This window comes from Microcella alkaliphila, assembly GCF_002355395.1.
Lineage (GTDB): Bacteria > Actinomycetota > Actinomycetes > Actinomycetales > Microbacteriaceae > Microcella > Microcella alkaliphila_A.
Genome location: NZ_AP017315.1, coordinates 343,661 through 1,249,001, shown reverse-complemented (window position 1 = coordinate 1,249,001; position 905,341 = coordinate 343,661). Strand labels below are relative to the sequence as shown.

Annotated in this window: 897 protein-coding genes, 15 tRNA genes, 3 rRNA genes, 9 pseudogenes and 4 riboswitches (2 of these 928 cut by a window edge); of the genes and pseudogenes, 305 read left to right on the top strand and 619 right to left on the bottom strand. The window is 68.4% G+C overall.

The features are described from left to right. On the top strand, positions 1–1,034 hold the 3' portion of the coding sequence (locus tag CPY97_RS06140; protein WP_173826866.1) for an acyl-CoA dehydrogenase family protein. 151 nt of this gene lie to the left of the window's left edge; 1,034 of the gene's 1,185 nt are visible here — the last part of the coding sequence; its start codon lies beyond the left edge, outside the window; the stop codon is at positions 1,032–1,034. A gap of 49 nt (positions 1,035–1,083) precedes the next feature. Here CPY97_RS06140 and CPY97_RS06135 read toward each other — a convergent pair whose 3' ends face one another. From CPY97_RS06135 to rlmN, 3 genes are all read right to left on the bottom strand, one after another. Then, a complete protein-coding gene (locus CPY97_RS06135) occupies positions 1,084–1,404 on the bottom strand; it encodes a hypothetical protein (protein ID WP_096421232.1) in 321 nt (106 codons plus the stop codon). A 48-nt stretch (positions 1,405–1,452) separates the two neighbouring features. Further along, complete coding sequence (locus tag CPY97_RS06130; RefSeq protein ID WP_231924065.1) at positions 1,453–2,901, bottom strand: glyceraldehyde-3-phosphate dehydrogenase; 1,449 nt, start codon at positions 2,899–2,901, stop codon at positions 1,453–1,455. Positions 2,902–3,009: 108 nt separating this feature from the next. Next, on the bottom strand, positions 3,010–4,224 hold the full coding sequence (rlmN, locus tag CPY97_RS06125; RefSeq protein ID WP_096421231.1) for a 23S rRNA (adenine(2503)-C(2))-methyltransferase RlmN: 1,215 nt from the start codon (positions 4,222–4,224) through the stop codon (positions 3,010–3,012). A 127-nt stretch (positions 4,225–4,351) separates the two neighbouring features. Between rlmN and CPY97_RS06120 the strand changes: the two genes are divergently transcribed. Genes CPY97_RS06120 through CPY97_RS06110 form a run of 3 tightly spaced genes read left to right on the top strand, consistent with a single transcriptional unit; the run spans position 4,352 to position 6,346 of the window. Beyond that, positions 4,352–5,248, top strand: a complete 897-nt coding sequence (locus CPY97_RS06120; RefSeq protein WP_096421230.1) for an ABC transporter ATP-binding protein — start codon at positions 4,352–4,354, stop codon at positions 5,246–5,248. After that, positions 5,245–6,087: an ABC transporter permease gene (locus tag CPY97_RS06115; RefSeq protein ID WP_197702262.1), complete on the top strand. Its 843-nt coding sequence runs from the start codon at positions 5,245–5,247 to the stop codon at positions 6,085–6,087. The genes CPY97_RS06120 and CPY97_RS06115 overlap by 4 nt, the downstream gene beginning before the upstream one ends. Further along, positions 6,080–6,346 (top strand): helix-turn-helix transcriptional regulator, encoded by a 267-nt coding sequence (locus tag CPY97_RS06110; RefSeq protein WP_231924064.1) that lies wholly within the window; start codon positions 6,080–6,082, stop codon positions 6,344–6,346. The genes CPY97_RS06115 and CPY97_RS06110 overlap by 8 nt, the downstream gene beginning before the upstream one ends. A 93-nt stretch (positions 6,347–6,439) precedes the next feature. On the opposite strand, the pseudogene CPY97_RS13695 reads toward CPY97_RS06110, so the two are convergent. Beyond that, positions 6,440–6,577 (bottom strand): annotated as a pseudogene (locus CPY97_RS13695) (23S rRNA (adenine(2503)-C(2))-methyltransferase RlmN); the annotation flags it as partial. A 46-nt stretch (positions 6,578–6,623) separates the two neighbouring features. After that, complete coding sequence (locus CPY97_RS06100) at positions 6,624–7,118, bottom strand: CinA family protein (protein WP_231924063.1); 495 nt, start codon at positions 7,116–7,118, stop codon at positions 6,624–6,626. A gap of 116 nt (positions 7,119–7,234) precedes the next feature. Here CPY97_RS06100 and CPY97_RS06095 point away from each other — a divergent pair, with 116 nt between their 5' ends. From CPY97_RS06095 to CPY97_RS06085, 3 genes are all read left to right on the top strand, one after another. After that, positions 7,235–9,106, top strand: a complete 1,872-nt coding sequence (locus tag CPY97_RS06095) for a DEAD/DEAH box helicase (protein WP_096421229.1) — start codon at positions 7,235–7,237, stop codon at positions 9,104–9,106. 116 nt (positions 9,107–9,222) lie between these two features. Beyond that, entirely contained in the window at positions 9,223–9,450 is a 228-nt protein-coding gene (locus CPY97_RS06090; protein ID WP_096421228.1) for a hypothetical protein, read from the top strand. After that, positions 9,447–9,662, top strand: coding sequence for a hypothetical protein (locus tag CPY97_RS06085; protein WP_096421227.1), 216 nt, complete (start codon positions 9,447–9,449; stop codon positions 9,660–9,662). The genes CPY97_RS06090 and CPY97_RS06085 overlap by 4 nt, the downstream gene beginning before the upstream one ends. Here CPY97_RS06085 and CPY97_RS06080 read toward each other — a convergent pair. Together CPY97_RS06080 and argG are read right to left on the bottom strand one after the other, a co-directional pair. Then, positions 9,659–10,141 (bottom strand): GAF domain-containing protein, encoded by a 483-nt coding sequence (locus CPY97_RS06080; protein ID WP_231924062.1) that lies wholly within the window; start codon positions 10,139–10,141, stop codon positions 9,659–9,661. The two genes, CPY97_RS06085 and CPY97_RS06080, sit on opposite strands and share 4 nt — an antisense overlap. A 31-nt stretch (positions 10,142–10,172) precedes the next feature. Beyond that, positions 10,173–11,600, bottom strand: a complete 1,428-nt coding sequence (gene argG / locus CPY97_RS06075; RefSeq protein ID WP_096421226.1) for an argininosuccinate synthase — start codon at positions 11,598–11,600, stop codon at positions 10,173–10,175. Positions 11,601–11,764: 164 nt separating this feature from the next. Here argG and CPY97_RS13585 point away from each other — a divergent pair, with 164 nt between their 5' ends. Beyond that, on the top strand, positions 11,765–12,070 hold the full coding sequence (locus CPY97_RS13585) for an ATP-dependent DNA ligase (protein ID WP_161494090.1): 306 nt from the start codon (positions 11,765–11,767) through the stop codon (positions 12,068–12,070). Next, positions 12,067–13,554, top strand: a complete 1,488-nt coding sequence (locus CPY97_RS06070; RefSeq protein ID WP_161494089.1) for an FAD-dependent oxidoreductase — start codon at positions 12,067–12,069, stop codon at positions 13,552–13,554. Before CPY97_RS13585 ends, CPY97_RS06070 begins: the two co-directional genes overlap by 4 nt. Here CPY97_RS06070 and CPY97_RS06065 read toward each other — a convergent pair. The 4 genes from CPY97_RS06065 to CPY97_RS06050 all read right to left on the bottom strand — a co-directional run bounded on the left by CPY97_RS06065 (position 13,514) and on the right by CPY97_RS06050 (position 17,061). Further along, a complete protein-coding gene (locus CPY97_RS06065) occupies positions 13,514–13,873 on the bottom strand; it encodes an ATP-dependent DNA ligase (RefSeq protein ID WP_096421224.1) in 360 nt (119 codons plus the stop codon). The genes CPY97_RS06070 and CPY97_RS06065 overlap by 41 nt on opposite strands. A 165-nt stretch (positions 13,874–14,038) precedes the next feature. Further along, complete coding sequence (locus CPY97_RS06060) at positions 14,039–15,169, bottom strand: FAD-dependent oxidoreductase (protein WP_161494088.1); 1,131 nt, start codon at positions 15,167–15,169, stop codon at positions 14,039–14,041. Beyond that, on the bottom strand, positions 15,162–15,824 hold the full coding sequence (locus tag CPY97_RS06055) for a methyltransferase domain-containing protein (protein ID WP_231924061.1): 663 nt from the start codon (positions 15,822–15,824) through the stop codon (positions 15,162–15,164). The genes CPY97_RS06060 and CPY97_RS06055 overlap by 8 nt, the downstream gene beginning before the upstream one ends. Before the next feature lie 70 nt (positions 15,825–15,894). Beyond that, positions 15,895–17,061 (bottom strand): type III polyketide synthase, encoded by a 1,167-nt coding sequence (locus CPY97_RS06050; protein WP_096421222.1) that lies wholly within the window; start codon positions 17,059–17,061, stop codon positions 15,895–15,897. A gap of 175 nt (positions 17,062–17,236) precedes the next feature. On the opposite strand from CPY97_RS06050, the gene CPY97_RS06045 reads away from it, so the two are divergent. Then, complete coding sequence (locus tag CPY97_RS06045) at positions 17,237–17,506, top strand: Rho termination factor N-terminal domain-containing protein (RefSeq protein WP_096421221.1); 270 nt, start codon at positions 17,237–17,239, stop codon at positions 17,504–17,506. Between the two features lie 17 nt (positions 17,507–17,523). On the opposite strand, the gene CPY97_RS06040 is transcribed toward CPY97_RS06045, so the two are convergent. The 3 genes from CPY97_RS06040 to CPY97_RS06030 form a co-directional block, all read right to left on the bottom strand. Further along, entirely contained in the window at positions 17,524–18,549 is a 1,026-nt protein-coding gene (locus CPY97_RS06040; protein WP_096421220.1) for a CNNM domain-containing protein, read from the bottom strand. After that, entirely contained in the window at positions 18,546–19,985 is a 1,440-nt protein-coding gene (locus tag CPY97_RS06035; protein WP_096421219.1) for a hemolysin family protein, read from the bottom strand. The genes CPY97_RS06040 and CPY97_RS06035 overlap by 4 nt, the downstream gene beginning before the upstream one ends. Positions 19,986–20,216: 231 nt before the next feature. Further along, a complete protein-coding gene (locus tag CPY97_RS06030) occupies positions 20,217–21,626 on the bottom strand; it encodes an NAD(P)/FAD-dependent oxidoreductase (protein ID WP_096421218.1) in 1,410 nt (469 codons plus the stop codon). Between the two features lie 46 nt (positions 21,627–21,672). Here CPY97_RS06030 and CPY97_RS06025 point away from each other — a divergent pair, with 46 nt between their 5' ends. Both CPY97_RS06025 and CPY97_RS06020 read left to right on the top strand, forming a co-directional pair. Further along, positions 21,673–22,074, top strand: coding sequence for a DUF1304 family protein (locus CPY97_RS06025; RefSeq protein ID WP_096421217.1), 402 nt, complete (start codon positions 21,673–21,675; stop codon positions 22,072–22,074). Next, positions 22,074–22,799 carry an NAD(P)H-hydrate epimerase gene (locus CPY97_RS06020; RefSeq protein ID WP_231924060.1) on the top strand — a complete coding sequence of 242 codons (726 nt, stop codon included), beginning with the start codon at positions 22,074–22,076 and terminating at the stop codon, positions 22,797–22,799. Before CPY97_RS06025 ends, CPY97_RS06020 begins: the two co-directional genes overlap by 1 nt. Here the strand turns inward: CPY97_RS06020 and CPY97_RS06015 are convergent. The 5 genes from CPY97_RS06015 to CPY97_RS06000 are packed head-to-tail and all read right to left on the bottom strand — an operon-like array spanning position 22,788 to position 24,853. Continuing rightward, positions 22,788–23,582: a transglutaminase-like domain-containing protein gene (locus CPY97_RS06015; protein WP_096421215.1), complete on the bottom strand. Its 795-nt coding sequence runs from the start codon at positions 23,580–23,582 to the stop codon at positions 22,788–22,790. The two genes, CPY97_RS06020 and CPY97_RS06015, sit on opposite strands and share 12 nt — an antisense overlap. A 49-nt stretch (positions 23,583–23,631) precedes the next feature. Next, entirely contained in the window at positions 23,632–24,123 is a 492-nt protein-coding gene (locus tag CPY97_RS06010; RefSeq protein WP_096421214.1) for an SRPBCC family protein, read from the bottom strand. Between the two features lie 14 nt (positions 24,124–24,137). Then, complete coding sequence (locus tag CPY97_RS06005; RefSeq protein ID WP_419866117.1) at positions 24,138–24,464, bottom strand: ArsR/SmtB family transcription factor; 327 nt, start codon at positions 24,462–24,464, stop codon at positions 24,138–24,140. Positions 24,465–24,509: 45 nt separating this feature from the next. Further along, positions 24,510–24,674: a hypothetical protein gene (locus CPY97_RS13435; RefSeq protein ID WP_161494087.1), complete on the bottom strand. Its 165-nt coding sequence runs from the start codon at positions 24,672–24,674 to the stop codon at positions 24,510–24,512. Then, on the bottom strand, positions 24,671–24,853 hold the full coding sequence (locus CPY97_RS06000) for an SRPBCC family protein (protein ID WP_096421212.1): 183 nt from the start codon (positions 24,851–24,853) through the stop codon (positions 24,671–24,673). The genes CPY97_RS13435 and CPY97_RS06000 overlap by 4 nt, the downstream gene beginning before the upstream one ends. A 48-nt stretch (positions 24,854–24,901) precedes the next feature. Here CPY97_RS06000 and CPY97_RS05995 point away from each other — a divergent pair, with 48 nt between their 5' ends. The 4 genes from CPY97_RS05995 to msrB (CPY97_RS05980) all read left to right on the top strand — a co-directional run bounded on the left by CPY97_RS05995 (position 24,902) and on the right by msrB (CPY97_RS05980) (position 26,854). Beyond that, positions 24,902–25,195, top strand: coding sequence for an SRPBCC domain-containing protein (locus CPY97_RS05995; RefSeq protein ID WP_150129210.1), 294 nt, complete (start codon positions 24,902–24,904; stop codon positions 25,193–25,195). 49 nt (positions 25,196–25,244) lie between these two features. Continuing rightward, complete coding sequence (locus tag CPY97_RS05990) at positions 25,245–25,817, top strand: helix-turn-helix domain-containing protein (protein WP_096421210.1); 573 nt, start codon at positions 25,245–25,247, stop codon at positions 25,815–25,817. Beyond that, the gene (locus CPY97_RS13580; RefSeq protein WP_197702261.1) at positions 25,814–26,407 is read left to right on the top strand and encodes a DUF6036 family nucleotidyltransferase; all 594 of its coding nucleotides are present in this window, start codon (positions 25,814–25,816) and stop codon (positions 26,405–26,407) included. The genes CPY97_RS05990 and CPY97_RS13580 overlap by 4 nt, the downstream gene beginning before the upstream one ends. 63 nt (positions 26,408–26,470) lie before the next feature. After that, positions 26,471–26,854 (top strand): peptide-methionine (R)-S-oxide reductase, encoded by a 384-nt coding sequence (gene msrB, locus CPY97_RS05980; protein ID WP_096421209.1) that lies wholly within the window; start codon positions 26,471–26,473, stop codon positions 26,852–26,854. A 13-nt stretch (positions 26,855–26,867) separates the two neighbouring features. Here msrB (CPY97_RS05980) and gdhA read toward each other — a convergent pair whose 3' ends face one another. Together gdhA and CPY97_RS05970 are read right to left on the bottom strand one after the other, a co-directional pair. After that, entirely contained in the window at positions 26,868–28,217 is a 1,350-nt protein-coding gene (gdhA, locus tag CPY97_RS05975; protein ID WP_096421208.1) for an NADP-specific glutamate dehydrogenase, read from the bottom strand. A gap of 448 nt (positions 28,218–28,665) precedes the next feature. Next, the gene (locus CPY97_RS05970; RefSeq protein WP_096423422.1) at positions 28,666–29,082 is read right to left on the bottom strand and encodes a DUF5997 family protein; all 417 of its coding nucleotides are present in this window, start codon (positions 29,080–29,082) and stop codon (positions 28,666–28,668) included. 247 nt (positions 29,083–29,329) lie between these two features. On the opposite strand from CPY97_RS05970, the gene CPY97_RS05965 reads away from it, so the two are divergent. After that, positions 29,330–29,884, top strand: a complete 555-nt coding sequence (locus tag CPY97_RS05965; RefSeq protein ID WP_161494086.1) for a LysR substrate-binding domain-containing protein — start codon at positions 29,330–29,332, stop codon at positions 29,882–29,884. 23 nt (positions 29,885–29,907) lie between these two features. On the opposite strand, the gene CPY97_RS05960 is transcribed toward CPY97_RS05965, so the two are convergent. The 5 genes from CPY97_RS05960 to CPY97_RS05940 form a co-directional block, all read right to left on the bottom strand. After that, entirely contained in the window at positions 29,908–31,359 is a 1,452-nt protein-coding gene (locus CPY97_RS05960) for a threonine/serine ThrE exporter family protein (RefSeq protein ID WP_231924059.1), read from the bottom strand. A 52-nt stretch (positions 31,360–31,411) separates the two neighbouring features. Then, the gene (locus CPY97_RS05955; protein ID WP_161494085.1) at positions 31,412–31,825 is read right to left on the bottom strand and encodes a GNAT family N-acetyltransferase; all 414 of its coding nucleotides are present in this window, start codon (positions 31,823–31,825) and stop codon (positions 31,412–31,414) included. Positions 31,826–31,923: 98 nt separating this feature from the next. Continuing rightward, positions 31,924–32,199 carry a DUF1778 domain-containing protein gene (locus CPY97_RS05950; protein WP_096421205.1) on the bottom strand — a complete coding sequence of 92 codons (276 nt, stop codon included), beginning with the start codon at positions 32,197–32,199 and terminating at the stop codon, positions 31,924–31,926. Between the two features lie 66 nt (positions 32,200–32,265). Then, a complete protein-coding gene (locus tag CPY97_RS05945) occupies positions 32,266–32,643 on the bottom strand; it encodes a hypothetical protein (protein WP_096423418.1) in 378 nt (125 codons plus the stop codon). A 60-nt stretch (positions 32,644–32,703) separates the two neighbouring features. After that, complete coding sequence (locus CPY97_RS05940) at positions 32,704–34,158, bottom strand: protein adenylyltransferase SelO (RefSeq protein ID WP_096421204.1); 1,455 nt, start codon at positions 34,156–34,158, stop codon at positions 32,704–32,706. 341 nt (positions 34,159–34,499) lie between these two features. Between CPY97_RS05940 and CPY97_RS13255 the strand changes: the two genes are divergently transcribed. Continuing rightward, on the top strand, positions 34,500–35,252 hold the full coding sequence (locus CPY97_RS13255) for a hypothetical protein (protein WP_150129209.1): 753 nt from the start codon (positions 34,500–34,502) through the stop codon (positions 35,250–35,252). A gap of 11 nt (positions 35,253–35,263) precedes the next feature. Beyond that, the gene (locus CPY97_RS13875; protein ID WP_096421203.1) at positions 35,264–35,866 is read left to right on the top strand and encodes a metallophosphoesterase; all 603 of its coding nucleotides are present in this window, start codon (positions 35,264–35,266) and stop codon (positions 35,864–35,866) included. Here CPY97_RS13875 and CPY97_RS05930 read toward each other — a convergent pair. Next, entirely contained in the window at positions 35,849–37,474 is a 1,626-nt protein-coding gene (locus CPY97_RS05930) for a DUF4062 domain-containing protein (RefSeq protein ID WP_150129208.1), read from the bottom strand. The genes CPY97_RS13875 and CPY97_RS05930 overlap by 18 nt on opposite strands. Before the next feature lie 75 nt (positions 37,475–37,549). Further along, positions 37,550–40,612 carry a type I restriction endonuclease subunit R gene (locus CPY97_RS05925; RefSeq protein WP_096421201.1) on the bottom strand — a complete coding sequence of 1,021 codons (3,063 nt, stop codon included), beginning with the start codon at positions 40,610–40,612 and terminating at the stop codon, positions 37,550–37,552. A 180-nt stretch (positions 40,613–40,792) separates the two neighbouring features. Here CPY97_RS05925 and CPY97_RS05920 point away from each other — a divergent pair, with 180 nt between their 5' ends. Beyond that, a complete protein-coding gene (locus CPY97_RS05920) occupies positions 40,793–41,968 on the top strand; it encodes a Fic family protein (protein ID WP_096421200.1) in 1,176 nt (391 codons plus the stop codon). A 50-nt stretch (positions 41,969–42,018) separates the two neighbouring features. On the opposite strand, the gene CPY97_RS05915 is transcribed toward CPY97_RS05920, so the two are convergent. The 4 genes from CPY97_RS05915 to CPY97_RS05900 form a co-directional block, all read right to left on the bottom strand. Then, positions 42,019–42,798 (bottom strand): hypothetical protein, encoded by a 780-nt coding sequence (locus CPY97_RS05915; RefSeq protein ID WP_096421199.1) that lies wholly within the window; start codon positions 42,796–42,798, stop codon positions 42,019–42,021. A 57-nt stretch (positions 42,799–42,855) separates the two neighbouring features. Then, complete coding sequence (locus CPY97_RS05910; protein ID WP_096421198.1) at positions 42,856–43,704, bottom strand: GIY-YIG nuclease family protein; 849 nt, start codon at positions 43,702–43,704, stop codon at positions 42,856–42,858. Continuing rightward, positions 43,704–44,861, bottom strand: coding sequence for a restriction endonuclease subunit S (locus tag CPY97_RS05905; protein WP_150129207.1), 1,158 nt, complete (start codon positions 44,859–44,861; stop codon positions 43,704–43,706). The genes CPY97_RS05910 and CPY97_RS05905 overlap by 1 nt, the downstream gene beginning before the upstream one ends. A gap of 152 nt (positions 44,862–45,013) precedes the next feature. Further along, positions 45,014–47,014, bottom strand: coding sequence for a type I restriction-modification system subunit M (locus tag CPY97_RS05900; protein ID WP_096421196.1), 2,001 nt, complete (start codon positions 47,012–47,014; stop codon positions 45,014–45,016). Between the two features lie 169 nt (positions 47,015–47,183). Between CPY97_RS05900 and CPY97_RS05895 the strand changes: the two genes are divergently transcribed. Both CPY97_RS05895 and CPY97_RS05890 read left to right on the top strand, forming a co-directional pair. Then, positions 47,184–48,215, top strand: coding sequence for a hypothetical protein (locus CPY97_RS05895; protein ID WP_096421195.1), 1,032 nt, complete (start codon positions 47,184–47,186; stop codon positions 48,213–48,215). Between the two features lie 201 nt (positions 48,216–48,416). After that, complete coding sequence (locus CPY97_RS05890; protein ID WP_231924077.1) at positions 48,417–49,343, top strand: class I SAM-dependent methyltransferase; 927 nt, start codon at positions 48,417–48,419, stop codon at positions 49,341–49,343. Between the two features lie 65 nt (positions 49,344–49,408). Here the strand turns inward: CPY97_RS05890 and CPY97_RS05885 are convergent, their stop codons facing one another. After that, positions 49,409–50,212 (bottom strand): hypothetical protein, encoded by an 804-nt coding sequence (locus CPY97_RS05885; RefSeq protein ID WP_150129206.1) that lies wholly within the window; start codon positions 50,210–50,212, stop codon positions 49,409–49,411. Positions 50,213–50,264: 52 nt separating this feature from the next. Next, entirely contained in the window at positions 50,265–50,882 is a 618-nt protein-coding gene (locus CPY97_RS05880; RefSeq protein ID WP_150129205.1) for a GTPase domain-containing protein, read from the bottom strand. A gap of 740 nt (positions 50,883–51,622) precedes the next feature. On the opposite strand from CPY97_RS05880, the gene CPY97_RS05870 reads away from it, so the two are divergent. Together CPY97_RS05870 and CPY97_RS05865 are read left to right on the top strand one after the other, a co-directional pair. Next, a complete protein-coding gene (locus CPY97_RS05870; RefSeq protein ID WP_150129146.1) occupies positions 51,623–52,795 on the top strand; it encodes an IS701 family transposase in 1,173 nt (390 codons plus the stop codon). Between the two features lie 254 nt (positions 52,796–53,049). Beyond that, positions 53,050–53,896, top strand: a protein-coding gene (locus tag CPY97_RS05865; RefSeq protein ID WP_233449959.1) for an IS5 family transposase whose coding sequence is annotated in 2 segments (ribosomal slippage) — positions 53,050–53,355 and positions 53,357–53,896 — 846 coding nt in all. Because the reading frame shifts where the segments join, the coding sequence is not laid out codon by codon here. On the opposite strand, the gene CPY97_RS05860 is transcribed toward CPY97_RS05865, so the two are convergent. The 6 genes from CPY97_RS05860 to CPY97_RS05835 form a co-directional block, all read right to left on the bottom strand. Beyond that, entirely contained in the window at positions 53,877–54,206 is a 330-nt protein-coding gene (locus CPY97_RS05860) for a hypothetical protein (protein ID WP_026095586.1), read from the bottom strand. The two genes, CPY97_RS05865 and CPY97_RS05860, sit on opposite strands and share 20 nt — an antisense overlap. Positions 54,207–54,436: 230 nt before the next feature. Then, positions 54,437–55,609, bottom strand: a complete 1,173-nt coding sequence (locus tag CPY97_RS05855) for an IS701 family transposase (RefSeq protein WP_150129146.1) — start codon at positions 55,607–55,609, stop codon at positions 54,437–54,439. 248 nt (positions 55,610–55,857) lie between these two features. Further along, positions 55,858–57,669: an SLC13 family permease gene (locus CPY97_RS05850; protein WP_096421190.1), complete on the bottom strand. Its 1,812-nt coding sequence runs from the start codon at positions 57,667–57,669 to the stop codon at positions 55,858–55,860. Between the two features lie 404 nt (positions 57,670–58,073). After that, a complete protein-coding gene (locus CPY97_RS05845) occupies positions 58,074–59,255 on the bottom strand; it encodes a tyrosine-type recombinase/integrase (RefSeq protein WP_096421189.1) in 1,182 nt (393 codons plus the stop codon). Positions 59,256–59,259: 4 nt separating this feature from the next. Further along, positions 59,260–59,493, bottom strand: coding sequence for a helix-turn-helix domain-containing protein (locus CPY97_RS05840; RefSeq protein WP_173826865.1), 234 nt, complete (start codon positions 59,491–59,493; stop codon positions 59,260–59,262). Between the two features lie 185 nt (positions 59,494–59,678). Continuing rightward, positions 59,679–59,752: transfer RNA gene (locus CPY97_RS05835), tRNA-Pro, on the bottom strand. A gap of 163 nt (positions 59,753–59,915) precedes the next feature. Between CPY97_RS05835 and CPY97_RS05830 the strand changes: the two genes are divergently transcribed. From CPY97_RS05830 to CPY97_RS05795, 8 genes are all read left to right on the top strand, one after another. Further along, positions 59,916–60,317 carry an NUDIX hydrolase gene (locus CPY97_RS05830; protein ID WP_161494083.1) on the top strand — a complete coding sequence of 134 codons (402 nt, stop codon included), beginning with the start codon at positions 59,916–59,918 and terminating at the stop codon, positions 60,315–60,317. Between the two features lie 51 nt (positions 60,318–60,368). After that, positions 60,369–61,793, top strand: a complete 1,425-nt coding sequence (locus tag CPY97_RS05825; protein WP_096421187.1) for a DUF3375 domain-containing protein — start codon at positions 60,369–60,371, stop codon at positions 61,791–61,793. Continuing rightward, positions 61,790–62,383 carry a DUF4194 domain-containing protein gene (locus tag CPY97_RS05820; protein WP_096421186.1) on the top strand — a complete coding sequence of 198 codons (594 nt, stop codon included), beginning with the start codon at positions 61,790–61,792 and terminating at the stop codon, positions 62,381–62,383. The genes CPY97_RS05825 and CPY97_RS05820 overlap by 4 nt, the downstream gene beginning before the upstream one ends. Further along, the gene (locus tag CPY97_RS05815) at positions 62,380–65,751 is read left to right on the top strand and encodes an ATP-binding protein (RefSeq protein WP_096421185.1); all 3,372 of its coding nucleotides are present in this window, start codon (positions 62,380–62,382) and stop codon (positions 65,749–65,751) included. The genes CPY97_RS05820 and CPY97_RS05815 overlap by 4 nt, the downstream gene beginning before the upstream one ends. Next, positions 65,748–66,908 carry a Wadjet anti-phage system protein JetD domain-containing protein gene (locus tag CPY97_RS05810; RefSeq protein ID WP_197702260.1) on the top strand — a complete coding sequence of 387 codons (1,161 nt, stop codon included), beginning with the start codon at positions 65,748–65,750 and terminating at the stop codon, positions 66,906–66,908. Before CPY97_RS05815 ends, CPY97_RS05810 begins: the two co-directional genes overlap by 4 nt. A 202-nt stretch (positions 66,909–67,110) precedes the next feature. Beyond that, on the top strand, positions 67,111–68,472 hold the full coding sequence (locus CPY97_RS05805; protein ID WP_096421183.1) for an HNH endonuclease signature motif containing protein: 1,362 nt from the start codon (positions 67,111–67,113) through the stop codon (positions 68,470–68,472). A gap of 63 nt (positions 68,473–68,535) precedes the next feature. Beyond that, positions 68,536–69,153: a pyroglutamyl-peptidase I gene (locus CPY97_RS05800; protein WP_096421182.1), complete on the top strand. Its 618-nt coding sequence runs from the start codon at positions 68,536–68,538 to the stop codon at positions 69,151–69,153. 15 nt (positions 69,154–69,168) lie between these two features. Then, on the top strand, positions 69,169–69,765 hold the full coding sequence (locus CPY97_RS05795; protein ID WP_096421181.1) for a GNAT family N-acetyltransferase: 597 nt from the start codon (positions 69,169–69,171) through the stop codon (positions 69,763–69,765). Between the two features lie 31 nt (positions 69,766–69,796). Here CPY97_RS05795 and CPY97_RS05790 read toward each other — a convergent pair whose 3' ends face one another. After that, positions 69,797–70,927, bottom strand: a complete 1,131-nt coding sequence (locus tag CPY97_RS05790; protein WP_096421180.1) for a hypothetical protein — start codon at positions 70,925–70,927, stop codon at positions 69,797–69,799. A 223-nt stretch (positions 70,928–71,150) separates the two neighbouring features. On the opposite strand from CPY97_RS05790, the gene CPY97_RS05785 reads away from it, so the two are divergent. Then, positions 71,151–71,480, top strand: a complete 330-nt coding sequence (locus CPY97_RS05785) for a hypothetical protein (RefSeq protein WP_096421179.1) — start codon at positions 71,151–71,153, stop codon at positions 71,478–71,480. Positions 71,481–71,497: 17 nt separating this feature from the next. Beyond that, positions 71,498–71,740: a hypothetical protein gene (locus tag CPY97_RS05780; RefSeq protein ID WP_096421178.1), complete on the top strand. Its 243-nt coding sequence runs from the start codon at positions 71,498–71,500 to the stop codon at positions 71,738–71,740. Here CPY97_RS05780 and CPY97_RS05775 read toward each other — a convergent pair. Beyond that, a complete protein-coding gene (locus tag CPY97_RS05775) occupies positions 71,726–72,265 on the bottom strand; it encodes an NUDIX hydrolase (RefSeq protein ID WP_096421177.1) in 540 nt (179 codons plus the stop codon). The two genes, CPY97_RS05780 and CPY97_RS05775, sit on opposite strands and share 15 nt — an antisense overlap. Positions 72,266–72,406: 141 nt before the next feature. Here CPY97_RS05775 and CPY97_RS05770 point away from each other — a divergent pair, with 141 nt between their 5' ends. The 4 genes from CPY97_RS05770 to CPY97_RS13425 all read left to right on the top strand — a co-directional run bounded on the left by CPY97_RS05770 (position 72,407) and on the right by CPY97_RS13425 (position 75,469). After that, complete coding sequence (locus CPY97_RS05770) at positions 72,407–73,282, top strand: YqjF family protein (RefSeq protein ID WP_231924058.1); 876 nt, start codon at positions 72,407–72,409, stop codon at positions 73,280–73,282. A 74-nt stretch (positions 73,283–73,356) separates the two neighbouring features. Next, positions 73,357–73,926 carry a hypothetical protein gene (locus CPY97_RS05765; protein ID WP_096421176.1) on the top strand — a complete coding sequence of 190 codons (570 nt, stop codon included), beginning with the start codon at positions 73,357–73,359 and terminating at the stop codon, positions 73,924–73,926. Between the two features lie 80 nt (positions 73,927–74,006). Further along, positions 74,007–74,840 carry a PKD domain-containing protein gene (locus CPY97_RS13430; protein WP_161494082.1) on the top strand — a complete coding sequence of 278 codons (834 nt, stop codon included), beginning with the start codon at positions 74,007–74,009 and terminating at the stop codon, positions 74,838–74,840. Between the two features lie 11 nt (positions 74,841–74,851). Continuing rightward, a complete protein-coding gene (locus tag CPY97_RS13425) occupies positions 74,852–75,469 on the top strand; it encodes a hypothetical protein (RefSeq protein WP_161494081.1) in 618 nt (205 codons plus the stop codon). Between the two features lie 15 nt (positions 75,470–75,484). On the opposite strand, the gene der is transcribed toward CPY97_RS13425, so the two are convergent. Genes der through CPY97_RS05725 form a run of 7 tightly spaced genes read right to left on the bottom strand, consistent with a single transcriptional unit; the run spans position 75,485 to position 82,154 of the window. Next, on the bottom strand, positions 75,485–77,044 hold the full coding sequence (der, locus tag CPY97_RS05755; RefSeq protein ID WP_096421174.1) for a ribosome biogenesis GTPase Der: 1,560 nt from the start codon (positions 77,042–77,044) through the stop codon (positions 75,485–75,487). After that, positions 77,037–77,708 (bottom strand): (d)CMP kinase, encoded by a 672-nt coding sequence (gene cmk / locus CPY97_RS05750; protein ID WP_096421173.1) that lies wholly within the window; start codon positions 77,706–77,708, stop codon positions 77,037–77,039. Before cmk ends, der begins: the two co-directional genes overlap by 8 nt. A gap of 58 nt (positions 77,709–77,766) precedes the next feature. Continuing rightward, entirely contained in the window at positions 77,767–78,873 is a 1,107-nt protein-coding gene (locus CPY97_RS05745; RefSeq protein WP_096421172.1) for a prephenate dehydrogenase, read from the bottom strand. Next, a complete protein-coding gene (locus CPY97_RS05740; protein WP_419866116.1) occupies positions 78,870–79,751 on the bottom strand; it encodes a pseudouridine synthase in 882 nt (293 codons plus the stop codon). Before CPY97_RS05740 ends, CPY97_RS05745 begins: the two co-directional genes overlap by 4 nt. Continuing rightward, positions 79,738–80,409 (bottom strand): SMC-Scp complex subunit ScpB, encoded by a 672-nt coding sequence (gene scpB, locus CPY97_RS05735; protein WP_096421171.1) that lies wholly within the window; start codon positions 80,407–80,409, stop codon positions 79,738–79,740. The genes CPY97_RS05740 and scpB overlap by 14 nt, the downstream gene beginning before the upstream one ends. Next, positions 80,399–81,283, bottom strand: coding sequence for a segregation and condensation protein A (locus CPY97_RS05730; RefSeq protein ID WP_231924057.1), 885 nt, complete (start codon positions 81,281–81,283; stop codon positions 80,399–80,401). Before CPY97_RS05730 ends, scpB begins: the two co-directional genes overlap by 11 nt. Beyond that, positions 81,267–82,154, bottom strand: coding sequence for a ParA family protein (locus CPY97_RS05725; RefSeq protein ID WP_096421170.1), 888 nt, complete (start codon positions 82,152–82,154; stop codon positions 81,267–81,269). The genes CPY97_RS05730 and CPY97_RS05725 overlap by 17 nt, the downstream gene beginning before the upstream one ends. A gap of 100 nt (positions 82,155–82,254) precedes the next feature. Here CPY97_RS05725 and CPY97_RS05720 point away from each other — a divergent pair, with 100 nt between their 5' ends. Both CPY97_RS05720 and CPY97_RS05715 read left to right on the top strand, forming a co-directional pair. Next, entirely contained in the window at positions 82,255–83,001 is a 747-nt protein-coding gene (locus CPY97_RS05720) for a hypothetical protein (protein ID WP_096421169.1), read from the top strand. Between the two features lie 51 nt (positions 83,002–83,052). Then, positions 83,053–83,826 carry a hypothetical protein gene (locus tag CPY97_RS05715; RefSeq protein ID WP_096421168.1) on the top strand — a complete coding sequence of 258 codons (774 nt, stop codon included), beginning with the start codon at positions 83,053–83,055 and terminating at the stop codon, positions 83,824–83,826. 181 nt (positions 83,827–84,007) lie between these two features. Here CPY97_RS05715 and CPY97_RS05710 read toward each other — a convergent pair whose 3' ends face one another. From CPY97_RS05710 to CPY97_RS05700, 3 genes are read right to left on the bottom strand one after another with little or no spacing between them, the layout of a single operon-like run. Continuing rightward, a complete protein-coding gene (locus CPY97_RS05710) occupies positions 84,008–84,967 on the bottom strand; it encodes a site-specific tyrosine recombinase XerD (RefSeq protein WP_096421167.1) in 960 nt (319 codons plus the stop codon). Positions 84,968–84,969: 2 nt separating this feature from the next. Then, positions 84,970–85,563 (bottom strand): NUDIX domain-containing protein, encoded by a 594-nt coding sequence (locus tag CPY97_RS05705; RefSeq protein ID WP_331716226.1) that lies wholly within the window; start codon positions 85,561–85,563, stop codon positions 84,970–84,972. 5 nt (positions 85,564–85,568) lie between these two features. Further along, positions 85,569–87,266: a CTP synthase gene (locus tag CPY97_RS05700; RefSeq protein ID WP_096421166.1), complete on the bottom strand. Its 1,698-nt coding sequence runs from the start codon at positions 87,264–87,266 to the stop codon at positions 85,569–85,571. Between the two features lie 73 nt (positions 87,267–87,339). On the opposite strand from CPY97_RS05700, the gene CPY97_RS05695 reads away from it, so the two are divergent. Further along, positions 87,340–88,290 carry a hypothetical protein gene (locus tag CPY97_RS05695; protein WP_150129204.1) on the top strand — a complete coding sequence of 317 codons (951 nt, stop codon included), beginning with the start codon at positions 87,340–87,342 and terminating at the stop codon, positions 88,288–88,290. Positions 88,291–88,345: 55 nt separating this feature from the next. On the opposite strand, the gene recN is transcribed toward CPY97_RS05695, so the two are convergent. The 10 genes from recN to tyrS form a co-directional block, all read right to left on the bottom strand. After that, a complete protein-coding gene (gene recN, locus CPY97_RS05690) occupies positions 88,346–90,046 on the bottom strand; it encodes a DNA repair protein RecN (RefSeq protein ID WP_096421164.1) in 1,701 nt (566 codons plus the stop codon). Beyond that, positions 90,043–91,092, bottom strand: coding sequence for an NAD kinase (locus tag CPY97_RS05685; RefSeq protein WP_096421163.1), 1,050 nt, complete (start codon positions 91,090–91,092; stop codon positions 90,043–90,045). The genes recN and CPY97_RS05685 overlap by 4 nt, the downstream gene beginning before the upstream one ends. 9 nt (positions 91,093–91,101) lie before the next feature. Continuing rightward, the gene (locus CPY97_RS05680) at positions 91,102–91,938 is read right to left on the bottom strand and encodes a TlyA family RNA methyltransferase (RefSeq protein ID WP_096421162.1); all 837 of its coding nucleotides are present in this window, start codon (positions 91,936–91,938) and stop codon (positions 91,102–91,104) included. A gap of 59 nt (positions 91,939–91,997) precedes the next feature. Next, the gene (locus CPY97_RS05675; RefSeq protein ID WP_096421161.1) at positions 91,998–92,192 is read right to left on the bottom strand and encodes a hypothetical protein; all 195 of its coding nucleotides are present in this window, start codon (positions 92,190–92,192) and stop codon (positions 91,998–92,000) included. 2 nt (positions 92,193–92,194) lie between these two features. Next, the gene (locus tag CPY97_RS05670) at positions 92,195–93,208 is read right to left on the bottom strand and encodes an HAD-IIA family hydrolase (RefSeq protein ID WP_096421160.1); all 1,014 of its coding nucleotides are present in this window, start codon (positions 93,206–93,208) and stop codon (positions 92,195–92,197) included. After that, a complete protein-coding gene (locus CPY97_RS05665; protein ID WP_150129203.1) occupies positions 93,198–94,190 on the bottom strand; it encodes a tetratricopeptide repeat protein in 993 nt (330 codons plus the stop codon). Before CPY97_RS05665 ends, CPY97_RS05670 begins: the two co-directional genes overlap by 11 nt. 78 nt (positions 94,191–94,268) lie before the next feature. After that, a 5S ribosomal RNA gene (rrf, locus tag CPY97_RS05655) occupies positions 94,269–94,385 on the bottom strand. Between the two features lie 126 nt (positions 94,386–94,511). Further along, positions 94,512–97,630: ribosomal RNA gene (locus CPY97_RS05650) — 23S ribosomal RNA — on the bottom strand. Between the two features lie 425 nt (positions 97,631–98,055). Further along, positions 98,056–99,576 (bottom strand): 16S ribosomal RNA (locus CPY97_RS05645). Together the 16S, 23S and 5S rRNA genes form the textbook arrangement of a ribosomal RNA operon. Positions 99,577–100,134: 558 nt before the next feature. Further along, complete coding sequence (gene tyrS / locus CPY97_RS05640; protein WP_096421157.1) at positions 100,135–101,445, bottom strand: tyrosine--tRNA ligase; 1,311 nt, start codon at positions 101,443–101,445, stop codon at positions 100,135–100,137. Positions 101,446–101,534: 89 nt separating this feature from the next. Here tyrS and CPY97_RS05635 point away from each other — a divergent pair, with 89 nt between their 5' ends. Together CPY97_RS05635 and CPY97_RS05630 are read left to right on the top strand one after the other, a co-directional pair. Continuing rightward, positions 101,535–102,152, top strand: coding sequence for a SatD family protein (locus tag CPY97_RS05635; RefSeq protein WP_096421156.1), 618 nt, complete (start codon positions 101,535–101,537; stop codon positions 102,150–102,152). 5 nt (positions 102,153–102,157) lie between these two features. Continuing rightward, a complete protein-coding gene (locus tag CPY97_RS05630) occupies positions 102,158–102,748 on the top strand; it encodes a hypothetical protein (protein WP_231924056.1) in 591 nt (196 codons plus the stop codon). On the opposite strand, the gene CPY97_RS05625 is transcribed toward CPY97_RS05630, so the two are convergent. From CPY97_RS05625 to infC, 21 genes are all read right to left on the bottom strand, one after another. Beyond that, on the bottom strand, positions 102,732–103,352 hold the full coding sequence (locus CPY97_RS05625; protein WP_096423404.1) for a DNA-3-methyladenine glycosylase: 621 nt from the start codon (positions 103,350–103,352) through the stop codon (positions 102,732–102,734). The genes CPY97_RS05630 and CPY97_RS05625 overlap by 17 nt on opposite strands. 54 nt (positions 103,353–103,406) lie before the next feature. Beyond that, positions 103,407–104,864, bottom strand: coding sequence for an argininosuccinate lyase (gene argH / locus CPY97_RS05620; RefSeq protein WP_096421155.1), 1,458 nt, complete (start codon positions 104,862–104,864; stop codon positions 103,407–103,409). Continuing rightward, positions 104,819–105,781 (bottom strand): ornithine carbamoyltransferase, encoded by a 963-nt coding sequence (argF, locus tag CPY97_RS05615; RefSeq protein WP_096421154.1) that lies wholly within the window; start codon positions 105,779–105,781, stop codon positions 104,819–104,821. The genes argH and argF overlap by 46 nt, the downstream gene beginning before the upstream one ends. Beyond that, positions 105,778–106,980, bottom strand: a complete 1,203-nt coding sequence (locus CPY97_RS05610) for an acetylornithine transaminase (RefSeq protein ID WP_269457844.1) — start codon at positions 106,978–106,980, stop codon at positions 105,778–105,780. Before CPY97_RS05610 ends, argF begins: the two co-directional genes overlap by 4 nt. Beyond that, on the bottom strand, positions 106,977–107,882 hold the full coding sequence (gene argB, locus CPY97_RS05605; RefSeq protein ID WP_096421153.1) for an acetylglutamate kinase: 906 nt from the start codon (positions 107,880–107,882) through the stop codon (positions 106,977–106,979). The genes CPY97_RS05610 and argB overlap by 4 nt, the downstream gene beginning before the upstream one ends. Next, positions 107,882–109,036: a bifunctional glutamate N-acetyltransferase/amino-acid acetyltransferase ArgJ gene (gene argJ / locus CPY97_RS05600; protein ID WP_096421152.1), complete on the bottom strand. Its 1,155-nt coding sequence runs from the start codon at positions 109,034–109,036 to the stop codon at positions 107,882–107,884. Before argJ ends, argB begins: the two co-directional genes overlap by 1 nt. Beyond that, positions 109,033–110,079 carry an N-acetyl-gamma-glutamyl-phosphate reductase gene (gene argC / locus CPY97_RS05595; protein ID WP_096421151.1) on the bottom strand — a complete coding sequence of 349 codons (1,047 nt, stop codon included), beginning with the start codon at positions 110,077–110,079 and terminating at the stop codon, positions 109,033–109,035. Before argC ends, argJ begins: the two co-directional genes overlap by 4 nt. Before the next feature lie 9 nt (positions 110,080–110,088). Further along, complete coding sequence (gene pheT / locus CPY97_RS05590) at positions 110,089–112,587, bottom strand: phenylalanine--tRNA ligase subunit beta (RefSeq protein WP_096421150.1); 2,499 nt, start codon at positions 112,585–112,587, stop codon at positions 110,089–110,091. Continuing rightward, positions 112,587–113,627 (bottom strand): phenylalanine--tRNA ligase subunit alpha, encoded by a 1,041-nt coding sequence (pheS, locus tag CPY97_RS05585; RefSeq protein ID WP_096423400.1) that lies wholly within the window; start codon positions 113,625–113,627, stop codon positions 112,587–112,589. Before pheS ends, pheT begins: the two co-directional genes overlap by 1 nt. An 11-nt stretch (positions 113,628–113,638) precedes the next feature. Next, positions 113,639–114,541, bottom strand: a complete 903-nt coding sequence (locus CPY97_RS05580; protein ID WP_096421149.1) for an amino acid ABC transporter permease — start codon at positions 114,539–114,541, stop codon at positions 113,639–113,641. Further along, entirely contained in the window at positions 114,538–115,185 is a 648-nt protein-coding gene (locus CPY97_RS05575; protein WP_096421148.1) for an amino acid ABC transporter permease, read from the bottom strand. The genes CPY97_RS05580 and CPY97_RS05575 overlap by 4 nt, the downstream gene beginning before the upstream one ends. Positions 115,186–115,260: 75 nt before the next feature. Beyond that, the gene (locus CPY97_RS05570) at positions 115,261–116,133 is read right to left on the bottom strand and encodes a glutamate ABC transporter substrate-binding protein (protein WP_096421147.1); all 873 of its coding nucleotides are present in this window, start codon (positions 116,131–116,133) and stop codon (positions 115,261–115,263) included. A 160-nt stretch (positions 116,134–116,293) separates the two neighbouring features. After that, entirely contained in the window at positions 116,294–117,538 is a 1,245-nt protein-coding gene (locus CPY97_RS05565; RefSeq protein WP_150129172.1) for an IS701 family transposase, read from the bottom strand. A 53-nt stretch (positions 117,539–117,591) separates the two neighbouring features. Further along, positions 117,592–118,341 carry an amino acid ABC transporter ATP-binding protein gene (locus CPY97_RS05560; RefSeq protein ID WP_096421146.1) on the bottom strand — a complete coding sequence of 250 codons (750 nt, stop codon included), beginning with the start codon at positions 118,339–118,341 and terminating at the stop codon, positions 117,592–117,594. 152 nt (positions 118,342–118,493) lie between these two features. Further along, entirely contained in the window at positions 118,494–119,441 is a 948-nt protein-coding gene (locus tag CPY97_RS05555; RefSeq protein ID WP_096421145.1) for a TAXI family TRAP transporter solute-binding subunit, read from the bottom strand. Further along, positions 119,438–120,832, bottom strand: coding sequence for a sensor histidine kinase (locus CPY97_RS05550; protein ID WP_096421144.1), 1,395 nt, complete (start codon positions 120,830–120,832; stop codon positions 119,438–119,440). Before CPY97_RS05550 ends, CPY97_RS05555 begins: the two co-directional genes overlap by 4 nt. Before the next feature lie 3 nt (positions 120,833–120,835). Next, positions 120,836–121,507, bottom strand: a complete 672-nt coding sequence (locus CPY97_RS05545; RefSeq protein ID WP_096421143.1) for a response regulator transcription factor — start codon at positions 121,505–121,507, stop codon at positions 120,836–120,838. A 12-nt stretch (positions 121,508–121,519) separates the two neighbouring features. Further along, positions 121,520–122,335 carry a TrmH family RNA methyltransferase gene (locus tag CPY97_RS05540; protein ID WP_096421142.1) on the bottom strand — a complete coding sequence of 272 codons (816 nt, stop codon included), beginning with the start codon at positions 122,333–122,335 and terminating at the stop codon, positions 121,520–121,522. A gap of 104 nt (positions 122,336–122,439) precedes the next feature. After that, on the bottom strand, positions 122,440–122,826 hold the full coding sequence (gene rplT / locus CPY97_RS05535; RefSeq protein ID WP_096421141.1) for a 50S ribosomal protein L20: 387 nt from the start codon (positions 122,824–122,826) through the stop codon (positions 122,440–122,442). A gap of 33 nt (positions 122,827–122,859) precedes the next feature. Continuing rightward, positions 122,860–123,057, bottom strand: a complete 198-nt coding sequence (rpmI, locus tag CPY97_RS05530; RefSeq protein ID WP_096421140.1) for a 50S ribosomal protein L35 — start codon at positions 123,055–123,057, stop codon at positions 122,860–122,862. Positions 123,058–123,121: 64 nt separating this feature from the next. Next, complete coding sequence (gene infC, locus CPY97_RS05525; RefSeq protein ID WP_096421139.1) at positions 123,122–123,712, bottom strand: translation initiation factor IF-3; 591 nt, start codon at positions 123,710–123,712, stop codon at positions 123,122–123,124. A 251-nt stretch (positions 123,713–123,963) separates the two neighbouring features. Here infC and CPY97_RS05520 point away from each other — a divergent pair, with 251 nt between their 5' ends. Then, positions 123,964–124,287, top strand: coding sequence for a DUF1844 domain-containing protein (locus tag CPY97_RS05520; protein ID WP_096421138.1), 324 nt, complete (start codon positions 123,964–123,966; stop codon positions 124,285–124,287). A 31-nt stretch (positions 124,288–124,318) separates the two neighbouring features. Here CPY97_RS05520 and CPY97_RS05515 read toward each other — a convergent pair whose 3' ends face one another. The 6 genes from CPY97_RS05515 to CPY97_RS05490 all read right to left on the bottom strand — a co-directional run bounded on the left by CPY97_RS05515 (position 124,319) and on the right by CPY97_RS05490 (position 128,654). Then, a complete protein-coding gene (locus CPY97_RS05515; protein ID WP_096421137.1) occupies positions 124,319–125,083 on the bottom strand; it encodes an SseB family protein in 765 nt (254 codons plus the stop codon). Between the two features lie 4 nt (positions 125,084–125,087). Next, a complete protein-coding gene (priA, locus tag CPY97_RS05510; protein ID WP_096421136.1) occupies positions 125,088–125,837 on the bottom strand; it encodes a bifunctional 1-(5-phosphoribosyl)-5-((5-phosphoribosylamino)methylideneamino)imidazole-4-carboxamide isomerase/phosphoribosylanthranilate isomerase PriA in 750 nt (249 codons plus the stop codon). A gap of 85 nt (positions 125,838–125,922) precedes the next feature. Then, entirely contained in the window at positions 125,923–126,564 is a 642-nt protein-coding gene (gene hisH, locus CPY97_RS05505) for an imidazole glycerol phosphate synthase subunit HisH (RefSeq protein WP_096421135.1), read from the bottom strand. A 2-nt stretch (positions 126,565–126,566) separates the two neighbouring features. Continuing rightward, the gene (gene hisB / locus CPY97_RS05500) at positions 126,567–127,172 is read right to left on the bottom strand and encodes an imidazoleglycerol-phosphate dehydratase HisB (protein ID WP_096421134.1); all 606 of its coding nucleotides are present in this window, start codon (positions 127,170–127,172) and stop codon (positions 126,567–126,569) included. Continuing rightward, positions 127,169–128,260, bottom strand: a complete 1,092-nt coding sequence (locus tag CPY97_RS05495; RefSeq protein ID WP_231924054.1) for a histidinol-phosphate transaminase — start codon at positions 128,258–128,260, stop codon at positions 127,169–127,171. Before CPY97_RS05495 ends, hisB begins: the two co-directional genes overlap by 4 nt. A 19-nt stretch (positions 128,261–128,279) precedes the next feature. Then, on the bottom strand, positions 128,280–128,654 hold the full coding sequence (locus CPY97_RS05490; RefSeq protein WP_096421132.1) for a LysM peptidoglycan-binding domain-containing protein: 375 nt from the start codon (positions 128,652–128,654) through the stop codon (positions 128,280–128,282). A gap of 283 nt (positions 128,655–128,937) precedes the next feature. On the opposite strand from CPY97_RS05490, the gene lexA reads away from it, so the two are divergent. Further along, a complete protein-coding gene (gene lexA / locus CPY97_RS05485) occupies positions 128,938–129,615 on the top strand; it encodes a transcriptional repressor LexA (RefSeq protein WP_096421131.1) in 678 nt (225 codons plus the stop codon). Here the strand turns inward: lexA and hflX are convergent. Beyond that, positions 129,612–131,198, bottom strand: a complete 1,587-nt coding sequence (gene hflX / locus CPY97_RS05480; protein ID WP_096423398.1) for a GTPase HflX — start codon at positions 131,196–131,198, stop codon at positions 129,612–129,614. The genes lexA and hflX overlap by 4 nt on opposite strands. A 39-nt stretch (positions 131,199–131,237) precedes the next feature. Between hflX and CPY97_RS05475 the strand changes: the two genes are divergently transcribed. Next, positions 131,238–131,882, top strand: coding sequence for a class I SAM-dependent methyltransferase (locus CPY97_RS05475; RefSeq protein WP_096421130.1), 645 nt, complete (start codon positions 131,238–131,240; stop codon positions 131,880–131,882). A gap of 10 nt (positions 131,883–131,892) precedes the next feature. Here CPY97_RS05475 and dapF read toward each other — a convergent pair whose 3' ends face one another. The 14 genes from dapF to thyX all read right to left on the bottom strand — a co-directional run bounded on the left by dapF (position 131,893) and on the right by thyX (position 146,850). After that, positions 131,893–132,771, bottom strand: coding sequence for a diaminopimelate epimerase (gene dapF, locus CPY97_RS05470; RefSeq protein WP_096421129.1), 879 nt, complete (start codon positions 132,769–132,771; stop codon positions 131,893–131,895). Further along, positions 132,768–133,703: a tRNA (adenosine(37)-N6)-dimethylallyltransferase MiaA gene (gene miaA, locus CPY97_RS05465; protein WP_096421128.1), complete on the bottom strand. Its 936-nt coding sequence runs from the start codon at positions 133,701–133,703 to the stop codon at positions 132,768–132,770. Before miaA ends, dapF begins: the two co-directional genes overlap by 4 nt. Continuing rightward, positions 133,700–135,286 (bottom strand): tRNA (N6-isopentenyl adenosine(37)-C2)-methylthiotransferase MiaB, encoded by a 1,587-nt coding sequence (miaB, locus tag CPY97_RS05460; RefSeq protein ID WP_096421127.1) that lies wholly within the window; start codon positions 135,284–135,286, stop codon positions 133,700–133,702. Before miaB ends, miaA begins: the two co-directional genes overlap by 4 nt. Before the next feature lie 27 nt (positions 135,287–135,313). After that, positions 135,314–135,961, bottom strand: coding sequence for a regulatory protein RecX (locus tag CPY97_RS05455; RefSeq protein WP_096421126.1), 648 nt, complete (start codon positions 135,959–135,961; stop codon positions 135,314–135,316). After that, a complete protein-coding gene (gene recA, locus CPY97_RS05450) occupies positions 135,958–137,040 on the bottom strand; it encodes a recombinase RecA (protein WP_096421125.1) in 1,083 nt (360 codons plus the stop codon). Before recA ends, CPY97_RS05455 begins: the two co-directional genes overlap by 4 nt. A gap of 252 nt (positions 137,041–137,292) precedes the next feature. Further along, a complete protein-coding gene (locus CPY97_RS05445; RefSeq protein WP_096421124.1) occupies positions 137,293–137,523 on the bottom strand; it encodes a DUF3046 domain-containing protein in 231 nt (76 codons plus the stop codon). 15 nt (positions 137,524–137,538) lie between these two features. Continuing rightward, positions 137,539–137,847, bottom strand: coding sequence for a helix-turn-helix domain-containing protein (locus CPY97_RS05440; RefSeq protein ID WP_096421123.1), 309 nt, complete (start codon positions 137,845–137,847; stop codon positions 137,539–137,541). Between the two features lie 140 nt (positions 137,848–137,987). Further along, positions 137,988–138,482, bottom strand: a complete 495-nt coding sequence (locus tag CPY97_RS05435; RefSeq protein WP_096421122.1) for a CinA family protein — start codon at positions 138,480–138,482, stop codon at positions 137,988–137,990. After that, positions 138,479–139,135, bottom strand: a complete 657-nt coding sequence (pgsA, locus tag CPY97_RS05430; RefSeq protein WP_096421121.1) for a CDP-diacylglycerol--glycerol-3-phosphate 3-phosphatidyltransferase — start codon at positions 139,133–139,135, stop codon at positions 138,479–138,481. The genes CPY97_RS05435 and pgsA overlap by 4 nt, the downstream gene beginning before the upstream one ends. A gap of 67 nt (positions 139,136–139,202) precedes the next feature. Further along, positions 139,203–141,962 (bottom strand): FtsK/SpoIIIE family DNA translocase, encoded by a 2,760-nt coding sequence (locus tag CPY97_RS05425; protein ID WP_096421120.1) that lies wholly within the window; start codon positions 141,960–141,962, stop codon positions 139,203–139,205. A gap of 48 nt (positions 141,963–142,010) precedes the next feature. Beyond that, positions 142,011–143,687, bottom strand: coding sequence for a ribonuclease J (locus tag CPY97_RS05420; protein ID WP_096421119.1), 1,677 nt, complete (start codon positions 143,685–143,687; stop codon positions 142,011–142,013). Between the two features lie 77 nt (positions 143,688–143,764). Next, positions 143,765–144,739 carry a 4-hydroxy-tetrahydrodipicolinate synthase gene (gene dapA, locus CPY97_RS05415; protein ID WP_096421118.1) on the bottom strand — a complete coding sequence of 325 codons (975 nt, stop codon included), beginning with the start codon at positions 144,737–144,739 and terminating at the stop codon, positions 143,765–143,767. 163 nt (positions 144,740–144,902) lie between these two features. Then, positions 144,903–145,823 carry an endonuclease domain-containing protein gene (locus CPY97_RS05410; RefSeq protein ID WP_096421117.1) on the bottom strand — a complete coding sequence of 307 codons (921 nt, stop codon included), beginning with the start codon at positions 145,821–145,823 and terminating at the stop codon, positions 144,903–144,905. Positions 145,824–146,112: 289 nt separating this feature from the next. Further along, complete coding sequence (gene thyX, locus CPY97_RS05405; RefSeq protein WP_096421116.1) at positions 146,113–146,850, bottom strand: FAD-dependent thymidylate synthase; 738 nt, start codon at positions 146,848–146,850, stop codon at positions 146,113–146,115. Between the two features lie 114 nt (positions 146,851–146,964). Between thyX and CPY97_RS05400 the strand changes: the two genes are divergently transcribed. The 4 genes from CPY97_RS05400 (at position 146,965) to CPY97_RS05385 (ending at position 149,310) form a co-directional block, all read left to right on the top strand. Beyond that, positions 146,965–147,393: a thioredoxin family protein gene (locus CPY97_RS05400; RefSeq protein WP_161494080.1), complete on the top strand. Its 429-nt coding sequence runs from the start codon at positions 146,965–146,967 to the stop codon at positions 147,391–147,393. After that, positions 147,390–147,887 carry a DUF4395 domain-containing protein gene (locus tag CPY97_RS05395; protein WP_096421114.1) on the top strand — a complete coding sequence of 166 codons (498 nt, stop codon included), beginning with the start codon at positions 147,390–147,392 and terminating at the stop codon, positions 147,885–147,887. The genes CPY97_RS05400 and CPY97_RS05395 overlap by 4 nt, the downstream gene beginning before the upstream one ends. Positions 147,888–147,963: 76 nt before the next feature. Then, a complete protein-coding gene (locus CPY97_RS05390; protein ID WP_096421113.1) occupies positions 147,964–148,389 on the top strand; it encodes an OsmC family peroxiredoxin in 426 nt (141 codons plus the stop codon). Further along, positions 148,390–149,310, top strand: a complete 921-nt coding sequence (locus CPY97_RS05385) for a TIGR01777 family oxidoreductase (RefSeq protein ID WP_096421112.1) — start codon at positions 148,390–148,392, stop codon at positions 149,308–149,310. It begins immediately after the preceding gene. A 45-nt stretch (positions 149,311–149,355) separates the two neighbouring features. Here the strand turns inward: CPY97_RS05385 and CPY97_RS05380 are convergent, their stop codons facing one another. Beyond that, positions 149,356–149,805, bottom strand: a complete 450-nt coding sequence (locus CPY97_RS05380) for a hypothetical protein (RefSeq protein ID WP_231924053.1) — start codon at positions 149,803–149,805, stop codon at positions 149,356–149,358. Further along, positions 149,802–150,545, bottom strand: coding sequence for a 4-hydroxy-tetrahydrodipicolinate reductase (dapB, locus tag CPY97_RS05375; protein ID WP_096421111.1), 744 nt, complete (start codon positions 150,543–150,545; stop codon positions 149,802–149,804). The genes CPY97_RS05380 and dapB overlap by 4 nt, the downstream gene beginning before the upstream one ends. Before the next feature lie 60 nt (positions 150,546–150,605). On the opposite strand from dapB, the gene CPY97_RS05370 reads away from it, so the two are divergent. After that, complete coding sequence (locus CPY97_RS05370; protein WP_096423394.1) at positions 150,606–151,103, top strand: GNAT family N-acetyltransferase; 498 nt, start codon at positions 150,606–150,608, stop codon at positions 151,101–151,103. Then, positions 151,100–151,741: a class I SAM-dependent methyltransferase gene (locus CPY97_RS05365; protein WP_150129202.1), complete on the top strand. Its 642-nt coding sequence runs from the start codon at positions 151,100–151,102 to the stop codon at positions 151,739–151,741. Before CPY97_RS05370 ends, CPY97_RS05365 begins: the two co-directional genes overlap by 4 nt. 22 nt (positions 151,742–151,763) lie before the next feature. On the opposite strand, the gene CPY97_RS05360 is transcribed toward CPY97_RS05365, so the two are convergent. Genes CPY97_RS05360 through CPY97_RS05350 form a run of 3 tightly spaced genes read right to left on the bottom strand, consistent with a single transcriptional unit; the run spans position 151,764 to position 153,999 of the window. Continuing rightward, positions 151,764–152,030 carry a metal-sensitive transcriptional regulator gene (locus tag CPY97_RS05360; protein ID WP_096421109.1) on the bottom strand — a complete coding sequence of 89 codons (267 nt, stop codon included), beginning with the start codon at positions 152,028–152,030 and terminating at the stop codon, positions 151,764–151,766. Then, positions 152,027–152,347, bottom strand: a complete 321-nt coding sequence (locus tag CPY97_RS05355) for a rhodanese-like domain-containing protein (RefSeq protein ID WP_096421108.1) — start codon at positions 152,345–152,347, stop codon at positions 152,027–152,029. Before CPY97_RS05355 ends, CPY97_RS05360 begins: the two co-directional genes overlap by 4 nt. Beyond that, complete coding sequence (locus tag CPY97_RS05350) at positions 152,344–153,999, bottom strand: FAD-dependent oxidoreductase (RefSeq protein WP_096421107.1); 1,656 nt, start codon at positions 153,997–153,999, stop codon at positions 152,344–152,346. The genes CPY97_RS05355 and CPY97_RS05350 overlap by 4 nt, the downstream gene beginning before the upstream one ends. Positions 154,000–154,115: 116 nt before the next feature. Here CPY97_RS05350 and CPY97_RS05345 point away from each other — a divergent pair, with 116 nt between their 5' ends. Next, complete coding sequence (locus CPY97_RS05345; RefSeq protein ID WP_161494079.1) at positions 154,116–154,769, top strand: oxygenase MpaB family protein; 654 nt, start codon at positions 154,116–154,118, stop codon at positions 154,767–154,769. On the opposite strand, the gene CPY97_RS05340 is transcribed toward CPY97_RS05345, so the two are convergent. Continuing rightward, on the bottom strand, positions 154,766–155,368 hold the full coding sequence (locus tag CPY97_RS05340) for a histidine phosphatase family protein (RefSeq protein ID WP_096421105.1): 603 nt from the start codon (positions 155,366–155,368) through the stop codon (positions 154,766–154,768). The genes CPY97_RS05345 and CPY97_RS05340 overlap by 4 nt on opposite strands. Before the next feature lie 168 nt (positions 155,369–155,536). Between CPY97_RS05340 and CPY97_RS05335 the strand changes: the two genes are divergently transcribed. Next, positions 155,537–156,151 (top strand): TetR/AcrR family transcriptional regulator, encoded by a 615-nt coding sequence (locus CPY97_RS05335; RefSeq protein WP_161494078.1) that lies wholly within the window; start codon positions 155,537–155,539, stop codon positions 156,149–156,151. Here CPY97_RS05335 and CPY97_RS05330 read toward each other — a convergent pair. The 3 genes from CPY97_RS05330 to CPY97_RS05320 form a co-directional block, all read right to left on the bottom strand. Then, on the bottom strand, positions 156,123–157,166 hold the full coding sequence (locus CPY97_RS05330) for an aldo/keto reductase (RefSeq protein ID WP_096421103.1): 1,044 nt from the start codon (positions 157,164–157,166) through the stop codon (positions 156,123–156,125). The two genes, CPY97_RS05335 and CPY97_RS05330, sit on opposite strands and share 29 nt — an antisense overlap. A gap of 164 nt (positions 157,167–157,330) precedes the next feature. Next, a complete protein-coding gene (locus tag CPY97_RS05325; protein ID WP_331716225.1) occupies positions 157,331–157,582 on the bottom strand; it encodes a bacteriorhodopsin in 252 nt (83 codons plus the stop codon). Continuing rightward, the gene (locus CPY97_RS05320; protein WP_096421101.1) at positions 157,474–158,031 is read right to left on the bottom strand and encodes a bacteriorhodopsin; all 558 of its coding nucleotides are present in this window, start codon (positions 158,029–158,031) and stop codon (positions 157,474–157,476) included. The genes CPY97_RS05325 and CPY97_RS05320 overlap by 109 nt, the downstream gene beginning before the upstream one ends. 174 nt (positions 158,032–158,205) lie before the next feature. Between CPY97_RS05320 and CPY97_RS05315 the strand changes: the two genes are divergently transcribed. Further along, on the top strand, positions 158,206–158,733 hold the full coding sequence (locus CPY97_RS05315) for a YbhB/YbcL family Raf kinase inhibitor-like protein (protein WP_096421100.1): 528 nt from the start codon (positions 158,206–158,208) through the stop codon (positions 158,731–158,733). 163 nt (positions 158,734–158,896) lie between these two features. Here the strand turns inward: CPY97_RS05315 and CPY97_RS05310 are convergent, their stop codons facing one another. The 5 genes from CPY97_RS05310 to rpsO all read right to left on the bottom strand — a co-directional run bounded on the left by CPY97_RS05310 (position 158,897) and on the right by rpsO (position 163,679). After that, positions 158,897–161,164, bottom strand: coding sequence for a polyribonucleotide nucleotidyltransferase (locus CPY97_RS05310; RefSeq protein WP_096421099.1), 2,268 nt, complete (start codon positions 161,162–161,164; stop codon positions 158,897–158,899). Between the two features lie 278 nt (positions 161,165–161,442). After that, entirely contained in the window at positions 161,443–161,967 is a 525-nt protein-coding gene (locus CPY97_RS05305) for a hypothetical protein (RefSeq protein ID WP_096421098.1), read from the bottom strand. Next, on the bottom strand, positions 161,964–162,641 hold the full coding sequence (locus CPY97_RS05300) for a hypothetical protein (RefSeq protein ID WP_150129201.1): 678 nt from the start codon (positions 162,639–162,641) through the stop codon (positions 161,964–161,966). Before CPY97_RS05300 ends, CPY97_RS05305 begins: the two co-directional genes overlap by 4 nt. Positions 162,642–162,695: 54 nt before the next feature. Continuing rightward, entirely contained in the window at positions 162,696–163,313 is a 618-nt protein-coding gene (locus tag CPY97_RS05295; protein WP_096421096.1) for a Pr6Pr family membrane protein, read from the bottom strand. Positions 163,314–163,409: 96 nt separating this feature from the next. Next, a complete protein-coding gene (gene rpsO / locus CPY97_RS05290) occupies positions 163,410–163,679 on the bottom strand; it encodes a 30S ribosomal protein S15 (protein WP_096421095.1) in 270 nt (89 codons plus the stop codon). A gap of 153 nt (positions 163,680–163,832) precedes the next feature. Here rpsO and CPY97_RS05285 point away from each other — a divergent pair, with 153 nt between their 5' ends. Further along, positions 163,833–165,017 (top strand): MarP family serine protease, encoded by a 1,185-nt coding sequence (locus CPY97_RS05285; RefSeq protein ID WP_096421094.1) that lies wholly within the window; start codon positions 163,833–163,835, stop codon positions 165,015–165,017. A 100-nt stretch (positions 165,018–165,117) separates the two neighbouring features. Continuing rightward, positions 165,118–165,540: a pyridoxamine 5'-phosphate oxidase family protein gene (locus CPY97_RS05280; RefSeq protein ID WP_096421093.1), complete on the top strand. Its 423-nt coding sequence runs from the start codon at positions 165,118–165,120 to the stop codon at positions 165,538–165,540. Positions 165,541–165,594: 54 nt separating this feature from the next. Here the strand turns inward: CPY97_RS05280 and CPY97_RS05275 are convergent, their stop codons facing one another. The 8 genes from CPY97_RS05275 to CPY97_RS05245 form a co-directional block, all read right to left on the bottom strand. Further along, positions 165,595–166,254, bottom strand: a complete 660-nt coding sequence (locus tag CPY97_RS05275; RefSeq protein WP_096421092.1) for a hypothetical protein — start codon at positions 166,252–166,254, stop codon at positions 165,595–165,597. 30 nt (positions 166,255–166,284) lie between these two features. Then, positions 166,285–167,082, bottom strand: coding sequence for an anti-sigma factor (locus CPY97_RS05270; RefSeq protein WP_096421091.1), 798 nt, complete (start codon positions 167,080–167,082; stop codon positions 166,285–166,287). Then, the gene (locus tag CPY97_RS05265; RefSeq protein WP_331716224.1) at positions 167,066–167,464 is read right to left on the bottom strand and encodes an RNA polymerase sigma factor; all 399 of its coding nucleotides are present in this window, start codon (positions 167,462–167,464) and stop codon (positions 167,066–167,068) included. Before CPY97_RS05265 ends, CPY97_RS05270 begins: the two co-directional genes overlap by 17 nt. Further along, positions 167,465–167,689: a hypothetical protein gene (locus CPY97_RS13840; protein ID WP_331716223.1), complete on the bottom strand. Its 225-nt coding sequence runs from the start codon at positions 167,687–167,689 to the stop codon at positions 167,465–167,467. A gap of 17 nt (positions 167,690–167,706) precedes the next feature. After that, positions 167,707–168,351 (bottom strand): class F sortase, encoded by a 645-nt coding sequence (locus CPY97_RS05260; RefSeq protein ID WP_096421090.1) that lies wholly within the window; start codon positions 168,349–168,351, stop codon positions 167,707–167,709. Between the two features lie 37 nt (positions 168,352–168,388). Further along, positions 168,389–169,183 (bottom strand): DUF4397 domain-containing protein, encoded by a 795-nt coding sequence (locus CPY97_RS05255; protein ID WP_231924052.1) that lies wholly within the window; start codon positions 169,181–169,183, stop codon positions 168,389–168,391. A 175-nt stretch (positions 169,184–169,358) separates the two neighbouring features. Then, a complete protein-coding gene (locus tag CPY97_RS05250; RefSeq protein ID WP_150129200.1) occupies positions 169,359–169,754 on the bottom strand; it encodes a DUF4190 domain-containing protein in 396 nt (131 codons plus the stop codon). 496 nt (positions 169,755–170,250) lie between these two features. Further along, positions 170,251–171,498, bottom strand: coding sequence for a PrsW family intramembrane metalloprotease (locus CPY97_RS05245; RefSeq protein WP_231924051.1), 1,248 nt, complete (start codon positions 171,496–171,498; stop codon positions 170,251–170,253). A gap of 119 nt (positions 171,499–171,617) precedes the next feature. On the opposite strand from CPY97_RS05245, the gene CPY97_RS13550 reads away from it, so the two are divergent. After that, the gene (locus tag CPY97_RS13550; protein ID WP_173826864.1) at positions 171,618–171,779 is read left to right on the top strand and encodes a hypothetical protein; all 162 of its coding nucleotides are present in this window, start codon (positions 171,618–171,620) and stop codon (positions 171,777–171,779) included. A 21-nt stretch (positions 171,780–171,800) separates the two neighbouring features. Here CPY97_RS13550 and CPY97_RS05240 read toward each other — a convergent pair whose 3' ends face one another. Continuing rightward, positions 171,801–173,264 carry an aspartate ammonia-lyase gene (locus CPY97_RS05240; RefSeq protein ID WP_419866119.1) on the bottom strand — a complete coding sequence of 488 codons (1,464 nt, stop codon included), beginning with the start codon at positions 173,262–173,264 and terminating at the stop codon, positions 171,801–171,803. A gap of 184 nt (positions 173,265–173,448) precedes the next feature. Between CPY97_RS05240 and CPY97_RS05235 the strand changes: the two genes are divergently transcribed. After that, a complete protein-coding gene (locus CPY97_RS05235; protein WP_231924050.1) occupies positions 173,449–174,165 on the top strand; it encodes a DedA family protein in 717 nt (238 codons plus the stop codon). A 36-nt stretch (positions 174,166–174,201) separates the two neighbouring features. Here CPY97_RS05235 and CPY97_RS05230 read toward each other — a convergent pair whose 3' ends face one another. From CPY97_RS05230 to CPY97_RS05210, 5 genes are all read right to left on the bottom strand, one after another. After that, positions 174,202–175,128: an ABC transporter substrate-binding protein gene (locus CPY97_RS05230; protein ID WP_096421087.1), complete on the bottom strand. Its 927-nt coding sequence runs from the start codon at positions 175,126–175,128 to the stop codon at positions 174,202–174,204. Beyond that, a complete protein-coding gene (locus CPY97_RS05225) occupies positions 175,128–175,886 on the bottom strand; it encodes an ABC transporter permease (RefSeq protein ID WP_096421086.1) in 759 nt (252 codons plus the stop codon). The genes CPY97_RS05230 and CPY97_RS05225 overlap by 1 nt, the downstream gene beginning before the upstream one ends. Next, complete coding sequence (locus CPY97_RS05220) at positions 175,883–176,587, bottom strand: ABC transporter permease (RefSeq protein WP_096421085.1); 705 nt, start codon at positions 176,585–176,587, stop codon at positions 175,883–175,885. The genes CPY97_RS05225 and CPY97_RS05220 overlap by 4 nt, the downstream gene beginning before the upstream one ends. Continuing rightward, positions 176,584–177,408 (bottom strand): ABC transporter ATP-binding protein, encoded by an 825-nt coding sequence (locus CPY97_RS05215; protein WP_096423388.1) that lies wholly within the window; start codon positions 177,406–177,408, stop codon positions 176,584–176,586. Before CPY97_RS05215 ends, CPY97_RS05220 begins: the two co-directional genes overlap by 4 nt. 210 nt (positions 177,409–177,618) lie before the next feature. Then, complete coding sequence (locus CPY97_RS05210; protein ID WP_096421084.1) at positions 177,619–178,260, bottom strand: TetR/AcrR family transcriptional regulator; 642 nt, start codon at positions 178,258–178,260, stop codon at positions 177,619–177,621. 300 nt (positions 178,261–178,560) lie between these two features. Between CPY97_RS05210 and CPY97_RS05205 the strand changes: the two genes are divergently transcribed. From CPY97_RS05205 to CPY97_RS05195, 3 genes are read left to right on the top strand one after another with little or no spacing between them, the layout of a single operon-like run. Next, positions 178,561–179,487, top strand: coding sequence for an App1 family protein (locus CPY97_RS05205; RefSeq protein WP_331716222.1), 927 nt, complete (start codon positions 178,561–178,563; stop codon positions 179,485–179,487). A 52-nt stretch (positions 179,488–179,539) separates the two neighbouring features. Beyond that, positions 179,540–181,075, top strand: a complete 1,536-nt coding sequence (locus CPY97_RS05200) for a sensor histidine kinase (RefSeq protein WP_096421082.1) — start codon at positions 179,540–179,542, stop codon at positions 181,073–181,075. Beyond that, complete coding sequence (locus tag CPY97_RS05195; RefSeq protein WP_096421081.1) at positions 181,072–181,734, top strand: response regulator transcription factor; 663 nt, start codon at positions 181,072–181,074, stop codon at positions 181,732–181,734. The genes CPY97_RS05200 and CPY97_RS05195 overlap by 4 nt, the downstream gene beginning before the upstream one ends. A 6-nt stretch (positions 181,735–181,740) precedes the next feature. Here the strand turns inward: CPY97_RS05195 and CPY97_RS05190 are convergent, their stop codons facing one another. Both CPY97_RS05190 and CPY97_RS05185 read right to left on the bottom strand, forming a co-directional pair. Continuing rightward, positions 181,741–182,124 carry a hypothetical protein gene (locus CPY97_RS05190; RefSeq protein WP_150129199.1) on the bottom strand — a complete coding sequence of 128 codons (384 nt, stop codon included), beginning with the start codon at positions 182,122–182,124 and terminating at the stop codon, positions 181,741–181,743. A gap of 70 nt (positions 182,125–182,194) precedes the next feature. Next, positions 182,195–183,427: a phosphotransferase family protein gene (locus tag CPY97_RS05185; protein WP_096421079.1), complete on the bottom strand. Its 1,233-nt coding sequence runs from the start codon at positions 183,425–183,427 to the stop codon at positions 182,195–182,197. A gap of 195 nt (positions 183,428–183,622) precedes the next feature. Here CPY97_RS05185 and CPY97_RS05180 point away from each other — a divergent pair, with 195 nt between their 5' ends. From CPY97_RS05180 to CPY97_RS05170, 3 genes are read left to right on the top strand one after another with little or no spacing between them, the layout of a single operon-like run. After that, positions 183,623–183,880 (top strand): hypothetical protein, encoded by a 258-nt coding sequence (locus CPY97_RS05180; RefSeq protein WP_096421078.1) that lies wholly within the window; start codon positions 183,623–183,625, stop codon positions 183,878–183,880. A 59-nt stretch (positions 183,881–183,939) separates the two neighbouring features. Further along, positions 183,940–184,305, top strand: coding sequence for a rhodanese-like domain-containing protein (locus CPY97_RS05175; RefSeq protein WP_096421077.1), 366 nt, complete (start codon positions 183,940–183,942; stop codon positions 184,303–184,305). Between the two features lie 9 nt (positions 184,306–184,314). Next, positions 184,315–185,151, top strand: a complete 837-nt coding sequence (locus CPY97_RS05170) for a UbiA family prenyltransferase (protein WP_096421076.1) — start codon at positions 184,315–184,317, stop codon at positions 185,149–185,151. 7 nt (positions 185,152–185,158) lie between these two features. Here the strand turns inward: CPY97_RS05170 and CPY97_RS05165 are convergent, their stop codons facing one another. The 4 genes from CPY97_RS05165 to CPY97_RS05150 all read right to left on the bottom strand — a co-directional run bounded on the left by CPY97_RS05165 (position 185,159) and on the right by CPY97_RS05150 (position 188,639). Next, positions 185,159–186,241, bottom strand: a complete 1,083-nt coding sequence (locus CPY97_RS05165; RefSeq protein ID WP_096421075.1) for an LLM class flavin-dependent oxidoreductase — start codon at positions 186,239–186,241, stop codon at positions 185,159–185,161. A gap of 78 nt (positions 186,242–186,319) precedes the next feature. Further along, complete coding sequence (gene pdxH / locus CPY97_RS05160; RefSeq protein ID WP_096421074.1) at positions 186,320–186,991, bottom strand: pyridoxamine 5'-phosphate oxidase; 672 nt, start codon at positions 186,989–186,991, stop codon at positions 186,320–186,322. 53 nt (positions 186,992–187,044) lie between these two features. After that, positions 187,045–188,445 (bottom strand): pyridoxal phosphate-dependent decarboxylase family protein, encoded by a 1,401-nt coding sequence (locus CPY97_RS05155; RefSeq protein ID WP_150129198.1) that lies wholly within the window; start codon positions 188,443–188,445, stop codon positions 187,045–187,047. 118 nt (positions 188,446–188,563) lie between these two features. Beyond that, a tRNA-Ala gene (locus CPY97_RS05150) sits at positions 188,564–188,639 on the bottom strand. Positions 188,640–188,752: 113 nt separating this feature from the next. On the opposite strand from CPY97_RS05150, the gene CPY97_RS05145 reads away from it, so the two are divergent. Further along, complete coding sequence (locus CPY97_RS05145; RefSeq protein WP_096421072.1) at positions 188,753–189,310, top strand: antibiotic biosynthesis monooxygenase; 558 nt, start codon at positions 188,753–188,755, stop codon at positions 189,308–189,310. On the opposite strand, the gene rsfS is transcribed toward CPY97_RS05145, so the two are convergent. From rsfS to rplU, 9 genes are all read right to left on the bottom strand, one after another. Further along, positions 189,270–189,662, bottom strand: a complete 393-nt coding sequence (gene rsfS, locus CPY97_RS05140; protein WP_096421071.1) for a ribosome silencing factor — start codon at positions 189,660–189,662, stop codon at positions 189,270–189,272. The two genes, CPY97_RS05145 and rsfS, sit on opposite strands and share 41 nt — an antisense overlap. Before the next feature lie 34 nt (positions 189,663–189,696). After that, positions 189,697–190,896, bottom strand: coding sequence for a hypothetical protein (locus tag CPY97_RS05135; protein ID WP_096421070.1), 1,200 nt, complete (start codon positions 190,894–190,896; stop codon positions 189,697–189,699). Then, a complete protein-coding gene (gene nadD, locus CPY97_RS05130) occupies positions 190,893–191,504 on the bottom strand; it encodes a nicotinate-nucleotide adenylyltransferase (protein WP_162495431.1) in 612 nt (203 codons plus the stop codon). Before nadD ends, CPY97_RS05135 begins: the two co-directional genes overlap by 4 nt. Positions 191,505–191,529: 25 nt before the next feature. Further along, on the bottom strand, positions 191,530–191,733 hold the full coding sequence (locus tag CPY97_RS05125) for a hypothetical protein (protein WP_096421068.1): 204 nt from the start codon (positions 191,731–191,733) through the stop codon (positions 191,530–191,532). Positions 191,734–191,780: 47 nt separating this feature from the next. Next, positions 191,781–193,022: a glutamate-5-semialdehyde dehydrogenase gene (locus CPY97_RS05120; protein WP_096423386.1), complete on the bottom strand. Its 1,242-nt coding sequence runs from the start codon at positions 193,020–193,022 to the stop codon at positions 191,781–191,783. Between the two features lie 73 nt (positions 193,023–193,095). After that, positions 193,096–193,881, bottom strand: coding sequence for a glutamate 5-kinase (proB, locus tag CPY97_RS05115; protein ID WP_096421067.1), 786 nt, complete (start codon positions 193,879–193,881; stop codon positions 193,096–193,098). Then, a complete protein-coding gene (gene obgE, locus CPY97_RS05110; RefSeq protein WP_096421066.1) occupies positions 193,878–195,392 on the bottom strand; it encodes a GTPase ObgE in 1,515 nt (504 codons plus the stop codon). Before obgE ends, proB begins: the two co-directional genes overlap by 4 nt. A gap of 107 nt (positions 195,393–195,499) precedes the next feature. Then, positions 195,500–195,754, bottom strand: coding sequence for a 50S ribosomal protein L27 (gene rpmA, locus CPY97_RS05105; protein ID WP_096421065.1), 255 nt, complete (start codon positions 195,752–195,754; stop codon positions 195,500–195,502). An 18-nt stretch (positions 195,755–195,772) separates the two neighbouring features. Next, positions 195,773–196,081, bottom strand: a complete 309-nt coding sequence (rplU, locus tag CPY97_RS05100; protein WP_096421064.1) for a 50S ribosomal protein L21 — start codon at positions 196,079–196,081, stop codon at positions 195,773–195,775. A 170-nt stretch (positions 196,082–196,251) separates the two neighbouring features. On the opposite strand from rplU, the gene CPY97_RS05095 reads away from it, so the two are divergent. Then, positions 196,252–196,527: a DUF4031 domain-containing protein gene (locus CPY97_RS05095; RefSeq protein ID WP_096421063.1), complete on the top strand. Its 276-nt coding sequence runs from the start codon at positions 196,252–196,254 to the stop codon at positions 196,525–196,527. Between the two features lie 10 nt (positions 196,528–196,537). Here CPY97_RS05095 and CPY97_RS05090 read toward each other — a convergent pair whose 3' ends face one another. From CPY97_RS05090 to CPY97_RS05075, 4 genes are read right to left on the bottom strand one after another with little or no spacing between them, the layout of a single operon-like run. Then, a complete protein-coding gene (locus CPY97_RS05090; protein ID WP_096421062.1) occupies positions 196,538–197,920 on the bottom strand; it encodes a hypothetical protein in 1,383 nt (460 codons plus the stop codon). After that, a complete protein-coding gene (locus tag CPY97_RS05085; protein WP_231924049.1) occupies positions 197,901–198,641 on the bottom strand; it encodes a TIGR03943 family putative permease subunit in 741 nt (246 codons plus the stop codon). The genes CPY97_RS05090 and CPY97_RS05085 overlap by 20 nt, the downstream gene beginning before the upstream one ends. A gap of 1 nt (position 198,642) precedes the next feature. Continuing rightward, the gene (locus tag CPY97_RS05080; RefSeq protein WP_231924048.1) at positions 198,643–199,686 is read right to left on the bottom strand and encodes a permease; all 1,044 of its coding nucleotides are present in this window, start codon (positions 199,684–199,686) and stop codon (positions 198,643–198,645) included. Next, the gene (locus CPY97_RS05075) at positions 199,683–202,220 is read right to left on the bottom strand and encodes an Rne/Rng family ribonuclease (RefSeq protein ID WP_096421060.1); all 2,538 of its coding nucleotides are present in this window, start codon (positions 202,218–202,220) and stop codon (positions 199,683–199,685) included. The genes CPY97_RS05080 and CPY97_RS05075 overlap by 4 nt, the downstream gene beginning before the upstream one ends. A gap of 342 nt (positions 202,221–202,562) precedes the next feature. Here CPY97_RS05075 and CPY97_RS05070 point away from each other — a divergent pair, with 342 nt between their 5' ends. Beyond that, positions 202,563–203,168, top strand: a complete 606-nt coding sequence (locus CPY97_RS05070) for a vitamin K epoxide reductase family protein (RefSeq protein ID WP_231924047.1) — start codon at positions 202,563–202,565, stop codon at positions 203,166–203,168. 1,425 nt (positions 203,169–204,593) lie between these two features. On the opposite strand, the gene CPY97_RS05065 is transcribed toward CPY97_RS05070, so the two are convergent. Genes CPY97_RS05065 through CPY97_RS05055 form a run of 3 tightly spaced genes read right to left on the bottom strand, consistent with a single transcriptional unit; the run spans position 204,594 to position 207,326 of the window. Then, positions 204,594–204,860: a DUF3039 domain-containing protein gene (locus CPY97_RS05065; RefSeq protein WP_096421058.1), complete on the bottom strand. Its 267-nt coding sequence runs from the start codon at positions 204,858–204,860 to the stop codon at positions 204,594–204,596. A gap of 22 nt (positions 204,861–204,882) precedes the next feature. Beyond that, a complete protein-coding gene (locus CPY97_RS05060; RefSeq protein ID WP_096421057.1) occupies positions 204,883–206,445 on the bottom strand; it encodes a hypothetical protein in 1,563 nt (520 codons plus the stop codon). Further along, a complete protein-coding gene (locus CPY97_RS05055; protein WP_197702259.1) occupies positions 206,421–207,326 on the bottom strand; it encodes an ABC transporter ATP-binding protein in 906 nt (301 codons plus the stop codon). Before CPY97_RS05055 ends, CPY97_RS05060 begins: the two co-directional genes overlap by 25 nt. Before the next feature lie 208 nt (positions 207,327–207,534). Here CPY97_RS05055 and CPY97_RS05050 point away from each other — a divergent pair, with 208 nt between their 5' ends. The 4 genes from CPY97_RS05050 (at position 207,535) to CPY97_RS05035 (ending at position 210,649) form a co-directional block, all read left to right on the top strand. Further along, positions 207,535–208,227 carry an NTP transferase domain-containing protein gene (locus CPY97_RS05050; protein ID WP_096421055.1) on the top strand — a complete coding sequence of 231 codons (693 nt, stop codon included), beginning with the start codon at positions 207,535–207,537 and terminating at the stop codon, positions 208,225–208,227. A gap of 78 nt (positions 208,228–208,305) precedes the next feature. Beyond that, positions 208,306–209,103 carry an ABC transporter permease gene (locus tag CPY97_RS05045; protein ID WP_096421054.1) on the top strand — a complete coding sequence of 266 codons (798 nt, stop codon included), beginning with the start codon at positions 208,306–208,308 and terminating at the stop codon, positions 209,101–209,103. Positions 209,104–209,105: 2 nt separating this feature from the next. Beyond that, positions 209,106–209,849, top strand: a complete 744-nt coding sequence (locus tag CPY97_RS05040) for an ABC transporter ATP-binding protein (protein ID WP_096421053.1) — start codon at positions 209,106–209,108, stop codon at positions 209,847–209,849. 53 nt (positions 209,850–209,902) lie between these two features. Next, the gene (locus tag CPY97_RS05035) at positions 209,903–210,649 is read left to right on the top strand and encodes a hypothetical protein (RefSeq protein WP_150129197.1); all 747 of its coding nucleotides are present in this window, start codon (positions 209,903–209,905) and stop codon (positions 210,647–210,649) included. On the opposite strand, the gene CPY97_RS05030 is transcribed toward CPY97_RS05035, so the two are convergent. After that, entirely contained in the window at positions 210,627–211,934 is a 1,308-nt protein-coding gene (locus CPY97_RS05030; protein ID WP_231924046.1) for a CDP-glycerol glycerophosphotransferase family protein, read from the bottom strand. The genes CPY97_RS05035 and CPY97_RS05030 overlap by 23 nt on opposite strands. 129 nt (positions 211,935–212,063) lie before the next feature. On the opposite strand from CPY97_RS05030, the gene CPY97_RS05025 reads away from it, so the two are divergent. Continuing rightward, a complete protein-coding gene (locus tag CPY97_RS05025; RefSeq protein ID WP_161494076.1) occupies positions 212,064–214,856 on the top strand; it encodes a CDP-glycerol glycerophosphotransferase family protein in 2,793 nt (930 codons plus the stop codon). Between the two features lie 21 nt (positions 214,857–214,877). On the opposite strand, the gene CPY97_RS05020 is transcribed toward CPY97_RS05025, so the two are convergent. The 4 genes from CPY97_RS05020 to CPY97_RS05005 form a co-directional block, all read right to left on the bottom strand. Next, a complete protein-coding gene (locus CPY97_RS05020) occupies positions 214,878–215,930 on the bottom strand; it encodes a glycosyltransferase family 2 protein (protein WP_096421050.1) in 1,053 nt (350 codons plus the stop codon). A gap of 25 nt (positions 215,931–215,955) precedes the next feature. After that, complete coding sequence (locus tag CPY97_RS05015) at positions 215,956–217,356, bottom strand: S1C family serine protease (protein ID WP_096421049.1); 1,401 nt, start codon at positions 217,354–217,356, stop codon at positions 215,956–215,958. Between the two features lie 125 nt (positions 217,357–217,481). Then, the gene (locus tag CPY97_RS05010) at positions 217,482–218,249 is read right to left on the bottom strand and encodes a hypothetical protein (protein ID WP_150129196.1); all 768 of its coding nucleotides are present in this window, start codon (positions 218,247–218,249) and stop codon (positions 217,482–217,484) included. Positions 218,250–218,398: 149 nt separating this feature from the next. Beyond that, a complete protein-coding gene (locus CPY97_RS05005; RefSeq protein ID WP_096421047.1) occupies positions 218,399–218,968 on the bottom strand; it encodes a hypothetical protein in 570 nt (189 codons plus the stop codon). Positions 218,969–219,197: 229 nt separating this feature from the next. Here CPY97_RS05005 and CPY97_RS05000 point away from each other — a divergent pair, with 229 nt between their 5' ends. Beyond that, on the top strand, positions 219,198–219,863 hold the full coding sequence (locus CPY97_RS05000) for a TetR/AcrR family transcriptional regulator (RefSeq protein ID WP_096421046.1): 666 nt from the start codon (positions 219,198–219,200) through the stop codon (positions 219,861–219,863). Positions 219,864–219,901: 38 nt separating this feature from the next. Then, positions 219,902–221,095 carry an aminotransferase class I/II-fold pyridoxal phosphate-dependent enzyme gene (locus CPY97_RS04995; RefSeq protein ID WP_096421045.1) on the top strand — a complete coding sequence of 398 codons (1,194 nt, stop codon included), beginning with the start codon at positions 219,902–219,904 and terminating at the stop codon, positions 221,093–221,095. Here CPY97_RS04995 and CPY97_RS04990 read toward each other — a convergent pair. After that, a complete protein-coding gene (locus CPY97_RS04990) occupies positions 221,092–221,898 on the bottom strand; it encodes a carbon-nitrogen hydrolase family protein (RefSeq protein WP_096421044.1) in 807 nt (268 codons plus the stop codon). The genes CPY97_RS04995 and CPY97_RS04990 overlap by 4 nt on opposite strands. Before the next feature lie 62 nt (positions 221,899–221,960). On the opposite strand from CPY97_RS04990, the gene CPY97_RS04985 reads away from it, so the two are divergent. The 4 genes from CPY97_RS04985 (at position 221,961) to CPY97_RS04970 (ending at position 226,086) form a co-directional block, all read left to right on the top strand. Continuing rightward, positions 221,961–222,845 carry a ribokinase gene (locus CPY97_RS04985; protein WP_096421043.1) on the top strand — a complete coding sequence of 295 codons (885 nt, stop codon included), beginning with the start codon at positions 221,961–221,963 and terminating at the stop codon, positions 222,843–222,845. A gap of 474 nt (positions 222,846–223,319) precedes the next feature. Next, the gene (locus CPY97_RS04980) at positions 223,320–223,676 is read left to right on the top strand and encodes a CDP-alcohol phosphatidyltransferase family protein (RefSeq protein ID WP_161494075.1); all 357 of its coding nucleotides are present in this window, start codon (positions 223,320–223,322) and stop codon (positions 223,674–223,676) included. Positions 223,677–223,682: 6 nt separating this feature from the next. Beyond that, positions 223,683–223,791, top strand: a riboswitch (TPP riboswitch). Continuing rightward, positions 223,787–225,556: a phosphomethylpyrimidine synthase ThiC gene (gene thiC / locus CPY97_RS04975; RefSeq protein WP_096421041.1), complete on the top strand. Its 1,770-nt coding sequence runs from the start codon at positions 223,787–223,789 to the stop codon at positions 225,554–225,556. (Overlaps the previous riboswitch by 5 nt.) After that, on the top strand, positions 225,541–226,086 hold the full coding sequence (locus CPY97_RS04970; protein ID WP_096421040.1) for a bifunctional hydroxymethylpyrimidine kinase/phosphomethylpyrimidine kinase: 546 nt from the start codon (positions 225,541–225,543) through the stop codon (positions 226,084–226,086). The genes thiC and CPY97_RS04970 overlap by 16 nt, the downstream gene beginning before the upstream one ends. 43 nt (positions 226,087–226,129) lie before the next feature. Here CPY97_RS04970 and moeB read toward each other — a convergent pair whose 3' ends face one another. From moeB to thiO, 4 genes are read right to left on the bottom strand one after another with little or no spacing between them, the layout of a single operon-like run. After that, positions 226,130–227,299 carry a molybdopterin-synthase adenylyltransferase MoeB gene (gene moeB, locus CPY97_RS04965; protein ID WP_096421039.1) on the bottom strand — a complete coding sequence of 390 codons (1,170 nt, stop codon included), beginning with the start codon at positions 227,297–227,299 and terminating at the stop codon, positions 226,130–226,132. After that, positions 227,296–228,015 (bottom strand): thiazole synthase, encoded by a 720-nt coding sequence (locus tag CPY97_RS04960; RefSeq protein ID WP_096423382.1) that lies wholly within the window; start codon positions 228,013–228,015, stop codon positions 227,296–227,298. Before CPY97_RS04960 ends, moeB begins: the two co-directional genes overlap by 4 nt. 55 nt (positions 228,016–228,070) lie before the next feature. After that, entirely contained in the window at positions 228,071–228,310 is a 240-nt protein-coding gene (gene thiS / locus CPY97_RS04955; protein ID WP_096421038.1) for a sulfur carrier protein ThiS, read from the bottom strand. Then, the gene (gene thiO, locus CPY97_RS04950; RefSeq protein WP_231924045.1) at positions 228,307–229,497 is read right to left on the bottom strand and encodes a glycine oxidase ThiO; all 1,191 of its coding nucleotides are present in this window, start codon (positions 229,495–229,497) and stop codon (positions 228,307–228,309) included. Before thiO ends, thiS begins: the two co-directional genes overlap by 4 nt. A 51-nt stretch (positions 229,498–229,548) precedes the next feature. Between thiO and thiE the strand changes: the two genes are divergently transcribed. From thiE to CPY97_RS04935, 3 genes are all read left to right on the top strand, one after another. Continuing rightward, positions 229,549–230,196, top strand: coding sequence for a thiamine phosphate synthase (gene thiE / locus CPY97_RS04945; RefSeq protein ID WP_096423378.1), 648 nt, complete (start codon positions 229,549–229,551; stop codon positions 230,194–230,196). A 124-nt stretch (positions 230,197–230,320) separates the two neighbouring features. Beyond that, a riboswitch (TPP riboswitch) is annotated at positions 230,321–230,429 on the bottom strand. A gap of 64 nt (positions 230,430–230,493) precedes the next feature. Next, on the top strand, positions 230,494–231,126 hold the full coding sequence (locus CPY97_RS04940; RefSeq protein ID WP_096421037.1) for a hypothetical protein: 633 nt from the start codon (positions 230,494–230,496) through the stop codon (positions 231,124–231,126). A gap of 26 nt (positions 231,127–231,152) precedes the next feature. Then, positions 231,153–231,917, top strand: coding sequence for a hypothetical protein (locus CPY97_RS04935; protein ID WP_096421036.1), 765 nt, complete (start codon positions 231,153–231,155; stop codon positions 231,915–231,917). A 93-nt stretch (positions 231,918–232,010) separates the two neighbouring features. Here CPY97_RS04935 and CPY97_RS04930 read toward each other — a convergent pair. Both CPY97_RS04930 and CPY97_RS04925 read right to left on the bottom strand, forming a co-directional pair. Further along, a tRNA-Met gene (locus CPY97_RS04930) sits at positions 232,011–232,084 on the bottom strand. A 60-nt stretch (positions 232,085–232,144) separates the two neighbouring features. Further along, positions 232,145–232,537, bottom strand: a complete 393-nt coding sequence (locus CPY97_RS04925; protein ID WP_096421035.1) for a hypothetical protein — start codon at positions 232,535–232,537, stop codon at positions 232,145–232,147. 233 nt (positions 232,538–232,770) lie between these two features. On the opposite strand from CPY97_RS04925, the gene CPY97_RS04920 reads away from it, so the two are divergent. Further along, positions 232,771–233,328 carry a DUF3060 domain-containing protein gene (locus CPY97_RS04920; protein ID WP_096421034.1) on the top strand — a complete coding sequence of 186 codons (558 nt, stop codon included), beginning with the start codon at positions 232,771–232,773 and terminating at the stop codon, positions 233,326–233,328. A gap of 65 nt (positions 233,329–233,393) precedes the next feature. Here the strand turns inward: CPY97_RS04920 and CPY97_RS04915 are convergent, their stop codons facing one another. Together CPY97_RS04915 and CPY97_RS04910 are read right to left on the bottom strand one after the other, a co-directional pair. Next, a complete protein-coding gene (locus CPY97_RS04915) occupies positions 233,394–236,312 on the bottom strand; it encodes a UPF0182 family protein (protein WP_173826863.1) in 2,919 nt (972 codons plus the stop codon). A 74-nt stretch (positions 236,313–236,386) separates the two neighbouring features. Continuing rightward, complete coding sequence (locus CPY97_RS04910; RefSeq protein WP_096421033.1) at positions 236,387–237,502, bottom strand: PDZ domain-containing protein; 1,116 nt, start codon at positions 237,500–237,502, stop codon at positions 236,387–236,389. 113 nt (positions 237,503–237,615) lie between these two features. Here CPY97_RS04910 and CPY97_RS04905 point away from each other — a divergent pair, with 113 nt between their 5' ends. Both CPY97_RS04905 and CPY97_RS04900 read left to right on the top strand, forming a co-directional pair. Further along, positions 237,616–239,013: a zinc-dependent metalloprotease gene (locus CPY97_RS04905; protein ID WP_096421032.1), complete on the top strand. Its 1,398-nt coding sequence runs from the start codon at positions 237,616–237,618 to the stop codon at positions 239,011–239,013. A gap of 55 nt (positions 239,014–239,068) precedes the next feature. Then, positions 239,069–239,869 carry a hypothetical protein gene (locus CPY97_RS04900; RefSeq protein WP_096421031.1) on the top strand — a complete coding sequence of 267 codons (801 nt, stop codon included), beginning with the start codon at positions 239,069–239,071 and terminating at the stop codon, positions 239,867–239,869. On the opposite strand, the gene CPY97_RS04895 is transcribed toward CPY97_RS04900, so the two are convergent. Both CPY97_RS04895 and nudC read right to left on the bottom strand, forming a co-directional pair. Then, entirely contained in the window at positions 239,838–241,583 is a 1,746-nt protein-coding gene (locus CPY97_RS04895; protein WP_096421030.1) for an ATP-dependent helicase, read from the bottom strand. The two genes, CPY97_RS04900 and CPY97_RS04895, sit on opposite strands and share 32 nt — an antisense overlap. Beyond that, complete coding sequence (gene nudC / locus CPY97_RS04890) at positions 241,580–242,524, bottom strand: NAD(+) diphosphatase (protein WP_231924044.1); 945 nt, start codon at positions 242,522–242,524, stop codon at positions 241,580–241,582. Before nudC ends, CPY97_RS04895 begins: the two co-directional genes overlap by 4 nt. 112 nt (positions 242,525–242,636) lie before the next feature. Between nudC and CPY97_RS04885 the strand changes: the two genes are divergently transcribed. Next, a complete protein-coding gene (locus tag CPY97_RS04885) occupies positions 242,637–243,680 on the top strand; it encodes a phosphotransferase (protein WP_096421029.1) in 1,044 nt (347 codons plus the stop codon). Here CPY97_RS04885 and CPY97_RS04880 read toward each other — a convergent pair. The 5 genes from CPY97_RS04880 to gabT all read right to left on the bottom strand — a co-directional run bounded on the left by CPY97_RS04880 (position 243,645) and on the right by gabT (position 249,400). Beyond that, positions 243,645–244,349: a gamma-glutamyl-gamma-aminobutyrate hydrolase family protein gene (locus CPY97_RS04880; RefSeq protein ID WP_096421028.1), complete on the bottom strand. Its 705-nt coding sequence runs from the start codon at positions 244,347–244,349 to the stop codon at positions 243,645–243,647. The two genes, CPY97_RS04885 and CPY97_RS04880, sit on opposite strands and share 36 nt — an antisense overlap. Before the next feature lie 2 nt (positions 244,350–244,351). Further along, entirely contained in the window at positions 244,352–244,615 is a 264-nt protein-coding gene (locus tag CPY97_RS04875) for a sigma-70 family RNA polymerase sigma factor (protein ID WP_096421027.1), read from the bottom strand. A gap of 35 nt (positions 244,616–244,650) precedes the next feature. Continuing rightward, complete coding sequence (locus CPY97_RS04870) at positions 244,651–246,198, bottom strand: APC family permease (protein WP_096421026.1); 1,548 nt, start codon at positions 246,196–246,198, stop codon at positions 244,651–244,653. A gap of 334 nt (positions 246,199–246,532) precedes the next feature. Further along, the gene (locus CPY97_RS04865; RefSeq protein WP_096421025.1) at positions 246,533–247,993 is read right to left on the bottom strand and encodes an NAD-dependent succinate-semialdehyde dehydrogenase; all 1,461 of its coding nucleotides are present in this window, start codon (positions 247,991–247,993) and stop codon (positions 246,533–246,535) included. Between the two features lie 54 nt (positions 247,994–248,047). Then, positions 248,048–249,400, bottom strand: coding sequence for a 4-aminobutyrate--2-oxoglutarate transaminase (gene gabT, locus CPY97_RS04860; protein ID WP_231924043.1), 1,353 nt, complete (start codon positions 249,398–249,400; stop codon positions 248,048–248,050). A 151-nt stretch (positions 249,401–249,551) separates the two neighbouring features. Between gabT and CPY97_RS04855 the strand changes: the two genes are divergently transcribed. Next, positions 249,552–251,108: a PucR family transcriptional regulator gene (locus tag CPY97_RS04855; protein ID WP_096421024.1), complete on the top strand. Its 1,557-nt coding sequence runs from the start codon at positions 249,552–249,554 to the stop codon at positions 251,106–251,108. Between the two features lie 30 nt (positions 251,109–251,138). On the opposite strand, the gene CPY97_RS04850 is transcribed toward CPY97_RS04855, so the two are convergent. Further along, positions 251,139–251,621 (bottom strand): NYN domain-containing protein, encoded by a 483-nt coding sequence (locus CPY97_RS04850; RefSeq protein WP_096421023.1) that lies wholly within the window; start codon positions 251,619–251,621, stop codon positions 251,139–251,141. 237 nt (positions 251,622–251,858) lie between these two features. Here CPY97_RS04850 and CPY97_RS04845 point away from each other — a divergent pair. Continuing rightward, positions 251,859–251,940: transfer RNA gene (locus tag CPY97_RS04845), tRNA-Leu, on the top strand. A gap of 29 nt (positions 251,941–251,969) precedes the next feature. Here the strand turns inward: CPY97_RS04845 and CPY97_RS04840 are convergent. From CPY97_RS04840 to CPY97_RS04830, 3 genes are all read right to left on the bottom strand, one after another. Next, positions 251,970–252,488 carry a hypothetical protein gene (locus CPY97_RS04840; RefSeq protein WP_096421022.1) on the bottom strand — a complete coding sequence of 173 codons (519 nt, stop codon included), beginning with the start codon at positions 252,486–252,488 and terminating at the stop codon, positions 251,970–251,972. Positions 252,489–252,598: 110 nt separating this feature from the next. After that, positions 252,599–253,693: an alkene reductase gene (locus tag CPY97_RS04835; protein WP_096421021.1), complete on the bottom strand. Its 1,095-nt coding sequence runs from the start codon at positions 253,691–253,693 to the stop codon at positions 252,599–252,601. 161 nt (positions 253,694–253,854) lie between these two features. Beyond that, the gene (locus CPY97_RS04830) at positions 253,855–255,411 is read right to left on the bottom strand and encodes an L-lactate permease (RefSeq protein WP_096421020.1); all 1,557 of its coding nucleotides are present in this window, start codon (positions 255,409–255,411) and stop codon (positions 253,855–253,857) included. Between the two features lie 109 nt (positions 255,412–255,520). Between CPY97_RS04830 and CPY97_RS04825 the strand changes: the two genes are divergently transcribed. Beyond that, positions 255,521–256,351, top strand: a complete 831-nt coding sequence (locus CPY97_RS04825) for a DedA family protein (protein WP_150129194.1) — start codon at positions 255,521–255,523, stop codon at positions 256,349–256,351. After that, positions 256,348–257,322: a DUF368 domain-containing protein gene (locus CPY97_RS04820; protein WP_231924042.1), complete on the top strand. Its 975-nt coding sequence runs from the start codon at positions 256,348–256,350 to the stop codon at positions 257,320–257,322. Before CPY97_RS04825 ends, CPY97_RS04820 begins: the two co-directional genes overlap by 4 nt. Positions 257,323–257,331: 9 nt before the next feature. Here CPY97_RS04820 and CPY97_RS04815 read toward each other — a convergent pair whose 3' ends face one another. The 6 genes from CPY97_RS04815 to CPY97_RS13685 form a co-directional block, all read right to left on the bottom strand. Beyond that, positions 257,332–258,000 (bottom strand): metal-dependent transcriptional regulator, encoded by a 669-nt coding sequence (locus tag CPY97_RS04815; RefSeq protein WP_096421018.1) that lies wholly within the window; start codon positions 257,998–258,000, stop codon positions 257,332–257,334. A gap of 9 nt (positions 258,001–258,009) precedes the next feature. Then, positions 258,010–258,627, bottom strand: coding sequence for an RdgB/HAM1 family non-canonical purine NTP pyrophosphatase (gene rdgB, locus CPY97_RS04810; RefSeq protein ID WP_096421017.1), 618 nt, complete (start codon positions 258,625–258,627; stop codon positions 258,010–258,012). After that, on the bottom strand, positions 258,627–259,379 hold the full coding sequence (rph, locus tag CPY97_RS04805) for a ribonuclease PH (protein WP_096421016.1): 753 nt from the start codon (positions 259,377–259,379) through the stop codon (positions 258,627–258,629). Before rph ends, rdgB begins: the two co-directional genes overlap by 1 nt. Continuing rightward, positions 259,376–260,218 carry a glutamate racemase gene (murI, locus tag CPY97_RS04800; protein WP_096421015.1) on the bottom strand — a complete coding sequence of 281 codons (843 nt, stop codon included), beginning with the start codon at positions 260,216–260,218 and terminating at the stop codon, positions 259,376–259,378. The genes rph and murI overlap by 4 nt, the downstream gene beginning before the upstream one ends. A gap of 437 nt (positions 260,219–260,655) precedes the next feature. Continuing rightward, entirely contained in the window at positions 260,656–261,372 is a 717-nt protein-coding gene (locus CPY97_RS13690) for a hypothetical protein (RefSeq protein ID WP_231924041.1), read from the bottom strand. Then, positions 261,288–262,061 carry a cryptochrome/photolyase family protein gene (locus tag CPY97_RS13685; protein ID WP_231924040.1) on the bottom strand — a complete coding sequence of 258 codons (774 nt, stop codon included), beginning with the start codon at positions 262,059–262,061 and terminating at the stop codon, positions 261,288–261,290. Before CPY97_RS13685 ends, CPY97_RS13690 begins: the two co-directional genes overlap by 85 nt. Positions 262,062–262,141: 80 nt before the next feature. Here CPY97_RS13685 and CPY97_RS04790 point away from each other — a divergent pair, with 80 nt between their 5' ends. Further along, a complete protein-coding gene (locus CPY97_RS04790) occupies positions 262,142–263,443 on the top strand; it encodes a nicotinate phosphoribosyltransferase (RefSeq protein WP_231924074.1) in 1,302 nt (433 codons plus the stop codon). A gap of 115 nt (positions 263,444–263,558) precedes the next feature. On the opposite strand, the gene CPY97_RS13420 is transcribed toward CPY97_RS04790, so the two are convergent. Together CPY97_RS13420 and CPY97_RS04785 are read right to left on the bottom strand one after the other, a co-directional pair. After that, complete coding sequence (locus CPY97_RS13420; RefSeq protein WP_161494074.1) at positions 263,559–263,735, bottom strand: hypothetical protein; 177 nt, start codon at positions 263,733–263,735, stop codon at positions 263,559–263,561. Positions 263,736–263,925: 190 nt separating this feature from the next. Next, the gene (locus tag CPY97_RS04785) at positions 263,926–267,714 is read right to left on the bottom strand and encodes a chromosome segregation SMC family protein (RefSeq protein ID WP_096421013.1); all 3,789 of its coding nucleotides are present in this window, start codon (positions 267,712–267,714) and stop codon (positions 263,926–263,928) included. 96 nt (positions 267,715–267,810) lie between these two features. Between CPY97_RS04785 and CPY97_RS04780 the strand changes: the two genes are divergently transcribed. Beyond that, positions 267,811–268,797 (top strand): N-acetyltransferase, encoded by a 987-nt coding sequence (locus CPY97_RS04780; protein WP_096421012.1) that lies wholly within the window; start codon positions 267,811–267,813, stop codon positions 268,795–268,797. Between the two features lie 290 nt (positions 268,798–269,087). Here the strand turns inward: CPY97_RS04780 and mutM are convergent, their stop codons facing one another. From mutM to CPY97_RS04750, 6 genes are all read right to left on the bottom strand, one after another. Continuing rightward, complete coding sequence (gene mutM, locus CPY97_RS04775) at positions 269,088–270,017, bottom strand: bifunctional DNA-formamidopyrimidine glycosylase/DNA-(apurinic or apyrimidinic site) lyase (protein ID WP_096421011.1); 930 nt, start codon at positions 270,015–270,017, stop codon at positions 269,088–269,090. Between the two features lie 30 nt (positions 270,018–270,047). Continuing rightward, entirely contained in the window at positions 270,048–270,755 is a 708-nt protein-coding gene (gene rnc, locus CPY97_RS04770) for a ribonuclease III (RefSeq protein WP_096421010.1), read from the bottom strand. A 22-nt stretch (positions 270,756–270,777) separates the two neighbouring features. After that, the gene (rpmF, locus tag CPY97_RS04765; RefSeq protein WP_096421009.1) at positions 270,778–270,981 is read right to left on the bottom strand and encodes a 50S ribosomal protein L32; all 204 of its coding nucleotides are present in this window, start codon (positions 270,979–270,981) and stop codon (positions 270,778–270,780) included. Between the two features lie 75 nt (positions 270,982–271,056). Beyond that, the gene (locus CPY97_RS04760) at positions 271,057–271,587 is read right to left on the bottom strand and encodes a YceD family protein (RefSeq protein WP_096421008.1); all 531 of its coding nucleotides are present in this window, start codon (positions 271,585–271,587) and stop codon (positions 271,057–271,059) included. A gap of 118 nt (positions 271,588–271,705) precedes the next feature. Then, positions 271,706–273,073, bottom strand: coding sequence for an aspartate aminotransferase family protein (locus CPY97_RS04755; protein WP_197702258.1), 1,368 nt, complete (start codon positions 273,071–273,073; stop codon positions 271,706–271,708). Positions 273,074–273,160: 87 nt separating this feature from the next. Next, positions 273,161–273,928 (bottom strand): FAD-binding domain-containing protein, encoded by a 768-nt coding sequence (locus tag CPY97_RS04750; RefSeq protein WP_197702257.1) that lies wholly within the window; start codon positions 273,926–273,928, stop codon positions 273,161–273,163. Between the two features lie 31 nt (positions 273,929–273,959). On the opposite strand from CPY97_RS04750, the gene CPY97_RS04745 reads away from it, so the two are divergent. Beyond that, on the top strand, positions 273,960–274,481 hold the full coding sequence (locus tag CPY97_RS04745; RefSeq protein WP_096423365.1) for a DUF402 domain-containing protein: 522 nt from the start codon (positions 273,960–273,962) through the stop codon (positions 274,479–274,481). Here CPY97_RS04745 and CPY97_RS04740 read toward each other — a convergent pair. The 4 genes and pseudogenes from CPY97_RS04740 to CPY97_RS13870 form a co-directional block, all read right to left on the bottom strand. Continuing rightward, a complete protein-coding gene (locus CPY97_RS04740; protein ID WP_096421007.1) occupies positions 274,468–276,678 on the bottom strand; it encodes a transglutaminaseTgpA domain-containing protein in 2,211 nt (736 codons plus the stop codon). The two genes, CPY97_RS04745 and CPY97_RS04740, sit on opposite strands and share 14 nt — an antisense overlap. Continuing rightward, a complete protein-coding gene (locus CPY97_RS04735) occupies positions 276,675–277,535 on the bottom strand; it encodes a DUF58 domain-containing protein (RefSeq protein WP_150129193.1) in 861 nt (286 codons plus the stop codon). The genes CPY97_RS04740 and CPY97_RS04735 overlap by 4 nt, the downstream gene beginning before the upstream one ends. A 37-nt stretch (positions 277,536–277,572) precedes the next feature. After that, positions 277,573–278,466: pseudogene (locus CPY97_RS04730) on the bottom strand (AAA family ATPase); the annotation flags it as partial. Next, entirely contained in the window at positions 278,465–278,566 is a 102-nt protein-coding gene (locus CPY97_RS13870) for a PLDc N-terminal domain-containing protein (RefSeq protein ID WP_231924073.1), read from the bottom strand. The gene CPY97_RS13870 and the pseudogene CPY97_RS04730, both read right to left, overlap by 2 nt. Positions 278,567–279,373: 807 nt before the next feature. Between CPY97_RS13870 and CPY97_RS04720 the strand changes: the two genes are divergently transcribed. Continuing rightward, positions 279,374–279,892, top strand: a complete 519-nt coding sequence (locus CPY97_RS04720; RefSeq protein WP_150129192.1) for a DoxX family membrane protein — start codon at positions 279,374–279,376, stop codon at positions 279,890–279,892. A 42-nt stretch (positions 279,893–279,934) separates the two neighbouring features. Here CPY97_RS04720 and coaD read toward each other — a convergent pair whose 3' ends face one another. The 3 genes from coaD to CPY97_RS04705 all read right to left on the bottom strand — a co-directional run bounded on the left by coaD (position 279,935) and on the right by CPY97_RS04705 (position 283,394). After that, entirely contained in the window at positions 279,935–280,426 is a 492-nt protein-coding gene (coaD, locus tag CPY97_RS04715; RefSeq protein WP_096421002.1) for a pantetheine-phosphate adenylyltransferase, read from the bottom strand. Between the two features lie 70 nt (positions 280,427–280,496). Next, complete coding sequence (locus tag CPY97_RS04710) at positions 280,497–281,174, bottom strand: endonuclease/exonuclease/phosphatase family protein (protein WP_096421001.1); 678 nt, start codon at positions 281,172–281,174, stop codon at positions 280,497–280,499. A 3-nt stretch (positions 281,175–281,177) separates the two neighbouring features. Further along, complete coding sequence (locus tag CPY97_RS04705) at positions 281,178–283,394, bottom strand: ATP-dependent DNA helicase RecG (RefSeq protein WP_096421000.1); 2,217 nt, start codon at positions 283,392–283,394, stop codon at positions 281,178–281,180. A gap of 32 nt (positions 283,395–283,426) precedes the next feature. Here CPY97_RS04705 and CPY97_RS04700 point away from each other — a divergent pair, with 32 nt between their 5' ends. After that, on the top strand, positions 283,427–284,014 hold the full coding sequence (locus CPY97_RS04700; RefSeq protein ID WP_096423363.1) for an RsmD family RNA methyltransferase: 588 nt from the start codon (positions 283,427–283,429) through the stop codon (positions 284,012–284,014). Between the two features lie 24 nt (positions 284,015–284,038). Here CPY97_RS04700 and CPY97_RS04695 read toward each other — a convergent pair whose 3' ends face one another. Then, positions 284,039–285,073 carry a thiamine-phosphate kinase gene (locus tag CPY97_RS04695; protein ID WP_096420999.1) on the bottom strand — a complete coding sequence of 345 codons (1,035 nt, stop codon included), beginning with the start codon at positions 285,071–285,073 and terminating at the stop codon, positions 284,039–284,041. A 63-nt stretch (positions 285,074–285,136) separates the two neighbouring features. Between CPY97_RS04695 and CPY97_RS04690 the strand changes: the two genes are divergently transcribed. Beyond that, positions 285,137–285,715: a DUF3515 family protein gene (locus CPY97_RS04690; RefSeq protein WP_096420998.1), complete on the top strand. Its 579-nt coding sequence runs from the start codon at positions 285,137–285,139 to the stop codon at positions 285,713–285,715. Positions 285,716–286,493: 778 nt separating this feature from the next. Here CPY97_RS04690 and CPY97_RS04685 read toward each other — a convergent pair. From CPY97_RS04685 to leuC, 8 genes are all read right to left on the bottom strand, one after another. Then, the gene (locus tag CPY97_RS04685) at positions 286,494–287,657 is read right to left on the bottom strand and encodes a hypothetical protein (protein WP_096420997.1); all 1,164 of its coding nucleotides are present in this window, start codon (positions 287,655–287,657) and stop codon (positions 286,494–286,496) included. 40 nt (positions 287,658–287,697) lie between these two features. Then, complete coding sequence (locus CPY97_RS04680; RefSeq protein ID WP_096420996.1) at positions 287,698–289,251, bottom strand: Mur ligase family protein; 1,554 nt, start codon at positions 289,249–289,251, stop codon at positions 287,698–287,700. Further along, positions 289,248–289,991: an alpha/beta fold hydrolase gene (locus CPY97_RS04675; protein ID WP_096420995.1), complete on the bottom strand. Its 744-nt coding sequence runs from the start codon at positions 289,989–289,991 to the stop codon at positions 289,248–289,250. The genes CPY97_RS04680 and CPY97_RS04675 overlap by 4 nt, the downstream gene beginning before the upstream one ends. 82 nt (positions 289,992–290,073) lie before the next feature. Further along, positions 290,074–291,108, bottom strand: a complete 1,035-nt coding sequence (locus tag CPY97_RS04670; protein WP_419866118.1) for an NAD(P)H-dependent glycerol-3-phosphate dehydrogenase — start codon at positions 291,106–291,108, stop codon at positions 290,074–290,076. A gap of 46 nt (positions 291,109–291,154) precedes the next feature. After that, positions 291,155–291,925 (bottom strand): lysophospholipid acyltransferase family protein, encoded by a 771-nt coding sequence (locus tag CPY97_RS04665; RefSeq protein ID WP_231924039.1) that lies wholly within the window; start codon positions 291,923–291,925, stop codon positions 291,155–291,157. An 85-nt stretch (positions 291,926–292,010) separates the two neighbouring features. Then, positions 292,011–293,387 carry a UDP-N-acetylglucosamine 1-carboxyvinyltransferase gene (gene murA, locus CPY97_RS04660; protein ID WP_096420994.1) on the bottom strand — a complete coding sequence of 459 codons (1,377 nt, stop codon included), beginning with the start codon at positions 293,385–293,387 and terminating at the stop codon, positions 292,011–292,013. 22 nt (positions 293,388–293,409) lie between these two features. Beyond that, positions 293,410–294,006: a 3-isopropylmalate dehydratase small subunit gene (leuD, locus tag CPY97_RS04655; RefSeq protein ID WP_096420993.1), complete on the bottom strand. Its 597-nt coding sequence runs from the start codon at positions 294,004–294,006 to the stop codon at positions 293,410–293,412. Continuing rightward, positions 294,006–295,490 (bottom strand): 3-isopropylmalate dehydratase large subunit, encoded by a 1,485-nt coding sequence (leuC, locus tag CPY97_RS04650; protein ID WP_096420992.1) that lies wholly within the window; start codon positions 295,488–295,490, stop codon positions 294,006–294,008. Before leuC ends, leuD begins: the two co-directional genes overlap by 1 nt. 142 nt (positions 295,491–295,632) lie before the next feature. Here leuC and CPY97_RS04645 point away from each other — a divergent pair, with 142 nt between their 5' ends. Together CPY97_RS04645 and CPY97_RS04640 are read left to right on the top strand one after the other, a co-directional pair. Then, positions 295,633–295,974, top strand: coding sequence for a DUF2200 domain-containing protein (locus CPY97_RS04645; protein WP_096423357.1), 342 nt, complete (start codon positions 295,633–295,635; stop codon positions 295,972–295,974). Then, positions 295,971–296,660, top strand: coding sequence for a hypothetical protein (locus tag CPY97_RS04640; RefSeq protein WP_096420991.1), 690 nt, complete (start codon positions 295,971–295,973; stop codon positions 296,658–296,660). Before CPY97_RS04645 ends, CPY97_RS04640 begins: the two co-directional genes overlap by 4 nt. Positions 296,661–296,718: 58 nt before the next feature. On the opposite strand, the gene CPY97_RS04635 is transcribed toward CPY97_RS04640, so the two are convergent. From CPY97_RS04635 to CPY97_RS04625, 3 genes are all read right to left on the bottom strand, one after another. Continuing rightward, positions 296,719–296,791: transfer RNA gene (locus tag CPY97_RS04635), tRNA-Glu, on the bottom strand. 85 nt (positions 296,792–296,876) lie between these two features. Continuing rightward, a complete protein-coding gene (locus CPY97_RS04630) occupies positions 296,877–297,800 on the bottom strand; it encodes a diacylglycerol/lipid kinase family protein (protein WP_096420990.1) in 924 nt (307 codons plus the stop codon). 4 nt (positions 297,801–297,804) lie between these two features. After that, a complete protein-coding gene (locus CPY97_RS04625) occupies positions 297,805–298,086 on the bottom strand; it encodes a metal-sensitive transcriptional regulator (RefSeq protein ID WP_096420989.1) in 282 nt (93 codons plus the stop codon). Between the two features lie 67 nt (positions 298,087–298,153). Here CPY97_RS04625 and CPY97_RS04620 point away from each other — a divergent pair, with 67 nt between their 5' ends. The 4 genes and pseudogenes from CPY97_RS04620 to CPY97_RS13675 all read left to right on the top strand — a co-directional run. Continuing rightward, entirely contained in the window at positions 298,154–298,801 is a 648-nt protein-coding gene (locus CPY97_RS04620; protein WP_096420988.1) for an MBL fold metallo-hydrolase, read from the top strand. Between the two features lie 112 nt (positions 298,802–298,913). Beyond that, entirely contained in the window at positions 298,914–299,162 is a 249-nt protein-coding gene (locus tag CPY97_RS04615) for a CopG family transcriptional regulator (RefSeq protein WP_096420987.1), read from the top strand. Between the two features lie 14 nt (positions 299,163–299,176). Then, positions 299,177–299,491, top strand: a complete 315-nt coding sequence (locus CPY97_RS04610; protein WP_231924038.1) for a type II toxin-antitoxin system PemK/MazF family toxin — start codon at positions 299,177–299,179, stop codon at positions 299,489–299,491. Between the two features lie 21 nt (positions 299,492–299,512). Further along, positions 299,513–300,076 (top strand): annotated as a pseudogene (locus CPY97_RS13675) (nitroreductase family protein); the annotation flags it as partial. Between the two features lie 276 nt (positions 300,077–300,352). Here the strand turns inward: CPY97_RS13675 and CPY97_RS04600 are convergent. The 4 genes from CPY97_RS04600 to CPY97_RS04585 form a co-directional block, all read right to left on the bottom strand. Then, positions 300,353–300,853: an ASCH domain-containing protein gene (locus CPY97_RS04600; protein WP_096423355.1), complete on the bottom strand. Its 501-nt coding sequence runs from the start codon at positions 300,851–300,853 to the stop codon at positions 300,353–300,355. A gap of 6 nt (positions 300,854–300,859) precedes the next feature. After that, a complete protein-coding gene (locus tag CPY97_RS04595; RefSeq protein WP_096420985.1) occupies positions 300,860–301,195 on the bottom strand; it encodes a type II toxin-antitoxin system RelE/ParE family toxin in 336 nt (111 codons plus the stop codon). After that, positions 301,192–301,410 carry a hypothetical protein gene (locus CPY97_RS04590; RefSeq protein ID WP_096420984.1) on the bottom strand — a complete coding sequence of 73 codons (219 nt, stop codon included), beginning with the start codon at positions 301,408–301,410 and terminating at the stop codon, positions 301,192–301,194. The genes CPY97_RS04595 and CPY97_RS04590 overlap by 4 nt, the downstream gene beginning before the upstream one ends. A gap of 72 nt (positions 301,411–301,482) precedes the next feature. Next, on the bottom strand, positions 301,483–302,409 hold the full coding sequence (locus CPY97_RS04585; protein WP_096420983.1) for a Ppx/GppA phosphatase family protein: 927 nt from the start codon (positions 302,407–302,409) through the stop codon (positions 301,483–301,485). Between the two features lie 373 nt (positions 302,410–302,782). Here CPY97_RS04585 and CPY97_RS04580 point away from each other — a divergent pair, with 373 nt between their 5' ends. Beyond that, positions 302,783–303,325, top strand: a complete 543-nt coding sequence (locus CPY97_RS04580) for a type IV toxin-antitoxin system AbiEi family antitoxin domain-containing protein (protein WP_096420982.1) — start codon at positions 302,783–302,785, stop codon at positions 303,323–303,325. A 95-nt stretch (positions 303,326–303,420) separates the two neighbouring features. Beyond that, complete coding sequence (locus CPY97_RS04575) at positions 303,421–304,146, top strand: nucleotidyl transferase AbiEii/AbiGii toxin family protein (protein ID WP_096420981.1); 726 nt, start codon at positions 303,421–303,423, stop codon at positions 304,144–304,146. Between the two features lie 66 nt (positions 304,147–304,212). On the opposite strand, the gene CPY97_RS13415 is transcribed toward CPY97_RS04575, so the two are convergent. Continuing rightward, the gene (locus CPY97_RS13415) at positions 304,213–304,368 is read right to left on the bottom strand and encodes a hypothetical protein (RefSeq protein ID WP_161494073.1); all 156 of its coding nucleotides are present in this window, start codon (positions 304,366–304,368) and stop codon (positions 304,213–304,215) included. Positions 304,369–304,544: 176 nt separating this feature from the next. On the opposite strand from CPY97_RS13415, the gene CPY97_RS04565 reads away from it, so the two are divergent. Continuing rightward, positions 304,545–305,990: a plasmid pRiA4b ORF-3 family protein gene (locus CPY97_RS04565; protein WP_096420979.1), complete on the top strand. Its 1,446-nt coding sequence runs from the start codon at positions 304,545–304,547 to the stop codon at positions 305,988–305,990. A 45-nt stretch (positions 305,991–306,035) separates the two neighbouring features. On the opposite strand, the gene CPY97_RS04560 is transcribed toward CPY97_RS04565, so the two are convergent. The 7 genes from CPY97_RS04560 to CPY97_RS04535 form a co-directional block, all read right to left on the bottom strand. Then, the gene (locus CPY97_RS04560) at positions 306,036–307,001 is read right to left on the bottom strand and encodes a nucleotidyl transferase AbiEii/AbiGii toxin family protein (RefSeq protein WP_197702256.1); all 966 of its coding nucleotides are present in this window, start codon (positions 306,999–307,001) and stop codon (positions 306,036–306,038) included. Beyond that, complete coding sequence (locus CPY97_RS04555) at positions 306,991–307,581, bottom strand: type IV toxin-antitoxin system AbiEi family antitoxin domain-containing protein (RefSeq protein ID WP_096420978.1); 591 nt, start codon at positions 307,579–307,581, stop codon at positions 306,991–306,993. Before CPY97_RS04555 ends, CPY97_RS04560 begins: the two co-directional genes overlap by 11 nt. A 41-nt stretch (positions 307,582–307,622) precedes the next feature. After that, positions 307,623–307,934 (bottom strand): hypothetical protein, encoded by a 312-nt coding sequence (locus CPY97_RS13250; protein WP_150129191.1) that lies wholly within the window; start codon positions 307,932–307,934, stop codon positions 307,623–307,625. A gap of 121 nt (positions 307,935–308,055) precedes the next feature. Next, positions 308,056–309,087 (bottom strand): IS30 family transposase, encoded by a 1,032-nt coding sequence (locus CPY97_RS04550; RefSeq protein WP_231924029.1) that lies wholly within the window; start codon positions 309,085–309,087, stop codon positions 308,056–308,058. Then, the gene (locus tag CPY97_RS13670; RefSeq protein ID WP_161494063.1) at positions 309,021–309,539 is read right to left on the bottom strand and encodes a transposase; all 519 of its coding nucleotides are present in this window, start codon (positions 309,537–309,539) and stop codon (positions 309,021–309,023) included. The genes CPY97_RS04550 and CPY97_RS13670 overlap by 67 nt, the downstream gene beginning before the upstream one ends. A 338-nt stretch (positions 309,540–309,877) precedes the next feature. Continuing rightward, positions 309,878–309,952 (bottom strand) — tRNA-Gln (locus tag CPY97_RS04540). Between the two features lie 58 nt (positions 309,953–310,010). Next, positions 310,011–310,640, bottom strand: coding sequence for a hypothetical protein (locus CPY97_RS04535; protein WP_150129190.1), 630 nt, complete (start codon positions 310,638–310,640; stop codon positions 310,011–310,013). 129 nt (positions 310,641–310,769) lie between these two features. Between CPY97_RS04535 and CPY97_RS04530 the strand changes: the two genes are divergently transcribed. Further along, on the top strand, positions 310,770–311,699 hold the full coding sequence (locus CPY97_RS04530; RefSeq protein ID WP_197702255.1) for a cytochrome b/b6 domain-containing protein: 930 nt from the start codon (positions 310,770–310,772) through the stop codon (positions 311,697–311,699). Positions 311,700–311,705: 6 nt separating this feature from the next. Here CPY97_RS04530 and gltX read toward each other — a convergent pair whose 3' ends face one another. From gltX to CPY97_RS04500, 6 genes are read right to left on the bottom strand one after another with little or no spacing between them, the layout of a single operon-like run. Then, positions 311,706–313,205 (bottom strand): glutamate--tRNA ligase, encoded by a 1,500-nt coding sequence (gene gltX, locus CPY97_RS04525; RefSeq protein WP_096420976.1) that lies wholly within the window; start codon positions 313,203–313,205, stop codon positions 311,706–311,708. Then, entirely contained in the window at positions 313,202–314,500 is a 1,299-nt protein-coding gene (locus CPY97_RS04520; RefSeq protein WP_231924037.1) for an MFS transporter, read from the bottom strand. The genes gltX and CPY97_RS04520 overlap by 4 nt, the downstream gene beginning before the upstream one ends. A gap of 56 nt (positions 314,501–314,556) precedes the next feature. Continuing rightward, positions 314,557–315,345, bottom strand: a complete 789-nt coding sequence (locus CPY97_RS04515; protein WP_096420974.1) for a fumarylacetoacetate hydrolase family protein — start codon at positions 315,343–315,345, stop codon at positions 314,557–314,559. A gap of 59 nt (positions 315,346–315,404) precedes the next feature. Next, on the bottom strand, positions 315,405–315,908 hold the full coding sequence (locus tag CPY97_RS04510; RefSeq protein ID WP_096420973.1) for a hypothetical protein: 504 nt from the start codon (positions 315,906–315,908) through the stop codon (positions 315,405–315,407). Between the two features lie 22 nt (positions 315,909–315,930). Then, positions 315,931–317,838, bottom strand: a complete 1,908-nt coding sequence (gene typA / locus CPY97_RS04505; RefSeq protein WP_096420972.1) for a translational GTPase TypA — start codon at positions 317,836–317,838, stop codon at positions 315,931–315,933. Positions 317,839–317,843: 5 nt separating this feature from the next. Beyond that, positions 317,844–319,523, bottom strand: a complete 1,680-nt coding sequence (locus CPY97_RS04500; protein WP_096420971.1) for a dipeptide ABC transporter ATP-binding protein — start codon at positions 319,521–319,523, stop codon at positions 317,844–317,846. 53 nt (positions 319,524–319,576) lie between these two features. Here CPY97_RS04500 and CPY97_RS04495 point away from each other — a divergent pair, with 53 nt between their 5' ends. Continuing rightward, positions 319,577–320,176 (top strand): PH domain-containing protein, encoded by a 600-nt coding sequence (locus CPY97_RS04495; RefSeq protein ID WP_096420970.1) that lies wholly within the window; start codon positions 319,577–319,579, stop codon positions 320,174–320,176. Positions 320,177–320,184: 8 nt separating this feature from the next. On the opposite strand, the gene CPY97_RS04490 is transcribed toward CPY97_RS04495, so the two are convergent. From CPY97_RS04490 to CPY97_RS04480, 3 genes are all read right to left on the bottom strand, one after another. Then, on the bottom strand, positions 320,185–321,267 hold the full coding sequence (locus CPY97_RS04490) for an ABC transporter permease (RefSeq protein WP_096420969.1): 1,083 nt from the start codon (positions 321,265–321,267) through the stop codon (positions 320,185–320,187). Positions 321,268–321,269: 2 nt separating this feature from the next. After that, positions 321,270–322,793: an ABC transporter permease gene (locus CPY97_RS04485; protein ID WP_096420968.1), complete on the bottom strand. Its 1,524-nt coding sequence runs from the start codon at positions 322,791–322,793 to the stop codon at positions 321,270–321,272. 124 nt (positions 322,794–322,917) lie between these two features. Then, the gene (locus CPY97_RS04480; protein WP_231924036.1) at positions 322,918–324,693 is read right to left on the bottom strand and encodes an ABC transporter family substrate-binding protein; all 1,776 of its coding nucleotides are present in this window, start codon (positions 324,691–324,693) and stop codon (positions 322,918–322,920) included. 371 nt (positions 324,694–325,064) lie between these two features. On the opposite strand from CPY97_RS04480, the gene CPY97_RS04475 reads away from it, so the two are divergent. Then, positions 325,065–325,844, top strand: a complete 780-nt coding sequence (locus CPY97_RS04475; RefSeq protein WP_419866115.1) for a CPBP family intramembrane glutamic endopeptidase — start codon at positions 325,065–325,067, stop codon at positions 325,842–325,844. A gap of 10 nt (positions 325,845–325,854) precedes the next feature. Continuing rightward, a complete protein-coding gene (locus CPY97_RS04470; protein WP_096423351.1) occupies positions 325,855–326,373 on the top strand; it encodes a peroxiredoxin in 519 nt (172 codons plus the stop codon). 84 nt (positions 326,374–326,457) lie between these two features. On the opposite strand, the gene gcvP is transcribed toward CPY97_RS04470, so the two are convergent. The 5 genes from gcvP to CPY97_RS04445 all read right to left on the bottom strand — a co-directional run bounded on the left by gcvP (position 326,458) and on the right by CPY97_RS04445 (position 332,067). Then, positions 326,458–329,400, bottom strand: coding sequence for an aminomethyl-transferring glycine dehydrogenase (gene gcvP, locus CPY97_RS04465; protein WP_096420966.1), 2,943 nt, complete (start codon positions 329,398–329,400; stop codon positions 326,458–326,460). A gap of 32 nt (positions 329,401–329,432) precedes the next feature. Beyond that, the gene (gcvH, locus tag CPY97_RS04460; RefSeq protein ID WP_096420965.1) at positions 329,433–329,804 is read right to left on the bottom strand and encodes a glycine cleavage system protein GcvH; all 372 of its coding nucleotides are present in this window, start codon (positions 329,802–329,804) and stop codon (positions 329,433–329,435) included. A gap of 3 nt (positions 329,805–329,807) precedes the next feature. After that, a complete protein-coding gene (gcvT, locus tag CPY97_RS04455; protein ID WP_096420964.1) occupies positions 329,808–330,947 on the bottom strand; it encodes a glycine cleavage system aminomethyltransferase GcvT in 1,140 nt (379 codons plus the stop codon). A gap of 153 nt (positions 330,948–331,100) precedes the next feature. After that, positions 331,101–331,193, bottom strand: a riboswitch (glycine riboswitch). Positions 331,194–331,246: 53 nt separating this feature from the next. Beyond that, positions 331,247–331,429 (bottom strand): hypothetical protein, encoded by a 183-nt coding sequence (locus CPY97_RS04450; RefSeq protein ID WP_096420963.1) that lies wholly within the window; start codon positions 331,427–331,429, stop codon positions 331,247–331,249. Next, positions 331,426–332,067: an LON peptidase substrate-binding domain-containing protein gene (locus CPY97_RS04445; protein ID WP_231924035.1), complete on the bottom strand. Its 642-nt coding sequence runs from the start codon at positions 332,065–332,067 to the stop codon at positions 331,426–331,428. The genes CPY97_RS04450 and CPY97_RS04445 overlap by 4 nt, the downstream gene beginning before the upstream one ends. A 93-nt stretch (positions 332,068–332,160) precedes the next feature. Between CPY97_RS04445 and CPY97_RS04440 the strand changes: the two genes are divergently transcribed. Beyond that, on the top strand, positions 332,161–332,766 hold the full coding sequence (locus tag CPY97_RS04440) for a DUF4395 domain-containing protein (protein ID WP_231924034.1): 606 nt from the start codon (positions 332,161–332,163) through the stop codon (positions 332,764–332,766). Positions 332,767–332,811: 45 nt separating this feature from the next. Beyond that, positions 332,812–333,630, top strand: a complete 819-nt coding sequence (locus CPY97_RS04435; protein ID WP_096420961.1) for an SDR family NAD(P)-dependent oxidoreductase — start codon at positions 332,812–332,814, stop codon at positions 333,628–333,630. Here the strand turns inward: CPY97_RS04435 and CPY97_RS04430 are convergent. Beyond that, positions 333,596–334,750: a calcium/sodium antiporter gene (locus CPY97_RS04430; RefSeq protein ID WP_096423347.1), complete on the bottom strand. Its 1,155-nt coding sequence runs from the start codon at positions 334,748–334,750 to the stop codon at positions 333,596–333,598. The two genes, CPY97_RS04435 and CPY97_RS04430, sit on opposite strands and share 35 nt — an antisense overlap. A gap of 24 nt (positions 334,751–334,774) precedes the next feature. Continuing rightward, entirely contained in the window at positions 334,775–335,278 is a 504-nt protein-coding gene (locus CPY97_RS04425) for a MarR family winged helix-turn-helix transcriptional regulator (protein WP_231924126.1), read from the bottom strand. A 175-nt stretch (positions 335,279–335,453) separates the two neighbouring features. Here CPY97_RS04425 and CPY97_RS04420 point away from each other — a divergent pair, with 175 nt between their 5' ends. After that, the gene (locus CPY97_RS04420) at positions 335,454–336,428 is read left to right on the top strand and encodes an EamA family transporter (RefSeq protein WP_096420959.1); all 975 of its coding nucleotides are present in this window, start codon (positions 335,454–335,456) and stop codon (positions 336,426–336,428) included. Here the strand turns inward: CPY97_RS04420 and CPY97_RS13410 are convergent. From CPY97_RS13410 to CPY97_RS04385, 8 genes are all read right to left on the bottom strand, one after another. Continuing rightward, positions 336,330–336,989: a DUF2461 domain-containing protein gene (locus tag CPY97_RS13410; protein WP_161494072.1), complete on the bottom strand. Its 660-nt coding sequence runs from the start codon at positions 336,987–336,989 to the stop codon at positions 336,330–336,332. The genes CPY97_RS04420 and CPY97_RS13410 overlap by 99 nt on opposite strands. Then, positions 336,986–337,579: a hypothetical protein gene (locus CPY97_RS13405; RefSeq protein ID WP_161494071.1), complete on the bottom strand. Its 594-nt coding sequence runs from the start codon at positions 337,577–337,579 to the stop codon at positions 336,986–336,988. Before CPY97_RS13405 ends, CPY97_RS13410 begins: the two co-directional genes overlap by 4 nt. Positions 337,580–337,589: 10 nt before the next feature. Beyond that, complete coding sequence (locus tag CPY97_RS04410) at positions 337,590–338,018, bottom strand: DUF1761 domain-containing protein (RefSeq protein ID WP_096420957.1); 429 nt, start codon at positions 338,016–338,018, stop codon at positions 337,590–337,592. A gap of 218 nt (positions 338,019–338,236) precedes the next feature. Next, positions 338,237–339,127: a heliorhodopsin HeR gene (gene heR / locus CPY97_RS04405; protein WP_161494070.1), complete on the bottom strand. Its 891-nt coding sequence runs from the start codon at positions 339,125–339,127 to the stop codon at positions 338,237–338,239. A 71-nt stretch (positions 339,128–339,198) separates the two neighbouring features. Then, a complete protein-coding gene (locus tag CPY97_RS04400) occupies positions 339,199–339,519 on the bottom strand; it encodes a DUF4190 domain-containing protein (RefSeq protein ID WP_096420956.1) in 321 nt (106 codons plus the stop codon). Between the two features lie 32 nt (positions 339,520–339,551). Continuing rightward, complete coding sequence (locus CPY97_RS04395; protein ID WP_096420955.1) at positions 339,552–340,067, bottom strand: GNAT family N-acetyltransferase; 516 nt, start codon at positions 340,065–340,067, stop codon at positions 339,552–339,554. Next, complete coding sequence (locus CPY97_RS04390) at positions 340,064–340,474, bottom strand: luciferase family protein (RefSeq protein WP_231924033.1); 411 nt, start codon at positions 340,472–340,474, stop codon at positions 340,064–340,066. The genes CPY97_RS04395 and CPY97_RS04390 overlap by 4 nt, the downstream gene beginning before the upstream one ends. A gap of 62 nt (positions 340,475–340,536) precedes the next feature. After that, a complete protein-coding gene (locus tag CPY97_RS04385) occupies positions 340,537–340,920 on the bottom strand; it encodes a VOC family protein (RefSeq protein ID WP_096420954.1) in 384 nt (127 codons plus the stop codon). A 68-nt stretch (positions 340,921–340,988) separates the two neighbouring features. On the opposite strand from CPY97_RS04385, the gene CPY97_RS04380 reads away from it, so the two are divergent. Then, the gene (locus CPY97_RS04380) at positions 340,989–341,564 is read left to right on the top strand and encodes a 1-acyl-sn-glycerol-3-phosphate acyltransferase (RefSeq protein WP_096420953.1); all 576 of its coding nucleotides are present in this window, start codon (positions 340,989–340,991) and stop codon (positions 341,562–341,564) included. A 5-nt stretch (positions 341,565–341,569) separates the two neighbouring features. On the opposite strand, the gene rhuM is transcribed toward CPY97_RS04380, so the two are convergent. After that, positions 341,570–342,397, bottom strand: a complete 828-nt coding sequence (gene rhuM, locus CPY97_RS04375; RefSeq protein ID WP_231924032.1) for a RhuM family protein — start codon at positions 342,395–342,397, stop codon at positions 341,570–341,572. A 392-nt stretch (positions 342,398–342,789) separates the two neighbouring features. On the opposite strand from rhuM, the gene CPY97_RS04370 reads away from it, so the two are divergent. Beyond that, entirely contained in the window at positions 342,790–344,187 is a 1,398-nt protein-coding gene (locus CPY97_RS04370; protein ID WP_150129189.1) for a hypothetical protein, read from the top strand. 49 nt (positions 344,188–344,236) lie between these two features. Here the strand turns inward: CPY97_RS04370 and ychF are convergent, their stop codons facing one another. Beyond that, a complete protein-coding gene (gene ychF, locus CPY97_RS04365; protein ID WP_096420950.1) occupies positions 344,237–345,310 on the bottom strand; it encodes a redox-regulated ATPase YchF in 1,074 nt (357 codons plus the stop codon). Positions 345,311–345,365: 55 nt separating this feature from the next. Between ychF and CPY97_RS04360 the strand changes: the two genes are divergently transcribed. Continuing rightward, positions 345,366–347,207: a gamma-glutamyltransferase family protein gene (locus tag CPY97_RS04360; RefSeq protein ID WP_096420949.1), complete on the top strand. Its 1,842-nt coding sequence runs from the start codon at positions 345,366–345,368 to the stop codon at positions 347,205–347,207. Between the two features lie 169 nt (positions 347,208–347,376). Here CPY97_RS04360 and CPY97_RS04355 read toward each other — a convergent pair whose 3' ends face one another. The 4 genes from CPY97_RS04355 to CPY97_RS04340 form a co-directional block, all read right to left on the bottom strand. Continuing rightward, complete coding sequence (locus tag CPY97_RS04355) at positions 347,377–347,889, bottom strand: metallophosphoesterase family protein (protein ID WP_096423341.1); 513 nt, start codon at positions 347,887–347,889, stop codon at positions 347,377–347,379. Beyond that, complete coding sequence (locus CPY97_RS04350) at positions 347,886–348,344, bottom strand: AAA family ATPase (protein ID WP_096420948.1); 459 nt, start codon at positions 348,342–348,344, stop codon at positions 347,886–347,888. Before CPY97_RS04350 ends, CPY97_RS04355 begins: the two co-directional genes overlap by 4 nt. 168 nt (positions 348,345–348,512) lie before the next feature. Next, positions 348,513–349,565, bottom strand: a complete 1,053-nt coding sequence (locus tag CPY97_RS04345) for an LLM class flavin-dependent oxidoreductase (RefSeq protein WP_096423339.1) — start codon at positions 349,563–349,565, stop codon at positions 348,513–348,515. Positions 349,566–349,615: 50 nt separating this feature from the next. Beyond that, positions 349,616–350,638, bottom strand: coding sequence for a DMT family transporter (locus CPY97_RS04340; protein WP_161494068.1), 1,023 nt, complete (start codon positions 350,636–350,638; stop codon positions 349,616–349,618). A 70-nt stretch (positions 350,639–350,708) separates the two neighbouring features. Between CPY97_RS04340 and CPY97_RS04335 the strand changes: the two genes are divergently transcribed. Further along, positions 350,709–351,323, top strand: coding sequence for a 3'-5' exonuclease (locus CPY97_RS04335; protein ID WP_096420946.1), 615 nt, complete (start codon positions 350,709–350,711; stop codon positions 351,321–351,323). Positions 351,324–351,355: 32 nt separating this feature from the next. Here the strand turns inward: CPY97_RS04335 and CPY97_RS04330 are convergent, their stop codons facing one another. The 3 genes from CPY97_RS04330 to CPY97_RS04320 form a co-directional block, all read right to left on the bottom strand. Then, positions 351,356–351,922, bottom strand: coding sequence for an OsmC family protein (locus CPY97_RS04330; protein WP_096420945.1), 567 nt, complete (start codon positions 351,920–351,922; stop codon positions 351,356–351,358). A gap of 112 nt (positions 351,923–352,034) precedes the next feature. Continuing rightward, the gene (locus tag CPY97_RS04325; RefSeq protein WP_096420944.1) at positions 352,035–353,522 is read right to left on the bottom strand and encodes a CoA-acylating methylmalonate-semialdehyde dehydrogenase; all 1,488 of its coding nucleotides are present in this window, start codon (positions 353,520–353,522) and stop codon (positions 352,035–352,037) included. Positions 353,523–353,668: 146 nt separating this feature from the next. Beyond that, the gene (locus CPY97_RS04320; RefSeq protein ID WP_096420943.1) at positions 353,669–354,583 is read right to left on the bottom strand and encodes a LysR family transcriptional regulator; all 915 of its coding nucleotides are present in this window, start codon (positions 354,581–354,583) and stop codon (positions 353,669–353,671) included. A gap of 66 nt (positions 354,584–354,649) precedes the next feature. On the opposite strand from CPY97_RS04320, the gene rmuC reads away from it, so the two are divergent. From rmuC to CPY97_RS04305, 3 genes are all read left to right on the top strand, one after another. Continuing rightward, positions 354,650–355,981: a DNA recombination protein RmuC gene (gene rmuC, locus CPY97_RS04315; protein ID WP_096420942.1), complete on the top strand. Its 1,332-nt coding sequence runs from the start codon at positions 354,650–354,652 to the stop codon at positions 355,979–355,981. Positions 355,982–356,064: 83 nt separating this feature from the next. Further along, positions 356,065–357,801 (top strand): AMP-binding protein, encoded by a 1,737-nt coding sequence (locus CPY97_RS04310; protein ID WP_096420941.1) that lies wholly within the window; start codon positions 356,065–356,067, stop codon positions 357,799–357,801. Then, positions 357,798–358,766, top strand: a complete 969-nt coding sequence (locus CPY97_RS04305; protein ID WP_197702254.1) for a bile acid:sodium symporter family protein — start codon at positions 357,798–357,800, stop codon at positions 358,764–358,766. The genes CPY97_RS04310 and CPY97_RS04305 overlap by 4 nt, the downstream gene beginning before the upstream one ends. A gap of 168 nt (positions 358,767–358,934) precedes the next feature. Here CPY97_RS04305 and glpX read toward each other — a convergent pair whose 3' ends face one another. Beyond that, entirely contained in the window at positions 358,935–359,891 is a 957-nt protein-coding gene (gene glpX / locus CPY97_RS04300) for a class II fructose-bisphosphatase (RefSeq protein ID WP_096423335.1), read from the bottom strand. 200 nt (positions 359,892–360,091) lie between these two features. Here glpX and fbaA point away from each other — a divergent pair, with 200 nt between their 5' ends. Continuing rightward, positions 360,092–361,120, top strand: coding sequence for a class II fructose-bisphosphate aldolase (gene fbaA / locus CPY97_RS04295; protein ID WP_096420940.1), 1,029 nt, complete (start codon positions 360,092–360,094; stop codon positions 361,118–361,120). On the opposite strand, the gene CPY97_RS04290 is transcribed toward fbaA, so the two are convergent. The 7 genes from CPY97_RS04290 to CPY97_RS04260 form a co-directional block, all read right to left on the bottom strand. Beyond that, complete coding sequence (locus CPY97_RS04290; protein WP_096420939.1) at positions 361,117–362,313, bottom strand: hypothetical protein; 1,197 nt, start codon at positions 362,311–362,313, stop codon at positions 361,117–361,119. The two genes, fbaA and CPY97_RS04290, sit on opposite strands and share 4 nt — an antisense overlap. Next, positions 362,306–363,496 carry a sensor histidine kinase gene (locus tag CPY97_RS04285; protein WP_096420938.1) on the bottom strand — a complete coding sequence of 397 codons (1,191 nt, stop codon included), beginning with the start codon at positions 363,494–363,496 and terminating at the stop codon, positions 362,306–362,308. Before CPY97_RS04285 ends, CPY97_RS04290 begins: the two co-directional genes overlap by 8 nt. 46 nt (positions 363,497–363,542) lie before the next feature. Beyond that, positions 363,543–364,688, bottom strand: a complete 1,146-nt coding sequence (locus tag CPY97_RS04280) for a hypothetical protein (RefSeq protein ID WP_096420937.1) — start codon at positions 364,686–364,688, stop codon at positions 363,543–363,545. After that, positions 364,685–365,926 carry a sensor histidine kinase gene (locus tag CPY97_RS04275; RefSeq protein WP_150129188.1) on the bottom strand — a complete coding sequence of 414 codons (1,242 nt, stop codon included), beginning with the start codon at positions 365,924–365,926 and terminating at the stop codon, positions 364,685–364,687. The genes CPY97_RS04280 and CPY97_RS04275 overlap by 4 nt, the downstream gene beginning before the upstream one ends. A 19-nt stretch (positions 365,927–365,945) precedes the next feature. Continuing rightward, complete coding sequence (locus tag CPY97_RS04270) at positions 365,946–367,022, bottom strand: 4-hydroxy-3-methylbut-2-enyl diphosphate reductase (RefSeq protein WP_096420935.1); 1,077 nt, start codon at positions 367,020–367,022, stop codon at positions 365,946–365,948. Between the two features lie 63 nt (positions 367,023–367,085). After that, complete coding sequence (locus tag CPY97_RS04265) at positions 367,086–367,910, bottom strand: ABC transporter permease (RefSeq protein ID WP_096420934.1); 825 nt, start codon at positions 367,908–367,910, stop codon at positions 367,086–367,088. Then, the gene (locus CPY97_RS04260; protein WP_096420933.1) at positions 367,907–368,848 is read right to left on the bottom strand and encodes an ATP-binding cassette domain-containing protein; all 942 of its coding nucleotides are present in this window, start codon (positions 368,846–368,848) and stop codon (positions 367,907–367,909) included. Before CPY97_RS04260 ends, CPY97_RS04265 begins: the two co-directional genes overlap by 4 nt. A gap of 114 nt (positions 368,849–368,962) precedes the next feature. On the opposite strand from CPY97_RS04260, the gene xseA reads away from it, so the two are divergent. From xseA to CPY97_RS04235, 5 genes are read left to right on the top strand one after another with little or no spacing between them, the layout of a single operon-like run. Beyond that, a complete protein-coding gene (gene xseA, locus CPY97_RS04255) occupies positions 368,963–370,213 on the top strand; it encodes an exodeoxyribonuclease VII large subunit (protein ID WP_096420932.1) in 1,251 nt (416 codons plus the stop codon). Position 370,214: 1 nt separating this feature from the next. Further along, on the top strand, positions 370,215–370,442 hold the full coding sequence (locus tag CPY97_RS04250; RefSeq protein WP_096420931.1) for an exodeoxyribonuclease VII small subunit: 228 nt from the start codon (positions 370,215–370,217) through the stop codon (positions 370,440–370,442). Further along, entirely contained in the window at positions 370,439–371,086 is a 648-nt protein-coding gene (locus tag CPY97_RS04245) for a DUF4245 family protein (protein ID WP_096420930.1), read from the top strand. Before CPY97_RS04250 ends, CPY97_RS04245 begins: the two co-directional genes overlap by 4 nt. 30 nt (positions 371,087–371,116) lie before the next feature. After that, positions 371,117–371,755, top strand: coding sequence for a carbonic anhydrase (locus tag CPY97_RS04240; protein WP_096420929.1), 639 nt, complete (start codon positions 371,117–371,119; stop codon positions 371,753–371,755). A 58-nt stretch (positions 371,756–371,813) separates the two neighbouring features. Further along, positions 371,814–373,220 (top strand): class II fumarate hydratase, encoded by a 1,407-nt coding sequence (locus tag CPY97_RS04235; protein ID WP_096420928.1) that lies wholly within the window; start codon positions 371,814–371,816, stop codon positions 373,218–373,220. An 18-nt stretch (positions 373,221–373,238) separates the two neighbouring features. Here the strand turns inward: CPY97_RS04235 and CPY97_RS04230 are convergent, their stop codons facing one another. From CPY97_RS04230 to CPY97_RS04220, 3 genes are read right to left on the bottom strand one after another with little or no spacing between them, the layout of a single operon-like run. Beyond that, the gene (locus CPY97_RS04230; protein WP_096420927.1) at positions 373,239–373,562 is read right to left on the bottom strand and encodes a P-II family nitrogen regulator; all 324 of its coding nucleotides are present in this window, start codon (positions 373,560–373,562) and stop codon (positions 373,239–373,241) included. Then, positions 373,559–376,015 carry a putative inorganic carbon transporter subunit DabA gene (locus CPY97_RS04225; protein WP_161494067.1) on the bottom strand — a complete coding sequence of 819 codons (2,457 nt, stop codon included), beginning with the start codon at positions 376,013–376,015 and terminating at the stop codon, positions 373,559–373,561. Before CPY97_RS04225 ends, CPY97_RS04230 begins: the two co-directional genes overlap by 4 nt. Next, positions 376,012–377,349, bottom strand: coding sequence for a proton-conducting transporter membrane subunit (locus CPY97_RS04220; protein ID WP_096420925.1), 1,338 nt, complete (start codon positions 377,347–377,349; stop codon positions 376,012–376,014). Before CPY97_RS04220 ends, CPY97_RS04225 begins: the two co-directional genes overlap by 4 nt. A 76-nt stretch (positions 377,350–377,425) precedes the next feature. Here CPY97_RS04220 and CPY97_RS04215 point away from each other — a divergent pair, with 76 nt between their 5' ends. Then, complete coding sequence (locus CPY97_RS04215; protein WP_096420924.1) at positions 377,426–377,728, top strand: helix-turn-helix transcriptional regulator; 303 nt, start codon at positions 377,426–377,428, stop codon at positions 377,726–377,728. Positions 377,729–377,918: 190 nt separating this feature from the next. Here CPY97_RS04215 and CPY97_RS04210 read toward each other — a convergent pair whose 3' ends face one another. The 3 genes from CPY97_RS04210 to CPY97_RS04200 all read right to left on the bottom strand — a co-directional run bounded on the left by CPY97_RS04210 (position 377,919) and on the right by CPY97_RS04200 (position 381,405). Then, positions 377,919–379,214, bottom strand: coding sequence for a PhoH family protein (locus CPY97_RS04210; RefSeq protein WP_231924125.1), 1,296 nt, complete (start codon positions 379,212–379,214; stop codon positions 377,919–377,921). A gap of 230 nt (positions 379,215–379,444) precedes the next feature. After that, positions 379,445–380,575 carry an aminotransferase class V-fold PLP-dependent enzyme gene (locus CPY97_RS04205; RefSeq protein ID WP_231924031.1) on the bottom strand — a complete coding sequence of 377 codons (1,131 nt, stop codon included), beginning with the start codon at positions 380,573–380,575 and terminating at the stop codon, positions 379,445–379,447. Between the two features lie 47 nt (positions 380,576–380,622). After that, positions 380,623–381,405 (bottom strand): isoprenyl transferase, encoded by a 783-nt coding sequence (locus CPY97_RS04200; protein WP_269457839.1) that lies wholly within the window; start codon positions 381,403–381,405, stop codon positions 380,623–380,625. An 86-nt stretch (positions 381,406–381,491) separates the two neighbouring features. Between CPY97_RS04200 and trhA the strand changes: the two genes are divergently transcribed. Continuing rightward, positions 381,492–382,265: a PAQR family membrane homeostasis protein TrhA gene (gene trhA, locus CPY97_RS04195; protein WP_096420923.1), complete on the top strand. Its 774-nt coding sequence runs from the start codon at positions 381,492–381,494 to the stop codon at positions 382,263–382,265. Here trhA and CPY97_RS04190 read toward each other — a convergent pair. Next, positions 382,227–382,556, bottom strand: a complete 330-nt coding sequence (locus CPY97_RS04190) for a hypothetical protein (RefSeq protein WP_096420922.1) — start codon at positions 382,554–382,556, stop codon at positions 382,227–382,229. The two genes, trhA and CPY97_RS04190, sit on opposite strands and share 39 nt — an antisense overlap. A gap of 146 nt (positions 382,557–382,702) precedes the next feature. Between CPY97_RS04190 and CPY97_RS04185 the strand changes: the two genes are divergently transcribed. Beyond that, positions 382,703–383,104: a DUF4307 domain-containing protein gene (locus CPY97_RS04185; protein ID WP_096420921.1), complete on the top strand. Its 402-nt coding sequence runs from the start codon at positions 382,703–382,705 to the stop codon at positions 383,102–383,104. Between the two features lie 69 nt (positions 383,105–383,173). Continuing rightward, the gene (gene greA / locus CPY97_RS04180; RefSeq protein WP_096420920.1) at positions 383,174–383,668 is read left to right on the top strand and encodes a transcription elongation factor GreA; all 495 of its coding nucleotides are present in this window, start codon (positions 383,174–383,176) and stop codon (positions 383,666–383,668) included. 15 nt (positions 383,669–383,683) lie between these two features. Here greA and ilvA read toward each other — a convergent pair whose 3' ends face one another. Together ilvA and CPY97_RS04170 are read right to left on the bottom strand one after the other, a co-directional pair. After that, positions 383,684–384,925 (bottom strand): threonine ammonia-lyase, encoded by a 1,242-nt coding sequence (gene ilvA / locus CPY97_RS04175; RefSeq protein WP_096420919.1) that lies wholly within the window; start codon positions 384,923–384,925, stop codon positions 383,684–383,686. Further along, positions 384,922–386,103, bottom strand: a complete 1,182-nt coding sequence (locus CPY97_RS04170) for an AI-2E family transporter (protein WP_096420918.1) — start codon at positions 386,101–386,103, stop codon at positions 384,922–384,924. Before CPY97_RS04170 ends, ilvA begins: the two co-directional genes overlap by 4 nt. Before the next feature lie 95 nt (positions 386,104–386,198). Between CPY97_RS04170 and CPY97_RS04165 the strand changes: the two genes are divergently transcribed. Beyond that, positions 386,199–387,410, top strand: coding sequence for a winged helix-turn-helix domain-containing protein (locus CPY97_RS04165; protein ID WP_096420917.1), 1,212 nt, complete (start codon positions 386,199–386,201; stop codon positions 387,408–387,410). On the opposite strand, the gene CPY97_RS04160 is transcribed toward CPY97_RS04165, so the two are convergent. The 13 genes from CPY97_RS04160 to CPY97_RS04090 form a co-directional block, all read right to left on the bottom strand. Beyond that, a complete protein-coding gene (locus CPY97_RS04160) occupies positions 387,407–388,285 on the bottom strand; it encodes a M48 family metalloprotease (protein ID WP_096420916.1) in 879 nt (292 codons plus the stop codon). The genes CPY97_RS04165 and CPY97_RS04160 overlap by 4 nt on opposite strands. 44 nt (positions 388,286–388,329) lie before the next feature. Beyond that, positions 388,330–388,896, bottom strand: a complete 567-nt coding sequence (locus CPY97_RS04155; protein ID WP_096420915.1) for a LemA family protein — start codon at positions 388,894–388,896, stop codon at positions 388,330–388,332. 2,342 nt (positions 388,897–391,238) lie between these two features. Then, positions 391,239–391,311: transfer RNA gene (locus CPY97_RS04140), tRNA-Leu, on the bottom strand. Positions 391,312–391,335: 24 nt separating this feature from the next. Then, a complete protein-coding gene (locus CPY97_RS04135) occupies positions 391,336–392,658 on the bottom strand; it encodes an NAD(P)/FAD-dependent oxidoreductase (RefSeq protein ID WP_096420912.1) in 1,323 nt (440 codons plus the stop codon). A 39-nt stretch (positions 392,659–392,697) separates the two neighbouring features. Next, a complete protein-coding gene (locus CPY97_RS04130; RefSeq protein ID WP_096420911.1) occupies positions 392,698–393,966 on the bottom strand; it encodes a S8 family peptidase in 1,269 nt (422 codons plus the stop codon). Beyond that, entirely contained in the window at positions 393,939–394,457 is a 519-nt protein-coding gene (locus CPY97_RS04125) for a DUF501 domain-containing protein (protein WP_096420910.1), read from the bottom strand. Before CPY97_RS04125 ends, CPY97_RS04130 begins: the two co-directional genes overlap by 28 nt. After that, positions 394,454–394,954, bottom strand: coding sequence for an FtsB family cell division protein (locus tag CPY97_RS04120; protein ID WP_096420909.1), 501 nt, complete (start codon positions 394,952–394,954; stop codon positions 394,454–394,456). The genes CPY97_RS04125 and CPY97_RS04120 overlap by 4 nt, the downstream gene beginning before the upstream one ends. Positions 394,955–395,026: 72 nt before the next feature. Beyond that, the gene (gene eno, locus CPY97_RS04115; RefSeq protein WP_096420908.1) at positions 395,027–396,307 is read right to left on the bottom strand and encodes a phosphopyruvate hydratase; all 1,281 of its coding nucleotides are present in this window, start codon (positions 396,305–396,307) and stop codon (positions 395,027–395,029) included. A 62-nt stretch (positions 396,308–396,369) separates the two neighbouring features. Further along, positions 396,370–397,653, bottom strand: coding sequence for a histidine--tRNA ligase (hisS, locus tag CPY97_RS04110; protein WP_096420907.1), 1,284 nt, complete (start codon positions 397,651–397,653; stop codon positions 396,370–396,372). 47 nt (positions 397,654–397,700) lie between these two features. Continuing rightward, a complete protein-coding gene (locus CPY97_RS04105) occupies positions 397,701–398,303 on the bottom strand; it encodes a TetR/AcrR family transcriptional regulator (protein ID WP_161494066.1) in 603 nt (200 codons plus the stop codon). A 288-nt stretch (positions 398,304–398,591) separates the two neighbouring features. Beyond that, a complete protein-coding gene (locus tag CPY97_RS04100; protein ID WP_096420905.1) occupies positions 398,592–399,683 on the bottom strand; it encodes an ABC transporter permease in 1,092 nt (363 codons plus the stop codon). Further along, on the bottom strand, positions 399,680–400,603 hold the full coding sequence (locus CPY97_RS04095) for an ABC transporter ATP-binding protein (protein WP_096420904.1): 924 nt from the start codon (positions 400,601–400,603) through the stop codon (positions 399,680–399,682). Before CPY97_RS04095 ends, CPY97_RS04100 begins: the two co-directional genes overlap by 4 nt. A gap of 16 nt (positions 400,604–400,619) precedes the next feature. After that, positions 400,620–401,462 carry a MazG family protein gene (locus tag CPY97_RS04090; RefSeq protein WP_096420903.1) on the bottom strand — a complete coding sequence of 281 codons (843 nt, stop codon included), beginning with the start codon at positions 401,460–401,462 and terminating at the stop codon, positions 400,620–400,622. A gap of 470 nt (positions 401,463–401,932) precedes the next feature. Here CPY97_RS04090 and CPY97_RS04085 point away from each other — a divergent pair, with 470 nt between their 5' ends. Beyond that, positions 401,933–402,832: a CPBP family intramembrane glutamic endopeptidase gene (locus CPY97_RS04085; RefSeq protein ID WP_096420902.1), complete on the top strand. Its 900-nt coding sequence runs from the start codon at positions 401,933–401,935 to the stop codon at positions 402,830–402,832. On the opposite strand, the gene mfd is transcribed toward CPY97_RS04085, so the two are convergent. From mfd to CPY97_RS04065, 4 genes are all read right to left on the bottom strand, one after another. After that, a complete protein-coding gene (gene mfd, locus CPY97_RS04080; RefSeq protein ID WP_096423327.1) occupies positions 402,757–406,335 on the bottom strand; it encodes a transcription-repair coupling factor in 3,579 nt (1,192 codons plus the stop codon). The two genes, CPY97_RS04085 and mfd, sit on opposite strands and share 76 nt — an antisense overlap. Positions 406,336–406,419: 84 nt before the next feature. After that, positions 406,420–407,043, bottom strand: a complete 624-nt coding sequence (gene pth / locus CPY97_RS04075) for an aminoacyl-tRNA hydrolase (protein WP_096420901.1) — start codon at positions 407,041–407,043, stop codon at positions 406,420–406,422. A 24-nt stretch (positions 407,044–407,067) separates the two neighbouring features. Next, complete coding sequence (locus CPY97_RS04070) at positions 407,068–407,688, bottom strand: 50S ribosomal protein L25/general stress protein Ctc (RefSeq protein ID WP_096420900.1); 621 nt, start codon at positions 407,686–407,688, stop codon at positions 407,068–407,070. 153 nt (positions 407,689–407,841) lie between these two features. Continuing rightward, positions 407,842–408,345, bottom strand: a complete 504-nt coding sequence (locus CPY97_RS04065) for a gluconokinase (RefSeq protein WP_096420899.1) — start codon at positions 408,343–408,345, stop codon at positions 407,842–407,844. Positions 408,346–408,440: 95 nt separating this feature from the next. Between CPY97_RS04065 and gndA the strand changes: the two genes are divergently transcribed. After that, complete coding sequence (gene gndA / locus CPY97_RS04060; protein WP_096420898.1) at positions 408,441–409,889, top strand: NADP-dependent phosphogluconate dehydrogenase; 1,449 nt, start codon at positions 408,441–408,443, stop codon at positions 409,887–409,889. A gap of 6 nt (positions 409,890–409,895) precedes the next feature. Here gndA and CPY97_RS04055 read toward each other — a convergent pair whose 3' ends face one another. Next, positions 409,896–411,857, bottom strand: coding sequence for a CoA transferase (locus CPY97_RS04055; protein ID WP_197702253.1), 1,962 nt, complete (start codon positions 411,855–411,857; stop codon positions 409,896–409,898). Then, positions 411,854–413,173, bottom strand: coding sequence for an APC family permease (locus tag CPY97_RS04050; protein WP_096420897.1), 1,320 nt, complete (start codon positions 413,171–413,173; stop codon positions 411,854–411,856). The genes CPY97_RS04055 and CPY97_RS04050 overlap by 4 nt, the downstream gene beginning before the upstream one ends. Positions 413,174–413,231: 58 nt before the next feature. Here CPY97_RS04050 and CPY97_RS04045 point away from each other — a divergent pair, with 58 nt between their 5' ends. Both CPY97_RS04045 and CPY97_RS04040 read left to right on the top strand, forming a co-directional pair. Further along, positions 413,232–413,603: a hypothetical protein gene (locus CPY97_RS04045; RefSeq protein WP_096420896.1), complete on the top strand. Its 372-nt coding sequence runs from the start codon at positions 413,232–413,234 to the stop codon at positions 413,601–413,603. 8 nt (positions 413,604–413,611) lie between these two features. Next, positions 413,612–414,457 carry a DUF6671 family protein gene (locus tag CPY97_RS04040; RefSeq protein ID WP_096420895.1) on the top strand — a complete coding sequence of 282 codons (846 nt, stop codon included), beginning with the start codon at positions 413,612–413,614 and terminating at the stop codon, positions 414,455–414,457. Between the two features lie 46 nt (positions 414,458–414,503). Here CPY97_RS04040 and CPY97_RS04035 read toward each other — a convergent pair whose 3' ends face one another. Next, positions 414,504–415,481, bottom strand: a complete 978-nt coding sequence (locus CPY97_RS04035; RefSeq protein WP_096420894.1) for a ribose-phosphate diphosphokinase — start codon at positions 415,479–415,481, stop codon at positions 414,504–414,506. A gap of 71 nt (positions 415,482–415,552) precedes the next feature. Beyond that, entirely contained in the window at positions 415,553–417,001 is a 1,449-nt protein-coding gene (glmU, locus tag CPY97_RS04030) for a bifunctional UDP-N-acetylglucosamine diphosphorylase/glucosamine-1-phosphate N-acetyltransferase GlmU (RefSeq protein ID WP_096423325.1), read from the bottom strand. A 165-nt stretch (positions 417,002–417,166) separates the two neighbouring features. On the opposite strand from glmU, the gene CPY97_RS04025 reads away from it, so the two are divergent. Continuing rightward, positions 417,167–417,574, top strand: coding sequence for a GreA/GreB family elongation factor (locus tag CPY97_RS04025; RefSeq protein ID WP_197702252.1), 408 nt, complete (start codon positions 417,167–417,169; stop codon positions 417,572–417,574). A gap of 82 nt (positions 417,575–417,656) precedes the next feature. Here the strand turns inward: CPY97_RS04025 and CPY97_RS13800 are convergent, their stop codons facing one another. The 7 genes from CPY97_RS13800 to CPY97_RS03995 form a co-directional block, all read right to left on the bottom strand. Next, positions 417,657–417,782 (bottom strand): hypothetical protein, encoded by a 126-nt coding sequence (locus CPY97_RS13800; RefSeq protein ID WP_269457838.1) that lies wholly within the window; start codon positions 417,780–417,782, stop codon positions 417,657–417,659. A 200-nt stretch (positions 417,783–417,982) separates the two neighbouring features. Further along, a complete protein-coding gene (locus CPY97_RS04020) occupies positions 417,983–419,401 on the bottom strand; it encodes an L-serine ammonia-lyase (protein WP_269457837.1) in 1,419 nt (472 codons plus the stop codon). A 14-nt stretch (positions 419,402–419,415) separates the two neighbouring features. Further along, positions 419,416–420,426 (bottom strand): GNAT family N-acetyltransferase, encoded by a 1,011-nt coding sequence (locus CPY97_RS04015; protein WP_096420892.1) that lies wholly within the window; start codon positions 420,424–420,426, stop codon positions 419,416–419,418. Then, positions 420,405–420,827: a type II toxin-antitoxin system VapC family toxin gene (locus tag CPY97_RS04010; protein WP_096420891.1), complete on the bottom strand. Its 423-nt coding sequence runs from the start codon at positions 420,825–420,827 to the stop codon at positions 420,405–420,407. Before CPY97_RS04010 ends, CPY97_RS04015 begins: the two co-directional genes overlap by 22 nt. After that, positions 420,824–421,051 (bottom strand): FitA-like ribbon-helix-helix domain-containing protein, encoded by a 228-nt coding sequence (locus CPY97_RS04005; protein ID WP_096420890.1) that lies wholly within the window; start codon positions 421,049–421,051, stop codon positions 420,824–420,826. Before CPY97_RS04005 ends, CPY97_RS04010 begins: the two co-directional genes overlap by 4 nt. Positions 421,052–421,150: 99 nt before the next feature. Continuing rightward, on the bottom strand, positions 421,151–422,374 hold the full coding sequence (locus CPY97_RS04000; RefSeq protein WP_096420889.1) for an IS256 family transposase: 1,224 nt from the start codon (positions 422,372–422,374) through the stop codon (positions 421,151–421,153). 408 nt (positions 422,375–422,782) lie between these two features. After that, a complete protein-coding gene (locus CPY97_RS03995; RefSeq protein WP_150129187.1) occupies positions 422,783–423,658 on the bottom strand; it encodes a hypothetical protein in 876 nt (291 codons plus the stop codon). Positions 423,659–423,815: 157 nt separating this feature from the next. Between CPY97_RS03995 and CPY97_RS13865 the strand changes: the two are divergent. Beyond that, positions 423,816–423,965: pseudogene (locus CPY97_RS13865) on the top strand (hypothetical protein); the annotation flags it as partial. Further along, positions 423,966–424,523, top strand: coding sequence for a hypothetical protein (locus tag CPY97_RS03990; RefSeq protein ID WP_096420887.1), 558 nt, complete (start codon positions 423,966–423,968; stop codon positions 424,521–424,523). Here the strand turns inward: CPY97_RS03990 and CPY97_RS13795 are convergent. Beyond that, complete coding sequence (locus CPY97_RS13795; RefSeq protein WP_269457836.1) at positions 424,508–424,639, bottom strand: hypothetical protein; 132 nt, start codon at positions 424,637–424,639, stop codon at positions 424,508–424,510. The two genes, CPY97_RS03990 and CPY97_RS13795, sit on opposite strands and share 16 nt — an antisense overlap. 46 nt (positions 424,640–424,685) lie before the next feature. Between CPY97_RS13795 and CPY97_RS03985 the strand changes: the two genes are divergently transcribed. Continuing rightward, positions 424,686–425,090, top strand: coding sequence for a bile acid:sodium symporter (locus CPY97_RS03985; RefSeq protein ID WP_331716236.1), 405 nt, complete (start codon positions 424,686–424,688; stop codon positions 425,088–425,090). Between the two features lie 407 nt (positions 425,091–425,497). Here CPY97_RS03985 and CPY97_RS03980 read toward each other — a convergent pair whose 3' ends face one another. Both CPY97_RS03980 and CPY97_RS03975 read right to left on the bottom strand, forming a co-directional pair. Further along, a complete protein-coding gene (locus tag CPY97_RS03980) occupies positions 425,498–426,793 on the bottom strand; it encodes an acyltransferase family protein (protein WP_269457834.1) in 1,296 nt (431 codons plus the stop codon). Positions 426,794–427,825: 1,032 nt separating this feature from the next. Further along, entirely contained in the window at positions 427,826–429,226 is a 1,401-nt protein-coding gene (locus CPY97_RS03975; protein ID WP_096420760.1) for an IS1380 family transposase, read from the bottom strand. 1,367 nt (positions 429,227–430,593) lie between these two features. On the opposite strand from CPY97_RS03975, the pseudogene CPY97_RS03970 reads away from it, so the two are divergent. Then, positions 430,594–431,893 (top strand): annotated as a pseudogene (locus CPY97_RS03970) (Y-family DNA polymerase). A gap of 89 nt (positions 431,894–431,982) precedes the next feature. On the opposite strand, the gene CPY97_RS03965 reads toward CPY97_RS03970, so the two are convergent. From CPY97_RS03965 to CPY97_RS03930, 8 genes are all read right to left on the bottom strand, one after another. After that, a complete protein-coding gene (locus CPY97_RS03965; RefSeq protein ID WP_161494064.1) occupies positions 431,983–432,831 on the bottom strand; it encodes an IS3 family transposase in 849 nt (282 codons plus the stop codon). A 142-nt stretch (positions 432,832–432,973) separates the two neighbouring features. Further along, the gene (locus tag CPY97_RS03960; RefSeq protein ID WP_231924029.1) at positions 432,974–434,005 is read right to left on the bottom strand and encodes an IS30 family transposase; all 1,032 of its coding nucleotides are present in this window, start codon (positions 434,003–434,005) and stop codon (positions 432,974–432,976) included. Next, a complete protein-coding gene (locus tag CPY97_RS13665; protein ID WP_161494063.1) occupies positions 433,939–434,457 on the bottom strand; it encodes a transposase in 519 nt (172 codons plus the stop codon). The genes CPY97_RS03960 and CPY97_RS13665 overlap by 67 nt, the downstream gene beginning before the upstream one ends. Next, positions 434,402–435,589, bottom strand: a complete 1,188-nt coding sequence (locus CPY97_RS03950; protein WP_096420882.1) for an AAA family ATPase — start codon at positions 435,587–435,589, stop codon at positions 434,402–434,404. The genes CPY97_RS13665 and CPY97_RS03950 overlap by 56 nt, the downstream gene beginning before the upstream one ends. A gap of 36 nt (positions 435,590–435,625) precedes the next feature. Continuing rightward, positions 435,626–438,751: a type I restriction endonuclease subunit R gene (locus CPY97_RS03945; RefSeq protein WP_197702251.1), complete on the bottom strand. Its 3,126-nt coding sequence runs from the start codon at positions 438,749–438,751 to the stop codon at positions 435,626–435,628. Then, positions 438,748–439,122, bottom strand: a complete 375-nt coding sequence (locus tag CPY97_RS03940) for a hypothetical protein (protein WP_150129185.1) — start codon at positions 439,120–439,122, stop codon at positions 438,748–438,750. Before CPY97_RS03940 ends, CPY97_RS03945 begins: the two co-directional genes overlap by 4 nt. 26 nt (positions 439,123–439,148) lie before the next feature. After that, positions 439,149–439,907 (bottom strand): restriction endonuclease subunit S, encoded by a 759-nt coding sequence (locus tag CPY97_RS03935; protein ID WP_096420880.1) that lies wholly within the window; start codon positions 439,905–439,907, stop codon positions 439,149–439,151. Next, positions 439,900–441,507 carry a type I restriction-modification system subunit M gene (locus tag CPY97_RS03930; RefSeq protein ID WP_197702250.1) on the bottom strand — a complete coding sequence of 536 codons (1,608 nt, stop codon included), beginning with the start codon at positions 441,505–441,507 and terminating at the stop codon, positions 439,900–439,902. The genes CPY97_RS03935 and CPY97_RS03930 overlap by 8 nt, the downstream gene beginning before the upstream one ends. Positions 441,508–442,525: 1,018 nt before the next feature. Here CPY97_RS03930 and CPY97_RS03925 point away from each other — a divergent pair. Continuing rightward, the gene (locus CPY97_RS03925; protein WP_161494062.1) at positions 442,526–443,413 is read left to right on the top strand and encodes a hypothetical protein; all 888 of its coding nucleotides are present in this window, start codon (positions 442,526–442,528) and stop codon (positions 443,411–443,413) included. Here the strand turns inward: CPY97_RS03925 and istB (CPY97_RS03920) are convergent. The 14 genes and pseudogenes from istB (CPY97_RS03920) to CPY97_RS03850 form a co-directional block, all read right to left on the bottom strand. Next, complete coding sequence (istB, locus tag CPY97_RS03920; protein WP_096420763.1) at positions 443,410–444,225, bottom strand: IS21-like element helper ATPase IstB; 816 nt, start codon at positions 444,223–444,225, stop codon at positions 443,410–443,412. The genes CPY97_RS03925 and istB (CPY97_RS03920) overlap by 4 nt on opposite strands. Next, complete coding sequence (gene istA, locus CPY97_RS03915; RefSeq protein WP_096420762.1) at positions 444,222–445,550, bottom strand: IS21 family transposase; 1,329 nt, start codon at positions 445,548–445,550, stop codon at positions 444,222–444,224. Before istA (CPY97_RS03915) ends, istB (CPY97_RS03920) begins: the two co-directional genes overlap by 4 nt. A gap of 585 nt (positions 445,551–446,135) precedes the next feature. Further along, positions 446,136–446,255 (bottom strand): annotated as a pseudogene (locus tag CPY97_RS03905) (serine dehydratase beta chain); the annotation flags it as partial. 391 nt (positions 446,256–446,646) lie between these two features. Beyond that, positions 446,647–447,519 (bottom strand): GNAT family N-acetyltransferase, encoded by an 873-nt coding sequence (locus tag CPY97_RS03900; protein WP_150129182.1) that lies wholly within the window; start codon positions 447,517–447,519, stop codon positions 446,647–446,649. Then, positions 447,498–447,920, bottom strand: a complete 423-nt coding sequence (locus tag CPY97_RS03895; RefSeq protein ID WP_096420877.1) for a type II toxin-antitoxin system VapC family toxin — start codon at positions 447,918–447,920, stop codon at positions 447,498–447,500. Before CPY97_RS03895 ends, CPY97_RS03900 begins: the two co-directional genes overlap by 22 nt. Beyond that, positions 447,917–448,144: a FitA-like ribbon-helix-helix domain-containing protein gene (locus tag CPY97_RS13235; protein WP_150129181.1), complete on the bottom strand. Its 228-nt coding sequence runs from the start codon at positions 448,142–448,144 to the stop codon at positions 447,917–447,919. The genes CPY97_RS03895 and CPY97_RS13235 overlap by 4 nt, the downstream gene beginning before the upstream one ends. Positions 448,145–448,365: 221 nt before the next feature. Then, positions 448,366–449,406 carry a hypothetical protein gene (locus CPY97_RS03885; RefSeq protein ID WP_150129180.1) on the bottom strand — a complete coding sequence of 347 codons (1,041 nt, stop codon included), beginning with the start codon at positions 449,404–449,406 and terminating at the stop codon, positions 448,366–448,368. Between the two features lie 274 nt (positions 449,407–449,680). Next, positions 449,681–450,214, bottom strand: a complete 534-nt coding sequence (locus tag CPY97_RS03880) for a DUF1643 domain-containing protein (protein ID WP_161494061.1) — start codon at positions 450,212–450,214, stop codon at positions 449,681–449,683. A gap of 31 nt (positions 450,215–450,245) precedes the next feature. Next, positions 450,246–453,371 carry a type I restriction endonuclease subunit R gene (locus CPY97_RS03875; protein WP_231924028.1) on the bottom strand — a complete coding sequence of 1,042 codons (3,126 nt, stop codon included), beginning with the start codon at positions 453,369–453,371 and terminating at the stop codon, positions 450,246–450,248. Further along, positions 453,368–454,501, bottom strand: a complete 1,134-nt coding sequence (locus CPY97_RS03870) for a restriction endonuclease subunit S (protein WP_150129179.1) — start codon at positions 454,499–454,501, stop codon at positions 453,368–453,370. Before CPY97_RS03870 ends, CPY97_RS03875 begins: the two co-directional genes overlap by 4 nt. 98 nt (positions 454,502–454,599) lie before the next feature. Further along, a complete protein-coding gene (locus CPY97_RS03865; protein WP_331716221.1) occupies positions 454,600–456,207 on the bottom strand; it encodes a type I restriction-modification system subunit M in 1,608 nt (535 codons plus the stop codon). Positions 456,208–456,355: 148 nt separating this feature from the next. Beyond that, positions 456,356–457,549 (bottom strand): Fic family protein, encoded by a 1,194-nt coding sequence (locus tag CPY97_RS03860; RefSeq protein WP_096420872.1) that lies wholly within the window; start codon positions 457,547–457,549, stop codon positions 456,356–456,358. A gap of 139 nt (positions 457,550–457,688) precedes the next feature. Then, complete coding sequence (locus CPY97_RS13575) at positions 457,689–459,113, bottom strand: HNH endonuclease (protein ID WP_197702249.1); 1,425 nt, start codon at positions 459,111–459,113, stop codon at positions 457,689–457,691. A gap of 105 nt (positions 459,114–459,218) precedes the next feature. After that, positions 459,219–459,290: transfer RNA gene (locus CPY97_RS03850), tRNA-Gln, on the bottom strand. 102 nt (positions 459,291–459,392) lie between these two features. Between CPY97_RS03850 and CPY97_RS03845 the strand changes: the two genes are divergently transcribed. Beyond that, positions 459,393–459,893 (top strand): MarR family winged helix-turn-helix transcriptional regulator, encoded by a 501-nt coding sequence (locus CPY97_RS03845; RefSeq protein ID WP_096420871.1) that lies wholly within the window; start codon positions 459,393–459,395, stop codon positions 459,891–459,893. Positions 459,894–459,947: 54 nt separating this feature from the next. Here CPY97_RS03845 and CPY97_RS03840 read toward each other — a convergent pair whose 3' ends face one another. Both CPY97_RS03840 and CPY97_RS03835 read right to left on the bottom strand, forming a co-directional pair. Further along, on the bottom strand, positions 459,948–460,352 hold the full coding sequence (locus CPY97_RS03840; RefSeq protein ID WP_096420870.1) for a hypothetical protein: 405 nt from the start codon (positions 460,350–460,352) through the stop codon (positions 459,948–459,950). 39 nt (positions 460,353–460,391) lie between these two features. After that, complete coding sequence (locus tag CPY97_RS03835; protein ID WP_096423319.1) at positions 460,392–460,811, bottom strand: arsenate reductase ArsC; 420 nt, start codon at positions 460,809–460,811, stop codon at positions 460,392–460,394. A gap of 162 nt (positions 460,812–460,973) precedes the next feature. Here CPY97_RS03835 and CPY97_RS03830 point away from each other — a divergent pair, with 162 nt between their 5' ends. Continuing rightward, the gene (locus CPY97_RS03830; RefSeq protein WP_096420869.1) at positions 460,974–461,324 is read left to right on the top strand and encodes an ArsR/SmtB family transcription factor; all 351 of its coding nucleotides are present in this window, start codon (positions 460,974–460,976) and stop codon (positions 461,322–461,324) included. A 116-nt stretch (positions 461,325–461,440) separates the two neighbouring features. Next, positions 461,441–461,881 carry a hypothetical protein gene (locus CPY97_RS03825; protein ID WP_096420868.1) on the top strand — a complete coding sequence of 147 codons (441 nt, stop codon included), beginning with the start codon at positions 461,441–461,443 and terminating at the stop codon, positions 461,879–461,881. A 332-nt stretch (positions 461,882–462,213) separates the two neighbouring features. Here CPY97_RS03825 and CPY97_RS03820 read toward each other — a convergent pair whose 3' ends face one another. After that, the gene (locus tag CPY97_RS03820) at positions 462,214–464,154 is read right to left on the bottom strand and encodes an ABC-F family ATP-binding cassette domain-containing protein (RefSeq protein ID WP_096420867.1); all 1,941 of its coding nucleotides are present in this window, start codon (positions 464,152–464,154) and stop codon (positions 462,214–462,216) included. Positions 464,155–464,187: 33 nt separating this feature from the next. Here CPY97_RS03820 and CPY97_RS03815 point away from each other — a divergent pair, with 33 nt between their 5' ends. Further along, positions 464,188–464,859: a signal peptidase II gene (locus CPY97_RS03815; RefSeq protein WP_096423318.1), complete on the top strand. Its 672-nt coding sequence runs from the start codon at positions 464,188–464,190 to the stop codon at positions 464,857–464,859. On the opposite strand, the gene CPY97_RS03810 is transcribed toward CPY97_RS03815, so the two are convergent. Together CPY97_RS03810 and CPY97_RS03805 are read right to left on the bottom strand one after the other, a co-directional pair. After that, complete coding sequence (locus tag CPY97_RS03810) at positions 464,789–465,724, bottom strand: 4-(cytidine 5'-diphospho)-2-C-methyl-D-erythritol kinase (protein WP_096420866.1); 936 nt, start codon at positions 465,722–465,724, stop codon at positions 464,789–464,791. The two genes, CPY97_RS03815 and CPY97_RS03810, sit on opposite strands and share 71 nt — an antisense overlap. Before the next feature lie 9 nt (positions 465,725–465,733). Then, on the bottom strand, positions 465,734–466,102 hold the full coding sequence (locus CPY97_RS03805; protein WP_096420865.1) for a hypothetical protein: 369 nt from the start codon (positions 466,100–466,102) through the stop codon (positions 465,734–465,736). Positions 466,103–466,148: 46 nt separating this feature from the next. Here CPY97_RS03805 and CPY97_RS03800 point away from each other — a divergent pair, with 46 nt between their 5' ends. Next, on the top strand, positions 466,149–467,315 hold the full coding sequence (locus CPY97_RS03800) for a methyltransferase domain-containing protein (RefSeq protein ID WP_096420864.1): 1,167 nt from the start codon (positions 466,149–466,151) through the stop codon (positions 467,313–467,315). 38 nt (positions 467,316–467,353) lie between these two features. Here CPY97_RS03800 and CPY97_RS03795 read toward each other — a convergent pair whose 3' ends face one another. The 4 genes from CPY97_RS03795 to metG form a co-directional block, all read right to left on the bottom strand. Then, positions 467,354–468,424, bottom strand: coding sequence for a hypothetical protein (locus CPY97_RS03795; protein WP_096420863.1), 1,071 nt, complete (start codon positions 468,422–468,424; stop codon positions 467,354–467,356). Continuing rightward, positions 468,421–469,281 carry a 16S rRNA (adenine(1518)-N(6)/adenine(1519)-N(6))-dimethyltransferase RsmA gene (gene rsmA, locus CPY97_RS03790; protein ID WP_096420862.1) on the bottom strand — a complete coding sequence of 287 codons (861 nt, stop codon included), beginning with the start codon at positions 469,279–469,281 and terminating at the stop codon, positions 468,421–468,423. Before rsmA ends, CPY97_RS03795 begins: the two co-directional genes overlap by 4 nt. A gap of 1 nt (position 469,282) precedes the next feature. After that, positions 469,283–470,317: a TatD family hydrolase gene (locus CPY97_RS03785; RefSeq protein WP_096420861.1), complete on the bottom strand. Its 1,035-nt coding sequence runs from the start codon at positions 470,315–470,317 to the stop codon at positions 469,283–469,285. A 101-nt stretch (positions 470,318–470,418) separates the two neighbouring features. Next, positions 470,419–472,008 (bottom strand): methionine--tRNA ligase, encoded by a 1,590-nt coding sequence (gene metG / locus CPY97_RS03780; protein WP_096420860.1) that lies wholly within the window; start codon positions 472,006–472,008, stop codon positions 470,419–470,421. Here metG and CPY97_RS03775 point away from each other — a divergent pair. After that, a complete protein-coding gene (locus tag CPY97_RS03775; RefSeq protein ID WP_096423317.1) occupies positions 471,937–472,569 on the top strand; it encodes a prolyl oligopeptidase family serine peptidase in 633 nt (210 codons plus the stop codon). The genes metG and CPY97_RS03775 overlap by 72 nt on opposite strands. A gap of 34 nt (positions 472,570–472,603) precedes the next feature. Further along, positions 472,604–473,080, top strand: coding sequence for a hypothetical protein (locus tag CPY97_RS03770; RefSeq protein WP_150129178.1), 477 nt, complete (start codon positions 472,604–472,606; stop codon positions 473,078–473,080). Between the two features lie 9 nt (positions 473,081–473,089). Here the strand turns inward: CPY97_RS03770 and rsmI are convergent, their stop codons facing one another. Further along, on the bottom strand, positions 473,090–473,905 hold the full coding sequence (rsmI, locus tag CPY97_RS03765; RefSeq protein ID WP_096420858.1) for a 16S rRNA (cytidine(1402)-2'-O)-methyltransferase: 816 nt from the start codon (positions 473,903–473,905) through the stop codon (positions 473,090–473,092). Between the two features lie 84 nt (positions 473,906–473,989). On the opposite strand from rsmI, the gene CPY97_RS03760 reads away from it, so the two are divergent. After that, the gene (locus CPY97_RS03760) at positions 473,990–475,498 is read left to right on the top strand and encodes a dolichyl-phosphate-mannose--protein mannosyltransferase (protein ID WP_096420857.1); all 1,509 of its coding nucleotides are present in this window, start codon (positions 473,990–473,992) and stop codon (positions 475,496–475,498) included. Here CPY97_RS03760 and CPY97_RS03755 read toward each other — a convergent pair. Then, positions 475,464–476,690, bottom strand: coding sequence for a DUF418 domain-containing protein (locus CPY97_RS03755; protein ID WP_150129177.1), 1,227 nt, complete (start codon positions 476,688–476,690; stop codon positions 475,464–475,466). The two genes, CPY97_RS03760 and CPY97_RS03755, sit on opposite strands and share 35 nt — an antisense overlap. Here CPY97_RS03755 and CPY97_RS13395 point away from each other — a divergent pair. The 4 genes from CPY97_RS13395 (at position 476,689) to CPY97_RS03740 (ending at position 479,585) form a co-directional block, all read left to right on the top strand. Next, positions 476,689–476,847 (top strand): hypothetical protein, encoded by a 159-nt coding sequence (locus CPY97_RS13395; protein ID WP_161494060.1) that lies wholly within the window; start codon positions 476,689–476,691, stop codon positions 476,845–476,847. The genes CPY97_RS03755 and CPY97_RS13395 overlap by 2 nt on opposite strands. 188 nt (positions 476,848–477,035) lie before the next feature. After that, the gene (locus CPY97_RS03750; RefSeq protein ID WP_096420855.1) at positions 477,036–478,325 is read left to right on the top strand and encodes an O-acetylhomoserine aminocarboxypropyltransferase/cysteine synthase family protein; all 1,290 of its coding nucleotides are present in this window, start codon (positions 477,036–477,038) and stop codon (positions 478,323–478,325) included. A 10-nt stretch (positions 478,326–478,335) separates the two neighbouring features. Next, positions 478,336–478,932 (top strand): CoA-binding protein, encoded by a 597-nt coding sequence (locus CPY97_RS03745; protein ID WP_096420854.1) that lies wholly within the window; start codon positions 478,336–478,338, stop codon positions 478,930–478,932. 38 nt (positions 478,933–478,970) lie between these two features. After that, the gene (locus CPY97_RS03740; RefSeq protein WP_096420853.1) at positions 478,971–479,585 is read left to right on the top strand and encodes an MBL fold metallo-hydrolase; all 615 of its coding nucleotides are present in this window, start codon (positions 478,971–478,973) and stop codon (positions 479,583–479,585) included. A 33-nt stretch (positions 479,586–479,618) separates the two neighbouring features. Here the strand turns inward: CPY97_RS03740 and CPY97_RS03735 are convergent, their stop codons facing one another. The 6 genes from CPY97_RS03735 to CPY97_RS13390 are packed head-to-tail and all read right to left on the bottom strand — an operon-like array spanning position 479,619 to position 485,211. Continuing rightward, the gene (locus CPY97_RS03735) at positions 479,619–480,461 is read right to left on the bottom strand and encodes an aldo/keto reductase (RefSeq protein ID WP_173826861.1); all 843 of its coding nucleotides are present in this window, start codon (positions 480,459–480,461) and stop codon (positions 479,619–479,621) included. Positions 480,462–480,486: 25 nt separating this feature from the next. Then, positions 480,487–481,626, bottom strand: coding sequence for a bifunctional 2-methylcitrate synthase/citrate synthase (locus CPY97_RS03730; RefSeq protein ID WP_096420852.1), 1,140 nt, complete (start codon positions 481,624–481,626; stop codon positions 480,487–480,489). Positions 481,627–481,665: 39 nt separating this feature from the next. Then, the gene (prpB, locus tag CPY97_RS03725; protein WP_096420851.1) at positions 481,666–482,562 is read right to left on the bottom strand and encodes a methylisocitrate lyase; all 897 of its coding nucleotides are present in this window, start codon (positions 482,560–482,562) and stop codon (positions 481,666–481,668) included. Continuing rightward, on the bottom strand, positions 482,562–484,073 hold the full coding sequence (locus tag CPY97_RS03720) for an MmgE/PrpD family protein (protein ID WP_096420850.1): 1,512 nt from the start codon (positions 484,071–484,073) through the stop codon (positions 482,562–482,564). The genes prpB and CPY97_RS03720 overlap by 1 nt, the downstream gene beginning before the upstream one ends. Continuing rightward, positions 484,070–484,774 carry a GntR family transcriptional regulator gene (locus CPY97_RS03715; protein ID WP_096420849.1) on the bottom strand — a complete coding sequence of 235 codons (705 nt, stop codon included), beginning with the start codon at positions 484,772–484,774 and terminating at the stop codon, positions 484,070–484,072. Before CPY97_RS03715 ends, CPY97_RS03720 begins: the two co-directional genes overlap by 4 nt. A 38-nt stretch (positions 484,775–484,812) precedes the next feature. After that, complete coding sequence (locus tag CPY97_RS13390; RefSeq protein WP_161494059.1) at positions 484,813–485,211, bottom strand: ArsR/SmtB family transcription factor; 399 nt, start codon at positions 485,209–485,211, stop codon at positions 484,813–484,815. Between the two features lie 105 nt (positions 485,212–485,316). Between CPY97_RS13390 and CPY97_RS03705 the strand changes: the two genes are divergently transcribed. Further along, positions 485,317–486,135 (top strand): aminoglycoside phosphotransferase family protein, encoded by an 819-nt coding sequence (locus tag CPY97_RS03705; RefSeq protein ID WP_096420847.1) that lies wholly within the window; start codon positions 485,317–485,319, stop codon positions 486,133–486,135. On the opposite strand, the gene CPY97_RS03700 is transcribed toward CPY97_RS03705, so the two are convergent. After that, entirely contained in the window at positions 486,132–486,677 is a 546-nt protein-coding gene (locus CPY97_RS03700) for a TetR/AcrR family transcriptional regulator (protein WP_096420846.1), read from the bottom strand. The two genes, CPY97_RS03705 and CPY97_RS03700, sit on opposite strands and share 4 nt — an antisense overlap. Before the next feature lie 63 nt (positions 486,678–486,740). Between CPY97_RS03700 and CPY97_RS03695 the strand changes: the two genes are divergently transcribed. Beyond that, complete coding sequence (locus tag CPY97_RS03695; protein ID WP_096420845.1) at positions 486,741–487,229, top strand: small multi-drug export protein; 489 nt, start codon at positions 486,741–486,743, stop codon at positions 487,227–487,229. A gap of 57 nt (positions 487,230–487,286) precedes the next feature. Here CPY97_RS03695 and CPY97_RS03690 read toward each other — a convergent pair whose 3' ends face one another. The 5 genes from CPY97_RS03690 to CPY97_RS03675 are packed head-to-tail and all read right to left on the bottom strand — an operon-like array spanning position 487,287 to position 489,990. Further along, on the bottom strand, positions 487,287–488,087 hold the full coding sequence (locus tag CPY97_RS03690) for an ABC transporter permease (RefSeq protein ID WP_096420844.1): 801 nt from the start codon (positions 488,085–488,087) through the stop codon (positions 487,287–487,289). Further along, positions 488,084–488,254: a hypothetical protein gene (locus CPY97_RS13655; RefSeq protein ID WP_231924026.1), complete on the bottom strand. Its 171-nt coding sequence runs from the start codon at positions 488,252–488,254 to the stop codon at positions 488,084–488,086. The genes CPY97_RS03690 and CPY97_RS13655 overlap by 4 nt, the downstream gene beginning before the upstream one ends. Beyond that, positions 488,238–489,026 (bottom strand): ABC transporter ATP-binding protein, encoded by a 789-nt coding sequence (locus tag CPY97_RS03685; protein WP_231924025.1) that lies wholly within the window; start codon positions 489,024–489,026, stop codon positions 488,238–488,240. Before CPY97_RS03685 ends, CPY97_RS13655 begins: the two co-directional genes overlap by 17 nt. After that, positions 489,023–489,319 (bottom strand): transcriptional regulator, encoded by a 297-nt coding sequence (locus CPY97_RS03680; protein WP_096420843.1) that lies wholly within the window; start codon positions 489,317–489,319, stop codon positions 489,023–489,025. The genes CPY97_RS03685 and CPY97_RS03680 overlap by 4 nt, the downstream gene beginning before the upstream one ends. Beyond that, complete coding sequence (locus tag CPY97_RS03675) at positions 489,316–489,990, bottom strand: hypothetical protein (RefSeq protein ID WP_096420842.1); 675 nt, start codon at positions 489,988–489,990, stop codon at positions 489,316–489,318. The genes CPY97_RS03680 and CPY97_RS03675 overlap by 4 nt, the downstream gene beginning before the upstream one ends. Positions 489,991–490,089: 99 nt before the next feature. Here CPY97_RS03675 and hrpA point away from each other — a divergent pair, with 99 nt between their 5' ends. Together hrpA and CPY97_RS03665 are read left to right on the top strand one after the other, a co-directional pair. Further along, complete coding sequence (gene hrpA, locus CPY97_RS03670) at positions 490,090–494,022, top strand: ATP-dependent RNA helicase HrpA (protein WP_096420841.1); 3,933 nt, start codon at positions 490,090–490,092, stop codon at positions 494,020–494,022. 23 nt (positions 494,023–494,045) lie between these two features. Beyond that, positions 494,046–495,014 (top strand): DUF2332 domain-containing protein, encoded by a 969-nt coding sequence (locus CPY97_RS03665; RefSeq protein ID WP_096420840.1) that lies wholly within the window; start codon positions 494,046–494,048, stop codon positions 495,012–495,014. Here CPY97_RS03665 and CPY97_RS13385 read toward each other — a convergent pair. The 6 genes from CPY97_RS13385 to CPY97_RS03635 form a co-directional block, all read right to left on the bottom strand. Continuing rightward, on the bottom strand, positions 495,004–495,153 hold the full coding sequence (locus CPY97_RS13385; protein ID WP_161494058.1) for a hypothetical protein: 150 nt from the start codon (positions 495,151–495,153) through the stop codon (positions 495,004–495,006). The genes CPY97_RS03665 and CPY97_RS13385 overlap by 11 nt on opposite strands. Before the next feature lie 13 nt (positions 495,154–495,166). Then, positions 495,167–495,553: a type II toxin-antitoxin system VapC family toxin gene (locus CPY97_RS03660; protein ID WP_096420839.1), complete on the bottom strand. Its 387-nt coding sequence runs from the start codon at positions 495,551–495,553 to the stop codon at positions 495,167–495,169. Next, positions 495,554–495,850 (bottom strand): type II toxin-antitoxin system Phd/YefM family antitoxin, encoded by a 297-nt coding sequence (locus tag CPY97_RS03655; protein WP_096420838.1) that lies wholly within the window; start codon positions 495,848–495,850, stop codon positions 495,554–495,556. Positions 495,851–495,901: 51 nt separating this feature from the next. Continuing rightward, positions 495,902–497,653: an amidohydrolase gene (locus CPY97_RS03650; protein WP_197702248.1), complete on the bottom strand. Its 1,752-nt coding sequence runs from the start codon at positions 497,651–497,653 to the stop codon at positions 495,902–495,904. Between the two features lie 34 nt (positions 497,654–497,687). Next, positions 497,688–498,677 carry a ribonucleotide-diphosphate reductase subunit beta gene (locus tag CPY97_RS03645; RefSeq protein WP_096420836.1) on the bottom strand — a complete coding sequence of 330 codons (990 nt, stop codon included), beginning with the start codon at positions 498,675–498,677 and terminating at the stop codon, positions 497,688–497,690. Positions 498,678–498,869: 192 nt separating this feature from the next. After that, positions 498,870–501,341, bottom strand: a complete 2,472-nt coding sequence (locus CPY97_RS03635; RefSeq protein WP_173826860.1) for a ribonucleoside-diphosphate reductase subunit alpha — start codon at positions 501,339–501,341, stop codon at positions 498,870–498,872. A 319-nt stretch (positions 501,342–501,660) separates the two neighbouring features. Between CPY97_RS03635 and CPY97_RS03630 the strand changes: the two genes are divergently transcribed. Then, positions 501,661–502,866: an MFS transporter gene (locus tag CPY97_RS03630; RefSeq protein WP_096420834.1), complete on the top strand. Its 1,206-nt coding sequence runs from the start codon at positions 501,661–501,663 to the stop codon at positions 502,864–502,866. Between the two features lie 299 nt (positions 502,867–503,165). On the opposite strand, the gene CPY97_RS03625 is transcribed toward CPY97_RS03630, so the two are convergent. Beyond that, positions 503,166–504,248 carry an IS110 family transposase gene (locus tag CPY97_RS03625; protein WP_096420833.1) on the bottom strand — a complete coding sequence of 361 codons (1,083 nt, stop codon included), beginning with the start codon at positions 504,246–504,248 and terminating at the stop codon, positions 503,166–503,168. Between the two features lie 109 nt (positions 504,249–504,357). Beyond that, positions 504,358–504,918 carry an NADPH-dependent FMN reductase gene (locus CPY97_RS03620; protein WP_096420832.1) on the bottom strand — a complete coding sequence of 187 codons (561 nt, stop codon included), beginning with the start codon at positions 504,916–504,918 and terminating at the stop codon, positions 504,358–504,360. A gap of 93 nt (positions 504,919–505,011) precedes the next feature. On the opposite strand from CPY97_RS03620, the gene CPY97_RS03615 reads away from it, so the two are divergent. Next, on the top strand, positions 505,012–505,863 hold the full coding sequence (locus tag CPY97_RS03615; protein ID WP_096420831.1) for an aldo/keto reductase: 852 nt from the start codon (positions 505,012–505,014) through the stop codon (positions 505,861–505,863). A gap of 73 nt (positions 505,864–505,936) precedes the next feature. Here CPY97_RS03615 and CPY97_RS03610 read toward each other — a convergent pair whose 3' ends face one another. Continuing rightward, on the bottom strand, positions 505,937–506,521 hold the full coding sequence (locus tag CPY97_RS03610; RefSeq protein ID WP_161494057.1) for an endonuclease domain-containing protein: 585 nt from the start codon (positions 506,519–506,521) through the stop codon (positions 505,937–505,939). Positions 506,522–507,125: 604 nt separating this feature from the next. On the opposite strand from CPY97_RS03610, the gene CPY97_RS03605 reads away from it, so the two are divergent. Next, positions 507,126–507,929: an alpha/beta fold hydrolase gene (locus CPY97_RS03605; RefSeq protein ID WP_096420829.1), complete on the top strand. Its 804-nt coding sequence runs from the start codon at positions 507,126–507,128 to the stop codon at positions 507,927–507,929. Positions 507,930–507,946: 17 nt separating this feature from the next. Here the strand turns inward: CPY97_RS03605 and CPY97_RS03600 are convergent, their stop codons facing one another. The 6 genes from CPY97_RS03600 to CPY97_RS03575 form a co-directional block, all read right to left on the bottom strand. Then, the gene (locus tag CPY97_RS03600; protein ID WP_096420828.1) at positions 507,947–508,231 is read right to left on the bottom strand and encodes a hypothetical protein; all 285 of its coding nucleotides are present in this window, start codon (positions 508,229–508,231) and stop codon (positions 507,947–507,949) included. Continuing rightward, complete coding sequence (locus CPY97_RS03595) at positions 508,228–509,097, bottom strand: siderophore-interacting protein (protein WP_161494056.1); 870 nt, start codon at positions 509,095–509,097, stop codon at positions 508,228–508,230. Before CPY97_RS03595 ends, CPY97_RS03600 begins: the two co-directional genes overlap by 4 nt. 79 nt (positions 509,098–509,176) lie before the next feature. Beyond that, complete coding sequence (locus tag CPY97_RS03590; protein ID WP_161494055.1) at positions 509,177–510,535, bottom strand: MFS transporter; 1,359 nt, start codon at positions 510,533–510,535, stop codon at positions 509,177–509,179. Beyond that, entirely contained in the window at positions 510,532–511,518 is a 987-nt protein-coding gene (locus CPY97_RS03585) for an aldo/keto reductase (protein WP_096423314.1), read from the bottom strand. The genes CPY97_RS03590 and CPY97_RS03585 overlap by 4 nt, the downstream gene beginning before the upstream one ends. A gap of 9 nt (positions 511,519–511,527) precedes the next feature. Further along, positions 511,528–512,361, bottom strand: a complete 834-nt coding sequence (locus CPY97_RS03580) for an alpha/beta fold hydrolase (RefSeq protein WP_096420825.1) — start codon at positions 512,359–512,361, stop codon at positions 511,528–511,530. Between the two features lie 95 nt (positions 512,362–512,456). Continuing rightward, the gene (locus tag CPY97_RS03575; RefSeq protein WP_231924024.1) at positions 512,457–512,663 is read right to left on the bottom strand and encodes a hypothetical protein; all 207 of its coding nucleotides are present in this window, start codon (positions 512,661–512,663) and stop codon (positions 512,457–512,459) included. Positions 512,664–512,878: 215 nt separating this feature from the next. On the opposite strand from CPY97_RS03575, the gene CPY97_RS03570 reads away from it, so the two are divergent. After that, complete coding sequence (locus tag CPY97_RS03570) at positions 512,879–513,817, top strand: DUF4349 domain-containing protein (RefSeq protein ID WP_096420823.1); 939 nt, start codon at positions 512,879–512,881, stop codon at positions 513,815–513,817. On the opposite strand, the gene CPY97_RS03565 is transcribed toward CPY97_RS03570, so the two are convergent. The 6 genes from CPY97_RS03565 to CPY97_RS03540 are packed head-to-tail and all read right to left on the bottom strand — an operon-like array spanning position 513,741 to position 519,205. Further along, entirely contained in the window at positions 513,741–514,886 is a 1,146-nt protein-coding gene (locus CPY97_RS03565; RefSeq protein WP_096420822.1) for a mannitol-1-phosphate 5-dehydrogenase, read from the bottom strand. The genes CPY97_RS03570 and CPY97_RS03565 overlap by 77 nt on opposite strands. Before the next feature lie 10 nt (positions 514,887–514,896). Continuing rightward, entirely contained in the window at positions 514,897–515,397 is a 501-nt protein-coding gene (locus CPY97_RS03560) for a PTS sugar transporter subunit IIA (protein WP_231924023.1), read from the bottom strand. A 53-nt stretch (positions 515,398–515,450) separates the two neighbouring features. Continuing rightward, the gene (locus tag CPY97_RS03555; protein WP_096420821.1) at positions 515,451–516,905 is read right to left on the bottom strand and encodes a PTS mannitol transporter subunit IICB; all 1,455 of its coding nucleotides are present in this window, start codon (positions 516,903–516,905) and stop codon (positions 515,451–515,453) included. A 55-nt stretch (positions 516,906–516,960) separates the two neighbouring features. Next, entirely contained in the window at positions 516,961–518,622 is a 1,662-nt protein-coding gene (gene ptsP, locus CPY97_RS03550) for a phosphoenolpyruvate--protein phosphotransferase (protein WP_096420820.1), read from the bottom strand. Beyond that, positions 518,622–518,885 carry an HPr family phosphocarrier protein gene (locus CPY97_RS03545; protein ID WP_096420819.1) on the bottom strand — a complete coding sequence of 88 codons (264 nt, stop codon included), beginning with the start codon at positions 518,883–518,885 and terminating at the stop codon, positions 518,622–518,624. Before CPY97_RS03545 ends, ptsP (CPY97_RS03550) begins: the two co-directional genes overlap by 1 nt. A gap of 2 nt (positions 518,886–518,887) precedes the next feature. After that, the gene (locus CPY97_RS03540) at positions 518,888–519,205 is read right to left on the bottom strand and encodes a hypothetical protein (RefSeq protein ID WP_161494054.1); all 318 of its coding nucleotides are present in this window, start codon (positions 519,203–519,205) and stop codon (positions 518,888–518,890) included. A gap of 173 nt (positions 519,206–519,378) precedes the next feature. On the opposite strand from CPY97_RS03540, the gene CPY97_RS03535 reads away from it, so the two are divergent. Beyond that, complete coding sequence (locus CPY97_RS03535) at positions 519,379–521,289, top strand: BglG family transcription antiterminator (protein WP_096423312.1); 1,911 nt, start codon at positions 519,379–519,381, stop codon at positions 521,287–521,289. Positions 521,290–521,302: 13 nt separating this feature from the next. Here CPY97_RS03535 and CPY97_RS03530 read toward each other — a convergent pair whose 3' ends face one another. From CPY97_RS03530 to CPY97_RS03515, 4 genes are all read right to left on the bottom strand, one after another. Beyond that, on the bottom strand, positions 521,303–521,518 hold the full coding sequence (locus CPY97_RS03530; RefSeq protein WP_096420817.1) for a hypothetical protein: 216 nt from the start codon (positions 521,516–521,518) through the stop codon (positions 521,303–521,305). Between the two features lie 126 nt (positions 521,519–521,644). Next, positions 521,645–523,060, bottom strand: a complete 1,416-nt coding sequence (locus CPY97_RS03525; RefSeq protein ID WP_096420816.1) for an AAA family ATPase — start codon at positions 523,058–523,060, stop codon at positions 521,645–521,647. Positions 523,061–523,112: 52 nt separating this feature from the next. Continuing rightward, entirely contained in the window at positions 523,113–523,580 is a 468-nt protein-coding gene (sufU, locus tag CPY97_RS03520) for a Fe-S cluster assembly sulfur transfer protein SufU (RefSeq protein WP_096420815.1), read from the bottom strand. Beyond that, positions 523,577–524,908 (bottom strand): SufS family cysteine desulfurase, encoded by a 1,332-nt coding sequence (locus tag CPY97_RS03515; RefSeq protein WP_096420814.1) that lies wholly within the window; start codon positions 524,906–524,908, stop codon positions 523,577–523,579. Before CPY97_RS03515 ends, sufU begins: the two co-directional genes overlap by 4 nt. A 65-nt stretch (positions 524,909–524,973) precedes the next feature. On the opposite strand from CPY97_RS03515, the gene CPY97_RS03510 reads away from it, so the two are divergent. Further along, positions 524,974–525,522 carry a hypothetical protein gene (locus CPY97_RS03510; protein WP_096420813.1) on the top strand — a complete coding sequence of 183 codons (549 nt, stop codon included), beginning with the start codon at positions 524,974–524,976 and terminating at the stop codon, positions 525,520–525,522. Here CPY97_RS03510 and CPY97_RS03505 read toward each other — a convergent pair. The 10 genes from CPY97_RS03505 to CPY97_RS03460 form a co-directional block, all read right to left on the bottom strand. After that, on the bottom strand, positions 525,519–526,019 hold the full coding sequence (locus tag CPY97_RS03505; protein ID WP_096420812.1) for a Na+/H+ antiporter subunit E: 501 nt from the start codon (positions 526,017–526,019) through the stop codon (positions 525,519–525,521). The two genes, CPY97_RS03510 and CPY97_RS03505, sit on opposite strands and share 4 nt — an antisense overlap. Next, on the bottom strand, positions 526,019–527,794 hold the full coding sequence (locus tag CPY97_RS03500; RefSeq protein WP_231924121.1) for a complex I subunit 5 family protein: 1,776 nt from the start codon (positions 527,792–527,794) through the stop codon (positions 526,019–526,021). Before CPY97_RS03500 ends, CPY97_RS03505 begins: the two co-directional genes overlap by 1 nt. Beyond that, on the bottom strand, positions 527,794–529,329 hold the full coding sequence (locus CPY97_RS03495; protein ID WP_231924022.1) for a complex I subunit 5 family protein: 1,536 nt from the start codon (positions 529,327–529,329) through the stop codon (positions 527,794–527,796). The genes CPY97_RS03500 and CPY97_RS03495 overlap by 1 nt, the downstream gene beginning before the upstream one ends. Continuing rightward, complete coding sequence (locus tag CPY97_RS03490; protein ID WP_096420810.1) at positions 529,326–530,783, bottom strand: complex I subunit 5 family protein; 1,458 nt, start codon at positions 530,781–530,783, stop codon at positions 529,326–529,328. Before CPY97_RS03490 ends, CPY97_RS03495 begins: the two co-directional genes overlap by 4 nt. Next, a complete protein-coding gene (locus tag CPY97_RS03485; RefSeq protein WP_096420809.1) occupies positions 530,783–531,079 on the bottom strand; it encodes an NADH-quinone oxidoreductase subunit K in 297 nt (98 codons plus the stop codon). Before CPY97_RS03485 ends, CPY97_RS03490 begins: the two co-directional genes overlap by 1 nt. Then, positions 531,076–532,056, bottom strand: coding sequence for a hydrogenase subunit MbhD domain-containing protein (locus CPY97_RS03480; protein WP_161494052.1), 981 nt, complete (start codon positions 532,054–532,056; stop codon positions 531,076–531,078). The genes CPY97_RS03485 and CPY97_RS03480 overlap by 4 nt, the downstream gene beginning before the upstream one ends. Next, a complete protein-coding gene (locus tag CPY97_RS03475) occupies positions 532,053–532,376 on the bottom strand; it encodes a cation:proton antiporter (RefSeq protein ID WP_096423310.1) in 324 nt (107 codons plus the stop codon). Before CPY97_RS03475 ends, CPY97_RS03480 begins: the two co-directional genes overlap by 4 nt. Next, positions 532,376–532,639 (bottom strand): pH regulation protein F, encoded by a 264-nt coding sequence (locus tag CPY97_RS03470; protein ID WP_096420807.1) that lies wholly within the window; start codon positions 532,637–532,639, stop codon positions 532,376–532,378. The genes CPY97_RS03475 and CPY97_RS03470 overlap by 1 nt, the downstream gene beginning before the upstream one ends. 10 nt (positions 532,640–532,649) lie before the next feature. Next, the gene (locus CPY97_RS03465; protein ID WP_096420806.1) at positions 532,650–535,379 is read right to left on the bottom strand and encodes a cation-translocating P-type ATPase; all 2,730 of its coding nucleotides are present in this window, start codon (positions 535,377–535,379) and stop codon (positions 532,650–532,652) included. Positions 535,380–535,462: 83 nt separating this feature from the next. Next, on the bottom strand, positions 535,463–536,341 hold the full coding sequence (locus tag CPY97_RS03460) for a squalene cyclase (protein WP_096420805.1): 879 nt from the start codon (positions 536,339–536,341) through the stop codon (positions 535,463–535,465). A 92-nt stretch (positions 536,342–536,433) separates the two neighbouring features. Between CPY97_RS03460 and CPY97_RS03455 the strand changes: the two genes are divergently transcribed. Beyond that, positions 536,434–537,003: a dihydrofolate reductase family protein gene (locus CPY97_RS03455; protein WP_096420804.1), complete on the top strand. Its 570-nt coding sequence runs from the start codon at positions 536,434–536,436 to the stop codon at positions 537,001–537,003. 12 nt (positions 537,004–537,015) lie between these two features. Here CPY97_RS03455 and CPY97_RS03450 read toward each other — a convergent pair whose 3' ends face one another. Further along, on the bottom strand, positions 537,016–537,507 hold the full coding sequence (locus tag CPY97_RS03450) for a cupin domain-containing protein (RefSeq protein WP_096420803.1): 492 nt from the start codon (positions 537,505–537,507) through the stop codon (positions 537,016–537,018). A 68-nt stretch (positions 537,508–537,575) separates the two neighbouring features. Between CPY97_RS03450 and CPY97_RS03445 the strand changes: the two genes are divergently transcribed. After that, a complete protein-coding gene (locus CPY97_RS03445; protein WP_096420802.1) occupies positions 537,576–538,400 on the top strand; it encodes an aldo/keto reductase in 825 nt (274 codons plus the stop codon). Positions 538,401–538,409: 9 nt separating this feature from the next. Here CPY97_RS03445 and CPY97_RS03440 read toward each other — a convergent pair. From CPY97_RS03440 to galU, 4 genes are all read right to left on the bottom strand, one after another. Next, positions 538,410–538,485 (bottom strand) — tRNA-Ala (locus CPY97_RS03440). A 72-nt stretch (positions 538,486–538,557) separates the two neighbouring features. After that, positions 538,558–539,517 (bottom strand): hypothetical protein, encoded by a 960-nt coding sequence (locus CPY97_RS03435; RefSeq protein ID WP_096420801.1) that lies wholly within the window; start codon positions 539,515–539,517, stop codon positions 538,558–538,560. Between the two features lie 18 nt (positions 539,518–539,535). After that, positions 539,536–540,186, bottom strand: a complete 651-nt coding sequence (locus CPY97_RS03430; RefSeq protein ID WP_096420800.1) for a GNAT family N-acetyltransferase — start codon at positions 540,184–540,186, stop codon at positions 539,536–539,538. A gap of 9 nt (positions 540,187–540,195) precedes the next feature. After that, entirely contained in the window at positions 540,196–541,089 is an 894-nt protein-coding gene (galU, locus tag CPY97_RS03425) for a UTP--glucose-1-phosphate uridylyltransferase GalU (RefSeq protein WP_096420799.1), read from the bottom strand. Positions 541,090–541,145: 56 nt separating this feature from the next. Here galU and CPY97_RS03420 point away from each other — a divergent pair, with 56 nt between their 5' ends. Genes CPY97_RS03420 through mscL form a run of 3 tightly spaced genes read left to right on the top strand, consistent with a single transcriptional unit; the run spans position 541,146 to position 542,542 of the window. Beyond that, the gene (locus tag CPY97_RS03420) at positions 541,146–541,724 is read left to right on the top strand and encodes a 5-formyltetrahydrofolate cyclo-ligase (RefSeq protein ID WP_096420798.1); all 579 of its coding nucleotides are present in this window, start codon (positions 541,146–541,148) and stop codon (positions 541,722–541,724) included. A 35-nt stretch (positions 541,725–541,759) separates the two neighbouring features. Continuing rightward, positions 541,760–542,062 (top strand): FmdB family zinc ribbon protein, encoded by a 303-nt coding sequence (locus tag CPY97_RS03415; protein WP_096420797.1) that lies wholly within the window; start codon positions 541,760–541,762, stop codon positions 542,060–542,062. A gap of 45 nt (positions 542,063–542,107) precedes the next feature. Then, entirely contained in the window at positions 542,108–542,542 is a 435-nt protein-coding gene (mscL, locus tag CPY97_RS03410) for a large conductance mechanosensitive channel protein MscL (RefSeq protein ID WP_173826859.1), read from the top strand. On the opposite strand, the gene CPY97_RS03405 is transcribed toward mscL, so the two are convergent. From CPY97_RS03405 to CPY97_RS03395, 3 genes are read right to left on the bottom strand one after another with little or no spacing between them, the layout of a single operon-like run. After that, positions 542,539–542,985: an ACT domain-containing protein gene (locus tag CPY97_RS03405; RefSeq protein WP_096420796.1), complete on the bottom strand. Its 447-nt coding sequence runs from the start codon at positions 542,983–542,985 to the stop codon at positions 542,539–542,541. The two genes, mscL and CPY97_RS03405, sit on opposite strands and share 4 nt — an antisense overlap. Continuing rightward, a complete protein-coding gene (locus CPY97_RS03400; protein WP_130281154.1) occupies positions 542,982–543,179 on the bottom strand; it encodes a hypothetical protein in 198 nt (65 codons plus the stop codon). The genes CPY97_RS03405 and CPY97_RS03400 overlap by 4 nt, the downstream gene beginning before the upstream one ends. A 20-nt stretch (positions 543,180–543,199) precedes the next feature. Next, positions 543,200–546,979 carry a DEAD/DEAH box helicase gene (locus CPY97_RS03395; RefSeq protein WP_096420794.1) on the bottom strand — a complete coding sequence of 1,260 codons (3,780 nt, stop codon included), beginning with the start codon at positions 546,977–546,979 and terminating at the stop codon, positions 543,200–543,202. A gap of 83 nt (positions 546,980–547,062) precedes the next feature. Here CPY97_RS03395 and CPY97_RS03390 point away from each other — a divergent pair, with 83 nt between their 5' ends. Both CPY97_RS03390 and CPY97_RS03385 read left to right on the top strand, forming a co-directional pair. Beyond that, complete coding sequence (locus CPY97_RS03390; RefSeq protein ID WP_150129173.1) at positions 547,063–548,310, top strand: hypothetical protein; 1,248 nt, start codon at positions 547,063–547,065, stop codon at positions 548,308–548,310. Between the two features lie 154 nt (positions 548,311–548,464). Then, the gene (locus CPY97_RS03385; RefSeq protein ID WP_150129172.1) at positions 548,465–549,709 is read left to right on the top strand and encodes an IS701 family transposase; all 1,245 of its coding nucleotides are present in this window, start codon (positions 548,465–548,467) and stop codon (positions 549,707–549,709) included. A gap of 451 nt (positions 549,710–550,160) precedes the next feature. On the opposite strand, the gene CPY97_RS03380 is transcribed toward CPY97_RS03385, so the two are convergent. From CPY97_RS03380 to CPY97_RS13860, 7 genes and pseudogenes are all read right to left on the bottom strand, one after another. Next, positions 550,161–550,820 (bottom strand): response regulator transcription factor, encoded by a 660-nt coding sequence (locus CPY97_RS03380; RefSeq protein WP_096420792.1) that lies wholly within the window; start codon positions 550,818–550,820, stop codon positions 550,161–550,163. Between the two features lies 1 nt (position 550,821). Continuing rightward, positions 550,822–552,366: a sensor histidine kinase gene (locus CPY97_RS03375; RefSeq protein ID WP_096420791.1), complete on the bottom strand. Its 1,545-nt coding sequence runs from the start codon at positions 552,364–552,366 to the stop codon at positions 550,822–550,824. A 110-nt stretch (positions 552,367–552,476) separates the two neighbouring features. After that, a complete protein-coding gene (locus CPY97_RS03370; protein WP_096420790.1) occupies positions 552,477–553,346 on the bottom strand; it encodes a putative RNA methyltransferase in 870 nt (289 codons plus the stop codon). Positions 553,347–553,388: 42 nt separating this feature from the next. After that, a complete protein-coding gene (locus CPY97_RS03365) occupies positions 553,389–553,862 on the bottom strand; it encodes an SRPBCC family protein (protein ID WP_096420789.1) in 474 nt (157 codons plus the stop codon). A 153-nt stretch (positions 553,863–554,015) separates the two neighbouring features. Next, the gene (locus tag CPY97_RS03360) at positions 554,016–554,912 is read right to left on the bottom strand and encodes an SMP-30/gluconolactonase/LRE family protein (protein WP_096420788.1); all 897 of its coding nucleotides are present in this window, start codon (positions 554,910–554,912) and stop codon (positions 554,016–554,018) included. An 82-nt stretch (positions 554,913–554,994) separates the two neighbouring features. Then, complete coding sequence (locus tag CPY97_RS03355) at positions 554,995–557,022, bottom strand: heavy metal translocating P-type ATPase (RefSeq protein WP_096420787.1); 2,028 nt, start codon at positions 557,020–557,022, stop codon at positions 554,995–554,997. A 129-nt stretch (positions 557,023–557,151) separates the two neighbouring features. After that, positions 557,152–557,394: pseudogene (locus CPY97_RS13860) on the bottom strand (CDP-alcohol phosphatidyltransferase family protein); the annotation flags it as partial. A 229-nt stretch (positions 557,395–557,623) separates the two neighbouring features. On the opposite strand from CPY97_RS13860, the gene CPY97_RS13545 reads away from it, so the two are divergent. Both CPY97_RS13545 and CPY97_RS03350 read left to right on the top strand, forming a co-directional pair. Beyond that, on the top strand, positions 557,624–557,788 hold the full coding sequence (locus tag CPY97_RS13545) for a hypothetical protein (RefSeq protein WP_173826858.1): 165 nt from the start codon (positions 557,624–557,626) through the stop codon (positions 557,786–557,788). A 78-nt stretch (positions 557,789–557,866) separates the two neighbouring features. Then, a complete protein-coding gene (locus tag CPY97_RS03350) occupies positions 557,867–558,202 on the top strand; it encodes a ribonuclease E inhibitor RraB (protein ID WP_096420786.1) in 336 nt (111 codons plus the stop codon). A gap of 23 nt (positions 558,203–558,225) precedes the next feature. On the opposite strand, the gene CPY97_RS03345 is transcribed toward CPY97_RS03350, so the two are convergent. Then, on the bottom strand, positions 558,226–559,959 hold the full coding sequence (locus CPY97_RS03345; RefSeq protein WP_096420785.1) for an amidase: 1,734 nt from the start codon (positions 559,957–559,959) through the stop codon (positions 558,226–558,228). Then, positions 559,956–560,993: an agmatine deiminase family protein gene (locus CPY97_RS03340; RefSeq protein ID WP_096420784.1), complete on the bottom strand. Its 1,038-nt coding sequence runs from the start codon at positions 560,991–560,993 to the stop codon at positions 559,956–559,958. Before CPY97_RS03340 ends, CPY97_RS03345 begins: the two co-directional genes overlap by 4 nt. Positions 560,994–561,073: 80 nt before the next feature. Between CPY97_RS03340 and CPY97_RS03335 the strand changes: the two genes are divergently transcribed. The 4 genes from CPY97_RS03335 (at position 561,074) to CPY97_RS03320 (ending at position 562,760) form a co-directional block, all read left to right on the top strand. Next, positions 561,074–561,703 carry a TetR/AcrR family transcriptional regulator gene (locus tag CPY97_RS03335; protein WP_096420783.1) on the top strand — a complete coding sequence of 210 codons (630 nt, stop codon included), beginning with the start codon at positions 561,074–561,076 and terminating at the stop codon, positions 561,701–561,703. Between the two features lie 129 nt (positions 561,704–561,832). Beyond that, positions 561,833–562,120: a hypothetical protein gene (locus CPY97_RS03330; RefSeq protein WP_096420782.1), complete on the top strand. Its 288-nt coding sequence runs from the start codon at positions 561,833–561,835 to the stop codon at positions 562,118–562,120. Positions 562,121–562,239: 119 nt separating this feature from the next. Beyond that, positions 562,240–562,557 (top strand): ATP-dependent DNA ligase, encoded by a 318-nt coding sequence (locus CPY97_RS03325; RefSeq protein ID WP_096420781.1) that lies wholly within the window; start codon positions 562,240–562,242, stop codon positions 562,555–562,557. Then, complete coding sequence (locus CPY97_RS03320; protein ID WP_096420780.1) at positions 562,554–562,760, top strand: hypothetical protein; 207 nt, start codon at positions 562,554–562,556, stop codon at positions 562,758–562,760. Before CPY97_RS03325 ends, CPY97_RS03320 begins: the two co-directional genes overlap by 4 nt. 6 nt (positions 562,761–562,766) lie before the next feature. Here CPY97_RS03320 and CPY97_RS03315 read toward each other — a convergent pair whose 3' ends face one another. From CPY97_RS03315 to CPY97_RS03300, 4 genes are all read right to left on the bottom strand, one after another. Further along, complete coding sequence (locus CPY97_RS03315; RefSeq protein ID WP_096420779.1) at positions 562,767–563,576, bottom strand: ABC transporter permease; 810 nt, start codon at positions 563,574–563,576, stop codon at positions 562,767–562,769. A gap of 8 nt (positions 563,577–563,584) precedes the next feature. Then, positions 563,585–564,496, bottom strand: coding sequence for an ABC transporter permease (locus tag CPY97_RS03310; RefSeq protein ID WP_231924021.1), 912 nt, complete (start codon positions 564,494–564,496; stop codon positions 563,585–563,587). Between the two features lie 76 nt (positions 564,497–564,572). Then, complete coding sequence (locus CPY97_RS03305) at positions 564,573–565,745, bottom strand: ABC transporter substrate-binding protein (RefSeq protein ID WP_096420777.1); 1,173 nt, start codon at positions 565,743–565,745, stop codon at positions 564,573–564,575. Positions 565,746–565,803: 58 nt separating this feature from the next. Further along, a complete protein-coding gene (locus CPY97_RS03300; RefSeq protein ID WP_096420776.1) occupies positions 565,804–566,880 on the bottom strand; it encodes an ABC transporter ATP-binding protein in 1,077 nt (358 codons plus the stop codon). Between the two features lie 100 nt (positions 566,881–566,980). Between CPY97_RS03300 and CPY97_RS03295 the strand changes: the two genes are divergently transcribed. After that, positions 566,981–567,808 carry a FadR/GntR family transcriptional regulator gene (locus CPY97_RS03295; protein ID WP_096420775.1) on the top strand — a complete coding sequence of 276 codons (828 nt, stop codon included), beginning with the start codon at positions 566,981–566,983 and terminating at the stop codon, positions 567,806–567,808. A gap of 43 nt (positions 567,809–567,851) precedes the next feature. After that, the gene (locus CPY97_RS03290; protein ID WP_096420774.1) at positions 567,852–568,418 is read left to right on the top strand and encodes a cache domain-containing protein; all 567 of its coding nucleotides are present in this window, start codon (positions 567,852–567,854) and stop codon (positions 568,416–568,418) included. A gap of 5 nt (positions 568,419–568,423) precedes the next feature. Here CPY97_RS03290 and CPY97_RS03285 read toward each other — a convergent pair whose 3' ends face one another. Continuing rightward, positions 568,424–569,485, bottom strand: a complete 1,062-nt coding sequence (locus tag CPY97_RS03285; RefSeq protein WP_419866114.1) for a Glu/Leu/Phe/Val family dehydrogenase — start codon at positions 569,483–569,485, stop codon at positions 568,424–568,426. A gap of 206 nt (positions 569,486–569,691) precedes the next feature. On the opposite strand from CPY97_RS03285, the gene CPY97_RS03280 reads away from it, so the two are divergent. From CPY97_RS03280 to CPY97_RS03260, 5 genes are all read left to right on the top strand, one after another. Beyond that, positions 569,692–570,285, top strand: a complete 594-nt coding sequence (locus tag CPY97_RS03280; RefSeq protein ID WP_096420773.1) for a PadR family transcriptional regulator — start codon at positions 569,692–569,694, stop codon at positions 570,283–570,285. Between the two features lie 90 nt (positions 570,286–570,375). Beyond that, entirely contained in the window at positions 570,376–572,016 is a 1,641-nt protein-coding gene (locus CPY97_RS03275) for an ABC1 kinase family protein (protein WP_096423306.1), read from the top strand. A 110-nt stretch (positions 572,017–572,126) separates the two neighbouring features. Further along, positions 572,127–573,149 (top strand): 3-oxoacyl-ACP synthase III, encoded by a 1,023-nt coding sequence (locus tag CPY97_RS03270; protein ID WP_096420772.1) that lies wholly within the window; start codon positions 572,127–572,129, stop codon positions 573,147–573,149. Beyond that, a complete protein-coding gene (locus CPY97_RS03265) occupies positions 573,146–575,794 on the top strand; it encodes an alpha/beta fold hydrolase (protein ID WP_231924020.1) in 2,649 nt (882 codons plus the stop codon). Before CPY97_RS03270 ends, CPY97_RS03265 begins: the two co-directional genes overlap by 4 nt. Continuing rightward, positions 575,791–576,768 carry an NAD-dependent epimerase/dehydratase family protein gene (locus tag CPY97_RS03260; protein WP_096420771.1) on the top strand — a complete coding sequence of 326 codons (978 nt, stop codon included), beginning with the start codon at positions 575,791–575,793 and terminating at the stop codon, positions 576,766–576,768. The genes CPY97_RS03265 and CPY97_RS03260 overlap by 4 nt, the downstream gene beginning before the upstream one ends. Before the next feature lie 437 nt (positions 576,769–577,205). Here CPY97_RS03260 and CPY97_RS03250 read toward each other — a convergent pair whose 3' ends face one another. Both CPY97_RS03250 and CPY97_RS03245 read right to left on the bottom strand, forming a co-directional pair. Next, positions 577,206–577,574: a TraR/DksA family transcriptional regulator gene (locus tag CPY97_RS03250; protein WP_197702247.1), complete on the bottom strand. Its 369-nt coding sequence runs from the start codon at positions 577,572–577,574 to the stop codon at positions 577,206–577,208. Between the two features lie 128 nt (positions 577,575–577,702). Continuing rightward, the gene (locus CPY97_RS03245) at positions 577,703–577,960 is read right to left on the bottom strand and encodes a beta-lactamase family protein (RefSeq protein ID WP_231924019.1); all 258 of its coding nucleotides are present in this window, start codon (positions 577,958–577,960) and stop codon (positions 577,703–577,705) included. On the opposite strand from CPY97_RS03245, the gene CPY97_RS03240 reads away from it, so the two are divergent. After that, positions 577,902–578,201, top strand: a complete 300-nt coding sequence (locus tag CPY97_RS03240) for a substrate-binding domain-containing protein (RefSeq protein WP_173826857.1) — start codon at positions 577,902–577,904, stop codon at positions 578,199–578,201. The two genes, CPY97_RS03245 and CPY97_RS03240, sit on opposite strands and share 59 nt — an antisense overlap. 101 nt (positions 578,202–578,302) lie before the next feature. Beyond that, entirely contained in the window at positions 578,303–580,042 is a 1,740-nt protein-coding gene (locus CPY97_RS03235; protein WP_096420768.1) for an L-aspartate oxidase, read from the top strand. A 287-nt stretch (positions 580,043–580,329) separates the two neighbouring features. Here the strand turns inward: CPY97_RS03235 and CPY97_RS13380 are convergent, their stop codons facing one another. Beyond that, complete coding sequence (locus tag CPY97_RS13380; protein WP_161494051.1) at positions 580,330–580,503, bottom strand: hypothetical protein; 174 nt, start codon at positions 580,501–580,503, stop codon at positions 580,330–580,332. Between the two features lie 174 nt (positions 580,504–580,677). On the opposite strand from CPY97_RS13380, the gene CPY97_RS03230 reads away from it, so the two are divergent. Genes CPY97_RS03230 through CPY97_RS03220 form a run of 3 tightly spaced genes read left to right on the top strand, consistent with a single transcriptional unit; the run spans position 580,678 to position 581,587 of the window. Beyond that, positions 580,678–580,878, top strand: a complete 201-nt coding sequence (locus CPY97_RS03230; protein WP_096420767.1) for a type II toxin-antitoxin system VapB family antitoxin — start codon at positions 580,678–580,680, stop codon at positions 580,876–580,878. Beyond that, entirely contained in the window at positions 580,875–581,285 is a 411-nt protein-coding gene (locus CPY97_RS03225; RefSeq protein ID WP_096420766.1) for a PIN domain-containing protein, read from the top strand. Before CPY97_RS03230 ends, CPY97_RS03225 begins: the two co-directional genes overlap by 4 nt. A gap of 32 nt (positions 581,286–581,317) precedes the next feature. After that, entirely contained in the window at positions 581,318–581,587 is a 270-nt protein-coding gene (locus tag CPY97_RS03220; RefSeq protein ID WP_096420765.1) for a hypothetical protein, read from the top strand. Positions 581,588–582,116: 529 nt separating this feature from the next. Here the strand turns inward: CPY97_RS03220 and istB (CPY97_RS03210) are convergent. From istB (CPY97_RS03210) to CPY97_RS03190, 5 genes are all read right to left on the bottom strand, one after another. Then, on the bottom strand, positions 582,117–582,932 hold the full coding sequence (istB, locus tag CPY97_RS03210; RefSeq protein WP_096420763.1) for an IS21-like element helper ATPase IstB: 816 nt from the start codon (positions 582,930–582,932) through the stop codon (positions 582,117–582,119). Next, entirely contained in the window at positions 582,929–584,257 is a 1,329-nt protein-coding gene (istA, locus tag CPY97_RS03205) for an IS21 family transposase (RefSeq protein WP_096420762.1), read from the bottom strand. The genes istB (CPY97_RS03210) and istA (CPY97_RS03205) overlap by 4 nt, the downstream gene beginning before the upstream one ends. A 121-nt stretch (positions 584,258–584,378) precedes the next feature. Continuing rightward, a complete protein-coding gene (locus CPY97_RS03200; protein WP_096420761.1) occupies positions 584,379–584,723 on the bottom strand; it encodes a hypothetical protein in 345 nt (114 codons plus the stop codon). Between the two features lie 94 nt (positions 584,724–584,817). Continuing rightward, complete coding sequence (locus tag CPY97_RS03195) at positions 584,818–586,068, bottom strand: IS256 family transposase (RefSeq protein WP_096423302.1); 1,251 nt, start codon at positions 586,066–586,068, stop codon at positions 584,818–584,820. A 256-nt stretch (positions 586,069–586,324) separates the two neighbouring features. Further along, positions 586,325–587,725 carry an IS1380 family transposase gene (locus CPY97_RS03190; protein WP_096420760.1) on the bottom strand — a complete coding sequence of 467 codons (1,401 nt, stop codon included), beginning with the start codon at positions 587,723–587,725 and terminating at the stop codon, positions 586,325–586,327. A gap of 2,047 nt (positions 587,726–589,772) precedes the next feature. On the opposite strand from CPY97_RS03190, the gene CPY97_RS03180 reads away from it, so the two are divergent. Continuing rightward, entirely contained in the window at positions 589,773–590,996 is a 1,224-nt protein-coding gene (locus tag CPY97_RS03180) for an IS256 family transposase (protein ID WP_096420758.1), read from the top strand. 54 nt (positions 590,997–591,050) lie between these two features. On the opposite strand, the gene CPY97_RS13500 is transcribed toward CPY97_RS03180, so the two are convergent. Then, complete coding sequence (locus CPY97_RS13500) at positions 591,051–591,371, bottom strand: hypothetical protein (protein ID WP_162495427.1); 321 nt, start codon at positions 591,369–591,371, stop codon at positions 591,051–591,053. Between CPY97_RS13500 and CPY97_RS13790 the strand changes: the two genes are divergently transcribed. After that, positions 591,336–592,505, top strand: a complete 1,170-nt coding sequence (locus CPY97_RS13790; protein ID WP_096420757.1) for a glycosyltransferase family 4 protein — start codon at positions 591,336–591,338, stop codon at positions 592,503–592,505. The two genes, CPY97_RS13500 and CPY97_RS13790, sit on opposite strands and share 36 nt — an antisense overlap. Before the next feature lie 128 nt (positions 592,506–592,633). Here the strand turns inward: CPY97_RS13790 and CPY97_RS03170 are convergent. Further along, positions 592,634–592,705, bottom strand: a tRNA-Arg gene (locus tag CPY97_RS03170). 113 nt (positions 592,706–592,818) lie between these two features. Here CPY97_RS03170 and CPY97_RS03165 point away from each other — a divergent pair. After that, positions 592,819–593,700 (top strand): SDR family oxidoreductase, encoded by an 882-nt coding sequence (locus CPY97_RS03165; RefSeq protein WP_096420756.1) that lies wholly within the window; start codon positions 592,819–592,821, stop codon positions 593,698–593,700. Between the two features lie 42 nt (positions 593,701–593,742). Beyond that, a complete protein-coding gene (locus CPY97_RS03160) occupies positions 593,743–594,672 on the top strand; it encodes an alpha/beta hydrolase (protein WP_096420755.1) in 930 nt (309 codons plus the stop codon). Positions 594,673–594,676: 4 nt separating this feature from the next. On the opposite strand, the gene CPY97_RS03155 is transcribed toward CPY97_RS03160, so the two are convergent. The 3 genes from CPY97_RS03155 to CPY97_RS03145 form a co-directional block, all read right to left on the bottom strand. Then, complete coding sequence (locus CPY97_RS03155) at positions 594,677–595,180, bottom strand: HNH endonuclease (protein WP_096420754.1); 504 nt, start codon at positions 595,178–595,180, stop codon at positions 594,677–594,679. Between the two features lie 320 nt (positions 595,181–595,500). Further along, positions 595,501–596,376: a C40 family peptidase gene (locus tag CPY97_RS03150; protein WP_096420753.1), complete on the bottom strand. Its 876-nt coding sequence runs from the start codon at positions 596,374–596,376 to the stop codon at positions 595,501–595,503. Between the two features lie 203 nt (positions 596,377–596,579). Next, positions 596,580–597,269 (bottom strand): metal-dependent transcriptional regulator, encoded by a 690-nt coding sequence (locus CPY97_RS03145; protein ID WP_096420752.1) that lies wholly within the window; start codon positions 597,267–597,269, stop codon positions 596,580–596,582. A gap of 107 nt (positions 597,270–597,376) precedes the next feature. Here CPY97_RS03145 and serC point away from each other — a divergent pair, with 107 nt between their 5' ends. After that, positions 597,377–598,492: a phosphoserine transaminase gene (serC, locus tag CPY97_RS03140; protein WP_096420751.1), complete on the top strand. Its 1,116-nt coding sequence runs from the start codon at positions 597,377–597,379 to the stop codon at positions 598,490–598,492. Between the two features lie 16 nt (positions 598,493–598,508). After that, positions 598,509–598,730: a DUF2530 domain-containing protein gene (locus tag CPY97_RS03135; RefSeq protein WP_150129171.1), complete on the top strand. Its 222-nt coding sequence runs from the start codon at positions 598,509–598,511 to the stop codon at positions 598,728–598,730. Here CPY97_RS03135 and CPY97_RS03130 read toward each other — a convergent pair. Both CPY97_RS03130 and CPY97_RS03125 read right to left on the bottom strand, forming a co-directional pair. Continuing rightward, positions 598,711–599,190 carry a DUF3027 domain-containing protein gene (locus tag CPY97_RS03130; protein ID WP_161494050.1) on the bottom strand — a complete coding sequence of 160 codons (480 nt, stop codon included), beginning with the start codon at positions 599,188–599,190 and terminating at the stop codon, positions 598,711–598,713. The two genes, CPY97_RS03135 and CPY97_RS03130, sit on opposite strands and share 20 nt — an antisense overlap. Continuing rightward, positions 599,183–599,563, bottom strand: a complete 381-nt coding sequence (locus CPY97_RS03125) for a cold-shock protein (protein WP_096420748.1) — start codon at positions 599,561–599,563, stop codon at positions 599,183–599,185. The genes CPY97_RS03130 and CPY97_RS03125 overlap by 8 nt, the downstream gene beginning before the upstream one ends. 111 nt (positions 599,564–599,674) lie before the next feature. Between CPY97_RS03125 and CPY97_RS03120 the strand changes: the two genes are divergently transcribed. The 8 genes from CPY97_RS03120 to CPY97_RS03085 all read left to right on the top strand — a co-directional run bounded on the left by CPY97_RS03120 (position 599,675) and on the right by CPY97_RS03085 (position 607,518). Continuing rightward, positions 599,675–599,947, top strand: coding sequence for a multidrug ABC transporter ATPase (locus tag CPY97_RS03120; RefSeq protein WP_096420747.1), 273 nt, complete (start codon positions 599,675–599,677; stop codon positions 599,945–599,947). After that, complete coding sequence (locus CPY97_RS03115) at positions 599,934–601,838, top strand: helicase-associated domain-containing protein (protein ID WP_096420746.1); 1,905 nt, start codon at positions 599,934–599,936, stop codon at positions 601,836–601,838. The genes CPY97_RS03120 and CPY97_RS03115 overlap by 14 nt, the downstream gene beginning before the upstream one ends. Before the next feature lie 40 nt (positions 601,839–601,878). Then, complete coding sequence (locus CPY97_RS03110; RefSeq protein WP_096420745.1) at positions 601,879–603,525, top strand: DNA repair helicase XPB; 1,647 nt, start codon at positions 601,879–601,881, stop codon at positions 603,523–603,525. An 82-nt stretch (positions 603,526–603,607) separates the two neighbouring features. Next, complete coding sequence (locus tag CPY97_RS03105) at positions 603,608–604,297, top strand: response regulator transcription factor (RefSeq protein WP_096420744.1); 690 nt, start codon at positions 603,608–603,610, stop codon at positions 604,295–604,297. A gap of 33 nt (positions 604,298–604,330) precedes the next feature. After that, a complete protein-coding gene (locus CPY97_RS03100) occupies positions 604,331–606,034 on the top strand; it encodes a sensor histidine kinase (RefSeq protein ID WP_096423301.1) in 1,704 nt (567 codons plus the stop codon). 77 nt (positions 606,035–606,111) lie between these two features. Continuing rightward, positions 606,112–606,402, top strand: coding sequence for a WXG100 family type VII secretion target (locus tag CPY97_RS03095; protein WP_096420743.1), 291 nt, complete (start codon positions 606,112–606,114; stop codon positions 606,400–606,402). Between the two features lie 68 nt (positions 606,403–606,470). Then, complete coding sequence (locus CPY97_RS03090) at positions 606,471–606,773, top strand: DUF2470 domain-containing protein (RefSeq protein ID WP_096423300.1); 303 nt, start codon at positions 606,471–606,473, stop codon at positions 606,771–606,773. Between the two features lie 76 nt (positions 606,774–606,849). Then, positions 606,850–607,518, top strand: a complete 669-nt coding sequence (locus CPY97_RS03085) for a heme oxygenase (biliverdin-producing) (RefSeq protein ID WP_096420742.1) — start codon at positions 606,850–606,852, stop codon at positions 607,516–607,518. A 107-nt stretch (positions 607,519–607,625) separates the two neighbouring features. On the opposite strand, the gene groL is transcribed toward CPY97_RS03085, so the two are convergent. The 5 genes from groL to CPY97_RS03060 all read right to left on the bottom strand — a co-directional run bounded on the left by groL (position 607,626) and on the right by CPY97_RS03060 (position 611,700). Further along, entirely contained in the window at positions 607,626–609,254 is a 1,629-nt protein-coding gene (gene groL / locus CPY97_RS03080) for a chaperonin GroEL (RefSeq protein WP_096420741.1), read from the bottom strand. A 120-nt stretch (positions 609,255–609,374) separates the two neighbouring features. Next, complete coding sequence (locus CPY97_RS03075; protein ID WP_096420740.1) at positions 609,375–610,436, bottom strand: DUF3048 domain-containing protein; 1,062 nt, start codon at positions 610,434–610,436, stop codon at positions 609,375–609,377. Between the two features lie 49 nt (positions 610,437–610,485). After that, positions 610,486–610,692 (bottom strand): cold-shock protein, encoded by a 207-nt coding sequence (locus tag CPY97_RS03070; protein WP_096420739.1) that lies wholly within the window; start codon positions 610,690–610,692, stop codon positions 610,486–610,488. Between the two features lie 135 nt (positions 610,693–610,827). Next, positions 610,828–611,412 (bottom strand): LytR C-terminal domain-containing protein, encoded by a 585-nt coding sequence (locus CPY97_RS03065; protein ID WP_096420738.1) that lies wholly within the window; start codon positions 611,410–611,412, stop codon positions 610,828–610,830. Between the two features lie 15 nt (positions 611,413–611,427). Then, positions 611,428–611,700: a DUF3263 domain-containing protein gene (locus CPY97_RS03060; protein WP_197702246.1), complete on the bottom strand. Its 273-nt coding sequence runs from the start codon at positions 611,698–611,700 to the stop codon at positions 611,428–611,430. A gap of 110 nt (positions 611,701–611,810) precedes the next feature. Between CPY97_RS03060 and CPY97_RS03055 the strand changes: the two genes are divergently transcribed. After that, positions 611,811–612,923, top strand: coding sequence for a heme/hemin ABC transporter substrate-binding protein (locus CPY97_RS03055; RefSeq protein WP_096420736.1), 1,113 nt, complete (start codon positions 611,811–611,813; stop codon positions 612,921–612,923). 4 nt (positions 612,924–612,927) lie between these two features. On the opposite strand, the gene CPY97_RS03050 is transcribed toward CPY97_RS03055, so the two are convergent. From CPY97_RS03050 to CPY97_RS03035, 3 genes are all read right to left on the bottom strand, one after another. After that, on the bottom strand, positions 612,928–613,923 hold the full coding sequence (locus CPY97_RS03050) for a DUF2332 domain-containing protein (protein WP_161494049.1): 996 nt from the start codon (positions 613,921–613,923) through the stop codon (positions 612,928–612,930). A 32-nt stretch (positions 613,924–613,955) separates the two neighbouring features. Continuing rightward, on the bottom strand, positions 613,956–616,208 hold the full coding sequence (locus CPY97_RS03045) for an HtaA domain-containing protein (protein WP_150129170.1): 2,253 nt from the start codon (positions 616,206–616,208) through the stop codon (positions 613,956–613,958). Between the two features lie 83 nt (positions 616,209–616,291). After that, complete coding sequence (locus CPY97_RS03035; RefSeq protein WP_197702245.1) at positions 616,292–616,783, bottom strand: GNAT family N-acetyltransferase; 492 nt, start codon at positions 616,781–616,783, stop codon at positions 616,292–616,294. A gap of 55 nt (positions 616,784–616,838) precedes the next feature. Here CPY97_RS03035 and msrB (CPY97_RS03030) point away from each other — a divergent pair, with 55 nt between their 5' ends. Continuing rightward, complete coding sequence (msrB, locus tag CPY97_RS03030) at positions 616,839–617,273, top strand: peptide-methionine (R)-S-oxide reductase MsrB (protein WP_096420732.1); 435 nt, start codon at positions 616,839–616,841, stop codon at positions 617,271–617,273. A 4-nt stretch (positions 617,274–617,277) separates the two neighbouring features. On the opposite strand, the gene CPY97_RS03025 is transcribed toward msrB (CPY97_RS03030), so the two are convergent. Continuing rightward, complete coding sequence (locus CPY97_RS03025) at positions 617,278–618,681, bottom strand: LLM class flavin-dependent oxidoreductase (RefSeq protein ID WP_173826856.1); 1,404 nt, start codon at positions 618,679–618,681, stop codon at positions 617,278–617,280. 142 nt (positions 618,682–618,823) lie between these two features. Here CPY97_RS03025 and CPY97_RS03020 point away from each other — a divergent pair, with 142 nt between their 5' ends. Next, positions 618,824–619,036 (top strand): hypothetical protein, encoded by a 213-nt coding sequence (locus tag CPY97_RS03020; RefSeq protein WP_096420730.1) that lies wholly within the window; start codon positions 618,824–618,826, stop codon positions 619,034–619,036. 9 nt (positions 619,037–619,045) lie between these two features. Here the strand turns inward: CPY97_RS03020 and CPY97_RS03015 are convergent, their stop codons facing one another. The 11 genes from CPY97_RS03015 to CPY97_RS02970 form a co-directional block, all read right to left on the bottom strand. Continuing rightward, a complete protein-coding gene (locus CPY97_RS03015) occupies positions 619,046–619,996 on the bottom strand; it encodes a DMT family transporter (protein ID WP_096420729.1) in 951 nt (316 codons plus the stop codon). Positions 619,997–620,140: 144 nt separating this feature from the next. Beyond that, a tRNA-Thr gene (locus CPY97_RS03010) sits at positions 620,141–620,213 on the bottom strand. A 72-nt stretch (positions 620,214–620,285) separates the two neighbouring features. Further along, complete coding sequence (locus CPY97_RS03005; protein WP_096420727.1) at positions 620,286–621,827, bottom strand: alpha/beta hydrolase; 1,542 nt, start codon at positions 621,825–621,827, stop codon at positions 620,286–620,288. Then, the gene (locus tag CPY97_RS03000) at positions 621,824–622,975 is read right to left on the bottom strand and encodes a DNA polymerase III subunit delta' (protein ID WP_096420725.1); all 1,152 of its coding nucleotides are present in this window, start codon (positions 622,973–622,975) and stop codon (positions 621,824–621,826) included. Before CPY97_RS03000 ends, CPY97_RS03005 begins: the two co-directional genes overlap by 4 nt. Before the next feature lie 9 nt (positions 622,976–622,984). Next, entirely contained in the window at positions 622,985–623,611 is a 627-nt protein-coding gene (gene tmk / locus CPY97_RS02995; RefSeq protein WP_096420723.1) for a dTMP kinase, read from the bottom strand. Continuing rightward, the gene (gene topA, locus CPY97_RS02990) at positions 623,608–626,418 is read right to left on the bottom strand and encodes a type I DNA topoisomerase (RefSeq protein WP_096420721.1); all 2,811 of its coding nucleotides are present in this window, start codon (positions 626,416–626,418) and stop codon (positions 623,608–623,610) included. Before topA ends, tmk begins: the two co-directional genes overlap by 4 nt. Positions 626,419–626,571: 153 nt before the next feature. After that, entirely contained in the window at positions 626,572–626,913 is a 342-nt protein-coding gene (locus tag CPY97_RS13375; RefSeq protein ID WP_161494048.1) for an Rv3654c family TadE-like protein, read from the bottom strand. Next, complete coding sequence (locus tag CPY97_RS13370) at positions 626,910–627,218, bottom strand: TadE family type IV pilus minor pilin (protein ID WP_161494047.1); 309 nt, start codon at positions 627,216–627,218, stop codon at positions 626,910–626,912. The genes CPY97_RS13375 and CPY97_RS13370 overlap by 4 nt, the downstream gene beginning before the upstream one ends. Before the next feature lie 38 nt (positions 627,219–627,256). Then, complete coding sequence (locus CPY97_RS02980; RefSeq protein WP_096420717.1) at positions 627,257–627,463, bottom strand: DUF4244 domain-containing protein; 207 nt, start codon at positions 627,461–627,463, stop codon at positions 627,257–627,259. A 101-nt stretch (positions 627,464–627,564) separates the two neighbouring features. Beyond that, positions 627,565–628,470 carry a type II secretion system F family protein gene (locus CPY97_RS02975; protein WP_096420715.1) on the bottom strand — a complete coding sequence of 302 codons (906 nt, stop codon included), beginning with the start codon at positions 628,468–628,470 and terminating at the stop codon, positions 627,565–627,567. Next, the gene (locus CPY97_RS02970; protein WP_231924018.1) at positions 628,467–629,495 is read right to left on the bottom strand and encodes a CpaF family protein; all 1,029 of its coding nucleotides are present in this window, start codon (positions 629,493–629,495) and stop codon (positions 628,467–628,469) included. The genes CPY97_RS02975 and CPY97_RS02970 overlap by 4 nt, the downstream gene beginning before the upstream one ends. A 416-nt stretch (positions 629,496–629,911) precedes the next feature. On the opposite strand from CPY97_RS02970, the gene acs reads away from it, so the two are divergent. Continuing rightward, positions 629,912–631,864, top strand: coding sequence for an acetate--CoA ligase (gene acs / locus CPY97_RS02965; RefSeq protein WP_096420711.1), 1,953 nt, complete (start codon positions 629,912–629,914; stop codon positions 631,862–631,864). A gap of 84 nt (positions 631,865–631,948) precedes the next feature. Here acs and CPY97_RS02960 read toward each other — a convergent pair whose 3' ends face one another. Beyond that, positions 631,949–632,410, bottom strand: a complete 462-nt coding sequence (locus tag CPY97_RS02960; protein ID WP_096420709.1) for a RidA family protein — start codon at positions 632,408–632,410, stop codon at positions 631,949–631,951. After that, complete coding sequence (locus tag CPY97_RS13540; RefSeq protein ID WP_173826855.1) at positions 632,410–632,574, bottom strand: hypothetical protein; 165 nt, start codon at positions 632,572–632,574, stop codon at positions 632,410–632,412. Before CPY97_RS13540 ends, CPY97_RS02960 begins: the two co-directional genes overlap by 1 nt. A 75-nt stretch (positions 632,575–632,649) precedes the next feature. Here CPY97_RS13540 and CPY97_RS02955 point away from each other — a divergent pair, with 75 nt between their 5' ends. The 3 genes from CPY97_RS02955 (at position 632,650) to CPY97_RS02945 (ending at position 636,337) form a co-directional block, all read left to right on the top strand. After that, positions 632,650–635,289, top strand: a complete 2,640-nt coding sequence (locus CPY97_RS02955; protein ID WP_161494046.1) for a transglycosylase domain-containing protein — start codon at positions 632,650–632,652, stop codon at positions 635,287–635,289. After that, on the top strand, positions 635,286–636,236 hold the full coding sequence (locus CPY97_RS02950; protein WP_096420706.1) for a metallophosphoesterase: 951 nt from the start codon (positions 635,286–635,288) through the stop codon (positions 636,234–636,236). The genes CPY97_RS02955 and CPY97_RS02950 overlap by 4 nt, the downstream gene beginning before the upstream one ends. Positions 636,237–636,263: 27 nt before the next feature. Further along, positions 636,264–636,337 (top strand) — tRNA-Pro (locus tag CPY97_RS02945). 61 nt (positions 636,338–636,398) lie between these two features. On the opposite strand, the gene CPY97_RS02940 is transcribed toward CPY97_RS02945, so the two are convergent. The 4 genes from CPY97_RS02940 to CPY97_RS02925 are packed head-to-tail and all read right to left on the bottom strand — an operon-like array spanning position 636,399 to position 640,120. Then, the gene (locus CPY97_RS02940; protein ID WP_096420705.1) at positions 636,399–637,067 is read right to left on the bottom strand and encodes a thymidine kinase; all 669 of its coding nucleotides are present in this window, start codon (positions 637,065–637,067) and stop codon (positions 636,399–636,401) included. Beyond that, a complete protein-coding gene (locus CPY97_RS02935; protein WP_096420704.1) occupies positions 637,067–637,729 on the bottom strand; it encodes a response regulator transcription factor in 663 nt (220 codons plus the stop codon). Before CPY97_RS02935 ends, CPY97_RS02940 begins: the two co-directional genes overlap by 1 nt. Continuing rightward, the gene (locus CPY97_RS02930; protein WP_150129168.1) at positions 637,719–638,918 is read right to left on the bottom strand and encodes a hypothetical protein; all 1,200 of its coding nucleotides are present in this window, start codon (positions 638,916–638,918) and stop codon (positions 637,719–637,721) included. Before CPY97_RS02930 ends, CPY97_RS02935 begins: the two co-directional genes overlap by 11 nt. After that, positions 638,915–640,120 (bottom strand): sensor histidine kinase, encoded by a 1,206-nt coding sequence (locus CPY97_RS02925; RefSeq protein WP_096420700.1) that lies wholly within the window; start codon positions 640,118–640,120, stop codon positions 638,915–638,917. The genes CPY97_RS02930 and CPY97_RS02925 overlap by 4 nt, the downstream gene beginning before the upstream one ends. Before the next feature lie 114 nt (positions 640,121–640,234). Between CPY97_RS02925 and CPY97_RS02920 the strand changes: the two genes are divergently transcribed. After that, a complete protein-coding gene (locus tag CPY97_RS02920; RefSeq protein WP_096420698.1) occupies positions 640,235–641,008 on the top strand; it encodes a LamB/YcsF family protein in 774 nt (257 codons plus the stop codon). Further along, positions 641,005–642,717: a 5-oxoprolinase/urea amidolyase family protein gene (locus CPY97_RS02915; protein WP_096420696.1), complete on the top strand. Its 1,713-nt coding sequence runs from the start codon at positions 641,005–641,007 to the stop codon at positions 642,715–642,717. The genes CPY97_RS02920 and CPY97_RS02915 overlap by 4 nt, the downstream gene beginning before the upstream one ends. Before the next feature lie 309 nt (positions 642,718–643,026). On the opposite strand, the gene CPY97_RS02910 is transcribed toward CPY97_RS02915, so the two are convergent. The 3 genes from CPY97_RS02910 to CPY97_RS02900 all read right to left on the bottom strand — a co-directional run bounded on the left by CPY97_RS02910 (position 643,027) and on the right by CPY97_RS02900 (position 646,671). Continuing rightward, positions 643,027–643,914: a bifunctional methylenetetrahydrofolate dehydrogenase/methenyltetrahydrofolate cyclohydrolase gene (locus tag CPY97_RS02910; RefSeq protein WP_096420694.1), complete on the bottom strand. Its 888-nt coding sequence runs from the start codon at positions 643,912–643,914 to the stop codon at positions 643,027–643,029. Between the two features lie 2 nt (positions 643,915–643,916). Continuing rightward, positions 643,917–645,194: a serine hydroxymethyltransferase gene (gene glyA / locus CPY97_RS02905; protein ID WP_096420692.1), complete on the bottom strand. Its 1,278-nt coding sequence runs from the start codon at positions 645,192–645,194 to the stop codon at positions 643,917–643,919. A gap of 51 nt (positions 645,195–645,245) precedes the next feature. After that, positions 645,246–645,328, bottom strand: a riboswitch (ZMP/ZTP riboswitch). Positions 645,329–645,330: 2 nt separating this feature from the next. Continuing rightward, on the bottom strand, positions 645,331–646,671 hold the full coding sequence (locus CPY97_RS02900; protein ID WP_096420690.1) for an MFS transporter: 1,341 nt from the start codon (positions 646,669–646,671) through the stop codon (positions 645,331–645,333). 156 nt (positions 646,672–646,827) lie between these two features. On the opposite strand from CPY97_RS02900, the gene purU reads away from it, so the two are divergent. From purU to CPY97_RS02865, 8 genes are all read left to right on the top strand, one after another. After that, positions 646,828–647,637: a formyltetrahydrofolate deformylase gene (purU, locus tag CPY97_RS02895; protein ID WP_231924118.1), complete on the top strand. Its 810-nt coding sequence runs from the start codon at positions 646,828–646,830 to the stop codon at positions 647,635–647,637. A gap of 52 nt (positions 647,638–647,689) precedes the next feature. Beyond that, positions 647,690–648,841 carry an N-acetylglucosamine-6-phosphate deacetylase gene (nagA, locus tag CPY97_RS02890; RefSeq protein WP_096420686.1) on the top strand — a complete coding sequence of 384 codons (1,152 nt, stop codon included), beginning with the start codon at positions 647,690–647,692 and terminating at the stop codon, positions 648,839–648,841. Then, positions 648,838–649,008: a DUF1349 domain-containing protein gene (locus tag CPY97_RS13225; protein ID WP_150129167.1), complete on the top strand. Its 171-nt coding sequence runs from the start codon at positions 648,838–648,840 to the stop codon at positions 649,006–649,008. Before nagA ends, CPY97_RS13225 begins: the two co-directional genes overlap by 4 nt. A gap of 36 nt (positions 649,009–649,044) precedes the next feature. Continuing rightward, positions 649,045–649,467 (top strand): FMN-binding protein, encoded by a 423-nt coding sequence (locus CPY97_RS02885; RefSeq protein WP_096420684.1) that lies wholly within the window; start codon positions 649,045–649,047, stop codon positions 649,465–649,467. A gap of 134 nt (positions 649,468–649,601) precedes the next feature. Continuing rightward, the gene (locus CPY97_RS02880) at positions 649,602–650,093 is read left to right on the top strand and encodes a hypothetical protein (RefSeq protein WP_096420682.1); all 492 of its coding nucleotides are present in this window, start codon (positions 649,602–649,604) and stop codon (positions 650,091–650,093) included. Further along, a complete protein-coding gene (locus CPY97_RS02875) occupies positions 650,077–650,991 on the top strand; it encodes an FAD:protein FMN transferase (protein ID WP_096420680.1) in 915 nt (304 codons plus the stop codon). Before CPY97_RS02880 ends, CPY97_RS02875 begins: the two co-directional genes overlap by 17 nt. Beyond that, positions 650,988–652,445: an FAD-dependent oxidoreductase gene (locus CPY97_RS02870; protein ID WP_096420678.1), complete on the top strand. Its 1,458-nt coding sequence runs from the start codon at positions 650,988–650,990 to the stop codon at positions 652,443–652,445. The genes CPY97_RS02875 and CPY97_RS02870 overlap by 4 nt, the downstream gene beginning before the upstream one ends. Before the next feature lie 180 nt (positions 652,446–652,625). After that, a complete protein-coding gene (locus CPY97_RS02865; RefSeq protein ID WP_096420676.1) occupies positions 652,626–653,048 on the top strand; it encodes an Hsp20/alpha crystallin family protein in 423 nt (140 codons plus the stop codon). On the opposite strand, the gene CPY97_RS02860 is transcribed toward CPY97_RS02865, so the two are convergent. The 3 genes from CPY97_RS02860 to CPY97_RS02855 all read right to left on the bottom strand — a co-directional run bounded on the left by CPY97_RS02860 (position 653,038) and on the right by CPY97_RS02855 (position 656,770). Continuing rightward, positions 653,038–654,942, bottom strand: a complete 1,905-nt coding sequence (locus CPY97_RS02860) for a heavy metal translocating P-type ATPase (RefSeq protein ID WP_096420674.1) — start codon at positions 654,940–654,942, stop codon at positions 653,038–653,040. The two genes, CPY97_RS02865 and CPY97_RS02860, sit on opposite strands and share 11 nt — an antisense overlap. A 61-nt stretch (positions 654,943–655,003) precedes the next feature. Next, on the bottom strand, positions 655,004–655,396 hold the full coding sequence (locus CPY97_RS13365) for a hypothetical protein (protein WP_161494045.1): 393 nt from the start codon (positions 655,394–655,396) through the stop codon (positions 655,004–655,006). A 156-nt stretch (positions 655,397–655,552) separates the two neighbouring features. Beyond that, positions 655,553–656,770, bottom strand: a complete 1,218-nt coding sequence (locus CPY97_RS02855; RefSeq protein ID WP_096420672.1) for an NADP-dependent isocitrate dehydrogenase — start codon at positions 656,768–656,770, stop codon at positions 655,553–655,555. 192 nt (positions 656,771–656,962) lie between these two features. On the opposite strand from CPY97_RS02855, the gene CPY97_RS02850 reads away from it, so the two are divergent. The 3 genes from CPY97_RS02850 to CPY97_RS02840 are packed head-to-tail and all read left to right on the top strand — an operon-like array spanning position 656,963 to position 659,221. Next, positions 656,963–657,415: a GNAT family N-acetyltransferase gene (locus CPY97_RS02850; RefSeq protein ID WP_096420670.1), complete on the top strand. Its 453-nt coding sequence runs from the start codon at positions 656,963–656,965 to the stop codon at positions 657,413–657,415. Then, positions 657,310–657,747, top strand: a complete 438-nt coding sequence (locus CPY97_RS02845) for an MGMT family protein (RefSeq protein WP_419866128.1) — start codon at positions 657,310–657,312, stop codon at positions 657,745–657,747. The genes CPY97_RS02850 and CPY97_RS02845 overlap by 106 nt, the downstream gene beginning before the upstream one ends. Positions 657,748–657,751: 4 nt before the next feature. Continuing rightward, positions 657,752–659,221 (top strand): alpha-amylase, encoded by a 1,470-nt coding sequence (locus CPY97_RS02840; RefSeq protein WP_096420668.1) that lies wholly within the window; start codon positions 657,752–657,754, stop codon positions 659,219–659,221. A gap of 8 nt (positions 659,222–659,229) precedes the next feature. Here CPY97_RS02840 and CPY97_RS02835 read toward each other — a convergent pair whose 3' ends face one another. The 4 genes from CPY97_RS02835 to purN form a co-directional block, all read right to left on the bottom strand. Further along, the gene (locus CPY97_RS02835; protein ID WP_096420666.1) at positions 659,230–661,038 is read right to left on the bottom strand and encodes an ABC transporter ATP-binding protein; all 1,809 of its coding nucleotides are present in this window, start codon (positions 661,036–661,038) and stop codon (positions 659,230–659,232) included. Beyond that, on the bottom strand, positions 661,035–662,984 hold the full coding sequence (locus CPY97_RS02830) for an ABC transporter ATP-binding protein (RefSeq protein ID WP_419866113.1): 1,950 nt from the start codon (positions 662,982–662,984) through the stop codon (positions 661,035–661,037). The genes CPY97_RS02835 and CPY97_RS02830 overlap by 4 nt, the downstream gene beginning before the upstream one ends. A gap of 192 nt (positions 662,985–663,176) precedes the next feature. Then, positions 663,177–664,778, bottom strand: a complete 1,602-nt coding sequence (purH, locus tag CPY97_RS02825) for a bifunctional phosphoribosylaminoimidazolecarboxamide formyltransferase/IMP cyclohydrolase (protein WP_096420664.1) — start codon at positions 664,776–664,778, stop codon at positions 663,177–663,179. Between the two features lie 11 nt (positions 664,779–664,789). Then, on the bottom strand, positions 664,790–665,386 hold the full coding sequence (gene purN / locus CPY97_RS02820; RefSeq protein ID WP_096420662.1) for a phosphoribosylglycinamide formyltransferase: 597 nt from the start codon (positions 665,384–665,386) through the stop codon (positions 664,790–664,792). A gap of 132 nt (positions 665,387–665,518) precedes the next feature. On the opposite strand from purN, the gene CPY97_RS02815 reads away from it, so the two are divergent. After that, positions 665,519–665,815: a hypothetical protein gene (locus CPY97_RS02815; protein WP_096420660.1), complete on the top strand. Its 297-nt coding sequence runs from the start codon at positions 665,519–665,521 to the stop codon at positions 665,813–665,815. Positions 665,816–666,020: 205 nt separating this feature from the next. Here the strand turns inward: CPY97_RS02815 and CPY97_RS02810 are convergent, their stop codons facing one another. From CPY97_RS02810 to dhaK, 4 genes are read right to left on the bottom strand one after another with little or no spacing between them, the layout of a single operon-like run. Continuing rightward, a complete protein-coding gene (locus tag CPY97_RS02810) occupies positions 666,021–667,247 on the bottom strand; it encodes a DUF6350 family protein (protein ID WP_096420658.1) in 1,227 nt (408 codons plus the stop codon). 30 nt (positions 667,248–667,277) lie between these two features. Continuing rightward, a complete protein-coding gene (ptsP, locus tag CPY97_RS02805; RefSeq protein ID WP_096420656.1) occupies positions 667,278–669,737 on the bottom strand; it encodes a phosphoenolpyruvate--protein phosphotransferase in 2,460 nt (819 codons plus the stop codon). Beyond that, complete coding sequence (dhaL, locus tag CPY97_RS02800; RefSeq protein WP_096420654.1) at positions 669,734–670,372, bottom strand: dihydroxyacetone kinase subunit DhaL; 639 nt, start codon at positions 670,370–670,372, stop codon at positions 669,734–669,736. Before dhaL ends, ptsP (CPY97_RS02805) begins: the two co-directional genes overlap by 4 nt. A gap of 41 nt (positions 670,373–670,413) precedes the next feature. Then, entirely contained in the window at positions 670,414–671,412 is a 999-nt protein-coding gene (gene dhaK / locus CPY97_RS02795; RefSeq protein WP_096420652.1) for a dihydroxyacetone kinase subunit DhaK, read from the bottom strand. 260 nt (positions 671,413–671,672) lie between these two features. Between dhaK and CPY97_RS02790 the strand changes: the two genes are divergently transcribed. After that, positions 671,673–672,440 (top strand): IclR family transcriptional regulator, encoded by a 768-nt coding sequence (locus tag CPY97_RS02790; protein ID WP_096423296.1) that lies wholly within the window; start codon positions 671,673–671,675, stop codon positions 672,438–672,440. A 7-nt stretch (positions 672,441–672,447) separates the two neighbouring features. Here CPY97_RS02790 and CPY97_RS02785 read toward each other — a convergent pair whose 3' ends face one another. The 9 genes from CPY97_RS02785 to CPY97_RS02745 all read right to left on the bottom strand — a co-directional run bounded on the left by CPY97_RS02785 (position 672,448) and on the right by CPY97_RS02745 (position 681,497). Continuing rightward, a complete protein-coding gene (locus CPY97_RS02785; protein ID WP_096420650.1) occupies positions 672,448–672,879 on the bottom strand; it encodes a hypothetical protein in 432 nt (143 codons plus the stop codon). Positions 672,880–672,994: 115 nt separating this feature from the next. Continuing rightward, a complete protein-coding gene (gene sucD, locus CPY97_RS02780) occupies positions 672,995–673,897 on the bottom strand; it encodes a succinate--CoA ligase subunit alpha (protein ID WP_096420648.1) in 903 nt (300 codons plus the stop codon). Between the two features lie 17 nt (positions 673,898–673,914). Continuing rightward, positions 673,915–675,078 (bottom strand): ADP-forming succinate--CoA ligase subunit beta, encoded by a 1,164-nt coding sequence (gene sucC / locus CPY97_RS02775; RefSeq protein ID WP_096420646.1) that lies wholly within the window; start codon positions 675,076–675,078, stop codon positions 673,915–673,917. A 168-nt stretch (positions 675,079–675,246) separates the two neighbouring features. Next, positions 675,247–675,669: an ATP-binding protein gene (locus CPY97_RS02770; protein WP_161494044.1), complete on the bottom strand. Its 423-nt coding sequence runs from the start codon at positions 675,667–675,669 to the stop codon at positions 675,247–675,249. After that, positions 675,662–675,997 (bottom strand): STAS domain-containing protein, encoded by a 336-nt coding sequence (locus tag CPY97_RS02765; protein WP_096420642.1) that lies wholly within the window; start codon positions 675,995–675,997, stop codon positions 675,662–675,664. Before CPY97_RS02765 ends, CPY97_RS02770 begins: the two co-directional genes overlap by 8 nt. An 87-nt stretch (positions 675,998–676,084) precedes the next feature. Further along, the gene (locus CPY97_RS02760) at positions 676,085–677,701 is read right to left on the bottom strand and encodes a SpoIIE family protein phosphatase (protein ID WP_096420640.1); all 1,617 of its coding nucleotides are present in this window, start codon (positions 677,699–677,701) and stop codon (positions 676,085–676,087) included. Then, positions 677,694–678,029: an STAS domain-containing protein gene (locus CPY97_RS02755; RefSeq protein ID WP_096420638.1), complete on the bottom strand. Its 336-nt coding sequence runs from the start codon at positions 678,027–678,029 to the stop codon at positions 677,694–677,696. The genes CPY97_RS02760 and CPY97_RS02755 overlap by 8 nt, the downstream gene beginning before the upstream one ends. Before the next feature lie 129 nt (positions 678,030–678,158). Continuing rightward, entirely contained in the window at positions 678,159–680,522 is a 2,364-nt protein-coding gene (locus tag CPY97_RS02750) for an ATP-dependent helicase (protein ID WP_096420636.1), read from the bottom strand. Positions 680,523–680,534: 12 nt separating this feature from the next. Continuing rightward, a complete protein-coding gene (locus CPY97_RS02745; protein ID WP_231924117.1) occupies positions 680,535–681,497 on the bottom strand; it encodes a glycerophosphodiester phosphodiesterase family protein in 963 nt (320 codons plus the stop codon). Between the two features lie 61 nt (positions 681,498–681,558). Between CPY97_RS02745 and CPY97_RS02740 the strand changes: the two genes are divergently transcribed. From CPY97_RS02740 to CPY97_RS02730, 3 genes are all read left to right on the top strand, one after another. Next, positions 681,559–681,825 (top strand): DUF4190 domain-containing protein, encoded by a 267-nt coding sequence (locus CPY97_RS02740; RefSeq protein WP_096420632.1) that lies wholly within the window; start codon positions 681,559–681,561, stop codon positions 681,823–681,825. A gap of 16 nt (positions 681,826–681,841) precedes the next feature. Continuing rightward, positions 681,842–682,339, top strand: coding sequence for a hypothetical protein (locus CPY97_RS02735; RefSeq protein ID WP_096420630.1), 498 nt, complete (start codon positions 681,842–681,844; stop codon positions 682,337–682,339). A gap of 101 nt (positions 682,340–682,440) precedes the next feature. After that, positions 682,441–683,247: a Bax inhibitor-1/YccA family protein gene (locus CPY97_RS02730; RefSeq protein ID WP_096423295.1), complete on the top strand. Its 807-nt coding sequence runs from the start codon at positions 682,441–682,443 to the stop codon at positions 683,245–683,247. 22 nt (positions 683,248–683,269) lie between these two features. Here CPY97_RS02730 and CPY97_RS02725 read toward each other — a convergent pair whose 3' ends face one another. The 7 genes from CPY97_RS02725 to guaB form a co-directional block, all read right to left on the bottom strand. Further along, a complete protein-coding gene (locus CPY97_RS02725; RefSeq protein ID WP_231924016.1) occupies positions 683,270–683,752 on the bottom strand; it encodes a tetratricopeptide repeat protein in 483 nt (160 codons plus the stop codon). A gap of 88 nt (positions 683,753–683,840) precedes the next feature. After that, the gene (guaA, locus tag CPY97_RS02720) at positions 683,841–685,418 is read right to left on the bottom strand and encodes a glutamine-hydrolyzing GMP synthase (protein WP_096420628.1); all 1,578 of its coding nucleotides are present in this window, start codon (positions 685,416–685,418) and stop codon (positions 683,841–683,843) included. Continuing rightward, positions 685,415–685,864, bottom strand: coding sequence for a DUF3817 domain-containing protein (locus tag CPY97_RS02715; RefSeq protein WP_096420626.1), 450 nt, complete (start codon positions 685,862–685,864; stop codon positions 685,415–685,417). Before CPY97_RS02715 ends, guaA begins: the two co-directional genes overlap by 4 nt. Before the next feature lie 5 nt (positions 685,865–685,869). Beyond that, positions 685,870–686,679 (bottom strand): SURF1 family protein, encoded by an 810-nt coding sequence (locus CPY97_RS02710; protein WP_161494043.1) that lies wholly within the window; start codon positions 686,677–686,679, stop codon positions 685,870–685,872. 88 nt (positions 686,680–686,767) lie between these two features. Beyond that, positions 686,768–687,886 carry a GuaB3 family IMP dehydrogenase-related protein gene (locus CPY97_RS02705; protein ID WP_096420622.1) on the bottom strand — a complete coding sequence of 373 codons (1,119 nt, stop codon included), beginning with the start codon at positions 687,884–687,886 and terminating at the stop codon, positions 686,768–686,770. Positions 687,887–688,135: 249 nt separating this feature from the next. Continuing rightward, positions 688,136–688,696 carry a hypothetical protein gene (locus CPY97_RS02700; RefSeq protein ID WP_150129166.1) on the bottom strand — a complete coding sequence of 187 codons (561 nt, stop codon included), beginning with the start codon at positions 688,694–688,696 and terminating at the stop codon, positions 688,136–688,138. A 629-nt stretch (positions 688,697–689,325) separates the two neighbouring features. Then, complete coding sequence (gene guaB / locus CPY97_RS02695; RefSeq protein WP_096420618.1) at positions 689,326–690,828, bottom strand: IMP dehydrogenase; 1,503 nt, start codon at positions 690,826–690,828, stop codon at positions 689,326–689,328. Between the two features lie 234 nt (positions 690,829–691,062). On the opposite strand from guaB, the gene CPY97_RS02690 reads away from it, so the two are divergent. From CPY97_RS02690 to CPY97_RS02675, 4 genes are read left to right on the top strand one after another with little or no spacing between them, the layout of a single operon-like run. Beyond that, on the top strand, positions 691,063–692,391 hold the full coding sequence (locus tag CPY97_RS02690) for a branched-chain amino acid ABC transporter permease (RefSeq protein WP_231924015.1): 1,329 nt from the start codon (positions 691,063–691,065) through the stop codon (positions 692,389–692,391). Positions 692,392–692,397: 6 nt separating this feature from the next. Next, positions 692,398–693,378 carry a branched-chain amino acid ABC transporter permease gene (locus CPY97_RS02685; RefSeq protein WP_173826899.1) on the top strand — a complete coding sequence of 327 codons (981 nt, stop codon included), beginning with the start codon at positions 692,398–692,400 and terminating at the stop codon, positions 693,376–693,378. Positions 693,379–693,385: 7 nt separating this feature from the next. Next, positions 693,386–694,300 carry an ABC transporter ATP-binding protein gene (locus CPY97_RS02680; RefSeq protein WP_231924014.1) on the top strand — a complete coding sequence of 305 codons (915 nt, stop codon included), beginning with the start codon at positions 693,386–693,388 and terminating at the stop codon, positions 694,298–694,300. Further along, entirely contained in the window at positions 694,272–695,048 is a 777-nt protein-coding gene (locus tag CPY97_RS02675) for an ABC transporter ATP-binding protein (protein WP_096420612.1), read from the top strand. Before CPY97_RS02680 ends, CPY97_RS02675 begins: the two co-directional genes overlap by 29 nt. Positions 695,049–695,339: 291 nt before the next feature. On the opposite strand, the gene CPY97_RS02670 is transcribed toward CPY97_RS02675, so the two are convergent. From CPY97_RS02670 to groES, 4 genes are all read right to left on the bottom strand, one after another. Continuing rightward, positions 695,340–696,611, bottom strand: coding sequence for an ABC transporter substrate-binding protein (locus CPY97_RS02670; RefSeq protein ID WP_096420610.1), 1,272 nt, complete (start codon positions 696,609–696,611; stop codon positions 695,340–695,342). 230 nt (positions 696,612–696,841) lie between these two features. Further along, positions 696,842–698,146, bottom strand: a complete 1,305-nt coding sequence (locus tag CPY97_RS02665) for an ABC transporter substrate-binding protein (protein WP_096420608.1) — start codon at positions 698,144–698,146, stop codon at positions 696,842–696,844. 95 nt (positions 698,147–698,241) lie between these two features. Continuing rightward, a complete protein-coding gene (rarD, locus tag CPY97_RS02660; RefSeq protein ID WP_096420606.1) occupies positions 698,242–699,192 on the bottom strand; it encodes an EamA family transporter RarD in 951 nt (316 codons plus the stop codon). Between the two features lie 79 nt (positions 699,193–699,271). Then, complete coding sequence (gene groES, locus CPY97_RS02655) at positions 699,272–699,568, bottom strand: co-chaperone GroES (protein ID WP_096420604.1); 297 nt, start codon at positions 699,566–699,568, stop codon at positions 699,272–699,274. Positions 699,569–699,708: 140 nt separating this feature from the next. Between groES and CPY97_RS02650 the strand changes: the two genes are divergently transcribed. After that, positions 699,709–700,887 carry a THUMP-like domain-containing protein gene (locus CPY97_RS02650; protein WP_096420602.1) on the top strand — a complete coding sequence of 393 codons (1,179 nt, stop codon included), beginning with the start codon at positions 699,709–699,711 and terminating at the stop codon, positions 700,885–700,887. Here the strand turns inward: CPY97_RS02650 and CPY97_RS02645 are convergent. The 9 genes from CPY97_RS02645 to glmS form a co-directional block, all read right to left on the bottom strand. Next, complete coding sequence (locus tag CPY97_RS02645; protein ID WP_096420600.1) at positions 700,822–701,064, bottom strand: hypothetical protein; 243 nt, start codon at positions 701,062–701,064, stop codon at positions 700,822–700,824. The genes CPY97_RS02650 and CPY97_RS02645 overlap by 66 nt on opposite strands. A 7-nt stretch (positions 701,065–701,071) precedes the next feature. Beyond that, positions 701,072–701,494 (bottom strand): DUF4190 domain-containing protein, encoded by a 423-nt coding sequence (locus CPY97_RS02640; RefSeq protein ID WP_096420598.1) that lies wholly within the window; start codon positions 701,492–701,494, stop codon positions 701,072–701,074. A 92-nt stretch (positions 701,495–701,586) separates the two neighbouring features. Then, on the bottom strand, positions 701,587–702,642 hold the full coding sequence (gene tsaD / locus CPY97_RS02635) for a tRNA (adenosine(37)-N6)-threonylcarbamoyltransferase complex transferase subunit TsaD (RefSeq protein WP_096420596.1): 1,056 nt from the start codon (positions 702,640–702,642) through the stop codon (positions 701,587–701,589). Further along, complete coding sequence (rimI, locus tag CPY97_RS02630; RefSeq protein WP_231924013.1) at positions 702,639–703,121, bottom strand: ribosomal protein S18-alanine N-acetyltransferase; 483 nt, start codon at positions 703,119–703,121, stop codon at positions 702,639–702,641. Before rimI ends, tsaD begins: the two co-directional genes overlap by 4 nt. After that, positions 703,118–703,753 carry a tRNA (adenosine(37)-N6)-threonylcarbamoyltransferase complex dimerization subunit type 1 TsaB gene (gene tsaB, locus CPY97_RS02625; protein WP_096420594.1) on the bottom strand — a complete coding sequence of 212 codons (636 nt, stop codon included), beginning with the start codon at positions 703,751–703,753 and terminating at the stop codon, positions 703,118–703,120. The genes rimI and tsaB overlap by 4 nt, the downstream gene beginning before the upstream one ends. Positions 703,754–703,762: 9 nt before the next feature. Beyond that, entirely contained in the window at positions 703,763–704,317 is a 555-nt protein-coding gene (gene tsaE / locus CPY97_RS02620) for a tRNA (adenosine(37)-N6)-threonylcarbamoyltransferase complex ATPase subunit type 1 TsaE (protein ID WP_197702244.1), read from the bottom strand. Beyond that, on the bottom strand, positions 704,314–705,408 hold the full coding sequence (gene alr, locus CPY97_RS02615) for an alanine racemase (protein ID WP_173826854.1): 1,095 nt from the start codon (positions 705,406–705,408) through the stop codon (positions 704,314–704,316). Before alr ends, tsaE begins: the two co-directional genes overlap by 4 nt. Beyond that, positions 705,405–705,761, bottom strand: coding sequence for a holo-ACP synthase (locus CPY97_RS02610; RefSeq protein WP_096420592.1), 357 nt, complete (start codon positions 705,759–705,761; stop codon positions 705,405–705,407). Before CPY97_RS02610 ends, alr begins: the two co-directional genes overlap by 4 nt. Positions 705,762–705,796: 35 nt before the next feature. Further along, positions 705,797–707,647 (bottom strand): glutamine--fructose-6-phosphate transaminase (isomerizing), encoded by a 1,851-nt coding sequence (gene glmS / locus CPY97_RS02605; RefSeq protein ID WP_096420590.1) that lies wholly within the window; start codon positions 707,645–707,647, stop codon positions 705,797–705,799. Positions 707,648–707,702: 55 nt separating this feature from the next. On the opposite strand from glmS, the gene coaA reads away from it, so the two are divergent. Further along, on the top strand, positions 707,703–708,680 hold the full coding sequence (coaA, locus tag CPY97_RS02600) for a type I pantothenate kinase (protein ID WP_096420587.1): 978 nt from the start codon (positions 707,703–707,705) through the stop codon (positions 708,678–708,680). Beyond that, a complete protein-coding gene (locus CPY97_RS02595) occupies positions 708,680–709,501 on the top strand; it encodes a class I SAM-dependent methyltransferase (RefSeq protein ID WP_096420585.1) in 822 nt (273 codons plus the stop codon). Before coaA ends, CPY97_RS02595 begins: the two co-directional genes overlap by 1 nt. Here CPY97_RS02595 and glmM read toward each other — a convergent pair. From glmM to CPY97_RS02575, 4 genes are all read right to left on the bottom strand, one after another. Continuing rightward, on the bottom strand, positions 709,498–710,859 hold the full coding sequence (gene glmM / locus CPY97_RS02590; protein WP_096420583.1) for a phosphoglucosamine mutase: 1,362 nt from the start codon (positions 710,857–710,859) through the stop codon (positions 709,498–709,500). The genes CPY97_RS02595 and glmM overlap by 4 nt on opposite strands. A 21-nt stretch (positions 710,860–710,880) precedes the next feature. After that, positions 710,881–711,363: a 30S ribosomal protein S9 gene (gene rpsI, locus CPY97_RS02585; protein WP_096420581.1), complete on the bottom strand. Its 483-nt coding sequence runs from the start codon at positions 711,361–711,363 to the stop codon at positions 710,881–710,883. A 32-nt stretch (positions 711,364–711,395) separates the two neighbouring features. Further along, positions 711,396–711,842: a 50S ribosomal protein L13 gene (rplM, locus tag CPY97_RS02580; RefSeq protein ID WP_096420579.1), complete on the bottom strand. Its 447-nt coding sequence runs from the start codon at positions 711,840–711,842 to the stop codon at positions 711,396–711,398. Positions 711,843–711,972: 130 nt separating this feature from the next. Further along, positions 711,973–712,896, bottom strand: a complete 924-nt coding sequence (locus tag CPY97_RS02575) for a tRNA pseudouridine synthase A (protein WP_231924012.1) — start codon at positions 712,894–712,896, stop codon at positions 711,973–711,975. 66 nt (positions 712,897–712,962) lie between these two features. On the opposite strand from CPY97_RS02575, the gene CPY97_RS02570 reads away from it, so the two are divergent. Then, positions 712,963–714,936 carry an acyltransferase family protein gene (locus CPY97_RS02570; RefSeq protein ID WP_096420577.1) on the top strand — a complete coding sequence of 658 codons (1,974 nt, stop codon included), beginning with the start codon at positions 712,963–712,965 and terminating at the stop codon, positions 714,934–714,936. A gap of 12 nt (positions 714,937–714,948) precedes the next feature. On the opposite strand, the gene CPY97_RS02565 is transcribed toward CPY97_RS02570, so the two are convergent. From CPY97_RS02565 to hutH, 33 genes are all read right to left on the bottom strand, one after another. Beyond that, positions 714,949–716,010 carry a GNAT family N-acetyltransferase gene (locus CPY97_RS02565; protein ID WP_096420575.1) on the bottom strand — a complete coding sequence of 354 codons (1,062 nt, stop codon included), beginning with the start codon at positions 716,008–716,010 and terminating at the stop codon, positions 714,949–714,951. Positions 716,011–716,077: 67 nt separating this feature from the next. Then, the gene (gene rplQ, locus CPY97_RS02560) at positions 716,078–716,641 is read right to left on the bottom strand and encodes a 50S ribosomal protein L17 (protein WP_096420573.1); all 564 of its coding nucleotides are present in this window, start codon (positions 716,639–716,641) and stop codon (positions 716,078–716,080) included. Positions 716,642–716,705: 64 nt separating this feature from the next. Beyond that, a complete protein-coding gene (locus CPY97_RS02555) occupies positions 716,706–717,692 on the bottom strand; it encodes a DNA-directed RNA polymerase subunit alpha (protein ID WP_096420571.1) in 987 nt (328 codons plus the stop codon). A gap of 165 nt (positions 717,693–717,857) precedes the next feature. Continuing rightward, positions 717,858–718,256, bottom strand: a complete 399-nt coding sequence (gene rpsK, locus CPY97_RS02550) for a 30S ribosomal protein S11 (protein ID WP_096420569.1) — start codon at positions 718,254–718,256, stop codon at positions 717,858–717,860. A gap of 47 nt (positions 718,257–718,303) precedes the next feature. Next, entirely contained in the window at positions 718,304–718,678 is a 375-nt protein-coding gene (rpsM, locus tag CPY97_RS02545; RefSeq protein ID WP_096420567.1) for a 30S ribosomal protein S13, read from the bottom strand. Positions 718,679–718,820: 142 nt separating this feature from the next. Then, positions 718,821–718,934: a 50S ribosomal protein L36 gene (rpmJ, locus tag CPY97_RS02540; RefSeq protein WP_047561540.1), complete on the bottom strand. Its 114-nt coding sequence runs from the start codon at positions 718,932–718,934 to the stop codon at positions 718,821–718,823. A 79-nt stretch (positions 718,935–719,013) separates the two neighbouring features. Then, complete coding sequence (gene infA / locus CPY97_RS02535) at positions 719,014–719,235, bottom strand: translation initiation factor IF-1 (RefSeq protein WP_021759551.1); 222 nt, start codon at positions 719,233–719,235, stop codon at positions 719,014–719,016. Positions 719,236–719,383: 148 nt separating this feature from the next. After that, positions 719,384–719,965, bottom strand: a complete 582-nt coding sequence (locus CPY97_RS02530; protein ID WP_096420565.1) for an adenylate kinase — start codon at positions 719,963–719,965, stop codon at positions 719,384–719,386. Further along, positions 719,962–721,287 (bottom strand): preprotein translocase subunit SecY, encoded by a 1,326-nt coding sequence (secY, locus tag CPY97_RS02525; protein WP_096420563.1) that lies wholly within the window; start codon positions 721,285–721,287, stop codon positions 719,962–719,964. Before secY ends, CPY97_RS02530 begins: the two co-directional genes overlap by 4 nt. A 102-nt stretch (positions 721,288–721,389) precedes the next feature. Further along, positions 721,390–722,076, bottom strand: coding sequence for a 50S ribosomal protein L15 (gene rplO, locus CPY97_RS13640; RefSeq protein ID WP_096420562.1), 687 nt, complete (start codon positions 722,074–722,076; stop codon positions 721,390–721,392). Next, positions 722,076–722,261 (bottom strand): 50S ribosomal protein L30, encoded by a 186-nt coding sequence (gene rpmD, locus CPY97_RS02515; protein ID WP_096420560.1) that lies wholly within the window; start codon positions 722,259–722,261, stop codon positions 722,076–722,078. The genes rplO and rpmD overlap by 1 nt, the downstream gene beginning before the upstream one ends. Continuing rightward, positions 722,261–722,968, bottom strand: coding sequence for a 30S ribosomal protein S5 (gene rpsE / locus CPY97_RS02510; protein WP_419866111.1), 708 nt, complete (start codon positions 722,966–722,968; stop codon positions 722,261–722,263). The genes rpmD and rpsE overlap by 1 nt, the downstream gene beginning before the upstream one ends. Then, positions 722,965–723,336, bottom strand: a complete 372-nt coding sequence (gene rplR, locus CPY97_RS02505) for a 50S ribosomal protein L18 (RefSeq protein ID WP_096420558.1) — start codon at positions 723,334–723,336, stop codon at positions 722,965–722,967. Before rplR ends, rpsE begins: the two co-directional genes overlap by 4 nt. Positions 723,337–723,338: 2 nt before the next feature. After that, complete coding sequence (rplF, locus tag CPY97_RS02500; protein ID WP_096420556.1) at positions 723,339–723,875, bottom strand: 50S ribosomal protein L6; 537 nt, start codon at positions 723,873–723,875, stop codon at positions 723,339–723,341. Between the two features lie 6 nt (positions 723,876–723,881). Further along, positions 723,882–724,280 carry a 30S ribosomal protein S8 gene (rpsH, locus tag CPY97_RS02495; RefSeq protein WP_096420555.1) on the bottom strand — a complete coding sequence of 133 codons (399 nt, stop codon included), beginning with the start codon at positions 724,278–724,280 and terminating at the stop codon, positions 723,882–723,884. 94 nt (positions 724,281–724,374) lie between these two features. Further along, positions 724,375–724,962: a 50S ribosomal protein L5 gene (gene rplE, locus CPY97_RS02490; RefSeq protein WP_096420553.1), complete on the bottom strand. Its 588-nt coding sequence runs from the start codon at positions 724,960–724,962 to the stop codon at positions 724,375–724,377. Continuing rightward, complete coding sequence (rplX, locus tag CPY97_RS02485) at positions 724,962–725,321, bottom strand: 50S ribosomal protein L24 (protein ID WP_096420551.1); 360 nt, start codon at positions 725,319–725,321, stop codon at positions 724,962–724,964. The genes rplE and rplX overlap by 1 nt, the downstream gene beginning before the upstream one ends. A gap of 3 nt (positions 725,322–725,324) precedes the next feature. Further along, entirely contained in the window at positions 725,325–725,693 is a 369-nt protein-coding gene (gene rplN / locus CPY97_RS02480) for a 50S ribosomal protein L14 (RefSeq protein WP_096420549.1), read from the bottom strand. Positions 725,694–725,725: 32 nt separating this feature from the next. Further along, complete coding sequence (rpsQ, locus tag CPY97_RS02475; protein ID WP_096420547.1) at positions 725,726–726,043, bottom strand: 30S ribosomal protein S17; 318 nt, start codon at positions 726,041–726,043, stop codon at positions 725,726–725,728. Then, on the bottom strand, positions 726,043–726,360 hold the full coding sequence (gene rpmC / locus CPY97_RS13785) for a 50S ribosomal protein L29 (protein WP_096420545.1): 318 nt from the start codon (positions 726,358–726,360) through the stop codon (positions 726,043–726,045). Before rpmC ends, rpsQ begins: the two co-directional genes overlap by 1 nt. After that, positions 726,360–726,779: a 50S ribosomal protein L16 gene (gene rplP / locus CPY97_RS02465; RefSeq protein WP_096420543.1), complete on the bottom strand. Its 420-nt coding sequence runs from the start codon at positions 726,777–726,779 to the stop codon at positions 726,360–726,362. The genes rpmC and rplP overlap by 1 nt, the downstream gene beginning before the upstream one ends. 5 nt (positions 726,780–726,784) lie before the next feature. After that, positions 726,785–727,555, bottom strand: coding sequence for a 30S ribosomal protein S3 (rpsC, locus tag CPY97_RS02460; protein ID WP_096420541.1), 771 nt, complete (start codon positions 727,553–727,555; stop codon positions 726,785–726,787). Between the two features lie 2 nt (positions 727,556–727,557). Then, a complete protein-coding gene (rplV, locus tag CPY97_RS02455) occupies positions 727,558–727,962 on the bottom strand; it encodes a 50S ribosomal protein L22 (protein WP_096420539.1) in 405 nt (134 codons plus the stop codon). A gap of 27 nt (positions 727,963–727,989) precedes the next feature. Beyond that, on the bottom strand, positions 727,990–728,271 hold the full coding sequence (gene rpsS / locus CPY97_RS02450; RefSeq protein WP_096420537.1) for a 30S ribosomal protein S19: 282 nt from the start codon (positions 728,269–728,271) through the stop codon (positions 727,990–727,992). Positions 728,272–728,286: 15 nt separating this feature from the next. Next, positions 728,287–729,123, bottom strand: coding sequence for a 50S ribosomal protein L2 (gene rplB, locus CPY97_RS02445; RefSeq protein ID WP_096420535.1), 837 nt, complete (start codon positions 729,121–729,123; stop codon positions 728,287–728,289). A 17-nt stretch (positions 729,124–729,140) separates the two neighbouring features. After that, on the bottom strand, positions 729,141–729,446 hold the full coding sequence (gene rplW / locus CPY97_RS02440; protein WP_096423287.1) for a 50S ribosomal protein L23: 306 nt from the start codon (positions 729,444–729,446) through the stop codon (positions 729,141–729,143). A gap of 2 nt (positions 729,447–729,448) precedes the next feature. Beyond that, positions 729,449–730,096 (bottom strand): 50S ribosomal protein L4, encoded by a 648-nt coding sequence (rplD, locus tag CPY97_RS02435; RefSeq protein WP_096420533.1) that lies wholly within the window; start codon positions 730,094–730,096, stop codon positions 729,449–729,451. 5 nt (positions 730,097–730,101) lie between these two features. Next, complete coding sequence (rplC, locus tag CPY97_RS02430; RefSeq protein WP_096420531.1) at positions 730,102–730,752, bottom strand: 50S ribosomal protein L3; 651 nt, start codon at positions 730,750–730,752, stop codon at positions 730,102–730,104. A gap of 11 nt (positions 730,753–730,763) precedes the next feature. Continuing rightward, on the bottom strand, positions 730,764–731,072 hold the full coding sequence (gene rpsJ, locus CPY97_RS02425; RefSeq protein WP_096420529.1) for a 30S ribosomal protein S10: 309 nt from the start codon (positions 731,070–731,072) through the stop codon (positions 730,764–730,766). Positions 731,073–731,617: 545 nt separating this feature from the next. Further along, positions 731,618–732,781, bottom strand: a complete 1,164-nt coding sequence (gene hutI, locus CPY97_RS02420; protein ID WP_096420527.1) for an imidazolonepropionase — start codon at positions 732,779–732,781, stop codon at positions 731,618–731,620. Continuing rightward, a complete protein-coding gene (locus tag CPY97_RS13570; RefSeq protein ID WP_096420525.1) occupies positions 732,778–733,707 on the bottom strand; it encodes an arginase family protein in 930 nt (309 codons plus the stop codon). Before CPY97_RS13570 ends, hutI begins: the two co-directional genes overlap by 4 nt. Beyond that, entirely contained in the window at positions 733,704–735,422 is a 1,719-nt protein-coding gene (gene hutU, locus CPY97_RS02410) for a urocanate hydratase (protein WP_096420523.1), read from the bottom strand. Before hutU ends, CPY97_RS13570 begins: the two co-directional genes overlap by 4 nt. Beyond that, complete coding sequence (gene hutH / locus CPY97_RS02405) at positions 735,419–736,993, bottom strand: histidine ammonia-lyase (protein WP_096420522.1); 1,575 nt, start codon at positions 736,991–736,993, stop codon at positions 735,419–735,421. Before hutH ends, hutU begins: the two co-directional genes overlap by 4 nt. A 91-nt stretch (positions 736,994–737,084) precedes the next feature. Here hutH and CPY97_RS02400 point away from each other — a divergent pair, with 91 nt between their 5' ends. After that, on the top strand, positions 737,085–737,852 hold the full coding sequence (locus tag CPY97_RS02400) for an IclR family transcriptional regulator (protein WP_096420520.1): 768 nt from the start codon (positions 737,085–737,087) through the stop codon (positions 737,850–737,852). Here the strand turns inward: CPY97_RS02400 and CPY97_RS02395 are convergent. The 21 genes and pseudogenes from CPY97_RS02395 to rpoB all read right to left on the bottom strand — a co-directional run bounded on the left by CPY97_RS02395 (position 737,824) and on the right by rpoB (position 763,106). Further along, on the bottom strand, positions 737,824–738,021 hold the full coding sequence (locus tag CPY97_RS02395) for a hypothetical protein (protein WP_096420518.1): 198 nt from the start codon (positions 738,019–738,021) through the stop codon (positions 737,824–737,826). The two genes, CPY97_RS02400 and CPY97_RS02395, sit on opposite strands and share 29 nt — an antisense overlap. 102 nt (positions 738,022–738,123) lie before the next feature. Next, on the bottom strand, positions 738,124–739,317 hold the full coding sequence (gene tuf / locus CPY97_RS02390; protein WP_096420516.1) for an elongation factor Tu: 1,194 nt from the start codon (positions 739,315–739,317) through the stop codon (positions 738,124–738,126). Between the two features lie 111 nt (positions 739,318–739,428). Continuing rightward, positions 739,429–741,543, bottom strand: coding sequence for an elongation factor G (gene fusA / locus CPY97_RS02385; protein ID WP_096420514.1), 2,115 nt, complete (start codon positions 741,541–741,543; stop codon positions 739,429–739,431). 75 nt (positions 741,544–741,618) lie between these two features. Beyond that, positions 741,619–742,089, bottom strand: coding sequence for a 30S ribosomal protein S7 (rpsG, locus tag CPY97_RS02380; protein WP_096420512.1), 471 nt, complete (start codon positions 742,087–742,089; stop codon positions 741,619–741,621). After that, a complete protein-coding gene (gene rpsL / locus CPY97_RS02375) occupies positions 742,089–742,460 on the bottom strand; it encodes a 30S ribosomal protein S12 (protein WP_096420510.1) in 372 nt (123 codons plus the stop codon). The genes rpsG and rpsL overlap by 1 nt, the downstream gene beginning before the upstream one ends. A 300-nt stretch (positions 742,461–742,760) precedes the next feature. Then, positions 742,761–743,699: a hypothetical protein gene (locus tag CPY97_RS02370; protein WP_096420507.1), complete on the bottom strand. Its 939-nt coding sequence runs from the start codon at positions 743,697–743,699 to the stop codon at positions 742,761–742,763. A gap of 60 nt (positions 743,700–743,759) precedes the next feature. Next, entirely contained in the window at positions 743,760–744,380 is a 621-nt protein-coding gene (pilO, locus tag CPY97_RS02365; protein ID WP_096420505.1) for a type 4a pilus biogenesis protein PilO, read from the bottom strand. A gap of 1 nt (position 744,381) precedes the next feature. After that, positions 744,382–745,074 carry a hypothetical protein gene (locus tag CPY97_RS02360; protein ID WP_096420503.1) on the bottom strand — a complete coding sequence of 231 codons (693 nt, stop codon included), beginning with the start codon at positions 745,072–745,074 and terminating at the stop codon, positions 744,382–744,384. Continuing rightward, positions 745,071–746,114, bottom strand: coding sequence for a type IV pilus assembly protein PilM (gene pilM / locus CPY97_RS02355; RefSeq protein WP_096420501.1), 1,044 nt, complete (start codon positions 746,112–746,114; stop codon positions 745,071–745,073). Before pilM ends, CPY97_RS02360 begins: the two co-directional genes overlap by 4 nt. A 12-nt stretch (positions 746,115–746,126) precedes the next feature. Next, entirely contained in the window at positions 746,127–746,666 is a 540-nt protein-coding gene (locus CPY97_RS13835) for an A24 family peptidase (protein ID WP_331716235.1), read from the bottom strand. A 42-nt stretch (positions 746,667–746,708) separates the two neighbouring features. Then, positions 746,709–746,981: pseudogene (locus CPY97_RS13830) on the bottom strand (prepilin peptidase); the annotation flags it as partial. Continuing rightward, a complete protein-coding gene (locus CPY97_RS02345) occupies positions 746,974–748,665 on the bottom strand; it encodes a polymer-forming cytoskeletal protein (RefSeq protein ID WP_096420499.1) in 1,692 nt (563 codons plus the stop codon). The pseudogene CPY97_RS13830 and the gene CPY97_RS02345, both read right to left, overlap by 8 nt. After that, positions 748,656–749,261 (bottom strand): hypothetical protein, encoded by a 606-nt coding sequence (locus tag CPY97_RS02340; protein WP_096420497.1) that lies wholly within the window; start codon positions 749,259–749,261, stop codon positions 748,656–748,658. Before CPY97_RS02340 ends, CPY97_RS02345 begins: the two co-directional genes overlap by 10 nt. Then, positions 749,261–749,632, bottom strand: a complete 372-nt coding sequence (locus CPY97_RS02335) for a hypothetical protein (protein WP_096420495.1) — start codon at positions 749,630–749,632, stop codon at positions 749,261–749,263. The genes CPY97_RS02340 and CPY97_RS02335 overlap by 1 nt, the downstream gene beginning before the upstream one ends. 209 nt (positions 749,633–749,841) lie before the next feature. Next, on the bottom strand, positions 749,842–750,285 hold the full coding sequence (locus CPY97_RS13780) for a type II secretion system protein (RefSeq protein WP_269457830.1): 444 nt from the start codon (positions 750,283–750,285) through the stop codon (positions 749,842–749,844). A 126-nt stretch (positions 750,286–750,411) separates the two neighbouring features. Then, a complete protein-coding gene (locus CPY97_RS02325) occupies positions 750,412–751,635 on the bottom strand; it encodes a type II secretion system F family protein (RefSeq protein WP_173826853.1) in 1,224 nt (407 codons plus the stop codon). 5 nt (positions 751,636–751,640) lie between these two features. Next, the gene (locus tag CPY97_RS02320) at positions 751,641–753,131 is read right to left on the bottom strand and encodes a type IV pilus twitching motility protein PilT (RefSeq protein WP_096420491.1); all 1,491 of its coding nucleotides are present in this window, start codon (positions 753,129–753,131) and stop codon (positions 751,641–751,643) included. Between the two features lie 43 nt (positions 753,132–753,174). After that, positions 753,175–754,950: a GspE/PulE family protein gene (locus CPY97_RS02315; RefSeq protein ID WP_096420489.1), complete on the bottom strand. Its 1,776-nt coding sequence runs from the start codon at positions 754,948–754,950 to the stop codon at positions 753,175–753,177. A gap of 146 nt (positions 754,951–755,096) precedes the next feature. Further along, the gene (locus CPY97_RS13775) at positions 755,097–755,516 is read right to left on the bottom strand and encodes a type II secretion system protein (protein WP_096420487.1); all 420 of its coding nucleotides are present in this window, start codon (positions 755,514–755,516) and stop codon (positions 755,097–755,099) included. Between the two features lie 183 nt (positions 755,517–755,699). Further along, positions 755,700–759,566, bottom strand: coding sequence for a DNA-directed RNA polymerase subunit beta' (rpoC, locus tag CPY97_RS02305; RefSeq protein ID WP_096420485.1), 3,867 nt, complete (start codon positions 759,564–759,566; stop codon positions 755,700–755,702). Between the two features lie 45 nt (positions 759,567–759,611). After that, complete coding sequence (gene rpoB, locus CPY97_RS02300; protein WP_096420483.1) at positions 759,612–763,106, bottom strand: DNA-directed RNA polymerase subunit beta; 3,495 nt, start codon at positions 763,104–763,106, stop codon at positions 759,612–759,614. A gap of 308 nt (positions 763,107–763,414) precedes the next feature. Between rpoB and CPY97_RS02295 the strand changes: the two genes are divergently transcribed. Further along, positions 763,415–764,266, top strand: a complete 852-nt coding sequence (locus CPY97_RS02295) for a spermidine synthase (protein WP_096420481.1) — start codon at positions 763,415–763,417, stop codon at positions 764,264–764,266. 12 nt (positions 764,267–764,278) lie between these two features. Here CPY97_RS02295 and CPY97_RS02290 read toward each other — a convergent pair whose 3' ends face one another. Beyond that, complete coding sequence (locus CPY97_RS02290; RefSeq protein ID WP_096420479.1) at positions 764,279–764,647, bottom strand: group I truncated hemoglobin; 369 nt, start codon at positions 764,645–764,647, stop codon at positions 764,279–764,281. A 343-nt stretch (positions 764,648–764,990) separates the two neighbouring features. Here CPY97_RS02290 and CPY97_RS13625 point away from each other — a divergent pair. Both CPY97_RS13625 and CPY97_RS02280 read left to right on the top strand, forming a co-directional pair. Next, a pseudogene (locus CPY97_RS13625) lies at positions 764,991–765,323 on the top strand (PQQ-dependent sugar dehydrogenase); the annotation flags it as partial. A gap of 70 nt (positions 765,324–765,393) precedes the next feature. Beyond that, positions 765,394–765,849, top strand: coding sequence for a SprT-like domain-containing protein (locus CPY97_RS02280; protein WP_096420477.1), 456 nt, complete (start codon positions 765,394–765,396; stop codon positions 765,847–765,849). Positions 765,850–765,899: 50 nt separating this feature from the next. Here the strand turns inward: CPY97_RS02280 and CPY97_RS02275 are convergent, their stop codons facing one another. Further along, a complete protein-coding gene (locus CPY97_RS02275; RefSeq protein ID WP_096420475.1) occupies positions 765,900–766,202 on the bottom strand; it encodes a DUF427 domain-containing protein in 303 nt (100 codons plus the stop codon). A 10-nt stretch (positions 766,203–766,212) separates the two neighbouring features. Then, on the bottom strand, positions 766,213–766,773 hold the full coding sequence (locus tag CPY97_RS02270) for a hypothetical protein (RefSeq protein WP_096420473.1): 561 nt from the start codon (positions 766,771–766,773) through the stop codon (positions 766,213–766,215). 35 nt (positions 766,774–766,808) lie between these two features. On the opposite strand from CPY97_RS02270, the gene CPY97_RS02265 reads away from it, so the two are divergent. The 3 genes from CPY97_RS02265 (at position 766,809) to CPY97_RS02255 (ending at position 769,658) form a co-directional block, all read left to right on the top strand. Continuing rightward, on the top strand, positions 766,809–767,333 hold the full coding sequence (locus CPY97_RS02265) for a hypothetical protein (protein ID WP_096420471.1): 525 nt from the start codon (positions 766,809–766,811) through the stop codon (positions 767,331–767,333). 260 nt (positions 767,334–767,593) lie between these two features. Beyond that, the gene (locus tag CPY97_RS02260; protein WP_096420469.1) at positions 767,594–769,069 is read left to right on the top strand and encodes a DEAD/DEAH box helicase; all 1,476 of its coding nucleotides are present in this window, start codon (positions 767,594–767,596) and stop codon (positions 769,067–769,069) included. 70 nt (positions 769,070–769,139) lie between these two features. Further along, positions 769,140–769,658, top strand: coding sequence for a GNAT family N-acetyltransferase (locus tag CPY97_RS02255; protein WP_161494042.1), 519 nt, complete (start codon positions 769,140–769,142; stop codon positions 769,656–769,658). 299 nt (positions 769,659–769,957) lie between these two features. On the opposite strand, the gene CPY97_RS02250 is transcribed toward CPY97_RS02255, so the two are convergent. Next, entirely contained in the window at positions 769,958–770,500 is a 543-nt protein-coding gene (locus CPY97_RS02250; protein ID WP_096420465.1) for an NUDIX hydrolase family protein, read from the bottom strand. A gap of 114 nt (positions 770,501–770,614) precedes the next feature. On the opposite strand from CPY97_RS02250, the gene CPY97_RS02245 reads away from it, so the two are divergent. From CPY97_RS02245 to CPY97_RS02235, 3 genes are read left to right on the top strand one after another with little or no spacing between them, the layout of a single operon-like run. After that, the gene (locus CPY97_RS02245; RefSeq protein WP_096423285.1) at positions 770,615–771,253 is read left to right on the top strand and encodes an alpha/beta hydrolase; all 639 of its coding nucleotides are present in this window, start codon (positions 770,615–770,617) and stop codon (positions 771,251–771,253) included. Then, positions 771,250–775,824 carry a DEAD/DEAH box helicase gene (locus tag CPY97_RS02240; RefSeq protein WP_096420463.1) on the top strand — a complete coding sequence of 1,525 codons (4,575 nt, stop codon included), beginning with the start codon at positions 771,250–771,252 and terminating at the stop codon, positions 775,822–775,824. Before CPY97_RS02245 ends, CPY97_RS02240 begins: the two co-directional genes overlap by 4 nt. A gap of 4 nt (positions 775,825–775,828) precedes the next feature. Then, on the top strand, positions 775,829–776,605 hold the full coding sequence (locus tag CPY97_RS02235; protein WP_096420461.1) for a DNA-formamidopyrimidine glycosylase family protein: 777 nt from the start codon (positions 775,829–775,831) through the stop codon (positions 776,603–776,605). 12 nt (positions 776,606–776,617) lie between these two features. On the opposite strand, the gene CPY97_RS02230 is transcribed toward CPY97_RS02235, so the two are convergent. From CPY97_RS02230 to CPY97_RS02220, 3 genes are all read right to left on the bottom strand, one after another. Then, the gene (locus CPY97_RS02230; RefSeq protein ID WP_150129164.1) at positions 776,618–777,514 is read right to left on the bottom strand and encodes a WD40/YVTN/BNR-like repeat-containing protein; all 897 of its coding nucleotides are present in this window, start codon (positions 777,512–777,514) and stop codon (positions 776,618–776,620) included. Continuing rightward, the gene (locus tag CPY97_RS02225; RefSeq protein WP_096420457.1) at positions 777,511–778,116 is read right to left on the bottom strand and encodes a DUF305 domain-containing protein; all 606 of its coding nucleotides are present in this window, start codon (positions 778,114–778,116) and stop codon (positions 777,511–777,513) included. Before CPY97_RS02225 ends, CPY97_RS02230 begins: the two co-directional genes overlap by 4 nt. A gap of 67 nt (positions 778,117–778,183) precedes the next feature. Beyond that, a complete protein-coding gene (locus CPY97_RS02220; protein ID WP_096420455.1) occupies positions 778,184–778,588 on the bottom strand; it encodes a hypothetical protein in 405 nt (134 codons plus the stop codon). Between the two features lie 286 nt (positions 778,589–778,874). Between CPY97_RS02220 and CPY97_RS02215 the strand changes: the two genes are divergently transcribed. Further along, the gene (locus CPY97_RS02215; RefSeq protein WP_096420453.1) at positions 778,875–779,390 is read left to right on the top strand and encodes a thermonuclease family protein; all 516 of its coding nucleotides are present in this window, start codon (positions 778,875–778,877) and stop codon (positions 779,388–779,390) included. A 747-nt stretch (positions 779,391–780,137) separates the two neighbouring features. On the opposite strand, the gene CPY97_RS02210 is transcribed toward CPY97_RS02215, so the two are convergent. Genes CPY97_RS02210 through CPY97_RS02200 form a run of 3 tightly spaced genes read right to left on the bottom strand, consistent with a single transcriptional unit; the run spans position 780,138 to position 781,463 of the window. Next, a complete protein-coding gene (locus tag CPY97_RS02210) occupies positions 780,138–780,869 on the bottom strand; it encodes an SOS response-associated peptidase (RefSeq protein WP_096420451.1) in 732 nt (243 codons plus the stop codon). A gap of 46 nt (positions 780,870–780,915) precedes the next feature. Further along, positions 780,916–781,212: a Dabb family protein gene (locus CPY97_RS02205; protein WP_096420449.1), complete on the bottom strand. Its 297-nt coding sequence runs from the start codon at positions 781,210–781,212 to the stop codon at positions 780,916–780,918. Further along, positions 781,209–781,463, bottom strand: a complete 255-nt coding sequence (locus CPY97_RS02200; protein ID WP_096420447.1) for a glutaredoxin family protein — start codon at positions 781,461–781,463, stop codon at positions 781,209–781,211. Before CPY97_RS02200 ends, CPY97_RS02205 begins: the two co-directional genes overlap by 4 nt. Before the next feature lie 36 nt (positions 781,464–781,499). Here CPY97_RS02200 and CPY97_RS02195 point away from each other — a divergent pair, with 36 nt between their 5' ends. Then, on the top strand, positions 781,500–782,291 hold the full coding sequence (locus tag CPY97_RS02195; RefSeq protein ID WP_096420445.1) for an HAD family hydrolase: 792 nt from the start codon (positions 781,500–781,502) through the stop codon (positions 782,289–782,291). Positions 782,292–782,343: 52 nt separating this feature from the next. Here CPY97_RS02195 and CPY97_RS02190 read toward each other — a convergent pair whose 3' ends face one another. The 3 genes from CPY97_RS02190 to CPY97_RS02180 form a co-directional block, all read right to left on the bottom strand. After that, positions 782,344–782,442, bottom strand: coding sequence for a 30S ribosomal protein bS22 (locus CPY97_RS02190; RefSeq protein ID WP_003792170.1), 99 nt, complete (start codon positions 782,440–782,442; stop codon positions 782,344–782,346). A 106-nt stretch (positions 782,443–782,548) separates the two neighbouring features. Beyond that, positions 782,549–782,743 (bottom strand): helix-turn-helix domain-containing protein, encoded by a 195-nt coding sequence (locus CPY97_RS02185; RefSeq protein WP_096420443.1) that lies wholly within the window; start codon positions 782,741–782,743, stop codon positions 782,549–782,551. A 123-nt stretch (positions 782,744–782,866) separates the two neighbouring features. After that, positions 782,867–783,370 carry an ArsR/SmtB family transcription factor gene (locus CPY97_RS02180; RefSeq protein ID WP_096420441.1) on the bottom strand — a complete coding sequence of 168 codons (504 nt, stop codon included), beginning with the start codon at positions 783,368–783,370 and terminating at the stop codon, positions 782,867–782,869. Positions 783,371–783,477: 107 nt separating this feature from the next. Here CPY97_RS02180 and CPY97_RS02175 point away from each other — a divergent pair, with 107 nt between their 5' ends. Both CPY97_RS02175 and CPY97_RS02170 read left to right on the top strand, forming a co-directional pair. Then, on the top strand, positions 783,478–784,935 hold the full coding sequence (locus CPY97_RS02175) for a TrkH family potassium uptake protein (protein WP_231924011.1): 1,458 nt from the start codon (positions 783,478–783,480) through the stop codon (positions 784,933–784,935). Further along, positions 784,928–785,599 carry a potassium channel family protein gene (locus CPY97_RS02170; protein ID WP_096420439.1) on the top strand — a complete coding sequence of 224 codons (672 nt, stop codon included), beginning with the start codon at positions 784,928–784,930 and terminating at the stop codon, positions 785,597–785,599. The genes CPY97_RS02175 and CPY97_RS02170 overlap by 8 nt, the downstream gene beginning before the upstream one ends. A 42-nt stretch (positions 785,600–785,641) precedes the next feature. Here CPY97_RS02170 and proC read toward each other — a convergent pair whose 3' ends face one another. Beyond that, positions 785,642–786,472 carry a pyrroline-5-carboxylate reductase gene (gene proC, locus CPY97_RS02165; RefSeq protein WP_096420437.1) on the bottom strand — a complete coding sequence of 277 codons (831 nt, stop codon included), beginning with the start codon at positions 786,470–786,472 and terminating at the stop codon, positions 785,642–785,644. A 43-nt stretch (positions 786,473–786,515) separates the two neighbouring features. On the opposite strand from proC, the gene CPY97_RS02160 reads away from it, so the two are divergent. Then, entirely contained in the window at positions 786,516–786,887 is a 372-nt protein-coding gene (locus CPY97_RS02160) for a hypothetical protein (RefSeq protein ID WP_096420435.1), read from the top strand. Between the two features lie 45 nt (positions 786,888–786,932). Next, complete coding sequence (locus CPY97_RS02155) at positions 786,933–787,292, top strand: hypothetical protein (protein ID WP_096420433.1); 360 nt, start codon at positions 786,933–786,935, stop codon at positions 787,290–787,292. Between the two features lie 27 nt (positions 787,293–787,319). Here the strand turns inward: CPY97_RS02155 and CPY97_RS02150 are convergent, their stop codons facing one another. Beyond that, a complete protein-coding gene (locus tag CPY97_RS02150) occupies positions 787,320–787,787 on the bottom strand; it encodes a nucleoside deaminase (protein ID WP_419866110.1) in 468 nt (155 codons plus the stop codon). Positions 787,788–787,811: 24 nt separating this feature from the next. Between CPY97_RS02150 and upp the strand changes: the two genes are divergently transcribed. Together upp and CPY97_RS02140 are read left to right on the top strand one after the other, a co-directional pair. Next, the gene (upp, locus tag CPY97_RS02145) at positions 787,812–788,447 is read left to right on the top strand and encodes a uracil phosphoribosyltransferase (protein WP_096420431.1); all 636 of its coding nucleotides are present in this window, start codon (positions 787,812–787,814) and stop codon (positions 788,445–788,447) included. Positions 788,448–788,711: 264 nt separating this feature from the next. Beyond that, positions 788,712–789,404: a winged helix-turn-helix domain-containing protein gene (locus CPY97_RS02140; protein WP_096420429.1), complete on the top strand. Its 693-nt coding sequence runs from the start codon at positions 788,712–788,714 to the stop codon at positions 789,402–789,404. Here CPY97_RS02140 and CPY97_RS02135 read toward each other — a convergent pair. From CPY97_RS02135 to CPY97_RS13360, 5 genes are read right to left on the bottom strand one after another with little or no spacing between them, the layout of a single operon-like run. Beyond that, the gene (locus CPY97_RS02135) at positions 789,371–789,730 is read right to left on the bottom strand and encodes a DUF1003 domain-containing protein (protein ID WP_096420427.1); all 360 of its coding nucleotides are present in this window, start codon (positions 789,728–789,730) and stop codon (positions 789,371–789,373) included. The two genes, CPY97_RS02140 and CPY97_RS02135, sit on opposite strands and share 34 nt — an antisense overlap. Beyond that, complete coding sequence (locus tag CPY97_RS02130) at positions 789,727–790,584, bottom strand: metal ABC transporter permease (RefSeq protein ID WP_096420425.1); 858 nt, start codon at positions 790,582–790,584, stop codon at positions 789,727–789,729. The genes CPY97_RS02135 and CPY97_RS02130 overlap by 4 nt, the downstream gene beginning before the upstream one ends. Then, positions 790,581–791,369 carry a metal ABC transporter ATP-binding protein gene (locus CPY97_RS02125; protein ID WP_096420423.1) on the bottom strand — a complete coding sequence of 263 codons (789 nt, stop codon included), beginning with the start codon at positions 791,367–791,369 and terminating at the stop codon, positions 790,581–790,583. Before CPY97_RS02125 ends, CPY97_RS02130 begins: the two co-directional genes overlap by 4 nt. Beyond that, a complete protein-coding gene (locus CPY97_RS02120; protein WP_231924010.1) occupies positions 791,366–792,298 on the bottom strand; it encodes a metal ABC transporter substrate-binding protein in 933 nt (310 codons plus the stop codon). The genes CPY97_RS02125 and CPY97_RS02120 overlap by 4 nt, the downstream gene beginning before the upstream one ends. 47 nt (positions 792,299–792,345) lie before the next feature. Beyond that, entirely contained in the window at positions 792,346–792,504 is a 159-nt protein-coding gene (locus tag CPY97_RS13360; protein WP_161494041.1) for a hypothetical protein, read from the bottom strand. A 237-nt stretch (positions 792,505–792,741) separates the two neighbouring features. Here CPY97_RS13360 and CPY97_RS02115 point away from each other — a divergent pair, with 237 nt between their 5' ends. The 5 genes from CPY97_RS02115 to CPY97_RS02090 all read left to right on the top strand — a co-directional run bounded on the left by CPY97_RS02115 (position 792,742) and on the right by CPY97_RS02090 (position 797,242). Continuing rightward, a complete protein-coding gene (locus CPY97_RS02115; RefSeq protein ID WP_096420419.1) occupies positions 792,742–793,098 on the top strand; it encodes a hypothetical protein in 357 nt (118 codons plus the stop codon). Positions 793,099–793,401: 303 nt separating this feature from the next. Next, positions 793,402–793,839: a MarR family winged helix-turn-helix transcriptional regulator gene (locus tag CPY97_RS02110; protein ID WP_096420417.1), complete on the top strand. Its 438-nt coding sequence runs from the start codon at positions 793,402–793,404 to the stop codon at positions 793,837–793,839. Positions 793,840–793,902: 63 nt separating this feature from the next. Beyond that, on the top strand, positions 793,903–795,276 hold the full coding sequence (locus CPY97_RS02105) for a cryptochrome/photolyase family protein (RefSeq protein ID WP_096420415.1): 1,374 nt from the start codon (positions 793,903–793,905) through the stop codon (positions 795,274–795,276). Between the two features lie 497 nt (positions 795,277–795,773). Next, complete coding sequence (locus tag CPY97_RS02095) at positions 795,774–796,199, top strand: hypothetical protein (protein WP_150129162.1); 426 nt, start codon at positions 795,774–795,776, stop codon at positions 796,197–796,199. A gap of 119 nt (positions 796,200–796,318) precedes the next feature. Then, entirely contained in the window at positions 796,319–797,242 is a 924-nt protein-coding gene (locus CPY97_RS02090) for an EamA family transporter (protein WP_096420411.1), read from the top strand. Here CPY97_RS02090 and CPY97_RS02085 read toward each other — a convergent pair. The 4 genes from CPY97_RS02085 to CPY97_RS02070 all read right to left on the bottom strand — a co-directional run bounded on the left by CPY97_RS02085 (position 797,208) and on the right by CPY97_RS02070 (position 801,008). After that, entirely contained in the window at positions 797,208–798,110 is a 903-nt protein-coding gene (locus CPY97_RS02085) for a carbohydrate kinase family protein (RefSeq protein ID WP_161494040.1), read from the bottom strand. The genes CPY97_RS02090 and CPY97_RS02085 overlap by 35 nt on opposite strands. Beyond that, entirely contained in the window at positions 798,107–799,018 is a 912-nt protein-coding gene (locus CPY97_RS02080) for a pseudouridine-5'-phosphate glycosidase (RefSeq protein ID WP_096420407.1), read from the bottom strand. The genes CPY97_RS02085 and CPY97_RS02080 overlap by 4 nt, the downstream gene beginning before the upstream one ends. A 68-nt stretch (positions 799,019–799,086) precedes the next feature. Further along, on the bottom strand, positions 799,087–799,947 hold the full coding sequence (locus CPY97_RS02075; RefSeq protein ID WP_096420405.1) for an enoyl-CoA hydratase: 861 nt from the start codon (positions 799,945–799,947) through the stop codon (positions 799,087–799,089). Continuing rightward, complete coding sequence (locus CPY97_RS02070; RefSeq protein WP_096420403.1) at positions 799,944–801,008, bottom strand: enoyl-CoA hydratase/isomerase family protein; 1,065 nt, start codon at positions 801,006–801,008, stop codon at positions 799,944–799,946. Before CPY97_RS02070 ends, CPY97_RS02075 begins: the two co-directional genes overlap by 4 nt. Positions 801,009–801,335: 327 nt before the next feature. Here CPY97_RS02070 and CPY97_RS02065 point away from each other — a divergent pair, with 327 nt between their 5' ends. Continuing rightward, positions 801,336–801,830: a hypothetical protein gene (locus CPY97_RS02065; RefSeq protein ID WP_096423281.1), complete on the top strand. Its 495-nt coding sequence runs from the start codon at positions 801,336–801,338 to the stop codon at positions 801,828–801,830. Between the two features lie 136 nt (positions 801,831–801,966). Here the strand turns inward: CPY97_RS02065 and CPY97_RS02060 are convergent, their stop codons facing one another. Continuing rightward, a complete protein-coding gene (locus CPY97_RS02060; protein ID WP_096420401.1) occupies positions 801,967–802,911 on the bottom strand; it encodes an L-threonylcarbamoyladenylate synthase in 945 nt (314 codons plus the stop codon). A 113-nt stretch (positions 802,912–803,024) separates the two neighbouring features. Beyond that, positions 803,025–803,097 (bottom strand) — tRNA-Arg (locus CPY97_RS02055). A 142-nt stretch (positions 803,098–803,239) separates the two neighbouring features. Between CPY97_RS02055 and CPY97_RS02050 the strand changes: the two genes are divergently transcribed. Then, the gene (locus CPY97_RS02050) at positions 803,240–804,958 is read left to right on the top strand and encodes a sensor histidine kinase (protein WP_096420399.1); all 1,719 of its coding nucleotides are present in this window, start codon (positions 803,240–803,242) and stop codon (positions 804,956–804,958) included. A gap of 72 nt (positions 804,959–805,030) precedes the next feature. Here CPY97_RS02050 and CPY97_RS02045 read toward each other — a convergent pair. The 5 genes from CPY97_RS02045 to serS form a co-directional block, all read right to left on the bottom strand. Beyond that, positions 805,031–805,122: transfer RNA gene (locus tag CPY97_RS02045), tRNA-Ser, on the bottom strand. Positions 805,123–805,201: 79 nt separating this feature from the next. Continuing rightward, positions 805,202–806,494 carry an LCP family protein gene (locus CPY97_RS02040; RefSeq protein ID WP_150129161.1) on the bottom strand — a complete coding sequence of 431 codons (1,293 nt, stop codon included), beginning with the start codon at positions 806,492–806,494 and terminating at the stop codon, positions 805,202–805,204. A 34-nt stretch (positions 806,495–806,528) separates the two neighbouring features. Then, positions 806,529–806,616: transfer RNA gene (locus CPY97_RS02035), tRNA-Ser, on the bottom strand. Positions 806,617–806,673: 57 nt separating this feature from the next. Further along, a complete protein-coding gene (locus tag CPY97_RS02030; protein WP_096420395.1) occupies positions 806,674–807,504 on the bottom strand; it encodes an HAD family hydrolase in 831 nt (276 codons plus the stop codon). Further along, entirely contained in the window at positions 807,501–808,769 is a 1,269-nt protein-coding gene (gene serS, locus CPY97_RS02025; protein ID WP_096420393.1) for a serine--tRNA ligase, read from the bottom strand. The genes CPY97_RS02030 and serS overlap by 4 nt, the downstream gene beginning before the upstream one ends. Positions 808,770–808,877: 108 nt before the next feature. On the opposite strand from serS, the gene CPY97_RS02020 reads away from it, so the two are divergent. Continuing rightward, complete coding sequence (locus CPY97_RS02020) at positions 808,878–809,864, top strand: diacylglycerol/lipid kinase family protein (protein ID WP_161494039.1); 987 nt, start codon at positions 808,878–808,880, stop codon at positions 809,862–809,864. A gap of 67 nt (positions 809,865–809,931) precedes the next feature. Here CPY97_RS02020 and CPY97_RS02015 read toward each other — a convergent pair whose 3' ends face one another. Continuing rightward, positions 809,932–814,107 (bottom strand): endo-1,4-beta-xylanase, encoded by a 4,176-nt coding sequence (locus tag CPY97_RS02015; protein WP_096420389.1) that lies wholly within the window; start codon positions 814,105–814,107, stop codon positions 809,932–809,934. A gap of 232 nt (positions 814,108–814,339) precedes the next feature. Next, positions 814,340–815,293 carry a prephenate dehydratase gene (gene pheA, locus CPY97_RS02010; protein ID WP_096420387.1) on the bottom strand — a complete coding sequence of 318 codons (954 nt, stop codon included), beginning with the start codon at positions 815,291–815,293 and terminating at the stop codon, positions 814,340–814,342. A gap of 193 nt (positions 815,294–815,486) precedes the next feature. Here pheA and pgm point away from each other — a divergent pair, with 193 nt between their 5' ends. Together pgm and CPY97_RS02000 are read left to right on the top strand one after the other, a co-directional pair. Then, positions 815,487–817,106 (top strand): phosphoglucomutase (alpha-D-glucose-1,6-bisphosphate-dependent), encoded by a 1,620-nt coding sequence (pgm, locus tag CPY97_RS02005; RefSeq protein ID WP_096420385.1) that lies wholly within the window; start codon positions 815,487–815,489, stop codon positions 817,104–817,106. 2 nt (positions 817,107–817,108) lie between these two features. Beyond that, complete coding sequence (locus CPY97_RS02000; protein WP_231924009.1) at positions 817,109–818,326, top strand: MalY/PatB family protein; 1,218 nt, start codon at positions 817,109–817,111, stop codon at positions 818,324–818,326. Here the strand turns inward: CPY97_RS02000 and CPY97_RS01995 are convergent. Beyond that, positions 818,314–819,102: a M15 family metallopeptidase gene (locus tag CPY97_RS01995; protein WP_096420383.1), complete on the bottom strand. Its 789-nt coding sequence runs from the start codon at positions 819,100–819,102 to the stop codon at positions 818,314–818,316. The two genes, CPY97_RS02000 and CPY97_RS01995, sit on opposite strands and share 13 nt — an antisense overlap. Positions 819,103–819,299: 197 nt before the next feature. Between CPY97_RS01995 and CPY97_RS01990 the strand changes: the two genes are divergently transcribed. The 5 genes from CPY97_RS01990 to CPY97_RS01970 all read left to right on the top strand — a co-directional run bounded on the left by CPY97_RS01990 (position 819,300) and on the right by CPY97_RS01970 (position 825,146). After that, positions 819,300–820,616, top strand: a complete 1,317-nt coding sequence (locus tag CPY97_RS01990; protein WP_231924008.1) for an extracellular solute-binding protein — start codon at positions 819,300–819,302, stop codon at positions 820,614–820,616. Positions 820,617–820,699: 83 nt separating this feature from the next. Continuing rightward, on the top strand, positions 820,700–821,755 hold the full coding sequence (locus tag CPY97_RS01985) for a carbohydrate ABC transporter permease (RefSeq protein WP_096420379.1): 1,056 nt from the start codon (positions 820,700–820,702) through the stop codon (positions 821,753–821,755). Continuing rightward, a complete protein-coding gene (locus CPY97_RS01980; RefSeq protein ID WP_173826852.1) occupies positions 821,752–822,654 on the top strand; it encodes a carbohydrate ABC transporter permease in 903 nt (300 codons plus the stop codon). The genes CPY97_RS01985 and CPY97_RS01980 overlap by 4 nt, the downstream gene beginning before the upstream one ends. Then, positions 822,654–824,090 carry a glycoside hydrolase family 1 protein gene (locus CPY97_RS01975; protein WP_096420377.1) on the top strand — a complete coding sequence of 479 codons (1,437 nt, stop codon included), beginning with the start codon at positions 822,654–822,656 and terminating at the stop codon, positions 824,088–824,090. The genes CPY97_RS01980 and CPY97_RS01975 overlap by 1 nt, the downstream gene beginning before the upstream one ends. 36 nt (positions 824,091–824,126) lie before the next feature. After that, positions 824,127–825,146 (top strand): LacI family DNA-binding transcriptional regulator, encoded by a 1,020-nt coding sequence (locus tag CPY97_RS01970; protein ID WP_096420375.1) that lies wholly within the window; start codon positions 824,127–824,129, stop codon positions 825,144–825,146. Between the two features lie 39 nt (positions 825,147–825,185). On the opposite strand, the gene CPY97_RS01965 is transcribed toward CPY97_RS01970, so the two are convergent. After that, a complete protein-coding gene (locus CPY97_RS01965) occupies positions 825,186–825,914 on the bottom strand; it encodes a DUF6226 family protein (RefSeq protein ID WP_150129160.1) in 729 nt (242 codons plus the stop codon). On the opposite strand from CPY97_RS01965, the gene CPY97_RS01960 reads away from it, so the two are divergent. After that, positions 825,913–826,197 (top strand): GNAT family N-acetyltransferase, encoded by a 285-nt coding sequence (locus CPY97_RS01960; RefSeq protein WP_096420371.1) that lies wholly within the window; start codon positions 825,913–825,915, stop codon positions 826,195–826,197. The genes CPY97_RS01965 and CPY97_RS01960 overlap by 2 nt on opposite strands. 194 nt (positions 826,198–826,391) lie before the next feature. On the opposite strand, the gene CPY97_RS01955 is transcribed toward CPY97_RS01960, so the two are convergent. The 4 genes from CPY97_RS01955 to CPY97_RS01940 are packed head-to-tail and all read right to left on the bottom strand — an operon-like array spanning position 826,392 to position 830,173. Continuing rightward, complete coding sequence (locus CPY97_RS01955; RefSeq protein ID WP_173826851.1) at positions 826,392–827,222, bottom strand: heme ABC transporter ATP-binding protein; 831 nt, start codon at positions 827,220–827,222, stop codon at positions 826,392–826,394. After that, positions 827,222–828,262 carry a FecCD family ABC transporter permease gene (locus CPY97_RS01950; protein ID WP_231924007.1) on the bottom strand — a complete coding sequence of 347 codons (1,041 nt, stop codon included), beginning with the start codon at positions 828,260–828,262 and terminating at the stop codon, positions 827,222–827,224. The genes CPY97_RS01955 and CPY97_RS01950 overlap by 1 nt, the downstream gene beginning before the upstream one ends. After that, a complete protein-coding gene (locus CPY97_RS01945; protein ID WP_096423277.1) occupies positions 828,259–829,308 on the bottom strand; it encodes a lipoate--protein ligase family protein in 1,050 nt (349 codons plus the stop codon). Before CPY97_RS01945 ends, CPY97_RS01950 begins: the two co-directional genes overlap by 4 nt. A 28-nt stretch (positions 829,309–829,336) precedes the next feature. Next, entirely contained in the window at positions 829,337–830,173 is an 837-nt protein-coding gene (locus CPY97_RS01940; RefSeq protein ID WP_096420367.1) for a sulfurtransferase, read from the bottom strand. 22 nt (positions 830,174–830,195) lie between these two features. Here CPY97_RS01940 and CPY97_RS01935 point away from each other — a divergent pair, with 22 nt between their 5' ends. After that, positions 830,196–830,537, top strand: a complete 342-nt coding sequence (locus CPY97_RS01935; protein WP_096420365.1) for a cupin domain-containing protein — start codon at positions 830,196–830,198, stop codon at positions 830,535–830,537. Here the strand turns inward: CPY97_RS01935 and CPY97_RS01930 are convergent. Next, positions 830,534–831,436, bottom strand: a complete 903-nt coding sequence (locus tag CPY97_RS01930; protein ID WP_096420363.1) for an alpha/beta fold hydrolase — start codon at positions 831,434–831,436, stop codon at positions 830,534–830,536. The two genes, CPY97_RS01935 and CPY97_RS01930, sit on opposite strands and share 4 nt — an antisense overlap. 75 nt (positions 831,437–831,511) lie before the next feature. On the opposite strand from CPY97_RS01930, the gene CPY97_RS01925 reads away from it, so the two are divergent. Further along, entirely contained in the window at positions 831,512–831,973 is a 462-nt protein-coding gene (locus CPY97_RS01925) for a MarR family winged helix-turn-helix transcriptional regulator (protein ID WP_096420361.1), read from the top strand. Then, positions 831,970–833,307 (top strand): MFS transporter, encoded by a 1,338-nt coding sequence (locus CPY97_RS01920; RefSeq protein ID WP_096420359.1) that lies wholly within the window; start codon positions 831,970–831,972, stop codon positions 833,305–833,307. The genes CPY97_RS01925 and CPY97_RS01920 overlap by 4 nt, the downstream gene beginning before the upstream one ends. A 159-nt stretch (positions 833,308–833,466) precedes the next feature. On the opposite strand, the gene CPY97_RS01915 is transcribed toward CPY97_RS01920, so the two are convergent. After that, positions 833,467–833,913, bottom strand: coding sequence for a MarR family winged helix-turn-helix transcriptional regulator (locus CPY97_RS01915; protein ID WP_096420357.1), 447 nt, complete (start codon positions 833,911–833,913; stop codon positions 833,467–833,469). Between the two features lie 31 nt (positions 833,914–833,944). Here CPY97_RS01915 and CPY97_RS01910 point away from each other — a divergent pair, with 31 nt between their 5' ends. Then, complete coding sequence (locus tag CPY97_RS01910) at positions 833,945–834,181, top strand: hypothetical protein (protein ID WP_096420355.1); 237 nt, start codon at positions 833,945–833,947, stop codon at positions 834,179–834,181. Here CPY97_RS01910 and CPY97_RS01905 read toward each other — a convergent pair. The 3 genes from CPY97_RS01905 to xylA form a co-directional block, all read right to left on the bottom strand. Next, complete coding sequence (locus tag CPY97_RS01905) at positions 834,178–835,080, bottom strand: alpha-E domain-containing protein (protein WP_096420353.1); 903 nt, start codon at positions 835,078–835,080, stop codon at positions 834,178–834,180. The genes CPY97_RS01910 and CPY97_RS01905 overlap by 4 nt on opposite strands. A 150-nt stretch (positions 835,081–835,230) precedes the next feature. Beyond that, complete coding sequence (locus CPY97_RS01900; protein WP_096420351.1) at positions 835,231–836,784, bottom strand: xylulokinase; 1,554 nt, start codon at positions 836,782–836,784, stop codon at positions 835,231–835,233. Positions 836,785–836,890: 106 nt separating this feature from the next. Next, positions 836,891–838,081 (bottom strand): xylose isomerase, encoded by a 1,191-nt coding sequence (gene xylA, locus CPY97_RS01895; protein ID WP_096420349.1) that lies wholly within the window; start codon positions 838,079–838,081, stop codon positions 836,891–836,893. A gap of 108 nt (positions 838,082–838,189) precedes the next feature. On the opposite strand from xylA, the gene CPY97_RS01890 reads away from it, so the two are divergent. Genes CPY97_RS01890 through CPY97_RS01880 form a run of 3 tightly spaced genes read left to right on the top strand, consistent with a single transcriptional unit; the run spans position 838,190 to position 841,462 of the window. Beyond that, the gene (locus CPY97_RS01890) at positions 838,190–839,404 is read left to right on the top strand and encodes an ROK family transcriptional regulator (protein ID WP_231924005.1); all 1,215 of its coding nucleotides are present in this window, start codon (positions 838,190–838,192) and stop codon (positions 839,402–839,404) included. 23 nt (positions 839,405–839,427) lie between these two features. Then, on the top strand, positions 839,428–840,465 hold the full coding sequence (locus tag CPY97_RS01885; RefSeq protein WP_096420346.1) for a LacI family DNA-binding transcriptional regulator: 1,038 nt from the start codon (positions 839,428–839,430) through the stop codon (positions 840,463–840,465). A gap of 22 nt (positions 840,466–840,487) precedes the next feature. Further along, entirely contained in the window at positions 840,488–841,462 is a 975-nt protein-coding gene (locus CPY97_RS01880) for a hypothetical protein (protein ID WP_096420344.1), read from the top strand. Between the two features lie 19 nt (positions 841,463–841,481). Here the strand turns inward: CPY97_RS01880 and CPY97_RS01875 are convergent, their stop codons facing one another. The 6 genes from CPY97_RS01875 to CPY97_RS01850 all read right to left on the bottom strand — a co-directional run bounded on the left by CPY97_RS01875 (position 841,482) and on the right by CPY97_RS01850 (position 849,475). Continuing rightward, positions 841,482–842,738 carry an endo-1,4-beta-xylanase gene (locus tag CPY97_RS01875; protein WP_096420342.1) on the bottom strand — a complete coding sequence of 419 codons (1,257 nt, stop codon included), beginning with the start codon at positions 842,736–842,738 and terminating at the stop codon, positions 841,482–841,484. Beyond that, positions 842,735–845,110, bottom strand: coding sequence for a beta-glucosidase family protein (locus CPY97_RS01870; protein WP_096420340.1), 2,376 nt, complete (start codon positions 845,108–845,110; stop codon positions 842,735–842,737). Before CPY97_RS01870 ends, CPY97_RS01875 begins: the two co-directional genes overlap by 4 nt. After that, a complete protein-coding gene (locus CPY97_RS01865) occupies positions 845,107–846,021 on the bottom strand; it encodes a carbohydrate ABC transporter permease (RefSeq protein ID WP_096420338.1) in 915 nt (304 codons plus the stop codon). The genes CPY97_RS01870 and CPY97_RS01865 overlap by 4 nt, the downstream gene beginning before the upstream one ends. Before the next feature lie 4 nt (positions 846,022–846,025). Beyond that, complete coding sequence (locus CPY97_RS01860) at positions 846,026–847,009, bottom strand: carbohydrate ABC transporter permease (protein WP_096420336.1); 984 nt, start codon at positions 847,007–847,009, stop codon at positions 846,026–846,028. A 5-nt stretch (positions 847,010–847,014) separates the two neighbouring features. Next, on the bottom strand, positions 847,015–848,346 hold the full coding sequence (locus tag CPY97_RS01855; RefSeq protein ID WP_096420334.1) for an ABC transporter substrate-binding protein: 1,332 nt from the start codon (positions 848,344–848,346) through the stop codon (positions 847,015–847,017). Between the two features lie 187 nt (positions 848,347–848,533). After that, positions 848,534–849,475 carry a 1-phosphofructokinase family hexose kinase gene (locus CPY97_RS01850; RefSeq protein WP_096420332.1) on the bottom strand — a complete coding sequence of 314 codons (942 nt, stop codon included), beginning with the start codon at positions 849,473–849,475 and terminating at the stop codon, positions 848,534–848,536. Between the two features lie 138 nt (positions 849,476–849,613). Here CPY97_RS01850 and CPY97_RS01845 point away from each other — a divergent pair, with 138 nt between their 5' ends. Beyond that, entirely contained in the window at positions 849,614–852,433 is a 2,820-nt protein-coding gene (locus CPY97_RS01845) for an FAD-binding and (Fe-S)-binding domain-containing protein (RefSeq protein ID WP_096420330.1), read from the top strand. A gap of 23 nt (positions 852,434–852,456) precedes the next feature. On the opposite strand, the gene CPY97_RS01840 is transcribed toward CPY97_RS01845, so the two are convergent. Both CPY97_RS01840 and CPY97_RS01835 read right to left on the bottom strand, forming a co-directional pair. Then, positions 852,457–853,623, bottom strand: a complete 1,167-nt coding sequence (locus tag CPY97_RS01840) for a Gfo/Idh/MocA family protein (RefSeq protein ID WP_096420328.1) — start codon at positions 853,621–853,623, stop codon at positions 852,457–852,459. Further along, positions 853,620–854,459, bottom strand: coding sequence for a class I fructose-bisphosphate aldolase (locus CPY97_RS01835; protein ID WP_096420326.1), 840 nt, complete (start codon positions 854,457–854,459; stop codon positions 853,620–853,622). Before CPY97_RS01835 ends, CPY97_RS01840 begins: the two co-directional genes overlap by 4 nt. 227 nt (positions 854,460–854,686) lie before the next feature. Between CPY97_RS01835 and CPY97_RS01830 the strand changes: the two genes are divergently transcribed. Continuing rightward, positions 854,687–855,658 (top strand): aldose 1-epimerase family protein, encoded by a 972-nt coding sequence (locus CPY97_RS01830; protein WP_161494038.1) that lies wholly within the window; start codon positions 854,687–854,689, stop codon positions 855,656–855,658. 13 nt (positions 855,659–855,671) lie between these two features. Here the strand turns inward: CPY97_RS01830 and CPY97_RS01825 are convergent, their stop codons facing one another. Further along, a complete protein-coding gene (locus CPY97_RS01825; protein WP_197702243.1) occupies positions 855,672–857,111 on the bottom strand; it encodes a mannitol dehydrogenase family protein in 1,440 nt (479 codons plus the stop codon). Positions 857,112–857,169: 58 nt separating this feature from the next. Here CPY97_RS01825 and CPY97_RS01820 point away from each other — a divergent pair, with 58 nt between their 5' ends. Next, positions 857,170–857,874 carry an SDR family oxidoreductase gene (locus CPY97_RS01820; protein ID WP_197702242.1) on the top strand — a complete coding sequence of 235 codons (705 nt, stop codon included), beginning with the start codon at positions 857,170–857,172 and terminating at the stop codon, positions 857,872–857,874. A gap of 33 nt (positions 857,875–857,907) precedes the next feature. Here CPY97_RS01820 and CPY97_RS13220 read toward each other — a convergent pair whose 3' ends face one another. Continuing rightward, positions 857,908–859,245, bottom strand: coding sequence for an HAD-IA family hydrolase (locus CPY97_RS13220; RefSeq protein WP_150129159.1), 1,338 nt, complete (start codon positions 859,243–859,245; stop codon positions 857,908–857,910). On the opposite strand from CPY97_RS13220, the gene CPY97_RS01805 reads away from it, so the two are divergent. From CPY97_RS01805 to CPY97_RS01740, 14 genes are all read left to right on the top strand, one after another. Then, on the top strand, positions 859,212–860,291 hold the full coding sequence (locus CPY97_RS01805) for a LacI family DNA-binding transcriptional regulator (RefSeq protein WP_161494037.1): 1,080 nt from the start codon (positions 859,212–859,214) through the stop codon (positions 860,289–860,291). The genes CPY97_RS13220 and CPY97_RS01805 overlap by 34 nt on opposite strands. Then, positions 860,288–861,334: a class I mannose-6-phosphate isomerase gene (locus tag CPY97_RS01800; RefSeq protein ID WP_096420318.1), complete on the top strand. Its 1,047-nt coding sequence runs from the start codon at positions 860,288–860,290 to the stop codon at positions 861,332–861,334. The genes CPY97_RS01805 and CPY97_RS01800 overlap by 4 nt, the downstream gene beginning before the upstream one ends. Continuing rightward, positions 861,331–862,746 (top strand): FGGY-family carbohydrate kinase, encoded by a 1,416-nt coding sequence (locus tag CPY97_RS01795; RefSeq protein ID WP_096420316.1) that lies wholly within the window; start codon positions 861,331–861,333, stop codon positions 862,744–862,746. Before CPY97_RS01800 ends, CPY97_RS01795 begins: the two co-directional genes overlap by 4 nt. 54 nt (positions 862,747–862,800) lie before the next feature. Further along, positions 862,801–863,565 carry an ATP-binding cassette domain-containing protein gene (locus CPY97_RS01790; RefSeq protein WP_096420314.1) on the top strand — a complete coding sequence of 255 codons (765 nt, stop codon included), beginning with the start codon at positions 862,801–862,803 and terminating at the stop codon, positions 863,563–863,565. After that, complete coding sequence (locus CPY97_RS01785; RefSeq protein ID WP_231924003.1) at positions 863,562–864,644, top strand: ABC transporter permease; 1,083 nt, start codon at positions 863,562–863,564, stop codon at positions 864,642–864,644. The genes CPY97_RS01790 and CPY97_RS01785 overlap by 4 nt, the downstream gene beginning before the upstream one ends. 48 nt (positions 864,645–864,692) lie before the next feature. Beyond that, positions 864,693–865,691 (top strand): ABC transporter substrate-binding protein, encoded by a 999-nt coding sequence (locus CPY97_RS01780; protein ID WP_096420312.1) that lies wholly within the window; start codon positions 864,693–864,695, stop codon positions 865,689–865,691. Between the two features lie 71 nt (positions 865,692–865,762). Continuing rightward, the gene (locus tag CPY97_RS01775) at positions 865,763–866,530 is read left to right on the top strand and encodes an SDR family oxidoreductase (protein ID WP_096420310.1); all 768 of its coding nucleotides are present in this window, start codon (positions 865,763–865,765) and stop codon (positions 866,528–866,530) included. Positions 866,531–866,595: 65 nt separating this feature from the next. Then, the gene (locus CPY97_RS01770) at positions 866,596–867,396 is read left to right on the top strand and encodes a class II aldolase/adducin family protein (protein WP_096420308.1); all 801 of its coding nucleotides are present in this window, start codon (positions 866,596–866,598) and stop codon (positions 867,394–867,396) included. Then, positions 867,393–868,124 (top strand): SDR family oxidoreductase, encoded by a 732-nt coding sequence (locus tag CPY97_RS01765; protein WP_096420306.1) that lies wholly within the window; start codon positions 867,393–867,395, stop codon positions 868,122–868,124. The genes CPY97_RS01770 and CPY97_RS01765 overlap by 4 nt, the downstream gene beginning before the upstream one ends. After that, positions 868,121–868,804 carry a nucleoside/nucleotide kinase family protein gene (locus CPY97_RS01760; RefSeq protein ID WP_096420304.1) on the top strand — a complete coding sequence of 228 codons (684 nt, stop codon included), beginning with the start codon at positions 868,121–868,123 and terminating at the stop codon, positions 868,802–868,804. Before CPY97_RS01765 ends, CPY97_RS01760 begins: the two co-directional genes overlap by 4 nt. Beyond that, a complete protein-coding gene (locus tag CPY97_RS01755) occupies positions 868,791–869,648 on the top strand; it encodes a class II fructose-bisphosphate aldolase (RefSeq protein WP_096420302.1) in 858 nt (285 codons plus the stop codon). Before CPY97_RS01760 ends, CPY97_RS01755 begins: the two co-directional genes overlap by 14 nt. Continuing rightward, positions 869,645–870,658 (top strand): 1-phosphofructokinase family hexose kinase, encoded by a 1,014-nt coding sequence (locus tag CPY97_RS01750; RefSeq protein WP_161494036.1) that lies wholly within the window; start codon positions 869,645–869,647, stop codon positions 870,656–870,658. Before CPY97_RS01755 ends, CPY97_RS01750 begins: the two co-directional genes overlap by 4 nt. Before the next feature lie 115 nt (positions 870,659–870,773). Next, the gene (locus tag CPY97_RS01745; protein ID WP_096420298.1) at positions 870,774–871,661 is read left to right on the top strand and encodes a tagatose-bisphosphate aldolase; all 888 of its coding nucleotides are present in this window, start codon (positions 870,774–870,776) and stop codon (positions 871,659–871,661) included. Between the two features lie 58 nt (positions 871,662–871,719). After that, the gene (locus CPY97_RS01740) at positions 871,720–872,697 is read left to right on the top strand and encodes a LacI family DNA-binding transcriptional regulator (protein WP_096423273.1); all 978 of its coding nucleotides are present in this window, start codon (positions 871,720–871,722) and stop codon (positions 872,695–872,697) included. 28 nt (positions 872,698–872,725) lie between these two features. Here CPY97_RS01740 and CPY97_RS01735 read toward each other — a convergent pair whose 3' ends face one another. The 8 genes from CPY97_RS01735 to CPY97_RS01700 all read right to left on the bottom strand — a co-directional run bounded on the left by CPY97_RS01735 (position 872,726) and on the right by CPY97_RS01700 (position 882,496). After that, the gene (locus tag CPY97_RS01735; RefSeq protein ID WP_096420296.1) at positions 872,726–874,153 is read right to left on the bottom strand and encodes a rhamnulokinase; all 1,428 of its coding nucleotides are present in this window, start codon (positions 874,151–874,153) and stop codon (positions 872,726–872,728) included. Continuing rightward, positions 874,150–876,183 (bottom strand): bifunctional aldolase/short-chain dehydrogenase, encoded by a 2,034-nt coding sequence (locus CPY97_RS01730; protein ID WP_096420294.1) that lies wholly within the window; start codon positions 876,181–876,183, stop codon positions 874,150–874,152. Before CPY97_RS01730 ends, CPY97_RS01735 begins: the two co-directional genes overlap by 4 nt. Beyond that, a complete protein-coding gene (locus tag CPY97_RS01725) occupies positions 876,180–876,536 on the bottom strand; it encodes an L-rhamnose mutarotase (RefSeq protein WP_231924002.1) in 357 nt (118 codons plus the stop codon). Before CPY97_RS01725 ends, CPY97_RS01730 begins: the two co-directional genes overlap by 4 nt. Beyond that, the gene (gene rhaI, locus CPY97_RS01720; protein WP_096420292.1) at positions 876,524–877,690 is read right to left on the bottom strand and encodes an L-rhamnose isomerase; all 1,167 of its coding nucleotides are present in this window, start codon (positions 877,688–877,690) and stop codon (positions 876,524–876,526) included. Before rhaI ends, CPY97_RS01725 begins: the two co-directional genes overlap by 13 nt. A 76-nt stretch (positions 877,691–877,766) precedes the next feature. After that, positions 877,767–878,771 carry a rhamnose ABC transporter substrate-binding protein gene (gene rhaS / locus CPY97_RS01715; protein ID WP_231924001.1) on the bottom strand — a complete coding sequence of 335 codons (1,005 nt, stop codon included), beginning with the start codon at positions 878,769–878,771 and terminating at the stop codon, positions 877,767–877,769. 125 nt (positions 878,772–878,896) lie between these two features. Next, on the bottom strand, positions 878,897–879,901 hold the full coding sequence (locus CPY97_RS01710; RefSeq protein WP_096423270.1) for an ABC transporter permease: 1,005 nt from the start codon (positions 879,899–879,901) through the stop codon (positions 878,897–878,899). Positions 879,902–879,932: 31 nt separating this feature from the next. Beyond that, entirely contained in the window at positions 879,933–880,979 is a 1,047-nt protein-coding gene (locus CPY97_RS01705) for an ABC transporter permease (RefSeq protein ID WP_096420290.1), read from the bottom strand. Continuing rightward, complete coding sequence (locus CPY97_RS01700) at positions 880,976–882,496, bottom strand: sugar ABC transporter ATP-binding protein (protein ID WP_096420288.1); 1,521 nt, start codon at positions 882,494–882,496, stop codon at positions 880,976–880,978. The genes CPY97_RS01705 and CPY97_RS01700 overlap by 4 nt, the downstream gene beginning before the upstream one ends. Before the next feature lie 116 nt (positions 882,497–882,612). Between CPY97_RS01700 and CPY97_RS01695 the strand changes: the two genes are divergently transcribed. After that, positions 882,613–883,629, top strand: coding sequence for a LacI family DNA-binding transcriptional regulator (locus CPY97_RS01695; protein WP_096420286.1), 1,017 nt, complete (start codon positions 882,613–882,615; stop codon positions 883,627–883,629). A 3-nt stretch (positions 883,630–883,632) separates the two neighbouring features. Here CPY97_RS01695 and CPY97_RS01690 read toward each other — a convergent pair whose 3' ends face one another. Beyond that, a complete protein-coding gene (locus CPY97_RS01690) occupies positions 883,633–884,511 on the bottom strand; it encodes an aldo/keto reductase (protein WP_096420284.1) in 879 nt (292 codons plus the stop codon). Between the two features lie 129 nt (positions 884,512–884,640). Between CPY97_RS01690 and CPY97_RS01685 the strand changes: the two genes are divergently transcribed. The 5 genes from CPY97_RS01685 (at position 884,641) to CPY97_RS01665 (ending at position 890,119) form a co-directional block, all read left to right on the top strand. Next, on the top strand, positions 884,641–885,360 hold the full coding sequence (locus CPY97_RS01685) for a GntR family transcriptional regulator (protein WP_096420282.1): 720 nt from the start codon (positions 884,641–884,643) through the stop codon (positions 885,358–885,360). Continuing rightward, on the top strand, positions 885,353–886,585 hold the full coding sequence (locus CPY97_RS01680; protein ID WP_096420280.1) for an alpha-hydroxy acid oxidase: 1,233 nt from the start codon (positions 885,353–885,355) through the stop codon (positions 886,583–886,585). The genes CPY97_RS01685 and CPY97_RS01680 overlap by 8 nt, the downstream gene beginning before the upstream one ends. A 281-nt stretch (positions 886,586–886,866) precedes the next feature. Further along, the gene (locus tag CPY97_RS01675; protein WP_096420278.1) at positions 886,867–887,877 is read left to right on the top strand and encodes an isopenicillin N synthase family dioxygenase; all 1,011 of its coding nucleotides are present in this window, start codon (positions 886,867–886,869) and stop codon (positions 887,875–887,877) included. Positions 887,878–887,968: 91 nt separating this feature from the next. Beyond that, positions 887,969–889,087: a Fic family protein gene (locus tag CPY97_RS01670; protein WP_096420276.1), complete on the top strand. Its 1,119-nt coding sequence runs from the start codon at positions 887,969–887,971 to the stop codon at positions 889,085–889,087. 51 nt (positions 889,088–889,138) lie between these two features. Beyond that, positions 889,139–890,119 (top strand): serine hydrolase domain-containing protein, encoded by a 981-nt coding sequence (locus tag CPY97_RS01665; RefSeq protein ID WP_096420274.1) that lies wholly within the window; start codon positions 889,139–889,141, stop codon positions 890,117–890,119. On the opposite strand, the gene CPY97_RS01660 is transcribed toward CPY97_RS01665, so the two are convergent. Genes CPY97_RS01660 through CPY97_RS01650 form a run of 3 tightly spaced genes read right to left on the bottom strand, consistent with a single transcriptional unit; the run spans position 890,100 to position 892,727 of the window. Beyond that, a complete protein-coding gene (locus CPY97_RS01660; protein ID WP_096420272.1) occupies positions 890,100–890,906 on the bottom strand; it encodes a hypothetical protein in 807 nt (268 codons plus the stop codon). The genes CPY97_RS01665 and CPY97_RS01660 overlap by 20 nt on opposite strands. Position 890,907: 1 nt before the next feature. Further along, positions 890,908–891,513 carry an alpha/beta fold hydrolase gene (locus tag CPY97_RS01655; RefSeq protein ID WP_231923999.1) on the bottom strand — a complete coding sequence of 202 codons (606 nt, stop codon included), beginning with the start codon at positions 891,511–891,513 and terminating at the stop codon, positions 890,908–890,910. Then, positions 891,510–892,727 (bottom strand): acyl-CoA dehydrogenase family protein, encoded by a 1,218-nt coding sequence (locus tag CPY97_RS01650; protein WP_096420268.1) that lies wholly within the window; start codon positions 892,725–892,727, stop codon positions 891,510–891,512. The genes CPY97_RS01655 and CPY97_RS01650 overlap by 4 nt, the downstream gene beginning before the upstream one ends. A 241-nt stretch (positions 892,728–892,968) precedes the next feature. On the opposite strand from CPY97_RS01650, the gene CPY97_RS01645 reads away from it, so the two are divergent. Genes CPY97_RS01645 through CPY97_RS01620 form a run of 6 tightly spaced genes read left to right on the top strand, consistent with a single transcriptional unit; the run spans position 892,969 to position 898,904 of the window. Next, a complete protein-coding gene (locus CPY97_RS01645; RefSeq protein ID WP_096420266.1) occupies positions 892,969–893,952 on the top strand; it encodes an ATP-binding cassette domain-containing protein in 984 nt (327 codons plus the stop codon). Then, a complete protein-coding gene (locus CPY97_RS01640) occupies positions 893,949–894,875 on the top strand; it encodes an ABC transporter permease (protein WP_096420264.1) in 927 nt (308 codons plus the stop codon). The genes CPY97_RS01645 and CPY97_RS01640 overlap by 4 nt, the downstream gene beginning before the upstream one ends. 42 nt (positions 894,876–894,917) lie before the next feature. Next, positions 894,918–895,691, top strand: coding sequence for a sugar phosphate isomerase/epimerase family protein (locus tag CPY97_RS01635; RefSeq protein ID WP_096420262.1), 774 nt, complete (start codon positions 894,918–894,920; stop codon positions 895,689–895,691). Further along, positions 895,688–896,797 (top strand): Gfo/Idh/MocA family protein, encoded by a 1,110-nt coding sequence (locus CPY97_RS01630; protein ID WP_096420260.1) that lies wholly within the window; start codon positions 895,688–895,690, stop codon positions 896,795–896,797. Before CPY97_RS01635 ends, CPY97_RS01630 begins: the two co-directional genes overlap by 4 nt. Then, on the top strand, positions 896,779–897,897 hold the full coding sequence (locus CPY97_RS01625) for a Gfo/Idh/MocA family protein (RefSeq protein WP_231923998.1): 1,119 nt from the start codon (positions 896,779–896,781) through the stop codon (positions 897,895–897,897). The genes CPY97_RS01630 and CPY97_RS01625 overlap by 19 nt, the downstream gene beginning before the upstream one ends. Beyond that, positions 897,894–898,904, top strand: coding sequence for a sugar phosphate isomerase/epimerase family protein (locus tag CPY97_RS01620; RefSeq protein WP_096420256.1), 1,011 nt, complete (start codon positions 897,894–897,896; stop codon positions 898,902–898,904). The genes CPY97_RS01625 and CPY97_RS01620 overlap by 4 nt, the downstream gene beginning before the upstream one ends. A gap of 11 nt (positions 898,905–898,915) precedes the next feature. Here CPY97_RS01620 and CPY97_RS01615 read toward each other — a convergent pair whose 3' ends face one another. Continuing rightward, complete coding sequence (locus CPY97_RS01615) at positions 898,916–899,773, bottom strand: fumarylacetoacetate hydrolase family protein (protein WP_096420254.1); 858 nt, start codon at positions 899,771–899,773, stop codon at positions 898,916–898,918. A gap of 87 nt (positions 899,774–899,860) precedes the next feature. Here CPY97_RS01615 and CPY97_RS01610 point away from each other — a divergent pair, with 87 nt between their 5' ends. Next, a complete protein-coding gene (locus tag CPY97_RS01610) occupies positions 899,861–902,689 on the top strand; it encodes an FAD-binding and (Fe-S)-binding domain-containing protein (RefSeq protein ID WP_096420252.1) in 2,829 nt (942 codons plus the stop codon). On the opposite strand, the gene CPY97_RS01605 is transcribed toward CPY97_RS01610, so the two are convergent. The 3 genes in view from CPY97_RS01605 to CPY97_RS01595 are tightly spaced (each overlapping or abutting the next) and all read right to left on the bottom strand, a layout consistent with a single transcriptional unit that may run on beyond the window. Continuing rightward, positions 902,683–903,360, bottom strand: a complete 678-nt coding sequence (locus CPY97_RS01605) for an SDR family oxidoreductase (RefSeq protein ID WP_096420250.1) — start codon at positions 903,358–903,360, stop codon at positions 902,683–902,685. The two genes, CPY97_RS01610 and CPY97_RS01605, sit on opposite strands and share 7 nt — an antisense overlap. Next, positions 903,357–904,631 carry a hypothetical protein gene (locus CPY97_RS01600; RefSeq protein WP_096420248.1) on the bottom strand — a complete coding sequence of 425 codons (1,275 nt, stop codon included), beginning with the start codon at positions 904,629–904,631 and terminating at the stop codon, positions 903,357–903,359. The genes CPY97_RS01605 and CPY97_RS01600 overlap by 4 nt, the downstream gene beginning before the upstream one ends. Then, positions 904,628–905,341, bottom strand: the end of a protein-coding gene (locus tag CPY97_RS01595) for a glycoside hydrolase family 2 TIM barrel-domain containing protein (RefSeq protein WP_096420246.1). The gene runs 2,223 nt beyond the window's last position; the window shows 714 of its 2,937 coding nt (coding positions 2,224–2,937); its start codon lies off the right edge, out of view; the stop codon is at positions 904,628–904,630. Before CPY97_RS01595 ends, CPY97_RS01600 begins: the two co-directional genes overlap by 4 nt.

The window sequence follows — 905,341 nt, the reverse complement described above, 5'->3', positions numbered from 1 at the left end:
ACGCGGTGCTGCCACGCGAGCTGCTGCCGGCCTTCGGCGAGCTGGGGGTGCTCGGCATGATGCTCGCGGGCGACGGACTGCCGGGCCGAACCGCCGTTGAGTACGGCCTCGCCGCCGCCGAGTTCGAGGCGGCCGACTCGGGGCTGCGCACCGTGGTCTCGGTGCAGGGCTCGCTCGCGATGACGGCGATCCACACCTTCGGCACGGATGAGCAAAAAACCCAGTACCTCCCCGGCATGGCCGCCGGCCGCATCGTCGGCTGCTTCGGCCTCACCGAGCCGAACGCGGGCAGCGACCCCGGGTCGATGACGACCTTCGCCCGCCGCGACGGCGACGACTGGGTGCTGACCGGCGCCAAACGCTGGATCGGCCTCGCCTCGATCGCCGACATCGCCGTCGTTTGGGCACAGACCGACGACGGCATCCGCGGTTTCATCGTGCCGACCGACGCTCCCGGGTTCACGGCGACGCCCATCACGGCGAAGCTGTCGATGCGCGCCTCCATACAGTGCGACCTGACCTTCGACGATGTCCGCCTGCCCGCCGAGGCGCTGCTCCCCGGCGCTCGGGGCCTGAGTGGCCCCTTCACGTGCCTCAACTCGGCGCGCTACGGCATCGTGTGGGGGGCGATGGGTGCCGCGCGGGACAGCCTCGAGGCCGCCCGCCGCTACGCGCTCGACCGGATCGCGTTCGCGCGGCCCATCGCCGCCGCTCAGCTCACGCAGGCGAAGCTCGCCGACATGGCGGTGCAGGTCTCGACCGGCACGCTGCTCGCCCTGCACCTCGGCCGGCTCAAAGACCGGGGCCTGTTGCAGCCGCACCAGATCTCGATCGGCAAGCTCAACAACGTGCGCACCGCCATCGCCGTCGCTCAGAGCGCGCGCACGATCCTCGGCGGCAACGGCATCACCGGCGACTACTCCCCCATGCGCCACGCGCAGAACCTCGAGTCGGTGCGCACCTACGAGGGCACCGACGAGGTGCACGCCCTCGTCATCGGCTCCGCGCTGACGGGGCTGCCAGCGTTCCGGTAGGGATGCGCGGGGTCGGCGTCCGCGCGGCACCGGCCCGGAGGGCCGGCGCTTAGGCGCCGGCCGTCACCGCCAGCACCAGCACGAGCGAGCTCGCGATCATCGTGAGGAAGGCGGCCGCGAGCAGGGCGAGGCGCAGCCGACCGGGGCGGACGGCGAAACGCGTAACGAGCATCCCGAGGGTAAGGGCGCCGGCGAGCGCCGCGCCGACGAGCGCGACGGATGAGTCGAGACGGACCCAGAGCGCGACGAACATGCCGCCGACGAGCACGGCGGTGATCAGGCCCATCACCACCCACACGGTGCCGGAGGCGGTCGTCAGTTGCGGCTGCGCGCGCACGCGCGTGGGGTCGGGCTGCGGAGTGTCGGCCATCACTCCACGGTGTCAGGGCGACCTGGCAGTGCGGTCAGTACGCACCGATCAGACGAGCACGCGCTCGGGTACGACCACCGGGTGCGCGCCCGCCATCGTCTCGAGCACGCGAATCACCTGCGAGCTGTAGCCGTACTCGTTGTCGTACCAGACGTAGACGATGAGGTGGCGGCCGTCGCAGATGGTGGCGAGGCCGTCGACGATTCCGGCGCGGTGCGAGCCGACGAAGTCGGTCGACACCACCTCGGGTGACTCGATGTAGTCGATCTGCTGACGCAGCTCGCTGTGCAGCGACATGCGACGCAGGTGCTCGTTGACCTCGTCGCGCGTGGTCTCGTCGCGGAGGGTGAGGTTCAGGATCGCCATTGACACGTCAGGGGTGGGCACACGGATCGCGTTGCCGGTGAGCTTGCCCGCCAGCTGCGGCAGAGCCTTCGCGACCGCCTTCGCGGCCCCCGTCTCGGTGATGACCATGTTGAGGGCGGCGCTGCGGCCGCGGCGGTCGCCCGCGTGGAAGTTGTCGATCAGGTTCTGATCGTTCGTGTACGAGTGCACCGTCTCGACGTGGCCGTGCTGAATGCCCCACGCATCGTCAACGACCTTCAGAACGGGAGTCACGGCGTTCGTCGTGCAGGATGCGGCCGTCACGATGGCATCGTCTGGCTCGATAACGCCGTGGTTGATGCCGTGCACGATGTTCTTCAGCGCGCCCTTGCCGGGAGCCGTCAGCAGGACGCGGGTGACGCCGGGCGCGCGCAGGTGCTGGCTGAGGCCCTCCTCGTCGCGCCAGCGGCCCGTGTTGTCGACGACGATCGCATCGCGAATGCCGTACGCCGTGTAGTCGACGCGGTCGGGAGCGTCCGCGTAGATGACCTGGATGAGCGTCCCATTTGCGAGGATCGTGTTCGCCTCCTCGTCGACGGTGATCGAGCCGTCGAAGGGGCCGTGCACGCTGTCCCGGCGCAGCAGGCTCGCGCGCTTCACGAGATCGTTGGCGCCTCCCCGGCGCACAACGATCGCCCGCAGGCGCAGGCCCGAGCCGCTTCCGGAGTGCGCGACGAGGATGCGGGCGAGCAGGCGCCCGATGCGTCCAAAGCCGTAGAGCACGACGTCGGTGGGGGTGGCGGGGGCCGCGGTCGGCATGACGGCGGCGAGTTCGTCGCGCAGGAACTCGATGAGGTCGCGGTCGTCGTCCGACGCGGCGTGACCCGTCACGAGGCGCGCGATGTCGAGGGAGGCGGGGCCCGGCTGGATGGTGAGCAGAGCATCCAGCACCCGGCGCGAGTCGGCGAGCGCCAACTCGTCGCCCGTCACGTGCTGGGCGTAGCGGTGGGCGCGCAGGATTCCGATCGCCGACTCGTTGATGAGGCGGCGGCCATGGATGCTCGTCACCACCCCGTGGTCGCGGTACAGCCGCCCGATCAGGGGGATCAGCTGTTCTGCTGCGGCCTCGCGCTCTTTCCAGGCGGCGTGGATGGTCGTGACGTCATCGCTCACTGTGGCGTTCCTTGGTTTCCCGGCGCGTCGTCGCGGCCGTGTCGAGGGTGATCGGGGACACGTGGTGGCGGTGGTGGTACCCCGATGCTACCGGGCGCGGTCCGTCGCTTACGCGTCGGCGGCGGCGAGCTGGCCGCAGGCACCGTCGATTTCCTTACCGCGCGTGTCGCGCAGCGTCGTCGGAATGCCGGCGTCGTTGAGTCGGCGCACGAACTCGTTCTGCACGGCCGTCTCCGACGCGGTCCAGATGGAGCCGGGGGTCGGGTTCAGCGGGATCGGGTTGACATGCACCCAGCCGCGGCCGCGCTCGAGCAGCTTCTGGGCGAGGAGGTCGGCACGCCAGGCGTGGTCGTTCATGTCCTTGATGAGCGCGTACTCGATCGAGACTCGGCGGCCGGTCTTGTCGAAGTACTCGCGAGCCGCATCCAGGGCCTCGTCGACCTTCCAGCGCGAGTTGACCGGAATCAGCTCGTCGCGCAGCTGGTCGTCGGGGGCGTGCAGGCTGAGGGCGAAGGTGACGGGAATCTGCTCGTCGGCGAGCTTGCGAATCGCCGGAACCAGCCCCACCGTCGACACGGTGATGTTGCGCGCGCTCATGCCGAGCCCGTGCGGCTGCGGCGCGACCATCGTGCGTATTGACCCCATCAGGCGGGCGTAGTTCGCGAGCGGCTCGCCCATGCCCATGAAGACGATGTTGCTGACGCGGTCGGGTGTCTCGTCGCCTTTCTTGCGGCCGCCCAGCTCGCCGCGGGCGAGCGCGCGGTTCGCGGCGACCACCTGGTCGACGATCTCGGCCGCCGACATGTTGCGGGTCAGCCCCGCCTGGCCGGTCGCGCAGAACGGGCAATTCATGCCGCAGCCGGCCTGGCTCGACACACAGAGAGTGATGCGACCGGGGTAGCGCATGAGCACCGACTCGACCAGCGCCCCGTCGTGCAGCTTCCACAGGAACTTGATGGTGTCGCCGTTGTCGGTCGCGAGCCTGCGCACCTCGGTGAGCAGCGGCGGCATCAGCTCGCCGACGAGCTCGTCGCGGCCCGCGGCCGGGAGGTCCGTCATCGTCGCCGCGTCGACCGAGTAGTGCGTGAAGTAGTGGGTCGACAGCTGCTTCGCGCGGAAGGCGGGAAGGCCGCGATCCGTGACCGCTTGGATGCGCGCATCCTGGTCGAGATCCGCCCAGTGCACGGGCGGCTTACCCCGCTTCGGGGAGGCGAATTGCAGCAGCGGTCGACCGTCGGAGTCGAGCTTCTGCTGCCAGCCCTCCGCCTGCGGGCGTACCTGACGGGTCTCGCCGTTGTTGCGGATGCCGCCCGAAGAAGCCATGCCTCCAGGGTACGGGGCGTCAGTGAGGCAGCGAGCAGGGGTCCGCACACGACCGTAGTCAGTGATGACAGTATGTAGTATTCCTGCTACATTACGTCTCACGATAACAACACGTCAGGAGTCAGCCATGACACGAGACATCGTCGTCCGCGCCCGCGGTGTGGCCATGAGCTACGGCGCAAAACGCGTACTCGACAGCATCGATCTCGACATTCATCGGGGCGAGGTCATCGCGCTCCTGGGCGCCAACGGCGCAGGAAAGACCACGACGATTGAGATACTGGAGGGCGTCCGCTCGCCCACCGCGGGAACAGTAGAGGTGCTCGGAACCGACCCCGTTCGCGCCGGTGTTGAGCACCGAGCCCGAGTCGGAGTTGTCCTGCAGTCGTGGCGAGATCACGGGCGGTGGCGCGTGCGCGAGTTCCTGCACCACTTCTTCGTCCTGCATTCCCCATTTCGCAAACATGACAGCTGGGCGGTTGACGACCTGCTGGAACGGGTCGGTCTCACCGACAAGGCGCGGGCTCGCATCATGTCGCTTTCCGGCGGGCAGCGTCGCCGACTCGACGTGGCGGTGGGGCTGATGGGCAACCCGGAACTACTCTTCCTCGACGAACCCACGGCGGGTTTCGATCCACACGCGCGACGGGAATTCCACGAACTCATGCACGAGTTGGTGGACGCCCGCGCGACCACCATCCTGCTCACCACTCACGACCTCGCCGAGGCGGAGCGCCTCGCCGACCGCATCCTCATTCTGCATAACGGTCGCATCGCCGCGAACGGCAGCGCCGACGCCCTTGCCCGAGAAGTCGCGGGCACCACGGAAGTGCGGTGGACCGCCCGAGGTGAGCGTTTCGTGCACTCGACCGAATCGGCTACGAGGTTTGTGCGAGACCTACTCGCCCGCGACCCCGACGTCGACGACCTCGAGGTTCGCCGAACCACCCTGGAGGACACCTACCTGGCCATGGTTGCCCAGCACGAGGCGGCCGACGCCGAGACGAACGGAGAGCGAGCATGACAATCACGAGCGGCGCGGTTCGCGCGGGAGCGATGCGCGGGTGGGTGGAGTTTCGCAACAGCCTCCAGACGCCTACGGACGTCATCTACTACGTCATCGGCGCGGCAGGCTTCTCGGCCGCCGTGTGGTTTTTCCGCGACGACGTGATCCCCGAGCTCGGCATCTCCACGGCTGCCGTCATCTTTCCCAGCGTGCTCGCCCTCATGACCCTGTTTGTCGGCGCCTACGGACTCGCAACTCTCGTGTCAACCGAGCGTGAAGACGGCACCCTCTTGCGGCTCGCGATGCAGCCCGCAGGGACATTCACATACGCGTGGGGGCAAACCGTCCGCACCTTGCTCGAGTTGGCGTTCACATTCGGGATGTTCACGATCCTGGCCAGCATCCTCGTTCCCGACCTCTGGGCTCGCGGAATCGGAGGCGCGTCGATAGCCGTAGGCTTTCTCCTGCTCGGCGTCCTCGCGTGTCTGCCCCTCGGATTCGTCGTCGGGTCCCTGTTCAATAACCCGCGGTCGGTGGGTGGGTGGGGCTTCCTCGTGACGGGGGCGATCGTCGCCGCCTCGGGCGTCTTCCTCCCCCTGAGTGAGTTGCCGACGTGGGTGCAGATCGCCGGTCAAGTCCTCCCCCTGTACTGGCTTGGGCTCGGACTGCGCAGCGCCCTCCTCCCCGCGGATTTCGCGGTGGTCGAGCTCGGTGAGAGTTGGCGCACGCTGGAATCGATCGGGATGCTCGGGCTCTGGGCTGCCATCGGCCTCGTGCTTGCCCCGATTCTCCTGCAACGAGTGGCACGCAGAGAGTCGCTGGCAACGCGACGCGAGAAGGCGATGCAGCGTGTCTGAGAAGACGGCGACCGAGCGCACCGAGCAGGTGCACAACCGGATCGCCATGCTTCGCGTCGAGCGCGGCATCAGCCGACGACAGTTTTCCGAACAACTCGGGGTGCACTACCAAACGGTGGGGTACCTGGAACGGGGTGAGTACAGCCCAAGCCTGCACCTCGCGCTGCGTATCGCCGACTACTTCGATGTCCCGGTTGAGTTCATCTTTTCTCTGGAACCCTTTGCGCCCATCGGCCAGCAAGCCGCGCGGAGACCGTGACGGCTATGCGGTGACGCCAACCGGGCAAGGCGCGTACCGTCAGGGGAATGACGTCACCTGAGACGCCCTATACGACCGAGGTCGATCCGTCTCGAGATTCGCCCAGTGAACCGGCGGCTTGCCCCGCTTCGGGGAGGCGAACTGCAGCAGGGGGCGGCCCGCGGCGTCGAGCTTCTGCTGCCAGCCCTCGGTGGCGGGGCGCACCTGACGGGTCTCGCCGCTATTGCGGATGCAGCCGGAACGAGCTGTTACTCAAGAGTACGAGCCGCAGGCGGCCTCAGTGTGCGCGGAGGCGCGCCATGAGAGCCACAAGTGCTCGTTCGACAGCCTGGTCGACAATCTCCGACGGTGTGCCGGTGAACACGTGCGTCTGCGCCGTTCCGATGCCTCGCGCGTGCACACCGATGACAACCGTGCCCGCCGGTAGGCCCTCCGCTCCACCGGGACCGCCAACGCCGGTCACGGCGACTGCCGCATCAGCACCGAGGAGCCGCCGCACGCCCCACGCCATTTGGCGGGCGCAGGTTTCTGTGACCACGGGACCAACACCGACCCCCAGAGCTCGAAATTTTGACTCGGGGCGGTACGCCACCACACCCCCTGCGAACCAATCGCTCGCGTGGGGAGCCGCGCCCAACGTCGATGCGATTGCGCCGCTCGTGAGCGACTCAGCGCAGGCAATGACGAGCGAGTGGTCGCGCGCGAAACGCCCGATCTGGTCAGCGATTCGTGACGCGGAAGTGGGAGCGGGAACAGAGTCGGCAGAAATCACCCGCCGACGATATGAAGAGCCGCCGGCACCGTCACGGGGCTTGACGGTGGGTCGTTGACCCCGCTCGTTTTCGACGGGGTTCGGTGTCGCGACCGTTCCCGCGTACCGTTAGGGGTATGACGCCTCCAGAGACGCCCGATACGACCGAGGCCGATAACGCCGACACCCTCCCGAAGTTCTCCGAACTCGGCCTGAGCGACGCCGTCATGCGCGCACTGACCGACGTCGGCTACGAAACCCCCTCCGCCATCCAGGCGGCGACGATTCCGACGCTGCTCGGTGGGCGTGACGTCGTCGGGCTCGCCCAAACCGGCACCGGCAAGACGGCCGCGTTCGCGTTGCCGATCCTGTCGCGCCTCGACGTGTCGCAGCGCACACCGCAGGCGCTCGTGCTCGCCCCCACCCGCGAGCTCGCTCTGCAGGTCTGTGAGGCGTTCGAGCGCTACGCCGCACACCTTCCCGGCGTGAGCGTTCTGCCCGTCTACGGCGGGCAGGGCTACGGCGTGCAGCTGTCGGCGCTGCGCCGCGGCGTGCACGTCATCGTCGGCACGCCCGGCCGCATCATGGACCACCTCGACAAGGGCACCCTCGACCTGTCTGAGCTGAAATACCTCGTGCTCGACGAGGCGGACGAGATGCTGAAGATGGGATTCGCCGAGGACGTCGAGACGATCCTCGCCGACACGCCCGACGACAAGCAGGTCGCCCTGTTCTCGGCGACCATGCCCGCCTCTATTCGCCGGATCGCGCAGCAGCACCTCAATGATCCCGAGGAAATCAGCGTCAAGACCAAGACGACCACCTCGTCGACGATCACGCAGCGCTACCTCGTCGTGTCGTACCAGCAGAAGGTCGACGCCCTCACGCGCATCCTCGAGGTCGAGAACTTCGACGGCATGATCGTGTTCGTTCGCACCAAGAACGAAACCGAGACGCTGGCCGAGAAGCTGCGCGCCCGCGGATACTCCGCCCAGGCGATCAACGGCGACGTGCCGCAGGTGCAGCGCGAACGCACGGTCGAGCAGCTGAAGAACGCGAAGCTCGACATCCTCGTCGCTACCGACGTCGCCGCCCGCGGACTCGACGTCGAGCGCATCAGCCACGTCGTCAACTTCGACATCCCCGTCGACACCGAGAGCTACGTGCACCGCATCGGCCGCACGGGCCGCGCCGGCCGTACGGGCGACGCAATCAGCTTCGTCACTCCGCGCGAGCGCCGCCTCCTCGACGCGATCGAACGCGCCACCCGCCAGCCGCTCACACAGATGCACCTGCCGACGATCGATGACGTCAACGCCACGCGACTCACCCGTTTCGACGACGCCATCAGCGAGGCACTCAACAAAACCGAGCTCATTGACACCTTCCGCGGCATCATCGACCACTATGTCGAGCACCACGACGTGCCCGAGGCCGACGTCGCCGCCGCGCTCGCGGTCGTCGCGCAGGGCGGTACTCCCCTGCTGCTCACGGAGGACGACATCCGCCCGCCGAAGATGCCGCGCGACGATCGCTCGCGGGATGCCGGCGGCCGAGATGGCGGCCGGGATGCTCGCGGCGACTCAGAGCGCCCGCCGCGTCGCGAACGCCGTAACGGTCCGCCGCTCGCGCCGTACCGCATCGAGGTTGGCCGCCGTCACCGCGTTGAGCCGCGCCAGATCGTGGGCGCACTCGCCAACGAGGGTGGTCTCTCGCGCGACGACTTCGGCGCGATCGACATCAAGCTCGACTTCTCGATCGTCGAACTGCCCGCTGAGATGTCGACCGCCACGCTCAAGAAGCTCGCCGACACCCGCATCAGCGGGCGCCTCATCGAGTTGAAGAGCGACCGCGGCCCGCGCAAGAAGGACCGCGGCGGGTTCCGCGACCGCGATGACCGCGCAGGTCGCGCTGGCGACTCGCGCGCCAGCGACGCGCGCGGCAGCTTCTCCCGCGACGGTGACGACCGCCCGGCCCGCAAGCCCCGCCAGAAGCGCCGCGACGGCTAGCGGGCGCGCTAGCGCGCCGCGCCTCGCGCGTCAATCCCCTCCGACCCCGCATCACCGGGGTGTACGGTGCGGTTCACTGCTCGGCGATCCCGCTCGCAGTGACAAGGAGGCGTGACATGACGACCATCACCTGGAGCGTCGTACCGGGAGTCCCCCACCTCGCCCTCGTCGGCCGCAATGGCACCGAGGTCGTCGCGACGATCGAGACCGACGGAATACTGCGCTACCGACTGATCGCGGCGAACGGCAGGATGCTCGGGCGCTTCGAATCCATCGGCGAAGCCCAGGCGGCCCTGCACACGTTCGAGATCGAGCGCGAGATGCGCGAGGGGCAACTCACGTGAGCGGCCCTGCGATTGAAACGTGGTGGCCTGAGCTGTCGATCGGCGCGCGCCACGCGCTGAACGACGCGCTCGCCGAGGAGCGCAACCCGCACCTCCCCGAGTCGGTGCGTGCCGAGATCGAGTCGATCACCGGCAACACGCGCGATGCCGATGATGCGGTCAGTGACGACGAACGCGAGTTCATCGAAACGCAGCAAGAGCAGGTCGACTAGCGACGCCCGCTCGCGGCCCACACGGTCGAGAGGTGCGCGCCTGCGTCGTCGTCGCGCACCCGCTGCCAGTTTCGACCACCGCGCTGCAGGGTCTGCACGACGGCGGCGGGCCGCTCGTCATCGCCCAGCGGTGTCGACCGCCAATCGCACGGCCGCACATGCACAAGATCGACAGCGTGCGCCTCGGCCGAATCGTCGCGCGCGTACGGGCCCGCGAGGCGTCCGAGATAGACGTCGCCACGAGCATCCAGCGTGATGACGAACGCGCCGTCGGGCGCGGAGGCGAAGCGGTCGACCCGCCGCGCGAGGCGTTCTCGCTGGCCGGCGTCGCCGTTGTCGATGCGGTCGCCGATTCCGACGACGCCGATTGTGAGCGCGCGCCTCACCGCAGCGCCGTCATCGGGGATGCTCGCCGAGCGTGACCGCATGGGCGCCCGGTACACGGGCACTGCATCGCGCTCGGCCGAGGCCGCGCTCACCGTCGCCCGCCCCGCATCCGCTGGCTCTGCCTCAGTCGGTGCCGGAGTCGAACGCCGCACCCTCGCCGACCGCGTCCAGCGCGTCGAGGTCGGGTTCGTCTCCGGTACCGGCGGTGATGGCCTCCGCCTCGCCGGCGGTCATGCGTCCGACGAGCTCGGCGGTGGGGCCACCGATGAGTCCCTGGCCGGCGTACTGCTCCAGTCGGGCGCGCGAGTCGGCGATGTCGAGGTTGCGCATGGTGAGCTGGCCGATGCGGTCGGTGGGGCCGAAGGCGGCGTCGCCGACGCGTTCCATCGAGAGCTTCTCGGCGGCGTACGACAGGGTCGGGCCGGTCGTGTCGAGGATCGTGTAGTCGTCGCCGCGGCGCAGACGCAGGGTGACCTCGCCGGTCACAGCCGAGCCGACCCAGCGCTGAATCGACTCGCGCAACATCAGCGACTGCGGGTCGAGCCAGCGCCCCTCGTACATGAGTCGGCCAAGGCGCCGCCCCTCGGCGTGGTAGTTCGCGATGGTGTCTTCGTTGTGGATGCCGTTGAGCAGCCGCTCGTACGCGATGTGCAGCAGCGCCATGCCGGGGGCCTCGTAGATGCCGCGGCTCTTGGCCTCGATTATGCGGTTCTCGATCTGGTCGCTCATGCCGAGGCCGTGGCGGCCGCCGATCGCGTTCGCCTCGCGCACCAGGGCGACCGCATCACCGTACTCGACGCCGTTGATCGCCACGGGGCGTCCGGCGTCGAAGGCGATGCGCACATCCTCGGTCGCGATGTCGACGTTCTCGTCCCAGAAGCGCACGCCCATGATCGGCTCGACGGTCTCGAGCGAGACATCGAGGTGCTCGAGCGTCTTCGCCTCGTGCGTGGCGCCCCAGATGTTCGCGTCGGTCGAGTAGGCCTTCTCAGCCGAGTCGCGGTACGGGAAGCCGTGCGCGACGAGCCACTCGCTCATCTCTTTTCGCCCGCCGAGCTCGGTGACGAAGGCCTCATCGAGCCACGGCTTGTAGATGCGCAGGCGGGGGTTGGCGAGCAGGCCGTAGCGGTAGAACCGCTCGATGTCGTTGCCCTTGTAGGTCGAGCCGTCACCCCAGATCTCGACGCCGTCCTCCTTCATCGCCTGCACGAGCATGGTGCCGGTGACGGCGCGGCCGAGCGGCGTCGTGTTGAAGTAGGCCTTGCCGCCCGAGCGAATGTGGAACGCCCCGCACTGCAGCGCCACGAGGCCCTCCTCGACGAGCGCGGCCTTTGCATCCACGAGGCGGCTGATTTCGGCGCCGTATTCGGATGCTCGGCCCGGCACCGCGGCGATGTCCGGCTCGTCGTACTGGCCGAGGTCGCCCGTGTAGGTGCAGGGCACGGCGCCCTTGTCGCGCATCCACGCGACGGCGACGGAGGTGTCGAGACCTCCGGAGAAGGCGATGCCGACGCGTTCGCCGACGGGAAGGGACGTCAAGACCTTGGACACGAGGGTCGAGTCTATCGAGCGGAATCGCCTCTACCCGCCCCTCTGCCCGGTCGTCAATCCCTTTCTTCTGGGCGGCGACCCCTGCCAGGGTGGTCGCCCATGGCCTCCACCCCCATTCACGACCTCTCCGCCCCGCAGCCTCCCCTCGTTACTGGTGGCGTCTGATGGGCCGCTTCGTCTACGGCGGTTCAGACTCGAGCGCGTTCACGATCGACGACCGCACGCTCGCTCATCTCGAGCTGGCGATCGGCACGAAGTTTCGCCGCGGTGAGGCGTTCCTTCTGACGTTGCGCGGGCGCGAGCTGCCGGCAGGGAAGGGCTACCGCGAGTTTTGGATGCACCCGGCCGTGTGGATGCACTTTCACATCGACCGCCCGGAGGCTGCACGCCCGCTGAACCCGGCGTGGGTCGCGGCGATGGTGGCCGCCGCGTCGACGGACCGCGGCCTCAGCCTGGTGCGCGAACCGTGACGGCGCTCGGCCCACCGGTGTCGCTCTGGCAGACGACATCGGCGTCGTTTGTCGCGGCCCGCGAGCCCCTGCCCGACCGCGCCGAAGTGGCCGTCGTCGGCGGTGGCCTGGCCGGCGTTGCGACCGCCCTCCTGCTCGCCCGTGCGGGTGTCGATGTCGTACTGCTCGAGGCGGACCGCATCGGCAGCCGCACTACGGGAAACACGACGGCAAAGGTGAGCGCGCTGCAGGGCTCGGTCTACGGCGCGATCCGTCGGCACAATGGCGACGACGCGGTGCGCGACTACGCCGCCGCCACCCTGGATGCTCGTGCCTGGCTTCTCGACGAACTGTCCGGTGCCGCCGAGGGCACGCTCGAGGAGCGCCCCGCCGTGAGTTACGCGACGACGGACGAGGGCATCGACGCACTGACGGAGGAGGCCGACGCGCTCGCGGTCGCGGGCATCACGGCCGAGTGGTGCACTCCCGGCTCCATCGAGCTGCCCGTCGAGGTGCGCGGTGCGCTGCGACTCGACGGGCAGCACCAGATTCACCCTCTTGGCGCACTGCACGCCATGGCCCGACGAGCCCAGGCAGCCGGCGCCGTGCTGGTCGAGAAGGCTCGCGTCCGCGATGTGACGACGGCGCGTGACGGCGTGATGCTGCACCTCGACGATCGTGAGTTGCGCGCCGACCGTGTGGTTCTGGCGACCGGGCTGCCGATCCTTGACCGAGGACTGTTCTTCACCCACCTGGTTCCGACTCGGCAGTATGTGGGCGCCTTCCGTGTGCCGGGCGGCGCACCGGAGATGCCGATGAGCCTGTCGGTTGACCCGGTCGAGCGCTCCCTACGGGATGCGCGGGGCTCCGACGGCGCGCGACTGGTCGTGGTCGGCGGCAACAGTTTCACGACGGGTCGGGACGAGGACACACAGCACCGCCTTACCGACCTGGTCGACTGGGCCGGCGCACACTTTCCGGGCGCGAAAATGCAGACCTGGTGGGCCGCGCAGGATTATCAGCCCGAGCATCACGTGCCGTTCGCGGGGCTCGTTCCCCGCACCTCGGACCGTGTCTTCGCCGCGACCGGCTTCGCCAAGTGGGGCATGACCGGCGCGATGCTGGCCGCACGCATCATCGCTGCCGAACTGACGACAACGTCAATGCCCTGGGCGCAGACGTTCCACGGGCGGCGCGGTTCGGTACGCACGCTGGCCGCGATCGCCGGGGCGAACGCCGCAGTCGCGAAGGAGATGATGTCTGGCTGGGCGCGCCCGACCCCGACCGCGGACTCCGCTCCTCCGGTCGAACGCGATGGATTGGTGCCGGTGGCACCCGCCGCCGACACCGGTTGCTCCCTGCGCACGGTGTGCACGCACCTCGGCGGAGTGTTGCGCTGGAACACCGCCGAGGGGTCGTGGGATTGCCCGCTCCACGGTTCGCGCTTCGATGCGGACGGCCGCGTTATCGAGGGACCAGCGACTCGCGACCTCGCCCGCGAGTAGCGGGGGCATCGGAGCGCGTGTCCTCGGGCTCCGGCACGAGTCGCAGGCCCATCGGACCGCTCGCCTCACGAATGAGTTCCTCGATCCACGCTCGGTTGAGACGCGGCTCGCGGCTGCCGTAAAAGTGGAACTGCATGGGCACAGCGGGGTGTACCCAGAAGCTCCGTCGACCGCTGCCTTCCGCGGGCGGCAGGTCGAACTCGAACATGAAGGGCTCGGAGCGCCTGAGCTTGGTCACCATGACCATGCGCAGGTGCGCCAGCACGCGGTCGTCGATGTCGACCGTTGCCGGAGGTACTCCGTAGATGAACTTACCCATGGCGAGAATCTACCCCCGTTCGGGGGTAGACACGAGGGTGCGCGGGAGCGAAAGTTTTCGGCCCGCTCGGGGCGCGGGTGGATGATCGCGCGCGATGGCACGACAGACCCCGAGCCGTCAACCCCCTGCCGCGCATTCTCCGCACGACAGACAATGCGGGGCCCGTCAGGGCCGGCGCACCACCACGAGTCGATACACGGCACGTCGCATGCTGCTGAGCGCCAGCACCCGCACCGCGAGAGCTCGCGCACGGTCGCGACTGCTGGTCGGGTCACCGAGACGCATGAAGAAGGATGCTCGTCGCTGCGCCCTGCGCGCCATCCGGTCGACGGCGCGCTCGTAACGCCGCAGCCGCGGCGGCTCGTCGCGCTGGCTGGACGCCAACTCGTCGGCCAAGACGCGCGCGGCCGCCCAGCCGATCGTGAGCCCCTGCCCGCCGATGGGGCTCACCGTCATGGCTGCGTCCCCTGCGAGGATGACGCGCCCGTGCACGAGCGCGCGCCGTCGCCTGCTCTGGGCGGCAAACACCGATACGGGGGCGTGGATGCGGCCGACCGGGCGTCCGGTGCGATCGTGGACGAGCATCCCGAAGCTGTCTGCGTCGAGCGGAGCGTCGGTGCCGCGCCAGGCGACCCAGCGCCGGCGGCCGCTCGGCAGCGGGAAGGACTCAACGATGCCCTCGGGTGACGCGATCAGCGCGACGGAGCCGGGCGCATCGTCGGGGCTGGCGTCGCCTTCCGCCATGGCGTACCAGCGTCTCGGCCCGACGGGTCGAGCGGGTCCAGCGATGCGCTCGCTCAGCGCGCCGTTGGTGCCGTCGACGAGCACCACCGTCGTGGCCGTCACGGGGAACGTATCGGCGCCGGTCGTCGCGGTGAGGGTCACGTGAGACCCCTGATCGGTCACGGCGGTCACCGTGACGCCGCGCTGCAGCGCACCGGGGGCGAGGGCGTGCAGGCGCTGCTCGAGCAGCTCCTCCACGCGGTTTTGGCCCAGCACGACGGGGCCGGGGAAGTCGCGCGGGTCGAACGTGACCGCCGCCCGGCGACCGTCGATGCCGATGAACGCGCCGTCCGTCAGTGCGAGCGCCTCCGCGCGCACGGCGTCGCCGACCCCAACCGCGTCGAGCGCGTCGAGGGCGGCGGGATGGATGCCGAACGCGCGTGGGCGGTCGGCGATCGTGTCACGGCGCTCGAGCACCCGCACCGTGAGGCCGCGGTCGGCGAGCAGGCACGCGAGCAGGATGCCGTTGCCGCCGCCGCCCACGATGGCGACGTCGACGGTGCGCTCACTCATGGGGCCGCTCATGGCGAATGAGGAGCCGCCAGGGCACCCGATAGTGGCGGACGCTCCAGCCGGGCGGAAGCGCGTGGCGCAATTCGCGGGGCGTGTGCGATCGACGGATGCTGATCAGCCCGTCGACGTGCAGGAACGATCCGCGGAACAGGGTGGGGTACAGAACCCGCATGCCGAGGTCGTAGCCGACGTAGCCGAGCCTGCTGCGCGCAAGGTCGTGATGGACGGCGACGCCGCCGGGGGCGAGCAGCGCTTCCGAGTCGGCGAAGAGCATCCCGAGCTCGCGGGCGTCGAGGTGGTGCACGACGTGGTTCGACAGCACCACGTCGAACCGTTCCCCCGCCGCCAGAAGGTCGGCCGTGGTCGCCTCCCGCAGGTCGAGGCCCGGCGGCAGCGCCTGAGTGCGCGCCCACCCGATCGCACGCGGGTCGGGGTCGATCGCGACGACCTCCAGGGCGATGCCCGCTCGGGCCGCCCTGTCGAGCAGCGCCCGTGGCAGGTCCGCTCCGCCGGTGCCGATGTCGAGCACGCGCACTACGCGTCCCGCGGCGCCTCGCCCACGCGCCGCAATCTCGTCGGCGAAGATGCCGTCGATGTCGCTCACGGCGGCGTTCACGGTCGCGAAGTGGCCGTACGTGAGATGGAGCGCGTCCACGTCGCAATTCGGGTCGTCCATCAGTTCACGAGCATCCGCCGCTCGGTGTCGCAGGTCGATCACGGCGGGGCTATCCCGTGACGACGGTCATGAGCGTCGACTCGACGGTGAGGCCGGGGCCGAACGCGAGCGCGATCAGGCGATCGCCGGGCTCGGCGTATGCCTCGAGGTTGCGTTGCATGACGACCATGACGGTGGCGCTCGACACGTTTCCGATGGTGCGCAGCACGTCGCGCGACGGGGCCACCTGCTGCGGTTCGAGGCCGAGGCTTTCCTCGACCTTGTCGACGATGCTTCGCCCACCGGGATGCACGGCCCAGCGCGCGACCGCTCGCCCGAGTCCGTCCTCGGCGAGAGCGCTGGCAAGCTCGGGAACAGGGGACACGAGCGGCTGCAAGGCTGCCGATATGTGCTCGCCGATGATCTGCGGCACGGCGGTCGACAAGACCATGTCGAAGCCCTCGTCACCGATGGTCCACGCCATGTCGCTCTCGCCGACGGGCGTCACGGCCGTCTCGGAGCGATCGACTCGCAGGCCACGCTCGCCCGCGCCGAGCGGGCGGCGACTCACGATGCCGGCGACTCCCGCGTCGCCGAAGAGCGAGTTCGCGACGATCAGGTCGGGGTCGTCACTCGCGTGCAGGTGTAGCGTGCACAGCTCGACGCTGACGACGAGCACGACGGCATCGGGGTCAGCGGCGCAGAACTGTGCCGCCATGCGCAGGGCCGGGAGCGCGGCGTAGCAGCCCATGAATCCCAGGTGGTATCGCTGTAACGCTGGGTCGAGGCCGAGATCGCGCGCGATGAGGTATTCGGGGCCCGGGGCGAAGAAGCCTGTGCACGAGACGGTGATCACGTGCGTGACGTCGGCCGCTTCAATGCCGTCAGCGGCATGTATCGCGCGCCGAGCGGCCTCCACGAACATCGGCCCGGCCGCGGCGATGTAGTGGTCGTTGCGCGCCTTGGTGCCCGGGGCGTGCAACGCCCCCGTCGCCTCGTCGATGTAGGCGGGGGCGGCCCCCCGCGCGTCAGCGTTGTTGTCGCCGAAGTCGGTGATGACGGTGTGCCGGGTGTCGATGCCCGACGAGTCGAATGCCGTGGCGACGAGGCGTTGCCCCAGCCGGCTAAGCCCCTCTTGGCGGGCGAAGATGTCACGCACCCGACCTTGCTCGATGACGGTGTCGGGCAGCACCGTGCTGATGGCGCGCAGAACGGCGGCGGGGTGGTGGGCATTCATGACGAAATGCTGTCAGACGGCAGCGCTGCTCGGGGCCGTTTGCCAGCCCTCGCCCAGTCCCCGTACGGTTTCCTGGCCTGTCGCGGTGAGTGTGCTGTGCGCCCGATGCGCAGGGATGCCGTCGGCGTCGGCGTCCGGGCACGCTGGGGGCATAAACGGATGAGGGAGGCGCACGATGCCGAAAAACGATGACAACCCCAGCGTGAAGGACGAGGAGCTCTACGAGAGCCTTCGCGACGACGGAGCGTCCAAGGAGAAGGCGGCGCGCATCGCGAACGCCGCCGCTCGCGACGGACGCGACGCGGTGGGCGCGCGCGGGGGCTCCAGCGGTTCGTACGACGATTGGACGGTCGACGAACTGCGCGACCGAGCGAAAGAGCTCGGCATCACCGGCTACAGCGACCTGCGCAAAGACGAGCTCATCGAGACGCTGCGGTCACACTAGACCGCGCGGCACCCGCCTCAGCGCACTCCCGCCGTTGCCACGACCGGCGGAAGCACGTGACGCAGGACGTCAGCGAGCGTGACCACGCCGACCATCTCGGTGCCGCGCATGATGATCGCCAGCTGAACACTGTCGGCCTGCATCATCGTCAGCGCCTCGTGCACGAGCGTGCCCGCCTCGATGCGGTAGGCAGGTCGCGCGAAGGTCGACGCGGGCTCCGTGGGGTCGGCGAGCAACGTATCCCTCACGTGCACGACGCCCGGCAGTCCGTCGTCGTCTCCGTCATCGATGAGGATGCGAAGGTGACCGGTGCGCCGCGCGGTCGCCTGCACGTCGGCAACGCTCGCATCCGCGGCCACGGTCGACGGCCGCGCCCCCGAGCCGATGAGTGTCTCGACGACCATCGTCTGCAGGTCGAGCACGCCCGAGATCTGACTGCGCACCTCCGGTTCGAGCACGCCGGCCTGCGCCGAGTGCTCGACGAGGTGGCGAATGGTGGCCGCGTCCTGCCCGCCGACCGCGGCACGGTCGACCGGCTCGACGCCGGTCGCGGCGACGAGCCGGTTGGCGATCGCGTTGATGGCCGTCAGCAGCGGTCGGAGCACGGTGACGAAGGCGCGCGACGGCAGGCCGATGACCTTCGCCGACAGCTCCGGGTGGGCAATGGCCCACGACTTTGGCGCCATCTCTCCCACGACGAGGTGCAAGAACGTGACCACGAGTAGCGCGAGCACGAACGCAATGGTGGTCGACAGCCACTCCGGCATCCACCCTGCAAATGCAGGCTCCAGGAGGGCTTCGACCCCGGGCTTGGTAATCGCACCGAGCGCGAAGGTGCAGGCCGTGATGCCGAGCTGAGCGACGGCGAGCATCATGGTCAGCTCGTTGACGCTGCGCAGCGCGGCGCGGGCAGAGCGGCTGGTGGCCGCCTCCTCTTCCAGGCGGTGGCGGCGGGCGCCGAGCAGCGCGAACTCGATAACGACGAAGAACGCCGACAGCACGATTAGGCCGATCGTGATCAGAAGGATCGTCAGGGCGCTCATCGTGCATCCCCCTCGATGGATGCGCGGTCCGCGTCATCGTCGTCGCTCGCCTCGTCGGCGGCCACGATGTCGACGGGGCCCGTCGCGGCGCGCTCGATGAGCCGCACGCGCAGCTCGCTCGGCACGTGCCGGTCGATCTCGAGCACCTCGATCTCGAGGTAGCGGCGAACCGGATCATCGTCGACGAAGTCGCCGCCTTCGATGGGCAGTTCGACCGTGATCACTTCACCGACGCCGGGGAGGTCGCCGCGGGCCGCAATCAACAGCCCCGCGATCGTCTCGTAGTCGCCGGCGGGGAGGTCGTGGCCGACGGCGCGTTCCACCTCGTCAACGTGAACGTCGCCGTCCATGCTCCACTCGTCGTCGGCGAGGCGCTCGACGACCTCGTCGAGCTCTGCGTCGTGCTCGTCGGTGATCTCACCGACGACCTCTTCGGCGAGATCTTCGAGCGTGAGCACGCCCGCGAATCCGCCGTACTCGTCGATGACGCAGGCGAGCTCGTTGCGGGTGCCGGTGAGCTGCGCAAGCGCGTCGGGAAGCCGCATGAGTGTCGGCACGACGAGCGCCTCGCGCATGAGCTCGGTGACGGGCCGGTCACCGGGAAGTGGGCTGCGTAGCACGTCGGCCAGCTGCACGACACCGATCGGCTCCTCGTCGTCGTTGACGACGGGGTAGCGCGTGTGACCCGTCGCCATGAGGGTGCGCACTTCGTCGATCGTCGCGGTCGGGCGAACGATGTCGACGTGCGCGCGCGGAATCATGGCGTGCTCGACGTCTTGGTTCGGGAAGTCGAGGATACGGTCGAGGATGATCGACAACCCTTCGGGCAGGTCGCCGCTCTCGCGCGAGTCGTCGATGATGTGCTCGAGGTCGGCAGCCGACGCGCTCGTGTCGAGGTCGTGCACTGGCTCGATGCGCAACAGGCGTAGGAAGGCGTTGGCCGACTTGTCGAAGATCGTGATCAGCCAGCCGAAGGCGGCCAAGTAGATCGTGGTCGAGCGCGCCAGGAAACGAGCGACCGGTTCGGGGTTGGCGATCGCAAGGTTCTTCGGAAACAGTTCGCCGAAGATCATTTGCACGACGGCCGCAACCACGAGCACGCCGACCGTGCCGACGGCGACCGAGACGCCGCTCGGCACGCCGACACCGCCGAGCAGCACGCCGAGCGATTCGCCCACGAGGGGCTCGGCCACGTAGCCGACGAGCAGGCCGGTCACGGTGATGCCGAGTTGGGCGCCCGACAGCATGAACGACGTGCGCTTCGTGACCTCGAGTGCCCGCTGTGCCGAGCGGTCGCCCGCCGCGGCGCGCGCCCCGAGCTTGACGCGGTCGACCGACATGTACGCGAATTCTTGCGCGACGAAGTAGCCGTTCGCGGCGATGATCAGCAGGATGGCGACAATGCCGACGATGAGAAGAATGACAGCCTCGGTCACGGGGTCACCCCCGTCGGGCGTCGATCAGTGCGGGTCAGATATGAGAAGCAACTATGTCCAGGGTCGTCTTGCGACGACCCTGAGTGCGTGGTGCGATCCACGAGTGGTCAATTCCTCCAGAGGAAAGAGTGGGTGGTGACGCAATCAGGATACGGGCATCGCTGAGAAATCGCTCGATTCGTCGCGGAGGCGACCACGCGCATCCGGGACGCTCGGGTCGGCGCCCGCCGCTCAGCGCCCGCTGATCACGTCGGCGATGCGCGCCACGCGCGAGGTGTGGGTGAGGCCGCGGAACTCTGACCGATCGGCGTAGCGGTACGCACCGTAGATGACCCGCGTGGCGACCCACCGCAGCGGCTCGGGCTCCCACCTTCGGGTGCGCTGGCCGACCCACGGCAGTCTCGTGATCGAGGTGTCGGCGCCGGTCACGAGGTCGGCGAGGGTGCGCCCGGCGAGGTTCGTGGCGGTGACGCCCGTGCCGACGTAGCCGCCGGCCGCCCCAAGCCCCGTTTCCGCGTCGTACTGCACGGTCGCCCGCCAATTGCGGGGCACGCCGAGCACGCCGCTCCAGGTGTGGGCGATGCCCACGTCTCCGATGACGGGGAACCACTCTCGCACGAGCGCCGACAGGCTCGACCACGTCGCTTCGTCGGTCAGCCCATCCGTGTCGAAGCGGCTCGCCCAGAGGTACGGCGTGCCGCGGCCACCGATCGCGATGCGGCCGTCGGGAGTGCGCTGCGCGTAGGCGTACACGTGCGAGAGGTCTTCGAGCGTTTCGAACCCATGCCAGCCGATCTCGCCCCACATGGCGTCGGTGAGCGGCTCGGTGATGATCATCGACGAGTTCAGCGGCAGCCAGTCGCGCTTCTTGCCGGGCAGCCGGGTCGTGAAGCCCTCGGTGGCCCGCAGCACGTGGCGGGCGCGCACGACGCCGTGCTCGGTGCGCGCGACCCCCTGCTCGATGTCGGTCACGCGCGTGCCCTCGTAGATGCGCACGCCTCGGCGGCGCACGGCGTCGGCGAGGCCCATCGCCAGCTTCGCGGGGTGGATACGCGCGCAGTGCGGCTGCCACAGCCCGCCACGCGTGTCGGCGACGTTGACCCGGGCGCGACTCTCGGCGGCGCTCAACTCGACGACGCCCTCCTCGGGCCACTTTTCGGCGTGGTCGACATATTTCGCGATGCGACGGCGCTGGGCCTCGTTGCGCGCGACGAGCAGGCTGCCACCTTTTGTCGCTTCAGCATCAATTCCTTCGCGCGCGCAGACGTCAAGCACCTCGTCGACGGTTGCGTTCAACTCGTGTTGAAATGCGCGCACGGCCTCGGCGCCATGCCTCGCTGCGTAGGCGTCGTGCCCGCCGGTGATCGTGTTCGTCAGCCACCCACCGTTGCGGCCCGACGCCCCGTATCCCACGCGGTGCTGCTCGAGCACAACGATCGACAGCGATGGGTCGCGCTCAGCGAGGTAGTAGGCGATCCACAGGCCGGTGTAGCCGGCACCGACGATGACGACGTCGGCCTCCGCGTCGACGGCCAGCGGCTCGCCGACGGGTACGGGGCCGAGGTCTGACATCCAGTACGAGATCTCGCCGTTGCGGGCGGGGGCGGGCGCGGGGGCGGCGCCGGATGCGCGTCGTGGCATACGCCTATTCTGCCGCTGGCGGCACCGGCTCGTTTACGCTGGCCGCATGCTCATCGCGGCGCTCGCACTACTGGGTTTCGGCGTGCTCTTTCACGGCGCGGCGTTCGTACTCGAGTCCCTTCTCTGGGGCCGCCCCGTCACGCGGCGGCTGTTTGGTGTGCGCGGCGACGATGCAGTCGCCGCCACACGCCTGCTCGCCGTCAATCAGGGCATCTACAACCTCGTGCTCGCCGCGATCACGACCACGGGGCTCGTGCTGTTGATCGGCGATGCCAGCTCGATCGTCGGGGCAACCCTCGCTCTCGCTGGGGGCGCGGCGATGACGGTCGCCGGGCTCACGCTGCTCGTCATCGCCCGCCGCGCCTGGCAGGCGGCGCTTGTGCAGGCCGCTCCCCCGGCTCTCGGATGCGCGCTGCTCATCACCTCCCTCGCCACCGCGGGCGTCTAGTGTCCGGGGTACTCGCGCCGCCCTTCCCGGCCCCCCTCATCGACTGGAGCGTCGCCGACGTCAGCGCCGCCGAGAGGTCGCTGCTCGCGGCGGGCGAACCGCTCATGCAGCGCGCCGCCGACGGGCTCGCCGAGGTGGTGCGCGCTGAACTCGCGTCCATGAGGAACGACGGCGGGTCGCGCGGCACTGCGCCGCGGGTGCTCGCGCTCGTCGGCGCCGGCAACAACGGCGGCGACGCGCTGTGGGCGTGCGCGCGCGTCGCGGCAGACGGCGTGCCGGTGGCGGTGTTGGCGACGGCGGCGAGCATCCATGAGGCGGGGCGGGATGCGGCGGTCGCCGCCGGCGCGCGCCTCATCGACGCGGCGCAGCTCGACGAGGCACTCGACAGCGTCGACGTGATCGTCGACGGCATTCTCGGCATCGGGTCTGCGGGCCGGGCGGCGCTGCGCGGTGACGCACGCGACGTGGTGCTCCGGGTGCGGGCGCACCCGCGATTCGGTGCCCTGCGGATCGTCGCGTGCGATCAGCCAAGCGGGGTCGACGCCGACAGCGGCGACGTACCCGACCCCGACGCGGTGCTGCCCGCCGCCGTCACGGTCACGTTCGGCGCGGTGAAGCGGGGGCTGTTGCGACCGCCGGCGAGCACGGTGGTCGGCGCGTTGCGCCTTGTCGACATTGGGCTGACGCGACCGGGCGGCAGGCTCCCGCACACGTCACGTGAGTGAGACCAGCTCGCGCACGTCGTCGCTCGGCAACTCGTCGGCGGTCGCCGAGACCGTGAGCTCGGTCAGGTCGACGAACGCGCCGTGGATGCTCAAGAACGCCGTGTCGGCGGCGTCGCGGCCGGTCGCGATGCGCACGAGCGATGAGCGCGGGGCGAGAGCCGTCGCATCCACGACCCGCCAGAGACCGTCGACGGCGATCTCGGCGACGGCGTGGAAGTCCATCGGGGTGAGGCCCGGAGCGTAGACCGAGACGAGTCGGGCGGGCACGTCGAGGGCGCGCATGAGCGCGACGACAAGGTGCGCGTAGTCGCGGCACACCCCCTTTCCGCTGAGCAGGGTGCGCACGGCGCCGTCGGTCGGCAGGCTCGAGCCCGGCACGTAGTCAAGGTGCATGCCGACCCACGAGCTGACGCCGGCGACCAGGTCGGTGCCGGTCAGCCCGGCGAATTCGCGCGCCGCGGTAGCGACGAGCTCGTCGGCCTCGCAGTAGCGGCTGGGGCGCAGGAACGTGATCTCGTCGAGCGGCGTTACCCGCTGCGGTTCGGCGCGGCCCGTCACGGTCGCCCGGTAGCCGATGCTGACTTCCCCCTCCCCCACATCGCACACGTGAATGCGGTTGCCGTGGGCGTCGCGCAGTTCGCTCACGACGATGGGCTCGCCGCCCTGCGTCACCGTGAGTTCGTCGTGGACGCCCTCAAGGGTCGAGTGAGTGACGACGGACAGCACGAGCCGTGCATCCCCGCTCGCGGAGAGTGTCATGTCGGCGGTGCAGGTTCGGCGCATCCCGCGATGATCGCAGATGCGGATGACCGCCGCGTGACGTGGTCAGCAACTACCCCTCGGCGAGCAGCGCGTCGATCTGCGCCATCGCCGACGACATGCCCTCGACCATGCCCATCTGAGCCAACTCATCAAGCGCCTCGAGGCTCGGAAACGTCGAGACGAGGGTCATGCGCGTTGTGCCCTCCCCCGCATCCTCCAACCGTGCCTCCGCGTGGGTGACGGGCATGTCGGGCACGGGATTCCCGTCGGCGTCGGCGAACCCGTCGTCGAATGCCAACCGGTGCGGTGCGTCAACGTCGGTCATGCGCCACCAGCCAGCCGAGGTCTCGCCGTCGGGCCCGGTCATGACGTAACGCATCTCGCCGCCCGGCTCGAGCTCGTGCCGCGTGAAGGTGGCCGGCCACTCCGGCGGACCCCACCACCGCTCGAGCTGGCGCGGGTCGGCCCACACCTGCCACACGCGCTCGACGGGCGCGGTGAATTCCGCGACGAACGTCAGGGTGAGCGCGTCACGGTCGATCGCGTGGTCACGCACGGTCATGGGCGGTCCTTCCGTCAGTCCTCAGCGAGGAGGGCGGTGATCTGGTCGGCCCGGTGCCGCCAGAGGGCTTCGTAGCTGTCGAGCACCGCCCGCGCGCGCTGCACGGCATCGCGGTCCGCCGTCACGATCTGTTCGCGGCCGCGCCGGCGCTTCGACACCAGGGATGCGCGCTCCAGCACCGAAACATGCTTTTGCACCGCGGCAAAGCTCATCTCGTAGCGCTCCGCGAGCGCCGACACGCTTTGTTCGCGGTGGATGACGCGGGCGACGATGTCGCGCCGCGTGCGATCGGCGAGCGCGCGGAACAGGGCGTCGACCTGATCGTCGGTGAGGGCATCCATTTGTACAACCATTTGGTTGTACGTTAGACCGTGCGAACGACCGCGTCAAGCCCCCGCGTCGTGCGCACCGAGAAGCGCGTCGATCTGTCCGATGCCCTCGACGTAGCCCTGCTCGGCTCCGTACTCCACCGCCTCGGCGAACGCCTCGTCGGTGTGGAACATCGAGCGCAGGGTCATGCGGCTGCCCTCGCCGATCTGCTCGAACGTCACCGTTGTGCGGTTGTCGGGTTCGGGGGTCTCGTCGCGGGGTAGGCGGGCGGACCCCACCACTTCTCGAGCAGGTCACGCTCGGCCCAGACCCGCCAGAGTTCGGCCACGGGGGCTGCGAACTCGGCGACGAAGGTCATGCTTCTCGTCGCGGCGTCGGCGTTCGAACTGGTCACGGTCATGGTGAGGTTCCCTCCCGCGCGGTGGGCCCCCAGAGTAGCCTCACCGACATGACCGACGTAAGCCCCTCCGGATTCCGTTCGGTCCGCGACATCGCGGCCACGCCCGAGCGCGTGTGGGAGGTGCTGACCACGCCCAGCGCCTTCGCCACGTGGTTCGGCACCGACGACGCGTCGATCGATCAACGCGACACGGTCATGTTCGAGCTCGCCGGCGCCGAGGCGAATGGATGCTCGCTGACGCTCTCGCAGACCGGCGGCGGCCTCGACGCCGACGGCTACGCGCAGGCGGCGGCCGGGTGGGCCGGATTCGTCGACGTGATCGAGCGACTCGCTGCCGGATAGGCGCGCTTCACGTCGCATGTTATCGTAATCGATAATACGGAGGTGCACCATGGCGGCAACGTCCTTCCTGCGTGGCGCCCGATCGTCACGCCGACTCACGCAAGACCACGTCGCACGCGTCGCGGGCACGTCGGTGCCCAACGTGTCGTCGATCGAAGCAGGTCGGCGCATCCCGCGCGTCGACACACTTGATCGTCTGCTGCGCGCAACGGGTTCACGCCTCGGGGTTCTGCCAACCACACGCGAGGGTGCACTCGAAGCGAGTATCGAGATTCGCGCCGCGATCGAGGGTAACGACGCCGACGCCGCGTTTCGCGCCTGGTTGACCTACTCCGACGCCTTGGCCGTCGAGTCGGCGGTCAATCGCGTCGTGTTGGCGGCCCATCCCCCACAGCCCACCGGCACCGACGTCTACGACGCGGCACTCGCAGCGGTGTCCGAGTTTCGACTTCAGGAGGTCGACGCTCCGATCCCCGATTGGGTGAACGATTCCCCGACATGCGACCCAGAGGTCGTTCTTGGCGATCTGGCAACGCTGCCTCGCGAGCTCCTTGGTGACACTCCTGCGGCATTCCTTATCCGCGGGCTCGTGATCGACCGCGCATCGTTGGACCCGGCATGACGACGCTAAACAGGGACGCGATCATTGATGGCTTGCGCGATGTCATCCGAGAATTGCACCGTCACGGAGAACCCGCAAGCATCCGCATCATCGGGGGCGCCGCGATCCTTCTGCGATACGACGCCGACCGGCGGGTGACCGTCGATATCGATGCCAGCATCCACACGAATGCCCACCTCGACGAGATCGTGGCCACCATCGCGGCACGCCGAGGGTGGCCCCGCGATTGGCTCAACAACGCCGCCCGCACGTTTATCCCGATCGCAGCTGAACCGTTGTGGGAACCACTGCATGATGATGGCGTCGTCAGCATCGACATTGCGACACCCGGCAGTCTTCTCGCCATGAAGCTTCGCGCGGCACGCCCCCAGCGCGACGGTGCCGACATAGCCCTCCTCATGAGGCTGCTCAATGTTTCGACGGTCGACGAGGCCGAGGCAGTCTTCGAGCACTACTTTCCGGGGGAACTGCCGCCCGACAAGGCGTATCCGCTCGTCGAATCGTTGCTCGCTCAAGGGCTTCCGCCGGCGCCCATCCCACCGGCGAACCCCCACTTCGGCGACACGCGACCGGGTGCGGCCGCCCGATAAGCGCACGGCGGATGCTCGCCCTCTTCGCGGCCGCATCTCACCTCGCGGACGTAGCGTGCAGCCATGACCGAAGGACGCATTCCGCGGCACGACCCGGCCGACTACCGGGCGACCGCCGATCAGCTGTCGCGCCTCACGCCGATGCAGCACAAGGTGACGCAGAACGACGGCACCGAGCCGCCGTTCCGCAACGAGTACCACGACAACAAGGCCGAGGGGCTCTACGTCGACGTGGTCTCGGGGCAGCCCCTGTTTTCGTCCCGGGACAAGTACGACTCGGGCACCGGATGGCCGAGCTTCACGCGTCCCATCCAGGAGGATGCCGTCACGACTCGCATCGACCGCGGGGGCCTTCGCTACCGCATGAACTCGGCGTCGCTGCGGTTCATCCCGGTGGCCGAGCTCGAGGCGGAAGGCTACGGAGAGTACCGCGCACTGTTCGCCTGAAGACGCGCGCCCCCTAGATCACGCCGAGAGCGAGCATCGCGTCGGCGACCTGCGTGACCCCCGCAATGTTTGCACCGGCAACATAGTCGTCGGGCACGCCGTAGGTGTCGGCCGTCTCGAGCACCCGGTCATGAATGCCCCGCATGATGTCGGCGAGTCGCTCCTCCGTGTAGTCGAAGCTCCACGAGTCGCGCGACGCATTCTGCTGCATCTCAAGCGCACTCGTCGCCACACCGCCAGCGTTGACCGCCTTGCCGGGCGCGAAAAGCACCCCGCCGGCGCGGAGCGCCGCGATGCCGCCGGGCGTGGTCGGCATGTTCGCCCCCTCGGCGACGATGCGCACGCCGGTGCGAATCAGCGCCGCCGCACCCCGTTCATCCAGCTCGTTCTGTGTCGCACAGGGCAGCGCGATGGCGCACGGAACATCCCAGATCTGCCCGCCTACGATGTGGCGAACCGCGCCGCCCTTCTCCGCGGCGTAGTCGGCGACACGGCCGCGGCGGCGCTCCTTGATCTCCGTGAGCAGCTCGAGGTCAATGCCCGCCTCATCGACGACGTATCCGCCGGAGTCAGAGCAGGCGACGACGGTTGCGCCCAACTGGTGCGCCTTCTCGATGGCGTAGCGGGCGACATTGCCCGACCCCGAGACGATGATGCGCTTTCCCTCGAGCGTCTCACCGTGACGCCGCAGCATCTCGTCGACGAAGAACACCGTGCCGTAGCCGGTCGCCTCGGTGCGCACGAGCGAGCCGCCCCAACCGATGCCCTTGCCCGTGAGCACGCCCGACTCGTAGCGGTTCGTCAGCCGCTTGTACTGGCCAAACAGGTAGCCGAGCTCGCGGCCGCCGACGCCGATGTCGCCCGCCGGAACGTCGGTGTACTCACCGATGTGGCGCGACAGCTCGGTCATGTATGACTGGCAGAAGCGCATGACCTCTGCGTCGCTCTTGCCCTTCGGGTCGAAGTCTGCGCCGCCCTTCCCGCCGCCGATCGGCATACCGGTGAGGGCGTTCTTGAAGGTCTGCTCGAAGCCTAAGAATTTGATGATGCTGAGATTCACCGACGGGTGAAACCGCAGGCCGCCCTTGTACGGGCCCAGCGTCGAGTTGAACTGAACCCGGAACCCGCGGTTCAGCCGCACCCCGCCGGCGTCATCGACCCACGGCACCCGAAAGATGATCTGCCGCTCGGGTTCAACGAGGCGCTGCACGATCGCACCGTCGGCATATTCGGGATGCTTGTCAACGACGGGCGCCAGGCTCTCGAACACTTCGGCGACGGCCTGCTGAAACTCGGGCTCGCCAGGGTTGCGCTCGACGACCTCGTCGTACACCGACACGAGCGCGGAGTGGAGAGTAGTCACAGGGCGACCTCCGATGGCGTGAAGAGACGAATGGCCCGCCGACAACGACGGACCACCCTCGAGCCTAGACCCGGGCAAGTTCGACGGGCGTCGCGGGGCGATCGCGGCCAGACTCGGCACCCGGTCGACGAGTTGGCGCGATTACCGCCGAGCGTTCGGCGCGCTGTCGGCCAATGCGACGACAGGTTCGGCGAGGTCGTGAACGTCAGGTAGGCACCGTTCGCCTCGTAGGCGACGCCGTAGTCCCAGTCGGGAGAGACGCGAAACCCGACGCACTGCAACAGCCAGCCCCGCTCGCGCCTGACCGCCTCGAGGTCGTCGAGCCATATTTCGACATGATGGATACCCGCCATGCTCTCGATGTTGGCCTCTCGCGACCGTGACCGGCAAGGGAATCGGGTGCCGAGGGGGCCACCGATCACCGATCGGCCTGGCACGGCCGGGTGCCCTACTCGGCGGCCGGGCGCTCCCCAACCGCCGTCCCCGGCTTCCGCCCGGTGCCCGGCGCGTGCTTCTCGCGCTCGTCGACCAGCCATTCGGGCATCTCGTCGATGATCGCGCGAATCTCGGCGGTCGTCAGCGAGTCGCTGACGCCAGCGCGGGCGAGCGCCGAGTTCGACACGCCCAGCCGTCGCGAGACCTCGTCGCGCGGGTGCGGGCCCTCGCGGCGCAGCGTCACCAGCCACTCGGGCGGGTTCTCCTGCAGCGCGTTCAGCTGGGTGCGCGTGATCGGGGTCGCCTGAAACTCCGCGGGCGTCGCCGGCAGGAAGAGGTTCAGCTTCTTCGCCGCCGTCGCCGGGCTCAGCAGCTGCTCCTTCTTCGGCTTCGGCTGCTGGCGGCGGTCCTCGCGCGGGGTCTCGGTCATGGTGACGAGCGTACGGGAGTCGAAAGGTGACGAGTGCGTCGGTGACGCCAGATGCAAGCCGAGTACCATCGCCTCACCATGACAAACGGCAGCACCCTCGACAGCGAACCGACTGACGTAGTCACTGTGGGCGACATACTTCGCGCCTGCGCTGCGGCACGCGACCTTGCGGATGATGCTGTGATGGATGCGGCCTGGGGCTGACGCCGGGCATTACGGCACCCAGTCGCGCCGGTACCCTTGCCCCATGCCCGAACCGCTTGAGGTCGCCTTCGTCACGGGCGTCACCCCCACGAAGTGGGAGCGCGTCTGGCGCGAGCGCCGCCCCGGCGGCCGCATCCACCTGACCCCCATGACGCAGGATGCTGCGCTCGCGTCCCTCGCGGACGGCACCGCCCACATGAGCCTGCTTCGCGACGTCGCGGCCGACGACGAACTGCACGCGATCCCGCTCTACCGCGAGCAGCCGGTGCTGGTCTCGCCGAAGGGCTCGCTGCCCGCCGGGCTCGACGACCTGAGCGTCGCCGACCTGGCCGACCTCGACGGGTTGGCCGTGCTCGACGTCGACCTCGCCGGGGGTACGGGCGCCGAGGCGGTCGAGCTGGTCGCCGCGAACGTCGGCGTGGCCGTCATGCCGCAGTCGGTCGCGCGGCAGCATTCGCGCAAAGACGTGGTCGCGAAACCGATCCGGGATGCGGCAGACACCGGAATCTCCCTCGTGTGGCCGGTGACCGGCGCGCATCCCCTCGCCGACGTGTTCATCGGCATCGTGCGCGGGCGCACGGCGAACAGCTCGCGGTAGCTCGGGACAGCGTCAGAGTTGCGCTACCGCACCCCGCGCGCCCGTCGCGCGGCGATCATGGCCTGGCGATCGAGGCCGAAGATGCGACGGGCCAGGAAGACGCCGATGGCGGTGCCCGCCGCGAGACCGATACCGGTGGCGAGTGCGTCCACGGCGGCGGGCAGCGCCTCCAACACCCCGGTCGACGAATCCACCAGCACGTACAGCGCGCGGTACACGGCGAGGCCCGGGATGAGCCCGATGATGGCCGCCGTCGTCGTCGCGCCCTCCGGAACCTTCAGCCAGCGGTAGGTGAGATGGCCGATGACGCCGGCAGCGACCGCGGCAATGCCCGGCGCGAGCCCCGGCTGGTCAACATACGGCGAGACCAGCAGAAAGACGGCCATGACGGCGGCGGTCGCGGCAGCCATGAGCGGCACCAGGCGAAGGCGCACGTACGACGTCAGCGCGAAACCGCATCCGATCAGGGCCGCCCCAGCCACCCCGGAAACCAGGCCGATTCCGTCACCGAGCGGGGTCGAAATGTCGACCGGGATGCCCACCCGCAGGGCGATGCCCAGCACGGCGGAAATGCCGACCGCGAGGCCCAGAGTGAGCATGAACACTTCCATGCCGCGCGCCGTCGCGGTCACGTAGTACCCGTCGATGGCGTCGCGGGCGGCCGACGTGAGCCCGAGACCCGACAGCAGCATGACGATTCCGGCGATGACAATCACCGTCGGGGCATCCGACCCCGGCACCTCGATACCCACCGACCGCAACCAGAACAGCGAGACCGCGATGCTCGTCGTCGCCACGGCGGCGGTCATCTGCGCGAAGAAGCCCGGCACCGACCACTTGCCCAACTGGCGCGTGATCAGGTCAGAGATCACGGCCGACACCGCGGCGACGAACACCAGCACCAGGCCCACGTCGAACAGCACCACCACGCCGCCGGTCAGAATGGCCTTCCCGAGGGTCACCACCCACCGCCGATAGGGGTGCGGGCTCGTCAGAATCGCGGTGAGCCGCTGCCTTGCCTGCTCGACGCCGAGCTGGCCGCCGCCCTCGATGATCTCCTCGATGAGCAGGTACACGTTCTGCAACCGCGTGTAGTCGGTGGTGCGCACCTGCACGATGCGCATGACCGACATCGGGTCTTCGTTCATGCCGCGATGCACCGAGACCGTGATCGAGGTGAACGTGATGTCGACGTGCATGCCGTCGACCCCGTACGCGGCGCTCAGCCGCAGCACCATGGCGACCACGTCGGCGGCCGACGCGCCCGTAGCGAGCATCGACTCGCCCACGCGCAGGCACAGGTCGGTGACGAGGCGCACGTGCCGCTGCGACTGCTGCCCGTCGCTGCCGGCCACCGAGAGCACCTGGGTGGGGGCTGCCGTGCCCCGCAGCACTCCGTCGGCGATTGTCAGTATCGACCGGCTCTTGCGTCGCGACTGTTTGGTGTTCTCGCTGCCCTCGTTACGTTCTGCCACCAACCCAGGCTAGGGGCCAGGCTGCCAGCGCGCAGGCAGCGAGAAGCTCGCCTCAGCTGCCCGCCTCGAGCGAACGTATGGTCGCCAGGGCGTCGGCCATCGGGATCATCAGCGTCTTCGTGTCGCCGCCCAGACGAGCGAAGCCGAACTGCTCGTAGAATCCGACCACCGACTCATCGCGCGCGTGCGCGACAATCGCGGCACTCCCAATGTCGAGTGACACACGGATAGCTCGCTCCACAGCGTCACGGAGCAACGAGACCCCCAAACCCTCGCCGCGGTGCTCGACATGCACCGCGAGGCGACCGATAAGCGTTGCGGGAATCGGGTCGGGCATCCCAGCACCCGCGTCGCCAACCTCTGCCTTGACGACCGAGAACGACGAGAGGGAGTAGAACCCGGCGATGCGACCCTCATCGTCGAGTGTGATGAACGTGCGCGACGCCCCCGACTCTTGGTTGTGCAATGCGAGGGTACGAGACCATGAATTGAGCGAGTCGACCCCGCAGTCGAACTTTCCTACCTTGTCGCCACGAGCCAGCGCCCGGGGCTGGGAAAACTGGCTCACTCGGTCGAGAAGCGCGACTCACGCGTGAGCAGGTCAGCGAGACCCGCGTTGACGGTGCCCGGCTTATCGATGGCGTCCACAAACTTCGCCCACGCATCTTCCGAGAGCCTGACCTGCCGCTCTTCGGTGAGCACGCGCCGCGCGGCCTCAAGCGCGGCCTGCTTGACGAACGCGGAGGTCGTCAGCCCAAGCGCGTCTGACGCCGCCTCAAGCTCAGTTTTCTGCTGGGCGGGAAGGCGAAACTCAACCCGATCCGTGGCGGAAGGACTCATGCACTGCAATGTACGGCATATTGCCGGGATTGTGCACAGAGTGTGGATAACTCGGCGCGCTCGGTGTCAGCCGAGCGCCACCACCAGGCTGAGCACCGTCAGCACCACGCACACCGGCGCCATCGTGTACCGCTCGGGCCTTGACCGCGAGATGCCGTTCATGACGATGCCGAGCGCCGAGTAGGCGACGACCACCCAGATGCCCACGTCGACGACGACGCCCGGCAGCAGTTCGATGAAGTCCGCCCGCTGCAGCACGACGACGGCGAACAGCGCGTACAGCACGATCGAGACGACGCTGCCGACGCGCTTACCCGCCGGCAGCACCCGGTCTTGCCCGCCCCACGCGAAGTGGCCGAGCGGGGCGCCCGCGATCAGCGCCAGCTGAAACACCGCGAGCGCGACCATGACCGCCGTGAAGGCGACGGCAGCGATGGCGCTCATGAAGGGGTTTCGCACGCCGCAGTGGTCATGGCTCTGACCCTAGCGCCGCGGGCACGCGCCTTACGTGCCGCAGAACGTCGTGTACGGCCCCGAACCGTCCGGGGCGCCGGCGGCGTAGCGCTCGAGGCCGGGTCGTTCGTCGAACGGGCGCCTGATCACCGCGACGAGCGCGTCGAACGGCGCCATATCCCCCGCCGCCGCCGCGGTCAGCGCCTCCTCGACGAGGTGGTTGCGCGGAATGTAGACCGGGTTCACGCGGTCCATCACCCCCGCGTCGGGAGACAGCTCGAGCCAGCGGCCCGCCCACTCCCCCATCGCCTCCACCTCGAGCACGGCGGGCCGGTCGCCACCACGAGCGACACCCGCCAGCGCGCGGAAGAACGACGTGAAATCAACGCGGTTCTCGTGCAGCAGGTTCAGCAGCTCGGTGGCAAGCGGCGCGACGGCCTCGTCGGTGACGGTGGCGGCGAGACCGAGCTTCGTGCGCATCCCCGCAACCCACGCCTCGCTGTAGTGCGCGCGGTAGTCGCCGAGCGCCTCCGTCGCCCGCTCGACGGCGCGGTCGGCGTCGTCGTCGATGAGGGACAGCAGGGTTTCGGCGAAGCGCGCGAGGTTCCACTCGGTGATGACCGGCTGGTTGCCGTAGGCGTAGCGGCCGCCCCCGTCGATCGAGCTGAACACGGCGGCATGGTCGAACGCGTCGACGAAGGCGCACGGCCCGTAGTCGATCGTCTCGCCCGAAATGGTCACGTTGTCGGTGTTCATGACGCCGTGCACGAAGCCGACGAGCATCCACTTCGCGACGAGGCTCGCCTGCGCCTTCACCACCGATTCGAACAACGCCAGATACGGATGCTCGGCTGACGCCGCGTGCGCATAGTGCCGGTCGATCGCATGGTCGGCGAGGCGGCGCAGCAGCTCGACATCCCCGGTGGCGGCGGCGAACTGGAAGCTGCCGACCCGCAGGTGGCTGCTCGCCGTGCGGGTGAGGATCGCGCCCGGAAACTCGACCTCGCGCTGCACCGCGCGGCCGGTGGTAACGACCGCGAGCGAACGGGTCGACGGGATACCGAGGGCGTGCATGCCCTCACTGATGACGAACTCGCGCAGCATGGCCGCGAGCACGGCGCGGCCGTCGCCGGCCCGGGCGAAGGGGGTGGGGCCGGAACCCTTCAGGTGCAGGTCGTGGGTCGCACCGTCGGGGTCGCGCAGTTCGCCGAGCAGCAGGGCCCGCCCGTCGCCGAGACGGGGGCTGAACCCGCCGAACTGGTGGCCCGAATAGGCCTGGGCTACCGGGGTCGCGCCGTCGGGCACGGCGGCACCGGTGAGGAAGGCGACACCCTCGGCGGAGCGGAGGAAGCCCGCGTCGAGGCCGAGCTCGGCGGCGAGTGGCTCGTTGAGCGCCAGGAGTTCGGGCGCCGGCGCCGGCTCGGCCTGCCACGGCACGGCGAGCTCGGGCAGCTCGCGGGCGAAGCGGCCCTCGAGCGCGATGGTGGCGGCAGTCGACGCGGTCATGGGTCGACGCTACGCCGGTCGGCTGTGCGGCACACGGGGCGTTAGGGCCGCCCCAGGTAGCTCGACGCCAACTGCGCCAGGTGCGCTCACCTCAGTGCCGCGGGGGCATGTGCGCATTTGATGAACGAAGGGTTGCGCGCTTTCGCGTACATCGTTGACCAATGGCAGATCATGCCTGGGGTCGACTCGCATGCCGCATCGTGACAGATTTATGCTGGAGAACACTCGCTATCGCTAAACTCCGTGGACCGTTTTGCAACACGTTTATGACAGACTGAGAGAATTCCGCATTGGCCCATTTTGACGCACGGCTAGTTCCGACAAAGCCCCTGAAACACTTCGTGCCCGACGAGTCAGATCGAGAAAATGTAGCCAAAGCGATTCCCTCTGATGCACTGGGGTGGCTGATTTACGGCAGTGCTGCACGTCGAGATACGAGCATCCATTCCGATGTAGACATCATCGCCATCGTTCCAACCAATCGAAAATCGCGAAGTTTTGGCAGGATCAACGCAACGTACTATACAATGGAGAAGCTTTCATCCTCATCTGGGACGATCTTCGGTCAACACCTAAGATCCGATGCTGTTGTGATGGCAGACACACAGAACGTGATCGAAACAACATTGGGCTCATTCCGCGCGGCCGACCCAGAATTGGTTATGCACAAGTTGCGGCGAGCGGCAGTCGCACTCACTAGTTCAAACGTCTCTCACTCACGGTATCTACCCGGCGTCGTTCGTCTGTCCAGATATTTACTGCGCACCGCCATGTACGCTCACGCAATTCAACGAGGTGCGCCTTGCTTTTCCGTGAGACAACTTGCGAAACTTCATGGAGATCCAGGACTAATCCAGTTGCTTTCATCACACGAAACGGAACAGACTCCGATGGGGGCCAGAATGCTCGAAGATCTGCTCCAGAGACTGTTCTCAATAATCGGCGAAGTAGAAGTCAACCCTTTTGGGACTGTGGAGGGTTTTATTGTCGGGCGATGGAACTCCGACCCAGATTCGTCGAATACAGTACTCCTGACAATCGGCCGATCTTCACAAGATATTCCGTACAATGAAATTCCGCGGGTAGTGCTTTGAATACCTCCATAATGGCCTACATTGGTGATATCCACGGTTGCCGTCGCGAACTCGACGAAGTTCTTGAACATGCTTTATCGCGATCCAACAGACTGATCTTCCTAGGAGACTATGTCAATAGGGGCCCCGATAGCAGGGGGGTACTGGATCGATTGAGCACGCTAGCGGCGGACCCGAAAGTAGACACGGTTTTTCTTCGCGGCAACCACGACTCGTCTCTTCTTGATTTCTTAAATGGTGGTGATGTTATCGACTTTTTGATGATGGGCGGTGCTAGCACGATCTTGAACTACCTAGCTAATCCCCTTGGCGATATTGCGGAGAATTTTCGGAAAGCATTCCCGCCAGCACACAAAAGATTCCTTGAATCTTTGGTCGACTCCAATTCTGCGGAAAACGTGTTGGCTACTCACGACTTACTCAGGACGGACTCTTCGCGCTTTGTAGTGCACGGGCACGTGGTTCAATCAAGCCTCACCCCGTTGATCTCAGCCACAAGTGCCGCGATTGACACTGGGTGCGGGACGACAGAAGGAGGCAGGCTTTCGGTCTTCTATTGGCCCGAGCGGAACTGGTTCCAGTCCGGCGCCTGGGACTCAGATACCAATCCCTAGGGCTTCCGCTTCGCGTTGGAACGCGCGACGCAAGTTCAACCTGCCCTTTACCTCGGCAATTCGAACCGCCTCCTTAAGGGCAATCACTGATGCCGAATGTTCGCCGAGATGATGTCTTGCGATGCCTAGCAACCAAGTACCTTGGGCGAGTCCATCAACGTTTCCAGAGGCTGACGCGAGGTTTTGGCATCGATCGGCCATGGCTAGAGCTTTCGCAAAGTCTCCGGTCTTGATGAATAGTCGAGCCAGCCTTGCGGCGGCTACACCCTCTCCCTCGCGGTTTCCGACATCTCGATTCAGCTCGTCCGCCTCCAGGAGCGCCTTAGACGCGTCATCCAATCGATCGAGAGACATCAAAGCGTGACCGTATTCAGCAAGTAGGTCGGCTCTGGCTCGCGCTGACAAGTCCGGAGAGGATTGCCGAAGAAAACTTTCGAGCAGTCCGGCTGCCTCGAGGATTTTGCCAGAGCGATTCAGCGTCCGCGCTAAATTTGCGTGGCTTCTCGCCAGCCCTTCAGCCTCGCCGCGACGCTCACGGAGCGCAATCGAACGACGAATCCACTCAGCGGCTTCTTCGTATGAGCCAATTGACGTGAGAGTGACTGCAAGGTTGTCGGAAACATAAGCCCAGGTTTCCTCGAATTCCTCTGGGATAGGCTCAGGAAAAATCTTCAAAGCTTCTCTGAGGCGAGTCTCAGAGGCCAACGCTTTGCCCATCTTCCGCTCCACGACCGCAATCTCTGCCAACGCCTTTATTTCCCAAAGGAGTTCCGGAGAGTTTCCGTTCCCCGCGCCCACTCCTTCGAGGTGGAGCAACTCCGCCTTCTCCACAGCAGCTGACAAGCGGCCCTGCCTTCGCAGGAATTTCGCATACTCGAAAACCGCTTGTGCCCCTTCTGTCGATAGCGCACGCGCAAACAACACGTCGGCGCGCGTCGTCAATCCACGCTCGGCCGCCTCGATTGCCGACTGAAGTGCCGCCCCACCTTGTTCTGCGCCGACCTCCGTACTAATAGATGAATTCGCGAAGCTAACGAGCACAGGATCGTACTCTTTGGTCTCCTTGATCCCAGAATCTCTTGCCCATTCGTCAAGTTGCACCAGCACCCTTTGATAAAGCGCCAGGTGATCGTCAAATTGTCCGTGGAAGTGCTGCTTGGTGGCTTCCAGCGCAGCCCTAAATTCGATCACAGCCCTCAACTGTGAATCAAGCTCTAACGCTGCGAGACGTCCTGTTTCCACTGACTTGAAGAAGACACACACGTTTCTCATCGGCCTCTCAATAACCGATATGAGCTCAAGGCCGAGGTTAAACTCCTCTTCCGTTCCCGAGCTATAGCGGCCGTCCGTTGAGGGCGGAATTCCCCACCGGTCGTGAAATAGAACCAGCATGTAGTCACTATCGCGAATGAGGTCGTTGATTTTCCCTTGCGCATTCATTGCTCCGCGTCCGCTGTGCTGCCATTCGACGACAGAGAACTGGATTGCGCTACCGTACAGCCGAGACCGGTTGAACTGCTCGATCGCCTCCTTGATTACATTCCGCTCCTCATCTAGCCCACCTGGTGAAGCTACGAAGATTCTTCGTACTTCTACGTTAATTCCCAAAAGGCCCCTCCCGTTCAAGCTTCCGATCGCGTCTATACAGAGGCCGAGAGCACCGCCACACAGGGAAGTTGACGATCACGCCGCGGCACCATGGTGGTAAATGAGCTTCCCGATGATGGCGACAAATTGACCAAGCTTCTGCCTGTCGTCAAACAATTCGTCGGCCATCTTCCCGTTGTTCTCGCGGGCGGCGATGATCGCCGTAACGACCGCAGCCGTCAGGTCGGGACTCGCCAAGAACTGCTTCTCGGTGTTCGCCTTGCGCTGCTGGGTTATCTCCTCCTGCTCGCGCACTTTGCCCGCGACGTGAGTGGCCATGCCCACAAAGTCGGCGTCAGTGAAGTCCTCGCTGTCGAACAACTGGTTGAGCTGGGCGACCGCCTCCTCGAGCATGACCAGTTGCGGGTCTTTCAGCTTCTTCGCCTCTCCGCCACCCGGCGGGTCAATCTCGACATCGGCGTCGATCAACGCGATATCGCGATCCTCCCCCTTCTTCACGGAGTAGGTGACGAGTTCAACGCCGGTCAGATCGATGGGTACGCGCATGTTTTCTTCGCGGATCAATCGCGCAAGGCCGCGCGCGTAGATGTTCAACTTCTCGAGCTCGGTGTTCTCGAAGTTGATCACCTGCGACAAGAAGTCGTAGGCGTTCACGAACGACGTGAGGTCTGACCGAAAGAGATGCAGGCGCTCCGCTTCCTCCGCGTCGTGGCCAACCAGCGCATCCGTCAACCGCGTGACGAAGCGGCTGCGACCCGGTTCGATCGCCGCGAAGTAGGCGTTGTTGCCCTGCTCGAGCAGTTGCGCCCGCGCTGCGGCCTCGACCTCGTGCCACTCCCACATGCCAAACGCTTCGAGCTTGGCGCGCAGGTCGACGACCACATTCGGGTCCGACACCTCGCTGAGCCGTGCATCCCGGAAATAGGGGGCGAACGAGTCGCGGATGACGTCGGGGTCATTCACGAAGTCGAGAACGCAGGTGAATTCTTTGCCCGTCGCCATGCGGTTGAGGCGCGAGAAAGTCTGCACCGCGGTGACCCCCGACAGCTTCTTGTCGACGTACATCGCCACGAGCAGGGGCTGGTCGAATCCGGTCTGGAACTTGTTGGCGACGAGCATCACCTGGTAGTCGTCGGTGGCGAACGCCTGCGGCAGCGAGCGCCCCTTCAATCCGGGGTTCATCGAGGCCTCGGTGAACGGCTCGGGCGACAGCTCGTCATCGCGCACCTCACCACTGAACGCCACCAGCGCAGCAACGTCGCCGTAGCCGGCCTCCTGGATGTACCGGTCGAAGGCGAGCTTGTACCGCACAGCCTCGCGCCGCGACCCCGTGACGACCATTGCCTTTGCCTTGCCGTCGAGCCTCCACGCAACGTTCGAGACGAAGTGCTCGACGATGATGCGCACCTTCTGGCTGATGTTGAACTCGTGCAGGCGCACCCAGTTCATCAGCTGCTTCACGGCGGCCGACTTGTCGACCAGCGGCGCCTCATCGTCGACCTCGTGGCCGTCGTGTGCAAGCTTGAACGCCACCCGGTAGGGCGTGTAGTTCTTCAGCACGTCGAGGATGAAGCCCTCCTCGATCGCCTGCTGCATCGTGTACAGGTGAAAAGGCTTCGGCCGCCCGTCGGCGTCCGCGCGGCCGAACAGTTCGAGGGTCTTCGCCTTCGGCGTCGCCGTGTAGGCGAAGTACGAGATGTTGGTCGCGTTCGACCGCGACTGCATCTGCACGGCGAGCAGGCTCTCGAGATCGACCTCTCCCCCGTCGTCGAGGTCGGCGGCCTCCTCCGGTGAGAGCACCTGTTTCACCTTGTTCGCCGTCGTGCCGGTCTGCGATGAGTGCGCTTCGTCGGCGATGATCGCGAACGACATGTCGGGCAGCGAGCCGAGCTTTTCAGCGACGAAGCCGAACGTCTGAATGGTGACGACGATGATCGGTGCGCGCTTCGACAGCGCCTCCGCCAGCCGCTCCGACTTCGAACCGCTGCCCGACTCGATCGCCCACACGACGCCGGTCTTCGCGTCGATCTGGCGAATCGCATCCTGTAGCTGACTGTCAAGCACCGTGCGATCGGTGACGACGATGACCGAGTCGAACGCCTTCGACCCGTCGGCGCGGTGCAAGGTCGACAGCTGGTGGGCTGTCCACGCGATCGAGTTCGTCTTGCCCGAGCCGGCCGAGTGCTGAATCAGGTACTTGTGCCCGGGGCCCTCGTCGCGGGCGGTCTCGATGAGCTTCGTGACCGACTCCCACTGGTGGTAGCGCGGAAACAGCAGCGTCTCGCGCTTCACGACCGCACCCGTCACCGGGTCGACGGTCTTCGACACTTCGAGGTGCATGAAGCGACCGATGATGTTGAGCCACGCGTCGCGCTGCAGCACGCGCTCCCACAGGTACGCAGTCGACGAACCAGTCGCGCTCACGGGGTTGCCGGCTCGCCCGTCGTCGCCCTGGTTGAAGGGCAAGAAGCGCGTGGCCACGCCCTCGAGCTTCGTCGTCATCTGCACGTCGCGGTTCGACACGGCGAAGTGCACGAGCGCGCGCCGACCGAAGCTGAGCAGCGGCTCGCCCTTCGGGTGGCGGTCTTCGCGGTATTGCCGCATTGCGTCGTGCACGCTCTGCGTGAAGTCGGTCTTCAGTTCGATTGTGGCTACGGGCAGGCCGTTGACGAACAACACGAGGTCGATCGACTTCTGGTTCTTCGTCGAGTAGTGCACCTGCCGCATGACCCGCATACGCATGGCCGCATAGGCGGCGTTCGTGGTCGCATTGAGGTCGTCGGCCGGTTTGAACTGCGCCATCGCAAACTTGTGCGGCACGCTCTCGAATCCGCGGCGCAGCACGGCGAGTGTTCCGCCTTGAAGTCCGCCCGACGTCTCGAACGGCGCGTCGAGACTCTTCACCAGCCGGTCGAGCAACGCCTCGCGGTCGCGTTCGGCTGTCGCGGGCCTGATCGCCTTCGCGAGCGTGTCGGGCTGGGTCGCCTCTAACCACGCGAACACATCTGAGGGGATGATCGCCCTCTGCCGGTCGTACACCGCGTCGGCTTCGTGGTCGGTCGGGGAATACAGCCAGCCGTTCGCCGCGAGGTGGGCGCAAATCTCGTCCTCGAACGGCTTCTCGTTGTGGATGGCCACGCTGCTCCCTCACAGATGCCGCCGAGTGACGGTCACTCACAGATGCCTCGAGCGTATCCATGACCCGCGACACCGCCCGTAACCAGGCGGGCAATGGCGCAGAGCGAAACACAAATCACAAGGACCATGCGCCCTTATTAGTACTTATACTTCTAAACACTAATAAAGGAGGCGGCCGTTATGGGTTGGCCCGCAGTCGACTACGAGCAGCACCCGTGGCACGGCGACGTCGACCGCGCCACGTCACGGCGAAGCCAGCTACGCTCGCGCGGCCCCTACACCGCTGCGGTGCCGCCGAACATTGCCGACCTCACGCCCGAGATTCCCGCGGCACTCGCCGTAGAAGCGGCCGACACCCAGGCCGCGCTCACCGCCTTCGACGCCCGCGTCGGCGACATACCCGCACCCCTCGCGGCGATCCTGCTGCGCACCGAGTCGGCCTCCAGCTCCGAAATCGAGCGCCTCACCGCCGGCGCGAAAGCAATCGCTCAAGCAGAACTCGGCCGCAAAGCCGGCCCCAACGCCGAACTGATCGTCGCCAACGTGCGCGCCATGCAGTCTGCCCTCGACCTCGCCGACGACCTCACTGTCGACACGATCGTCGCCATGCAAGACGCCCTGCTGCGTCGACACCACCCCGACCTGGTCGGCCTGCGCACCGAACAGGTGTGGGTGGGCGGAGGCCTCTCGAACACCCCACACACAGCCGAGTTCGTGCCGCCACACCACGACCGCGTGCCGGCGCTCATGGACGACGTCATGACGTTCGCGCGCCGCACAGACCTGCTCGTGTTGCCGCACCTGGCGATCGCCCACGCCCAGTTCGAGACGATTCACCCCTTCGCCGACGGTAACGGCCGCACTGGGCGTGCGCTCGTGCAGGCGATGCTGCGCCACCACCGCGTCACCCGCAGCGTGACCGTGCCCGTCTCGGCTGGCCTGCTGACCCGCACCGGCGACTACTTCGACGCCCTGACTGCCTACCGCCGCGGTGACATCGCCCCGATCGTCGAACAGTTCATTGCCGCCACCTGGCGCAGCATCGACAACGCTGACCGGCTCGTCACCGGCCTGCTGCAGCTGCGCATGGAGTGGGAGACCCGAGTGGATGCACGCCGCGGCAGCAGCGCCCGCCGCCTCCTCGACGTGCTCGCGTCGCAGCCCGTGCTCGACGTGCCGCGGGCGGCCGAGCTGCTCGGAGTGTCCTACACGTCGGCAGCTGCGGCGATCGCGACGCTCGAACAGGCCGAGGTCGTGAGCCCGCTCAGCGGCGCCAACCGCAACCGGGCATGGCAAGCCTCAGAAGTTGTCAATCTGCTCGATGCGTTCGCCGCCCGAGCACGACGGCGCCTGTGATCCCGAATCCGGCAGTCGTGGTTCGACGTCAACGCGAGCCACAGGACGACTCATGACTCGTCGCGATCCACTAATCGGATGGTCGACGGATCAGCCTGTTCGTCCTCGATCGGCTCGTCGATTGTGACCGTCAGGCCGGGTGGCAGCTGCCGCGTATTCAGTTGCTCAACGGCGTGCTGCACGTTCTCAAAGAATGGTTCAACCACCTCAGACTCGGCGAGCACACGCTTCTGTTCGGCGATGAACGCCTCGGCCAGTTCGATCGCGAGATGTCGCTGACGGGCCTCCGCCGGCGAGATCGCCCGCTTCATTTCGGTGAACGTGGCCTCCAACTGCTGCGCCAACACCGACGGCGCGATGTCGCGCGCCGCGTTCGCCACGGCCGCGATCTCGGCCACACCGCCCTCCGCCGTCGACCCGTTCGCGGGTTGCCGTTTGCGGCGAGGCCGCCGCTCCCACGCGCGCTCGATCGCCGGTTGCGCTGTGACGCGCCACCAGAGGCGAACGCGAGGAACCACATGCTCGTTGACTGCGGCGACGGCAGCTTTGGTGACTTCGATCAGAATGATCGCCGCGACAGCCGCGACAAGTTCGGCCGCCTCACGCTCCTCCTTCGTCATCGGGCGCGAATACTCACCCTCGTTCGACGAGGAGTAGTCGTACTCCGGCTCATCAACTTCGACCAGCTCCGGAGGGCCGAGCAGGTCCCCTGACTCCGTATCAAACAGCAACGCACGGCGTCGTTCAGGATTCCCTTTGGACCACGCGAGACGCGTGCCCTCGGGAACCACCGGACGGAGGTTCGCCCCGTCGTCGCTGTCTACCGCCATCCTTGAACCCTAGTCACTGTCGAGACACGACGCCGGCGCTCTGGTAACCCAAGTCGACTACCGGTAAATCTCGTCGAGCGTGCGCCCGTCCATCGATTTCCAGTGTGTCCACCCGTTCGCGTTGCGCCCGATGATCACGTCAGAAGCGCCAGATGGTGTCTGGAACGCGTGGTCCTTCACAAAAACGTACAAGCCGCCTTCGGCGCGAAGCACACCGGCCGCGAGCAGGCGACCTTGGCGAGCGGCAATCTGGGGGTACTTTTCTGGGTTGCGCACGGGCACTGCCTGCGAGTCTGCGAACACTGTCATGCCAGCCGCGGAATACGCGCCGGCTGCCTCGGCCTCGGTTCCCGAAATCCGCAGGGTCTGGGCGTCTGCGGTCTCTTCCCGCGAGGCCGGCACCTCCATAAACGAGAAGCCCAGCGTCGACACCAGCACCCGGATCGTTTCCAGGTACTCCTCGCAGTCGGCCACCAGCGGCGCCCGGACGTGCGAGCTGTACCCGGCCGCCGCGTTGCCCAGTTGCCGGGCGCCCGCAGCCTTCGCGAGCGCGATCGCCTGGCGCTCCATGTACTGCACGTGCACCTTCGTCCAGCTGCTCGACGTCGACACGGCTGCCACCACGCGATCCCACGTGCGCTTCCGGTCGTGGTTGCCGAGCCGGTCGCCGAGGCTGTCACTCTCTCCGATGTAGACCTCCGGCTCGCCGTCGCCGTTCTCTTCCGACAGCAAGAAGTAGAGGCCCGGCTGCGTCGACTCGGGCGTCTCGGTGAACAGGTTCAGCTCGCTGCGCGGGACGTCGAACACGCGCACCGACCGTGTCGTAATCTCTGCCTGCCGGATGCCGTTCGGGTCACCGGTCGGCAAGAAGATCTGAATGGTCTGCGGCCGCTCGGTTGCATTCATCAGGATGCACCTCCCACGTCAATCTGCCCCGTCACGGCCGCGCTGATCAGAGCCTGGCGTCGCTCGCGCAATCGATCGATCAAGAGCTCAGCCTTTCTACCCGCTGCGAGAATCGCATCTAGTCGAGCGTCGATCTCGTTCGCGATCGAACGCTGCTCTTCGAGAGGCGGAAAAGGCGCGAGTTCATTGAAGTAGCTCGACTGATCAAGGTTCTGGATGCCTGAGGTCTGCTTGATGGATCGCTCGGTGACCCTGGACGCATACAGCGCTGCGTGGACGTACAGCCAGTAACGGGAGTCGCAGTCCGACTCAACCTGAAGACGTGCGACGAAATTGGAAGTCAAGGCTGGTTCAGCGTCCTCGTAGATCGCCACGAACCCGACTGGACTCTTCTCTCCCCCGCCTGATTTCTCGAGAAGAAGATCCCCGGGCAGGAGCAACCGGCCGTTTCGATCGGAGTACGAGACCTTTCGATAGGTCTGCTTGTCCTTGGTTACCGTCCTACGAACTCGATCGAAGTCGGCAACGCGGATGACCCAGACGTCCGACTCTCCACCATCGGGCTCATCTCCCCAGACTCCGTTCTTGGAGAACCGCACCGAGTACTTCAGTCGCCGAATTTGCCAGTGGGCAGGCACTTTGCCGAGCCAGTCAGCTTCCGAGTCCTTCAGTTCGACACCGGAGAAGCCGCGGGCGACTCCGTTAAGAATGACTGAGGTGCGACGTTCGGCGAGGGTGGAGATGAGCTGCTCCTGCTTGGCGATCAGCTCGTCGATCTGGGCCGTCTCGCGGTCGAGGAACTCCGCGATTCGCCGCTGCTCCGCGAGCGGAGGATATGGGAGGGGCAGAAGAGCGAACTGCCCGTAGCGAATCGACTGACCATCCCGCATTTGATCAGTGGTGGTTTGGAGGCCCTGGACGTAATGCGTCGACTTAAACAGAAACCGGAAGTAGTGCGGATCGACCTCCTTCCGAGGAGTCAAGACCGTGTACGCGGCGCTGACCTTGCCCTCGTACGCGGAGTATTCGAGCCCGCCCTGGAAGCTTCGAAGATGGCTGATGTAGTCACCCGGTTCAACGTGGCGCATGTTGTCGGCGCCGCTCAGGTTGAGCACGACCTTGTTGCCCGTCAGTGCCATGTACTCGGCCTGGGGCATGACGCCATGTTGCTGCGAGGGAGTGAGATGTACGTCGTCAGGTCGACTCGCGGTCGAACGCTGCTTGAATACTGCCTTCGCCGGAAGGATCGGCCAGTCGGCCCGAACCTTACCGATCCAGGGCACACCTGAGTCTCGAGTCGCCGATGGCTTCACCGCTTCTCGACCTCGGCGAGCAGAACGGTGATCTCGGCGATCAACTTATTGAGGTCGGCGTCGATCTCGTCGAGCGACCGCGGGGGCACGTACTTGTAGAAGTGGCGGGTGAAGGGGATCTCGTATCCGACTTTGTCTTTGCTGCGGTCGATCCAGAAGTGTTCGAGGTGCGGGGCGATCTCGCGGGCGATGTAGTCATCGATGTCCTCCGTCAGCGGCACGTTCTCGGTGTCACGCAGGTCGGTGTCGGGCACCGGGCGACCCTTCGCATCCGTGACGACCGGTGCCGTTTCGTCCCGCTCGGCGAGGCCTGCGATGAGCGCCTTCGATTGGGGCGCGGTGAGCGACACTCCACGTGTGGCGAGCAGCGCCTTCAGGTCGCGGGCGAAGGCCGCCGAGTGCGTCGTGGAGGCGATCGGTGATTCCTCGGCGAGGTCTTCGATCGCGTTGCGAGCATCCTCTGTTAGAGATGCGAGGGGCCGAGCGGCCAGAGCCAGCGTCAAACGCTCAGGGCCGAAGGCCCAGGTGAACTGTTGCGGGCGTTCCACCGTGATGGTCGTGTAGCCGAACTCGTCGTTGCGGAAGATCTTGCTCGTCTCACTCTCGACGTTCTCGCCGTAGGTGCGCACGATTTCGCGGATCTGCTCGGGGCTGATCTCGCGGCGCTTGCTACCGAGCGACTTGCGCATCTTCACCCACTGGGCGGTCGCGTCGATCAGCTGCACGCGGCCGCGGCGACTGGCGGGCTTGTCGTTGTCGAGAATCCAGATGTAGGTGGCGATGCCCGTGTTGTAGAACAGGTCGGTCGGCAGGCCGATGATCGCGTCGACCAGGTCGTTCTCGAACAGGTACTTGCGAATGTTCGACTCGCCGCTGCCCGCGCCGCCCGTGAAGAGTGGGCTGCCGTTGAGGACGATGCCGACGCGGCCGCCGCCATCCGCCTTGCTGCGCATCTTCTTCACCAGGTGAAGAACGAACAGCAGCGAGCCATCGGAGACGCGTGGGAGGCCGGGGCCGAAGCGGCCCTCGAAGCCGCGCTGCTGGTGCTCGTCGGTGACGAACTTCTGCTGCTTCTTCCACTCGACGCCGAACGGTGGGTTTGCGATACCGAAGTCGAAGGTGCGGCCGATGTGGCCGTCATTGGTGAGGGTGTCGCCCCAGATGATGTCGCTGATCGCCTGGCCCTTGATGACCATGTCGGCCTTTGCGATGGCGAACGACTCGGCGTTGAGCTCTTGGCCATGCAGGCGCAGTTTCGCGCTCGGGAAGTGTTCGCGCACGTACTCGTCGCTGACGCTGAGCATGCCGCCGGTGCCAGCTGTGGGGTCGTAGACGGTGCGCACAGCTCCGGGGATCGTGAGCGACTTCTTCGGGTCGTCGTCAGGGTGCTCGGTAAAGAGCAGGCTCACCATGAGGCGCACCACCTCGCGCGGGGTGAAGTGCTCACCCGCCTTCTCGTTGCTCGTCTCAGCGAACTTGCGGATCAACTCTTCGAAGATCGTGCCCATTTGGGTGTTGTCGACCCGGTCGGGGTGCAGGTCGATCTCGGCGAAGCGCTGCAGCACCAGGTATAGCAGGTCGTTCTCGTCGAGCTTCGCCAGCTGGTTCGGGAACTCGTAGCGATCGAAGATGTCGCGCACGTTCTCGCTGAAGCCGTTGACATAGTCGGTCAGGTTGGCGCGGACGTTTGCAGGATCGTTCGCGATCGTGGAGAGGGTGTAGCGGCTGGTGTTGTAGAAGTCGGCGCCCGCGGCCGTCGGAAGGATGTGCTCGGCAGCGGGGCTGTCCTTGAGTTTTTCGGCTCGATCGAGCACGACCGCCTTCGTCGGCTCGAGGACGGCGTCGAAGCGGCGGAGGACCGTGAACGGGAGGATCACCTTGCCGTAGTCGGCCTGCTTGTAGGTGCCGCGGAGCAGGTTCGCGATGTTCCAGATGAAGGCGGAGAGGTTGGGGGTTGCGGTGCTTGACGGCGTTGTAGCGTTCGTCGGGGTGCTCATCGGTGAGTGGGGCTCCTGAAAGTTTGGGGTCTTTGGAGCCTAAGCGGCACGCCAGACACTTTGCACAAGCAACGCCCGTCGGTATCGTGTCGAATACTAAATCGAATGGTTCTCACGAGAATCTGTCTTGCCAAGAATTTGACGTCAATAACGATGCGAGGAAATCCGTATGGGCCGTAAACCGATCTTGGCGCGCTTACCCGAGTACTTCACCACGACCGAACCCGCTGCCACGCGATGCATGGCCATTCTCCTGGAGGAGCCAGCGCTCCGGGAGGCGACGCTTTCTTGGCTCACCGAAGAGACAGGCGTCGAGTTGAACCACGTAGTGAATTTCGGTGCAGAACGGGTCAACGCCGCGGGAACCCGCCCTGATATTGAAGGTCTTGACTCCGAAGGCCTTCCGTTCCTGATGGTCGAGGCCAAGTTCGGTGCAGGCCTTACTCAGAAACAGGTCGAGAACTACCTCCGCGATCAGATCGGGAGGCTGGGTGAGCTAGCCACGGAAGCGGTCATGCTTCTGGTAGTCCCCTCGCCTCGTAAGGCTGCTGCGGAAATGACCTTGGAGGCCGCACGTCAGGTCATTTCAGAGGAGCTCGGATCACCTCCTCAGGGGCACACGGCGTCGTGGAACGACGTGGTCACGGTCTGGCGCCAGGCACTCAAGGAGGCGCCTAACACGGCAGACTCGTTGCTCGCCGATGTCCTTCAATTCAAGGCACTCTGCAACGTGCTCGGCGGCAAGGTTCTCGACCCGTTCTCCGGTTTGCAGAAGACCACAGAGTGGCGCGGCCGACTCGAGGACTACCTGTCCATTGTCGACGCGGCGACGAAGCGGCTGACACCCAAGGGCGCGAGACTCTCGGGCGTCACGAACCAGGGCGCTTTCCTCGGCATGCGCTACTTTCCCGCCGAATATGACAACGGGCCGGGCAAGGGCAGCGCGGCAGCAATCGGCGTTCACGAGGACTTTGCGGATGCGGGCCAGGGGCCGATCTGGATGAGGTTCAACAGGAAGACGGGCGGGTTCAACGAGATTCTCCGGCGTTTGCGTTCCTCCGAGTTCCGCAACCAACTTGTGGAGGATGACAGAGCTCTCTGGTTGCCTTTGGGCGTGAATGCATCCCTCGCCGACATCGATCTGATCAACGACATCGTTCGACAAGCAGAAGCCGTGAGGGACCTGCTGAGACAGCCGTAACCCACACACGGCAGGCCCCGGCAGCCAATGTCAGAGCTCCCGGTCACTGTTGTCGCGCACGCACCTCTTTGTAACGCGAGTCGCCCGGCTCGGGGACAGGAGGCGACGTTGATACGAAACCGGAGTGACGAGATGACTGCAGCTGTACCGACATCAGGGATTCAAGAAGCCCACGAGCTGACACATGCCGCTGGAGCAGTGATGGTCACGCGCGATGACCTCGAGTGGTGGCTCAACCGCATCACCGAGCTCGACTGGGTGTTCGCGGTCACCTACGCCGAGGGTGCGCCGCATGAGTACGTGACGGCAGACCGAACGCCGGCCTTCAGCCGCGAGGACAGTGTGCGAGCGGCACGCATCATCCGCACCTTCGGGCAACCGGCGAAATTTTTCCGGACCACCCGCATCTACCTGGAAGACGGACGCGGTTGGAAGTACTGGGACATGGCGAACGACGACGTCACCGTGTCCGGCATCATCAACCGCGGTCGGGTCGAGCACGTCTACGGGGTGCAAAACGCACCTCGGACGTCGTCAGGAATCGCCAGCCCGTATGACGACGTGGCCACCGACTGGGATCGGTCATTCGGGGCAACTGCAGACGAGCGCGAAGCGATTGTCGACATGATCGAGTCACTTGGCGACTTCCGGAAGAAGCGCGTGCTCGACATCGGCTGCGGCACCGGCTTGGCGCTCGATCTCGGCATCACCGTGCCAGCGCGATACGTCGGTATTGACCCCTCGCAGGCGATGCTCAACCGACTCGTCGTGAAGTACCCGCACATCGCGGGCCTCCACCCGATGACGTTCGAGCAGGCGCTTGAGCAGCGAGTGCTCGGCAGGACGAAGTTCGACCTGGTGCTTGCGCTTGGCGGCGTCGGCTCGTACCTAACCGAGGCCGAGCTCACACGATTGGCCGAGCACTCCGTCGGGCCGATTCTCTTGTCGGCTTACGGGCCCCGAGAGGCACCCGCAACTAGGGACCTGGACACGATCGACGTTGACAGTGCCCACAAACGCCTAATCTTGCTCGCCGCCTCTCATGGAGGGAAGATTCGGGCATCGGGGCGATTCTCATTCGCAGTCTTTGATGCATGGACCTCTCCGCACCGGCCCCTACGTGCGTGACGAAGTCGCTAGTGGCTCTGCCCTCGTTCGGTCCGCTGTTTAGATGAAGGGCAGGAAGGTCAGTACTAGAAGGTGATCTCGGTCACGATTTCAATGTTTCTGATCGAGGTTGCACTCTTCGTGAAGGTCGTGGAGATCTGCAACGCCTTGATTGGCCCCGCATTCGCGATGCTCAGGGCGCTGCGGAAGCTTGCCTCCGCCTCCCGAGTACCACTGATTCGAACTACTTGGCTCGTGACGAGGTTCTGGTCTTCGTCGCCCACTCCTCTGTCGTCACGCATGTCCACCAAGTCGCGAAGCTGTCGGTCGTCGGACAAATTGCGGCGCTTCATGTACTCGAGAGCTTCAAGGACCCGCGGGCGAGAGCCGGGGAAGGTCAACTGTCCGTGAAGCTGCGCCTTGATCTGATCCTTTACCTGGCTTGAAGCATCGCCGTCAGCATCGACAGCCTTGATCCCACCCTTCACGCCGAAGGCCCATTCCTTCTGGCGAGTCTCCACGCGGGCCTCTTTGAATTGAACCTCCGTCGCACCAAGGAGCCGAGCAACATTCGCCATTGCGTGATATTTGGCGCTGGCAAATGCCTCGATAGCGCTCTCCGCGAATTCGTAAGATTCACGGTCGTACGGGTTCTGAATGAGGAGGGACCCAGGGACGAGTTTGCCGGTTCGCAGTAGGTGCTGACGGACCTTGATTATCTCATCCGAATGGAAGCTGGGCTGGATCGAATACGGGACAACCATCGCGTGGAGATCATCGAGGAGCCCCACATCTCTCGGGCTATCCGAGATCTTCAAATAGAGCTCATCAGCCGCCACAAGGACAGACCGTGGCATCCGCTGTCCCTCGTCGACAGTTCCGGCACTCATATTCTCGACACTCCCAATGGTCAACGCTCCGTCTCTTGATGAGAAGACAGGCTCACCGCAAGGCCTCGGTGACATCCTGGACCAGCTTCGCGCACCCCTTCGCCGTATCAAGCGAGCCGACAACGACGTCCGGGTTACCGAGCTTGACTCTGCCAAGCTTGATGACATTCAGCGAGGCGACCAGCTCTCGAGGGTCAGCACGAACGCCGGCATGCTCTTCGATTGCGTCCTCATGGGTCCCAACCAGGACAATCCTCGGCTTGGAGAATCGGTCACCGTCGAGCCAGATCTTCATGGTGTCCAGGTGCGTTTTTACCTGCAGGAGAGATTCCGCGTCCCCCGCGACTAGACGATCGGCTCGGAACAAATAGAGGACGAAATCAGCCTTTGTGAACGCCTCCTTCGATTCGGGAACGAGCTGCCCGCCTCCGCCCGGGACGTCCCTCGCAACCACGCACTCGACATCCTTCTTGCCGAAGCGAAGTGTGAACTTGTCCTGAACGGGCTGGCTCTCAGTGCCTGGATCCGGCAGTCGACGATCTCGGAGGTACGTCACCAAGGTGGTCTTCCCCGTCTGTGCGCCCCCAATCACGGCGATGCGCCTACCGGAAACGGCCTTCATGAACCGGACAAGGGCGATCGCCGGCAACACCAGGCCTGGAATCAGCATGACGGGGAACACTGCTTCCTCCCCCCTCCTCACACACCTTTGTGACCGCGATCCTTCCGCGTGCACGATGAGATTAGAGCCGCGGAACAAGTGTTTCTCAGCCTATCGACGATTCTGGTCACCATTCGAGTCAACCCGTCGATACGGCAAGCGCTGCACGTTGCGATTTGTCCCCACCGGCTCCCCCAGACGCGGCGCGGCCGCGCCCGGGGCCCCTCGCGCGGCGTGGGCCCACCTGCTCGCAGGTGCAATGTCAATTAGCCCCAGAAGTTGATTAAGGGCCACCCGAAGGTGACCCTTAATCAATTTGTCGGGCTGACAGGATTTGAACCTGCGACCCCTTGACCCCCAGGTGCCAGGAGTAGGGCTCATAACCCACCAGACCTGGGGTTTTGCGTTTCAGGATCGTGCTTCGCGCGTCACGTTTTGCAGGGTTTGCAGGCGGTTGGTCACTTGATTGGTCCACTCAGCCGAGTCAGCTGTCCGCCGGCTGGCCGCCCAATAGGCGCTGCTTGACACGTTCGGAATCGAGGTCGGGCACTCCGATGCGTCCACGGACGTGGCTGTGCTGCACCAGCAATGCCTCAGCAAACGGACTGACGAGTGATGCAACCCAGGCGAAGTGGTCCAGCGCGTCAACCTCGACCGCCCTCACGTTCTCTAGTACTACAGTCGCGTTTATTTCGCGTGGTGCGGCGCGTTAGCGTCGTTGTAGGTGATGATCGTGTTAACCCTTGGCGGTGGGTGACGATATTGCTGTGGCGGATGTGCGGGAGTGGGCGGCGGAGCTGGATGAGGTCGCTGGTCTGATCGGGCCGCGGTTCGCTCGTTCGGAGCCGCGCCGGAACGCTGTCGCGTATGTGCGAGGGCTGCTGTCGGAGCAGGAGCGGAAGAACTCGTGGACGCTGTCGGAGCACGCCGGTCAGGTGACGCCGGATCCGATGCAGCGGCTGTTGTCGACCACGGACTGGGATCCCGACCTGGTCCGTGACGATCTCCGCTCCTACGTGGTCGAGCACCTCGGCGACCGTGCCGGGATCCTGATCGTCGATGAGACCGGGTTCTTGAAGAAGGGCGACCGGTCCGCGGGCGTCGCCAGGCAGTACACGGGCACGGCGGGACGGATCGAGAACGCGCAGGTCGGCGTCTTCCTGACGTACTCGACACCCACGGGCCGGACGTTCCTGGACCGGGAGCTGTATCTGCCGAAGACGTGGACCGAGGACCGTGCCCGCTGCGCCCGCGCCGGTGTCCCGAAGGAGCGCGGGTTTCAGACGAAGCCGGAGCTCGCGATGGGCTTGCTGGCCCGCGCGATCGATGCCGACGTCCCCGCATCATGGGTGACTGGCGACGCCGTCTACGGCCAGTACTACCGGCTCCGCAAGGCGCTCGAGGATCGCGGGATGTCGTACGTGCTCGCCGTGCCGTCCAGCCAGCGGGTGATCGCGAAGACCACCGTGTCGATCCTCGGGAAGGAGTACCGCGCCGACGCGCTCATCGGCGAGCTCCCAGCCACGGCGTGGCGGACCAGGTCCGCCGGCGCGGGCTCGAAAGGCGACCGCCGATACGCGTGGGCACGCGCCCGGATCAACGGGGAACGCGACCCGGATGCCGAGTACTGGCTCCTCGCCCGCCGCAGCCTCACCGACCCGTCAGAGCTCGCGTACTACCTCTGCCACGGCCCCAAGCGCGTCGCCTTGGGCGAGCTGGTCCGCGTCGCCGGCGCGAGATGGGCGATCGAGGAGACCTTCCAAACGGCGAAAGGGCAGACCGGGCTGGACCACTACCAAGTCCGGCAGTACACCGGCTGGTACCGGCACATCACGCTCTCCATGCTCGCCCACGCCTTCCTCACCGTCACCCGGTCAAAAAGGGGGCTCGAGGAGACGACGACGGAGACCTCGTCGAGCTGAGCCTGCCCGAGATCCGACACCTCATCGCCGCGCTCGTGCTGAATGCACCCGCCGACCCCGCGCGAGTGCTCCACCGGTCACGCTGGCGCCGAAAACACCAACACACCGCCCGACGACACCATTATCTACGCCGCGGACACACGCCATAAACGCGACTGTAGTACTAGGGCGTGTTGATCAAGAGGTTCCGCTCCTCGGTGGGTGAGTCTTGAACGGTGACGCGACAGGAGATCTCTGACGAGGTGTGGGCCGTGATGGAGCCGTTGATGCCGACGGTGACCGGTCGGTCGCGGCCGTGGACGGATCACCGGCTCGCTATCGAGGGGATGGCGTGGAAGTACCGGACCGGTGCGCCGTGGCGTGACGTTCCGGAACGGTTCGGGAAGTGGAACTCGATCTACAAGCGGTTCAACCGGTGGGCCGGGGACGGCACCTGGCAGAAGCTGCTCACCGAGGTGCAGAAGCAGGCCGACGCCGCTGGGGAAATCGACTGGGTCGTCTCGATCGACTCCACGATCGCGCGCGTGCATCAGCACGGCGCGACCCTCGCCCGGGACACAGGGGGCTGTGCCGAATCACAAGAATCCGTGGTCCGAGCCGCCTGATCACGGGATCGGACGCTCCCGCGGCGGGCTGACGACCAAACTGCACCTGGTCTGCGACGGCCGCGGCCGGCCGCTGAGCATGATGATCACCGCCGGGAACATCAACGACACCACGATGATGAGCGCGGTGCTGGAGAACATCCGCGTTCCCCGCGACGGGAAGGGCCGCCCCCGCACCCGCCCCGACCGGGTGCTCGCCGACAAGGGGTACCCCTCAAGGGCGAACCGCGCCTGGCTCCGCGACCGGAGGATCGCGGCGACCATCCCCGAGCGGGACGACCAGATCGCGCACCGCCGCAAGAAGCCGGGCCGGCCGATCGCTTTCGGCGACAAGCAGAAGGAACGCTACAAGGGACGCAACGTCGTAGAACGCTGCTTCAACCGTCTCAAGCAGTGGCGCGGCATCGCGATGCGCTCGGACAAACTCGCCCGCAACTACCGAGCCGCCGTCAGCCTCGCCGCGGCGCTGATCTGGATCAAGACCGATCTCCGCTGAGCGCTTCGCGCTCCTGCAGCGTGCGCTCAAGCTGTCCCACCGTCGGCGCACCCGCAAAGCCGCGCTCGGTCAGATAGACCCTGCACGCCAAGTCGGCAGTGTTCCCCTGGGACGGGAACAAGTCCTGACCGTCCAGAAGAATCGTGGGCGAGCCCGCGAAACCAGAGCTCACCGCCTCAGCCTCGGTGCGGATCAACACGAACTCCACCGGAACATCGCCCCGTCCGATCGAGTCGAGCACCAGCCGTACTCGATCACCCGCCTCCTGCCAATTCGGGCAATCCTCGATATGCAGCACCTGGATCTTCACACGCCCATTCTCCCACGCAACTCGCGGCGGCTGGCCACCCCGCACCTTCTTGATCAACACGCCCTAGTACTACAGTCGCGTTTATGGCGTGTGTCCGCGGCGTAGATAATGGTGTCGTCGGGCGGTGTGTTGGTGTTTTCGGCGCCAGCGTGACCGGTGGAGCACTCGCGCGGGGTCGGCGGGTGCATTCAGCACGAGCGCGGCGATGAGGTGTCGGATCTCGGGCAGGCTCAGCTCGACGAGGTCTCCGTCGTCGTCTCCTCGAGCCCCCTTTTTGACCGGGTGACGGTGAGGAAGGCGTGGGCGAGCATGGAGAGCGTGATGTGCCGGTACCAGCCGGTGTACTGCCGGACTTGGTAGTGGTCCAGCCCGGTCTGCCCTTTCGCCGTTTGGAAGGTCTCCTCGATCGCCCATCTCGCGCCGGCGACGCGGACCAGCTCGCCCAAGGCGACGCGCTTGGGGCCGTGGCAGAGGTAGTACGCGAGCTCTGACGGGTCGGTGAGGCTGCGGCGGGCGAGGAGCCAGTACTCGGCATCCGGGTCGCGTTCCCCGTTGATCCGGGCGCGTGCCCACGCGTATCGGCGGTCGCCTTTCGAGCCCGCGCCGGCGGACCTGGTCCGCCACGCCGTGGCTGGGAGCTCGCCGATGAGCGCGTCGGCGCGGTACTCCTTCCCGAGGATCGACACGGTGGTCTTCGCGATCACCCGCTGGCTGGACGGCACGGCGAGCACGTACGACATCCCGCGATCCTCGAGCGCCTTGCGGAGCCGGTAGTACTGGCCGTAGACGGCGTCGCCAGTCACCCATGATGCGGGGACGTCGGCATCGATCGCGCGGGCCAGCAAGCCCATCGCGAGCTCCGGCTTCGTCTGAAACCCGCGCTCCTTCGGGACACCGGCGCGGGCGCAGCGGGCACGGTCCTCGGTCCACGTCTTCGGCAGATACAGCTCCCGGTCCAGGAACGTCCGGCCCGTGGGTGTCGAGTACGTCAGGAAGACGCCGACCTGCGCGTTCTCGATCCGTCCCGCCGTGCCCGTGTACTGCCTGGCGACGCCCGCGGACCGGTCGCCCTTCTTCAAGAACCCGGTCTCATCGACGATCAGGATCCCGGCACGGTCGCCGAGGTGCTCGACCACGTAGGAGCGGAGATCGTCACGGACCAGGTCGGGATCCCAGTCCGTGGTCGACAACAGCCGCTGCATCGGATCCGGCGTCACCTGACCGGCGTGCTCCGACAGCGTCCACGAGTTCTTCCGCTCCTGCTCCGACAGCAGCCCTCGCACATACGCGACAGCGTTCCGGCGCGGCTCCGAACGAGCGAACCGCGGCCCGATCAGACCAGCGACCTCATCCAGCTCCGCCGCCCACTCCCGCACATCCGCCACAGCAATATCGTCACCCACCGCCAAGGGTTAACACGATCATCACCTACAACGACGCTAACGCGCCGCACCACGCGAAATAAACGCGACTGTAGTACTAGGTCCGAACTCGCGCGCCGCAAGGTCGGTACGCCGTCCTCGTTCCGCCCGACGCGTGATGCGGAGCAGCTGTATCCGCCGCCAGACAGCGCCAGCTGACTCCTGTCGACGGGTGCAACGCCGACGGGGTCCGCTACGGAGCGCGCGCGGCATCCGCATCGGGGAGTCGGTCAGAAGGGCAGGATCACAGGCACCATGAACACGCTGACGAGGAGCACGACGATCGTGAACGGTGCGCCAACCTTGAAGAAGTCGAGGAACGAGTACCGACCGGGTTCGACGACGAGAGTATTCACGGGCGACGACACAGGTGTCATGAACGCGGCGGAGGCCGCCAGTGCGACAGTCATGGCGAACGGATAGGGCGAGACATTCAGTTGTGTTGCGATGCCGATCGCGATCGGCCCCATCAGCACGGCTGTCGCGGTGTTCGAGACGAAGAGCCCGATAACGGCGGTCAGCACGAACACTCCGCCCAGCAGGATCGTCGGATTCGCGTCACCCAGCCCGCCTAGCAGGCCGTCCACGACGAGGTCCACACCGCCGGTGCGCTGCAGAGCAAGTGCGAAGGGCAGCATCCCGACGATGAGCAGGATCGTCGGCCAGTGGATCGATCGGTAGGCGCTCGGCATGTCGATACACCTGAACACTCCCATCAGCAGACATGCGATGAGGGCGGCGATCACGTTCGGCACGACGCCGGTGACCATCAGCGCGACCATCACGACCACCGCACCGACCGCGAACGGCGCCTGATTGGCGGCCGGGGCGGCTTCCTTCACTTCAGCAGGAAGGTCGAGCATGATGAAATCCTGGCGCTTCGCCTGGAGCCGGTGGATGGAATCCCAGCCGCCGGCGACGAGCAGTGTGTCGCCCGTCGTCAAGCGGATCGCGGGAAATGCCGGCCCGGCAGCCTCCCGCCGATGCCGCACGCCGAGCACAACGAGGTCGTGCTTCTCCCGGAACCGGATGGCCCGCACGCTGAGGCCGCGCGCGGATGAGTCTGGCGCGATCATGACCTCCGCCATGCCCACCTGACGCGAGTACGAGTCGAAGAAGTCGGGTGTCATCGCCAGCTCTCCGATTCGGAGACGGCGTCTCTCCGCGCTGGGCACCTCCAGGTCCACGACAACGACGTCGCCCTCCGTGAGGATCGTGTCGTCGTCGGACGTGCGCACCGTCTTGCGGAGAAGGCGGGTGCGCTCGAGTACCAGGACACCGACCATCGCACCACCGCCGAGCTCGGCATCCGCCAGTCGTTGGCCGATCAGCGGCGATCCCGCGTTGACCCGATATCTGTGGGTGCGGGCGTCCACACCGTAGTCGCGGATCAGGCTCCCGAAGGAGGTGCGCGAACCGGCATCCGCGATCGTCTCCGCTCCGAGGAACCGACGGGCGACCAGCATGTATCCGATCCCAAGGGCGAGGACGACAAGCCCGAACGGGGTGGGGGCGAAGAACCCGAAACCGCTCAGACCGTGCCGCCGCAGTTCAGCGTCAATCACGAGGTTGGGCGTCGTGGCGATCAGCGTGAGCATGCCGCTGATCAGACCGGCGAAGCTGATCGGCATTAACAGCTGCCTGACCGAGATGCCCGTACGGGATGCCACGCTCAACGCGACCGGAATGAAGATCGCGACAACCCCCGTCGAGCTCATCACCGCGCCGAGCAGCGCGACGCAGAGCATGAGCAGCACGATCACCCGCGTCGCACTGGTGCCCGCCGTACGCGCCAGCCAATCCCCGAGCCGATACGTGACCCCCGTGCGGGAGAGCCCCTCACCCACGACGAAGAGCGCGGCGATCAGCACGACGTTCGGATCAGCGAAACCCGCGAGCGTCTCCGGGACGGTGAGGATGCCGGTCAAGGGCAGCGCGACGATCATGATGATCGCGACCACATCCATACGCGGTCGGCCAATCGCAAACATCACGATCGCCCCGACCAGGAGCACGAGGACCACGGCCAGCCCCAGGTTCATGCCGCGCCCTTTCGCTCAAGACCTCTGAAGCGTACCCGCCTTCGGTCCGGCGATGATCGAACAACCGTCGGATATCTCGCCTCCGCGTGCTGATGTGGCCGCAACGGCGGTCAGGACAGCCTCCGGTGCATGCGTCCAGCGCCAAAGTGGGTTAGCGCAACTTGCCGCTCGGAATGAGTGAGTTGAACCCGACCACCTGAACGTTGAGAGTGGCGAGGAGGTCCAATAGCCCGAGCACGGCAGCGAGTCGACGAGGAACGTCGCCACCGCGGCGTCGGCACGACGTCGGACGATGACGGTTCCGCCGGATACGACGGTTTCAAGTGCTGGGAGCCTGACCCGCGCTCCCGGACACCTGAGTTGAGGGGGGCCTGACCGAAGCCTGCCTGGCGATGCCGCTCGCGTCAGCCCTCCGTCGGGAACGCGCGATCAAGCAGGTCGGCGGTGGCGGGGTTGACCATGTCGTTGCGTCGGACGTAGTGCTGGATGGTGATCTTGGGGTCCGTGTGGCCAAGCAGTTCCGCGGCGAGCTCGATGCCGGCGCGCTCATTGACAGCGGTGGCGACGCTCCGACGGAACATGTGCGGCGTCACACCCGTAATTCCAGCGAGGTCCATCACATGGCGAAGCTGGCGGCGCACGTTGTTCGTCATCAACGGCGTGCCTTGACGGCTGCAGAACAGCAGCGCATCCAGCGAGGGATCCGTCAGCTGCACCAGCCGGCGACGCACTGCCGCTGCAGTGAAGGACGGGATCGCGACTGTGCGTCGCGACTTCGCCGTCTTCGGGTGGTCCTGTCTGGAGGTCGGCGCCCCTTGCGGGGAGACGATCGTTCCCACGATGCGGATCGAGGGTTGCGCGCTGGTGATGTCGACATCGCGACGGCGGATCGCGAGGACCTCCCCGATCCGGGCGGACGTGCCGAGCATGACCTCGACGATCGCGCCGAGTTGCCCGTCCGGCTTCGGCCCCGAGGATGGGCCATCAGCCTCCCAAACAGCGATCGCTGCGCGGATCGCGTTGACCTCCACCGGGCTCAGGGCGCTCGGCGTGGTTGGCGGCTTGTGCAGCCGGGCGACGTGATCCATCGGGTTGCGGGGAAGCACCTCGTGCCGCACCGCGAGACCGAACGCGAGACGCAGCACGACCCGGGCCTGCTTGGCTCGGTTGTAGCTCCGCTTCGCGAGCTGCTTCAGGAACTGGTCGCACCGGGCAACCCCGATCTCCCGCAGTGTGAGGTTCGCGAACGCAGGGAGCACGAGCGTTTCCATGTTCCGCTGATAGAGCTGGAGGGTCCGGATCGAGATTCGGCCCTCCAACTCCAGGTCCTCGAGCCAATACGCGACTAGATCCGGGAACCGGCTGTCCGGAGTGAGCGCCGAACCCGAGGGCTGGAATAGGCCGCGGTCGGCGAGCTTGGCCTTCAACGCCCGCTCCGCAGCCTTCGGTGTGTCGCCGGTCGCTTGCACGAGCCGTGTCCGGCCGTCCCAGTCCCGGTATCGAACACGTGCGGTCACCCGACCACTGTCGGTGTGGACGAAACCGATGTCTCCGAAGGTGCCGATCGACAGGCGCGGAGCGCTCACCGGGTCACCGCTGTCGCACTGAGGCGGCCGGGTCGTGCTGCTGCTCGATCCAGTCCCGGACGTCGGAGACCGCGAACTTCAGATGCTTCCCGAACCGATACGCCCGCGGACCGACACCACGCGTCCGCCAGTCGTACACCGTCGAAACCGGCACCTGCAGATAGCCGGCGAGCTCCTTCACGTCCAGGAGCGGCTCCAACCCCCACGGGTTCCCAGCGGCCGGGCGTTCGATATCCATACCAAACAGGTGCGACCCACTCCCCCACGGAACGAATCCGAGGCAACCGCAGCGGTCGGACGCGTACCGGACAACCGCCCCGCAGACGCGGCATGAAGAGCTCATTGCGATGACTTCGCGATGACACGATCAAATCTCACCAACTAAAAAGTCCCGGAAACCCTTGAGTTCCCGGGACTTTTCGGTCGGGATGACAGGATTTGAACCTGCGACCCCTTGACCCCCAGTCAAGTGCGCTACCAAGCTGCGCCACATCCCGTTGTTTAGTTTTCGGACCGTCCCGCTGCTCTAACTCACCTGACCCCCAGTCAAGTGCGCTACCAAGCTGCGCCGCAGCCCGTGGCTGGCCCCGTGGGGCCTCAGAGAGTCTAGCGGTATTGGCGGGGGTGGCCGAACCGGGGTGGGGTGGCAAAGTGGAGGGCGTGAGCGGGCAGACGATACGGGTGTCGGCGGCGCTCGTCGTGGACGACATCGGGCGGCTGCTCGTTGTGAGAAAGCGGGGGACGGCCGTTTATATGCAGCCGGGGGGCAAGCCCGAGGCGGGTGAGACGGCGGCCGAGACGCTCAGTCGTGAGCTGCGCGAAGAAATCGGGGCGAGCATCCGCCCCGACGAGTTAGAGCCGCTCGGGCAGTTCACGGCGCCCGCCGCCAACGAAGCCGGGGCGACGCTGATCGCCGACGTGTTTCGGGCGCGCATTGACGGGCCCATCGCCGCGGCCGCCGAAATCGACGACGTGCGGTGGTTGAGCCGCGCCGAGCTTGAGACGGTTGCGGTGGCGCCGCTGATCACGGAGCATATGCTTCCGCTCATCCAGGGCGAATAGACGAGAATCACTCCGACGATGTCGGTGGCCGCCCATAGGGTGGCAAGCACCATGGACCTCGACGACATCGACCGGTTGCGCGAGCGGCACCCCGCCTGGCGCCTCATGCGTGCGCACAACGCGCCGCTTGTCCTGTCGTTTCTCGGCCCCTACTTCGTCGACGAGAACCGCGCCGCCGTTCCAGCCAGCACGATCGAGTCGAGCCTCGACGATTACCTGTACGACCTGCACCGCACCGACCCTGACCGGTACACGAACGACGCATCGACCTACCTCGACGACTGGTCGGCAGCCGACGCGGGGTGGCTTCGGCGGCACTACCCGGCGGGATCCGACCAGGTGCACTACGACGCGACCCCGGCGCTACACAAGGCCTACGCGTGGGTCGAGGGCATGCGCGCCCGCACCTTCATCGGCACCGAATCACGTCTGCACACGGTGATCGACCTGCTTCGCCAGATCGTGCACGGCGCAGAAACCGACCCCGAGACGCGCATCGCCGAACTCGAGCGGCGCCGCGCCGCCATCGACGCCGAACTGGCGGATGCACGCAACGGCATCATTCGAACGCTCGACGAGACCGCGCTGCGTGATCGCTACCAACAGGTCGCAGCGACCGCGCGCGAGCTGCTCGCCGACTTCCGCGAAGTCGAAGACAACTTTCGTGCGCTCGACCGAAGCGCGCGAGAAAAGATTGCCCAGTGGGAGGGCGGCAAAGGCGAACTGCTCGCCGAACTGATCTCCAGTCGCGCCGACATCACCGCCTCCGACCAGGGGCGCAGCTTCCAAGCGTTCTACGACTTCCTGCTCTCGGAAGACAGCCAGACCGAACTCGCCCACATGCTCGACGCGGTGCACCGCATGCCGCTCGTCGCCACCGACCGGCGACTGCGCACGGTGCACCATGACTGGCTCGACGCCGCAGAACGCACCCAGCACACCGTGCGCACCCTCTCCGAGCAACTACGCCGCTTCCTCGACGACCACGTATGGCTCGAAAACAAGCGCATCATGCAACTCGTCCGCGGCATCGAAACGGCCGCCCTCGCAGTGCGCGAAACGCCGCCGGCCGATATCGGCCTCACCGTCAACGCTCCCGGGGTGCCCATCAGTCTCCCGCTCGAACGCCCCCTCTACGACCCGCAGCCCGAAACGCGGGTCGACAGCCTCGTCGAGCCCGACATCAGCGACCCCGCCGACCTCGAAACCCTGCTCGCGCAGCGCTACATCGACACCGCACGCCTCGCCGACACCGTGCGCGAACTCGTACCCCCGTGCACGAGCGCCTCCCTCAGCGACATCATCAAACAGCGCCCCGTACAGCACGGCATCGCCGAAATTCTCGGCTACCTCAGCCTCGACGCCGACGACATCGCCATCCGCATCGACGACGAGACCACGACCATTCCCTACGACGACAGCGCCGGCAACCCCAAAATCGTGCGCATGCGTCACGTCACCGTGAGCCGACCATGACAAACCCCGACGAACACGCCATCGCGACCGCGATCATCCACCTCATGCGAGACGTGGTCTACCGAGACATCGCCGCCCACGAAACCGTCTGGCAGACACTCCACCGGCACGGCAGTCACGTCGCCGACCACTTCCGCACCATTGGCATCGATGTCGTCGTTGATGACACCGAGGGATACGCCTACCTCGCCACGCGCGAAACCGCCGACGGAGACGAACCCCTGCCCCGGCTCGTGCGCCGACACGCCCTGAGTTACCCCGTGAGCGTGCTGCTCGTCATCCTCCGCAAGCGGCTCGCAGAGTTCGAGTCAGACGGCGACAGCGGATCCCTCGTGATCACGCGCGACAGGCTCATCGAGATGATCCGCGTCTTTCATGCCACGACGAGCAACGAGGCACGCAGCGTCGACGCCGCAGAGACCACGATCAAGAAAGTCGTCGAACTCGGGTTTCTTCGCGAGCTGCGCGCCCAACCCGGGCACTACGAGGTGCGGCGAATACTCAAGGCTTACGTCGATGCGCACGCCCTGGGCGACTTCGCCGAACGTCTCGCGCAGTACGCCGCCAACTCGACAGGGGCACCCTCATGACCGACACGCTCTTTAGCGCGCTCGACGCACCCGCGGCCGCCCACCACACCACGGGCTACCGACTCCATCGCATCGAAGTATTCAACTGGGGCACGTTCGACAAACGCGTCTACACCGTGAGCCCCAACGGCTCCACGTCCCTGCTCACCGGCGACATTGGCAGCGGAAAATCGACCCTCGTCGACGCCATCACCACCCTGCTGTTACCCGCGAACCGCATCGCCTACAACAAAGCCGCCGGAGCCGACGCCCGCGAACGCACGCTGCGCAGCTACGTCGAAGGGCACTACAAGTCTGAGCGCAACGAGACCACGGGCACATCCCGCCCCGTTGGGCTGCGCGACGACCGCAACTACACCGTCATCCTCGGGATGTTCGTCAACGACGGTCACGCAGAAACCGTCACCCTCGCGCAGGTCTTCCATCAGAAAAATCGCGCCGGGCAACCCGACCGCTTCTTCGTGACAGCCACGCACCCGCTCAGCATCGACGGCGACTTCACCGACTTCGGCACCGACCTCAACGCGCTCCGCGCCCGCCTGCGCAGCGCGGGCGCAACCATCGACACCAGCTACCCCGAATACCAGCGCCGCGTGCGACGCCTGCTCGGCATTGCCAGCGAGCAGGCGATGGAACTGTTCCACCAGACCGTGTCGATGAAATCCGTGGGCAACTTGAACGACTTCGTGCGTCAGCACATGCTCGAGCCCGCCGACACCGATACCCGCATTCGGGCCATCATCACGCATTACACCGACCTCGTGAAAGCGCACGACGCGGTGCGCACAGCCACCGAACAGCTGGCGGTGCTCAACCCGCTCGTCGAGGCCGCCGACCGGTACGACGAGGCGCACCACAAGAACGCGGCCCACCGCGACCAGCGCGACGCCCTCACCCCATACATCGCCGAGCAGGTGCGCGCCATCATCGCCGCCGAGCTGTCGGAGTGCGATGCGCAGCACAACGCGCTTCGCGACGAAACCGAGACTCTCGACCGCGCACGAGCCGAGCTCGTACCCCGCCGGGATGCACTCACGCTCCAGCGCGCCGGTGCGGGTGGCGACCGACTGCGTGACATCGAGGCCGACATTCAGCGTCTGCAGGTCGAACTCAATAAGCGCATCGAGCGGCGCAACCGCTATGCAGGACTCCTGGCCGACGCTGATCTTCCGCCAGTCGATGATGCGCAGCAATTCAGCATGCGTCGCGACGACATCGAACAGCGCCTCACCGAACTCGAGCAGCAGAGCGCCGCCGATGCCCTGCGCCGCGAGCCGCTGATCGAGCGGCGCATCGACGTACGGCGAGCACGAGACGCAGCGAGCCTCGAGATCGCAAGCCTTCGCCAGCGTCGCAACAGCCTGCCGCTCGACCTCGAGCGCGTTCGCGATGAGCTGTGCTCGAGCGTGAACCTCAGCCCCCACGAGGTGCCCTACATCGCCGAGCTCATCGACGTAGCCCCCGCCGAATCTGAGTGGCGCGCCGCAGCCGAGCGGGTTCTCCGCGGATTCGCGCTCACGATGCTCGTACCCACCGCCCACTACGCAGCCGTCTCTCGCTGGGTGAACGCCAACCGGCTGCACACCAAACTCGTCTACCGCCGAGTCGCCGAGCGAGGGGTTCGCGCCGTACCCACCCCCAGGATCGGGCGACGACTCGTCGACATCATCACCGTCGAGTCCGGCCCGTTCGCCGACTACCTTGCCGTCGAACTGGCGCAGCGCGCCGACCACGTACTCGCCGAAACCGTCGACCAGTTGCAGCGTGAGCACCGCGCCGTCACTCGCGAGGGGTTGATCAAGAGCGGCGAACGGCACGAAAAAGATGATCGGGCTGACACCCTCAGCCCGCGAAACTGGGTGCTCGGGCGAGACAACGGTCAAAAGCTCGCGGTACTTGAGGCGGAACACGACAGCCTCGGCGCCGAACTGAGTCGCCTCGACGCCGAGATCGCCGAGATCGCTGCGGTCGACGACGCACGGCGACGCATCAGCACCGCACTCACCGGCCTTCGCGAATACCGATCGTGGCCAGATCTCGACACCGAAGCGGCGAACGAAACCCTGCGGCGACTTAGCGACGAGCAGCAGCAGCTCATCAGCGGGTCAGACAAGCTCCGCGCCATCGACGCCCTGCTCGACGACATTGACGCCGAAGATACTGCCCTTCGTGAACGACTCACCGCGCTCGCAACCAGGATCGGCGAGATCAAGAAGCACGTGGAAACGATCACGGTGCGTGACCGACGTGAGGCGGCCGCCCTTCAGGCAATGGGCGACGACGTTGTGACCTTGGCCCGAACGCACTACGCCGAACTGGCGAATCGTCACGGCGGCACACCCCTGACGACAGTCGCCCACTGCGACACCGCGCGCACGACCATCAGCGAGGCGCTCAGCGCGAGCATCGACCGAACGCAACGCGAAATGCAGGGCTACATCACCAGCATCCAGAACCAGATGAACGAGTTCCTGCGCGCCTGGCCCGCCCATCGTGCAGAGCTCGATGCCGATGTGCTCTCCCTTCCCGCCTACCGTGAGCTGCATGCAACCGTGCTGCGCGACGACCTCCCGCGATTCGAAGCCGAATTTCGGCACCAACTGACCACGAACGCGGTTCGTGAACTCGCATCGTTCTCAAGCTGGCTCACGCGTCAGGCGGGCGAGATTCGAGACCGAATCGACCGCATCAACGACGCGCTGCGCGCCATCGATTACACCGACGGCCGAATCATTCAGCTCGTCCTCGAGCCGACCGTGAATAGCGAGGTGCGGCAGTTCCGCGCTGACATGCGCGAGGCGACGAGCGATGCGCTGGGCACCGATGACAGGGCCGACCTCATGGAGCACCGATTCGAGCAGATCCGTCGCCTGATCGAGCGTTTCAGCGGCCGAGAGGGTCACGCCGATGCCGACAAGGTGTGGCTCAAACGCGTGACCGATGTGCGCAACTGGTTCACCTTCGCCGCCAGCGAGCAAGACCGCGAGACCGGAGACGTATACGAGCACTACACCGACTCTGACGGAAAGTCGGGAGGGCAAAAAGAGAAACTCGCGTACACGATCCTCGCGGCATCGCTCGCCTACCAATTCGGTCTCGAGTGGGGCGTCGAAAAGTCGCGCGACTTCCGCTTCGCTGTCATCGATGAGGCATTCGGTCGCGGATCCGACGTCTCGACCCGCTACGCGCTCGAGCTGTTCGCGAAACTCGGCCTGCAGCTGTTGATCGTCACCCCGCTGCAAAAAGTGCACATCATTGAGCCGTACGTCAGCACGATCGGCTTCGTCGACAACCCAACAGGGGCTGCGTCCCGGGTGCACACCATGACGATTGAAGAGTTCCGTGAACGCCGCCGAGCATCATCGTGAGTGATCCCGCTCGCTGGACGACGCCGTCAATGATCGTCGAGGCGGTGCGACGGCGCTGGACGGACGGCTCACTTCTGCGCAGATTCGTGAATGCAGAGCCGTTCCCCACAATCGACCTGCCGTTGCGCGCGCCGAGCTCGGCCGACCTCGGCGACCACTTCGACGAGGCGCGCGCGTGGGCGGAATCGATCCGCCGCGCATCGCGCGGTGGGCGGTCGTTCACCGTGGTGGACGGGCGCATCGGCGGTCGATCGACAGGCGTCACAACGCGACCGGAGCGGGCCGTCATCTCGAGCTTCGACCAGGCATGGAGCATCCTCGGCACCGTCACCGAGGTTTCGGTTTATCGCGAGATTATTGGTCGCAGCGTGACGAGCCCTGCCGCGCGGGAGTGGGCTCTGGCGAATCCGCTCAAGGCCCTCGCGATCGGCGCTGAATGGTCGACCGTATTGGCGGCGCTGGACTGGCTCGTCGAGCACCGAAACTCTGGCCTCTACCTGCGGCACGTCAGCGCCCCCGGAGTCGACACCAAGTTCATCGAGCGGCACCGCACAACCCTTGCCGGGATGCTCGCCGTTCCTTCTGCGCGCGGACCGTTTGAACGCGCGCTCGGCTTCGCCAGGAAGCCCGCAACAGTTCGGCTGCGATTCGACCCGGCCGTGCTGGGAATGCCACGGGGCGTTCACGAGGCTGTGCTGCGCAGCGACGAGCTTGATGCTCTCGACGTGCGCCCGAAACGCGCACTCATCGTCGAGAACGAGATCAGCTACCTGAGCGTGCCCGTGCCCGAGGGCTGCGTGGTGTTGTGGGGGCGCGGTTACGACGCCAACGAACCGGCCTCACTGACGTGGCTGGCTGGCCGACCCGTCGACTACTGGGGCGACATCGACACGCACGGGTTCAGCATCCTCAATCGCGTTCGCGCACACCTGCCGCAGGCGCGATCGGTGCTGATGGATGCACCGACACTGCTGGAGCACGAGCAGCGGTGGGGCACCGAAAACGATGCAACCCGGGCGTCTCTCGACAGGCTGACAACCGACGAGAGCGCTCTGTACTCCGACCTCGTGACAGCGCGATATGGCCCGGCGGTGCGTCTCGAACAGGAACGGCTCGATTGGCAGTGGGTCAGTGCCCGTCTGTGGCTAGACCAGTAGTGGCTGTGGCTAGACCAGTAGTGGCTGTGGCCCTGGCCGTGGCCGTGGTCGTGGTTGTGGCCGTGGTGCGCGGTGAGGCGTTGGCACTCCTCCCCGTGACCCGTGTCCGTACGTTCCTCCACTTTGTGCGCCTCGGTCGGCTGAATGTCGGTGGTCGAACATACATTCGAATCACACCAATCAGGCGCCGAAAGGGGGAACCATGACCGACTTCGCTGCGAGCCTCGAGTCCGCCATTCAGGCGTTGCGGCAGGTTCCGCGCGACCCGCGACAGCTTGTCTCTCTCGACGACGTAACACTGGTGGCACTGACCCGCCTCGCTGCCGAAGAGTCGCGGCTCGCACAACTACACATCTCCATCCTGGCCGGCGAAATCGCGCGCCGGTCTGCCCCCGAACTCGGCAGCGACGGGCTCGCCCAAAAATCCGGCCACCGCACCCCCGAAGAGATGGTGCGGGTGACAACCGCAACCCGCTTAGTCGATGCTCGCGCTGCCGTCCGCATCGGCGCCGCAGCGGGCGCTTCATCTCCCACTCCCCTCACTGACGCGGTGCTTGACGGTCGCCTGAGTGTCGCCGTCGCCGATGCCGTCACTACAGGGCTTGGTGCACCGGGCGCCGCCGTCACCCGTGAGCAACTCGACGCGGCCTCGACCGCGCTGGTCGATCGCGTCGCGGGGCTCGACCCGGAGCGAGCCGCCCGCGAAGCGCGATTCGCACGTGACGAACTCGACCTCGCCGGCGTTGCCACGCGCGAACAGGCGCTGCGCGAGCGGCGCGGATTCCGGATCGGACGACGAGTAGGTGGCGGCGGTTATGCGCAGTGGGAACTCGACCCCGAGACCTTCGCCGTGATCAGTGAGATTTACGATCGCGTGACGACACCCCGCCGGCGGCAGCCTGAGTTCACGGCGGCATGCAGCGAAAGCGAGACAGGCACTCCCGTCGACACCCAAGCGAACGAAGCCGAAGCCGACGAACGAAGCATCGAACAGTACGCCAGTGATGTCTTCGCAGAGCTCCTCCGACAGGGGGTTAGCGCTGACACTCACCACCTGCTCGGCGATGCCCCCGTCGGCGTGCGCATCATCGTCGCAGCACGAACCATGACCGAACGCCGCGGTGGTGGCTATCTCGAGGGTCAAGCCGACCCAGTGAGCGTCGATACCGTCGAACGCTTGGCATGCGCCGCAGGGTCTATCACCGTCAGCGTCGACGCCAACGGCCAACCGCTGAACCTGGGCCGAGAGCGGCGGCTCTACAGCCGGGCGCAACGCATCGCGCTCGCGGCACGCGACGGCGGCTGCCGCTGGCCCGGTTGTGAGCGACCGCCCAGCTGGTGCGATGCGCACCACATCGAACACTGGCACCGCGACGGCGGTCGCACCGATATCGCCGACGGCATCCTGCTGTGCCGACATCACCACATGCTCGCCCACAACAACGGGTGGGAAATCACACGCGCCGGCCCCACGTACCATCTGACCCCGCCGGGCAGCGGAGATGTGCGCGAAATGCCGACCCGAAGCCGCGCACTGCGCGATGAGCTGCGGGGTATCGCGTGAGCCTGTGGCCCTGGTAGAGAGGGTGCGAGTGCGAGTGCGCGTATCGCGTGCCAGGGTTGACTCATGAACGCGCCCACCCGCCGCACCGTGCTCGTCACCGGCTTCGAGCCGTTCGGGGGCGACAGCGTCAACCCGAGCGGCGACGTCGCCCGCGCCCTCGACGGCGACACCATCGAGGGGGCCACGATCGTGGGGCGGGTGCTGCCCGTCAGCTTCGCCGGCTCCGCCGCGCAGCTCGAGCAGCTGGCCGCCCTGCACTCCCCCGCGCTGATCGTCAGCCTCGGCCTCGCCGACGGGCGCGAGGCGATCACCCCCGAACGCGTCGCCATCAACTATGCCGATGCGCGCATCCCCGACAACGACGGCGACCAGCCACGAGACGCGAGCCTCGATATCGACGGGCCCGCCGCCCGCTTCACCGGCCTCCCCGTCAAGCGCATCGTGCGAGCGCTCGGCGACGCCGGGCACCCGGCCGCCGTGTCGCTGACCGCCGGCAGCTACGTCTGCAACGCCCTCGCCTACCACCTGGGGGCCGTCGCCGAGCGGCACCAGGTCGCCGCCGGCTTCATCCACGTGCCGAACTGGTCGACCGACGCCCTCGCCCCGGCGATCCGCCTCGCGATCGCCACCGCGCTCACCCACCCCGACGACGTCGACGACGTCGGGGGCAGCATCCACTAGGCGAGGGGCCCGCCCGTGACCGACAGCGCCGCCAACCCCGCCGGCCTCACCGTCACCCCCGCCGAGCTCGTTCCCGACGCCGCCATCGACGCCGTGCTCGGCGCCGTCACCGAGGCGTCGCGCTGCTGGTGTCGCTGGTGGATGCTCGCGAACGCCGACTACGCATCCACCGACCCGCAGTCCCGCCGATCCGCCCTCGACAGCGACCGCGCGGCCGGCCTGTCGACCGGCCTGATCGCGCTTCGCGGCGAGGATGCTGTCGGCTGGGTCGGCGTCGCCCCGCGCCCCCGCTACGCGCGGCTCCCCCGCACGAAAGCCATCACGACCGCCGCCGGCGATACCGACTGGGCCGACGAGGGCGTCTGGTCGATCGTGTGCTTCACGATCCCCCGCCAGCACCGCGGGCAGGGCGTCGCCCACCGCCTGCTCGACGCCGCCGTCGCCCACGCCCGCGCGGCAGGCGCCCGCACGATCGAGGCCTACCCCCACGACACCGACGAGTCAGCGAAGCCCGCCGGCAGCCTCAACACGGGCACCCTGCGGCTCTTCACGGCGCACGGCTTCACCGAGGTCGGCCGCACGGGCCCGCGGGTCGTGGTGCGACTCACCTGATCGGCAGCCCGACCACCGGGCGACGCCACCGTCACCCCGCCCCAATCAACTCGAGCCGCGGCCCGCGATGCAGCGCAAGGTAGACCCGATCGCGCAGCGCGTTCGCCTCGGCGTCGGTGAGGGTGCGGTCGAGTGGGCGCAGCACGATCCGCACGAGCGCGTTCACCTGACCGTCGACGATGCCGAGCCGTTCCCGCGCGGCGCGCGGTAGCTCGTCGGCGGCGGTGCGCGCAATGACGGCGACCGATTCGAGGTCGTCAACCCGCGCATCCAGGGCCGATCGCACGCGATCGCCGAGGGTCTCGTCGTCGTCTTCTGCCGCGACGACGACCGACAGGTCGCGCGTCACCGGCGGCATCATCGACACGGGCCGCCACGGCGACAGGTCGGTCATCTGCGAACGGATGCGCGCATCCGTCGAGCGCAGCACGCGAATGTCGTCGATGCCCTTGCGCAGCATCAGGGCCCGATCGAGGCCCATGCCGAGCGCGAGGCCCGACCAGCGCGCCGGGTCGAGGCCCGAGCGCGCGAGCAGGCCCGGGTCGATCAGCCCGCACTCGGCGAGCTCGAGCCACTCCCCCGCGTGCCACACGTCGATCTGGCGCCCCTCGACGGTGTACGGATGCTCGGCCGGCACCGCGCGCCACCGCGCTCCCGGCAGAATGGCGTCAACGAGCGCTGCGACGAGGTCGAGCAGGTCGTCGACGGTTCGCCGGTCGGGCGCGCTCACCCGCCACACGTCGACCTGGTGGGGCGTTCCGACGTGGGTGCGGTCGATCGCGTCGCGGCGGTGCACGATTCCCGGCAAGACGAGCAACTCGTCGCGGTCGGCGGTGCCGTCGATTGCCCGCAGCAGCGCGGGGATTCCCGCCGAGGTGTGGCTGCGCAGCATCACGGTGGGGCTCACGTAGTGCGAGTAGCGGCGGTCGCGGGTGACGGCGGCGGCGTCGAAGCCGAGCGCGTCGTAGTTGTCGACGGTTGCGACGAGCGGGCCCATGCGCACCACTCGGTGAGCGTGCGCGGCGCGGGCGGTCGCCGCGTCAACGAGCGCGTCGAGCAGCAGGCTCATGGCGTGCGGCTGCTCGCCGGGTGGGGTGGTCGCGGGGTCAGACAGGTCACGCACCGCGAGGGCGGCGGCAAGCGCGGCAGGGGTCAGATACATCAGGGTCGTCCTTAGAACTCGATCGAAGAGGGGGCGGGGTGGCCCTCGACCGAGTCGGAACGACTCGAGCGCTTACGCGTGCAGCATCAGCCCGAGTCGGCCGGTGTTCGGCCGAGGGCTGAGAAATCGCTGCTGTGCAGTCATGACGTCGACGGTACCAGCGCTTCGCGGATCCGTCGCGCGGCGGATGGCACGCGCGGGCGCGGTGTGGTGGGCTGGAGGCATGTCCGACGACGAGCGCACCCCGAATCGCAACGCAGCCTTCCTGCCGATCGGCATCACGTTCCTCGCCGTGGGCCTCGCCATGCTGATCGGCCCGGCGAGCGCGAGCGCGTGGGCGTTCATTCCGGTCGGCATCACCTTTCTCGTGATCTGGCTGTCGGGCCGCGAACAGGCCGACGACGACGGCGACGGCAGCGGCGACAAGCCCCAGAAGCCCGACCCGAAGAGGGGCGACGGCTCGGTCACGCCCGTGAGCGACACCGACCGCGGCGACTCGTCTGACGGAGCCGGCGCGTCCAGCGGCGACGGTGGCGGCGGGGGCGGCGATTGAGCGGGCTGGGTTCGCGGATGCGCGGGGTCGCGCGGCGCGCATCCGCCCGCGGAGCGCTGTGGGCCGGCATCGCCGCCCTCGCGCTCGCGATGATCTCGTTCGCGGTCGGGCGTTCGGGCAGTGCGGTCGTGCTGCTCGTGATCGGCGGGGTGCTGATCGCGATCGCCGCGACGCGGCTGTCGCAGCTCGCGCGTGAGGTGCGCGACGGCTCGGGCGGCCCGGCGGGCGACGGTTCGGGCGGCGGATCAACCGGTCGGTAGTTGCGCGCGCAGCCGCGGCCAGCTGGAGGCGAAGCCGGGGTGCAGCGGCAGCGTTTCGACGTCGCCGACGGCGACCCAGCGCAATTCGATGCTTTCGGCGTCGCCGAGCACGGGGTCAAAGAGTTCGTCGACGCGGGCGACGACGGTGGTGTAGCTCCAGAATCCGAGGTCGTGCACGCTGTCGAACAGCACGGTGAGCGTCTCGGGCGGAACCCCCGCCTCCTCGTTGGCCTCGCGAACGGCCGCGTCGGTGGCGCTCTCGTCGAGCTTGCGGGCGCCACCGGGGATCCCCCACGTGCCGCCGTGGTGCGACCATTCGGCGCGGTGCTGCAGCAGGACTCCGGCGGTGGGGTGCCACGCGAGTAGGCCCGCGGCGCCGAAGCGGCCCCAGTAGCGCACGCCGTCGGGGCTTTCGACCCAGGCGTCGCCCGGGTCGCGCAGGTGACCCGGGGGCAGTGGCGGCGGGCGGCGGTCGCGCGCGGCAGAGGCGTTGCTCGCGCGTGCGCTTTCGTCCGTCGCCGACATGCTCGAAGGCTACGCGCGTTGCCTGCGAGAACGCGCGCCGCGCATCCTTGTGTCGTCGCGCCACACGGGGTCGCCGTCGCGGGCGGCGCGCTGCGCGATGCCGTCGAGGAAGCTGTGTGCCTCGCGCGGCACACTGGTCGCGTGACCGCACCCGATCCAGCGCCTGCGCCCGACCCGGCCGGCGCGCCCGCACTGCCGCACGCCGCCCCGCCGCTGCCGGGCCGAGCGGTGATCCGCCAGCGCTGGAACCACTTCGTCTTCCTGCACTGGCGCGTCGACCCGGAGCGCATCGCGCCGCTGCTGCCCGCCGGAACCCGTCCCGACCCCTTCGACGGCAGCGCGTGGGTGGGCCTGATTCCGTTCGTGCTGAGCGAGCACGCCTTCCTGCCACTGCCGCCTGTGCCCGGCTTCGGCACCTTCGTCGAGATCAACGTGCGCACCTACGCGGTCGACGAGGCGGGTAACCGCAGCGTCGTCTTCTGCTCACTCGACGCCGAGCCGCTGCCGTCGGTAATGGCCGCGCAGGCCCTGTTCGGCCTCCCCTACCGCTGGGCACGCGCCGGCCAGCGCATCGTCGACGGAACGATCGAATACCGCTCCCGCCGCCGCCGCGGCCCGCGCCTCGATTCGCGGATGCGCGCGCTGGTTTCGGATGCGCCCGTCGCGTCGCAGACGCCGCTCGCACCCGATTCGGTTCCGGATGCTCGGGGCGCGTCCACGCGCATCCTCGCCCGCCCGCTCCCCCGCCCCGTCGACACGGAGCTGAGTCGTTTCTTGACCGACCGGTGGGGTTTTCACGAGACGCGGCTCGGCCGCACGATCTACGCGCGCAACCGGCACGAGCCGTGGCCGCTCGTCGAGGCCGAACTGCTCGCCCTCGACGACGGACTGCTGGCCGCGGCGGGCTTCCCCGAGCTCGCGTTGCGCGCCCCCGACTCGGTGCTGGCGACGCCCCTTGACCACCCCGGCCTGCTCACCGAGTTCGCTGCCGCCCGCCCGGTCGCTCCTCCCCAGTAGGACGCTGACCTTTCGCTGGTTGCCCGTGTGGAAAGTCGTCCGGGCTGACGCCGGTCACCTTTAGGGTCGTGCGCATGCCTCGACGACCTCGCACCGCGGCTGCGGGCCTGCTGATCTTCGCCCTCGTTGCCACCCTCGCCGGATGTTCTGACACCACCCGCATCCCCGACCCCACACCCGAGGCCACTGCCGATCCTCTGTTCGCCTCCGACGAAGAAGCCCTCGCCGCCGCCGTCGAGGTGTACGAGCGGTACCTCGCTGCTACGGACGAAGCATTCGAGAGCGGTGGTTCAGTTGACGACCTGACCGAAGTAGCGGAGGGCGAAGCGCTCGAAGACCTTGCGCTCGATTTCGAGGAGCTCGAAGAAGGAGGATTGGCGACCTCCGGCTATCGAACCGTGACGGCGACACAGTTCCAGTCGAGATTCAGGTCGGAAGATCCCGAAGGCGAGGTCGTGATCTTCTATGCCTGTGAGGATGTGTCCGACACAGACCTGGTGGATCAGTCCGGGAACTCACTAGTCACGCCGGACCGCAATCCCCTCACACCGTTCGAGATTGAGGTGCAATTCCGAGACGATTCGCGCCAACTCGTTACGAGTCGAGATTTCTGGGCAGAGGGCGGAATATGCGAAACGCCGTAATTGCAGCTATCGCGTGCGCTGTACTTGCTCTAGTCCCGACTTTGGCACAGCCAAGTGAGGCGGCGGCTAACCCAACAGCGGTGGAGCCCACCACGGTCGTGGATGCCGAGATTGACGACGGTCGTGTAGGGATAACCGGGCAGCGGTCTGAAGGAACTCCCGGACAAACAAGTCCACAAAACCCAGGCTCGCCGGGCTCGAACGCTGGCAACCAGAGCGGGGCTCCGGCTGGCAGCCCCGGCAGCGGCAGCGGCTCATCCGCAACCCCCGCCTACGCAGTCCCACCCGGCTCCGTCGGCACCGTCGACCCTGAGATCGTCTGCGACTACGACGGCGGCGCGGTCTGTCAGGGGTTCGCGATCCCCGACCTCGACGTCAACCCCGTTCCCGGCGACGCAGCCGACGACTCCGACGCGTCCGGCCCCCAGATCATCACCCTCGCCGACATTGCGAACTTCACGCCGCAGTCGCCCGTGCAGTACATGCAGCCCGACCGGTGGATGGTCGTCGGCCTTCCCACCAACTTCTACACCGATATCGCGCCGCACGTCGTCGGCGGGCAACTGCTCGGCCAGCCCGCCGACGTGCGCTTCACACCGTTCGCCTACGCCTGGAACTACGGCGACGGCACCGCCATCACCCATTCCACGCCCGGCGGCACCTGGCAGGCGCTCGGCCTCGACGAGTTCGACGCGACCCCGACGAGCCACGTGTACGAGGCCGAAGGCACCTACACGATCACCCTCACCGTCGCCTACGCCGCCGAGTACCGCTACGCCGGCGGCCCCTGGACTCGCATCGCCGGCTACCTCGAACTCCCCGCGAACGAGCTCGTCGCCGAGGCGACCAGCGACGCCGTCACCGTGCTCGTCGACCGCGACTGCACGCGCGCGCCCCTTGGCCCGGGGTGCTAGAACAGATACCCGTGTCGAGAAGAAACCACCACACCACCGCCATCATCGCCAGCGCGCTCGTCGCCCTCACCCTCGCCGGCTGCACCGCGGGTGACAGCACCGCCGAACCGACCGACACGGCGAGCGCGGCACCCAGCGCAACACCCCTCGCGCCCGGCGCAGACGCACCCGGCAGCGAAGCATACGAGCTGCCGTTCGCCAGCGACGACGCCGCACGCGACGCCGCCGCCGCGCACTACGAGGCCTACCTCGCGACCTCCGCGGCGATCCTGCAAGACGGCGGCACGAACCCCGAACGATTGCAGCCACTCGTCACCGACGACATCTACGCCAACGAGCTGCTCGGCTTCGAACGCGCCCAAAGCGAAGGATTCCGACTCGACGGGGCGCCCGAACTGCTCGAGGCCACCCTCGTCGAACGCGTGACCGACGCAGAAGACGGTGGCGAAAGCGTCACCATCACCGCCTGCATCTCACGCGAAACCATTCAGGTCATCTACGACGACGGCCAAACGTTTAGCCTGCCCGGCGTCGCACCCCGCTACGCGCGCACCGTCGTCATCGACTTCACCGCCAACGGGCCGCTGTTCGCCGAAGACGGCGAGCCAGACCCCGGCGTCGAATGCTGAGGTGACGCAGCCGTTCTAGCGCTGGCGCCGCTCGCGCACTCGCATGTTCACCACGATCGGGGTGCCCTCGAAGCCCCACGTCTCGCGCAGGCGGCGAGTGATGAAGCGGCGGTATTGCGGGTCGAGGAACTGCGTCGTGAACAGCACGAAGGTCGGCGGGCGGGTCGAGGCCTGCGTGCCGAACAGGATGCGCGGCTGCCGGCCCCCGCGAACGGGGTGCGGGTGCTCCGCGATCAGCTCGGTGAGGAAGGCGTTGAACTTGCCCGTCGGAATGCGCGTATCCCACGACTCGAGCGCCGTCTCGAGCGCCGGGACCAGCTTCTCAAGGTGACGACCGGTTCGCGCCGAGATGTTGACGCGCGGCGCCCACGACACGTGCGCGAGGTCCTGGTCGATCTCGCGCTCGAGGTAGCGGCGGCGGTCGTCGTCGAGCAGGTCCCACTTGTTGAACGCGAGCACCAGCGCGCGACCCGACTCGAGCACGAGGTCGATGATGCGCACATCCTGCTCGCTGATCGGCTGAGTCACGTCGATCAAGACGACCGCGACCTCCGCCTTCTCAAGCGCGGCGGCCGTGCGTAGCGACGCGTAGAAGTCGGCGCCCTGCGCCATGTGCTGGCGGCGGCGAATGCCGGCGGTGTCGACGAAGCGCCACACCTTGCCGCCCAGCTCGATCTGCTCGTCGATGGGGTCACGGGTGGTGCCCGCCAGCTCGTTGACGACGACGCGCTCCTCGCGGGCGGCCTTGTTCAAGAGGCTCGACTTGCCGACGTTGGGTCGGCCGATCAGCGCGACACGGCGCGGCCCGCCGAACTCGGTCTTCGCGACCGTCGACACCTCGGGCAGCACGGTCAGCACGTGGTCGAGCAGGTCGGCGACGCCGCGGCCGTGCACGGCGGAGGTCGGCCACGGCTCGCCGAGGCCCAGGCTCCACAGGGCGGCCGCCTCGGGCTCCTGCCGCGTGTCGTCGATCTTGTTCGCGACGAGAATGACGGGCTTGTGCGAGCGGCGCAGCATCTTGACGACGAACTCGTCGGTCGCGGTCGCGCCGGTGATGGCGTCGACGACGAACAGCACGGCGTCGGCCAGCTCGACGGCGACCTCGGCCTGCGCGGCGACCGAGGCGTTGATGCCGGCGGCGTCGGGCTCCCACCCGCCGGTGTCGACGAGGGTGAAGCGGCGGGTGTTCCACTCGGCCTTGTAGGCGATGCGGTCGCGGGTGACGCCCGGCTTGTCTTCGACGACGGCCTCGCGGCGGCCGAGGATGCGGTTCACGAGCGCGCTCTTGCCGACGTTCGGCCGGCCCACGATCGCGAGCACCGGCAGCGCCGGCAGCGTGACGATGCCGTCTTCGCCGAGCTCGGCGCTCTCGAGCAAAGCGATGTCGTCATCGTCGAGGTCGTAGCCGGCGAGCCCGGCGCGCAGGGCGTCGGCCCGCTGCTGGTCGAACTCGGCCCGTTCGGGGTCGTCGTAGTCGACCGGTTCGGCGCCCACCTCGATCGTGTCGAGGTCGGCGTCGTCGTCGAACTCCGGCGCGCTCGCGGCGCTGCCGGTGTGGTCGGGGGTGTTAGTCATGAGGGAGTCCTGAGCGAACGATGTCGATGAGCGCCTGCACCGTCTGCTCGAAGTCGATGTCGGTGGAATCGAGGGTGATCACACCGGGGGCGGCCGTCAGAAAGTCGACGACACGGGAGTCTTGGCGGTCCCGCGAGGCCAGCTGCTGCGCGGTCGCTTCGGTCGTCTGGGCGCTCACCTCGGCCGACCGTCGGGCAATTCTAGCCTCTTCTGACGCGGTCAAGAGAACCCGCACCGGTGCATCCGGCGCCACGATCGTCGTGATGTCGCGTCCTTCGACGATGACCCCGGGTGCGGGATGCTCGTCCATCAACCGCCGGAACATCGCGTTCAGAGACTGCCGCACCTCCGGCACCCGCGCCACGGCCGACACGACGGCCGAGACGCGCGGTTCGCGGATGTCGGGCGTGATGTCTTCGCCGCCGACCCGCACGTAGTAGCGGTCGGGGTCCATGCCGGTCGCGTAGTCGAAGGCACGCACCCGCTCGACCACCGCATCCGGGTTGTCGACGTCGACGCCCTCGTCGAGGCAGTGCCAGGCGAGCGCGCGGTAGGCGGCGCCGGTGTCGAGGTAGGCGTAGCCGAGGCGGCGGGCGGCCTCCTTCGACACGCTCGACTTGCCGCTTCCGGCGGGGCCGTCGACGGCCACGACGATGTCGCTCACGGGGGTCTCCTTCGGGGCGGGTGGGTCTCGGGGATGGTGGGGTGCGGGGGCGGTCCGCTCAGTCGGTTCCGGCGGCGGCGATCTTCCAGCCGCGCGCCTCCAGCTCGGCCACGAGCCGCTCTTCTGCCTCGGGCACGACCGACACTTCGGCGAAGCCGACGGGCGCGCCCGGCGAGTGCTCGAGCCGCAGGTCTTCCATGTTGACGCCGAGCTCGCCGATCTCGGTGAGCAGGCGTGCGAGCTGGCCGGGGGTGTCGTCGATCATGACGACGAGGGTGGCGTAGCGGCGGTCTTGGCCGTGCTTGCCGGGTATGCGCGCGACGCCGACGTTGCCGGCGCCCATCAGGTCGGCGATGGTGCGGCGCGCGCCAGGGGCATCGGGATGCTCGAGGGCGTCGATCGCGGCCGTCACGTCGTCGCGCAGCCCGCGCAGGATCGCGGCCACGGGCGCGGCGTTGGCGGCGAGAATCTGCACCCACAGCCCCGGGTCGCTCGAGGCGATGCGGGTGACGTCGCGCAGGCCCTGGCCGGCGAGCCCCACGGCGCCGTTCGACGCGGCGCGCAGCCGACCGGCCATGACCGTGGCGACGAGCTGCGGCACGTGGCTGACCATCGCCACCGACTCGTCGTGTTCGGCGACGGTCATCTCGATCGGCACGGCGCCGACGTCGAGGATGAGGTCTTCGATGGCGCCTGCCCGCGCGTAGCTGATGCCGTCGTGCCCGGCGAGCACCCACGGGCGCCCGACGAACATGTCGCTGCGCGCCGAGATGGGCCCGCCGCGCTCGCGCCCGGCCATGGGGTGGGTGCCGAGGTAGCGGCTCACGTCGGCACCCATCGCGATCAGCTCGCGCAGCACGCTCTGCTTCACGCTCGCCACGTCGGTCACCAGGGCGTCTGTGTGCGCGGTCAGCTCGGCCGCGACCGTCACCGCCGTCACGTCGGGCGGCACGCACACGACGACGAGCCCGGGCTCGTCGTGCCGCCCGCGGTCGGCCGACGCGGCACGACCGGCACCGTAGTCGACGGCGAGCTTCACGGCGGTCGGCGACAGGTCGTCGAGGGTGACGTCGACGCCCCGCTCGGTGAGTGCGAGGCCGATGCTGGTGCCGAGCAGCCCGGCGCCGACGATGCGCACGCGCTCCTGCAGGCGTCGGTCGGTCATCGGCTTCCTCGGTGGCTTCGGGGGCGGCGGGTTGTGGGCTTCTGCGCGCCGGCCGGGGCGGGGCCCGCCGGATGGGTGCCAGCCACGCGGCCGCCAGCGGCACCCGCCTCTGACGTTGTTGCGGGCGCGACGCCGTCGCGGGCCTCGCGAGCGAGGGTCAGCAGCGCACCGCGCTCAACTTTACTGAGTTCGCGCACCGCGCCGAGCTTCAGCGGCCCGAGGTGCAGGGGCCCGAACTGGCGCCGCACGAGTTCCACCACCGGGTGCCCGACCTCGGCCATCATGCGCCTGACGATGCGGTTGCGCCCCGAGTGCAGGGTCAGCTCGACCATGCTGTGGCCGTGCTGCGGGCTGCCGATGACCTTCACGGCGTCGGCGTGAATGGGCCCGTCCTCGAGCTCGACGCCCGTCTTCAGCTGGGTAAGCGTCTTCGGTGCCACGACGCCGCGCACCTTTGCGATATACGTCTTCTCGACGCCGAACTTGGGGTGCGCGAGCACGTTGGCGAGCTCGCCGTCGTTCGTGAGCAGCAGCAGCCCGCTCGTGTCGGTGTCGAGCCGGCCGACGTTGTACACCCGCTCCTCGAACTTCTCGGCGTACTGCCTCAGGTCGGGGCGCCCCTGCTCGTCTTTCATCGTGCTGACCACCCCGCGCGGCTTGTTCAGCATCAGGTACCGCTTCGTCTGATCGAGCTGAATCGCGACCCCGTCGACGGCGATCTCGTCGGTCTCGGGGTCGATGCGGCGGCCAAGTTCGGTGACGACCTCGCCGTTGACGGTGACGCGGCCGGCCTCGATGTACTGCTCACTGACTCGGCGCGAGGCGACCCCGGCCGCTGCCATGACCTTCTGCAGCCGCTCCCCCTCACCTGACATCATCGAAGCCGTCCTGTCCGTCGTCGAGCAGCGGCGAGATCGGCGGCAGCTCGTCGAGCGAGTTGATGCCGAGCTGAGTGAGCAGGAGGTCGGTCGTCTCATAGTGAATCGCGCCCGTCTCCGAGTCGGTGAAGGCTTCCGTAATGAGCCCGCGGCTCAGCAGCGTACGCACGACCGAGTCGACGTTGACGGCGCGGATGCTCGCCACGGCTCCCCGAGAGATCGGCTGCTTGTACGCGATCACCGCGAGCGTCTCGAGCGCCGCCTGCGAGAGCTTCGCGGGCGCCTGGGTGTGCACGAAGTCGCGCACGACGTCGTCGAACTCGGCGCGCACGTACAGTCGCCAGCCGCCACCCACCTCGCGCAACTCGAATCCGCGCCGCGGGCGCGCGGGAGCACCGGGGCCGGCGGTCGGGTCGGGCTCACCGTCGTAGTCGGCGACGAGGGAGGCGATGGCGGCGCGCACCTCCTTGACGGGGCGGCCGACCGCGCTCGCCAGCCCCACGACGCTCTGCGGTTCGTCGACGACCATGAAGATTGCCTCCAGGGCGCGGGCGAGATCGACGCCCGCGGCGAGACCTGCGCGCTCGGGGGTGTCAGCGTTCTCGGCCGCTGCCGCGTCGGGCGCCGCTGCGCTGTCGGTCACGGTCTCACTGGCCATATTCGGCTCCCAGGTTCACGAGGTTTTCGTCGCTCCAGTGCTCCGCGGTCCAGCGCACGGTCAGTTCACCGAGCGGTTCGAGCTGTTCGAAGCCGATCGCGGCGTGCCGATACAGCTCGAGCAGGGCGAGGAAGCGGGCGACGATGACGCCCATCTGGTCGGCTCCGGCGATGAGCTGGCGGAAGGTGAGGGCCTCCCCCGCGCGCAGCATGCCGACCACGTGCGCGGCTTCTTCGCGCACCGAGATGAGCGGGGCGTGCAGGTGGTCGAGTCCGACGATGGGCAGCTCTTTCGGTGTGAACGCGAGCAGCGCGAGGGCGGCGAAGTCGTCGAGGCTGGTCGTCCAGCGCAGCTCGGTCGTGGTCTGCCGGAAACGGTCTTCGAGGCGCACGCTGCGCACGTGACGGCCGGTTTCGGCGGCGATGCGCTCCGAGAACCAGCCGCTGACCTCCTTGAACGCGCGGTACTGCAGCAGGCGCGCGAAGAGCAGGTCGCGGGCCTCGAGTAGTGCGACGTCTTCCGCGTCGACCAGTTCGCCCTGGGGCAGGAGGCTCGCGATCTTCAGGTCGAGCAATGTGGCGGCGACGACGAGAAACTCGCTGGCCTCGTCCAGCCGCTCGGCGCCCTCGAGCGCCCGCAGGTAGGCGATGAACTCGTCGGTGACGGCCGACAGCGACACCTCGGTGATGTCGAGTTCGCGCTTCGTGATGAGGCTCAACAGCAGGTCGAAGGGGCCGTCGAAGTCGGCGACGGCGACGCGGAAGCCGCCTCGTGCATCCGTGCTGTCTGTCGCGGACGCGAGCACAGCATCCGTGCCCGCGGGTGCGCCGGCGGCGCCGTCCATCTCGACCGCGGCGTCAGGCGGCGTGGCCACGGGCGATCAGCTCCCGTGCCAGCTGGCGGTAGGCGCCGGCGGCCGGGTGGTCGGGCGCGAACGTCGTGATGGGGGTGCCGGCGACGGTCGCGTCGGGAAACTTCACGGTGCGGCCGATGACCGTCTCGAGCACGGAGTCGCCGAACGCGTCGACGACCCGCTCGAGCACCTCGCGCGAGTGCAGCGTGCGCGAGTCGTACATGGTGGCGAGAATCGCGTCGAGTTCGAGCGCCGGGTTCAGCCGGTCTTTCACCTTCTCGATCGTCTCGACGAGCAGGGCGACGCCGCGCAGGGCGAAGTACTCGCACTCGAGCGGGATCAGCACGCCGTGCGCCGCGGTGAGCGCGTTGACGGTGAGCAGCCCGAGGCTCGGCTGGCAGTCGACGAGGATCACGTCGTACTCGTCGAGCACGGGCCGCAGCACTCGGGCGAGAATCTGCTCGCGCGCGACCTCGTTGACGAGGTGCACCTCGGCGGCCGACAGGTCGATGTTGGCGGGCACCACGTCCAGCCGCGGGGTCGACGTCGACTGGATGGCGGTGCGGATGTCTTTCTCACGCCCGATCAGCAGGTCGTAGATGGTCGGCACGTCGTGGCTGGCCACCCCGAGGCCCGCCGACAGGGCGCCCTGCGGGTCGAAGTCGACGGCGAGCACGCGCCGCCCATACTCGGCGAGCGCCGCACCGAGGCTGATGGTGGTCGTCGTCTTGCCGACGCCGCCCTTCTGGTTGCACAGGGCGATGACGCGCGCCGGGCCGTGGTTCGTCAGCGGCGGCGGCTCGGGAAAGCTGCGCAGCGGGCGGCCCGTGGGGCCGGGCACCATGTCCGACATTCCGGGGAGTTCAGGTGCCTCGTGCTGGTCGCCGCTCATGGCAGTGAAGTCTAGTGTTCACGCGGGGTTCAGCCGCCGCGACGAGCCGCGCGCACACATGCTTCCCCGCCGACCGCTCTGTCGTGATTGACTGACCCTCATGGACGAGACCGGTCGTGGCACCCCCACCGCCGGCGACGCGCCCGACGATCTGGCATGGCTCGACGACGCGTCGTTGCGGAGGATTGCGTACGGGCGCACCACGACCGAGAACGATCGGATGCGCGCTGACGCCGCCGCGCGCATCCTCGCCTCGCGCGCCGATCGCGCCCGCGAGGCCGAAGCGGCACGGGCCGCAGCCGCGCCCGGCGCGGGCGGGGCGACGCCGGGTGATGCAGCCGGGGCCACCGACGATCTTGACGAGGACGCCGACGACCGCCCCTCCTGGTGGACGCGCTCCCGGCGCATCGGTGTAGCCGTCTTCGTCGGCGCCCTCGTGGTGGGTCTGGGGTTTTCGGCGGTCGGCGAGCGCGTGGTGGCGGCACTCGGCCCCGACGCGCTTGAGGTGTTCGACGAGCCGGCCCCGGCGAACGAGCAGGCGGTCGTGACCGAGTTGCTGGGCAGTGTCGGCGGGGGCGAGGCACGCCCGCTCGCCACGATCGACGGCTTCGAGATCTACGCGCTGCGCAGCGCCCCGGGCGGCCTCCTATTCGAGGCGACAACGCTCGGGCCTCAGGTGTGCCTGGGCGCGCGCGATCGCGAGCAGGTCGTGCGGTTCTTCTTCAGTGAGTTCGCCGCCGTCGGCATCGGCAGCGACCAGAGCCCGAACGCCGGCGTCGGCACCTTTTCGTACCGCTGGGAGCCCTGGGGCGACACCCGCCTCACGGTCCTTCGCCCCCTGCGCTAGCCGCGTCGATGACCTTCGCCTCACTCAGCGGCGCGTGCTTGACTGACGCCCGTGGGCGACGACGCTGACCCTGCCGACCTCGACCGGCTCGAGGCGCTCGACGACGCAGCCCTCGCCCGGCTCGCCTACGGCCGCGCCGACACCCCCGAATCGCGGATGCTCGCCCAGCGCGCCGCCCGCATCCTCGCCGGCCGCAGCCCGGCCCTCGACCCGACACCCCCTGTCGTCGACGAACCGGTCGCCGACGGGCCGGACGCGGCCGACGCGCCCCGCGCATCCCGCGTATCGGTTCGCGTGGTGGTCGCCGCCGCGCTCGCCGTCGCCGCACTCATCGCGGTCGCGCTCGTTGCGATCCCACGTGAGCCGCCCGCGTTCGCCGTGTTCGAGCGCCCGGCCACGCCGCGCGAGCGGGTGCTCGACGAGCGCCTCGCGGGCACGGGCGGCCAACTCTTCAGCGGGGTGCGGGTGCTGCAGTCGGTCGTGCTGACCGAGCCGGGCGAGCTGCTCGAGCTCGTGGCCTACCGTGGCGGCGCCTCCCCGCGCACACCGCCCTCCGAGCGCACGGTCTGCCTCGCCGTCTTTGCGGCCGACCGGCTGTGGAGCCGCGCCTGCCTGCCCGAGCCGGCCTTCGTATCCGGGCGCGATCTCGCCGTCACCGAGTCGCTTCAAGGCGCCGAGCTCACCTACGGCTGGGGACCCACGACTACGCCGATCGTGCAGCTCACCCCGACCGGCCCCACCGACCTCGTCGAGCTGACCGCGCTGGGCCTGCCCGCCGTGCGCGATCGCGACCCGCATCGGTGTCGCCTCGGCCCCCATCGATAGCCGCTGCGTCACGGCGAGCGAGTTCGCACGCGCCGGCATCGCGACGCCGCCCGCCGACGGTCTGCGCCCCTTCGTCTACGCGTGGCGCCCCGACGCCACGATCGAGCTCGAGGGCCTGACCAGCACGCCGTGACCGCGCCTGACCCACGAGGCCCGGCAGCTCATCCGGGTCACGCCGCCCCTACCGCGCCCGCGGGTGCGCCAGCGCCCACGCCTCACGCACTGCATCGGCCGTCACGAGCGTGTACAGCTGCGTCGTCGCGACCGAGGCGTGCCCGAGCAGCTCCTGCACGACGCGCACGTCGGCCCCGCCCTCGAGCAGGTGGGTGGCGAACGAGTGGCGCAGGGTGTGCGGAGACAACTCGGCGGTGAGCTCCGCCCGCTCCGCCGCGCCGCGAATGATCAGCCACGCGCTCTGCCGGCTGAGCGGCCCGCCGCGCGCGCCGAGAAACAGCGACCCGGATGCTCGTCCCCGCGGCGCGAGCAGCGGCCGCGACCGCACGAGGTACGCGTCGAGCGCCTCGCGGGCGAAGCGCCCGATCGGCACGAGCCGCTGCTTGCGCCCCTTGCCGAAGAGCCGCACGACCTCCGCCGCTCCCCCGTCGTCACCCGTCACGTCGTCGACGGCCAGGCCGACGGCCTCTGAGACGCGCGCGCCCGTCGCGTACAGCAGCTCGAGCAGCGCCCGGTCGCGCAGCATCAGGGGGTCGTCGCCCGCGCACGCGTCGAGAAGGCGCTCGACCTCGTCGATCGTGATCGCCTTCGGCAGGCGCTTCGCCTGCCGGGGCGGCTTCTGCTCGGCGGCGACGTTGCGGTCGACGAGCCCCTCCTCGAGCAGGAACGCGTGCCAGCCCCGCACGCTCGACAGCATGCGCGCCGCACTCGAGGCCGACACCGGGGATGCACCGCCGGAGGCAAGCACCGGGTCGCGGACGGCCGCGACGAACGACGCGACGTCCTTCTCGGCGATGCCGCCCACAGCATCCACGCCGCCGTCTGCGAGGTGTGCGAGGTAGCGGGCGAGGTCACGCCGGTAGGCGGAGACGGTGTGCGGCGAGCGGCCGCGCTCAAGTGCGACGTGGCGCAGGTACCGGTCGACCGCGCGCTGAAGCTCCGGAGACGGCTCTCGCGCCTCCGCCACCGCTAGCCCCGCGCCCGGGTGCGGCGCGCGTGCTCGGCGAGCACCGCGGCCATGAAGATGCCGTTGCGGGCGCGACCCGCGAGCACCGCGTCGACAGCCTCTTCGACCGCCACCCACCGGGTCACGATGTCGGCCTCCTCGCCATCGCGGGCGAAGACCTCGGGCGCCGCGCTGAGCCCCGTCGCCCGGAACACGTGGATGATCTCGTCCGAACCACCGGGCGTCGTGTGCAGCTGGATGAGCGGCTCCCAGTCGGCCGCGACCAGGTCGGCCTCTTCCGCCAACTCGCGCTGGCCGGCCTCGAGCGGGTCCTCCCCCTCGACGTCGAGCAGGCCCGCGGGCAGCTCCCAATTGCGTTCGCGAATGGGGTGTCGGTACTGACGGATCGCGAGCATCCGATCGTCGTCATCGATCGCGAGCACCGCGACCGCGCCGGTGTGCGCGACGAATTCGCGCACCAGCTCGCCGTCGCCGAAGGCGAAGCGTTCGCGGCGCACATCCCATACCGCGCCGTCGAAGACGACGTCGCTCGATGCAATCTCGGGCACGAACGGCTCGTCGGCGAGCGGCGCGTCACCCACCGGCAGATCGCCCACGAGGCCTACTCGCCCTCGGTCTGGTCGTCGTCGAACAGGCGGCTGGCCTTCTGCCGCTCGATCGCCGCGGCAACGAGGCCCGCGAACAGCGGGTGCGCGCGGTTCGGGCGCGAGCGCAGTTCGGGGTGGGCCTGGGTGGCGATGTAGTACGGGTGCACGTCGCGCGGCAGCTCGACGAACTCGACCAGCGAACCGTCGGGGCTTGTGCCCGAAAACGACAGGCCCGCCCCGGCGATGCGCTCGCGGTAGGCGTTGTTCACCTCGTAACGGTGACGGTGGCGTTCGCTGATGCTCGGCTCACCGTAGAGTTCGCGGGCCAGCGAACCCTCGGCGAGCGCCGCCTCATACAGGCCGAGCCGCATCGTGCCGCCGAGGTCGCCGCCGTCGATGTGGGCGACCTGCTCGGCCATCGTCGCGATGACGGGGAACTCGGTGTCGGGGTCGAACTCGCTCGAGGATGCTCCGGGCAACTCCGCCACGTTTCGCGCGTACTCGATGACCATGCACTGCAGCCCCAAGCACAGCCCGAGCGTTGGGATCATGTTCTCGCGGGCGAAGCGCAGCGCGCCGAGCTTGCCCTCGATGCCGCGCACACCGAAGCCCCCGGGCACGCAGATCGCGTCGACGTCGCTCAGGTGCTTGGCCGCGCCCTCGGGGGTCTCGCACTCGTCGGAGGCGATCCAGCGAATCACGGCCTTCGACTGGTGCGCGAAGGCGCCGGCGCGCAGCGCCTCGGTGACGCTCAGGTACGCGTCGGGCAGGTCGATGTATTTGCCGACGAGACCGATCGTGACCTCGCGCTTCGGCTCGTGCACGGCGGTGAGCAGGTCGGCCCAGCCGTCCCACGCGACGTCGTTCGCCTCTAGGCCCAGCTGGTCGATGATGTACGCGTCGAGGCCCTGGCTGTGCAGCATCGACGGGATGTCATAGATCGACGGCACGTCGACCGCGTTCACGACGGCCTGCTCGTCAACGTCGCACATGAGGGCGATTTTGCGACGGTTGCCGCTCGTCACGGGCCGGTCGCTACGCAAGACGAGCGCATCCGGCTGGATGCCAATCGAGCGCAGCGCCGCGACCGAGTGTTGCGTCGGCTTCGTCTTCTGCTCGCCGCTGGCGCCCATGAAGGGCACGAGGCTGACGTGTACGAAGAACACGTTCTTGCGGCCGAGCTCGTGGCGCACCTGGCGGGCCGACTCGATGAACGGCTGCGACTCGATGTCGCCAACCGTGCCGCCGATCTCGGTGATGATGACGTCGGGCTGCGGGTCGTCTTCGGCCTGCAGGCGCATGCGACGCTTGATCTCGTCGGTGATGTGCGGGATCACCTGCACGGTGTCGCCGAGGTACTCGCCGCGTCGTTCCTTCGCGATGACCTGGCTGTAGATCTGGCCGGTCGTGACGTTGGCGGCCTGGTTCAGGTTGATGTCGAGGAAGCGCTCGTAGTGGCCGATGTCGAGGTCGGTCTCGGCGCCGTCGTCGGTGACGAACACCTCGCCGTGCTGGAACGGGTTCATCGTGCCCGGGTCGACGTTGAGGTACGGGTCGAGCTTCTGCATGACGACGCGAAGGCCCCGCGCGGTGAGCAGGTTGCCGAGGCTTGCCGCCGTCAGGCCCTTGCCGAGAGAGGAGACGACTCCTCCGGTGACGAAGATGTGCTTGGTGACGCGGTCACCGTTCCCGGAGTCTGAAGTGTCTGCCACGGGGTTCTATCGTATCCGACCCGTGACCCCGAAAGCCTCGACGCGCGGAATCGAGCCGCGTACCCTGCCGGACATGGGGGAACGATCACGCACATTCATTCGACGGGGGATGCTCGGGCCGGGTTCCGCTCGCCGCGCCGCGGCGACGCTCGCCGCTCTCGTCGCGGTCGCTGCGCTCACCGCCGGCTGCGCGACGCAGCCGGCTCTTTCGCCCGAGCCGCGGTCGATCGCTGACGCGGAGGGCGCGGGGTGGCCCCCCGGCGCGCCGGTGCCGGAGCGCGAGCGGGAGGGCCCGATCGAGCCCATCGCCTGGTGGAACGAGGGCCCTGCCCGCAACGTGATCACGTTCATCAGCTACGGCTCCTCCACGTGCCCGTACGTCCTGACCGCGCTTGAGGTGCTCGCCGACGACCAGCTGAGCGCCACGTTCCAGAAGGGGGCAGCCGATGTCTGCACCGACGACCTCGCCCCGCACTTCCACATCGTCTCGGCGCCCGAGGGCGCGACGGCCGACGAGGTGTTCGCCGATGTCGAGTGGCGCGAGCCGCGCCTCGGCGACGAAGACTGGGTGCAGGCGTTCACGATCATGGTGATCGACCCGAACCTCGAGCCGGTCGACGTGCCCGCCTCGGCGGCGGTCGACGAGTACCCGGGCTTGCCCGCGCTGCTTCCCGAGCCCGCCCCCGATGCCGAGCAGCCGGACGGCCCGCAGGCGCTCTGGCTGAGCCCCGTACTCGAGCTCGCCGACGATCGTGAGCTGACGATCATCACCTACGGCTCGTCGAGCTGTCCGCTCATTCCGACGGCGGTCGACGCGGGTCTCGCCTCCGACACGATCGGGGTGACGCTGCAGGAGCGTCGGGCACCGAACACGTTCTGCACGGCCGACTTCGCGCCGTTCACGAGCGTGCTCGCCATACCTCTGACGGCGGCCGCCGAGGCGACGCAGGTCGAGTTTTCGACCCTCGTCGACGGCGCCGAACGGCAGGTGACAACGGTCGACATCGTTGACCTCGCCGGGTAACCAGGGGCTTGTCGGGGCGGGTCGGGTCGACCGGCGTCGTCCGGGCGCGAGGGGCTCAGGCGTCGGCGAGGCTGCGCGCCTCGGCGAGCAGTTCGCGCGCGTGCTCAAGCCCCGTGTCGCTGTCGGCGAGCCCGGACAGCAGCCGCGCCATCTCGGCCACCCGTGCGTCGCCGTCGAGTTGCTGCACGCTGGAGGCGGTGACGGTGCCGTCGCTGCCCTTCACCACCGTGAGGTGGTTCGTCGCGAACGCCGCGACCTGCGCCAGGTGCGTCACGACGATCACCTGTGAGGTGCGGGCGAGCCGCGCAAGCCGTCTCCCGATTTCGATCGCGCTCGCCCCGCCCACCCCGGCGTCGACCTCGTCGAATACGAACGTCGGCACGGGGTCGGTCTCGGCGATGACGACCTCGAGAGCGAGCATCACGCGCGACAGCTCGCCGCCCGACGCGCCCTTGCCGAGTGGCCGCGGGTCGGCTCCTGCGTGTGGTTGCAGCAGCAATGCGACAGAGTCGCGGCCCGAGGAGGTCAACTCGTCACGCCGCTCGAGTGAGACGGTGAGGCGCGCATCCGGCATCGCGAGCGCGGCGAGCTCGGCGGTCACCGCGTCGGCAAGCCGGGCCGCGGCCGCGGTGCGCAGGGCGGTCAGCCGGTCGGCGAGCGTGTCGACGGCGGCTGCCCCCCGCTCGACCTCTTGGGTGAGGTCGGCGATGCGGTCGTCGTCCTGGTCGAGCTCGAGCAGCCGCGCCGACCCGGTGTCGAGCAGCTCGATGACGTCGTCGAGGCTCGGGCCGAACCGCCGAGCGAGGTCGGTGAGCGCCGCGCGGCGCTCGTTGACCGCCTCGAGCTCGCGACCCCCGTCGGTTTCGAGCGACGCGAGGTAGCCCGATAGCTCGGTCGCCGCCTCGGTCACGGCGTACCCGGCCGCCGCGAGCTGCTCGACGATCGGCGCGAGCTGCGCATCGTGCCCGCTGACCCGCTCGACCGAGCGGCGCGCGGCGTCGATGAGGCCGATCGCGTCGCTCGCGCCGTCGAGCGCCTCGCTCGACAGCAGTTCGTGCGCCTGCGCGGCGGCGAGCCGCAGGTCTTCGAGGTTGCCGAGCCGCTCGGCCCGCTCGGCGAGCTCGGTGTCTTCGCCGCGCTGTGGCGCGAGCTGTTCGATCTCGTCGATGGCGGCGCGCAACTCGTCGGCCTCGCGCACCCGCGCATCCCGCTCGCCGGTGAGCCGCGCGAGCTCGTCGCGCGCCGCGTTCCAGGCGGCGAACGCCGCCCGATACTCAGCCAGCACAGCCGAGAGCTCTGACCCCGCGTAGCGGTCGAGCGCCTCACGCTGCGCCGTGGACGACTTCAGCCGCACCTGGTCGCTCTGCCCGTGCACGACAACGAGCTGCTCGCCGAGTTCGCCGAGCACGCCCACCGGCGCCGACCGTCCGCCGACGACGGCCCGCGACCGCCCCTCGCCCGAGACCGTGCGGGCGAGAATCAGTTCGTCATCGTCGAGGTCACCCCCGGCATCGCGCACGCGCTCGGCAACCGCACCATCGGTGTCGACGATCCAGCGCCCCTCGACCAGCGCGCGGTCGGCCCCCGAGCGCACGACACCCGCGTCACCGCGCGCGCCGAGCAGCAGCCCGAGAGCGGTCACGACCATCGTCTTTCCCGCGCCCGTCTCGCCCGTGAGCGCGGTGAAGCCCGGCCCGAGCGGCAGCCGCGCCTCGCCGATCACGCCCAGGTCGCGGATCGAGATCTCGTCGATCACGACGCGTCGCCCTCCGCGCCCTCGCCCGCGGCGGCATCCGCATCTGCGCCGCTCGCCCCCGCGGATGCCCGCGGCACCGTGATCGCGCCCGTCGCGGGCGGCTCGGCGTCGGCCCCGCCCCGCCAGCCGTGGACGGGCAGGGCGAACTTGTGCACGAGTCGATCGGTGAAGGGCCCGGGGTGCAGCCGCGCGAGCCGCACGGGCGTGGACGATCGCCTGGCGACCACACGCGCGCCCGCGGGCAGGTCAAAGGCGCGACGCCCGTCACACCACAGCACGCCGGTCGCACCCGTACGGTCGAGCACGTCGACGGCGAGTGACGAGTTCGGGCCCACCACGAGCGGGCGGGCGAACAGGGCGTGCGCGCTCAGCGGAACCATGAGCAGCGCGTCGAGGCTCGGCCAGACGACGGGGCCGCCGGCGCTGAAGGCGTAGGCGGTCGACCCGGTGGGGGTCGCCATGACGACGCCGTCTGCGCCGAAGCTGGTGAGCGGCCGGCCGTCGACCGCAACGGCCAGGTCGAGCATCCGTTCGCGGCTGGCCTTCTCGACGGTCGCCTCGTTCAGCGCCCACGTCTGCCAGATGACCTCGCCGTCGACCTTCACCCGCACCGACAGCGTCATGCGCTCTTCGACGAGGTAGTCGCGCGACAACACGCGCGCGACCGCCTCCGCCAGACTGTCGCGCTCGCTCTCGGCGAGGAAGCCGACGTGCCCCAGGTTCACCCCGAGCAGCGGTGCCGACCCGCCGCGCACAAGCTCGGCCGCGCGCAGGATCGTGCCGTCGCCGCCGAGCACGATGACCAACTCGATGTCGCCCACGGCGACACCGGGTGCGGCGTCGACGCCGCTCTCGCCCGGCTGGCCCGCGTCGGCGAGCACCCGCAGCTCGGCGCCGCCCGTCGCCTCGCGGAGATCATTAACGCTGTCGGCGGCCACCACGGGCGTGAGCCCGGCGTCGCCGAGCAGCCGGCAGACGGTGACGGCCGCCTCGAGCGACTCGTCGCGGCCCGTGTGGGCGACGACGAGGATGTGGCGTTCAGTCACGGGGCTCCTTCACACGGGTGGCTGATCGGCGGCCCGCGGGGCCCCGATCACGACCGTGCGGGCCAACTCGGCCGCGCGGCCCCTCCATTCTGTCGGATCGACCCCGTACTCACGCCGGAAGACGGCCAGATACTCATGATTGCCATGGGTTCCGACCACCGGGGAGGACAGGAGCGCCGCAGCGCGCAAGCCCTCGTCGGCAGCCGCCCACAGCACGCCCATGATCGCCTCCTCGCGGGCCCCGGCGTCGCGCACGATGCCCTCGCGGATGCCCTGTCGGCCGACCTCGAACTGCGGCTTGATGAGCAGCACGTAGTCGGCGTCCGCGCCGACCGTTGCGACAAGCGCGGGCAGCACGAGGCCGAGCGAGATGAAGCTCAGGTCGCCCACGACGACCGAGGGCCGGTCACTCACTCCGCTGGTCGTCGCGAGCATCTCGGGGGTGAGGTCGCGCGCGTTGACCCCCTCGACGACCGCGACGCGCGCGTCGAGCGCGATGCGGGCATCCAACTGGCCGTGGCCGACGTCGAGGGCGATGACGGTGTCGGCGCCGCGCTCGAGCAGCACCTCGGTGAACCCGCCCGTGGAGGCGCCCACGTCGAGCGCCGTCGCCCCCGCGATCGGCAGCGGGCGACCGGCGGCCTCCTCCGCGTCGAGAGCCGCGAGCAGCTTGTGCGCGGCGCGGCTGACATACCTGCTCGCGCCCTCCACGCCCAACTCATCGGATGCTCGCACCGCGTACGCCGGCTTCGTCACCACCCTGCCGCCCACGCTGACCCGCCCGGCCTCGATCGCCTGACGCGCGGCCGTGCGCGAGCGCGCGAGCCCCGCGTCGACGAGCGCCACGTCGAGGCGCCTCGTCGCACCGGAGTCAGGGCCGGAAGCCGAGCGAGGGGTGTCCGCGGTCACGCCTCGAGCTGCTGCCGCAGCGCGTCGTGCAGCTGGGCGAACGCGGCCGCACGGTCCTCGAGCGGCTGGTCGTCGATGAGGGCGAGCTGCGAGAGCAGGCCCTCGTCGGGGGCGTCGAGATCGCCCGCGTCGTGCTCGCCGGTTTCGGGCTCGGCCGTCGCCGGCTCGGTCTCTGCGCCGCGCTCGTCCATGGTCACGAATATAGCTGCGGGTCGACGTCGAGACCCCAGATTTGCAGGCCGGACGCCCAGATCACCGCGGCGCCGGCGCGCAGCAGGTTGACGGGGTCGTCGCCCGCCCGGGCGACGCGCACGACGTTCTGCTTCATGCGCACCACCGCCTGCCCGCACGAGACCGAGCGCACGCCGTCGGCGTCGACCTCCTCCGTGATCTCGGGGTAGGGCTCGAACAGGTCGCGCAGGTCGCGCAGAATGTACGTCGGCCGCTGCCCGGCTGGCGCCGCGAGCACCTGCTTCGCCTGGTCGATACCGGTCAGCACCAGCGCGCTCGCCATGCCGGCGCTGTTGGCGCCCTGAATGTCGGTGTCGAGCCGGTCGCCGATCGCGAGCGGGTTCGTGGCGCCGAAGCGCTCGACCGCCTCGTCGTACATGGGCTTCTCGGGCTTGCCGGCAAAGACGGGCAGGCGCCCGACGGCCAGGTGCACGGCCGACACGAGCGTGCCGTTGCCGGGCGCCACCCCGCGCTTCTGCGGAATCGTCCAGTCGGTGTTCGTCGCCACCCAGTGCACGTGGTCGTGCTGCAGCGCGTAGCTCGCCTCCGCGAGGTGTTCCCACCCCACGTGCGGGGCGAACCCCTGAACGACCGCGTCGGGCTGGTCATCGGCCGAGCGTGTGACGCGGTAGCCCGCCTTGTCGAGCTCGACGGTGATGCCCTCTCCCCCGACGACCATGACGAGGGCGCCCGGGTCGACGAGCGTCGCGAGCACACGGAGAGCCGCCTGCGGGCTGGTGACGACATCGGCCGCCTCAACGCTGAGCCCGAACTCCGACAGGTGCTCGGCGACCGACTCATCGGTGCGCGCTGCATTGTTCGTCAGGTACCCGATGCGGGCCGACTTCGCCGCCTTCTGGATGCTCGGAACGGCATGCTCGATCGCGTCCGGTCCCCGATACACCACCCCGTCGAGGTCGAGCAGCAGCGCGTCGCGACCATCGAGCGGCGTCGGCGCCTTCTTCCTACCGAACATCGTCGCCGTCCTCGCCGGGCGTCGCCTCGCCCTCGGTCGCATCATCGTCGACGTCGTCGAGCTCTTCCTCGATGACCTCGATCTCGTCGTCGCCGCCTTCGGCCTCAGCGATGGCCTGGGCGGCGATGTCGGCGCGGCGGCCCCACTCGGCGGCCTCCGACTCGCGCCCGAGTTCGGCGAGCACAACGGCGTACGAGTCGAACAGCGCGGGGCTGAAGCTGTAGGCGGTCGAGGGGTCGAGCTGCGGGATCTCCAGCTCGCGCAGCGCCGCCTCGGTCTGGCCGAGGTCGAGTCGCGCGCCCGACATCGCGATCGCCAACTCGACACGTGTACCGACACTCAGCTCAGAACGATCAACGCTGCGCCCCAGCTCGAGGGCCTTCTCGGGGCGCCCCAGGCCGCGCTCGCAGTCGACCAATAGGGGAACCTGCTCGTTTGACCCACTGATGCGGCGATGCGTGCGCAGCTCCCGCAGCGCGAGCGCGAAGTCGCCGGTCAAATACGCCGTGATGCCGAGCGTCTCACGAGCGACCGCGATGCGCCCGCCGCGGCGGGCGGCCGCCTGTGCGTGCTTGTGCGCGAGCTCGGGGTCCTCATCGATGAGGCGAGCAGCCATGACGAGGTGCTGCGCGACCCGCTCCGCGTTCTCTTTGCTCAGCGCCTTCAGTTCGGCGCGAGCGACGCGGTCGAGCTCGCGGCCCGTCACGTCGTCCGGAATCGGCGGATCATCGTGCCGCGGACGGCCATCGTCTGCGTCGGTGCGACGCGGACGAATTCCGCCCGTCGGGCGTTCGGATGCTCGTCCCGACCCCGCACGCGCGGCATGCGAACGGCGCTCCCCGCCCTCCCGGCGAGCACGGCTGTCGTCGCCGTCACGGCGGGGTCGGCCCTCGCCACTGCGCTGGGGACGCGCGTCGCCGCTGCGTCGCGGGCGGCGGTTGTCGCCGCCGTCGCGCTTCGGTCGGTCGTGCTTCTCTGACATGGAGTCTCCTCGCGCTGCACGAAGTCGTGCGTTAACGCGAAATGGCCACCCATCACTGGGTGGCCATTTCACAAAGAAGTCCGGCGGTGTCCTACTCTCCCACGAGGTCCCCCTCGCAGTACCATCGGCGCAGAAGGTCTTAGCTTCCGGGTTCGGAATGTAACCGGGCGTTTCCCCTTCGCTATGGCCGCCGAAACACTATTGATTTATCAATCGTTTACGGACAGTCATGTCAAAGCATGATCTGTGCGTAGTTCTCGACCGTAAATCGAGAACCACAAAGTGGACGCGAGCGCATACTCAACCCTTCCGAGGAAGAGTGTTGTCAAGTTATCGGCTTATTAGTACAGGTCAGCTGCAAGGGTCGTTAGTCCCCTCTTCCACATCCTGCCTATCAACCCAGTCGTCTGGCTGGGAGCCTCTCGCCCCTAAGGGCTTGGAAGACTCATCTTGAGGCCGGCTTCCCGCTTAGATGCTTTCAGCGGTTATCCATCCCGAACGTAGCTAATCAGCGGTGCTCCTGGCGGAACAACTGACACACCAGAGGTTCGTCCAACCCGGTCCTCTCGTACTAGGGTCAGATCCTCTCAATCTTCCTGCGCGCGCAGAGGATAGGGACCGAACTGTCTCACGACGTTCTAAACCCAGCTCGCGTACCGCTTTAATGGGCGAACAGCCCAACCCTTGGGACCTACTCCAGCCCCAGGATGCGACGAGCCGACATCGAGGTGCCAAACCATGCCGTCGATATGGACTCTTGGGCAAGATCAGCCTGTTATCCCCGAGGTACCTTTTATCCGTTGAGCGACAGCGCTTCCACAAGCCACTGCCGGATCACTAGTCCCGACTTTCGTCCCTGCTCGACCTGTCAGTCTCGCAGTCAAGCTCCCTTGTGCACTTACACTCGACACCTGATTGCCAACCAGGTTGAGGGAACCTTTGGGCGCCTCCGTTACTTTTTGGGAGGCAACCGCCCCAGTTAAACTACCCACCAGGCACTGTCCCTGAACCGGATTACGGTTCTAAGTTAGACATCCAGGGTGACCAGAGTGGTATTTCAACAACGACTCCACGAACACTAGCGTGCCCGCTTCACAGTCTCCCACCTATCCTACACAAGCCACACCGAACACCAATACCAAGCTGTAGTAAAGGTCACGGGGTCTTTCCGTCCTTCTGCGCGTAACGAGCATCTTTACTCGTAGTGCAATTTCGCCGAGTTCGCGGTTGAGACAGCTGGGAAGTCGTTACGCCATTCGTGCAGGTCGGAACTTACCCGACAAGGAATTTCGCTACCTTAGGATGGTTATAGTTACCACCGCCGTTTACTGGGGCTTAAATTCAGAGCTTCGCTTGCGCTAACCCTTCCTCTTAACCTTCCAGCACCGGGCAGGCGTCAGTCCGTATACATCGTCTTGCGACTTGGCACGGACCTGTGTTTTTAGTAAACAGTCGCTTCCCACTGGTCTCTGCGGCCTTCAACGCTCCGGGAGTAAATCCCTTCACGAATCCGGCCCCCCTTCTCCCGAAGTTACGGGGGCATTTTGCCGAGTTCCTTAACCACGATTCTCTCGATCTCCTTGGTATTCTCTACCTGACCACCTGAGTCGGTTTGGGGTACGGGCGGCTAGAACCTCGCGTCGATGCTTTTCTCGGCAGCATAGGATCACTGATTTCCCCCGTGAGGGGTACGCATCGGATCTCAGGCTGTATGAGAGACGGATTTGCCTATCTCTCGCCCTACGTCCTTACACCGGGACAACCATCGCCCGGCTCAGCTACCTTCCTGCGTCACACCTGTTAATACGCTAGCCGCACCAGCATAGGGTCGAGTGCTAGCCCTCAGCTCGCCGCACCCGAAGGTGCATTGAAAAGAGGATTCGGACTCTTAGCATTACTGGATTAGCTTGGGCGGTTCTTCGCCGGTACGGGAATATCAACCCGTTGTCCATCGACTACGCCTGTCGGCCTCGCCTTAGGTCCCGACTTACCCAGGGCGGATTAGCCTGGCCCTGGAACCCTTGGTCTTTCGGAGGACGGGTTTCTCACCCGTCTTTCGCTACTCATGCCTGCATTCTCACTCGTGTGGCCTCCACGGCTGGTTTACACCGCCGCTTCGCTGGCCACACGACGCTCTCCTACCGATCCGTACGGCTGGACCACAAAGGCCTACCAAATGTACGAATCCTACGACTTCGGTGCTGTGCTTGAGCCCCGTTACATTGTCGGCGCGGAATCACTTGACCAGTGAGCTATTACGCACTCTTTCAAGGGTGGCTGCTTCTAAGCCAACCTCCTGGTTGTCTATGCAACTCCACATCCTTTCCCACTTAGCACAGGCTTAGGGACCTTAGTCGGTAGTCTGGGTTGTTTCCCTCTCGACGATGAAGCTTATCCCCCACCGTCTCACTGCTGCGCTCTCACTTACCGGCATTCGGAGTTTGGCTGACGTCAGTAACCTTTTGGGGCCCATCGGCCATCCAGTAGCTCTACCTCCGGCAAGAAACACGCAACGCTGCACCTAAATGCATTTCGGAGAGAACCAGCTATCACGAAGTTTGATTGGCCTTTCACCCCTATCCACAGCTCATCCCCTCAGTTTTCAACCTAAGTGGGTTCGGTCCTCCACGACGTCTTACCGTCGCTTCAACCTGGCCATGGATAGATCACTTCGCTTCGGGTCTAGGACATGCGACTGAATCGCCCTATTCAGACTCGCTTTCGCTACGGCTACCCCTCACGGGTTAACCTCGCCACATATCGCTAACTCGCAGGCTCATTCTTCAAAAGGCACGCTGTCAGAGCTACTAGGGCTCCTCCAACGGTTTGTAAGCAAACGGTTTCAGGTACTATTTCACTCCCCTCCCGGGGTACTTTTCACCTTTCCCTCACGGTACTTGTCCGCTATCGGTCATCTGGGAGTATTTAGGCTTATCAGGTGGTCCTGACAGATTCACACGGGATTTCTCGGGCCCCGTGCTACTTGGGATACTCTCCGGGCCATTACGACATTTCGACTACGGGGCTGGCACCCTCTGTGGCTGGCCTTTCAATGCCATTCGTCTATATCGCGCTGTAACCCTTGCTGTTCGGCAGAACAGCGGGTGAGTCCCACAACCCCGACCATGCAACGCCTGCCGGCTATCACACATGATCGGTTTAGCCTCTTCCGGTTTCGCTCGCCACTACTAACGGAATCACTGTTGTTTTCTCTTCCTGTGGGTACTGAGATGTTTCACTTCCCCACGTTCCCTCTACCCGCCCTATATATTCAGGCGGGAGTCACTAGGTCGCACAAGTGCGCCCAGCGGGGTTTCCCCATTCGGAAATCCTCGGCTCAAAGCTCGCTTATCAGCTCCCCGAGGCTTATCGCAGATTGCTACGTCCTTCTTCGGCTCCAGATGCCAAGGCATCCACCGTTTGCTCTTAGAAACTTGACTACATGAGTATGAATCGATCGACAGCATCTCCCCTGAAAGGTTCGACGCTGCAGATTGACCAATGATCTATATAAATCTAGATCGTAGATCTGATACCCGAAGGCATCAGTTCTAAGATGCTCGCGTCCACTGTGTAGTTCTCAACATACGGTCGGCACTCCTTGCAGTCAGCCATCGCGGCGACTGCCCAGAAGTCCGAGAGATCGTTTCCCGGTTTCCCGGGGCCCGGTCCCTCAGGACCCAACAGCGTGCACGTCGCCGCCTCTCACAAGCGCGGGTTCCTATCCACAAGGGATGTACTACCGGGCCGGCTCGAGCCGACGACCTAAATCAATGTTCCACCCTTGAGCAAACCGGCTGAGAACGTTCGTCTCAGTTCCGGCTCTGGATGCAGCCGCCGAAGCGACGCATCAGAAGCTCCTTAGAAAGGAGGTGATCCAGCCGCACCTTCCGGTACGGCTACCTTGTTACGACTTAGTCCTAATCACCGATCCCACCTTCGACAGCTCCCTCCTTACGGTTGGGCCACTGGCTTCGGGTGTTACCGACTTTCATGACTTGACGGGCGGTGTGTACAAGGCCCGGGAACGTATTCACCGTGACGTTGCTGATTCACGATTACTAGCGACTCCAACTTCATGGGGTCGAGTTGCAGACCCCAATCCGAACTGAGACCGGCTTTTTGGGATTCGCTCCACCTTGCGGTATTGCAGCCCTTTGTACCGGCCATTGTAGCATGCGTGAAGCCCAAGACATAAGGGGCATGATGATTTGACGTCATCCCCACCTTCCTCCGAGTTGACCCCGGCAGTCTCCCATGAGTTCCCACCATTACGTGCTGGCAACATAGGACGAGGGTTGCGCTCGTTGCGGGACTTAACCCAACATCTCACGACACGAGCTGACGACAACCATGCACCACCTGTATAGAGACCTTGCGGGGCGTACATTTCTGCACGTTTCCTCTATATGTCAAGCCTTGGTAAGGTTCTTCGCGTTGCATCGAATTAATCCGCATGCTCCGCCGCTTGTGCGGGCCCCCGTCAATTCCTTTGAGTTTTAGCCTTGCGGCCGTACTCCCCAGGCGGGGAACTTAATGCGTTAGCTGCGACACAGAAACCGTGGAATGGTCCCTACATCTAGTTCCCAACGTTTACGGCATGGACTACCAGGGTATCTAATCCTGTTCGCTCCCCATGCTTTCGCTCCTCAGCGTCAGTTACGGCCCAGAGATCTGCCTTCGCCATCGGTGTTCCTCCTGATATCTGCGCATTCCACCGCTACACCAGGAATTCCAATCTCCCCTACCGCACTCTAGTTTGCCCGTACCCACTGCAGGCGCGAGGTTGAGCCTCGCGTTTTCACAGCAGACGCGACAAACCGCCTACGAGCTCTTTACGCCCAATAATTCCGGACAACGCTTGCACCCTACGTATTACCGCGGCTGCTGGCACGTAGTTAGCCGGTGCTTTTTCTGCAGGTACCGTCACTTTCGCTTCTTCCCTGCTAAAAGAGGTTTACAACCCGAAGGCCGTCGTCCCTCACGCGGCGTTGCTGCATCAGGCTTTCGCCCATTGTGCAATATTCCCCACTGCTGCCTCCCGTAGGAGTCTGGGCCGTGTCTCAGTCCCAGTGTGGCCGGTCACCCTCTCAGGCCGGCTACCCGTCGTCGTCTTGGTGAGCCGTTACCTCACCAACTAACTGATAGGCCGCGAGTCCATCCTTGACCGAAATTCTTTCCAGCTAGTGACCATGCGGTCCCAGCTCGTATCCGGTATTAGACGTCGTTTCCAACGCTTATCCCAGAGTCAAGGGCAGGTTACTCACGTGTTACTCACCCGTTCGCCACTAATCCGCCGGAGCAAGCTCCGGGTTCATCGTTCGACTTGCATGTGTTAAGCACGCCGCCAGCGTTCGTCCTGAGCCAGGATCAAACTCTCCGTAAATGTTTGATTGCACGGCGACCCGAAGGCTGCCGGCACATCTAGTTGCATCGAGCGTTACCGCTCGACACGAGTTCAATCTGACTGAAGTTGAATATCTACTGACATTCGTTTCAATCCAAAGGAATCTCATTCGGTTGGTAAACCAACCGACGAGGTTGTTTGGCATTGACTTAGTGCACGCTGTTGAGTTCTCAAGGATCGGACGCTCCTGATGTTCGGCCTCTCGGCCGCCCTGTCAGGGCAACTTTCCTAATGTACCCACCCGGGAGACTCTCTGCAAGTTCGGGCTTCCAGTCATCTGGAGTTCCGAGTGCAGTGTCGATCCTGCGGGGGGAGTTGGAATCCTACTTGGCGATGAGCGCACCCGCAAGGGCTGCTCTGTCTTGGAGGATTCGGCCCGGTAGCTGGCTTCGAGCTTCTCGCTCTCGCCGCTCCGTCGGGCTGACAAGAGAAAACATTACGGGCGTTTGGGGTGCCGGGCAAATCACCGCCACATCCCGGGCGTGTCGCGCCACTCTCCCCGGCAAACAGGCGGGACAGCGATGCGCCGCGACCCGGCTACGAGCCGGTAAAGCGCAGGCCCGCGAGGGTCTTCTTGCCCCGCCGCAGAACGGCGACCCCGCCGGCGAGCGCGGCCTCCCCAAGATGCGCGTCCTCCGCATCCACCTTCACGTTGTTGACGGAGACCCCACCCTGAGCGATGGCACGACGGGCGTCCGATGCGCTCGAGCAGAGACCGCTCTCGACGAGGGCGGCGACGACCGTCGTGTCGGCCGACACCTCCGCCCCGGGCAGCTCCGCGACAGCCGCGCGCAGCGTGGCTGCATCCAGGCTCGCGAGATCTCCCTGGCCGAACAGCGCCGCCGAGGCTGCGACCGCTGCACGCACCGCATCCTCACCGTGCACGAATCCCGTGACCTCAAACGCCAGCCGGCGTTGCGCGGCGCGTCGGAACGGCTCCTCGGCGACCAGCTTCTCGTAGCGCTCGATCTCGGCGCGATCGAGGAACGTGAAGACCTTCAACCGGTCGATCACGTCGGCATCGTCGGTGTTGAGCCAGAACTGGTACATCGCGTAGGGGGAACACATCGCGGCGTCGAGCCAGATCGCGTTGCCCTCGCTCTTGCCGAACTTCGTGCCGTCGCTGTTCGTGATCAGGGGCGTGCCGATCGCGTGCACGCTCACGCCGAGCGCCTTGTGCACCAGGTCAGTGCCGCTCGTCAGATTGCCCCACTGGTCGCTGCCGCCGGTTTGCAGGATGCAGCCGTGCTGGCGGTGCAACTCGAGGAAGTCGTAGCCCTGCAGAATCTGGTAGCTGAACTCCGTGTACGAGATGCCGGCATCGGAATTCAAGCGCGCGGCGACCGCGTCCTTCTTCAGCATCGTGCCCACACGGAAGTACTTGCCGATATCGCGCAGGAAGTCGATGGCGGAGAGCCCCGCCGTCCAGTCGAGATTGTTGACGAGGGTCACGGCGTTGTCGCCGTCGGCCGACAGAAAGCGACTCACCTGCTGCTGGAGGTAGCCGACCCACTCGGCGACCGTCTCGCGGTCGTTGAGCTGGCGCTCGGCGGTGGGACGGGGATCGCCAATGAGTCCGGTGGAGCCGCCCACCAGCGCCAGCGGCCGGTGACCAGCCAACTGCAGGCGCCGCATCAGCAGCAGCTGCACGAGGTTCCCCAGGTGAAGACTCGGCGCCGTGGGGTCGAATCCGCAGTAGTAGGTGATGGGCTCCCCATCGAGCGCCTCTCGAAGCGCCTCAGGGTCGGTTGACACATGCACGAGGCCGCGCCAGATCAGCTCATCCCACAGGGAATCGAAGGAGCTGTCGAGGCGGGGCAGAGTCAGCGATTCGAGCGCGTCGGTCACCGCGACAGGCTATCGCGGTCGGTCCCCCGGCCCGGTGAATCAATGACAGAGGGTTGATGTGGGCAATATCACCCCTCTAGGCTTGATGCATGTTCGTCGTGATCGCCGACCAGATCGGCAGCCGCACCGACCGAGACCGGGTCGCCGACCTCCTCCACCGCCTCGACGCCCGCGCCGGCGACCGCCTCGCCCTGCCCGCGGAACGTACCGCCGGTGACGAACTGCAGGCACTCACCGCCGACCCGGCAGCCGCACTCGACATCGTGCTCGAGTGCCTGCGCGGTAAGCACTTTCGCGCCGGGCTCGGCATCGGCGACGTCGCGGGTGAGCTGCCGGCGAGCATTCGCGAAGCGAGCGGCCCCGCGTTCATCGCGGGGCGGCGGGCCGTACAGAAGGCGGCACGCACGAGCATCCACTTCGCGGCGGCCGGGGCCGACACGGCCGCCGCCGACGCCGCAGACGACGTGGATGCTCTCATCGCCCTGCTGCTCGCGGGGCGCGCCCGGTGGAGCGCGCAGAGTTGGGAACTGTACGACCTGCTCGAACAGGGGCTGACGCAGGCGGCGGCCGCCGAGCGGCTTGGCATCACGCCGCAGGCCGTGAGCAAGCGCGCCCGGGCAGCCGCGCTCGCCATCGACGCGGAGGCCCGCCGGGCGATCGCACGGGTGATGGACTCCGCCGATGCCGAGCATTCGACAGTAGGGTGACGGGCATGTTCGCCGCAGCCTGGATCGTCTTCGCCGGTTGGCTCGCCCTGTCGGCCGCCGTCGCCGTCGTGCTCGCCCTCGCCGTCGTCGGCGGAGTGCAACGCAAAGACCACTACGCGCTCCCCGCCGTGGGGCTCGTCGCGATCGGGCTGGTCATCGTCAGCGTCACGCCCGTCCAGCCGGTCGGGATCGGCGGCCTGGTCACGCAACTGCTGATCATCGCGCTCGCGATCGCCGGCGGCGCGCCGGTCGTGCGCGGCGTGTTGCGGCTCGCCGACCGGCGGCAACGGACGGCCCACGCTGCGACGACCGACGACACGGCGGACGCGGCGCCTCGCGACGCCAGCCCCACCGCAGACGACGCCGCCGAGGTGCTGCGCGGTGGCGCGACCATCGGCTACCTCGAGCGCGCCGCCGTCGTCGCGGCCGTGCTGCTCGCCCGCTGGGAGATCCTCGCCGTGCTCGTTGCCGTGAAGAGCGTCGGCCGCTTCCGCGACCTCGACGCCGGTCACCACGTCACCGAGCGGTTCATCATCGGCACGCTCGCGAGCCTGCTGTGGGCGGGCGCGACCGCCGCGCTCATCGCGCTCGCGTAACCCCGCGCCCCGGCCTATAGGCCGACACCGTCGGGTCGCCGGGAATCCAGAAGCGCCACGGGTACGCGTCCCCTCCCCCGGGATGCGCGACGCCGACGCGCGGGCCCGTCGCGATCGCAGAGGCGGGGCCCGAAGACGGGGCGAGATCGACGGCGCCGTCACCGAGCATCCGCCCGTCGTCGTCGAGGGCGACGCCGAGGGCGCGCGCCAGACGTGCCGGACCGCGCGCCAGATCGCGGTCGGCCACCCGCGGCTGCGCACCGTCGGTGCCCGGGCGGCGGCCGGCCAGGGCGCGGGCGCGCGCCTCGTCGATGCCGGCAACGACCTCGCCCGCTCGAACCAAAACGGCCGAGGCGCTGCCCGCCTCGCCCGACACGAGGTTCAGGCACCGGTGCATGCCGTAGCTGAGGTAGACGTACAGCGTGCCGGGGGCGGCAAACATGGGTGCCGTGCGGGGCGTCTGGCCGCGGAACGCGTGCGAGCCGGGATCCTCACCGACGCCGAGATAGGCCTCGACCTCGGTCAGGCGGACGCTCACTCCCCGACCGTGCAGCACGGCCCCCAGCAGGAGCGGGGCGACCGAGACGGCGTCACCGGCCAGCATCGCGGCGGCCGGTGACGCACCGCGCGACACGCCGGACGGGGTCACCGCGAGCGCTCAGTCGTGCGCGCCGCGCAGAGCGGCGAGGCGCTCGTCGAGGAGGGAGCGCTGCCGTGCGACGGCGACCGGGGCGGTGCCTCCCGCGCCCGAGCGTGACGCGATCGACCCTTCCACCGTCAGCACGCCGCGCACGGCACCCGTCAGCCGTGGGTCGATCGCGGCGTAGTCGTCGTCGCTCGGCTCATCCAGGTCGATGCCCGCGCGCTCGCAGTGCGCGACGAGCGCGCCCGAGATCTCGTGCGCCTCGCGGAACGGCACGCCCTGGCGCACCAGCCAATCGGCGACGTCGGTCGCGAGCGAAAAGCCCTGTGGAGCGAGCTCGGCCATCCGTGCGGTGTCGAAGCGCAGCGTCGCGACCATGCCGGTGAAGGCGGGGAGGAGCACTTCCAGCGTCTCGACCGCGTCGAAGACGGGCTCCTTGTCCTCCTGGAGGTCGCGGTTGTAGGCCAGCGGAAGCCCCTTGAGGGTCGTCAACAGCGCGGTGAGACTGCCGATGAGGCGGCCCGTCTTGCCGCGGGCGAGCTCAGCGATGTCGGGGTTCTTCTTCTGCGGCATGATCGACGAGCCCGTCGAGTAGCCATCGTCCAGCGTGACGAAGCCGAATTCGCGCGTGTTCCAGAGGATGATCTCCTCAGCCAAGCGCGACAGGTCGACCCCGATCTGCGCAGCGACGTAGGCAAACTCGGCGATCAGGTCGCGTGCGCTGGTGGCATCGATCGAGTTCTCGGTCGGGCCCGCAAAACCCAACTCCGCGGCCACCAGGGCCGGGTCGAGGCCGAGCGAGCTGCCGGCGAGGGCACCCGCGCCATAGGGCGAGCGGTCGGCGCGAGCCTCCCAATCGCGCAGACGCTCGAGGTCGCGCACGAGCGGCCACGCGTGGGCCAGCAAATGGTGCGCGAGCAGAACCGGCTGGGCGTGCTGGAGGTGAGTGCGGCCGGGCATCACCGCGGCCGGGTGCGCGTCGGCCTGCGCGACGAGTGCACCGATCAGCGCGTGCAGCTCGCCGGCGATTGTGCGGCCGTGGTCGCGCAGGTAGAGCCGGATCAGCGTGGCAATCTGGTCGTTGCGACTGCGGCCCGCGCGCAGTTTGCCGCCGAGCTCCGCACCCGCCTCCGCCACGAGCGCGGCCTCGAGCGCACCGTGCACGTCCTCGTCCTCGGGACGGGGCGTGAGCGTGCCGTCGGCGAACCGCGACTCGACGGCGTCAAGGGCGGCGAGCATCCGCGTCAATTCGTCGTCGGTGAGGTAGCCGGCCGCGGCGAGCGCCGCCGCGTGCGCCCGCGAACCGGCGAGGTCGTAGGGCGCCAGCTGCCAGTCGAAGTGGGTCGAGCGGCTGAGTCGCTGCAGTTCGGGCGAGGGGCCGCCGCTGAAGCGCGCGCCCCACAGCGCGCCCTCGTTGGTGGCGCCGCTCACGAGCCCGCCCCCGAGCCGCCCGTGGAGCGTTCGAGCAACCATACGAGCAGGGCCTTCTGGGCGTGCAGGCGGTTCTCGCTCTCGTCCCAGATGACGCTCTGCGGGCCGTCGATCACCTCAGCGGTCACCTCGTAACCACGGTCGGCGGGGAGGCAGTGCAGGAAGATCGCGTCCGGCTTCGCGAGCGACATCATCTCGTCGTCGACGCGGTAGCGGGCGAGCGTGGCGACGCGTGCCGCCTTCTCCTCCTCCTTGCCCATGGACACCCAGGTGTCGGTCACGACCACGTCGGCGCCGGCCACCGCCTCGAGCGGGTCGGTGAAGATCGTGATCGAGCCGCCCGTCTCGGCGGCGATGCGATCAGCGTCGGCGATGACCGCATCCTTCGGGCTGTATTCGGCGGGGCAACCGACGCGCACGTGCATGCCCGCCGTCGCCCCCGCCAGCAAGTACGAGTGCACCATGTTGTCGGCGCCGTCACCGATGAACGCGACGGTGAGGCCCTCCAGGGATCCCTTGTGCTCGCGGATTGTCAGGAGGTCGGCGAGCAGCTGGCAGGGGTGGAAGTCGTCGCTCAACGCGTTGATGACGGGCACCGTGGTGCCCGCGGCCATGTCCTCCAGGCCCGCCTGGCCGTATGTGCGCCAGACGATCGCCGACACCATGCGCTCGAGCACCCGCGCCGTGTCCGACGGAGTCTCCTTGCCGCCGAGCTGACTGGAGGCCGTCGAGATGATGAGCGGCTGGCCGCCCAGGTCGGCGATGCCGACCGCGAAGCTCACGCGGGTGCGGGTCGACGACTTGTCGAAGATGACCGCAACCGTCTGCGGGCCCTCCAGCGGGCGCACCTGGAAGCGGTCGGTCTTCAGCCGCTCGGCGAGATCGAGGATCTCGCGCTGCTCGGCGGGCGTGATGTCGTCGTCGCGCAGGAAGTGGCGGGTAGCGGGGGCGGCGGTCATGCGGCGGCCTTCAGGGAGTCGGCGAACAGGGTGATGAATTCTGCGATCTCGGCGTCGCCGATAATGAGCGGCGGGGCGAGGCGGATGGTCGTGGCATTCGGTGCGTTCACGATGAGGCCGCGACGCATCGCCTCGTCGACGACGCGCGGCGCCACCTCGGCGGCAAGCCCCACGCCGAGCAGCAGGCCGCGGCCACGCACCTCCGTGACGAGCGGCGCGTCGAGGCCGAGGATCGCCTCGCGCAGTTCGGCGCCGCGTCGGCGGGCGTTGCCCACCAGATCAGCGCGCTCGATCTCGGCCAAGACCGCGGAGGCGGCGCCGGTGGCGAGCGGGTTGCCCCCGAACGTGGAGCCGTGCTGACCCAGCGTGAACAGGTCGCTCGCGGCACCGGTCGTGACGAGGGCGCCGACGGGCACTCCCCCGCCGATGCCCTTCGCGAGCACCCACGCGTCGGGCGTGACACCCTCGTGCTGTACGGCGAACCAGTCGCCGGTGCGTCCCGCGCCGGTCTGAATCTCGTCGACGATGAGCAGCGCCCCGTGCTGTCGGGTGAGCTCTCGCGCGGCGGTCAGGAACCCCTCGGGCAGCGGAACGACGCCCGCCTCACCCTTGATCGGCTCGAGCAGCACGGCGGCCACGTCGTCGCCCATCGCCTCCTCGAGGGCCGCACGGTCGGTCGGCAGGTGGTCGACGCCCGGCAGCATCGGCTCGAACGGCTCGCGCAGGGCGGGCTTCCCCGTCACCGCGAGGGCGCCCATCGTGCGGCCGTGGAAGCCGTTCTCGAACGCCAAGATGCGCGGGCGGCCCGTGCGGCGCGCCAGCTTCACGGCGGCCTCGATCGCCTCGGCCCCCGAGTTGGCCGGGTACACGCGGCCGGTCGGCCCAGCACCCGTCAGGCGCACGACGCGCTCGGCGAAGTCGACCCCCTGCGGCGTCGTCACATAGTTCGACACGTGAATGAGGCGCGCCGCCTGATCAGCGACCGCCGCCACGAGGGCGGGATGCGCGTGGCCGAGCGCGTTGACCGCGATCCCGGCGAGGAAGTCGAGAAAGCGCCGCCCGTCGACGTCCCAGACGTACGCCCCCTCGCCGCGAGCAAACACGGCCTGCGGGGTGGGCGCCGAGCGCATCGCAACGCGCGCGAATCGCTCGCGGAGAGCATCCGATTCGGGGGTGGTGTCGGGAAGGAGCGGGCTCACGCGGGCACCACCTCGGTTCCGATGCCGTGCGTGGTGAAGATTTCGAGCAGGATCGAGTGCGGCTGGCGGCCGTCGATGATCGCGGCTCGGCTGACTCCCCCGTCGACGGCGTCGAGGCAGGCGGTCATCTTCGGGATCATGCCGGACTCGAGCTTCGGCAGCAGCTCGCGCAACTCTGTCGCCGAGATGCTCGAGACGAGCGAATCGCGGTTCGGCCAATCGCTGTAGAGGCCCGGCACATCGGTCAGGACGACGAGCTTTTCCGCCTGCAGGGCAACCGCGAGGGCGGCGGCGGCCGCGTCGGCGTTCACGTTGAGGCTGTGGCCGGGGTGGTCCATGTCGGGGGCGAGCGACGAGACGACCGGGATGCGCCCGGCGTCGAGGTGGGCGAACACGACCGACGGGTCAACGTGCACGATGTCGCCGACGTGACCGAGGTCGACCTCCTCGCCGTCGACGACGACCCCGCGGCGACGGCCCTGAAACAGTCCCGCGTCTTCGCCGCTGACGGCTGCTGCGAGACCGGCGCCGCTCTGGTTGATGAGCCCGACCAGTTCGCGGCTGATCTGACCGGCGAGCACCATGCGCACGACGTCGATCGCCTCGGTGTTCGTCACACGGTAGCCGCCGCGGAACTCGCTCTCGATGCCGAACTTGGTGAGCATGGCCGAGATCTGCGGGCCGCCGCCGTGCACGACGACGGGCTTCAGGCCAACCGTGCGCAGGTACACCATGTCGGCGGCGAACGCGGCCTGCAGCTCGGGGCTGACCATGGCGTTACCGCCGAACTTCACGACGATGATGCGGTCGCGGAAGCGCCTGAGCCACGGCAGAGACTCGATGAGGGTCTCGGCCTTCTCACTGGCGAGGGCGAAGTCGGAGGATTCGTGGAGGGTCGACATCAGCTGGAGTACGCGCTGTTCTCGTGGACGTAGCCGTGGGTCAGGTCGTTGGTGAGGATCAGCGCCTCGTGTGCGCCGACCTTCAAATCGATGTCGAGGTGCAGGATGCGCGGGGTCAGGTCGACCTCATCGCGCGGCCGGTCGGGGCCCCCCGCCGTGCACACCCGCACGCCGTTCATCGTCACGTCGACGTCGTACGGGTCGAACTCGGCGCTCGTCGTGCCGATCGCGGCGAGAACACGCCCCCAGTTGGGGTCGTTGCCGAACACGGCCGCCTTGAACAGGTTGTTGCGGGCCACGGAGCGGCCGACCTCGACCGCGTCGTCGTCGCTGGCCGCGCCGGTCACCCGAATGTGGATGTCGTGGCTTGCGCCCTCGGCGTCCGACTGCAACTGCAGCGCGAGCCGCAGGCACACCTCGGTGAGCGCCGCCGTGAAGTCCTGCTCGTCGGGGGCAACACCGGACGCTCCGCTCGCCATGAGCGTGACCTGGTCGTTCGTCGACATGCAGCCGTCGGAGTCGAGTCGGTCGAAGGTCACCCGTGTGGCAGCGCGCAGGCTGCGGTCGAGCGAGGCCGAATCGAGGTCTGCGTCGGTCGTGATCACGACGAGCATGGTCGCGAGCCCCGGAGCGAGCATGCCCGCGCCCTTCGCGATGCCGCCGATCGCCCACCCGGCCGCGTCGCGGTACTCGGCCGTCTTCGGAACCGAGTCGGTCGTCATGATGGCGCGCGCAGCATCCTGACCGCCGTCGGGGGCGAGCGTGTCCACGGCGGCCGCGACTCCCGTGAGGAGGCGGTCGCGATCAAGCTGCTCGCCGATGAGGCCCGTCGAGCAGACGAGCACCTCCCCCGCGCCCAGCTGCAGGTGCTCGGCGACCGCCTCGGCCGTCGCGTGGGTCGTCTGGAAGCCCTGGTGGCCCGTGAAACAGTTCGCGCCCCCGGAGTTCAGCACGATCGCGCGGGCCCGGCCATCCCCGATCGCCTGACGCGACCAGATGATCGGGTTCGCCTGTGCACGGTTGGAGGTGAAAACGGCCGCGGCGGCATCGCGCGGGCCGGTGTTGACGACGAGGGCGAGGTCGAGCGCGCCAGAACTCTTGAGCCCGCAGGCAACCCCGGCGGCGGTGAACCCGGCCGGCGTGGTGACGGTCACGGGGCCACTCCGTCGATAGGAAGCCCCGTCGTTTCCTCGAGGCCCAGGGCGAGATTGAGCGACTGCACGGCAGCTCCGGCAGTGCCCTTCACGAGATTGTCGAGGGCGACGATGATCACGGCGCGGCCGGCGTCGGCGTCACGACCCACCCCGACGAGCGCGGTGTTGGCGCCGACCGTCTCCGCTGTCGACGGGTAGCGTCCCGCGGGCAGCACGTGTACGAACGGCTCGTCCGCGTAGTGGGCGGTGTACGCCTCGTGCAGCTGCTCGGCCGTGACACCGTCGGCGACGCGCGCCGTGATGGTCGCGAGAATGCCGCGCGCCATCGGCACGAGCACGGGCGTGAACGACAGCGTCGGCGCGGTCGCGCCCGCGAGCCGCAAATTCTGCAGAATCTCGGGAATGTGACGGTGCACTCCCCCGACCGCGTACGGCTGGGCCGAGCCGAGCAGCTCGCTGGCGAGCAGGTTCGTCTTCAGCGCGCGACCGGCGCCCGACGGCCCCACCGCGAGGGCGGCCGTCAGATCGACCTCGTCGAGCAGGCTTGCATGGATGCCCGGGGCCAGTCCCAGCGACACGGCCGTCACGTTGCACCCCGGCACCGCGATACGCCGCGCGCCCGCGAGGGCGTCACCGTGCCGCGAGCCGTCGGCGTGCGGCAACTCGGGGAGGCCGTACGCCCACGAGCCGTGATACTCGCCGCCGTAGAAGCGTGCCCAGTCGTCGGCGCTCGTCAAGCGGTGGTCGGCGCCGCAGTCGAGAACGAGCACGTCCGTCTCGAGCTCAGCGGCGATGGCGCCGGAGGCGCCGTGCGGCAGCGCCAGCACGACGATGTCGTGGCCGCGCAGGTTCTCGGCCGTCGTTTCGACGAATGTGAGATGAGCGAGCGAGCGCAGGTGCGGGTGCACGTCGATGAGTGCGGCCCCGGCGTTGGAGTGCGCGGTGACGGTGCGCACCTCCAGCTCGGGGTGGCGCGCCATGAGGCGCAACACCTCACCGCCGGCGTAGCCGCTCGCACCGGCGATCGCGACGGAATACGGCATTGCTCTAGCTTAGGCCCGCAGACTCGCCCCGAATCGCTCGGCGGCGACCGCGAGGCCCGCCATTTTCGCCTCGGTCGCCTCGGCCTGGGTCAGCGTGCGGTCGGCAGCCCGGAAGCGCAGTGCGAGGGTGATCGACTTCGTGCCGACCTCGAGCCCGTCTCCGCGGTAGTCGTCGATGAGCGTCGCCGCCTCGAGCAACTCTCCCGCTCCCTCGATGACTGCTGCACGCACGTCTCCGGCGGGCACGTCGACGGGGACGACGAGCGACAGATCTTGCGTCGCCGCCGGATACGCCGAGAGGCTCTCGGCGACCAGATCGCCCTCTCCCAGCTCGATGAGGGCGTCGAGATCGAGTTCGAGCACGCCGACGCGGCGGGGCAGGTCGTTCTCGAGCGCGAGGCGCGGCAGCAACTCACCCGCGAGGCCCACAACGCGGTCACCGACGAGCAGTTCGGCGGTCCGGCCGGGGTGCAGCGCATCGTGGTTGCCCTGGCGCACGTCGAGCGCGACTCCCGCGGCGTTCGCCACGAGGCGGGCGGCCGCGATCACGTCGGCGATGCCGGCCGGTTCAGCGGGCTGCCCGATTCCGCGCGGGCGTCGGTCGCCCACGACGAGCGCGGCAACGCGCCACGGCTGCGGCGGGATGCTCGCGTCCAGGTCGGCGAGGACGTCATCGCTCGGGCGCGCCGACCCGAAGGGCACGGCGTCGACTCCGTAGGAGGCTCCGGCCTCCGGGCGGAACACGCGACCGATTTCGAAGATCGCCAGGTCGCTCAGACCGCGGGAGCGGTTGCGATGCGCGGTCGCGACGAGCGCGGGGATGAGGCTGCGGCGCAAATGAGCCGCCTCGGCGTCGAGGGCGTTCGCGAGCCGCATCGTGGCCGCATCCTCGCCATCGATCATGGCAATCTGCTCGGCCGTCGAGAAGGGGTAGTTCAGCACCTCGCTGAGGCCCGCCGCGGCGAGCGACGCGCCGATCGCGCGGCGCACGCGCTGCGAGCGGGTGAGGCCACGGCCCGGCGGGGCGACGGGAAGCGCGGCGGGGATGCGGTCGTACCCAACGATGCGCGCCACCTCCTCGGCGAGCGAGGGGGCGTCAACGAGGTCGGGGCGCCAGCTCGGCGGCTCGACCATCCAGCCGTCGCCCTCGAGACGAATCTGGCAGCCGATGGCGTTGAGCGAGTCGGTGACCTCGTCGAGGGAGTAGTCCACGCCGATCAGGCTGTCGACGTACCCCTCGGGGAGGGCGATCTCGGCGGGACGCTTGGCCTCGATCCACTCGGACCCGAGTGAGTCGATCGTGCCGCCGGCGTGCTCGACGAGCAGGTCGGCAACGCGCTGCGCGGCTGGCGCCGCGACAAGCGGGTCGACGCCGCGGGCGAACCGCTTCGACGCCTCACTCGGCAGCTTGTGTCGACGTGCGGTGCGGCTGATCGAGACGGGATCGAAGTTCGCCGCCTCGATCAGCACATCGGTGGTGGAGTCGCTGACCTCGGTCGACGCGCCGCCCATGACGCCGGCGAGGCCGATCGGGCCCGATGCATCGGTGATCAGCAGGTCTTCCGTGTCGAGCGTGCGGGTCTGATCATCGAGCGTCACCAGGGTCTCGCCCACGACGGCACGACGTACCGTGATGCCGCCCGCGACCTTCTCGAGGTCGTAGGCGTGGATCGGCTGACCGAGTTCGAGCATCACGTAGTTGGTGATGTCGACGGGCAGAGAGATCGAGCGGATGCCCGCGAGTGCGAGGCGGGCGACCATCCACCCCGGAGTGGGCCGGGTCGGGTCGATGTCGCGCACGACGCGCGTGACGAAAACATCGCAGCCGCGGCGCCCGCGAATCGGCGAGTGGTCCTTCACCTCGACGCTGAAGCCGTCGGCCTCCCCCACCTCGAACGCCTTCGCCGGGTCGCGGAACACCGCCCCCGTCGCGTGCGAATACTCGCGGGCGATACCGCGAATCGAGAGCGTGTAACCGCGGTCAGGAGTGACGTTGACCTCGACGGCCACGTCGTCGAGACCGAGCAACGCGATCGCGTCAGTGCCCGGTTCAGGGTCGAGACCGAGGGTGACGAGGCGCAAGATTCCGTCGTGCTCGTCGCCGAGGCCCAGCTCGCGAGCGCTCGCGATCATGCCGTCCGAGACATGACCGTAGGTCTTCCGCGCACTGATCGGGAACGGACCGGGCAGCTCGGCGCCGGGAAGCGCCACGACGACCTTGTCGCCGACGTGGAAGTTGTGTGCGCCGCAGACGATGCCGCGCACCTCGGGCTCGCCCGACTCGGTCGTGCCGGTGCGCACCTGGCACCAGCGGATCGTCTTGCCGTTCTTCTGCGGCTCGTCGACGTACTCGAGCACCTCGCCGACGACGACCGGGCCGGAGATCGCGGTGCCGTGCACCGCCTCCTCCTCCAGGCCGACCTTGACGAGCGCGGCGTGCACGTAATCGGCGTCAGCTCCCTCGGGGAGGTCAGCCCACTCGCGGAGCCATGACAGGGGGATGCGCATCAGACACTCACTCCGAACTGCTGGGTGAAGCGCACATCGCCCTCGACCATGTCGCGCATGTCATGCACCTCATTGCGGAACATCAGGGTGCGCTCGATCCCCATGCCGAACGCGAAGCCCTGGTAGACATCGGGGTCGACTCCGGCAGCGCGCAGCACGTTCGGGTTCACCATGCCGCAGCCGCCCCACTCGATCCAGCGGGCACCGCCGCGGAAGGTGGGGTGCCACACGTCCAGCTCGGCGCTCGGCTCGGTGAAGGGGAAGTAGCTGGGGCGCAGACGGATGCGGGCACCCTCGCCGAACATCGTGCGGGCCATGTGCTCGAGCGTGCCGCGCAGGTGCGCCATCGTGAGGCCCTTGTCGATCGCGATGCCCTCCATCTGGTGGAAGACGGGCGTGTGGGTGGCGTCGAGCTCGTCGGTGCGGAAGACGCGGCCCGGGGCGACGACGTAGAGCGGCAGGCCGCGCTCGAGCAGGGCACGCACCTGCACGGGGCTCGTGTGCGTGCGCATCAGCAGGTGCGCATCCTCGGGCTCGACGAAGAAGGTGTCCTGCATCGCGCGCGCCGGGTGGTCGGGGTCGAAGTTCAGGGCGTCGAAGTTGTACCACTCGTTTTCGAGTTCGGGGCCTTCGGCGACCTCCCACCCCATGGCGACGAAGATGTCGCTCATCTGCTCCATGAGCGTCGTCAGCGGATGGCGTCCACCCGAAAGCCCCAGCGGAGGGATGGCCGTCACGTCGATCGCTTCCGCGGCGAGCGCCCGTGCCTCTTCTTCCGCGGCAAGGTCGGCCTCCCGGGCGGCGAACGCCTGCTGGACACGGCCGCGGGCCTGGCCCACGAGCTTGCCGAGGGCGGCCTTCTGGTCGGCGGGCACATCGCGCAGGCTTGCGTTCAGCCGGGCGAGCGTCGACTGCTCGCCCGCGTGCTGGGTGCGAGCGGCCTTCAGCGCGGCCGTGTCGGAGGCGGAATCGATGGCGGCGAGCGCCTGGTCGACCGCGTCGGCGACGGCGGATTCGGTGATGGGGAGGCTGTCGGGCACGAGCACCGAGTCTAGTCGGGCGTCGCCGACCCCTTGCCCGCCGTGGCGCGACCGCCCGTCGGCCCGGTCACCGTGGCGTCGACGACCGCCGGCCGCGTGCGTGACGCCGTTCGACGGGAGACGATTCGGGCCACCCACGACAGGATCAGGTTCATCACCAGGTACATCGCGAGCACGATGAAGAAGAACGAGAAGTTGTAGCGGTTGCCGAAGAAGTTCGTGAGGTTCTGGCCCGTGCGCAAGAGCTCGCTGTAGCCCACGATGTAGGCGAGTGAGGTGTCCTTCAGCAGCACGACCAGCTGCGCGATGATGATCGGCAGCATCTGCCGGAACGCCTGCGGGAATTCGATGATGAGGCGCGTGCGAATCGGGTGCAGCCCGATGGCGAGGCCCGCCTCCCGCTGACCGGCGGGGAGGGATCGGATGCCCGCGCGCAACGCCTCGCCGATGATCGCTCCGTTGTACACGGCGAGTGCCGTCACGCCAGCCCAGTACGTGCCGGTCGAGAAGACGAGCAGCACGAACAACATCATGAGCAGCACGGGCATGCCTCGGAAGAACTCCAGCAGCACGGCGACGGGGAACCGAATCCAGCGGCTGCGCGCGGTGCGCCCAAAGCTGAACAGGACGCCGATGGCGAGCGCCAAGACCGCGGCGACGGCAGCCATCGCGAGGGTGTTGAGGGCGCCGCGGCCGAGACTCTGCCAGACGACTGGGTCGGCGAAGATGTCCCACCGGCTGGAATCGAACAGACCAGGCAAGACGGCGCCCGCCGCGGTCGTGCGCTCGGCGGCAAGGGTCGAGATCAGCCAGGCCGTGAGGGCGATGAGGATGACGGCACCGACGACCGAGGTCATGGCGCTTCGTCGGCGTGCGACGGGGCCGGGCGCGTCGTAGAGCACGGAGATCGTCATCGCAGCACCGCCACCTTCTTCTCGATGCGCCCGGCGATCAGGCCGAGCGGGACGGTGACCAGCAGGTAGAAGAAGGCGACGCCCAGGAGGATCGGGATGACCGCGTCCCCCCGAGCGTTTGCGAGGGTGCGGCCGGCGGCGAAGAGTTCGAAGACGAAGAAGGCGCCGGCAACCGACGTGTTTTTCGTCAGCGCGATCAAGACGTTGATGAGCGGCGGGATCACCATGCGGACTGCCTGCGGAAGCACGATCACAAGCAGCACCTGCCCGAACGGCAGGCCGATGCTGCGCGCCGCCTCCGCTTGGCCGATGGGCACCCCGTTGATTCCGGATCGCACGGCTTCAGCGACGAACGGCGAGGTGTACGCGGTCAGACCGATCACCGCGAGCGGGAAGTACCCCGGGTTGAACTGCAGGTAGGGCAAGAGCGTGGCGCAGAAGAACAGCGCGAGGGTCAGCGGAGTGTTGCGCAACACTTCGGTGTAGACGGTCGCGAACGCGCGCAGCGAGGCCACCGGCGAGATGCGCATGGCGGCGATGATGACGCCGAGAACGAGCGCACCGATACCCGAGAGGGCGAGCAACTGCAGTGTTCCCCCGAACGCGCTGAGGAACGTCGGCAGGTTGTCGATGACCGCGTCGATCGTTCTGGTCCTTCCGTGAGGTGTGCCTCATGCGCGTGCGGGCCGTGACCGGCACGGCCCGCACGCGGTCTGTGACTAGTAGCGGTCGACCGCCGGAGGCTGGGGCGTCTCGAGCACGGCGCCGGCCGTGCCCTCCCATGCCGCAACCCAGCGCCCGTCGGCGTAGGCAGCCTCGAGCACGTCGTTGATCCAGTTGCGGAACTCGGTGTCGTCGAGTGCGAGACCAATGCCGTAGGGCTCGGCGGTGAACGGGTTGCCGACGACCTCGAACTCGCCGTCGGTTTGGTCGGCGAGACCGGCGAGGATGACGTTGTCGGTCGTCAGTACCTGCGCGGCGCCCGTGCGCAGCGGCTCCAGGCAGTTCGTGTACGTGTCGGTGGTCAGCACGTCGGCGGTCGCGTACTCGCGAATGTTCACCTCGGAGGTTGACCCCGTAACGGTGCACACGACCTTGTCGGCCAGGTCCTCGGGCCCGGTAATGCCGTCGGGGTTGCCGGCCGGCACGAGCAGGTCTTGCCCCGCCTCGTAATACGGGCCCGCGAACGAGATCACCTCTTTACGCGTGTCGTTGATCGTGTACGTGGCGATCACGATGTCGACCTCACCGTTCTGGATGAACGGTTCGCGGTTCGCCGACACGGTCTCGACCCACCTGATGTCCTCGGGAGCGATGCCGAGCTCGGCGGCAATGATCTTGCCGATCTCGACGTCGAAGCCGACAGGAACACCGCCGGGCCCGGCGAGGCCGAACAACGGCTGGTCGAACTTCGTGCCGATCGTGATGGTGCCGGCGTCGGCGAGCGCCGCCATGGTGGTACCCGGCTCGAACTGCGCATCCTCGACGACCTCGGGCTCGGGCGTCGATGATCCGGTGTCGGCGCAGGCGCTGAGTGCGAGTGCGGCCACCGCGGCGGTGGCAATGGTCCAGCGTGTCGAACGTCTCCGCATGGAGTCCCCCTCGTTGCTGTGTGTGATCCGCCCCACCGGTCGGCGGGGCGGCCTTCCCTAGTAGTACTTGGTTAGGTTGGTCCAGCGCGTTGGCAGTAGGGGCAGTGGCTGAGCAGGCGGATGACCGCGGTCTGAAGGTCGCGGAGGATGCCGTAGAAGCTCAGGCTGCCCCGCGGGCTTTTGGGTCCGCGCTCAGGCGCTGGATCGTGATGAACAGGTGCGCGGCGCTCACGAGCGTGACGTGGTGGTGCCACCCGGGCCAGGTGCGTCCTTCGAAGTGGTCCAGGCCCAGGCCGTGCTTGAGTTCGCGGTAGTCGTGCTCGATGCGCCAGCGGATCTTCCCGAGCCGAACCAGCTCCGCGATCGGCGTGTGGGCGGGGAGGGTGGACAGCCAGTAGTCGGTGGGCTCGTCCGCGTCGTCCGGCCATTCGGCGAGTAGCCAGCACTCGGGTAGCGATCCGTCGGGCTCGCGGGGCAGGTTCCGGTTCGCGGGGCGCACCCGCGTGGCGGTGAACCGGCTGGTCATCATGCCGCGTGATCCTTGCCGCCACGACACCTGCTCGAACGCGTCGTCGCCGAGGGCTGCGATGAGGCTCTTCGCGCGGATCGGGTCACTGCGGTAGCTGGCCTGCACGGGTGGCCGCCCGCGTCCGCGGTAGGGCGGCATCTCGAACACCGCGGCTTCGGGGTGCATGCTGGTGTCCGACTTCACCTGCACCACGTAAGGGATTCCGCGGTCGGTGAGCGCGGTGCGGAAGTAGCCGATCTCGCCGTATCCGGCGTCGGCGCAGATCAGCGGCGGCAGCAGCCCCCAGCTGCGAAGCTCGTCGATCATCTCCAGCGCGAGCTCCCACTTCGGTCGATGCCGCACCGCGTCGGGGATCTGCGCCTTCACCCGCCGCGCGACGACGAGGTCGGCGTGCTCGTTGGTGTCCGAGCAGGTGTCGTCCCACGATTCGGGAAGGAACAGCCGCCAGTCCAACGGGCAAGACGCCGCATCGGTGACCGCGTGCACGGTGACACCGATCTGCACGTTCCCGACCTTTCCGAGCGTGCCCGAGTACTGCCGCGCCACCCCAGGTGAGGCTGGGCCGTCCTTGACGAACCCGGTGTCATCGACAACCCACGCCTCCGGCGACAACAGCGACGCCGCCTTACGGGCGAGCCGACGACGCACCGGCTCGACAGGCCACGGCGAGGAGGACACGAACTGCTGCAGCTGCTGATAATCGATGCCGAGCCGGTCGCCCATCGGCTGCATCGACTTCCGCCTGCCCTCCAGCATCAGGCCCTGCAGATACAGGCCACCCTTGGACCGCTGATCCTTCCGAGCCAGCGACGCGAACACCTCACCGACGAACTCGTCCAACTCGACCCGCACCCGCTCGATCTCATCCACCCGCACGCCGCGAGGTTAACAGTCACCACGACCATTAACAAGGACCTAACCAAGTACTACTAGTGGGTGAGGATCTTGGACAGGAAGTCTTTGGCCCGTTGCGTTTGCGGGTCAGTGAAGAACTTCTCGGGAGTCGCTTCTTCGACGATCTCGCCGTCGGCCATGAACAGCACGCGGTCGGCGGCACGACGGGCGAAGCCCATCTCGTGGGTGACGACGATCATCGTCATGCCGTCTTTCGCGAGCTGCACCATGACGTCGAGGACCTCGTTGATCATCTCGGGGTCGAGGGCCGAGGTGGGCTCGTCGAGCAGGATGAGTTTCGGCTCCATCGCGAGCGCCCGTGCGATCGCGACGCGCTGCTGCTGGCCACCGGAGAGCTGGGCTGGCATCTTGTGCGCCTGATTGGCGACACCCACCCGGTCGAGCAGGGCCATCGCCCTGGCCTCGGCGTCGGCCTTCGACAGGCGGCGCACTTTCCGCGGGCCGAGCGCGACGTTCTCGAGAACCGTCTTGTGCGCAAACAGGTTGAACGCCTGGAAGACCATGCCGACATCGGCCCGCAGTTGTGCGAGAGCCCGTCCCTCGGCGGGAAGCGCCTGGCCGTCGATACGAATTTCCCCACCATCGATCGTCTCGAGTCGGTTGATCGCGCGGCAGAGGGTCGACTTGCCCGAGCCACTCGGGCCGATGACGACGACGACCTCGCCCTTCTGCACGGAGGTCGTGACGTCCTTCAAAACGTGCAGGTCACCGAAGTGCTTGTTGACATTGTCGATCGCAACGAGTGGTTCAGACACCAACGCCATCCCTTCGGACTCGGGCTGCGGCCACCGAGGGGGCGACGATCACGCGAGAGCGCATCGACAGTGGCGGCACGGGTTCACGGTAGGCCGGGCACCCACCCCGGTCACCGTCCTTGAGCGTTTCTTGAGCCAGCCCCAGCGGCCGGCCCACGGCCTCAGCGGGCGTTGCGGTAGTAATCGATGGCCCCGGGGTGCAGCGCCACCGGGTCCGTGAAGATGGCCTGCCGCGGGTCGAGGAGTGCCGCAACGGGCACCTCCGCCGCAATATCGGAGCGCGCCGCAAACAGCACTCCGAGGAGATCGGCGACCAGCGCATCCGGGGTGTCGGATGCGACGAGCAGGTAATTAGGAACCGTCATCGTCGCGGTCGCCTCGACCCGCCCGTACGCGCCGATCGGAAACTCGGCGAGCCGGTACACGCGGCCGTGCTCGGCGTTGACCGCCTCAACCGTCTCGACCTCGATCGAGAGCAACTGGGCGCGCGTGTCGTCGAACAGTTTGGCAAGGCCCGGAGTGGGAAGCCCCCCGACCCAGAAGAAACCCTCGATCTCGCCCGCGCTCAATGCGGCGATAGATTCGCCGAGGCCGAGCTCACGGTCATCGACCATCGCAGGGTCAACGCCGGCGGCTCGCAGTACGCGACTCGCCACCAGGTTCACGCCCGACCCTGGCGCGCCGAGGGACACAGGATGCCCGGCGAAGTCCGCCACATCATCAATCTCGGAATCGGCGCTCACCACGACGTGCACGTACTCGTCATATAGCCGGGCGATCGCCTGGACCGCGAGCGGCTCGGAGAACGGGCCGGTGCCAGCGACCGCGTCGGCCGCGGCGTCACTCTGGGCGAAGCCGAGAAGGGCCCGCCCGTCGCCGAGCCGCTGCAGGTTGTCGACGCTGCCGTTCGTCTCGTCGACCGTGACCACCGAGGGCCGCGTCTCGGAGAGCACCTCGGCAAGCTGCTCACCGAAGGCGTAGTACACGCCCGTGCTGCCCCCGCCCGCGATGGCGTAGCGGTCCGGCGCGGGCGGAGCCGTGCATCCGGCCACCCCCGCGAGCACGAACACCGCGACGACGGCGGCGATTGCCCGACGGCGAGCCCTCACGACGCGTTTCCCCTCGTCAGGCGCAGCGTCACGGCAAGGCCGCCGTCCTCGGGCGCATCGACGCGGATTCGGCCGCCCACCGAATTCAGCAGATCAGTCGCGATCGCGAGCCCCAGCCCCGACCCGGGAGTGCTACGGTTCTGCGGGCTCCGCCAGAAGCGATCGGTCAGAAGGGCCAGCTCCTCCGTGTCGACGCCGGGGCCGTTGTCGCGCACGACGATGTCGACGCCGTCGCCGCCCTCCGCTCCGGCGTCGCTGGGCCTCACCGTGACGGTGATGCGAGCGCCGTGGGGCGAGAACTTCACCGCGTTGTCGATCACGGCGTCGAGCGCGCTCTCGACGATCGTGCGGTCGGTCTCGAGTGGTTCGACGTGCTGCGCGCTCAGGCAGAGTGACACAGCCGCGTTGGCCGCGACGTCGCGCCAGGCCTCGACCCGGCCTTCGACGAGCTCGGCCACGTCAATCCACTCGACGGTTGCTCCGCGCTGGCCGCTCCGCGCGACATTCAAGAGCGTGTCGAGGATGCGCGTCATCCGTCGACCCTCTTCGCGGGTCTCCTCGACATCGCGCTGCCACTCCTCCCCCAGCCCGGTCGCCAGGTGCTCGACCCGCACGAGGAGGGCACCCAGGGGGTTACGCAGTTCGTGGGAGGCGTTGAGGGCGAACTCTTGCTGGCGGGACATGACACGCTCGATCTCCTCAGCCATGCCGTTGAAGACCTGAATCATGCGCTGCAGTTCGGGTGGGCCCGTGTCGTCGGCGATACGGGCGTCGATCTCACCCCGTTCAATGGCCGCCATCGCCCGGTCGACGCGTCGAACCGGCCGCAGAACCCAGTTCGCCAGCCGGAACACCACGATCAGGCCGATGCCCGTCGCCAGGCCTGCCCCGACAAGCAGGAGCGCCCACTGTTCGACGATCGCCTCGCGGGCGAGGTCAACGTCGCCCGCCACCACGATCGCGCCGATCGCATCCCCGTTGTCGAGCACCGGCTCGACGATCACGACCTCCGTGAGCGCCCACGGCCACGCCGGTTGCGGGACCTCTCCGCGCCGGCCGGCGAGCGCCAGTTGCAGCTGCGCCTCCGTGCGCTCCGTGAGCGACTCGGCCCCCGCCCCGCCGCTCGCGAACGGGGAGCCCGACCGGTCCACCACGAGCACCCGACTGCCGTACACGTCGGCGTAGCGCACCGCCTCGGCCTCGACGAGTTCGGGAGTCGCCGAGCGCAACGCCTGGCGGGCCGACGCGGTGAAGTAGGCGACATCACCCAACTGCTCGGCAATGTGCTCCTGCTGAATGCTGCGGGCCGCGCTCCAGGCGTATGCGCCGCCCAGCACGACGAGCACCCCGAGCAGGGGCACGAGGAACACCACGACGAGGCGCCGACGCACGATTCAGCCTCCGGCGAAGCGGTAGCCGACACCGCGCACCGTCTCGATCAGGTCGACGCGGCCCGACTTGCGCCGAATCGACCCCACGTGCACCTCGAGCGAGCGGCTGTACGAGTGCCAGTCGGTCTGCCAGACCTCGCGAATGATGCGCTCACGGGGCATCACCACCCCCGGATACCGGGCGAGCACCGCGACGATGTCGAACTCGGTACGGGTCAGGTCAATAGGCCTGCCCGCAACCTCGAGCACACGACTCGCGAGGTCAAGCCGGGCACCCGACACCTCGACCACCTGGTCGAGCGTCTGCTCAGACGCCACCGTGCGAAAGCGCCGCGTCACCGCCTCGATGCGCGCGACCAGCTCCAACACGTTGTACGGCTTCACCACGAAATCGTCGGCACCGGCACGCAGACCCCGAATACGTTCCTGCACGTGGCTGCGCGCCGTCGCAATGATGATCGGCACGCCCGACTGCTGCCGAATGAGTCGGCAGAGCTCCACCCCGTCCATGTCGGGAAGACCGAGGTCGAGCAAGACCACTTCCGTGTCCGACGAGAGCTGACTGAGCGCCTGCTGCGCGTCCGCGGCGCTCACCGTGACGTAGCCGGACTTCCTCAAGAAGCCGCGGAGGGCATCCATCAGGCGGTCGTCATCCTCGACGATCAGAACCGACACGTCAGCGGCCCCTCATCCGGTGGCGCCCGCGGCCCGCTGCGCAAACGCGCTCTCGTAGAGGCAGACGGCCGCCGCGGTGGCAAGGTTCAGCGACTCGGCCTGGCCGTAGATGGGCACGATAACGGCGCGGTCAGCGCGAGTCAGCTGCTCGGTGGTCAGCCCCCGCGCCTCGTTGCCGAACAGCCACGCGGTCGGTCCGTCAAGGTCACCATCGGACCGGGCGGCCAACAGGTCGTCACCCGAAATGTCGGCCGCGAGCACGCGAACCCCCGCACCACGCAGGGCGTCGAGCGCCTCGTCGAGGCCGACGCCGACCACGACCGGCAGGTGAAAGAGCGAGCCCGTCGTCGCGCGCACCGCCTTCGGGTTGAACGGGTCAACGCTCGTGCCGGTGAGGATGACCGCGTTGGCACCCGCCGCATCGGCGACCCGAATCACCGTTCCCGCATTGCCCGGGTCGCGGACCTCCTCGAGCACCGCCACGAGGCGTGGGCCGGCTGCGACGACGTCGGCCAGCGCGGACGGGAACGTCTCGCAGACCGCCACCATGCCCTGGGGAGTGACGGTGTCGGCGATCGCGTCGAGGACCGCCTCGGTGACGATTTCGATGCGGATGTCGTGAGCCGGCGCATCCCGAATCAGCGCGCCCGCGCGATCGCGCGCCGGAGCGGTGACGAAAAGCTCGCGGACGAGCTCGGGCCGGAACCGGATCGCCTCGGCGACCGCCTGCGGACCCTCGACCAGAAACAGGCCGGTCTCGGCACGCTGGTTCTTCTTCGCAAGCTTCGCCGCCGCGCGCACGCGGGGCGAGCGCGGGTTGTCGATCACGCGCTCATGCTAGCGAGACGCGGGCAAACACGGGGTGAACGCGACGATGGCGCGCACCCCGCGAGGGATGCGCGCCATCGTGTGATGTCGTGCGACGGCGACGCCTACGCAGCCGACTTCGGGGCCGAGGTGTCGGCCGGGAGGGCCTTCTTCGCGGTCTCGACGAGCGTGGCGAACGTGGCCGGCTCGTTGACGGCCAGCTCGGCCAGCATGCGACGGTCAACCTCGACACCGGCGAGGCCGAGGCCCTGGATGAGACGGTTGTAGGTCAGGCCGTTCTGGCGGGCAGCGGCGTTGATGCGCTGGATCCACAGGCGGCGGAACTCGCCCTTGCGTGCGCGACGGTCGCGGTACGCGTACACGAGCGAGTGGGTGACCTGCTCTTTGGCCTTGCGGTAGAGGCGCGACCGCTGACCGCGGTACCCCTCGGCGCGCTCGAGAATGACCCGACGCTTCTTGTGGGCGTTAACTGCCCGCTTGACTCTCGCCATCTTCTTTCGTCCTTACTTCGTCGTGTCTCGGCGTTACTTCTCGCCGATGAGCTTCTTGATGACCTTCGCGTCCTGGGGCGCGAGAACCTGCTCGCGGTTCAGTCGGCGGGTCAGCTCGCTCGACTTCTTCTCCAGGTTGTGACGCATACCGGCGGACTGCTTCATGACCTTGCCGCTGCCGGTGGTCTTGAAGCGCTTCTTCGCCCCGGAGTGGGTCTTCTGCTTGGGCATCTCTTCCTCGTTTCGTTGCGGGTGCTGCACGCGCCCTCGCGGGCGGTCAGATGTGGGGCGGTGACTACTCGTCGTCACCGGCGCGGCCCTGACGGGCCGCCTTCGCCTCGGCGCGGGCCTGGTTTTGCTCGGCCTTTGCCTCGGACTTGTTCTTCAGCGGCGCGATGATCATCGTCATGTTGCGGCCGTCGATCGTGGGCTTGTTTTCGACGACACCGAGTTCGGCGACGTCTTCGGCGAAGCGCTGCAACAGACGCACGCCCATCTCGGGGCGGGACTGCTCGCGGCCGCGGAACAGGATCATGGCCTTGACCTTGTCGCCGGCCTTCAAGAAGTTCTCGGCGCGCTTGCGCTTCGTTTCGTAGTCGTGAGAGTCGATCTTCAGACGGAACCGGACCTCTTTCAGCACGGTGTTCGCCTGGTTGCGTCTGGCCTCTTTCGCCTTCTGCGCGGCCTCGTACTTGAACTTGCCGTAGTCCATGATCTTCACCACGGGCGGCTTCGAGTTCGGGGCGACCTCGACGAGGTCGAGGTCGGCTTCCTGCGCCAGGCGCAGAGCGACTTCAACCTTCACGACGCCGACCTGCTCGCCTCCCGGCCCGACCAGGCGGACCTCGGGGACGCGGATGCGGTCGTTGGTTCTTGGTTCGCTGATGGCGACTCCTCTAACGTGTCAGAACTGCTGGCAACCCAGCCGAGACGGTCTTGGTGGACCCGATCGAGGAGTGACGTTTCCACGGCGCGCACGGCCGCGGTAGCCCCTAACTCTCGGCAGAATGACCTGGCCGAGGGAGGCATTGCGACCCGGTAACCTAAGTGCGGTCAAGCGCGGGTGGGAGCGAACTCCACTTTCGTACCGGGGAAATGGCCCCGGAGCCCGCCCAAGAATAGCAGAACGAGGTCATCATGGACACCGCCGCCCGCGACATCGCCGAGGTGCCGGCCGTTGAGATCATCAACGCCGCGTGCGTTCACCTCTTGAGCGCCGCCGCCGTGAAGTGCGGCCTGTCGGAGAACGGCGAGAACGAGATCGACCTCGCTGAGGCCCGGTCGCTGATCAATGCGCTCGCCGGCCTCGTCACCGCCGCCGCCCCCGAACTCGGTGACCACCACGCCCGACCGCTGCGGGACGGCCTGCGTTCGGTACAGCTCGCCTTCCGCGAGGCCTCCGCCTTCCCCGACGCCCCCGGCAAGGGGCCGGGCGAGAAGTGGACCGGCCCGGTCACCTGATCGCGGCCCTCTGACGATCGACGTTCGCTGACTACCGCGGCGCGGCGATCGGCTGAATGCTGATGGAGTCGACGCGCTCGGCGACGGTGGGATCGGACGCCCACGCCGCCCCGAGCGCCGACAGCGCGGCGCGCACCTCCTCGGGCTGAGCATCCGGATCGTGCGCCACACGCACGACCACTTCGGGCCCCGCACCGGTCGCCCGCGGGTCGCCGGGCACGACCGACACCGCCCAGATGACAGGATGCTCGTTCGCCGGTCTCGAAAGCGCCTCCACAACGTCGTCGTCGTCCACGGCGGGCGCCCACGGCCGTGACTGCGCGACGGCCCAGACCGCCGGTCTCGGCAGTACGACAAGCGTCTCGGACCGGGGATCGATCACAACGCGGTCGGTGTTCTCGGATGCCGCGGCCAGCGCCACTCGCACCGCATCGGCCGGAACGGGTCGGGCGTCAGCGCGCCATGCCGCCATCGCGGCGGTCGACGAGAAGACCGGCAGCACCGGGCGGCCATCGGGGCCCTCGACCGTGATGATCGACAGCTCCTGCGACTTGTCGACCAGCTGACCGTCGGGGCCCACCCCCGTCTCCCCCGCGACCGCCACCAGCGGAATCAGGAAGCGGCAGCGACGGATGGTCTCCACGAGATCGACGATGGTCGCCTCGCCCGCGCGAAACGCGGCGTGCGCCTCGAGAAACGCAGCGGGCGCGGTGCCGTCGTCGGCGGCGTTGGGGTTCGGTTCGAATGACCGACCCTTCCAGGGCTGGCCGGCCGAGTCGGTCGGACCGAGCGCCACGAGATCAGCGTCCGGCGACGTCGAGCGCCTCAGGGAGCGTGAACGCCCCGGCGTACAGCGCCTTGCCGACGACCGCGCCCTCCAGTCCGAGCGGCACGAGCTCGCGCAGCGCGGCGATGTCGTCGAGGGTTGCGACGCCTCCGGAGGCGATGACGGGGCGGTGGGTGCGCTCCATCACGGCGCGCAGGAGGTCGAGGTTCGGCCCCTTCAGCGTTCCGTCCTTCGTCACGTCCGTGACGACGTAGCGCGCGCATCCCGCCTCTTCGAGGCGCTCCAGGACGCTCCACAGATCGCCGCCCTCTTCCGTCCAGCCGCGGGCGGCGAGCGTCGTGCCGCGCACGTCGAGGCCGACCGCAATCGCCTCGCCGTATTCGGCGATCACGTGGGCGGCCCACTCGGGGTTCTCGAGCGCCGCCGTGCCGAGATTGATGCGCTTAGCGCCGGTCGCGAGCGCGGCCTCGAGGCTCGCGTCGTCGCGAATGCCGCCGGACAGCTCGATGTTGACGCGCTTGGGCGTCGACTTGACGACCTTCTTGATGATCGAGCGGTTGCTGCCGCGGCCGAAGGCGGCATCGAGGTCGACGAGGTGGATCCACTCGGCACCCTGGTCAGCCCACTCGTGGGCCGCGTCAATCGGATCACCGAAACTCTCCTCCGTGCCCGCCTCACCCTGGGTGAGCCGAACGGCCTTGCCGTCGGCGACGTCGACCGCCGGCAGCAACGTGAGGTGGGGAACGCGGGAGAACTCGCTCATCAGAAACTTTCTCGCTGGGTACGAACGTATCGGGGCTCACGGCCAGCACACGAGCCTACCCCTCGTCCCCTGGGGCAAAAAACAACTAGAGCGACTGCACCCAGTTGCGCAGGAGGGCGAGACCCGCCGCGCCCGACTTCTCGGGGTGGAATTGCGTGGCCGCCAGCGGGCCGTTCTCGACCGCCGCGACGAAGCGCTCGCCGTGCTCAGCCCACGTCACCGACGGGGCGGTGATCGCCGGATTCGTCACCTCGAGCGTCCATTCCGTTGCCGCGTACGAGTGCACAAAGTAAAAGCGTTCGTCGTGCAGGCCCGCGAACAGCCGCGACTCAGCGGGCGCGTCGATCGGGCTCCACCCCATGTGCGGCAAAACCGGCGCGGTCAGTTCACGCACCGTGCCTGGCCACTCGCCGAGCCCCTCCGACGTCGTGCCGCGCTCGACGCCGCGGTCGAACATGATCTGCATGCCGACACAGATGCCGAGAACCGGTAGCCCGCCCGCGAGTCGCCGATCGATGAGCTCGTTGCCGCGCACGGCCTTCAGGGCCGTCATGACGGCGTGAAAGGCGCCCACACCCGGGACGAGAAGGCCGTCAGCCGCCATGACTGCAGAGCGATCTGCCGTGAGGCGCACGCGTGCGCCGGCCGCCTCCATCGCCTTCGCCGCCGAGTGCACGTTGCCCGAGCCGTAGTCGAGCAGCGCGACGGTGGGCGCGGCGCCGGACACGTTCAGAGCGCACCCTTGGTCGACGGGATGCCCGACACGCGTGCGTCTGGCTCCACGGCCTTCCGAAACGCGCGAGCGAAGGCCTTGAACTGCGCCTCGGCGATGTGGTGCGGGTCGCGACCCGCGAGCACGGTGAGGTGCACCGACAGGCCCGCGTGGAACGTGATCGCTTCGAACACGTGGCGCACCATGGAACCGGTGAAGTGGCCGCCGATGAGGTGGTGCTCGAAGCCCTCGGGCTCGCCCGAGTGAACGAGGTAGGGGCGCCCCGAGACGTCGACTACGGCGCGCGCGAGCGCCTCATCGAGCGGCACGTGGGCGTCGCCGAAGCGGGCGATGCCCGACTTGTCGCCGAGCGCTCTCGCGATGGCCTGGCCGAGCACGATTCCCGTGTCTTCGACCGTGTGGTGTACGTCGATGTCCGTGTCGCCGTGGGCGGACACCTCGAGGTCGACGAGGGCGTGCTTCGCAAAAGCCGTCAACATGTGGTTGAAGAACGGCACCGTCGTGTCGATCGAGGAACGGCCCGTGCCGTCGAGATTGAGGGACAGGCGGATGCTCGACTCGCTCGTCTCGCGGCGAAGGTCGGCGGTGCGGGGGCTGGTCACCTGGGCATCCTACCGAGCACGTCGAGGAACTCACTGGTCTCGGCCTCGGTGCCGGCGGTGACCCGCAGGTGGCCGGCGAGCCCGACATCGCGGATAAGGATGTCGCGCTCGAGCAGGTAGTGGAACGTCGCGGCCGGATCGTCGACGCCGCCGAACAGCACGAAATTCGCCCAGCTGTCGTGCGGGGCGTAGCCGAGTGCGGGCAGCTCGGCCAGCAGTCGGTCTCGCTGGGTGCGAATCGCGTCGACCGTCGCGAGCATCGTCGGTGCCTGCTGCAGGGCGGCGACCGCCGCCGCCTGCGTGATCGCCGACAGGTGGTACGGCAACCGCACGAGCCGCAGGGCGTCGATCAGGGCGGGATCGGCGGCGAGGTAGCCCAGGCGCGCTCCCGCGAATGCGAACGCCTTACTCATCGTGCGGGACACGGCCAGGCGGGGGCGGCCCGGCAGCAGGGACAGCGCCGAACGGTGTCCATCGGGCATGAATTCGGCGTACGCCTCATCAACAAGCAGGATGCCGGTCGTCGCGGCGTAGGCGGCCTCAACGGTCTCAAGCCCGAGGGGGGTGCCCGTCGGGTTATTGGGGGCACACAGCACGACAATGTCGGGCTGTGCTCGCTCGATCGCAGACCGCACCGTCTCGGGGCTGATTCGGAAGTCAGCGTCGCGCTCGGCCGTGATCCACTCCGTTCCAGTGCCGGCCGCGATGATCGAGTGCATCGAGTACGTGGGCGGGAAACCAAGAATTCGGCGACCCGGGCCCCCGAACGCTTGCAGCATGTGCTGGATGACCTCGTTCGAGCCATTGGCCGCCCATACCTGGTCGGGCGTGACCGGATCGGCCGGCTCCGCAGCACTCAGGTAGGAGGCGAGGTGCTCGCGAAGCTCCGTGAACTCACGGTCGGGGTAGCGGTTGACGCCGCGAACGGCGCGCTCGACGGCCGCCGTCACGTGGGCGACGACCGCCTCGGGCACGGGATGCGTATTCTCGTTGACGTTGAGTTGAATGCGGACGGGCCGCTGGGGGGCACCGTATGGTGTCGCCCCGCGCAGGTCGTCGCGGATAGGCAGGTCCTCGAGCCGAGTCACGTGCCCATCGTAGGGCGGCTTAGTCGAGGTAACGCTCGGGGAGCAGCAGCGTCTGACCCGGCATGACCGCCGCCGAGTCGAGCCCATTCAGGGTGATGATGTCGGCAACCAGGTCGGCGGGGTTGGCGCCGGGTGCCACGGACCCGGCAAGCTGCCACAGAGTCTGACCGGCCTCGACGGTCACGACGGGCAGCACTACGTCGCCGGAGGTTGCGGTCGCCTCGCCGCCGGAGAGGGCGAGCGCCACGACGAGAGCGACGATCGGCGCGGTGACCAGCGTCGTAATGACGGCGCGACCGCGCCGCGTCAGACGCAACCGCGTGGCGACGGGAGCGGACGAGGCGTCAGCGCTGCGAACGATGGTGGGGAACGCACCTGCGTCGATCGTGGTCATCGTGGGCTCCTCGTGTCAGGGATCGGGCCTCCGGCGGCGGGGGCCCGCCGGAGGTGCATCGCCCCTCGGCCGGGAGGGGCGATGCGAACCCGTGTTCCGAACATACATTCGATCGAACGCGAGTTCAAGTGTTTCTGCCGAAATTGTGACCGGAACCACCGACACGCTCGAACAGATGTTTGATTGCGACGGAGTTGCTGGATAGAGTTTCGACACCACGGACAGTCGACCATCGACCACCGACATCGCCCACGCGGCGGCCCACGACGAGCGAGGGAACCCCATGGCTGAAAGCACCGCGAGCAGCAGCGGCACCCGTCGCCGCACCACGCTGAGCGACAAGCAGCAGGCAATCCTGCGAGCGATCCAGGCGTCAATCGCCCAGCGCGGCTACCCGCCGAGCATGCGTGAGATCGGCGAGGCCGTCGGCCTGTCGTCGCTCTCGAGCGTCGCGCACCAGCTGGGGCAGCTCGAACTGAGCGGCTACCTGCGGCGCGACCCCAATCGGCCGCGAGCGATGGAGGTTCTCATCGACCTCGAGCCGTCCGCGTCCGAGCATCCCGATCCCGATGCTCCCCAGGTTGCCGATGCGGCCATGGTGCCTCTCGTCGGTCGCATCGCGGCGGGCATCCCGATCACGGCCGATCAGATGGTCGAAGAGGTCGTGCCACTCCCCCGCACGCTCGTGGGCAACGGCGAACTGTTCATGCTGACCGTCGTCGGAGACTCGATGATCGACGCCGCCATCTGCGATGGCGACCTCGTCGTCGTACGACGCCAGCAAACGGCAGAGAACGGCGAGATCGTCGCGGCGATGCTCGACGGCGAGGCCACGGTCAAGGTGTTCCGTCAGCGAGACGGTCACACGTGGCTGTTGCCCCGCAACACGGCGTACGAACCGATCCTCGGCGACCACGCCGAGGTGCTCGGCAAGGTCGTCGCGGTGTTGCGCTCGGTCTAAGAACCGTTCGGCGCCGAAGAAGCGGTCGCGTCCGCGACCACAAACTCGGCAAGGTGCGCCTCGTGCTGAGGCGACACGAAGGCGTGCACGCGGGTGCCGCCCTCCTCGTACTCGGTCGACAGGATGCGGCCGCGCTCGTGCAGCAGTGCAACGAGCTCGCCCCGGTCGTAGGGCACCACGACGACGACCTCGACGTCGGGGTCGGGCAACACCTCGCCGATGCGGGCGCGCAACTCGTCGATGCCCTCACCCGTCTTGGCGGAAACAAAGACCGCCGTGGGTTCGAGACCGCGCAGCAGCAGTCGCGCATCCTCGTCGATGAGGTCGCTCTTGTTGAACGCCACGATCTCGGGAATGTCGCGAGCGTCAACGCTGCCGATCACGTCGCGGACGGTCGCCAACTGCGCCGCCGGGTCGGGATGCGCGCCGTCGACCACGTGGACGATCACGTCAGCCTCGCCCACCTCTTCCAGGGTCGAGCGGAACGCCTCGACCAGCTGGTGCGGAAGGTTGCGCACGAAGCCCACCGTGTCGACGAGGGTGAACGGGCGGCCGTCCGGCGTGGACGATTTGCGCACCGTCGCGTCGAGGGTCGCGAAGAGGGCGTTCTCGACGAGGACGCCTGCCCGCGTAATGCGGTTCAACAGACTCGACTTGCCCGCGTTCGTGTAGCCGGCGATCGCGACGCTCGGCACCGAGTACCGGTCTCGATTCGCGCGCTTGGCCGCCCGGGCCGGAGCAAAGCCCTTGATCTGGCGCCGCAGCTTCGCCATGCGCGTGTTGATGCGCCGACGGTCGAGTTCGATCTTCGTCTCACCGGGACCACGCGAGCCCATACCGGCGCCCCCGGCGCCCACCTGGCCACCGGCCTGGCGTGACATCGAGTCACCCCACCCGCGCAAGCGCGGAAGCAGGTACTCGAGCTGCGCGAGTTCCACCTGCGCCTTACCCTCTCGGCTCTTCGCGTGCTGGCTGAAGATGTCGAGAATGACGGCGGTGCGGTCGATGACCTTTACCTTCACCACGTCTTCTAGGGCGCGGCGCTGGCTGGGCGCGAGCTCGGTGTCGGCGACGACCGTGTCGGCCCCCAGCTCGGCCACAATCATCGCCAGCTCGGCCGCCTTGCCCTTGCCGAGATACGTGCTCGGGTCGGGGTGCGGGCGACGCTGAAGCAGGCCGTCGAGCACGACGGCGCCGGCGGTCTCGGCGAGCGCAGCCAGCTCCCGCAGCGAGTTTTCGGCGTCCTCGAGCGAACCGTGGGAGTACACGCCGATCAACACGACGTTCTCCAGACGCAGCTGCCGGTACTCGACCTCGGTGACGTCATCAAGCTCTGTCGAGAGGCCGCGCACCCGCCTGAGCGCCGCGCGGTCTTCCCGGTCGAATTGGTCGCCATCCCGGTCGTCGAGGTAGTCGCTCTGCTGCTGCAGGGCCGTGGCCCGCCCCTCGCGGATGCTGACGCGGCGGGCGGCACTGTCGGCATTCGCGAGAACGCGCGCAACAGCGTCGGCCCCGTGGTCGACGGGAGCCTCGCTCGTGCCGGGGGCGGTGTCGTCGCCCGGCGTCACACCGTCGGAAATCATTCGCTTCAGCATAGTGCTCACGTTCGGTAGATTCACTGCATGGCTCAGGAGCACTACTTCAGCGCTCAGCCGGCCGGAGACTTCACCCCCCGCACCCTGCAGGTGCAGCTCGACGGACAGCCCGTCGACGTGGTCACCGCGGGCGGAGTGTTCAGCCCGTCGACGATCGACACCGGAACCCAGGTGCTGTTGGGATCCGTTCCCGCACCCGCGCCCGGCGGCGACCTGCTTGACCTCGGCTGCGGGTGGGGCCCGATCGCGCTGACGCTGGCGTTGAAGTCGCCGCGCGCCCGCGTGTGGGCGGTCGACGTCAACGAGCGCGCCCGCGAGCTAACGCGGATGAACGCCGAGCGACTGGGGCTCGACAACGTGACGGTCGCCGCGCCCGACGAGGTGCCGAGCGAGATACGGTTCACGACGATCTGGTCGAACCCGCCGATTCGCATCGGCAAGGGTGAACTGCATGGGCTGCTGGATGCGTGGCTGCCGCGACTCGACGATGGCAGCGACGCCTGGCTGGTCGTCGCCCGCAACCTGGGCTCCGACTCGCTGCAACGCTGGATGGAGAGCCAGTACGCCGGCGAGCTGCAGGTGACGCGCGCGGCAACCAATAAGGGGTATCGCGTGCTGCGGGCACGGAACCGCTCAGGGCTCACCGGCCCCATTCGGGTGCAGCGCGGGTAGTTCTTCGCCGCTAGACGGTGAGTTCGCCGTCGAAGACCAGTGCCGCAGGTCCGCTCAGGGCCACGTGCTCGCCATCCTCAGCGGCGAACATCCGAACCCCGAGCGTGCCGCCCGGCACCTCCACGCGCCACTCGTTCGGCGATCCAGCCCCCGCCCAGTGCCGCACCGCGAGGGCTGCGGCGGCCGCCCCGGTGCCGCACGACAGCGTCTCGCCGCTACCGCGCTCGTGAACGCGCATCCGGATGCGGCCGATACCGTCGCGCACCAGCGGGTCGGCCGGCACCACGAACTCGACGTTGGCGCCCGCTTCCTGCACCGGGTCGAGCTGCGGCACGACCGACAGATCAATGCCGGCTAGCTCGTCGTCGCCTGCGACGGCGACCACGACGTGCGGGTTCCCGAGGTCGATGCCGAGCCCTGGGCGAGCGACGGGCAGGTCGCGGGCCCGCACGAGCGGCTCCTCCCCCGTCAGCCGCCAGCGGCCGAGGTCGACCGCGAACCCGTCGGCGAGGCGGTGCACATCGCGCACGCCCGCGCGCGTGCCGATCGGAACGGAGTGACCGGGCGCCAGATCGAGAAAGCCGCGCTCGATGAGGTAGTGCACGAACACGCGAATGCCGTTGCCGCACATCTCGGCGACGCCGCCGTCGGCGTTCGCGTAGTCCATGAACCACTCCGCCTCCGGCTCATCGGCGAGGATGGCTGCCCCCTCGGGGATGCTCGCCGAACGCACTGCGCGGATCACACCGTCGCCGCCGACGCCGAAGTGGCGATCCGCAATCGCGGCCCGCTGGGCCTCAGACAGCACGACCTCCCCGTCGGGGTCGGCGAAGAGCACGAAGTCGTTGCCGGTTCCGTGGCCCTTGGTGATGAGGAGCGTGTCGGTCACCCGGCCATGCTATCGACGCAACGATCGGCGAGCGCGGTGAGCGCAGCATCCCGAGCGTCGTCGTCGAGGGCGTCGACCCAGTGGGTTGCCGCGTCGCGACGAAACCAGCTGACCTGGCGGCGCGCGTAGCGGCGCGTCAGCGCGGCCGTATCGGCGATCGCCTCCTGCTCGGTGCACCGGCCCGCGAGCTGGTCGAGCGCCTGCGCGTAGCCGATCGCGCGCGAGGCGGTGGGGCCACGCTCCAGCCCCCGCTCGCGAAGCGTTGCGACCTCGTCGAGCAGGCCAGCGCGCCACATGTCGTGGACGCGCGTGTCCAGGCGCTCGACGAGGTGGGAGCGCTCGACGGCGAGACCCAGCTGCGTGTACGCGCGCCAGGGGGTGCTGCGTGCGGCGAGCCCCGGTCGGGCGCCCTCGCCCGTCACCTCGCCGATCTCGAGCGCGCGGATCACCCGGCGGGCATTGTTCGGATCGATCGCGGCCGCCGCATCGGGGTCACGGCGCTCCAGCTCGTCGACCAGGTGGCCAAGCCCGCGCTCGGCGAGCAACGCCTCGTATCGGGCCCGAATCTCCGGGTCCGTTCCCGGGAACCGGAAGTCGGTGACGACCGACGCGACGTACAGGCCGGAGCCGCCGACGAGAATCGGCACCGCGCCGCGGGCGACGATCTCCTCGATGGCCCGGCGAGCATCCCGCTGGTAGGTGGCGACGGACGCCTCGTCGGTGACGTCGAGCACGTCAATGAGGTGGTGCGGGATTCCGCGGCGCTCGGCCACCGGCAGCTTGGCCGTGCCGATATCCATACCCCGATACAGCTGCATCGCGTCGGCGTTCACGATCTCGGCGGAGACGCCCCGATCCTGGATGCGCGCGGCCAGTTCCAGCGACGCGGCCGTCTTTCCGGTTCCGGTCGCCCCGACCAGGACGGCGATCACGACAGCGAGCCGCGCACTCCGTCGGCCGGGTCGTAGATCGGAGTCGTGGGGCCCGCCGGGGCGCCCACCCGGAGACCGGGGAGCCCGAGCGAGACGCGCGGGGCGCCATCGCCTGCTGCCGATGGCGTCGGCACGCCACAGCTGTCGGCCTGGGCGCGGTCCCACGCGTCACCGGCCCGGGTGCGGCGAATGCGCAAAGGGCCGTCGTGGTCGGCGAGCAGGTGGAACGGCGCCGCCTGCGTGATGGTCGTCGTGACGACGTCGCCGGGGCGGGGCCGCGGGGCGCCGTCGGGCACCCGCACGTGCACGAGCCGGCTGTCTTCGGCGCGACCCGAGATGCGCTCGGTCTCAGCGTCTTTCTTGCCCTCACCGGTGGCGATCAGCACCTCGACCTCGCGGCCGACCTGGCGCTGGTTCTCCTCCCAGCTGATGTGCTCCTGCAGTGCGATGAGCCGCTCGTATCGCTCTTGCACGACCGCCTTCGGCACCTGGTCGGGCATGGTCGCTGCGGGCGTGCCGGGTCGAACCGAATACTGGAAGGTGAACGCGCTCGCGAAGCGCGCCTCCTCGACGACGCGCAGGGTGTCGGCAAAGTCGTCGTCGGTCTCGCCCGGGAACCCGACGATGATGTCGGTAGAGATCGCCGCATCCGGGATGCGCGCGCGCACCCGATCGAGGATGCCGAGGAACTTCTCGCTGCGGTACGAGCGGCGCATGGCCTTCAGGATGCGGTCGGAGCCGGACTGTAGCGGCATGTGCAGCTGCGGCATGACCGCGGGGGTCTCGGCCATGGCGTCGATGACGTCGTCGGTGAAGGCCGCCGGGTGCGGGCTCGTGAAGCGGATGCGCTCGAGCCCGTCGATGCGCCCCGCCGCGCGCAGCAGCTTGCCGAACGCCTGTCGGTCGCCGAACTCGACACCGTAGGTGTTGACGTTCTGACCGAGCAGCGTGACCTCGATGGCACCGTCATCGACGAGGGCCTGAATCTCGGCGAGGATGTCGCCGGGGCGGCGGTCCTTCTCTCTGCCGCGCAGGCTCGGCACGATGCAGAACGTGCACGTGTTGTTGCAGCCGACCGAAATGCTCACCCACCCGGAGTAGGTCGAGTCGCGCTTCGTCGGCAACGTCGAGGGGAACACCTCGAGTGCCTCGAGAATCTCGAGCTGCGCCTCCCCGTTGTGCCGGGCCCGCTCGAGCAGGGCGGGCAGCGAGCCCATGTTGTGGGTGCCGAAGACCGCGTCGACGTACGGCGCCTTCTTCAGGATCGTCGACGTGTCTTTCTGAGCCAGGCACCCGCCGACGGCGATCTGCATACCGGGTCGCTCGCGCTTGACGCTGGCGAGGTGGCCGAGGTTGCCGTAGAGCTTGTTGTCGGCGTTCTCGCGGACGGCGCAGGTGTTGATGACGACGACGTCGGCGATGTCTCCGCTCGTGGCCGGGACGTAGCCGGCAGCTTCGAGGGAGCCTGCGAGTCGTTCGGAGTCATGCACGTTCATCTGACAGCCGTAGGTGCGCACCTCGTAGGTGCGCGGCGTCTCGGATTCTGCGATGCCCGTGCGGGGCGTGGCGAGGGTGCTGCTCATGGTGCGAGCAAGTCTACGCGCGGGGTGCTATTCGAACTGCGGCGTTCGGCGACCCGCGGGCGCACCGTCGAGAGCTGCGCGAACGGCCCGGTGGGCGGCGGGGCCGCCGTGACCTTTGCGCTGCAAATAGGACAGCAGCCGACGTTCTGCTGTCGCCCGGTCGAGGGCGCCGAGGCGACGGGCGCGGTCGGCGACGAGCTCGGCGATGAGCTCGTCGGTGTCGACCTCCTCGGCATGCTCGGTGAGTGCAGTGTCGACCGCTTCGGGGTCGAGGCGACGGCGCTGCAGTTCGGCCTTGAGCGCACCCCGGCCGAGTTTTTTGCGCGACACCAGGCGATCGACCAAGACTCGAGACAGCTCGGTGTCGTCGACGAGCCCCACGCGTTCGAGTCGATCGGCCTCGGCTTCGGCCAGCTCGCGCGCGATGTCGCGCTCGATGAGGGCGTCGATGAGCTCGAGGCGAGAGACGCCGCGGCGACCGAGCACGCGCATGCTGATGCGCTCGGCGTCAGCACGGGCCTGTTCGGGGAACGCATCGGCGTCGCCAGCGCTCGGAGCCGAGTCGCTGGCCCCCGCGCGGCCGGTATCGCCGGTATGAGCGCTGCGACTCGCCCGCGCGCCGGCCAGCGAGATCACCGGAGCGACCCACTGACCGGCGTCGGGCTCGGCACTCACGCGCCGGCGGCCTTCTTCTGCGCGAGCTTCTGCTGAAGCGACTCGACGGGCGCGTCGACGGTGGCCGGCACCGCGCCTACCCCCGCACCAATGCCGAGCTTCGCGAGAATCTTGCTTTCGATCTCGGCGGCGATCTCGGGGTTCTGCAGGAGGTACTTGCGCGAGTTCTCTTTACCCTGACCGAGCTGGTCGCCGTCGTAGGTGTACCAGGCGCCCGATTTCTTCACGATGCCGTGGTCGACACCGAAGTCGAGCAGGCTACCCTCACGCGAGATGCCGACGCCGTAGAGAATGTCGAACTCAGCCTGCTTGAACGGCGGAGCCATCTTGTTCTTGACCACCTTCACGCGGGTGCGGTTACCGACTGCGTCGGTGCCGTCTTTCAGCGTCTCGATGCGGCGAATGTCGAGGCGCACCGACGCGTAGAACTTCAGCGCCTTACCGCCCGCAGTGGTCTCAGGGCTGCCGAAGAAGACACCGATCTTCTCGCGCAGCTGGTTGATGAAGATCATCGAGGTGCCGGTCGAGTTCAGACCACCGGTGAGCTTGCGCAGAGCCTGCGACATGAGGCGGGCCTGCAGGCCGACGTGGCTGTCACCCATCTCGCCCTCGATCTCGGCGCGGGGCACCAGCGCCGCAACCGAGTCGATGACGACGAGGTCGATCGAGCCTGAGCGCACGAGCATGTCGGCGATTTCCAGGGCCTGCTCACCGGTGTCGGGCTGCGACACGAGCAGCTGGTCGATGTCGACGCCCAGCTTCTGCGCGTAGTCGGGGTCGAGCGCGTGCTCGGCGTCGATGAATGCGGCGATGCCGCCCGCGCGCTGAACGTTCGCGATCGCGTGCAGGGTGAGCGTCGTCTTACCGGACGACTCGGGGCCGTAAATCTCGATGATGCGACCCTTCGGCAGGCCGCCGATACCGAGCGCGACGTCGAGGGCGATCGACCCGGTGGGGATCACGGCGACCGGAGCGCGCTCATCGCTGCCGAGGCGCATGACGCTGCCCTTGCCGAACTGTCGATCAATCTGCGCGAGGGCCGTCTCGAGGGCCTTTTCGCGGTCTGCGGGTGAGGGCATGGTCGCCTCTTCTCTCTGTGTCGTGCGCGGTTCGCCTATCGGCTATCGCCGTGCCGGTCGCCCGATGGAGCAAGGACGGCCGGGATGCGACAAGGCGGTGACGGCGTCTGCCGCCTCGCGGTGAACGGTACGCACGACCGCCGACATCGTCGGCGGGCCGGGCCACACTGTGCACTCAGAGGTGTTCGACTGCCGCTGTGAGGGAGTCTAGGTCACGAACGAACACATGTTCGAGTGTTTGCGCGCGGCGTGTCACCGATCGGGCCGCGGTTCTGGCCGACCCGCGCCGTGCCAGCGCTCGCGGGGCACCTCGGTCGCCGAGCACAGCGCGAACCACACCTCGCGCGGCGCAACTCCCGCGGCGAGCGCCTGCTCGGCCGTGCGGTCGCCGACGTCTCCGAGTACGAGGTCGCGAACGAGCGATCGCCCGTAGGCGTCGCCGAATTCGTCTACGACCGCGCGCCGGAACTCCGAGAGTTTCAGAGCGTGACCCGCACGCTAGCGAACGGCCAGGTCGGCGTCGAACTCGGCGACCAGATCGTCGGGGAGAGTGTCAGGCACGGTCGTCAGACCCTCGATGACCGCGAGGCGGTCGCCCACTTCGCGCATGATCGTCGAGATGGGGGTGTCGAGCGCTTCGGCGACGGACGCGAGGATCTCGCTCGACGCCTCCTTCTGGCCGCGCTCGACCTCACTGAGATACCCGAGCGCCACGCTGGCACGGCTCGCGACCTGACGCAGGGTGCGACCCTTCTGCAGGCGCACGTCGCGGAGGACTTCGCCGATCTCTTGTCGGACCAGAACCATGGCGGCCTCCTTTACGTCTCTCGCGGCGGGTATCTGCTGCCGGGGCGGTAACACTACCCGATCCGTGTGACTTCACTGTAAACCCGAAACACTGGGGAACCCGTGTCAGGACGCTTGGTGTAACACGACCGTCACCTGCGCTATTCCCGTCCGCCGAGTAGGTCGAGAAGCCCGTCAAGTGCGGCCTGCACCGCACCCTCCCGGATGGCGACGCGATCGCCCGCGAGGCGCAGCTCGCGCACCAGCGCGCCCCGAGCATCCGCCACCGCAACGTAGACGAGGCCGACCGGGGAGTCCCCCTGGGGGTCGGGCCCCGCGACTCCCGTCGTGGCGACGCCCACGTCGGCGACGGACCCGTCGACGGCGAGGCGCTTGCGCACGCCGCGTGCCATCGCGATCGCCACATCGGGATGCACGGGGCCGTGCTCGTCGAGAAGGCCCGCTGGCACATCCAACAGCGACTGCTTTAGGGGCGTCGCGTAGGCAACGATGCCGCCGAGGACCACCGCGGATGCGCCGGGGATGTCGACGAGGCGGCCAGTGAGCATCCCCCCGGTCAGCGACTCAGCGACGGCCAGCGTCTGCCCACGCGCCGCCATCGTCTCGACGATGCGGGAGGCAGGCGACGCGGTCATTCGCCCTGAGGGTCGGCGTCTGCAGACTCGGCGCCCGCGAGCTGGGCGTCAGCACCAGCCGGCTGGTCGTTCCGGCCCTGCCACGCTTTCCAGAGGTAGTCGAGACCGGTCACCACCGTGAGCACGACGGCGATCGTCATGAGCCCGGTGTTCACCCAGTGGATCCAGTCGCCGAACACGACCCACAGCGGCACCAGCGCGAACGAGATCGCCACCGACTGCATCACCGTCTTCAGCTTGCCGCCCCGGGAGGCGGGAATCACGCGGTTGCGCAGCATCGCGAAGCGGAACAGCGTGATGCCCCACTCGCGTACGAGGATCACGATCACCACCCACCAGGGCAACTCGGCCAGCACCGCCAGCATGACGAGAGCCGCACCGGTCAGTAGTTTGTCGGCGATCGGGTCGAGCAGAATGCCGAGGTCGGTGACCAGGTTGCGGCGGCGGGCGAGGAAACCGTCGACTCCGTCCGTCGCGATGGCGACGATGAACAGCAGTGCGGCGGTGAGGCGCAGCCAGCCATCGGCGCCGCCATCCAGAACGAGCAGCACCACGAAGACCGGCACCAACAGGATGCGCACGATTGTGATGATGTTGGCGATGTTGCCGCTCGAGGCCGGAGTGTCGCCGTCCGCGATCACGCGTCCGCGCATCGGGAAGCTTGGGCCACCGTCGCGTGAGGTCACCGCGTCCCCTCCCCTGGGAATGAGACCGGGGGAATCACTCGCGCCCGGTCAGGCTCCAGGCGTCCTCGTCGGAGGAGGCCTGCTGTTCAGGATAGCCGCGCGTCATCGCGTCGACGGGATCGTCGCCCACGAGCGCCGGGGCCTGGCCGGTGGGCTGGGCGCCGGACGAGGGCGGATCCTCGCCGCGCAGGCGTGCCAGCACCTCTGGGAGCTGGTCGGCCGTCACGAGCACGTCACGAGCCTTCGAACCCTCCGACGGGCCGACGATCTCGCGCGACTCGAGCAGATCCATGAGACGACCGGCCTTCGCGAAGCCGACGCGGAGCTTGCGCTGCAGCATCGAGGTCGAGCCAAACTGCGTCGTGATGACCAGTTCGGCGGCGGCGAGCAACACCTCGAGGTCGTCCCCGATGTCGGCGTCGATTTCGCGCTTCTGCGCCTCGGCGGCCACGTCGCTGCGGTACTCGGGGCGAGCCTGATCCTTCACGTGCTTCACGACCGCAGCGATCTCGCCCTCGGTCACCCACGCGCCCTGCACGCGCATGGACTTGTTGGCCCCCATCGGAAGGAACAGGCCGTCGCCCTGGCCGATGAGCTTCTCAGCGCCCGGCTGGTCGAGGATGACGCGACTGTCGGTCATGCTCGACACGGCGAACGCGAGGCGGCTCGGCACGTTGGCCTTGATGAGCCCGGTGACGACGTCGACGCTCGGTCGCTGCGTGGCGAGTACGAGGTGGATGCCCGACGCGCGGGCCAACTGCGTGATGCGCACGATCGAGTCTTCGACGTCGCGCGGGGCCACCATCATCAGGTCGGCGAGCTCGTCGACGACGACGAGCAGGTAGGGGTACGGTTGCAGCTTTCGCTGGCTGCCCTCCGGCAGCACGATCTCGTTCGCCAGCACGGCACGGTTGAAGTCGTCGATGTGGCGGAACCCGAACGACGCGAGGTCGTCGTACCGCATATCCATCTCCTTCACGACCCACTGCAGCGCCTCGGCCGCCTTCTTCGGGTTCGTGATGATGGGAGTAATCAGGTGCGGAACGCCCTGATAGGCGGCGAGCTCGACCCGCTTCGGGTCGATCAGCACCATGCGCACCTCGGCCGGCTTCGCCCGCATCAGAAGGCTCGTGATCATCGAGTTGATGAAGCTCGACTTACCCGAGCCGGTCGACCCGGCGACCAGGAGGTGGGGCATCTTCGCGAGATTCGCGACCACGTAGCCGCCCTCGACGTCTTTACCGACCCCGATCGACATCGGATGCAGACTCTTCGCGGACGCGCTCGAGCGCAACACGTCGCCGAGGGTCACGATCTCGCGGTCGGTGTTCGGAATCTCGACACCGATCGCGCTCTTGCCCGGAATCGGCGAAAGGATGCTCACCTCGTTGCTCGCGACCGCGTACGAGATGTTCTTCGTCAGCGCGGTGAACCGTTCGACCTTGACGCCCGGCCCCAGCTCGATCTCGTAGCGCGTGACGCTCGGTCCGCGGCTGAAGCCTGTCACCTTCGCATCAACCTGGAACTGTTCGAGCACATCCGTGATGGCGGCGACAACCGCGTCGTTCGCGGCACTGCGCGCCTTCGGCGGCGTGCCCTGCTCGAGCACGCTCGGCGCAGGAAGACGGTACGGGCGCGTCGGCGCACCCGACGAAACGGGCGTCGGATGCTCGGAGCGAGCATCCGCGTCGTCATCGATGTCGAGGGCGTCGCCACCGGCCGCGGGCGTCGCGGCGGGGGCGGCGGACGGCGACGGCTGCTCGCCTGTGAAACGCTGAACCGCCTGCTCGGCGGCATCGGCGACCGCGGTCAGGTCGTCGGAGACTCGGGCGAGCGCCTCAGGGTCGATCACGTCGGTCGGCTGGTCGCGCTCGACGGCGGAGTCGAACGGCAGCTCTTCGCGGCGGGGCGCCTTGCCCTTGCGCCACCACGGCATCGACGACTCGTCCTCCATGTCGAGGCCGAGATCAGTGAGCGAACCGAACTCGTCGGCATCATCGTCGCTGTCGGTGGACTGCGTCTTCGACTTCTCAGGCCGCTCCGCGAGTTCGGCCCCGAAGAGGTAGGCGTACAGCTCGCGCAGCCGGGCGCCGATACGGTTCGGCGGGGTCTTCGTCATGATGAGCACCGACAGTGCGGCGAGGACCACGAGCACCGGCACCGCAACCCACACGGTGGCGAGCAACAGCACCCCACCGAGCACCCAGCCGATCAGGCCGCCCGCCTGGGCGAGCACGGGGGCGCCATCAGAAGGGTTCGGCGCGCCGAGCGCGATGTGGCACAGCCCACTGACACTCGCGATGAGCAGGCCCAGCCCGATGCCGATGCGCGTGTTGTCGTGCACGCTCGCCGGGTGCCGGAACAACCAGGCGGCGAACATCAGCATGATGACCGGCAGCGCGAAGGCGACGCGGCCCACGAGCCCACCGAACGTGAAGGCGTCGAGTGCGACCGCGACCGGGTCACCGAACAAGAACCACTCGACGAGCGCCCCGAGGCCAGCGAGCACGACGAGGAAGAACGGCACGCCGTCGCGGCGGTCCTCCTTCGCCAGGGTCTCGCGGCCGAACAGGCGGAACGCGGCGCCCGTCGCGTGGGCGAGGCCCATCCAGGCGCGCGTCAACAGACCGGGCTCGTTCGGCTCAAAGGCGGGAGCCTTCGCGGCCGGCCGCTTCGACGCGGGCAGCTTCTTCGTCGGCGCCGTGTCTGACCGCTTCGACGAGGTGCGCGAGGACGCGCGGGACGACCCGCCCGACTGCGGGCGCGTTCGTGTCGTGCGGGAGCCGGAGGCCATGCCCGACACGGTACCCGCGCGCGACAGTCGCGCCCGGGACTGACACGCTTAGGCGATGACGACGACCGGCACGATCATGGGCCGGCGGCGGTGTTGCGTGTTGACCCAGCGGCCCACCGTGCGGCGCACGATCTGGCTGTACGCGTGGCTGTCGCGCGTGCCGTTCTCGGCCGCCTCCGACAGGGCGCGCACGAGCTGCGGGATCACGTCATCGAAAACACTGTCGTCGGGGGCGAAGCCGCGCGCGTGAATCTCGGGGCCCACGACGACCTTGCCGGTCTGCGCGTCGACCGCGACGAAGATCGAAATGAAGCCCTCCTCAGCGAGGATGCGGCGGTCCTTGAGGTCAGCATCCGTGATCTCGCCGACGGTTGACCCGTCGACGTAGACCTCACCGAGATCGAGCTGGCCGACCACGCGAATGACGCCGTCCTTCAAGTCGATGACGGTTCCGTTCTCGGCGAGCACCGTGTTCTCGACCGGGATGCCCGTCTCGATAGCAAGGCGCTGATTCGCCACCAGGTGGCGGGCCTCGCCGTGCACCGGCATGACGTTCTTCGGGCGCACGATGTTGTAGCAGTAGAGCAGCTCACCGGCCGCCGCGTGGCCACTCACGTGGACTCGGGCGTTGCCCTTGTGCACGACGTTCGCGCCCAGCGCGGTCAGACCGTTGATGACGCGGTAGACCGCGTTCTCGTTGCCCGGGATCAGGCTCGAGGCGAGGATGACCGTGTCGCCCTCACCGATCTCGACCTGGTGCTCGAGGTTCGCCATGCGGGCGAGAACCGCCATCGGCTCGCCCTGGCTACCCGTCGACATGTAGACGATGCGGTCGTCGGGCAGGTCCGCGGCCTTGCGGTGGTCGATGAGAATGCCCTCGGGCACCTTCAGGTAGCCGAGCTCGGCGGCGATCCCCATGTTGCGCACCATCGAACGGCCGAGCAGCGCCACCCGGCGGCCGTTCGCGTGAGCAGCATCGAGCACCTGCTGCACGCGGTGCACGTGGCTCGAGAAGCTCGCGACGATCACGCGGCGCGGGGCCTTCGCGATGACGCTCTCGAGCACGTTGCCGATCTCGCGCTCGACGGGCGTGAATCCCGGCACGTCGGCGTTCGTCGAGTCGGTCATAAATAGGTCGACGCCCTCCTCTCCGAGGCGGGCGAAGGCGCGCAGATCGGTGATGCGGCCGTCGAGAGGCAGCTGGTCCATCTTGAAGTCGCCGGTGTGCAGCACGAGACCCGCAGGGGTGCGAATGGCGACGGCGAGAGCATCCGGAATCGAGTGGTTCACGGCGACGAATTCGAGATCAAAGGGGGCGAGGCGCTCGCGCTGCCCCTCCTTCACCGCGAGGGTGTACGGGCTGATGCGGTGCTCCTTGAGCTTCGCCTCAATCAGGGCGAGCGTGAGCTGCGAGCCGATGAGCGGAATGTCCGCGCGCAGGCGCAACAGGTACGGAACCGCTCCGATGTGGTCTTCGTGGCCGTGGGTGAGCACAACGCCGACGACGTCGTCGAGGCGATCGCGGATCGGCGAGAAGTCAGGCAGGATCAGGTCGACACCGGGCTGGTGCTCCTCGGGAAAGAGCACGCCGCAGTCGACGATGAGCAGCTTGCCGTCGAACTCGAACACGGCCATGTTGCGGCCGACCTCACCGATGCCGCCGAGCGGCGTGACGCGCAGGGTTCCGGGTTCGAGCGCGGGAGCGTCTTCAATGGCGTGGGGCATAAGGGACGGACCTCTGAGTTCTCGTTCGGGCCCGTTCCCGGGCCGGTTGGCGGGGCTTCGCGCCCCCGGGTGGAGTCTTATCGGGTGGTGCCGGCGACCTTCGGGAGGGCGCCGCCCGCCGCCGCATTGCGATCGGGGCGGAAGCGGGTGAGGTCAACGCCGTCGACGTCCTTCACCAGCGCCATCTCGTCTTCGATGATCGCCGCCTCGTGGTCTTCGGGGCCGACGAGGGGAAGGCGCACGCGCGGCGAGCCGATGCGACCGAGGCCGTGCAACACGTACTTCGCCGCGACCGTGCCGGGAACATGGGTCATGATCGCCCGAACAAGCGGCTCGAGCAGTTGGTGGTGGCGCGTCGCCGTCGCCAGATCGTTCGCGTTCACCGCGTCGACGATCGCTCGGTACGGGGCGGGCGCGATGTTCGCCGTCACGCCGATCAGACCGGTACCGCCGATCGCGAGCGTCGGCAGAACGTTCGCGTCGTCGCCGGCAAAGTACATGAGATCGGTCTGATTCATGACGCGGCTGACCTCGGAAAGGTCGCCCTTCGCATCCTTCACCGCCACGATGTTCGGGTGCTTCGCAGCGCGCAGAATCGTCTCGTACTTGATCTCGATGCCCGCGCGGCCCGGGATGTCGTACAGGATCACCGGCAGGTCGGTCGCGTCGGCGATCATGCGGAAGTGGGTCAGCACCCCCGCCTGCGTGGGCTTGTTGTAGTACGGGGTGACGACCATGACGCCGTCAGCGCCGGCCTTCTCGCTCGCCTTGTACAGCTCGATCGCGTGCGCCGTCTCGTTCGAGCCGCCGCCCGTAATGATGGATGCCCGCCCCGCCGCAACCTCTTTGCCCACGGTCACGAGGCGCAACTTCTCGGCGTCGGTAAGCGTCGACGTCTCGCCCGTCGTGCCGGTGACGACAATGCCGTCGGCGCCGTGCGTGCACAGATAGTCGATGTGCTGCTCGACGCCCGGCCAGTCGACCTCGCCGTCGGCGGTCATCGGCGTCACGAGGGCGACCAAGACCTGGCCGAAGGGGTTCGCTGCACTCACGTACCCAGGCTACCGCGGTGAGCGGGCGGCGCGCCCTGCGGGTCCGTGCGGTGGCTGCACGCTTGGGGTGTCTCGGGCGCCGAACCTCGGCGATGACGTATCGGCGACATCTGCGGTCCGGCACTGATGTGTCCGCGACGTCAGCTGTCCGGCGCAACGCTCCTCAGTGCGGCGCCCGCGGCGGCGTGTCGGATGTCCACGCTGACGCCGCGGACAGGTGCTCTCCACGCGATACGACCGCGAGGATCAAGCCGATCACTCCTGCGGGGTCGTCAACCAGATCGCGATAGTCGACACGGATGACGTGAAACCCGATCGCCTGGAGGTGAAGGTCTCGGCTGAGGTCAGCGCGACGAGACGCAGGATCGGCGTGGTGCGCTTCGCTGTCGCACTCGATGAGCAGTCGGTCGCCGATCAACAGGTCCGCGCGATGGTGATCACCAGTCGGGATGCGCGGCTGAGGGATCGCGGTGATGCCCGCATCTGCGAGCAGAATGCGCAGGATGCTTTCCGTGCCAGATTCGGCACGACCATCAGTGCGCGCCGCCACCTCACGCGTACGCAATGCCCAGGATCGGGCGGCGCGCAGCAGGCCGCTGCGCGTCAGAGTCGTTCGCCGCAACGCTGAGTCGAGCACCGCGACCGCCTGCGCTGGAGGGAGAAGTTCCGCGCACTGTCGAAGGGTCTCCAACATGGGCTGCATCCCGAGGGGGCGCCCCACCGCGTGTCGGTTCCACAGCACGACGGACACGAGTGGCGCGCATGCCATCGGCTCGACGCGATACGTGCCGGACACCTCAACGTGCAGGAATCTCACCGCCGGGACGACGCGGGGGTCGGGCACCCATAGCCCGTGCTGCCCCAGAGCGGACGTGGCCGCGAGGCGACCTCCGATGGCGGCTGCGCGTCGTGCATCCACCGTCGACGACGGGAGCGCGTAGATGCCTAGGCGTGGCCGCAGAACGAGGCCCCGCGCATAGGCCCGACGCAGGCGGCGCGATTGCGTCGCAGTGAGGGCAAGTTCGGACACATGAGCGATGCCGTCGAGATCGGCGAGTCGTTGGTGAATGGACGGTGTCTTCATGGCGGAACCATCAGGCGTCCGCAGTGCACGCGTCGCACGGTGGTCGACACTCGTGCAACGGAGGGCATCACACGCGCATCGGGAGGATTGGTGTCCGCGAGGTCAGCCCGCGCCGAAAACACGCCGCTGTGAGCACGTGACGCGCCGAAACCGTGCAGCCACAACTGACGTCGCGGACACGCGTGACGTCGTCAGGCGGGGATCGTGGCTCGATTGAACGGCGCGGGGCGGGGTGACGCGGCGCGGGGCGACTCGGCGCGGCGCGGGGCGGGGTGACGCGGGGCGCGACCTACGGGGCGACGCGGCCGTTCGTGTTGAACGACTCGTAGGTAAGGGGCATGAGCTCGGCGAAGTGCTCTTCCATCCGCTCGGCGACCATCTCGATCTCGCGCTGCGGGAACGACGGGAAGTGCGTGCCCTCGCGCTTCGTGCGCAAGCTGAGGAAGTTCATGAGCGAGCGCGCGTTCATCGTCACGTACATCGTCGAGTAGATCGTGACGGGGAGGACCGCCCTGGCGACCTCGCGCGCGATGCCGGCATCGAGCATCCGCTGGTACGAGGCGTATGCGGCCTCGCACGACGCGCGCACCTCGGCGTCGACGAGGGCGTGCTGCTCAGGCGTTCCGGGCAGGAACTCGTAGGCGCCGGGCTTTCCGACCTGCACGAGGTTGCGCTCGGGGCCCGGCACGTAGAACACCGGGCGCAGCTCGCGGTAGCGGCCCGACTCTTCGTTGTAGGAGGCGATGCGGTGGCGCATGAACTCGCGGAACACGAAGATCGGCGCCTGCACGTAGAAGGTCATCGAGTTGTGCTCGAACGGCGAGCCGTGCCGGTCGCGCATCAAGTAGTTGATGAGCCCGCGGTCGCGCACCGTCGCCGCGTCGCCGGCGGCGGCCGCGTCGAGCGTCTTCTCACCCTGCGTCGACACGCGCGCCGCGAACAGCACGTCGGAGTCGGCGGCGCTCGAGCGCACCAGCTCAACCGTCACATCGGACCGGAACACGACCTCGTCTGACTGCTCGCTCACGGTCGAAACCCTAGCCGCCCGCGCCGACAGCCGAGGCCGCCACACGCCCGCACGCGGCGTCACGCGGCGTCACAGGCGGGGAATATTTCGGGCGGGCCCCGTATTTTCTTGTGCGTGGATCCCCTCTTCGCTCTCGCAACGCTGGCCGCGCTTGTCGCGGTGTCGGCCCTCATCGGCATCGCCGTGCGCGCCGCGCAGGGTCGCGTACGCGCCGACGGCCAGCACGTTGACCGCGCCCTGACCGCCGACGGAGCCGAGCTCACCCTGCTGCAGCTGTCGAGCCCGGTCTGCTCGGCCTGTGCCGCCATGCGCCGCGTGGGCGGGCAGCTGGCGAGCGACGACGCGACGGTCGGTCACCGCGAGATTGATGTCACCGAGCATCCCGAACTGGTGCGCGAGCTCGGCATCATGAGCACCCCGACCACCCTCGTGGTCGACCGCGCCGGCCGCGTGCGCTCTCGCATCATCGGCGCCGCAACCGTCGACACGGTGCGCCAGACGCTGCAGGATGCTCGCACCATTCGCGAGGAGGTCGCCGCGTGAGCGCCGCATCGCCCGCCGCGCCCGGCATCGACCCGCGCGGCCCGCGCTTCGGCGCCGCCATCACGAGCGTGCTGTTGCTCGTGACCGTGGGCCTCGCCCTTGTCACCCCGATCTCCGCGACGGCCGTCGATCGCCTGCTCGAACCCGCAGCCCTGCTTCTCGTCGTGCTGGTGGCGCTCTTCGCGTGGGGTGCGTTTGCGGGCATCCAGCGACACCCCTACGGGGCCGTGTTCCGAGCGCTTGTCGCCCCGCGTCTCGGCCCGCCGAGCGAGCGCGAAGACCCGGCGGCTCCCACGTTTGCTCAGGGAGTCGGCCTGCTCGTCACCGGCACGGGTCTGGTGCTGCACCTGCTGGGCGTGCCGGGTGCGCTGGCGGTCGCCGCTGCTGCCGCCTTTGTTGCGGCCTTCCTGAACGCCGCGTTCGCGTACTGCCTCGGCTGCCAGATGTACGTGCTGCTCGTGCGCGCCGGCCTGATCGGCCGCCGCGCCGCCTGAGAGTCCTCCCTACCGACGCGCGGCCCCGCGCTCTAGGCTTGTGCTCCCGACCGCACGGCGACGAAGGAGACCAGCCATGGCAGTGACGAGCGAAGCAACGACCCTCTGGTTCGGGTCACTGACCGAGGGGCACGGAACCACCTCGCTCGACACCTCCGACTCCGCCGAGTTTCCCGTCACGTGGGCTGCCCGCAGTGAGGGTGTGGCGGGCACCACGAACCCCGAAGAGCTGCTCGGCGCGGCACACTCGGCCTGCTACTCGATGGCGCTGTCGCACGCGTTGACCGGTGCCGGGCACCCGCCCGAGAGCCTGCAGGTGACGGCTGCGGTGACCTTCCAGCCCGGCGAGGGCATCACGGGTAGCCACCTGCTCGTCAACGCCAAGGTTCCCGGCCTCAGCCCCGAGCAGTTCGCCACCTTCGCCGAGGATGCCAAGACGGGCTGCCCCGTCTCCGCCGCTCTCGCGGGTGTCTCGATCACGCTCGAAGCGACGCTCGCCTAAATGGCAGCATCCACGCCCATGCGGGTGCTGATCGCCGGCGCCTCCGGCATGATCGGCACCGAGCTGCAGAGCCAGCTTCGCGCGGACGGTCACGAGGTGCTGACGCTCGTTCGTCGCACCCCGAAGAGCGACACCGAGTTCGCGTGGTCGCCCGAATCTCGCGTGCTCGACTTCCGCATCCTCGAATCGGTGGATGCGGTGGTCAACCTGTCGGGCGCCTCCATCTCGCGCATCCCCTGGACGTCCGGCTGGAAGAAGCAAATCCTCGAGTCGCGGGTGCACGCCACCCGCGCCCTCGCGGAAGCGATGGGGATGGCCAGCACTCCCCCGCGCGTATTCGTCAGCGGATCGGCGGTCGGCATCTACGGCGACCAGCCCGCCGTGCGTCTCGACGAGAACGCGCCCCGCGGTGAGGGCTTCCTGGCCGACGTGGTCGCGGCGTGGGAGGAGGCAGCACTGCTCGCCCCCGAAGAGACGCGCGTCGTTCTCGCGCGCACCGGCCTCGTCATCGGGCCGGGCGGTGCCATGACCCCGCTTCGCGTACTCACCGGCCTCGGCGCGGCGGCCCGCGTCGCCACCGGTGGCCAGCACTGGCCGTGGATCAGCCTGTACGACGAGGCGGCGGCGATCCGGCACCTCCTCACGTCGAGCCTCAGCGGGCCGGTGAATCTGGCCGGCCCGACCCCGGCGACGAGCGATCGCGTGACCCGCGCGCTCGCCGCCGCGATGCACCGCTGGCACCTGTTCACGCTGCCCGAGAAACTCATCTCGGTCGGCATGGGTGAGGCGGGCCGCGAACTTCTGCTCGCGAGCCAGAAGGTCGTGCCGCAGCGCCTGCTCGACGACGGCTTCACCTTCCGTGACGAGACGGTGGAGGACGCAATTCAGGCGCTCGTGAACCCGCAGCGGGCGGCCGCGTAGAAAAAAGGCGCCGCGAGCATCCGATCTCGGGATGCGCGCCGCGCGTCAGCGCCGGCTGTCGCGTTCGCGGCGAATCGCCTCGCGCGTCGCCCAGCGAGCACGGCGCCTGTCTCGGGCGGCGTCGTAGGCGAGCGCGAGCCGGAACCAGTTCTGCCACGGTTTCTCGTCGGCCTCGACCTCGGCCCGAAAGCGCAGGAACAGCTCGTCGGCGCGTTCCCGGTCGAGGCGGCCGCTGGCCGTCGCGGGCAGGGTGTCGTCGGGAAGCCCGCCCTCCGCTTCGAGCAGACCTGCGAGTCGCTCGGCGGCGAATCCGAAGCGGATCTCGGCGATGAGCGCCCAGCCGCCGATGAGCGGGAGCACGATCAGGGCCCACCCCATCGCCTGCACGACGGGTAGGGGGTCACCCACGAGTCGCACGGCGTACAGCGCCACGACGACGAGGTAGAGCGCGAGCAGCAGCGCCATGACGGCGACGCCGAGGCGGGCGCGGGTCACGTGCCCTGCCCGGTGAGCCCGATGAGGGTGTCGAGCCCGACCGTCAGTCCGGTGTGGGCCGTCGCGGCGCGCAACGCCGCGAGGATGCCCTGCTCGTAGCTCGACGCCGACTGCGTCTGGTGGCGGAGGGTCAGCACCTCGCCGTCGCCGCCGAAGTGCACCTCCTGCTGCGCGACGACGCCCTGCAGTCGCAGCGAGTGCACCGGCACGCCGGCCACCTGCTGCCCGCGGGCCCGCTGGTCGACGTGCGGGGCAACGACGGGGCCGATCTCGGCGCGGGCGCGGCCGATGAGCTCGGCGGTGCGCACGGCGGTGCCCGATGGCGAGTCGACCTTGGCCGCGTGATGCCCCTCGACGATCTCGATCGACTCGTAGAAGCGGGCCGCGATCGTCGCGAAGTGCGTGGCGAGGACCGAGCCGACCGAAAAGTTCGGCACGACGATGACTCCGCGCTCGGGGTGCTCGGCGAGGAGGGCGCGCAGGGTGCGGAGGCGCTCCTCACTCCAGCCGCTCGTGCCGACGACGACGTCGAGGCCAGCCCGAACCGCATGGTCGACCACGGTGCCGGAGACCCCAGGCGTCGTGACGTCGAGCACGACGTCGGAGCCGAGCATCTCGTCGAGGTCGCTGCGCGAGTTCAGCTGGGCGGCGAGAACGAAATCGGACTGCTGTGCGATGACGTCGCACGCGACGGAGCCGAGGCGTCCGCTCGCGCCGACGACGGCGACCCGGGTGACCATGACTTGAGCCTAGTCGCGTGCTTCCGCACGAACGCCGGGACCTGACTACGCTCGGTGGGCGTGACCGTCTTTCGCGTGAGCGCCGCCGACGACCCGGCCGCGCGCATCCTGCTCGATCAGTACGCCGCGTGGCGGGCCGCGGCGTTCGCGAAGCAGGGGCTCTCGTACCGGGTCGCGCCCGCTCGGCCGGAAGAATTGACCGGCGAGCGCGGCGTTTTTCTCATCGCGGAGGGCGAGAACCTCGCCGGCGAGGCGGCCGACGTCGGCTGCGCCGGCATTCGGATGCTCGCTGACGGCCCCGACGGACGTCGCGCTGAATTGAAGCACCTTTGGGTACAGCCCCACGCGCGCGGGGCGGGGGTCGGCGCCGAACTCGTGCGCGAGCTGATGCGGCGGGCGCGAGACGACTTCAGCGCGCAGGAGATGGTGCTCGACTCACACGATTCTCTCGCCTCGGCGGCCGCCCTCTATCGGGCGCTCGGGTTCCGTCCGGTCGAGCCGTACAACGACAACCCCAACGCGAACGTGTGGCTGGGCAAGCCGCTCTCCACGCTGTGAGTGCAGATCGAATCTCCGAGACGCGTCACCTTTACGCCACGGTGGCGGCAACGTATGCGGACGTACTTCCGGACACACGCTACGAAGCCTTCCTCGAGATGGGACTCATCGACCATTTCATCTCACAGCTGCCCGACTCAGCCCTCCCCGTCCTCGATGCTGGCTGCGGAACTGGCCGGATGCTCAGCCATCTGTCTGCACGGGGGGTCACGAACCTCCTCGGTGTAGATCTCTCGCCCGAGATGCTCGTCTTCGCTCGACAGGCCCACCCGAACATCCCCCTGAAAACAGGCGACCTTCGTTCGCTCCCCTATGCGGACGACTCGATCGGCGCAATGCTCTGCTGGTACGCGATCATCCACAGCCCCAACGACGAAGTGGTTGACATTGTCGCGGAGGCACGGCGGGTGCTGTCGCCAGGTGGATTACTACTTCTCGGCTTCCATGCGGGCAGCGGCGAGCGCGCGGCAAATCGGGCGTATGGCCACGCTGTCACTCTTCGTGTTGTGCTGCACGAACCAGATGAGATCGCTCGCCTCGTGCGCGCTGCTGGCTTTACTGTTGAGGCCACTGTCAATCGGGCACCCGTCGGCAGCGAACGCAACCGACAGGGCTACGTCATGGCGCGGCGGATCTGACCGCGACGTCGCCTCGACGACGCTACGACAGGCTGAGGAACATCTTCTCGAGCTGCGCGACCTCGAGGGCCTGATCGTCGCTGTCCTCGCGGAGGCACTCCTTCATCGCGGAGGCGATGATCGCGAAACCAGCCCGGTCGACGGCGCTGGACACCGCCGAGAGCTGGGTGATGATGTCGCGACAATCGCGACCGTCTTCGATCATGGAGAGCACCGCGCCGAGCTGACCCTGAGCGCGGCGTAGCCGATTGACGATGCGGTCAACCTCGTCAGCGGGAATGGTGGTCATGCGCCTTCTCCGGTTTCGTAGTCGAGCCCCCGTTGAATCCACGCCATGGTGCCGCCCGCAACCGACACGGCCTCGACACCGTTGGCGTTCAGGTAGTCGGCTGCCCGAAGGCTACGCGCCCCCGAGCGACAAATCACGTAGATCGTGTCGTCGTCGGTTGCCAGTTCGTCCACTGCGTCGGGGATCGTGGCCAGCGGAATGAGCTGCACTCCCGGGACGCGCGCCTCGGCGTACTCGTCGGGCTCGCGCACGTCGATCACACGTGCTCCGTTCGCCATCACTTGGGCGAGCTGGTCGACGTCGATCTCGGCACTCATGCAGCGTGTCCTTTCGTGGGAAGCCCCGTGGCGGCGGCGCCGGCTGACCAGGTGAGGTAGCCACCGTCGAGGTTGGCCACCGTCACACCGTACTGCTCCAGCAGTCGCGCCGCGGTGTGGCCGCGTTGACCGACCTTGCAGTGCACGATGACGCGCTCGCCGCGCAAGCCCTCGGCGTGTGCTCGGAGCTCGTCGAGCGGAATCAGCCGTGAGCCCGGAATCGCTCCGGCGGCGTTCTCCTCGTCCGTTCGCACGTCGACGAGGATCCAGCCGTCGGCCTGGCGGGCAGGGAGCTCGTGCCACTGCACGCTCTGCTCACCGCGCGCCAGGTTGTCGGCGACGTAGCCCAGCATGTTCACCGGATCTTTGGCGCTCGCGAACTGTGGCGCGTAGGCCAGTTCGAGGTCGGCGAGCGCGCTGGCGGTGAGTCCGCCCGCCATCGCGGTGGCGATGACGTCGATGCGCTTGTCGGCACCAGACTCGCCCACCGCCTGCGCGCCCAGGATGCGGTCGGTCTGCTCATCGACGATCAGCTTCATCGCGAGTTGGGTCGCACCCGGGTAGTAGCCGGCGTGGTCCAGGGGGTGCGTGTGGATGACCCGGATCGCGCGGCCCTCGTCGCGCAGCTCGCGCTCGGTGCGCCCGACCGCCGCGGCGGTGAGGCCGAACAGCCCGATGATTGCGGTCCCGAGGGCGGGGACAGCCGCGTGGGCTCGTCCAGCGATGGCGTCGGCGGCGAGCCTGCCGTGCCGGTTGGCCAGGCCGGCAAGCCAGACCGGCGTTGCCGGGCCGTCGATGCGCTGCTTGACCACCGCATCCCCCACCGCCCAGATGTGCGGATCGGACGTGCGCTGGTGCTCGTCGACGACGATGTAGCCGCGCTCGTCGAGCGTGAGTCCGGCGTCGCGCGCGAGCCCGCTCTCGGGGCGCACTCCAACGCTCAGGACGACGAGGTCGGCAGGAATCTGCTCGCCCTCCCCCACGACGACGTGCTTGTCACCGATGGCGGCAAGACTCGTCTCGAGGCGCAGAGTGACCCCGGCCTCTCGAATGCGCTGTGCAACCAGCTCGGCCATCTCGACGTCAAGGGGGCGCAGCACCTGCGGCAGCATCTCCACGACCGTCACGTCGAGCCCGCGGCGGTGCAGATTCTCGGCGAGTTCGAGCCCGATGAAGCCCGCGCCGGCGACGACAGCGCGCGTGGCACCGTCGGCCGCGGCGATGATCGCGTCCATGTCGGCGAGGTCGCGCAGGATGAGGCCGCGCTCAACGCCCGGAATCGGGATGCGCACCGGCGACGCGCCGGGGCTCAGAACGAGAGCGTCGTACGGGATGCGCTCCTCGCCTCCCGAGGCGAGGTCGCGCACCGTGACCGTCCGCGCATCCGGGTCGATCACGATCGCCTCCGTGCGCACCCGCACGTCGAGAGCGAAACGCTCTCCGAGAGCGGCGGGCGTCTGCAGGATGAGGGCATCGCGGTCGTCGATCACCCCGCCCACGTGGTACGGCAGACCGCAGTTGGCGAAGGAGACGTGCTCTCCTCTCTCGACGACGATGATGCGGGCGCGCTCGTCCAGGCGGCGCAAGCGGGTGGCTGCGGACATGCCGCCAGCGACGCCACCGATGATGACGTAGGTGCGGGTTTCGCTCATGCACTGAGGGTATACCCCCAGGGGTATTTTCGCAAAACGGCGTCACGGGCCTGCCCCCGCCTCACTCAGCCCGCTTTCGAGTCATGCCCAGCAGCGTGTGGCACGCTCGCTCCATCATGGCCCGACCCGCCGTCGTCGCCGGCACGGTGCGCTGGGTACTGACGACGACGTTCGCGGACCGCGCCCGCGCCACGGAGGTCTGCCAGCAGATCACGCGCCTGCACGAGAAGGTACGCGGAGACTACGCAGGCTCCGACGGCGCGCCGGCGTCGTACTCGGCCGACGACGCCGACCTCATCGGCTGGGTGCACTGCGTCTTCGCCGACGCTTTCCTCGGCTGCCACGAGACGTGGGGCGGGCCGATCCCCGGCGGCGCGGACGCCTACGTCGATGAGTGGGCGACCGCGGGCCGACTGATGGGCATGGCCGATCCTCCACGCACGCGTGACGCGCTCCACGCGGCCATCGCGTCCTACCGACCCGTATTGCGCCGTGACGACCGCGTCGATGAAGCTGTGCGCTGGCTCCGCCGTCCCCCACTGGGACTCGGTGCCGGCCCGGTCTACCGCATCTTCTTCGCCGGCGCTGTCGCGTCGCTTCCCACCGAATACCGGCGGATGCTCGGCCTCCGCCGCCCGTGGTGGCCGGCGATCACGGCGACGCGCATCGGGTTGGGGATCATGCGGCGGCTGCTCGGCACCGAGTCATCGAGCATGGCCTACACGAAAGCGCGACTCGACCGCCTCGAGGCGGCGAGCGTCGACCGCTAGAAGGGCTGCTCGACGGGAAGCCCCGTGCGCAGCTCCGTGGGCAGGTGCCCGAGGTCGTTGTGGGTCACGAGCACGGGCGGCTTGGCCGAGCGCACGCGAATGATCGTGAGCCCGCAGTTCGCCTGATTGACGCCCATCCACCGCCACGCCGGAGCGCCAAAGACCTCGCGTACAAACCACGCGATGACGAAGTTGTGCGTGATCAGCAGGTCGTGACGGTCCTCCCGGGACGGCGACAACCATTCGGCCGTGGCGTCCGCCATCTGCGCCTCGCCGGCGGCGATCTCCTCCGGGGTTATTCCACCGAAGAAGGGCTCGAAGGCCGCGGGCATCGATGGTTCGGGGCCGGACGGCACGCAGTCCATCAGCAGGCTCGAGAGCTGGGGCTCGATCGAGGGCATCCGTTCGGTCATGTAGGTCGCCGTTTCGACCGCCCGCTGCAGGGGCGAAGTGTGCACGCTCGCGAAGGGAACACCGCTCAGCCGCTCAGCGATGGCGCGGGCCTGCCGTTGCCCTCGCCCGCTCAGGGGGCCGTCGGGAAGTCCGTGTTCCGCGTCTTGCTGTTCTCCATGTCGCACCAGATACACATACCGAGACACGTCGTCGCACACTCCTTTGTCGGCCCCATCGAGCCTAGGCCATTGCCTGATACGACTCGCCGGGGCTCCGTGCCCCGAATTGGGGTCAGACCGGTACGCTTGCGGACAGACGAGCTTGTCTGTCCGCATGCTACTGTGACGGCACGCACCCCGATCAAGGAGACCCCGGTGACCCTGACAGCCCCCAACCCCGTAGCCACGGCGCGACGCGAGCGCCCCATGGCCCCCGCCAAGATCCGCATCCTGGACACCGCGTTGCGCCTGTTCTATGACGAGGGCATTCGCGCGACCGGCGTCGACCTGCTGATCGCCGAGTCATCGGTCACGAAGGCCACCTTCTACAAGCACTTCGGATCGAAAGATCGCCTCGTGCTCGACTACGTCGAGATTCAGCGCCAGCGCGGCGAAGCGCGGCTTAAGGATGCCATCGGGGATGCTCGCGGTGCCGCCGCGACCATCGGTCGCGTTGTCGACATGGTCGAGGCCACGATCGAAAGCGAAAGCTATCGGGGCTGCCCGTTCATGAACGCCGCGGCCGAGTACCCCGACCGCCAGCACCCCGTGCGCGAGGTCACCTCGGCCTACACCGACCACGTCGCCGCGCGACTGTCGGAGGTCTTCGCCGAACTGGGACATCCGCTGCCGGGTGCGGCCGCCGACGAGCTCACGCTCGCAATCAACGGCGCATACGCCTGGTCGTACATGGCCGATGACGTCGCCGCCCGCGCGGGCCTGCGTCGGGTCGCCGAGCGCCTTATCGCTGAGTGCGACGCTCCGCGCTGACCCTGTCGAGTTCCGTCAGTTCGTGGCGGCTCAGCGCCGTCCAGGGGGCCGCCATCACGGCATCTAGCTGATCGGGGTGACTCACCGACACCACCGGAGCGACGACGCTCGGTCGAGACAGGAGCCACGACAGGCCGACGGTGGTCACGGTCGTGCCAGTGCGTTCGGCGATGCGGTCCATCGTCGATAGCAGCTTGAGCCCGTGTCGGTTGAGGTGAGGCGCCGCCTCCGGCCCCCGTCGGTACCGTTCGAGGTCGGCGCGGCTTCGGTACTTGCCGGTCAGGAAGCCACCGGCCAGCGCGAACCGCGGCATGACGCCGAGGTCGAGTTGAGCGACAACGCGCGCGAGATCACCCTCATACTCGTCGCGATGCACGAGGTTGTAGTGGTTCTGCACCGCCACCATCGGGGCGACCCCGAGTTGGCCCGACGCGATACGCGCCTCGAACAGTCGGTTGCCCGTGTGATGACTGCCCCCGAAGTACCGCACGTCGCCGGCGCGGATCAGCTCGTCGACCGCCAGAAGCGTCTCATCGAACGGCACCGACTCATCGTCGATGTGCAGGTACAGCAGGTCGATGTGGCTGACGCGAAGGCGTTGCAGCGATGCCTTGACCGCTCGCTCGACTGCCGGTGCAGACAGACCAGGGTTGTCGGCGCTCTTGCCGACCTTCGTCGCAATCGTGAGCCGGTCGCGGTTGCCGCGCTCGCGCATCCAATTGCCGATCATGATTTCGCTGCGCCCGCCAGCGTACGAATCGGCAGTGTCGATGAATGTGCCGCCTCGTTCGACGAAGCGGTTCAGGATTGCCGTCGTCGTCGGCCCATCGGTGGTCCACCCGAAGACGGTGCCGCTCAGGGCGATGGGGAAAACCGTGAGCGCGCTGCCGCCGATTCGACGCAGAACCGCGGTCGGCCCCGTGAGCAGAGACGACGGCGAGCTTGGGCCAGACACCTGCACCGGGGAGGAGAGCGCGCCGGAATCCGTCCGGGGGCTACCGGAGGGTGCCGTCATGCCGACCTCAATTCGGGCGCGGGTTCACCGCGTGGGTTGGCTCAGAGAATAACGCTGCGCGACGGAGGGGTTCGTGACCGCCACGCAATCGTTATGCGGGCGTTCTCTCGCACGAAAAACCGGGGGCGGGCTCGGAAAAGCCCACCCCCGGAGAACCGCCCGCGTTACTTCGTGACGGGGTCGGTCGTGACGGCCGAGGGCGCGACCTCGCCGATTCCCGACGAGACCTTCGCCGCCTGGATGGCGACGATGCCGAAGCCGACCTTGTTGATGACGTCGGCGACGACGTAGATGCACGCCGCGATACTCACGGCGAGTGCGATGTCAGCCCCACCGATCTGCAGGAACTGCTCGATCGCGGTGGCGATCGGGTAGATCGCCCAGCCGATGACCACGAACAGGCGCATGATGCGCACAGCGCGCTGAGCGTGCTCAGGCCCGTTCGAGATGTCGATCTGGAAGATCTGCCAGATGATGGAGAACCACGCCAGACGAAGCCCTTCTTTGCCGCGCCGGCGAGGGCGACGATGATGCCGAATTCGATGAGCAGCAGCGGTGTCGTAATCAGCCAGTCGATGTAGCGCAGTTCGACCGTGTCGCGGATCGCCTCGACGCCGATGTCACCGAGGGGGAACTGCACCACGTCCTTCATGACGTAATACAAGACCGCCGCGACGAACGCGATGACCGTGGCGTAGGTCGCCACGGGGCGCAATTCCGGCATCAGGTCATTGCGTTCCATGAAGAACCACAGTGCTCCCGCCGCCATAGCGACGAAGCCCAACATGAAGAACGCCTGCACAATCTGGAATTCCAGGATGCTCTTTTGGATCAAGAATCTGCTCGCCACCAGTGCGGCGAGCACGGGGGTTGTGTGATCCTCGTCGCAGTCGGACGATCGGGAGCCGGCCGGGCGAAGTTCTTTCACGGTGCGCCCGATCTCTGGGAGAAAGCTTTAGCGTGCACGTGTGTTTTCTTCCTGCTGACTGACTGAACGTCCTCGTACCCGAGACTGGGGGCCGTCGAAAGGATCCCGCTCATGAATGACCCCTTCTGGAAGCTGCCCGAGGTACCGCATTTCTCGCTGACGAGCCCCGATCTCGAGGACGGAGCAGCACTTCCCCCATGGGCGCGCTCTGGCATCGCGGGCGCGGGAGGCGACGACCGATCGCCGGAGCTCGAGTGGTCGGGAGCACCGGAGAGCACACAGAGCTTCGCGCTCACGATGTACGACCCGGATGCGCCGACCGGAAGCGGGTGGTGGCACTGGGCCGTGCACGGCATCCCCGCAACGACGACGTCCCTTCCGAGCAACGCGGGCGACCCCGAGGCGGCGCTGCTGCCACACGGCGCCGTCATGCTGCCGAACGAGATCCGGGTGCCGCGGTACCTGGGCGCCGCTCCTCCGGCTGGCCACGGCGACCACCGCTACTACTTCGTGCTCTCGGCGCTCGACACCGCGGTTCTGGATGTCGACCCAGCGTCGACACCCGCCTACCTCGGATTCGTCCTTCGCGATCACATCATCGGACGGGCCGTGTTGATGGGTACGTCCCGCACCGATTAGGGCCTTCGCACGCGGCCTCACCTGTTCGCCGCGCACGCCCTCGCGGGAGCGGTCATCGCGTTTCGTCGCCGCGACGTCGGCGGCTAGTAATCAGCCCCCATACGACGGATGCCCGCCCTGCGAGAAGCAGGACGGGCATCCGTCGTCATGACGCGTCGTGGCGTTAGCCGTCTTCGCCGTCAGCGGGAGCCTCCGGAGCGGACTCCTCGGCGATGACCGGCGCGAGCGACAGCTTGCCGCGGTCGTCCGTCTTCGTGATCTCGACCAGGATCTTCTGACCCACCGAGAGCACGTCTTCGACATTCTCCACACGCTTGCCGCCGGCGAGCTTGCGCACCTCGCTGATGTGCAGCAGTCCGTCCTTGCCCGGCATGAGCGAGACGAACGCGCCGAAGGCGGCGATCTTCACGACCGTGCCCAGGTACTGCTCGCCGACCTCGGGGTTGATCGGGTTGGCGATCGCGTTGACCTGCAGGCGTGCAGCCTCGGCCGACGGGCCGTCGACCGCGCCGATGTACACGGTGCCGTCCTCCTCGATCGAGATCTGCGCACCGGTCTCGTCCTGGATCGCGTTGATCGTCTTGCCCTTCGGGCCGATCAGCTCACCGATCTTGTCGACAGGGATCTGCACGCTGATCACGCGCGGCGCGGTCGGCGCCATCTCGTCGGGCGCGTCAATCGCCTGGTTCATCACGTCGAGGATCGCCAGGCGCGCCTCGCGGGCCTGCGTCAGCGCACCCTCGAGCACCGACGACGGAATGCCGTCGAGCTTGGTGTCGAGCTGGATCGCCGTGACGAACTCGCGGGTGCCGGCGACCTTGAAGTCCATGTCGCCGAGAGCGTCCTCCGCGCCGAGGATGTCGGTGAGAGCCGCGTACTTGGTCTCACCGTTGATCTCGTCGCTGATGAGGCCCATGGCGATGCCGGCAACTGGGGCCTTCAGCGGCACACCGGCGTTCAGCAGCGACAGGGTCGACGCGCAGACGGACCCCATCGAGGTCGAGCCGTTCGAGCTGAGCGCCTCGGACACCTGACGGATCGCGTAGGGGAACTCCTCGCGGCTCGGCAGCACGGGCACGAGCGCGCGCTCGGCGAGGAAGCCGTGCCCGATCTCGCGACGCTTGGGGCTGCCCACACGACCCGTTTCGCCGGTCGAGTAGGGCGGGAAGTTGTAGTGGTGCAGGTAGCGCTTCGACGTCACGGGATTCAGCGAGTCGATCTGCTGCTCCATCTTCAGCATGTTGAGCGTCGTGACGCCGAGGATCTGCGTCTCGCCGCGCTGGAAGATGGCCGAGCCGTGCACGCGCGGGATGACCTGGACCTCGGCGTCGAGCGCACGAATGTCGGCAAGCCCGCGACCGTCGATGCGCACACCCTCGGTGAGCACGCGGTTGCGCATGATCTTCTTCGAGACGCCCTTGTAGGCGGCACCGAACTGCGACAGCGCCTCCTCGGGCAGCTCGCCCGCGGCGACCTTCTGCTCGATCTCGCCCTTGACGCGGGCCTTCAGCTCGTCGTCGGCGTTCTGACGCTCGACCTTGTCGGCGATCTGGTACACCGCAGCGAGCTCGTTGTGCGCGATCGCGTCGACCGCGGCGTACAGCTCGTCGCTGTAGCTGAGGAAGACGGGGTAGTCGCGCACCTCCTTGGCGCTCTGCGCGGCCAGCTCTGCCTGGGCCTTCACCAGCTGAGCGAGGAACGGCTTCGCGGCCTCGAGACCCTCTGCCACGACGGCCTCGCTCGGCTTGATCGCGCCGGCCTGGATGTGACCCCAGCTGGACTCGGTGGCCTCGGCCTCGACCATCATGATCGCGACATCTTCGGTGCCGTCGGCCTTCGTCACAACGCGACCGGCGACGGTCAGGTCGAACACGGCGTCAGCGAGCTGCGAGTGCTTCGGGAACGCGACCCACTGGCCGGTCCCGTCTTGACGCGGCATGAGTGCCATGCGCACGCCCGCGATCGGCCCGCTGAAGGGCAGACCAGAGATCTGCGTTGAGGCGCTCGCGGCGTTGATGGCGAGCGCGTCGTAGAACTCGTCGGGAGCGATCGACATCACCGTGATGACGATCTGCACCTCGTTGCGCAGGCCCTCGACGAACGAGGGGCGCAGCGGGCGGTCGATGAGGCGGCAGACGAGGATCGCCTCGGTCGAGGGGCGACCCTCGCGGCGGAAGAACGAGCCGGGGATCTTCCCCGCGGCGTAGGCGCGCTCTTCGACGTCAACCGTCAGCGGGAAGAAGTCGAAGCCCTCACGGGGGTGCTTGCCGGCGCTCGTCGCGCTCAGCAGCATCGTCTCCTCGTCGAGGTAGGCGGCAACGGCGCCCTGCGCCTGCTGCGCGAGACGACCGGTTTCAAAACGGACAGTGCGGGTGCCGAACGAACCGTTGTCAATAACGGTTTCGGCGGCCTTGATTTCGGGACCTTCCACGAGGTCTCTCTCCTTTGCGTTTCTCGCACCGGGCATCCGACGACCGCGTCACAGACGCGAGGGGATGCGCGGCGCACCGCACGAGGCAAGCAGGCAGGAAGGGACGATCGGCGGGATACGCCGCCGGTGTCTGCTCTGGCCAACAGTAGACATCCACCGTTCACCGAGAACGGGAGAACTCCACCGGTGACCAGCTTCGAGCCGGCCTGCTGCGCACGGTATTCATTTGTCGACGCAATCGCGCCGAGAGCCAGGCTATCAGGGGCGTGCCTGGCCGCCTAGTATCGCGGCCCAGCCGGCCGGTCGCGCGTCACGGGCGGCGGATCCGGCGGGGCGGGCGGCGCGCCGTCACGGTCGACCACCGCGAGAGCTACGCGTCCGGCAAACAGTTCGACGCACACGGGATCAAGGCGGGGATGCACGCGCACGATGGGCCCGCCGTGATCGGTCATCCAGATGACGGGGCGCCGGCTTTCCGGGTCGAGCCAGCGACCGAACGCGAGGTGCTCGTGAAAAGGCACGACGGAAGCCCCAAACGGGTCACGCACGACGACGGCGGTGCCGTCCGAGCGCAGACTCGTGCGCAGACGCACGGTCACAATCGCCAGCGCGGCGACCATGAGGAGGAACGCGGCGATCACGAGGACGCGGGTCACGATCGCGATGGTTCCGTCCACCACCCCCGCGATGACGAGAGCAGAGCCCGTGAGAACCACGACCAGTGACCACGCGAGACGGTCGGCCCAGGGTCGCACGCCGGCGCGCACGACCGTCACGGGTCGACGCGGCTCGTCGTCGTTCACGGCGCCGCCGCCCGACTGCCCTCTGGGCTCTCGATCGCGGCGACCAGCACGTCGAGGGGCGCGGGGCACCGCACGGCCGCGCGAAGGCGGTCGGCCGGATCGATGATCGCGGCGTAGGCGTCGAACGCGTCGTCGGTCCGCCACCCGTCACCGAACTCGGTACGCGACGGCAGCGGCGGGACGGGATGCCCGTCGGCGAGCAGGCACGGCAGCAGCGTGTCGCGGGTGTATGCGAAGGCCCACGGCGCTTCGACCTGGCGAACACCTTCGTCGATGCGGGTGCGCACGGGGTACCGGGCGTAGCAGCGGTACGTGGCGACGTCGATTTCGAAGTTCTCGCGGGGGCCCGAGACCTGCACGCCGCTGAAGTCGAGCCGCTCGCCACCGTCGGCCGTGCCGACGCCCGGAAAGCCGAACGTCGAGATACAGCGGGCGACTGCCGGACCCCACTCGCTCGCCGTGACGAGGCGCACGATCGACTCCTCGGGCAGGATCACCGGCCCCCAGGTGTTGCGCAAGAAGCCCGCGACCCGGGTGAGGGTCTCATCGTGCAGCTCGAGCACCGCGCGATCGCGTTCCGTCAGCAGCACGTCGAGCCCGGCCACGGGCCGCTCACCGGCGGGCGCGCACGATGCTACGCCGGCTACGACACCGGCAGCGAGTCGGCGACGCATGGGCACAGCGTGGCACTGTGGGCCGCATGCGGGCTGGGAGCCGCCGACGGGCCGTCAGCGCGGGGCGAGCATCCGATCGCGAATGGCGCCGATGACGGCGACGAACGCGCCGACCGTGAGAAAGGCGACCAACACGATCGCGAGGCTGCCGACAAGACCCGCGTAGCCGCCCTGAGCGCCCGGGTCGACGAAATCGTAGGGGTACCGGTCGACGATGGCGCCCCGGGCGAGGGTTGCCGCCAGAAAGACCACCGGGAACACGAGACCGATGAGCGGGGTGAGCAGCGTCACGCGCGTCCGCGACCGCACCGTCACCCACTCGACGAGGGCGAGTGCGGGAAAGACGACGTGCAGGAGGGTGTTGACCAGCTCGCCGCTCGGGCCGGCCGCGCCGCCGAGCAGGGTCGCGTGCAATACGGCGGCGACGAGCAACCCCGTGAGCGCCATCGCGCGGAGGTGCACCGCTCCCCGGAGTTCGCGACCCATCGACGCACCGAGCAACATCAGGATGCTTGCGGCCAGGACGCTCAGGATGGTGAACTGCCCGAGATAGTCCCCCACATCGAGGCCCCCCGTCGCGCGAATCGTCAACGCGACGTCGCAGGCGATGATCGCGAGCCCGCCGGTGCCAAGCGCGCCGCGCGCGGCGCGGGTGAGCGAAGCGCGAGTCACACGCTCATCGTGGCAGACAACGCCCGAAAACCACGAAGGCCACCACCCGACCATTCGGGGGCGGCCTTCGCAGAAGAAGTTCGCGGTGTCGATCGACTAGCGGCGCAGCCCCAGCCGCTCGATCAGCGAGCGGTAACGCTCGATGTCGATGTCGGCCAGGTAGCCCAGCAGACGGCGACGCTGGCCCACGAGCAGAAGCAGTCCACGACGCGAGTGGTGGTCGTGCTTGTGCTGCTTGAGGTGCTCGGTCAGCTCCTTGATGCGGTGCGTCAAGATCGCGACCTGGACCTCAGGGGATCCGGTGTCACCGGGGTGGGTTGCGTACTCGTCGATGATCGCCTTCTTGGCGGTAGTGTCCAGGGCCATAGAGGGACCCCCTTCTCTGCTCGTTGCGCGGCGCACACAGCCGGATGCTGTAGCTCTCTTTGTCCGCGGCCGTTCTGACGGCAACCGCACAAGAATACCAGCAGCGTGCGCCAAGCGACGACCTGACAGAATCGGCGCCGGGAGGGAGACCCGGTGCCACTTGTCATCGTGCTGGACGTGCTGCTCGTCATCGCCATCATCGGCGGTCTCATCCGGGGCGCTCGTGCGGGATTCTTCTACACGCTGGGTGCCGTCATCGGAGCCGTTGCCGGGGCGATCGCCGCGGTGTTCCTCGTGCCGCTTGTGAGCGGATGGATACCGGACCCCACGTGGCGGCCCCTCGCCACCCTCGGGGCGCTGCTGCTGTTGATCACGGCGGGCCTGAGCATCGGCGAAGTCATCGGCCACGCGCTCCGCCGCGGCGTCGCGAAAGGGCTCAGGCCGCTCGACCGCCTGGCCGGCTTCGCCGCCGGAGGCGTCGTCGCGGTGCTCGTGATCTCGCTCGCGGGGTCCACGGTGACGGCCCTCGGCATCCCGGTGGTTTCGTCGACGACGGCGAACTCGACCGTGCTGCGCACGATCGACCGCTTCACCCCCGACCCCGTCGCCCGGGCCATCGCGGTACTCCGCGGCGCGGTTGTCGACGAGGGCATCCCCCGCATCGCCGAAGCGCTGGGCGGGACCGTCGCTGGTCCCGCTGAGCCGCCCGTCATCGACGCTGGCAGCCCCGAGCTGACGCGCGCTGCCCAGTCGGTTGCCCGCGTCACCGGCTCGGCCTACGCGTGCGGGCAGGTGCAGTCCGGTACTGCATTCGTCATCGCCGACGATCGCCTGCTCACCAACGCCCACGTCGTCGCCGGAGTCGATATTCCCCTCGTCGAATTGCCGGGCATCGGCACGCGTGAGGGCCGCATCGTCTATTTCGACGGGCAGCAAGACATCGCAGTCATCGCCGTCGACGGCCTCCCGGCGCGGGCCCTACCGGTGGCTCCGAGCCTCGAGCAGGGTGATGTGGGGGCTGTGCAGGGGTACCCGTTTGGCGGCCGGTTCCGCTCCGACGGCGCTGAGGTGCTCGCCGTCGGCAGCATCGACGCCGAATCGATCGACGGCTCGTCGCGCGCGCCGCGCGACACCTACACGTTGGCCGCCACCGTGAACCCCGGCAACTCGGGCGGGCCGGTGCTCAGCCTCGAGGGCGCCGTGGTGGGCATGGTGTTCGCCAAGGCGCAGCTGCGCGACGACATCGGCTACGCCCACACGATGGCGGAACTCACCCCCGTGATCGCTCAGGCTCCCGAGCTTTCCGCCCCGGTCGACAGCGGCGCCTGCCAGCGCTGAGCGGCCCTGCACGCCTCCCCCCGAGGTCAGGACCTTCGACCCTGGCCCGCGGTGCTGGCCGCGCAGCACCATGGGGACACCGCGAGGACTGGAGGCCGTCATGGACATCGGAAGCGGGGCCGTCACCATGCTGACGCCCGACGAATGCTGGGAACTGCTGGGGCAGGAGACGCTCGGCCGTATCGCGGTGAGCGCCGCCGGCGTCGTCGACATTTTCCCCGTCAACTACGTGGTCGATGGGCACACGCTGCTCTTTCGCACCGCGCCCGGCACAAAGTTGCTCGAGCTCGCTATCAACGATCGGGTCGCCTTCGAGGTCGACGGTCATACGGATGATCAGGCCTGGAGCATCGTCGTAAAGGGCCGAGCCGAACGTGTCGAGCGGCAGAGTGAGATCGACGCCGCGGACGAGCTCGGGCTTGAACCGTGGATTCCCACGCTCAAGTACCGCTGGGTGCGCATCCACCCCGACGAGGTCACTGGGCGCAGCTTCACGCGTTCCCCCGAACCCGCGCGGTACTGACGTGTGCGCGGGAGCATGCGCACAGTGCCCCGGGAGGGCCCGCTCGGCGGAGGATCAGGCGTTGATGCAGTACGGGCACGCCGCGCCGACCGCCCACGGTTCTTGCGGCGCCATCCTCTGGCCAGGGTTTCCGGCGACGACCGCAAAATCGGGCACAGCCTCGGTCACCACTGAGCCCGGGGCGATGTAGGCACCCTCTCCCACTCGCAGTCCGTCCATGACGATGGCCCCGGCGCCGATCGCGGCGCGGGGCGCGATCAGCGAGCGGGCCCCGATCACGGCGCCCGGCCCGATGGATGCGCCCATCCCGATCACGGCGGATTCACCGATCGCAGCGAGCCGATTGACGTTGGCCGCGCAGTCGATGCGGGTGTTCGCGCCGACAACCGCTCCGGCATTGATGAAGGCCATGTGCCCCACCACCGCCGTGGACGGCATCGTGGCTGTCGGGTCGGCGATCCACACCGGGTTCGAGAATCCGAGCGAATACGCCGCATGGAGCGCCCGGAAACGGTGCTGAGCGGAGGCGACACCGACGATCGTTCCCCTGTCGAGGTCAGAGGGGACGGGGTCGTAGTGCAGGCCGGGGAGGGTTACGTCGGCGCTGCCGACGTTATCGATCGTCGTGACGCCCAGGCCGAGTCGGCGGGCACTCTCGACGATCTCCCACGCGTACGGGCTCGCCACACCCACGATGGCAACGGTTTCCGGCATGCGGCCAGCCTAGAGCCGCGCGAACGCGCGTCAGGACTCGAGCGCGCCGCGCACGATCGAGTCGCCGGAGTGCGACGGATCGCCGTCGAGCGGCTCAGCGCTGATGTCGACCACCGAGTAGCGGTCGAGGTCGACCTCAGCGGGGATGACGAACTCACCGCGCGCGTCACCGAGCAGGCCGAGGCTGATGAGACCGTCGACCTCGGGCGTGAGCAGCCAGACTTCCTGCACCGCCCCGCTCACGGGTGGGGCGTCGAGTGCGATGCGAACCACTCGCTCACCGTTCGCATGCTCGATGATCTCTGCGGACCCGACGGCGCCCTGCCAGGCGGGGAGGGCATCCAAGCTGGCTGAGGCCACGATCGTTCCGGTGTCGCGCGGCGTCAGCGCCTGCCAGCCGAGGGCCACACCCGTGATCAGCGCCGCCGCAGCGGCCGCGGCAGTGAGCGGCGCGACGAAGCGACGGAGCCCGCGGCGTTCGCGGGCGTCACGGAGCGAGGCGACCGGCGCGGGCGCCACCGTCGCGTCGCTAGCCACGGGAGGCGCCTCGATCGGCGGCTTCGGGTTAGAAACTGGCGTTCCCAGGGGGTCGCTGCGCAGCGCGTCGCCGAACCCGACCTGGCGGTGGACGTTTTGCCAGACGTGCGCAGGGGGCCGGTGCAGTTCGGACTCGCCGAGCGTCGACCGCGCAACAGAAACGGTGGCAGCCATGCGGGCGAGCTCATGCTGGCAGCGTCCGCATGCCCGCAGGTGGGCGTCGGCGTCGGCCTCGAGCGCTTCGCCGAGTGCTCCGAGGGCGAGCGCGCCGGTGTCACAGTGCTGCTCCATGACTCACCTCCAATCGGCTGCGTAGCCGGGTCAGGCTTCTCTTGATGTGGGATTTGACGGTGCCGATCGGCATGTTGAGCCGCTCAGCGATCTGCGTGTGGGTCAGGTCGTCGAAAAAGGCGAGCCTCACGACGGCCTGAGGTTCGGGCTCAAGTTTCGCCAACTCGTCGGCGATCAGCAGGCGCTCGGCGAGGCCCGCCTCCGCGGCCGGGGGCGGATCGTCGAGGGTCACGGCACTCACCTGGTCGGCAATCGCCCGCTCTCGCGCCCTCGCGGCGTGGGTGTCGGCGATCGTGTTGCGAGTGATTCCGACGAGCCACGCCGGAACCGCTGCCCGCTCGGGGTCGTACCTCTCGCGCCCCTGCCATGCACTGACGAACACCTACTGGGTGACGTCTTCCGCATCGGATGCGTCGCCGAGCGACCGCAGCGCCAGCGAGTAGACCAGGGATGACCACTCGCGGTACGCATCGGCGAGCGCTCGCTCATCTCCGGCGCTGAGGCGCCGGCCGATGTCGGTTGCGTCGTCGATTGCGGTCGTCACGAGCGGGCGGGCCTCCTTCGGCGCCGGATGCACGGGACGGTATGCCCCGCCGGTCGCGGTCATGCTAGCGGGTGAACCCGTCACGACACCTTTTCCGCGGTGACTATGTAGTTGTCTGAGTATGACTGGGCGTTGACGTCGAAACTTCCCCCGCAGGTGGTCAGCACGAGGTGGGGCTGCCCCGCCCTCGTGAACACCCTGTCAACCGGCACTTCAGCTTTTGGGATCCTCTCAACGCTGATAACGCGGTACACGTGCGATTCTCCGGCCGCGTCACGCACGGTAACTTCGGCACCGATCTCCGCATCTCTGAGAGCAGCAAAAGGCCCGACGCCTTGAATCGGCATGTCGACGTGAGCGGAAATGACGGTAGCACCACGGTCGCTCGCGGGCGCGGAACCCTCGCGATACCAGCCCGCGGTGTAGATGCTCTCGGGGATGATCAGCAGGTTGTCCGAGTCAACCCCCACGTCGGTGACCTCCATGTCGATCCCCAGGGAGGGGAAGACCACCCGCGTCGGTGCCAGAGCGAGCACGCTGTCGACGTCTCGAGCGATGGGAATATCGATCGGCGAAATGCCCAGACTCTGACGATCGGCACCCACCTCTGCCTGCTCGACGTGCGACTCGACGTCCTCGATCACGGCCGCGGCCGTCTCGTTGGCATCGGCTGACGCACACGCGCCAAGCAGCAAGAGACTGGTGGCCGCCAAAGCGGTGGCCACCAGTCTCTTGCTCAAGGGATTACCTGCTGAAGTTTTCTTACTTGCTCGCAACGACTGTACGACGGGCGATGATACCCGCGCCAGCCAGAAGAGCGATGAGAAGGGCCGCTGCGCCACCAATAAGCCCAGAGTTGGCACCCTCGGCGACCAATCCGGCGCCACCGGCAGGCGAGCCCGCCGGCTCACCAATGGTCTGAATGTAGAAAGTGGCTGTCGACGGGTCAGCGGAGAGGTCGCCCACCGCGTACACGATCGTGTTCACGCCGTTGCGAATCTCCACGTCCGCCGGACCAATCGCAGGCTCGTCCGAGCCCGCAGCGGCAACGAACGCCGAGTAAGTTCCCACAGGCACGTCGACATCGCCGTCGCCACCGTTCTCCACACCCTGGAAGCCAGTCAAGGCGTCATCCAGGAAAACGTCAACGGCAGGAGCAGCAGCCGTGTGACGGACGCTCAAGCGGCCCTCGCCTTCCGCGATCTCTGACGTGTCGTTCACGAACGGAGTCAGAACGGGCGTTCCGTCCGCGTCCAAGTGGGCCACAATCGAAATGCTCAGGCCGGCGGCAGGCACCGTCTCGACCTCGTCGATCGCCGCTGCACTCAGGTCGGTCTCGCCCGCAGCGACGACCTGGATCTGGTAGTCGCCGGCGGGCAACTCAACCGGACCCGCCACGTCGCGGGGCTCGAAGTTCTGAAGCAGACGCTCACCGTCAACATAAACATCGACCGTCAGGCCAGGGATACCGTGGACGACATAGATGTCTGATGTGTCGTGGTTGTCGGCGACGGCGGGTGCCGCGAGGCCGACCGTGGCGAGAGCGGCAACGCCCACGCCCGCGAGAGTTCGGTTACGCGTAGTTCCTCCTACTGTGGTTCCCCGGGGGGGACGATTCCCCAGACTTCGGGGGTCAGGCGGAATTGCCTTCACTAGTCACTTCCGCGCAAACCCGGCCGTTGGATGCGGGTTTGGCTGGCAGGTAGCCGGTATAAAGCTGACTGCTACCTGGTCACGCGAAAAACGGGGCGATTGCGGTGGTGCTGACAACGAGCCCCGCAAGCCAGAGCACCAGGTTGATCGAACCCAGCGTGATACCAGCAACGGCCAGGCCCCGCCCCCTCGTATAACCGTTTGCTGTCTCGCGGATGCCCCGGCTACCGGTGATTCCGCAGACCGTGAGTAACGCGGCGTTGACGACGAAAACGAGCGTGAGCATCCCAAGCACCATCGCGAGCGATCCGGCGCCAGCCGCGAGCTGCGCGCCGGCCTGCGAGGCCACCAGATTGCCGATCACCGACGTCGCAAAGGGCGCAAGGCCCGTGACGAAGGCCCAGGTTGCTGCAGCACTGCGTTCGGGAGGGAGCCGGTGGGAGGTGCGCTGACGGGGTGCACGCTCGTCGACCACGACGGCGGGGGGTACCGGCTCGGCGACGCCCTCACGCTCGAGCTGTTGCACAACGACCGTGTCCGGCGCCGCGTCTCGCGCGAGACCCGGCGCGGACGACGCCGGCGGTGACGCAACGGTGGGTGGGACCGCTGCCGACGGCGGGGGCGCACTGGGCGGCGCTGAGAAGGGCGCACCGCACTGCGTGCAGAAGCGAACGCCGTGACGGAGGACAGCACGACAGGTCGTGCAGTTCTTCATGCGCCACTCCCCCTCTCGAAGCGTTCACCGACCGTAGTGTCATCGGCTGACCACGGACAGCTCCCACGCTAGCGACGCGGCCGCTGCGTGCGCGTGCCCCCGTCATGGGGTCAACCTCGCAGGAGAATACCCCTTGACGCGGCCACGAACTCGGCGCACTATGGAAGAAGTTCAACTCGCCGCCCAGGAGCGCCGGAGGCATCGCCCCGCCACTGGGCGGCGAGTCTGTTAACGACCATCATTGAGGGCGCTGCCCCTATTGCGTGCGCACTCCGGGCGCGGCGAGCGCGTGCCGGGCACTCGTCACCCGCCGCAGCAGCTCTGCTTCGTCGAGCTGCGCGCCGATCTGATCGCGGCCGCCGATGATCCGTTGGCGCGCATACGCGAGAAGTGTCGCGTCACGGATGAAGGCGCGCATCGTCGACCCGAGCCCCACACCGCGGGCCCACCGTTCCGCTGTGCGACGGCCGCGTTTGCTCGTGAGCATCGCGACTTCCTGCGGATGGAACCACCCCACGGCCGCGTACTCGGCGAGCCGCTCGCCAATGATCCGCCCCTCCTGCCTACGGAGCAACGACACGATTGCCACCGCGATCACGAACATCGGCACCTGAACCAGCAAGTAGTAGCCGTAGAAGTCGCCGACGAAAAACAGCGCCCCGTTCCAAAAAGCGTGCAGAGCGATGGCGGGCACGAGACCGACCCCGAACGCGAACACGGGGAAGCGAGCGCCTCGACGCGCGGCGAACCCGAGTGCGAGGCCGATCGCTGCCGTGAACATCACATGGGCGAACGGTGACATGAGCCCGCGGACGAAGAACGTTTGCCCCAGCGCACCGCCATCGACGAAGGCGACCCCGAAGTAAAGGATGTTCTCGGTGAACGCGAACCCGCCGGCGACGACGGCTGCGTACACGATTCCGTCAACGGGCCCGTCAAAGCGGCGGCGCACCGCGAGGAACAGGATGAAGACGCCGAGCCCCTTCGCCACCTCTTCGACGATCGGCGCCTGAACGGCGGCACCCAGGAACTCCGCGCTCGCCCCGGGACCACCGGCAGCAGCCACGATCGACTGGATCTCGGCGTCGACAGCCAGCGCAATGAACACGCTCGCCCCCGCACCCCACAGGAAGGCAAACGTCAGGGCGAGTCGCGGCTCGGGTTCCCAGCGATCAATCCAGCGCACGCCCCAGACCACGATCCCCAACGGCACGAGCGCCAGAATCGCCGCCACGATCACACTCGTCGCGCCGAGTCCGCTGACGAGGTACACCACCACGAATAACGAGACCAGCCCGAGCAGGGTGAACCCGAGCACGGCGAGCAACACGCGGCCCGCGCCGGGCCCTCGACCCCTCGTGACCGCAGCGGAACGGGATCCGGGGCCGGGGCCGACCGAGGTGGCCGTCTCGGCTCGAATCTCGGTGGGGGCGTCGCTCAGTGGCGATACCACCCGGTGCACGCCGGTGGCCGTGTAGTCGGGTGTCCGCGAGTAATCCGTCACGATGCTGAGGCTAGCGGGCGGCGCCGACGGGAACGTACGCTAACGGGCCTGGCCGAACCGCGCGCATCCGACGAGAATGGATGCGCGACCGACCGCGCGACCAACGGAGGGAACCGATCATGGACCGCGAGTACGAGCCGAACCTGGAAGACGAGCGCGTCGTTGACGTCGATGATGCGGCCGAGACCGAGCTGCCGCCCCCCACTCTGGATCCCGAGGAGCGCGTCGAGCCGGAACCCGACCCCGACATCGCCCTCGATGACGAGCGCCCGGCCGGATAGGCCGGACGCTCCTCGAAACCGTCAGTCTTCCGGCGGCACCATGGGCGGCAGCGTGATCACGCCGGTCGCCGGCACCACTCCGGACAGCCGGCCAGGCGAGAGCACCTTCTGCACCAGTTCGGCCTCCATGAGACCGCGCTCGATGACGAGCTCACGCACCGAACCCCCACCCGCAAGCGCCTCGTAGGCGAGGGCGGCCGCCGTCTTGTAGCCGATGTACGGGGTCAGCGCGGTGACCACTCCAACGCTGGATTCGACCATTCGTTCAAGACGTTCGGTGTTGGCGGTGATGCCGTCGACACAGTTCAGGCGCAGCGTCCGGCAGGCGTTCGTCATCCACGCCAGCGACTGCATGATGCTGGAGGTGATGACCGGCTCGAATGCATTGAGCTGCAACTGCCCCGCCTCCGCGGCGGCCGTCACCGTCGCGTCGGCGCCGATGATCGAGAACGCCACCTGATTGACGACCTCGGGAATGACCGGATTGACCTTGCCGGGCATGATCGACGACCCCGCCTGACGCGGCGGAAGGTTGATCTCACCGAGGCCCGCCTGCGGGCCGGACGAGAGCAGACGCAGGTCGTTGCAGATCTTCGACAGCTTGACGGCGGCCCGCTTGAGCGTGCCGGACAGTGTCATGAAGATGCCCGTGTCGCTCGTCGCCTCGATGAGGTCAGGTGCCGTCTCCATCTCGTAGCCGGCGATCTCGCTGAGGTACCGGCGCACAAGCTCGGCGTACCGCGGGTCCGCCGTGATTCCTGTACCGATCGCGGTTGCACCGAGGTTGATCTCGTTCAACCACGGAATGACCTCGCTCAATCGGTCGACGTCCTCCTGCAGGGTCGTGGCGAAGCCGCGGAACTCCTGGCCGAGTGTCATGGGCACGGCATCTTGCAACTGCGTGCGCCCGACCTTCAAGATCTCGGAGAACTCGCGCCCCTTCGCCCGGAACGACTCGATCAGCAACCGGTGCTCATCGAGCAGTCGCGCGAGGCTGAACACCATCGCGAGCTTGATCGCGGTCGGATAGACGTCGTTCGTCGACTGGCTGCGGTTCACGTCGTCGAGCGGGCTCAGGTGTTCGTACTGCCCCTTGTCATAGCCGAGAAGCTCAAGGGCACGGTTCGCGATGATCTCGTTCGCGCACATGTTTGTGCTCGTGCCGGCGCCGCCCTGCAGCACGCCGAGCACGAACTGCTCGTGCAGTGAGCCGTCGATGATCTCTTGGCAGGCGCGATCGATGATGTCCGCCTTGTCGGCGCTCAGCGTGCCGATGTCGCGGTTCGCGCGTGCCGCCGCCTGCTTGACCATCGCGAGAGCGATGACGAGGTTCGGGTGGTTCGAGAGTGCTCGCCGCGTGATCGGGAAGTTCTCGAGAGCGCGGGCGGTGTGGATGCCCCAATACGCGTCGGCGGGAACCGGCATCTCCCCGAGAGAGTCACTCTCGGTGCGCATGCGGCGCGGGGCGTCGGGATCTTCGTTCATCCCAGGGCGGTAGATCGGAACCCCGTCGTCGCTCGTGGTGAAGCTCGGGCCGGGGCCAGTTGTGCGCACCATGGCGTGTGCGTGCCTTCCTTTTGGGGTCCGACATCGGTGGCGGTGGCATGCCCACTCTAGCGCTGAGCCGAGACCCAGCGGAGACGGAGACCCTGTCGCTAGGCTCGGCCGTGTGAACGAGGTGCTCGACGGCTTTCTCGACTGGGTCGCTGCCGTCGATCCCGTGTTGAGAACCACACTCGCCGGCATTCTCATCATGCTCGAGACGACGGTGCTGTTGGGCCTGATCGTGCCGGGCGACACGGTCGTCCTCGTGGCGAGCGCTGGTGTCGAAGCGCCGGTCGAGTACTTTTCTCTCGTCGCCGTTATCATCGCGGGCAGCTTGACCGGTGCGTCGCTCGGCTTCCTCATCGGGCGCCACTTCGGTCCCTGGCTCCGTCGCTCACGTCTGGGGCGGCGCATTGGCGAGAAGAATTGGGAGCGCGCCGAAGACTTTCTCGATCACCGCGGCGGCATCGCAGTCTTCGTTTCACGGTTCCTGCCCGTTCTGCACTCGCTGACGCCACTCGTGGTCGGCATGAGCCACCTGCGCTACCGCACGTTCATGCTGTGGCTCACCCCTGCGTGCATCATCTGGGCGTTCGCGTATGTGTCCGTCGGGTCAGCCGCAGCCGAGGGGTACCGTGCCGCGGCCGGCACCATCGACGGCGCGGCGTACTACTTCGTCGGCGCAATTCTCGGCTTCTGGCTTTTGGTCTATGCGATCAAGAGAATCCTTGACCGGTACGTCAGTCGCATCACGGCGCATCGCCGGGAGCTCCGTGCGATGGAAGCGAGCGAGGGGCGAGGGGCCGATGGCGACCACGCAGAAACGGGGCGAGGCGACTAACGCCCCGCCCCGTTCATTCGGGATGCCCGTTTCCGGCTAGATCAGGCCGTTTTCGGTCAGCCACTGGGTCGCGATCACCGCGGGCGACTGCTCGTCGGTGGTCGACTGGACATTCATCGCAACGAGGCCCTCCGGCGTCAGCGCCGCACTCACCGCGTTGATGACGTCAATTGCCTCCTGCGGAAGGTCGGCGCTCGCGAGCGGCACGACGTTCGAGGCGAGGAACAGTCCCTCGGGGTCTTCCAGGGTCACGAGATCGTTCTCACCGATACGGGGATCGGCGCTAAACACGTTGGCGACGTTCACGACGCCCTGCAGCAGTGCGTCGACGGTCGCGTCACCGGTGGCGTCGAACGATACCTCGACGCCGTAGACATCGGCGAGACCCGTGGGTCCGTACGGACGCTCTTCGAGCTCGGGGTTGCCGCCGAGGATCAGACCCTCGACGCCCGCCAAGTCGGCGATCGTCACCAGGTTGTTCTCGGCCGCGAACTCGGCGGTGACGTTGTAGCTGTCCTGGTCGGTCGCGCTCGACTGGTCGAGCACCTGTAGGCCGTCCGGCAGGGCGCCCTGCAGCTCGGCATAGACCTCGTCTGACTGGGTCGCTTCGGTGTCGGGCACGTAGTACTGCAGCAGGTTTCCGGTGTACTCGGGGAAGAGGTCGACCTCGCCCGACTCCAGTGCCGGAATGTAGGCGTCGCGCTGGCCGATGTTGAACTGGCGGTTGACCTCGAAGCCGACGTTCTCGAGGGCCTGCGCGTAGATCTCGGCGATGATCTCGTTCGAGTAGTACGCCTGCGAACCGACGGTGATCGACTCGCTCGTGCCCGGCTCGGCGGGCTCGGTGGTCGGGTCTGGTGTCTCGTCGAGCGGGTCGCCCGTTGCACACCCTGCGAGGGCCAATGACACCCCAGCCGCGGCCGCGACGAGCGCGAACCGGCCCTTGTTCCTTGCTGTGAACATCACACACTCTTTTCTTTCTCGGTGGAGGCGGGGGTTGCCCCGCCGGCCGCGCGTCGCCGGGTCGACGACGTGCGGTGGTCCCGGTTTCGGCCGACGCGGACGCCGGCGGGAGTCGCGTACCGCTCGAGCAGCGCAAAGATCGCGTCGAGCAGCAGCGCGAGGACGATGATGAGGATCGACGCACCCAGCATCTGATCGAACCGGTTGATCTGGATGCCCTGCACGATCGGGTAGCCGAGGGTCGCGTTCCGCACAAAGCCCACAAGCACCACGGTCGCCACGACCTGCAGCACCGCGTTGCGCAGCCCGCCCCACAGGAGGGGAAGGCCGAGCGGGATCTCGATGCGTGCGACGATCTGACGCTCCGTCATCCCCATCGAGCGAGCAGCGTCGATCACGCGACGATCGATGGCCTCAAACCCCGCATACGCGCCCGCCAAGATCGGTGGGATGGCGAGCAACGCGAGCACGATCACGACGGAGCTGTCTCGGTTGGCGACGCCACCGATCATCACGAACAGGAAGAGCAACCCGAATGAGGGCAACGCCCGCGCCGCACCGGTCGTGGCGACGGCGATGTCGCGACCGCGGCCCGTGTGCCCGATATACCAGCCGAGCGGGATCGCTATGGCGCTCGCGAGAATCATCGCGAGGGCGGTGTACCAGAGGTGCTCTCCGATGAACTGGGGGATCGAGTTACGCCCCTCCCAGTTGCCGGGGTTGAGAATCCACGCGAAGGCGTCGGCGAAGAGGTTCACGACACCGCCTCCGGCATCTTGCGCGCCGTCATGAATGCGCGCGTCACTCCAGACCGTTCAGAGCGGCTCGATGCTCGAGTCCAGGGCATGAGAGCCCGGCCGATGACCACGAGCACCCGATCGAGGACGAGTGCGATAACGACGGTCACCACCACCCCGGTGAGTACCGACACGATGATTCCGCGCTGGTAGCCGTTCGTGAACAGGTAGCCTAATGTGTCGATTCCGATTGCGGCGCCGATGGTGAGCAGGCTCACGGTGCTCACGGCGACGACACGCAGCCCCGCGAGGACCACCGGCCCAGCAAGGGGGAAGTCCACCGCCCAAAACCGCCGAAACGATGAGTAACCGATGGCGGTTGCCGCCTGCTTGACGTCCGGGTCGACGCTGCCCAGCGCATCCGCGACCGATCGAGACATGATCGCGACGGCGTAGATGGTGAGCGCGATCACGACGTTCGCTTCGCTGAGGAAGGGCGTACCGATGATGGCGGGCAACAGGACGAAGAGCGCGAGCGATGGGATCGTGTAGAGCAGACCGACGAGCGTCAGGATGAGTCCGCGCGTCAGGCGGTAGCGGTAGGCGACCCACCCAAGCGGGATCGACAGCACGAAGCCCAGCACGATGGGGATCGCACTGAGCCGCAAATGCTCACCGGTCAAGCGACCAATAAGCTCGACGTTATCGAGCAGCCAGGTCACGCCGCGCCCGGCTCCGTGAGGCGCCCCGCGAGATTTCCGTCACCGTCGATGACGACGCGCTCGCCGTCAACATCCCGGATGCTGAGGGCGCGCTTGCCGCGATCGGCTCCGATGAACGAGGCAACGAAGTCACTCGCCGGGTTGGCGAGGATCTCTTCGGGCGTGCCCTTCTGGGCGATTCGCGCGCCCTTTTCGAGGATCACGACCTGATCGCCAAGCAGAAAGGCCTCGTCAATGTCGTGAGTGACAAAGACCACGGTCTTGCCCAGCTCTCGCTGGAGGCGAAGGAGTTCCTGCTGAAGTTCGGCGCGCACGATCGGATCGACCGCCCCGAACGGCTCATCCATGAGCAAGATGTTCGGGTCGACCGCGAGGCCACGCGCGACACCGACCCGCTGCTGCTGGCCACCCGACAGCTGGGCCGGGTACCGCTCGGCCATCGCCCGGTCGAGCCCGACCGTGTCCATCAGTTCTAGAGCCCGTGCGCGAGCATCCTTCTTCGGAACCCCCGTCAGTCGCGGAACGGTGGTGATGTTGTCGATGACCGTGCGGTGCGGCAGGAGGCCGGAGTTTTGCATCACATAGCCGATACGGCGCCGCAGTCGCACGGGCTCGATGCTCGACACGTTCTCGTCGTCGATGAGCAGTTCCCCGCCGGTCGCGTCGACCATGCGGTTGATCATCCGCAACAGAGTCGTCTTGCCGCAGCCCGACGAGCCAACAAACACGGTGGTCTTGTGGGACGGGATGACGAGGCTGAAGTCATCGACCGCGCGGGTGCCGTCGGGGAACACTTTTTCGATAGACCGGAACTCGATCATGCGCTGTGTCTCCTCGGGACGGGCGGTCGTGCGCGCACCGAGCACACGCCCAGCACGCTCCCAGTCAAGCAGGAAGCGTGATGGTCTGCGGGGACTTTTTGCTCGATTCCGAGCGGCTTGTCAGACGATTGAGGTCGTCATTTCAGCCCCCGAAACGGCGATGGGTCCCGAGCGATACTCGCTCGGGGCCCATCGGTCGTCGGATGGGCGCTACAGCTTGCCGTCGATGACTGCGTCGAGCACGCGGCTGGCCTCGGCGAGGAGCGCCTTGTCGCCATCGCGGTTGCGCGCGAAGGCTCGGGCCACGAAGGCGTCGATCAGCTCGTACGCCGTGGCAACCGCGCCGCGCAACTCTGCCGAGTCGCGAACACCAAAACGAGCGATAAACGCATCGGTGATCATGGAGGCCACTGCCCCGTTGGCGGTTTCCGCCGACACCGGCGGCCGGAGGTCGAGCACGTCGCCGACACGGATCGACGGGTAGCCGGGCTCGCGGCGGAACATGTCGGCCACCGCGGTCAACACGCCATGCATGGCCGCAGCGGGCGTCGCGTGACGCTCGGGAACGAGCTCGTCCGCCAGGCGCGATGCGAGGCGCTCCGAGTTACGCGCGGCGAGCGCCTGCAAGACGGCGATGCGGTCGGGGAAGTAGCGGTACACAGTGCCGATGGAGGCACCGGCGCGGTCAGCGACCATCGCGGTTGTGAGGCGCTCGTAGCCGATCTCATCAATGACCGCCGCGGCGGCATCGAGCAGAGCGGCGAGGCGGGCAGTGCTGCGAGCCTGGACGGGTTCGTTGCGAATCAACGCCGACCCGGCCAAGAGGCTCGAAGAGAGTTCGAGGTTCGACACGTGAGCAGTCCTTTCGACGACCGTGCCTCATGGTAGCCCCTTTAGTGAGGCGAATACGATAACATTCTGGTGCGTGTCGGAAACCTTTTGTTTCCTCTAATGAACATACCCGTCTGGGTATACCGAGGGGTCGGGGCTTTCTCGTCTCCCTCCCACCTCTGCAAGACTGGTGCAGTGACGGACGAGGAGACACCCGACACTCCGATACCCGACCGTCCCTGGGCGCGCCGGGCTGCGCGGCTCGAAGATTCCTTTCACAGCTGGCGAGAACGCCGAGCGCGCCGCCGCGGGCTCTCCCCCGTGATCATTCCCTATCGCGGGTATGGCACCGATCGATGGGTTCGCGTGCTGTGCCGCGTGCTGTTGACGAAGCCGAAGCGCGATGCGCGATCAGCGCGAGCGCGCATCCGAGGGTGGCGCAGTTTCGTCAGCATTCCCGTCGCGCACGCCGTGGTCACGGTCACCGTGGGCGGCGTCCAGGTATCGGTGCGCGCCGACCGAGGAGGCGTCGTCGACGTCGATCTGCCCCTCGAGGTCGGATTCACCCCGGGCGAGCACACGATCTCCCTGCAGGTCGAGGATGGAGAACCGGTCGACGCCCCGATCGACATCATCGACCCGGATGCACGCATCGGGCTCCTGTCGGATATCGACGACACCGTGATGGTCACCTCCCTCCCCCGACCATTCCTCGCCGCATGGAACACCTTCATCTTGGACGAACGAGCGCGCCGCCCCGTCCCGGGAATGGCCGTGCTGTACGAGCGAATCGTTTCCGCGCATCCGGGTCTCCCCGTCATATACCTCTCGACCGGCGCCTGGAACGTGGCGCCGACGCTCGAGCGGTTCATGGGGCGACACCTCTACCCGACGGGAACCCTGCTCTTGACCGACTGGGGCCCCACAGCGGACCGGCTCATTCGTAGCGGGCGCGAACACAAACGCTCGAGCCTCGAGCGACTCGCCACTGAGTTTCCCGACGTTCGATGGATCCTCGTGGGCGATGACGGCCAACACGACGAGGAGCTCTACCAGGCGTTCGTCGACTCACACCCGCACAATGTCGAAGCGGTGGCGATTCGCCAGCTGTCCACGCCCGAGGCCGTCTTCGCCGGCGGACGGCGCAACGCCGACGTCCCCCACCGCGGAGCCCCGTGGGTTCAAGCACCCAACGGCGCCGAACTGGCTGAGGCCATGACGACGATCGGCCTTCTGCCGCGGCGGTGATAGTCCTCTCATCTGAGGCCGATTCGCACAGTACGGCATCGATAATGGCGGGATGGCCGTGCTGACACCACCACGCTGGTCGGTGCGCTCACGCATTCTCGGGGTGATCCTCGTGATCACCGCACTCGGAATGAGCGTGGCGGGCGCGAGTGCCTACCTACTGCAGCGTGAACGCGTGCTCGACGTGATCGACGAAGAACTCTTCACCGCGGTCGAGTCAGCGCGGGCCATCGCAACGGGGCTTCCGCGCGAAGCGGCCGAGAGCGACGATTCCGACGCACCGGTGTCGCCCGATCCGGTGTCGGCCCCGACAAGCGTCGAGGACGCGATGCTCCGCATCATGCAGGGAATCATTCCGGGTCGCAGCGAAAGCAGTGTGGCGATCATCGACGGGGACCCCGTGTACATCCCTCCTGTCGACGTCGACTTCCAGATGTTCGACGATGACGCCTTCATGGAGCGGGTCTGGTCGGAGGCGCGGGGTGGCGTCGTCAGCATTGGCACGGCGTTCACCGAGGACGGCGCCATTCGCTACATCGCCGCACCTGTCACCATCGCCGACGACGAGGCCATCGGGGTGTACGTCACCGGCTATCAAATCCAGGGCGAGCTCGATGACATCGACAGCGCTTTCACGACGTACGCGATCATTGCCGGCATCACGCTGATCGCCATCGGCGTCGTCGGGTGGTTCGTCGCCGGACGCCTGCTCCGGCCCATCCGTGACGTGACGGCAGCCGCGTCGCGCATCACGGGCACCGATCTCAGCGAGCGCATCCCCGTGACAGGCCGCGACGACGTCTCTCGCCTCACCGAGACGATCAACGGGATGTTCGAACGACTTGACGAGTCCGCCACCGCCCAGCGACAGCTGCTCGACGATGTGCGCCACGAACTGAAGACACCGATCACGATCGTCCGCGGCCACCTGGAGCTGCTCGACCCGCGCTCACCGGACGAGGTCGACGCGACCCGTGCGCTCGCGATCGACGAACTCGACCGCATGAGCGAGCTCGTTAGCGACATCGACGTGCTCGCCCAGGCCTCGATGGCAACCATGCTCACCGAACCGACCGACGTCGCCGACCTGACCCAGCAGGTATTCGCCAAGGCCCGCGCGATTGCCGGCCATGAGTGGCGGCTCGACGGCGTCGCAGAGGCCGTTGCGCCGCTCGCGCCGTCGCGGATCACCCAGGCGTGGCTACAGCTGGCGGACAACGCCGCGAAATACTCGCCGGAAGGCACCGCCATCCGCATCGGCTCGAGCCTGTACGACAACGCCGTTGAGATGTGGGTCGCCGACGAGGGCCCGGGCATTCCGGAAGATGCCCAGAAGCGCATCTTCGAGCGGTTCGGCAGGGCCGACACAGGCCGGGGCATCGCGGGTTCGGGGTTGGGGCTGCCGATCGTGGCGGCGATCGCCCGCGGTCACGGCGGCTACGTCAGCCTCGACACCTCCACGAGTGGCTCACGCTTCGGCATCGTCGTTCCCCTTCCGTCGTCCTCCGCTGCCCCGCCGCCCGCCGCGGGCTCCCTGGACGAGGACGGCGAGCATCCCGATGTGACGACCGAGAAGGGACACCCATGACGAGCATCCTGATCGTGGAAGACGAGGAGCGTATTTCGACCTTCGTCGAAAAGGGACTCGCGGCCGCCGGCTACACGCCGACCGTCGTCGCATCGGGTCTGGACGCGGTCGACTACCTGATGACGGGAACGTTCGACCTGGTGCTGCTCGATGTCGGGCTTCCAGGGATCGACGGCTTCGAGGTTCTGAAGCGCGTGCGGGCGAGCGGCTCGACCGTGCCGATCATCATGCTCACGGCGCGGTCGAGTGTCGAAGACACCGTCGCGGGTCTCGACGGCGGAGCCAACGACTACCTGCCGAAGCCCTTCAAGTTCGACGAGTTGGTCGCTCGAGTTCGCCTGCGCCTGCGTGAATCGGGCCAGCAGACCACGGTCGAGCAGGTCCTGCAGCACGGCGACCTCAGCCTCAATTTGCGCACCCGCCGCATCACGGTCGGCGAGGTGAGCACGGACCTCTCCGCGCGCGAGTTCGGGTTAGCCGAGCAGTTCCTGCGACACCCCGACCAGGTGCTCTCGCGCGAGCAACTGCTGAGCCGGGTGTGGGGCTTCGATTTCGACCCCGGCTCGAACGTGGTCGACGTATACGTGCGCTACCTGCGCGGCAAGATCGGTGCCGACCGCATTGAAACGGTGCGCGGCATGGGCTATCGCCTGGTCTAGCGAGGATCAGTCGGGACTGTCGGGGCTGTCCGGGCTGTCGACACTGCCCGCGGGCGCGGGCGCGACCGGCTGCGGAGCCGGGGCGGGCGCCTGCTGAACGGTGGGTGCAGGAGCGGGCGCGGCGGAGGACGCCGGCGACGGCGTCGCAGGGCTTGGCGTGACGGCGGTCGGCGTCGGAGTCACCGTGGACTGCTGAACCCAGAAGCGCACGTCGCCTGTTCCGGTGAAAGCCTTCGCCTCGGAGGCGACCGTCGTGATCGGAGGAACATCTGTTGCCGTCGAGGCGTCGTAGAGCGGCATGGCGTTCGCCACGGTGAGAGCACCCGAAGCGAGCGCGCCCAATCCGAGGGCAGAAGCTGCCCCCGCCGCTATCCAACTCTTCTTGTCCATGCACTGATAGTCGCGACCGGACATGAGAGATCAAGGAAGCGCAGATGAGAGCTTTCTCATCTGCCGGAAATCACCAGATCGCTGACGTGAGAGGGCGATCGTCCGCAGACACCATCCGGTGTGCCCGCTCGATGAGCACGGCTGCGTCCGCAGAGCCGGCTGCTGACCGGGCGAGCGCGTGCCCGAGGAGTTGCACCGCGGCGATCGCGTGAGCGCGATCGGCCAACCCCGGCTCAGAGGAACGGAACCACCGGCGACGCCAGCCATCCGCGAGCACCGAGCAGCGCCGCGCTCGGATCGTCGCGCGCGATCCTCCGTCGTGCACCACCGTCGCGATGAGGTGCGCATAGAGGGCCGCAGCGTCATCGGCGGGGTCACCCCATCCCGAGGTGTCGATGTCGAGCACGCCCGTGATGGTCGTCGGCGCCGCCGGGTCGACAAGTAGTTGTGCAAGGTGCAGGTCGCCGTGGACGGTGCGCTCCGGGGGAGGCGTTCCGCCTGCCTTGTAGCGTCGAGAGATCGTGCGCGACGTCGTTTCGATGAGTCCATCGTGGTCGGGCAACTGCTCGATGAGCCGTTCCTCGTACCAATCGAGCCGCCTCACGAGCGACGCCCGCGCCGGTGCGGTCGAGGTGACGCTCGCGATCTGGGCGCCGAGGTGCTGAATCTCGTCGAGGAGCACATCGGGATTCGACACCCGGTCAAGGACACCGATGAGCTCAGAGCCGGCGAGCGCCTCCATGGCAACGAGCCCTTCCTCGCTCCACCCCAGAACGGCAGGCACGGGCACGCCCTCATTGCGCCAGTGGGTGTGCTTGGCTTGCAATGGTTCAGCGGTGGGCGGTCGCACGACCTTTAGGAAGTAGGAGGTCTGGGCCGTGTCTACTCGCACGACGGCGCGCTTGCCCGGACGATACGCCGCGAGGCTGACCCGAAGGTCATCGACGGGCAGTCCCAGACGTGCGAGCACGATCCCTGCAGCCTCGGCGTACACCGCAGTGCGTAGCGCGGGCAGTGCAGGGTCGGCGGGGTACACCCAGACATCGACGCGCTCCCCCGAGTCAGGCTGGGTCAGCGTCAGCACCCCAGGGCGCGTGGCGTCGGGCGGAGACGTCTCGACGAACACGGTGTGGTCGGCGAGTGCCCCCGACGAGTCGCGAAGGCTCACGCGATAGCCGTGCGTGAAGCCCGTGCCCGTGGGTTCGATCTGCAGAGCATGGGCAGCCATGACCTCCGACCCGAGTGAGGACGCGACGGCGTCGAGGACATCGCGGTGCAGTATCTCGGACGATCGATCGGTCACGAGTCCATCTTGGTGCGTTGTCGCCCGAAGTGGGGTCGCGAAATGCTGGCGAATGCACGATCACGAGCGGTATTCTGAGCGTGAGTCCGCTACCCAACGGACGGTCGCCACCCAGCGACACCAACCCGAGATACCCGCTCGAACCCGCCTGCGGTCCCCGCCGCAGCGTCGTTCCCGTACCCGACGAGGAACATCATGGTCTTCACCCTGATCGGCACCGCCGCCGCTTTGGTCGTGATCGGCGCCATCGTGATCACGCTCGAGCGGCACCAGAAGCTCACGGTCATCACGGGCGCGATCGTGGCCGTCTCCGCTGCCGCCATCGTGGTCGGGTCGGCGCTCGGTGCTGTCGCCGTTCTGCAGCCCGCCTCGGCGACGATCCCTGCACCCAAGTTCGTCAGCGAGAACAACCTGCCTGAGCGCATCGTCGACTTCCAACTTCCGACGATCTAGGGGCGAATACCCCCTGGGGTATCTGATAGGCTGTGCCCGCCATCAGATTGGAGCCCCCCATGCGCCGCCTACTCACCGTTCTCGCCGCCTCGATCGTCCTCGCCCTGGGCCTCGCCGCATGCGTGCCGGCGGCCGAGCCGATCGACGTGACCGCCGATACGGTCCTCATCGACGTGCGCACTCCGGCCGAGTTCGCGACCGGGCACCTCGATGGCGCGATCAACATCGACGTCCAGTCGGCCGATTTCGAGGATCGCATCGCGCAGCTCGACCCCTCGGGCGACTTTGTCGTGTACTGCCGCAGCGGCAACCGCTCAGGACAGGCCATCACGCGCATGGAGTCGCTGGGCTTCACCAACCTCGTCAACGGCGGCAGTGTCGCCTCCGCCTCGGCGTCGACCGGAATCGCGGTCGTCACGCCCTAACCTGGGGCCATGAGGTCGACCGCTCGCGCATTGCTCGCAGCGTGCCACCCCGGCCCAACCGCCGTCGTGACGGTCGTATCGACCGGACTCGCGTTCTCGGTCGCCCTGCCACTGAGCACCATCCTGCTGGTCGCTGCGACCATTCTCGCCAATCAACTGTCGATCGGCTGGTCGAACGACGCCATCGACGCCGCCCGCGACCGAGAGGTCGGCCGCCTCGACAAGCCCGTGGCGCGGGATGCCATATCCGCCCGCGCGCTGCTCGGCTGGGCGATCGCAGCAGGCGTCGTCGCGGTAGGCCTGTCTCTTCTGCTCGGGCCGGCGGCCGCTGTCGCGCACGCGCTGTTGCTCGGTGCCGGCTGGACATACAACCTCGGCCTCAAACGAACGGTCGCCGCGACCGCCTGCTACGCCATCGGGTTCGGGGCCCTACCGTCGGTGGTGACGCTCGCGAACGAACCGCCCGCCGTCGCCGCCCCCTGGGCAACCGCGGCCGGAGCGCTTCTCGGCATCGCCGCGCACTTCGCGAACGTCACACCCGACCGCGACGACGACCGGCGCCACCGCATGCGGGCGATCCCGCACCGTCTCGCGCCCCGCGCATCCATCGCGCTGGCGATCATGGCGCTCGCCATCGCGAGCGCCCTCGGCATCTACGGAGCGGCCGCCGCCGGCCCGATCGGGCTGATCAGCGCGATCGGGGCCGGCGTGGCGATGGCGTGCGTCGCCGCGGCGGGGATACTACTTGTGCGGGCACCCCAGTCACGCTGGCTGTTTCGCATCGTGATGCTCTCCGCCGTCTCCGCCGTCGTCACGCTGGTTGGAGCCGGCACCCTCAGCGGCTGAGCGGGGCTCAGCGCGTAAAGGCTGCGGCGCCAGCGCCCACGGGCTGGTCCGCCAGCAGCTCACGCACCATCGGAATTACCTTCTGGCCGTACAGCTCGAGCGCGTGGACCAGCTTGCCGTGCGACACCGGACCCGTCGCGTACTTCAGGTCGAATCGCTCGGCGCCCAGTACGCGGATGGTGTCCGCGATCTTGCGCGCCACCGTCTCGGGCGAGCCGACATACAGCGATCCGTGTCGAATCTCCTGCTCGAAGTGCGCGCGGGTCGTCGGGCCCCAGCCGCGCTCGCGTCCGATGCGCGAGTACATGACCTCGTAGTGCGGCCAGAGTTCTTCTGCCGCCTGCTCGTCGGTGTCGGCGATGTAGCCGGGCGAGTGGACGCCGACCGGCTGGCGCTCCTTGCCGAGCTGGTCGAGGGCGCGGTCGAACAGGTCGACGTACGGAGCGAAGCGGGCAGGCTCTCCGCCGATGATCGCCAACATCATGGGGAAGCCGTAGTTGGCCGTGCGCACCACCGACTCGGGGCTTCCCCCGACGCCGATCCACGTGCGAATGCCGTTCTCCGTGGTCGGGTACACCTGAACGCCGTCGAGCGGAGGGCGAATCGAGCCGCTCCACGTCACCGGCTTCTCTTTCAGCAGCTCGGCTAGCAGATTGAGCTTCTCGTCGAAGAGCACCTGGTAGTCGCTGAGCTCGAATCCGAACAGCGGGAAGGACTCGGTGAACGAGCCGCGGCCGGCGATGATCTCAGCGCGGCCGTTCGAAATCGCGTCGATCGTGGCGAAGCGCTGGAAGACGCGGATCGGGTCCTCGCTCGACAGCACCGTCACGGCGGAACTGACGCGCAGGCGTTCGGTCTTCGCCGCGATGGCGGCGAGCAACACGTCGGGTGCCGACACCGCGAAGTCGTCGCGGTGGTGCTCGCCGATGCCCATCACGTCGATCCCGACCTGGTCGGCGACGACGCCTTCTTCGACGACGTCCCGCAAGACCTGCGGGTAGGACGTCATGGTTCCGTCGGGCTGCTCGGTGACGTCACCGAAGGTGTTGATGCCGAATTCGACGGCTGCCGGGTCGATCTCGCGGGCCATGGCGCGCATCCTCTCGCTGATTTATGCAAACGTATCAAAAGGAACCGGCGGGATGCTCGCGGTATTCCCGCTCGCCCGTCACGGCTGCAGCCGGGTCACCTGCCAGCCGGTCCCCTGCCGCTCGTACACGAGCCGGTCGTGCAGGCGGGAGGTGCGGCCCTGCCAGAACTCGACCCGGTCGGGCACAATGCGGAAGCCGCCCCACCGCTCGGGCCGCGGAACCGCGTCGGCGTCGGCGAACCGCTGTTCGGTGTCGCGCACCTTCTGTTCGAGCGCGTCGCGCCCGTCGATCGGGTGCGACTGGTCGCTCGACCAGGCGGCGATCTGCGCCCCACGGGGGCGGTTCGAGAAGTAGTCGTTCGAGTCGGCCTCGTCGACCTTGTGCGCCTCGCCGTAGATCAGCACCTGCCGGTGCAGGGGGTACCACGGGAACACGGCCGAGACGCCGGGGTTCGCGATGAGAGCGCGACCCTTTCGCGACGTGTAGTCGGTGTAGAACGCGAACCCGCGGTCGTCGATGCCGCGCAAGAGCACCGTGCGCGAGGACGGTCGGCCGTCGGGGTCGATGGTGGCGATCACCATCGCGTTGGGTTCGTAGACCTTACGCTCGGCCGCCTCGGCGAGCCACGCGGTGAACTGGGTGAACGGGTCCGCGGCGAGCTCGTGCTCTTCGAGCTGCTCCTGGCCGTAGTCGGTGTGCGTGCGCAGCGCCTTGTCGAGCAGCGGGTCGGGTACGGCGTCGTGGCTCATGGTGTGAGCGTACGACTGCCGAGCCGACGAATCACCGAACGTGTGCCGAGAGATCAGCGCATCGTGTCGAGGATCCCCACCAGCAGCTCGAACGATGTGCGCGGACTCACGATCGCGAACCGCGTGTTCGGACGGCCCGCGTGCGAGCTCGGCACGACGAACGCGCGCTGCTCGTCGAGCAGACGGTCGGACCAGGCGGCATAGTCGCTCACGTCCCACCCCTCACGCTCGAAGACGACCACCGAGAGCTGCGGGTCGCGCACCAGACGCAGCTCAGGCCGGCGACGAATCTCGTCGGCGATGCGCTCGGCAAGAGACAACGAGTCTTCGATCGCGTCGCGGTAGGCCGCGGCACCGAACGCCGCCAGAGAGAACCACAGCGGCAAGCCCCGCGGGCGGCGCGTCAGCTGAATCGAATAGTCGCTGGGGTTCCACTCGGCGCGGTCGTTCAAGGTGTCGAGGTACTCGGCGTGCTGGGTGTGGGCCGCGCGCGCAATCGCGGGGTCGCGGTAGAGCAGGACGCACGCGTCGAAGGGTGTGAACAGCCACTTGTGGGGGTCGACGATGAGCGAGTCGGCCCGATCGATGCCGGCAAAGCGGTGCCGAGCCGACGGGGCCAGGGCGGCCGCGAGGCCGTAGGCGCCATCGACGTGCAGCCAGACGTCGAACTCGTCCTTGAGCGCAGTGATCGAGGCAATGTCGTCAACGATTCCGAAATTCGTCGATCCGCCCGTCGCGACGACGGCGATCACGGCGTCGCCGTACTGCTCGAGCGCGGGGCGCACCTGGTCGCCGTGAAGGGCGCCCGTCTCGTCGACCGCGACCGTGACGACGTCGACATCCATGACGCGGGCCGCCGACGCGATCGACGAGTGCGCCTCTTTACTCGCAACGACGACCCACCGGTCAGGACGCGCGGCGCCCCGGTCGGCGAGGCGCCGCGCGGCGTGATCGCGCGCGGCGACCAGTGCCGACAGGTTGCCGATCGTCCCCCCCTGCACGACGACACCGCCGGCGGACTCGGGCAGGCCAAACTCGCGGGCGAGAAACGCCAGCACCTCGTTCTCGGCGAAGACCGCTCCCGAGCCCTCCACCCACGAGCCGCCGTAGACGGCGGTCGCCGACACGATCAGGTCAAACGCGCTGGCGGCCTTCGTCGGCGCCGATGGGATGAACGACAGATAGCCCGGGTGGTCGATCGTGAGGCAGGCCGGAGCCAGCACGTTCTCGAACAGTGCGAGCGCGCGGCGCCCGCCCAGTCCGTCCTCAGAGATCGACCCTGAGGCGAGACGCCGCAACTCTGCCGGAGGCATCGGCTTGTCGAGGGGAGTGTCCGTGTCGAGCAGGCGGCGGCGGGCGTAATCGAGCACCATGTCGACGATGGCGGTCGTCTCGGGGGTGACCGAGTGCATCCGGGCGGGGTCTGCGTGTGGGCGGGAGAGGGCGTCGGTCACGACGATGGTCCTTTCGGGCCGGGTCGCGGGCTCAGAGCCGCGACCGCCGACGCGCCGCCCCGCCGATCGGAACAGCAGGCGCCGGATACGACGAGACCCGGCCGAAGCCGGGTCGTCGTGGTGGACCTGAGGGGACTCGAACCCCTGACCCCCTGCATGCCATGCAGGTGCGCTACCAGCTGCGCCACAGGCCCTCGATGCTGCGCACCATCCGGCGCGGCAACTCGACCAGAGTAGTACACGGCGCGCCCCCGCACCAATTCGATGCGCGGTCGCGCGCAGCGCCAGATGGCAGTTGGATGGAGGCATGACCTCGACCCCCGTGACCGTCTCGATCACCCGCACCGTGCCTCCTGAACGGGCCAGGGAGTTCGCTGCCTGGGCGCGCGCCGGTGAAGACCTGTTGCGTGAATCTCCCGGCTATCTCGGCTCGGGCTGGGTGCGTCCCGACGAGAACTCTGACGAGTGGCACATGCTTTTCCGCTTCGCCGACGCCGAGTCGCTCGCGCGCTGGGAGTCGTCGGATGAGCGCCGCTGGTGGATCAGCACCGCGCGAGGTCTCGCCGAAGACGCCCGCCAGGAGCGTCTGACCGGCATCGAAGGCTGGTTTGACACCCCTCGTCGGGTCGAGACCGTGCCCGCACCGGCTCCCACTCCCCCGCGATGGAAGCAGATGATCGCGATCGTGCTCGTCTTCTACCCGCTGAGTCTCGCCACCAACGCGGCTCTCTCTCCGGTGAGCGGCGACTGGCCACTGTGGATGCGCGTGCTCGCGCTGGTCGCGATCGTCTCGCCCTTGATGACGTACGTCGGGCTTCCGCTGATTACTCGGGCGCTTCGGCCGTGGCTGCTGCGGGGTCGCTGAAGCCGAGAGGAACGACCGGGCAGTCCTTCCAGAGTCGCTCGAGCGAGTAGAACTGCCGATCTTCCTCGTGGAAGACGTGCACGACGACGTCGCCGAAGTCGAGCAGCACCCACCGACCCTCACTGCGGCCCTCGCGACGCAGGGGCTTCGCGCCCGCCGCGATCATGCGGTCTTCGACCTCGTCGGCGATCGCGAGCACGTTGCGCTCACTGCGGCCGGTCACAAGCAGGAAGACGTCGGCGAGGGGCAGCGGCCCCGACACGTCGAGCGCGACCAGGTCTTCCCCCTGCTTGGCGTCGGCGGCGCGGGCCGCGACGGCGGTGAGCTCGATGGCGCGGTCGGATGCGGTCACGGTGCCTGTCGGGGGTTGGGGCGGCGCGGCGTCACTAGAAGAGACCGTTGACGGCGGCGACGACGAAGAGGGCGACGGCGACGACCGCCAGGACAACGGTCGTGCTGACGAGCACGGTCGTCAGCACGCTGGTGCGGCGGGCCTTGCGGCCGCCCATCACGTCGCGCGTGCCGGTGTGACTGCTCACGGCGCTGATCGCGCTGACCGGTGCAGAGTCGGTCGACGCGTACTCCGTGTCCACATCGAAGAGGTCGTCGATGTCGGGGCTGTCGTGGACAGAGGGGACGGCGCCGGTGGAGGCAACGCTCGACGGCACGTCGATCATGCCGGTCGTGATGATTTCACCCGTGCCCGCGACCGGGCCGGCCAAGTCACCACGCGGCATCTCCGGCAAGACCAGGGCATTGGTGCTCGTCGCCGCTGAGCCTACCTGGCGGCTGAAGGTGTTCGTGAAAGGGTCCTCGTCGTCGTGAACGCCAACGGACCAGTGGCTCGACACCTGGGGCGCGTGGGGAGCTGCCGCCTCGCCGGGAAGAATCGCCGGGGCCGGCGGAGAGTCGGGAGCCGGTGCGACCGTCGCAGCGGGCTCTTCTGAGCGGACGTCGACGTCGACCGGATCGGCCTCAGCGACGGCCGGCTCGCCGGGCTCAGCCTCGACCTCCTCCGCCGCAATGGCGCGCAACTCGCGGCGCGACAGCGGGCGGTCGGGCGCCGAAGCAGGGACGGAGTCGTGCATGATCGGCGGCTCGGCCGGCTCGACGAGATCGGGGACCGGCACGAAGGGGCTACGGCCCTGCGTGTGGTAGTCGAGTGGCTGGTCGGGCCGCTCGGTCGCGAAACTCTGCGGCGTATCGGCGTTCGGGGTCGACGGCGCAAAATCACGGCGACGGAATGAGCCCGGCGCGGAGGCCCAGGGTGCCAGAGGAGCGTCGGGCACACTGTCAGGCCGCGCCGGCGCCGACACGACCGATCCGCTGCCGGGCGCTGAGGCCGACCCCACGGTTGCCGGCTCGAAGCGCGGGATGGCGGGGCGCACCTGAGTGCGATAAGCCAGGGGGTCGCCGCCCTGCTCGCCCGCGCTCGCACCCGACGCGGCAGACCCCGAGCCGGGCGCACTACCGAGGCCGGGGTCGGCCTGCTGCCCACCCGTCGACGCGGCAGCCGCCTCCTCGGCGAGACGCTGAAGCCGCCGGGCTTCCCGGCGCGTCAGCGGCGGGTCGTTCGGCGCGCTCATGCGGGGTTTCTCCGATACAGCTGGTGCTTGGCGATGTATTGCACGACGCCGTCCGGCACGAGGTACCAGACCGGTGCGCCGCGGGCGACGCGATCACGGCAGTCGGTCGACGAGATCGCGAGCGCCGGAATCTCCATCCAGCTTACCCGGCCCTCCGGAAGGTCGCGAATGCTGAGCTGGTGGCCGGGGCGTGTCACGGCGACGAAGTGGGCGAGTGACCACAGCGCGTCGTGGTCTTTCCAGTCGACGATCTGCGCGATCGCGTCCGCTCCCGAAATGAAGATGAGCTCCGCATCCGGGTACTGACCGGCGAGATCCGTCAAGGTGTCGATTGTGTACGTCGGGCCGCCGCGATCGATGTCGACGCGGCTCACACGGAACCTCGGGTTAGACGCCGTCGCGATGACGGTCATCAGGTAGCGATGCTCGCTACCCGTCGCGTCAGGCTTCAGGTACGGCTCACCGGTCGGCACAAAGACAACTTCGTCGAGGTCGAACCGGTCGGCGACCTCGCTCGCGGCGACCAGGTGGCCGTGGTGGATGGGGTCGAAGGTTCCGCCCATCACGCCGATGCGGCGCGGGGCCGCCGATGCTCCTGCGGGGGCGATAACGGGTCTCCGACGGGCGCCGGCGCTAGTGACCCGCGTCGTGGCCGCCCTCGCCCCGCATCGGGTTCGAGGTCTTGTTGCGGTGGCGGTTGGCGACGTCGCGGTACGCGTGCGTCACGGCGCCGAGCATGAAGAAGAACAGGAACGCGATTCCGGCGATGACCAACGGCGGGGCGAACAGGGGCGCGTACTCATCGAGGGCGAGGATCACGCTGCTCAGCGACGTCATGAGGCTCTCTTTCTCCGGAACGGTGAACAGCAGAAGTCTAGCGGGTGCTAGCTGCGCACCTGCCCGGCACCGCGCACGATCCACTTCGTGCTGGTCAGCTCGGGTAGCCCCATCGGGCCGCGCGCGTGCATCTTCTGGGTGGAGATGCCCACCTCGGCGCCGAAGCCGAACTCGCCGCCGTCGCTGAACCGGGTCGATGCGTTCACCATGACGACGGCCGAGTCGACCTCGGCCAGGAAGCGCTCGGCGTTCGCCATGTCGCGGGTGATGATCGACTCGGTGTGCTGGGTCGAGAACGTCCTGATGTGGGCGAGAGCAGCATCCAGGTCGTCGACGACGCCGATCGACAACTCGAGCGCCATGTGTTCGGTCGCGAAGTCATCGTCGGTCGCGACGTCCAGGTCGCCGACGATCGCGCGGGCGCGCTCGTCGCCGCGAACCAGAACACCGGATCCTCGCAGCGCTTCCACGACGGAGGGCACGAGACGCTCCGCCGCGTCGGCGTGAACGAGCACCGTCTCGACCGCGTTGCAGACGCTCGGCCGCTGCACCTTCGCGTTCACCACGATGTCGATCGCCATCTGCTCGTCGGCGCTCTCGTCGAGAACGATGTGAACGACGCCGGCACCCGTCTCGATGACGGGGACGGTCGACTCGCGCACCACGGTCTGGATGAGGTCGGCGCTGCCACGAGGAATCAGCACGTCGATGAAGCCTCGCGCCCGCATGAGGGCCGTCGCTCCGGCACGACCGTGCTCGTCGATCGTCTGCACGGCGTCGGCGGGCAGACCTGCGCTCGCCAGCGCCTCCTGGATGATGGCGACGAGCACCTCGTTGCTCGACCGAGCGGCGCTGCCGCCGCGCAATACCGCCGCGTTGCCGCTCTTGAGCGCGAGCGCCGCGATGTCGACCGTCACGTTCGGGCGCGCCTCGTAGATCGCGCCCACGACGCCGAACGGGACCCGCACCTGGCTGAGCAGGACCCCGTTCGGCAGGGTCGAGCCGCGCACGACCGTTCCGACCGGGTCGGGAAGGGCGATGACGTCGTGTACCGCCGCCGCGAGGGCGCTCACGCGGGCATCGTCGAGGCGAAGCCGATCGAGAAGGCCGCTACTGAGCCCCACCTCACGACCCCGCGCGAGGTCCTCTGCATTCGCGTCGATGATGCGCGCAGTGTTCGCGAGCAACGCCTCCGCGATGGCCGTGAGCGCCGCATTCTTCGTCGCCGTCGTCGCCTGGCCGAGCGCGCGCGACGCGGTCTTCGCCGCCGTGAGCGGAGCGTCGATCAGGCCGTCAGGAACCGCGTCGGTCGGCTGGTTCTCGGAGGCAAGGGCGGGGGTTACCGTCGTGGACGTCACCCGGTCATTTTACGGCGGCGGCGTGAAACCACGTTCCGACGGCCTCGCCCGCGAGCGCGGCGGCGACGTTGGTCGTCGAGGTCAGCACGACGGGTGTGCCCTGTCGGGCGGCGAGGAGGGCCGATGCGACCTTGGTGGCGGCTCCGCCGGTACCCACCCCTGCGGCTCCGGGCTCGCCGATCTCGACGTATCCCAGATCATCGTTCGCGGCGACCTCGGGAATGCGCTGCGCGCCCGGCTCGTGCGGCGGCTTCGTGTACAGCGCGTCAACGTCGCTCAGCAGTACCAACAGGTCGGCGCTTACCAGCTCAGCCACGAGGGCCGCGAGCCGGTCGTTGTCACCAAAGCGGATCTCGTGGGTGGCGACCGTGTCGTTCTCGTTCACAATCGGCAGGATGCGCAAGCCGAGTAGGCGATCGATCGCGCGCTGCGCGTTGCTGCGCGGCGTCGCGTGCTCGAGATCGCCGGCGGTGAGGAGCACTTGAGCTGCGGTCAGCCCGTAGCGGTCGAGGCTGTCCTGGTAGCGAACCATCAGGAGGTTCTGGCCGACGGCGGCTGCGGCCTGCTGGGTCGCCAGGTCGTTCGGTCGAGAGTCGAGGTGGAGGAACGGCATGCCGGTCGCGATGGCACCCGAACTGACGAGAATGACCTCACTGCCGCGAGCGTGCAGGCCCGCGAGGGCGTCGACGAGCGGGGCAATCTGCCCGGCGTTGGCGCCACTGATCGACGACGATCCGACCTTCACGACCACGCGACGGGCCGCGACGACGGCGGGGCGAGCTGCGGTCACTCGTCCTCCCCGTCAACGTCCCACACGCCCGCCTCGCGCTCGCGTTCCAGCTCGGCACGCGCTTCGGCTTTCGCATCCATGCGCTCTTTATAGCCCTGGCGACGCTGGGAGGTCGTTGGGCGGTTGAGGGCGTCGAGGCGCGGGTCGGTACCGCGTGGCGCGGTCAGCAGTTCGGCCGCACTCGTGAGGGTCGGCTCCCAGTCGAAAACGACGCCGTCGCCCGGGCCGATGATGACGGTGGCGCCCGCGACGGCGCCCTTGGCAAACAGCTCGTCTTCGACGCCGAGCTTCGCCAGGCGGTCGGCCAGGTAGCCCACGGCCTCGTCATTGCGGAAGTCGGTTTGCTGAACCCAGCGCTCGGGCTTCTCGCCGCGGATGCGGTAGATGTCGCCGTAGCTGCCGCCCTCGACGGTGACCGTGAAGTCGACCTGGTTGACGGGGGTCGGGCGCAGCACGATGCGCTCGCGCACCGTGGTCTCGGCGGCACGCGCCTCGCGGTCGGCAGCGACCAGCTCGCCGAGGGCGAACGTCAATTCGCGAAGACCCTCGCGGCTGACGGCGCTGATCTCGAAGACGCGGTAGCCGCGCTTCTCGAGCTCGGGGCGCACGAAGTCGGCGAGCTCGCGACCGTCGGGCACATCGACCTTGTTGAGGGCGACGAGCTGCGGCCGCTCGAGCAGCGGAGTCTGCCCCTCGGGCACGTCGTATGCGGCGAGCTCCGCCAGGATGACCTCGAGGTCGCTAATCGGATCGCGGCCCGGTTCGAGCGTGGCGCAGTCGAGGACGTGCAGGAGGGCGCTGCACCGCTCGACGTGACGCAGGAACTCGAGCCCCAGGCCCTTGCCTTCGCTGGCGCCCTCGATGAGGCCGGGAACATCGGCGACCGTGTAGCGCATGTCGCCCGCTTCGACCACGCCGAGGTTCGGATGCAGGGTCGTGAACGGGTAATCAGCGATCTTCGGTTTCGCCGCGGAGATGGCGGCGATCAGGCTCGACTTGCCGGCACTCGGGTATCCGACGAGCGCGACATCGGCGACCGTCTTGAGCTCGAGGACGACGTCGCCCTCCCAGCCGGGGGTTCCGAGCAGCGCGAAGCCCGGCGCTTTGCGCTTCGTCGTGGCGAGGGCAGCATTGCCGAGGCCGCCACGGCCGCCGGGAGCGACGACGATACGCATGCCCGGTTCGACGAGATCGACCAGTTCAGTGCCATCCGCGTCGCGCACCACGGTTCCCACCGGGACCGGAAGCACGAGCTCGCCGCCCGAGAATCCCGCGCGGTTGTCGCCCATTCCGGGGCCGCCGTTGTCGCTCGTCCGGTGGGGGCGCCGGTGGTACGGGAGGAGCGTCGTTTCTTGCGCGTCGGCGACGAGCACGATGTCGCCACCGTCACCGCCGTTGCCGCCGTCGGGGCCGGCCAACGGCTTGAACTTCTCGCGGCGGACCGACACGCAGCCGTGCCCGCCGTGACCGGCGCGCAGGTGCAGAGTCACCCGGTCGACGAATGTCGCCACGGTCGGCCTCCTCGCGGCTCGAGCCCCTCGGTAGGGGCTGTGGGGGGAAAGACGATGACGGGGCGGGCCGAAGCCCGCCCCGTCATCGAAGGAGTCTGGTCGCCGGGTTACTCGCCCGCGACGACGTTGACGACCTTGCGGCCGCCCTTCTGGCCGAACTGCACGGCACCGGCCGACAGAGCGAACAGCGTGTCGTCGCCACCACGGCCAACGTTGGCGCCGGGGTGGAAGTGCGTGCCGCGCTGGCGGACGAGAATCTCGCCGGCCTTCACGACCTGGCCGCCGAAGCGCTTCACGCCCAGGTACTGGGGGTTCGAGTCGCGGCCGTTACGGGTGGACGAAGCGCCCTTCTTGTGTGCCATGTCTTCTCGCGCCCCTTCTTACTTGATGCCGGTGATCTTGACGCGGGTGAGCTCAGAGCGGTGGCCCTGGCGCTTCTTGTACCCGGTCTTGTTCTTGTACTTCTGGATGATGATCTTCGGACCGCGCAGGTCGCCGAGCACCTCGGCGGTCACCGTGATCTTCGCGAGCTTCTTCGCGTCGGTCGTGACCGTGTCACCGTCGACGTGCAGAACGGGGGTCAGCTGGATCGTGCCGTCCTCACCCGGGGTGACGCGATCGAGCACGACGACCGTGCCGACCTCGACCTTCTCCTGCCGCCCACCGGCGCGCACAACTGCGTAGACCACGTTTCACCTTTACTTCGTTCGAAGGAATCTGTTGCTCAAGACTGCGGGTGTTTCGCGCGAGCTTCTGCCCAGAGCACACCAGCGGTCAAGATTAGCCGAGCGCCACCGGCCCGGTCAAACGGATGCGACGGGGACGGTGCGCAACCCCGACAGCCTACACTCTGGAGACCATGGCGATTCTCATCGACCACCCCGCGTGGCCCGCGCACGGTCGTCTGTGGGCGCATCTCGTCAGCGACACGTCCCTGGATGAACTGCACGCGTTCGCGGCGCTGGCCGGCATTCCGCGGCGCGGTTTCGACCACGACCACTACGACGTGCCCGAGGAACGCTACGACGAGCTTGTGCAGCTGGGGGCCGTGCCCGTGTCGGGACGGGAGCTCGTGCTGCGCCTCAGCGCGTCGGGACTGCGCGTGCGCCAGCGCGACAAGCGCCCGGCCTCGTAACGGTCCACGCTCACCACGACGGGCCGAAGCCGGCGACACTGCGCACGAGGTCACCGGTGGCGATGTTCACGATGACGACGGTGATGGACGTGGCGCGACCGTTGACCGCGCGGCCGTCCGGCTGAGCCTCGGCCACGACCGGCACCACCTCAATAGCCACGAACTGATCGTTGGGTGACACGCGGAAGTCGACGAACGACCCGGCGTCCGACACCGTGCGGGCCAGCAGGCGCGATTCTCCGGCGCCGTCATCGACGACGATCAGGTTTCCAAGCGCGAGACCCGAGGCATCGGCGACCGCGACGCGCTGCACCCACTCCCCCGACGCCAGCAGATGGAAGTCGGCACCAAATACGAGCTCGTCAGCGAACAGCGACGGGTTGATGCGCTCCTCGTCGCTCGTCTCGAGGTCCAGGGCCACCCCGCCGAAGGGGTCGGTCGCACTCAGCCTCTGCCCGTCACTCGACACGCTGTGCACATCCGTGAACTGTCCGACGGGCAGGATGCGCGTCGGATCGGCGAGCGGCAGGCGAGACAGGTTCTGGTCGATGTCGTGAACGAGCAGGGCGTCCCCCGCCTGCGTGAACAGCGCATCCTGCGTCGTGATGGGCTCCCCGTCAAGCCCGGTGACCCACTCGGCGACGCCGGCGCCCGCCAGGTCGACGAGCGCGAGCCAGCGGTCGGCGTCGCCCTCCGCGCCGTCGGTCGCCGAGAGGATCAGCGCGACGGTCGTGCCGACGCGCGGTACGCGCAGGTCATCGACGCGCAGACCATCCGCCGGCAGGCGCACCTGCTCGACGGCGTCGGATGCGCGGTCAACCACCTCGAGGACACTGCCGCCGTTCCCGTCGTCGCGGGCAAGAATCAGGGCGTTTTCCAACGGCGCCGCGAATTGGATGCCCGGAGCCGAGTGCAGCACCTCGCCGCGGCCCGTGCCGGCGACGTCGGCGATCAGCACCTCATCGACCGACTCGCCGCGGTCGATGTACACGAACGAGCCGGGGGCGGTCCTGAACGTGTGCACGAAGTCGCTCGTTGCGCTGCGGGAGGGCGAAGCAACATCGCTGACCGTGACCGTGTACTCAGTGTCATAGTCGAGCGCCCGCTCGAACTGCAGGGCGATGAGTTCGCCCTGCACCGTCACCTGCACGGGCACGGCCGGCTCGACGCTCACCTGGTCAGCCGCGATCTCGCTGAGCGGCTGATTGGCGAACAGGCGCAGTTGCTGCCCGGCCTGCTCGGTCACGCGCACCGAGTCGACCTGCGCGGTCGACAGCTTCGGCCCCTGCATCGCCCCGAGCAGGAGGAAGACCGCCGCCACGCCGGCCGTGACGGCGGTCGTCCACCAGAACGCTCGGGTGAACGCGCCGCCGTCAGAAGAGGTACGGCTCACGCGGCTGCTCGATCGGGGTCACACTGTCGGGAATCACGACGACGGGCTGCAGGCTCGCGCTGCTCGGGTTGCTCGCGAAGCCGCCGTCGACCATGACCCAGTCGTCGGCATCGAACGACTGGCTCCAGCCCGGCAAGTGCACCGGCACCCCCAGCGGCTGGGCGTCGACCGCGCAGCAGGTCACGACGAAGCGGGAGACGTAGAACACGTTCTCGGGGTCGTCGGAGTCGGGCGTGATGAACCCCACCAGCTCGGTCACCGGCTTGTTCGCGAAGAACGACAGGTCGCTCGTCTGACGCAGAATCGTCGCCCACTCGCGCACCGTGAACTGCGAAACGGCGTCCGCGTCGGCGCTCGTTGCCGCCTCGAAGGCCGCGGCATCGCTCGCCGCCGTCGAGTTGATCTCGCGCTGCTCGGCCGTCGCGGTCGAAAGGGTCGCGGGGGGCACCACGATCATCCCGATCGTGAATGCGCCCGCGATCGCTGCCGCGGTGAGCGCGATCGTGCGCTGCGGGCGCGACGGCGGGGGTGCATCCTCGTCGTCGTGGTGCCGGCGGCCGACGAGCGACCCGACGACCAAGACGACGGCGATCAGCGCCATCAGCACCGCGAAGACGTTGTACCGCGGGTGGATGTAGAGCGCGAGCTGCCCCGTCACCGCAAGCCAGAGGATGACAGCGGCCATGGCGCCGATGATCACGACGCCGCGCCAGCGCTGCACGCTACGCCACATAGTTCACCACCAGTCCGAGGGCGGCCGCCAGAAGCCCCACGACGGTCATGATCTGGATAAGCGTCTGCGTTGAATAGGTGGTGCGCATGAGAGCGAGCATCTTGATGTCGATGATCGGGCCGAATACGAGGAAGGTGACGATCGACCCGGGCAGGAACGTCGCGGCGAACGGAAGGATGAAGAAGGCGTCAACGCTCGAGCACACCGAGATGATGAACGCCAGCACCATCATGGCCACGATGGACCACAGCGGGTCACTGCCGAGCGCGACGAGGATCTCGCGCGGCACGATCACCTGGATGCCTCCGGCGACCAGCGCGCCGATCACGAGCGCCGGCATCAGGATGCTCGTCTCACGCACGAACAGATCGAGCGTCTGCTGCCACTTCGTCGGATGCTCGTGGTTCTCGTCATCGATCCGGCACTGCTCCGCGAACCGCGCGGTCAACAGCGTCTCGGGCTCGGGGTGCTTCGCGTACAACCAGCCGATCAGGTTCGCGATCAGGAACCCGCCGAGCAGGCGCGCGACGAGGATTCCGTCGTCGAAGCCGAACGCCTCATGCGTCGTGATGATGACGACCGGGTTCAAGATCGGCGCGGCGATGAGGAAGGTCATCGACTCGGGCACCGAGAAGCCCCGGCGCACGAGCCCCCGCGCGAGCGGAACGTTTCCGCACTCACATACCGGCAGAAACATGCCGAACATGGAGATGACGGCCCGTCGACCCACGGCGTTCCGTGGCAGCCACTGCATCAGCCAGGCCTGCGGCACCCACACCTGCACGACGATCGACAGGGTGATGCCGAGCACGATGAACGGCAGCGACTCGACGAGCACGCTCGTGGCGAGCGTGAGCAAGTCCTGGCCAGCGTTCGGCAGATCCCACGGCCCGTCGGCCGCCGTCAGGTGCCGCAGCGCGACGACGCCGACGAGCCCCGCGATGCCCGCGAGCATCCACACGACGTGGCGCGGCCGCATCCGCCGAGGCGAATCGGCGAGGAGCGACCGGCGGTCGGGGGCAACGCGGGTCACGAGCTCGCGGTCTCCTCCGTCGTCGACGGTGCGGCGGTGATGGTTCCGCTCGTCGCACGACGTGACGCCCGCTTGCGCGTGCCCGGAGCCGGCGGCTCAGGCAGCGACTCAAGTACCGAGCCGAGCAACTGCGCGGCGGTGCTCGGGTCGACGGCGCGGCGCTTGCGGCCGCCATTCGTAACCGGCAACGGAATGTCGAGAATCTCGGCCGGGATGTCGGCTGCCGCAGGAGCTGTCGACTTCTCGGCGACCGTGGGCGACTGTGGCGCGGACTCCCTGGTGACATCGGCCGGCGCCGCGGGCGCATCGACGACCGGCTCGCTGTCGTGGTGCACCGTCTTGGCGGCAATCGTGGCGAGCGCCTTCGAGACGTCTTCTGTGATCGCGTGGGCGGCGGGAACCGACGTGCTCTTCTGCTGGCCGTTGCTGCCGCCGCGCGAGGAGCCGCCGCCGTTGGAGTTTCCGGCGCCGTTGCCGTTACTGCCGCGGCGGCTGCCACGGCCACCGTCGTTGCCACTGTTCTGGCCGCGGTGCTTGACGACCGGGTCGTGGTGCACGATGAGCCCGCGGCCGGCGCACACATCGCAGGTCTCGCTGAACGTTTCGAGCAGGCCCAGACCGATGCGCTTGCGCGTCATCTGCACGAGACCCAGGCTCGTGACCTCGGCGACCTGGTGCTTAGTGCGGTCGCGGCTCAGGCATTCGACGAGGCGCCGCAGCACGAGATCGCGGTTCGACTCGAGCACCATGTCGATGAAGTCTACTACGATGATGCCGCCGATGTCGCGCAGCCGCAGCTGGCGCACGATCTCCTCGGCCGCCTCGAGGTTGTTCTTCGTGACGGTCTCCTCGAGGTTTCCGCCGGAGCCGACGAACTTGCCGGTGTTGACGTCAACGACCGTCATCGCCTCGGTGCGATCGATGACCAGCGAGCCACCCGAGGGCAGCCACACCTTGCGCTCCAGCGCCTTCTCGATCTGCTCGGTGATGCGGTGCTCGTCGAACGGGTCGTGCTCGCCGTCGTGCTTCTGCACGCGCTCGAGCAGATCGGGGGCGACCGACTCGAGGTAGCTCGTGATCGTGCGGTGCGCATCCTCGCCGTGAATGACCATCGAGCGGAAGTCTTCGTTGAAGACGTCGCGGACGATCTTCACCAGCAGGTCGGGCTCGGAGTGAAGCAGCACCGGAGCACCCGAGTTCTCGAGCTGCTTTTGGATGTGCTCCCACTGGCTCGTGAGGCGCTGAACGTCGAGCGTCAACTGCTCTTCGGTGGCGCCCTCGGCGGCGGTGCGCACGATGACGCCGACATTCTCGGGGAGCACCTCCTTCAAAATCTTCTTCAGGCGCGCGCGCTCGGTGTCCGGCAGCTTGCGGCTGATGCCGCTCATCGAGCCATTCGGGACGTACACCAGGTAACGGCCCGGGAGGCTCACCTGACTCGTCAGGCGCGCGCCCTTGTGGCCGATCGGGTCCTTCGTGACCTGCACGAGCACCTTGTCGCCGGGCTTCAGCGCCAACTCAATGCGTCGCGGCTGGTTCTTCTCGCCGTCGGCCTGCGCCGCATCCCAATCGACTTCGCCCGAATACAGCACGGCGTTTCGGCCGCGGCCGATGTCGACGAATGCCGCCTCCATGCTCGGCAGCACGTTCTGCACCTTGCCGAGGTAGACGTTGCCGATCAGGCTCGACTCGCTGGAGCGCGCGACGTAGTGCTCGACGAGGACGCCGTCCTCGAGCACGCCGATCTGGATGCGGTTCTCCTTCGAGCGCACCACCATGACACGGTCGACGCTTTCGCGGCGGGCCAGGAACTCGGCCTCGGTAACGACGGGGCGACGACGGCCCGCATCGCGACCGTCACGCCGGCGCTGCTTCTTCGCCTCGAGCCGCGTCGAGCCCTTGATGCGCTGCGGCTCGGTGATCTGCTCGGGCTCGCGTCGGGCCGAGCCGCTGCGGCCGCGGCCGCGCGAACGGGTGCGCGTGGACGACTGGTCGTCGTCGCGCTCGTCGCGGTCGGCCTGCTCGCGTGAGCCGGTCTCGCCGTCGGCCGGCGATCCACCGCGAGAGCGACGGCGACGGCGGCGACCCGAGGCGCCGGTGTCGTCGTCATCATCGTCAGACCCTGCCGGGGCAGCCCCGCCGCGAGCGGGCGCGGTCGTCGCGCGCACGAGTTCGGCGGGCGGTGGCACGAACAGCAAATCGGTAGTCGAGATCGCCCGCGGAGCCGCCGACCGCTCAGCCGCCGGTTCGGAGTCCTCTGCCTCGAGCGCGCTTCCTTCCGGCGTCGAGGTGTTCTGCTCGACACCGCCCGCCTCCGCAGTCGGCGCCTCGGCTGACCCCTCGACCGGGGTTACGGTCGCGGTCGGCGCCGACTCGTCCTCCCGACTGTCGGGGCCGGCCTGGTCCGAAGCCGCGTCGCGCACCTCGGTCACCGCGCCCTCGTCGGCGCGTTTGCGCCCGCGCCCCCCGAAAATGCGCCCCCGTCGCCGCGTACCGTCGGTGTCTGTCGTGTTGGTGTTGTCATCACTCACCATCGCTGGTGCACTCCTCGATCGTCTGGGTCTGCCAGACGGAACCTGTTGTGCCGAACGCCCGCGAGCATCCGGCGAACTCTTCATTTGGCGGTGCCGTGCCGCACAATCGGGGCGGAACGGAACCTTCGCGCGCTGTCACCACGCTGTCAGGTGCGGAGCTGGCTATCCGACAGCCGTGACGCGTCGTGCGCCGCTCGGCCGGCCCGGTCTGTACCCGGAAAGCTTTTCGTGTGTCGACGCGAGCGGGACCCGCATCGATTGCGCCTCATTATCGCACGCGACAGGGGCAAGACAGGACGTTCGGCCCAGGCGCGCCGAAGCGCGACGGGCGATACTGGGGCGGTGAGCGAAGCGCGACGGCCCTGGGCGATGGCCCTCACCCTGATGATCACCGGCGCGGTCGGATGGTGGGGCGCCATGGCACTCATCGTCGAGCGCGTGCGCAGCCTCGCCGACCCCACCTACGAGATCGCATGCGACGTCAACCCGTTGCTATCGTGCGGCAGCGTCATGGTCACGCCGCAGGCATCACTCCTCGGGTTTCCCAACCCCCTGCTCGGTGTCACCGGCTTCGTCGCGCCGATGGCGGTGGGCGTCGCGCTGCTCGCCGGGGCCCGATTCGACCGCTGGTTCTGGGGGCTTTTCCTCAGCGGCGTGAGCGTCGCCTTCCTCTTCGTGCTGTGGCTCTTCCAGCAGTCGGTGTTCGTCATCGGCGTGCTGTGCCCGTACTGCATGGTGGTGTGGGCTGCAGCGATTCCGCTGTTCTGGTCGACGCTGTGGTGGAGCCTCGCGACCGGAAAGCTGACGCGGCGTGGCGGGCGGGCGCAGAGAGCCGCCGCGCGCATCCTGCCGTTCACGTGGGTCTTCGTCGTGGCGACGTACGCGGCGATCGCGCTGACCATAATCGCCGTCTTCCCGACGCTGCTCGCCAGCCTCGGTCTGCGGTAGGGCGCGACGGGTTTGGCGCCAACGCGCCTACACGGGAAGGCGCGGCGGCTCCGGTTCGGCGTGTCGTGGACAGGCAACGACGGCAGCCCTCGCACACTCTCGGCCGAGGTTGCAGTTGTGGTTGGACACGGCGCAGCGGCGCAACCACAAGTGCACACTCAGGCCCCCTGATAGCGGCGACTATGGTCGTCGTCCGGTTAGGGCAGAAAAGCCGGCACGGGCCGCAGGGCCCAGTGACGTCGTGGGCACCAGCCAGCCGAGCGAAGCCGGTCAGCTACCCGGTACAGCATGGGTACCGGGTTGTGAAAGAGGTCTGGGCGGAGAACGCGTATCGGCCTCCACCCCTCATCGATGTAGCGCTCAAAACGTTCGAGATCGTGCTCGAATTGGCGCTTACTCGTGCGGTGATGCTCGCCCTCGTACTCGACCAAGACGTTCCACTGTGGCCAGGCGAGGTCAGGCGTTGCCGTCCAACCGGCACCAAAGATGGTGTGGCCGACGACAGGCTCGGGAAGACGCGCCGCGCACAACGCCGTGCGCAGGAGTGACTCGGGCCGCGAACGGACGCCGAGTCGACTCGCCTTCCATGCGGACTTGAGCGCGACGAGGCCACGGGATCCGGTGTGCTCAGCGAAAAGACGCCCCATCTCCTGGGCCAGCCGGTTGTCATCCCAGCTTTGTGAGTTGCCCCACCCTCGCTCGCCCGAATCGGCGAGGGTTCGGTCAGTGTCAGACGTTCGAAACCGCAGTGCGTCAACAACCGCGATGAGATCGGGGAGACTGAGCTCCGACGCGACAGTCAACAGTGCCCGCGGAGCGGCGACTGCACGAAGGTCGGTCCACTCCCGGTTTAGCCCGGTGGCGTGAAGGACATCGCGCTCATGATCACGAAGATTGAGACGATGACCGATGATTCCCCGCGCACGCGGCGCTGCTCGAGGAGGCGCCGCCGCGACATGAATAGGCCCAGTCTCGAGACGTCGGGGAAGCGGAAGCCCTGCGATTAGCACCGCGGTCGAGTGAGACACCCAGGCATTGGGCCCAACGAAAAGCAGTGCGGCAGCCGCCCGTTCTTGAAGGGTCTGGAATGCGGCTTGCGCGACGGCAACGCCGCGATGTGGGCGTGCAATATCGGATGCACGGAGGCGGCCTCGTGAGACGCCATGGGCCCCATCCCTCGACACGGCGAACGGACCACTCTCGAGCTGCGTGGGCAATGGTTGTGGTCGTGCGGGCATGACGCGACTGTGCCGCTTCGGGAATGGGCCAGAGCAGCGGCGGGGCGTTTCTCGAGTATGCAGTCGTGGCGCGATGCCTGGGGAGGAGACAGCCACAACCGCACATTCAGCGCCCGCGAGGAATGCAGGTGCGCCGGGCAAGCCGCAGTGGACGAAGCCGGCAAGCGGCAGCGGTAACCGCTGGCGGCTAGGCCTTCATGCGTTCGTAGATCTTCTTGCAGTCGGGGCAGACCGGAAACTTCTCGGGGTCACGCCCCGGAATCCACTTCTTGCCGCACAGGGCGCGAACGGGCTTACCCGTCAGGGCCGACTCGAGGATCTTGTCCTTCGGCACATAGTGCGAGAACCGCTCGTGGTCGCCGTCTTCGAGCTGTTCACCCTCGAGGAGCTTCTCGAGCTCGCGGTCGAGCACGTCGACGCCGCCACCCTGCCCTGCATCGTCGGTCGTAGCCATGGGCACGATTCTACGCGCGGGCTTAGGTGCGCTGGGCGAGAGACAGCAGGTCGGGTGCGCGGCGCTTGAACACCTGTCCCCCAACGAGCACGCCGAGGCCGAGCATGACGAGGCCGGTTGCTATGCCCGCGAGGCCCGCGATGGGCAGCCAGCGAGCATCCGCGATGAGGCCCCACCAGGCGACCGTGAGTGCTGGTGACATGAATCCGAGGGTGGCGATCAGCGACCCCGCCTGCGCCCAGAACGAGCGCGAACCGGTGAGCGGCGGCTGATCGAACGGGCCGGCACCGGGGCGCGCTGCCGGGTAGGGGGCGAGCGCCGAGACGACGCTCGACACTCCGAGGCCGGTGAACAACAGGCCGAGGCTGATGCCCGCAAGGGCTTCGAAGCCGTTGTCGATGCCTGACCAGAGCGCGAAGAGCGGCGCGGTGATCAGTACGAGCGGGACGCCGAGCACGAGAGGCGGCACGAGGCGACCCCAACGGTCGGCGGCACCGCGCAGGGGCGCGGAGACGTGCATCCAAATCGCGGTGTGATCGTATGCGGCGTCGTTGTGACTGAACCAGCCGAGGAAGAGCGCGAGGAACGGCAGCGGAATCAGCCACAGCAGCGGCAGCGGAATACCGGCGATCAGGAGCGCGACCATGATGAGCGGCGGTGCCAGCGGGAGGCCAAGCAGCACCACCCGGTAGCGCGGGTCGCGCGTCCAGTAGAGCAGTGAGCGCGCTGCGATCACGCCGCCGGGCGTCGCCGGCGTCATGTCGAACCAGCCGAGCCCCGCATCGATCTGGCGATCGTCGGCGGGGCGCTGCCGCTGCGCGGCAACCATGAGCCGGCTGACGACGCCGAACCAGAGCGCGCCGAGCGCCAGCAGCGCGACGACCGCGACACTCAACCGGAACGCGACTTCACCCCCCGGCTCGCCGATGGCCGCCCAGGTCAAGCCTCCGGGGCTGCGACCCACGACGGTCGCGAAGCGAACAAGTGCCGCCTCGTCGTCTCCGCGCACGGCGACAACCGCCGCGAGGACCGCGCTGGCGATGGCGACGGCAACGACAGCGCGAGCTGTGCCCGTGACGGCCCGCGCGGCCGGCTCGGAGACCGCCAGCTGCGCCGCGATCGCCACCAGCAACTGCGACGACAGGATGATCGTGAGCGCCGTGATCACGCCGGCCGCGACCGCAACGCCGCGGCCAGGATGCTCGGACCACGCGCTCTCGACGGAGACCGCCAGCGTGATCGCAAGCAGGCCGGGAACGCCCACGAAGCCGGCCACGTAGAGGCCCAGGGCGAGTCGCCCGGGAGGAATCGGAAAGGCGGCGAAACGGCGCGGCTCCATGGCCGACCCGAGACCCGCCGCGAGCGGGGCGACGAGGATGCCGAACGACAGCGCGCCCGCGGCAATGACGAGTGCGGCGCGCTGCCCGGGGTCGGTGACGTCGACGGACGAGCCGGCCACGAGCATCCCGCCGGCGACGATGACGACGAGAGCCGCCACGGCGAGGCTGCGCAGCGCGCGCCGAGAACCCGGGCGCAGAGCCGAGACGAGGAGCGCGAACTTCAGTCGGAGAAGGTCGTCAACCACTCGAGGCCCTCCACTGCCTGGCGTCCGCCGGCCAGTTCGACGAAGCGCTCTTCGAGGCTGAGGCCATCGCGCACCTCGTCCATCGGGCCGTGCGCCAGGATGCGCCCGCCCACGATCACCGCTACCTCGTCGCACATGCGCTCGACAAAATTCATATTGTGGCTGGAGAGCACGACCGTGCCGCCCGCATCGGCGTAGCGCCGCAACACGTCGGAGGCCAACTGTGTCGACACGGGGTCAACGGCTTCGAATGGCTCATCGAGCACCAGCAAGCGCGGCGAGTGGATGAGAGCGGCGGCGAGCGAAATCTTCTTGATCATGCCGATCGAGTAGTCGCGTACGGGGCGCTCGAGTGCGTCGTCGAGGCCGAGCGATCGCGCGAGGTCTGCCGTGCGCGTGCGAGCGGTCTCACGGTCGAGCCCGTGGAGCACGCCGCAGTAGTAGAGAAGCTGCGCGCCGGTGAGCAAGTCGAACAGCCGCATCCGGTCGGGCAGCACGCCGATGAGTTGCTTCGCCTCGACCGGCTTCGCCCAGACATCCGCCGCGCCGACCTGAACGCGGCCAGAATCGGGGCGCAGTAGCCCGGTGACCATGCCGAGTGTGGTCGTCTTGCCCGCGCCATTCGGCCCGACGAAACCGAAGATCGATCCGCGGCGCACGTCGAACGACACGGCGTCGACCGCGGTCGTGCGACCGAAGCGCTTCGTCAGAGCGTCCACCTGCAGAACGATCGGCGCCGGTTCGGGCGCCGGCGGCTCGACAGCGGCAGTGGGGGGCGAGACTTGCGCTTTCGGCCCCTTCTTACTCGCCGCTTTTTGGCTCGTCTTCGGCCGTTTCGGGGTGGCCGAACCCGATTTCTGGCCCGTCTTGGCGGCGCTCACGCGACCCACCGTACCAACGCCGACGGGTCGGTGTAGTAACCGCACCCGTTCACCAGAGAATAACTCGCAAAGCGTGGCTCACGGCGGCTGCGGGTGACGTCGTTGCGGATTCGAGATCAACAGTTCCTGAACATTTGCGGACTGTTCAGGTAAACTCAGCCGATACACGACGGAGTGTCATCGCCCATCTTCTCCAAAGGAGTCCGTCATGACCGTCAACGTCGTCATTCTTGCCGCTGGCATGGGTAGCCGCCTTGGCCGTAGCCTGCCGAAGCCGCTCACCGAACTCAGCGATGGCCGCACCATTATGCAGCAGCAGCACGACAACATCCGTGCTGCCTTCGGCGACGACGCCGTCATCACGACCGTCGTCGGGTACAAGCTCGAGCACATCGTCGAGGCGTTCCCCGAGGTCGAGTACGTGTACAACGAGGCGTACGACCAGACCAACACCTCGAAGAGCCTGTTGCGGGCGCTCAAGGCGACCGGCAAGGCCGGAGTTCTGTGGCTGAATGGCGACGTCGTGTTCGACCCGCAGGCGCTTGTCCGCTCTGCCCCGCTCGTGCACGCTGACCGCAGCTTCGTCACCGTCAACACGGCAAAGGTCAGCGACGAAGAAGTCAAGTACACGGTCGACGCCGAGGGCTTCATCAACGAGATCTCGAAGGAGGTCGTCGGTGGTCTCGGTGAGGCCGTCGGCATCAACTACATCTCGAGCACCGACAAGCAGGCTCTGATCGCCCAGCTGAAGCGCGTCGACGACCAGGACTACTTCGAGCGCGGCATCGAACTCGCGATCCAGCACGACGGCCTGCGCATCGAGCCGGTCGACATCAGCGACCTGTACGCCGTCGAGGTCGACTTCGCCGAGGACCTCGAGCGCGCGAACCTCTTCGTCTAGTTCGCTGCGTTCGGATGCACGGGGCCGGTTCGGCTCGGTCTGCATCCGTTCTCGCCCGAACCCGCTAGCGTTTCTGCCGTGACCACTGCCGCATCGACGCCTGCGCGCCGCTCCCCCACGGCCGCCTACCGGCAGTCGCTGTGGTTGCTGACGTCGCGTGACCTGAAGGTGCGCTATTCGACGTCGTTTCTCGGGTATCTCTGGAGCGTGCTCGACCCGCTCGTGATGGCGGGCATCTACTGGTTCGTCTTCACGCAGGTGTTCGACCGCACCGTCGGCGCGAGCCCATACATCGTCTTCCTACTCGCCGGCCTGCTGCCGTGGATGTGGTTCACCGGTGCCGTCGGTGATTCGACGCGCGCGTTCATCCGCGACGCGAAGCTGGTTCGGTCCACGCGCATCCCGCGCAGCATTTGGGTGAACCGCATCGTGCTGTCGAAGGGCATCGAGTTTCTCTTCAGCCTGCCGGTGATCGCCGTGTTCGCGATCGCGTTCGGCGCCGAGCTGACGTGGGGCGTGCTGTGGTTCCCGATCGCGGTGGCACTGCAGGCGATCGTCATTGTGGGGCTCGGTCTGATCATCGCGCCGCTGGTCGTGTTCTTCCGCGACCTCGAGCGGGCGGTGAAGCTCATCCTGCGGTTCCTGTTCTACGCCTCGCCGATCATCTACGCTATCGACGACCTGCCCGACGGACTCGAGGTGTGGGCAGCATTCAACCCGCTCGCCGGGATCTTCTCGCTCTACCGCGCCGCCTTCTTCCCTGAATTGCTCGACCTCTGGGCCGTCGGCATCGCCGCCGTCATGTCGCTCGTCTTCCTCGGCATCGGCACGCTGGTCTTCCGACGCACCATTCGTGCCGTCTTGAAGGAGGTGTGAGCGTGGCTGAACCGGTCATCGAGGTACGGGATGCGGGCATCCGTTTTCGGCGCAATCGGGGCGGCCGGCGCTCGTTCAAGGATCTCTTCGCGGGTCGCAACCGACGCGCCCGTCCCGGCGAGTTCTGGGCGCTGCGTGGTGTCACGGCGACGGTGCACGCGGGCGAGGCGATCGGCGTCGTCGGCCGCAACGGTCAGGGCAAGTCGACGCTGCTGAAACTCGTTGCCGGCGTCATGCTGCCCGACGAGGGCGCGGTGACCGTGCACAGGGGTGTCGCCCCGCTGATCGAAATCACCGGCGGGTTCGTCAATGACTTGACCGTGCGCGAAAACGTCCTCCTCACGGCGGGGCTGCACGGCATGACCCGCAGCGCGATCGACGAACGGTTCGACGAGATCATCGACTTCGCGGAGCTCGGCGACGTCATCGACACCCCCTACAAGCATCTGTCGAGCGGCATGAAGGTGCGGCTCGCGTTCTCGGTCATCTCGCGACTCGATGAGCCGATTCTGCTCGTGGATGAAGTGCTCGCGGTCGGTGACAAAGCCTTCCGCGACAAGTGCTACGCCCGCATCGATGAGCTGCTCTCCGGTGGCCGAACGCTGTTCTTCGTGTCGCACAACGAGCGCGACCTCAAGCGGTTCTGCACCCGCGGGCTCTACCTCGACAAGGGCGCTCTCGCGCTCGATGGTCCGATCGCGGACGTGCTCGAGCGATATAACACCGATTACGGAACGAAACAGTGACCGAGATTGAGCGACAGTCCGACCCTCTGTTAATCAGGGGGCTTCGTGCCGCCATGTCGGCCCAGCGGCCGGCGGTCATCGCGCACATCCGATCGATCCGCCAGCGCTACCCACAGGCGACGCCCGAGCAGGTGGTGCGCATCCTCGAGCGCCGCTACCTCGCCGGCGTCACCGCGACCGGAGCCGGCAGTGGCGCGGCGACGATGATTCCCGGTGTCGGAACCGCCGTCGGCCTGACGGTGATCGGCGTCGAAACGGTCACGTTCTTCGAGATGACGGCGCTGTACGCGCAGTCGGTCGCCGAGGTGCACGGCATCGTCGTCGACGACGAAGAGCGCGCCCACACCCTCGTCATGGCCCTGTTGCTCGGCGGACCCGGCAAAGACCTGGTGCAGCAGTTCCTGCTGCAGGCGTCGGGCACCGGCCCCGACCGACGCCAGTACTGGGGCGAAACGGTGGCCTCCGCGATGCCGAAAGCACTCACGACGGCCCTCAACGCGAAGCTCCGGGAGCAGTTCGTTCGGCGCTTCGCCGTCGCTCAGGGCGGCAGTATGGCGGGGCGCCTCATTCCCTTCGGCATCGGCGCGATCATCGGGGGCAGCGCCAACCGCACGCTCGGCGGTCGCGCCGTCGATGCGGCCCGCGAGGCCTTTGGCCCCGCACCGGCACTCTTTCCCGCGGGGCTGGAACCGGTCGTCAAGGCGCCCAAGGCCCCGAAGCCGCCGCGTGCCGAGGGCGAGAAGCGTCGCCTGTCGCTTCGGCCCGCGATCGACGGGGCTAGACGACGGCTCGGCCGCTGAGCGCTTCGTCGTCGAGCGGGTCGTCGGCGTCGTGCTCGGTGCCCAGCACGACCGGGTCGCTGCGGTGCTCGCGTTCAGCCGCGTGCCACTCGTCGATCAGCTGATCGATCGCCGCGTGGAAGCGTGCGGTCGCAGCCCCTGGCGTCGTGTCGCCGAAGTAGTGCGACGCCCAGTGCTGCAGTGCGGCGTGTGCGTCGGCGTCGGTGAGCACACGGTCAAGCGCCGGAACGACCTCCGATGCCGCGTCGGCGGTCAGCCACTCGCATGCCGAAAGGTACCCGCCCGTGTCGACGAGAGCATCCGCCGATAGCGGCCTCGTCACGAGCAGGGGCTTTCCCGTCGCCAGGCGGTCGTAGATCATCGCCGAGATGTCGCAGATCGCGACGTCAGCGGCAGCGAGCTGCCAGCCGAGGCTTGGTCCGTCGTCGAAGATGTGCTGCGCGGCCGGGTCGCTCGCGTTCGCCTGCTCGATCGCCTGCACGATGCGGCGGTGGGCCTGGCCGTAGTCACGGTCGAGCACGCCGCTTCGCGGGTGCGGCCGGTAAATCACGCGGTGGCGACCCGTGGCGAGCAGCGCCGACACGATCGCCTCACCGTGGCTGGCGATCGAGCCGTACGAGGCTGCGGGGCGATCGCCCTCCCACGTGGGCGCGTACAGCACGACGGTTCGATCGTCGGGCGTGTAGGGAAGCTCTCCCGCGAAGTGATCAGCCTGGGGGCGGCCGATGCGCAGGGCCCGCGTCTCGAGGTCGTACCCCCAGAGCACCTTGCTCAGGCGGTCGTGCGCGGCCTGGCCGGCGATGAACGCGTAGTCGTACGCCTTGTACTGGTTGGTGGTCATGTACATCTTGTCGGACTCGCCGTGGTTGATGAACACGTGCCACATGCGTCCGTAGCGGAACATCTGGAAGTTCTTGGCGTTCTGGTTGACGTACATCACGATGCGCGTCGGATTCTGCGCCACGAACTGCTCGAGGTCGAGCACGGTGCGGCAGTACGCGACGGGCACCGGGCTTTCATCGAGCAGAGCGAGGGTGGCGCCGGGGCTGCGCGTGATGATCGCGACCCGACGAGTCTTCGCGAGCTCGGCGAGGGGCGCGAACCACTGGCGCACCTGGTAGAGGTTGACGACACCGTCGGCGAAGTAGACGGCGACCTCGACGTCGTTCGGCAGGGTCAGGTCGACCTCCGCCATGCGCTTGTCCATCAGCAGGCGATTGCGGCGCTGCCGAAGCAACCGGGAGATCACCCGGCGCGCGGTTTTCAGCTGTTCCCCCACGTTCACCCGTCGATTCTCGCAAGCCCGGTGAGGCTCTCCTGACCATTCGCCGACACCGTTACCGAGTCGTAGCGACGGCTCCCGCTCGGGTGAATGAGCGGTCGCGCCGTCCACCCGCGTGGAAGAATCGGCCCGATGGCCCGCTTCACGTTCAGCGCCGGCAACGCCCGGGTGCTCGCCCGCGCTCCGCTCTACGCGGCGGGCTGGCTCGCGGCCGCCGTCGTGCCCCGCTCATCGAGACGGTGGGTGTACGGCAGCGGCATCGGTCTCGGCGAGGGCGCTCTCGCTCTCTACGACGCGGCCGTCACCCGTGCCGACGGCGCTGACCACCTGTGGCTCGCCTCGTCCGCGACGGAGCGCGACGAGGCGCGCGCCCGCGGCATGCGCAGCGAACTCAAGCGCGGACCGCGCGGTCTCTGGGCAACCCTGCGCGCCCGCGTCGTCGTCATCACTCACGGCGCCGGCGACGTCAACCGTTTCGGCACGCGCGGCGCCACCGTGGTGCAGCTCTGGCACGGCATCCCGCTGAAACGACTGCACCTCGATACCTCAGCAGCACTAAGCCTCCCCCTCGTCGGGTCGCTGCCCGGGGCGCGGCGGCTCATGGCGGCGCTCTACCGGCGCGCCGGGCGCGGGATCTCGCTGTTTCCGGTGGCGTCCGAGCTGGTGGCCACGCGCATCCGCAGTGCCTTTGGTATTCCAGCCGAGCGGGTCGTCGCGCTCGGCGAGCCGCGCGACGACGTGCTCACAACGGGCGATGCCGAATCTCGACGACGGGATGCGCGCGGCCGAATCGAGGCCGCCATCGGCGCGTTGCCGGCCGGCTCGGTCGTGCTCTACGCGCCGACGTGGCGCGACGGCGCGCTCGACCCAGCGATCCCGAGCGACGAGGAGTGGGCGGCGATCGCGGCGTGGTGCGAGAGGACCGACACGACACTGCTCGTGCGATCGCATCCGCTGGGAGCAGGCTCATACGCCGGCGGCCCCGCGCTGAGTGCGAGGGTTCGGCTGATCGGACGCGACGTCATCGCGGACGTCACCCCGATCATCCCCGCGCTCGACGCGATCGTCACCGATTACTCGTCGATTGCGTTCGACGGCGCGATCGCGGGCGTGCCGAGCGTGTTCTTCGCCCCCGACGTCGCGACGTACCTCGCGACCCGTGGCCTGTACATGCCCTACGCGGAATTCACCGGCGGCCGCCATGTCACTAGCTGGCGGGCGACGCTCGACCAGCTCGATCAGCTTCGGGATGCACGCACTCCTTTCGCGCACACCGTCGCCGAGCACACGCGCTGGCTGCGCGACGAGCACGTTGATCACCCGGCAGGTGGGGCGACAGTGCGCGTGCTGGAGGCGATTGACGCGCTGGTCGCGGGCCGACCGGTACCGGCCCCGCCGCTGCCCGACTCACGGCCCGCCGTGACCATCGACCGCATCACGCTCGACGGCGACGCTCTACGCCTCGAGGGGTCGAGCGAGGTCGAACTCGAGTCGCTCGCAGCGGTTGGGCCGCGCATGCGTCTCGAGGCGAACATGATGACCCGTGATGGGCGTCTGAGTGTGTCGATTCCGCTCGTTCGTGAGCGGTGGGGCCGAACCGGGCTAGCCCCGGTCAGCGGCACCTATCGGCTGCAGTGGCGGGCCGCGAACGCGGTGCACGAGTCGGGGCGGGTCGCGGTGACCACCGTCCCGCCGTCGCCGCTCACGACGGGCCTGATGCGGTGCGACGTTGCCAGCGAGTCGGGTGGCCTCGTCGTCCGTGTCGCCGCGCCACTCACCGACGACGAGCGCGCCCCCGGAGCGCAACGTCAGCGCGAGCGCGCCTACCGCCGCGCCCGGCCGACCCCCGAGAACGCGGTCATGTTCGAGAGCTTCTACTCGCAGTCAGCCGCCTGCAATCCGCTCGCGATCGACCGCGAGCTCGCGGCCCGCCGCCCCGACGTCCCCCGCTACTGGAGCGTGGTGGACCGCTCGGTGGCCGTTCCCGACGGCGCGATCGCCGTCGTGGAGGGTTCAGACGAGTGGTGGCGCGTGCGCGCGGCAGCGCGGCTCATCGTCGTCAACGACTGGATGCGCAAACGCTGGAAGCCCCGCCCCCACCAACGCGTGCTGCAGACCTGGCACGGCACGATGCTGAAGCGCTTGGCACTCGACAGGGACGGCGTTGGGCTGCGCACCCGGCTGGCCGTGCGACGCGAGTCACGACGGTGGGACGTCCTGCTCGCCCAAAACGACTACGCCGCCGAGATCTTTCGCCGCGCCTACGCCTTCACCGGGCCTTTATGGGTGGAGGGCTATCCGCGCGACGACGTGCTCGTCTCAGACGACCGCGAGGCGATTCGGCGCCGGATCGGCCTCAGACCGGGTCAGCGCGCCGTGCTGTACGCCCCGACGTGGCGCGATGACGCCGACGACATCGTCGACTACCTCGACCTGCCGAGCATCGCCCCGGCACTGGATGGCACGATCGGCATCGACCATGTGGTGCTGGTGCGCGGGCACAGCCGCACCCTGCGCGGGGGTGCCGACCGGCGCGCGCCCGGCCTCATCGACGTCACCACCTACCCCGACATGAGCGAGCTCCTCGTCGCCGCCGACGTCATTGTCACCGACTACTCGTCGATCATGTTCGACGCGATCACGACGGAGGCGCCGCTCGTGCTTTTTACCCCCGACCTTGAGAAGTACCGCGAACAGTTGCGCGGCTTCTACTTCGACGTCACGGCCGACTTCCCCGGCCCGACCGCGACGGACCGCGACACGTTGCTGTCGGTGCTGGCGGGGTTGTCGCGGGGCGAGCATCCCGATGCGACCGTGTGGAGGCGTCGCCGCGCCGAATGGCGCGCGCGCTTCGCCCCGCTCGATGACGGCCACGCATCCGCGCGCGTCGTCAACCGCATCTTCGCCGAGGGGATGCTCGACTGAGCCGGTCGAGGACCGCCCCGGTCAGGATTCGGTGCGCGACCGGTCAACCGAGCCGCGCGCGCCGAACAACGCTCCGCCAATGAAGCCGGCACCCCACGCGAAGTGCATCGTGGCGATGACGCCGACGAACGCGAGCCGGTCACGCAGGGTGGATCCGCCGAGCGGCGCGACGATGAGGCTGAGCAGTAACAGCAGGTAGAGCGCCGTCGGCGCGGTGATCACCGCGAGGGCGACGGGCCCGGTGTCGGGGGCGAGCAGGCCGAGAGCGAGAGCGATGAGCCCGAGCAGGCTGAGCGCGCTGGCGGCGACGAGGGCGGGCGGCGCGTAGTAGCGCAGCGGGCTGCGACCGCCGGCGCGCCGCACGAGTTCTCCGCGCCAGAGGCCCGTCGCGTGGAACTGGCGCGCCAGCTTCCGCCACGTGTCGCGCGGCCAGTAGGTGACGCGGAGGGCGGGGTCGAGCCAGACGATGTGGCCCGCGTCGCGGAGTCGCTTGTTAAGTTCCCAGTCTTCGCCGCGGTTGATCTCTTCGTCATACAGTCCAATGTCGAGTAGCTCGTCGCGGCGCATGATGCCGAGGTAGGCGCTCTCTGCCGGCCCCTCCTCGCCGCCCGTGTGGTAGCTCGCGCCGCCGAGACCGAGCGGGCTGTTGTAGGCGCGGGCGACGGCGCGCTGGAACGTGGTGCGGCCGTTCGCGACCATGACGCCGCCCACGCTGACGGCACCGGTGCGCTCGAGTGTGGCGACGCCGGTCGCGGTGTACCCCTCGCTCAGCTCCGTGTGCGCGTCGACGCGCACGACGATCGGGTAACGGGATGCGCGAATCGCCCGGTTGAGCCCGATCGGGATCGCCATGTCGGGGTTGTCGACGATGCGGATGCGCGGGTCGGCGTCGGCGCGCTGGCGGACACGCTCACTGGTCCCGTCGGTGGACGGACCGAGCGCGAGCACCAGCTCGGTGGGCCCGTCGTACTGCTGGGCGAGCACACTGTCGATCGCGTCGTCGATGTAGGCGATCTCGTTGTACACCGGCATCACGTAACTCACGCCGCTGCGCTGTGTGTCGGGCCCGCCCATTCCCCGAATCTAGCGGGTGCGGACGCTACTGCAGTTCGTCGAGGGTGACACGCACTTCGCGCGCCTGACCGCCGCGCACGTAGACGAGTGTCGCGTCGTCGCCTCCTGCGAGCACCCGCACCTGCGCGGTGAGGTCGATGCGGTTGGTGATGGGCACGCCGTTGAATTCGGTGACGATGTCGCCGGCGCGGAGGCCCGCGAGTTCGGCTGGGCCGCCGGGGCTCACCTGGTCGATGAGCGCTCCGACCACCGGGCTTGTTGCCGTGTTGGATGCGTCGGTGACGGTGGCGCCGAGCAGCCCGTGGCTTGCGCGGCCGGTTTCGATGAGCTCGGTGGCGATGCGCTGGGCGAAGTTGGCGGGGATTGAGAAGCCGACGCCGATGCTGCCGGCTGTGGACGTTCCTCCCGCGGTGGCGATGGCGACGTTGATGCCGATGAGGCGCCCGTCGCTGTCGAGGAGGGCACCGCCGGAGTTGCCGGGGTTGATGGCGGCATCGGTCTGGATGACGCTCAGGGCGATCGGCGCGCTGGGGCGGCGCTGGGGTTCGGCGTCGCCGGGGGGTGCGAAGTTCCAGAAGTCGAAGGGCGGGGCCTCGTCGCTGTCGGTGTCGCCGCCGCCGTCGTCTTGCATGTCGGAGGGGGCGTCGGGCACCGCAGACGAGCGCACGGTGATCGAGCGGTTGAGGGCTGACACGATGCCGTTGGTGACGGTGCCTCTCAGCCCGAGCGGTGCGCCGATGGCGATGGCACGGTCGCCGACGTTGAGCGCGTCGGAGTCGCCGAATTCGATGGGCTGCAGACCGGTCGCACCCTCGAGTTGCACGACGGCGAGGTCGGCGATCGGGTCGGCGCCGACGAGGGTGGCGTTCCAGATGCGGCCGTCGTGGGTGGTGACCCGGATGGTCGGGCTGGCGGTCGCGCCATCGAGGGTGGCGACGTGCGAGTTGGTGAGCACGTAGCCGTCGTCGCTGAGGATCACGCCGGAGCCGCTGCCGGCGGCGCCGTTGTCGGCGCTGACGCTGAGGGTCACGATGGAGGGCATGGCGCGCGCGACGACGCCCGTCACCTCGGTGGCGTTGTCGGGGTTGTTGACGGTGACGGTGGTGGGGTTGCCGCCGCTGGTGATGATGCCGGACTGGCCGCCGTAGAGGGCGGCGACAACGCCGCCTCCGGCGGCACCGCCGATGAGGGCGCCGACGGCGAGCGCGGCGACGACGGGGAGCAGCGAGCGACGTTGCGGGGGGTTTGCCGAGTGCGCGGGGTGCGCAGGCTCGTGGGGTTCGGCGGGCTGAGCGGGCTCGGCACTGGCGGTCGCAGCGCCCGGTGCCCCGGCAGTCGTCTCTGACTGCGGGCTGGTGGGGGGCCCGTACACGTGGGGGGCGGGCGTGGGGTCGGGTGCGCCGGGCTGTTCGGGGGTGCTGCTCATGGGTGGTGTGTCCTTTCGCCGCGTCCAGCGTGGTCCGTCAACCTTGGCATGTTATTTGCCGCGTCTGAGCGGTATCCGACGGTTCGCTATGCCCTCGGCGGTGAGGGTCTGTGGTGCGGGTGGGGTCAGCAGCCGGGGCCGACGGGCGCCCGCGTGCAGTCACGGTCGACGAGGACGGTGACGGCGTCAGAGGTGGCCTCGGCAACCAAGGGGTTGGCGGGCAGTTCGACGTGGCCGGCGATGGGCGTCCACGCGCCGCCGGCCCAACGGTACTCGGCGGTGTAGAGCACGGTCAGGTCGATCACGTAGGTGCCTTCTACGGTGTAGACGTGGCTCGTCGCGGTGGGGTCGAACTCGGCGAGCCCGAGTGCCTGCCATGTGTTGCCGGGTGTTCCGCTGAGCGCGGTCGTGCCGTCGCCGTAGCTCCAGTTGTAGGCACGTGGGGTGAAGCGCACGTCGGCGGGCTGCCCGAGCAGGGTTCCGGACACGACGTGGCGGTCGATCTGCGCGTAAAAGTTGGTGGGTAGACCGACAACCATCCAGCGATCCGGCTGCATGAACTGGACCGCGGCGCGAGGAGCAAAGCTGGCGATGTCGCTGATCGTGACGACGGTCGCCGCGCCGTCCGCGTCGATGACAGCGTCTTCGTCTTCCGTCTGTGCGTTACCGGCAAATGGGACTTCGCAGCGGCCGCCAACCGTGATGACGCATCGAATGTCGGTCGTGCCGAAGCGCGCGGGGTTCAGCGGTCGGTAGACTGGATTCGCTGGGGCAGTACCGAACCCCGCTGGCGACGAGCCGGGGAAGGTCGAGTCTGCAGATTCAGCGCTCGATCCGCCGCCGCTGCTCGACCCTTGTCCCGTTTGGCTGCCGGAGTTGGACTGACCAGTCAATTCCACGCCTTGACCACCCGCTGTCGCTCCGACATTGGAACAGCGGTCGAGCCATTGGCTATTTAGACCGCAATCCGATTGCGCGTGAGCCAAGCCGCCGATTGTCGTGAATGCTAGAAGAACGCTAGCTACGATTGCTGAACCACATTTCATGCGCATATGCCGGATCCGTTCCAAACCTCACGCTCGGTGACGACACCTTCGAAGTCGGGCTTAACCCGGATGACTACCTCGATCTCGGTCCGAGGATTAGTCCGCTCACCGACTACCGACTCCCCCGCTTCGTCAACTACGTCTACGTTGGTGAGGTCCTCGCACACGTACAGAACGACTAGTTCAGACCCGTCTTCTTCAGAGATGCGACCTTGAAGCTGCGAGGCGGAAATTTCCCGCGGCGCGGTAGCGGTGTAGCCGCCGCCAAGGAACTCCTCGATCTCTGCCTCCGTCGACTCCGCAATTTTGATCTCGGCAACTTCGCGTAACTGGGTCGTAGGCGCATCCCGAGCAAGAAGCGCGTCGACTACGGCTGCGTACTCCTCGTACGCCGCGACCGCCGCGGCGAGCGCCTCCTCGTCCGACGCGAACAGGGGCTCCGCGGCACCGGTGTCCGTCGGGGCGGGCGGGATGCGCGTCGTGTCGGCGCAGGCGGCGAGACCCGCTCCGAGGGCGAGTGCGGCGAGTGTCGCGGCAACACGGACGGTGACAGAACGTCGGGGCATGCGCGACACCGTAGACGGCACCACTCAAGGCCCTGGCGAGGTGTCCACACCTGCGGGGAAACACGACGCCGAGGCGCGGTGGTGAGGAGCGGGCATCCATTACCCCCGTGACTCCGAACTGTGAACGTACCCAGACAACTTCGACTGTCCCCCCAAATGGGTCGACCCACTGGTCTATCTGCCCGCTTAGTATCGAAGGACCACCAGCCCCCGAGAGAGCCCGCCAGCCATGACGAACTCCGTAACCGACGTAACCCGAGTCCTTGATGCTGCAGCAGACATCATCGTGAATGACGGCTATGACGCGGTCACCATGAAGTCGATCAGCGAAAAGTCGGGCTACCCGGTGAGCGAGATCGAGACGGTGTACGACTCGAGCGGTGACGTCTTGATCAGCATGCTGAACCGCGAGTTCCAGCGCATCTATTCGAGCATCGTCGACAACATCGAGCGCGACCCCCGCGGAGGGCTGCTGTCGCGGGTGTACCTCTACATCCTCACCGCGCTCTACGAGCGGCCTCTCGCGCGCACGCTCTTCATCATCGACCGCAGCGCGCTCAACGCGATCATGCGCAACAACTCGTCGTTCCGCTACGTGCCCCAGATCGGTGTGCGCGGCGAGCTGATCGAGGCCCTCCAGGAGGCCGGCATGGTTCGGCGGGATATCGACGCGTTCCGACTGTCGGCGGTCATCTCGTCATTCACCGCGGGCCTCGCCCTCACCGCCCCCCACGACGACCTCGACGCGGTTGTGCGCGGTCTCAGCGACCTGCTCGCGCGTGGCGTCGACGAGCGCGTTGACAGCACCGAGCCGGGCAAGCAGGTGTTCTACCAGTGGGCGACGAGCCTCACGCAGCCGCGCGTCGAGGCCGATGCCGACAGCGAGGCCGACTGAGCTCGCGGCCGGTCCGCCCCGGCTAGGGTGACTGCGTGATGACCACACCGCCGTGGCTGCGCGCCATCGACGCCGCAGGCCTTCGTGATGCCGATGGCACCGTCCGCGCGACGGTCTTCGCCGAGATGAGCGCCCTCGCAGCCCAGCACGACGCGATCAACCTGGGGCAGGGCTATCCCGACGAGGATGCTCCGGCCCCCGTAACCGAGGCCGCGATCGCTGCCATCCGCGCGGGCCTCAACCAGTACCCGCCTGGTCGCGGCACCCCGGAGCTGCGCCGCGCCGTCGCCGAACACCGCGAACGGTTCTTCGGCGAGCGCCGCGACCCCGACACGGAGGTGCTCATCACCGCCGGAGCCACAGAGGCGATCGCGGCCGCGATGCTCGCCCTCGTGAGCGCGGGTGATGAGGTCGTCACCCTCTCCCCCTTCTACGACGCCTACGCCGCCATGGTCGGTCTCACGGGAGCCCGACACGTCGCGATCCCGCTTGAGGGGGACGACTTCCAGCCCACAGCCGCGGCGATCGACGCAGCGATCGGCCCGAACACGCGCGTCGTGCTGCTCAACAACCCGCACAACCCGACGGGTTCGGTGATCGCCCCCGAGCTGCTCGAGCGCATCGTCGCCGCGGCGGCCCGGCACGACGCGATCATCGTCAGCGACGAGGTGTACGAGCACCTCGTGTTCGACGACGCGCCGTTTACGCCGATCGCGAGCATCCCGGGCGCGGCCGAGCGCAGCCTCACGATTTCGAGCGCCGCGAAGACGTTCCGCGTAACCGGCTGGAAGGTCGGCTGGATGACCGGGCCCGCCCACCTGATCGACGCGGCGATGGGGGTCAAGCAGTACCTGACGTACGTGAACGGGGCGCCCTTCCAGCCGGCGGTCGCTGTCGGCCTCGGGCTCGGCGACGACTACTTCGACGATCAGCGCCGCACGCTTGCCGCCCGGCGCGACCGCCTGAGCGCGGGGCTCGCCGCGGCGGGCTTCGCCGTCTCCCCCAGTCGGGGCTCCTACTTTGTGGTGGCCGACGCCGCCCCGCTGGGGGTGACCGACGCGAATCGCTACGCCCGCGACCTGACGGTCGAGCGGGGGGTGGCGGCGATTCCGCTGTCGGCGTTCGATCCGCGGTCACGGGATGCGCGCATCCACTCGTCGCTGCGCTTCGCGTTCTGCAGAACGGACGCCCAGATCGACGAGGCCGTGCGCCGCCTGACCTCGGGCCGCTAAACGGGCTCGACCCGGAAGCGGCGCAGGGCGAGCGCCGGGTTGACGGCCCTCACCCGGACGACCTCGGCACGGTCGATCGTCGCCGCAGCGACACCGACCTCATCGTCGACGAACGCGAGCTCGCGGCCGAGCGGGTCGATGATGAGGCTCGCCCCCACCCCGACGGGCGGCGGGTGATCTGCCGCTGCGAGGTACACGGTGTTCTCGATGGCGCGGGCGGCGGCCAGCGTGCGCCAGGCGTGCCGCTTGTCGGGCCCGGCCACCCACTCGGCGGGCACGAGCACAAGCTCAGCTCCCGCGTCAACGAGGCGCCTGGTCACCTCGGGGAACCGCAGGTCGTAGCAGGTCTGCACGCCGACCGGCACTCCCCCGACGTCGAAGGATTCGGCGCCGACGATGTCGCCGGGTTCCGCCCAGTCCGACTCGGTCTGGCCGAAGGCGTCATACAGGTGCAGTTTGCGAGTGACGCTGAGCAGTGAGCCGTCGGCGCCGAGCGCGACGATGGTGTTGCGGAAGCGATCGTCCCGCGAGGCCGTTTCGAGCATCCCGGCGACGACGACAACGCCGTTCGACCGCGCGATGTCGGCAAGCCCCGCCACGAACGGCCCGTCGAGAGCCTCGGCGGCGGCGACCCAGTGTGGTCCCATCTTTCCGCCGAAGAACGCCGAGTACTCGGGCAGCACGACGAGTTCGGCACCCTCACGAGCGGCCTCGCGCACGAGCTGCACGACGCCGGCGAGGTTCTCGTCGCGGGCTGGCCCCGGCGCGAACTGGGCGACGGCGACGCGCAGTGTTTCGCTCATGCGGCCAGCCTAGAGGCGGCCGGGGCCGCTCACCACGGTCGCCGCTCTGCCAGCATGGAGCCATGAGCGCCTCCCTCATCGTTCTCGGTTCGGCGAACACCGACTACACGGTCGTCGTCGACCGCCATCCCCAGCCGGGTGAGACCCTGCTCGGCGGCGACGTCGTCGTCGCGACGGGGGGCAAAGGCGCGAACCAGGCGCTTGCCGCGGCCCGCTCGGGCGCCATGCCCGTCTTCGTCGGCGCCGTCGGCGACGACGCGGGGGGCCATGCCATGCTCGACGCTCTTGGAGCAGGCGGTGTCGACGTATCGAGCGTCGCCCGGTTCAGCGACGCACCGACCGGCGTTGCGCTCATCACCGTCTCACGCGACGGCGAGAACACGATCGTGGTCGCGCCCGGCGCGAACGGTCGCCTCGACGCGGATGCGGTGGCCACCACGATCACTGAGCTCGCCGGCCCCGGCACGGTCCTGCTCAGCCAGCTCGAGGTGCCGCTCGGTGTCGTCCACGCCGCCGCACGCGCGGTCGTCGGAGCCGGCGGCCGCGTCGCGCTGAACCTCTCCCCCGCCCGCGACATCCCCGACGAACTGCTCGAGCTGTGCGACCCGCTCGTCGTCAACGAGAGCGAAGCGCGGGCGGTGGGCGCCTCATCCTTCACCGATGTCGAAGGCGCCCTGTCGGCCGCGCAATCCCTCGCCAGCCGCTGCCGAAGCGTCATCATCACGCTCGGCGGTGACGGCGCGGTGTGGTGCGACGCTGCCGCGAGCGGCCATGTGGCCGCGCCCCGTGTCGAGGTTGTCGACACGACCGGGGCGGGCGACGCGTTCGTCGGCGCGGTCTGCGCAGAGCTCGCGGATGGCGCGGAACTCGCCGCCGCCGTCGCCGCCGGTGTGCGCTCCGGCGCAGCCGCCGTGCAGTGGCGCGGGGCGCAGCCTCCGACCCACTAGGCGCACCGGCCGGACGCCGGCAGCGAAGAAAGGGTGGTCGGGGTGCTGACGAAACCCGATTCCGTCAGCGCCCCGACCGGCTACGCCGCACCAACATAGGGGGGCTGAGCGGCGAAAGCCTTACGTCCACTCTGGCGCAACATGCGGGGCCCTCCCAGCACAGACGCGCCGCAATATTCGGTGAACGAATACGCGCAGGCTGCGGTGCTAGCGTGCCGCCGTGACCACCGCTGATCTGACCCGCGCCGACCCGGCGGTCAGGCGCAAACGGGTTGGCACCTCGAGCCGCGTGCTCGTGAACTTCGTCGGCGTATCGGCCCTGACCACGCTCGCGGCCACGGCCAGTACAGCGGCCGTCACCAGCGTTGCCGTCGTCCCCACCAGTCCACTGCACTGGCCGCGGCCGTCGGATTCGGTGCCGGCTCTGCGTTCCTGCGACGTCACCACCCGCACACGCGACTGGGCGCGGCGAACGTGGTCACGAGCATCCGCTGGGGGCTCGTCTCGATCATCGTCGGGCTGCTCGTTGCGGGAGCTCCGTCAGCGACGGCAATCATCGGGCTCGCGATCATCGCGCTCAGTCTCGACGGGGTGGATGGCAAGCTGGCTCGCCGGCAGCGGCTCGAGTCCCGCTTCGGCGCAGCGTGCGACATGGAGGTCGACTCGGTCTTCGCCCTCGTGCTTGCCGCACTCGCGGCGCTGGGGCCGTACGCGCGCCGACGCAGGAGCTCGAGTTCCCTCGAACGTTCCGGCGACGGCGACGGCGCAGTCATACGCTCATTATTCCGCGGAACGACGCTCGCGTTCACTGCACCCTTCGCGATCGGATAGGGTGGTCGACATCCACACGGGAGTCCTTGCAAGGGCTGAGATCGGGCTGACGCAGCCTGCGACCGTTCGAACCTGTCCGGGTAATGCCGGCGAAGGAAGTAGGACTTCTGATGACCGATGCGCTCTCATCCCATTCGCTCGACTATCTGCGTGACGAGGTGCACGGCATCCGTGTTCCCGTGACCAGCATCGCGCTCAGCGACTCCCCCGGCGCCGTTCCGAATCCGCCCCTCACGGTGTACCGCACGGCGGGACCCGGAAGCGACCCGCTGCGCGGACTGGAGCCGGCCCGCTCCGAGTGGATCGAGGCGCGCGGCGACACCGAGGTCTACGAGGGCCGGGAGCGCAACCTGCAGGACGACGGGCGTGCGGCACTTCGCCGTGGGGCGGCGTCGGCCGAGTGGCAGGGGCCCAGACGCCGTCCGCGCCGGGCCCGTCCCGGTAGGACCGTCACCCAGATGCACTACGCCCGGCGCGGAGTCATCACCCCGGAGATGCGCTTCGTCGCTCTGCGAGAGAGCTGCGACGTCGAACTGGTGCGCTCCGAGGTCGCTGCAGGGCGAGCGATCATCCCGAACAACATCAACCACCCGGAATCCGAGCCCATGATCATCGGCCGGGCCTTCCTCGTGAAGATCAACGCGAACATCGGCAACTCAGCGGTGACCAGTTCGATCGCCGAAGAGGTGGACAAGCTGCAGTGGGCGACGCAGTGGGGGGCGGACACGGTCATGGACCTGTCCACCGGCGACGACATCCACACCACGCGGGAGTGGATCATCCGCAACTCCCCGGTGCCGATCGGAACGGTGCCGATCTACCAAGCTCTGGAGAAGGTCGACGGCGAGGCGAGCCGGCTCACGTGGGAGATCTTCCGGGACACCGTCATCGAGCAGTGCGAGCAGGGTGTGGACTACATGACGATCCACGCCGGTGTGCTGCTGCGCTACGTGCCGCTGACCGCCGACCGGGTCACCGGCATCGTCTCGCGGGGCGGCTCCATCATGGCCGGCTGGTGCTTGGCGCACCACCAGGAGAACTTCCTCTACACGCACTTCGACGAACTGTGCGAGATCTTCGCCCGGTACGACGTCGCATTCTCGCTCGGTGACGGACTGCGGCCCGGATCCACGGCCGATGCGAACGACGCGGCGCAGTTCGCCGAGCTCGACACCCTCGCCGAACTGACCAAGCGCGCATGGGCATACGACGTGCAGGTCATGGTCGAAGGTCCCGGGCACGTGCCGTTCCACCTCGTCCGCGAGAACGTGGAACGGCAGCAGGAGCTCTGCGACGGTGCGCCGTTCTATACGCTCGGACCGCTGGTGACGGATGTCGCCCCGGGGTATGACCACATCACCTCGGCGATCGGGGCGACCGAGATCGCCCGGTACGGCACCGCCATGCTCTGCTACGTCACCCCGAAGGAGCACCTGGGACTGCCGAACAAGGACGACGTGAAGACCGGCGTGATCACCTACAAGATCGCCGCGCACGCCGCGGACCTCGCCAAGGGGCACCCCGGCGCCAACGAGCGCGACGACGCTCTGTCGAAGGCACGCTTCGAGTTCCGCTGGCGGGATCAGTTCGCCCTTTCCCTCGATCCCGTCACGGCGGAGGAGTTCCACGACGAGACGCTGCCCGCGGAACCGGCCAAGACCGCGCACTTCTGCTCGATGTGCGGGCCGAAGTTCTGCTCGATGCGCATCTCGCAAGACATCCGCGACCAGTTCGGCGACATGTCCGAGCAGGAACGGATCGCGGGCATGCGTGAGAAGTCCGGGGCTTTCCGTGATTCCGGCGGCACGGTCTACCTGGAGCTGCCCTCCGTGCGCGAGCAGGCGAGCCGGCCGGAGGCGCGGGGATCCACGCCGACCTGAAGAGCATCGCCGCCAACGGCGGCTACGGAATGGCTGTGGTTACCGCCGTGGTGGCGCAGAACACCCACGGCGTCCGGTCGGTGCACGTGCCGCCGGCTCGCGTGCTTCGCGCGCAGCTGGATGCGGTCAGCGACGATGTCATCGTCGACGCGGTGAAGATCGGGATGCTCGGCTCGACCGCTGCCGTCGCGGCGGTGGAGCGCTGGCTCCACCGGGTTCGCCCGCCCATCGTGGTCCTCGACCCGGTGCTTCATTCCTCGAGCGGCCGGCGACTCCTTCCCACCCGCGCGCTGCGCCGGTGGGACGGCCTCCTGTCTTGCGTCGACCTGCTCACGCCGAACCTGCCGGAACTCGCCACCCTGCAAGCCCGGTTCGGCGACTGGCACTCCTCCCTGCTGCATGCGAAAGACTGGCTGTCCGGGGCGCTCCGGCACGCGGACGAGCTCCGCGTGGGCACGGGAAACGGACCGTTGAACCACTTCCATCGCGGCACGTCGGCAGCGACGGAGCATCCGCGCCGACGGGACTGAGCGCGCGCCCTCGGAGAAAGCGACCGGGCGGTCGGCGAGGCGGTCAGTACGACTGGAGGGCCCACCGGGCGAATCCCCCGTCCAGGACACGCACCTCGGGGTGCCCGGCGGCCAGGAGAAGTGCCGCGGCGGCACGCGCACGCGGTCCTGCCTTGCAGTAGACGATGATCGGACGATCGGCGGGGAGGGCGGCGAAACCCGGGCCGTCGGCTCGCAGTCGGCTGAGCGGCGTGGAGCGCGCGCCCGAGATGTGTCCTCGGGCGTACTCGTCGGCCTCTCGGACGTCGAGAAGCTCGAACGGCACCTCGCTCGACGAGCACCCCGCCAGCGCGTTGCTCAGCTCGTCCACGTCGATGAGGGCAGCCGGATCCTCCTCAGTGCACGAGTCCGCAGGACACAGTCCCCCGGTGCCCGTGCGCGCACCGGGGTCGGTGACGGGGTCGGGTGCGACGGTGAACTCCCGCCACCTGGCGTCGGCGAGGTCGAAGGTGGCGAGTCGCCCGAGCAGGGTTCGACCCGTGCCGGTGATGAGTTTGATCGCCTCGGCGGCCATCATCGATCCGGCCACGCCGCAGAGCACACCGAACACGCCCGCTTCGCCGCACGAGGGGGCGGACTCGGGGGGCGGTGCGTCCGGGTAGAGGTCGCGGTACGTCGGGCCGTGAATGCTCCAGAACACACTGACCTGCGCCTGGAATCGAAGGATCGATCCCCAGACGCACGGCTTCCCCGTCACGGTCGCGGCATCCGAGACGAGGTAGCGGGTGGCGAAGTTGTCCGTCCCGTCGACGATGACGTCGTATTCCTGGAACAGTCCCGTCGCGGTCTCCCTCGACAGTCGCAGCGGATGGGTGTGCACCTTTACCCGCGGGTTGATCGCGGTGACGGCGTCGCGTGCGGAGTCGATCTTGAGGCGGCCGATGTCGTCGACGCCGTGGACGATCTGACGCTGGAGGTTGCTCGACTCCACGACGTCGTCGTCCGCGATCCCCAGCGTGCCGACCCCGGCGGCGGCGAGGTAGAGGAGGATCGGGGATCCGAGCCCGCCACCGCCGATCACCAGCACACGCGCATTCTTCAGCCGCCGCTGCCCCACGACCCCGATCTCGGGGAGCAGGATGTGCCGGGAGTACCGGTCGATCTCCTCGGGCTCCAACTCCGGAGCCGGCGCGACGACCGGCGGCAGCGGGGTGCCTTTCGGTGTCGGTGTCATAGGTCGGGCCTTCCTTCCATGGCCGAGGAGGCGTGGGCCGCAGTGCGCCGCGGGATCCTGCCCGACAGGCGGGCGAGTCGACCGGCGATCACGGCGTGGCGGAAGGCCGTCGCCATGCCGACCGGATCCTGCGCGCGCGTGACCGCCGTGGCCAGCAGGACGGCGTCACAGCCGAGCTCCATGGCGAGGGCTGCGTCGGATGCGGTGCCGATTCCTGCATCCAGCACGATCGGAATGCCGGCGCGTTCGACGATGAGCGAGATGTTGTGCGGGTTGAGGATGCCGAGTCCCGTGCCGATCGGGGCGCCCAGGGGCATGACCGCGGCTGCGCCGAGCTCTTCAAGTCGCAGGGCGAGTGCCGGGTCGTCGTTGGTGTACGCGAACACGACGAAGCCCCGTGCGACGAGCTCCTCGGTGGCCTGGGCGAGCTCGGCTCCGTCAGGAAGAAGGGTGTCCTCGTCCGCGATCACCTCGAGCTTGATCCAGTGGGTCGACAACGCCTCGCGCGCCAGTTCTGCGGTGAGCACAGCCTCCCGTGCGGTGAGGCATCCTGCCGTGTTCGGAAGCAGGCGGATGCCCTCGTCGCTCAGCAACCGGAAGAGGGAGCCGGTCGTCGACGGATCGTGCCGGCGCATCGAGACGGTGGTGAGTTCCGTGCCCGAGGCCCGCAGCGCCGCGCCGAGACCGGCGTGGCTGGGTGCGCCGCCGGTCCCCATGATCAGTCGTGAGCCGAGAGCGACGCCGTCGATGTGCAGAGTGTCGGTGGTCACGTCATCCTCCCTGCGTGGCGCTGACGATCTCGACCGCGTCGCCCTCGGCGAGACGCTCGTGCGCCCATCGCGCGCGAGGGACGACGACGGAATTGACGGCGACGGCGATGCCCAGAGTCGTGCCGCCGGGGACGGTGCCGTCCACCCCGATCCGAACGCCCAGGATCCCTTCCATCAGGTCGGCGACCGACTGCGAAGCGGACGTGTGACGGGGTTCGCCGTTGACGGTGATCGCGGTCATCGGTGGATCCCTTCTGCCGTGTGATCGGCGTGAGTGGTGAATCGATCGGGACGGAACGCGTCCCAGCGGTGATCGGGGTGGCCGTCCATGAGACCCAGGACGATGTCCGCCGCGAGCGGCGCGAGAAGGACTCCGTGGCGGAAGAAGCCCGTGGCCACGGTCAGTCCGGCGACAGCGGCGCCGTCCCGGCCCGGGACGCGTCCCAAGAGGGGTGCGTTATCCGGCGTGCCCGGTCGCGTCCTCGCCGTCGCCTCGATCAGCGACAACTCCCCCACCGCGGGCACCACCTGCTGTGCGTCACGAAGGAGCCGGTGAACGCCGCCCGCGGACACCGCATCCACTCCGTCCTCGCGCTGCGTGGCGCCGACGACGAGGGTCCCGTCGGCGCGGGGTACCAGGTAGACGCTCTCACCGTGGACGAGGGCGCGTACCGTGCTGCGGAGCAGCGGCCGGAGCCGGTCGGGCACCCCGAGCCGGAGGATGTCGCCGTACACGGGTCGCAGCGGCAGAGCGAGACGTCCGGGGACCCCGTCGATGGCGCTCGCTCCGGCACCGTTGGCGAGCACGACCTCCGCCCCGACGACTTCGGTCCCGTCCGAGAGCCGGACTCCGATGACAGGTGAGTCGTCGTCCGCGCGATCGCGATGCAGCAGGGCGACCACCTGCTCACGCGCGATACCCACCTGACGCGCATGTCCGTCCGGCGTCTGGAGCCGGTCGAGCAGGCTGGCCGCGAGCATCCGCGGGTCGACCTGGTGGTCGCCCGCCACGCGGTAGACGCTGCTCACCCGCGGACCGAGGAGTGGTTCGCGAGCGCGCGCGTCGCGTGTCGTCAGCGGCTCGGCCTCGAGTTGCGCACGACGGTGCGCGGCGTGCAGATCCGCCAGTGCCTGCCGGTCCCCATGATCGACGCCCACCAGCAGCGTCTCTGTGCGGAGGTAGCCTGACGCCCCTTCGACGAGTTCCAGCTCGCGGACGAACCCGGGGTACCGCGCGGCGGACTCCCGCATCGCCGGCAGGAGCGCGTCCTCCTGGTGGTGGTACTCGCTCACCGGCGCGAGCATGCCTGCCGCTGCGAACGTCGCGCCCTGGGCGGGAGCGGGGTCGATCAGCAGCACGGAGCGTCCGGTCTGCATCGCGCGCCAGGCGATGCTCAATCCGATGATCCCGCCGCCGACGACAATCACGTCGGCGGTGGGCCGGCCGCGGCGGACCGGATCCGCCGATAGGGTGAGCCGATGTCCATCGCCGCTGCACGCCTCTATCTCTGCACCGACGCGCGCGCCCGTCAGGGGGACTTCGCCGATTTCGTGGATGCTGCGTTCGCTGGCGGCGTCGACATCATCCAGTTGCGCGACAAGTCCTTGGAGGGCGGCGAGCAGCTCGACTTCCTGCGCATCCTCGCGGACGCGGCGGCCCGTCACGACGCGCTCTGGTCGGTGAACGACCGCGCCGACGTCGCGCGCGTCACCGGCGCCCCCGTCCTGCACCTCGGTCAGAAGGATCTTCCCGAGCGGCTCGCCCGGACGGTCGTCGGACCGCGGGCGATCCTGGGCAAGTCCACCCACACCCCCGACCAGATCGACCTCGCGGCCGCCGCGGACGACCTTGACTACTTCTGCGTCGGGCCGGTCTGGGCGACACCGACCAAGCCCGGCCGCGCCGCGGTGGGGACCGAGCTCGTCCGCTACGCGGCGGGCATCGGCACGCGGCGCCCGTGGTTCGCCATCGGCGGCATCGACATGTCGAACATCGAGGACGTCGTCGCCGCAGGGGCCGATCGTGTCGTCGTGGTACGCGCGATCACCGAGTCCGACGACCCCGCCGCCAGCGCGCGGCAACTCCGCGCCGCGCTGCCCGAGATATTGCTGCCCGAGGCTGCCTGACATCTCGGCGTGGCGCTCGGCCCGACTTCCGTTCGGGTGAGCCATGCCCCGGCGCCTATTGCTCGCGCAGCGTGCGGTGAGGGCGACGACGGTGCGCGCGAACGCGCGATGAATGGACGGACTCCATGGGGCGACTCCTACTTCCTTCGCCGGCATTACCCGGACAGGTTCGAACGGTCGCAGGCTGCGTCAGCCCGATCTCAGCCCTTGCAAGGACTCCCGTGTGGATGTCGACCACCCTATCCGATCGCGAAGGGTGCAGTGAACGCGAGCGTCGTTCCGCGGAATAATGAGCGTATGACTGCGCCGTCGCCGTCGCCGGAACGTTCGAGGGAACTCGAGCTCCTGCGTCGGCGCGCGTACGGCCCCGATGCCGATATCGTGCTCGACCCGGCTGCGCAGCGACGGCTCCGCGAACTCGAAGACCTCGCGAGACACGTCGGTGCCACCGATGACGATCCCGTCGACGCCCGACCGCCGGGGGCCGACGATGCGAAGGTCGATCGCGGCCGCGTGGGTGTATCCGAGCGCGGGCGACAGGACGGTGGCCGTGTCGAGTATCCGCCCGCGCGTGATCGGCGATCGGGCTGGAGGCGCATGCCGCTCTGGGCGATGACCGCCGTGGTGGGCGTCGTCGTCGGGGTCGTGGTCGGGCTCTTGTGGCCCACCGGCTCCGCACCTCCGCCCGACCTGACGCTGGGCGTCGACGCGAGCGGGGGGCCCCGGGTTCGCCGAGAACCTGAACTACTGGGGAGTCGACGAGAGCACCGTGGTGCCGCACGAGTCCTACGACGCCATCGAGGTCTGGACCGCGCAGCGCATGGATGGTTCGAGGTGTCTGCTGCTCTCGCACGAGGGGTCGTTCCTCACCGCGACGACGACCCCACGCCCGCACTGGCCCGACAGCTCGGTCGCCAGCTCGGCGACTGACCTTCAAGAAGAAGGAGATGATCTCCATGAACACATCCGCCGACGACTACCTGGCCGAGGTCGGTGGCCTCCTGGCCGACGTACCCACACCTTCGATCAATGCCGCGGTAATGCGTGGCGCGGGTGTTCGCCTCTCCTCGCCCCGCGAGGGGATCCCCGGCCCCCGACGGCTCATCCTTGACGGCACCACCACGGGCCGTCATCTCGCCACCGGTGCGACGGCCACAGCGCTCCTGGCCAGCCAGCGGCGGAACCTCGCCTATCTCGACGCGCAGCGGGCTCTGCTTGCGGAGGACGAGACTCGCGCCGACGACGAGATGCGTAGCCCCGTCGAGGAGAGGGAGGACCACGCCGCCGAGGTGCTCGGCATCCTTCGTGCGCTGCCGCTGCTGTCCGGCGACTTCTCCGGAGTCTTCGACGAAGTGGCCGATCTCGCCGGGATCGAGCAGCACGGCGGCGTCTGGGAGGTTCGCGCGGTCGGAGGGGAGGCGGCCCCGGCGCTGGAAAGCTTGGGAGACGGCTTCACGCTCGACGCGCTCAAGACGCAGACGGCGGCGAACGCCGCACGCCTTCGACGCTGGCGCACCGCACTCCGCGGCTATGACGAGAGTGTTGGAGGCGGTCCCGCTACCGCTCCGTCCCGTTCCGCGCGGGCGGCGAAGCGGATGCCGGTCACCGCTAAGCTCACGAGCCCTCCCGCGCCTAGCGCCGACGAGCAGGACAAGCGGATGACGCAGAACGCTACCTCGAAGAACCGCCAGGCAGGCGAGGAGGGTCTCGAACTCACCTGATCTGGACCTGACTTTTGTCCTGACCTGCATAGTCCGAGCAAAGCAGTAGGCCCCTAATCTGCGAAGAAATCCCAGATTAGGGGCCTACTTTTGTTGCGGGGGCAGGATTTGAACCTACGACCTCCGGGTTATGAGCCCGGCGAGCTACCGAACTGCTCCACCCCGCGGCGTACTCTCAGGCTACCACGGGGTGAACGACGCGGTCGAATCGACGCCACCCCGGCGACCTACAGAACGGACCGCGGGCCCGTGTCACTCCAGGCGAGCATGAGCTTTCGCTGAGCACCGTCCGCAAGCTTGAAAATGACCTCGAGATCGAACTCGTTGGTGTCGCGAGCCTGGTCGTCGAGCACCACGAAGTAAGCAATGGTCTGCCCGGTCAACGCCCGAATCGGCACCTCGTATCGGTAGGCGGGTCGTTCGACGTGCTCACCAAACGCGGCAAGCGTGAGCCGGCCCGCGTCGGTCTGCAATTCGATACGCGCTTCCGCGACCATGAGGGACGCGACGGCAACGCAGGCGAACTGCTCGAGCGCGCCGTGGACCGTCGCGAAGCGAGCGACGAAGTCGTCGTGTTCCCCCATAGTTTCCCAGTCTGCCCGATAGTCGATGATGACCATGAGACATTCCCTCTCCCAGCCCCTACGAAAGAACCTAAAGGTTTGGGGTGGCCACGAGCAGTCCCAACACGGGGAACCCCCGCCCGGTGGACAGACAGCACGTTCTATCTTCGTGAGAGTCCTCTCACACTCTCGTCATGTTTCGCCCATGTTTGCCGAACAGGGTTGATGGGTAACGGCGAGAACCGCCGGCGCGCCACGCGTGTTAACCCGACCCCACAAGGAGAAACAGCATGACTCGCACACTGAACCGCCTTCCACTCGCGCTCGGCGCGCTCGTATCCGCCGCCGCCCTCGCGGGTTGCAGTTCGATGGCAGGCTCCGCATCGAGCAATCCGACCGGGATCGACCCCATCGAGCAACGCCCAAGTGCCGACGCAAGCGTCGACCCGGAAAGCGGCGCATGGCTCGTCCCGCTCACCCGCGGTGGAGAGTTCGAAACAACGCAGAATGGCCTGACCGTGACCATCGTGTGTGATGGTGGCGGCGATGTGGACATCGACGCCAATGACGTGGTCGCGACCATTGTGGGCAACTGCGAAGAGATTGAGGTCGACGGGTCGAACAACATCGTCTCTGCCGAGAACGCCGAGGAGATCGACGTCGACGGCGCGAACAACGAGATCACGGCGGGTGACGTCGTGGAGATCGAGGTTGAGGGCACGGGAAACGTGATCACCACCACCTCCGCGATCGAGATCGAGGCGGAGGGATCGGGCAACACCGTTCGCTTCGGCTCGGGTAGCCCGACGATCGACGACGAGGGATCGAACGACATCAGCGCTGAGTAACGCGGCGAAACAGCGGGAAAGCCCCGGCCATTCGGCCGGGGCTTTCCCGTGTCTCCTTGTGGTGGCTACTGGCTCAGCTGGATTGCACGCTCCAGTGCCTCCTGCAGGCGGGCATCGGCCTGAGCCGCCGCGACGAGGTCGTTCGCGCGGTACGCGGCCTCACGGTCGAGCAGCGCGTCGCGGGCGTCAACCAGCGCCTGCTGCAGCGCGTTCGGATCGATCGGCGGCGCCGGCGTGGTCGGCTCCGTCGGCTCGGTCGGCTCGGCAGGGTCGGTCGGCAGTGGCGCCCCGGGCTCCACGTCGCCGTCACCGGCGACGGCGCCCGAGTCTCCGCCGAACAGCACATCGAGCGCCTGATCGAGCGTGTCTTCGAACGCGATCTCTTCACCGAACGACACGAGCACACGACGCAGGAGCGGGAAGCTCGTTTCACCGGTCGACTGCACGTAGACGGGCTGCACGTAGAGCAGTCCGCCACCCACGGGGAGTGTCAGCAGGTTTCCGCTGATGACCTCGGTCTGACCCTGACGCAGCAAGTTCAGCTGCTGACCGACGTTGGCGTCGGAGTCGAACTGAGCCTGCACCTGTCCGGGGCCGGGAATCGTCGTCTGGCGCGGCAGACGCAGCAGCGTCAGCTTGCCGTAGTCGTCACCCGCGTCGGCGTTCGCGGCGAGGTAGCCAAACAGTACGTTGCGCTGGTTCTCGCCGGTCGCCGCCGGGATGAACGTCGAGTACAGCGTGAACGACGGATCGTCGCTGCCCGGCACCTGCATCGTCAGGTAGTACGGGGGCTGCAGCGTTGGCGCGTTGGGGTTCGACACCGGGTCGTTTGGGGTGCGCCACTCGTCATCGGTCGCGAAGAACGAGCCCGGCTCAGTCACGTGGTAGCGGCCGAGGATATTGCGCTGCACCTTGAACAGGTCACTCGGGTATCGCACCTGGCTGAGCAGCGCGTCCGACATCTCGTCGGCCGACTCGAGCGTGTTCGGGAAGATCCTCTGCCACGTCTGCAGCACCGGATCTTCCGTGTCCCACGCGTAGAGCGTCACCGAGCCGTCGTATGCGTCGACCGTCGCCTTCACCGAGTTACGGATGTAGTTGATGTTGTCGATCGGAAACTGCGGCGCCGGTGTGTACGTATCGGCGATCGCCGCCGACAGCGCAACAGAGGTCGAGTACGGGTAGTTCGCCGTCGTCGTGTAGCCGTCGACGATCCACTTGATGCGTCCGTCGATGATCGCCGGGTACGGGTCGTTGTCGAGCGTGAGGTACGGCGCGGCACGTTGCACGCGGGTCAACGGGTCGCGGTCGTAGAGGATCTGCGAATGGTCGTTCACCTGGTTCGACAGGAGGATCTCGGTCGACTGGAACGTGATGGCGTAGATGAGGCGCTTGAAGACGTTGTCGAGCGCAGGGCCGCCGTCACCGGTGAAGGTGTAGCGAGCGTTGCCCGACGCGTCGATGTTCTCGTCGCTGCCCACCTCGCCCTCGGCGGGGAAGTCGAGCTCTTGAGGCTCGGCCCCCTCCGGCGCGCCGACGATCGAGTACGTCGGAGAGAACTCGCCGAAGTAGATGCGCGGCTCGTACTCACCGAGCTGCTCGGTGAGCACACCACCCACCGGAATGCCCTGCTCGAGGAAGACCGGCTGACCGTCGTCGGAGCGCTGGTTGCCGAAGGCGGCCACGAGGCCGTAGCCGTGGGTGAAGACGATGCGCTGGTTGACCCAGTTCTGCGCCGACTGGCCGTCAGGGTTCAGCTCGCGCACGGCGAGAACCGTGTCTTGCGTCTGACCGTCGATCTCGTAGCGACCCACGTCGAGGAAGCGCGGGAACTGGTAGTACTGGCGGAACTGCTCGAGCTGCGCGAACGCCGGCGAAACCAGTGCGGGGTCGATGATGCGGATGTTCGCCGTGGTCTCGGCGTATTCGCGCAGCGCGCCCGCCTCCGCCTCGGTCACCGCGTTGTACGGGACCTCGACGATGTCGGCGACACCGTAGGCATCGCGGGTGAAGTCGATGTTCCGCTGGATGAACTGCGCCTCGAGCTCGCGCTCGCTCGGCACTACCTGGAACTGCTGCACGAGGGCCGGGTAGCCGCTGCCGATGATGAGGCCGCTGATCACGAGGAGGGCCGTTCCGATGACGGGCAGGCGCCAGCGACCGATGACCGCCGTGATGAAGAACAGTATGGCGACGATGATCGCGATGCCGGCGAGAATCGCGCGGCCCGGGATGGTGGCGTTCACCTCGGTGAAGCCCGCACCGGCGGCGAGGAAGCCGACGCTCGGTTCAACGGCCGCCGCGTACTGGTCGAACCAAATTGACACACCCTGCAGGGCCACGTAGAGACCACCGGTGACCGCCAGCTGGATGCGCGCGGTGCGACTGATGCGGATCTCGCGGCCGTTGACGCGGATCGATCCGTACAGGTAGCCCGTCGCGGCGGCCGCGAGCAGCGACAGCAAGACGACGGCCGAGGCGAAGGCGATGATGCCGCGCCAGAACGGCAGCTCCCAGACAAAGAAGCCAACATCGAAGCCGAACTCGGGGTCGGCGATGCCGAACGGGGTGCGGTTCAGCCACTGCAAGACGACGGGCCAGCTGCTGGCCGCGGCGACACCGCCAAAGAGACCGAGCACGCCGGGGATACCGAGCATCGCAACGCGACGCAGCGGCTCGACGACCTCCTGGTACCGGTCGAGCTGCGAGGAGAGCTTCGCGTACATCGGCCGGGTGCGGTAGGCGAGCTGGAGGCTCAGCCACACGGGCAGGAACATCGCGACGAAGCCGACGAGGAACATGACACCCGTCGCGATCCATCGCGTGGTGAGCACGTTGAGGAATCCGAGCTGGTCGTACCAGAGGATGTCGGTGTAGAAGTTAGCGAAGACGAAGAACAGGATGACGAGCGCCGCGAGGATTCCGGCGGAGATCGCGAGGGTCGACCTCGAGCGGTTCTGGGGCGGCGTTGCTGTGGACGTCACGTGGGGACTCCCGGGGTAGGTGGGCACTCCCTTTCAGACTAGTGGGAGGAAGCTTGGTACTCCCCGGCAAGCCCCTATTGTCCGCAGCGAGCGAAATCGTCGGTCGGCGCCCCCGACTCGACGGCCTGCAACACCGCGATGGCCTCGTTGAGGGAGGCGACCGGGTAGACGTCCAAGTCGCCCGGAATGTTGCCCGAGATCTCGCCGCAGTTCGCGAGCGGGGCGAGAAAGACGTCGGCTCCCACGCCGACCGCTCCGTGCATCTTCTGCACCACTCCTCCGACGCGACCGACCGAGCCGTCGGCGGCAATCGTGCCGGTGCCCGCGACCTCGGCTCCGCCCGAGAGCGACCCCGGCGTGAGCTTGTCGATGATGCCGAGGGCGAAGATCATTCCCGCGCTCGGTCCGCCGACGTTCTCAAGCTGAATGCGCACGTCAATGGGGAATTCGTACTGGCCGGCGATCAGGACCCCGATCACCGGAACCCGGTCGGTGCCCTCCGACAGCACCGGGGTGATCGGCACCGACTGCTCGGTACCGTCGCGGCGAATCGTCACGTCGGCCGCTCCCGCCACACCGTTGCGGGCGATCTCGGCACGCAGCGCGGTCACATCCCGCACGGCGACACCGTTGACCGCGACGATCTCGTCGTCGGGTTCGATGACGTTGGCCGCGGGGCTCCCCTCGAGCAGGTCGACCACGACGAGGCGACTTTCGTACGGCTCGCCGATCGCACGCAGGGCCGCGGCGACGGCCTCCTGCTGAGAGTTCTCCATGTCGATGCGGCTCTGCTCGCGGCGCTCCTCGGTGGAAACCCCGGGCGGGAACACCTGGTCGACGGGCACGACCGACTGAGACGGGGTGACCCACGCCCTCATGACCTCAAACCAGCTTGGTGAGTTCTCGGGGTTTCCGAGCACGTTCACCGTCACCAGGCTGAGCGACCCCTCGGTGGGATACGTCGGCTCGTCGGGAATCTCAATGAGGGGAACGTCGACGCCGTCGACCGTCACAGAACCCAGGGTGTCGATGACGGGGCCGGGCCGTTCGATGACGTACGGCGAGGGCAGAATCGCGAGCCCGAGCATCCCGAAGACGGTGACGGCCATCATGAGGAGGCCGACGCGGCGACCGCCCCGGCGTACCGTCTGTTCGACGCGCGCGTCGTCGTCGTCGGTGAACAAGCTCACGCGTCTCCTTGATCAACGTTTCTGCGGCGGGGGCTGAGCCGCCACTGGGAACCCGGTCAGCCTACGGCGAACGCCCGGGTGCTGCGCCCGGCAACCGCATTAGCGTAGGAACCATGGCTGAGAACCCCCTCGGGGCGAACGACGACGAATTCCGCGACATGATGCGCAAGTTCCTCTCCGGGGAGGGCGACATCGACCCGTCGAAGCTCGCCGGCGCCGCGGGGTTGCCCGCAGACCCGGTGATGATGGCGCGACTCATGGGCCAGCTGCGCAAGGCCATGGATTCCACGGGCGACGGCATCGACTGGCAAAACGCGCGGGACGAGGCGGGGCGCATCGCTGCCGAAGGCTCGACCCGCACCGCCCAACTCGACCTCGACCGGCTGCGGCAGGCGCTCAGCGTCGCCGCGCTGTGGCTGGACGAGGCGACCGGCATCACCCAGTTGACGAGCGAGCCGGCGCTGCTCACCCGCGCCGAGTGGGCGCACCAGACCATGCCCGTGTGGACCGAGCTCGCCGAGCCGGTCGCGACCTCGATCGCCGACTCGATGACACGGGTGCTCGCCGAACAGGTTCCGGAAGAACTGAAGGGGATGCTCGCTGGCGCCTCCCAGATGATGAGACAGGTCGGCGGCGCCCTCTTCGCGCTGCAGCTCGGTCAGGTCGTCGGGCGACTTTCTGCCGAGGTGGTTTCGGGCGGCGACATCGGAATACCTCTGTTGCCGGGCCGCGACGAAACCGATGTGCAAGCGGCGCTGCTGCCCCAGAACGTGACAGCTTTCGGCACCGACCTCGATATTCCCGCGGACCAGGTGCAGCTCTACCTCTCGGTGCGCGAGCTCGCGCACGCCCGACTGTTCCGGCACGCGCGCTGGCTGCGGGCCCATCTGATCAGCGCCATCACCGATGCAACGCGCGGCACCACGATTCGGCTCGAGCGCCTCGAGTCGCTCGCTGAGGGCTTCGATCCGCAGAACCTCGACAGCCTCCGAGCCGCACTCACCAGCGGAGAGTTGATCGAGCCAAAGACGGAAGCGCAGCAACAGGCGCTCGCCCGCCTGGAGACGACCCTGGCGCTCATCGAGGGCTGGGTCGATGTGGTCACGGCCGACGCGACCACGCGCATCCCCCGCGCCGACGCGGTTGCCGAGACGGTGCGCCGCCGCCGCGCATCCGGCGGCCCCGCCGAGCGCGCCTTCGCCACCCTGGTCGGGCTCGAACTGCGACCGCGACGACTGCGTGAGGCCGCCGCCTTCTGGCGTCAGGTCACCGACGCCGTGGGAACCGAGGCTCGCGACGCCCTCTGGGCGCACCCCGACCTCATGCCGACCGCTGCCGACATCGATGACCCGGATGCGCGCATCCGGTCGATGACGGACGGCCCCGCCGAGCCCGACGCGCTCGACAAGGCGCTCAGCGATCTGCTCGCCGGGGAGGGTGACCGGCCCGTCGAGCGCGGGCCGGGCGAGGCTCCGGACGAGCCGCCGTCGAGCGACGAGCCGACCGCGTAGCGGGGCTGTGCACAACCCGCGCTGCGGCTAGCGGACCGGGCGCATCATGTGCGCCATGATCCTCCGACTCGACCCGCGCAGAGCCCTTGTCTGGCGCGATCCGCGCACCGTCCAGCTCGGCGTCGACCCTGTCGTCGCGGTGATCGACGACATCGGTGACGGCGAGGCTCGCCTCCTCGGGGCGCTCGCGACCGGCGTCACTCGCGACGGGCTCGACGTACTCGCCGAACTCGCCGGAGTGCGTCTCGACCGGGTCGAGCGGCTCGTGGCGGCCATTCAGCCGGCGCTCGCTCCCCCGCCCGAGCCGGTGGCCCGACCGCGCGTCGCCGTCGTCGGTGCGGTTCCGGCCACCGCGCGCATCGCAGGGTTGCTCGCCAGCGCCGGTTTTCGCGTCGTCACGGGCGCGACCGGCGAGGCACTCGATACCGCGGGTATCGCCGCAGCGGTGCTCGTCAGCCACCACGTGGTTGACCCGCTCGAACACCTGCGGTGGCTGAACCGCGACCTCCTGCACGTGCCCGTCGTGTTCGGCGAGCTGGCCGTGACGATCGGTCCGCTCGTCGATCCCGGCCGCACCCCGTGCATCGCCTGCGTCGAGCAGCAGCGCACCGACGCCGACCCCGCCTGGGCGGCGATCAGCCCGCAGCTGTGGCGCACCCAAGCCTCGGCGGACACCGAGTTGGCCGCGACCGAGGCGGCACTCGAGGTCGTGCGCATGCTCGCCGAGCGTGCCACGCACCAGGTGCGCCTCGACACCGAGACGGGCGCACGCACCGAGCGCACCTGGCAGCCATCGCCGCGCTGCGGCTGCCGTGGGCTGGAGCTCAGCGGCGTGACGCCGATCGCGGCGGGCTGAGCTCCGCGAGGAAGCGGCTCGGCGCGCGCTCTCCGCGCGAGTTCGCGCCGGTCGCCGCCCACGACAGGTCGAGCGTTCGTCGCGCGCGGGTTACGCCCACGTACAGCAGGCGCCGCTCCTCGTCGATTGCCGCCAGGTCGGTGCCCGCGTAGCTGATCGGCACGAGACCTTCCGACAGGCCGACGATGTGAACGTGGTCCCACTCGAGGCCCTTCGCGGCGTGCAGGGTTGACAGCGTGACCGCCGAGATCGTGGGCGCGTGCTGCTGCTCGGCGCGGGCGCGCAGCTCGTCGACGAACTGGGCGAGGGTCGTTCCGGCGGGCGCCTCCTCGGCGAGCGCCAGCAGCGCGTTGAGCGCATCCCACCGCGCGCGTTCGGCCCCGCCGCCGGTCGGTGGGTCCTGCCGCCAGCCGAGACCCCGGAGCACGTCGCTGACGCTCTTGAACAGCGGCTCATCGCCGACGGCGACGGAGGCGCCGCGCAACAGCATGAGCGCCTGGCGAACCTCGGGCTGGTCGAAGTATCGACTGTTCGCGCGCGACTGCACGGGGATGCCCTGCCGGCGCAAGGCCGCCTCGAGGGCGATCGACTGGGTGTTGATGCGGTACAGCACGGCGATCGATTCCGGTGCGGCGCCGTCGGCGATGCGCTGAGCGACCTGCTCGGCGACGTACGCCGCTTCGGCCGCGTCGTCGGCGTGACCCCGGATGCTCGGGGCAACCCCGTGCGCCCGCGTCCCCTCCACGCGGTTGTCGCCATCAGCACCCGGCGTCGCTGCCCGCAACGTCAGGGCGCCGGGCCGACCGCGCATGAGCCGGTTCGCGGTGTCGACGATCGCGGGCGTCGACCGGTAGTTGTCTTCCAACCGCACGATGGCTGCCTCGGGAAATTCGGTGCCGAATCGCACGAGATAGTCGCTCGTGGCACCCGTAAACGAGTAGATCGTCTGCGAGGCGTCGCCGACGACACACAGTTCGCGCCTGCCGCCGAGCCACAGCATGAGCAGGTCGTGCTGCAGCGGCGAGACGTCTTGATACTCGTCGACGACGAAGAATCGGTACTGCTCGCGAACCTGCTCGGCGACCCGCGGTTCGTTTTCGAGCATCCCGGCGGTGGCGAGCAGCACGTCTTCGAAATCGATCTGGCGACGCTCGTCCTTCACATCTTCGTATCGGCGTTGGAGGTCGACGACCTGCTCGACCGTGAGGCCGCCCGGCATGCTGCGGCTCGGCGCCCGGGTCGCGTACTGCTCGATCGACAGCCGGCTAACCTTGCGCCACTCGATCTCGGCGGCGAGATCGCGCAGGGCGGCGGTGTCGACGCTGATGCGCAACGACTGCGCGGCCTGGCCGAGCAGCGGGCCCTTACCGTCGAGCACGCGGGGCGGGGAGCCGCCGACGACCGTCGGCCAGAAGTAGGCCAGTTGGCGCAGCGCCGCCGAGTGGAAGGTGCGGGCAGCGACCCCCTCGGCGCCGAGCGCGCGCAACCGACCGAGCAGTTCACCGGCCGCGCGGGTCGTGAAGGTGAGCGCCATCACGCGACGCGGGTCGTACGCCCCCGTCGATACGCCGTAGGCGATGCGGTGGGTGATCGCGCGGGTCTTGCCGGTGCCGGCGCCCGCGAGCACGCAGACGGGACCGATGAGAGCCTCGGCGACTTCCCGTTGTCGGTCGTCGAGCTGGGCGAGCAGCCGGTCTGCCGTGACGGTCGTCATGCGTCGAGCGGCCCGCCGAACCAGTCCTCAATGATCGCGCGGGCGATCGAGGTGCGGCTCGGCAGCACGATGTCGGGCAGGCTCGCGGCAAGTTCGTCGCGGCTGAACCAGCGCAGGTCGAGAATTTCGGTGCCATCGGGGCGCAGCGTCGCCGACTGCGCGGGGTCGAGGCTCGCGCGGAATCCCAGCATCAGAGACGCGGGGAACGGCCACGGCTGCGAGCCGACGTACTGCGGGTCGACGACGCGCAAACCCGACTCTTCAAAGACTTCCCGCACGACCGCGGCCTCGAGCGACTCCCCCGGTTCGACAAACCCGGCGAGCAGCGAGAACCGATTCGACTCCCACTGCGCGTTTGAGCCAAGGACGAGGCGGTCACGCTCGTCGGTGACCCCCACGATGATGGCGGCGTCGGTGCGGGGAAAGATCTCGCGACCCGTCCCGACATCAATGCGCACCCAACCGGCTCGACCCGGTTCCGTCGGGTTTCCCGTGCGCGGCGAGAACTGGTGCGATGCGTGCCAATTGGCGATGCCCAGAGCCTCGATGGCGAGCCCCGCATCGCGGTCGCAGAGCTGGTGCCCGAAGGTGCGGGGGTTGCCCCAGCGCACCATGTCGGAGGCAAGCGTCGGCCCCGTGGCGTCGTCGACAACCACCGCCACAATGGGCGACCCGGCAGGGATCCCGCCGTCCGGGTCGTCGTCGACCGTGCGGCCGAGATAGATGCGCAGAGCGTCGGAAGGCACCCGGTCGGGCGTGAGGAACTCGAGGGCGGGCTCCTGTGCGGGGGTCAGCAGCACCTCTCCGCGCCACAGCGCAAGGACGCGCGTGCGAGCATCCGCCCACAGTTCATCGAATACGTGCGGTCGCTCGCGCGTCGCGTTGTCACGATCGATGCGGTAGCGCGACAGCGGCAGCCGACCGGTGAGCGAGCGAAGCACTAGGCCTCCAGGGTGGACGTGACGACGAGCGACGATAACCCTACGCCCGCTGACCCGAGAGAACGTGTGGCGAACGACGCGCTCGGGCGCCTCCGCACCTACCCTGGTGGGCATGGCCAGGACACCGCTCACTCTCGCCGCGCTCGCCACGGCGGCCGTGCCCGGCCTCGACGTCGTGAAAGCCGAGCGCCTCGGCACTGCCGGCGGGGACGCCGACATCGCCGTGCTGTCGGCGCGCGACGGGCGCACGCTCATCATGCGGCTCCCGCGCACACCGGCCGGCGAGCAGCAGCAGTCGGCCGAGTTGGTCGCCCTGCGCGCCCTGAGCGACGGGGTGCGCAACCGGCTACCGTTCGCCGTGCACCGCATCCTCGGCACCACGATCGTCGACGGCACCCGCGCGATCGTCACCGACTATCTCGACGGCGCTCCCCTGCAGTTGCAGCGGATCACGCCCGGCCAAGCCGCCTCGATCGGGCGGGCCGTCGCCGCCGTGCACGCGCTGCCCACCAGCGTCGTCGGCGATGTGGGACTGCCGCAGTGGCGCCCCGTCGACGTCGTGCGTGAAGCGGTCGCCACCCTCGACCGCGCCGCCGCGACCGGACTCGTACCGGCCTCCCTGCTCACCCGCTGGGAGGCGGCGACGGAAGACCAGGCGCTGTGGCAGTTCACCCCGACTGTTATCAACGGCTCGCTGTCGGCCGGGTCGCTGCTCGCCGTCGGCGAGACCGTCACCGGGATGCTCGGATGGTCACGCCTGCAGGTCGGCGACCCCGCGCGCGACCTGTTCTGGATCCTCGGCTCGGCCGACCCGGCCGTTCCCGAGGCCGCCCTCGACGCCTACACGCACGCCCGCGGCGTCAACGACCGTCAGGTGGGCAAGCGCGCGGCATTCGCCGCCGAGTTGGAGGTGGCTCGCTGGCTACTGCACGGCACCGACCAGCGCTCAACGGAGATCGTCGACGACGCCGTCGAGATGCTGCACGCCCTGCTCGACCGGGTCGGCGGCGACGTGATGCACCCGCTCGCCGAGAGCGTCGACCCGGAACGCCGCAGCGGCAGCCTCACCGAGGCCATCGACCTCGCCGACGGCGGGCTCGCCGAGCGCTCCGTGCGCGAGTCAGGCGTCGGCAGCGTCGACGAGGGCCGCGAATAGCCGCAGGTCGTCGGGCGACTCCTCCGGGTGCCACTGCACGGCCACCCCGAAGGTCATGCCGTCGATGTCGACGCCCTGAATGACGCCGTCGTCACCGCGGGCACTGACCGTGAGGCCGTCGGCCACGCGGTCGATCGCCTGGTGGTGGTAGCTCTTCACCGTGAGGCGCTCCCCCACGATGGACGCAAGACGCGACCCCGGCTCGGTGATCGCCGGGTTGTCCGCAAACACGGCATTCCCGTAGCTGTAGCGGTTCGAGCCGATCACGTCGGGCAGGTGCTGAATGAGCGTGCCGCCGAGCGCCACGTTCAGGATCTGCAGTCCGCGGCAGATGCCGAGGAACGGCAGATCGCGCTCGATCGCGCCGCGCACGAGCGCGATCTCCCACTGGTCGCGGTCGGGCCGCGGGACGTCGTTCTCCGGATGCGGTTCCTGGCCGTAGAGGCGAGCATCCACGTCTTTTCCGCCGGTGACGATGAGGCCGTCGATGGCGTCGAGGACACGAGAGACAGCATCCGGCGTCGGGGGCTGCGGCGGCAGCGCAACGAACGCCGCCCCCGTGCCGACGACGCAATCGGAGTAGACGCGCGGCAGAACGGCCGCGGGACGGTCCCACAGCCCCATGGCGGCCTGCTCCATGTACGAGCTGAGGCCGATCAGCGCCGCCATCGCTAGCCGGCCTGCGCGGTGCGGCGCAGGATGATCGCCTTGCCCCGCTGGATGATGCGCACGAGCTCAGGCTGGCGGATGCCGAGCTCCTGCGACACGTCGGAGTAGGTGCGCCCGTCGACGAGGATGCCCGTCATGCCCGCACGCAAATCGCTCGGCAGCGCGGCGATCTCGGTGACCAGACGGTCGCGGTCGATCGCCGCGAACGCCTCATCGTCGATCGGATGCTCGGCGGTGACGTCGAGATCGAAGGTGTCGTTGGCCATGACGGGCTCCTCGTCGAATCGGGAACAGGGGCAGGTTAGCTCGCGAAGTCCTTCACGAGCTGCTCGTTCTTCGGGCGGGCCGCCGAGACGCCGAAACCGACCACGAGCGCGATGAACGGCACCAGCACGAGGAACCAGCCGAGCGGGTTGAGCAGCCACGCGCTCTCGGGCAGGGACGGGTCGACGTCGGCCGGGGCCGTACCGGCGAGCAGGTTGAAACGCGACATCAGCAGGTACAGACCGAGCGCGAGCACGACGGCACTGAGGGCGGGGGCAATCTTCGTCGACCACAGGCCGCCGTCGCCCCGCTTCACGAAGTGCCGGATGACCGCGATGCTCACGAGGATCTCGACCGTGACGATCGCGATCACCGTGATCGAGCTCATCCAGAAGAACAGGTTGAGCACGGGGTCGAGGCCCGTCGCCGCGAAGATGACCATGACGAGCGCCGCGAGCGCCGAGACGACGATGACGCCGCCGACGGGGGCTCCCTGGCCGTTGGTCGCCGCGAGGCGCTTCGGCAGCACGCCACCGCGCCCCATCGCGAAGAAGTACCGCGCGGCGGCGTTCTGGAAGGCGAGGAGGCCGGCGAAGAGGCTCGTGATGACGAGAACTGCCATTGGCAGGATCAGCCAGCCGCCGACGTACTGCTCGGCGAGGCTGAACAGCACGCCCTCGGGAGCCTCGAGGCCGTTCGAGCGCTCAAGCACCTCGTCGACGACACCGCTCGCGCCGAGGCCCGTGACCACGCCGAACGACACGATCGCGAATAGGACACTGATGACGGCGATGGCAACATAGGTCGCCACCGGCACGGTGCGCTTCGGGTCTTTCGACTCCTCGCCGTAGATGGCGGTGGCCTCGAATCCGATGAAGCTCGCGAAGGCGAAGGCCAGCGCGATCCCGGCGGTTCCGGCGAAGCCGCCCGCGAGCACGGCGACGGGGCTGAAGGAGGCGGCGATGTCGATGCCCTCGGGGCCGCCGCTGCCGAGAGAGGCGATACCGACGATCAGCAGCACGAGGATCTCGAGCGTCAGGAGCACCCCCAGCACCTTGGCACCGATATCGACGCTGAGCAGCGACAGGCCGGTGACGAGAACCCAGCCGATCAGCGACCACACGTACCAGGGCAACTCGATGCCGAGCTCGGCCATCGTGCCGCCCATGACGGCGCCGAAGAAACCGTAGATGGCGAGCTGGATGGTGACGTACGCGACGACGGCGGTGAACGCGCTGGCGACGCCCGCGTTGACGCCGAGCCCCTTGCCGACGTAGGCGAAGAAGGCGCCCGTGTTGGTCATGGTACGGCTCATGGCGGCGTAGCCGACCGTGAACAGCAGCAGGGTCAGGCCGACGGCGAGGTAGGCGCCGGGGACGGCGGCGCCGTTGCCGAGCACCATGGCGACCGGCACGGCGCCGGTCATGCCGATGAGCGGCGCGGAGGCCGCGACGACGAAGAAGACGATTCCGATGACGCCGATGCGGCCGCGCTTCAGGGCGTGGCCGCCGGAGGTGCTGCTTGTGCCGTCAGCAACGTGGGCGCCCCGGGACGGGGACGAGATGGGGGTGGGTTGATCGGACATGGGTATTCCCGTACTCCTCATTGAGTGGAAAGGTCGTTCGGATCAAAACGACTTGGGTACAGAGTGCTGGATGCACGGGGCCGCGTCAAGCAGAAACGACGCGCAGCTATTCACGCGCGAGCCCCCGCCAAACGGTCGCTTCGGTGCAACACTGCGGGTTCGAACGCGAGGTGTCGCATCAAACGCGCGGGGTTGAGGGTGAGAACGGCCGAGCGCGGCCCAGCCGAGGTCGAGATGCCGGGTCGCGGGCCGCGCGCGGCGCGCGGCCACGCAAGAGAAATCCGTCGCCGGGCGGCCACCACAGCGCCCGGCGACGGAAACTTGAATCGGCGCGCTACGCGCGCGGCACGAAGGTGTACTTCGTGGTCAGGTACTCCTCGATGCCCTCGAACGAACCCTCACGCCCGATGCCTGACTGCTTGACGCCGCCGAAGGGGGCGGCCGCGTTCGAGATGACGCCGGCGTTCAGGCCCATCATGCCCGTCTGCAGCTTCTCGATCATGCGCATGCCGCGACCGAGATCCTGCGTGTAGACGTACGACACCAGGCCGTATTCGGTGTCGTTGGCGAGGCGCACGGCCTCCTCCTCCGAGTCGAACGGAACGATCGCGAGAACCGGGCCGAAGATCTCCTCCTTCAGCAGGCGGGCATCCGGGGTGACGTCGGTGAGGACGGTCGCCGGGTAGTACGAGCCGGGGCCCTCCGGAATCGCGCCGCCGACCGTGATCGTCGCTCCCTTGCCGGCCGCGTCGGCGACCAGCTCGTGCGAGCCCGCCACCGCGTTGTCGTCGACCAGCGGGCCGATCTGCACGCCGTCCTCGGTGCCGCGACCCATCCGCATGGCGGCGACGCGCTCGGTCACGCGACGCGCGAACTCGTCGGCGACGCTCGAGTGCACGAGGAAGCGGTTCGCCGCCGTGCAGGCCTGGCCGATGTTGCGGAACTTCGCGAGCAGAGCGCCGTCGACCGCCTTGTCGAGGTCAGCATCCTCGAATACGACGAAGGGGGCATTGCCGCCGAGCTCCATCGAGGTGCGCAGGATGCCGTCGGCGGCCTGCTTCATCAGCTGGCGACCCACGGGGGTCGAGCCGGTGAAGCTCAGCTTGCGCAGGCGCGGGTCGGCGATGATCTCGGCCGACAGGGCGCGGCTCTCGGAGGTCGTGACGACGTTGACGACGCCCTTCGGGAGCCCCGCGTCGACCAGCGTCTGGGCGAAGTAGAGGGTCGTCAGCGGCGTGAGGGCGGCCGGCTTCACGACGCTGACGCAGCCGGCGGCGATCGCCGGGGCGATCTTGCGGGTCGCCATGGCGAGCGGAAAGTTCCATGGGGTGATGAGGAACGACGGCCCGACCGGAGCCTTCGAGGTGACGATCGTGCCCGTGCCCTCGGGGTTCTGCCCGAAGCGACCGTGGATGCGCACGGCCTCCTCGCTGAACCAGCGCAGGAACTCGTTGCCGTAGGCGACCTCCCCGCGCGCCTCGGCGAGGGGCTTGCCCATCTCGAGCGTCATGAGCAGGGCGAACTCGTCGGCGCGCTCGCGGACGAGCTCGAAGGCGCGACGCAGAATCTCACCGCGCTCGCGGGGCGCCGTGGCGGCCCATTCCTCCTGAACCGCGACTGCAGCATCCAGGGCTCGCACGCCGTCGGCGACCGACGCGTCGGCGATCTCGACGAGAGCGTTACCCGTTGACGGGTCGTTCACGGCCAGGGTGCGCCCGTTTTCGGCGCCCACCCACTCGCCGCCGATGAACAGCTGCGTGGGCACCTTCGCGAGGAGGTCGGATTCAGAGATCATGGTCGCTTTCCGTGGGTCAGATCGGGATGCTCGAGGAGCGGTCGAGGGGCGGCGTCAGTTCGCGGCGAGCGCGTCGGCGATGACCGTAAGGCCCTCGCGCAGCAGCTCGTCGGTGATGGACAGCGGCGGCAGGAGGCGGAACACATTGCCGTCGGTGCCGCAGGTGAGGACGATGACGCCGGCCGCGTGGCAGGCCTTCGCGACGCGCTGCGTGAGGGCGGCGTCCGGCTTGCCGTCGGCGTCGATGAGCTCGATCGCCATCATGGCGCCGCGTCCGCGCACGTCGCCGACGCGGGGGTCGCGCGACTTCATGGCGGTGAGCTCGGCCTGCAGAATGGCGCCGATCTCGTGCGCGCGCTCGAGCAGGTTGCCCTCCTCGTACGCCTTGAGCGCGCCGAGCGCGGCGGCGGTGGCGATGGGGTTGCCGCCGTAGGTGCCGCCGAGGCCGCCGACGTGCGGGGCGTCCATGATGTCCTGGCGGCCGACGACCGCAGCGAGCGGCAGGCCACCGGCGATGCCCTTGGCGAGGGTCATCATGTCGGGCACGATGCCCTCGTCCTCTGACGCGAACATCTGGCCGGTGCGGGCGAAGCCGGTCTGCACCTCGTCGGCGATGAAGACGACGTTGTTCTCGTTCGCCCATTTCTGCAGGGCGGGGAGGAAGCCCTTGGCGGGAACGATGAAACCGCCCTCACCCTGAATGGGCTCGATGATGATCGCGGCGAGACGGTCGGCGCCGATCTGCTTCTCCATCGTGTGGATCGCGCGCGCCGCGGCTTCTTCACCCGACAGTCCGTCGCGGAAGGGGTATGACATCGGCGCGCGGTACACGTCGGGCGCGAACGGGCCGAAGCCGCTCTTGTAGGGCATGGCCTTCGCGGTGAGCGCCATGGTGAGGTTGGTGCGGCCGTGGTAGCCGTGGTCGAACGCGACGACGGCCGACTTGCCCGTGTAGTAGCGGGCGATCTTGATGGCGTTCTCGACGGCCTCCGCGCCCGAGTTGAACAGAGCCGTGCGCTTGGCGTGGTCGCCGGGGGTGATTTCGTTGAGCTTTTCGGCGAGCTCGACGTAGCCGTCGTAGGGGGTCACCATGAAGCAGGTGTGGGTGAAGCGCTGCACCTGCTCGATGACGGCCTGGGCGACGTGCGGGTCGGCGTTGCCGACGTTGGTGACGGCGATGCCGCTGCCCATGTCGATGAGGCTGTTGCCGTCGACGTCGACGATGACGCCACCGCCGCCGGCGACCGCGTAAACGGGCATCATCGTGCCGACCGAGGCGGACACGGCGGCGTTCTTCCGCTCGATGAGTTGCTGCGACTTCGGGCCGGGAATCGCCGTGACGAGGCGACGCTCCTGCGGAAGCGACGGGCCGCCGGTGACGGTGGGGCCTGCAGTGGTCATGCTCATGACGGTGTCCTCTCGAATCGAGTGAGCCCCACGGTAGTGAGCCGTGCATCCGTCTTGCCTATCCACCTTGTACACTTCGGATACACGCGTCCGCCACCGTGGACACCGGCGGCTGCGCGCATCCCTCTTTTTCTCCCGCCGGAGGCCCGCCATGCCGATCACGCTGACGTCGATGCTCGAGCGGCGCGAGCTCGGGCTGACCACCGTTTGGGCTGACGACGGGGCCGCGGCCCGCCCGTGGAGCTGGGTGCACTCGAGCGACCTCGCCGACCCGTCCCCTTTCCTCTCCCGCGGCGACGCGCTCTTGACCACCGGCACGCAGTGGCGCGACGACGCCGACATCGCCCCCTGGGTCGAGCGCCTGGCCACGGTCGGGGTTCCGGCGATCGGCTTCGGCACGGAGGTGTTCCGGGACGGCACACCCGACGCTCTCACCGCCGCGTGCCGGGCGCACGCGATCGCCCTGTTCGAGGTGCCATACCGCACGCCGTTCATCGCCGTCATCCGCACGGTCGCCGACCTCGACGCGAGCGAACGCTTCGCCCGCGTGCGCTTCACCCTCGACGCGCAGCGCGCCATCGCCCTCGCGGCCCTGCGGCCCGACGGCCTCGCCGCCGCCCTCACCGAGCTGGAGCACCGCGTCGGCGGCCCCGTCGCTCTCATCGGCAGCGACGGCCGCGTCGCTGTCGGCCACCGGCCCGGCCGCGTCGCCCTCGACACCGCGCGACGGATGCTCGCCGACGGTCGTCGCGCGGCCGTCGTCATCGACGAGGTCACCCTGCAAACCATCGGACGACCCGATGCGCTGCGCGGCGTGCTCGCTGTCGGCGGCGCCGGCCACGACGACGCCACCCGCGCCGTCGTCACGAGCGTCGTCGCCATGGTCGGCCTCGCCCTCGAGCAGGAGCGGCGACTCGCCCGCACCCTCGACGACCTGCGCGCCGAGCTGCTGTCGGCCCTCGTGCGCGGCGAGCGCGAGCTGGTCGCCACTACGCTCAAGGCACTCGGCGGCGGCATCCCCGACGAGCCGCTCGCGGTAGCCGTGATCGATCCGGCATCGGGTCGACGGGAGGCGCTGCTCGACCTACTGGGCGCGCGGGCTCGCGGGGAGGCGTCGGTGACGGGGGGCGAGCATCCAGGGGCTCGGAGCCGCGAGCACGGAAGCGAGCGCTCGGTGTTTCACGCCCGCGACGGGGCGCGCGTCGTCGTGCTCGCCGACAGCGAGCGCATCGACGAACTGCTGCCGGAGCTCGTCGAGCAGTCGCGCGGCACGGCCGGTGTTGTGCGACGCGTGCGCTGGGAGCGCCTTGAGCAGGCCATCGATGACGCGGCGCGAGCCGCCGACCGCATGGCCGAGCGGGTCGGCGCGGACGCGGCCGCCCCTGACCGCATCCTGGACGCGGCGGCGCTGCGCGACGACGGCATGCTCACGCGGCTCGCGGGGGCGGATGCGCGGCGCACCGCCGAGGCGATGCTCGCGCCGCTCGATAGCCACGACGCCGACAGCGGGGATGCTCTGGTCGCCACACTCGCGGCATGGCTCGGTGCCGACGCCGTCGCCGAGCAGGCCGCCGCGGTGTTGGGCGTGCACCGTCACACCGTGCGGGCCCGGGTGCGGCGGGCCGAGCAGTTGCTCGGGCGCGACCTCGGGGCCTTTCCGGCGCGGGCTGAACTGTGGGCCGCGCTGGTCGCGGCCGGGCGGGCCTAGCTTCAGCGTGACCCCGAGGTCACTCTTGCGTCAGCGCCAGTATTCCGGACGCTCGTGCGCCTGGCCGTCAACCTCGAATTGGTCAGGCAGTTGACTTTGCACAATCTTGCTTCTGCCGATTCGGAAAGAGGCCGGCATCAGGTTCTTCAGCTCCGCGGAACTGCGCCGAGGTGGGAACGCAGCGGTGACGAAAAGCGTTGAGCGAATACTTTTCGCGGCGCGTACCGCCGGACCTAGATCGCTATCTGCGCTCATGATGATGGCAGTGTCCATCAGGTTTAGCGCCGCATCCGAGACCAACGCCGTCGCAATGTTGACGTCGGTCTCCTTCTCTTCATAGCGGGTGTATTCGTGACCGCATTGAGTACACCGAACCTTTCTCGACTGATAGCGACCGTTCACGATGTAAACGACCCCTGGATACAAGGCAACGAGGTCGAGCCACAGGGTGGCTCTGCCAAACTGACTCTTCATCCCGTGGTACAGGTTGAACCCGTCGACGTAGACGATCATCCGTTGCTGGGGCGGGTGTGGTCGTGGTGATTGCACGCGCGCACCGTATCGACGAATTCGAACTCTGAGTCGCTTGTCTACCCAGCGGCCCCGCGCTATCGTGATGGCACTCCACCTGGTTGACTCCGGTCAGCCAGGCCCGACGGCCTCCGCAAGGGGGCCGTCTTTGTTTTCGCGGCGGGCGCCGCGTCCCTTCCGAACCTGCCTCCGGCCGCGCTCAGTAGACTGGCGCCGCCAGCGGGAGTGGTGAAATTGGCAGACACGCAGGATTTAGGTTCCTGTGCCTTCGGGCGTGAGGGTTCAAGTCCCTCCTTCCGCACGATCTACCGACGCACGGCGACGCGTGCGCTAGCGAGCGCGAATGAGTTCGATAACGTCGTTCGGGCTCTCGCTCGGCGGCAACGCGACGACAACGAAATCTGTCTGTAGCGCCTCCACGACTCGAACGGCCGAGAGGACGTCGTCGCCGATCTTGACAACAAGGCGCGACTCCGGCCCCGCAGCAACGACCTGCTCAGTCACCTCGGCGAGCACCGCGGCCCCGTCACTGGTGAGTGTCAGACCGATCGCGTTGTGGCCACCCTCATCAACGGCGACCGCATCGGTGACGCCCACTCGTTCGAAGTCGGGCGGGAGGATCACACTGTCACCCGCGGTCGCGGTGCACCCATCGACGGCGGTGTCTGCGCAGGCTTCGGCGACGCCCAATTCCACAGAGCCCGTCGAGGAGGAATCGGAGCCCGAGGACGCCGTGTCAACGCCGGCACACGCACCGAGCAGCAAGGCCGTCGCGACCATCAGCGAAACCACCGACGATCGTCGAATCAGCAGGTGGTGTCGATCGCGAATGGTGGGGCGGGCATCCATGAGCGTCAGCCTCTCACGAGCAGACCTCATGTCACCAGTTCCGCTCACACAAACGGCGCCCTCCCCCGCGCAGCCGCGGAGGAGGGCGCCGTGACCCTGTGGCGTGACGGCTACGCGGCCGCTTCGTCGTCAGCCTCATCGAGCGTCGGGTAGTCGGTGTAGCCCGTCGCGTCGCCGCCGTAGAACGTGGCCGGGTCGGCCTCGTTGAACGGGGCGCCGGTCTTCAGGCGCTCGACCACGTCAGGGTTCGCGAGCGCGAACTGGCCGAGCGGGGCGATGTCGGCACGGCCCGCGTTGATCTCGTCGGCGATCTGCTCGCGAGTGCGGCCGTAGCGCAGCACCAGCAGCGTGTTCGGCCACGCCTTGCGGATCTTCTCCAGCAGCACGTCGTCGCCGCCGTGGTGCAGGTTCAGGTAGACGAGGTCGAGCTTCGCGAGCTCGCCCACGAGGTGCAGGTACTGCTCACGTACCTCGTCGACCGTGCCCTCGTCGAGGCCGCCGAGGGGCATTCCGGGAGAGATGCGAATACCGGTGCGGTCGGCGCCGATCGCGTCGGCAACGGCCTTCGACACCTCGACGACGAAGCGCGAACGATTCTCGACCGATCCGCCGTACTGGTCGTCGCGCACGTTGGCGTTCGGGGCGAGGAACTGGTGGCCGAGGTACCCGTTGGCGGCGTGGATCTCGACACCGTCGGCACCGGCCTCGACGGCCGACTTCGCGGCGTGCACGAACTCGGCGATCACGTCGGCGATCTCCTCGGTCGCGAGCGCGCGCGGCTCGGGAGCCGGCTGCATGCCCGCCGCCGTGAACATGTCGACGCCCGGGGCGATCGCCGAGGGGGCGACCGGCTGGCGGTGGTGCGGCGTGTTGTCGGGGTGCGACATGCGGCCCACGTGCATCAGCTGAATAAACAGGTAGCCGCCACCGGCGTGAATCGCGTCGGCGGTCTCGCGCCAGCCCTTGATGTGAGCATCGGTGTAGATGCCGGGGGTGTTCAGGTAGCCCTGGCCGTCATCCGATGGCTGCGTGCCCTCCGAAATGATCAGCCCCAGGGAGGCCCGCTGGCCGTAGTACTCGGCGGCGAGAGCACCCGGCGTACCGTCTGCGTTCGCACGGCTGCGCGTCATCGGTGCCATCGCAAGGCGGTGCGGGAGGTCCATGCGGCCGACGGTGATCGGCTGCCAGAGGGAGTCCAAAGACATAGCGGTATCGCTTTCTCTACATCGGGGAACAGCGGAAATGGGCGGGCGGCGACGATGTCGCCGCGACCGCCCGTGGCCAACAAGGCGTTCAGCCACAGTAAACACGGAACGTGGGAAGACAAGCCCCTATTCCCGATCAGCGGGATGCTCGGAGCACCTTCTCAGGACAGTGTCAGCACCAGCGCGAACGCCCCGCCCAGGATCGTGCACACCACAACCCACGGGAGTGTGCGCCGCAGAATGAGCCCCTCACGCCCGGCGAGGCCGACGGTGGCGACCGCCGCGATGATGTTGCCGGGGGCAATGAGGTTGCCGAGTGCGGCACCGTAGCCCTGCGCACCGAGGAGTGGAAGCGACGGCGCCCCGATCGCCCGAGCCGTCGACACCTGCAGGTCGGTGAAGAGCAGGTTCGAGGCCGTCGCGCTACCCGTGATGAACGACCCGAACACTCCGACTGCCACAGTGAACAGCGGCCATGCCGCTCCCGTCGACGCAGCCGCCTCGGCAAGCGTCTGCGTCATGCCCGAGGCCGACATGGCACGGGCAATGGTGATCATTCCCACAAGGGCGAGAAAGACGGGCCCCAGCTGCAGGGTCGCCGACACGACCGCGATGCGGATGCGCCGCCACGACGCCCTCTGGATCAGCGCGCCCACCACGAACGCCACGGTGAGCAACATCGTCGGGTGATACAGCGGCTGCACGGATCCGGCGAAGCCCCCGGGAAGCTGCCATTCGAGCGTGACCGAGCGCAGCGCATCCTGAATCGGCGGAATCAGCCGGGTGACCAGCACGATTGCGACGAGCACCAGGTACGGGGCAGCGGCCCGCAGCACCGACAGCTCGGCGACCACGGTTTCTTCCACGTCCGGGTGCGGGTGGCGCGCCCCCGCGGCGACCTCCGCCCGCTCGCGTCGCCAGGCGAGCACGATGGAAAACAGGATTGCCCCGACGAGGGCGCCGCCAAGCGCTGGCAGCTCCGGGCCGACGAACCAGGCGATCAGACTGTAGGGCAGGAAGAAACTCGCCCAGGCGAGCAAGCCCCAGCCGACGAGCCCGCGCCGGTTGCCGTAGGCGCTGCCGATGATCACGATCAGCACGACGAGCAGGATCCAGCCGAGGGCCAGGTGGTATGGCAGGACGCCTCGGGCCAACACCTGGCCGGTCGTCTCGGGCAGGGTCGTGGATGCAATGGTCGCCTGGGCAAGGATCGGCGTACCCACGGCGCCAAACGAGACGCCCGCCGCGTGACCGACGAGGGCGGCCGCGACCGCGGCAACAGGCTTCATGCCCGCTGCGACGAGGAACGGCGCCGCCAGGGCAATCGGCGTGCCGAAACCCGCCGCACCCTCCAAGAACAGTGCGAAGAACCAGGCGACGAGCAGGGCCCCGAGCCGCGGGTCGGGGTGCAGCACGGCGAGCGCCAATCGCAGGCGAGCCGCGGCGCCGGTCGAGCGTTGCAGCACGTGAATACCGAGCGCCGGGCCGATGATGCCGATGATCGTGAGCGCGATGAAGCCCGCCTCGGCGACGACGCCGGTGAGCGACCAGGCGAGCCCCGGGTCGGCATCCTCGCCCACCCCGAAGCCGAAGCCGACGACGGCCAGCACGAGCGTCGCGGCGGCGGTAACCAGCCCGGCCCGCGCAGCCGACCAGCCGACCACCGTCATGAGCACGAGAACGGCGAGCACGGGCAACGCGGCGAGCACAGCGAGCATCGGCGGGAGGCGTCCTTCCGGTCGCGTCCACCATATCCAGGGGTAACGGAGGGTCAACGATCACCACCCCGGATAGGCGGGACGCCCGCGCGGCGATACGCTGAACCCCTTGCCCCGCACCGCTGGAGTCGCCATGTTGCCCATGGACATCGGACTGTTCGATGTCGAGTCGCTGATTCGCGACGCTGGCCCCTGGGCGCTGATCATCGTCTGCGGCATCGTATTCGTTGAGACGGGGCTGCTCATCGGCTTTCTGTTGCCCGGCGACACCCTGCTGATCTTGACGGGTGTATTGACGTTCACCGACGTGATCCCCCAGCCCATCTGGCTGGTGGCGCTGGCGATCACCCTGTCGACGATGGCCGGCGACAACCTCGGCTACCTGATCGGGCGCAAGGTCGGCCCGCCAATCTTCAACCGCAAGCAGGCAGGGTTCTTCTCGAAACGCAGCGTCGCCCGCACCGAGGCGTTTTTCCTGCGCTACGGCGGATTCGCGATCACGATCGCGCGCTTCATCGCCGTCGTGCGCACCATCGCCCCGGTTGCCGCGGGTGTCGGCCGGATGCCCTACCGGCGTTTCTTCTTCTTCGACACGATCGGCGCGATTCTCTGGGGCACCGGCCTTCCGCTGCTCGGCTACGGCATCGCCCAGATTCCCGGCGTTGCCGACTGGGTGATCGCCTACATCGACATCGTCCTGCTGGTCATCGTGGGCATCGTGCTCATCGGCATCGCGTACCACTGGTCCCACGAGCGGCATCAGCAGAAAATCGAAGACGAGCTGGAACGCGCCGGTGTTGAACTGCCCCCCGTCGAGATCTGGGTTGACGAGCCCGTCCACGATGGCCGCCACGAGGCGACGGAACCGGCCACGACAGCTCCGAGCTACGGCGTGGGACCGCACGACGGCAAGCACGAGAAGGAAAACTACCCTCTGTGAGCATCACGCCCCGCGCTGCAGCGCGCTCCATCCTCGACGCCGCACGCGGCTCGCTCATCGGGTTCGCCGAGGTCGTGCCGGGCATTTCGGGTGGCACAGTTGCCCTGATCGTCGGCGTCTACGACACCCTGATTGACGGGGCAGGCCATCTCGCTCGCGGCGTCGCTCGACTCGTCAGCGACGGGCTGCGCGGGCGCGGTACCGCCGGCGCCCGCGCCCACTTCGGCAAGGTGCACTGGGCGGCCGTACTTCCCATCGGCATCGGGATGCTCGCGGCGATTCTCGTCGGAGCCGCCCTCATCGCGCCGCTGCTTGACGAGCATCCGACCGAAACCCGCGCGGTGTTCTTCGGGCTGATTGTCGCGTCCCTCATCGTGCCGATTCGCATGGTCGGCGGCCGTTGGAAGGCGCACGAGTACCTCATCGCCGCGGCAGGCGCCGCATTCGCGTTCCTCCTGACCGACATCCCGAGGGCACCCGACCAGGACCCGACGTTCTTCGTGATCCTGATCTCGGCCGCCGTCGCGATCTGCGCGCTCGTGCTGCCCGGTGTCTCGGGATCGTACCTCCTGCTGACCGTCGGCATGTACGCGCCGACGCTCGCCGCGGTCAACGACCGCGACCTCGCGTACCTGGGCACGTTCATCCTGGGCGCGATCCTCGGCCTCGGCGTTTTCGTTTCTGGCCTGCAGTGGCTGCTCGCGAAAAAACGCCGCGTCACGCTCATCGTAATCACGGGCCTCATGCTCGGCTCCCTGCGCGCGCTGTGGCCGTGGCAGGAAGATGACGGGTCAGTTCTGCCCGCCGAGTCGAACTGGCCAATCATGATTGGCTTGGCTGTAATCGGTGCGGTGGTGATCCTTGCACTGATCGCCCTTGAGCGAATGTTGGTGGCGCGCAAGCTCATGTCGGAGGACGTCGTCAGCGACCCGTCGACTGATTCGATTCCTACGGTGGGCGACTCGCGGTAGCGTTCGACCCTAGACGGCGAGCCACACGGCTCGCGTAACGGCGGGGTCGACGACGATCGTCGAGCCCGACGCGCGCACGAGGGCGACCCCCGCGGCGGGCGACCGGTCGTCGCCGACCCGGACGCGTTCATCCAGGGTCAATGCCAACCGGTCGAGCACGCGCAGCACGTCGGGGTCGCGGTCGCTGATGCGCACGACCGCCCCCGTCGTTCCAGGTGGCGCCTGGTCGAGGCGCACCGCGTCAGGCCGGATGATCGTGCCGTCTTTGCGAGGAATCAGGTCGCCGTGCGGGTCGCGCGTCGGGTGTCCGAGCTCCGCGTCGATGCGGTCGAGCAGGCGGTCGCTGAGGGCGTGCTCGAGGACCTCGGCCTCGTCGTGCACCTCGTCCCAGCCGTAGTCGTGCCGCTCGACGAGCCACGTCTCGATGAGGCGATGGCGGCGCAGCATCGCGAGGGCGCGGGCGCGGCCGGCGTCGGTCAGCGTGATCGCGCCGTACGGCCGGTGGTCGACGAGCCCGGCGGCGGCGAGCTTCTTCACCATCTCGGTCACGCTCGAGGGGGCAAGGGCGAGGGCGACGGCAAGCTGGCTCGGCGTGATCGGCTCGGGCTGCCACTCGGTGTGCTGGCAGATCGTCTTCAGGTAGTCGTCGGTGACGGTGGTGGCGACCGTGTCAGACATGGGGTGACCTTACGCTCCGTAGCGCTCGCGCAGGACGGCGGCGAGGGCCGCGAAGGCTCGCGCGCGATGGCTGATGGCGTTCTTCTCGTCGGCGGTGAGTTCGGCGCTCGTGACCTCAAGGCCCTCGGGGATGAACACCGGGTCGTACCCGAACCCTCCCCCGCCGGCGGCCTCGAGTGCCACGCGGCCCGGCCAGACGCCGAGTTCGACGTGTTCGCGGGCGTCGTCGGTGCGGGTGGGGTCGACGAGGGCGGCGGCGCAGGTGAACTGTGCGGCGCGATTCTCAGCAGGCACATCGGTGAGGTTCGCGAGCAGGTGGCTCACATTCGCCGCGTCATCGCGGCGCCCTGAGTAGTGCGCCGAGTCGATCCCGGGCGCCCCACCCAACGCGTCGACACCGATGCCGCTGTCGTCGGCGATCGCGACGAGGCCCGTGTGCTCGGCCGCGGCGCGCGCCTTGATGAGCGCGTTGGCGGCGAAGCTGTCACCGTCCTCCACCGGGCTCGGCCCGTCGTAGGCGACCAACTCGAGGCCGGGAAGGGCCGTACCGAGTATGCGCTGCAGCTCGGCCACCTTGTGCGCGTTGTGGGTGGCGACGACGGCTCTGAGCGTCGGGATGCTCGTCATCAGCGGCCGAGGATCTCGCGCTGCAGGCGGGTCAGCTCGGTCGTGCCGCCCACGGCGAGGTCGAGCAGAGCGTTCAGCTCGTCGCGGTCGAAGGGCGCGCCCTCGGCGGTGCCCTGCACCTCGACGAAGCGGCCGTCGCCGGTGGTGACGACGTTCATGTCGGTCTCGGCCTTCACGTCTTCGACGTAGGCCAGGTCGAGCATCGGGGTGCCGTCGATGATGCCGACGCTCACGGCGGAGACCGTGCCGGTGAGGGCGGCGGCACGACGCGCGATGAAGCCCTTGTCGCGGCCCCACTCGACGGCGTCGGCGAGCGCGACGAAGGCGCCCGTGATGGCGGCCGTGCGGGTTCCGCCGTCGGCCTGCAGCACGTCGCAGTCGATCTTGATGGTGTTCTCGCCGAGCGCCTTCGTGTCGACGACGGCGCGGAGGCTGCGGCCGATGAGGCGCGAGATTTCGTGGGTGCGACCGCCGATGCGGCCCTTCACACTCTCGCGGTCCATGCGCTCGTTGGTCGACCGCGGCAGCATGCCGTACTCGGCGGTAACCCAGCCCGAGCCTTTGCCCATGAGCCAGCGCGGCACGCCGTTCGTGAAGCTCGCGGTGCAGAGCACCTTGGTGCCGCCGAAGCTGATGAGCGCGCTGCCCTCGGCCTGGGCGCTCCAGCCGCGCTCGATCGTGACGGGGCGCAGCTGGTCGTTTGTACGCCCGTCGGCGCGCAGGCCGGAGGACTCGGCGATGGTGGCGTTCATGCGGTGGGGCCTTTCGGAAGGGGGATCGTGCCGGTCGGGAAGGGGTCGACGCGCGTGACCGCGGGGCCGATGAAGCGTCGGGCGAGTTCGCGGAACCGTTCGGTGTCGGCGCCGGTTGCCTCGAAGACGTGAGCGGGAGCATCCGTTCGGGTGGCCTCGATGCCGTGCGCGACGAGGCGGCGGTAGACGTCGTAGGCGGTCTCTTCCGCGCTCGAGACAAGCGAGACCTCGGGGCCGACGACGTACTGGATCGCCCCGGCGAGCAGCGGGTAGTGCGTGCAGCCGAGCACGAGCGTGTCAATGTCGGCGGCCTTCAGCGGCGCCAGGTACTGCTCGGCGAGCGCCAACACCTCGGGGCCGGTCGTGATGCCGGCCTCAACGAATTCGACGAAGCGCGGGGCGGCGGCGGTCGACAGCTGGATGCTCGGGTCGGCCACGAACGCGTCGCTGTAGGCCCCGGATCGGATCGTTCCCTCCGTGCCGATGACGCCGATGCGCTTCGTGCGCGTGCGGCGCACGGCGGCGCGCACGGCGGGCTGGATGACCTCGACGACGGGAATGCCGTGGCCTTGTTCGAAGCGTTCGCGCGCGTCGCGGAACATGGCGGCTGATGCGGTGTTGCAGGCGATGACGAGCAGCTTGACGCCCTGGTCGACGAGTTCGTCGAGCACGGCGAGAGCGTGTTCGCGCACCTGCGCGATGGGGCGGGGACCGTATGGACCGTTCGCGGTGTCGCCGAGGTAGACGATCTGCTCGCGCGGCAGCTGGTCGATGATCGCGCGGGCCACCGTGAGGCCGCCGACGCCGGAATCGAAGACTCCGATCGGCGCGTTGCTCACCCGCCCCAGTGTAGGCGCGCGGCGTATTCGTGTTCCGCACCCCGGGAGTCACGCCTCGCCGCGACCTTGGAGTGCTGGGGCCGCGGCCACGGGAGAGGTCCTCTGCGTATTCCGTATGTGCCTCTCACGGCGCACAGGTTTCGGCCCCGAGGTGGGCATTCGCATGCATCTGGCGCACGAAAGACGGCGAGTGTGCAGTTGTGGCGGAATCACGGCCGCACGGACGACCGACCACAAGTGCAACCTCGCGGTCCTTCGGGTCACGGGGGCGGCGCGACGGGAACGGGGCGCGGGCGGCGAGGCAGAGGGTGCCGTGAGTTGCGCATTGTGGTCGACTCGTGTTCCGTGAGGCAGCCACGACGCGCATTTCACCGGCAGGTAAGCGCGACGCGGGTGCGGGCCAGGGCCGTGGTCGCGCAGGCAGCCGCCGGCACGGCTCAGTACGCGTCGCGGGCGCGCTCCTGCGCGACAACCTGCTCGCGGTCGGCGAGGCGGCGCAGGCCCGCGAGCGGCTGCGCCATCCGGTGGTTTCCGCGGATGCGCGGCTCGACCCGGTCAAGGAACGCCCAGTACCCGGCCGTGAACGGACACGCATCGTCGCCGAGCCGCTTCTTCGGGTCGAAGCGGCACGAGCCGCAGTAGTCGCTCATCTTCTGGATGTACGCGCCGCCCGACGCGTACGGCTTCGTCGCCACCACTCCCCCGTCGGCGAACTGGCTCATGCCCACCACGTTGGCTGGCATGACCCAGGCGGTGCCGTCGACGAAGGCGTCGCGGAACCACGCCGTGAGCTCCGCCGGGTCGTAGCCGCGCTGCAGGGCGTGGTTGCCCAGCACCATCAGGCGCAGGATGTGGTGCGTCCAGCCGGTCTGCGCGACCTGGTCGAGCGCATCCGAGAGGCACGCCGCCGCGACGGCGGACGAATCCGGCCGCCACCAGTCCTCGGGGACCGGCGTGCGAGCATCCAGAAAATTGTTCGAGTCCGTGTAGTCCGGGCCGAGGTGCCAGTACAGGTGCCACACCCAGTCGCGCCAGCCGATGAGCTGGCGCACCAGGCCCTCGACGCTGTTCAGCGGCGCCCGGCCCGCCTCGTACTCGGCGACGACACGCTCGACGACCTCGAGCGAGTGCAGCAGGCCGAGGTTGATCGGCACGCTGAGGCGCGTGTGGGCCATGGCCGCGTCGCCGCGAACCGGCGCGGCGCATCCACGCCGATGAAGGGGGCGCCGGAGGCTGCGAGCCGGTCCAGATCCTCGCGCACGGATGCGTCGATCTCGTCTTCCGTCGGCCGCCACGGGTCGGGCAGGCCGAGGCTGACCGCGCCCTTCGGCGGGCGCTCGCGGTTGTCGGCGTCGAAGCTGAACTGGCCGCCGACGGGCTGACCGCCCTCCATGAGCAGGCCGGTGCGCTCGCGCACCTCGCGGTAGAAGCGGTCCATGACGAGCTGCGAGGCCTTCTTACCCGCCGCCCAGTCCTCGAACACCGCCCGGTCGGTAACGAAGCCGCGGGATTCGAGCACGGTGCCGCCGAGCTCCTCGACGAGGCGCCGCATGCCCCAGCTGATCGCGCCCACAGTCTCGAGCCGGTCGCCGGTGAGCCCGGCGGCCTCAAGCGCCTCGCGATGCGTCGGCCCGGAGATCACGCGCGCCCGCTCGCCGAGCTCGGCCGCCCGGTGCCGCAGCGCACTCAGGTGCAGATGCGCCTTTTGCCGGTGTACGGGGCGCTTGCGGTACTGGTCGAGCACCTCGACGAGAGCGATCTCGCCGCCATCGTCGAAGTGCGGGCCGAGCTGCTCACTCGTGAGCCAGCGCACCGGCCCCGACTCTCGGCTATTTCCGCTCACAACCCCACCCCTCACTGATGGGCCGAGCGTAACCTGGCCGCGTGACCACAGCCCTGAGAACCGACCGTTACGAGCTGACCATGATCGAGGCCGCCCTCGCGTCGGGGCGGGCTGACCGCCGGTGCCGCTTCGAGGTGTTCACGCGGCGCCTTCCGACCGGCCGCCGCTTCGGCGTCGTCGCCGGTACCGGTCGCCTGCTGGATGCTCTCGCCGACTTCCGCTTCGACGCCGAGACGGTCGAGTGGCTGGCCCGAGAGGGCGTCGTGAACACCGCCACGCTCGATCGCCTGCACGACAGCACCTTCAGCGGCTCGGTCGAGGGCTATGCGGAGGGCGAGCTGTTCTTCCCGAACTCCCCCGTGCTGAGCGTCACCGGAACGTTCGCCGAGGCGGTCGCGCTCGAGACGCTCGCGCTCAGCACGCTCAACCACGACAGCGCCATCGCGAGCGCCGCCGCGCGCATGGTCGCCGCCGCCGACGGTGCCCCCCTCAGCGAGATGGGATCGCGCCGCACCCATGAGGAGGCCGCCATCGCCGCCGCCCGCGCCGCCCACATCGCCGGCTTCGCCGCCACGTCGAACCTCGCCGCCGGTGAGCGCTGGGGCGTGCCCACGATGGGCACCGCCGCGCACTCATTCACCCTGCTGCACGAGAGCGAAGAGGAGGCGTTTCGCGCCCAGGTTGCCGCGCTCGGCCCCGGCACGACCCTGCTCGTCGACACGTACGACGTCGAGCGCGGCGTCGAGACCGCCGTGCGGGTCGCCGGCCCCGAGCTCGGGGCCGTGCGCCTCGACTCGGGCGACCTGCCGCAACTGGTGCGGCGGGTGCGCGAGCACCTCGACTCCCTCGGGGCGGTAAACACGCGCATCACCGTGACGAACGACCTCGACGAGTACACGATCGCGGCCCTGCGCGGCGCCCCCGTCGACGCGTTCGGCGTCGGCACGGCCCTCGTCACCGGCTCGGGCGCGCCCACGGCGGGCTTCGTCTACAAACTCGTGGCCGTGGAGGACGCGGAGGCGGGCGGCTGGCGTCCCGTGGTCAAGACGTCGGCCGGCAAGGTGTCGCGGGGCGCCGCGAAGCGCGGCCGGCGACTCATCGGGGCGGACGGCGTAGCCCGGGCCGAACTGGTCATCGTTGACGAGACGCGGGACGGCGTGCCGGATGCGCCCGCCGACCGCGACGAACTGCGCGAGGCCGGCGCGAGCATCCGCGATCTGACGGTCGCGTACGTGACGGAGGGCGAGATGGATGCGCGCCACAGAGGCCAGGACGGCGTGCGCCTCGCACGCGCCCACCACGCGTCCGCCATCGCCGAGTTGCCAGCGGAGGCGCTGCGACTCGGAGCCGGCGAACCCGCCCTGCCGACCGTCTACCAGTAGCGCGCGGCCCCGCAACCGCCCGCCGCGACACGACGACGCCCCGGCGGCGTGAGGCCGACCGGGGCGTGTCGAAAGGGGACGCGTAACAGGCCACGCCCCCGAGGACGGGTGCGTGTTACGGCTGCATGTCCTCGTCGATGCCGTCCTCACCGGGCATGCCCGGCTCCTCCGGCATGGGCTGCTGCTCACCCGGCAGCGGCTCGTCGACGGGTGCCTGGTTGACCGTGCCGTCGCCGCAGCCGGCGAGGGCGAACGTGCTGGCAACTCCGAGAATCACAAGTGCGCGCTTCATGAGCGTCTCCTTTCGATCGGTAACGAAAACGTAACGAGGTAGCGTGACCCCCGAAAGGGGGTAGACACTCTTTTGCAGGCAACGTGGAGGGAATGCCCTGGCGCGTGCCAGGAAGGCAGCGAGAGCGTCGCGCGCGGCAGATTCAGTACGCAGCGGCGGCAGCTGGCGGCGGCGTCAGCTCGCGGCAGGGTCAGCTCGCGGCGGCCTCAGCCTCGGGATCGGCGACCCGTTGGCCGACGACGGCGCTCACCCCGTCTTGGCGCATGCTGACGCCGTAGAGCGCGTCCGCGATCTCCATCGTGCGCTTCTGGTGGGTGATGACGATCAGCTGCGAACTCTCGCGCAGGTCGCGGAAGATCGTCAGCAGGCGACCGAGGTTCGCATCGTCGAGGGCGGCCTCGACCTCGTCCATGATGTAGAACGGGCTCGGGCGGGCCTTGAAGATCGCGATCAACAGGGCCACGGCCGCGAGCGAGCGCTCACCGCCCGACAGCAGGCTGAGTCGCTCGATCTTCTTGCCGGCCGGCTTCACCGCGACCTCGATGCCCGTCGTGAGCATGCTCTCGGGGTCGGTCAACATGAGGCTGCCGGACCCGCCGGGGAACAGGATCGGGAACACCTGGTCGAAGGCGATCTGCGTATCGGCGAAGGCCTCCGCGAAGATGTGCTGCATCGTCTCGTCGAGCTCGTCGATGATCGCCAGCAGGTCGCGGCGCGTGTTCGCGAGGTCGGTCAGCTGCTCGGTCAAGAACTTGTGCCGCTGCTCGAGCGCGGCGAACTCCTCCAGCGCGAGCGGGTTCACCCGACCGAGCTGGCTGAGCTTGCGCTCGGCGCGGGCGAGGCGCGCCTGCTGCTCTTCGCGCACGAACGGCTTGCCGGCGGGCGGCGTTCGCAATTCAGGATGCGAGTCGTCGGCAACGTGATCGGTCGCCGAATCGGCGCCGCCTTCCTGAATTGTGGACGCGGCCTGGCTCGCCACCAGTTCGGCCACGCGCCGCTCAGCGGCGGCGTTGTCGGCGTCGACCGCCTCGTCGCCAGACGCAGAATCGGGCTCAGGCTCGGCTTCAGCGAACGGGTCGTCGGGGTCGATGCGCGCCGCCGCCTGCGCGGCCACCGCGTCGGCCGCGGCCTGCGCTGCACTCGTCAGCGCGTCATCGTCGGGCACCGGCACCTCGGGCCCGTACTCGGCGACCAGCACGTCTTCGACGAGCCCCAGCTCGTCTCCCGCCCGCTCGAGCAACTGCGAGAGGTGCAGCTTCTTCTCGTAGATCTGCAGCTCGAGTCCGTGAACGCCCTCGGTGATGCCGGTGAGCCGCTCGCGCAGACCCGCCTCGGTGCGGCGCAGCTCGGCGAGCTCGTCGTTCTGCTGTGCCCGCTCGGCCTCCCGGGCGTGCAGGGCAACGCGGGCCTCGGCGACCGAACGGTCGACGGCGGCGAGCACGGCGGGTAGGGCTGCGGCGACCCGGCGGGCGGCGTCGACCTGGCGCTGCCGCAGCACCGCGCGGCGGGCGGCTTCGTCGGCGGCGGCGCGCTCGGCCTCGCGGCGGCGTCGCAGTTGCTCGGCCGCGTCGCGCGCGGCACGGACGCGCTCACGGGCCGTCTCGAGCGCGATGCGCTGCTCGACCTCGGCGGCGCGGGTCGCGTCGAGTTCGGCGACCAGCCCGTCGCGGGCGCTCGCGTCGAGCATGGGGCGCGGGCGCGACGAGAACTCGTCCAGCGCCTGCTGGGCGGCGGAGGCGGCGACCTCCGCATCCCGCACGCTCGCCTCGGCACGGTCGACGCCGGCGGCGAGACGCTCGGCCTCGGCCTCGGCGGCCTCCGCCTGCGTGCGCGCGCGCGACAGTTGCTCGCTGCGGGCCGCGCGCTGAGCATCCTGGTCGCGAACGGCGGCGAGCGCCGCCGTCGCATCGTCCTTTGCGGAGGCCAGCTCGTGCCGCGAGTCGTCGAGTACGCCGCGGGCGCGCTCAATCTCCGTCGAGACGTCATCGAGGGCGCTGGATGCGGCGTCGCGCTCGGCCGCCAACTCGAGGCGGCTGCGGCCCGCACCGGACCCGCCCCGCAGCACCGCGCGCGACAGCACCTCGCCGTCGCGGGTGACGACGGTGACGCTCGCGAGCGCTCCGAGCCGCTCAACGGTGGGCCAGGCGGCGCGGGCGGCCTCGAGGTCATCGGCGATGAGCGTGTGCGAGAGCAGCGAGAGCACGCCGTCGGGCGCGGTGACGACACCCGAGGCGCGCACGAGCCCGCCGGTCGACTGCGGCCCCGCCATCGGGTCGAAGGGAGTCAGCAGGTCGGCAAGCACGACTTCGACGCGGCCGCCCTCGTCGTCGCGCACGCGGCGGAGGGCCGCGATCCCGGCATCCAGGTCGTCGGCGAGCACCGCGTCGGCGAGCGTTCCGAGAGCGGCGGCGACCGCCGCCTCGTATCCGGGAGTCACCTGGAGGTGGTCGCTGACGAGCCCCCGCACGCCGTCACTGCCGGCGAGTCCTGCGGCGCCGTCGCCGACGTCGACCGCCTGCGACAGGGCGCTCACGCGGGCGGCGAGCGCGTCGCGTTCCCGCTCGAGCGAGTGCAGCTGCTCGCGCTCAGCGTCAATGCGCGCCGTCACTTCGGCGACGCGCGCGTCGGCGGCGGCGAGCGCGTCGTCGAGTTCCGCGTCGACGCCTTCCGCCTGCTCCAATTCGGGAAGGGCTGCGAGGTCGGCCCGGGTCTGCGTGACCCGCGCCTCCGCCTGCTCGAGCGCGTTCTGCTGGCGCAGCAGCTCACCACGGGCAGCGGCGAGCGTCGAGCGGGCGACGTCGACCCGCCCCGACAGGCTCTGCAGTTCAAGGTCGTGCTGCGAGACAAGCGCCGACTGCGCGGCGATCTCCTCGTCGAGCGAGTCGAGGGCAGCGCGGGCCGTCGCGGTGCGGGCCGCCGCCTCGCCGACACGGCGCTCGGCCTCCCCCACGCCGGCGGCGAGCTCGTCAGCCTCGGCGAGCGCCTCGTCGATCTGCGCCTGCGTGACGGTCGTCTGCGCGCCCGGCGACTCGGCCTGCTGGCTGAGCAGCGTGAGCTTCTGCTGGGCGAGCGACGACAGCGAGCGCAGCCGCTCCTGCACCTGCTCCAGCCCGAAGGCGACGCCGCGCGCCTGGTCAACGGCGTCGCCGACCATCTGCGACTCGATGCGCTGCACGCGCAGGCGCGCCTGATCCAGCTGCTCTTGCACCACGATGCGCTCGCTCGTGCGCTCGGCCTCGGTGCGCTGGTGCTCGTGCAGGGCGCGCCGAATGCTGACGACCTCGTCGGCGAGGAGGCGCGCACGAGCATCCCGAACGATCGCGGCGATCGTCTGCGCCTCGCGGGCGATCTCGGCCTGGCGGCCGAGCGGCGTCAGCTGGCGGCGAATCTCGCCCGCCAGGTCGTTGAGGCGGGTGAGGTTCGTCTGCATCGCCTCGAGCTTGCGCACCGTCTTCTCTTTGCGGCGGCGGTGCTTCAGGATTCCGGCGGCCTCCTCGATGAAGCCGCGTCGCTCCTCGGGGCTCGCGTGCAGCACCTTGTCTAGCTGGCCCTGGCCGACGATGACGTGCATCTCGCGGCCGAGACCCGAATCACTCAGGAGCTCTTGCACGTCGAGCAGGCGGCACGCCGTGCCGTTGATCGCGTACTCGCTGCCGCCGTTGCGGAACAACGTGCGCGAGATCGTGACCTCCGAGTACTCGATCGGGAGCATCCCGTCAGAGTTGTCGATCGTGAGGCGCACCTCGGCGCGGCCGAGCGGGCCGCGGGTGGCGGTGCCGGCGAAGATGACGTCCTCCATCTTGCCGCCGCGCAGCGTCTTCGCGCCCTGCTCGCCCATCACCCACGCGAGCGCGTCGACGACGTTCGACTTGCCGGAGCCGTTGGGCCCGACGATGCAGGTCACGCCCGGCTCGAAGTGGAAGGTCGTCGGCTGGGCGAACGACTTGAACCCCTTGATGGTCAAGGACTTCAGGTGCACGGGCGACGCCTCACGGGGATGGGGATGCGGACAGGCCTACCGTACCGGCTCGCGCGGGAGTAGCCTGGCGGGCTGGCCGAACGAGAGTGAGCAGACATGACCGGCCTAGAGATCACCGAGGTGGTCATTCCAGGCAGCGTCGACGCGCCGAACGCCGCCGACTTTCTCGCCTGCATCGACGTGCGCAGCGCGGTCTGGTCGCACGACTCGGGTACCCAGGACGAGGTGCGTCCGCCGGAGGAGATGCTTCCCGGCTGGAGGAAGCAGGAATTCGAGCCGAAACGGATGCTGTTGGCGCGTCTCGACGGACGCCCCGTCGGGCGCGCCCTCGCCGAGCGCGTCGAGGCTCTCGCGCGGGAGGCACGGGCGACGAAGTTCATCGTCTACGCCCCGTGCTGGAGGGTCGGCGGGCCGCGGCTCGCCGCACCCACGGGCTTCGGCGACGTGGCCGCCGATACCCCCGAGACCCGGCTGCTGCAGTCGTTCGGCTACCGGCTGGAGCAAGTGGAGCGGGGCAGTCGCCTCCCTCTTCCCGTGGATGCTGCCGTGCTCGAGGCGATGCAGGAGGAGGCGGGGGAAACAGCGGGAGACGAGTACCGCATCCACACGTGGGTCGATGCGACGCCGCCCGAGTGGCGGGAGGACATCGCGCACCTGCTGACGCGCATGAGCACCGACGCGCCGTCGGCCGGGCTGGAGGAGAGCGAGGACCCGTGGACGGTGGAGCGCCTGCTCGCCGACGAGGCCCTCGAGGAGGACAGCCCGACCGTGCGACTCGTCGCCGCGGTCGAACACGTGCCCAGCGGGCGGCTCGCCGGATTCACGGAGCTCGTCCTGCCGGAGAACCTCGCGCGCCCCGTTGACCAGGAGGACACGATCGTCGTGCGCGAGCACCGCGGGCACCGCCTCGGGATGCTACTGAAGATCGCGAACATCGCACACCTGCAGCGGGTGCGGCCCGGACACCCCCGCATCGTGACCTACAACGCGGAGGAGAACCGCCACATGCTCGACGTCAACGAGGCGATCGGTTTCGAACCGTTCGTCTACGAGGGGGCGTGGAGGAAGGACGTGCCCGCGTAGGCGCTGGTGCTCGGGCCGGGTGGGCGACGCACGAGTGTGTAGTTGTGGCTGTGCGGCGCGAGGCAAACCCGCCACGAGTGCACACTCGCGGCGACGTGTGGCCTCTGCCGCGCCTTCCACAGAAGCGGAAGGGTGAATCAAGGTCGACCTTCCGCTTTTTTGGAAGGTGCCGAAGGTGGTGAATGACTTCTCGGGGAGACGCCTACCGGGCACCTCACCGACGGGTGGCGAACAGTCGGGCTCCGACGCGGCGGCGCGACTCAGCCCCGCGTCTCGGGCGGCGGCGCGAGTCAGGCGGCGCGGCGGCGGGGGCGCGGCTGGCAGCGCGGGCAGAAGTGCGAGCCGCGGTTCATGAACTGCTCACGCACGATCAGACCTCCGCACCGCGAGCACGCCTTACCCTGCTGGCCGTAGGCGCGCAGCGAATGGCTGAAATACCCCGAAGCGCCGTTCACGTTGACGTACTGGGCGTCGAACGACGTGCCACCCTCCTCGAGCGCCCGCGCCAACACCACGCGCACCTCGGTGAGCAGCTCGCGAACGCGCGCAACGGGCAGCGACGCGGTCGGCCAGTCGTAGTGCAGGCGCGCCGCCCACAGCGCCTCGTCGGCGTAAATGTTGCCGATGCCGCTCACCAACGTCTGGTCAAGCAACGCCCGCTTGATGCCCGTGCGGCGCCGCCGCAGCGCCGCGACGAACGCCGCATCGTCGAACGCCGGGTCGAGCGGGTCACGTGAAATGTGCGCCACCTGGCCGGGAACGAGCGCGAGAGACGACCCGTACCCACCGGCCGCCCCGTCCGGCGTCTGCTGCAGCACATCGAGTGCCATCGACCCGAAGATGCGCTGGTCCACAAAGTTCACGAGCAGCTCGCCGTGCTCCGGGTGCACGATCTCGAACCGGATGCGCGTCAGCGGCCCATCGTCCGCACCTCGCGAGCGCAACAGCACCTGCCCGCTCATGCCCAGGTGCACGACGAGGGCCTCGACGGGGTCGCCGAAGGATCCATCGCCGACGGCCACGGGCATCCACAAGAACTTGCCGCGCCGCACGGGCGCGACAATGCGCGCGCCCGTCAGCCGGTCGATGAAGTCCTCCGCGGGACCGTCGTGGCGCTTCAGTGAGCGCTCGTCGAGCACCTCGACGCGCTCGATAGTCGCGCCCGTGACGGCGGGGGCGAGGCCGTGACGGACGACCTCGACTTCGGGCAGTTCAGGCACGGATGCTCGCCTCGCGCCACACGCGCCGGCTCACGCCGTGCGCGCCGACAGCGCCGTCCAGGCGCTCAACGCCGCGGCCATCTCGGCCTGCTTCTTGCTCGTGCCCACGCCCGACGCGATTGCCTCGCCGTCGACGACGACGGTCGCAGTGAACACCTTCGAATGGTCGGGGCCGGCGTCGACGACCTCGTAGACGGGCGCCGTGCGGCCGAGAGACGCGACCAGCTCCTGTAGCGACGTCTTAGGGTCCATGGCGGCGCCGAAACGGGCGGGGTCAGCGAGCAGCGGGTCGATCAGCCGCAACACCAGCGCGGTGGCCTCATCGCCACCACAGTCGAGATACGCGGCGCCGATCAGGGCCTCGACCGTGTCGGCGAGGATTGACGACTTGCCGCGCCCGCCGGTCAGCTCCTCGCCCTTACCGAGCTTCAGGTGGTCGCCCAGGCCGATGCCCCGGGCCACCTCGGCGAGCGCCACCGCGGAGACGAGCGACGCGCGACGCTTCGCCAGCTCGCCCTCGTCGAGGTCGGGGTAGCTCGAGTAGAGCATGACCGTGACGGCCTGGCCGAGGATCGAGTCGCCGAGAAACTCGAGACGCTCGTTGTTCGCCACCCCGCCGTTCTCGTAGGCCCACGAGCGGTGGGTGAGCGCAAGCTCCAGCAGCTCAGGGTCGATCCTGACCCCGAGCGCGGCAATAAGCGCCAACCGGTCGGGGGTCACCCCGGGGTCAGCGCTCATTGCCACGGATCGGTCGGACCGATCAGACGTCAGCGACCTTGCGGCCCTTGTACTCGAGGAACAGCGGGGTGCCCGCCGAGTCCTCAACGACCTTCGCGCGGTGGGGAAGGCTGTACACGACCTTGCCGTTCTCGACGGTCTTGACGAGCGTGGGGACCTCAGCCTTCCACTGCGAGCGGCGGGCGTGGGTGTTGGCGCGCGACTTCTTCCGCTTGGGAACAGCCATGGTGTCTCTCTTCTCTCTCAGCCTCGGCGCGCACGCGCGCCCAGGTTCAGTCTTCAGTCAGTGGGGGTGCCGGTGTCAGTCGGTGTCGGTCTCAGCCGCCCGGAATCCTTCCAGGGCAGCCCAGCGCGGGTCCATGACCTCGCGCGGCTTCTGTTCAGCGTGGTCCGCCAACTTTTCGCCGGTCTCGGGGTCGAGGCCGGGGCAGTCGTCGCGACACACGGGCTGGAACGGAAGCGCAAGCACAACCGCGTCCCGAACTACGGGTTCACAATCCACGTGATCATCGTGAACCGTGTAGTCGACAGCGTCCTCAGGAGAATACGCGAAAAGCTCCTGGAATTCGACTTCGAGGGGCCGCGAGACGGGATCGAGGCACCGCACGCACTCCCCCGACTGGATCGCGTCGATCTCCCCCGTGACAAGAATCCCGTCGTGCAGACCCTCCAGTCGCAGCTCGATCGCGAGCGGCGACCCCTCGGCAACGTATGCGGCGCCGACGCCGAGCTGCTCGGGGGCGGCGAACTCGAGGGTGCGTTCCCGCATTTCGCCGGGGCGATGCATGAGGTCGCGCACGGAGACGCGGTAGGGAGAAGTCGCGGCAGGCATAGCCGTTAAGTGTAAGGCCGCGACATCCACCCCCGATCAAACGGTGGATGCCGCGGCCCCATTACGGTAGGTCGTGCTCGCTCCGTGAATGCCCCAACGACACTGGGAGCGCGCCTGATCAGCCCTGCGTAACCGCCGTGAACGCCTCGTCGTACGCGATCAGCGCCCGCTCCACCTCCTCCGGCGTCACGACGCACGGCGGAACAACGTGGATGCGGTTGTCGGCGGCAAACGGCAGCACCCGGCGCGCCATCAGCTCGCGCTTCAGGGCGCCGATGGTGCTCGCCGGCACCGGCTCGCGCGTCGCGCGGTCGGTCACGAGGTCGAGCGCCCAGAACACGCCGAGCCCGCGCACGTCACCGATCATCGGGTGCTTGTCGGCGAGAGCCCGCAGACCCGGTCCGAGATGCTTCTCGCCGATCATCGTGGCGTTCTCGATGATGCCCTCCTCCTCCATCGCGTCGATGGACGCAACGATGGAGGCCATCGCCAGCGGGTGGCCTGAGTATGTGAGGCCGCCGGGGAAGACGCGCTCATCGAACGCGGCGGCGATCTCGGGCGAGATCACCACACCGCCGACGGGCACGTAGCCCGAGTTGACTCCCTTGGCGAAGGCGATGAGATCGGGAACGACGCCCTCCGGGTTGACGCTGTGGCCCTGCCAGGCGAACCATTCGCCGGTGCGGCCGAAGCCCGCCATCACCTCGTCGGCGATCCACACGATGTTGTATTTGTCCGCGATCGCGCGGACGCCTGCGAGGTAGCCGGCGGGCGGGGCGAAGATGCCGGCCGTGCCGGGAACCGACTCGAGCACCATGGCAGCAATCGTGTCAGGACCTTCGGCCTGGATGGTGCGCTCGAGGTGCTGCAACGCGCGCTCGCACTCTTCGGCCTCGGTCGTCGCGTGGAACTCGCTGCGGTACAGGAACGGGCCGAACACGCGCAGGTGCCCCCACGCGTACTCGTTCGGCATGCGCCGCCAGTCGCCGGTGGCGGCGATCGCCGCGCCGGTGTTGCCGTGGTAACTGCGGAAGGTCGAGATGACTTTGTGCTTGCGCGTCGTCAGGCGCGCCATGCGGATGGCGTTCTCGATCGCGTCGGCACCACCGTTCGTAAAGAAGACCTTCGCGAAGCCGGGCCCGGCCTTCTCGACGATGCGCTTGGCCGCCTCGCCCCGGGCGAGGTTGGCGTGCGAGGGCGCGACGGTCGCCAACTCGGCGGCCTGCTTCTGGATGGCCGCAACCACCTTCGGGTGCGAATGGCCGATGTTCGTGTTGACCAACTGGCACGAGAAGTCGAGGTACCGCTCACCGTCGTAGTTCCACACTTCGCTGCCAGCACCGCCGGCGATTACGAAGGGGTCGAGGGCACCCTGGGCGCTCCACGAGTGGAACACGTACTGGCGGTCGAGCTCGTACGCCCGGCGGCCGTCCGCGGGGTCGAGGTGGGGGTGGGCAGCAGTTGACCGGTTCATCGTGTCGGTCATGGTTATCGGTTCCTTGACAACGAGGGTGTGACGCGCCGGTGGGCACCGGCGCCGCTATCGCTCATTATCGCCGGTCGCGGCGCCGTGTCACGCGCCGATTCCGGCATCGCGAACAAGCCCCGGGATGCGCTCCGTGAACGGGAAGAAGCCGCGCGTCGCGTGGGGCCAGGCACGGGCATCCCAGCCGCGCAGCACGGTCTCGATCACGATGCCGTCCCCGGCGGCTTCCGCGCGCGCCCGGTCGAGCGCGTCGGCGGCGTAGCCGGTGGGCGCGTAGGCGGTCACGATGCGGCCGACGTCGTGCGCGCGGCCTCGGGTGAGCGGCCGCTGCTCGGGCGCGGCACCGGCGGGCGGCGGGGGCGGCCCGTCGAGGGGTTCCGCGGTCGTCGCGAGGCCGCGCGGCCGGTAGCGACCGTCGGTGAACCGGGCGATGTTGTCCGCGGTCGCCTGGTAGGTCTTGCCGCGGGTCTGCAGGCCCGCCACCCAGCGCCAGCTGAGCGTGTTCGAGGCGGGGTCGCCGTCGAGCAGGTTCCGCAGGAAGACGTCGGCGCCGAGCTGCCAGGGCAGGCGCAGGGTGAAGATCCAGATGCTCGCGAACCACATGCGCGCGTGGTTGTGCAGCCAGCCGTCGGCGACGAGCTCGCGCGCCCAGTCGTCGAATCCGTCGATGCCGGTGCGTCCCTCGATGGCGGCGAGGTACCGCTCGCGCGGACCCCGTGCCGCTCGATGACGGCCGCCACGAGTTCCTGCTCGGTGATGAGCCGATGGCGCACGTAGGGCGACAGTGCGCTGACGGTGCTCGCGTCGGCGAGGGCGTGAGTCACGCCCCTCAGTGTCGGCGGGCGCGCCGGGCATTCGCTGAGGGGCGGTCGGTAGCCTTCCGAGCATGACCCTCGAGCCCGGCTCCGATGCCGAGCTGCGCTGGCGCAAGTGGGATGGATCACCGCACTGGGTGCATCCGGTGATCGTGCTCGGCGAAGACGAGACGGGCGTCTGGTTCGGCCAGCAGCAGGGCACCGTGAGCCGCCGCCCGGGGGCCGACTTCCACGCCTACCGGCCAAACGTGAAGGTGCTGATGCCCGGCGAGCAGTGGATGCCCGCGTTCTTTCCCGACCGCGAGGGGTCCCGCATCGGCCTCTACGTCGACATCGCGGCCGAACTACGGCTCGAAGAGTTCGGGGCGTCGGCCATCGACATGGACCTCGACGTGATCGTGCGCGCACCCCGCGCCAGCCCCTACATCGACGACGTCGACGAGTTCTCCGAACACCGCCGCACGCTCGGCTACCCCGACGCGGTCGCGGCGCGCGTACTCGCCGACGCCCGCCGGGTGCGCGACCTGGCCGCGCGACGGGAGGGCGTCTTCGACGGCCGCGCCGCCGCGTGGCTTGCCCTTATGGAGCGCTGATCAGCACCCGCGCGTCGTCGGGCTCTCGGTCGATGAGGGAGACGGGGGCGAGCACGGCAAGCACGCGCCGCCACCAGGGCACGGCGGCGCGCAGCGCAGCGATCACCGGGCGGACCGGCGGTGCGACGAACCCGTCGCCGTGCGGGCCGGCGTAGGCACGGGCCTCGAGTGCCGTGACGAGCGGCGCGACGAGCGCGACGTCGACCCCCCAGCGGGCGCCGAGCTCGCGCACCGTGCGGGTGGGTTCGGCGGCGAGCCCGAGGTCGCGGGCCGTGTCGCGCACCTCACGCCAGACGATCAGCGGATCGGTGGCGCGCATCCGCCGGCGCCTGCGGCTCGCCCGCCACAGCGCCGGCGTCGCGAGCAGCACCAGCGCGACGACCGCGAGCGCGCCAGCGATCAGGTTCGAGCGCAGCACAGGATCGACGAGGATGCCGCCGTCATCGCCGACGCCGCCGGCCTGGTCGTCGCCGCCGTCGAGGTCGGGAATCCCGTCGGGACCCCCCGCGTCGGTCTCGCCATCGGGGTTCGCCGGGTCGCCGGCATCGATCTCACCGTCGGGGTTCTCGGGGTCCGCCGGGTCGGTCTCGTCCGGCGCCGGCGTCTCACCAGCGGGAGGCACGACGTCGTCGCCGATGAGGATGTCGTCGCTCGCGTACTCGGGCAGCACACCGAGGCTCGGGGTCGGTTCGAAACGCACCCAGCCGAGGCCATCGAAGTGCAGTTCGGGCCAGGCGTGCAGGTTGTCGGAACTCACGATGTACTCGCTCGGCACCTGCGGGTTGCGCGCCCCCGGCAGGAAGCCCACGGCTATGCGCGAGGGGATGTCGAGCGTGCGCGTCATCAGAGCCATCGCGCTCGCGAAGTGCACGCAGTATCCGCTGCGCTCGACGAGGAACTGCGCCACGATGTCGGCCCCCGAGCCGTCGTAGCCGCCCTCGACGGGCGCATCCTCCGAGTAGGCGAACTGGCCACCCGTGAAGAACCGTTGCAGGGCGATCGCCTGCTCGTAGGGGGTTCGCGCCTCGGCGGTCGCCTCGAGCGCCGTCTGCGGGATGCTCGGATCGAGCCCCTCAGGAATCTGCAGGAATTCGTCGAGCCCGTCGCCGCGCACGGTCGTGCCGGCCGGGTCGATCACCCACTCGCCAGAGACACCGGAGACGGTCGCCGGCGCCTGCGGCAGCGGCAACCACTGGGTGCGCAGGGTGCGCAGGCTGATGCGGGTGTCGAGGGTTCCGGTCGTCAGCTCGTCGGGCAACCAGGTCGGCGGCGACAGCTCGGCGAGCGGCACAGCGGGGGCGTCGAACTCGACCGGCAGCACCTGCTGGCCGGCGAACTCGGCCAGGTGGGACAGCGTCAGGTACACGCCGCCCTCTGCGTCCGTCGAGTAGCGCAGCGCTTCGACGGGGCTCGAGCGACGCAGGTCGTTGCCAAGCTCGAGGACGGGGTTCACGCCCGTGACGAGGCTGGCCGGGCCCGTGCCCGCCGGGTTCGCCCCGACGACCGCGGTCGGCAACAGCCCCGGAACGATCACGGCGGCGATCAGGGCCGCGCTCACCGCCGCGATGAGGCGCGAGACCCCACCCGGTCCCCCGACCGCCGCGGGGCGGTGCAGCGCGAGAACCACGAGGAACGCGGCAGCGGTCGCGAGCACGCTGACGAGCGGCAGCGCCCCCGGCGCGACGACGACCGGGATCGCGAGCAGCGCCAGCAACGGCACGGCGAGCAGCGCCGGACGGCGGGTGGCGGCAACCAGCGCGTCAGACAGCACGGCGAGCGCCCCGACGCCGGCCGCGAGCAAGAACCGGATACCGTCATCGGCGAACGCGGGGACCGCCTGCTCGACGATCGACAGCTCGCCCTCGCGGATGAGCAGCGAGAAGCGGAGGAACGTCTCCGGCAGCGGGACGATCCCGAGCAGTGCGGTGTCGGCAGCGAACTGCACCACGATCGCGGCGAACAGGGCGGCCGCCCCGGCGACGACCGACCAGAACGCCCGCCACACAGGAACGAGGCGTCGCACGACCGCGGCGACGATCACGCCGATCGCCGCCGCCACCATCGTGGGCACGTACCACGAGCCCTCGCCGATGACGACGGTGAGCGCGCTGAGGGCGGCGCCGAGCGAGACGAGCACGGCGACGCTCAGCCACCAGGCGGTCGGGGCGGGCCGCGCCGCGCGCACGCGGGCCGTCACGGCGCGGCTCCCCGCAGGATCGCCGTCGCCTCGGCGGGGGCGGGCTGCCCATCGATGAGTCGGCGCCAGGCGGCGTCCACCGGCACGCTCGGGTCGACGCGGGCGACCTGCCAGCCGGCGCGCGTGAATTCGTCGGCGAGGGCCAGCACTTCGGGGGCGTCGGCGGTGCCGTGCGGGGCGACGAGCAGGAGGACCGCGACCGTTCCCGGAGCGCGCTGGGCGAGCATCCAGTCGATCGTCGTTCCCCGGGGCTGCGAGGCGATCGCGATGAGCGGCACCGAGGGGTGGGCCTCGAGCGGGGGCGGCGTACCGTCAGCGGCGGCTGCGCGCAGCAGCGCGAGCTCGCCGAGCACCGGAGCAAGCGCCGCCGAGATGCCCGGGGCATCGGCGAGCGGGGGCTGGGCCGTCTGCGGCGTCGACGTAGTCAGGTCGACCGCATACCCGCGCTCGACGAGGTGTGCGGCCGATGAGGCTGCCATACGCACTGCCCACTCGAAGCTCGGCCCACTCGGCGGCCCGGGGCGCAGCCCGCGGCGCTCGATGTCGCCGTAGCCATCACGATCGGTGTCGACGATCAGGCGCGAGTGAGGGCCGGCCTGTGGCTCGTCCTGGCGCACCATGAGCTCGCCGTGCCGCGCCGTCACCCGCCAGTGCACGCGGCGCAGCGCGTCACCGTCCCGATACTCACGGGTGACGACGTCGTCGTCGGCGCGCTCGCGGGAGCGGCTGCTGCGAGGGCCCGCCTCGGTCGACGGCTCGGGCACGGGGCCCGCGTCCAGAGGCAGCACCTGCGGCACCACCAAGTGGGTCGCCTCGGCCGTCGTGTCGGTCACCCGCACGGCGAGGGCGAAGATCACGCCGCGGAGGGTGGGACGGGGCACGGGCGACGCCGGGTCAGTCGTCGGACGCCGGAACCGGCACAGGGGTGGCCGCCACGATGCGGTCGATCACCTCGTCGACGTGGCCGACCGGGCGGCCATCGGGATGCTGTGCGCGCGGCACGAGGATCACACGGTGCGACAGCACGGTCGTCGCGAGCGCGTCGATGTCGTCGGGCACGACGAAGTCGCGCCCGTCGAGCGCGGCTCGGGCCCGGGCCGCGCGCACGAGCTGCAGCGTCGATCGGGGGCTCGCGCCGAGCCGCAGGGCGGTGTCGTCGCGGGTCGCCTGAGCGATGAGCACGGCATAGCGCTCGACGGCGGGACTCACGTAGACCTCGCGAACGGTCGCGATCATCCGGGTCAACCCCGCGATGTCGACGACCGGGCGGCACTCGTCGAGCGGGCTCACGCGCTCGCGATCGCGCAGCATGCGCTGCTCGTCGTCAACCGCCGGATAGCCGATCGAGATGCGCGCCATGAAGCGGTCGCGCTGCGCCTCAGGAAGCGCGTAGGTACCCTCCATCTCGATGGGGTTCTGCGTGGCCACGACGAGGAAGGGCTTGGCGAGAGCGTGGGTGCGACCGTCGACGGTGACCTGGCCCTCTTCCATGCACTCCAGCAGCGCCGACTGCGTCTTCGGACTCGCGCGGTTGATCTCGTCGCCGATGACGATGTGCGCGAACACCGGACCGGGGGTGAACTCGAACGTGCCGGTTTGCTGGCGGTAGACGCTGACGCCTGTGATGTCGGCGGGTAGCAGGTCGGGCGTGAACTGAATGCGGCTGACGCGGCCGTCGACGCAGCGCGCGAGCGCCCGGGCGAGCACGGTCTTGCCGACACCGGGAACGTCCTCAATCAGAAGGTGCCCCTCGGCGAGCAGCACGGTCAGCGCCGTGTCGACGGCGTCAGGAGCGGAACGGGTCGCCGATGCGGCGCCCGAGAATGAACCACACCAACGTGCCGAGCAGAGGGAAAAAGAACACGACCACGGCCCACACGAGCTTCATCGGCATGCTGAGCTCCGTCGATTGCGCGATCTGGATGAGCGCCACAACGATGAGCACCAGCCACAAGAGGCCAAGCAGCATGAACACTGTGCCTAGGGCAACCAGGCCAGGAATCGCTTCCATGCGTCCGAGCCTGGCAGAGCGGGATGCTCGTGTCGAGCAGGCGACGAATCAAAAATCTTTGCGACGAATCGCCGTATGCCTCTTGCGGGATGCACGCAGCAACCGCTACGTTCGTGTCCGCTCACACGTCGAAAGAAGGCCGAGCATGTTTATTCTCACCACGGGACAGTCCCGTCACACTGCCGGCGTCGTCGGCGTCCTCACCGCTTAAGCGGGTAGCGCTCTCGCCACCCGTCCTGTCGATGGCGACGCTCACGAAGCTCGATCCCCTCGCTCTGCGCCCCTGCGCATCCTGAGTGCTCGGCGGATCATCGCCCCGTCTGCCGCGCCTGCGCGCGGCGCCGCTGCGCGCACTCGCCCGTCGCGGCTCCCCGCAACTCCCGTCATTTCCGCAGTGAGGAACCCCCTCGTGACCGTCACGACCCACACCCCTGTCCCCCAGTCGACGCACGAGCGTCGACCCGAAGCCGAATCAATACGCCCGAGCTCGAGCGCCGGGTGCACCGCCGCATGAGCGACGAGCAGCGCGAGACCCGGCAGCTGCAGTTGATGCTGCAGTGCCTGCCCCCGCGATGAGCACCCCCACCCGCCCGGGCTGTCATGCCCGGGCGGGCATGCTTGCGCGTCCACGGGCGCTGAGCACCCCCACAGCCACGCGCCGTAGCGTAGAAGGACGGACGTCACGTGGACACGGAGGCTGAAATCAGGATGCGCGCACTCATCACCCGAGGAATCGAGCTCTTCGATCGCTTCGTCGTCTGGACGATGGACAGGTTTGGCGTCAAGTTCGCTCGCCTCGCGATCGGTGTCGTCTTTATCTGGTTCGGCGCACTCAAGATCATGGGCGATCTGAGCCCCGCCTACGACCTCGTCGCGGCGACCGTCTACTTCGCCACACCCGAGATCATCGTGCCGCTGCTCGGCGTGTGGGAGGTCGCCATCGGCCTCGCGTTCCTGTTCCCGCCGACAACGCGACTGGCGCTGCTGATGCTGATTCCGCAGATGCCGGGCACGTTCCTCCCGCTCGTGCTCCTACCCGAGGTGACGTACACCGTCTTCCCCTTCGGCCTCACGATCGAGGGACAGTACATCGTGAAGAACCTCGTGATCATCGCGTGCGCCCTCATCATCGGCGGCCACGCCCTGCGCAAGCACAAGGCTGACACCGAGAGCATCACCTTGCCGGAGCGCGCCACCGCCTGAGCGGACGCACGAGACTCCCACGCCGCTGCTGCCCGGCGGGGGCTAGCCGTCGCGCGTCTTCTCAAGGAACTCGGCGACTGCCCGCGGTACGTAGGGAGCGACGTCACCGCCGAGACTCGCGACCTGGCGCACCAGCGAACTGGACACGTGCGCGTGTGCCGGGTCGGGCAGCATGAAGACCGTCTCGACCCCGGCGAGGTTGCGGTTCACGATCGCCATGGGCGTCTCGTACGCGACATCCACCTGGCTGCGGACGCCCTTCACGAGCACCGTTGCCCCCACCTCGGTGCAGTAGTCGACGAGCAGGCCTACGCTCCAGCCGGTCACGCGAATGCTCGATGGCAGAGCCCGGTCAGCGACGGCCTGCTCGATGAGCGAGACGCGCTGCGCGATCGGCAGCATGGCGGTTTTGCCCGGGTTGTGCACCACGACGACGTGGATCTCGTCGAAAATGTTGGCCGCACGCTCGATGACATCGAGGTGGCCCAGGGTGATCGGGTCAAACGACCCAGGAACGACGGCGATCCTGCTCATGCGCTCAAGCCTAGCGAGGTGACGTTACCGATTCGTGACGATCTCGCCCCGCGCATCCATGAATCTGCCGTCAGGCAACCTCGGCGTGCTCGGCGTTCACGAGGATCGGCATGTGGTCGCTGACACCCTGCGGCAGCGTCTGCACCGTCGTCAGCGCCATACCGATCGACGTGGCGAAGTCGAAGTGGCCGCGGAAGAACTTGTAGCGCGTGTAGGTGCGAGCGTCAGACAGCGTGACCTCGTGGCCCGAGCGTTGCACGGTCGATGACAAGAACTCTTGGAACCACGGGTAGTTGAAGTCGCCCACCATGAGGGTCGGCAGCTCGGCGCCGAACGAGTCGAGGGCCTCGTGCGCGGCGTGAATCTGGGTACGCCGCAGTGAGTTCAACGCGGTCAACGGCGCCGCGTGAAACGAGCCGATCACGACCTCGCGCTCGTGTTTGCGGTCGTACAGCAGCGTGCCGAGCAGCCGTTCGTGGGCAGGCTTCGCAATCACATCGTGCAGCGAACGCTTGAGCGAGAACGCCTTCGTCTCGAGCGCCGCAAAACGCTCGTGGTGGTAGTAGATCGCGAGCCCCAGCCGGTTGCCGCGCGTCGCGTCGGCGAGGTGCATGGGGCCGAGGTCGTCGGGCATGCGATCGGTATCAATCTCTTGCAGACACAGCAGGTTCGGCTCATGCTCGGCAATCAGATCAGACAGCTCACCGATCGCCGCGTGCTTGCGGAGGTTGTAGCTGATGACACGCATCGTCTAATTCTTTGCCATGAATTCTCGGGCCGACTCATCGAGGCGGCGGGCCAGCGCCTCAGCGAGCGGCGGGTGCTCGGCGAGGTCGGGGTCGGTGTCTAGTATCGCCGCCGCGGCCTGGCGGGCATCAATGATGACGTCAGAATCGGTCACAACCCGCAGCAACTTCAAACTGGAACGCCCGCCCGACTGATTGGCGCCCAGCACGTCGCCCTCGCGGCGCAGCTCAAGGTCGACCTGCGCCAACTCGAAACCGTCGAGGGTGGCCGCGACCGCCTCGACGCGTTCGCGCGCCGTCGTCTCGGGCAGCGCGGCCGTGACGAACAGGCACAAACCCGGATGCGCGCCGCGCCCCACGCGCCCACGCAGCTGATGCAGCTGGCTGACCCCAAACCGGTCGGCGTCGATGACCGCCATGAACGTCGCGTTCGGCACGTCGACGCCCACCTCGATGACGGTGGTCGCGATGAGCACGTCGATGTCTCCCGCCGCGAAAGACCGCATGATCGCGTCTTTCTCGTCGGCGGGCATCCGGCCGTGGAGGGCCGCGATGCGCCGGCCGGCAAGCGGCGGAGCCTGCTGCAGAATCGGCAGCAACTCGACGATCGTTCCCGGCGGGCGGTCTACTACCGGGGGCTCCGTCGCGTCGTCGGCGAGCGCATCCGGGTCGTCCTCGACCGTGGTCGGGTCGATCGCGGGCACCACCACGAAGCCCTGGCGACCGGCCTCCAGCTCTTCCCCAAGGCGCTGCCACACGCGCGGCCACCAGCCGGGCTTGTCGGCGAGCGGCACGACGTGGCTGACGATCGGGATGCGCCCCGCGGGCAGGGTGCGGATCGTCGACACATCGAGGTCGCCAAAGACGGTCATCGCGACCGTGCGCGGGATCGGCGTTGCCGTGAGAACCAGCACGTGCGGCGGCACGGCGCCCTTGCGACGCAGGGTTTCGCGCTGCTCGACGCCGAAACGGTGCTGCTCGTCGACCACGACGAGCCCGAGGTCGACGAACTGCACCTTGTCTCCCAGCAGCGCATGCGTGCCGACGACGATGCGCGACTGGCCGCTCGCGATGGCCAGCAGCGTCTTGCGCCGTTCAGCCGCCCCCAACTGCCCGGTGAGCAAGACCGGGCGCAGGCGGGCCGCCCGATCGGGGCCAAGGGTCGCGACGATCGAGCGGAAGTGCTGGGCAGCAAGCACCTCGGTCGGCGCGAGCAGTGCGCTCTGGCCCCCGTTCTCGGCGACGGCCAGCATGGCGCGCACCGCGACGAGGGTCTTCCCCGAACCGACCTCGCCCTGCACGAGTCGGTTCATCGGCACGGCGGCCGCGAGGTCGCGGAAGATCTCGTCACCGACCGTCTGCTGGTCGGGTGTGAGGGCGAACGGCAGCTCGGCGTCGAAACCGGCGAGCTCGGCGCCGGGCAGGCGCGGCTCGGCGGGCGACGAGCGCAGCACGGCACGCTGCTGCAGGAGGGCCGCCTGCAACAGGAATGCCTCGTGGAAGCGCAGGGTGTCGCGGCCCCGCCGCCACTGCTGGTCGTCTTCCGGCTGGTGGGTGAAGCGCAGCGCCCGTGTGAGGTCGAGCAGCTGTCGCTCGGCGCGCACCTCGAGCGGCACGGGGTCGTCGATGCCGACGAGGCTGTCGAGCGCGACCCCCATCGCCTTCTGGAGCTGCCAGCTAGAGATCGTCGAGGTGGCGGGATAAATCGGAATCGGGGCGAGCGCCCACTTCTGCGCCTCGGGGTCGGGCGCCCCCGGCACCAGCTCGAGGTCGTCGAACAGCTGGTAGTCGGGGTGGGCCAGCTGCCGCGCGCCACGGTACTCGCCAACCTTGCCGGCGAAGATGCCGCGCACGCCCGTCTTCAGCGTCTCTTTGCGCCAAGCCTGGTTGAAGAACGTGAGCGTGACGATGCCGCGGCCGTCGGTGATCTGCACCTCAAGGATCGAGCCTTTGCGGTTCTTCATCGACCGCTCGGTCACGCGCAGCACCTCGGCGACGATCGTCACCTCCTCGCCCACGGTCAGCTCCGTGAGCGCCGTGAGCTCGCCGCGCTTCGCGTAGCGCCGGGGGTAGTGGGCGACGAGGTCGCCGACCGTCTGCATGCCGAAGGCGCGCGCGAGCGCCTTCGCGGTGCGGTCGCCGAGCACCCGCACCAGCTGCTGGTCGAGCGGGCCGGTCACGGCCTCAACGCTACCCGCGGCTGCTGACGCGACCTCGCGCATCCATCAGGGATGCTCGCGGTAGCGTGGAGAACGTGACCCGCCTGATCGCCGGTTTCGCCGGCTCGCTCACGCTCAGCGTGCCGAAGAGCGGCACGCGACCCACGAGCGACCGCGTGCGTGAGGCGATCTTCTCGGCGCTCGAGGCGCGCGACCTCATCGACGGGGCGCGCGTCGTCGACCTGTACGCGGGCTCGGGGGCGCTCGGCCTGGAGGCGGCCAGCCGCGGGGCGGAGTCAGTCGTGCTCGTCGAGAAGGCTGCGTCGGCCGCGCGGGTGTGCCAGGCGAATGCTCGACTCGTGGAGCAGCAGGCGGCGCGGTTCGGGGTCGACCCGGCCCCGCGCATCCGGGTGGTGACGCGCGCCGCGCGTTCGGCGGTCGAAACCCTCGAGGGGCCCGTCGACCTCGTGTTCATCGACCCGCCGTACGAGGCGGGCGCGGCCGAGGTCGACGAGCTGCTGGTAGCGCTCGTGCCGCACCTGGCGGCGGATGCGGTGGTCGCGCTGGAGCGCTCGTCGCGCAGCACTCCCCCGGCCGAGGTGCGCAGGCTCGTGCTCGACCGCACGGCACGCTACGGCGAGACCGTCGTGCACTGGATGCGGCGGGTCACCGAGGAAGGCTAAGCCGGTAGACGTCGTCGGGCGTCGTCATACGTCGTCGAACGAGTCCCAGCCGCCGCGCTGCTCGAACGGTCGGCCGCCGACCCGCAACTCGGGGCCTCCGTCGCCCGGCTCGACAACGCGACCGATGACCCGGAAACCCCCCGGCAGCCCGGGGCCGCCGTCGGCGAGGACCGAGGCGGGGAAGGTCGCGAGCAGGCTGTGGTCTTCTCCGCCGGTGAGCACGAGCGGGAGGAACATCGCGTCGACTCCGGCCACGATGCACACGGCGGCAGCGTCGAGGTCGATGACGACTCCGCTCGCGCGGGCGATGCGGCGGGCGTCGAGGGCGAGGCCATCGCTGAGGTCGAGCATCGCGGTCGCGCCGGCACGGGCTGCGGCGGGGCCGTCGGCAAGGGGTGGACGAGGGGCGAGCTGCGCGTCCACGATGCGCGGCTCGTCGGCGCGCAGTGCGGCGGCCCGCTCGGGGTCGGGGTTGCCCTCGTCGTCGACTCCCTCGTCGAACAGCATGCGCAGGCCGCGGGCCGCGAGGCCGATGTCGCCCGACACGGCGACGAGGTCACCCGGTTGCGCTCCGTCCCGCGTGACGGGCGGGCAGCCCTCGAGGTCGCCGAACGCCGTCACGGCGATCGTGAGGGTGGATCCGACGCTGAGGTCGCCTCCGACGACCCCGCACCCGGGGGCGAGGGCAGCGCAGGCGTCGGCGAAGCCGTCGGCCAGCTGCTCGAGCTCGGCAACCGCGGTGTCGGCGGGGGCGATGAGGGCGACAACCAGACCGGTCGGGCGGGCGCCCATCGCGGCGATGTCGCTGAGGTTGGTGGCGGCGGCCTTCCAGCCCAGGTCGTGCGGGGTCGACCAGGCGCGGCGAAAGTCGGGGCCGTCGACCATGACGTCGGTCGTGACGACAAAGCGACCGTCGGCAGCGGCGACGACGGCGGCGTCGTCGCCGGGCCCGAGCACGGTGTGTTCGCCGCGCGGCAGTCGGGGGATGATGCGGGCGAGCGCCGTGATTTCGCCGACCGTGCGCAGGGTGTCGGGGCGAGCATCCGGACTGTCGGTCACGGGGTCCACGCTAGCGCGGCCCGCTCAGCGCGCGGCGAGCCGCGGGCAGTATCGTTGAGGGCGATGACACGCCGACCCGTTCGCGCCGCCGGAGCCCTCGCCGCGGCCGCACTGCTTGCCGCGCTGAGCGCGTGCGCTCCGACCGTCGCGCTGGAGCCCGCCGAGGATGCGAACGCCGTCGCGTGCGCCGAGATCAGCGTGCGTCTGCCCGACGAGATGCTGGGGCTTGAGCGCCGAACGACGAACGCGCAGGCGACGGCAGCGTGGGGCAACCCGACCGGAGTGATCTACCGCTGCGGCCTGCCGCCCATCGGGGCCACCGACCTGCCGTGCTTCACTGTCGAGGGTGTCGACTGGCTGCTCGACGAGTCGAACGCGCCGCAGTTCGTCTTCCTGTCGTACGGGCGCGCGCCGGTCACCGAGATCATCGTCGATCCCGACGTCGCCGGAGTCGCGGGAGTCGACGTGCTGCGCGCCCTCGGCCCGGCCGTGTCGGCGGTGGAAGCGACGCAGCAGTGCCTGGCAGCGACCGACGTGCTGACGGGCGGACAGATCGCGCCGCCGAGCGAGGGTGATGAGCCGGAGCCGAGCGAGGGCGATGAGCCGGAGCCGAGCGAGAGCGACGAGCCGGCCGACGAGTAGCCGCACACCCCCGCTCACACCGTTCACCCCGCTCACGCGTCTCCGTCGAACACCGAGCCGATCAGAGCCGCGTCACGCCGCAGCAACCCCGACTACCGCTTCACGCCGCCGCGACTTTCCTGTCCCGCGCCGCCGCCATTGTCCCTAGCGACCACTTCCCACCCACGGCAGCTTCCAAAGTCACGGAAAGGCGAATGGCCGTCGGCTGCGCGTGCACATTCCACTCCTCCAGGCGGTTCCGCAACAGCGGAACGGGCGAAGCGGGGTCACAGACTCCTCGTGGGGTCGGGCGTCCTCGTGTGCCTCAGCACACGGTTCGCATCGGTGCCGACCGTGCCACTTCTCAGGAGTTGAGGTCGCGGGTTCCCGGAAACAAGCGGGCGCGGGTGGGCAACGCACCCTGGACTCCTGAGAAACGTCACGCGCAGCACGAGTGAGAACGATTCACCCCTCCGCGACTTTGGAAGGCACCGCGGGGGGCAAAGCTGACCCCGACGCGCGCGGGCAAATATCAGTGCGGGCGGACAGGAACGTCGGTGGGCATGAGGGCGCGCGCACCTGCGGGACGAAACGAACCGGTGTGGGCGCCCCCGGGCGGGCCGGAACGCGGGCGCACGCGGGCGGACCGGAACGCGGGCGCGGGCGGGCAGGCAGGCTGGAAAGCGGGCGGGCCGGAACGCGGGCGCGGGCGGGAGCGGGAACGTGGGCGGGTGCGCGTGGGCGGGGCGACCGGAGGATGCGGACGCCCGGACGCCCGGGCGCCCGGACGGAACAGGCTTTACGCGCGGGGTCCGTCGAGCCCGACCAACTTGCCGGCGATTCCGCCGGCGGCGCGCAGGGCCGCTCCACCGCCGAACCCTGCCTGCGGGAACACCACACGCCTGTCGCGTGCCTCCACCAGCGCATCGATCAGCACGGTCGCTGCCGGCTGGGTCGGCGCCCACAGGTAGAGCGACATCGCTCCGGGGATCGAGTTGACCTCGTTCACGAACAACTCCCCCGCGGCCTCGTCGAGCAGCAGGTCGACGCGCACTACTCCGGTGAGGCGCGTGACGTCGGCGACGCGCGCCGCCAGATCACGCGCGGCCTCGTGGATGCTCGCATCCACGTTCGCGGGGAACTCCCGCGGCGCGCTCGTCAGGCCCGCGTCCGAGCCCGAGCCGCCCGCCAGATACTTCTCGGCGTACGAGTACAGGGCGCTGCCGCCCTCACCACGCAACGGCTTCTCCAGCTCGGTGATCTCGAGCTGCGGGTACGTGCGGAAACTAATGTTCAGGTCGACCAGCTCGGGGCGGTACGGCTCGAGCACGGCACCCGTGCGCAGGTGCACGCTGGAGGCGGCGAGCGCCCTGGCCGCCTCGATGTCGTCGGCGATCTCGATGCCGATCGACGACCCGCCGAAACGGGGCTTTACGATGTAAGGCCCCGCGAACGACGGCTCGCGCAGGGTCGACACCGCCTCGCGCGGCAGTGACGGGATGCTCGCCGAGGCCATCAGCCCGCCGAACGCCAACTTGTCCATGCCGACCGCGCCCGCAAAGAGCGTCGACCCGGTGGCGGGCACGCCGAGGAACGAGAACAGGGCCGCAGCGCCGCCGCCCTCGCCGGCTCCGCCATGCAGGCACAAGAGCGCCGCGTCGAGTTCGATGCGTTCGGCTCCCAGGCGCTTACGGCGGTACAGGCCCGGCTCGCCCGACAGGCGCACCTCGAGCGGCTGCGAGTCGCGCGGGGCGCCCTCGAGGTAGTCCTTCGCCTCCGTGCCGTCCGGCACGCGGAACCACTCGCCGGTCGGTGACCAGTAGACCGGCACGACCTTCTGACCCGCCGCCGTCAAGACCCGCTCGGCCTGCAAGCCCGTCAAAATCGAGATCTCGTGCTCGGGGCTGGGGCCGCCGAAGACGACCGCCCAGGGGTGGGTCTGAGCCGAAGCGTGCTGCGTCATGGACACCTATCGTCGAGGGGCAAGCAGAACCCGCCAACTCTCACGGATAGTGATCGGGCAGGTCGTTCTCGTAGAGGATAACGCCCCGGTCACCGGCAGCCTCGACCGCGGCCTTCACGGCCTGCTCGCGCGTCGCGACTGCGACCGCGCCGTCGCCGAATCCCGAGACGAGCGCGGCCCGGTTCGTGCGACCCACGGCGTACAGCGCACCGCCGGCCTCCTTGATCGCCGCGCCGAACGCCCGATTGCGTTCGACCTGCACCGGACCCAACTCGACCATGCCCGGAGTGACCACCACGAGCGGCCCTCCCGTCTCGGCGGCGAGCGCCTGCGCCCCCTCGAGCGCGCGGTGCGCGCCGACCGGGTTCGAGTTGTACGTGTCGTCGATGATGCGCGCCCCGCTCGGCGCCACCTGCACCTCGGCGCGGTGGGCCGAGCCGGGCAGGTCGCCGAGGCGCCCCGCGATCGTGTCGACCGGAACCCCGGCGGCCAGCGCGATTCCGGCCGCCACGGCGACGTTGACCGCGTGCCCCGTACCCGACACGGTGACGGCGACCGGCTCGGTGGCGCGACCGATCCTGATGGTGCCGGCATGAGCATCCAGGACGACGTCGGCGTCGGCACCCGCCGTCGACACCGTCACGACGGTCTTGCCCTGCTCGGCGCACAGCGCCGCGTGCCGGGCAAGGCGCTCGTCGTCGATCGGCAGCACCACGGTGGCCGCCTTCTCGGTGATCTCGGCCTTCGCGCGGAAGATCACGTCGGTCGAGCGCATGCGCTCGAGGTGCGCCTCGCCGATGACGGTGATCGCGGCGATGTCGGGCGGGAAGTAGCCGCACAGTTCACGAATCTCGCCCGCGCCGAAGATGCCCATCTCGGCCACGAAAATCTCGGTGCCGGGAACGAGCTTGTCGTTGACGGCCCTCGACAACCCCAGCCGGTTATTGAAGGATGCGGGACTCGCCACGGTCGGGAATGTCGCGCTCACGAGGTGCGCAACGTAGTTCTTGGTACTCGTCTTGCCGTACGAGCCGGTGATCGCGACGACGCGCGGCTTCACCTGCTGCAGCCGCTTCTGCGCCTGTACGACGAACTTCTTCGACCCGGCCTTCTCGATGGGCGCCATGATCGCGAGCGCGAGGTCGGTGAGCGGGGCGCTGACGAGCAGCGTGAGAGCAACACCGGCTGCCCCCAGCAGCGCTGCCAGCAATACCGCCACGAGCAGGTGCACGACGATCCACGCGACCATGAGTCGCTTCACGCGATCCGTGATCGCGAATTTTGCCGAGCGGCCGCGCACCGGCAGGCCGAGCGGCACGAACGCAAGCGCCAGAAGGGCAACGAGCGCCCAGTAGTCGCCGAGAGGCGGCACCCCGCCGAGCACGGCGACGAACGTGGCACCAATCGCGACGACGAGCAGCGCAGCCGTCACGGGCTCGCGTGTCACCCAGAGCCACGCCATGCGCGTGGTCCAGCCGGGCACGTAGTGCTCGCGCTGCGCGACGCGCAACCACCGCGCCGCGACGGGCACGGCGACGAGCAGCCCGGCCGCGAACGCCACGAGGGTTGCGGGGGCGGTGAGCAAGTCGATCATTCGGGATGGTCCAGTTCGTCGAGGAGGGTCAGCAGCTCTTCACGCACGGCGAGCTCGAGGTCGCCGGTCATCAAGTGTGCCGTACCGTCCACGACGCGGAACCGCGAGCCGCCGATGCGCTCTGACGCAACCCGACCCGCGTCGGTCGGAGCATCGGTGTCGTTCTGACCCCACACCATGCGCACGGGGCAGCGCAGCGTGCCGAGGGCGTCGTCGTAGGTCTCGCCGACCACCCGCACGAGGATGTCGCGCATGACCCCCTGGGCGGCGCGGTAGTCGCTGGATCCGCGGCGACGACGAATCGCTTCCATGCGACGGTCGCTGATGATGCCGCGCCGGTTGGCCCACCGCGCGAGGCGGTAGCTGGTCGGCGGTGGGGTGGGCGCCGTCAACCGAACGAGCGGCACGCCGGTCAAGACGAGCCCCGAGACGAGTTCGGGCCGGGCGGCGGCGAGCCGCACGGCGACGCGGCCGCCGAACGAGTGGCCGACGAGCACGACGGGCGCATAGGCGGCGATCGCGTCGGCCACCAGTTCTGCGTACTGCCCGGTGCCCCACGCGCTCTCCGGCGCGGGCGCCGGGCCGAAACCAGGCAGGTGGATGCTCACGGCATCCAGCCCAGACAGCACCGTCTCGAAGTCGGTTCCGTCACGCCCCCAGCCGTGCAGCGCGACGACGCGCGGCGGGGTGGACCCGTGCTTCTCGGCCAGGACGCGGCCTCCGGCAAGTGACGTAATCACTGCATCAGCCTAACGCGGGCTGTACCCCGTCAGGGGGTCACGCGCGTGTCGCCTGCGTCGCCGACCGACCGCAACCGCGGCTCTACTCGCCCTGCGGCTCGTCGCTGTCGGTCGCCAGGTGCGGGGCCAGCTCGCGCGGATCGAGCGTGCCGTCGAGCACCTGAGCGACCTGCGAGACGATGGGCATCGACACGCCCCGCTGCGCCGCGAGCTCAAGGATGGGGCCGACCGAGGCGAGCCCCTCGGCGGTCTGGTTCATCTGGGCGATCACCTCGGTGAAGGCATACCCCTGACCGAGCAGTCGCCCGGCTGTGTTGTTGCGCGACAGCGGCGACTCACACGTGGCGATGAGGTCGCCGAGGCCCGCCAGCCCGCTCATCGTTTCGGGACGCGCGCCGAACGCGACGGCAAAGTGGGTGAGCTCGACGAGGCCGCGGGTGATGATCGACGCCTTCGTGTTCTCGCCGTAGCCGACGCCGTCGGCGATGCCCACGGCGACGGCGATGAGGTTCTTCAGCACGCCGCCGAACTCGGTTCCGATCACGTCGGAGTTCACGAAGGAGCGGAAGTACTCGTTCGTCGCGGCACCGGCCACCTGCCGTGCCGTCTCGGCGCTGGAGCTCGACACCACCGCAGCGGTCGGCTCACGCTTGGCGATCTCGAGCGCGAGGTTCGGCCCGCTGATCACGGCGATGCGGTCATCCTCGATGCCGAGCTCCGAGCGAATCACCTCGCTCATGCGCAGGCCAGTGCCCCGCTCGACGCCCTTCATCAGGCTCACGACCGGCACGTGGGGCGGCACGATGTCGCGAATCGAGTGCAGGTTGGTTCGCAGCGACTGGCTGGGCACCGAGAGGTAGACCTGATCGGCTCCGTCGAGCACTTTTTCGAGTGAGTCGTGCGCGCGCACGGTTCGCGGCAGGTTGATGCCGGGCAGGTAGTCGCTGTTGCGGTGGGATTCGGTGATTTCTTGCGCCACCTCGCGGCGCCTCGCCCACAGCATGACGTCGGAGCCCGCGTCGGCAAGCACCTTCGCAAACGTGGTGCCCCACGACCCGGCGCCGAGCACCGCAATGCGTCGCGCCTCGCCGTCGAGGTCGGGCAGCGGAAGGCGAATCGCCTCGGTCAGGGTCGGATGCTCGGCCCGCTGACCGAACGCGCTCTCACTGCTCAAAACGGCCCGTTTCTTTCTGGCCGTGCTTCGACGGATCCCACCGCTCGGCCGGCGGCTCCTCGCCTCGGAGGTCGGCGAGCAGCGCGGTGACCGCGTCCATGACGCGCGCCGTTCCCTCGGACAGCGTGGCAGCATCCAGGGGGCGGCCGGCGAGGTCGCTCAGGTCGACGGGGTCACCGATCTTGCAGACGATGCGTTTGCGCGGAAAGAAGCTGATCTTCTTCGAGTAGCGGCCCATGATCTGCTGGGTTCCCCAGTGCGCGGCGGGAATGATCGGGACCCCCGCGGTGAGCGCCATGCGCACGGCGCCCGACTTGCCCCGCATCGGCCACATGTCGGGGTCGCGGGTGAGCGTGCCCTCGGGGTAGATGATGACGGCGAGCTCGCGGTCGACGAGCTGCTGCGCGGCCTTCAGCGGCGCGTCGGACCGGCCTCGACCCTCGCGCTCGACGGGAATCTGCCCGGATGCGCGCAGCACTGCCCCGAGGAACGTGTTTCTGAAGAGACTCGCCTTGGCGAGGAACCGCGGCACGCGCTTGAGCTTCCACATGAAGCGCCCCATGATCACCGGGTCGATCTCGCTGTAGTGGTTCGGCGAGAGGATGAACGCACCGCGCTTCGGCAGCTTGTGGCCGTCGATGACGTCGTAGCGGGCCATCAGGGTGAGCGGCGGCAGCAGGATGGCGGCGATCAGCCACCACAGCGGGGTGCGCTCGGGTCCGCGGCGGCGCGCGGGGGCGGAGACGGGTGCGGATGTCACGGCGTACAGGTTAGACCCAGACGCATCCCCGGTCGGGAATGGCTCCCCCGCATGGTGGCGGTGTGCGCGGATGCGCGGGGCGCGATCACGCGTCGGCCGCGACGACCTCGAACTCGGCTCCGAGCTGCTGCAGCTTGTCGAGGAACAGCTCGTATCCGCGCGCGATGATGCCGACGTTCGAGATGGTCGAGGTGCCGTCGGCGGCGAGCGCGGCGATCAGGTGACTGAAGCCGCCGCGCAGGTCGGGCACGCGTACATCGGCGCCGTGCAGTGGCGTCGGGCCGGTGACGACGGCGGCCTGCTCGAGCTTGCGTCGCGGCACGCGACGTGTGATCGAGGCGATGCCGTCCTTGTGGACCACGATGTTGGCGCCCATCTCATTGAGCGCGTCCGTGAATCCGAACCGGTTCTCGTACACCGTCTCGTGCACGACCGAGACGCCATCGGCCTGCGTGAGCGCGACGACCATCGGCTGTTGCCAGTCGGTCATGAAGCCGGGGTGCACGTCCGTTTCGATCTGGACGGGCGTGAGCGGGCTTCCGGGGTGCCAGAAGCGGATCCCGTCTTCCAGCACGTCGAATTCGCCGCCCACCTTGCGGTAGACGTTCAAGAACGTCATGAGTTCTTGCTGCTCGGCGCCGCCGACGGTGATGTCGCCGCGCGTGGCGAGAGCGGCCGCGGCCCAGCTCGCGGCCTCGTTGCGGTCGAAGATCGCCGTGTGCAGGTAGCCGCGCAGCTTCTCGACGCCCTCGATGACGATGACGCGGTTCGGCTCGACCGAGATGATGGCGCCCATCTTCTGCAGGATCGCGATGAGGTCCATGATCTCGGGCTCGATTGCCGCGTTCTTCAGCTCGGTCGTGCCGCGCGCGCGGACGGCCGACAGGAGCACCTGCTCGGTCGCGCCGACGCTCGGGAAGGGCAACTCGATGTGCGCACCGGTCAGCCCGTTCGGAGCGGTGAGGTGGATGCCGTGCGGCAGCTTCTTGACGACGGCGCCGAGCGCCCGCAACGCATCGAGGTGGAAGTCGATCGGCCGGTCACCGATCTTGCAGCCGCCGAGGTCGGGAATGAACGCCTCACCCAGCTGGTGCAACAGCGGCCCGCAGAACAGGATCGGGATGCGGCTGGAGCCCGCGTGGGCGTTGATCTCGGCGAAGTGCGCACTGACGACGTTGGTCGGGTCGAGCACGAGCACTCCGGGCTCAGAGGCGTCAACCAGCACGCCGTGCGCCTCGAGAAGACCCTTCACGACGTGAACGTCGCTGATCTCGGGGACGCCCTTCAGCGTGCTCGGGCTGTCGCCGAGCAGCGCCGCGACCATCGCCTTGGTGACGAGATTCTTGGCGCCGCGCACCTCGATACGCCCCGTCAGGGGCTTGCCACCATGGATGCGCAGGGTGTCTCCGGCGAGGCCGACGCGAGCAGCCGACTTCAGCGAGTCCTTCGTGAGGGAGTTCATGTAGCTCGTTCCTTGCCCGGGGTTACCGGGCGGGCAGGGTGGTCGGACGCCAGGCTTCGCGGCGTCCCTCAAAGTCGGTGATGGCCTGCTCGTTGCGCAGGGTCAGCCCGATGTCGTCGAGCCCCTCCAGCAGTCGCCAGCGGGTGTAGTCGTCAATCTCGAACTCAACGGTGATATTCCCGACGCTGACCGTGCGAGCGACGAGGTCGACGGTCGCCTCCATGCCGGGCTGGGTTTCGAGCTCGGCCCAGAGCCGCTCGACGGTGGCCTCATCGACGACCCCGGTCAGCAGGCCCTGCTTCCCCGCGTTGCCGCGGAAGATGTCGGCGAATTTGGGGCTGATGACGGCGCGGAATCCGAAGTCGCGGAGCGCCCATACGGCGTGCTCACGGCTCGATCCGGTTCCGAAGTCGGGACCGGCGATCAGGATGCGCGCGCCCTGATAGGCAGGCTGGTTCAGGATGAAGTCGGGGTCCTGTCGCCAGGAGGAGAACAGCCCGTCGTCGTAGCCGGTCTTCGTGACGCGCTTCAGGTAGACGGCGGGGATGATCTGGTCGGTGTCGACATTCGACCGGCGGAAGGGGACGGCCACGCCGGTGACCTGGGTGATCTTTTCCATTACGCGCTCACTCCCTCGATGCCGGTGTAGGCCGGGTCGACCTCGATGCCCATCGCGATGAGGTCGGCCGGGCTCGACAGCGTGCCCCGAATGGCGGTCGCGGCGGCGACGAGCGGCGATACGAGGTGCGTGCGCCCGCCCTTGCCCTGACGCCCTTCGAAGTTGCGGTTGCTCGTCGAGGCGCAGCGCTCACCGGGAGCGAGCTGGTCGGGGTTCATGCCGAGACACATGGAGCAGCCGGCGAAGCGCCACTCGGCACCGAACTCTTCGATGATGTGATGCAGGCCCTCCGCCTCGGCTTCGAGGCGCACGCGCGCCGAACCCGGAACGACCATGACGCGCACGCCGTCGGCCTTCTTCTGCCCCTTGATGATGGACGCGAACGCCCGCAGATCATCGAGGCGGCTGTTGGTGCACGAGCCCATGAAGACGGCGTCGACCGCGATGTCTTTCATGGGGGTGCCGGCGGGGAGGTCCATGTATTCGAGAGCGCGCTCGGCGGCGGCACGCTCGTTCGGGTCGATGATCGTCGACGGGTCGGGAACGCTCTGGCTGAGCGACACGCCCTGGCCGGGGTTGGTGCCCCAGGTCACGAACGGCTCGAGCTCGCCTGCGTCGAGGAACACCTCGGCGTCGAACACGGCGTCGTCGTCGGTTCTCAAGGTCTCCCAGTGGGCGATCGCCGCATCCCAGTCGTCGCCCGTGGGGGCGTGCGGGCGACCCTTGAGATAGTCGTAGGTGGTCTGGTCGGGGGCGACCATACCGGCCCGCGCGCCCGCCTCGATCGACATGTTGCAGATCGTCATGCGGCCATCCATCGACAGCGATCGGATGGCGCTGCCGCGGTATTCGAGCACGTAGCCCTGGCCGCCACCGGTGCCGATCTTCGCGATGACGGCGAGGATGATGTCTTTCGCGGTCACCCCGGGCTTCAATTCGCCCTCGACGGTGATCGCCATCGTCTTGAACGGCTTCAGCGGCAGGGTCTGCGTGGCGAGTACGTGCTCGACCTCGCTCGTGCCGATACCCATCGCGAGGGCGCCGAACGCGCCGTGGGTCGACGTGTGCGAGTCTCCGCACACGACAGTGATGCCCGGCATAGTCAGGCCGAGTTGGGGGCCGACAACGTGCACGATGCCCTGCTCGACGTCGCCGAGAGAGTGCAGGCGGATACCGAACTCCGCAGCGTTCTTGCGCAGCGTCTCGATCTGCGTACGGCTGGTGGGCTCAGCGATCGGCTTGTGGATGTCGAGCGTCGGCGTGTTGTGGTCTTCCGTCGCGATCGTCAGGTCGGGGCGGCGAACCGGGCGTCCGGCCATCCGCAGCCCGTCGAATGCTTGGGGGCTCGTCACCTCGTGCACGAGGTGCAGATCGATGTACAGCAGGTCGGGTTCGCCGTTCTCGCCCTTGGCGACGAGATGCGACTCCCAGACCTTCTCGGCGAGGGTCTTGGGGCGGTTTGATCCAGCGGTGTCAGCGGTCATGACGCGTACGTGTCCTTCTTCGAATCTTCAGTTCCGGCCGACGACGAACTCCGCGACGAGAGTGGCCTGGATGATCAGGACTCGCCGCGGCGACGAAGGAGAAGTCGACCGGGAAGCATCCGCCCAGACTACCATCGGGGCCATGAGCCGCCTGTCGGAGATGAGCGTCGCCCGCGTGTATCCGCTGTACGTGCAGAAGCTCGAGCGGAAGGGCCGAAGCCAGGCCGAACTCGACGAGGTCATCACGTGGCTGACCGGACTCGACCGCGCGCAGGTGCAGGCCCACCTCGATGCGGGCAGCAGTTTCGAGGAGTTCTTTGCGGCGTCAACGCTGAACCCGAACGCCTCGGCGATCACCGGGGTCATCTGTGGCATTCGGGTCGAAGACATGACCGATCCGCTTGATCAAAAGGTTCGCTACCTCGACAAGCTGGTCGATGAACTGGCGAAGGGCAAGGCTATGGAGAAGGTGCTGCGGTCATGAGTCCGGAGCGCAAGGCCTGGCTGATCACCGGCATCGTCGGGTTGCTGATGGGGCTCGGTGCGCTCGCGGTGTGGCTCGGCATGTCGATGACCGATGCGGCGTCCGAGGCCGAGCCGACCCCCGACCCGACCACGTCCGAGCCCGCTGACGACAGCCCCCGCCCCGTTCCCACGAATACGGACGCGGCTGACCCGGTATCGCCGCCCGAGCCTGAGCGCGCCGCGGTGCCCGCCGACTGCGCGAGTCTGTACAGCCCAGCCATGACCGCGGAGTTGCAGAGCTACGGGGTCGTTCTCAACCCGGCCTGGACCACCACCGACCCCAACGCGGGGCTGCGCTTCGCCGACGACCTACTGGAAACCTGGGCCGTCGAGTGGGACAGCCGGCAGTGCATCTGGACGACCGAGGGCGGCGGTAGCGGCATCGGGCTCGAGACCCACGTTGTGCCACTCATCGCCGACGAGGAGTCGCTCGTTGGCGAGCGGCTCGCGAGCCTCGGCTATTCGTCGGTCGACGAGCTCGGCGGCACTCGCTACTTCTGGAGCGTCACCGACGACGAGTTCGGCGGCGCGTTCGGCGAATCACACATTGTGGTCGGCGGCTACTGGTTCGCCACCGCGTGGCTCGACTTGGGCGTGACGGGATACACGGCCGACATGGTGCGAAACCTCGTCGGCGTCGACTAACGCCGATCACCATCCGAAAAGAGAAAACCCCCGGCGTCAGCCGGGGGTTTCGCGGTTGTGACCCCAGCGGGATTCGAACCCGCGTTACCGCCGTGAGAGGGCGGCGTACTAGGCCGCTATACGATGGGGCCGCATTGCAACCCGTCGAGTATGCCACAGCGCCGGGGCGCCGACCAAACCGGGCGGGCGTTGCGTGCCGGCGCGAGCATCCTGGTCTCAGACGGCGCCGTTTTCGGGGCGTGGGGCGAGCACGCGAAGCGATCGAGCATCCACCGTCGCGGTGATCGGCAGCGGCGCGACGCGCTCGCCGTCGGCGTACGCGACGACGCCGCTCGCGGCGATCGAGACGCGGGATGCGCGCTTCACGATCACGCGCGGGTCGCCCACGTGCGTGCCCGCGAACACGCGCGGGTAGATGCGCAGGAACGCGAGGCGCGACAGCGGTTTCACGAGCACGACGTCGAAGAGTCCATCGTCGAGCCTCGCGTCGGGCGCGACCTTCATGCCTCCGCCGAAGGAGAGGTTGTTGGCCACCGCGACGAGCAGCGCCTTCTCGACGCGGGACTCTCCGTCGAGCTCGAGCGTGTACTCAATCGGTCGAAGTTTGGCGAGCTCGACGAGCAAAGCGAGCGTGTAGCGGCTGCGTCCGCGAGGGAAGCGCATGCGATTGGCCCGTTCGTTGACGAGCGCGTCAAAGCCCGCCGACAGGATGCACGCGAAACGGGTCTCGCCACCACCGTGGGCGATCGTGCCCGAATCGATGACCCGCGGCGGCAGCAGCAGCTGGCGGGCGAGCAGGTCGATCGCCGCCTCGGTGTCGTCGACCGGAATGCCGAGACCCCGGCACACGTCGTTGCCGGTTCCGCTCGGCACGATCCCGAGCGGGATGCGGTTGCCGGCGAGCGCCATCACCCCCAGGGCGACCATGCCATCGCCGCCGACCACGACGAGGGCGTCGGGCTTGTCTGTCAGCTCGCGCCGGGTGGCCTCCAGCAACTGCGGAAAGTCAAGCTCGGTGAGGCTCGTCACCTCGTGACCCAGCGCGCGGAGGGTGGTGACGACCGCGGGACCCACCTCTCGTCCGCGCCCGAAAGCGGCGTTCGGGTTGATCGCGACGACGACGCGCTTGCGCGCCGACATGTGCTCAGCGGCCCCGGTTGTTCTGTAGTTCGTACACGGAGATCAGCTCGGCGACGGCCTTCTCGCGTTCCTCTCCCCCGGCGTCGAACATGTCGGTCACGTGGGTGCGCAGGTGGTTCTCGACGAGCAGCTTGTTGAGGCTCGACAGGCTCTTCTGGATGGCGAGCGACTGGGTGATGATGTCGACGCAGTACTCGTCGGCGTCGATCATCTTCTCGAGCCCGCGCATCTGCCCCTGCAGGATTTTCGCGCGGTGCAGCGCCCGCTTCTTGATGTCGTCGATCATGCGTGTGACTTTATACCCCCTGGGGGTGTGCAGTGCGGCATCTCGTCGGCACGGCTAGCGTGGGTTCATGAAGGTCACCAAGCGTGAGCATGCCTGCCTCGTCGTCGAGCACGCGGGCGCGTCTCTCGTCATCGACCCGGGGTCGTTCACGACACCGTTCCTCGTCGAGAACCTCGCCGCGATCGTCGTCACCCACGAGCATGCCGACCACGTCACCCCCGAACACCTGGAGCGGTTGCTTGAGGGGCGATCCGAGACGCCGCTGTTCGCGCCTCGGGGAGTCGCCGAGGCGCATCCCGGATTCTCGTGGCACGTCGTCGACGGGGGCGACGTCGTCGACGCGGCTCCCTTCGAGCTGGCGTTCTTCGGCGGGCGGCACGCCATGATCCATCGTTCCATTCCGCTGGTCGACAACGTCGGCGTGATGGTGAACGAGACGCTGTACTACCCGGGCGACTCATTCACGGTGCCCGACCGCGCCGTCGACACGCTCGCGGTGCCGTCGAGCGCTCCGTGGCTGAAGATAGGCGAGGTCATGGACTACCTCGACTCGGTGCGACCGCGGCGCTCGTTCCCCACCCACGAGCGCGTCAACTCTGAGGCGGGGCAGGCGATGGCGAACGCGCGCATCCGCCACGTGACCGAGCTGCACGGCGGGGTGTTCACCGCGCTCGAGCCGGGCGACACGATCGACCTCGACGGGGGTGCGGCGTGAGCGACAACGGCATCGACGTCGAGTCCCCCGCGATCGCATACCGGCAGGGCCGGCTGAAGGGTCGTCGGCAGAGCGCTCCGCAGCAGGAGGTATAAATGGTTATACTTCTGCCATGAAAACGGCGATCTCAATTCCGGAGCGCGACTTCGAGCGGTTTGAGCGCGTGGCGTCCCGTCACGGCATGAATCGCTCGCAGTTTTACCGTGAGGCAGCGCGGCGCCTCGCTGACGAACTGGAGAACGAAGGTGAACTCACTCGGCTTGCCAACGCCGTTCTCGCGCGCTCACGGGCAGTTAACAACGACACTGACGACTTCGTGCGCGAGTCGGAGCGCACCATCGAGACCGGTACTGACTGGTGATCGAACGTGGTGACGTGGTGTGGGTCGACTTCGGCTCTGAACCGGCGAAGCGGCGCCCCGCAGTGGTGATTCAAGACAACTGGCTCCTCGCGTCGGAGATCTCGACGGTGCTCGTCGTACCCCTGACCTCGAATGTCGACCTCGAACCGTTTCCGGGAAACGCCCTAATCCCCGCCGTCACGAGTGGCCTCGATCGCGACTCCGTTGCCGTCATCTCGCAGGTAGGACCCGTGAGTCGCGAGTTCATCGAACCGTTCGCTGTCGGGTCGTTACCTCCGTATCTGCTTGGCAAAGTGTCGGCAGGTGTCCGGCTGGTCGCCGGGCTGTAACAGTCGCAGCAGACTGGATTCATGACACGAGCAGGCATTTGCGGATCGGCGGATTCGGCGCTGGGCGCGCGCTACGGCGAGGCGGATGCTCGCTGGCGGGGCCCCTGGAACGACACAATCGCGACGATGCTCGCCCACCGATCGGTGCGGCGATTCGCCGCGGACGACATCGACGACGACACGCTGTCGGCGCTGATCGCCGCGGCCCAGTCGGCCTCGACGTCGTCGAACCTGCAGTCGTGGAGCGTCGTCGCCGTGCGCGACCCGGCCCGCAAGCGGCAACTGCGAGCACTGGCCGGCGATCAGGCCTTCATCGAGGCGGCACCCGTCGTGCTCATCTGGCTCGCCGACTTCTCGCGCGCCCAGCGCATCGCCGACGACGAGGGCGCACCGCTCGCGGCGGCCGAGCTCGTCGAGAGCACGATCGTGGGCGTCGTGGATGCGGCGCTCGCCGCCCAAAACGCGCTGATTGCCGCCGAGTCGCTCGGCCTCGGCGGGGTGTACATCGGCGCAATACGCAACCGGCCCGACGAGGTTGCCGAACTGCTCGAGTTGCCACCGCGCACCTTCGCGGTGTTCGGCCTCGCGCTCGGGCACCCCGACCCGGCCGACCGGGCGGGAGTTAAGCCGCGCCTGCCGCAGTCGGCCGTGCTGCACCTCGAGCGCTACGACGGCCGTCGGGTCGCCGAGCATCTCGCCACACAGGAGCGCACCCTCGACGCATACAACGCGACCCAGGGCCGCCGCGTCAGCTGGCGTCAGACGGTGCTTCGGCGGCTACGCGACTACGCGAACCTCTCGGGTCGCGAGCACCTGCGTGGGGGCGCTCGAACGGAGACGGCTGCCCAGCCGCTAGCGACATCAGTCTCGGTGCTCGGGCGGCCAGACCACGGTGAAACGCTCGAGCACGATCTGCTGCTCGGGCGACCACGTGCCGCCGCGGGCGGCCGCCGTGCGCTCCCAATAGCGCCGGTGACCCTCGCGCCAGGTGGCTAGCGTGCGGTCGTCCTCTCCCTCATCGAAGGCGAACCGTTCATCCACCTCGTCGAAGGTCGCGAGCCGAAACTCGGTCGAGCGCAGCACCACGCGAGGAACGCCTGCGCCGTCGCAGGCGATCCAGTGCGAACCGATGCGGGGCAGGGCTTCTCCTTCGGCAATGAACTCGACCACGAGGGCTGCGGTCGCACGCTTCGTGCCGTCGAGCACGAGGCCCAGCAGTTCGTCCGCGAGGGTGGGCGAGTCGCCGAAGTACTCGACCGTCCAGTCTTGAGTCGCAGCCACCGTCTCGGGATGCGCGTCGGCGTACGCGCGCCACATCGCCTCGGCCGCCGCGCGATCGATGTCGGGAAGTGGCGTGGTCATGAGCACCTAAGCCTGTGGGTCTTGTCGCTCGTGCAGCACTCGCAGTAGCACCAGCGTGGATTCGTCAAACGTGAAGTACAGCACGTGGCGCGGCTGACGCACGGTGCGTTGCGCCACGCTTTTCAGATGAAAGAAGTGGGCGTGCGTGAGGAGTTCAGGTCGCGCGTGAACCCCGGGAGAAAGTGGATCGGCGAGCAGCATGGAAATTGCTCGCGTGATGAGCTCTTCGTATCGCGCCCGAGCCTCCTCACCGAAGACTGTTTCACTCCATTCAAGAACGCCGCGCAGGTCATCACGGGCCGGAGCTGCAACGCGAAGTACACGCGCGGCGGTGGAGGTCACAAGGAGGAGAGATAAGCGCGGACACCCGACGGCGCTACGTCGTCTACGTGGCCACCCGCCACCGCCTGATCTGCTTCAGCAAGGAGGAGTCGAAGTTCATCGAGAGCGCTCGCGTCGGTCGTGACGCTTTGCGCAAGTTGCCGCGCGAGCGCAAGTCGATCAGCAGGCGCGAGGGCCATCGCTGCGACGGCGAGAGAATCGAGGTCCTGGCTCATGCGGCGAGTGTACGCCTGACCTCCGACACCACAACGAAACTGTGCGCCACGGTGCCTCACCACTCGTGCGTGCTAGTCGAGCCCGTCGATGTAGCGCAGCACGAGGCCCTCGCGCAGCGCCCACGGCGACACCGTCAGCGTCGATACGTCGAACACCTTCATCGCCGTGCGCAGCAGGATCGCGCCGGCGAGGATCTGGTAGCTGCGTTCGGGGGTGATGCCGGGCAGGTACTGGCGCACGTCCGACGGCATCTCGCGCATCGTCGGCTCCCACTCCTTGAGGCCCGCGTAGTGAATCGGGGCGGGCGCCCCCGTCACCGGGTCAGCCGGACCGCCGACCAGTCGCCCGATCGAGCGAATGGTCTTGGATGTTCCCACCACGCGAGTGGGCGCCGGCCGGTCCGCAAAGATCGTGTCGCGCGCCTCGGTAAAGGCGGCCCGGGCGTGCGCCCGGAGGCGCGACACCGCCTCACGTGGCGGCGGGTCGTCACGCAAGAAGTTGATGGTCGCGCGGCCCGCACCGAGCGGCAGAGAGACCTGCGCGTCGGGGTACTCATCGACCCCCTGCGCGATCTCGAAGGAGCCGCCGCCGATGTCGAACAGCAGGATCTCGCCGGCCGACCAGCCGAACCAGCGGCGCACGGCGAGCATCGTGATTCGGGCCTCATCGTCGCCGGTCAGCACCCGCAGCTCGACACCGGTCTCCCGCGTGATGCGGGCGAGCACCTCCTCGCCGTTCGCCGCCTCGCGGATCGCCGAGGTGGCCGTCGCCATGACGTCATCGACGCCGATCTCGGCGACAGTGCGCGCCGCTCCCCCGATCGCCTCAACGAGCATCCGTTGCCCCTCCTCGGTGATGGCGCCGTCGTCGTCAATGAAACGCATGAGCCGCAGTACCGAGCGCTCCGAGTGGTGCGGCACGGGGCTGGCGCCCGGGTGCGCATCGACGATGAGCAGGTGGACGGTGTTGGATCCGACGTCGATCACTCCGAGGCGCATGCCCCGAGCGTACGCGGCGGGCGGCCGAAAACAACAAAACCCCCGGTCATCGCGGGGGTCTTGAAAAGCTGGGGTACCTGGACTCGAACCAAGAACAACTGAGAGCCGCCTGGCCCGTCCGAGCGAAGCCCCGAATCGATGGAGTTCCCCGTAATTTCAGGGATCTCATGGGGTCAAGTCTACCGCGGGCTACCGACAGCTACGCAGTGATTCGTGCTGATTAGCGCCTCTCGGGGAGGGTTTCTGGTCACCAATCTGGTCACCGTGTTGGTTCCCGTCAGCCTCGCTCAATAGTGCGTCGTGAACCAGAAGGCTGACTGAACGACCATCACGCATCCCGTCACAACACTACCGTTTTCGGTATAATTGTGACATGGCGGCTGAAGCGAAGTACCGGGAAGTGGTGCGCGAGATCGCGCTCGACCACTATGGCTACGTCACCACGCGGGAAGCAGCGGAGGCTGGGGTCCCGCCGATCGAGCTTCCCAAGCTCGCGGCGCGGGGCGGGGTCGAGAACGTCGCCTACGGCCTGTACCGCGTGGCCGACATCCCTCCAACACCCTACGACCAGTACGCAGAAGCGCTGCTCCGGGTCGGAGAGGACGCGTATCTGCACGGCGAGTCCGTCCTAGCACTGTTCGGTCTTGCCGACGTGAATCCACGGCAGGTGAAGGTCGCCGTCCCGCGCCGCGCCAGGCCGCGACTTCCTGCCTACATCGAGTTGACTCAGGTCACCCCTGGCGCACGCACCACACTCTATGAGGGTCTTCGGGCACAGCCGGTCGCCGACGCACTCATCGAGTGCCGCGGTCGTATCCAGGACGAACGGCTCCTGTCGGCAGCCAAGCAGGCGAGAGCAGAGGGTCTCCTGACGACCGCCGAATGGCAACACGTGCGAAAGGAACTCCAGCGCTGAGCTATGACACGCCGCCGCCGAATCTCCGCTCTCTGGAGCAACGGATCCGCAATCTCGAAGGAGACGAAGGACTCGCTTCTCGTCGGCGTGTGGGGATGGCGCTGGTCGTCGTCGGGCAGATGCTGCCCGGCGGCGCTGTCAAAGGCGGAAGTGCGATGGCGCTGCGTTTCGGTCGAGGCTCTCGGTTCACGAGGGATCTCGATGTGGCCAGACGTGGGCCTCTGAATCAGTTCCGCAGCGATTTTGAAGAGTCCCTCGCCGCAGGATGGGCGGGATTCACCGGGCGGCTCATCGAAAAGCAAGCACCACGCCCGACGGGGGTGCCGACCACGTACGTCATGCAGCCCTTCGAGGTGAAGCTCGACTATCGGGGTCGCCCATGGTGCACGGTCGCCTTCGAGTTGGGCCACAACGAGATCGGTGACGCAGAAGAGCCCGAGTACCGGCTTGCGCACGACCTCGCGGAGCTGTTTACCGAGGTCGGCCTCGAAGCACCCCGACCGATTCCTGTGCTGCGCGCAGATCACCAGATCGCGCAGAAGCTTCACGCACTCTCCGCAGCAGGAAGTGAGCGGGCACACGACCTGGTCGATCTTCAGATTCTCGAGGCTGGCGAACCGGTGGATCTGTTGTTGACCAAGGCGACGTGTACGAGGCTCTTCGAATACCGACGTCAGCAGACATGGCCGCCACGCATGGCCGCTGGGGATCGTTGGGACACACTCTACGAGGAAGCAGCCAACGGCCTCGACGTCCTGGCAACTGTCGATGACGCGATTATCTGGGTCAACGAACTCATCGCACGCATCGCGCAGAGCTGATCCCTTAACCTCTCAACAGTTGATCGAACTCCACCGGCGTTTTGCCATAGCCGGGCTCGATGCCCGTCAAACGCGCTGCTTGCGGGCGGCGAGGAAGCGCTCGACCCGTTCAGAGCGAGTAACACCGACCGGCACCGACCTGTTCTCCAGCGCCGCCGACGCCCGCGTGGAACGCAGGGCGGCACGATGAAGCGCCTCACGAGTGACGTTCTTGCGCTTCATGGGCTCACCTCCGGCGATCGGGATCGGCTCCATTCTGTCGCGCCGCCTCTCGCCTGTCGGGGTGCGCGCCCCGATGGACGCTTCCCACCCAGCAGTTGGGGGGCAGCATCCGCTGAGCCAGAATTGTTCGTGATGCTGCGTTGTCAATCGAGGCGCACGGAACCGGGAGAGCATGTATGGCGGCTGAGAGCTTCGAGGCGGCGGACATTCAGAAGTTCATTGACCACATCCGCGCGAGCGCGATGTCGGTTCAGCCTAGCGAATCGTTCGACTCGGGAGGCCTGGACGATCTCTGGCGGCGCCCCGAACCGCAGCTCCTCGCCGTCCCCGCAACGGTGCGGGGTTTCCGCATCCGTATCGATCTGCAGCGCACGAAGCCGCCGGTGTGGCGACGTGTCGAGGTGCCCGGCGAAATCCTCCTCCCGCGGCTGCACGAGGAGATCCAGGCGGCGATGGGATGGACCGACAGCCACCTGCACCGCTTCCGCACGAGCAATGACCGCAACGCTCCGGAGTTCCTCACCCAGTTCGACCTCGACGAGGGCGACGAGGGGATGCTCGAAGACAATGTGCGCCTCGACCAGGTCATCGCTGATGAGGGCGACCGGCTCTGGTACGACTACGACTTCGGAGATGACTGGAAGCACCTCCTGCGCGTCGAGAAGGTGCTCGACGGCCCTCCATCGGCTCCGGTATGCGTCGGCGGGAAGCTCGCCTGTCCACCAGAAGACTGCGGCGGCGTCTGGGGCTACAGCGAACTCGCGGATTGGGTGCGCAGCGACTACGACGACACGCTCCGCCCTGAGGTGTTCGACAGTGCTGAGGAAGGACACGCATGGCTGCCCGACGGCTGGCACCCCGACGCCTTCGATATCGATGAGACGAACGAACTCATCGCCGCAGTCACCGCGGAGCCGATCCCGGTCGTGGAGGAACTCGAGTCGCTGCTCGAGCTGGCGCGAAACCGCGGCGCACGCGGCCTGCGCGACGCGCTTGCGCATCCATCCGCTTCCGGTGCCATTGATGTCGGCACCGACGAGGCTGCCGATCTCATCGAGCCGTTCGGTGTGCTCCTCGACGTCGTCGGGGACGGCGTCGCGCTCACCGGCGCCGGGTACCTGAAGCCCGCGGCTGTCGAGCAGATCGCACATCACACGGGCATCACCGAATGGTGGATCGGCAAGGCCAACCGCGAAGACCTCACCTGGCCCGTCTGGGACCTCCGCGCCACGGCACGAGCGTTGGGGCTCGTGTCGGTGCGCAAAGGCCGCATCGCCCCGACTCGGGCAATCGCGGCACGGCGGGACGATCCGCAAGCGATCCTGCGCCAGATCACCGGCCGGCTCCCGCTCGGAACGACCCCCGCAGAGCGACACGCCGGCTGGATGGCGCTCGCCGTCGTCGCGAACGAGACACCCGCTGAACTGTGGGAAGCGAGCATCAGCGAACTCCTGTTCGACCTCGGCTGGCGCGACCGTGAGGACCCTTACCGTGCCCCCTCCCCCGACAGCCCCACGCTCGACGCGCTCAACCTGCTCGCAGGCGCCATGCGCGCGAACTGGCGACCCAAGGGCGTGAACACGGCTGTCGCCGCAATCGCCCGGGCCGTCATACGGGCCTGACCGTCTGGTTACCGAATTGGCTGCGGCCAGGTCCGACAGAAATCGTCACAGTTCCGCCCTACCTGTAGCCGGCTCGGTCGGCTCAGACGGTGCTCCGGGTGCCGTGCTCCAGCTCCGTTCGGCGGGGCTCCACACAGCCTCGGCGTCGAGCCCGTCCAGCGCCGGGTCGACGAAGTCGGCAACCGCAGCAACGGTGTCGGAGAACCTCTCCGGCAGACTCGCGCCCGCCTCGCCGAGCCCCTTCCGGTAGGCGACATAGGTTGAGTCTCGGAGCACTGCGAGCCCCTCGGTGGCCTGCGCTAACGGAATCAACGTGGTCCCGCGGAAAGTTGCGGTCGCCGTGAGCGCGTCACGCAGTTCCCCGCACTGGAGAGCCTGCGTGCCGGTCAAGAGATGGATGTCAGCGAAGTCACGCACGCGCGTATTCGCTCGTCCTAGTTCGATCGCGGTGGCGAGTTTCTCCGCCAGTACCGTCTCGATCGGGTAGCCCAAGATGCGGATCGGCGGAGCGTCCGGCAGCAGCGACGGCAGCTCAACTGTTCGCGGGGCCGGAGTGACGGGGTCGCCGAAGTTGATGTCGAGCCGCAATTTGACCTGCGCTGTTGCGAGCTGTGCCGTCATCGTCACCCGCACGCCGGAATACAGCGCGTCATCACGAATCACCGCAGTGGTGACCGTGTCGGGCAGAAACTCCACGCCGTCGTCTGGGTCTTCGATCGCGGCGATCTCGGCCACACGGCGGGCCACGGTCTCTTGATCAGAGGCCATGTTACGAGCGAGGGCGTCGGCGTCGACCGTGGGACGGCGGGTGCCGAAGGAAGCCAGCAACATCCCGCCCTTCAGGATGAAGTCCGCGGCGTATGGTGAGCGCGACATGCGCGACAGCCAGCGCTCGACGATGTACATCGTGAGCAGTTCCTGCGTTCCACGCTTCTGGCGGCGAGCCTGGTTCTGCAGGTCGAGGTAGCGCGCCCTGAGGCGCTCTCTCGCGTGGGGCGACTCATCGGGCACTCGCAATATCGAGCGCAGCGCGCATCGGCCCAAACGTCCTCAGCGCCTCCGCGTACTCCAGCAGCAGTGCCGGTTTCGAGTTCGACGCTGCCAGGTATCGGTGAAGCGCGGCGTGCGCAATCGGCTCGCCAAGGCGTTTCCGAAATCGCATGAGATCCACCACCGTCCTCGCCGCGTCGTAGATGCGGACCGGCTCCCCTGGCCCCGCCTCGAACGCGGTCACACCGAGTTCAAACGTGGCCTCCTCGAAGCGAAACACCGTCACGGGCGGGTAAGCGATCACCGGAGTATGCGACCGTTTGGGAACAGCGACCTGCACCGACGCCGGCATCTCATCCGTCAAGTCGTGGACCGCTGCCGCCGAGATACAGCACACGATCGCGCGAGGAGCGCGGTGCGCCACGGCGATCATGTCGGGGTAAGACGCCGGGGGCGCGTCTGCTCGACGGAAGACCCCGCGCGAGAGTTCGATGACCTGCCCGCCATCTCGCCAGGCATACAGATCTCGCGGATGCACACCGTGCGCCCGTGAGGTCTCCGTCGTGAACGTCGACGGGAGCGATTCGTCCAGCTCCTTCATGGATACAATCCTCGCACAGGAAGCTCAACTATGTGTGGTTTTTATCCACACATGTCAGGCGACCCCGCTGTCGCGTGTCCTCCAACGGGCACCAGACTGTTGCCCCCGGAATGCCCTAGCGTGGGCGAGACACTCACTGACCACGTCGAGTTGATGGAGCCGCGCAGCAGCGCGGTCATCTTCCGGCGCCCATAAAGCGACTCAGGTGTTGGCTCACCCTTGTCGCCTACGCGGGCGGCGCGGATCGCCTCGATCAGGTGGGCGTCGTCGATATCTCGCTGACTGGGCTGGGCACGCTTCCAGCCCCGATAGGTGCGCTCGGCGACCGGCACGCCCTGCTCACGCAGAACCATGCAGATCGACCCGACCGAGCGGCCAAGAGAACGCTGCTCCTCGAAGAAGGAGAGGATCAGCGGCGTCGGGGGTCGAGTTCCCCAGCGAAGAAAACCGCTGCATCGCGCAGGATCGGCGGATTCAACCGGTGGTCGCAACGAGTTCTGTGAACTTCTCCGATGGTGTCAGATAGCCGAGCGTTTTGCGTGGTCGTCCGTTGAGCGAGTCCTGGATCGCGGTCAGCTCAGCGCGGGTGACGATGCTCAGATCGGTGCTCTTCGGCAGGTACTGGCGTAGCAGTCCGTTGGTGTTCTCGTTGCTTCCGCGCTGCCACGGGGAGTGCGGGTCGCAGAAGTAGATCGGGATGCCGGTCGCTGTCGTGAACTCGGAATGCTTGGCCATCTCGGCGCCCTGATCCCAGGTGATCGTCCGCGCCAGCGACGCCGGCAACGCGGTGATCGCCTCGCGCATTGCGGCCTCCACCTTGTCGGCGCTCTTCCCGTCGGGCAGGTGCAGCAGAAGTGTGAGGCGGGTGCTGCGTTCAACGAGGGTTCCCACGGCGCTGCGACTGTTCTCACCGAGGATCAAGTCGCCTTCCCAATGCCCCGGCACGGCGCGGTCTTCGACCTCCGCGGGGCGCTCGCTGATCATCACCATCCCTGGCAGCCGGCCTCGCCGGTCCGTCGCGGTCCGCGACTTCCGTGCCGCACGCCCTGACCGCAGGCAGCGGGCAAGCTCGCGGCGCAACTGCCCGCGTCCCTGCACGAACAGGGACTGGTAGATCGTCTCGTGACTCACGTGCATCTCCGGGTCGTCGGGATGCTCCAACCGTAGGCGGGCGGCGATCTCCTGCGGAGACCACAGTTGCTCCAGCTGCGTCGCGACAACCTCGAGCAGCCGTCCACCGTCAAGCTTGAACGGCTTCGGTCGGCGGGCCTGCTCTCGCGCGTCCTCATGCGCCCGCCACGCCGAGTACCCCTCCCGCCCGCCGCCGCGCTTGACCTCGCGGCTGACCGTCGACACCGCCCGTCCCAGGGCGAGCGCGATCGCGGTCAACGTGTCACCGCGCGCGAGACCAACCAGGATCTCCTCACGATCGAAGACCGTCAGATGCCCCTCGCGCGGCTCCCAGCCGAACGGCTTCCCGTCGAGGTGACGCCCTTCCCGCGCCATGCGGCCGACCATCGGGGCCGTGCAGCCGATCTCGCGGGCGATATCGATGAGCCGCCACCCCTTCGAGTGGAGACGGAGCGCGAGCTGCTTCTGCTCACGACTGAGATGACCATGCTTGCCCTGCAACGAATGCCTCCCGAGATCAGCGTCTGCTTCATCTCACAGCACTCATTGCGCTGACCGGTTGAATCCGCCATCGCATTCGCTTCACGCAACTCACGATTCTCCCGTTCCAGCTTCCGAATGCGCTCCAGATCGTTCGTGGTCAGGCCGTCGCGCGCACCGGCGTCGACCTGCGCCTGGCGCACCCAACGACGAAGCGACTCGGCACCGAAACCGAGCCGGGAAGCGACCGTCTGACAGGCGGTGGTGAGGTTCGGATACTCATCGAGATGATCAAGCACCAGCCGCATCGCGCGCTGCCGGGTCTCCTTCGGGATCTTCCTGGGCATGATCAACATTGTCCTTCCAGACTCGAAAGGAAACGGCATCAAACCGGGGACGGTTCACTCACGGCAGCATGAACAACGTCACTGGGAACTACAGCTACTGACCGCCTTGTTCAAGAAGCTCAAGGTATACGTGCACGAGGAGAGCGTGAGCGTAATCTCCGCCCGCACGGGCGTGAATATGGCCCTCCGCGAGCTATACGGGCAACACCTCGCCACGAGGCCGACAGCGGCCTCAGAAGGCCCCGAAAACGCTAAAACCTCCCGCGATATGGCGGGAGGTTCGCTGCAGGTTGGTTCCGGCTCTAGTTCATTTATCCATGGTTTGAGTAAGAACCAACTGGCTGGGGTACCTGGACTCGAACCAAGAACAACTGAACCAGAATCAGCCGTGTTGCCAATTACACCATACCCCACCGTCCCCACCAGAGGCGGGGCCAGAGGGTCCGCCCGGAGGCGAACCGAGTAGCGAGTTTACCCTACCGGCAAGGTGACGATGAACGTGGCCGTGCAGAACGCCGAGCCGGAGCAGATGATCTCCGAGGCGACGGGCAAGCCCGTGGCCGTCCCCTCCTCGGTCACGATGACGCCAGGCTCGCCCGACTCTTGCGCCTCGATCACCAGCGCGAGCAGGTCGTCTTGCGTCGGGCCCTCGAAGCCATAACGCGCACCGCGCTCGGCGACGAAACCCTGAACGTCCCGGTAGCCACCCCGCCACGGCTCGAACGAGGCCGGCTGGATGTCGATCCGCGTCAGAGCGCCGTGCTCCGTCACCAATGTGAACCTCTCCGTCGAGAACCGCACACCTTCCGTCGCCTCTCCGCGCACGAGCAGCGAGAGGCGGTAGTCGAGATTCGTCGGATGCGGACCGATCGTGAGCGCCCCATCATCAGGCAAGCCGAGGGTCTCTGCCGAGACCGGTCGCTCGGTGACATCAATGCGCGGGGCGCGCTCGCTCTCAACGAATTGCAGCCCCTCCTCCGTGAACAGCGAGAAATTGCGGTCGTCGACCTGGCCCGGCTCGGGCGGTGGCGGGCCGTCGGCGAATTGCGGCACATAGACCAGCGCAACCAGCACCGCCGCGACGATGGCGAGCGACAGCACGACTGCGGGCACCCACGACAGCCAGGGCCAGCGGCGGTGCGGTTTCAGGTCAGACACTCGCTCAACTCTGCCAGACACGGCGGGGCCCGCGCACCACGTCTCCCCACCTGTCGGCAGTACGGTGGAACCGTGAGCACCGCCCCCGCCCGTCCGCGTCGTCGCACGCTGATCTGGCTCATTCCGGCGGCGCTCATCACCGGCATCGCAATGGTCGCCTTCGCCCGCTGGCTGCGCCTCGACCCCAGCGTCGCGCAGTTCATCGCGAGCTACCCCGGCACGTACGCTCCCCCGCCCGGCACGCCCGAGGGCTACCCCGGCTGGCTCAGCTGGACCCACTTCCTGAACGGCTTCTTCCTGCTGTTCATCGTGAGCTCGGGGCTGCACATTCGCTCGAAGACGCGGCCGATCGCGTTCTGGACGCGGCGCGTGCGCGAGGGCGACATGCGCCGCCCGACGCGGATGAGCATCCACACCTGGTGGCACCTGGTCGTCGTGGTCGGCTGGCTCGCTGTCGGCCTCGTCTACGTCGTGCTGCTCGCCATCAGCGGGCACTGGATGCGGCTGATCCCCACCGACTGGGCCGTCGTGCCCAACGCGCTGTCGGGGGCGCTGCAGTACGCGTCCCTCGACCTTCCCCGCAACGACAGCTGGGTGTCATACAACGCGCTGCAACAGCTCGCCTACGCCTCGACGGTCGTCGTCGCCGCCCCGCTCGCCCTCGCCACCGGGCTGCGACTGTCGCCCCTATGGCCGGAGAAATGGATGCGCGCCCACGGCCCGCTCTCAGACACCTGGGCGCGCCAAACCCACCGCTTCGTGCTGTGGTTCTACATCGCGTTCACGATCGTGCACACGGGCCTCGTGCTCGGCACGGGCGCACGCCTCAACCTCAACAAGATGTACGCCGGAATCAACGACGGCGAGTCGCCGCTCGGCTGGATTCTGTTCGCGGGGTCGCTCGCCGTCATGGCCGCGGCGTGGGTGCTGCTGCGGCCACCGGCGCAGGTCGCCATCGCCGAGAGAACCGGCGATGTGCGGCGCATGCCCGCCGTGCGCTGAGCCGCGCTACAGCGAGGCGCGCAGCGCCCGCAGGCGGGCAAGCGTCGAGTCTTTGCCGAGCAGCTCCATCGACTCGAACAGCGGCGGGCTCACCCGCCGGCCCGACACGGCGACGCGCAGCGGGCCGAAGGCGAGGCGTGGCTTCAGCCCGAGCCCGTCGATGACGGCGGCGCGCAGCGCGGCCTCGATCGGCTCGGGCGTGAAGTCGTCGAGCGGCTCAAGGGCGGTGATTCCGGCGTCGAGGACAGCCGCCGCGTCCGCGCCCAGCGAGGCGCGTGCATCCGCCTCGATCTCGAGGTCGGCGTCCTCGGTGAAGAGGAACGCGACCAGCCCCGGCACCTCGCCGAGCAGCGTCACGCGCTCCTGCACGAGCGGGGCGACGCGGGTGAGCAGCGCGCGCTCGCTCGGGCGCGGCACGTCGTTGAAGAGGCCGGCTCCGCTGCAATACGGGATGCTGCGCTCGACGAAATCGTCGATCGCCAGCTTCCGTACGTGGTCGCCGTTGATCGCCTCGGCCTTCTTCACGTCGAAGCGGGCGGGGTTCGGGTTCACGTTCGCCACGTCGAAGGCGGCCACCATCTCGTCCATCGTGAAGACGTCGCGGTCGTGGGTGAGCGACCAGCCGAGCAGCGAGAGGTAGTTGAGCAGGCCCTCGCGGATGAAGCCGCGGTCGCGGTGGTGGAACAGGTTCGACTCGGGGTCGCGCTTCGACAGCTTCTTGTTGCCCTCGCCGGTGACGTACGGCAGGTGGCCGAAGCGCGGGATCGCGGTGGCCACTCCGATGTCAATGAGTGCGTGGTACAGCGCGATCTGGCGCGGCGTCGACGACAGCAGATCTTCTCCGCGCAGCACGTGGGTGATGCCCATGAGCGCGTCGTCGACGGGGTTCACGAACGTGTAGAGCGGGGCGCCGTTCGGGCGCACGACGACGAAGTCGACGAAGCTGCCCTTCGGGAACGTGATCTCCCCGCGGACCAGGTCGTCGAAGCTGAGGTCGCTGTCGGGCACGCGCAAGCGCAGCGCGGGCTCGCGGCCCTCGGCGCGGTAGGCGGCCTTCTGCTCGTCGGTGAGCTCGCGCTCCCAGTTGTCGTAGCCCTGCTTCGGGTCGCGGCCGAGCTCGATGTTCTTCTGCTCGATCTCCTCTCCCGTCATGAAGCTCTCGTAGAGGTGCCCGGCCTCGACCAGCTGGTCGATGATGCCGCGATAGATGTCCCCGCGCTGCGACTGACGGTACGGCCCGTGCGGCCCGCCCGTCTCGACGCCCTCGTCCCAGTCGAGGCCGAGCCAGCGCAGGGCATCGAGCACCTGGTGGTAGCTCTCCTCGCTGTCGCGAGCGGCATCGGTGTCTTCGATGCGGAACACGAAGGCGCCCCCCGTGTGACGCGCATACGCCCAGTTGAACAGGGCCGTGCGAATGAGCCCGACGTGGGGCGTTCCGGTCGGCGAGGGGCAGAAGCGGACGCGCACGTCGGCGCCGGAGGCGGTGGTGAAGGCGGGGGTGGTCATCGGGAGTCAAGCGTACCGGCGGGCGGCCGCGCCCCGGCGCGCGGAGTGAGCATGAGCAGCACGACGACAACAGCAACGAGGCCGAGCGCCGCGAAGGAGAGTCCCGAGTAGCCGATCGCGGTCAGTACGAGACCGGATACGGCACCGGCGGCCGCCCCGCTCGCGCTCATCACGAGGTCGCTGCGCCCCTGCAGGATGGTGCGGCGGGCGGGCGGCGCCGACTCGGTGAGCAGGGCTGACCCGGCGACGGTGGCGGCACTCCAGCCGAGTCCGAGCAGGATCAACCCGACGACGACCCAGGCCTCGCTCTCGCTGCCGAGGGCGGTGGAGAGCAGGCTTGCGACGAGCAGCACCTGCCCGATGAGAATCGTCGCCCAGCGCCCGATCCGGTCGCTCAGAATGCCGAACACGGGCGCGAGCGCGTACATGCCGGCGATGTGCAGGCTGATCGTGAATCCGACGATGACGAGGCTCGCGCCGTGGTCGGCGAGGTGTACGGGCGTCATCGCCATGACCGCGACCATGGTCGCGTGGCTGAGCGCGATAGCGACGAACGCCAGGCGCACGCCACCGGGATCACCGGTCGCGATCGCGGGCACCGTCGCCAATCCGGATGCGCGCGCCGCCTCATCGGCGCGCTGCACCTCCCAGCGCGCGGCGACCCGCAGAGGGTCGGGCCGCAACAGCACCACGTAGAGCACTGCCGCGCTCAGCTGAGCGACGGCGGTGAACACGAAGGCGCCCGAGAGCGGAGGCAGCCCGAGCGCGGCGCCGAGGCTCTCCCCCGGCCCGATCAGGTTCGGGCCGCTGACCGCGCCGATCGTGGTTGCCCAGACGACGAGGGAGAGGTCGCGGCCGCGGGTGGCGTCGGCCGCGAGGTCGGCGGCGGCGAAGCGGGACTGGAGGTTGACCGCGGTGCCGACGCCGATGGCGGCGAGCGCGACGAGCAACAGCCAAAAGGCGCCGATTCCGGCGGAGACGATGGCGAGCATCCCGCCGACCGCCGCAATCGTTGCGCCCGTTGCCAATGCGGGTGCGCGGCCGGCGCGGGATGCGAGGCGCGCCAGCGGAACGGCGGCGAGTGCGGCGCCCAGGGTTGCCATGGTGGCGGCCATGCCGCTGAGCGCGGGCGTGCCCGACACGTCGGCTGCGAGCAGCGCCCCCAGCGAGAGCGTCGACCCCATGCCGAGTCCGGCGAGCACCTGCCCGGCCATGAGCGTGCCGCGCACGCGACGCTGCAGCCTGGCGACATCGCCCGCCGTGAGCTCGGTATCGGCGGCGAAAGGAGCGGTCACGAGCCGCAGTCTACGCCGGACTGGATACCCCATGGGGTATCACAACGACCATGCGACTAGGCGTCCACGCGATCGTCGCGGTTCTTCGCCGGATTCGAAAGGGTACCGAGCCCCTCGATCTGAATGTCGACGGTCTGCCCGTCGAGGAAGCCGCCCAGCCCGTCGGGGGTACCGGTGAGAATTACGTCGCCGGGCAGCAGGGTCCAGACGTCGGAGATGAACTCGATGAGCTCGGGGAAACCGAAAACGAGGTCGGCCGTGTTGCCCTTGCGGCGCAACTCGCCGTCGACAAAGGTCTCGATCTCGAGGTTCGTCGGGTCGATGTCGGTCTCGATGAACGGGCCGAGCGGGCAGAAGGTGTCGTAGCCCTTCGCGCGCGCCCACTGGCCGTCGGCGAACATTACGTCGCGGGCCGAGACGTCGTTCGCGATGGTGTAGCCGAACACGACGCTCTGCCAGTCGTCGCGCTTCACGCGCTTGGCAACGGACCCGATGACGATGGCGAGTTCGCCCTCGTGCACGATGCGCCCATCAACCGGCGGAATGACGATCGGATCGCCCGGGCCGACGACCGCGGTGTTCGGCTTCAGGAAGATGAGCGGGTTCTTCAGCCCGTCGTGGCCCATCTCTTTCGCGTGCGCCGCGTAGTTCATGCCGACGCAAATCACCTTTGACCGCGGGATCACGGGGGCGAGGATGCGCGCGTCGGCAAGCGGGACACGCTCGCCCGTCGTGTCGTACCCGTGGAACATCGGGTCACCGGTCAGAACGACCAGTTCGTCGTCGTCCAGGATTCCGTAGCGAGGGTCAGCGACCTCGGCCGTAGCGAAACGCGCGATCTTCACGGCGAGAGCCTACCGCCCCGCATCCGGATGTTTCATGCACACGTATATATGCGGAGTCGCTACTGCGGTGTCACAACGTAGGTCGCCGTGACCTCACCCTGTGCATCGGTCGCGACCGACAGATCGACCCGATACTCGGCCGAGGTGAAAGCTCCGTAGCCGCTCGTGGCGTCGCTCGACACCCCGCTCGCCGTGAACCCGGCGTCCTCCAGAGCGCCCTGCGCCCCGGCAAAAGCGCTCGCCTCGTCGAGGCGTGTGCGCACGACCCAGCCAGAACCCTCCGGCCCAGCCCCGCCGCCCAGCACCTGACCGACGAGCGGAATGCCCTTCGGGAAGCTCGACGGGAGGGATCCGTCGGTCGTCAGCTCAACCCCGCCCAGCACATCGCCGACCAGCCCGCGAATCTCCTCGTCGATGCCCGACGTGATCTGTTCGACTTCCTGACCGACGAGACCCTCGACAATGTTGTCGATGGGGGTTCCCGTGCTGCAGGCGCTCGCGCCCAGCGCGATCGTCGCGGCGAGTGCGGCGACGGCAAGAGGACGACGATGACGGGTGACCATGGAGGGCTCCTTTGGGTGAGACTTAGGCGTTCTGGCGCTTCAGACGGCTCGTCGCGCGGGCGCGCAACGTCTGGTCGAGCTCCACCTTGCGAATGCGCACGATCTCGGGCGTGACCTCGACACACTCATCTTCGCACGCGAACTCTAGGCATTCCTCGAGAGTCAGCTGACGCGGGGGCGTGAGACGCTCAAGCTCCTCCGCCGTCGACGAGCGAATGTTGTTGAGCTTCTTCTCTTTCGTGATGTTGACGTCCATGTCGTCGGCGCGCGAGTTCTCGCCCACGACCATGCCCTCGTAGACCTCTTCGGTCGGCTTCACGAAGAATGTCATGCGCTCCTGCAACGCCATCATCGCGTTGGTGGTGACGACACCCTGGCGGTCGGCGACGATCGAACCGTTGTTGCGGGCCACGATCGAGCCGGCCCACGGCTCGTAGCCGTGCGCAATCGCGTTGGCGATGCCCGTGCCGCGGGTGGTGGTGAGGAACTCGGTGCGGAAGCCGATCAGGCCACGGCTCGGCACGAGGAACTCCATGCGCACCCAGCCGGTGCCGTGGTTCGTCATGCCCTCCATGCGGCCGCGGCGGGCGGCGAGCAGCTGGGTGATCGCGCCGAGGTACTCCTCCGGCGCGTCGATCGTGAGTGCCTCGAACGGCTCGTGCAGCTTGCCGTCGATCGTCTTCGTGACGACCTGGGGCTTGCCGACCGTGAGCTCGAAGCCCTCGCGGCGCATGTTCTCGACGAGGATCGCGAGGGCGAGCTCTCCGCGGCCTTGCACCTCCCACGCGTCGGGGCGACCGATGTCGACGACGCGGATCGAGACGTTACCGATCAACTCGCGGTCGAGGCGGTCCTTCACCATGCGCGCGGTGAGCTTGTGGCCCTTCACCTTGCCGACGAGCGGGCTCGTGTTCGTGCCGATCGTCATCGAGATAGCCGGCTCGTCCACGGTGATCGCCGGAAGCGGGCGAACATCCTCGGGGTCGGCGATGGTCTCGCCGATCGTGATGTCTTCGATTCCCGCGATCGCGACGATGTCGCCGGCCATGGCCGACTCGGCCGGGAAGCGGTCGAGCGCCTTCGTCTTCAGCAGCTCGGTGATGCGCATGTTCTGGTGGCTGCCGTCGTGGCGCACCCACGCGACCTGCTGGCCCTTCTTCAGCGTGCCGTTGAAGATGCGCAGCAGCGCGATACGGCCCAGGAACGGCGAGGCGTCGAGGTTCGTCACGTGCGCTTGAAGGGGATGCTCGTCGTCGTACGTCGGAGCCGGAATGTGCTCGAGGATGGCCTCGAACAGGGGCTCAAGGTCGTCGTTGTCGGGCAGCGAGCCGTCAGCGGGGCGCGTACGGCTCGCCGCGCCGGCACGGCCGGAGGCGTAGATGACGGGCAGGTCGAGGATGGCATCGACGTCGAGGTCGGGCACCTCGTCCTGCAGGTCGCTGGCGAGACCCAGCAACAGGTCGTGCGTTTCCTCCTCGACGGCCTCGATGCGCGCATCCGGCCGGTCGGTCTTGTTGACGAGCAAGATGACGGGGAGCTTCGCCGCAAGCGCCTTGCGCAGCACAAAGCGGGTCTGCGGTAGGGGCCCTTCGCTGGCATCAACCAGCAGGACGACGCCATCGACCATGCTGAGGCCGCGCTCGACCTCACCGCCGAAGTCGGCGTGGCCGGGGGTGTCGATCACGTTGATCGTGATCTCTTGGCCCCCCGAGTGCTTGCCGGTGTAAATCACCGCCGTGTTCTTGGCGAGGATCGTGATGCCCTTTTCGCGCTCGAGGTCGTTCGAGTCCATCGCGCGCTCTTCGACGTGCGCGTGCGCGGCGAACGAGTCGGTTTGGCGAAGCATGGCGTCGACCAGGGTGGTCTTGCCGTGGTCGACGTGGGCAACAATCGCCACGTTACGCAGGTCGGAGCGGGTGGCGAGCGCCATAAAAATTAGTCCTTGGTGGCTTGGCGGCTCTCACGACGCTCGCGCTGCGCTACCGGGTCGGGAAGCGGCACGGCGGCGATGAGGCGCTGAGTGTATGGGTCTTGCGGGTTGCGCAGAATCTGATCGCGCGGGCCCTGCTCGACCAGCTTACCCCGGTGCATGACCGCAATGCGGTGCGCGAGCATATCGACGACCGCGAGGTCGTGGCTGATGAACAGGCAGGCGAACTGCAACTTCTGCTGGAGATCCTGCAGCAGGTCGAGGAAACGGGCCTGAACCGAGACGTCCAGCGCGCTCGTCGGCTCGTCGGCGATCAACAGGTCGGGGGCGAGGGCGAGGGCGCGCGCGATGCCGACACGTTGCCGCTGACCGCCCGACAACTCGTGGGGGTAGCGGTTGCGGTAGCTCTTCGGCAGCTCGACCGACGTCAGCAGGTCTTCGACGCGCTTCGACAGCGCCTCGCCCTTCGCCTCGCCGGCAAGGAACAGCGGCTCACCGATCGACTCACCGATCGGCATGCGCGGGTTCAGGCTCGAGCCCGGATCCTGGAAGACGATGCCAGCTTTGCGGCGGAGGGGGCGCAGCTCTTTGGCGTTCGCCTTCGAAATGTCGATGCCGGCCGAGATGAGCGTGCCCTCCTTGATGGGAAGGAGGCCGACGGCGGCGCGGCCCAGGGTGGTCTTACCCGAGCCCGACTCGCCCACGAGGCCCACGATCTCACCCGGATACACGTCAAGGTTGATGCCGTCGGCGGCACGGAAGGCCGGCACGCGGCCGCGCTTGGGGTACTCGATCGCCACATCCTTGAACGACAGGATCGGGTCCTGTCCGGTGCGCTCGGCGACGGCGGAGCCCTCGTCGGTGGAGTGCTGGCCGAGGTGCGGCACCGAGCTGAGCAGAGACTGCGTGTAGGGGTGCTGCGGCTTCGTAAAGATGTCGAGGGCGGTGCCCTGCTCAACGACACGGCCGTCCTTCATGACCATCATCGAGTCGGCGAGGTCGGCGACGACGCCCATGTCGTGCGTGATGAGGAGGATCGCCGAGTCGAGGCGCGTGCGGAGGCTGCGGAGCAGCTCGAGGATCTCGGCCTGCACCGTCACGTCGAGTGCGGTAGTCGGCTCGTCTGCGATGAGCAGCACGGGGTCACACGAGATCGCCTGGGCGATCATGGCGCGCTGGCGCTGGCCGCCCGAGAGCTGGTGCGGGTACTTGTTGAAGGCGATCTCCGGCTCGGGCATCTCGACCTTGGTCAGCAGCTCGATCGCACGCTCTTTGGCCTCGGCAGGCGTCATGCTGAAGTGCGTGCGGAGGGTTTCCACTAGCTGGAAGCCGACCGTGTAGACGGGGTTCAGGGCCGTCATCGGCTCCTGGAAGATGACCGCGATCTGGTTTCCGCGCACCCGGCGCAGCTCGCGCTGGTCGAGGCCGGCGATCTGGCGCCCGAGGAGTTCGATTGAACCGGTGACACGGGCGGTGGGCGGCAGCAGGCCGAGAAGGGCCATCGAGCTCGAGCTCTTGCCGGAGCCGGACTCGCCGACGATGGCGAGCACTTCACCGCGCTTGACGCGGTAGTTCAAGTCGATGGCTGCCGGGTAGTACTCGCCGTCGACCCAGAAGTCGACGCCGAGGCCGTGCACGTCGAGAACCGTCTCAACGGCCGTCGGGGTGGGGGTGGTGGTGCTCACGATGCGTCCTTTGTGAGGAGAGTGGTGGGGGCAGAGTCTGAAAAGCTGGTGGCATGCGGTTGCAGCCAGTGCGTTTTCGCCCCGTGTTCGGTCGAGTCTTGAGTGTGGTGGTCGCGATCATCGCGGCCAGCGCCCTGTCGGGCTACCTGTTTGCCGGAGACCTGGAGGGTCTCGCGCGCTACGGCTGGTGGTACGTTCTCGGCGCCGCGTCCGTCATTGCCATGTACTGGTCGCCCAGCGTTTTGGTGACCGAGGACGAGGTGACGGTGCGAAACCCGCTTGCGACCTGGCACGTGCCGTGGGGCGCCATTCAGCGCATCGACACGAAGTTCGCCCTGACGCTGTTCACCGAGCGAGCCCGCATTGAGGCGTGGGCGGCCCCCGCGTCGGGTCGCTACACGGTATTCCGCCTCGGCCCCGACGACACGAAGGTGACCGAGTCGGCGAAGGTCGCCGGCGCGATTCGCCCCGGCGACAGCCTCGCGAGCGAGAGCGGTCAGGCCGCCGATTACATCCGCCGGCACTGGGAGCTCTTGCGCGACGACAACCTGCTGGATGCCGACACGCGCCCCGTGACGCGCGTCTGGCACGTCGCCACCCTGCTGGCGCTTGCGGGTCTCACGCTCGCCGGCATCCTGGGTGCCGCGCTGTAGGGCCTGCATCAGCGTGCCTGGGCGGCGGCGCGAGCCGCTTCTGCCTTCTTCAGTGCGCGCTCACTGGGCAGTCGCTTCTGACGCGGGTCGAAGGCGTCGCGCAAGCCGTCGCCGATGAAGTTGATCGACAACGCGATTGCGATGATGAACACACCCGGCCACCAGAAGAGCCACGGACGCGTGTTGAACGCCGCCTGGTTGTCGCTGATGATCTTGCCGAGCGAGGTGTCGGGTGCGGTCACACCGAAGCCGAGGAAGCTGAGGCCGGTCTCGAGCAAGATCGCGGCGGCCATGAGTAGCGTGGTGTTGACGATGATCACGCCGATCGCGTTCGGCAGGATGTGTTTGAACACGATGCGGCTGTCGCTCGCACCGGCAACGCGGGCGGCGTCGACGAATTCGCGTTCTCGAAGGCTCAGCACTTCAGCACGCACCAGACGGGCGAGGCCAGTCCACACAAAGAAGCCGAGCACCAGGGCGAGGAAGAACGCGCCCTGGCCGCCGATCGCACGGCCCACGACGGCGCCGACGACGAGCACGGGGATCGTGATGATGATGTCGGTGAAGCGCATGAGCACCGAGTCGACCCAGCCGCGGTAGTAGGCCGAGACAGCGCCGATGACGGTGCCGATGAGCGTGGCGAGCAAACCGACGATCACCATGATCGTGATCGACTGCTGCGTGCCGCGCATGACAACCGCGAAGATGTCACGGCCGACCGTGTCTTGGCCGAACGGGTGATCGCCGAGTCGGATGCCGTTGCCGCCGAGGAACTCGGGGATGATGCTCAGCGTTGGCACACCGCGGTTCTGCGACGGCGGAATCTCGGTCCACGTCCACTGCCACCAACCGGCGGTCTTGACGGTGAGTTCGAAGATCTGGAAGTCGATTCCGACGCTCGAGAAGGCGAGCACGACGATGAAGACGAGTACCGCGAGCGAGACCATGGCGCCCTTGTGCCGGAAGAACCGGCGGCGGACGATCTGAGACTGGCTGAGGCCCTCGACCTCCTTCATCTCGATCGCGTTTTCAGCGGATTCGACCGTGCCGGGGTCGTTGTGTCCCGGTTCGTTTACTGGCGTAGTGGTCATGATTACGACACTCGGATTCGCGGATCGAGGATTGCGTAGACGATGTCGGCGATCATGTTGAACAGGATCGCCAGACCGCCGACGACGACGAAGAAGGCCATGACGGGGTTCGGGTCAACGCGATTCAGGCCGTTGACGAACAACTGGCCCATACCGGTCCAGCCGAAAACCGTCTCGGTGATGACCGCACCACCGACCAAACCGCCAATGTCGAAGGCGACAATGGTGGCGATGGGGATGAGCGCGTTGCGGAAACCGTGACGAACGACGACCGTTCGCTCGGCGAGGCCCTTGGCCCGTGCTGTGCGGATGTAGTCCTGATTCATCACCTCGAGCATGCTCGCGCGTGAGTAGCGGGTGTACGTCGCGAATGAGATGAGGATCAAGGCGATCGTCGGCAACAAAAGATGGGTGTAGATGTCGACGCCCTCCACCCAGAGCGAGCCCTGAAGGTTAGGGGTCGACGAGCCGATGGTCGCGATGGGGCGACCGCGGATGCGGCCCGAGTTGGCGTAGGCGGGCCAGACCTGCATGAAGCGATCAAGAGCGATGACGAACGCCGTAATGAAGCCGGTGAAGCCCGTGATGCGCATGATCGAGCCGCGGTCGTGGCCACCGAGGAAGTAACCGACGGCCACGCTCACGGCCACGGCCGCGAGAGCAAGCGCCAAGAGCATCCACCACTCGGTGATGAAGAACGAGATATACGTCATGAACGGGAAATAGAAGGCAACACCGATGGCGGCCGTCACGAGCGCAGCGATGAGCGCGCGACGGTTCTGCAGCCCCGTGATGATCGCGGTCATGGCGAAGGCTGCACCCACGCCGGTGAGGACCACCCCAACGATGCCGATCTGCGGCACGCTGAACCAGTCGACCGCGTTCATGTAGAACAGCGTGATCGTCGCGGCGGAACCCGCCACCAGCGCGGTGATCGCTTTCCGGCGGAACTTACCCGGAATGATCGACGACCACAGGATCGCCGACACCACGGCTATGCCGATGATCACGTTGGTCGGGACGACCGGATTTCGCTCGAGGAAATCGTTGAACCCGATGGCCACGAACTGCTTGAGCAGTACCGCGACCCAGAAGATCGGCAGCGAGAAGAACAAGAACGCGATGAAGGTGACGGCGTAGTCGTAGCCGGAGTACTGACGAAGGGCCGTGGTGATACCGACGATCAGGCCCAGGATGATCGCGACGATCGTCGCGATCGTGACGAGCTGGATGGTCGAGCCGATGGCCTGGGCGAGCATCGCGTTGACGTCTCGGCCTTCAACGCTGACGCCGAAGTCTCCGCGAATAATGCCGCCGAACCAGATGAAGTAGCGAAGAGGCGGAATCACGTCCAGGTTCAGCTGGCGGACTCGAGCCTCAATGAGTTGCTCCCGGTTGGGAGCTTGACTGGCGCGCAGATCTTCAAGGGGGTCACCGGAGAAGGCGACCAGGTTGTACATGAGGAACGTTGCGGCCAGCAAGACGAAGACCGACGCGATCAGGCGCCGGATGACGAACGTGAGCATAGGGGTGGTTGTGCCTATCTGGGATGGGAGGAGGGTGCCTACCAGGGGGGAGCGCTGGGGCCGCTTGTAGCGACCCCAGCGCTCTCAGGGAGAACTGACGCGAAAGTCAGTCGTCGGCGGAGGTTTACTCCTCGACGATGTTCGTGTCAGTCGGCTCCCAATCCCAGATGTTCCAGAAGATGGTCGGCGACAGCGGCCCCGGGTTGACACCCGTCACTCGGTCGCTGTAGGCGGTCACTGCCGGGAACTGGAAGATGGTGACTCCGTAGAAGTCGTCCATCAGGAGGCGGTCGATCTCGATCTGGATCTCGATCTGTCGCTCCTCGTCAAGCGTGGTGTCCAGCTCGTTCAGCAGCGCGTCAACCTGAGCGTTCGAGTAGAAGTTCAGGTTGTTGCCGCCGGTGCTGAGGAACGTCGACGACGAGTTGGTCACGCCGAGGCTCGTCGACTGCCAGCCGAAGAACACGGCGTCGTAGGCGCCCGGCGTGCCGAGGAGGCCACCCCACTCGGCGCTTCCGCAGTCTTCGACGGCGAAGCCGGCCTGGGTAGCCGACTGCTGGATGAGCGCGAAGATGTCGACACGACGCGGGTTGTTGTTCGCGTAGAGGATGCAGACGGGCGGGTTGTCAACGCCAGACTCGGCGATGAGCTCCTGAGCCCGCTCGATGTCAACCTCGCCGAAGCGCTCGGCCATGCCGTTGTTCTCGACGGTCTCGTCGTAGCCGGGGGCACCCGGAACGAACAGCTGCGAGTTGCGCACCTGAGCGTCGGGGTTCAGCGGCTGGATGAGGGTCTCGACGATCTGCTGACGCGGGATCGTGAGGAGGAACGCCTCGCGGAGGAGCGGGTTCTCGAACGTGTCATTGCGACCGTTCGCGAACTGCAGGTCGACGTGCTCGTAGACCGCGTCTTCGCCACCAAGAACGTTGATGTTGTCGAGCGCGGCAAGCGCGTCGGCAACGTCTGCCGTGGCCTGGGGCGAGATGACGTCAACCTCACCGTTGGCGAGCGCCTGGACGGCGGCCAGCGGGTCGCTGATGAAGCGAACGGTGACTTCCTGAATCTGCGGCTGACGGTCACCGACGTAGTTCTCGTTGGCGGTCAGGGTGATGTACTGGTCGGCCACGAAGTCGGTGATCGTGTACGGGCCCGAGCCAATGACGAGGTCAGTGTCGGCCGGCATCTCGCTGAAGTTGTAGCCCGAGTTCCAGAACGACGAGATCGCGGCAAGCGCCTCGGTGTCGTTGTTCTGCACGGCGTCGATGAGCGCCTGCTTCGCCTCGGCCGGGTCCTCAATGCCGAGAGCCTTGCCGGCGGTCACGTGCGCGGGCACGCCCACAGCGAACACGAGCTCCCAGTCAACGAAGATCTCGTCGTAGACGAGCGTGATCGACTTGCCGTCGATCTCGGGAGTCTGGGTGACCAGCGGCAGACCCACGCCACCCGCCGTGTCGAAGAACACCACGTCGGTCGGGAAGTCGTCGGTGAACTCGCCGGTCTCAGGGTCGGTGAACTCGCTGGGGTCGAAGTCCGGCGTGTTGACGTTGCCCGAGTTGGCGGCCCACGCGAGCAGCATGTCGGCTGCGTCGACCGGGGTGCCGTCCGACCAGACGACGTCGTCGTTGATCGTGTACTGGACGGTGAGCGGGTCTTCGTTGATGACCTCGTAGGTACCGAACGATTCATCGCGAACGAGCGCGGGCTCGTTGTTGTAGTAGTTGAACCCGGCGTTGGTCATGTAGGTGATGTTGGCGTTGGCCGTGGCGTTGCCGAACGACGTTGCATCGTTGTACGAGTAGAACGCCTGGTTCCACGCGACGACAATCGACGAACCCTCTACGATCTCCGCGCCTGGCTCGGGAGCCGAGCAAGCGGAGAGAACGAGAGCGCTAGCCGCCACGGTGGCCGTCAGGGCCCCGAATCTGCTGATACGCAATTTTCCTCCTGTGCAAGTGGATCGCAAGGGCACGTTCCGAGCGCACCCTTACGCCTGTTGGATATGACCCTAAAGAGGGGGGCACACCAAGGCCAAACCCTAGGCCCATTCGTTACACACCAGTAACGCGATTGAGCCGAGCCTGGGGAAAACGGCGATTACATGCGCCAAACGAGCATCCTGCGCATTAATCGTGCGCGCCTCCCCTCCGAGTGCGCCGAAGCGCGCTACTCAGTGCAGATACAGTGCGGGCGCCGTGCACCAACCGTTGTGGGGATGCTCACATGAGCACGGGCACAGCGTCTCCAAGATTGCGGTCCCCCCACAATGGAGACGTGACCGCGTCCTCACCGCCTTCCAGCCCTCGTCGGATCCGCGCGGAAATCCTCATCGTCCTCGGCCTGTCGCTGGGCATGAGCGCCCTATATTCCATCGTCAACATCATCAACCGGGCGACGCGAGACGTTCCCCTCAGCCAGCAAACGGCATCAATCAACGTGTCGCGTGACCAGCGCGAAATATTCGACCTGCTGTACCAGCTGCTCGGCACCGTCGCAGCCCTCGTGCCCGTCGCGCTCGTGATCTTCCTGCTCTGGCAACCACAGCGCCCGCACCTTGGGAAGCTGGGCATCGATGGCATGCGGCCGTGGCGTGACACCCGCGACGGGATCGGACTGGCCGCACTCATCGGCATTCCTGGGCTGTTCGTCTACCTGGGCGGTCGCGAACTCGGGCTCACCGTCACCGTGGTGCCCACCGACCTCGGCGCGTACTGGTGGACGGTACCTGTTCTTCTTTTGGCTGCCGTGCGGGCCGGCGTGCTCGAAGAGGTCATCGGGGTCGGCTATCTTTTCGCCCGGCTGCGTGACCTCGGCTGGGGGCCGTGGACGATCATTCTGACCAGCGCTCTGCTGCGCGGCGCGTACCACCTGTATCAGGGGGTCGGGGCATTTTTCGGCAACGTCGCCATGGGCATCATCTTCGGGTGGCTGTACCAGCGCTACGGGCGCCTGATGCCGCTCGTGATCGCCCACTCCGTGCTCGACGCTGTGATCTTCGTGGGATACCCCTGGGCGGCGACCGCGTTCCCAGGCGTCTTCGGGGTACCCGAGTAACGCTGTGGCGATGCCCGCCCTCGAGATTGGCCGCCCCGCCCCCGACTTCACGCTGCCCGGCGTCACCGTCGTTGACGGCACCGCACAGCACCGGCACTTCTCTCTGCGCGACATGCGCGGCGCGCCCGTCGTGTTGGCGTTCTACCCGGCCGACAACTCGGCGGCCTGCACCGCGCAGCTCTGCTCGTACCAGTCAGAGCTCGCGGGCTTCGAAGCGCTGGGTGCCCAGGTGTGGGGCATCAGTCGGCAAGACGCGACAAGCCACGAATCGTTCGCCGCTCGCCAGGGATTGTCGTTTCCGCTGCTGGCCGATGAGAAGGGCGACGTCGTCGAGCAGTACGGCGTGAACATGTTCGGCATCGGCACGCGACGTTCGATCTTCATCATCGACGCCGATGGCGTGCTGCGATGGAAGCATGTCGCTCTTCTCGGCGTGCGTTTTCAGAGCGCGGCGCGCATCCAGGAGCAATTGCGGATGCTCGACGCGCGAGGCGACGCCGGCGCGGTTCGCGACGACGCCGCCTCGTAGGCGCGACTCGTCCTACGCGAAGGCCTCAGTCGCGCCGCAGGCGCGCACATCAACGCTGCCGGACGCCGATTGAGGCGGTCGCCGCTAGGCGAACGCCTCAATCGGCGGACACGCGCAGACGAGGTTGCGGTCGCCGTAGGCCTGGTCGACGCGGCGCACCGGCGGCCAGTACTTGTCGGCCCGAGTCGCGCCGAAACCGCCCGAGCCCGCGGTCGCCTCGTCGCCGTCGATGAGTGATGCCGGGTAGACCGCAACCTCGCGGCTGTAGGGGTGGGTCCACTCGCCAGCGATGGCGCTTTCGGCGGTGTGCGGAGCGTTCACCAGCGGATTGTCGTCGGCCGGCCATTCACCGCGCGCAACCGCGTCAGCCTCGTGCCGGATCGCGATCATCGCCTGCACGAAGCGTTCGAGTTCGGCCAGGTCTTCCGACTCGGTGGGCTCGACCATGAGGGTTCCCGCGACGGGGAACGACATGGTCGGCGCGTGGAAGCCGTAGTCGATGAGGCGCTTCGCCACGTCGTCGACGGTCACCCCGGTCCGCTCGCGCAGCGGCCGCAGATCGAGGATGCACTCGTGCGCCACCAGCCCGTTCTCGCCCGCGTAGAGCACCGGGTAGTGCTCGCGCAGGCGCAGCGCCACGTAGTTGGCGGCGAGCACCGCGTTGGCGGTCGCCTCGCGCAGCCCGTCGGCGCCCATGAGGCGCGCATACGCCCACGAGATCGGCAGGATGCTCGCCGAACCGTACGGGGCGGCCGACACGGGGGCGCCGCGGTGCTCGACCGACCCGACCGCTCCGGTCTCGAGGTCGAATGGCGGATGCTGGTGCATCTGCGCGAGCGGATGACCCGGCAGGAACTCGGCGAGGTGCGCTTTCGCGGCCACCGGCCCGACGCCGGGCCCTCCTCCGCCATGCGGGATGCAGAAGGTCTTGTGCAGGTTGAGGTGGCTGACGTCGCCGCCGATGTCGCCGTAGCGGGCGTAGCCGAGCAGGGCGTTCAGGTTCGCGCCGTCGATGTACACCTGGCCGCCGGCCTCGTGCACCACCGCGGTGACCTCCATGACGTCGTGCTCGTAGACGCCGTGCGTTGACGGGTAGGTGATCATGAGCGCCGCGAGCTCGTCGCGGTGCTCGGCGATTTTCGCGCGCAGGTCGTCGAGATCGACGTCGCCGGTGTCGGTCGTGGCGACGACGACGACGCGCATCCCAGCCAGAACCGCGCTGGCCGCATTCGTGCCGTGCGCGCTCGACGGAATCAGGCACACGGTGCGGTGCTCGTCCCCGCGCGAGCGGTGATATCCGCGAATCGCCAAGAGCCCAGCGAGCTCGCCCTGGCTGCCCGCGTTGGGCTGCAGCGAAACGGCGTCGTAGCCGGTCAACTCGGCGAGCCACGTCTCGAGGTGGCCGATCATGACGAGCGAGCCCTGCACGTCATCGAGCGGGGCGAACGGGTGCAGGCCGTTGAACTCGGGCCAGCTGACCGCCGCCATCTCGGTCGCGGCGTTCAGCTTCATGGTGCACGAGCCGAGCGGAATCATGCCGCGGTCCAGCGCATAGTCGCGGTCGGCGAGGCGCTTGAGGTAGCGCATCATCGACGTTTCGCTTCGGTGCGTGTGGAACACCGGGTGCGTCATGTACTCGGATGCACGGCGCAGGTTTTCGGGGATTCCCGACGACGTCTCGGCGCCAGGAGACACAAACCCCGAGCCGGGCGTCGCGCCGAAGACGCCGAGCAGGCGCGGCAGGAGGTCGCGGCTCGTCGACGTCGGCTCGTCGATGCTGAAGCGGACGGTGTCGGCGTCGACGCGGTGCAACAGCAGCTCGGCCTCGCGCGCGGCGACGACGATGTCGTCGGCGCGACCCGGCACCCGAACGGTGAGCGTGTCGAAATAGGCGTCGGTGGCGACCTCGATGCTGTTCGCCGCGAGGCGGCTGGCAACGGTGCGCGTCACGCTGGCGACCCGCTCGGCGATGCGGCGCAGCCCGTCGGGGCCGTGATAGACCCCGTACATCGAGGCCATGACGGCGAGCAGCACCTGGGCGGTGCAGATGTTGCTCGTCGCTTTGTCGCGGCGGATGTGCTGTTCCCGGGTCTGCAGCGTGAGGCGGTACGCGGGGCGGCCGTCGGCATCTTTCGAGACGCCGACGAGGCGGCCCGGCATCTGGCGCTCGAGACCGGAGCGCACCGCCAGGTAGCCGGCGTGCGGGCCGCCGAAGCCCATCGGCACGCCGAAGCGCTGCGTGGTGCCGACGGCGACGTCGGCGCCGAGCTCGCCGGGGCTCGTGATGAGCGTGAGGGCAAGCAGGTCGGCGGCGACCACGGCGAGTCCGCCGGCGTCACGCACGCGGGCGATGACGGCCGACGGGTCCCAGATGCGACCAGACGCGGCCGGGTACTGCACGAAGACGCCGAAGGCGTCGGGCAGCTCGGCAGGGTCGGTGTCGGCGAGCGGCAGGTAGACGAGGTCGAGGCCGAGCGCTTCCGCGCGGCCGTCGAGCACGGCACGGGTCTGGGCGAACAGGTCGTCGTCGACGAGGAAGACGTTCGAGGCGCTCTTCGACGCGCGGCGGGCGAGCAGCATGCCCTCGACGACCGCGGTCGCCTCGTCGAGCATCGACGCGTTGGCGGTGCCGAGGCCCGTGAGGTCAGCGACCATCGTCTGGAAGTTCAGCAACGCCTCGAGGCGCCCCTGCGAGATCTCGGGCTGATAGGGCGTGTACGCCGTGTACCAGCTGGGGTTCTCGAGCACGTTGCGCTGAATCACCGCGGGCGTGATCGTGCCGTAGTAGCCCTGGCCGATCAGGCTCGTGCGCACCGTGTTGTGCGAGGCGATGGCCCGCAGCTCGGCCATCACCTCGGCCTCGGTCGCGGGCGCCGGAAGCGTGCGCAGAGCGGCGGTCTGGCGGATCGCGGACGGGACCGCCGCATCCATCATCGCCTCGATGGTGTCGTAGCCGAGCGCGTCGAGCATGAGGCGCTGAGCGTCGGAGTCGAGGCCGATGTGGCGCTCAGAGAAGTCGCGGGACATGCGGTGGTGAGCCTCTTCTGTCGCTGGTGTGGTTACTCGCCGATGAGGGCGCGGTACTCGTCGGCGCTCATCAAGGCGGGCGTCTCGGCTACGCGCACCTTCACGAGCCAGCCGTCGCCGTAGGGGTCGGCGTTGATGGTTTCGGGGGCGTCGACGACGGCCTGGTTTGCTTCGACGACCTCACCGGAAACAGGGGCGAACAGCTCGCCCACCGACTTCGTCGACTCGACTTCGCCGACAACCGCACCCGGGGTGAGGGCGGCTCCTACGGCGGGCAGGTCGACGTAGACGACGTCACCGAGGGCATCGGCTGCGTACTGGGTGATGCCGACGGTGACGACGTCACCCTCGACGCGCACCCACTCGTGCTCGGCCGTGTACTGCAGGTCGCTCGGAACACTCATGGCTTACGCCTCTCGCTTGTAGAAGGGAAGGGGAACAACAGAAAACGGGATGGGCGTGCCCCGCACGTCGACGGCGAGCGCCGTTCCGTGAGCGGCGACATTGGGATGCACGTGCGCCATCGCGATCGGGACGCCGAGCGTGGGCGACAGCGCCCCGCTCGTCACGACGCCGACCTCGCGGTCGCCGTCGACGACGGGATAGTCGGCGCGGGCGGCGCGCCGGCCCTCGCCGACGAGCCCCACAAGTATCGGCGCGTCGGCCGCGGGGCCCTTCTCGACGGCCTCCTTGCCGACGAAGTGCGGCTTGTCGGTCACGACGACGCGGCCCAGCCCCGCCTGCACCGGCAGGGTCTCGCGACCGATCTCGTGACCGTAGAGGGGCATCCCCGCTTCGAGGCGCAGCGTGTCGCGGGCGGCGAGCCCGCAGGGCACGAGTCCGTCGGCCTCTCCCTCGGCAAGAATCGCGCGCCACAGCTCGGCCGCGTCGGCGACGTCGACGTAGAGCTCGAAGCCGTCCTCGCCGGTGTAGCCGGTGCGGGCAACGAGAACAGACCCGCCGCGCCACGCCATGCCCATCGCGGCGTAGTAGCGGAGCGTCTCGATCGTGGTGCCGAGCGACAGCTCATCGGTGGTACCGAGGCCCTCGACGCGTTCAAGGATGCGCTGGGCTGCCGGCCCCTGCAGGGCGATCAGCGCTGTTTGCTCGGTGAGGTCGACGAGTTCGACCTCGTGGACGCCGCGGCGGGCGTGCAGTGCCTCGACGACGGGCCCGCGGTTGCCGGCGTTCGCGACGACCAACCACTCGACCTCGCCCGTGCGATACACGATGAGGTCGTCGATGATGCCACCGTTGTCGGCCAGCAGCAGCGAGTACTTCGCCTTCATCAGCGGCAGGGTCGAGAGCCGGCCGGCGAGCGCCTCGTCGAGGTAGGCGCCGGCGTCCGGTCCGCTGACGGCGATCTCGGCCATGTGCGAGATGTCGAACAGGCCGGCGGCCCTGCGCACCGCGTGGTGTTCGGCAAGGTCGGAGCTGTACCGCACCGGCATGAGCCAGCCGCCAAAGTCGGTGAACGAGGCGCCGAGCGACTCGTGCTCGGCGTGCAGCGGCGAGGCTTTCGGCGGGGGTGTGACGGACTCGGTCATGGAGTTCCTTTGGGCGCGACGGTGCGGGGCTTCGGAACTCCCCCTCTGTCATGGTGCCTGAGAGCTTCGCGGGCCGGGCCATGCCGGTCGCGCTTTCACCGTGGGCGAGAGTCGGGCATCGCTGGGGATGCTCGCCCTGCTTTTCAGAGTGGCCTGCGGCGCGCGGTACGGGTGCCTGAGAGATTGGCGGGGAGGCTTGCTCCTTCGGCGCCCCGGCGTGGCCGGGGACTCTTCCGCGCGCTGTGACGGCCGAGTGTGCAGTTGTGAGCTCAGCGTACCAAGCCGGCGTGTTCCCTGCGCTACGCCGCGTCGTCGGGGCCGCGGCGCGCATCCTGATCGTCGTCGCGGTTGTCGCGGAAGTAGCGGACCGTCTGCCAGACGAGCACGATGACGGTGGTGAGCGCCATGAGCGCGAACACCGGAATCGCCCACGACGCGGTCGCGGGGTCGGCAGGAATCGGCAGGGCGTCGATCGGGGTCACGGCTCGAGGGTATCGATCTCGTCGTCCCAGTCGCCGGTCAGGGTCAGCATCTCGGCGGCCTCGAGGGTGAGTTCGCGCGTCGCCGTGAGCAGCTGTTCGGGTGTCTCGCTGCGCAGCAGCTTTTGCTGGTCGAGCGGGCCGAGCGGCGCGATCGCCGCCAACTGCCAGATGGATGCTCGGGGATCGTCATCGAGCTGGATATCGGCCGGCCACGGAACCTCCATGAACTCGCTCGCCTGGGCGATCGTGGCACGCACCACCGAGTCGACCTCGGCCATGAGCGGCAAAACTTCGTCGTCGACGTTGAAACTCGGCACCTCGCGCACGTCGGCAAGCGGGTACGGGTCGTCGGGACGCCACTCGGTGACCTCGATGCGCCGGTCGCCCTGCGCGACGAGGCCGATGAAGCCCTCACTCGTCTGCACTTGGGTGATGCGGGCGACGGTTCCGATCGGGAAGCGCTGCTCTCCCCCGCCAACCTCACTGCCGCGCTCGATGAGCACGATGCCGAACTCGGCCGGCTCGTTGCCGAGGATCTCGGAAAGCATCACGATGTAGCGCTCTTCGAAGATGCGCAGCGCGGTCGGCATGTACGGAAACAGCACGGACCCGAGCGGGAACATCGGCAGGACGGCCATGCCGCAAGCGTGGCACCGGTACCTGGCAATGGGCGGTGGCTCGGGAGCGACCGCACGCGACCGTTCAGATACCCCATGGGGTATAGTGTCGGCATGTCGACCACACCCCCCGAAGTGCGCGAACGACCGGTGATTGGGCAGTGGGTTATCGGAATCGATGTTCCCGTCGTCAACGAGCGCGCCGTGCGCGCGTCGGCGGGCATCCTGTTTCTTGCCGGATTCGCCGCGTGGCAGCACAGCGTGCTGACGGGAGACTTGCGGCCGATGCAGCTGTTCGGCATCGCCTTCGCCCTCGAGATGTACCTGCGCCTGTTCGTCGGCACCCGGTGGACGCCGACGCTCGCGCTCGGCACGCTCATCACGCGGCCGCAGCGCCCCGAATGGGTCGACGCCCGATCAAAGAAGCTCGCCTGGATGCTCGGCTTCGGCATGGCGCTCACCGGCTGTTTCGCGTTGGGCTGGCTCGGGCTCGCGCCCGCAATTGCCCAAACCATCTGCGCGATCTGCCTCGCGCTGCTGTTCGCGGAGGCCGCCTTCGGCTACTGCCTGGGGTGCGAGCTTGCGCGGCGCGTGTCTCGCGAAAAGCCGACGCTCTGCTCGGGCGACACCTGCACCTACACACCGCCCAGGCGCGGCGAGACTCATCGCATTCACGATGCGGGACGTTCGGCCCTGACCGATCGGTCGAACGAGCCCTAGCCTGTGAGAATCGCGCCATCGCGCGCACCACAGTCAAGGAGCGTCATGCAGATCACCGGCAAAGTTTTCGCCATCACCGGAGCCGGGAACGGCATTGGCCGCGAGGTTGCCCTCGGCATCGCCCGAAAGGGTGGCCACGTCGCCGCGCTCGACCTCAGCGAGTCGGGGCTCGCCGAAACCGCGGCCCTCGCCGAGGGGCTGCCCGGCCGTGTCACCACCCACGTCGTCAATATCACCGACCGCGACGCCGTGCTCGCCCTGCCGGCCGCGATCATCGCCCAGCACCGCCAGGTCGACGGCCTGCTCAACATCGCCGGCATCATTCAGAAGTTCGTGCCGGTGAACGACCTCGACTGGGACCAGATCGAGCGCGTCATCGACGTGAACCTCTACGGGGTGCTGAACACGATCAAGGCGTTCCTGCCGCACCTCGTCGCGCGCCCCGAGGCGGCGATCGTGAACGTCGCGAGCATGGGTGCCTATGCGCCCGTTCCCGGCCAAGGGGTCTACGGCGCGACCAAGGCGGCCGTCGCCCAGTTGAGCCGCGCCCTGCACTCGGAACTCATGGAGACGGGCGTATCGGTCACCGGGGTTTTCCCCGGCGCGATTGGCACGAACATCAGCATCAACTCTGGGGTCATGACCGACGAAGAAATGCAGAAGCTTACGGAGGCGGCGGGAGACAAGGCCCGCAAGACGACGGCGCCCGCCGAGGCGGGGAGCCAGATCATCGAGGCGATCGAGAAGGGCAGCTACGAGATCTTCATCGGCCAGGATGCGCGGTTCATGTCGCGCCTGTCGCGCCTGAACCCGAAGAAGGCCGCCGGCCTCATCTACTCGCAGATGAAGGGTCTGCTGGGCTAGGCGCCGCCGAATCTCGCTCGGGGTCGGCGGCCTGCCTGCGACCCCTGATGAGACCCACCTCGTACGCCGTGATGGCGATCAGGGTGATCGCGACGAGCGGCAAAACGAAGAAGACCATGACCGTCGTGAAACCGCTGAGGGCGTCGTGCTGCACCGCGTTCAGGATCAGGTACACGGTGTACGCAACGTAAAGGGCGACGAAAAGACCGCCCTCCCAGCGCGCGATCGCGAATCCGGTGAAGGCGATCGGCAGCAGCGCGACCGCGGCGGCGAGGGCGAGCGGCAGATCGAGTGCGATGGCCGACGCGGCGACGGGAATACCCGCCGGGAAGAACATCGCGGGGATTCCGAGCACGACACCGATGTTGAAGATGTTGCTGCCAACGATGTTCCCGACCGCAATGTCGCGCTCACCCCGGCGCACCGCGACGATCGAGGTGACGAGTTCGGGCAGGCTCGTGCCGATGGCGACGACGGTGAGGCCGATGACGAGGCTCGAGACGCCAAACCCGGTTGCAATGTTGGACGCGCCTTCAACCAGGAACCCTGCGCCGAGAACCAGCAGCCCGATACCGACGAGCACGAAGGCAACGGCTGCGGCGATCTGCGCAGCGGGAGACAGTTTGGACGGGGCCGCCGGAATGTCGAGATCGCCCGCGAGCTCGGGGTCGCGTTTGCTGAACCAGAAGCTCATGGCCACGTGAACGGCTGCGGCGGCAAAGAGCAAGATGCCGTCGAGTTGCGTGATCTCCCCATCGAGCGAGAGCGCGAGCAACAAGATCGTGATGCCGACCATGACCGGAATGTCAAAGCGCACCAGCTGCCGCTTCACGATGAGCGGCAGGAACATCGCCGATAGGCCGAGGATGAACAGCACGTTCACGATGTTCGAGCCGACGACATTGCCGACCGCAAGGTCGGGGTCGCCAGCGGCGACGGCGCCGACGGTGACCGCAAGCTCGGGCGCGCTGGTCGACGCCGACACGATGACAAGGCCGACGACGAGCGGCGCGATGCCGAGGCGTGTGGCGAGGGTTGAGGCGCCGCGCACGAGCGCCTCCCCGCCGGCGATCAGGAGCGCGAGGCCCAGGACGACACGGCCGACATCAAGAAGATCCACGAGCACATTCTACTGATACGAATTTCATGTTTTTGCTGGCAAGGCCTCGATGACGCGGCCCGGCGCCTCGAAGTGGGCGAGCCAGCGCGCGAGCCCTCCTTGGAGCGCGCCCCGATCATCCTCATCAAGGGCGGCGATGAGCCGATGCTCGTTGCGCATGTGGGCGGCGTAGGCGCGATCGATCAGGTCGAGGCCGGCCGGGGTCAGCGCGACGACGCGACCGCGGCGGTCAGATTCGGCGACCCGGCGCTCGATCAGCCCGGCCGTCTCGAGGCGGTCGCAGCGCTTCGTGAGGCCGCCACTCGTGATCATGGTGCGCTCGGCCAGCTCGCTGGGGGTGCGCTCGTAAGGCTCCCCCGCGCGGCGCAGCGCGGCGAGCACGTCGAACTCACCGGTCGAGAGATCGAACTCTCGATAGACCGCCTCGAGCTCGGTCGTGAGGTATGCGGCGACGCGGTGCAGGCGCCCGATAATGCCCTGCGGGCTTGGGTCGATCTCGGGGCGTTCGCGGCGCCACTCGGCTTGAATGCTCGCGACCCGGTCGCTGTCGCGCGGGTCGGTCTCGCGAGGGTCAGCCTCGCGGGGGTCGGCCTCGCGAGGGTCGGCCTCGCGAGGGTCAGTCTCGCGCGGGGCGTCGGCGTCGCTGCCTGAGAAATTACTCACGCGGGGAATATTACCTTCCCTGGAAGATATTATGTCTTCCATGGAAAATATTTGGCGCTGGATGCTCATCACCGCGATCGCGCCCATCGCGTGGGGCTCGACCTACGTCGTCACCTCGACGTGGCTACCCGCCGACGCCCCGCTGTGGGGCGCCGTCTGGCGGGCCCTGCCTGCCGGCCTGCTCTTGCTGCTGTTCGTGCGCGTGCTGCCTCGCGGCGTCTGGTGGTGGCGCTCGCTCGTGCTCGGCGTGCTGAACATCGGTGCATTCTTCGTGCTGATCTACGTCGCCGCCCAGCTGCTGCCGTCGTCGATTGCGTCGATGATCATGGCGATGGCCCCGATCGCGATGATGCTCGTCGCCTGGGGCGTGATTCGCGAGAAGCCGCAGCTGTTCTCGCTCATCGGCGCGGGGCTCGGCTTCGCAGGCGTCGTCGCGCTGCTCGCGACCGGCTCGGGCACCGTGAACACGGGTGGCGTGCTCGCCTCGCTCGCGGCCATGCTCATGTCGTCGGTCGGCTTCATCTTCACGAAGCGCTGGAGCGGCAGTGCTCCCCTGCTGCCGATGACGGCGTGGCAGCTGACCGCGGGTGGGCTCGCGATTGTTCCCGTCGCCGTCCTCGTCGAAGGTGCGCCCGCCCCCGTTACGGCGACCGAGTTCGGCGCCTTCGCCTACCTCTCCCTCGTCGCAACCCTCGCCGCGTTCGTCGGCTGGAACATGGGCCTGCGGAAGCTCCCGGCCGCTGCCGTGGGCCTCATCGGCCTGCTCAACCCCGTCACGGGCGTGCTGCTCGGCGTGGCCGTCACCGGCGAGACGCTCACCGCCCTGCAATTCGGCGGCATCGCGCTCGTGTTCGCGGGCATCCTGATCGGGCAGGCGCCCATTCGCGCCGCCGTGGCCGGAGCCGCCCGCCGCGTCCTACCGCGCCGCCGCCGGGTCGACCGCGGGGCCGATGTTCTCGACCAGCCAGGCGTTCCAGTCCGAGACGAGGCGCCATCCCTGCAGGATGCGGCCTAGGGCCTCAGCCCCGAACATCCAGTCGTCGATCGGGTGCGTGCGCGCGATCGCGAGGCTCGTCAGCTGCAACAGCGCGATTTTCGGATGCTCGCGCGGGTATCCGCGCGGAGCCGTCGCGAGCGCGCCCTCCCGCATAATCGTGAAGCCGCTCTCCTCAAGCTCCTCCAGAGTCGCTTCGAGGTCGCCGACGAGCCGGTTGTCGTCGACGAGGGCACGGAAGCGGCGCAGCTGGTCGCGGCTCGGCTGGTAGACGCCGCCGGCAAGCATCAGGCCGTGCTCGTTGAGCTGGCCGTGGAGCGCGGTGCCGTCGGCGGGGGTCGTCACGAAGCCGATGTGATCCTTGATGGGCCGCTTGTCGGCGCTGAAGCGCACGTCGCGGTGCGGGCGGAAGATCTTCACCGGCCCGAACTCGGCGCCGAGCACATCGGCGAGCTGCTCGACCGGCCCGCGCACCGTCTCGGCGTAGCGCGCCTTATTCGCCTGCCACCACTCGCGCGTGTTGTTCTCGGCGAGTTCGGCGTAGAAGCGTGGAGCATCGGGGTGGAAGCCGGCGAACGTCACGGCGCCTCCGTTTCTGTCGCGTGGTCGGCCTGCGCGGCGGCGAGCGCCGGGTCGGCCGGCGCGAGCGCGAGCTCGGTGCGCTCGGCCAGGTAGCTGGGAAGCGGCATCAGGGCACTGTCGGGCGCGCCGGGCATCCACCGAATAAGAATGCGGCCGTCGCGCACGACGACCGGGCCGGCGGCTTCGGCAGCGCCGCTCGCGACGGGGGTGGCGTCGAGCAACACGGTCGCGCCGTCGGGGAAGCCCACGTCGACGAGCTGCTCTTTCATTGCCCGCCGCTCGCGCGCCGACTCGGCCTGGTGGCCGGGCAGCACCTGCCGGGTTGCGCGCACGATCTGGCCGACGACGTACAGCCGCCCATCGGTGTCGACCGCGACGACCCCGAGCCGCCAGCCCACCCCGGCCCGGCGATACGTCTGCTCGCGCGGGAGGAACCCCAGACTCTTGCGCGCGCCGATCGTCGTGCCGAAGTGATCGTGCGGGTGTGCGGCCTGCGTGAGCCGCGCGACCGTGACGGCGAGCGCCGCGCGGTCGTCGGCGTGCATCCATTCGACCGCGTCGGCGGCGGATTCAGGCGGCGTGGGCGTCACGCGCGGCAGGCTAACCGAAGAGGCCGATGATCAGCCCGGCGAGGGTGTAGTTGAGCACGTCGCTGCCCACCTCAATCAGCCACACGCGGAAGCCCTGCTGCCCGAACAGGCGGTGCGAGAGCGAGCCGGCGGCCGTAAAGACGACGCCGAGGGTGAAGCCGATGAGCAGGCCGCCGACCGGGCCGACGGCACCGAACGCGAGGGTTGCGACGCCGATCGCGAGGGCGATGCCGATGACCTGCACGGCGGCGGCGATGGCGGTGCCGCCGAAGATGACGGCCATGTTCATGCCGCCGCTGCCCATGTCGTCGGGGTCTTTGCCGAGTGCCCGCCACCAGACGGGGAAGAACGTCTTCGGGCCGAACCAGACGGCGCCGGCGAGAAAGACGACGACGAAGGCGACGCCGACGGCGAGCCAGTTGATCGGGATGAGCTCCATGAGCGCGAGCGTAGACCCGGGGTGGGGGTGAACACGAGAGGTGGGATGGGGCGGAGACGGGCGGGCGCGCGCGGCCGCGAGGGCTGCGCGGTCAGGGCAATGCGCGCCGGGCCGGGTGCCGCCTCACCGCTCAACCCGCGCGTTCGGTGCAAGACCGGCCGAACGAACGCGCGGTGTTGCGCCAAATGGCCGGCGAGCGGGCAGCTCGAGGAGTCGGGCTAGCCCTCAGTCAGCACCGGGATGATCGCGCCCGAGAACACCTGCCAGGCGAGCGCCGTCTTCGCGACGAGGCTGAGCGTGATGTAGGCGCGCTCGCCGACGAGGTAGTCCTTCCACTTGCCGACCTGCTTGTACTGAAGCCACTGGTTGACGGCGAAGGTGTTGAAGAAGAGGAACAGGGAGATCACGATGCCGATGACGAAGGCGGGAGTCTCGGCGTCGCTCTGACTGCCGGCTCGAGCGAAGTAGACCACGACGATGATCCACGGCACCAGGCCGACCATCGAGCCAAAGATGAACGGCAGCATTCCGCCAGAGCCGGGCTGCTCGTACTTCTCCTGAAGCGCTCCGAACAGGATCATCGCCGCGTTGGCCGCGAAGACAGCGGCGAGGGCGCCCACGTCGGTCACGCCGTTGATCTGCAGGATGAGCCAGATCATGATCGAGGAGCTCAGCGAGTACTCGACCCAGCGGAAGTAGTTGCGGTTCTGCAGGAGGCCCGCCTTGTAGCGGCCGTAGAACACGGGCGACGAGATGAGGAAGTGGAAAAAGGCGCTCAGCGCGAGGAAGGCGACGACACCGATGCCGACGTTCACGTCGAACAGTTCGACGCGCTCGGGCGGAATCGGGAACCCGGGAGGGCCAGCCAGGTAGTCGGCCGTGACGGCGAACGTGACTTGCGTGCTGAGCATCGTCAGCACGATGGCAAAGCCGATGGCCTGCACGAGGTGGAGGCTGCCGGCGACGACGTTGTAGATGCGCAGACGGCCGATCTTCTGGTCGACGGTGCGTTCGGGCGCGGATCGGGATGCACGGGCCAGGAGGAAACTCCCTTGTTCAGTGGGTGCCGCGAACGCTAGCAGTAGGCGCGGGGAAAGCGATGGCGCCATGCGTGCGTGCCGCTGACGGCACGTGCCTGCAGAAGCACATACGTGCATCCGTGCGCATCGGGGTCGGGCGTCTAGAAGGCACCCAAGGTGGCGAAGCTGGCGAAGAACGAGAGGAACATTCCGAGCCACGCGATGAAGAACATCAGGATGAAGCCCGTGAACACTCCGCCGACGATGGCGCCCGCCAGCGCGAGACCCTTGCCTTCTTCGCCGGTGCGGTCGATCTGCCGGTACGCGATGATGCCCAGAACCAAACCGGCGGGTGGCGCGATGAACGCGGTGATGAGCGCGACGATCGCCAAGACATTGGTGCGCGGAGGGTAGCCACCGGGCCCCTGCTGGCTGGCGTACGGGTTGCCCGGAGTCTGCGGATTCTGCGAGGAGTTCGTCACCGCGCCAGTCTGGCAGGAGAGCGAATGGCGCTCTACCTGTCGTCCACCACAGTCCGAGACATCACCACACTGTCGTAAGTCTTCCCTTGCCACTGAACGGTCTCTCGCTCGACAAAGCCCCAATGTGCGTAGAGCGCCCGGATGCCGAGTGCGGGCGCCGCGGTGTCGAGACCGAGCGCGCGCGCATCCCGGTCGTGCGCGAACCCAATCGCGGTCTCGAGAAGCCGTCGCGCGAGACCGGCACCACGATGCGTCGGGTGTACAGCGAGCTGGTTGAGCCATGCTGTTTTCGGCGTCCGCGCGACGGCAGACAATCGCTGGATGTGCTCGCCCGGCGGGAGACTGACCGTCGCCGTCGCGACGACCTCACCACCACGGTCAATCACCCACGACTGCCCGGCAAACAGGCGGTAGCGAGTCACCGCCTCAGACTGGTCAGTCGCGGTGAAGTTCAACCCCACATCTGAATGCTCTGCATAGGCGGCGTGGACGAGTCGCGTCACGGCCTCCACGTCCGCCTCCGTCGCCTCGCGAAGGATGTCGCTCATGCCTCGCGGCCCAGATGACTCACGCTCCAAAGGAGCGACTCGCGGACAATGTCGACGATGACCTGCAGCTCGGTCGCATCTCGTGGGCCGTAAAGGAGGAACTCCGTGCCGTGATCCTCATATTGATGCGGTTCGGCCCAGCCGAGCTCAACCAATTCAGCGCCTCGGATAGGCGGCAGCACAAGATGCAACGACGTGTCCTCGACGCCGTGGAGGTGCACAGGCTCGAACCTCTCCCCCATCGGCGCCAGCGAGCGGCCAGGTTCACTGGGGGCATCGACCCCATCGACATGCACCGCACGGCTCGACGCGGGAGAGACCGCGCTGTGCCCCTCGACGACGCCGGGTAGCGCGAACACCGCCGCGACGAATTCGCCCCAGATGGCGGGCGGCGAGTGCTGATCCAACTGCCGCTGCGGTCCCTCGGTCGAGACGCGTGGGCGAGTTCCCGGGCGCGCTGGCGTCGGTGTCACCGCCTTGCTGCCCCCTCCCACGCAGGCTCGTAGCTCGGCTCGTAGAGCATCACTCGGCCAATGCCGGGAACCGGGATGCTGAGGCCTCGCCCGTACTCGCGCTGCCAGACCTCCTCGTCGATCACCGCGCCGTTTGCCCGCAACTCGGCGAGCGTCGCATCCAGGTCGTCGCAGAAGAAGGAGAGTTCGTGGCGCTGCTCGTACGGAGTCTCCTGGCCAGGCCAGGTGCGCGGGTGAACCCCGCCCTCGCTGGGGCCGGTGGCGAAGATCAGCCAGCCCGGCGACGTTTCGATGAATTCCCACCCGATGACGTCGCGGAAGTAGGCGCGCGTCGCCTCAGGGTCGTCGCTGTACACGATGGTGTGGATGCCCGTGATCATTCCCCGACGCTAGCGCCGTCGCGCGCTCGGCGACAGGGCATCCCCACACGGCAACTTAGGCTTGATGAGTGTTCGTACGCCGCCTCGTCGCCCGCCTGTTCTGGACGTTCAGCCGCTGGAAGCTCGTCACCGAGGCCGCGCCCGATCGCCCGACCGTACTGATCGGCGCCCCGCACACGTCGAACTGGGACTTCGTCTTCATGCTCGGCATCGCCTGGAAACTCGACATGCACATTCGATGGCTCGGCAAAAAGAGCCTGTTCCGCGGCTGGCGCGGGCCCATCATGCGCAGCTGGGGCGGTATCCCCGTCGACCGGGATGCTCCCGGTCGCGTCGTGCAGGAAGTGGTCGACCGCATACGCTCCGGCGAGGTGTTTGGCCTGGTCGTCACGCCAGACGGCACGCGCAAGGGTCACTCGCACTGGAAGTCCGGCTTCTACCGGATCGCGCGGGAGACCGGGCTGCCGGTGACGCTCGGCTACGTGGACCGCACGACGATGACGATCGGGCTCGGGCCGACGTTCGAGCTAACGGGCGACATCCCGGCCGACATGGACCGCATCCGCGCGTTCTACGCCGACAAGTCGGGGGCGGTGCCGGCGAACCGGGTCGAACCGCGCCTGCGGGAGGAACTCAGCGCGTAGCGGGGCTATTCGCCTTCGCTGGAGAGCATGCTGGCGATCAGGGCGATCATCAGCTCTTTCTCCTTCGGGTCGCTCATTGCGACCATGAGGGTGATCGCCGCGAGCGCGTTGTTCGAGACGCGCGATTCGCCGTTGGCGTCGATCAGCATCCCGTTGCGTTGCAGGAAGTGGACGAACAGAGCTGCCGCACTGCGTTTGTTGCCGTCGGTGAGCGGGTGATCCTTTACAACGAGGTACAGAAGGTTGGCGGCTTTGAGTTCGACGCTCGGATAGAGCTCAACGCCGCCGAACCCTTGGTACAAGGTCGCGATGACGCTGCGAAGCGCGTCACCGCGCTCACCGCCGAATAGGGTGTCGGCCGGAAACTCTTCACCGACCTGGTCGATGAGCGCGCGAGTTTCGTCGTAGGTCAGTTGCCACGTTGGTGCTGAGCCTCCAGAGGTGGGGATGTCACCCTCGTCGTAGGCGCGGAGAGAGCGGAGGCTCGGCAGGTAGCGGTCGACGACCTCAGCGACGCCGGCAACCAACTCATCCGTTGAGCGCGAGAGCACCCGGACGATTGAGCCGAGCTGTTCGAGGCGTCGCGCGTCGAACGCCACGCCATCAAGGACGTACTGGTGGAGAACGGTGGTCGCCCAGCGCCGGAAGTGAATGCCTTCCGGTGACTTCACCCGGTAGCCGACGGAGAGAACCATGTCGAGGTTGTAGTGCTCGACCTGGCGAGTTACCTCACGACCGCCTTCGGACTGAACTGTCGCAAATTTTGCGACAGTTGACATGCCATCGAGTTCTTCGTTTTGGGCATTAGCCACGTGCTTGCCGATCGTCTTCACGTCTCGACCAAATAGCGTGGCCAGTTGCGCCCTGGTCAGCCAAACGTTTCGGCCGTCGGCTCTGACAGCGAGCTCGACTTGGCCCGTCGCGGATCGGTAGAGCTCAATTCCCGGAGTAGTAGACACGGATCACCCAACTGTTGGAGGAAGCCGCTCCGGCACAGCGGTCGCGCAAGCGCGCTGCTGTCACGCTACTGGCAACCACCGACTCAACCCGGGATGGGTCGTTCTTTTTCGAGGTGCCAACGCGCGCTACAAGTTGAAGCGGAACTCGACCGGGTTACGTTGCTGAAAGGCATCACCACGATGCGGAGCCTGCTAATGCGGGTGGATGCCGTGGCCCGTGACACTGTCAGCATCCCGGAGCAGTGCGATGTTGGTAACGTCCAAGAGTGACCTTTAATGCTCGGATCGAGCCCTATGTCCTCGAGATGGGGCAACCGTTCACCGTTTTCGTCAACGATGCGCCGGAGTGGTCGAATACGACCATCAGTGTGCAGATCGAATCGAGTGACGACATCGAACCGCTGATGATGGCGATGTCATTCTCAATGGAGATCGGGGACGACGGCACAGGAAGCTGGCACCACGCTTCCGGATTCGAGATCGACCGCGAATGCGTCGTCTTCGTCTCGGCGGCCGGGATCGCACCGCCGCCGTTTGATCCCTCGTCAAAGCAACCTCCGCTCGCGCAGGAAGTCGTCTATCCCGAGTTCGTGTCGATGACAGCACTGAACTCACCGAAAACGGCGAGTGACAAGGTCGTCGACTTGTACCTGGACCTGCAAAGGCGGAGAGAGGCACGATTCAATCAACCACTCGGCACGGCCGGTCAGGGCTCTCAGTTCCGTGCGGCCGTCTTCATCGAAGGGTTACTGATCACCCAGCAGATCCCGACCACCCACGGCGTCGTGCACCCGCAGATGCTCGAGGTCAACGACGGCGACCTTCGTGATCTCATAAATGCCTCCCTCGAGCGTCTTATATGGCCAGGACGCGTCGATGACGAAGCATGGAATCAACAACTTCGCCGCAACGACTTCGCGGTGTTCGAGTTCCCGCAGATCTGGGCAGAAGACGAGACCGAAGCCGATGCTCTCGCTATGGCCGAGACAGACAAGCTCGTGCTCGCCCTCGCTTACCTGCGATACGCGGCACCCCGGCCAATCATGGTCGCACTCGAGCGCCGTGCGCCACAACACATCCGCTTCCGAAACCTCCGCAAAAGCGACCCCGGGAACCTCATCGGCGGATTCATGGGCGGTGAAAGCTCTCGCGAGGTCCTCCGTGTTGGCGGCGCAATCGCTGCGGCACCCGAAGTGGAGTTGTATGTCAATCTCTATCTCGAAGCCCGACGCGAGAAGCAGGAAGACTCTAGATACTTCAAGCTCTGGGCCGTTCTCGAAACGATAGCGATCAACGAGATCCCTGACGGCGCGAAAGTGTTCCTCGACGACGGCTCCCAGTGGCCGGAGGGGGGCACAACAAGCCAAGCCGCTCCTCGCGTGTTCGAACTTGTCAGATCAGGCAGCCTCGCCGGGCGCCAATGGCCCGACGGCGGCGACCTTTATGCCTTCATTCGGGCAGTGTATGGGCGGCGGAACGCCGCCGCGCACTATGGGCGTTTCATCCCGACCGATCCTGTGCAGAAAGCGCAGTGGAAGTGGTACCCGTGGGCGGCCAAGACGCTCTCGGCAGAAAGCGGGCATCCAGGATGGCTATGGGAGCTCGACGCGGTCGTTCACGAACTCGTTGGCTCGCGGATCGCCGAGAATGCGCCGGCCATCTGACATGACAAACGATTGCGCGGCGTCGACAACGAGTCGCAAGACCACGCTGCTAGTTGCTGAAACGGAACTCGACCACGTCGCCGTCCTGCATGACGTAGTCCTTGCCCTCCATGCGGGCTTTGCCCTTGGCGCGGGCCTCGGCGACCGAGCCGCACTCGACGAGGTCGTCGAACGAGATGACCTCCGCCTTGATGAAGCCCTTCTCGAAGTCGGTGTGGATCACGCCGGCGGCCTGCGGGGCCTTCCACCCCTTGCCGATCGTCCAGGCGCGCGACTCCTTCGGCCCAGCTGTGAGGTACGTCTGCAGGCCGAGGGTGTCGAAGCCGATGCGGGCGAGCTGATTCAGACCGCTCTCTGTCTGGCCGGTCGAAGCAAGCAGCTCGGCCGCGTCCTCCGGGTCGAGGCCGATGAGCTCGCTTTCGATCTTCGCGTCGAGGAAGACGGCTTTGGCGGGGGCGACCAGCGCGGCCAACTCCTCCACGCGGGCGCTGTCGCCGAGCACGCCCTCGTCGACGTTGAACACGTAGATGAAGGGCTTCGCCGAGAGCAGGCCGAGCTCGCGCAGCGGCGAGGCGTCGAAGCCGGCCGCCGACAGGGTCGTGCCGCCTTCGAGAAGCGCTTTGGCGGCGAGCGCCGCATCCAGCACCGAGGGGTCAAGCTTGCGCCCGCGCACCTCCTTCTCGTAACGCGTGATCGCCTTCTCGAGGGTCTGCAGGTCGGCGAGCATGAGCTCGGTGTTGATGATCTCCATGTCGCTGGCAGGGTCGACCTTGCCGGCGACGTGCACGACGTCGTCGTCGGTGAAGGCGCGCACGACCTGGGCGATCGCATCCGACTCGCGGATGTTCGCGAGGAACTGGTTGCCGAGGCCCTCGCCCTCGCTCGCGCCCTTCACGATGCCGGCGATATCGACGAACGACACCGTCGCGGGCAGGATGCGCTCACTGTTGAAGATGCCGGCGAGAACCTCCAGACGGCTGTCGGGCAGGTTCACGACCCCGACGTTTGGCTCGATCGTCGCGAACGGGTAATTCGCCGCGAGCACGTCGTTCTGGGTCAGGGCGTTGAACAGGGTGGACTTGCCGACGTTGGGCAGTCCGACGATTCCGATGGTGAGGGCCACGGGGGGCAAGCCTACCTTCGGGTGGGTGCCCGGATGCGCGGGTTACGGTGGCGGGATGCATGCGTTCACGCCGCCCTCCCCCGACCGCACCCGCCCCGAACTGCGCGGCAGTTTCGGCATGGCCGCCAGCACGCACTACCTGGCGACGGCCGCCGCGAACTCGGTGCTCGAGCGCGGAGGCAACGCGGCCGACGCCGCCGTCGCGGCCGCGTTCGTGTTGCACGTTGTCGAGCCGCACCTGAACGGGCCGGGCGGCGACCTCACGGCGCTGATCGCGCCCGCCGGCGAAGCGCCCTACGTGCTTGCCGGCCAGGGTGCCGCGCCGGCCGCCGCGACCATCGAGCACTATCGGGGCCTGGGTCTCGACGAGGTGCCGGGCGCGGGGCCGCTCGCCGCCGCCGTGCCCGGCTCGGTCGTCGCCTGGCTGCACCTGCTCGCCACCCGCGGCACCTGGGAGCTGCGCGACGTGCTCGCCTTCGCCCGCGACCTCGCCCGGGACGGCTACCCCGTGCACGAGAACGTGACCCGCGTCATCGAGCGCGTCACCTCGCTGTTCAGCGAGCACTGGCCGACGTCGGCCGCGCAGTGGCTCGTCGACGGGGCGGCGCCCGCGCCGCAATCGCGCGTGACGAACGCCGCCTACGCGGCGCTGGTGAACGGGATGATCGCAGCGGGTGAGCAGTCCGGGTCGCGTGAGGAGCGCATCCGGGCCGCGATTGACCACTGGAGCCGCGTCGTCGGCGAGGCGGTCGAGGAGTTCGTGGCGACGCCGGCGCGGCACGCGGACGGTGGCGACCACGCCGGTGTCATGACGGCGGCCGACGTCGCCGCGTTTGCGCCGGCGGAGGAGGTGCCCGCGCGGCTGGCGTTCCGCGGGTTCGACGTCGTGAAGGCCGGCGCGTGGACGCAGGGGCCCGCGCTACTCATGACGCTCGCAATTCTGGATGCGGTGGCTTCGCTTGATGGAGACGACCGGCGGCTGGACCCGGGGACGGCCGAGGGCATCCACACGATCACCGAGGCGCTGAAGCTCGCGCTCGCCGACCGCGACGCGTGGTTCGCCGACCCGGCGGGGCTCGAGGCGCGCGGCATGTCGGTACCGCTGGATGAGCTGTTGAGCGTCGACTACGCACGCGAGCGGGCCGCGCTGATCGGCGAGACGGCGGCGACCGAGGTGCGGCCGGGGCGGCCTGGCGGGCGTGAGCCGTGGATGCCGCCGGTGCGTGCTGTCGGCGACGCGTCGGATGGCTCGGCGGGCGCGCTGGCAGCGTCGGGCGAGCCGACGATCGACCGCCGTACGGGCGCGCAGCGCGGTGACACCTGCCACCTCGACGTGGTCGACCGCTCGGGGTTCATGATCTCGGCGACGCCGTCGGGCGGCTGGTTGCAGTCGTCGCCGACGATTCCGGCGCTGGGGTTCTGCCTGGGCACGCGCCTGCAGATGACGTGGCTCGACGAGGCGTCGCCGTCGGCGCTGACGCCGGGGGTGCGGCCGCGGTCGACGCTGTCGCCGACCCTGCTCGCGCGGGACGGCCGCGTGGTGGAGGCGCTCGGCACGCCGGGCGGCGACCAGCAGGACCAGTGGCAGCTGCTCTACCTGCTGCGCCGCATCGTCGGCGGCTTCGAGCCGCAGCAGGCGATCGACGCTCCCATGTTCCACACGGATGCGATGGTCGCCTCGTTCGCGCCGCGCACCGTGCAGCCGCGGTCGCTGACGATCGAGTCGCGGGCGGGCGAGGAGGTCATCGCCGAGCTGCGGGCGCGCGGCCACGACGTGAACGTGGTCGGGCCGTGGACGCTCGGGCGACTGAGCGCCGTGGGCGTTGACCCGGAACGCGGGTGGTTGTACGCGGCCGCAAACTCGCGCGGGGCGCAGGGGTACGCGGCCGGGCGGTAGGCCTGGTCGCAGAGTCTGCCGCATGCGAGCGAGTTTGCGCAGTTCGAGCCTGTTCGCGCAGGCACGATGTGCGCACACCCGCTCGATGTCGGGTGCCCGATTCCCGAATGTGCCGCTCGTGTCACGTGCCGTCAGAGGCACACACGCCAAACGCGAAGACGGGCGGCGGTCAGCGCGGGGTCGGGACCAGCGTGACCGACCGGATGCGCGCATCCGCGATCTCAACGCTCATGACGGTGCCGACGGGCTGGCGGCGGCGATCCGTCGGCGAGCCGGGGTTCAGCAGGCGTAGGCCGCCGGGCGTGGTCGAATCCCAGGGGATGTGCGAGTGGCCGAACACCAGCAGATCGGCGGGGTCGGACGAGCCTGACCCGAAGCGCTCGTCGCAGCGCTTCTCGCGCCCGGCGGCGGCGCCCGTCTCGTGGATGACGGCAATGCGCACCCCCTCAACCTCGACGTGGGCGACCTCACCCAGTCGCTTCCAGATTGCAGGCCCGTCGTTGTTGCCAGCCACCCCCACCAGGCGGGATGCGCGCCCCGCGAGCGCGTCGACCGTCGCCTCATCGACCCAGTCCCCCGCGTGAATCACGAGGTCAGCCTCATCGACGAGCTGCCACACCTGCGGCTGTAGCTCGTTGGCGCGCACGGGCAGGTGGGTGTCGCTGATCAGCAGCAGCTTCATGCGGCTTCCCCCGCCGCGCACATCAACCTCTCGACCTCGTCGGCGAGCTCAGGGACCGAGCGTCGTCCGTCGAGCTCGTGCGTTGCGTTGCGGCGCAGCAGCGGCTCCACCTCGGCGGTGTAACGCCGAATGTCATCCTGCTGCTCGGCCGTCTTTCCGTAGCCGTTGCACTCGCGGGCGCGCACCCGCTCGAGCAGAGTCCCCAGCGGAGCGCTCAGCAGCACCACCGCCGCGAAGCGGTCATAGAAGGCGCCCTGGTTCTCGACCGTGCCGGAGACGACCAGCTCATCGTGGGAGGCGAGCAGAGCATCCATCTTCTCGACGTGCCACAGCCGATCGTCGATCGTGTACCCGCCGTGATCGGTGTCGACGGTGGTTACGCCGCGGCGCGCCAACTCGGCGAGCAGAGTCGATTTGCCTGCTCCCGACATTCCGGTGATGAGGATGCGCGCCATGACTCGAGCCTACGCACGAGTCGGCCACGCAGTCGCGGCGGCTCGAGATCGAGCCGGTTCGCGCAGATCGTGCCAACCGATGACCGCACGAGATGCGCAAACCCGCGCAAGTTCACGACGGAGTCGACGCCCCCAGCACTGTTCACGCAATGGGTCCGCGCGCCGCGGTCACGCCAGCGACTCGACCGGCGCGCGCAGCGCCGGCGCCACGTCGCGCATGATCGCCTCGAGGATGCGCGCGTTGAACTCGACGCCGAGCTGGTTCGGCACCGTGATCAGCAGCGTGTCAGCCGCCTGCACCGCTTGGTCGCGCGACAGCTCCTCGGCGAGGCGGTCGGGGGTGCCGATGTATTGGCGCCCGAAGCGCGAGCGGGCGCCGTCGAGAATGCCGACCTGGTCGCGCTGTTCCGCCTGGGCATGCAACCCGAAGTAGTACTCGGTCTCGTCGTCGATCAGCGGGATCACGCTGCGGCTCACCGACACGCGCGGCTCGTGCGCGTGAGCGGCGTCGGCCCACGCGTCGCGGAACAGCCGGATCTGCTCAGCCTGCAGCTCGTCGAACGGAACGCCCGTGTCTTCGGTGAGCAGCGTCGAACTCATCAGGTTCATGCCCTGCTCGGCCGCCCACACGGCGGTCGCTCTCGTCCCGGCGCCCCACCAGATGCGCTGCGCGAGGCCCGGCGACTGCGGGGTCACCGGCAGCAGGCCCGCCGTGCCGACCATCTGCGGGTTGCCGGGAGCTAGCCCCACCCCCGTGATCGCTTCGCGGAACGCCGCCGTGTGCCGGCGAGCCATATCGGCGTCCGTCTCGTCGGCACGCACACCCTCGGCCGCACCCGGCACGTGCCCGAACACCTCATAGCCCGCAATCGACGTCTCGGGTGACCCCCGGCTGATGCCGAGCTGGAGTCGCCCGCCGCTGATCAGGTCGGTCGCCGCCGCGTTCTCGGCCATCGCGAGTGGGTTCTCGTAGCGCATGTCGATGACGCCCGTGCCGAGCTCGATCCGCGACGTTCGGGCCGCCGCAGCCGCGAGCATCGGGTACGGCGACGAGTAGTTCTTCGCGAAGTGGTGCACGCGATAGAACGCGCCGTCGACACCGACCTCCTCGGCCGCGACGGCCAAGTCGATGCCCTGCAGGATCGCGTCGCCGCCCGTGCGGGTCAGCGACCCCTGTACGTTGCTCCAGTTGCCGAACGACAGAAAACCGATGCGCGTCATGCTCATGCAAACGCATGGATGTGCGGGGCTATTCCGCGCCGCACCTCGCGCTACGAGCGCGGCGGCTCCGGCGCCGCGGGCGCGTCGGGCGCGCCGCTCGACGCGGCCGACACCTCCGCCGACACCTCGGCGGGGTCGGCGGGCGGGGCGGGCGCCGCGGTGGCGACCGGTCCTGTGGGCGGGTGCGCAGCATCCGCCCCTCTCGTCGCGCCCGGGCGCGTGGTCAAGAACACGCCCGTGAGCACGATCGCGCCGCCGACCGCCTGGCCGATCGTGATGACGTCGCCGAAGGCAAGGGCGATCACGGCGGTGAAGACGGGCAGCAGGTTTAAGAAGACGCCGGTCTTGGAGGGGCCGAGGTTCGTGACCGCGATGTTCCAGAAGAGGTACGCCAGCGCCGACGGGAAGACGATGATCCACGCCAGGCCGAACCACGCCTCGGCACTGACGCCCGAGGTGAGGCCCGGCGCCCCGAAGATGGCGAGCAGCGGCAGCATGACGACGATGCTGAGCGCCGCCTGCACCGCGGTGGCGGTGATCGGCGGGGTCGTGACGCGACGGCTGATGATGACGTAGGCCGTCCAGACGCTGATCGCGCCGAGCATGAGCAGGTCGCCGGGAGAGAAGACGAGCCCGCCCTCGGTCGAGCCGCTGAACACGACGATGAGCACGCCGACGGTCGAGATGATGATGCCGAAGACGCCGAGCTTCAGGATGCGCTCGCCGAGAAGGACAACCGCCGCCAACGCGATGATCGCGGGATTGATGGCGCTGATCACCGACGCCGTGACAGGGCTCGTCGTCGCGAGCGCCGCGTAGAGAAACAGGGTGTAACCGACCATGCCGAGGATCGCCTGCAGCGTGTGCAGCGGCCACTCGCGCACCGCCGCCCGCCAGCTGGGCTTCTCGAGCCACCAGGCGACGAGCACGAGAATCGGCGCGGCACCGACCCAGCGCAGCCAGGTCAGCTCGATGGGCGAGAACTCGTCGACGACGAGGGCCGCGACCACGAAGTTCGACGCCCAGAACAACTGAGCCAGCACCGGGGGGCTGAAGCGACGAAGACCATTCACGAGGTACAAGGCTAGGGCCGCGCGGCGAGCCCGGAGGCCCACGTCGGGGGCTCATGCGAGCATCAACACCGTGCCCCTCGACTTCACCGCCATCGACTTTGAGACCGCCAACGGCCACGCGGCGAGCGCCTGCTCGGTCGGGCTCGTGAAGGTGCGCGATGGTCGCGTCGTCGACAAAGAGTCGTGGCTGATCCGCCCGCCGTTCGGCTACGACCTGATGAACGAGTGGAACACGCGGATCCACGGCATCACGGCCGCCGACATCGTCGACGCACCCCTGTGGGGCGAGCAGTTCGACCGCTTGTGGCAGTTCGTCGACGGAGACCTACTCGCCGCCCACAACGCCGGCTTCGACATGGGCGTGCTGCAGGCCGCGTGCCTCGCGAGCGGGCTCGCCGTGCCCGACGCCCGCTACCTCTGCAGCCTGCGGGTGGCGCGCAAGACCTACCACCTCGACTCGTACCGCCTGCCGGTCGCGGCCATGGCGGCGGGCTTCGACGACTTCGCCCACCACGACGCGCTCGCCGACGCCGAGGCCTGTGCCGCGATCGTCGTGCACGCGGCGAAGCGCCACGGCGTCGAGAGCGTCGACGAGCTGGCGAGCGTCTGCGGCACCCGCATCGGGGCGATCGGCCCGCGCGCCGACGAGGACGCCGCCGACCGCCGCCCCGCTGCCCTGGCCTAGCCGCGGGCCGCCGGCCGCGGGCGCCGGAGGGTCTACCCCTTGCGCACGGTCGCGGTCACCGGCGTCGGGTTCTGAAAGAGGTCGAGCACCGGGCAGTGCGCGTCGACGACCTCGCGCAGGTACTCGTAGCGTTCCGCCGACTCGGGGCCGGTCAGCGTGATGGTCAGGCGTACGGCGGTGAAGCCGGGGCGAACCGTGTCGTCGATGCCGAGCAGATTGCGCGCATCCAAGTCGCCCTCCGCCTCGATCGCGATGTCGAGCAGGCGGATTCCGAGGGCGCGCGCGTACAGGCGGTACACGACGACCTGGCACGAGATGAGGGCGCCGAGCGCGTACTCGACGGGGCTCGCGGCGACGTCGTCGCCGGCGAGCGCCTCCGGCTCGTCCACGACGAATCGGTGCTTTCCGGCGCGGATCGTGGTCGCGACCGACCCCTCCGCGATTCCGGATGCACGGAAGGTCAGCTTCGCGGTGGACGGGTCGGCAGCGATGCGCTCCGACCAGGCGGCGCCGGCCGCGTTGAGGCGTTCGGCCCGCTCAGCGATGGAGACGGCGGGGATGGTGGACGGGGTGCTGGGGGCGTCGGTGAGAAGTGTCATGCGGGGACGTTAGCGGCGTCAGGGAAGCCTTGTCGAGCATCCCCGACACGCAGCGACACGAACGGTCACGGGGTGTCACGCGGCGTCACCAAGCGGGGCCGGTGGCGGCTGTCTAGTTCTGCGGGAAGCCCAGGTTGATGCCACCGTGCGACGGGTCGAGCCAGCGCGAAGTCACGGCTTTCTCACGGGTGAAGAAGCCGATCGCCTGCGTGCCGTAGGCCTTCGCGTTGCCGAACAGCGAGTCCTTCCAGCCACCGAACGAGTAGTAGCCGACCGGCACCGGGATCGGCACGTTGATGCCGACCATGCCGACGGTGACCTCGTTCTGGAAGCGGCGGGCCGCTCCCCCGTCGTTGGTGAAGATCGCCGTGCCGTTGCCGAAGCGGGACGAGTTGATGAGCGCGAGGCCCTCGTCGTACGACGAAACGCGCACGACCGACAGCACGGGGCCGAAGATCTCCTCCGTGTAGACGCGCGAGGTGGTGGGCACGTTGTCGATGAGGGTGGGGCCGAGCCAGAAGCCGTCGGCCGCGCCGTCGACCTCGATGCCGCGACCGTCGACAACGATCGTCGCGCCGTCCTCTTCGGCAACATCGAGGTAGCCGGCCACCTTGTCGCGGTGTTCCTTCGTGATGAGCGGGCCCATGTCGCAGTTGCGGGTGCCGTCGCCGACCTTCAGGGTCGCCATGCGCTCGCGCACCTTGGCGATCAGCTCGTCGGCGACCGGCTCGACGGCGACGACGACCGAGATCGCCATGCAGCGCTCGCCGGCCGAGCCGAAGCCCGCGTTGACGGCCGAGTCGGCGACGAGGTCGAGGTCGGCGTCGGGCAACACCAGCATGTGGTTTTTCGCCCCGCCGAGCGCCTGAACGCGCTTGCCGTTCGCGGTGCCGCGCTCGTAGATGTACTTCGCAATCGGCGTCGAGCCGACGAAGCTGATGGCGGCGACATCGGGGTTGTCGAGCAGCGCGTCGACGCTCTCCTTGTCGCCGTTGACGACATTGAAGACGCCGGCGGGCAGGCCCACCTCGCTGAACAGCTCGGCCATCCAGATCGCGGCCGAGGGATCCTTCTCGCTCGGCTTCAGCACAACCGTGTTGCCGGCGGCTATCGCCAGCGGAAAAAACCACAGCGGCACCATCGCCGGGAAGTTAAAGGGGCTGATGACGCCCACCACACCCACCGGCTGCTTGATCGAGTACACGTCGACGCCGGTCGACACCGACTCGCTGTACTCGCCCTTCATTAGTTGCGGCAGCGAGGTGGCGAGCTCGATGACCTCCATGCCGCGGGCGATCTCGCCGAGCGCGTCGGAGGTGACCTTGCCGTGCTCGGCGGTGATGATCGCCGCGAGTTCGTTCTTGCGGGCGTTCATCGCCTCGCGGAAGGCGAACATGATCTGCTGGCGCTTAGCGAGGCTCGTGCCCGCCCAGCCGGGCAGGGCGTCCTTCGCGGCGGCGACGGCCAGGTCGAGGTCGGCCTTCGTCGCGAGCGCGACCTCGCGGGCGACGGCGCCCTGGGCCGGGTTGTAGACGGGGGCGGTGCGGCTCGAGGTGCCGGCGAACGCGGCCCCGTTCACGTAGTGCTGGACGATCGACATGGGTTCTCTCCCGAGGTGAGGGCGCGGGTGCGCTGCTGCCAGTCTCGGTCACGCACGTTCTGCGCTCAAGGGTCAAGCCCGCGCATCCAATGTGCAGAAACGCAGATTCAGGATGCGCGCTGCGCACGGTCCGCGGGACGGACGCGTCAGCCGCCCGGCAGCAGCTCGGCGCGGCGGCTCTCGACCGCCCGAAACAGCGCATCCCGCACGATCGCGACGGCCCCGACCGCTGGGCTTTCTGGCCGCGACGACAGGGTGAAGCGCAGCCGGAACTCGACCTCGTCGGGCAGCACGGGCACGAGACGCGGATCGTTCTCGGCCATGAAGGCGTGCAACAGTCCGATGCCCGCGCCCGCCCGCACCGCCTCCAGCTGCGCGAAGACGTTGGTGGAGGCGAATCCCGTGCGCATACCGCCGAGCACCGGCGCCAGGTCGAGCTCCTGCACGGTCAGCAGCGCATCAACGTAGAAGATCAGCTCGAGCCCGGCGAGGTCGCCCACGGTACGAACGGCCGGGTGCGCCGCGAGGTAGTCAGGGCTCGCGTAGAGCCGCAGCGCGTAGTCGGTGAGTGGTTCGGCCGTGACCCGCGCACCCGCCGCCTGGCCGATGGTCACGGCGAGGTCGAAGCCCGACCCCCGCAGGCTGAGCGGTCGGGTGGAGGTCACCAATTCGACCGCGATTCCGGGATGCTCGGAGCGCACGTCCGCGAGCGCCGGCGCGATGATGAGCGAGCCGAAGCCATCGGGCGCCGCCACGCGCACCGTGCCGCGCACCGTGTGGTCGCCCTCGGCAATGGCCGCGACCTGGTCGAGCACGTCGTCGAGGGTCGCCGCACGCTCTACGACATCGCGGCCGAGCCCCGTGAGGTGCCAGCCGTCGACACCGCGGTCGAGTACGCGCGCGCCGAGCGCCGCCTCGAGGCGGTCGAGTCGACGACGCACCGTGGTGTGGTCGATGCCGAGAAGATCGGCGGCGGCGGTCAGCCGGCCGAGACGGGCGACGGCGAGCAAGACGCGCAAGTCGTCGGCGCTCAACTCGGGGCGTCCGGGCGTGGTCGACATGACGCCACCCTACGGCGCGCGTGCCGGCGACGCCGCGATGTCGGGGGTGCCTGCGAGAGTTAGGACATGGAGTTTCTCGTACCGCTCGCTCTCGGGCTCATCCTCGGCCTCATCGTCGGTGCCGTCGCCGGCATCCTGCTGGGTCGGCGCGGGGCAACGCCCACCGGTGACGATCCCGCCGTGGTCGCTGCGCGACACGAGGCAGCGCTCGCCCAGCTTCGCGCCGAGGAGGCCGCGGTGCGGGCCGAGCTCACCGCCGAGCTCGCGGGGCTTACAGCCACGGCCGACGGCTTACGTGAGCAGGTGACGCAGGCGCAGCAAGCCCACCGCGAGTTCGTCGAGCGCGCCCAGGCCGAGCAGCGCGCCCGCGAGGAGCGCGAGCGCGCCGACAGCAAGGTGCTGCAGGCGCTTACCCCCGTGCAAGAGACACTGCGCACGATGCAGGCGAAGGTGACCGAGCTCGAAACGCAGCGCAGCCAGCAGCACGGGCAGTTGACGCAGCAGCTGAAGTCGGCCACTGAATCGGAAGAGCGACTGCGCGCCACCGCCGAGTCGCTCGCGAGCGCCCTGCGGTCGAACAGCGTACGCGGCGTGTGGGGCGAGACCCAGCTGCGCAACGTTGTTCAGGCCGCCGGCCTCATCGAGCGGGTCGACTTCGACACGCAGGCGAGCATCAGCTCCGACGCGGGCGCGGGCCGCCCCGACATGGTCATTCACCTTCCCGGCGGCAAGAACATCGCGGTGGACGCAAAGGTGCCCTTCACCGCCTACCTTGAGGCCAGCCAGATCGCGATCACCGCCACGGGTGACGAGGGCGCGCGGCGCGAGGCGCTCATGAAGCAGCACGTCAAGGCTGTGCGTTCGCACATCGACGCACTCGGTTCGAAGGCGTACTGGGCGGGGCTCGACGCCTCCCCCGAGCTCGTCATCGCCTTCATCCCGAGCGAGTCGCTCGTCTCCAGCGCCATGGAGGCCGACCCCGCGATCATGGACTACGCCTTCTCGAAGCGCGTCGCCCTCGCCTCGCCCGTCACTCTCTGGTCGGTACTGAAGACTGTCGCGTTCTCGTGGCAACAAGACGTTCTGACCGAAGATGCCAAGCAACTGTTCGACCTCAGCCGCGAGCTGTACGGCCGCCTCGGCACACTTGCCGGGCACATCGAAAAGCTCGGCCGCTCGATCGAGGGCACGGTCAAGAACTACAACGGCTTCGTCGGGTCGATGGAACGCCAGGTGCTGCCGAGCGCGCGCAAGCTGCAGCGCCTCGACGAGTCGACCGTGCTCGGGCCGCTCGCATCCATCGAAGAGGGGCCGCGCGAAATCACGGCGATGGAGCTTGTCGACAATCTGTCGACCCCGGGCGAGCTCGAGACTGTGGACGACCAGCGAGGCGAGTGAGGCACGTTCGCCCCCCTCGCTAGGATTGCGGCAATCCCTGGTGCAATGAGGTGCCGGGGTCCACCCTTGGCGAAAGATCAACGATGACCCAACGCCCCTGGCTCGCCCACTATCCGAGCGGCGTCGAGCATGAGCTCGTCGCAACGCCCTTCCGGCACATGCCCGATCTCCTGTCGAAAGCGACCACCGATTACGGTGAGCAGATCGCGTTCACACAGTGCATGCCCAACGGCATGAACGGGTCACTGACCTACAACCAGGTCGACGAACTGTCCGACGCCTTTGCTGCGTACCTCCGCGAAGAGTTGCAACTCGAACCGGGCGACCGGGTCGCCGTGCAGATGCCGAACTGCCTCGCCTTCCCGATCGTGGCATTCGGTATCTTCAAGGCCGGCCTCGTGCTCGTCAACACGAATCCGCTCTACACCGCGAGCGAGATGACGCACCAGTTCAGCGACTCGGGCGCGAAGGCTCTCGTCATCATCGACATGTTCGCCGACCGACTGCCCGAGGTGGTGTCGGCAACCGGCATACAGACGGTGATCACCGTCCGCATCGCCGAGTTCTTCCCGCCGGTCGTCGCCGGCGTCATTCGCCTCGTGCAGAAGTACTGGAACCGGTCCTTGCCGAAGATCGAGGTCGAGCACACGTCATTCCAAACCGCGCTGTCGCGCGGCCGCGAACTCATGGGGCGCAGCTCCAGCTACCTCGACGGGGTCGACCTCGAATCGATCGCCGCCCTGCAGTACACCGGTGGCACGACGGGTGTGTCGAAGGGCGCCATGCTGACGCACGGCAACCTCGTGTCGAACACGATGCAGATGCTGCAGATGCTCGGCGAGAGTATTCGCCCCGGCAAAGAGATCGTTTTGACGGCGCTGCCGCTGTACCACATTTTCGCCTTCACGGTGAACCTGATCGGCTTCTACCACATGGGCGCGCGCAACATTCTCGTGCCGTCGCCGCGACCACCGAGCAACCTGAAGCGCGCGTTCGAGAACTACAAGATCACGTGGACCACGGGCGTGAACACGCTGTTCAACGCCCTGCTCAACGAGCGCTGGTTCGTCGACAACCCGCCGAAGCACCTGATCGGCTCGGCAGCCGGGGGCATGGCCCTGCACGAGTCGGTCGCCGAGCGCTGGCGTGAGGTCACCGGCACCCCCATCGTCGAAGGCTACGGCCTCACCGAAACCTCGCCCGTGCTCACCTTCAACCCCTTCGGCGGCGAGGTGAAAGACGGCACCATCGGCATTCCGGTGCCCTCGACCGACGTGCGCTGTGTGAAAGATGACGGCACCGACGCTGGCGTCGGAGAGCCCGGCGAGATCGTCGCCCGCGGCCCGCAGATCATGAAGGGCTACTGGCAACGCGCCGACGAGACAGCAGACGCGATGCTCGACGGCTGGTTCCGCACCGGCGACATTGCCGAAATGGATGCTGACGGCTACTTCACGATCGTCGACCGCAAAAAAGACATGGTGCTCGTCAGCGGCTTCAACGTCTTCCCCAACGAGGTCGAAGAGCGCATCGCCTCCATGCCCGGCGTCAACGAGGTCGGCGTCGTCGGCATCCCCGACGACAAGACCGGTGAGGCCGTTCGCGCCTACGTCGTTGCGAACGACCCCCGCCCGACGGAAGCCGAGATCATTGCCTACTGCCGCGAATCGCTCGCCGCCTACAAGGTGCCGAAGTCGGTGCGCTTCGTCGACGAGTTGCCGAAGAGCCCCATCGGCAAGATCCTCCGCCGCGAGCTGCGGGCTGAAGCGGTCACGAGCGAAACCGCCAGTATCGAGACGCAAGGAAGGGAGCTGTCGTGATCACGTCCCTTCTCGTCACCGCGGCAACGCAGGTGAACCCCGACGAGGTCGTCACCAACTTTGAGCAGACACTGCTCTTGATCATGGTGTTCGTGATCATGTTCGGCCTCGGGGCCGGCCTGACCCCGCGCGACTTCAAGCTCGCACTGAAGCGCCCCCAGGGCCTCATCATCGGCTTCGTCACACAGTTCGGCATCATGCCGCTGCTCGCGTTCGGCCTGATCATGCTGTTCCTCTTCCAGCTCGACCCGGCGTACGCGATACCCGTCGCGTTCGGCGCCCTGCTCATGGGCGCTGTGCCCGCGGGGACGACGTCGAACATCTTCACCTACTTTTCGAAGGGCAATCTCGCCCTCAGCGTGATCATGACCACCAACTCGACGCTGTGGGCGATTCTGATGACGCCGCTCGCGCTCGCCATCTACGGCTCGTTCATCTTCACGCAGGATTCCCAGCTGGAGATCCCCTTCGCAAACATCGTGGCGACGCTGGTCCTCATGTTGCTGCTACCGGTGATCGGCGGCATGACTCTGCGCCGCTACAGCGCCAATATCGGCGCGATCATGGAATTGCTGGGCGGGCTAATCGGGGTGTTCTTCATTCTGTTCCTCATCGCGACCTGGGTACCGCGCAACTGGGCCCTCCTGGCCTCTACCCCGTGGCAGACCTACACGGTCGCCATCGGCTTGGGCCTGTTCGGCATCCTCATCGCGTATACGATCGCGCGACTCATTCGCCTGCACCCGGCGAACGCGCGCACAATCGGGCTCGAGACCGGAATCCAGAACGGCCCCCTCGCCATCGCGATCGTCCTGGCCACATTCGCCAACGACCCGAACCTCGGCCTGATTCTCATCGTGCCGGCGATGTACTCACTGTTCATCGTCATCGTGGCGACCTTCGTGACCTTCTGGTTCCGGCGCGCGAATACGGCCGAAGAGCAGAAAATCCCGAACCTGCTGTAGCGCACCGGCCCCTATTTTGACCGGCGGAGGCGGAGTAGCGTTGCGACATGATCGCCCCGCGCCTCGCCTTCGCCGGTTTTGCCGTTCCCGACATCGATGCCGCGCACGACTTCTGCGGTCACGTGCTCGGCCTCGACGCGGCCTAGCGTCGCGCGGATCCGAACCGAGCTACAGCCCGAGCACCTCGTCCTCGTCAAGCCACTTCGAGACCTGGTGGTCGGCGACGACGCGGCGGATCGTGCCGGAGCGTGAGCGCAGCACGATCGACTCGGTGCGGATCATCGGGCCGTCGCGCAGCACGCCACGCACCAGCTCGCCGTCGGTGACTCCGGTCGCGACGAAGAAGGTGTTGTCGCTGCTCACGAGCTCGTTGGCCTCGTAGACGTGGTCGAACGTCAGGCCCGCCGCGGCGCCCTTCTCGCGCTCCTCGTCGGAGCCCGGGGCGAGGCGTCCCTGAATGAAGCCGCCGAGCGCCTTCACCGCGCAGGCCGTCGCCACACCCTCAGGGCTGCCGCCCGTGCCGATCGCCATGTCGATGCGGGTGTCGTGGCGGGCGGCGTTGATGCCCGCGGCGACGTCGCCGTCGAGGATGAGGCGCGTGCCAGCGCCCGCCTCGCGGATCTCCTCAATCAGCTTCTGGTGGCGCGGCCGGTCGAGCACGGCGATCCGCATCTGGTCGACGCGCTTGCCCTTCGCCGCGGCGAGCGCTCGGATGTTCTCGCCGACCGATTGGCGGATGTCGACGACGCCGATTCCCTCGTGACCCGTGACGATCTTGTCCATGTAGAACACGCTGGAGGCGTCCAGCATGGTTCCCCGATCGGCGACCGCGATCATCGAGATCGCGTGGCTGCGGCCGGCCGCCGTCAACGAGGTGCCGTCGATCGGGTCGACCGCGATGTCGCACATCGGGCCGTTCCCGGTCCCGACCTGCTCGCCATTGAAGAGCATCGGCGCGTTGTCTTTCTCGCCCTCCCCGATAACGACGACGCCCGTGAAGTTCACCGTCCCCAAGAATTTGCGCATCGCATCCACCGCCGCGCCGTCGGCCGCGTTCTTGTCGCCGCGTCCGATGTAGGGGGCCGAGCGGATCGCGGCCGCCTCGGTCGCGCGCACCAGCTCCATGGCGAGGTTGCGGTCGGGGTGCAGGAACAGGGTTCCGGTTTCGGTGGTCACCACAGTGGCGTCCTTCTCTCGGCGTCGATCAAGCGGATGAACGGACGCGCCGGGTGGTAGAACAGCGCACGCCCCAGCCTAGCGGCCGGGCGCCCCACGCTGGCTAGACTCGGAGCCGTCCCCACAGCCCACCACGCACGAGGAGCACCATGCCCATCGCCACCCCCGAGCAGTACGCCGAGATGCTCGATAAGGCTAAGAAGGGCGGGTTCGCCTACCCCGCCATCAACGTGTCGTCGTCGTCGACGATCAACGCCGTTCTGCAGGGCCTCACCGAGGCTGGCTCCGACGGCATTCTGCAGGTCACGACCGGCGGCGCCGACTACTTCGCCGGCCAGAGCGTGAAGGCCCGCGCCTCGGGGGCCCTCGCGTTCGCCGCGTTCGCCACCGAGGTGGCCAAGAACTACCCCATCACAGTCGCCCTGCACACCGACCACTGCCCCAAGGATGCGCTCGACGGCTTCGTCATGCCGCTCATCGAGGCCAGCGAGGCCGAGGTGAAGGCCGGACGCAACCCCATCTTCCAGTCGCACATGTGGGATGGCTCGGCCGTGCCGCTCGCCGAGAACATCGAGATCGCCCGCGAGCTGTTGCCCCGCATGAAGAACATCAACGCCATTCTCGAGGTCGAGATCGGCGTCGTCGGCGGCGAGGAAGACGGCGTTCAGCACGAGGGCTCGAACGACGCCCTCTACACGACCCTCGGCGACGTCGAGCAGGCCGTCGAGGCGCTCGGCCTGGGCGAGCAGGGCCGCTACATGGCCGCCCTCACCTTCGGCAACGTGCACGGCGTCTACAAGCCGGGCAATGTGAAGCTACGGCCCGAACTGCTCGCCGAGATCCAGCAGGGCATCCAGGCCAAGTACGGCACCGGCGCCCTGCCGCTCGACCTCGTCTTTCACGGAGGCTCGGGCTCGACCGACGAGGAGATCGCCACCGCGGTCGCGAACGGTGTCATCAAGATGAACATCGACACCGACACGCAGTACGCCTACAGCCGCTCGGTCGCCGACAGCGTGCTGAAGAACTACGACGGCTTCTTGAAGGTTGACGGCGAGGTCGGCAACAAGAAGGTCTACGACCCGCGCGCGTGGGGCAAGGCCGCCGAAACAGCGATGGCGAAGCGGGTCGTCGAGGCCACGCAGCAGCTCGGTTCGGCGGGGCACTCGGGCCGCTAGTCCCGCTCCCCTGCCGTCTCGCTCCGGGGCGTGCGTTGCACGAGCGGCGCACGCCCCGCTGTCGTTTCGGCGGGCGCCTCGAACTCCACCTTGAGAGTCGCGCCGTCGCGCCACTGGATGTCGCGCACGGCAGACGACAACGAGACGTAGTAGGGCGCGAGGAAGCTGATGCGCCGCCCCTCGGGCAGGGTCGTGTTGATGCGCATCGCGACGGCGACATCACCCGATGCGGAGCCCCGCAGGGCAATACTCGCCGACACGAACCCCGATTCGGGATGCGCGAGCAGCGCATCGATCATCGCGCGGAGGGCGGTGCGCTGCGAGACGCTCAACCGGTCGGCGAGACGCTCGGGGTCGTCGAGGTCGACGGGGTGACCGCGCACGACGCGCTCGAGCCAGGTGGCCGACGCGTCGGCGATGAGCCGCGCCCGCAATTCGAGCGACAACGAACGGGCCTGGCGCGCATCCCTGTCGGTGACCTCGCCCCGTCGGGCAACGGTGCGCAGAAACGCGACGGCGGCTGCCAACTGCTCCGAAATTTCGTCGTCGACGGCCCGCACCAGCGCCCGGTCATCGATGCCCGCCGGTCCGATCACGGGGGCCCCGGGGAGGGGTCGCTCACTCCAGCGCATGAGCCGGCGCACGATGCTGCCGGAGAGCACCGCGCTCACGGTACCCCCGGCCACGACCGGGGTGACCACGATGAGCGCGGTCGTGACCGGCGGCCAGCTCGGATCGTCGGGAATGATGAGCACGACGGCGATGAGCGAGACAACCCCCACCAGCGCGACAGCGAGCGCGGCAATACTCGATGCACGCACGTAGGGGGCCATCGCGACGAGGACGAGAGACACCCCGAAGGGTGCCCACCAAAATGTGATCGAAAAGGCGACGCCCTGATGGTCGAGAGCCGAGCACAGCGTGGCGGCGCTCAGCAAGCCGAAAATGGTCATGATCTCGGGTGCGCCCAGCACTCCGCGCGGCGGACGCGTACGCACATGCACGATCGCACCCGATGCGGCGAGCAGCAGAATGCCGAGCCACTGCAGGGCACCGCCGCGCGGCGGAACGGCGATCACCTCGATCACGCTGTAGACGACGGCGAGGACCGTTGCCGTCACCGGAATCGCGGCGGTCGTCACCCAGCTGATCGGGTCGGTCGACCAGGGGGACACGTGCGAACGGTCACTCATCGCGCGCTCCGAGCGGAACCCGCATCATGACGGTGGTGCCCTCGTCACCGGACCAGATGCGCACCGACCCACCGACCGTGCGGATGCGTCCGTCGATCGATTCGCGCAGGCCCAGTCGATCGGCGCCGACGGCGTCGGGGTCGAAACCGACACCCGCGTCGACAACGAGAAGCGCGATCGCGTCGTCACGCTGACCGACGACGAGTTCGGCCTGGCCGGTACCGGCGTGTGCCGCAACGTTGTCGAGCGCCGCGCGGGTGGCACCGACGAGCGCGTCGACGACGGGCGCAGGCACCTCCGCCGTGAGTTCCTCGGCGCCGCTCAGTTGCACACTCACCCCGGTCCAGCGGTAGTGATCGGCGAGTTCGAGTAGCGCGTCGGCGAGCGGTGCGGAGGCTGCCGCCACGGCCGTGGACGACGACACTCGGCGGGCGGTCGGGCGCACGATCGCGTCGAGGTCCCGCAGAATGTGGTCGCGCATCCGCTCATCGACGGTTCCGACCGACATTGCGATGACCGCGAGATCGGCGAGGACGGTGTCGTGCACGGCCGCCGCCGCGCGTCGCTGCAATTCACGCTCGCGTTCATCGATTAAGACCGCTCGCTGCACCGCCAAGAACTCGGGAACGCGTTGCTTCGCGCGATAGCGCACAGCGGCGAGCAACCCGAAGCCCGTGAGTGACACGACACCCACGATGAGCGGGCCGTAGCCGAACGGACCGGGAGTGCCGACCGCCCACCAGCCGGCCGCGAGAGCGGAGTAGGACACGGCGAGTGCGGCGAGTGTCCAGCGCACCCCGCTGCGGGCGCTGCCGCCGAGGGCCCCGACGAGCGGCAACGCAGTGGCAACACGATTCAGGATGAACGGATCGTCGCCCTGCTCGGCGAGCGCCACCACCGCGACGACGGACGCCGCGGCGGCAACCCCGCCGCCAGCCAGGTAGAGCGCAGCGGTCGCGCGGGACGGCAGCATGAGCAACAGCGCGGCGAGAAGGAGCACCGCGACCGCCGGCGCCGCAACGATGGGTGCACGCAGCGGATCGAGCCCGGCCGAGAGAACCACGTCGACCGACATGACGACGGTCAGCGCCGTACCCCCGATCGCGACGGCGCGCATGGCGGTCGAGAGCCCCGACACCACGACGGCGGCGGCGATGTCCCGCGGCAGTGCGACCGTCGGCATGGGCCTCCCCTCGCGCTCAGGCTAGCGCTCGCGTGCGCCCGCGGGGCTACCGCTCGCCGTCGACGCCGAAGCGGACGACGAGCGAGCGTCCGTTGGTCCACGAGATGTCGCGCACGACCGATTTAGCGCTCAGGTAGTACGGGGCCAACACCGCGGTGCGGCGCCCCTCCGGCAACTCAAGATCGAGCGTGAGCGCCACAGCGACGTTCCCCTCCCCACCCGGAGCCAGTTCCAGCCGCGCGGCATACACGCCGGCGGTCTGGTCGGAGAACACCCCGTCGATGAGCGCGAGGATCGCCGCGCGCTGGTCGAGGGAGACGCGATCAGCAAGGCGGTGCGGGTCGGTGACGTGCACCGCCCGGGTGGCAACGACGGCCCCGAGCCAGCCGCTGCCCTCACGGTCGATGAGCGCGGTGCGCAGCTCGGTCGCAAGTTCGGCCGCCCGCGCGCGCGTGGCGGCGTCCACCGGCGCGCCATCGGCGATGGCCCGCAGAAAGGGCATTGCGTCCGTGCTGAGCACCCCGTGCGTGGTGCGGTCCACGATCGACACGGCCTTCTCGCGCGCGGGCGGCGCCGCGATGGTGTCGACGATGCCCGAGCGCCAGCCCTGCACTTCATCGATGAGCGCGCGCGTGAGGAAGGTGCCGCCGATGAGCGCGAACAGCGGTGAGGACGCGGCGATCACCACCTCCGCTCCGGGAGAGACGGCCGCGAGCGGCTCTGTCGCGAATGCAGCACCCAGCACGCTGGCACCGGCAACCATCGCTCCGGCGGGCAGGAAGACGCGACCGGGAACGAACGGGCTGAGCGACATGACGACGAGCGCAACCGCGACTGGAGCCCACCACAACTCGGGCACGAGCTCGCCGGCGCCTCCCTGGCCCCCTCGCGCGATGCCCCATCCGCTGACGAGAACCGCCGAACTCGCCAATACGGCGACGACGATCGCCGTCGCCGTTCCGAAACGTCGACGGGTGGGGCGCGCCGCAAGATGGATCGCACCGGTCGCCAGGGCGGCCAGTGCCACGGCCGCCCACTGGAAGCTAGGCGCATCGGCGCCTTGCCCGCCGACCAGCACCGCGCCAGCACCGAGAACCACGATCAGCACAGGGACCCAGGCGGTCACGAGCGAAGCGGTCAGCCAGCTGAGCGTGTCGACCTCGTTCGCCGAGCGCCGCCACCAGAGGGTCATCGTTCGGCCTCCGCGGTTGCGCGGGGGCCCGACAGCAGCACCGTCGTACCGGCTTCCGACGACCAGATCCTGGCGGACCCTCCGGCGCGCTCCATGCGTCCGATGATCGACTCGCGGAGACCCAGACGGTCGATGGCGACCGCGTCGACGTCGAAGCCGAGGCCGTCATCGACGATGAGCACTGTGAGGCGGTCATCGTCTCCCCCGAGCGTCAGCTCGACGTGGGTGGCCGACGCGTGGCGGCGCACATTGTCGAGCGTCGCCGCGACGGCCGAGTGCAACGCCTCCGCAACGACGGGCGCGAGGGCGTCGTCGGTCAGCAGATCCGTTCCCACCAGGTCGATGCGGCCTCCTCGCCAACGGTAATCCTCGACGAGGCCCAGCAGGGCGCGACCGAAAGTGCCCTCCCGGGGCAGAATCGAAACGGTACCGGTGTCGCTGGTGCTCGCCCCCTCCAAGCGCGTGAGATCCGTACGGATGCGCGCGCGCATCCCCTCATCGAGGGTGCCGTCGCCGTGTGCGATGGCGGCGAGATCGGACAGGACGGTGTCGTGCACGACAGCGGCGGCCGAACGTTCACGGCGTCGGCGCTCGTCGGCTCGACGCGTCTCGCGGGCGAGATCGCGAAAAGCGGGCAGGCGGCCACCGCTGCGCCGCCACCCGATGTCCACAACGGCGAAGGCGAACATCATGATGAACGCATCGATGATGCGGTCGGGCGAGAACCGGGGCGTCTCCCCCGCGATGACGGCGCCGAGCGCGATGGCGACCGTTCCCACGCCCAGCCCCGCGAGGATCCAGCCGATGCCACCCACGCCACGGGTGCCGAGCGCCCCGACAAAGATCAGCGCGACGGCAGCGCCCTCGACCAGGAAGCCCGAGCGATCCCCGAGTGGTGCGGCGAAGGAGGTGGCCAGCGCTGCATACGCCGTGCCGATGGTGAGCCCCACGCCGAGGTGCGTCACCATCGTGACGACGCTCGGGCGGACGGCGAGTGCCAGCGACGTGACGAGGACGGGAAGCAGTGTCAGCACGAGCGGCACGGACGCGGGGCCGTGCTCGAGCACGACAGCCGTCTCGCCGATCACGGCAAGCACCAGCAGTACCGACACGGGCCCGATCCACCGCATGGCGGCGCTGAGCCCTCGAACGAGGCCCGCCGCCGTCACCCCCCGGGGCGCGGGCAAGGACGCGAACGTCTCGCTCGGCGGCGCGGAGGGCACCTGATCGGACGGCACTGCCCGGCGCCCTATCGCCTCAGCTCCGGGTGCGACCGCCAAGGGCGCGCTCGTCGCGCTCTCCCGTGGCGTTCGTTCGGAGTTCCTTCGGCAGCGAGAACATCAGATCTTCCTCTGCGGTCTTCACAATCTCGACGTTCTCAAACCCTGCATCACGCAGGTCGGCGAGCACCTGCTCGACAAGCACCTCGGGAACGCTCGCACCCGAGCTCACCCCGACGCTCGCGACGCCCTCGAACCACTCCTGTCGAATCTCGCTGGCGTAGTCGATGCGGTACGCCGCCTTCGCCCCGTATTCCAGCGCGACCTCGACGAGACGCACGCTGTTCGAGCTGTTGGACGAGCCGACAATGATGACGAGATCGGCGTCAGGAGCGACCTTCTTGATCGCCACCTGACGGTTCTGCGTCGCGTAGCAGATGTCGTCGCTGGGCGGGTCCTTCAGGTGCGGGAACCGGTCGCGCAGGCGACGCACGGTCTCCATCGTCTCGTCGACCGAGAGCGTGGTCTGCGACAACCAGATGAGGTTCTCGGTCTCGGGCACCTCGATGCGGTCGGCCTCGTCGGGGTCGTTCACGAGAATGGTGCGCTCGGGGGCGTGCCCCATCGTGCCTTCGACCTCTTCGTGGCCCTCGTGACCGATCAGGAGGATCCAGTAGTCCTGCTTCGAGAACCGCACGGCCTCCCGGTGCACTTTTGTCACGAGCGGGCAGGTGGCGTCGATGGCCTGCAGCTCGCGGTCTGCCGCGCCCTTCACGACAGCGGGGCTCACACCGTGGGCCGAAAATACGATGTGCGAGCCCTCGGGCACCTCGTCGACCTCGTCGACGAAGATCGCGCCGGCCTTCTCGAGTTCGCTGACGACGTGCACGTTATGCACGATCTGCTTGCGCACGTAGACCGGCGCACCGTACTGCTCGAGTGCTTTCTCAACGGCGATGACGGCGCGGTCGACGCCGGCGCAGTAGCCGCGCGGCGCGGCCAGCAGCACGCGCTTGGGGCGGTCGACGTCGACCGGGGTGAGCCGCTCGCGACGCTCAGGAATGACGGGCGCGGTCAGCGTCTGGCCGAGGGTGCCGTTCGTGATCGTGGACATCGGGTCGAGTCTACGGGTCGGCCCTGAATTCGCCCCTGATAGGGGATGCGCGTGCGCGCGGCCCTACTCAACGTCGCGGCGGAGGGTGGTCACGGCCGCGACCGCGACGAGCAGCACGCTCAGGGCGGTCAACACAAGGCCCCCCTCGAGTCGGGTGAGCGGCTCGATCACGCCCGGCACGGTGGGATCAAGCTGGCCGATGGAGGCGATGATGCCGGCACCGACGAGCGAGTCGGTGGCCGCACCCGGGAGATAGCGGGCGAGCTCTGCCGACCACTCCCAGGCGCCGGCGACGATGCGCAGGATCGGCTCCACGAACTGCGTGAAGACGAGCACAATGACGATGGCCGCGATCTGGCTGGTCAAGAGGGCCCCCAAGCCCAGTCCGAGAAGCGACCACAGGGCGCAGGCAAGCACGGTGCGAGCAAGCAAGCCGAGCACGTCGGGATCGCCGAGCAGGGTGTCGACGCCGTTTGCCGCGAGCACGGCGGCACCTACGGCAACCGACGTGAGCGCGCCGATCACGCCATAGAGTGCGCCGACGAGCAGTGCCACGACAAGGCGCCCGAACAGGACGACCGGGCGACGCGGCTGGGCCAGGAACGTGGGGGTGAGAGTGCGCCAGCGGTACTCGCTCGTCGCGGCGAGCGCCCCGAACAGCAGGGGAATGACGAGGGCGACGCTCGTGGTCGAGCTGTAGACCAGCTGCGTGGCCACCTCGGCGGGAAGCGGACCGGGGCCGCCCTCCGTCTCGGCGGTCACGAAGAAGGCGAAGCCGCCCGCGGTGACCCCGACGTAGAGCACGAGCACCACGGCGAGCACCCACCAGGTGCGCAGCGAGAAGACGCGAACCAGTTCCGCGGCGACGGCGCGCGTGAGGGCGCTCATGCCGCGACCTCCGCGTTCGAGGCGGGTCGAGCATCCGGATCGGGGTGTTCCGCCGTGAGGCGCAGGAAGACCGATTCGAGGTCGTCGGAGAGCGGGGTGAGCAGCGTGAGGGGAATGGCGGCCGCCAACGCGGCGCGGCCGACCCCGTCGGCGTCGAGGCCGGTGACGACCAGGGGGCCTGCGGTGGGCGTCTCGACGACGCCGCCGGCCGCGGCGATCGCCGAGGCGAGGGCGCTGCGGTCGGCAGCGTCCACACGCACGCGGGCGACGGCACCGGCCGAGAGGTCGGCGAGTGCCCCCGCCATGACGATGCGTCCGCGCGCGATCACAACAACGTCATCCACCGTCTGCGACACCTCGCTCAACACGTGCGACGACAGCAGGATCGTGCGCCCCTCTGCGGCGAGCTCGCGCAGGAATACGCGAATCCACGTGATGCCGGCAGGGTCGAGGCCGTTGATGGGCTCATCGAGCACGAGCGTTCCCGGGTCGCCGAGCAGGGCGGCGGCGAGGCCGAGGCGCTGGCGCATGCCGAGGGAGTAGCCGCCCACCCGGCGGTCGGCGGCATCGGTCATGCCGACGCGCTGCAGCACCGCGTCGATGCGGTCGCGTTCGAGGCCGGCGGCTAGCTGCAGAACGCGCAGGTGGTCGCGGCCGCTTCGCCCGGGATGAAAAACATCCGACGACAGGGATGCTCCGACCTGGCTCGCGGGATCATCGAGCGCCGCGTAGGCGGTGCCGCCGAATGTGGCCGTGCCGGATGTGGCACGCGCAAGCCCCAGTAGCACGCGCAACGTTGTGGTCTTTCCCGCGCCGTTCGGGCCGAGGAACCCCGTGACCCGGCCGGGTTGGGCGGTGAAGGAAACGCCATCGACGGCGGCGACGGCGCCGTAGCGCTTCGTCAGGTTCTCAATCGTGATCGGTGTTCCGGTCGGCATTCGTCCCCCATCGGCTCACGCGAACACCGGCGGTGTCGGGGCCATCTACTACCCTGGCGAGCGCCCACCCTGGCCGCAAGTGCGATGCCACCCCGTCGAGGAAACCGGAGATCCATGACCGACGCCGCTCCGGTGACGCCCGCGCCGACCAGTGCCGACGCGCCGTGGCCCGTCGCCGAGCTGTCCCAGAAGCTCAAGGGGTGGATCGACCGGCTCGGCGCCGTCTGGGTCGAGGGCGAGATCACCCAGTGGGGCGTCTCGGGCGGCAACGTCTACGGCAAGCTCAAAGACCTCAGCGCCGACGCGACCGTCTCGTTCGTGATCTGGTCGTCAGTGCGCTCACGCATCCCCGAGGGCGTCAGCCAGGGCGACCGCGTGGTGATGCACGTCAAGGCCAACTGGTGGGTCAAGGGCGGCAGCCTGACGATGCAGGTCTTCGACGTGCGACGGGTGGGCCTCGGCGACCTGCTCGAACGCCTTGAGCGGCTGCGGCAGAGCCTGCGCGCCGAGGGGCTTTTCGACGCGGCGCGCAAGAATCCGCTCCCCTTCCTGCCGAGTCTGATCGGGCTCGTCACGGGCAAAGACAGCGATGCTGAAAAGGATGTGCTGCGCAACGCGGCCCTGCGCTGGCCATCGGTCGCGTTCCGCGTGCAGCACTCGGCCGTGCAGGGTGACCGCGCGGTCGGCGAACTCGTCGCCGCCATCGAGGCGCTCGATGCCGACCCCGACGTCGACGTCATCATCGTGGCGCGCGGAGGCGGCGACTTTCAGAATCTGCTTCCGTTCAGCGATGAGCGGGTCGTGCGCGCCGTCGCCGCCTGCTCCACGCCCGTCGTGAGTGCAATCGGCCACGAAAACGACCGCCCCCTCCTCGACGATGTCGCCGACCTGCGTGCATCCACGCCGACCGACGCCGCGAAGCGCGTCGTTCCCGATGTCGGCGACGAGCTCTCGCGCGTCGACCAGGCCCGCACGCGTCTGCGCTCCCGCATCACCCTGCAGGTGCGCACCGAGGTCGAGCGCCTAGCCCAGCTGCGATCGCGCCCGGTGCTCGCAGGCGCCGAATGGATCATCGATGCGCGCGCCGACGAGCTCACCCGGCTGGTCGCCCGCGGCGCCGAGCTCACCGAGCGCCGCATCGAGCGCGCTGGCGACGAATTGGCCGAACGGCGCGCTCGCCTGCGCTCGCTCTCGCCGCAGTCGACCCTCGACCGCGGGTACGCCATCGTTCAGACGGCCGACGGTGCGGTGCTACGCGCCGCCTCCGACGTCGTCGACGGCGCACGGCTGCGCGTGACCCTCGCCGACGGCGCGATCGCCGCCGACGCCCGCATTCCCGGCCCCGACACAGAAGGCGACGAATAGCATGACAAGCGTGAGCGCGACCCCGGCCGACATCGAGACCCTCAGCTACGAGGAGGCTCGCGACGAGCTCGTTCGCGTGGTCTCCGAACTCGAGCAGGGCGGCGCCACACTCGAGCAGTCCATCGCCCTGTGGGAGCGCGGCGAGGCCCTCGCCCGACGCTGCGAAACCTGGCTGATCGGCGCGAAAGAGCGGCTCGACGCCGCGCGCGCCGCCGCCGATCCATCATGACCGACCCGGCAACCGGACGCCCCATCGTCGCGGAGCTCGGTCGCCCCGAGACTGCCGAAGAGAAAGCGGCCCGCGTCGCCGCGAACCGAGCGAAACGGCGGGCCAACCAGACCACGATCAACCTGATTCTCTCGGTCGCCGCATCGCTTCTCGTCGTGCTCTTCCTCATCGTCGTGGTCGTCCGCGAGGCCCCCACGCCCCCGCCGATCGACTACCGCGCCACCGCGGACGAACTGGTCGCGGGAACCGATTTCGACATCGTCGCCCCCGTTGTTCCCCCCAGCTGGTGGGTCAACCGCGCGGGTCTCACCGCCTCCGGCGGCGTGACCGAGTGGTACGTCGGATTCATCACCGACCCCGAGCCCACCCGCGCCGGCTTCGTCGCGCTTCTGCAGGGCTTCGACGCCAACCCCACCTGGCTCGCTGAGCAGTTGCGTCAGCCACGCACCACCGGAGACGAGGTCGAGATCGGCGGCGTCACGTGGACGCTCTACGATCGACGAGGGAATAGCCAGCTCGAGAACCGCCAGTACGCACTGGTGACCGAGACCGAGAGCAGCACAATCGTGCTGTTTGGCACGGCAGAGGAAGCCGACTTCACTCTGCTCGCCACCTCGATCGCCGGCGAGCTGACCGCCCCCTGACTGTCGCGTCGCGACACGACGAGGAGGATCATGACGACCGCCGAGCGCACCCCCGCCGCAGTGTGGCGTGAGATGGAAGAGGGCAACGCCCGCTTCGTCGCTGGCGAACCCCGCCACCCCCACCAGGACGCCGAACGTCGCACCGAGTTGAGCGGCTACCAGCGGCCCGACGCCGCGCTGTTCGGATGCAGCGACAGTCGCCTTGCCGCCGAGATCATCTTCGACAAGGGCCTCGGTGATCTGTTTGTCGTGCGCAACGCCGGCCAGATCGTCAGCGACAGCGTCGTCGGTTCGCTCGAATACGCCGTGGCGGTGCTCGAGGTGCCGCTCATCGTCGTGCTGGCCCACGACGAGTGCGGCGCCGTCCGCGCCGCACTCGATCAGGCCGGGCCGAACGCTCCGACCCTGCCCGCGCACATCCGCTCACTCGTCACGCAGATCATGCCGGCCGTCCAGCGGGTGCGCATCGCTGCGGGCTCGCCCGGCGTCGACACCATCGACGCGTTCGAGGTGGGCCGCCAGCACCTGCGCGACACGGTCGGGGCGCTCCTCAGCGCGAGCGAGCTCATCAGCGAAGCCGTCGCCGCCGGGCGTCTGGCGATCGTCGGCGCCAACTACCAGCTGCATGACGGCCGCGTGAATGCCGACGCCGTCGTCGGTGCCGTGTGACGAGCATCCAGACCTACCACCACCTCCCCTCCCTCTCTACAGAAACGGAACCATCGCGATGAGCGAGAACACCGAGACCGAGTACCGCATCGAGCACGACACGATGGGCGAGGTTCGCGTGCCGACGAGCGCGCTGTACCGCGCGCAGACGCAGCGCGCCGTCGAGAACTTCCCCATCTCCGGCACGCGCCTGGAGGCCGGGCAGATCAAGGCGCTCGCGCAGATCAAGCGCGCCGCGGCCCTCGTGAACGCCGAACTCGGAATCCTCGATGAGACCCTCGCGCGCGGCATCGTCGCCGCCGCCGACGAGATCATCGGGGGCGCGCACCTCGAGCACTTCCCCGTCGACACGTACCAGACGGGCTCGGGCACGTCGTCGAACATGAACATGAACGAGGTGCTCGCCACGCTCGCCACGCAGCACGCCGGCACCGCGGTGCACCCGAACGACCACGTGAACGCCTCGCAGTCGTCGAACGACGTGTTCCCCACCTCGGTGCACCTCGCCGTCACCGAGGCGCTCCTCGCCGATCTGATTCCGGCGCTCGAGTACCTCGCCGAGGCGCTCGAGGAAAAGGCCGAACTGTGGAAGACCGCGGTCAAAGCCGGCCGCACACACCTCATGGACGCCACACCGGTCACCCTCGGCCAGGAGTTCGCCGGATACGCCCGCCAGGTGCGACTCGGCATCGCCCGCGTGCAGGCGACGATCGAACGCGTCGCCGAAGTACCCCTCGGCGGCACGGCAACCGGCACGGGCATCAACACGCCGCTCGGCTTCTCGCAGAAGGTCATCGCCGAACTCGCCTCGACGACCGGCCTGCCGATCACCGAGGCCGAGGACCACTTCGAGGCCCAGGGCGCCCGTGACGGGCTCGTCGAGGCGAGCGGCGCTCTGCGCGTCATCGCCGTCTCGCTGACAAAGATCTGCAACGACCTGCGCTGGATGGGCTCTGGTCCCAACACCGGCCTTGCCGAGCTGCACATTCCCGACCTGCAGCCGGGCTCGTCGATCATGCCGGGCAAGGTCAACCCCGTCGTACCCGAGGCCGTGCTCATGGTGTGCGCGAAGGTCGTCGGCAACGATGCGACCATCGCCTGGGCCGGCGCATCGGGCTCGTTCGAGCTGAACGTGGCCATCCCCGTCATGGGAACCTCGCTGCTCGAGTCGATCCGACTACTCGCGAACTCGACCCGTGTGCTCGCAGACAAGACCGTGCGGGGGCTGGAGGCGAACCTCGACCGCGCGCGTGCGCTCGCCGAGTCGTCGCCCTCGATCGTGACTCCGTTGAACCGCGTCATCGGCTACGAGGCCGCGGCGAAGGTCGCCAAGCACTCGGTCGCCACGGGGCTCACCGTGCGCGAGGCCGTCATCGACCTCGGCTTCGTCGAGCGCGGCGAGATCACCGAGCAGCAGCTCGACGAGCTGCTCGACGTGCTCTCGATGACCTCGCCCGGCCTCTAGCCTGCGGCCTAGCCGCCCCTACTGGAAGTAGTGGGGGCGGCTCACCGACACGGTCGAGACGAACATCACGCCGGGCCGCCGCTCGAGCAGTTCGCGCAGGCCCGCGATCAGAGCGGGGGCGCGGTCGTCGGGAACGACCGTGATCGTCAGCGTGAGAGCATCCTGGTCGTTGAAGAGAGCACGCCCGTCGTGGGCTCCGTGGTGCCCGAGTCCGGTCACACCGGGCAGGCTCGTGTAGCCGGTTGCGCCCGCGCTGACGATCTGGCGCGAGACGGCGTCGGCGTCGGTCGAGCGCACCACCACCTCGACCTTGGTCATGGGAGAGAGTCCTTCGACGGTCATGCCGCCTCCTTCGTGTCGGTCGTCTGATCAGTGTTGTCGGTCGGGATGCGTGGATGCCAGCCATCGGCGCGGCGCTCGACCCAGCCGTGGCCGTCTGTCGCGGGGGCGACAAGGCGCACCCACTCGCCGACAACCAGGTCGCGAACGATGTCGTGGCGCTCGATGATGCGGTCAATGCGTGCGAGCGGCGCATCCACGATGGCGAGGAGGCGCACCGGCTCGTGGTGGTGGCCCTCCCGGGTCATCACGGACTGCTGGGGAAGTCCGATGCGCAGGTCGCCGTCGGGGCCAGTGAGCACGCCGAGGCCGCCAACGAGATTGTGTACGGTCTTGCTGCCCGCGCCGAAGACCTCGGGGTCGACGGTCGAGAAGTAGTACTGGGCGTTGATCCAGTGGGCAACGACGAGCGGGGCGGTCAGGATCGTGGTGAGCGCGACGCCCTCGGAGTCGGTCTCCGGGTCGTAGCTGTGCAGGAACGTGCGACGACCGAGATCGACTCCGCGGGTGAGGTCACGCGGACCGATGATGATCGCGGCGTTGCGGGCGAGACCCCACTCGGGGAAGACCTGGGCCCAGTCTGCGGCGCGCCGCTCAACCTCGGCCTCGGCACCCGCCCGGCGCCCGCCCGGCAGATCGGCGAGTCGCTCGCGGCGCAGTCGCTTTCCCGCCACGGCGAGGTCGGCGCGCAGCGCGCTGACGGTGAGCTGGTGCCGCCCGCTGAGGGCGTGCGTGTCGTGAACGGTGACGCGGTCGGTGACCGTGTCGTGCTCGCCGCCGAGGAAGATCGTCGTGTCGTCGATCGTGATGCCGCGGGCAGCGAGCCCCTCACGCACAGTGGGCGCGTTGAGCAGGGCCGCCGCGATGCGGGCGTTGCTCGCGCCGCGGTGCCCGCCGCACGCGCCACAGTCGAGCGCAGTGCGGAACGGCGAGTTCGTGGTCGTCGCCCCGTGCCCGAGGAGTAGCACGACGGGTGCGAAGTCGCGGGTCATGCCCATCGTGGTGAGGATGTTCTCAGCCGTCAGAACCTGCTCATCGACCGACATCGCCGAGTCGAGGTCGAACAGCGTCGGAGGCGCCGAGCGCAACTCGTCGGGGCGCGTGGCCTCGCCGAGCGCGCCGGGCGCGACCGAGCGGAGCGCGGCGAGCGGGCCGAGCATCCAGCCGCTGAGTTCCGCCCAGCCGAGCGCCGAGCCGACGGAACGCTCGGGGGCCCGCAGCGAACCGCGCCAGGCGAGGCCCGAGCGGAAGCGGTCCAGGGCCGTTCGCGCGCGCGGTGCCGCGCCCGGGCGAGGGCGCTCGTCGATCGCGTGCCGCGGCGACAGCAGCACCGGGCACGAGTCGAGTCCGGCGCCCGCTCCCAGCGGGGTGACGCGGGCGGCCACGCCGAAGAAGCCGGCGAATCCGCTCGTCCCGTAGGGGCCGACCGCCTCGATGTGGCGGCGGAGGCCCTCGCTGCGCACGTCGATGCAGCAGACGATGTGAGCGGCCTCGGGGGTGCGGATCTCGTCGCCGGCACCGGCCACGCCGCGCCGCGCGGGAAGGCGCACGGCGCGCAACAGGGCGTCGTGCGTGGCGGCTTCGGCGGCCTCCTGCCAGACGAGCAGGCGCTCGGCCGTCAACTCGGGCGCGGCGGGGGCGGCCGGGTCGGGCGCCCCGAGGATCGTCGTCAGTGCGAGGCGCACGGCGAGGAACTCGACCGCGTCGATGTCGCGCTCGACGCTCGAGCGGCGGCGCAGCGCCGACGTCCACCCGGACGTGCGGGCGAGGTGCCGGCCGAGCAGCTCGAGTGCGTCCGTGTAGTCGAGGCGTCGGCCGGCGAGGTGGCGGGCGATAACGCCATCGGCGCGCTCCGGCAGCTCCCGCAGCAAGCGCCGGGCGCGGGGACGCAGCGTCGGGTCGACGAGGGCGAGCGCCCGCCAGTCGCCGTAGAAGCCGGCACCGCCCCGCACCGACCACGCCGCCTCACCATCGGCGAACCAGCTGCGCGCGAAACGACTGAGGCGGTCGTCGACGCGGGCCGTCAGCCGGTCGACATCGGGCGCGACCGGGATGCTCGGGGCAGCGGCAAGGAACGCTTCCACGATCGCGTCGTCGCTGTCCGCACCCGCCCCCGCATCGGAGGATGTGCCCCGCCTGCGCAGAGCCGCCGCCAGATCGGCGCGGCGGATCCGTCCGGAGCGGAGCAGCTGTCGAAAGCCTGCCTCGCCGATTGAGCCGGCGGCACCGACCGCGGCCGCCCCCTCCGTCGCCGCGACCCCGAAGCCGGCGGCGAGCCGGGGCAGCAGCGGGTTGACGGCGACTGCGGCGTCGAGGCCGTAGTAGTCGCCGATCACGTCGAGGGCGACGTCGGCGAAGGCGCGCACGCGCTGCAGGTCGGCGGCGCTGGGGCCCGTCACGGCGGCCGGAGCGCTGAGCACGGCGCCGTCACGGGGTGCGGGAGTGGACGTGGTCACGCGGCGACCTCCTGGCGGTGGGTGGTGGGCTGGGTTGCGGACGATATGGAGGGTGCTGTCGTTGTGGCACGCGTGCGGCTCTGAGCGAGTCGCGTCCTCGGTGCCGCACCCAGGGCGAGCGCCGCCGCGAGAGCGGCGCGCTCGAAAGACGCCCCCGCTGCCGTCCGTCGGAGGACGGCCAGCAGAAGAACCGCAAGGGCGGCGGCGAGGGCGAGCGCGACGGATGCCGCCGGGGTGGCGAGGGGTGCGCCGAGGGCGGGGCCGAGCATCCGGGTGAGTGAGCCGAGGGCGAGAGCGGCGGCGAACGACAGGGCGGCAGAGGCGGCGAGTCGCGTGAGCGCCTCACCGGTCGTGACCGCGTGGGCGACGAGCCGGCCAGCCGCGGTGGCGAAGGCGAGACCGATCATGAGGGTGATGACCGCGCCGCCGAGCGATACCGCGCCGGGGTAGGCGACCAGCACGCCGGCGACGACAGCGACCGCGGCGACGGTTGCGCCGAGCGGGGCGCCCGCGCGCGGCAGGACTCGACGGTGGGCGGCAGGAGCGCGGCGCTCGCGGGCACGCCGGTCGACGCCGTCACCGGAGGACAGGAAGCGGGACGACTTGTACCAGCCGTGTGCGACGAGGTGCAGCAGCGCCGCGACCGTTAAGCCCAGCCCGATGCAGAGCAGCGTGAAGCCGAGCTGCGCCACCGTCGACAGCACGAGCTTGCCCTTGATGTCGGGGCGGGCGGCAAGGCCGGCACCACCGACGACGATGGCGAGCGCCCCGAAGGCGGCCGCGACGATGAGCGGCGCGGCGCCGGCGTTCATGGCCGGCAGTTGCAGGATCAGCAGGATCGCGCCGCCGTTCACGACACCGCCGTGCAGTGCTGCACTCACGGGCGTCGGCGCGCGTAGAGCATCGAGCAGCCAGCCGTGGGCGGGAACCCCGGCGGCGCGGATGATGGCCGCTCCCACCAGAAGGATGGCGGCGGCGGTGCCGGGCCCCACGATGACGGCGGCCCAGACGAGCACGTCGGAGGCGATCAGCCAAGTAGCGGGGCGCCGGGTAGCCGACGCTCCCCCGCCGAGACCGAGCGCGGCAATCACGCCGAGGGTCGCCGTGCTCCACGCGATCGCCTGGGCGGGCAGCGGGGCGAGCACGACGAGCGCGGCGGACGCGACGAAGACGAGCGCGAGGGCCGCCGTGACGGATGTGCCGTGGCGGTCTCCGCGCAGGCTGCGGTGCGCGTAGGGCAGCACCGCGAGGGCGACGAGGAGAACGAGCGCGAGCAGCAGCAGTGTGACGGCATCAAGCCGCACCAGCTCAGTAAGGCTGAGATCGGGAACCATGCGTGAACCTCCTATCGCGTCACACAATACAGGCAATCTGTTACATGTAAAGACTGACGCGTAAAGAATCGCCACGATGCGTGCATCCCGCGCCTACAGTGGAGGGGTGTCGGAGTGGACGTTTCTCACCAATCACGCACACGTGCTCGTGTGCCTCTCCGACGACGAATCCCTGCGCGTGCGCGACATCGCCGAGCAGGTCGGCATCACCGAGCGGGCGGTCGTGCGCATCCTCGGCGAGCTGGTCGATGCCGGCTACCTCGAAAAATTCCGCGACGGACGGCGGAACACGTACCGCATCCTGCGCGACCGGCCGCTGCGGCACCCTCTCGAGAGCGCGCACACGGTGGGCGAGCTGCTCGACTCGGTCTCGAACTAATCACCGCGGCGACGGACGCGAATAACGTGGCCCTGCGGTCACGAAAAACGGGCCGGGATGCCGAGCAGCTCTCCGATCCGCACCACCGGTTCCGAAGCGCACGCGGTCCGCACCCCGGCCCGCGCCCTCACCCTACCGCTCGTGATGAGCCCTCAGCAGGATCGGGATGCGGCACCCAGACTCGGCGCCTCTACGCGAGCTCGTTGCCCTCCAGCAGGTCGGTGACGAGCGCGGCGATGGCGCTGCGCTCGCTGCGGGTGAGCGTGATGTGGCCGAACAGCGCGTGCCCCTTCAGCGTTTCGATGACGCTCGCGACGCCGTCGTGGCGGCCCACACGGAGGTTGTCGCGCTGCGCGACGTCGTGGGTGAGCACCACCTTGGAGTTCTGGCCGATGCGGGACAGCACGGTCAAGAGAACGTTGCGCTCAAGGGACTGCGCCTCGTCGACGATGACGAAGGCGTCGTGCAGCGAGCGTCCGCGAATGTGCGTCAGCGGCAGCACCTCGAGCAGGCCGCGGTCGACGACCTCGTCGAGCACGTTCTGTGACACGACGCTCGACAGGGTGTCGAACGTGGCCTGCGCCCACGGGTTCATCTTCTCGCTCGCATCGCCCGGCAGGTAGCCGAGTTCTTGCCCGCCGACCGCGTAGAGCGGGCGGAAGACCATGATCTTGCGCTGCTGGTTACGCTCGAGCACCGCCTCGAGGCCCGCGCACATCGCGAGCGCCGACTTGCCGGTACCCGCTCGACCGCCGAGCGATACGATGCCCACCTGGGGGTCCATCAGCAGGTCGATCGCGAGCCGCTGCTCGGCCGAGCGGCCGTGCAGGCCGAAGACGTCGCGGTCGCCGCGGACGAGCTGGATCTCGTCGTCGCCGACGACCCGGCCGAGCGCCGAGCCGCGGTCGGAGTGGATCACGAGCGAGGTGTTGACGGGCAGCTCGCGCACCGTGTTCGAGCGCACCACCTCGCGGTCGTAGAGGTCGGCCATCTGCTCGGCCGACAGGGTGACGTCGGCCATTCCGGTGTAGCCGGAGTCGACGGCGAGCTCGTGCCGGTACTCCTCGGCCGCGAGGCCGATCGATGACGCTTTGACACGCATCGGGAGGTCTTTCGAGACGACCGTCACGTGCATCCCTTCTGCGGCGAGGTTCATCGCTACGGCGAGGATGCGCGAATCGTTGTCGCCGAGCTGCAAGCCGCTCGGCAGCACTGACTGGTTGGAGTGATTCAGCTCGACGCGCAGGCTGCCGCCCTCGTCGCCGACGGCGACGGGGAAGTCGAGACGCTCGTGCGTGATGCGCAGCTCATCGAGGTTGCGCAGCGCCTGACGGGCGAAGTACCCAATCTCGGGGTCGTGGCGTTTAGCCTCCAGCTCGCCGATGACGACGACCGGCAACACGACGGCATGTTCCGCAAAGCGGAACATCGCCTTCGGGTCGCTCAGCAGAACCGAGGTGTCGAGCACGTACGTCCGCTGCGCCACCTCCGCCTTCTGCTCGGTCGCGTTGGACGAGGAACGAGAGGTGCGAGTCGCGGCCACGGTGCTCCATCCCCGGGGCACCTCCGGCGCACCCGGAACCAGTTCTACGAGGTCGGCCGGGGGCTCGCGAGACGAGCGTCCGGCCGTCTCGATCGGGCGCGGTGCCCGATGCCGCTGACGCTACGCCCGACGCGAGGGATGCGCGGGAACGACACGCGAGAACACGCGCGCGTTCACGCGACCGTCATGTTCTGAAACTCGGCACAGGCGAGGCGCAGGAGGTCGAGCGTGTCGTCGCGCGTGGACACGTGGGCCGACAGGCGCACCGCCCCACCGATCCTGGCGGCGGTGATGCCGTGGTTGTGCAGGGCCGCGGTGAGCGCCGTGACCGCGCCGCGCGGTGGCTCGATGACGACGATGCCCGCGCGCTCGGCGTCGTCGCGCGGCGACAGCACGCTGAGCCCTGCGAAGTCGGCCAACTCGATGATCTGAGCACACGTCGCGAGCACCCGCTCGCGGATCGCACCGACGCCGACCAGGGCGACCTCCTCCGCAGCGCCCGCCAAACGCGCCTGGGCGGTGGGGTCGGCGTATCCGACGCGGTACGCCCGCGCCCCGCTCACTGGGGGTGAGACCTGATCGGTGCGATCATCGCCGTGGTCGCCCGCCGCCGCCAGCCAGCCGGACCACACCGGCACGAGCTGTTCGGCAGCGCGGTCGCTGAGCGCGAGGAAGCCGGTACCGTAGCCGGCCCGGAGCCACGTGCGACCTGTACCAACGACAACGTCTGCCACCTGCCACGGCGCATCGACGACACCGAGCGCCTGGCTCGCATCGACGATGAGGAGCCGGTCGCCAATCACCTGGCGGATACCGTCGAGGTCGACGAGGTGCCCCGTTCGGTCGTCGACGGCGCTGACCGCGACGGCCGCGATGGAGCCGGTGAGGGCATCCGCGATCGATGCAGGGGTCACCCGCTCGTGGTCGGGGGTGAAGCGGGTGGCCTGCAGCACGCCCAGAGCGTCGGAGGCCCGAGCGACCGCGTACGAGGTCGCCGGATGCTCGCTCGTCGACAGGGCGATGCCACCGGTGAGCCCGAACGCGACGTGCATGAGCGCCTGGGACGTCGACGGCTGGAAGACGACCTGTTCGGGTTCGATGTCGAGCAGGGCGGCGATGGCCGCATCCACCCGGTCTTCCTGGTCGACGATCGCCGTCAGCGAGCCGAAGCGGGCGTTCGACAACAACAGGGACTGCGCCCGCTCCTCGCCCATAGCTGCCTCGCCGATCGGAGCCACCGTGGCGAAGTCGAGGTAGCCGGGTTCGTCGGTGAACTCGGCAGCGTACTCATCGAGCGTCGGCATCGTGTCGCCTTTCGTTGGGGTGTGCAGTGAGACTTCTCGTGTGCTCGTCACTGTCCAAAGCGCCGCTGGCGCCTCGAAAAGTCGCGCAGCGCGCGCAGGAAGTCGACCTCACGCAGATCGGGCCCGAGGGCCTCGACGAAGTAGAACTCGCTGTGCGCGCTCTGCCACAGCATGAAGTCGCTGAGGCGCTGTTCACCGGAGGTGCGGATCACGAGGTCGGGGTCAGGTTGCCCGCCCGTGTACAGGTGCTCGGCGATGTGGTCGGGGGTGACCTTCTCGGCCAGGTCGTCGAGGGACCCCCCGCCCGCCGAGTGCCCCTGAATGATGCGCCGCACCGCCTCGACGATCTCGCGGCGACCGCCGTACCCGACGGCGAGGTTCACATGCAGACCGGGATGCTGTTCCGTCGCATTCGAGGCGCGCTCGAGCGCCGCGCACAGCTCCGCCGGCAAGCCGTCGCGGCTGCCCACGTGGTGGACCCGCCAGTCGCGCACGCCCGACAGCTCGTCGGCCAGCTCGGCGATGATCTGGGTCAGCGCGGCCAGCTCGTCGCTGTCGCGGCCCGACAGGTTGTCGGCCGAGAGCAGATAGAGGGTGACGACCTTGATGTCCGCGTCGTCACACCACTCGAGGAACTCGCGCACCTTGACGGCGCCCGCCCGGTGTCCGTGTTCCGTACTGCCGCCCCACTGGCGCGCCCAGCGGCGATTGCCGTCGATGATCATCGCCACGTGATGCGGGTGCGTCGTACCCGCCAGCTGACGGCGCAGCCGACCCATGTAGAGGCGGTAGAGGGGCCCGCGCCCCGCGAGAGTTCGCGTCGAACGCACAGCCCTACGGTAGTCCACGGCGCATGGGTTGTGGCGGTCGTCCAAGCGGACCGGGGGCACACATCCGCGCGACGTAGCATCAACGTATGACCGCCACCCCGCAGGGTCCGTCCACGGACCGCGATAACGCGACGCCCGAATCCGTCGAGCGCGAGCCGGGAGCGCACATCCCGAACATCCCCCTGCTGGACGACTCGATCGACTATCGCGCGGGCGAAAAGAAGCCGACCTGGCGGGGATGGATCCATGCCGGCACTTTTCCGCTCGCCATCGTCCTCGGCCTCGTGCTCGTGGCTCTCGGTGACGGCCCGATGGCTCGCTGGTCGAGCGCGGTCTTCGTCTTGAGCTCACTGCTGCTGTTCGGCATTTCGGCGACGTATCACCGCTTCACCTGGAGCGACCGCATGCGGGTGCTGCTGAAGCGGCTCGACCATGCGAACATCTTCTTGCTGATCGCCGGAACGTATACGCCCCTATCGCTGCTCGCACTCCCCCTCGACAAGGGGCTCATTCTGCTCGTACTCGTCTGGTCGGGGGCGCTGCTCGGAATCGGATTCCGCGTGTTCTGGATCACCGCTCCGCGCTGGGTCTACGTTCCGCTGTACCTGCTGCTCGGCTGGGCCGCTGTGCTCTACATCGGCGACCTTGTCGCCGCGAACGTGGCGATGATGGTGCTGATCGTCGCCGGTGGCCTCGCCTACACCGCCGGCGCGATCATCTATGGCATGAAGAAGCCCAACCCGATTCCGGGCGTGTTCGGCTTCCACGAGATCTTCCACGCGCTCACCGTCGTGGCGTTCCTCTGCCACTGGACCGCGACGCTACTGGTCTCGATCAACCCGCCCTTCAACGCCGGCTGAGTCGGCGGGGGTCACATCGGGCGCGAGCTCGCCTGCCTCTGCCTGCTCGGCGGCGAGTCGCTCGGCCTCGAGGCGCTCACGCACCTCGCCGCGGTAACGCACCCGGCGGATGCGCCGCGACATGTCGACGATGATGAAGATCGACGCGACGGCGACGAAGAAGATCGCGAAAAACCCGGCAACCCCGGGCGTGACCGTGTTCGGGTCGCCCTGGAACGGCGGGATGAGCGGGTCGTCGATGGGGTTCGGCCCGAGGCCCTCAGGCAGTCGGGAGATAACGGACCAGAACACGGCGGATGCGCTCCTTGACAGACAACGGGATCGACGCGTCGATCGCGCGCCGGCCGGGAGGGGCTGCACAGGATCGGCCCCTACCCTGGGAACACCCAGCGTATCCCCCGCGCCAGAGCGAACACCGAGAGGGCACAGCGAACCCCATGACCGTGCAGCAGCGCCTCGATGAGCGCTACGGCCGCAGCCCCAATGAGGACCGACGCACCCGGCGTATCCTGATCATCGGCGGCATCATCTTCACGATCGTCTTTGGGTCGTGGGTTGTCTGGGGCGGACTCTCGGGCACAAACGCCACCCTCGAGGTGCGCGAGTTGGGCTTTGCCGAGGTGACGGAGACGAGCATCACGGTCGCGTGGGAAGTCTCGGTCGACCCGGGCACCGACGTCTCCTGCGCCGTCCAAGCCCTCAACGAGAACTTTGGCATCGTGGGGTGGCGGGTCCTCGACCTCGGCGCCTCGGACCAGCGCACCCGCACCTTCACCGAAACGCTGCGCACCTCGGAGCAGGCTGTGACGGGTTTGCCGTACGGTTGTTGGCTCCCGTAGTCTTTCCCGAATCGATCTCGGAACCGGCCGCGTCAGCGGCCGGTTCTGTTTCGCATCAGGAGGCACTTCATGAGCGACACCAGTGGCACCACCCAGTGGCTCACCCAGGACGCGTACGACCGGCTGCAGTCCGAGCTCGAGCACCTGTCGACGACGGGCCGCGCCGAGATCGCCAAGCGCATCGAGGCGGCGCGCGACGAGGGCGACCTCAAGGAGAACGGCGGCTACCACGCTGCGAAAGACGAGCAGGGCAAGATCGAGGCGCGCATCCGCACGCTGACCGAACTGCTCAAGAACGCATCCGTCGGCGACGCCCCCGAAGCAGACGGTGTCGTCCGCCCCGGCACGGTGATCACGGCGACGATTCTCGGCGACGACGAAAAGTTCCTGCTCGGCAGCCGCGAGATTCTCGCCGACGGCAGCGACCTCGATGTGTTCAGTGAGGCGAGCCCGTTGGGCCAGGCGATCAACGGCGCCAAAGTCGGCGACACGGTGCGCTACGAGGCGCCGAACGGAAAGAGCATCGAGGTCACGATCGTCGAGGTCGAGACCTACGCGCCCTAGCGCGTCGCGTGTGCGTTAAAAGTCGACGCGCGGTTCATAACCCTCGGCCCGAAGCGCGCCCAGCACCTGTTCGGCGTGCTCGGGGCCGCGGGTTTCGATGTGTAGCTCGAGTTCGACCTGGCTGATCGCGAGCCCGGTGCCGTGGCGGGTGTGCAGCACCTCGACGACGTTGGCGTTCTGCGCCGCGACGATTTCGCTGGTGCGCGCGAGCTGCCCTGGCCGGTCGGGCAGCGGGATGCGCAACTTCAGGTAGCGTTCGCTGGCCGCCAGTCCGTGGCTAATCACGCGCTCCATGATGAGCGGGTCGATGTTGCCGCCGGACAGCATCACGACGGTGGGCCCGGTCGCCCGAACCTTGCCAGTGAGGATCGCCGCGACACCGACGGCACCGGCCGGCTCAACGACGAGCTTGGCGCGCTCGAGCAGCACGAGCATGGCGCGCGCGATGTCGTCGTCGTCGACCGTGACGACATCGTCGACGGTGTCCTTGATGATCGCGAAGTTCAGCTTGCCGGGCTTCGAGACCGCGATCCCGTCGGCGATGGTCGGGCTGATCGTGATTTCGGTCGGAGCGCCCGCGGCGAGCGAGACGGGGTATGCGGCGGCGTTGACCGCCTGCACCCCGATCACGCGAATCTCTCGGCCGAGCGCGGCGGCCCGCTGCTTCAGAACCGAGGCCATGCCCGAGATGAGACCTCCCCCGCCGATGGGAACAACCACGGTCGCGAGGTCGGGCACCTGATCGAGCACCTCGAGCCCGAGCGTGCCCTGACCGGCGACGACATCGGGATGGTCGAACGGCGGGATGTAGACGGCACCGGTGCGCTCCGCGTGCTCAGCGGCGGCCTTCAGGGGTTCCGCGACGGTGTGCCCGCGCAACACGACGTCGGCGCCGTAGTCGCGCGTGGCGGCGAGCTTCGGCAGGGCGACGCCGATGGGCATGAAGATGGTGGCTGGGATGCCAAGCTCGCGCGCGGCGAACGCCACGCCTTGGGCGTGGTTACCGGCCGACGCGGCGACCACGCCACGCGCCTTCTCGTCGTCGCTCAGCGACGAGATGCGGTTGTACGCGCCACGGATCTTGTACGAGCCGGTGCGCTGCAGGTTCTCGCACTTCATGAAGACGGGCTGCCCGAGCACGCGGCTCAGATAGTGCGATGACTCCATCGGCGTCACGTCGACCACGCCAGTCAGAGTGGTGCGCGCCCGCTCGACCTCCTCGAGCGTGGGGCCGGCGATCGTGAGCTCGTGCGTCATTCGTCGGCCTTCCTATCGGCGGGTTCATAGTCACTGGCAGGCGACTCCGGTTCAGGCGGCAAGATGTCTGCCAGTTCGGGGTCAGGGTGCTCGCGCCAGGCGCCGCTCGCCAGGTAGCGGACCACCACGTTCAGCACGGCCGCGATGGGCACCGCGAACAGGATGCCCGGTATTCCCGCGAGGAAGCCGCCGGCGGCGACCGCGAGCACGACGGCGAGGGGGTGAACCTTGACCGCCTGACCCATCACGAGCGGCTGCAGGACATTCGACTCGACCTGCTGCACGAGGAGCACGATGGCAAGCATGATGAGGGCGATCACGATGTCGTAGTAGACGAGCGCGATGAAGACCGCGAGCGCCCCGGTGACGACGGCGCCGACGATGGGCACAAAGCTTCCGAGGAAGACGGCGACCGCGATCGGCAGGGCAAGCGGCAACTGCAGAATCAGCGCGCCGAGGCCGATACCGACCGCGTCGACGAAGGCGACGAAGATCTGCACCTTGGCGAAGTTGCTGAGCGTCAGCCAGCCCGCCTTGCCGGCACCGTCGACCGGCACCCGCGCCGGCTTCGGGAAGAGTCGCACGATGAACCGCCAAATGCGGGGGCCATCGATGAGGAAGAACAGCAGGGCGAAGAGCGCGAGGATCGCGCCGGTCGCCACCTCGGCGGCGGTCGATCCGACCGACAGGGCGCCGGACAGCAGGAAGTCGGGGTCGATCTCGAGTTCGTCGATCGCGTTCGCGATCCAGTCGCTGATGGTGTTTTCGCTGAGGCCGAAGGTGTCGGTTGCCCACACGATGAGTTCGTCGTAGCGCTCGATCGCGCGCGCCTCGATCGAGGCATACCCCGCTCGAATCTCGGACACGACGAGCCACACCAACCCGGTGACCGTGCCGAGAAGCGTGAGCATGGCGGTGATGACCGCGAGCCACTTCGGAAAGCGCAGCCTGCGCTGCAACAGGCCTGAGAATGGCTGCAGCAGCGCGGCGAGCAGCACCCCGATCAGCAGCGGAATGATGAGCAGCCGCAGCTGGATCACCAGGAAGATCAGGATCGCAATCGCACCCGCGACCACGAGGAACCGCCACGACCATGCGGCCGCAATGCGCATGCCCGGCGAGACCGTGGACTCAGCGCTGAACGCCGGCGTCTCCGGGCTTCGCAATCGACGGAACATTCGGCCAGTCTACGAGCAGGCTCAGGATGCTCGTGGCCGCGCGCATGCCCTCTCGGGCATGCGCGCTCGTCCGGGGTCGGCACTAGCGTTGCCGTGTGGACCAGCTCAGCCGCGCCGAGGCGCGCCGCCTCGCGCTCGCAGCCCAGGGGTTCGATCGAGCCCAGTCGTCGGCCGTGTCGGCGCGCACGCTGAGTTCCGCCGTTGACCGTCTGCAGGTGCTCCAGCTCGACAGCGTGAATGTGTTCGCGCGCTCGCACTACCTCCCGTTGTTCGCCCGGCTCGGCGCCTATGACATGAGCGCGCTCGATCGACTGGTGTTCGCACGCCGCGGCCGCTACCTCGAGTACTGGGCGCACGAGGCGGCGCTCATTCGCCGCGACGACTGGCCGCTGTGGCAGTGGAAGCGCGAGGCACTGCGCCAGAAGTACCACGCGCGCGACGGGTGGGTGAGCAAGAACCCTCGAATGATGCGCTGGCTGCTCGACGAGCTCGCGGCGAACGGGCCGATGACGGTCAGTGACGTCGAGCACGACGCAGCCGTACGCCGGGGCCCCTGGTGGGGCTGGAGCGACGTGAAGCTCGGGTTGGAATCCCTGTTCGCCTTCGGCGACGTGGTGAGCGCCGGTCGGCGCGGGTTCTCACGGGTGTACGCGCTGCCCGAGCACGTCGGTCTCACCGAGCTGCACGAGCTCGCGGTTCCGCGTGCCGAGGCCGAGCGCGAGCTCGTCGCCCGCAGCGTGCGCGCCCTCGGCGTCGGCACGGTGGCCGACATCGCCGACTACCACCGCCTGAAGATCGCGCCGACGCAAACCGCGCTGCGTTCGCTCGTCGATGACGGTCTCGTCGAGCCCGTCACGGTCGATGGCTGGATGCGCGGCTCGCGTCCCGAACCCGCCTACCGCTGGGCTGGCGCGCGCGTCCCCCGCCGGATCGAGACGACCGCACTGCTGTCGCCCTTCGATCCCGTCGTGTGGTTCCGGCCGCGCACCGAGCGACTATTCGACTTTCACTACCGCATCGAGATCTACACGCCCGCGCCGAAGCGGCAGTTCGGCTACTACTCGCTGCCCGTGCTCATTGATGACGACGTCGTCGGCCGCATCGACCTGAAGAGCGACCGACAGGCCGGGGTGCTCCGCGTCCAGTCGGCCTGGGCCGAGGAGGGGGTCGACCCCGGCTCCATGGCCGAGCGGGTTGCGCCCGTGCTGACGCGGGCCGCGCAGTGGCAGGGGCTCGGGGGTGTGGTCGTCGCCGACTGGGGAAACGCGATCGAGGCGATTCGCGCATCCGTCGCCCGAGAGGGCTAGAAGCGCGCCGAGTTCTCGATGAGCCGCTTGACGCGATCGGGGATCGGCGGGTGGCTGGCGAACATGCGGTCGATGACGCCCGGCTTCATCGGGTCGCTGATCCACAGGTGCGCCATCGTCGAGTTCTGACGTTTCATCGGCCGCGCGTAGTCGCCGAGCTTCTGCAGGGCACTCGCGAGCGCTTCGGGGTCGCGGGTGGCGAGCGCTCCGGTCGCGTCGGCGAGGTACTCGCGCTGGCGGGACACGGCGGCCTGGATGGCGGCGGCCGTGAGCGGCGCGATGATCATGGCCGCGAGCCCCAGCACCAAAACGATGGGGTTTCCGCCGTTGTTGCGACTGCCCCCGAAGAATGCCATGCGCAAGAGGATGTCGGTGAGAAAGCCGACGAAGACGACGAGGCCGAACACGATCGTCGAGACGCGAATGTCGTAGTTCTTCACGTGACCGATCTCGTGCGCCATGACCCCGTTCAGTTCGCGGTCGGTCATGATCTCGAGCAGACCGGTCGTCGCGGCGACCGAGGCGTGCTGCGGATCGCGACCGGTCGCGAACGCGTTGGGCGCCGGGTCGTCGACGATGTAGACCTTGGGCATCGGCATGCCCTCGGTGATCGCAAGGTTTTCGACGATGCGGTACAGGCGCGGGTTGTCGGCCTTCTGGATCTGGCGTGCCCCCGCCATCGCGAGGGCCTGCGATCCGGCGGAGAAGTATTGGATGAGCACGTAGACGGTCGCCCCGATCAGCGTGCCGATCGTAATTGTCAGCCCGCTGCCGTAGGCGTAGTCGAACACGAGGGCGATGAGCCCGATGAAGATGACGAACAGCACGATGATGACCACCGTCTTGCGCTTGTTCGCCGCAATGGCGCGATACACGTGTCAGCCCTCCTGGAAGGCCGGGAATGAGTCGATCAGGCTGGTCAGAACTGTACCCGGGGCGGCTCGGCGATGGCGGCCGCGTCGGCGACCTCGAAGAAGTCGCGTTCGGTGAAGCCGAGGCTGCGCACGAAGAGTGTGTTCGGGAACTGCTTGATCTTGACGTTGAGCTCGCGCACGCCGCCGTTGTAGAAGCGGCGCGACGCCTGGATCTTGTCTTCCGTGTCGACGAGCTCGCCCTGCAGCTGAAGGAAGTTCTGGCTGGCCTGCAACTGCGGGTACGCCTCCGCGACCGCGAAGATGCTCTTCAGCGCCTGCTGCATGTGGTTCTCGGCGGCGCTCGCCTCGGCGGGCCCTTGAGCGCTCAGCGTCTCGGCGCGGGCTCGGGTGACGTTCTCGAAGACCTGCTTCTCGTGGGCGGCGTAGCCCTTCACCGCCTCGATGAGGTTCGGCAGCAGGTCGGCGCGGCGCTTCAGCTGCACCGTGATGTCGCTCCACGCCTCGTCGACGCGCACGTTCAGCGTCACGAGAGCGTTGTACGTCGCCCAGAGGTAAATGCCCGCGATGATCGCGAGAACGAGGATCACGCCAACGACGATGAGGAATTCCATGGTCTCAGCATAGGCCGCGGTGCCGCGCGGCGACAGGGTGACCGCTATGCGCGGGCTGTGCACAGCGCGCCGCGGCACGCCACAGAGGCGCAATGCTGGAAGAACCGTCGAACTCCTGAGTAGAGGCGAGAGGGGGGATATCCATGCGGCCTGCCCGGCGCCCTGATGGCGCGCGCTGGCGACGGCCGCGGACGCTCGCCCTCCTCATCGCGCCCCTCGCGATCGCGGCACCGCTGGCCACCATGCCAGCCGCACCGGCGCACGCCAGCACCGCGTGGGATGTGGGCACCGACGCCTCCGTCTTCGTCGGACAGAACGTGGTCGAGCTCACGGGCACGAAAGATGCCGACAGTGCGTTGCGGATCAGTCGCGGTGGCGATCTGGTGTGCGAGATTGGCCCCGGAACGGAGTCGTTTTCGTGCGGCCCGCTCAGCGTGCCGAACGGCATCGTCGACCTCACCGGCGTGCAACTGTTCGACGACGAGACCTCCCAGCAGTCGACCCTTCGCCTGCAGGTCTTGGGCCCACCAACGGTCACCGCGAACGGCGGTCGCATCATCACGGCCGGGCGCGTGGTCGGGCAAGGCCAACCCTTCGCGCAGGTGCAAGTGCAGACGACGGGGCCCAACGGCACCGTGACGCACGGCTGCCCCAACGTGCTGCCCGACGGCTTCTGGTCGTGCGCCCTGTCGAGCCAGAATGCTCCCGAGGGCGAGTACACCGTGTCGGCCCGCCAGGGCGTTCCCGACAGTTCCGACTTCTCGGTGTTCAGCGGCGGCGTTCCCATGACGCTCGACCGCACCCCGCCGTCGCCCCCGACCGTCACGAGCCCCGAGGCGGGCAGCGAGGTTGACGAGCCGCGCGCGGTCGTGACGGGTAGCGCGGAGCCGAATGCGAGCATCCAGGTCTTCGTCGACGGCGAACAGCGCTGCCAGACCGAGGCAACCGACTCGGGCGCGTGGGAGTGCACCATCGCCCTCGGCGGCCCCGGTGAGTGGTCTATTCGGGCGTTGCAGCGCGATGCGGCCGGCAACTTCAGCGCACCGACCTCTCCCCTGTCGATTTCGGTTGCGCCAGGCGACACGGCCTCGCCGTCGCCTACGCCCGCACCGCCCCCCTCGACGCCCCCGCCAGGAACCCCGGGAACACCCGCGCCGAACCCTGACGCGCCCGAGGCACCCGAACCACCCACCGACACCGACACCGACACCGACACCGACACCGACACCGACGGTAGCGACGAGACGGACGCGAACGGCGGCGCCACACCCCCCGCTCCCAACCCCAACGATGCGGAACCGTCCGAGCCCCTACGACCCGGCAGCCCCACGCCGTCGACAACGACGAGCAACTGGGGAACCCCGACAACCTTCGGCGCATCGCTTCCGTCCGCGTCCGAGGTGTGGGAGCGCGGAGGGTGGCTCATCGGGATCGTCGTCGGCATCGGCTACCTCCTGCTCGTGGCCTGGCCGATGCGACTCGCCACCCAGGGGTCGCTACCGAGACTTCGCCCCGCTGGGTTCCACATCACCGGACGCAATCGCGGTGTGGTCGACGACGGCAGCCCCATCCTTCCCGCGTGGTTGGTCGCGGCCGGCGTACTCGGCGGTGCCACTCTCGTCGCGGCACTGTCGGGCGGCATCGACCTGGAGGTGCGCTACCTGCGTCTCATGGCAGGGATCGGCGCAGCACTGCTCGTACTCAACGCGATCGCCGTCGTCATTCCGGCACGCATCGCCGGGCGATTCACCTCGGCGACCGTGATCGAGCGGCTACTGCCCTCGATGTTGGTGGCGGCCACCATCACCGCCCTGTTGTCACGCGCGTGGGAGCTTCAACCCCCCATCCTCGTCGGCGTGCTCGTCGCCACGACGATCGTCGGAGCCGTGCCTCGCGCGGCGCGGGCCGGCGTCGCGATCGCGCAGCCCGCCGGTGTGGCGGTTCTGGCTCTCGCGGGCTGGGCGATCCATGACGCGCTGTCGCCCGCGTACGGGTTCTGGGCGAACCTGGCCGCCGAGGGGGCCGCCGCCCTCGCCCTCGGCGGATTCGGGTCGATCGTGCTGCTGCTTCTGCCGGTCGGGCCGTTCCCGGGGCGCACCCTGTACGCGATCTCGCGCGTCGGGTGGGCCGTCGTGACGGTGGTCACCGCCTCGGTCGCCGCCGCCATTGCGGTGTCGGGTCCCAGCTTCCCGATCGTTCCCCTCGCCGGTTTCGCGGTCGCGTTCGCCGCCGTCTGCCTCGCGATGGTGGCGTGGACCCGCTGGGTCGAGCCGAGCCTGCGCCAGTACCCCGGGTGGGGGTCGAACCCCGCGGGCCGAACCAGGCCCGCGCCGTGCAGAGAGTACCCCGGGTGGGGGTCGAACCCACACTGTGGCGATTTTAAGTCGCCTGCCTCTGCCATTGGGCTACCGGGGCGTCACCCCAGCATAGAGAGGCGGGTTATGCCTTCGGGCGCGAGGCAAACGTTCGGAAGTACTTCTGCGGCTCTTCGCGCGCGGAAAGCGTGACGTTGTCACGGCCGAGCAAGAGGTTCCAGAGCCAGCCGTTGACGACGCGAATCTTGCGCTCCCACATGGGGATCGCGAGGCCGTGGTAGCCACGGTGGGCGACCCATGCCGGGAAGCCCTTGATGGCGATCTTTCCCGACTGGAACACGCCGTAGCCGAGGCCGAGCCCGGCCACCGCGCCGAGGTTCTTGTGCACGTAGTCACGGGGCTCTTCGCCGCGCAGCACGGCAGTGAGGTTCTTCGCCAGCCGCTTGCCCTGGCGCACCGCGTGCTGAGCGTTCGGCACGCAGTAGCCACCGACACCGCCACCGGTGAGGTCGGGTACGGCGGCGACGTCGCCCGCTGCCCACGCGCCGTCGACAACCGAACCGTCCTCGGCGATGACGCGGAGATCGGCCTGGGCGCGGATGCGCCCGCGCTCTTCCAGCGGCAAGTCGGTGCCGCGCACGACGGGGTTCGCCATGACGCCAGCCGTCCAGATGATGAGGTCGCTTTCGAAGCTTTCGCCGGTCGACAGCTCGATGACGCCGTCAACGGCGCTGGTGAGTTGTGTGTCGAGGTGCACGGTCGCGGCGCGCTGGGCGAGGTTCTTCAGCACCCACTTGCTCGTCTCGAGCGACACCTCGGGCATGATGCGGCCCATCGCTTCGATGAGGTGGAAGCGGGTGTCGTCGATGGTGAGCTGCGGGTAGTCCTTCAGCAGGGCGCTCGCGAGTGCGCGCAGCTCGGCGAAGGTCTCAATACCGGCGAAGCCGCCGCCGACGACGACGACGGTGAGCAGCCGCTCGCGCTCGGGGCCGGCCGGCAGGTTCGCCGCGCGGTGGAAGTTGTCGATCAGGCGATCGCGCACGGCGACGGCCTCTTCAATGGACTTCATGCCGATCGCGACGTCGGCGACACCCGGAATCGGGAAGGTGCGCGAAACGGAGCCCGCGGTGACGACCACCTGGTCGTACTCGAGCTCGTACGAGTCGCCCACCTCGGGCTCGACCGTGACGGTGCGCGACGCGTGGTTGACCGCCGACACCTTCGCGGTGATGACGCGGGTCTTCTTCAGGTGACGACGGTGCGACACGACCGAGTGGCGCGGCTCAATCTGGCCGGCAGCAACCTCGGGCAGGAACGGCTGATACGTCATGTAGGGAAGCGGGTCGATGACGACGACTTCTGCCTCGCCCTTGCTGAGGTGCTTCTCAAGCTTCAGGGCGGTGTAGAAACCGGCGTAGCCTCCACCGACGATCACGATTCTGGGCACGACTGACGTCTCCTTGGGTGGTGAGGGAACCCGCCTAATCTACTGCCTCCGCGCGCGACTGACGAACCCGGCGGTCAGCAGGGCGAGCCCGGCGATCCCGGTGAGGCCGGTGATACCGGCGAGCAGCACCACCGGGAGGCGCGGCGCACTCAGCCGCCACGCCCCTTCGAGGGCGGCGACCGTGACGTCGACGGGCACCGTGCGTGCAATTGGGGCACGAGCATCCCGGCCGGTGAGGCTCGGCAGCGAGCCGTCGGCGCGACGGTTGACGACGACCCACTCGGCAATCGTTCCGAGCGGGTTCGCGTCGACGCGCGGAACGTCCGCGAAGACGGCGCCCCGCGCATCCACGAGCCCGAATCCGTAGATGGGGTCGGGAACGCGGTCAGTGACCGGGCGAGCCGTGGCGAGGATGCGCTGGATGACATTGGGGGCGTCGAGCTCGGGATAGGCGGCGCGGACAAGCGCCGCGATGCCGGCGACGATCGGGGTCGCGCCGCTCGTGCCCTGCCAGATGACGTAGCCGCCGCCCGGCACGGCTCCGACGAGTTGCTCGCTCGGCGCCATGACGCCGATCGTGATGCCCTGTGACGAGGCTCGGTCGCTGGCGACGCCCTGGCGATTCACCCCGCCGACGACGAGCACTCCGGGCATGGTGGCGGGTGCCCCGACCTGCTCGGTGCCGCTGCCGCGGTTGCCGGCGGCGGCGATCACGACGACGTCGTTGGCCTCCGCGTAGCCAAACGCGTCGTCCCAGCTTTCGGGCCATTCGACGGTGTTGCGGGTGAGGGACAGCGAGATGATGTCGGCGCCCTGATCGACGCTCCACCGCACGGCCTCGGCGATCTGATCGTCGCCACTGCGGGCGGCCTCGACGCCGAACGCGAGCGAGACCGTCAAGAGGTTCGCGTCGGGGGCAGCCCCCAGCACTCCCCCGCCGGGGCCAAGCCCGCGACCGGCGGCAAGGCTTGCGACGCGCGTTCCGTGGTCGCTGCCGATGCCGACCGGTTGGGTGCCATCGGGCGAGCCGATGCCGCTGACGTCGGTGCCGCCAACAACGACGCCCCCGAGGTCGGGGTGCGACGCGTCGACGCCCGAATCAATGATGGCGATCGTCACACCGGCGCCCCGGGTCGCGGCCCACGCACCCCGGATGCCGTACTCGTCGAGCCAATACTCACGGTCACGGATGCTCGTGGCCGCCACCGGCTCGTCGGTCGCGATCGCGCCGGCGCCGGCGCTGAGCGCCCCGCCCAGGAGGGCGAGGGCGGCGGTGGCGGCTACGCGCCGCGCTGATCGGGCGCGCACTGACACACCTCGGGGCTCCACGTGCAGGCGGCGAGGGCGAGATCGCCGATGGGGTTGACGCCGGGGCCGACCGCGAGGGAATGCCCGATGAGGGCGTGCAGGCATTTGACGCGCGTGGGCATGCCGCCCGCCGAGTAGCCGTCGACCTCCTCGACGTGAAGCAGGCTCTCGCGATCGGCGAGGTACTGCTCGTGCGCGGCGCGGTAGGCATCGGCCAAGTCGGGCTCGTCGACGAGTCGCTGGGAATACTCGGCCATGATGCCGCTTGCCTCGAGCGTCGAGACGGCCGCCGTCGCGGCCGGGTGCGTCAGGTAGTAGAGCGTCGGGAACGGCGTGCCGTTGCTGAGCCGTGGACGCGTCGCCACCACGGTCGGCGCCCCACATGCGCATCGCGCCGGGATACCAATGACGTCGCGCGCCGGTCGGCTGAGCTGCGCCGAAACCAGCTCGACGTCACGCTCGGTGAAGGGCTCGAACGGGGGTCGGCTCACGGGGTTCCTTGAACGATGGGGGCGACGAGGTCGTCGGCCTCACGGTCGGTGAGGGCGGCGGTCATGACGCTGAGCAGCACCGCCCGACTCCAGTCGACCCGGGTGGTCTGAAGCTCGTCGCTGATCGGCTGCAGTGGATCGATTTCGATGGTCTGCCCGTCATCGATCACGAGATAGCTGATGTCGCCTGGGTACACGTAGAGCAGGCGGTCGCGCGCCTGCGCCTCGATGAAGGCCGGGTCTTGCCAGCGGTCGATCTCGGTCGCGAGGCCGTCGACGAGAGCCTGCTGTTCGGCCACCCGCTGTTCGAGCGCTGCGAGCTCTTGCCGCTGCTCGACGAGCACGCGCAGGCTCGGGGCGAGCACCACGAGCGCTCCGATGATGAGGATCAGCACCGTGACGGTGAGGCCCGAGACGTGAAGGTTGCGAAACCACGGAGTCTGCGCAGGCGCATCGTCGGGCAGGACGACGGGGATGCTCGGGGTACGTCGCGCCATGAAGCCAGGGTACGCGACGGGCCCGCCGCGATCAGGAGACGCGGCGGGCCCGAAGCAGGGTTCTGATCGCGACTACGCCGTGAAGCGCGGGAATGCACTCCGCGCAGCGTACACCGCCGCCTCGCCCAGCTCTTCCTCGATGCGCAGCAGCTGGTTGTACTTGGCAACGCGCTCGCTGCGGGCAGGAGCACCGGTCTTGATCTGACCGCAGTTGGTCGCAACAGCGAGGTCGGCGATCGTCGTGTCTTCGGTCTCACCCGAGCGGTGCGACAGCACGGCGGTGTAGCCGCTGCGCTGCGCGAGCGCGACAGCGTCAAGCGTCTCGGTGAGCGTGCCGATCTGGTTGACCTTCACGAGCAGCGAGTTCGCCGTGCCGCGGGCGATGCCGTCGCCGAGGCGTGCGGGGTTCGTCACGAACAGGTCGTCACCGACGATCTGCGTGCGCGAGCCGATCGACGCGGTGAGTGCGGCCCAGCCATCCCAGTCGTCTTCCGACAGGGGGTCTTCGATCGTGACGAGGGGGTAAGCGTCGAGCAGCTCGCCATAGAAGGCGGCCATCTGCTCGGCGGTGCGCTCGTTGCCCTCGAAGCGGTACGAGCCGTTCTCGAAGAACTCGGTCGCGGCGACGTCGAGGCCGAGCGCGATGTCGGTCCCGGCGCGGAATCCGGCCTTCTCGATCGCGGCAACGAGGAAGTCGAGCGCCGCCTTCGTGCCGGCGAGGTCGGGGGCGAAGCCGCCCTCGTCGCCGAGCCCCGTGGCGTATCCGCCGGCCTTCAGCTCACCCTTGAGGGCGTGGTAGGTCTCGGCCCCCCAGCGCAGCGCCTCAGTGAAGCTCTCGGCGCCAACGGGGAGGATCATGAACTCCTGCACGTCTACCGCGGTGTCGGCGTGCGCGCCCCCGTTGATGACGTTCATCATCGGCACGGGAAGCAGGTACGCGTTCGGGCCGCCCACATACCGGAACAGGGGCAGGTCGGCCGAGTCGGCGGCGGCCTTCGCGACGGCGAGAGAGACGCCGAGGATGGCATTCGCGCCGAGCTTCGACTTGTTGTCGGTGCCGTCGGCGGCCTTCAGCTCGGCGTCGATGAGGCGCTGATCGCTGGCCTCGAGGCCCTCGATGGCGGGGCCGAGCACGTCGAGCACGGCGTCGACGGCCTTCAGCACGCCCTTGCCGAGGTAGCGACCCTTGTCGCCGTCGCGCAGCTCGTACGCCTCGAAGGCGCCGGTCGATGCGCCGGAGGGAACGGCGGCGCGCGAGACGGTGCCGTCGTCGAGCAGCACCTCCACCTCGACGGTCGGGTTGCCACGGGAGTCGAGAATCTCGCGAGCGCCTACGGCCTCGATTGCAGCCACGGAAGGTCTCCTAACGGTGGTGGTGGGTATCGGCCCTGACACGAGCGGGGCCGAGAACCAGCCTACTCGCCGAGGGCGCGCCACTGCAGGGCGGCGACGTCGCGCTCCCCGGCACGGACGCTGGCGAAGCGCGTGTACCCGTCGGCCTCGAGCCGCTCGAGCAGGGCACGCATGTTCTTGATGCGCGCGACGATGCGAACGCGCTCGCCGCTGGCCACGAGCATCCGCTTGAGGGCGATCGTGTCTGCGGCGTCGACGTCCTTATCGACGACGAGCGCGGAGCCGCCGCGTGCATCCTGGCTGCTCGTCACGAGGTCGACGAGGCGTTCGAATCCGAGCGAGAAGCCGCACGCGGCGACGTCGGTGCCGGCGAAACGTCCGATCATGCCGTCGTAGCGGCCGCCGCCACCCAGCGAGTAGCCCAGCTGGGGGTGCGCGACTTCGAAGATGGGGCCGGTGTAGTAGCCCATGCCGCGCACGAGGAAGGGGTCGAAGGCGAGCGGCACGTCGGCGCCGACCGCGTCGGCGATCGCGGCCAGGTCGGCGACGGCCGTCTCGTCGATTCCGGCGGGCAGGGATGCGCGGATCGCGTCGGCAGTGACGGCGCTCGTCGCGCTGTCACCGGCCGCCGCTGCGCGCAGTGCGGGCACCTCGGCGAGCGCCGCCACCGCGGCCTCGGGCAGCCCGCGCTCGCGGAGCTCGGCGAGCACCCCGTCGACGCCGATCTTGTCGAGCTTGTCGAGGGTGATGAGCACGGCGTCAGCCTGGTCGGCCGGGAATCCGAGGGCCGCGAGCATGCTGGTCAGCAGGCGCCGGTCGTTGATGCGGATCGTGCAGCCGGGAACCCCGAGAGCGTCGAGCGCGTCGACCGTCGCCGCGATGAGCTCGATCTCAGCGATGACGCCGGGCTCGCCGATGATGTCGATGTCGCACTGCACGAATTGGCGATAGCGGCCCTTCTGCGGGCGCTCGGCTCGCCAGACAGGCGCAATCTGGATGGCGCGGAACACGCTCGGAAGCTCGGCCCGGTTGCTCGCGTAGAAGCGGGCAAGGGGCACGGTCAGGTCGAAGCGCAAGCCGAGGTCGGCGAGGTCGAGCGGGGCGGTCGCGGAACGGAGGTCGTCGGGGGTCAGCCCGCGCTTCATGACAGCGAACGCAAGCTTTTCGTTGTCGCCACCGAGGCCCGCGTGCAGCCGGGACGAGTCCTCCATCACGGGAGTCTCGATCTCGTCGAAGCCGTGGCGCCGGTAGGTGTCGCGGATCGTGGCGAGCAGCGCCTCACGGCGGGCCTTGTCGGCGGGCAGGATGTCGCGCATGCCGCGGGGCGGCGTCACGGGCGAAGGCATGAGGGCGATTCTCTCACGGTGTCGCGCGCGAGATGGCCTCTCGACCTCTACGCGACGGAGGCGGGCAGCAGCGCTTCGATGCGACGTCGGTAGCTGTCGATCATGACGTCGCACGCCGCGGTTGCGGCCTCTTCATTGCCCGTGACCACGAGGTCGAACTGCACGCCGTAGAGCTGGTCGACGAGGGCACGTGATTCGACGAGGGCGGCCTCGCGCTCGACGCCCAGGCGTTCGAGAGCCTCGGCACCCCACTCGACCCAGCGATCGTGCACGTCGCGGCCACCGACCGTCAGCTCGCTGTCGGTGACCTGCAGCAGGGCCGCCTCGAACTCGAGGCGCAAGAGCGCCCGAGTCGCGGGGTGCAGGAAGCCTCGCCACGAGTCGCGGATCGCCTGGATGTGCACGTCGAGTGACGGCTCGAGGGCGAGCTCCGCGTCGATGACCGACTGCTGACGCTGCACGACCGCCCGAATGATGTCGGCGATGAGCTCGGCGCGTGTGCCGAAGTGATACACGAGCGTGAACGGGCTCACGCCCAGCGCGTCGGCGAGGGTCCGAAAGGTCACCGCGCTGAGCGGCTGATCGCGCAGGTATTCGATGATCTGCGCGAGCAACTCGGGCTTGCGGTTGGGGTCGGAGCGTCGGGCCACGGAAAAAGAATAACAAACGGTTGTTATGATTACAATTGTTATGTATATTTCAGAGTCGGGCACCGCACAGACCACCCTGGGGAGGGTGAGAGCGCGTTCGTCTGCTGCTGAACCATCACCCGCATCGGCGCGGGAACACCACCAGGTGGACGCGTCGGGGGACGCGCGCCACCGGCGGCGCGAGAGTGAGACACCGGTCTCCGCGCGCCGAAGGCGCCTCGTCATTCGGGTTGATGGGGCGCCTTTCTCGTGTGCGGCCGGCAGGCTCGCGTGGCGCCCCGGTCAGCGTTAGGCGACGCGGCTGCCGCGGGGCAGGGATGCGGCCGGCGTGCGTGTGCGCGCGATCGCCGCCGCGAGCATCCCGCCGCCGAGCGCGAGGTGGATCGCGAGGCCTACGAACCAGCTCGGCACGCTCGAGTCGTAGATCCCTCGGGGCGTCGGCCCTTGCTGCCATCGTTGCCCGCCCTCGCCGCGCGCCTCGGCGCACTCGTCGTAGTCGAGCGGTGGCTCAGGGGGCTGTTGAGCGGCACGGACGGCGAAGGCGATGCCGCCGAACAAATCGCGCGGGTTGCCCCACTCGTCCCACACCGGGGGCGACGCGTCGGCGAGCACGACGTACGGGTTCGCCGCCAGGAATCCCCACACCGTGTCGGTGCGCGGCACCTCAAAGCTCTGACGCTCGGGCACGCCGCAGACGACGGTCGTCCAGCGCCCCTCTTCCTCGTCGAAGACGCTCTCGTCGTAGTTGAGCGGCGTGTACGTGTAGCTGACCGTGGTCTGGGCGGCCAGCGACCCGAGCCCGAAAGCGATCAGCGTGCCGACGCTGAGTGCTGCTACGACGAGGTAGGTCGTGACGACAGAAAACAGGGGTCGGGTGATGAGCGCCGACGCCCCGACGCCGACGGCCGCGACGACGCCGAGCAGCAGCACGAGCACGCCGAGCGACGCGATGAGCGTGTCGGGGCGCACCTCCCCCACGATGACCGTGAACAGCATCGCGGGCACGGACGCGGCCAAGAACGTCAGCGCCACCGTCCACGCCGCGAGGAACTTGCCGAGCACGAGCTGCGTCGTCGTCACGAGGGTGACCTGCGTTGTGGCGAGGGTGCCGGCATCCCGGTCGCCGTTGATCGCCGCCCCACTCGTCGCGGGTGTGACGAGCGAGCCGATGAGCAGAACGAAGAAGATCAGGGTCGAGTAGATGCCGGCGCTCGCGAGGTCATCACTGCCGAAAGCGGGTAGCGCGAACCACAGCAGCACGGTGACGATGCCGACGAGCACGAAGACGACGCTGACGAGCACGAGCCACGACACGGAGCGGATGCGCTGGCGCAGTTCGAGCTGAACGATGGTGCCGAGGACGGCGAGGCGCGGGCTCATCGCTCGCCTCCCTTCGCGAGGTCGAGGAAGGTCTGTTCGAGGTCGCCGACGGCGGGGCCGTAGGCGGCAATGCCGACACCGGCGCTCACCAGGTGGGTGAGCAGCTCGGCGGCGTCGGCCTCCCCCGTCACCTCGACGAGGGCGCCGAGATGGTCGGCGCCGACGGCCGGGCGGCCGGCGTCGGCGAGCGCAGCGGTCAGGGCGGCCGCGTCGAGGGCGCGGATGCGCCAGCGGCGGGCGGATGCTCGTGCCCGGTAGACGCTTTCGGCGCTCGCGGTCGCGCCCTGGTCGAGGTAGACGGCGGCGTCGCTCATCTCGTCGAGTTCGGCGAGCACGTGGCTCGACAGCAGCACGGCAGCCCCCTCGGCGGCGAGCTCGCGCACGAGGACTCGCAGTTCGACGCGGGCGGCCGGGTCGAGGCCGGATGCTGGCTCGTCGAGCAGCAGCACCCGTGGGCGGTGCACGAGCGCGCGGGCGAGGCTGAGCTTCTGCTTCTGGCCGCGGCTGAGCACGCGGCTCGGCTGGTCGGCGAGCGGGCCGAGGCCGACGCGGTCGATCAGCTCGCTGGCGCGGGCACGGGCGTCGGCGGGGCTGAGCTCGTAGAGCCGCGCCGTCGTCTCGATGGACTGCCGTACGGTGAGCCCTCCCCACGAGCCGAGCACGTCGGGCATCCACCCGGTGACCTGTCGCACGGCGCGCGCGTCAGTGACGGGGTCGTGGCCGTCAATGCGGATCTCCCCCGCGTCGGGCTTCAGCAGCGTGGCAAGCATGAGCAGCAGCGTGGTCTTGCCGCTGCCGTTCGGCCCGATGAGCGCCGTCACCTGGCCGAAGTGGGCGTCGAAGCTGGCGTCACGCACCGCGTGAACGTCGCCGAACGAGCGGGCGACACCGGCGGCACTGATCGCGGGAGCGATGGTCATGCCGCACAGTCAAGCATCATTCAGGATGCGCGGGGGCACTTTCTGTTTCCGACGCGCGGATGCGGTCTTCCACTTCGCGCACGGCGGCGCGGAGAGCGCGGTCGGCGTCGAGGCCGCGGGCACGAGCATCCGCGACGAGGGCGAGGAGGTGGTGGCCGAGTGCTGTCTCGTCGGCGAGGCGCTCTGGGGCGGTCTGCACCTCTGCCGCCGCCTCTGTCGACGCCTCTGCAAGTGCGGCATCACTGACCGACAGAATGCCCAATCGCTCGGCGCGACCCAACACCTTCTCGGCGCGGACCAGAGTCGGGAGCGCGGCAGGTAGGCCGTCAAGCGAGGAGGTTCGGGCGGGCTTCTCCTGCCGCTTCCACTGCTCCCAGTTCGCGGAGACTTCCTCGGCGGTGTCGGCGGTGACGTCGCCGAACACGTGCGGGTGGCGGCCGATCATCTTTTCGGCGCTGACGCGGGCGACGTCGTCGATCGTGAAGGGCGCATCCGGGTCGGCGGCCGCGATGTCGGCGTGGAAGAGCACCTGGTAGAGCACGTCTCCGAGTTCTTCGAGGATGTCGTCGCGGGTGCCGTGCTCGATTGCCTCCACCAGCTCGTGACTCTCCTCGATGAGGTATTTCGCGAGGCTGGTGTGGGTCTGCTCGGCGTCCCACGCGCATCCGCCCGGCGCCCGAAGGTGGGCCATCACGGCGATGAGCCGATCGAGTTCAGGATGGGGCTCGGGAGTGAGTTGCGGGTGCGAGTGAAGGCTTGGGGGTGGGCTCGGGTGGGGGCTCGAGTGAGGGCTCGGGTGGGGGCTCGCGTGAGGGCTCGGGTGGGGGCTCGACTCAGGGGCCGGGTCGGACGTCGCCATGCGGCCATCCTGCCAGGAGGAGCACGACCACCCTCCCCTCCCGTCGCTGCCCCGACGACCGGCCCGCCGCGGACCCCCTCCCCCGTCCCCGCGCCTTCCACAACCGCGGAAAAGTGAAAGCTCCCCTCCCGTGGCGACTTCCAGAACCGCGGAAAAGTGAAGCGACCCATTCCGTGGCGCCTCCTACAACAGCGGAACGGGCGAACGAGATTCAGCCTTCCGCTGTTGTGGAAGGAGTTCTGGGGGTGGCGTGTGTCCGCGACGTCAGCAGCGTTTCGTGACACGCGGACCCGGGCGGGCAACGCGCCGGTGAGATTCGCGCAGTGCTGACTTCGCGGACACGGGTGCGCGGGCGAGGGGCAGACCAGGGCGCACTAGGCGGGCGGGCGGGACCCGTACGCGGGCGGGACCCGTACGCGGGCGGCGGGCGCGCACACCGGGCGGCAGGGCGGGCGTGGCAGGGTGGGGGCGTGCTCGAGGCCGACCCGCTCACCCGCGTTATCGCCGCCGTCGCGGCGGCGGCGCTCATCGCGGCGTTCATCGTGCGCGCCCGACAGAAAGACCGACGGCAGTTTCGGCGCTTCCGCCGCTACCGCTCCACCGCCAAACGCCAGCAGATGATGCGGCGCTGGCTCATCGAGTCACTCGTCCTCTTCGGCCTGACGGGCGCCGCGATCCTCATCGCCACGCGCGACTACGTGGAGCCACTGCTCGTCGCCACCCAGCAGCTCGCCCCCATCGCCGCGGCGCGCGGCTGGCTCAGCGGCGGAATCGGCATCGCGCTCATCATCGCCACCCTGACGGCCATCGCGATCCTCACCGTCGTCGGCGTCCGCTCCGCCCGCACAGAGGGAGGCGTCATCGTCGTCGGCGACATCGCCGCACTCCTCCCCCGCAACCGGCCCGAACTCGGCTGGGGCGCCGCCCTGTCGGTCAACGCCGGCGTCAGCGAAGAACTGCTGTTCCGCCTCGCCCTGCCGGCCCTTCTCGTCATCGTCACCGGCGAACCGCTCAGCGCCTTCGGGCTCGCCGCCCTCGTGTTCGGGCTGCTGCACGCCTATCAAGGCCCCGTCGGCGTCGCCGTCACCACACTCGTCGGGCTCGCCTTCACCGTCGTCTACGTGCTGAGCGGCAGCATCCTGCTCGTCATGGCGCTACACGCCCTCTTCGACCTGCGCACGCTCGTCATCATTCCCGCCGCCGTGTACCGCGTGCACACGGTGCCCGGCTCGGTGCGGTTCCCGAAGCCCCTGCCGCTCGCGCCGCGCGCGATCGACGAGCCCACCGACGGCGCTCAGCCCGCCGACGGCGACGCCGACGCCGACGCGTCCGACGCACCACGAGCATCCGACGACGCCCCCGCGTCGTAAAGGTTCTCGAGCACCTGCCCCACCCACGAGATCAGGTCGTCGTCAGACGCATCCTTCGGCAGCGGAACCTGCGCGGTTCGCGTCTGACCCCACCACTTCGACCCCGGGTACATACGCTGCAGGCGCAGCTGCTTCGAGTCGGGAAGCTCGCGCCCGACAAGGCGCAGGTTCGAGCCCATCACGACGACGTCCGACAGGCCCGCCTTCTGCGCGGTTCGCCGCAGCTGCGACACCCGCAGCAGGGCGAGCACGGGCGCGGGAAGGTCGCCATAGCGGTCGGCGAGCTCCTCGCGCACCTGGCCGAGGGCTTCGTCGTCACTCGCGGGCGCGGCCGCCGTCGACAGCTTCTGGTACGCCTCGAGGCGCAGCCGCTCCGACTCGATGAATTCTTCGGGGATGCGCGCATCCACGGGCAATTCGAGGCACAGCTCGGTCGGTTCTTCCGCCGCGTCGCCACGGAAGACGCTCACGGCTTCGCCGATCATGCGCAGGTACAGGTCGAAGCCGACGCCGGCGATGTGTCCCGCCTGCTCGGCACCCAGCAGGTTGCCCGCGCCGCGGATCTCGAGGTCCTTCATCGCGATGGCCATGCCGCCGCCCAGGTCGCTGTTGGCCGCCAGAGTCTGCAGCCGGTCGTGGGCGGTCTCGGTCAGCGGCTTCGTCTCGTCGTAGAGGAAGTAGGCGTAGGCCCGCTCACGTCCGCGACCGACGCGTCCGCGCAGCTGGTGCAGCTGCGACAGCCCGTACTTGTCGGCGCGGTCGATGATCAGCGTATTCGCGTTGGCGACGTCCAGGCCGGTCTCGATGATGGTCGTCGAGACGAGCACGTCGAATTTGCGCTCCCAGAAGTCGACCATGACCTGCTCGAGGGCGCTCTCGCTCATCTGTCCGTGCGCGATCGCGACGCGTGCATCCGGGACCAGCTCGGCGAGGTTCGCGGCGACCCGGTTGATGCTCGACACGCGGTTGTGCACGTAGAAGATCTGGCCCTCACGCAAGAGCTCGCGGTGGATCGCCGCCGCGACCTGCTTGTCGCTGTAGGGCCCCACGAAGGTGAGGATCGGGTGCCGGTCCTCGGGCGGGGTTGCGAGCGTCGACATTTCGCGGATGCCCGTCACCGCCATCTCGAGGGTGCGCGGGATGGGCGTGGCCGACATCGCGAGCACGTCGACGTTCGTCTTCAGCTTCTTGAGCGCGTCCTTGTGCTCGACGCCGAAACGCTGCTCCTCGTCGATGATGACGAGGCCCAGGTCTTTGAAGGCGATGCCCTGGCTCAGGATGCGGTGGGTTCCGATCACGACGTCGACCGTGCCGCGCGCGAGCCCGTCGATCGTCTCCTTCGCCTCCCGGTCGGACTGGAATCGACTGAGCGCGCGCAGGTGCACGGGGAAGCCGGCGAATCGGTCGGCGAAGGTCTCCATGTGCTGCTTGACGAGCAGGGTGGTCGGCACGATGACGGCGACCTGCTTGCCGCCCTGCACCGCCTTGAACGCGGCGCGCACGGCGACCTCGGTCTTGCCGTACCCGACGTCGCCGGCGAGCAGTCGGTCCATGGGGATCGGCGACTCCATGTCGCGCTTGACCTCGTCGATCGTCGTCAACTGGTCGGGCGTCTCGGCGTACGGGAACGCCTCCTCCAGCTCGCGCTGCCACGGGGTGTCAGGAGGGAACGCGAATCCCTTGCTCGACATGCGCGCGGAGTACAGCTTCACGAGCTCGACGGCGATGTCGCGCACGGCCTTGCGGGCGCGACCCTTCGCGGCCGCCCAGTCGCTGCCGCCCATCTTGCTGAGCGCCGGCGCTTCGCCGCCGACGTAGCGGGTGAGCAGGTCGAGCTGGTCGGTCGGCACGTACAGCTTGTCGCCGGGGTAGCCGCGCTTGCTCGGCGCGTACTCGATCACGAGGAACTCGCGCGTCGACTTCTGGGCGTTGCGGCCGCCGCCAGTGGACACCTCGCGCTGCACCAGTTCGATGAACTTGCCGATGCCGTGGGTGTTGTGCACGACGAAGTCGCCCGCCTTCAGTTGCAGCGGGTCGACGACGTTCTTGCGGCGGCTCGCGAGCTTCTTCGGCTGGCGCGAGTCGTAGCCGACGCTGCGGCCGTAGAACTCGGTCTCGCCGAAGAGCCCGAGCTTCACATCGGGCAGCTCGAAGCCCTGCTCGACGCTGCCGCGCACGAGGTAGGCGACGCCCGGCTCGAGCGTCTCGGGCAGCGCGTCAACGGGACGCGCTGCGGCGCCCGCGTCCGAGAGCACGTCGCGGGCGCGTTCGACGAGTCCGGGGCCGACCGCCGCGACGATCATGCACCAACCGTCGGCCAGGCGATCGACGACGTGGTCAACCGCTCCCCCGCTCTTGCCCGCGAACGACGGCGGCGGGTCGGCGGCGACGCGCACGACACCGGGCTCGTCGGCGTCGAACTGGCTGACCGTCCACCAGGCGCGGTCCCCGGCCGACTCGCGCAGGGCCTGCACGGTCAGGAAGTCGCCGGCGTCGAGGTCGATCGGCGACTCGGCACCGGCCGTGGCGGCATGCCACGCGGCGCTCAGAAACTCGCGGTTCGTTTCGACCAGATTCGCGGCGCGGGTCGCCACGCGTTCGGGGCCGAGCACGACGACGGCCGCGTTCTCGGGCAGGTAGGTCGTCAGCGGCACGAGCCGGTCGACGAGCGCCGGTGCGAGGCTCTCCATGCCCTCGACCGGAATGCCTTCGGCCACCTTCTCGAGGATCGACGACAGGCTGGGGAACTCGTGCAGCATCTCGCGCGCGCGTTGCCGAACGCCGTCGGTGAGCAGCAGCTCGCGGGTCGGCGGCAACTCGACGCGCGTGATTCCCGTGTCGGGCAGCGACCGCTGGTCGGCGACCGAGAATTCGCGAATCTGATCAACCTCGTCGCCGAAGAACTCGACGCGAACGGGATGCTCGGCTACGGCCGGAAATACATCCAGGATTCCGCCGCGCACAGCGAACTCGCCGCGGCGCGTCACCATGTCGACGCGGGAATAAGCGAGGTCGATGAGTCGGCGGGTGACGTCGGAGAGCTCCGAACCCCTGCCGTTCAGCTCGAGCAGCACCGGCTCGATGTCGGTGAGACCCGCGGGAAGGGGCTGCAGGGCGGCGCGCACAGAGGCGACGACCACGATTGTGCCGGTGGGAGCATCCGCCCATTCGGCAAGCGCGCGCAGCGTGCGGATGCGTCGGCCGACGGTCTCGGCGCTCGGGCTGAGGCGCTCGTGCGGCAGGGTCTCCCACGCGGGCAGGTCGATCACGGTGGCGTCGGGGTCGAGGCACTCCCACGCTTCGCGCACCGCCTCCGCCTCGCGGCCGGTCGCGGTGATGGCGAGGAGGCACTGCGGGCCGTCGCGCCGCTCGAGAAGCCCCGCAATGAGCGGGAGGCGAAGCCCCTCGACGGTGGAGAACTCGGCCGAGCGCCCCGCGTACTCGAGGGCGTCAGAAAACGTCTGGGCGCGCTGAAGCACCGGAATTAACCGCTCGAGAGTCACGTCGCGCAAGTGTACGCGCGTCGAACTGAACGTCGTCGGGGCTGTGGTCGCCAGACGAGGATGCGCGGGGCGAGCGGGCGAGCGCTATGCCTTGGGCGCGTGGTGGCGCTGCTGCGCGGCGACGAGTCCGTCGTCGATGATGCGCTCGATCGCGTCGGCCGCCTCGTCGAGGAGGAACGGCAACTGTGCGCGCTCGGAGGAGGGGAAGTCGCGCAGCACGTAGTCGGCCGCGCTCTGCTGACCGGGCGGGCGGCCAATGCCCACCCGCACACGCAGGAAGTCGGGGGTGCCGAGGGCCTTGATGATGTCGCGCACACCGTTCTGACCGCCGTGCCCGCCGCCCGACTTCAGGCGCAGGGTCTCAAACGGAAGGTCGAGGTCATCGTGCACGACGACGACGCGGTCGGGCTGGATGCCGAAGTACTTCGCGGCGGCGGAAACGGGGCCGCCGGAGGTGTTCATGTAGCTGAGCGGCTTCGCCAGAATCAGCTTCGGCCCGCCAGGGCGAAGGCGCGCCTCGGCGAGCATCGTCGTGGTGCGGTGGCGCGACAGTCGCGCCCCGAGCCGCTCGGCGAGAGTGTCGAGCACCATCTGCCCGACGTTGTGACGGTTCCCGGCGTAGCCGGGCCCGGGGTTCCCGAGCCCGACTACCAGCCAGGTGTCGCGATCAGCGGCGGCCGGAGGCTTCTGCCTTCCGAGTCCAAACATGCGGCGTGATCGCGGGGGTGCCGATTACTCGGAGTCGCCCGACTCGGCCGCAGCCTCGGCGGCGTCGCCACCCTCGGTCTCGGCCTCGGCCGACTCGTCCTTTGGCGCGGCCGGGACGGTCACGTTCACGACGAGCGCCTCGGCGTCGGTGACGAGCGTGGTGCCCTTCGGCAGCTCGACCTGGCCGGCGAGGATCTGGGTGCCCTCTTCGAGGCCTTCGATCGAGACGGTGAACGCCTCGGGGATGTGGGTCGCCTCGGTCTCGACCGTCAGCGTGTTGTGGTCAACGACGTGGATCGTGCCGGGGGCCGACTCGCCCTCGACGTGCACGGGCACGTCGACGGTGACCTTCTCGCCCTTGCGGACGACGATGAGGTCGATGTGCTCGATGAGCTGACGCACCGGGTCCTTCTGCACGTCCTTCACGAGCACGAGCTGCTTGTCGCCCTCGATGTCGAGCGTCACGAGCACGTTGGACTTGCGGAGCAGCAGCGCGGTCTCGTGCCCGGGCAGCGTGACGTGCTTGGGGTCAGTGCCGTGACCGTAGATGACGGCAGGAATCTTGTCGGCGGCGCGGAGCTTACGGGCAGCGCCCTTGCCGAAGGAGGAACGCACGTCGGCGTTCAGCTTGTTCTGGTCAGCCATGGCTGTACTCATTTCATGATTGGGGGGCCTGGGCCCGATCGTCTGTGTCAACTCGAACGCGTGTGCGCGTGAGGAACGACTCGCGTGCCGTACCCACCGCGTCGATCACGGCGCAACCCCTCTCAGAGCGCGCCCTCGCCGAAGTTCAGTGGGTCAGTCTACGCCACGGCCCAGGAGCGCCGCGACCGTGCGCGCGAGCGCCTCGACGCTCTGCGTGCCATCGACGACGGTGACACCGGGCTCATCCTCCGGATGCTCGCGGGCGAGCAGTTGCGAGTCGAGCATCGTGGCGCGCATGAAGTGCCCCGTGCGCGACTCGAGCCGTCGACGCAGTTCCTCTGCCGGCACCTCCAGAATCACGATCTGGATGCTCGGAGCCCCATCACGAAGCCGGTCGCGATAGCGACGCGCGAGCGCCGAGCAGGCGACCACGCAGGGAGCGTGGTCGCGCGCGGTGGCGGCCACAGCATCCAGCCAGGGTTCGCGGTCGGCGTCGGTGAGGGCGGTGCCCGCGGACATGAGGGCGATGTTCTCGTCGGGGTGGAGGTCGTCACCGTCGATAAAAGCGACGGTGGCGAGCGCGGCCGCAGCCCTGCCGACCGTCGACTTGCCCGATCCGGACACCCCGGCGACGATCACGCTAACGGGGGCGGGCATGTGCTCCACGCTAGCCGGGAGGCGGAGGATGGCGCGCATCCGAGGCTCTAGGCTGGAATACGGCCTCGCCACCACACCCCCTAGAGGAGCCGAACGTGACCCAGCCCACCGCCAACATCGGAGTCGTCGGACTCGCCGTCATGGGGTCGAATCTGGCCCGCAACCTCGCGAGTCGCGAGGGCAACACGGTCGCCGTCTACAACCGCTCGTGGGAGAAGACCGAGACGCTCGTCACCGAGCACCCCGAGGCAGGCTTCGTCGCCGCGAAGGACTACACCGAGTTCGCCGCGGCGCTGACGAAGCCGCGCACCGCGATCATCATGGTGAAGGCGGGCCGCCCCACGGATGCGGTCATCGACGAGCTCGTGCAGGTCTTCGAGCCGGGCGACATCATCGTCGACGGCGGCAATGCCCTGTTCACCGACACGGTGCGGCGCGAGAAGGCCGTGCGCGAGACGGGCATCAACTTCGTCGGCGCTGGCATCTCGGGCGGCGAGGAGGGTGCCCTGAACGGTCCCTCGATCATGCCTGGCGGCTCGGAGGAGGCGTGGCACACGCTCGGCCCCATCTTGACGTCGATCGCGGCGGTCGCCGACGGCGAGCCATGCGTGACGCACGTGGGCACCGACGGCGCTGGCCACTTCGTCAAGATGATCCACAACGGCATCGAGTACGCCGACATGCAGCTGATTGCCGAGGCCTACGACCTGCTGCGCCGCGTGGGCGGGCTCGAGCCGGCCGAGATCGCCGACATCTTCGCGGAATGGAACACCGGCGAGCTCGAGAGCTACCTGATCGAGATCACCGCCGAGGTGCTGCGCCAGGTCGACGCCGCGACGGGGAAGCCGCTCGTCGACGTGATCCTCGACCAGGCCGGCGCGAAGGGCACCGGCGCCTGGACCGTGCAGACCGCACTCGACCTCGGGGTTCCCGTCTCGGGTATTGCCGAGGCTGTCTTCGCCCGCTCGCTGTCGTCAGCGCCGGCCCAGCGCGCCGCCGCGCGGTCGCTTCCGGCGTCGACCGAAAGCTGGTCGGTGGATGATCGTGATGCGTTCGTCGAGGATGTGCGGCGCGCGCTCTACGCGTCGAAGATCATCGCCTACAGCCAGGGCTTCGACGCGATCGTCGCCGGCGCCGCCGAGTACGACTGGAACATCAAGAAGGGTGAGATCGCGAAGATCTGGCGTGCCGGCTGCATCATCCGCGCCCAGTTCCTGAACCGCATCACCGAGGCGTACGCCGACGACCCCGAGCTCGTCGCCCTCGTGACGGCGCCGTACTTCGCGGACGCGGTCGCCTCGGCGCTGCCCTCGTGGCGTCGCATCGTCGCCGGCTCTGCCCTCGCGGGCATCCCCACGCCCGCGTTCGCCTCGTCGCTGTCGTACTACGACGGGCTGCGCGCCGAGCGCCTGCCCGCCGCACTCGTGCAGGGCCAGCGCGACTTCTTCGGCGCGCACACCTACAAGCGCGTCGACAGGGACGGCACGTTCCACACGCTCTGGTCGGGTGACCGCACCGAGATCGAGGCGGAGGACCTGCACTAGGGTCGCTCAGGCGGCGCGGCGGCCGCGGCCCCGGCGCGCGTACCGCGGCGCGAACGCGCGGCGATTCAGCGCGCCGGCCCCCGCGCCCAGAGGCGTGAGCATCAACAGAATCGGGATACTCGCCGCGATCAGCGCCGCTCCGCTCGCCCAGTGCAGCGCGAGCAGGTTCAGCCCCGCGTCGAGCGCGGGCGGGGATGCGGCGCCGGTGACGAGCGCGACGGCGGTCGCGGCGGAGACGTGCGCGAGCATCCCGAGTGGAATGGTCGCGGCGAGCACGCCCACCACGTTCGTGACGCGTGAGAGGGCGAACCAGGTCAGCAGGAGGGCGAGAGCCTGCGCCGCCGCACCGGCAACCCACACGGGTGAGGTCCACCAGCCGGGGTTCGGCACGGCGGTGCCGAGCATCGCGGCGCCCAGCGTCAGCGGCACCCCCTGCCCGGCCCACACGAGCAGGCCGCTGAGCGCCGCCCAGACGGGAATGCGGCGCCGCGGCACGGACACCGCGTCGGCGCTGCGCTCGCGTCGGGCGGGCGCGTCGAGCGGCGCCCAGTCGGGGGCGTCACTGCCGAGCGGACGCGGCGGATGCAGCGCCTCGACGTGCACGCCGGCGATCGACAACGGCGCGGCCAGCACGTCAACAACGCCCCAGGCGGTGTCGACGGGATGCGCGGGGAACTCCGCGTCGTCAGCGTCACGCGCGGACACGGGCGCGGGCGGGGGCGCGGTCTCGCTGTCGGCACGCTCCCCCGCCATGCGCTGCAACTCGTGCGCGGTGCGCGCGAGCGACAGGTAGCTGGCACTGCCCTCCCCCGTCGCACGCGCGTGTGCGACGCCCCGCACGGCGGCGGTCGCGGCGAGCCAGCCGGTCGCGTGGTCGAGGGCCTGCACGGGCAGGGCAACCGGCGCGGCGTCGGGCGCGGTGTCGCCACGCGCATCCGCGATGCCCGTGACCAGCTGTACGAGACTGTCGAAGCCCCGACGCTCGGCCCACGGGCCGGTGGGGCCGTAGGCGCTGACCTGAACCTCGACGAGCCCGGGGCGCAGGCTGGCACGAGTAGCGGCGTCGAGGCCGAGCGCGTCGAGCGCTCCCGGGCGCAGACCGTGCACAAGCACGTGGCTCTCCGCGATGAGCGCGGCCAGCGTCGCGGCACCCTCCACCTCGTGAGCATCGAGCCGGGCGCAGCGCTTGCCGAGAGTCATGTCGGGCTCGAGCGCCGGCTCCTCCCAGTCGGGCGGGTCGAGACGCAGCACGTCCGCACCGAGCAGCGCGAGGGCGCGGGTCGCGACGGGGCCAGCAATCACGCGGGTCAGGTCGAGCACCCGCACGCCCGCCAGCGGCCGCTCGGGCGACCCCGCGGGCCATTCACGCTCACTGCGCCCCCCGCGCACCACGGTGACGAGCGGCTGCTCCGCGACCGCGCGGCCCTGCGGATGCTCGGCCCACTCGTTCGCGGACCGCAACACCGCCGCGCACCCGCCCGCCGCCACAACGGCCTCCTCCAGCTCGAGCGCCGACCAGCCCTCGACGGCTGCGGCCACCTCGTTGCGGTCGGGTTCGTGCGGGGGTTCCCCCTCGGGGACGACGCGAAACACGCCGAGGGCCTCCAACGCCGCCGCCCGGTGAGCCGGCACGTTCATGTGCAGGCGCACCCACCGGTCGGCGGCGCGATAGTCGCCGCTCAGCGGGTGCCACGGCGACGGCTGGGCCTCGCGCAGCCGCACCGCCCGGTCGAACCAGGCGGAGGCGAGGCGCGCGTCGACGAGCGGGGTCGCCTCGCCGCCCACCAACTCAGCGGCCGCCGTCGCGAACGTCGCCACCGACGCGGACGCGAACGCCGACACGGGGAAGCGCGCATCGTAGGGTCCGTGGCCGATGATCGCGGCTCCGTGCGGCTCACACAGGTCGGTCGGCATCGCCGGAACGATGTCGGCGGGTGCGGCGCCGTGGTGTGCAGCGCCGGCCGTCACCGCGCGCCCCCCTCGACGACGGAGCGGGCGCGGAGGCGCACCGCGAGCATCCGCAGCAGGAGGCCGACGGCGAGCAGGGCGGCGGTTCCGAGAATCGAGATCGGCGGCAGGGCGGCGACCAGCACCACGCATCCGACGAGCCCGGCAATGCCCACCGCTCGGGGCTGCCAGCGCTCGGCGGCCGGCTGGCGCAGGGCCGACAGGTGGGCGACCGCGTAGTAGAGCAGCACGGCCGAGCTCGACGCGGCGACCAACTGGGCGGGCTCGAGCAGCACGACGATGAGGATCGCCATGCCGGCGATGACCGCCTCGGCGACGATCGGGGCGTTTGTGCGTGGCGAGATGCGGGCAAGGAGCCCCGGAAGGTCGCGCTCGCGCGCCATGGCAAGACTCGAGCGGCTGAGGCCGGCGAGAATGCCGACCAGCGAGCCGAGGCAGGCGATGCCGGCGACGGCCACGACGAGGGGCGTCCACGCGGGGTCGAGCGCGTCGGCGAGCGGGGTCACGCTGCCGGCGAGCCGGTTCACCCCAAGCGTCGACACGAGCAGCACGGCGACCGCCGCGTACAGCGCCAGCACGATGCCGAGCGCGATGAAGATGGCGCGCGGGAGGGTGCGGCGCGGCTCGACGACCTCCTCGCCCAGCGTCGCCATGCGCGCGTAGCCGGCGAACGCGAAGAACAGCAGCGCAGCGCCCTGCAGCACCCCGTACGGGCTCGTCGGGTTCAGGATGCTCGTCACCGGATCGAGATCGGCCGCCGTGCCGCCCGACACCGCCACCACGAGGAGGACGGCAAGGCCCGCAAGGACGACCGCAACGATCGCGATCGACACGCGGGCCGTCGTACGCACGCCCGACATGTTGAGGGCGGCGAACACGACGATCAGTCCGACGGCCACCGGGACCGGCGCGGGTGGGTACAGGTAGGCGGCGGCGATCGACGCAATGGCCGCGGCCGACGCTGTCTTGCCCGTGACGAACAGCCAACCGGCGGTGAAGCCCGTCCACGGGCCGACGTAGCGGCGGCCGAACGCGTAGGCGCCGCCCGCCGCCGGGTGCGCCATCGCGAGCTGCGCCGAACTGAAGGCGTTCAGCGTCGCGATCACCGCTGCCGCGACCAGGGCGACGAGCAAGCCGCTGCGAGCGGCGTCGGTCGCCGGACCCCAGACGGCGAACAGGCCCGCGCCGATCATCGAGGCGAGGCCGATGCCGATCGCGCCGGGCAGGCGAACACGGCGCGCCAGGGCACCGTGGGCCGCGGGTACGGCGGTGGGGTGTGGCGTGCTCTCGTCTGCGGTTTCGGGTTCCGCGGGCATGGGCTGAACCCTACCCGGCGCAGGGGGCGAGCAGGGAGCGCGTGCCAGACTGGGCGCGATGAACGACGACCCGATCGAGCTGCGCGAGTGGCCCGACGACCCCGACCGCGACTCCAGCGCGGGCCTGTCACCGTGGGAGCGGCGCCGACGTGTCCTCCGCTGGGTGAGCATTGTGGCGATGCTGGCGCTCGTGATTCCGGGAGCGCTCGGTACGTGGTCGGTCGCGCGCAACACCGCCGCGCAGGCCTGCCGAATGGCGGTCGACTTCTATGCAGCACCCGGAGTGCCCTCTCGCATCGCCTTCGAGCTCACCGACCCGCGGCTACTCGGCTGGAACTGTTACGCCCTGTCGCCCGCCGGCGAGGTGCGCATCGCTGTGCTCGGGCTGATACCGGGCCGCCCCAGCCTGGAACCTCGCACCGGAACCTAAGGCCTCCCATGTCTCACCCCTACCACCGGTTGACGGTCGGCTTCCTCACGCAGCACGGGAAAGAAGCGGTCGTCGCGGCGGCGCTCGAGCCGGCACTCGGTTGCACCGTCGCCCGTGTCGAGGGCTTCGACACCGATCAACTGGGCACGTTCACCCGCGACGTCGATCGTGCAGGAACCCAGTGGGAGGCAGCGCGCACCAAGGCGTTGACGGCCATTGAGCTGTCGGGACATCCGATCGGGCTCGGCAGCGAAGGCTCATTCGACCGCCATCCGCTGCTCGGATTCGTCAGCCACAACCGCGAGCTCATCATGCTGGTCGATCGCGATCGCGACATTGAGATCGTCGGGATCGCCGACGGGCCCTCACCGCACGTCCACGGGATCGCCCGCACGGGGGAAGAGCTGGACGGCATCGCCGATCGCGCCGGGTTTCCCACCCACTGGCTCGTGGTTCGCCCGAACGCGCTCGACGACCCGCGCTTCTGGAAGGGCGTTCGCGACCGTGACGAGTTGCGGCTTGCCTTCGACTGGGCGCGCGAGCTCTCTGACGACGGGGCGGTCGCCGTCGAATCCGACCTGCGCGCCCACGCCAACCCTCGACGGATGGAGCGCATCGCCGAGGCCGCTCAGGACCTCGCGCAGCGCGCAGCAGTGCTCTGCCCGGTGTGTGGATGCCCGGGATTCGGGCGGGTCGAGACCGTGCGCGGGCTCCCGTGTGCGGTGTGCTGGCTGCCCACTGCCATGGCACGCGCTCACGTGTACGGCTGCCCGCGCTGCGAGCACCGCGAGGTGCACGACATCCCGGGCAGAACGACGGCAGACCCGCAGTATTGCGACGCCTGTAACCCCTGACCGGGGCGGCCGTCGTTAGTCGACCCGGGCGGTCGCCGCGCCGCGCCTAGGCGGCGCCGTCGAACATCGAGGTGACCGAGCCATCGTCGAACACCTCGTGGATCGCCCGCGCGATGAGCGGTGCGATCGGCAGCACGGTGAGGCGGTCCCAGCGCTTGTCTTCCGGCACCGGCAGGGTGTCGGTGACGACGACGCTGTCGATGAACTCGCTCTGGAGGATGTCGAAGGCCGGCGGCGAGAAAATCGCGTGCGTGGCGGCGACGACAACCCCGATGGCGCCGTTCTTCTTCAGAGCCTCGGCCGCCTTCACGATGGTGCGCCCGGTGTCGATCATGTCGTCGACGAGCAGGCAGACCCGCCCCTCGACGTCACCGACGATCTCGTGCACCGAGACCTGGTTCGGCACGAGCGGGTCGCGCCGCTTGTGGATGATCGCGAGCGGCGCCCCGAGCTTGTCACTCCAGATGTCGGCGACGCGCACGCGCCCCATGTCGGGCGACACGACGGTCAGGGTCGACGCGTCGAGCTTCGCGCGGAAGTGCTCGAGCAGCACCGGCATGGCGAACAGGTGGTCGACGGGCCCGTCGAAGAAGCCTTGAATCTGGGCGGCGTGCAGGTCGACGCTCATGATGCGGTCGGCACCGGCTGCCTTGAACAGGTCGGCGACGAGGCGCGCGGAGATGGGCTCGCGGCCGCGACCCTTCTTGTCTTGCCGCGAGTACGGGTAGAAGGGGGCGACGACGGTGATGCGCTTTGCCGAGGCGCGCTTGAGCGCATCCACCATGATGAGTTGCTCCATGAGCGCCTCGTTGATGGGGTTCGCGTGCGACTGAATCACGAAGGCATCGCAGCCGCGCACGCTCTCGCCGTAGCGGGCGTAGATCTCGCCGTTGGCGAAGGTGCGCGCGTCGGTCGGCACGACGTCGGTTTCGAGGGCGGTCGCGATGTCGTGAGCGAGCTGCGGATGCGCGCGCCCCGTCACGAGGACCAGCTTCTTCTGACCGGTGATTTTGATGCTGGCCACGTCGTGCTCGCCTTCTGCCGCCGCTGCGGCATTGGTACTTCTCGCCGGTCTTGGTGCGTTTCTCGGGTGGCTTAGCTGTTGTCGTTCTGCTCGGCCGCGGCCTGCGCCGCTGCCGCTGCGTCGGCCGCCGCCGTGCCGGGGCGGTTGGCCGCGACCCACCGCTCGACGATCCGCTGCGAGGCGGCCGTCACGGCGAGCGCCCCCGCCGGAACGTCCTTCCGAACAACCGTGCCCGCACCCGTGTACGCTCCGTCGCCAATCCTAACGGGGGCCACGAACACGTTGTGCGAGCCGGTGCGCACGTGCGAGCCGACGACGGTTTTGTGCTTGTTCACGCCGTCGTAGTTGGCGGTGATGGTGCCGGCGCCAATGTTCGAGCCCTCGCCGACGGTGGTGTCGCCGATGTACGACAGGTGCGGCACCTTCGTGCCCGCGCCGAGCACGGCGTTCTTCGTCTCAACGAAGGTGCCAATTTTCCCGTCTTCCCCGACGACGGTTCCGGGTCGCAGGTACGAGAACGGCCCGACGGATGCGCGCGCTCCGATCACCGCGCTGGTCGCGTCGGTGCGCGCGACCTTCGCATCCGCCCCGACCTCGACGTCGGTGAGGGTGGAATCGGGGCCGACCACGGCGCCCGAACGCACGATGGTGGTGCCACGCAGCTGCACGTTGGGCAGCAGCTCGCTGTCAGCCTCAAGCACGACGCCGCGCTCGATCCAGGTGGTGGCCGGGTCGTGGATCGTGACGCCGGCCATCTGCCAGCCGCGCACGATGAGCGCGTTGAGGCGGGCGGCGGCCTCCTGCAGCTGCACGCGGTCGTTGACGCCGCCGACCAGCCACGCCTCGGCGACCGGGATCGCGGCGACCGTCGCGCCCTCGCCGCGCAGCACGCCGATGACGTCGGTGAGGTATTTCTCGGCCTGCGCGTTGTCGGTGGTGACGTGCGCGAGCGAGCGGCGCAGAGCATCCGCGTTCACCACGTACGTGCCCGAATTGATCTCGGTGACGGCGCGTTCTGCGTCGGTCGCGTCTTTGTGCTCGACGATTCGATCGAGCGCTCCGTCGGATGCGCGAATCACGCGCCCGTACCCGGTCGCGTCGTCGAGGTGCGCGCTCAGCACGGTCGCGGCGGCGTTCTGCTCGCGGTGGGCGGCGACCAGCTCGGCGAGGGTGTCGGCGTCGAGCAGCGGAACGTCACCCGAGACGATGAGCACGTCGCCGTCGAAGCCGGCGGGCAGGGCGTCGAGGGCGACCTCGGCGGCGCGGCCGGTGCCCGGAATGTCGTCCTGGTCGACGATGTGCGCCTCGGGCGCGAGCTCGCTGACCGCGGCGGCGACCCGTTCGCGCTCGTGCCGCACGACGGCGACGATGTGCGCCGGCACGAGCGCCTGGGCGGTGGCGAGCACGTGACCGATGAGCGGGGTTCCGGCGATGCGGTGCAGCACTTTCGGGGTGCGCGACTTCATGCGGGTTCCGGCTCCCGCGGCGAGCACGATGACGGCGAGGCGCTGGTCGGTCATGCCGACCATTCTGTCAGCGCGAGCGCCCCGCGTTCGCGAGGTCGGCGTCGATTGAGCTGCTCGCGCTGACCGCGCGGCCCACCCAGCTCAGTATTCGGGCTACGATGGCCGTTTTGCCTCATGTGTGGTGATGGCACCGGCTGTACTGCAAGGAGAAGTGACGGCATGACGTCGGAAAAGATCTGGATGACGCTGGCTGCGCGCGAGCGGCTCGAGGCCGAACTGGCCGAGTGCGAGGCCGTCGCCGAGCCGAGCAATGCGGTCGTCGTGCGAGCGCGCGAGCTTCGCGAGCTGCTGCGCAACGTTGTCGTCGGGCAGATGCCCGACGACGGGCTCGTCGAACCGGGCATGATCGTGACAATCCGCTTTGACTCGGACGGCAGCGAGACGACCTTCCTGCTCGGCAGCCGCACCTTGAGCGAACTCGACTCGAGCCTCGAGATCGACGTGTATTCGCCGACGTCGCCGCTCGGTACCGCCATCAACGGCCACTACGTGGGCGACGCCGTCACCTTCGTCGCACCGTCCGGCGAGCAGCGCATCAGCATCGTCGCCACCGAGCCGTTCGGCTGATGACGTGACACAGCCCCCTTCGCCGCGTGGCGAAGGGGGCTGTGTGACGCACGGTGGGTGATGCCCAGACGGCGATGCCGATCTAACGCGACTTGCGCGGCTTCACGACGGCGGCCTGCGCCTTTTCTCGCTTCAGCTCGCGCTTCTCTTTGATCGTGAGCTTCGCCTCTTTTTTGGCCGAGGATGTTCGGGGCGATTTTCCTGACATGGTGATTCACGCGTCCCTTCGTCAGCTGGCGTGTCTGGCCACCATAGCCAGGCCGCGGCGCACTTTTCTTGCCTCTGACCAGGGAAAACTGCGACGAGCATCCTTTTTCGCAGGAAAGATGTGACGGCCCAGAATCGCGCCCAGAATCGGCCGCCGGGCGCAATCGCGGCGGGTCGCGAACCCTCGCAGCCTGCGCTCGGTCAGCACTCGACGACGTTGACGGCGAGCCCGCCCTCGGACGTCTCCTTGTACTTGCTCGACATGTCGAGCCCGGTCTGCCGCATGGTCTCAACGACCGTGTCAAAGCTGATCAGGTGCGTGCCGTCGCCGTTCATCGCGAGACGCGCGGCGGCGACCGCCTTGCCGGCGCCGATCGCGTTGCGCTCGATGCAGGGCAGCTGCACGAGGCCGGCGACGGGGTCGCAGGTGAGGCCGAGCGAATGTTCCATGGCGATCTCGGCGGCGTTCTCGACCTGCTCGTTGCTGCCGCCGAGCAGGTGCGCGAAGCCAGCCGCGGCCATCGATGCCGCCGAGCCGACCTCACCCTGGCAGCCCGCCTCGGCGCCCGAGATCGACGCGTTTGACTTGATGAGGGCGCCGATCGCGCCGGCGACGAGCAGAAACTCCTTCTGCGCGCGGGTCGGGTCGGCGGCGGCCTCGGGGATCACGTCGAGCGCGTGCCGCATGACCGCCGGGATGATGCCCGCCGCCCCATTCGTCGGCGCCGTGACGACCCGCCCGCCCGCCGCGTTCTCTTCGTTGACCGCGATCGCGTACGCCTGTAGCCACTCGAGGCTCGTGTCGCGGGTCGGCGCGGCATCGAGGTCGCGCAGTCGCGCCGCCATGGCGGCGGCTCGGCGCGTCACGTGCAGGCTGCCGGGCAGCGTGCCCGACTCGGTGAGGCCCGCGTCGATGCAGGCGTTCATCGCCTCCGCGATCGCCGCCACCCGGATGCTCGTCTCGGCCTCCCCACGGATCGCCGCCTCGTTCGCGCGCGCCAGCTCGGCGATGCTCAGCCCGTGCTGGCGGCACAGCGCGAGCAGTTCGACCATCGTCGCGAACGGGTAGGGGACGCGCGGGCTCGCAGCGCGGGCGAGCGCGGCCGGGTCGTCCCCGTCGTGCTCGACGAAGCCGCCGCCCACCGAGTAGTAGGTGTCCGCGCGGAGGGGAACGCCATCCGCATCGAACGCGGTGAGGGTCAGGGCGTTGGGGTGGCGCGGCTTCAGCTCGCGCGGCGCGAAGCGGAGCCAGCCGTCTGCGAAGGCGACGGGGTGGGTGGTGCGCAGGGCGAGCATCCCGTTGTCTGCGTCGGCGGTCACGCGCGCGACATCGTCGCGGGTAACCGTCTCGACGTCACAGCCGGCGAGTCCGGCGAGCACGGCGCCGGGGGTTCCGTGGCCGGCGCCCGTCGAGCCGAGCGAACCAAACAGCACGCACTCGACGCGGGCGACGGCGTCGAGCTGGCTGCTGGCGGCGAGTTCGTCGACAAAGGCGCGGGCGGCGCGCAGCGGGCCGACCGTGTGCGAGCTGGAGGGTCCGATGCCGACCCGAAACAGGTCGAGAACTGAGATGTAAGTGCGCTCAGCCAGGGGGGAGGCGAGGGCGACGGGGATGCTCACGGCGGCTCCTGGGGCTAGCCGGGATGCGGCGCCACGGGTGGGGCGCGCAGGGCCCGGACGGGCTCAGCGGTGCGCGCGGCCCCGTTGTGCGGGCGCCGTCGAACCGCTGGAGGCCATTCTGCCGTAGGTCGTTCGTGGGCGCACGATTTCGGCGTGAGCGACGTTAGGGGCGGAACTCGACGATGCGGTGCCAACGCGTGACCGGCCCCAAAGCATCGAACAGTGGCGCAAAGTGGGGATCGGTCTCGTGGGCGTCGAGCAGGGTTTCGGCGAACCCCGCGCCGGCCAACAGGTTGAACGTTCGACGCGCGCAACCCTCGAGCAGTCGCGTGCCGGCCGGGGGTGTCACGCGAGACCGTCTCGCCCGCGACGACCGGCTGACCGCCATCGATGAAGACGAGCAGCACGGCGTCGATTGCGCCGGTTGCCGAAACAGCGATCGACGAGAGGTGGGGGTCGATCTCGTCCCACAGATCCTCCACCAACGCAGCCCGCGTATCCGGTTCCACCGGGTGCCAGTCAGCGTGGGTCCACTCGTACATGTCGACCCACGCCTGCTCGAGAGCGACTCGCGATACTGCGGCCGCCGATGCAATGTCGTCGGGCGGCCGCAGACGCACAGCGCGCGAAGTCTGAAACGTGTCGAGCGGGGCGCGCTGGATCGTGCGTGCGCCGAAGGTCGCGGCGAAGCCGTGCGCGGGGTCAGTCTCGGCGGCCCCCCAGATGAAGCGCTTGGGCTCGGGCTGGAGCTCGGTGAGCGCCTCGAGTAGCGCGGTTGCGATGCCTGCACGCCGATGGTCGGGCGCGACAACGAGGTCGACGCTGTATCGATCGGGATGCACCGGAGACGTCCACATTGTCGCCGCACCGATCGGCTCCCCCGCCCCGTCTTCTGCAATGAGCGTGCGGGTGTGCTCATCACGCCAGCGGTCGGGCAGCATGCGGCGCCCACGCAGCCAGTCCGGCGCGAGCGACGTGTCGTCCGTCGTAAGCGAGCGGAGAATCACGGGGTGGATGCCTCCCACGGATTGACGAAATCGACCCCCGCATCGTCGAAGTCCCTCACGTTCCGGGTCGCTAGCTGGTGAGAACCTGCCCGGCAGATCGCGGCGATCATCGTGTCCTCGACACTGACGACCCGACCGGCAGCCTCTCGCTGTGCTCGGAGCACCGCGAAGTGGTGTGCCGCCGTGACGTCGAATGCCAGAACCCGCTCGCCAGCTGCGTCAACCAATGCGTCAACAGCACCGAGAATTGCCGCCCTGCGTTGACCCTCTGGCAGACGAAAAGCGCCAAACCTGAGCTCGGCCACCGTGATTGCTGTGGTGGCAACCTCATCGGCGTGACTCGCCAACCAGCGCATCACTCCCTCGTCGGGGGACGACTTCAGCGTCTCAGAGAAAACGTTCGTGTCAACAACGATCACGGCAACTCAACCGGCCGTGGAGCAGTGCGCTCGGGCACAGTGAACTCGCCTCTCAGACTCTCCGTCGCGGCGACCCACTGGTTGACGAAATCGGGGCGCTGCACGGTTGCCTCCTCGAGGATCGCGCGCACCTCGGCCTCCATCGATCGATTGTGCGCGGCAGCACGCTGCTTGAGGCCTCGGCGAACCGGCTCGGGAAGGTTACGAATGGTGAGAGTGGCCATGACATTTCCTGCTAGCAATGCAGGCAACACTGGCCGACCGGGGTGACGTCCCTTTGAGTGGTGGAGTTTCTCAACAACGTGCGGGATCAGCTTCTGTGATTATGCCGCAGCGAGTTCGGGGATCGCGACCTCCTCTTTTTCGACGTTGAGGAGCTTCATGGAGTGCTCGCTGAAGTAACGGCGGTCGGCCCCGTCCCATTCGTCGTGTTGCTCGATGAGGACGTGTCCGGCGAGGCGCAGCAGCGCCGCCGGGTTCGGGAACGTGCCGACGACATCGGTGCGGCGCTTGATCTCCTTGTTCACCCGCTCGAGCGGGTTCGTGGACCAGATCTGCCGCCAGTGCTGCTGCGGGAATCCGCAGAACGCGAGGATGTCGTTCTTCGCCTCTTCGAGCATGTCCGCGATCTTCGGGTGCGAGCGGGTGAGCATCCGGGTGACTTCGTGGAACTGCGCGAAGACGTGCTCTGTGTCGGGTTGGGCGAAGATGGTGCGGATGATCGACGCGACCATCGGGCCGGCGGTCTTCGGGACCTGGGAGAGCACGTTCCGCATGAAATGCACCCTGCATCTCTGCCAGCCGGAGCCTTGGAACACCGTCTCAATCGCAGCGATCAGTCCGGTATGGGCGTCGCTGATGACCAGCTTGACCCCGTCGAGGCCGCGGGCCTTGAGGGAGCGGAGAAACGTCGTCCAGAACGGCTGCGACTCGGTGTCGCCGACCTCGAAGCCCAGCACTTCCCTGCGCCCGTCCGCGGCGACGCCGATGGCGACGACGACGGCTTGAGAGACGACACGCCGGCCGACCCTCGCTTTGCAGTAGGTCGCGTCGAGGAACACGTACGGGTACGTGGTGTCGGCGAGCGGGCGGTCTCGGAACGCGGCGACATCCTCGTCCAGGTTGGCGCAGATCCGCGACACCTCGGACTTGGAGATCCCGGTGTCGGCGCCGAGCGCTTTGACGAGGTCGTCGACCTTGCGAGTCGAGACACCGTGGACGTACGCCTCCATCACGACCGCAAACAGGGCTTGGTCGACCCGGCGGCGGCGTTCCAGCAGCGACGGGAAGAACGACCCCGCGCGCAGCTTCGGGATCCGCAGATCGAGATCCCCGGCCGTGGTCGAAAGGGTGCGGGGTCGGGTCCCGTTGCGGACCGCGACCCGACCCTCCGAACGTTCGTAGGGGGCAGCGCCGATGAACGCGGCAGCCTCGGCGTCGATCAGCTCCTGGTAGAGCGTCTCGGTCGCGACCCGGATCCGGTCGGTGACATCGGTGAGTTTCAGTTCCCCGAGGAGCTCGAGGAGGGCAGACTGGTTAAGAGCCATCGTGCGTTTGTGTCTTCCTGTGAGTGACTTTGATCGGTACTCACTGACCATCGCACGATGGCTCACCACGTTCTCAACGTGACACTCGAGCCGGGAAACTACACCACCACAGGGGACGCCACCCCGACCGGCGAATGGGTGAGTTCAGCACCCGCTCCCTGCTCGCGATCCCAAACCGCCCGCGCCATGCACGCGACGCACACCGAATGTTGCGGCGCACGCCCGGAGAGATGCGCAGCGAACGCCCGATGGGCCAGGCCGTGGTCGCGTCACCCTGCAGGGAACGCCAGTGCCGAGAAGCGAAGGGTTGTGTGATGTCAGATGCGGCGAAAACCGCCTGCGGAGCCTTTGATGCGGCGAAGTCGACAGCGGAACGCCACAGCCTGTCGCCGACTCAGGGTCGAACGGTCAACGTGCGGCCATGTGCGCCCGCTGCCGAGGGGTGAGTCCCCCGCCGAACGGCGCGAACAGCGCCGTCTGCTGCTCGGGGGTTGCGGTTCCGTCCAGGCATGCGGTGGCGATGTCGACTGAGTTCGGGACGGCGCGCTTGATGCGTCGTGCATCCGCGGCGGTGCCGATGATCCCTGGCACCGACAGATGAGCGCCGCTGTCGGCGGCGAGGATGTTCCAGACGTGCAACCCCGCCTGAGCTGCGGGGACGAGACCGTCTTCGACACTGTCAGCCAGGGCGCGCACGCCGCACGCGTCGGGGTCGTTGCTCTTGGCGGCGTGGCCGTCGGAGAACACAGCCCCCATCGCCTCGGTTGAGGCGAAGCGCACCTGGTGCTGGAAGCCGATGCGGGGCTTGTGGCGATGGTTCTGCCAGTTAGGGCGAATGTTCGCGGCCATTTCGTCGAGTTCGTCCGCGCCGAGATGGCGGCCGAGCTCCTGCTCGCGGTCCGCGGCGACGCGCTTCCGAATCGTCAGCGCTCGAGAGTCTCCATGGCGGATGTGGCTGTCAACCATGCGGGACACCAGGGCGCGCGAGGCGACACGGAGCAAACCGCCGGTGACGATGCCACCCTTAGCCTTCTTCGTGCGCAGCACCCAGAACACCGTCTCCTTAGCGATGTCTTCGATGTCCTGCTCGTTCAAACCCGCCCGGCTGCCGGCGATCCGAGCAAGCATGATCGCTTGGTCGAGGATTTCGCGGTCAGTCAGATCGCCGGCGGCGCGACCGTCGGCGGAGTCGAGGGTGACACCGGACTCGGCCCGGTCAGCGGCAGCGAACTGCCCACCGACGGGAAGACCCTTGGGCTGACGGGTCTGGGGGCTCGTGCTCATGTACAGGCATGTGGGCGACACCCGTGTATGACTGTCGCAGCAGCCCAGATTCGCTGACCAAGGCCGGCGCCTCGACTCGAACAGCGATCCAGGGCATCATCGGACCAAACGAGTCGAGCGCCGCGCCAAGTGCACGGAGCCGGGAAGGCGGGAGCCGATGGGGAAGCGTTCCGATCTGCGAAAGGCCAAGCGGCGTTCGTCGTCGACAGGGAAGCTCGCCAAATTGGCGGCGAGCGATCGACGCAAGGTTCGGCGCGCCGTCGCCTCGAACCCCCGCGCAGCCGAGGACACGCTTGCCCGATTGGCGATGGATGATGACTTCGGGGTCAGGACGAGGGTCGCCGGAAACCCGACAACACCCACGGACACTCTGAGACAGCTCGCCGACACAGCGGGGCCCGACGACAGGGACATCGCGGCGGCCGTTGCGGCCAATCAGAGCACGCCGGAGGAGTTGCTGATTGCGTTCTCATACTCAGAGGAACTCGAGCTCAGAAACGCGGCAGCCTCGAACCCCGCAACTCCGGCGTGGAGACTGCGAGAGCTCAGCGAGCCGGCAGACATCAACCAATTCACATGGTTGGGGCTCATTCGCAACCCGAACGCGCCCAGAGACTGGGTGTTGGACCGGGGCGATCAGGAGTACTACCAGGGCGTCGACGATGGGCCAGCTCTGCGACACCCCCAGCAGGACCCAGACCTCGTGCTTTACGCGGCCGGCATGGAGACCCTGCTCATCCAAAGGCGGATGCTCATCGACGCTTTCGCCGACACAGCGCTCGACAAGCACGTGCTGATGACCGACGTCGACACGTTCTTTGCCTGGTGCCGTGTCGTCTCCAAGCGTCGTCACGGAAACAACTGACCTTCTGCCCTCTCGAAGAACATGGCTACCTGCGCGATCGGCTTCCCGGTCTCCTCGACGATCCGGACCGCTCCCTCACGGAACTCCCGGTCGTACTGCGTTCGCTTCTCAGACATCGCTACTCCTTATAGCTGATGCCTCTACGGTCCGGGGGGAACCTCACTGGTACTGATGGGGTGCATGCCCGGCGGTACGACATCAAATCTCTACACCTACTTCGCCAAAGCGAACCTCTCCCTAAGCGTCATCGTCACGGTCATGACAACCCTCGCCGCGATCCTACTCACCCCACTGCTGCTACTCGTTTACGGCGGCGCGCTCGCCGGCGACATCGAGATCCCGCTCGGCAACGTCGTGGTCAGCCTGATCCTGCTGATCCTGCCCGTTGTGATCGGGATGGCGATGCGGCGCTGGACGGCGAACGTCGACGGCGCGCTGGAAGTGCTCGGCAGCGTTCTAGGGATGGTTTTCATCCTGTTGCTGCTGGTCACGTGGGTACCGGGCAACTGGCCACTGCTGATCGCCACACCGTGGCAGGTGTACGTCGGGGCGATCGCCCTCCCCTGATCGGGATGCTGCTCGCTTACAACTGGGGACGGCTGGGGCGGCTCTCAGCCAATCGCGAGGAACAACGCATCCCTGAGCTGCTCTGACGCGCACAACTGTTCTTCGCCGGCCACCCGCTCGACCGGGGCAGGCGGGGTGGGCGTGCTTTCCAGTCGCGCGGTTGCCCTATTGCGCCGCGAAGGCCCGCCCACCCTTTGCGAGGGTGATGAGGGACACGGAGCGGATCGTGGACATCACGACCGCCCACAAGGCGACCTTGGCGTCTATGGCGCGCGGAAGATCCACGCGGAGCTGAATCGTCAGGGCGTCCCGGTCGCCCGCTGCACTCGCCGCGGCTGCTCACCTACGACGCGGAGGAGAACCGGCCCATGCTCGATTAGCGAAGCGCTGGGATACGAGCCGATCGGCTACGAGGGAGCCCGGAAGAAGGTGCTCGGCGTCTTCAACCCGATCGAGCTCCGGAGCAGTGGTACCGCGATCGCGTAGGAAAGCGCTCCGAGAAGAGCCCACCACAGATCCAGGCCAAACCACATGACGCCGAACGGCGGTATGAATACCAGCACCCACGCAGCGGCCACGATGGCCTTGGCCGGAGCAGGCGGAAGCGGTCCGATCACCTCCCAGCGTGCGAGGAGGAGCGTCACGACGTAGAGAACTGCCAACACCACCGCCAACACCGGCAGCCGCGACCACCACCACGCCGCCGTTTCAGGGTTCGGAGACAGACCCGGCAGCGCCAGCTCGATGCCCTTGACGAAGAGGATAACCGGCAGGTGCCACAGGTAAATCGTCATCAGACGCGAGCCGGTGAACAGGACAAAGGCGCGGACGCTGCGGGTTTCCATGAGACGGGTGAGGGGGCGGCGCAGAAGTCGCAGGAGGCACGCCTGGGCGAGTCCCAGCAGGACGAGCGGTAGCGTCGCGGGATTGAGATTGTAGAGCATGTTGTTGTTGTACGGGCCCCACGCCGTCAATGCCCCGAGTGCCAGATAGCACCCCGCGACAATCGCAACCAGGGCGAGCGGAGTGCGACGATCGAACCAGCCGTCGGCGTACCAGAAGCCGATTTGCTGCACCAGTATCCAGACGAAGGCCAGGTTCAGCAGACCGATGTCCCGCTCCCCCGTCGTGAAACGGGCAACGTCGACCGCGACGACGAGCGCCGCCAGCACCGCGATCGTGGTCCGGGGGACGCTTGTATGGAGCCGCATCATGCTCGGGACCGCGGTCTGGCAGAGCAGGTATGCGGCGAGGAACCAGAGCGGCGATCCGGCTCCCACGGCCGCATCGGCCACGAGCGCAGTCGGAACGGGCAGGAACGACACCACCGTCAGGACCACGGCGAAGAAGAGGAAAAGGGGTAGCGAGGGCTGGGTGAGCCGTAGTACACGGGCCCGGATGAACCCGTTTGGTGTCGTTCCCCTGAGTTGTGCGGAGCGCCATCCGAGCGCTGCGGCGAATCCGCCGACGACGAAGAAGAGTGGCATTATCTGTCCCACCCACGACGCCGCGGCGAACCACGGCTGGCGCTCGAGTGGAAAGGACGCGACGAGTCGTCCATCGGGCGTCGTCCCGATACCCGTCTGCAGGAGGTGCATGACGAGCACGACCATCACGCATGCTACCCGAGCGAGATCCAGCGTGAGATCTCGGGTGGGTGGAATCGACGTTCCTAATGCCGAGGGTTTGCGCGTCGTGCCCACCGGCTCTCCTAGTCCGTCCCTCGGCCCACCGCCTTGGCGTCTGAGAGTATCTCGCGGTCAGCGAGACAGCCATGGCTCCCGGCGGATTCTCAGGCGCCAGCCGATGTACCAGAGGGCGCCGAGAAGGATGACAACTATCCCAGGGAGAAGAGCGGCTGGCCGGTCGTGCTCCGGAGGGGTGAAGATGCGTTCCCACAGAAGTGAGCGGAAAACCCAGCAGGCCTCATGCATTCTGTCCTTGCCTGTGGCGAGGTGGACGTCAGCGGTGTGTCAGGCAACGACCCGCTCATTCACCATCAGCTCCTCTCTAGGCGCGCCGTTGGGCGCCGCAGTTGCTCGACCTGGTCGTTGGTGTCGCTGGTGTCTGTTTCGAGGATGGAGGCGATGCGTTCCCGCTCGGCGGGCGTCCAGGTTGTGCGGCCACGCATCCGCTCGCCAAAGGTGACGGGGTTCAGCTGCAGCGGGTCCCAAGCCTCTTGAGGGTGGTGATACTCGGTGCGCCGGCGCCGTCGGTGATGGACTCTCTAATGCGGTAGGGGAAAGATGCGGTCGGGCCCGTGTGCCGAGGCGCGGTGCGCGGTGACCGACCGGCGCGGCCTCGGGTCCCAGAGCGCGCGCTCGATGTACGCGTCGATCGCCCTCTCATCGAACAGCACTGTGCGCCCGCGAAGGCGACCGGGTCGGGAAACCCAGCAGGCCCCGGCAACTTATCGCCGATCGTTGCTGCGGTACACGTACACCGTGTTCAGGGAGACACCCATCTTCTCGGCGATCTGCCATCCCAGTTTGGCGCTAGGGGGTCCGTTCACGTCGGCGCTAACAGTGCTCAGCAGTCGCCGCGTTGTCAGGCAATCTGGGCTGTGGGATCCTCTCGTGCCCAGCCGGACCTTAACCTCGATCCACCGATGAGACTTGGGTGGGCCGGGTCGGTGTGATCGGCGTGTGGTGAAGTGTCGAGGGCAGGGCTGAGTTCCGGGCGTCGCGTCCCGGTCGTCCACTGGCTCCTCGGTCGTGCCGCGGTAGCGGCGGTGGTCAGGGGGTCGCGGCGGGTGGGGGCGCGTGCGTGATCGTGAACAGTCGGTGGAAGGCGTTCTGCCAGGGCCAGGCCTCGGGCAGGTGCAGCGTGATCCGGCGTGCGGAGCGCGCCAGCCGTGCCGGGACGTGGATGAGGGTGCGGCGGATCGTCGCGGTCGTCGCTCTGGCAAGGCGTCCCGCGTGGTCGGCGATCACGCCGGCGGTGCGGGTGAGGTTGAACGCGATGACGGCGAGGACGAGCCAGGCGCTGTTCGCGGCGAATGCCCCTGACGGCAGGTGCGCGAGCGGGCCGTTCTTGAGATCGGCGTGGACTTGCTCGATGATCGCGTGACCGCGGTGGGTCTTGTCCGCGGCCACGGTGTCCATGTCGTCCTTGTCGGTAGTGGCGAAGAACGCGTGGTGCCGAAAGGTGTCGAACAGCGTCGGCGCGTCGATGTTCTTCGGGTTGAGGTCGGGGATGCGCCGGACGATCAACCTGCCGGCGATCTGCTTGGACTTCTTCCTGGACCGGAACGCGGTGAACGGGATCTCTGCGACTTCCGCTTTGGAGATCCATTGCCCGGTGGTCTCGTCGCGGATCGCGTCGGTGTATTCGATTGTGGTCCACGCATCCTCGCTGATCGTGGTGATCGCGGCCTTCACTGCGGGGTCCATCCGGACGGTGACCGACACGTCTGCGCCAGCTTTGAGCGCGGTGCCAACAGTCGCGTATCCGTAGAACGCGGAGTCCGCGCGCAGCAACGGGCGCTCCCCGGCGCGGGCGCGGCGCAGGGTCGCGAGGGCATCGCCGACGATCCTCGCCGCGCCCTTCGGGGAGCCAGTCTTCCCCTGCCGCAGCCGCTGGCTGAGGATCACCGGAGCGGACGCGCTCGTGGAGGCCGTGGCGAGGAGGGCATTCAGTCCGCGGACTCCGGAGTATCCGAACCCGGCGCCCTGCTTCTGATACCCGTGGACCTCGATGATGGTGTCGTCCAGATCGACCATCACCCGCTCACCAACGCGGGTCTGCAGGAGCGGAGCCTGAGAGGTCAGGCCCTGCAGGACCCGGGAGGCGACGGCGTCGAGCTGGCGGACGTGCCCGAACCGGAACTCCCGAAGGAACGACCCCAGCGTCGACGGGGCATAGGTTCGGTCGAACAGCCGCCCCATCCCGCCGTGGCGGAGCAGGTTCATATCGTCGATCGAGTCCGCGCCGGCGAGCATCCCCGCGACCAGCGCGGAGACTTTCGCGCCCGCATTGGCACCCTTGTCCGTCGGGACGCTCAACCGCCCCTGAGCGAGCTCCGCCAGCCCAGCCGACTGCGCGAGCCGAAGCATCGGAACCAGGCCCGCAGCCGACACGAGATTCGGATCATCGAAGACCACGGACACCGCGGTGGGGGCGTGCTTGAATTGCATCTACGAGATGCCTCTCCGACTAGACGAACAGAACCCTAAGCAAGCTCTATTCTTCCCGGTCAGAGGGGCATTTCTATGTCACGACGCCGCTCAACACCCCGACTCATCGGTGGATCGAGGCTTAACGCCGAACGAGATGGTACGGGCGTACCGGCGGGTCGCTCCGGAGATTCACGTGCCGTTCGGCGTAGACGAAGTTCATCGGTCTGCTGCCGGGCAAGACCTGCACGCTGCAGGACTAAGGCATCAATTTCGCCAGCCGGGTCTACAAGTCCCGCCGGCTCACCGAGTTGCGCGCCGCCGGTGTGAGGGGAGAAGGCGCCACACGGCCATGCCAGATCCGGTACGACCCGCTGAATTCGTTGTACATCTGGGTCGCGAGGGCAACGAGTTCGTGCCCTTCCGCCGCCGCTCGCGACCTGCTCGACGAACCGATGGTTGTGGAACTGTGGGCAGCGGTGCACACCACCGATCAGGAAACCGACGGCCGATCGTCACGCGCATCAGCTGTCCGCCGCCGGTGATTCTGTCGTCAGTGCCGTTGATCTTGTGGGGCGTGATCGCGACAATCCGGGGCAGCGGTTTCGAGAGGCGCGCTCATGCCGCCGCGCTCTTTGTCATTGAATCTGTAGTTCGACGGAGCAGCGTGCTCCACAACGAACGCGTTAGGTCGCGGCAGGATGGACAGATGAGGGTCGACCATAAGGATGCCTCGGCATCCTTCGTCGTAACCGGCGCGAGCGGCGGCATTGGTCAGGTCATCTCGAAACACCTATCCGCGGTCGGTCACGTAGTGAACCTGGACCCGACGCCTGCCCACAACACGGATGCTCGAGTGCATTGCCTCGAAGTTGACGCAGGTGATCCACCGCAGCGGTCGCGGCCGCTGAACCCGCCGAGGAGCATGCCCCCTTGGTCGGCTGGGTGAACAACGCGGCACGGTTTCAGGACGCGGCCACAAGATCGGAGATTCGCCAGTTCCTGCCTTCGGACAGCGCGGCTGCGGCTATGGCGACGAGGCAATCCTCTTGCCGACACCTCATCTAGCGGCACAGATCTTGACGATGTGATCAACGTCCTGCGCATCATCTGGCGTACGAGCGCTCGACCCGACAGCCCAGCCATCGACACCACTTCGAGGGGTGAGGCGAAACGATGATCGACGTCATTGATCCTGCGGCGCTCACCCTGCCTCCGACTATCCAAGTGAGCATCAACATCGCGGCGCCCCTTGCTGCGAATGAGACAACATCGCCCGCGCCGCGTAGGCCTGTTGGCCATGAGGAATAGCCCCGCGGGCGCAAGCGAGCGAGCCCACCGCGTTCCGCGTGTCATTGATTGCGCACTTTGCAATTGCGAACATCGCAATGTACCGGCACGGTGAGGAGGTAGCCGTGCTGGCGCACGTCGACGTCAACAGCGCACACGTGTCCTTCGAGCGCGTCTTCCGGCCAGATCTGGAAGCGGTCCCGACCGTGGTGCTGAGCAACAACGACGGGATGGTCGTCGCCGCCAGCCGCGAAGCGAAGGCACTGGGCTTGGATCTCGGGAAGCCCTGGTTCGAGCTGCGCCCTCACGCCGACCGCCTGGGAGTGCGGGCACTGAGCTCGAATTATGAGCTCTACGGCGACATGTCCAGACGCACTATGGACGTCCTGGCTCGCTTCACCCCGGACCTCGAGATCTACTCGATCGACGAAGCATTCCTCAAGATCTCGCCGAAGATAGCACGGGATCCCGCCGCGATGACAGACCTCGGCCGAGACATCCGATCGACGCTGCGACGGCTCATCGGTGTGCCAGTGTACGTCGGGATCGCGGAGACGCGCACGTTGGCCAAGCTCAGCAACCGCGCCGCGAAGAAGTTAGATGTGTTCACCGGGGTCTGCGTGTGGCCAGCGACACGGCCACAGAGGCGACACCGGCTGATGTCGTCCCTGCCCGTGTCCGAGTCTGGGGTATCGCCTCTCGCCTCGAGCGGCGCCTGGTGGCGATTGGAATCTCGACGATCGCGGATCTCGCCGCAGCCGATCCAGTCCGAATCCGCAAGGCATTCAACGTCGTGGTGATGCGCACGGCACTGGAACTGCGCGGAGTGCCGAGCATCGTCGCCGAGGAGGACCGCACCGGGCGCAAAGAGCAGCTGATCGTCAGCCGCTCGTTCTCCGAGAAAGTCACCACAAGAGACGGCATACGACAGGCCCTGTCGATCAATACCCAGCAGGGAGCAACTCGACTGGTCAAGCACCACCAGGTGGCAAAGCTGATGACGGTGTTCGCCGGCACGTCCCACTACTCCGAACAGCGATCCTCTCCGTCCGTGCTCGTCAAGCTCCCCTTCCCCACAGCGGATCCCGTCGAGCTCACCCGCGCTGCCCACCGACTGCTGCCGCTGATCGAGAACGGCATCCGGTACGCCCGAGCCGGCATCATGCTCACCGACCTTCGCCCCGCCGACGCACATCAGCCCTCGAGCTGTTCCGCCATGCGCATGAAGAGGCCGGCGTCGCGGAGCTGATCGACGAGGTGCAGCGCAAGGAAGGCCGCGAGCTCCTGGGGCTTGGATATGGAGGATTCCGCCCGGGACCGTCATGGCAGATGAAGCGCTCGATGCTGACTCCGCGTGCGACGACCCATTGGGACGAGCTGGCCACAGTGAAGGCCTAGAGTTCGCGCTGCGGGCGGGGATCGACAGCCGGACCACAGCGGGGTATCGTGGTGAAGGGCGTGAGGAACGAACTGGTGACAGTTTCGGTTTAGGCCGCGAGTGTGAGCGGCTCGGTTAGCTTGGCTTCGAACTCGATGGGCGTCAACCCGCCGAGGGTGTCCTGGGCTCGCTGGCGGTGATACTTCCGCTCGATCCAGACGACGATGGCGAGGCGAAGCTCCTGCCGCGTCGCCCACCGCTGCTGGTTGAGGACGTTCGTCTGCAACAGTGACCAGAAGCTCTCCATCGCCGCGTTGTCCCCGGCCGCGCCGACGCGCCCCATCGATCCGACCATGTCGTGACGGCGCAGCTCGCGGGCCATCGCCCTGCTCCGGAACTGAGCTCCGGCGTCGCTGTGATCCACCAGCCCGTCGCCCACACGATGCCCGGCACGGTCGCGTCGCCACAACGCCATCCGCAACGCGGTGGTCACCAACGGCGTTGCCTTCGTTGTCGCTGCATGCCAGCCGACGATCGCGCGGGAGAAGCAGTCGATGACGAACGCGACATAACCAAACCCTGCCCAGGTGCGCACGTAGGTGAAATCGGCCACCCACCGCGTGTTCGGGGCGGCGGCGGTGAAGTCACGATCCAGCAGGTCCGGGGCGCGAGTTGCTGCGGGATCCGGCACGGTGGTCCGCGCACCCTTGCCGCGCACGAGGCCGTTGATGCCCAGCTGGCGCATCAGCCGATCGACGCGGCTGCTGGAAACAGTCATACCGTGCCGGCGCAGCAGCGCGGTCATCTTCCGGCGCCCATAGAGCGACTCAGGTGTTGGCTCACCCTTGTCGCCTACGCGGGCGACGCGGATCGCCTCGATGAGGTGGGCGTCGTCGATATCTCGCTGACTGGGCTGGGCGCGCGTCCAGCCCCGATAGGTGCGCTCGGCGACCGGCACGCCCTGCTCACGCAGAACCGTGCAGATCAACCCGACCGAGCGGCCAAGAGCGCGCTACTCCTCGGGGAAGGCGAGGATCAGCGGCGTCGGGGGTCGATTTCCCCGGCGAAGAAAACCGCGGCATCACGCAGGATCGGCGGATTCAACCGGTGGTCGCAACGAGTTCTGTGAACTTCTCCGATGGTGTCAGATAGCCGAGCGTTTTGCGTGGTCGTCCGTTGAGCGAGTCCTGGATCGCGGTCAGCTCAGCGCGGGTGACGATGCTCAGATCGGTGCTCTTCGGCAGGTACTGGCGTAGCAGTCCGTTGGTGTTCTCGTTGCTTCCGCGCTGCCACGGGGAGTGCGGGTCGCAGAAGTAGATCGGGATGCCGGTCGCTGTCGTGAACTCGGAATGCTTGGCCATCTCGGCGCCCTGATCCCAGGTGATCGTCCGCGCCAGCGACGCCGGCAACGCGGTGATCGCCTCGCGCATTGCGGCCTCCACCTTGTCGGCGCTCTTCCCGTCGGGCAGGTGCAGCAGAAGTGTGAGGCGGGTGCTGCGTTCAACGAGGGTTCCCACGGCGCTGCGACTGTTCTCACCGAGGATCAAGTCGCCTTCCCAATGCCCCGGCACGGCGCGGTCTTCGACCTCCGCGGGGCGCTCGCTGATCATCACCATCCCTGGCAGCCGGCCTCGCCGGTCCGTCGCGGTCCGCGACTTCCGTGCCGCACGCCCTGACCGCAGGCAGCGGGCAAGCTCGCGGCGCAACTGCCCGCGTCCCTGCACGAACAGGGACTGGTAGATCGTCTCGTGACTCACGTGCATCTCCGGGTCGTCGGGATGCTCCAACCGTAGGCGGGCGGCGATCTCCTGCGGAGACCACAGTTGCTCCAGCTGCGTCGCGACAACCTCGAGCAGCCGTCCACCGTCAAGCTTGAACGGCTTCGGTCGGCGGGCCTGCTCTCGCGCGTCCTCATGCGCCCGCCACGCCGAGTACCCCTCCCGCCCGCCGCCGCGCTTGACCTCGCGGCTGACCGTCGACACCGCCCGTCCCAGGGCGAGCGCGATCGCGGTCAACGTGTCACCGCGCGCGAGACCAACCAGGATCTCCTCACGATCGAAGACCGTCAGATGCCCCTCGCGCGGCTCCCAGCCGAACGGCTTCCCGTCGAGGTGACGCCCTTCCCGCGCCATGCGGCCGACCATCGGGGCCGTGCAGCCGATCTCGCGGGCGATATCGATGAGCCGCCACCCCTTCGAGTGGAGACGGAGCGCGAGCTGCTTCTGCTCACGACTGAGATGACCATGCTTGCCCTGCAACGAATGCCTCCCGAGATCAGCGTCTGCTTCATCTCACAGCACTCATTGCGCTGACCGGTTGAATCCGCCATCGCATTCGCTTCACGCAACTCACGATTCTCCCGTTCCAGCTTCCGAATGCGCTCCAGATCGTTCGTGGTCAGGCCGTCGCGCGCACCGGCGTCGACCTGCGCCTGGCGCACCCAACGACGAAGCGACTCGGCACCGAAACCGAGCCGGGAAGCGACCGTCTGACAGGCGGTGGTGAGGTTCGGATACTCATCGAGATGATCAAGCACCAGCCGCATCGCGCGCTGCCGGGTCTCCTTCGGGATCTTCCTGGGCATGATCAACATTGTCCTTCCAGACTCGAAAGGAAACGGCATCAAACCGGGGACGGTTCAGACCGCCCGTTCGATCGTCCTCGGTCAATACGACCAATTCCGTGGCGCCTGCCTTCAGCCGGTCACCCGCATCCAGGGCGCCAAGTTCCAGAAGAGCGGCCACTTGGTCAAAATCTCCAGACCGCAACGTCCCACCGCTGAACCAGAGGAGATTCGCTCCAAGACTCCCCGTCTCATCGATGATGTGTCGGCTGTGGGAGGACATGACCACCTGGAAGTCCCTATCTTCCGCTTCGGAGGCAATCAGGCGCATCAATTTTCGCTGATTATCGGGGTGTAGGTGCGAGTCGGGCTCGTCGAGGATCAAGAGTTTGGGCTTGTACACGCTGATGTACGAAAGGACCTGTATGGCCTGCAGAACTCCAGTGCCCGCGGCATCAATCGGAAGAGTGAGACCTTCGCGCGTGATCGTCGCGTTGATGTGCTCGTCGGTCTGCTCGTTGAACTCCACGTCGATCTGGATGTCGTGAAACACCCTCCTGAGCGAGTCAGAGAATTCTTTCCAGCCAGGTGGATCCTGACGCAGTGTCCACAAGACATTTCGAAAGACTGAGTTGGCGTCCCCTCTCGCCGCGGCGCGCCTCACCAAACCAGGAGACTTGAACTCTTCGTACGCGGGCATACCTGCCAACCCCGGCGACACAACACTGAAGGGTGTTTCCACGAGCGACAACTGCTCGCCAAGCTCTCTGCCTGCAATTTTGACGGCGATGTTGCGATTCTTTCCGCGCTTCACAGTCACAGCCGCCTTTGTCCCGCCGTCTGCGAAGAACGACACAGCGATCGCGCTACTGTCACCTTGGCGTAAAGCTCCTCCAGCGGCCAGCGCCTGCACGTCCCGGAGCGGCGTATAGATCAGCTGCTGAGTTGCCAAACTGCCGGCAAGAACATCAGACCTCCAAGACGCAGAACCATCAAGCTTCAGGCTCTGAGCCACGGAGACCGCGAATTGCATCGCTTGGAGGACGCTGGACTTGCCGGCGTTATTGGGCCCGACCAGGACGTTTACACGGGCCAAATCGATGGTCGAGTCTGAAATTGACTTGAACCGCTCGATTCGAATTCGCTCAAGCATGTTGGTTCCTCTCCATGGGTCTTGTCTGTTGAATCCTTATGCTGCAGCGACGGCTTCGGCCTGCTGAAGGACGAGAGCGGTGGCACCCTCGGCCTGGTCCGGCGGATACCCGTATTTGCGCAACAGTCGCTTGATGGTCGCGCGGAGCTTGGCTCGCACCTGCTCTTTCACCGCCCAGTCGGTCTTTGCGTCGCGGCGGACGATTTCGACGAGGTCGTGAGCGATCGCTTTGAGGGTGTCGTCGCCGAGCTCGATCACGGCGGAGTCGTTGGTACGGATGGCGTCGTAAAACGCGAGCTCGTCAGTCGTGAGCCCGAGCTTCTCAGCCCGGTTCGCTTCAGCGGTCATTTGCCGCGCGAGGTCGGCCAAGGCTGCGATGACCTGAGCTGAGTCGAGCGTGCGGTTCTGATATCGCAACAGCGACTCGGAGAGCATCTCGCTGAACTGTTTGCTGGCGACGATGTTGCGCTTGCTGATGCGGGTGATCTCTTGGCTGAGAAGGCGGCGCAGCATCTCCAGTTGCAGATTCTTGCGGTCGGACGTCTTGAACCGTTCGATGAACTCGTCATCGATCAGCGAGAGGTCAGGCTTTGAGAGGCCGGCTTCTGCGTAGATGTCGATGACGCCGACGCCGGTCATCGCGTCGGACACGATCTGTCTGATGGCCGTGTCGAGCTCGGCGTCGGGGTTCTCGCGGCGGTCGCCGCCTTCCATCTTAGAAATCTGCCCGCGGACGGCTTCGAAGAAGGCGGCGTCGCCCTTGAGTTGTTCGGCTTCGGGGGTGCCGGCGCAGATTGTGTAGAGGCGGACGAACTTGCTGGCCTGGGTGAGGAAGCGGTGCTTCAGGCACAGCGCCTCGCCAGTGCAGTCGCCGTCGACGTGCGCCTTGAGGAGGAATTCGATCGTGCCGGTGAGGGTGTCGATGAACGCTTTCGGGCCGCCGGCGGCGAGGCCTTCGCGCCATTTGTAGTCGTGGAGGATCGTGTCGACCACATGGTGGGTCGACAGCATCCCCGGCACGGCTTCAGCGCGGACGTCTTGGCCGAGTTCTTGATTTTCCTGGTCGCGCTGCGTGTATTCGGACAAGGCCGACTTCAGATCCTCTGCGATGCCGAGGTAGTCGACGACAAGACCGGCAGGCTTGTCGCGGAAGGTCCGATTCACACGAGCGATGGCCTGCATGAGGTTCGCACCCCGCATCGGCTTGTCGACATACATCGTGTGCATCGACGGAGAATCAAACCCGGTCAGCCACATGTCCCGAACGATCACCAGCTCGAGCTCGTCGTTCGAGTCCTTCGCGCGCGCCTTCAACGCCCGCAATGCTTCTTTCGAGCGGATGTGAGGCTGCAAGGTCTGGTCATCGGCAGCGGACCCCGTGATGACGACCTTGATCCGGCCCGTCGCGTCGTCATCGGTAACCCAGTCAGGGCGGAGCTTCGCGATCGCGTCATACAGGGACGCGGCAATGCGACGCGACATCGTGACGACCATCGCCTTACCCACTTGAGCTTCGCGGCGCTGTTCCCAGTGCTGCACCAGATCCGCGGCAAGCTCGGCCATCCGTTTGTCGGAACCGACGATCGCTTCGACCTTCGCCCACTTCGACTTCAACCGCTCCCGCGCATCCTCCTCCGACATCGACGTCGCATCCCGGAAGGCGCTGTCGATCTCCCCCATCGCCTGAGCGGGAAGCTCGACGCGGGCGAGGCGCGGTTCGTAGAAGACCTTCACGGTGGCGCCGTCTTCGACTGCTTGGGTGAGGTCATAGGTGTCGATGTAGTCGCCAAACACGTTCTTGGTCGACTTGTCACTCGACTCAATCGGCGTGCCGGTGAACCCAATGAACGTGGCGTTCGGAAGGCCGTCGCGCAGGTGGCGGGCGAAGCCATCGATGAAGTCGTAGTTCGAGCGGTGCGCCTCATCGACGATCACCACGATGTTCGACCGATCCGACAAGAGCGGGAACGACGTACCGGCGTCCTTCTCCTCGCGGGAGATGCCAAACTTCTGGATCGTAGAGAAGATGATGCCGCCCGAGGCCCGCCCGCTGAGCAGCGTCTTGAGCTCCGCGCGCGATCCCGCCTGGACGGGCTTTTCGGGCAGGGGCGCGCCGGGGAGGGCTGCGGCGAAGGTGTCGTCGAACAGTTGGTCGTCGAGGTCGTTGCGGTCGGTCAGCACGACGACGGTGGGGTTCTCCATCGCCGGGTGCCGCATGACCTTGCCCGCGTACCAGAGCATCTCGTAGCTCTTGCCTGAGCCCTGCGTGTGCCACACGACACCGGCACGGCCGTCGCCCTCCACAGCTTCGACGGTCGCGAACACGGCCTTGTTGACCGCCCAGAACTGGTGATACTTCGCCCCGAACCGCACAAACGACCCGGCGTCGCCGAGGAACACGGTGAACGTCGACACCAGGTCGAGCAGACGCGCCGGCTGCAGCATGCCCTGCACGAGCACCTGGTACTCGGGCAGGAACGCGGGCGCCAACTCGCCCTCGATCGTCTTCCACGGCGCGTAGTGCTCCCACGCCGCGGTGAACGCCCCCGCCCGTGCCTGCACGCCGTCACTGATGACGGCGAACTGCACGAACGCGAAGAGATCCGGGATGTCGTTCACATAGGTCTTCACCTGGTTGAACGCACCCTTGAGGCTCGACCCCTGATTGCCCGCCCGCTTCAGCTCGATCAGCACGAGCGGCAGACCGTTGACGAACAGCACCACGTCGGGCCGCCGCTTCGCGCCACTCGCCGACACGATGCTGAACTGGTTGACGGCGACGAGGTCGTTGGTGGCAGCATCCGCCCAGTCGATGAGGCGCGCGCGCACGGTGCGCGGGTTTCCCTCGGCGTCGCGCGTCTCGGCCGGAACCCCCTGCGTGAGCAGCTGGTACTCCCGCCAGTTCTCGCTCATCACCACCTGTGACTCGGGCCGCACCACGGTCTTCACGACTTCGTCGACCTCGTCAGCGTCGAGCTGCGGGTTCAGCCGAGCAACGGCCGCGCGCAGACGCGGGGCCAACACGACCTCGCGGTAATCACCGCGTTCCGGATGCTCCGACTCCGGGTCGATCTCCGGCCCGTGCTGCACCGCCCACCCCGCAGACCGCAGCTCGTTGAGCACCAGCTCTTCGAAGTCCGCCTCGGTCGGGATTCCGCTCACGCCGCGACCCCCTCCGGCCGCGCCCGCACGGCACCCGACATCAACAGCGGGAGCAGCTCGTCGCGCGTGCGGCGAAGCTGCTCATTCTCCGCGCTCAAGGAAACATTCCAAAGTCGAAGAGGCTCAGCTACAGCGTCGAATTCAGACACTGCCGTGTCGGATGGGATCAGGACACTGGTTTCCTCGAGATCACGTTTGTTCAGGTGGATCACGGTAGTGCCCGTCTTGTGACCTTCGATATACGCGAGTGGCGCCTTCAAGGCTTCCAAGACGAAGGCGTTGCTGGCCCCTGGAGCCGTTACCCGGCAAACACGCTGGTTGAGTAGCGACGTGGGCCCGACCCACTGCGAAGCGCGGAACTCGGCGTCCATGCCGAACAAGATGTCCCCTGGGGCGATCACAACGTCGTTCGGAAGTCGCTCAGTTGTCCAGGTGTCGGAACTCGCCGTTTTGAGGTCGCGGATTCGGATGAGGGGCAGCCCCACTCCCGGTTTGGTGAAGTAACTACCCTTGAAGGCACCACCAAACTCGACCTTGAAGACATCGAGGAACGGAAGTACCCGGGGCACCCCCGGGCCAGGGCCCGCTGGTACAACTCAGCAACAAGGTGACCGAGTCGTTCAATTTGTTGTTCGTTCGTGTCGATGAGGTCGTCGAGCGCGCACAGAACCTCCGCGATGCGCCGCTGCTCGTCGAGACTCGGCAATCTCACCGGAAACCCGAGGAAGTCCTCGCGGGGCAAGCCGAGGTTCGTGGTTCCTGTCGCGTGAGCCCGGCAGTACTGGCGGTACCCGGGCGTGCGAAGAAGCCAATACAAGTAGTCCCGGTCCACACGATCGCTCACGACATCGAGCCGCACGGTGTCCTGCGTCAGCCGGCCGGGCCGTTCGTCGAGGGGCAACCGGGCAACGCTCCCGAGCAAGTCGGCGGCCTGTGTCACGTCCTTCAGTGACGCGAAGAGTTCCCCCGGCTTTACGAGAAGCGACTCGGGCGATTCTCCCCCGTACGTCTTGAGCGAGTCGCTCCGGAAACCCCCGTTGCGGGCGATCGAGGCCAACCCAAGCAAGTACGGGCCGGGTTGACCGAGAAGCGCGCCCTTGTAGGTGGTTCCTCGTCGAATCGAGATCAGCTCACCCAAGGGCACCGTCTCAGCCATGCTCAACCTCAAGCGAGTCCATCACGCTCAAGATCCGATCCTGCAACTCCGCCCGACGCTCAAACCCCGTCCGCACCTCGGCCTTGAGGCGTGCGATCTTCTCGTCGAGCGGCTCGTCATCCGCTTCGGCTGCTTCGCTGCCCACGTAGCGGCCGGGGGTGAGCACGTGGCTGTGTTCCGCGATCTGGTCGAGGGTGACGCTCGCGCAAAAGCCCGGAACATCCTCGTACGGCTGCTCCCCCGGCTCGCCCCGCCAAGCGTGATACGTGTCGGCGATGCGAGCAATGTCGGCCTCGGTCAGCTCTTTGTTCGTGCGCGAGACCATCGAGCCGAGCATCCGAGCGTCAATGAACAGCACCTCGCCGGCGCGACTGCGCTGCGAACGCTCGGTCGAGACCTGCTTGCCGCTCTTGTCTTTCGTCAGGAACCACAGGCACACCGGAATCTGCGTGGTGAAGAACAGCTGCCCCGGCAGCGACACGATGCACTCCACCAAGTCGGCCTCGACCAGCGCGCGGCGAATGTCGCCCTCGCCGCCCGACTGGCTCGACAGCGAGCCGTTCGCCAGCACCGTGGCCATCGTGCCGGTCGGGGCGAGGTGGTGCAGCATGTGTTGCACCCAGGCGAAGTTGGCGTTGTTCGCGGGAGGCATGCCGTACTTCCAGCGAGCATCCCCCGCCAACCGATCGGCACCCCAGCCCTTGATGTTGAACGGCGGGTTCGCGATGACGAAGTCGGCCCGCAGATCAGGGTGCTGATCGTTGGTGAACGAGTCACCCCACTGCGGGCCGAGGTTCGCTTCGATGCCGCGCAGTGCCAGGTTCATCTTCGCCAGGCGCCACGTGGTGGGGTTCTGCTCTTGCCCGAAGACGCTGATGTCGTTGCGCTGCCCGTTATGAGCCTTCACGAACCGGTCGGCCTGCACGAACATGCCGCCCGAGCCGCACGCGGGGTCGTACACGCGGCCGCGGAACGGCTCGAGCATGTCAACCATGAGCTTGACGACACTGCGCGGAGTAAAGAACTCGCCGCCGAGCTTGCCTTCGGCGCTGGCGAACTTGCTCAGCATGTACTCAAACACACGACCGAGCACATCGAGGCTCTCGTGCTCTTCGGCGGCCAGGTTCTCGTTGGAGAACAAGTCGATCAGGCCGCCGAGAGTCTGCGGCGTGAGCTCCCGGCGGGAGTAGTTCTTGGGCAGCACGCCCTTGAGGGTTGGGTTCTCGCGCTCGATTGCCTCCATGGCGTCGTCGATGCGGCGGCCGATGTCGGCCTGCTTCGCGGCCTTGCGGAGGTCGTCCCAGCGGTGCCCTTCGGGCATCCAGAAGACACCGTCGCCGGTGTATTCGTCGCGGTCCTCGAGCATCGCGTCGCGGGCGGCGTCGGTCGGGGTGAAGTAGTCGCTCGACTCGTCGCGGGACAACTCGTCGAGCTTGAGGCGTTGCCGTTCGAAAACGTCGGAGACGTACTTGAGGAAGATCAGGCCGAGTACGACGTGCTTGTACTCGGCGGCGTCCATGCTCGACCGGAGCTGATTGGCCGAGGCCCAGAGCGCGTCTTCGAGACTCGCTGCTGCGGTCTTGGTCGTCTTGACAGCCACGTGAACTCCCGATCTGAGCCGGGGTGCAGGCAGACATCAGTGTCGCTCGCCCGGCCGCTACTTCACTGTAGACAGTCAAGCAGGTGCTGCAGACAACCGACTCGCGCTCGGGTTCTCAACCCAGCGATATAAGTTTTAGTGGTTCGGGCCAATATAAGTTATATTGATGAAACCCGAAGAAGCTTATATAGATTGGGGAGCAGGCCCGTGGCAACAACAACGAGCGACGCCATCGACCTGCTCACAGCGTCCGGCATCGCCGTCGAAGTAAAGAGCTTCACTGAGGCCGAGATCGCCGGCCGACATGCGCGACTTCGCACCCGGCAGACACCCCCCTCCCCCTCTGCCATTGCTGCGGAGCGTAACGACCACGTAGTGGTCTATGTGGTCCCCCGTGTGACCGAGAGCCTGGCTCGTCTAGCCGCGGATGACGCAAACATTGCTGTCGTCGCAACAACAGAGGGAATCGTCTGGTGGAATCGAAAACGCTATGAACCGGAGCCGAGGCAACTCCAGGCCTCTACCCAACGGGGAAAGACACCCTGGGCTCGCTTTGGGCTCATCCGCGCGTTGGCCCGCACCCGACGACCGCGCACCCAAAGGGAACTAGCCGTCGAGGTCGGAGTTACCCAAGCCGCAATCTCACAGAACCTGCACCGACTTGGAGAACACGCTCAGAAGTCATCGGAGGGATGGTTCACGACCGATCCGCAGACACTAGCGAATCTATTCCTCACCGACTACCCGGGGTCGGGAGGAATCACGCAGTACTGGTACGGGCTGGACCCGATCATTCGGCAGGCACAACTCGCGTCGAACCATGACAAGTCTGTGCTGTGGTCAGGAGATGCGGCCGCCGACCTCCTAGTTCCATGGCGCACACCACGAATGGCCGTTGTCTATGCACGAACCGGACTACGACTCGCCTCCGACGGCTTCGCCGAATCGACTTCCAACAAGGCGACTCTCGCGGTCACGGTGCCGGCCGACCCGACGATCTGGCCTGTCGCAGCTGCCTATGGCAGAAGGCGAAACCACGACAACCTCATCGTCGACCCAGTCCTTTGTGCCCACGACGTTCGACAAAGTGGCGGCTCCGACTCCGATCAAGCCGTTCAACGACTCATCCGCCACACCGTTGACGAATGGCACCGCGGTGATTGAGGTCGATGCGATAACCGTATCGACGAGCGCCGCTGACGACCTGGCCTACCGCGCACTAGCGGACATCTGCGAGATCACGTCCTCGCATAACGTTCGCGTGGTCGGTGGCCAAATGGTGAATCTCTTGCTCACAGCTTTCCCCGTCAGGCAAGCAGTCCCCCGGCGCACCGCCGACGCCGCGATCGAAACGGCGCTCGCCATCTCCGGCGATGCGCACCATCTACTCACAAGAGCCGGCTACGAAGCGCAAGACGGCAACAGCTACACCAAAGGCGAGCGCCAAATCGACCTCCTCGTTCCAAGTCGAACGGGACGTTTTGGGACCGAGCAATTGGGAGGGCGCGGGTTCGACGCGGCGCCAGGTTTAAATGTGGCGCTGGCAGCTGACCCGATTACGCTTCAGACGTCAGTCACCCTCACTGACGGGCAGGTGCTGAAGTTCTCGGCACGAGTGCCAACGGTCGAGTTCGCGATCGTCATCAAGACAGGCTCGTACGATAGCCGGCGGGCCGATCGAGACCTTATCGACCTGCACAACCTCTTGTGGATCGTCCAGAGCCATCCGCCAGCCATGATCGGGGGCTGGAAGCTCGATCAAGCTCAGAGAGGCGCTCGCCTCGACACCCAGCGGGCTCTGGTCGGCGTCGCCAAATCGCTGAGCGCCCGGTCGACGCGTGACGGCGCTCAGCGAATTTCCCCAGAGTTGCTCGTCGATATTCCCCAGGTCGCGTGGGTAGGTTAGCGCAGGTTTGTGCCGGTGGTGGCGCGGCGGAGTTCGTCGGCTGCGGCGTGGTGGTTGCGGAGCCGGTAGGAGGCGCCGTCGAGGGTGACGACGACGGAGCGGTGTAGCAGCCGGTCGAGCATGGCGGCGGCGACGGTGGTGTCGCCGAGGATCTCGCCCCAGGCGCCGACGGGCCGGTTCGTGGTGATCACGATCGAGGTCTTCAGGTAGCGCTGGTTGATGACCTGGAACAGTGCGGACGCGGCTTCGCCGGGCAGGGGGAGGTAGCCGAGCTCGTCGATGATGAGCAGGGTGGGGCCGGTGAAGAACCGCATCATCGTCGCCCATTTCCCTTCGATCGCGGCGCGGTGGCAGCGGGCGGCGAGGTCGGCGGCGGAGGTGAAGTAGACCCGGTAGCCGGCGTTCACCGCGGCATGCCCGAGTCCGGTTGCGATGTGTGTCTTCCCGACTCCGGGTGGGCCGATCAGCAGCACGTTGGTCGCGGTGTCGAGGAACCGGCAGGTGGCCAGTTCGGCCAGCAGCGAGCGGTCGATGCCGCTGGCGGAATCTAGGTCGAAGTCGTCGAGGGTGGTGCCGGTGGGGAGGTTCGCGAACCGGAACCTGCCGGCGAGGCGGCGGGCGTCGGTCGCGGTGACCTCGATCTGCAGGAGCTGTTCCAGGGCGTGGGTGAGGGTCCAACCCTCGGCCTGCGCCTGGTCGAGGACCTTCGGGAGGGCGTCGGCGGCGTCGGCGAGTTTCAGGTCGGTGAGATGGTTGCGGAGCTGCTGATAGACGGACGCTGCGGTCTTCGAGGTGGTCGTGGTGGTGGTCATCGGAGGGTGTTCCTGTTCTTCGCGGCCTGCTCGTAAGCGGCCAGGCTGATCACGGTCGTGGTGGGTGCGGCGGTGCCGGTCAGCACCTGCGCCGCCCGCAGCGCGGCCGCGCCGGGTGGGATGCGTTCCTTGCGGCGGTGCGGGCGCCCCGGTGGCGCTGACGCGAGAGCGATCGCTTCGAGCGCGGTGACGTGCCCGCCGTCGCGGATCGTGACCCCGAGCCCGGGCTGCGCGACGGCGTGTCGGGCGACGACCGTCCCGGAGACGGTGGCGATGTCGATGGTCGCGGCGCCGAGCCGCTGCTGGACGACGACTTTCGCGGCGGCGAGCTCGGGCGGGACGGAGTAGCGGTTCCCGCGCCAGTCGATCAGCGCCTGCCGGGTCGCAGTCCGCTCCTCGGTCACGATCACAGGGAACACCACCGGCGGCAACGGCCGCAGCCGCTCGTCGGCGAACATGGCGGCTGCTGTCGTGGTTCCGTGCTCGCCCTCCCGCTTGCGGGCGTCCTGCCCGGCGGCGAACGTCTCGACGGACGCCTGTGCTTGTTCGAGGGTGAGCTCGTCGGGGAGGTTCCGCCACCACCGTTGCGCGGCGGTGTGGTTGTTCTTCTCGACCACGCCCTTCCGATTCCCCGACCGCGGCCGGCAGACCACCGGCTGGACGCCGTGGTGCTTCGCGAACCCCGCGAACATCGGGGTGAGGTCTCCAGTGACAGGGTGCAGCACGGTCGCCATCCGATCGAACCGCCAGACCCGGGTCAGCCCGCCCAGCAGGGCGAGCAGGGTCGTCATCGCGGCAAGCAGGTGCGGGATATCCATCGACGGGGAGATCACGCCTCGCCAGACCCCTGAGTGCGCCAGAGATCCGACGAGGAGGTACGCGCGCTTGGTCGGGAACCCCCAGTGCGCGGGCGGGTCGGGTAGCTCGAGCCAGTCGAACTGGGTCTCCTCCCCGGGCGGGTGCTCGATGACCGCGTTCGGACGCTTCGTGACATGCGCGCAGGCCGTGCACGCGGGACGCAGGCCACGGGCGCGGATCTGCCGCGTCAACGTCGGATACGAACCCTCGAAGCCGAGTGGTCGTAGCTCGTCGAGCAGCGTCGCGGCCCAGAGGTGCGGGTCCTCGGTCAGCCTCGCGGTGACGTAGTCCACGAACCCGTCGAACTCGTCTGGGGCCGCGCGCTGACGGACTCCCGGGGCGCGGTCTCCGTTCAGGTAGGAACGGATCGTCTTGCGGTCATGGTTAGTGCGGCGGGCGATCTCACTGATCGTCATCCCCTGCCGTTTCAGAGCGTGGATGTCCACGCTGCTCCTCTCTGAAAGCATGAGAAGAGGGCCTCCCCCGGAAGCTGGTGTGTGGTTAGAGACCACCAGCATCGAGGGAGGCCCGCCTCATGTGGCGGAGCGACCCAGGGTGGGGAATTTCGATGAGCAGAAGTGAGGAATTTCAGTGAGCGCCGTCACGCGAACAAACCTTGACGTCGATGCCGAGGCACTCGTCGCGCTCATCAGGCGCCACGTCGCAGCTCCCAATTGAACTCGTGCAACAGATAGCGTGGTGTCCTTTGCCAGCGACTGCTGTGCGCCGCTTCTCGTCATGCTGGAGGGGCGTTGTGCTCGCGGCGCTCACTCTCGACTCGTGACCAGCAACGGTGACGCCGGAGCAACGCTGTGGCGAAGCGAGGTGAAGTCCCTGAAAGTGGTGTAACGGCTGATCCTTCGTTTTCCGCGCTGAGCGAGATGAAGGTATCGGCGCCCACCTCGCTTTCGGAGTTCGGCACCACGCGCATGCGAGAGCGGGCCAGGACCTCTAGCCCGAGGTAGCGGCGTCCCTCGGCCCACTCATCCGTCTGCTCGGCCAGAACGCCGCCGACGAGTCGGATGACGGCGTCGCCGTTTAGGAAGAGCGACGGCGTCGAGTTGCGTGTCGGCGGCCAGCGCGTCGACGAAGGCGCGGGCGGCGCGCAGCGGGCCGACCGTGTGCGAGCTGGAGGGTCCGATGCCGACGCGGAACAGGTCGAGCACGGAGATGTAGGTGCGCTCGGCGAGCGGGGTGGCGAGGGCGATCGGGATGCTCACGGCGGCTCCTGGGGCTAGCCGGGATGCTGCGCCACGGGTGGGGCGCGCAGGGCCCGGACGGGCTCAGCGGTGCGCGCGGCCCCGTTGTGCGGACGCCGTCGAACCGCTGGGGTCATTGTTGCGCAGATCGTTCGTGGGCGCACGATTTCGCGAGTTGGTCGCGGCGCACGAGCGAGTTGGTCGCGGCGCACGGGCGCGGCACCAACAATGGGCCGCAGCGTCAGCGTCGTTTGCTCAACACACGCCAAACGTTGCGGCGCACGCGCAACATTGCCGGTGCGCCGCAACGTTCGACGTGCGTCGGAGTAGCGCCATGCGCACCTCGCCCGTCGACTGAGTCCCATCACGCAGATCGGCGGGGGTGGAACTCGACGATGCGGTGCCACCGCGTGACTGGCCCCAGAGCATCGAACAGTGGCGCGAAGTGGGGATCGGTCTCGTGGGCGTCGAGCAGAGTTTCGGCGACCCCGCTCCCGGCCAACTGTTCGAAGGTTCGGCGGACGCACCCCTCAAGCAGGGTCGCGCCGGCCGCGGTGTTGCGCGCGACCGTCTCGCCCGCAACCACCGGCCGTGCGCCATCGATGTAGACGAGCAGCACAGCGTCAATTGCTCCGGACGCCGAGACCGCGACCGACGAGAGGTGGGGGTCAATCTCGTCCCACAGATCCTCAACCAACGCAGCCCGTGCATCCGGTCCCATCGGGTGCCAGTCGGCGTGGGTCCACTCGTACATGTCGGCCCATGCCTGCTCGAGAGCAACTCGCGAGACCGCGGCCGCCGATGCAACGTCATCGTGGGGTCGCAAACGCACAGCGCGCGAGGTCTGAAACGTGTCGAGCGGGGCGCGCTGGATCGTGCGTCCCCCGAAGGCCGCCACGAATTCCTGCGCGGGATCAGTCTCGGCGGCCCCCCAGATGAGGGGTTTGGGCGCAGGCTGCAGGTCGGCGAGCGCCGCAAGCAAAGCAGTTGCGATGCCCGCGCGACGATGGGCGGGCGCGACGATGAGGTCGACGCTGTACCGATCAGGATGCACGCGAGACGTCCACATTGTCCCCGCACCGATCGGCTCCCCCGCCCCGTCTTCGGCGATGAGCGTGCGGGTGTGCTCGTCACTCCAGCGGTCGGGTAGCATGCTGCGCTCACGCAGCCAGGCCGGCGCGAGCGACACGTCGTCCGACGTCAGCGAGCGGACGATCATGGGGTAGATGCCTCCCACGGGTTGACGAGATCGACCCCCGCATCGTCGAAGTCCCTAAGGTTTCGGGTCGCTAGGCGGTGAGAACCTGCCCGGCAAATCGCGGCGATCATCGCGTCTTCGACACTGACGATCCGACCGCTAGCCTCTCGCTTTGCTCGAAGCACTGCGAAGTGGTGTGCCGCCGTCGCGTCGAATGCCAAGACCCGCTCGCCAGCTGCGTCAACCAGCGCGTCAACAGCAGCGAGAATCGCCGCCCTGCGTTGGCCCTCAGGCAAGCGAAAAGCGCCGAACCTGAGTTCCGCCACCGTGATTGCTGTCGTGGCAACCTCATCGGCATGACGCGCCAACCAGCGCATCACTCTCTCGTCGGGGGACGACTTCAGCGTCTCAGAGAAGACGTTCGTGTCAACAACGATCACGGCAACTCAACTGGCCGTGGAGCACTGCGCTCGGGCACAGAGAACTCTCCCCTCAGACTTTCCGTCGCGGCGACCCAATGACTAACAAAATCGGGGCGCTCCACGGTTGCCTCCTCGAGGATCGCGCGCACCTCAGCCTCCATCGATCGATTGTGCGCGGCTGCGCGCTGCTTGAGGCCGCGGCGGACCGGCTCGGGAACGTTACGAATCGTGAGAGTGGCCATGACACCTCCTGCTAGCAATGCTAGCAAAGTTGGCCGACTGGCTGAAGGGTGACTTCAGCACCCGTTCCCTGCTCTCGGTTGCGAAGCGCCCATCCGGCAGGAGGCGACGCACGCCAAAAGTTTCGGCGCACTCGCAACATTGCCGGTGCGCGGCAACCTTCGGCGTGCCTTGGCGCAGCAGCAGCCCCGATAGCGGCAATATCCAGTTGCCGCTATCTCAGCTAGCCGATTCGGGACGCCTTCCGTTCTAGCGTCGCCTCCAGGTGCTCGACAAGAGCCGGGTTGTGAGCCAGTTCCTCAGGGGAGATGCGAGCGAGCTGCTGAAGGGCAGCGAGTCTCGAATCACGGGCGGCAGCCAAGTCGCCGATACGGATCTCAATCTCGCATCGCGTCTCGTAGGCACTTGCGAGAGGGACGACTTTGGAGGATTTGGCCCTGTCCACGTGATCCGACAGCACGTCGATGGCGGCATTGATCGCTGCCCGCGCACCGACCAGCTCGCCCAGCTCCGCCAGGCAGTATGAGTAACTTTGTGACGCTGCCGCGAGGTCCGGCGCGTAGCTATCATCAGCTTCGCAGAGCAGGGCGAAGATTCGAATCGAACGCTCGATCGAACTCCGCGCTCCGAACGAATCACCCTGCTGGCCCAAATATGCCTCTCTGTGAAACAAGGCCACCGCAAGCATCGGCTCGGGGATCTTGTTTGGCAGCTCGTCCAACAGCTCGATTGCCTCAGTTATCTTTTTCTCCGCTGCCGCCCAGTCATGTCTCCCCGCCTCCACCTTGGAGTCGTATATCAGCGCAATAGCCTTCGCGAGCCTTGGTTCAGTGACTCCGATCATGGTGTCTACCGCAGACTGGTAGCCAGACGGGCGATTGCCCGCGGCGGGACTGTGGAAGTCATTAAGTTGCAGCGGCTTATCCGGCCAACTGAGCCCCTTCAACCGGTACTCAGGATGCGAGGTAAGCAAATGACGGGCGTACTGTCGGCCCTCTGGCGACATGCTCTCGAGCTCAGCCGTCACTTTCCCGAAAGTAGCGTTGCCTTCGAACATCAGTTGGTGGACTTCGAACAAAACTCGCTCGTGGGGCTTCGTCGGTTCCGCTGCCTGCGCAAGCACGCTGATCACCCGCATCCGCGCTTCAGGAGAAAGTGCTTTAAGGGCCGACTCGTCTAGCCCATCTGGCCGGTCTGCCCCTTTCAAGTAGGCATCTGCTTCGGCCCACGCTTCCTCGGCCGTGCGCGGGTAGCTCGTGCCCACGGGGCTCGCAACTGTGGGTGATGCGGGAAGGGGATTCGAGCGCGAACTATGCCGAAGCCATCCAAACAGGCCACCTCGTGAGCCACTATTCATGAAACGACTTTAGCCTCCGAACAGTGGCCCCGTGGCGAAGATCTTCGCTACGGAAGTCTGCCCCATCAATGCGAATGTCGTCACTTATCCGCTTGGTACTGGATACAAAAACTGCGGCTTTCGAGCCCACCGAAGGCATTACTTGTTCCCCTAAACGCCTCGGGGGCTACACGCTCCAGATTCAGATCAGGTACAGCCTGGGTCCGCTGAACTGCAGCTGTGGACCACGAGGGGTCGGGTGGGGTGGCGCGCCGCTCTTGTTCAGCTTGCCGAAGTAGTACACACGCGTTCCCCTCGCGCGAAGGGCTGAAAGAGTGCGGCGCTGAGCTTCGCGAATCGTTGCGTTAGGCGGGTCACCCCATGCGCCGAGTACCTCGTCAACTCCGAATGTGTTCAGAACGTCGTCGATCACAGCCCAATTTTGGGCCCAGAGCTTCACGTCGAACGCAGCCAGCTTGCGAGGCCTCGTAGCGCGCTCGGGGTAGAGATTGAGCATGATCCATCCGTCATGCCCGAACTGCGAACTGGCGGCAATCACCGTGTTCACGGTCCTGTCTGACTCAGAGACGTCGGCGTAGGAGGGGTTCATCGCCAGGACCACCAATGGGTTCTGCGAGGTGGTCGGGGTCAGCACTCGACCCAACGCGAAACGGAAATTAGGGTCCTCAGGGTTGGGATTCCAATAGTCCGGTTCCTCGCCCGCCGGGAAGGCCAAGGCTCGCCTGTTTTTCACAGTGTTCGCTTCCTCACCCAGCCGCAATCACTTCGGCCTGTTTGAGGACAAGTACGGTCGCGCCCTCTGCTTGGTCGGGCGGATACCCGTACTTGCGCAGCAGGCGCTTGATCGTCGCTCGAAGCTTGGCTCGCACCTGCTCTTTCACGGCCCAGTCGGTCTTGGCGTCGCGGCGGACGATTTCGACGAGGTCGTGGGCGATGGCTTTGAGGGTGTCGTCACCGAGTTGGATGACTGCGGAGTCGTTGGTGCGGATGGCGTCGTAGAACGCGAGCTCGTCACTCGTGAGGCCGAGGCTCTCAGCCCGGTTTGCCTCGGCCGTCATCTGCCGAGCAAGGTCGGCAAGGGCGGCGATGACCTGAGCTGAGTCGAGCGTGCGGTTCTGATACCGCAACAGCGACTCGGAGAGCATCTCGCTGAACTGTTTGCTGGCGACGATGTTGCGCTTCCTGATTCGGGTGATCTCTTCGCTGAGCAGGCGACGCAGCATCTCCAGTTGCAAGTTCTTGCGGTCGGACGTTTTGAACCGTTCGATGAACTCGTCATCGATCAGCGAGAGGTCAGGCTTTGAGAGGCCGGCTTCTGCATAGATGTCGATGACGCCGACGCCTGTCATCGCGTCGGACACGATCTGCCTGATCGCCGTGTCGAGCTCGGCGTCGGGGTTGTCGCGGCGGTCGCCGCCTTCCATCTTCGAAATCTGGCCGCGGACGGCTTCGAAGAAGGCGGCATCACCTTTGAGTCGTTCGGCCTCGGGGGTGCCGGCGCAGATTGTGTAGAGGCGGACGAACTTGCTGGACTGTGTGAGGAAGCGGTGCTTCACGCACGGCGCCTCGCTGGTGCAGTCGCCGTCGACGTGCGCCTTGAGGAGGAATTCGATCGTGCCGGTGAGGGTGTCGATGAACGCTTTCGGGCCGCCGGCCACGAGGCCTTCGCGCCACTTGTAGTCGTGGAGGATCGTCTCGACCACGTGGTGGGTCGCCAGCATCCCCGGCACGGCTTCAGCGCGGACGTCTTGGCCGAGATCTTGATTTTCCTGGTCACGTTGCGTGTATTCGGACAGGGCGGACTTGAGGTCTTCAGCGATGCCGAGGTAGTCGACGACGAGGCCGGCGGGTTTGTCGCGGAAGGTGCGGTTGACGCGGGCGATGGCCTGCATGAGGTTCGCGCCTCGCATCGGCTTGTCGACATACATCGTATGCATCGACGGCGAATCGAACCCGGTCAGCCACATGTCCCGAACGATCACCAGCTCGAGCTCGTCGTCCGGGTCCTTCGCGCGCGCCTTCAACGCCCGAAGTGCTTCTTTCGACCGGATGTGGGGCTGCAAGGTCTGCTCATCGGCGGCAGATCCCGTGATGACGACCTTGATGCGGCCGGTTGCATCGTCGTCGGTCGCCCAGTCGGGGCGGAGTTTCGCGATGGCGTCGTAGAGGGAGGCGGCGATGCGGCGCGACATCGTGACGATCATCGCTTTACCCACTTGCGCTTCGCGGCGCTGCTCCCAGTGCTGCACCAGATCCGCGGCGAGTTCCGCAATCCGTTTGTCGGAACCGACGATCGCTTCGACTTTCGCCCACTTTGTCTTCAGGCGCTCCCGCGCGTCTTCTTCCGACATCGATGTCGCATCCCGGAAGGCGCTGTCGATCTCGCCCATTGTTTCCGTGGGCAGCTCGACGCGGGCGAGGCGAGGCTCGTAGAAGACCTTCACGGTGGCGCCGTCTTCGACGGCCTGGGTGAGGTCGTAGGTGTCGATGTAGTCGCCGAACACGTTCTTCGTCGACTTATCGCTCGACTCAATCGGCGTGCCGGTGAATCCGATGAAGGTTGCGTTGGGCAGGCCGTCGCGTAGATGGCGGGCGAAGCCGTCGATGAAGTCGTAGTTCGAGCGGTGCGCCTCGTCGACGATCACGACGATGTTCGAGCGGTCTGACAGCAGCGGGAACGCCGTGCCCGCCTCACGCTCTTCGCGCGAGATGCCGAACTTCTGGATGGTCGAGAAGATGATGCCGCCCGACGCCCGCCCACCGAGCAGCGTCTTCAGCTCGGCACGCGAGCCCGCCTGCACGGGCTTCTCGGGCAAAGGCGCTCCGGGCAGGGCAGCGGCGAAGGTGTCGTCGAACAGCTGGTCGTCGAGGTCGTTGCGGTCGGTCAGCACGACGACGGTGGGGTTCTCCATTGCCGGGTGCCGCATGACCTTGCCCGCGTACCAGAGCATCTCGTAGCTCTTGCCCGAGCCCTGCGTGTGCCAAACGACTCCCGCGCGGCCATCGCCCTCGACGGCCTCGACGGTGGCGAACACGGCCTTGTTGACCGCCCAGAACTGGTGGTACTTCGCCCCGAACCGCACCAGCGACCCGGCGTCGGCGAGAAACACGGTGAACGTCGACACCAGGTCAAGCAACCGCGCCGGCTCCAGCATGCCCTGAACCAGCACCTGGTACTCGGGCCTGAACGCGGGCGCCAACTCGCCCTCGATGGTCTTCCACGGCGCGTAGTGCTCCCACGCCGCCGTGAACGCCCCCGCCCGCGCCTGCACACCATCACTGATGACGGCGAACTGCACGAACGCGAACAGGTCAGGGATGTCGTTCACATAGGTCTTCACCTGGTTGAACGCACCCTTGAGGCTCGACCCTTGGTTGCCCGCCCGCTTCAGCTCGATCAGGACCAGCGGCAGACCGTTGACGAACAGCACCACGTCGGGACGCCGCTTCGCGCCACTCGCCGACACGACGCTGAACTGGTTGACCGCGACGAGGTCGTTGGCGGCAGCATCCGCCCAATCGATGAGCCGAGCGCGCACGGTGCGCGGGCTGCCGTCGGCGTCGCGCGTCTCGACCGGAACCCCCTGCGTGAACAGCTGGTACACCCGCCAGTTCTCGCTCATCACCACCTGCGACTCGGGCCGCACCACCGTTTTCACGACGTCGTCGACCGCGTCGGCATCGAGCTGCGGATTCAGCCGAGCGACGGCCGCACGCAATCGCGGGGCCAGCACCACCTCGCGATAATCACTGCGTTCCGGATGCTCCGACTCCGGGTCGATCTCCGGCCCGTGCTGCACCGCCCACCCCGAAGACCGCAGCTCCTCGAGCACCAGCTCTTCGAACGCAGCCTCGGTCGGGATGCCGCTCACGCCGCAACCCCCTCCGGCCGCACCCTTACTGCACCCGACACCAGCAGCGGGAGGAGCTCGTCGCGAGTACGACGCAGGTCTTGCGCCTCCACCGCTAGAGATAGACACGAATCGACAAGTGGCGCGAGAACGCCCTGCAGTTCGTTCCTCAGGTTGGCCGGCGGCACAACGATCGGCAAGCCACGGAACGCGGTCGAGTTGATACCCGGCACGGCTGCCCCGGTGCCCGCGCTAGCCAAAGCTTCCATCATCGGAGGTGATGCCAACCAGAAATAGAGGAACTCTTGCGATACTCGATTATCAGTGCGAACCCGATACACATGTTCATTGATCATGAAGCGATCGAAAGGGAATCCCGATCCAAGCATCCCGACTTTGGGACGGAACTCGCCTGGCTTTCCGCCGTCCTTGTAGACGAGGACGTCGCGGCTTTCTACCCAACCCCGGGAAACGCTCGAGGCGAACTCCAAGGGCACATGCTTCGTTTTGGAGTAGTCAAACCTGCCGATTCCACCAATACTTTCAGCGCCGATGGAAGGAACGCCGTCAACGATTCCCTTGACGCCACCAGCGGGTCGACGACCGGTTTCGACTACACGAGCGATGTCGCCAATGTGAAGTCGCAGCCAACCGTCATCTTCGCCGGCAGTCGATGACATGGCGGGCGCTACGACTCGAGACATGAATTGCTCTGCAGCTAGGGACTCACACCTGGCGCGCAGTCGCTCGTTAGTGTCGATGAGGTCGTCGAGCGCGCCCAGAACCTCAGCGATACGACGCTGCTCGTCGAGCGGTGGCAAGTCGAACGCGAACTTCCCCATGAGCACGGCATTCAACTGAGGCTGAGCGCTGCCTGTCCGGGTGTTGGTTACATAGTCCGCCCACTCGCGTGACTGGAGGACATACCCGAGAAATCGAGCGTCGGCAAGCGAGTCGTTCGCTCGAAACCGAACGAGATAGCCTGCGAATACTGCACCCTCGGGCGGATCTGCGACGTACGCCGCGGCCCCCGCGTTAGCGCCAGTTCGGCTGATCACGAGGTCCCCCTCGCGCAGTAGGCACTGGTCTTGTTTGCGCTCGTCAACTTGGCAGTACGGGACCGCATCCCAGTTGATCGATCCGTCGATCATGTCGGTAGTCCGGAGAAACTTCGGGCCCACAGGCAGATCTGTTGCAGAGGCCACGAGTCCGTATTGGCCTTTGCCGCATACCTCCGCAAGCGTCACTTTCACGTGTCGCTCGATTCGAGACTGCCTAGTGCGTGAAGTACGCGCTCCTGCAACCGCTGCCGCTGCTCGAACCCCGCACGAACCTCGGCCGTGAGGCGCGCGATCTTCTCGTCGAGCGGCTCGTCATCCGCTTCGGCTTCTTCGCTGCCCACGTAGCGGCCGGGGGTGAGCACGTGGCTGTGTTCCGCGATCTGGTCGAGGGTGACGCTCGCGCAAAAGCCCGGAACATCCTCGTACGGCTGCTCCCCCGGCTCGCCCCGCCAAGCGTGATACGTGTCGGCGATGCGAGCAATGTCGGCCTCGGTCAGCTCTTTGTTCGTGCGCGAGACCATCGAGCCGAGCATCCGAGCGTCAATGAACAGCACCTCGCCGGCGCGACTGCGCTGCGAACGCTCGGTCGAGACCTGCTTGCCGCTCTTGTCTTTCGTCAGGAACCACAGGCACACCGGAATCTGCGTGGTGAAGAACAGCTGCCCCGGCAGCGACACGATGCACTCCACCAAGTCGGCCTCGACCAGCGCGCGGCGAATGTCGCCCTCGCCGCCCGACTGGCTCGACAGCGAGCCGTTCGCCAGCACCGTGGCCATCGTGCCGGTCGGGGCGAGGTGGTGCAGCATGTGTTGCACCCAGGCGAAGTTGGCGTTGTTCGCGGGAGGCATGCCGTACTTCCAGCGAGCATCCCCCGCCAACCGATCGGCACCCCAGCCCTTGATGTTGAACGGCGGGTTCGCGATGACGAAGTCGGCCCGCAGATCAGGGTGCTGATCGTTGGTGAACGAGTCACCCCACTGCGGGCCGAGGTTCGCTTCGATGCCGCGCAGTGCCAGGTTCATCTTCGCCAGGCGCCACGTGGTGGGGTTCTGCTCTTGCCCGAAGACGCTGATGTCGTTGCGCTGCCCGTTATGAGCCTTCACGAACCGGTCGGCCTGCACGAACATGCCGCCCGAGCCGCACGCGGGGTCGTACACGCGGCCGCGGAACGGCTCGAGCATGTCAACCATGAGCTTGACGACACTGCGCGGAGTAAAGAACTCGCCGCCGAGCTTGCCTTCGGCGCTGGCGAACTTGCTCAGCATGTACTCAAACACACGACCGAGCACATCGAGGCTCTCGTGCTCTTCGGCGGCCAGGTTCTCGTTGGAGAACAAGTCGATCAGGCCGCCGAGAGTCTGCGGCGTGAGCTCCCGGCGGGAGTAGTTCTTGGGCAGCACGCCCTTGAGGGTTGGGTTCTCGCGCTCGATTGCCTCCATGGCGTCGTCGATGCGGCGGCCGATGTCGGCCTGCTTCGCGGCCTTGCGGAGGTCGTCCCAGCGGTGCCCTTCGGGCATCCAGAAGACACCGTCGCCGGTGTATTCGTCGCGGTCCTCGAGCATCGCGTCGCGGGCGGCGTCGGTCGGGGTGAAGTAGTCGCTCGACTCGTCGCGGGACAACTCGTCGAGCTTGAGGCGTTGCCGTTCGAAAACGTCGGAGACGTACTTGAGGAAGATCAGGCCGAGTACGACGTGCTTGTACTCGGCGGCGTCCATGCTCGACCGGAGCTGATTGGCCGAGGCCCAGAGCGCGTCTTCGAGACTCGCTGCTGCGGTCTTGGTCGTCTTGCCGGCCACGTGCACTCCTCAGTGTGGGCCGGGGCGCGCGTGGTGCGGTGTGACGTCAGCCCGGCCGCTGCGTCACTGCTGATAGTCAATCAGGTTGGGGCGACAGGCGGCGTGAGGCTGGTGCCTATGCATCGCAGCGGGCCGCGCACGAGACCGATCACAGCTGGGGGTCGTCCTTGAGGATGCGAGGTAGAAACCCGAGCCTGTCGAGGCCCCGCACGACGAAGGGGCTGAATGGGCCCGTCGCGATTGCCGCCCGATAGAAGCGGGGTCCCTGAGTCGCGTGGCGAAGAATTCCTTGGTCGAGCATCGCGCGGATAGCAACAGACCTTTGAGACGGCGCGCCTGGAAAGGCCTCCTGCAAGTCGCCCGCCTTCACCACCTCCTGCCGCAGGGCGATGCGCAGGGCCCGCCCCTCAGCCTGGCTCGACGCCCCCGAGGCCACCATCCGATCGATCGCAGGCTCGAGCAGTTCGCGCATGAGGTAATTCACGTCTTGAAGTCGCGTGAGACGCTCCATGTCCTCGTGGATGCCCCTGACGAAAAACGTGCACCAGGCCGCCGTTCCCTCGTTGCTCAAGTCGTCGGCCAGTGCAAGCGAGCTGTAGTACTCCTCGCGGTCGTTGCCAAAGACCGCTGTCGGGTTGACCGTTCGGTACCCGGCCGGGCTCAGGAAACCGTGGCGCCGCAGCATGGCGTAGCTCAACAGGCGAGAGACGCGGCCGTTTCCGTTACTGAAAGGGTGGATCCACAAAAAGCGATGGTGAGCCATGGCGACGTGCACCATCTGTTCGGCGATCTCAACTGGGCGGTTGGCGAACTCCAGCCAGTCAGACATCTCTGGCCGCACGAGGACATGCGAGGGCGGCGTGTGCCGCGCTTGAGAAATCTCGACGTCCGCCGTGCGATATGCGCCCGGGTTTGGGTCGCCCTCGCGAATGAGGTCGGCGACGGCGAGCTCATGAAGTTGTCGCACGAACACATGAGAAAGCGGCAACTCGGGATCCATCCGGTCAATTTCCGCCATCGCCTGCAAGAGATTTCGAATCTCCAACCACCCCTCCGCGGGACTCGGCGAGCCGAATCTCTCTCGGGTGCTCTCCGTCAATGCCTCAAGGACCGTCGTGCGGTTTCCTTCGATGCGCGCCGAGACAACGCCCATGAGGAGCTGAAACAGGTCATGCAACTCGCTCAAGATCGCGGGCGGGGTTGAGCCCAGCCCGAAGTTACCCCGTAGCCGCTCAAGATCGAACGCGTACTTCACCAAGTCAGAGCCGAATGTGATGGTCGGCAGCGCATACTTGCGATCAAGGTCGTAAGTAATTGGGCCTTGATTGGGCAGAATTTGCATGAGAAGCACTCTAACGCCCTAGATCATGCGGTTCATGAGGCATCTTGAGCGTGAAGAATTTGCGCAAGAATCCGATGGAACTTGTGGAGAAGGAAGCAGAGAACTGCGCGAACCGATCCGAATCCCGCCCCTGGGCTCCCTAGAAGCCCAGCTCGATACGCCGAATTAGCTTCGTCGGGTCTGGCGGGTTTGCCTGAGGCTTTGCGATCTCGACATCGTCAATCTTGCTGAGTTCGGTCTTGAGAATTGGGTCGTCGCGCACCCGTTCCCATCTGACAGCGGTGCGGCCGTTCGACCTGATCTCCAAGAAGCCAGCGTCGAAGGCACGATCGACGAATGTGGACAGACAGATCCCATTCGAGGGGTCGATGCGAATGTTCTTGTCTACACTCCACGGCACGATGTGCGACGCGACGAGGAAAGCTGGAGTCTTGATGCCCGTGACTGCACACTCCCAGCCGTAGCTCTCCTTTACTGCCTTGGCAAAGACCCGCTGCGCGCTCCCTCGCACGCGAGTCGCACCCACCTCGTCGTCGACGAAGTACTGGCCCGAAGTCAATCGCGCCTCGTACTCAATAACCAATGCAGGGTCGGCGTCAGAGAATTCCGCGACTTGATCATCGTGCAGGACCCGCGCGCCCCGAAGCTCGAAGTGCAAGCCGCCGATTCCATCGAAGGCGATTGCGTCAGCGACCTGTCGATGGATCCACGTGGTGGGGCTGGAGGCTATCGGGTCGCCCTCGAAGACTCCGAGGAAGGCGTAGTACCGCGGCCCGCTCTTTGGCTTGATGTGCCCGAAGGTGACGACCGTCCTCCGGACCTCCGCCGCTTGCATGACCGAGCCATAGTTGCCACCCGGCACGTGCTGCATTGTGATGACCCCGCCATCGTCAGACAGCGAGTTATCCCAGTCGCCGTTCTTGTACAGCTTCGGGAACCAGACCTCGGTCGTCGGATCGAGCCGAATTGTCGCTGCTTGATGGCCCTTGTACTGCTTGCCGAACAGCCCCGCGACCTCCACGTGCGTGCTGAACGTGACCCGATCATTGACAGAAAGGTGTCCCTTTTCGATCAGCGCATCCAGCCATTCACCATTCGCGCCCAACTCATCGCTTGCTCTTCGTCGAATCGAAACCTGCGGAGTAAGCGTTGGGGAGCCTCCGTCGGCTGGCAGGTCTGCCGCGTAGCGCCGGTAGCAAAGAAGCCTGTGCGCAGCCGCGAGCGCTTCGACATCCTTCAACGATTCCGGCGGAGCAAACTTCGGCGCACGTTCGTACCCAATACCGATTGTGCCGTCAGCGTGCACGCACAGCGACGTCAGGGGCGGCTCCTCTGCATCCGTCGCGCGGCGAGCAACGAGCTCGAGTACCGGTCCGATCCAGTTCATGATCAGCTGCGTAGTCGAGACACCAGTGACGGCTTGGACATGAAGGGCCAGATCTTTGTAGGCAATCACGTCGTTGTAGTGACCGGCGACTTCCTCCAGCTTCTCGTAGGCCGCATCGGCCCAGAGTTGGAGGGCGTTCGCTCGGGGAACTTCGGTGCCGTCGGTCTTCTGCGCCATGCTTCATTATGACCAGCAACTGTCAGGCCGAAGCTAGCGCGGTGTCGGCGGCCGCTCTCGGCGTTACTCATGCTGCTGTCACGTCGGAGCGACTCTCTGGAGCCGCTCCGCCCCCAGGATTCGAACCTGGACCTAACAGCTCCAAAGGCTGTCGTGCTGCCGTTACACCAAGGCGGACCGCGCGCCGAAAACGCGCGGTGACCAGTCTGCCAGAGGTGAGCGGCGCATCCTGGCGCGAGCCCGGGCATCCGCCCATCGCCCGCCCGCGATAATGAACGCATGACCGCCCCGGATGACGTCGACCGCATCGTCGACGCGTGGAGCCGCGAGCGGCCCGACCTCGACTTCACCCCCCTGCACGTTCTGTCGCGGCTGACCCGCATCGGCCGGCAGCTCGACCGCGCGCGGAAGGACGCGTTCGCCGCCTCCGACCTCGAGCCGTGGGAGTTCGACGTACTCGCCGCGCTGCGCCGCAGCGGCGACCCCTACGAGCAGAGCCCCAAACAGCTGCTGCAGCAGACCATGGTGTCGTCCGGCACGATGACGAACCGCATCGACCGGCTCGCCACGCGCGGACTCGTCGAACGGCGCACCGACCCGAATGACGGGCGCGGCATCATCGTGCGCATGACCCGCCTCGGGCAGGCCCGCGTCGACCGCGCCATCGGTGAACTCGTTGAACGCGAGCGCGCACTGCTCACGGGGCTCAGTCCGGCCGATCAAGAGCGGCTCGCCGAGCTGCTGCGCCGCCTCGGCGTCGGCATGCAGGGCGGGGCGTAGACCCGAAGCGGATGCACGGGGCCGGCACAGGCGCGAACGGCCGCGACCGAAAACTCAGCCCTGGATGAACGGGATGGCGATGCCGGCGATGAGGCCGAGCATCCCGACCGCGAAAGCGATGCCGCCGACGATGAGCATCGCGCGTCCGTCGGTCGCCGGGTCGTCGAGGCGGGGCGAGGCGGGCTTCAGGGGATGCACCCAGACGGTGCGGGCATCCCCGACGGCGGGGATCGAGCCCGTGAGTGGCGCGATCGCCTCGATGACCTCGCGGCCCTCGCCGAACCAGCGCAGACGGGCGTCGCTCTCGTGCACGGTCGTGACGACGGCCTTCTGCTGCTCGTAACGCGACGCCCACACGCGGCGGGCAACGCCGATTGCGAGGAAGAGCACGCCCGTCGGCAGCGCCACCCACGCGAATACCTCAGCGATCAGGCTGGCGGCGTCGAGCGGGTCGGTCACGCCTTCAGGATAGGGGGCGACCGGGATGCGCGGGGCGCGCTACGCCGTCGACAGCAGCTCGCCGACGAGCGTCTGGATGCGGCGCTTGATGTCGTCGCGGATCGGGCGCACCGCGTCGATGCCCTGGCCGGCCGGGTCGTCGAGCTCCCAATCTTCGTAGCGCTTGCCCGGGAAGATCGGGCAGGTGTCACCGCAGCCCATCGTGATGACGACGTCGGAGGCCTTGACCGCCTCGGTCGTCAGCACCTTCGGGGTGTTGTTGGCGATGTCGATGCCCTCTTCGGCCATCGCCTCGACGGCGACCGGGTTGATCTGGTCCTTCGGCTCGGAGCCGGCCGACAGCACCTCGACGCGGTCACCCGCCAGGTGCTTCAGGTAGCCGGCAGCCATCTGCGAGCGGCCCGCATTGTGCACGCACACGAAAAGGACGGTGGGCTTCTCGGCGGCGGTGTCGGTCATGGGGTGGTGCTCCTGGATGCTCATTGCCGGGTTAACATCGACGCGGATCGATACGTCGAGTACAGTCGAAACATCGACCGCTGTCAATCTCAGCCGGTCAGGGTGAACGCCGAGTGAACAGCGCCGCACCGACCCCACAAGCACCATTGAAGGAGACCCGCCATGCCGAGCGCGACGATGCTTCCCATCACCGACGTCTCGGCGTGCTGCACGAACGTCACCCGCGAAACCATCAGCGCCGAGAACGCCGAACTGCTCGCCCGCTCCCTGAAGGCGCTCGCCGACCCGGCGCGCCTGCGCCTCATCTCGATCGTCGCCGCCAGCGAAGGCGCCGAAGCCTGCGTGTGCGACCTGACCGAGCCTCTCGGCCTCTCGCAGCCGACCGTCTCGCACCACCTCAAGGTGCTCGTCGACGCCGGCTACCTCGAGCGCGAGAAGCGCGGCACGTGGGCGTACTACCGCCTCACTCCGGGCTCGCTCGACGCCGTGTCGTCGCTCATCGCGACCGTGTGAGCCTGGCCCCCACTGGCCCACACCACGTGCCCTCGCTGCTCGGCGCCATCCGTGGACGCGGGACGCGAAGTTCAGGGCGCGGAGCGCAAGCCAGCCGCGCTGGATAGCCTCAGGGGATGGTGTTCTGGCGGCGAGCATCCCACCCTGACGGCGAGCTGCCGGAGAACGATCGCGGCGCCGCGAAGTTCGATGACTATGACTACGACCTGGTCCCGCGCAAGCCTGATGTGACGATGCGGCTGGCAGCGAGCGACCCACACCAGGAACTGCTCTCGACGCTCTGGTCGGAGGTCGGCGACGACCTCGACTCGCTCGTCACCGCGACGCCCGCGCGCACCCTCGACCTCGAGCGGGTCGACTCGCCGATCGAGGTGCGACTGTTCTCGGGACGCAGCGTGACTGGAGCCGTCGGACGCGTGCCGCGCGGATTCGAAGGCGTCTACGACGAGGCCGTGCGCCGGTTGGATGGTCGCGGTGACAAACCGCGCATCCCTGTGGGTCTTGTGCGCACCAAGGCGGGGTTCCGCGTGAACGTCCTCATCGGGATGACGCGGTAGGCGAGGGGCGCTGACGCGGTCGCGGCGGACCCTCGGGCGGTCGCCGCGGACCCTCGGGCGGTCGCGGCGCGCTCTGGCGGGCGGCCGCGCAGTCGCGCAGTCGCGCAGTCGCACCACCACGTCGCCGCGCCCACCGGGAGCGCACCGCCGAAACACGGATTCTCGGTGAAACAAGGATTAGCCGAGCCGTGTCTCGGCGAAAACCCTTGTCTCGGCACGGGGTTCGTGAACGCGTGCGGGTTCGCGCAACCCGTGCGGGTCTGCGACGGCACGAATTGCGCGAAACCGCACGAGTTCAGCCCCGGGGCGGGGCGGGCGGGTCGGCGCGCCGCTCAGGCGAGCAGCTCGCCCAGCTCGAGCCAGCGCGTCTCCAGCTCGTCGCGCTCAGCCTCGACCACGCGCAGCGCGTCGTGCAGCCTGCCGAGACCCTCGTAGTCGGCGACGTCGTGCTCGGCCAGTTCGACATGCAGTTCGTCGATGCGAGCCTGCAGTTTGGCGAGCTTGCGGTCGATCGCCGCGAGCTCCTTCTCGGCGGCGCGGCGCTCGGCCCCGCTCAGCGCCGGCGTGGATGCTGCGCTCTCCCCGCCCGAGGACGCTCCCGCCCCAGAGGCGCTCGCCCCCGCAGACGCGGACCCCGCACCCGCGCCAGGACCGACACTTACGCCAGCGCCGCCGGCGCCACTACCGCCACCGGAAGCCCCCGACACCGACGCGACGGTCGCGCGCCCCGCATCCTGCCCACCGCTCGGCGCCGCGAGTCGCGCGGCCAACCGCAGGTACTCGTCGACTCCCCCGGGCAGGTGCCGCAGCCGCCCCGCGCCGTCGGGCCCCGGCAGGATCGCGTACTGCTGGTCGGTGACCCGCTCGAGCAGGTAGCGGTCGTGCGACACGACGATGAGGGTGCCGGGCCACGTGTCGAGCAGGTCTTCGATGGCGGTGAGCATGTCGGTGTCGAGGTCGTTGGTGGGCTCATCCATGATGAGCACGTTCGGCTCGTCGAGCAGGATCAGTAGCAGCTGCAGGCGCCGCTTCTGCCCGCCCGAAAGGTCGCGCACCGGCGTCGACAGCTGCGCCGAGGTGAAGCCGAGCCGCTCGAGCAGCTGGCCGGGGGTGAGTTCCTTGCCGCCTGCGACGTAGGTCGTGCGCTTCGACGCGATGACGGCCGACACGCGCTCGTCCGCCACGGCGCTGAGGTCAGCCAGCTGCTGGTCGAGGGTCGCCACGGCCACGGTCTTGCCGCGCTTGACGCGCCCGGTCGTCGGCGCGAGTGAACCGTCGATGAGCTTCAGCAGCGTCGACTTGCCGGCCCCATTCACGCCGAGGATGCCGGTGCGCTCGCCGGGCGCAATGCGCCACTCCACATCACGGATGATCGTGGCATCGCCGTACGCGACCGACACGTCGAGCAGGTCGATCACGTCTTTGCCGAGGCGCGTCGTCGCCAGCTGCGTCAACTCGACCGGGTTGCGCAGTTCGGGCACGTCAGCGATGAGCGCGTTGGCCGCCTCGATGCGGAACTTCGGCTTCGCCGTGCGGGCGGGAGCTCCGCGGCGCAGCCACGCCAGTTCCTTCTTCATCAGGTTCTGGCGCTTCGCCTCGATGGTCGCGGCCTGCCGGTCGCGCTCCATGCGCTGCAGCACGTAGGCGGCGTAGCCGCCCTCGAAGGGTTCGACGATGCGGTCGTGCACCTCCCACGTGTTCTCGCTCACCTCGTCGAGGAACCACCGGTCGTGGGTGACGACCACGAGGGCTCCCTGGCCGCGCGGCCAGCGGCGCTTCAGGTGCTCGGCGAGCCATGCGACTCCGCCGATGTCGAGGTGGTTGGTGGGCTCGTCGAGGATGACGATGTCCCAGTCACGGCTCAGCAGTGCGGCGAGCGCCACGCGCCGCCGCTGCCCGCCCGACAGATCGTCGACGAGCGTGTCGCCGGGGATGTCGGGGACGAGACCGGCGAGAACGTCGCGCACACGCGCATCCCCCGCCCATTCGTGCTCGGCGCGGTCGCCGACGATCGTGGTGAGCACCGTCTGGCCGGTGGCGAGCGCGTCGGCCTGGTCGAGCATGCCGAGGGTCACGCCGCGGCGGCGGGTGACGCGGCCGGCGTCGGGCTCTTGTTTGCCGGCGAGGATGCGCAGCAGGGTCGACTTGCCGCCGCCGTTGCGGCCGACGACGCCGATGCGGTCGCCGTCGCTGATGCCGACGGTGACGCCGTCGAGGACGACGCGGGTGGGGTATTCGACGCGGAGCTGCTCGGCTCCCAGGAGGTGGGCCATTACGTCGAGCCTAGACGCGGCAGAATGGGAGGCATGTCTGACGCCGAGCACGCGGCCGCCGCCCACGAGGGCGCAGCGCCCGACACCACCGAAAATCCCGCGCCGGAGGCGACGCCCGAGCCGCCCGCCGACTCGCCCGTCGAGCCGACCGGCCCGCTGCAACCGCACGAGACGGCGCGCATTCGCCGGGTGCTGCCCTGGACTCTCGTCTGGGCGGCGGGCATCATCCTGCTCGACCAGGCGACGAAGTTCTGGGCCGAGACGACCCTCACGCTGCGCGAGGGGGTTCCGGTCATCGGCGAGTGGATCCAGTGGCGGCTCGTCTACAACCCGGGCGCCGCGTTCGGTATCGGCCGCGAGTACACGTGGATTCTCACCATCGTCGCCGCCCTCGCCGTCATCGGCCTCGCGGTGTTCGTCGCCCGCATCTCGAGTGCCCGCTGGGCGGTCGCCGTCGGCGCCATGTTCGGCGGGGCGATCAGCCACCTGGCCGACCGGCTCTTCCGCGAACCGGGCTTCGCCCGCGGCGAGATCGTCGACTTCATCGACTACTTCGGGTTCTTCGTCGGCAACATCGCCGACATCGCGCTCGTCGGGGGCGCCGGCGGAATGATCCTGCTCAGCCTGATGGGCGTCAGCCCGCGACGACCCGAGCGCCGTGCACCGGACCCGTCGCCCGCAGCACCCGGTGACCCCCAGCGCTGAGGCTCACCTGCAGTTCAAGGGCCGCATCGGCGTCGGCGACAAGAAAGGCCACCGTCGGGCCTGAGCCCGACACGAGGGCGGCGAGCGCCCCCTCGACCTCGCCCGCCTCGAGCGTCGCCGCGAGTTCGGGCTGCAGGTGCAGCGCGGGAGCCTGCAGGTCGTTGTAGAGGTACTCGGCCAGCTGGTGCGCGTCGCCTGCCCGTAACGCCTGCAGCACCTCGATGTCGACGGTCGGCTGTTCGGGGGCGGGGGCGATGTCGGTGACGTGCCGTTCGCGGTGCCGGTCGAGCTCTGCGTACACATCGGGAGTCGACAGCCCGCCGTCGGCGAGCACGAGCACCCAGTGGAACGTGCCCTGCGCGAGTGCGGGCGACAGTCGGTCGCCGCGGCCCGTTCCCACCGCGGTGCCGCCCATCAGGGCGAAGGGCACGTCGGCGCCCAGTCCGGCGGCCAACTCGCCGAGCTCGTCGCGGCCGAGCCCCGTACCCCAGAGGTGGTCGCAGGCGACGAGCGTGGCGGCCGCGTCGGCCGAGCCGCCGCCCATGCCTCCGGCGATCGGCACGTGCTTCGCGATCTCGAGATGCACTCCCCCGCGGTAGTCGGTGGTACGGGCCAGCAGCCGCGCGGCGCGAATGGCGAGGTTCGACCCGTCGGTCGGCAGGGCGCTCGTGTCGATGGGGCCGGTGAAGCGCACCGAGAAGTCGTCAGCCTCGGTCGCCCACACCTCTTCGTAGAGCGACACGGCCTGGTACGCGGTGGCGACATCGTGGTAGCCGTCGTCGTGCAGAGCACCTACGCGCATGAAGACGTTGATCTTGCCGGGCGCCTTCGCGTGCACGACGCGGGGGCCTGCGGCAACGCTCATGCCTCCACCCTAGGGCAGGGTGTCGAGCAACTTTGCGAGCCGTCCCTTGACGGTAGACAGGGCGTGGTCGTCGGCCATTCCCGACCAGGTGAGGCTGACGGTCGCGGGCTTGCCGGCGGCGGGCCGCACGCTGAGCAGCAGCCGCTCGCGCGCGCCCCCGGCGGCCTGCTCGTACCCGACCGTGATCGACTGCGCCCACCAGCCGTCGACGCCGTGGGCGGCGACGAGGTGCCCGGCGATCTGTTTGTGGGGCCAGTCGCGCGCGCCGGCCGCATCGAGCATCCCGTACCAGTCGGCGGACCGTCGCCCGGTCGCCTCGAGTGTCGTGTCGTCGCTCGCCCCACCCGCGGCGGCCCTCACCGGTGCGTCATCGCCCATACGAGCATCGAAACACAGTCCGCCCCGCGCGGGTAGCCTCGAGGCCGTGCAGTGCGACTACTTCGACGCGGGGGTCTGTCGCTCGTGCACGCTCATGGGTGTGCCGTACGACGCGCAGCTCGCCGAGAAGCAGGCCAGGGTCGAGGCTCTGCTCGCCGCGCACCTGGCGGGGCCCGCGGACTCGGTGTGGGGCGCGCCGGTCGCGAGCGTCGAGAGCGGCTTCCGCGCGAAGGCGAAGATGGTGGTCGGCGGCACGGTCGACTCCCCCACGCTCGGAATCCTCGGCGACCGCCGACAGGGAGTCGACCTGCGGCGCTGCGGCGTGATCGCCGACCCGATTCTGGATGCACTGCCCGCCATCGCCCGCTTCATCACGACCGCGCAGCTCACCCCGTACGACGTGCCGGCCCGCCGCGGCGAGCTGAAGAACGTGATCATCACCCTCGGCGCCGGGGATTCGCTCATGCTGCGGTTCGTCACGCGCACCGCTGAGGGCCTCGCCCGGGTCCGCCGCCACCTGCCCGAGCTGGCGGCCGCTGTGCCCGCCGCCCAGGTCATCACCGTGAACCTGCTACCCGAACACAAGGCGGTGCTCGAGGGCGACGAGGAGCACGTGCTCACCGAGGCTCGGGCGCTGCCCCTGCTGGTGGGCGACGTCGAACTGCGGGCGCTGCCGCAGTCGTTCGTGCAGACGAACACGGCCGTCTCGGGCGCGCTGTACCGGCAGGCCGCGGAATGGGTCGACGAGCTCGCGCCCGCGAACGTCGCCGACCTGTACTGCGGGGTGGGCGGGTTCGCGCTGCACGCCGCGGGCGCTCCGGGCGTTGCGCGGGAGATCGTGGGGGTGGAGGTGTCGCGCGACGCGGTGGCGAGTGCGGAGCTCGCGCGCGACGCGCGGTACGGGCGCGACGACGACCGGGCGCGCATCCGATTCGTGGCCGATGACGCGCTCGAGTGGGCGCGGCGGCAGAAGGAGCTGCCCGAGCTGGTCGTCGTCAACCCACCGCGGCGCGGGCTCGGCGAGCCGCTGGCGACCCTGCTCGCCGACCGCGGGCCCGACACCATCGTGTATTCGAGCTGCAACCCGGACACGCTCGCGCGCGACATCGCCGCGATGCCCGACTACCGGGTCGAGCGGGCGCGGGTGGTCGACATGTTTCCGCAGACGACGCACGTTGAGGTGCTGACGCTGCTGCGCCGGGTCAGCGGCTGACGCTGCTGCGCCGCCGGTGTCGCTGACAGCAGTGCGCCTCAGTCGCGCGAGTACGCGCCGCGGCTCTGCGAGGTGAGGCTCGGCACGAGCAGCCGGTAGATGCCGAGCCCGATGACTTCGATCGCCATACCGAGCACGACGACGAGCGGCACGAGTTCGAAGCCCTCCTCGAAGGCGGCCGCGATCGGCAGCACGAGCAGGCCGTTGCGGGCCGCGCCCGCGAACGTGACCGAGCGCACCCCGCCGATCGACAGGCTGAAGGCGGTGCCGATCAGAATGCCGAGCGGTGTCATCACGATCAGGTAGACCCCGAACAGCGGCGCGACGGCGACGAGCAGGTCGATGCGCTCGACCGCGCGGGGCGTGAACACGGCGGCGACGGTGCCGGCGGCGACGGCCGTCGCGGGCACCGTCCAGCGGTTGACGGCGCGCAGCGCCGTCTGCACCGGGGTTGCGCGCTCGCCGATGAGTTGCAGGGCCGTGATCGCGAGCGCGGGGCCGATGATGCACGCGAGGATCACGGGCGGCAGTCCCGACACGTCGAGGGCGAGAAACCCGTCAGACAGAGTGAACAGGATCAGCAGGCCGGGCACCGTGACGGCCTGCACCAGGAGCATGATGGGGGCGGCGGCGAACAACGCCTCGGCGTCGCCGCCCGCCCGACGCACCACGCCGACGATGAGGCCGACTCCGGGCGCGAGCAGCATGAGCAGCAAGCCGAGCTGCAGGTCGGGGTCGCGGAACACGATGCGACTGAGCACGAGGGTGAGCAGCGGGCCGACGACAATCGAGAGCAGCAGGAGCGCCGACAGGAAGCGCTTGTCGAGCACGGTGCGGCCGACCGCCGCGAGCGGCACCCCGGCGAGCGTCACCGTGATCGCCAGCGCGATCAGCCCGAACGGCAGCGCGTCGGGGGCGGCGCCGACGTCAGGCGCGAGTGCACCGACCGCGAAGCCCGCAGCGATCGCCGCGACGATCGGGGGTGCGGGATGCGCCTCCAGCCACCCCAGCGCGCCTCGCGCGGGCGCGCCCACACCGCCGCCCGGCCCGCTGCCGGGCGCGCCGCCAGACCGCCCGGAACCCGGGCCCTGCGGCGCGAGCGCGCTCACACCGACTCGACCCGCGCGAGGGAGAGAAACGCCTCGAGGTCGAGCTGCTCGCCGCGCGCCGTCGGGTCCACCCCGGCGGCGTCGAGCGCCGCGGTCGCCACTGCGGACGACCCGAACACCTCGGCGAGCGCCTGCCTGAGCATCTTGCGCCGCTGCCCAAACGCGGCATCGACCAGCTGGAAGGTGCGCTGGCGTAGGAGGTCGTCGCCGGGGACGTGACGTCCGTGCATCCCGACGATGACGCTGTCGACGTTCGGAACCGGCCAAAACACCTGGCGGCTGATCGTGCCCGCGACGCGCCAGTCGCCGTACCAGGCGGCCTTCACGCTGGGGCTGCCGTAGATCTTCGACCCGGGTGCGGCGGCGATGCGGTGCCCGACCTCGGCCTGCACCATGACCAGCACGCGCTCAAGCGACGGCAGGGCGGCGAGCAGGTGCAGCAGCACCGGAACGCTCACGTTGTACGGCAGGTTCGCGACCAGCGCGGTCGGGATGATCGGGGCACCGTCGGGTGCGGACAGGGCGGCCGCGTCGACCGTCATCGCGTCGGCCGTCACCACCGTGAGTTCGGCGTGCGGTTGCAGCTCGGCCACCGTGGTTGGCAACTGGGTGGCGAGGCGTGGGTCGATCTCGACTGCGACCACCGGGTGGCCCGCGTCGAGGAGGCCGAGGGTCAGCGAGCCAAGGCCCGGGCCAACCTCGAGCACCGTCTCACCCGGCGTGAGTTTCGCGGCCTGCACGATGCGGCGCACCGTGTTGCCGTCGTGCACGAAGTTCTGGCCCAGCTTCTTCGTCGGCGCGACACCCAGCAGTTCGGCGAGGTCGCGCACCTCGGCCGGGCCGAGCAGTGCTCCCACGTCAGTCGTCGTCCGCGGCGTCGCCCGGATGCGGGGCCGACGGGGTGAAATCGTGCGGGTCGCCCGGAATGTCGTGCTGAGTGGCGTCCGCCGCATCATCGGCGGGTCGGTCGGCCCACGGGTCACCCGGGGCCACGACGGGGCTGTCGTCCCAGTGCCCGTAGACGTTCTCGGTGTTCGAGCTCAGCTGTGCCGCCAGCATCGAGACATCGGTGCCGATCGCGTCGGCCATGGCGCGCACCGTCCACGGCAGCAGGTAGGGCCCGTTCGGTCGCCCGCGGTGCGGGTGCGGGGTGAGGAACGGCGCATCCGACTCGACGAGCAGCAGGGCACGGGGCAGCACCTCGAGGGCGTCGCGCAGGTTGCGGGCGTTCTTGAACGTCACCGTGCCGGCGAACGAAGCGAACCAGCCGCGCTCGGCGCAGATCGACGCCAACTCGACGTCGCCCGAGAAGCAGTGGAACACCACGCGGTCGGGGGCGCCAACCCGCAAGAGGGTTGCGACGACGTCGTCGTGCGCGTCGCGGTCGTGGATCTGCAGGGCCAGGTTGTGCCGCTTCGCCAACTCGATGTGGGCCTCGAACGCGCGCAACTGCGCCTCACGTCCCCCCTCGTCGGTGCGGAAGTAGTCGAGCCCCGTCTCGCCGATCGCGACCACACGAGGCTGCTGGGCGAGGCCGTCGATGACGGCCAGCGCGTCGTCGAGGGTGCCCTCAGCATCCAGTTTCGGGGCCTCGTTGGGGTGGATCGCGACCGCGGCCAAGACGCGCGGCTCGCGTTCGGCGACCGCCGCCGACCACTGGCTCGTGATCACGTCGGTGCCGACCTGAACGACGCCGCGCACGCCGACCGCGCTCGCCCGGTCGAGATGCTCGCGATAGTGCAGCGGGTTCTCGCCATCGGCGATCTCGAGGTGCGTGTGATTGTCGTACACGGGCACGACGAGCGCCTCCGGAGCAGGCGGATAGGCGAGATCGCGGGTCGTATCCTCCATGGCCGCTCGCTTGCGGATGTGCGGGTCGATCGCCTCGGTCATGCAGTTCTCGCCTCCTGGGCCGGGCACCCCGACCGCGCAGGCGAGTCTACTGACCGGCACGCGGGGGTCGCTGGGGGGGGTTGCGCTTCGCGGGGGTACAGCTACCCGAGTTGGTCGGCCTCGATGCGGGGGAACAGCGGCGGCAGCGGCGACATCTCGGCACCGGCGGGCAGCTGGCCCCACGCGGCGACACCGTCGACACGCTGCTCGGCGAGCGGACCGATGGCGGCCTCGGCGCCGAGCGCCGTCCACAGCTGGGCGGTCGACTTCGGCATGACGGGGGCGAGCAGCACGCTCAGCGCGCGCAGCCCCTCCGCCGCGGTGGCGAGGATCGTGTGCAGGCGCTCGACCTTCGACTCGTCCTTCGCGACCTTCCACGGCTCCTGCTCGGTCAGGTAACCGTTCAGCTCGTCGACGATCGTCCAGATCGCAGTGATCGCCTCGTGGATCGCGAAGCGGTCCATGGCGGCGGTGGCGCGCTCGACCGCGAGCTCAACAACCGAATGGATGCGCGCATCCGCCTCGGTGAGGTCGCCCGCGGCGGGCACGCGCCCGTCGCAGTAGCGGCCGATCATCGCGATGACGCGGGAGGCGAGGTTGCCGAAGCCGTTGGCGAGTTCGGCCTGGTAGCGGGCGGCGAGGTCCTCCCACGAAAACGAGCCGTCTTGGCCGAACGAGATGGCGCGCAGGAAGTAGTAGCGGAACGCGTCGGAGCCGAACACGTCGGTGATCTGCGCCGGAGCAATGCCGGTGAGCTTCGACTTCGACATCTTCTCGCCGCCGACGAGCAGCCAGCCGTGCCCGAACACGCGGCGCGGGGTCGGCAGGCCTGCGGCCATGAGCATGGCCGGCCAGATGACGGCGTGGAAGCGGGCGATGTCTTTACCGACGATGTGGTTCGAGGGCCAGAACTTCTGGAACAGTTCGCCGGGCTGATCGGCGCGCCAGCCGAGGGCAGAGATGTAGTTGATGAGCGCGTCGAACCAGACGTAGAAGACGTGCTTCTCATCCCACGGAACGCGCACGCCCCAGTCGAAGCTCTGACGCGAGATCGACAGGTCGTCGAGGCCGCGGCGCACGAACGAGACGATCTCGTTGCGCAGGCTGTCGGGCTGGATGAAGTCGGGCTGCGTCTCATACAGCTCGAGCAGGCGGTCGCCGAACGCGCTCATACGGAAGAAGTAGTTGGCCTCCTTCAGCACCTCGACGGGGCGACCGTGAATCGGGCAGACGTACTGACCCTCGAATTCGCCCGTGCCCTGCGCGAGGTCGTCGGGCTGCTTGTACTCTTCGCAGCCGACGCAGTAGTAGCCCTCGTACTCGCCGAAGTAGATGAAGTCGTCGTCGTACAGCTTCTGCAGGAACGCCTGCACGACGCTCTCGTGCCGCTCCTCCGTGGTGCGGATGAAGTCGTCGTTGGCGATGTCGATCGTCTCGAGCAGCGGAATCCACGCGTCGGCGACGAGCTTGTCGGCCCACTCCTTCGGGGTGACGTCGTTCGCGACCGCCGTGCGCAGGATCTTCTGGCCGTGCTCGTCCGTGCCGGTCAGCGACCAGGTCTCGACGCCGCACTGCCGGTTCCAGCGGGCGAGAACGTCGGCCGCGACCTCGGTGTACGCGTGGCCGATGTGCGGCGCGTCGTTGACGTAGAAGATCGGGGTGGTGACCGAGAAGGTGGGGGCTGTGGCCATGATTGCCCCATTCTAGGCGGGCGGCGGCTGCGCGCCCGGCCCGCGCGGGGCACGCACGCGCGGCATACTGCCCGAGTGACCGACACGAGCGCCCGCACCCACATCGCGCAGGTGCGGTCATCGGGGGCCCAGCGGGTTGGCGTGCTCGGCTTCTCCGCGGGCGGCCACCTTGCGGGCCACGCGGCCGCGACGGGCCTTACCGAGCTCGCGGTGCTCTGCTACCCCGTGGTGTCGATGCTCACCCCGACCCACGCGGGGTCGCGCGAGAACCTGCTCGGGCCGCGCCCGGGGCGGCGCGCCCGCCGCGCGACGTCGATCGAGCACCTCGTCACGCCCGCGATGCCACCGACGTTCGTGTGGCACACCGCCGACGATGCGCTCGTGCCGGTCGAGCACGCCTACCTGTTGGGTGCGGCGCTGGCCCGGCACGGGGTGCCGCACGCGCTGCACGTCTACCCGTCCGGCGTGCACGGCCTGGGGCTCGCATCCGGCTCGGGTGACGCCGAGCGCTGGACGGCCGAGTGCGCGGCCTGGCTCCGCGGGCTCGGCTGGGGCGCGTAGCGGAGCGCGCAGCCCCGTTCGGTAGGTTCGAACCATGCGGATGCGCGCCCTCCTCTCGATCGTCGCCAGCGTCGCGCTCGTCGCGAGCTGCTCCCCCGGCTCGGTGCTCGCCGACGGACTCGAGGGGTGCCGCGCCGTCACCGAGGGGCAGGTCGGCAGCGCGTCGTTCGGGCTCGTCAACAACAGCAACGACCCGGTCGTCATCGAGTCCATGACGGCGCAGGAACTCTCGGGCGGCACCGTCGTCGACAGCTGGTTCGAGCCGTTCGACGGCGAGGGCGACCCCGAACCGGTCATCTTCGGTGGCAGCCGCGCCGACCGCGCGGCCGAGGGCGCGACTGTTTCCGACCTCGGCGGCACCGTGCTCGAGCCCGGTGACGCCGGCTACATCGCCATCGCGGTGCGGCGCGACGGCCGGGGAGACGCCCTGCTCGAGGTGGTCGACATCATGACCGACACACAGGTGCTGAGCGCGCCGGTGCGTCTGCGCCTCACCGACAGCTGCGAGTAGCGCAGCGGCCTACCCCCGCCGGGCGGCGAGCGCCGCTTCGTAGAGCTCGCGCGTGCCGAGGCCCGTTGCGGCTCCGACATCGGCGGCCGCAGCCTTCAGGCGCTCCCCCGCCGAGGCTCGGGCCAACACCTCGACGACCGCGCTCGGCAGGTCGGCGGCGAGCGCGGGCGATCCCTCGATGACGACGACGAGCTCGCCCCGGGCGCCGTCGGCAAAACGCTCGGCCAACTCGCCGAGAGTGCCGCGCGCGACCTCCTCGAACTTCTTCGTCAGCTCGCGGCAGACGGCGGCGCGGCGCTCCGACCCGAAACCCAGAGCGAGGTCGGCGAGCGAGGCGCCGATGCGGTGCGGTGCCTCGAACACCACGATGGTGCGCTGCTCGGTCGCCAACCCCCGCGCCCACGCGACCCGGCCCTTGCGGGGAACGAACCCGTCGAAGGCGAAGCGGTCGGTGGGCAGCCCACTCAGCACGAGGGCGGTGAGCACCGCGCTCGGTCCGGGGATCGCGGTCACGTCGACACCCGCGGCGATGGCCGCCTCGACGAGGACGTATCCGGGGTCACTGATGCCGGGCATCCCGGCGTCGGTCAGCACCACGAGGTCGGCGTCACGCGCCGCCTCAACGAGGTCGGCGGATGCCGCGCGCTCGTTATGCTCGTGCAGCGCGACGAGCTTCGGGCGGTTCTCGACCCCGAGGGCGCGCAGGAGGTGCGCGGCGGTGCGTGTGTCTTCGGCGGCGACAATCGGCGCCGCCTCGAGCACCTCGAGGAGGCGGCGGCTGGCGTCGCCGAGGTTGCCGATGGGGGTGGCGGCGAGCACGATCACGGCTCCACTCTGGCACGCGAGGCTGCCGCCGGGGCGCGGCCGCGGCGAAGCGCATCGCGGGAAACCCGCGGTTAGCATGAGCGCGTGACCGTGCAGACGCCGACCGTTTCAGGCACCCGGTCGGCGACGAGACTGCCGCGGGCCGTGCGCATCGGCGTCCCCGCCGCGATCATCGGCGTGGCCGCGGCTGCCCGGCTCATCGGACTCGACACCCCCGAGACCCTCGTCTTCGACGAGACGTACTACGTGAAAGACGCCGCGTCGCTGCTCGCGTACGGCTACGAGGGTCGCTGGCCCGACGACCCGAACCCGCGCTTCGAGTCGGGCGAGCTCACCCGCCCGGCCGTGGAGGGCGCGTTCGTCGCCCACCCCCCGCTCGGCAAGTGGCTGATCGCCCTCGGCCTCGCCGCGTTCGGCACGGGCAACCCGGTCGGCTGGCGCCTGTCGGCCGCCATCGCCGGCATCGCGCTCGTCGGGCTGGTGATGCTGCTCGCCCACCTGCTCACGAAGAACTTCACCCTCAGCATGGTCGCGGGCGGACTCATCGCCATCGATGGCTCCGCGATCGTCATGAGCCGCGTCGCGCTGCTCGACGGCTTCCTCGCGCTCACCGTCGTCGGCGCCGTCATCTTCTGGACGCTCGACCGCGGGCAGTACGGGAGGCGGCTTGCACCCCGCATCGCAGCGTATGCGCATCCAGGCGACGAGCATCCCCCGTCGCGTCGCGTCCGCGACGATTGGGGGCCGGTGCTGTGGCGCCGCCCGTGGCTCATCGCGTTCGGGGCGACGTTCGGATTGGCGGCCTCCATCAAGTGGAGCGCCCTGTATCTGTTCGCGGCGTTCGCACTCATGAGCGTCGTGCTCGACGCGGTCGACCGGCGACGCGCGGGTGTGCCGTTCTGGTTCTCGGGCGGGGTACTGCTGCAGGGGCCCGCGTCGTTCCTGCTCACCGTGCCGGCCGCTCTGCTCGCCTACGTCGCAACCTGGACCGGCTGGTTCGCCACCTCGGGCGGCTGGGGCCGCGACTACGGTACGAACGCTCTCGCCGCGCTGTGGCGCTACCAGCAGGAGGTGTACGGCTACCACGTCGGCGAGTCGACGCCGCACGCCTACGAGGCGCCCGCCGCCCTCTGGCCGTTGCTCGTGCGCCCCACCTACATGCACTACGACGAGGTCACGGAGGGCGTCGCGGTCGGCATCACGGGGCTTCCGAACCCGCTGATCTGGTGGCTCGCGTGGGCGGCGCTTCTGATCATCGCGGCAGGATGCGCGTGGTCGCGGCTGCGCATCTTCTCCGGCGGCGCGCTCCCCGCCACCGTCGTGCTCACCGGGGTCGCGGCCGGCTGGCTGCCGTGGCTGCTCTACCCCGAGCGCACCACGTTCTTCTTCTACACGATCGTGCTCGTGCCCTTCCTCGTGATCGGGCTGGCCATGGTGGCCGACGGCATCCTGCGCCGAGGCGGGCGGGTTGCGTTGCTCGTCATCGGCGCGCTCGTCGTCGTCGTGAGCGTGTTCTTCCTGCCGGTGTGGATGGGCCTGCCGCTACCGCTCGACCAGCTCAGCTGGCGGTATTGGCTTCCGAGCTGGGTGTAGCGCGGCGCCGGGGACGGTAGACGAGCTTCCGCAGCGCCCATTCGGCGGGGCCGGGCTTGTCGACAGCCGCAAGCACGTTCGCCGCGATCAGCGTGCCGAGCCAGGTGATGACAGCGATCTGGCTGGCCTCGGCGATACCGAGCTGGTCGCCGAGCCCGAGCGTGTACGGCGCGAAGACGATGACGAACACGAGCGACTGGGTGAGGTAACCGCTCAGCGAGCGCTGGCCGAGGGCCGCGAAGATGCGGCTGATCGGGCCGGGTGTTTCGCGGCGCCCGGCGAGGATCGCGATGAGGGCCACGTAGCCGACCGCTCCCAGGGCTCCGGTACCCGCGTGCAGCATGGTCACGAGCGGTTCGACGAAGATGCCGTACTCAACGATGCCGAGCAGCGCGAGAGCGAGCGGCACGGCGCCCAGCAGCGAGACACTGATGCCGATCCCGGCGGCAAGCCCGAGGCGACGCAGGTGCGGGGTCGGGTCTTCGAGCACGCGGCGACGCGCGAGCCACATGCCGAGGATCATCGGCGCGAGCAGGCCGATACCGCCGACCGGCATGCCGACCATCTGCACGAACCACTCGCCGGCGCGCAAGAGCACGGCGATGCCAAACGTGTCGGCCGCGGCCGAGCCGAACGGGGCCCCCGTCGTCATGCCACCGTCGACCATGCCGAACAGCCCGCTCAAGCCCTCGAGCGCGCCAATCAGCACGAGCATCCCGAAACAGATCCAGCCGACGATCGCGAGCACCTTGCCCGAGGCCCGGATGAGCAGCACGAGGGCGAGGCCGAGCAGACCGTAGGGGCCGAGAATGTCGCCGAAGAACAGCAGCACGCCGTGTGCGGCGCCGAAGGCGATCAGCCACAGGTTGCGGCGAATCAGCAGACGACGCGTGTCCTCCCAGCTCGCCCCACGGGTGTACTCGCGGGTCATCAGCTGCGTCATGCCGTAGCCGAACAGCAGAGCGAAGAGCGGGTAGCTGCGATTGTCGAACAGCATCGCGACGAAGACGTTCGTCCACTGGTCGGTCGCGTCATCCGACACCGGCTTCAGCGCGATGCCGAGCTCGGTGCCGAACAGGAAGAACGGCACGTTCGCCAACGCGATGCCGATGAGCACGAGCCCTCGGGCGACGTCGGGGGCGGCGGCCCGCTTCAGGCGGGGAGTGGGGGCGGCGAGTGTCGACTCGGTCATGGCCTCAACGCTAGGGGTGCGCGGCGAGGCGTGCCTCCGCCTGTGGAGTGATTCGCGCATCCCCCGCCTCACCCGCACGGCCGAGCCGCGGGACTGGCCGCAGCACCCCGTGCCGTCGGCCGCAGCTCGCGACCTGCGTGACGTTTCTCAGGAGTAGAGGCACGGCCTGCCGGAAAACCCGCGGGAAGCATCGGTCGCGAGCAGCTGAACTCCTGAGAAACGTCACGCAGGGGTCGCCCTGTCGCGGGCGTCAGGGGTGTGAGCCGCGGCACGGAGGCCGCGGGCGCTTACGAAATGTGACGGGGATGCGCGGGGCACGTCGCGTCGCTCGGATACGGTGGCGAGATGGCCGACCGCGATTACGGTTTCCGCACGCGTGCCCTGCACGCGGGCAACGTTCCCGACTCGGCGACGGGCGCCCGCGCCCTGCCGATCTACCAGTCGAGCGCGTTCGTGTTCGACGACGCGCAGGATGCCGCCGCCCGCTTCGCCCTGCAGAAGTACGGCAACATCTACTCGCGCCTTGCGAACCCGACCGTTGCGAGCTTCGAGGAGCGCATCGCGAGCCTCGAAGGCGGACTCGGCGCCGTCGCCACGGCGAGCGGACTGAGCGCGCAGTTCATCACCTTCGCCTCGCTCGTCGGCGCCGGCGACCACGTCGTCGCGTCGTCGAACCTGTACGGCGGGTCAATCACGCAGCTCGATGTGACACTTCGCCGCTTCGGCGTCGAGACGACCTTCGTCGCGAGCGACCAGGCCGACGACTACGCGGCCGCGATCATCCCGGGTCGCACGAAGGTGCTCTTCGCCGAGACGATCGCGAACCCGTCGGGTGACATCGCCGACCTCGAGGCGCTGGCCGACGTCGCGCGGGCGCACGAGATTCCGTTCATCGTCGACTCGACGATCGCGACCCCGTACCTGTGCCGCCCGATCGAGTGGGGCGCCGACGTGGTCACCCACTCGGCCACGAAGTTCTTGGGCGGCCACGGCACGACCCTCGGCGGCGTCGTCGTCGAGTCGGGTCGCTTCGACTGGTCGAACCACAACTTCCCGCTGTTCGAAGAGACTGTGTCGCACTACGGCGGCCTCACCTGGTACGGCAACTTCGGCGAGTACGCCTTCCTCACGCGGCTGCGCGCCGAGCAGTTGCGCGACATCGGGCCGTCGCTCGCCCCGCACTCCGCCTTCCTGCTCGCGCAGGGCGTCGAAACGCTGCCGTATCGGATGCAGGCGCACGTCGACAACGCCCGCACGGTCGCCGAATGGCTCGAACAGGATGCTCGGGTCGAGACGGTCCGCTGGGCCGGCCTCCCGTCGCATCGCCACTTCGACCGCGCCGCGAAGTACACGCCGGCGGGCCCCAGCTCGGTGTTCTCGTTCGACGTGAAGGGTGGACGTGAGGTTGGCGAGAAGTTGATCGAGAACGTGCAACTGGCGAGCCACCTGGCGAACATCGGCGACGCGAAAACGCTGATCATTCACCCGGCCTCGACGACGCACGCGCAGCTCACCGAGCAGCAGCTGGCCGACTCGGGAATCGGGCCGGGCCTCGTGCGGTTGTCGGTCGGTATCGAAGACGTCGACGACATCATCTACGACCTCGACCAGGCGTTGAGCGCCGCGACGGCGTAAGGGGCGATCCATGAGTGAGACGAGCATCCCGACCGCGACGGCGGAGGCGACCGAGACGGTCACCCTCGCCAACGGCCTGACGTGCGACCTGCCCGCCGACTCACCGCTGGCGAAGCTGTGGAAGTCGCAGCGCACCTGGGTCGGCCCGTCGGCCAAGGAGCGTCTGGCGATTCTGCGGAAGGCGACGAGCGTCGCGATCGTCGGAGCCTCGCCCAACCCGGCCCGCTCGTCGTACTTCGTTGGCACATACCTGAAGCAGTCGAGCCCCTACCGGGTGTACTTCGTGAACCCGAACGCGACAGAGATCCTGGGGCAGCCGGCCTACCCCGACCTGCAGTCGTTGCCCGAGGTGCCCGACATCGTCGACGTGTTCCGCCGCGCCAGCGATATCCCCTCCGTCATGGACGACGCGATCGCCGTCGGCGCGCCCACCGTCTGGGTGCAACTCGGCATCTGGAACGAGGAGGCGGCCCGCTACGGCGAGTCGAAGGGCCTCACCGTCGTCATGGACCGCTGCATCAAGGTCGAGCACGCGCGGTTCCACGGCGGGCTGCACCTCATGGGGTTCGACACCGGCGTCATCTCGTCCAAGCGCCAGGCGCGGTAGGGCGCGACTCAGCGGCCGGACGTACGCTCGCGTCATGAGTGAAGACTCCCCCGCGCGCGTTCTCGCTCACCCTGCCGTTGGTCGTCACGACGCCCGCCGGAGCCGACGACCTCACGGTGCGCGGCGGCGCGGCCCAAGTGGTGGGGCTCGCCGACCACGCGGCGCTCGCCCTGGACGATGCGGCGGCAGTGGGCGCCGAGGTCGCCGACCGCGCACCCGCCGGGGCGGCGCTTGTCGCCGTCCCCGCGCAACACGGGCCGGCCGCGTTCGCCGAGCGGCTGGGACCGGTGTGCGGTTTCCTGCTGACCGCACCCGGGCATCCGACCGTGTATATTTCTGGCGACAACTCGGAAGTGGCGGTCGTCGAGGCGATCGTCGACCGATACGGGCAGGTGGATGCTGCGGTGCTGTTCGCGGGAGCGGCCCGCATCCCCGCAATCGACGCCCCGCTGACGCTGACCGCGGCGGACGCCCGCGCCGCCGCCCTGGTGCTCGGCGCGCGCCGAGTGGTGGGCCTGCACGTCGACCAGTGGACGCACTTCAGCGAGGGGCGCGACGCCCTCGAGAGCGAGTTCGCCGGGCTTGAGTCGCCCGCGGGCGGACCGCTGCTCGCCGCAACGCCGACGGGCAGCCGCACCGAGGTTTCCCTCTAGCGCGACTGTCCGTCCTTGCTGCCCTGTTCCGACCTAGAAGTCGGTGGTCTCGGGGTGCGCGCCGACGCGGAGGTCTTTGTCGGCGGCGGCGATGACGGCCATCTCGTCGGCCGAGAGCTCGAAGTCGAACACGTCGGCGTTCTCGATCATGCGCTCGCGCTTCGTGGTCTTCGGGAAGACGATGATGCCCTCCTGAATGTGCCAGCGAATGGCGACCTGCTGCACGCTCTTGCCGTGGCGCTCGGCGATCTCCGCGAGGCCGGGCAGCTCGGCGAGCTCGTACTTGCCCTGGCCGAGCGGGCCCCACGCCTCGGTGAGCGTGCCGCGCGGCTCTTGGAACGACCGTAGCTCGCGCTGCTGGAACGCGGGGTGCAGCTCGATCTGGTTCACAACGGGCACAACGCCGGTCGCCTTGTCAATGTCTTCGAGGTGGGACTGCATGAAGTTCGACACACCGATCGACTTGACGAGGCCGGCCTCCTTCAGTTCGATCAGCGCGTTCCACGACTCGACGTGCTTGCCGTACTTCGGCGCCGGCCAGTGGATGAGGTACAGGTCGACGTAGTCGAGGCCGAGGCGCTCAAGGCTCGCCTCCAGCGCGGGGCGGGCGGTGTCGGCGCCCTGGTCGCTGTTCCACAGCTTCGTGGTGATGTAGAGCTCGTCGCGCGACAGGCCGGAGGAGGCGATGGCGCGGCCGACGCCCTCCTCGTTCTTGTAGATGCGCGCGGTGTCGATGTGCCGGTAGCCGACCTCGAAGGCGTCCGAGACGATGCGCTCGGCCTCGTCGGGTTCGACGAGGAAGACGCCGAGACCCAACTGCGGGATGCGGTTGCCGTCCTTGAGGGTCAGGTGCGGTGTAGGAATCGCGTCAGTCATTCCCCCATCTTCACCCATACGGCTTTCAGCCGGCTGGGACGTCGCGCTGATCGGGCCCCGTGTAGACGCTCAGCGGGCGGATCAGCGCGTTGGCGCTCAACTGCTCCATGACGTGGGCCGTCCAGCCCGGCACGCGAGCCGCGACGAATAGCGGCGTGAACACCTCAGTGTCGAAACCCATCAGGTGGTAGGCCGGGCCCGACGGGTAGTCGAGGTTCGGCTTGATGCCCTTGCGCGCATCCATCGCCTGCTCGAGCGCGTCGTACAGCTCGATCATGTCGGCCCGGTCGTAGTGCGCGACCAGCGTCTCGAGCGACGCCTTCATGGTCGGCACGCGCGAGTCGCCGTTCTTGTAGACCCGGTGGCCGAAGCCCATGATCTTGCGCTTCTCGGCGAGCGCCTGGTCAAGCCACGCCTCGGCCCGGTCGGCCGAGCCGATCTCGGCGAACACGTGCATGACGGCCTCGTTCGCACCGCCGTGCAGCGGGCCCTTGAGCGCGCCGATCGCTCCGGTCACGGCCGAGTAGACGTCGCTCAGCGTCGAGGTGATGACCCGCGCTGTGAACGTCGACGCGTTGAACGAGTGCTCGGCGTACAGCGTCATCGACGTGTCGAACGCGTCGACGACGACCTTCTCGGGCACCTCGCCGAAGACCATGTGCAAGAAGTTCGCCGAGTACCCGAGGTCGTCGCGCGGCTCGACCGGGTGCTCGTGGCGGCGGCGACGCTGCGCGTACGCGACGATCGCCGGAAGTTTCGCGAACATCCGCATCGATCGCTGCAGCGTGAAGCCGGGCTCGATCCAGGTGCGGTCGCTCGAGAGCGTCTCGTCGAGCGCGCCGAGCACGCTGATCGCGGTGCGCACGACATCCATGGGATGCGCGGTCAGCGGGAGCGCGTCGATCGCGTCCTTCACGACCCGGTCGAGGTGGCGGTTTGCCCGCTCGTGGTCCTCGAACTCGGCCAGCTGCTGGTCGGTGGGCAGTTCACCGTGCCACAGCAGGTAGGCGGCCTCCTCGAACGTGCACTGCGCCGCCAACTGCTGCACGGGGTACCCGCGATACAGCAGCGAATTGGTTTCGGGGTTGACCTTGCTGATCGCGGTCTCGTCGACGACGACGCCGGCGAGGCCCTTCTTGATCTCGGGTGCGTTCGTGTCGCTCATGCCGTGCTCCTTTGCTCGGGGTCGCTCTCGGTGTGGCGGTCAGCGGCCGCTATAGGTGAAGATGCCCGCGTCGAAGGCGTTGTACGCCTCGTAGTCGAGCAGCTCGTAGAGCCTGCCTCGAGTCTGCATGCCCGCGACCTCCGCGTCGAGGGTGCCGTCGGCGTGAAGCGTGTCGAGCGCGCGCTCGATCGCGCCGAACGCGACGCGCAAGAGCGACACGGGGTGGATGACCATGTTGACGCCGACGTCGGCCAACTGCGCGTGCGTGAACAGCGCGCTCTTGCCGAACTCGGTCATGTTGGCGAGGATCGGCACGTCGACGGCCGCCCGCACGGCAGCGAACTCGTCGAGGGTCGCCATCGCTTCGGGGAAGATCGCGTCGGCCCCCGCGTCGACCAGGGCCTTTGCGCGGTCGATCGCCGCATCGAGCCCATCGACACCGCGGATGTCGGTGCGGGCCATGATGACGAGCTCGGGGTCGCGGCGGGCGTCGACGGCCGCGCGAATCCTCTTGATCGCGGTGTCCGCATCCACGACCGCCTTGCCGTCGAGATGCCCGCAACGCTTCGGGTTGACCTGATCTTCGAGGTGCAGGCCCGCAACGCCGGCATCTTCGAGCTCGTGCACCGTGCGGGCGACGTTCATCGGCTCACCGAAGCCGGTGTCGGCGTCGACGAGGGTCGGCAGGTCGCTCATGCGGCTGATCTGGTGCGCGCGCTGGGCGACCTCGGTGAGCGTGGTCAGCCCGATGTCGGGCAAGCCCAGCTCGGCCGCCATGACGGCGCCCGAAATGTAGGCGCCGTCGAAGCCCTTCTCCTGAATCAGGCGGATGCTCAGCGGCGTGAACGCGCCGGGAAAGACCTGCAGGCGGTCGCTTCGCAGCCCCTCGCGGAATGCCGTGCGACGGTCTGTCGGGGTCGTCGTCGTGGACAGCATCAGAAGAGTCCCTTCGGGGCGGCGGGAACAGGCTCGATCGGCGTGACCGTCAGGCCGGTGAGCTCATCGGGGGTGAGCTCGGGCAAGCGTGCGGCGAGCGTCAGGAAGCGGTCGACCTCCTCGTCGGCGAGCACGCCGTCGGCGAGGGTGCGCAGCTTGTTCTCGTACTCGGCGCGGCCGAACGGGCGGGCACCGAGCGGGTGGGCGTCGGCGACGGCGATCTCGTCGACGACTGTCGAGCCGTCGGTCAGCTCGATCTCGATGCGGCCACCGAAGGCCTTCTCGGCGAGGTCGAGGGAGTGGTAGCGGCGGGTCCACTCAGCGTCTTCGACCGTGGTGATCGTGTGCCACAGCTCGACGGTGTCGGGGCGGCCGGCGCGCTCGGGGGCGTACGAGTCGACGTGGTGCCAGCGACCGTCTTGCAGCGCGACGGCGACGATGTACGGAATCGAGTGGTCGAGCGTCTCGCGGCTCGCGGTCGGGTCGTACTTCTGCGGGTCGTTCGCGCCCGAGCCGATGACGTAGTGCGTGTGGTGGCTGGTGTGCAGCACGATTTTCGCGATGTTGGCCGGGTCGCGCAGTTCGGGGCGCTCGGTGCCGAGGCGGCGGGCGAGATCGATCCACGCCTGGGCCTGGTACTCGGCCGAGTGCTCCTTCGTGTAGCTGTCGAGAATGCCGGTGAGCGGTTCGCCGCTGTCGGGCAGGGGCACCTCGTAGCGGGCGCTCGGGCCGGAGAGCAGCCAGGCGATGAAGCCGTCTTCGCCTTCGTAGATGGGGCTGGGGCTGGTTTGGCCGCGCAGGGCCCGGTCGACCGCTTCGACGGCCATCTTGCCGGCGAAGGCGGGGGCGTGCGCCTTCCAGGTCGAGATTTCGCCCTTGCGCGACTGGCGCGTGGCTGTCGTGGTGTGCAGAGCCTGGCCGATGGCCTGGAAGATCGTCTCGGCCGGCAGCCGCAGCAGCGTGCCGATGCCGGCAGCGGCGCTGGGCCCGAGGTGCGCGACGTGGTCGATCTTGTGCTCGTGCAGGCAGATGGCTTTGACCAGGTCGATCTGGATCTCGTAGCCGGTCAGGAGGCCTTTGAGCAGCTGCTCGCCGGTGGCGCCGACGTGCTGGGCGACGGCGAGGATCGGAGGGATGTTGTCGCCCGGGTGCGAGTAGTCGGCGGCGAGGAAGGTGTCGTGGTAGTCGAGTTCGCGCACGGCGACGCCGTTCGCCCAGGCGGCCCACTCGGGGCTGACGCGTTGGCTGGGCGCGAGCCCGAACACGGTCGCGCCGGGCGTGTACGGGTGGTTTTCGGCCTGCCCGCGTGCGCTGACGACGGGCGCGCGGCCGAGGCTTGCGGTGGCGACGGCGGCGTTGTCGATGACGCGGTTGATTACCATGTCGACGGCCGCGTCGTCGAGCGGGCGGTCCTGTTCGGCGGCGAGGGCAGCAAGCTTGCCGGCCAGCTGCTTGGGGGCGGCGAGGGGTTCGCTGCTCTTGTACGTGCGCACGGTGTGCGTGGTGGTCATGGGGTCTCCCGTGTTCGTCGGTCGGCGTTCTCGCTCTGGGCGAGGTGGGCGTGGATGCTCGTGAGCGCGTTGTGCAGGTGCAGGTGCGTCGCGTGGGCGGCCCGCTCCGCATCGCCGTCGGCGATCGCGGAGGCGATGGCACCGTGTTCTGAGGCGGATGCGACGAGTCGAGCGTCGTCGTCGTGCGCGAGGCGGCGCACGCGCGCGAGGTGGGTGCGCACCCGCTCGAGGGCGGCGGCGAGGTGGGGGCTGCGGCCGAGCGCGTGATCGATGGAGTCGTCGAATTCGGCGACGAGGGCGTAGTAGCCGTGACGTCCGGCGTCGTCGTCGGCGAGGGACGCCGCGGTGACGATGTCGAAGCGCTCGGCGAGGGTGCGGAACCGCTCGCGCTGGTCGGGGCTGGCGCGGCACGCGGCGAGGCGGGCAGCTTGCTCATCGAGGGCGCGGCGCAGGTCGAAGAGCGCGGTGACGTCGTCGGCGTCAATGCTGCTCACGACGAGGGTGCGCGGGCCGCGCTCAGTAGCGAGTCCGTCGTCGATGAGCCGGGCAAACGCTTCGCGCACGGGCGTGCGGCTCATGCCGAGGCGCGTGGCCTGGTCGACCTCGGCGAGGGAGCTGCCGGGAGCGAGCTCACCCTCGATGATGGCGGCGCGAAGAGTCGCGTAGGCGCGATCCGCCGCCGTACCGGTCTCCTGGGCCACTCTCCTAATGTATACATAAATGCCGTGCTAGTCGACGTCTAGACCAGATTGAGAGTCTTCCGTATACACCAGCAGTGATCCGGGTCGCTCTCGCGCCAGTGCGGGTCACGCTCGTAGCCGATGTCTCGCTCACTACCGTCGAGCTCGATGTCGTCGTACTCGGTCGCGTCCCGCAACGTCATGAGGTGTTCGACGAGCCCGGCCAGCGCACCGATTACCCGCGGGCTGAGCCGATAGATGCGGAAGTTCTCGTCCGGACGAACGGTAATCAGGCCGGCCCTGGTGAGCTTCGTCAGGTGCTTCGACACCGCCTCCCGGCCAATACGCTGCCGGTGGGTGAGATCGGCGGTGATCTGCCCGGCGGTGTGCTCGCCGCTCGCCAAGATCTCCACGATGCGCCACCGCACCGGATGAACCACGAGAAGAAGAATGTCCATTCCGCAAATGTGCCTCTGTCGGCACGTGCCGTGCGCGGCACCTACGCAGGACGGGTACTTACTTCCCCCGACGTAGGGGTCGGGAGGAGCGCATAACCTGGCGCCATGGGCGAGCGACTCGAGGGCGGGAACATGAATGCGGTCGAGCGCGAGAATGACACCGTGCTGAGGGTCGCGGGGCCCTGGACGTCGAGCGTGCACGCATTGCTCGCTCATCTGCATGCGGCCGACATACACGGCATCCCCCGACCTCTCGGCATCGAGGCGAGAAGTGGCGGAGAGCGGGAACGGCTCAGCTTCATCGAGGGCATTGTGCCTCAGTACCCCCTTCCGGCATGGGTCTGGGATGAGGATGTGCTCACCAGTGGAGCGCGACTCCTGCGTCGCATCCACGATGCGAGCGCGTCCTTCCCCAGCGACAGTCGCACGTGGCAGCAGCCAAGCCGCGAACCCGCTGAGGTCATCTGCCACAACGACTTTGCGCCCCACAATCTGGTGTTCGACACCGACCACGCCCTCGTCGGCGTTATCGACTGGGATATGTGCTCGCCCGGACCACGCATCCGCGACCTCGCCTATTTCGCGACCCGCACCGTGCCACTGACGGCCGAGCCGCCCGCTGATGCGCCACAGGGAAACGATGTCCGCCCGCGCATCCAGACAATCATCGACTCGTACGGATGCGACGCGGAAGTCAACGACGTGCTCGCGTACGCAGCGGACGGTCTACGCGAGCTTGCCCTCTATTCGCATGAGGCAGCCGAACGGCTCGCCAGGCCGGAGCTGCGCGAGCATGCAGCGATGTACCAGCGCGACGCCGCCGCGATCGAGCGCGGCGAGGTCGGAGGCTTCGAGAGGAAAAGCCCGCCCGACCCTCAGGGGCAAGGGTCGACCCGCGCCACGGCGGCGCGAGCGGGGCACTAGATGTCCTCCTGCGCGAGCCCCAGGAGCGTCTCGCGAACGCGATCCAGCAGCTCGGGGTCCGGTGGCGGGGCCCCCACAAGGTTGGCGTAGTAGATGCCATCGCCGACGAGCCGAATGATCTCAGCGTGAACCGGGTCCTTCACCTCCGCGGCCAGCCGAGCTCGCCACCGTTCCGCAAGTTCGTGCACGACGTCGGTTAGCGCTGATGTCGCGCCCGCGCGCAAGAGTGCCGCGAGCGACCTCGCTACTTGGAGATCCCGACTTCCCTGGGGGGTGGGCGCTGGAGTCGCGACGGACAGCCACGCGGCCGTCACCCCTTCCACCGATGCCACCGCCTCGAACTCTTCGTCGGCCCGTGTCGCCCACCGCCGAAGTAAGGCTTCGAGCATCGCGTCCTTCGTGGGGAAGTGATAGAGCACCCCGCCCTTGGTGACGTCAGCGCGAGCCGCCACGGCCTCCAAACTCGGCGTTTCGGGCCCAGCGCTTAGAAGCTCATCCTCGAGTGCGTCAAGAATGTGATCGGCCTTACTCGGTCGTGCCATGTCAGCCAGCCTAAGAGCTCCCCATCGCTCGCCGATTAGTTTACCACGTGGTACAGTAATCCCGTGATTGCGGAACTGACCGGGCTACTGGGCATCTTCATCGGCGGAGCCCTGCCGTGGCTGGAGGCAGTCATCGTGATTCCCGCGGGCATCGTGGCCGGCCTCAATCCTGTGGCCGTGGTCATCGCTGGTTTGTCCGGCAACCTCCTGACCATCGTTCTCGCGGCGGTCTACGGCCAGAAGATCCGCCAGTGGTGGAGGAACCGCAAACGACGCGGGCGCGCCGACGCCGCGGACGACAGTGCCAATGACCCTCAGCCCACGTCGCGCGCCCGCCGGGCTCAGCGCGTGATGGAGCGGTGGGGTATGCCCGGCCTCGCACTCCTCGGGCCGATAGGACTGGGCACGCAACTGTCTGCCGTGCTCGCCGTCTCGATGGGAGTCAACGCACGCGTGACCTCACTGTGGGTGGGAGCAGGCACCGCCGCCTGGTGCATCACCGCCGCCATCCTCGCCAGCGCCGGGCTCTCATTCCTCGGCATCGGCGCGTGAGAATGGTGTGACGCGGCGAAGAGCAGCGGTCCGGCATCGCGAGGCTCGGTTACGCACTCAGCGGTAGCGACGCCCCTCGTCCCGGCGGTACAGCCAGAGGGCGAGCAGCGCGGTGCCGAGCGTCCAGGCAATCGCGCCCGCGAGCATCCACAGTTCGGGGGTCGTTCCCTCGACCGCGGCGAGCGTCAGCTCGCGCGCGTGCCTCGAGGGGAAGAAACGCGACAGCGCCTCGAGCCACTCGGGGAAGAACTGGGGCGGGAAGAACAGCCCACCGCCGAACGCGAAGCCGAACATGCCGACCTGGATCACCGCGATCGCCGCCTTCGACGAGAAGGCGTAGCCGATCGAGGCACCCAGCAGCAAGAACGGGATGCTCGTCACCGCCAGCGCGACGAGTCCCGCTGCCAGCCCTACCGCCGACACGCTCGCCTCGGTCGCGACCGCGCCGACGATGAGCACCGGCACGATCGCCAAGAAGCTGAAGACCGCAGTGGACGAGATCTGGGCCGTAATGCGCACCATCGCCGGCAGCGGCAGGCTGCGCAGGTACGGATCCCACGGCTTTTCGCGATTCTCGGCAACCGTCAGCCCCAAGTTGAACAGCGCGCTCACCATGACCGCGAACACTGCCAGGCCGAGCACCGCCTGCGTCGCGAGCACCGGGTCGTCGGCGACGGCACGGTTCGGCACCACGAAGAACAGCAGGCTCAGCGCCGGGAACGCCATGGTGCCAATCACCGCGATGGGCACGCGCAGGGTCTCGATCACGAGCATCCGCAGGTGCATCACATACAGCGGCAGCGCCGGCACGGTGGATGCACGGGGCGCGTCAGTCGGGCGGGTGGCGGTCGAGGTCATGATGCGCTCCGATCGGTCGCGGCGGCCGGGGCCGCCTGGTCGCTGAGAGTGAGGGCGAGGAAGGCTTCCTCGAGGGAAGCGCCGCGCACGGTCAGGCGTTCAAAGGGCGCACCGCTCGTGACGAGCTCGCGCACGAACGCGTCGGCGTCGTCAACGGTGAGGCGCACGCGGCCAGCGGCGGCGGACCCCCTCCCCCACCACCTCGTCGCGCACGACGTGCGGCAGCGCGGCGACCCGCACAGGTTCCGGCGACGCCAGTTCGACGACCGCCGACATGACGCGGTCACGGACCGCGCCGAGCGTGTCGTCGGCGAGCACGCGGCCGTGGTCGATCACGATGACCCTCTCGGCGAGCGCCTCGATCTCTTCCAGGTAGTGGCTCGTCACGACGACCGTGGTGCCGGCTGCGTGGTGGCGCCGAATCGCGCTCCAGAGGGTGTGACGTGCATCGACGTCGAGCCCCGTCGTCGGCTCATCGAGCAGCACCAGTTTCGGGCGGCCCACGAACGCGAGGGAGACCGAGATGCGACGCTTTTGGCCGCCCGACAGCGCGCCGCACTGACGGCGCAGCAGGTCGGCGAAACCGAACTCGTCGGCAAGCTCCGCGGTCGGCACCCGGTCGGGATAGTGGGCGGCGACCAGATCGACGACCTCGCCGACGCGCAGGGTGTCGGGCAGCGCCGTTTCCTGCGGGGTGCTGCCGAGCCGCACGCGCGCGGCCGCGTCGCTCGGCGAGCCGCCGAACAATTCGACGGTGCCGGCCGAGGGGCGCCGGCGGCCCTGCACGAGGCTCAGCAGGGTCGACTTGCCGGCGCCGTTCGGGCCGAGCAAGCCGATCAGCTCGCCGGCGTGCACGTCGAGCGTGACGTCGTCGAGGGCGGTCAAGTCGCCGAAGCGGCGGGTCGCGCCGACAAGGCGGGCAAGGGGTGGGGTGGTCATGCGCTGTCTCCCAACAGTGAGCGGAGGGTGTCGGTGTAGTCCTCGAACGCGCGGCGACCGCGACGGGTAAGGGCAACGTAGGTGACGGGCGTGCGGCCCTTGTGGGTCTTCTCGACGACGACGTACTCGGCGTCTTCGAGCTTTCGCAGGTGCGTCGACAGGTTGCCGGCAGTCATGTCGAGCAGCTCTTGCAGGCGGGGGAAGGTGATGCGGTCGCCCTCCTCGAGGCTCGCGAGCGTCGCCGAGATGCGCAGGCGCGCGGCGGCGTGGATGACCGGATCGAGGTCGGTCACGCGACTCTCCCCCGCCGCAGGTTCAGGTGCATGACGAGGCCGGCGATGAGGAAGGAGCCGCCGCCAAGGAGGGCCATCACGAGGTTGTTGGTCGGGGCACCGAAAAACGGGGCGATGGCCGCGGCGATCAGGATGATGACGCCCAAGATCAATTGATCCATGGACCGCCACAGAGCGGCCCCCATCAGGTAGATGAGGCCGGCGACGAGTGTGTACGCGGCTGGGTAGTAGAGCGATAACAGCATCGAGTCGGCGCCAGCTCGGTTGAGCGCGATGCCGACCGCGAAGACGAAGATCGAGCCGAGCATCCAGCTGAGACCGTAGACGGCACCCGGGAAAGCAGACGAGCCCTCGATGCCGCGATCAAGCCGGGCCCCAATGACCGCCGACGTGACGATTGCCGTGAGGATCAGGACGCCGAAGATGCCGCCGGCCAGGCTCAGAGGCAACTGAAACCACGGGTTACCTCCCGCGTAACCCGACCATAGAGCGAGGAAGCCGACGCTCCACGCAACGCCCCACACGCCGAGAATCCAGGGCACGCCCGAAATCTGGCGCCGTGCGACCTCGGCCTGCTGCTCGCGAATCAGCCCGAGCGCCGCTGCCGGGTCGGCGAGTTCGTCCTCAAGGTCGTCGCGCCGGTCGTCTGGGCTGTTGTTCGTGTTCCCCATACTTACTTTGTAATGCAAACTACTTTTCGTGTCAACAGACTTTGCGAGTGAGCACTCTGCGTCGTCAGCGCAGACACCCCGCCATAGACTGGAGGGCTGATGATTGCCGCCGCCGCGCCGGGAGCCGCCCCGCGCATCCACTACCCACCGGACCTGCCGGTGTCGCAGCGGCGCGACGACATCCTCGAGGCTCTGCGCGACAACCAGGTCGTGATCGTCGCCGGCGAGACCGGCTCGGGCAAGACGACGCAGCTGCCGAAGATGCTGCTCGAACTGGGCTACGAGCGCATCGCCCATACACAGCCGCGGCGCATCGCCGCGCGCACCATCGCCGAGCGCGTCGCCGAGGAGCTCGGCACCCGCGTCGGCGAGACCGTCGGCTACAAGGTGCGCTTCACCGACGAAGTCACCGACGCGACGCGGCTGACGCTGATGACCGACGGCATCCTGCTCGCGGCGCTCCGCGGAGACCGCGAGCTGAACCGCTACGACGCGATCATCATCGACGAGGCGCACGAGCGCTCGCTCACCATCGACTTCTTGCTCGGCTACCTCAAACAGCTCCTCCCCCGCCGCCCCGACCTGAAGCTCGTCATCACCTCGGCGACGATCGACCCCGAGAGCTTCGCCAAGCACTTCGCGGCCGGCGACGGGACGCCCGCACCGATCATCGAGGTGAGCGGGCGCACCTACCCGGTCGAAATTCGGTACCGGCCGCTCGTGCCCGACGCCGACGTGCCGGGCGACGACGGCGACGAGTCGGACGGCGCCGACGCCCCCAGCACCCCCGACGACGCCATCGACATGATCGAGGGCGTCATCGCCGCCGTCGACGAGCTCGAGCGCGACACCGACGGCGACGTGCTCGTCTTCTTCAGCGGCGAGAACGAGATCCGGGATGCGGCAGACGCGCTCCGCGGCCACTTCCAGAAACGCGGACCGCGAGGCGCCGCCACCGAGGTGTTGCCGCTCTACGGCCGGTTGTCGGCCGCCGAACAGCACCGTGTTTTCGAAAGGCCGGCCCCGGGCATCCATCGCCGCATCATTCTCGCGACGAACGTCGCCGAGACGAGCCTGACGGTGCCGGGAATCCGCAGCGTCGTCGACACCGGCACGGCCCGCATCTCGCGCTACTCGGCGCGGGCGAAGGTGCAGCGCCTGCCGATCGAACCGATCTCGCAGGCGAGCGCCAACCAACGCTCCGGCCGCGCGGGGCGCACCAGTGACGGCATTGCGATCCGGCTGTACTCGCAGCTCGACTTCGACAAGCGGCCCGCGTTCACCGACCCCGAGATTCTGCGCACGAACCTCGCGGCGGTGATCCTGCAGATGATCTCGCTCGGGCTCGGCGACATCGAACGCTTCCCCTTCCTGCAGCCACCCGACAAGCGCGGGGTGAAGGACGGCGTCGACCTGCTGCTCGAGCTCGGCGCGATCGACAAGCGCGGCGACGAGCTGCGCATCACCCACGTCGGCCGGGCGATCGCGCCGCTGCCACTTGACCCGCGGTATGCGCGCATGGTCGTCGAGGCGCAGAAACTCGGTGTCGCGCGCGAGGTCATCGCGATCGTGGCGGGGCTGAGCATTCAAGACCCGCGCGAGCGGCCCGCCGAGCATCGCGAGAAGGCCGACCAGCTGCACGGGCGATTCCGCGACCCGACGAGCGACTTCATCACCCTTCTGAACCTCTGGAAGCATCTGCAGCGGCGGCAGAAAGAGCTGAGCGGCAACGCGTTCCGGCGCGAGGTGCGCGGCGAGTTCCTCAACTACCTGCGCATTCGCGAGTGGCAGGACGTCGAGAGGCAAGTCAGGCGCCTGCTGCCGAAAGACGCGGTACGCGGCGGCGCGATGCCGGAGACGAGCGACGCCGACGCCATCCACCGCGCCTTGCTCTCAGGCCTGCTCAGCCACATCGGCTTGCGCGACGACCGTGACGCGGGCAGCCCGACCTCGACGAATAAGGGTCGCGACGGCCGCTCCCCCGGCCGCGCCGCCCGCGGTCGGGAGTACCTGGGCGCGCGGCAGCGTCGCTTCGTGATCTTCCCCGGCTCGGGGCTGGCGAAAAAGCAGCCGGCCGCTGTGATGGCCGCCGAACTTGTCGAGACCAGCCGGCTGTTTGCCCGCACGGTCGCGCAGATCGACCCCGCGTGGGCCGAGCCTCTCGCCGCCCACCTCGTGAAGCGGCAGTACAGCGAGCCGCGGTGGGAGAAGCGCCAGGGCTCCGCCGTCGTCGACGAGAAGGTCACGCTGTTCGGCGTGCCCATCGTGCCGCGCCGCCGCGCGCAGCTGGCCCGCATCGACGCGCCGCTCGCCCGCGAGCTGTTCATTCGCCACGCGCTCGTCGAGGGCGACTGGGACACTTCGCGCCTCGACAAGCGCCTTACCGCGTTCCACCGCACGAACGCGCAGCTGCGCCGCGAGCTCGAAAAACTCGAGGAGCGGCAGCGTCGCCGCGACATCCTGCTCGACGACGAGAAGCTCGTCGACTTCTACGACGAGAAACTGCCCGACGACGTGACCGACGTGCGCCGCTTTGAACGGTGGTGGCGGGATGCGCGCCGCGAGCATCCCGATCTGCTCACGCTGACAAGAGGCGACCTCGTCGACGCGGAGGAGCTTCCGCAGGGCGACGACGACGCGTACCCGACCCGGCTGACGCTCGGCGATCAGACACTGAGTGTCGGCTATCGCTTCGAGCCCGGCAGTGTCGACGACGGCGTGACGGTCACGGTGCCGCTGCCGCTGTTGCCGCGACTCGACGACGCCGGCTTCGACTGGCTGGTGCCGGGCCTGCGCCACGAGCTCGTGACGGCGCTCATCAAGACGCTGCCGAAGTCGGTTCGGCGCAACGTGGTGCCTGCCGCCGACTGGGCGACGCGGCTGCTGGCGGAGGTGCCCGACGGCGCCGACCTGCGCGAGCTGCGCATCACCGAGTTTCTGGCGCGCGAGATTCGCCGGCAGACGTTCACGCCGGTCGAGCCCGACGACTTCGATCTCGAGCGCCTGCCCGCGCACCTGCGCATGGGCTACGCCGTCGTCGACGACCGCGGCCGGCGGCTTGCGCGCGGCACCGACCTGGGGTCGCTGCAGGCGAAGTTGAAGAGCCGCACCCGCGACTCGGTGGCGCGCGTGGCGACGGCGGCGGCCCGGGCTCCGATCGAGCGCGGCGGCATCACCGTCTGGGACGACACGGTCGGCGAGGGCGGCACCGTGCCCCGACAGGTGGAGGTGCGGCGGGCCGAGACGACGATCCGCGGGTATCCGGCGCTCGTCGACGAGGGTGCAGCGGTCGCGCTGCGCCTGCAGGTGTCGGTCGACGACCAGCTGCGAGCCCACCGGGCGGGAGTGCGGCGCCTCGTGCAGCTGGCCGTGCCGTCGCCGCTGAGCTACGTGCAGGAGCACCTGACCCACGCCGAGAAGCTGTCGCTGGCGGCCTCCCCGTACCGGTCGACGGCGGCGCTGATCGACGACGCGCTGCGCGCCGTCATCGACGCCGAATTGGATGCTCGCGGCGAGCTGCCGTGGACGCGCGCCGACTTCGAGTCGGTCCGCGACGCGGTGAACCGGGGGTTGCCGGATCGCCTGTTCCGGATCGTGGCGACGGCAGCATCCGTCTTGGCGGCAGCCCGCGAGGCGGACGTCGCGATCAGCCGGAGCTCGTCGCTGTCGCTCATGGCACCGCTGGCCGACTGCCGCGCGCAGCTGGGGCAGCTGGTGTTTGACGGCTTCATCGGCCGCACGGGGCTCGAGCGCCTGCCGCGGCTGGTCGTCTACCTGCGCGGCATCGTGCACCGGGTGGAGAAGCTGGCCGACAACCCGGGCCGCGACCGCGCCGGTCAGACCGAGTTCGAGTCGGCACTGCACCTGTTCGGGCAGGCGGGCGGGGTGTTGCCGCTCGCGGCGGACGCACGTGCCAACCTGGTCACGGTGCGGTGGATGCTCGAGGAGCTACGCCTGTCGCTCTTCGCCCAGCCACTCGGGCCGCACGGGCGCATCTCGGTGCAGAGGGTGCGGAAGGCGCTCGCGGGGTAGACGTCGGTCGCTACGGTTGCCGGATGAATTCACTGGTGAGCAGGTGGGATCGCTGGGCCCGCGTCGAGGCTGACGGCTTGAGCGCGCAGTATGCCGCGTGGGCGCGCGCGATTGCGGCGAACGACGCGCTGATCAACCTCATCGACGCTCTCCCGGCCGGGAAAAAGCAGCCCAATCTGGTGTTCGCGGCTGCGCGCTGGCACGGCGCACCATCAGAGGCCGACGCACTCGTGCATTGGCTCAGCGCGCACTGGGCCGCCGTGCGCGACACGGTGATCTCTCGGTCCACACAGACCAACGAAGCCGCCCGCAGCGCGTACCTCGCCGTCGCGCTCGCGCGCATCCCGGGGCCGATCGCTCTGCTGGAGCTGGGGGCCGCCGCCGGCACCTGCCTGGTGCCCGATTACTACCGGTATGTATTCGACGCTGACGGAACGACGTCAGAGCTCGTGCCCCGACGCGACGCCGGGTACGTGACGATGACCTGCGAGTTGCGGGGTATCGACGCTCCCACTTCCATGCCCGACATCGTGTGGCGACATGGCATCGACCTCAACCCGGTTTCGCTCGACGACCGCGACGAGGTGGCCTGGCTCAAGACACTTGTCTGGCCCGAGCACACCGAGCGCCGAGAGCGTCTCGACCGAGCACTGCAGACGGTGGCCGCGGCGCGCCCGTCGATCACGCGCGGCGACCTGCGCGACGACCTCACGGCTCTCGTCGCCGATGCTCCGGACGACGCGACGCTCGTGGTCGTGCACAGCGCCGTCTTCGCCTACCTCTCCCCCGACGACCGGATGCGCGCGGCCGCGTCCCTACGGCAGCTCGCCGACCACGTCATCAGCCTCGAGGGGCGGGACGTGATGTCCAACGTTCGGGTTCCGCCAGCCGACCACGAACGCGCCGAACGCCTGTTCGTCCTCGCTCTCGACGGCCAAGCGCTTGGGCTCGCGGCACCGCACGGCGGTCGCCTTGAGGCCCTCACGGAGTGACGGCGCGGCTCCCCGGCCGCAGTTTTGCCGTGAGCAGGCTGACCAGGATCACCGCGACACACACCGCCGCAAACCCCGTAAACCCGCCGACGCTGAGCTGAGCTGAGCCGTCCGCGAACGTGCCGGAGACGGCGAACATTGCGTGCTGCTGACTACGGAGCCGGCGATGCGGTGCGCATCCCCAACGAGGACGCCGCGGCCAGCAACCGGTCGTCGTAGGCAACGAATGCCGTCAGCTCGTCGCGAAGCTCCTGCGCGCTGGCGAGGTGAATCGCGTCGAGGCTGCGCAGCGATGGCGGCGAGAGTCGCGCCGCCGTGTCGAGCACGCGTGTTCCGACGGTCAGGAGACCGGGCCGTTCGAGCAGGTCGAGCGCCCGCGGCACGACTGACGGGTCGACGCGAGCAAGCGCCCGGATGAGCTCTGTCCGGAGCAGTGCGCTAGAAACCCACTCCCGGTCGCCGATGTAGTCCCGCAGGGCGAGAGATTCATTCTCGGCGATCAGAAGCTTCACCACTGCGGAGGTGTCGAGGTAGAGCACCTAAAACCGCTCTTCACGCTGCTCGTCAAGAACCTGAGCGATCGAGGGCCCGGGGAGCTCCTCACCAACGCGCGTCGGAGGATTCGCGGCGAGCCAGGCGGCGAGAGCGCCACGGCCAGGTGTCAGAAGCCCTTCATCGGTCAGTTGCTGCACACTCGACTTCTTCACCATCGGCAGCGGCCCGATGACCGCGATGGGAACCCCGCGCTCGGTCACCTCGATCGACTCGCCGCGCTTCACGCGATCAAGGTACTTGCTGGCATACTGCCGCAGCTCGCGTACTCCGATCCGGTCCATGTGCTACACGGTAGCACTTCACTGTGGAGGAACGAGGAGAGGCGCCGCAGTTCAGCCGAACACGCGGCGGCCCGCGACCCAGGTGCCGACGTTCCGCGTCGCGTGGATGCTCCCCGCCGGCCCCGCGAACGGGTCGCGGTCGGTCGCGACGAGGTCCGCGACGGCGCCCACCTCGATGACGCCCGCGCCGCGCGCGACGCGACCGCGCGCATCCACCACCGGATCGGCGGGGCCGCGGCCCGTGATCCACGCGGAGCCGGCAGTGTACGCCTGCAGGGCCTCAGCCAGCGTCAGCGCCTCGTGCGGCAGCAGCGGCTCCGGGTCGTGCTCGGGGTCATTCGCTGGCAGCGTGCGATTCACCGCCACGTGGATTGCCTGCCACGGCTCGGGAGTCGACACCGGCCAGTCGCTGCCGGCGCACAGGCGCGGGGCGGCGGACACCGGCGCGCCCACCGGTTGCTGACGCAGGATCGACGCGAACGGGTACTGGGTCGCGGCGCGCTGCGGCCCCACGATCGGCACCGTCAGCTCGCGCATCTGCGGCTCGTTGCACGCCCACAACGCCTGCATGTTCGCCGTCACGCCGAGCGCGGCGAAGCGCGCCACATCGTCGGGGTGCACGAACTGCAGGTGCGCCAGGTGGTGGCGGCCGGGGGTGCTCCAGCCGTTGCGCTCGCGCGCGGCCGCGAAGCCGTCGAGGGCGTCGCGCACCGCCCGGTCGCCGATCACGTGCACGTGGGCCGAGAAGCCCGCCGCGTCAAGCGCGACGATCGCGTCGACCAGTGCCTGCCCGCCGACGAATGCGATGCCGTGGGGATGCTCGGGGCTCGCCACGTCGCCCAGGTACGGCTCAAGCATCGACGCCGTACCGTTCTCGACCACGCCGTCGGCCATGATCTTCACGGCCGGGAGGCGGAAGCGGGCGCCCTCCCCGAGCGCCGCGACGAGCGCCTCGCGCCGGGCGACCAACTCGGGCACCTGCTCGACCCCGCGGTCGCGGTCCCACCAGAGCGCGCCCGTCACGTCGACGAAAAGTCGCCCCTCATCGAGGGCGCGCCGGTAGACGAGCGCGGTGTCCGAGGCTCCGAAGTAGTTGCCGATAATCGCGTCCTGCCACCCGGTGATGCCGAGGCTCAGCGCATACCGCTGCGCCTCGAGCAGCGCTGCGAACTCGTCGTCGGGCGTCGGGTCGGGCGCGACCGCCGCGACGAGCTTCGCGGCCCCCTCGTGCAGGGTTCCCGACGGCGATCCGTCGGGCAGCCGCTCGATGCGGCCGTCGGCCGGGTCGGGGGTCTCGGCCGTGATACCGGCAAGGGCGAGCGCCGCCGAATTCGCCCACGCGCCGTGGTGGTCGCGGTTGTACAGAAACACCGGGCGAATCGGCTCGACTGCATCGAGTTCGGCGGCCGTGGGCGCGCCACCCGGGAAGGCGCTCATGGCCCATCCGCCGCCGGTGATCCAGGCGCGCGAAGCGTCGCAGCCGCGAGGCGGGTTCACCACGGCAAAGCGCGCGACGATGTCGAGGTACTCCGACACCGATGACCCCTCGCTCAGGTCACACGACAGTCGCTCGAGCCCACCCTGGATGGGGTGGATGTGCGCGTCGACAAACCCGGCGTGCAGCAGGCCACCCGCCAGATCGACCACCTCGGTGTCGGGCCCGCGCAGAGTGTCGAGATCAGCATCCACCGCGACGATGACGCCGTCGGAGACGGCGACGTCGAGGCGCTCCGGCAACGACGAACCGCCCGTGCCGCGCCACACGACCCCGTTCGTAAACAGGAGGTCGCAGGGCTGAGACACGGGCGGCTCGATCGAGAGCTACGACAACAACTGACTAGCTGCGCGAGCTCGAGCCCGAGTTCACCTCGTAGGAGGTGTTCACCGACTCGAAGAAGTTCACGAGCTGCAGGGTGTCGTTCGCCGTCGCCATCCACTTGGCCGGGTTCGCCACGTTGTACTCGGGCTCGAAGCCGAGCTCTTCCAGGCGACGATCGGCCAGGTACTTCACGTACTGGTTGATGTAGTTGGCGTTGAGGCCCAGGATGCCGTTCGGCAGGAGGTCGTGGTTGTACGCCTCCTCCATCTCGACGGCGTCGAGGATCATCTGGCGGATTTCTGCGGCGAACTCCTCGGTCTGCAGGTCGGGGTTCTCCTCCAGCACCGTGAGGATCAGGTTGATGCCGAACTTCAGGTGCAGCGACTCGTCGCGCACGATCCAGTCGATGAGCGAGCCGAAGTTGCGCAGGAGGTTCCGCTGGCGGAACGACAGGGCCACCATGAAGCCCGAGTAGAACCAGATGCCCTCGAGGATCACGTTGTACGCGACGAGGTTGCGGATGAAGTCCTGCTTGCCCTCGGTCGTCGTGATGTCGAGCGTGTCTTCGGTCATGCGCTTGATGAACTTCACCTCGAACTCCTCCTTGCGCGCCATCGACGGCACGTCGACGTGGCTGTCGTAGGCGGCAGCGCGGTCGATGGGGAAGGTCTCGAGCACGTACTCGAAGCTCATGCAGTGGTTGGCCTCTTCCCACATCTGCTTCGCGAGGTACAGGTGTGCCTCGGGAGCCTTGACGTAGGGGTAGACGCCGAACGCGAGCGCCTTGTTGACGAGCAGCTCGTTCGGGTTGAAGTACGACATGAGGAACGTGATCGCGTGGCGCTCCTCGTCGGTCATCTTCTTGAAGTCGGCGATGTCTTCGCCAAGCTGAACCTCGTTGGGGAACCACGTGTTCGCAACGGCCTGGTCGTACAGGTCCATCGCCCACTTGTACGTAACGGGCTTCAGGAGGAGGCCCTCCTGAATTCCGGTGCCGAGAATGCCCATGGTGTGCGCTTCCTTCTCTGAGTGTGATGCGGGAATGAATTGATCGGGGGGTCTGGAATGGTGACGATCCCCGGATGCGCGTGATGCGCATCCGGGGAATCTCACGGTCTGGTTACTGGCAGCTCTCGCAGTGCAGGTCGTCCATCGGGTCGACCGGAACGGCGTAACCGTCGACGCTGTCGTGCGGGCCCATCAGTTGCTCGCCTTCGCGGCGCCGCCAAAGCCGAAGCCCTTGCGCGCTGGCGCGGGAGCCGCGGCCGGCTCTGCGCTCGGAGCGGCCGAGGAGCCACCGGCCGCGCCGAAGCCCTTCTTCTGCCCGCCGCCGATCGCCTCCGACTTGTTGACCTTGACGGTCGACTGCTCGGCAGTGTGGCGCGGCTTCATGTGCAGGTAGTACGTCGTCTTGACGCCCTTCTTCCACGCGGCCGAGTAGATGTCGACCATGTCGTCGACGTCGCGCGTCTCGAGGTACATGTTGCGGCTGATCGCCTGGTCGATCCACTTCTGGGCGCGAGCCGCGACCTCGAGGAAGGCGTACGGCGACAGCTGGAAGCTCGTCTTGTAGGTAGCGCGCACGTCTTCGGGAATCTCGGTGATGCCCTGAATGTCGCCCTGGCTGCGCAGGATTGCCTCGCGCGTACGCTCCCACAGACCCTGCGACTTGAGCGCCTCGACGAGGTTGCGGTTAACCTCGAGGAACTTGCCCGAACTGGTCGAGCGGCTGAAGATCTGCGAGAACTGCGGGTCGAGACCGGGCGTCGTGCCGGCAACCAGACCGATGGATGCGGTGGGCGCGATCGCCATCAGGGTCGCGTTGCGCACGCCCCCCTTCACCTTCTCGCGCAGCGCGTCCCAGTCGAGACGGGTCGTGCGGTTGACCTGCACCTCGATGCCACGGTCGGCCTCGGTGAGGTCGATCGTGTCGAACGGCACAAGGCCCTGCGACCAGCGGCTGCCCTCGAAGTTGTCGTAGGCGCCGCGCTCTTTGGCGAGCTCGACCGAGGCCTCGATCGCGGCGTACGAGACGTGCTCCATAATCTCGTCGATCAGCTCGAACGACTCTTCCGAGTCGTACGAGTAGCCGAGCTTCTCGACCAGGTCGGTGAAGCCCATGACGCCCAGGCCGATGGCGCGGTTCGTCGTGTTGGCGTGGTCGGCCTCGTCGACGCTCGACACCGTGATGTCGATGAGGTTGTCGAGCTGACGCACGGCGAGCTTCGCGCTCTCGGCGATCTTCTCGAAGTCAACCTTGCCGTCGGCGAAGTGGCGACTCAGGTTGATCGAGGCGAGGTTGCAGACCGAGATGTTGTCGCGGTCCTGCGGCAGACAGATTTCGGTGCAGAGGTTCGACAGGTGGATCGTGCCCGTGTTGTTGTTGATCGCACGGTTGTTGATCGTGTCCTTCCACGTCAGCCACGGGTGGCTGGTGGACTGCAGCGAGATGAGGATCTGCTTGAACTGCTCGCGTGCGCCGATCTTCTTGAACATGTTGATTTCGCCACGCTCGGCCATCGACACGTACTCGGCGTAGCGCTTCGAGAACTCTTTGCCGTACAGCTCGTTGAGGTCGCTGACCTCGAGCGGGTCGAAGAGGTACCAGTCGTCGTCGTTCTGCACGCGCTTCATGAACTCGTCGCTGATCCACACGGCGGTGTTGGCGGTGCGGGTGCGGCGGTAGGGGTCGCCCGAGTTCTGACGCAGGTCGAGGAACTCGGGGAAGTCCATGTGCCAGTTCTCCATGTAGAAGCACAGGGCACCGAACTTCTTGCCACCGCGGCTGACGGCCCGCAGCACCGAGTCGATCGTGTGCATGAACGGGATCGGCCCGGTCGACGTGGTGTTGTTCGAGCGAATCGGCGAACCCTGGGCGCGCAGCTTCGTGACCGAGAGGCCAATGCCGCCGGTGCCCTTCGTGAGCCACATGACGTCACGCACGCTCTTGGCGATGTGCTCGATGTCGTCGTGCATCTCCATGACGAAGCAGTTCGACAGCTGCGGATAGCTCGTGCCTGCGTTGACGAGCGTCGAGCCGGCGGCGAGGTACTCGAGCGTCGACATCTTCTTGTAGAAGGCGATCGCGTGCTCGGTGGGGTTCGCCTCGTTGAGCGACAGGCCCATCGCCACGCGCATCCAGAAGTATTGGGGCACCTCAAGCGGCTCGTTGTTGCGGGCCTTGATGCCGTAGCGGTTGTTGAGCGTGACGACGCCGATGTACTTGAGCAGCTCGTCGTTCGCCGGCTCGAGCTCGGCTGCGAGGGCGTCGAGGTCGAACAGCCCCGAGGTGAAGCGGGGGTCGAGCAGGGCCTCGTCGACACCGCGCGCGATGGTCGCGGGGAAGTGCTCGCGGTGCAGGCGCTTCAGCTCGGCGGCGTCGGTGTAGTCACCCAGCACGCGCTTGTAGATGGTCTTCAGCAGCAGTCGCGCGGCGACCTGGTCGAAGGCGGGGTCATCTTTGACGTTCTGCAGAGCGACCTGGATCACCGCCTCGTCGAGCTGCTGGGTCGTGATGCCGTCAAACAGGGTCAACTCGAGCTCGCTGGCGATCTGGGTGACCCACGTGATGGTCGGGTCGAGCCCCTCGGCGGCGTGCTCGATGGCGATGTTGATCTTGTTCGCGTCGTACGGCTCGCGGCTGCCGTCACGCTTCACGACCGTGATGCTCACTGGTGCTCCATTCGGGCCCGCCCGGCGGGTCATCTGTTGGGCCGGTTTCCCGGCGGTTTTCGCTGTGGTGGAGAGGGTCAAAGGCCCGCAAAACCGGGTCTGCCACGGCATCCCCACGCCGTGGTCTGGCCACTATATATCGGGGCGCCGACAAACATCACCCCCTATATCTTGTGGGCGTGTCGTCCACAGGTGTGCATAACTTGTCGGGCTTATCCACAGCATCCCAGAGACCTCCGACACGCGGAGAGGATGCGGGAAAAGCGCGCAATATGGGGCGACAATTCGCCCTTCACTGAGCCAATAGGCTGGAGCTCTCGTGAGCGGCTACATCGACCTGTTGAAAACCCGCGGCGTCGCGCGAATCATCTCAGCGCAACTCGTCGCCCGGTTGCCGTCCGGCATGCTCTCACTCGCGTTCCTCATCCACATCGAGCGCATCTTCGACTCGTACGGCTCGGCCGGCCTCGTCCTCGCCGCCACCAGCGTCGGCCAAGCGGTCGCCGGTCCCCTCACGAGTCGCTGGATGGGCAGGCTCGGGATGCGTCCGGTGCTCATCACCACGCTCGTCATCTGTGCAACCGGCATCGCGCTCATCGCCTTCGCTCCCCTGCCGCTGTGGGGCTACATGCTGGTGGCGCTCGTGACGGGCCTGTCGAACCCGCCGATTCAACCGGCCGTGCGCACCATCTACCCGAAGATGGTGACGTCGAAGCAGCTGACACCCCTGTTCTCGCTTGATGCGTCGGTACAAGAGCTGATCTGGATCAGCGGCCCGGTCGTCACCGTCTTTCTCGCGCTGCAGGTATCCCCGGTCGTCGCAATCGCCGTCGCGGGCGGTTTCCTCATCGTCGGCGGCATCTGGTTCATCTCAAGCCCCGAAGTCGGCAAGGTGCGCATCCCGCCGAGTAAGCATCGCATCGGCGTCGTGCTGAAGAACCGTGCCGTGCTGCTCGCCACCATCACTGGCTTCCTCATGATCGGCTCCGCCGCCGCCATCGATGTCGGCGTCGTCGCGGTCTTCGGCGAGGGCGGAGCGGAAGCCGGCCTACTGCTCGGCATCTGGGCCATCGCCTCACTCGTCGGCGGCCTCTCGATGGGGCACCTGCCGATCGGCCCCTGGGCGCTCACCCGCCGCCTGTTCATCATCTTCGTCGGCATGGCGATGGCGCCGTTCGCGCTCGAGTTCTGGTGGCTCGCCATCGCCCTCATCGTGGCCGGCATCGGCATCGCCCCCGCACTCGCAGTCATGTTCGCGATCGTGTCGGCCAGTGTGAAGTTCAGTGCCACCGCCGAGGCGTACGGCTGGCTCGGCACCGGCCAACTCATCGGAGCGGCGCTCGGTTCCGCCATCGCCGGATTCGTCATTGACGACATGGGGCCCGTCGGCGGCTTCTACACCGCCATCGGCTTTGCCCTCGCCGCCACCGTCGTCGGCGCGATGTTCGTGCGCTGGCACCCCGACCTGCGCGGTCGCGACGCGTCGCCGCTGCCCGACACCGAACCGGTGACGACGATCAGCTGATATGTGGCTGATTCCTGTCAAGTGGCAGGGGAAAGAGCGCCCGGAGTGATCATGCTCCGGGCGCTCTTTCGTGTGGTCGGCGCGGGCGGTGTGGGTGTCTTGCGTGTCGTGGGCGACGCGCGGTCAGACTGATATGCGCGGGTTGGTTACCGCAGGACGTGCTGTTCGGCTGGAGCGGTTCCGCTTGTCTAGGATCGAGCGTCGCCTGCCCTTCGGGCGGGCTGCTCATAGCTGTTCCGCGGGTCGCTCCTCGCGCTGCCGTCACCTGCCGTCTGAACCGACCGGTCAGGGGGCCCAGGTCAGTCGGGCATCACGGCCAAGGACCAGCACCAGCCGGCGAGCTCGCGGGCGATGGCGACGTTCGCGATCGTGGGCCGCTTCTTGCGTGCGGTGAAGTGCTGCCATTTCTGATGCAGGCGCCGGTTGCCGTCGTCGCCGCGGGACGCTGCAAGGCTGGGCGCGGCAGCCCACCGGGCCTGCATCACCGCTCCGGGACGATAGGGCTTGCGGTGATGCCAGGCCGCTTCCACCAGCAGGCGGCGGGCGTGAGTGTTGCCGGTCTTGGTGATCGAGCCTTGCGAGCGGGACTGTCCGGAGGAGTGCTCTGAGGGCACCAGCCCGACGAACGCTCCGATGCTGGATCCGGTGAAGCGCTCCCAGTTGCCGATCTCGACCGCGAGGCCGAACCCGGTCAAGGTCGAGATCCCACGCAAGCACCCCAGGCGTCGCACCACGGGCGCGTAGGTGCTGGCCGCGGCCATCTGCTCGATGATCGCGTCGAGTCGGTCTTTGCGGGCGCGCACCTGCTGCACTGCTTCGTAGTCGGCATCGAACGCAGCCTGCAGTCCGGGATGGTCGAACCTCTGCCGACGCAGCCAGGCATCATGCGCGCCGGTCCACGCCTGCTTGCCGTCATAAATGATCCCGTGGCGCAACAGCAGCTTCGAGAGCCGATGCCGTGCAGCCATCAGCTCACCCCGATTGTCCTCCCGGGCTCGCACCAAGTCGCGGGCGGTTTCCTGCTCGATCGTGGGCACGGCAACCGCGACGATCTCACCCAGTCGCAGCAGTCTTGCCAAATGCATCGCGTCCCTGGCGTCGGTCTTGACTCGATCCCCGACCGGGCGCTGCAACTTCGACGGCGCCGCCACGAAGCACTCGATGCCTGCGGCGGTGAACAACCGGGCCAAAGCGAACCCGGTCGGCCCGGCCTCATAGGTCACCGCCGCCGGCTGCGGCAGGCTCCGCACCCACTCCACAACTGCTGCGGGGTCGTAGCCGAAACGGTGACGGATCACTTCCCCGGTGTCCTCATCGATTGCGCATCCCACGACACTACGGGCGTGCACGTCCAGACCGACGCTCGTACGCTGGATTCTCAACTGGGGCCTCCATTCGCCTGGTGGATAGGCCAGCCCTCGACAGCTGGCAACCCACGAATACGCGAATCGAGGTCCCAGCCTCAAGAACCAGACCGAAGACCCATATCGTCTAGCGGGCCTGCAGGGGGCGCAGCGCCTCGCCGTAGGCAACCACCTGCGCGATCAGCGCATCCACGCCGCCGTTCTGCCGGTCGTCGGCCGCGAACGCGCCATCAGCGAGCTGCTTGCTCGCGGCGACCAGGTTGACCTCCGTCGGAACCTTGACCGCGCCCACCGACGAGAGCACCAGCTCGAGCGCGGTCACGCCGCGAGAACCGCCCGACATGCCGCCGTAGCTGACGAAGCCGACCGGCTTCGCCTGCCACTCGGCGTAGAGGTAGTCGATCGCATTCTTCAGCGCCGGCGAGTAGCTGTGGTTGTACTCGGGGGTCACAAAGATCAGGGCGTCGGCGGCCTCGACGCGGGCACTCCAGGCGCGGGTGTGGGCGTGCTGATAGTCGCGCTTGCTCGGGTGGTGCGGCTCGTCGAGGAACGGCAGTGCCAGTTCCCTCAGGTCAACGAAGTCGACGTCGTGACCGGCCCCCTCAACGCGGGAACGCACCCACTCGGCGATGGGCAGGCCGATGCGGCCAGGGCGGACGGAACCGACGACGATCATCACGTGAGCCATGCTGGAAGCCAACCACGCGCATCCTGGATCAATTCCGGCAAGGTCTGGATGCACGCTGTGCGTTCTCTCGGGACGCTTCGGAATACTGACACCATGACCGCCGCCCAGCCCCTCGCCCCGCGCATCACGCTGTCTGACGGCACGAGCATCCCGCAATTGGGGCTCGGGGTGTACAAAGTTCCCGCGGAGCAGACCGCCGAGCTCGTCGCTGGGGCGATCGAACTCGGCTACCGCCACGTTGACACGGCGGCGCTGTACGCCAACGAAGCCGAGGTGGGCGAGGGAGTGCGCGCGAGCGGCGTGCCGCGTGACGAGCTGTACGTCACCTCGAAAGTGTGGAACGACCGGCACGGGGTCGACGAGACCCGCGCGGCGTTCCTCGACGCGCTCGACGCGTCAGGGCTCGACTACTTCGACCTCTACCTGATTCACTGGCCCGCACCGCGGCAAGACCGCTACGTCGAGGCGTGGAAGGCACTCATCGCTCTGCGAGAACAGGGACTCGTGCGGTCGATCGGTGTGAGCAACTTCGAACCGCACCACCTGCAGCGGCTCGTCGACGAGACCGGGGTCGCGCCCGTCGTCGACCAGGTCGAACTGCACCCATGGCTGCCGCAGCGTGACGTCCGGGCCGCCGCCTCGGCGATGGGCGCCGCCGTCGAAAGCTGGAGCCCGCTCGCGCGCGGCCGCGTACTCGAGCCCGGGTCGCGGGGCCGTGAGGTGCTCGACGCCATCGCGGCGCGACACGGCAAGACGCCCGCCCAGGTGGCGCTGCGCTGGCACGTGCAACAGGGGCTGATCGTGATCCCGAAGTCGACATCGCTGGAGCGCGTGGCCGAGAACGCCGACATCTTCGACTTCGAGCTCACCGCCACCGACATGGCCGAGATCGCGCAGCTCGAGACCGGCGAACGCACGGGCCGCCACCCCGACGACCTCGGGTAGGCGCACGGCGTCGCCTTCGGCGCACTGCCCGCAGCCACGCCTGGTCGCCGCCTGCGACCGAGCATGACGTTTCTCAGGAGTAGAGCGCCTGCCCGCCGACGTTGCCGCGTACATCCAGGCTCGGTGGGCCTGAACTCCTGAGAAACGTCACGCCCTCGCCAACGCCGACTGCGGCCGAGGCCGACCGCACGACCGCGGCGACCACCAGCTCGGCGTGCGCGACCGCGTGCTCGTAGTCGACCCGCACAACCCGATAGCCGCGCTGCAGCGCCTCGAGATCACGCCGATAGTCGCGCTCCTGCTCGCCGCGATGCCACTCTCTGCCGTCAACCTCGACGATGACGCGGCCCTCAACCAGAAAGTCAACACGTCCCACCCCCGGAATCACGACCTGCGACGCCACCCGTAACCCTGCGTCTCGTATAGCCACGCGCACAAGCGACTCGATACCCGACTCTGCGCGCGGGTCGAGGTCACGGGGCGAGAGCCGAAACACTGCCGGGACTCGCGCATTTGCACCGCGAACGCGTTCGTCGCTCACGATGCCCGCGCGCAGGGCGCTGTCAAGTACTGCGATCGACATCCGCCGGGGCTGACACGCCAAGAGCCGGGTAAGCGCGTCGTCGACGGTCGACAGTGGCCGCGTGACCTCATCCATGCTCCAGTGAACGGTGACAGCGTGCGCCCCACTGCGCGGACGGGCGAGCCGAGACGCATTGTGCGGAACAGTGAGATGTAGACCGCGCGCGGGAGGATGCCAGGCTCCGCGTTCAGCGAGCGCCGAGACGCAGCACAGACTGCCGCCGATAGCGAGAGCCTCTTGCATGCGAGGCGGCATTGCTGGGCTGACGTACACGTCGCGGCGAAGGCGGAGAAGATTGCCCCGCGCGATTGCTCGACGCACGGCCGAGATGGGCACAGACGCGAGGAGATCGGATCGCGAGTAAACGTTGAGTGGGTTGAGTACGAACATGGCGCGACGATGACGTGTCGACACCCAGCCCTGAGCACCGGATTGCGGACATGTGCTGCGGGTGAAAGCGCCCGCGGGTGTGAGGGAGCGGCGTGACGTTTCTCAGGAGTACAGCCATGACGCCGCTGCGAGGGCCGCGTGATTCCGCGGCCAAGCCAGCTGTACTCCTGCACAACGTACGCGGTTGGCGGGGCGGGGCCGGGGCAGGCGGGGCGCTGGCGCGGGGCGCCGGGGCGCCGGGGCGGGGCCGGGGCAGGCGGGGCGCGGGGCGCAGGGCTAGGGTGGCGGCATGAGCGCCGTGACACTGCCGCGACTGCACTGGGGGCCGACCGACAGCGACCGCCGCGCGCTCGTCGTGCACGGCCTGGGCTCGAGCGCGCACACCATGTGGCGCGTCGCCGAGTCACTCGCCGACGCCGGCTGGAGCGTCGACGCCGTCGACCTGCGCGGGCACGGCGACGCGCCCCGCACCTCGAGCTATCGCATCGACGAGTTCGCCGCTGACCTCGCGACCACGCATCCGCGCGGCGCGCGCGACGACCCCGGCAACGAGGATGCTCACCCCACCACCCAACGCGGCGCCTGGAACCTTGTGGTCGCCCACTCGATCGGCGGCGCCGCCACGGTTGTCGCGGCCGCCGCGCACCCCCGCTGGGCCGAGCGCCTCGTACTGCTCGACCCCGCGCTCCACGCCAACGAGCAGGCGCGAGACGCCATTCGTCACCGGCAGCTGGCGGCGAAAGACGCCATCACGATCGAGAGCGCGACGGCAGAAAACCCGCACTGGCACCCGCTCGACGTCGAGCTGCGGGTACGGGCCGTGCACGCTGCCTCCCGGTTCGCGCTCGAGCACGGCGTGCTCGACAACCCCGACTGGGATGCGCTGCCGCACCTTCCGCACCTCACCCAGCCGACGCTGGTGATCGCGGGCGACCCCGACCGGGGCGCTCTGTTCGCGGGTGACCTCGCCGCCCACGCGCTCGCGGCCAACCCGCTGATCGAGCAGCGTACCGTTCCGGGCGGCCACAACGTGCACCGTGACGCCCCCGGCGACACGCTCGAGGCCATGCACGACTGGCTCGCCGACTTCTGAGCCGCGCCCGCCCTCGACTAACCCGCGAGGTCGCCGATCGTGATCGTGGTGCGCTGCGTCCGGCCCAACTCATCCGAGTACGTGCAGGTCCACTGCAGCGGGAGGAAGGCGTTCGCACTCAACCCGACCGTGTCACCGCCCGCCTCAAGCCCGAGAGCGGCACACCGCTGCATCGCGCGGTCGCCGAAGGAGGGCGCGACGAGCGCCGACACGAAGACGAACGCCGCGGTGAGTACCCCGACCAGCGTAACGACGGCGACAATCCTGATCGGGCCTCGTGACCGTTCCTCTGTGGCGCTCATGCTTCAACGCTAGCGGTCGAGCGCTTCCAGTAGCCCTTGGCGACGGCGTTCTCGGGGTCGACGCGCCAGCGCTCCAGCACCCGGCGGGTGACCGACACGAGCGACTGCTCGGCACAGGCGAAGAGCAGCACGTCGGTTTCGGGCTCGAGCGTCTCGGGCGCGGGCAGCGGGCGGGGCAGCGACTCCAGCGCGGCGGCGAGCGCCGCCGACGGCGTCGCGCCCGGCTCAAGGATGCGCACCTCCACCCCCGCAGGAACGTCGAGTTCCAGCTCGTCCACCCCGTACCTGGTTTCGAGCAGCACGAGGCCTGGGGCGCCCGCACCAGCAAGCGCCGCGATGTAGCGCCGCACGGCCGGCACAGCGGAGTCGTCGCCCGCCAGCACCCAGGCCTCCGGCGCTCCGCGCATCAGGACGGATCCTTTGGGGTCGGCCACGATCACGGTCGACCCGAGGGGCGCGGCCACCGCCCAGGGTCCGATCAGACCCGCCGGGGAGCGGTCGACCCCACGGTGCACGAGCAGATCGAGATCGATCCAGCCCTCGTCGGGCGAAGAGTCAACGACAGTCTCGATGCGAAACTCCCCCGCCGGAACCCCCGACGCGTCGACGGGCACCGCCCAGTCGTCGTCGGCACGGCCAACGTACACGCGTCCGTGGTCTCCGGCGCCGGGCGCGCGGTAGCCGACGAGAGCGTCGGGCCCAGCGGTGACGGCGGCGCCCGATGAGGCAACACTCGACCGCGGCGCGGCATCACTGTCGATGACGAGCCTCACCCGCCAGAAGTCGGTCGCAATCTCCCGCCGCGACTCAAGCCGCAGGCGTCGGAACGATTCTGGGTATTTGTCGCGGTACAGGCTCACGGGCATGCGCCCGAGCCTAGCCGGACGGCCCCAACCCTCGAACCCCCGCCCCCACCCGTCGCGGGCGGTGCAAACCGAGGGCCTCCTACCGGTCGGCCGTCGGCTGGCCCGGCGGCGTGCCCGATCCGATGGTCGGCAGCGCATCGGTGACGGGCGGCGGCTCGTCACCGTTGTCGATGTCGTCGGGGTTCGGCAGCCCCATCAGGAACCGATAGAACACAAGCGCGAGCAGGGTCATGAGGCCGCCGCCGATGATCCACGGCAGCCGCAGGTCGACGAGCGCGATGGCGCCGCCGATGACCGAGCCGAGCGGCATCGAGCCCCACAGCAAGGTGCGCCAGGTTCCGTGCACCCGCCCGAGCAACCGGCCGGGCACGATCGCCTGCCGGTACGACATCATCAGGATGTTCCAGATGGTGACGCTGCCCGACGCGACGGCGAACCCGATGACGCCGACGGCGGCGACCGACCACATGCCCATGACGAGCGTCGCCGCCCCGGCGATGAGGTTCATCGCCGCCATGATCGCCCCGAGCCCGAATCGACCTTGCAGTCGCGATGCCACCACCGACCCGATGAGCCCGCCGACCGCGCCCGACAGCAGGAAGAGTCCGAACGCCGCCTCCGGGATCGCGAGCGTCTGCAGCACGAACAGCACGAGCGTCGCCGACGACGCGGCGTACAGCAGCCCGGTCGCGGTCGTGAAGAACCAGAGGGTGCGCAGCTGGCGATTCGCCATGATGAACCGCCACCCGTCGACCAGCTGGCGCCGGAACGGCTCCGCCTTCTCTGCGGGCAACGACGAATCGGATGCACGTTCCGCGGAGGCACGGAACTGCCGCCCCGACGCGATCTGCGGCAGCAGCACGGCCAGCACGACGGCGAGCCCGTAGGCGGCGCCCAGCAGCCCGAGCGGGATCAGTACCGCGACGGCGAACAGCGCCGAGGTCAGCGGGGCCGCGGCGAAGTTCTGCACCACCAGCTCGGCGCCCTCGATGCGGGCGTTCGCGCGCGACAACTTCTTCTTCGGCACGACGCTCGGCACCACCGCGCGGATCGCTCCGTCGTAGAGGGTCTCGCACGCGCCGTAGACGAAGATCAGCAGGTAGAGCCACCAAATGGTGAGGGCGTCGGTCCACACGAGCGCGAGCAATCCTACGGCGAGCACGGTGCGCACCGAGGCGGCCAGCGCGAGGGCGTGCCGCCTGTCCATGCGGTCGACGAGGATCCCACTCGGCAGGGCGAACAGCAGCCAGGGCAGCATCGCGAGCGCGGCGAGCCCGGCAATGAGCACCGGGTCGTCGGTGAGGCGCGCCGCGAGCAGCGGCGCGGCCGTGCGCGCAATGCCGTCACCCAGGCTCGAGGCCAGGTTCGCCGTGAAGACGTTGGCGAAGGTGCGGCCGAGGCCGCGCCGCTCACTGCCCGGGGTGGCCTCCGAGCTCACCAGCGAGGATGCACGGCGGCGCGGAAGTACTGGTCGTACAGCGCCACCACGCGAGCGTGGAAGTCGTCCCCGAGCGGCTCGACGCCGCCCGCCGCCGCGTTCATGCGGGCCTGCTCCGGCGAGCGCGCCCCCGGGATCACGGTCGAAATGCCGGGCAGGTGCACAAGCCACGCCAGCGCCGCGGTGGCGGGGGCAAGGTCGTGTTCGGCAGCGAGCGCCGCGAACTGCTGCGCGGCCTCCACACCGTCGTCGTAGTTCACGCCCGAGAAGGTCTCGCCGACATCGAAGGCGTCGCCGTTGCGGTTGTAGTTCCGGTGGTCGTTTTCGGCGAACGTCGTCTCGCGCGAGTAGCGGCCGCTCAGCAGGCCGGAGGCGAGCGGGACGCGCGCGATGACGCCGACGCCGGCGTCCTGCGCGGCCGGCAGAACAGCATCCAGGGGCTTCAGGCGGAACGCGTTGACGATGATCTGAACGCTCGCGACGTTGGGGCGGGCGATGGCGGTGAGCGCCTCCTCGACCGTCTCGACACTGACGCCGTAGTGGCGGATGCGGCCGGCGTCGACCATGGCGTCGAGGTCGTCGTAGACGCGGTCGATCGAGTACACAGGCGTCGGTGGGCAGTGCAGCTGCACGAGGTCGAGCGTGTCGACCTGCAGGTTCTGGCGGCTGCGATCGTTCCAGGCGAGGAAGTTCTCGGTCGAGTAGTTCTCGGGCACCTGCGGCAGGCGACGACCCATCTTGGTCGCGACAAAAACATTCGCGTCGGGCCGCTCGCGCAGGTAGCGGCCGATCAGCTGCTCACTGCGGCCGTCGCCGTAGACGTCGGCGGTGTCAAAGATCGTGACGCCCGACTCGACGGCAGCGTCGAGAACGCTGAATGCGTCGGCCTCGCTCACCTCGCCCCAGTCGGCGCCCAGCTGCCAGGTTCCGAGTCCGATCGATGAGACGGTCGCTCCGGTGCGACCCAGTACCGATGTATGCATTCGAAAAGACTAACCGCGCTCGTCGGCGGTCTTGTCATCCCGTACGACGGCGGCGACCGCTTCGGCGAGTCGCGGCCGAACCAGGTGATCATTGCCCGCCACGCGGTGAGCGGAGACATGGCGCAGGCGCTCGGCGATCTTCAGCCCGCCCGGGGCGAGAAACGGATCGAGGGTGCCGTAGACCAGGTCGACGGGCGCGTCGACGGCGGCGAGGTCGGCGATCGTGGTTTGCGATTCGATCGCGTTCTGCAGAGACCGGGTGAACGGCACCCAGTTGTCGGCCGTGACCTCAAGCACGTTCTTGATCGGCGCGATGCGGGCTAGGGCGGCGGCGGCGCGCACCGTGAACTCTTGGTTGCCGCGCAGAAACTCGTACAGCGCAAAGTACGCGCCCATGCCCGTTCGGTCGGCGCGGTCGCCGATCGTCTCGGGCGGGAGGTACAGCGGAGGGCTGACCAAGACCAGCCGCGACACCCCGTTGGGGTGCCTCGCGGCGTAGCGAGTGGCGATGAGGCTACCGAGCGAATGCCCGATCAGGATGAACGGGGCGCGAATCCGAAGGGACCGAATCGTGGTGTCGAGCGCCGCCGCGTGTTCGGCGAGCGTGTAGTCCCAGTCGGGCGGGGCGGGTGATTCGCCGAACCCGAGAATGTCGATCGTGATGCAGCGGTGGTCTGCCTCGAGGAGCGGAACGAGGTTCTGGAACGTCACCGACGACGACGCGATGCCGTGAATCATGACGACGACCGGCCCGTCGCCTCCCGTGTCACCGGCGATGTGCAGCAGCGGCGCCCGGCGTCGGCGCACCCACGCGCGGAACCGGTCTCCGAGTGTTGCCGTCATGCCCGCATTCTTCCCCACACCACGCCCGACAGGACAACCGGAACAGATAACACGGGGGCCGGCTCAGCCGACCCCCGTGCCCTTCGCGTCCACCCCTAGTCGCGCAGGTCTTTCTTGTACTCGTTCTTCGCCTTCGTCGCCTCGGCCTCCGATTCGGCCTTCTTCAGCTCGGCTTCCTTCTTCTTCACCTCAGCGTCGGCCTGCATCTCGTCGACCTTGTCGCTGGCGGCCTCTTTGGCGTCGTCTATCGTGCGGCCGATCTTCTCGCCGGTCGCCTCGGCGGCGTCCTTCGCACTGTCCATGAAACCCACGGTCGTCCTCCTCTGTCGGTCGATTCCCGGGGAAACGGGTCGCGGTGTGTGACCGCGTGCCTCGACGCTATCGGGGGCCGCGCATCCCGTTCGAGGGTTTGCACCGGACGCTCTGTGCCCTATCAGGAAGAGTTCAGATAACGGTTGCGCATCTCCGAAAAACGTTGGGTGGTGGGGCGAACAATTGCGGGAGTAGCGTCACCGCCATGACGCGCACACGCCTCGCCCTCGCCCCGCTCGCCGCGATCTCTGCGGCCCTCCTGCTTGCCGGATGCTCGGCCGGCGCCGAGTCCGGATCGGACGCCGGCGGCGGCTGGAGCGGCGAATTCGAGCCCGGCATGCCGGCTCCAGACATGCCGGTCGACGACCGCGACCTTGGCGGCGACGGATCGGCCGGTGACGAGGGAGGCCCGATCAGCGCCCCCGCACCCGGCGACGGTCGCCAGGTCATCACCACCGGGTGGATGTACGTGACGGTCGAGGCGCCACTGGAGGCCGCCGCCGAGGCTGCCCGCATCACCGAGCGGGTGGGCGGTCGCGTCGATGGGCGCACCGAGTACGCGCCGCACAACAACGATGCGGGCGGTGCCGAGCTGGTGCTGCGCATTCCCAGCGAGGTGCTGCAGCCGACGATCGACGAGTTGAAGGCTCTCGGCGAGCTCGAAGAGTTGAGCCTCAGCGCGAGCGACGTGACGCGCGAGGTGCAGGACCTGGATGCGCGCATCGGCGCTCTCGAAGCCTCGCTCGATCGCCTGTTGGCTCTGCTCGTGCAGGCCGACGACATCGACGACCTCATCACTCTCGAGTCGGTCGTCGCCGACCGGCAGGGTCAGCTTGAGAGCCTTCAGGCGCAACGCCGGTCGCTCGCCGACCGGGTGTCGCTGTCCACTCTGACCCTCACGCTGGGTTCCGAGGCCGTCGCCCCGCCGACCGAGCCGGGGACGTTCCTCGACGGACTCCGTCAGGGGTGGGATGCTCTCGTCACATTCGGCTCGGCCGCCCTGGTGCTCGCCGGCATCATGCTTCCGTGGCTGGCGGTGCTCGGCGTGATCGCCGCGATCGTGTGGGTCAGCGTGCGCGCTGCGCGTCGGCGACGCGGCTCACGAGCGCCGCGTGCAGAGGATGCCCCGGCTCCACTCCCGTGACGTCGGCGACGAACGCTTCGGGTGTCAGCGACGAGAGCTTCTCGCCGAGTTCGACGCTTTCCGGGTCGTCGGCAACGTCAACGAATTGCAGGGCGGCACTAATCACCTCGACCAGGGCGGTCGGATGCTCGCCCCGCTCGGCGAGGTCGGCCGCCGGTTCGATGAGGCGCTCGTGCCGCGACAGTTTGCGCAGCGGCTGTCGCCCGACGCGCTGGACCGGGTCAGCGAGGGCGTCGTTCGCGAAGCGACCGAGCGCCGTCTCGCGGTAGGCGTCTTGCACGACCGGGTCGAAGCCGTGTCGAGCGACCAGCAGCGCGGAGGTTTCTCGAAGGGCCGCCTCAACGGCGTCGCGCACGGCGGGCATCCCGATCGCCTCGTGGATGGTGGCGGCGCCCGCGAGACGTCCGACGTACGCGGTGGAGGCATGGCCGGTGTTGACGGTGAACAGCTTGCGCTCGATGTACGGCGCCAGCTCGTCGACGAAGTGGGCGCCCGGGATGCTGGGGGACGCGCCCGCGAACGGCCCGGATTCGATCGCCCACTCGCAGAACGGCTCTACCCGCACGTCGAGTCCGTCGGCGGGGTCGGCGGTCGGCACGATGCGGTCGACGGCGGTGTTCGCGAAGATCGCCCGCGACAGTGCCCGCTGGTCATCGCTGAGCGCCGCGTCGATCTCGGAACGCAGGGCGTCGGTCGCCTGCAGTGCGTTCTCGCACGCCATGATGACGAGTGGCGAATCCGCCGTGCGGGCCCGCAGCCCGTCGGCGATGAGCGGTGCGATGAAGCGCAGCACGGTGGGGCCCACCGCCGTTGTGACGATGTCGGCGGACGCCACGGCGATCACAGCGGCGTCGCGGTCGGCAGCGCTGTCGATGGCGGAGAAGCCGGTGACGGTCGTCTCTCCCCCGCCCGGGCCGATCTCGATGACGCGGTAGCTGTCGGCCGCGTTGAGGGCCGCGATGAGGGGCGCGTTGACGTCGATGAAGACGAGGTCATGCCCCGCCTGGTGCAGCAGCAGACCGATGAAGCCGCGGCCGATGTTGCCGGCGCCGAAGTGGACGGCCGTCATGTTCGCCGCCTCAGGCGTTGACGTCGCCGAGCACGGCGAGCACGTCGTCGGGCGTCGCGGCGTCGAGCACGCGCTGCACCTGGGCGTCGTCACTGAACGCGAGAGCGAGAGCCTGCAGCACGGCCATGTGGCCGCCATCCTTGCCGGCGATGGTGGCGACGACCCGCACGGGTTTGCCATCCCAGTCGATGGGCTCGTCGTAGCGCACGAGCGTCATGGCTGAGGCGTGAATCGCGTCCTTCGCCTCGTTGGTGCCGTGGGGGATGGCGAGGTGATTACCCATGAACGTCGAGACGGAGGCCTCGCGCTCGTGCATGGCCGCGACGTACGACTCGTCGACGGCGCCGGCGGCGACCAACAGTCGGCCGCCTTCGTCGATCGCCTCCTCGCGGCTGCGGGCGGTGCCGCCGAGAACGATGCGGTCGGGGGTGAGAACGTCGGCGCTCATGGTGGTTTCCTTCTCGTCGATGGTCACGGTGTCGGTCGTCACCGTGTCGATCAGGGGATGCACGGGGGCACCGCGGCACAGCTGCTCACGATGCCCCCGTGACGGTGTCAGCGAGCCTAGACTCGCTGGCTCTTGACGAGGGCGACGACCTCGTCGTACTTCGGGCTCGACATGAAGTTCTCGACCGAGATGTGCTGCGCCTGCGGCGCGGCCTCGGTCGCTCGAGCGGTCAGGTCCTGGTGGGTTATCACCAGGTCAGCCGTTTCGTCGAGGTTCGCGATCGACACGTTGGTGACGGTCACGTCGGCGAGGCCGGCGTCGGCAAACTTCTTGCGCAGGATCGTCGCACCCATGGCGCTCGACCCCATGCCGGCGTCGCAGGCGAACACGATGGTGTCGATGCGAACGGCGGTGGCGGTGTCGGTGCCGAGCAGGCTCGCCACCTTCGACTCGCCACCCTTGTTCTCGGCGTTCTGCGCGACCGACGAGCCGAACTTGTCGGTGCCAGCTTCGAGTGCCGCGAGGTCCTTCTTGCGGCTCGCCCGCAGGATGAGGCTCGCGACCAGGAACGACACGGTGGCCGACAGCACGACCGAGAGGACGACGCCCACGTAGCTGTCGCTCGCGGTCTGCAGCAACACCGCGAAGATCGAGCCGGGCGACGCGGGTGCGCGAAGCCCTGAACCGAAGATCAGGTTCGTGGTGATGCCGGTGGCGCCACCCGCGATCATCGCGACGATCAGGATCGGCTTCATCAGCACGTACGGGAAGTAGATCTCGTGGATTCCTCCCAGGAAGTGGATGATGATCGCACCCGGGGCCGATGCGCGGGCGATACCGACGCCGAACAGCGCGAAGGCAAGCAGCAGGCCGAGACCCGGGCCGGGGTTGGCCTCGAGCAGGAACAGGATCGACTTTCCGTCCTGCGCCGCCTGCTGAATACCGAGCGGCGTGAGGACGCCCTGGTTGATGGCGTTGTTGAGGAACAGCACCTTGCCGGGCTCAATCACGAGGCTCGCGAGCGGCAGCAGGCCGGTCTCCGTGAGGAAGCGGGCGCCCGCGCCGAGCGCGTCGCTGAGCACGGTGACGACGGGGGCGATTCCGAAGAAGCCGCCGAGCGCCAGAAGGAAGCCGAGGATACCGGCCGAGAAGTTGTCAACGAGCATCTCGAAACCGGCGCGGATCTTGCCCGCCCAGATCTTGTCGACCTGCTTCATCAACCACGCGGCCAGCGGTCCCATCAGCATCGCGCCGATGAACATGGGAATCGACGTGCCCACGATGACGCCCATCGTGCCGATGGTCGCGACGACACCGCCACGAACGCCATAGACCATGCGTCCACCGGTGTTCGCGATGAGAAGAGGCAGCAAGTACAGGATCATCGGATCGACGAGCTGCACGAGCTGCTCGTTCGGCGTCCACCCCGTCGGGATGAAGAACGCCGTGATGAAGCCCCAGGCGATGAAGGCGGCGATGTTCGGCATGATCATGCCGCTCAGGAAGGTGCCGAACCGCTGAACGCGCACGCGCGCGCCCGAGCGGGCCGGAGGGGCTGACGTCGTCGTCATGGTGTGTCTCCTTGGTAGGGGTTGATGGTGCGGGGGGTGGATGGGGCGGACAGAGTCAGGGTCGAGCGTCGGCGACCGCCTGTCGGGCGGCCTCCGCGTTCGGTGCGGCGACCGCGATCGCGGCGAGTCGTTGGGCGTCGTCGAGCGTGAACTGCAGCAGTTCGGCACGCACGTCGGCGATCGACGTCGACGACATCGACAGCGTGGTGGCGCCGAGACCGACGAGCACCACCGCGAGCAGTGGGTCGGCAGCGGCCTCCCCACAGATGCCCACCGGGACGCCGTGCTGGGCACCCGCAGCGCCCACTGACTGGATGAGTCTCAGCACGGCGGGATGCCACGGGTTCTGTAGGTGAGCGACGGTGCCGAGCAGTCGGTCGGCGGCGAAAACGTACTGAGTGAGGTCGTTGGTGCCGATCGACACGAAGTCGGCGGCGGGTACGACGTGATCGGCGAGGATCGCGGCGCTCGGCACCTCGACCATGACGCCGGCCGAGTCGATTCCGAGCTCGTGGGCGAGTGCGCGGAAGTACTCCGCCTCTTCCGCCGTCGAGACCATCGGGGCCATGACCTGCACGTGGGCGTCGCTCGCCGCAGCCGCCTTCGCAAGCGCCGTCAGCTGGTCGCGCAGCACCTGCTCGTGGGCTTGCAGCGCCCGCAGACCTCGGCGCCCCAGCGCGGGGTTCTCTTCACCCTGGTCGGTCAAGAACGCCAGCGGCTTGTCGGCACCGGCGTCGAGCACGCGCACGACGACCTTTTGGTCGGGAAACTCGGCGAACACCGCCCGGTACGTGTCGGCCTGGTCGTCGACGCTGGGCGCCTTCTCAGCGCCGAGGAACAGCACCTCGGTGCGGAAGAGTCCGACCCCTTCGGCACCGCGCGCCGCCGCCTCGCGAGCGGAATCAACCGAACCGATGTTGGCCAACAGCGGCACAGCGTGCCCGTCGGCCAAGCGCCCCGGGCCGGTGCTGGCCGCGCGAATGGCGGACAGCGCCGCCGTGCGCTGCAGCGCCAGGTCAACACGTTCCTGGTCGGGGTCGCGTTCGACGGTTCCGTTCTCGGCATCGACCAGCACCTGGTCGCCGTCGACGAGCTCGGCCGCACCCGTCGCGCCCACCACGGCGGTGATGCCCTTCTCACGAGCGAGAATCGCGGTGTGCGAGGTGGGTCCGCCATCCGTGGTCACGAGCGCGAGCACGCTGTCGAGGTCGAGGGTGGCCGTGTCGGCGGGCGCGAGGTCGCGGGCGACAAGGATGAACGGGGTGTCCGACCGAGGAACGCCCGGCTCGGAGAGCCCCATGAGGTAGGCGATCGCCCTGCGGGCGACATCGTCGAGGTCACCGGCCCGCTCGCCGAGGTAGCCGCCCATGCCGGCGAGCATGTCGCGGAAGGACGCCATGGCAGCGTGAATGGCGTATTCGGCGGTGGAGCCGTCGGCGATGCGGTGGGTGACGTCTGCCGCGAGCGCGGGGTCGTCCGCCATCATCGCCAGGGCATCAAGCACCTCGGCAGCCGTGCCGCCGGCCGCCTCACCGCGTGCCCGCAACTGTGCTGAGGTGGCGGCCAACGCCTCCGTCGCGCGCGCCTGCTCGTCCTCGGCCGAGCGCTCACGGCGTGCGTCGGCGGGGTCGGGAACCGGGTCCGGCATCCGCAGGACCGGGCCGACGGCGGTGCCGCGTCCGATGCCGACGCCACGGATCAGTTCGGTGGTGACCATCAGGCGTCGTGGTCCGTCGAGAGGAAGGTGACCAGAGCATCCAGCGTGGCGTCGGCGTTGTCGCCGTCGACCGCGACCGTTACCTCGTCACCGTGCTCAATGCCGAGCGAGACGACGCCGAGGATGCTCGCGGCGTTCACCGAGCGCTCCCCCTTGGTGAGCTGCACCTGCTGACCCGAGTCGGTCACGGTCTTCACGAACAGTGCGGCGGGGCGGGCGTGCAGCCCGTTTGCGGAGGCGACGGCGAGAGTGCGTTCGGCCATGGTCAGGGTCCTTCCAGTGGAGCGGTGTCGGCGACGCGGCGGGCAATTTCGCCGATCGCATCGTCAATGACGGCCGCCCGGTCGTCGGTGGTCAGCAGCACGATCGGGGCGGCCGTCGCGGTGCGCAGCTCGTCGGCGGCGCCCCGCAGGTGGTGGGCGAGCAAGAGCAGGTCAACGTCGGCGGCGACTGCGCGGTCGGCCGACATCGGTTCGAGCTCGACCGCCCGGAGGTCGGCGTCGGCGAAGGCCGCACGCAAACCGTGGGCGAGGAACGTGCTCGACACCCCCGCCGCGCACACGAGGCCGACGCGATAGGTCACGGTCGCCTCCTTGCGAGTCATGCGGGCGGTGCGGGTTGTCGACGGGCACGAGACGGGATGCCCCGCTCGTGTTCCCATGGTGCGCATTGCGGGCATCGGGTCGCCAACAGACGTGTTTCCTCCCCTGCGGAAATCGTGTGCCGTGCGGCGCAATCACCTACAGTGAACGCACGATGGCGGACAAGTACGAGCGCATGCTCGAGCTCCTGGCGCAGGCCGACGACTGGGTGACGGCGTCGGAGCTCGCCGACGATCTGGGCGTGACCACCCGCTCGGTACGCAGCTACGTCGCTGCCGCGAAGACCGCCGCTCAGCCGCTGCCAATCGTGATTGCCTCGACGTCGGGCTACCGACTGAACCGTGAGGCGTACGGCGAGTTCCTCGACCGGGCCCGCACCCGGGGCGACATCGCGGGAACGCCCCAGGAGCGAGTGCACCATCTCGTTCGTCGGCTTACCGAGCTCGACGACGGAATCGATGTGTTCGCCCTCGCCGACACCCTCTTCGTCAGCGAGTCGACCCTCGAGGCCGACCTGCGCAAGGTCAAGACGATCGCCGACACGGCCGGGGCCTCGCTCGAGCGCACCGGCAGCCGCGTGCGTCTCATCGGAACCGAGGGCTCGCGCCGCCGACTGCTGAGCAGCCTCCTGCAGGCCGAGAGCTCGCGGGGGGTCATCGACCTTGATGCACTCGAAAACGAGTTTGGGCTGACAGCGCTCGGCGCCTTCAAGGCCGAATTGATGCAGGCGCTCGAGGCCGAGGGGTTCTTCGTCAACGAGTACGGGGTCGACGCCGTTCTGCTGCACATCGCGATCGCGGTTGACCGCGCGCGACGCGATCAGCACCTGTCGGATGCGAACGTGCATCCCGACCCGCAGCACGTGGCGGTCGTCGATGTTCTGCGTCGACTCACTCACGAGCATTACGACGTCGAGCTGAATGCGGCCGACCTCGAGTACCTGGCGCGCCTTCTCGTCACGCGCGTCGTTGCGCCGGGCAACCGCGCGGCCGAGACTCCCGTCATCGACCCGGATGACCGCGACACCGTCGACCGCATCGTCACGCAGGTGCTCGACGAGTACTCGGTCGATTTTCGCGACGACGCATTCATGACGCGCTTCGCGATTCACCTCGGCAACCTCGTCGCTCGAGCCCGCGATAACGCCCGCAGCCGCAACCCGCTGACGCGCTCGATCAAGAGTTCGTACCCGCTCATCTTCGACATCGCCGTGTTCATCGCCTCGATCGTGCAGCGCGAGCGTGACATCACGGTCGACGACGACGAGATCTCGTACATCGCCCTGCACCTCGGCTCGCACCTGGAGCGCGCATCGCGTCGGGAGCAACGGGTCACGTGCTCGATCGTCTGCCCGAGCTACTACGACCTGCACCAGATTCTGCGGAAGAAGGTGGAGGAGGAACTGGGCGATCAGCTCACGATCGAGTACGTGGTGACCCGATCCGACGTCGATCCGCGCGACCTCGCGAGCGAACTGGTCATCACCACAGTGCCGACGGGGGCGGTGCGCGAGGGCGTTGTCGTTGTGCAACCCTTCCTCACGGACGACGACATCGACGCGATCCGGCAGGCCGCATCGCGGGCACGCCGCCAACGTCGCCGAGCCGGCATCGCGGACGAGCTGCTGGAGTACTTCGACGAACGTCTTTTCTTCGCCACTCCGCCCGGCGACGACCCCGAGTCGATCATCCGCGGCCTCGGTGCGGCGCTCGTGGAGGTCGGCGCGGCCGACGAGGCGTATGTCGAGGGAGCACTCGAGCGGGAACGTATGTCGTCCACGGCATTCACGGAAACCCTGGCCGTGCCGCACGCCATGGGGCTCACCGCCAACCGCACCGCGATTGCACTAGCGCTGTGCCCGAACCCCGTGACATGGGGGGATGCACGCGTCTCCGTCGTCGCGTTCATCGCCTTCAGTGCCGATGGCCGCGCCCGCTTTCAGCCGCTGTTCGACCAGTTCGTGAACGTCTTCGCCGCACGGCGAGACGTCGCGGGGCTCGCACGCGATAGCGGTGACTTCGCGGGGTTCATCGCCCACCTGGCCCGACTCATCGACGAGTCGTGACGCGCGCCGCCCCTCAGCGGTAGGTTTTCGCGACGCGCCACCACCATGACACCGGCGCGGTGATCACCGTTGGCCGGTCGGTGACCCGCCACCGGCGCCCCTGCCAGATCAACCGCAGCGGGCGGCCGGCGTCATCGGACCACACGACGGCATCAATGTCGGGCGAAGCGCGGTGCCCCTGCTCGGGCGCACGCTCTGCTCCTGTTGCTGTGCGGATGGCGTGGGCCATTCGCCTCACCTCCGGCACGGGTCAGGCTGACGCGGTGCCGCGACACACGACCCGCATTCGAACGTGTGTTCGAATGCTCGATAGTATGCCGGGTCGCCCCGACACGCCAAGAGCCCGGTGCAGCCCCTACGAGAAGTGGCTCGAGAGGTGAATATGGTGCCCTCCGTCATCGGGCCCACCCGGCCCGCCGAGCATGCGGGACGACAGCGCCTCCGCCTCGGAGAGCAGCGCGTCGAGCGCGTCGGCAAGATCGTCGTCTGAGGGCTCTCGCCCGTCGCTCGCCGCCGTCAACAGGGCCCGTCGCACGAGCTCCTTGGCGAACGACCCGGTCACTCCTTCTGCACGGTCTGCAGCGGTGGCGACGGCCGCGGCGCTGAACGGGGCGTTGTGCGCGGCGAGCGCGAAGAGCCGCCGCCGCTCCGCATCTGATGGCCTCGGCAGCTCGACGGCGAGATCGACGCGCCCCGGGCGTTGCGCCAGCGCTTCCTCCAGCACCTCGACGCGGTTGGTCGTCAACACGAAGGCAATGTCGGCGTCACCGTCAAGGCCCTCCAGTGCGTCGAGCACGGCGAACAGCAGTGGCTGACCGCCGCCAGAATGCATGTCTCGGTCGAAGGCGACGAGGTCGACGTCTTCGAGCACCACGAGGCTCGGCTGAAGCGACCGGGCCAGGGCAGCGGCCTCGGAGATGAACGCGATCGAGGCGCCGGTGAGCAGGATGCACGTCACGCCCTGCGCCTCACTCACCAGGTGTGATGCCGTGAGGGTCTTGCCGGTGCCGGGAGGACCATAGAGCAGCACGCCCCTCTTCAGGTGGCCGCCCTGAGCGAGCAAAGTTTCGGCGTGCTCCCTGACCCCGAGTACGTGTCGCCGCACGCGATCGAGCACGCCATCCGGCAACACGATCGCCTCCGCGTCCACCCGCGGACGTTCGCGGAACTGCGCGGTGACCTGCCCGTAGTTGTCGGGGTGATGCCCGAACGTCAGAACCTGACCGCGCAAAGCACTCCGTGCATCCATCAGTTCGCGGATGCGCGCAATCGCCGACGAGGCGAGTTGCGGTTCACGCGCCAGCACCTCAATGCGCGCGGTCGGCACCCCGCGTTGCGGGTCCGCGGTTCGCTGCAACACGGCGACCTTCTCGCCATCGACCTCGAGGAGTCGCACGCCGAAGGCCACCGCCATCCGCGAGTTTCCGGGACCCTCCGCCACGGTCGTGTAGTCCACCTGCGCAGGGGCGTAGTGGAAGTGCGGGTGCGCGATCATGTCGGCGAAACGCTCGAAGTACTTGTTCTGACCGCCGCCGACACCGATGACGTCGACCCCCGGTCCGAGCGCATCGAATGCCAACTCAAGGTCGGCGAGGCGGTGACTGGGGATGTCTTCGTCGACGACAGACAGGCCCGCGGCGTCGATGCCCAGGTGCTCGCTCAGTCGGTCGCCCAGCGGTGTGCGCTGCGGGGCGCCGTCGACGGCGAGCTGCGTCGTGCGCTCGAGGAAGCGTTGGAAGAGGCGGGCGAACTGGATGTCATCGTCGGTCATGTGCCGACTCTAGTGATCCTCAATGACAGCGGGGGAAACATTCCCGACGTGGTCACCCCGCAGCGGCTTTGCGGGTCAGCAGGTCTTCGGCCGCGACCCAGGCGAGCATCGCGCACTTCACGCGGGCGACGAACTTCGAGACGCCGCTCAATGCGGCTGCGTCACCGAAGCGTTCCTCGTCGAGCGGGATCTGACCGCGCGAGCGCAGCGCCTCGCGGAACTCGTCGATGAAGGCCTGCAGGTCGTCGGGGGTCCACGCGTTGCCGGCGTCGGCGTCCTCGGCCGCGAGCGTCGCGAACAGCGAGGCGCTCGCCTGCGAGATCGAGCATCCCGAGCCCTCCCAGGCGACCTCCTCGACGCGCGTGCCGTCGGCGCTCCAGCGCAGCGCCAGCGTGACCTCGTCGCCGCAGACAGGATTGCGCTGGTGGCTCGTCACATCGCCCTCGGCAAGCCCGTAGCCGTGCGGCGACTTCGAGTGGTCCATGATGATCTGCTGGTACAGCTGCTCGAGTCCGCTCATGCGTTCTCTCCCGTCAATCCGAAGAAGTCGCGAACGCCCGCGATGGCGGCGACCGCCTGGTCGATCTCGTCGGCCGTGGTGTGCACGCCGGCACTGACGCGCAGGCTCGCCGTCGCTCCGAGGCGGCGGTGCAGGGGCTGCGCGCAGTGGTGGCCGACGCGCGCGGCGATGCCGACGTTGTCGAGCACCTGGCCGGCGTCGTGTGCGTGCACGCCGTCGACGACGACACTCGCGAGCGCAACCCGGGGCGCGTCGATATCGGCGCCGAGCACGCGGATACCCGGCACCTCAGCGAGCCCGTCGAGCAACCGTGCGCCCAACTCGTGCTCGGTCACAGCGATGCGGTCGAAACCCAACTCGTCGACAAAGCGGATCGCCTCGGCCAGCCCGATCGCCTGCGCGATGCGCGGCGTGCCGGGCTCGAAGCGCTGGGGTGCCGGCAGGTATTCGGCGCCCTCCATCGTAACGGTCGTGATCATCGACCCGCCCGTGAGGAAGGGCGGCAGCGCGTTGAGCAGCTCAGCGCGACCGTAGAGCACGCCGATGCCGGTCGGGCCGTAGAGCTTGTGACCGCTGAACACCGCGGCGTCGACGTCGAGCTCGCGTGGCCGAAGCGGCAGGTGCGGCGCCGACTGGCAGGCGTCGAGCACGACCAGCGCCCCGACGGCGCGCGCCAACGGCACGAGCCGGTCGAGCGGTGAGTGCGCTCCGGTCACGTTCGACACGTGGCTGACGGCGAGGATGCGCGTGCGCGCCCCGATCACGCCCGTTGCGGCGTCGACGTCGATCGCCCCGTTGTCGTCCACCGGGATGAATCGGAGGGTCGCGCCCGTGCGGGCGGCGAGCTCTTGCCACGGGATGAGGTTCGCGTGGTGCTCGAGCTCGGTGACGACGATCTCATCGCCGTCGCGCAGCGCGTACGGAGCGGCCGCCGCTCCCCCGCGACCGAGGCTCGCGTTCCCGATCGCGTACGCGATCAGGTTCAGGCCCTCGGTAGCGTTCGACGTGAAGATGACCTCGTCGTCGTTGACGGCCAAAAAGCGTGCGACAGTGCCCCGAGCATCCTCGTAGAGCTCGGTCGCCTCGCCGGCAAGCGTGTGGGCGCCACGGTGCACGGCGGCGTTCGCCTCACGATAGAAGGTGGCTTCCGCCTCAATGACCCGAGTCGGCTTCTGCGCGGTCGCCGCCGAGTCGAGGTAGACGAGGGGATGCCCGTACAGGTCGCGGCGCAGAATCGGAAACTGCGCGCGAATGTGCTCCAGCTCAGCGGAGGAGAACGGGGCGGCCTCGGTCACCCCTCCAGCGTAGGGGGCAGGGCTGAGGGTCATACCGGGGTAACGTCCGGGCAGCTTCGGATGTTCCGCCGATCGCACGCGCGTGGCACAGTGACAGAGTGAGCACTGTCGAGCTGCCAACCCGACTGCCGCGCTGGCTGCTCGCGCGCCGGGGAACGTCACTGCCCGTCGAGCGAATGCGACTGCGCCTGGCGGCATACGTGTACGGCGGAACCCTCGTGCTCGGGGCGATCGCGCTCGCCAACGGCGAAACGATCGTCGACGGTCACGCCGCCCTCGTCGTCGCCGCGACGACAGCCACTACCTACCTCGCGCATGTGCTCGCCCACCGCGTCGGCGAGCAGATCGGCCACCCGCGCGGCACCGAGCGTGACCACTGGCTGCAGGAGGCCCGCGACTCCACGCCGATCCTCTTCGCGGGGATCACCCCGACCGTCGTGCTGCTGCTTCCGATGTTCACCTCGCTGCCGACCGAGGCGGCCCAGCTCATCGCCGGCGGCTGGATCGTGTTGCAGTTTTCGCTTCTCGGAACTGACGTCGCGCGCCTGAGCGGCCGCCGGCCGACGGCGCGCACCCTGTGGAGCGGCATCGCGTTGGCGCTCGCCGCCGGGGTCGTCGTCGTATTGAAGGTGACGCTCGCCCACTAAGACAGAGCGCGCTCGATGGCGGCGATGCGGGTTTCGAGCGCGGCGAGCGCCGCGTCCAGGTCGAGCTCCGTCGTGATGACGTGAATCTCCAGCTCGTCCCCGTCGATGCGCGCGCTGAGCGTGCCGGGTGTCAGGTTGGTGGCGAGCGCCAGGGTTACACGCCCGGCAGCCGTCGCGAGGCTGGTGCGCCGGGTCACCCATGCGGGGTCCACGTCGGGGCGCGGCAACCACAACGCCCGGCGTGCGACGTCACCTCCGCCGGCGATGGCGCTGCGTGCTAACCAGCCGAGTAAACGCAGGCTCGCCGCCGTCGCCGTGAATCCGCGACTGAATCCGAGCGGGCGTCCTCGTCTAGGCAGCCCCGTCACCATGTAGGTCGCGGCTACTCCGATGGGCACGGCCGCGAGCGCATAGACGAGCGCGGAAGGGCGCAGTTCGGTCACCGCACACCACGCCGCCGCGATCACCACGGTGCGAACCAGGATGGACACGACCATCAGCTTCCCCCTCCGCCCATCGCCACGAACACGAGGGCGGCAGCAAGCGCGGCGGCGGCGAGCGCGCCCGAGATCACCCAGCTTCCCAGCCGCGCTTGCAGGCCATCGATCGCCAGCATCGCCGACGGCCCCCGCCGCACGCGCTCCACGAGCGCGTCGCGCGTCGCCCCAAGAACTCCGGATGCGCGGATCACGCCCCGCATCGTGCCACCGGCAGCCCGCTCAAGCAGCACCACGATGTCGCCCTCGGGCACGATGTCTCCGCGTGGATGCAGCAGGCGAGCATCCCGGAATCGCGGCCGACGCGCGAGCGCGGCCGCGGCCAGCGCGAGGGCGATCCCGAGCAGGAACGGCCACGACTGGTCGACGACGGGGCCGGGCGAGAACCAGCCGGGCACGGTGAGCGGGGGTGCGAACCCGGTCGCGAGCCACCACACGGGGGCGGCCGCGGCGAGCGCCAGCACCGCCCAGGCCGCGGTGCTGATCGGTTTTCCGGCGGTGCGGCGGCGCGTTCGGCGGCTCATGGCGATGGCGAATCGGGCGAGCAGCACGGTTGACCCGACGGCAAACCACGGGAGGATGTCGGCGAGCGCGACCACCGGAAGGCCGGGCAATGCGACGTCTCCGAGCGACTCTTTCGACACGTACTTGGCGATGAAGCCCGCCGTCAGCGGCGCTCCGGCAAGGCCCAGCGCGGCCACGGTCTGGGGCACGACGACAGCCCACGTGGGGGCGCGGCTGAGATCCCACACCTGGATGCTGAAGAACAGCGCGCCCTTGATCAGCCCGTGGGCGACGCTGTAGACGACGGCAGCGGCGATGGCCGCGGGCGCGATCGCCGGCTCGAGCAGTGCCGCACCGATGAGCGCGGTAATGAAGCCCATCTGGCCGATGCTGCTGTACGCGAGAATCACCTTCGGGTTGTCGTGCAGCACGCCGACGACGGCAGCGAGCAGCCCCCCGACGAGGGCGAGCGTGACGAGCAGACCGCCCCAGAGCGGTTCGGCGGCCCCCTCGCCGAGCGGCAAAAAGCGCAGCAGGCCGATGATTCCCGCTTTGAGCATCACACCCGACAGCACGGCGCTGGCCGGGCTCGGCGCGGCGGGGTGGGCAAGGGGCAACCACACGTGCAGCGGAATCATGCCGGCCTTCACCCCGAAGCCGATGATGAGCAGCGCCACGATGACGTCTCGAGCGTCTGATGCGGCGACCGCCGCAGGCACGCTGATAACGTCGGTGACGCCCTCGGACGCGATGAGCAGGAATGCGCCCAGCACGGCCGACTCCCCAAACACCGTCATCACGAGGTACACCGCGCCGGCCCGGCGCGCCGAGGTCGTGCGGTCGTGCACGACGATCGCGTAGCCGAGGAAGCTCATGGCGGCGAACACGAGGTAGAACGTGACGAGGTTCGCCGCAACGAAGACCCCCACGTTCGCGGTGAAGCACAGCAGCAGGAAGCCGTTCAGCCCGGCGGGGCGCTCGGAGATCGACCGTGGCACGAACGCCAGCGCGATGCCGTACAGGATGACCGCGAGCAGCACGAGCGGGCGCCCCACCTCATCGAGGCGGATCGCGGTGCCGAACAGCATCCAGTCGACCGTTTTCAGCGCGCCGTCGTCGAGGCTCGCGACGATGCCCGTCGGCACGACCGCGAGCCACGCGTACTGCACGACGAGCTCGCGGGCGCGGGCACGCGCCTCGCCCGCCCCGAGACTCAGCGCGGCGATCGTCGCCGCCACCAGAAGCGGGACGACGAAGGAGAGAGTCCACATCACGGCCATGCTCCCTCCCCCACGATCTGCGCGAGAACCCAGGGCGAGTAGCCCCAGCCGGCGGCGACGCCAAACAGGATGACGAAGAGCGCGGTCGCGACCGCGGGCAGCAGGAGGCTCGCGGGCGCCTCCCAGCCCGAACGCCGGGCGGGTACCGGGAACGTGCCCTCATCGCTGCCCTCCGACTCTGATCGCGGCGACGTCCAGATGGTCGCGATGATCGGCAGGAAGTAGGCGGCATTCAACACCGTGCTGGTCAGCAGCACGGCGATCACCCACGGCTGGCCCGCGTCGAGCCCACCGAGCCCGAGCGCCCACTTCGAGATGAAGCCGGCGAACGGCGGCAGCCCGATCATGCCGAGCGCGGCGATGGTGAAAGCGGCGCTCGTGATGGGCATCCGTCGGCCGACCCCGGCGAGCTGGCTGACCTTTGACAGCTTGAGCTCTTCGGCGAACAGGCCGGCGCAGAAGAACAGCGTGATCTTCATGAAGCCCTGGTTGACCATGTGCACGATCGCCCCGGCGGTGGCGATCGGCGACAGCAGCGCCGCGCCGAGCGCGATGTACGACACCTGCGACACCGTCGAATATGCGAGGCGCTTCTTCAGGTCGTCCTGCGCGAGCGCGCGGACGGACCCGTAGACGATCGTGACGGAGGCGACGACGGCGAGCGCCTGCAGCATCCCGAGCTCGGCGAACAGGGCCAGGCCGAAAACGTCCTCGACGATGCGGATGATTCCGAAGGCGCCGGCCTTCACCACGGCCACCGCGTGCAGCAGGGCGCTCACCGGCGCGGGGGCCACCATGGCAATCGGTAGCCAACCGTGCAGCGGGAACAGCGCGGCCTTCACGCCGACGCCGAGCAACAACACCGCGCCGATCACCGTCGCGGTGAGCGGGTCGCGGGCGGCGAATTCCGCCACCTCGGGGATACCGCCGGCACGGAACTCGACCGGCCCAACCTCGAGGGTCAGCCAGGCGACGCCGAGCAGCAGGGCGACGCCGCCGCCGAGCGTGTACGCGAGGTAGATGCGGGCGCCGCGCAGGGCCGCCCGCGTTCCGCGGTGCGCCACCAGCGGGTACGTGACGAGCGTCAACAGCTCGAAGAAGATCAGGAAAGTAAGCAGGTTGCCGGCCAGGGCGATACCGACCGTGGCCGTGACGCACAGGCTGAAGAAGCCGAAGAACCGGCTGCGGTTGGGCGAGCCCTCCAGGTAGCCGACGGCGTAGATCGTCGTCGCCAACCACAGGCCCGCCGAGAGCGCGACGAAGAACAGCGAGAACGTGTCGGTGACGAATACGATGTCGAGCCCGGGAATCCACGTGAACTCGGCGCGTAGCTCCTCGCCCGCCACGACGCGCGGAATCAGCACGATCACGAGCACAACCTTCGCGATCGCGCCGGCGAGGTTCAGGGTGGTGCGCAGTACCGTCCGCTTCTCGCGCAGCGCGAAGATCAGCATCGCCGGCACGAGCGACGTCAGCAGAAGCACGACCGGCAGCGCGCTCATCACGGTAACCGTGTCATCGTTCATGCGCCACCTCCCATCGGCGCAGCACTCAGAACATCAATGAGCAGCCACGGAATGAGACCGAGCACCACCGACAGGGCGGCGAGCGCCAGCGGCACGATGGCCACGGTGCGCGCGGGCCGGGTGAGCTCGCGGGCGCCCGAGAAGTCACCGGGCGGGTTGAAGGTGGCTCGCAGCATGCGCGCCGTGTAGGCGAAGGTCAGCAGCCCGCCGCCGAGGAGCAGAGCCAGCCACCACCAGGCGCCCGCGTCGAGCGAGGCTTGCACGAGCATCCATTTGCCGACGAAGCCGAGCGTGGGCGGAAGCCCCGCGAGGCTGACGCCGGCGAGCCCGATCGCGGCGACCGTCCACGGCATGCGGCTGATGGTGCCCTCGAGCCCGTCGAGCCGACCGGTGCCGGCCGCGGCGGCGAGCGCTCCGGCGGCGAGGAACATGGCGGCCTTCGCGACGCCGTGAGCCAGAGTGATCAGAATGCCGCCGATCCAGGCCACTTGCGGGTCGCTCGCGGTGAACACGAGCGGCACCAGCAGCACCATGTACCCGACTTGGGCGACCGTCGAGTAGGCGATGATCGACTTCAGGCGGTCGCGTCGCAGCGCGAGCACCCCGCCCCACAGCACGGCGGCGGCGCCCGCTACGCCCACGGCGGTCGCGAGCGGAGCGGCGAGGTCGGTGAGCGGGCCGAAGTACTCGACGATGCGCCACAGGATCACAATCGACGCCTTGATCACGAGCGCCGAGAGCAGCGCACTGACCGCCGTCGGGGCAGCGGGGTGGGCGGCCGGCAGCCACGAGTGCAACGGGAACAGCGCCGTCTTCGCGGCCATGCCAACCACGGTGAGCGCGATGATCGCCCCGACGATGACGGTGTCATCGGCGCGCTCGGCGGCCTGCGCCAGGTCGACGGTGCCGGTGTGCCCGTACGTGAGGGCGACCGCGAGCAGGAAGAACAGCGAGCCGGTCACGGCAACGAAGAGGTAGCGCAGGGCGGCTGCGGCCGATCGCGCTCCCCCCAGGGCGACAAGCGCGACGGATGCGATGGTCAACAGCTCCAACAGCACGAAGGCGGTGAACACGTCGCGCGTGACAAAGACGCCGTTGACGGCCGCGGCCGCCGCACCAACGAGCGGCCAGAACGCGTGCCCTCCCGCGAAGTGGTCGTCGGCGGCGGCAACGAGCGCAGCAGCCAGCACCGCGGTTGCCGACAGGCCGATCATGACGACCGAGAGCCCGTCCGCGGCGAGAAGGATTCCGACGGGCGGCGCCCAGCCAGCCACCTCCAGCCGCACGGGGCCCGCGTCGAGCACGGCGATGCCCAGCAACACGGCGAACATCAGCGTGGCGGCGGCCGCGATGACCGTCAGCGTCGCCGCCGCTCGCCGAGGCAGCACGGCCGACAGCGCGCCGACCGCGAGGGGCAGAAAGACGGGCGCGAGCACGAGGGCTGCGGCCGACATCACTGCTCGACCTCCTCGAGGTCGTCGTCGAGCTGCTCGACCCGTCGCGCCAGCACGATGGCGATGCCCGTGACGGCCGCCATGACGACGATGCCCGTGAGCACGAGGGCTTGCGGCACGGGGTCGGGCTCGCCGTCGCCGCGATCGGCGAGCGCCAACCACAGCAGCATGACGCCCCCAGAGGCGACGTTGAGGGCGATCAGGCGGCGAATCAGGTCGCGTACCAGCAGGGTCGCGGCAACCCCCACCACGAGGATGAACGCACCGGCATACATAAACAGCTGCAGGGTGGTCACGCGGCACCCCCCAGGGCTGGGGCGGCTGCCGCGCTGTCGACGGCCGCCGCATCGTCGCGCGAGCCGGCGGCCAGGAAGAGCATGGCGAGCGCGACCCCGATGCTGACGGTGAGCAGGGTCTCGATGGAGAGAATGGCCGCGAACGCCCAGCTGAGGTCGAGCGCGAGCCACGTTCCCGTCACCGCGAGCCCGATGCCGCCGAGCAGGATGAACGCCAGCAGGCCCGCCACGACGAGCACGAGCGCGCGCCCTCCGGCCGCGCGGGCGGCGCGCACCCCGCACAGGTGGGCGATGATGAGCGCGGCACCGAGCACGGCACCGGCCTGGAAGGCTCCGCCGGGCTCACTGGTTCCGGCCACGAGCAGCCAGGCGGCGAGCAGCACGAGAGCCGGCACGATGATGACGGCGATGACGCGCCGAACCGGGCCCGGGTCGGTCACGGTGCGGATGCGGTCACGCGACAGCGCCGCGGCACCCACCGCGGCGAACACGACGACCGCGATCTCGAGCAGCGTGTCGAGGTTGCGGAAGTTCAACAGCACCGCGGTGATGGGGTGGCTCACGCCGCTGCGCTCGACGGCCTCCAGGGCGAGCGGCCCGAGGTCGGCGGGCTCCGCCGTGAGACGCGACAGCACGGTCGCAAGGGCGGCGAACGTCACCGCACCGAGCGCGGCGCCGACCGCCGTGATCGCCACCGCGCGACGATGGTCGCGCTTCGGCTGCGCGGGCTGTCGCCGGTGAAGTGCATCGACCAGCAGCGCCCCCGCCACCCCACCGCCGAGCGCCGCCTCGGCGATCGCCACGTCGGGCGCGGCGACACGTGCCCAGAGCAGCGCGAGCAGCAGGCCGAAGACGAGGAAGGCGATGGTCGCGCCGACCCGGCGAGGAATCGCGATGGCGAGTATCGCGGTGACGGCGACGGCCGCCACGACGAGCACGTCGAGCACGTCGACGTCGGAGAAGGCGATGACCGTCACGGCTCCTCCTCCGTCTCTACCTCGGCCCGCCGCCTGCTGCCCGCCATGAGGTAGGCGTTCGCGGCGGTGCCGATGAGGGCGAGAATCCAGATGAGGGCCAGCTTCGCCACCACGCCGACCGCTGCCCATCCCGGTTCGGTGATGAGAAGGTGCAGGGCGAGCGCGGTGGCGATGAGTCCGAGGCCGAGGACGTCGGCCTTCGACACCGCGTGCAAGCGGCTCGCGAGGTCGGGGAAGCGCAGCAGCCCCACCGTGCCCGCGACAACGAAGAAGACACCCGCCGCGAGCAGGGTGATGACGAGCACGTCGACGATGACCATCAGCGCACCGACCGCCGAGTGAACACGACCGCGACGATGGTGGCCAGGCCGACGACGACGATCGCGATGTCACGCAGGGCCGGCAGGTCGGCGATCGCCGCGAGCACGATGAACAGGGCGGCACCGCCCGCGCCCAACAGCACGAACGCGGTGAGCCGGTCTTCGATCGTCGGGCCCGCAACGGCGCGCCACAGCCCCGCCAGGATGCAGGCAAACAGGATGAAGGCCGCCACGATCAGGGCGACACTGACCGCGGCGCTCACAGGGTGTCCGTCATCGCGGTGCCGCCTCGGGCATGAGTCGGCGCGTGATCGCCTTCGTCACCTCGATGGCGACGTACACGGCGGCCGCGATCGCGAACGCGAGCGCCCACGAGCTGGCGGGCAGGGGGGCCGAGCCGAACAGGGTGTTCATGAACGGCGCGTACACGAACAGCGCCTGCAGCACGAGCAGTCCGCCGATCGACAGCCACACGATGGGATTCGAGAACCACTGGGCTGGCGACACCGTTGCCCCCCGCAGGTTGCGGCACGTCAGCAGGTAGCCGATCTGCGCGACCGCAAGGGTGGTCACGGCGAGGCTCTGCGCCTGCGGGTCGTCGACGCCCTGTCCACGCGCGAGGTAATACATGGCAAGGGTTCCCCCGCCGATGAGCAGCGAGGCGAGTGCGATCTGGATCAGGTGGGCCGCGCCGACGATCGGGCTGTCCGGGATGCGCGGTGCGCGCTTCATGACGTCGGCCTCGGCCGGTTCGAACGCGAGGGCGAGTGACAGGGTGACGGCCGCGATGAGGTTGACCCACAGGATCTGCACCGGGGCGAGCGGGATCGACAGGCCGAGCAGCACGGCGACCAGCAGCACGAGCGACTGCGCGCCGTTCGTCGGCAGCAGGAACACAACCGACTTCACGATGTTGTCGAAGGTGCGCCGGCCCTCCTCGACCGCGCGCGTAATCGTGGCGAAGTTGTCGTCGGCGAGCACGATCTCGGCGGCTTCCTTGGTCGCCTCGGTGCCCTTGATGCCCATGGCCACGCCAACGTCTGCGCGGCGCAGAGCGGGCGCGTCGTTGATGCCGTCGCCGGTCATGGCGACGACCTCGTTGTGCGCCTGGAGCGCCTCGACGATGCGCAGCTTGTGCTCGGGGCTCACCCGGGCGAACGTGTCGTACCGCTGCACGATGTCGCGCAGCTCATCGTCACTGGCGGCGTCGAGTTCGGCACCGGTGATGGCCTCGTCGGCGTGGTCGTCGTCGGGGTCGATGATGCCCATCTGGCGGCCGATCGCCGTCGCCGTTCCGGCGTGGTCTCCCGTGATCATCTTCACGCGTATTCCGGCTCGCTTCGCGTCGTCGATCGCCTCAATCGCCTCGGGGCGAGGCGGGTCGAGGATACCGACGACGCCAACGAAGACGAGGTCGTCGTCGAGGTGCGCGAGCGCGAGGTCGCTCGTGTCGGGTTCGGCGGCACGCTGCGCCGCCGCCAGCACCCGCAGGCCATCAGCGCTGAGCTCGGCGATGCGCTCGCGCCAGAAGTCGACGTCGAGCGGCTCAGTGTCGCCGTTCGCCCCGAGCTGTGCGACGCAGCGGTCGAGCACCCGATCGGGCGCCCCCTTCACGTGCACCGTGACGTCGCCGTCGAGGCCGCGGTCGAGGGTCGCCATCAGCTTGTGCTCTGACTCAAAGGGAACAGCCGCGAGGCGCTCGAACCCCTCGGGAACGGCCTGCGCCTTGTGCGCGAGCGTGACGAGGGCGCCCTCGGTCGGCTCGCCGACGATCGACCACGCGCCAGCTTTCTCTCGGAGGCCCGAGTCGTTGGCAACGGCCATGACCGTGATCAACTGGCGCAGAGCATCCTCTCTGGTGACGTCGACCTCAGCGCCGTCGCGGCGGATGCCTCCGCTCGGGTCGTATCCCGTTCCGTCAACGTCGTAGGTGGCCTCGGATGTCACGACCCGCTCAACGGTCATCTCGTTCTTTGTGAGCGTGCCCGTCTTGTCCGAGCAGATGACGGTGACGGATCCGAGGGTCTCGACGGACGCGAGCCGGCGGGTGATCGCGTTGCGGCGAGCCATCGCCTGCACGCCTAACGAGAGCGTGATGGTCACGATGGCGGGCAGGCCCTCGGGGATCGCCGCGACCGCGAAAGTCACCGCGACGGTCAGCAACAGGGGCACGGGGTAGTCGTGCACCGCAAAGCCGAACACGATCAGCAGCACCGCAACGGTCAAGATGATGCGAGCCAGCAGAACGCTGAAGCGGTGAATCTTGCGCTCAAGCGGGGTCGACAGTTGCTCGACCGATTCGATCATCGTGTTGATGCGACCGATCTCGGTCTCGGCGCCGGTCGCGACGACGACACCGGTGCCGCGGCCGCTGACGACGAGGCTGCCGGAGTGGCCGATCGACGTGCGGTCACCGATGCCCGAGGCCTTGTCGACCGGGTCGGCGCTCTTCGTGACGGGCTCAGACTCGCCCGTCAGGCCCGCCTCTTCGACGCGCAGCTCGGTGGAGTGAGTGATGCGGATGTCGGCCGGGATGCGGTCACCCGACTTCACACGCACCACATCGCCGGGCACGAGGTTCTCGGCGTTCGTGCCGACCCACTCGCCGTCGCGGCGCACCTGAGCGCGCACCGACAGCATGCTGCGCAGGCCGTCGAGGGCGCGCTGGGCGCGACCCTCTTGAATGAAGCCGATCAGCGCGTTGATGATGGCGACCGCGAGGATGACGCCCACGTCGACCCAGTCGAGCAGGAACGCCTTCAGCACGGCGGCCGCGAGCAGCACGTAGATAAGAACGTCGTTGAAGTGCCGCAGCAGGCGCTTCCACGCCGGGTCGGGTGCCTTCTCGGGCAAACGGTTCGGGCCAACCCTCTCGAGTCGGCGGGCAGCCTCGTCGGCGCTCAACCCATCGGCCGTGACGGTGAGAGCCGCGTAGGTCTCGTCGACGCTGGCGGCGTGCACGGCCGCGGGGGCGCGAAGCGTGGTGTCCGAAGCGTTCGACATGGGGCTCCGATCGGGTCGAGCACACTGAAAGCAGGCAAAGCTTTTCCGTCAGACTACCCGGACGCGCCGCGTGGCAGGAACTGTCAGGAGTTCACCGGGCTGCGGGGTCGGCCGACGGGCACGTCGATCTCGAACCACACGGCGCCCGCATAGCGCCTGCCCTGCAGCCACGTGCCGTCGCCCTGGCGGGCATCGCGCACGATCGCGACCGTGTCGGCGGCGCGCTCATCGGGTGGAACGCCGTCATGCAGGAATGCCCGGCGCAGGTAGTCGAGCGCATTGAGCGCCGTGTACACGTGCCGGAAGGGGTAACCGAAGAGGTCGACCCAGGGGCCGACCTTCTCCCCCGTCGACGCGCGGTACAGCAGGCGCCGGGTGAGCAGGTACTGCTCGCCGCGGTGCCGCACCTCGCGCAGCCGGTCGTCGCCGGTGCGGATCTCCCAGTCGAGAATGCCCTTCAGCGCGTTCAGGGTCGAGTGAAAGCTGGAGCGCGTCGAGCCCTCGGCGCCGAGCCAGGCGCCGTTGGCGAGCGTAAAGCCGTTGATGCACGCGTCAACCTCGCCACCCCAGTAGGGCAGGTCGTCGTACTCCCACCGACTGTTCGCGTCGAGCTTCTCGGCCGTGCCGGCGAGCGCCGACGCGTCGAGACCCCACTCGCGCAGGGTGTTCAGCGACCACGTCGTGGCGGTCCAGGGCTGACCCGCGCCGGGCGCGGCCTCGGGGCCGTGAAAGTCGAAGCCGCCCGGAAAGTAGGCGCCACCCGCCCACTGGCCGTCGGGGTCTTGGTGGGCGAGCATCCGCGCCCCTAGCCCATCGGTCGCGACCCGCGCCCGCGTGGCCTGCCACATATCCTCCGGCGCGCCGAGCAGGTCGCGTTCGACCTGCCAGGCCAGCGCCGGGTCGGTGGCGAGCATCCAGTCGATGAGTGACGGGTCGAGAGAGTCTCGGGTGTCGGCGGCCATGGCGCGAGGCTACTCGCGTGCGCCGACACCGACCACCCCTCGACAGCGCCGTGCCCTCTGACGACAATAAGTTCGTCGCGAGGAGGCACACCATGGCGAAGTCGTCACGCATCATCTACTCGGTCATCGCGTCCCTGGACGGCTATATGACGGATGCGGACGGCGACTTCTCGTGGGCGTTTCCGTCGGAGGAGGCGGTCGCCTCACTTACTGCCGACCTCGCGGGCGTCAGCACGTTCCTGTACGGGCGGCGAATGTACGAAACGATGCGCGGGTGGGAGACCGACCCGACGTATGCCGAGGGTTCGCCCGCCTCGGCGGAGTTCGCCGCCGCGTGGACTGCGGCCGAGAAGGTCGTCTTCTCGCGAACACTCGATCGGGTCGACACGAGCCGAACGCGCCTGGAGCGCGCCCTGAGCCGAGAGCTCGTCGAGCGACTGCGTACGGAATCCGAGGGCGACCTCACGATTGAGGGGCCGACGCTTGCCGCCGACGCGTTTCGCCTGGGCCTCGTCGACGTCGTCGAGGTCATGCTCTGCCCGGTGATCATCGGCGGCGGCCTGCCCATCTTTCCCGACGGCGTGCGCCTCGACCTGACCCTGACCAACGAGAAGCGGTTCGAGAACGGCTTCGTGCAGCTGTCGTACGCACGCCGCGACTAGCGGGTCGGGCACCTAGAGGACGAGCCCGTGGCGCTCGACGAGCGGCATCGTCGCCTCGAAGTCGACCTCCGCACCGTATTCGGCCGCCAGGGCAGGAAGCGTCTCCGGCGAGTACTCGCCGCCCGGCTCGGCCAAGAGCCGGAACATCTGCTCGAGCCCGCCCGGCACGATGATCTCGAGGACGCGCAGCTCGTCGTCGCCGGCGTTCCAGAACGTGTGCCAGCGCCCTCGTGGCTTCACGACGACATCACCGACCGTCGCGGTCACCTCGACGCCCTCGTCGATGACACCGAGCGTGCCGGCGAGCACCACCGAGTACTCGTCTTCGCGAGAATGCCGATGCACCGGGGCTGCCAGCACGCGCGGCGCCAGAGTGTGCTCGACGAGGGCGACTCGGCCCCCGCTCGCCGCGCTCTCGACGATGAAGCGATCGAGTGATCCCGGCTCGCCGGTAACGTCTCCGTCGCTGCGGCGGATGACGCGTGGACCCTCGTCGGTCTCCATGGCCCCCGATGGTACGCCCGGCTGGGCACCCTGTACAGGGCCGGAGGAGGGCGCGATAGCGTGCATCCATGCCTGAATTGAACGACGGAACGACCCTGCCCGATATCGGCTTCGGCACGTACCCGCTGCGCGGCGAGGAGGGAACGGCCGCGGTGCTGAGCGCCCTTTCGCTCGGCTACCGCCTCATCGACACGGCCGTGAACTACCAGAACGAGGATGCTGTGGGTCGCGCCATCGCAGAAACTCCCGTTCCGCGCGACGAGATCATCGTCGCCACAAAGGTGCCGGGCCGCGATCACGGTTACGACGAGACGCTGCGCTCGTTCGACGGCTCGATGGAGCGGCTCGGACTCGACGTGCTCGACCTGTACCTGATCCACTGGCCGAACCCGAACGTCGACAAGTACGTCGACGCGTGGCGCGCGATGGTGCGCCTGCGCGAGGAGGGCCGCGTGCGCTCGATCGGCGTCTCCAACTTCACGGCCGACTACCTGACGCGCGTCGCCGAGGAGACCGGCGTCATGCCGTCGGTCAACCAGGTCGAGCTTCACCCGTTCTTCCCGCAGGAGGAGCTGCGCGCCTTCCACTCCGAGCACGGCGTCGTCACCGAGGCCTGGAGCCCGCTCGGCAAGGCTGCTCCCGTAAAGGAGTCGGCACCGGTCGCGTCGGCGGCCGCGGCGCACGGGGTGACGCCCGCCCAGGTGATCTTGCGCTGGCACCAGCAGATCGGCTCACTGCCGATCCCGAAGTCGGGCAACCCGGAGCGGCAGCGCGAGAACCTCGAGCTCGGGGGCTTCACCCTGAGCGACGCCGAGGTGTCGGCGATCACCGCGCTCGGCCGGCCCGACGGGCGCCTGTTCGGTGGCGACCCGGAGACCCACGAAGAGATGTAGTTCGCGAACTGGTGGACCTGAGGGGAATCGAACCCCTGACCTTCTCATTGCGAACGAGACGCGCTACCAACTGCGCCACAGGCCCTAGAACGACGTCAACCTTATCACCGAGAAACGGGCCGGATGCACACGGACTGGCCCTCGAGATCGCCGTCGGTTAGCCTGCGGCGCGGCGCCGCTCGAGGACTTCGTCGAGGTCGGGAGCGCGCGTTGGCAGCCCGTCGAGCATGCCCATCGCTGCGAAGCGACTCGGCTGCTCGGCGGCCGGCTCGGGTGCTGCGGCAGCCGCGGCCGGGGTCGCGGCAGGCGCTGCCGGCACAGGCCCAGCGGCCGACGCGGCCGCCTCCCGCTGCGCCTTCTCGGCCTCGGCCGCCGCGGCAGCGAGCACCGCGGCGTGGTCGATCGCGCTGCGACGCAGCTCGGGGCGCGGGGCGACGTCGATGGCCGTGTCGAGGTAGAGCGGCTTCGGCAGCGGGACGGGAGTCCACTGGCGCGGGGCCCGGCGGCCCTCCGTGGCCGGCGCGAGGTCGACGAAGTCGCTGCCGGCTCCCGCTCGCGAGCCGGTGCCGGCGAGGACGGCCGACTTGCGGCGGCCCGCCCGGGCGAGCCCGACGAGCAGCACGACGCCGCTGATGACGACGACCGAGGCGAAGGCGGTCCACGCCCACGCACCCAGGCCCGCCGACACGACGATGCCGACAAGGGACAGGAACGTCACGAGCGTGGTGACCGCCCGCGAACGGCGAAGCCGACGCTGGCCGGTGCGCGCAGCATCCACTTCGGCGACGAGGCCCGGGGCCTGCGCCGCCAAGCGGGCACGCAGCGCGCGCTGCGCGGCGACCTCACGAGCGCGAGCGATCGCCGCCTCCTCGCGCTGACGGGCGGCAAGCGAGCGTTGCTGCGCCGCCGCCTCGCGCGCCGTCAACTCGGCGCGCACCGGCTCGGGCAGCTCGGTCGTCTGCGCCATGATGCGCAGCGTCTGCTGCAAGCGGATCGCGTTGCGCTCGGTCGCGAGATATTCGCGCCGCCGGCGCCACAGCGGAATCAGGTACCACAGCCAGAGCACGGCTGCGAGCGCAATCAGTAGGGCAGTACCGGCCCCCGAACCCTCAGCCATGGCACGAGGTTAGGGCCGCTACGGCAGGCGCAAGCCTCGGCGCGCCGCGATGCGGTCGACCTCGGGCACGTCGGCGACGTGCTCGGGCACGCGGCCCTGCTTCCAGCGCTGCAGCACTCCCACCGGAACCTCCTCGACGGTCAGCGCAAAGCAGAAGTGGTCGCGCCAGTCGCCGTCGATGTGGATGAACCGGCGCCGCAGCCCTTCGTAGCGAAACCCGAGCTTTTCGACCACGCGAAGCGACGGCGCGTTCTCGGGTCGGATGCAGATCTCCATGCGGTGCAGGCCCACCGAGAAAAACAGATGGTCGGTCGCGAGCGCCACCGCGGTCGGGGTCAGCCCGCGCCCCGCGAACCGCTCGGCAACCCAGTAGCCGAGCGTCGCCGACGCGAGCGAGCCGTACGTCATCTGCGAGACGTTCAGCTGGCCGGCGAACTCGCCGTCACACTCGATGACGAACGGCAAACCGCTGCCGGCGCGCGCCTGCTGCAACAGGCCACGGATGCTGCCCTTCGTATCCCAGGCGAGGTTCTGATTGGGGCTGGTCGCCTCCCACGGGCGCAACCACGCACGGTTGCCGACCAGTTCGCGTTCCAGGATGCGCGCATCCCGAGCCCGAATCGGACGCAACAGCGTCGCGCCGTCGCGCAGCGTGGGAATGGCGGCCATAAAGGCCTGTTAGTCCTCGAGCTCGGCGACGAAGCCCGTCAGCCAGCGACGCAGGTCGGGGCCGAGGTCGTCGCGCTCGGAGGCGAGCTGCACGATGGCCTTGATGTAGTCGAGGCGGTCGCCCGTGTCGTAGCGGCGGCCGCGGAACACGACCCCGTAGACACCGCCGCTCGCCTCATCGTGCGCGAGCTCGAGCATGGCGTCGGTGAGCTGAATCTCGCCACCCTTGCCCGGTTCGGTGCGCTCCAGCACGCCGAAGATCTCGGGCTTCAGCACGTAGCGTCCGATGATCGCGAGGTTCGACGGGGCGGTGCCGGGCGCCGGCTTCTCGACCAGGTCGGTGATCTTGACGACGTCGTCGGTGTCGGTCGCCTCCACCGTCGCGACACCGTACAGGTGCGCCTGGGCGGGGTCGACCTCCAACAGCGCGACAACCGACGCGTTGCGCTTCGTGGCGACGTCGATCATGCGCGGCAACAACGGGTCGCGCTCGTCGATGATGTCGTCGCCGAGCAGCACCGCGAAGGGTTCATTCCCGACATGCTGCCGGGCCCGGAACACAGCGTGGCCGAGACCCTTCGGGTCGCCTTGACGCACGTAATGCATGTCGGCCAGGTTCGTCGACTCCATGATCTTCTCGAGCTTCACGTCGTCGCCCTTGCGCTTGAGCGTCGCCTCGAGCTCGGTGACACGATCGAAATGGTTCTCAAGCGCGTACTTGTTGCGGCCCGTGATCATGAGCACGTCGGTGAGGCCGGCAGTGACGGCCTCCTCCACCACGTACTGGATCGCGGGCTTGTCGACGACGGGCAGCATCTCTTTCGGCATCGCCTTCGTCGCCGGCAAGAACCGGGTTCCGAGTCCTGCAGCGGGGATGACGGCTTTCGTGATCGGTCGCGACATGACCTCAGCGTATCGGGACACCCCGGCAGAGCGCGGGCGCGCCTACGATGCTGTGTATGTCGAGCGACCCGGTCAGCGCCAAGCGTGCGCTGCGCGCCGAATTGCGAGAGCGGCGGCGCATTCGGCCGGCGCCCGAGCGCGAGGCGAGCACAGCATCCCTGACGACGCAGCTGATTGCGCTCACCCAGTCGCTGGGGGCACGCACCGTCGCCTGCTACCTCTCGACGCCCGACGAGCCCGACACCCGCGCCTACCTCGCCTGGGCGCGCGAGAACGGGGTCGACGTACTCCTTCCCGTGTCACGCGATGACGGGCTGCTCGATTGGGCGGCATACGACTCTGACGACGAAGGCGAAGACGTGCTCGGAATGCCCGTGCCTCTCGGCGGAATTGTGCCGCCGATCATGGTGAACGAGGTCGGGCTCATGCTCGTGCCCGCAGCAGCGTGCGACACCGGAGGCATGCGGATGGGCTGGGGGCGCGGCTACTTCGACAAGACGCTCGGCTCGATGGACAACCGCCCGCCCGTCTTCGCCGTGCTCTTCGACGACGAAATCGTGGATGCGCTCCCCCACGAACCACACGACCAGCCCGTCGACGGGGTGGTCACCCCGGGTGGCATTCGGCGCTTCTGAGCGCACGTATCCTTGACGGCGGAGGACCCACCGCCATGCCCACCTACTCCTACCGTTGCACCGCCTGCTCGAACGCGTTTGACGTCCAGCAGGCCTTCACCGACGACGCGCTCACCGAGTGCCCCGCCTGCCAGGGTCGCCTGCGCAAGATCTTCTCGGTGACCGGCGTGACCTTCAACGGGTCGGGCTTCTACCGCACCGATAGCCGCGCGGGCGCGAGTGAAGGGTCGGGGCCTGGTTCATCGGACTCAGGCTCGTCGGGCAGCTCATCGTCGAGTGGGGCGAGCTCGTCCGACTCGGGGTCGAAAACTTCCGCGCCGGCGGCCGCCGCTAGCTAGGGTCAGGAGGGTCGACCTCCCGTCCCCTCCCCTGAAGGAGCCACCATGCTGAAGGGCTTCAAAGAGTTCGTCCTACGCGGCAACGTCGTCGAGCTTGCTGTCGCGGTTGTCATCGGCGCGGCGTTCACCGCCGTTGTCACAGCCATCGTTGACGCCGTGATCAACCCGGCGATCGGCGCTCTGTTCAACGCAGAGTCGTTGTCGACCGCCTTCGTCATTGCGATCCCCACCACGACGGGCGGCGAGGCACAGTTGGTGTTTGGTGCCGTACTCGCGGCCATCCTGAACTTCCTCATCGTGGCGGCCGTCGTGTACTTCGCGCTCGTGTTGCCGATCAACACGCTGAAGCGCCGTGCAGAAGAGCGCCGCAAGGCGGGCGAGCCCGCCGTGTCGGAAGACGCGCCGCCCACCGAGACAGAGCTGCTCGCCGAGATCCGCGACCTGCTGGCCGCCCAGCGCGGGCAATCCTCAGGGAGCTAGCCCCGAGCATCCCCCGGGCGCGCCGCGTCTCGCTGAAGCGCGCGCACACTCGCCAGAGCATCGGATGCTCGTGGCCAGGGCACGAAGATGTGATCGTGGAAGAACCCCGCGACCACGTTCGCCGGGATACCCTCCGCCGCGAGTGCCGTCGCGACCGCTGCCGTGAGGCCCACCGCCTCCAGGTCGGAGTGCACTTGCAGGGTGATGCGCGCGAAGGGCGGGCTCACCCGCAGGCGTGCGGGAGCGTCGCCGGCCGTCGGCAGGTCGTGCTTGCGCAGCACCGACGTCACCCCCTCTGCTTCGACGACGGTGACCTCGGCGCCGGCGAGCGGCTCGGCAGCGGTGGCGAACACCCAGGCGTCGGGGTCGAGCTCTGGCTGCATCGTGGCCAGCAGCTCGCCGAGGTCGCTGACCCCGCGCGCGGGGCGCTCGACGTCGCTCATGCGTAGTGCGGGGGCTTGTCGGCCCGCAACCGGTCGTCGTTCTCGCCCGAACCGTGGCGCTCCGGCTCAGCGGTGAGGGGCGCGCGGGCCGGCGCCGGGTCAGACCCGGGCGGGGCCGCGGTGGTGACCCGCCGACGGGCGCGACGGGGGCGCGGGGCGTCGCCCCGAGCATCCGCGGAGTCGTTCGTGGTCACGCGCACCAGGGTACGCGCGATCAGAACAGCGGCTGCGTCTCGCTCTGCGCGGCCTGTGCCCGCCGCTCGGCCGACGGCGGCGCGGGCGGCGCGGGAGCGGGCGGAGGCTGTACCGCGACCGGGCGCGCCATCTGGACGATGCGCTCGGCGACCGCATCCGGGTTCGAGAACAGTTCGAACACGTGCACGCGGGCGTAGTGCCAGCCGAGGCGGCGCAGCAGGTCGGGCCGCAGCCGCAGCGACTCGCGCAGGCTCATCGTGCCCAGCGACGCGTCGGTGTCGATCGCGATGCAGTAACCGCCGCGACTCGCCACCAGCCGCAGCTTGCCGCGGTGTCCGAGCGCCGTGCGCAGGCCCCGCGCCTCCAGCCGGCGGGCCAGGTCGATCAGCATGGGGTCGCTGTCGTCGGGAACGTCGACGGCAGTGCGACGTGCCTCGGTATCGGCGAGCAGCTCGGCGAGCGCGCGGGCGCCGGGGCCCATGCGGTCGTCGTCGAGGTCGTCGGCGCGGATGCACGACACGATGCGCACAAACCGGCGCGCGCGGGTCATCGCGACGGCCAGCAGCCGGTCCCCACCCGGGCGTCCGAGGGCTCCGAACTCGCTCAGCACGCGGCCGTGCGGGGTGCGCCCGAACCCGATCGAGAAGATGACCCGGTCGCGCGACTGGGCGACCGCCTGCTCAATGGTCAGCACGACGAACGGTTCGGCGCGGTCGCCGAGGAAGAAGTCGTGCAGGTCGGGGCGCGACTGCATGGCCCGCAGCACCGCGGTCTGAACGCGGGCGGCGTGCTTCGCGCTCGCGGTGATCACCATGAGCGACTCTTTCGGCCGCGCGGTCGCGTGCTCGAGCACGCGGGTGACGACCTGGTCGACCTCGGCGTCGACGCTCTCGATCGTGCCGGTGTCGTCGTCGGGCATGCCGTTGCCGTCGTCGAGGTAGTCGACCGCGATCGACGGGTGGCCGAGGAACGATCCCGCCCATGGCAGCGAGTCGATGCGGCCCGCGTAGAAGCGACGGTTTACGAGCTCGGCCAGGTCTTCGCCGCCCGCGCGGTACGAGCGGGTGAGGCTGAGCGTCGGAAGCAGCTCGGAGAGCTGCACGAGCGCGCTCGAGGAGTGACGAGCATCCACGTCGCTGGTGTCGGCGGCAGCCGGGCGGTCGGTGACGGCGATCGAGAACGCGGCCGGCGTCTGCGTGACCGGGTCGCCGATGGCGACGACCTGGCGGCCGCGGCGGATCGCGGGGGCGACCTCGGCGATCGTGACCGCGCCGGCGTCGAGCACGAACACGGCGTCGAACGGGATGTCGTCGCTGATCTCGTGCACGTCGTACGGCGAGCTCAGCCAGACGGGCGCGAGCGGACGACTCAAGTGCGGGGCGTGCTTCTGCAGCTCGGCGGGGGTGATCGCGCCGCTCTTCAGCGAGCCGCGCAGCGCGGCGGCCTCGTCGGGCCAGTCGGTGATGCCGATTGACCAGGCCTCCGACAGCTGCCACGCCATCATCGCGGCGCTGCCGGCGGCGTGCGCTTCGTCGACGAGCCGGAAGTCGGACTCGAGCCGGTCGAGGACGGCCGTGTCGGCGCCGAGCAGCGCCCGGTCGGCCTGCAGCAGACTGTCGAGGGCGCTACGCCACCACGCGAGCTCCAGCTCAGCCGCGACCTGCTCGTGCGGCACGTGACGCTGGGCGAGGTCATCGAGCAGGGCGGTGAGACCCCACGGCTGCATCTCGCGCATCAGCTCGGTGCGCTCCTGCAGGTTCGCGAGCACGTCGCTCTCCGCGGCGAGACCCGCGAGGGTCGTGACCAGGTCGTCGATGCGGCGGTTCAGCAGCTGCGTTTCTCGCGTCGTGTGGCCGAGCGGAACATCCAGGGCTTCGAGGTCTTGCTCGACCTGCTGGAACGCGACCGCCACATCGGCGATGCCGACGGGCACGGTTGGCGTGATGCCGACGGGCGCGAAGCGCTGCCACAGGATGCGCTGCTGCTGGATGCGCGTGAGCGCGTCGTGCAGATCACTCACGTGAACGCCGGGCCGCACGTACTCTTTCGCGAGTGCCTTCAGGCGGCGGCGCGTCGTGGCCGGCATCGTCGAGCCCTCGCGCCGCGGCGCGGTGGCGGCGATGAGCTCGCTCAGCGAACGGTCGAACACGGCTGGCTGGAACTTGTCGAGCGTGTCGCGCAGGTCGGTCAGCAGGCGCAGGTAGGTGCCGAGCTCGGCGAGCGTCTCGAACTGCCGCATGGGGGTCGTCGCGACGAGCGCGACGGCACGGTCGAGCAGGCGCGGCACGAGGTCGGTGTGCAGGCGGCGGGCGCGCTCCTGGGCGCGGGTCGCCTCCTCGCCGGTCGAGAAGGTCGCGCCGTACCACGGCGAGTCGCCCGGACCGTAGGTGAACTGGCCGAGTTTCGCGGCCTGCACGATGACGTCGGCCGCGTGCGCCCGGTTGTGGGCGAGCGTCTCGACGGCGGAGCGCTCGAGGCGGGCGCGGGTCGTCGGAGGCGCCGGCAGCAGCGCGAGGCGGCTGAGCTCGGTGACGCAGTCGTAGACACTGATGCCGAGCTTCGGGTCGGGGCGGCCGAGCGCCTCGCGATAGTCGAGCAGCACGCCGCGCAGGCGCACGAGCGCCTCGTTGATGTCGGCGACGCGCGGCTTCTGCGCCTTCTCGTTGCGGCTGATTGCGCGGATCAGGTCGCGCCGCAGCGTGCGGGGCATGACCGTGACGCCGCTCAGCCCGATGTCGGTGAAGCGGCGCTGGATCGAACTGAGCGCCGCGCGACGCGAGCTCACGACGAGCACGCGCTTGTTCTGCGCGATCAACGTGCCGAGGGCGTTGACGACGGTTTGCGTGGCTCCCGTACCCGGCAGGGTCTTGACAACGATCGAGTTGCCGGCGGCGACGTTCGCGATGACGTCCTCCTGCTCGGCGTCGGCGTCGAGCAGCAGCAGGTCGGTCTCAGGCGGGCGCTGGTCGGCCGGCACGGGGGTGACCGTCGTCTGGCTCTCCTGCACCGCCCAGCGCGCACTCGTGTTGCCGGCGATCGCATCGAGCACCGGATGCGCGAGGTCGCGCGCGTCGGCGGCGAGCGCCGGGCCCACCTCGGCGAACGTCGACACGACCAGGCGCGGCGTGATCGTGAAACCGTCGAGATGCGCCGTCAGGCCGCGCAGCCGGTCGAGCGGCGGGTTCGGCTTGAACGTGCCCCCGTCGTCGGCCAGCGCGACGAAGGCCTCCTCATCGAGGTGCAACGAGAACTGCTGGGCGAGGACGCGCGCAAGGGCCGGGTTCAGCACGAGGCGGTCGAGCAGCGTGAGCTCGATGTCGCGGCCGCGGCGGCGCAGGTCGAGCGGGCGCAGCAGCAGCGGAGCGCGGTAGTCGACGCCGGCGTGGCTCCACGTCACCATCCCGATGCCGAGAGCGATGGCGTCGATGCCGCGCACGCTCGACAGCTCGAGACCCTTGTCTGCGATGCGCTCGGCGGCCACGCGCGCGGCCTTCAACGCCATGTCGTCGCGCACCAGGTTGCTGAGCAGGGTCGGACTGCCGGCGATGAAGCGGGCGAGCCCTCCGGGGTGGCTCGTTCCGAGTTCGATGCGGCCGCGACGCTCGTCATCGAAGTGCAGCAGCGGGCTCTCGCCGCCCAACGCCGCCAGCTCGTCGCGCCAGCGCTGCCAGGTCTCGCTCGCCACGTTCATCGGCTTCACCGTGGGGTCGCCGATAGTGAGCGCCCCCGGTTCCACCGACGGCGCGGCCGCGGGAGCATCGTCGAGCTCATGATCGTCGTATCGGTCGGCACGCCACACGCGGTCACCCTACGACCGGCCCAGCGATTCGCCCGGTATTCCGCGCCGCGGGAGTAAAGATGCGCCGCATACACTTCCGTCTCGTGGAACTGTTCGGCGGCATCGTCTCGGGAGTGCTCACCGCGGCCTTCACCGTCGGCATCGTCGTCACGGGAGTTCTCGTGGGCGGAATCGTCATGGTGTCACGGGGTCGCCACCGGCCCGAGCGCGAACTCGAGAGTCAGCGCACGCAGGCGGGCGTCGCGCTCGTGCAGGCCGACGACGCCCTCCAGTCGGCCGACCGCGAGCTGGGCTTTGCCCTCGCCCAGTTCGGCGAGCGCGACACAGCAGAGTTCCGCGCGGCGATCGATGCGGCCGAGGAGGACCGGCGCGAAATCTTCCGCCTGCACGGGATGCTCGTGGACGATCCCGCTCCCGGCCTCCGGCAGCGAGAGCGCGCCGACCGCATCGTGATGCTTGCCGAGCGCATCGCGGCGAGCCTCGGCGAGCACGAGACGGCGTTCCGGCGCCGGCGCAGCGCCGAGTCGGGGGCGCGCGAGCGTCTCACCCGCCTGCGGGAACGCTCGGCCGCCGTGCGCGCGCGACACGCCGACGAGGAGCGCGCACGCCGGCACGAGACGCCCGACATCTACAGCGCGAGGGCTCTCGGCGCCGCCGCCGACGCGCCCAGACTCGCCGCCGAGCGGCTCGACGCGGCCGACGCCGCACTCACCCGCGTCGACGACGCACTCGCCCAGGCCGTGCCGCCGCCCGTCACCGATGCCCTCGACGACGCCGATGTCGCGATCCTCGCGGCCGAGCGCCTGCTCGACGACCGGGCCGCGGCGGTCGCCCGGCTCGACGACGTCGCCGCCGCCCTCGACGCCCTCGCCGCCGACGCGCGGGTGCAGCGCACCGAGGCGTTGGCTGCCGTCGACAGCGCGCCCGACCCCGACACCGCTGCCGGCATCACCCGTGCCGTTGCCGACGTCGACACCGCGCTCTCCAGCACCGTGGATGCACGCGACCCGCTTCCCGCCCTCACCCGGCTGCGCGGCGCCCTCGACGCGCTCGACGTGGCGCTGGCCGCCGCACGCACGCAGGCGCAGCGGCTCAGCCACGCGCGCGAGGCGCTCGACGCGGCGATGGTGACCGCGCGCATCCAGCTGGCCGATGCGGAGGCGGCCGGCCGCGGACGCGGCGCCGCCGCCGCGCGGGCCCGCCTCGAGCAGGCCCGCCGCGAGCTGGAGCTCGCCGAGCGCGAGTCGTCGACCGACCCGGTGGCGGCGCTCGACGCCGCGCGCCGCGCCATCACCCACGCGCGCGACGCCGACGTGCTGGCCCGCTACTGAGCCGCCGCAGGGTTGCCCGCGCCGCGCCGCAGGGTTGCCCGCGCCGCGCCGCAGGGTTGCCCGCGCCCGCGCCGCGAACCCGGGCGGATTCCCGCAACTAGTAGTACTTGGTTAGGTCCTTGTTAATGGTCGTGGTGACTGTTAACCTCGCGGCGTGCGGGTGGATGAGATCGAGCGGGTGCGGGTCGAGTTGGACGAGTTCGTCGGTGAGGTGTTCGCGTCGCTGGCTCGGAAGGATCAGCGGTCCAAGGGTGGCCTGTATCTGCAGGGCCTGATGCTGGAGGGCAGGCGGAAGTCGATGCAGCCGATGGGCGACCGGCTCGGCATCGATTATCAGCAGCTGCAGCAGTTCGTGTCCTCCTCGCCGTGGCCTGTCGAGCCGGTGCGTCGTCGGCTCGCCCGTAAGGCGGCGTCGCTGTTGTCGCCGGAGGCGTGGGTTGTCGATGACACCGGGTTCGTCAAGGACGGCCCAGCCTCACCTGGGGTGGCGCGGCAGTACTCGGGCACGCTCGGAAAGGTCGGGAACGTGCAGATCGGTGTCACCGTGCACGCGGTCACCGATGCGGCGTCTTGCCCGTTGGACTGGCGGCTGTTCCTTCCCGAATCGTGGGACGACACCTGCTCGGACACCAACGAGCACGCCGACCTCGTCGTCGCGCGGCGGGTGAAGGCGCAGATCCCCGACGCGGTGCGGCATCGACCGAAGTGGGAGCTCGCGCTGGAGATGATCGACGAGCTTCGCAGCTGGGGGCTGCTGCCGCCGCTGATCTGCGCCGACGCCGGATACGGCGAGATCGGCTACTTCCGCACCGCGCTCACCGACCGCGGAATCCCTTACGTGGTGCAGGTGAAGTCGGACACCAGCATGCACCCCGAAGCCGCGGTGTTCGAGATGCCGCCCTACCGCGGACGCGGGCGGCCACCCGTGCAGGCCAGCTACCGCAGTGACCCGATCCGCGCGAAGAGCCTCATCGCAGCCCTCGGCGACGACGCGTTCGAGCAGGTGTCGTGGCGGCAAGGATCACGCGGCATGATGACCAGCCGGTTCACCGCCACGCGGGTGCGCCCCGCGAACCGGAACCTGCCCCGCGAGCCCGACGGATCGCTACCCGAGTGCTGGCTACTCGCCGAATGGCCGGACGACGCGGACGAGCCCACCGACTACTGGCTGTCCACCCTCCCCGCCCACACGCCGATCGCGGAGCTGGTTCGGCTCGGGAAGATCCGCTGGCGCATCGAGCACGACTACCGCGAACTCAAGCACGGCCTGGGCCTGGACCACTTCGAAGGACGCACCTGGCCCGGGTGGCACCACCACGTCACGCTCGTGAGCGCCGCGCACCTGTTCATCACGATCCAGCGCCTGAGCGCGGACCCAAAAGCCCGCGGGGCAGCCTGAGCTTCTACGGCATCCTCCGCGACCTTCAGACCGCGGTCATCCGCCTGCTCAGCCACTGCCCCTACTGCCAACGCGCTGGACCAACCTAACCAAGTACTACTAGAGCGCGTCGTCCTCCACCTCAACCAGTCCGGGCGGGTTCGCGCAACTCGAGCCGGTGTGCGCCCTGCACCTCACCCAGTCCGAGCGGGCTTGCGCAACTCGAGCCGGTGTGCGCGCGCACGATGTGCGCGAACCCGCTCGAATTCGCGCGACTGATACGGGCTGGGGCGCGCGACTGACGCGATCTCGCACGAGTGTGCACTCGTGGCGGGATCAACCGCGACGAAAGCGCCACAACTGCACACTCGACGGTCGACCTGCGCCGCCGAATCGCGCGGCACCCGGGAAGCCCAAGACCGCCGCGTCGGACGGCGGCAGCGCTCAGCGCAGCGCGCTCAGCGCAGCGCGCTCAGCGCTGCAGGTAGGCGAGCACCGCGAGCACGCGGCGGTGGTCGCCCTGCGTCTCGTCGAGCCCGAGCTTCGCGAAGATCGACGACACGTTCTTCTCGACGGCTCCGACGCCGATGAACAGGCGTTCGGCGATCGCGGCGTTGGTGCGCCCCGCCGCCATCAGTTCAAGCACGTCGCGTTCGCGCGGGGTCAGCGGCTGCAGGGGGTCACGGCGTCGTCCCATGAGTTGCGCCACCACCTCGGGGTCGAGCACGGTGCCGCCCGCCGCGATGCGCGTCAGAGCGTCGCGTACGTCGTCGAGCGACACGATGCGGTCTTTGAGTAGGTAGCCGACGCGCCCCTCGCCGCCCGCGAGCAGCTCCGTCGCGTAGGGCAGTTCGACGTACTGCGACAAGAGCAGCACGGCGATGGCGGGGAACTCGCGTCGGATCCGCACCGCCGCCCGCACCCCCTCGTCGCGGAACGTCGGGGGCATGCGCACGTCGAGCACGACGGCGTCGACGGTGAGGGTGGGCAGGGCGGCGAGCAGGGAGTCCGCGTCGCCGAAGGCCCCGACGACCTCCATGCCGGCGTCGGCGAGCAGGCGCACCAGCCCCTCGCGCAGCAGCACCGAGTCATCGGCGAGCGCCACGCGAAGGGCCGGTGCGGTCGAGGCCATGTCAGGCATCGTCCCCGCTCGCGGTCGAGGCAGAGCTCGAGCCAGCGGCGCCGCCGGAGCCACCGGCGCTTCCCGCGCCGCCAACTCCGCTGAGCGGCAACGTCACGCGCACCTCGGTCGGCCCACCGTCGGGGCTCGAAAGCGTGAAGGTGCCGCCGAGGCTCACGGCGCGGTCGCGCAGACCCGCCAGCCCGTGGTGCGGCGTCTCGGCCGCGCCGCCCACTCCGTCGTCGGTGACGGCGATCACGAGGTCGCCGCCCTCACGGGCCACCACGAGCGTGACACTTGTCGCTTGGGAGTGCTTCGTCGCGTTCGCGATCAGCTCGCTCGCCACGAAGTACGCGTTGCGCGCGACCTCGTCGGGCAGGTCGGCCGTCGCGCCCAGCGTCGACTGCATCGTCACCGGGATGCTCGACCGCGTCGCCAGGGACTCCAACGCCGCGAACAGTCCCCGATCGAGCAGCAGCGGCGGGGCGAAGCCGCGTGAGAGGTTGCGCAGTTCGTCGAGGGCGTCCTGGGCCTGGCGACGAGCATCCGCGATCAGGTTCTTGGCATCGTCTGGCTGCTCGTCGAGGCGCCGCTCGGCGGCGGCGAGGTCCATCTGCAGGCGGATCAGGCGCTGCTGCGGGCCGTCGTGAATGTCGCGCTCGATGCGGCTGAGGGCGCTGCCCTCGGCGGCGACCGCGGCGGAGCGGGCGGTGAACAGGCTCGAGACTTGACCCTCGAGCTCTTCGCTCTTGAAGCGGCCGAGCAGCGGGCGGGCGATCGCGGCGTGCAGCCACGCCATCGAGCGCACCAGGTACGGCAGGGTCAGGATGGCGCCGATCGCCAGGGCGATGGCGAGGACGGCCATGACGCCGTTCAGCTCGAGCGGGAAGTACAGGCCCTGGTCGCGCAGCGGCCCGCCGAAGCGCTCCATCCACACCCAGTAACCGGGGCCGAAGCCCCCGCCATCACCGATGCGGTCGACGATGCCCATGAGGTCGGGGCCGACGAATCGGCGGCCGCCCAGGGCCCACGCGAACGGCGCGATGACGCCGGCGAGGATGAACGACCCCCACACGGTGAGCAGCACGAAGCTGATCGTCGCGACGATCGGCGCGATGATCGCCCCGTGCAACAGGCTCAGCCAGTAGTGGCCGTTCGCGAATGGGGTGAGGGCCTTGCGCCACAGCGGCTGGCTCGGGTCGATGCGCCAGTCGGGTTCCGCGATCGCGCGCTCGCCCGACCAGCGCAGGCGCAACACCTCGAACGAGCCGGCGAAGCGGGCCAGCAGCAGCGTCAACGCGATGAGGAACAGCCCGACGACGACGATCAGCAGGCTGACGCCGGCCGAGAACAGCGAGTTGAGGATGGCGCTAACCGTGATCGCGATGGCGAAGGTCGGCACGAGGTAGCCGAGGCCGCGGGGCAGCCGACGCCACACGGCGCGGTAACTCCAGTCGTCGAGCGGCGGCAGGCTTGGCGGGGTCGGTGGATGCGCGGCACCGGTCGCGGGGCGCGTCGTGCGCGGCGCTTCGGCCTCTGCAGTCATGGTGGTCGTCATTTCCTTGTCTCCGGTCAGGATGGCATGCGCGCGACTCTCACGCGATGCCTCCAGCCTTCCGACGCAGGCGTTTCGGCCCCATCCGACGCCCACCCGAACCGAGAGGGGGGTTAACCCCCCGGCGCCCGCAGCGTGACGACCGTGACGGCGACGGTCAGCTCGCGGTTCTCGGAGCCCGCGGCCAGCGCCGCCTCCACCTCCGCGCGCTTCTGGTGGAACGCGTTCGGCCCCATGAAGACGGCATCGGCTGCGGCGGAGCGATCAACGCGGGCGGTGTCGCGCACCATGGTTCGCGCGACCTCCTGCAGCCCGGGCAGCGAGGCCACCAGCTCGTCGGCCTTGCCCGCCGGCACCTTCAGCAGCTTCAGCGGCTGCACGAGTTCGCGGTGGTGCTCCGGCTCGGGAATCGCCGCCACCAGGACTCCGCCGGGCGCCAGTATGCGCTCGATTTCGGCGGGAGGCCCCGGCGCGAACACCTTCAGCACGGCGGCCGCGGCGCCGTCACCGACCGGGATGCGCGCCCGCAGGTCCGCCGTCGCGGCGACGATCCGCGGGTGGCTGCGCTGGGCGCGCCGCACGGCGACGGTGCTGGCGTCGAGGAGGAGGCCGTGCATCCCGGGCAGAGCGTCGAGCACCTGGCCGAGGTGCCAGCCCGGACCGCCGGCGAGGTCGACGACCCAGCCCTCGTCGCCCGGGGCAGCCGACGCGCCACCGACGGCGGCGTCGCGCACGGCGGCGGCGATGGCGTCGTGGTGACCGGCGCCCTGGAATCGCTCGCGCGCATCCACCATGTCGGCGGTGTCGCCCGTGGCGGGCGCGCCCAGCCCGCGAGCGGCGACGCGCAGGCTCAGATAACCGTGCTTGGCGCGGTCGTGGTGATGCCCCGCCGAACAGGACGCACCCCCGTCGACGGCCTGAAGCGACCCGAGGCAGTGCGGGCACCGCAGGATCGCGAGGTCGTCGGCGGGGGTGTTCGTCACCCGGTCAACGCTAGCCGCCGGGGAGTGTGAGTCAGTTCGCGCTTAGCGTCCCGTGGCGTCGGGAGCGCGGTCGATGTCGCCGCGCCAGGCTCCGGTCTCGAAGCCGTTTTCCTCCATCAGCTCCTTGAAGCGGTGCAGGTCGCGGTCGACCTGGATGTCGTCGGCCTGCAGCAGCGCGCCGACGTTCTCGACGACGCCCTGGGGCTCCCACTCCAGCTGGAGCGACACGCGTGTGCGGTCGTCGTCGATGCGGTGGAAGGTGACGACGCCGGCGTGGTTCTCGCCGCCGACGGAGTTCCAGGCGATGCGCTCGTCGGGGTGCTGCTCGACGATCTCGGCGTCGAACTCGCGGTCGACGCCCGCGATGGACACCTCCCAGTGGGTGAGGGTGTCGCTCAGCTGGCGCACCTGGTCGACGCCCGACATGAACTGCGGGAACGTCTCGAACTGCGTCCACTGGTTGTAGACGGTGGTGATGGGCGCATCGATGTCGATCGTGGAGGTAACGGTGCTCATGAGTGTCTCCCTGTCGCGTCGTAGTGCTCGGCCGGGTGTGGCCGAACGACTGGCGACGCTACGCCCGCTTGCCGCCCACGTCAGGGGGTTGACATCACAGCATGCCGACTCAGCAAGCGGTCAGGATGCGCGCACCGCCTCCCCGACATCGCTCTACTGCGGCAGCGGCCCCGGGCGCCACCGGTAGCCGTACTGCCCGGTCACATCGAGGTCGACAACGAAGACCTTTCCGGCGTCAGGATGCTCGCGGAGCGCCGCATCGTCGAGGTCACGACTCGCGGTGGTCACCAGAGCGTGCTGCAGGGTCGAACCTATGAACGCGAGCGCCGTCACGTGGGGAACGCCGATCGACACCTCGCGATCGACCGACCCGTCAGCGCTGTAGCGGCGCACCGCCGAGCCGCCCCACAGCGCAACCCACACGGCGCCGTCGGCATCCACGGCGAGGCCGTCGGGTTCGACGCCCTCCTCGTCGATGCGGACGAACTCGCGGCGCTCGCCAACCGTGCCCGTCTCGTAGTCGTAGTCACGCGCGTAGATGACGCCCGCGGCGCTGTCGACCGAGTACAGAGTCTTTCCGTCGGGGGCGAAGGCGAGGCCGTTCGAGATGCCGAGCCCCGTGTCGAGGGTCGTGATCTCCCCGTCGTGCTCGAGTCGCAGCAGCACGTTGCCCTCGTGCGGGCCGGCCGGGTCGACGGCGGTCGAGCCGACGATGAGCCGACCGGCGGGGTCGATGACGCCGTCGTTGAAGCGCTGATGGTCGGGAAGCAGATCGCGCGACGTCGTGACGTCGCCGACCGCGGTCACGAAGCCGAGGCGGCGACCGAGCGCCAACAGGAAGCGCGCGTCGCCGAGCCGGAACGCGCATCCGACCGGCTCGTCGAAATCGAGGGTGCGCAGAATGTCGACCTGCGCGTCGGGCTGCGGCCGGGCGACGATGAGGCGACCCGCCTCGATGTCGACCCAGCTCATGGTGCCGGTCGCGGCATCCCAGCGGGGGCTCTCAGCGAGCACGTGGCGGTCGACGGGCAGTGCGGTGACGGCGGCCATACATCCACCCTAGAAGGCTGCGGATGCACGGCGCCCGGGTTCTCAGCGGATGCTGACCGGGCGCCGTGACCGCGGTCCGTGACTACGCGCGCAGCGCGGCGACGCTCTCGGCGGGTCGGAGGTCGAGACGGCGCAGTAGCTGTGCGTTGAGCGCGACGACGATCGTGGACAGCGACATGAGGACCGCGCCGACCGACATGGGTAGCACGAAGCCGATGGGCGCCAGCACGCCGGCCGCGAGAGGCACGGCCGCCAGGTTGTAGCCGGCACCCCACCACAGGTTCTGCACCATCTTGCGGTAGCCGGCGCGAGACAGGCGGATGACCGACAGCACCGAACGGGGGTCGTCGCTCGCGAGAATAACGCCCGCCGACCCGATGGCAACGTCGGTGCCCGCGCCGATCGCGATACCGACGTCGGCCGTCGCGAGTGCCGGGGCGTCGTTCACGCCATCGCCCACCATCGCGACACTCAACCCTTCGCGCTGCAGTTCCGCGACCTTCGCCGACTTGTCTTCGGGGCGCACCCCGGCGTAGACGCGATCGATGCCGAGTTCGTCGGCGACGGCGTTCGCCACCGCCTCAGCGTCGCCGGTGATCATGACGACCTCGATGCCGAGGGCGTGCAGCGTGTCGACGGCCTCGCGCGACTCGGGGCGAACCTCGTCGGCGAGCTTCAGCGCACCCGCAACCTCGCCGTCGACGAGAACGTGCAGCACGATGGCACCGTCGTCGCTCCACGCCCCGGTCGCCGCGAGTGGCGTCGCGCCGTGATCATCGAGCATGCGGGGCCCTCCGACGCGCACCTCGCCGCCGTCGACCGTCGCGCTCACCCCCAGCGCGGCCTCGGAATGGAAACTCGTCGCGTCTGGCACGGTGAGCCCCCGCTCGGTCGCGGCGCGCACGATCGCGCGGGCGAGGGGATGCTCGCTGTCCCCCTCCGCTGACGCTGCCAGTGCCAGCACCTCGTCGTCCGACAACCCGCCGGACGTCTCGACCTCTAGCACAGTCGGGGCACCCTTCGTGAGGGTGCCGGTCTTGTCGAACAGCACCGCCCCGATCGTGCGCATGCTTTCGAGGGCGAGGCGGTCTTTGACCAGCACGCCGCCGCGCGCGGCGCGCTCCGTCGAGATCGATACGACGAGCGGTATCGCGAGGCCCAGCGCGTGCGGACACGCGATCACGAGCACCGTGACGGTGCGCACGACCGCGAGGTCGGGGGCGCCGATGAGCGACCAGACGATCGCCGTGATGACCCCCGCGCCGAGCGCGAACCAGAACAGCCACGCGGCGGCGCGGTCGGCGAGTCGCTGGGCGCGTGAGCTCGAGGCCTGCGCGTCGGCGACGAGCTTGCGAATGCCCGACAGGGCGGTGTCGTCGCCCGTCGCGGTGACCTCGATGCGGACGCCGCCGTCGGTGGCGACGGTGCCGGCGACGACCGCATCCGTCTCACCGCGTCGGACGGTGCGCGACTCGCCCGTGATCATCGACTCATCGAATTCCGCCTCTCCCGCCACGATGCGACCATCGGCGGGCACGCGGGCTCCCGGTCGCACGACAACGACATCACCGACGTGGAGGGCGTCTGGCGACACGCGTTCGATCTCGCCGTCGGGCCCGACGCGCTCTGCCTCGTCGGGCAGGAGAGCCGCGAGCGAGTCGAGAGCACTCGTCGTCTGCGCCAGCGACCGCATCTCAATCCAGTGTCCGAGCAGCATGATCACCACGAGGAGGGCGAGTTCCCACCAGAAGTCGAGCTCGTGCGGAAGGAGGCCGATGCTGGCGCCCGACGAGGCGAGGAACGCGACCGTGATGGCGAGGCCGATGAGCAGCATCATGCCGGGGCTGCGGCGCCGAATCTCATCGACAGCGCCGACAAGGAACGGGCGCCCGCCGACGACGAAGATGATGACGCCGAGCACCGGCGAGATCCACTCCCACACGCCGCCCATGGGCAGCTCGTAGCCGACCAGGTCGGCGAACATCATGCTGAAGGCGACGGTCGGGATCGCGAGCACGAACGTGACCCAGAACAATCGGCGGTACTGCGCCACGTGGTCGTGGTGGTTGTGGTGGTCGTGGTGATCGTGCTGGTCGTGAGCGTGATCCATGCCCGGCACGCTAGTACCCCCTGGGGGTACTGTCAAGCCATGGTCGACGGCTTCGTCTGCGTCTTCACCTTCCGCGTCGTCCGCGCCGGGACGCCACCCCGGGCTGTTCTCGTAGCGGATCACAAACCAGGTCCAGAGCGCGGCGTCGGCAAGGAAATCGCCCTGTGCCCCAAAGCGCGTCACGCTGCTCGTGCGCCGGGCGATCTGGCCGTCGGCGAAGTCAGTGATGAGAGCCGCGACGGGGACGCCCGCGCCGAGGGCATGGCCCGCCGCGGGGAGCGCCGCGCAAAATTGCGTCGGCGAGGAAGGCGCCGAACGCCCGCGGAGTGAAGGGTCGGTGCGCCAGGCCTGCCAGCAACTCGTTAGTCGCAGCGCGGCTGTTGACGCCTCGCAGGACGGCGGCGCGTCGGGGCGTCAATCCGGACATTGGCACACCTCCGCGAAAACTGAACCGAAGCTGAGAGTGAAGTGGAAGGGAGGTGAATTGACTACCCCCACCCCCCATTCGGGGGCATAGCGTCACTTTCGCCCCGATTCGGCGAAGCAGTCACAAGCTCGCTTCCCACGGTCGGGGGCACACCCCGATCACACAAGGAGAATCATGAACCTTCTGCTCATCATTGCTGGAATCATCGCCATCATCCTGCTCGTCACTGGTGGCCTCATCGAAGCGGTCAACTTCCTGCTCTACGTCGGCATCGTGCTACTCGTGCTGGCCGTCATCGTCTTCCTGATCCGGGCCCTGTCGGGGAGCCGACGGGTATAACCCTCACACTCACACAGAAAGGGGGATGCGCGACACCGCGCATCCCCCTTTCTATGTAGAGCGGATTACACTCCCCTGGTGGCTGACCTCCAGCATCACCTCTCTGGCAACGTCGAACAGTACGTGCAGCGCATCAAAATGCACGACGACGTCGATGCGCCGCGACGGGTCGAACACTTCGCTGAGTTCCGGCGCATCGCCGATGCCAAAGAGGCCGCGATCGAACTCGATGCCGAAGGCTGGACGGTCACAGTCGAGCGACGTCGCCTCACGCACGGCGTGCTGATCGCCGCGCAGATCGCCACCGTCGACGTCGAGACCGCCGACCGTCTGACCACGCAGGTGTTCACGATCGTCGACAGCCACGGGGGTCGCTACGACGGGTGGAACGCGCCCGTGCTGCGGGCCCTGTAGAGCAGGCCGTTAGCGCCCGTCGGCTACCCGTCGGCCGCGCCCGCACCGAGCTCGGGGGTGCGCGACGGAGCGCGGCGCGTGGCGCCCAGCGCCGAACCGGCGCGATTCGCTGCCGCCTCGAACGCAGAACCGAAAGCCAGGAGTGCCGCGTCGTCGTACGCGCGACCGGCGATTGTGAGCCCCACGGGCATCCCGATGTCGCTCATGAGCCCCATCGGCACCTGCACCGCCGGAATGCCCAGGTGACGCGGCACGAGATTGCCGTTCGCCACCCACGTGCCGTTGCGCCACGCGAGCGCCGCGCTGTCGGGATTCACGTCGGCGTCGGCCGGGCCGACATCGGCCACCGCGGGGAACACGATCGCGTCGAGGGCGAGCTCGTCGAGCCAGGCCTCGAACAGCTCACGGCGTGCCCGCTCGAGACCCTGCGCAGCCTCAGCGATGTCGGGAATCTGCTCCAGCGTCGGAACCCCGTGTGTGCGCGCGCGGTGCACGTAGTCGGCGAGCTCGACGTCTTCTGGCGCGAACCGGCTCAGGTGATCGTCGTACTGGCCGGGCAGCGCGCCAGGAGGCTCGGGGAAGATCAGCTCGGGATCGACGTCGACGAGGCGGTGAAGGCTGGGGTCGCCGTTCGCCTGCAGAAACTCGTCCCACCCCCACATCGACAACTCGTACAGCTCATGGTCGGCGAACGTCGCGGGCACGTAGCCGCGGGCCGCGAGCGATCGGTCGTCGGCGTAGCCGCGCGACTCGTAGTCGGTGACGACGGGGATGTCGACCTCAACGACCTCGGCACCTGCCGCCTCCAGGTCGCGCCGGGCGGCACGCCACTGATCGATGACGGATGCGCGGGTTGCGATTCGTTCGCCGCTCGCGTCGTCGCCGCCGATATAGAGCTTGGGCACGCCGAGCCGGCGCCCGCGCAGCGCCTCGGGGTCGGCGAGCGCGGGGTACGACGCGGGCCGCACGGTGGAAGCGGTCGGCACCTCGACCCAGGGCTGCACCCGCCAGAAGTCACCCCGCGTCTCGGGGTCGTCGGCGACCACCGCGTCGAGCACGAGCAGCAGGTCGTCGACGCTGCGCGCATAGGGAACGACGACGTCCATGGTCGGCACGAGCGGCCAGTTGCCGCGCACCGAGATGATGCCTCGGCTCGGCGTGTAGCAGACGAGCCCGTTGTTCGAGGCGGGGCCCCGACCGCTCGACCACGTCTCCTCTGCCAGCGCGAAGGCGCACAGCGACGCGGCGAGCGCCGACCCCGAACCGTTCGACGAGCCCGAGCCGAAGGGCGCCGTCAAGAAGTCGGGGTTATACGGGCTTTCGGCGCGCCCGTACAGCCCGCGCTGCATGCCGCCGTTCGCCATCGGGGGCATGTTGGTGAGACCCAGGCAGATGGCGCCGGCCGCCCGTAACCGCTCGATGGTGAACGCGTCGCGTTGGGCGACGAGGTCGGCGAAGGCCGGTGAACCACTCGCAACGGTCAGCCCGCGCACCATGAATGAGTCTTTTGCGCCGTACGGGATGCCGTCGAGCGGGCCGAGCGCCTCACCCCGTATGCGCCGCTCATCGCTCGCTCGGGCCTCGGTGAGAGCATCCGGGTTCATGACGACGAAGGCGTTGAGGGTCGGGCCCGCAGCATCGTAGGCGGCAATGCGCTCGAGGTACCCGGTCACGAGCTCGACCGCGGTCGTGCGCCCGCTCGCGAGGGATGCCGACAGCTCCGCGACGCTCGCCTCGACGAGCGGGATGCGCGTCACCCGCGACCTCCGCCCGTCACCGCCGGCTGCTGCTGCGTGATGCAGTGGATGCCGCCGCCGCGCGCAAAAATCTCGCGCGCATCCACCGTGACGACGGCGCGCCCCGGGTACGCGGCCGACAGGATGTCGCGGGCCCGGGCATCCGCATACTCGTCACCGAAGCCGCAGGCGATCACCCCGTCGTTGACGACGAGGTGGTTGACGTAGCTGTAGTCGACGAAGCCCTCATCGTCGGTGAGCTGGGCAGGGGCCGGAAGGTCGATGATCTCGAGGCGGCGACCCCGCGCGTCGATGGCCTCCTCGAGCGCGGCCCGAATCTCGGGCATCACCGCGTGGTCGGGATGCGCGGGGTCGAGCTGGGCGTGCAGCAGAACGCGTCCCGGCGCGGCGAAGGTTGCAACGATGTCGACGTGGCCGCGGGTGCCCAGCTCGTCGTAGTCGCGGGTGAGGCCACGCGGCAGCCAGATCGCGGTCGTCGCGCCGATCGTTCGGGAAAGCTCTGCCTCGACGCGCTCTTTTGTCGCCCAGGGGTTGCGGTCGGGGTCGAGCTGCACGGTCTCGGTGACGAGCACGGTGCCCTCGCCATCGACGTGGATGCCGCCTCCTTCGTTGACCAAGAGGCTCGGGATGCGCGTGGCGCCGGCCTCGCCGATCACGCGTTCCGCGATCAGCGCGTCCTGCTCGCAGTCGGCGCCCTGACCCCAGGCATTGAAGATCCAGTCGACCCCGCCGAGCTGGCCCGTTTCGTCGTCGAGGACGAACGTGGGGCCGAAGTCGCGCATCCAGAAGTCGTTAAGGGGCGCCTCGACGACGTCGATGTCGGCGCTCAGCATGCGGCGCGCGCGCTCGCGCTCGCTCGGGTCAACCACCATCGTCACGGGTTCGAAGTCGGTGATCGCGTGAGCCACGGCAGTCCACGCAGCGTAGGTGGCCTCTCGGGCGGCCGAGCTGTCGCCCATGACGTCGCCCTCGCGAGGGAACGCCATCCAGATTCGGGCCTGCGGTGCGGTCTCTGCCGGCATGCGCCACGCCATGGGATCTCCTCGTCGCGATCGCTTGTTTGTTGATCACCTGATCAATAGCCTGGGGAGACGCTACTGTCGGAAAGGTGAGCATGTCAACGCCGCAGGATGACCGCCCGCGTGCGGAGCGCATCCCTGCCGCCCTTCGCGCCGAGCAGATCTACGAAGCGGCACAGTCCGTCGCCCTGGAGCGCGGCCTCGCCGGCGTCACGTTGCGCGCGGTCGCCGAGCGCGCCGGGGTCGCGTCCGCCCTCGTCGCCCACTACGCGCCCAGCATGAGCGAACTCGTCGCCGATACGTTCCGAGCCCTCGCCGGGCGCGAACTCGCCGAGGTACGCGCTCACGTGCTCGCCGTGCGCGACCCCGTCGCCCGCCTGCGCACGCTCCTCACCACCATGCTCGATGGCACCCGCAACGATGTGACCCCCGTGTGGGTCGACGCGTGGGGCCTCGGCCGACGCAACGCCGACCTGGCCGAGGCCATCACGGAGGAGATGACCGAGTGGCACGCGGCTGTCGTGGAAGTTCTGGACGCCGGGATCGATGCGGGAGTCATGACACCGGCGGACACCGACCTCATCGCCTCCCAGGTGCTCGCGATGATCGACGGCCTGAACGCACACGAGATGGTCGACTACGGCCGCGGCGCGAGCTCGCTGCGCCTCATCGGCCGCGCCCTCGAGCTCGAGCTCGGCCTCGCGGATGGCACGCTCGGCCAGTAAGGCTGACCCCCACGCGCGGGCAGAACGCGGGGTCCACTACTCCTCATTAGCTGAGAGTTCAACCCCTCACCGAGAGTTCGTCATTACCCCTACTGTCATCAGTTGACGGCAGAAGGGGGCCACCACATCATGACGACCATCGACACCCGCAGCGCCGCACGTCCCGACAACGATCCGCCGGTCACCGGCTTTCGTGCAGCCCCGCGCGCCCTGGAGGACGTCCGGCTCGACCGCGTGTCCTCCACCGAGTGGCGCGTGAGCGATCGACGATTCCTGACAGAAACCGGCCGCGCCATCATCGGTGTCATCGACCGAGTCGGCCCCGCGTATCGAGTCACGAGTTTGAAAGACCCCGACCACACCGAGTTCTACGGCTCGCTTGCCGCCGCCCGAGGCGCGTTCGTCGAGCGCACGTGACACTTTTCGCGCATCCCCACCTGAAGCCCCCCACAAGCCCCGGTGGGGATGCGCGAACTTCTCGAACGCGCCAGAATGACAGCGAGGCGCGTCCGATCAGCGCCACGCATGGAGGCGCTGTGGGAACCCTGACGTACGACTCGACGCTGTCGGCGGACTTCGACGATCGGACGCTCGCTCATCTGCAACTCGTCATCGGCGCAAAGCTGCGCCGCAACGAGGCCTTCTACTTCAGCTGGAAAGACGACGAATCGATCGGGGACGGACGCAGCGTCATCTGGCTACACCCCACCATTCCGATCTCGTTCAAGTACTTCGGTAGCCGTCAGGCGGCGATCAACCGGGCGTGGATCGACGAACTGATGCTGGCTGCCAACACCCCGGCTGGCCTCCATCTCGTGCCCGAGCCCGCGCCCAACGGAATGGACGGCGAATGAGCCGCGCAACGATCCTCTACGGCGGCAACGAGTATGTCGTCGCGCGTAGCCAGCAGCAGATGCGCGCGGAGATCGACGAACTGATCGCCGCCGGAGGCGGCTGGTTGTCGGTCAATCACGGCCGGGGCCGCCTGCAGCCGGCCCACCTCTGGGTCGACCGCGGCGTGAGCGTCGCCGTGATCGATACGACCCAGCCCGAGTAGCGCCGTCTACTCGTCTTCTTCCGCGCGCGACAGCCGCTGCGAAATGTAGACCGGAATGAGCGACAGCAGAATCAGCACGGTGGCAACGACGTTGACGAGGTTGCCCTCGTTCGGCCTGGCCATGGTGTTGAGGATCCACAGGGGCAGGGTGTCGACTCCGGGGGGTGCCGTGAAGATCGTCACGACGACCTCGTCGAAGCTGAGCGCGAACGCCAGCAGGCCACCGGCGACGAAGGCCGTGCGGAACTGCGGGAAGGTGACGAGCCGGAACGTCTGGCCGATACCCGCACCCAAGTCCATCGACGCCTCCTGCAGGTTCGGGCTCATGCGCCGTAGCCGGGCGAAGACGTTGTTGAAGACCATCACGATGCAGAAGGTGCCGTGCGCGATGATCATCCCGAAGTAGCCGACCTGAATTCCGGCCGGGCTGAGGATCGAGTTGAAGGTGTTGCTGAAGGCCACACCCGTCACAACGCCAGGCAGTGCGATCGGCAGCACGATCAACAGGTTGACCGTCTGCTTCCCGAAGAACGAGTAGCGCGAGAGCGCGAACGCCGAGAGCGTGCCCAGCAACAACGCGATCACGGTGGCGCCGAGCCCCACCACGATCGAGTTCAGCACGGCCGCTCGAATCGGTTCGGAGGTTGCGGCGATCTCCCACCACCGGGTCGAGAAGGCCTGCACCGGCCACGCGGCGATCCGCGAGTCGTTGAACGAGTTGACCATGACGAGCATGAGTGGCACGTACATGAAGATGAGCACGATGCTGACGATCACCCCGAGGGCGATTTTCGATCCGCGACCTAATCTCAGCATGAGGGCTCCTACATCCGCTCAAGGGCACCCGTGCGACGGGTGACCAGCAGGTAGATGACGACGAACGCGATCGGAACGACCGAGAACGCCGCCGCGACGGGCGGGTTCAGGTTGATGTTGGACGCGATGATCGACCCGATCATCTGACTGTTCGGGCCGCCCACGAAGCGAGCGGCGAGGTAGTCGCCGAGGCTCAGCGAGAAGGTGAAGACACTTCCGGCAATGAGCGCCGGTGTCAGAAGCGGCATGACCACGGTGCGAATGGTCGTCCAGCCCTGCGCACCCAGATCGGCGGATGCGTCGAACAGGTTCACCGGGATCTGCCGGATCGCGGTGTACACCGGCAGCGCCATGTACGGGAACCACAGGTAGGTGAGGGTCAGAATGACGATCGGAATACCGAACCCGGGACCGCGGCCCCCCACGAGGCCGACCACCGAGTTGAAGAAGCCCTCCTCGGTGAAGGTGATGCGCATGGCGACGATCTTCACGAGGTAGCCGGCCCACAGCGGAAGCGTGATGGCGACGGCGAGCACCGCGCGCATCCACGGGGACGCGATCTTCGCCATGAAGATGCCGAGCGGAACCGCGAATACCGCGCTCAGCGCGGTGACGGCGAGTGCGATACCGAGCGTGCGCAGAGAGGTAGACACATACGCGGGGTTCGAGAACAGCAGCGCGAAGTTGTCGAGCGTGAAGCCGGGTCGCACGAGTGACGTGAACGGGTCGACCAGCCAGAACGCCGTGATCAGAAGCAGGGCGAGCGAGAAGATGTACAGCCCGACCAGCCACGTCAGTGGCAAGGCGAGCAGGGCGCCGAGGCGGAGACGGGGCCGACGGTGCAGGGCCGTCGATACCGGCCGGTGCAGAGGCACCGCTCGCGGTTCGCCCCGCGTCGGTGCGGATGCTGTGGAGGTCACGTGCGCTCCCGTGTCGCAGTGGGGGTGAACAGTAGGTTGGGTGCGGGCGGGGCCGAAACCCCGCCCGCGAGGTGGATCAGCCCTTGACGGTCAGCCAGGCCTGAGTCCACTGCTGGAAGTTGGTGCACTCGACGTCGGTCCGGCCATCGACACACTGCTCGATCGGCGTGGTCCAGTACCAAACGTTGCTGAAGTACTCCTCGTCCGTGGCGTTGAACTGCTCACAGTGCGCAGCGGCTTCCTCGCTGGTCTCGCAGAACGCCGCGTTGGCCGGAGCCATACCGAAGTTCATCGCGATCTGACCGTTGACGTCAGCGGCGCTCGTGTAGTCCATCCACAGGTATGCGCAGTTGACGCTGTCGGACTGCGACGACAGCATCCACGCGTCCGACCAGCCGGTCGAACCCTCGATGGGGAGCACGCCCTGGAACTTCTCGGTGTCCTCCGTGAACTTCCGCAGCACCTCCCACGACGTGCCGACGACGGTGGTGCCGCCGAGGAACGAGGTGATCTGCGCGACGGGGTCTGCCCAGTACTCGGCGACGATCGTGTTCTGCTGCTTTAGCAGCTCGATCGCGGCGTCGAGCTGGGTCTGGTCGAGCGCGTAGGGGTTCGTGATGCCGAGCTCCGGCTCGTGATACATCAGGTAAACCGCGGCATCAGCGATGTAGATCGGAGCGTCGTAGGCCGTGATCTGACCGGCGTAGGGGCTGTCCGTCTCCCACACCACCGACCAGCTCTCGGGCGCCTCGGTCACCACCTCGCTGTTGTACTGCAGGATGTTCGCGCCACGGCCGATCGGGACGCCGTAGCTCTGGCCGTTGATCGTGTCGTAGATCTGACCCTTCATGCCTTCCACGATGTCGTCGCCGAAGTTCGGGATGAGGTCGAGGTTGATGGGAGCGACGTCACCGGCGGCGATGAGACGCAGACTCGCGTCACCGGACGCCGACACGAGGTCGTACTCACCGGTGCGCATGAGGGTGACCATCTCGTCGCTTGTGCCTGCGACGCGACGGTTGACAACGCACCCCGTGTCTTCGGTGAACTGGTCGGCCCACGCGGGCTCGACGAAGCCCGACCACGCGACAATGTCGAGCTGGCTTTCCGGCTCGCCCAGCTCTTCAGCCATGGGAATGTCGGGCACATCGATGAACAGGCCGTCGCCGGACTGTCCGTCGCTGCTACAGCCCGCGAGCACCAGCAGCGCCGCTGAGGCGAAGGCGGGGATGAGCACCTTCTTCTTCATTGCATCTCCTTCTTACTGTGTGGGGTGGTGCCGGGTTCGGCGGGGAAGGGTCTGAGGGTTAGGGAACCAGTGCCGCGTGCTCGCGATACCAGACGGCTCGCACCTGGTCGCCGCGGTGGAACGGCGCCGTGTCGTCGGGGGCGTGATCGTTGTGTCGTTCAGCGACGATCGTGAGTCCGTAGTCGGTGGTGACGATGTAGCGCGTCGCCGGGCCGGTGTAGACGGTCTCGGTGATGGTGCCGACAACGCTCGTCTCGGCGGCGGAGATGGATGCGTCGGTCGCGGCGAGACGGACGCGCTCGGGTCGCACACTGATCGCGCCCTCGGCGCCGGCGAGTTCTCGCGCAAGGTCTGCGGGAATCAGGTTGGAGATGCCGAGGAAGCTGGCGACGAACGCCGTCTGCGGGTATTCGTATACCTCGCGCGGAGTTCCGACCTGCTCGACACGACCCTCGTTGAAGACCGCGATGCGGTCGCTGAGGGTGAGCGCCTCCTCTTGGTCGTGCGTCACGAACACGAATGTGATGCCGACCTCGCGCTGAATCTGCTTGAGCTCGATTTGCATCTGTTCGCGTAGCTGCTTGTCGAGGGCACCGAGCGGCTCGTCGAGCAGCAGGACCCGGGGGCGCAGGATGAGCGCGCGGGCGAGCGCGATGCGCTGACGCTGACCGCCCGACAACTGGTGGGGCAGTCGGTCGGCGACGTGGCTGAGGCGCACCTGCTCGAGCGACTCTCCGACGCGTGCGGTGATCTCAGCCTTCGGGGTCTTGCGCACCTTGAGGCCGTAGGCGACGTTTTCCGCGATCGTCATGTGCGGGAAGAGCGCATAGTCCTGGAAGACCGTGTTGACGGTGCGGTCGAAGGGGGCCGCGGCCGTGACGTCCTGCCCGTCGAGCAGGATCTGGCCCGAGGTGACGTCTTCAAAGCCCGCGATCATGCGCAGCACTGTGGTCTTGCCCGATCCCGAGGGCCCGAGCATCGAAAAGAATTCGCCCGGCGCGACCGTCAGGTCGAGTTCACGCACGGCCACCATGTCGCCAAAGTGCTTCGAGACCCCGCGCAGTTCGACCCCCGCTGTCTCGCTCGAAGGAGCGTCGGGGGTGGTGGCCGGGGCCGTCGTGTCCGTTGCGGGCATTGTCGGCAAACTCCTTCGAGCGTCATCGGGTCGAGGCTATAAACGCTAAAGCTATAGTTTCAGAACTTATATTTCAAGCGCGTGACGAAGGTGTGACGAAATGGGCACGATCACCGAACCCGAGCGGCGCTCCGCCCTGCCCGGCCCGATCGGACAGAATGGGGTGGTGCCACCCCGATCAACTGCTCACCGTCAAGGACGACCGGCGCGGCTTCTCAGCGCCGTCTTCCAGCCGATCGGTGACGAAGGGCGGGCATCCCTCGTAGAGCGTCGTATCGCCGACGCGATCCGGGGTGGCGTATTGCACGCCGGCGAAAAGCTTCCCAGTGAGCAAGAGCTCGCCCAGACCTTCGGGGTCGCCCCCGCCACCGTGCGCGAAGCCCTCCTGTCCTTACGCTCTCGTGGGCTGCTCGTCACCCGCCGCGGCCGCGGCGGCGGCAGCTTCGTCGCCGACAGCGCCGACCCGATGGCGTTCACGACCGAGGCGCTGCTCGCGACAACGCGCGTGTCGCTGCGCGACGCCGCGACCCACTACCTCGCCATCACCCGGGCGTGTGTCGAGCTCGCCGCCCGGCGCGCCGATCCCAGCGAGGTCGAACTGATCCGCGCCCGCGTACACCGTGCCCACGGCGGCGACCTGCGCATGTGGCGGCGCATCGTCGACGACGCCGTCATCGAGCTCGCCGCCCTCAGCCAAAGCGCGCGGCTGACCCGCGAGCAGATGCGCCTGCAGGCCGAGCTCTCGCCGTTCTTTGCTCTCATCGATCAAGACGAGGCGGAACAGCGCCGACGCCTGGAGGCGATGGACAGCATCCTGAACGCGGTTGCCGAGGCCGATGCGTCGCGGGCAGGCAACCTCGTTGCCGACGCTGTCGCGCACGATGTCACCTGGCTGATCGACCATCGGGCCGAATTGGAGGCACAATGATCTCCTCACCCCACCCGTTCGAACCGTTGAAGAGGGCCGTTCGATGACGATGCACGCGCCACCCGCGACCGGCAGTCCGTCCACGATCGTCGCCGACTACTTCGGCCAGGCGATCGACGAGCTCGAGAGCTGGAAGGCGAAGTTCTCCGACGATCTCGCCGACGCCAGCAGCCATCTGGCCTGGTGGCAGGGCGCGGACCGCGCGCAGCTGGTCCTCGCCGCCCAGTCGGTCAATAAAGAGGCGATCGACTACTCCGAGCTCGAGTGGTACCGCGTGCCGCACGAGACGGGTGAGGCCCACGTCGCCGGCCCGTACGTCGACTATCTGTGCAGCGACGAGTACACGATCACGATCGCCTCCCCGATCTTCCTCGACCGGGAATTCGTCGGCGTCGCCGGGCTCGATCTGCTCATCGACCAGGTCGAGCGCGACCTCACACCGCGCCTCGCGCCGCACGGCTCAGACATCTCGATCGTGAACGGCGTGGGCCGCGTGCTGCTGTCAACGAGTCCGCACCGCGAGACGGGTGACTCCATCCGCGGCGCGGAACTCGCATCACTCACCCGCACGGCGTGCCCGGGCATGGCCCTCGAGGTCGTGTCAGGCTAACGGCGTTACGCCGAGACGCGACCGCCCCGCACCCGCGCGACGGCGAGGGCTTCCGCCGCGTCGAGCGGCGTGACGCCGTCGGCGCGCGCCGCCGCGAACACCTCCTCGAGCGTGTCGCCGATGCCGTGAAGGCGACGCTCGATCTCGTCGACCGACGCTCCCTTGCTCGCAAGGGCCAGGTGGATTACGCCGCCGGCGTTCACGAGAAAATCAGGGGCGTACAGGATGCCGCGGGCTGCGAGACGGGCCGCTCCCGAGCGGTCGGCGAGCGGGTTGTTGGCGGGGCCGACGACAGCCCGAACGGGCAGGGCGTCGATCGTTTCATCGGTGAGCACCCCGCCGAGCCCGGCGGGAACGAGAAGATCGCCCGGGGTGGTGAGCGCAGCATCCACCTCGATCCAGTCGGCACCGAGTTCGTCCGCGAGCGCGCGACGCGACGCGACGATGTCGGTGACGGCGAGCGAGGCTCCGGCGGCCGCGAGGCGGCGTGCGAGGCGCCCGCCGACCTGTCCGAGGCCGGAGATCACGATGCGGCGACCGGCCAGGTCGCTGCGGCCGTCGAGTTCGGCGAACGTGCGCTCGATCGACACGTAGACACCGAGCGCCGTGCCGTCGGCGGGTTCTCCTTCGCCGCCCTGCTCGGGCGGGAGACCGACGACGTGCCGGGTGCGCTCATGCACGACGAGCATGTCGTGTTCGGTCGTGCCGACGTCTTCAGCCGTGATGTAAGCACCGCCGAACTGCTCAACGAGGTCACCCATGTCGTGCAAAGCCGCCGTGCGTCGCTCGGCGTCGAGCTCGTCGTCGGGGCCAAGAGCGATGACGGCCTTGCCGCCGCCGTAACCAATGTCGGCGAGCGCGTTCTTTAGCGTCATCGCCGCCGAGAGGCGCAGGACATCACCGAGACCGTCGCTCCAGTGGCCGTAGCGCCACATGCGGCAGCCGCCGAGACCGGGGCCGAGAGCCGACGAGTGAAGGGCGACCGCCATGGTCAAGCCGCTGCGACGGCCAACCGCCGTCGTCACGCGTTCGTGGGTGAAATCGGGCAGGGTGGGCAGGGTCATCATCGTCCTCGCGGTATCTCGGCGTCGGCTTCTGGCCGGCGACGTGGTGCAGCCTCGCGGGGTGCCGCAAGGCTCGTGATCATGATGCCAGCACTTGGCACTCAGCGGGCACTCGATCTGCACGGGGTTGGCGTTCAGCGACGCACCGTAGCGTCGCTTTCACGCGGGACGCGCCTCCTCGCGCATCCACGCCTGTCGGAAGGAACTCCATGCGCAGCACCTCATCCTCGTCGTCGATGTTCGACCTTCGTGAAGCCGTCGAGGGCCTGCGCGAGACCTTCGCCCCGCGCGGCGACAAGGGTGAGCATGCACCCCATCGCGACGTGCGCGCGGCCGTGCTCATGGCGTTGCTCGACCACGCCCGCACCGGCGCCGAGATCATCGACGCGATCGCCGCCGACGCGGACGGCCACTGGCGGCCGAAGCCGGGCGCGGTGTACCCCCTGTTGCAGTTGCTGGCCGATGAGGGCCTCGTTTCCTCCGAGCAGCGCGACGAGAAGAAGGTGTACGCGCTCACCGAGACGGGCCGCGCCGCCGCCGAGCAGGCCGCTGCCGAGCACGCCGAGCAGGACAGCGCCCATGAGCACGGGGCTGGGCACCCCCGGGGCGGCCACGGAACGTGGAAGGCCCCGCAGTTTCCGCGCATGGACGAGCACGACGTGCTCGTTCCGAAGTCGGGTGTCAAGCTCGCCCAGGCCGCCGCGCAGGTCGCGCAGGTCGGCACTGCCGACCAGAAGAAGCGCGCCGCAGAGCTGCTCGACGAGACCCGCAAACGCCTGTACGCCATCCTTGCCGAGGACTAGCCCGTGACCGTCACGTCGGTCGCGGCGGCTGGACGCCCTGCGCCGACCCCCGATCAGCAGCGTGCCCTGAAGGCGCGCTACCGCCGCATCATGCGCTTGGCCACGCGCGTTCTCGTGCAGGCGTGGTGGTTCGAGCTCGTCTTGCCGCGCTTCGGGCTCGGCGGGCTCGCCGCGCGGGGGCGCATCCGCCGTCTGCAGAGGGCGGCCCGACGCTTCCACCGCCTCGCCACCGACCTTGGCGGGCTGATGATCAAGGCCGGGCAGTTCTTGTCATCGCGCCTCGATGTCCTACCGCGCGAAATCACCCAAGAACTCGAGGGCCTGCAAGACGAGGTCGCGCCCGAGCCGATCGATCGCATCGTCGCCCAAGTCGAGCGCGAGCTTGGCATGCCGCTCGACGTCGCTTTCGCGGCGTTTGATGAGACGCCCATCGCGGCCGCGTCTCTCGGTCAGGCCCACCGCGCACGCCTCTCCCCCGGCCTCGCGGCCGAGCTCGGTATCGACCAGGTCGTGGTGAAGGTGCTGCGCCCGGGCATTGAAGAGATCGTCGAGGTCGACTTGACCGCGCTGCGTCGGGTGAGCCGCATCCTGTCTCGCGTGAAGTTGGTCGCAAACCGCACCGACGCACCGGCGCTCGTCGAAGAGTTCGCCACGACGAGTCTCGAAGAGATCGACTACCTGAACGAGGCAGCCTACGCCGAACGTTTCGCCGCCGACTTCGCCGCCGATGCCCGCATGCGCACCCCCGCAATCATCTGGGAGCGCTCGGCCCGCCGTACGCTCACCCTGCAGGACGTCACGGCAATCAAGATCACCGACGTCGCGTCGCTGCGCGCCGCCGGCATCGATCCGGATGCTGTCGCCGCCGAACTCGCGCGCGTCACCTTCCAGCAGCTCTTTATCGCCGGCTTCTTCCACGCCGACCCGCACCCCGGCAACATCTTCGTGACCCCTGGCCCCTCTGGCGGACCCGACGACTGGACCATCACCTACATCGACTTCGGAATGATGGGGGAGATCACGCCGGGCCTGCGCGCTGGGCTGCGCGCATTCATCCTGGCTGCCGTCGGCCGCGATGGGCCGGGGCTCGTGCAGGCGATGCAGCGCCTCGGAGTCCTGCTGCCCACCGCTGACATCGACGAGCTCGAACGCGCGATGACCGCCCTGTTCGATCGCTTCGGCGGCATGGGCGTCGCCGAGCTCACGCAGGTCGACCCGCGCGAGCTCGAACAGTTCGCTCGCCGCTTCAGCGAGACGGTGCGCACGCTGCCCTTCCAGCTGCCCGAAAGCTTCCTGTTGTTGATTCGCACGGTGTCGCTGCTGTCGGGCGTCACGAGCGCCCTGAACCAGGACTTCAACATCTGGGATGCGGTGGACCCGTTTGCCATGACGCTCGTCGAGGCGGGGCGGTCCGGTGGTGTCGACGGGATCATCGAGCTCGGCCAACAGGCCGTCGGTTACGCATCGACGCTCGCGCGGCTGCCGCGGCGCATCGACCAGCTGGCCGCAAAGGCCGAGCGCGGCGACCTCGCGCTGCGCATGCCCGGAACCGATCGGAGGATGCGCGCACTCGAGCGCTCGGTCGGCCGAGCAACCTCCGGATTGCTCGTCATCGGTCTGCTCATCGCCGGGGCAGTGCTGCGAAGCGCGGGTGACCCCCTCGGCACCGTGCTGATGATCGTCGCCATCGTGCCGCTTCTGCACATCGTGGTGGGTTCGCGGTTTCCCTAGCGCGATTCGCGGGCCGGGGCGGCGTCATATGCCGTGACCGAAATAGGTCGCCCCATTAGGCTGAAAGTTGCTCCGCGGGGGAGCGGCATCGATCTCCAGAGGGAGGCCCTGTGGCCGGAAACGCCACCGTTCGCTTCGAAAACGTCGCACTGCTCTCGGTGGCGAGCGTGCTTCCGTCGCGCGTGACAACGTCGGACCACATCGAAGCGCAACTCGCGCCCGCCCTCGAGCGCCTCAAACTGCGCAGTGGACTCTTGCGCCGCGTCGCCGGCGTGAACGAGCGACGCAATTGGGCTGAGGGCGAAACGGTCGACTCCGCGACCGTTCGTGCCGGCCAGCGGGCCCTCGCCGACGCGGGGGTGAGCCCCGACGAGGTGGGGTTGCTCATCAACACCTCGGTCACCCGGATGAACCTCGAGCCGTCCGTCGCCGTCGGCCTGCACCACGGGCTCGAGCTTCCGAGTTCTGCCGTCAACTTCGACGTCGCCAACGCCTGCCTCGGCTTCATCAATGGCCTGTCGCTCGCGGCCACCATGATCGAGTCGGGGCAGATCCGACACGCGGTCGTGGTTGCCGGTGAGAACGCCGACGACATTCAGGTGAACACGATCGACCGGCTGCTCGCGTCGAATGGCAGCCGCGACGACTTCATGCAAGAGTTCGCCACCCTGACTCTCGGCTCGGGGTCGGCCGCGGCCGTCCTCGGGCGCGCCGACGAGCATCCGAACGGTCACCGCGTTCTCGGCGGCGTGACGCGCGCCGCCACCCAGTTCCACCAGCTCTGCGTCGGCAGCGTCGACGGCATGTTCACCGACGCGAAGGCCCTGCTGAAGGGCGGGCTCAACCTCGTCGTCTCAGCCTGGAAAGACGCGTCGACCGAGTGGAACTGGTCATCGATGACCCGCTACATCACCCACCAGGTCTCCTCGATCCACACGTCATCGCTCGTGAAGGCGGTGGGCCTCGACCGCTCGCGCGTGCCGACCACATTCCCGACCTACGGCAACGTCGGCCCCGCCTCGGTGCCGATAACGCTCGCCGACGAGCAGCACGCGCTGAAGCGCGACGACCGAGTACTGCTCGTGGGCGTCGGTTCAGGCCTCAACACGGCGATGCTGGAACTCGCCTGGTGAGTTCCATCCCGGCACCACCACTCGACGGGCTTCCCGGCCTCGACCCGAGCTGGAGCCGCCGCGTGCGGGTCACCGACTCGGCCAGCGGCGACTCCCACGACTGGCACCTGCTCGACACGGCGGGCGAGCTCGAGCGACTCGGCGTGACACCGGTCGGTACCATCCTCGCCGTCCACGGCAATCCCACGTGGTCATACCTGTGGCGACGCATCGTCGGCGCCAGCGTCGAGGCGGCGGCGACGGGAGCGCCCGCGTGGCGGGTTGTCGCGGTCGACCACCTCAACATGGGATTCTCGGCGCGCACCGGCTCACCCCGAAGCCTCCAGCAGCGCGTCAGCGACCTCGGCGACCTCACCGACGAGCTCGGGCTTACCGCCCCCGTTATCACGCTTGGCCACGACTGGGGTGGCGTCGTCGCCCTCGGCTGGGCGGTCGACCACCCCGAGCTGCTCGCCGGCGTCGTCTCGCTCAACACGGCGGTGCATCACCCGGAGGGCGTGCCGATTCCTGCACCCCTGCGGCTCGCGTCGGCGCGCGGCGTGCTCGCCACCTCCACGGTGACGACGCCCGCGTTCCTCGAAACCACGCTGTCGCTTGCCCGCCCCGCGCTCGCCCCCGAGGTGAAGGACGCCTACCGCGCCCCGTACCGCTCAGCCGCCGACCGGGCCGGCATCGGGGCGTTCGTGGCCGACATCCCCGTCGACGACGGCGATGCAAGTTTCGGCGAGCTACGGCGGATCGCCGCGGGCGTCTCTATGCTCACCGTTCCGGCGCTGCTGCTCTGGGGCCCCGACGACCCAATCTTCGGTGACCGTTACCTCGATGACCTCATCGACCGCTTGCCGCACGCCGACGTGCACCGCTTCGAGGGTGCCGGGCACCTCATCGCGGAGGACCGACCCTACGCGGATGCCGTGCTCACGTGGCTGGCGGACCGCGTCGCCCCCGGGGCGGCGGCTCCGCTGGCGACGCGGGATGCGCATCCCCCGATCGATGACGCCCCCTACGCGCCGCTGTGGTCGGCTCTCGACCGGCGGCGCGAGGACGACGCCGACGCGATCATCGACATGGCGACCCGCAGTGGACGCACGCGGCACGTCAGTTGGCGCCGGCTCGACGACCGGGTGCGGCGCATTGCCGCGGGCCTCGCGAGCACTGGGGTACGTCGGGGGCAGCGCGTATCGGTGCTGGTACCTCCCGGGCCGACCCTCACCGCGGTGATTTACGCGTGCCTGCGCATCGGCGCCGTCGTCGTTGTCGCCGACGCGGGGCTCGGGGTGCGCGGGCTGTCGCGGGCCGTGCGGGGCGCGTGGCCGGACGTGGTCATCGGCGAGGTGAAGGGTCTCGCCGCGGCGAAGGTGCTCGGCTGGCCGGGGGTGCGCATTTCGACGGCGACGCTGCCGTGGGCTTCGCGGCGCGCACTGGGCGTTTCGCACAGCCTGGCCGAGATTGCCGCGCGCGGAACCGGCGCCCCGTTGCCGGCCGAGCCGTCGCCCGACGACTTCGCCGCGATTCTCTTCACCTCGGGGTCGACCGGCCCCGCGAAGGGCGTGCGGTACACGCACCGGCAGCTATCGGCCGTCCGCGACGTGCTGGCCGCGCACTTCGCCATCACCGAGCAGACGGGGCTCGTCACCGGCTTCGCCCCCTTCGCGCTGCTCGGCCCCGCCCTCGGCACGCGCTCGGCGACCCCCAACATGGACGTCTCGGCACCGCGCACCCTGACCGCCCGCGCGGTGGCCGCCGCCGTGCGCGCCGCGGACGCACGGATGGTCTTCCTCTCCCCCGCCGCGATCCTCAACGTCGTGGCGACGGCGGGCGAGTTGACCGATGACGACCGTGACGCGCTCGCCGAGGTGGCGACCTTCCTGTCGACGGGGGCGCCGGTCGGCGAGCCGCTGCTCGCAGCGACCTCCGCGCTCATGCCGAACGCCGAACCGCATACGCCCTACGGCATGACCGAGTGCCTGCTCGTGACCGACATCACTCTCGACGGCATTCGGCACGCGGCGGGCGCCCCCGACCGCGGCGTCTGCGTCGGCGCTCCGATCGGCTCGAACCGGGTGCTGATCAGCGCCCTCGACGATGACGGCCGGCCCGTCGGCACGCCCGACCAGGCGCCCGGCGTTCTCGGCGAGGTCGTCATCTCGGCGCCGCACCTGAAGTCGTCGTACGACCGGCTGTGGCTGACCGACCGCGCGGCCGCCGACGCGACGCCCACTGATGGCGGGCGCTGGCACCGCACGGGCGATGTCGGGCACCTGGATGCTGACGGTCGCCTCTGGATCGAAGGTCGCCTCCCCCACATCCTCACCACCGCCGAGGGCCCGGTCGCCCCGGTCGGCCCCGAGCAGGAGCTCGAGCGCAGCGCGCGGGTACGTCGCGCGGCGGTCGTGGGCGTCGGCCCGGAGGGGCTGCGGCAGGCGGTCGCCGTTGTCGAGACGGTCCCCGCGGTGACCCGGCCGAGCCTCGCGGCGGCCGAGCTCGCGGCGGAGCTGCGGGCCCTGTCGAGCCTGCCGCTCGTGGCTGTACTGACCGTGCCCGAGCTCCCGACCGACATTCGGCACAACTCGAAGATCGACCGGCAGCGCCTGTCCGCCTGGGCTGAGGCGACGCTCGCCGGTGGACGGATGGGGCGACCGTGATCGTCACCGTGACCGGAGCATCCGGCTATCTGGGCGGCGCCGTCGCGGCGGCGCTCGTCGCCGACGGGCACGAGGTGCGCACGCTGCAGCGGCGACCGTCCGGCGTCGACGGCGCCACCGACATCCTCGGCACCATCACCGACCCGGAGGTTGTCGCGCGCGCCGTCGACGGCGCCGACGGCGTCATCCACCTGGCCGCGAAGGTGTCGCTCGCAGGCGACCCGGCCGAGTTCGAGCGCGTCAACATCGACGGCACCCGCATCATGCTCGACGCGGCCGAGCCCGCGGGCGTGTCACGCTTCGTGCAGATCTCGTCGCCGTCGGTGGCGCACGCCGGCGCCGCGCTCGCGGGTGTCGGCGCCGAGCCAGCCTCGCCGCGGGATACTCGGGGCGAGTACGCACGCACGAAAGCGGAATCAGAATTGCTGGCCCTCTCGCGCGATTCGGACGCGATGGCCGTCGTCGCGATCCGGCCGCACCTCGTGTGGGGGCCGGGCGACCCGCAACTCGTGGCACGCATCGTCGACCGTGCGCGGCGTGGCCGCCTGCCGCTGCTCGACGGGGGTCGGGCACTCATCGACACGACATTCATCGACAACGCCGCGTCGGGAATCGTCGCCGCCCTGCGCCGCGCCGACGTCGCGCACGGGCGCGCCTTTGTGCTGACGAACGGCGAGCCCCGGCCCGTCAGCGAGTTGCTCGCCGGAATCTGCACCGCCTCAGGGGTGCGACCGCCCTCGTGGAGCCTGCCGGCTGGCGTCGCCCGAGCGGCCGGCTCGCTCATCGAGCGCGTCTGGGCGGTGCGCCCCGGCGCCGACGAGCCGCCCATGACGCGGTTCCTCGCCGAACAGCTGTCGACCGCGCACTGGTTCGACCAGCGCGAGACGCGCGAGGCGCTCGACTGGACGCCGGCGGTCACGCTCGACGAGGGGCTACGCCGACTTGCGGCGCACGGTGCGGGCTCTCACGAGTGAGCTGTCGCCCGTCGCGTAAGCGCCGCTAACGCCCCAATGGCGAGGACGATGCCGTGAATCGCGACGACGACCGGCACTGACGCAAAAGGAAGTAGTGGGCTGATGGCCATCAGCCCGCCCCACCCGTCCACTCGGGACACCTGCACGACGAACCCCACGCTGACGGGCAGACTGACCGCCACGGCCGCGGCTACGCTGCATGCAAGCCGCCGAGCGCCGGTTGTCGGCGTCCACCACAACGCCAAGAGAGCAGCAATCACCAGCCACACGCCGACCGCCAAGACCGCGAGTGGCAATCCCGCGAGCGGATTGGGGGCACCTCCGCTCGACGCGGCACCGACCCACAGCGCGAGCGAGAGGACAGCTACGGCGAGAAACTCGACCCATCCCCGCCATGGCGGGCGCCGCCTTCGTGGACCTGTCGGCATACCCCCACGCTAGCGCCCCTGTCGCCGCGCACAATCGATGCACAGCGCCGCGGCCGGGCGAGCCTCCAATCGTTCCGAACTGATCCTGCCGCCGCACTGTCGGCAGATTCCGTAGTCGCCAGCTGCGATCCTGCTGAGGGCCGCATCAAGTTCGCTCAGTTCGCGCTCGGCGTCGGCCAGCAGGCCGGACGACTGCGACCAGAGCTGCGAGGTGGTGGCGCCCTCCGGGTCGTGCTCGTCGTCGTCGGAGTTCTGGGAGCGCAGTCGCTGCACCGCATCCAACTCTCGACGCAGGCTGTCGACCCGGGCGGCGACGTCAGCGCGACGTCGCTCCAGCGCCGCGCGCGCAACGCCACTGCCCTCAGCCCGATTACTCACCCCTCCAGTGCGCGCCACGCCCCCGAAGGGGGCAGTAGTGGCGGGGTCAGGGACGAGGGAATGCGCCACAACTGCAGTCTCGCCGCACGGCGTGTGAGGCGCAGCGCGGCGAGCGGCGGGCGTCAGGATCAGCGCGCGGCGAGCACCTCGCGCAGTGCGTCCACGACGCGGGTCGCGCGGTCGTCACCCGCCTCCATCTCGTTTGTCAGGAACGCGAAGCCCACGCGGTGGTCGGGGTCGGCGAAGGCCACCTGGCCGCCCGCGCCGTCGTGGCCGAGCGAGGTCGCCGTGAGATAGCGGCGAGCCTCCGAGTCGAGCTGGAACCCCATGCCCCAGCGCGGCCACGGCCCCGGCGCGGCGAAGTACGGCGCCCCTTCGGAGCGCACGCGCGTCGCGCGCTGGCGCGTTCCCGCATCCGGGATGCGCGTGCCCGATGACGTCTCGATCGTCTCGTTCGACAATGATGAACTCGCCGCCTACCTGCGCCCCGGCCTCACCACCATCGCGCTCCCCCACGAAGACATGGGCCGACGTGCCGTCGACGCGCTGCTCTCGCCGGGCGACACGGGCGAGCTGCTCGTGCCCATGCCCGTTGTCACCCGTGAGTCGATCGCGACACCGCGGTAGACCAGTCCGTTACAAAACCCACTGGCACTTACCAGCCCCGACCAAGGCCCTGCTCAGGCCCCGGCGAGGGCCTGCCCAGCGCTCAGACCTAGCGTTGTCCTATGACTCCTCGAGCCGCGTCTGACCGTCGAATTTCCACCTCTGTTCTCGTCATCGGGACGGGCGGATCGGGCCTGCGGGCCGCGATCGAACTGTCGGAACGCGGGGTCGACGTGCTCGCCGTCGGCAAGCGGCCGAAGAACGACGCCCACACGGCTCTGGCCGCAGGTGGCATCAACGCTGCGCTCTCGACGATGGATGAGGACGACAGTTGGCAGCAGCACGCCGCCGACACGATCACCGAGAGCTACATGCTCGCCAACCCCCACACGGTCGAGACCGTCACGAAGTATGCCCACCGCGGCATCGAAGACCTCGAACGGTGGGGCATGCCCTTCGCGCGTGAAGCAGACGGGCGCATCAGCCAGCGCTACTTCGGCGCACACAAGTACCGCCGCACAGCCTTTGCCGGTGACTACACGGGGCTCGAGATTCAGCGCACCCTCGTCTCGCGCGCGACCGAACTGCAGGTGCCGATTCTCGACTCGGTCTACATCACGCGCATTCTCGTCAGCGACAACGTGGTGTTCGGCGCCTACGGCTTCGACTTGCGCGACGGCACCCGGGTGACGATCATCGCCGACGCGGTCATCATCGCGGCGGGCGGTCACAACCGCATCTGGCGCCGCACCTCGAGCCGCCGCGACGAGAACACCGGCGACTCGTTCAAGCTGGCCGTCGATGCGGGCGGCCGTCTGCGTGACGCCGAGCTCGTGCAGTTCCACCCGAGCGGCATCCTCGAGCCCGAGAACGCCGCCGGAACGCTCGTCAGCGAGGCCGCTCGCGGCGAGGGCGGACACCTGTTGAACGCTCTCGGAGAGCGCTTCATGGAGAGGTACGACCCCGAGCGCATGGAGCTCTCGACGCGCGACCGTGTCGCCCTGGCTGCCTACACCGAGATCAAGGAGGGCCGCGGCACCGAGAAGGGTGGCGTCCTGCTTGACATCTCGCACCTGCCGCGCGAGACGATCATGAAGCGCCTGCCCCGGGTTTACCAGACCATGCTCGAGCTGCAGGTGCTCGACGCCACGACCACCCCGATCGAGATCGCGCCGACGGCGCACTACTCGATGGGCGGCGTGTGGGTGAACTCTGACGACCACTCGACCGACGTCCAGGGTCTCTACGCGATCGGCGAGGCGTCGAGCGGCCTGCACGGCGCCAACCGTCTGGGCGGCAACTCGCTCATCGAGCTGCTCGTCTACGGCCGCATCGTCGGCGATGCCGCCGCCAACTACAGCGCCGGCATCGTGACCCAGCACCGCTCGCGCGACGCGATCGACTTCGCCGACAACGAGGTCACCGAGGTGCTCATGGCGGACGGCGACGAGAACGTGCGCGCCCTGCAGCGCGACCTGCGCAACATCATGACCGACTACGGCGGGGTGGTCCGCGACGAGGCCGGCCTGCTCGAGGGCCTGCGTCAGCTCGACGAACTCGACGACCGACAGACTCGCATCGGCGTGCACCCCGACCTTGCCGGCTTCTCGGGCCTCGCGCACGCGTTCGACCTGCGCGCCTCGCTCATGGCCGGCCGCGCGACCCTCGACTGCGCGCTTGAGCGCCGCGAGAGCCGCGGGGCGCACAACCGCAGCGACTACCCCGACACCGACCCGGCCCTGCAGGTCAACCTCGTGTGGTCGGCCGACGGCACGGTCGAGCACGAGGAGATCCCGCAGGTGCCCGCCGAGATCGCCGCCCTGATGGAGAACGTGACGCAGGAGGGCAAGCTGCTCGAGTAGCGTGAGTCCCTCACGATCCGTTTTCGGCGCCGGGCGTCCACCGGGCGCAGCACGATCCCCACCATCGAATACGGCTGCCTTATGGTCGCGCGATGATTATTGAAGCGGGATACGACCTTCACCTCCTCCTCTTTGGCGGTAGCCGATCGCGGAACGCGCTCCGCATGGTCTGCCTCAACGATGAGCTTCGAGTGGTCGACATCTGCACGGTGATGCCTGAGTTTTCGGGTCATTTCGACGAGACCGTTCTCGACGTCATCGAGCGCGCCACCCCCGAGCGGAGCGATTCACTGGCGCACCTCAACACCCGGTACGTCGCCCTTGGTTACGGTGTCGCCGACACGTCGCAGTATCCGCACGGCTTTGACTGGCCGCGCCTGACAGCGCTCTCCGAGTGGCTGGAATGCCACGGCATCCAGCTGCTTACCGTGCAGGTCGGAGGTGACGACGGTGGGCATCATCGGGGCCGATGCACTCCTTTGCCTCCTACCCCGGGCACGACGACTTGCCCCGGGCCCTCGTCATCCCCGGCCCTCACCCCTTCGGCTCGTGCGAGTGCCCGGCGTGCGCCACGACGAGGCGTCCCTCGGCCTCGACCGTTGTGGATGTGTAGACTCATGTGTAAGGAGGCCCTCATGGCTACCAATCTGGCCCTCGACCCCGAGCTTCTCGACCGCGCCCTCGCGGTCAGCGGGCAAGCCACGAAGAAGGCTGCCGTCACGCTCGCACTGCAGGAGTTCATCGCACGACGCGAGCAGCTCGGCCTCCTAGATCTCGTCGGAACCCTCGAATGGGACGACACCTTCGACTACAAGGCTGGTCGCTCCCGCGCATGACCGTGCTCGTCGACACGAGTGTCTGGTCTCTCGCCCTGCGTCGGGACACCCCGCCAAACAGTCCCGCGGTCGCACAACTCTCGACGGCGCTCACCTCAGACCTCGTGGTGACCACAGGGCTGATTCTTCAAGAGCTACTGCAAGGTTTTCTGCCCAACCCGACGCAGACAGACATCCGTCGGCGCTTCGCGACTCTCGCCTACGTGCAACCCACCCGCGACGACCACGTCGCCGCCGCAGAACTACGCAATGCGTGCCGCCGCGCAGGCGTTCAGCTCGGCACGATTGACGCGCTCATCGCCCAGCTCTGCATCTCTCACAACCTCGAGCTGCTGAGCACCGACCGCGACTTCGTTCATGCCGCGCAGCACTGCCCCCTCCGACTGAGGAGCGACCCCGATTCGTAGCGCTCGCGCACTGCTCCTGCCACGATTGCGGGATGCCCGAGACGACCGAGGGCACGTCGTACGGACTCGCGGCACTGCTCTACCGAGGCAAGGCGCTGATCGCTATCACCACGACGGCGAAGGGCTACTCGGCATACCCGTTCAGCGCAGCGGTCGTCACGGCCGCCGCTCCGCAGCTCGGCAAGCTGCCGCACTCGACGGGCGCCGTCACCTTCACCGACGCGCGGCCGCTGCCCCCCGCCGCGTTCGACGCGATGGTGGCGGCCCGCCGTGCAGAGATCGACGCGGCGCTCAACCGCTGAATACGGTCGGTCACAGCGCACCTGCTACAGGTTTACTCGAACCCCTCTCGCCCTGCAATCTCACCTCAAGAAATGCTCTTCCGGTCGGCGAAGTCTAAGCGACCTGAAATGGGGCTTACTGCGCCAGTCGGGCGAGCGAGGCGGCTGCGCGATGCCGAGACGGACCAGCTCGTGCGGCGCTACCTGGAAGTGCGCAACATGCGGCAGGTAGCTCGCGAGTTCCGGATGTCTCGGACGACGGTTGCAAAGCTTCTTTCGGAACGTGGCATCGAGACCTCTCGGAGTATGAAGCCGTCAGAGGTGAAGCAGGCGATGCGGATGTACAAAGAAGGCCTGTCCAGCATCACGATCGGGAAGCAGTTGGGCTTCGACAATCACACGGTGCTCAAGGTACTTCGCTCCGAAGGCGTCAGCATCCGGATGAGCGCGAGCGGAAGACAGACAGGGGCTAGATTGGACGCCGCTTTGACGGCGCTCAGCGAATTTCCCCAGAGTTGCTCGTCGATATTCCCCAGGTCGCGTGGGTAGGTTAGCGCAGGTTTGTGCCGGTGGTGGCGCGGCGGAGTTCGTCGGCTGCGGCGTGGTGGTTGCGGAGCCGGTAGGAGGCGCCGTCGAGGGTGACGACGACGGAGCGGTGTAGCAGCCGGTCGAGCATGGCGGCGGCGACGGTGGTGTCGCCGAGGATCTCGCCCCAGGCGCCGACGGGCCGGTTCGTGGTGATCACGATCGAGGTCTTCAGGTAGCGCTGGTTGATGACCTGGAACAGTGCGGACGCGGCTTCGCCGGGCAGGGGGAGGTAGCCGAGCTCGTCGATGATGAGCAGGGTGGGGCCGGTGAAGAACCGCATCATCGTCGCCCATTTCCCTTCGATCGCGGCGCGGTGGCAGCGGGCGGCGAGGTCGGCGGCGGAGGTGAAGTAGACCCGGTAGCCGGCGTTCACCGCGGCATGCCCGAGTCCGGTTGCGATGTGTGTCTTCCCGACTCCGGGTGGGCCGATCAGCAGCACGTTGGTCGCGGTGTCGAGGAACCGGCAGGTGGCCAGTTCGGCCAGCAGCGAGCGGTCGATGCCGCTGGCGGAATCTAGGTCGAAGTCGTCGAGGGTGGTGCCGGTGGGGAGGTTCGCGAACCGGAACCTGCCGGCGAGGCGGCGGGCGTCGGTCGCGGTGACCTCGATCTGCAGGAGCTGTTCCAGGGCGTGGGTGAGGGTCCAACCCTCGGCCTGCGCCTGGTCGAGGACCTTCGGGAGGGCGTCGGCGGCGTCGGCGAGTTTCAGGTCGGTGAGATGGTTGCGGAGCTGCTGATAGACGGACGCTGCGGTCTTCGAGGTGGTCGTGGTGGTGGTCATCGGAGGGTGTTCCTGTTCTTCGCGGCCTGCTCGTAAGCGGCCAGGCTGATCACGGTCGTGGTGGGTGCGGCGGTGCCGGTCAGCACCTGCGCCGCCCGCAGCGCGGCCGCGCCGGGTGGGATGCGTTCCTTGCGGCGGTGCGGGCGCCCCGGTGGCGCTGACGCGAGAGCGATCGCTTCGAGCGCGGTGACGTGCCCGCCGTCGCGGATCGTGACCCCGAGCCCGGGCTGCGCGACGGCGTGTCGGGCGACGACCGTCCCGGAGACGGTGGCGATGTCGATGGTCGCGGCGCCGAGCCGCTGCTGGACGACGACTTTCGCGGCGGCGAGCTCGGGCGGGACGGAGTAGCGGTTCCCGCGCCAGTCGATCAGCGCCTGCCGGGTCGCAGTCCGCTCCTCGGTCACGATCACAGGGAACACCACCGGCGGCAACGGCCGCAGCCGCTCGTCGGCGAACATGGCGGCTGCTGTCGTGGTTCCGTGCTCGCCCTCCCGCTTGCGGGCGTCCTGCCCGGCGGCGAACGTCTCCACGGACGCCTGTGCTTGTTCGAGGGTGAGCTCGTCGGGGAGGTTCCGCCACCACCGTTGCGCGGCGGTGTGGTTGTTCTTCTCGACCACGCCCTTCCGATTCCCCGACCGCGGCCGGCAGACCACCGGCTGGACGCCGTGGTGCTTCGCGAACCCCGCGAACATCGGGGTGAGGTCTCCAGTGACAGGGTGCAGCACGGTCGCCATCCGATCGAACCGCCAGACCCGGGTCAGCCCGCCCAGCAGGGCGAGCAGGGTCGTCATCGCGGCAAGCAGGTGCGGGATATCCATCGACGGGGAGATCACGCCTCGCCAGACCCCTGAGTGCGCCAGAGATCCGACGAGGAGGTACGCGCGCTTGGTCGGGAACCCCCAGTGCGCGGGCGGGTCGGGTAGCTCGAGCCAGTCGAACTGGGTCTCCTCCCCGGGCGGGTGCTCGATGACCGCGTTCGGACGCTTCGTGACATGCGCGCAGGCCGTGCACGCGGGACGCAGGCCACGGGCGCGGATCTGCCGCGTCAACGTCGGATACGAACCCTCGAAGCCGAGTGGTCGTAGCTCGTCGAGCAGCGTCGCGGCCCAGAGGTGCGGGTCCTCGGTCAGCCTCGCGGTGACGTAGTCCACGAACCCGTCGAACTCGTCTGGGGCCGCGCGCTGACGGACTCCCGGGGCGCGGTCTCCGTTCAGGTAGGAACGGATCGTCTTGCGGTCATGGTTAGTGCGGCGGGCGATCTCACTGATCGTCATCCCCTGCCGTTTCAGAGCGTGGATGTCCACGCTGCTCCTCTCTGAAAGCATGAGAAGAGGGCCTCCCCCGGAAGCTGGTGTGTGGTTAGAGACCACCAGCATCGAGGGAGGCCCGCCTCATGTGGCGGAGCGACCCAGGGTGGGGAATTTCGATGAGCAGAAGTGAGGAATTTCAGTGAGCGCCGTCAGCTTCAAAGACCCGCTCGGCTGCGGCAGCAATCTCAGGTGCGACCGCCTCGATCTCACTCCACTGTTCGTCGAGTGCGGTTCGCTCCTCATGACTGAAGTACTCCGAATACACGCCGCCCAGAAAGTACTGCCCGACAGTCTGCGGCCACTTTTGATCGCGCTCCGGTGAGATAACCCGCGCATGTGCAAGGACGGCACTCGGCGAGTAGCCATAGAAAATGCCGGTCTCGACAAGCGACAGACTTCCGGATCGGAACGTGAGGTACTCGGCGAAGGTGCCACTGCCACTCACAATGAGGTAGCCGTCTTGCTCAGCGGCAACGAACAACCCGAGCTGATCGAGTGCTTCACTCGCGCCAGGTTCGTCCTTGATATCGCAGATCGGGAGTGTCCGTTAAACGGTGTGTGAGGTCCGGCGGTTTTCAGTGATTGGTTCTGTCGAACCGTCCGGCGAAGGTGATCGCGAACGCGTTGAGCGCGGGCTTCCACCTGATCGCCCAGCGTGCCCTGCCGCCCCCGGTGGGGTCAAGTGACCGGGTCACAAGGTAGAGACACTTCAGCGCCGCGGCCTCGTTCGGGAAGTGTCCGCGGGCGCGGACCGCTCGCCGGTAGCGGGCATTGATCGACTCGATCGCGTTGGTCGTGCAGATCACCTTTCGGATCTCGACGTCGTACTCGAGGAACGGCACGAACTCGGCCCACGCGTTCTCCCATAGCTGCACGATCGCCGGATACCTGCCGCCCCACTCGGCCGCGAACTCGGCGAACCGGTCCCGGGCCGCAGCCTCGGACGGGGCTGTGTAGACGGGTCGGAGTCCCTTCACGATCGCGTCACGGTGCTGGCGGCCGGCGTAGCGGAAGCTGTTGCGGATCAGGTGCACGATGCACTGCTGCACGACCGTCCGCTCCCAGGTGGTATTGATCGCTTCGGGGAGTCCCTTCAGCCCGTCGCAGACGGCGATGAACACGTCCTCGACGCCACGGTTCTTCAGCTCGGTGAACACCTGCAGCCAGAACCTCGCGCCTTCTGCGCCGTCGCCGGCCCAGATCCCGAGGATGTCGCGTTCCCCGTGCACGGTGACGCCCATGACGACGTAGAACGGGGTGTTGCGGACCTGCCCGTCACGGACCTTGACGACGATCGCGTCGACGAAGATCACCGGGTAGATCGGGTCCAACGGTCGGGAGGACCATTCCGCGAGCTCACCGGCCACCTTCTCCGTGATCCGGCTGATGGTGTCTTTGGAGACCTTCGCGTCGTAGACCTCGTCGAAGTGCGCGGCGATCTCCCCGGTCGTGAGTCCGCGGGCGCTGAGCGACAGCACGATCTGATCGATCCCGTCCAGGCGACGCTTCCGCTTGGGGACGATCACCGGTTCGAACGACCCGTCGCGATCCCGGGGGACCTCGATCTCCACGGGGCCGATCTCGGTGAGAACCGTCTTCGTCCGTGTCCCGTTGCGCATGTTCGACCCGGCAGGCGTCCCGCCATGCTGGTGCCCGAGATGCTCGGTCAGCTCCGCGTTCAACGCCGTCTCGAGGACGTTCTTCGTGAGCTGGTTCAGCAGCCCTCCCGGGCCGACCAGGCTCACGCCCTGCTCCTTCGCCTGCGCGAGCAACCGCTCGGCAAGGTCCTTCTGATCGATAATCTCTCCCGTCACGGGATCGATCATCGCGTCTTCCAACAACTCGGTCGTGTCAGCCACGGCCGTCTCCTTTCGGATCAGGCCGGACCCCACACACCGTTATTCAGACAGTCCCGCAGATCCACTGCCGCTGCAGGGCTAAGCCTCGATCCACCGATGAGACTTGGGTGGGCCGGGTCGGTGTGATCGGCGTGTGGTGAAGTGTCGAGGGCAGGGCTGAGTTCCGGGCGTCGCGTCCCGGTCGTCCACTGGCTCCTCGGTCGTGCCGCGGTAGCGGCGGTGGTCAGGGGGTCGCGGCGGGTGGGGGCGCGTGCGTGATCGTGAACAGTCGGTGGAAGGCGTTCTGCCAGGGCCAGGCCTCGGGCAGGTGCAGCGTGATCCGGCGTGCGGAGCGCGCCAGCCGTGCCGGGACGTGGATGAGGGTGCGGCGGATCGTCGCGGTCGTCGCTCTGGCAAGGCGTCCCGCGTGGTCGGCGATCACGCCGGCGGTGCGGGTGAGGTTGAACGCGATGACGGCGAGGACGAGCCAGGCGCTGTTCGCGGCGAATGCCCCTGACGGCAGGTGCGCGAGCGGGCCGTTCTTGAGATCGGCGTGGACTTGCTCGATGATCGCGTGACCGCGGTGGGTCTTGTCCGCGGCGACGGTGTCCATGTCGTCCTTGTCGGTAGTGGCGAAGAACGCGTGGTGCCGAAAGGTGTCGAACAGCGTCGGCGCGTCGATGTTCTTCGGGTTGAGGTCGGGGATGCGCCGGACGATCAACCTGCCGGCGATCTGCTTGGACTTCTTCCTGGACCGGAACGCGGTGAACGGGATCTCTGCGACTTCCGCTTTGGAGATCCATTGCCCGGTGGTCTCGTCGCGGATCGCGTCGGTGTATTCGATTGTGGTCCACGCATCCTCGCTGATCGTGGTGATCGCGGCCTTCACTGCGGGGTCCATCCGGACGGTGACCGACACGTCTGCGCCAGCTTTGAGCGCGGTGCCAACAGTCGCGTATCCGTAGAACGCGGAGTCCGCGCGCAGCAACGGGCGCTCCCCGGCGCGGGCGCGGCGCAGGGTCGCGAGGGCATCGCCGACGATCCTCGCCGCGCCCTTCGGGGAGCCAGTCTTCCCCTGCCGCAGCCGCTGGCTGAGGATCACCGGAGCGGACGCGCTCGTGGAGGCCGTGGCGAGGAGGGCATTCAGTCCGCGGACTCCGGAGTATCCGAACCCGGCGCCCTGCTTCTGATACCCGTGGACCTCGATGATGGTGTCGTCCAGATCGACCATCACCCGCTCACCAACGCGGGTCTGCAGGAGCGGAGCCTGAGAGGTCAGGCCCTGCAGGACCCGGGAGGCGACGGCGTCGAGCTGGCGGACGTGCCCGAACCGGAACTCCCGAAGGAACGACCCCAGCGTCGACGGGGCATAGGTTCGGTCGAACAGCCGCCCCATCCCGCCGTGGCGGAGCAGGTTCATATCGTCGATCGAGTCCGCGCCGGCGAGCATCCCCGCGACCAGCGCGGAGACTTTCGCGCCCGCATTGGCACCCTTGTCCGTCGGGACGCTCAACCGCCCCTGAGCGAGCTCCGCCAGCCCAGCCGACTGCGCGAGCCGAAGCATCGGAACCAGGCCCGCAGCCGACACGAGATTCGGATCATCGAAGACCACGGACACCGCGGTGGGGGCGTGCTTGAATTGCATCTACGAGATGCCTCTCCGACTAGACGAACAGAACCCTAAGCAAGCTCTATTCTTCCCGGTCAGAGGGGCATTTCTATGTCACGACGCCGCTCAACACCCCGACTCATCGGTGGATCGAGGCTAAGCGAACGAGGTGCACTTTCTCGCCAAGCGGCAACAATTCAAGCTCCGAGACACGCTTGAACCAGGCGTCGTCTGGTCTGAGCCAGTCGGCGCTTGCAGCGGGGTCAAATAGTGCGGTGTCATGCGGGGCCATTGCCCCTTGACTATGCGCGGAGAGCGCTAATGAGTCAAGAGACTACTAGCCCAACGGGGTTGCGGTTAACGGACCATCCCGCAGTTATTCACATATTGAAAGCAGTGTCGCCCGCTCTTGCAGTCAGGACAGACGCAGCGGCAGGTACCAGGCATCTTGGTTGTGGCAACCTTCTGGAACGCGTTCATGAGGCGAGTCCTTTCTTCGGGCTTTGAATCTAGCTGCTCAACTCTCCCAACGGAAGCATTCTTCAAAAACTAGTCTTGGCCCTTTCGACGGCGACTCTTGGACACCGGAAATTCCTGACCCGTCCGACAGTCCGCTCCAACACCCGGACCATTGGACCTCGATAAATAGCAGAAGTCGATGCGGTCTCAGGGCCTTGATATCGCCGACTCCGCATCCCGCGGCGTCCCAATTGTCGGATCGCCCCATACGGCACCAGCCTCAAGCAACCCAACACCTAACGCCGTCCATGTCGGCACTGGGCTGGCTTGCCACAAGTAAATATTTCCAGAGAGGGGTGCGGCCTGGCAAGTGATTTGCGCCGGCCAAGGATCGTCTTTGCCAAAAGCCGGAAAGGAATGCGTCGCCGCTATCTCGACTTCCGAACACGTTCGCCCATCGAGCCGGTAGGGTTGCTCCGAAAACATACAAATCGAGGATGCTATAAATATCGGAATCAAAATCAGTCCACTGTCCCGCCAGTGGTGAAATGTTCGGCACCCCAGGCTAGCACTACACCGATGGCCAAACTCGTTGCGGGAATGGCGGCGAAAACACTCAGCGTCGACAGAGTCAAGAGCAAGACGCACATCCCCAAGCACGCGACTTGAACACCACGACGCCGGACCCGAGAACCAACGGTCGCTACAACCGCCGCGCCAAGGCACAAAGCAAGCGTCGTCCAGAGAGCGGGCGAAGTTGTCAGCTGCGAGCTCGTCGTAAATAGCGCAGCCACCGCCAGCGGCGCAAGCGGTAGTGCTGCTCCCGCTGCGAGCGCGCGGTGCCCCATTTCTCGGCGCGACACATTCAACGCTACGACGAGAACGCCCCCGATACATCCACATTGAAGCAAGAACATGAAAACAGCACCGACCAACAAGAGACGATGATCTGAAAAACAGGAAGTATCGACTTCAAGGCGGGGCGTCCCCTCACAGACCCACATTAGTTCGCCATTGAGTAGCGAACTCCAGAATGGAGAAACGAACAGAGACACTCCCGCCGCCGCCCCCACGATCCAAACCGGGATCGAACGGGATCGGGCCCGTTTTATCGAGTTAATCAAGAGATCAATCCGTCGCGAAACACGACGTTGAACTTACGGTGTCGGCCTTGGAGTTCACGCTGTACGTGTTCCAGCATCGGGAAGGGATCGACCACCCGCGCGAAGACGAGAGTGTAGAGCGATTGTATGTTCCAGCGGGCGACCCTCCCCAAACACTCTGGATCGGAGTGACCCCCATACAGTCGGTGTACGCCATCCAGTTCCCGGTTTCTATGCAATATTGCGACGAGACTGCTTGCACGTTACCCGAGAAGAGGTTCGAGGAGGCAAGCCCTCGGGGCGCGATGATTATGAGATCGAGCGTAGTCAGCGGGAACGCACCGCCGCTGGAACTCAAGTCTTTCGGGTATCGCAAACCTACGGCGATTGAGCTGGTAGGGTGACGTCCCCTGGGGTGGTGTAATTCTCGGGCTCGAGTGTCGCGTCGTTGACGTGGTGAGCCATCGTGCGATGGTCAGGGAGAACTGTCTAGGAATCTCACGAAAGGACACATACGCACGATGGCTCTTGACCAGTCTGCCCTCCTCGAGTTGCTCGGGGAACTTAAACTCACCGATGTCACCGACCGAATCCGGGTTGCGACCGAGACGCTCTATCAGGAGCTGATCGATGCCGAAGCGGCTGCGTTCATCGGTGCCGCCCCGTTCGAACGCACTCCGGATCGTGTCACGCAACGCAACGGCACCCGCCCGCGCACCCTTGCGACCACTGCGGGCGAGTTGGAGTTGCGGGTTCCGAAGCTGCGGCAGGGGTCGTTCTTCCCGTCGCTGCTGGAGCGGCGCCGCCGAGTCGATCAGGCCTTGTTCGCGGTCGTGATGGAGGCCTACGTTCACGGCGTCTCGACCCGCAAGGTCGACGATCTAGTGAAAGCGCTCGGCGCTGACACCGGCATCTCCAAGAGCGAGGTGTCGCGGATCTGTTCGAACCTGGACGAGGACGTCGCCGCGTTCCGAGACCGGCCACTGGCCGACCAGGCCTACCCATACGTGTTTCTCGACGCGACCTATTGCAAAGCCCGCGTCGGCCGGCGGGTGGTCTCCCAAGCCGTCGTCGTCGCGGTCGGCATCGCCGCCGACGGGCGCAGGGAAGTGCTCGGTTTCGAGGTGGGAGACACCGAATCGCAACCGTTCTGGACCACGTTCCTGCGTTCGTTGAAGGCTCGTGGGCTTGCCGGGGTGAAGCTGGTCATCTCCGACGCCCACACGGGTTTGATTGCCGCGATCGAGACCGTGTTCCACGGCTCGTCCTGGCAGCGATGCCGGGTCCACTTCATGCGCAACGTGTTGGCGAACGTGCCCAAGACTGCAGGCCCCATGGTTGCCTCGATTATCCGCACGATCTTCGCCCAACCCGACGCCGAGCACGTGAACACCCAGTTCGACGAAGTCACGCGCATGCTCACCCGCTCCCACCCCAAGATCGCCGACATGCTCGAGACCGCGCGCGAGGACCTGCTCGCCTTCACCGGGTTCCCGACCGCGCACTGGCGACAGATCTGGTCCACCAACCCACTGGAGCGGGTCAACAAAGAGATCAAACGCCGCACCGATGTCGTGGGCACCTTCCCGAACCCTGCCGCGCTACTGCGCCTGGCCGGGCACGTGTTGATCGAGCAACACGACGAATGGGACGGCGCCGACCGCCGCTACTTCAGCGAACACTCCATGAAACTCCTCAACGCAACAGAACAGGAGGTGGCGATCCCGGAACTGAACGCGGCATAATCACCAAAAGCTGATCCCGCACGGTGTTGAGAAACTCCACCACTCAGAGGGACGTCACCAGCTGGTACGACAAAGATCCGTAGCGTCGTTGTAGTCAGCATAGCCACCCATCCATGTATCTGTCGCAGTCACGTTGCCAAACCAATCGGTAGCAATCCAAGAATAATTTTGGTTTACCGCCCAGTGGCGCTGTTTGTAACTATTATCAAAGCAAAACGGTCTCACATTCTGTGGTGCAGCGACAGAAGCGTTGTCTTGGTTGATTTCGAACTCAAGACCGATGTTCGAAGGAAGGGTGTATAGACCTAAACCTATCTCGGCGGGGCGCAAATCGCGGTGATGCGTCAGGCTTCCGCTCTCGCGCAAGCAGGACATCAAGTGACCGTGCTGGCTCCTGGTGCCACGCGGTTCGCGCGAGAGCTGCGTAAGGATGGTGTCGCGCTCATGGATCCCCCAACTGTCAGGGCACTCCCTGCGGTCCAACTTCCTTTGTACGTCGCGAACAATCACTTGAAGGCGTGGCTCATCGACCGAGTCACTGCAATTGCACCGCATGCAGTCTTGATCCATTCAGAGTTCGGCCTAGCAGCCGCGGCAATGCGAGTCGCCCAACGTGCAGGCATCCCCGTAGTTCACACCGTGCATACCTTCTTCTGGCGGGCCCCGGCCTGGGCTGCTCCGCTTAGCCCGATGTTTCGGCTCGCCCACCGATTCGCCACCGGCCTTCTCGCGCCGCCGCGCCGTCTCGCCGCACGTCCATTCGATAGCGCCCTGCGACAAGCAACACTTGCCGCCGCTTGCCAGGCCGACTGGGTTGTTTCACCCTCTCACCACCAAGGGGAGACTCTCCGCTCCGCGGGCGTGCAGAGGCTAAGTGTGATATCAAACACGACTCCGGTCGACACCACCGTCCCAGCATCCACCTTCTCGTTGACGAACACACGACCATTACAGATGGTCTGGGCGGCCCGCTTTGCGCCCGAAAAGCGACTTGAAGTGGCAGTGGAAGCTATTTCGATTGCAAATGCAACCGCCGGGCGGGAGGTTGTTCAGCTTCACGTCGCCGGTGGGTCGGCGGAGCCCAGAGCGGGGGTAACCTTCCACGGCCGCGTTGACTCAGCGCGGGTTCGAGAACTCATTACCAGCGCGGACGCAGTGATCATCACGTCAGTCGGGTTCGACAACCAGCCAATGATTGCGCTGGAAGCGTTTGGCTCGGGCCGCCCAGTCATCGTGAGCGACCCTGTGCTTGCTCGCGAGTTCGGAGACGCCGCTGTAGCCGCGCCGGGCACCTCAGCGCTGGACTTGGCCACCGCTTTCTTGGCGCTTGTCAAAGATCCGCAACAACTCCGCGCAGCGGCCAAGGCCGCTCGGGTGCGCGCATCAGAACAGACTCCAGGCGCACACGCTGAGGCGATCGATGAGCTCGTATCGGACCTGATGAAAGGACGGAGAAATAGCGAAGTGCTGTTAGGCCAAGCGGTGCCACGAAGCCGCCTGAAAAACTAAACTCGGCACGGTTACGGGACTCGCGAGTCCCCGGATCGGCCCACGTAACGCCTCGGGCTCGTCCTGCTCTCGGGAGCTTGAAAGTCAGTTCGCTGCGTCTCGACCGGAAGAGCCGACCGGAATAGCAGTGCCCCTGGAGGGACTCGAACCCCCAACCCTCTCCTTAGGACGGAGCTGCTCTTCCATTGAGCTACAGAGGCAGGCGCCACCAGTCTAGGCGCGATGGACTGCCTGAGCGCCGCGTGGGAATGCCTTGCCGGGATGCGCGGGGCGCTGGAATCGTGGCCGTTTCCGATCGAGAGGAGACACCACTATGGCTGACACGACCGACCCCCGCTCCGAGCATCCCGACGAATTCCCGAAGCAGAGCCAAGACTCGCAGCCGGGCCTCACCCACCAGATGAGCCCTGCCCCCGACCACGGCGAGACAACCTACCGGGGCACCGGCAAACTCGAGGGTCGATGCGCACTCATCTCGGGTGGCGACTCGGGAATCGGCCGTGCCGTCGCGATCGCGTACGCGCGTGAGGGCGCCGATGTCGCGATCATCCACCTGCCCGAGGAAGAGGCTGACGCCGCGTCGACCGCCGCGCTGATCACCGACGCCGGACGTCGCGCGCTGACAATCGCCGGGGACGTGCGTGACGAAGGGTTCTGCCGTGACGCTGTCGAACGCACCGTCACCACGTTCGGCGGGCTCGACATCCTCGTACTCAACGCCTCCTACCAGGACGACCGTGACGGCATCGAGTCGATCAGCACCTACGAGTGGGACCGGGTGATGCGCACCAACCTGTACTCCATGCTGTGGCTGACGTCCGAGGCCCGCCCGCACCTGCACGAGGGGTCGTCGATCATCACGACGACCTCGATCCAGGCCTTCAACCCCTCGCCCGGTCTCATCGACTACGCGATGACCAAGGCCGCGCAGGTCGCCTTCACGAAAGCCCTCGCGCAAGACCTCGGCGACGCGGGAATTCGCGTGAACGCTGTCGCTCCCGGCCCTATCTGGACTCCGCTGATCCCCGCCACCGACTGGCCTGAGGAGAAGGTCGCCGAGTTCGGCGCCGACACACCGCTCGGCCGCGCCGGCCAGCCCGCCGAGCTCGCTCCCGCGTACGTGTACCTCGCCTCCGACGATGCAACCTACGTCTCGGGCGCGATCCTCCCGGTGACGGGCGGCAAGCCACTGTAGGTCGACGTGCCGTCCGCGGGCCGTGCGGCCTAGAGTGACCGCATGGCTCGCGGCACCGATGGCCCCTCGTTCCACCCCGACCTCACGCGGGCACGCCTCATGCCGCGCACCTCGGCGACGGCGCGCAACCGACGAATCTTGCGTGCGCTGGGCCGACTGGGTGCCGGGAAGCCTCCACGCAGCGGCGAACTCGTGCCGCTTCCCGACGGCGCCCACCTGCGAGTGCACTGGCCGACCACCGCCCCCTCACACGGCGGGCTCCCCGCGGTCGTGCAGATTCACGGTGGCGGTCTCATCATCGGTGGACCACGAGGGTCCGACGCGCTGTGCCGCACGCTCGCTGACTCGCTCGGGGCGGTGGTCGCGAGCGTCGGCTACCGCTTGCCCCCCGAGCACCCCTACCCGGCTCCCCTCGACGACTGTGAGACGGCGCTGAACTGGCTTGCCGAGCATCCGCGTGTCGACCGCGCGCGGATCGCACTCACGGGTGATTCGGCGGGCGGCGGGCTCGCGGCCGCGGTCACCGCGCGCACGGTCGATGCCGGCAGGCTGACCCTCGCGGGGCAAGCGCTGCTGCACCCGATGCTGGACGACCGCACGGCCGCCGACCCAAGCGCCTCGGACCCGCCCTGGCTCCGCCTCTGGAATGGCGCCAGCAACCGCCTCGGGTGGGGCCTGTACCTCGGCGAGCAGGCGGAAGACCCGCCCACCGACGCTGTGCCCGCACGGCGCACCGACCTCGCCGGGTTCCCGCCCACCTGGATCGCCGTCGGCACCGCCGACCTATTCCACGACGAGGACGTTGCCTACGCCTCGTCGCTGCAGGAAGCGGGCACAGAGTGCGAGCTCGTCACGATCCCGGGCGCCTACCACGGCTTCGACGTCGCCGAACCGCGCGCGCCCATCTCACGCGACACGGCTCGGCGCCGCGCCGAGGCACTGCGCCGGATGCTCGGGGTCGCGCCCGGCTAGAACCTCACGCCGCGACCGCGGGCGCCAAGTACTCGTCCCACTGTGGCTGGGGCCGCTCGATGCCGCGCACGAGCCACGCCGTGCCGTGCGGAGCCTTCGGCGTCACCCGCAACTGCCACCCCATCTCGGCCGGCGTGCGGTCGCCCTTGATGTTGTTGCACTTCAGGCAGCAGGCGACCAGGTTCTCCCACGAGTCGGCACCGCCCCGAGAGCGGGGATGCACGTGGTCGATCGTCGAGGCGAAGCCGCTGCAGTAGGCGCACCGGTTGCCGTCGCGCCGCAGCACCCCGCGGCGGGTGAGCGGCACCTTCCGCGCGTGCGGGATCTTGACGTAGCGTCGCAGCACGATCACGCTGGGCCGGTCGAACGCATCGGTAATCCCAAAGACGGGATGCTCGCCATCGGCGGCAAGCACGCTCGCCTTCCCGTTCATCACCAGCACGAGGGCGCGGCGGAACGACACGACGGCGAGGGGCTCGTATCCAGCGTTGAGGACGAGTGTGCGCACGGCTTCTCCTGTCGACGGGCCCGCATGGCCTGCGGACGGTCCCATATCGACACCGGCTTCGGTCGAGCAGTTCGGTGTTCACTCCCCGCGTGGGCACAAAAAAAGCACTGCTGTCAGACAGCAGTGCTTGTTCCGGCGACAGCGTGACAGGGCACGATGTCGCGAACGCCGCCGACTATGCGAAAAACGGCGCGCGCATCCACGGTTTGGATGTCGCGTCGGTCTCGCATGGTCGCTCCTCGGCCGACGCCTTATGGCGTCGATGCGGTCAGGCTAACCCACGAAGGTGAACGACGCCCGTCACGCGAGTGTCCGGCGCGTCAGGCGCCGAAGCGAACGATGTAGTAGTTGTCGGTCCAAATCGGGCGCACACTGACAACACTGCCCGCTCGCGGCGAGTCCAAGATCATGCCATTGCCCATGTAGAAGCCGTTGTGTCCGGGCATGATCACGACGTCACCCGGGCGAGCGTCTTCGCGCGAAATGCGCGTACCGAAGGCAGCCTGAGTGACCACCGTGCGGGGAATAGCCAGGCCGAACTGCGCGTACACGAACTGCACGAATCCGGAGCAATCGAATCCTGCAGGGGTAGTGCCACCGAAGAGGTACGGGGTTCCCTGGTATTGAAGCGCCACCTGCACCACCTGATCCAGGTCAACGGCCGGGTAGGGCGGATTCGCAAGGAAGTCTGAGACTCCGGGGCCGGTGTATGCAGGAGCCGCCGCGGCGGCCGCGATCTGCGCGGCGCGCTCTTCGGCGGCACGCGCGGCGGCCAGCTCTTCGACGGTCGTCGCGCCAAAGTCGTCACGGAAAGCCGCGGCCACGGCAACGTCGGAGGCGACGTCGACACTCTGCGCTTCGGTAGCCATGAGCTGCGCGATCGCCTCAGCGTTGCCGCTCGCGATCGAATTCTCGGCGTTCGCGACGGGGTCGGCGACGAGCGAGGTTCCGGGCAGCGCCATAGTGGCGATGAGCCCCGTGGCGACGGTGATGACCGCCATGTTGACGGCCGTCCGCTTGACTCCCGCGGTGCGGGCGGGGCGAGCGGCTGAGGGGCTGGATGCGACAGCCGGCGCAGCGACGGGAGGGCGAACAACGAGGCCGGTGCGCTCGGCGCGAAGGTCGCGGCGTCGAAGAGGGGTGGCATCATCGCGCGGGGTGCTGCGCGGGGTCTCGCCGGGGGTGCCTTGGATCAAGAGAAATCTCCTGCGCCTCGCCGCTCCATGCGTGCGGCCCGTCACTGTTTTCGTGTGTTCCACGGTCCGGGCAGGAGACGGGCGGTGCGGGCGTCCTGCGTCGGAGCCGCCGACGTGGGGTAACGCGGCGACTCGGCGAGTGTACGCGAGGTAACGGAAAGGTCACAAGCCGACGCGCGACCCCCACATATGGTGGTTAATGCTCAGTCGGCGACATAGATGTGCTGCGCGACCTCGGGCGGCAGCTCGATCGCCTCGGCCCGGCCCACAATCTCGACGGAGATGTACCCCCCGTCTCCGGCGCGGATAACCGCCTCCGCCCCTGGCACGACGCCCGCCTCGTGAAGCTGATGCAGAACGTCGGGGTCAAACTGCACGGGCTCGGCGAGGCGGCGAACAGTGCAGTGCCGCGTTCCGGCGGCAAGGGCGTGCTGCAGGGCAATAACGCCGTCGAGAAACGGTTCGGCTTCGGGAAGCCCGAACTCTTCCAGCCCCGGGATCGGATTACCGTACGGAGACTCGGTGGTGTCCCCGAGCAGCGCGATGATTCGCCGCTCGACCTGCTCGCTCATGACGTGCTCCCACCGGCAGGCCTCCTCGTGAACGAGTGACCAGTCCAGCCCGATGACGTCGGCGAGCAGCCGCTCGGCAAGCCGATGCTTGCGCATGACCGCGGTGGCCTTTGCCCGACCTTCGCTCGTGAGAGCGAGCTGACGGTCATCCTCAATGCTGACCAGTCCGTCGCGCTCCATGCGCGCCACGGTCTGTGACACGGTGGGGCCCGAGTGTCCGATGCGTTCAGAGATGCGCGCGCGCAGCGGAGTGATGCCCTCTTCCTCCAGATCGAGGATGGTGCGCAGATACATCTCGGTCGTGTCGACGAGATCGGTCATCTGCCACTCCTTATCGGCGTTCTGGCTCCCCAGGGAGCGCGATCACCAGCCTAAACGCTCGCGGCAGGCGAGACCTTCCCGGTGGGCGCGGTCAGTAGGATTCGTGCATGGCCGACATCACGATCCCCGCAGAACTCCTGCCCGCCGATGGTCGATTCGGATGCGGTCCCTCGAAGGTGCGCCCCGAGCAGGTCGCCGCGGTCACGGGCGCCGCTCATCTGCTCGGTACGTCGCACCGCCAGAAGCCGGTGAAGGCACTGGTCGGCAGCGTCCGCGCCGGTCTTCGTGACCTGTTTCGCCTTCCCGACGGTTACGAGGTTGTGCTCGGCAACGGCGGATCGACCGCCTTCTGGGATATCGCGGCGGCCGGGCTCATCGAGCGCCGCAGCGGCCACCTCGACTTCGGCGAGTTCGGCAGCAAGTTCGTCGCCTCGGCCCGTGCGCCGTGGCTGGAGGCACCGCACGTCGTCAAGACCGATGCCGGCACGCGTGGAACCCTCGAACCCGTCTCGGGCGTCGACGTGTACGCGTACCCGCACAACGAAACGTCGACCGGTGTTGCGAGCCCGGTCACGCGCATCCACGGTGATGACGGCGCCCTCACGGTCGTCGATGCCACGAGCGCGGCCGGCGGCATCGACATCGACATCACCGAGACCGACGTGTACTACTTCGCGCCGCAGAAGAACTTCGCGGGCGATGGTGGCCTCTGGATCGCGCTGATGAGCCCCGCCGCGGTTGAACGCGCCGAGCGGATCGACGCATCCGACCGATTCATCCCGCCCTTCCTGTCGCTGACCGCGGCGATCGACAACTCGCGGCTCGACCAGACCCTGAACACCCCCGCACTCGCGACGCTCGTTCTGCTCGACGAGCAGGTACGGTGGATGAACGAATCCGGCGGCCTCGCCTGGTGCGGCGAGCGCACGGCCACGTCGAGCGGGCTGCTGTACGACTGGGCGGAGTCGCACCCGCTGGCGACGCCGTTCGTGGCGAACCCTGAGCAGCGCTCCCCCGTGGTGGTCACCATCGACCTCGACGACAGCGTTGACGCGGCGACCGTCGCCGCCACCCTTCGCGCCAACGGCATCGTCGACACCGAGCCCTACCGCAAGCTCGGCCGCAACCAGCTGCGCATCGCGACCTTCGTCGCCATCGAGCCCGACGACGTCCGCCAGCTCATCCGCAGCCTCGACTATGTGCTCGAGCGAGTGGCGGGATAGCCTCGTGCGGCTCTGGGTGCCACACGACGAGCGCCGGCCCCAGCCGGAGCCGCTCGCGACCAACGACCGGCTCGCCTATCTTGTCGGCATCGCCCTCTGGCTCGTCGCCATCGCGGCTGTCGCCGTCATGGCGCTCACCGGCGTCACCGCCGACACCCTCGGGATGCTCGTCACGGCCGGAATCGGCATCGCGCTCGGCACCCTCGGACTGATCGTCGTCAGTCGTCCTCGTCGCTAGCGTCGACAGAGCCCGGGGAGTCGGCGTCGAACTCGTCGGCGTGCGCGTCGATGTCGACGCCGTCGAACACATCAGCGTCGTGATCGTCATGCAGGTCATGCTCGTCGGCATCGTCGTCGTCGGAGTCGTCGTCAGCCGCGTCCGCCTCCGCAGCGGCCTGCTGGGCGAGGAACTCGTCCATGCGATCGGCCCAGGGAACCCAGTCGGGCGCGACGAGCGCTCCATCACCGGGCATCAGTTCCGTCTCCAGCACGCTCGGGGCTTCGGGGTCGATCGTGCTGACGCTGACCGTCCACACCCAGCCGGGGTAGCCGCCCATCGTCGTCGAGAACAGCAGTGTCGCGGCACCGTCCGCTTCCGTCGCCTCGCGCAGTTGGCCCACCGTTCGCTCGGGCGTGATCTCGGCGAGCGCCGCTCGGCTGAGGGCCTCGAGCGCTTCGGGACCGGGCGCGTCAGGCATCCAGGTCGTCCGCGACCTTACGCAGCACGGCGGCGATCTTGCGGCCATGTTCACGGTCGGGGTATCGGCCGCCGCGGAGGCGTCCGCCCACGTTGTCGAGCAGCTTGATGAGGTCTTCGACGATGATCGCCATCTCGTCGGCCGGCTTGCGATTCATCGCCGATAACGTCGGCTTTGCGTCGAGGATGCGCACCGAGAGCGCCTGCGCACCCCTCTTGCCGTCCGCGATGCCGAACTCGAGACGAGTGCCCGCCTTCACGGTCGCCCCTGCGGGCAGCGCGGAGGCGTGCAGAAACACCTCATCGCCCTCATCGCTGGCGATGAAGCCGAAGCCTTTGTCTTGGTCGTAGAACTTGACCTTGCCGGTGGGCATGCGCGTACTCCTGACGGTGGTGTGGTGCGTCCCTGAGAGGATACCCGGCGCATCGTGCCCCCTGGAGCGGGGGCTAGGCCGCCCTCCTCACGCGGGCCTATCCTTGGGCGTATGCCAGAAGAGTCGATCGTCATGGGTAACCGCGCCGAGCGCGTGCTCGCCTACCTCGTGGCCGTCGTTATCGTCATCAGCCTGGGCTGCTTCATCGCCCTCATGTCGGCCGTGTCAGCCGGGCTCGACCCCCGCGAATTCACCTCGGGCGTATGGGCATGGGTGACCATGCTGCCGCTCATCAGTCTGCCGATCGGGTTCGGCCTCATCGTCGCCCTGCTCATCGTGAGCGCGGTGCGGCGGTCGCGCGCCGCCAAGCATGCCGGCGGCTAGTCCGGCATCCCTCGCCCTCGCCGCCCGGCTGCGGCAGTACGACGAGGCGGAGCTGGCCGCCCTGATTCGCCGCCGGCGCGTGTCTCCTGCGACGCTTGACGACCTGTTCGACTTGGCCGAGGCGTTGCTCGACGACGCCTCGATCGCGAGCGCCGTCGCTGACCTTCCCCGTGCATCCCTCGCAGCGTTGGCGACCGCGGTCGAACTCGATCCGGACGGCCGTGGCGTTGCCCTCGACACTCTCGCCACCCGATTGGGCGTGCCGAGTGCCGACGTCGTCGCGGCGCTGACCATCGCGGCCGAACGGCTCGTCGTCGTACTCGACGACGACACGGTTCTCGTACCCTCTGCGGTCGGCTCCGCACTCGCGGGGCGCGGCACCGCGGGCACACCCGAGCTGTCGGCTTTTGCACTGTGCGACGATCCGGCGCCCAGCCCCCTGCGACCCGTCGACGCCGACGACATCGCTCGACTCAACCGGGTCGCCGCGGAGCACGCGTTCGAGTGTGTCGTGCGCATCGGCGAAATCACGCGCTCCCTCGATCGCGAGCCGGCCCGCCTGCTCGCCCGCGGTGGCGTCTCCCTCCCCGACGCGCGTCGCGTCGCCGCCGAGGCCGCCATCAGCGACGAGGCGCTCGCTGACCACCTGACGCTCGCCCGAAGCGCCCACCTTGTGGCCGACACGTCCGACGAACTCATCGCGACTGAGACCGCCGAACGGTGGCGAGCCCAGCCTTTCGGCGACCGGTGGGCGACCCTTGCCGTCTCGTGGAGCGACGCCCTCCCCGACCCCTTGCGCGTCGAGTTGGCCCGCCGCGCGGTCGCGGGGGCGGGTGACCGCACGGCAGAGCTCGTCGCCTGGCTGTACCCCGCCGCGGATGCCCTCCTCACCGAGCGCCTCGACGCTCTCGACCGACAGGCTGCGCTGCTCGGCATCACGGTTGGTGGCCGCGCCAGCACCGTCGGAGCGGCGCTTCTGAGCGCCGGTAGCGACGCAGCCACGAGCGCGCTCGCCCCGCTGCTGCCCCCCGAGGTGCGCCAGGTGTACCTGCAGCACGACCTCACGATCGTCTCGCCCGGCCCGCTCGCGGCCGAGCTCGATGACCGCCTGCGGGGTATCGCCGATGTCGAAGCAGCCGGACTGGCCGGCCGCTACCGACTGAGCGCCGACAGCGTCACGCGGGCGATCGCGCGCGGCGAGACCGCCGACACGCTCACCCGCTTTCTCGCGGAGATCTCTCTCACCGGCGTTCCGCAACCGGTGGCATATCTCATCGACGAGACCGCGCGCCGCTACGGTTCCATCCGCGTCGGGATGCTCGGGGCGGACGAGGCGACGGATCTCGCCGCCACCACGAGCATCCGCAGCGGCGACCCAGCGCTGATCGACACCCTCAGCGTCGACGCAACGCTCACCCCGCTCGGGCTCACGCGCACGGGGCCGCACCGTCTCGTCAGTCGCCTCGACCCGAGTCTGGTGCTCGGCACCCTTATCGATGCGCGCTATCCGGCCGCGCCCGAGGACGGCGAGCATCCCATCGCTCCGGCGCGCGCGTCGCGGGGTCGCGGACGCGCGCCGGGAACCCGCGTGCCGGCGACGGCGGCGTCAGCAGGCGACCCGGTGCTCGAGGCCGCACGTCGGCTGCACGGCGCGACGTCGAGCGCGGACGCCGCGGGCGGCGACGCGTGGGTCGCCCGCCAGTGGGAGCTCGCACTGCGGGCCAAGCTCCCCGTGCACGTGACCGTGCGCCTTCCCGACGGTACGGAGCGCGACTTTGACCTCGAACCGACCGGCATCGCGGCGGGGAGAGTGCGCGGGCGAGACCTGGCGGCCGACGTGGAGCGCACCCTTCCCATCTCGAGCATCGCGGCGCTCGAGGTGCCCGAGTAGGGCGCGGCGTTCTCAGGTCGCGGGCCTAGACTGGCCCGTTATGAATCCTGACGGCCCGCTCATCGTGCAGAGCGACCGAACCGTATTGCTCGAGGTCGCGAACCCCCACGCTGACGACGCCCGCCACGCCCTCGCCGTGTTCGCCGAGCTCGAGCGTGCGCCCGAGCACATCCACACCTACCGCATCACCCGGCTGGGACTCTGGAACGCCCGCGCGGCCGGCCACGACGCCGACGAGATGCTCGCCGTGCTGGAGAAGTATTCGAAGTTCCCCGTGCCCGCGTCGGTGGCGATTGATATCGCCGAGACCGTCGGCCGCTACGGGCGGCTCGTGGTGGAGCGCGATGACGAGGGGCTCGTGCTGCGCTCGACTGACCGCGCCGTGCTCACCGAGATCGCGTCGAACAAGCGCATCGCGCCGCTGCTCGAGGGCCGTCTCGACGAGCACTCGTACCGCCTGCAGGCCTGGGCGCGCGGGCAGGTCAAGCAAGAGCTCGTGAAGATCGGCTGGCCCGCCGACGATCTGGCCGGATACACAGCCGGCACCCCGCACCCGATCGATCTCGACACGGCCGACTGGGGCCTGCGCCCGTACCAGCAGCAGGCCATTGACCAGTTCTTCGTCGGCGGCTCTGGCGTGGTCGTTCTGCCCTGCGGCGCCGGTAAGACCCTCGTCGGGGCCGGCGCCATGGCATCGGCTGCCACGACGACGCTGATTCTCGTCACCAACACCGTCTCGGCCCGCCAGTGGCGCGACGAGCTGCTGCGGCGCACCTCCCTCACCGCCGACGAGATCGGCGAGTACTCCGGTCAGGTCAAAGAGGTCAAGCCCGTCACGATCGCGACGTACCAGATCCTCACAGCGAAGCGGAAGGGCGAGTATGCGCACCTGGCGCTCCTCGACGCGCTCGACTGGGGTCTCATCGTCTACGACGAGGTGCACCTGTTGCCCGCGCCCGTCTTCAAGCTCACCGCCGAGTTGCAGGCCCGGCGTCGCCTGGGCCTCACCGCGACGCTCGTGCGCGAAGACGGCCGCGAGGGTGACGTGTTCAGCTTGATCGGACCGAAGCGGTTCGACGCCCCGTGGAAGCAGATCGAGCAGCAGGGCTATATCTCGCCGGCCGCATGCTTCGAGGTGCGCGTCGACCTTCCGCCGGATGAACGACTCGAGTACGCGGCGAGCGCCGATGACCAGCGCTATCGGCTCGCGGCAACGGCGCCGGCGAAGCGGGATGTCGTGAAGCGGCTCGTGGAGCGGCACGCGGGCGAGCGCATCCTCATCATTGGTCAGTATCTCGACCAGATCGACGAGCTCGCGGACGAGCTCGGTGTGCCGCAGTTGACCGGCTCGACGCCCGTCGACGAGCGCGAGCGGCTGTTCCAGGAATTCCGCGACGGCACGACCCCGGTACTCGTGGTGTCGAAGGTCGCGAACTTCTCGGTCGACCTGCCCGAAGCGACGGTCGCCATTCAGGTGTCGGGGTCGTTCGGCTCGCGCCAAGAGGAGGCGCAGCGCCTCGGGCGCCTGCTGCGCCCCAAGCAGAGCGGGATCCCCGCCAGCTTCTACACGCTGGTCGCCCGCGACACCGTCGACCAAGACTTCGCGCAGAACCGCCAGCGCTTCCTCGCCGAGCAGGGCTACAGCTACGAAATTCTCGACGCGCACGCCCTCGACTACGCGGCCTGATTCTGGAACCGCGCCCCGGGCATCCCAGTGCTGTCGGCACGGCATTCAGGAAACCCTCAGTGCACGCGCAGATACTTGCGGCATGGCTGACGGACCCAAAATTCTCATTGTCGACGACGAACCCAACATTCGCGACCTGCTGACGACCAGTCTGCGGTTCGCCGGATTCGCCGTTCGCGCGGTGAGCAACGGCGCCCAGGCCATCTCGGCCGTTCTCGAGGAAGAGCCGGACCTCATCATCCTCGACGTCATGCTGCCCGACATCAACGGCTTCGGCGTCACCAAGCGTCTGCGCTCGAGCGGCTACACGAGCCCGATCCTCTTCCTCACCGCCAAAGACGACACCGACGACAAGATCATGGGTCTGACAGTCGGCGGCGACGACTACGTCACGAAGCCGTTCAGCCTCGACGAGATCGTCGCCCGCATCAAGGCGATTCTGCGCCGCACCATGCAGGAAGATGACGACGCGATCATCCGCGCCGGCGAGCTCACGATGGACCAGGACACGCACGAAGTCACCATCGGCGACGTCACTGTCGAGCTCAGCCCCACCGAGTTCAAGTTGCTGCGTTACCTCATGCTGAACCCCAACCGCGTTCTGTCGAAGGCGCAGATTCTCGACCACGTGTGGGAGTACGACTTCAACGGCGACGCCGGCATCGTCGAGAGCTACATCTCGTACCTGCGGCGCAAGCTCGACCAGCACACCGACGAGCCGCTCATCCAGACGAAGCGCGGCTTCGGCTACATGCTCAAAGCATCGAAGTAGTGACGGGCGCGGCCGCGTCCAGTGCCGACACCCATGCATGAGCAACTGAGTCAGTGGTGGGAGGGCATCTCTCTCCGCTCGAAGATCACGGGCGTCACCGTCCTCGTCGTGACGTTCGGCCTGCTCGTCGTCGGCACGGGCACTCTGACGACCCTGCAGCGCACGCTGGTCGACGAAGTTGACCGCCAGATCAGTCAGGCGGCGACCGAGCTGCGGGAGCTGCTGTCCTCCGAGGACGGCGAACGCGCGCAGTTCACGACCGACCAGTTCGACGAGTTCACGACGCTCACCCCGTCGGTCTTCTCCGCACCGTTCTACTTCGGGGCGGTGGATGCACGGGGCGACGTCATCGACGACAACGTCGCGGACTACGCGCGCGACAGCGCCCCCGACCTCTCGCGGCTGACGGCGAGCTTCGTCGCCGAACTCGACGGCGGGGTGACGCTCACGAGCGAGAATCGCACCACGCAGTGGCGCGTCGCCACATATCCGCTGCTCGTGACGAACCTCGAGACGGGCGAGTCACAGCAGGCAACGCTCGTGGTGGGCGCGAACCTCTCCGACACGAACAACGTGATCGGCTCGTTCGCGTCGATCTTCCTCGGCTTCGGCCTCGTCGTCGTCATCATGTCGGCCGCCATCACGCGCCTGCTCGTGACGACCACCTTCCGCCCCCTGCGCGAAGTCGAAGCGACTGCAGCGCGCTTCGCCGGGGGCGACTTCAGCCAGCGACTCTCCGGCGCCACCCCGAACACGGAGGTCGGGCGACTCAACCGTTCGCTCAACACGATGCTCTCGCGAATCGACCGGGCGTTCGCGGACCGCGCCGAAACCATCAGCAAGATGCGCCGCTTCGTCGGCGACGCCAGTCACGAACTGCGCACCCCCCTCGTGAGCCTCCGCGGCTACGCCGAGCTCTACCGCATGGGGGCCATCCAGAAGGAGGAGGACGTCGCGCAGGCGATGGAGCGCATCGAGAAAGAGGCGATGCGAATGAGCTCCCTCGTCTCCGACCTGCTCGAACTCGCACGTCTGGATGAGCAGCGTCCGATCGAGAAGGTGCCGGTCGACCTCGTGCCTCTTGCGCGCGACGCGGCGCTCGACGCCATGGCCGGATCGCCGGACCGCTCGGTGACGGTTGTCGTCGATGACCGACCGGCATCCACGGCCCTGCCGGCCGCGATCGAGACCGACGATGCGCCGGGCAGCCCCAGTGCACCCCGACGACGCGCGAGCGCGGCCCTCGCTCGACTGCGCTCAAGACGGCGGGCCGCGTCGACAGCCGCCGCTCCCAAGTTGGTGGGGCGGCTCAGTCTGCCCGAGTTGCCGCCGGTCAGCGCCGTCGTCGCCGGCGACGAAAACAAGCTGCGCCAGGTCGTCACGAACCTGATTGGCAACGCACTGCGGTTCACGCCCGACGGCAGCCCGATCGAGCTCGTCGTCGCTGTCGACGACGCGGCGGGGATGGCGACGCTCGCGGTCGTCGACCACGGCGAGGGAATTCCCGCGCAGTTGAAGGAGAAAATCTTCGACCGATTCTTCCGCGCCGATTCATCGCGCACGCGCGATACGGGGGGTTCGGGCCTGGGGCTCGCGATCGTCTCGTCGATCGTCGCCAACCACGGCGGCCGCATCGACGTGCTCGACACTCCCGGCGGTGGGGCAACGTTCCGCGTCGCGCTTCCGCTCCTCCCCAACGAGCGCTCCGCGCCTGAGGCACCCGCCTACGAGGTCTAGCAGGCACCGTCACCGCCGCCCGTCGTACCGTCACCGCCACGAGCGCGCACTCGGCGCGCACGATGGGAGGAGACACCATGACCCGCTACCACGTTGACGCCGACGCCCTGTTGAGCGCGACCTCGACCACGACCGCCACGATCGGTCGACTGCAGGCCGAGTGCGCCGGCCTCACCAGCCAGCTCTCTGCCCTGCAGGGCAGCTGGTCGGGCAACGCCGCCACCGCGTTCCAGACGCTCGTCGCCGAGTGGATGGCGACCTACAGCCGGCTTGAACAGAATCTCGCCGCGCTGAACCACGCCCTCGGCCAGGCCGGGCGCCAGTACGCCGAGATTGAGCAACAGGCGGCCTCGATGTTTCTCCGCTGAGCTCGAGAGCTCACGGGGTTCATCACGCGCTCGGGGAAAGCGGGGCCGGCGGCCCTACAGTGGTCGCTGTGACCCGCTTCCCCGACGAGATCGTGCACGCCGTGTTGCACCACATGAACGACGACCACGCCGACGACAGCCTGCTGATCTCACGGGCCTTCGGCGACCGTGGCGCAACGACCGCGCGCATGGTCGATGTCACGCCAGACGCGGGTTTCTGGGTCTATACGCTCGGCGATGACCTTGGCGAGCGCGCACTGTCGGTGCGCTGGTCCGGCACGATCAGCGAGCGGCCCGAAATCCGACGAGAGATCGTCGAACTCTACGACCGGGCCTGCAGCATCCTTGGCGAGACGCCCCGCCCGCACTGAGTTGTCGGCGTAAGGGCTGTGCTCCGGCCACCCATGAAGGTTAGGATTGCCTAACCTAATCCCGATCCGGAGCCGCATGACTATCGCCGACCCGCCCACCACCGTCCCGTTCTCCCGACTCGTCCGCGAACGCTCGCGCGCGAGCCACGGAACCAGTGAGGGCACGACCTTCATGAACGATCTGCTCTCCGGCGCCGGGTCACGCGATGACTACATCGCGCTCGTTCGCCAGCACCACGCGATCTACGCGGCGCTGGAAACCGGTGCCGACAGGCTGCGTGACAACCCCACCGTTGCCCCGTTCCTCTCCCCCGCGCTCACTCGGCTTCCCGCCCTGAGCGCCGACCTGACGTTCCTCGTCGGAGACAACTGGAGCGAGCGCGTACCGCTGCTGCCGGTCACGGAGCGCTACGCAGCGCGTATTCGAGAGGTCGCGGCCTCGTGGCCAGCCGGCTACGTCGCACACCACTACACGCGCTACCTCGGTGACCTGTCAGGCGGACTGCACATCGGGCGCGTCCTCGCGCGGCGCTTCGGATTCGACACGAACGGCATCGGCTTCTACCTGTTCGACCAGATCGCCGACCCCGCTGCATTCAAAGACACGTACCGCGCACAACTCGACGCGGTGGCGTGGGATGACCCCGAGCGCGAGCGCGTCGTCGACGAGGTGCTCGCTGCCTACCGCTTCAATACCGAGGTGTTCGTGGCCCTGGACCAGGCCCGCGGAACCCGCGCCGCCTGAACCAACCTTCTCACCACTTTGGGCGCCGGCTGTTCATCGCCGGAAACGCAAAACGGGGCGGCTTCCTTCCGGAAGCCGCCCCTTTTGTGTGTGGCGTTGGCCGAGGACTAGAAGTCCATGCCGCCCGACGGGTCACCCATCGGGGCCGGGTTCTTCTCCGGCTTGTCGGCGACGACGGCCTCGGTGGTGAGGAAGAGGCCAGCGATCGACGCGGCGTTCAGCAGCGCCGAGCGGGTCACCTTCACCGGGTCGGCGATGCCGGCACCGAGCATATCGACGTACTCGCCGGTGGCCGCGTTGAGGCCGTGGCCGACCTCAAGGTGGCGCACCTTGTCGGCGACGACGCCGGGCTCGAGACCCGCGTTGAGGGCGATCTGCTTGAGCGGGGCGTCGATCGCGACCTTCACGATGTTCGCGCCCGTGGCCTCGTCACCGGTCAGACCCGTGAGGGCGTCCGAGTCGAAGGCGAGCTTGCCGGCCTGGATGAGGGCGACGCCACCACCGGCGACGATGCCCTCCTCGACGGCAGCCTTCGCGTTGCGGACGGCGTCCTCAATGCGGTGCTTGCGCTCCTTCAGCTCGACCTCGGTCGCGGCACCCGCCTTGATGACGGCGACGCCACCGGCGAGCTTCGCGAGGCGCTCCTGGAGCTTCTCACGGTCGTAGTCGGAGTCGGTGTTCTCGATCTCTGCACGGATCTGCTTCACGCGACCGGCGATGGCGTCGGCGTCGCCGGCACCCTCTACGATCGTGGTCTCGTCCTTGGTGATGACGACCTTGCGGGCCCGGCCGAGCAGGTCGAGGGTGGCGTTCTCGAGCTTGAGGCCGACCTCCTCGCTGATGACCTGGCCGCCGGTGAGGATCGCGATGTCCTGCAGCATGGCCTTGCGGCGGTCGCCGAAGCCGGGAGCCTTGACGGCAACCGACTTGAAGATGCCGCGGATCTTGTTGACGACGAGCGTCGCAAGAGCCTCACCCTCGACGTCTTCGGCGATGATGAGCAGCTGCTTGCCGCTCTGGATCACCTTGTCGACGACGGGCAGCAGGTCCTTGATCGCCGAGATCTTGCCATTGACGATCAGGATGTAGGGGTCTTCGAAGACCGCTTCCTGGCGCTCGGGGTCGGTCACGAAGTAGGCCGACAGGTAGCCCTTGTCGAAGCGCATGCCCTCGGTGAGCTCGAGCTCGGTGCCGAAGGTGTTCGACTCTTCAACAGTGACGACGCCTTCCTTGCCCACCTTGTCGATGGCCTCGGCGATGAGCGCACCGATCTCGGGGTCGGCGGCCGAGATGCTCGCGGTGGCGGCGATCTCTTCCTTGGTCTCGACCTCCTTGGCGCTCTTCAGCAGCTCGTCGGAGACGGCCTTGGTGGCCTTCTCGATGCCGCGCTTGAGGCTGATCGGGTCGGCGCCGGCCGCGACGTTGCGCAGGCCCTCACGCACGAGCGCCTGAGCGAGGACGACCGAGGTGGTCGTACCGTCACCGGCGACGTCGTCGGTCTTCTTCGCGACCTCCTTGACGAGCTCGGCACCGATCTTCTCGAACGGCTCGTCGAGTTCGATCTCCTTGGCAATGGAGACGCCGTCGTTCGTAATCGTGGGGGCGCCCCACTTCTTCTCGAGAACGACGTTGCGGCCACGGGGGCCGAGCGTCACCTTCACGGCGTCGGCCAGGGTGTTCAGGCCGCGCTCCAGGCCGCGACGGGCCTCTTCGTCAAAAGCAATGATTTTAGCCATGTGTGTCTTTCGTCCCTCCCGGACGCAGTACGTACGGTAGCTCTGGCACTCGCAGAGAGTGAGTGCTAACTGATTTTGGCACTCTCGACTAGCGAGTGCAAGCCAGGGAGGGACGGATGCTCAGCCGGCGGTGATGGTCGCGTCGCCGGTATCCGGCACGAGTTCGATCCAAGTGGTGCCCGGCGCCAACCGCACGGCCACGCCTTGATCGTCGAGGAGGCGATAGGAATCCGCCATGCCGGCCTTCGACCACGTGATGGGAATGGTCTTCCCGTCCGTCGCGACAAACCCAGAGCCGCTCTGGCCTGCCAGGAGAGTCTGCGGAACGCCGGGGCTAAAGTCGATTCTCACCCGAAGCACGATGACGTTGGTTGCGCTCAGACGGGTTCCCGAGAGCGCGACGTCGGGCTGACCACCCTGCGACCGCAGCCACCGCCCGTCGGCCTCGCTCCACTCCCAGCCCGACTGTCCAACCTGCCCGTAACGCAGCGACAACGTGGATGCGGGCGCACCGTCGCGCGCGGCCGTCGCGTTCTCGATTCGATCCGCGAATGCGAACTGCTGTCGAGGCGCGTCATCACCGGCGTAGCGCTCGACCAACTGCGCCGCCCGGGCGACGACATTGTGAGGCGAGGGCCGTGGAAGCCCTCGGTAGACGAGGTCGGAGTCGTCGCCGCGATCAAAGATGATGTTGCGCACCGGGGTGTTGAGCATGGCGGCGATGAACTGCTGTTGGGCACCCGAATAGGCAAGGATCCCCCCGAAGGGCGAGACGATGTCCGGATCCATCGGACGCACGGATCGCACGGGCCCGACTTCGTCAGGGAGGTCGCTATGCCACGACGCCGCGTATCGGATCGAGCCCCCCTCGACGAGTTCGACGTGGACGATATCGGCCCGGTCGAGACCAAGTTGCGGCCTTGCGAGGGGGGCATTATCGATCTTTGCCGAGAAGACGGGTCGGTCGAGAGAGCCCGGTTCGATGATCTCTCCTGTGAGAGGGGCGATCGCATAGGCCGGCGGAGCTTCGTACGTCGACTCGTAGGTGGGCTCTGGCTCGACGCTCGGCTCAGGAGACGCCGTCTCTAGCGGGCGCTCCTCCGGCGCGCATGCACCGAGACCTGCAACGAGCGCGAGGCCGACAATGAGGCTGCCCGCGCGTCGGCGGAGGGAACTGCGCATGGCCAGAACACTAACCCGCCAAGCGACCGCGCGCCCCCGTGACGCGCACTCAGGCCCGAACCGTCACGTTTTCTGCCTGAGGCCCTTTCGTGCCGGCACCGATTTCGAAGGACACTGCCTGTCCTTCCTCGAGAACCTTGTAGCCGGGCATATCGATCGACGAGTAGTGCACGAAGACGTCGCTACCGTCTGCCTCGAGCGTGATGAAGCCGAACCCCTTTTCGGCGTTGAACCACTTGACGGTTCCGTTGGCCATGCTGTGACTCTTTCTGGAGCGGTGATGAGAAGCCGCGTACGGGCTCCGTTTCCGCAGACTAGCCATCGGGCGGAACCCGTGGGAAGAGCATCCACGCAGTCGTTACCGTGCGGTAACGGGCCGGAAATCTCGGAGCTAGCTGGCCGCGCGCAGCTCGTAGTCGGTGCCAAGAACGATCGTGATGGGAGCCCCGGGGAAGGCGTCGGTCAGCTCGATGTCTGCCACGCCGTCGAGCAGTTCGACCATGCCGCGAGCGACGGGTTCGAGGTCGGGGCTCGCGTAATAGACGACGGTCTCCTCGATGTCGGTCGTCGCGGCCTGCGTGACCGTTCCGACGGGCCAGCCCCGAGCATCCAGCGCGCTCTGCGCCTGCGGGCCCCGCCCGACGGAGCCGGTGCCGTCGAGGATCGTGATCGTGAAGTCGTCAGGCAGGTCCGCATCGGCGGCATCCGTGATCGGCCCGCCGGCAGGCTCGCCCGGCTCGGCGGGAGCGTCAGGGTCCTCCTCGGGCGGGGACGTCAAGACCGGGATGTCGAGCTCCAGTCGGTCGTCGATCGCGGCGAGCCCGACCAGGCCGACCACGACGAGCACGACCGACGCGGCCGCGCCGATCCCGAGCGCGCGCCAGACGGCACCGCGACGACGCGGCGCCCGGTGTGCGCCCACTCGACCAGGGTCGAGCGGCAGATCGTCGAAACGATCGGGTGGGAAGTCGGGCATTCGGGCTTTCTCGGCTCAGGAGGCGACGGTGTCGCGCCGGGTACGACGACGCTCAGCACGCGCATCACGCACCTCGTGCAAGCGGCCCACGAGGATCGGGTCGTACGCGCGCGACGCCGCGTCATCGATGACGGAGTTCAGTACCTGATAGTACCGGGCCGGTGCCCAGCCGAACTCGGCACGAATGTGCCGCTCCTTCGCCGCACTGTGGCCCCACCATTCGCGCTCGAAGTCGAGCACACGCCGCGCGCGCTCGGACAGCGCTGCGTCGTCGGACGGGGTGGGCATGGGCTCATCGTAGAACGGTCGGCGCCGGCCTCTGAGCGGCTCGCGGAGGACCATCAGACTCGCAGATTAGGCTTACCTAAGTCCCTCCTTGCCAACCGCTCCGGAGCCCCATGCCCTTCCCTCGTCGGCGTCGCTCGGCGCTCGCTGTCGCCGTCGCGGCCATGATGCTGGTGCTCGCGGGATGCGCGCCCTCCGGCGCCCTCGGCGGCACCGATCCCGAGGCGGTTGGCGAGCGCCCCGCGCTGTCGGAGATCGCCCTGCTGGACAACCCACGCATCGACGGCGGTCCCGCCACGGCCGTGATCGCGGACGCGGCGATCGACCCCGTGGTCGACACCCCGACCTCAGCACTGCCGACAACCGTGGTGTCGCGCGACCTGGATGGCGACCGCGACATTGAGGTCACGAGCGCCGACCGCGTTCTCGCCCTCGACATTGCCGGATCGCTGGCGGCCACCACCTGGGCCCTCGGCTTCGGCGATCGCCTCGTCGGGCGTGACGTATCGACCACCTTCCCCGGCACGGACGATCTGCCGCTCGTGACGAGCTCGGGCCACGCGGTTAGCGCCGAGTCGGTGCTGGCGCTTCGCCCCGATCTGATCATCACCGACGGCACCGTGGGCCCGACCGACGTGCTCGTGCAACTGCGCACCGCTGGAATCACGGTCGTGTACGTCGACGTCGAGCCGGGTCTCGCGGCGCCGGCCACCCTCGCCCGTGATGTCGCCGCCATCTTCGGCGCGCCCGAAGCAGGCGAACTACTGGCCGAGCGAATCGACACCGACTTGACCGACGTGCTCAGCGAGATTGCCACCATCGCGCCGAGCACGCCGGGCGAGCGCGTGCGCATCCTCTTCCTGTATCTGCGCGGCGCGAGCGGCATTTACTACCTCTTCGGCGAGGAGTCGGGAGCCGATGAGTTGATCGACGGCCTCGGCGGCGTTGACGTCGCCGGCGAGATCGGCTGGACGGGTCTTCGCCCGATGACGGACGAAGCGCTCATTGCCGCTGACCCCGACCTCATCATGGTCATGTCGAGCGGGTTGGCGAGCGTCGGAGGCGTCGACGGCCTGCTCACCGAAAAGCCCGCGATCGCGCTGACCTCGGCCGGGCAGAACCGCCGCTTCGTCGACATGGCCGACGGCGAGGTGCTGAGCTTCGGACCGCGCACGCCTCTCGTGCTCGACGCGCTCGCCCGCGCCATCTACGGCGCGGACCAGTAGCCGCTCAGCCGCTCTCGCTCGGGCCCACAGCTGCCCACCGCTCGATGCGGTCACCGTGCGGGGCCACGATCGCGAGGGGACGCCCGTCACGGCTCAGCACGAAGTCGTCGTCCGCGCCCGGCAGGATCTCCGCAGCACGCTCCGCAACCTCGGGAAGCACCCGGCGCCCATCAAGCGACACCCACACGTCACCGAGCTCGCGCGCCAGCTCGCCAAATCGGGCGCGCGCCTCGGGGGCGAGATAGACGAGAACGGCGGGGCTCCAGATGACCCGCACGACGTCGTCGGGCATGTCCGCCACGGCTGAGCGCAGCCCATCGACCGCGTCGCCCGCCATCACACGAGGCGGATGCGCGTGCGCAACGCGCAGGGCCGCGTCGAGCTGGCGGGCCCGGTCGCGCTCTTCTGGCCAGATCAGGGTGCGCAGCCAGCGCTCGTCGTCGGGTGACCCCAGGGCCAACGGACGCCGCTCGAGCCCGGCCCGCCACACGATCTCAGGTCGGTGTGTGGGTGCCGGAACCCCGTCGCCGAGCTGACAGTCGAGTTCGAGTGCATCGGGCTCGTCGTCGACCGGCTCCACCGTCGATTCGACCTCCGCGCCGCGCCAGTAGCGGTGCCGGTATCGGTCGACGAGCAGCCCGAGCCCGATCGACGCCCCCACTTCGAGCAGCGCGATCGGCGCGCGGATGCCGTCCAGCGCCGCGACGAGGGCAGAGGAACGCCGGGGGTCGTTCGTCTGCGTGGCGCGCGTGCGGGCGACCGCCTCGACGGCGTCCCATTCCCCCTCGAGCCACGCGCGAGCATCCCCCGCTGGTGACAGCCCGGTGAAACGGGCCGCAGTCAGAATCAACACTGGTTGGCGGCACGCGACGGGCAACGTGTCGATGAGCGCCATTGCGTCAGGGTCGTCGGCGAGGTCGTGAGCCCACCGCGCGTAGACCGCCGAACGGCTGGCCGCTTCGCGGGCGAAGCGACGGTACCGTTCAGCGGTCGACGTCACGCTCGCATCCTGCCACGCAGGATGCGCGCGGCTCAGGCGGCGCGGCGGCGCAGCAGCATGACGGCGAGTGCGACGATCACGGCAAGCAATACGGCAATGACGGCGAGGAGAACGCCCGTCGACATTCCCGCAGGCTCGGCGTCGGGGCCGGACCCTCCCGCAGCGTCGCCGTCGAGGTCGCCCGGAGCAGCGTCAGCGGGGCTCGCCGCGCAGTCGGTCGGCAGCGAGTAGGTGAGCGTGATGGGGTCGAACTCTTCGCCGGCGGGGTAGGTGCCGAACGCGTCGGCGCCCGACACCGTGAGCTGTGTCGGGATGCCCGTGATCGTCACGGTGCCGTTGTCGCGGCTGCCGCTGTCGGCGCCGGCAAGATTGAGCTCGAGGAAGCGCACGTCGAGGGCTTCGACCTCCTCGAAGTCCTGCCGCGTTCCAGTCACGTCAGCGACCAGTTCGGCGGTGGTCGCGCTCGTGAAGACCACGCGCGGGTTGGCGATGAGGGTGTCGAGGATTCCCTCGTGGCCCGTGAAACGGATCGCGCCCTCGAACGCGATCTCGCCCGTGCGTGCAGCGGGGTTGATCGCGCCCTGGCCGCCCGCAAAGGTGAAGAGCGGCACCTCGTAGCTCGCGCCGTCGAGTACCTCCCACTCACCGCGGGCAATGGAGCCGCTGACGTACGCGCGGAAGCTCTCCTTGAAGCCCCAGTCGAGCTGCGCATCGGACACGACGCACTGGTCGGCACCCGCGGCGGTGGCCGCAGGATCGACGATCTGCAGCACGACGCCGCGGTCGACCGATCCCTGGAAAGTCAGCGTGTGCTGGCCGACGAGGTCATCGGGCAGGCGGCCCGACCAGACAGCCTGGCCGTCTGCATCCGCCGTCACCTCGCCGAGCAGGCGCGGCTCGCTGTAGACGACAACACGAATCCCCGTTTCGCCGGGCTCGAATCCCGTCGCGCGGGCCTCGACACGGGCGCCCGGCAGCAGGTCGCCGTCGACGCCGACGAGTTCGGCACCGGTTGTCGCCGGCGGCTCAGCCGAAATAGGCCGCTCCACGAAGCGAGCGAGCTCGACCGCGCCACCCGTGATCGTCGCCCCGGCCACGGAGGTGCCGCCCCCGGTCGGTGCAGGGCTGCCGATGGTGAACGTCACCGGGTCGAGGGCGGTGCCGGCCGCGTAAAACGCCCTGCCCTGGAAGGAGAACACGCTTGTGCCGGAGGCTGTCAGGGTCGCCGGTACACCCGTAAACCGCACGGAGCCGTCGGCGTTGGCCGTGCGGCTCGCCGCCGCCAGGTTCAGCGTCGCGAGCGTCACAGGGCTGCCGTTGACGCTGACCGACAGGGATGCGCGACTCGCTGATTCGATCGTGACTCGCGGATCGCGCAGGGTCACGTCGAGCAGGCCGCTGTGACCGAGGTAGCGCACCTGACCCGAGTACGCGACGGTGCCCGTGGTACCCGTCAGCGATGGTCCCACCTGCGGGAACACAAGGGCGGCGCCCTGCTGGCCGACGCCAGTCGCGGTGATCGACCCGCGGGCAATCGTGCTCGTCATGTACTCACGGAACGACTGCTTCACGCCCCACACGAGCGACCCGGGCGTGGCGGTGTCACGGGGCGCCCCGGTGGTCGGGGCCGGCGTCGGAGCCGGCGTCGACGGCGCGGGCGTCGGCGTCGGTGTCGGACTGGGTGTCGGTCTGGGTGTCGGGCTGGGTGTCGGGTTTTCCGCAGAACCGTCGCCGGCAAAAGTCAGCGCGGTGAACGTCTCGAATGCGGGCACGACCGCTCCCGAGCCGGCGAACGTGAACACTCCGAACGTGCCCGTCGGGAAGCGGTGGGCGTCGGCCTTCGACACCACGAACTCGATCCGGAACGAGCCATCGGGGTCAATCGCCACGGCGCCCGCGCTGGGTCCACCGATGGTGGCGACGTTTTCGGGGTTGACGACCCACTTCTGCTGGGCGACCTGCCGTGCCGACGACGCGGCACCGTCGCTCGGCTTCCACGAGTCGAGCACCGAGCCGATCACGACGTAAGCGCCGGCAAACTGACCCATGAGGGGTGGACGCGCGCCGTCGGTCGCCGGGGGGTTCGGGGCGAAGCCCGACCCGGTCACCGTGATCGTCTCACCGGCAGGGTCCAGACCCTGCGTCTTCGAGACCGACACCGTCGGGGGCGGCGGTGCTGTATCGGCGGCCGCCGACTCGTGGGGGGCGACAGTGAGAGCTAGGGCGAAGGTGAGGGCCCCCGCGAGCGCGACGGCAAACGGCCGCCGGCGGGAAAGGGTGTGCACCGGGTGACTCCGTAGTCAGAAGAGCGTCATGTCTTTAGGTAAGGCTTACCTAACAAGAGGATACGCCATGCGCGCATATCTCTCTAATTCAACGCCGCGTCGCCTGTTCGACCGCTGGGAGGCCGGACCATCGTCACGTGCGGAATGCCCGCCTCCACATACTCGTCGCCGATCGGCTCGAAGCCGGCTCGCGTATACAGGGGCTGGATGTAGGACTGTGCGTGCAGGGCGAGCGGCTCGTCGCCGAACTGGGCGATCACCTGCTCGACGAGACGGAGCGCGAGGCCCCGACCACGAGCATCCGCCCGCGTCACGACGCGCCCGATCAGGCGGCGCGCGCCGCCGTGAGCGGGGTCAGGATGCTCGTCCTCGATGACGCGCAGATAACTGACCACGCCGCGATCGTCCCGCATCCACACATGCAGCGTCGACTCGTCGCGGTCGCGCTCGTCGAGTTCCGGCTCGTCGATCTGCTGCTCGAGGTAGAAAACGACCGTGCGCAGCATGGCGATGTCGAAGAACTCGTCAGCCGAAATGTGACTCCATGTTTTCTGCTCGATGGAAGGTTCCGGCACGGGGCCGAGTTTAATGGGGTGAGACAACCCGCCCGTCGGGCGAGCAGGAGGAACCATGAGCGAGCAGACCACCGGCAAGTACCAGGTCGAGAAGACCGAAGACGAGTGGCGGGCTGAGCTCGGCGAAGAGCGCTACCAGGTGCTGCGCCAGGCCGGCACCGAGCGCGCCTGGACGGGCGAGCTGCTCGACGAGAGCCGCGCCGGCCTCTATACCTGCGGCGCGTGCGGGGCTGAGCTCTTTCAGGCCGGCACGAAGTTCGACTCGGGTTGCGGCTGGCCGAGCTTCTACGAGTCGGTGCGCCCCGAGGCCGTTGAGCTGCTCGAAGACACCTCCCTCGGCATGGTGCGCACCGAGGTGCGCTGCGCCACCTGCGGTTCGCACCTCGGGCACGTGTTCCCCGACGGGTTCGGCACGCCGACCGGCGACCGCTACTGCATGAACTCGCTCGCGCTCGACTTCACGCCGGCCGACGACGCCGACCCGGCCTAGTCACTCACGCCAGCTGGCGAGCACTGACGCGGTAATGTGCCCCGCGGTGCTCGTCGGGCAGACGATCTCCGCGGCCGTGTAGCTTCTGCCGCAACGTGCCCTCCTCGTAGCCGTCGGGGTACAGCCCGCGTTCGCGCAGCACCGGGATGACGTGCTCGACCACATCGGCGAAGGTGCCGGGCGTCACGGCATAGGCGAGATTGAAGCCGTCGACATCGGTCTCTGCCACCCATCGCTCCAGCTCGTCGGCAATCTCGACACCCGAACCCACGATGAGGGGCCCCAGTCCACCGATAGCGCTGTGTCGGCCGATGTCGGCAACCGTGAACTCGGCGCCGTGCTCGGCCGCGGCCGCGAAGTTCGAGACGACCGACTGAATCGCGTTACTCGGAACGTTGCCGACCGGTTCATCCAGTGGGAACTGCGAGAGGTCGATTCCCATCCAGCCGGACATGAAAACGAGAGCGCCTTCGGGGTTCGCGTACGACAGGTAGTCACGGTACTTCGCCTGCGCTGCGGCGGGAGTGGCGTCCGTGATGATCGTCAGCAGGGTGTAGATCCGCGCCGCGTAGCGATCGCGACCCGCCGCCTCCAACGCGTCTCGGATCCGCGTGACGGTCGCCCGCAGTACCTCCTTCGTCGGGGCGGCGACGAAAATCGCTTCAGCGTTGCCGGCGGCGAACGCGACTCCGCGGGGGCTCGCGCCGGCCTGGTAGATGACGGGTGTGCGCTGCGGGCTCGGCTCAGAAATGTGAATGCCGGGAACCGTGAAGTGCGTCCCCTCGTGACGTATGTCGTGCACCTTCGAGGGGTCGGTGTACACCCCGCTGGTCCGATCGCGAACAACGGCATCGTCCTCCCACGAGCCCTCCCACAGCTTGTACAGCACCTCTAGGTACTCATCGGCGTGGTCGTAGCGATCGTCGTGCTCGCGCTGGTCGTCGTGCCCCATGTTGCGTGCAGCACTCGGCAGATAGCCCGTGACGACGTTCCACCCCACACGCCCCTTGGTCAGGTGGTCGAGGGTCGTCATCCGGCGGGCAAACGGGTAGGGATGCTCGTAGGCCGTTCCCGCCGTCACACCGAATCCCAGATGCTCGGTCACCGCGGCCATCGCGGACACGAGCAGGATCGGGTCGTTGACCGGCACTTGAGCGCCGTGGCGAATCGCCGCCTCATTCGACCCGCCGTACACGTCATACGTGCCCAGGACGTCGGCGATGAAGATGCCGTCGAAGGAGCCCGTCTCGAGCAGTTGGGCCAGCTCCGTCCAGTACGACAACTCGGTGTAGCGGTGCGACTGATCGTCGGGGTGGCGCCAGAGCCCGGAGGACTGGTGGGCGACGCAGTTCATGTCGAATGCGTTGAATCGGATGCGGCGAGGAGGCGTGGCAGCGGTGGTGGACATGGCCGTCATCGTGCCCGTCCGATCGCACCCCGTGCATCCCCCATGTCGCAGCGTGACCGTGCGTGTCACCGGATGACGCAGCACGACGCCCGATGACGCGAGTGCGTGAAGCGAGCGCCCGGACGCTCCTAGCGTGCCGGGCATGACCGCCACCACAATCGACCACAAACTGCGGCCGCTGTTCAGCTTCTTCCGATCGTTGACATTGCCCGGAGGCATTTACGCAGCAGACCGCGACTTCACGGACTACCGGGTCAGCGCCCCCGAATTGCACGAACGCATCGACCGCACCGTCAATGGCGCACACGCTCTCGTGACCCGCGGACCTCTCGAAGTTCGCTCCGCCTACTTCTAACCGTGACGCTCACCGCGCCTGCGCACGTCGCGGCCGCCAGCGGTCGAGCGTGGCGATGACGATTCCGAGTGCGGTGAGTGCCACCCCCGCGATCGTCTGAGGCGCGAGCGCCGGTCCGATGGCCGACACCGAGTCGAATACGGTGGCGCCGAGCAACTGGCCGAGCACGAGGCACATGCCGAGCAGCAGCACGCCGATGCGCCCCACTGTTGCCGTCTGCACGGCTATGAACACGACGCCGACGATGCCGCCCAGGTAGAGGTACGCCTCCGTCGGCGGTGCGGCGGGCAGCCCGCGCACGATCAGCGCGATCGCCGTCACGACGACGAGACCGGCCGTGCCCACCGTGAAGTTCACGAGCGTTGCGGCGAGTGGCGAGCCACTCACCTGACGAACGCGGCCGTTCATCGCCTGCTGCACGCCGATCCCGAGACCCGCGACGAGCGGAAGCACCAACGCCAGCCACGGGATGCTCGCGGACGCGTCGCCGGCGACCGCCACGATCACGGCGACCACCGTGAGTGCGGCCCCGACGACGCGCGCGGGCGTCGGGGGCGTGCGTCGCGCACCTGCGAAGCCCCGCGCATCCGCCACCATGCCGGCGAGGGTCTGACCGGACACGATCGCCACGGTGAAGATGGCCACCCCGAGCACCCCGGCGACGAGCCCCTGCGACAAGACGAAGAACGCTCCGCCCGCCCCGCCGAGCAGCATCCACCAGGGCAGCTCTCCCGCCCGCATCGCCGCCGGGATGCGGGCCATGGCCGCGCGGCCACGCGCGGTCGCCAACACGACGACGAGAAGCACCACCCATCCCGACGAGAACGACACGAGCGCTGCGGTGAAGCCGTCATCGAAGCGTTGCCCGAGCTCGCCGTTGATGCGCGACTGCGTCGCAACGCCGAAACCGGCGAGCACCGTCGCCGCCACCGCAAGCACCGTGCGGCTGCGCTCACTCATTGGGTTCCTCCCTGCGACGCGATGCGTGCACGGTGCAACAGTGACACGGTGAGAAGGAAGTGGGGCCGCCTGTGGGAATCGAACCCCGCGACGCGACGGCGTCGGCGCACCGGGAATGCCCCAAGCGGGAACTACTGGATTGCGGGCCGCCTGTGGGAATCGAACCCACGACCTATTCATTACGAGTGAATCGCTCTGCCGACTGAGCTAAGGCGGCGTGCGACGGGCGAGCCCGGCACGGTGCAGAAGTCTAGCCCAAACCGACGGCGCACGACGACGCGCTGGACGCTCAGGCGTTGCACTGCGGGTCGGTGTCGGGAACCGCACCGGTGAGCAGGTATGTCTCGATGACGTCATCGATGCAGGGGTCGCCTTCGTCGTAGGCGATGTGGCCCTCTCCGACGTAGGTGACGAGCACGCCGCTCGACAGCTGGTCAGCGAGTGCGACCGCCCACTCGTAGGGCGTGGCGGGGTCGCCGGTCGTGCCGACGACAAGGATCGGCGCGGCTCCCTCGGCGGTCACCGGGCCGAGTTCGCCAGTGAACTGGTGCGGCCAGTTGGCGCACAGCACGTCGCCAACGGGAGACGGGGATGCGGTGGTCGGCGCGACCTCCATCAGGCGCGCGTTGTGCGCCTCAATGACCGCCGGGTCGGTCTCGACGGGGTAGTCGAGGCAGTTGATGGCGACGAACGCCTCGAAGGAGTTGTCGATGTACTCACCGTTCTCACGCCCGTAGTAGAAGTCGGCGAGGAAGAACCCGGTTGACGGGTCGCCGGCGCGCAGCTCGCTGAACATCTGGGTCAGGAACGTCCAGGTGCCCTGGTCGTAGAGCGCTGTCGCGACCGCGGTGCTCATGACCGAGCCGTCGAAGAAACGACCATCGGCGGCCGGCAGGGGCGCCTCGTCGAGCCGATCGACGAGCTCGCGAATCTGCGCGGCCGCAGCGTCCACGTCGGCCGGGAACGGGCATCCACCGAGCGCGGGGCACTCGGCGAGGTACGCGCGCAGTGCCTGCTCGAAGCCGGCCTGCTGGGCGATCACGACATCGAGCACGCCGAGGCGCGGGTCGATCGCACCGTCGAGCACGAGGCGGCCGACACGATCGGGGTAGCGGTCGGCGTAGCGGGCGCCGATCTCGGTGCCGTACGAGTAGCCGAGGTAGTGCAACTGCTGGTCGCCGAGAACGGCGCGCAGCAGGTCGAGGTCCTGCACGGTCGAGTCGGTGTCGACGAAGCCGAGGAGCGGACCGGTGTTCTCAGCGCAGGCGGCCGCGAAGTTCTGCGACGAGGCGGTCACCTCGGCGATCCACGCGTCCGTGCCGACCTCGTTCTCGGGGATGCCGAACAGGAAGGCGTCCATGTCTGCGGGGTCGTCGAAACAGCTCACGGCGCTCGAGCGGCCGACACCGCGCGGATCCCACCCGACGATGTCGTACCCCTCGCGCAGGGCCTCCCCCACAGCGAAATCGACGCTGTCGCGGATGAAGTCGAAGCCGGAGGCCCCGGGCCCTCCGGGGTTCACGAAGAGCGAGCCGATGCGGTCACCGGTCGCGCGGTGTCGCACGAGCGCGAGCTCGACGTCGTCGCCCTCGCCGGGGTTGTTCCAGTCGAGCGGAGCGATCGCGGTCGCGCACTGGGCCCCTCCGCCGCAGTCGCTCCACGTGACACGCTGCTCGTAGTATTCGGCGAGCGCCGCCTCGACCTCTTCGCCGGTGGGCGTCGACTGCTCGCCCTGCCCAAGCAAGTCCGACAGCAGCCCGGGGGTGCAGCCACCCAGCAGCAGAACCGACGCCACGAGGGCGGAAACGAGGGAGAGTCGGCGACGCGTCACGCGGGCGAGCCTAGCGCCGGCACCCTGCCGCTCGCCGAGATCAGCATGGCCTCGAGTGCCATCGCGGGCGGCATGTTGCCCTCGATGCGGCGTCGGGCGAGGGCGATGGCGTCGAGCGCCGCGAGCATCCGCTCGGGGGTGGATGCTCGTGCTGCCTCCACAATGCGGTCGCGGATCGCCTCGTTCACCAGGTCGACCCCGGCCCCGAGCTGCACGGTCAAAATGTCGCGGTACAGCGACGTGAGGTCAACGAGCACACGGTCGATGCCGTCGCGCACGGAGCGCGTGGCCCGGCGCTTTTGGTCTTCTTCGAGGGCCTTCAACTGCGACCGCAGGGCTGGGGGAACCGTTCCGCCCGGCTCGATGCCGAGCGACTTCAGTGCGGCCTCGCGCTCGACCTGATCACGCTCGATCGTGAGCGCCTTGGCGTCGTCGGTCGCGACGGCCACGAGCTGCTCGGCGGCGAGGACGGCGCCGGAGACGGAGCCGACGCCGAGCGCGATGTCGAGGCTGCGCGCCCGGCGCTCACGAGCATCCTGATCGGTGGCAAGCCGGTGGGCCATGCCGATGTGGCTTTGCGCCTCGCGGGCGGCCCGCGAGGCGAGGTCGGCGGGGATGCCGTCGCGACGTTCGAGCAGGGCGGCGACTTCGGCGACGGTCGGCACGCGCAGCCGGACGGTGCGCACGCGCGAGCGAATGGTCGGGATCAGGTCGGCTGCGTTGGGCGCGCACAGGATCCACACGGTGCGCGGCGGCGGCTCCTCGAGCGCCTTCAGCAGCACGTTCGAGGTGCGCTCCGTCATGCGGTCGGCGTCTTCGATCACGATGACGCGGTATGGGGCCACCGACGGCGAGAACTGACTCTGGGCGACGAGGTGCCGCACCTCGTCGATCGAGATGATGACGCGGTCGGTCGCGAGCACGGCCAGGTCGGGGTGGCTGCGCGCGTCGACCTGCGCGGCGACCCGCGGATCGGTGGCGCCCCCGAGCAGCTCGGCGGCGAACGCGTAGGCAAGGTTCGACCGACCAGAGCCCGGCGGGCCGGTGACCAACCACGAGTGTGTCATCGACTCGGAGCCCTCGGCGGCCGCGCTACGCAGCGCGGCGATGGCGGCGTCCTGGCCGGTCAGGTCGTCCCAGGCGGTCATGCGGTCACCCTAATCGAGGAGGTCCGACACGCGATTCCGGATGCTCTGCTGCAGCTCATCGACGGGGCGGGTCGCATCCAGCACGAGGAAGCGCTCGGGCTCAGCAGCGGCGAGCTCGAGGTAGGCGTCGCGCACCCGAGTGTGGAAGTCGAGCTGCTCAGCCTCGAGCCGGTCGTAGCGGGTGCGGCTCGCGTCGAGTCGGGTGCGGCCGACCGCGGGGTCGAGGTCGAGCAGCACCGTGAGGTCGGGCAGCAGGCCCTCCGTCGCCCAGAGCGAAAGCTCACGCACTTCGGCCATCGACAAGACGCGGCCAGCACCCTGGTAAGCGACGGACGAGTCGAGGTAGCGGTCTTGGATGACGATGTCGCCGCGCTCGAGCGCCGGGCGCACGACGGTGGCGACGTTCTGGGCCCGGTCGGCCGCGTACAGCAGCGCTTCGGCCCGGGGCGCGACGAAGCCGCGACGGTGCATGACGATCTCGCGCACCTCGACCCCCAGCTCGGTTCCCCCGGGTTCGCGCGCGTGCAGCACCGTGCGCTCGTGCTGGGTCAGCCACTCGGTCAGCAGCGCCGACTGGGTGGTCTTGCCCGAGCCGTCTCCGCCCTCGAACGTCAGGAAGAGACCCCGGGCGCTCATTCGGCGGCCGGCGGGGTCTTCTTCGCGGCGGTCTTTGTCGCCGCGGGCTTCTTGGTAGCCGGCTTCCTGGCGGGGGTCTTCTTCGCCGCCGGCTTCTTGGCGGCCGTCCCGCGCTTCGCGGCCGGCTTCTTGGCCGGCCCCTTCGCACGCTTGTCCGCGATGAGTTGCACGGCGCGCTCGAAGTCGATTTCCATCGGGTCTTCGCCGCGCGGCACGGTCGCGTTCGTCTCGCCGTCGGTGACATAGGGGCCGAAGCGGCCGTCTTTCAGCTTGATCGGCTTGCCGCTCACGGGGTCGGCGTCGAATTCCTTCAGCGCGCTGGAGGCCTTGCGGGCACCGTACTTCGGCTGGGCGAACTTTTCGAGCGCGCCGGCCAGATCGATCTCGAAGATCTGCGCCTCACTGTCGAGCGATCGCGTGTCGGCGCCCTTCTTCAGGTACGGGCCGTACCGCCCGTTTTGCGCCGTGATCGTGTCACCGCTCTCGGGGTCGTCACCGACCGTGCGCGGCAGGTCGAGCAGGCGAATCGCCGTGTCGAGATCGATCGTGTCCGGCGACATGTCCTTGAACAGGGATGCCGTGCGCGGCTTCTCGGCGGCCGCCTTCTTTCCGCGGGCGGGCGCCTTCGCGGGTGCCTCATCAACGACTTCGCCGGTAGCGGCGTCGGCCTGTGGCTCGGGGGCGGGATCCACCTCGGTCACGTACGGCCCGAAGCGGCCGTCCTTCGCGACGACCATCTTGCCCGTGGCGGGGTTGATGCCGAGCTCGCGGTCGCCGACGACGGGAGCGTCGACGAGTTCTTGCGCTCGGGTCGGGGTGAGCTCGTCAGGAGCCATGTCTTGCGGAATGTTGACCCGGCGCGGGGTGTCTCCGCCCTCGTCAACCTCGAGGAAGGGGCCGTACTTGCCGACGCGCAGCGTGATCGCCTCGGCGATCGGAATCGAGTTGATGGCACGGGCGTCGATGTCGCCGATGTTGTCGACGACGGGGCGCAGGCCCGGCTGCCGGTCGTCGCCGAAGTAGAAGGCCGTCAACCAGTCGGTGCGGTCGGCCTCGCCGCGGGCGATGCGGTCGAGGTCGGCCTCCATCTCGGCGGTGAAGTCGTACTCGACGAGGTCGCCGAAGTGCTGCTCGAGCAGCTTGACGACGCTGAACGCGACCCAGCCGGGCACGAGCGCCGAGCCGCGCGGGGCGACGTAGCCGCGGTCGATGATGGTCGAGATGATCGACGCGTAGGTCGAGGGTCGGCCGATGCCGCGCTCTTCCAACGCCTTGACGAGGCTCGCCTCGGTGTAGCGCGGCGGCGGGCTCGTCTCGTGACCCTTTGGCTCGACGTCGATGACACCAAGCGCCTGGCCCTCGGTCAACGGCGGCAGCGTCGCCTCCTTCGCCTCAGCGGGGTCGGCGTTGCGCTCCTCGTCGCGGCCCTCCTCGTACGCGGCAAGGAAACCGCGGAAGGTGATGACGGTGCCGCTCGCCGCGAACTCGGCGACCTGCCCCGAGACGCGCGCGTCCGCGCTCGTGAGGGGGCCCGTGGCCATCGCGATGGAGGCCGTCTGGCCGCGTGCATCCGCCATTTGGCTGGCGACGGTGCGCTTCCAGATGAGGTCGTAGAGCTTCCAGTCGTTGCCGCGCAGCGTGCCCTCGAGCTGGCTGGGGGTGCGGAAGACGTCACCCGCGGGGCGAATGGCCTCGTGCGCCTCCTGCGCGTTCTTGCTCTTGCCGCTGTAGAGGCGTGGTTTGTCGGGCACGAAGTCTGCGCCGTACAGGTCGCGGGCCTGGCTGCGGGCCGCGTCGACGGCCTGCTGCGACAGCGTGACCGAGTCGGTGCGCATGTAGGTGATGTAGCCGTTCTCGTACAGCGACTGCGCGACCGACATCGTCTGGCGTGCGGTGAAGCGCAGCTTGCGGCCGGCTTCCTGCTGCAGCGTCGAGGTGGTGAACGGCGCGGCGGGGCGCCGCGTGTACGGCTTCGACTCGACGCTCGTGACGGTGAGCTGCAGGTCGGATGCGCGCAGCGCCTCGGCGAGGTTCGTCACGGTGGCCTCGTCCAGCGCCACCGCGTCCTTCGCCTTCAGCTGGCCGCGGTCATCGAAGTCGCGACCGGAGGCGACCTTGCTGCCGCCAAGTCGCGACAGCCGAGCCGCGAACGGTGCGTTCTCGGCGGCCGGAGTGAGGGTCGTGTCGAGGTCCCAGTAGCTGGCCGAGACGAAGGCGATGCGCTCCCGCTCCCGGTCGACGATGAGACGAGTCGCGGCCGACTGCACGCGGCCGGCGCTCAGACCGGGACCGATGCGCCGCCACAAAACCGGGCTGACCTCGTAGCCGTAGAGGCGGTCGAGGATGCGACGTGTCTCCTGCGCGTCGACAAGGGCGGTGTCGAGGTCTCGGGTCGCGTCAACGGCCTTCTGAATCGCTTCCTTGGTGATCTCGTGGAACACCATGCGCTTCACGGGAACCTTCGGCTTCAGCACCTCCAGCAGGTGCCACGCGATCGCCTCCCCTTCGCGGTCTTCATCAGTGGCGAGCCAGAGCTCGTCAGCACCCTTCAGCGCCTTCTTGAGGTCGGCGACGGTGCGCTTCTTCGAGTCGGAGACGACGTAGTGCGGCTCGAAGCCGTTGTCGACGTCGATGGCGAACTTGCCGAGCGGGCCTTTCTTCAGTTCGGCGGGCAGGTTCTTCGGCTCCATCAGGTCGCGCACGTGCCCGACGGAGGCCTGCACCTCGTAGTCGTCGCCGAGGTAGCGGCCGATCGTCTTCGCCTTGGCGGGCGACTCGACGATGACAAGCTTCTTCGTACCGGGCACGGTGCTCCTTTATATGTGCGGCTAGTGCGAGCGACAGGGGCTGCGGCGGGCGGCCGGGGTAGGCCGCAGTCGAGGCAGCAGTACCTCGTCGCGCTGACCGGTGGCGGATGGCCCCGGTCACCGTCACCATACACACCCGGCCGACAAAGGCCATCAGCGCCGGTCGGCTGCCCCGGCTCTCGCCGATCGCTCAACGGGCATCGACAGGATGCTGCGGCGCACCGTCACGAGGACACTCACCTCCTCGACATCGCACGCCGACACCTGCGCGCCGTGGGCCGCGGCGACACGCTCGGCCGCAATGCACGGCTCGCCCGGCAGCCAGCCGAGGAGCGTGTCGGCGGCGGCCAGCGCGGCCCCGTCGGCGGTGTGCGCGAGTCGTGACGCGTCGGCGAGCGCCGCCCCGACGCCCAGCAGCAGCGTCGCAAGCAGCACGCTCGCGGCGATGGCGCCCACGACGAGCGGAGTCGCGGCCCCGCGGTCGCGGCCGGTCACCAGCCGCTGTCGAGCGCGCACGAGCGGGCCTCGACGGCCAGCGGCAGGCCGAGCAGGCGGTGGGTGTGCTCGACACGGGCGCAGAGCAGCCCGTCGGCTCGGATAAGGGCGAGCCGCGCTCCGGCGAGCGACAGCCCGACATGGCGGTGCGCGTCGGACTCGGGTGCGCCGCGAGCAAGCAGGCGCGCGGCCGTCGTCGCGGCCTCGTGGGCGCGCGCCTGCGCGGTCGCGGCGGTGAGCCCGCCGAGGCACAGGGCGAGCACCACGAGCAGCGCGGGAATCGCGGCGATGAGTTCGGCACTCACCGCGCCTCGATCGTCGCGTGCAGCCCCGCCGCGGCAGCTCACCCGCCGAAGGTCAACGCGGAACGCACCATGTCGGTGAGAATGCCGCGCACCTCGTCGCTCTGCATGATGACGACGAGAAGCCCGGCGAAGGCGACGGCCGCCATCGTGGCGATGGCATACTCGGCCGTTGCGGCTCCGCGGTCGCTGGCGAGTCGGCTGCGCAGACGGGAGAGTCGGCGGTGGGGGCGGGTGAGGGTCGACATGAGGGTCTCCGTTTTCATCGGGTCGGCAGCACGAACGCGACCAGTGTCGACTGCTGACGATGCCGACGAGACGCGAGCCCGCCCATCCGGTTGCTGGCACGTCAGCCGGCGAGTGTGGAGGAGACGATGCCGAGCAGGATTGGCACGACGCCGATGAGCAAGAAGGCCGGCAAGATGCACGCACCAAGTGGCAGCATCAGGCGAACGCCGAGGCGTTCGGCCGTGCGCCGGGCCGCACCGCGCGCGGCCACCCGGGCCTCGCGGGCCTCCGCGCGGGCGAGCTCCCCCAGCGGTGCGCCCGAACCCCGCGACAGCGCGACCAACTCCGTCAACTCGGCTGTCTCGGTCGACGACGGTGCACAGTCGACCGCGGCGAGGTGGTCGAGCACGAGCTGCAGCGCCGCCTCCGGACCTCGCCCGCCCGCTGCCGCCACGGCGAGTAGCTCGTAGCCGAGCCCCGCCGTGGGGGCAGGCGGCTCGGCCGCCGCGAGCAGGCGGCTCGTCCATCGCCGACCCGCGTGCACGAGACCGAGCCCCGCGATCACGCTGATCAGGCCGATCGGGTTCAGCACTGTGGCCACGACATCGACCCCGATGACGAGTGCCAGCAGTACGCCCGCAGCGGGCAACCACAAGACCAGGCGCGCGGTGGCCCGTGGCGCAGCGAGGGCGACGGCAATCTCGCGGCGCGCGTCGGCCCGGTCGCGCAGGGCGTCGGCGATCGAGCGCAACACGGCCGAGAGCGGCGCCCCCGCGGTGGCGGCGATCCGCCACGCCGCGGTCAGCGCGCGCCACTCGACCGGCGGGTCGGGCGAGGCAGCCGCCATCGCGTCGGCGGGGTCACGGACGAGCGCGGGATGCTCGGCCACCGCCGCGACGAGGGGATGCGCGCGCTCCCGTCCTGCCGCCGCGAGGTGCCGCCACGCCGACGCCGGAGCGAGGCCGGCGCTCAGCAGCACCGCGAGCCGGTGGATGAGGCGAGGAAGCGACTCGTCCGCCGCCGTCACGGCGGCGCCGGGGCGTCGGGGGCGACCGCCTCGGGGGCGAGCGGGTCGATACGCAAGCGCTCGCGAGCATCAAGCGACGGCCGTCCGAAGGCGATTGAGCGTGCACCGGCGGGATCGCGCGCCAGGTGCGCCACCAGGTCGATTCCGCTGACGGCCTGGCGGGCGAGGGCTGCGGGCGCGAGCCCGGCGAGCATGCCGACCGCCTCGAGCCGCGCAGCCACATCACCGAGGCTGTTGGCGTGCAGGGTTCCGGCACCACCTCGATGCCCGGTGTTCAGGGCCGCCAGGAACTCGCGCACCTCGGCCCCGCGACACTCGCCGACGACGAGCCGGTCGGGGCGCATCCGCAGCGCCTCGCGAACGAGGCGTGCGAGATCCACTCCCCCCGCACCCTCGAGATTCGGCTGGCGCGTCTCCAGCGATACGACGTGGGGGTGTCGGATGCGCGCCTCCGCGACGTCTTCGAGCACGACGATGCGGTCGCGCGGCTCAGCCCCCGACAGCCAGGCCGACAGCAATGTTGTCTTGCCGCTGCCGGTTGCTCCCGTGACGAGCAGGGTGAGGCGGGCCGTCAACGCCCGCCCGAGAGCCGCGGTCGCCGGAGACGGCAGGCCGAGCTCGGTGACGCTCGGCGGCATCGGTCGAGGCAGCCGCAGCGACAGCAACGCTCCCCCGGTGCTGACGGGTGGCAGCACGCCGTGCACACGCACGCCCTCACCGAGGCGCACGTCGCAACAGGGGGCCGCTTCGTCAATGTGGCGACCCCCGAGGGCGATGAGGTGCACGACGAGGGCACGCGCCTCGTCGGCAGACAGGGTGAGGCCGTCGATCGGCTCGGTTCCCGCGCCGGCGTCGGCGTGCACCCGCCCCTCAGCGGTGATGAAGAGATCGGTGAGGCGGCCGTCGGTGGCGAGCGGAGCGAGCGGCCCCAGCGCCTCGAGCACGTCTGGCGCCACCTCGCGGTGGGAGCCCGCGTCGGCACGCGCCACGGGAAGGAAGGGGGTGGAGGGCGTGGAGGCGGGCACCGGGCGAGTGTGCGCGAATGCGCCACGAGCATCCCGCATCGACCGATCAGCCGGGGACGACGAAGCGGCGGCCCCTCCGTGGGGAGGAGCCGCCGCTGTACGTCAGGGGCGGCGCCCACTTGGGGGGATTTGGACGCCGCCACAGCGACACGAGATTGGGGGGAATCGTTCGCGCCGCGAGGTCAGTTTTGCTGCTGACTACGTTCAGTGTACGCCAGGAAGGCTCACGGTCAAGACAATTTTGACCCCCATTTCGTCCCCCCAAGTGCGGACACCCGAATGGGGGACACGCGTTGCCTGTGACGCACCACGACACGGAAGATCGCGAACCCCGGCGCGAGGCCCTACGATGGCGTCTGTTCACTCGCACCGTCGCGGCAGACCAGGCCAGTCCGCACATCGACGAAAGTAGATGTATGTCCTCGACATCGATCGACAGCCTCCTGCACGAAAACCGCCGGTTCGCCCCCGAACCCGCGTTTACCGCCCAGGCGAACGCCACGGCCGAGCTCTACGAGGAAGCGAAGGCCGACCGTCTGCGCTTCTGGGCCCGCCAGGCCAGCGAGCTGCTGAGCTGGCACACGCCATTCACGAAGACCCTCGACTGGTCGAACCCACCGTTCGCCCGCTGGTTCCACGACGGCCGCATCAACGTCGCGTACAACTGCCTCGACCGCCACGTCGAGGCGGGCAACGGCGATCGCGTCGCCTTCTACTTCGAGGGCGAGCCCGGTGACTCGCGCGCCATCACGTACGCCGAGCTCACCGCCGAGGTGAAGAAGGCGGCGAACGTACTCGCAGGTCTCGGCATCAGTCAGGGCGACCGTGTGGCGCTCTACATGCCGATGATCCCCGAAGCGGTCATCGCCATGCTCGCGATCGCCCGCCTCGGCGCGATTCACTCCGTCGTTTTCGGCGGGTTTGCGGCCGAAAGCCTGCGCGCGCGCATCGACGACGCCGAGGCGAAGCTTGTCATCACCGCAGACGGCGGCTACCGCAAGGGCAAGGTCTTCAACCTCAAGAACGCCGTGGATGCTGCGCTCGCCTCGGGCGCGGAATCGATCCAGAACGTGCTGGTCGTCCGCCGCGGCGAGAACGACATCGACTGGAGCGAAGGCCGCGACCTGTGGTGGCACGAGCTCATGGCCGAGGCGGACCCCGAGCACGAAGCGGAAGGCTTCGAGGCCGAGAATCCGCTGTTCATCCTTTACACGAGCGGCACCACGGGGAAGCCGAAGGGGATTCTGCACACCTCGGGCGGGTACCTGACGCAGGCGGCGTTCACCCACAAGAACGTCTTCGACCTGAAGCCCGAGAGCGACGTCTACTGGTGCACGGCCGACGTCGGCTGGATCACCGGGCACAGTTACGTGGTCTACGGCCCGCTGGCGAACGGCGCCACCCAGGTCATTTACGAGGGGACCCCCGACACCCCGCACCCGGGTCGCTGGTGGGAGATCATCGAGAAGTACGGTGTCACGCTGTTCTACACGGCGCCGACCGCGATCCGCTCGTTCATGAAGATCGGCCGCGAGGTGCCCAACCAGTACAACCTCGCCACCTTGCGGGTGCTCGGCAGCGTCGGCGAACCCATCAACCCCGAGGCGTGGGTTTGGTATCGCCAGGTCATCGGCGGCGGCCGCACCCCCATCGTCGACACGTGGTGGCAGACCGAGACCGGCGCGATGATGATCAGCGCGCTGCCCGGCGTGACGACCGCCAAGCCCGGCTCGGCGCAGGTGCCGCTTCCCGGCATCAGCGTGGACGTGCTCGACGAGCAGGGTATGCATGTGGGCAAGGAGGCGGGGGGTCTGCTCGTCATCACCGAGCCCTGGCCGAGCATGCTGCGCGGCATCTGGGGCGACGATCAGCGCTTCGTCGACACCTACTGGTCGGCGTTCGAGGGCAAGTACTTCGCCGGCGACGGCGCACACCTCGACGAGGACGGCGACGTCTGGCTGCTTGGCCGGGTCGACGATGTCATGAACGTCTCGGGCCACCGCCTGTCGACGATGGAGATCGAGTCGGCACTCGTCGCCCACGAGCTGGTCGCCGAAGCCGCCGTCGTCGGCGCCAACGACGAGACCACCGGCCAGGCGGTCGTCGCCTTCGTCATCCTGCGCCAGCGCATGGTCGGCACCGTGAGCGACGAGGAAGCGGAGGCGCAGCTGCGAGCGCACGTCGCCGAGCAGATCGGCGCCATCGCACGCCCCCGCAAAGTGTTCGTCGTCGCCGAGCTGCCGAAGACCCGCTCAGGCAAGATCATGCGGCGACTCCTTCGCGACATCGCCGAAGGTCGCGAGGTCGGCGACACCACGACACTGACCGACACGAACGTCGTCGCGTCGATCAGCGCCTCCTTCCGGTAGCGAGGCGCGGCTTCAGACGACACCGGGGCCGGGCATCCGAATCATGGATGCCCGGCCCCGGTGTCGTGTACGGCCCGCGTTTGGCTACGCGAACTCGACGACCAGCTCGACCTCGACGGGGGCGTCGAGCGGCAGCACCGCAACGCCCACAGCGCTGCGGGAGTGCACGCCGATGTCGCCGAAGATGTCGCCGAGCAGCGTGCTTGCGCCGTTGAGCACGGCGGGCTGGCCCGAGAAACTCGGGTCTGAGGCGACGAACCCCGTGACCTTCACGATGCGGGTCACGCGGTCGAGCGAGCCGATCACGCTCTTCACCGCCGCCAGCGCGTTCAAGACGGCGGTGCCGGCGAGCTCGGCAGCGCGCTCAGCGCCGACCTCGGCACCCACCTTGCCCGTGGCCGGCAGGCTGCCGTCCACGAACGGGAGCTGGCCGGCGGTAAACACCAGCTGACCCGACACGGTCGCCGGAACGTAGGCGGCGACCGGGGCGGCCACCTCGGGGATGGTGATTCCGAGCTCGGCGAGGCGAGCATCCAGAGCGCTCATCAGGCGGCGTCGCCCGCGACCGGGCGCTTGAAGTAGGCGACGAGGCCCCCCTCGGGGCCGGTCACGATCTGTACCAGTTCCCAGCCCTCGGAGCCCCACGTGTTCAGGATCGCCGTGGTGTTGTGGATCATCAGGGGCGTGGTGATGTACTCCCAGCGCGTCATCAGCGGCCTTTCGAATTGTCAAAGATGGGTCACGTTCAGAGACGTCATAGGCACCTCTGCCGTAGCCTTGAGTCTATGTCTGCCCAGAATTCTTCGCCCGCCGGCGCACTGGGGGCGTTCGCCGGCATGATCGGCCTGAGCGCCATCATCGGCTTGCTCACCACGATCATGGTGACCCCCGCCATCGCGGTCACCGGTATGGCGGCCAACAACACCATCGGTATTTTCGACAGCCTGCCCGAGTACATTCGCATCGATCCCCTGTCGCAGCGCAACGAACTGTACGCGCAGGTCAGCAACGATCCGGAAGACGGCTACGTCAAGATCGCCGACGTCTTCAGTGAGAACCGTGAAGAGGTCGACTACGACCAGATCGCCGAGACGGTCATCCAGGCCACGCTGGCGGCCGAAGACCGCCGCTTCTACACCCACGGCGGCATCGACCCGCAAGGAATTGTGCGCGCGGCCCTCGGCAACTTCGCCGCGGGCGACATCACGGGCGGTGGGTCGACGCTCACCCAGCAGCTCGTGAAGAACATCTTCATCAACCAGGCGATTCAGCAGTTCCCGCCGGGCGAAGAGCGCAACGAAGCCGTGCGTGCGGCGCAAGAGACGACGCTGGAGCGCAAGCTGAACGAGGCGAAGCTCGCGATCGGCCTCGAAAAGCAATACACCAAAGACGAGATCATGCTCGCCTACCTCAATATCGCCGGTTTCGGGGGCAACACCTACGGCATCGAGGCCGCCGCGCAGCTGTACTTCGGCATCACCGCCGCCGAGCTCAACGTCGCGCAAGCGGCAAGCCTGATCGCGATTGTGCAACAACCAAGCGCGCGTTCACTACTGAGTGAAGAAAATTACCAGCGCAACCAGGATCGCCGAGACTTCATCATTCGCGGCATGTACGACGAAGGTTTCATCAGCGCTGCCGAACGTGACGAGGCGCTCAACACGCCGGTCGACGCCGAGTTCGTCACCCTGTCAACCCCGCGCTCTGGCTGCATCGCAGCCGACGAGTATGCCCGGCACATGTGTGACTACATCGTCAACCTGATTCCCGAGCTCGAGTCGCTCGGGGCGACGCCCGAGGAGCGCGAGACCGCGTGGCGTCAGGGCGGGTACGAGCTGTACACGACGCTCGACATGTCGCTTCAGCGCGTGGCTCAAGACACGGTGTGGAGCGTTGTACCGGCCGATGCCGTGGGTGAAACCGGCAACGGCATCCCCTATGACATCGGTGGCGCCAGCGTCTCAGTCGAAGCGAACACGGGGCGCATCTTGACGATGGCGCAGAACAAGCGGTTCGACAACAGTCTCGAAGGCGGGGGCGTGACGACCAGCGCCGTGAACTTCAACACCGACTTCCCGTACGGCGGCTCCCGCGGCTTCCAGACCGGATCGACCTACAAGATTTTCGCTCTCGTCGAATGGCTGGAATCAGGTCGAGGCCTCCAAGAGTTCATCGACGGGTCGCGCAGTCGCTTCGAGCCGGCCACCTTCACCGACTCGTGCAATGGCCCGTGGAGTGGCGAGGTCTGGGAGCCGCGCAACTTCGCCGGCGCTGGCGGCGGCGTGATGAGCGTGCTGCAGGCGACGGTCAACTCGGTCAACACGTCGTTTGCCGCGATTGCCCAGCAACTCGACCTCTGCGCCATCGGCGAGACGGCTCAGCGTCTGGGCGTGCAGAGGGCTGACGGCGGACCCCTGCAGACCAACCCGTCGGCGGTGCTCGGCACGAACGAGATTTCGCCGCTCAGCATGGCTGCAGCGTTCGGCGCGATCCAGAACGGCGGCTGGTACTGCGAGCCGATCGCCGTCGACAAACTCATTGACCGCAATGGAACGGAGTTACCCGGCCAGGTGCCGGATTGCCGACAGGCCATCGATTCCGACGTCGCCGCCGCAACCACCTTCGCGATGCGCGAGGTTGTGACGCGCGGAACCGGTCGGCTCTCAAACCCCGGGGGCGACGTGCCCGTCGTCGGCAAAACGGGGACCAGCGACAACGCCCGCCACACCTGGATGGTCGGCGGCTCGACCCGCATCGGCACAGCCTCATGGGTGGGCAACATCACCGGCGAGTTCGTCGTGAGCAACCTGCCGAACGGCACAAACCTCCGGCACGAGATCTTCCGCCCGATCATGGGGGCGGCGAACGCCGCCTACGGCGGGGACCCGATCCCCGAGGTTCCCGACCGCCTGCTGCGCGGTCAGGGCGTGAATGTGCCCAACGTGAATGGCCAAAACCCCGACACTGCACGGAGCATCATCGAAGGCCTCGGCTTCCGATTCGCGATCAGCGAGACACGCGCCGACTCGTCAGTGCCCGAAGGTCTCATCGCCAACCAGAACCCGGCGCCGGGCATCTTCCTGAGTCTCGGAAGCACCGTGACTGTCCAGCTCAGCGCGGGCAACCAGGCCGTCGTACCCGATGTTGTCAGTCCGGGCTACACCCTGGAAGAGGCACGAGCCGTACTGGAGGGTGCCGGATTCGGCAACATCAGCGTTCGCTGCGAGACAATTCGACGCGAGCCCGGCCCGCCGCCTCGTGAAGACGAGGGCGACGACGAGGGCGAGGAGATCATCGAAGATCCGGTTGACCCAAGACCCTCGCCCGGCAACAACATTGTGATCGACCAGAGCGTCGCTGCCGGAGATACTGTGAACCGCAACACGCCCGTGCGCCTGACGGTGCAACGAGACAGTTGCCGATGAGCGCACCGGCGAAGGCGGCGGCCGCCGTAACCCTCGGGGTTGCGGCGGCCGCCGCCGTCTACGCCACCGCGATTGAGCGCCGCGCCTACCGCGTGCGCACCGAAATCGTGCCCGTGCTATCGCCCGGCGCCGACCCGATTCGGGTCCTTCACCTCAGCGACCTTCACCTGGCGCCGTGGCAGCGCGATCGAATCGAGTGGGTTCGCGGCCTCACCTCCCTCAAGCCCGACCTCATCGTCTCCACGGGCGACCTGCTCGGGCACACCGAGGCACTCCCCGCCCTGACCGAGGCGCTGATGCCGTTCGACGGCGTGCCGGGAGCGTTCGTGCACGGGTCGAACGACTACTTCGCGCCCACCTTCAAGAACCCGCTGCGCTACCTACTCGGGCCCTCAAGGGGGGACGCCGACGACGTTGAGCGCCTCGATGTCGACGCGCTCGAACGCCTGCTCGGCGAGCGGCTCGGCTGGCACGGGCTCAACAACGATGTCGGCCAGCTCACCATCAACGGGTCGATCCTCGACCTCGTCGGCGTCAACGACGCCCACCGCGGATGGGATCGCCTCGACGTCGTGCCGTCACTGCTCGACGAACTGCGTGAACAGGACGACGACGACACTGACGACCCCGCTGTCACGATCGGCGTCACGCACGCCCCCTACCGGCGCGTGCTCGACACGTTCACCACCCAGGGTGCCGACCTGATCTTCGCGGGCCACACCCACGGCGGGCAGGTATGCCTGCCGGGCGGGCGCGCCCTCGTCACCAACTGTGACATTCCCCCTGAGCAAGCCCGGGGCCTCAGCCTCTGGTATCACGCACACCGCGCCGCCTACCTCAACGTCTCAGCCGGCCTCGGCCATTCGATCTACGCTCCCGTGCGCTTCGCCTGCCCGCCCGAGGCCGTGCTCGTGACACTCGTCGGCGACGACATCGGGTACGCTTGACGCGTGCGGTTTAGCCGCAGACCTCCACGGGGTATGGCGCAGCTTGGTAGCGCGCGTCGTTCGGGACGACGAGGTCGCAGGTTCAAATCCTGTTACCCCGACGGAGTCCTCATTGAGGACAAAGAAAACCCTTGAGCCTTCCGGTTCGAGGGTTTTCGCGTCTCAGCTGAAGTCAGGGTCGGGGCCGAGCGCGTCGGGGTCCAGCTCGACCGGCGCGCGTCTGCCCGAGGCGAGCGTGTCGCCCGACTCGTCGAGGTAGCACGATCCACACAGCGACTCGTATGCGACGTCGACGCCGTCGATGGCGACCTGATCCCCCGCGAAGATGAACCGACCATCCACCGTTCTGCCGTTGAAGATGGCTTTGCGTCCGCACCGGCAGATCGTCTTCAACTCTTCGAGCGAGTGGGCGATCTCGAGCAGGCGCCGACTTCCCGGGAAGGCCACCGTCTGAAAATCGGTGCGGATGCCGTAGGCGAGCACCGGAATGTTCTCGCGGATGGCGATGCGCAGCAGGTCATCCACCTGCTCGGGAGTCAGGAACTGCGACTCGTCAACGAGCAGGCAGGAGACGTCGCGACCCTCGTCGCGCAGCACGGCAGCGCGTTGTCGCTGAAAGACCGTGTAGACGTCGTCGGCGAGGTCGACCGTGAAGTCGACCGGACGGGTCACGCCGAGGCGCGACACGACCGTCTGGTCGCCCTTCGTGTCGATGCGTGGTTTCGCGAGCAGCACCCGCTGGCCGCGCTCTTCGTAGTTGTAGGCCGCCTGCAGCAGTGCCGTCGACTTGCCGCTGTTCATCGCCCCGTACCGGAAGTACAGCTTCGCCATTACTGGAGGTATCCGTCCTCGGCGGCTCGCCGGATCAGTTCAGACTTCGTCGACGCAGGTCGCCCCGCGCGCGCGTACTTGTCGCGCACTCGGCGCAGGTAGGTCTTCGCCGTCTCGTACTGCACGTTCATGCGGGTGGCGACCTCATTGGTCGACAGGCCGCTCGCGTACAGGGCAAGCGCCTCGCCCTCGCTCTGCGAAAGCTTGGGGCGAGCGTGGCGTGTGGCGCCCGACGGCAGCGGCCGCCAATCGCGGGGCTGCTCGGGCGACGACTCGAGGCCCATCACCCGACGCGCCGTCTCCATCACCTCGCCGAGCGGCATCGTCTTCGTGAGGAACGCGGAAGCGCCGGCATCGAACGCCCGCTGGCGCGACTCATCCGTGTCGAGGCTCGTCAAGACGATCACCTTCGCGCCGGCAGCACGACAGGTGCGCACGCGCGCCTCGATCGACACCGGCTCCTGCAGCTGGAAGTCAAGCAGCACCAGGTCGGTCGGGAACTGCTCGCTCTGCACGAGCTCGAACCAGGTGGGCGCGGTCAGCACGAGATCGAAGTCGGGTGCGTTCGCGCTGATCCACGACGAAAGACTGTCGAGCAGCAGCTCGTGGTCGTCGAGGATAGCCAGGCGCACGCGAGCGTGCGGGAACGCCCTAGTGTCCATACTCAAACTCTAGAACGAGGGCGCCGTCGCGCTCGACCGCAACGCAGCGGCGCGCCAGACCGCGCACCGCGGCGATGAGCGGCGCAAGGTCGTCGCGAACCTCCTCCGCGGGCCGCTCGCTGAGGGCGGTGATCCGCACGCTGAGGCCGCGTCCAGCCGCAGGCGGCGCAATCGCGAGGTCGATGCGAACGGTGCCCACCGCATCCATGACGGCAGAGAGCATGGCGCGGATGAGCGTGCGCTCTTCGAGCGTTCCGGCGCGGCCCGCGTCGGCCGGGTCCTCGATCGTGACGGTGGGCGCCAACTCGGGTCGTCGAGCGATCAGTTCGTCGACGAGTTCGCGTGACCAGCTGCGCTGCACGGCATCGACGAGGGTGCGACGGATGCTCGCGGCGCGTTCCGCCGCTTCGTCGCGATCGGCGGTCGTCACCTCGCCGCGCTCGACCACACGATCGAGCACGGGCATCGCGTCACGGCCCGCGCGACTGATCTGCTGCTGACGGACCGAGCGGGCGACGCCGCCACGTGCCTCCCGTGCGAAGGACTCTGCACGGCGCCAGGCCCGCTTCTCCCACGACAGGACGGAGCCGTTCATCGACCGGGCGTAGCCGACAGCCGCCGAGCCGATGATGAGGATGACGACCGAGCCGGAGATCGCGAACAGAGGTGCGGGCAACGGCGTCTGTGCGAACGGTGACTCCAGGAGCCCCAGGACGGCCGCGACGCCGGTGTGTACGCCCGTCCAGATCGCCAACTCGGCCGGCGACCGGTACGAGGTGAGGGCGAACAGGGTGAGGGCGACGACGAGCGGTGCCCAGTCGTCGCGGACGGCAACGTTGCCACCCCACGTCGCGAGAGCGGCGCTGATCATGAGGAGGACCAGGAGGCCCTGCAAGACGAGAGCGGACGCGCGCGACCACCCCGGCCGGCTCAGCCGGGTGCGGTCGACGAGAAAGACCATCGCGGCCACGAGAATCACAAACGTCGCCACCAGGAAGGGAAACGACGTCACCTGCTCGGCCTTCGTGACCGAGTCGAGTATTGCGAGCACCACCATCGACACCGCTATGACAACCGTCAGCGGGCGAGCCGCAGCGGCTGACAGTGGATCGACGCTCTCCATGCGCATCCGCCACGGGTGCGGGCGAGTGGCCAGAGGGCCGATCACGGTGGTCGGGGTGGCAGTCACGGGGCACCGTCCCCCGACGCGACGACGGGTGCGGGCCTCGTGGCGGGCACCCGGAGGGCGACCGTCGTTCCGCTTCCCTCGCGCGACCACACCTGGGCCTCGCCGCCGATCGCCTCCATGCGAGCCAGGATGCTCATGCCGACACCCAGACGACCATCCCCTCCCGGCGATGGCTCGAACCCGCAGCCTGCATCGACGATCATCGCCGACACGTCCTCGTGACCCGCGCCGATCACCACCTCTGCCTCGGCGACCCCGGCGTGGCGGCGGACGTTGACGAGCGCCTGGCCGATGGCGCGCAGGAACTCCGCACGCGCATCCCTTTCGATGCGATCGAGCACGGCGAGGTCGCCCGAGACGGCGACCGCGAGTTCGCCCGCGGTGGCGTCAGCGAGCATCCGGGCGAAGTCGGCGGCCTCGACGGGCGTGTCGTCGGGATCCTCGGCGAGCCAGTCCTCGCCCACGAGCGTCGCGAGGTCGGCAGAGATCGACTCGGCCACGCCGGGCCGGAGCGGGCCTTCGTCGTGCTGCGCGATCAGGGCGAGGTCGTTCAGCACGGTGTCGTGCACGAGCGCGGTCGCACGGCGTTCGAAACCGCGTCGGGTTTCCGCCAACATCTCGTCGCGCACCGCCCGATACAGCAGGGGAAGCGCCGTGCGCGCGCGAAGGCGCTGCAGGCGAAGCGAGGCGAGGCCTGCAACGAGGAACGCCCAGAGGATGATCGGCCCCGGCGCCGGAGTCCAGTTCGCATCGAGTGCGACGATGACCACGGCCGACGACACCTCGGCGACGAGGAGGCCCGCGGTGGTCCACGCCACGGCGCGCAGGATTCCCGGCCCGACACCGACGATCAAGATCACCGCCGACTTCACCAGCCCCACCATGAAGTCGTCGGTGCGGGGCACCGTGCCGAGCTGAGCAGTGCCGATGACCGTGAACCAAGCAATGCAGGTGCCCCCGACGAAGAGGTAGCCCGCGCCAATGAACGCCGACGGGCTGCGATCGAGAAGAACGAGTAAGCCGATCATGGGCGCGAGCATGATAAGGGCCGGCCACACGGTGATCTCGGGCAACGTGATCTGCAGGGTCACGACGACGGCAGCCGCGGCCACAAGACAGGCGGCCGCGGCGGCGTGCCCGGCGCGCACAACGGCGAGCGACGCGGTCGAGCTCGCGAGGTGCGGAGGCAACCCGAGGGGCACACGGGCTCCTTCCGTCGGGGTGGGGTTCGCCTGTTTTCGGGGTGGCGGTCGCCTGATTATCGCCCGCGACACCGACGCTCGCCATCCCCCGAGCGGGCCACGTAGGCTCGCAGCATGCCCGCGATCGACCTGAACAGCGACCTCGGCGAGGGCTGGGCCGGCATCGCGGTCGCCGACGATGACGCGATGCTGCAGCTCGTGACGAGCGCGAACCTCGCCTGCGGCGGGCACGCCGGCGACGCGGATGCGCGGAGGAACGCCGTGCGCGCGGCCGTTGACGCTGGCGTGGTCATCGGCGCGCACCCGTCCTACGTCGACCGGGAGGGCTTCGGGCGTCGCGCGATGGATGTTCCCGGGCCCGTGCTGGAACGGCAGATTCGCGAGCAGCTCGAGGCGCTGCTCGACACGTGTGACGGGATTCCGGGTGCCGTCGTGCGCTATCTCAAGCCGCACGGAGCGCTCTACTCGCGCATCCTCGCCGACGCCGACCAGGCCGACGCCGTCGCCCGGGTGGCCGCCGAGTTCGAGCTTCCCGTGCTCGCCCTCGCCGGGGTGCCGGGGTCGGCGATTCAGCGCGCGTGCGACCGCCGCTTCGTCGACATCGTTGGTGAAGCCTTCGCCGATCGGGCATATGCCTCCGACGGCACGCTTGTTGCGCGCGGTACCTTCGGAGCCGTTCTGGATGACGCCGACGCCGTGCGGGCGCGGGCTGTGCGCCTCGCCACCGAGCACCTCATCGACACGATCGACGGCGGCACGCTGCACCTCGACGCGCAGAGCCTCTGCGTGCACGGCGACACGCGTGACGCCGTCGCGCTCGCCCAGGGCGTTAGGGCGGGACTCGACGATGCGGGAGTCGACGTGCGACCGTTCCTCTCCCCCTCATGAGATTGCTGTCGTACGGCGACCGCGCTCTGCTGGTCGAGTGCGATGACCTCGCCGGCGCGAGGCGGGCATACCGGACCCTTACTGCCCGACGCTTTGGTGGCGTCACCGAACTCGTACCGGGCGGCCGCACCGTCCTCGTCCGGGCCGACACCCGGGTGACGGGGCTGACACACCTCGCCCACTGGGTGCGGAGCGTGCTGGACGGGACAGACGAACCCGATTCATCGCGTGGTGAGGGGGCGCGCTGTGTCGCGCCTGGAGGCGACGCGCCGGGCGGGGCTGTGGTGAGCATCCCGGTTGTCTACGACGGCGAGGATCTCGCGGACGTCGCCTCAGCGTGGGGGTGCAGTGTCGACGAGGTCGTGGCGCGGCACGCCGCAACCGAGTGGGTGTGCGCGTTCGTGGGGTTCGCACCCGGGTTTCCGTATCTCGTGCCCGCTGGCGCGGACGGCAGGCCCAAGGCACTTCCACCCGTGCCACGACGGGCGACCTCGCGGCAGCGGGTTCCGGCGGGCGCTGTCGCGCTCGCTGCCGAGTATTGCGGCGTGTACCCACGCGAGTCTCCCGGAGGCTGGCAACTGATCGGCCGCACTGATGCCGTGCTGTGGGATGCGCGGCGCGAGCCGCCCGCACTCGTCACGGCGGGCACGCGCGTGCGGTTCGAGCCGGTACGGGCGGTCGTGCGTGACGTTTCTCAGGAGTCGAGCGACACGAGGGCAGGAAGTACGGGAGTCGGTGGCCGCGCAGATGGCCGAACTCCTGAGAAACGTCACGGGCACGCGTCAGAGGTGGAGCGGACCGACGGGAAAGAGCGAGACGAGGGGGCCGCTGTGCTGCGGGTGCTCGAGCCCGGCGCACTCACGCTTGTGCAAGACCTGGGTCGCCCCGGCCTCGCCGCGATCGGCGTCGGCGCGAGCGGCGCCTTCGACCGCGCCGCGCACCGGCTCGCCAATCGTCTCGTCGGCAACGACGAGTGCGCGGCGGGCCTCGAGATCCTGCTGGGCGGCGCCGCGCTCGCACTCCCCGCCGGCGCGTGGATCGCGGTCACCGGCGCCGACGGCCCGGTCACACTCGACGAGGCGCCCGTCGCCCACGCCCACCCCGTGCGAGCCGAACGCGATGGTGCGGTGCTGCGCATCGGGCCGGCGGCACGCGGGGTGCGCTCCTACGTCGCGGTGCGCGGCGGCATCGCCGTGGAGTCCGTGCTTGGTTCACGCTCGCGGGACACCCTCGCCGCCCTGGGCCCCGATCCCGTCTCCGCGGGCGACGAGCTCATCGTCGGTGGCGCAGTCACCGGCCCGGTGCCCGCCGTCGACCTCGTGCCGGTGGACGCGTCGGGCATTGACCACGCAGAACTTGACGTGCGTCCTGGCCCCCGGCTCGACTGGTTCACCCGCGACTCCTGGCATCGCATGCTCGAGACGGAATGGACGGTGTCGGTGCGTGCCGATCGCACGGGCGTGCGCCTCGACGGGCCCACGCTCGACCGTGTGCCCGCCGTCGTCGACCGCGAGTTGGCCAGCGAGGGCATGACCGCGGGAGCCATTCAAGTCAGCCCGGACGGCGTCCCCACGATTCTCGGCCCCGACCACCCGGTGACGGGCGGCTATCCGGTCATCGCGGTCGTCACCGACGACACGCTCGACCGGCTCGCGCAGCTGCGCCCCGGCACGCACGTGCGGCTGCGGCTCGCCACCGGGCGCCCCTGACCCATTACAGCCGCCGGGCGAAGCCCCGGGCTCTGGGTGCGACTGCGTCATCTCTTCATAGCGAGAGGCAGGATGGCGTGTCCCCGGCCACGGGAGTCACAAGGCCGCCTGACTCTGCGTCGGGTCGCGTCGTCCCGGAGTTTCCTAGCGCGGGCGGCGTGTCGCGATCGACACGCCGGCACACCGCTGCCCGCTCCGGGGCAAGACGACGCTCTGCGCGTCAGACGCAGCGCAACCAGCCGCGGTAGCGAGCTACGGCGGGCGCGCGCCACCCCAGAGGCAGGCTGGTGTGCTGGCGCGCGCCGGCACTCAGGCTGGCTGGTGCTGTCGCTCGGCCGTCTCGACGACGTTGGCGAGCAGCAGAGCGCGGGTCATCGGCCCGACCCCGCCGGGGTTCGGCGACACCCACGCGGCGACCTCGCGCACGTCGTCGGCGACGTCGCCCGCGATGCGCGACTTTCCGGTCTCGGGGTCGGTGACCCGCGACACCCCGACGTCGAGCACGATCGCTCCTGGCTTCACGTCGGCGGCCGACACGATGCCCGGCACGCCGGCCGCGGCGACGATCACGTCGGCCCGGCGCAGGTGAGAACCGAGCTCGCGCGTACCCGTGTGGGTCAGCGTGACGGTGGCATTCACGGCGCGACGCGTCAACAGCGAGCCGATCGGACGGCCGACCGTCACGCCGCGCCCGATCACGACGACGTCGAGGCCGTCCCACGAGATGCCGTGGCGCTCCACCAGTTCGATGACGCCGCGCGGCGTGCACGGCAGGGGCGTGTCGATGTCGCGCGCCGCGCGCAGCATGAGCCGCCCGAGGTTCGTCGGGTGCAGCCCGTCGGCATCTTTCGCGGGGTCGACGCGCTCGAGGATCGCGTCGGTGTCGATGTGCTTCGGCAGCGGCAGCTGCACGATGTAGCCGGTGACGGCCGGGTCGGCGTTGAGCTCGTCGAGCACCGCCTCCAGCTCCGCCTGGGTCGTCGACTCGGGGAGGTCACGCCGGATCGAAGCAATGCCGACCTCGGCGCAGTCGCGGTGCTTGCCCGCGACATACCACTGCGATCCGGGGTCGTCGCCGACGAGCACGGTCGCGAGCCCGGGCACGACGCCGCGTTCGGCGAGGGCCGCGACGCGCGAACGCAGCTCGGCCTTGATCGTCGCCGCGGTCGCCGACCCGTCGAGGATCTGCGCCGTCACGCCTACAGCCCCGGGTAGAGCGGGAACGCGCCGGTCAGCTCGGCCACCCGGCCGCGCAGGGCGGCCACATCGGGGTTCGGCATGAGCGCGTGCGCGATGACGTCGGCCACCTCGGCGAACTCGTCGTCGCCGAAGCCGCGCGTCGCGAGGGCGGGGGTTCCGATGCGCACGCCGCTTGTCACCATCGGCGGGCGCGGGTCGAACGGCACTGAGTTGCGGTTCACCGTGATGCCCACCTCATGCAGAATGTCTTCCGCCTCCTGGCCGTTCAGCGGCGAGGTGCGCAGGTCGACGAGCGCGAGGTGCACGTCGGTGCCGCCGGTCAAGACGTCGACGCCGGCGGCGCGCGCGTCGTCGGCCGTCAAACGCTCGGCAAGGATGCTCGCCCCGCGCAGAGTGCGCTCCTGGCGGTCGCGGAATTCGGGCTCTGCCGCGACCTTGAACGCGGTCGCCTTCGCGGCGATCACGTGCATGAGCGGCCCGCCCTGCTGGCCGGGGAACACGGCCGAGTTGAGCTTCTTGAACAGCGACTCGTCGTTGCTCAAGATGATGCCCGAGCGGGGACCGGCGAGGGTCTTGTGCACGGTCGAGCTGACGACGTGCGCGTGGGGCAGCGGGGAGGGGTGCAGCCCCGCTGCGACAAGCCCGGCGAAGTGCGCCATGTCGACCCAAAGCTTCGCGCCGACCTCGTCGGCGATCGCGCGGAAGGCGGCGAAGTCGAGCTGGCGCGGGTAGGCCGACCAGCCGGCAATGATGACGGCGGGCTTCACCTCGTGGGCCTTCGCCCGCACGGTGTCCATGTCGATGAGCATCGTCTCGGGGTCGACGCCGTACGACGTGGCGTTGTAGACCTTGCCCGAGAAGTTGAGCTTCATGCCGTGGGTCAGGTGACCGCCATGGGCGAGCTCGAGGCCGAGGATCGTGTCGCCCGGCTGCGCGAGCGCGTGCAGAACGGCGGCGCTGGCCGACGCGCCCGAGTGGGGCTGCACGTTGGCGTACTCGGCGCCGAAGAGAGCCTTCGCCCGCTCGATGGCGAGGTTCTCGGCGATGTCGACGAACTCGCAGCCGCCGTAGTACCGCTTGCCCGGGTACCCCTCGGCGTACTTGTTGGTCAGCACCGAGCCCTGGGCTTCGAGGATGGCGCGCGAGACGAAGTTCTCGCTCGCGATCATCTCGAGCGTGTGCCGCTGACGGCTGAGTTCCTGGTCGAGCACCGCCGCGATCTCGGGGTCGACGACGCTCAGCGGCTCGTTGAAGGACGTGGGAAGACGGTCAGACACGGGGGCTCCTTTTAGGCTCTCGGGTCGCGGCGCACCGCAACCTCACTGTGTGCTCGAGGCCCAGGCGTACGGCCCCTCACCGTGTCGGTCGCTCCCTGATGGTGACCCATCCAACGCCAGTCGCGACGCCGTTAGTCTATCGTCCCGCGCCGTCGCCGGAGGAGTCGCCCTCGCCGCCGTGGCGGTGATGGTCGGGCAGCGCGATCGACCCGGTGATGAGCGGCACGGTGCCCTCCCCCGCGATCTCGTCGTCGGTGTCGGGCGGGGTCTGCCCGCGCGCCTGCCGCCCGCGGCGCCGCGTGTCGGCGATGACGAGCAGCAGGAGTCCGGCGCCGATGATGGCCGCCTGCACGAGCGCCAACCCCGGAGTTGGAAGCACCGTGAACAGGGCGCCACCGATGGCCGCGCCGCCCCCGATGCCGATGTTGAACGCCGTCGTCAGGAGCGCGGCGCCGACGTCGCGCACGCGCGGCGACGCCGCGTGCAGCAGGCGCGTCTGCAACAGCGCCGGAATACCCCCGAAGGATGCTCCCCACACCACGAGCAGGACGACGACCGCGGCGGGCACACCGGCCAGCAACCCCAGGAGGGTGACGGCGACGATGACGACCGCGAGCATCCCGTACAGGGCGCCGCGCGGATACCGCGAGCCGAGCATCCCGGCGAGCACGAGGCCGATCGCACCGGCGCCGCCGTAGAGGAACAGGAGTCCGCCGACGGCGCCCTCGGCGAAGCCCACCGAGCCGATCAGGTACGGCGCGATGTACGTGTAGAAGACGTTCTGGCCCCCGACGACGACGAGCACGAGGAGGCAGATGAACAGCACGCTCGGGAAGGTCGCGTCGCGGCGGGCCGGAACCGCGATCTCGCCGGTGGCGAGGGTCGGAGCGTGGTTGACAGCGGGCAAGAACTTGACGACCAGCGCGAGCAGCACGATCACGATTCCCGCGATGACGAGGAACGAGGTGCGCCACCCCACGGCCGTGCCGAGCGCGGTTCCTGCAGGGACCCCCATGACGAACGCCGCCGTGCCACCACCGCTCGTGATCGCGACGGCGCGCGCGATCTGGTGCTTCGGCACGAGGTAGCCGGCGTAGGCACCCGCGACGGCCCAGAACAGCCCGTGCGCGAGCCCGCCGAGCACGCGGGCCGCCACGAGCAGGCCGTAGCTCGGGGCGAGGGCGGCGGCGACATTCGCGATCGCGAAGACGACCAGCACCACGAGAATGAGGTGCTTGCGCTGGAAGCGTCGGGTCGCCGCCGCCATGGGGGCTGTGGCGACGACCACCGTGCCCGCGAAGATCGTGACGAGCAGGCCCACCTGCGGTTCGGTGACCTCGAGGTCGGCAGCGATCTGCGGCAGAAGCCCCGTCGGCAGGAACTCGCTCGTCACCATCACGAATATGGCGGCGGCGAGCGTGAACAGGCCGACCCAGGGGAAGGGACGCGTCGCGGTATCGGACGGGGACGTGGTCATGGGCGAGAGAAACTTTCGCGGTCGGCACGAGCGGAGCCGACGGACCGGGGCGCGACAAGACGTCGGGCCGAGACAACCCTAACGCCCGCGCAAACTAGGCTGAAGCGCGTGAGCGACCCCCTCAACCACTGGATCGTGACCCTCGTCTGCCCCGACATGCCCGGCATCGTGCACGCCGTCACCGGAGCCATCGTCGAGGCCGAGGGCAACATCACCGAGCTGCAGCAGTTCTCGGGGCTCGAGACGGGCAACTTCTTCCTGCGCCTGCAGACCGAGACGCCCGCCGACCACGACCGGCTGCACCACGCCCTTGCCCCCGTCATCGAGCGGTACGGCATGGACTGCCGCATCGACCGCGTCGGTCGCCCCCTGCGCACCCTCGTGCTGGTGTCGAAGGCCGCCCACTGCCTCAACGACCTGCTGTTCCGGCAGCGCAGCGGCCAGCTGCCGGTCGAGATCCCCCTCGTGCTCGGCAACCACCCCGACCTCGGCGAACTCGCGTCGTTCTACGGGGTGCCGTTCGAAGCGCGCCCCGTCACCAACGGTGACGAGAAAGCGGCGATGGAGGCGCGCATCCTCGAAGCGGTCGACGAGCATGACATCGAGCTCGTCGTGCTCGCCCGCTACATGCAGATTCTCTCGCCCGAGCTGTGCGAGCGGCTCGCGGGCAAGGCGATCAACATCCACCACTCGTTCCTGCCCGGCTTCAAGGGCGCGAACCCCTACCGCCAAGCGCACCAGCGCGGGGTGAAGTTGATCGGCGCGACCGCCCACTTCGTCACGAGCGACCTCGACGAGGGCCCGATCATCGAGCAGAACGTCGTGCGTGTCGACCACACCCGCTCGGTCGCCGAACTCGTCGCCATCGGTCAGGACGAAGAGAGCCGCACCCTCAGCCAGGCGGTGCGCTGGTTCGCCGAAGACCGCGTGTTGCTCGACGGGCAACGCACGATCGTCTTCCAATAGTTCTGGGCAACCTCGCGCGGCAGCGCCGCCGCACCCACCCGAAGGGCACGCGATGACCACCACCCTCATCACCGACGTCGACCTCCTGGATGCTCGTGGCCGGCGCCCCGACTCATGGATCCTTCTCGACGGCGACCGCATCGCGGCCGTCGGAGAGGCGGGCACGGCCGCCCCCGCCGCCGACCACGTGCACGCCCTCGCCGGGCACACGCTCACCCCCGGCTTCATCGACCTGCACGGTCACGGCGGCGGGGGCGCCGCCTACGACAACGGCGAGGACGAGATTCGCGCGGCCCTCGCCGTGCACCGCGCGCACGGGACGACCCGATCGGTCATCTCGCTCGTCGCGAACCCGCTCGAACAGATCGAAGAGTCGTTGCGTCTCGTGGCCCGGCTCGTACAGGACGACCCGACCATCGTCGGCAGCCACCTGGAGGGCCCCTTCCTCGCGATCGGCCGGCGCGGCGCGCACGCGCCGGAATACCTGTCGGAGCCCGACCCCGTCGTGATCGCGCGCTTGCTGGATGCGGGCGGGTCGAGCATCCGCCAGGTGACGATCGCCCCCGAACTGCCGGGCGCGATTGCCGCCGTTCGCCAGTTCGTCGCGGCGGGCGTGGTGGTCGCCGTCGGGCACACGGAGGCCGACGAGAAGCTCACCCGTGAAGCGTTCGACGCCGGGGCGACGCTCGTCACGCACATCTTCAACGCGATGCCGGGCATCCACCACCGCGACCCGGGGCCCATCGTCGCCGGGTTCGACGACGACCGGGTCACCCTCGAACTGGTGCTCGACGGCGTGCACGTGCACCCGTCGGTTGCCCAGATGACTTTCCGCGCGGCGCCGCACCGGGTCGCGCTCGTCACCGACGCGATGGCGGCGGCCGGCGGCGACGACGGCTACTACCGGCTCGGCTCTCTCAACGTGACCGTGCAAAACGGGGTGGCAATGCTCAACGGCACCCAGACGATCGCGGGGTCGACCCTCACCCAAGATTCGGCGCTCAAGTGCGCCGTCACGTCCGCGGGCATCGACGAGTCGCGCGCGGTCGAAGCACTCACCCTCACCCCCGCCTGTGTGCTGGGGCGCGACGACGAGTGGGGCTTGCTCGAGCCCGGCTACGCTGCCGACGTCGTGGCGCTCGACGCCGAGTGGGCCGCCCGGCGCGTGTGGGCGGCGGGCAGTCTGGTCGAAGACGACGCATGAGCGCGGGTGGCGAGCGCGACACCGATTGGCGGCTCGTTCGGATCGCACGCTTCCCGCACACCGACGCCCGTATCGGCCCCATGGTCTGCGCCCCGTCGCGGCCAGGATTGCGTGCCACGTTCACCGACTGGCGCGTGACGGCGCCCGACGCAGCCCTGCACGGCTGAGCGTCTCGCCCCCGAAGGGGGGCCATCCGTCGAAAGATGCGCGCCGAACCTCCCTCGAGAGAAAGGACGCGCGCATGCTCGCACCCCGCGCTCGTCGGCAGTCCGAGCGTCGAACGAGTCGACGGCTCCGTTGCGAACGGGGGCATCGGGTCACTCGCGAGCTACACGGCGGGGCTGTACGCCGGCAACGGCACATATACGTCGCCGAATGGGCGCGAGAACATCGTCGTCTTCGTGACACTCGCCGACGGGGGCGTCATCGCCGACGTCACCGTGACGCCCGACGCCAACAACCCGACCGCGGCGTTCTACCAGGGGGAGTTCGCCGAGGGCATCGCGGCCGAGGTTGTCGGCCGTCACGTCGACGAGCTGGACGTCACGCGGGTTGCCGGCTCGTCACTCACGAGCGGCGGCTTCCGGGAGGCACTCGAGCAGATCCGCTCGGAGGCTCGCCGGTAGAACCCAGCACTGACACAGGTTCTGCACAGGTGTGAAAAGCAATCCCCGACGGACACCACAGCGAATCCCCATCGAGGTCAGCAATGCTGGAAGCCCGCCGACCGCCGCCTGTACGCCAAGACTCCGGAGCGCCGATGACCCGCCTCACCCGCCCCGCCGCACTGCCGCTGTACACCGCAGCCGCCTCGCTCACCCTCATGGGTGCACTGACCGGCTGCGCAAGCGACGTACCCGCGGCGCCCGCAGAGCTCGCGCCCGACTCGGGGTCGCCCGGGGCGCAACCGAATGAGCCCGGCGCCGACGACGGCGCCGCACCGATCACGGGCGACTTCGCCGACGGCACCTACACCGCCACCGGCTCGTACATCTCGCCGAACGGCACCGAGACGATCGACGTCGAGGTCACGCTCACCGACAACGTGATCTCCGCCGTAACGGTGGGAACGAACCCGACGAACCCGACGACGTCGCGCTTCCAAACGATGTTCTCGGGCGGCATCGAGGCTGAGGTCGTCGGCCAGCGCGTCGACGAGGTCGAGGTCACGCGCGTGGCCGGGTCATCGCTCACCGGTAACGGCTTCACCGATGCGCTCGAGCAGATCAAGGCGGATGCCCTCAGCAACTGATCCGGTCGTCTGGGAGTTCGAGGCGATCGGTGCCCCCTGGCGCCTCGACGTGCATCCCGGTCATGAGGGAGCCGGTGGAACGCACGCGGACCGCGTCGCCGTCGACGACCGCATCGCGCAGTTCGACCGCGACTGGTCGCGATTTCGTGACGACTCGCGAATCGCGGCGATCGCGCGCACTCCCGGCCACCACGCCCTCGCGGCAGACGCGGGGCCCCTCATGCGCCACCTACGCGAGCTGTACGAGGTGACGAACGGTCGGGTGAATCCCCTCGTCGGCCGCAGCCTCGAACAACTGGGCTATGACGCCGCCTACCGCCTCACGCCGGCGGGCGACCCGATCGCGGCGCCCGCCTGGGATGACGCGATCGCACTCACCGAGAACAGCGGCGATGGGGCCTGTGCACTCCACACTGCCTCCCCCGTCGTGCTCGACGTGGGGGCAGCCGGCAAGGGGTACCTCGTCGACCTCGTCGCGGAGCTCCTCCTCGAACGGGGGGCGGCCGGAGCGGTCGTTGACGGCAGCGGTGATCTACGCGCGGTGGGCGAGGCGAGCATCCGTGTCGGGCTCGAAAACCCCGCGAATCCGGAACTGGTCGTCGGGGTCGTCGAACTCGCCGGCGGACGTGCCCTCGCCGCGTCAGCGCCAAATCGGCGCGCGTGGGGGCCGGGCCTTCACCACCTCGTCGACGCGATGACGGGCCGGCCCCTCGCACTCGACGTCATCGCGACGTGGGCCGTCGCCGACTCGGCGCTCGTCGCCGATGGGGCGGCCACCGCGCTGTTCCTCGGCGAGCCCACCGCAATCGCTGAGCGGCTCGGCGTCGAATACGTACGGATGCACGCTGACGGCCGCCTCGAGGCGAGCCCCGGCTGGGAAGGAGAGCTGTTCCGATGAGAGCGACGATCGACCGCGTCACCGCTCAGGTCAGCATGTACCGGCTGACGACGATCGCGCTTTCCGCCGTGCTCGCCATCGGACTGCTGCTGGGCTCCCTCGGCGTCATCGGAGTCAACCCCTACGGACTGCTCGCGACGCTCGCCGTCGTGGTCGTGGCCACGCTCGGCGCGAACGAGGCGGCGGCGCGGCTCGCGCGCGTCGTTCCGCATCGCGAGTCGAGCGTCATCACCGCCCTCATCATTGCGTGTCTGGTGCCGCCCACCGTCGCCACCCTCGACCTCATCGGGGCGGCGGTCGCGGGCATCGTCGCGGCTCTGTCGAAGTACCTGATCGTCTGGCGTGGCCGGCACATTCTGAACCCGGCGGCAACCGGGGTGCTCGTCGCGGGACTGCTGCAGCTGACCGTCGGCATCTGGTGGATCGCGACGCCGGCGATGCTGCCCGTCGTTGCCCTCGGCGCGTTGCTGCTGCTCGACCGCACCCGCCGCCTCGATATCGGCGTAATTCTCGTCGTCGTGACGGTCGCCATCATCGGCACGCGTATCGCGGGCACCGGCCCGAGCGCGCTCGACGCGTACGGCTCGGTGCTCTTGCTGTTCCCCGTGGTTTTCCTTGCCGGCTACATGCTCAGTGAGCCGCTCACCCTGCCGCCTCGGCGCTGGCAGCAGTGGTTGGTGGCCGTGGTGACCGCGCTGCTGTTCTCGATCCCGTTCCAGTTCGGGCCGCTCTACACCTCGCCCGAGCTCGCGCTCGTCGCCGCCAACATCGTGGGTTTCGCCGTATCCCGCCGCGGCGGGTTCTCGCTACGGCTCACGGGGTCGCGCGCGCTGTCAGACAGCGCGACCGAGTTCACGTTCGCCCCGTCTCGCCCCGTGCCCTTCGAGCCGGGTCAGTACCTCGAATTGCACCTGCCTCACCGCGCCGACCGGCGCGGCACCCGGCGCGTCTTTTCGATCGCATCGGCTCCCGAGCACGACCAGATCTCGCTCGGGATGCGGACGCCCACCGACGGCTCGTCGTTCAAACGCGTCCTCCGCGAACTCGACGAGGGCGCGACCGTGCAGGCCACGCAGATCTCGGGCGACTTCCTCCTGCCGCGCGACCCGGCAACCCCGGTGGTGATGATCGCCGGGGGCATCGGCGTGACCCCCTTCGCCAGCCAACTCGGCTCGGCGGCCGCGCGCGGGGAAAGCCGCGACGTGCACGTCGTCTACGTTCCGTCGCGCCCCGGCGAGGTGCTGTACCGCGACGTGCTCGAAAGCGCGGGGGCGACCGTCACCGTCCTCGACGACACCCCCGTGACGGCGGATGCTTTGCTCACCGCCGTGCCCGATCTCGCCTCCCGGCGCGCGTATGTCTCGGGAGCGCCGTCACTCGTCGCCGACGCCGCGACGGCGCTCCGGCGCGCGGGGGCGCGACGGGTGCGCACGGACTACTTCGCCGGGTACTGACGCATACCGGGAGCGTTGGATTCCCGGGGAATGAGCCCCGTGAATCCGCGATTTCGCCGTGCGCGAATTTCTAGCACTCTCGGCTGTCGAGTGCTAAATTATCGGTAGTTGAGTCACTCCGACTCAACTTCACCACTACCCGCCACACCGGCGGGCGACGTGACCGAAAGGAGCCACATCATGACCATGTTCTTCGACCCGTTCCGTGAGCTCGACCGCGTCGCCGGCACGCTGCTCGACCGCCGCGAAAGCCCCCGGCTCATGCCGATGGACGTCTACCGCGACGGCGACCACTACGTGCTGACCGCCGACCTGCCGGGCGTCGACCCGGGCAGCGTCGACGTTGACGTCGACGGCCAGCTGCTCACCATCCGCGCCGAGCGCACCCCGCGTTCGCAGGAGGGCGTGCAGTGGCTGACCCGCGAGCGTCCGGCCGGCGCCTACCTGCGCCAGCTGACCCTCGGTAAGGACATCGACACCGAGAGCATCAGCGCCCACTACGAGAACGGTGTGCTCAGTGTGATGATCCCCGTGCTCGAGAAGGCGAAGCCGCGCAAGATCGCGGTCGAGACCACCGGCACGCGGGCAGAAGTCACCGCGTAAGCTGCGGCACACGCCGCGACGGACGGGCCGGTACCCCACGGGTGCCGGCCCGTACTGCACGCAGGGCCGCGAGAATCGCGACCAGGTCGACGACCTCTTGCAGGAGCGCTCCGACAACAGCCGGCAGCAGGCCGACCGACGCGACGAGCATCAGGCCGACCGAGATGATGATGCCGAGCCAGATGCTTTGCAGGGCGATGCGCACCGTCTGGTGTCCGATGGTGACCGCCTCGACAACGCGGGAGACGTCGTCGACCAGCACGACAGCATCCGCGCTTTCGCCGGCCGCGGTGGCGCCGCGCGCGCCCATCGCGATACCGACATCGGCCACCGCGAGCACGGGAGCGTCGTTCACGCCGTCGCCGACCATCACCACGGGACGCGGCTCGGCCTCGCGCACGATGCGCACCTTGTCGGCCGGCAGGCACTCGGCGTGCACCTCGTCGATGCCGAGCGACGCGGCGATCGGGCGCGCCGTCGCCTCCACATCTCCGGTCACCATCAGCACACGGGTGACGCCGAGCGGGCCGAGCGCGGCAACGGTCTCGGCCGACTCGTCACGCACTTGGTCGCGCAGGATGATCGTGCCGGCGAAGCGCCCATCGACCGCCGCGTAGACGGCTGCCTCGCCGCTCGGCAGCTCGGGGCGGATGATCGGGGCCGCGTTCCCAACGATCGCCTCCGCCACGAACGCCGGCTTGCCGACGACGAGCGCACGCCCGTCGAGGGTCGCGGCAACACCGTGGGTCGCGACCTCGCGGGCGTCGGTCGAATCACTGAGCGCGAGACCGCGACGCTCGGCCGCCTGCTGCAGAGCGGCGGCCAGCACGTGCGATGAGTAGCGTTCGGCGCTTCCGACGAGCCGCAGCAGCTCATCGGGGCGGAGGTTCGCTGTGCCGTCACCGGCGGCCGGGCGCACGTCGACCACCTCCGGGTGACCCCTCGTGAGGGTGCCCGTCTTGTCGAAGGCGACCGTGCGCACCCTCGACAGCTTCTCGAGGGTGCCCGCGTTCTTCACCACGACCCCGTTGCGGGCGGCGCTCGACATGCCGCCCATGAACGCGACGGGAGCGGCGATGAGCAGCGGGCACGGGGTCGCGACAACGAGCACCTCGGCGAATCGGACGGGGTCGCCGCTGACCGCCCAGGCGATGCCGGCAATGGCAAGACTCAGCAGGGTGAACGGCACCGCGTAGCGATCGGCGAGGCGCACGAGCGGGGCCTTCGACTCCGATGCCTCCCGCACGAGTTCGACGATGCGCTGATACTGGCTGTCGGCGGCGAGCGCCGATGCGATGATCTCCACCGCGGCCGGGCCGTTCACCGAACCGCTCGCGACCTCGTCGCCGCTCTCCTTGTCGACGGGCAGGCTCTCACCCGTGAGCGATGACTCGTCGAAGGATCCCTCGCGGGAGGCGAGGCGTGCATCCACCGGAACGATCTCCGCCGGGCGCACGAGTAGCCGATCGCCGACCGCGACCGCGTCGACGGGAACGTCGTCGATCGCGCCGTCGGGGCCGATTCGGTGCGCGCGCTGCGGAACCCGGTCAAGCAGGGCGCTCAGCTCGCGGCGGGCTCGGTTCTCGGCGTAGTCCTCGAGCGCCTCACCGCCGGCGAGCATGAACACGATGATCAGGCTCGCCCAGTACTCGCCGACGAGCAGCGTCGCCGTGATCGCCATGACGGCGAGCAGGTCGAGCCCGAACTGTCGACTGAGCAGGCTGCGCACCATCGACACGCCCTCTTTCAGGGCGACGGCGGCGGCGAACACCGATACCAGGATGCGCGCGGCCGGTTCCAGCTCGATCGCCAACAGCGCGAGACCCACCGCCCCGACGGCCAACGCCGCAGCCACCAGCGGGTAGCGGCGGAGGGAAGCGGCAACGCGCGTCATGGGTCAGGTCTACTCGGTGCGCGCAGCGATCACCAGCAAGGGCAGGCTTGCCTGAGGCGCGTCAGGCGAGGCGCGCGAGAGCGTCGCGGCCGCCGGCGAGGTAGGCGCGCCAGCCTGCGTCGCGCTCGGCGAGGTGGTCCCACTGGGCGCCCCACGCCGCAGGCTCGGGCGGCGCAATATCGGCGCGTGCGGCGCGCAGGGCATCGCCGAGTGCAGCGACCGCGCCCTCGTGATACTTCGCCGCGGGCAGTCGCTCGCGCGACAGCGTGCACAGACTGTCGCCCGCGGCGGTGGTGGTGAGCGCGGTTAACGCCGCGGCGCGCGCCTCCGCAATCGTCAGTTCGCGCAGGTGCAGCGCTCGTCGGCCGAGAACGGGGCGAGCGCCTCGTCGACGTGCTGGCCGCAGCCGGTCCAGGTGACCTTGCCGCAGCTTGAGCAACGGATGGGTGAGCACATGGGCGGTCCTTTCGATCAGTGTGGCGTGGTCGACGCCTCGTCGATCAATATACCCCCAGGGGTATTATCACGCAAGCTACCGCTAACGCACGGATGCCCGTGGTTCGCACCACGGGCATCCAGCGTTCGCGACGAAACGCGACGCGATCGGCGCTTACGCGCCGAGTCGCGCTTGCAGGTTCTCGTCGAGGGCTGCGAGGAAGTCTTCGGTGGTCAGCCACTCCTGGTCGGGGCTGACGAGCAGCGCCAGGTCCTTCGTCATCTTGCCGCTCTCGACCGTCTTGATGACGACGTCTTCGAGCGTCTCGGCGAACTCGATGAGCGCGGCGTTGTCGTCGAGCTTGCCGCGGTGCATGAGACCGCGGGTCCACGCGAAGATCGAGGCGATCGGGTTCGTCGAGGTGGGCTTGCCCTGCTGGTGCTGGCGGTAGTGGCGCGTCACCGTGCCGTGGGCCGCCTCGGCCTCGACGATCTTGCCGTCGGGGGTCGTGAGCACGCTGGTCATGAGGCCGAGAGAGCCGAAGCCCTGCGCGACCGTGTCGGACTGCACGTCGCCGTCGTAGTTCTTGCAGGCCCAGACGTAGCCGCCCTCCCACTTCATGGCGCTGGCGACCATGTCGTCGATGAGGCGGTGCTCGTAGGTGATGCCGGCGGCCTCGAACTTGTCTTTGAACTCGGTCTCGTAGATCTCCTGGAAGAGGTCCTTGAAGCGGCCGTCGTAGGCCTTCAGGATCGTGTTCTTCGTCGAGAGGTAGACCGGGTAACCGCGCGAGAGACCGTAATTCAGCGAGGCGCGGGCGAAGTCGATGATCGACGCGTCGAGGTTGTACTGCACCTGGGCGATGCCGTCGCCGGGCGACTGGTAGACCTCGAACTTCTGCGGCTCACCGCCGTCCTTCGGGGTGAATTCGACGGTGAGCGTGCCCTCGCCCTTGAAGAGGAAGTCGGTGGCGCGGTACTGGTCGCCGAACCCGTGGCGACCGATGATGATCGGCTTGTTCCAGCCCGGCACCAGGCGCGGGATGTTCGAGATGATGATCGGCTCGCGGAAGATGACGCCACCGAGGATGTTGCGGATCGTGCCGTTGGGGCTGCGCCACATCTTCTTCAGGCCGAACTCTTCGACGCGTGCCTCGTCGGGCGTGATCGTCGCGCACTTGACGCCGACACCGTGCTTCTGGATGGCGTGGGCGGCGTCGATCGTGACCTGGTCGTCGGTCTCGTCGCGGTGCTGAATGCCGAGGTCGTAGTACTCGAGCGTGACGTCGAGGTAGGGGTGAATCAGGCGGTCCTTGATGAACTGCCAAATGATGCGGGTCATCTCATCGCCGTCGAGTTCGACGACGGTGCCTTCGACCTTGATCTTCTCCATGCGGGGCCTTTCGGTTGGGTCTGTCGCACGTCGGTGGGGCGCCCGCGGCAAAGGATGCGCGGCAGGCGCGGCCGCAGGGCGGCCAAGGGCGCGGATGCGCGCCGCAGGTCAGCCTACCGCCTCGGCCGAATTGTCTCGACATCGAGATAACTCTTCGCGCGGCATTCACGCCCGTCCTCTACCCTGGGGGCCATGGGTGACTTGCGCGTAGAAGAGTTGTCGGCGAAAACCATCGTGGCCGCGAACGGCCTCACTCTGCGCCCGGGCCAGGAACAGTACGTCACGCCCGTCTCGTACTCGGCGAACGATGCCTATCTGAACCCCACCACGACGTGGGCGCGGGTCGTGCTCGACGGCGAGGAAGTCGTCGGCTTCGTGCGCGGTAACTTCGACCCCGACAACCCGCGCGAAGAGTTCCGCTCGTGCGTGTGGCGCATCAACGTCGACGCCGGAGCGCAGGGCCGCGGCGTCGGCCGCTTCGCCGTCCGGCAGCTCGCGGAGGAGGCCCGCTCGCGTGGCTTCGAGACGCTGCACGTCATCTGGGAGACCGGCGACGACGGCCCGGGAGAGTTCTTCCGCCGCATCGGCTTCGTCGAGGTCGGCGAGACCGAGTACGGCGAGGTCATCGGAAAGCTGGCCATCTGAGCGACGAACTCGACTTCGCGGGCGCCGTACTCACCGTCGTCGAACTAATCCCACCGGGGCGCGTCATGACCTATGGCGACGTGGCGGCGACCCTCGGCTCGCGCGGCGCGCGCGCCGTCGGTCGGGTCATGGCCGAGTCGGGCGGCACGGTCGCGTGGTGGCGCGTGATCCGCTCCGATGGCAGGCCCCCGGCCGGACACGAAACGGATGCAGTGGCCCACTACCGCGCGGAAGGCACTCCCCTGCGCGCCGACGTCGCGCACTCCGGCGCCGACCTGATGAGCGTGCGTGTGGATCTCGCTCGCGCCCGGTGGGAGCCTGACCTAGACTGACGGAATGCAAGCGCTTGCAAGACGCGCCGGCCGCACCATCGCCGCCGGCATCGCCGCCGCCATAGGGACCGTCGGCCTCCTCGCCGGATGCACGCCCGCCACGACCGCGCCCGAGCCCGCCGGCAGCCGCGATGCGGGCATCCTCCTGTTCCAGTGGACGTGGAACGCCATCGCCGACGAGTGTGAATTCCTGGGCGACGCCGGCATCGACTGGGTGCTGACCAGCCCGCCGCAGGAACATGTCGTCCGCGACGAATGGTGGGTGCACTACCAGCCCGTCAGCTACCAGATCGAGTCACGCCTCGGCACCCGCGACGAGTTCGCCGCCATGGTCTCCACCTGCGCCGAGCACGACGTCGACATCGTCGCCGACGCGGTCGTCAACCACATGACCGGCCTCGGCACGCCCGGCGTCGGGTGGGCCGGCAGCGAGTTCGAGCACTTCCGTTACCCCGGCATCTGGGAGCCCGACGACTTCCACCAGTGCACCGAGTCGCCCACCGGCGAGATCATCGATTACCGCGACGCCGACGAGGTGCGCAACTGCCGGCTCGTGAACCTCGCCGACCTCGCCACCGGCACCGAACGTGTGCGCGAGGGGCTCCGCAGCTACCTCGACGACCTGCTGAGTCTCGGCGTGAGCGGGTTCCGCATCGACGCGGCCAAGCACATGCCGCCCGAGGACATCGCCGCCATCATTCGCGACCTGCCCGAGGGGGTGCGCGTCTATCAGGAGGTGATCCGGGCATCCAGCGAACCGATTCAGCCCGAGGAGTACCTCGACAACGGGCCGTCGTGGGAGTTCCTCTACGCGCGCACGCTGAAGAGCATGGTCGACTCGGGGTCGCTGAACCCGCGGGTCGTGTTCGGGCCCGACGGCGGCTCGGTGCCGAGCGAGCTCGCCATCTCGTTCGTCGACAACCACGACACGGAGCGCAACGGCGAAACCCTGTCGTACAAAGACGGCGACGCCTACCTGCTGGGGCTCGCATTCATGCTCGCCCACCCGTACGGAACGCCCCAGCTCTCGAGCGGCTACGCCTTCGAGGGGCGGGATGCTGCTCCGCCGCTTCAGGCGGACGGTCGCGTCGCCGACGCCTCGTGCGCAGACGCGGCCGACGCGCCGCAGCCGCGGTACGAGCCCGGCGAGTGGGTGTGCCCGCAGCGCTGGACCGGGGTGACGGGGATGCTCGCGTTCCGCTCCGCCGTCGGCGATGCGCCGCTCACCGATGACGTGCGCTTCGACGGCGAGTTGCGCGCCCTCTCGGGATTCGGCCGCGGCGAGTACGGGTACATCGCGTTCAACGGCGGGCCGCTCGACCTCGAGGGCCAGTTCGAGACCTCGCTGAGGGCGGGCACCTACACCGACGTGCTGTCGGGTGAGGCGGTCGAGGTCGACGAGTCGGGCGTGTTCACGGCGGTGGTGCCGGGCCGCGGCTTCGTCGCCCTGCACGTCGGCGCCGTCGAGCGGTAGCGGCCGACCTACACGAGCGACTCGCGCCAGGCGGCGTGCAGCTGCGCGAACTTGCCCGCCCCGGCGATGAGCTCGGCGGGGCTGCCGTCTTCGATCATGCGGCCATGCTCCATGACGAGTACCCGGTCGGCGATCGCCACGGTCGACAGTCGGTGAGCGATGATCACCGCCGTGCGGTCGGCGAGCAGAGTCTGCAGCGCCTCCTGCACGAGCCGTTCGCTCGGGATGTCGAGCGAGGCCGTCGCCTCGTCCAGGATGAGCACCGTCGGGTCGGCGAGGAACGCGCGCGCAAACGAGATCAGCTGCCGCTGCCCCGCCGACACGCGCCCGCCGCGCTTGTTCACGTCGGTGTCGTAGCCGTTCGGCAGCGAGGTGATGAACTCGTGCGCTCCGACGGCGCGCGCTGCCGCCTCGACCTCCTCGTGCGTGGCGTCGGGCTTGCCGAGGGCGATGTTGTCAGCCACGGTTCCCGAAAAGAGGTAGGCCTCCTGCGTCACCATGACGATCGCGCGCCGCAGGTCTTTCGGGTGGAGCTTCCGCAGGTCGACGCCGTCGAGCGTGACGCGTCCATCGGTGGGGTCGTAGAAGCGCGCGATGAGCTTCGCGAGCGTCGACTTACCCGCACCGGTCGTGCCGACGAGCGCGATCGTCTGACCCGCCGGGATCTCGAGATCGAAGTCGGGCAGCACGACGGTCTCGTCGGTGTACTGGAACCGCACGCTCTCGAACCGCACCTGCCCCTTCGCCTGCCACAGGTCGATGGGGGTCGTGGGGTCGGGCACCGACGGCGCCTCTTCGAGCACGCCCGAGATCTTCTCCAGAGCTGCGGCGGCCGACTGATACGAGTTGTAGAACATCGCCATCTCCTCGGCGGGGCCGAAGAAGTTGCGCACGTACAGCAGCACGGCAATGAGCACGCCGATCTGCAGCGACCCGTCGACAACCCGGAAAGCACCCCACAGCAGGGCCGCGGCGACCGCGACGTTGCCGATCAGCACGAGACCCGGGTCGAAGATGCCGAAGAGTCGGATCACGCGCGCGTTGGCGTCGCGGTAGCTCTCGACGTGGTCGCCGAACTCGCGCGCGTTGCGCGGCTCCTTTCGGAACGCCTTCACCGCACGGATGCCCGTCATCGTCTCAACGAAATGCACGATCAGGCGGGCGGATGCGACGCGCGTCAGGCGGAACATCTTCTGCGAGCGCACCTGGAACCAGCGCGTCAGCATGAGCAGTGGGATGAGCGCGGCGGCCAGCACGAGCCCGCTCGGGGCGTCGAGCAGGATCAGCGCGCCCGCCGTGAACCCCATATAGAGCAGGCCCGACACGAGCTGGTTGATGCCCGAGTCGAGCAGCTCGCGAATGGAGTCGAGGTCGCTCGTCTGGCGCGAGATGATGCGGCCCGAGGTGTACGACTCGTGGAACTCGAGGCTCAGATTCTGGGTGTGCAGGAAGACGCGCTTGCGCAGGTCGAGCAAAATCGCCTGACTGATGCGCGCGCTCATCACCTGGTACCAGGCGATTGTTGCGGCGCCGACGAGGGCGGCGAAAACGAAGCCGACGACGATGAGGGCGATGGGCATCCAATCGCCGTTGTTGGCGACGGCCGGCAAGCCCCGGTCGATGCCGAGCGCGATCAGCGCCGGGCCCGCAACTTGCAGCGCCGTCGAGAACACGACGACGACCATCGCGAACACGATGCGGCCGCGCACGGGGCGCAGCAGCGAGCCGAGCAGGCGCAGTGAGCGTTGGCGAATCTGGCGCGACTCGTCTTTCGTGTAGTTGTCGCGTTCTTCGCCGGCGACACCGAGAACGCTCATCGCTTCACCTCCCCGTCTCGTTCGAATCCGTCTTTGTCGATGACGCGGCTCTCGCGCACCGTGGCCTCCTGCACGCGGGATGTCTCCTCCGCGAGGCGCAGCTCGCGCTCGTCGCGCTCGGCCTGCGCCAGCTCTTCGTCTTCGAGAGAGGAGATGACGTAGCGGTAGTGCTCGTTGCGGGCGAGCAGCTCGCTGTGCGTGCCGACGTCGGTGATGCGCCCCTCCTCGAGCAGCGCGACGCGGTCGGCCATCTGCACGGTCGACGGGCGGTGGGCGACGATGAGGCCGGTGGTGGTCGCGAGCACGCGACGCAGGGCCGCCTCGACGAGCGCCTCGGTGTCGACGTCGAGTGCGCTCAGCGGGTCGTCGAGCACGAGCACGTCGGGCTTGGCAGCAACGGCGCGCGCGAGGGCGAGGCGTTGGCGCTGGCCACCCGACAGGCTCATGCCCTCCTCCCCCACGACCGTGTCGGCTCCGTCGGGCAGGTCGTAGACGAAGCCGGCCTGCGCGATGTCGAGGGCTTCGGCGAGCACGCGGTCGGCCTCGGCAACGACCGCGGGGTCGTCACTCGCGAACTCGGGGCGGCCGAGCAGCACGTTGTCGCGCACGCTGGAGGAGAAGAGCGTCGCGTCTTCGAACGCCATCGCGATGCGGCGACGCAGCTCCTCGCGCGTGAGCTCGCGAATGTCGACGCCGTCGAGCAGGATGCGCCCGCCCGTCACGTCGTACAGTCGCGTCGTCAGAGCGGTCAGCGTGGTCTTGCCGCTGCCCGTGATGCCGACGAGCGCCATCGTCTCACCCGGCTCCAGCTCGAGCTGGATGCCGTCGAGCTGGTCACGCTGGGTCGCGGGCGCATCTTGGTAACGGAATCGCGCATCCTCGAAGACGAGGCGGCCGACCGGCCGCTCGACGGTCGCCGGATGCTCGGGGTCGGTGATCGTGTTCACCTCGTCCATGACGTCGAAGAAGCGGTCGACGGCGCTGCGGGTGTCGAACGTCATGGCGAGCAGGAAGCCGATCGACTCGATCGGGAAGCGCAGCACCGTTGCGGTGGCAAAGTAGGCGAGCAGCTGGCCCACCGTGAGCTGATCGGCGGCCGCGAGCGCGACGCCGCCAAGCAGCGACAGGGCGAATGCCGCGTCGGGAATGAGCACGAGCCAGAACCAGATGCCCGCGATCGCTTTTGCCTTGCGGATCTCGAGAGTGCGCAGCATTTCGGCCTGATCGGCGAACTTGAGCAGCGAATGCTTGCCTCGGCCGAACGCCTTGAGCACGCGGATGCCGTGCACGCTCTCTTCGACGGCGGTCGCCAGGTCGCCCTGCTGGTCTTGAACGCGACGGGCGATGACCGAGTACTTCTTCTCGAACACATAGCCGTATACCCAGATCGGAATGGACGTGACGAAGAAGAGCAGGCCGAGCCAGACGCTCCAGTTCAGCAGCACGACGATGCCGATGAGGATGGTGATGATGTTGACGATCAGGAGGACGAGGCCGAATGAGATCCAGCGGCGGATGAGGTTCAGGTCACTGACGGCACGCGACAGCAGCTGGCCCGACTGCCACCGGTCGTGGAAGGCGACGGGCAGGTCTTGCAGCTTCGCGTAGAGGCCGTTGCGCATGCGCGCCTCGATGTGCGTGCCGGGGGTCAGCACGAGCCAGCGGCGCAGCATGATCATCGCGGCTTCGACGACGCCGAGCACGAGAACGAGGGCGACGGCTGGCCAGATGCCGACCGGGTTGCCGTCGGCGAGTGGTCCGTCGACGAGGCCCTGCAACACGATGGGGATGAGCAGGCTGACGACGCCGGCCGCGAGGGCCGCGATCATGCCCCCGATGATCCACGGCACCGCCGGCTTCGCGTACGGGTAGATCCGCGCGATGGCGCGGAACGTGCTCAGTTCGCTCTTGCGGGGCGCGGCGGCGGATGTTTCAGCGGTCGACACGACGGTGTTCCTCGTGGTTCGGCGCGGCGCGCTCGTGGCGCATTGCGGTGGTGGATTTCGTGCCGCCGACGCGCCTCCGGGGGTGCCGGGGCGCGGGCAGCCTTGCAGACTATCGCCTCAACTTCGCGGGCGCCAGCCACAATTCCCGGCGCGCCGAAACAGGCTGAGAACCGGTGACCGGGATGCGCGGGATCAGTGGAAGAAGTGGCGCTCGCCCGTGAGGTACATCGTCACGCCGGCCGCCTGGGCCACGTCGATGACCTCCTCGTCGCGCACTGACCCTCCGGGCTGCACGACGGCGCGCACGCCCGCGTCGATCAGCACCTGCAGGCCGTCGGCGAAGGGGAAGAACGCGTCGGAGGCGGCGACCGAGCCGCGGGCCCGCTCCCCCGCGCGCGTCACGGCGAGGTGGCACGAGTCGACGCGGTTGACCTGACCCATGCCGACGCCGACTGAGGCGCCGCCCGCGGCGAGCAGGATCGCGTTCGACTTCACGGCGCGGCAGGCCCGCCAGGCGAAGGCCAGGTCGGCGAGCGTCGCCTCGTCGGCCGCCTCGCCCGAGACGAGCTGCCAGGAGGCGGCGTCGGCGAAGTGACGGTCGGGGCGCTGGGCGAGGAAGCCGCCGGACAGTTGGCGCAGCTCGAGCGCCTCGGGCGCGAAGCTCGCGGGCAACTGCAGCAGCCGCAGGTTCTTCTTCGCCTGCAGCACCTCGAGGGCGCCGGGCTCGAAGCCGGGCGCGACGACGACCTCGGTGAAGATCGGCGCGATCGACTCGGCGGCCGCGCGGGTGACGATACGGTTCGCGGCGATCACGCCGCCAAACGCCGACACGGGGTCGCAGGCGTGGGCGGCCGCGTGCGCGGCGGCGATCGTCTCGCCGACGGCGATGCCGCACGGGTTCGCGTGCTTGATGATCGCCACTGCTGGCTCATCGTGGTCGAACGCGGCGCGCAGGGCGGCGTCGGCGTCGACGTAGTTGTTGTACGACATTTCTTTGCCGCCGAGCTGCGTCGCCTGGGCGATGCCGGCGCTGCCGACGACCGGGTACAACGCCGCCGCCTGGTGGCTGTTCTCGCCGTACCGCAGGTCGGCGGCCTTGTCCACGGCGATGCGGATGCTCGCGGGCAGCCCCGCAGTCCCGCTCGCGCCGTCCGCGTCCTGCTCCGCGACCCGCTCCGCCAGGTAGCTCGCGACCGCCGCGTCGTACGCGGCGGTGTGCGCGAAGGCCTTCGCGGCGAGGCGTGTGCGGAAGGCGAGGTCCGTGCCGCCGGTGCGCACAGCATCCAGAACCGGGGCGTAGTCGGCCGGGTCGACGACGATCGCGACGTTCGGGTGGTTCTTCGCCGACGCGCGCACCATGGCGGGGCCGCCGATGTCGATCTGCTCGACGACCGCGAGCGGCTCGGCCCCCGAGGCGACGGTCTCGACGAACGGGTAGAGGTTGACGACGACCAGCTCGAAGGGCGCGAAGCCGAGCTCGGCGAGCTGCCGCTCGTGCCGCTCGAGGCGCAGGTCGGCGAGCAGCCCGGCGTGCACGGCGGGGTGCAGGGTCTTCACGCGGCCGTCGAGCGACTCGGGAAACCCGGTGACCTTGGACACTTCCGTGACCGGGTGGCCCGCGGCGGCGATCGTGGCGGCGGTCGACCCGGTCGAGACGAGCTCGACGCCCTGCTCGACGAGGTCGGCGGCCAGCTCGACCAGCCCGGTCTTGTCGCTCACCGAGATGAGGGCGCGGCGCACGGCCACGGCGTCGCGGGGGCGGTAGTCGGCAGCGTTGGGAGTGGGGGCGGCCACGGGGCTCCTTCTTAGGCGGATGAACGAGGGCTGGTGAGGTCGATGGTGCCGTCGGCGACGCCGCGCACGACATCGGCGAGCAGGCGCCGCTCGACGGGCTTGATGCGGTCGTGCAGGGTCGCCTCGTCGTCGCCGGGCAGCACGGGCACCCGTTCTTGAGCGAGGATGGCGCCCGTGTCGACACCCGTGTCGACGACGATCACGCTCGCGCCCGTCTCGGTGACGCCGGCGGCGAGCGCGTCGCGCACGCCGTGCGCTCCGGGAAACTCGGGGAGGTACGCGGGGTGCGTGTTGATCAGCCGCGGGGCGAAGGCAGCGACGGCCCGCGGCGGCAGCAGGCGCATGAGCCCGGACAGCACGACGAGGTCGGGCTCGTGCGCGGCGACGGCGGCAACGAGGGCATCGCCCCAGCTCTCGCGATCGGGATGCTCGGAGAACGGAACGACGAACGCCGGAATTCCGCGCCGTCGAGCGTGTTCGAGCCCGCCCGCCTCGCGGTCGGCGCCGACGGCGACAATCTCAGCCGGGAAGTCGGGAGCGTCGCATTCGTCAAGCAGCGCGGCGAGGTTCGACCCGCCGCCCGAGATCAGAACGACGACCCGCAGCACGCCCTTAACGCTAGCGGCTGGCGGTGAGCCTCTCGGCCACCACAGCTATAGCCGTGCGGCATAGTCTCGGGCTTCCTCAATCGTGAGGCCCGGGCCAACCCAGTGTAGGTAGTAGCAGTTTTCGATGATCACGTGGATCTGTATCTCGCCAGGATCGCCTACTGGCATAACGAGTCGGGGAGCTCCATCCACTCGGACGACTGCCGATTCGGGCCAGTTGTCGACGTCATCATTGCCTTCCCCTGCCGCAGTGCGGGCATCGGCGCCGACAGCTTGAACAACCCGATCCAGGCCCTCACCCCACTGGACCCGATCGCCGCTGTCCGCTTCGTCCCCCTCAACGGGGCGTGGATCGCCCACGGGCGCGCCACTCGGAAGTTCCGCGGGGGCGACGATGGCGCACTCCTCCCGTGCCGCCGAGTCTGGTGATTCCCTTCCTGGAGAATCGCCTGCGCCAGGGGGTGTTTCGCTAGATGTGTTGGGCGAGCAACCGGCAAACAGGGGGACAGCAAAACAGCAGAACACCACGATTGCCCAACACCGAAACACGAAGGACATCATTGGGCTCCGATCACTAGAGTGATACTCCCTCAATTCAGAGGTTAGAGCATCCTCAGATCTGAAGCAATTGTCGCTAGCGGCTGGCGGTGAGCCTCTCGGCCACCACCTGCTTCGCTCCCCCGGCGAGCAGGCCGAGCGGGATCGTGATGGCGGCGATGACGAGCATCCAGAGGCCGACCTCCACGGGGTCGGGGCCAACGACGGCGAGACGGCCGGGGCCGGCGGCCCCCGACGCGAGAAAGGCGAGCGCGGCCATGACGGCGCCCGCCACGACGCCGGCGAGCACTCCCGCGAGCGCCGCCCACCCCTCGGGGCGGCGGTCGGGGCCGAGCACATCGAGCAGGCGCTCGCGCAGCATGACGCCCGCGACGAACGACGCAATCACGGGAACGAGCAGCACGAGGAAGCCGGGGGCGAAGTCGGGTGCGGGCAGCGCGCCGAGCACCGGGATCGCGGGCACGGGCCCGAGGCTCACCCCGAGTGGGCTGACCGACGAGCCGACGCCCAGCGCGAAGCCGGGGCCGGCGAGGTAGCTGGTCGTCCAGATCACGATGCTCGGCAGCAGGGCGAGCTGGGCGAGGGTGAGGGCGATGCCGCCGAGCACGCCCGACTGCACACCCTGGTAGAGGGCGATCACGTCGGTGAAGCCGACGAACAGCGTGATCGTCGTCACGAGGGCGCCCGCGGCGACCACGGTCGCGACGCTCGCGACACCGGCACGCACGACAACCTCGGCGACGCCCCGAACGCTGGCCGGGATGCGCGCCCACTCCTTGCGCAACCGCACGCGCGCCGGGTTGGTCGCCCCGATCGAGCCGATGGCGAGCCCCAGCCCGTAGACGAGGCCGGGGAACAGCGTCGCCTGCACCGGGTCGGGGGTGGCCCCCGGGTTCGCGACGAGCCACTGGATGAGGGCCGAGAGCCCCACCACCCCGGTCACCGCCACCACTTCGCCGATGATCCGGTGGGGGTGCTCGCGCAGGCGTCGTCCGAGCCGCACGCCCAAGAGGGCGGTGATCAGCAGAAATCCGGTAAGCGCGAGGGTGATGGTGAACGGGTCGCCGGCGCCGTCGATCTGCAGCTGCGCGACCGTTTCTGCATCGAGCCGAATGGTGACGGCGACGCCGTGGCCGAGCATCCAGATGATGGCGCCGGCCTTCCAGAGGTCGATGAGGTCGACCTGGAACTCGAACTGCACGGCCCACATCACGGTGAGCACGGTGAGCGGCACGCCCGCGCCGGCGGCGACGACGAGCAGCGCCTCGAGGGCGGAGAAGAAGGCGGTCGCGCGGCGGGTCATGTCGCCCGCGAGCCTACGGGCGCGCGAGCCCTACCCGAGGGCGGCGCGCGCCGCGGCCTTCGCCTCGGCCGGGTCAGCGGCGCCGATGGCGGCCTCGGCCGCGCGACGACACGCGGCGAGATCGACGTCTCCCAGTCGGGCACCCACCCGCGTGATGGCGCGGGCCGCCATCGAGAGGCTCGTCACGCCGAGACCGACAAGCACACACGCCAGGTCGGGGTCGGCCGCCGCCTCGCCGCACACGCCGACGGGCGTGCCGGAGGTGTCGCGGCTCGCCTGGCCGATCATGCCGATGAGGCGCAAGAGCGCGGGCTGCCACGGGTTCGCCAGATCGGCGAGGTCGCCCGACTGACGGTCGGCGGCCATCGTGTACTGGGCGAGGTCGTTCGTGCCGAGGCTGACGAAGTCGACCTCGCGCATGACCTCGACGGCGGTGAGCCCCGCGGCGGGGGTTTCGATCATCACGCCGATGGTGGCGAGGCCGGCACCGCGGGCGAGCGTCACGAAGTCGCGGGCCTCGGCGGCCGTCGCCACCATGGGCGCCATGACCCACACGTCGGCGGTCGCGCCCTCCGCGGCGCGTGCGATGGCCTGCACCTGCCGCTCGAGCACGTCGGGGTGTCGCCGGGCGGTTCGCAGGCCCCGCACGCCGAGAGCAGGGTTCGGCTCGTCGTCGTTCGTGAGGAACGGCAGTGGCTTGTCGCTTCCGGCGTCGAGGGTGCGCACGACGACCCGCTGACCGGCGAAGCCGTCGAACACCTCGCGGTAGGCCTCCACCTGCTCGTCAATGCTCGGCTCGGTGTCGCGGTCGAGGAAGCAGAACTCGGTGCGGAACAGCCCGACTCCTTCGGCGCCCCGCTCGACGGCGCGCGCCACGTCGCGAGGCGCGCCGACGTTCGCCCCGAGCAGCACCCGGAGGCCGTCGCGCGTCTGGCCGGGGCCCTCGAACGGCGGCAGAGTGATCACACCGGTCGCGGTCGCCTGCGACGCTTGGTCGGGGCGCACGACGACCTCCCCCGTGTCTCCGTCGACGAGCAGCAGTTCGCCGTCGACGATGCTTGTGGCCTCGGGGTAGCCGACCACGGCGGGGAGCCCCAATTCGCGGGCGATGATCGCCGTGTGCGAGGTCGGGCCACCCTGTTCGGTGATGAGCGCGAGGCACACGGCCGGGTCGAGCGCGACCGTGTCGGCGGGCGCCAGGTCGTCGGCCACCAGGATGAACGGCTCGCGCCGGTCGGGAACCCCCGGCGGCTCCTCCCCGCGCAACTCGGCGATGAGCCTGTTGCGCACATCCAGCAGGTCGGTCGCGCGCTCGGCGATGAGTCCGCCCGCCGCGCGATACTGCTCGGCGAGCTCGGCACAGACCTGCCATGCCGCGCGGGTGGGGGTGAGCCCGCCGTCGCGAATCAGCGCCTCGGCGCCTCCGACGAGCGTCGGGTCGGTCGCCATGTCGGCGGTCGCCTCGAGAACGGTGCGCCGCTGACCGGTCACGCTCGCAGCACGCTCGCGGTACCGCTCGGCCACGCGGATGCTCGCCTCGCGCAGCAGAGACACGGCCCCGTCGCGCGCGTCCTCCGGCACACGATCGCTGGCGGACGGCTCGCGGACCGTGCGGCGCAGCACGACGGCGGGACCGACGACGCGGCCGGAGCTCACCCCGATCGGACCGGTGGGGGTGGGGTCGACGCGCGCCGGCGTCGGTGCGGCGGCGCCGGTGGGCGCTTGCCCCTCGGCGAGCTCCTCACCGAAGCCCTCCTCGATGAGCGCGCGAACGTGCTCGACGGCCTCGGCCGCCTGCGGTCCGGTCGCCCTGATGAGCACCACCGTGCCCGGTCCCGCCGCCAACGTGGCGATGCCGATGGGGCTCGCCGCCGAGACGGGTGGGCGCTGAGCCTGGTCCTCGCGTTGTAGCATCACCTCGGCGTCGAAGCTCTGGACCGCCCCGGCGATGACCGCAGCGGGGCGGGCGTGCAGACCAGCGACATTGCGCACGGTCGCGGTGGCCGACGACGCGTCGGAGGGCGCAGGGGGTTCGTCGGCCGCCGACGCCGCGCCCGCAGCATCCTGATCGGGCGTCGGCGACTGCAGGTGGTCGGTTTTGGGGCGCAGGGCCCCCGATGCTTCTTGCGCGACTTCGGCGAGCGAGGCTCCCCCCGCCGCGCGAACGACGGCCGCGAGGAGGCCCTCGACGAAGGGCGCGGCGACGAGCCGGGTGCGCTCGGCGAGGTCAGGGTCGACAAACTCGAGCGCGAGCTCCGCGCTCATGATGGCCGAGCCGAGATCCATGATCACGGCGACACCGTCGCCCGAGTCGGCTTCGGCGATCGCCTCAGCGATGCGCGCAGCGTCGGTGCCGATGTTGCCGTCTGCCGTGCCCGCCGCAGCGATGACGGCCGGGGCGCCCGTCGCCGTCATTTCGAGGGCGAGGGCAATCGCCGCCTCCGCGAGGGCCGGACTGTGCGAAACGGCGACGACACCGACGGAGCTCATGCGGCGATGACCTCCGCGAGGGCGTCGAACAGCATCGCCGTCGAGGTGGCGCCCGGGTCGAGGTGACCGGCGCTGCGGTCGCCGAGGTAGCTCGCGCGGCCCTTGCGCGCCACGAGAGGCTCGGTCGCGTCACGGCCGGCGGCCGCTGCGTCCCGAGCCGCCGCGACGGCGTCCGCGAGCGAGGCGCCGGATGCCAGAGCAGAGTCGAGTGCATCGATGGCGGGCGCCATCGCGTCGAACATGGTCTTGTCGTTCGCCTCGGCCTTGCCGCGGGCGACCACGCCGTCCAGCCCGGCTCGGAGTGCGGCGGCCAACGCGGCGCCGTCGCACTCCGAGACTGAACCGGCGGTCATACCGAACCGCAGGAAGAACGTGCCGTACAGCGGCCCGCTCGCACCACCGACCGACGTGACAAGCGTCATGCCGACGGTCTTGAACAGCTCGTCGGCCGTGCTGGGCGCCGCCGCGCCCACCTTGTCCATCACGGCGGCCATTCCTCGGGCCATGTTCGACCCGTGATCGGCGTCCCCGATCGCGGAATCCAACTCAGTGAGATAGGCCTTGTTCTCGGTGACGCGGGTGCGGAACGCATCCAGCCACGCGGTGAATCCGTCGATGCTGATGGTGGTGCTCATGGTGTCCTCCGGTCCGGATCAGTGGTGAATTGCGCGGCGGCTCAGCGACCCCAGCGCAGGCCCGGCGTCTCGACGGGCGCGTCCCAGAGCGAGACGATCTCGTCGTCGGCGCGCAGAACGGTCACCGAGCATCCCGCCATGTCGAGCGACGTGATGTAGTTGCCCACCAGGTTGCGGGCAATCGTGATGCCGTGCTTCTCGAGGATGCGCGCCACCTCGCCATACATGAGGTACAACTCGATCAGCGGGGTGCCGCCCATGCCGTTGAGCATGACGATGGTGGGCGCGCCACCAAAGTCGAGGTCGGCGAGGATCGGCTCAACCAGCTGCTCGGCCACGTGCGAGGCATCGGCGAGCGGAACGCGGTGACGACCGGGTTCGCCGTGAATGCCGATGCCGATCTCCATCTGGTCGTCGGGGAGGTCGAACGTCGGCTTGCCGGCTGCGGGGACGGTGCAGCTGGTCAGGGCCATACCCATCGAGCGGCCGTCGCCGTTCACCTTTTCGGCGAGCGCGACGACCTCGTCGAGGCTGCGACCCTGCTCGGCGGCCGCTCCGACGATCTTTTCGAGCAGCACCGTGAGGCCGACGCCGCGCCGACCCGCCGTGTACAGCGAGTCTTGGACGGCGACGTCGTCGTTGACGACGACCGTCTTCACGTCGACGCTCGCCTCCATCGCGGCGAGTTCGGCGGCCATCTCGAAGTTCATGACGTCGCCGGTGTAGTTCTTCACGATGTGCAGGACGCCGGCTCCGCGGTCGACCTCTTTCGTGGCGGCCTGCATCTGGTCGGGCGTCGGCGAGGTGAACACCTCTCCGGCGCACGCGGCGTCGAGCATGCCGAAGCCGACGAAGCCGCCGTGCAACGGCTCGTGGCCGGAACCGCCGCCACTCACGAGCGCGACGGTGCCGTGCTCCTTCGGGGTGGCGCGGTAGATCACGCGATTCTCATGGTCAACGCGCTGATCGGGATGCGCGGCTTCGATGCCGCGCAGCGCGTCCGCCAGAACCGACTCGGGGGAGTTGATGAGTTTCTTCATTGAACCTATCCATCCTTCTTCGCGAGGGTCTCGGTGAGACCAGTGTTGTCGGGTTGCTCAGGAACCGCTAGAGCGCGTCCGCCACCGGGATGGTCGAGGCACCGGCGCCTCATGTCTCGGCGGTATTTCTGGAACGGTATTCGACAATGTCGAATATGCTCTGAGAGTTCACGTGCTGTCAAGGACCCGTTAGCCCGTCGTCGTGCGGACGCGCTCGCCGATCCGACCGCATAATGGGCGAGGTGACCGAAGGGGTTCGCGTGATTCAAGCAATCGACCGCGCGGCGAGGATTCTCGCCTCGCTGCAGGGCGCCCGCCACCTCGGCATCACCGAGCTCGCCGGCATCCTCGAACTCCCCCCATCGACCGTGCACGGCATTGTCAAGTCGCTGCAGGCTCACGGACTCGTGGCGAAAGAACCCGGTAGCCAGCGCTACATGCTCGGCCCGGCGCTACTGAAGCTCTCGAACGTCTACCTCGACACCCTCGACGTGCGGGCGCGCGCCATGCGCTGGACGCGCGAGTTGGCGCGCCGTACTGGCCTCTCGACACGGCTGGGGGCTGAGCTGTTCGACGAGGTCATCATCATTCACCACAACCGTCGCCCCGACGGCAGCCAGCAGATGCTGGAGACCGGCATCACGATTCCCGCGCACGCGTCGGCGCTGGGCAAGGTGTTGCTCGCGTACCACCCGTGCGCCGCCGACGAGCTGCTCGCGAAGCCGCTGCGCAGCCTCACGGGCGACACCGTGACCGACCCGGCGACGCTTCGCCTGCAGCTCGCCGGCGTCGCGGAGCGGGCCCTCGCCATGGAGGAGGACGAGGCGGTGCTCGGCGAATCGTCCGTTGCCGTTCCCGTCGCTGACCGCAGCGGCGCCGTCATCGCCGCGGTGTCGGTCGTGATGCCCTCGAGCGAGTGGCCGCCGGAGGCCGGCGTCCTCAACGACCTGCGCGAGACCGCGCGCAACATCTCGCGCGAGCTCGGCTACACCGAGTGGCCGCCGAAGGTGATGCCGCGCGACGACTGACCCGGGGTCAGCTCTGAGCGTTGATGAAGAAGATCTCGTCGCCTGCAACGCAGGCCTCGGGGATGTCGGCGGCGAGCGCCTCCGAGTCGGGACTCTGCCATCCCCCGCCGAAGGCGACCTCGTCGCCGAGCCGGAGTTCGCCGTACTCCGGCATGTCGATCACGTCGTCAGCGAGCAGCCGCGTTGCGGGCGGAGCGACCACTCGATAGTCAAGCGCGGACTCCGGCTCTGCCACCGCCAGACACCCCTCGGCCGTTCTGATGAGGACGCCGGTGAGCAGCGCCTCCATGCCGTTGTCCTCGCCCGCGACAGGGATGAGCAAACCAGACTCGGATTCGAGTGCCCGCGGAGGAGCGCATGCAGACAGCGTGAAAACGAGCGTCACCGCAAGCGCAACGGATGCACCCGTCGCGCCCCCGCGCATCCACCGATCCGTCATTCCCTCAGTATGCGCGCCCCCCTCGCTCGAGAGGGTCACGATCTGATGACACCACGAACGCCGACGGCCCCGGCGCGCACTGCGCAGCCGGGGCCGTCGAATTCGGGATGCTGGTCTACAGCCCCTGAATGATCTCGCGCATGAGGGCGGCCGTCTCACTCGGCGTCTTGCCAACCTTGACTCCGGCGGCCTCGAGGGCCTCCTTCTTCGCCTGGGCGGTGCCCGCCGAGCCGGAGACGATGGCGCCGGCGTGGCCCATCGTCTTGCCCTCGGGGGCGGTGAAGCCGGCGACGTAGCCGACGACCGGCTTCGTCACGTTCGCCTTGATGAAGTCGGCGGCACGCTCCTCGGCGTCGCCCCCGATCTCGCCGATCATGACGATCGCCTTCGTCTCGGGGTCAGCCTCGAACGCGGCGAGCGCGTCGATGTGCGTGGTGCCGATGATGGGGTCACCGCCGATGCCGATGGCGGTCGAGAAGCCGATGTCGCGCAGCTCGTACATCATCTGGTAGGTCAGGGTGCCCGACTTTGACACGAGGCCGATCGGGCCCTTGCCGGTGATCGTCGCCGGAGTGATGCCGACGAGCGACTCGTCCGGCGTGATGATGCCGGGGCAGTTCGGGCCGATGATGCGGGTCGTGTTTCCGTGCGCCTTGGCGGTCGCCCACAGGTCAGCCGAGTCCTGCACCGGAATGCCCTCGGTGATGATCACGAGCAGCGGAATCTTCGCCTCGATCGCCTCGATCGCGGCGTCTTTCGCGAACGCCGGAGGCACGAACGCGATCGACACGTCGGCGCCGGTGGCCTCCATCGCCTCGGCGACGGAGCCGAACACAGGCAGCTCGACGGAACTGCCGTCCTTCGCCGTGTGCGCGACGGTGGTGCCGGCCTTGCGGGCGTTGACACCGCCGACGACCTGGGTTCCGGCCTTCAGCATGAGGGCCGTGTGCTTGGTGCCTTCGCCGCCGGTGATGCCCTGGACGATGACCTTCGAATCCTTGTTGAGGAAGATCGACATATCTCTTCTCTCCGTCCTTACTTCGCAGCCAGCTCGGCGGCCGTGGAGGCCCCCTCGTCCATGGAGCTCGCGATCGTCACGAGCGGGTGGTTGGCGTCCGCGAGGATACGACGACCCTCGTCGACGTTGTTGCCGTCGAGACGCACAACGAGCGGCTTCGTCGCGGTGTCGCCGAGAATTTCGAGGGCCTTGACGATGCCGTTGGCGACCGCGTCACACGCGGTGATGCCGCCGAAGACGTTCACGAACACGCTCTTGACCTGCGGGTCGCCGAGGATCACGTCGAGACCAGCGGCCATGACCTCGGCCGAGGCGCCACCACCGATGTCGAGGAAGTTGGCGGGCTTCACCCCGCCGTGGTTCTCTCCGGCGTAGGCGACGACGTCGAGCGTCGACATGACGAGGCCCGCACCGTTGCCGATAACGCCGACCTCCCCGTCGAGCTTCACGTAGTTGAGGTCGTGCTCCTTCGCCTTCGCCTCGAGCGGGTCAGTCGCGGCCGCGTCTTCAAGCTCGGCGTGGTGCGGCTGACGGAACGCCGCGTTCTCGTCGAGCGTCACCTTGCCGTCGAGGGCAATGATGTCGCCGCCGCCGGTGAGCACGAGCGGGTTCACCTCGACGAGGGTCGTGTCTTCCTTGTCGAACACCTCATAGAGGGTGACGAAGACCGGGGCGACCTTCTCGATCAGCTCGTCGGGGAAGTTCGCCGCGCGCGCGATCTCGCGGGCCTTCTCAAGGTCAATGCCGGCGATCGGGTCAACCTCGACGCGGGCGAGCGCCTCGGGGCGCTCCTCCGCGAGCTGCTCGATCTCCATGCCGCCCTCGTAGCTGCAGAGCGCGAGGTACGAGCGGTTGGCGCGGTCGAGCAGCACCGAGAAGTAGAACTCCTCGGCGATGTCGGCACCGGCGGCAACCATGACGCGGTGGACGGTGTGGCCCTTGATGTCGAGGCCGAGGATGGCCTCGCCCGCCGCTTCCGCGTCATCGGAGGTCTTCGCGACCTTGACGCCTCCGGCCTTGCCGCGACCTCCGGTCTTGACCTGAGCTTTGACGACGGTCACGCCGCCGAGCTTCTCAGCAGCGGCGCGCACCTCCGCCGGGGTGTCGGCGACGATGCCGGGCAGCACGGGAACTCCGTGCTTCTCGAACATGTCGCGGGCTTGATACTCGAAAAGATCCACGCTTTTTTCATCCCATCCGCGTGCGAGTGACAGGGGTCAGCGGCCGTCAACCATGCCCCGAGATTTCTCGATGTCGAGACAAATCGGCCTCTGCAAGGGTACTCCTGTTCGCGGAGGGAATTGTCCGCGCGACCATTCATCGGGATGCTCGCCGCGAGCATCCCGACATTAGGCGCCTGTCGTGCGCGTCCGGCGCAGCCGCCAGATGTTGTGCCCGTCTTCTTGCGAGTAGGCGACCACGTCGACCAGCGCCGAGATCAGGGCGAGGCCGCGACCGGACTCGGCCTCAAGCTCAGGCATTTCGGCACCGACGAGCCGGATCTCTCCCGGCTCACCGGTGTCGCGCACCACCATGTCGATCGCGTCGTCGCTCACGACGACCGTGAACTCGCACGTCAAGCCGGACCCGTCGCTATCGGCGTGTTGCATGACGTTCGCGGCAAGCTCAATGAGCGCCGTTTCAATGCTGATGCGGTCAACATTCGAGACCGTATCGACGTCGGGCCACAGCTCGACAAGAAAGTCATGCACCGTGTTCACGTCGCCCGGCGGCGTTGTCAGCCGCACCGTTCGCCGCAACGGCTCAGGCATCACCGTACGCATTCTCGACGGTGTCGTACGGGGTGAGCACCCGCTCAAGGTTGGTCAGCGACAGCATGAGCTTCACCTGGTCGTTCGCGCCGGCGATGCGCAGGTCTCCCCCTGCCTGACGGGTCGTCTTCAACCCACTGATCAGCGCGCCCAGGCCGGACGAGTCGATGAACTCGACACCCGAGAGGTCGACGGCGACCTTCGAGCGCCCACTGTCCACGATGGAGGAAACCGCCTCACGAACCGCGGGAGCGGCAACCATGTTCAGGCGGCCCTCCGGCTTCAGAACGACGACGCCTCCCGGCCCGTCGACCACGTCAATCTTCACGCAACAGTCCCTTCCGACTCCTCGTCTGCACGGTACCCGCGGTACCGCACCGCGTGCACGAGGACACTCATGCGAGCGGCAGGTGCGTCAGCCGTCACGGCGGACCACCACCACTGTCACGTCGTCGGGGGCCACCCCCCGGGCACGAGCCCGCACCGCGTCGGTGACTTCTGCTGACGTCGAGGCGAGCAACGCGAGGGCTCCGACCTTGTCGAGGCCGTCGAGGGTGCCATCGTAAAGGTCGAGCAGTCCGTCACTCGCGGTCACGAGAACATCCCCGGGGTTCAAGATCACCGAGTTCGATTCCCACTCGGTCTCGAGGTCGACGCCGAGCGGCGGTGTGTGCGAGCGCAGTCGCTCGATGGTGCCGTCACGGCGTGCGACGACGGTGAGCCCGTGTCCGGCATCGACATAGGTGAATTCGCCTGAGTCCATATCGAGACGGCCGTGCAAGAGCGTAACGAACAGGCCGATCGTGTCGAGGTCGGCATTCAGGGATGCTGCGGCCAGGTCGACAGCGCCCGCCACGTCACCAAATCGCGCGGCTGAGCGGAGAACGGCCCGCACGGTGGCGGCGATGATCGCCGACCCGATTCCCTTACCCATGGTGTCGGCGAGCGTGATCGCGGCACCCTCGCCGACGGGGTACCAGTCGTAGAAGTCGCCGCCGACGGCGCGCGCGGGAAGGCACATGCCCGCGATGTCCCACCCCGGCATGCTGATGAGCGACTGAGGGAGGAGACCCTGTTGCACCTCGGCGGCACGACTCAGCTCGTGACTCGCGGTGAGTTCCTGCTGCACCCAGTCGGCAAGGTCACGCAGCATTTCTTTCTCACGCTCGCTGAACTGGCGCGGCTTTCCGTCGTACACGCACAGCGCCCCAATGCGCTCACCCCCGGGCGCTTGCAGGGGGTGGCCCGCGTAGAATTCGACTGCGCCGGACACCCCGCGGTCAGCTAACAGCGGATCCGCGAGCAGATCCTGAACCACGAGCGTTCGGTCATCCTCGATGGTGACGGCACACACAGCCTTGTCGCGCGGCACCACCTCGTCGCCATACCCCGCCGTCGACTTCGCCCACTGCCGATCGCCGTCGATGAGGTTGATTTTCGCCCCACCGACACCGAACAACTGCTTGGCGAGCCGCGTCACGCGGTCGAAGCGGTCCTCGGGGGGCGAGTCGAGGATCCCCATCTCCTCGAGGGCCCGCTGGCGCGCCATCTCGTCGATGATGCCGCTGATCGATACCGAGGGAAGGTGTCGTGGCGGCGCATCCGGCTGCCGAACCTGCTCGCGTTCGCGCACCAGGGTCCAGTGGTTGAAGCCGTCGACGCGGCGGTGCTCCACCGTGTCAACGAGCGCCTTCATCAGGGCGATGCCGCGACCCGACTCGGCAAGCTCATCGGGTGCGGGCATGAAGCGACCGTCGATATCGATTTCTTCAACTTCGCCCGAGTCGCTCAGCGTCGCCTCGATGCGATCCGGAAAGGCGATCACCGTCAGCGTTGCGGTGATCGGCTTGCCGCGGTTGGCGTGCTGGATGACGTTCGCCGCCAATTCGATGATGGCGGTGTCGAGCGACATGCGGTCGCGCGCGCTCACGTCGGGCACGCTCGGCCACAGCGCGTCAAGCAGATCGTGCACGGTGTCGACGGTGTCGGGCGGGGCCGTCAATCGCACCGTGCGAGTGACCATGTCACTCATGCGGGTAGGCACTCTCCACGCTGTCGAACGACTTCAGCACCGACCCCATGTTCGTGAGGTCGAGAACGAGTTCAACCTGCTCGGTCGGGCGCACCAGCCGCACGTCGCCGCCCGCCTCGCGCGCTGTCTTGAGCCCCGCGATCAGCGCACCGAGTCCTGACGAGTCGAGAAAGACGACGCCGGAGAGGTCGACAGCGACCCGGCCCCGATTGTCATCGACCGCGGTCTGGATCGCATCGCGCACGCGGGCCGCCGTCACCATGTTGAGTCGGCCCGATACGCCGAGCTCGGTGATGCCGTTGCTGTGGGTGGTGACGCTGATGTCCATGACGTTTCCCCTTCTGTCCCCCGGTCACCCCATTCTGTCGGGAAGTGACGACGTCGGGCGGAGAACCACCCAGAACTGGGGGTTCGAGGCGAACCAGCCTCGAACAGGAGGCAGTGCTTGCGAAGCTCGCTAGAGCTTCACAATCGGACTGATCTTGATGAGGAGCCGCTTGCGCCCCGCAGAGTCGAACTGCACTTCGGCGATCGACTTCGCCCCGTTCTGCGTGACGCCCGTCACGCGTCCCTCGCCGAAATCGTCGTGCCGGATGCGGTCGCCGACCTCCAGCGTCAGGTCACCGTTGTCGCGCACCGTGTTGGTGACCCGGTTGGCCCACTCGGTCTTCGGCTTGCCCGGGGGAAGCGACGACCCGTACGAGAAGGAGGGCTTCGACGAGCCGAGCTGGCGCTGGCCGCTTCCGGTGCGCATCCCCATGCCGGGGGAATCGCGCCAGTCGATCAGCTCGGCGGGAATCTCTTGCAGGTAGCGGCTGGGGGCCGCGACCTGGGTGTCGCCGAACGTCGAGCGGGTCATGGCGAGGCTCAGGTGCAGCTTCTTGCGCGCGCGGGTGATGCCGACGTAGAACAGGCGCCGCTCTTCGGCGGGGCCTCCCGGCTCGGAGGCGCTCATCTGGTGCGGCAGCAGGTTCTCTTCGACTCCGGTGATGAACACCGCGTCGTACTCGAGGCCCTTCGCGGTGTGCAGGGTCATGAGCGAGACGGTGCCGGACGAGTCGTCGAGGTCGTCGGCCGCCGCGACGAGCGCCACCTCCGTGAGGAAGTCGACGAGACGCCCCTCGGGGTTGTTCTTCTGAAACTCGCGGGTGACGGCGACCAGTTCTTCGACGTTCTCGGCGCGAGCTTCGTCTTGCGGGTCGCGGCTCGCCCGCAACAGCTCGAGGTACTTGGTCTTCTCGAGAATGCTCGTGACGATGTCGGGGACGAGCGCGGTGTCGATCGTCGCGCTCGCCTCATCGAGGATGCGCGCCAGCTCGAGCATCGCGCCCGTCACCTTCGGCCCAAGGCCGAGCGCCGCCGCGTCGCTGAGCGCATCGCGCAGCGTGCCACCCAGTTCGTCGGCGTGCATTGCCAGTGCCGTCTCTGTCGCCGGGCCGATTCCCCGCTTCGGCGTGTTCAGGATGCGCCGCACCGCGAGCGCGTCGGCCGGGTTGGCGACCGCGATCAGGTATGCCATCACGTCTTTGATCTCGGCGCGCTCGTAGAACTTCGTGCCGCCCAGCACGCGGTAGGGAATCGCCGAGCGGATCAGGATCTCTTCGAGCGCTCGGGTCTGGGCGTTCGTGCGGTAGAAGACCGCCATCTGGTTGTACGGCATGCCATCGTCGTGCAGGGCCGTGATCTCGTCGGCGACGAACTGGGCCTCGTCATGCTGGCTGTAGCCCGTGAACCCGGTGATCTTGTCGCCGGCGCCGACGGCCGTGAACAGGTTCTTGGCGATGCGGTCGAAGTTGTTCGCGATGACGGCGTTCGCGGCGTCGAGGATCGTCTGGGTCGAGCGGTAGTTCTGCTCGAGCAGGATCACCTCGGCGCCCGGGAAGTCACGCTCGAACTCGACGATGTTGCGGATGTCGGCACCGCGGAAGGCGTAGATCGACTGGTCGGAGTCGCCGACCACCGTGAGCGCGGCGGGCGGGATCGCGCCGGACGCATCCGTCTCAATGCGGGTGTCGGGGGGCACGTGCTCGGGCTTGACGCCGCGGGTGAGCTCGCGAATCAGCGCGTACTGGGCGTGATTGGTGTCTTGGTACTCGTCGACGAGGATGTGCCGGAACCGCCGCTGGTACAGCGCCGCCACCTGCGGGAACGCACGGAACAGGTAGACCGTCTGGCCGATGAGGTCGTCGAAGTCGAGGGCGTTCGCTCGAGCGAGCTCGGCGGTGTAGCGCCGGAAGATCTCGAGGAACATAACCTCGGTTGGGTCGTTCTGGTTGTACTGCCGCGCGTAGGCGTCGGCGTCGATCAGCTCGTTCTTGAGCCGCGAGATCTTGCCGGCGACGGCGGGCACCGTGAGCCCCAGGGTGTCGGCCTGCAGCTCCTTCACGATGCGCTTGATGAGTGCGCGCGAGTCGGCCGAGTCGTAAATCGTGAACGCCTGCGTCATGCCGAACTGCTGGGCCTCACGCCGAAGGATGCGCACGCACGCCGAGTGGAACGTCGAGATCCACATGCCCTGCGCGGCCTCGCGGCCGATCAGATGCCCCACCCGCTCACGCATCTCGGCGGCGGCCTTGTTCGTGAACGTGATGGCGAGAATCTGGCTGGGCCACAGCTCGCGGTCACGCAGGAGGCGGGCGATGCGCCGCGTCAACACGCTGGTCTTGCCCGAGCCGGCGCCCGCGACGATCAAGAGTGCGTCGGCCCTCGACTGCACGGCAGCGAGCTGACGCTCGTTGAGCCCGGCAAGCAGTGGATCGGCGGCCGGGTCGGCCTGCCAGGGCTCGGGTGCGGTCTCGGCATCGGGAGGAAACAGCGTCATGACCGCCTCAGTCTAGGTCGCGCCTCCGACACGCCACGCCTCGCGCGGGAGGTCGGGGTGGTCGGCGAACACCCCGTCGACGCCCGTCGCCGCGACCTCCGCAAACCACGCGTGCCAGTCGCCATGGCTCGACGCCGACGACCCGATGCGATGCCGCTCGGGCAGGAAGCGGTTCTCGGGGCGCAGGGTCCACGTGTAGACGTCCAGGCCGCAGGCGTGCGCTCGGGTGACCAGGTCGCGCGACAGGGCGGACGTCTCGACGCTGAGCCCGTGCATCCCGGACTCGGCGAGCGCGTCGAGTCCCACGTTCGTGCGCTGCGATTCCCAGCTCGGCGCCGCCCGCCCTCGCGCCGCGACGAGGTCGGCGGCCGCGCCGCGCCGCTCATGCAAGTACACGAACCGGGCCCGCAGGTCGCGACGCCGCAACGCGTCGAGCACCCCCTGCTCGAACGATTCGACAATGAGCGGGGCCGTTCCCCCGCGTGCGCGCCAGCGAATTACCTCGCGCTCGACCAGCCGCGCCATGTCGATGCCGACCGACGCGAAGTACGTTGCGTGCTTGATCTCGAGCACGACGGCGACCTCCCGCGGCGCGGCGTCGATGATCCGCAGTACGTCCTCCAGCCGCAGCACCGGGTAGCGGCCGTCGAACCGCGTCGATGCCGGGCGCATGCGCGGCAGCCGTTCCCGCGCGGTGAGCGTCGCGAGCTCGGCCCACGTGAAGTCCTCCGTGAACCAGCCGGTGAGCGTGTGCCCGTCCACGACCCGCGTCGTGCGGCGGTCGGCGAACTCGGGACGGTCGGCGACGTCAGTCGTGCCGCCGATCTCGTTCTCATGGCGCACCACGAGTACGCCATCGCGGGTCGGCACCACGTCGGGTTCCACCGCGTCCGCGCCGAGGGCGATCGCCAGCTCGTACGCGGCGGCGGTGTGCTCGGGGCGGTACCCGCTCGCTCCGCGGTGCGCGATCACCATCGGATGCTCGGGGCGCGTTTCGAAGGCCACCTCACCGAGCGTACGCGGTAGCCTCGCGGGCATGAGCGACCCGACGCCCGCGGACACCCGCCCGCGCCGCCGCACCAACGCGCTCGCAGTCGTCGCGTTCATCCTGGCCCTGCTCGTCAGCCCGTTCGCCGCCCTCTTTGGCCACATCGCCGCCGGCCAGATCCACCGCTCGGGCGGCGCCGAGCGCGGCGCCCCGCTCGCCTGGACGGCCGTCGGGCTCGGCTATCTCTGGCTCGCCGGCTGGATCTTCGCCGGAGCCATCGTCTACCAAGCCTTCACCGCACCGTTCCCGTCGTGACCGAGGTACCGAAGCCGTGAGCGCCGACCACCTGCCCCTGCGCTGGGGCACCCACCGCGAGCGGGCCGCGATCGGCCTCACCCTCATCGCCGGCGGCCTCGTGCACCTGCAGGCCGCGTCGACGACCAACCTGTGGCCACTCGCCGTCGGCTCGGCCGCGCACGCCCTCGGCTGGTTCCTGCTGCCTGCCCGCGCCTGGCGTCGCCTGCTACCGGTCGCCCCCAGCCTCGGCACCCTGTGGCTGCTCCTCACGGGCCCCCAAGCCCTCTGGACCCTCGCGATTCCCTATCTGGGCTGGCTGCTCGCCCGCCACCGCCCCTGGATCACCCTCATCACCGTCGGTCCCGTGCTGCTCGCCGGGGTTGTGGCCGCCGTTGCCTTCCGCGAGTACCCCGGCATGCTGGCCGCTCTCGCGCTCGGCGCGGTCGTCACCGTCGGATGCTCGTGGTGGGCCGCCGCGCTCGATCGTGCGCCGTCCGCGCGGCCGCGCACCGCGCATCCAGCCGACGCATAGGCGCCACCAGGCGAATCGCGGCCGACCCTCCCTAGAATGGAGGGGCCGACCGGCGACAACTCCGACTGGCCGACACCCCTGAAAGAGGACCCATGGCTTCGATGTCGAACCCCGCGTTCAACTCCCCCGCCTTCCAGCTGAACCAGACCTCGGCGATTGCGAACCGCGTGACGCCCGCGCCGAGCGCCGAGCAGCTCGACGAGCTCTACGGTCGCCCGTCGGCGACGCCCGCCGACACCGACCGCATGACCTACGAGGACACGATCCAGAAGGCCGTGGGCGCCTTCGCGATCCTCGCCGTGGGTGCCGCCATCGGCTGGTTCCTGCCGTTCCTCGCCATCCCCGCCGCGATCGCCGGCTTCGTGCTCGCGCTCGTCAACATCTTCAAGAAGAAGACCGTGCCCGGGCTTGTGCTCGCCTACTCGGCGGTGCAGGGCGTGTTCGTCGGAGGCATCTCACAGATCTTCGAGATGACGCAGTACCAGGGCATCGCAACGCAGGCCCTCATCGGCACTGCGGCCGTGTTCGTTGCCACGCTGCTGCTGTTCCGCAGCGGCAAGATTCGCGCGTCAAAGCGGGCGACGAAGGTGTTCCTGATCGCGATGGTGGGCTACGCGCTGTTCTCGCTCGTGAACCTCGGGCTGATCCTGTTCGGTGTTACCGACAACGAGTTCGGCCTGCGCACCGCGACCATCGCCGGCATCCCCATCGGCCTGATCCTCGGCGTCCTCGTCGTGCTGCTGGCCGCCTACTCGCTCGTGCTCGACTTCGACGCCGTCAAGCGCGGCGTCGAGAACGGCGCCCCGCGTCAGTTCGCCTGGCGCGCCGTGTTCGGCATCGTGCTCACCGTCGTCTGGCTGTACATCGAGATCCTCCGCATCCTCGCCATCCTGCGCGGAGGCGAGTAGTTACGACGGCCTCGAGCGCGACTCAGTCGAGCTCGAGGTCGTCAACGTACGACGCGACCGCGCGACCGTATTCCGGAAGCCGCGGGGCAAGCGCTGACAGCGCGAGCCTCGCGGCTTCCGCGTTTCTGCCCAGGTCGATCAGGCACAGCGCGGCGAAGGCGGAGGCCTGGGCGCCCACCTCGTCGTCCTCGACGAACGGCTCGAGCAGGGCGAACGCCTCCTCGGCGCGACCGAGATTGCGCAGGGAGGACGCGAGCTGGATCACCGCGCGCTCGCCGTCGGGCGACGGGAGGCCGGCCGCAAGCGCCGCCTCGTAGAGGAGAACAGCATCCGCCTCGAATCCGAGCGCGTCGCGCAGCGACGCTCGCTCGAACAGGATGCGCGCCACCGGCAGGCCGTCGACGATCGCGAGCAGGCGCGCGTCAGATTCCGCGAGATCGTCGTCGTCGCCGAGCGCGTCCCAGAAGTCGGTGAGCCGACGCTCGACGTCAATTCGGTCGTTCACGATGCTCGGGGCTCAAGGCTCTGCGGGCGAGACGCCCGCAGGAACGAGCGCGCAACGAGGCCAGAAATGGCCTCGTTGACCAGCGCGCTCATTCCCATTCAATAGTCCCCGGCGGCTTCGACGTGACGTCGAGCACGACCCGGTTCACACCCTCGACCTCGTTCGTGATGCGGTTCGAGATGCGGGCGAGCACGTCGTAGGGCAGGCGCGTCCAGTCGGCCGTCATCGCGTCTTCGCTCGACACTGGGCGCAGCACGATCGGGTGCCCGTACGTGCGGCCGTCGCCCTGCACGCCCACCGAGCGCACATCGGCGAGCAGCACAACCGGGCACTGCCAGATCGCCGAGTCGAGGCCGGCCGCCGTCAGCTCGTGCCGCACGATCGCGTCGGCCTCGCGCAGCAGCTCGAGCCGCTCCTCCGTCACCTCGCCGATGATGCGAATGCCGAGGCCCGGCCCCGGGAACGGCTGGCGGGCCACGATCGGCTCGGGCAGCCCCAGCTCGCGGCCGATCGCGCGCACCTCGTCCTTGAACAGGGTGCGCAACGGCTCGACGAGCTCAAACTCGAGGTCGTCGGGGAGGCCCCCGACGTTGTGGTGGCTCTTGATGTTGGCCGTGCCAGTACCACCCCCCGACTCGACCACGTCGGGGTACAGCGTGCCCTGCACGAGGAACTTCACGGCCTCGCCCTCGCCCTGCGCCTCGAGCACCAGTGCCTCGGCGGCGTTCTCGAACGTACGAATGAACTCGCGGCCGATGATCTTGCGCTTCGTTTCTGGGTCGGTGACGCCCGAGAGCGCATCTAGGAACTGCTGGCGAGCATCCACCGTCACCAGGCGGATGCCCGTGGCGGCCACGTAGTCCTCCTCGACCTGGCGGCGCTCATCGGCCCGCAACAGGCCGTGGTCGACGAAGACGCAGACGAGCTGGTCGCCGACCGCCTCGTGCACGATCGCCGCCGCGACCGCGCTGTCAACGCCGCCGGACAGACCGCAGATGACCCGCGCATCCCCGACCTGCTCGCGAATGCGCTCGACCTGCTCGGCGATGACGCTGCCGCTGTTCCAGTCGGGGGCGATGCCGGCGGCGCGGTGCAGAAAGTTCTCGAGCACGCGCTGGCCGAACTCGGAGTGCTTCACCTCGGGGTGCCACTGCACGCCGTACAGCTTCTTCTCGTCGCTCGCGAACGCGGCGACCGGAGTGTCGTCGGTGCTGGCGAGCACGTCGAAACCCTCGGGGGCCTTGGCGACCGAGTCGCCGTGGCTCATCCAGGTGATCTGGGTCTCGGGCTGGTCGGTTAGCAGGCTGCCGCCGTCGCCGACGATGCGGGCGGTGGTGGCGCCGTACTCGCGGCGGCCCGTCTTCGCGACCTCACCACCGAGCTGCTTCGCCATCACCTGGAAGCCGTAGCAGATGCCCATGACGGGAACGCCGAGTTTGAGGATGCCCGGGTCGAGGTCGGGTGAGCCAGGCTCGTACACGCTCGACGGGCCGCCGCTCAAGACGATCGCGGCCGGGTTTTTCTCGGCGACCTCGTCGGCCGAGATGGTGTGCGGCACGATCTCGGAGTACACGTTCGCCTCGCGCACCCGCCGCGCGATCAGCTGGGCGTACTGGGCGCCAAAGTCGACGACGAGAACGGGGCGGTGGTCGGTGCCGGCGCTCACGCGGACGCGCCCTCGGTCGCGGGGCGAGCATCCTGTTTCGATTCGAGCGTCTGGATGATCGACTCGACCTCACGGGGAACCTGGCGTTCGAAGAAGAACGACAGCAGGGGGATGATGCCGCCCATCGCGATCCAGAGGAACTTCCAGAACGGCCAGCGCACGAGTCGCCACAGGAGGAAGTCGCAGGCGAGGTAGAGCACGTACAGCCAGCCGTGCACGGCCAGCAGGAAGATCGACAGGTTGAAGCCCGTCAGCTCGCCCACCGGGGTGAGGGCGAGGAAGCCGCTCTCGCCGTTCAGCTCAATGTCGCTGCCGAGGCCGTAGCGGGTGATCATCATGACCACCAGGCCGAGCAGGAAGGTGCCCGTCAGCACGGAAGAGACCTTGTACACGGCAAGGGTGCGACGGATCGCGGGGATGTCCTTGGGGCTGGGGCCGATCGCCATGGCTCTCAGTTTAGGGCGGCGGGCTGGGGCTCCGGTGCGCGGGCAGGGTCGCGGGTGGGCTGATCGTTGCGCGCCGCCTCCCCCGCGTTCTCCTCGACGGCGAGCTGCTTCTCGTACTCGTCGCGCAACAGGCGCCACCACAGGTAGACGGCGAAGCCGCCGAACAGCACCCACTCGATCGCGTAGAACACGTTCAAGAGGTTCAGCTGCCCCTCGATGACGGGCGGCGGTGCCGGGATCGTCGCGAAACCCTCGGGGGCCTCGCTCAACACGAGGTAGCCCGAGTAGATCGGTCCGGGTTCGGGCCAGAGGTTGACGAGGTCGGCGACGGCGATGGCCGTGCGCTCGCCCGCCTCGAAGTTCGACGTCTGCGGCGACTCACTCGGCACGTAGCGGCCGGTGAGTGTCGCCGCGCCCTGGTCCAGGTTCGGGATGCTCGCCCCCTCGGGCAGGACCCCCACCGCAACGGCGAGGCTGGCCCCGTCGGCCGTCCTGAGGTGGCGCACCACCCAGTCGCCGTCCCGCGAGCCGTTCACCTCGGTGAGCGTCTGGCGACCCGTCATCACGAGCTCGTCCCCCTCGACCCACGAGCCGTCGACCGTGACGATGCGGCCGCTCGCGTCGGAGGCCATCACCTGCTGCGGCTCGGCGAGGTCGACGAGCGGCGTCGGCGTCTCGGTGTCGCGCTCGACCACGATGGCCTCCTCGACGGCGCGCTCCAACTGCCACTGGCCCATCGCGGCGAAGACGCCGGCGACCGTGAGCGCCAGGATGAGCAGGGCGATCCACTTCGGACGGCGCGCGAGTTTCCACACGGCCCACATTCTGCCGGGTACGACTGTGGCGGGGCTGAGCCGGCGGGCGCGGGCCCGCTCGCGGGTGCCCTCGCGGGCGCCTCCCGCGCTAGCGCGAGTGGTACGGCGCGACGACGACCTCGACGCGCTGGAACTCTTTCAGGTCGGAGTACCCCGTCGTCGCCATCGAGCGACGCAGCGCACCCATGAGGTTCACCTGGCCGTCGGCGTGGCGCGACGGCCCGAACATGAGCTGCTCGAGCGGCGCCAGCTGGTCGACCGCGACGCGGTTGCCGCGGGGAAGCTCGGGGTGGTGCGCCTCGGCACCCCAGTGCCACCCTCGACCGGGTGCGTCGGTCGCCTTCGCGAGTGCGGAACCGAGCATGACCGCATCCGCCCCCATCGCGACCGCCTTGACGATGTCGCCGCTCGTGCCAAGGCCGCCGTCAGCGATGACGTGCACGTAGCGGCCGCCCGACTCGTCCATGTAGTCGCGGCGGGCCGCGGCGACGTCGCTCACGGCGGTCGCCATCGGGGCGTGAATGCCGAGGCTCAGGCGCGTGGTGCTTGCCGCCCCGCCGCCGAAGCCGACCAGCACGCCCGCGGCGCCCGTGCGCATGAGGTGCAGGGCCGCCGTGTACGTGGCGGCGCCGCCGACAATGACCGGCACGTCGAGCTCGTAGATGAACTTCTTCAAGTTCAGCGGCTCGCGGTCGCGGGCGACATGCTCGGCGCTCACCGTCGTGCCGCGGATGACGAACAGGTCGACACCGGCGTCGACAACGTCCTGGAAGTGCTCCTGCGTGCGCTGCGGGCTAAGGGCACCGGCCACCGGCACGCCGGCCTCGCGAATCTCGGCGAGCCGCGAACGAATCAGTTCGGGCTTGATCGGCTCGGCGTAGATGCGCTGCATCTCGGCGGTCGCTGCCGACGGGTCAAGCTGGCGGATGCGCTCGAGTTCGGCATCGGCATCCTCGTAGCGGGTCCAGAGGCCTTCGAGGTCGAGAACGCCGAGACCGCCGAGGCGTCCCATGGCGATCGCCGTCGCGGGGCTGACGACCGAGTCCATGGGGGCGGCGATAACCGGGGTGTCGAAGGTGAAGGCATCGATCGTCCACGTCAACGACACGACTTCGGGGTCGCGCGTGCGGCGGCTCGGCACCACCGCAATGTCGTCGAAGGAGTACGCCCTGCGCGCCCGCTTGGCCCGACCGATCTCGATTTCCATCACCCGGCAAGCCTATCGGGCGGGGTGCAGGCTGGCGGGGGGCGGGGTGCACGCGGCATCGAGCCCTCGCGCCAGCCCCCGCCGCACCGCACTGCGCTCACTGCCGCCCCGCCCCGCGGCCGCTGCCGCCCTTCCCCACGCTCGCTTCCGCCCTGCCCACGGTCCTGCGCCGCGACCCCGCGCGTTTGGTGCGGTACCGCGCGTTCGAACGTGCAGTGTTGCACCGGAGGGACCGTGTGCCCGAGAGACCTACGCCCGCGGCACCCCGTGCTCAACGAGGAGCGACGCGAAGCGCTGTGGAGTCCATAGATCATCCCAGATCCAGCGCGCGACTCCCTCCCCCTCACGCCGAAGTGCATCCTCCCGGAGCTTCTCTTCCACCACGACCTGCTCTGGCGTTCGACCCCGACGAAACTCCGCTGCGCGGTATTTGGCGATGCCGTCGTACTCGCCCACGATGCGCTGACGCGACCACCGAAAGTCCGTCACCGCGCGTCGACCGGTATCGAGGCGAAACTCGTACTGCAGCTCAGGGATCACGAAGCCGAGTTCGAACATGCGGACCCGACTGAGCGACTCCCCCGCGGACGCGGCTCGGCCATCGGCGAAGCTCAGCACATGCGCGAGCCGGCGAGCGCCGCGGACAAGCTCCAGTTCGGCCGCGCGCTCGTGAATCAGCGGCGCGGGCACCCGCGGGCTGTGACCCTCGCGACCGGGGCCAGACGCCCAGTCCATGGCGACAACGCCCTCCGCAAAGGTTGTGCGGCTCGTGAGCTCGACGAGAGTGCGGGCGAGATCTGTGACCAGCACACCGTCGACGCTGACGATATGGGCCTCCGGGGCCCTCGTGCCGCGATAGTGGAGGCTGCCCGACACTCGCCCGGCCTCCGGCGCGCCTGCGAGCACGTCGACGCGTCTCGCACTGCGAAGAAGAGGGATTCCCCAGATGGCGGCGGCGGCCGCATGGCAGAGAACTGCATCCGGACGAGCTCGAGCAACCGCGAGGCACCTGAGCCGATAGCGCTCCCAGGGTCGCGCTTCAGCCCAGACCGAACTCGCGATGTAGGCACCACGCTCGACACGAACGAGGTCACCGCGCGCAACTGCGCGCGCAAGGGTTGAACGCTCGCCGTGCAAGCGCGAGACATCCCGGGCGAGCACGAAGCCATCTGGCCCAATGGGTAAGTCGTCGAGGGGGGTGACCATGGGCGGCATTGTGCGCGCGCCCCACTGGCGGAGTGCGGGGTGCGCGTGACCTGCAGAACCAGCGTGGCTACACCGACACGGGGAGGAGTCAGGACTCCTCCCCTGTCACCCGCTGTTCGGTGCAAACCCGCGCGTTCGAATGCGCGGGTTTGCACCGAACTCGCGGTATTGACTCGCGACCCGCGCGCGGGGGCGGCGGTGCGGCGCCGAACGCGCGGCGCGGGGCGCGGGCGCTACCGGCGGTAGTTGGGGGCCTCGACCACCATCTGGATGTCGTGCGGGTGCGACTCCTTCAAGCCGGCGGCCGTGATGCGCACGAACTTGCCCCGCACCTTCAGCTCGTCGATCGTGCGCGCTCCGGTGTAGAACATCGACTGGCGGAGGCCACCAAGCAGCTGGTACACCACCGAGCCGACGGGGCCGCGGTACGGCACCTGACCCTCAATGCCCTCGGCGATGAGCTGCTCGTCGCTCGGCACGTCGGCCTGGAAGTACCGGTCACGCGAGTACGACGTCTTCGTGCCGCGCGTCTGCAGAGCGCCGAGCGACCCCATGCCGCGGTACGACTTGAACTGCTTGCCGTTGACGAAGATCAGGTCGCCCGGGCTCTCGTCGGTTCCGGCGAGCAACGAGCCGAGCATGACGGTGTCCGCACCGGCCACGATGGCCTTCGCGATGTCTCCCGAGTACTGGAGGCCGCCGTCGGCGATCACGGGAACGCCCGCCGTGCGGGCCGCGAGCGAGGCCTCGTAGACGGCCGTCACCTGCGGCACACCCACGCCCGCCACGACGCGGGTCGTGCAGATGGAGCCGGGGCCGACGCCGACCTTGACGGCGTCAGCACCAGCATCCACGAGGGCTTGCGCCCCCGAGCGCGTGGCGACGTTTCCGCCGATCACGTCGATATGCGCGAAGGCCGGGTCGGACTTCAGGCGCGCGATGATCTCAAGCACGCCGCGGCTGTCGCCGTTGGCGGTGTCGACGACGAGCACGTCGATGCCGGCGTCGCGCAGTTGGCCGGCGCGGTCCCACGCGTCGCCGAAGAAGCCGATCGCCGCGGCAACGCGCAGTCGACCCTCCTCGTCTTTGGTCGCGTTCGGGTACTGCTCGCTCTTGTCGAAGTCTTTGACGGTGATGAGGCCCGTGAGTCGCCCCGCGTCGTCGACGAGCGGAAGCTTCTCGATCTTGTGCTGCGCGAACAGCGCCACAACCTCGTTCTGGCTGATGCCGACCGGCCCGGTGATGAGCGGCGCCGGCGTCATCACATCGCGCACGAGCGTGGTCGCCGCCTCGAAGGGCGACACGAAGCGCATGTCGCGGTTGGTGATGATGCCGACGAGCTTTCCGTCACCCTCCACGACGGGGAGCCCCGACACCCGGAAGCGCCCGCAGAGTTCGTCAACCTCGGCGACCGTCGCCTCCGGGGTCGTCGTTACCGGATTGGTAATCATGCCCGATTCGCTGCGCTTGACCTTGTCGACCTGCTCGGCCTGCTCGTCGATCGAGAGGTTCCGGTGCAGCACGCCGATGCCCCCCTGACGGGCCATGGCGATCGCCATGCGCGACTCGGTCACCGTGTCCATCGCCGACGACAACAGGGGCGCAAATACGCGGATGCGCTTCGTCAGTCGCGACGCCGTCTCGGCCTCCGAAGGAATCACGTCGGTATGCGCGGGCAGCAGCATGACGTCGTCGTAGGTGAGGCCGACAAAACCGAACGGGTCGGGCTGTTCCATGAGTCACTGACTCCTCTGTAAACGCGGGAACGGAGCCGGATGCGACGCTGGAATCCGGTGTTCCATCTTAAGCGGGTTGGGGCGGAACGTATTCCGTGCCCATAATGACTACGCGGATTCGCATTTCGTCGCGAAACACGGCGGCAACGTGCGGGTCCTATCGTCAATGCTGACGGACCGGGCCGCCTGGCCCGCGGGGCTGCGCGCCTCGACCCGAAACGACCTGGAGGTTTCGTGGCACACGCTGCAACCACACCGACGAGCAGGCGCTGGCCTCGGCTCGTCGCGACCCTGCTGGCGCTGCTGTTCAGCGCGGTGGCGCTCATGTCAGCCGCGCCGGCTCACGCCGCATCGCAAGTGGGGATCGACGAGAACGACTACCGAGTGAGCGGCATCGTCCGCCTCGACGGCGACCCCCTCGAGGGCATTCGCATCACCGTCGAGGGCCCCGGCCAGTCGGCCGAGGCGATCACGAACGCCGAAGGCCGCTGGGCCATCGGCGTTCCCGAGCGCGACACCTACGTCGTCACCCTCGACGAGTCGACCCTGCCCGAGGGCATCGCGGTCGTCGACGAGACGGGCGAAGATGAGACACCCAATTCGCGCGAGGCGACCGTCGGCCCGAGTGGCAGCGTCGTCGCGAACTTCTTCATCGGCGAAGGCGAGCGGGCCACGACGAACGTGGGTGGCCAGATTCTCGACCGCCTCTTCCTCGGCCTCAACTTCGGCCTGCTGCTCGCGCTCGTCGCGATCGGCCTGTCGCTGGTGTTCGGAACAACGGGCCTCAGCAACTTCGCCCACGCCGAGCTGGTCGCCTTCGGCGCCATCATGGTGCTCGTCTTCGGGGTGTTCCTCGAGTTGCCGCTGCCGCTGGCGATCCTCATCGCTCTGCTGCTGAGCATGGCAGCCGGCTGGGTCAACGATGCGGGGCTCTGGAAGCCGCTTCGGCGACGCGGCGTCGGCTTGATCCCGATGATGATCGTCTCGATCGGCCTGTCGCTCGCGGTGCGCTACCTCTACCAGTTCTTCATCGGTGGAGAGACGCGCCAGCTGCCGTTCGCGACCACGACGGCGTTGAACACCGGCTTCTACGGCCTCAGCCTCATCGACATTGCGTCGATGATCATCGCGGTCGTGGTGCTGCTGGCGGTCGCGTACTTCCTCTTGCGCACCCGCCTCGGGAAGGCGACCCGCGCCGTCAGCGACAATCCGGCTCTGGCCGCCGCATCCGGCATCGACGTCGACCGCGTGATCCGCATCGTGTGGGTCATGGCCGGTGGTCTCGCCGGTCTCGGCGGCATCCTCTGGGCCTACTTCCGACCGGGTGTGAGCTGGGACATGGGCTTCCAGATCCTGCTCCTCACCTTCGCCGCGGTCGTGCTCGGCGGACTCGGTACCGCGTTTGGTGCCCTCATCGGGTCGATCATCGTCGGCCTGTTCGTCGAGATGTCGACCCTCGTGATCGCTGCAGACATGAAGTACGTCGGTGCCTTGGTGGTCTTGATCGTCGTGCTACTGGTGCGACCTCAGGGCATCTTGGGCCGCAAGGAACGGATCGGCTAAGACATGATCGACTGGATTCAACTTCTCGGTAACTCCGCTCAGCAGATTCTGAGCCCCGTCACGGCGGCGTACGCGCTCGCCGCTCTCGGCCTCGCCATCCACTTCGGGTACACGGGCCTGCTGAACTTCGGCCAGGCGGGCTTCATGGCCCTTGGCGCCTATGGATACGGCATCTCGACGCTCACGTTTGGTTTCCCCTGGTGGGCGGCCCTGCTCGTGGGTGTGGGCGTGTCGATCATCTTCGCGCTGATCTTGGGTGTGCCCACGCTACGGCTGCGCGCTGACTATCTGGCAATCGTGACGATTGCGGCGGCCGAGATCGCGCGATTGTTCTTCACGACAAACACGTTCGTTCAGTACACGGGCTCGGCCAACGGCCTGCAGGGGTACAAGGGCAGCTTCGAAGAGGTGAACCCGATCCCGCCCGGACGCTACGGCTTTGGCCCCTTCACCTACAACGAATACGACTGGTGGGTCCGCATCTTCGGGTGGGGCCTCGTGATCATTGCCGCTCTCATCACGTGGCGCCTGATGAAGTCGCCCTGGGGCCGCGTCATCAAGGGAATCCGAGAAGACGAGGATGCCGTACGCGCCCTCGGCAAGAACGTCTACTTCTACAAGATGCAGGCTCTCGTTCTCGGTGGCGTCTTCGGGTCGCTCGCCGGCATGGTGTTCGTCCTCCCCCGCGCGATCGTTCCGTCGAACTTCCAGCCCACGCTGACGTTCTTCATCTACGCAATTCTGCTGCTCGGTGGCGCCGCCACGGTGCTCGGCCCGATCGTCGGCGCGATCGTGTTCTGGGTGGCGCTGAGCTTCTTCTCCGGGTTCGTTGCCCGCGCAGTGGAGGTCGGCTGGCTGCCGTTCATGTCGACCGTTCAGGCTGGCCAGCTGCAGTTCATCCTCGTCGGCATCGTGATCATGCTCTTGGTGGTATTCAGACCACAGGGCATCTTCGGCAACAAGAAGGAGCTGGCTTTTGTCAAGTAGCGACGCCGTGCCCTCGAGCACGCCCACCAAGAGCACCGGCCTGCACATCGGCGAACCCGCTCCCGGGGTGAAGAAAGTCGATCCGATCATCGTCGCCGACCACATCAAGCGCTCGTTCGGCGGCCTGACGGCCGTTGACGTTGAGCACCTCGAGATTCCGCGCGGCGCGATCACGGCGCTGATCGGGCCAAACGGTGCGGGCAAGACGACGCTGTTCAACCTGCTGACCGGCTTCGACAAACCCGACACCGGCGAATGGATCTTCGACGGCAACAGCATCGCCGGGGTGCCCGCCTTCAAGGTGGCGCGTCGCGGTCAGGTGCGAACCTTCCAGCTCACGAAGGCCCTCGGCCTGCTCACCGTTCTCGACAACATGAAGTTGGGCGCGAAGGGTCAGAGCGGCGAGAGCCTGACGAAGGCGATCTTCCCGTGGTTCTGGCGCAAGGAAGAGGAGGAAATCGAAGCGCGCGCACTCGACTTGCTCGCCCGCTTCAAGCTGGATGCCAAGAAGGACGACTACGCCGCGAGTCTCTCGGGCGGACAGCGCAAGCTGCTCGAGATGGCCCGCGCCCTGATGAGCGAGCCCACGCTGGTCATGCTCGACGAGCCCATGGCCGGGGTAAACCCTGCGCTGACGCAGTCGCTGCTCGACCACATCTTGAACCTCAAGACCGAGGGCATGACCGTGCTCTTCGTCGAGCACGACATGCACATGGTGCGCCACATCGCCGACTGGGTTGTGGTGATGGCCGAGGGCAAGGTCGTCGCAGAGGGTGACCCGCACGAGGTCATGAAGAACCCCGCCGTGATCGACGCCTACCTCGGCTCGCACCACGACGAAGACCTGGGCGAGCTCGACCCGAGCATCACCGAAGCAGTGAAGGAGCTGGCGGATGACGACGCCGACGAAATCAAGCACTGAGGCCGGCGGCGCGGTCGTCGACGACCGCAAGGTCGTCGTCCACGTCGACAACGTGACGGCCGGGTACCTGCCCGGGATCAACATCCTCACCGACTGCTCGCTCACCGCGCGTGATGGCGAGCTGATCGGAATCATCGGGCCGAACGGCGCCGGAAAGTCGACGCTGCTGAAGTCGATCTTCGGCCTCGTGAAGGTGCGCTCGGGGTCGATCTCGCTCTACGGCGAAGACATCACGAACCTCAAGGCAAACAAGCTCGTGGCGAAGGGTGTCGGCTTCGTGCCGCAGACGAACAACGTCTTCCCGACGCTCACGATCGAAGAGAACCTTCAGATGGGCATCTTCCTGCGCCCGAAGGACTTCTCGCACCGGCTCGAGTTCGTGGTCAACATCTTCCCCGAGCTCGGCAAGCGCCTGCAGCAGCGGGCCGGTTCACTGTCGGGCGGTGAGCGGCAGATGGTCGCCATGAGCCGCGCGCTCATGATTAGCCCCGAGGTGATCCTGCTCGACGAGCCAAGCGCCGGCCTCTCGCCTGTGCGTCAGGACGAGGCGTTCTTGCGCGTCAAGGAGATCAACAAGGCCGGCGTGACGACCATTATGGTCGAGCAAAACGCGCGCCGCTGCCTGCAGATCTGCGACCGCGGCTACGTGCTGGACCAGGGGAAGGACGCGTACGAGGGAACCGGCCGCGAGCTGCTGAACGACCCGAAGGTTATCGGGCTGTACCTCGGCACCCTCGGGCAGGAATAGCGCCGCAGACGGGCGCACAGCGTCGCAGACGGGGCCCGGGAGGACACGTTGTTCTCCCGGGCCCCGTTTTCATGCGTACGAGCCGCTCAGCGCTCAGCGCGCAGCTGGGCGCCCGTGCACACCTCGCCGGGGTGCCTACGGACGGCGAAGCGTGCAGCGGCACGCCCACGCAGGCCTTACGACCGGCTCCGCGATACGGGGACGGGATAGGGAAAGTCGGCACAGGGAAAGGGCCCCGGGAGCGAACTCCCGGGGCCCTCGTTCAGTCGATCAGACCGAGTGACGAGTCACTTAGTTGATGCGGCTGTAGGTGTTGTCGGCGTTGTACTGGTAGATGCCGATGGTCGCCTCAGTCGGGTCACCGTTCTCATCGAAGGTGATCGGGCCGGAGGGGCCGTCGTAGTCGATCGCTCCGCCACCGGCGAGGATCTCAGCACACTCGACGAACGAGAAGCACTTCTCGCCGTCACCCGAGCCACCCGAAACAGCCTGCAGTTCGCCGGCCATCGCGCTCGCGTCGGTCGAGCCCGCGGCGAGGGCAGCGAGCGCCAGCAGCACGACGGCGTCGTACGACTCAGCGGCGTAGCTGAACTCGGTGAGGGCCGGGTCAACCTCGAGCAGGCGGTCCTGGAAGTCGCCGAGGGTCTCAATGTCGAGGCCGGGCAGCGTGCCCTTGGCGCCCTCGATCAGACCGTCTTCGAACTGGCCAGAGTAGTCGGCGAGGTTACCGTCGACCAGGTACAGCTGCTCGCCCGCGAAGCCCGCGTTGACGAGGGCCGGCAGGGCGAAGGTGGCCTGGTCGAAGGTGATGACCGCAACGGCCTCAGGAGCCGCGGCCGAGAGGGCCGAGACCTGAGCGTCAACGCTGGCGTCACCCTCGTTGAAGAGTTCCTCAGCGACGACGCTTCCGCCGGCGGCTTCGAACGCGGCCTTGGTGGCCTCGGCGAGGCCCGTGCCGTAGGCGTCGTTCAGGACGAGGAGACCGAGCGACTGCGCACCGTCCTCCGCGATGAGGTTTCCGAGCACCTCGCCCTGCAGCAGGTCGCTCGGGGCGGTGCGGAAGTACAGACCGTTGTCGGGATAGTCGGTGAACGTCGGCGACGTGTTGGCCGGCGAGAACTGAATCACGCCAGCACCGGTGATCTGGTCGATGATGGTCAGCGACACGGCGGACGACGCCGCACCAATGATGGCCGACACGTCCTGCGAGAGCAGGTCGGTGACCGACACGGTCGCGATGTCGGTGGTGGTGTCACCCGAGTCACGGAAGATCGCCTCGACGGTGATTCCCGCGTTCGCCGCGTTGATTTCCTGGACGGCGAGCGCAACACCGGCTTCTTCGGGCGGGCCGAGGAAGGCGAGAGCGCCCGACTGCGGCAGGACCGTTCCGACGCGCAGGGTCAGGTCTTCACCCGGGGTGGTGGGGGTCGAGGTGTCAGCTGGCTCGGGTGCTTCCGACTCTGCCGCGCAACCAGCCAGCACAAGCGCGCTGGCGGCGAGGAGGCCGGCGCCTCCGAGGGCAGTGCGGAACCGCGAGCGGGAGGCCGTGATGAATACGCCCATGGTGCTCCTTGGGTTTCGTGTGTTCAGGACACAGCAACGGATTCATTGCCGTGTCCTCAACGTACGGGGCGAATCGACGTCACACAATACGTACGGGTTACATCCCTGTAACGGCCAGAAACGTTACGTAACGCGGGATGCACGCACGGTTTCCGCGCGGAACGCCCGGTTCACGCGACGAATTCCGCACGTGCGTCCGCGCTCGATGGAGCGGTTTCGGATGCCCGTGATCAGTTCGTGAGCAGGATCCCGTCGCGCACCGGCCGATTCTCATCGGTGTACACGGCCAGGCCGAAGGCCGCCTCGTCGAGATCACCGTCGACGCGCATCCCGAGCGGGCCCGAGAGCCCTTCGTAGTTGAGCCCCGCGTCGGGCTCATCGATGAGGAATTGCAGGCACTCGCCGTAGCTGGTGCACGGCGCCCCCTCACGCGCCACCTGCGGGAGGCCGGCGATGATGGATGCTCCCCCGTCGTCGCCGATCACGGTCGCCGCGAGGGCGGCCAACAGTACGGCATCGTAGGCCTCCGGAGCCCAGCGGAACCCGCCGAGGAATGGGTCGGCGAAGCGCAGGCGTTCGACGAACTCGTCGTCGGCGTCGGCGCCGAGGAGCGCGCCTCGCGCGCCCTCGAGCGCGCCCGCGTCGAGCGACCCCGAGTAGTCGGCCGCGGCCGCGGAGGCGAGCCAGAGGCTCGCCGGGCTGAGGCCGGCGTCGAGGAGGTCTGCGAGCATCCCGGCGGTGACGTCGGCGAGCGCGACGCTCGTCGCGACGATGACGGCGTCAGCGTCGGCGACGGTGCTGGCCGCGCCGGTATTCGATGCCGTGACGGTGACGACGGCGGACGAGGCGGTGCCGCTCGCTGCGGCGGCGTCCGCCACACCGTCGGCGATTGCCTCCCCGTAGGCGTCATCAGATGCGATGACGGCAATGCTTGACGCCCCGTCGGCCACCACGGCCTGGCCGATCGTGAGGCCCTGCAGGTAGTCGGTGGCAACGACGCGGGCGAAGTACCCGTCACCGGAGCCATCAATGCCACCCGTCGCACCCGTCGAGATGAGGGCGACGCCGGCCTCGGCGGCGAGCGGCAGTGCCTGCTCGACGAGGGCATCGCTGAACGGACCGATGACGACGTCGACGCCGCGCTCGACGAGGTCGGCGAAGGCCGCCTCGAGCCCGTCGCCCGGCTCAACGCCAGAGTTTCGGTGGAAAACGGTCACGGGCTCATCGAGCACGCCGCCGTTGTCGTTGAGTTCGCGGACGGCGACCTCGACGGCGGCGATCTGCGCAGCCGCGACGCCCGCGGTGTCTCCATCGGTCGGCAACAGCGTGCCGATGATCAGGCGGCCATCGCCGCTCGGTGCGACCTCGCGGAAGGGGGTCGGCGATGGGGCAGGCTCGCTCGGAACCGGCATGGGCTCGGGCTCGTCGGCCGTGCACCCGGTCAGCACGAGGGCGGCCGCGGCAAGGGCGGCGGGCAGCGCCAGGCGCGCAGCGCGGTTGGGGTGCGAGCGGCGAGCGTCAGCGGTGCGGCGCATCAGGGTCCTTCCCGGAAAGTCTCTAGCGCCGGAAGACTACCCGCCCGCGGGCCTCATCGAGGCGAGCCGTGCGGGCGTCACGCTTCGCGAATCGTTCACACGGTTTGCACGGGGCCCGTCAACGGCGCGGGGTCGGCGGCCGCGCCGCGCAGGGCTCGCCGCCGCTGGCGGACGGCGTCGGCGGTCAGCACCATGAGGGCGACCCAGACGAGAGCGAAGCCGACCCAGCGTTCGAGCGGCATCGGTTCGAGCATGACGAACACGCCGAACAGGAACTGCAGGATCGGCGCGAAGTACTGGAAGAACCCCAGAAGCGTCAGCGGCAGGCGTCTGGCGGCGGCCGCGAACAAGAGGAGGGGCACCGCGGTCACCACTCCCGCGAGTCCCAACAGCACGCCGTGGCCGAGACCCTCACGCCCCATCGTGAGCCCGTCGAAGAACAGGGCGACGACGAAGAGTTCGGCGACCGCGAGGGGCACGAGCCACGCCGACTCGAGGGTGAGGCCCGCGACCGCCGTGACCTGCCTGCCCATGCGGTTCTTGACGAAGCCGTAGAAGCCGAACGAGAAGGCGAGCACCAGGGCGATCCAGGGAAGCCGGCCGTAGCCGACGGTCAGGACGATGACGGCGACGACGCTGATGCCGACCGCGACCCACTGCACGGGCCGCAGGCGCTCACGGAGGAAGATGACGCCGAGCGCGATCGACACGAGCGGGTTGATGAAGTACCCGAGCGCCGCCTCGACGATGAACCCGTTGAGGGACCCGTACAGGTACACGTGCCAGTTGATGCCGATCAGGACCGCGGTCACGGCGCTCAGCCCGAGCAGGCGACGATCACGGACGATCCCGGCAAGCAGGGCCAGGGTGCGGGTCGCGGTCAGCAGGATCAGACAGAAGACAAGGGAGAGCAGGATTCGCCAGGCCACAATCTCGATCGCCCCGGAGGGTTGCAGCGCGATGAAGTAGACCGGCAGAAGGCCCCAGAGCCCGTACGCACCGGCGGCGAAAGCAAACCCCCGGCTCTTCTCGCGCTGGTCGCTCACATCGTCACTCTAGGCGAGGAAACGAAAGGCCCCCGACCGCGAGGGTCGGGGGCCTGATTCGTGGATGCGCGGGGTGCGCTTAGCGGACGACGACCGCCAGCACGTCGCGAGCCGACAGCACGAGGAACTCCTCGCCGCCGTACTTGACCTCGGTGCCGCCGTACTTCGAGTACAGCACGCGGTCGCCGACGGCGACGTCGAGCGGGACGCGGTTGCCGTTGTCGTCAATGCGGCCGGGGCCGACGGCGACGACTTCACCCTCCTGGGGCTTTTCCTTCGCAGTGTCGGGGATCACGAGACCCGACGCGGTGGTCTGCTCTGCCTCGACCTGCTGGATGACGATGCGATCTTCGAGCGGCTTGATGGAGACCGACACGGTTGACCTCTTCTTTCTTACGACGATGAGGGAAGTAATTGGCACACTCGCCTGTCGAGTGCCAGAGATAACTGTATCGAAGGCGTTAGCACTCATGCAATCCGAGTGCCAGCCAACCGCGAACTGGCAGGATCGCTCGTATGGATGCGGCCGAACTACGCGAGCTACTCACCTCGGAGGCGCTGCGCCTGCTCGACGCGCTACCCGAATCCGACTCCCCCACTGACGCCGTCGCACTCGTCTCAGTTCTCCGCAAGGAGGGGCACTCAGCCGCGCGCGTCGCCGCAGTACTCACCCAATACCGGCTTCGCCGGAAGGCGCGGGCCAAGTTCGGCCCCTTCGCCGATCGCATGCTGTTCACCGAGGCGGGGCTCGAGCAGGCCTCGCGCCTGCGGGTCGCCGCCCAGCACGCAGGCCGCTTCGCCCGCGCCGGTCTCACCCGGGTCGCCGATCTCGGCTGCGGTGTCGGCGGCGACGCCCTCGCGCTCTCCTCGCTCGACTTCACCGTCACGGCGGTCGAGCGCGACCCCGCCACCGCCGCCGTCGCCGGCTACAACCTCGCGCCGTTTCCGAACGCGTCCGTCGTGAACGCCGACCTCGCCGACGTCGACCTCACCGACGTCGACGCGCTCTGGCTCGACCCGGCCCGCCGCTCGGGCGCTCGCAAGCTCAGCCGTCCCGATGACTGGTCGCCGTCGCTCGACGTCGCGCTCGACCTGTCGCGGCGACTCCCCACCGGCATCAAGCTCGCCCCCGCAATGGACCGCGGCCTCATTCCCGACAGCCACGAAGCGCAGTGGGTAAGCGACGGCGGCGACGTCGTCGAGGTGGTGCTCTGGTCGGGGGCGCTCGCCCGCAACGGCATCCGCCGGGCAGCCCTCGTGCTCGCCGCCGACGGCAGTGCCCACGAGCTCACGGCGGAGGCCGACAGTGCCGACGAAGAGACGGGCCCGCTCGGCGAGTACCTGTACGAGCCCGACGGGGCCGTCATTCGGGCGCGCCTGATCGGCGACCTGGCGCGGTCTCTGGATGCTCGCCCCGTGCATCCGACAATCGCCTACCTCTCGAACGATCGCCTCACGCCGACACCGTTCGCGGCCGCGTTCCGCGTGCGCGAGCGCTGGCCGCTCAAGAAGGCCGTGATCGCACGCGGCCTCGCCGAGAGGGGAATCGGCACGGTCGAGATCAAGAAGCGCGGGGTCGACATCGACCCGGCCGAGTTCCGGAAGGCGCTTAAGCCGAAGGGGGACGCGTCAGCGACGCTGATCCTCACCCGGGTCGGGGCCGAACGGGTCGCCCTGCTCGTCGACCGCGTCTGAGTCGCCCGGGCGAGCGGCGCCGGGCGGAGGCACCACCTCACGGATCGAGCGACCCTTCACCAGGCGATAGACCACCCGCACGACGATCGTCGCCACGATGACGAGGATCGCGCCGAGGAAGATCCACTGCCCGACGGTCGCGAACGACACCGCCAGGCCGGACGAGGCCGCCAGCACTGCGCGACTAGAAGGTGCCGGTCGTGCCGAGCGCGCCGAGCCCTATGAAGATCATCACGAACGGGATCAGAATCAGCAGGCCGATCAAGATCGACAGAGCCAGGCCGACGTAGCTGGTGATCAGGCCGCCGAGGGCGAGGCCGCGGGCGTGCGGCTCGCGCTTCAGCGCCATGTGCCCGGTGACCACACCGGCGATCGCGGGCAGGAGGCCCAGCACGAAGAACGACAGCACGACGCCCGAAATACCGGTGACGAGCGAGACAATCGCGAGGGTCTGCTTGGGGGCCGCGGGGGCGCCGCCGTAGGCGGGACCCGCTGCGGGCTCTGCGGGCGGCGGTGCGTAGGGGTTGGCGGCGACAGGCTCGGGCGTGACGTCGGCAGCAGGCTCGACGGGTTCGTCGGGGCTGGCGGGGGGCGTGGTGGTCGCCATGGTCGCTCCTTCAGTCGTGGGGCGGGAACGCTCGTGCGATCCCGCTCTTCGACCGTACCGAGTGCGACGGCGGCGCGCGACCCCGTGAACCCTCAGGCTTGGACGACGGTAACGGGCAACGTCGAATCGGCGGCGACATCGAGCGACGACGGCGCGTGCCCCGCCATGATGCGCTGGGCGGCGATGGCCGCGATCATTGCCCCGTTGTCGGTGCACAACGACAGGGGCGGGATGCGCAGGGCAACCCCCGCGGCCTTCGCCCGCTCGGCGGCCAACTCGCGCACGCGGGCATTCGCCACCACTCCCCCACCGAGCAGCAGGCGGGGCACACCGAGATCACGGCACGCCGCGATCGCCTTGGCGGTGAGCACGTCGGCGACCGCCTCACGGAAGGAGGCCGCAATGTCGGCGACGGGTACGTCGAGGCCGTCGTCGCGCATCCGTTCGACGTGGCGGGCAACGGCAGTCTTGAGCCCTGAGAACGAGAAGTCGTAGCGGTGCTTCTCGAGGTCTTTGGGCAGCGTAAGGCCGCGCGGAAAGCGCACGGCCCGGGGGTCGCCCGTGGCCGCCGCCCGGTCGATGTGCGGACCGCCCGGGTAGGGCAGGCCGAGCAGACGCGCCACCTTGTCGAAGGCCTCGCCCGCCGCGTCGTCGATGGTCTCGCCCAGCAGTTCGACGTCATGCGTGAGGCTGCGAACGTGCAGCAGGCTCGTGTGCCCGCCCGAGACGAGGAGCGCGATGGTGGGAAGCTCGAGCTCGCCCTCGTCGTCGCGCAGAAGGTCGGCGCCGACGTGCCCAACCAGGTGGTTGACGGCGTAGAAGGGCTTGTCGAGCGCGACGGCGAGCGCCTTCGCCGCGCCCACGCCGACCATCAGGGCACCGGCGAGCCCCGGCCCACTCGTCACGGCGATCGCGTCGACGTCGGCGAGCGCGACTCCCGCCGTCTCGAGCGCCTGCTCGATCGTCGGGGTGAGCGCCTCGAGGTGCGCGCGGGCCGCTACCTCGGGCACGACACCGCCGAAGCGGGCGTGTTCGTCCATCGAGCTGGCGATGGTGTTCGCGAGCAGCTCCGTGCCGCGCACGATGCCGACTCCGGTCTCGTCGCAACTCGTCTCGATTCCGAGGACCAACGGATTGTCGGTGTTCACGCGACCCCCTCAACCGGTGCGATGTTCGCCCGCATGACCACGGCATCCACGTCGTCGGGCTGGTAGTAGCGGGGCCGCACGCCGATCTCGACGAAGCCGTGCCGCTCGTACAGGGCCCGGGCACCCGGGTTGTCGGCCCGCACCTCGAGGAACACTTCGCGCGCGCCGCGGCCGCGCGCCGCGGTGAGCAGCTGCTCGACGAGCAGGGTGCCGATACCGAGTCGTCGGTGGGTGCCGTCGACCGCGATGGTCTGGATGTCGGCCTGGTCGGCCCCGCTCGGCGCGCTCAGGCCCGCGTAGCCGACGAGCTCGTCATCAGAGTGCACCACGAGGTAGAGGGTGTGCGGCGAGGCGAGTTCGGCGAGCATGGCGTCACGGCTCCACGCGTCGCCGGGGAAGGTCGCGGTCTCAAGCGCCATGATCGCGTCGAGGTCGCTCACCTCGGCGTCGCGCAGCCGGATGCTCGGGGCTCCGGTCACGACGTCACCCTCTTCGGCCCCGTGGGCATCGTCACGTCGGGGGCGCGCAGGTAGAGCGGTTGCGGGTCGGGGAACGTCGCGCCCGCGGCGAGCCGTGCCGCCGCGACGTGCGCGAGCGCGGTCGCCGGAATCTCGGTCACCTCGTAGAGCACGACGCCCTCATCGGGCGCGAAGCCGAGCCGCGGTTCGAGACGCGCCGGGCGCACGACGCTCGGCACCGGCAAGGCGGCCGCGTACTCGGTGACGGCGACTTCGCGACGGCGGGCGTCGGTGACGACGCAGAAGCGGCCGGCCGCGACGCCGCCCTCGATGAGGTCGAGCGCGACGGCATCGTGGCTCGGCACCGGCAGCAGCGGCACCCCCCGAGCGATCGCCACGGCGCGGGCGGCGGCGATGCCGACGCGCAGGCCCGTGAACGGGCCGGGGCCGATCCCGGTGACGACGCCGGTCAGCGGGTCGGCGTCACCGCCCGCCGCCGCCGCGTCGGCGCCCGCAAGCACCTCCGCGAGGAATGGCCCAATCACCTCCGCGTGCCGACGCGTGTCGGCCGTCGAGCGCTCGGCGAGAACGCGGCCATCCCCGGCCACGGCTGCGACGGCCGTGCCGGCAGACGTGTCGATCGCGAGCAGCACGACTAGAGCCTAGGCAATCGCGTCGAGCAGTTCGGCGCCGCGGGGGCCGACCGCGCGGAAACGCACGATGCGCGGTTCGGCGAGCTCAGCATCCGGATCAATGTCCTCGTCGGATGCTCGGGGCGCGTCCCCGACGCCCGCCCCGCCGCCGACGGGCCGCTCGATGACCAGCTCGAGCCACTCGTCGCAGATGGCGTCGACGAGGCCGGCGCCCCACTCGATGACCGTGATGGACGCGGCCAGGTCGAGGTCGAGGTCGTCGAGTTCGGCGGCGTCGGAGAGTCGGTAGGCGTCGACATGCACGAGGGGCGCGCCGGCCCCGCGGGGGTGGGTGCGGGCGAGCACGAAGGTGGGGCTGGTGACCGCGCCGCGCACGCCGAGGGCCTCGCCGAGGCCGCGCGTGAAGGTGGTCTTGCCCGCCCCGAGCTCGCCGGTGAGCACGAGCACGTCGCCCGCACGCAACTGGGCCGCGACGCGGGCACCGAACGCGTGCATGGCCTCGGGGTCGGCGATTGTCAGCGCGGGGGGCTGCGGCGAGGTCTTCGCCGCGGGCGCGCCCGTCATGCGCGGGTTCTCGTCACGCGGCGACCCAGGCGGGTGACGATCTCGTAGCCGATCGTGCCAGCGGCGTCGGCCCAGTCGACGGCCGAAGGCGCCCCGGTGGTGCGGGGGTCGCCGAAGAGGATGGCGCGGTCACCGACGGACACGGGGTGGTCGCCGGCGTCGACGACGAACTGGTCCATGGCGACGCGGCCGACCACGGGCATCCGGTGGTCGCCGACGAGGACGGAGGCGCCGTCGGTATGACGCGGAATGCCGTCGGCGTAGCCGAGAGGCACGAGCGCGAGCGTCGTCGGGCGGGCGGTGCGGTAACGGTAGCCGTACGAGACGCCGCTGCCGGCGGGCACGCGCTTGACGTGAACGATCTCGGCGCTGAGTTCCATCGCGGGAGTGAGCGGCAGGTCACGGTGGTGGTCTTCCGGCGGCAGTCCGTAGATCGAGATGCCGAGCCGCACCATGTCGTAGCGCGCCGCGGGGTGGTCGAGGGCGCCGGCCGACGCGGCGAGGTGACGCAGCCCCGGGTCGAGGTTCGCGGCGCGCACGGCGTCGACGAACTCTTCGAACGCGACGATCTGCGCGCGGTCCTCGTCGGGCGACGTGTTCGACAGGTGGCTGAAGACGCCGCCGAGTCGGAGGCCGTCGTGGTGAACGGCGTGCGCGAGCTCGTCGACGAACAGAGCCCACTCGTCGCGGGCGACGCCGTTGCGCGACAGCCCGGTATCAACCTTCACGTGGATGGTGCCGCGGTGCCCCGCGTCGGCAGCCTGACGCAGCTGCGCGATCGAGTTGACGCCGACCATGATGCCGGCCTCCGCCGCAGCGGCAAGGTCGGCGCCGCTCGGGTGGATCCACGCGAGCACGGGAGCGTCGATACCGGCCGCGCGCAGCTCGAACGCCTCCTCGAGGTCGGCGACGCCCAGCATGTCGGCGCCCGCTTCCAGAGCGGCGCGAGCCGCGAGGATGGCGCCGTGTCCGTAGCCGTCGGCCTTCACCACGGCCATGGCGCGCGGGGCCGGGGCGAGTTTGCGCATCACCTCGACGTTCTGCGCGATCGCCTGGCGCGAGATTCGCGCTTCGCGGAAGGGCCGGCTCACGGCGCCGTCTCCGCCACCACGAAGGCGATCGCCGCCCCCGCGTCATGCGACATCGACACGTGCAGTCGCGCGATACCGCGAGAGAGCGCGATCTCGGCGGCGCGACCACTCAGGGCGACATCGGGATTGCCCTCGGAATCGGAGACGATGCGCATGTCGTGCCAGCGAACGCCGTCGGTCGCGCCGAGAGCCTTCATCACCGCCTCCTTCGCAGCGAATCGGCCGGCGAGCGAGCGCACCGGTCGGTCGCGTTCCGACTCGGCGAAGAGCCGCTCTCGCAGCCCGGGAGTGCGGGTGAGCGCGCGGTCGAAGCGGGCAAGGTCGACGATGTCGACACCCACTCCGACGATCACCGCACCCTCCCGCCCGTACCGAAACGACCCGCGGCCTACTCGACCGTGACCGACTTGGCGAGGTTGCGCGGCTGATCGACATCGAGACCCTTCGCCGCCGCCAATTCCATGCCGAAAAAGTGCAGCGGAACAACGGCGAGCAGCGGCTCGAAGAACGGCGACGCGAGCGGAATGCGAATGACCTCGTCGGCGTGCGGCAAGACGGCGACGTCACCGGCCTCGGCGATCGCGATGACGCGCGCACCGCGGGCACGAATCTCTTGGATGTTCGACACGACTTTGGCGTGCAGTGAACGCTTATCGCGCGGGCTCGGCACGATCACGAACACGATCTGGCCGGGCTCGATCAACGCGATCGGACCGTGCTTCAGCTCGCCGGCGGCGAACCCTTCGGCATGGATGTACGCGAGCTCTTTCAGCTTCAGCGCACCTTCCAGCGCGATCGGGTAGCCGACGTGGCGGCCGAGGAACAGCACCGAGCGGGTGTCCGCCATCCAGTGGGCGAGTTCGGCGATGCGCTCGCCGCTCGCGATGACCTCGCGAAGCTGGTCGGGCACCTTCTGGAGGTCGGCGACGAGCCCGCGTACGGCATCCGCCGACAGCGTCTCGCGCACGTGCGCGAGCTGCAGACCGAACAGGTAACAGGCGGTGATCTGTGCAACAAACGCCTTGGTCGAGGCGACCGCGACCTCGGGGCCAGCGTGCGTGTACACAACGGCGTCGGACTCGCGCGGGATCGTCGCTCCCTGCGTGTTACAGATCGACAGCGTGCGCGCGCCCTGCTCGCGGGCGTACTTGACCGCCATGAGCGTGTCCATCGTTTCGCCCGACTGGCTGATCGACACGACCAGCGTGTTCGGCGACAGCACCGGCTCGCGATAGCGGAACTCGTGGGCGAGCTCGACGTCGACGGGCACGCGCGCCCACTGCTCGATGGCGTACTTGCCGACCATGCCGGCGTACGCGGCCGTGCCGCAGGCGATGATGAGCACGCGATCTATCGAGCGCAGTACGTCGTCACCAAGGCCGTCGAGCTCGGGAATGTGTACGAGGCCGTCCGTCACCCGGCCGCGGATCGTGTTGGCCACCGCGTCGGGCTCTTCGCTGATCTCCTTCGCCATGAAGCTCGACCAGCCGCCCTTGTCGGCGGCGGAGGCGTCCCAGTCGACCTCGAACCGGCGCGACTCGACGGGGTTGCCGTCGAAGTCGACGACCTCGACACTGCCGGGGCGGATCGTGACGAGCTGGTCCTGGCCGATCTCCATGGCCTGCTTCGTGTAGGCGACGAACGCGGCGACGTCCGAACCGAGGAAGTTTTCGCCCTCCCCGAGGCCCACGACGAGCGGGGAGTTCCGGCGAGCGCCGACCACGACGTCGGGCTCGTCAGCGTGCACGGCGAGCAGCGTGAAGGCGCCCTCGAGCCGGTTGACGACGGCGAGCATCGCGGCGGTCAGGTCGTGGGTGTCGCGGTACGCCTCGCCGACAAGCAGCGCCGCGACCTCCGAGTCGGTCTCGCTCGCGAAGGTGTGACCCCGCTCGGCGAGCTCGGCCTTCAGCTCGCTGAAGTTCTCGATGATGCCGTTGTGAATGAGTGCCAGCTTGCCGCCGTCGCCGAGGTGCGGGTGCGCGTTGCCGTCGGTCGGGCCGCCGTGCGTCGCCCAGCGCGTGTGGCCGATACCCGTCTGGCCGTCGGCGATGGGATGCGCGGACAGCTCGTCGGTCAGATTGCCCAGCTTTCCTGCACGCTTCGCGGTGCCCAGTTCGCCGCCCGCGGCGATCACGGCGACGCCCGCCGAGTCATAGCCGCGGTACTCGAGCCGCTTCAGCCCACCCAGCAGAACGTCCAGACTTCCGCGCTGGCCGACGTATCCCACAATTCCACACATGCGCTCGATTCTAGGGCGAGGGGGCCACGCGCCATGTCCCGGTACTGTGGTGCGAATGGTCGAGGCGCATCAGGCCCCCGGGCGCGACAACGGCACCGGCCCGTCCCCTCGCGAGCAGAGCCCGTTCGCGGAACTGGATCGCGCTCGGTGGTCAGCGCTTGCTCCCGCGACGCCACAGCCGCTCACGGAGCATGAACTCATCGGCCTGCGCGGTCTCGGCGACCAGCTTGACCTGCGCGAAGTGGCCGAGGTGTATCAACCACTCAGCCGGCTCCTGAACCTGTACGCCGCCGGCGCCCGCGATCTGCACACCGCGACGCGCGAGTTTCTCGGTGACCGCGGTCCGCGCACTCCGTTCGTCATCGGCGTCGCCGGCTCCGTGGCGGTCGGCAAGTCGACCATCGCGCGCCTCTTGCGCGAGCTCCTGTCACGGTGGGACGACACCCCTCGCGTCGAGCGCGTCACCACTGACGGATTCCTGCTGCCGACGGCCGAGCTCTCGCGGCGCGGCATCCTGCACCGCAAGGGGTTCCCCGAGAGCTACGACCGTCGGGCGCTGTTGCGGTTCGTGTCACGCATCAAAGCGGGCGCCGAGGAGGTGCGAGCACCGGTGTACTCGCACCTGTCGTACGACATCATCCCCGGCGCCGAAATCATCGTGCGCCGTCCCGACATCCTGATCGTCGAGGGCCTGAATGTCTTGCAGCCGCCTGGACCGGGCGCATCCCTCGCGGTCAGCGACCTGTTCGACTTCACCGTCTATGTGGATGCCCGCACGAGCGACATCGCCGACTGGTACGAACAGCGCTTCCTCAAGTTACAACGAGGCGCCTTCAGTGACCCGCGCAGCTACTTCCACCGCTATGCGAGCCTCAGCGAGGACGAGGCGCGCATCACGGCGCGGCGCATCTGGGGCGACATCAACGAGCCGAACCTGACGCAGAACATCCTGCCGACGCGCGCCCGCGCATCCCTCGTCTTGCGGAAGGAACGCGACCACACCGTGTCGACCGTGCTGCTGAGGAAGATCTGATGGCCGAGCCGAACGCCTACACCCTGGGGCACCACGACAGTGTGCTCGCCGTGCACCGCTGGCGCACGATCGCGAACTCCGCGGCATACCTGGAGCCGGAGTTGGTCCCGGGACGGACCCTGCTGGATGTGGGATGCGGCCCGGGGACGGTTACCGTCGAGTTCGGCCAGCGCCTCGGAGACGACAGCGTCACCGGGGTCGACATGTCCGACACCGCGATCGCCGCCGCCCGAGCCTTCGCTGCGGCGTCGGGGTCCGCCGTGCGGTTCGACACCGCCGATGCGCTCGCACTGCCCTTCGACGCGGAATCTTTCGACATCGTGCACACCCACCAGACGCTGCAGCACGTGCCCGACCCGGTCGCCATGCTGCGCTCGATGTCACGCGTCGCGCGACCCAGTGGTGTCATCGCCGCGCGCGAGGTCGACTACGGCGCGACGACCTGGTACCCGCTCCTGCCCGCTCTCGATGAGTGGCTGGAGCTGTACCGGCGTGTGCATCGCGCCACGAGCGGCGAACCCGACGCCGCCCGACACCTCGTCGCCTGGGCCCGGGCTGCCGGGTTGCAGAACATTCGCGTCTCGGGCTCGACCTGGGTTTTTGCGATGCCTGAAGAGCGCGCCTGGTGGGGTGGCGCCTGGGCTGTTCGCGCCGTGGAATCCGACTTCGCGAAGCACGCGATCGACGGCGGGCACGCGAGCTCCGCCGACCTCGCCCGCATCAGCGCAGCCTGGCGCGAGTGGGCCGAGCACGACGATGCGTGGTTCAGCATGACGCACGGCGAACTGCTCGCCGCGCCGTCCCCCGCCGAGACGCCCTAGACCGCGAGCTTGGCCTTCACGACCGCGGCGAGGCGGTCGGCCATCGCCCGGGCGGTCGCGTCGTCCGCGGCCTCGACCATGACGCGCACCATCGGCTCGGTTCCGCTCGCCCGCAGCAGCACGCGGCCGCTGTCACCGAGCTCCGCTTCAACCTCGGCGACCGCCGCGGCGATTCCGTCGTGACCCTCGAGCCTGGTGCGATCGACGCCGCGCACGTTCTCGAGCACCTGTGGGAAGACGGTCATCACCGAGGCGAGTTCCTCGAGGGTCTTCCCGGTGCGCGCCATTTCTGCGGCCAGCTGCAGGCCGGTCAGGATGCCGTCGCCCGTGGTGGCGTGGTCGCTCATGATGACGTGGCCCGACTGCTCGCCCCCGAGCGACAGTCCGTGCTCGGCGAGCGCCTCCAGCACGTAGCGGTCGCCCACCTTCGTCTCCACCAGCTCGATGTCGTTGCTGCGCATCGCTCGCTTCAGCCCCAGGTTGCTCATGACGGTGACGGCGAGGGTGTCTTTCGCGAGCATCCCACGTCGCTTCATCGACAGCGCGAGGATCGCCATGATCTGGTCTCCGTCGACGACCTGGCCCCGCGCATCCACGGCGAGGCAGCGGTCGGCGTCGCCGTCGTGCGCGATTCCGAGGTCAGCGCCCGCCTCCACGACTGCACGCTGAAGCGGGGCCAGATAAGTCGAGCCCACGCCATCGTTGATGTTGAGCCCGTTCGGGTCAGCGCCAATAAGGGTCACGCGAGCGCCCGCATCAGTGAAGGCCTGGGGGGAGACGGCCGATGCGGCTCCATGCGCGCAGTCGAGCACGACATGCAGACCGGCGAGCGATACGTCAACCGTCGACAGGAGATGAAGGAGGTAGCGATCCTCCGCGTCAGCAAAACGGCGAATGCGCCCTACACCCCCGCCGACGGGGGCCAGCTTCTGCTCCTCCAATGCCCATTCGATGCGGTCTTCGACCTCGTCAGGCAACTTGGTTCCGCCGTAGGAGAAAAACTTGATGCCGTTATCGGGCATCGCGTTGTGGGAGGCCGACACCATCACGCCGAAATCGACGCCCGCATCGCTCACGAGGAAGGCCGCGGCCGGTGTCGGGATGACGCCCGCGTCGAGCACATCGATGCCGCTGGACGCGAGCCCCGCAGCGACGGCCGCCGTCAGAAACTCGCCCGACACACGCGGGTCGCGTGCAACCACCGCGGTCGGGCGCTTGCCCTGTGCGCGCAACTCGTCAGCGTGACGCCCCTGGGTCAGGACCCACGCAGCAGCCTGAGACAGGCCGAGGGCCAGCCCGGCGGTGAGATCGCCGTTGGCCAGCCCTCGGACCCCGTCGGTACCGAATAAACGGCCCATGATCGGGATGCTCGTCTCGCGTTAACGCTTCGAGTACTGAGGCGCCTTGCGGGCCTTCTTGAGACCGGCCTTCTTGCGCTCGATGACGCGGGCATCCCGAGTGAGGAAGCCGGCCTTCTTGAGCGCCGGGCGGTTGTTCTCGCGGTCGATCTCGTTGAGAGCACGCGAGATGGCGAGGCGCAGGGCGCCCGCCTGGCCCGAGGGCCCGCCGCCGGTGATGCGTGCCGTCACGTCGTACGAGCCGAGAAGCTCGAGCAGCGTGAAGGGGTCGTTGATCAGCTGCTGGTGCAGCTTGTTCGGGAAGTAGTCCTCGAGGCTGCGGCCGTTGACCGTGAAGGCGCCCGAGCCGGGGACGAGGCGCACGCGGGCGATGGCCTGCTTGCGTCGTCCGACGGCCTGGCCCGAAACGGACAGGACGGGGCGGGGAGCCGACTCGGCCGCGGGGGCCGACGACTCAGTGGTGTAGCTCTCGGGAGCCACGTCGGTAGTGGTGTCGTTCGCCATGTGTTCTATACGTCCTTGGAAGCGGGGCCGCGTTACTGCGCGACCTGGTCGAGGGTGTAGGCCGTGGGCTGCTGCGCGGCGTGCGGGTGCTCGGCGCCGGCGTAGACCTTCAGCTTCTTGATCTGGGCGCGGCCGAGCGAGTTCTTCGGCAGCATGCCGCGGATCGCCTTCTCGACGGCGCGGACGGGGTTCTTCTCGAGCAGCTCGGAGTACGAGGTGGCCGTGAGGCCGCCCGGGTAGCCGGAGTGGCGGTAGGCCTTCTTCTGCTCAAGCTTCGACCCGGTCAGGGCAACCTTGCTCGCGTTGACGATGATGACGAAGTCACCCATGTCCATGTGCGGGGCGAAGGTCGGCTTGTGCTTGCCGCGCAGGAGGGTGGCGGCGTGGCTGGCGAGTCGGCCGAGCACCACGTCGGTGGCGTCGATGACGACCCAGTTCCGCTGGATGTCAGCGGGGGTGGGGCTGAATGTGCGCGTCACAGTGCGTACTTTCTTGTCGAGGTGTTCGTGAATCCCGCTCCGGTGGGGGTTCTCGCGTCGATGACGGGGGAACGCCCGCGGTGGAGGGCTCAACTGGATGCCCGTCGGCGACGGACACCAAGGGGTTAGCTTACGGCAGTGGCGCGCCGTCGGCAATTTCGCGTTTGGCGCGGGTCTGCTGCGCTCGGGCGGCGAGCTCGTGATCGGGCGGGTAACCGACCTCGACGAGAGTGAGCCCGTGGGGTGCGACGACGGGGAACAGGCTCGTGCGCGCGGCCTCGTCACGCGCGGCGACGAGCTGCTCGACGCTCAGCGCGCCGCGCCCGACGGCGATCGCGGCGCCGACGAGCGAGCGGACCATCGAGTGGCAGAAGGCGTCGGCGCGCACGGTCGCGACGAGCGCGCCGTCGTCCGTCTCTCGCCACGCGTACTGCTGCAGCGTGCGAACCGTGGTGGCACCCTCGCGGGGCTTGCAGAACGCGCCGAAGTCGCGCAGCCCGAGGAGGGCATCCGCCGCCGTGTTCATGGCGTCGAGGTCGAGCGTGTCGCGCACCGCGAGGGTGTCGTGGCGGCGCCGCGGGTCGCGCGGGGCGCGCCCGTCGGCGAGCCGATACTCGTAGCGGCGCCAGACGGGTGAGAAGCGCGCGTCGAACCCCGCGGGGGCGAGGGATGCGCGGTGCACGACGATGTCTCCGTCGCGTCCCACGATCCCTCCGAGCCGCCGCGCGAGCACGTCGGCCGGGCTGAGGGCAGCGTGCTTTGTTCGCGCACCGCGGTCGGGGCGGGCGAGCGCGGCGAACCGTGCCGCGTCGAGGTCGACGTGCAGCACCTGGCCGGTGGCGTGCACGCCGGCGTCGGTTCGACCGGCGACAACCACGCGTGGCCGAATGTCGCCGTCCCGGCTGAACAGTGTGGCCAGGGCGGACTCGATCTCTCCTTGCACGGTGCGCAGACCGGGCTGGGCCGCCCAGCCCGCGAAGGCGGAACCGTCGTACGCGAGGTCGATGCGCACGCGCACGACCTGCGCGTCGTCGTGCCCCTCACGGTTATCCACAGCTGGCGAGTCTACGGCGCGGCGGGTTTGACGGCCCGTCTGCGCCCGCGCGACCCTTGACGCACGATGTCTTCCAGCGCTCCACCTCTCGCTCTGCGCGGCCGGCTTCCCGGCCTCGACGCACTGCGGGCGCTGGCGGTTCTCCTGGTGCTCGGCTACCACCTGTTCCCCGGCCTCATTCCGGGCGGGTTCGTCGGCGTGGATGTCTTCTTCGTCGTCAGCGGCTACCTCATCACCGCGCTTCTGCTGCACGAGCGTCGCCGAACGGGTCGCATCGCGTTGCGCGCGTTCTGGGCTCGACGCGCGCGCCGACTGCTGCCCGCGCTCGCGCTCGTTGTCATGTCGACGGCAACCCTCGCGTCACTGATCGGCGGCGACGTTCTCGTCGGTATGGGCTGGCAGTTGCTCGGCGCGGCGACGTTCACGAGCAACTGGGTGGCGATCAGCGCCGGGTCGAGTTACCTCGACCAGACGAGCCCCGAACTGTTCCGGCACCTCTGGTCGCTCTCCGTCGAGGAGCAGTTCTACCTCCTGTGGCCGATCGTCGTGATCGCGCTGCTCGCACTCCCCCTGAGGCGCTGGATGCTCGTGGCACTGCCGCTTGCCATCGCCGCCTGGTCGGCGCTCGCGATGGCCGCTGCCGCGGGTGACCCGGCGCTCGACGGCGGCGCGGCCGCGTCGGCGGCCTACCTGTCGACCCTGACGCACGGCTTCGGCTTGCTCGCCGGGGCGGCCCTGGCGCTCGGACGTGACCCGCTCACGCAGCCCCGCGCGCTGCTGGGCCGCGCGTCGACGCCCGTCGGCGTCGCCGCGGTCGCGGGAGTGGTGGCGGTTGCGCTGTCGACGAGTATCGACGACCCGAGTGCGTACCGCGGCGGAATGGCGCTCGCGGTCGCTCTCACCGTGGTGGCGATCCTGGCGCTGGAGCGACGCGAGTCTCTGGCCGCTCGAGCGGCCGAGTCGTCGCCGCTCGTGTGGGTGGGCGAGCGCTCCTACGGGCTGTACCTCTGGCACTGGCCCCTCTGGGTGCTGGGGCTTGCGCTCGTCCCCGGCCTCGACCGCACAGGGTCGGGGGCGTGGGGCCTCGGCGCCGCCGTGCTTGCGCTGTCTGTGCTGCTCGCGGCGCTCAGCTACCGTTTCGTCGAGCTGCCCATCCGCCGCCGCGAGTTGCTCGCGCCTGCCCGCGCGGCGGGCGGGAAGCGCGAGGGCGCCGCCGTCGCGACCGTCGCGGTGGCCTTGGCGCTGCTCGTCGCCGGCACGGGGGCCGCACTGCAGCGCTCCCCCGCGACGTCCGAGGCGGCAGACCTGATCACCGCGGGCCAGCTCGCCGTCGACACGGCCGAGCAGCCGCGGGGTGCCGGCACATCACCTTCGCCGTCTCCCGATTCGGTGCCTGCGACGGCGCCGCGACCCTCGACCGAGCCCGAGCCGGAACCCGAACCAGAACTAGAACCCGAACCCGAACCGGCTCCGGAGGACACCCCCGCTCCGTTGCCGACCGGGGACCAGATCATCGCCTTCGGCGACTCCGTCATGTTGGCGGCAGCCCCCGCGCTCATTGACGAGTTTCCCGGCATCGCCGTCGACGCCACGGTCGGTCGGCAGATGTGGTCGATGCCCGAGGTGATCGAAGAGGCGGCCGCGGCCGGCGCGCTCCGCGACGTCGTCATTATTGGCGTCGGGGCGAACGGCCTCATCAGCCAGTCCGACCTCGACCGCGTCATCGGTGCGGTCGGCGACCGCAAACTGGTCGTCGTGACGGCCTCGGCTCCCCGCGGATGGATCGACGAGTCCAACACGCGTTTGCACGAGACGGCGCGGGCCCACCGCACGGTGGAGGTCGCCGATTGGGACGCGACCATTTCGGGGCGTCTGGATTTGCTGGCCGGTGACCAGGTGCATCCCGGCCCGACGGGCAGCGCGCTGTATTCGGGTGAGATCCGCGAGGCGCTGCAGAGACTCGCTGATTTGCCCCCGCTGCCTCCTCCACCAGACCCGAACCGCTACGACGAGAACCCCAACTGGCAGCGCCCGGTCTAGAACCCCGCGCGCTCAGTACAGCCGGCGATACGCCACGTCGCGGGCGACCGCGGCGAAACCGAGCCGCTCGTACACGCCGAGCGCGCCCGTCGGGTTCGCCGTGTCGACATCGAGCACGGCCAGCTCGAGGCCCTGGGCGCGGTAGGCGCGCATGACGTCGACGAGCAACGCGCTCGCCAACCCTTTGCCGCGCCACTCCCGCACCGTCCCGACGAGGCCGATGTAGCCGCTCGATCGGCCCATGCGCGCCCAGTCTTCTTCGTTGACGTCGGTCGTGATGAAGCCGACGACCTCGTCGCCGGCGAGCGCGACCCGGCTGAGTTCAGGGCGGAAGGTCGGCAGACCCTGCCACGACTCCCACCCTTCGCGCGTGGCGGGCTGCGACCCCCAGTGGTCCGCGAAGGCCGCATTCTTTGCCGCGCGGGCGCCCTCGCTGAATCGGGGCGACCACGGCTCGAGGCGCATGCCGTCGGGCAGGTCGCGCGGTTCGAGGGCCGCGCCGGCGAGCTCAGCGTGCAGGGTGGTGAAGTAGCGCGAGGGGCTGTAGCCGGCACGCTCGAGCAGTCGCCCGTGTTCCGGCGAGCGATCGGCGGCGTACGACAGCACCCAGCCGGGGATCGTGAGGTCGAGCTCGGCGAGCAGCTGCTCGGCGCGGGCGGTCTGCCAGGCGAGCAGTTGCCAGCCCAGCCCGCGACCGCGGTGTTCCGGGTGCACGCCTCCGCTGAGCCAGACCCGCGCATAGTCGACAGGCTCGGGTGCGCGCATCGCCATCCCGTGCGCGATCATCCGGCCGTCGGCGTCTTCCGCGACCACGCTGTCGCGGGCAACGTCGACGTACGAGTGGCCGAACGTTTCCGCGATCTCGTCGGCCGTTTCGCTCCAGTCGGGGTGGTCGCGCTCAGCCATCGCGGACAAGAGCGTCGCGATCGACTCGACGTCGTCATCGCGAGTGGCCCGCCATGTGACCCCTGTGGGTCCGGTCAACTCGGGCAATGTGGTCGCGGGGATGCGCGCGGCCAGCGGGCGGGAGGCATCAATCTCGCCCGCTCCGCTTTCGATCAGGGAGTCGGTCACGCCGACAACAGTAGAGCCCCGCCCGGGTACCCGGGCGGGGCTCTACAGAACCGTTACAGCGCGGTGACTACTTGGTCTCCTCGGCCGACTCGTCGGCAGGGGCATCCGTCGCCTCGTCAGTGCTGGTCTCGTCTGCAGCCGTCTCGTCAGCGGCGGCGTCCTCGGCCGGAGCCTCGGCCGTCTCCTCGACGGTCTCGTCGGCCGGAGCTTCCTCGGCGGCGGGCGCCGGCGCCGCGGCAGCCGACTTCTTCGCCGACTTCGGCTTCGGGTTCACGGGCTCGAGAACGAGCTCGATCACGGCCATGGGAGCGTTGTCGCCCTTGCGGTTGCCGATCTTCGTGATGCGGGTGTAGCCACCCTCGCGCTCGGCGACGAGCGGCGCGATCTCGGTGAAGAGCTCGTGCACGGCGCTCTTGTCGCGGATCACCGTCATGACGCGACGGCGAGCGTGCAGGTCGCCGCGCTTCGCGAACGTAATGAGGCGCTCGGCCAGCGGACGCAGACGCTTCGCCTTCGTCTCGGTGGTGGTGATGCGCTTGTGCGTGAACAGCGCGGTGGCGAGGTTCGCCAGCAGCAGGCGCTCGTGCGCCGGACCGCCTCCGAGGCGGGGACCCTTGGTGGGCTTAGGCATGATCGTGGTTCTCCTGTGTGGGGTTCGTCAGTGACAGTTCTGGGGGTGAGCGGTGACGAACCCGTTAGTTGGTCTCGTCGTCGTAGCTGTAGAACGCGGCTCCGTCGAAGCCGGGGACGGCGTCCTTCAGCGACAGACCCATCTCGACGAGCTTGTCCTTGACCTCATCGACCGACTTCTGGCCGAAGTTGCGGATGTTCATGAGCTGGGTCTCCGACAGGGCGACGAGCTCGCTGACCGTGTTGATGCCCTCGCGCTTCAGGCAGTTGTAGCTGCGCACCGAGAGGTCGAGGTCCTCGATCGGCATCGAGAGCTCGTTCGAGAGCACGGCGTCGACCGGGGCGGGCCCGATCTCGATGCCCTCGGCCTGCGTGTTCAGCTCGCGGGCAAGACCGAACAGCTCGACGAGGGTGCGGCCGGCCGAGGCGACGGCATCGCGGGGGCTGATCGCGGGCTTCGTCTCGACGTCGACGACGAGGCGGTCGAAGTCGGTGCGCTCGCCGGCACGGGTGGCCTCGACGCGGTAGGTGACCTTCAGCACGGGCGAGTAGATCGAGTCGACCGGAATCTGGCCGGCCTCGCTGAACTCGCTTCGGTTCTGGGTCGCCGAGACGTAGCCGCGGCCACGCTCGATGGTCAGCTCGAGTTCAAACTTGGCGCTGTCATTCAGAGTCGCGATGACGAGCTCGGGATTGTGGATCTCGACGCCGGCGGGGGCGGAGATGTCGGCGGCGGTGACCTCACCGGCACCCGTCTTGCGCAGGTAGGCGGTGATCGGCTCGTCGTGCTCGCTCGAGACGACGAGCTGCTTGATGTTGAGGATGATCTCGGTGACATCCTCCTTCACGCCGTCGATCGTGCTGAACTCGTGCAGCACGCCGTCGATGCGGATGCTCGTCACGGCTGCACCGGGAATCGACGACAGCAGCGTGCGACGCATGGAGTTGCCGAGCGTGTAGCCGAAGCCGGGCTCGAGGGGTTCGATGATGAACCGCGACCGGAATTCGGAGACGTTCTCCTCGGTCAGAGTGGGACGCTGTGCGATGAGCACTATGGGTTCCTTTCGGCGAAGTGTCCGCTATATGACACTTGTTGCGCGACGAGGGCGGATCTCGTCGAGTGTGTTGAGTTATCGAAAGCTGGGGCGAGCGGATGCGCGGGGCGCGTCAGAAACGCACCGCGCGCATCCGATCGAGGGATGCACGGGGTGCGTTACCTAGACGCGGCGACGCTTCGGCGGGCGGCAGCCGTTGTGCGCCTGCGGCGTCACGTCGCTGATCGAGCCCACCTCGAGGCCGGCGGCCTGAAGCGAACGAATCGCGGTCTCGCGGCCCGAACCGGGGCCCTTGACGAACACGTCGACCTTCTTCATGCCGTGCTCCTGCGCCTGGCGCGCGGCCGACTCGGCGGCGAGCTGGGCGGCAAACGGCGTCGACTTGCGCGAGCCCTTGAAGCCGACCTGGCCGGACGACGCCCAGCTGATGACGGCGCCGCTCGGGTCGGTGATCGACACGATCGTGTTGTTGAACGTCGACTTGATGTGGGCCTGGCCGACGGCGATGTTCTTCTTGTCCTTGCGGCGGGGCTTGCGCGCGGCCGACTTGGGTGCTGCCATGGTCTTCTCCTAAACCTGTGGGATACGCGGGTCGCGGCGGGGCCGGACTAGCGAGCCTTCTTCTTGCCGGCGACGGTGCGCTTCGGGCCCTTGCGGGTGCGCGCGTTGGTCTTGGTGCGCTGACCGCGCACCGGCAGGCCGCGGCGGTGGCGCAGGCCCTCGTACGAACCGATCTCGACCTTGCGGCGAATGTCGGCGGCGACCTCACGGCGAAGGTCACCCTCCACCTTGTAGGTGCCTTCGATGTGGTCGCGGAGAGCGACGAGCTGGTCGTCGGTCAGATCCTTGACGCGGACGTTGCGGTCGATACCGGTCGCGGCGAGCGTTTCGGTCGCGCGGGTCCGGCCGACTCCGTAGATGTAGGTCAGGGCGACTTCCACGCGCTTATCGCGGGGAATGTCGACTCCGGCAAGACGGGCCATGATGGCTCCTTACAGGGTTTCGTGGAAGGTGTGGAGCAGTTTCGGTGCCCGGGCCTTCCGCCCGAGGTGTCCCCCGCACGGGTGCGGGTTCTGAGACTGCCGTGTGTTCGTATTCAGTTGTGAGTCGTGGGGTGCGCCCGCTTTAGCCCTGGCGTTGCTTGTGGCGCGGGTTCTCGCAGATGACCATCACGTTGCCGTGGCGGCGAATCACCTTGCACTTGTCGCAGATGGGCTTGACGCTGGGGTTGACCTTCATGGTTCTCTCGTTCTTGTTGTATCGCTGGCCTCGTGCTCCGGGTGGATTCCCGGGCCGTTCCTTACCCAGCGCGCACTGCTTACTTGTAGCGGTAGACGATCCGGCCGCGGGTCAGGTCGTAGGGGCTCAGCTCAACGATCACGCGGTCCTCGGGGAGGATGCGGATGTAGTGCTGGCGCATCTTGCCCGAAATGTGGGCAAGAACCTTGTGGCCGTTGGTCAGCTCGACGCGGAACATCGCGTTGGGCAGCGCTTCGACCACCGAGCCTTCGATCTCGATGACACCGTCTTTTTTGGCCATAGCCTCTTCGTCGCAAATAAGGGGAGTGTGCACTGGTCGTGCGGATGCGGTGCCCAGCGGCTCAGTGTCGTCTGCACGGCGACTGCTGATCGCGGCACGCCGAAGCGGGCCGAAAGCACCAAAGGGAAAGCTTAGGTGATGGAACGCGTCACGGCAAGTCGCGAACGGACAGGGCATCCAGGATGCGCCCGGTCACCTCGTCGATCTCGCCGATGCCGTCGACCTTGGTGAGCATCCCGCGCTCGGCGTAGACGTCGATGAGGGGAGCCGTCTGCTTCGCGTACACGTCGAGGCGGTGGCGAACCACGTTCTCGTCGTCGTCGGCGCGGCCCTGATCGACGGCACGCTTCTTCAGGCGCTCGACCACGATGTCGGGGTCGGCGACCAGTTCGACGACCGCGTCGAGTGCGACACCCTTCTCGGCGAGGAACTCGTCGAGCGCGCGCACCTGGTCGGTCGTGCGGGGGTAGCCGTCGAGCAGGAAACCCTCGGCGCAGTCGGGCTGGCTCAGCCGGTCGCGCACCAGGTCGTTCGTCACCTCGTCTGGCACGTTGTCGCCCGCGTCCATGAACGCTTTGGCCTTGAGCCCGAGCTCGGTCTCGTCGCGCAGATTCTGCCGGAAGATGTCGCCGGTCGAGATGGCGGGAATTCCGAAGTGCGCGGTCAGCCGGCCAGCCTGTGTGCCCTTTCCGGCTCCGGGCGGGCCGATCAGGAGGAGGCGGCGGGTCACTTCAGCAGGCCTTCGTAGTGGCGCTGCTGCAGCTGCGCGTCGATCTGCTTCACCGTCTCGAGGCCTACGCCGACGATGATCAGGATGCTCGCCCCACCAAACGGGAAGTTCTGGTTGGCACCCACCGACGCGAAGGCGATGAGCGGAATCAGGGCGACAAGACCCAGGTAGAGCGATCCCGGCAGCGTGATGCGGGTGAGCACGTAGTCGAGGTACTCGGCGGTCGGACGACCGGCGCGGATGCCGGGAATGAAGCCGCCGTACTTCTTCATGTTGTCGGCGACGTCCTCCGGGTTGAAGGTGATCGCGACGTAGAAGTAGGTGAAGCCGACGATGAGCAGGAAGTACACGACCATGTACAGCCAGTTGTCGCCCGAGATGAAGTTGTTCTGAATCCAGACGACCCACTCGGGGGCGGTCTCGCCCGCGGCTGGCTGGTTGAACTGCGCAATCAGGGCGGGCAGGTACAGCAGCGACGAGGCGAAGATGACGGGCACGACGCCGGCCATGTTCACCTTGATCGGGATGTACGTGTTGTTTCCGCCGTAGGTGCGGCGGCCGACCATGCGCTTGGCGTACTGCACGGGCACGCGGCGCTGCGACTGCTCGACGAAGACGACCGCGGCCATGACGACGAGGCCGAGGGCCAGCACGATGACGAAGATCTCGAAGCCCTGGGCGACCTGGATGCCCCACAGCGCCGACGGGAAGGTCGCCGCGATCGAGACGAAGATCAGCAGCGACATGCCGTTGCCGATTCCGCGCTCGGTGATGAGCTCGCCGAGCCACATGATGAGGCCGGTGCCCGCGGTCATGGTGATGACCATGAGCAGGATCGCGTACCAGCTGTCGTTCGTGATGAGCTGCGAGCACTGCGGCACACCCGACGTCGTCGGGAACAGCGCACCGGCGCGGGCGACCGTGATGAGCGTGGTCGACTGCAGGATCGCGAGCGCGATCGTCATGTAGCGCGTGTACTGCGTGAGCTTCGCCTGGCCCGCCTGGCCCTCCTTGTAGAGGGACTCGAAGTGAGGGATGACGACGCGGAGCAGCTGCGTGATGATCGACGCGGTGATGTACGGCATGATGCCGAGCGCGAAGATCGACAGCTGCAGCAGAGCACCGCCGCTGAAGAGGTTGACGAGCTGGTAGAGGCCCGTGGCGCCTTCGTTGCCCGCGAGACACAGTTGCACGTTCTGGTAGTCGACGAACGGCGCGGGGATGAACGAACCCAGACGGAAGATCGCGACGATTCCGAGAGTGAACCCGATCTTCCGGCGGAGGTCGGGCGTCTTGATGATTCGCCCGATAGCTCTGAACACGAGACCTCCCGTAAAAAAACATGGGCATCCCGTGGCCCGGCGGCTCGGGATGCTGGCCCGAATGGGCCGAAGCCGGGCGGCCCCGAAGGGCCGCCCGAGCGGCTACTGAATGGAACCGCCGGCCGCGACGATCTTCTGCTCGGCAGAGCGGGAGACCTTGTCGACGGTCACGTTCAGCTTAACCGCAATGTCCCCGTTGCCGAGAACCTTGACCTTCTCGTTCTTGCGCACAGCACCCTTGGCCACGAGGTCGGAGACGGTGACGTCGCCGCCCTTCGGGTACAGCTCGGCGAGCTTCGCCAGGTTGACGACCTGGTACTCGACCCGGAACGGGTTCGTGAAACCACGCAGCTTCGGCGCACGCATCACGAAGTTGAGCTGACCACCCTGGAAGCCGGGGCGCACGGTGTTGCGGGCCTTCGTGCCCTTCGTGCCGCGACCCGCGGTCTTACCCTTCGAGCCTTCACCACGACCCACGCGGGTGCGGTCCTTCTTGGCACCCGCGGCGGGCCGCAGGTGGTGAACCTTCAGCACCTGCGGGCGGGCGGCGTCGGTCGACTCCGCCTTCTTCGCGGGGGCCTTCTTGGCGGGAGCCTTCTTCTCCGCGGCGGGAGCGTCAGCCTTAGCCGTGGTGGCAGCCTTCTCGGCGGCCGGCTTCTTGGCGGCGGGAGCCTTCTTCGCGGGAGCCTTGTCAGCATCCGCCTTGGCCGCAGCCGGCTTCTTCTCGGCGGCCGGCTTCGAGGCTGCAGGAGCCTTCTTCGCCGGGGCCTTCTTCTCTTCTTCAGCCATTAGTCAATCTCCTCGACCGTCACGAGGTGCGCGACCGTCTTGACGTACCCACGGTTGGCCGGGGTGTCCTCGCGCACGACACTGTCGCCGATGCGCTTGAGGCCCAGGCTGCGCAGGGTGTCGCGCTGGTTCTGCTTCTCGCTGATTACGGACTTGATCTGGGTCACCTTGAGGCGCTGAGCCATCATGCACCCGCCTTTCCGGCTGCGGCCTTCGCGGCCTCGGCCTCGGCGCGGACGAGACGGGCGGGAGCCACGTCTTCGAAGTCCAGGCCACGGCGAGCGGCGACGGCGCGGGGCTCCTCGAGCATCTTCAGCGCCTCGACGGTCGCGTGAACGATGTTGATCGTGTTCGACGAACCGAGCGACTTGCTCAGAACGTCGTGGATTCCGGCGCACTCAAGCACGGCGCGCACCGGACCACCGGCGATAACACCGGTACCGGCGGCGGCGGGACGCAGCAGCACGACGCCGGCCGCGGCCTCACCCTGCACGGGGTGCGGGATCGTCTGGGCGACGCGGGGAACGCGGAAGAAGTTCTTCTTCGCCTCCTCGACGCCCTTCGAGATCGCGGTCGGAACCTCGCGGGCCTTGCCGTAGCCGACGCCGACCATGCCGTTGCCGTCACCGACGACGACGAGAGCGGTGAAGCTGAAGCGACGACCACCCTTGACGACCTTCGAAACGCGGTTGATCGTCACGACGCGCTCGAGGAAGGGGCTCTTCTCGGTCTCGCGCGCACCGCGGTCGCGGCCCTGGTTGCGGTCGCGGCCACCACGACGCGGCTCGCGCGTCTCAGTGGTGTTCGACTGCGACGACGCAGCGGTCTCCACGGGGGCCTCTGCCGCCACGGTCTGCTCCTTCGCGTTGTTGGTGAATTCTGTCTCGCTCACAGGCTCAACCCTGCCTCTCGCGCTCCATCGGCGATCGCCGCAACGCGTCCGGCGTAACGGTTACCACCCCGGTCGAAGACGACTGCCTCCACACCGGCATTCTTCGCACGCTCGGCGAGCAGCTCGCCCACCTTGCGCGCCTTCGCGGTCTTGTCGCCGTCGAACGTGCGGAGGTCGCCCTCCATGGTCGACGCGCTGGCGAGGGTGTGACCCTTGCTGTCGTCGACGATCTGCACGAACACGTGGCGCGCCGAGCGCGTCACGACGAGACGGGGACGCTCGGCCGTGCCCACGACCCGCTTGCGCAGACGCGCGTGGCGACGGCTCTTCGCGGCCGTCTTGCTCTTCCCTCGAGTACCGAGACCCATGGTTACTTACCAGCCTTTCCGGCCTTGCGGCGAACGACCTCGCCCGCGTAGCGGATGCCCTTGCCCTTGTACGGCTCGGGCTTGCGGATCTTGCGAATGTTCGCGGCGACCTCGCCCACGGCCTGCTTGTCGATGCCGCTGACGGTGAGCTTGTTGTTGCCTTCGACGGTGAACGTGATGCCCGCGGGCGGGTCGACCGTCACCGGGTGTGAGAAGCCGAGTGCGAACTCGACCGAGGAACCCTTGGCCTGCACACGGTAACCGGTGCCGACGACCTCGAGACCCTTCGAGTAGCCCTGCGTCACGCCGATGATCTGGTTCGCGATCAGCGTGCGGGTCAGGCCGTGCAGCGAGCGCGAGTTGCGCTCGTCGTCGGGACGGGTCACGACGACCTGGCCCTCCTCGATAGCGACCTCGATGGGGCTCGCCACGGTGAGCGACAGCTCACCCTTCGGGCCCTTGACGGTGACGGCCTGGCCGTCGATCTTCACGTCGACTCCCCCGGGGATGTCGATCGGCATGCGTCCAATACGTGACATGACGGATCACCACACGTAGGCGAGGACTTCCCCACCCACGCCCTTCTGCGTCGCCTCGCGGTCGGTCAGAAGACCCGAGGAGGTGGACAGGATCGCGACGCCGAGGCCACCCAGAACGTGGGGAATCTCGGTCGACTTCGCGTAGACACGAAGGCCGGGCTTCGACACGCGCTTGATGCCGGCAATCGACCGCTCGCGGTTGGGGCCGTACTTCAGCGACAGGGTGAGGGTCTTGCCGACGCGGGCGTCTTCGACGGCCCAGTCGGTGATGTAGCCCTCGCGCTTGAGGATTTCCGCGAGGCCGGTCTTCAGCTTGGAGCTGGGCATCGACACGGACTCGTGGTGCGCCGAGTTGGCGTTGCGCAGTCTGGTCAGCATGTCTGCGACCGGATCTGTCATCGTCATGATGGATGTTTCCTGTTCTCGTCCGGTTTCGACACCCGGTACACCGGGGCCGACCTAGGCGATCGGGGTCCGCGGATGCGGACCGAGTGGAGTGTTACTGAGGAGCGTCGGCGGCCGTGAAGGGGAAGCCGAGAGCGCGCAGCAGGGCGCGACCCTCGTCGTCCGTCTTCGCGGTCGTGACGACGGTGATGTCGAAGCCGCGAACGCGGTCGATCTTGTCCTGGTCGATCTCGTGGAACACGCTCTGCTCCGTAAGACCGAAGGTGTAGTTGCCGTTGCCGTCGAACTGGCGGTCACTCAGACCGCGGAAGTCGCGGATGCGCGGCAGCGCGAGCGACACGAGACGGTCCATGAACTCCCACGCGCGGTCGCCACGCAGCGTGACGTGCGCGCCGATCGGCATGCCGTCGCGCAGCTTGAACTGGGCGATCGACTTGCGGGCCTTCGTGACCTGCGGCTTCTGACCCGTGATGAGGGTCAGGTCGCGGATCGCGCCGTCGATGACCTTCGAGTCGCGAGCGGCCTCGCCCACACCCGTGTTCACGACGATCTTGACGATCTTCGGAACCTGGTGGGGGTTCGTGTAGCCGAACTCGTCGGTCAGCTGCTTCGTGATCTCCGAGCGGTACTTCTGCTTGAGACGCGGCTGAATCTTGGCCGGCGCCGTAGCGGTGTCAGTCATTAGAGCTTCTCACCCGACTTCTTGGCGTAGCGCACGCGGACGCTCTTCTTCACACCGTTCTTCTCGACGGTTTCCTCGCGGTAACCGATGCGCGTGGGCTTCTTGGTCTTGGGGTCGACGACCGCGACGTTCGAGACGTGAATGGGCGCCTCGTGCGTCTCGATGCCGCCGGTCTTGGTGCCGCGCTGCGTCTGGCCGACGCGCACGTGCTTCGTGACGAGGTTGATGCCCTCGACGATGACGCGGTCCTTGTCAGCGAGCACCTCGATGACGCGACCCTGCTTGCCGCGGTCTCCGCCGCGGTCCTCGGTCGCGCCCGAGATCACCTGGACGAGGTCGCCCTTTTTGATCTTGGCCATGGGTTACAGCACCTCCGGTGCGAGCGAGACGATCTTCATGAACTTCTTGTCGCGAAGCTCACGGCCGACCGGTCCGAAGATGCGGGTACCGCGGGGGTCTCCGTCGTTCTTCAGGATCACGGCGGCGTTCTCATCGAACTTGATGTACGAGCCGTCGGCGCGACGGGTCTGCTTGACCGTGCGCACGATGACGGCCTTGACGACGTCGCCCTTCTTGACGTTGCCGCCGGGGATCGCGTCCTTGACGGTCGCGACGATCACGTCGCCGAGGCCGGCGTAGCGACGGCCGGAGCCACCGAGCACGCGAATGGTGAGCAGCTCCTTGGCGCCGGTGTTGTCGGCGACCTTGACTCTGGATTCCTGCTGAAGCATTTCCTACTCCTTTGGGTCAAGCAGGCGGAGGCCTACTTGGCCTTCTCGAGGATCTCGACGAGGCGCCAGCGCTTCGTGGCGGACAGGGGGCGGGTCTCGTTGATGAGCACGAGGTCGCCGATGCCGGCGCTGTTCTGCTCGTCGTGAGCCTTCACCTTGGAGGTGCGGCGGATGACCTTGCCGTAGAGCGGGTGCTTCACGCGGTCCTCCACCTCGACAACGATGGTCTTGTCCATCTTGTCGCTGACGACGTAGCCACGGCGGGCCTTGCGGTACCCACGGGCGTCGGCGTCGCGGACGTCGTGCTCGGCCGACTCGTGGCCGGGCTCAGCCTTCTTGGTCGTCGCCATTAGTTGTTCTCCTCGGTCTTCTCGTCGGCCGAGGCCTTATCGGCCTTCTTGGTCGACTTCTTCGCCGGCTTCTCGGGCGCCTCGATGGGCGCGGGCGTGGCACGGATGCCCAGCTCGCGCTCACGGATGACCGTGTAGATCCGGGCGATGTCGCGCTTCACGGCGCGCAGGCGGCCGTGGCTCTCGAGCTGACCGGTCGCGGCCTGGAAGCGCAGGTTGAACAGCTCTTCCTTCGCGCGCTTCAGCTCGTCGAGCAGGCGCTCGTCTTCAAAAGTGTCGAGCTCGGCGGGTGCCAGCTCCTTGGATCCGACGGCCATTACGCGTCGCCCTCCTCGCGCTTGATGATGCGTGCCTTGAGGGGCAGCTTGTGAATTGCACGGGTCATCGCTTCGCGGGCCAGCTCCTCGCTGACACCCGCGACCTCGAACAGGACGCGACCCGGCTTGACGTTGGCGACCCACCACTCGGGCGAACCCTTACCGGAACCCATGCGGGTTTCGGCCGGCTTCTTGGTCAGCGGGCGGTCGGGGTAGATGTTGATCCACACCTTTCCACCACGCTTGATGTGACGGGTCATGGCGATACGAGCGGACTCGATCTGCCGGTTGGTGACGTACGCGGGAGTGAGGGCCTGGATGCCGAACTCGCCAAACGCCACGGTGGTGCCGCCGGTTGCGTGACCACCGCGCTTGGGGTGGTGCTGCTTGCGGTACTTGACCTTGCGGGGAATCAGCATTGTTCCTAGCCTTCCGCTCCGGCCGCGACCGGCGCCTCAGCGGCGGCCGGACGGCCGCCGCGGCGGCCGCCGCGGTCCGAGTCACGACGCTCCGGGCGCGACGACTTCTGAGCCGCCTGCTCGCGAGCGAGTTCCTTGTTGGTGATGTCGCCCTTGTAGATCCAGACCTTCACGCCGATGCGGCCGAAGGTGGTCTTGGCCTCGTAGAAGCCGTAGTCGATGTTCGCGCGCAGCGTGTGCAGCGGCACACGACCCTCGCGGTAGAACTCCGAGCGGCTCATCTCGGCGCCGCCGAGGCGGCCCGAAACCTGGATGCGAACGCCCTTGGCGCCGGCGCGCTGTGCGCCCTGCAGACCCTTGCGCATCGCACGGCGGAACGCCACGCGGGCGCTCAGCTGCTCGGCAATGCCCTGGGCGACCAGTTGCGCTTCGGCCTCGGGGTTCTTCACCTCGAGGATGTTCAGCTGGATCTGCTTGCCGGTGAGCTTCTCGAGGTCGGCGCGGATGCGCTCGGCCTCGGCGCCACGGCGACCGATCACGATGCCCGGGCGAGCGGTGTGGATGTCGACGCGAACGCGGTCACGGGTGCGCTCGATCTCGATGCGGGCAACGCCAGCGCGGTCGAGGCTCGTGGTGAGCATCCGACGGATCTTGACGTCCTCCGCCACGTAGTCGGAGTAGCGCTGTCCGGGCTTGGTGCTGTCGGAGAACCAGCGCGACACGTGGTCGGTGGTGATTCCGAGACGGAAACCGTACGGGTTGACTTTCTGACCCATGTCTACTTGCTCGCCTTCTTCTTGCCGGTGCTCGAGCCCTCAGCCGCAGCCAGCACGTCAGGGGTCGACAGGACGACCGTGATGTGGCTGGTGCGCTTGTTGATGCGGAACGCTCGGCCCTGGGCGCGCGGCTGGAACCGCTTCAGGGTCGTTCCCTCGTCGACGAATGCGCGCGACACGTACAGGTCTTGCTCGTCGAGGAAGGTGTTCTCGGCATCCGCCTTCACCCGGGCGTTGGCGATGGCCGACGCGACGAGCTTGTAGACGGGCTCGCTCGCACCCTGGGGCGCGAACTTCAGGATGGCCAGGGCCTCGAGGGCCTGCTTGCCGCGGATCAGGTTGACGACGCGACGGGCCTTCTGGGGGGTAACGCGGATGTGTCGCACGCGGGCGATCGACTCCACCATTTCTCTCCTCCTTCTTCGCCTCCGCGGTTAGCGGCGGCGACCCTTCTTGTCGTCCTTCTCGTGTCCACGGAAGGTGCGGGTGGGCGCGAACTCGCCGAGCTTGTGCCCGACCATGGTCTCGGTCACGAACACGGGGATGTGCTTGCGGCCGTCGTGCACGGCGATGGTGTGCCCGAGCATGGCGGGGACGATCATCGAACGGCGCGACCAGGTCTTGATGACGTTCTTGCTGTTGGTCTCGTTCTGCGTGACCACCTTGCGAAGCAGGTGGTCGTCGACGAACGGGCCCTTCTTGAGACTGCGAGGCATTCTTCTCGACTCCTACTAGCGCTTCTTACCGACGGTGCGGCGACGGACGATGAGCTTGTCGCTGGGCTTGTTCGGGCGACGGGTACGACCCTCCGCCTGACCCCAGGGGCTGACCGGGTGACGACCACCACTGGTCTTACCCTCACCACCACCGTGCGGGTGGTCGACCGGGTTCATGGCCACACCACGCACGGTCGGGCGGACGCCCTTCCAGCGCTTACGGCCGGCCTTACCCCAGTTGATGTTCGACTGCTCGGCGTTGCCCACCTCGCCGACGGTCGCGCGGCAGCGCGCGTCGACGTTGCGGATCTCGCCCGAGGGCAGACGCAGCTGGGCGTACGGGCCGTCCTTCGCGACGAGGCGAACGGCGGCTCCGGCCGAGCGGGCCATCTTCGCGCCGCCACCGGGGCGCAGCTCGATGGCGTGCACGACGGTACCGACGGGGATGTTGCGCAGCGGCAGGTTGTTGCCGGGCTTGATGTCGGCGCCGGGACCCGACTCGACGATGTCGCCCTGCTTCAGCTTGTTCGGCGCCAGGATGTAGCGCTTCGTGCCGTCCACGAAGTGCAGCAGCGCGATGCGCGCCGTGCGGTTCGGGTCGTACTCGATGTGCGCAACCTTGGCGTTGACGCCGTCCTTGTCGTTACGACGGAAGTCGATGACGCGGTACTGGCGCTTGTGGCCACCACCGATGTGACGGGTCGTGATGCGACCGGTGTTGTTGCGGCCACCGGTCTTCGGCAGCGGCCGGAGAAGCGACTTCTCGGGGGTCGAGCGCGTGATCTCGGCGAAATCAGCGACCGACGAACCACGACGACCGGGGGTCGTCGGCTTGTACTTGCGAATAGCCATTGTCTGTCGTCCTTCGTCTAGCCGACGGCCGTGAAGATGTCGATGGAGCCCGACTTCAGGGTCACGATGGCGCGCTTGGTGTCCTTGCGCTTGCCGGTGCCGAAGCGGGTGCGGCGGGTCTTGCCCGAGCGGTTGAGCGTGTTCACCGAGGCGACCTTGACGCCAAAGATCTTCTCGATCGCGAACTTGATCTCCGTCTTGTTCGCACGCGGGTCAACGAGGAAGGTGTACTTGCCGTCGTCGATGAGCGCGTAGCTCTTCTCGCTCACGACCGGCGCGATGATGACGTCGCGCGGGTCCTTGTTCTGGGCGGTGGTGTGGATGCTCAACGCTCGACCTCTTCCTTCTTGGTCTTGCTGGCGACGAACGCCTCGTACGCCGACTTCGTGAAGACGATGTCGTCGCTGACCAGAACGTCATAGGCGTTCAGCTGGTCGGGCGTGATGACGTGCAGGTCCTTTAGGTTGCGGACGCTCTTCAGCGCCAGCTCGTCGTCGCGCTCGATCACGACGAGGACCTTGCGGCCCGCGGTGAGCGAGGCGATGACCGATGCGGCAGCCTTCGTCGAGGGGGCGTCCGATCCGAACGACTCGACGATGTGCAGGCGGTCGCCGCGAGCGCGGTCCGAGAGAGCGCCGAGCAGAGCCGCGGCGATCATCTTCTTCGGGGTGCGCTGCGAGTAGTCGCGCGGCTTCGGGCCGTGCACGGTGCCACCACCGGTGTGCTCCGGAGCGCGGACCGAACCCTGACGGCTACGGCCGGTGCCCTTCTGCTTGAACGGCTTGCGACCCGAGCCCGAAACTTCACCACGGGTCTTGGTCGAGTGGGTGCCCTGACGCGCGGCGGCGAGCTGGGCGACGACCACCTGGTGCAGTAGCGGCACGTTGGTCTGAACGTCGAACACGTTCGCGGGCAGGTCGACCGAGCCGGTCTTCTTGCCGGCGGCGTCGACGATGTCGAGTGAGGTAGCCATGGCGGTTACGCCCCCTTCACGGCGTTGCGGACGAACACGAGACGACCGCGGGCGCCGGGAACGGCACCCTTGATGAGCAGCAGGCCCTTCTCGGCGTCAACCGAGTGGACGGTGAGGTTGAGCACCGACACGCGCTCGCCGCCCATGCGACCGGCCATGCGCATCCCCTTGAAAACGCGGCTCGGCGTCGCCGAGGCGCCGATCGAACCGGGCTTGCGGTGGTTACGGTGGGCACCGTGCGAAGCGGAGACACCCTTGAAGTTGTGGCGCTTCATGACGCCGGCGAAGCCCTTGCCCTTGCTGGTGCCGACAACGTCGACTTTCTGGCCGGCCTCGAACACGTCGACGGTCAGCTCCTGGCCGGGGGTGTACTCAGCGGCGTCCGCGGTGCGGATCTCGGTGAGGTGACGGCGCGGCGTGGTGCCGGCCTTCTCGAAGTGGCCGCTGAGCGGCTTGGTGACCTTGCGGGGGTCGATCGCGCCGTAGGCGATCTGCACGGCCTCGTAACCGTCGACCTCGGCGGTGCGCACCTGCGTCACCACGTTCGGGGCGATCGAGACAACGGTGACGGGAACGAGCGTGTTGTTCTCGTCCCACACCTGCGTCATGCCGAGCTTCGTGCCCAGCAGACCCTTGGTCGTCTTAGTAGCAGACATGTCCGGGTTCCTTAGAGCTTGATCTCGATGTTGACGTCGGCGGGCAGGTCGAGACGCATGAGCGAGTCGACGGCCTTCGGCGTCGGGTCAATGATGTCGATGAGCCGCTTGTGCGTGCGCTTCTCGAAGTGCTCGCGGCTGTCCTTGTACTTGTGGGGCGAACGGATAACGGCCACCACGTTCTTCTCCGTGGGGAGGGGCACGGGGCCCACGACGGTCGCTCCGGCACGGGTAACCGTGTCGACGATCTTGCGCGCCGACGCGTCGAGACCAGCGTGGTCATACGACTTCAGTCGAATGCGGATCTTCTGTCCCGCCATGCTCAACTCTCTTCCTTGTTGGATTGGGCGCAGCCCTTAGGCCATACCCAGCGCGGAGCGCTATCGCTGTCGCACCACTGTTTTTCTGTCAAACGTCAACCGGCTGCCTTCGCCCCGCGCGCAAGAGTGAATCTCTTGTGAGCGGCGGATACCAACGTGCGCGATCTCCGCATGTCACCGGCCCGTACGCGATGGGCTGTTGTGGCCACTCGCGCGCACTCCTCAGCGCGCAGGAATTCACCTGCGAATCTGAGGGGGTCGGTTTACGCTGTGTTCTGCTACCCGCGGCCTAGGTTCCCGGCGTTCCGCACCTGCGGTTCGCTCGTCCTATGCACTGCCTGGCAGTGAGCCGCACGACGAGGCGCGGCGTATTGAACTAGGAAAGTCTGCCACACGCCGGGAGGTGCTGCAACCCGGGCGTGTCGCGTCAGAGAAACGCCCATTTCTGGGCGTTTCCGCGACACGCCCCGGCGGCCGTCCCGGCCGCCGGTCGGCCTCAGTTGTGGCAACCCGGCCATAAGAGTTACAAGCGACATCGCCCGAGCTCAGGACGCCACCCTCACTCCGCCGACAACCGTCTCGGCCACGAGCGGCACCCCCACCCGGTACCCGATCCACCGATGGTCGGGCGCATCGAGCACCACGAGGTCACCCCGCGCCCCCACCCCGAGGTGCCCGATGTCGTCGCGGCGCAGGGCCGCCGCTCCCCCGCGCGTGGCGGCGGTCACCGCCTCGAGGGGGGTCATCCCCATGTCTCTGATCGCCAGGGCGATGGCGGTGGTCATCGAGCTCGAATAGTTCGACCCCGGGTTGGTGTCGGTGGCGATCGCGACGGTGACTCCCGCGTCGATGAGGCGGCGAGCATCCGGATACGGCTGCCGCGTCGAGAATTCGACGAGCGGCAGCAGCGTCGCGACTGTGGATGATCGGGCGAGCGCGTCGACGTCGGCGTCGGTCAGGTGGGTGGCGTGGTCGACGCTGGCGGCGCCGAGGTCGACGGCGAGGGCGACTCCGCCGTCGGCGGCGAGCTGGCCGGCGTGGACGCGGAGGCCGAGCCCTGCCTCGCGCCCTGCGGTGAGGATGCGGCGGGCCTCGTCGACGGTGAAGGCTCCGGAGTCGATGAACACGTCGACCCATCGGGCGTGCGGCGCGCAGGCGGCGAGCATGGCGCCGCAGACGAGGTCGACGTAGCCCTGGCGGTCGTCGGCATGGTCGGCGGGCACGACGTGGGCACCGAGGAACGTGACCTCGTCGGCCACCTCGCGGGCGAGCCGCACGGCGCGGGCCTCGTCGGCGACGGTGAGGCCGTAGCCGCTTTTAACCTCGAGCGTCGTGATGCCCTGGCGGTGGGCCTCGGCGACGTGGCGGCCGAGCGTCGCGCGCAGTTCGTCGTCGCTGGCGGCGCGCGTCGCCTCGACCGTGCGTCGAATGCCGCCGGCGGTGTACGGCGCGCCGGTCATGCGCGCCTCCCACTCGTCGGCGCGGTCGCCGGCGAACACGAGGTGATTGTGACTGTCGACGAAGCCGGGGATCACCGCCCGGCCGTCGGCGTCGAGCCGCTCATCAGCGGCGGGCGCGTCTGCGGCGTCGCCGACCCACGCCACCTGCCCGTCGTCGATCACGAGCGCGGCGTCGCGGCGGACGGGCCGGCCGGGGTCGGCCGGGTCGAGGGTGACGAGCTGGCCGATGCGGTCGACGAGCACGCTCACGCGGGCACCTCGTCGACGCGGGGCGCCGGCCGGGCGGCAAGCCCGGCGAGCGCCTCCAGCACGCACAGTGCCGCGAGCCGGACCGTGCGCCCGTCCGGCGCGTCGGCGCTCGCGTCGAGTTCGGTCAGGTCGATGCTGCGCACCGCCGGATGGCGGCCGGCCACGTGGGCGGCGCGGCGGAGCTCGTACGCGCTGATTCCCCCAGGGATGCTCGCGGGGCATCCCGGCGCGACCGCACGATCGCAGACATCCAGGTCGAGGTCGACGTGCACGGGGCCGCCGGCGGAGCCGGCGCGGTCGAGCGCGGCAGCCATTTCGGCGGCGATCTGCGAGTGGGCGAGCTCGTCGCGGGTCACCACCGCGATGCGGTGCTGCGCCGCACGCTCGGCGTAGAAGCGCGAGTTGGCGAGGGGCTCGATGCCGAGCTGCGCCACGCGCGAGCCGTCGAGCCCCGCGTCGAGCAGGCGGCGCACCGGGCTGCCGTTGGTGGTGCCGTCGCGGAGGTCGTGGTGGGCGTCGAGGGTGACGAGCCCCGCGCATCCGATTCTCTCGCCCCAGACGCCGAGGGCGGCGGGGACGGTCGCGGCGTTGTCTCCGCCGAGCACGATCACGAGGTCGCACGACTCGGCCACCTCCGCGACGCGAGCCACGGCCGCCGCCTCACCGTCGCCGTCGGGCTCGGCGATGTCGCCGGCGTCGCGCACGACGAGCGGGATGCCCGCTGGCGTGAGCAAAGCATCCGCGCTGTAGCGGAGCAGCGCGTCGCGGATCGCCGCCGGTGTCTCGTACGCGCGCGTCGGCGACAGCGAGGTGCGCCACGTGGGCAGGCCGACGAGGATCGCGTCGGCGCGCTCGCCCGGCCGCCACGCCGGCCAGTCGCCGGCGCGGGGCCAGTGCTCGTCGTGAGCGAGCGCCGGGCCGGTCACTGCGCGCCGCCCTCGCGCATCGGGATGCGCACCCCGTGCTCGGCGACGACACCTTCGCCTTCGTCGTAGCCGGCATCGATGTGTCGGATCACGCCCATGCCCGGGTCGTTGGTCAGCACCCGCTGCACCTTCTGGCCGGCGAGCGCCGTTCCGTCGGCCACGACGACCTGACCGGCATGGATGGAGCGGCCGATGCCGACTCCCCCGCCGTGGTGAATCGACACCCAGGTCGCGCCGGAGGCCGTGTTGACGAGGGCGTTCAGCAGCGGCCAGTCGGCGATCGCGTCGCTGCCGTCCTTCATCGCCTCGGTCTCCCGGTAGGGGCTCGCGACCGAACCCGAATCGAGGTGGTCGCGACCGATCGCCACCGGTGCACTCAGCTCACCCGAGGCGACCATGTCGTTGAACCGCTCACCGGCGATGTCGCGCTCGCCGTAGCCGAGCCAGCAGATGCGGGCGGGCAGCCCCTGGTAGTGCACGCGCTGCTGGGCCATCGGAATCCAGCGCTGCAGGTTCTCGTTGTCGGGGAACAGCTCGAGCACCGCGCGGTCGGTCGCCGCGATGTCTTTCGGGTCACCGCTCAGCGCCGCCCAGCGGAACGGGCCCTTCCCCTGCGCGAACAGCGGGCGGATGTACGCGGGCACGAACCCGGGGAACGCGAACGCGTCGGCGAAACCCGCAGCCAGAGCCTCCGTGCGGATGTTGTTGCCGTAGTCGAACACCTCCGCCCCGGCCTTCTGGAAGCCGACCATCGCCTCCACCTGCCGCGCCATCGACTGCCGCGCCGCGGCGGCGAACCCGATCGGGTCGCGCTCACGCGCGGCGTGCCAGTCATCCATCGTGTGCTCGAGCGGCAGGTACGCGAGCGGATCGTGGGCGCTCGTCTGGTCGGTCACGATGTCGATCGGGGCGCTCATGGCGAGGAGCCGGGGGAAAATGTCCGCGGCATTGCCGAGCAGTCCGATCGAGAGCGCGCGCCGAGCATCCCGTGCCTCTGTCGCCAGTTCGAGCGCGTGCTCGAGCGAGCGGGCCTCGACGTCGAGGTAACGGTGCTCGAGGCGGCGGGCGATGCGCGACGGGTCGACGTCGACGCAGATCGCGACGCCGCCGTTCATGGTGACGGCGAGCGGCTGCGCGCCGCCCATGCCGCCGAGGCCGCCGGTGAGGGTGGTGGTTCCGGCCAGCGTTCCTCCGAACCTTTGCGCGGCCACCGCGGCGAAGGTCTCGAAGGTGCCCTGCAGGATTCCCTGCGTGCCGATGTAGATCCACGAACCGGCGGTCATCTGGCCGTACATGGTGAGGCCAAGCTGTTCGAGGCGGCGGAACTCGTCCCAGTTGGCCCAGTCGCCGACGAGGTTCGAGTTGGCAAGCAGCACGCGCGGCGCCCACTCGTGCGTCTGCATGACGCCGACCGGGCGGCCGGACTGCACGAGCATCGTCTCGTCGCCCTTCAACGTGTGCAGCGTGCGCACGAGTGCGTCGTAGCTCGCCCAGTCGCGGGCGGCCTTGCCCGTGCCGCCGTACACGACGAGTTCGTCGGGGTGCTCGGCAACCTCGGGGTCGAGGTTGTTCTGCAGCATGCGCAACGCACCCTCCTGCTGCCAGCCGAGGGTGTGGAGCTGGGTTCCTCGGTGGGCGCGGACGGGGCGGGGGCCGTGCGCTGGGGGCTCCGCGGCGGATGCACGGGGCGATGTCTGCGAGGTCGCGATCGTCATCGATCTGCTCCTGTCGTGAGGGCGGGTGGTGTGGTTACGGTGAGGCTTGCCCGCGCGGCCGCGAGCAGTTCGCCGCCCACGACGAGCGCGTGCGCCGCGTCGATGTCGGGGGCGAGGTAGCGGTCGGGGCCCGGGCCGGGCACCACGGCACGCAGGCGGTCAACGACGGCGGCGGTCGCGGGCGCAGCACTCACCCCGAGCGCGGCGACCCGCAGGTCGAGCGCGCGGGCGGCCGTGAGCAGCTCGATCGCGACGACGCGGGAGAGCCCGTCGACCGCGCGCTGCAGCTTGAGGCCGGCAGCCCACCCCATCGACACGTGGTCTTCCTGCATCGCGCTCGACGGGATCGAGTCGACGCTCGCGGGCGCGGCCAGCCTCTTCAGCTCGCTGACGATGCCGGCCTGCGTGTACTGGGCGATCATATGGCCCGAGTCGACGCCGGGGTCGTGGGCGAGAAAGGGCGGCAGCCCGGCGTTGCGGGCGACGTCGAGGAAGCGGTCAGTGCGCCGCTCGCTCATGCTCGCGAGATCGGCGACCGCGATCGCGACGAAGTCGAGGGCGTAGGCGACCGGCGCCCCGTGGAAGTTGCCGTTCGACTCAACCCGCCCGTCGAGCGTGACGACGGGGTTGTCGATCGCGCTGGCGAGCTCGCGCTCAGCGATGGTCGCCGCGAAGGTCAGCGTGTCGCGCGCTGCCCCGTGAACCTGCGGCGCGCACCGCAGCGAGTAGGCGTCCTGCACGCGGGTGCAGTCGTCGGTCTTATGGCTCGCCACGACGCCCGAGTCGCGCAGGAAGGCGCGCATCGCGCTCGCGCTCCGGGCCTGACCGGGGTGCGGGCGCAACACCTGCAGGTCGTCGGCGAGCACGGCGTCGGTGCCGAGCAGCGCCTCGATGCTCATCGCGGCGGCGAGGTCGGCCGTGTCGATGAGGGCCGAGAGGTCCTCGAGGGCGAGGGCGAGCATCCCGAGCATGCCGTCTGTTCCGTTGATGAGAGCGAGGCCCTCCTTCTCGCGCAACACGATGGGCGCGAGGCCGGCGGCGGCGAGCGCCTCGGCGGCCGGGATGCGCGCCCCGGCGGCGTCGCGCACGTCGCCCTCCCCCATGGCGGCGAGCGCAATGTGCGCGAGCGGCGCGAGGTCGCCCGAGCAGCCGAGGCTGCCGTACTCGCCGACGATCGGCGTGATCGAGGCGTTGAGCAGCGCCGCATACTGTTGGGCGAGGTCGGGGCGCGCTCCGGTGCGGCCGGTCGCCAGGGTCTGCAGGCGCAGCAGCATCGTGGCGCGCACGACCTCGGTCTCGACCTCGGCGCCGGACGACGCCGCGTGCGAGCGGACGAGCGAGCGCTGCAAGTCGACGCGGCGCTCCGGCGGGATCGAGGTGGTCGCGAGAGCGCCGAAGCCGGTCGAGATGCCGTAATGCGGCACGGTGTCGTCGGCGAGCGCCTCGATGATTGCGCGCGTCTCGGCCATGCGGGCGAGCGCCGCGGCGTCGAGTGTGACGGGCTCGCCGTGGCGGGCGACGGCGGTGACCTCGGCGGTCGTCAGGGGGCGGGCCCCGATCGTGATCGGCATGCCTCGAGTGAACCGCGGTTCCGCTGTGCCCAGGCGGCGCGTCACCCATAATGTGTCTGAGATATCAGACTTCTGACGACGGGGAGGCGTGATGCCCGAGGTGCCCGCGGCGCGCGCCGCCCTGCGCATCGTCAGCCACCTGGCCGCGCACGGCGACCCGGTGCCGGCCTCGCTCATCTCCCGCGCCCTCGACCTCCCCCGCTCGAGCACCTATCAGCTGCTTAGGGTGCTCATGGACGAGGGCTACGTCGTGCACTACCCCGAACTGCGGGCGTACGGGCTCGGCGGCCACGTCGCCGAGATCGGTTCGGCCGTGCTGCGCGCGAGCCGCCTCGGCAGCCTCGCCATGCCGCTGCTCGACCGGGTGGTCGCCGAGGCGGGCCTGCCCGTCGCGGCGCAGCTCGCCGTGCTGCACGGCTCCGACGTGTCCTACGTCGGCCAGGCGAGCGCCCCGCGGGCGCCCACCACCGTGGTGCGGGTCGGCGTGCGCCTTCCCGCCCACCTCACGGCGACCGGCCGCGCCATGCTCGCCGCGCTGCCCGCCGCGCAGGTGCGGGCCCTCTACCCCCACCGGGATGCGCTCATCACCCGACAGGGAATCGGCCCGGCAACGCTCGCCGACCTCGACGCGATCCTTGCGGCGGCTCGCGAGCGCGGCGTCGCCTCTGAAGACGGCGAGATCACCGCCGACTACGCGTCGGTCGCGGCGGTCGCCACCGACCGGGGCGGCTACCCCGCTGCAGCCATCGGTGCGACGTTCCGCTCGGGCACGGCGGCCTCCGATGTGCGTGAGCGCGTCGCCGAAGCGGTGACCGCCGCGGCCGCTCAGCTCACAGCGCGACTGACGGGACGCGCGTAGAGCGGTCGCGCAGGATCAGGAATTCGACGAGCATCCCGAATCCGGAGTAGATGGCCAGCATGCCGAAATAGCTCGCCTGGGGCGCCTGAATCAGGATGAACGTGATCACGGCGATCACAACGGTGATTTCCACAATCAGCAGGCTGCGAGCGGCGGGGCGCGTGCTCATGGCGCGGGCGTACTCCCGGCCACGAGCATCCGTGCCGTTTTCGGGGTAAAAAGAAACGGGGCCGAACCCGAAGGTTCGACCCCGTCTCGTGCGAAGCAGGTACTACTTGATGATCTTGGTCACCGTACCGGCGCCCACGGTGCGGCCACCCTCACGGATGGCGAAGCCGAGGCCCTCCTCCATGGCGATGGGCTGGATCAGCTCAACCGTCATGTCGGTGGTGTCGCCGGGCATGACCATCTCGGTACCCTCGGGCAGCGAGATGACGCCGGTGACGTCGGTGGTGCGGAAGTAGAACTGCGGGCGGTAGTTCGTGTAGAAGGGGTTGTGACGGCCACCCTCGTCCTTCGAGAGGATGTACGCGGTGCCCTCGAAGTTGGTGTGAGGGGTAACCGAACCCGGCTTCACGACGACCTGGCCGCGCTCGACGTCTTCGCGCTTGGTGCCGCGGAGAAGCAGACCACAGTTCTCGCCGGCCCACGCCTCGTCGAGCTGCTTGTGGAACATCTCGATACCGGTGACCGTGGTCTTCTGCGTCGGGCGGATGCCGACGATCTCGACCTCGGAGTTGATGGCGAGGGTTCCACGCTCGGCGCGGCCCGTCACGACCGTGCCACGACCGGTGATGGTGAAGACGTCCTCGATGGGCATGAGGAACGGCTTGTCCTTGTCACGCACCGGGTCGGGGATCGACGAGTCGACGGCCTCCATGAGGTCGAGGACCGACTGGACCCACTTCTCGTCGCCCTCGAGAGCCTTGAGGCCCGAGACCTGAACGACCGGGGCGTTGTCGCCATCGAAGCCCTGGCTCGACAGGAGCTCGCGGACCTCGATCTCGACGAGCTCGAGGATCTCCTCGTCGTCGACCATGTCGGACTTGTTCAGCGCGACGAGCAGGTAGGGAACACCGACCTGCTTGGCGAGCAGAACGTGCTCACGGGTCTGCGCCATCGGGCCGTCGGTCGCCGCGACCACGAGGATCGCGCCGTCCATCTGAGCGGCACCGGTGATCATGTTCTTGATGTAGTCAGCGTGACCGGGGGCGTCAACGTGCGCGTAGTGGCGCTTCGGCGTCTCGTACTCGACGTGCGAGATGTTGATCGTGATACCGCGCTGGCGCTCTTCGGGAGCCGAGTCGATCGACGCGAAGTCACGCTGGACGTTCGTCGCCGAGGGGTACTTGTCAGCAAGCACCTTCGAGATGGCGGCGGTCAGGGTGGTCTTGCCGTGGTCGACGTGACCGATCGTTCCGATGTTGACGTGCGGCTTGGTCCGCTCGAACTTGGCCTTAGCCACTGTGGGTCCTCCTCAGGACTCGTTCGCGCGCATCCGACCGGTTGTCGGACAAAGCGCTGGTTGGTGTGTTCTTACTGTAGTCAGGCTCGGGAGCCCTCGCAGGTCGAGTGGTTACTCGCCCTTGGTCTTCTGGACGATCTCGTCGGCAACGGCCTTCGGGACCTCCGCGTAGCTGTCGAACGACATCGAGTAGACGGCGCGGCCCGAGGTCTTCGACCGCAGGTCACCGACGTACCCGAACATCTCCGACAGCGGCACAAGGGCGCGAACGACCTTGACGCCGGTCGCGTCCTCCATGGCCTGAATCTGGCCACGGCGCGAGTTCAGGTCGCCGATCACGTCACCCATGTACTCCTCGGGCGTACGAACCTCGACGGCCATGAGCGGCTCGAGCAGCACGGGGCTGGCCTTGCGAGCAGCCTCCTTATACGCCATCGAACCGGCGATCTTGAACGCCATTTCCGACGAGTCGACGTCGTGCGACTGGCCGTCGACGAGCGTGGCCTTGACACCCACGGTGGGGAAGCCGGCGAGCACGCCGACCTGCATGGCGTCCTGGATACCGGCGTCGACCGAGGGGATGTACTCGCGCGGCACGCGGCCACCGGTGACGGCGTTCACGAACTCGTAGCTCGTCTCGGGGGTCACCTCGAGCGGCTCGATCGTGATCTGCACCTTGGCGAACTGACCCGACCCACCCGTCTGCTTCTTGTGGGTGTAGTCGAACTTCTCGATCGTCTTGCGAATCGTCTCGCGGTAGGCAACCTGCGGCTTACCGACGTTCGCCTCGACGTTGAACTCGCGCTTCATGCGGTCGACGAGGATGTCGAGGTGCAGCTCGCCCATGCCCTTGATGACGGTCTGACCGGTCTCCTGGTTGAGCTCGGTGCGGAACGTCGGGTCTTCTTCGGCGAGCTTCTGGATCGCGGTGCCCAGCTTCTCTTGGTCAGCCTTGGTCTTCGGCTCGATGGCGACCTCGATGACCGGCTCGGGGAACGTCATCGACTCGAGGACAACCTGCTCGGTGAGGTCGCAGAGTGTGTCACCGGTGGTGGTGTCCTTGAGACCGATCACGGCGTAGATGTGCCCAGCGGTGACCGACTCGACCGGGTTCTCCTTGTTGGCGTGCATCTGGAAGATCTTTCCGATGCGCTCCTTCTTGCCCTTCGTCGAGTTGGCGATCGCCGAACCCGACTCAATGGTGCCGGAGTACACGCGGATGTACGTGAGGCGACCGAAGAAGGGGTGCACAGCCACCTTGAACGCGAGGGCCGCGAACGGGTCCTTCGCGTCGGGCTTGCGAATGATCTCCTTCTCTTCGTCGCGCGGGTCGTGCGCAACGGTCGGGGGAACATCCAGCGGGCTGGGGAGGTAGTCAACGACCGCGTCGAGCATCGGCTGCACGCCACGGTTCTTGAAGGCCGAGCCGCAGAGCACGGGGTAGGCCTCGCTGTTGATCGTGAGCTTGCGGATACCGGCCTTGATCTCGGCGACCGTCAGCTCTTCGCCACCGAGGTACTTCTCGAGCAGCTCGTCCGACGCCTCGGCGACGGCCTCGAGCAGCTGAGCACGGTACTCCTCAGCCTTCTCCTTGAGGTCGGCGGGGATCTCTTCGACGGCGTACTCGGCGCCCATCTTGACGTCACCCTTGGCGTCGCCGCGCCAGGTCAGGGCGCGCATCTCGACCAGGTCGACAACGCCCTCGAAGGTGCTCTCGAAGCCGATAGGAAGCTGAATCACGAGCGGCTTCGCGCCGAGGCGCTTCACGATCGTGTCGACGGTGAAGTAGAAGTCGGCGCCCAGCTTGTCCATCTTGTTGACGAAGCAGATGCGGGGCACGTCGTACTTGTCGGCCTGACGCCAGACGGTCTCCGACTGGGGCTCGACGCCCTCCTTGCCGTCGAAGACGGCGACGGCGCCGTCGAGCACGCGCAGCGAACGCTCGACCTCGACCGTGAAGTCGACGTGGCCGGGGGTGTCGATGATGTTGATCTGGGTGCCATTCCAGAAGCAGGTGGTGGCAGCTGACGTGATGGTGATGCCGCGTTCCTGCTCTTGCGCCATCCAGTCCATCGTCGAGGCACCGTCGTGGGTCTCACCGATCTTGTGGTTCACACCCGTGTAGAACAGGATGCGCTCGGTCGTGGTGGTCTTGCCGGCATCGATGTGCGCCATGATGCCGATGTTGCGGACCTTCTTCAGGTCGGTGAGCACGTCAAGTGCCACGGGATTCCTCCGGAGGGTTGTGAGGCGGGTGGTCGAGCGGGCACGCGGATGGCGGCCCGCCCGACCGAAAAGGTGTTACCAGCGGTAGTGCGCGAAGGCCTTATTGCTCTCGGCCATCTTGTGGGTGTCTTCGCGGCGCTTGACCGCGGCACCGAGACCGTTCGACGCGTCGAGGATCTCGTTCATCAGACGCTCGGTCATCGTCTTCTCGCGACGAGCCTTGGCGTACGAGGTCAGCCAGCGCAGCGCGAGCGTGTTCGCGCGGTGGGGCTTCACCTCGACGGGCACCTGGTAGGTCGAACCGCCGACGCGACGCGACCGCACCTCAAGGGTGGGGCGCACGTTGTCGAGGGCCTTCTTCAAGACGACGACAGCATCCTGACCGCTCTTCGCGGCGACGCCTTCGAGGGCACCGTAGACGATGCGCTCGGCGAGGCCCTTCTTGCCGTCGAGGAGGATCTTGTTGACGAGCTGGCTGACGATCGGGGCGCCGTAGACCGGGTCTGCGACGACGGGGCGCTTAGGCGCGGGACCCTTGCGAGGCATTACTTCTCCTTCTTCGCGCCGTAGCGGCTACGCGCCTGCTTGCGGTTCTTGACAGCCTGGGTGTCGAGGGCGCCGCGCACGATCTTGTAGCGCACGCCGGGGAGGTCTTTCACACGACCGCCACGCACGAGCACCATCGAGTGCTCCTGCAGGTTGTGGCCTTCGCCCGGAATGTAGGCGGTGACCTCGGTGCCGTTCGAAAGCTTCACACGGGCGACCTTGCGAAGGGCCGAGTTCGGCTTCTTCGGGGTGGTCGTGTACACACGGGTGCACACGCCGCGCTGCTGAGGGTTGGCCTTCAGCGCCGGCGCCTTGGTCTTGACGACCTTCGGCGACCGGCCCTTGCGAACCAGCTGCTGAATAGTGGGCACAATGCTCCTTGGTTCTGCTGCACGGTGACAGCGGTTGCGGTTTGGTTTCGCCGTGTTGTGGTGTCACAACCCGGCCTCACGCGAAACCCGCCAGAACCTGTGCGGCTCTGAGCGGCGGGTATGCCGTGGGGGTTTCTGGGATCACCGCGTCAGGACGCGGAGCCGAGGGACCCGGTGTGGGAGCGACTGCCCTCGCCCTCGTGGACCGAATTCACGGCACGACGCAGGCGCGCGCAAAAGCACACACGCGGTCAAGGATACGCGGCGCGCCTCTCGCGGTCAAACGACGGGATGCTCGGCTCAGCTCGCCGGCGCCGCCGGCTGCACGGACGCGCGGTGCGCCGCCAGGTCGCGCTCGTACGCGGCCAGCGCTTCGGCGTTGCGGGCGGTCTGCGTGCGACCGCGGCGGGCGACGATGCCGCCCACCCAAATCGGGATCTCGCGGGCCAGGACGGCCGCGATGATGCCGAGCGGGTTGACGAGCTGCTGCAGGATCACGCTCTGCTGCTGGGCCTCGGTGGCGCCGATCGCTCCGGCGGCGATCAGCGCGGCGCCGAGGAAGGAGACCCAGACGAGAACGGCGACGAGGAAGCCGCCGAGCACGTGCATCCACCACCCGGCGCGGTTGGCGACGAGGACGAGCAAAAGGTGCGCGCCCGCGAAGACGAGTACGGGCACGAAGAACGGGGCCGAGGCGAGGTAGCTGGCGAATCCGTTCAGCCCGTCGGGGCGCAGCGCGAGCGCGAGGGCGATCGTCGCGAGGGCGTAGAGCACCGCGAAAACACCCGTCGAAAGCAGGACGACGGCGAGGCCGACGCCGCGGGTGCCGCGCTTCTTCGGCCGCTGCGGCGCGTCGACGTAGACGACCTGCGGGGCGGCCGTGGTGTCGGCGGCGGGCTCCGTTGCGGGGTCAGGGTCGGCCGCTGCCGGGGCGGGGTTGGCGGCGGGCGCTGTCTCGGCCGCGGGCGCCGGGTCTACGGCGGGCTCGGGCTGCTGGCCGTGTGCGGTCGGCGGGGCGGTCGGCAACTGCGTCGTGGGCTGCGGCGCGGGTTCAGCGACCGGCGCGGGCTCTGGCTCGGCGGCAGTCTCGGGCACTGCGGGCGCGGGCTCTGCGGGCGCGGGCTCAACGAGCTCGGGCTCGGCGGGCGCCTCGGGTGTGGGCGCGACGGAGTCGGCGGCCACCGGCTCGACGGGCGTGTCGTCGCCGTCGGGGCGAGGAGTGGTGTTGTCGGTAGTCATGCGTCGAACCTCCGGTTGATCGGGCGATTCACCCTAGCAACCGGAGGCCGACGGACGGCTCTACTCTTCGGTTTCGGTTTCCTCGAGGGGCTGCTCCCCCACCTGTTCGGTCGGAAGCGCCGCACCCTCGGCAGGCAAGACGAAGATCAGTGCCTCGAGGCTGACGGCGCCCGCAACCGGGTCATCGGTGAGGTCGAACTGCTCGACCAGGATCAGGCGCGGACCGAACTGCACCTGCCGGATGAACGCGTCGATCGCGGGTCCCTCCCCCGCGGCACGAATCGTGACGGGGAGCGCAACTAGGTCAGTGACCCCTGTTCCATCAAGCTGATCCGGCGGAAACAGGACGGGAGTGCGCGCGGTGACCTCAACAATGGACACACCGGCCGCCTCGGCGAGGGTGTTCAGCTGACCCAAGAGGGTCGAAAGCTCCGGCTCGTCCGGAATCTCGACGCGGAGGCTTTCGAGTTCGCTTTCCAGCTCGGGAAGGTTCTCCGACAGGCGCTGCAGCTCCGCCAGCGTCGCCTCGTAACCCACATTGATGACTTCGACGTTCTGTCGTTCTTCTTGGGCGAGCGCCGCGTCGGCCAGGCGCGGTGCCACTCCGAGGAACCACCCTGCCGACACGATGATCAGCGACATCAAGACTGCTCCGATGACCCACAAGCGCAAAATCGACATGTCAGTCCTCCTCGTCCGTGGTGTCGGTATCGTCGCCGCCTGCCGGTTCCTCCGGCGCGAAGCGAAGCAGGAAAGCGCCTTCGTCGAGTAGCACCTCGATGCTCACCTGGTAGACAGCGCCATCGCCGCCCGTCACCGACACGGGCGGCGCAATGCCCGCGTAGCCCGTAATCGTCTCGAGTTGCGCGATCCACGCTTCAACGTTTGGCACGGTGTCACTGATCGCGTTGATGGTGAAGCTACCGACCGAATTCTGGCGAAGCGGGATCTCTTCTCCGGTGTCGGCTGCGCGAATCTGACCAGAGACCGACGTCAACAGGACCCCCTCGGGAAGAGTCCCGCGAATCTCAGCGAGGAGCGCGTTCCAGTCGGCTTCTGTTGCCGTTGCCGCAGCTTTTGCGGCCGTGGTCTCGTCGACCGCGTTCGCAACGGTACGTGCATCCACGAACTGGAGTTGTTGCACCAAGAGCGATTCCGAGCGTTCCTGCTCTGCCTGCAAGGAGGCTTGCGCGTTCAGGGCGAGGTACGTTGCCCCCGCGACGGCCGCCGCGACAACGACCGCGACGAGCAGGACGAGCGCGACGAGCCGACGAACGACCGGGCGACGCTTGATGGCCTCTCGGACGCTTGCCGGTAGAAGATCGGCGCGAGCGAGGCCGCCGATCTCGATGACGTCTTCGGCTTTGCGGCTCATGCTGCACCTCCCATCGTGAGGCCAAAGGCGGTACTGAACCGCAGGGCATCGGATACGCCGAGTCCGGTCAGTGATTTCGGCATCTTCACGTCAGCGAATGGCTCTGGTGCGACCAGCGAGATGCCCGTGGAGTGCGCCAACGTTGCCGGCAGTCCGCGAAGTCGCGCGCCGTTTCCGGTGAGCACGAGGCTGTCGACCCGAACGCCGTCGTGCGTCGACGAGTAGTAGCGAAGCGTGTTGATGATGCTGGTCATCAGTTCGCGCGTGACCTCGACGATGATGCCGGCGCTCTTTGCATCGTTCGGTGGCACGATCTCCGGGTGTAGGCCCTGCGCGATCTTCAGCTCTTCCGCCTGATCGCGGGGGATCTCCAGCTGATTCGCCAGCGCACGGGTCACGTCATCGCTGCCCGCCGGAATAATGCGCACGAAGTCAGGGATGCCATCACGCGACACGAGCACGTTGGTGGTCGCCGCGCCGATGTCAACGACCGCGCACACTCCTTGACCCTTGTTGCCGATGGAGCGGTGCAGGGCGAAGGGGACGAAGTCAACGGCGAGGGTGTTGAGCCCCGCACGGCGGATCGCCTGCACATTGTTCGTCACGGCGTCGTTGTACGCGGCAATCAAGAGGCCACGAACCATAGGGCCCTCGTCGGTGGGCGCGGTTTCCGCGATCGGGTAGAAGTCGAGCACCGCCTCAGCGACGGGCATGGGAATCAGCTCTTGAACCCGCAATGGCAAGAGGCCGATGACTTCTTTTCGACTCGCCTTCGGCATGACGAGATCACGCGCGACCACCTTTTGATCACCCATACCGAGCACGACATCGCGCGACTTGAACTTTGCGGCAGACCACATCTTCTTCAGGGCTGACGCGACCGTCGTTGGCTCGACAACCTCGCCGGATCGAACCGCGCCGTCGGGGAGCGCCTCCTCGTGTACAGCCCGAATCTCGGGTGCTTTGCCGCGCGCGACGCGTGCCTCTACCGCTCGGATTGCGGTTTGGCCGATATCGACCGCCACAAATTGATTGCCCATAAGAAAGCCCCCTCAGGTTCCTATTCCGAATACTGACAGGTACGCGCTCGCAATGGGAGTTCCCACGACGAGTCCCAGCCAACAGCCCGCGATCATCCATGGGCCGAAAGGAATACCCGACTTTCGCGTGGCTCGATTTGTCACGAGCAGGCCGACGCTCACTATGCCGCCGAGGAGGAATGCCCCAAAGCCACCCACGGCCAGTTCGGCCCATCCCGAGAAGCCGAGGAACGCACCGAGGACGCCTGCAAGCTTCACGTCTCCGAGACCCATGCCGCCGGGCTTCACGAACCAGAGCAGGAAGTACACCGCGAAAAGGATTCCGGCTCCGGCAAGCGACGTGGCGACTCTCTCGACATCCCCCATCAGCAGAGCGGGAACATAGAGTCCGATGGCGGCGACGGCGTAGCCGGGCAACACAATGGAATTGGGAAGCCGATGGGTGTCCAGGTCGATCGCCGTAAGCGCGATGCTGACGGCGGCAAGCCAGAAGTATGCCGAGACCAGCAGGGCAATCGCCACCCCGGCGAACGAGCCAGCGATCGCAAGCAACCCGACTGGGCACAGTGGTGATAGCAGCCACCATGCGACAAGCCCGAAGGCGACAGCCGTTCCCGCCTCGATCAGCGGGTAGCGCCGAGATATCGGTGCACGACAGGCTCGACACCGTCCGCGGAGCAGAAGCCATGACGCGACGGGAACGTTGTCGCGTGCACGAATGGGCGTCTCACACGTCGGACAGGCGCTCGCAGGTCGCACCACGGAGAGCCCCGCCGGCACTCGGTGAATGACGACGTTCAAGAACGACCCGATGGCCGCCCCGAGGATGACGGCCCCCGTGACGGCCAGGGGGCCGAACTCACCCACCGTTCGACAGCTCGCGCAGCGTGAGGCGCTCGCCCATGTACGAACCGCTCAGCACTTCTTCCTGGTTCTCATCGACCGAGAAGTCGATTCCGGGCGGCGCCGACGGCACGAAGGTCCACTGCGCTTGCTGACGGAATTCGACCGAACCGCCGTAGATCTGGCCCCGCATCTTGTTCCTGTCGGACGTGACCTTGCAGGGCGTGTAGAAGAAGATCGCGAGGGGCGCGTTGATGTCGTCCTCGTTGTTGTAATAGATGTCGCCCGCTCCGCCGGAACACGTCGGCACTTTGTCAGCCGTGTTGTCCGGAACGATGAAGTACATACGACGCGGGTCGACGTTGTTGGATGCTCGCGCATACAGCTTGTTGAACGTGAACGACCGAGAGAAGAAGACGATGTCAGTCTGCAGGTTGACCGTCGGGCTGACGTTGCTTTGGTGCACCACGCCGTTCGTGCATCCCGTCGCGTCGATGATGGTCCGCTGCGTGTACGACGCGAGAGCGCCCCAGCGCGGGTCCGACCCGCTGAGGGAGCAGTTCCCACTCCACGTCACGACGTTGCGGAAGCCGCGCTCCCACCACGTCGAATTCTGGATCCAGGCGAGATCCGAGTTGAAGGGCACGTCAACCCAGTCCGGCACCAGGGGTGGCGGCGGCGACTGCAATCCCGCAACACCCGGCGACCGCGTTCCACCGATCACGGAGGCGCCGCCCGTGATCGTGCCCGTGCTCAGCACGTTTCCGTCGACACGCGTGCTGTTGGCAACCGACACGGTTGTCGAACTGTTGCGGGCAGCAGTGACGTTGCCCCCGACGCGGGTGGTACCGGGAGACGCGGTCATGCTGACGGAGCCGCCCACGAAGACGTCGCCCTGCACGACGGCACGTGAGCTGAGTGTGGCGGCACGCGAGCTCGTGTCCAGAACGGAACCGGCTGCGATCAGATTCCCGGAAATGGTGCTGCCCGATCCGCTCGCTCGAACGTAATCCGAGACATAGAGGTTGCCGCTGATGCTGCAGTTGACGAGATCGGCGTAGCCCTGCGCGAGAACCACCGAGCCGGCAACACTGGCTCCGTTCGTGCAGATGAAGTTGCCATTGCGAATCTGGATGTCAGAGGCGATGACGGTGTTCGGCTCGATTCCGAGCTCGAAGTTCTTCAGGTCACCCTCGATCTGGTACGCGTACACGGCCGGGTCGATGACCTCGAGTTCGGTGTATTCGGGCACGTACTGGTAGATCGCCTCGATGACGACTTCGCCGCCTCGCGCCCCGGCGCCCGGCGTCGCTCGGTCGGCGAAGCCCGTGGATACGATTTTGACGCGAGTCGACTCGGCCGCAGGGCAGGATGGCGACGATGTCCACCCTTCCGAGAGGTCATCGGCGAAGATCTCGACTTCGTACGCGGGTGTTCCGGTGCGCGTCAAGATACCCCCGGCGGGGCACGAGTCGGTACCGTCGGCGGCGCGATCACGAAGCAGGAGTTCAGCGTCGGCGATGCCTGCCAATGCTGCCGATCGCGCCTCTACCGACCCGGCGACACCGTTGGTTGTTTGCAGACTGTGGACGGTGACCGCGCCCACCGTCACGCCGATGATCGCGGTGACGAGTGTGAGGGCAATGACGGCCACGAGACCGCTTCCGCGGTCGTCTTTACCGTTCTGGATGAGTCGTGTCAGAAACATGGGGTCGAGACCCTTTCTCCTGTGACCGGGTCGTTCGCCTGCAATGATCGGATTGTTGTGGTGAGCTGTTGCGGCCCCCCATCACCGAGTTCGGTGACAAGAGCCAATCGGAGTGCTGTTCCACCGTCAAGCACGGCAAATACGGGGTTCGTCGGCGCGGTACGTTGCACGCCGTCCGCGATCAAGGTCCATCCCTGAACCGCGGATCCGTCCGCGGCGCTGATGGCGGTATCGGACGTGGTGAAGCGGATCTCATCGCCTGTTGACGCGAACGCGTAGCAGACGAAATTCTCGGGGCCAAAGGTGGTTGTCGATTCGACGCTGGGGTCGAGTGAGCGGGTGCGCAGGATCACGGTCCCGTCCGGCAGCACCGACTCGGACAGTGCCGTCGAGTCGCGGACGGCGGTCCCGAGGGCCTCCGCCGCGAGGAACGAGCCTTGCGCCGCAGCGGAGGCGTCTTGGATCTGCACTTGCACGCGGAGTGAATTGATCAGGATGCTCGCGACGATCGTTCCGACGATGGTCGCGAGAAGAATGTAGATGAGCAGTTCGACGAGGGTGATGCCGTCGTCGTTCCCGTTGAGCCGGGCGCGCATCAGCCGGCCTCTTGGAGGAGGACGGTCGTGGTAATGCCCACGTCATTCACGGTGGTGCCGGTGAGTCGAACTTCAAGGTCGACGGAGATCGTGGCCGGGAACGTCAACGCGTTGCAGGCGGGCACCGAACGAACCGGCTGGTAGGTCACGTTGCGTCGATCCGTCGTCGCGGGAAGCGCGGCGGACCCGTAGGCGGTGACGGCGGCGCAGGTGGGGGCGGTCGCGGCGAGAGCGTCCAGCTGACCGTTGAGAACCTGCGTGGCCGTCGAGATCGTGGCGTTGCGGATGCTGAGCTGCAGTGAGTTGATGAGGAGCGGGAGGAACGCGATCGAGACGAGGGCGAGGAGAAACATGGCGACGACGATTTCCACGAGACTGAGCCCTTGCTCGCCGGTAACTGCAGCGGTAGTGGAGCGCTCCCGCGTTGGCGCAATTGACCTAGAAGCCATGAGACGCCTCCGTCCTGAGGTCGCGGTGTTTTGACCCGATCCTGCCACTCGTCGCTTCGATTGCAGCAACGGTTGTGGGGTGGAGCTGCATGAGCAACTCCACCCCACCTCATCGATTGACTCGATCGAGATTAGTTGGCCGGCTGCGCTGGCGCTACGACCGCTCCTTCATCAACGATTCCTCCGGTCGCAGAAATCGAGAACGTCTTATTCGGGCTATTCGCAGAGATTTCCCACTCCGAGGTCGGGTCGACGGGGAAGCCAGCCCAACCTGAAGTGGTCTCGGAACTAGTGAAGCCGTAGTTGCCCGCTTCCAACATCGCAATCGTGATTGCGTCCTCGCCCGGATGGTCGACCTGGTAGGCGATGATGGCCGTCTTCGCGTTGCGGAGATCCGACTGCGTTGCCGAGTCCTGCGCCGACTGCTGCTGGCCGAGGAAGATCGGGATGGCGATTGCGGCGAGGATGCCGATGATGATGACGACGACGAGGAGCTCGATGAGCGTGAAGCCCTTCTCACCCTCCTCCTCGCGGCGAGCCCGGGCCGCAGCCAGGGTGTCGTGAAGCTTAAGCATGATGGTGTTCCATTCCTGTTCGTGATTCTGATTGGACAGGTGGCCCCCCAATGGTGATTACAGGCCCCCTACAGGAACTCTCTCAACCCACTGAAGAAGCGTCACGCCCCAGAACGGGGGGTCTGCCTAAATCAGCGTGAAAATGTTGAAGACCGGCAGATACAGCGCCAGGATCATGCCGCCCAGCAGAACGCCCATAAAAGCGATCATCAACGGCTCAATAAGGGCCGTCAATTGCTCTGTGGTTGACTCAACTTCGGCGTCATAAAAGTCGCTGACCTTTTCCAGCATGGTTTCGAGCGAGCCCGAATCTTCACCCACCGCAATCATCTGCGTCACCATCTGCGGGAAGATTGGCTCGTCGGCGAGAGGCGCAGCGATGGAACGTCCCTGGCGCACCGACTCTTGCACGTTGATGAGCGCCTTCTCAATGACGTAGTTGCCGGAGGTTGCACCAACGATCGACAGCGCCTGCAGAATCGGCACGCCCGACCTCATCATCGTGCCGAAGTTGCGCGTGAATCGGGCGATCGCGATCTTCGTCATGAGCGGGCCGAACACCGGCATCTTGAGCTTGAGCGGGTCGACAACCTCTCGAACGCGAGGCTGGTGCTTGTTCTTGCCCCACCACACACTGAACACCACGAGCGAGATGACAAGTATCGGAAGCCAGTAGATCGCCGTCTCAGACAAGACGACCAAGAACTGCGTAGGGGCCGGCAGTGTTCCGCCCAGACCCTCGAACATGTTCTTGAAGACCGGAACGATGAAGACAATCATGCCGATGACGCCGACGATTGCCATGATCAATACCACGATCGGGTAGGTGAGCGCGGACTTGATGGTGCCGCGCAACTTCACTTCCTTCTCGTAGTTCTCCGCGACCGACTGCAGCGAACTCTCGAGGAAACCGCCCGTCTCACCAGCGCGAACCAGATTGATGAACAACGGCGGGAAGATCGTGTCGTGCTTGGCGATGGCCTCGGAGAGCGACAGGCCCTGCTCGACGTCTTTGCGAACCTGATCCAGCGTTTCTCTGAGCAGCTCGTTCTCACTCTGCTCGGAGAGGATCGTCAGCGCCTTGAGCAGTGCCAGACCCGACGAAATCATCGTGGCAAGCTGTCGGCTCATCACCGCGAGGTCCTTGAGGCCAACCTTCTTCTTGAAGAGCCCACCGAGGTTGATCTCGGCATTCAACCCCGTGCCGGCCTGACGCACCGATTCTGGAGTCACGCCCTGCGCGCGCAGCTTGGCGCTGACGATGGCCTCTGACGGGCCGTCCATGACGCCGGTGACCTTCTTGCCGGTCGCATCTTTGCCTCGGTAGGAGAAAGTGAGTGCGGTCGCCATGTCGATCAGCCTGCCACCGAGTGCACGTCGCCGAAGTCCATCGCCGCGGCGAACGTCGCTCCGTCTTCGCGTGTGATGAGACGACTCAGCGTCTCGTGGTCATGCGCCTTCTCATTAGCGGCCGTCGACGTGATCTGACCGGCGTTGACGAGCTCGGCGAGGTGCTGGTCCATCGTGTGCATTCCCATTCCGCGGCCGGCCTGCATCGCCGAACCGATCTGGTACGTCTTGCCCTCGCGAATCAGGTTGTTGATCGCGGGCGTCGCCACCAGCACTTCGGTCGCGACGACACGGCCGCGGCCGTTCGCCTTCTTCACGAGCGTCTGACAGACGACGCCCTGCAGGGTGGCCGCCAATTGCTGGCGCACCTGCCCCTGCTGGTGCGGCGGGAAGACGTCGATGACACGGTCGATCGTCTGGCCGGCGTCTTGCGTGTGCAGGGTGGCGAAGACGAGGTGGCCGGTCTCGGCCGCGGTCAACGCGGTCGAAATGGTCTCAAGATCGCGAAGCTCACCGATCAGAATGACGTCGGGGTCTTGACGCAGCACGTGCTTGAGCGCGTTCTGGAACGAGTGCGTGTCGCCGCCCACCTCGCGCTGGTTGACGAGTGCCTTCTTGTTCTTGTGAATGAACTCGATGGGGTCCTCGACGGTCATGATGTGGTCGGCACGGTTCTCATTCACCATGTCGATGAGCGCGGCCAGCGTGGTCGACTTACCCGAACCCGTGGGGCCCGTCACGAGCACCAGGCCGCGGGGAAGCGTCGAGAACCGGCTGACCGTGTCGGGCACGCCGAGCGCCTTCAACGTCTTGATCTCGGTCGGGATGATACGGAACGCGGCACCAACCGAGCCGCGCTGACGATAGAAGTTGACGCGGAACCGCGCATCCTCGCTCAGCGTGTAGGCGAAGTCGAGCTCGTGCTTCTCTTCGAACTGCGCCAGCTGCGACGGCGTGATGATCGAGTACAGCGCCTTCGTCACGCGGGTGCCGTCCCAGACGCCGCCCGTGTGCGACTGCGCATTGCGCAGGCTGCCGTCGACGCGGATCATGGGCGGCGCGTTCTTCGAGATGTGCACGTCAGAACCGCCCAGCTCGAGCAACTCCTGCAGCACACGAATCAGTTCAGGGTCACCCTTCGCCGTGACGGCGGACGCGGCAGACGGAATGTGCTCGACCGCGACGTCAGGCATGATCGGCGCGCGCTCGCGGGGGCGAGTGAGCGGGGCGTCACCCGCGGGAGGCGGAGCCTGGAACGGGGCCTCGGACGCCGGCGGCGGCGCGACGACGGGAGCGGCCGCGGGAAGGGGCGCGCTCGTCGCGGGCGGCGGGGCCTGCAACGGAGCTACCGTCGCGGGCGGGGGCGCCGACAGCGGCGCGCCGGAGGCGGGCGGCGGGGCCGACAGCGGGCTCGCGATCGGCGGAGGCGGAGTGGAACCGCCGGACAGCGACCAGCCGCCCGCGTTTCCGAGATCGTGTACGGGTCGGTCGGTCATCGGGTCCCCTTTTCACCGCAGCGTGTGGCCAGCATAAGCGCGCTCATGCCACCACCCGCAAGATTTCCTCGACCGAGGTCAGGCCAAGAAGCGCCTTCTGCCAGCCGTCTTCGCGCAAGGTGCGCATGCCCTGAGAGCGGGCAACGCGCGCAATCTCGGTACTGGATGCTCGGGCCACCGCCAAACGCTCAATCTCCTCCGTGACCACCATCACCTCGTGCAGCGCGATGCGACCCCGGTAACCGGTGCCCGAACAGGCGGAACACCCCACCGGCCGCCACAGTGTGGGGCCTCCGAGGCTCAGCTCCGTCGACGTCGACGGCGCAACACCGGGAGGCGGCGCGTCGGCGAGGCTCGTGGGGAACGCAGAAGGAGCGTCGGCGGGTGCCGCGGGAGCGCCCGCGTCTGCGGCGGCGGACAGACCCTGCGTGAGGTCCATGCCCGGGTCGCCCTGGTACTGCTCTTTGCAGCGATCGCAGAGTCGGCGCGCGAGACGCTGAGCGACCACGCAGTCGAGCGCCGAGCCGACGAGGAACGGCTCGATGTCCATCTCGGTCAAACGCGTGATCGCGCTGGGCGCGTCGTTCGTGTGCAGAGTCGACAGCACGAGGTGACCGGTGAGCGACGCCTCGACCGCGATCTGGGCGGTCTCTTTGTCACGGATCTCACCAAGCAACACGACATCGGGGTCGGACCGCAGGATCGAGCGCAGCGCACTGGCGAAGGTCAGGCCCGCCTTCACGTTCACCTGCACCTGGTTGATGCCCTCCATGCGGTACTCGACCGGGTCCTCAACCGTGATGACGTTGATCTCGGGGCGGGCGACCGCGTGCAGCGTCGTGTAGAGCGTCGTTGACTTTCCCGAACCCGTCGGGCCCGTGACGAGGATCATGCCGTACGGCTTCGTGTACGACGCCTTGAACATCTCGAGGTTGTGGTCGAGCAGCGCGAGCTGGTCCATGCCCATGCGCGTGGCGTTGTTGTCAAGAATACGCATGACGACTTTTTCGCCGTATACGGTTGGCAGTGTCGCGACGCGCAGGTCGATCTGGCGGCCGCCGTGGCTCACCGACATGCGGCCGTCTTGCGGCTTGCGCCGCTCGGCGATGTCGATGTCGCTCATGATCTTCAGGCGCGAGATGACACCGTTGGTGACGTTGCGCGGGGCGGACTGCATCTCGTGCAGCACCCCGTCGATGCGGTAGCGCACGCGCATCTCGCGCTCACCCGGCTCGATGTGGATGTCGGAGGCGCTGTCCTGAATGGCCTGGCCGATGATGAGGTTCACAAAGCGCACAATCGGGGCGTCGTCGGGGTCGGCCTCGCGGGAATTGACGAGGGCGAGATCTTCGCTCTTGTTCTCTTCTTCGAGAACGTTGGTGAGCTCACCGATCTCGCTGTCCGCCCGGTGGAACTTCTCGATCGCCTGCATCAGGTCGTCGTGCTCCGCAACCACGGGCACGATGCGCATGTGCGTGGATGCGCGCACGTCGTCGAGCGCGAACACGTCGTCGGGGTTCACCATCGCGAGCGTCAGCATTTCGCCCTGCTGGTGAATGGGAAGCACGCGGTGCCGGCGACACATCGCGGCCGGCACGAGCGCGACCGCCGAGCGGTCGATCGGATACTCCGACAGATCGATGAACGACAGACCCATCACCTCGGCGCGAGCCGACGCGATCTGGCTCTTCGTCAGGCGGCCCGACTCGAGAAATGACTGGATGACCTGGTCTTCGGCGGCCGGATCACTGTCCATCACATCGATGGTCTCGATGGGCATGATGCCGCGGATGATGAGCACCTCGGTCAACGATGGCACTGTTACCCCCCCCCCTGGTCATGCGCGGACGACGAGACGACATGGCACATGACGCCCCCCGCTTGAGGCTACGACACGCCTCTACAGCGGCATACCCCCGCAAAAGGGGGTAACCCCATGAGTCACACTAGTCACACGCGTTGCAGCTAGCTACGGATGATCGTGCCGCCGGGATCGCACGTCGCCTCAACGACAACGCCCTCGCGGTCGTCCGCGGCCCAGGTGCGCGACAACTGTGTGTGATCACCCTGAATACAGAATCGATTCTCGTTGCCGAAAAGGGTCAGGTCGATGTCAGGGTCGCCGTGTGCCGCTAAGACGGCGTTTCGCGTGGCCTCGTCGGGCCACGCTCCGTCGGCCATCTCGGCGACCAGCCCGATACGCGCGTTGGCGACGGCGGAGGCGACGGATGCACCCAGTGCCTGATCGCGCTGACCCAGGAAGGCGGGGATCGCGATCGCCGCAAGGATCCCGATGATGACGACGACCACGAGCAGCTCGATCAGCGTGAAGCCGGCATCGCGGCGCACCTCTGGCGCCGTGGTGCGGGTTTCGAGCGAGAGCATGGTGCAGCCTTTCGTCAACGGTCGTCGCCAACGCTACGCGCCGCCAAGCACGCGAGGCAGTCCCCCGTTCGCGCGCCCCCACTCTGCGGGGCCGACCGCTTCACGCGGAAACACCCGCGCAACGCCGACGGCCCCGGCCTGCCAGAAGCAGGGCCGGGGCCGCCAGAGTGACGCACTGTCGGGTCAGCTGTAGGTGCCGCCGGAGGTGTTGTTCGAACCGCCCGTGAACTCGTCGCTCGAGAACGAGTCGAAGTCGACGAACGACAGGTCGGCCTCGCTGAAGGCCGAGTCGTCGGCGAAGATGCGGTTCGGGTAGCGCTCCGCCTTCGCCTCCTCCGTCGCGTCGACCGACACGTTGCGGTAGGCCGCAAGACCGGTACCGGCCGGGATCAGCTTTCCGATGATCACGTTCTCCTTCAGGCCGAGCAGCGGGTCGCGCTTGCCCTCCATCGCGGCCTGCGTGAGCACGCGGGTCGTCTCCTGGAAGGATGCGGCCGACAGCCACGACTCGGTCGCGAGTGAGGCCTTGGTGATACCCATGACCTCCTGACGAGCCGACGCGGTCTTCTTGCCCTCCGACAGCGCCTCGCGGTTCAACGAGTTGTACCGCGAGCGGTCGACGAGCTCACCCGGCAGCAGCTCGGTCTCGCCGTGGTCGACCACGGTGACCTTGCGCAGCATCTGGCGAACGATGACCTCGATGTGCTTGTCGTGAATCGGCACACCCTGCGAACGGTAGACGCCCTGCACGCCCTCGACGAGGTGCTGCTGCACGGCGCGCACGCCCTTGACGCGCAGCACCTCCTTCGGGTCGACCGGGCCTTCCAGCAGCTGCTGGCCGAGCTCGACGTGCTGACCGTCCTCGACGAGGAGGGCGGCACGCTTCGTGACCGGGTACACCACTTCCTCGTCGCCGTTGTCGGGCGTGAGGATGATGCGACGCTGCGCCTGCGAGTCGTCGATCGTGATGCGACCGGCGCTCTCGGCGATCGGGCTCGCACCCTTCGGGGTGCGGGCCTCGAACAGCTCGGTCACGCGGGGCAGACCCTGCGTGATGTCGTCGGCCGACGCCGAACCACCGGTGTGGAAGGTACGCATCGTCAGCTGGGTTCCGGGCTCACCGATCGACTGCGCCGCGATGATGCCGACGGCCTCACCGAGGTCGACGCGCTGACCGGTCGCGAGCGAACGGCCGTAGCAGGCCGCGCAGACGCCGACGGCGCTCTCACAGGTCAGGACCGAGCGAACCTTGATCGAGCCGACGCCCGCGGTGACGAGCTCGGTGATGAGCACGTCGCCGACGTCAACGCCGGCCTCCGCGACCACGGTGCCCTTCGCATCCACCGCGTCAGCGGCGAGCGTGCGAGCGAACACGAGGTTCTCGACGTTGTCGTCGCGCACCCACTGACCGTCGACCTCGTGCGCGATCTCGAAGTCGAGACCCTTCGAGGTGCCACAGTCGTCTTCGCGGATGATGACGTCCTGGGCGACGTCAACGAGTCGCCGCGTCAGGTAGCCCGAGTCGGCCGTCCGCAGAGCGGTGTCGGCGAGACCCTTACGCGCACCGTGGGTGGCGATGAAGTACTCGGCGACCGACAGACCCTCGCGGTACGAGTTGATGATCGGGCGGGCGATGATCTCACCGCGCGGGTTCGACACGAGACCGCGCATACCGGCGATGTTTCCGACCTGCAGCCAGTTACCGCGGGCACCAGAGGTGACCATGCGGTTGATGGTGTTGTCGGTCGGGATGTTCTCGCGCATGGCCTCGTTGACGGCCTTGGTGCCCTCGCTCCAGAGCGCGACCAGTTCGCGGCGGCGCTCGTCGTCGGTGGTCAGACCCTTGTCGAACTGCGCCTGGATCTTCGCCGCCTTCTTCTCGTACTCGGCGACGATCTCCTTCTTCTTCGGCGGCGTCACGACGTCGCTGAGGGCGACGGTGACTCCCGAGCGCGTGGCCCAGTAGAAGCCGGCGTCCTTCATCTTGTCGAGCGTCGCGGCAACGATCGTCTTCGGGTAGCGCTCGGCGAGGTCGTTCACGATCTGCGAGATCGTGCCCTTGTCGGCAACCCGGTCGACGAACGGGAAGTCCTCCGGCAGCAGGTCGTTGAAGAGGGCACGACCGAGGGTCGTCTCCTTCAGCTCGCGGCCGTTGTACTTCTCGCCGGTCAGACGGATGCGCACGGTCGCGTTCAGGTCGAGCGCGCCCGAATCCATGGCCATGATCGCCTCGGACGTGTTGGTGAACGCGCGACCCTCGCCGGCAGCACCCTCACGAACGGTCGTGAGGTGGTGCAGACCGATGATCATGTCCTGCGTCGGAACCGTCACCGGCCGGCCGTCGGACGGCTTCAGGATGTTGTTCGACGCAAGCATGAGGATGCGCGCCTCGGCCTGAGCCTCAACCGACAGCGGCAGGTGCACGGCCATCTGGTCGCCGTCGAAGTCGGCGTTGAACGCCGCACACACGAGCGGGTGAAGCTGGATGGCCTTGCCCTCGACGAGCTGCGGCTCGAACGCCTGGATGCCGAGACGGTGCAGGGTGGGCGCACGGTTCAGCATGACGGGACGCTCGCGGATGATCTCCTCGAGCACGTCCCACACCTGCGGGCGCGACCGCTCGACCATGCGCTTGGCGCTCTTGATGTTCTGGGCGTGGCCCAGGTCGATCAGACGCTTGATGACGAACGGCTTGAACAGCTCGAGCGCCATGATCTTCGGCAGACCACACTGGTGCAGCTTCAGCTGCGGGCCAACGACGATGACCGAACGGCCCGAGTAGTCGACGCGCTTACCGAGCAGGTTCTGACGGAATCGACCCTGCTTACCCTTCAGCATGTCGCTCAGCGACTTGAGGGCGCGGTTGCCGGTACCGGTGACCGGGCGACCACGTCGACCGTTGTCGAACAGTGCGTCAACGGCCTCCTGCAGCATGCGCTTTTCGTTGTTCACGATGATCTCGGGGGCCCCGAGGTCGAGCAGACGACGCAGACGGTTGTTGCGGTTGATCACACGGCGGTACAGGTCGTTCAGGTCGCTGGTCGCGAAGCGGCCACCGTCGAGCTGCACCATGGGGCGCAGCTCCGGCGGGATGACCGGAACGGCTTCCAGCACCATTGCGGCCGGCGAGGTGCCGGTCTGCAGGAACGAGTTGACGACCTTCAGTCGCTTGATGGCGCGGATCTTCTTCTGGCCCTTGCCGCCGGCGATCTGCTCGTGCAGCAGCTCGCTCTCGGCCGCCAGGTCGAAGGTCTCGAGGCGACGCTTGATCGCCTCAGCGCCCATGTGCGCCTCGAAGTACAGGCCGTAGCGGTCCTGCAGCTCCTGGAAGACGGCGTCTTCGGGCTTCAGGTCGCCGACCTTCAGGGTGCGGAAGTCTTCCCACACGCGCTCGAGCTGCGAGATCTGCTCGTCGAAGGACTTGCGCAGCTGCGCCATTTCCTTCTCGCCGGCATCCTTCGTCTTGCGCTTCTGGTCAGCCTTGGCGCCTTCGGCCTCGAGCGCGGCCAGTTCGCCCTCGAGCTGCTCGAGGCGCTTGGCGATGCCGGCGTCCCGCTGCTTCTCGAGCGTCTGGATCTCGAGACGCATTTCGTTCTCGAGGCCCGGCAGGTCGGAGTGACGCCCCTCCTCGTCGATCGAGATCACCATGTAGGCGGCGAAGTAGATGACCTTCTCGAGGTCTTTCGGCGCCATGTCGAGCAGGTAGCCGAGGCGGCTGGGCACACCCTTGAAGTACCAAATGTGCGTGACCGGGGCGGCCAGCTCGATGTGGCCCATGCGCTCACGGCGGACGGCCGACTTGGTGACCTCCACGCCGCATCGCTCACACACGATGCCCTTGAAGCGAACGCGCTTGTACTTACCGCACGAGCACTCCCAGTCGCGGGAGGGCCCGAAGATCTGCTCGCCGAAAAGGCCATCCTTTTCGGGCTTCAGGGTGCGGTAGTTGATGGTCTCCGGCTTCTTGACCTCGCCGTACGACCATTTGCGGATGTCGTCGGCGGTCGCCAAGCCGATCTGCAGGTAGTCGAAAGTAGTTGCGTCGAGCACAGGTTCTTCTCTCTCGTAACAGTCTGTGAGTACTCGTGGGGTCGCTTAGATCTCGTCGATCGACGACGACTCGAAGCGGCTGGAGATGTTGATGCCGAGCTCTTCGGCGGCACGGTAGACCTCGTCATCCGTGTCCTTCAGGCTCAGCGCGGTGCCGTCGGCCGAGAGCACCTCGACGTTCAGGCAGAGCGACTGCATCTCTTTAATCAGAACCTTGAAGCTCTCGGGGATACCCGGCTCCTGGATGTTCTCGCCCTTGACGATCGACTCGTACACCTTGACGCGGCCGAGGATGTCGTCGGACTTGATGGTCAGGATCTCTTGAAGCGCGTAGGCAGCGCCGTACGCCTCGAGGGCCCAGACCTCCATCTCACCGAAGCGCTGTCCACCGAACTGCGCCTTACCACCGAGCGGCTGCTGGGTGATCATCGAGTACGGACCCGTCGAACGTGCGTGGATCTTGTCGTCGATGAGGTGGTGCAGCTTCAGGATGTACATGTAGCCGACCGAGATCGGTGCGGGGAACGGCTCGCCCGAGCGACCGTCGAACAGTCGCGCTTTACCGGACGAGTCGATCATGCGCTGACCGTCGCGGTTCGGCAGGGTCGAGTCGAGAAGACCGGCGATCTCGTCCTCACGGGCACCGTCGAACACCGGGGTGGCGATCTTGGTGCCGGGGGCCGCCTCGCGAGCGGCCTCGGGGATACCGGCTGCCCACTCGGGGTTGCCTTCGATCTTCCAGCCGCGCGATGCCGCCCAGCCCATGTGGATCTCGAGGATCTGGCCGAAGTTCATGCGGCCGGGAACACCGAGCGGGTTCAGGACGATGTCGACCGGCGTTCCGTCTTCGAGGAACGGCATGTCTTCGACGGGCAGGATCTTCGAGATGACGCCCTTGTTGCCGTGGCGGCCCGAGAGCTTGTCACCCTCCGAGATCTTGCGCTTCTGGGCGATGTAGACGACAACGCGCTGGTTGACGCCCGAGCCGAGCTCGTCGTCACCGTCTTCGGCGTCGAACACCTTCACACCGATGATGGTTCCCTGCTCACCGTGGGGCACCTTCAGCGACGTGTCGCGCACTTCGCGGCTCTTCTCGTTGAAGATGGCGCGCAAGAGGCGCTCTTCGGCCGAGAGCTCGGTCTCACCCTTCGGGGTGACCTTGCCGACGAGGATGTCGCCGGGGCGAACCTCGGCACCGATGCGGATGATGCCGCGCTCGTCGAGGTCGGCGAGCAGCTCGGGGCTGACGTTCGGCAGGTCGCGAGTGATCTCTTCCTTACCGAGCTTCGTGTCGCGCGCGTCGACCTCGTACTCCTCGATATGAATCGAGGAGAGGGTGTCGTCCTTTACCAGGTTCTGGCTGAGGATGATCGCGTCTTCGAAGTTGTAGCCCTCCCACGACATGAACGCCACGAGGAGGTTCTTGCCGAGCGCGAGCTCGCCGTTCTCGGTCGCGGGGCCGTCGGCGATGACCTCGCCGGCCTCGACGCGGTCGCCCGCCGACACCACAACGCGGTGGTTGTAGTTGGTGCCCTGGTTCGAGCGGTCGAACTTGCGCAGGAAGTACTCCTGCGTGCCACCCTCGTCGAGCTGCAGCACGACGCGGTCGGCCGACACCTCGGAGACGACACCGGCCTTCTCGGCGGTGATGACGTCACCGGCGTCGACGGCGGCGTAGCTCTCCATGCCGGTACCGACGAGCGGCGACTCGGAACGCAGCAGCGGCACAGCCTGGCGCTGCATGTTCGCACCCATGAGGGCGCGGTTCGCGTCGTCGTGCTCGAGGAACGGGATGAGCGAGGTCGCGACCGACACCATCTGGCGCGGCGAGACGTCCATGTAGTCGACCTGGTCGGCGGGCACGAGCTCGACCTCGCCGCCCGGCTTACGCACGAGCACGCGGTCGTCGGCGAACGAACCGTCGGCCTTCAGCGGAGCACCGGCCTGGGCGACGATGAAGTCGTCCTCCTCGCTCGCGGTCAGGTAGTCGATCGTGTCGCTGACCTTGCCCTTGATGACGCGGCGGTACGGGGTCTCAATGAAGCCGAACGCGTTGATGCGGGCGAACGACGCGAGCGAGCCGATGAGGCCGATGTTCGGGCCTTCCGGGGTCTCGATCGGGCACATGCGGCCGTAGTGCGACGGGTGAACGTCACGCACCTCGACGCCGGCACGCTCACGCGACAGACCACCCGGGCCGAGCGCCGACAGGCGACGCTTGTGGGTCAGGCCCGCGAGCGGGTTGTTCTGGTCCATGAACTGCGACAGCTGCGAGGTGCCGAAGAACTCCTTGATCGCGGCCACGACGGGGCGCACGTTGATCAGGGTCTGCGGCGTGATCGCCTCGATGTCCTGCGTCGTCATGCGCTCGCGCACGACACGCTCCATGCGCGACAGGCCCGTGCGGACCTGGTTCTGGATCAGCTCGCCCACGGCGCGGATACGACGGTTGCCGAAGTGGTCGATGTCGTCGACGTCGAGGCGGATGCTCGCCTTCTTGCCGGCGCGCACACCCTCCAGCTCGGTGCGACCCTCGTGCAGCGACACCATGTACTTGATCGTCGCGACGATGTCGTCAACGGTCAGCACCGAGTCGCTGAGCGGCGCGTCGAGACCGAGCTTGCGGTTGATCTTGTAGCGACCCACCTTCGCCAGGTCGTAGCGCTTGGGGTTGAAGTAGAAGTTGTCGAGCAGCGCACGCGCGGCCTCGGCGGCAACCTGCTCGCCCGGACGGAGCTTGCGGTAGATGTCCTTCAGCGCCTCTTCCTTGGTGAGGACGGTGTCCTTCTCGAGGGTCTGCTCAATGGACTCGACGCCGGCGAACGCCTCGCGGATCTCGTCGGTCGTCATGCCGAGCGCCTTCAGGAAGACGGTGACGGACTGCTTGCGCTTGCGGTCGATGCGCACGCCGACCTGGTCGCGCTTGTCGATCTCGAACTCGAGCCACGCACCGCGGCTCGGGATGATGCGGGCCGTATAGATGTCTTTGTCGCTCGTCTTGTCGGCGGCACGCTCGAAGTAGACGCCGGGCGAACGCACGAGCTGCGACACGACGACGCGCTCGGTGCCGTTGATGATGAACGTGCCCTTTTCGGTCATGAGCGGGAAATCGCCCATGAAGACCGTCTGGGTCTTGATCTCACCGGTCATGTGGTTCATGAACTCGGCCTCGACGTAGAGCGGCGCGGCGTAGGTCTTGCCGCGCTCCTTGCACTCGTCGATCGAGTACTTCTGCTCTTCGAGGTAGGGGTTCGTGAACGACAGCTGCATCGTCTCGCCGAGGTCTTCGATCGGGGAGATCTCTTCGAAGATCTCCTCGAGACCACTGCGACCGGGAACGTCGGTGCGGCCGGCGGCTTCCGCCTCCGCGACGCGGGCCTGCCAGGCCTCGTTGCCGACGAGCCAGTCGAAGCTCTCGGTCTGCAGAGCCAGCAGGTCGGGGACGGTCAGCGTGTCACTGATCTTGGCGAACGACAGACGGGATGCGGTCCGGCCGTTCTTGGGGGTGGGGTTCGAGCGAGTGGTGCGCGCAGCAGCCAAGGATCTTCCTCCGTGGGCAGTACAGCCCGTTGCTGTCGGTGACGGTGTCGTCAGCGACAGTGTGCGGTCGGTGTGAATGCGCAGTCGTAGCCTCGAGGAACCGGGGGTACCGGCTCCACCCCGCCGCTATTCTCGGGGCACGTCAAGCCGACCACCATTTGAGGGCTCGGACGTTCGGGGAGCGCAAACCTCAATACTAGGCCCGCACGACGCGCCCTGTCCAGTCTGATTCTTGACCGATTGCGGTCGCTGCGCTATAACCGCGCGATCGGCCCCGTGCATCCCCCGGTCTGTGGCACGCTGTCCGCATGTCCGCGCCCATCGAGACCTGGTTGTCGAACGGGATGCTCGCCCGCATCGACGAGGACCGCTGGCAGCAGGGCGCGTACCAGCTGGTCGTCGACGGCACCCCGCAGTCACACGTCGACCTCGACGACCCGAGCCGGCTGTTCTTCGAGTACGTGCAGCGCATCGGGCACGTCATCGATGAGTGGGGCGACCCCGGGCAGCCGATGACCGCCGTGCACCTGGGGGCGGGCGCGATGACCCTCCCCCGCTACATTCACGCGACCCGGCCCGGCTCCCGTCAGCAGGTCGTCGAGCTCGAGCGCGACCTCGTCGACTTCGTGCGCGAGCACCTCCCGTTGCCGCGCGGCGCGAGCATCCGGGTGCGGTACGGCGATGCGCGGGCGACCCTTGCGCAGCTGCCCGCAGGTCTGACCGGCGCGGTCGACCTCGTCGTCGTCGACGTGTTCGGCGGCGCCCGCATTCCGGCGCACGTGACGAGCGTCGAGTTCTACGAGAGCGTGCGCGCACTGCTCGCCCCGAACGGCATCGTCTGCGTCAACATCGCCGACGGTCCGGGGCTCGCGTTCGTTCGCTCGCAGGCAGCGACCCTGCAGTACGTGTTCTCCGACGTGGTCGCGCTCGCCGAGTCGGGCGTGCTGAAGTCGCGCCGCTTCGGCAACGTCGTCATGGCCGCCGGGATCGACGAGCTGCCCACCGCGTGGCTACCGCGACTCCTCGCGCGCGGCCCGCACCCCGCCTCGGTGCTCGGGGGCGACGCGCTGACCAAGTGGGTCGCCGGCGCCCCGGTCGTGAGCGATCAGACGGCGGTGGCATCGCCGCCGCCCAGCAAGAGCGTCTTCACGACGCGGTAGGCGGATGCGCAGCTAGTCTGCGCTCGACTGCGGGACGACGAGCACGGGGCGCAGCCGTTCGAGCTCGACGACGGTCTGCTCAATGTCGAGCGGCGACACGTCGAGGTCGGTGAGGGTCTCGCGCACGAGATGCAAGAAGGCATCCATGTGCTCGTCGCGCAGGCCGAGGTGGCGGTGCGACTCGCGCATGCCGCGCCCCTCGTACGCTTCCGGCCCGCCGAAGATCGCCACCAGGTAGTCGGCGCGGTGCTCGACGATCTGGTCGTAGTCGAGGTCGTCGAAGAACGGACCGAGCAGGGTGTGCACACGGATGCGGGCCGACAGCTCACGAACGGCGGCGTCGACGCCCGCGGCGCCTCCCAGCCGGTCGTAGAGGGTCATGACCTGCTCCTTCCGTGTCGAAAGCGCGTCGCTTTTTCTGCGCTCAGGCGAGAGTAGCTCTCACGTCCGACGCCGCCCACCCCCCTTTCAGGCGGCCCCCGCAGGCTGGTAGACAGCCGGGGCGCACCCGGCGCGAGGCGATATCGGGGGACGAGATGAGCATCCAGACTGGTTCTGTGCGCGGAGCGAGCGGTGGCGCAGCCGCGCTCGCGCTGACCCGGAACTCGAGGGCTTCCTGCTGCCGAGCGGCGACGTCGACACCCTCGTGACGGGGCTCGCCGCGCCGTGGTCGGTCGGGCCGCTCAGCGGAGCGGCGGGCGCGCTCGAGGTGGGCGAGCTTCACGAAGGCACCGTGCCGGCCGACAATCCGTTCGACGGATCGCTCGTGCTCTCGATCGGACACCGCAACCCTCAGGGGCTCGCCTTCGACCGCGATGGGTAGCTCTGGGCGGCCGAGTTCGGCCAGAACACCTGGGACGAGTTGAACCTGATCGAGCCCGGCGGCAACTACGGCTGGCCCGTCGTCGAGGGGATCGGCGGTGACGACCGCAATCGGGATGCTCTGCTCGGCTCCGATGGACGCCTCTGGTTCCTGACGAACAACACCGACGGACGCGGCTCGCCCGGTGCGGAGGACGACCGGTTGCTGGCGGTCGAGCTCTCCCCAGCGTCGTAGCGGGGCGGGTTTTCCCCGGCGCGGCTGTCGCGGCCGGTCGACGTCGGCGCTCTCACCTAGCATCGGGCGCATGAGCGAGCTGGATCGGGTGCGGGTGTGGGCCGAGGCGTTGATTCGGCTGCACCTCGACGACTCGTGGAGCTTCGCGTTCGACCACGCCACCAAGCGCGCAGGCCTCTGCGACTACGGCAAGAAGCGCATCTCGGTCTCGCGGCACCTCGCTGCCCGGTGGGACGACGACGAAGTGCACCAGACCCTCCTGCACGAAGTGGCCCACGCGCTCGCCGGTCCGGGCTCGGGCCACGGCCCGGCATGGAAGGCGATCGCGGCCGACCTCGGCTACGTCGGGGGCACGACGCACTCGGGCGAGATCGCCGCCGAGCGCGCGCGCTGGACGGGCCGCTGCCCGGCCGGGCACGAGTTCGTGCGCTTCCGGCGGCCGCGCACCACGGTGGCGTGCGGACGGTGCTCGCGCACGTTCCACCCCGCGAACGTCATCCGCTGGACGGATCGCCGGGCGGCATAGCTCGGGCCGGGCCGGGTTGGCCGGGGCCGCGCGGTCTACTCGGACGCCGTCTACTCGGAGACGGTGACTTCTTTCCAGAACGCCACGTAGTTGCTGTAGTCCTTGCCGACACGGTCGAACGACGACGGGATCGGCGTCGGGTAGCTCCACGCGCGGTCGGGGTACGACTGACCGTTGACCGTAATCGTGAAGTACTGGGTGTCGCCCTTCCACGGGCAGTGGTACGGCGTGGGCGACTTCTCGAGCAGCTCACTCTTCACGCTCGACGGCGGGAAATACCAGTTGCCCTCAATCTGAATGAGGTCGTCCTTCGACGCCTCGGCGATAACGGTTCCGTTGATGTGCGCCTTCATAGGGGGAACGCTACGACGGGATGCTGAACTCTCGCAGGATGTGCAGACTCTGCTCGTCGAGACGGGCGCGCGCCGCGCGCACGGCGTCCGGGCCCTCGTGTGCGGCGAGCCGACGCCCCGCGACCGAGGCCGTGAGCATGTGGCCCACGGCGCCGCGGAGGCCGCTGAACGCGGCGGCGGACGCGGCCGCCTCGGGGCTCGTCGCGTCGATGCCGACGGTGCCGAGAGCATCCACGATGGCGCCCGCCAACAGAACGTCTTCGACGGGGAAGCCGTCGGGGGTCTCGATGGGGCTGCCCGCGGCGACGACGGCGACCATCGTGCGTTCGCCGCGCGCGGCCTGCAGCTCGAGCAGGCGCCGTGCGATCGCGTCGGCGGCACCGAGCCGCGCGTCGATCACTTCGACGTGCGGGGGCAGCGCGTTCAGCGGCACGTCCTCGGTCGCGATCGCGTCGCACCACACGAGCAGGTGGGCCGTCTCGCCGATGCGTCGAGCGCCGTCGAGGCCGACGTCAACGCGCACCTGGTAGCGCTCCTGGGCGTCGGGGTTCTCGTCATGCGGCTGGGTCACAGCCCGATGGTAGCGAGGGGCCGCACACTGGTTCCATGCGTGTGACGCTGGATCTCATCCTCGACTGTTCGCCCGACGCGGCGTGGGAGGCCGTCCACTCCCCCGCCGTGTTCCGCGCGGTGTCGGGTCCGTGGACGACCGTCGAGTCGCTCGAGCCGGGCGGCTTCCCCGAGCGCTGGCCGGGCGGCGACCACCGCGTGAAACTGCGGATGCTCGGGGTGCTTCCCATGGGAACGCAACTGATCCGCCTCTCCGACGAGGTCGCCCCCGGGGTGCGCACGGTGCACGACACCGGCGGTCCGCTGTCGGGGCCGATGCGCATCGTGCGGAGTTGGCACCACCAGATGGCGATCTCGGCGGCGCCGGGTGGGGCGCGACCGGTCTCCGGGTCCGGCGCGGGTGCGGGTGCCGCCTCGAGCGCCGCGGAGCGCACGCGGTTCCGCGACACCCTGACCGTCAAGGCAGGAGTGCTGACGCCGTTCGTGACGGCCGGGTTTTGGGTGTTCTGGCAGTTGCGGGCGCGGGCGCTGAAGCGCCTCGCCCCGGGGTGGAACACCTGACCTGCTAGGGTTGAGGAACTGGCGGCCCCGTTGTGGCGCCGCCCGCGTCGTAGAACGCTTCCTCTTCTCGCACATCGCGCACTGACTCGCGCGGAGCGATTCGACACTTTCTGACGGCGAAATGATTGCGGCCACCGCCGCCGTCGCCACCCGACTCACCGAGCCGTCCGTTTGAGACGTGCGCCGTGCATCCAGCCCGCTGACATCAGCCGTGGCCGCGTGCGCCCGGGAGTCACCGCAAGCCTGAAAGGCACCACTCCATGACCACCACGTTCAGCACGCTCGGCGTGCCGTACCCCCTCGTCGAGGCCCTCACCGAGCAGGGCAAGACCAGCGCGTTCCCGATTCAGGTCGACACGCTGCCCGACACGCTCGCCGGGCGCGACGTGCTCGGCCGCGGCAAGACCGGCTCGGGCAAGACGCTCGCGTTCGCCATTCCGATGGTGGCGCGCATCGGCATGCGCACGGCGGCCCGCCGCCGCGCCGGCCACCCGCTCGGCCTCGTGCTCGCCCCCACCCGCGAGCTCGCCAGCCAGATTCTCGCCACGATCGAGCCGCTCGCGAAGGCCTACGGCCTGACCGCGATGACGATCTTCGGCGGGGTCTCGCAGAACCCGCAGGTGGCGCAGCTCCGCCGCGGCGTCGACATCGTCGTGGCCGCGCCCGGCCGCCTCGAAGACCTCATGAAGCAGGGCCACGTGTCGCTCGCCGACGTCGAAATTACCGTGCTGGATGAGGCCGACCACATGGCAGACCTGGGATTCCTGCCCGGTGTGACGCGCATCCTCGCGGCGACGCCCGCTACGGGGCAGCGCCTGCTGTTCAGCGCGACCCTCGACAACGGGGTCGACAAGCTGGTGAAGCGCTTCCTGAGTGATCCGATCTTGCACTCAGTCGACGAGGCGCACTCGCCCGTGGTCGACATGACCCACCACGTGTTCGAGGTGGCAGGCGTTGACGAGAAGAAGGCGCTTGTGACGCGACTGGCGTCGGGAGCCGGCCGCCGCATCCTGTTCCTGCGCACCAAGCACCAGGCGAAGAAGCTCGCCCGCACACTGACCGCGGCGGGGATTCCTGCCGTCGACCTGCAGGGAAACCTGTCGCAGGCTGCGCGTGAGCGCAACCTCGCCGCGTTCGGCGACGGAAGCGTGCGCGTGCTCGTCGCGACCGACGTCGCGGCCCGCGGAGTGCACGTTGACGACATCGAACTCGTCGTGCACGTCGACCCGCCGACCGAGCACAAGGCGTACCTGCACCGTTCGGGCCGCACGGCCCGCGCCGGAGCCTCGGGCGACGTCGTCACCGTCGTCTTGCCCGAGCAGCGTCGCGACACCGCGGCCCTCTTGCGCAAGGCGTCGATTCAGGTTCAGCCTGTTGCGGTGAACGCCGACTCGCCCGCGGTTGCGGCGCTCGTCGGTGAGGTGGCGCCGCGCGTTGCGGCCGCCGACATGCCGGCCGTGCTGCGTCCGCAGCCCCAGGGCGGTGGACGCTCGACCGGCGCCAACGCGCAGCGCAAGCGGGCGGCGCGCGGTGGGGGAAAGAGTCAGCACCGCGCCGAGGGGCACCGCAGCGAGGGGCACCGCAGCGCTGAGGCGCCGGCGGCCCCGCGTGCCCGCCGAGGCGGGTCGCGGCGGGCGTCGGCCCCGGCCGGCTCGGGTTCGGGCGGCACCGGCGGCGGGGTGCGCGTCGGCCAGGTCGTTCGCCAGAACGGCGGGGGTCAACGTCGCGGACGATAGTTCCGCGTATCCATTTCTCTGATCGCCCGTGCGGTCAGCGTCGGTCAGCGGCGGCACCTAGATTGTTCGGGTGCCGCCGCTGATTCGTTCCGCTACCGCTGACGACGTCGAGGCGATCGCCCGGCTGCACCTGCAGTGCTTCGCCGAGGTGTACGACGGCGTGCTGAGCCCGCGCTTTCTGGCGTGCAACACGATCGAGACGGCGCGCGCCGAGTGGGCGTCGTACCTCTCGGCGGGCGACGCGGATGCGACCGTGCCGGGCTCGGTCGTGGTCGTCGCCGTGGAGCATGACCCGATCACCGGCGCACGCGAGCTCGTGGGGCTCGCCCGCAGCGCACCCTCGATCGACGCGGAAGCCCCGCGCGACACCAAGCTCGACTCGCTGTACACGCGGCGCTCGACGTGGGGGTCGGGGCTGGGCGCGCGACTACTCGACGCCGTTCTCGGCGAGCGCCCCGCCTACCTCTGGATCGTGACCGCGAACACCCGCGCCGCCCGCTTCTACGAGAAGCACGGCTTCGCGTTAGACGGGTTCGGCCGCCCGTACGAACCGTGGGACGGCACCCACTGCTCGCGCATGGTGCGCTGAGTCCGGGGCGACGCGGAGTTGCGCCGCCTGGAGGGCCCGCCGCGCCAGGTTTCGGCGAGTTTCGCTGCGTGCAGCCGCTGGGATGCGTGCGGGGGTCCCCGCGACTACTCCGCTGTAGGAGTTCCTACAGTTTGCAACCGCGTGCGGGACCGCGGGCGGCTGCTCGCGTGTAGGAGTTCCTACAGTTGGCGGCGCCGCGCACGGGTTCGACCGGCTACTCGGGTGTAGGAGTTCCTACAGCGGAGTAGTCGCTGGGGTGGGCGGGTGAGTTGCCGCGGGTCCGCCGCGAAAGAAACTCTCTACGGCAGGACGCCGACCGAGGCGAGGGCCGTGCGCAGCAGAGCGCCGCGTCCGCCCTCCATCTCGTTCGAGACGCGGTCGCTGGCCGCCTCCTCCGGGGTGAGCCAGGTGAGCTCGAGCGCATCCTGGCGGGGGTCGCACGTTCCCGTCACGGGCACGACGAACGCGAGCGAAACCGCGTGCTGACGGTCGTCGTCGAACCGGGTCGGCGATGGGAACGGGAAATACTCCGCCACGGAGAACGGCACCGGCGACGCGGGCAACTGCGGGAAGGCCATCGGGCCCAGATCCTTCTCGAGGTGACGGTACAGCGCATCGCGCAACGTCTCGCCGTACATCACGCGCCCCGACACGAGCGTGCGCGTGATCGACCCGGCCGGATTCACCCGCAACAGCGCTCCCACCTCGGTAACAACGCCCACGCCGTCCAGCCGCACCGGCACCGCCTCCACGTAGAGAATCGGCAGGCGGCGGCGCACCTCGGTGAGCTCCTCGTCAGACAGCCAGCCAGAATCCGGGTCGGGGGTGCGCGTCGAAGCCATGCCCCATTCATACCGCAGGCGCCCGCGTGCGCGCCGGGGGGTCGATCCTGAACCGGGGCCGAGCATCCCGAACCGACTGTCAGATCTGACTGCAAAGATGGGCCCGTGAGCGGCATGCAGCTGATCGACCCGAGCGCCATCATGTGGTCGGCGCCCGAAGCCGACCGGGCGGGGCGGCCGCTCATCGTGCTGCTGCACGGGTACGGCAGCAGCGAAGGCGACCTGTTCGGGCTCGCCCCCTACCTGCCCCTCGACGCCGTCATCGCCTCCCTGCGCGCGCCCCGCGCCGCCGGCCCCGGCTTCGCCTGGTACGACCTCGACCCCGAACTCAACGCCTCCCGCATCGACGGCGGCGACTCCGCCGCCCGCGGGATCCTGCACTGGCTCGACACCCAGAACCCCTCCAGCGTGGGCGTCATCGGCTTCAGCCAGGGCGGCGCCATGGCCGTGCACCTCATGCGCCACGCCCCCGAACGCTTCGCGTGGGCCGTCAGCCTCGCCGGCTTCGTCCTCGACGGCGATGCCCCGGCGGATGCCCGACTCGCCGCCCGGCGCCCGCCCGTCTTCTGGGGGCGCGGCACCGCCGACGAGGTCATCCCACCCCGCTTCGTCGAGCACGCCCAGCGCTGGCTGCCAAATCACGTCGACCTCACCGAGCGCATTTACGAGGGGCTCGGGCACGCCGTCAGCGAGTCTGAACTGAACGAGGTGCTGGCCTTCCTGAAGCAGCACCGACGCGAAACGCAGTCGTGACCGAGGCGCCCGACGCCGACACCGTCCTCGGCCGCTTCACCCCCGCGACCCGCGAGTGGTTCACCGGCGCATTCCCCGGCGCGACGGCCGCGCAGCTCGGAGCGTGGGACGCGACCTCCTCCGGCCGCCACGCGCTCGTCGTCGCCCCCACCGGCTCGGGCAAGACACTGGCCAGCTTCCTCTGGGCAATCGACCGTTTCGTGGCCGACCCGAGCGCCCGCGCCGCCGAGGCCGCGCGCGACGACGAGGGCGCCGCGCGCACCCGCGTCATCTACGTCAGCCCGCTGAAAGCCCTCGGCGTCGACGTCGAACGCAACCTCCGCGCCCCACTCATCGGCGTGACCGCGACCGCTGCCCGGCTCGGCACCCCCACCCCGCCCATCACGGTGGGCGTGCGTAGCGGCGACACCCCGACGCAAGAGCGCCGGGCCCTGCAGCGCACGCCCCCCGACATCCTCATCACCACCCCCGAGAGCCTGTACCTGATGCTCACCTCGTCGGCGCGCGAGACCCTCAGCGGCGTGACGACCGTCATCGTCGACGAGGTGCACGCCGTGGCCGGCACGAAGCGCGGAGCCCACCTCGCCCTCACTCTTGAGCGGCTCGACGCCCGGCTCGCCCGCCCCGCTCAGCGCATCGGACTGTCGGCGACCGTGCGCCCCGTCGACGAGGTCGCGCGGTTCCTCGGCGGACAGACCCCCGTGCAGATCGTGCAGCCGCCGAGCGCCAAGACGTTCGACCTGACCATCTCGGTGCCGGTCGATGACATGACGCAGCCGCCGCGAGCATCCGACGAGGACGACGACCCCGACGCGTCCGGCGCGCCCGCGAACCCGTCGATCTGGCCGCACGTCGAAGAGTCGATCGTCGACCGGGTGCTCGAACACCGCTCGACCATCGTGTTCGTCAACTCGCGGCGACTGGCCGAGCGGCTGACGGCGCGGCTCAACGAGATTTACGCGGAACGTGCGGACACGACTGACCTGCTCGCCCGGGCGCACCACGGCTCGGTCAGCAAAGACCAGCGCGCCGACATCGAGGACGACCTGAAGGCGGGGCGCCTACGCTGCGTCGTCGCGACCTCGAGCCTCGAGCTCGGCATCGACATGGGCGCCGTCGACCTCGTCATTCAGGTCGAATCTCCGCCGAGCGTCGCGAGCGCACTGCAGCGCATCGGCCGCGCCGGGCACCAGGTCGGCGAGGTGAGCCGCGGCGTGCTCGTGCCCAAGCACCGCATGGACGTCTTGCACGCGGCCGTCACCGGCGAACGGATGCTCGCGGGCCTCATCGAGGAGCTGCGGGTTCCGGCGAACCCGCTCGACGTGCTCGCCCAGCAGACCGTCGCCCACGTCGCGCTCGAGCCGGCCGACATCGACGAGTGGTTCGACCAGGTGCGCCGGAGCGCCCCGTTCGCGTCGCTCCCGCGCTCGGCCTACGAGGCGGTGCTCGATCTGTTGAGCGGCCGGTACCCGAGCGACCGCTTCGCCGAACTGCGGCCCCGCATCGTGTGGGACCGCGTGCACGGCACCCTCACCGGGCGGCCCGGCGCGCAACGGCTGGCGGTCACGAGCGGCGGCACGATTCCCGACCGCGGCCTGTTCGGCGTCTTCCTCGCCGGCGACGGGCCCGGCCGCCGCGTGGGCGAACTCGACGAGGAGATGGTCTACGAGTCGCGCGTCGGCGACGTCATCGCGCTCGGCGCGACCAGCTGGCGCATCGACGAGATCACCCGCGACCGCGTCATCGTCACCCCCGCCTTCGGCCAGCCGGGCAAGGTTCCGTTCTGGAAGGGCGACGGCCTCGGTCGCCCCGCCGAGCTCGGGCGGGCGCTCGGGGCGACGACGCGCGAACTGGGGGCCGCAGACAGCGGTGAGCGCCGCATCCGCCTCGCCGCCGCGGGCCTCGACGAGCGCGCGATTACGAACCTCGAGGCCCTCCTCGTCGAGCAGATCGCCGCCACGGGGCACCTGCCGAGCGACACGACCCTCGTCGTCGAGCGCTTCCGCGACGAGCTGGGCGACTGGCGGCTCGTCATGCACTCGCCGTACGGGCTCGGCGTGCACGCGCCGTGGGCGCTCGCGGTGTCGGCGCGCATCCGCGAGCGGCACGGCGTTGACGGGGCCGCGATCGCGGCCGACGATGGCATCGTCGTGCGGCTGCCCGACACCGACGCCGAACCGCCCGGCGCCGACCTCCTCCTCTTCGACGCCGACGAGCTGACGCAGCTCGTGACCGCCGAGGCGGGCGGCTCGGCACTGTTCGCGAGCCGCTTCCGCGAGTGCGCGGCGCGCGCGCTGCTGCTGCCGCGGCGCGACCCCGGCCGCCGCAGCCCGCTGTGGCAACAACGCCAGCGGGCCGGGCAGCTGCTGGAGGTTGCGCAGGAGTTCCCCGACTTCCCCATCACGCTCGAGACGCTGCGCGAGGTGCTGAGCGACGTCTACGACCTGGATGCGCTCACCGCGCTCGCAACGCAAATCGCGCAGCGCTCGGTGCGGGTCGTCGAGGTCGAAACGCCGTCGCCGTCGCCGTTCGCCCGCTCGCTGCTGTTCGGCTACGTCGCCGCGTACCTGTACGAGGGAGACAGTCCGCTCGCGGAGCGCCGGGCGGCCGCGCTCAGCATCGACTCGACGCTGCTCGCCGAACTGCTCGGCCGCGCCGAGCTGCGCGAGGTGCTCGACGCCCGCGTCATCGCCGATGTCGAGGCTGAACTGCAGCGGCTCGCCCCCGAGCGGCGGGCCCGCGATACGGAGGGCGTCGCCGACCTGCTGCGCCTGCTCGGTCCGCTGTCGGACGACGAGGTGCGGCTGCGATCGGTGAACGGGCTCGATGTCGACGCGGCGCTTGCCGAGCTGACCCGCGCGAACCGGGCGGTCGCGGTGACGATCGCCGCGCATCCCCGATTCGCCGCCGTCGAAGACGCGGCCCGCCTGCGCGACGCTCTCGGCACCCCCGTGCCCATCGGGGTGCCGACCGCGTTCCTCGAACAGGTGCCCGACCCGGTCGGCGACCTCGTTGCCCGCTACGCCCGCACGCACGGGCCGTTCGCGCTCGCGGACGTCGCCGAGCGCTACGGCATGGGAACAGCGGTGGTGCGGGATGCGCTGCGTCGCCTGGGCGCGGATCGTCGCGTCATCGAGGGCGAGTTCCGTCCCGACGCCGCGGGTTCCGAGTGGATCGACGCCGAGGTGCTTCGCCGGCTGCGCACCCGCAGCCTCGCGGCCCTGCGCAAAGAGATCGAGCCGGTGAGCGCCGGGTCTCTCGGGCGGTTCCTGCCCGCGTGGCAGCACGTCGGCGGCAGCCTGCGCGGCATCGACGGGGTGCTGCAGACCATCGAGCAGCTGCAGGGCGTCGCGCTGCCGGCAAGCGCCTGGGAGTCGCTCGTTCTGCCCGCTCGCGTGCGCGACTACTCGCCGGCCTGGCTCGACGAGCTCACCGCGTCGGGCGAGGTCGTGTGGGCGGGCGAGGGCGCACTGCCGGGCAATGACGGCTGGCTCAGCCTGCACCTGGCCGAGCTCGCACCGTTGAGCCTGCGGCCGCCGGGCGCCGACGAGGTGAGTGAGCGGCAGCAGCGCATCGTCTCGCTGCTCGAGGGCGGCGGCGGATACTTCTTCCGGCAATTGGCCGGCGCACTGCACGACGCCGACGACGCGGGGCTCGTCACTGACCTGTGGAGCCTCGTCTGGTCGGGGCACCTCACCAACGACACGATCGCCCCGGTGCGCGCGCTGCTCGGGTCGACAACGAGCCGCACGGCGGGAAAGCGGCGGGCACCGCGGGCGCGCTCGCGCACGATGGGCGGGTACGCGCGGCCATCGGGCTCCGGGATGCGCGGATCGGCGGCCGTCGGCGGCTCGGCTCTGTCGGCCCGCACCGGCCCACCCACCGCGGCCGGGCGCTGGGCGCTGCTGCCCGAGCGCGACGACGACGTCACGCGGCGCACCGCGCACCTCGCCGAGAGCCTGCTCGAGCGGCACGGCGTCGTCACCCGCGGTGCGGCTCAGGCCGAAGACGTCGCCGGCGGTTTCGCCCTGCTCTACACGGTGCTCGCCCGGCTCGAAGAGGCGGGGCGCGTGCGCCGCGGCTACTTCGTCGAACACCTCGGCGCCGCCCAGTTCGGCACGCCGGCAACGGTCGACCGGCTGCGCACGTTCACCCGCGACCCCGACGCCGCCCCCGCCCTGCAGGCGGTCGTGCTCGCCGCGACCGACCCCGCCAACCCCTACGGCGCGGCCCTGCCCTGGCCCGACGCGCGCGTCGACGCGGCCGCCGAAGCACGCGGCGAGTCGACGAAGCACCGCCCGGGGCGCAAGGCCGGCTCGCTCGTCGCCCTCGTTGACGGGCACCTCGCCGTCTACCTCGAACGCGGCGGCAAGAGCGCCCTGACCTTCACCGACGACGAGGCTGAACTCGCCGCCGCCGCGACGGACCTGGCGACGACCGTGCGGGCGCGGCTGCGCAGCCTGCGAGTCGAACGGGTCAACCAGCACAGCGTGTTCGGCACGCCCCTCGCCGACGCGCTCACCGCCGCGGGATTCGTCGCAACCCCGCAGGGCCTCCGATTGAGGGTGTGACGCCGTGCCCGAGGGAGACACCGTCCACCGCGCTGCCCGGCGGCTCGACGCGGCACTCACCGGCAAGCTGCTCACGCGCTGCGACGTGCGCGCGCCGCAGCACGCCACCGTCGACCTGAGCGGCGAAACCGTCGAGGGCACGGAAGCGTTCGGAAAGCACCTGGTCACACGGACGGCGACCACGAGCATCCATTCGCATGTGAAGATGGAGGGCGTCTGGCACGTATACCGGCGCGGCGATCGGTGGCGACGCCCCGCCTTCGAAGCCCGCATCGTGCTCGAGGCCGGCGACGTGCAGGCCGTCGGCTTCGCGCTCGGCCAGCTCGACCTCGTGCCGCGCGCCGAGGAGGGCACGCTCATCGACCACCTCGGGCCCGACCCGCTGCGCGACGAGTTCGACCGCGACGAGGCGCTCGCCCGGCTGACCGCCGACCCCGAGCGGCCGATCGGGCTTGCCCTGCTCGACCAGCGGGTGATCGCCGGGCTCGGCAACGACTACCGCAACGAGACGCTGTTTCTGCGGGGCGTGCTGCCCGAGACCCCGGTCGGGGAAACCGACGCGGCCGCCGCGCTCGACCTCGCCGTGCGGCTCATTCGCGCCAACCGCGACCGCAACGAACGCACGACCACCGGCGACACCCGACGCGACAAGCGCCTGTGGGTCGCCCACCGCGACCGCAAGCCGTGCCGGCGCTGCGGCACGCCGATCCGGCGCGGGCTGCTCGGCGAGGACGCGCTCAGCGAGCGCATCACCTGGTACTGCCCGAGCTGCCAGCGGTAGGCGACCCCGCCGCTAGTAGCGGAACAGGCTCTGCCAGTTGCGACCGTCTGCGTCGGAGACGAGGGCCAGGCTCGTGTCGGCGATCGCGATGCGGCCGCTCGCGGTGACGGCGATCGCTTCCGGCAGGATCGGTGACTCTCCCACCGCCGACCACTCGCGGCCGTCTGCCGACACGTGAATGGCGCCCTCCGTGTCGATGCCGACGACGCGCGGGAGCGCCGCATCCGCCTCGTTGTTGGCGAGCAGCACGAGCAGCGGAGCCCCGTCAACCTGCTCAAACGTGGCGCCGCCGTCGGTGGAGGCGACGAGTCCGTCGGCGGTGGTGCCGAGTAGCGTCACGCCGTCCGGCGCCCAGGCCAGACTGCGAATCGGAGTGACAGCGCCCGTGCTCCACGTCGCGCCGCCGTCATCGCTCAGGAAGACGCCGCCGGTCGCCGAATCCCAGCCGGCCACGCGGCTACCGTGCGCCGCCATGGCGTGGAAGTCGACCTCGCCGTCGAGCGCGATCACCGAGGTGGTGCCGTCGTCGGCGAACGCCACAACGCCCAGGTTCGCGGGGCCCGGCTCACCCTCGGCCGGGTGGCCGGAAAACAGGATGCTGTCGCTCACGCGGGCCATGCCCATCGCGTCACCCTGCCACTCGCCGACGCGCGCCGCCTGCGCCGACCCGTCGTCAACAAGCTCGGCTGCGTAGATGCCGTAGTGCGTCGCAATGCGGGCGACACCGGCACGCTCGTCGACGTCGAGGGCGTGGACGTGCGTCACCCCGGGATCGACGGCCGCCGCCTCCGGCGCCGGCGCGAAGCCGTCGGGGCTGAGTCCGTCGGGCGGCGCACACGCCGTGAGCACGAGCGCGGTCGCGGCGACCGCTCCGAGAGCGGCGAGAGCTGAGGCACGGCGCGCGGTCACCGGTCCAGCCATTCGGTCATGAGCTCGATCTCGGCCTGCTGCGAGGCGATGATGTCGTCGACGAGGGCGCGCACATCCGGGTGGCGGCCGTTGTCGATCACGTCACGCGCCATGTCGATCGCACCCTCGTGGTGGGCGATCATCTGCCGCAGGAACAGTACAACGGCCTCATCGCCCTCGGCGTCACGCAGCTCGTCGAGTTCGGCCTCCGACAGCATGCCGTCCATGCCGCCGTGGCCGCCGTGGCCGCCGGCCATGTCACCCATCTCGGGCATGCCCCAATCGCGCAACCACGAGCGCATCCGTTCGATCTCGGGGCCCTGCTCGGCGGCGATCTGCTCGGCAAGCTCGCGCAGCTCGGCAGGCATACCGTCCTTCGCGAGCAGGATCTCGGACATCTCGATCGCCTGCTCGTGGTGCGGAATCATCATCTGCACGAACATGACGTCGGCCGGGGCGGGCGAGGGGGCACCGTCGTCGACGGAGGGGGTGGGGGTCGCGGAACCCCCGGGGCTTGCGGCGGGAGTGCACGCCGCGAGCACGGGAGTGAGGGTCAGCGCGGCGGCAAGAGCGAACGCCGCAGACGTGCGCGAAATACGCATGGGAACAACCTTTCGTGGGAGGGGAGGTGACAGGTCGGTGGCTCGAGCGCGTGCTCGAGAGCCACCGTCACCTCCGCAGCACGCAGAGTTGATCGAGAGGAGGCGGTGCGGGCTCGGCGCTGGAGTGCGGTGTCACGGTGCGCGGAGCGTCCACGGGATGTAACCCGACGAGCCCGGGTGCGGGAGGGGCGTAGCGCAGCGACGCGAGCAGCGCGACGACGAGCGCCGCGCATCCCATGAGCAGCAGGCTGTGATCGTGCCCGTGCTCGTGCTCGTGCTCGTGCTCAGATTCGAGGCCGTGATGATGGGGCTCGCCGACGGGGGCCTCGCTGGTCGCCGCGGCGGGATGCTCGTGGACGGTCACGACGTGGCTGTCGCTTCCGATGTGGTGCGACACCATCGCGACGCCAGCGACGGCGAGCGCCATCGCGGCGGCCAGTCGCGCGATGCGCGTCAGGATCGACATACCCACGGGAGGTATTGTGCCACGCTGCCCTGGGTATCGACAGCGGCGGCAGTCGTGTCAATCACCGTCGAGCTCGCGCACCGGGGTCGACTTCGGGGGCGCGCGGTGCGGCCGATCGCTGGGCGCCAGGCGAGGACGAGGACGACACGCGGGATGCCGCAGCCTGCACCGCGCTCTGGCCCGACGGCGATGCGGGCTCCTGGGGTGCGGGGCGGTCGGCGAACGGTGCCGATTGAGGTCAGAGTAACCCGCATACCCGGGCGTGAGGCGAGCGGCCCGGTAATCTCACGGGATGCCGCGTGCCCACCTGCGCCCCCTTCTCGGGATGCTCGCCGCAGCTCTCACGGTCGGCCTCGGCGGCTGCGCCCTCCTCACCGAGTTCGACCAGCGGTCGAACGGAATCGACGGCCGCCCGACCGGAGTGGTGGCGTCGATCACCGACGGCGACACGTTGCGGCTGGTGGTCGACGGCGAGGAGTTGCGCGTGCGCCTCATCGGGATCGACACCCCCGAACTGCGGCCGGCTCCCGAGTGTTTTGCCGACGAGGCGACAAACGCTCTCGCCCGGCTGGCGCCGGTGGGCACCCGCATCGGCTTCGAGTACGACATCGACCCGCAGGATCGGTTCGAGCGCGAGCTGATGTATCTGTTCGCCGCTGACGGCACGTTCATCAACCTCGCCCTCGTCGAGGAGGGCTATGCGCGCGAGCTGCACTACGCGCCGAATTTCCGCTACCGCGACGAGATCCTCGTCGCCGAGGCGGCCGCCCAGGCGGGCGGGCTCGGGCTGTGGGGTGCCTGCCTGTAGGGATGGGCTGGGCGTGACGCATCGTTGAGGTGGGGTCGACTACCGACGTGTGACATGCATCCCCTTCTCGGACCGACCCTCGGGTTGCTCGTTATCAGTGCGGCAGCGGCGGCGATGGCTTTTGTCGCGAGCAGGGACGCTCTGCGTCACAACCAGAGAATCGGCATTCGCACGAAGGCGACGCTTGCATCCGCCGACGCATGGATCGCCGGGCACCGCGCCGATCGTCGGCTACGTGGCCACGGTCACCTTTCTTGTGCGCGGCGTCTTCGCTGCAGATCGCGCCGCAGGCGCCGTGTGAGCCGGAGTAGGTGGTGTGAGCCGCGAACTCCCCACCGCGGTCGTGTCGACGGGGCCAAAGGCACGGCAAAGAGTGTGGCGCACATGCAACGTAGCGCGTGCGACGCAACCTTCGGCGTGCATTCGATCGGGGTTTCAGCGTCGGGACGGTGACGTTGTGCTCCACGATCTGGTCGACCCGGAAAGGTGCGCCGGGGTCACAGCGACTGCTCTGCTGTAGGAGTTCCTACAGCAGAGCAGTCGGGCGGGGTGCGGGGTCGGGGTCGGGTGCTCGTGCGGGTATGGGGGCGGGCGTAAGGCGACAGTTGAGTTCGAGCATGACGGCTCGCGGGGACGAGGCTCGACGTTCGAGGCTCGCCGTGCGGAAGCCGGCGCTCACGGCACCACGTGTGCCGCCGCGCACGCGCAACGTTGCGCGTGGGCGTGCGCGGCAACGTTCGGCGTGTGTCAGCGCGCGAGCGGCTCGATCAGGTGCGGGCCGTCGCCGCGCAGCGGCGCGACCGGGTGCAGCTCGAGCCGCTCGAGCACGGCCTCGCTCTCGGCGACCATCGCATCCACCAGCGCCTGGTCGCCCTCGACCGTCGGGTCGAGCCACTCGTCGACCAGCTCGCGAGGCAGCATCACCGGCGCCCGATCGTGGATGCTCGCCGCCGGTCCCGACGCGGCGCGCGTCAAGATCGTGGCCGTCAGCATCCACGGCACCGGCTCCTGCCCGTCGGCCACCGGCGGCCGCCACCACGAGTACAACCCCGCGAACGACAGCTCGCCCTCCACCGGGTCGTGAATGTAGTGCGGCGTCTTCACCGGCTTGCCGTCGGCTCCCGTCACGGTGTGCCACTCGTAGTAGCCGTCAGCCGGCAACAAGGCCCGCGAGCGCACCAGCGCCCCGGAAAATGTGCGCTTCTCGCTCACCGTCTCGCTGCGGGCGTTGAAGGTCGGGTACTTGCTCGTCAGCTCCGTCGCCCAGCGGGGCACGAGTGACCACCGCGCGCTCGTCACGAGCCGACTGGGCGGCACCTCGTCGGGGTCGGTCTTCGACAGCCGGTCAACGACGATCGGCACCTGCTGGGTGGGGGCGATGTTCCAGCTCGCGGGCATCGCGACGTCATCGACTTCGTCCGCCTCGAAGTAACGGCCGAGTTCCTCACCGCTCTTCGTATTCGCGTACCGACCGCACATCAGCGACGCGGCGGACGCACCCGACGCGCCCCGTGCATCCCCGCCCTCAGACCTCGTAGTCGACGGTCGCCCGGTCGATCATCAGCGAGCGCACGATCGTCGCGGCCTCGATGTGCGCGGGGTGGTTGGCGTACACGGCGAGCGCCTCACGGTCGTCGTGCTCGCTGATCAACACGGCGTGCCAGTTGGCCTCAAGCAGCCCGATGTCGGCGCCGACCGTCAGCGACCGCAACCCGGGGATCACCCCCACAAGCGCCTCCAGCGGCGCGGCAAAACGCCGGATATCGGCGGCCCGCTCAGCCTCGCTCGACCCCAGACGGAAGAACACCACGTGGCGGATCATGCTGTTTTCTCCTTCAGCGCCAGGCGCAGGCGCGACTCGTCGACGCGCCAGATGGAATGCACGGCACCATCGACCATCACCACGGGGATCTCGTCCCAGTGGCGGGCGTTCAACGCCTCGTCGGTGGTGATGTCGCGCTCAACCAGCTCGGCCTGGGGCTCATCTGCGACGACCCGCTCGACGATCGGGCGGGCGTCGTCGCAGAGGTGACACCCGGGCTTCGTGAGCAGGAGGACCTCGATGCGCGACACAGGGCAAGCCTACGCCCGTGCCTAGACTGGACGCTGATGGCCGCTATCGACGACGACGCGACGACCGGGGAAACTCCGAGCGCTCCCCCGAGCCCAACCCCGATTCTCGCCTTCTTCGACGTCGACAACACGCTCATGCGCGGTGCGAGCGTGTACCACCTCGGCTGGGCGGCGTGGAAGCGCGGCTACGTGACGTGGCGCGACATCCTGCGCTTCACCTGGAAGCAGATGCGCTTCATCGCCGTCGGCGAGAACCACCGCCACCAGCTGGCGGTGCGCGACCGGGCGCTCGAGTTGATCGAGGGCCACACGATCGAGGAGCTCGAATCCCTCACGGTCGAAACCTACGAAAAGCGCATCGAGAAGCTGCTGCTGCCGGAAACCGTCGGCCTCGCCCAAGACCACCTCGACAAGGGCCACGAGGTGTGGCTGATCACGGCGACCCCGGAGGCGTGCGCACGCGTCATCGCTGAGCGGCTCGGACTGACGGGCGCGATCGGCACGCGCATCCGCGACGTCGACGGCATCTTCACGGGCGAGCTGCTCGGCCACGTGATGCACGGCACCGAGAAGGCTCTCGCGGCCAAAGACCTCGCCGTCGACAAGCACGCCCGTCTCGACGACTGCTGGGCGTACTCCGACTCGCGCAACGACATCCCCCTGCTCGAGCTGGCCGGCAACCGCGTCGTCGTGAACCCTGATGCGGCGCTGAAGCGGTACGCGCGCGCCCGAAGCTGGCCGATCATCACGGCGGGTGCGGCGAGCATCCGCGCCCAGCGGCGACGGGTGCGCCGCGAGGCGCGCGCCGTCGCTAACCACGCCCGCTAACGCCGAAGCGCCCCGCCGATTCGGCGAGGCGCTGGCTGTCGGGCGCTAGGCCCTACTTCTTGTTGCGACGCTGGTGACGCGTCTTCCGCAGCAGCTTGCGGTGCTTCTTCTTGGCCATCCGCTTGCGGCGCTTCTTGATAACAGAACCCATACAAATCCTTTGATCGAATGAACGAACGGACTCACGGTCCGTTCAGAACCGCGTCGATAACCGGGAGAGTCTATCGCAGTCGGGAGGCGCGCCGCAGACGGGACGGTCAGCCGACGTCGCTGAGGCCCGGGCGAATCGCGTCGGCGACGGCCGACTCGGGGATTCGGAACGACCGCCCGAAGCGGATCGCCGGCAGCTCGCCCGCGTGCACCATGCGGTAGACGGTCATGGTCGACACGCGCATCATCTCGGCGACCTCAGCCACCGTGAGGAAGCGAACCTCCGAGAGATCGCGAGTCATCTGTCGTCCTGTCGATTAACCGACGGCGCGGACCTGCATGCCCGTGCGCCGTGTTCACAGTAGGGGCTGGTGTGACGTAAGTAAAGACGCCAAAACAGGGGGTGACTCGGCCGACCGTGGAGGTCAGTCTTTGCGCCAGGGCAGGCGCTTCACGACCGTCTCCTGTGCGTCGTGCAGTCTGTCGCCCACGACGTGCAGGCGCTCCTGCGCCTCGTGGATGACCGTGCGGGCCTGGTGGGAGGCGTCCGCCGCCGCCCGACCGATTGTGCTCGCCGGGCCGGTCAGGTCGACGCCCGCCCAGGCCGCGAACGCTGCGCCGCCCTCGCCGTGTTCCTCGTCGAAGTCGACCGTCAGGAAAGGAATCAGGAAGTCTTCGACGTCTTCCAGCGGCGTCGAGTCGAGGCGGTAGTAGCGATGCTGGCCTTCCTCCCGCACCTGGACGAGGCCGATGTCGCGCAGCACCTTCAGGTGCTTTGACACCGTCGGCTGGGTCGCATCCATGCGGTCGACCAGCTCGCTGACCGCGAGCTCACCCTCCTTGTTGTCCGGCGACAGGGTTGCGTCGAGCAGGTGCCCGAGCAGCTCGCGGCGGGTAGCGTCGGCGATCACAGTGAAAATGTCGGCCATGTCACCAGGCTAGTTGAGCCGGGGCCGGGAGTACCATCTCACCAGGCTAGTTGAGCCGGGGCCGGGAGTACCATGTCGACCGGCCGAATGGGCCAAGGAGGCACAGCATGGCCGCAGGTCCGCACGTGCGACCGGTGATGACACCGGGACGCGGCGTTCCCGCTTCGGTGCCCGCGCGCATCCAAGCGTTTGTCGATCGCCACCTGGTGTCGTCGCCCGCCCGCTTCGCCATCGTCATCTTCACCACGCTGATTCTGATCTTCACCGCGCTGCTCGCCCTGCCGATTTCGAGCGCGAGCGGCGAGCCCACCCCCATCGCGGATGCGCTGTTCACGGCGGTCTCAGCGATCTGCGTCACCGGGCTGGTCACCCTCGATATGTCGACCCACTGGTCGGCGTTCGGGCACGGCGTCGTGCTGCTCGCCTTCCAGGTGGGCGGCATCGGCGTGCTGACGCTCGCGAGCGTGATGGGCCTCATCGTGTCGCGCCGCCTGGGGCTGCGCGCGAAGCTGCTCGCGGTGAACGACGCGAGCCAGTCGCGCGTCACCTCGGGCGCCGGCAACGACTCGCAGGCAATCCGTATTGGAGAGATTGGCGGCCTGCTCGGCACGGTCGCCCTCAGCACGCTCGTCATCGAGCTAGCGCTGTTTGCGTCCATCTTCCCCCGCCTGCTCACGGCCGGCTTTTCGCTCTGGGACTCGACGTGGCAGGGCTTTTACCTGGCCGCATCCGCTTTCACGAACACGGGCTTCGTCCCTCTGGTCGACGGCATGGAGCCGTTCGTCTCCGACCCCTGGATGCTGCTGACGATCGCCGTCGGGGTCTTCCTCGGCTCCGTGGGCTTCCCGGTGATTTTCGCGCTGTTCCGCCTCGCGCGGTTTCGGGCACGGCTTGGCGTGCACGCCAAGCTGACGCTGTTCACGACGCTCATTCTGATCGTGCTCGGCACGATGCTGATCATGGTGCTCGAGTGGAACAACGGCAGCACCATCGGCGGGCAGTCCCCCGTCGATCGGCCTCTCAACGCCTTCTTCCTGTCGGTCATGACCCGCTCGGGCGGCTTCAGCCCGATCGACGTCGGCGCCATGAACGGCTCGACCCTGCTCGGCATGAACATGCTGATGTTCGTCGGCGGCGGGTCGGCGTCGACCGCGGGCGGCATCAAGGTGACGACGCTCGCCGTGCTGTTCTTGGCGGCCTTCGCCGAGGCACGCGGTGTGAAAGACATGGAGGCATTCGACCGACGGATTCCTGTCGATGTGCTGCGCGTCTCCGTGTCGATCGTGCTGTGGGGCGCGACGATCGTGGCGACCTCGTCGATCATTGTGCTGCACATCACGAAGGCACCGCTCGATTACGTCTTGTTTGACGTCATCAGTGCGTTCGCGACGTGCGGCCTGTCGACCGGGCTCACGAGCAACGAGCTGCCCGACGCCGCGAAGTACACGCTGGCCGCGACCATGTGGGCGGGCCGCGTTGGTACAGTGACGCTCGCCGCTGCGCTCGCCGCGAGCCAGCGACGCCAACTGTTCCGCCGAGCTGAAGAGAGGCCCATCGTTGGTTGAACGCATTCGGCGCGACGCCCCCGTTCTCGTCATCGGACTGGGGCGCTTCGGCGCCGCGACCGCCGGACAACTGCAGCGCCAGGGCCGCGAAGTGTTGGGCGTCGACGAAGACCACGTGCTCGTGCAAAAGTGGGCCGATCGCATCACCCACACGGTGCAGGCGGATGCGCGGTCGATCGACGCGTTGCAGCAGATCGGCGCGCAAGACTTCTCGATCGCGGTCGTCGCGACCGGTTCGTCGATCGAGTCGAGCGTTCTCATCACGGCAAACCTGGTCGACCTGAAGGTGCCGCAGATTTGGGCGAAGGCGATCAGCCAGTCGCACGGCAAGATCTTGGCCCGCATCGGGGCGAACCACGTCATCTACCCCGAGCGCGAGGCCGGCGAGCGAGTTGCGCACCTGGTCTCGGGGCGCATGATCGACTTCATCGAGTTCGACGACGACTTCGTGATGGTGAAGATGTACCCGCCGAAGGCGATTCGCGGGCTGTCACTGACCGACTCGCAGGTGCGCACGAAATACAACATCACCGTGGTCGGCGTGAAGAGCCCCGGCAAGCCGTTCACCTATGCCACCGAGCAGACGGTGGTGTCAAACCACGACCTCATCATCTGCTCGGGCACCGAGCGCGACATTGACCGTTTCGCCTCGCTCGACGACTGAGGGGATGGGGGTGCTCGGCGCCCCACCCCGAGTCGCTGCGGCCTAGCCGCCGGAGGCGAGCTCGCGGGCGCGGGCGAGTGCCGCCTCGGCCGCGCGGGTGAATAGCGCGCTCAGCTCGGCGCCCTGCAGCACGCCCACCGCCTGCTCGGTCGTGCCCTTCGGGCTCGTGACGCGGTGGCGCAGTTCCTCGGGATCCTCCCCCGACGCCTCCAGCAGCGCCGTAGCGCCGATGAACGTCTGCTCCGCCAAGAGCCTCGCCACGTTTTCGTCGAACCCCATCGCCTGCGCAGCGCGGGTGAACTCCTCGATCAGCAGGAACACGTAGGCCGGGCCCGACCCCGAGATGGTCGACAGCGCGTCGATCTGCGACTCGGGCAGCTCGACCACCGTCCCCACGAGGCGGAACAGGTCGTCGGCAAGCGCCAGGTGCGCGGCCGTCGAGCGGGCTCCCCCGCTGACCCCCGTCACCCCCCGACCCACCAGGGACGGCGTGTTCGGCATGGCCCGCACTACCGGGTTGGGCGCCGCGGCCTCCATGGCCGTGGTCGTGATGCCCGCCGCGACGCTCACCACGAGCGCCGCCGGGTCGAGCGTCGGCGCGAGCTCCCCGAGCACCGCGACGATCTGCGCCGGTTTCACCCCGAGCACCACGACTCCGGCACCGGAGACCGCCCATGCGTTCGCGTCGCTGTCGTGCTCGACGGCGCGCGCCTCGACTCCGTCGGCGCGGAGGGCCGCCGCCGAAGCCTCCGACCGGGTGGTCACCCGCACGCGAACGTCGGGCGCGCCCGCCCGCAGGCCGGCCAGGATCGCACCGCCCATCGAACCGGTGCCGATGATCGCGATCGGGGGAAGGCTGCCAGGTGCACTCATGCCACGAGTGTAGGTTGGGGGCACTCGAACGGGAGGATGCGGAATGACCGACCACGACGGCCGCGAGACCACGACCGAGACCACGACGGCGGCAACGGGGTCGAGCGCCCGGCCAGTCGACCCCGACCAGGCCATGGCCATTCGCGAGGTGCTCGTCGGCACGGCCGGTGTGCAGAGCGTCGGCGAGGTCGTCGTGCACCGCCTCGAAAAGGGTGACGTGCTTGTCACGGCGACCCTCGGTTTCGGCCGCCGCACGCCCGTCGCGGACGTCGTCGCCGTGCTCGGCGAGGTGAAGGCCGGCATCCGCGCCGCCCTTCCCGACGCGCGCACGATCGTGCTCGAGCCCGAGGTCGCCGCCCCGCGCGCCGACGTCGACCCGCCGACCGACACGATCATCATCCGCGGGGCGGACTGACGCGACGCACCCCACTTTCTCAACCACGCTCGCTAGGCTTGAGGCATGGAGTTCCTCTACCAGTTCCTCGTCGTCGGCCACTTCATCGGCCTGGCCGCGATCGTCGGCCCCTTCCTCGTGCAGATGCGCAAGAACAGCGACTTTGCGGTCACCGCCGTGTTCGGGGGTGCGATTACGCAACTGATCACGGGCATCCTGTTGACGGGGGTCGCGGAGGGCATCGACCGCGACCTCGACTACACGAAGATCATCGTGAAGCTCGCCATCGCGCTCGTCGTCTTCGTCGCCGCCCTGCTCGGCTGGCTGCGCGCCCGCAAGAACGGCAACGATCGCACGATCAAGCCGTTCTTCCACGCGGCTGGCGGCCTCGCGCTCATCAACATCGTTCTCGCCGTCTTCTGGTGAGTGGATGCGCGGCGCACGCCCTCGAGGTCAGCGCCGCGTATTGAAAAACTCGCGCAACAGCGTCGCCGCGTCGTCGGCCATGACACCGCCGACGACCTCGTTGACGCGAAACGGCAGCCGGCGTTCGCGGAGCAGGTCGACGACCCCGCCCGCGGCGCCGGCCTTGTCGTCGTACGCGCCGAACACAACCCGCGGAATCCGCGCGGCGAGGATGGCGCCCGCGCAGAGAACGCACGGTTCGAGGGTGACGACGAGCGTGCATCCAGTCAGTTGCCAGTCGCCCGTGGCGCGCGCCGCCTCACGGAGGGCGATCACCTCGGCGTGCGCGGTCGGATCGCCCAACGCCTCGCGTTCGTTGCGTCCTCGGCCGATGATCTGACCCCGAGCGTCGACGACGACGGCGCCCACCGGAACGTCGCCGGTCGCGAGCGCGTCGCGTGCCTCCGCGAGCGCCTCACGCATCGCGGCCAGGTCGGCGTCGGACACCGCGGTCATGGCCACCTCCGTTAGATTGAGCCTATGCGAGTGCACGTAGCGGACCACCCTCTCATCACCCACAAGCTGACGGTCCTGCGTGACGCACGCACGCCCTCGCCGACGTTCCGCGCGCTGACGAGCGAGCTCGTGACACTGCTCGCGTACGAGGCAACCCGCCAGGTGCGCACGCACGAGGTCACCATTCAGACCCCGGTGGCCGAGACCGTCGGGCTTGCGATCAGCGAGCCGCGGCCGCTCATCGTGCCGATCCTGCGCGCGGGCCTCGGCATGCTCGAGGGCATGACGGCGCTCATGCCGAGCGCCGAGGTCGGCTTCCTCGGCATGGTGCGCAATGAGGAGACCCTCGAGCCGAGCGTGTATGCCGAGCGCCTTCCCGACGACCTGTCGAACCGGCAGTGCTTCGTGCTCGACCCGATGCTCGCGACGGGCGGTTCACTGCTGTCGGCGATCCAGTACCTGTTCGACCGGGGCGCGGTCGACGTCACCGCGGTGTGCATCTTGGGGGCCCCCGAGGGCGTTTCCGCCGTCGAGAAGGCGGTCGAGGGCCGCGATGTCACGCTCGTACTCGGCGCGCTCGACGAGCGCCTCAACGAGCACGGCTACATCGTGCCGGGCCTCGGCGACGCCGGCGACCGGCTGTACGGCACGGCCGGCTGAGCGGCGCGCGCTCACTTCTCGCCGGCTGCGCGTCTAGACGGATGCACGGCTCGGCGACTTGACGCTCTGCTTGGATGAACGAAATACTCAGAAGCATGACCGCCCTCGCTCTCGCCCGCACCGCCGTTTCGGCCGGGGAGACCACGCGCATGATGATGCGCGCCGCGGTCGTGCACGCCTGTCGAATGTGCTCCTGATGAGATCCCGCGCGCCGCGACCGTCGCCTGCGCGCATCCATCACACTTTTGAAGGACACATCGACCCATGACCTTTTCGCCCACTCCCCCCACGTCTGGCCCCGCCGCGACCGCGCCCGGGGTCAACCCGCAGCGTCGTGCCGCCGCCGCGCCGCCGCAGACCGAGCCCCGCGGCTTCGTGCTCTACGTCGGCCTCGACGAGAAGAAGGCCGCGGCCGCCGGCATCGACCTCGGCCGCCTCGTGACCGAGCTGAAGAGGGTGACGAGTCAGCTTGCGCCCGCCGCCGAGACGCACGCCGCCGTCGCCCTCGCCCCCGTCGGCGCGGGCGGGCGCGACCTCGAGGTGGTGCGCCTGGCCATGCAAGACCCGGCCGCACTGTCGCGCTACCGCGGCGAGAGCGAGAAGACGCCCGTCGACGAGGGCGTCATCGTCGACATCTCACGCAAGCGCGTCGTGCTCGACGGTGAGACCGCGCAGCTCACCTACAAGGAGTTCGAGCTGCTGCAGTACTTCGTGCTGCGCGAGGGCCGCACGATCGACCGCAACGAGCTCATTTCAGCCCTCTGGGCCGAGGGCGTCGAGCACGAGGGAGAGGTGCCGAACGAGCGCACCATCGACGTGCACGTGCGGCGACTGCGGGCGAAGCTCGGGGCGTACGAAGAGATCGTGCGCACGGTGCGCGGGGCCGGGTATCGCTTCGACCGGCACGCCGACGTGACGGTGCGCTACGCGTCGACGCCGTCGCCCGACACGTTCTGACGGGTGCCCCCGTCGCGTTCGGCGACGAGGCGTTCGAGCAGTTCGAGCTGCCGCCGATTGATCTCGATCAACTCCTGAATCTCGCGCTCGGCAGCGACGTTGGTGTCGTAGTCGTGTTGGGCGAGTGACGCCGAGATCGCGTCTTGCCGCTTGGCGGCGATGAGGAGGATCGCGCCCTGCAGGTAGGCCCAGACGACCATCAGCCCGAGGAACGAGAACACGAACGGCCAGCTCCCCATGCCGTTGCGCAGGATGTCGGCCGCCCGCTGACCGGTCGTGCGGTCGCGGGTGGTGCGGGTGTGCCAGTTGGTGAGAGGTCGCGTCATGCCGCTGACGTTAGGGGCCGGCGGATGCGCGCGGCAAGACCCCTCGTCGGGTGCAGCAGGTAGACGGTGAAGAACACGATCGCGTTGACGACAACGACGGCGCCGCCGGAGGCGACGTCGAGGTAGTAGCTGGTGGCGACGCCGACCAGGCTGGAAGCGGCGGCGATGAGCGGGGCGATGACGAGCATCCTCTGAATGCGGTCGGTGAGTAGGCGCGCGGTGGCTCCGGGGATGATGAGCAGTGCGACGACGAGCACGACGCCGACGATCTGTAGGCCGACGACGGCGGTGAGGGCGAGGAGCCCTAAGAGCAGGGCCGATAGGCGGCGCGGCGAGAGCCCGATCGAATGGGCGTGCGCCGGGTCGAAGGCGAAGAGCGTCAGGTCGCGGCGCTTGACGATGAGCAGGGTGAGGGCGATGGCGCCGATGATGGCGATCTGCAGCAGGTCGGTCGGGCCCACGCCGAGGATGTTGCCGAACACGATGTGGCCAAGGTCGATCTGGCTGGGCGTGATCGAGACGAGGACGATGCCGAGCGCAAACAGGCTCGTGAAGACGATGCCGATCGCGGCATCCTCTTTGATGCGGGAGGTGTCGCGCACGATGCCGATGAGCAGCACGGCGAGCAGGCCGAAGACGAGGGCGCCGATCGCGAAGGGCGCGCCGAGGAGGTAGGCGAGCACGACCCCGGGCAGCACGGCGTGCGCGACGGCGTCACCCATGAGCGACCAGCCGATCAGCACGAGCCAGCAGCTCAGCACCGCGCACACGACGGCGGCGATGGTCGTGGCGGCGAGGGCGCGCAGCATGAACTCGTAGGTGAACGGTTCGAGGAGGAGGTCGAGCCACGTCATGCGCGGGCCTCCCCGGATTCGGCCGGCCGGGCGGCGTCGGCGTCGCGCGGCGAGTCGGTGTCGCGCGGCAGCCCGAATGCGCGGGCGAGCACCTCGGGGGCGAGCACCTCTCCGGGCGGCCCGTCGGCGACGAGGCGTCGGGCGAGCAGCACAACCCGGTCGGCCCGGTCCGGCAGCGTGGCGAGGTCGTGGGTCGAGACGAGCACGGTGGCGCCGGCCGCGGCGAGGTCGGCCAGCACGTCGGCGATGAGCCGCTCGCTGACGACGTCGACGCCCGCGTAGGGCTCGTCGAGCAGCAACACGTCGGCCTGCTGCGCCAGCGCCCGGGCGACGAAAACGCGGCGGCGCTGACCGCCCGACAGCGCGCCGATGGGCCGGTCGGTGAGGTCGCTCAGCTGCACGCGCGCGAGGGCGTCGGCGACGGCGTCGCGATCAGCCGCGCGCAGCCGGCGGGTCACGCCGAGCCGCCCGTATCGCCCCTGCGCGATGACGTCGGCGACGGTGAGGGGGAAGTCGGGGTCGACCCCGTCTGACTGCGGCATGACGGCGACCCGGCCGGCGCGGCGCGCGGCGTCGGGGGCGCCGCCTAGCACCTCGACCCGGCCGCGGCGGGGGCGGAGGCGACCCGTGATCGCGCCGAAGAGGGTCGATTTGCCGGCCCCGTTCATCCCGACGAGCGCGGTGACCGCCGCCGGGGCGACGGCGAGCGTGACGTCGTCGAGGGCGGTGACCGCGCCGTAGCGCACGGTCACCGAGTCGAGGCGGATGCTCGCGGTCGCGCTCACGAGGTCAGCCCCGTCGCGATCGTCTCGGCCGCGTGGCGCAGCAGGGCGAGGTAGCTGGGCACGGGACCGTCGGGGTCGGAGAGGGAGTCGACGTAGAGGGTGCCGCCGAACCGCGCGCCCGTGTCGGCGGCGACCTGCAGCATCGCGTCGGCCGACACGGTCGACTCGCAGAAGACCGCGGGCACCTCGCGCTCGCGCACCGTGTCGATCACGGCGGCGACGCGCTGCGGCGTGGCCTGCTGGTCGGCGTTGACGGGCCACAGGTAGGCCTCGTCGAGTCCGAGGTCGCGGGCGAGGTACGAGAAGGCTCCCTCGCAGCTGACGAGCACGCGCTCGGTGGTGGGCACGCGCTCGATCGAGGCTGCAAGCTCTGAGGCGACGGCGTCGAGTTCGGCTGAATAGTCGGCGGCGCGCTCGGCGTAGTGGTCGGCGCCCGCGGGGTCGAGCTCGGCGAGGGCGGCGGCGATCCGCTCGACGTAGTGCTGCCCGGCAACCGGCGACATCCAGGCGTGCGGGTTCGCCTCATCGGTGCCGGCGATCGACACGGGGTCGAGGCCGTCGCTGAGAGTGACGCTCGGGGCGTCGACGTCGGCGATGAACTGCGCAAACCACGCCTCAAGGCCGAGGCCGTTTTCGATGACGAGGTCGGCGCCGCGCGCCTGACGCAGGTCGCCCGGGGTCGGCTCGTAGCCGTGAATCTCGGCGCCGGGGCGGGTCACCGAGCGCACCTCGACGCGGTCGCCGGCGACCTCGCGCACCATGTCGGCGATCACCGTGAAGGTGGTCAGCACGAGCGGGCGTTCGGACGCCGGGTCGTCGGATGCGCGGGGATCGTCACCGCCGGACGGCCCCGTCGGCGCGCACCCCGCCGCGAGCGCGACGAGCGCCGCGGTCGCGACCGCGAGCATCCCGCGCAGATTTTTCGGCATACCGAAAAATGTACTCCGGTCAGGCTGTGTGCGCGATTCGACGACGCTCAGTGGCTCGCGTCGTTGCTGACGTCGCGGAGGGCGGTCTCGATGGCTGCGTCAAAGCCGAGCGCGTCGGTGAGGGCGGCCTGCTGCCGCATCGAGGCGGCGGTCGCCGTGAGCGCCTCGGCGAGGCGGCGTGCCGCCGGATCGTCTGTCGCGCGCATCTGCCCAGTCTGCGGTCACCGCCTGACCGATGCGTGAGATCGGAGTCGTTGCTATCGTCGATTCAGGCGCCTCGGCGCCCTCGCGCAGTCGATGACGAAGTGCTCGTCTGACACATTCGCGGAGAGGACTGACCCCGGTCAGGACACGTCCGCGGTGGAGATTGCGCAACCGCCCCGACCCCGGGCCGGTTGTGTGCACCCAGCCGCGAATGCGGCGCGAGAGAAAGGCGGGCCCTCATGCCCACGACCGACAAAGCCGCCGACGACCTGCAGGCCGTGCTTGACAAGATCGCGAGCTGGCCCGAGCCATTCCCCGAGATCGGCAGGCAACTGCACGACACGATCCTCAGCGCGGGCCCGAAGCTGAAGCCGCGCCTCTGGTACGGCGGGTGCGGGTACGCAACCGGGCGCAGCACCCCGGTCGTCGTCTTCGTGCGGGTCGACGACGGAGTCATGTCGTTCGGGGTGACCGAAAAAGGCACCTCCGAGCGCGAAGACGGGTCGCTGCTGCGGCCGGCCGCCTGGTACGTCGACGAGATGGATGCGCGCACCCTCGACCGCGTCGCCGACCTGGTGCGCGCCGCGTTCGCGTGACCACGGGATGCGCGTGACCGGGCCAGCCCCGCGCATCCACTGTCAGCAGATTCATCGAAAAATAACGTTCCGGTAACTAGACACCGTTACCTTCCCGTTATATATTTCTAGAGCGTCAACCGTTTGCTGTGGCGGTAGACGCGGAATGTGATTGCAGGACACTCTTGGTGCAAGGGAGAGGCCCGACCGTTTGCCTCGACGGTCGGGCCTCAATCACGTTAAGCGCTCCCCGCAACGCCCGCCTGTGACGAATCATCACCGCGCGCGTCGCGCGACACCATGCAAGTGAATAGAGTTACCTCCATGGCGGAGAAGTCGCTCGCAGTGGACGCATGGGAGGCGCTGTTTCGCGCCCAGGTGTCGGTGCTGCGCCAGCTGAGCGCAGAGTTCCCGACGACCGAGATCTCGTTCACCGAATACGACGTGCTCTTCAACCTGAGCCGGGCACCCGAGCGCAGCCTGCGCATCCGCGATCTGATTCCGCACCTGCTGCTCAGCCAGCCGAGCGTGAGCCGCCTGCTCGAGCGCCTCGCCACTCGCGGACTCGTCACGAAGCAGACCGACCCCACCGATGCCCGCGGCACCATCGTCACCCTCACCGACGAGGGGCACACGCTGTTCCGGCGGGTCGCCGTCGCGCACGCCGACTCCATCTCGCGCCGGGTCGGCGGATCGCTCGACGCCGACGAGCTCGCACAGCTGACCGCGCTGTGCCGGAAGCTGCGCGACGGGGCGAGCTGAGCATCCCGTCGACGCATCGCGGGTCGCGGCGAACTGTCGGAAAGCGTGCATACGGTGAGCGGCATGGCCGCTGACACCTCCCCGACCATCGTCTGGTTGCGCGACGACCTACGCGTCGCCGACAACCCCGCACTGAACGCCGCCGTCGAGCGCGGCGGCGACGTCGTCGTGCTCTACGTGCTCGACGACGAGAGCCCCGAGGTGCGGCCGATCGGCGCGGCCAGCCGCTGGTGGCTGCACCACAGCCTCAGCGCGCTCGCCGCCGAGCTCGAGGCGCTCGGCGCGAGCCTCACCCTCCGCCGCGGCCCGGCCGAGAAGGTCGTCAGGGCCGTCGTCGACGAGGTCGGCGCGGGCGCCGTGCACTGGAACCGCCGCTACGGAAAAGCGCGCGAGGTGGATGCTCGCCTCAAGACCGCGCTCAAAGATCGCGACATCGAGGCCGTCAGTCACGCCGCCAGCCTGCTGTTCGAGCCGTGGACGGTGCAGACCGGCTCGGGCGGCCCCTACGGCGTCTTCACCCCGTTCTGGAAGGCGTGCCTGGCGCGCGATGAGCCGCGGGCTCCCCTGGAGGCGCCCGCGAGCATCCCGGGTCGCGCGGTCGAAGGCGACGACCTCGACAGCTGGGAGCTCTTGCCAACAGCGCCCGACTGGGCGGGCGGCATGCGCAACGAGTGGACCCCCGGTTCGACGGGCGGCCGCGAGCGACTCGAGCAACTTGCAGAGGAACGCCTCGCCGAGTACCACCGGCGTGACGAGCCCGGCCTCGACGTGACCAGCCAGCTGAGCCCGCACCTGCGCTTCGGTGAGGTCAGCCCGTACCAGGTGTGGCATCGGCTGCGCGATGGCCTGTCGGGGCTTGCGGCGAAGAATCACGCAAAGTTTCTCAGCGAGCTGGGCTGGCGCGAGTTCTCGTACCACCTGCTGTTTCACAACCCCGACCTCGCCACCGTCAACTACCGTCGCGAGTTCGACGCCTACCCGTGGAACGACCCCCATGACGCCGGCCTGGCGCGCTGGCAAAAGGGCCGCACGGGTATCCCGATCGTCGACGCCGGCATGCGCCAGCTCTGGCACATCGGCTGGATGCACAACCGCGTTCGCATGATCACCGCCAGCTTCCTGACGAAGAACCTCCAGATCGACTGGCGGGTCGGCGAGGAATGGTTCTGGGACACACTCGTCGACGCTGACGAGGCGTCGAACGCGGCGTCCTGGCAGTGGGTCGCCGGCTCTGGCGCCGATGCGGCGCCGTACTTTCGGATCTTCAACCCGGTGCTGCAGGCGCAGAAGTTTGACCCGCGCAACGAGTACGTGGCTCGCTGGGTGCCCGAGAAGGGGACAGACGACTACCCCGAGCCGATGGTCGACCTGAAAGAGTCGCGGCAGGCCGCGCTCGACGGGTACGAGGCCGTCAAGGCGGCCAAGAATCGGGCGTAGTCGCGCGGGTTGGCCAGGCGGGCACGGGGGGTGTGTCGAAGCATGCCGCTCGTCCTGCATCGACAGCTCTGGAGGGGGTTAGCGCGATTTGGGTGTGTGCCTCTCATGGCACACAGCCGTGGTCGCGAGGCGGGGACGCGCATCGGTGCGGCGCGGCACGGGGCGGCGCGATGGCGCGAGGCGCTGCAGCCCGGCGGCGCGGCAACGCGGCAACGCGGCAACGCGGCAGCGCGGCAGCGCGGCAGCGCGGCAGCGGAGAGGCTTTTCGGACGGGACATGCTGTGTGCCGTGAAAGGCACATTCGCCGTGCGTCAACACTCTCCCAGCGCGGCCACCTTCTCCCGGGTGAGAGGTTCCTCATCTGGGCCGGCCCCAACATGAGAGGCCCCTCACGCACACCTCCTTGTCGTCTCATGCACGGCGCCGAGAGTTATCTCATCGTGAACGACCGCTCGGGTCGGTCGCTCGAGAAGCAAGAACATTCAAGGAGTCAGATCATGGCAACGAACCTCAGCCCCAAGAACTGGATCGCCATCGGTGCAGCCAGCGCCCTCAGCCTCGGCGTGATGGCCGGCGGCGCGGTCACCGCGGCCAACGCGATGCCCCTGTTCACCAGCGACGGCGACCGCACCGGCGCCACCTCGGCCGACGTGAAGGGCACCGGCGGCGCCGATGTCACCTTCCGCGTGTCGAGCGACAGCATCGTGAGCCCCTCGCCCACCTCGCCGGTCTCGGTCAACTCGCCGAACACGGTGTCGCCGATCAGCCCGGTCTCGGCGCAGTCGCCGATCTCGCCCGTGAGCGTTGACGTTGACTCCCCGCCGAGCCCGGTGTCGCTGCCGTCGCCGCCCAGCGCTCCGTCGCCCGCGAGCATCGCCTCGCCCGCCAGCTGGTCGCCGCCGAGCGTCGACTCGGTCGACTAGCCGCAGCTGTCGACCGCCGCGTCGTCGGGGGACGGCGCGTCTTCACCCCGGTTCCGCCGATATTCGGGCGGTGGAACCGGGGTTTTCACGTGCGCCCCGCTGTGCGGCATACTCGCCGAGTGAGCCCCGCCGCCCCACCGCGCGTCCCCGCCACCGCGCTTGCCGTCGGGGCCATCGTCTCGGTCCAATTTGGTAACGCGATCGCTGGCAGCACCTTCAGCGAGGTGGGCAGTCTCGGGGCCGCGACGTTGCGGCTCGTCTTCGCCGCGATCATCCTCATGGCCGTGATTCGGCCGCAGGTCCGCGGCTGGTCGCGGCGCACCTGGGGCGGGGTGGTCCTGCTCGGCCTCGGTCTCGGCGGCATGAACTCCCTCATGTACCTGTCGATCGACCGCATCCCGATCGGCATCGCCGTCACCGTCGAACTGCTCGGCCCGTTGGCCGTCGCCGTCGCCGGCACGCGCCGAGCACGTGACCTCGTGTGGGTCGCGCTCGCCGCGCTGGGCGTCGTCATGCTCGGCTTCGACCCCGACGCGACGCTCGCCGTCGACGGCATCGTCTTTGCGGCGATCGCCGCCATCTTCTGGGCGCTCTACATCGTCTCGTCGTCGCGTCTCGGCAGCGTCGGACCGGGTCGTCATCCGCCGCGCGGGGTCGACGCCCTCGCCGTCGCCATGGTCGTCGCGGCGCTCCTCGTCACGCCGTTCGGCGCCGCGCAGGCTACCAGCGCCATCGTCAGCAACCCGACCGTGATCGCCGTCTTTCTCGGCATCGCCGTCATGACCTCAGCCGTGCCCTACGCGCTCGAATTCGTCGCCTTGAAGACGATGTCGACCCGGGTCTTCGGCATCCTGTCGAGCCTTGCGCCCGCAGCGGCGGCCCTTGCGGGGCTGCTCGTGCTCGGTCAGGTGCTGACCGTGCTACAGGTCGTCGCCGTCGGAGCAGTCATCGTCGCCAGTGTCGGCGCTGTCGCCGGCGCCCGGCCGCCGCGCGGCGGCCCGGAACCGCTCACCGAGCCGGGGGTCGTCCCCCCGCCCGGCTGACGGCGATCGCGGCCGCCCGCATGCCCTGGGCCGCGGCGGCCCGCACGTCCTGCCCGCTCGCGAGCGCCACGAGTACGCCCGCACCGAACGCGTCGCCCGCGCCCGTCGGGTCAACGACGGGAACCGCGTCGACGGCGAGTTCATGCACGGCACCCGACTGTTCGGCGATGAGCACACCGCGTGCGCCGTCGGTCAGCATGACCAGCGGGGCGACGTCGAGCAGCACGAGAGCGGCGTGGGTCGGCGTGGCGTCCGGCTGCCCGATCAGCAGCCGCGCCTCGGCGAGATTCGGCAGCAGCAGATCGACGCCGCTCACCGCCCGACGAAACTCTTGTGGCCCGTAGTCACTGATGAAACCCACCGACCCCGGGTCGAGCGAGACCTTCACCCCGTGCTCGCGGGCGCGGGCGATCAAGCGAGCCACGTCGGCGGCCGTGAACGCGTTCACGAGCCCGTATCCGGTCAGGTGCAGCATGCTCGCCCCTGCCAACAGCTCGTCGGTCACCGACGCGGGGTCGAGCTCGTCGTTCGCACCGCGATCGGTGAGCATCGTGCGCTGCTCGCCCTCGGCGATGATCACGATCGTGCCGGTGCCGCGCGTCGTGGACTCGTGAAGGTGCGGCGTGACCCCCGCGTCGCGGAAGATGCGCCGATGGTGCTCGGCGTCTCCCGCTCCAACCAGGCCGACGAAGTCGACAGGGGCGCCGTGCCAGCCGATCCAGGCCGCCGTGTTCGCCGCCGACCCCCCGGGCGTCGCGATCACCGTGGACGGTGTGTCGGTGTCGGCACGCAGTGGCTGCGACGGCAGCACGACGATGTCGTTGATGACGTCACCAACAACAAGGATGCGCGGGGCCGCGTCGCTCACACGCGCCGCCCCGCCCAGGCGGTCGCGATGCGCCCCGCCGTCGCCACGTTGTTGCGGGCCAGGTCGAGGTTGACCTCAAGACTGCGGCCGTGGGAAGCCTCGACGATGTAGCCGAGCAGGAACGGGGTGACGGCCTTGCCGCGTACGCCGGCGTCATCGGCGGCCGCAAACGCCTGGGCGAGCACGCGGTCGTGCTCGGCCGGGTCCCACTGCTGGTCGGCGGGGATGGGGTTCGCGACGACGATGCCCTGCCGATGGCCGAGTGCGTCGTGGGCGGCCATGATGGCGGCGACATCGTCGGGCGTCTCGACCGACCAGTCGAGGGTGTGCTCGCTCTCGCGCAGCCAGAAGCTCGGGAAGACGGTGGTGCCGAGCCCGACGACGGGGATCGAGTACGTCTCGAGCCGCTCGAGCGTCGCCGCGATGTCGAGCACGCTCTTCACGCCCGCGGAGACGACCGTGATGGGAGTCACGGCGAGGGTCGAGAGGTCGGCCGACTCGTCGAAACTCTCGCTCGCGCCGCGGTGCACTCCCCCGAGCCCGCCCGTCGCAAAGACGCGGATGCCGGCCTTCGCCGCGAGGTGGGCGGTCGCCGCGACCGTCGTCGCCCCGCTCGCACCGCGTGCGGCGAGGATCGGCAGGTCGCGCACGCTCGCCTTGGCGAGGTCTTCCTCGGCGATGCGGCGCACGCCGACCGCGTCGAGTCCGACGCGCGGCACGCCGTCGAGCACGGCGATCGTCGCCGGCGTGACACCCTGCTCGCGCAGGATCGCCTCGAACTCGACCGCGGCCTCGTGGTTGCGCGGGCGCGGCAGCCCGTGGCTGACGATGGTCGACTCGAGGGCGACGACGGGGCGCCCGGCGTCGAGCGCCTCGGCCACCTCGGGGGAAAGCTGCAGTGCGGTCACGCGCCCACTGTATCGGCGGGACGCCGGGGTGGACTTGGCGGTGCACCCACCCGGCGACGGGCTCGTGCTCAGCGGTGCGTGAAGCGGGGCTCGCGCTTGTCGATGAAGGCGCGCATCCCCTCTTTTTGGTCGTCGAGGGCGAAGCCCGCGTGAAAGACGCGGCGCTCGCGGGCGACCCCCTCCGTCAGGGTCGACTCGAAAGCCGCGTCGACAAGCTCGGTCGCCGCATACAGCGCCGGTAGCGACTTCACGGCGATGCCGTCGGCCATGGCGAGCACGTCGTCGAGCAGCTCGTCGGCGGCGACCACTCGCGCGACGAGACCGGCGCTTTCGGCCTCGCGAGCATCCATCATGCGGCCGGTGAGAATCAGCTCCATCGCCTTCGCCTTGCCAACGGCGCGGGTGAGGCGCTGGGTGCCGCCCATGCCCGGCACGACGCCGAGGTTGATCTCAGGCTGGCCAAACTTCGCGGTGTCGGCGGCGATGATCACGTCGCACATCATCGCCAGCTCGCAGCCACCGCCGAGCGCGAAGCCGTTCACGGCGGCGATAAGGGGCGTGCGGATGCGCGTGAGGGCATCCCAGCCGGCGAACAGATCGCGGGCGGTCGCCTCGGCGTAGCTGAACTCGGCCATCTCCTTGATGTCGGCGCCGGCGGCGAAGGCGCGGCCCGCCCCCGTGATCACGATCGCGCCGATCGAGTCGTCGAGGTCGAAGTGCGTCGCGGCGGCGACCACCGCATCCATGGCCTGCCGGTTGAGGGCGTTGAGCGCCTCGGGTCGGTCGAGGATGATCAGTCCGACGCGGTCGCGGCGGCCGGCCACGATGCCGGCAAACGCCGCACCGTCACCGTCGCCAACCGGGTCGAAGCCGTCGGGCAGGGCGGTCGCGGGGCGGCCTGCGGTCGTGTCTGCGGTCGTATCGCTCATCGGGGGCTCCAGTCGGGGGTGTCGAATCGGGCGCGCTCCGCATCGGTCAGCGGGGCGAAGAACGACGCGACCCGGTCGGGGTCGACGTCGTCGAGCGTCGGAGGCGCCCAGCGCGGCTGCCGGTCCTTGTCGACGAGCTGCGCGCGCACCCCCTCGGCGAAGTCGGGCTCGTCGAGCAGGCGCACGACGACGCGGAACTCCTGCGCGAGCGCGTCGTCGAGGCTCGCGAGGCGGGCCGCGCGGCGCAGGGCCGCGAGCGTGACCGCGAGCGAGGTCGGCGAGCGCCCGGCAAGGCCGCGCGCCGCCTCCTGAAGGAACGGGTTGTCGGATGCGCGCATCCGGTCAAGAATGACGGCCGCGTCGTCGCCGGCGTACGCCGCGTCGAGCGCTGCCGCGTGCTCGGCCAGCGCCGCGTTGCCAGCGGGCTCGGCGAGGCTCGTGAGCACCGCATCAACATCGTCGGGCTCGGTGCAGCGCTCGAGCGCGTCGAGCAGCTCGTCGAGTCGATCAGAGCCGACCATCACGTCGGCGAGCCCCGCGGCGATCGCGTCGGCCCCGCCCACCATGGCGCCGGTGAGCGCGAGGTGCGTGCCGAGCTCGCCCGGACCGCGGCTCAGCAGCCAGCTGCCGCCGACGTCGGGCGTGAAGCCGATGCCGGTCTCGGGCATGCCGATGCGCGTGCGCTCAGTGACGACCCGGTGCGAGCCGTGGGCCGAGACACCGACCCCTCCGCCCAGCACGATGCCGTCCATGAGGGCGACGTACGGCTTCGGGTAGCGGGCGATCAGGCTGTTGAGGCGGTATTCGTCGAAGAAGAAGCCGGCGGCCGCGGCGACGTCACCGTCGACGACGCACGCGCGCATCGCCACGATGTCGCCGCCCGCGCAGAAGGCGCGGTCGCCAGCGCCGCGGATCGCGACCACCCGGATGCTGTCGTCGCCCGCCCAGGTGCGCAGCGCATCCCGAATGCCGATGACCATCTCGTGGGTGAGCGCGTTCAGCGCGGCCGGGCGGTTCAGGGTGATGAGGCCAAGGTGTCCGCGAATCTCGACGTCGAGCATGCGACCACGCTAGCGGGCGGACGCGCGGGGCGGGTGGGCGCAGCGCACGGGGATGTGGGTAGCGGGAGGGCTACCAGAGCGACGCGCAGTACGCACCCAGTGATCTCGAGGAATCGAGCGGTGGTCGGGATGCTCGCCCGCCAATTCGGGGCAGCACGCCTTCAGGAAGTCACAGGAAATCACTCCAGTAGGACCCCCCAAACGGGGGACACGCTCCGAGGGGCAAACCGCCCGCGGTGGGGCTCCGGATGCCCCACCGAGTGCGCCGGAAACGACAGGCCGAGACCCGGCCGCCGGGGGAACAGCATGGAAGAAAACGGTTCGATCATGAACGCATTCACCACGAAGAAGACCACCGCCGGCGTCGCCGCGATCGCCGCTGCCGGACTGCTCGCCGTGGGCGTGGCCATGACCGCCACCGCCGACACCACGTCGGTCGACTCGTCGACCAGCGAGCGCACGACATCCACCGACACGGCCACGAACATCCTCGACAGCATCGAGGCGGTGCTGAACGGCGGCGGCATCACCGGCGGCGACCTCTCGAACGAGAGCCCCGTCGTGATCGCCCCGCAGACCGGCGACATCGCCTCGGGCACCGAGGTCGGCAACGGCAACGCCGTCGGCTCGGGCAACGAGGTCAGCACCCCCATCGGCTCGGGCAACACCACCAACGTCGACCTGGGTGACGTGAACAACGTCGTCTCGGACGTCGTGGACGTGAACGGCCTCGTCGAGGACATCACCGGCTCGGTCGACGTCGACGTCGACGGCATCATCGGCGACGTCACCGGCTCGCTGACGGGCATCCTCGGCCGCTAAGGCCAGGGCCTCCCTCTCCCGCCCGCACAACGGGCGGGTCTCCCCCCAGGAGAATCTCCCCCCGGAGAAATACGACGGGCGCGGATGCGGAACACGGCATCCGCGCCCGTCGTCACGTCTGTGGGGGCGCTCGCGATCAGTCCCGCTGCGGATGCGCGGCCCGGCCGAGCCGGTCGCGAATCGCCTCCGCGATCCCCGCGCCCGAGGGTTGCAGCGCCACCACCCGCGTGAGGCCCGCCTCGTCGGCGGCGCGCAGGGCTCCGTAGAGCTGCCGCGCGTACTCGTCGTCGCTCGCGGGCGCGGCCAGTCGCACGACGCCGTCCGGCGTCGGGTGCTCAGCGCGGGCGATGAGCCCGTCGCCGGGCAGCGCATCGACATCGAGCACGACCAGAGCACGGGGCGCGTAGTGCGAGGCGAGCGAGCCACTGACGCGAATGCGTCCTTGGGGCGCGGCCACGCGCATCCCGGTGACCTTTTCGATCATGGCGACGGTGATCGCACCAGGGCGCAGAATCGCGAGCGCCTCGCCGGTGCAGTCGATGATCGTCGACTCGATGCCCACGTCAGACGGTTCGCCTTCGAGGATCAGGTCGCCGTCGTCCAGGTGCGCGCCGAGCTCAGCGCGCACGGCCTCAGCCGTCGTCGGCGACACCCGCCCGAAACGGTTCGCGCTCGGGGCCGCAACGCCCCGCACTCCGAGCCGCTCGGCCTCGAGCAACAGCGCGAGGGCTACCGGGTGGCTCGGCACGCGGACGCCCACCGTGTCTTGACCGCCCGTCACGGCATCGGGTACGGCCGCCGAGCGTCGCGCGATGAGAGTCATCGGTCCGGGCCAGAAGGCGTCGGCAAGCGCCCACGCGTAGTCGGGCAGCTCGGCCACAAGCGGTGCGAGCCGCTCGGCAGCGCTCACGTGCACGATGAGCGGATGGTCGCTGGGGCGCCCCTTCGCCTCGAAAATGCGGGCGACAGCATCCGCATTGCCCGCATCGGCACCGAGGCCGAAGACGGTCTCGGTCGGGAAGGCGACGAGGCGACCAGCGGCGAGCGCGCGGGCGCCGTCCTGGTGATCAGCGAACGTCATCGCGGCGGGCTCCCTGACGAATCGGCGGGTGAACGGAGAAGACCCGGCCTCGCCTCGCTGAGAGGCGGATGGCCGGGCCTTCCGAAGCCGCACACTGTGCGGGGTGATACTCGCGCGCCCCGAGGGACTCGAACCCCCAACCTTCTGATCCGTAGTCAGATGCTCTATCCATTGAGCTAGGGGCGCACATCGCAATGCGACTCGGCGAGCATACCAGCGTCGTCGGAGCGGTGCGAATCGGGCCACCCCTGCTTGGGGACTTCTCGGATTCGCGCCGTCGCCATAGTGTGAGCCTCGAGAACGACGAGGACGGGGAGGGCGACGGCGCATGGTGAACCGAGCTGCACCTTCGCGCGAGTCCGCCGAAAAGCCCGCGCACCGCTTTCGCAACTCGCTCGGCGATCCGCGAATGGCGCTGTTCGCGCCCCGGGTCACGGCGCGACTCCTCCAGGGCGTATTCGCGCTCATCTTTCTCGCAGCAACAATCCTTTTGCTCTTCATCGAGCTTCACACGGTGCTGTCCCTTCGCTACCTGACGGGGGGAGTTCTCATCGCAGCGGCGACCGCCGCGGTCTTTCTTCCCGCAATGAACGGCCGAGATATCAAGCCGTGGATGGTGGTCCTGCCGGGCATGGACTTCCTGGCATTCGCGATCATCCGTCTCGAATCGACGGGCGCGGCCACGAACCCGATGGTCATGATGCTGACCCTGCCCGCGATCTGGGCCGGGCTGATGAGGTCGTGGCGCTCGATCGCGGTGATCGCCGTCCTGTCTGTCGCCGTGATCACCCCGGACATCGTCGTGCTCACCCAGGGTCGACTGACCGAGCCGAACGCCGATCGCGCCATCATGCTGATCGGCATGCTCCCGCTGGTGATGATCTTGGGGGCGATCGCCGCACACACAATGGCGAGCATCCTGATCGACAGACAACTGGCACTCAAAAGGGAGCGCGAGCAGCGCGCCGCCGCAGCCGCCGAGAGCGAGCGCAGCCGCTTCCTGCTGGATACCGTGCTCGACTCGCTCGCAGTCGGCGTCATCGTCACCGACCCGGAAGGCGAGCTCGTGCTCATGAACCGCATCCTCCGGGAGAGCCCGGAGTTGAGCGCCGACGGAGCGGACCCCTGGGAGGCCTACAAGAACTCGCCAGCTTTTGAGGCGGACGGTCTAACACCGTTGCCGGACGACGAGTCGACCTACAACCGTGTCGTACGGGGTGAGCACGTGTCGGAACAGCTGCTGTGGGTCGGCCCGCCGCATGGGCGCCAGCGAGCGCTGTCCATTTCCGGCAGCCCCGTCCACACCGCCACCGGTGAACACATCGCCAACGTCATCATCATCACCGAAGTGACCGACTACCTTCAGGCCCTCAAGGCGAAAGACGCCTTCATCGGTACCGTCTCCCACGAGCTCCGCACCCCGCTCACCACCGTGACGGGCGTGCTCGAAGTATTCGAGGAGCACATCGATGAGCTGCCGAGCGCCCTGGCCCAGTGGTTGCCGGTCCTCCAGCGCAACGTGATGCGGCAGCACGTCCTCGTTCGCGACCTCCTCACCGCCGCCGGCACGCGCTCCGGCGCGCTCCTGCTCGAGCGAGACACGACGGACCTGGGTTGCGTGGCAACCGAAGCCGTGTCGGCGCTCAGTGCCGAGGCGGGACGCAAGAACATCGAGATCGTTCTGGACGTGCACTCCGCGGTCGGCAGCTTCGACCCCACCCGCCTGTCACAGGTCGCCGAGAACCTCATCACCAACGCCGTGCGCTATACGCCACCGGGCGGCCGCGTCACCGTGCGCACGCGCACCGTCGGCGACGAACTCGAACTGGCCGTGAGCGACACCGGGGTCGGCATCTCCGCCGCAGACAAGGAGCGCCTCTTCGAGCAGTTCTTCCGCTCCGAAAGCGCCCGCAGTTCAGCCATTCGAGGCATCGGGCTGGGGCTGGCCATCGTGAAGGCGATCGTGGAAGCTCACCGCGGGCGCATCAACATCGACAGCGAGCCCGGGGAGGGCACGACGGTGACCGTGCGCCTTCCTCGCGACTGAGCGCGAGCATCCCGCCGATCGTGTGAAGCGCCCCCGTCAGACGAAAAGCCCCGCCGTAGCGGGGCTTGTTCGTGGCGGAGACGGCGGGATTTGAACCCGCGGTCCCCTTGCGGGGACTCCACCTTAGCAGGGTGGTGCACTCGGCCGGACTATGCGACGTCTCCTGGCGAAAGCCGTGACCACTATAGCCCGTCACGGGGATGCCCGACGCTCGTCCGCCTACCGGCGTGCGCCCGAAAGCGCTCAGTTCGCGACGGAGCAGGTCGCTTGCGCCGCCGTCTGGCCCCGACCAAAGTCGAGCACTTCGGGACCCGTGGGCGCGTCGGGGCTCGCGGTCGGCTCGTCGGAATCCGTCGGCGCCGGGGTCTCCCCGCCCGCATCGCTCGTTGGCGCCGGCTCGGGCTCAGCCGACGGCTCAGGCTGGGGAGCGTTCGGGTCGATTGTCGTCCCATTCCCGGTCGGATCGTCGGCGAGCGTGAAGCGCTCACCGTTCAGGATCTTGCTGAACAGCACGTCGGCTTCCGACGCAATCGGAATGGCACGGCCCTCGGCGTTGGTCGTCGCCGGGTACTGCACGAAGATGATGTTCTCGCGGGGGATGTCCGCCAGTACGCGCGCCATCGAGACCATCGTGTCGAGGCTTGTCAAGCCGCTGGAAAGGCGCATGTTCTGCGTCGCGACCTGAGCGATCCCGTACAGGGCGCCGGGGTTGGTCAACGTGCCTTCGTCTTGCAGCTTGCGAATAAGGGACGCCATGTACTGCTGCTGGGATCCGATGCGGCTGACGTCACTACCGTCGCCCACGCCGTATCGCGTACGCAAGAACTGCATGGCCTGGAAACCTTCCACCGTGTGAGTCCCAGCGGTGGGAAGGTCGAGGCCGGTGTAACGGTCGAAAATCGGCTCGGTCACGCAGATGTCGACGCCGCCCACCGCGGTCGACATGGCCGCAACACCTTCGAGACTGATGGTCGCGGAGTAGTCGATCGTGAGACCCGTCAAGGCCTCGGCCGTCAACACGACGCAGTTCATACCGCCGTAGCTGTAGGCCACGTTGAACTGCTGAGCCGACATCGCGGAGTAGAAGCCTTCCCCGTCCTCCTCCGGGCACGACGGGATCGGAACGATGAGGTCACGGGGGATACTGATGACAACGGCAGACTGCTGATCTTCCGCGACGTGAACGAGCAGGTTCGCGTCGTTGAGAACGGTTGTGCCGCGATCCGCGCCGTCGAACTGACCTTCCGCGTTATCGAGTGCGGAAACCATGATGTTGAACCCGCCGGGCCAGTCGCCGACGGCGGGGATCGCCCGCACGTTGCCCTCGGCGTCGACGAGCACGTCCTGGTCGATGTTCTCGGCGAACCGCCACGCGACGATGCCGGCGAGTGCCGTGCCGCTGACGAGCACGACCGACAGCGCGGCACCGACCACGGTGAGCAGCGTCTTCCACCAGTGGGGGCGGGGCAGGCGGCCGTGACGGATCTGCGCGGTCGGCAAAGAGCGCAACGCGCGATCGCGGATCAGCTCGGTCATCGACCCCTCCCCCGGGACACGACGGACTGCCGGGTGGCGGAGGGCGTGGGATTCGAACCCACGAGACATTTCTGCCCACTGGTTTTCAAGACCAGCTCCATCGGCCGCTCGGACAGCCCTCCTTGGACATCAGCCGCCCAGTCTAGCCGACACGCCCGAAAATCGACGTTTCCAATCGCCTATGCAGGATCTGTGAGGGTCGCGAGCGCCGTCGCGAGGCCGTCCTCCTGGTCGGTGCCAGTGATCTCGGTGGCCACGCTCGACACTTCCTCGGGCGCCTGGCCCATCGCGATGGCGCGGCCGCCGACAGACGCGGCCCACGTCAGCATCTCGATGTCGTTGCGCCCATCGCCTGCGACGACAACACGTTCGGCGGGAATGCCGAGGGTCTCGACCACCCGCGCCAGAGCCGTCGACTTGTTGACGCCGTCGGGAGCGATGTCGAGCCAGGCCGTCCAACCGACGTTGTAGCTGACCTGGTGCAGACCCATCAGCTCGACGGTGGCCAGGAACTCGTCCATCGCGTGCCCGGGCGAGATGACGACGACGCGCGTCGCCGGCTCGTGCATGAGCTGCTCGAACGGCACCTCTTCGGTGTTCGACCCGAGAGCACCGGCCGGGAACCGCCCCGAGTACCGGTACATGCCCGTCTCGTCTTCCACCGCATAGTTCGCGTGCGTCAGGTGAGGGCGGATGCTCGTCAACACCGCCGACGGATCGAACGTCTCCACGTGGTGGCGCCGGTACCCGGTGGGTGCGTGGTCATCACGCTTCAGGGTGATGGCCCCGTTCGAGCACACGACGTACTCGGGGCAGATGTCGAGCCGGTCAAGCACCGGCAACGTCATCGACACCGAGCGACCGGTGGCGAGGGTCACCTCGTGGCCGAGGTCGCGAAGCCGCTGCACCTCGGCGACGACCGCGGGCGACAGCGTGCCGTCTTCGTGCAGGATCGTGCCGTCGATGTCGAGGGCGACGAGGTGCGCGTTGGGGCCGAGTTCGCGGGTCATCGCACCGGCTCCAGAACCTCGAGGCCGCGCAGGTAGGGGCGCAGCGGTTCAGGCACGATCACCGAGCCATCGGCACGTTGGTGCGTCTCCATAATGGCGACCAGCCAGCGCGTCGTCGCAAGCGTGCCGTTGAGCGTCGCGACCGGAGCCGTCTTGCCGCCGTCCTCGGCGCGGAAGCGGGTGTTCAGGCGGCGGGCCTGGAAGGTCGTGCAGTTGCTCGTGCTCGTCAGCTCGCGATAGGCGCCCTGCGTCGGCACCCACGCCTCGACGTCGAACTTGCGGGCCGCGCTCGAGCCGAGATCGCCGGCGGCGGTGTCGATGACGCGATAGGCGAGACCGAGTGAGCGCAGCATCCCCTCTTGCAGGGCCAGCAGCGCCTCGTGCTCGGCCTCGGCGTTAGCCGGGTCGATGTAGCTGAACATCTCGAGCTTCTGGAACTGGTGCACGCGGATGATGCCGCGGGTGTCTTTGCCGTGGCTGCCCGCCTCGCGGCGATAGCAGGTCGACCACCCCGCGTAGCGTGCGGGGCCGGCCGAGACGTCGATGATCTCGTCGGCGTGGAAACCGGCGAGCGCCACCTCGCTCGTGCCCGTCAGGTATAGCTCGTCGTCGGCGAGGTAGTAGACCTCGTCGGCGTGGGCCCCGAGGAACCCGGTGCCGCTCATGATCTCGGGCTTCACCAGAGTCGGGGTGATGAGCGGCGTGAAGCCGGCGTCGAGGGCCGTGTCGAGCGCGTAGTTCATGAGTGCGAGCTCGAGGCGTGCGCCCACCCCGGTCAGGAAGTAGAAGCGGGCGCCCGACACCTTGGCACCGCGGGTCATGTCGATCGCGCCGAGGGTCTCACCGAGCGCGAGGTGATCGCGCGGCTCGAAGTCGAACGTCGGCTTCTGGCCGACCTCGCGCAGAACCACGAAGTCGTCTTCGCCGCCCGCGGGGACGCCCTCGATGATGACGTTCGGGATGCTCGTGATCGCGGCCTCGAACGCAGCCTCCGCCGCCTTGGCCTCGGCTTCGGCCTGCTTGACCCGCGCGGCCAACTCCTGCACTTGAGCGACGAGCGCGGCCTTCTCGTCTTTCGGAGCCTTCGCGACGATCGCACCAAACGCCTTTTGTTCGGCCCGTAGTGTCTCGAAGGCGTTGATCGCGTCGCGGCGCGCGCGGTCGGCGACGATCGCCTCATCGACCACGTCGACCGATGCACCTCTCGCCTTCTGCGACTCACGGATCAGATCGGGGTTCTCGCGCAGCAGGTGGGGGTCGATCACGGCCTCTAGTCTGGCACGCGCCCACGAGCCTCGCTGGGGGCAGCCCCCATGAACGCTCGGCGAACATCCCCCGGCACTCGCATAGTCATCTGCCCTACGCTGAGCGCCATGCCGCCCGCCCCGCGCCCCGCCCAGCGCCGCATCGCCGTCGTGTACAACCCGATCAAAGTCGACATCGAGCGCCTGCAAGAGATGGTGCGCGAGCGCGAAGCCTCGCACGGGTATGCCCCCACCCTGTGGCTCGAGACGACCCCCGAAGAGCCGGGGCAAAACCTCGCGCGCAAGGCCGCGACCGAGAACGTGGATGCTGTACTCGTCGCCGGCGGGGACGGCACCGTTCGCGCCGCCAGCGAGGGACTGATCGACTCGGGGCTTCCCATGACGCTGCTTCCTGCCGGCACGGGCAACCTGCTCGCCCGCAACCTTGGTATCTCCGTGAACCGCATGGACGAGGCCGTCGACACGGTCTTCGACGGCGAAGACCGGGCGATCGATGCGGGAATCGCCACGATCATCCGCCCGGATGGTGCCGAGGAGGCGCACGCCTTCATCGTGATGATCGGCATCGGCATCGACGCGAAGATGATCGCCGCGACGAACCCCGAGTTGAAGAAGCGCGTCGGGTGGCTCGCCTACGTGGAGGCGATCGCGCGCATCGTTCGCGATGTCGACGCCGTGCGCCTCACCTACACGCTCGACGGGTCGTCGCCGCGATCGACGAGTGTGCACACCCTGCTCGTTGGCAACTGCGGCGCCCTGCCCGGCGGCGTGCTGCTCATGCCCGACGCCGAAATCGACGACGGTCTGCTCGACATCGTCGGTATGCGGCCGCGCAACTTCGCGGGCTGGGTTCGGGTGTCGACCGCAGTGTTCTGGGAGAACGGGGTACTGCGCAAGACGCGCGCCGGCCGCCGACTGCTCGCGGGCAACAAGCCGGTGCGGGGCCTTCGCTACTTCCAGGGCCGACGCGCGACCCTGCGGTTCGAGAAGCCTGAAGAGTTCGAGATCGACGGCGAGGGAATGGGCCTCGTCACGGGAGTCGACGTCAAGGTCGCGCCGGCGTCGCTCATCGTGCGGGCGCCGAAGAAGAGATAGCGGCTGTCACCCACGGACAGAAGGGGGCGCCACCCGGTGGGTGACGCCCCCTCTTGTGCGCTCCGTACTATGCGGCTCGGCGGATGCGCGTCGTGCGCACAAGTGCGCCCATCGCGATCAGTGCGAGTGCCAGCAGGAGCATCCACGACAGGTTCCCTGCTCCCGTCGTGGGGAGCGAGCCGGAGCCGCCTGCGGCATCGTCAGAACCGCCTGCACCGTCGGTCCCTCCGCCACCGGTTCCGTCTCCACCACCGACATCGGCGGGGTTGACGGTCAGGTCGACCGACGCCACCTCGACTCCGTCGACCAGCGCCAGCAGCCGGTAGTTGCCCGGCGGGACCTCATCGGGGATCGTCACCGAACCCGAGACCTCGCCGTTCTCGTCGGCGGTGAAGCTGCCGAGGAGGAGCGGGAACTCGACGTCTGCGGCGACAAACGCTGCCGCCGACGCAAAGGCGGGCACCTGCAGTTGTCCGAGCATCTGGCCGACGAACTGGAAGCCCGCGGGCACGAGCACGATGTCGACCTCGGCGCCAGGCTCGAGACCCGACAGTTCGATCGGAATCGTGCCGCCCGGCTCGACCGTGGGCGAACCCAACTCGATGCGCGGTCCAGTCGGGTCGGTCGGGTCGGTCGGGTCAACCCCGGCCTCCGTCACGAGCTGGCCGACACCCCAACGCGCCGTCGACTGGAAACCAGCACCCGAGGGGTCGGCCCAGTTGCGGATCGACTGGCGCGCACCGTTTTGGGCATCGTTCACCTGGAAGTCGAGCCCGTGGGTGGTGCCGAGGCCCGAGTACGAGAGCAGGTTGATCGATGCTTCAACGATGTAGCCGCCGTCGACGATCGAGGTGGCCGACTGGAGACGAGAGGCTTGGAAGCCCTCGTCACCGCCACCGCCGAAGCTGACGACGTTCTCCGCACTAATGCGGATCTGGGTGTCGTCGAAACGGTAGGGGCCGTTCTTGAAGTTGCCGCCGTCAACGTAGATCTCGACCGAGTCCTGGATCCACGGGTCGGAGCCTGTCACGTCGATCACCGGGTCGGTGACCTCCATGAGCACGTACAGCTCGTCGCCGCGCCAGAGGGTACGGACCGTCGCGCTCGCGCCAGTCGATCCCTCCACCTGCTTGCCGGTCTCGACCACGGTCGCCGACTCCCAGACCTCGTCGATCGTGCCGTCGATGGTCGGAGCGACCTCCGCCTCGACCACCTCCAGGAAGCTCAACGGTTCCAGCAGCGTGAGGCTGCCGAGCACGCCAGGCGAGTTCCAGCCGGCACGAAGGGCTCCGTTGTCGATGACGCGCACGTCGAAGTCGACGAGGTCGCCCTCACCGGCGTCACCGAGCGGCACCGTCGCAACCGTCGCCCAGCCAGCGGCGTCGTCGCGCTGTGCATCTGCGCGGGACACCGTGATGGTCTCCGTCCCGAGCTGCAGCTCGACGGCGTCACCCGCGTTGGGCGTCGCGTCCTCCACATCGACGAGCACGTACAGCTGGCCGTCTGCCCAGCGGAGCTGGAAGATGGCCTCGCTGTCGATGCGGATGTCGGGCATCCGCTGCCACTGGCGATCGTCAACGTCGGTCACCGTCGCGCCGAACACGTTCGCCGTGCGCAGCGGGGCGGGGAGCTCGCCGTTGACCACTCCGAAGTAGGCAGGCTTCGGCTGCAGGCGGGCGTCGAAGAGCAACGGTCCGCCGCGGTCGGAGCGCCAACTGCGGTTGTCGCTCAGGCCCCACACCGTCGCCGAGTACAGCTGGCCGGTGCGAGCGTGGAAGGCACGGAAGTCGTTGAACGCCTCCTGATAGAACAGGCCCTGATCAATGAACAGCGCCTCCGACTCAGGTGTGCCCGTCGTGACGTCGAGCTCGGTGACCGCCTGCATGAGGCCCAGCGGCTCGAAGCGCTCGAGCGTCGCCCCCAGATCCTGCACGGGGAAGGAGAGGCTCACGTGCATCTGGTGGCCGACACCGTCGACGGGAACACCACGGTCAAGCAGGCGCTCGACGAGTGCCAGCATGCGCGTTCCCTTCGGGAACAGCTCGGTGTTGTAGTCGTTGATGAACAGCGCCACCGGTCGGTCGGAACCCTCCGCCGCATACACGTCGTTGAACGCCTCGTCCGCGTACTCGAACGCCAGATCGATGAACTCTTCTCCGAGGATGCGGTACCACTCACTGCGGCGCAGACCGTCATCCGTCGTGTTCGAGTCGGTGACGACCTCGTTCACGACGTCCCACGCGACGATGGGGTTGCCCCCGCCGTACGGGCCATACTCGCCCGCGTACAGTTCCGCGACCGCGAAGATGTGAGTGCGCATCCGATCGCGAAGGATCTGCTTGTCGGCGTCAGACGTCGACAGCGGCTGACCCTCAGCGGTCTGGAAGAACCACGCCGGGGTTTGGGCGTGCCAGACGAGCGTGTGGCCCCAGACCCGAAGGTCGTTGTCGCGGGCGAAGTTCATCACCTGCGTTGCGTCACCCGGGGCGATGAAATCGCGGTTGTTGTTGTAGAAGGCCTCCGGCTTCATCGAGTTCTCGGCAGTGACCTGGTCGAAGTGGCGAACCACCGTGCCCGCCTGCGCCCCACCCGTCTCACGCGAGTCGATCGCCACACCGACGGGGAAGTCGGTCGTGTTCTTGATCGGCAGCACATCGGCGACGGTGAGCTCCTCGGCCTGCGTGACCGTGATGTCGTCGATGTAGAACGTGGTGATGTTTCCGGTCGCCGGCGGTGCGACGTACGCGGTCTCGAAGTACAAGAGCCCCGTCGTGAGCGCGTTCGGCGGCATCGTGACCGTGGCGCTGACCTGACGGAACTCGCCGTTCGACAAGCCCCTGTTCTGCGCGATCGTCTGGAATGCCGAGTCCGCCTGCAAGGTCACCCAGATGTCGCCGGCGGGCTGGTTCGGCGCGAACCGCACCCACGCCTCGATCTCGTAAGTGATGCCCGGCAGCAGAACGTCGATGACGTTGAAGCCGATGCCGTCGCCCTGGTTGCCGCGGTTGGCGACCACGGCCGACTGCGTGCCCGTGCGAGCGAACTCGTCGGTGACGCTCACCGTCGGGGCAACCTCGAGGTTGCTCGAGCGGCGGAGGATCCAGCCGTCGAGGCCGTCCTCGAAGCTCGTCGTCATCGCGGCGACCTGCTCACCCGGAGTACCGGGGTCGGTCGGGCCCGGGTCGGTCGGGCCGTCGCCGCCGATCTGGTTGAGGAACAGGTCGTCCACCAGATAGGCGTACGCGGCAGCGGGGCTGCTGTCGGCGGTGCCGATGTACACGCTCGGCGCGTCGGCGTCCGCGGGCACCGTGAACGTGCCCTCGATCGTGGTCCAGCCATCGGCCGATACCGGCGTGTTCGTGTTCGGAACCCATTGGAAGCCCGGCTTCGTGACGAAGCGCACCTCCCGGGTGCCGGTCGTGCCCTCCTCGAGGCGGACGCGCATCCCGACCTCGTAGGTGTTTCCGGCGACGAGAACGCCGGGAGCAGTCTCGATACCGTCGAAGTCTTGGTCGCGATCGCCAACACGCAGGGCAGGGTCACCATCGACGTCGACGATCGACAGGGTGGGATCGCCACTCTGCTGCCACGACTCACTGAGCGGCTGGCTGAAGTCGTCGCTTGCGATCGGCGTGACGACCGGCGCTTCGGGGGCGCGGGTCAACACGAGATCGTCGATCAAGTACGTGTACGGGCCGCTGAGGTTCGCGGTGCCCAGGTAGATCTTCGGTGCGGTCGCATTCGCCGGAATCGTGAAGGTTCCGTCGATGGTCGTCCAGCCGTCGGCGGAAACCGGCCGGTTGCTGTCGGGCACCCACACGAACTGAGCGTTGCCGCCGACCGAGTAGTTCTGCACCCAGCGCACCTCGGGTGCGCCGTCGGTGCCCTCAGCCAGGCGGACCTGCGCGGTCACGGTGTAGGTCGAGCCGGGCTGCAACACACCGGGCGCGGTCTCGATTCCGTCGAAGTCTTGCGCGCGGTCGGCGACCTCAAGGGCCGGGTTGCCGTCGACGTCGGCGATCGACAGAGTCGGACCGCCGCTTTGCTGCCAGCTGGAACTGAGTGGCTGCGAGAAGTCGTCCGAGGCGACGACGGTGTCGGCTGCCGTCGCTGGCGCGAATGCCGTGAGTGGAGCGACGACCATCGCGAGGGCCGCGAGAACGGCGACCCCGCTTCGGCGTCTGCGGGTGGGAGACGAGCCGGTATCAAGCTCGAAAATTTCGGTTGTGCGATGCCGAGGCATGGCGCTCCTTTGCGCGAGTGGTGGAGATTACCCGCGGAGAATAGGCAGACGATCCGGGAAGCAACAACCCGTTTGTTGTGGGGAACAACTTTCTGTTATGCATCCGTTATCGAAATGCAATCGAAACATTTCGGATTATGCCGTGGTCGCGCTCTCACCCCCGTTTGGGGGGCGCGGAAGCGCGACGAGGGTGACGGCCGTTCGTCAGCGGCGGAGCGCCGAGCGGGGGCGGTTAGGCGAGCGGGGGCTCGCCGGAAAGAATGCCGCGAAGCCAATCACGGGCATCCGTGAAGACGTCGTCGGAGTACTGCGGCACGAACTCGACCGGGCGCTTGTCGGCGCGCGGGTACGAGCCGAGGAAGAGCACATTGGGGCTGAACCGACGCAGGCCGAGCAGCGCGTCAGCCACCCTCTCGTCGTGGATATGCCCGTCCAGGTCGATGACGAAGCGGTAGCGGCCGAGGGCGTCACCGATCGGGCGCGACTCGATCAGACTCATGTTCACACCGCGCGTCGCGAACTGTTCGAGCATCTCGAGTAGGCGGCCGGGAGCGTCGTCGGGCAGCTCGGCGATGATGCTCGTCTTGTCGGCGCCGGTTCGCTGCGGAAGCCCGAGCGTTCGACTGACGAGCACGAACCGCGTGACGGCGTGGGGGTTGTCGCCGATGTGCTCAGCGAGCACGGCGAGGTCGTGATGCTCGGTGATGTTCGGGGGCGCGATCGCGGCGTCGGCGAGCGTCGACTCCAGCAGGCCGGCGGCGGCCGCCACGTTGGACGCCGACGGGATGTGTCCGTGGCTCGGCAGCTGCGCCTCGAGGAAGCGACGGCACTGCGCGTATGCGACGGGATGCGCGGAAACGGTGCGCACATCGGCGAGCGTCGTACCCGGACGCGCGACGAGGACGAAGTCGACGGGCACGAGGTACTCGCCCACGATGCGCAGCCCTGGCACGGTGGCGAGCGCATCCTGCGTGGCGCTGACGCCGCCCTCGACAGAGTTCTCGATGGCGATCATGGCGCCGACACTGCGGCCGCTCACCACATCGTCGAGGGCCTCGCCCACGTTCGAGACGCTGCGCCAGGTCGCGCCGGCGGCCTCGGGCACCTGACGCAAGGCCTCCCACGTGAACGTGCCGACCGGCCCGAGGTACGAGTACGTCGGGGTTTCGGCGGCAGTCTCGCTCATGCGGCGAGTCTATTGCGGGTCTCGGCGGAGCCGCCCCGCGCTCGTGAGTGACGTTTTTGGCCGGCGCGCGTGACGTTTCTCAGGAGTAGAGGGTCGATCGTGCGAGACCTGCCCACTGATTCCGGGGTGAGTTCGCTCGAACTCCTGAGAAACGTCACGGCTCGGGCGGGGTCGCGGTGGTTGGATGGTCGCTATGACGTCACGCGCCGGAACCCCCGCCCAGCCGCACGACCTGGTCGACGTCGAGGCGCTCGTCGCCGCGTACGCCGACCGCGCCCCCGACATGGATGACCCCGCCCAGCGGGTCGCGTTTGGCACGAGCGGCCACCGCGGGTCGAGCCTCGACGGTGCCTTCACTGACACCCACATCGCCGCCATCACGCAGGCGATCGTCGAGTACCGCGCGCAGGCTGGCACGAGCGGCCCGGTGTTCGTCGGCGCCGACACCCATGCCCTGTCGGCACCCGCGCAGCGCACCGCCCTGGAGGTGCTCGCCGGGAACGGCGTCACCGCGCTCGTGGATGCTCGCGCCGACTACGTCCCCACTCCCGCACTCAGCCACGCGATCATCCGTCACAACCGCGACGCCGGCAGCGCGCAGGCCGACGGAATCGTCATCACCCCGAGCCACAATCCGCCCCGCGACGGCGGCTTCAAGTACAACCCCCCGCACGGCGGGCCCGCCGACTCGGACGCGACCGGGTGGATCGCCGATCGTGCGAACGCGATCATCCGGGGCGGCAAGGCCGAGGTGAAGCGCTCGACCGTTGTCGATACGCAGACGTACGACTACCGCAAGCACTACGTCGATGACCTGCGCCACATCGTCAACCTGGGTGCCGTGCGCGACGCTGGACTGCGCATCGGTGCTGACCCGCTTGGCGGCGCGTCGGTCGACTACTGGGCCGCGATCGCCGACACGTACGGCATCGACCTGACCGTCGTGAATCCGGCCGTCGATCCGACTTGGGCTTTCATGACGCTCGACTGGGACGAGAAGATCCGCATGGATCCGTCGAGCCCGAGCGCGATGGCGAGCGTTCTCGCCCACCGCGACGATTTCGCTCTGCTGACCGGCAACGACGCCGACGCCGACCGGCACGGCATCGTGACTCCGGATGGCGGGCTGATGAATCCGAACCACTATCTGGCCGTCGCGATCGAATACCTCGCCACCCACCGCCCGCAATGGCGACCGGACGCCGCCATCGGCAAGACGCTCGTGTCGTCCACCATGATCGACCGCGTCGTCGACAGCCTCGGCCGACGCCTGTGGGAGGTGCCGGTCGGCTTTAAGTGGTTCGTCCCCGGCCTGATCGACGGCTCGGTGGCCTTCGGCGGTGAGGAAAGCGCGGGCGCCAGCTTCGTGCGCCACGACGGCAGCGTGTGGACGACCGACAAGGACGGCATCCTGCTCGCTCTGCTCGCGAATGAAATCGCCTCGGTCACGGGCACCAGCCCGTCCGAGCTGTACCGCGCGCAGACCGAGCGGTTCGGTTCGCCCGCCTACGAACGTATCGATGCGGCGGCGAGCCCCGAGCAGAAGACGGCGCTGTCGAAGCTCTCGGGCGATGCCATTACCGCTGACACCCTTGCCGGCGAGCCGATCACCGCGCGCCTGAGCGAGGCGCCCGGCAACGGCGCCGCGATCGGCGGGGTCAAGGTCACGACCGAGAACGCGTGGTTCGCGGCCCGGCCGAGCGGCACCGAGAACGTGTACAAGATCTACGCCGAGTCGTTCCGCGGCGAGGGGCACCTACGCGAGGTTCAGTCCGAGGCGAAGGCGATCGTCGACGCCGCTCTCGGCGAGTAGTCGTGACCGCCCCGATCGACCGCGCGGCACTGCACGCATCGTGGGATGCCCTGACCACAGAGGAGCTGCATGCTCGCGGCGGCATGAAGTGGTCGGCGAATCCCGGAATGATCGGCGCTTGGGTCGCCGAGAGTGATCTCGGCACGGCTCCTGCCGTCACCGAGGCTCTGCACGCCGCGGTTGCGCGGGGCGAGTTCGGCTATCTGCCGCGTCCGCTTGCCGCCGAACTCCGCGAAGCGACAAGCGTCTGGATGCACGAACGGTTCGGCTGGGATGTCCCGCCCGCGCGCATCCACCACCTTCCCGACGTGATTCACGGCCTTGAGGTCGCCATCGATCTCTTCACGCCGGACGGAACCCCGGTGATCGTGCCGACGCCGGCATATATGCCGTTTCTCACGGTTCCACCCCGACACGGTCGCGCCGTCATCGAGGTGCTCACCCTCGCGGATGTTGAAGGTCGCTGGTCGCTCGACCTCGCGGCGATCGACGCCGCACTCGCCGCCGGCGCCCGCCTCGTCGTGCTGTGCAACCCGCACAACCCGGGCGGCCGTGTCTTCGACCGTAACGAGCTTGCCGCGCTCGCCGAGGTGGTCGCGCGTCACGACGGTGCGCGGGTGTTCGCCGACGAGGTGCACGCTCCGCTGCTGTTGGGTGACGCGGCTCACGTTCCGTACGCCAGCGTCAACGATGTCGCCGCCCGCCAGGCGCTGACTGCCACCTCCGCGTCGAAGGCCTTCACGCTGCCGGGCCTCAAGTGCGCGCAGTTCATCGTCACGAATGACGACGACCAGCGCATCGTCGTCGAGCAGGGTCCGCTATTCGGCCACGGCACGAGCACCCTCGGCGCCGTTGCCAACATCGCGGCGTACCGCGAGGGCGGGCCCTGGCTCGACGTGTTCGTCGACTACCTGCGCGGCACGGTCGCGGCGGTCGCCGACCGGCTGGCCACGAGCATCCCGAGCGCCCGGTTCGTCGCGCCGGAGGGCAGCTACATCGGCTGGATCGACCTTCGCGATGTGTCCTTCCCCGGCCGCATCGACCCGCGCGAGACCGACCTCGGCGAGTGGTTCCGCCGCGAGGCCGGGGTCGCCCTGACGGACGGTCGCGCGTGTGGGGCGGCGGGTGCTGGCGGGGTGCGGGTGATCCTCGCGACGCCGCTTCCGATTGCGCTCGACGTCATCGACCGGATGGCCAGCGCGCTCGCTCAGTCGACGTAGTCGGGGGCGGGCGGCAGGCCGAAGAACTCCTCGAGGGTGGCGATGCCCTGCTCGTGCATCTCGGTCGCGAGCTCGACGCCGATGTACCGGAAGTGCCACGGCTCGTAGTCGAAGCCGACGATCGGCTGCGCGCCCTCGGGGTAGCGCAGCAGGAAGCCGAAGCGGTGCGCGTTCTCGGCCAGCCAGACGCCCGCGCGCAGCTCGCCGAAGCACGCCTGGAAGGAGCACTCACCTCCGGGCACCCCGATGTCGACCGCGAGGCCGGTCTGGTGCTCACTGTGGCCGGGGCGTGCGCTGAAGCGGTCGGTGTACTCGACGCCGTTGGCCGCGACACCGTTCGCGTAGATCGTGCTCTGCGTCGCGTAACTGCGGTAGGCGCTCTGCGACTGCAGCTCGATGCCTTCCTCGGCGCGCGCGGCATCGAACAGCGCGACGAGAGCGTCGGCCACCTCGGCCCGCATGGTCGCGGGGTTCGTCGCCGAGACGGGTGCCGTGACCAGGTCTGGTGGCGTGAAGTCGATGGGGTCGAGCGGCCGGAGCTTGTTCACGACCACCCAGATGCTCGCGGGGTCGTCGATCGACCGGGCTTCGCGGTCGAATGTCGGCTCGGGAGACGGCTCGGGGATCGGCGTCGGTGACGCGGTGGGCGACGGTGCCGGCGGGATGCTCACGGTCGGCCCCTCGGGGACGTCGCGCTCCGACGCGCACGCGGCCACCGCGAGCAGCACGACGGCGGCTCCCACGGCGGCAGCGCGGTGTCCGCGGGCGGGGAACATGGGCACCCATCGAGCCTAGGCGACGGGACCGGGGGCGGAGCGCATGCCGTTGACCAGGCATTTTTGCGAATCGAGCAGAGATCCTTGACACACCATGCGCGGCCGGTCTAGCGTGACCGCCAACGTGAGAGCGCTCTCACGGCTTCGGAATGAGAGCGCTCTCATTCCCACCCACCACGTACAAAGGAGTGACCCCCGTGAGACTGTCCCGAGCAACGTCCGCCGCGAGCATCGCGGCGGGCACGGCGGTGCTGGCCCTCGTAGCGAGCGGCTGCGCCACCGACACCGCGACCGGGCCGAACGAACCCGGCGGCAACGGCGAGCAGATCGAGCTCACCATCACCACCTTCGGAACCTTCGGATACGAGGCCCTGTACGAGGAGTACATGGACCTGAACCCGAACGTCCGGATCGTCGCCAACAACATCGACACCGGCGGCAACGCCCGCACCGACGTCTTCACGAAGCTCGGCGCCGGCAGCGGTCTGTCCGACATCGTCGCCCTCGAGGAGGGCTGGCTCGGCTCGATCATGGAGGTCAGCGACCGCTTCATCGACCTGCGCGAGTACGGCATCGAGGACCGCGCGAGCGACTGGGTCGACTGGAAGTACCAGCAGGCCACCGACCCCGACGGCCGCGTCATCGGCTACGGCACCGACATCGGACCGGAGGGCATCTGCTTCAATGGCCCGCTCTTCGAGGAAGCCGGTCTGCCGAGCGACCGAGAGGGCGTCGCCGAGCTGCTCGATGGCGGTTGGGACCGCTACTTCGAGGTCGGCGCCGACTACCTCGCCGAGACCGGACGCGCCTGGTACGACCACTCGGGCTTCGTCTGGAACGCGATGGTCAACCAGCTCGACGAGGGCTACTACACCTCGGGCGGCGAGCTGAACGTCGAGGGCAACGCCGAGCTCCGCGCCCGCTTCGACCAGCTGGCCGAAGCGACGCTGAGCGGCCAGTCGGCCGCGCAGTCGGCGTGGGACTGGAACGGCGGACAGTCGTTCGTCGACGGCACCTTCGCCACCTTCATCTGCCCCGGCTGGATGCTCGGGGTTCTGCAGGGCAACACGGAGGCCGGCGGCGGTAGCGCCGAGACCGGCTGGGACTTCGCCGACGTGTTCCCCGGTGGTGCGGCCAACTGGGGGGGCGCCTTCCTCGCCATCCCCGAGACCAGCAACAACAAGGAGGAGGCGGCCAAGCTCGCCGACTGGCTGACCCAGCCCGAGCAGCAGGTCAAGCAGTTCGAGGCGGCCGGTACCTTCCCGAGCACCCTTGAGGCGCAGCAGGAGCTCGCCGCGAACCCCATCCCGAACGCGTTCTTCAATGACGCCCCCGTGGGTGAGATCCTCGCCGGCCGCGCCGAAGGCGTCATCGCGCAGTTCAAGGGTCCGGACGACTCGCTCATCCAGGAAAACGTCTTCGGACCGCCCCTGCAGGCCCTCGACCGCGGTGAGATGACCGCCGACGAGGCCTGGGCAGAGGCGCTGCAACTGCTGAACGAACTGGTCGACTGACCCGACGTCGACCCGGCGGGCTCCCTGCGACCGACGCGGGGAGCCCGCCCCCACACCAGCCCGCTACCGCGAACGGACCTCTCGTGACTGACACACTGCCGCGCACCACGGCCGCAGACGATGCGCCCGGCACGCCCTCCCCCGCCGACGCGAAAGGGCGCACCCGCCGACGCCGCCGCTGGTCGCTCTCGCGGCTCGACATGGCCGCATCGCCGTACCTCTATATCGCGCCCTTCTTCGTGCTGTTCGCCGTCACCGGGCTGTTCCCCCTCGTCTACACCCTCGTCGTCTCGCTGCACGACTGGCCCCTGCTGCAGGGGCAGGGCGAATTCGTCGGCCTCGAGAACTTCGCCACCGTGCTCGGCGACCGCTTCTTCTGGAATTCGATCGGCAACACGCTCAGCATCTTCTTGCTGTCGACGATCCCGCAGCTCGCCGTCGCGCTCGTGCTCGCCTCGATCCTCGACCAGCACCTGAAGGCTCGCACCTTCTGGCGGATGAGCGTGCTGCTGCCCTACGTCGTCACCCCGGTCGCCGTCGCCCTCATCTTCACGAACGTCTTCAACGAGCAGTCCGGGCTCGTCAACAACCTCATCGGCCTCGTCGGCATCGACCCGATCCAGTGGAAGAACGACGTCCTGGCGAGCCACGTCGCGATCGCCACCATGGTGAACTGGCGCTGGACGGGCTACAACACGCTTATCCTGCTCGCCGCGATGCAGGCCGTGCCCCGCGACCTCCACGAGTCAGCCGCGATCGACGGGGCGGAAGCGGCACGGCGGTTCTTCTCGATCACGATCCCGAGCATCCGCCCCACCGTGATCTTCGTGATCATCACCGCCACCATCGGCGGCCTGCAGATCTTCGCCGAGCCGCGCCTGTTCGACGTGTCGAACGCCGGCGGCATCGGAGGCTCGCAGCGGCAGTTCCAGACCACCGTGCTCTACCTGTGGGAGATGGCCTTCTTCCGCGGCGACTTCGGTCGCGCGGCGGCCATCGCGTGGCTCCTGTTCTTGCTCATCGTCGCGATCGGGCTCGTGAACTTCGCCATCTCGCGCCGCATCGCCTCGGTCGAGACCGCACGCATCAGCCGCCGCGCGCAACGCCGGCTCGCCGCCCACCAGGGAGGAAACCGATGACCGCCCAGCCGATGATGGCCCCCGTCCGGCCGTCCCCCGAGTCCCCGTCCGCGCGGAAGCGTCGGCGCGGCGGCGGATCGGGCGTCGCCCTGCGGCCCGGGTTCCTCAGCTACGGCCTCCTGCTCGCCTGGATCCTCGGCTCGGCCTACCCGCTGTGGTGGTCGTTCGTGGTCGCGAGCGGCACGAATGCGACGCGCGGCGAGACCCTACCGCTCGTCCCGGGCGGAAATTTCTTCGCGAACGCCGCCCGCGTGCTCGACGCGATCCCCTTCTGGCTCGCGCTCGGCAACTCGATCATCGTCTCCGGCGTGATCACGATCTCCGTCGTCACGTTCTCGACGCTCGCGGGCTACGCCTTCGCCAAGCTGCGCTTCCGCGGCCGCGAGGGCCTGCTCGTCTTCGTGATCGCCACCATGGCCATCCCGACGCAGCTCGGCATCATCCCGCTGTTCATCGTGATGCGCGAACTCGGCTGGACGGGCACGCTCGGCGCGGTCATCGTACCAACCCTCGTCACGGCGTTCGGCGTTTTCTTCATGCGCCAGTACCTGGTCGGCGTGATCCCCGACGAACTCATCGAGGCGGCGCGGGTGGACGGCGCCAACCAGCTGCGCACCTTCTTCACCGTCGCCGTGCCCGCCGCGCGGCCCGCGATGGCGATCCTCGGCCTGTTCACGTTCATGATGGCGTGGACCGACTACCTGTGGCCGCTCATCGTGCTGAGCCCGCAGAACCCCACGCTGCAGACGGCCCTCAGCCAGCTGCAGTCCGGCTACTACGTCGACTACTCGATCGTGCTCGCGGGCGCCGTGCTCGCGACGCTGCCCCTGCTGATCCTCTTCATCGCAGCGGGGCGTCAACTCATCTCCGGAATCATGCAAGGAGCAGTGAAGGGCTGATGGCTCACCGTTTCCCCCCCACATTCCTCTGGGGCGCGGCGACCGCCGCCGCCCAGATCGAAGGTGCCGCCCACGAAGACGGCAAGGGCGACTCCATTTGGGATGCGTTCGCTCGCGTCCCCGGCGCGATCGCCGGCGGCGACACCCCCGAACGTGCGGTCGACCACTACCACCGGATGCCCGAGGACGTTGCGCTCATGCGCCGACTCGGTCTCGATTCTTACCGATTCTCGGTGAGCTGGGCGCGCGTCCAGCCCGATGGCGTGCGCACCAACGCCGCAGGCCTGGACTTCTACAGCCGGCTCGTCGACGAGCTGCTCGCCGCCGGGATCCTGCCGTGGCTCACCCTCTACCACTGGGACCTGCCGCAGACGCTCGAAGAGGCCGGGGGCTGGCCGAACCGCGACACCGCTCACCGCTTCCTCGACTACGCGCACGCTGTCCACGATGTGCTCGGCGACCGCGTCGACCACTGGACGACCTTCAACGAGCCGCTGTGCTCCTCTCTTATCGGCTACGGCGGCGGCGAGCACGCACCGGGGCGCATGGAGCCGCGCGCGGCGCTCGGCGCGCTGCACCACCAACACCTCGCGCACGGGCTCGCGACGCGAGCGCTGCGCGAGCGCGGCGCCGAGAACATCGGCATCACACTGAACCTCACCAACGCGGTGCCGAATGACCCGAGCGACCCCGTCGACCTCGACGCGGCCACGCGACTCGACGCGATCTGGAACGGCGCCTTTCTCGAGCCCCTGCTGCTCGGCCGGTACCCGCAACTCTTCCTCGACAGCGTTGCCGGCCACCGTTTCGCCGAGTTCATCCACGACGGCGACCTGGCGACGATCGCCGCCCCGCTCGACTTTCTCGGCGTGAACCACTATCACGACGACAACGTCAGCGGGCATCCGCTGCCGCCCGAAACCCCGCCGGGGCTGCGACCCACCACGTATGCACGCGGCAGCATGTTCGTCGGATCCGAGGACCTGACCTTCCCCTCGCGCGGCTTGCCGCGCACGGCCATGGGCTGGGAGATCAACCCCGACGGGCTGCGCTCGCTGCTCGTGCGGCTGGGTCAGCAGTACCCGCAGCTGCCGCCCCTCTACGTCACCGAGAACGGCTCCGCCTGGGAGGACGTGGTCGGCGAGGACGGGAGTGTCGAGGACCCCGATCGCGTCGCCTACCTGGAGGACCACCTGGACGCCGTCGCCTCTGCCATCGAGGAGGGCGCCGACGTGCGCGGGTACTTTGTCTGGTCGCTGCTCGACAACTTCGAGTGGGCGTGGGGCTACGACAAGCGCTTCGGCATCGTGCACGTCGACTACGACAGTCAACTGCGCACGGTCAAGCGCAGCGGGCACGTGTACGCCGAGATCATTCGCGCCCACCGGGATGCGGCGCCGACCCCCGCCGGGCAGGGCATCGCGGCCGCGATCTAGGATGGGGCCACACCCCACCTCTACTGCGGAGCGCCCATGACCCTCGAGACGTCGCCGCCGAGCGCGCCCACGCTCGAGCAGGTCGCCGCGGTCGCAGGCGTGTCGAGAGCGACGGTCTCGCGGGTGATCAACGACTCGCCGAAGGTGACCGTCGAGGCGCGGGAGGCGGTCTCGCGAGCGATCGCCGAGCTCGGCTATGTGCCAAACCGCGCGGCGCGCAGCCTGGCCTCGCGGCGCACCTTCGCGATCGCCCTCGTCATCCCCGAGAACACCGCGAAGTTTTTTGCCGACCCCTACTTCGCCTCCGTGATTCAGGGCGTGGCGATGGCGCTGTCGAGCACGAAGTACACCCTCAGCCTGCTCATCACGCCCGAGACGGACGCAGAGAAGAGCCGCAACTTCCTGCAGGCGGGCAACGTCGACGGGGCGCTCGTGCTCTCGCACCACTCCGACGACCGCGCATTCCTCGCCCTCGCCCGCACCATGCCGGTCGTGTTCGGCGGACGCCCCATGGGGCCGGAGGGCGAGCACGCCTTCTACGTCGACGTCGACAACCGGGCCGCCGCGCGCGTGGCAACCGAGCACCTGATCGCTGGGGGCCGCACGCGCATCGCTACGATCGCGGGGCCGGCCGACATGGCCGCCGGTGTCGACCGCCTCGACGGCTGGCGCGACGCGCTGAACGCCGCAGGGCTCGCATCTTCCCTCGTCGAGCGCGCCGACTTCACGCCCGCGGGCGGATTCGAGGCGATGCGGAGGCTGCTCGCCCGCGGGGAGAGCTTCGACGCCCTCTTCGCGGCGAGCTCGCAGCTGGCTTCCGGCGCACTCTCCGCCATGCGGGATGCGGGCCTCGCGGTGCCCGCGGATGTCTCGATCACCTCGATCGACAACGACTATTTCGCCACCAACGCCAACCCGCGCCTCACGGCCATCGAGCAGCCGACCGTCGAGGTCGGGCGCACGATGGCGCGGCTGCTGATCGACCGCATCGAGGGACGCGAGATCTCTCGGGTGACGATCCTGCCGACGGCGCTCGTGCAGGGCCAATCGGCCTGACAGGGGCGGCCGCAGTCGCCGATTCGAACCGCCGAGCCATCAGCGTCGAGGCCACGACAGCCAACCAGCAGACAGAGTCGCGAGCCGCTCGATAGCGGCTTCTCGTTTCGCGTCGGACACATGCGTCAGGCCGCCCGTTCCGGACATGCTTCCGGCGAACCGGTAGCCGTATGTTGCCCGACCATCCGCACGCCCTTGCGTTGCCACCGATTCACGGAAGCGACCATCGGCGACAGCGAGGACGTGGCTCTCCAGTTCGTCGGCTGCTCTCTCCCAGGTCTCGTCGCAGGCGTCGCAGCCACATACCGGGTAAGACGACTCCCACAGCACTCCCGCCGCGAGGACCACCCCCGGGTAGCCGGTCAGCGCAATGTCCAACGGTGCCGCGTCGACGGCACGTGGGCGCAACGTGTAGGCATCAATGATGGGGATCTGTCTCCTCCCGAGCTCGTCCGCGAGGGAGGCGCCACGCTCTATCTCAATGTCGAAGGTGAGAGTGAGGTGCGCAACGAGGGCTCGCGCGACCTCGTGTAGCGGCGCGAATCGCTCGGGGTGCGTGATGCAGCTGTACGAGTCTTCGGGAGGTCCAGCCAAGCCCCACCGCTCGCCGTAAGGAATCACAGTGCCGCTCACATCGCGGTACTCCTGAGGCGCGATCTCGGGGCGAACGTACGACGTCATGGCTCGATTGTGATGGATCGTCGAGAGCGTGTCGACGACCGGGCCACCCAGCCCACTGCCGTGCAGCGCCGATAGGGTGCCCGGCATGAGCCTCACCGTGACCCACGAGCCCGATGCCTCCCGCTATTCCGTGCACCGCGGCGACGAACTGCAGGGCTGGATCGACTACGACGTCGCCGGCGGAACCCTGCGGATGTTGCACGCCGAAGTGCCCCCGCTCATGCGCAACAAGGGCGTGGGTGGTGAGGTCGTGCAGGCGATCCTCGACGAGGTTCGTAACACACGCGCGGAACCGGTGCAGCCGGTGTGCGGGTTCGTGCGCATGTGGATGCGCCGGCATCCCGAATACGACGACCTCGCGCGTCGGTAGCAGGCACTTCGCCGGTCTCGCCCGTGTGTGCAGCCGGCTCATGTGTCGGGCCAGTGTCGCGCAGCCCCGGTGGATGCCCCCGCGTCATGGCGTGTCGCGGCCGGCCCGCCGCGAGCCGCCCGACCCTCCGGGGCGACGCGACAACAGTGCGGCGCGGCGGGGCCTGCGCGACGCGAGTCGGCGGTAGCGAGTGCTCAGTCGCGCAGCGGCAGGATGACCGGCCGCGAGCCCGGCGTCGGGTGGTACACCCGCACACCCAGGCCGTAGGCGCGGCCGACGCGCTCGGCGGTCAGCACCTCGTTCGGGGTGCCGATCGCGGCAAGGGTTCCGCCGGTGAGCATGCCGATGCGATCGGCGTATGCGGCCGCGAGCGAGAGGTCGTGCAGCACCACGACGACCGCGCGCCCCGCGCGGGCGAGGGCCAGGGATGCGCGCATCACGTCTTCTTGATGGCGCAGGTCGAGCGCCGCAGTCGGCTCGTCGAGGAACACGATCTCGGTGCGCTGCGCGAGCACGCGGGCGAGCGACACCCGCGCGCGCTCGCCGCCCGACAGCGCGGTGAAGCGCCGCTCGACGAGGTGGCCGACGTCGGCGGTGCGCACCGCCTCGGCGATGGCCTGCTCATCGTCGTCGAACTGCGGGGTGCGCACCCACGGGTTGCGGCCCATGGCGACGATCTCGCGCACGAGGAAGGGGAAGCTCACCTCGTTGGCCTGGTTGAGTACGGCGCGGCGACGGGCGAGTTCGATCGTGCGGTAGTCGCCGAGGCGCTTGCCGTCGAGTAGCACGGTGCCGTGGTCGTAGTCGAGTTCGCCGCTGAGGGCGCCGAGAAGCGTCGACTTGCCAGCACCGTTGGGGCCGACAAGCGCCAGCACCTCGCCGGTGCGCACCTCCAGGTTGACGTCGTGCAGGATCTGCCGGCCGTCACGTGTCACCCCGACGCCGCGCGCCTCAAGCACGACGCGACTCTCGGCCGGGTGGGCGGGGATCGACCCGGTGACGGGCGTTCCGGGCAGGTCGCTCATCACGCCCACCCCCCGCTGCGTCGACGCTGCCGCCAGAGCAGGTAGAAGAAGAACGGCCCTCCGACCAGCGAGGTGAGCATGCCGATCGGCAGTTCGGCCCCGGCGATGAGGGTTCGGGTCATGAGGTCGGCGATGACGAGCAGGGCACCGCCGCCGACAGCGCTGGCGAGAATGAGACCGCGGTGGGCGGGCCCGATGATCATGCGGATGATGTGCGGCACGACCAGGCCGACGAAGGCGATGATGCCGGTGAACGCGACCGCGGCGCCCGTAAGCAGGGCGACGAGCACGATGGCGACGATGCGCAGCCGCTCGACGTTGACCCCCAGCTGGCGGGCGTTGCGCTCGCCGAGTGCGAGCAGGTCGAGTCGGCGGGCGAGGAAGAGCGCGGCGAGCGTGCCGAACAGCGCTACGACGGCGACGATCAGCACCTGGTTCCACAGCGACCCGGCGATTGAGCCGAGCTGCCAGAACACGATCTGCTCGCGGCTGGCCGAGTCGGCGATGAACAGCACGAAGGCGATGCCGGCCTGCGCGAAGGCGTTGATGGCGATACCGGTGAGCAGCAAAGTGACGACCTCGGTGCGCCCCCCTGCCCGCGCGACGGCGTAGACGAGTAGCGTGGCCACTAGCCCGCCAAGGAAGGCGAACACCGCGACTCCCGGACCGCCGAGCACGCTCGCGCCGATCGTGATCGCAATGGATGCGCCGAGCGCGGCTCCTGAAGACACCCCGACGACGCCGGGCTCGGCGAGCGGGTTGCCGAAGATGGCCTGCATGACGGCGCCAGCGACGGCGAGCGATGCCCCCACCATGAGGCCCATGACGATGCGCGGGAAGCGCACGACCCACAGGGTGGACTCCACGATCGGGTCGGTCGGAGCCCACGCCGTGTCGATGCCGATGGCCCGTAGCAGCGAGCCGAGCACCTCGGTGGGGGCGACGGCCAGCTGCCCCGTGACAGCGCTCGCAATGATGCCGCCGACCAGGAGGCCGGCGAGTAGCAGGACGAGCGCGGTCGCGCGCAGGCGCGACCTCACGGCACCCGGTGCACCCAGTCGTGCGTGCCGAACTTCTCGGCCACGAGCTGCTCAACCCGAGCGCTCTCGTCGTCGGTGATGGCCCCCTCGCTGAGGCCGTACAACCGATCGAAGGTGCCGACGAGCGAGTCGATGATGGCGTCGCGGGTCATGCCGGTCTGTGATTTGAGCGGGTCGACGCGCTTGTTAGCGCTCGCGATGCCCTTGTCGCTCAGCTTCTCGCGCCCGATGCGCAGCACCTGGGTCATGCGGTCGCCGTCCATGTCGTAGGCCATGGTCGTGTGGTGCAGCACGGCTCCGGCGCCGAGGCGCTTCTGCGCGGCGCCGCCGATCTTGCCGGCGGGGCTCGCGATGTCGTTGAGCGGCACGTAGGCGGCGTCGATGCCGAGGTCGCGCAGGGCGGTCAGCACCCAGCTGTCGAGGAACGCGTACGACTCCGCGAAGCTCATTCCCTTAACGAGGTCGACGGGAGCGTAGAGCGAGTAGGTGATCGCCGACTGCGGCTCGATGAACATGGCACCGCCGCCCGACACGCGGCGCACGACCTCGAAGCCAAAGGCGGCAGCGTTGTCGAGGTCGACCTCGTTCTTGACGCTCTGGAACGACCCGATGACGACGGCGGGACTCGCCCACTCCCAGATGCGCAGGGTCGGCCCGCGCCGTCCGGCGCCGACCTCCTCGGTGAGCACCTGGTCGGTCGCCATCTGCTGCACGGGCGCAAGCGCCGGCCCGCGCACGAGCTGCCAGTCGTGGTCGGCGAACGTGGTGGCGCTGTTCACCGCGCGCCGGATCGTCGTCGCCACCGCCTCGGGGCTGAACCCGAGCAGCTGCGCCCCGGCCGGCACCGCCGCGGTGAGCGCCCGCGTGAGGGCGACCGCGTCGCTGTCGGCGCGCATCCCGGTGACGGCGCGCTCCATCTCGTGAACGGTCTCGTCGGGTTCGACGAAGAAATCGCCCGCGATCCGGATGCTCGCAATCGCGTCATCCACAACCGTCAGGTCGACGACGACCAGCTTTCCGCCGGGAACCTTGTATTCGCCGTGCAGGGGGCTCTCACCGCTCATGCGGGCAAGCCTACTGAGCGGTGGCCACGGGAAGGCCGGGAGCGGCCGCGTACTGCGACCACGAGCCGGGGTAGAGGCGCCCGGCTGCCAGGCCCGCGTACTCGAGCGCGATGAGCGTGTGACAGGCGGTGACGCCCGAGCCGCAGTAGGCGACAACCTCGCGCTCACCCGCGCCCGCCGCCTCGAAGCGCTCGCGCAGCACCTCCGGCGCGAGGTGCAGACCGTCGGGTCCGACGTGGTCGCGGGTGGGCAGATTCACCGCGCCGGGGATGTGGCCGGCGCGCGCGTCGACGGGTTCATCGTCGCCGCGGTACCGCTCGGGCGCGCGGGCGTCGACCAGCAGGGGCCCCTCATCGGCGGATGCTCGGCTCACCTCGTCGAGGTCGGCCAGCCGTTCGGCGGGCCACGCGCGGGTCGACAGCGACCGCGGCCGTGCCTCCACCGGGCCAGTCTCGAGCGCATCCTCCCCGTGCGTGGCGACCCACGCATCCAGGCCGCCGTCGAGGAGGGCGGCGTCGTGACCGACGGCCCGCAACATCCAGACGAGGCGTGCGGCGATCACGCCGCCGGCGTCGTCATACGCGACCACCGCGTCACCGTCGCCGATGCCGAGCGCTCCGAGGCCCATCGCAAAGACCGCCGGATCGGGCAGCGGGTGCCGGCCGTCGGCCGCCGTCGCGGGGGCGGCGAGCCACGCGTCGAGGTCGACGAACACGGCGCCGGGGATGTGGCCGGCCTCGTGCGCCTCGCGCCCCGACCGCCCGTCGAGGTACCATCGCACGTCGGCGACGACGACCTCGTCGCGGTGCTCGGCGAACCAGGCGGGAGAAACAATCGGCGGCAACATGCCCTCAGGCTAGGGTGCGGCCATGGATTTCGTCGCGCTTGACCTCAGTCGTTTCGGCAGCTCACTCATGGAGGACGCAGGGGCCGCGCCCAACGGCCTGGCCACGCAGCGCGTACCGGCAGACGATGACGCCCACTTGCGCGTGATCGGCATCGGCATCGCCGCCGGCCACGAGCTTCCCGAGCACGACAACCCGGGCGAGGCGATGCTGCAGGTGCTCAGTGGCTCGGTCACGCTTCACTCGGTCGACGGCCGCGCGGTACCGCTCACGGCGGGGATGCTCGCACCGATTCCGCAGGCGCGTCACCACATCGAAGCACACGAGACCAGCGCGCTGCTGCTCGTGCAGGTTGCGCGCGCCTAGGCGGTCTCCTCCGCCGACCCGGAGGCGCGGGCCCCGTCGAACAGGCGCTCGTCGAGCCAGGCCATGAGGTCGTCACGCACCTCCTGCTGGTTCGTCTCGTTGAAGATCTCGTGGCGCGCGCCCGGGTAGACGATCAGCTGAACGTCGCTGAGGCCCCCGCGGCCGACGTAGTCGTTGGCGAGCTTCGCCGCGCTCTCTTCCCCGCCGAGCGGGTCGTCGTCGCCGACCATGATCAGCAGCGGCACGTCGCGGTCGAGCTTCTTCGGCCGGCCGTAGAGGCGCAGCGCGTCGAACAGGCCGAACAGCTTCAGCACCTTCGCGTCGGTCGTGAGCTCGTCGGCGACGAACGCGGCGGCAACCTCGGGGTCGCGGCTCAGCCACTCGGCCCCGGTGTCGCCGAGGTGCGCGTGGCGGGCGTTCAACTCGCCCGAGTTCATGCCCCACGGCGTGCGGTGGGCGGTGCCCGTGAGCACGACGGCGTCCCACGGCTGGCGGCCCGCGTTCAGCAGGTTCTGCGCCATCAACGAGCCCCATGAGTGGGCGACGAGCGCGAGCGGCATGCCGGCACGCTCTCGACGGATGATCGTGGCGAGGTCTCGCAGGTTTTGCTGCGTCGCACGCAGCCCGCCCACGCCCAGCTTGCCGATCCTCGTCAGGTCGCCAACCCACTGCTCGACGCCGGTGGCCCCGTGGCCGCGGTGGTCGTCGGCGTAGACGGCGTACCCGCGGTTGACGAGGTCTTGCGCGAGCGCCTCGTAGCGCAGCGCGTGCTCGCCGACCCCATGCGCGATCTGGACGACGCCGCGGGGTTTCCCGGGCGACCAGACGTAGTAGTGCACGGTCACGCCGTGATCGTCGACAAACGTGCGGTGATCGCGCTCGGCGATGAATCTCACCATCGATGGCCTCCTTGGGGGCCAGCGTACGCGCATCCATTCGTTACCCAGGTTAATGACCTAGGGTAATGAGTTGCCATGACGACCGCACCACCGCCTCCCCTGCCCGGCAGCACGCCGCCCGCGTCGACCGACCCCGACGAAGAGCTGCGCGTGCTCATCCAGAAGCTCGCGCGGCGCATCCGCAACGAGCGGGGCGGTGAGGGCATCACCGACAGTCAGCTCGGCGTGCTCTGGCTCTTGGCGAGCGAGGGGCGGTCGACCCCCGGGCAGCTCGCCGAGCGCGAGCGCGTGAGCGCCCCGGCCATGAACCGCACCATCAACGCCCTCGAGGCGGCCGGTCTCGTCGCCCGCACGCCCAGCGACGAGGATGCACGCTGCGTCTGGGTGACGCTCACCGACGAGGGCGAGCAGGTGGTCGCCGAGACGCGGCGCCTGCGCACGCAGTGGTTCCACGACCGGCTCGACGAGTTGAGCGACGACGAGCGTGCGGCGCTCGAAGCGGCACGCCCCGTGCTGCGGAAGCTGGCGGACAGTTGAACGCGATGTTCCGCTCGCTCGCCGGCGTGAACTACCGCATCTGGTTCGCCGGCGCGCTCATCTCGAACGTCGGCGCGTGGATGCAGCGCACCGCCCAAGACTGGTACGTGCTCACCGAGCTGACCGATAACGACGCAGTCGCGGTCGGTATCACGATGGCACTGCAGTTCGGGCCGGCGCTGCTGATCAGCCCGTATGCGGGGATCCTCGCCGACCGCATCAACGGGCGGCGGCTGCTCGCGGCGACCCAGATCACCCTCGCGCTGCTGGCCCTCGGCCTCGGCGCGATCATCGTCGCCGGCGTCGCCGAACTGTGGATGGTCTACCTCTTCGCGCTCGGCCTCGGCATCACAACCGCGATCGACGCGCCCGCCCGCCAGACCTTCGTCGGCGAACTGGTCGGCACGAAAGACCTGCCGAACGCCGTCGCGCTGAACTCGGCATCGTTCAACACCGCGCGCCTCATCGGCCCCGCCGTCGCGGGCCTCCTGACCGTCGCGATCGGCGCTGGCTGGGTCATCGTCGTCAATGCCGTCACCTTCCTCGCGATGCTCGTGGCCCTCTATCTGCTGCGCGAGAACGAGCTGCACCCCATGAAGAAGGAGGCGAAGGCCCGCGGACAGTTCCGCGCCGGACTCGCCTACGTGCGACGCCGCGGCGACCTGATGGCGATCTTCGCAATGGTGTTCCTGATGGGCACCTTCGGCTTCAACTTCGCCATCTTCACGGCGACGATGGCGAGCGTCGAGTTCGGCCGCGGTGCCGGCGAGTTCGGCCTGATGTCGTCGATCGTCGCCGTCGGCTCGGTGATCGGAGCGCTCGGCTCGGCGCGCCGCGACCGACCGCGCCTGCGGGTGATCGTCGGCTCGGCGCTCGGGTTCTCAGCCGCCATGGTGGTCGCCGCCCTCATGCCGACCTTCCCGCTGTTCCTGCTCGCCCTCGCCCCCATCGGCTTCTTCGCCCTCACGATGATCACCTCGGCGAACGCGTACGTGCAGACCACGACCCGGCCCGCGATCCGCGGACGCGTCATGTCGCTCTACCTCATGATCTTCATGGGCGGCACCCCGATCGGCGGCCCCCTGCTCGGCCTCATCGCCAACGAGCTCGGCCCGCGCTGGGCGATCGCTGTCGGCGCACTCGCCGGCATCGCGGCCGCGACCGTCACCGTCATCTGGATGCGCGCCACGCGCAATCTGCGCATCCGCCGGTCGGGTGGGCGGCAGCGCTGGTACCGGCCGAAGTGGCACGTGCGCTATGACGGCGACGGCCTCGACCGCGAGACGGCGACACGCGAGATCGCGATCGTCGAGGCCGGGTCGCGGCGGATTTAGGGGCGGCTCGCCTCGAGGAGGGTTGTCGCCGCATCGCGGCCGCCGGCTGAACTCGTGCGGGTGTGCGCAAACCGTGCCTGGTGAGGCACGCACGAACTGCGCGAACCAGCACGATGTCAGGCGAGCGGGCTCTGGACGGCTGGGCCAGGCGGCCCAGGGCTAGACGATCGAGTCGGAGGCGCCGCGACTCGCATCGAGGAGCGCCGTCGCAGCGTCGCGGATGCCCTCAAGCTCGGCGACGCTCAGGCCCAGCCGAGCGACGACCTGAGCGGGCACCTTCTCGGCCTCAGCCCGCAGGCTCGCGCCCACGTCGGTCAACGCAATCGCGAGCGCCCGCTCATCGAGCGGATCGCGGGTGCGCGTGACGAGACCCTGCCGCTCAAGCCGCTTCAACAGGGGGCTCAGCGTCGCGGAGTCGAGAAAGAGGGTCTCCCCCAGGTCTTTCACGCGGCGGGGGCTCGACTCCCAGAGCGCGAGCATCACGAGGTACTGCGGATGCGTGAGCCCCAGCGGCTCGAGAATCGGCTTGTATACCGACACCACCGCGCGGCTGGCGCCCACAATCGCGAAACACACCTGCCGGTCGAGGGCGAGAGCACCCGTCATGCTCGTAGTTTAGCGAGGGTACGATTAGTTAGTGCACAAACGTAATCCGCTGAACCCGTTCAACGACACCCCCGGCTTCTGGGGCGCGTTCGGGCGGCTCATGTGGAAGGCAACCGGGCCGGCCGCCGTCGGCACGGGCCGGGTCGAAGAGCCGTACGTCGCGCCCGCTGACCCCGCCTGCCCGCTGTGCGGGAACCCGATGGCTGAGCACACGGTCGCCCGCGGGCAGGGTACGACGCCGAGTCGGCTGCGCTGCCCATCCGATTAACGCGAGCGCGGTACCGCCACCGGCCACACCGATGAGAGCGTGCGGTCCACTCCGCGGTCCTGCGGTGACCGCGCGCCATCGGGCGCGGCGATCGCCGAGGCCGCCGGCGCGACCCCGGCCGCAGCGGCGGCCGCATCGACGCGCGCCGCGACGGCGTCTCGGATGGCGGGGAGCGCATCCAGGGTCATGGGCGACGGGATGCGGGCGGCCGGGTCATCGGGAATCGTCGCGGGGCGCGGGCACCACGCCGCGTCGGAGCCGTGGTCGTGGATGGCCGCGACCGCGCGGTCAATAGCGGCCAGGGCGTAGGGCAGGCCGTGCGGCACCCCGGCGTCGGCAAGCAGCAGGTGCTCGACGTCGGCGAGGCTCGGTTCGGCGGCCGAGCGGGCACGGAAGATCTCGAGCGCTCCGCACGCGCGCAGCAGAGCGGCAGCGTCGCCCTGATCGATCGCGGTCGGCGCCCGCTCGGCGAGCGTGCTCACGGTGACGAGGGCTCGGGTGCTCGCCCGGCCGAGCGTGAACAGGTGGTACGTGTTGTCGCGGGCTGCGGAGGCCTCGACGATTCCGGTGACGAGGGCGGCGCGCTCGCGGGTCCAGGTCAGAAACTCGTGCAGCCTCTCGGGAACGACCTTGCGGGGCATACGGGCGCGCGTCGCGTCGAGGGCTTCGCGCACGTCGGCCCCGAGCATCCCGCGGGCGCGACGCGCCTGCTCGCGCGCCGTCGCGAACGCGAACGCGATCGAGCCGGGGCGGGCGCGGTCGACGACGCTCGTCGCGAGCGCGGCAGCCTCGGCCCCCTCGGCCCGCGCCCGATCGGCGTCAATGATGAGGGCGACGGCGTCGGCGCGCTCAACGAGAGCGCCGACCGCGTACACGTTGTCGGCGGTGCGGCCCGGCATGCGACCCCCTCCCGTCTGAGGCGACGGTAGACCGGTCGTGTTGCGCCGATGTTACCGCGAGGTGACGGGTGGGGGTGGGGGGGTGTCGGGTGTGCGGGGCGCCGGGCTACGCGGTGTGAGGCGGTGGGCGCGGGGGCCGCGAACCGAGCGCTACCCGGTGTGCGCGGCGCGGGCCGCGTACTGCGCGCGCACCTCGGGGCGCGGCTCGGCGGCGAGCTCGGCCCAGGTATCGAGCGGCCAGCTCGGGCGCTCGCCGGTCAGCACCCAGGCGGCCTGCACGGCGGCGCCGCGGGCGACGTACTCGCCCGGCTCGGGAATCACGACGGGCAGGCCGAACACCTGGGCGGCGACGGCGCCGACCGCGCGGCTGCGCGCGGCGCCGCCCACCAGGTGGATGCTCGCGGCCGGCACCCCGAGGCGCGTCACCGCGTCGAGGCCGTCGGCCAGGCCGCACAGCATGCCCTCGACGGCGGCGCGGGCAAGGTTCTCGCGGGTGGTGCTCGCGAGCGTCAGACCGAAAAAACTTGCGGTCGCGTCGGGCAGGTTCGGGGTGCGCTCGCCCTCGAAGTAGGGCTGCAGAACGACGCCTCCCGCGCCCGGCTCGGCCGCGAGGGCCAGCTCGGCGAGCTCGTCGTGGTCGACGCCGAGGAGGCGGGCGACCGCATCGAGCACGCGGGCCGCGTTGAGCGTCGCGACGAGGGGCAGGAACGCCCCCGATGCGTCGGCGAAGCCCGCGACCGCGCCGCTCGGGTCGGCGACCGGCTCGGGACTGACCGCGAAGACGGTGCCGCTGGTGCCGATCGAGACGACGACGTCGCCCTCACGAGCATCCAGGCCGAGGGCCGCGGCAGCGTTGTCGCCGGCGCCGGCGCCCACCCGGGTGCCGGGGCGGAGCGTTCGCAATGCAGGAGTAGAGGCGTCGACGGCCACCGATTCCGCGGGTCCGAGCACGCGAGGGAGCGCTACTCCTGAGAAACGTACCGAGTCGGCGTCGGTCGAGGGTGCGGTGCCGGGGTCGGTCGAGGGTGCGGCGCCGGGGTCGGTCGACGCTGCGGGGGCGGCGCGGCCCGGCTGCGCGACGCGGCCGGGACGCCCGAGCGCCCTCTCGAACAGCTCGAGGTCGTACTCGCCGCTCGCGCCCGAGAAGTAGGCGGTGCCGCTCGCATCAGAGCGGTCGGTGACGAGCTCGTCGAGCACGGGGCCGAGCGGGCTCTCGCCCTCGGGCCCGTAACCGCGCAGGCGCCACGTGAGCCAGTCATGCGGCAGAGCAACCGCGGCGACGCGGGCGGCGTTCTCGGGCTCGGCGTCGCGCATCCAGCGCAGCTTCGTGGCGGTGAACGAGGCGACGGGCACGACGCCGGTGCGGCGCGCGTACTCCTCGGCGCCGACCTCGGCGATCAGCTCGGCCGCGGCCGCCGCGGAACGCGTGTCGTTCCAGAGCAGGGCGTCGCGGATGACGCGGCCCTCAGCATCCAGCGCCACCATGCCGTGCTGCTGGCCGCCGATCGCGATGGCGTCGACGTCGGCGAGCCCGCCGGCGGCGTCGACCGCCTCGGCGAGGGCGCGCCACCACGCCTCGGGTGGCACCGAGGTGCCGTCGGGATGCGCGGCGCGGCCCTCGCGCACGATGCGACCCGTGGCGGCGTCGACGATCAGCACTTTGCAGCTCTGGGTCGACGAGTCGACTCCGGCGACGAGGGTCATGCGCTCCTCCGTTGGGGCGGCGTGGGGTGGGTGGTCCGGCGGGCCGGGCGTGCGCGGCTGAACGGTACTGCGCGCGTCCGGCCCGTCGGGGTCGTGAGGCTCGGTGCTAGCGGGCACCCATGAGGTGCTCGGTGGCGAGCTGCTGCAGCGCTACGAAGCCGAAGCCCTTGCCGTTGAAGTAGGCGCTCGGGTCGAACTCTTCGTACGCCGAGGTGTCGGCGAGCAGAGCGTCGATCGTCTCGCCCTCGCCGAGGGTCGGCTGCGACAGCTCGGCAACGCGAGCGGCGGCGAGCGCCTCCTGTACCTCGGGGTCGGCGCGGAAGGCGGCGGCGCGCTCCTTCAGAAGGAGGTACGTGCGCATGTTGGCCTTCGCCGACTCCCACACGCCGGTCTCGTCTTCGGTGCGCGACGGCTTGTAGTCGAAGTGGCGGGGGCCGTCGTAGGCCGGGCCGCCGCTCGGCCCACCGTTTTCGAGCAGGTCGACGAGCGAGAACGCGTTGTGCAGGTCGCCGTGACCGAAGACGAGGTCTTGGTCGTACTTGATGCCGCGCTGGCCGTTGAGGTCGATGTGGAACAGCTTGCCCGCCTCGAGCGCCTGCGCGATGCCAGCGGTGAAGTTGAGGCCCGCCATCTGCTCGTGCCCGACCTCGGGGTTGAGGCCCACGAGTTCGGGGTGCTCGAGCGTCTCGATGAACGCCATCGCGTGGCCGAGCGTCGGCAGCAGGATGTCGCCGCGGGGCTCGTTCGGCTTCGGCTCGATCGCGAACTTGATGCCGTAGCCGTGGTCGGTGACGTACTGCGTGAGGATGTTGACGGCCTCGCGGTAGCGCTCGATCGCGGCGCCCACGTTCTTGGCGCTGTCGTACTCGGCGCCCTCGCGGCCACCCCACATGACGAAGGTGTGCGCCCCGAGTTCTGCGGCGAGGTCGAGGTTGCGCAGCACCTTGCGCAGCGCGAAGCGACGCACGGCGCGGTCGTTGGAGGTGAAGCCGCCGTCTTTGAAGACGGGTGCGCTGAACAGGTTGGTGGTGATCATAGGCACCTGGATGCCCGTGTCGGCTTTCGCCTGGATCAGGCGGTCGATCTGCTTACGCCGGTCGGCGTCGGACGAGCCGAACGCGAACAGGTCGTCGTCGTGCAGCGTGAGACCGTAGGCGCCGAGTTCGGCGAGCTTTTCGGCCACGTGCACGACGTCGAGCGGCGCGCGGGTGGGGCCGCCGAAGGGGTCGGCACCGTTGTAGCCGACGGTCCAGAGGCCGAAGGTGAACTTGTCTGCGGGGGTGGGCGTCGGGGCCATGGTGGCGTTGTCCTCCAGAGCGCGGGCGCGTCGCTGCGACACCGCGGATGTATTTGTTGGTTGACACAACGTATCACGTGCGCGACGATTGCCGCCAGACTGGAACCCATGACCCCGAGAAGGCCGACCCCCATGGATGCCGGAGCCCTCCGCCGCCGCAACCTGTCGGCCGTGCTCGAACTCGTGCACCGGCACGGCGGGGTCACCCGCGCCGACCTCACTCGGGCACTCGGGCTCAACCGGTCGACGATCGGCGACCTCGTTGCAGTGCTCGTCGAGCACGGGTGGGTCGACGAGCGCGACGACGCTCCGCGCTCGGGCGTCGGTCGCCCCAGCCCCCGCGTCGCCCCGAGCGACACCCGCGTCGTCGCGGCCGTCAACCCCGAGCTCGACGTCGTCGACGTGGCGCTCGTCTCGCTGGGCGGACAGATCGTCGCCCGGCGCCGCGTCGACCTCGACCACGTGCCGACCGTCGCCGAGACCGTCACCCTGACTTCTCACACCGTGCGCGAGCTCGCGGCCGACAACCCCGGAGTCGAGGTGCTCGCCGCCGGCGTCGCCGTGCCCGGCCTCGTGCGCGGCCGCGACGGCCACGTGCGCCTCGCCCCGCACCTCGGGTGGCGCGAGGAACCGCTCGCCGCCCCGCTCTCCGTCGCCCTCGGGATGCCCGTGGCCGCATCCAACGACGCCCACCTCGGCTGCCGCGCCGAGCAGACGTTCGGCGCCGGGGTCGGCACCGGCACGATGTTGTACCTCAACGGCGGCCCCTCCGGCATCGGCGGCGGCCTCGTTGTCGACGGCCGCCCCATGGACGGCACGGCCGGCTACGCGGGGGAACTCGGACACCTCGGCCTCGACCCGGAGGGCCCCGCGTGCGCCTGCGGTGCGCGCGGCTGCCTCGAAGCGCTCGCGCCTCGCGACGCGCTCGTGCAGGCGGTCGGTCTCGAGCATCCCGATGACGACGCCCTCGAGGCGGCGCTGGTGGCGGCCGTCGCGGACGAGACCGACGGCGACACGGCCCGCGCCGAGGTCGCGCGGCAACTGCGTTGGCTCGGCATTGCGTTGCGCGGCGCCATCAACCTGCTGAATCCCGAACGGATCGTGCTCGGCGGGCACCTCGCCGCGCTGTGGCGCTGTGCCGACGAGTCTCAGCGCGCAGCCCTGATCGCGGATGCTCTGCCCGCGTCGGCGGCGGAGGTCACGATCGAGCCCGCCGCGCTCGGCTCGCAGCGCCTCCTGATTGGCGCGGCCGAGCTGGCCTGGGACGGCCTCATCGCCGATCCGATCGACGCCGTGCAGGGCGTCGGCGTCGCGACTGCGTAACTTTCGGGAGTAGGCTTCGAAACATGTCGACCACTGCCGAATCCGCCGCACCGCGCGTCACGCTGTCCGACGTCGCGGCGGAAGCCGGGGTGTCGCTCGCCACGATCTCCAAGGTGCTCAACGGACGGCCTGACGTATCGCCGGCGACCCGCGCGCGCGTCGAGGTTCTGCTCGCCGAGCACGGCTACCAGCGGCGTACCGGCGCGACCACGACGAAGGCCGAGCTGGTGGAACTCGTGTTCCACGAGCTCGACCGCATCTGGTCGATGGAGCTCATCGACGGGGTCGAGTCGGTCGCGAAAGAGCAGGGGCTGAGCGTCGTGCTCACGGTCACGGGCGACCGCCACTCCCCCGGCAGCGAGTGGCTCGAGGGCGTGCTGCGCCGCCGCCCCGCGGGGGTCGTGCTCGTCTTCAGCGACCTCCCGCCCGAACTGCGCGAACGCCTGCGCTCGCGTGCCATCCCGTTCGTGATCGTCGACCCCGCCGGCGACCCCTCGCCCGACGTGCCCTCGGTCGGGTCGGCGAACTGGTCGGGCGGCCTCGCCGCCACCCGCCACCTCATCGAACTCGGTCACCGGCGCATCGCCGCCATCACCGGCCCGGCCGACATGATGTGCTCGCTCGCCCGCCTCGACGGCTACCGCTCGGCCATGAACTCGGCGGGGCTCGAGATCGCGAACGAGTGGGTGCGCTTCGGTGACTTCCACGTCGAGGGCGGCCGAGCGCAGGCGATGGCGCTGCTCGATCGCCCCGAGCATGAACGGCCGACCGCGATCTTCGCCGGCAGCGACCTGCAGGCGCTCGGCACGCTCGAGGCGGCGCGCTCGCTCGGCTTGACCGTGCCCCGCGACCTGTCGATCGTCGGCTACGACGACATCCCCGTGAGCCGGTGGGTGAGCCCGCGGCTGACGACCGTGCACCAACCGCTGCGCCAGATGGGCGTCGAGGCGGCGAAGCTCGTGCTCGCGGCGGCGCGCGGCGAGGATGCGCCGGGCACCCCCCGCATGGACCTCGCGACAAGCCTCGTGGTGCGCGATTCAACAGCCCCTCCCGCGCGCTGAGCGCAGCCACTACGGTGGGGCGATGGCCCGCGACGCGCACGATTGGCTCATCAAGGTCGACCCGTCGATGGAGTGGCAGGTGCTGCGCGACCTCGACGGCGAGCCGAAAGAGCGGTACCTGATCGCTCGGGCGCGCATCCCCCACTCAGGCTGGGGTGAGGCGCTGCTGAAGGCGCAACGGCCTGACGGCTCGTGGGCCGCCGATGAGCCGACCGGCTGGGCCGATTCGCCCGACGGGTCAGCCACGTACGCGCTCGCCATCCTGCGCCTGTTCCAGATCGACCCCGCCGACTCGGCGGTGCGCGACGCCATCGACCGCGTGCGCGAGAAGGTCACCTACATCTACCAAGACCGCATCCCCTACTTCGGCGGCGAGACCGAGGTGTGTGTCAACGGCATGGTGCTCGCCAACGCCGGCTACTTCACCGTCGACGACGACGGGCCAGCGCGCATCGCCGACCGGCTACTCGGCCAGCAGCAACCCGACGGCGGCTGGAACTGCGACGCCCCCGGTAGTCGCCGCGGCTCGTTCCACTCGACCCTGTGCGTTCTCGAGGGCCTGCTCGAATGGAACCGTTGGCGCCCCGATCCGCGCCTGCGCGAAGCCCTCGACACCGGCATCAGCTACCTCATGGACCGCGGCGCCATGCACCGGCTGTCGACCGGCGAGATTGTCGACGAGGCGTTCTTACAACCCGCCTCACCACCCGGCTGGCACTACGACATCGTGCGCGCACTCGACTTCCTTCGTGACGCCGGCGTCGAAGCCGACGAACGCCTCGACGCCGCAATCGACCACCTCGAGTCGCTGCGTACGCCGGAGGGTCGCTGGGCTCAGGGCGCGCTGCATCCCGGGCTCGACGGCGAGCGAGAGCGCGAGCACTGGGCAACCCTCGCGCCCGGCGTCGGCGAGGCCGTCGGCGACGACAGTCCGGTGATCACCCTCCGGGCGTTGCGCATCCTGCGGTGGGCCGGCCGCGACGGCGACGACAGCTGACGTGACCTGCGCGGCGTGACTACCGCGCGGCCTCGGCCGGGGTGAGCGCGACGCGCGCCGTCGATGAGCCGGTGGTGAGCGTGAGCTCAGCCCGAGCATCCCGAGCCGTGATGGCGTAGTCGCCCGCGAAGCCGGCGACGCGCACCCGGCCCGCGTCGTCAGTGCGCACCGCAGTCGGCGCGACCCACCACTCGCCCTTGATGAGCTTGCGCAGCGCCTCGTAGCCGGGCTTGCGGCGGCCGTCGGCGCGCACGAGGCCGACGGGAGCGCCGAGCCAGGCTCCGCGGTCGGTGATGCCCCAGTAGGTGATCGACGCGACGTTCGGGTGGCCGACGAGCATGCGGTAGTGCTGCTCGAGCTCGCGAGCCTGCCGCGCCTCCCCCTCGGGGGTCGACGGCCACTCGTCGACCACGTAGTCGTTCAGGTCGACGATGTCGGCCGGCATCAGGTCGCCCGACAGGATCGTCGTCTCGGTGAAGTGCACGGGCAGGCCGAAGCGGCCGAAGCGGCCGGCGAGCTCGAGCAGCTGCGCCCCGCGGAACCCCTGGTGCATGTGGGTCTGCACGCCGATCGCGTCGAGCCGCACGCCCGCCTCGAGCACTTGCTCGATGAGGCGCTCGTAGTCGACGCTGAGGTCGAAGTCGTTGAGCAGCAGCCGCACACTCGGGTCGGATGCTCGGGCTTCGTCGACGGCGAGGCGCACCATCTCGACGCGGCCCAGCTCCCGCGCGAGCCGCGAGACGGCGTTCGGAACGCCGTCCGGCTCGTTGACGAAGTCGGGCATGATGACGACCTCGTTGATCGCGTCCCACTCGTCGATGAGACCGGCGAAGTCGTGCACCTCGCGGCGCACGCGCTCGCGCACGAGCCGCTCAACCTCCTCGGTCGGCACCTGATCGAGCCACGCCGCTTTGACTGTGTGCCAGACGAGCGGGTGGCCCTTCACACGAACGCCGCGCTCACCGAACCAGCGCGCCGCCTGCTGCAGGCGTGCCGTGTCGGGGCGGCCGCGCTCGGGCTCGAACATGCCCCAGTAGAACGGCAGCACCGCGAGGTTGAACAGCCCCAGCCAGTCGGCGGCGAGGTGCCGTTCGTCGGCCGTGCCGTTCGCGTGATCGATCAGGTCGAAACCGATGCACCCGAACGCGAACTCGTGCCGGGTCTGCTCGATCACGACCTCGGTGTTCGCGAGCGGTTCGCCGTCGGCACCGAGCACGGTGACCTCGGCCTCGCCGCGACGGTGCGCGACGGGGCTCGCGGGGTCGGACGGGGTCACGCTCCGATCACCTGGAAGCGGGCGTGCACGGCGCGGTCGGCGCCGAGTTCACGCACGCCGCCGGTCACCTTCAGGCGGTGCACGAGCGGAATGTCGCCGCTCGACCGCCCGAAGCCCAACTCGACGGCACCCGGCTCGACGATCCGGCGACCGTCGCGACCGGTGAACCCGAGGAGGTCCATCGGCACGGTGACGGCGACCCGCACGGTAGAACCGGCGGGCACCGTGACGCGCTGGTAGCCGATCAGCCGCTGCACGGGCCGCACGACGCTCGCGACGGGGTCGTGCACGTACAGCTGCACGACCTCGTGAGCGTCGCGGTCGCCGCCGTTGACGAGCCGCATCGACAGCACGGCCTCGCCGTCGGTCGTGACCTGGTGGTCGGGGCTCTCGAGGGCGGTCCACACCACGTCGGCGTAGCCGAGTCCGTGGCCGAACGGGTAGGCGGCGGTCGGGTCGACGTTCGACACGTCGGTCTTCCGCGCCAGCGGCGCCGCGAGGTACGTCGACGGCTGAACGCCCGGGTGGGCGGGGATGCTCACCGGCAAGCGCCCCGCCGGCTCGACGCGGCCGCTGATGACGCCCGTGATGGCGGCGGCCCCTTCTTCGCCGGGGAAGAACGCCTGGATGATCGCGGCAGCCCTTTCGGGAGCATCGCCGAGCGCGTACGGTCGCCCCGTCAGCAGCACGACCACGGTCGGCGTGCCGGTGGCGAGCACCGCGTCGAGCAGCTGCTGCTGCGCGCCCGGGAGGGACAGGTCCCCCGCGTCGCAGCCCTCGCCGCTCGTGCCGCGACCGAACAGGCCCGCACGGTCGCCGAGCACGAGGATCGCCACGTCGGCGCTCTTCGCCGTCTCGGCGGCGGTGCCGATGGCGGCGGTGGCCCCGTCATCGATGCCGGTGCCGGCCAGGTGCGTGACGCGGGCGTCCGCGAATTCGGTGCGCACAGCATCCAGCACGGTGTCGATGTGGATGCCCATCTCGACTCCCGGATGCTGGCTCACGACGTGCGTCGGGAACGAATAGCACCCGAGCATCGCGTACCGCTCGTCGGCGTTGGGCCCGATGACGGCGACGCGCTGCGGCGCGGCGAGCGGCAACAACCCGTCGTTCTTCACGAGGACGATGGACTGCTCGGCCAGGGTGCGCGCGAGCGCCCGGTTCTCGGGGCTGTCGAGGTCGATCGAGCCCCGCACGCTGTCGGCGTCGGTGAACGCGACGTCGCGCAGCGCCTCGGGCACGGGATCGTAGTCAGCCTCGAGCAGGCCGAGCTCGAGCTTCTGGGCGAGCACGCGCCGCAGCGCAGTGTCAACGAGGGCCTCGTCGACGACACCCTCATCGATGGCGCGACGCAGCGGCTCGCCGAAGGTCTTCACCGTGGGCAGCTCGACGTCGATGCCCGCCGCGAGCGCGGCGCCGGCGGCCTCGGCCCAGGAGTCGGCGGTGCCGTGCAGCAGCTTGAGGAACGCGATCGCGAAGTAGTCGGCCACGACGGTGCCCGTGAAGCCCCACTCGTCGCGCAGCAGCTCGGTGAGGAGGCGACGGTCAGACGCCGAGGGCACGCCGTCGAGGTCGGTGTACGAGTTCATGACGCTGCGCGCCCCGCCCTCGCGAACGGCCATCTCGAACGGCGGCAGCAGCACATCGGCGAGCTCGCGAGGGCCGACCGAGACGGGGGCGAGGTTGCGGCCTGCGCGCGACGCCGAGTACCCGACGAAGTGCTTGAGCGTGGCGACGATGCCGGCTGTCTCGAGGCCCCGCACGTACGCACTGCCGACCGTGGCAACGAGATACGGGTCTTCGCCGATCGTCTCTTCGACGCGGCCCCAGCGGGCGTCGCGCACGACGTCGAGCACGGGCGCGAGGCCCTGGTGCACGCCGACCGAGCGCATGTCGGCGCCGATACGCGTCGCCATCTGCTCGACCAACTCGGGGTTGAACGTGGCGCCCCACGACAGCGGAACCGGGTAGGCGGTTGCGCCCCACGCGGCGAAGCCCGCGAGGCACTCCTCGTGAGCGAGCGCGGGAATGCCGAAGCGGTTTTCCGAAACGATGCGGCGCTGGGTCGTGAGGAGGCTCAACGCGCCGACCCCCGCATCCACCGGTGCCGTGCCGAATGGGCGCGTCAACTGACCGAGCCCGTCGGGCAATACCTCGTCGAGATCGATCTCGTCGTCAAGGTCGTGCTGGTGCGGGGCGACGTCGCCGCCGTCCGCGCCGGCACCGACCCAGACGCCGTAGAGCTGGGCGATCTTCTCACGCAGCGTCATCGCGGCGATGAGCGCCTCGACGCGAGCCTGGGGCTCGAGAGCGCGGTCGTGCCAGGGTGCTCCGCCGTCGACGGTGACGGCGGACGGGGTGTGAATGGTCATCCCTTCACGGCTCCTGTCAGCCCACCGACGATGCGGCGCTGGGCGAGGGTGAAGAACAGCAGGGCGGGCAGCATCGCGATCGACGTGAAGGCGAGCACCCCCGCGGTGTCCTGCGAGTAGGCGGTCGAGAAGTACTGCACGCCCACCGGTAGCGTCGCCGTCGCCGGGTTGCCCAAGAGCAGCAGGGGCAGCAGGTAGGCGTTCCAGCTGGCGACGAAGGCGAGCACGCCCACCGTGATGAGGCCCGGCCACGACAGCGGAAGCAGCACGCGCCAGAAGAACGTGAAGCGACCGGCCCCGTCGATCAGCGCCGCGTCTTCCAACTCGGCGGGGATCGCGCGAAGGAAGGGGACGAGGATGATGATCGTCACCGGGAGGGCGAACGCGATCTGCGGGGCGATCACCGCGAGCAGGTTGCCGAGCAGCCCGAACGAGCGCAGCATCGTGAACAGCGGAAGCACCGCGACCGTCAGCGGGAACAGCAGGCCCGCGACGAACAACGAGAACAGGAACGTGCGCCCGTAGAACTCGTAGCGCGCGATTACGAACGCGGCCATCACGCCGAGGATCACGACACCCCCGGTCGTCGCCACGGCGACGACCGTCGAGTTCGCGAACTGCGTCCAGAAATTAGGGTCCTGAAACACCCCCAGGTACTTGTCGAACACCCACGGGTCGGGAAGCCCGGCAGGGTCTCGGTTGATCTGCGCCGTCGTACGGAACCCGCCCAGGATGACGTAGATCACCGGCGCGACCGTGATGCCGCAGATGACGAGAGCGACGATGTACGCGAACGGCGTGGCGAGGTCGCGCTTCTTTCGCCGCGAGGGCGGCGGGTCGTCGAGCGAGACGCGGGGGGAGCCCGGTGTGGGCGCGTTGGGCGCCGCCCCGGGAGTGAGTGTGGCGGTCATGGGGTTAGCCCCTCGTGATCGCGCCGCGCATGTCGCGACGCAGGACGTAGCGCTGGTAGAGCAGCGCGATGACTAGAGAGACGACGAACAGGATGACGGCGACGGCGCTGCCGTAGCCGATCTGCGAGCGGCCGTTACCGTACTCGACCATGTAGGTCGCCATCGTTTCGGTGGCGTTCAGCGGACCGCCACCGGTGAGGATCCACACCATGTCGAACAGCTGGAGGGAGCCGATCATCGACAGGAACGCCCAGATGCGGATGGTCGGACCGAGCAGCGGCAGCGTGATGTGACGCTGGGTCTGCCACCAGCTGGCGCCGTCGATCGCGGCCGCCTCGCTGAGCTCTTCCGGCACACCCTGGAGGCCGGCGAGCATGAGGATGATCGCGAAGCCCAGATACTTCCAGGTGATCACCGCGAACAGGGTCCAGAACGCGACATCGGGGTCGGCGAGCCAGAGCGGCTTCTCGCCCGTCCAGCCAACCGAGGTGAGCAGGGAGTCGAGCGGCCCGCCCGGCGGAAGCATGAGACGGAAGGCGAGACCGGCGACGACCTCGCTCAGGACGTAGGGCACGAAGACGAGGGTGCGGATGAGCGCTCGACCGCGCAGGGGGCGGTTGAGCAGAAGCGCGATTCCGATCGCGAGCGGGCCCTGGATGAGCAGCGACAGCACGACGATGAGGAAGTTGTTCGTCATCGCGCCGATGAAGATGGGGTCGCTCAGCGCACGAACGTAGTTGTCGAACCCGATGAATCGGTCGAGGGCGCCGAGACCGTTCCAGTTGAAGAAGCTGTAGACGGCGGCCAGCGCGACCGGCACCAGCACGAACGTCACGTAGACGATGAGTGCCGGAGCGACGAATACCCAGATGAGCAGCAGGCCGCGCGACTTCTGTCGCGAGCGGGGTGCGCGGGGCGGGGCAGGTGAGGGGGGCACCGGGCCCGCGGCGGTGGCCGCGGACCCGGTGCTCGTGGTGGTGAGGCTCATGAGGGTTACAGCGTCGCCGCGGCGTTCCTCATGTTGTCGACGATCGCCGTGGGCGAGCCCTGGCCACCGAACAGGTTGACGATGGCCTCGTTCATGGCGCCGCCGACCGTCGGGCCGTAGGCCGTGTCGAGCCACAGCTGCACGTAGGTCGAGGCCTGGAGGCCCTCGAGCACCTGCAGCAGGTTGACGTCGGAGATGCCGGCCTCGGAGCCCGGCGTCACCGGGATACCGGCGCCGATCTCACCAAAGCGGGTCTGCACCTCGACGCTGGTGATGTAGTTCAGCAGGTCGGTGCACTCCGGCGGCGACCATGCGGTGCACGAGAAGCCGTCGCCGCCACCGAGGGCTGCGGTCGGGTCACCCTGCGCACCGGGGATGGCCGGGAAGTTGAACCAGCCGAGGAACTCCGGCGGGGTGGCGTTCTCGTCGCCGGTCTCCTCCTGGAGGATGCCGCCCATGACGCCCGGGTTCCAGTGACCCATGAGCTCCATGGCGGCGGCGCCGGTGGCAAGCTGGCCGGCCGAGCTACCCGCACCCTGCTGGGCGCTGGTGGCGAGGAAGCCGGGGTTGAACGGCTCGGAGGCGATGAACTCCTCGAGCAGAGCGCCGGCCTCTTCGAAGCACGGGTCGTCGAAGGTGTAGGAAACCTGGGCCTCCTGCAGGATCTCCGGCGAGCACGACTTCAGTACGAAGTGGTACCAGTAGTGCGCGGCGGGCCAGCCGTCACCCGCGCCGACGGCGATCGGCACGATACCGGCAGCCTTGAGCGCCTCGATGGCGTCGTAGAGCTCGTCGAGGGTTTCGGGCGTGCCCTCAATGCCGGCCTCGGCGAAGAGCTCGGTGTTGTACCAGAAGCCCGAGATGCCGAAGTTGTAGGGCAGGCCGTAGGTCGCGCCGTCGAACTGCCAGGGGGCGACGACGCCGCCCATCTGGTCGACCCGCTCGCTCACCTCAGCGCTGATGTCTTTGACGAAGCCGGCCTCGACCTGGGCGGCCAGCTCGCCGGCGCCCCACTGCTGGTAGAGGTCGAGCCCGCCGCCGGTGCGCAGCTGGTTCGGAATGAGGGTGCGCTGCAGCTCCTCATTCTGGTAGGCGGTCACGTCGACGCGAACGCCGGGGTTGGCCTCTTCGAACTCGGCGGCAACGTCTTCCCAGAAGCCCAGGAGGGGCTCACCCGTTCCGTTGTGCCACCAGGTCAGAACGACCTCGTCGCCGCTGCCCGAACCGCCGTTGCCACCGGTGCCGGGATCGGCACTCGGGGAGCACGCGGCGAGGGCGCCGATGGTGAGGCCGGAGAGGGCGATTGCCGCCCAGCGCCTCGGTGCTCGTCTGTTCATCTTTGAACCTCTCGAAAGTTTCGGCTTCAGTGCCGAAAGTGATGGGGACGATTCGACTATAGGTCGACCGTCGTTTGTGGTCAAGCACAACATATTTCAATGCGGTAACGGCGTCGTCGCGGCATTCCGGCGCGAAAGGTTGCGAGCATCCTCGCGAAAGAGACGCGATCGGGATGCGCGGGGCGCGTCAGACGGCGAGGCTCGCTTCCAGCCGGTGCACGTCGTCGGCGTGACACAGCTCGGTCGCCTCCGTCATCGCGGTCGCGGCACCGCAGGCGACGCCCGCTCGGAAGGCATCGGCGAGCGACCGCCCTTCGGCCAGGCGCAGCACCATGCCGGCGAGGAACGAATCGCCCGCCCCCACCGTCGAGCGCACCTCGATCGGGGGCGGGCTGAGCTGCAGCGTTTCGTCGCGCGTCGCGAGCACCGCGCCGGCGCCGCCCAGGGTCAGCGCAACAACCTCGACGCGACCGCGGCGCACGAGCTCCTCGGCCGCGGCGATGCGCTCGTCGATGGTCGCGAGGGCCGAGCCAACGAGTTCACCGAGCTCGCGTCCGCTCGGCTTGATCAGATACACGCCCTCATCGAGCGCCGCGGCGAGCGCCTCCCCCGACGCGTCGACAACCACGCGTGCGCCGGAGCCGTGGGCCGCATGCGTCACCCGCGCGTAGTAGTCGTCGGGAACGCCGGGAGGCAGTGACCCGCTCGGCACGACATACCCGCCGTGCCGAGCCGCCGAAACGGTGGCATCGAGCGCGGCCTGCCACTCGGCCTCGCTCAGTTCGGGGCCCTGCAGCACGAAGCGGAACTGCTTACCCGTCGACGTCTCGTCGATCGTGATGTTCTCGCGGGTCGACCCCGTGATCGACACCGCCCGGCCGACGATGCCCTCGGCCTCGAGCAGTTGCCGGTACGCCTGCCCGGTCGGGCCGCCCACCGCGTAAATGGCGGTGGACTGTCCCCCCAGTCGACTGATCACACGACTCACATTCACTCCCCCTCCACCGGGGTCGAGTCGGTTGGGGCCGCAGCGCATCTTGTGTTCGGGCATGACCGTTGGCGTCGAGGTGCTCACGTCGAACGCGGGGTTGATCGTCAGTGTCGTAATAGGCAGCGGATGCGGGGGCATACTCCCCAAGGCTAGTGACGGAGCGTGACGGGCGGCAGGTCTGCCCGGAGGGGTCACCCCCGACAAATAGGCTGAGCGCATGCGCGAATTGGCACGGCACATGATCGCCACATCGGTGCGAATTCGGTTGTGGATCCCATGAGCGGCCTGCGTGCCGTCAGCGAGGCAGACGTCGCCGACCTACTCGAGTCAGTCGGCGATGCCTCGCGAGTGCGCATCGGAGCCTTGGATCGAGTCGCCTACGCGAGCGATGCATCCCACTTTCTGAACACGCCCGACGTTGTCGTGATCGCTGATAGCGCGGAAGAGATCGCCAAGATTATGCGCGCTGCCGCGTCGCGCGGGCGACACGTGACCTTCCGGTCGGGCGGCACGAGCCTGTCTGGCCAGTCATCCGGTGACGGGGTCATGGTCGATGTTCGGCAACGCTTCCGCTCCATCGAGGTGCTCGACGAAGGACGTCGGGTCCGCGTCCAGCCCGGGGCGACCGTCCGTCAGGTGAACGCGCGGCTCGCGCGTCAGGGTTACCGACTCGGCCCCGATCCCGCCAGCGAAGTCGCGTGCACGATCGGCGGGGTCATCGCGAACAACTCCAGCGGAATGGCCTGCGGCACAGAGGAAAACACATACCGCACGCTCGAATCCATGGTGATCGTGTTGCCGTCGGGTACCGTCATCGATTCGGCCGACCCCCATGCCGAGGCTCGACTAAACGAACTCGAGCCGGAACTCGTGAACGGGCTCGTCGCCCTGCGTGATCGCGTGCGACGAAACCCCAACTCGGTGCGACTCATCGAGCAGCACTTCGCTCTCAAGAACACCATGGGCTACGGCGTCAACTCCTTCCTCGACTACGAGTCGCCGCTGGACATGCTCGTCCACCTCATGATCGGGTCGGAAGGAACCCTGGGATTCGTTGCCGAGGCAACATTCCGCACCGTTACCCTGCGCACCCACGTCGCAACCGGCATCGCCGTGTTCCGTGACCTCTACTCGGCAACATCGGCTCTTCCCGCACTCGTCGCCGCAGGCGCCTCGACACTCGAACTCATGGATGCGACGGCGATCCGGGTCGGCCAGAGCCTCGCCGACCCGCCGGACGAGATCGTCGGTCTTGAAGTAGGAGATTCGGCGGCGCTCCTCATCGAGTATCACAGCACCGATGCGGCGGAGTTGGCCGATCGCGTCGCCGGCGGCGCCGCCGCTCTGCCCGACGACCTCCTCGTCACACCGTTCACGCTGAGCTCCGATCCTGGTCGACGCGCCCGCGCGTGGGCCTTTCGGAAGGGCCTCTACGCCTCGGTCGCCGGAGCGCGACCGTCCGGCACGACAGCCCTCCTCGAGGACATCGCCGTCCCCGTTGAAACGCTTGCCGACACCTGCCGAAGCTTGCAGGAGTTGTTCGCGCGATACGACTACAAAGACAGCGTCATCTTCGGTCACGCCAAGGACGGCAACATTCACTTCATGCTCACGGACAGGTTCGAGGGCGAGACGGCGGTCGCGCGGTATCTCGACTTCACAGAGGAGCTGGTGAACCTCGTCCTCGGGCACGGCGGCAACCTCAAGGCAGAGCACGGAACAGGCCGCGCTATGGCGCCCTTCGTTCAGCGGCAGTACGGCGACGAGCTGTACGACGTCATGCGCGAGATCAAGAGGCTGTGCGACCCCGCCGGCATCCTGAACCCGGGCGTCATCATCGATGACGACCCCGACGCGCACATCGCCAACATCAAGCTCGCCCCAACCGTCGAGAACGAGGTCGACCGCTGTGTCGAGTGCGGCTACTGCGAGCCGGTGTGCCCCAGCCGCGATCTGTCGCTCACTCCACGCCAACGCATAGTCGTTCGTCGCGCAGAGGTCGCCGCTCGGGAGGCGGGCGACACCGCTCTCGCCTCCGAGCTGGCGGTCGGCTACCAGTACGCGGGTGTGCAGACATGCGCAGTCGACGGCATGTGCGCAACGGCATGCCCCGTCGACATCGACACTGGCGCCCTCATGAAGCGCTTTCGGCGCGAGAACGCGTCGCCCGTCCTCGCCGCCGGCTGGTCGGCTGCCGCGCGCCACTGGAACGTCGCCACGAGAGTGGGGGCTACGGTCCTCAGCGTCACCAAGGCACTTCCTGCGGCGCCGACCGTCGGGGCGACCGCTCTTGCGCGGGCCGTCTTGGGGCACGACACCGTTCCCCGGTACTCCGCAGAGCTCCCTGCCGGCGGCACGGCGCGGCGCGGCCTCCGAGATCGCGCCGCAACGAGTGGCGAGCCAATTGCCATCTACCTTCCGGCGTGCGTCTCCAGCATGTTCGGTCCAGGCGGTGGGGGCGAGGGCGTGTCGAGCGCATTCCTCACGCTCCTCGAGCGCGCCGAGGTGAACGTCGTCGTGCCCGACGACATCGAGGGGCTCTGCTGCGGCACTCCGTGGGTTTCGAAAGGCTTCGCCGCGGGCGCCAAGGACATGCACGAACGATTGTTGCGAAGCATCCACACACTCTCCGTGGACGGAACCTTGCCGGTGGTGACGGACGCGAGCAGCTGCACCGAGGGGTTCCGCCATGCGCTCGAGGGCAGCGGTATGCGCACAATCGACGCCGTGACTTTCGTGCGCGAACGGGTGTTGCCGCGTCTCACGGTGTCGAGCCAGCTCACGCGATTGGCCCTACACCCGACCTGCTCAACCGCCAAGCTCGGCATCGATGGTGACGCCTACGCCATCGCCGCCGCGGTCGCCACCGAGGTGGTCGTTCCCGACTCGTGGGGGTGCTGCGGTTTCTCAGGCGATCGCGGAATGCTGCACCCTGAGCTCACCGCCGCGGCGACGGCGAAACAAGCCGCTGAAGTGATCGAGGCCGATGCCGAGGCACACGCGTCAACCAACCGCACGTGCGAACTCGGCATGACCCGTGCCACTGGTCGGCGGTACGAACACCTCTTGGAGGTGCTCGAGCGAGCGACCCGCTAAGACGTCGGCACGTGCCGACGGCCCTAACGGCTCAGGAAACCCTTGGGCGCCTGCATCTGCCGACGCTCGTGCGCCTCGATCGCTGCCGCGAAAAGCCGATGGGTGAAGGCCGCCTCCTCCGGTCGAACCGTGCCGAAACCATCGCCGAGCTGGCCCGCTCGCTCCGCCAGGAACGCCGCCCACATCTGCAGGATCGCATCGGAGAATCCCGTCTCGAAGTTCGCGCCCGTCACCGTCGGCCAGACGGACTGGCTCCCCGCATCGACACTCTGCCAGCTCTGCTCGCGGCCGTGGCCAGCCACCTCGACGACCGAGAACACATCGACGGCTTTCGGGTTCTTCGTGCTGAAACGCACTCCACCGTTCATCCCAATCGCCTCGAATTCCCAGGTGTTCTTCTCTCCGGGAGCGATGCGCTTCGTCTCGGTCGTGAGCGGGAAGGGGTCGCCGTCGGTGTCGATCCAACTATGAATGACCGCGTTCTCCCACGTGTCGCATGGCTGCATCGGGCCGTCCGCCCCGGGGCGCGCCGTCACGATGTCCTGCAGGATGCCCATAAGCGTGTCCGGAACCCACCCCAGTCGGAGGGGCACGTGCCACGTGTGCATGCCCAAATCGTTGAGCACACCAGCGTCACCGCAGTACTGCTTCTGACGCTTCCAGTTGAGTGGCTTGTTGACGTCCAGATCGCTGGAGTGCAGGAAGGTGCATTTCGCCTCGATGATGCGCCCCAGGGCTCCGCTGCGCACGTAGTCGATCGCCATCTGGGCGCCGGGGAAGAACGGCATCTCACTCGACACCCGCACGAACGCTCCGGGCGTCTCGTCGATCGCCCGAAGAACCGCGTCGGCAGCATCGGCGTCGATCCCGAACGGCTTCTCGGCGAGAAGTGCCTTGCCCGCTCGCACCGCGTCAACATACATCTGCTCGTGAAGGTCGTGCCGTACGGCGATGTAGACGACATCAACGTCGGGGTCGGCCAACAACTTGCGATAATCGGTGGTCATCAGCCGCACGCTGTCGATGCGCCGGAACCACTCGAGAGCATCCGGATTGATGTCACACACGGCGACAAGCTGGGGCTCAGCGGGGTGATCGATGAGCGCGGGCCATCGCCGAAGGGCCGCCGCGATCTCTCGACCCATGAGTCCGCCGCCGATGATTCCGACGTTAACGCGCTGTCCGCTCATCGCGCACCCTCGATGAGCGCCAGGGCGTCGTCGACCGATGCGTTCTCGTGCACGACGGCCATGAGAGCCGCGGTGATTCCCGCCGGGTTGCTGTGTTGAATCACATTCCGGCCATAGACAATGCCTCTCGCACCCTGGTCGAGAACAGCCTTCGTGCGCTCCAGCAGCGTGCGATCGTCAACGCGCCCGCCCCCCCGCACCAACACAGGCGTGTCGGCGGCCGCCTGAACCACGAGGTGGTAGTCGGCGAGGTTATCGGTGGGGTCGGCCTTGATGAGGTCGGCCCCAAGCTCTCGTGCCTGGCGCACGAGCGTGACGATCTTCTTGGTGTCGCCATCGACGGCGTACCCGCCACCGCCGGCCGAGTTGGTCTGCATCACGAGCGGCTCGATCATCATCGGTATGCCCCAGCGTTCCGCTTCCGACCGCAGAGCGAGAATCGACCGGATGCACTGCTCACGCACCTCGGGGTGACCCGGTAGATCGAGCAGGTTCACGCAGACAGCAACCGCATCCAGCTTCACCGCGACCTCGATCGCATCGGGGACGTGCACGGTGTGCAGCGGCGACTCCAGCGGATTGCCGTACACATTGGCGATGTCGGTGCGCAAAACGAGCCCGGGCTTCTGTTTTCCCGGAATGGACTGCAGCAGGGGCGCCTGCCCGAGCGTTAGCTGAATGGCGTCGGGGCCAGCCTCCACCAGGGTGGCAACGGTAGCGGGCATGTCTTCGATCCCCGCAATGAAGGCGTGCTCGTGAAAAGCACCATGATCAACGGCGACATCCAGAGCACGCCCAGAGTGCGGGTTGAACAGCCGATTGAGGCGAGGTTTCATGGGGGAGTCCGTTCTCCGAAAGAGCCCACGCAGGGGCTACGTGCCGCTACGCGCATCACTGTAAAGGCGTAAAGACAACGTTGTCAAGCATGTCCGCAAGGCGAGCTCCGCGCACCCCGACATCACCCGACCAGGCCGCTGATAACGTGACACGCACTGCACCAAGGGAGGCGCACCAGATGCCAAGAACCGTATTCGGGGCTCCATTCGATGTGGCCACTCGTCTCATGGGCTCGCTCGATCAGGCCGTGTCGATAACGTCGAGTACGGTGTCGGACGGGCCGTCCGCCGCGACTCGGCGTATTCATGTCATCAACGGCGACCTCGACTTTGCGGTGCTTCCCGATCGTGCACTCGACCTGGGTCAGCTGCGGGTTGCGGGCGTGCCAGTTGCATGGATCTCCCCCACCGGCTTCCCCCGAGTCCCCGAGGCGGGCGTCGACGGTCAGTCATGGTTGCGCACGTTCGGGGGCGGCCTCCTCACCACCTGTGGACTGCTGAATGTGGGGCCGGCTTCGCAGGATGGCGACCAGTCACACCCCATGCACGGCCGCATCTCCTCCCGTCCGGCCACGGTGACCCGAACTGCGGTCGTGGACGATGAGATAGTCATCGAGGGCATCGTTCGAGAGGCACGTGTCTTCGGCGAGAACCTCGAGCTGCATCGTCGCATCACATCCCCCGTGGGTGAACGCACGGTGCGCGTCGCGGACCGCCTGGTCAACCGCGGCTCGCGGCCCGTGTCACCGATGGTCCTCTACCACCTCAACTTCGGCTGGCCCCTCATCGACGAGGGTACGGAACTGCGATCGCCCGCAACAGAGGTGCGACCTCGCGATGAGCACGCCGCCGCCGGCGTGACGACCTGGTCCTCGTTCCCTGCCCTTCGCGACCGCTATCCTGAGCAGGTTTTTCAGCACATGCTCCCCCGCGCCGAGACCGTTGATGTCGAGGTGGTCAACCCCCGCGGGCTCACCATCGGAATCCGTTTCGACTCCGCGCAGCTACCCGGTCTTTTCCAGTGGCGCGTTGCCGAGGCGGGGCACTACGTCCTCGGCGTCGAGCCCAGCTTAGTTCCGACCATCTTGGGCCGCACCGCTGCCCACGAGCAGAACTTGCTGGTTCCGTTAGAGCCGGGACATCACCTTGACCTCGGGGTCGAAATCACGGCGTCGACCACTGTCGCCTCGCGACACTAAGGTCTGGGCAACGTCAGTGGACAGCATCGCGGTTAAGTGAGAGCACGGCACCCCTCGGCCCGTACTCTCGCAGCTCAGCACGCGCCTTCCGATACGCACGGGTGAAGCGTTCATCGTCGATCTCACTCAGCGGCACAATCGTGAGGAACGCCCCCGGATGCTCTTCGCCGGCAAGGGCGGCCGCCTCGAGTTCATCCAGGCGGGCGTCCGACGTAATCGCTCGATCGGTGGGACGAGTCGCTCCGCGGAGCAGAACCGCCTGCCAGGCCGCCAGGACGAGCGCGCATCGCTCAATGTTTCGACCCGCCGCGATCTGGTCGGCGATAACAGGGAGGAGGAACTTCGGAATCCGTTCCGATCCATCGACGACTTGCCGCGCAAGAGTGTCCTTGATGGCGGCGTTCGAGAACCGCGCGATCAGTTCATCTTGGTAGCCGGCAAGGTCGATACCCGGCACGTCATCCAGGGTGGGCGCGGCCTCTTCGCGCATGTACCCCCTCAAGAAGGTCGCGAAGTCAGCATCGCGCACGACCTCATGCACGTAGGTATAGCCCTCAAGGATTCCGAGATACGCCATCGCCTGGTGAGAGGCGTTGAGCAATCGCAGTTTCATTTTCTCGTAAGGCGCGACGTCTGCGACGAACTGAGCGCCGACGGTCTCAAAGGCGGGCCGCCCTGCGGAGAAGTTGTCTTCGATGACCCACTGCTCAAAACGCTCGGAGCTCACCGGCCACTCATCACGCAGCCCCGTGATCTGCTCGACCGTGTCGATATCCTCGGCGGTCGTCGCCGGCGTGATGCGATCGACCATCGAGTTGGGGAAGGCGACCTCGGTCGCGATTCGCTCTGCCCAATCGGAGCCGGCACCACGCGCGTAGGACACGAGGGCGTTGCGCGCGATAGAGCCGTTGCCCTGAATGTTGTCGCACGACAGCACGGTGAAGGGTGGGATGCCGCGCTCGGCGCGACGCGTGAGGCCGGCAAGTAGATAGCCCCACACCGTCGTCGGTGCGCTCTCGTTCGCGGCGGTCGTCCCCAGCGTATAGCCAGCCTCTGTGACCGTCAGGGTGACGATTCGGGTGGTGGGTGCGGCCAGTCGCTCGATGACGGCTTCCGGGTCATCCGGGGCGTAGAGATACTCGGCAATCGAGCCGATGATGCGCGCATCCGGCTCCCCGTCCGCAGCCCGAGTAATCAGGGTGTACAGACGATCTTGCTCGGCCAGGATGTCTCGCATCTTCTCGTCGGCGGGCATCAGACCGATTCCGCTCACCGCCCACTCGTCAGCGTCACCCCGAGCGAGAAGGCGATCCACGTACATGGCCAGATGTGCGCGACTGAACGCGCCGAGACCGAAGTGCACAATTCCGGGCATCATCAGGTCGCGATCGTACGTCGGAATGACAACGTTGTCTTTAGCTGCTTTCACCGACGTAGTATTGAGATCAGTCACAGGGTCGACTGTAGCAACGAAGGGAACAGCAGTAATGGGAGATTTTGACGGCCGGACGGTGCTCGTCACGGGTGCAGCTGGAGGAATCGGCGGCGCGATCGTGAGACACCTCACCCGACGCGGAGCTGACGTCATCGCGGCTGGTCGCACCCTGTCGTCGCTCGACGCCATCACGGCGGAGACGGGGGCACGCGCACTGGGTTTCGATCTCGAATCGGAAGAGTCAATCCGCGAAGCTATCGAAGGGCTCGACCTCTGGGGCGTCGTGAACTGTGCCGGGTTCGGCGGCGAGATCGCCACCCCTCAGGACACGGACATCTCGGTCTTCGACAAGGTAATCGCGGTCAACGCGCGCGGCGCCCTGCTGGTGACTAAGTATGCCGCGAGAGAGATGATTCGACGTGGGCGCGGCGGCGCCATCGTCAACGTGTCGAGTCAGGCAAGCCTCGTCGCGCTGGGAGGCCACATCTCGTACGGTTCATCTAAAGCTGCTCTCGACAACATCACCCGAGTCTCCGCGCTCGAGCTGGGTCGCCATGGCATTCGCGTGAACAGCGTCAACCCCACCGTGGTAATGACGCCCATGTCTGCCTGGTATTGGGGTCGAGAAGAAATTGAGAAGCCATTCCTCGAACAGATGCCGCTTGGCAAGTGGGCCACCGAGGACGACATCGCTGGGCCTGTTGTCTTTCTCCTGAGTGACGAGGCAGGCATGATCACCGGCGTCTCTCTCCCTATCGATGGCGGCTACTCCTCCCGTTAACCAGGCGAGAGTGCTCGGCGCCATACCTCACGATCACACCCCGAGGTCCAGGCGAAACCCCTCGTGGTCGGTCACGACCGTCAGCTGATCGAGGCGGTCAACCACCAGGTCAGCGCCCTGCAGTTCATCGGCGTCATGAGTTCCCGTGATTGCGACGACAGTGCAACCGGCAGACCTTCCGGCGGCGATCCCCGCCGGCGCGTCCTCGAAGACGACGCAGGCCTCGGGTCGCACGCCAAGCCTCTGAGCCGCGAGCAAGAACGGCTCAGGGTTCGGCTTTCCCTGGGAGACGTCATCGAACGTCACGACGACGTCTGGTCGCGAAACGCCGGAAGCGGCCAGGCGATTGCCTGCAATTAGGCGGGTTCCGCTCGTCACGATCGCGCGCCTGGGCACGGAGGTGAAGAACTCGTGCGAGCCAGGAATCGGAACGACGTCAGAAACCTCTGCCGCCTCTATTTCCGTGATGCGGGCAAGCGCCGCCTCCGCTTTGTCTGGAGGGAGAATCGCATGAATGAGGTGAGTCGCCGGTTTCCCGTGGCCCGAGGCCACGGGGTTGATGTCAACTCCGTACTCGGCGCTCAACCGGTTCCACGAGCGCAGAACGGCGGGGGTTGAATCGATGAGAGTCCCGTCCAGATCGAAAAGACCCGCTTCGTACGTGCGTGACAACACCGGCGAATCGTGCGGCACGCTCCGCAGCTCCCCGAGGTACCGCAGAACGCGCGTCAGCTGCTGCGGAGTCGACAACTGTGCGTCGAGCCTCAGGTGCGGCACCCGCGGCGGCAAGGGCGGCACGTCAACCGCGTAGGCATCACGATCGATCTGACGTTCCGCTCTACGACGATCAAGAAGATCCTGCGTTCCCGTGATCCACACGACGAAGGGTTCCCCCTGACACGCCTCCACCAAGTCATGCCACTCGGAACCACCAGTGAGCTCGGCGGTGAACGGCGCAACAACGACTGCTCCTCCGCCCACCTCCGCCTGGTCCGAAATCGTGTCGAGCAGGGCCCGGTACCTCGCCGGTCGAACCGTGTGTCGACGAGCCTGATCATTCCAATGGACGTCGTCCAGGAAGGGATTGACAGCGCCATCCAGGACTGCATTGGTGATGGTGTCAAGGTCGAGAAATGGCAACCGGCGATCTCGTGCGATCGCGCGCCCGAGGGTCGACTTCCCGGTGCCAGCGGCTCCCGCCACAACGATAAATCTCATCTGGACAACTTTCCGTTCTGAAGACTTGACAACGTTGTCGGAATCACCGCAGTATACCGATGACGCCCGCGGCCCTCGCGGGATTTCACGAAATGACAACGATGTCGGGAGCAGGTCCGGTGAACGCTGAACAGGCCGCAGGGTCGAGCGCATCACGCCGAGTCTCCCTGCCTGCGCGCGCGCGCATTACAGACGTCGCTACCCGCGCGGGCGTCAGTATTAAGACCGTTTCGCGAGTCGTCAACGAAGAGCAGGGCGTTCGCGATGAGACGCGCGAGCGCGTTCTTGCGGCGATCATCGAGCTCGGGTTCGTGCCCAACACCACCGCGCGATCGCTGAAAAAGGGCGGTCAAGACGTGATCGGCGTCGTCATCGACTCCATCTCCGACCCGTTCTTCGCATCCCTGGTCAGCGTGATCGAGGATCTCGCCATCTCCCGCGACTTGAGCGTCGTGTTCGCCAGCACAGGGTTCGATGCCAATCGCGAGCGGGAGCAACTACATCGTCTCACAGGGCATCAGTTGTGCGGGCTCATCGTTGTTCCCGTCGCCGTGACGGCAGACGAGCTACAGATCTACCGCCGGCGATTTCCCGTCGTGGCCGTTGACCGCTCCCGCGAGGGAATCGATTCTGTCGTCGTCGACGATTTCGGTGCAGCACGAGAGGTGACCCAACAGTTCATCTCACTGGGACACCGTCGCATCGCCTTCATCGGCGATGACCCCGAATACCCCACCAACAGCGCGCGACTTGCCGGGTTCCGTGCCGCGCTCGACGAGGCGGGAATTCCCGTCGACGATTCGCTGATCGTTCGACACGAACATGACCGGGCAAGCATGGCAGCGGCGTCGGCGCGACTCCTCCAACGCCCGGATGCGCCGACGGCGATGCTCGGCGCCACGTCGCGGGCGTCGATCGCCACGATCGACGCCATGCGTGCCGGCGGATCGGAGGAAATCGCCTTCATCTCCTTCGGAGATTTCGAGACAGCTGACGTCCTCACGCCCGGTGTCACCTGTGTTGACCAGGACCCAAACCTCATCGGCAGCGCCGCATTCCGCAGGCTGCTTGAGCTCATTGACAACCCGGCATCAGAGCCGGTGCACATTGTCGTCCCTACCACTCTTGTTCCCCGCGGTTCCGGCGAGATTCGGCCACGCGCATCCGCGAATGAGCATCACACAGGAGTTGCATCGTGAAACCACTCTTCCTCCCGCCGAACCCCGTGCAGCACTTCTACCTCGGTGGCGACCGCATCGCGGCACTGCGGGGAATCACACCCGAGACAGACCGTCAGCCCGAAGAGTGGCTCGGCTCAACGGTGTCACGATTCGGAGACTCCACCGTGGGTCTCGCCGTCACGGCCGACGGCGCACTGCTGCGCGATGTGGTCGCAGCCGACCCCGAATCGTGGATCGGGAGCAGCCGCGGCTCAGTCGCCTCTGACGTCGGCATCCTGGTCAAGCTTCTTGACGCTCGCCAACGGCTCCCCGTTCACGTGCATCCCGACCGAGCGTTCGCTGGTCAGCACCTGAACTGCCCGTACGGCAAGACGGAGGCCTGGTTCGTGCTCGACACCGAACCCGGATGCGCGTTTTATGTGGGCTGGAAAGACGACGTGGACCGCGACGAGCTCGACAAGCGGCGCGACGCTCAAGACAGCGAATGGATGCTCGCGCACATGAACCGTATCGAGGCCGTGAAGGGGATGGGTGTTCTCGTTCCGGCAGAGACAGCACACGCAATCGATGGCGGAATCTTCGTCGCAGAAGTTCAGGAACCGACCGACTTCTCAATTCTCCTCGAATGGTCAATCACGACGTCGACCCGCGAAGAGTCGCACCTTGAGCTCGGCTTCGACACAGTGCTGGGCGCTGTCTCCACCTCCGCACTGACCGACGCCGAACTCGCGAAGCTCGTGTCCACGAGTGGAGCATCCGCAGCGGGGCCGCTGCTGCAGTCGGTTCTGCCCGAGTCGGCGGACCCGTACTTCCAGCTTCACCAGACGGCTGGAGCAGGGCACGGGACAGCGGACGTCGACGCTGGATTTGCCGTCGTGCTCGTGACAGACGGCGACGGCGCTCTTGCCTTCGATCAGGGATCCGTGCCGGTACAGCGCGGGGATGCTCTCGTCGTCCCGCACGCCGCCGGGCCGTGGCACGTCGACGGAACGGCGTCCGTACTCATCGCCCGGCCGGGACGGGGATGGCCTGCAACGCTCGACTCGGGTGACGTGCGATGAGCGACGTCGTCGTCGGAATCGACATCGGATCCACGAGCATCAAGATGCTCGTGGCGACACCTGAAGGTCGGGAGAAGCTCGTCGTGAGCCGACGCACTCCCTGGGACAGCCTCGATCACGGCCAGGCCGAGATGCCCGCGGGGCGCGTACTGGACGTCATTGTCGCGCTCGCGGCGGAGGCAGATACCGCACTTCGTCGCGACGGTAACTATCGAGTGCACGCACTCGCTGTCTCTGGAATGGCCGAGGCGGGCGTAGTTCTGGATCAGCACGGGCTGCCAACGGCGCCCATCTTTGCCTGGTTCGATCCACGCGGAGGCGAGCAAATTCTGGGAACTCCGGCCGAGTTTCGCAACGAATTCCTCGGGCGCACTGGTCTGCCGGTCGGTCCTCTGGCAACGATCTCGAAGTTGCTCTACCTTCGCGACCAGGGTGTCACTCTCGAATCCTGCACATTCGTGAACGTGCCCGAGTTCGTGATTCACTCCCTCGGCGGCCCCCGGGTGGCCGAGTACTCGCTTGTGTCGCGAACCGGCATGATCGATCAGGACGACAGCCAGCCCTGGGGTGCCGCGCTCGATGTGCTCAACGTCGGCGAGAGCATCCTGGCCGAACGGGTCGGCGCGGGCGATCCCGTCGGCCAGCTCTCTGACGATCGCTTACCGTCGGCGTTCCAAGGCGCAACCCTGAGCGTCGCGGGACACGATCATCTCGTCTCCGCTGTTGCCGCCGGTGCGACAACCCGCGACGAACTCTATGACTCAATGGGAACAGCCGAGGCGCTCGTGCGCGTGCTCGACACGACGTTGCCCTTCGATGCTCGCGAGCGTCTCGCGACGGCCGGTATCAACACGGTGCGCCACGTCCTTCCGGGAAAGTACGTGCTTCTTGCCGGGACGAAGTCGGGCCTCCTCATGAGACGGGTGCTCCAACTTCTTGGCATCACCGACGCGCACGGTCGACGCGAGATCGACGAGCGGGTCATGGCCCTGCCGGTCTCGGGCATGCTGACCGACGGCGGTCTGGAGGTTTCCGGCGCTCGTAACAACGACGGTGTCCTGCGGATCGTCGCGAACAGCGACGGACTTTCACCCGAGGAACTGTTCATTGCCGCGCTCACGCACGGCAACGCGATGTGTGCGGAACTCCTCGAGATCATGAATCGTGAGTACGCTGCGGCGACCTCCACCCTGCTGACCGGAGGCTGGTCAAAGATGCGCAGCGTTGTGCGTGCTCGTGAACGGGTCTTTCCCCGCGTCTCTGTCTCGACCCACGACGAGGGCACCGCGTTCGGAGCCGCGCTCTTCGCATCGTTCGCCGCAGCTCGCAATTCCGAGTTCGAACACTTCGCCGCTGCCTTCCTTGCCGAGCACGCACGGATCGACACGACAACCCTCACGCCACAGCAATGACACCGCTGCTTGCGACGACCTCCCGTTTTCCCGTTCCCTACGAAAGGAGTTGAGATGCCGACACCCCTACTCGAAGCAATTGGCCTATCTCGACAGTTTGGACACGTTCGCGCGCTCAACGAGGCAAATTTCATTGTGTATCCGGGCGAGGTAACTGCGCTGATTGGTGACAATGGGGCGGGGAAGTCCACCCTTGTCAAGGCGCTCTCCGGCAACCTCGCCGTCGACAGCGGCACGATCAAGCTCGACGGCGAGGAGATCGAGCTCACCTCACCCAGTCAGGCGAACGCACTCGGAATCGAGACGGTTCACCAGGACCTAGCCCTGGCTCCTCACCTCGACCCGGTTCAGAACATGTACCTCGGCCGGGAGATTCGCCGACCCGGACTGCTGGGCATGCTCGGCATGATGAACAACAAGGAGATGCGCGATCAGGCGTACTCGGCATTTAGTGAACTTGGTGCGACCGTTCGATCGCTCAGCTCGCCCGTCGGCGAAATGTCTGGTGGTCAACGACAGGCGGTCGCGATCGCCCGAGCCGTGCACTGGGCCCACCGACTGGTGTTCCTGGACGAGCCCACCGCGGCCCTCGGAGTGCGCCAAACGAAGAACGTCTTGGAGACCATCCGGCGTGTCCGTGACAAGGGCATCGCCGTGGTGTTCATCAGCCACTCCATGCCTCACGTCATGGAGGTCTCCGACCGCATCCAGGTCCTCCGACTGGGTACCCGTGTGGCCAGTCTCGATGCCAAGCAGACATCGATGGAAGAACTGGTCGGGCTCATGACCGGCGCCGTCACGAAGGAAGGAAACCAGTGAAGAACGCTGCCCCGCCGACCGAATCAGTAGCGATCGGCATGCTCGAGCCCCAGTTGGGCTTCTTCCGCAAGATGCTGAAGGCCCAGTCCTTCCAGATTCTGCTGGTTCTGATCGCCATCGTCCTGATCTTCACCGCGCTGGCTCCCGACACGTTCGCCCAGTGGTCGAACTTCCGCCTGGTCATCCAGAACGCCTCGATTTTGGCGGTTCTGGCCGTCGGCATGACCTTCGTCATCATCACGGCTGGCATCGACCTCTCGATTGGCTCCGTGCTGGTCTTCTCGGGCGTTGTTTCGGCCATCACCATGCGGGAACTCGGCGGCGAAGGGTGGGGAGTCGCGATCATCGGGATCGTCGTTGCGATCCTCTCCGGAACCGCGTGGGGCTTCCTGAACGGCTTCTTGATCACAAAGGGGAAGATTCCACCCCTCATCGTCACGCTGGGGTCGCTCGGCATGGCACTGGGCCTCGCGCTCGTCCTCAGTGGGGGCATCGACATTCGTGAGGTTCCCGAGGAGCTCCGGTCGAGCATCGGATTCGGCAATGTGTTCGGAACCATTCCGATCATCTCGGTGATCGCCCTAGGGATCGTTCTTCTCGGAGCATTCCTCCTGCACTTCACGCGCTTCGGGCTCTACACCTATGCCGTCGGCTCGAGCGAAATAGCGGCACGTCGCGTGGGCGTGAAGGTCGATCGTCACCTGATCCAGGTGTACATGCTCGCAGGTTCGCTCGCGGGGGTGGCCGGCATTCTCTCGCTTTCCCAATTCGGCACCACGGCAATCGGAGGCCAATCCCAGACGAACCTGAACGTCATCGCTGCGGTCGTCATCGGTGGCACGTCGCTCTTCGGCGGGATCGGAACGATCTTCGGAACCGTCGTCGGTTTGTTCATTCCCGCAGTCCTTCAGAACGGATTCGTCATCACGGGAGTGCAGCCGTTCTGGCAGCAAGTCGCCGTTGGTGTCGTTCTGATCACCGCCGTCTACATCGACCAGACGCGACGCAGTGCCGCGATGCGCGGCAGCAAACCCCCAAGCCTCTGGCGAAAGTTCGTCAGCGGAAATCGGCGTGAGTAACGCGTCGGCAAACACCACCCAACCCATCACGAGAAACGGAAAATCACAATGAAGTGGAAGAAGTCAGCATTCGGGATCTTGGCGCTCGGCGCCTCGTCCGCGCTGGTGCTCGCAGGCTGCTCGGCAGACGCCGGCACCGACAGCAACGGGGACGCCGCTGCGCCGAACGAGGACGGCTATAGCATCGCCTTCGTTCAGGGCGTTGCGGGTGACGAGTTCTACATCACCATGGAGTGCGGCATCAGGGAAGCGGCCGAAGCTGCTGGCGCGACCGTGACGGTTCAGGGCCCGCAGCAGTTCGACCCGACTCTGCAGCGCCCGATCGTCGACGCGGTCGTTGCCTCGCAGCCGGACGCGCTTCTCATCGCGCCGACGGACGTGACGGCAATGGCCGGACCGATTCAGGCGGCCGCTGATGCAGGCATCCAGGTCGTGCTCGTCGACACGACTCTCGAGGACCCGTCGATGGCGGTCTCGCAGATCTCCAGCGACAACTTCGGAGGCGGTGAGGCTGCGTTCGCTGCCATCGAAGCCGCAAACCCCGAGGGCGGCAAGGTTCTTGTTGTCTCGGTCAACCCCGGAATCTCGACGACCGACCAGCGTGCGGCGGGCTTCGAGGCGGCCGCGGCGGAGAACCCGGCCTTCGAGTCGCTGGGCGTTGAGTACAGCGAGAACAACCCCGCTCTCGCTGCGCAAATCGTGACCGCTGCGCTGCAGGCCAACCCTGACATCGTGGGCATCTTCGCGGCGAACCTGTTCGCCGCCGAGGGCACGGCGACGGGTGTGCAGCAGGCCGGACGTGACGGCGAAGTGACCATCGTCGGCTTCGACGCTGGTCCTGCCCAGGTCCAGCAGCTGCGCGACGGCGTCGTGCAGGCCCTGGTTGCTCAGGAGCCCGCCTCGATCGGTGCGCAGGGTGTCGCCCAGGCGCTGGCCGCTCTCGAGGGCGAGCCCACCGAGGAGATCATCCAGACCGGCTTCACCATCATCACCGCCGACAACATCGACGGTGAAGGTGGAGAGGCGGCCTACCGGTCGTCCTGCTAGTCAACTAACGGTGGCCGGATCGGAATTCCGATCCGGCCACCGTGCCTTTCACCAACGATGCGGAGCACACGATGAACCTGCTAGACCTCACTGGCCGAGTTGCTGTCGTCACGGGTGGCGCTCGCGGGATCGGATACTCGCTCGCCACTGCACTGGCCCGATACGGTGCCAGCGTCGCCCTGCTCGACATCTTGCCCAGCGTGGAGGAATCCGCTCGCCGGCTCCAGGAGGACACGGGCGCCACGACCTCGTTCGCACGAGTGGATGTCACCGACCCCGAATCGGTAGAAGGCGCGTTCTCGACTGTTCGTGCCGATCTCGGCACCGCGGACATCCTCATCACCGCAGCCGGCATCACCACGTGGGGCGACTCCGCCGAGGTCGATCAGACGACATGGTCGAGGGTGATCGACATCAATCTCAGCGGAACCTTCTTCAGCGCACAGTCTTTCGCTCGACCGCTCCTTGCCGAGGGGCGTAAGGGTTCCGCAGTGTTCATCTCGTCGATGTCCGGACGCATTGTCAACGTTCCGCAACGGCAGGCCTCATACAACTCCTCGAAAGCAGCCGTGGATCAGCTCGCGAAGTCGCTGGCGGTCGAGTGGGCGCCGGCAATCCGAGTCAATGCGATTGCGCCTGGCTACATTCTCTCGGACATGACCAGGCAGTTCACCGAGGAGAACCCCGAACTCGCGGCAGACTGGGTGTCGCTCATCCCCGCGGGACGCATGGGTGATCCGACCGACCTCGACGGCATAGTGCTCCTACTCGCGTCCCCTGCCTCCTCGTACCTCACCGGCCAATCACTCGTCATCGATGGCGGCTACACCGCGCTGTGACCGCGGTACAGAATCAGCATGGTCTGTGCAATGAACCCGGACACGCTCAACCACAGCGGATCACGATGACCGCTTCGTCCCGTGACGCGCTGGTAGATCTTTCGCGACAGCTGGGTGCACCCAGCCAGGACGCCGCGATTCTCGGCGAAGGCAATACATCCGTGCGCGTCCAGAACGTCATGCTCGTTAAGGCCAGCGGCGCGACTTTGGCGACGGCCGAACCCGACGACTTCGTGCGCCTCGAGCTACCCGCCGCTCTGGCGCTCATCGACGACCCCCGGGCGGGCGACGACGAGGTGGACGCCCTGTTCTCTCAGGTTGCAGCTCTCGAGGGTCGTCGCCCCTCGGTCGAAGCGCTCCTGCACGTGGTCATCTATGCCGCAACGGATGCGCGGGTCATCGCGCACAGCCATCCGACGAACGTCACCGCGATCCTGTGCTCGCAGTCTGCCGAGAAGCTCGTTGACGGCGCCCTGTTTCCCGATCAGATCGTCGTCTTGGGCGCGCATCCACTCCTCGTCCCGTACGTGGATCCGGGCATCGCACTCGCGCGCCACGTGCGAACGCAGCTGGCTGAACACATCGCGCGGTGGGGGCAGGCGCCACGCGTCATCTACCTACGCAATCACGGCATGTTCGCGCTCGGGTTGACCGCGGCCGAGGTTCTCGGCATGACGGCAATGGCACAGAAAAGCGCGCGCGTGATCATCGCCGCCTCGTGCGCCGGGGGCGTTGTGTTCATGCCCCCGGAGGAGGTCGCGCGCATCAACTCACGGCCTGACGAGAAGTACCGCCGGGGTCTGCTTTCGCTCGATCGTCGCGACTCAACAAGCCAGCACCGACCGCGCATCGAGGAGGAGAGATGACGACATCACTGCACGGAAAAGTCGCGCTTCTGACGGGGGCAAGCTCGGGAATCGGGCTGGCCACGTGCGAGGCCCTAGTTGCGGAAGGAGTGCATATCGTAGCCGTTGCGCGGTCCAATGACAAGCTCATGAACCTCGCCGAGTCAGCACCAGGATCGGTTACCCCCATCGCCGCGGACGTGTCAGATTCGCAGACGGCGGAGTCGATCGTGGCGGAGACGGTACAGCGTCTCGGCGGGCTCGACATCGTATTGCCCAATGCTGGCATCTACGTGGGTGGCGACATCACCGAATCCACGCCCGAGCAGATCGAGTCGCTCGTCTCAACAAACGTGACCGGGGTGATGACTCTCGTACGCGCAGCGCTGCGCCACCTGCTTCCACAGGGGTCAGGAGACATCATCGTCACCAGTTCCGTCTCGGGCCATCAAGACATCGAGTGGGAGCCGGTGTACTCGGCGAGCAAGCACGCTGTGCAGTCTTTTGTGCACACGACCCGGCGACAGACCGCCGAGTCTGGGGTGCGGATCGGGGCAATCGCTCCCGGAGTCGTCCTCAACCCCCTGTGGGGTTTCGCGCACGGGTCCCCCGAGGAGGCGGAAAGGATCGAGGCTCGCACGGGCATCCGATCATCAGATGTCGCGGATGCCATCCTCTACATGCTGACACGACCCGCCCACGTCACCATTCGAGACCTCGTTCTCCTGCCGACAGGACAACCGATTTGACGACGCCATCGACACCTTTCCCCAGAGAGTCGCAACGCGAGACGATTGCGTCGCTCACTGCGCACCTGCGCCACCTCGCGGCCGGTGGCGAGCGCGTGCTGCTGGGCATCGCGGGAGCCCCGGGTGCCGGCAAGAGCGTGCTGACGGATGCTCTGCTTGACGCCCTCGGCTCGGACGCCGTCGCCGTGGGCATGGACGCCTTCCATCTCGCAGACTCGGAGCTGCGTCGGCTTGGTCGCTGGGAGCGCAAAGGGGCACCGGACACCTTCGACGTCGACGGCTACGTCTCTCTTCTCGAGCGTATTGCCGCACGTGACCGACCCGTATATGCGCCCGACTTCGACCGTCAGCTGGAGGCGGCAGTGGCCGGCTCTGTGCTCGTTGACCCAAACACGCCCATCGTGATTACCGAAGGGAACTACCTTCTACTCGAGAGCGGAGGCTGGGCGCGGGTGCGACCTCTGCTCACCGAGGTGTGGTTCCTTCGGACAGACGAGGCTGCGCGCAAGGCTTGGCTCATCGCGCGGCACGAGCGCTACGGACGCTCCCCCCAGGATGCCGAAGCCTGGGCACTGGGAACGGACCAACGTAACGCCGAGGTCGTTCTCGCCACCGCGGAACGCGCGGACAAAGTCTTTGCCCTGGAAGACAGGGTGGGAGGACAGCATGGCGCTCACTGATATGGCCTCCCTGTTGCGTGATTATCGCGCCGTCGGTGCCTTCAACTTTGTCCAGCTTGAGCTCGCCGAAGCCATCGTCCTCGGCGCCGAGGAGGCGGGGGCCGGAGCCGTTCTCCAGCTCTCGGAGAATGCCGTGCGCTTTCACGGTAGCCTTGCGCCGGCGGCGTACGCCGCACTCCGATTGGCCGACCAGGCATCGACTCCGATCGTGGTGCACCTCGATCACGCGACGGATGAAGCGCTCGTCGATGAAGCCATCGCCCTAGGCGTTCCCTCCATCATGTTTGACGCCGCGCACCTTCCCGAGTCAGAGAACGTCGAGCGAACCCGAGAGGTGGCTCAGCGCGCGCACACAGCAGGTGTGTGGGTTGAGGCCGAGTTGGGTGAGATCGGAGGCAAGGGTGGTGCGCACACACCCGGCGTGCGCACCAACGTTGACGACGCCGTCGCCTTCTGCGCGGCGACGGGTGTCGACGCGCTCGCCGTAGCGGTCGGAAGCTCTCATGCGATGACCCATCGAGATGCTCAGCTCGACAACGACCTCATTCGACGACTCGCGCGTAGTGTGCCGGTCCCGCTCGTCCTGCACGGTTCCAGTGGGGTTGCCGACAGCGGGATCGACGCGGCAATCCGCGCCGGCATGCGCAAGATCAACATCGGGACCCACGTCAGCGCCGTGATGACTCACGCCGTACGGAAGGTTCTGAGCACCGACTCGACCATCGTCGACCCGCGAACGTATCTCGCTGCGGGCCGCAGCGCGGTGGCCTCTGAAGTGGCGCGACTGCTTCGTGTCATCGTCGAGGGACACATCCGGGTCGGCGCGCCGGGATCGACATCGTGACCGGGCCCGCCATCGTCACGGTGACGGCCGCGGGCGCCATCGACGTCACGTATCGCGTTGCTGCCGTGCCGCTCGGAGGATTCTCTCGGGCGCGAAGCTCTGGCCGCGAACTCAGTGGGAAAGGGGTCAACCTGTCGGCCGCTCTCTCCCGGGCCGGGATCGCGACGACGGCGATCGTCGTGCTGGGTGAGGATGATCTGACCTTCGCCACCCACTCAGAGCATGCCGCGATACTGAGGCCGGTTACGGTGGCCGGGGCTACTCGGGTGAACACGTCGATCCTCGACGATGCGGGGGCGACGACGAAGATCAACGCTCCCACTCCCACGCTCTCGACGGACACCTGGGAGCGCGTCGTCAGTGAAACCGTGCACGCTCTCGACCATCAGCACACCCGCTGGCTGGTGCTCTGCGGTGCGCTGCCCGATATCGACGACCATACCCCGGACACCGCCCTCGAACCGCTTCTTCGGGCAGCGCAGGCCAGACGCATCAGCGTTGCCGTCGACACCAGTGGCCCCGCGCTCGCCATGGCGACGGCCGAGGGCAGCACCGTGTCCCTGATCAAGCCGAACACTCACGAGCTTGCGGAGTTGACAACGAGCACCCTGACAACGATTGGCGACGTCATATCGGCTGCTCGAGGAATTCTCGCTCGAGGCGTGGGCGTTGTCTTTGTGAGCATGGGAGCGGACGGGGCTCTCGTGGTCTCGGAGGACGTCGTCGTGCACGCGCACGCGCGACCACGCGCGATCGTGAATTCCGCCGGGGCCGGCGACGCGTCGCTGGCCGGCTTCCTCGCCGGCCTCGGGGACCGCGAACCCGGATCCGCAGCCTTTCGGGAGTGCCTCGCCGACAGCACCGGCCAAGCGGCGGCGTGGGGTGCTCACGCAATCGCTCAGGGGTCAACGATCCTGAGCGACGTTGATTCCCTGCCCTTCCCCACGGTGATCGTCGACCCTGACCCGCTCCGGCCGCTCCGAGAGCCGGGGTTCGGCGAACGCTCCTGAGTGGCGTCTTGACAGATGATGCCCGGTGGGCAACCATGGGGTGAGGCATGACACCGGTGTCATGCGCCTGTTCTCGCGTCGTACGACGCACTCTCACGGAAAGCACACGAAGCGTATGAGCACACTGACGACCGCCGAACGACGCGGCATGCAGGCGATCTGCACCCCCGGCGGCAACATCCTCATCGTCGCGGCCGATCAGCGCAACGGCATGAAAGCGGCCATTTCCGACGCACCGGGTGGATCGGCGGCCATCTCGAAAGACGAGCTGGCGGAGGTCAAGGCCGACCTCGTCAGGCACCTGGCGAACCACGCTCCAGGAATCTTGCTCGACCCCGAGGTTGCTCTGCCGATGATTCCGGACGAGGGCATTTTGAGCCGCGACACGGCGCTCGTTGTCGGGCTCGATGCCTCCGGTTTCGAGACGGAAGACGGGCTCCGGTTCACGCGCTTCGTCGACGGCGCCTCTGCAAGGACCGTGCGTGAACTCGGCGGCGACGTGGCAAAGATGCTGTGGTACGTGCGGCCAGATCGACAGGATGTGAACTCCCGCGTCGCGGACGAGATCCGTGCGCTGGTGTCGGAGTGCGAATCCGAAGGCGTGCTCCTCATCGTCGAACTGCTAACTTACCAGCTCGAGGGCGAATCCGATGAGCAATACCGTGCCCTCTTCCCGCAACTCGTCGTCGACAGCGCCGCGCTCGGTGTCGCGTGCGGCGCCAAGGTGCTGAAGCTCCAGTACCCGGGCAGTGCCGAAGCGGCGGCGGCAGTCACGGCAGCCGCGGGCGGTGTGCCGTGGGCCGTGCTCTCGGCCGGCATCGACCACGAGACCTTCATCACGCAGGTTCGCACCGCGGTAGCCAACGGCGCCCGCGGCGCGATGGCAGGTCGCTCCCTGTGGAAAGACAGCCTGTCGATCTCGGCGGTCACTCGGGAGGAACTCCTGACGACCCGAGCGCTTCCCCGTCTGCGCGAGCTGATGGCCGCAGTCGACGGGCACTAGAACGGCGCATCGTGTCACCGACTCATGACCGGTTGAAACGGCCACTGTCGTGACGACGATGCGAGAGGTCGCCTCCCGTGCAGGCGTCAGCGTGAAGACCGTGTCACGAGTCTTCAACGACGACCCCCACGTAATGCCCGAGACGCGAGAACGCGTACAGCGCGCCATCCGCGAGCTCAACTACGTTCCCAACGTTCTTGCGACGACCTTTCGCGCGGGACGCAGTTCCGTAATCGGTGTCGCGGTGCCCGATATTGTCGACCCCTTCTTCGCGGCGATTGCCCGCGCCATCGACCGCCAGGCCCGACGACACGGGATCTCGACACTGGTAGCAAGCCTGGGCGACAATCCCGCCGATGAACGTCCCACAATTGAGTCGCTCCTCAGTCGGAAGCTTTCCGGGCTGATCTTCGCTCCCATCCACGACGATCAGTCGTACCTCCACCGGTGGATAGAGCACACTCCTCTCGTGTGCATCGACCGCGCCCCCACCAACCTGGATGTCGACACCTTCACGGCGGACGACGAAGGAGGCGCGTACCTGGCCACAACACACCTCATCGATCGCGGCCACACGCGAGTCGCCTACCTGGGTGACTCGCTACGGCAATCGACCGAACGAGCTCGCCTCGTCGGCTGGCGACGCGCGAATGCGGAACGCGGTCTCGACCCGAGCGCTGAGCTCATTGTCGGCGGCGTCTCTGACGTCGCGGCCGCCCGTGACGCAGCCGCGCGACTCACCAGCCTTGCCCTCCCGCCCACCGCATTGTTCTCATCCAACGCACGCACCACGATGGCGATCCTGCGCGCCCTGCGTGACGACCCCCCGGCGCTCGTCGGCTTCGGCGACTTCCCTCTGGCCGACCTTCTGCACCCCGCCGTCACGGTAATCGATCAGAACCCGGACCGGTTGGGTGAACTGGCGGCGGAGCGAGTGCTCGCGCGAACACACCAGGAGCACGCCCCCCTGGCGGCACCCGAAGCCGTGGCCGTGCAGCTCATTACGCGGGAGTCCTGCACGCCCTTTCGTCAATGATCGCCGGGTCGTCGGCGCTCGACTCGAGCTAGTGGCGCGGTTCAAAGCGTCGAAGCGGCTGGGTGCGTTCGACGAGGTCGCGGAGATTCTCAAGGCCACCGTCGATCAAGCCCACCGCTCGTGCCTGCACCAGCACATTGCCGAGAGCCGTCGCCTCCACCGGCCCGGCGACGACCGGTATTCCCGAGATGTCGGCCGTTCGCTGGCACAGCAGCGCGTTGAGAGCGCCACCCCCGACGATATGGATGGTTTGTACGCGGATGCCTCCAAGATCACCCGCCGTCTGCACGGCCTCGGCAAACGCCCGCGCCAGGGACTCAATGATGCTGCGAACGACTGCGGGGCGGTGCTGCGGAGGACGCACGCCATGCTCGATACACCACATCCTGATGCGCTCCGGCATATCGCCCGGAGGAAGGAATCGCGCATCGTCGACATCGAAGAGGGGAACCTCTCGCGCTTCGACGGCCGCCGCCGCCTCCAGTAGATCCGGCAGCGACAGTGACTGGCCGTCCTGGCGCTCCCAGGCGCGCACGGCCCCACTCAGAATCCAGAGTCCCATGACGTTACGCAGGAGCCGGATTCGGCCGTCGACGCCGCCCTCGTTCGTGAAGTTCGCCGCCAACGCGGGCGGCGTGAGAACCGGCTGGTCGACCTCGACCCCGACCAGGCCCCAGGTGCCGCAGGAAATGTAGGCGGCAGACGCCCGATTCATCGGCACAGCGACCACCGCAGAGGCCGTGTCGTGCGAGCCGACGGTGGTCACGGGCACGCTCGCATCAGCACCGACCGTGCGCGCAACGTCGGGCAAGAGCGCGCCCAATCGCTGTCCGGGCGCGATGAGCTCAGGAAGAACCTGGGACGGCAGCCCCAGCGACTCCAGCAACTCGGCATCCCATTGACGGTCTGGCAGGTGCAGTAGCCCCGTCGTCGACGCAATCGTCAGCTCAGCTCGCGCCTCCCCGGTGAGCCAGAAGCCAAGAAGGTCGGGAATCATAAGCATGCGATCTGCGAGCGACAGTACCTCGGCCGGCTCTGTGGCCAGTTGGTAGAGCGTCGTGATGGGCAGGAACTGCAGCCCGTTACGGACAAACAGGTCACCGTGGGGAACGATCGTGTGCACGGCGATGACACCGTCAGCGGTACGGGCATCGCGATAGTGAAACGGGTTGCCGAGCATCCGGTCACCGCGCAGAAGGGCATAGTCAACGCCCCACGTGTCAACGCCCACGCTCGCGATGTCGGAGATTTCCCGAAACGCGTCTCGCAGGCCGCGAAGAACCGAGTCGTACAGTCCGACGATGTTCCAGTGAAGCCCCTCCACCGTGGTGACGGGATCGTTCGGGAAACGGGCGATCGGAAGTGCTTCGAGCGTGCTGGGCCCGACTCGACCCACGATCACCCGACCGCTCGACGCCCCCAGGTCAACGGCCGCGACATGGCCAGCCCCAGTCATCGCAGGAACGCCACGGCGACGCCCGCGTCGACAGGGATGTGCAGACCCGTCGTGTGCGTGAGGTCGGGCCCGGTCAAGACGGCAACCGCGTTGGCGACGTGCTCGGGTAGCACCTCCCGTTTGAGGATCGTGCGCTGCGCGTAGAACTTGCCGAGGTCCTGCTCATCGACCCCGTACGTCGCCGCACGGTTGGCCCCCCAGCCGGAGGCGAAGATGCCCGAGCCGCGAACAACGCCGTCGGGGTTGATGCCGTTGACCTTGACGCCGTGCTCGCCGAGCTCGACGGCGAGCAGTCGTACTTGGTGCGCCTGGTCGGCCTTCGTCGCCGAGTACGCGATGTTGTTGGGGCCGGCGAACACCGAGTTCTTGCTCGAGATGTAGATGACGTCGCCGCCCATGCCCTGATCGATCAGGATGCGCGCGGCCGCTTTCGAGACGAGGAACGACCCCTTCGCCATGACGTCGTGCTGCAGGTCCCAGTCGGCCTCGGTGGTCTCGAGCAGAGGCTTCGACAGCGAGAGCCCGGCATTGTTCACGACGATGTCGACGCCGCCGAAGGCGAGCACCGCCTCGCGAAGCGCCGCGTCGATCTGCGCCGCATCCGTCACGTTCGCCTGCACGCCGATCGCGACGTCCGTCGAGCCGAGCTCGGCGGCGGCCGCCTGCGCCTTTTCGAGATCGAGGTCGGCGATGACGACGCAGGCGCCCTCGGCGGCGAGTCGCGTGGCGATGGCCTTGCCGATGCCGCTCGCGGCACCCGTCACGAAGGCGACGCGCGTCGCGTGCGACTTCGGCTTCGGCATGCGCTGCAGCTTCGCCTCTTCGAGCGCCCAGTATTCGATGCGGAACTTCTCGGCGTCGCTGATCGGCGTGTACGTGCTGATCGCCTCGGCGCCACGCATCACATTGATCGCGTTGAGGTAGAACTCGCCAGCGACGCGGGCCGTTTGCTTGTTGGCTCCGAAGCTGAACATGCCGACGCCGGGCACGAGCACGATGAGCGGATCGGCGCCGCGGATGGCTGGCGACTCGGGCGTCGCGTGTGCCGTGTAGTACGCCGTGTAGTCGGCGCGGTACTCCTCGTGCAGCTCGTGCAGGCGCGCGATCGCGTCTTCGACGCTCGCATCCGCCGGCAGGTCCAGCAGCATCGGCTTGACCTTCGTGCGCAGGAAGTGGTCGGGGCAGCTGGTGCCGAGCTCGGCGAGCGCCGGCGCCTTGTCCCGGGCGAGGAAGTCGAGCACGCGCGGGTCGTCGCTGAAGTGGCCGACCATCGGCTTGTCGTGGCTGGCGATACCGCGGATGCTCGGGGCGAGCGCCGCCGCCTTCTCGCGGCGCGCATCCCGGTCACCGATCGCCTCGAAACCGGGCCGCACGGCGCCGAACGGTTCGGCGGCACCGTGCTCGTCGATGTAGCCCTGGGCGGTGTCGATGATCCAGCGCGAGTTCGCCTCGCACTCGTCGGAGGTATCGCCCCACGCGGTGATTCCGTGGCCGCCGAGGATGCAGCCGATCGCCTGCGGGTTCTGCGCCTTGATCTCGGCGATGTCGAGTCCGAGCTGGAAGCCGGGGCGGCGCCACGGCACCCAGACGACCTTCTCGCCGAAAACGCGCGCGGTGAGTTGCTCGCCGTCGGCGGCCGTCGCGATCGCGATGCCCGCATCCGGGTGGAGGTGGTCGACGTGCGGGGCGTCGACCAGGCCGTGCATGGCCGTGTCGATGCTCGGGGCGGCCCCGCCTTTGCCGTGCAGGCAGAAGTCGAAGGCCGCGACCATCTCGTCTTCGCGCTCGACGCCCGGGTACACGTCGACCAGCGCGCGCATACGGTCGAGCCGCAACACCGCAAGGCCCTGCTCGGTCAGCGTGCCCAGGTCGCCGCCCGAGCCCTTGACCCAGAGCAGCTCGACGGGCTCACCCGTCACGGGGTCGGTCTCCGTGCCCTTCGCCGATGTGTTGCCGCCAGCGTAATTCGTGATGTGCGGCTCAGCGCCGAGGCGATTCGAGCGGGCGATGAGGTCGTGTGTGGCGGTCATGGTGTGGTGGCCTCCAGTTGGTCGGCGAGGTTGAAGACGTCGGTGAGGCGACGGGCGGCCTGATCGGCGCGGCCGTCGAGGGTGAGGAAGAAGCGGCTCATCTCGGCTTCCCAGCGGGCGGCGACGGGGCTGTCGGCGAGATAGCTCTGCGCTGCCTCATCGTCGTCGACCTCGTAGTAACCGAACAGCGTGCCGTCCGACTCGTCGAGGAAGAGCGTGTAGTTGCGGCGCCCGCTTGCGGCAATCGTCTCGAGCATCTCGCGGCGCACCGGCGAGTGCACACGCCGATACTCATCGAGTAGTTCCGGGTGCACCTGCAGGCGGAAGCCGACGCGCATGCTCAGGCGCCCCATCCGGCTTGGGTGCCGCCGACACGCTCGGCGATGATCGTCTCGCGGTAGCCGCTCGCGCCGAACGCCGCCATCGGGTCGGCCGGCAGCCCCCGCGACTCGCGCCACGCTGCCAGGTCGGCCCGAACATCCGTGTAGAAGGCGTCCATGAGGACGCCGTTCGCGCCGAGAACGTCGTTGACGCGCTGGGCCGCGTCGAGCGCCTCGTGGTCGATGAGCAGGGCCCGCGCGGTCATCTCCTGCACGTTGAGTACGCTGCGGATCTGCCCGGGAATCTTCTCTTCGATGTTGTGACACTGGTCGAGCATGAAGGCCACGTCGGTGCCCTCGTCGTAGCCACCGCCGCGCACGACCTCGACCATGATGCGGAACAGCTGGAACGGGTCGGCCGCCCCCACGATGAGGTCGTCGTCGGCGTAGTTGCGCGAGTTGAAGTCGAACGAGCCGAGCTTGCCGAGGCGAAGCAGCTGCATGACGATGAACTCGATGTTGGTGCCGGGCGCGTGGTGGCCTGTGTCGAGGCAGACGACGGCGCGGTCGCCGAGGGCCGCGACCTGGGCGTAGGCCGTTCCCCAGTCGGGAACGTCGGTGTGGTAGAACGCCGGCTCGAAGAACTTGTACTCGAGTACGAGGCGCTGGTCATCGCCGATGCGCTCGTAAATCGTCGCGAGGCTGTCGGCCAGGTTGTCCTGGCGGCGACGCATGTCGTCCTGCCCGGCATAGTTCGTGCCGTCGGCGAGCCAGATCTTCAGGTCGTGCGAGCCGGTCGCGTGCATGACGTCGATGCAGTCGAAGTGGTGGTCGATCGCCCGCTGGCGGGCCTTCGGGTCGGTCGCGGCGAGGGACCCGAACTTGTATTCCTCGTCTTGGAACGTGTTGGAGTTGATCGTGCCGAGCGCGACGCCGTGGCTCTCGGCGTGCGCGCGCAGGGCGGAGTAGTCGTCGACCCTGTCCCACGGAATGTGCAGGGCGACGCTGGGTGCGAGCCCGGTGTGCTTGTGCACCTGGGCAGCGTCGGCGACTTTCTCGAAGGGGTCACGCGGGGTGCCCGGTGTTCCGAACACGCGGAAGCGCGTGCCGGAGTTGCCGAACGCCCAACTGGGCAGCTCGATCGCTTGGCGCTCGAGGGCGGGGGCGATGTCGGCGAAGGTCGTCATTGTGATGGCTCCTGGCAGCAGAAAACGTTGGGGTGGCGTGTGGGGCCCGGGCTGTGAACCCGGGCCCCACTGCCGACTAGAAGTTGAAGTCGGCGATGTTGTCAGCGTTGAATACGAACGGGTCGCCAAGCAGCACCGTGCCGTTCGCGCCGACGGTGTAACTGCCGAGTCGGCCAGCGTCGAAGGTGTCGCCTTCAGCCCCCGTGATGGTGCCCTCGACAAGTGCCTTCGCGGCGTAGGCGGCGAGGTAGCCCAGGTCAGCCGGGTTCCACAGCGCGAATGCCGTTACCGTGCCGTCTTCCACATACTCGCGCATCTGGTTCGGCGTTCCGAGACCAGTAACGGCTACCTGACCCTGGAACTGCGAGGTCTGGATATACCGCGCAGCGGCAGCGATGCCGACCGTGGTCGGCGAGACAATTCCACGGAGCTCGGGGTAGGTCTGCAAGAGCGCCGCGGTGCGGTCAAACGAGGTCTGGTCGTCGTCGTCGCCATAGACAACGTCAACGAGCTCGATGTCGGGCCAGTTGGCGGCGAGCTCTTCCTGCATGAGTTCGATCCACGCGTTCTGGTTTGTCGCATTGGCCGCGGCCGACAAGATAGCAATCTGGCCTTCGCCGCCGATCTGCTCGGCAATCATTTCGACCTGAACGCGCGCAATACCCTCAGCCTCGGCCTGGTTGATGAACAAGTCGCGGCATTCGGGGTTCGTGTCGGAGTCGAAGGTCACGACCTTCACGTCAACGCTGCGCGCCTCGTCCAGCGCGTCGCAGATGGCCGCCGGGTCGTTCGCCGACACAACCAGTGCGTCGACCCCCTGCTGGGCGGCAGTCTGAATGAAGGACACCTGTGACGTCGGGCTCGCCTCAGTTGGACCAACCTCTTGGAAGGTGCCGCCAAACTCGGCGATCGCCTCGGCGCCGCCTGCATTGGAGGTGTCGAAGTAGGGGTTCCCGAGGCTCTTCGGCAGGAACGTGATGGCGAAGTTGCTGTCACCACCGGCTCCTGGATCGGGTGCGGCGCCGTTGTCGCCGCCGCTGTCGCCGTTTGCGCAACCAGCGAGCACAAGACCCGCGGCCATGGTCAGCGCGGCGGCTCCGAAGAGACGCCCGCCCCGACCGGTGTGTCGACCAAACATCATTGTTTCCTTTCCGTCGATTAGTGCGTGATTGCAGGACCGGCACGCTCTGGAAGAGCGCCGCCTCTCTAGCCCTGTTTTTCTCCCCGCGCTCTGGCCGTCGCTCGGGCGCGATGGAACCAGGCGAGGAAGCTTGCGCTCACCACGGAGAGGACGAGGACGACTCCCGTGATGACGTTGATGATGTCGGCGGTAACACCCGCCAGGCGGAGTGCACTGCCGATCGTGCCGATGAGAAGAACCCCAGCGATAACTCCATGCAGGGCGCCGCGTCCGCCAAAGATCGAAACACCACCCAGCAGCACCGCGGCGATCACGGCGAGCTCCATGCCTGTCGCGTTCTCGCCACGGGCATTGCCGTAGAGCAAGGTGAAATACACACCCGCAAACCCCGAGACAGTGCCACTAGCGACAAACAGGATGAACTTCGTGCGCCCGACATTGACGCCGGAGAAGTGCGCCGCTTCCTTGTTCAAGCCAATCGCATACAGGCTTCGTCCGAAGGGAGTTGCGTGCAATACAACGCCGAAGATGATCGCAAGGATCACGAAGGCGATCATGATCGAGGGAATGGGGGTTCCCGGGATATTGGAGCGGGCGAGAGACGTCCACTCCTCCGGGAAATCGGTCACGGCCTGGGTGCCAAGTAGTCCGACGGAGATTCCACGGAACATCGCGAGCGACCCGATAGTCACCGCCAGCGAGGGTAGCCCCACGACGGTCACGAGGAAGCCATTGATCGTTCCCGCGACAGCCCCGACGAGAACGCCGGCGACCATCGCGAGCTCGAACGGTGCTCCGTCTCGCGTCAGGATTCCCACCGTCACGCTGGATAGGGCAACCACGCTCGCGACGGAGAGGTCGATCTCCTCGGTGATGATGATGAGCGTCATGGGCAAGGCGATGAGCAGGATGGGCGCCACGTCGCGGAGTAGGAACGTAATGGTGAGCGGGCTGTCGAAATTGGGCACCGTTGTGAGAGCGACGACGATCACCACGGCGAGCATCCCGATAACGGCACCCTCCCGCGTCAACACCGCGCGCCTCCAGAGAGGGCGGCCGTGCGGGACCATCGTGCGACGGGGACCGGAAACCGTGCGGAGTTCAGTCATTGTTGGTGTCCCTCAATTCGCGCAGCTTGCGGGCCTGTCGAACAGCGAGCACTCGATCGAGGACGATCGCGCCGATGATCAGCGCGCCAACGACAGCGCGCTGCCAGAAATCCTGAATTCCTATGACCGGAAGTGCACGGTTGATGGTGAGCAGCAGGAACGCCCCAATCGCAGCACCCCATACCGTGCCGACTCCGCCCGAGATAGCAACGCCGCCAATGACCGCTGCGCCGATTGCTTGCAATTCCCAACCGGTGCCGGCCTGAGAGCTGACGGTTCCGTAGCGGGCAGCGAACATCACCCCGGCGAGACCTGAGAGTGCGCCCGACATGACGAAGGCTGTGATGATGCGTCGATTGACCTTGAGTCCGTACAGGTCTGCAGCGTCAGGATCAGACCCGATTGCGTAGAACTCACGACCACCACGCGTGTTCCGCAGGTACCAGGCGGCCGCGATCAGCACCATGACAGCGACGAGGGTGAGCACGGGGATCGACAGAATCTGTTCGGTGCCGAGACTGCGGAACTCACGAGGCAGATCGGATGCATTGATTCGGTCGCTGCCGACCCACGCCACGTTGAGGCCTCGGTAGATGTAGAGCGTTCCGAGTGTGATCACGAGCGCGGGCACACGAGCAACGGCCACGAGCGCGCCATTGATGAGGCCGAGTGCGCCGCCGACGATCGCTCCAGCTAGGAAAACTGCGAGAACGGGGATGCCCGGGATGTCGATGAAGAGACGTCCGGTCAGGTAAGCGGTGATCCCGACGATCGAGCCAACGGAGAGGTCAACGTTTCTCGTGATGATGACGAATGCCTGTCCGACCGCCACGAGCATGAGGATCGAGGGAGTGAGCAGGAGGTCGCGGTAGCCGTCGGGGGAGAATACGAAGTTCGGATTCTGGAGCGTCGTGAATACGACGACAAGGATCAGGGTTGCGGCAACACCCGCCTCACGCGACAGTAAGCGAGCGCCGACCTTCGCGAGCGCCGTACGCCGGGCGGCGATGCTACCCGCGGCGGTGGTGGGAACTGTCATCGGGCAGCCTCCGTCTGGTGGGTGGCGGCGAGCATGACGTTCTCGGGAGTCGCATCCGCACGGTCGATCTCTGCGCTTATTCGGCCCTCACGCATGACGAGTACTCGGTCTGCCATGCCCAACACCTCAGGCAGCTCGGACGAGATCATGAGAACGGCAAGGCCTTGACCGGCGAGGTCGGACAGCAGTCGATGCACCTCGGCCTTCGTGCCGACATCGATGCCGCGCGTGGGCTCATCGATGATCAATACCCGTGGCTCGGTCGACAGCCACTTCCCGAGCACTACCTTCTGCTGGTTTCCGCCCGAGAGCGTGCCGACGACCGTATCCATCGCGAATGCCTTGACCTGGAGCCGAGTCGCCCAGGCTTCCGTGAGTCGGTTCTCGTCGCGCGTGCGAATGAGCCCAAAGCGCCGGAGCGAGTTCCGCACTGCCAGCGTGAGATTTCGCGCCACGCCGGAGTCCAGCACGAGACCCTGCTTTCGGCGATCCTCCGGCACGAAGGCCAGACCTCGGCGCACCGCTTCGGCGGGCCGCCCCGCAGGTAGGGCCTTCCCCAGCAGGGTGACGCTGCCGCTGTCGTAGGAGTCGACACCGAAAATGGCACGGGCCACCTCGCTTCGCCCGGCGCCGACAAGTCCGGCCAAGCCGACGATTTCTCCTGCTCGCACAGAGAACGAAATGTCGTGGAAGACGCCAGCGCGATTGAGGCCGTCTACGTGCAGAACGACGTCCCCAATTTCTGCGTCGACCTTTGGAAAGAGCGTCGCGACGTCGCGTCCGACCATCATGCGGACCATCTCTTCGATGGTCGTCTCGTGAGCGGGGGTTGTAGCAATGTACGCGCCATCCCGCATAACCGTGATCGTGTCGCACAACTCGAACACTTCGTCGAAGCGGTGCGAGATAAACATGATCGCGCGACCTTCATCGCGGAGGCTTCGCGCAACTGAGAAAAGGCGCGCCACCTCGTTGCCTGAGAGAGCGGCAGTTGGCTCATCCATGATGAGCACCCGCGCATCCAAAGAGATTGCCTTCGCGATCTCGATGAGCTGCTGGTCCGCGATCGAGAGGCCTTCGGTGACCCGGTCGGGATCGATCCGCACGCCGAGGCGCTCGAAGATCTTCCGCGCTTCGGTGCGCATCGTCTTTCGATCGATGCGGCCAACCCGGTTTGTTGGCTGTCGCCCCATGTAGATGTTCTCGGCGACAGAAAGGTCAGGAAAGAGCGTCGGCTCCTGATAGATGACGGCGATGCCCGCGTCTTTCGCCTGCGCGGTGGAGGTGAAGTCCACGGATTCGCCGCGCAGCAGATACTCACCCTGATCGCGGCGGTAGAGACCCGCGATGATTTTGACGAGCGTCGACTTGCCCGCACCGTTCTCACCGACGAGAGCGTGGATGGAGCCCGATTCGAGCGCAAGGTTGCCGTCGCTGAGTGCGACTACTGAACCGAATGTCTTCGATACGTTGCGCAACTCGAGCATGCTCGGGTGGTCCCGTTCGGGCGTCGTCATTGACGATCTCGCTTTCGATGAAACGATTTAATGCGTGCCGAAAGGATATGCACGTCACCTACGATTGTGCAAGTGAAACGAATCACATTTTGATCACTCGGACGTAGACTGAGGGCATGTCGACGTTGCGTGCGGTCAGCGTGAAGGACGTAGCGGGGCGCGCGGGAGTGTCTGTCGGCACGGTCTCGAACGTGCTCAACCGACCCGAAAAGGTCGCGCCGGACACGGTTGCACGTGTCCAGCAGGCAATCATCGAACTGGGCTTCATCAGGAACGATGCCGCTCGCCAACTCCGAGCGGGAAAATCGCGAGCCCTCGGTTTGATCGTCCTCGACGTTCGCAATCCGTTCTTCAGCTCCCTCGCCCTCGGCGCCGAAGATCGCGCGCGGGAAGCCGGCTATTCCATCATCCTCGGCAACAGCGATGAGAAGGTCGAACGCGAGTCGGCGTATCTCGACCTCTTCGAAGAGCAACGGATGGCCGGAGTGCTCATCAGCCCCTTCGGCGACGTAGAGGACAGGCTCGCTCGGCTTCGTGAGCGAGGAACTCCCGCGGTTCTGGTTGACCGCAGCACACCGACCGGCGGATTCAGCTCTGTCGCGGTCGACGACGTCGCGGGCGGGATGCTCGCCGGCCGTCATCTGCTGAGCACCGGTCGGCGCCGCATCGCATTCGTGGGAGGGCCCATTGACATTCGACAGGTGCACGACCGACTCACCGGGCTGAATGAGGCCGCAGGAAGCGTGTCCGGTGCACGCGTGGAGCCTGTGCTCGGCGAGTCACTGAGCATTATCGAAGGACGCCGGCTCGGTGATCTCCTCGCCGCGCGGCCGGCCGCGCAGCGCCCCGACGCCATTTTTGCCGCGAACGACCTCATGGCCATCGGCGTCCTGCAGGCACTCGTCATGCTGGGCTCGATCCGCGTTCCCGACGACATCGCCCTCGTCGGCTACGACGACATCGAGTTCGCTAGCGGCGCTGTCGTGCCCCTCACCTCCGTCCGGCAGCCCGCCGGACTCATCGGCAGCACTGCCGTCGAGATCTTGCTCGACGAGGCGCTCAACGACGCGACGCCGGGGCGCTCGGTGGTGTTTCAGCCAGAGCTGGTCGTGCGAGCGAGCACGACTGCGTGACGGCTACTCGGCCCCGACCCCGCTGAGCCCGGGCAGCGGCACGTCTCGGCTGCGCATGTCTTCGGCGAACGCCGTGCGCAGTTCGTCGTCGACCTCGTCGCGTCCGGCGACGGCCGCATCGGCCGCGCTCTCGACCCGGGTCGGACCGACGACCGGCCAGCAGCCGGGCAGGGCGTCGATCATCGCGGCGAGCGTCAGGCGGTGCACCGACACTCCGCGCGCCATCGATAGAGCGGCGACACGCGGCACGCGCGTGGCGAGGGGAGCAGCCTGTGGGCCTCCGAAGGGCGCGTACGCGAGAAACGCGATGCCGTTCTCGAGGCAGTAGCGGTACTCGGTGAACGCGTCGACGCCGAGGCCGAGCCGGTTTTCCACGGCGTTGATGTGGGCGATGTCCCTGACCTGCTCAAGCATCTCGACCGTGGCGTTCGACAGGCCGATCGTCTCCACGACGCCCTCGTCGCGCAGCTCGGCGAGCGTGCGCACCGACTCCTCGATGTCGCGCACGCGATCCGCCCGGTGCAACAGCAGGAGCGACGGCGGGGCCCCAAAGACTTCGCGGCTGACCTCCGCGTCGTGACGCAACCGTTCGGCGCTGCCGTCGGCATCCCATGCCGAGGTGGCGATGCGGAAGTGCCCGGCCTTCGTGATGATCGGAAAGCCCGGTCGTGCGTCGCGGGCGACCTTCGCCAACCGCTCCCCGACCGCCTCGTCGTCGACGGTCGCGTAGGCCCGCGCGGTGTCGATGGCGACGGCGCCGGCCGCGACGCCCGCACGCACGACGTCTTCGGCGCGCTCGGCGGTCATCCCCTCTTTCAGAACGAGGGAGGCGACGCCCAGCACTACGCCGCGCTCGCCGAGGACCTGCGTCACGGCATCCATGGGGCGAGCCTAGGGGTAATGGGGTCGGGGCGCACGTGTTCATGCGTGCGCATGTGGCGTTGTCACGTGCATCCGAGGGCACATGCCGCGTAAATGTGTACTTGTATAACAATCTGCTAGCCTCGCCCCATGAGCATCGACGCCCTCACCGTGACGCGGCTGCCCGACGCGGTGTACGACGCGCTTCGCGAGAGCATCGTCGATGGCCGCGACGCCCCCGGCTCGCCCGTCACCGAGCAGGCGATTGCCGACCGGTTCGGCGTGGCCCGCCCCACCGCGAAGGCGGCGCTTGAGCGCCTCGTCGCTGAAGGTCTGCTACGCCGCGCCGCCCACAAGACGGCCCGGGTGCCCGAACTCGAGCGCGCCGACATTATCGACCTCTACGCCAACCGCGCGACCCTCGAAGTCGCAGCGCTCGCCGGGCTCGCCGCCGCTGTCGCGGCGGGCACGACGCCGGTTCCGGATGCTGCACTCACCGCCCAGCGCACCCTCACTGACGCGCTCGACTCCCGCACCGCCCCGACGGCGCCGCTCGCGCGCGCCGACATCGCCTTCCACCGCGCGCTCGTCGAAGCGCAGCCTTCCCCGCGACTCGCACGACTGCACGCCCTGCTCATGGGCGAGATCGAACTGTGCACGGGCCAGGTGCAATCGCACCGCCTGCTCGCGCTCGCCGACGTCGTCGACCAGCACCAGGGCATCCTCGATGCGGTCGCAGCCGGCGACGCCGAGCGCGCCGCTTCTCTCACCCGCGCCCACATCGAAGGCGCCCGCGACCGCCTCCTCGCGCACTACGACGCAACCCATCCCGCCACCACCCACTCCACCGAAGGACCGACCGATGGTTAAGCGCCGCTTCCCCCGGCCGAGCGAGCTCGCGCCGCTCATGAAGGTCAAGACCCCCACGCTGAATGCGAAGAAGCGCCGACTGGATGCTGCACTCACCATCGCTGACCTTCGCGCGATCGCGCAGCGTCGCACCCCGAAGGCGCCCTTCGACTACACGGAGGGTGCCGCCGAGGCCGAGCTGAGCCTCGCCCGCGCGCGCCAGGCGTTCCAAGACATCGAGTTTCACCCCGCAATCCTCCGCGACGTGAGCCACGTCGACACCGGGTGGGACGTGCTCGGAAAGCGCGCCGAGCTGCCGTTCGGCATCGCCCCGACGGGTTTCACCCGCATGATGCAGACCGAGGGCGAGGTCGCGGGGGCATCCGCAGCCGCCGCCGCGGGCATCCCCTTCTCGTTGTCGACGATGGGCACAACCAGCATCGAGGGCGTGCGCGATGCGGCGCCCGAGGGCCGCAACTGGTTCCAGCTCTACATGTGGAAGGACCGCGAGAAATCGATGCAGCTCGTCGACCGCGCGGCCGCGGCCGGCTTCGACACCCTGCTGGTCACCGTCGACGTCCCGGTCGCCGGAGCGCGGCTGCGCGACAAGCGCAACGGCTTCTCGATTCCTCCGGCACTGACGGTCGGCACGATCGTGAACGCAATCCCCCGCCCGTGGTGGTGGTGGGACTTCCTGACCACCGAGCCGCTCGCCTTCGCGAGCCTGTCGAGCTGGGACGGCACGGTCGCCGAGCTGCTCGACTTCATGTTCGACCCCACCGTCACCTACGACGACCTCGCCTGGATCAAGGAGCAGTGGCCCGGCAAACTCGTCGTCAAGGGCGTGCAAACCCTCGACGACGCGAAGAAGCTCACCGACCTTGGCGTCGACGGCATCACGCTGTCGAACCACGGCGGCCGCCAGCTCGACCGCGCCCCGATTCCCTTCCACCTACTGCCTGAGGTGGCCCGCGAGGTCGGACACCACACCGAGGTGCACATCGACACGGGCATCATGTCGGGCGCCGACATCGTCGCGTCGGTTGCGCTTGGGGCGCGCTTCACGTTGATCGGTCGCGCCTACCTCTACGGGCTCATGGCCGGTGGCCGAGCGGGTGTCGACCGGGCCATCGAGATCCTGCGCGGTGAGATCGTCCGCACCATGAAGCTGCTCGGGGTGACCTCGCTCGAGGAGCTCACGCCCGACCACGTCACCCAGCTGCAGCGGCTGGTGCCGCTCCGCTGATCACACCACCGGGATGCTCGTGCCCGGTTCACGAGGCCCCGTCGCGGCGCTGTGGTGGTCGCCGCGGCGGGGCCGTCCCGGGCATCCCGTCATACGGCGTAACAAACGTGGCTGGGCAGAAAACTGCGCGGATACGGTGATCGCATCATGAGCATCCGCACCTCGTGTCGTTGTTGTTGTCGCTAACGCTTCCTCCTCGTTAGCTCTCCCTCTCGCGCTCTGCGCACCCGCGGCTGTGCCCGCGTCGACAACCCCCAACTTCATGCATAAGGATTGAACTCATGACCTCCGCCAGCCTCCCCATCGTTGACATGTCCCTCCTCGACGGCGACGCCGCCGACCAGCAGCGCTTCCGCGACGAGCTGCGCCGCGCCACCCACGAGGTGGGCTTCTTCTACCTCGTCGGCCACGGCGTCACCGACGCGCAGTTCGCCGAGATGATCGACCTGTCGAAGCGCTTCTTCGCGCTGCCGGAGGACGAGAAGCTTGCCATCGAGAACACGCTGAGCCCGCACTTCCGGGGCTACACCCGCGTCGGCGGCGAGTTGACCCTCGGCAAGCAGGACTGGCGCGAGCAGATCGACATCGGCGCCGAGCGCGAGGCGGTTCCGACGGGCGAGGGCATCGAGGATTACTGGGTGCTCGACGGCCCGAACCTGTGGCCTGACGCACTGCCCGAGCTGAAGACCGCCGTGCTCGCCTGGATCGACCGGCTCAACGGCATCGGCGCGCGCCTGCTGAGCGCCTGGGCGGAGGCTCTCGGCGCCCCGGCCGACCACTTCGACGCCGCCTTCGGCGAGCGCCCCAGCCCCAACATGAAGATCGTGCGCTACCCCGGCAAGTCGGGCCCGACCCCCGAGCAGGGCGTCGGCGCGCACAAAGACCTCGGCGTGCTCACCCTCCTCTACGTCGAAGAGGGCAAGGGCGGGCTGCAGGTCGAGAAGGATGGCGAGTGGATCGACGCCCCGCCCGTCGAGGGCGCGTTCGTCGTCAACATCGGCGAGCTGCTCGAGGTCGCCACGGACGGCTACCTCAAGGCCACCCTGCACCGCGTCATCTCGCCGGCCGAGGGCGACGAGCGCATCTCGATCCCCTACTTCCACGGACCGGCGCTCGACGCCGAGATCCCGCACATCGAGCTTCCGGCTGAGCTCGCAAGCGAGGCCCGCGGCGTCACGCTCGACCCGAAGAACCCCATTCACGCCGTATTCGGCCGTAACTGGTTGAAGAGCCGCGTGCGCGCGCACCCGAATGTGGTCGAGGCGCACCACCCGCACCTCGCCGCGAAGTAGGTACGTCAACCAGGTTTACACGTTGTTGATTCATGTAAAGAATCTGTTCTTTTTTTTACATGACACTTACGTAGTCGTGTAGTTTTTGCACATGACGTGGGATCCAAACGTTCCGTACAACGCCCTTGCTCCACTCCCCCCGCCACTAGATGTCGAGACGAAACGGGTTCTCAAGAGCACGATTGAAGCCCGCGCCGCGCTTGCCGCCTTGAACCAGGCGGCTCAGCGGATCCCGAACCCCGCTGTCCTTCTCAACGCCCTGCCTCTCCTCGAGGCGCAGGCCAGCTCGGAGATCGAGAACATCGTTACGACCGCGGACGAGCTGTTCGCGGCGGCAGCTGACGAGGGCCTTGCCACGCGGCCCGAAACAAAGGAGACGTTGCGCTATCGGGAAGCGCTGACCGGCGGCGTTGATCTGGTTCGTGCCCGAGGCCTGTCCATCGCCACCGTGACGCAGGTCTGCTCGATTATTCAGGGCAAGGAGATGGCGATTCGATCTCTGCCTGGAACCTTCATCGGGAATCCATCCACCCGGACCGCGGTGTACACGCCGCCTGACGGGCGGCTCACAATTCTTGACAAGCTCAGTGACTGGGAAAGGTTCGCCAGTAGTGAGCGCGTTCTTGACCCGCTCGTCAACATTGCCCTTAGCCACTATCAGTTCGAGGCGATCCACCCGTTCGCCGATGGGAACGGGCGCACAGGTCGTGTTATTGCCATTCTGCAACTCATCGATCGAGGCCTGCTGTCCTCGCCGATCCTTTACCTCTCTCGGTACATCATTCGCGAGAAGGACGAGTACTACCGGCTCCTCAAGGAGGTGACGGCCTCGGCTCTATGGGAAGACTGGGTAGTCTTCTTTCTGCGAGGCATCCGAGAAATGGCGGAGTCCACGATCCACAAGATTGATGGAATCCGGACGCTGCAGGCGGCTACGCAAGAGACGATGCGCGGCGCACTGTCCTCGGGTGCGAACGCGGACCTTCTCGATGTCTTGTTCGAGCAACCGTTCTGCCGAATTCAGGATGTCATTACCCGATGCGATGTCTCACGTCCGACGGCAACGAAGTGGCTACAGATCTTGGTGGACGCGCAGGTTCTCAGCAGCGTGAAGCTCGGGAAACACCGGATTTTCATCAATCATCGGCTCTTCGAGCTTCTGACACGGGACGACGTGCCCCCCGCACCTCAGGACGCGACTCTCTTCTAGCGCGCCGGTATTTAGGCTGGAACTACATCCACCGGCTTCGAAGGAGCGCCCGTGTCTGACCTCGCCACCCCCGCCATCGATTGGATGCGCGCCCGCGTCACCGCCGGCCAGCTTCCGACCGCGGTCATCGGCATCGCGACCGCCGACGGTGTCGTGGACATCGCGGCCGCGGGGTCCGACGCGGCCGGTGACGCGCATCCCGATTCGCGGTACTGCCTGTATTCGGTGACGAAGCCGCTGAGCGGCCTCGCCGCGATGCGGGCCGTCGAGCGGGGGTTGCTCACGGTCGATCAGACGCTCGGCTCGCTCGTGCCGGGCGTGGCGACGCCGCAGGTCACGCTCGGGCAACTGCTCAGTCACACGTCCGGCCTCAGCGACGTCGTGCTCGGCAGTCCGTCATCGTTGCGCGAGGCGCTGCGGCGCGCACCGTTGGAGTTCGTGCCCGGCACCGCCCGGCGCTACAACAACATCGCGTGGGAGGGCATCGCCGCGATGGTTGAGGCCGTCACCGACGAACCCTTCACCGCGCAGATCGAGCGGCTCGCGCGTGACGCCGGCGCGACGACACTGTCGTTCGACGACGAGGGCGCCCGGCCCGTGCACGACGCCGACGTGGTGCAGCACGACCACGAGAGCCTAATGACGCTGAAGCACCCGGCAGCCGGGGCCGTCGCGACCGTGCACGACCTGCTCGCGATCGGCGAGTCGCTGCTGCGCGGCGACGGCGCGGCGGTGCGGCCCGCCACGGTCGAGGCGATGCGCCGCCCGCGCACCGCGGGCCTCTACGTGATCGACCCCGACCCCATCAAGGTGCACGAAGACTTCGGCCTCGCATTCAACCTGCCGAAGCGCCCGGGCCTCATCGACCACAGCTGGTACGGGCACGAGGGCTGGACATCGACGCAGCTCTGGGTCTCGCCCGCCGCCGGCGTCGCCGTCGTATTGCTGTCGAACCGCTTCTGGTCGTGGCGCCCCGACGTGGGAGTCGACTTCGATCAGCTGCGCAACGTGGTCACGACCGCGTTCGGGTGAGTCCCATCCGGCGCCGAGCATCGACGACGCGGATGATGAGCGTCGACGCCCACAGAACGCTGACGGCGACGATCGCGAGAATCCAGAGCGGGGTGAGCCCAGCATCCGCCGTGCTGATGCCCACACCGATCAGCGCGTACGTGACGGTGAGCGCGTAGACGATCGAGCCGCGCGACACGACGGCGAAGAGCACGGCGAGGCCAGCGGCCGCGGCGAGAACGAGCGCCTGCCAGGTGATGCCCCACTCGGTGTCGTACGGGGCGCCCGCGCCCTGCACGACCGTGCCGATCTGCACGAAGAACGCCATCGACACCCAGCCCGAATACACGCCCATCGTCAGGTACAGCAGGCCGCGCTCGACGACGTTCCAGCTCGCGATCTCGTCGCGGGCGGCGACCACTCGGCGCCACGCGACGACGAACGCCACGAGGTAGATGACGAACACAACGAGTCCGAGCGGGTTGTCCTGGCCGAAAGCGGCGGTCGCGAGCCACAGGGCAAACCCGGCAAACACGACGGCCAGCGGGGCCGCCAGCCGATCGCGGATGCTCGTGGCCGGCCGGATCGTCGACGGACGCACCTGCGCGATCGCCCACGCGATACTCGCCACGATGATGAGGCCCCAGATCGCGAACCACGGCCCCGGCGGGATCAGCGGGGAGAACTCGGGCCCCGACTCCATCATCTCGTCCGACAGCAGGTCGAAGAGCAGCGACGAGATGGGCTGCCCTAGGGCGAGGACGAGCACGGCGTAGCGCCACGCGCGATGGCCTGTGGTTGAGGGCATCTCAGTAGCCAACCACATTGGCGACCCAGCGCACCGCCGCCGCGGCGCCGTGGTCGTCGTCGGCGAGGGCCGAGATGTGCCCTTCGCCAGGCACCTCCCACAGTGTCGCGTTCGGCAGGGCGTCGGCGAGCCAGCGTGCATGCGCGATCGGCACCACGCGGTCGTTCACGCCGTGGGCGAGCAGCGTCGGGGCCGTGATGCGTGTGAGGTCGACGCGCCAGGGCGCCACGTAGGCGAGGTCGTCGTCGATGGGTCCGTCGAGGCCGGTGGCGACGCCGGCCGCGGCGACCGTGCCGAGCCAGCCCCACTCTCCGGCGAGCGCCGCCCAGTCGCGACCGGTGAAGTCGATGCCGTCGTCGGCAGCGATCGACCCCACCGTGCGCCCCTCGTGCCGGCTCGACCCGCCGTAGCCGGGGCGGTCGAACGACACCCAGCGAAGCCCCGCCTTCTTCGCCGCGCGCATCAGCGGCTCGGGCGGCGCCCCCGTGTTCGGCGTGCCGTGATGCCAGATGATCGGCAGGCGACCCGAACGCCGTCGCCCCGTGACGTAGGCGTGCAGTGTGCGCCCGTCGGCGAGCTCGATGTCGCGCTCGCGCACCCGGGTCACGGCAGCGGACCCAACAGGTCGGCGGCGACCGCGGCCTGCACGCTCTCGGGGTCGCTCGGGTGGTAGATGCCCGCGAGCACGTCGCGCTGCAGGCGGCTCAACTCGGCGGAACTTCGGTAACCCGCTCCCCCGACGGCGTGCATGCACTGGTCGACCACGTCGCGCGCCGTCTGCACGCAGCGCTGCTTGAGCCCCGTCAGGTCGCGGAACCACCGCAGCCCGCGGTCAACCCCGGCGTCGCGGTCGGAGCTGACCGCCTCGAGTTGCGGGGCGAGCGCGTCGAGGGCGATCGCCGCATCCGCGATGCGCCGGCGAATGTCGGGGTCGTGCGCGTACGGCGCCCCGCCGAGCTTCATGCTCGTGCGGCTGTGCGCCGACTCCACGGCGAGCTCGACCGCACGGTCGGCGATGCCGGCGTAGACGGCGCCGATCAGCGTCAAGAAGTTCGCGAAGATCGCCAGCGTGTACTGGTCGCCGGGCGACCCCGCGGGCAGGATGCGCGCCACGCGCTCATCGCGGATGATCGCCCCGTCGAGGTGCGTCGTGTGCGACTGGGTGGCGCGCATGCCGAGCGTGTCCCAGTCGGGGGTGACGGTGACGCCGGGCGGTGTTGCGGTCGGGTCCCCCTGCGGGTCGTCGCGCAGGAGGAAGCCGTGCACGATCACCGGGTCACCGCTCTCGCCACGCGCGGGGTCGGGGTCGTGGCGGGCGAGGGTGCCGAGGCGGGTCCACGCGGGCGAGAGGGTCGTGAAGATCTTCGTGCCGGTGAGGGCCCACCCGGGTCCTCCCTGCGCAGCGTCGACCCGCTCCGCCCGGGTCAGCGAGTCGCTCATCACCCGGTCGTTGCCGCGCTCGCTGATCGCGAAGGCGAAGAGCTCGCCGGCGGCCGCGTCGTCGAGCACCCACGCGAGCGAGTCCTCGCCGGCCGCGGCAAGGTCGCGGGCGACGCCCATCCAGACGAGGTGCATGGTCAGGCCGAGCGCCGTCGCGGGAGCGTGCGCGGCGAGCAGTCGCTGGTCGCGCATCGCCGCGGTCAGGCTGCGGGGCTTCAGATAGCCGTGGGCGCGCAGCTCGGCCAGATCGTCGGTGAAGAACGCGTTGTCGCGGTCGTACTGCGGCGCCCTCTCACGGATGCGCGCGAGCAGCTCCGCATCGCGCGTCGCGTCGAGCGCGCGGTCGCCGCCGCGAGCATCCGGGGCCTGGGTGCCAGCCATGCCGGTAACGGTACCCGGCGCGCCTGGCGGAGCCCCGAGCATCCCACGCGTCGCCGCCCATGGGGGTGTGCGCGGTCGCGTGCGCGGTGAGTTGCGTGTTGTGGCGGTCTCATGCGCAGGGAGGCAACCACAACGCGCAACTCACTGGCCAAGCCGTGCGTCACCGCGTACGCACCCATGCCCGCCCGCTGTCAGCGAACGCATAACCGCGGCGTCGTACCTGAGGAGTACTGTCCCGCTCATGGCATTCATCGAGGCCCGCGACCTCGTCAAGACCTACACCCCGAAGGGCGCCCCCGTGGTGCGCGCCCTCGACGGCCTTGACCTCGACGTCGCGCAAGGAACCGTCACTGCGTTGCTCGGCCCGAACGGCGCCGGCAAGACCACCACCGTCAAGGTGCTCACCACCCTCATCCGACCCGACAGCGGCACCGCTGTCATCGACGGCGTCGACGTCATGCGCGACCCCGACCGCGTGCGGCGCATGATCGGCGCGAGCGGGCAGTACGCCGCCGTCGACGAGAACCTGACCGGCTTCGAGAACCTCATGATGGTCGGCAAGCTGTACCACCTCGGGTCAAGGGTGGCCCGGCAGCGGGCGACCGAGCTCATCGAACTCTTCGACCTGGTCGACGCGGCGAACCGCCCGGTGAAGGGGTTCTCCGGCGGCATGCGGCGGCGCATCGACCTCGCCGGGGCACTCGTCATCAACCCGCCCGTGCTGTTCCTCGACGAGCCGACCACCGGCCTCGACCCGCGCAGTCGCCTTGCCCTGTGGGACATCATCGAATCCCTCGTCAGCGGCGGTACCACCGTGCTGCTCACGACCCAGTACCTCGAAGAAGCTGACCGTCTCGCCGACGCCATCTCGGTCATCGACAACGGCCGCGTCATCGCCAAGGGCACCGCCGACGAGCTGAAGGCGTCGGTCGGCGGTCAGCGCGTCGCCGTCACCCTCGTCACCGAATCGGATGCTCGCGCCCTGTCCGACATCATGTCCCGCTTCGGATCGGGAGACCCCGTCGAAGGCGGAGGCGGCCGCACCTGGGTCGTTCCCGTCGACAACGGCCCCGTCGCGCTGAGCGCGATCGTCGGGGCCGCCGCCGAGCAGGGCATCGCCCTGCACGACGCCGGAATGCGCCGACCCACCCTGGACGACGTCTTCCTCCAACTCACCGGACACACGGCCGAGCAAGGCGACGACGCGGAAGGAGCGGCGGCATGAGCGCCGAGCTGAACACGAGCAACGCCTCGCTGGCTGGGAGCGGCGCGGCGGCGAGCGGGGCGAGCGCGAGCCGCGCCGGCGTGAGCGGCGGGGGGACAGCATCCACGCTGCAGCCGTTGCCCGGCAGCGCGATCTCGCGGTTCCTCTCCGACGGGTGGGTGACGACGTGGCGCAACCTGATGAAGATCATCCGCGTGCCCGAGATCCTGCTGTTCAGCCTGATTCAGCCGATCATGTTCGTGCTGCTGTTCACCTACGTGTTCGGCGCCGCGATCGACATTCCGGGCGACGGGTACGAGTCGTTTCTCATGGCGGGCATCTTCGCCCAGACCGTGGTGTTCGGCTCGACCTACTCGGGCTCGGCGATGGCGCAAGACCTCAAAGACGGCATCATCGACCGGTTCCGCACGCTGCCCATGAGCGGCGCCGCCGTGCTGGTGGGCCGCACGAACGGCGACCTCGTCATCAACTCGCTGTCGATGCTCGTCATGATGGGCACCGGCTTCCTCGTCGGGTGGAGGGTCAACTCGTCGCCGCTCGAATTCCTCGCCGGGGTCGCGCTGCTGCTTTTGTTCGCCTACGCGTTCTCGTGGATGATGGCGTTCCTCGGCCTCGCCGTGCGCAGCCCCGAGATCATCAACAACGTGTCGTTCCTCGTGCTGTTCCCGCTGACGTTCATTTCGAACGCGTTCGTTCCGAGCGAGAACCTGCCGACGCCCTTGCGCGTCTTCGCCGAGTGGAACCCGGTCTCGGCGCTCGTGCAGTCGGCGCGCGAGCTGTTCGGGAACGTGCCACCCGGCACGCCGCCCGGCGACGCGTGGACGGCGCAGAACCCCATCGCGACGGTGATCATCGGCATCGCCGTGATGTTGCTGATCTTCGTGCCGCTGTCGATCAAGCGATTCCAGACGCTGAGTAGGTAGGGCGACACGGATCGCTCAAACATCATATGATTGCGGGGCGGGGTGGCCACCCGCATGACCGCGGAGGACTCGATGATGCGACCACCCCTGTCCGTCCAGCTCTACACCGTGCGGGAGCAGCTGACGACGGACCCCGCCGGCACCATGGAGGCGCTCGCCACCATGGGCTTCACCGCTGTCGAGCCGTACGGACTTGACGCTCTCGAGCCCGCTGTGGCGCACGCGGTCCGCGAACAGGGGCTCACCGTGCCGACAGCCCACGGCGCGGTGATCGCGCAGACAGCCGTGGTGCTGGAGACCGCCACAGCGCTCGGGTGTCAGACGGTGATCGAACCGTGGCAGCCAGCGAGCGCGTTTGCGGATCGTGACGGTATCGCGGCGATCGCGCGGAGCCTGAACGATGCTGCGGCGCAGGCGGCCGACCAGGGCATGACGGTGGGGTATCACAATCACGACCACGAACTTCGCCAGCTGGTCGAAGGAGTCCCGGCGCTGCTGCTCTTGGCCGAGCTGACCGACGAGCGCGTGCAGTTCGAGCTCGATGCGTACTGGTGTGCGGTAGCCGGGGCCGACCCCGTACACATCGCCCGATCGCTGGGGGATCGCCTCGTCGCCGTGCACGCGAAGGATGGCGACCCTCACGCCGACGTGTCGGCGCAGGTCGCGGCCGGCGCCGGGAGCGTCCCCATCGCGGCCACCCTTGCGGCTGCTCCCCACGCCCGAGCGATCGTGGAGTTCGACCTGCTGCCCGCGAGCGGTATGGACGCCATCGCCGAGTCGTTGCGTTACTTGCGAGCGTTGGAGAATCAGTCGTGAACGGCGTCGTCGGGGTGGGCGTCATCGGCGCTGGGGTGATCAGCACCCAGTACCTCGACAATCTCACGGCCGCGGCGGACGTCGACGTGCGCATGATCGCCGACCTGGACGTCGGCCGCGCCGCGGAACGAGCGCGCGCGTACCAGGTGCCCGCTTACGGCACGGTCGACGAGCTTCTCGCTCGGGACGACATTGAGGTCATGCTAAACCTCACCATTCCCGCGGCCCACGCGACCGTCGCCCACGCCTGCCTCGACGCCGGCAAGCACGTCTGGTCGGAAAAGCCACTCGCGCTCGACCTGGACGAGGGAACTGCCCTGGTTGCCCATGCCGCTCGCCGCGGATTGCGCGTGGCCTGTGCGCCCGACACCGTGCTGGGCGGCGGAGTGCAGACCGCGCGACGTCTCATCGAGCAGGGGGTGATCGGCGACATCGTCAGCGCACTGACCATGTTCCAAGTGTCAGGACCCGAGAGTTGGCACCCCAGCCCCGAGTTCTTGTACGCGCGCGGCGGCGGCCCACTCTTCGACATGGGCCCCTACTATCTGTCGGCACTGGTGCACCTGCTCGGCCCCGTTTCTCGAGTGGATGCGCGGGGAACGCGAGCACGGCACGAACGCGTCATCGGATTAGGCCCGAAGGCGGGAACGGCATTCCCGGTCGAGGTCGCCACGGGGCTATCGGCCCTTTACGAGTTTCGCGACGGTCCGATCGCGCAATCGACCTTCAGTTTCGAATCAGCCCGCCCTCGGGTCGGCGTCGTCGAGATCACCGGGACAGACGGAACACTGTGCCTGCCCGATCCCAACCTCTTCGACGGTGAGATCGACGTCTGGAGACCCGGGATGCACGCCGATGATGAACCCGAGCGCTACCCCGCCGTCGCATCCGAGATGACCCGAGGGCTGGGAGTGATCGACCTAGCGAGGTCGATCCGGGCGAACACAACGGAACGCGCGAGCGGGCAGCTCGCTCTACACGTGCTCGACATCATGCACAGCACAGCCGAGTCAGCCGACAGGCGCGAGCCAGTGACGCTGACAACGACGGCCGAGGCACCGCCCCTGCTTGCCGAAGGATTCGACCCGTGGGCGCGAACACTGTGACCCGCGCAGCCCTCATCGGCGGCGGCTTCATGGCCGATGTGCACGCTCACGCCCTCCGGGCGAACGCGATCGACATCGTGGGTATCGCCTCGTCGTCTGCCGCCCGGGCCCGCCAGGCGGCCGACCGCCTCGGTATCGACCGCGCCTACGATGACGTCGCCGCTCTGCTCGACGATGATCGCGTCGATGTCGTGCACGTGCTCACGCCGAACGCCTCCCACGCGCCGTACGCCCTCGCGGCCCTCGCCGCAGACAAGCACGTGGTGCGCGAAAAGCCTTTGGCCACGAACGTCCGCGACGCGCAGGCCGTGGTCGCGGAGGCGAAAAGCCGCGGTCGCGTCGCGGCCGTACCGTTCGTGTACCGCTTTCACCCGATGGTGCGCCACGCCCGCGCGCGCATCATGAGCGGTGACGTCGGCATCGTCTACTCAGTGCAGGGCGCGTACCTGCAGGACTGGCTCCTGAATCCTGACGACGACAACTGGCGCGTCGACGATGCCGCAGGCGGGGCTTCTCGCGCTTTCGCCGACATCGGACCGCACGTGTGCGACCTGCTCGAATTCGTCACGGGTGATCGGATATCGCGACTGGTGACGCTGACCCGCACCGTGCATCCCATGCGCCGCGATCGTGCTGTTCACACGGAAGACCTCGTCGGCATGTTGGCTCAACTGCGAAGCGGTGCGACAGTGAATCTTCTCGTGTCGCAGGTCGCTGCCGGACGCAAGAACGCACTGAGCCTGGAGATACACGGGGCGCTCGAGTCCCTTCGCTTCGATCAGGAGCGACCGGAAGAGCTGTGGATCGGCCGGCGCACCGGCAGCATGCACCACCTTCGGAATCCCGACGAGCTGACCGGAGACGCCGCTCGCTTGAGCCGCCTGCCGGCCGGTCACGCGCTGGGGTACCAAGACGCGTTCACCGCCTTTGTCGCCGATGTGTACGCCTCGATCGCGCGCGGCAGCGTGGTCGACGGTCTTCCCGTCTTCGCCGATGGACTACGAGCCGCCCAGCTGACGGCGGCCGTGCTGGACTCCGCCCGCTCGATGTCGTGGGTCGACGTACCCGCCGTGACCGATTCGCCCCTGGAGGACTCATGACCACGCACCCTGTCACGCTGTTCACCGGCCAGTGGGCCGACCTTCCCCTCGAGGAGGTTGCACGGCTGGCGAGCGAGTGGGGCTACGACGGTCTCGAGATCGCATGCTCTGGAGAGCACCTCGACGTCTATCGAGTCGTCGAAGACGACGCCTACCTCGCCGAACGCCGGGCGATTCTCGATCGACACGGGCTCGCCCTCTACGCCATTTCCCACCACCTGGCCGGGCAAGCGGTCTGCGATGACCCGATCGACTTCCGGCACGACGCGATTCTGTCGCGGCGGGTGTGGGGCGACGGCGACCCCGAGGGCGTGCGCCAGCGCGCGGCGGCTGAGCTGATGATGACGGCACGTGCCGCGCGTCGGCTCGGCGTGGACACGGTCGTTGGCTTCACAGGCTCGAGCGTCTGGCCGTACGTGGCGCTGTTTCCACCCGTTCCGGAGGAGCGGATCGAGGCGGGCTATGTCGACTTTGCCAAACGCTGGAACCCCATCCTCGATGTCTTCGACTCCGAGGGGGTGCGCTTCGCGCACGAAGTGCATCCCGGAGAAATCGCCTACGACTATTGGACGAGCAAGCGGGCTCTCGACGCGATCGATCACCGCGCGTCGTTCGGGTTCAACTGGGACCCAAGCCACATGATGTGGCAGGGAATCGACCCGGTCGGCTTCATCGTTGAGTTCGCTGACCGGATCTACCACGTCGACTGCAAGGACACGCGCCTGCGTCCGCGCGACGGCCGCGCTGGCGTGCTGGGATCCCATCTGACCTGGGGAGATCCGCGCCGCGGCTGGGATTTCGTCTCGACCGGGCGAGGCGACGTGCCCTGGGAGGACGCGTTTCGCGCGTTGCGGTCCATCGGCTACACCGGCCCGATCTCGATCGAGTGGGAAGACGCTGGAATGGACCGGCTGCACGGCGCGCGCGAAGCTCTTGGCTTCGTCCGCAGTCTGCTGTGGGAGACGCCGAGCGCCTCGTTCGACGCGGCGTTCTCGCAGCAGAACTAACGACCTGCGCGTTAGCGCGGGCCGACAACGGTCTGGCGCTGAACGCCCAGCCCGTCGATCTCCAGCTCCATGACATCGCCGACGGCGAGGTAGGCGGGGTCGGCCATGCCCAGCGCGACGCCCGGCGGGGTGCCCGTGTTAATCAGGTCCCCGGGCTCCAGCACCATGAACTGGCTGAGGTAGTGCACGATGACGGCGGGTGAGAACACCATCGTCGACGTTGAGCCGGTCTGCCGGCGAACACCGTTGACATCAAGCCGCATATCCAGAGCGCTCACATCGACCTCGTCCGGTGTCACCAGCCAGGGGCCGGCCGGATTGAACGTCTCAGCCGACTTCCCCTTCGCCCACTGGCCGCCACGCTCGAGCTGAAAGGAGCGCTCGCTGACGTCGTTCACGACGAGGTAGCCGGCGATGGCGTCATCGGCCTCCTGGAGCGAGTCGAGGTACCGCGCCCGTCGACCAATCACGACCCCGAGTTCCACCTCCCAGTCGAGCTTCGTCGCACCGCGGGGCATCACGACGTCGTCGTGTGGGCCGACGAGCGTGTTGGGGCTCTTCGTGAACAAGACGGGTTCGTCCGGTACGGCCATGCCGGATTCCGCGGCGTGGTCGCGGTAGTTCAACCCGATACACAGAATCTGATGCGGGCGAGCGATGGGCGCACCCACGCGTTCCCCCGCGAATGCGGAGACGGCTCCACGGGCCGTTCGCGTCTCTACGAGCGAGCGCAGCCGCGTGATTCCATCGTTAGCGAAGAACCGCTCGTCGAAGTCGTCGACGACATCAGACACGTCGACGACGTGCCGCTCGTCAATGCGAACGACGGGGCGCTCGCGCCCCACCGCGCCCAGTCGCATGAGCTTCATGGGTCCTCCTCGTTGGCGCCATCCTCCGGCGCAGCCTTTACATCATATGATTGGATGCACCTCTGACGCACCATGGGAAGGCACTCGATGGCGAAGCCCCACCGCCCCTCGCGCGCACTCACGAGCCTCGGTCGAGCCCTCGCGGACGCGATGACGGGGACGGTGACCGAGCGAGCAGCAGATCTGCGCGTGGCCGCACACGACGCCTCTCACGTCACGATCGTGCCCCGTGTTCTTGCAACTCCTGCCGACGCGCATGATGTTGCCGCGGCCTTCACGATCGCCCGCGAGCACGCCATCCCCATTACGTTCCGCTCGGGAGGCACGAGTCTCAGCGGACAGGCGGGAGGAAACGGCATCCTGCTTGACGTGCGGAAAGGATTCCGCCAACTCGCGATACTCGACGGCGGCGCCGGCGTGCGCGTCGGACCGGGCATGACCCTTCGCGCCGTAAACACTCGTCTCGCGCCCCGCGGCCGAATGCTGGGTCCCGACCCCGCCAGCGACATCGCCTGCACGATCGGCGGCGTGCTCGCGAACAACTCAAGCGGGATGACCTGCGGAACCCACGCGAACGCCTACTCCACCATCAGTTCCTGCACCGTGGTGCTCGCGTCGGGAACGATCGTGCGCACCGGCGATCCGGACGCTGACGACAGACTCGCCCGCGAAGAACCGGCGCTCCACGCCGGTCTCCTCGCCCTCCGCGATGAGGTGCGGGCACACCCCATCGCGGTCCGCGACATCCGTCGACTGTTCTCCATCAAGAACACCATGGGTTACGCCATCGTCGCGTTGCTCGACCACGACACTCCCGTGCGCATCCTCGAGCACCTCCTGATCGGCAGCGAGGGAACGCTGGGATTCATCGCGGAAGCCGAGTTGCACACGGTGCCCGCGCACGCGCACGCGGCCACGGCCCTGCTGATCGCACCGCACCTCAGCGCGGCCGCCGAGCTCATTCCCGTGCTGGCGGCCGGAGGTGCGGACACCGTCGAACTGCTCGACGCCGCCAGTATTCGCATTGCCGCCGCGCTGGAGGGGGCGCCGGCCGCCCTCACCGAGGTGGCGGATGGCACATCTGTCGCCCTGCTCGTCGAGGTGCGCGGCTCTGACCCCGCCGAGCTGCAGCAGCGCGCGGACCGACTACGAGACGCCCTGGCCCGCGCACGGGGCCCAGCGTTCGAGCCGACGATCGATCCGGCGGAGCGTGCGACGCTGTGGCGAGCGCGCAAGGGTCTCTACGCGGCGGTCGCCGGCGTGCGCCCTCCCGGAACCACGGCGTTGCTCGAAGACATCGCCGTGCCCGTTGCCGTGCTCGGAACAACCTGCGAACGCCTCACGACACTGCTGAACGCTCACGGGTACCGCGACGCGGTGATCTTCGGGCACGCGAAAGACGGGAACCTGCACTTCCTGATCGTCGAAGACTTCACATCGAGCAGCGGACGAGAGCGATTCGCCGCCTTCACGAATGAGCTGGTCGAGCTTGTTCTCGACGCGGGAGGCACACTCAAGGCAGAACACGGCACTGGACGTGTCATGGCCCCCTTCGTGGAGCGTCAGTACGGCGCCTATCTCACGGGCGTCATGAGACGCATCAAGGACCTCTGCGATCCGCACGGCATCCTGAACCCTGGCGTCGTGCTCACAGACGATCCGCACGGCCATCTCAGCGACATCGTCCCCGCGCCGCAGATCGAAGCGGAGGTCGATCGATGCGTTGAATGTGGCTACTGCGAGCCGTTGTGTCCGAGCCGAGACCTCACGCTCACCCCCCGCGGGCGCATCGTGCTTCGGCGCGAGATCGCCCGCGCGGACGAGGCGGGCGACGTCGCTCTCGCCGCCGAGCTGCGCGAGGCGGAACGCTACGACTCGGAACAGACCTGCGCGGTGGACGGGATGTGCGCAACAGCGTGCCCGGTGGGCATCAATACCGGCGACCTCGTGCGCCGGTTGCGCGCAGAGCGGGCTCCCGCTCTCGCCCAGGCGCTCGGTGATGCCGCAGCACGGTCGTTTCGAGCGAGCTCGGCAGGCGTATCGCTGGCGCTAAGCACCGCCCAGGCGCTGCCGCCCGGTATCCCCACCACGATGACGCGCACCGCCCGAAGGCTATTGCCCCACGAGCTCGTACCCTCCTGGACGTCGGACCTCCCGCCCGGGGGTCGGGCGCGACGGCCGCGCGCCGTGGACAATCCCGACGGTGTCCTGTTTCCCGCGTGCGTGGGACGCATGTTCGGCGATGTCGACGACGCCGTGCTGAGTTCCGCGAATGCAGTGGAGCGCCTCGCGGCGATCGCGGACCGCACGCTGCGAATACCGGACGGTATCGCCGACCTGTGCTGCGGAACACCGTGGAGTTCGAAAGGTCTGCGTCGCGGTCGTGAGCGCATGCGTGCGCGCACCCGGTCTGCCCTGCTCGCCGCAACCGACAATGGCCGTCTGCCCGTCGTGACCGACGCCAGTTCGTGTGCTGAGGGGCTGCGCGCGACACTCAGCGGTAGCGCCGTGACGGTCATCGACTCCCCTGAGTTCGTCGCCACCCACCTACTGCCGCTCCTGCCGCCGATCCCGGACGATCATCGCCTCGATCGCCTCGTCCTGCACCCCACGTGCTCAAGCGTCTCCGGCGGCACCACCGACTCGCTCACCGCGCTCGCCCACCACATCGCCCACGAGGTGATCGTTCCGGACGCCTGGGGGTGCTGCGGTTTCGCCGGTGACCGCGGACTCCTGCATCCGGAGCTCACGGCGAGCGCGACGGCAGCAGAGGCAGCAGAGGTGCGGGCTCTCGACGCGACCGCCTACGCATCGACCAATCGCACCTGCGAGATCGCGATGACACGAGCGACTGGTCAGAACTATGTTCCGCTTGTCAGCGTGCTCTGTCGCGTCATCGAGGGCGTTGCTCAGTAGGTGGCGCGCCCCCCGCTGATGTCGTAGACCGCACCCGTCGAGAACGACACGCGCTCGGACGCCAGCCAACTGATGAGTTCAGCGACCTCGTCGGCGCGTCCGACCCGTTTCATGGGGATGAGGTTCGTGATGCGCTCGAGCACCTCGGGTGATGTCGTCGCGTTCATCGGGGTATCGATCACGGCCGGCGCGATGGCATTGACGAGCACGCCGGTCGTCGCCAGCTCTTTACCGAACGCTTTCGTCGTGGCAATCACGGCGGCCTTCGTGGCCGAGTAGGCCGACAACCCGGGATTCCCGTCTTTTCCCGCCATGCTCGCGATCGTGACGATCCGGCCCCAACCCCGCTCGATCATCCCCGGTGCCACAGCGCGCAACGCCGACACCGTGCCCAGCACGTTGACCTCCCAGACGCGACGCCAGCCGGCGTCGTCGGTGTCGATCAGGGGTGCGTTGGGGCCAACGATTCCCGCACTCGTGACGAGGACGTCGAACGGGCCAGCCGCCGCGATGGCCTCGCGCATCGCGACGTCGTCAGTGACGTCCACCTGCAGGTCTGCCGCATCGACGCGATCGAGGGTGATCACCTTGAGCCCGTCGGCACGCAAGCGATCGACAGCCGCTGCACCCAGCCCGCTACAGGCGCCCGTGACCAGCGCACGGCGCGTCACCGCGCGACTCCATCGGGTCGGTGAAGCTCCACAATGAGGTCCGAGAGGTACTCGTGGCGGTCGCCCTCCATCTCCTTGAACCACAGGCGCGATCTCGCTCCGAGACGAACGCAGGTGCGCCGGCGCTCAAGGTCCTCCGGGGTGTCCATCGGCTGCAGGGAGGGGTACCACAGGGTTGCTCCGGGCCGGTGCACGATGCGCACCGGAGTCGACCACTGCTGCGCGTTGTCGCCCGCTCCGAGGTCGGCGTGCGGGTTGATGGAGAGAAACAGGCTGTCGCCGACCCAGAACGGGCCATCGACGCGGCCCAACAGCATGACCCAGACGTTGAGCTCCTCATTCCAACTGACGGAGGGGCCCCAGTAGTACAGCTGGTCACCCTGAGACACCGGTCCGCCACCGTCTTCTGCGGGAATCTGGAGCGACGCAATCGGCGCCCCCGGCGCATCCCAGGCCGCAGCGAACCGCTGGCCGTCCCACCGTCGCGCCGCGCCCGTTGGCGCATCAAGGTCACTCAGAGGGATACGCGCAACGCTGACGCACTGAACAGACGCCTCGCGCGCAGCCGACCACGTCTCGGCCGACCATGTCTCGGGGTAGGCGTACTCGCCGAAGAAGACGTACAGGTGGTCACCACTGGCGACGGCGCTCGGGTCGCCGACTCCGCCCGGGAAACAGTAGTTGCGATTCACCGGGAGGCGAATCATCCGGTCGTCGCGGTCCTCGAGCAGGATTCCGCAGTCGGTCCACGACGAGCCTCCGTCAGCGGAGCGCATGATTCCGATGCGGGGCACCGCCTGAATGGACGCATCGCCCTGCAACCCCGGAGGCCAGTCACGGTCACTGAGTCCTCGCCCCGTGCGCGGGTCATACGGCAACGTCTCGGGGTAGTTCTCGTTGTGATAGAGCGCGTACAAGCGGTGGCCCGTGGAGTCACGGGGATCCGCGTAGACGGTTTCGAACCAGATCGCACCGTGCAGACCGTCGGCGTCTCGCGCGGCCACGGGCGGCAAGTGCGGATCACGGAACCCTTCGGCGGGAAGGCCAAAGGCCTCGCTCACCGTGGCCCCCTCACCGATCTTGAGGTGAGCCCCGTCTCCCCACACCGGATCCTCGCCGTACTTGCCGGGGAAGATTCGGAACCGCTCGCCAACCCATGCGGACGCCATGTTGCAGTCAACGAAGGTGCCGAAAACCTGCCGCTGGGTGGGAATGAGATCGACGACGATCCCGTCGACGCCCGTCGGGATGCGCGTTGCCGGCGTACTCATGGCGACTCCTCTAGGTCAGATCGCGACAGAAAGGTGATGCTGCCCCGCACCGTCTGCGCTGGCAGTCGATAGGGAGGCAGCACGCCCGGACCGCAGGCGGCCGTGCCCACTCCCGCTGCGGCGAGGTCGATAGCCACATGGATCCGCCCTGTGGGAACGAGGTCGGCCTCGTGGGTTGTGGCGGCGATCGTCGCCGGACTCCACGGACGCACCGTCAGGCCCACGCCGTGCGGGGAGACGATGTCGAAACGGTCAGCAATGTTTGCCCACCGGACCCCCGCGCGGCGGCCGGCCTCCTGCGGACGAACCGTCGGAACGTGCAGGCTGCGAACGGTTTCACGAAACCACCCCCAACGACAGGCCTGACCGGTGTCGGGATACGACGGCCCTGGCCCCAGCCCACTCCACTGAACGGGATCGTCAATCGAGGCGTCGAGCTCGGTGACGATGGCCACCCGAGCCCAGTGCGATGACCAATCCTTCGGCCATCCGCCGCCGGGGCTGACCACGAGGTCCAGACGCACGCCGGCCTCGACCGGCGTCCATTCCCACGTGCAGTCCACATAGGCGTCCGTCGCAGCAGCGCCGACCCGGGTCCGTACCACCAGTCCGCCGGCGCGCGACGTCCGTTCCAACACGCGCACGAGCGGACGGTCGAGTCCGTGGCGTGACCAGCGTTCGGCTGCCGAGGGCATCGTGTCTTCTGTCCA

Excerpts from the sequence above, each read along its gene's own strand:
- CPY97_RS06135 (WP_096421232.1), bottom strand. The coding sequence starts at position 1,404 with ATGGCCGACACTCCGCAGCCCGACCCCACGCGCGTGCGCGCGCAGCCG.
- rlmN (WP_096421231.1), bottom strand. The coding sequence starts at position 4,224 with ATGGCTTCTTCGGGCGGCATCCGCAACAACGGCGAGACCCGTCAGGTA.
- CPY97_RS06120 (WP_096421230.1), top strand. The coding sequence starts at position 4,352 with ATGACACGAGACATCGTCGTCCGCGCCCGCGGTGTGGCCATGAGCTAC.
- CPY97_RS06115 (WP_197702262.1), top strand. The coding sequence starts at position 5,245 with ATGACAATCACGAGCGGCGCGGTTCGCGCGGGAGCGATGCGCGGGTGG.
- CPY97_RS06095 (WP_096421229.1), top strand. The coding sequence starts at position 7,235 with ATGACGCCTCCAGAGACGCCCGATACGACCGAGGCCGATAACGCCGAC.
- CPY97_RS06090 (WP_096421228.1), top strand. The coding sequence starts at position 9,223 with ATGACGACCATCACCTGGAGCGTCGTACCGGGAGTCCCCCACCTCGCC.
- CPY97_RS13585 (WP_161494090.1), top strand. The coding sequence starts at position 11,765 with ATGGGCCGCTTCGTCTACGGCGGTTCAGACTCGAGCGCGTTCACGATC.
- CPY97_RS06065 (WP_096421224.1), bottom strand. The coding sequence starts at position 13,873 with ATGGGTAAGTTCATCTACGGAGTACCTCCGGCAACGGTCGACATCGAC.
- CPY97_RS06060 (WP_161494088.1), bottom strand. The coding sequence starts at position 15,169 with ATGAGTGAGCGCACCGTCGACGTCGCCATCGTGGGCGGCGGCGGCAAC.
- CPY97_RS06050 (WP_096421222.1), bottom strand. The coding sequence starts at position 17,061 with ATGAATGCCCACCACCCCGCCGCCGTTCTGCGCGCCATCAGCACGGTG.
- CPY97_RS06045 (WP_096421221.1), top strand. The coding sequence starts at position 17,237 with ATGCCGAAAAACGATGACAACCCCAGCGTGAAGGACGAGGAGCTCTAC.
- CPY97_RS06040 (WP_096421220.1), bottom strand. The coding sequence starts at position 18,549 with ATGAGCGCCCTGACGATCCTTCTGATCACGATCGGCCTAATCGTGCTG.
- CPY97_RS06030 (WP_096421218.1), bottom strand. The coding sequence starts at position 21,626 with ATGCCACGACGCGCATCCGGCGCCGCCCCCGCGCCCGCCCCCGCCCGC.
- CPY97_RS06025 (WP_096421217.1), top strand. The coding sequence starts at position 21,673 with ATGCTCATCGCGGCGCTCGCACTACTGGGTTTCGGCGTGCTCTTTCAC.
- CPY97_RS06015 (WP_096421215.1), bottom strand. The coding sequence starts at position 23,582 with ATGCGCCGAACCTGCACCGCCGACATGACACTCTCCGCGAGCGGGGAT.
- CPY97_RS06010 (WP_096421214.1), bottom strand. The coding sequence starts at position 24,123 with ATGACCGTGCGTGACCACGCGATCGACCGTGACGCGCTCACCCTGACG.
- CPY97_RS06005 (WP_419866117.1), bottom strand. The coding sequence starts at position 24,464 with ATGGATGCCCTCACCGACGATCAGGTCGACGCCCTGTTCCGCGCGCTC.
- CPY97_RS06000 (WP_096421212.1), bottom strand. The coding sequence starts at position 24,853 with ATGACCGTGACCAGTTCGAACGCCGACGCCGCGACGAGAAGCATGACC.
- CPY97_RS05995 (WP_150129210.1), top strand. The coding sequence starts at position 24,902 with ATGACCGACGTAAGCCCCTCCGGATTCCGTTCGGTCCGCGACATCGCG.
- CPY97_RS05990 (WP_096421210.1), top strand. The coding sequence starts at position 25,245 with ATGGCGGCAACGTCCTTCCTGCGTGGCGCCCGATCGTCACGCCGACTC.
- CPY97_RS13580 (WP_197702261.1), top strand. The coding sequence starts at position 25,814 with ATGACGACGCTAAACAGGGACGCGATCATTGATGGCTTGCGCGATGTC.
- msrB (WP_096421209.1), top strand. The coding sequence starts at position 26,471 with ATGACCGAAGGACGCATTCCGCGGCACGACCCGGCCGACTACCGGGCG.
- CPY97_RS05970 (WP_096423422.1), bottom strand. The coding sequence starts at position 29,082 with ATGACCGAGACCCCGCGCGAGGACCGCCGCCAGCAGCCGAAGCCGAAG.
- CPY97_RS05965 (WP_161494086.1), top strand. The coding sequence starts at position 29,330 with ATGCCCGAACCGCTTGAGGTCGCCTTCGTCACGGGCGTCACCCCCACG.
- CPY97_RS05950 (WP_096421205.1), bottom strand. The coding sequence starts at position 32,199 with ATGAGTCCTTCCGCCACGGATCGGGTTGAGTTTCGCCTTCCCGCCCAG.
- CPY97_RS05945 (WP_096423418.1), bottom strand. The coding sequence starts at position 32,643 with ATGAGCGCCATCGCTGCCGTCGCCTTCACGGCGGTCATGGTCGCGCTC.
- CPY97_RS05940 (WP_096421204.1), bottom strand. The coding sequence starts at position 34,158 with ATGACCGCGTCGACTGCCGCCACCATCGCGCTCGAGGGCCGCTTCGCC.
- CPY97_RS13875 (WP_096421203.1), top strand. The coding sequence starts at position 35,264 with ATGGCCTACATTGGTGATATCCACGGTTGCCGTCGCGAACTCGACGAA.
- CPY97_RS05920 (WP_096421200.1), top strand. The coding sequence starts at position 40,793 with ATGGGTTGGCCCGCAGTCGACTACGAGCAGCACCCGTGGCACGGCGAC.
- CPY97_RS05915 (WP_096421199.1), bottom strand. The coding sequence starts at position 42,798 with ATGGCGGTAGACAGCGACGACGGGGCGAACCTCCGTCCGGTGGTTCCC.
- CPY97_RS05910 (WP_096421198.1), bottom strand. The coding sequence starts at position 43,704 with ATGAATGCAACCGAGCGGCCGCAGACCATTCAGATCTTCTTGCCGACC.
- CPY97_RS05905 (WP_150129207.1), bottom strand. The coding sequence starts at position 44,861 with ATGCCCCAGGCCGAGTACATGGCACTGACGGGCAACAAGGTCGTGCTC.
- CPY97_RS05900 (WP_096421196.1), bottom strand. The coding sequence starts at position 47,014 with ATGAGCACCCCGACGAACGCTACAACGCCGTCAAGCACCGCAACCCCC.
- CPY97_RS05895 (WP_096421195.1), top strand. The coding sequence starts at position 47,184 with ATGGGCCGTAAACCGATCTTGGCGCGCTTACCCGAGTACTTCACCACG.
- CPY97_RS05890 (WP_231924077.1), top strand. The coding sequence starts at position 48,417 with ATGGTCACGCGCGATGACCTCGAGTGGTGGCTCAACCGCATCACCGAG.
- CPY97_RS05885 (WP_150129206.1), bottom strand. The coding sequence starts at position 50,212 with ATGAGTGCCGGAACTGTCGACGAGGGACAGCGGATGCCACGGTCTGTC.
- CPY97_RS05880 (WP_150129205.1), bottom strand. The coding sequence starts at position 50,882 with ATGCTGATTCCAGGCCTGGTGTTGCCGGCGATCGCCCTTGTCCGGTTC.
- CPY97_RS05850 (WP_096421190.1), bottom strand. The coding sequence starts at position 57,669 with ATGAACCTGGGGCTGGCCGTGGTCCTCGTGCTCCTGGTCGGGGCGATC.
- CPY97_RS05840 (WP_173826865.1), bottom strand. The coding sequence starts at position 59,493 with ATGGATATCGAACGCCCGGCCGCTGGGAACCCGTGGGGGTTGGAGCCG.
- CPY97_RS05825 (WP_096421187.1), top strand. The coding sequence starts at position 60,369 with ATGGACCTCGACGACATCGACCGGTTGCGCGAGCGGCACCCCGCCTGG.
- CPY97_RS05820 (WP_096421186.1), top strand. The coding sequence starts at position 61,790 with ATGACAAACCCCGACGAACACGCCATCGCGACCGCGATCATCCACCTC.
- CPY97_RS05815 (WP_096421185.1), top strand. The coding sequence starts at position 62,380 with ATGACCGACACGCTCTTTAGCGCGCTCGACGCACCCGCGGCCGCCCAC.
- CPY97_RS05805 (WP_096421183.1), top strand. The coding sequence starts at position 67,111 with ATGACCGACTTCGCTGCGAGCCTCGAGTCCGCCATTCAGGCGTTGCGG.
- CPY97_RS05800 (WP_096421182.1), top strand. The coding sequence starts at position 68,536 with ATGAACGCGCCCACCCGCCGCACCGTGCTCGTCACCGGCTTCGAGCCG.
- CPY97_RS05790 (WP_096421180.1), bottom strand. The coding sequence starts at position 70,927 with ATGTATCTGACCCCTGCCGCGCTTGCCGCCGCCCTCGCGGTGCGTGAC.
- CPY97_RS05785 (WP_096421179.1), top strand. The coding sequence starts at position 71,151 with ATGTCCGACGACGAGCGCACCCCGAATCGCAACGCAGCCTTCCTGCCG.
- CPY97_RS05780 (WP_096421178.1), top strand. The coding sequence starts at position 71,498 with ATGCGCGGGGTCGCGCGGCGCGCATCCGCCCGCGGAGCGCTGTGGGCC.
- CPY97_RS05775 (WP_096421177.1), bottom strand. The coding sequence starts at position 72,265 with ATGTCGGCGACGGACGAAAGCGCACGCGCGAGCAACGCCTCTGCCGCG.
- CPY97_RS05765 (WP_096421176.1), top strand. The coding sequence starts at position 73,357 with ATGCCTCGACGACCTCGCACCGCGGCTGCGGGCCTGCTGATCTTCGCC.
- der (WP_096421174.1), bottom strand. The coding sequence starts at position 77,044 with ATGACTAACACCCCCGACCACACCGGCAGCGCCGCGAGCGCGCCGGAG.
- CPY97_RS05745 (WP_096421172.1), bottom strand. The coding sequence starts at position 78,873 with ATGACCGACCGACGCCTGCAGGAGCGCGTGCGCATCGTCGGCGCCGGG.
- CPY97_RS05740 (WP_419866116.1), bottom strand. The coding sequence starts at position 79,751 with ATGATGTCAGGTGAGGGGGAGCGGCTGCAGAAGGTCATGGCAGCGGCC.
- scpB (WP_096421171.1), bottom strand. The coding sequence starts at position 80,409 with ATGGCCAGTGAGACCGTGACCGACAGCGCAGCGGCGCCCGACGCGGCA.
- CPY97_RS05725 (WP_096421170.1), bottom strand. The coding sequence starts at position 82,154 with ATGAGCGGCGACCAGCACGAGGCACCTGAACTCCCCGGAATGTCGGAC.
- CPY97_RS05720 (WP_096421169.1), top strand. The coding sequence starts at position 82,255 with ATGGACGAGACCGGTCGTGGCACCCCCACCGCCGGCGACGCGCCCGAC.
- CPY97_RS05695 (WP_150129204.1), top strand. The coding sequence starts at position 87,340 with ATGGGGGAACGATCACGCACATTCATTCGACGGGGGATGCTCGGGCCG.
- CPY97_RS05675 (WP_096421161.1), bottom strand. The coding sequence starts at position 92,192 with ATGGACGAGCGCGGCGCAGAGACCGAGCCGGCGACGGCCGAGCCCGAA.
- CPY97_RS05670 (WP_096421160.1), bottom strand. The coding sequence starts at position 93,208 with ATGTTCGGTAGGAAGAAGGCGCCGACGCCGCTCGATGGTCGCGACGCG.
- CPY97_RS05665 (WP_150129203.1), bottom strand. The coding sequence starts at position 94,190 with ATGTCAGAGAAGCACGACCGACCGAAGCGCGACGGCGGCGACAACCGC.
- CPY97_RS05635 (WP_096421156.1), top strand. The coding sequence starts at position 101,535 with ATGTTCGTCGTGATCGCCGACCAGATCGGCAGCCGCACCGACCGAGAC.
- CPY97_RS05630 (WP_231924056.1), top strand. The coding sequence starts at position 102,158 with ATGTTCGCCGCAGCCTGGATCGTCTTCGCCGGTTGGCTCGCCCTGTCG.
- CPY97_RS05625 (WP_096423404.1), bottom strand. The coding sequence starts at position 103,352 with ATGCTGGCCGGTGACGCCGTCTCGGTCGCCCCGCTCCTGCTGGGGGCC.
- argH (WP_096421155.1), bottom strand. The coding sequence starts at position 104,864 with ATGGTTGCTCGAACGCTCCACGGGCGGCTCGGGGGCGGGCTCGTGAGC.
- argF (WP_096421154.1), bottom strand. The coding sequence starts at position 105,781 with ATGACCGCCGCCCCCGCTACCCGCCACTTCCTGCGCGACGACGACATC.
- argB (WP_096421153.1), bottom strand. The coding sequence starts at position 107,882 with ATGTCGACCCTCCACGAATCCTCCGACTTCGCCCTCGCCAGTGAGAAG.
- argC (WP_096421151.1), bottom strand. The coding sequence starts at position 110,079 with ATGCCGTATTCCGTCGCGATCGCCGGTGCGAGCGGCTACGCCGGCGGT.
- pheT (WP_096421150.1), bottom strand. The coding sequence starts at position 112,587 with ATGCGCATCCCCCTGTCATGGCTCCGCGAGTGGGCTGACCTCCCCGAG.
- CPY97_RS05580 (WP_096421149.1), bottom strand. The coding sequence starts at position 114,541 with ATGACGATCTCCGTGCTCTACGACGCGCCCGGCCCCGTCGCACGCCGA.
- CPY97_RS05570 (WP_096421147.1), bottom strand. The coding sequence starts at position 116,133 with ATGCGGAGACGTTCGACACGCTGGACCATTGCCACCGCCGCGGTGGCC.
- CPY97_RS05560 (WP_096421146.1), bottom strand. The coding sequence starts at position 118,341 with ATGGCGTTGGTGTCTGAACCACTCGTTGCGATCGACAATGTCAACAAG.
- rplT (WP_096421141.1), bottom strand. The coding sequence starts at position 122,826 with ATGGCGAGAGTCAAGCGGGCAGTTAACGCCCACAAGAAGCGTCGGGTC.
- rpmI (WP_096421140.1), bottom strand. The coding sequence starts at position 123,057 with ATGCCCAAGCAGAAGACCCACTCCGGGGCGAAGAAGCGCTTCAAGACC.
- CPY97_RS05520 (WP_096421138.1), top strand. The coding sequence starts at position 123,964 with ATGGACACCGCCGCCCGCGACATCGCCGAGGTGCCGGCCGTTGAGATC.
- priA (WP_096421136.1), bottom strand. The coding sequence starts at position 125,837 with ATGAGCGAGTTCTCCCGCGTTCCCCACCTCACGTTGCTGCCGGCGGTC.
- CPY97_RS05490 (WP_096421132.1), bottom strand. The coding sequence starts at position 128,654 with ATGACCACGATCGACGCAGGTGCGTTCCCCACCATCGTTCGCAGCGCT.
- lexA (WP_096421131.1), top strand. The coding sequence starts at position 128,938 with ATGGCTGAAAGCACCGCGAGCAGCAGCGGCACCCGTCGCCGCACCACG.
- hflX (WP_096423398.1), bottom strand. The coding sequence starts at position 131,198 with ATGATTTCCGACGGTGTGACGCCGGGCGACGACACCGCCCCCGGCACG.
- CPY97_RS05475 (WP_096421130.1), top strand. The coding sequence starts at position 131,238 with ATGGCTCAGGAGCACTACTTCAGCGCTCAGCCGGCCGGAGACTTCACC.
- miaB (WP_096421127.1), bottom strand. The coding sequence starts at position 135,286 with ATGAGCAGCACCCTCGCCACGCCCCGCACGGGCATCGCAGAATCCGAG.
- recA (WP_096421125.1), bottom strand. The coding sequence starts at position 137,040 with ATGCCCTCACCCGCAGACCGCGAAAAGGCCCTCGAGACGGCCCTCGCG.
- CPY97_RS05440 (WP_096421123.1), bottom strand. The coding sequence starts at position 137,847 with ATGGTTCTGGTCCGACAAGAGATCGGCGAAGTCCTCCGCGACGTGCGC.
- CPY97_RS05435 (WP_096421122.1), bottom strand. The coding sequence starts at position 138,482 with ATGACCGCGTCGCCTGCCTCCCGCATCGTCGAGACGATGGCGGCGCGT.
- pgsA (WP_096421121.1), bottom strand. The coding sequence starts at position 139,135 with ATGCGCGGACGCGTGATCGCGGACGGCGACACTCCGGCCTCGAGCGGC.
- CPY97_RS05425 (WP_096421120.1), bottom strand. The coding sequence starts at position 141,962 with ATGGCCTCCGGCTCCCGCACGACACGAACGCGCCCGCAGTCGGGCGGG.
- CPY97_RS05420 (WP_096421119.1), bottom strand. The coding sequence starts at position 143,687 with ATGCCCCACGCCATTGAAGACGCTCCCGCGCTCGAACCCGGAACCCTG.
- CPY97_RS05410 (WP_096421117.1), bottom strand. The coding sequence starts at position 145,823 with ATGAAGACACCGTCCATTCACCAACGACTCGCCGATCTCGACGGCATC.
- CPY97_RS05390 (WP_096421113.1), top strand. The coding sequence starts at position 147,964 with ATGGCAGTGACGAGCGAAGCAACGACCCTCTGGTTCGGGTCACTGACC.
- CPY97_RS05385 (WP_096421112.1), top strand. The coding sequence starts at position 148,390 with ATGGCAGCATCCACGCCCATGCGGGTGCTGATCGCCGGCGCCTCCGGC.
- dapB (WP_096421111.1), bottom strand. The coding sequence starts at position 150,545 with ATGGTCACCCGGGTCGCCGTCGTCGGCGCGAGCGGACGCCTCGGCTCC.
- CPY97_RS05360 (WP_096421109.1), bottom strand. The coding sequence starts at position 152,030 with ATGACCACCATTCCCGCTGACGAGGTTGACCGCATCGTCAATCGGCTA.
- CPY97_RS05355 (WP_096421108.1), bottom strand. The coding sequence starts at position 152,347 with ATGAGTGCCGAGATCGACGTCGACCAGCTCGCCCAAGTGATGGCGAAC.
- CPY97_RS05350 (WP_096421107.1), bottom strand. The coding sequence starts at position 153,999 with ATGAGCGAAACCCGCACCTACGTCATCATCGGTGGCGTCGCTGGCGGC.
- CPY97_RS05345 (WP_161494079.1), top strand. The coding sequence starts at position 154,116 with ATGGCCCGACCCGCCGTCGTCGCCGGCACGGTGCGCTGGGTACTGACG.
- CPY97_RS05330 (WP_096421103.1), bottom strand. The coding sequence starts at position 157,166 with ATGACGGCACCCTCCGGTAGCCCCCGGACGGATTCCGGCGCGCTCTCC.
- CPY97_RS05315 (WP_096421100.1), top strand. The coding sequence starts at position 158,206 with ATGAATGACCCCTTCTGGAAGCTGCCCGAGGTACCGCATTTCTCGCTG.
- CPY97_RS05300 (WP_150129201.1), bottom strand. The coding sequence starts at position 162,641 with ATGCGTCGCCGACTCGCTGCCGGTGTCGTAGCCGGCGTAGCATCGTGC.
- rpsO (WP_096421095.1), bottom strand. The coding sequence starts at position 163,679 with ATGGCCCTGGACACTACCGCCAAGAAGGCGATCATCGACGAGTACGCA.
- CPY97_RS05280 (WP_096421093.1), top strand. The coding sequence starts at position 165,118 with ATGGACATCGGAAGCGGGGCCGTCACCATGCTGACGCCCGACGAATGC.
- CPY97_RS05275 (WP_096421092.1), bottom strand. The coding sequence starts at position 166,254 with ATGCCGGAAACCGTTGCCATCGTGGGTGTGGCGAGCCCGTACGCGTGG.
- CPY97_RS05270 (WP_096421091.1), bottom strand. The coding sequence starts at position 167,082 with ATGGAGCAGCACTGTGACACCGGCGCGCTCGCCCTCGGAGCACTCGGC.
- CPY97_RS13840 (WP_331716223.1), bottom strand. The coding sequence starts at position 167,689 with ATGACCGCGACCGGCGGGGCATACCGTCCCGTGCATCCGGCGCCGAAG.
- CPY97_RS13550 (WP_173826864.1), top strand. The coding sequence starts at position 171,618 with ATGGACCGCGAGTACGAGCCGAACCTGGAAGACGAGCGCGTCGTTGAC.
- CPY97_RS05240 (WP_419866119.1), bottom strand. The coding sequence starts at position 173,264 with ATGAACGAAGATCCCGACGCCCCGCGCCGCATGCGCACCGAGAGTGAC.
- CPY97_RS05230 (WP_096421087.1), bottom strand. The coding sequence starts at position 175,128 with ATGTTCACAGCAAGGAACAAGGGCCGGTTCGCGCTCGTCGCGGCCGCG.
- CPY97_RS05215 (WP_096423388.1), bottom strand. The coding sequence starts at position 177,408 with ATGATCGAGTTCCGGTCTATCGAAAAAGTGTTCCCCGACGGCACCCGC.
- CPY97_RS05200 (WP_096421082.1), top strand. The coding sequence starts at position 179,540 with ATGGCCGTGCTGACACCACCACGCTGGTCGGTGCGCTCACGCATTCTC.
- CPY97_RS05195 (WP_096421081.1), top strand. The coding sequence starts at position 181,072 with ATGACGAGCATCCTGATCGTGGAAGACGAGGAGCGTATTTCGACCTTC.
- CPY97_RS05190 (WP_150129199.1), bottom strand. The coding sequence starts at position 182,124 with ATGGACAAGAAGAGTTGGATAGCGGCGGGGGCAGCTTCTGCCCTCGGA.
- CPY97_RS05180 (WP_096421078.1), top strand. The coding sequence starts at position 183,623 with ATGGTCTTCACCCTGATCGGCACCGCCGCCGCTTTGGTCGTGATCGGC.
- CPY97_RS05175 (WP_096421077.1), top strand. The coding sequence starts at position 183,940 with ATGCGCCGCCTACTCACCGTTCTCGCCGCCTCGATCGTCCTCGCCCTG.
- CPY97_RS05170 (WP_096421076.1), top strand. The coding sequence starts at position 184,315 with ATGAGGTCGACCGCTCGCGCATTGCTCGCAGCGTGCCACCCCGGCCCA.
- CPY97_RS05165 (WP_096421075.1), bottom strand. The coding sequence starts at position 186,241 with ATGGCCCGCGAGATCGACCCGGCAGCCGTCGAATTCGGCATCAACACC.
- pdxH (WP_096421074.1), bottom strand. The coding sequence starts at position 186,991 with ATGAGCCACGACGCCGTACCCGACCCGCTGCTCGACAAGGCGCTGCGC.
- CPY97_RS05145 (WP_096421072.1), top strand. The coding sequence starts at position 188,753 with ATGACCTCGACCCCCGTGACCGTCTCGATCACCCGCACCGTGCCTCCT.
- CPY97_RS05135 (WP_096421070.1), bottom strand. The coding sequence starts at position 190,896 with ATGAGCGCGCCGAACGACCCGCCGCTGACGCGCCGGGAAGCCCGGCGG.
- CPY97_RS05125 (WP_096421068.1), bottom strand. The coding sequence starts at position 191,733 with ATGACGTCGCTGAGCAGCGTGATCCTCGCCCTCGATGAGTACGCGCCC.
- rpmA (WP_096421065.1), bottom strand. The coding sequence starts at position 195,754 with ATGGCACACAAGAAGGGCGCTTCGTCCACCCGTAACGGCCGCGACTCG.
- CPY97_RS05095 (WP_096421063.1), top strand. The coding sequence starts at position 196,252 with ATGGCGATTCTCATCGACCACCCCGCGTGGCCCGCGCACGGTCGTCTG.
- CPY97_RS05075 (WP_096421060.1), bottom strand. The coding sequence starts at position 202,220 with ATGGTGAGTGATGACAACACCAACACGACAGACACCGACGGTACGCGG.
- CPY97_RS05065 (WP_096421058.1), bottom strand. The coding sequence starts at position 204,860 with ATGGCTACGACCGACGATGCAGGGCAGGGTGGCGGCGTCGACGTGCTC.
- CPY97_RS05050 (WP_096421055.1), top strand. The coding sequence starts at position 207,535 with ATGACCGTCAACGTCGTCATTCTTGCCGCTGGCATGGGTAGCCGCCTT.
- CPY97_RS05035 (WP_150129197.1), top strand. The coding sequence starts at position 209,903 with ATGTCGGCCCAGCGGCCGGCGGTCATCGCGCACATCCGATCGATCCGC.
- CPY97_RS05025 (WP_161494076.1), top strand. The coding sequence starts at position 212,064 with ATGGCCCGCTTCACGTTCAGCGCCGGCAACGCCCGGGTGCTCGCCCGC.
- CPY97_RS05020 (WP_096421050.1), bottom strand. The coding sequence starts at position 215,930 with ATGGGCGGGCCCGACACACAGCGCAGCGGCGTGAGTTACGTGATGCCG.
- CPY97_RS05015 (WP_096421049.1), bottom strand. The coding sequence starts at position 217,356 with ATGAGCAGCACCCCCGAACAGCCCGGCGCACCCGACCCCACGCCCGCC.
- CPY97_RS05005 (WP_096421047.1), bottom strand. The coding sequence starts at position 218,968 with ATGCCCCGACGTTCTGTCACCGTCCGTGTTGCCGCGACACTCGCCGCA.
- CPY97_RS05000 (WP_096421046.1), top strand. The coding sequence starts at position 219,198 with ATGACGAACTCCGTAACCGACGTAACCCGAGTCCTTGATGCTGCAGCA.
- CPY97_RS04995 (WP_096421045.1), top strand. The coding sequence starts at position 219,902 with ATGACCACACCGCCGTGGCTGCGCGCCATCGACGCCGCAGGCCTTCGT.
- CPY97_RS04990 (WP_096421044.1), bottom strand. The coding sequence starts at position 221,898 with ATGAGCGAAACACTGCGCGTCGCCGTCGCCCAGTTCGCGCCGGGGCCA.
- CPY97_RS04985 (WP_096421043.1), top strand. The coding sequence starts at position 221,961 with ATGAGCGCCTCCCTCATCGTTCTCGGTTCGGCGAACACCGACTACACG.
- thiC (WP_096421041.1), top strand. The coding sequence starts at position 223,787 with ATGACCGATGCGCTCTCATCCCATTCGCTCGACTATCTGCGTGACGAG.
- moeB (WP_096421039.1), bottom strand. The coding sequence starts at position 227,299 with ATGACACCGACACCGAAAGGCACCCCGCTGCCGCCGGTCGTCGCGCCG.
- CPY97_RS04960 (WP_096423382.1), bottom strand. The coding sequence starts at position 228,015 with ATGGGGACCGGCGGCGCACCCAGCCACGCCGGTCTCGGCGCGGCGCTG.
- thiS (WP_096421038.1), bottom strand. The coding sequence starts at position 228,310 with ATGACCGCGATCACCGTCAACGGCGAACCCCGTCACACGTCCGCTTCG.
- thiE (WP_096423378.1), top strand. The coding sequence starts at position 229,549 with ATGTCCATCGCCGCTGCACGCCTCTATCTCTGCACCGACGCGCGCGCC.
- CPY97_RS04940 (WP_096421037.1), top strand. The coding sequence starts at position 230,494 with ATGACTGCGCCGTCGCCGTCGCCGGAACGTTCGAGGGAACTCGAGCTC.
- CPY97_RS04935 (WP_096421036.1), top strand. The coding sequence starts at position 231,153 with ATGAACACATCCGCCGACGACTACCTGGCCGAGGTCGGTGGCCTCCTG.
- CPY97_RS04925 (WP_096421035.1), bottom strand. The coding sequence starts at position 232,537 with ATGGTCATCATCGACTATCGGGCAGACTGGGAAACTATGGGGGAACAC.
- CPY97_RS04920 (WP_096421034.1), top strand. The coding sequence starts at position 232,771 with ATGACTCGCACACTGAACCGCCTTCCACTCGCGCTCGGCGCGCTCGTA.
- CPY97_RS04905 (WP_096421032.1), top strand. The coding sequence starts at position 237,616 with ATGGCTGAGAACCCCCTCGGGGCGAACGACGACGAATTCCGCGACATG.
- CPY97_RS04900 (WP_096421031.1), top strand. The coding sequence starts at position 239,069 with ATGATCCTCCGACTCGACCCGCGCAGAGCCCTTGTCTGGCGCGATCCG.
- CPY97_RS04895 (WP_096421030.1), bottom strand. The coding sequence starts at position 241,583 with ATGACGACCGTCACGGCAGACCGGCTGCTCGCCCAGCTCGACGACCGA.
- CPY97_RS04885 (WP_096421029.1), top strand. The coding sequence starts at position 242,637 with ATGGCCAGGACACCGCTCACTCTCGCCGCGCTCGCCACGGCGGCCGTG.
- CPY97_RS04880 (WP_096421028.1), bottom strand. The coding sequence starts at position 244,349 with ATGGCGGCGCTGATCGGCCTCAGCTCGTACATGGAGCAGGCCGCCATG.
- CPY97_RS04875 (WP_096421027.1), bottom strand. The coding sequence starts at position 244,615 with ATGGCCAACGACACCTTCGATCTCGACGTCACCGCCGAGCATCCGATC.
- CPY97_RS04870 (WP_096421026.1), bottom strand. The coding sequence starts at position 246,198 with ATGTCCGATCAACCCACCCCCATCTCGTCCCCGTCCCGGGGCGCCCAC.
- CPY97_RS04865 (WP_096421025.1), bottom strand. The coding sequence starts at position 247,993 with ATGATCTCTGAATCCGACCTCCTCGCGAAGGTGCCCACGCAGCTGTTC.
- gabT (WP_231924043.1), bottom strand. The coding sequence starts at position 249,400 with ATGAGCATGACCACTGCAGGCCCCACCGTCACCGGCGGCCCGTCGCTT.
- CPY97_RS04855 (WP_096421024.1), top strand. The coding sequence starts at position 249,552 with ATGCCGATCACGCTGACGTCGATGCTCGAGCGGCGCGAGCTCGGGCTG.
- CPY97_RS04850 (WP_096421023.1), bottom strand. The coding sequence starts at position 251,621 with ATGATCGTCTACGTCGACGGGTTCAACCTGTACCACGGGATGAAGAGT.
- CPY97_RS04840 (WP_096421022.1), bottom strand. The coding sequence starts at position 252,488 with ATGGATGCCCGCCCCACCATTCGCGATCGACACCACCTGCTGATTCGA.
- CPY97_RS04835 (WP_096421021.1), bottom strand. The coding sequence starts at position 253,693 with ATGTCTTTGGACTCCCTCTGGCAGCCGATCACCGTCGGCCGCATGGAC.
- CPY97_RS04830 (WP_096421020.1), bottom strand. The coding sequence starts at position 255,411 with ATGCTCGCTGTGCTCGCCGCGTTGCCCGTGCTCGCCGTTCTCGTGCTC.
- CPY97_RS04815 (WP_096421018.1), bottom strand. The coding sequence starts at position 258,000 with ATGTCTGACACGGTCGCCACCACCGTCACCGACGACTACCTGAAGACG.
- rdgB (WP_096421017.1), bottom strand. The coding sequence starts at position 258,627 with ATGACGAGCATCCCGACGCTCAGAGCCGTCGTCGCCACCCACAACGCG.
- rph (WP_096421016.1), bottom strand. The coding sequence starts at position 259,379 with ATGAACGCCACCATCGCCGAGTCCTCCGGCCTGCGCGCCGACGGGCGT.
- CPY97_RS04790 (WP_231924074.1), top strand. The coding sequence starts at position 262,142 with ATGATCGAGGCCGCCCTCGCGTCGGGGCGGGCTGACCGCCGGTGCCGC.
- CPY97_RS13420 (WP_161494074.1), bottom strand. The coding sequence starts at position 263,735 with ATGAAGCGCGCACTTGTGATTCTCGGAGTTGCCAGCACGTTCGCCCTC.
- CPY97_RS04780 (WP_096421012.1), top strand. The coding sequence starts at position 267,811 with ATGACCGGCCTAGAGATCACCGAGGTGGTCATTCCAGGCAGCGTCGAC.
- rnc (WP_096421010.1), bottom strand. The coding sequence starts at position 270,755 with ATGAGCGCTGACCCCGGGGTGACCCCCGACCGGTTGGCGCTTATTGCC.
- rpmF (WP_096421009.1), bottom strand. The coding sequence starts at position 270,981 with ATGGCTGTTCCCAAGCGGAAGAAGTCGCGCGCCAACACCCACGCCCGC.
- CPY97_RS04760 (WP_096421008.1), bottom strand. The coding sequence starts at position 271,587 with ATGCCTGCCGCGACTTCTCCCTACCGCGTCTCCGTGCGCGACCTCATG.
- CPY97_RS04755 (WP_197702258.1), bottom strand. The coding sequence starts at position 273,073 with ATGACCGACACGATGAACCGGTCAACTGCTGCCCACCCCCACCTCGAC.
- CPY97_RS04750 (WP_197702257.1), bottom strand. The coding sequence starts at position 273,928 with ATGCCCGGCGCGCCCGCCGACACTGAGGGGCGTGACTCACGCCCTCGC.
- CPY97_RS04745 (WP_096423365.1), top strand. The coding sequence starts at position 273,960 with ATGACCCTCGAGCCCGGCTCCGATGCCGAGCTGCGCTGGCGCAAGTGG.
- CPY97_RS13870 (WP_231924073.1), bottom strand. The coding sequence starts at position 278,566 with ATGAAGCTCGTGTGGGCCGTGGTCGTGTTCTTTTTCCCTCTGCTCGGC.
- coaD (WP_096421002.1), bottom strand. The coding sequence starts at position 280,426 with ATGAGCAGGATCGCCGTCGTTCCTGGGTCGTTTGACCCGATCACCCTG.
- CPY97_RS04710 (WP_096421001.1), bottom strand. The coding sequence starts at position 281,174 with ATGCGTGTCATCAGCTACAACCTCCGCAAGCACGCGGCGATCGGTGAG.
- CPY97_RS04705 (WP_096421000.1), bottom strand. The coding sequence starts at position 283,394 with ATGCGCGAGGTCGCGTCAGCAGCCGCGGGTAGCGTTGAGGCCGTGACC.
- CPY97_RS04690 (WP_096420998.1), top strand. The coding sequence starts at position 285,137 with ATGACACGCCGACCCGTTCGCGCCGCCGGAGCCCTCGCCGCGGCCGCA.
- CPY97_RS04685 (WP_096420997.1), bottom strand. The coding sequence starts at position 287,657 with ATGACGCAGCACGCTTCGGCTCAGACCCACCCCTGGGCGGTCGTCTTC.
- CPY97_RS04680 (WP_096420996.1), bottom strand. The coding sequence starts at position 289,251 with ATGATCGACTTGCTCACCGCCCCCGCAACCCTCGTGGCGTTCGCGGCC.
- murA (WP_096420994.1), bottom strand. The coding sequence starts at position 293,387 with ATGAACTCCCTCACGAAGGACTCGCTGAAGTCGGCTGCTCGCGTCGGC.
- leuD (WP_096420993.1), bottom strand. The coding sequence starts at position 294,006 with ATGGAAAAGATCACCCAGGTCACCGGCGTGGCCGTCCCCTTCCGCCGG.
- leuC (WP_096420992.1), bottom strand. The coding sequence starts at position 295,490 with ATGACCGCTGACACCGCTGGATCAAACCGCCCCAAGACCCTCGCCGAG.
- CPY97_RS04645 (WP_096423357.1), top strand. The coding sequence starts at position 295,633 with ATGAGCCGCCTGTCGGAGATGAGCGTCGCCCGCGTGTATCCGCTGTAC.
- CPY97_RS04640 (WP_096420991.1), top strand. The coding sequence starts at position 295,971 with ATGAGTCCGGAGCGCAAGGCCTGGCTGATCACCGGCATCGTCGGGTTG.
- CPY97_RS04630 (WP_096420990.1), bottom strand. The coding sequence starts at position 297,800 with ATGTCGGCGCGCAAGCGCGTCGTCGTCGCGATCAACCCGAACGCCGCT.
- CPY97_RS04625 (WP_096420989.1), bottom strand. The coding sequence starts at position 298,086 with ATGATCGACGACATCAAGAAGCGGGCGCTGCACCGCGCGAAAATCCTG.
- CPY97_RS04620 (WP_096420988.1), top strand. The coding sequence starts at position 298,154 with ATGAAGGTCACCAAGCGTGAGCATGCCTGCCTCGTCGTCGAGCACGCG.
- CPY97_RS04615 (WP_096420987.1), top strand. The coding sequence starts at position 298,914 with ATGAAAACGGCGATCTCAATTCCGGAGCGCGACTTCGAGCGGTTTGAG.
- CPY97_RS04600 (WP_096423355.1), bottom strand. The coding sequence starts at position 300,853 with ATGACCACGCCACTTCCCGACATCGATCGCGCGGCGGCCGAGGCGATG.
- CPY97_RS04590 (WP_096420984.1), bottom strand. The coding sequence starts at position 301,410 with ATGAGCCAGGACCTCGATTCTCTCGCCGTCGCAGCGATGGCCCTCGCG.
- CPY97_RS04585 (WP_096420983.1), bottom strand. The coding sequence starts at position 302,409 with ATGCGCCTCGGAGTGATCGACGTCGGATCCAACACCGTCCACCTGCTC.
- CPY97_RS04580 (WP_096420982.1), top strand. The coding sequence starts at position 302,783 with ATGGCGGCTGAAGCGAAGTACCGGGAAGTGGTGCGCGAGATCGCGCTC.
- CPY97_RS04575 (WP_096420981.1), top strand. The coding sequence starts at position 303,421 with ATGGCGCTGGTCGTCGTCGGGCAGATGCTGCCCGGCGGCGCTGTCAAA.
- CPY97_RS13415 (WP_161494073.1), bottom strand. The coding sequence starts at position 304,368 with ATGAAGCGCAAGAACGTCACTCGTGAGGCGCTTCATCGTGCCGCCCTG.
- CPY97_RS04565 (WP_096420979.1), top strand. The coding sequence starts at position 304,545 with ATGGCGGCTGAGAGCTTCGAGGCGGCGGACATTCAGAAGTTCATTGAC.
- CPY97_RS04555 (WP_096420978.1), bottom strand. The coding sequence starts at position 307,581 with ATGAAGGAGCTGGACGAATCGCTCCCGTCGACGTTCACGACGGAGACC.
- CPY97_RS13250 (WP_150129191.1), bottom strand. The coding sequence starts at position 307,934 with ATGGTTCTGCGTGAGCAGGGCGTGCCGGTCGCCGAGCGCACCTATCGG.
- CPY97_RS04550 (WP_231924029.1), bottom strand. The coding sequence starts at position 309,087 with ATGGCGCGGGAAGGGCGTCACCTCGACGGGAAGCCGTTCGGCTGGGAG.
- CPY97_RS13670 (WP_161494063.1), bottom strand. The coding sequence starts at position 309,539 with ATGCCCAGGAAGATCCCGAAGGAGACCCGGCAGCGCGCGATGCGGCTG.
- gltX (WP_096420976.1), bottom strand. The coding sequence starts at position 313,205 with ATGACCACCCCCGCCTTCACCACCGCCTCCGGCGCCGACGTGCGCGTC.
- CPY97_RS04510 (WP_096420973.1), bottom strand. The coding sequence starts at position 315,908 with ATGGTCACCCGTCATCGTCGTCCTCTTGCCGTCGCCGCACTCGCCGCG.
- typA (WP_096420972.1), bottom strand. The coding sequence starts at position 317,838 with ATGGCGCTCGCCACCCGCTCCGACCTGCGTAACGTGGCGATTGTTGCC.
- CPY97_RS04495 (WP_096420970.1), top strand. The coding sequence starts at position 319,577 with ATGCGGTTGCAGCCAGTGCGTTTTCGCCCCGTGTTCGGTCGAGTCTTG.
- CPY97_RS04490 (WP_096420969.1), bottom strand. The coding sequence starts at position 321,267 with ATGACCACTACGCCAGTAAACGAACCGGGACACAACGACCCCGGCACG.
- CPY97_RS04485 (WP_096420968.1), bottom strand. The coding sequence starts at position 322,793 with ATGCTCACGTTCGTCATCCGGCGCCTGATCGCGTCGGTCTTCGTCTTG.
- CPY97_RS04470 (WP_096423351.1), top strand. The coding sequence starts at position 325,855 with ATGCCCGCCCTCGAGATTGGCCGCCCCGCCCCCGACTTCACGCTGCCC.
- gcvP (WP_096420966.1), bottom strand. The coding sequence starts at position 329,400 with ATGTCCCGCGACTTCTCTGAGCGCCACATCGGCCTCGACTCCGACGCT.
- gcvH (WP_096420965.1), bottom strand. The coding sequence starts at position 329,804 with ATGAGTGTTCCGAGCGACCTGCAGTACACGGCCGAGCACGAGTGGGTG.
- gcvT (WP_096420964.1), bottom strand. The coding sequence starts at position 330,947 with ATGACCGAGTCCGTCACACCCCCGCCGAAAGCCTCGCCGCTGCACGCC.
- CPY97_RS04445 (WP_231924035.1), bottom strand. The coding sequence starts at position 332,067 with ATGGCCGTCCTGCCGATGTTCCCGCTCGGGTCCGTGCTGTTTCCGTAC.
- CPY97_RS04440 (WP_231924034.1), top strand. The coding sequence starts at position 332,161 with ATGTCGACCACACCCCCCGAAGTGCGCGAACGACCGGTGATTGGGCAG.
- CPY97_RS04435 (WP_096420961.1), top strand. The coding sequence starts at position 332,812 with ATGCAGATCACCGGCAAAGTTTTCGCCATCACCGGAGCCGGGAACGGC.
- CPY97_RS04420 (WP_096420959.1), top strand. The coding sequence starts at position 335,454 with ATGGAAAATATTTGGCGCTGGATGCTCATCACCGCGATCGCGCCCATC.
- CPY97_RS04410 (WP_096420957.1), bottom strand. The coding sequence starts at position 338,018 with ATGGAGCTCATCCCGATCAACTGGCTCGCCGTCGGCGTCGCCTTCGTC.
- heR (WP_161494070.1), bottom strand. The coding sequence starts at position 339,127 with ATGGCGCCATCGCTTTCCCCGCGCCTACTGCTAGCGTTCGCGGCACCC.
- CPY97_RS04395 (WP_096420955.1), bottom strand. The coding sequence starts at position 340,067 with ATGAGCGACATCCTTCGCGAGGCGACGGAGGCGGACGTGGAGGCCGTG.
- CPY97_RS04385 (WP_096420954.1), bottom strand. The coding sequence starts at position 340,920 with ATGATCACGGGCATCCACACCATCGTGTACAGCGACGACCCTGAGGCG.
- CPY97_RS04360 (WP_096420949.1), top strand. The coding sequence starts at position 345,366 with ATGCATGCGTTCACGCCGCCCTCCCCCGACCGCACCCGCCCCGAACTG.
- CPY97_RS04355 (WP_096423341.1), bottom strand. The coding sequence starts at position 347,889 with ATGAAGCTGCTGCTGATCAGCGACACCCACCTGCCCGTGCGCGCCAAC.
- CPY97_RS04350 (WP_096420948.1), bottom strand. The coding sequence starts at position 348,344 with ATGGCGCGCATCCTCATCACCGGAATGTCGGGAGCAGGCAAATCGACT.
- CPY97_RS04345 (WP_096423339.1), bottom strand. The coding sequence starts at position 349,565 with ATGACGCGCATCGGTTTTCTGTCGTTCGGCAACTGGAGCAACGTACAG.
- CPY97_RS04330 (WP_096420945.1), bottom strand. The coding sequence starts at position 351,922 with ATGACACTTCTCACCGACGCCCCCAGCACCCCGTCCACCATCCCCGCC.
- CPY97_RS04325 (WP_096420944.1), bottom strand. The coding sequence starts at position 353,522 with ATGTCGATCGTCCAGCACTACGTGAACGGGGCCGCGTTCGCCGGCACC.
- CPY97_RS04320 (WP_096420943.1), bottom strand. The coding sequence starts at position 354,583 with ATGTCGACCACGCCCGGACGCCCCGAGTTGAGCGCCGACGACTTGCGC.
- rmuC (WP_096420942.1), top strand. The coding sequence starts at position 354,650 with ATGGAGTTTCTCGTACCGCTCGCTCTCGGGCTCATCCTCGGCCTCATC.
- CPY97_RS04310 (WP_096420941.1), top strand. The coding sequence starts at position 356,065 with ATGACCCAACGCCCCTGGCTCGCCCACTATCCGAGCGGCGTCGAGCAT.
- glpX (WP_096423335.1), bottom strand. The coding sequence starts at position 359,891 with ATGGAGCTGGTGCGCGCGACCGAGGCGGCCGCGATCCGCTCGGCCCCC.
- fbaA (WP_096420940.1), top strand. The coding sequence starts at position 360,092 with ATGCCCATCGCCACCCCCGAGCAGTACGCCGAGATGCTCGATAAGGCT.
- CPY97_RS04290 (WP_096420939.1), bottom strand. The coding sequence starts at position 362,313 with ATGAGTGACCGTTCGCACGTGTCCCCCTGGTCGACCGACCCGATCAGC.
- CPY97_RS04285 (WP_096420938.1), bottom strand. The coding sequence starts at position 363,496 with ATGCCGACGGTCGCACTGCCGCGGGACATCGCCGCCGCCGTCGTGGTG.
- CPY97_RS04280 (WP_096420937.1), bottom strand. The coding sequence starts at position 364,688 with ATGACCCTCTGGTGGCGGCGCTCGGCGAACGAGGTCGACACGCTCAGC.
- CPY97_RS04270 (WP_096420935.1), bottom strand. The coding sequence starts at position 367,022 with ATGTCCACGATCACGAACGGCACCCTCGGCCAGACGCTGACCGCGCCC.
- CPY97_RS04265 (WP_096420934.1), bottom strand. The coding sequence starts at position 367,910 with ATGAGCGCCCTCACGCGCGCCGTCGCCGCGGAACTGGTTCGCGTCTTC.
- CPY97_RS04260 (WP_096420933.1), bottom strand. The coding sequence starts at position 368,848 with ATGCCGACCGGAACACCGATCACGATTGAGAACCTGACGAAGCGCTAC.
- xseA (WP_096420932.1), top strand. The coding sequence starts at position 368,963 with ATGACCGACGCCGCTCCGGTGACGCCCGCGCCGACCAGTGCCGACGCG.
- CPY97_RS04250 (WP_096420931.1), top strand. The coding sequence starts at position 370,215 with ATGACAAGCGTGAGCGCGACCCCGGCCGACATCGAGACCCTCAGCTAC.
- CPY97_RS04245 (WP_096420930.1), top strand. The coding sequence starts at position 370,439 with ATGACCGACCCGGCAACCGGACGCCCCATCGTCGCGGAGCTCGGTCGC.
- CPY97_RS04240 (WP_096420929.1), top strand. The coding sequence starts at position 371,117 with ATGACGACCGCCGAGCGCACCCCCGCCGCAGTGTGGCGTGAGATGGAA.
- CPY97_RS04235 (WP_096420928.1), top strand. The coding sequence starts at position 371,814 with ATGAGCGAGAACACCGAGACCGAGTACCGCATCGAGCACGACACGATG.
- CPY97_RS04230 (WP_096420927.1), bottom strand. The coding sequence starts at position 373,562 with ATGACCGTCGAAGGACTCTCTCCCATGACCAAGGTCGAGGTGGTGGTG.
- CPY97_RS04220 (WP_096420925.1), bottom strand. The coding sequence starts at position 377,349 with ATGGTTCCCGATCTCAGCCTTACTGAGCTGGTGCGGCTTGATGCCGTC.
- CPY97_RS04215 (WP_096420924.1), top strand. The coding sequence starts at position 377,426 with ATGCGTGCATCCCGCGCCTACAGTGGAGGGGTGTCGGAGTGGACGTTT.
- CPY97_RS04205 (WP_231924031.1), bottom strand. The coding sequence starts at position 380,575 with ATGCCGACGCTCGATGAGTACGCTGCCGAGTTCACCGACGAACCCGGC.
- trhA (WP_096420923.1), top strand. The coding sequence starts at position 381,492 with ATGACCGCCACCCCGCAGGGTCCGTCCACGGACCGCGATAACGCGACG.
- CPY97_RS04185 (WP_096420921.1), top strand. The coding sequence starts at position 382,703 with ATGACCGTGCAGCAGCGCCTCGATGAGCGCTACGGCCGCAGCCCCAAT.
- greA (WP_096420920.1), top strand. The coding sequence starts at position 383,174 with ATGAGCGACACCAGTGGCACCACCCAGTGGCTCACCCAGGACGCGTAC.
- ilvA (WP_096420919.1), bottom strand. The coding sequence starts at position 384,925 with ATGACGCACGAGCTCACGATCGCCGGCCCCACGCTCGAGGAGGTCGAG.
- CPY97_RS04170 (WP_096420918.1), bottom strand. The coding sequence starts at position 386,103 with ATGTTCCGTCGATTGCGAAGCCCGGAGACGCCGGCGTTCAGCGCTGAG.
- CPY97_RS04155 (WP_096420915.1), bottom strand. The coding sequence starts at position 388,896 with ATGGAATTCCTCATCGTCGTTGGCGTGATCCTCGTTCTCGCGATCATC.
- CPY97_RS04120 (WP_096420909.1), bottom strand. The coding sequence starts at position 394,954 with ATGGCGCGACGTACCCCGAGCATCCCCGTCGTCCTGCCCGACGATGCG.
- hisS (WP_096420907.1), bottom strand. The coding sequence starts at position 397,653 with ATGCCTTCGCCCGTGACGCCGCCCCGCGGCATGCGCGACATCCTGCCC.
- CPY97_RS04100 (WP_096420905.1), bottom strand. The coding sequence starts at position 399,683 with ATGAGCCCGCGCCTCGCCGTCCTCGGCACCATCGTTCAGCTCGAACTG.
- CPY97_RS04095 (WP_096420904.1), bottom strand. The coding sequence starts at position 400,603 with ATGACCATCGCTCCCGCGATCAGTGCCGCCGGTGTCGCCCGCTCGTTC.
- CPY97_RS04090 (WP_096420903.1), bottom strand. The coding sequence starts at position 401,462 with ATGGCGACGTCCGACCCGGCCCCTGAGTCGAGCCCCCACCCGAGCCCT.
- pth (WP_096420901.1), bottom strand. The coding sequence starts at position 407,043 with ATGTTTGGACTCGGAAGGCAGAAGCCTCCGGCCGCCGCTGATCGCGAC.
- CPY97_RS04070 (WP_096420900.1), bottom strand. The coding sequence starts at position 407,688 with ATGGCTGACCAGAACAAGCTGAACGCCGACGTGCGTTCCTCCTTCGGC.
- CPY97_RS04065 (WP_096420899.1), bottom strand. The coding sequence starts at position 408,345 with ATGCCCGCCCCCGTTAGCGTGATCGTCGCCGGGGTGTCCGGATCGGGC.
- CPY97_RS04050 (WP_096420897.1), bottom strand. The coding sequence starts at position 413,173 with ATGCCCGCGGAACCCGAAACCGCAGACGAGAGCACGCCACACCCCACC.
- CPY97_RS04045 (WP_096420896.1), top strand. The coding sequence starts at position 413,232 with ATGAACGACGACCCGATCGAGCTGCGCGAGTGGCCCGACGACCCCGAC.
- CPY97_RS04040 (WP_096420895.1), top strand. The coding sequence starts at position 413,612 with ATGTCTCACCCCTACCACCGGTTGACGGTCGGCTTCCTCACGCAGCAC.
- glmU (WP_096423325.1), bottom strand. The coding sequence starts at position 417,001 with ATGACCGACCAGCGCCTCGCCGTCATCGTGCTCGCCGCGGGAGCCGGA.
- CPY97_RS04025 (WP_197702252.1), top strand. The coding sequence starts at position 417,167 with ATGACGTCGGAAAAGATCTGGATGACGCTGGCTGCGCGCGAGCGGCTC.
- CPY97_RS13800 (WP_269457838.1), bottom strand. The coding sequence starts at position 417,782 with ATGTCAGGAAAATCGCCCCGAACATCCTCGGCCAAAAAAGAGGCGAAG.
- CPY97_RS04005 (WP_096420890.1), bottom strand. The coding sequence starts at position 421,051 with ATGGCCACTCTCACCATTCGTAACCTTCCCGAGCCGGTTCGCCGAGGC.
- CPY97_RS04000 (WP_096420889.1), bottom strand. The coding sequence starts at position 422,374 with ATGGCTCTTAACCAGTCTGCCCTCCTCGAGCTCCTCGGGGAACTGAAA.
- CPY97_RS03995 (WP_150129187.1), bottom strand. The coding sequence starts at position 423,658 with ATGAGCACGAGCCCCCAGACCCGTCAGCCCAAGGGTCTTCCCGTCGGT.
- CPY97_RS03990 (WP_096420887.1), top strand. The coding sequence starts at position 423,966 with ATGGATGATGACTTCGGGGTCAGGACGAGGGTCGCCGGAAACCCGACA.
- CPY97_RS13795 (WP_269457836.1), bottom strand. The coding sequence starts at position 424,639 with ATGTCTGAGAAGCGAACGCAGTACGACCGGGAGTTCCGTGAGGGAGCG.
- CPY97_RS03975 (WP_096420760.1), bottom strand. The coding sequence starts at position 429,226 with ATGCAATTCAAGCACGCCCCCACCGCGGTGTCCGTGGTCTTCGATGAT.
- CPY97_RS03960 (WP_231924029.1), bottom strand. The coding sequence starts at position 434,005 with ATGGCGCGGGAAGGGCGTCACCTCGACGGGAAGCCGTTCGGCTGGGAG.
- CPY97_RS13665 (WP_161494063.1), bottom strand. The coding sequence starts at position 434,457 with ATGCCCAGGAAGATCCCGAAGGAGACCCGGCAGCGCGCGATGCGGCTG.
- CPY97_RS03950 (WP_096420882.1), bottom strand. The coding sequence starts at position 435,589 with ATGCTTGAGCGAATTCGAATCGAGCGGTTCAAGTCAATTTCAGACTCG.
- CPY97_RS03940 (WP_150129185.1), bottom strand. The coding sequence starts at position 439,122 with ATGGACGCCGAGTTCCGCGCTTCGCAGTGGGTCGGGCCCACGTCGCTA.
- CPY97_RS03935 (WP_096420880.1), bottom strand. The coding sequence starts at position 439,907 with ATGGCTGAGACGGTGCCCTTGGGTGAGCTGATCTCGATTCGACGAGGA.
- CPY97_RS03925 (WP_161494062.1), top strand. The coding sequence starts at position 442,526 with ATGGCAGAAGGCGAAACCACGACAACCTCATCGTCGACCCAGTCCTTT.
- istB (WP_096420763.1), bottom strand. The coding sequence starts at position 444,225 with ATGACCACCACCACGACCACCTCGAAGACCGCAGCGTCCGTCTATCAG.
- istA (WP_096420762.1), bottom strand. The coding sequence starts at position 445,550 with ATGCTTTCAGAGAGGAGCAGCGTGGACATCCACGCTCTGAAACGGCAG.
- CPY97_RS13235 (WP_150129181.1), bottom strand. The coding sequence starts at position 448,144 with ATGGCCACTCTCACGATTCGTAACGTTCCCGAGCCGGTCCGCCGCGGC.
- CPY97_RS03870 (WP_150129179.1), bottom strand. The coding sequence starts at position 454,501 with ATGATCGACGGATCGATCAACTGGGATGCGGTCCCGTACTGCCAAGTT.
- CPY97_RS03860 (WP_096420872.1), bottom strand. The coding sequence starts at position 457,549 with ATGCAAATTCTGCCCAATCAAGGCCCAATTACTTACGACCTTGATCGC.
- CPY97_RS13575 (WP_197702249.1), bottom strand. The coding sequence starts at position 459,113 with ATGGCGCAGAAGACCGACGGCACCGAAGTTCCCCGAGCGAACGCCCTC.
- CPY97_RS03845 (WP_096420871.1), top strand. The coding sequence starts at position 459,393 with ATGACCGCCCCGGATGACGTCGACCGCATCGTCGACGCGTGGAGCCGC.
- CPY97_RS03835 (WP_096423319.1), bottom strand. The coding sequence starts at position 460,811 with ATGACCGACACCGCCGCCGAGAAGCCCACCGTCCTTTTCGTGTGCGTG.
- CPY97_RS03830 (WP_096420869.1), top strand. The coding sequence starts at position 460,974 with ATGCCGAGCGCGACGATGCTTCCCATCACCGACGTCTCGGCGTGCTGC.
- CPY97_RS03825 (WP_096420868.1), top strand. The coding sequence starts at position 461,441 with ATGGTGTTCTGGCGGCGAGCATCCCACCCTGACGGCGAGCTGCCGGAG.
- CPY97_RS03820 (WP_096420867.1), bottom strand. The coding sequence starts at position 464,154 with ATGGCCCACCTCCTGGGAGCCGAGCAGCTCCGCGTCGAATACCCCACC.
- CPY97_RS03815 (WP_096423318.1), top strand. The coding sequence starts at position 464,188 with ATGTCTGACGCCGAGCACGCGGCCGCCGCCCACGAGGGCGCAGCGCCC.
- CPY97_RS03810 (WP_096420866.1), bottom strand. The coding sequence starts at position 465,724 with ATGAGCGTTGCCGCAGGCCCCCGCGTCGTGCACGCGAAGGCGCCCGGC.
- CPY97_RS03805 (WP_096420865.1), bottom strand. The coding sequence starts at position 466,102 with ATGGGCGATGACGCACCGGTGAGGGCCGCCGCGGGTGGGGCGAGCGAC.
- CPY97_RS03785 (WP_096420861.1), bottom strand. The coding sequence starts at position 470,317 with ATGACCGAGGCGATCGACCCGCACATCCGCAAGCGAGCGGCCATGGAG.
- metG (WP_096420860.1), bottom strand. The coding sequence starts at position 472,008 with ATGGCCACAGCCCCCACCTTCTCGGTCACCACCCCGATCTTCTACGTC.
- CPY97_RS03770 (WP_150129178.1), top strand. The coding sequence starts at position 472,604 with ATGCGGATGCGCGCCCTCCTCTCGATCGTCGCCAGCGTCGCGCTCGTC.
- CPY97_RS13395 (WP_161494060.1), top strand. The coding sequence starts at position 476,689 with ATGGCCTCAACGCTAGGGGTGCGCGGCGAGGCGTGCCTCCGCCTGTGG.
- CPY97_RS03755 (WP_150129177.1), bottom strand. The coding sequence starts at position 476,690 with ATGACCGAGTCGACACTCGCCGCCCCCACTCCCCGCCTGAAGCGGGCC.
- CPY97_RS03750 (WP_096420855.1), top strand. The coding sequence starts at position 477,036 with ATGGCCGACCGCGATTACGGTTTCCGCACGCGTGCCCTGCACGCGGGC.
- CPY97_RS03745 (WP_096420854.1), top strand. The coding sequence starts at position 478,336 with ATGAGTGAGACGAGCATCCCGACCGCGACGGCGGAGGCGACCGAGACG.
- CPY97_RS03735 (WP_173826861.1), bottom strand. The coding sequence starts at position 480,461 with ATGACTGACGCGATTCCTACACCGCACCTGACCCTCAAGGACGGCAAC.
- CPY97_RS03730 (WP_096420852.1), bottom strand. The coding sequence starts at position 481,626 with ATGAGCGACACGAACGCACCCGAGATCAAGAAGGGCCTCGCCGGCGTC.
- prpB (WP_096420851.1), bottom strand. The coding sequence starts at position 482,562 with ATGCTGTCCACGACGACGACCCCGACAGACCGTCGCACGGCATTCCGC.
- CPY97_RS03720 (WP_096420850.1), bottom strand. The coding sequence starts at position 484,073 with ATGACCACCACGCACACCGTGCGCACGTACAAGAGCAGCGAACCCCTC.
- CPY97_RS13390 (WP_161494059.1), bottom strand. The coding sequence starts at position 485,211 with ATGGACATTCTTCTTCTCGTGGTTCATCCGGTGCGGTGGCGCATCGTG.
- CPY97_RS03705 (WP_096420847.1), top strand. The coding sequence starts at position 485,317 with ATGGGCGAGCGACTCGAGGGCGGGAACATGAATGCGGTCGAGCGCGAG.
- CPY97_RS03700 (WP_096420846.1), bottom strand. The coding sequence starts at position 486,677 with ATGGCACGACCGAGTAAGGCCGATCACATTCTTGACGCACTCGAGGAT.
- CPY97_RS03690 (WP_096420844.1), bottom strand. The coding sequence starts at position 488,087 with ATGACCTCGACCGCCACCCGCCCGACTGACGCGCCCCGTGCATCCACC.
- CPY97_RS03685 (WP_231924025.1), bottom strand. The coding sequence starts at position 489,026 with ATGACCACCCCACCCCTTGCCCGCCTTGTCGGCGCGACCCGCCGCTTC.
- CPY97_RS03675 (WP_096420842.1), bottom strand. The coding sequence starts at position 489,990 with ATGGGGAACACGAACAACAGCCCAGACGACCGGCGCGACGACCTTGAG.
- hrpA (WP_096420841.1), top strand. The coding sequence starts at position 490,090 with ATGATTGCCGCCGCCGCGCCGGGAGCCGCCCCGCGCATCCACTACCCA.
- CPY97_RS03665 (WP_096420840.1), top strand. The coding sequence starts at position 494,046 with ATGAATTCACTGGTGAGCAGGTGGGATCGCTGGGCCCGCGTCGAGGCT.
- CPY97_RS13385 (WP_161494058.1), bottom strand. The coding sequence starts at position 495,153 with ATGTTCGCCGTCTCCGGCACGTTCGCGGACGGCTCAGCTCAGCTCAGC.
- CPY97_RS03655 (WP_096420838.1), bottom strand. The coding sequence starts at position 495,850 with ATGGACCGGATCGGAGTACGCGAGCTGCGGCAGTATGCCAGCAAGTAC.
- CPY97_RS03645 (WP_096420836.1), bottom strand. The coding sequence starts at position 498,677 with ATGGGCATTCTCGGCACCGGAATTCAGGAGGGCCTCCTCCTGAAGCCC.
- CPY97_RS03620 (WP_096420832.1), bottom strand. The coding sequence starts at position 504,918 with ATGGCTCACGTGATGATCGTCGTCGGTTCCGTCCGCCCTGGCCGCATC.
- CPY97_RS03615 (WP_096420831.1), top strand. The coding sequence starts at position 505,012 with ATGACCGCCGCCCAGCCCCTCGCCCCGCGCATCACGCTGTCTGACGGC.
- CPY97_RS03610 (WP_161494057.1), bottom strand. The coding sequence starts at position 506,521 with ATGGATGAGGTCACGCGGCCACTGTCGACCGTCGACGACGCGCTTACC.
- CPY97_RS03605 (WP_096420829.1), top strand. The coding sequence starts at position 507,126 with ATGAGCGCCGTGACACTGCCGCGACTGCACTGGGGGCCGACCGACAGC.
- CPY97_RS03600 (WP_096420828.1), bottom strand. The coding sequence starts at position 508,231 with ATGAGCGCCACAGAGGAACGGTCACGAGGCCCGATCAGGATTGTCGCC.
- CPY97_RS03595 (WP_161494056.1), bottom strand. The coding sequence starts at position 509,097 with ATGCCCGTGAGCCTGTACCGCGACAAATACCCAGAATCGTTCCGACGC.
- CPY97_RS03585 (WP_096423314.1), bottom strand. The coding sequence starts at position 511,518 with ATGCATACATCGGTACTGGGTCGCACCGGAGCGACCGTCTCATCGATC.
- CPY97_RS03580 (WP_096420825.1), bottom strand. The coding sequence starts at position 512,361 with ATGACGGCAACACTCGGAGACCGGTTCCGCGCGTGGGTGCGCCGACGC.
- CPY97_RS03575 (WP_231924024.1), bottom strand. The coding sequence starts at position 512,663 with ATGGACAGTGCGAAGGACGCCGCCGAGGCGACCGGCGAGAAGATCGGC.
- CPY97_RS03570 (WP_096420823.1), top strand. The coding sequence starts at position 512,879 with ATGACGCGCACACGCCTCGCCCTCGCCCCGCTCGCCGCGATCTCTGCG.
- CPY97_RS03565 (WP_096420822.1), bottom strand. The coding sequence starts at position 514,886 with ATGACGGCCGTCCACTTCGGCGCCGGCAACATCGGCCGCGGCTTCATC.
- CPY97_RS03555 (WP_096420821.1), bottom strand. The coding sequence starts at position 516,905 with ATGACGACGACGTCAGCCCCTCCGGCCCGCTCGGGCGCGCGCGTGCGC.
- ptsP (WP_096420820.1), bottom strand. The coding sequence starts at position 518,622 with ATGGTCACCACCGAACTGATCCGTGGCGTCGGCATCGGACGCGGCACC.
- CPY97_RS03545 (WP_096420819.1), bottom strand. The coding sequence starts at position 518,885 with ATGGCCGAACGCACTCTCGCCGTCGCCTCCGCAAACGGGCTGCACGCC.
- CPY97_RS03535 (WP_096423312.1), top strand. The coding sequence starts at position 519,379 with ATGGCGGACAAGTACGAGCGCATGCTCGAGCTCCTGGCGCAGGCCGAC.
- CPY97_RS03530 (WP_096420817.1), bottom strand. The coding sequence starts at position 521,518 with ATGGCCCACGCCATCCGCACAGCAACAGGAGCAGAGCGTGCGCCCGAG.
- CPY97_RS03525 (WP_096420816.1), bottom strand. The coding sequence starts at position 523,060 with ATGACCGACGATGACATCCAGTTCGCCCGCCTCTTCCAACGCTTCCTC.
- sufU (WP_096420815.1), bottom strand. The coding sequence starts at position 523,580 with ATGAGCGGACTCGAGCAGCTGTACCAGCAGATCATCATGGACCACTCG.
- CPY97_RS03515 (WP_096420814.1), bottom strand. The coding sequence starts at position 524,908 with ATGACCCTCAGCCCTGCCCCCTACGCTGGAGGGGTGACCGAGGCCGCC.
- CPY97_RS03505 (WP_096420812.1), bottom strand. The coding sequence starts at position 526,019 with ATGGTCGTGTCCATCCTGGTTCGCACCGTGGTGATCGCGGCGGCGTGG.
- CPY97_RS03500 (WP_231924121.1), bottom strand. The coding sequence starts at position 527,794 with ATGTGGACTCTCTCCTTCGTCGTCCCGCTTCTGGTGGCGGCGACGATC.
- CPY97_RS03495 (WP_231924022.1), bottom strand. The coding sequence starts at position 529,329 with ATGAACGATGACACGGTTACCGTGATGAGCGCGCTGCCGGTCGTGCTT.
- CPY97_RS03490 (WP_096420810.1), bottom strand. The coding sequence starts at position 530,783 with ATGTCGGCCGCAGCCCTCGTGCTCGCGCCCGTCTTTCTGCCCCTCGCG.
- CPY97_RS03475 (WP_096423310.1), bottom strand. The coding sequence starts at position 532,376 with ATGGTCATCGTCGACGTGCTCGTCATCACCCTGCTCGCGGCGGGTGTC.
- CPY97_RS03465 (WP_096420806.1), bottom strand. The coding sequence starts at position 535,379 with ATGTCGAACGCTTCGGACACCACGCTTCGCGCCCCCGCGGCCGTGCAC.
- CPY97_RS03460 (WP_096420805.1), bottom strand. The coding sequence starts at position 536,341 with ATGGCCGCCGACACCCGAGACTCTCTCGACCCGTCACTCATCGACTGG.
- CPY97_RS03455 (WP_096420804.1), top strand. The coding sequence starts at position 536,434 with ATGGCGAAGTCGTCACGCATCATCTACTCGGTCATCGCGTCCCTGGAC.
- CPY97_RS03450 (WP_096420803.1), bottom strand. The coding sequence starts at position 537,507 with ATGGAGACCGACGAGGGTCCACGCGTCATCCGCCGCAGCGACGGAGAC.
- CPY97_RS03445 (WP_096420802.1), top strand. The coding sequence starts at position 537,576 with ATGCCTGAATTGAACGACGGAACGACCCTGCCCGATATCGGCTTCGGC.
- CPY97_RS03435 (WP_096420801.1), bottom strand. The coding sequence starts at position 539,517 with ATGGCTGAGGGTTCGGGGGCCGGTACTGCCCTACTGATTGCGCTCGCA.
- CPY97_RS03430 (WP_096420800.1), bottom strand. The coding sequence starts at position 540,186 with ATGGCCGCCATTCCCACGCTGCGCGACGGCGCGACGCTGTTGCGTCCG.
- galU (WP_096420799.1), bottom strand. The coding sequence starts at position 541,089 with ATGTCGCGACCGATCACGAAAGCCGTCATCCCCGCTGCAGGACTCGGA.
- CPY97_RS03420 (WP_096420798.1), top strand. The coding sequence starts at position 541,146 with ATGTCGAGCGACCCGGTCAGCGCCAAGCGTGCGCTGCGCGCCGAATTG.
- CPY97_RS03415 (WP_096420797.1), top strand. The coding sequence starts at position 541,760 with ATGCCCACCTACTCCTACCGTTGCACCGCCTGCTCGAACGCGTTTGAC.
- mscL (WP_173826859.1), top strand. The coding sequence starts at position 542,108 with ATGCTGAAGGGCTTCAAAGAGTTCGTCCTACGCGGCAACGTCGTCGAG.
- CPY97_RS03405 (WP_096420796.1), bottom strand. The coding sequence starts at position 542,985 with ATGAGCGACGTCGAGCGCCCCGCGCGCGGGGTCAGCGACCTCGGCGAG.
- CPY97_RS03380 (WP_096420792.1), bottom strand. The coding sequence starts at position 550,820 with ATGGCCTCGACCGCACCGGCCCTTCGCGTGGCGCTCGCCGATGACTCG.
- CPY97_RS03375 (WP_096420791.1), bottom strand. The coding sequence starts at position 552,366 with ATGACGACCACCATGACTGCAGAGGCCGAAGCGCCGCGCACGACGCGC.
- CPY97_RS03365 (WP_096420789.1), bottom strand. The coding sequence starts at position 553,862 with ATGAGCACCGTTACCTCCACGATCGACATCGATGCGCCCATCACCACC.
- CPY97_RS03360 (WP_096420788.1), bottom strand. The coding sequence starts at position 554,912 with ATGGCCGCCGTCACCGCACTGCCCGTCGACCGCCACGTGCTCGCTGAG.
- CPY97_RS03355 (WP_096420787.1), bottom strand. The coding sequence starts at position 557,022 with ATGGATCACGCTCACGACCAGCACGATCACCACGACCACCACAACCAC.
- CPY97_RS13545 (WP_173826858.1), top strand. The coding sequence starts at position 557,624 with ATGAACCTTCTGCTCATCATTGCTGGAATCATCGCCATCATCCTGCTC.
- CPY97_RS03340 (WP_096420784.1), bottom strand. The coding sequence starts at position 560,993 with ATGGCGTGGCGCATGCCGGCAGAGACCGCACCGCAGGCCCGAATCTGG.
- CPY97_RS03335 (WP_096420783.1), top strand. The coding sequence starts at position 561,074 with ATGTCAACGCCGCAGGATGACCGCCCGCGTGCGGAGCGCATCCCTGCC.
- CPY97_RS03330 (WP_096420782.1), top strand. The coding sequence starts at position 561,833 with ATGACGACCATCGACACCCGCAGCGCCGCACGTCCCGACAACGATCCG.
- CPY97_RS03320 (WP_096420780.1), top strand. The coding sequence starts at position 562,554 with ATGAGCCGCGCAACGATCCTCTACGGCGGCAACGAGTATGTCGTCGCG.
- CPY97_RS03315 (WP_096420779.1), bottom strand. The coding sequence starts at position 563,576 with ATGCTGAGATTAGGTCGCGGATCGAAAATCGCCCTCGGGGTGATCGTC.
- CPY97_RS03305 (WP_096420777.1), bottom strand. The coding sequence starts at position 565,745 with ATGAAGAAGAAGGTGCTCATCCCCGCCTTCGCCTCAGCGGCGCTGCTG.
- CPY97_RS03300 (WP_096420776.1), bottom strand. The coding sequence starts at position 566,880 with ATGCCCGCAACGGACACGACGGCCCCGGCCACCACCCCCGACGCTCCT.
- CPY97_RS03295 (WP_096420775.1), top strand. The coding sequence starts at position 566,981 with ATGGGCACGATCACCGAACCCGAGCGGCGCTCCGCCCTGCCCGGCCCG.
- CPY97_RS03290 (WP_096420774.1), top strand. The coding sequence starts at position 567,852 with ATGACGATGCACGCGCCACCCGCGACCGGCAGTCCGTCCACGATCGTC.
- CPY97_RS03285 (WP_419866114.1), bottom strand. The coding sequence starts at position 569,485 with ATGATGACCCTGCCCACCCTGCCCGATTTCACCCACGAACGCGTGACG.
- CPY97_RS03280 (WP_096420773.1), top strand. The coding sequence starts at position 569,692 with ATGCGCAGCACCTCATCCTCGTCGTCGATGTTCGACCTTCGTGAAGCC.
- CPY97_RS03275 (WP_096423306.1), top strand. The coding sequence starts at position 570,376 with ATGCGCTTGGCCACGCGCGTTCTCGTGCAGGCGTGGTGGTTCGAGCTC.
- CPY97_RS03240 (WP_173826857.1), top strand. The coding sequence starts at position 577,902 with ATGCCCCAGCGCGGCCACGGCCCCGGCGCGGCGAAGTACGGCGCCCCT.
- CPY97_RS03235 (WP_096420768.1), top strand. The coding sequence starts at position 578,303 with ATGACTCCTCGAGCCGCGTCTGACCGTCGAATTTCCACCTCTGTTCTC.
- CPY97_RS13380 (WP_161494051.1), bottom strand. The coding sequence starts at position 580,503 with ATGATGCCCACCGTCGTCACCTCCGACCTGCACGGTAAGCAGCTGGAT.
- CPY97_RS03230 (WP_096420767.1), top strand. The coding sequence starts at position 580,678 with ATGGCTACCAATCTGGCCCTCGACCCCGAGCTTCTCGACCGCGCCCTC.
- CPY97_RS03225 (WP_096420766.1), top strand. The coding sequence starts at position 580,875 with ATGACCGTGCTCGTCGACACGAGTGTCTGGTCTCTCGCCCTGCGTCGG.
- CPY97_RS03220 (WP_096420765.1), top strand. The coding sequence starts at position 581,318 with ATGCCCGAGACGACCGAGGGCACGTCGTACGGACTCGCGGCACTGCTC.
- istB (WP_096420763.1), bottom strand. The coding sequence starts at position 582,932 with ATGACCACCACCACGACCACCTCGAAGACCGCAGCGTCCGTCTATCAG.
- istA (WP_096420762.1), bottom strand. The coding sequence starts at position 584,257 with ATGCTTTCAGAGAGGAGCAGCGTGGACATCCACGCTCTGAAACGGCAG.
- CPY97_RS03195 (WP_096423302.1), bottom strand. The coding sequence starts at position 586,068 with ATGATCGATCCCGTGACGGGAGAGATTATCGATCAGAAGGACCTTGCC.
- CPY97_RS03190 (WP_096420760.1), bottom strand. The coding sequence starts at position 587,725 with ATGCAATTCAAGCACGCCCCCACCGCGGTGTCCGTGGTCTTCGATGAT.
- CPY97_RS03180 (WP_096420758.1), top strand. The coding sequence starts at position 589,773 with ATGGCTCTTGACCAGTCTGCCCTCCTCGAGTTGCTCGGGGAACTTAAA.
- CPY97_RS13790 (WP_096420757.1), top strand. The coding sequence starts at position 591,336 with ATGCGTCAGGCTTCCGCTCTCGCGCAAGCAGGACATCAAGTGACCGTG.
- CPY97_RS13500 (WP_162495427.1), bottom strand. The coding sequence starts at position 591,371 with ATGTCCTGCTTGCGCGAGAGCGGAAGCCTGACGCATCACCGCGATTTG.
- CPY97_RS03165 (WP_096420756.1), top strand. The coding sequence starts at position 592,819 with ATGGCTGACACGACCGACCCCCGCTCCGAGCATCCCGACGAATTCCCG.
- CPY97_RS03160 (WP_096420755.1), top strand. The coding sequence starts at position 593,743 with ATGGCTCGCGGCACCGATGGCCCCTCGTTCCACCCCGACCTCACGCGG.
- CPY97_RS03145 (WP_096420752.1), bottom strand. The coding sequence starts at position 597,269 with ATGACCGATCTCGTCGACACGACCGAGATGTATCTGCGCACCATCCTC.
- serC (WP_096420751.1), top strand. The coding sequence starts at position 597,377 with ATGGCCGACATCACGATCCCCGCAGAACTCCTGCCCGCCGATGGTCGA.
- CPY97_RS03130 (WP_161494050.1), bottom strand. The coding sequence starts at position 599,190 with ATGCCTGACGCGCCCGGTCCCGAAGCGCTCGAGGCCCTCAGCCGAGCG.
- CPY97_RS03125 (WP_096420748.1), bottom strand. The coding sequence starts at position 599,563 with ATGCCCACCGGCAAGGTCAAGTTCTACGACCAAGACAAAGGCTTCGGC.
- CPY97_RS03120 (WP_096420747.1), top strand. The coding sequence starts at position 599,675 with ATGCCAGAAGAGTCGATCGTCATGGGTAACCGCGCCGAGCGCGTGCTC.
- CPY97_RS03115 (WP_096420746.1), top strand. The coding sequence starts at position 599,934 with ATGCCGGCGGCTAGTCCGGCATCCCTCGCCCTCGCCGCCCGGCTGCGG.
- CPY97_RS03110 (WP_096420745.1), top strand. The coding sequence starts at position 601,879 with ATGAATCCTGACGGCCCGCTCATCGTGCAGAGCGACCGAACCGTATTG.
- CPY97_RS03105 (WP_096420744.1), top strand. The coding sequence starts at position 603,608 with ATGGCTGACGGACCCAAAATTCTCATTGTCGACGACGAACCCAACATT.
- CPY97_RS03100 (WP_096423301.1), top strand. The coding sequence starts at position 604,331 with ATGCATGAGCAACTGAGTCAGTGGTGGGAGGGCATCTCTCTCCGCTCG.
- CPY97_RS03095 (WP_096420743.1), top strand. The coding sequence starts at position 606,112 with ATGACCCGCTACCACGTTGACGCCGACGCCCTGTTGAGCGCGACCTCG.
- CPY97_RS03085 (WP_096420742.1), top strand. The coding sequence starts at position 606,850 with ATGACTATCGCCGACCCGCCCACCACCGTCCCGTTCTCCCGACTCGTC.
- groL (WP_096420741.1), bottom strand. The coding sequence starts at position 609,254 with ATGGCTAAAATCATTGCTTTTGACGAAGAGGCCCGTCGCGGCCTGGAG.
- CPY97_RS03075 (WP_096420740.1), bottom strand. The coding sequence starts at position 610,436 with ATGCGCAGTTCCCTCCGCCGACGCGCGGGCAGCCTCATTGTCGGCCTC.
- CPY97_RS03070 (WP_096420739.1), bottom strand. The coding sequence starts at position 610,692 with ATGGCCAACGGAACCGTCAAGTGGTTCAACGCCGAAAAGGGGTTCGGC.
- CPY97_RS03065 (WP_096420738.1), bottom strand. The coding sequence starts at position 611,412 with ATGCCCGACTTCCCACCCGATCGTTTCGACGATCTGCCGCTCGACCCT.
- CPY97_RS03060 (WP_197702246.1), bottom strand. The coding sequence starts at position 611,700 with ATGCCCACCCCGTCCGACGACGCAGCGCTGTCCGAGCGCGCGCGGCGT.
- CPY97_RS03055 (WP_096420736.1), top strand. The coding sequence starts at position 611,811 with ATGCCCTTCCCTCGTCGGCGTCGCTCGGCGCTCGCTGTCGCCGTCGCG.
- msrB (WP_096420732.1), top strand. The coding sequence starts at position 616,839 with ATGAGCGAGCAGACCACCGGCAAGTACCAGGTCGAGAAGACCGAAGAC.
- CPY97_RS03025 (WP_173826856.1), bottom strand. The coding sequence starts at position 618,681 with ATGTCCACCACCGCTGCCACGCCTCCTCGCCGCATCCGATTCAACGCA.
- CPY97_RS03020 (WP_096420730.1), top strand. The coding sequence starts at position 618,824 with ATGACCGCCACCACAATCGACCACAAACTGCGGCCGCTGTTCAGCTTC.
- CPY97_RS03015 (WP_096420729.1), bottom strand. The coding sequence starts at position 619,996 with ATGAGTGAGCGCAGCCGCACGGTGCTTGCGGTGGCGGCGACGGTGCTC.
- CPY97_RS03000 (WP_096420725.1), bottom strand. The coding sequence starts at position 622,975 with ATGACCGCCTGGGACGACCTGACCGGCCAGGACGCCGCCATCGCCGCG.
- tmk (WP_096420723.1), bottom strand. The coding sequence starts at position 623,611 with ATGAGCGCCCGGGGTCTCTTCCTGACGTTCGAGGGCGGAGACGGCTCG.
- CPY97_RS02980 (WP_096420717.1), bottom strand. The coding sequence starts at position 627,463 with ATGTCGACCCTCACCCGCCCCCACCGCCGACTCTCCCGTCTGCGCAGC.
- acs (WP_096420711.1), top strand. The coding sequence starts at position 629,912 with ATGTCCTCGACATCGATCGACAGCCTCCTGCACGAAAACCGCCGGTTC.
- CPY97_RS02960 (WP_096420709.1), bottom strand. The coding sequence starts at position 632,410 with ATGAGCGCTCTGGATGCTCGCCTCGCCGAGCTCGGAATCACCATCCCC.
- CPY97_RS13540 (WP_173826855.1), bottom strand. The coding sequence starts at position 632,574 with ATGACGCGCTGGGAGTACATCACCACGCCCCTGATGATCCACAACACC.
- CPY97_RS02955 (WP_161494046.1), top strand. The coding sequence starts at position 632,650 with ATGTCTGCCCAGAATTCTTCGCCCGCCGGCGCACTGGGGGCGTTCGCC.
- CPY97_RS02950 (WP_096420706.1), top strand. The coding sequence starts at position 635,286 with ATGAGCGCACCGGCGAAGGCGGCGGCCGCCGTAACCCTCGGGGTTGCG.
- CPY97_RS02940 (WP_096420705.1), bottom strand. The coding sequence starts at position 637,067 with ATGGCGAAGCTGTACTTCCGGTACGGGGCGATGAACAGCGGCAAGTCG.
- CPY97_RS02935 (WP_096420704.1), bottom strand. The coding sequence starts at position 637,729 with ATGGACACTAGGGCGTTCCCGCACGCTCGCGTGCGCCTGGCTATCCTC.
- CPY97_RS02920 (WP_096420698.1), top strand. The coding sequence starts at position 640,235 with ATGCCCGCGATCGACCTGAACAGCGACCTCGGCGAGGGCTGGGCCGGC.
- CPY97_RS02915 (WP_096420696.1), top strand. The coding sequence starts at position 641,005 with ATGAGATTGCTGTCGTACGGCGACCGCGCTCTGCTGGTCGAGTGCGAT.
- CPY97_RS02900 (WP_096420690.1), bottom strand. The coding sequence starts at position 646,671 with ATGACCACGTCCCCGTCCGATACCGCGACGCGTCCCTTCCCCTGGGTC.
- purU (WP_231924118.1), top strand. The coding sequence starts at position 646,828 with ATGCCCGGCATCGTGCACGCCGTCACCGGAGCCATCGTCGAGGCCGAG.
- nagA (WP_096420686.1), top strand. The coding sequence starts at position 647,690 with ATGACCACCACCCTCATCACCGACGTCGACCTCCTGGATGCTCGTGGC.
- CPY97_RS13225 (WP_150129167.1), top strand. The coding sequence starts at position 648,838 with ATGAGCGCGGGTGGCGAGCGCGACACCGATTGGCGGCTCGTTCGGATC.
- CPY97_RS02885 (WP_096420684.1), top strand. The coding sequence starts at position 649,045 with ATGCGCGCCGAACCTCCCTCGAGAGAAAGGACGCGCGCATGCTCGCAC.
- CPY97_RS02880 (WP_096420682.1), top strand. The coding sequence starts at position 649,602 with ATGACCCGCCTCACCCGCCCCGCCGCACTGCCGCTGTACACCGCAGCC.
- CPY97_RS02875 (WP_096420680.1), top strand. The coding sequence starts at position 650,077 with ATGCCCTCAGCAACTGATCCGGTCGTCTGGGAGTTCGAGGCGATCGGT.
- CPY97_RS02870 (WP_096420678.1), top strand. The coding sequence starts at position 650,988 with ATGAGAGCGACGATCGACCGCGTCACCGCTCAGGTCAGCATGTACCGG.
- CPY97_RS02865 (WP_096420676.1), top strand. The coding sequence starts at position 652,626 with ATGACCATGTTCTTCGACCCGTTCCGTGAGCTCGACCGCGTCGCCGGC.
- CPY97_RS02860 (WP_096420674.1), bottom strand. The coding sequence starts at position 654,942 with ATGACGCGCGTTGCCGCTTCCCTCCGCCGCTACCCGCTGGTGGCTGCG.
- CPY97_RS02855 (WP_096420672.1), bottom strand. The coding sequence starts at position 656,770 with ATGGAGAAGATCAAGGTCGAAGGCACCGTCGTCGAACTCGACGGCGAT.
- CPY97_RS02850 (WP_096420670.1), top strand. The coding sequence starts at position 656,963 with ATGGGTGACTTGCGCGTAGAAGAGTTGTCGGCGAAAACCATCGTGGCC.
- CPY97_RS02840 (WP_096420668.1), top strand. The coding sequence starts at position 657,752 with ATGCAAGCGCTTGCAAGACGCGCCGGCCGCACCATCGCCGCCGGCATC.
- CPY97_RS02835 (WP_096420666.1), bottom strand. The coding sequence starts at position 661,038 with ATGAGCGTTCTCGGTGTCGCCGGCGAAGAACGCGACAACTACACGAAA.
- CPY97_RS02810 (WP_096420658.1), bottom strand. The coding sequence starts at position 667,247 with ATGACCCGCCGCGCGACCGCCTTCTTCTCCGCCCTCGAGGCGCTGCTC.
- ptsP (WP_096420656.1), bottom strand. The coding sequence starts at position 669,737 with ATGAGCTCCGTCGGTGTCGTCGCCGTTTCGCACAGTCCGGCCCTCGCG.
- dhaL (WP_096420654.1), bottom strand. The coding sequence starts at position 670,372 with ATGAGCACCACCATCAGCATCGACGGATTCACCGCGTGGCTGGATGCG.
- dhaK (WP_096420652.1), bottom strand. The coding sequence starts at position 671,412 with ATGAAGAAACTCATCAACTCCCCCGAGTCGGTTCTGGCGGACGCGCTG.
- CPY97_RS02785 (WP_096420650.1), bottom strand. The coding sequence starts at position 672,879 with ATGACGGATCGGTGGATGCGCGGGGGCGCGACGGGTGCATCCGTTGCG.
- sucD (WP_096420648.1), bottom strand. The coding sequence starts at position 673,897 with ATGTCGATCTTCCTCAACAAGGATTCGAAGGTCATCGTCCAGGGCATC.
- CPY97_RS02770 (WP_161494044.1), bottom strand. The coding sequence starts at position 675,669 with ATGCCTGAGCCGTTGCGGCGAACGGTGCGGCTGACAACGCCGCCGGGC.
- CPY97_RS02760 (WP_096420640.1), bottom strand. The coding sequence starts at position 677,701 with ATGAGTGACATGGTCACTCGCACGGTGCGATTGACGGCCCCGCCCGAC.
- CPY97_RS02755 (WP_096420638.1), bottom strand. The coding sequence starts at position 678,029 with ATGGACATCAGCGTCACCACCCACAGCAACGGCATCACCGAGCTCGGC.
- CPY97_RS02750 (WP_096420636.1), bottom strand. The coding sequence starts at position 680,522 with ATGACGCTGTTTCCTCCCGATGCCGAGACCGCACCCGAGCCCTGGCAG.
- CPY97_RS02745 (WP_231924117.1), bottom strand. The coding sequence starts at position 681,497 with ATGGTGATCGCGCACCGCGGAGCGAGCGGGTACCGCCCCGAGCACACC.
- CPY97_RS02740 (WP_096420632.1), top strand. The coding sequence starts at position 681,559 with ATGAGCGACCCGACGCCCGCGGACACCCGCCCGCGCCGCCGCACCAAC.
- CPY97_RS02730 (WP_096423295.1), top strand. The coding sequence starts at position 682,441 with ATGTCGAACCCCGCGTTCAACTCCCCCGCCTTCCAGCTGAACCAGACC.
- CPY97_RS02715 (WP_096420626.1), bottom strand. The coding sequence starts at position 685,864 with ATGGCGATCGGCCCCAGCCCCAAGGACATCCCCGCGATCCGTCGCACC.
- CPY97_RS02705 (WP_096420622.1), bottom strand. The coding sequence starts at position 687,886 with ATGGAAATCGAGATCGGTCGGGCCAAGCGGGCGCGCAGGGCGTACTCC.
- guaB (WP_096420618.1), bottom strand. The coding sequence starts at position 690,828 with ATGGAACAGCCCGACCCGTTCGGTTTTGTCGGCCTCACCTACGACGAC.
- CPY97_RS02675 (WP_096420612.1), top strand. The coding sequence starts at position 694,272 with ATGACGACGCCGACGAAATCAAGCACTGAGGCCGGCGGCGCGGTCGTC.
- CPY97_RS02670 (WP_096420610.1), bottom strand. The coding sequence starts at position 696,611 with ATGGGCGTATTCATCACGGCCTCCCGCTCGCGGTTCCGCACTGCCCTC.
- CPY97_RS02665 (WP_096420608.1), bottom strand. The coding sequence starts at position 698,146 with ATGCGCCGCACCGCTGACGCTCGCCGCTCGCACCCCAACCGCGCTGCG.
- CPY97_RS02650 (WP_096420602.1), top strand. The coding sequence starts at position 699,709 with ATGGATGCGGCCGAACTACGCGAGCTACTCACCTCGGAGGCGCTGCGC.
- CPY97_RS02640 (WP_096420598.1), bottom strand. The coding sequence starts at position 701,494 with ATGGCGACCACCACGCCCCCCGCCAGCCCCGACGAACCCGTCGAGCCT.
- tsaE (WP_197702244.1), bottom strand. The coding sequence starts at position 704,317 with ATGACGGGCGCGCCCGCGGCGAAGACCTCGCCGCAGCCCCCCGCGCTG.
- glmS (WP_096420590.1), bottom strand. The coding sequence starts at position 707,647 with ATGTGTGGAATTGTGGGATACGTCGGCCAGCGCGGAAGTCTGGACGTT.
- coaA (WP_096420587.1), top strand. The coding sequence starts at position 707,703 with ATGGTCGAGGCGCATCAGGCCCCCGGGCGCGACAACGGCACCGGCCCG.
- CPY97_RS02595 (WP_096420585.1), top strand. The coding sequence starts at position 708,680 with ATGGCCGAGCCGAACGCCTACACCCTGGGGCACCACGACAGTGTGCTC.
- glmM (WP_096420583.1), bottom strand. The coding sequence starts at position 710,859 with ATGGGCCGTTTATTCGGTACCGACGGGGTCCGAGGGCTGGCCAACGGC.
- rpsI (WP_096420581.1), bottom strand. The coding sequence starts at position 711,363 with ATGGCGAACGACACCACTACCGACGTGGCTCCCGAGAGCTACACCACT.
- CPY97_RS02570 (WP_096420577.1), top strand. The coding sequence starts at position 712,963 with ATGTCTTCCAGCGCTCCACCTCTCGCTCTGCGCGGCCGGCTTCCCGGC.
- rplQ (WP_096420573.1), bottom strand. The coding sequence starts at position 716,641 with ATGCCTAAGCCCACCAAGGGTCCCCGCCTCGGAGGCGGTCCGGCGCAC.
- rpsK (WP_096420569.1), bottom strand. The coding sequence starts at position 718,256 with ATGGCAGCACCCAAGTCGGCCGCGCGCAAGCCCCGCCGCAAGGACAAG.
- rpsM (WP_096420567.1), bottom strand. The coding sequence starts at position 718,678 with ATGGCCCGTCTTGCCGGAGTCGACATTCCCCGCGATAAGCGCGTGGAA.
- rpmJ (WP_047561540.1), bottom strand. The coding sequence starts at position 718,934 with ATGAAGGTCAACCCCAGCGTCAAGCCCATCTGCGACAAGTGCAAGGTG.
- infA (WP_021759551.1), bottom strand. The coding sequence starts at position 719,235 with ATGGCCAAAAAAGACGGTGTCATCGAGATCGAAGGCTCGGTGGTCGAA.
- rplO (WP_096420562.1), bottom strand. The coding sequence starts at position 722,076 with ATGGCTGAAGAAGAGAAGAAGGCCCCGGCGAAGAAGGCTCCTGCAGCC.
- rpmD (WP_096420560.1), bottom strand. The coding sequence starts at position 722,261 with ATGGCTCAGCGCCTCAAGGTGACCCAGATCAAGTCCGTAATCAGCGAG.
- rplR (WP_096420558.1), bottom strand. The coding sequence starts at position 723,336 with ATGGGTCTCGGTACTCGAGGGAAGAGCAAGACGGCCGCGAAGAGCCGT.
- rplF (WP_096420556.1), bottom strand. The coding sequence starts at position 723,875 with ATGTCACGTATTGGACGCATGCCGATCGACATCCCCGGGGGAGTCGAC.
- rpsH (WP_096420555.1), bottom strand. The coding sequence starts at position 724,280 with ATGACGATGACAGATCCGGTCGCAGACATGCTGACCAGACTGCGCAAC.
- rplE (WP_096420553.1), bottom strand. The coding sequence starts at position 724,962 with ATGACTGACACCGCTACGGCGCCGGCCAAGATTCAGCCGCGTCTCAAG.
- rplX (WP_096420551.1), bottom strand. The coding sequence starts at position 725,321 with ATGGCCAAGATCAAAAAGGGCGACCTCGTCCAGGTGATCTCGGGCGCG.
- rplN (WP_096420549.1), bottom strand. The coding sequence starts at position 725,693 with ATGCTTCAGCAGGAATCCAGAGTCAAGGTCGCCGACAACACCGGCGCC.
- rpsQ (WP_096420547.1), bottom strand. The coding sequence starts at position 726,043 with ATGGCGACGACCAAGAAGGCTGAGCCCGGCCACGAGTCGGCCGAGCAC.
- rpmC (WP_096420545.1), bottom strand. The coding sequence starts at position 726,360 with ATGGCCGTCGGATCCAAGGAGCTGGCACCCGCCGAGCTCGACACTTTT.
- rplP (WP_096420543.1), bottom strand. The coding sequence starts at position 726,779 with ATGCTGATTCCCCGCAAGGTCAAGTACCGCAAGCAGCACCACCCCAAG.
- rpsC (WP_096420541.1), bottom strand. The coding sequence starts at position 727,555 with ATGGGTCAGAAAGTCAACCCGTACGGTTTCCGTCTCGGAATCACCACC.
- rplV (WP_096420539.1), bottom strand. The coding sequence starts at position 727,962 with ATGGTGGAGTCGATCGCCCGCGTGCGACACATCCGCGTTACCCCCCAG.
- rpsS (WP_096420537.1), bottom strand. The coding sequence starts at position 728,271 with ATGCCTCGCAGTCTCAAGAAGGGCCCGTTCGTCGACGACCACCTGCTT.
- rplB (WP_096420535.1), bottom strand. The coding sequence starts at position 729,123 with ATGGCTATTCGCAAGTACAAGCCGACGACCCCCGGTCGTCGTGGTTCG.
- rplD (WP_096420533.1), bottom strand. The coding sequence starts at position 730,096 with ATGGCTACCTCACTCGACATCGTCGACGCCGCCGGCAAGAAGACCGGC.
- rplC (WP_096420531.1), bottom strand. The coding sequence starts at position 730,752 with ATGTCTGCTACTAAGACGACCAAGGGTCTGCTGGGCACGAAGCTCGGC.
- rpsJ (WP_096420529.1), bottom strand. The coding sequence starts at position 731,072 with ATGGCGGGACAGAAGATCCGCATTCGACTGAAGTCGTATGACCACGCT.
- hutU (WP_096420523.1), bottom strand. The coding sequence starts at position 735,422 with ATGACGATCGCGACCTCGCAGACATCGCCCCGTGCATCCGCCGCGGAG.
- hutH (WP_096420522.1), bottom strand. The coding sequence starts at position 736,993 with ATGCCGATCACGATCGGGGCCCGCCCCCTGACGACCGCCGAGGTCACC.
- CPY97_RS02400 (WP_096420520.1), top strand. The coding sequence starts at position 737,085 with ATGCCCGAGGTGCCCGCGGCGCGCGCCGCCCTGCGCATCGTCAGCCAC.
- CPY97_RS02395 (WP_096420518.1), bottom strand. The coding sequence starts at position 738,021 with ATGAGCACGCGCCCCGCCGCTCGCAGCCTGCTGATTGTGGAAATCACC.
- rpsG (WP_096420512.1), bottom strand. The coding sequence starts at position 742,089 with ATGCCTCGCAAGGGTCCCGCGCCTAAGCGCCCCGTCGTCGCAGACCCG.
- CPY97_RS02370 (WP_096420507.1), bottom strand. The coding sequence starts at position 743,699 with ATGACTACCGACAACACCACTCCTCGCCCCGACGGCGACGACACGCCC.
- pilO (WP_096420505.1), bottom strand. The coding sequence starts at position 744,380 with ATGTCGATTTTGCGCTTGTGGGTCATCGGAGCAGTCTTGATGTCGCTG.
- CPY97_RS02360 (WP_096420503.1), bottom strand. The coding sequence starts at position 745,074 with ATGAGCCGCAAAGCCGAAGACGTCATCGAGATCGGCGGCCTCGCTCGC.
- pilM (WP_096420501.1), bottom strand. The coding sequence starts at position 746,114 with ATGGGCAATCAATTTGTGGCGGTCGATATCGGCCAAACCGCAATCCGA.
- CPY97_RS02345 (WP_096420499.1), bottom strand. The coding sequence starts at position 748,665 with ATGTTTCTGACACGACTCATCCAGAACGGTAAAGACGACCGCGGAAGC.
- CPY97_RS02340 (WP_096420497.1), bottom strand. The coding sequence starts at position 749,261 with ATGCGCGCCCGGCTCAACGGGAACGACGACGGCATCACCCTCGTCGAA.
- CPY97_RS13780 (WP_269457830.1), bottom strand. The coding sequence starts at position 750,285 with ATGCTTAAGCTTCACGACACCCTGGCTGCGGCCCGGGCTCGCCGCGAG.
- CPY97_RS02325 (WP_173826853.1), bottom strand. The coding sequence starts at position 751,635 with ATGGCGACCGCACTCACTTTCTCCTACCGAGGCAAAGATGCGACCGGC.
- CPY97_RS02320 (WP_096420491.1), bottom strand. The coding sequence starts at position 753,131 with ATGACCGACCGACCCGTACACGATCTCGGAAACGCGGGCGGCTGGTCG.
- CPY97_RS13775 (WP_096420487.1), bottom strand. The coding sequence starts at position 755,516 with ATGCTCTCGCTCGAAACCCGCACCACGGCGCCAGAGGTGCGCCGCGAT.
- CPY97_RS02295 (WP_096420481.1), top strand. The coding sequence starts at position 763,415 with ATGTCCGCGCCCATCGAGACCTGGTTGTCGAACGGGATGCTCGCCCGC.
- CPY97_RS02290 (WP_096420479.1), bottom strand. The coding sequence starts at position 764,647 with ATGACCCTCTACGACCGGCTGGGAGGCGCCGCGGGCGTCGACGCCGCC.
- CPY97_RS02280 (WP_096420477.1), top strand. The coding sequence starts at position 765,394 with ATGAGCGAGCTGGATCGGGTGCGGGTGTGGGCCGAGGCGTTGATTCGG.
- CPY97_RS02275 (WP_096420475.1), bottom strand. The coding sequence starts at position 766,202 with ATGAAGGCGCACATCAACGGAACCGTTATCGCCGAGGCGTCGAAGGAC.
- CPY97_RS02265 (WP_096420471.1), top strand. The coding sequence starts at position 766,809 with ATGCGTGTGACGCTGGATCTCATCCTCGACTGTTCGCCCGACGCGGCG.
- CPY97_RS02260 (WP_096420469.1), top strand. The coding sequence starts at position 767,594 with ATGACCACCACGTTCAGCACGCTCGGCGTGCCGTACCCCCTCGTCGAG.
- CPY97_RS02250 (WP_096420465.1), bottom strand. The coding sequence starts at position 770,500 with ATGGCTTCGACGCGCACCCCCGACCCGGATTCTGGCTGGCTGTCTGAC.
- CPY97_RS02245 (WP_096423285.1), top strand. The coding sequence starts at position 770,615 with ATGCAGCTGATCGACCCGAGCGCCATCATGTGGTCGGCGCCCGAAGCC.
- CPY97_RS02225 (WP_096420457.1), bottom strand. The coding sequence starts at position 778,116 with ATGCGTATTTCGCGCACGTCTGCGGCGTTCGCTCTTGCCGCCGCGCTG.
- CPY97_RS02215 (WP_096420453.1), top strand. The coding sequence starts at position 778,875 with ATGCCGCGTGCCCACCTGCGCCCCCTTCTCGGGATGCTCGCCGCAGCT.
- CPY97_RS02210 (WP_096420451.1), bottom strand. The coding sequence starts at position 780,869 with ATGTGCGGTCGGTACGCGAATACGAAGAGCGGTGAGGAACTCGGCCGT.
- CPY97_RS02205 (WP_096420449.1), bottom strand. The coding sequence starts at position 781,212 with ATGATCCGCCACGTGGTGTTCTTCCGTCTGGGGTCGAGCGAGGCTGAG.
- CPY97_RS02195 (WP_096420445.1), top strand. The coding sequence starts at position 781,500 with ATGGCCGCTATCGACGACGACGCGACGACCGGGGAAACTCCGAGCGCT.
- CPY97_RS02190 (WP_003792170.1), bottom strand. The coding sequence starts at position 782,442 with ATGGGTTCTGTTATCAAGAAGCGCCGCAAGCGGATGGCCAAGAAGAAG.
- CPY97_RS02185 (WP_096420443.1), bottom strand. The coding sequence starts at position 782,743 with ATGACTCGCGATCTCTCGGAGGTTCGCTTCCTCACGGTGGCTGAGGTC.
- CPY97_RS02180 (WP_096420441.1), bottom strand. The coding sequence starts at position 783,370 with ATGGCCGACATTTTCACTGTGATCGCCGACGCTACCCGCCGCGAGCTG.
- CPY97_RS02175 (WP_231924011.1), top strand. The coding sequence starts at position 783,478 with ATGGCCGCAGGTCCGCACGTGCGACCGGTGATGACACCGGGACGCGGC.
- proC (WP_096420437.1), bottom strand. The coding sequence starts at position 786,472 with ATGAGTGCACCTGGCAGCCTTCCCCCGATCGCGATCATCGGCACCGGT.
- CPY97_RS02160 (WP_096420435.1), top strand. The coding sequence starts at position 786,516 with ATGACCGACCACGACGGCCGCGAGACCACGACCGAGACCACGACGGCG.
- CPY97_RS02155 (WP_096420433.1), top strand. The coding sequence starts at position 786,933 with ATGGAGTTCCTCTACCAGTTCCTCGTCGTCGGCCACTTCATCGGCCTG.
- CPY97_RS02150 (WP_419866110.1), bottom strand. The coding sequence starts at position 787,787 with ATGACCGCGGTGTCCGACGCCGACCTGGCCGCGATGCGTGAGGCGCTC.
- upp (WP_096420431.1), top strand. The coding sequence starts at position 787,812 with ATGCGAGTGCACGTAGCGGACCACCCTCTCATCACCCACAAGCTGACG.
- CPY97_RS02140 (WP_096420429.1), top strand. The coding sequence starts at position 788,712 with ATGACCTTTTCGCCCACTCCCCCCACGTCTGGCCCCGCCGCGACCGCG.
- CPY97_RS02135 (WP_096420427.1), bottom strand. The coding sequence starts at position 789,730 with ATGACGCGACCTCTCACCAACTGGCACACCCGCACCACCCGCGACCGC.
- CPY97_RS02130 (WP_096420425.1), bottom strand. The coding sequence starts at position 790,584 with ATGACGTGGCTCGACCTCCTCCTCGAACCGTTCACCTACGAGTTCATG.
- CPY97_RS02120 (WP_231924010.1), bottom strand. The coding sequence starts at position 792,298 with ATGCCGAAAAATCTGCGCGGGATGCTCGCGGTCGCGACCGCGGCGCTC.
- CPY97_RS13360 (WP_161494041.1), bottom strand. The coding sequence starts at position 792,504 with ATGCGCGCGACAGACGATCCGGCGGCACGCCGCCTCGCCGAGGCGCTC.
- CPY97_RS02115 (WP_096420419.1), top strand. The coding sequence starts at position 792,742 with ATGCCCACGACCGACAAAGCCGCCGACGACCTGCAGGCCGTGCTTGAC.
- CPY97_RS02110 (WP_096420417.1), top strand. The coding sequence starts at position 793,402 with ATGGCGGAGAAGTCGCTCGCAGTGGACGCATGGGAGGCGCTGTTTCGC.
- CPY97_RS02105 (WP_096420415.1), top strand. The coding sequence starts at position 793,903 with ATGGCCGCTGACACCTCCCCGACCATCGTCTGGTTGCGCGACGACCTA.
- CPY97_RS02095 (WP_150129162.1), top strand. The coding sequence starts at position 795,774 with ATGGCAACGAACCTCAGCCCCAAGAACTGGATCGCCATCGGTGCAGCC.
- CPY97_RS02075 (WP_096420405.1), bottom strand. The coding sequence starts at position 799,947 with ATGAGCGATACGACCGCAGACACGACCGCAGGCCGCCCCGCGACCGCC.
- CPY97_RS02070 (WP_096420403.1), bottom strand. The coding sequence starts at position 801,008 with ATGCTCGACGTCGAGATTCGCGGACACCTTGGCCTCATCACCCTGAAC.
- CPY97_RS02065 (WP_096423281.1), top strand. The coding sequence starts at position 801,336 with ATGAACGCATTCACCACGAAGAAGACCACCGCCGGCGTCGCCGCGATC.
- CPY97_RS02060 (WP_096420401.1), bottom strand. The coding sequence starts at position 802,911 with ATGACGTTCGCTGATCACCAGGACGGCGCCCGCGCGCTCGCCGCTGGT.
- CPY97_RS02050 (WP_096420399.1), top strand. The coding sequence starts at position 803,240 with ATGGTGAACCGAGCTGCACCTTCGCGCGAGTCCGCCGAAAAGCCCGCG.
- CPY97_RS02040 (WP_150129161.1), bottom strand. The coding sequence starts at position 806,494 with ATGACCGAGCTGATCCGCGATCGCGCGTTGCGCTCTTTGCCGACCGCG.
- CPY97_RS02030 (WP_096420395.1), bottom strand. The coding sequence starts at position 807,504 with ATGACCCGCGAACTCGGCCCCAACGCGCACCTCGTCGCCCTCGACATC.
- CPY97_RS02020 (WP_161494039.1), top strand. The coding sequence starts at position 808,878 with ATGCCGCCCGCCCCGCGCCCCGCCCAGCGCCGCATCGCCGTCGTGTAC.
- CPY97_RS02015 (WP_096420389.1), bottom strand. The coding sequence starts at position 814,107 with ATGCCTCGGCATCGCACAACCGAAATTTTCGAGCTTGATACCGGCTCG.
- pheA (WP_096420387.1), bottom strand. The coding sequence starts at position 815,293 with ATGAGCGAGACTGCCGCCGAAACCCCGACGTACTCGTACCTCGGGCCG.
- pgm (WP_096420385.1), top strand. The coding sequence starts at position 815,487 with ATGACGTCACGCGCCGGAACCCCCGCCCAGCCGCACGACCTGGTCGAC.
- CPY97_RS01995 (WP_096420383.1), bottom strand. The coding sequence starts at position 819,102 with ATGTTCCCCGCCCGCGGACACCGCGCTGCCGCCGTGGGAGCCGCCGTC.
- CPY97_RS01980 (WP_173826852.1), top strand. The coding sequence starts at position 821,752 with ATGACCGCCCAGCCGATGATGGCCCCCGTCCGGCCGTCCCCCGAGTCC.
- CPY97_RS01975 (WP_096420377.1), top strand. The coding sequence starts at position 822,654 with ATGGCTCACCGTTTCCCCCCCACATTCCTCTGGGGCGCGGCGACCGCC.
- CPY97_RS01970 (WP_096420375.1), top strand. The coding sequence starts at position 824,127 with ATGACCCTCGAGACGTCGCCGCCGAGCGCGCCCACGCTCGAGCAGGTC.
- CPY97_RS01960 (WP_096420371.1), top strand. The coding sequence starts at position 825,913 with ATGAGCCTCACCGTGACCCACGAGCCCGATGCCTCCCGCTATTCCGTG.
- CPY97_RS01965 (WP_150129160.1), bottom strand. The coding sequence starts at position 825,914 with ATGCCGGGCACCCTATCGGCGCTGCACGGCAGTGGGCTGGGTGGCCCG.
- CPY97_RS01955 (WP_173826851.1), bottom strand. The coding sequence starts at position 827,222 with ATGAGCGACCTGCCCGGAACGCCCGTCACCGGGTCGATCCCCGCCCAC.
- CPY97_RS01940 (WP_096420367.1), bottom strand. The coding sequence starts at position 830,173 with ATGTTGCCGCCGATTGTTTCTCCCGCCTGGTTCGCCGAGCACCGCGAC.
- CPY97_RS01935 (WP_096420365.1), top strand. The coding sequence starts at position 830,196 with ATGGATTTCGTCGCGCTTGACCTCAGTCGTTTCGGCAGCTCACTCATG.
- CPY97_RS01930 (WP_096420363.1), bottom strand. The coding sequence starts at position 831,436 with ATGGTGAGATTCATCGCCGAGCGCGATCACCGCACGTTTGTCGACGAT.
- CPY97_RS01925 (WP_096420361.1), top strand. The coding sequence starts at position 831,512 with ATGACGACCGCACCACCGCCTCCCCTGCCCGGCAGCACGCCGCCCGCG.
- CPY97_RS01915 (WP_096420357.1), bottom strand. The coding sequence starts at position 833,913 with ATGACGGGTGCTCTCGCCCTCGACCGGCAGGTGTGTTTCGCGATTGTG.
- CPY97_RS01905 (WP_096420353.1), bottom strand. The coding sequence starts at position 835,080 with ATGCCGGGCCGCACCGCCGACAACGTGTACGCGGTCGGCGCTCTCGTT.
- CPY97_RS01900 (WP_096420351.1), bottom strand. The coding sequence starts at position 836,784 with ATGACCCTCGTCGCCGGAGTCGACTCGTCGACCCAGAGCTGCAAAGTG.
- xylA (WP_096420349.1), bottom strand. The coding sequence starts at position 838,081 with ATGGCCCCGACGCCCACCCCCGCAGACAAGTTCACCTTCGGCCTCTGG.
- CPY97_RS01890 (WP_231924005.1), top strand. The coding sequence starts at position 838,190 with ATGACCCCGAGAAGGCCGACCCCCATGGATGCCGGAGCCCTCCGCCGC.
- CPY97_RS01885 (WP_096420346.1), top strand. The coding sequence starts at position 839,428 with ATGTCGACCACTGCCGAATCCGCCGCACCGCGCGTCACGCTGTCCGAC.
- CPY97_RS01880 (WP_096420344.1), top strand. The coding sequence starts at position 840,488 with ATGGCCCGCGACGCGCACGATTGGCTCATCAAGGTCGACCCGTCGATG.
- CPY97_RS01870 (WP_096420340.1), bottom strand. The coding sequence starts at position 845,110 with ATGACCATTCACACCCCGTCCGCCGTCACCGTCGACGGCGGAGCACCC.
- CPY97_RS01865 (WP_096420338.1), bottom strand. The coding sequence starts at position 846,021 with ATGACCGCCACACTCACTCCCGGGGCGGCGCCCAACGCGCCCACACCG.
- CPY97_RS01860 (WP_096420336.1), bottom strand. The coding sequence starts at position 847,009 with ATGAGCCTCACCACCACGAGCACCGGGTCCGCGGCCACCGCCGCGGGC.
- CPY97_RS01855 (WP_096420334.1), bottom strand. The coding sequence starts at position 848,346 with ATGAACAGACGAGCACCGAGGCGCTGGGCGGCAATCGCCCTCTCCGGC.
- CPY97_RS01850 (WP_096420332.1), bottom strand. The coding sequence starts at position 849,475 with ATGCCCCCGCATCCGCTGCCTATTACGACACTGACGATCAACCCCGCG.
- CPY97_RS01845 (WP_096420330.1), top strand. The coding sequence starts at position 849,614 with ATGAGCGGCCTGCGTGCCGTCAGCGAGGCAGACGTCGCCGACCTACTC.
- CPY97_RS01840 (WP_096420328.1), bottom strand. The coding sequence starts at position 853,623 with ATGAGCGGACAGCGCGTTAACGTCGGAATCATCGGCGGCGGACTCATG.
- CPY97_RS01835 (WP_096420326.1), bottom strand. The coding sequence starts at position 854,459 with ATGAAACCTCGCCTCAATCGGCTGTTCAACCCGCACTCTGGGCGTGCT.
- CPY97_RS01830 (WP_161494038.1), top strand. The coding sequence starts at position 854,687 with ATGGGCTCGCTCGATCAGGCCGTGTCGATAACGTCGAGTACGGTGTCG.
- CPY97_RS13220 (WP_150129159.1), bottom strand. The coding sequence starts at position 859,245 with ATGCGCTCGACCCTGCGGCCTGTTCAGCGTTCACCGGACCTGCTCCCG.
- CPY97_RS01795 (WP_096420316.1), top strand. The coding sequence starts at position 861,331 with ATGAGCGACGTCGTCGTCGGAATCGACATCGGATCCACGAGCATCAAG.
- CPY97_RS01790 (WP_096420314.1), top strand. The coding sequence starts at position 862,801 with ATGCCGACACCCCTACTCGAAGCAATTGGCCTATCTCGACAGTTTGGA.
- CPY97_RS01780 (WP_096420312.1), top strand. The coding sequence starts at position 864,693 with ATGAAGTGGAAGAAGTCAGCATTCGGGATCTTGGCGCTCGGCGCCTCG.
- CPY97_RS01775 (WP_096420310.1), top strand. The coding sequence starts at position 865,763 with ATGAACCTGCTAGACCTCACTGGCCGAGTTGCTGTCGTCACGGGTGGC.
- CPY97_RS01770 (WP_096420308.1), top strand. The coding sequence starts at position 866,596 with ATGACCGCTTCGTCCCGTGACGCGCTGGTAGATCTTTCGCGACAGCTG.
- CPY97_RS01765 (WP_096420306.1), top strand. The coding sequence starts at position 867,393 with ATGACGACATCACTGCACGGAAAAGTCGCGCTTCTGACGGGGGCAAGC.
- CPY97_RS01755 (WP_096420302.1), top strand. The coding sequence starts at position 868,791 with ATGGCGCTCACTGATATGGCCTCCCTGTTGCGTGATTATCGCGCCGTC.
- CPY97_RS01745 (WP_096420298.1), top strand. The coding sequence starts at position 870,774 with ATGAGCACACTGACGACCGCCGAACGACGCGGCATGCAGGCGATCTGC.
- CPY97_RS01740 (WP_096423273.1), top strand. The coding sequence starts at position 871,720 with ATGCGAGAGGTCGCCTCCCGTGCAGGCGTCAGCGTGAAGACCGTGTCA.
- CPY97_RS01735 (WP_096420296.1), bottom strand. The coding sequence starts at position 874,153 with ATGACTGGGGCTGGCCATGTCGCGGCCGTTGACCTGGGGGCGTCGAGC.
- CPY97_RS01730 (WP_096420294.1), bottom strand. The coding sequence starts at position 876,183 with ATGACCGCCACACACGACCTCATCGCCCGCTCGAATCGCCTCGGCGCT.
- CPY97_RS01725 (WP_231924002.1), bottom strand. The coding sequence starts at position 876,536 with ATGGGGCGCCTGAGCATGCGCGTCGGCTTCCGCCTGCAGGTGCACCCG.
- rhaI (WP_096420292.1), bottom strand. The coding sequence starts at position 877,690 with ATGACGACCTTCGCCGACATCGCCCCCGCCCTCGAGCGCCAAGCGATC.
- rhaS (WP_231924001.1), bottom strand. The coding sequence starts at position 878,771 with ATGGCCGCGGGTCTTGTGCTCGCTGGTTGCGCAAACGGCGACAGCGGC.
- CPY97_RS01710 (WP_096423270.1), bottom strand. The coding sequence starts at position 879,901 with ATGGTCCCGCACGGCCGCCCTCTCTGGAGGCGCGCGGTGTTGACGCGG.
- CPY97_RS01705 (WP_096420290.1), bottom strand. The coding sequence starts at position 880,979 with ATGACAGTTCCCACCACCGCCGCGGGTAGCATCGCCGCCCGGCGTACG.
- CPY97_RS01700 (WP_096420288.1), bottom strand. The coding sequence starts at position 882,496 with ATGACGACGCCCGAACGGGACCACCCGAGCATGCTCGAGTTGCGCAAC.
- CPY97_RS01695 (WP_096420286.1), top strand. The coding sequence starts at position 882,613 with ATGTCGACGTTGCGTGCGGTCAGCGTGAAGGACGTAGCGGGGCGCGCG.
- CPY97_RS01690 (WP_096420284.1), bottom strand. The coding sequence starts at position 884,511 with ATGGATGCCGTGACGCAGGTCCTCGGCGAGCGCGGCGTAGTGCTGGGC.
- CPY97_RS01685 (WP_096420282.1), top strand. The coding sequence starts at position 884,641 with ATGAGCATCGACGCCCTCACCGTGACGCGGCTGCCCGACGCGGTGTAC.
- CPY97_RS01680 (WP_096420280.1), top strand. The coding sequence starts at position 885,353 with ATGGTTAAGCGCCGCTTCCCCCGGCCGAGCGAGCTCGCGCCGCTCATG.
- CPY97_RS01675 (WP_096420278.1), top strand. The coding sequence starts at position 886,867 with ATGACCTCCGCCAGCCTCCCCATCGTTGACATGTCCCTCCTCGACGGC.
- CPY97_RS01670 (WP_096420276.1), top strand. The coding sequence starts at position 887,969 with ATGACGTGGGATCCAAACGTTCCGTACAACGCCCTTGCTCCACTCCCC.
- CPY97_RS01660 (WP_096420272.1), bottom strand. The coding sequence starts at position 890,906 with ATGCCCTCAACCACAGGCCATCGCGCGTGGCGCTACGCCGTGCTCGTC.
- CPY97_RS01650 (WP_096420268.1), bottom strand. The coding sequence starts at position 892,727 with ATGGCTGGCACCCAGGCCCCGGATGCTCGCGGCGGCGACCGCGCGCTC.
- CPY97_RS01645 (WP_096420266.1), top strand. The coding sequence starts at position 892,969 with ATGGCATTCATCGAGGCCCGCGACCTCGTCAAGACCTACACCCCGAAG.
- CPY97_RS01640 (WP_096420264.1), top strand. The coding sequence starts at position 893,949 with ATGAGCGCCGAGCTGAACACGAGCAACGCCTCGCTGGCTGGGAGCGGC.
- CPY97_RS01620 (WP_096420256.1), top strand. The coding sequence starts at position 897,894 with ATGACCACGCACCCTGTCACGCTGTTCACCGGCCAGTGGGCCGACCTT.
- CPY97_RS01615 (WP_096420254.1), bottom strand. The coding sequence starts at position 899,773 with ATGAAGCTCATGCGACTGGGCGCGGTGGGGCGCGAGCGCCCCGTCGTT.
- CPY97_RS01610 (WP_096420252.1), top strand. The coding sequence starts at position 899,861 with ATGGCGAAGCCCCACCGCCCCTCGCGCGCACTCACGAGCCTCGGTCGA.
- CPY97_RS01600 (WP_096420248.1), bottom strand. The coding sequence starts at position 904,631 with ATGAGTACGCCGGCAACGCGCATCCCGACGGGCGTCGACGGGATCGTC.